General features: G+C 27.4%; 833 protein-coding genes, 12 tRNA genes, 3 rRNA genes, 13 pseudogenes and 1 riboswitch (2 of these 862 cut by a window edge). Of the genes and pseudogenes, 392 read left to right on the top strand and 469 right to left on the bottom strand.

Going from position 1 to position 922,746, the window contains the following annotated elements:
* On the top strand, nucleotides 1–1,284 hold the final stretch of the coding sequence (gene flcA / locus BHAMNSH16_RS10410) for a periplasmic flagellar collar protein FlcA (RefSeq protein WP_088859749.1). 2,745 nt of this gene lie to the left of the window's left edge; the window shows 1,284 of its 4,029 coding nt (coding positions 2,746–4,029); the start codon falls outside the window, past its left edge; it ends in the stop codon at nucleotides 1,282–1,284.
* A gap of 75 nt (nucleotides 1,285–1,359) precedes the next feature.
* Here flcA and BHAMNSH16_RS10405 read toward each other — a convergent pair whose 3' ends face one another.
* A complete protein-coding gene (locus tag BHAMNSH16_RS10405) occupies nucleotides 1,360–2,100 on the bottom strand; it encodes a DNA methyltransferase (RefSeq protein WP_008731394.1) in 741 nt (246 codons plus the stop codon).
* Between the two features lie 122 nt (nucleotides 2,101–2,222).
* Here BHAMNSH16_RS10405 and BHAMNSH16_RS10400 point away from each other — a divergent pair, with 122 nt between their 5' ends.
* From BHAMNSH16_RS10400 to BHAMNSH16_RS10385, 4 genes are all read left to right on the top strand, one after another.
* Nucleotides 2,223–2,978, top strand: coding sequence for a TM2 domain-containing protein (locus BHAMNSH16_RS10400; protein WP_069731461.1), 756 nt, complete (start codon nucleotides 2,223–2,225; stop codon nucleotides 2,976–2,978).
* A 15-nt stretch (nucleotides 2,979–2,993) separates the two neighbouring features.
* Nucleotides 2,994–3,209 carry a hypothetical protein gene (locus tag BHAMNSH16_RS10395; protein ID WP_008731387.1) on the top strand — a complete coding sequence of 72 codons (216 nt, stop codon included), beginning with the start codon at nucleotides 2,994–2,996 and terminating at the stop codon, nucleotides 3,207–3,209.
* Between the two features lie 127 nt (nucleotides 3,210–3,336).
* On the top strand, nucleotides 3,337–3,648 hold the full coding sequence (locus BHAMNSH16_RS10390; protein WP_008731384.1) for a phasin family protein: 312 nt from the start codon (nucleotides 3,337–3,339) through the stop codon (nucleotides 3,646–3,648).
* Nucleotides 3,649–3,755: 107 nt separating this feature from the next.
* Nucleotides 3,756–5,432, top strand: coding sequence for an ABC1 kinase family protein (locus BHAMNSH16_RS10385; RefSeq protein WP_069731460.1), 1,677 nt, complete (start codon nucleotides 3,756–3,758; stop codon nucleotides 5,430–5,432).
* 50 nt (nucleotides 5,433–5,482) lie between these two features.
* Here the strand turns inward: BHAMNSH16_RS10385 and BHAMNSH16_RS10380 are convergent.
* A tRNA-Asn gene (locus BHAMNSH16_RS10380) sits at nucleotides 5,483–5,555 on the bottom strand.
* Nucleotides 5,556–5,622: 67 nt separating this feature from the next.
* On the bottom strand, nucleotides 5,623–6,156 hold the full coding sequence (locus tag BHAMNSH16_RS10375; RefSeq protein ID WP_008731382.1) for a hypothetical protein: 534 nt from the start codon (nucleotides 6,154–6,156) through the stop codon (nucleotides 5,623–5,625).
* Nucleotides 6,157–6,314: 158 nt separating this feature from the next.
* Between BHAMNSH16_RS10375 and BHAMNSH16_RS10370 the strand changes: the two genes are divergently transcribed.
* Complete coding sequence (locus BHAMNSH16_RS10370; protein WP_008731380.1) at nucleotides 6,315–7,079, top strand: DUF4912 domain-containing protein; 765 nt, start codon at nucleotides 6,315–6,317, stop codon at nucleotides 7,077–7,079.
* Nucleotides 7,080–7,152: 73 nt separating this feature from the next.
* Here the strand turns inward: BHAMNSH16_RS10370 and ispH are convergent, their stop codons facing one another.
* On the bottom strand, nucleotides 7,153–8,898 hold the full coding sequence (gene ispH / locus BHAMNSH16_RS10365) for a 4-hydroxy-3-methylbut-2-enyl diphosphate reductase (protein WP_069731459.1): 1,746 nt from the start codon (nucleotides 8,896–8,898) through the stop codon (nucleotides 7,153–7,155).
* Between the two features lie 36 nt (nucleotides 8,899–8,934).
* A complete protein-coding gene (gene rpmB, locus BHAMNSH16_RS10360; protein ID WP_008727936.1) occupies nucleotides 8,935–9,126 on the bottom strand; it encodes a 50S ribosomal protein L28 in 192 nt (63 codons plus the stop codon).
* A 176-nt stretch (nucleotides 9,127–9,302) separates the two neighbouring features.
* On the opposite strand from rpmB, the gene BHAMNSH16_RS10355 reads away from it, so the two are divergent.
* The 10 genes and pseudogenes from BHAMNSH16_RS10355 to BHAMNSH16_RS10310 all read left to right on the top strand — a co-directional run bounded on the left by BHAMNSH16_RS10355 (nucleotide 9,303) and on the right by BHAMNSH16_RS10310 (nucleotide 20,496).
* Nucleotides 9,303–10,001 (top strand): AraC family transcriptional regulator, encoded by a 699-nt coding sequence (locus BHAMNSH16_RS10355; protein WP_206193848.1) that lies wholly within the window; start codon nucleotides 9,303–9,305, stop codon nucleotides 9,999–10,001.
* 170 nt (nucleotides 10,002–10,171) lie between these two features.
* Nucleotides 10,172–11,506 (top strand): ABC transporter substrate-binding protein, encoded by a 1,335-nt coding sequence (locus BHAMNSH16_RS10350; RefSeq protein WP_008727933.1) that lies wholly within the window; start codon nucleotides 10,172–10,174, stop codon nucleotides 11,504–11,506.
* A 23-nt stretch (nucleotides 11,507–11,529) separates the two neighbouring features.
* Complete coding sequence (locus BHAMNSH16_RS10345) at nucleotides 11,530–12,420, top strand: carbohydrate ABC transporter permease (protein ID WP_008727932.1); 891 nt, start codon at nucleotides 11,530–11,532, stop codon at nucleotides 12,418–12,420.
* Nucleotides 12,420–13,253, top strand: coding sequence for a carbohydrate ABC transporter permease (locus BHAMNSH16_RS10340; RefSeq protein WP_008727931.1), 834 nt, complete (start codon nucleotides 12,420–12,422; stop codon nucleotides 13,251–13,253). Before BHAMNSH16_RS10345 ends, BHAMNSH16_RS10340 begins: the two co-directional genes overlap by 1 nt.
* Nucleotides 13,254–13,294: 41 nt before the next feature.
* Entirely contained in the window at nucleotides 13,295–14,416 is a 1,122-nt protein-coding gene (locus tag BHAMNSH16_RS10335; protein WP_008727930.1) for a Gfo/Idh/MocA family protein, read from the top strand.
* On the top strand, nucleotides 14,413–15,327 hold the full coding sequence (locus BHAMNSH16_RS10330; RefSeq protein WP_008727929.1) for a dihydrodipicolinate synthase family protein: 915 nt from the start codon (nucleotides 14,413–14,415) through the stop codon (nucleotides 15,325–15,327). The genes BHAMNSH16_RS10335 and BHAMNSH16_RS10330 overlap by 4 nt, the downstream gene beginning before the upstream one ends.
* A 251-nt stretch (nucleotides 15,328–15,578) precedes the next feature.
* Nucleotides 15,579–16,978, top strand: a pseudogene (gene gltA, locus BHAMNSH16_RS10325) (NADPH-dependent glutamate synthase).
* 267 nt (nucleotides 16,979–17,245) lie between these two features.
* Nucleotides 17,246–17,866, top strand: coding sequence for a hypothetical protein (locus BHAMNSH16_RS10320; protein ID WP_008722691.1), 621 nt, complete (start codon nucleotides 17,246–17,248; stop codon nucleotides 17,864–17,866).
* Between the two features lie 14 nt (nucleotides 17,867–17,880).
* On the top strand, nucleotides 17,881–19,725 hold the full coding sequence (locus BHAMNSH16_RS10315; RefSeq protein ID WP_039954172.1) for a LysM peptidoglycan-binding domain-containing protein: 1,845 nt from the start codon (nucleotides 17,881–17,883) through the stop codon (nucleotides 19,723–19,725).
* Between the two features lie 207 nt (nucleotides 19,726–19,932).
* Nucleotides 19,933–20,496, top strand: a complete 564-nt coding sequence (locus BHAMNSH16_RS10310) for a DNA/RNA non-specific endonuclease (protein ID WP_008727926.1) — start codon at nucleotides 19,933–19,935, stop codon at nucleotides 20,494–20,496.
* Nucleotides 20,497–20,573: 77 nt separating this feature from the next.
* Here the strand turns inward: BHAMNSH16_RS10310 and BHAMNSH16_RS10305 are convergent, their stop codons facing one another.
* From BHAMNSH16_RS10305 to BHAMNSH16_RS10275, 8 genes are all read right to left on the bottom strand, one after another.
* Nucleotides 20,574–23,060: an ATP-dependent Clp protease ATP-binding subunit gene (locus BHAMNSH16_RS10305; protein WP_008727925.1), complete on the bottom strand. Its 2,487-nt coding sequence runs from the start codon at nucleotides 23,058–23,060 to the stop codon at nucleotides 20,574–20,576.
* Nucleotides 23,061–23,212: 152 nt separating this feature from the next.
* Nucleotides 23,213–23,542, bottom strand: a complete 330-nt coding sequence (locus tag BHAMNSH16_RS10300) for a hypothetical protein (RefSeq protein WP_008727924.1) — start codon at nucleotides 23,540–23,542, stop codon at nucleotides 23,213–23,215.
* Nucleotides 23,539–24,111 carry an RNA polymerase sigma factor gene (locus tag BHAMNSH16_RS10295; RefSeq protein WP_008722679.1) on the bottom strand — a complete coding sequence of 191 codons (573 nt, stop codon included), beginning with the start codon at nucleotides 24,109–24,111 and terminating at the stop codon, nucleotides 23,539–23,541. Before BHAMNSH16_RS10295 ends, BHAMNSH16_RS10300 begins: the two co-directional genes overlap by 4 nt.
* A gap of 82 nt (nucleotides 24,112–24,193) precedes the next feature.
* Nucleotides 24,194–26,032, bottom strand: coding sequence for an ATP-dependent Clp protease ATP-binding subunit ClpX (gene clpX / locus BHAMNSH16_RS10290; RefSeq protein ID WP_008729272.1), 1,839 nt, complete (start codon nucleotides 26,030–26,032; stop codon nucleotides 24,194–24,196).
* Nucleotides 26,033–26,049: 17 nt separating this feature from the next.
* Nucleotides 26,050–27,372, bottom strand: a complete 1,323-nt coding sequence (rimO, locus tag BHAMNSH16_RS10285; protein ID WP_008729273.1) for a 30S ribosomal protein S12 methylthiotransferase RimO — start codon at nucleotides 27,370–27,372, stop codon at nucleotides 26,050–26,052.
* 68 nt (nucleotides 27,373–27,440) lie between these two features.
* Nucleotides 27,441–28,310 carry a hypothetical protein gene (locus tag BHAMNSH16_RS14640; RefSeq protein WP_241033604.1) on the bottom strand — a complete coding sequence of 290 codons (870 nt, stop codon included), beginning with the start codon at nucleotides 28,308–28,310 and terminating at the stop codon, nucleotides 27,441–27,443.
* 95 nt (nucleotides 28,311–28,405) lie between these two features.
* The gene (locus BHAMNSH16_RS14635; RefSeq protein WP_241033603.1) at nucleotides 28,406–28,813 is read right to left on the bottom strand and encodes a helix-turn-helix domain-containing protein; all 408 of its coding nucleotides are present in this window, start codon (nucleotides 28,811–28,813) and stop codon (nucleotides 28,406–28,408) included.
* Between the two features lie 14 nt (nucleotides 28,814–28,827).
* Nucleotides 28,828–29,550, bottom strand: a complete 723-nt coding sequence (locus BHAMNSH16_RS10275; RefSeq protein ID WP_008729274.1) for a LolA family protein — start codon at nucleotides 29,548–29,550, stop codon at nucleotides 28,828–28,830.
* Between the two features lie 315 nt (nucleotides 29,551–29,865).
* Between BHAMNSH16_RS10275 and BHAMNSH16_RS10270 the strand changes: the two genes are divergently transcribed.
* Both BHAMNSH16_RS10270 and BHAMNSH16_RS10265 read left to right on the top strand, forming a co-directional pair.
* Entirely contained in the window at nucleotides 29,866–30,102 is a 237-nt protein-coding gene (locus tag BHAMNSH16_RS10270; protein ID WP_008729275.1) for a DUF3467 domain-containing protein, read from the top strand.
* A 26-nt stretch (nucleotides 30,103–30,128) separates the two neighbouring features.
* Nucleotides 30,129–30,500, top strand: coding sequence for an STAS domain-containing protein (locus BHAMNSH16_RS10265; protein ID WP_069731457.1), 372 nt, complete (start codon nucleotides 30,129–30,131; stop codon nucleotides 30,498–30,500).
* Between the two features lie 64 nt (nucleotides 30,501–30,564).
* On the opposite strand, the gene BHAMNSH16_RS10260 is transcribed toward BHAMNSH16_RS10265, so the two are convergent.
* On the bottom strand, nucleotides 30,565–30,957 hold the full coding sequence (locus BHAMNSH16_RS10260) for a rhodanese-like domain-containing protein (protein ID WP_069731456.1): 393 nt from the start codon (nucleotides 30,955–30,957) through the stop codon (nucleotides 30,565–30,567).
* A gap of 162 nt (nucleotides 30,958–31,119) precedes the next feature.
* On the opposite strand from BHAMNSH16_RS10260, the gene BHAMNSH16_RS14330 reads away from it, so the two are divergent.
* The gene (locus tag BHAMNSH16_RS14330; protein ID WP_164071391.1) at nucleotides 31,120–31,266 is read left to right on the top strand and encodes a hypothetical protein; all 147 of its coding nucleotides are present in this window, start codon (nucleotides 31,120–31,122) and stop codon (nucleotides 31,264–31,266) included.
* A gap of 13 nt (nucleotides 31,267–31,279) precedes the next feature.
* The gene (locus tag BHAMNSH16_RS10255; RefSeq protein ID WP_069731455.1) at nucleotides 31,280–32,209 is read left to right on the top strand and encodes a DMT family transporter; all 930 of its coding nucleotides are present in this window, start codon (nucleotides 31,280–31,282) and stop codon (nucleotides 32,207–32,209) included.
* 5 nt (nucleotides 32,210–32,214) lie between these two features.
* On the opposite strand, the gene BHAMNSH16_RS10250 is transcribed toward BHAMNSH16_RS10255, so the two are convergent.
* The 5 genes from BHAMNSH16_RS10250 to BHAMNSH16_RS10230 all read right to left on the bottom strand — a co-directional run bounded on the left by BHAMNSH16_RS10250 (nucleotide 32,215) and on the right by BHAMNSH16_RS10230 (nucleotide 36,556).
* Nucleotides 32,215–32,916 (bottom strand): endonuclease III domain-containing protein, encoded by a 702-nt coding sequence (locus BHAMNSH16_RS10250; RefSeq protein ID WP_069731454.1) that lies wholly within the window; start codon nucleotides 32,914–32,916, stop codon nucleotides 32,215–32,217.
* A 34-nt stretch (nucleotides 32,917–32,950) separates the two neighbouring features.
* Entirely contained in the window at nucleotides 32,951–34,006 is a 1,056-nt protein-coding gene (locus BHAMNSH16_RS10245) for a polysaccharide deacetylase family protein (RefSeq protein ID WP_206193847.1), read from the bottom strand.
* Nucleotides 34,007–34,120: 114 nt separating this feature from the next.
* Nucleotides 34,121–34,882 carry a triose-phosphate isomerase gene (gene tpiA / locus BHAMNSH16_RS10240; protein WP_008730481.1) on the bottom strand — a complete coding sequence of 254 codons (762 nt, stop codon included), beginning with the start codon at nucleotides 34,880–34,882 and terminating at the stop codon, nucleotides 34,121–34,123.
* A gap of 22 nt (nucleotides 34,883–34,904) precedes the next feature.
* Nucleotides 34,905–35,468: an isochorismatase family protein gene (locus BHAMNSH16_RS10235; RefSeq protein WP_008730480.1), complete on the bottom strand. Its 564-nt coding sequence runs from the start codon at nucleotides 35,466–35,468 to the stop codon at nucleotides 34,905–34,907.
* 128 nt (nucleotides 35,469–35,596) lie between these two features.
* Entirely contained in the window at nucleotides 35,597–36,556 is a 960-nt protein-coding gene (locus BHAMNSH16_RS10230) for a flagellar filament outer layer protein FlaA (RefSeq protein WP_008730479.1), read from the bottom strand.
* 180 nt (nucleotides 36,557–36,736) lie between these two features.
* Between BHAMNSH16_RS10230 and BHAMNSH16_RS10225 the strand changes: the two genes are divergently transcribed.
* Nucleotides 36,737–37,747, top strand: a complete 1,011-nt coding sequence (locus tag BHAMNSH16_RS10225) for an SDH family Clp fold serine proteinase (RefSeq protein ID WP_008730478.1) — start codon at nucleotides 36,737–36,739, stop codon at nucleotides 37,745–37,747.
* Nucleotides 37,748–37,753: 6 nt separating this feature from the next.
* Here the strand turns inward: BHAMNSH16_RS10225 and BHAMNSH16_RS10220 are convergent, their stop codons facing one another.
* From BHAMNSH16_RS10220 to BHAMNSH16_RS10210, 3 genes are read right to left on the bottom strand one after another with little or no spacing between them, the layout of a single operon-like run.
* Nucleotides 37,754–38,734, bottom strand: a complete 981-nt coding sequence (locus BHAMNSH16_RS10220; protein ID WP_039954778.1) for a glycosyltransferase family 9 protein — start codon at nucleotides 38,732–38,734, stop codon at nucleotides 37,754–37,756.
* A 27-nt stretch (nucleotides 38,735–38,761) separates the two neighbouring features.
* Nucleotides 38,762–39,523, bottom strand: coding sequence for a hypothetical protein (locus BHAMNSH16_RS10215; protein ID WP_008730476.1), 762 nt, complete (start codon nucleotides 39,521–39,523; stop codon nucleotides 38,762–38,764).
* Between the two features lie 7 nt (nucleotides 39,524–39,530).
* Complete coding sequence (locus BHAMNSH16_RS10210) at nucleotides 39,531–40,214, bottom strand: hypothetical protein (RefSeq protein WP_008730475.1); 684 nt, start codon at nucleotides 40,212–40,214, stop codon at nucleotides 39,531–39,533.
* A 231-nt stretch (nucleotides 40,215–40,445) separates the two neighbouring features.
* Here BHAMNSH16_RS10210 and BHAMNSH16_RS10205 point away from each other — a divergent pair, with 231 nt between their 5' ends.
* The 7 genes from BHAMNSH16_RS10205 to BHAMNSH16_RS10175 all read left to right on the top strand — a co-directional run bounded on the left by BHAMNSH16_RS10205 (nucleotide 40,446) and on the right by BHAMNSH16_RS10175 (nucleotide 45,690).
* Nucleotides 40,446–41,114: a hypothetical protein gene (locus BHAMNSH16_RS10205; protein ID WP_008730470.1), complete on the top strand. Its 669-nt coding sequence runs from the start codon at nucleotides 40,446–40,448 to the stop codon at nucleotides 41,112–41,114.
* Between the two features lie 3 nt (nucleotides 41,115–41,117).
* On the top strand, nucleotides 41,118–41,615 hold the full coding sequence (locus BHAMNSH16_RS10200) for a hypothetical protein (protein ID WP_008730469.1): 498 nt from the start codon (nucleotides 41,118–41,120) through the stop codon (nucleotides 41,613–41,615).
* Nucleotides 41,616–41,734: 119 nt separating this feature from the next.
* The gene (ftsA, locus tag BHAMNSH16_RS10195; RefSeq protein WP_008730468.1) at nucleotides 41,735–42,982 is read left to right on the top strand and encodes a cell division protein FtsA; all 1,248 of its coding nucleotides are present in this window, start codon (nucleotides 41,735–41,737) and stop codon (nucleotides 42,980–42,982) included.
* Between the two features lie 27 nt (nucleotides 42,983–43,009).
* The gene (locus BHAMNSH16_RS10190; RefSeq protein WP_008730467.1) at nucleotides 43,010–43,276 is read left to right on the top strand and encodes a hypothetical protein; all 267 of its coding nucleotides are present in this window, start codon (nucleotides 43,010–43,012) and stop codon (nucleotides 43,274–43,276) included.
* A 77-nt stretch (nucleotides 43,277–43,353) separates the two neighbouring features.
* On the top strand, nucleotides 43,354–44,310 hold the full coding sequence (locus tag BHAMNSH16_RS10185; RefSeq protein WP_069731453.1) for an Rpn family recombination-promoting nuclease/putative transposase: 957 nt from the start codon (nucleotides 43,354–43,356) through the stop codon (nucleotides 44,308–44,310).
* A gap of 220 nt (nucleotides 44,311–44,530) precedes the next feature.
* Nucleotides 44,531–45,046: a YfbM family protein gene (locus tag BHAMNSH16_RS10180; protein ID WP_008728009.1), complete on the top strand. Its 516-nt coding sequence runs from the start codon at nucleotides 44,531–44,533 to the stop codon at nucleotides 45,044–45,046.
* 80 nt (nucleotides 45,047–45,126) lie between these two features.
* Nucleotides 45,127–45,690 carry a hypothetical protein gene (locus BHAMNSH16_RS10175; RefSeq protein ID WP_373367747.1) on the top strand — a complete coding sequence of 188 codons (564 nt, stop codon included), beginning with the start codon at nucleotides 45,127–45,129 and terminating at the stop codon, nucleotides 45,688–45,690.
* Between the two features lie 3 nt (nucleotides 45,691–45,693).
* Here the strand turns inward: BHAMNSH16_RS10175 and BHAMNSH16_RS10170 are convergent, their stop codons facing one another.
* The 5 genes from BHAMNSH16_RS10170 to BHAMNSH16_RS10150 all read right to left on the bottom strand — a co-directional run bounded on the left by BHAMNSH16_RS10170 (nucleotide 45,694) and on the right by BHAMNSH16_RS10150 (nucleotide 49,065).
* On the bottom strand, nucleotides 45,694–46,548 hold the full coding sequence (locus tag BHAMNSH16_RS10170; protein ID WP_008728006.1) for a DUF368 domain-containing protein: 855 nt from the start codon (nucleotides 46,546–46,548) through the stop codon (nucleotides 45,694–45,696).
* A 150-nt stretch (nucleotides 46,549–46,698) separates the two neighbouring features.
* Nucleotides 46,699–47,067, bottom strand: a complete 369-nt coding sequence (locus BHAMNSH16_RS10165) for a type II toxin-antitoxin system VapC family toxin (RefSeq protein WP_008728004.1) — start codon at nucleotides 47,065–47,067, stop codon at nucleotides 46,699–46,701.
* Entirely contained in the window at nucleotides 47,054–47,242 is a 189-nt protein-coding gene (locus BHAMNSH16_RS10160) for a hypothetical protein (protein ID WP_069731451.1), read from the bottom strand. The genes BHAMNSH16_RS10165 and BHAMNSH16_RS10160 overlap by 14 nt, the downstream gene beginning before the upstream one ends.
* Before the next feature lie 22 nt (nucleotides 47,243–47,264).
* On the bottom strand, nucleotides 47,265–48,392 hold the full coding sequence (gene dnaN / locus BHAMNSH16_RS10155; RefSeq protein ID WP_008728461.1) for a DNA polymerase III subunit beta: 1,128 nt from the start codon (nucleotides 48,390–48,392) through the stop codon (nucleotides 47,265–47,267).
* Nucleotides 48,393–48,507: 115 nt separating this feature from the next.
* Nucleotides 48,508–49,065 carry an ankyrin repeat domain-containing protein gene (locus tag BHAMNSH16_RS10150; RefSeq protein ID WP_008728462.1) on the bottom strand — a complete coding sequence of 186 codons (558 nt, stop codon included), beginning with the start codon at nucleotides 49,063–49,065 and terminating at the stop codon, nucleotides 48,508–48,510.
* 76 nt (nucleotides 49,066–49,141) lie between these two features.
* Between BHAMNSH16_RS10150 and BHAMNSH16_RS10145 the strand changes: the two genes are divergently transcribed.
* Nucleotides 49,142–49,519 (top strand): Trp family transcriptional regulator, encoded by a 378-nt coding sequence (locus BHAMNSH16_RS10145; protein ID WP_241033602.1) that lies wholly within the window; start codon nucleotides 49,142–49,144, stop codon nucleotides 49,517–49,519.
* Here BHAMNSH16_RS10145 and hemW read toward each other — a convergent pair.
* Genes hemW through lpxC form a run of 3 tightly spaced genes read right to left on the bottom strand, consistent with a single transcriptional unit; the run spans nucleotide 49,511 to nucleotide 52,859 of the window.
* Nucleotides 49,511–50,650 carry a radical SAM family heme chaperone HemW gene (gene hemW, locus BHAMNSH16_RS10140; protein ID WP_008728464.1) on the bottom strand — a complete coding sequence of 380 codons (1,140 nt, stop codon included), beginning with the start codon at nucleotides 50,648–50,650 and terminating at the stop codon, nucleotides 49,511–49,513. The genes BHAMNSH16_RS10145 and hemW overlap by 9 nt on opposite strands.
* A gap of 4 nt (nucleotides 50,651–50,654) precedes the next feature.
* Complete coding sequence (locus tag BHAMNSH16_RS10135; RefSeq protein ID WP_008728465.1) at nucleotides 50,655–51,509, bottom strand: sigma-70 family RNA polymerase sigma factor; 855 nt, start codon at nucleotides 51,507–51,509, stop codon at nucleotides 50,655–50,657.
* Nucleotides 51,510–51,566: 57 nt separating this feature from the next.
* The gene (gene lpxC / locus BHAMNSH16_RS10130; protein WP_008728466.1) at nucleotides 51,567–52,859 is read right to left on the bottom strand and encodes a UDP-3-O-acyl-N-acetylglucosamine deacetylase; all 1,293 of its coding nucleotides are present in this window, start codon (nucleotides 52,857–52,859) and stop codon (nucleotides 51,567–51,569) included.
* A gap of 238 nt (nucleotides 52,860–53,097) precedes the next feature.
* Between lpxC and glyS the strand changes: the two genes are divergently transcribed.
* Nucleotides 53,098–55,191, top strand: coding sequence for a glycine--tRNA ligase subunit beta (gene glyS, locus BHAMNSH16_RS10125; protein WP_069731450.1), 2,094 nt, complete (start codon nucleotides 53,098–53,100; stop codon nucleotides 55,189–55,191).
* 166 nt (nucleotides 55,192–55,357) lie between these two features.
* Nucleotides 55,358–56,119, top strand: coding sequence for a hypothetical protein (locus BHAMNSH16_RS10120; RefSeq protein WP_008726835.1), 762 nt, complete (start codon nucleotides 55,358–55,360; stop codon nucleotides 56,117–56,119).
* A gap of 186 nt (nucleotides 56,120–56,305) precedes the next feature.
* On the opposite strand, the gene thiD is transcribed toward BHAMNSH16_RS10120, so the two are convergent.
* Entirely contained in the window at nucleotides 56,306–57,115 is an 810-nt protein-coding gene (gene thiD / locus BHAMNSH16_RS10115) for a bifunctional hydroxymethylpyrimidine kinase/phosphomethylpyrimidine kinase (RefSeq protein ID WP_008726834.1), read from the bottom strand.
* A 28-nt stretch (nucleotides 57,116–57,143) separates the two neighbouring features.
* On the bottom strand, nucleotides 57,144–57,851 hold the full coding sequence (locus BHAMNSH16_RS10110) for a PleD family two-component system response regulator (RefSeq protein WP_069731449.1): 708 nt from the start codon (nucleotides 57,849–57,851) through the stop codon (nucleotides 57,144–57,146).
* A gap of 231 nt (nucleotides 57,852–58,082) precedes the next feature.
* Here BHAMNSH16_RS10110 and BHAMNSH16_RS10105 point away from each other — a divergent pair, with 231 nt between their 5' ends.
* The 7 genes from BHAMNSH16_RS10105 (at nucleotide 58,083) to BHAMNSH16_RS10080 (ending at nucleotide 65,328) form a co-directional block, all read left to right on the top strand.
* Nucleotides 58,083–59,510, top strand: coding sequence for an alpha-amylase family glycosyl hydrolase (locus tag BHAMNSH16_RS10105; RefSeq protein ID WP_039954634.1), 1,428 nt, complete (start codon nucleotides 58,083–58,085; stop codon nucleotides 59,508–59,510).
* 36 nt (nucleotides 59,511–59,546) lie between these two features.
* Nucleotides 59,547–61,943, top strand: a complete 2,397-nt coding sequence (locus BHAMNSH16_RS10100; RefSeq protein WP_069731448.1) for a sensor histidine kinase — start codon at nucleotides 59,547–59,549, stop codon at nucleotides 61,941–61,943.
* 37 nt (nucleotides 61,944–61,980) lie between these two features.
* Entirely contained in the window at nucleotides 61,981–62,784 is an 804-nt protein-coding gene (locus BHAMNSH16_RS10095; protein ID WP_008729381.1) for a hypothetical protein, read from the top strand.
* A gap of 48 nt (nucleotides 62,785–62,832) precedes the next feature.
* Nucleotides 62,833–63,903, top strand: a complete 1,071-nt coding sequence (locus BHAMNSH16_RS10090; protein WP_069731447.1) for a DUF3810 domain-containing protein — start codon at nucleotides 62,833–62,835, stop codon at nucleotides 63,901–63,903.
* 65 nt (nucleotides 63,904–63,968) lie between these two features.
* The gene (locus tag BHAMNSH16_RS14325) at nucleotides 63,969–64,145 is read left to right on the top strand and encodes an FmdB family zinc ribbon protein (protein ID WP_008727003.1); all 177 of its coding nucleotides are present in this window, start codon (nucleotides 63,969–63,971) and stop codon (nucleotides 64,143–64,145) included.
* Between the two features lie 109 nt (nucleotides 64,146–64,254).
* Nucleotides 64,255–64,758 (top strand): STM3941 family protein, encoded by a 504-nt coding sequence (locus BHAMNSH16_RS10085; protein ID WP_069731446.1) that lies wholly within the window; start codon nucleotides 64,255–64,257, stop codon nucleotides 64,756–64,758.
* A 15-nt stretch (nucleotides 64,759–64,773) separates the two neighbouring features.
* Nucleotides 64,774–65,328 (top strand): hypothetical protein, encoded by a 555-nt coding sequence (locus BHAMNSH16_RS10080; RefSeq protein WP_069731445.1) that lies wholly within the window; start codon nucleotides 64,774–64,776, stop codon nucleotides 65,326–65,328.
* Nucleotides 65,329–65,386: 58 nt separating this feature from the next.
* Here the strand turns inward: BHAMNSH16_RS10080 and BHAMNSH16_RS10075 are convergent, their stop codons facing one another.
* From BHAMNSH16_RS10075 to BHAMNSH16_RS10060, 4 genes are all read right to left on the bottom strand, one after another.
* A complete protein-coding gene (locus tag BHAMNSH16_RS10075; protein WP_069731444.1) occupies nucleotides 65,387–65,854 on the bottom strand; it encodes a hypothetical protein in 468 nt (155 codons plus the stop codon).
* A 121-nt stretch (nucleotides 65,855–65,975) separates the two neighbouring features.
* Nucleotides 65,976–66,491, bottom strand: a complete 516-nt coding sequence (locus BHAMNSH16_RS10070; RefSeq protein WP_008732035.1) for a Spy/CpxP family protein refolding chaperone — start codon at nucleotides 66,489–66,491, stop codon at nucleotides 65,976–65,978.
* Nucleotides 66,492–66,840: 349 nt separating this feature from the next.
* Nucleotides 66,841–67,683: a DUF4349 domain-containing protein gene (locus tag BHAMNSH16_RS10065; RefSeq protein ID WP_008732037.1), complete on the bottom strand. Its 843-nt coding sequence runs from the start codon at nucleotides 67,681–67,683 to the stop codon at nucleotides 66,841–66,843.
* 176 nt (nucleotides 67,684–67,859) lie between these two features.
* Nucleotides 67,860–69,701 carry a methyl-accepting chemotaxis protein gene (locus BHAMNSH16_RS10060; RefSeq protein ID WP_069731443.1) on the bottom strand — a complete coding sequence of 614 codons (1,842 nt, stop codon included), beginning with the start codon at nucleotides 69,699–69,701 and terminating at the stop codon, nucleotides 67,860–67,862.
* Nucleotides 69,702–69,917: 216 nt separating this feature from the next.
* Here BHAMNSH16_RS10060 and BHAMNSH16_RS10055 point away from each other — a divergent pair, with 216 nt between their 5' ends.
* The 6 genes from BHAMNSH16_RS10055 (at nucleotide 69,918) to BHAMNSH16_RS10030 (ending at nucleotide 77,164) form a co-directional block, all read left to right on the top strand.
* Entirely contained in the window at nucleotides 69,918–70,322 is a 405-nt protein-coding gene (locus tag BHAMNSH16_RS10055) for a hypothetical protein (RefSeq protein WP_069731442.1), read from the top strand.
* Nucleotides 70,323–70,422: 100 nt separating this feature from the next.
* Complete coding sequence (locus tag BHAMNSH16_RS10050; protein WP_069731441.1) at nucleotides 70,423–72,270, top strand: methyl-accepting chemotaxis protein; 1,848 nt, start codon at nucleotides 70,423–70,425, stop codon at nucleotides 72,268–72,270.
* A gap of 232 nt (nucleotides 72,271–72,502) precedes the next feature.
* Nucleotides 72,503–73,621, top strand: coding sequence for a tRNA guanosine(34) transglycosylase Tgt (gene tgt, locus BHAMNSH16_RS10045; protein WP_069731440.1), 1,119 nt, complete (start codon nucleotides 72,503–72,505; stop codon nucleotides 73,619–73,621).
* A 59-nt stretch (nucleotides 73,622–73,680) separates the two neighbouring features.
* Nucleotides 73,681–74,502: a tetratricopeptide repeat protein gene (locus BHAMNSH16_RS10040; RefSeq protein ID WP_008728743.1), complete on the top strand. Its 822-nt coding sequence runs from the start codon at nucleotides 73,681–73,683 to the stop codon at nucleotides 74,500–74,502.
* 98 nt (nucleotides 74,503–74,600) lie between these two features.
* Entirely contained in the window at nucleotides 74,601–76,118 is a 1,518-nt protein-coding gene (locus BHAMNSH16_RS10035; protein ID WP_008728742.1) for a DUF5312 family protein, read from the top strand.
* Nucleotides 76,119–76,144: 26 nt separating this feature from the next.
* Nucleotides 76,145–77,164, top strand: coding sequence for a lysylphosphatidylglycerol synthase transmembrane domain-containing protein (locus BHAMNSH16_RS10030; protein WP_008728741.1), 1,020 nt, complete (start codon nucleotides 76,145–76,147; stop codon nucleotides 77,162–77,164).
* A gap of 2 nt (nucleotides 77,165–77,166) precedes the next feature.
* Here BHAMNSH16_RS10030 and rsmG read toward each other — a convergent pair whose 3' ends face one another.
* From rsmG to ispF, 5 genes are all read right to left on the bottom strand, one after another.
* Nucleotides 77,167–77,787, bottom strand: coding sequence for a 16S rRNA (guanine(527)-N(7))-methyltransferase RsmG (rsmG, locus tag BHAMNSH16_RS10025; protein ID WP_008728740.1), 621 nt, complete (start codon nucleotides 77,785–77,787; stop codon nucleotides 77,167–77,169).
* A 6-nt stretch (nucleotides 77,788–77,793) separates the two neighbouring features.
* Nucleotides 77,794–78,513, bottom strand: a complete 720-nt coding sequence (locus BHAMNSH16_RS10020; protein ID WP_008728739.1) for a hypothetical protein — start codon at nucleotides 78,511–78,513, stop codon at nucleotides 77,794–77,796.
* Nucleotides 78,514–78,557: 44 nt separating this feature from the next.
* On the bottom strand, nucleotides 78,558–80,495 hold the full coding sequence (locus tag BHAMNSH16_RS10015; protein WP_008728738.1) for a tetratricopeptide repeat protein: 1,938 nt from the start codon (nucleotides 80,493–80,495) through the stop codon (nucleotides 78,558–78,560).
* Nucleotides 80,496–80,575: 80 nt separating this feature from the next.
* On the bottom strand, nucleotides 80,576–81,580 hold the full coding sequence (locus tag BHAMNSH16_RS10010; RefSeq protein ID WP_069731439.1) for a squalene/phytoene synthase family protein: 1,005 nt from the start codon (nucleotides 81,578–81,580) through the stop codon (nucleotides 80,576–80,578).
* A gap of 18 nt (nucleotides 81,581–81,598) precedes the next feature.
* Nucleotides 81,599–82,075: a 2-C-methyl-D-erythritol 2,4-cyclodiphosphate synthase gene (ispF, locus tag BHAMNSH16_RS10005; protein ID WP_069731438.1), complete on the bottom strand. Its 477-nt coding sequence runs from the start codon at nucleotides 82,073–82,075 to the stop codon at nucleotides 81,599–81,601.
* A gap of 272 nt (nucleotides 82,076–82,347) precedes the next feature.
* On the opposite strand from ispF, the gene BHAMNSH16_RS10000 reads away from it, so the two are divergent.
* Entirely contained in the window at nucleotides 82,348–83,529 is a 1,182-nt protein-coding gene (locus BHAMNSH16_RS10000) for a cation:dicarboxylate symporter family transporter (protein ID WP_008728732.1), read from the top strand.
* Nucleotides 83,530–84,482: 953 nt separating this feature from the next.
* On the opposite strand, the gene BHAMNSH16_RS09995 is transcribed toward BHAMNSH16_RS10000, so the two are convergent.
* From BHAMNSH16_RS09995 to BHAMNSH16_RS09975, 5 genes are all read right to left on the bottom strand, one after another.
* Nucleotides 84,483–85,217: a Bax inhibitor-1/YccA family protein gene (locus tag BHAMNSH16_RS09995; protein ID WP_008728731.1), complete on the bottom strand. Its 735-nt coding sequence runs from the start codon at nucleotides 85,215–85,217 to the stop codon at nucleotides 84,483–84,485.
* Between the two features lie 160 nt (nucleotides 85,218–85,377).
* Nucleotides 85,378–85,650, bottom strand: coding sequence for a hypothetical protein (locus tag BHAMNSH16_RS09990; RefSeq protein ID WP_069731437.1), 273 nt, complete (start codon nucleotides 85,648–85,650; stop codon nucleotides 85,378–85,380).
* Nucleotides 85,651–85,807: 157 nt separating this feature from the next.
* Nucleotides 85,808–86,038 carry a hypothetical protein gene (locus tag BHAMNSH16_RS09985; RefSeq protein WP_008728729.1) on the bottom strand — a complete coding sequence of 77 codons (231 nt, stop codon included), beginning with the start codon at nucleotides 86,036–86,038 and terminating at the stop codon, nucleotides 85,808–85,810.
* 75 nt (nucleotides 86,039–86,113) lie between these two features.
* A 5S ribosomal RNA gene (gene rrf / locus BHAMNSH16_RS09980) occupies nucleotides 86,114–86,230 on the bottom strand.
* Nucleotides 86,231–86,349: 119 nt separating this feature from the next.
* Nucleotides 86,350–89,339, bottom strand: a 23S ribosomal RNA gene (locus BHAMNSH16_RS09975).
* Nucleotides 89,340–89,972: 633 nt separating this feature from the next.
* On the opposite strand from BHAMNSH16_RS09975, the gene BHAMNSH16_RS09970 reads away from it, so the two are divergent.
* From BHAMNSH16_RS09970 to ftsH, 15 genes are all read left to right on the top strand, one after another.
* Nucleotides 89,973–92,477, top strand: a complete 2,505-nt coding sequence (locus BHAMNSH16_RS09970; RefSeq protein ID WP_069731436.1) for a cyclic nucleotide-binding protein — start codon at nucleotides 89,973–89,975, stop codon at nucleotides 92,475–92,477.
* Nucleotides 92,478–92,979: 502 nt separating this feature from the next.
* Entirely contained in the window at nucleotides 92,980–93,447 is a 468-nt protein-coding gene (locus BHAMNSH16_RS09965; protein ID WP_008726742.1) for a chemotaxis protein CheX, read from the top strand.
* 6 nt (nucleotides 93,448–93,453) lie between these two features.
* Nucleotides 93,454–93,873: a response regulator gene (locus BHAMNSH16_RS09960; protein ID WP_008722546.1), complete on the top strand. Its 420-nt coding sequence runs from the start codon at nucleotides 93,454–93,456 to the stop codon at nucleotides 93,871–93,873.
* 33 nt (nucleotides 93,874–93,906) lie between these two features.
* Nucleotides 93,907–94,722, top strand: coding sequence for a CheR family methyltransferase (locus BHAMNSH16_RS09955; protein WP_008726741.1), 816 nt, complete (start codon nucleotides 93,907–93,909; stop codon nucleotides 94,720–94,722).
* Between the two features lie 11 nt (nucleotides 94,723–94,733).
* A complete protein-coding gene (locus BHAMNSH16_RS09950; protein WP_008726740.1) occupies nucleotides 94,734–95,144 on the top strand; it encodes a bactofilin family protein in 411 nt (136 codons plus the stop codon).
* A 23-nt stretch (nucleotides 95,145–95,167) separates the two neighbouring features.
* On the top strand, nucleotides 95,168–96,109 hold the full coding sequence (locus BHAMNSH16_RS09945) for a tetratricopeptide repeat protein (protein WP_008726739.1): 942 nt from the start codon (nucleotides 95,168–95,170) through the stop codon (nucleotides 96,107–96,109).
* 3 nt (nucleotides 96,110–96,112) lie between these two features.
* Complete coding sequence (locus BHAMNSH16_RS09940; RefSeq protein ID WP_008726738.1) at nucleotides 96,113–97,138, top strand: rod shape-determining protein; 1,026 nt, start codon at nucleotides 96,113–96,115, stop codon at nucleotides 97,136–97,138.
* Nucleotides 97,139–97,254: 116 nt separating this feature from the next.
* Nucleotides 97,255–98,073 carry a rod shape-determining protein MreC gene (gene mreC / locus BHAMNSH16_RS09935; protein WP_008726737.1) on the top strand — a complete coding sequence of 273 codons (819 nt, stop codon included), beginning with the start codon at nucleotides 97,255–97,257 and terminating at the stop codon, nucleotides 98,071–98,073.
* Nucleotides 98,070–98,609, top strand: a complete 540-nt coding sequence (gene mreD / locus BHAMNSH16_RS09930) for a rod shape-determining protein MreD (protein ID WP_069731435.1) — start codon at nucleotides 98,070–98,072, stop codon at nucleotides 98,607–98,609. The genes mreC and mreD overlap by 4 nt, the downstream gene beginning before the upstream one ends.
* Before the next feature lie 3 nt (nucleotides 98,610–98,612).
* Complete coding sequence (gene cyaB, locus BHAMNSH16_RS09925; RefSeq protein ID WP_069731434.1) at nucleotides 98,613–99,164, top strand: class IV adenylate cyclase; 552 nt, start codon at nucleotides 98,613–98,615, stop codon at nucleotides 99,162–99,164.
* Nucleotides 99,165–99,243: 79 nt separating this feature from the next.
* The gene (locus BHAMNSH16_RS09920) at nucleotides 99,244–100,254 is read left to right on the top strand and encodes a hypothetical protein (RefSeq protein WP_069731433.1); all 1,011 of its coding nucleotides are present in this window, start codon (nucleotides 99,244–99,246) and stop codon (nucleotides 100,252–100,254) included.
* 62 nt (nucleotides 100,255–100,316) lie between these two features.
* Nucleotides 100,317–100,895: a DUF4390 domain-containing protein gene (locus BHAMNSH16_RS09915; protein ID WP_069731432.1), complete on the top strand. Its 579-nt coding sequence runs from the start codon at nucleotides 100,317–100,319 to the stop codon at nucleotides 100,893–100,895.
* Between the two features lie 102 nt (nucleotides 100,896–100,997).
* Nucleotides 100,998–101,594: an NlpC/P60 family protein gene (locus tag BHAMNSH16_RS09910; RefSeq protein WP_069731462.1), complete on the top strand. Its 597-nt coding sequence runs from the start codon at nucleotides 100,998–101,000 to the stop codon at nucleotides 101,592–101,594.
* 79 nt (nucleotides 101,595–101,673) lie between these two features.
* Nucleotides 101,674–102,360: an NlpC/P60 family protein gene (locus BHAMNSH16_RS09905; RefSeq protein WP_008726957.1), complete on the top strand. Its 687-nt coding sequence runs from the start codon at nucleotides 101,674–101,676 to the stop codon at nucleotides 102,358–102,360.
* Nucleotides 102,361–102,434: 74 nt separating this feature from the next.
* Nucleotides 102,435–104,528, top strand: coding sequence for an ATP-dependent zinc metalloprotease FtsH (gene ftsH / locus BHAMNSH16_RS09900; protein ID WP_069731431.1), 2,094 nt, complete (start codon nucleotides 102,435–102,437; stop codon nucleotides 104,526–104,528).
* 239 nt (nucleotides 104,529–104,767) lie between these two features.
* Here ftsH and BHAMNSH16_RS09895 read toward each other — a convergent pair whose 3' ends face one another.
* The gene (locus BHAMNSH16_RS09895) at nucleotides 104,768–105,754 is read right to left on the bottom strand and encodes a P1 family peptidase (protein WP_069732223.1); all 987 of its coding nucleotides are present in this window, start codon (nucleotides 105,752–105,754) and stop codon (nucleotides 104,768–104,770) included.
* Between BHAMNSH16_RS09895 and BHAMNSH16_RS14800 the strand changes: the two genes are divergently transcribed.
* The gene (locus tag BHAMNSH16_RS14800; protein WP_083250081.1) at nucleotides 105,714–105,818 is read left to right on the top strand and encodes a DUF3149 domain-containing protein; all 105 of its coding nucleotides are present in this window, start codon (nucleotides 105,714–105,716) and stop codon (nucleotides 105,816–105,818) included. The two genes, BHAMNSH16_RS09895 and BHAMNSH16_RS14800, sit on opposite strands and share 41 nt — an antisense overlap.
* Before the next feature lie 47 nt (nucleotides 105,819–105,865).
* On the opposite strand, the gene BHAMNSH16_RS09885 is transcribed toward BHAMNSH16_RS14800, so the two are convergent.
* The 6 genes and pseudogenes from BHAMNSH16_RS09885 to BHAMNSH16_RS14795 all read right to left on the bottom strand — a co-directional run bounded on the left by BHAMNSH16_RS09885 (nucleotide 105,866) and on the right by BHAMNSH16_RS14795 (nucleotide 114,400).
* Nucleotides 105,866–107,698, bottom strand: a complete 1,833-nt coding sequence (locus tag BHAMNSH16_RS09885) for a methyl-accepting chemotaxis protein (RefSeq protein WP_039953829.1) — start codon at nucleotides 107,696–107,698, stop codon at nucleotides 105,866–105,868.
* A 317-nt stretch (nucleotides 107,699–108,015) separates the two neighbouring features.
* Complete coding sequence (locus tag BHAMNSH16_RS09880; protein ID WP_069732224.1) at nucleotides 108,016–108,771, bottom strand: hypothetical protein; 756 nt, start codon at nucleotides 108,769–108,771, stop codon at nucleotides 108,016–108,018.
* A 36-nt stretch (nucleotides 108,772–108,807) separates the two neighbouring features.
* Nucleotides 108,808–109,632 carry a hypothetical protein gene (locus BHAMNSH16_RS09875; RefSeq protein WP_008727713.1) on the bottom strand — a complete coding sequence of 275 codons (825 nt, stop codon included), beginning with the start codon at nucleotides 109,630–109,632 and terminating at the stop codon, nucleotides 108,808–108,810.
* A 135-nt stretch (nucleotides 109,633–109,767) separates the two neighbouring features.
* On the bottom strand, nucleotides 109,768–110,016 hold the full coding sequence (locus BHAMNSH16_RS14630; RefSeq protein ID WP_008727712.1) for a hypothetical protein: 249 nt from the start codon (nucleotides 110,014–110,016) through the stop codon (nucleotides 109,768–109,770).
* 183 nt (nucleotides 110,017–110,199) lie between these two features.
* Nucleotides 110,200–112,596, bottom strand: a complete 2,397-nt coding sequence (locus tag BHAMNSH16_RS09870; RefSeq protein ID WP_008727460.1) for a sodium-translocating pyrophosphatase — start codon at nucleotides 112,594–112,596, stop codon at nucleotides 110,200–110,202.
* Nucleotides 112,597–112,887: 291 nt separating this feature from the next.
* Nucleotides 112,888–114,400: pseudogene (locus BHAMNSH16_RS14795) on the bottom strand (aryl-sulfate sulfotransferase).
* A gap of 551 nt (nucleotides 114,401–114,951) precedes the next feature.
* Here BHAMNSH16_RS14795 and BHAMNSH16_RS09855 point away from each other — a divergent pair.
* Both BHAMNSH16_RS09855 and BHAMNSH16_RS09850 read left to right on the top strand, forming a co-directional pair.
* On the top strand, nucleotides 114,952–115,536 hold the full coding sequence (locus BHAMNSH16_RS09855; RefSeq protein ID WP_069731671.1) for a histidine phosphatase family protein: 585 nt from the start codon (nucleotides 114,952–114,954) through the stop codon (nucleotides 115,534–115,536).
* A gap of 44 nt (nucleotides 115,537–115,580) precedes the next feature.
* Complete coding sequence (locus BHAMNSH16_RS09850) at nucleotides 115,581–116,558, top strand: cobalamin biosynthesis protein CobD/CbiB (protein ID WP_069731670.1); 978 nt, start codon at nucleotides 115,581–115,583, stop codon at nucleotides 116,556–116,558.
* Between the two features lie 71 nt (nucleotides 116,559–116,629).
* Here BHAMNSH16_RS09850 and BHAMNSH16_RS09845 read toward each other — a convergent pair whose 3' ends face one another.
* Nucleotides 116,630–117,982, bottom strand: a complete 1,353-nt coding sequence (locus BHAMNSH16_RS09845; protein ID WP_008731890.1) for an MATE family efflux transporter — start codon at nucleotides 117,980–117,982, stop codon at nucleotides 116,630–116,632.
* A 169-nt stretch (nucleotides 117,983–118,151) separates the two neighbouring features.
* On the opposite strand from BHAMNSH16_RS09845, the gene BHAMNSH16_RS09840 reads away from it, so the two are divergent.
* The 8 genes from BHAMNSH16_RS09840 (at nucleotide 118,152) to BHAMNSH16_RS09810 (ending at nucleotide 123,963) form a co-directional block, all read left to right on the top strand.
* Nucleotides 118,152–118,601 carry a PepSY-like domain-containing protein gene (locus tag BHAMNSH16_RS09840; RefSeq protein ID WP_083250052.1) on the top strand — a complete coding sequence of 150 codons (450 nt, stop codon included), beginning with the start codon at nucleotides 118,152–118,154 and terminating at the stop codon, nucleotides 118,599–118,601.
* 520 nt (nucleotides 118,602–119,121) lie between these two features.
* On the top strand, nucleotides 119,122–119,262 hold the full coding sequence (locus BHAMNSH16_RS14320) for a hypothetical protein (protein ID WP_164071390.1): 141 nt from the start codon (nucleotides 119,122–119,124) through the stop codon (nucleotides 119,260–119,262).
* 50 nt (nucleotides 119,263–119,312) lie between these two features.
* The gene (locus BHAMNSH16_RS09835; protein WP_069731669.1) at nucleotides 119,313–119,696 is read left to right on the top strand and encodes a PepSY-like domain-containing protein; all 384 of its coding nucleotides are present in this window, start codon (nucleotides 119,313–119,315) and stop codon (nucleotides 119,694–119,696) included.
* 54 nt (nucleotides 119,697–119,750) lie between these two features.
* Nucleotides 119,751–120,506: a hypothetical protein gene (locus BHAMNSH16_RS09830; RefSeq protein WP_069731668.1), complete on the top strand. Its 756-nt coding sequence runs from the start codon at nucleotides 119,751–119,753 to the stop codon at nucleotides 120,504–120,506.
* A 16-nt stretch (nucleotides 120,507–120,522) separates the two neighbouring features.
* Nucleotides 120,523–121,146: an MBL fold metallo-hydrolase gene (locus BHAMNSH16_RS09825; protein ID WP_039955007.1), complete on the top strand. Its 624-nt coding sequence runs from the start codon at nucleotides 120,523–120,525 to the stop codon at nucleotides 121,144–121,146.
* 12 nt (nucleotides 121,147–121,158) lie between these two features.
* The gene (locus tag BHAMNSH16_RS09820; protein WP_069731667.1) at nucleotides 121,159–122,064 is read left to right on the top strand and encodes a DUF1848 domain-containing protein; all 906 of its coding nucleotides are present in this window, start codon (nucleotides 121,159–121,161) and stop codon (nucleotides 122,062–122,064) included.
* Between the two features lie 15 nt (nucleotides 122,065–122,079).
* The gene (tilS, locus tag BHAMNSH16_RS09815) at nucleotides 122,080–123,459 is read left to right on the top strand and encodes a tRNA lysidine(34) synthetase TilS (RefSeq protein WP_069731666.1); all 1,380 of its coding nucleotides are present in this window, start codon (nucleotides 122,080–122,082) and stop codon (nucleotides 123,457–123,459) included.
* 15 nt (nucleotides 123,460–123,474) lie between these two features.
* Nucleotides 123,475–123,963 (top strand): NUDIX domain-containing protein, encoded by a 489-nt coding sequence (locus BHAMNSH16_RS09810; RefSeq protein WP_008731620.1) that lies wholly within the window; start codon nucleotides 123,475–123,477, stop codon nucleotides 123,961–123,963.
* A 243-nt stretch (nucleotides 123,964–124,206) separates the two neighbouring features.
* On the opposite strand, the gene BHAMNSH16_RS09805 is transcribed toward BHAMNSH16_RS09810, so the two are convergent.
* Nucleotides 124,207–125,142: an alpha/beta fold hydrolase gene (locus BHAMNSH16_RS09805; RefSeq protein ID WP_008731621.1), complete on the bottom strand. Its 936-nt coding sequence runs from the start codon at nucleotides 125,140–125,142 to the stop codon at nucleotides 124,207–124,209.
* A 223-nt stretch (nucleotides 125,143–125,365) separates the two neighbouring features.
* On the opposite strand from BHAMNSH16_RS09805, the gene BHAMNSH16_RS09800 reads away from it, so the two are divergent.
* Both BHAMNSH16_RS09800 and BHAMNSH16_RS09795 read left to right on the top strand, forming a co-directional pair.
* Nucleotides 125,366–126,157, top strand: a complete 792-nt coding sequence (locus BHAMNSH16_RS09800) for a prohibitin family protein (RefSeq protein WP_008731622.1) — start codon at nucleotides 125,366–125,368, stop codon at nucleotides 126,155–126,157.
* Nucleotides 126,158–126,892: a double zinc ribbon domain-containing protein gene (locus tag BHAMNSH16_RS09795; RefSeq protein WP_008731623.1), complete on the top strand. Its 735-nt coding sequence runs from the start codon at nucleotides 126,158–126,160 to the stop codon at nucleotides 126,890–126,892.
* On the opposite strand, the gene BHAMNSH16_RS09790 is transcribed toward BHAMNSH16_RS09795, so the two are convergent.
* From BHAMNSH16_RS09790 to BHAMNSH16_RS09755, 9 genes are all read right to left on the bottom strand, one after another.
* Nucleotides 126,889–128,331, bottom strand: coding sequence for a class I SAM-dependent DNA methyltransferase (locus BHAMNSH16_RS09790; protein ID WP_008731624.1), 1,443 nt, complete (start codon nucleotides 128,329–128,331; stop codon nucleotides 126,889–126,891). The two genes, BHAMNSH16_RS09795 and BHAMNSH16_RS09790, sit on opposite strands and share 4 nt — an antisense overlap.
* Nucleotides 128,332–128,343: 12 nt before the next feature.
* Complete coding sequence (locus BHAMNSH16_RS14315; RefSeq protein ID WP_008731625.1) at nucleotides 128,344–129,660, bottom strand: restriction endonuclease subunit S; 1,317 nt, start codon at nucleotides 129,658–129,660, stop codon at nucleotides 128,344–128,346.
* Between the two features lie 9 nt (nucleotides 129,661–129,669).
* Nucleotides 129,670–131,367, bottom strand: a complete 1,698-nt coding sequence (locus BHAMNSH16_RS09780) for a hypothetical protein (RefSeq protein WP_069731665.1) — start codon at nucleotides 131,365–131,367, stop codon at nucleotides 129,670–129,672.
* A gap of 24 nt (nucleotides 131,368–131,391) precedes the next feature.
* Entirely contained in the window at nucleotides 131,392–134,136 is a 2,745-nt protein-coding gene (locus BHAMNSH16_RS09775; protein ID WP_069731664.1) for a type I restriction endonuclease subunit R, read from the bottom strand.
* A 38-nt stretch (nucleotides 134,137–134,174) separates the two neighbouring features.
* Nucleotides 134,175–134,672 (bottom strand): hypothetical protein, encoded by a 498-nt coding sequence (locus tag BHAMNSH16_RS14615; protein ID WP_241033600.1) that lies wholly within the window; start codon nucleotides 134,670–134,672, stop codon nucleotides 134,175–134,177.
* Nucleotides 134,673–134,803: 131 nt separating this feature from the next.
* Complete coding sequence (locus tag BHAMNSH16_RS14610; RefSeq protein ID WP_241033599.1) at nucleotides 134,804–135,184, bottom strand: hypothetical protein; 381 nt, start codon at nucleotides 135,182–135,184, stop codon at nucleotides 134,804–134,806.
* An 83-nt stretch (nucleotides 135,185–135,267) separates the two neighbouring features.
* A complete protein-coding gene (locus tag BHAMNSH16_RS09765; protein ID WP_069731662.1) occupies nucleotides 135,268–135,984 on the bottom strand; it encodes a Cof-type HAD-IIB family hydrolase in 717 nt (238 codons plus the stop codon).
* A gap of 60 nt (nucleotides 135,985–136,044) precedes the next feature.
* A complete protein-coding gene (locus BHAMNSH16_RS09760) occupies nucleotides 136,045–136,476 on the bottom strand; it encodes a PTS sugar transporter subunit IIA (RefSeq protein WP_008729146.1) in 432 nt (143 codons plus the stop codon).
* Nucleotides 136,477–136,628: 152 nt separating this feature from the next.
* Nucleotides 136,629–137,063 carry a PTS sugar transporter subunit IIA gene (locus BHAMNSH16_RS09755; protein ID WP_008729145.1) on the bottom strand — a complete coding sequence of 145 codons (435 nt, stop codon included), beginning with the start codon at nucleotides 137,061–137,063 and terminating at the stop codon, nucleotides 136,629–136,631.
* Between the two features lie 296 nt (nucleotides 137,064–137,359).
* On the opposite strand from BHAMNSH16_RS09755, the gene BHAMNSH16_RS09750 reads away from it, so the two are divergent.
* The 5 genes from BHAMNSH16_RS09750 (at nucleotide 137,360) to BHAMNSH16_RS09730 (ending at nucleotide 148,075) form a co-directional block, all read left to right on the top strand.
* Nucleotides 137,360–141,739, top strand: coding sequence for a translocation/assembly module TamB domain-containing protein (locus BHAMNSH16_RS09750; RefSeq protein ID WP_069731672.1), 4,380 nt, complete (start codon nucleotides 137,360–137,362; stop codon nucleotides 141,737–141,739).
* On the top strand, nucleotides 141,739–144,357 hold the full coding sequence (bamA, locus tag BHAMNSH16_RS09745; RefSeq protein ID WP_008729142.1) for an outer membrane protein assembly factor BamA: 2,619 nt from the start codon (nucleotides 141,739–141,741) through the stop codon (nucleotides 144,355–144,357). The genes BHAMNSH16_RS09750 and bamA overlap by 1 nt, the downstream gene beginning before the upstream one ends.
* Nucleotides 144,358–144,399: 42 nt before the next feature.
* Nucleotides 144,400–144,825, top strand: coding sequence for an OmpH family outer membrane protein (locus tag BHAMNSH16_RS09740; RefSeq protein WP_008729139.1), 426 nt, complete (start codon nucleotides 144,400–144,402; stop codon nucleotides 144,823–144,825).
* Nucleotides 144,826–144,932: 107 nt separating this feature from the next.
* The gene (gene lpxD / locus BHAMNSH16_RS09735) at nucleotides 144,933–145,973 is read left to right on the top strand and encodes a UDP-3-O-(3-hydroxymyristoyl)glucosamine N-acyltransferase (RefSeq protein ID WP_008729137.1); all 1,041 of its coding nucleotides are present in this window, start codon (nucleotides 144,933–144,935) and stop codon (nucleotides 145,971–145,973) included.
* A 137-nt stretch (nucleotides 145,974–146,110) separates the two neighbouring features.
* On the top strand, nucleotides 146,111–148,075 hold the full coding sequence (locus BHAMNSH16_RS09730) for a methyl-accepting chemotaxis protein (RefSeq protein WP_008729135.1): 1,965 nt from the start codon (nucleotides 146,111–146,113) through the stop codon (nucleotides 148,073–148,075).
* Nucleotides 148,076–148,366: 291 nt separating this feature from the next.
* Here BHAMNSH16_RS09730 and BHAMNSH16_RS09725 read toward each other — a convergent pair whose 3' ends face one another.
* On the bottom strand, nucleotides 148,367–148,972 hold the full coding sequence (locus BHAMNSH16_RS09725) for a hypothetical protein (RefSeq protein WP_039954569.1): 606 nt from the start codon (nucleotides 148,970–148,972) through the stop codon (nucleotides 148,367–148,369).
* Nucleotides 148,973–149,576: 604 nt separating this feature from the next.
* Here BHAMNSH16_RS09725 and BHAMNSH16_RS09720 point away from each other — a divergent pair.
* Entirely contained in the window at nucleotides 149,577–149,864 is a 288-nt protein-coding gene (locus BHAMNSH16_RS09720; RefSeq protein WP_008729130.1) for a DUF6506 family protein, read from the top strand.
* Nucleotides 149,865–149,871: 7 nt separating this feature from the next.
* Here BHAMNSH16_RS09720 and BHAMNSH16_RS09715 read toward each other — a convergent pair whose 3' ends face one another.
* Together BHAMNSH16_RS09715 and BHAMNSH16_RS09710 are read right to left on the bottom strand one after the other, a co-directional pair.
* On the bottom strand, nucleotides 149,872–150,096 hold the full coding sequence (locus BHAMNSH16_RS09715) for a hypothetical protein (RefSeq protein ID WP_039954568.1): 225 nt from the start codon (nucleotides 150,094–150,096) through the stop codon (nucleotides 149,872–149,874).
* Between the two features lie 52 nt (nucleotides 150,097–150,148).
* A tRNA-Leu gene (locus tag BHAMNSH16_RS09710) sits at nucleotides 150,149–150,233 on the bottom strand.
* 205 nt (nucleotides 150,234–150,438) lie between these two features.
* Here BHAMNSH16_RS09710 and yajC point away from each other — a divergent pair.
* The 4 genes from yajC (at nucleotide 150,439) to BHAMNSH16_RS09690 (ending at nucleotide 155,254) form a co-directional block, all read left to right on the top strand.
* Nucleotides 150,439–150,870, top strand: a complete 432-nt coding sequence (yajC, locus tag BHAMNSH16_RS09705) for a preprotein translocase subunit YajC (RefSeq protein WP_008729127.1) — start codon at nucleotides 150,439–150,441, stop codon at nucleotides 150,868–150,870.
* A 34-nt stretch (nucleotides 150,871–150,904) separates the two neighbouring features.
* Entirely contained in the window at nucleotides 150,905–152,416 is a 1,512-nt protein-coding gene (gene secD / locus BHAMNSH16_RS09700) for a protein translocase subunit SecD (RefSeq protein WP_008729125.1), read from the top strand.
* A gap of 36 nt (nucleotides 152,417–152,452) precedes the next feature.
* The gene (gene secF, locus BHAMNSH16_RS09695) at nucleotides 152,453–153,376 is read left to right on the top strand and encodes a protein translocase subunit SecF (RefSeq protein WP_008729124.1); all 924 of its coding nucleotides are present in this window, start codon (nucleotides 152,453–152,455) and stop codon (nucleotides 153,374–153,376) included.
* A 138-nt stretch (nucleotides 153,377–153,514) separates the two neighbouring features.
* Nucleotides 153,515–155,254, top strand: coding sequence for an SWIM zinc finger family protein (locus tag BHAMNSH16_RS09690; protein ID WP_069732195.1), 1,740 nt, complete (start codon nucleotides 153,515–153,517; stop codon nucleotides 155,252–155,254).
* A 60-nt stretch (nucleotides 155,255–155,314) separates the two neighbouring features.
* On the opposite strand, the gene BHAMNSH16_RS09685 is transcribed toward BHAMNSH16_RS09690, so the two are convergent.
* On the bottom strand, nucleotides 155,315–156,448 hold the full coding sequence (locus BHAMNSH16_RS09685; RefSeq protein ID WP_008729160.1) for a pyridoxal phosphate-dependent aminotransferase: 1,134 nt from the start codon (nucleotides 156,446–156,448) through the stop codon (nucleotides 155,315–155,317).
* Nucleotides 156,449–156,750: 302 nt separating this feature from the next.
* Here BHAMNSH16_RS09685 and BHAMNSH16_RS09680 point away from each other — a divergent pair, with 302 nt between their 5' ends.
* On the top strand, nucleotides 156,751–156,963 hold the full coding sequence (locus BHAMNSH16_RS09680; protein WP_008729161.1) for a hypothetical protein: 213 nt from the start codon (nucleotides 156,751–156,753) through the stop codon (nucleotides 156,961–156,963).
* A gap of 78 nt (nucleotides 156,964–157,041) precedes the next feature.
* On the opposite strand, the gene dapD is transcribed toward BHAMNSH16_RS09680, so the two are convergent.
* The 8 genes from dapD to BHAMNSH16_RS09640 all read right to left on the bottom strand — a co-directional run bounded on the left by dapD (nucleotide 157,042) and on the right by BHAMNSH16_RS09640 (nucleotide 164,185).
* Nucleotides 157,042–157,746 (bottom strand): 2,3,4,5-tetrahydropyridine-2,6-dicarboxylate N-acetyltransferase, encoded by a 705-nt coding sequence (gene dapD, locus BHAMNSH16_RS09675; RefSeq protein ID WP_008729163.1) that lies wholly within the window; start codon nucleotides 157,744–157,746, stop codon nucleotides 157,042–157,044.
* 61 nt (nucleotides 157,747–157,807) lie between these two features.
* Nucleotides 157,808–158,503, bottom strand: coding sequence for a 4-hydroxy-tetrahydrodipicolinate reductase (gene dapB, locus BHAMNSH16_RS09670; RefSeq protein WP_008729164.1), 696 nt, complete (start codon nucleotides 158,501–158,503; stop codon nucleotides 157,808–157,810).
* Nucleotides 158,504–158,533: 30 nt separating this feature from the next.
* A complete protein-coding gene (dapA, locus tag BHAMNSH16_RS09665; protein ID WP_069732196.1) occupies nucleotides 158,534–159,415 on the bottom strand; it encodes a 4-hydroxy-tetrahydrodipicolinate synthase in 882 nt (293 codons plus the stop codon).
* A 65-nt stretch (nucleotides 159,416–159,480) separates the two neighbouring features.
* Entirely contained in the window at nucleotides 159,481–160,662 is a 1,182-nt protein-coding gene (locus tag BHAMNSH16_RS09660) for a M20 metallopeptidase family protein (protein ID WP_008729169.1), read from the bottom strand.
* 377 nt (nucleotides 160,663–161,039) lie between these two features.
* Nucleotides 161,040–161,339, bottom strand: a complete 300-nt coding sequence (gene fliN, locus BHAMNSH16_RS09655; RefSeq protein ID WP_008729171.1) for a flagellar motor switch protein FliN — start codon at nucleotides 161,337–161,339, stop codon at nucleotides 161,040–161,042.
* Nucleotides 161,340–161,476: 137 nt separating this feature from the next.
* On the bottom strand, nucleotides 161,477–162,553 hold the full coding sequence (fliN, locus tag BHAMNSH16_RS09650) for a flagellar motor switch protein FliN (protein ID WP_008729173.1): 1,077 nt from the start codon (nucleotides 162,551–162,553) through the stop codon (nucleotides 161,477–161,479).
* A 4-nt stretch (nucleotides 162,554–162,557) separates the two neighbouring features.
* Nucleotides 162,558–163,589, bottom strand: a complete 1,032-nt coding sequence (gene fliM, locus BHAMNSH16_RS09645; protein WP_008722421.1) for a flagellar motor switch protein FliM — start codon at nucleotides 163,587–163,589, stop codon at nucleotides 162,558–162,560.
* A gap of 47 nt (nucleotides 163,590–163,636) precedes the next feature.
* A complete protein-coding gene (locus BHAMNSH16_RS09640; RefSeq protein ID WP_008729176.1) occupies nucleotides 163,637–164,185 on the bottom strand; it encodes a flagellar basal body-associated FliL family protein in 549 nt (182 codons plus the stop codon).
* 254 nt (nucleotides 164,186–164,439) lie between these two features.
* Here BHAMNSH16_RS09640 and pyrR point away from each other — a divergent pair, with 254 nt between their 5' ends.
* Complete coding sequence (gene pyrR / locus BHAMNSH16_RS09635) at nucleotides 164,440–164,967, top strand: bifunctional pyr operon transcriptional regulator/uracil phosphoribosyltransferase PyrR (RefSeq protein ID WP_008729178.1); 528 nt, start codon at nucleotides 164,440–164,442, stop codon at nucleotides 164,965–164,967.
* Between the two features lie 73 nt (nucleotides 164,968–165,040).
* Here the strand turns inward: pyrR and BHAMNSH16_RS09630 are convergent, their stop codons facing one another.
* Both BHAMNSH16_RS09630 and BHAMNSH16_RS09625 read right to left on the bottom strand, forming a co-directional pair.
* Complete coding sequence (locus tag BHAMNSH16_RS09630; protein ID WP_088859748.1) at nucleotides 165,041–173,158, bottom strand: midas domain-containing protein; 8,118 nt, start codon at nucleotides 173,156–173,158, stop codon at nucleotides 165,041–165,043.
* A 2-nt stretch (nucleotides 173,159–173,160) separates the two neighbouring features.
* Entirely contained in the window at nucleotides 173,161–173,478 is a 318-nt protein-coding gene (locus tag BHAMNSH16_RS09625; protein WP_008731121.1) for an SLBB domain-containing protein, read from the bottom strand.
* Between the two features lie 202 nt (nucleotides 173,479–173,680).
* Here BHAMNSH16_RS09625 and BHAMNSH16_RS09620 point away from each other — a divergent pair, with 202 nt between their 5' ends.
* Both BHAMNSH16_RS09620 and BHAMNSH16_RS09615 read left to right on the top strand, forming a co-directional pair.
* A complete protein-coding gene (locus BHAMNSH16_RS09620; RefSeq protein ID WP_008722398.1) occupies nucleotides 173,681–174,154 on the top strand; it encodes a chemotaxis protein CheX in 474 nt (157 codons plus the stop codon).
* A gap of 2 nt (nucleotides 174,155–174,156) precedes the next feature.
* Entirely contained in the window at nucleotides 174,157–174,489 is a 333-nt protein-coding gene (locus tag BHAMNSH16_RS09615) for a hypothetical protein (protein WP_008731119.1), read from the top strand.
* A gap of 3 nt (nucleotides 174,490–174,492) precedes the next feature.
* Here BHAMNSH16_RS09615 and BHAMNSH16_RS09610 read toward each other — a convergent pair whose 3' ends face one another.
* Together BHAMNSH16_RS09610 and BHAMNSH16_RS09605 are read right to left on the bottom strand one after the other, a co-directional pair.
* Nucleotides 174,493–175,632 carry an HD-GYP domain-containing protein gene (locus tag BHAMNSH16_RS09610; RefSeq protein ID WP_008731118.1) on the bottom strand — a complete coding sequence of 380 codons (1,140 nt, stop codon included), beginning with the start codon at nucleotides 175,630–175,632 and terminating at the stop codon, nucleotides 174,493–174,495.
* A 118-nt stretch (nucleotides 175,633–175,750) separates the two neighbouring features.
* A pseudogene (locus BHAMNSH16_RS09605) lies at nucleotides 175,751–176,760 on the bottom strand (hypothetical protein).
* Between the two features lie 168 nt (nucleotides 176,761–176,928).
* Here BHAMNSH16_RS09605 and BHAMNSH16_RS09600 point away from each other — a divergent pair.
* Nucleotides 176,929–177,012: transfer RNA gene (locus BHAMNSH16_RS09600), tRNA-Leu, on the top strand.
* A gap of 28 nt (nucleotides 177,013–177,040) precedes the next feature.
* Nucleotides 177,041–177,397: a response regulator gene (locus BHAMNSH16_RS09595; RefSeq protein WP_008731117.1), complete on the top strand. Its 357-nt coding sequence runs from the start codon at nucleotides 177,041–177,043 to the stop codon at nucleotides 177,395–177,397.
* Here BHAMNSH16_RS09595 and BHAMNSH16_RS09590 read toward each other — a convergent pair.
* Together BHAMNSH16_RS09590 and BHAMNSH16_RS09585 are read right to left on the bottom strand one after the other, a co-directional pair.
* Nucleotides 177,392–179,182, bottom strand: a complete 1,791-nt coding sequence (locus BHAMNSH16_RS09590; protein WP_069731964.1) for a sensor histidine kinase — start codon at nucleotides 179,180–179,182, stop codon at nucleotides 177,392–177,394. The genes BHAMNSH16_RS09595 and BHAMNSH16_RS09590 overlap by 6 nt on opposite strands.
* A gap of 10 nt (nucleotides 179,183–179,192) precedes the next feature.
* On the bottom strand, nucleotides 179,193–179,795 hold the full coding sequence (locus BHAMNSH16_RS09585) for an HAD-IA family hydrolase (protein WP_008731116.1): 603 nt from the start codon (nucleotides 179,793–179,795) through the stop codon (nucleotides 179,193–179,195).
* Nucleotides 179,796–180,281: 486 nt separating this feature from the next.
* On the opposite strand from BHAMNSH16_RS09585, the gene BHAMNSH16_RS09580 reads away from it, so the two are divergent.
* From BHAMNSH16_RS09580 to map, 4 genes are read left to right on the top strand one after another with little or no spacing between them, the layout of a single operon-like run.
* Nucleotides 180,282–182,342 carry a hypothetical protein gene (locus tag BHAMNSH16_RS09580; RefSeq protein WP_069731963.1) on the top strand — a complete coding sequence of 687 codons (2,061 nt, stop codon included), beginning with the start codon at nucleotides 180,282–180,284 and terminating at the stop codon, nucleotides 182,340–182,342.
* Nucleotides 182,343–182,363: 21 nt separating this feature from the next.
* Nucleotides 182,364–186,029, top strand: a complete 3,666-nt coding sequence (locus BHAMNSH16_RS09575; RefSeq protein WP_241033598.1) for a midas domain-containing protein — start codon at nucleotides 182,364–182,366, stop codon at nucleotides 186,027–186,029.
* Nucleotides 186,030–186,056: 27 nt separating this feature from the next.
* Nucleotides 186,057–186,320 (top strand): hypothetical protein, encoded by a 264-nt coding sequence (locus BHAMNSH16_RS09570; RefSeq protein ID WP_008728359.1) that lies wholly within the window; start codon nucleotides 186,057–186,059, stop codon nucleotides 186,318–186,320.
* Nucleotides 186,321–186,335: 15 nt separating this feature from the next.
* The gene (gene map, locus BHAMNSH16_RS09565) at nucleotides 186,336–187,130 is read left to right on the top strand and encodes a type I methionyl aminopeptidase (protein WP_008728356.1); all 795 of its coding nucleotides are present in this window, start codon (nucleotides 186,336–186,338) and stop codon (nucleotides 187,128–187,130) included.
* A 149-nt stretch (nucleotides 187,131–187,279) separates the two neighbouring features.
* Here the strand turns inward: map and BHAMNSH16_RS09560 are convergent, their stop codons facing one another.
* From BHAMNSH16_RS09560 to BHAMNSH16_RS14310, 5 genes are all read right to left on the bottom strand, one after another.
* Nucleotides 187,280–187,552 (bottom strand): hypothetical protein, encoded by a 273-nt coding sequence (locus BHAMNSH16_RS09560; protein ID WP_008728354.1) that lies wholly within the window; start codon nucleotides 187,550–187,552, stop codon nucleotides 187,280–187,282.
* 35 nt (nucleotides 187,553–187,587) lie between these two features.
* Complete coding sequence (locus BHAMNSH16_RS09555) at nucleotides 187,588–187,932, bottom strand: hypothetical protein (RefSeq protein ID WP_008728351.1); 345 nt, start codon at nucleotides 187,930–187,932, stop codon at nucleotides 187,588–187,590.
* Nucleotides 187,933–187,949: 17 nt separating this feature from the next.
* Nucleotides 187,950–188,579 (bottom strand): DUF2589 domain-containing protein, encoded by a 630-nt coding sequence (locus BHAMNSH16_RS09550; protein WP_008728349.1) that lies wholly within the window; start codon nucleotides 188,577–188,579, stop codon nucleotides 187,950–187,952.
* Nucleotides 188,580–188,642: 63 nt separating this feature from the next.
* A complete protein-coding gene (locus BHAMNSH16_RS09545) occupies nucleotides 188,643–189,239 on the bottom strand; it encodes a DUF2589 domain-containing protein (RefSeq protein ID WP_069731962.1) in 597 nt (198 codons plus the stop codon).
* A gap of 474 nt (nucleotides 189,240–189,713) precedes the next feature.
* Nucleotides 189,714–189,863 carry a hypothetical protein gene (locus BHAMNSH16_RS14310; RefSeq protein WP_164071381.1) on the bottom strand — a complete coding sequence of 50 codons (150 nt, stop codon included), beginning with the start codon at nucleotides 189,861–189,863 and terminating at the stop codon, nucleotides 189,714–189,716.
* A gap of 270 nt (nucleotides 189,864–190,133) precedes the next feature.
* Here BHAMNSH16_RS14310 and aroC point away from each other — a divergent pair, with 270 nt between their 5' ends.
* The 5 genes from aroC (at nucleotide 190,134) to ptsP (ending at nucleotide 195,989) form a co-directional block, all read left to right on the top strand.
* The gene (gene aroC, locus BHAMNSH16_RS09540) at nucleotides 190,134–191,243 is read left to right on the top strand and encodes a chorismate synthase (protein WP_008730632.1); all 1,110 of its coding nucleotides are present in this window, start codon (nucleotides 190,134–190,136) and stop codon (nucleotides 191,241–191,243) included.
* Between the two features lie 94 nt (nucleotides 191,244–191,337).
* On the top strand, nucleotides 191,338–192,732 hold the full coding sequence (locus tag BHAMNSH16_RS09535; RefSeq protein ID WP_008730633.1) for a CCA tRNA nucleotidyltransferase: 1,395 nt from the start codon (nucleotides 191,338–191,340) through the stop codon (nucleotides 192,730–192,732).
* A gap of 2 nt (nucleotides 192,733–192,734) precedes the next feature.
* Complete coding sequence (locus BHAMNSH16_RS09530; protein WP_008730634.1) at nucleotides 192,735–193,505, top strand: type III pantothenate kinase; 771 nt, start codon at nucleotides 192,735–192,737, stop codon at nucleotides 193,503–193,505.
* Between the two features lie 444 nt (nucleotides 193,506–193,949).
* The gene (locus BHAMNSH16_RS09525; RefSeq protein ID WP_008730635.1) at nucleotides 193,950–194,216 is read left to right on the top strand and encodes an HPr family phosphocarrier protein; all 267 of its coding nucleotides are present in this window, start codon (nucleotides 193,950–193,952) and stop codon (nucleotides 194,214–194,216) included.
* A 27-nt stretch (nucleotides 194,217–194,243) separates the two neighbouring features.
* Nucleotides 194,244–195,989, top strand: a complete 1,746-nt coding sequence (gene ptsP / locus BHAMNSH16_RS09520) for a phosphoenolpyruvate--protein phosphotransferase (RefSeq protein WP_008730636.1) — start codon at nucleotides 194,244–194,246, stop codon at nucleotides 195,987–195,989.
* A gap of 61 nt (nucleotides 195,990–196,050) precedes the next feature.
* On the opposite strand, the gene BHAMNSH16_RS09515 is transcribed toward ptsP, so the two are convergent.
* From BHAMNSH16_RS09515 to flgE, 5 genes are all read right to left on the bottom strand, one after another.
* Nucleotides 196,051–196,923, bottom strand: a complete 873-nt coding sequence (locus tag BHAMNSH16_RS09515) for a class I SAM-dependent methyltransferase (protein ID WP_008730638.1) — start codon at nucleotides 196,921–196,923, stop codon at nucleotides 196,051–196,053.
* A 15-nt stretch (nucleotides 196,924–196,938) separates the two neighbouring features.
* The gene (locus BHAMNSH16_RS09510; RefSeq protein WP_008730641.1) at nucleotides 196,939–197,739 is read right to left on the bottom strand and encodes a flagellar motor protein MotB; all 801 of its coding nucleotides are present in this window, start codon (nucleotides 197,737–197,739) and stop codon (nucleotides 196,939–196,941) included.
* Nucleotides 197,740–197,759: 20 nt separating this feature from the next.
* A complete protein-coding gene (locus BHAMNSH16_RS09505) occupies nucleotides 197,760–198,551 on the bottom strand; it encodes a motility protein A (protein WP_008730643.1) in 792 nt (263 codons plus the stop codon).
* A 47-nt stretch (nucleotides 198,552–198,598) separates the two neighbouring features.
* Nucleotides 198,599–198,823, bottom strand: coding sequence for a flagellar FlbD family protein (locus BHAMNSH16_RS09500; RefSeq protein ID WP_008730646.1), 225 nt, complete (start codon nucleotides 198,821–198,823; stop codon nucleotides 198,599–198,601).
* Nucleotides 198,824–198,911: 88 nt separating this feature from the next.
* A complete protein-coding gene (flgE, locus tag BHAMNSH16_RS09495) occupies nucleotides 198,912–200,237 on the bottom strand; it encodes a flagellar hook protein FlgE (RefSeq protein ID WP_008722355.1) in 1,326 nt (441 codons plus the stop codon).
* 240 nt (nucleotides 200,238–200,477) lie between these two features.
* Here flgE and BHAMNSH16_RS09490 point away from each other — a divergent pair, with 240 nt between their 5' ends.
* Nucleotides 200,478–201,962, top strand: a complete 1,485-nt coding sequence (locus tag BHAMNSH16_RS09490; protein WP_069731961.1) for a tetratricopeptide repeat protein — start codon at nucleotides 200,478–200,480, stop codon at nucleotides 201,960–201,962.
* Between the two features lie 463 nt (nucleotides 201,963–202,425).
* Here BHAMNSH16_RS09490 and pncB read toward each other — a convergent pair whose 3' ends face one another.
* From pncB to BHAMNSH16_RS09465, 5 genes are all read right to left on the bottom strand, one after another.
* On the bottom strand, nucleotides 202,426–203,625 hold the full coding sequence (pncB, locus tag BHAMNSH16_RS09485; RefSeq protein ID WP_008726676.1) for a nicotinate phosphoribosyltransferase: 1,200 nt from the start codon (nucleotides 203,623–203,625) through the stop codon (nucleotides 202,426–202,428).
* Nucleotides 203,626–203,636: 11 nt separating this feature from the next.
* On the bottom strand, nucleotides 203,637–203,867 hold the full coding sequence (locus BHAMNSH16_RS09480; RefSeq protein ID WP_008726678.1) for an AtpZ/AtpI family protein: 231 nt from the start codon (nucleotides 203,865–203,867) through the stop codon (nucleotides 203,637–203,639).
* Nucleotides 203,864–204,763: a M23 family metallopeptidase gene (locus BHAMNSH16_RS09475; RefSeq protein ID WP_069731960.1), complete on the bottom strand. Its 900-nt coding sequence runs from the start codon at nucleotides 204,761–204,763 to the stop codon at nucleotides 203,864–203,866. The genes BHAMNSH16_RS09480 and BHAMNSH16_RS09475 overlap by 4 nt, the downstream gene beginning before the upstream one ends.
* A gap of 79 nt (nucleotides 204,764–204,842) precedes the next feature.
* On the bottom strand, nucleotides 204,843–205,787 hold the full coding sequence (locus tag BHAMNSH16_RS09470; protein WP_008726652.1) for an N-acetylmuramoyl-L-alanine amidase family protein: 945 nt from the start codon (nucleotides 205,785–205,787) through the stop codon (nucleotides 204,843–204,845).
* Between the two features lie 102 nt (nucleotides 205,788–205,889).
* A complete protein-coding gene (locus BHAMNSH16_RS09465) occupies nucleotides 205,890–206,579 on the bottom strand; it encodes an ankyrin repeat domain-containing protein (RefSeq protein WP_008726650.1) in 690 nt (229 codons plus the stop codon).
* A gap of 173 nt (nucleotides 206,580–206,752) precedes the next feature.
* On the opposite strand from BHAMNSH16_RS09465, the gene BHAMNSH16_RS09460 reads away from it, so the two are divergent.
* The gene (locus tag BHAMNSH16_RS09460) at nucleotides 206,753–208,360 is read left to right on the top strand and encodes a peptide ABC transporter substrate-binding protein (RefSeq protein WP_008726648.1); all 1,608 of its coding nucleotides are present in this window, start codon (nucleotides 206,753–206,755) and stop codon (nucleotides 208,358–208,360) included.
* A gap of 374 nt (nucleotides 208,361–208,734) precedes the next feature.
* On the opposite strand, the gene tlyC is transcribed toward BHAMNSH16_RS09460, so the two are convergent.
* Genes tlyC through BHAMNSH16_RS09440 form a run of 4 tightly spaced genes read right to left on the bottom strand, consistent with a single transcriptional unit; the run spans nucleotide 208,735 to nucleotide 213,485 of the window.
* Entirely contained in the window at nucleotides 208,735–209,553 is an 819-nt protein-coding gene (gene tlyC, locus BHAMNSH16_RS09455) for a hemolysin C (RefSeq protein WP_008726646.1), read from the bottom strand.
* A gap of 23 nt (nucleotides 209,554–209,576) precedes the next feature.
* Nucleotides 209,577–209,999 carry an rRNA maturation RNase YbeY gene (gene ybeY / locus BHAMNSH16_RS09450; RefSeq protein WP_008726644.1) on the bottom strand — a complete coding sequence of 141 codons (423 nt, stop codon included), beginning with the start codon at nucleotides 209,997–209,999 and terminating at the stop codon, nucleotides 209,577–209,579.
* A gap of 6 nt (nucleotides 210,000–210,005) precedes the next feature.
* On the bottom strand, nucleotides 210,006–212,468 hold the full coding sequence (locus BHAMNSH16_RS09445; protein ID WP_069731959.1) for an HD family phosphohydrolase: 2,463 nt from the start codon (nucleotides 212,466–212,468) through the stop codon (nucleotides 210,006–210,008).
* Between the two features lie 33 nt (nucleotides 212,469–212,501).
* Nucleotides 212,502–213,485: a PhoH family protein gene (locus BHAMNSH16_RS09440; RefSeq protein WP_241033597.1), complete on the bottom strand. Its 984-nt coding sequence runs from the start codon at nucleotides 213,483–213,485 to the stop codon at nucleotides 212,502–212,504.
* 457 nt (nucleotides 213,486–213,942) lie between these two features.
* Between BHAMNSH16_RS09440 and coaBC the strand changes: the two genes are divergently transcribed.
* The 7 genes from coaBC (at nucleotide 213,943) to BHAMNSH16_RS09405 (ending at nucleotide 222,081) form a co-directional block, all read left to right on the top strand.
* Nucleotides 213,943–215,154: a bifunctional phosphopantothenoylcysteine decarboxylase/phosphopantothenate--cysteine ligase CoaBC gene (coaBC, locus tag BHAMNSH16_RS09435; protein ID WP_008726640.1), complete on the top strand. Its 1,212-nt coding sequence runs from the start codon at nucleotides 213,943–213,945 to the stop codon at nucleotides 215,152–215,154.
* Nucleotides 215,154–215,861, top strand: coding sequence for an ABC transporter ATP-binding protein (locus BHAMNSH16_RS09430; protein ID WP_008726638.1), 708 nt, complete (start codon nucleotides 215,154–215,156; stop codon nucleotides 215,859–215,861). The genes coaBC and BHAMNSH16_RS09430 overlap by 1 nt, the downstream gene beginning before the upstream one ends.
* 6 nt (nucleotides 215,862–215,867) lie before the next feature.
* Entirely contained in the window at nucleotides 215,868–218,189 is a 2,322-nt protein-coding gene (locus BHAMNSH16_RS09425) for an ABC transporter permease (RefSeq protein ID WP_069731958.1), read from the top strand.
* A gap of 75 nt (nucleotides 218,190–218,264) precedes the next feature.
* A tRNA-Thr gene (locus BHAMNSH16_RS09420) sits at nucleotides 218,265–218,337 on the top strand.
* Nucleotides 218,338–218,454: 117 nt separating this feature from the next.
* Nucleotides 218,455–219,489: an N-acetylneuraminate synthase family protein gene (locus BHAMNSH16_RS09415; RefSeq protein WP_008727437.1), complete on the top strand. Its 1,035-nt coding sequence runs from the start codon at nucleotides 218,455–218,457 to the stop codon at nucleotides 219,487–219,489.
* A 296-nt stretch (nucleotides 219,490–219,785) separates the two neighbouring features.
* Nucleotides 219,786–220,979, top strand: a complete 1,194-nt coding sequence (locus BHAMNSH16_RS09410) for a cation:proton antiporter (RefSeq protein WP_008727436.1) — start codon at nucleotides 219,786–219,788, stop codon at nucleotides 220,977–220,979.
* A gap of 538 nt (nucleotides 220,980–221,517) precedes the next feature.
* Entirely contained in the window at nucleotides 221,518–222,081 is a 564-nt protein-coding gene (locus BHAMNSH16_RS09405; protein ID WP_008727217.1) for a class I SAM-dependent methyltransferase, read from the top strand.
* Nucleotides 222,082–222,152: 71 nt separating this feature from the next.
* On the opposite strand, the gene BHAMNSH16_RS09400 is transcribed toward BHAMNSH16_RS09405, so the two are convergent.
* Both BHAMNSH16_RS09400 and BHAMNSH16_RS09395 read right to left on the bottom strand, forming a co-directional pair.
* On the bottom strand, nucleotides 222,153–225,305 hold the full coding sequence (locus BHAMNSH16_RS09400; RefSeq protein ID WP_069732215.1) for an efflux RND transporter permease subunit: 3,153 nt from the start codon (nucleotides 225,303–225,305) through the stop codon (nucleotides 222,153–222,155).
* Between the two features lie 111 nt (nucleotides 225,306–225,416).
* On the bottom strand, nucleotides 225,417–226,496 hold the full coding sequence (locus BHAMNSH16_RS09395; RefSeq protein WP_069732214.1) for a hypothetical protein: 1,080 nt from the start codon (nucleotides 226,494–226,496) through the stop codon (nucleotides 225,417–225,419).
* A 135-nt stretch (nucleotides 226,497–226,631) separates the two neighbouring features.
* Between BHAMNSH16_RS09395 and BHAMNSH16_RS09390 the strand changes: the two genes are divergently transcribed.
* From BHAMNSH16_RS09390 to BHAMNSH16_RS09375, 4 genes and pseudogenes are all read left to right on the top strand, one after another.
* Nucleotides 226,632–227,030, top strand: a complete 399-nt coding sequence (locus BHAMNSH16_RS09390; protein ID WP_069732213.1) for a hypothetical protein — start codon at nucleotides 226,632–226,634, stop codon at nucleotides 227,028–227,030.
* A gap of 82 nt (nucleotides 227,031–227,112) precedes the next feature.
* Nucleotides 227,113–227,571, top strand: a complete 459-nt coding sequence (locus BHAMNSH16_RS09385; protein WP_008727809.1) for a Spy/CpxP family protein refolding chaperone — start codon at nucleotides 227,113–227,115, stop codon at nucleotides 227,569–227,571.
* A 21-nt stretch (nucleotides 227,572–227,592) separates the two neighbouring features.
* Nucleotides 227,593–228,137 (top strand): annotated as a pseudogene (locus tag BHAMNSH16_RS14770) (RNA polymerase sigma factor).
* Nucleotides 228,134–228,649 (top strand): zf-HC2 domain-containing protein, encoded by a 516-nt coding sequence (locus BHAMNSH16_RS09375; RefSeq protein ID WP_008727807.1) that lies wholly within the window; start codon nucleotides 228,134–228,136, stop codon nucleotides 228,647–228,649. Before BHAMNSH16_RS14770 ends, BHAMNSH16_RS09375 begins: the two are co-directional and overlap by 4 nt.
* A 223-nt stretch (nucleotides 228,650–228,872) precedes the next feature.
* Here BHAMNSH16_RS09375 and purN read toward each other — a convergent pair whose 3' ends face one another.
* The 8 genes from purN to BHAMNSH16_RS09335 all read right to left on the bottom strand — a co-directional run bounded on the left by purN (nucleotide 228,873) and on the right by BHAMNSH16_RS09335 (nucleotide 236,537).
* A complete protein-coding gene (gene purN / locus BHAMNSH16_RS09370; RefSeq protein ID WP_039954129.1) occupies nucleotides 228,873–229,433 on the bottom strand; it encodes a phosphoribosylglycinamide formyltransferase in 561 nt (186 codons plus the stop codon).
* Complete coding sequence (gene purM / locus BHAMNSH16_RS09365; RefSeq protein WP_008727805.1) at nucleotides 229,421–230,434, bottom strand: phosphoribosylformylglycinamidine cyclo-ligase; 1,014 nt, start codon at nucleotides 230,432–230,434, stop codon at nucleotides 229,421–229,423. Before purM ends, purN begins: the two co-directional genes overlap by 13 nt.
* A 277-nt stretch (nucleotides 230,435–230,711) precedes the next feature.
* Nucleotides 230,712–231,065, bottom strand: a complete 354-nt coding sequence (locus BHAMNSH16_RS14595; protein ID WP_083250080.1) for a hypothetical protein — start codon at nucleotides 231,063–231,065, stop codon at nucleotides 230,712–230,714.
* A 32-nt stretch (nucleotides 231,066–231,097) separates the two neighbouring features.
* Nucleotides 231,098–231,331, bottom strand: coding sequence for a hypothetical protein (locus tag BHAMNSH16_RS14405; RefSeq protein ID WP_008727804.1), 234 nt, complete (start codon nucleotides 231,329–231,331; stop codon nucleotides 231,098–231,100).
* A gap of 63 nt (nucleotides 231,332–231,394) precedes the next feature.
* Nucleotides 231,395–231,592, bottom strand: a complete 198-nt coding sequence (locus BHAMNSH16_RS09350; RefSeq protein ID WP_039954126.1) for a hypothetical protein — start codon at nucleotides 231,590–231,592, stop codon at nucleotides 231,395–231,397.
* 201 nt (nucleotides 231,593–231,793) lie between these two features.
* A complete protein-coding gene (infB, locus tag BHAMNSH16_RS09345) occupies nucleotides 231,794–234,112 on the bottom strand; it encodes a translation initiation factor IF-2 (RefSeq protein ID WP_069732212.1) in 2,319 nt (772 codons plus the stop codon).
* Nucleotides 234,113–234,140: 28 nt separating this feature from the next.
* Entirely contained in the window at nucleotides 234,141–234,908 is a 768-nt protein-coding gene (locus tag BHAMNSH16_RS09340) for a hypothetical protein (RefSeq protein WP_008727802.1), read from the bottom strand.
* A gap of 135 nt (nucleotides 234,909–235,043) precedes the next feature.
* Entirely contained in the window at nucleotides 235,044–236,537 is a 1,494-nt protein-coding gene (locus tag BHAMNSH16_RS09335; RefSeq protein WP_008727801.1) for a hypothetical protein, read from the bottom strand.
* Between the two features lie 144 nt (nucleotides 236,538–236,681).
* On the opposite strand from BHAMNSH16_RS09335, the gene BHAMNSH16_RS09330 reads away from it, so the two are divergent.
* On the top strand, nucleotides 236,682–237,188 hold the full coding sequence (locus BHAMNSH16_RS09330; RefSeq protein WP_008727800.1) for a tRNA (cytidine(34)-2'-O)-methyltransferase: 507 nt from the start codon (nucleotides 236,682–236,684) through the stop codon (nucleotides 237,186–237,188).
* Between the two features lie 418 nt (nucleotides 237,189–237,606).
* Here the strand turns inward: BHAMNSH16_RS09330 and BHAMNSH16_RS09325 are convergent, their stop codons facing one another.
* Nucleotides 237,607–238,443 (bottom strand): flagellin N-terminal helical domain-containing protein, encoded by an 837-nt coding sequence (locus BHAMNSH16_RS09325; protein ID WP_008727799.1) that lies wholly within the window; start codon nucleotides 238,441–238,443, stop codon nucleotides 237,607–237,609.
* Between the two features lie 306 nt (nucleotides 238,444–238,749).
* Between BHAMNSH16_RS09325 and BHAMNSH16_RS09320 the strand changes: the two genes are divergently transcribed.
* Entirely contained in the window at nucleotides 238,750–239,739 is a 990-nt protein-coding gene (locus BHAMNSH16_RS09320) for a M28 family peptidase (RefSeq protein ID WP_008727798.1), read from the top strand.
* A 197-nt stretch (nucleotides 239,740–239,936) separates the two neighbouring features.
* Entirely contained in the window at nucleotides 239,937–240,647 is a 711-nt protein-coding gene (locus tag BHAMNSH16_RS09315) for a zinc metallopeptidase (RefSeq protein ID WP_008727797.1), read from the top strand.
* Nucleotides 240,648–240,714: 67 nt separating this feature from the next.
* Here the strand turns inward: BHAMNSH16_RS09315 and BHAMNSH16_RS09310 are convergent, their stop codons facing one another.
* The 3 genes from BHAMNSH16_RS09310 to BHAMNSH16_RS09305 all read right to left on the bottom strand — a co-directional run bounded on the left by BHAMNSH16_RS09310 (nucleotide 240,715) and on the right by BHAMNSH16_RS09305 (nucleotide 243,635).
* Nucleotides 240,715–241,875: a variable surface family protein gene (locus BHAMNSH16_RS09310; protein ID WP_008727796.1), complete on the bottom strand. Its 1,161-nt coding sequence runs from the start codon at nucleotides 241,873–241,875 to the stop codon at nucleotides 240,715–240,717.
* A gap of 139 nt (nucleotides 241,876–242,014) precedes the next feature.
* Complete coding sequence (locus BHAMNSH16_RS14250) at nucleotides 242,015–242,110, bottom strand: MetS family NSS transporter small subunit (protein ID WP_008727795.1); 96 nt, start codon at nucleotides 242,108–242,110, stop codon at nucleotides 242,015–242,017.
* A gap of 28 nt (nucleotides 242,111–242,138) precedes the next feature.
* On the bottom strand, nucleotides 242,139–243,635 hold the full coding sequence (locus BHAMNSH16_RS09305; protein ID WP_008727794.1) for a sodium-dependent transporter: 1,497 nt from the start codon (nucleotides 243,633–243,635) through the stop codon (nucleotides 242,139–242,141).
* A 240-nt stretch (nucleotides 243,636–243,875) separates the two neighbouring features.
* On the opposite strand from BHAMNSH16_RS09305, the gene BHAMNSH16_RS09300 reads away from it, so the two are divergent.
* The gene (locus tag BHAMNSH16_RS09300; RefSeq protein WP_008727793.1) at nucleotides 243,876–245,006 is read left to right on the top strand and encodes a glycerate kinase family protein; all 1,131 of its coding nucleotides are present in this window, start codon (nucleotides 243,876–243,878) and stop codon (nucleotides 245,004–245,006) included.
* 19 nt (nucleotides 245,007–245,025) lie between these two features.
* Here BHAMNSH16_RS09300 and BHAMNSH16_RS09295 read toward each other — a convergent pair whose 3' ends face one another.
* On the bottom strand, nucleotides 245,026–245,478 hold the full coding sequence (locus tag BHAMNSH16_RS09295; RefSeq protein ID WP_008727792.1) for a hypothetical protein: 453 nt from the start codon (nucleotides 245,476–245,478) through the stop codon (nucleotides 245,026–245,028).
* A gap of 109 nt (nucleotides 245,479–245,587) precedes the next feature.
* Between BHAMNSH16_RS09295 and hisB the strand changes: the two genes are divergently transcribed.
* The gene (hisB, locus tag BHAMNSH16_RS09290; RefSeq protein WP_008727791.1) at nucleotides 245,588–246,190 is read left to right on the top strand and encodes an imidazoleglycerol-phosphate dehydratase HisB; all 603 of its coding nucleotides are present in this window, start codon (nucleotides 245,588–245,590) and stop codon (nucleotides 246,188–246,190) included.
* 137 nt (nucleotides 246,191–246,327) lie between these two features.
* Nucleotides 246,328–246,957 carry an imidazole glycerol phosphate synthase subunit HisH gene (gene hisH, locus BHAMNSH16_RS09285; protein WP_008727790.1) on the top strand — a complete coding sequence of 210 codons (630 nt, stop codon included), beginning with the start codon at nucleotides 246,328–246,330 and terminating at the stop codon, nucleotides 246,955–246,957.
* Between the two features lies 1 nt (nucleotide 246,958).
* On the opposite strand, the gene BHAMNSH16_RS09280 is transcribed toward hisH, so the two are convergent.
* The 5 genes from BHAMNSH16_RS09280 to BHAMNSH16_RS09260 form a co-directional block, all read right to left on the bottom strand.
* Entirely contained in the window at nucleotides 246,959–248,512 is a 1,554-nt protein-coding gene (locus BHAMNSH16_RS09280; protein ID WP_008727789.1) for an FAD-dependent oxidoreductase, read from the bottom strand.
* A 103-nt stretch (nucleotides 248,513–248,615) separates the two neighbouring features.
* The gene (locus tag BHAMNSH16_RS09275; RefSeq protein ID WP_069731953.1) at nucleotides 248,616–250,022 is read right to left on the bottom strand and encodes a 2Fe-2S iron-sulfur cluster-binding protein; all 1,407 of its coding nucleotides are present in this window, start codon (nucleotides 250,020–250,022) and stop codon (nucleotides 248,616–248,618) included.
* Nucleotides 250,023–250,058: 36 nt separating this feature from the next.
* On the bottom strand, nucleotides 250,059–251,222 hold the full coding sequence (locus BHAMNSH16_RS09270; RefSeq protein ID WP_069731952.1) for an NADH-ubiquinone oxidoreductase-F iron-sulfur binding region domain-containing protein: 1,164 nt from the start codon (nucleotides 251,220–251,222) through the stop codon (nucleotides 250,059–250,061).
* On the bottom strand, nucleotides 251,219–251,488 hold the full coding sequence (locus BHAMNSH16_RS09265; protein WP_008722260.1) for an NAD(P)H-dependent oxidoreductase subunit E: 270 nt from the start codon (nucleotides 251,486–251,488) through the stop codon (nucleotides 251,219–251,221). The genes BHAMNSH16_RS09270 and BHAMNSH16_RS09265 overlap by 4 nt, the downstream gene beginning before the upstream one ends.
* Before the next feature lie 396 nt (nucleotides 251,489–251,884).
* Complete coding sequence (locus tag BHAMNSH16_RS09260) at nucleotides 251,885–253,360, bottom strand: leucyl aminopeptidase family protein (protein ID WP_008732307.1); 1,476 nt, start codon at nucleotides 253,358–253,360, stop codon at nucleotides 251,885–251,887.
* Between the two features lie 162 nt (nucleotides 253,361–253,522).
* On the opposite strand from BHAMNSH16_RS09260, the gene BHAMNSH16_RS09255 reads away from it, so the two are divergent.
* The 10 genes and pseudogenes from BHAMNSH16_RS09255 (at nucleotide 253,523) to BHAMNSH16_RS09210 (ending at nucleotide 264,920) form a co-directional block, all read left to right on the top strand.
* Complete coding sequence (locus BHAMNSH16_RS09255) at nucleotides 253,523–254,017, top strand: hypothetical protein (RefSeq protein ID WP_008732306.1); 495 nt, start codon at nucleotides 253,523–253,525, stop codon at nucleotides 254,015–254,017.
* Nucleotides 254,018–254,215: 198 nt separating this feature from the next.
* Nucleotides 254,216–254,713 carry a hypothetical protein gene (locus BHAMNSH16_RS09250; protein ID WP_008732304.1) on the top strand — a complete coding sequence of 166 codons (498 nt, stop codon included), beginning with the start codon at nucleotides 254,216–254,218 and terminating at the stop codon, nucleotides 254,711–254,713.
* 61 nt (nucleotides 254,714–254,774) lie between these two features.
* Entirely contained in the window at nucleotides 254,775–255,554 is a 780-nt protein-coding gene (locus BHAMNSH16_RS09245) for an SDR family NAD(P)-dependent oxidoreductase (RefSeq protein ID WP_008732301.1), read from the top strand.
* Nucleotides 255,555–255,588: 34 nt separating this feature from the next.
* Nucleotides 255,589–257,615: pseudogene (locus BHAMNSH16_RS09240) on the top strand (hypothetical protein).
* Nucleotides 257,616–257,631: 16 nt separating this feature from the next.
* Nucleotides 257,632–258,564, top strand: coding sequence for a lysophospholipid acyltransferase family protein (locus BHAMNSH16_RS09235; protein WP_008728917.1), 933 nt, complete (start codon nucleotides 257,632–257,634; stop codon nucleotides 258,562–258,564).
* A gap of 254 nt (nucleotides 258,565–258,818) precedes the next feature.
* Complete coding sequence (locus tag BHAMNSH16_RS09230) at nucleotides 258,819–260,330, top strand: DegQ family serine endoprotease (protein WP_008728916.1); 1,512 nt, start codon at nucleotides 258,819–258,821, stop codon at nucleotides 260,328–260,330.
* Nucleotides 260,331–260,543: 213 nt separating this feature from the next.
* Nucleotides 260,544–263,147, top strand: a complete 2,604-nt coding sequence (gene alaS, locus BHAMNSH16_RS09225; RefSeq protein ID WP_008728915.1) for an alanine--tRNA ligase — start codon at nucleotides 260,544–260,546, stop codon at nucleotides 263,145–263,147.
* Nucleotides 263,148–263,155: 8 nt separating this feature from the next.
* Nucleotides 263,156–263,821 carry a HEAT repeat domain-containing protein gene (locus tag BHAMNSH16_RS09220; RefSeq protein WP_039954511.1) on the top strand — a complete coding sequence of 222 codons (666 nt, stop codon included), beginning with the start codon at nucleotides 263,156–263,158 and terminating at the stop codon, nucleotides 263,819–263,821.
* A 26-nt stretch (nucleotides 263,822–263,847) separates the two neighbouring features.
* Nucleotides 263,848–264,630 (top strand): hypothetical protein, encoded by a 783-nt coding sequence (locus BHAMNSH16_RS09215; protein ID WP_008728912.1) that lies wholly within the window; start codon nucleotides 263,848–263,850, stop codon nucleotides 264,628–264,630.
* On the top strand, nucleotides 264,630–264,920 hold the full coding sequence (locus BHAMNSH16_RS09210; RefSeq protein WP_008722233.1) for a hypothetical protein: 291 nt from the start codon (nucleotides 264,630–264,632) through the stop codon (nucleotides 264,918–264,920). Before BHAMNSH16_RS09215 ends, BHAMNSH16_RS09210 begins: the two co-directional genes overlap by 1 nt.
* A 57-nt stretch (nucleotides 264,921–264,977) precedes the next feature.
* Here BHAMNSH16_RS09210 and BHAMNSH16_RS09205 read toward each other — a convergent pair whose 3' ends face one another.
* The 3 genes from BHAMNSH16_RS09205 to BHAMNSH16_RS09195 are packed head-to-tail and all read right to left on the bottom strand — an operon-like array spanning nucleotide 264,978 to nucleotide 267,059.
* The gene (locus BHAMNSH16_RS09205; RefSeq protein ID WP_008728910.1) at nucleotides 264,978–265,397 is read right to left on the bottom strand and encodes a C-GCAxxG-C-C family (seleno)protein; all 420 of its coding nucleotides are present in this window, start codon (nucleotides 265,395–265,397) and stop codon (nucleotides 264,978–264,980) included.
* Between the two features lie 14 nt (nucleotides 265,398–265,411).
* Nucleotides 265,412–266,389, bottom strand: a complete 978-nt coding sequence (locus BHAMNSH16_RS09200) for a beta-ketoacyl-ACP synthase III (RefSeq protein WP_008728909.1) — start codon at nucleotides 266,387–266,389, stop codon at nucleotides 265,412–265,414.
* Between the two features lie 40 nt (nucleotides 266,390–266,429).
* Complete coding sequence (locus tag BHAMNSH16_RS09195; protein WP_008728908.1) at nucleotides 266,430–267,059, bottom strand: queuosine precursor transporter; 630 nt, start codon at nucleotides 267,057–267,059, stop codon at nucleotides 266,430–266,432.
* A gap of 307 nt (nucleotides 267,060–267,366) precedes the next feature.
* On the opposite strand from BHAMNSH16_RS09195, the gene BHAMNSH16_RS09190 reads away from it, so the two are divergent.
* The gene (locus BHAMNSH16_RS09190) at nucleotides 267,367–268,998 is read left to right on the top strand and encodes a restriction endonuclease (protein ID WP_069731950.1); all 1,632 of its coding nucleotides are present in this window, start codon (nucleotides 267,367–267,369) and stop codon (nucleotides 268,996–268,998) included.
* 67 nt (nucleotides 268,999–269,065) lie between these two features.
* Here the strand turns inward: BHAMNSH16_RS09190 and BHAMNSH16_RS09185 are convergent, their stop codons facing one another.
* The 3 genes from BHAMNSH16_RS09185 to BHAMNSH16_RS09175 all read right to left on the bottom strand — a co-directional run bounded on the left by BHAMNSH16_RS09185 (nucleotide 269,066) and on the right by BHAMNSH16_RS09175 (nucleotide 272,612).
* On the bottom strand, nucleotides 269,066–270,001 hold the full coding sequence (locus BHAMNSH16_RS09185) for a tetratricopeptide repeat protein (protein ID WP_008728907.1): 936 nt from the start codon (nucleotides 269,999–270,001) through the stop codon (nucleotides 269,066–269,068).
* A 79-nt stretch (nucleotides 270,002–270,080) separates the two neighbouring features.
* Nucleotides 270,081–271,028, bottom strand: a complete 948-nt coding sequence (locus BHAMNSH16_RS09180; RefSeq protein ID WP_008728906.1) for an EFR1 family ferrodoxin — start codon at nucleotides 271,026–271,028, stop codon at nucleotides 270,081–270,083.
* Nucleotides 271,029–271,052: 24 nt separating this feature from the next.
* Complete coding sequence (locus BHAMNSH16_RS09175; protein ID WP_008728905.1) at nucleotides 271,053–272,612, bottom strand: NAD-dependent epimerase/dehydratase family protein; 1,560 nt, start codon at nucleotides 272,610–272,612, stop codon at nucleotides 271,053–271,055.
* A 175-nt stretch (nucleotides 272,613–272,787) separates the two neighbouring features.
* Here BHAMNSH16_RS09175 and BHAMNSH16_RS09170 point away from each other — a divergent pair, with 175 nt between their 5' ends.
* The gene (locus BHAMNSH16_RS09170; RefSeq protein WP_008728904.1) at nucleotides 272,788–273,615 is read left to right on the top strand and encodes a CAP domain-containing protein; all 828 of its coding nucleotides are present in this window, start codon (nucleotides 272,788–272,790) and stop codon (nucleotides 273,613–273,615) included.
* Nucleotides 273,616–274,350: 735 nt separating this feature from the next.
* Here BHAMNSH16_RS09170 and BHAMNSH16_RS14835 read toward each other — a convergent pair.
* Nucleotides 274,351–276,174, bottom strand: a pseudogene (locus tag BHAMNSH16_RS14835) (BspA family leucine-rich repeat surface protein).
* Between the two features lie 592 nt (nucleotides 276,175–276,766).
* Here BHAMNSH16_RS14835 and BHAMNSH16_RS09160 point away from each other — a divergent pair.
* Complete coding sequence (locus tag BHAMNSH16_RS09160; RefSeq protein WP_008728599.1) at nucleotides 276,767–277,663, top strand: restriction endonuclease; 897 nt, start codon at nucleotides 276,767–276,769, stop codon at nucleotides 277,661–277,663.
* Nucleotides 277,664–278,019: 356 nt separating this feature from the next.
* Here BHAMNSH16_RS09160 and BHAMNSH16_RS09155 read toward each other — a convergent pair whose 3' ends face one another.
* The 4 genes from BHAMNSH16_RS09155 to BHAMNSH16_RS14400 form a co-directional block, all read right to left on the bottom strand.
* Nucleotides 278,020–278,694: an SAM-dependent methyltransferase gene (locus BHAMNSH16_RS09155; protein WP_069731949.1), complete on the bottom strand. Its 675-nt coding sequence runs from the start codon at nucleotides 278,692–278,694 to the stop codon at nucleotides 278,020–278,022.
* Between the two features lie 8 nt (nucleotides 278,695–278,702).
* Nucleotides 278,703–279,731 (bottom strand): N-acetylmuramoyl-L-alanine amidase, encoded by a 1,029-nt coding sequence (locus tag BHAMNSH16_RS09150; RefSeq protein WP_008728601.1) that lies wholly within the window; start codon nucleotides 279,729–279,731, stop codon nucleotides 278,703–278,705.
* Nucleotides 279,724–281,049, bottom strand: a complete 1,326-nt coding sequence (locus tag BHAMNSH16_RS09145; protein ID WP_069731948.1) for a CHAT domain-containing protein — start codon at nucleotides 281,047–281,049, stop codon at nucleotides 279,724–279,726. The genes BHAMNSH16_RS09150 and BHAMNSH16_RS09145 overlap by 8 nt, the downstream gene beginning before the upstream one ends.
* Before the next feature lie 223 nt (nucleotides 281,050–281,272).
* Nucleotides 281,273–281,776 (bottom strand): hypothetical protein, encoded by a 504-nt coding sequence (locus BHAMNSH16_RS14400; RefSeq protein ID WP_069731947.1) that lies wholly within the window; start codon nucleotides 281,774–281,776, stop codon nucleotides 281,273–281,275.
* A gap of 217 nt (nucleotides 281,777–281,993) precedes the next feature.
* Here BHAMNSH16_RS14400 and rseP point away from each other — a divergent pair, with 217 nt between their 5' ends.
* The 7 genes from rseP to BHAMNSH16_RS09105 all read left to right on the top strand — a co-directional run bounded on the left by rseP (nucleotide 281,994) and on the right by BHAMNSH16_RS09105 (nucleotide 289,338).
* Nucleotides 281,994–283,358: an RIP metalloprotease RseP gene (rseP, locus tag BHAMNSH16_RS09135; RefSeq protein ID WP_008728767.1), complete on the top strand. Its 1,365-nt coding sequence runs from the start codon at nucleotides 281,994–281,996 to the stop codon at nucleotides 283,356–283,358.
* 168 nt (nucleotides 283,359–283,526) lie between these two features.
* Nucleotides 283,527–285,938, top strand: a complete 2,412-nt coding sequence (locus tag BHAMNSH16_RS09130; RefSeq protein WP_069731946.1) for a TIGR03960 family B12-binding radical SAM protein — start codon at nucleotides 283,527–283,529, stop codon at nucleotides 285,936–285,938.
* Nucleotides 285,939–285,970: 32 nt separating this feature from the next.
* Complete coding sequence (locus BHAMNSH16_RS09125) at nucleotides 285,971–286,264, top strand: DUF2314 domain-containing protein (RefSeq protein WP_008728765.1); 294 nt, start codon at nucleotides 285,971–285,973, stop codon at nucleotides 286,262–286,264.
* Nucleotides 286,265–286,395: 131 nt separating this feature from the next.
* Nucleotides 286,396–286,695 carry a restriction endonuclease gene (locus tag BHAMNSH16_RS09120; RefSeq protein WP_241033592.1) on the top strand — a complete coding sequence of 100 codons (300 nt, stop codon included), beginning with the start codon at nucleotides 286,396–286,398 and terminating at the stop codon, nucleotides 286,693–286,695.
* Between the two features lie 456 nt (nucleotides 286,696–287,151).
* A complete protein-coding gene (locus BHAMNSH16_RS09115) occupies nucleotides 287,152–287,568 on the top strand; it encodes a secondary thiamine-phosphate synthase enzyme YjbQ (RefSeq protein WP_008728934.1) in 417 nt (138 codons plus the stop codon).
* Between the two features lie 9 nt (nucleotides 287,569–287,577).
* On the top strand, nucleotides 287,578–288,534 hold the full coding sequence (locus tag BHAMNSH16_RS09110; RefSeq protein ID WP_008728933.1) for a S66 peptidase family protein: 957 nt from the start codon (nucleotides 287,578–287,580) through the stop codon (nucleotides 288,532–288,534).
* Nucleotides 288,535–288,576: 42 nt separating this feature from the next.
* On the top strand, nucleotides 288,577–289,338 hold the full coding sequence (locus BHAMNSH16_RS09105; RefSeq protein ID WP_069731945.1) for an HAD-IIB family hydrolase: 762 nt from the start codon (nucleotides 288,577–288,579) through the stop codon (nucleotides 289,336–289,338).
* Between the two features lie 202 nt (nucleotides 289,339–289,540).
* Here BHAMNSH16_RS09105 and BHAMNSH16_RS09100 read toward each other — a convergent pair whose 3' ends face one another.
* The 10 genes from BHAMNSH16_RS09100 to citD form a co-directional block, all read right to left on the bottom strand.
* On the bottom strand, nucleotides 289,541–291,256 hold the full coding sequence (locus BHAMNSH16_RS09100; protein WP_008730744.1) for an amidohydrolase: 1,716 nt from the start codon (nucleotides 291,254–291,256) through the stop codon (nucleotides 289,541–289,543).
* A 205-nt stretch (nucleotides 291,257–291,461) separates the two neighbouring features.
* A complete protein-coding gene (locus BHAMNSH16_RS09095) occupies nucleotides 291,462–291,872 on the bottom strand; it encodes a hypothetical protein (RefSeq protein WP_008730746.1) in 411 nt (136 codons plus the stop codon).
* A gap of 22 nt (nucleotides 291,873–291,894) precedes the next feature.
* Nucleotides 291,895–292,776: a peptide chain release factor N(5)-glutamine methyltransferase gene (prmC, locus tag BHAMNSH16_RS09090; RefSeq protein WP_069731944.1), complete on the bottom strand. Its 882-nt coding sequence runs from the start codon at nucleotides 292,774–292,776 to the stop codon at nucleotides 291,895–291,897.
* Complete coding sequence (locus BHAMNSH16_RS09085) at nucleotides 292,769–293,098, bottom strand: cupin domain-containing protein (RefSeq protein WP_008730747.1); 330 nt, start codon at nucleotides 293,096–293,098, stop codon at nucleotides 292,769–292,771. The genes prmC and BHAMNSH16_RS09085 overlap by 8 nt, the downstream gene beginning before the upstream one ends.
* Nucleotides 293,099–293,225: 127 nt before the next feature.
* The gene (locus tag BHAMNSH16_RS09080; RefSeq protein WP_008730749.1) at nucleotides 293,226–294,728 is read right to left on the bottom strand and encodes a tripartite tricarboxylate transporter permease; all 1,503 of its coding nucleotides are present in this window, start codon (nucleotides 294,726–294,728) and stop codon (nucleotides 293,226–293,228) included.
* Nucleotides 294,729–294,750: 22 nt separating this feature from the next.
* Nucleotides 294,751–295,221, bottom strand: coding sequence for a tripartite tricarboxylate transporter TctB family protein (locus BHAMNSH16_RS09075; RefSeq protein ID WP_008730752.1), 471 nt, complete (start codon nucleotides 295,219–295,221; stop codon nucleotides 294,751–294,753).
* Between the two features lie 90 nt (nucleotides 295,222–295,311).
* A complete protein-coding gene (locus tag BHAMNSH16_RS09070; RefSeq protein ID WP_008730755.1) occupies nucleotides 295,312–296,301 on the bottom strand; it encodes a Bug family tripartite tricarboxylate transporter substrate binding protein in 990 nt (329 codons plus the stop codon).
* 31 nt (nucleotides 296,302–296,332) lie between these two features.
* The gene (citF, locus tag BHAMNSH16_RS09065; protein WP_008730756.1) at nucleotides 296,333–297,895 is read right to left on the bottom strand and encodes a citrate lyase subunit alpha; all 1,563 of its coding nucleotides are present in this window, start codon (nucleotides 297,893–297,895) and stop codon (nucleotides 296,333–296,335) included.
* A 25-nt stretch (nucleotides 297,896–297,920) separates the two neighbouring features.
* Entirely contained in the window at nucleotides 297,921–298,820 is a 900-nt protein-coding gene (locus BHAMNSH16_RS09060; protein ID WP_008730759.1) for an HpcH/HpaI aldolase/citrate lyase family protein, read from the bottom strand.
* Nucleotides 298,817–299,080, bottom strand: coding sequence for a citrate lyase acyl carrier protein (gene citD, locus BHAMNSH16_RS09055; protein ID WP_069731943.1), 264 nt, complete (start codon nucleotides 299,078–299,080; stop codon nucleotides 298,817–298,819). Before citD ends, BHAMNSH16_RS09060 begins: the two co-directional genes overlap by 4 nt.
* Nucleotides 299,081–299,328: 248 nt before the next feature.
* Here citD and BHAMNSH16_RS09050 point away from each other — a divergent pair, with 248 nt between their 5' ends.
* Nucleotides 299,329–300,855, top strand: a complete 1,527-nt coding sequence (locus tag BHAMNSH16_RS09050) for a YifB family Mg chelatase-like AAA ATPase (protein ID WP_008730762.1) — start codon at nucleotides 299,329–299,331, stop codon at nucleotides 300,853–300,855.
* Between the two features lie 88 nt (nucleotides 300,856–300,943).
* On the opposite strand, the gene trxB is transcribed toward BHAMNSH16_RS09050, so the two are convergent.
* The 4 genes from trxB to BHAMNSH16_RS09030 form a co-directional block, all read right to left on the bottom strand.
* Nucleotides 300,944–301,876: a thioredoxin-disulfide reductase gene (gene trxB, locus BHAMNSH16_RS09045; RefSeq protein WP_008730763.1), complete on the bottom strand. Its 933-nt coding sequence runs from the start codon at nucleotides 301,874–301,876 to the stop codon at nucleotides 300,944–300,946.
* Between the two features lie 172 nt (nucleotides 301,877–302,048).
* Nucleotides 302,049–303,521: an AlbA family DNA-binding domain-containing protein gene (locus BHAMNSH16_RS09040; protein ID WP_039954820.1), complete on the bottom strand. Its 1,473-nt coding sequence runs from the start codon at nucleotides 303,519–303,521 to the stop codon at nucleotides 302,049–302,051.
* 124 nt (nucleotides 303,522–303,645) lie between these two features.
* On the bottom strand, nucleotides 303,646–304,626 hold the full coding sequence (locus BHAMNSH16_RS09035) for an acetylxylan esterase (RefSeq protein ID WP_008730767.1): 981 nt from the start codon (nucleotides 304,624–304,626) through the stop codon (nucleotides 303,646–303,648).
* 81 nt (nucleotides 304,627–304,707) lie between these two features.
* Entirely contained in the window at nucleotides 304,708–305,709 is a 1,002-nt protein-coding gene (locus BHAMNSH16_RS09030) for an FAD:protein FMN transferase (RefSeq protein WP_008730769.1), read from the bottom strand.
* Between the two features lie 284 nt (nucleotides 305,710–305,993).
* Between BHAMNSH16_RS09030 and BHAMNSH16_RS09025 the strand changes: the two genes are divergently transcribed.
* A complete protein-coding gene (locus BHAMNSH16_RS09025; protein ID WP_008730771.1) occupies nucleotides 305,994–306,425 on the top strand; it encodes a PepSY-like domain-containing protein in 432 nt (143 codons plus the stop codon).
* Between the two features lie 74 nt (nucleotides 306,426–306,499).
* Here BHAMNSH16_RS09025 and rsmD read toward each other — a convergent pair whose 3' ends face one another.
* Together rsmD and BHAMNSH16_RS09015 are read right to left on the bottom strand one after the other, a co-directional pair.
* Complete coding sequence (gene rsmD / locus BHAMNSH16_RS09020) at nucleotides 306,500–307,063, bottom strand: 16S rRNA (guanine(966)-N(2))-methyltransferase RsmD (RefSeq protein WP_008730773.1); 564 nt, start codon at nucleotides 307,061–307,063, stop codon at nucleotides 306,500–306,502.
* Between the two features lie 29 nt (nucleotides 307,064–307,092).
* On the bottom strand, nucleotides 307,093–307,767 hold the full coding sequence (locus tag BHAMNSH16_RS09015; protein WP_008730775.1) for a hypothetical protein: 675 nt from the start codon (nucleotides 307,765–307,767) through the stop codon (nucleotides 307,093–307,095).
* A gap of 161 nt (nucleotides 307,768–307,928) precedes the next feature.
* On the opposite strand from BHAMNSH16_RS09015, the gene BHAMNSH16_RS09010 reads away from it, so the two are divergent.
* The gene (locus BHAMNSH16_RS09010; protein WP_069731942.1) at nucleotides 307,929–310,616 is read left to right on the top strand and encodes a YidC/Oxa1 family membrane protein insertase; all 2,688 of its coding nucleotides are present in this window, start codon (nucleotides 307,929–307,931) and stop codon (nucleotides 310,614–310,616) included.
* Nucleotides 310,617–310,640: 24 nt separating this feature from the next.
* Here BHAMNSH16_RS09010 and BHAMNSH16_RS09005 read toward each other — a convergent pair whose 3' ends face one another.
* Together BHAMNSH16_RS09005 and BHAMNSH16_RS09000 are read right to left on the bottom strand one after the other, a co-directional pair.
* Complete coding sequence (locus BHAMNSH16_RS09005) at nucleotides 310,641–311,372, bottom strand: GntR family transcriptional regulator (RefSeq protein ID WP_069731941.1); 732 nt, start codon at nucleotides 311,370–311,372, stop codon at nucleotides 310,641–310,643.
* A 196-nt stretch (nucleotides 311,373–311,568) separates the two neighbouring features.
* Nucleotides 311,569–313,083, bottom strand: a 16S ribosomal RNA gene (locus tag BHAMNSH16_RS09000).
* Nucleotides 313,084–313,670: 587 nt separating this feature from the next.
* Between BHAMNSH16_RS09000 and BHAMNSH16_RS08995 the strand changes: the two genes are divergently transcribed.
* The 4 genes from BHAMNSH16_RS08995 (at nucleotide 313,671) to BHAMNSH16_RS08980 (ending at nucleotide 318,700) form a co-directional block, all read left to right on the top strand.
* Nucleotides 313,671–314,411 (top strand): hypothetical protein, encoded by a 741-nt coding sequence (locus BHAMNSH16_RS08995; protein ID WP_008728483.1) that lies wholly within the window; start codon nucleotides 313,671–313,673, stop codon nucleotides 314,409–314,411.
* 4 nt (nucleotides 314,412–314,415) lie between these two features.
* The gene (locus BHAMNSH16_RS08990) at nucleotides 314,416–316,761 is read left to right on the top strand and encodes a hypothetical protein (protein WP_088859747.1); all 2,346 of its coding nucleotides are present in this window, start codon (nucleotides 314,416–314,418) and stop codon (nucleotides 316,759–316,761) included.
* Nucleotides 316,762–316,785: 24 nt separating this feature from the next.
* Nucleotides 316,786–317,163 (top strand): YkgJ family cysteine cluster protein, encoded by a 378-nt coding sequence (locus BHAMNSH16_RS08985; protein ID WP_069732219.1) that lies wholly within the window; start codon nucleotides 316,786–316,788, stop codon nucleotides 317,161–317,163.
* 85 nt (nucleotides 317,164–317,248) lie between these two features.
* On the top strand, nucleotides 317,249–318,700 hold the full coding sequence (locus BHAMNSH16_RS08980) for an HD-GYP domain-containing protein (RefSeq protein WP_069732218.1): 1,452 nt from the start codon (nucleotides 317,249–317,251) through the stop codon (nucleotides 318,698–318,700).
* Between the two features lie 33 nt (nucleotides 318,701–318,733).
* Here the strand turns inward: BHAMNSH16_RS08980 and BHAMNSH16_RS08975 are convergent, their stop codons facing one another.
* Nucleotides 318,734–319,351: a hypothetical protein gene (locus BHAMNSH16_RS08975; protein WP_069732217.1), complete on the bottom strand. Its 618-nt coding sequence runs from the start codon at nucleotides 319,349–319,351 to the stop codon at nucleotides 318,734–318,736.
* 160 nt (nucleotides 319,352–319,511) lie between these two features.
* On the opposite strand from BHAMNSH16_RS08975, the gene BHAMNSH16_RS08970 reads away from it, so the two are divergent.
* Entirely contained in the window at nucleotides 319,512–319,880 is a 369-nt protein-coding gene (locus BHAMNSH16_RS08970; RefSeq protein WP_069732216.1) for a heavy-metal-associated domain-containing protein, read from the top strand.
* Between the two features lie 248 nt (nucleotides 319,881–320,128).
* Here the strand turns inward: BHAMNSH16_RS08970 and BHAMNSH16_RS08965 are convergent, their stop codons facing one another.
* Nucleotides 320,129–322,402, bottom strand: a complete 2,274-nt coding sequence (locus tag BHAMNSH16_RS08965) for a hypothetical protein (RefSeq protein ID WP_008730707.1) — start codon at nucleotides 322,400–322,402, stop codon at nucleotides 320,129–320,131.
* A 27-nt stretch (nucleotides 322,403–322,429) separates the two neighbouring features.
* Nucleotides 322,430–323,362, bottom strand: a complete 933-nt coding sequence (xerD, locus tag BHAMNSH16_RS08960) for a site-specific tyrosine recombinase XerD (RefSeq protein ID WP_008722146.1) — start codon at nucleotides 323,360–323,362, stop codon at nucleotides 322,430–322,432.
* Nucleotides 323,363–324,106: 744 nt separating this feature from the next.
* Between xerD and BHAMNSH16_RS08955 the strand changes: the two genes are divergently transcribed.
* Nucleotides 324,107–325,093, top strand: coding sequence for an aminotransferase class I/II-fold pyridoxal phosphate-dependent enzyme (locus BHAMNSH16_RS08955; protein WP_008730662.1), 987 nt, complete (start codon nucleotides 324,107–324,109; stop codon nucleotides 325,091–325,093).
* Between the two features lie 6 nt (nucleotides 325,094–325,099).
* Here BHAMNSH16_RS08955 and BHAMNSH16_RS08950 read toward each other — a convergent pair whose 3' ends face one another.
* Nucleotides 325,100–326,056 carry a D-2-hydroxyacid dehydrogenase gene (locus tag BHAMNSH16_RS08950; RefSeq protein WP_008730665.1) on the bottom strand — a complete coding sequence of 319 codons (957 nt, stop codon included), beginning with the start codon at nucleotides 326,054–326,056 and terminating at the stop codon, nucleotides 325,100–325,102.
* A 474-nt stretch (nucleotides 326,057–326,530) separates the two neighbouring features.
* Here BHAMNSH16_RS08950 and BHAMNSH16_RS08945 point away from each other — a divergent pair, with 474 nt between their 5' ends.
* The 17 genes from BHAMNSH16_RS08945 (at nucleotide 326,531) to BHAMNSH16_RS08870 (ending at nucleotide 333,349) form a co-directional block, all read left to right on the top strand.
* Nucleotides 326,531–326,788: a hypothetical protein gene (locus BHAMNSH16_RS08945; protein WP_069731615.1), complete on the top strand. Its 258-nt coding sequence runs from the start codon at nucleotides 326,531–326,533 to the stop codon at nucleotides 326,786–326,788.
* 3 nt (nucleotides 326,789–326,791) lie between these two features.
* Nucleotides 326,792–326,965, top strand: a complete 174-nt coding sequence (locus BHAMNSH16_RS14305) for a hypothetical protein (RefSeq protein WP_008728122.1) — start codon at nucleotides 326,792–326,794, stop codon at nucleotides 326,963–326,965.
* A 4-nt stretch (nucleotides 326,966–326,969) separates the two neighbouring features.
* Nucleotides 326,970–327,269, top strand: a complete 300-nt coding sequence (locus BHAMNSH16_RS08940) for a hypothetical protein (protein WP_008728121.1) — start codon at nucleotides 326,970–326,972, stop codon at nucleotides 327,267–327,269.
* A gap of 24 nt (nucleotides 327,270–327,293) precedes the next feature.
* Entirely contained in the window at nucleotides 327,294–327,524 is a 231-nt protein-coding gene (locus BHAMNSH16_RS08935; RefSeq protein WP_008728120.1) for a hypothetical protein, read from the top strand.
* A gap of 4 nt (nucleotides 327,525–327,528) precedes the next feature.
* Nucleotides 327,529–327,714 (top strand): hypothetical protein, encoded by a 186-nt coding sequence (locus BHAMNSH16_RS08930; protein WP_069731616.1) that lies wholly within the window; start codon nucleotides 327,529–327,531, stop codon nucleotides 327,712–327,714.
* The gene (locus tag BHAMNSH16_RS08925; RefSeq protein WP_069731617.1) at nucleotides 327,715–327,927 is read left to right on the top strand and encodes a hypothetical protein; all 213 of its coding nucleotides are present in this window, start codon (nucleotides 327,715–327,717) and stop codon (nucleotides 327,925–327,927) included.
* Nucleotides 327,928–328,024: 97 nt separating this feature from the next.
* Complete coding sequence (locus BHAMNSH16_RS08920) at nucleotides 328,025–328,729, top strand: DNA adenine methylase (protein WP_008729490.1); 705 nt, start codon at nucleotides 328,025–328,027, stop codon at nucleotides 328,727–328,729.
* A 314-nt stretch (nucleotides 328,730–329,043) separates the two neighbouring features.
* Nucleotides 329,044–329,250, top strand: coding sequence for a hypothetical protein (locus BHAMNSH16_RS08915; RefSeq protein WP_008729487.1), 207 nt, complete (start codon nucleotides 329,044–329,046; stop codon nucleotides 329,248–329,250).
* 28 nt (nucleotides 329,251–329,278) lie between these two features.
* Complete coding sequence (locus BHAMNSH16_RS08910) at nucleotides 329,279–329,917, top strand: phage replication initiation protein, NGO0469 family (RefSeq protein ID WP_008729485.1); 639 nt, start codon at nucleotides 329,279–329,281, stop codon at nucleotides 329,915–329,917.
* A 35-nt stretch (nucleotides 329,918–329,952) separates the two neighbouring features.
* Entirely contained in the window at nucleotides 329,953–330,201 is a 249-nt protein-coding gene (locus tag BHAMNSH16_RS08905; RefSeq protein ID WP_008729482.1) for a hypothetical protein, read from the top strand.
* A 22-nt stretch (nucleotides 330,202–330,223) separates the two neighbouring features.
* Nucleotides 330,224–330,433 carry a hypothetical protein gene (locus BHAMNSH16_RS08900; protein ID WP_069731618.1) on the top strand — a complete coding sequence of 70 codons (210 nt, stop codon included), beginning with the start codon at nucleotides 330,224–330,226 and terminating at the stop codon, nucleotides 330,431–330,433.
* 22 nt (nucleotides 330,434–330,455) lie between these two features.
* Nucleotides 330,456–330,926, top strand: coding sequence for a hypothetical protein (locus BHAMNSH16_RS08895; protein ID WP_008729480.1), 471 nt, complete (start codon nucleotides 330,456–330,458; stop codon nucleotides 330,924–330,926).
* The gene (locus tag BHAMNSH16_RS08890) at nucleotides 330,926–331,864 is read left to right on the top strand and encodes a hypothetical protein (protein WP_008729479.1); all 939 of its coding nucleotides are present in this window, start codon (nucleotides 330,926–330,928) and stop codon (nucleotides 331,862–331,864) included. The genes BHAMNSH16_RS08895 and BHAMNSH16_RS08890 overlap by 1 nt, the downstream gene beginning before the upstream one ends.
* Nucleotides 331,865–331,867: 3 nt before the next feature.
* Nucleotides 331,868–332,497, top strand: coding sequence for a hypothetical protein (locus tag BHAMNSH16_RS08885; protein ID WP_008729478.1), 630 nt, complete (start codon nucleotides 331,868–331,870; stop codon nucleotides 332,495–332,497).
* Entirely contained in the window at nucleotides 332,490–332,786 is a 297-nt protein-coding gene (locus tag BHAMNSH16_RS08880; protein ID WP_008729477.1) for a winged helix DNA-binding protein, read from the top strand. The genes BHAMNSH16_RS08885 and BHAMNSH16_RS08880 overlap by 8 nt, the downstream gene beginning before the upstream one ends.
* Before the next feature lie 24 nt (nucleotides 332,787–332,810).
* Complete coding sequence (locus BHAMNSH16_RS08875) at nucleotides 332,811–333,017, top strand: hypothetical protein (RefSeq protein WP_008729475.1); 207 nt, start codon at nucleotides 332,811–332,813, stop codon at nucleotides 333,015–333,017.
* A gap of 2 nt (nucleotides 333,018–333,019) precedes the next feature.
* Nucleotides 333,020–333,349, top strand: a complete 330-nt coding sequence (locus tag BHAMNSH16_RS08870; RefSeq protein ID WP_008729473.1) for a DUF4406 domain-containing protein — start codon at nucleotides 333,020–333,022, stop codon at nucleotides 333,347–333,349.
* A gap of 149 nt (nucleotides 333,350–333,498) precedes the next feature.
* Here BHAMNSH16_RS08870 and BHAMNSH16_RS08865 read toward each other — a convergent pair whose 3' ends face one another.
* Together BHAMNSH16_RS08865 and BHAMNSH16_RS08860 are read right to left on the bottom strand one after the other, a co-directional pair.
* Nucleotides 333,499–333,927: an Hsp20/alpha crystallin family protein gene (locus BHAMNSH16_RS08865; protein WP_008729471.1), complete on the bottom strand. Its 429-nt coding sequence runs from the start codon at nucleotides 333,925–333,927 to the stop codon at nucleotides 333,499–333,501.
* 107 nt (nucleotides 333,928–334,034) lie between these two features.
* Nucleotides 334,035–334,484 carry an Hsp20/alpha crystallin family protein gene (locus BHAMNSH16_RS08860; protein WP_069731619.1) on the bottom strand — a complete coding sequence of 150 codons (450 nt, stop codon included), beginning with the start codon at nucleotides 334,482–334,484 and terminating at the stop codon, nucleotides 334,035–334,037.
* 366 nt (nucleotides 334,485–334,850) lie between these two features.
* Between BHAMNSH16_RS08860 and BHAMNSH16_RS08855 the strand changes: the two genes are divergently transcribed.
* The 5 genes from BHAMNSH16_RS08855 to BHAMNSH16_RS08835 all read left to right on the top strand — a co-directional run bounded on the left by BHAMNSH16_RS08855 (nucleotide 334,851) and on the right by BHAMNSH16_RS08835 (nucleotide 340,929).
* On the top strand, nucleotides 334,851–335,834 hold the full coding sequence (locus tag BHAMNSH16_RS08855) for a biotin--[acetyl-CoA-carboxylase] ligase (RefSeq protein WP_069731620.1): 984 nt from the start codon (nucleotides 334,851–334,853) through the stop codon (nucleotides 335,832–335,834).
* 15 nt (nucleotides 335,835–335,849) lie between these two features.
* Entirely contained in the window at nucleotides 335,850–336,851 is a 1,002-nt protein-coding gene (gene bioB, locus BHAMNSH16_RS08850; RefSeq protein ID WP_008729467.1) for a biotin synthase BioB, read from the top strand.
* 24 nt (nucleotides 336,852–336,875) lie between these two features.
* Nucleotides 336,876–337,541 carry a dethiobiotin synthase gene (bioD, locus tag BHAMNSH16_RS08845; protein WP_008729465.1) on the top strand — a complete coding sequence of 222 codons (666 nt, stop codon included), beginning with the start codon at nucleotides 336,876–336,878 and terminating at the stop codon, nucleotides 337,539–337,541.
* A gap of 37 nt (nucleotides 337,542–337,578) precedes the next feature.
* Nucleotides 337,579–338,919 (top strand): adenosylmethionine--8-amino-7-oxononanoate transaminase, encoded by a 1,341-nt coding sequence (bioA, locus tag BHAMNSH16_RS08840; protein WP_008729464.1) that lies wholly within the window; start codon nucleotides 337,579–337,581, stop codon nucleotides 338,917–338,919.
* Between the two features lie 402 nt (nucleotides 338,920–339,321).
* Entirely contained in the window at nucleotides 339,322–340,929 is a 1,608-nt protein-coding gene (locus tag BHAMNSH16_RS08835; RefSeq protein WP_008729462.1) for a peptide ABC transporter substrate-binding protein, read from the top strand.
* Between the two features lie 332 nt (nucleotides 340,930–341,261).
* On the opposite strand, the gene BHAMNSH16_RS08830 is transcribed toward BHAMNSH16_RS08835, so the two are convergent.
* Together BHAMNSH16_RS08830 and xylB are read right to left on the bottom strand one after the other, a co-directional pair.
* On the bottom strand, nucleotides 341,262–341,900 hold the full coding sequence (locus BHAMNSH16_RS08830; RefSeq protein ID WP_008727589.1) for a hypothetical protein: 639 nt from the start codon (nucleotides 341,898–341,900) through the stop codon (nucleotides 341,262–341,264).
* Nucleotides 341,901–342,201: 301 nt separating this feature from the next.
* Nucleotides 342,202–343,719, bottom strand: coding sequence for a xylulokinase (xylB, locus tag BHAMNSH16_RS08825; RefSeq protein ID WP_008727588.1), 1,518 nt, complete (start codon nucleotides 343,717–343,719; stop codon nucleotides 342,202–342,204).
* A gap of 147 nt (nucleotides 343,720–343,866) precedes the next feature.
* Here xylB and BHAMNSH16_RS08820 point away from each other — a divergent pair, with 147 nt between their 5' ends.
* From BHAMNSH16_RS08820 to BHAMNSH16_RS08805, 4 genes are all read left to right on the top strand, one after another.
* Nucleotides 343,867–344,379, top strand: coding sequence for an adenine phosphoribosyltransferase (locus BHAMNSH16_RS08820; protein WP_008722119.1), 513 nt, complete (start codon nucleotides 343,867–343,869; stop codon nucleotides 344,377–344,379).
* A gap of 110 nt (nucleotides 344,380–344,489) precedes the next feature.
* Nucleotides 344,490–344,756, top strand: coding sequence for a co-chaperone GroES (locus BHAMNSH16_RS08815; protein ID WP_008722116.1), 267 nt, complete (start codon nucleotides 344,490–344,492; stop codon nucleotides 344,754–344,756).
* Nucleotides 344,757–344,987: 231 nt separating this feature from the next.
* Nucleotides 344,988–346,214, top strand: coding sequence for a hypothetical protein (locus BHAMNSH16_RS08810; RefSeq protein WP_069731621.1), 1,227 nt, complete (start codon nucleotides 344,988–344,990; stop codon nucleotides 346,212–346,214).
* A 3-nt stretch (nucleotides 346,215–346,217) separates the two neighbouring features.
* Entirely contained in the window at nucleotides 346,218–346,496 is a 279-nt protein-coding gene (locus BHAMNSH16_RS08805) for a hypothetical protein (protein WP_008726600.1), read from the top strand.
* Between the two features lie 7 nt (nucleotides 346,497–346,503).
* On the opposite strand, the gene smpB is transcribed toward BHAMNSH16_RS08805, so the two are convergent.
* The 11 genes from smpB to BHAMNSH16_RS08750 all read right to left on the bottom strand — a co-directional run bounded on the left by smpB (nucleotide 346,504) and on the right by BHAMNSH16_RS08750 (nucleotide 355,212).
* A complete protein-coding gene (gene smpB, locus BHAMNSH16_RS08800; RefSeq protein ID WP_008726602.1) occupies nucleotides 346,504–346,992 on the bottom strand; it encodes an SsrA-binding protein SmpB in 489 nt (162 codons plus the stop codon).
* Nucleotides 346,993–347,170: 178 nt separating this feature from the next.
* Nucleotides 347,171–347,410 (bottom strand): DUF305 domain-containing protein, encoded by a 240-nt coding sequence (locus BHAMNSH16_RS08795; protein WP_241033591.1) that lies wholly within the window; start codon nucleotides 347,408–347,410, stop codon nucleotides 347,171–347,173.
* Between the two features lie 127 nt (nucleotides 347,411–347,537).
* On the bottom strand, nucleotides 347,538–348,047 hold the full coding sequence (rimM, locus tag BHAMNSH16_RS08790; RefSeq protein WP_008726604.1) for a ribosome maturation factor RimM: 510 nt from the start codon (nucleotides 348,045–348,047) through the stop codon (nucleotides 347,538–347,540).
* Nucleotides 348,044–348,286: a KH domain-containing protein gene (locus BHAMNSH16_RS08785; RefSeq protein WP_008726607.1), complete on the bottom strand. Its 243-nt coding sequence runs from the start codon at nucleotides 348,284–348,286 to the stop codon at nucleotides 348,044–348,046. Before BHAMNSH16_RS08785 ends, rimM begins: the two co-directional genes overlap by 4 nt.
* Nucleotides 348,287–348,316: 30 nt before the next feature.
* On the bottom strand, nucleotides 348,317–348,676 hold the full coding sequence (rpsP, locus tag BHAMNSH16_RS08780) for a 30S ribosomal protein S16 (protein ID WP_008726609.1): 360 nt from the start codon (nucleotides 348,674–348,676) through the stop codon (nucleotides 348,317–348,319).
* Nucleotides 348,677–348,698: 22 nt separating this feature from the next.
* Nucleotides 348,699–350,054, bottom strand: coding sequence for a signal recognition particle protein (locus BHAMNSH16_RS08775; RefSeq protein ID WP_008726611.1), 1,356 nt, complete (start codon nucleotides 350,052–350,054; stop codon nucleotides 348,699–348,701).
* 127 nt (nucleotides 350,055–350,181) lie between these two features.
* A complete protein-coding gene (locus tag BHAMNSH16_RS08770; protein WP_069731623.1) occupies nucleotides 350,182–351,447 on the bottom strand; it encodes a M16 family metallopeptidase in 1,266 nt (421 codons plus the stop codon).
* A 159-nt stretch (nucleotides 351,448–351,606) separates the two neighbouring features.
* The gene (locus BHAMNSH16_RS08765) at nucleotides 351,607–352,734 is read right to left on the bottom strand and encodes a sodium ion-translocating decarboxylase subunit beta (RefSeq protein WP_069731624.1); all 1,128 of its coding nucleotides are present in this window, start codon (nucleotides 352,732–352,734) and stop codon (nucleotides 351,607–351,609) included.
* A gap of 15 nt (nucleotides 352,735–352,749) precedes the next feature.
* Entirely contained in the window at nucleotides 352,750–353,142 is a 393-nt protein-coding gene (locus BHAMNSH16_RS08760; RefSeq protein WP_008726616.1) for a biotin/lipoyl-containing protein, read from the bottom strand.
* A 175-nt stretch (nucleotides 353,143–353,317) separates the two neighbouring features.
* Entirely contained in the window at nucleotides 353,318–353,638 is a 321-nt protein-coding gene (locus tag BHAMNSH16_RS08755) for an OadG family protein (protein WP_008726618.1), read from the bottom strand.
* Between the two features lie 29 nt (nucleotides 353,639–353,667).
* On the bottom strand, nucleotides 353,668–355,212 hold the full coding sequence (locus tag BHAMNSH16_RS08750) for an acyl-CoA carboxylase subunit beta (protein ID WP_008726621.1): 1,545 nt from the start codon (nucleotides 355,210–355,212) through the stop codon (nucleotides 353,668–353,670).
* 330 nt (nucleotides 355,213–355,542) lie between these two features.
* Here BHAMNSH16_RS08750 and BHAMNSH16_RS08745 point away from each other — a divergent pair, with 330 nt between their 5' ends.
* Nucleotides 355,543–356,187, top strand: coding sequence for a hypothetical protein (locus BHAMNSH16_RS08745; RefSeq protein ID WP_008726623.1), 645 nt, complete (start codon nucleotides 355,543–355,545; stop codon nucleotides 356,185–356,187).
* 324 nt (nucleotides 356,188–356,511) lie between these two features.
* Here BHAMNSH16_RS08745 and BHAMNSH16_RS08740 read toward each other — a convergent pair whose 3' ends face one another.
* From BHAMNSH16_RS08740 to BHAMNSH16_RS14245, 5 genes are all read right to left on the bottom strand, one after another.
* Nucleotides 356,512–359,652, bottom strand: coding sequence for an efflux RND transporter permease subunit (locus tag BHAMNSH16_RS08740; RefSeq protein WP_008726625.1), 3,141 nt, complete (start codon nucleotides 359,650–359,652; stop codon nucleotides 356,512–356,514).
* 29 nt (nucleotides 359,653–359,681) lie between these two features.
* Entirely contained in the window at nucleotides 359,682–360,929 is a 1,248-nt protein-coding gene (locus BHAMNSH16_RS08735; protein WP_039953744.1) for an efflux RND transporter periplasmic adaptor subunit, read from the bottom strand.
* 7 nt (nucleotides 360,930–360,936) lie between these two features.
* Complete coding sequence (locus BHAMNSH16_RS08730; RefSeq protein WP_008726628.1) at nucleotides 360,937–362,322, bottom strand: TolC family protein; 1,386 nt, start codon at nucleotides 362,320–362,322, stop codon at nucleotides 360,937–360,939.
* 317 nt (nucleotides 362,323–362,639) lie between these two features.
* Complete coding sequence (locus BHAMNSH16_RS08725; protein WP_008727318.1) at nucleotides 362,640–365,150, bottom strand: DUF5682 family protein; 2,511 nt, start codon at nucleotides 365,148–365,150, stop codon at nucleotides 362,640–362,642.
* A gap of 243 nt (nucleotides 365,151–365,393) precedes the next feature.
* Nucleotides 365,394–365,555, bottom strand: coding sequence for an ankyrin repeat domain-containing protein (locus BHAMNSH16_RS14245; RefSeq protein ID WP_008727321.1), 162 nt, complete (start codon nucleotides 365,553–365,555; stop codon nucleotides 365,394–365,396).
* Nucleotides 365,556–365,740: 185 nt separating this feature from the next.
* Between BHAMNSH16_RS14245 and BHAMNSH16_RS08720 the strand changes: the two genes are divergently transcribed.
* Complete coding sequence (locus BHAMNSH16_RS08720; RefSeq protein WP_008727920.1) at nucleotides 365,741–366,754, top strand: ankyrin repeat domain-containing protein; 1,014 nt, start codon at nucleotides 365,741–365,743, stop codon at nucleotides 366,752–366,754.
* Nucleotides 366,755–367,159: 405 nt separating this feature from the next.
* On the opposite strand, the gene BHAMNSH16_RS08715 is transcribed toward BHAMNSH16_RS08720, so the two are convergent.
* From BHAMNSH16_RS08715 to BHAMNSH16_RS08695, 5 genes are all read right to left on the bottom strand, one after another.
* The gene (locus BHAMNSH16_RS08715) at nucleotides 367,160–367,450 is read right to left on the bottom strand and encodes a nucleotidyltransferase domain-containing protein (protein ID WP_013113859.1); all 291 of its coding nucleotides are present in this window, start codon (nucleotides 367,448–367,450) and stop codon (nucleotides 367,160–367,162) included.
* A gap of 13 nt (nucleotides 367,451–367,463) precedes the next feature.
* The gene (locus BHAMNSH16_RS08710) at nucleotides 367,464–367,883 is read right to left on the bottom strand and encodes a nucleotidyltransferase substrate binding protein (protein WP_013113860.1); all 420 of its coding nucleotides are present in this window, start codon (nucleotides 367,881–367,883) and stop codon (nucleotides 367,464–367,466) included.
* Nucleotides 367,884–368,290: 407 nt separating this feature from the next.
* Nucleotides 368,291–369,646: a PhoH family protein gene (locus tag BHAMNSH16_RS08705; RefSeq protein ID WP_008728717.1), complete on the bottom strand. Its 1,356-nt coding sequence runs from the start codon at nucleotides 369,644–369,646 to the stop codon at nucleotides 368,291–368,293.
* 77 nt (nucleotides 369,647–369,723) lie between these two features.
* The gene (locus BHAMNSH16_RS08700; protein ID WP_069731625.1) at nucleotides 369,724–371,907 is read right to left on the bottom strand and encodes a DUF262 domain-containing protein; all 2,184 of its coding nucleotides are present in this window, start codon (nucleotides 371,905–371,907) and stop codon (nucleotides 369,724–369,726) included.
* Nucleotides 371,908–371,926: 19 nt separating this feature from the next.
* Entirely contained in the window at nucleotides 371,927–373,618 is a 1,692-nt protein-coding gene (locus BHAMNSH16_RS08695) for a DUF262 domain-containing protein (protein ID WP_206193846.1), read from the bottom strand.
* Between the two features lie 201 nt (nucleotides 373,619–373,819).
* Here BHAMNSH16_RS08695 and BHAMNSH16_RS08690 point away from each other — a divergent pair, with 201 nt between their 5' ends.
* Nucleotides 373,820–374,407 (top strand): DapH/DapD/GlmU-related protein, encoded by a 588-nt coding sequence (locus tag BHAMNSH16_RS08690; RefSeq protein ID WP_008726917.1) that lies wholly within the window; start codon nucleotides 373,820–373,822, stop codon nucleotides 374,405–374,407.
* A gap of 27 nt (nucleotides 374,408–374,434) precedes the next feature.
* Nucleotides 374,435–375,529: an alpha/beta hydrolase gene (locus tag BHAMNSH16_RS08685; protein WP_008726916.1), complete on the top strand. Its 1,095-nt coding sequence runs from the start codon at nucleotides 374,435–374,437 to the stop codon at nucleotides 375,527–375,529.
* A gap of 111 nt (nucleotides 375,530–375,640) precedes the next feature.
* Here BHAMNSH16_RS08685 and BHAMNSH16_RS08680 read toward each other — a convergent pair whose 3' ends face one another.
* From BHAMNSH16_RS08680 to BHAMNSH16_RS08665, 4 genes are all read right to left on the bottom strand, one after another.
* The gene (locus BHAMNSH16_RS08680; RefSeq protein ID WP_008726915.1) at nucleotides 375,641–376,045 is read right to left on the bottom strand and encodes a hypothetical protein; all 405 of its coding nucleotides are present in this window, start codon (nucleotides 376,043–376,045) and stop codon (nucleotides 375,641–375,643) included.
* Nucleotides 376,042–376,485, bottom strand: a complete 444-nt coding sequence (locus BHAMNSH16_RS08675; protein ID WP_069731626.1) for a Panacea domain-containing protein — start codon at nucleotides 376,483–376,485, stop codon at nucleotides 376,042–376,044. Before BHAMNSH16_RS08675 ends, BHAMNSH16_RS08680 begins: the two co-directional genes overlap by 4 nt.
* A 124-nt stretch (nucleotides 376,486–376,609) precedes the next feature.
* Nucleotides 376,610–376,810 carry a hypothetical protein gene (locus BHAMNSH16_RS08670; protein ID WP_008726913.1) on the bottom strand — a complete coding sequence of 67 codons (201 nt, stop codon included), beginning with the start codon at nucleotides 376,808–376,810 and terminating at the stop codon, nucleotides 376,610–376,612.
* 133 nt (nucleotides 376,811–376,943) lie between these two features.
* On the bottom strand, nucleotides 376,944–380,093 hold the full coding sequence (locus tag BHAMNSH16_RS08665; protein WP_008726912.1) for a type ISP restriction/modification enzyme: 3,150 nt from the start codon (nucleotides 380,091–380,093) through the stop codon (nucleotides 376,944–376,946).
* Between the two features lie 209 nt (nucleotides 380,094–380,302).
* Between BHAMNSH16_RS08665 and BHAMNSH16_RS08660 the strand changes: the two genes are divergently transcribed.
* Together BHAMNSH16_RS08660 and BHAMNSH16_RS08655 are read left to right on the top strand one after the other, a co-directional pair.
* Complete coding sequence (locus BHAMNSH16_RS08660) at nucleotides 380,303–380,527, top strand: hypothetical protein (protein ID WP_069731627.1); 225 nt, start codon at nucleotides 380,303–380,305, stop codon at nucleotides 380,525–380,527.
* Complete coding sequence (locus BHAMNSH16_RS08655; protein ID WP_069731628.1) at nucleotides 380,524–381,129, top strand: ImmA/IrrE family metallo-endopeptidase; 606 nt, start codon at nucleotides 380,524–380,526, stop codon at nucleotides 381,127–381,129. The genes BHAMNSH16_RS08660 and BHAMNSH16_RS08655 overlap by 4 nt, the downstream gene beginning before the upstream one ends.
* Before the next feature lie 7 nt (nucleotides 381,130–381,136).
* Here the strand turns inward: BHAMNSH16_RS08655 and BHAMNSH16_RS08650 are convergent, their stop codons facing one another.
* Entirely contained in the window at nucleotides 381,137–382,027 is an 891-nt protein-coding gene (locus BHAMNSH16_RS08650; protein ID WP_008726909.1) for a LysR family transcriptional regulator, read from the bottom strand.
* 163 nt (nucleotides 382,028–382,190) lie between these two features.
* On the opposite strand from BHAMNSH16_RS08650, the gene BHAMNSH16_RS08645 reads away from it, so the two are divergent.
* The 8 genes from BHAMNSH16_RS08645 (at nucleotide 382,191) to BHAMNSH16_RS08610 (ending at nucleotide 390,602) form a co-directional block, all read left to right on the top strand.
* Nucleotides 382,191–383,222: an alpha/beta hydrolase gene (locus BHAMNSH16_RS08645; RefSeq protein ID WP_008726908.1), complete on the top strand. Its 1,032-nt coding sequence runs from the start codon at nucleotides 382,191–382,193 to the stop codon at nucleotides 383,220–383,222.
* A 528-nt stretch (nucleotides 383,223–383,750) separates the two neighbouring features.
* Nucleotides 383,751–384,203 carry a protein-tyrosine phosphatase family protein gene (locus BHAMNSH16_RS08640; protein ID WP_008727364.1) on the top strand — a complete coding sequence of 151 codons (453 nt, stop codon included), beginning with the start codon at nucleotides 383,751–383,753 and terminating at the stop codon, nucleotides 384,201–384,203.
* 55 nt (nucleotides 384,204–384,258) lie between these two features.
* A riboswitch (FMN riboswitch) is annotated at nucleotides 384,259–384,397 on the top strand.
* A gap of 150 nt (nucleotides 384,398–384,547) precedes the next feature.
* Entirely contained in the window at nucleotides 384,548–385,663 is a 1,116-nt protein-coding gene (gene ribD / locus BHAMNSH16_RS08635; RefSeq protein WP_008727363.1) for a bifunctional diaminohydroxyphosphoribosylaminopyrimidine deaminase/5-amino-6-(5-phosphoribosylamino)uracil reductase RibD, read from the top strand.
* Nucleotides 385,664–385,789: 126 nt separating this feature from the next.
* Complete coding sequence (locus BHAMNSH16_RS08630; protein ID WP_008727361.1) at nucleotides 385,790–386,437, top strand: riboflavin synthase; 648 nt, start codon at nucleotides 385,790–385,792, stop codon at nucleotides 386,435–386,437.
* A gap of 80 nt (nucleotides 386,438–386,517) precedes the next feature.
* Nucleotides 386,518–387,717 (top strand): bifunctional 3,4-dihydroxy-2-butanone-4-phosphate synthase/GTP cyclohydrolase II, encoded by a 1,200-nt coding sequence (locus tag BHAMNSH16_RS08625; RefSeq protein ID WP_008727360.1) that lies wholly within the window; start codon nucleotides 386,518–386,520, stop codon nucleotides 387,715–387,717.
* 255 nt (nucleotides 387,718–387,972) lie between these two features.
* Nucleotides 387,973–388,842, top strand: coding sequence for a hypothetical protein (locus tag BHAMNSH16_RS08620; protein ID WP_008727358.1), 870 nt, complete (start codon nucleotides 387,973–387,975; stop codon nucleotides 388,840–388,842).
* Between the two features lie 608 nt (nucleotides 388,843–389,450).
* Complete coding sequence (gene ribH / locus BHAMNSH16_RS08615) at nucleotides 389,451–389,921, top strand: 6,7-dimethyl-8-ribityllumazine synthase (protein ID WP_008727357.1); 471 nt, start codon at nucleotides 389,451–389,453, stop codon at nucleotides 389,919–389,921.
* Nucleotides 389,922–390,110: 189 nt separating this feature from the next.
* Nucleotides 390,111–390,602 (top strand): rubrerythrin family protein, encoded by a 492-nt coding sequence (locus BHAMNSH16_RS08610; protein WP_008727356.1) that lies wholly within the window; start codon nucleotides 390,111–390,113, stop codon nucleotides 390,600–390,602.
* A gap of 453 nt (nucleotides 390,603–391,055) precedes the next feature.
* Here BHAMNSH16_RS08610 and BHAMNSH16_RS08605 read toward each other — a convergent pair whose 3' ends face one another.
* Nucleotides 391,056–392,396: a CoA-disulfide reductase gene (locus BHAMNSH16_RS08605; protein WP_008727354.1), complete on the bottom strand. Its 1,341-nt coding sequence runs from the start codon at nucleotides 392,394–392,396 to the stop codon at nucleotides 391,056–391,058.
* A 212-nt stretch (nucleotides 392,397–392,608) separates the two neighbouring features.
* On the opposite strand from BHAMNSH16_RS08605, the gene BHAMNSH16_RS08600 reads away from it, so the two are divergent.
* On the top strand, nucleotides 392,609–393,613 hold the full coding sequence (locus tag BHAMNSH16_RS08600; protein WP_008727352.1) for a tetratricopeptide repeat protein: 1,005 nt from the start codon (nucleotides 392,609–392,611) through the stop codon (nucleotides 393,611–393,613).
* On the opposite strand, the gene BHAMNSH16_RS08595 is transcribed toward BHAMNSH16_RS08600, so the two are convergent.
* The 14 genes from BHAMNSH16_RS08595 to BHAMNSH16_RS08540 form a co-directional block, all read right to left on the bottom strand.
* Entirely contained in the window at nucleotides 393,610–394,074 is a 465-nt protein-coding gene (locus BHAMNSH16_RS08595; protein ID WP_069731629.1) for a PepSY-like domain-containing protein, read from the bottom strand. The genes BHAMNSH16_RS08600 and BHAMNSH16_RS08595 overlap by 4 nt on opposite strands.
* Nucleotides 394,075–394,184: 110 nt before the next feature.
* The gene (locus BHAMNSH16_RS14300) at nucleotides 394,185–394,325 is read right to left on the bottom strand and encodes a hypothetical protein (protein ID WP_164071389.1); all 141 of its coding nucleotides are present in this window, start codon (nucleotides 394,323–394,325) and stop codon (nucleotides 394,185–394,187) included.
* Between the two features lie 274 nt (nucleotides 394,326–394,599).
* The gene (rpsT, locus tag BHAMNSH16_RS08590) at nucleotides 394,600–394,863 is read right to left on the bottom strand and encodes a 30S ribosomal protein S20 (RefSeq protein WP_069731630.1); all 264 of its coding nucleotides are present in this window, start codon (nucleotides 394,861–394,863) and stop codon (nucleotides 394,600–394,602) included.
* 29 nt (nucleotides 394,864–394,892) lie between these two features.
* Nucleotides 394,893–394,967 (bottom strand) — tRNA-Asp (locus BHAMNSH16_RS08585).
* 462 nt (nucleotides 394,968–395,429) lie between these two features.
* Entirely contained in the window at nucleotides 395,430–396,608 is a 1,179-nt protein-coding gene (gene fabV, locus BHAMNSH16_RS08580) for an enoyl-ACP reductase FabV (protein WP_008732404.1), read from the bottom strand.
* 380 nt (nucleotides 396,609–396,988) lie between these two features.
* Entirely contained in the window at nucleotides 396,989–398,317 is a 1,329-nt protein-coding gene (locus BHAMNSH16_RS08575) for an McrC family protein (protein ID WP_069731631.1), read from the bottom strand.
* A gap of 55 nt (nucleotides 398,318–398,372) precedes the next feature.
* A complete protein-coding gene (locus BHAMNSH16_RS14585) occupies nucleotides 398,373–399,890 on the bottom strand; it encodes an McrB family protein (protein WP_008732383.1) in 1,518 nt (505 codons plus the stop codon).
* Nucleotides 399,891–399,899: 9 nt separating this feature from the next.
* Nucleotides 399,900–400,472, bottom strand: a complete 573-nt coding sequence (locus BHAMNSH16_RS08565) for a hypothetical protein (RefSeq protein WP_069731632.1) — start codon at nucleotides 400,470–400,472, stop codon at nucleotides 399,900–399,902.
* 381 nt (nucleotides 400,473–400,853) lie between these two features.
* Nucleotides 400,854–401,816, bottom strand: coding sequence for a KpsF/GutQ family sugar-phosphate isomerase (locus BHAMNSH16_RS08560; RefSeq protein ID WP_008726906.1), 963 nt, complete (start codon nucleotides 401,814–401,816; stop codon nucleotides 400,854–400,856).
* A gap of 30 nt (nucleotides 401,817–401,846) precedes the next feature.
* The gene (locus BHAMNSH16_RS14725; RefSeq protein WP_008721223.1) at nucleotides 401,847–401,975 is read right to left on the bottom strand and encodes a hypothetical protein; all 129 of its coding nucleotides are present in this window, start codon (nucleotides 401,973–401,975) and stop codon (nucleotides 401,847–401,849) included.
* A gap of 10 nt (nucleotides 401,976–401,985) precedes the next feature.
* Nucleotides 401,986–402,351: a YraN family protein gene (locus BHAMNSH16_RS08555; RefSeq protein ID WP_008726905.1), complete on the bottom strand. Its 366-nt coding sequence runs from the start codon at nucleotides 402,349–402,351 to the stop codon at nucleotides 401,986–401,988.
* 9 nt (nucleotides 402,352–402,360) lie between these two features.
* Complete coding sequence (locus BHAMNSH16_RS08550) at nucleotides 402,361–403,593, bottom strand: HD-GYP domain-containing protein (protein WP_008726904.1); 1,233 nt, start codon at nucleotides 403,591–403,593, stop codon at nucleotides 402,361–402,363.
* A gap of 2 nt (nucleotides 403,594–403,595) precedes the next feature.
* Nucleotides 403,596–403,865, bottom strand: a complete 270-nt coding sequence (locus tag BHAMNSH16_RS08545; RefSeq protein WP_008726903.1) for an EscU/YscU/HrcU family type III secretion system export apparatus switch protein — start codon at nucleotides 403,863–403,865, stop codon at nucleotides 403,596–403,598.
* Nucleotides 403,866–403,869: 4 nt separating this feature from the next.
* Complete coding sequence (locus tag BHAMNSH16_RS08540) at nucleotides 403,870–404,964, bottom strand: hypothetical protein (RefSeq protein WP_008726901.1); 1,095 nt, start codon at nucleotides 404,962–404,964, stop codon at nucleotides 403,870–403,872.
* Between the two features lie 98 nt (nucleotides 404,965–405,062).
* On the opposite strand from BHAMNSH16_RS08540, the gene BHAMNSH16_RS08535 reads away from it, so the two are divergent.
* Both BHAMNSH16_RS08535 and BHAMNSH16_RS08530 read left to right on the top strand, forming a co-directional pair.
* Nucleotides 405,063–406,676 carry a flagellar hook-length control protein FliK gene (locus tag BHAMNSH16_RS08535; protein ID WP_008726900.1) on the top strand — a complete coding sequence of 538 codons (1,614 nt, stop codon included), beginning with the start codon at nucleotides 405,063–405,065 and terminating at the stop codon, nucleotides 406,674–406,676.
* A 50-nt stretch (nucleotides 406,677–406,726) separates the two neighbouring features.
* The gene (locus BHAMNSH16_RS08530) at nucleotides 406,727–407,521 is read left to right on the top strand and encodes a flagellar hook assembly protein FlgD (RefSeq protein WP_008726899.1); all 795 of its coding nucleotides are present in this window, start codon (nucleotides 406,727–406,729) and stop codon (nucleotides 407,519–407,521) included.
* A 93-nt stretch (nucleotides 407,522–407,614) separates the two neighbouring features.
* On the opposite strand, the gene BHAMNSH16_RS08525 is transcribed toward BHAMNSH16_RS08530, so the two are convergent.
* The 5 genes from BHAMNSH16_RS08525 to BHAMNSH16_RS08505 all read right to left on the bottom strand — a co-directional run bounded on the left by BHAMNSH16_RS08525 (nucleotide 407,615) and on the right by BHAMNSH16_RS08505 (nucleotide 410,903).
* On the bottom strand, nucleotides 407,615–408,052 hold the full coding sequence (locus BHAMNSH16_RS08525) for a hypothetical protein (protein ID WP_069731633.1): 438 nt from the start codon (nucleotides 408,050–408,052) through the stop codon (nucleotides 407,615–407,617).
* Nucleotides 408,053–408,392: 340 nt separating this feature from the next.
* Complete coding sequence (locus BHAMNSH16_RS08520; RefSeq protein WP_008728565.1) at nucleotides 408,393–408,800, bottom strand: A1S_2505 family phage non-structural protein; 408 nt, start codon at nucleotides 408,798–408,800, stop codon at nucleotides 408,393–408,395.
* A gap of 27 nt (nucleotides 408,801–408,827) precedes the next feature.
* Nucleotides 408,828–409,214 carry a DUF1232 domain-containing protein gene (locus tag BHAMNSH16_RS08515; RefSeq protein ID WP_008728564.1) on the bottom strand — a complete coding sequence of 129 codons (387 nt, stop codon included), beginning with the start codon at nucleotides 409,212–409,214 and terminating at the stop codon, nucleotides 408,828–408,830.
* A 16-nt stretch (nucleotides 409,215–409,230) separates the two neighbouring features.
* Nucleotides 409,231–409,938, bottom strand: a complete 708-nt coding sequence (locus tag BHAMNSH16_RS08510; RefSeq protein ID WP_008728563.1) for an EcsC family protein — start codon at nucleotides 409,936–409,938, stop codon at nucleotides 409,231–409,233.
* Nucleotides 409,939–410,030: 92 nt separating this feature from the next.
* The gene (locus BHAMNSH16_RS08505) at nucleotides 410,031–410,903 is read right to left on the bottom strand and encodes a DUF438 domain-containing protein (protein ID WP_069731634.1); all 873 of its coding nucleotides are present in this window, start codon (nucleotides 410,901–410,903) and stop codon (nucleotides 410,031–410,033) included.
* 180 nt (nucleotides 410,904–411,083) lie between these two features.
* On the opposite strand from BHAMNSH16_RS08505, the gene BHAMNSH16_RS08500 reads away from it, so the two are divergent.
* Nucleotides 411,084–412,265, top strand: a complete 1,182-nt coding sequence (locus BHAMNSH16_RS08500; RefSeq protein WP_008728562.1) for an AGE family epimerase/isomerase — start codon at nucleotides 411,084–411,086, stop codon at nucleotides 412,263–412,265.
* Nucleotides 412,266–412,654: 389 nt separating this feature from the next.
* Complete coding sequence (locus BHAMNSH16_RS08495) at nucleotides 412,655–413,473, top strand: hypothetical protein (protein ID WP_069732289.1); 819 nt, start codon at nucleotides 412,655–412,657, stop codon at nucleotides 413,471–413,473.
* Nucleotides 413,474–413,501: 28 nt separating this feature from the next.
* On the opposite strand, the gene BHAMNSH16_RS08490 is transcribed toward BHAMNSH16_RS08495, so the two are convergent.
* Nucleotides 413,502–413,876, bottom strand: coding sequence for a hypothetical protein (locus BHAMNSH16_RS08490; RefSeq protein ID WP_069732288.1), 375 nt, complete (start codon nucleotides 413,874–413,876; stop codon nucleotides 413,502–413,504).
* 134 nt (nucleotides 413,877–414,010) lie between these two features.
* On the opposite strand from BHAMNSH16_RS08490, the gene BHAMNSH16_RS08485 reads away from it, so the two are divergent.
* On the top strand, nucleotides 414,011–414,481 hold the full coding sequence (locus BHAMNSH16_RS08485) for a hypothetical protein (protein ID WP_069732287.1): 471 nt from the start codon (nucleotides 414,011–414,013) through the stop codon (nucleotides 414,479–414,481).
* A 336-nt stretch (nucleotides 414,482–414,817) separates the two neighbouring features.
* Here the strand turns inward: BHAMNSH16_RS08485 and BHAMNSH16_RS08480 are convergent, their stop codons facing one another.
* The 8 genes from BHAMNSH16_RS08480 to BHAMNSH16_RS14580 form a co-directional block, all read right to left on the bottom strand.
* Nucleotides 414,818–417,229, bottom strand: coding sequence for an alkaline phosphatase family protein (locus tag BHAMNSH16_RS08480; RefSeq protein ID WP_069732286.1), 2,412 nt, complete (start codon nucleotides 417,227–417,229; stop codon nucleotides 414,818–414,820).
* 604 nt (nucleotides 417,230–417,833) lie between these two features.
* A complete protein-coding gene (locus BHAMNSH16_RS08475; RefSeq protein WP_241033589.1) occupies nucleotides 417,834–418,049 on the bottom strand; it encodes a hypothetical protein in 216 nt (71 codons plus the stop codon).
* Nucleotides 418,050–418,123: 74 nt separating this feature from the next.
* A complete protein-coding gene (locus BHAMNSH16_RS08470; protein ID WP_008728937.1) occupies nucleotides 418,124–419,200 on the bottom strand; it encodes a hypothetical protein in 1,077 nt (358 codons plus the stop codon).
* Between the two features lie 134 nt (nucleotides 419,201–419,334).
* Entirely contained in the window at nucleotides 419,335–421,329 is a 1,995-nt protein-coding gene (ligA, locus tag BHAMNSH16_RS08465) for an NAD-dependent DNA ligase LigA (protein WP_039954522.1), read from the bottom strand.
* 57 nt (nucleotides 421,330–421,386) lie between these two features.
* Nucleotides 421,387–421,584: a hypothetical protein gene (locus tag BHAMNSH16_RS08460; RefSeq protein ID WP_069732285.1), complete on the bottom strand. Its 198-nt coding sequence runs from the start codon at nucleotides 421,582–421,584 to the stop codon at nucleotides 421,387–421,389.
* A gap of 356 nt (nucleotides 421,585–421,940) precedes the next feature.
* Nucleotides 421,941–425,267, bottom strand: a complete 3,327-nt coding sequence (locus BHAMNSH16_RS08455) for a DUF4132 domain-containing protein (protein WP_069732284.1) — start codon at nucleotides 425,265–425,267, stop codon at nucleotides 421,941–421,943.
* Between the two features lie 292 nt (nucleotides 425,268–425,559).
* On the bottom strand, nucleotides 425,560–426,774 hold the full coding sequence (locus tag BHAMNSH16_RS08450) for a tetratricopeptide repeat protein (protein ID WP_241033588.1): 1,215 nt from the start codon (nucleotides 426,772–426,774) through the stop codon (nucleotides 425,560–425,562).
* Between the two features lie 159 nt (nucleotides 426,775–426,933).
* Nucleotides 426,934–427,140: a hypothetical protein gene (locus BHAMNSH16_RS14580; RefSeq protein ID WP_241033587.1), complete on the bottom strand. Its 207-nt coding sequence runs from the start codon at nucleotides 427,138–427,140 to the stop codon at nucleotides 426,934–426,936.
* 551 nt (nucleotides 427,141–427,691) lie between these two features.
* On the opposite strand from BHAMNSH16_RS14580, the gene BHAMNSH16_RS08445 reads away from it, so the two are divergent.
* Nucleotides 427,692–427,765 (top strand) — tRNA-Ala (locus BHAMNSH16_RS08445).
* 83 nt (nucleotides 427,766–427,848) lie between these two features.
* Here BHAMNSH16_RS08445 and BHAMNSH16_RS08440 read toward each other — a convergent pair.
* The 3 genes from BHAMNSH16_RS08440 to BHAMNSH16_RS08430 all read right to left on the bottom strand — a co-directional run bounded on the left by BHAMNSH16_RS08440 (nucleotide 427,849) and on the right by BHAMNSH16_RS08430 (nucleotide 431,388).
* Nucleotides 427,849–428,268 (bottom strand): PepSY-like domain-containing protein, encoded by a 420-nt coding sequence (locus tag BHAMNSH16_RS08440; protein WP_008729820.1) that lies wholly within the window; start codon nucleotides 428,266–428,268, stop codon nucleotides 427,849–427,851.
* Nucleotides 428,269–428,329: 61 nt separating this feature from the next.
* The gene (locus BHAMNSH16_RS08435) at nucleotides 428,330–429,442 is read right to left on the bottom strand and encodes a hypothetical protein (protein ID WP_008729823.1); all 1,113 of its coding nucleotides are present in this window, start codon (nucleotides 429,440–429,442) and stop codon (nucleotides 428,330–428,332) included.
* A gap of 101 nt (nucleotides 429,443–429,543) precedes the next feature.
* A complete protein-coding gene (locus BHAMNSH16_RS08430) occupies nucleotides 429,544–431,388 on the bottom strand; it encodes a methyl-accepting chemotaxis protein (protein WP_039954669.1) in 1,845 nt (614 codons plus the stop codon).
* A gap of 388 nt (nucleotides 431,389–431,776) precedes the next feature.
* Between BHAMNSH16_RS08430 and BHAMNSH16_RS08425 the strand changes: the two genes are divergently transcribed.
* The 11 genes from BHAMNSH16_RS08425 to BHAMNSH16_RS08375 all read left to right on the top strand — a co-directional run bounded on the left by BHAMNSH16_RS08425 (nucleotide 431,777) and on the right by BHAMNSH16_RS08375 (nucleotide 443,781).
* A complete protein-coding gene (locus tag BHAMNSH16_RS08425; protein WP_008729828.1) occupies nucleotides 431,777–432,811 on the top strand; it encodes a 2-oxoacid:acceptor oxidoreductase family protein in 1,035 nt (344 codons plus the stop codon).
* A 14-nt stretch (nucleotides 432,812–432,825) separates the two neighbouring features.
* A complete protein-coding gene (locus BHAMNSH16_RS08420; protein WP_008729830.1) occupies nucleotides 432,826–435,090 on the top strand; it encodes a thiamine pyrophosphate-dependent enzyme in 2,265 nt (754 codons plus the stop codon).
* A 341-nt stretch (nucleotides 435,091–435,431) separates the two neighbouring features.
* Nucleotides 435,432–436,658 carry a peptidase T gene (pepT, locus tag BHAMNSH16_RS08415; protein WP_008729832.1) on the top strand — a complete coding sequence of 409 codons (1,227 nt, stop codon included), beginning with the start codon at nucleotides 435,432–435,434 and terminating at the stop codon, nucleotides 436,656–436,658.
* A 377-nt stretch (nucleotides 436,659–437,035) separates the two neighbouring features.
* A complete protein-coding gene (locus BHAMNSH16_RS08410) occupies nucleotides 437,036–438,439 on the top strand; it encodes an L-cystine transporter (protein ID WP_008729834.1) in 1,404 nt (467 codons plus the stop codon).
* Between the two features lie 168 nt (nucleotides 438,440–438,607).
* Nucleotides 438,608–439,462 (top strand): MurR/RpiR family transcriptional regulator, encoded by an 855-nt coding sequence (locus tag BHAMNSH16_RS08405; RefSeq protein ID WP_069732283.1) that lies wholly within the window; start codon nucleotides 438,608–438,610, stop codon nucleotides 439,460–439,462.
* A gap of 15 nt (nucleotides 439,463–439,477) precedes the next feature.
* A complete protein-coding gene (locus tag BHAMNSH16_RS08400; RefSeq protein ID WP_008729839.1) occupies nucleotides 439,478–440,431 on the top strand; it encodes a sugar phosphate isomerase/epimerase family protein in 954 nt (317 codons plus the stop codon).
* Nucleotides 440,432–440,454: 23 nt separating this feature from the next.
* A complete protein-coding gene (locus BHAMNSH16_RS08395; protein ID WP_008729840.1) occupies nucleotides 440,455–441,231 on the top strand; it encodes an inositol monophosphatase family protein in 777 nt (258 codons plus the stop codon).
* A gap of 35 nt (nucleotides 441,232–441,266) precedes the next feature.
* Nucleotides 441,267–442,058 carry a PTS mannose/fructose/sorbose/N-acetylgalactosamine transporter subunit IIC gene (locus BHAMNSH16_RS08390; RefSeq protein WP_008729843.1) on the top strand — a complete coding sequence of 264 codons (792 nt, stop codon included), beginning with the start codon at nucleotides 441,267–441,269 and terminating at the stop codon, nucleotides 442,056–442,058.
* Nucleotides 442,051–442,848 carry a PTS system mannose/fructose/sorbose family transporter subunit IID gene (locus BHAMNSH16_RS08385; protein WP_008729844.1) on the top strand — a complete coding sequence of 266 codons (798 nt, stop codon included), beginning with the start codon at nucleotides 442,051–442,053 and terminating at the stop codon, nucleotides 442,846–442,848. The genes BHAMNSH16_RS08390 and BHAMNSH16_RS08385 overlap by 8 nt, the downstream gene beginning before the upstream one ends.
* Nucleotides 442,849–442,870: 22 nt before the next feature.
* Nucleotides 442,871–443,347, top strand: coding sequence for a PTS sugar transporter subunit IIB (locus BHAMNSH16_RS08380; RefSeq protein WP_008729845.1), 477 nt, complete (start codon nucleotides 442,871–442,873; stop codon nucleotides 443,345–443,347).
* 14 nt (nucleotides 443,348–443,361) lie between these two features.
* On the top strand, nucleotides 443,362–443,781 hold the full coding sequence (locus BHAMNSH16_RS08375; protein ID WP_069732282.1) for a PTS sugar transporter subunit IIA: 420 nt from the start codon (nucleotides 443,362–443,364) through the stop codon (nucleotides 443,779–443,781).
* Between the two features lie 978 nt (nucleotides 443,782–444,759).
* On the opposite strand, the gene BHAMNSH16_RS08370 is transcribed toward BHAMNSH16_RS08375, so the two are convergent.
* Complete coding sequence (locus tag BHAMNSH16_RS08370; RefSeq protein ID WP_069732281.1) at nucleotides 444,760–447,162, bottom strand: tetratricopeptide repeat protein; 2,403 nt, start codon at nucleotides 447,160–447,162, stop codon at nucleotides 444,760–444,762.
* 237 nt (nucleotides 447,163–447,399) lie between these two features.
* Between BHAMNSH16_RS08370 and BHAMNSH16_RS08365 the strand changes: the two genes are divergently transcribed.
* The 7 genes and pseudogenes from BHAMNSH16_RS08365 to BHAMNSH16_RS08335 all read left to right on the top strand — a co-directional run bounded on the left by BHAMNSH16_RS08365 (nucleotide 447,400) and on the right by BHAMNSH16_RS08335 (nucleotide 454,117).
* On the top strand, nucleotides 447,400–447,633 hold the full coding sequence (locus BHAMNSH16_RS08365) for a 4Fe-4S dicluster domain-containing protein (protein WP_008727973.1): 234 nt from the start codon (nucleotides 447,400–447,402) through the stop codon (nucleotides 447,631–447,633).
* Nucleotides 447,633–448,691 carry a 3-methyl-2-oxobutanoate dehydrogenase subunit VorB gene (vorB, locus tag BHAMNSH16_RS08360; protein WP_008727972.1) on the top strand — a complete coding sequence of 353 codons (1,059 nt, stop codon included), beginning with the start codon at nucleotides 447,633–447,635 and terminating at the stop codon, nucleotides 448,689–448,691. Before BHAMNSH16_RS08365 ends, vorB begins: the two co-directional genes overlap by 1 nt.
* Nucleotides 448,688–449,422, top strand: coding sequence for a thiamine pyrophosphate-dependent enzyme (locus BHAMNSH16_RS08355; RefSeq protein WP_008727971.1), 735 nt, complete (start codon nucleotides 448,688–448,690; stop codon nucleotides 449,420–449,422). The genes vorB and BHAMNSH16_RS08355 overlap by 4 nt, the downstream gene beginning before the upstream one ends.
* Nucleotides 449,423–449,435: 13 nt before the next feature.
* Nucleotides 449,436–449,990, top strand: a complete 555-nt coding sequence (locus BHAMNSH16_RS08350; RefSeq protein WP_008727970.1) for a 2-oxoacid:acceptor oxidoreductase family protein — start codon at nucleotides 449,436–449,438, stop codon at nucleotides 449,988–449,990.
* A gap of 1,005 nt (nucleotides 449,991–450,995) precedes the next feature.
* Nucleotides 450,996–451,796: a DUF2262 domain-containing protein gene (locus BHAMNSH16_RS08345; RefSeq protein ID WP_039955119.1), complete on the top strand. Its 801-nt coding sequence runs from the start codon at nucleotides 450,996–450,998 to the stop codon at nucleotides 451,794–451,796.
* Between the two features lie 325 nt (nucleotides 451,797–452,121).
* Nucleotides 452,122–452,891: pseudogene (locus BHAMNSH16_RS08340) on the top strand (DUF2262 domain-containing protein).
* Between the two features lie 584 nt (nucleotides 452,892–453,475).
* Nucleotides 453,476–454,117, top strand: coding sequence for a hypothetical protein (locus tag BHAMNSH16_RS08335; RefSeq protein ID WP_039954639.1), 642 nt, complete (start codon nucleotides 453,476–453,478; stop codon nucleotides 454,115–454,117).
* A gap of 64 nt (nucleotides 454,118–454,181) precedes the next feature.
* Here BHAMNSH16_RS08335 and BHAMNSH16_RS08330 read toward each other — a convergent pair whose 3' ends face one another.
* From BHAMNSH16_RS08330 to BHAMNSH16_RS08320, 3 genes are all read right to left on the bottom strand, one after another.
* A complete protein-coding gene (locus tag BHAMNSH16_RS08330) occupies nucleotides 454,182–454,811 on the bottom strand; it encodes a cyclase family protein (RefSeq protein WP_008729433.1) in 630 nt (209 codons plus the stop codon).
* A 17-nt stretch (nucleotides 454,812–454,828) separates the two neighbouring features.
* On the bottom strand, nucleotides 454,829–455,830 hold the full coding sequence (locus BHAMNSH16_RS08325) for a PIN/TRAM domain-containing protein (RefSeq protein ID WP_069732280.1): 1,002 nt from the start codon (nucleotides 455,828–455,830) through the stop codon (nucleotides 454,829–454,831).
* A 63-nt stretch (nucleotides 455,831–455,893) separates the two neighbouring features.
* Nucleotides 455,894–456,481: a CarD family transcriptional regulator gene (locus BHAMNSH16_RS08320; protein ID WP_008721315.1), complete on the bottom strand. Its 588-nt coding sequence runs from the start codon at nucleotides 456,479–456,481 to the stop codon at nucleotides 455,894–455,896.
* Nucleotides 456,482–456,733: 252 nt separating this feature from the next.
* Between BHAMNSH16_RS08320 and BHAMNSH16_RS08315 the strand changes: the two genes are divergently transcribed.
* Nucleotides 456,734–458,122 carry an MATE family efflux transporter gene (locus BHAMNSH16_RS08315; RefSeq protein ID WP_008729429.1) on the top strand — a complete coding sequence of 463 codons (1,389 nt, stop codon included), beginning with the start codon at nucleotides 456,734–456,736 and terminating at the stop codon, nucleotides 458,120–458,122.
* Nucleotides 458,123–458,571: 449 nt separating this feature from the next.
* Here the strand turns inward: BHAMNSH16_RS08315 and BHAMNSH16_RS08310 are convergent, their stop codons facing one another.
* The 9 genes from BHAMNSH16_RS08310 to BHAMNSH16_RS08270 all read right to left on the bottom strand — a co-directional run bounded on the left by BHAMNSH16_RS08310 (nucleotide 458,572) and on the right by BHAMNSH16_RS08270 (nucleotide 467,945).
* Nucleotides 458,572–459,291, bottom strand: coding sequence for a DUF4241 domain-containing protein (locus BHAMNSH16_RS08310; protein WP_008729427.1), 720 nt, complete (start codon nucleotides 459,289–459,291; stop codon nucleotides 458,572–458,574).
* A gap of 110 nt (nucleotides 459,292–459,401) precedes the next feature.
* On the bottom strand, nucleotides 459,402–459,761 hold the full coding sequence (locus BHAMNSH16_RS08305) for a DUF1667 domain-containing protein (protein ID WP_008729426.1): 360 nt from the start codon (nucleotides 459,759–459,761) through the stop codon (nucleotides 459,402–459,404).
* A gap of 46 nt (nucleotides 459,762–459,807) precedes the next feature.
* Nucleotides 459,808–460,674: an arginase family protein gene (locus BHAMNSH16_RS08300; protein ID WP_008729424.1), complete on the bottom strand. Its 867-nt coding sequence runs from the start codon at nucleotides 460,672–460,674 to the stop codon at nucleotides 459,808–459,810.
* A 26-nt stretch (nucleotides 460,675–460,700) separates the two neighbouring features.
* Nucleotides 460,701–461,975 carry an NAD(P)/FAD-dependent oxidoreductase gene (locus tag BHAMNSH16_RS08295; protein ID WP_008729422.1) on the bottom strand — a complete coding sequence of 425 codons (1,275 nt, stop codon included), beginning with the start codon at nucleotides 461,973–461,975 and terminating at the stop codon, nucleotides 460,701–460,703.
* Nucleotides 461,976–462,037: 62 nt separating this feature from the next.
* On the bottom strand, nucleotides 462,038–463,471 hold the full coding sequence (locus tag BHAMNSH16_RS08290) for an NAD(P)/FAD-dependent oxidoreductase (protein WP_008729419.1): 1,434 nt from the start codon (nucleotides 463,469–463,471) through the stop codon (nucleotides 462,038–462,040).
* A gap of 122 nt (nucleotides 463,472–463,593) precedes the next feature.
* The gene (gene glpK, locus BHAMNSH16_RS08285) at nucleotides 463,594–465,078 is read right to left on the bottom strand and encodes a glycerol kinase GlpK (RefSeq protein ID WP_008729417.1); all 1,485 of its coding nucleotides are present in this window, start codon (nucleotides 465,076–465,078) and stop codon (nucleotides 463,594–463,596) included.
* 63 nt (nucleotides 465,079–465,141) lie between these two features.
* Nucleotides 465,142–465,882 (bottom strand): MIP/aquaporin family protein, encoded by a 741-nt coding sequence (locus BHAMNSH16_RS08280; protein WP_008729414.1) that lies wholly within the window; start codon nucleotides 465,880–465,882, stop codon nucleotides 465,142–465,144.
* A gap of 49 nt (nucleotides 465,883–465,931) precedes the next feature.
* Nucleotides 465,932–466,429 carry a rubrerythrin family protein gene (locus BHAMNSH16_RS08275; RefSeq protein WP_008729411.1) on the bottom strand — a complete coding sequence of 166 codons (498 nt, stop codon included), beginning with the start codon at nucleotides 466,427–466,429 and terminating at the stop codon, nucleotides 465,932–465,934.
* A gap of 304 nt (nucleotides 466,430–466,733) precedes the next feature.
* Nucleotides 466,734–467,945, bottom strand: a complete 1,212-nt coding sequence (locus BHAMNSH16_RS08270) for an MFS transporter (RefSeq protein ID WP_008729410.1) — start codon at nucleotides 467,943–467,945, stop codon at nucleotides 466,734–466,736.
* 98 nt (nucleotides 467,946–468,043) lie between these two features.
* Here BHAMNSH16_RS08270 and BHAMNSH16_RS08265 point away from each other — a divergent pair, with 98 nt between their 5' ends.
* Nucleotides 468,044–468,295 (top strand): hypothetical protein, encoded by a 252-nt coding sequence (locus BHAMNSH16_RS08265; RefSeq protein WP_008729408.1) that lies wholly within the window; start codon nucleotides 468,044–468,046, stop codon nucleotides 468,293–468,295.
* A gap of 28 nt (nucleotides 468,296–468,323) precedes the next feature.
* On the opposite strand, the gene BHAMNSH16_RS08260 is transcribed toward BHAMNSH16_RS08265, so the two are convergent.
* A complete protein-coding gene (locus tag BHAMNSH16_RS08260; RefSeq protein WP_069732279.1) occupies nucleotides 468,324–469,187 on the bottom strand; it encodes a patatin-like phospholipase family protein in 864 nt (287 codons plus the stop codon).
* A gap of 79 nt (nucleotides 469,188–469,266) precedes the next feature.
* Entirely contained in the window at nucleotides 469,267–469,863 is a 597-nt protein-coding gene (locus BHAMNSH16_RS08255; RefSeq protein WP_008732122.1) for a GDSL-type esterase/lipase family protein, read from the bottom strand.
* Between the two features lie 97 nt (nucleotides 469,864–469,960).
* Here BHAMNSH16_RS08255 and BHAMNSH16_RS08250 point away from each other — a divergent pair, with 97 nt between their 5' ends.
* On the top strand, nucleotides 469,961–470,818 hold the full coding sequence (locus BHAMNSH16_RS08250; RefSeq protein WP_039955063.1) for an aldo/keto reductase: 858 nt from the start codon (nucleotides 469,961–469,963) through the stop codon (nucleotides 470,816–470,818).
* A 75-nt stretch (nucleotides 470,819–470,893) separates the two neighbouring features.
* Nucleotides 470,894–471,547 (top strand): fructose-6-phosphate aldolase, encoded by a 654-nt coding sequence (fsa, locus tag BHAMNSH16_RS08245; protein WP_008732125.1) that lies wholly within the window; start codon nucleotides 470,894–470,896, stop codon nucleotides 471,545–471,547.
* Nucleotides 471,548–471,973: 426 nt separating this feature from the next.
* Here the strand turns inward: fsa and BHAMNSH16_RS08240 are convergent, their stop codons facing one another.
* The 3 genes from BHAMNSH16_RS08240 to BHAMNSH16_RS08230 form a co-directional block, all read right to left on the bottom strand.
* Nucleotides 471,974–473,353 (bottom strand): phage terminase large subunit, encoded by a 1,380-nt coding sequence (locus tag BHAMNSH16_RS08240; protein WP_008732126.1) that lies wholly within the window; start codon nucleotides 473,351–473,353, stop codon nucleotides 471,974–471,976.
* A 147-nt stretch (nucleotides 473,354–473,500) separates the two neighbouring features.
* Complete coding sequence (locus BHAMNSH16_RS08235; protein ID WP_008732128.1) at nucleotides 473,501–473,818, bottom strand: hypothetical protein; 318 nt, start codon at nucleotides 473,816–473,818, stop codon at nucleotides 473,501–473,503.
* Entirely contained in the window at nucleotides 473,805–474,323 is a 519-nt protein-coding gene (locus BHAMNSH16_RS08230; RefSeq protein WP_069732278.1) for a Panacea domain-containing protein, read from the bottom strand. The genes BHAMNSH16_RS08235 and BHAMNSH16_RS08230 overlap by 14 nt, the downstream gene beginning before the upstream one ends.
* A 526-nt stretch (nucleotides 474,324–474,849) precedes the next feature.
* Here BHAMNSH16_RS08230 and BHAMNSH16_RS08225 point away from each other — a divergent pair.
* The 5 genes and pseudogenes from BHAMNSH16_RS08225 (at nucleotide 474,850) to BHAMNSH16_RS08215 (ending at nucleotide 478,375) form a co-directional block, all read left to right on the top strand.
* Nucleotides 474,850–476,385, top strand: coding sequence for a hypothetical protein (locus BHAMNSH16_RS08225; RefSeq protein WP_241033586.1), 1,536 nt, complete (start codon nucleotides 474,850–474,852; stop codon nucleotides 476,383–476,385).
* Nucleotides 476,370–476,894 carry a hypothetical protein gene (locus BHAMNSH16_RS14575; RefSeq protein ID WP_241033585.1) on the top strand — a complete coding sequence of 175 codons (525 nt, stop codon included), beginning with the start codon at nucleotides 476,370–476,372 and terminating at the stop codon, nucleotides 476,892–476,894. Before BHAMNSH16_RS08225 ends, BHAMNSH16_RS14575 begins: the two co-directional genes overlap by 16 nt.
* Nucleotides 476,895–476,960: 66 nt before the next feature.
* Nucleotides 476,961–477,724: pseudogene (locus tag BHAMNSH16_RS14790) on the top strand (hypothetical protein).
* A gap of 185 nt (nucleotides 477,725–477,909) precedes the next feature.
* Nucleotides 477,910–478,041 carry a hypothetical protein gene (locus tag BHAMNSH16_RS14720; protein ID WP_008730377.1) on the top strand — a complete coding sequence of 44 codons (132 nt, stop codon included), beginning with the start codon at nucleotides 477,910–477,912 and terminating at the stop codon, nucleotides 478,039–478,041.
* Nucleotides 478,042–478,072: 31 nt separating this feature from the next.
* Entirely contained in the window at nucleotides 478,073–478,375 is a 303-nt protein-coding gene (locus tag BHAMNSH16_RS08215; protein ID WP_008730379.1) for a hypothetical protein, read from the top strand.
* Between the two features lie 57 nt (nucleotides 478,376–478,432).
* Here BHAMNSH16_RS08215 and BHAMNSH16_RS08210 read toward each other — a convergent pair whose 3' ends face one another.
* Entirely contained in the window at nucleotides 478,433–478,933 is a 501-nt protein-coding gene (locus tag BHAMNSH16_RS08210; RefSeq protein ID WP_008730381.1) for a type 1 glutamine amidotransferase domain-containing protein, read from the bottom strand.
* 114 nt (nucleotides 478,934–479,047) lie between these two features.
* On the opposite strand from BHAMNSH16_RS08210, the gene BHAMNSH16_RS08205 reads away from it, so the two are divergent.
* The 5 genes from BHAMNSH16_RS08205 to trmD all read left to right on the top strand — a co-directional run bounded on the left by BHAMNSH16_RS08205 (nucleotide 479,048) and on the right by trmD (nucleotide 482,814).
* Nucleotides 479,048–479,473, top strand: coding sequence for a hypothetical protein (locus BHAMNSH16_RS08205; RefSeq protein WP_008730383.1), 426 nt, complete (start codon nucleotides 479,048–479,050; stop codon nucleotides 479,471–479,473).
* A 121-nt stretch (nucleotides 479,474–479,594) separates the two neighbouring features.
* Nucleotides 479,595–480,581: a hypothetical protein gene (locus tag BHAMNSH16_RS08200; RefSeq protein ID WP_008730385.1), complete on the top strand. Its 987-nt coding sequence runs from the start codon at nucleotides 479,595–479,597 to the stop codon at nucleotides 480,579–480,581.
* Nucleotides 480,582–480,719: 138 nt separating this feature from the next.
* Nucleotides 480,720–481,631, top strand: a complete 912-nt coding sequence (locus BHAMNSH16_RS08195) for a cysteine hydrolase family protein (RefSeq protein WP_008730386.1) — start codon at nucleotides 480,720–480,722, stop codon at nucleotides 481,629–481,631.
* Nucleotides 481,632–481,717: 86 nt separating this feature from the next.
* A tRNA-Gly gene (locus BHAMNSH16_RS08190) sits at nucleotides 481,718–481,792 on the top strand.
* Between the two features lie 290 nt (nucleotides 481,793–482,082).
* Entirely contained in the window at nucleotides 482,083–482,814 is a 732-nt protein-coding gene (trmD, locus tag BHAMNSH16_RS08185; RefSeq protein ID WP_008730387.1) for a tRNA (guanosine(37)-N1)-methyltransferase TrmD, read from the top strand.
* Nucleotides 482,815–483,019: 205 nt separating this feature from the next.
* Here trmD and BHAMNSH16_RS08180 read toward each other — a convergent pair whose 3' ends face one another.
* Nucleotides 483,020–484,150, bottom strand: coding sequence for a hypothetical protein (locus BHAMNSH16_RS08180; protein ID WP_039954755.1), 1,131 nt, complete (start codon nucleotides 484,148–484,150; stop codon nucleotides 483,020–483,022).
* A gap of 47 nt (nucleotides 484,151–484,197) precedes the next feature.
* Complete coding sequence (rfaE1, locus tag BHAMNSH16_RS08175) at nucleotides 484,198–485,205, bottom strand: D-glycero-beta-D-manno-heptose-7-phosphate kinase (RefSeq protein ID WP_008730390.1); 1,008 nt, start codon at nucleotides 485,203–485,205, stop codon at nucleotides 484,198–484,200.
* 204 nt (nucleotides 485,206–485,409) lie between these two features.
* Here rfaE1 and lspA point away from each other — a divergent pair, with 204 nt between their 5' ends.
* From lspA to BHAMNSH16_RS08160, 3 genes are all read left to right on the top strand, one after another.
* Nucleotides 485,410–485,979, top strand: coding sequence for a signal peptidase II (gene lspA, locus BHAMNSH16_RS08170; RefSeq protein WP_008730391.1), 570 nt, complete (start codon nucleotides 485,410–485,412; stop codon nucleotides 485,977–485,979).
* Between the two features lie 2 nt (nucleotides 485,980–485,981).
* Nucleotides 485,982–486,971 carry an RluA family pseudouridine synthase gene (locus tag BHAMNSH16_RS08165; protein WP_008730393.1) on the top strand — a complete coding sequence of 330 codons (990 nt, stop codon included), beginning with the start codon at nucleotides 485,982–485,984 and terminating at the stop codon, nucleotides 486,969–486,971.
* Between the two features lie 95 nt (nucleotides 486,972–487,066).
* Nucleotides 487,067–487,666, top strand: a complete 600-nt coding sequence (locus BHAMNSH16_RS08160; protein ID WP_069732277.1) for a leucine-rich repeat domain-containing protein — start codon at nucleotides 487,067–487,069, stop codon at nucleotides 487,664–487,666.
* Nucleotides 487,667–487,957: 291 nt separating this feature from the next.
* On the opposite strand, the gene BHAMNSH16_RS08155 is transcribed toward BHAMNSH16_RS08160, so the two are convergent.
* From BHAMNSH16_RS08155 to BHAMNSH16_RS08110, 10 genes are all read right to left on the bottom strand, one after another.
* Nucleotides 487,958–489,016 carry a pseudouridine synthase gene (locus BHAMNSH16_RS08155; protein WP_069732276.1) on the bottom strand — a complete coding sequence of 353 codons (1,059 nt, stop codon included), beginning with the start codon at nucleotides 489,014–489,016 and terminating at the stop codon, nucleotides 487,958–487,960.
* Nucleotides 489,017–489,153: 137 nt separating this feature from the next.
* Nucleotides 489,154–490,734 carry a DNA polymerase III subunit gamma/tau gene (dnaX, locus tag BHAMNSH16_RS08150; protein WP_008730446.1) on the bottom strand — a complete coding sequence of 527 codons (1,581 nt, stop codon included), beginning with the start codon at nucleotides 490,732–490,734 and terminating at the stop codon, nucleotides 489,154–489,156.
* Nucleotides 490,735–490,813: 79 nt separating this feature from the next.
* The gene (locus BHAMNSH16_RS08145; protein WP_008730444.1) at nucleotides 490,814–491,407 is read right to left on the bottom strand and encodes a DUF1349 domain-containing protein; all 594 of its coding nucleotides are present in this window, start codon (nucleotides 491,405–491,407) and stop codon (nucleotides 490,814–490,816) included.
* Nucleotides 491,408–491,699: 292 nt separating this feature from the next.
* Complete coding sequence (locus BHAMNSH16_RS08140; RefSeq protein ID WP_008721414.1) at nucleotides 491,700–492,167, bottom strand: V-type ATP synthase subunit K; 468 nt, start codon at nucleotides 492,165–492,167, stop codon at nucleotides 491,700–491,702.
* Nucleotides 492,168–492,222: 55 nt separating this feature from the next.
* Nucleotides 492,223–494,091, bottom strand: coding sequence for a V-type ATP synthase subunit I (locus tag BHAMNSH16_RS08135; RefSeq protein ID WP_069732275.1), 1,869 nt, complete (start codon nucleotides 494,089–494,091; stop codon nucleotides 492,223–492,225).
* Nucleotides 494,088–494,687, bottom strand: a complete 600-nt coding sequence (locus BHAMNSH16_RS08130) for a V-type ATP synthase subunit D (RefSeq protein ID WP_008721418.1) — start codon at nucleotides 494,685–494,687, stop codon at nucleotides 494,088–494,090. Before BHAMNSH16_RS08130 ends, BHAMNSH16_RS08135 begins: the two co-directional genes overlap by 4 nt.
* A gap of 21 nt (nucleotides 494,688–494,708) precedes the next feature.
* Complete coding sequence (locus tag BHAMNSH16_RS08125) at nucleotides 494,709–496,031, bottom strand: V-type ATP synthase subunit B (protein ID WP_008730434.1); 1,323 nt, start codon at nucleotides 496,029–496,031, stop codon at nucleotides 494,709–494,711.
* A complete protein-coding gene (locus BHAMNSH16_RS08120; protein WP_008730433.1) occupies nucleotides 496,024–497,787 on the bottom strand; it encodes a V-type ATP synthase subunit A in 1,764 nt (587 codons plus the stop codon). Before BHAMNSH16_RS08120 ends, BHAMNSH16_RS08125 begins: the two co-directional genes overlap by 8 nt.
* A gap of 13 nt (nucleotides 497,788–497,800) precedes the next feature.
* On the bottom strand, nucleotides 497,801–498,640 hold the full coding sequence (locus BHAMNSH16_RS08115; protein ID WP_008730432.1) for a DUF2764 family protein: 840 nt from the start codon (nucleotides 498,638–498,640) through the stop codon (nucleotides 497,801–497,803).
* A gap of 11 nt (nucleotides 498,641–498,651) precedes the next feature.
* Nucleotides 498,652–499,266, bottom strand: coding sequence for a hypothetical protein (locus BHAMNSH16_RS08110; protein ID WP_008730431.1), 615 nt, complete (start codon nucleotides 499,264–499,266; stop codon nucleotides 498,652–498,654).
* A 1,003-nt stretch (nucleotides 499,267–500,269) separates the two neighbouring features.
* Between BHAMNSH16_RS08110 and BHAMNSH16_RS08105 the strand changes: the two genes are divergently transcribed.
* The 5 genes from BHAMNSH16_RS08105 to BHAMNSH16_RS08085 all read left to right on the top strand — a co-directional run bounded on the left by BHAMNSH16_RS08105 (nucleotide 500,270) and on the right by BHAMNSH16_RS08085 (nucleotide 506,613).
* Nucleotides 500,270–501,415, top strand: a complete 1,146-nt coding sequence (locus BHAMNSH16_RS08105; protein WP_008728376.1) for an acyl-CoA dehydrogenase — start codon at nucleotides 500,270–500,272, stop codon at nucleotides 501,413–501,415.
* 42 nt (nucleotides 501,416–501,457) lie between these two features.
* Entirely contained in the window at nucleotides 501,458–502,243 is a 786-nt protein-coding gene (locus tag BHAMNSH16_RS08100) for an electron transfer flavoprotein subunit beta/FixA family protein (RefSeq protein WP_008728375.1), read from the top strand.
* A 39-nt stretch (nucleotides 502,244–502,282) separates the two neighbouring features.
* Nucleotides 502,283–503,302 carry an electron transfer flavoprotein subunit alpha/FixB family protein gene (locus tag BHAMNSH16_RS08095; RefSeq protein WP_069731763.1) on the top strand — a complete coding sequence of 340 codons (1,020 nt, stop codon included), beginning with the start codon at nucleotides 502,283–502,285 and terminating at the stop codon, nucleotides 503,300–503,302.
* A gap of 233 nt (nucleotides 503,303–503,535) precedes the next feature.
* The gene (gene hpt / locus BHAMNSH16_RS08090) at nucleotides 503,536–504,066 is read left to right on the top strand and encodes a hypoxanthine phosphoribosyltransferase (RefSeq protein WP_008728374.1); all 531 of its coding nucleotides are present in this window, start codon (nucleotides 503,536–503,538) and stop codon (nucleotides 504,064–504,066) included.
* Between the two features lie 1,098 nt (nucleotides 504,067–505,164).
* The gene (locus BHAMNSH16_RS08085; protein ID WP_008729342.1) at nucleotides 505,165–506,613 is read left to right on the top strand and encodes a nucleoside-diphosphate sugar epimerase/dehydratase; all 1,449 of its coding nucleotides are present in this window, start codon (nucleotides 505,165–505,167) and stop codon (nucleotides 506,611–506,613) included.
* A 484-nt stretch (nucleotides 506,614–507,097) separates the two neighbouring features.
* On the opposite strand, the gene lepA is transcribed toward BHAMNSH16_RS08085, so the two are convergent.
* On the bottom strand, nucleotides 507,098–508,909 hold the full coding sequence (gene lepA / locus BHAMNSH16_RS08080; RefSeq protein ID WP_008729341.1) for a translation elongation factor 4: 1,812 nt from the start codon (nucleotides 508,907–508,909) through the stop codon (nucleotides 507,098–507,100).
* A gap of 184 nt (nucleotides 508,910–509,093) precedes the next feature.
* Between lepA and BHAMNSH16_RS08075 the strand changes: the two genes are divergently transcribed.
* From BHAMNSH16_RS08075 to BHAMNSH16_RS14555, 5 genes are all read left to right on the top strand, one after another.
* Nucleotides 509,094–509,864 carry a transporter substrate-binding domain-containing protein gene (locus BHAMNSH16_RS08075; RefSeq protein ID WP_069731764.1) on the top strand — a complete coding sequence of 257 codons (771 nt, stop codon included), beginning with the start codon at nucleotides 509,094–509,096 and terminating at the stop codon, nucleotides 509,862–509,864.
* Between the two features lie 146 nt (nucleotides 509,865–510,010).
* Nucleotides 510,011–510,433, top strand: coding sequence for a PTS sugar transporter subunit IIA (locus tag BHAMNSH16_RS08070; RefSeq protein ID WP_069731765.1), 423 nt, complete (start codon nucleotides 510,011–510,013; stop codon nucleotides 510,431–510,433).
* A 70-nt stretch (nucleotides 510,434–510,503) separates the two neighbouring features.
* A complete protein-coding gene (locus BHAMNSH16_RS08065) occupies nucleotides 510,504–511,289 on the top strand; it encodes an MgtC/SapB family protein (RefSeq protein WP_008732086.1) in 786 nt (261 codons plus the stop codon).
* A complete protein-coding gene (locus BHAMNSH16_RS14560; RefSeq protein WP_241033581.1) occupies nucleotides 511,286–511,756 on the top strand; it encodes a hypothetical protein in 471 nt (156 codons plus the stop codon). The genes BHAMNSH16_RS08065 and BHAMNSH16_RS14560 overlap by 4 nt, the downstream gene beginning before the upstream one ends.
* 10 nt (nucleotides 511,757–511,766) lie before the next feature.
* Nucleotides 511,767–512,117, top strand: coding sequence for a hypothetical protein (locus tag BHAMNSH16_RS14555; protein WP_008732810.1), 351 nt, complete (start codon nucleotides 511,767–511,769; stop codon nucleotides 512,115–512,117).
* A gap of 543 nt (nucleotides 512,118–512,660) precedes the next feature.
* On the opposite strand, the gene BHAMNSH16_RS08055 is transcribed toward BHAMNSH16_RS14555, so the two are convergent.
* The gene (locus BHAMNSH16_RS08055; protein ID WP_069732128.1) at nucleotides 512,661–512,957 is read right to left on the bottom strand and encodes a hypothetical protein; all 297 of its coding nucleotides are present in this window, start codon (nucleotides 512,955–512,957) and stop codon (nucleotides 512,661–512,663) included.
* Between the two features lie 300 nt (nucleotides 512,958–513,257).
* Between BHAMNSH16_RS08055 and BHAMNSH16_RS08050 the strand changes: the two genes are divergently transcribed.
* The 4 genes from BHAMNSH16_RS08050 (at nucleotide 513,258) to BHAMNSH16_RS08035 (ending at nucleotide 519,428) form a co-directional block, all read left to right on the top strand.
* Entirely contained in the window at nucleotides 513,258–516,116 is a 2,859-nt protein-coding gene (locus BHAMNSH16_RS08050; protein WP_069732129.1) for a chromosome segregation SMC family protein, read from the top strand.
* A 1,182-nt stretch (nucleotides 516,117–517,298) separates the two neighbouring features.
* Nucleotides 517,299–517,535, top strand: coding sequence for an Imm17 family immunity protein (locus BHAMNSH16_RS08045; RefSeq protein WP_069732130.1), 237 nt, complete (start codon nucleotides 517,299–517,301; stop codon nucleotides 517,533–517,535).
* Complete coding sequence (locus BHAMNSH16_RS08040; RefSeq protein ID WP_069732131.1) at nucleotides 517,532–518,245, top strand: uracil-DNA glycosylase family protein; 714 nt, start codon at nucleotides 517,532–517,534, stop codon at nucleotides 518,243–518,245. The genes BHAMNSH16_RS08045 and BHAMNSH16_RS08040 overlap by 4 nt, the downstream gene beginning before the upstream one ends.
* A gap of 76 nt (nucleotides 518,246–518,321) precedes the next feature.
* A complete protein-coding gene (locus tag BHAMNSH16_RS08035; protein WP_008728779.1) occupies nucleotides 518,322–519,428 on the top strand; it encodes an ankyrin repeat domain-containing protein in 1,107 nt (368 codons plus the stop codon).
* A 1,093-nt stretch (nucleotides 519,429–520,521) separates the two neighbouring features.
* Here the strand turns inward: BHAMNSH16_RS08035 and BHAMNSH16_RS08025 are convergent.
* The gene (locus BHAMNSH16_RS08025) at nucleotides 520,522–521,640 is read right to left on the bottom strand and encodes a tyrosine-type recombinase/integrase (RefSeq protein ID WP_008728778.1); all 1,119 of its coding nucleotides are present in this window, start codon (nucleotides 521,638–521,640) and stop codon (nucleotides 520,522–520,524) included.
* 733 nt (nucleotides 521,641–522,373) lie between these two features.
* Between BHAMNSH16_RS08025 and BHAMNSH16_RS08015 the strand changes: the two genes are divergently transcribed.
* Nucleotides 522,374–522,736 (top strand): hypothetical protein, encoded by a 363-nt coding sequence (locus BHAMNSH16_RS08015; RefSeq protein ID WP_008728557.1) that lies wholly within the window; start codon nucleotides 522,374–522,376, stop codon nucleotides 522,734–522,736.
* 225 nt (nucleotides 522,737–522,961) lie between these two features.
* Here the strand turns inward: BHAMNSH16_RS08015 and BHAMNSH16_RS08010 are convergent, their stop codons facing one another.
* From BHAMNSH16_RS08010 to BHAMNSH16_RS07885, 26 genes are all read right to left on the bottom strand, one after another.
* The gene (locus BHAMNSH16_RS08010) at nucleotides 522,962–523,171 is read right to left on the bottom strand and encodes a hypothetical protein (RefSeq protein ID WP_008732661.1); all 210 of its coding nucleotides are present in this window, start codon (nucleotides 523,169–523,171) and stop codon (nucleotides 522,962–522,964) included.
* Between the two features lie 72 nt (nucleotides 523,172–523,243).
* Entirely contained in the window at nucleotides 523,244–525,388 is a 2,145-nt protein-coding gene (locus BHAMNSH16_RS14395; protein ID WP_008732663.1) for a hypothetical protein, read from the bottom strand.
* A gap of 61 nt (nucleotides 525,389–525,449) precedes the next feature.
* Nucleotides 525,450–525,956 carry a hypothetical protein gene (locus BHAMNSH16_RS08000; protein ID WP_206193845.1) on the bottom strand — a complete coding sequence of 169 codons (507 nt, stop codon included), beginning with the start codon at nucleotides 525,954–525,956 and terminating at the stop codon, nucleotides 525,450–525,452.
* A 3-nt stretch (nucleotides 525,957–525,959) separates the two neighbouring features.
* Entirely contained in the window at nucleotides 525,960–526,223 is a 264-nt protein-coding gene (locus BHAMNSH16_RS07995; RefSeq protein ID WP_069732133.1) for an endonuclease, read from the bottom strand.
* Nucleotides 526,224–526,231: 8 nt separating this feature from the next.
* A complete protein-coding gene (locus tag BHAMNSH16_RS07990; protein ID WP_069732134.1) occupies nucleotides 526,232–527,077 on the bottom strand; it encodes a hypothetical protein in 846 nt (281 codons plus the stop codon).
* Nucleotides 527,077–527,667, bottom strand: a complete 591-nt coding sequence (locus BHAMNSH16_RS07985; protein ID WP_088859745.1) for a glycoside hydrolase family 19 protein — start codon at nucleotides 527,665–527,667, stop codon at nucleotides 527,077–527,079. The genes BHAMNSH16_RS07990 and BHAMNSH16_RS07985 overlap by 1 nt, the downstream gene beginning before the upstream one ends.
* Nucleotides 527,668–527,670: 3 nt before the next feature.
* Nucleotides 527,671–527,835, bottom strand: a complete 165-nt coding sequence (locus tag BHAMNSH16_RS14550) for a hypothetical protein (RefSeq protein WP_008730241.1) — start codon at nucleotides 527,833–527,835, stop codon at nucleotides 527,671–527,673.
* Nucleotides 527,836–528,069: 234 nt separating this feature from the next.
* A complete protein-coding gene (locus BHAMNSH16_RS07975; protein ID WP_069732113.1) occupies nucleotides 528,070–528,465 on the bottom strand; it encodes a sigma factor-like helix-turn-helix DNA-binding protein in 396 nt (131 codons plus the stop codon).
* A 4-nt stretch (nucleotides 528,466–528,469) separates the two neighbouring features.
* Nucleotides 528,470–528,664 carry a hypothetical protein gene (locus BHAMNSH16_RS07970; RefSeq protein WP_069732114.1) on the bottom strand — a complete coding sequence of 65 codons (195 nt, stop codon included), beginning with the start codon at nucleotides 528,662–528,664 and terminating at the stop codon, nucleotides 528,470–528,472.
* Nucleotides 528,665–528,682: 18 nt separating this feature from the next.
* A complete protein-coding gene (locus BHAMNSH16_RS07965) occupies nucleotides 528,683–530,710 on the bottom strand; it encodes a hypothetical protein (RefSeq protein ID WP_088859744.1) in 2,028 nt (675 codons plus the stop codon).
* An 82-nt stretch (nucleotides 530,711–530,792) separates the two neighbouring features.
* A complete protein-coding gene (locus tag BHAMNSH16_RS07960; RefSeq protein WP_008730245.1) occupies nucleotides 530,793–531,926 on the bottom strand; it encodes a hypothetical protein in 1,134 nt (377 codons plus the stop codon).
* Nucleotides 531,927–532,053: 127 nt separating this feature from the next.
* Complete coding sequence (locus BHAMNSH16_RS07955) at nucleotides 532,054–532,509, bottom strand: hypothetical protein (protein WP_008730247.1); 456 nt, start codon at nucleotides 532,507–532,509, stop codon at nucleotides 532,054–532,056.
* The gene (locus tag BHAMNSH16_RS07950; RefSeq protein ID WP_069731957.1) at nucleotides 532,509–533,351 is read right to left on the bottom strand and encodes a hypothetical protein; all 843 of its coding nucleotides are present in this window, start codon (nucleotides 533,349–533,351) and stop codon (nucleotides 532,509–532,511) included. The genes BHAMNSH16_RS07955 and BHAMNSH16_RS07950 overlap by 1 nt, the downstream gene beginning before the upstream one ends.
* Entirely contained in the window at nucleotides 533,348–536,806 is a 3,459-nt protein-coding gene (locus BHAMNSH16_RS07945) for a phage tail tape measure protein (RefSeq protein ID WP_008728087.1), read from the bottom strand. The genes BHAMNSH16_RS07950 and BHAMNSH16_RS07945 overlap by 4 nt, the downstream gene beginning before the upstream one ends.
* A 4-nt stretch (nucleotides 536,807–536,810) precedes the next feature.
* A complete protein-coding gene (locus BHAMNSH16_RS07940; RefSeq protein WP_241033580.1) occupies nucleotides 536,811–537,062 on the bottom strand; it encodes a hypothetical protein in 252 nt (83 codons plus the stop codon).
* Nucleotides 537,063–537,085: 23 nt separating this feature from the next.
* Complete coding sequence (locus BHAMNSH16_RS07935; protein ID WP_008728089.1) at nucleotides 537,086–537,448, bottom strand: hypothetical protein; 363 nt, start codon at nucleotides 537,446–537,448, stop codon at nucleotides 537,086–537,088.
* 17 nt (nucleotides 537,449–537,465) lie between these two features.
* The gene (locus tag BHAMNSH16_RS07930) at nucleotides 537,466–539,115 is read right to left on the bottom strand and encodes a hypothetical protein (protein ID WP_241033579.1); all 1,650 of its coding nucleotides are present in this window, start codon (nucleotides 539,113–539,115) and stop codon (nucleotides 537,466–537,468) included.
* Nucleotides 539,116–539,129: 14 nt separating this feature from the next.
* Nucleotides 539,130–539,498: a hypothetical protein gene (locus BHAMNSH16_RS07925; RefSeq protein ID WP_008730209.1), complete on the bottom strand. Its 369-nt coding sequence runs from the start codon at nucleotides 539,496–539,498 to the stop codon at nucleotides 539,130–539,132.
* Complete coding sequence (locus BHAMNSH16_RS07920) at nucleotides 539,495–539,965, bottom strand: HK97-gp10 family putative phage morphogenesis protein (protein WP_008730206.1); 471 nt, start codon at nucleotides 539,963–539,965, stop codon at nucleotides 539,495–539,497. Before BHAMNSH16_RS07920 ends, BHAMNSH16_RS07925 begins: the two co-directional genes overlap by 4 nt.
* A 1-nt stretch (nucleotide 539,966) precedes the next feature.
* Nucleotides 539,967–540,308, bottom strand: a complete 342-nt coding sequence (locus BHAMNSH16_RS07915; protein ID WP_008721148.1) for a phage head completion protein — start codon at nucleotides 540,306–540,308, stop codon at nucleotides 539,967–539,969.
* Nucleotides 540,305–540,688 carry a head-tail connector protein gene (locus BHAMNSH16_RS07910; protein WP_008730204.1) on the bottom strand — a complete coding sequence of 128 codons (384 nt, stop codon included), beginning with the start codon at nucleotides 540,686–540,688 and terminating at the stop codon, nucleotides 540,305–540,307. The genes BHAMNSH16_RS07915 and BHAMNSH16_RS07910 overlap by 4 nt, the downstream gene beginning before the upstream one ends.
* 23 nt (nucleotides 540,689–540,711) lie before the next feature.
* The gene (locus BHAMNSH16_RS07905; protein WP_008730203.1) at nucleotides 540,712–541,995 is read right to left on the bottom strand and encodes a phage major capsid protein; all 1,284 of its coding nucleotides are present in this window, start codon (nucleotides 541,993–541,995) and stop codon (nucleotides 540,712–540,714) included.
* A gap of 19 nt (nucleotides 541,996–542,014) precedes the next feature.
* On the bottom strand, nucleotides 542,015–542,677 hold the full coding sequence (locus BHAMNSH16_RS07900; RefSeq protein WP_008730202.1) for an HK97 family phage prohead protease: 663 nt from the start codon (nucleotides 542,675–542,677) through the stop codon (nucleotides 542,015–542,017).
* Nucleotides 542,661–543,965 carry a phage portal protein gene (locus BHAMNSH16_RS07895; RefSeq protein WP_069731690.1) on the bottom strand — a complete coding sequence of 435 codons (1,305 nt, stop codon included), beginning with the start codon at nucleotides 543,963–543,965 and terminating at the stop codon, nucleotides 542,661–542,663. The genes BHAMNSH16_RS07900 and BHAMNSH16_RS07895 overlap by 17 nt, the downstream gene beginning before the upstream one ends.
* A 34-nt stretch (nucleotides 543,966–543,999) precedes the next feature.
* A complete protein-coding gene (locus BHAMNSH16_RS07890; RefSeq protein ID WP_008730268.1) occupies nucleotides 544,000–544,989 on the bottom strand; it encodes a DNA adenine methylase in 990 nt (329 codons plus the stop codon).
* Nucleotides 544,973–545,884: a DNA-methyltransferase gene (locus BHAMNSH16_RS07885; protein ID WP_008730267.1), complete on the bottom strand. Its 912-nt coding sequence runs from the start codon at nucleotides 545,882–545,884 to the stop codon at nucleotides 544,973–544,975. Before BHAMNSH16_RS07885 ends, BHAMNSH16_RS07890 begins: the two co-directional genes overlap by 17 nt.
* A gap of 127 nt (nucleotides 545,885–546,011) precedes the next feature.
* On the opposite strand from BHAMNSH16_RS07885, the gene BHAMNSH16_RS07880 reads away from it, so the two are divergent.
* Both BHAMNSH16_RS07880 and BHAMNSH16_RS07875 read left to right on the top strand, forming a co-directional pair.
* Nucleotides 546,012–546,440 (top strand): P27 family phage terminase small subunit, encoded by a 429-nt coding sequence (locus tag BHAMNSH16_RS07880; protein ID WP_069731691.1) that lies wholly within the window; start codon nucleotides 546,012–546,014, stop codon nucleotides 546,438–546,440.
* An 8-nt stretch (nucleotides 546,441–546,448) separates the two neighbouring features.
* Nucleotides 546,449–548,221, top strand: a complete 1,773-nt coding sequence (locus BHAMNSH16_RS07875) for a terminase large subunit (RefSeq protein WP_069731692.1) — start codon at nucleotides 546,449–546,451, stop codon at nucleotides 548,219–548,221.
* Between the two features lie 68 nt (nucleotides 548,222–548,289).
* Here the strand turns inward: BHAMNSH16_RS07875 and BHAMNSH16_RS07870 are convergent, their stop codons facing one another.
* The 6 genes from BHAMNSH16_RS07870 to BHAMNSH16_RS07845 form a co-directional block, all read right to left on the bottom strand.
* On the bottom strand, nucleotides 548,290–548,664 hold the full coding sequence (locus BHAMNSH16_RS07870) for a hypothetical protein (protein WP_008730264.1): 375 nt from the start codon (nucleotides 548,662–548,664) through the stop codon (nucleotides 548,290–548,292).
* Between the two features lie 152 nt (nucleotides 548,665–548,816).
* Entirely contained in the window at nucleotides 548,817–549,023 is a 207-nt protein-coding gene (locus tag BHAMNSH16_RS07865; protein WP_039954737.1) for a hypothetical protein, read from the bottom strand.
* Between the two features lie 156 nt (nucleotides 549,024–549,179).
* Nucleotides 549,180–549,494 (bottom strand): hypothetical protein, encoded by a 315-nt coding sequence (locus tag BHAMNSH16_RS07860; protein ID WP_069731693.1) that lies wholly within the window; start codon nucleotides 549,492–549,494, stop codon nucleotides 549,180–549,182.
* Between the two features lie 169 nt (nucleotides 549,495–549,663).
* Nucleotides 549,664–549,966, bottom strand: a complete 303-nt coding sequence (locus tag BHAMNSH16_RS07855; protein WP_069731694.1) for a hypothetical protein — start codon at nucleotides 549,964–549,966, stop codon at nucleotides 549,664–549,666.
* A gap of 163 nt (nucleotides 549,967–550,129) precedes the next feature.
* A complete protein-coding gene (locus BHAMNSH16_RS07850) occupies nucleotides 550,130–550,441 on the bottom strand; it encodes a hypothetical protein (RefSeq protein WP_008730285.1) in 312 nt (103 codons plus the stop codon).
* A 161-nt stretch (nucleotides 550,442–550,602) separates the two neighbouring features.
* Nucleotides 550,603–550,917, bottom strand: a complete 315-nt coding sequence (locus BHAMNSH16_RS07845) for a hypothetical protein (protein ID WP_008730287.1) — start codon at nucleotides 550,915–550,917, stop codon at nucleotides 550,603–550,605.
* Between the two features lie 175 nt (nucleotides 550,918–551,092).
* Here BHAMNSH16_RS07845 and BHAMNSH16_RS07840 point away from each other — a divergent pair, with 175 nt between their 5' ends.
* Nucleotides 551,093–551,356, top strand: coding sequence for a hypothetical protein (locus tag BHAMNSH16_RS07840; protein ID WP_241033577.1), 264 nt, complete (start codon nucleotides 551,093–551,095; stop codon nucleotides 551,354–551,356).
* Between the two features lie 440 nt (nucleotides 551,357–551,796).
* Complete coding sequence (locus tag BHAMNSH16_RS07835) at nucleotides 551,797–552,003, top strand: hypothetical protein (RefSeq protein WP_008727979.1); 207 nt, start codon at nucleotides 551,797–551,799, stop codon at nucleotides 552,001–552,003.
* Between the two features lie 72 nt (nucleotides 552,004–552,075).
* Here the strand turns inward: BHAMNSH16_RS07835 and BHAMNSH16_RS07830 are convergent, their stop codons facing one another.
* From BHAMNSH16_RS07830 to BHAMNSH16_RS07735, 20 genes are all read right to left on the bottom strand, one after another.
* Nucleotides 552,076–552,279, bottom strand: a complete 204-nt coding sequence (locus BHAMNSH16_RS07830; protein WP_069731696.1) for a hypothetical protein — start codon at nucleotides 552,277–552,279, stop codon at nucleotides 552,076–552,078.
* Between the two features lie 49 nt (nucleotides 552,280–552,328).
* Nucleotides 552,329–552,457 (bottom strand): DUF6290 family protein, encoded by a 129-nt coding sequence (locus tag BHAMNSH16_RS14545; RefSeq protein WP_008727978.1) that lies wholly within the window; start codon nucleotides 552,455–552,457, stop codon nucleotides 552,329–552,331.
* Nucleotides 552,457–553,386 (bottom strand): tyrosine-type recombinase/integrase, encoded by a 930-nt coding sequence (locus BHAMNSH16_RS07825; protein ID WP_039954195.1) that lies wholly within the window; start codon nucleotides 553,384–553,386, stop codon nucleotides 552,457–552,459. The genes BHAMNSH16_RS14545 and BHAMNSH16_RS07825 overlap by 1 nt, the downstream gene beginning before the upstream one ends.
* 69 nt (nucleotides 553,387–553,455) lie before the next feature.
* Nucleotides 553,456–553,737, bottom strand: coding sequence for a hypothetical protein (locus tag BHAMNSH16_RS07820; RefSeq protein WP_008729087.1), 282 nt, complete (start codon nucleotides 553,735–553,737; stop codon nucleotides 553,456–553,458).
* Between the two features lie 10 nt (nucleotides 553,738–553,747).
* Nucleotides 553,748–553,975 (bottom strand): hypothetical protein, encoded by a 228-nt coding sequence (locus BHAMNSH16_RS07815; RefSeq protein WP_008729088.1) that lies wholly within the window; start codon nucleotides 553,973–553,975, stop codon nucleotides 553,748–553,750.
* Nucleotides 553,975–554,364 carry a single-stranded DNA-binding protein gene (locus BHAMNSH16_RS07810; RefSeq protein ID WP_088859743.1) on the bottom strand — a complete coding sequence of 130 codons (390 nt, stop codon included), beginning with the start codon at nucleotides 554,362–554,364 and terminating at the stop codon, nucleotides 553,975–553,977. The genes BHAMNSH16_RS07815 and BHAMNSH16_RS07810 overlap by 1 nt, the downstream gene beginning before the upstream one ends.
* 8 nt (nucleotides 554,365–554,372) lie before the next feature.
* The gene (locus tag BHAMNSH16_RS07805; protein ID WP_069731792.1) at nucleotides 554,373–554,540 is read right to left on the bottom strand and encodes a group-specific protein; all 168 of its coding nucleotides are present in this window, start codon (nucleotides 554,538–554,540) and stop codon (nucleotides 554,373–554,375) included.
* Between the two features lie 15 nt (nucleotides 554,541–554,555).
* Nucleotides 554,556–554,840: a hypothetical protein gene (locus tag BHAMNSH16_RS07800; protein ID WP_039954562.1), complete on the bottom strand. Its 285-nt coding sequence runs from the start codon at nucleotides 554,838–554,840 to the stop codon at nucleotides 554,556–554,558.
* Between the two features lie 2 nt (nucleotides 554,841–554,842).
* Nucleotides 554,843–555,067, bottom strand: coding sequence for a hypothetical protein (locus BHAMNSH16_RS07795; protein WP_008729095.1), 225 nt, complete (start codon nucleotides 555,065–555,067; stop codon nucleotides 554,843–554,845).
* 28 nt (nucleotides 555,068–555,095) lie between these two features.
* Nucleotides 555,096–555,299: a hypothetical protein gene (locus BHAMNSH16_RS07790; RefSeq protein ID WP_069731793.1), complete on the bottom strand. Its 204-nt coding sequence runs from the start codon at nucleotides 555,297–555,299 to the stop codon at nucleotides 555,096–555,098.
* Nucleotides 555,296–555,526, bottom strand: coding sequence for a hypothetical protein (locus BHAMNSH16_RS07785; RefSeq protein WP_069725372.1), 231 nt, complete (start codon nucleotides 555,524–555,526; stop codon nucleotides 555,296–555,298). Before BHAMNSH16_RS07785 ends, BHAMNSH16_RS07790 begins: the two co-directional genes overlap by 4 nt.
* Before the next feature lie 9 nt (nucleotides 555,527–555,535).
* Nucleotides 555,536–556,456, bottom strand: a complete 921-nt coding sequence (locus BHAMNSH16_RS07780) for a hypothetical protein (protein WP_008728131.1) — start codon at nucleotides 556,454–556,456, stop codon at nucleotides 555,536–555,538.
* Entirely contained in the window at nucleotides 556,428–556,682 is a 255-nt protein-coding gene (locus tag BHAMNSH16_RS07775) for a hypothetical protein (protein WP_008728132.1), read from the bottom strand. The genes BHAMNSH16_RS07780 and BHAMNSH16_RS07775 overlap by 29 nt, the downstream gene beginning before the upstream one ends.
* Before the next feature lie 12 nt (nucleotides 556,683–556,694).
* Nucleotides 556,695–556,964: an HNH endonuclease signature motif containing protein gene (locus BHAMNSH16_RS07770; protein ID WP_008728134.1), complete on the bottom strand. Its 270-nt coding sequence runs from the start codon at nucleotides 556,962–556,964 to the stop codon at nucleotides 556,695–556,697.
* Nucleotides 556,954–557,244: a nucleotide modification associated domain-containing protein gene (locus tag BHAMNSH16_RS07765; protein ID WP_008728136.1), complete on the bottom strand. Its 291-nt coding sequence runs from the start codon at nucleotides 557,242–557,244 to the stop codon at nucleotides 556,954–556,956. The genes BHAMNSH16_RS07770 and BHAMNSH16_RS07765 overlap by 11 nt, the downstream gene beginning before the upstream one ends.
* Nucleotides 557,245–557,315: 71 nt before the next feature.
* Nucleotides 557,316–557,591 carry a hypothetical protein gene (locus BHAMNSH16_RS07760; RefSeq protein ID WP_069731794.1) on the bottom strand — a complete coding sequence of 92 codons (276 nt, stop codon included), beginning with the start codon at nucleotides 557,589–557,591 and terminating at the stop codon, nucleotides 557,316–557,318.
* 11 nt (nucleotides 557,592–557,602) lie between these two features.
* Entirely contained in the window at nucleotides 557,603–557,872 is a 270-nt protein-coding gene (locus BHAMNSH16_RS07755) for a hypothetical protein (protein WP_069731795.1), read from the bottom strand.
* Nucleotides 557,873–557,931: 59 nt separating this feature from the next.
* Nucleotides 557,932–558,792 carry a DnaA ATPase domain-containing protein gene (locus BHAMNSH16_RS07750; RefSeq protein ID WP_008727145.1) on the bottom strand — a complete coding sequence of 287 codons (861 nt, stop codon included), beginning with the start codon at nucleotides 558,790–558,792 and terminating at the stop codon, nucleotides 557,932–557,934.
* The gene (locus tag BHAMNSH16_RS07745) at nucleotides 558,758–559,699 is read right to left on the bottom strand and encodes a hypothetical protein (RefSeq protein WP_008727146.1); all 942 of its coding nucleotides are present in this window, start codon (nucleotides 559,697–559,699) and stop codon (nucleotides 558,758–558,760) included. The genes BHAMNSH16_RS07750 and BHAMNSH16_RS07745 overlap by 35 nt, the downstream gene beginning before the upstream one ends.
* Before the next feature lie 348 nt (nucleotides 559,700–560,047).
* Nucleotides 560,048–560,710 (bottom strand): redox-sensing transcriptional repressor Rex, encoded by a 663-nt coding sequence (locus BHAMNSH16_RS07735; protein ID WP_039953863.1) that lies wholly within the window; start codon nucleotides 560,708–560,710, stop codon nucleotides 560,048–560,050.
* Nucleotides 560,711–560,971: 261 nt separating this feature from the next.
* Here BHAMNSH16_RS07735 and BHAMNSH16_RS07730 point away from each other — a divergent pair, with 261 nt between their 5' ends.
* Nucleotides 560,972–561,703, top strand: coding sequence for an NAD-dependent deacylase (locus tag BHAMNSH16_RS07730; RefSeq protein ID WP_008727148.1), 732 nt, complete (start codon nucleotides 560,972–560,974; stop codon nucleotides 561,701–561,703).
* Nucleotides 561,704–561,767: 64 nt separating this feature from the next.
* Here the strand turns inward: BHAMNSH16_RS07730 and BHAMNSH16_RS07725 are convergent, their stop codons facing one another.
* The 3 genes from BHAMNSH16_RS07725 to eno all read right to left on the bottom strand — a co-directional run bounded on the left by BHAMNSH16_RS07725 (nucleotide 561,768) and on the right by eno (nucleotide 564,857).
* A complete protein-coding gene (locus tag BHAMNSH16_RS07725; protein WP_008727149.1) occupies nucleotides 561,768–562,241 on the bottom strand; it encodes a bacteriohemerythrin in 474 nt (157 codons plus the stop codon).
* Nucleotides 562,242–562,253: 12 nt separating this feature from the next.
* Nucleotides 562,254–562,697, bottom strand: coding sequence for a bacteriohemerythrin (locus BHAMNSH16_RS07720; RefSeq protein WP_008727150.1), 444 nt, complete (start codon nucleotides 562,695–562,697; stop codon nucleotides 562,254–562,256).
* 864 nt (nucleotides 562,698–563,561) lie between these two features.
* Nucleotides 563,562–564,857 carry a phosphopyruvate hydratase gene (gene eno, locus BHAMNSH16_RS07710; protein ID WP_008728894.1) on the bottom strand — a complete coding sequence of 432 codons (1,296 nt, stop codon included), beginning with the start codon at nucleotides 564,855–564,857 and terminating at the stop codon, nucleotides 563,562–563,564.
* Between the two features lie 143 nt (nucleotides 564,858–565,000).
* Between eno and BHAMNSH16_RS07705 the strand changes: the two genes are divergently transcribed.
* The 4 genes from BHAMNSH16_RS07705 (at nucleotide 565,001) to kdsB (ending at nucleotide 567,240) form a co-directional block, all read left to right on the top strand.
* Nucleotides 565,001–565,441, top strand: coding sequence for a hypothetical protein (locus tag BHAMNSH16_RS07705; protein WP_008728893.1), 441 nt, complete (start codon nucleotides 565,001–565,003; stop codon nucleotides 565,439–565,441).
* 70 nt (nucleotides 565,442–565,511) lie between these two features.
* Nucleotides 565,512–565,898, top strand: coding sequence for a hypothetical protein (locus tag BHAMNSH16_RS07700; RefSeq protein WP_008728892.1), 387 nt, complete (start codon nucleotides 565,512–565,514; stop codon nucleotides 565,896–565,898).
* A gap of 55 nt (nucleotides 565,899–565,953) precedes the next feature.
* Entirely contained in the window at nucleotides 565,954–566,439 is a 486-nt protein-coding gene (locus BHAMNSH16_RS07695; protein WP_008728891.1) for a PTS sugar transporter subunit IIA, read from the top strand.
* A gap of 30 nt (nucleotides 566,440–566,469) precedes the next feature.
* Nucleotides 566,470–567,240: a 3-deoxy-manno-octulosonate cytidylyltransferase gene (kdsB, locus tag BHAMNSH16_RS07690; protein ID WP_008728890.1), complete on the top strand. Its 771-nt coding sequence runs from the start codon at nucleotides 566,470–566,472 to the stop codon at nucleotides 567,238–567,240.
* 386 nt (nucleotides 567,241–567,626) lie between these two features.
* Here kdsB and gpmA read toward each other — a convergent pair whose 3' ends face one another.
* Nucleotides 567,627–568,373 carry a 2,3-diphosphoglycerate-dependent phosphoglycerate mutase gene (gene gpmA / locus BHAMNSH16_RS07680; RefSeq protein ID WP_008728888.1) on the bottom strand — a complete coding sequence of 249 codons (747 nt, stop codon included), beginning with the start codon at nucleotides 568,371–568,373 and terminating at the stop codon, nucleotides 567,627–567,629.
* 127 nt (nucleotides 568,374–568,500) lie between these two features.
* Here gpmA and BHAMNSH16_RS07675 point away from each other — a divergent pair, with 127 nt between their 5' ends.
* Nucleotides 568,501–570,081, top strand: a complete 1,581-nt coding sequence (locus BHAMNSH16_RS07675) for a DUF6348 family protein (RefSeq protein WP_008728886.1) — start codon at nucleotides 568,501–568,503, stop codon at nucleotides 570,079–570,081.
* A gap of 552 nt (nucleotides 570,082–570,633) precedes the next feature.
* Here the strand turns inward: BHAMNSH16_RS07675 and BHAMNSH16_RS07670 are convergent.
* The 8 genes from BHAMNSH16_RS07670 to BHAMNSH16_RS07635 all read right to left on the bottom strand — a co-directional run bounded on the left by BHAMNSH16_RS07670 (nucleotide 570,634) and on the right by BHAMNSH16_RS07635 (nucleotide 581,133).
* On the bottom strand, nucleotides 570,634–572,058 hold the full coding sequence (locus BHAMNSH16_RS07670) for a 6-phospho-beta-glucosidase (protein ID WP_008728885.1): 1,425 nt from the start codon (nucleotides 572,056–572,058) through the stop codon (nucleotides 570,634–570,636).
* A 33-nt stretch (nucleotides 572,059–572,091) separates the two neighbouring features.
* Nucleotides 572,092–574,041: a beta-glucoside-specific PTS transporter subunit IIABC gene (locus BHAMNSH16_RS07665; RefSeq protein ID WP_008728884.1), complete on the bottom strand. Its 1,950-nt coding sequence runs from the start codon at nucleotides 574,039–574,041 to the stop codon at nucleotides 572,092–572,094.
* A 97-nt stretch (nucleotides 574,042–574,138) separates the two neighbouring features.
* On the bottom strand, nucleotides 574,139–574,984 hold the full coding sequence (gene licT, locus BHAMNSH16_RS07660) for a BglG family transcription antiterminator LicT (RefSeq protein ID WP_069731797.1): 846 nt from the start codon (nucleotides 574,982–574,984) through the stop codon (nucleotides 574,139–574,141).
* Between the two features lie 301 nt (nucleotides 574,985–575,285).
* On the bottom strand, nucleotides 575,286–575,858 hold the full coding sequence (locus BHAMNSH16_RS07655) for a DUF4234 domain-containing protein (protein ID WP_008728880.1): 573 nt from the start codon (nucleotides 575,856–575,858) through the stop codon (nucleotides 575,286–575,288).
* A 288-nt stretch (nucleotides 575,859–576,146) separates the two neighbouring features.
* Entirely contained in the window at nucleotides 576,147–577,016 is an 870-nt protein-coding gene (locus BHAMNSH16_RS07650; protein ID WP_008728879.1) for a hypothetical protein, read from the bottom strand.
* A gap of 208 nt (nucleotides 577,017–577,224) precedes the next feature.
* Entirely contained in the window at nucleotides 577,225–578,037 is an 813-nt protein-coding gene (locus BHAMNSH16_RS07645) for a hypothetical protein (protein WP_008728878.1), read from the bottom strand.
* Nucleotides 578,038–578,359: 322 nt separating this feature from the next.
* A complete protein-coding gene (locus BHAMNSH16_RS07640; protein ID WP_008728877.1) occupies nucleotides 578,360–579,328 on the bottom strand; it encodes an ankyrin repeat domain-containing protein in 969 nt (322 codons plus the stop codon).
* A 335-nt stretch (nucleotides 579,329–579,663) separates the two neighbouring features.
* Nucleotides 579,664–581,133 carry a S41 family peptidase gene (locus tag BHAMNSH16_RS07635; protein ID WP_008728876.1) on the bottom strand — a complete coding sequence of 490 codons (1,470 nt, stop codon included), beginning with the start codon at nucleotides 581,131–581,133 and terminating at the stop codon, nucleotides 579,664–579,666.
* 208 nt (nucleotides 581,134–581,341) lie between these two features.
* Here BHAMNSH16_RS07635 and BHAMNSH16_RS07630 point away from each other — a divergent pair, with 208 nt between their 5' ends.
* Entirely contained in the window at nucleotides 581,342–582,031 is a 690-nt protein-coding gene (locus BHAMNSH16_RS07630; protein ID WP_008728874.1) for a hypothetical protein, read from the top strand.
* A gap of 1 nt (nucleotide 582,032) precedes the next feature.
* On the opposite strand, the gene BHAMNSH16_RS07625 is transcribed toward BHAMNSH16_RS07630, so the two are convergent.
* Nucleotides 582,033–582,929: an NAD-dependent epimerase/dehydratase family protein gene (locus tag BHAMNSH16_RS07625; protein WP_008728873.1), complete on the bottom strand. Its 897-nt coding sequence runs from the start codon at nucleotides 582,927–582,929 to the stop codon at nucleotides 582,033–582,035.
* Between the two features lie 134 nt (nucleotides 582,930–583,063).
* Here BHAMNSH16_RS07625 and BHAMNSH16_RS07620 point away from each other — a divergent pair, with 134 nt between their 5' ends.
* The 3 genes from BHAMNSH16_RS07620 (at nucleotide 583,064) to BHAMNSH16_RS07610 (ending at nucleotide 585,449) form a co-directional block, all read left to right on the top strand.
* Nucleotides 583,064–584,173 carry a glycosyltransferase family 2 protein gene (locus tag BHAMNSH16_RS07620; protein ID WP_069731798.1) on the top strand — a complete coding sequence of 370 codons (1,110 nt, stop codon included), beginning with the start codon at nucleotides 583,064–583,066 and terminating at the stop codon, nucleotides 584,171–584,173.
* An 81-nt stretch (nucleotides 584,174–584,254) separates the two neighbouring features.
* Entirely contained in the window at nucleotides 584,255–584,773 is a 519-nt protein-coding gene (locus tag BHAMNSH16_RS07615; protein WP_008728169.1) for a YcxB family protein, read from the top strand.
* A gap of 67 nt (nucleotides 584,774–584,840) precedes the next feature.
* Nucleotides 584,841–585,449, top strand: a complete 609-nt coding sequence (locus tag BHAMNSH16_RS07610) for a regulatory protein RecX (RefSeq protein ID WP_008728170.1) — start codon at nucleotides 584,841–584,843, stop codon at nucleotides 585,447–585,449.
* On the opposite strand, the gene BHAMNSH16_RS07605 is transcribed toward BHAMNSH16_RS07610, so the two are convergent.
* A complete protein-coding gene (locus BHAMNSH16_RS07605; RefSeq protein WP_069731799.1) occupies nucleotides 585,450–586,313 on the bottom strand; it encodes a hypothetical protein in 864 nt (287 codons plus the stop codon).
* 21 nt (nucleotides 586,314–586,334) lie between these two features.
* A complete protein-coding gene (locus BHAMNSH16_RS07600; RefSeq protein WP_008728172.1) occupies nucleotides 586,335–586,748 on the bottom strand; it encodes a hypothetical protein in 414 nt (137 codons plus the stop codon).
* A gap of 273 nt (nucleotides 586,749–587,021) precedes the next feature.
* Here BHAMNSH16_RS07600 and BHAMNSH16_RS07595 point away from each other — a divergent pair, with 273 nt between their 5' ends.
* Nucleotides 587,022–587,786 carry a hypothetical protein gene (locus BHAMNSH16_RS07595; RefSeq protein WP_008728173.1) on the top strand — a complete coding sequence of 255 codons (765 nt, stop codon included), beginning with the start codon at nucleotides 587,022–587,024 and terminating at the stop codon, nucleotides 587,784–587,786.
* Between the two features lie 137 nt (nucleotides 587,787–587,923).
* Nucleotides 587,924–588,745, top strand: coding sequence for a DinB family protein (locus BHAMNSH16_RS07590; protein ID WP_069731800.1), 822 nt, complete (start codon nucleotides 587,924–587,926; stop codon nucleotides 588,743–588,745).
* A 66-nt stretch (nucleotides 588,746–588,811) separates the two neighbouring features.
* Here the strand turns inward: BHAMNSH16_RS07590 and BHAMNSH16_RS07585 are convergent, their stop codons facing one another.
* A complete protein-coding gene (locus tag BHAMNSH16_RS07585) occupies nucleotides 588,812–589,798 on the bottom strand; it encodes a D-alanine--D-alanine ligase family protein (RefSeq protein ID WP_008728174.1) in 987 nt (328 codons plus the stop codon).
* Nucleotides 589,799–589,974: 176 nt separating this feature from the next.
* Between BHAMNSH16_RS07585 and trhA the strand changes: the two genes are divergently transcribed.
* The gene (trhA, locus tag BHAMNSH16_RS07580; protein WP_008728175.1) at nucleotides 589,975–590,643 is read left to right on the top strand and encodes a PAQR family membrane homeostasis protein TrhA; all 669 of its coding nucleotides are present in this window, start codon (nucleotides 589,975–589,977) and stop codon (nucleotides 590,641–590,643) included.
* A 45-nt stretch (nucleotides 590,644–590,688) separates the two neighbouring features.
* On the top strand, nucleotides 590,689–592,335 hold the full coding sequence (locus tag BHAMNSH16_RS07575; protein ID WP_008728177.1) for an AMP-binding protein: 1,647 nt from the start codon (nucleotides 590,689–590,691) through the stop codon (nucleotides 592,333–592,335).
* 406 nt (nucleotides 592,336–592,741) lie between these two features.
* Here BHAMNSH16_RS07575 and BHAMNSH16_RS07570 read toward each other — a convergent pair whose 3' ends face one another.
* Together BHAMNSH16_RS07570 and BHAMNSH16_RS07565 are read right to left on the bottom strand one after the other, a co-directional pair.
* The gene (locus tag BHAMNSH16_RS07570; RefSeq protein WP_008728178.1) at nucleotides 592,742–592,945 is read right to left on the bottom strand and encodes a hypothetical protein; all 204 of its coding nucleotides are present in this window, start codon (nucleotides 592,943–592,945) and stop codon (nucleotides 592,742–592,744) included.
* A gap of 196 nt (nucleotides 592,946–593,141) precedes the next feature.
* Nucleotides 593,142–595,307 (bottom strand): peptidase U32 family protein, encoded by a 2,166-nt coding sequence (locus BHAMNSH16_RS07565; RefSeq protein ID WP_008728179.1) that lies wholly within the window; start codon nucleotides 595,305–595,307, stop codon nucleotides 593,142–593,144.
* Between the two features lie 233 nt (nucleotides 595,308–595,540).
* Here BHAMNSH16_RS07565 and BHAMNSH16_RS07560 point away from each other — a divergent pair, with 233 nt between their 5' ends.
* Together BHAMNSH16_RS07560 and BHAMNSH16_RS07555 are read left to right on the top strand one after the other, a co-directional pair.
* Entirely contained in the window at nucleotides 595,541–596,107 is a 567-nt protein-coding gene (locus tag BHAMNSH16_RS07560; RefSeq protein ID WP_008728180.1) for a Panacea domain-containing protein, read from the top strand.
* A complete protein-coding gene (locus BHAMNSH16_RS07555) occupies nucleotides 596,104–596,499 on the top strand; it encodes a hypothetical protein (RefSeq protein WP_008728181.1) in 396 nt (131 codons plus the stop codon). The genes BHAMNSH16_RS07560 and BHAMNSH16_RS07555 overlap by 4 nt, the downstream gene beginning before the upstream one ends.
* A gap of 226 nt (nucleotides 596,500–596,725) precedes the next feature.
* On the opposite strand, the gene BHAMNSH16_RS07550 is transcribed toward BHAMNSH16_RS07555, so the two are convergent.
* Complete coding sequence (locus tag BHAMNSH16_RS07550; protein WP_008728182.1) at nucleotides 596,726–597,685, bottom strand: HTH domain-containing protein; 960 nt, start codon at nucleotides 597,683–597,685, stop codon at nucleotides 596,726–596,728.
* Nucleotides 597,686–597,835: 150 nt separating this feature from the next.
* Here BHAMNSH16_RS07550 and BHAMNSH16_RS07545 point away from each other — a divergent pair, with 150 nt between their 5' ends.
* Nucleotides 597,836–598,429 (top strand): thymidine kinase, encoded by a 594-nt coding sequence (locus tag BHAMNSH16_RS07545; RefSeq protein ID WP_039954311.1) that lies wholly within the window; start codon nucleotides 597,836–597,838, stop codon nucleotides 598,427–598,429.
* 437 nt (nucleotides 598,430–598,866) lie between these two features.
* Here the strand turns inward: BHAMNSH16_RS07545 and BHAMNSH16_RS07540 are convergent, their stop codons facing one another.
* The 28 genes and pseudogenes from BHAMNSH16_RS07540 to BHAMNSH16_RS07400 form a co-directional block, all read right to left on the bottom strand.
* Nucleotides 598,867–600,501 (bottom strand): Na+/H+ antiporter NhaC family protein, encoded by a 1,635-nt coding sequence (locus tag BHAMNSH16_RS07540; protein WP_008728184.1) that lies wholly within the window; start codon nucleotides 600,499–600,501, stop codon nucleotides 598,867–598,869.
* 276 nt (nucleotides 600,502–600,777) lie between these two features.
* Nucleotides 600,778–601,611: a hypothetical protein gene (locus tag BHAMNSH16_RS07535; protein WP_008728185.1), complete on the bottom strand. Its 834-nt coding sequence runs from the start codon at nucleotides 601,609–601,611 to the stop codon at nucleotides 600,778–600,780.
* A 122-nt stretch (nucleotides 601,612–601,733) separates the two neighbouring features.
* Nucleotides 601,734–603,581, bottom strand: a complete 1,848-nt coding sequence (locus tag BHAMNSH16_RS07530) for a methyl-accepting chemotaxis protein (RefSeq protein ID WP_008728186.1) — start codon at nucleotides 603,579–603,581, stop codon at nucleotides 601,734–601,736.
* A gap of 336 nt (nucleotides 603,582–603,917) precedes the next feature.
* A complete protein-coding gene (locus BHAMNSH16_RS07525) occupies nucleotides 603,918–605,804 on the bottom strand; it encodes a methyl-accepting chemotaxis protein (protein ID WP_083250061.1) in 1,887 nt (628 codons plus the stop codon).
* Between the two features lie 177 nt (nucleotides 605,805–605,981).
* Nucleotides 605,982–606,191: a hypothetical protein gene (locus tag BHAMNSH16_RS07520; protein WP_069731802.1), complete on the bottom strand. Its 210-nt coding sequence runs from the start codon at nucleotides 606,189–606,191 to the stop codon at nucleotides 605,982–605,984.
* Nucleotides 606,178–606,525: a hypothetical protein gene (locus tag BHAMNSH16_RS07515; RefSeq protein WP_069731803.1), complete on the bottom strand. Its 348-nt coding sequence runs from the start codon at nucleotides 606,523–606,525 to the stop codon at nucleotides 606,178–606,180. Before BHAMNSH16_RS07515 ends, BHAMNSH16_RS07520 begins: the two co-directional genes overlap by 14 nt.
* A gap of 30 nt (nucleotides 606,526–606,555) precedes the next feature.
* Nucleotides 606,556–606,819: a hypothetical protein gene (locus BHAMNSH16_RS07510; protein ID WP_008728190.1), complete on the bottom strand. Its 264-nt coding sequence runs from the start codon at nucleotides 606,817–606,819 to the stop codon at nucleotides 606,556–606,558.
* A 114-nt stretch (nucleotides 606,820–606,933) separates the two neighbouring features.
* Nucleotides 606,934–607,758: a hypothetical protein gene (locus BHAMNSH16_RS07505; RefSeq protein ID WP_008728191.1), complete on the bottom strand. Its 825-nt coding sequence runs from the start codon at nucleotides 607,756–607,758 to the stop codon at nucleotides 606,934–606,936.
* An 18-nt stretch (nucleotides 607,759–607,776) separates the two neighbouring features.
* Nucleotides 607,777–608,373, bottom strand: a complete 597-nt coding sequence (locus BHAMNSH16_RS07500) for a glycoside hydrolase family 19 protein (RefSeq protein WP_008728192.1) — start codon at nucleotides 608,371–608,373, stop codon at nucleotides 607,777–607,779.
* Nucleotides 608,374–608,384: 11 nt separating this feature from the next.
* Nucleotides 608,385–609,011 (bottom strand): hypothetical protein, encoded by a 627-nt coding sequence (locus tag BHAMNSH16_RS07495; RefSeq protein WP_008728193.1) that lies wholly within the window; start codon nucleotides 609,009–609,011, stop codon nucleotides 608,385–608,387.
* Nucleotides 609,012–609,023: 12 nt separating this feature from the next.
* Entirely contained in the window at nucleotides 609,024–611,597 is a 2,574-nt protein-coding gene (locus tag BHAMNSH16_RS07490; RefSeq protein WP_008728194.1) for a hypothetical protein, read from the bottom strand.
* 253 nt (nucleotides 611,598–611,850) lie between these two features.
* Nucleotides 611,851–612,705, bottom strand: a complete 855-nt coding sequence (locus BHAMNSH16_RS07485) for a hypothetical protein (RefSeq protein ID WP_008728195.1) — start codon at nucleotides 612,703–612,705, stop codon at nucleotides 611,851–611,853.
* 59 nt (nucleotides 612,706–612,764) lie between these two features.
* The gene (locus BHAMNSH16_RS07480; protein ID WP_008728196.1) at nucleotides 612,765–613,064 is read right to left on the bottom strand and encodes a hypothetical protein; all 300 of its coding nucleotides are present in this window, start codon (nucleotides 613,062–613,064) and stop codon (nucleotides 612,765–612,767) included.
* Nucleotides 613,064–613,420, bottom strand: coding sequence for a hypothetical protein (locus tag BHAMNSH16_RS07475; protein WP_008728197.1), 357 nt, complete (start codon nucleotides 613,418–613,420; stop codon nucleotides 613,064–613,066). The genes BHAMNSH16_RS07480 and BHAMNSH16_RS07475 overlap by 1 nt, the downstream gene beginning before the upstream one ends.
* 517 nt (nucleotides 613,421–613,937) lie before the next feature.
* Nucleotides 613,938–615,335: a phage tail tube protein gene (locus BHAMNSH16_RS07465; RefSeq protein WP_008728960.1), complete on the bottom strand. Its 1,398-nt coding sequence runs from the start codon at nucleotides 615,333–615,335 to the stop codon at nucleotides 613,938–613,940.
* Nucleotides 615,336–615,544: 209 nt separating this feature from the next.
* Entirely contained in the window at nucleotides 615,545–615,817 is a 273-nt protein-coding gene (locus BHAMNSH16_RS07460; protein WP_008728959.1) for a hypothetical protein, read from the bottom strand.
* A complete protein-coding gene (locus BHAMNSH16_RS07455) occupies nucleotides 615,801–616,358 on the bottom strand; it encodes a hypothetical protein (RefSeq protein WP_008728957.1) in 558 nt (185 codons plus the stop codon). The genes BHAMNSH16_RS07460 and BHAMNSH16_RS07455 overlap by 17 nt, the downstream gene beginning before the upstream one ends.
* A 39-nt stretch (nucleotides 616,359–616,397) precedes the next feature.
* On the bottom strand, nucleotides 616,398–616,781 hold the full coding sequence (locus tag BHAMNSH16_RS07450; protein ID WP_008728955.1) for a hypothetical protein: 384 nt from the start codon (nucleotides 616,779–616,781) through the stop codon (nucleotides 616,398–616,400).
* A 68-nt stretch (nucleotides 616,782–616,849) separates the two neighbouring features.
* Nucleotides 616,850–617,146, bottom strand: coding sequence for a hypothetical protein (locus BHAMNSH16_RS07445; protein ID WP_008728954.1), 297 nt, complete (start codon nucleotides 617,144–617,146; stop codon nucleotides 616,850–616,852).
* Between the two features lie 662 nt (nucleotides 617,147–617,808).
* Complete coding sequence (locus tag BHAMNSH16_RS07440) at nucleotides 617,809–618,852, bottom strand: hypothetical protein (RefSeq protein WP_008721534.1); 1,044 nt, start codon at nucleotides 618,850–618,852, stop codon at nucleotides 617,809–617,811.
* 170 nt (nucleotides 618,853–619,022) lie between these two features.
* Complete coding sequence (locus BHAMNSH16_RS07435; RefSeq protein ID WP_008726572.1) at nucleotides 619,023–619,391, bottom strand: hypothetical protein; 369 nt, start codon at nucleotides 619,389–619,391, stop codon at nucleotides 619,023–619,025.
* 61 nt (nucleotides 619,392–619,452) lie between these two features.
* On the bottom strand, nucleotides 619,453–620,439 hold the full coding sequence (locus tag BHAMNSH16_RS07430) for a hypothetical protein (protein ID WP_008726574.1): 987 nt from the start codon (nucleotides 620,437–620,439) through the stop codon (nucleotides 619,453–619,455).
* Between the two features lie 832 nt (nucleotides 620,440–621,271).
* Nucleotides 621,272–621,901, bottom strand: a complete 630-nt coding sequence (locus BHAMNSH16_RS07425; RefSeq protein ID WP_232473721.1) for an ImmA/IrrE family metallo-endopeptidase — start codon at nucleotides 621,899–621,901, stop codon at nucleotides 621,272–621,274.
* Between the two features lie 5 nt (nucleotides 621,902–621,906).
* On the bottom strand, nucleotides 621,907–622,149 hold the full coding sequence (locus BHAMNSH16_RS07420) for a hypothetical protein (RefSeq protein ID WP_008728951.1): 243 nt from the start codon (nucleotides 622,147–622,149) through the stop codon (nucleotides 621,907–621,909).
* A 205-nt stretch (nucleotides 622,150–622,354) separates the two neighbouring features.
* The gene (locus BHAMNSH16_RS07415) at nucleotides 622,355–623,596 is read right to left on the bottom strand and encodes a hypothetical protein (protein ID WP_008728950.1); all 1,242 of its coding nucleotides are present in this window, start codon (nucleotides 623,594–623,596) and stop codon (nucleotides 622,355–622,357) included.
* Nucleotides 623,597–623,927: 331 nt separating this feature from the next.
* Nucleotides 623,928–625,427, bottom strand: coding sequence for a DUF2828 family protein (locus BHAMNSH16_RS07410; protein WP_008728948.1), 1,500 nt, complete (start codon nucleotides 625,425–625,427; stop codon nucleotides 623,928–623,930).
* Between the two features lie 373 nt (nucleotides 625,428–625,800).
* Nucleotides 625,801–626,219: pseudogene (locus BHAMNSH16_RS07405) on the bottom strand (hypothetical protein).
* An 85-nt stretch (nucleotides 626,220–626,304) separates the two neighbouring features.
* Nucleotides 626,305–626,724 carry a hypothetical protein gene (locus BHAMNSH16_RS07400; RefSeq protein WP_069731935.1) on the bottom strand — a complete coding sequence of 140 codons (420 nt, stop codon included), beginning with the start codon at nucleotides 626,722–626,724 and terminating at the stop codon, nucleotides 626,305–626,307.
* Between the two features lie 310 nt (nucleotides 626,725–627,034).
* Between BHAMNSH16_RS07400 and mnmL the strand changes: the two genes are divergently transcribed.
* The 11 genes from mnmL (at nucleotide 627,035) to BHAMNSH16_RS07345 (ending at nucleotide 644,460) form a co-directional block, all read left to right on the top strand.
* The gene (gene mnmL / locus BHAMNSH16_RS07395) at nucleotides 627,035–627,997 is read left to right on the top strand and encodes a tRNA modification radical SAM protein MnmL/YtqA (protein ID WP_008728472.1); all 963 of its coding nucleotides are present in this window, start codon (nucleotides 627,035–627,037) and stop codon (nucleotides 627,995–627,997) included.
* Between the two features lie 177 nt (nucleotides 627,998–628,174).
* Nucleotides 628,175–629,356, top strand: coding sequence for a dicarboxylate/amino acid:cation symporter (locus BHAMNSH16_RS07390; protein WP_008728471.1), 1,182 nt, complete (start codon nucleotides 628,175–628,177; stop codon nucleotides 629,354–629,356).
* Between the two features lie 77 nt (nucleotides 629,357–629,433).
* Nucleotides 629,434–629,841, top strand: coding sequence for a hypothetical protein (locus BHAMNSH16_RS07385; protein WP_008728470.1), 408 nt, complete (start codon nucleotides 629,434–629,436; stop codon nucleotides 629,839–629,841).
* A gap of 256 nt (nucleotides 629,842–630,097) precedes the next feature.
* Nucleotides 630,098–632,872 (top strand): hypothetical protein, encoded by a 2,775-nt coding sequence (locus tag BHAMNSH16_RS07380; protein ID WP_008730271.1) that lies wholly within the window; start codon nucleotides 630,098–630,100, stop codon nucleotides 632,870–632,872.
* Between the two features lie 229 nt (nucleotides 632,873–633,101).
* Complete coding sequence (locus tag BHAMNSH16_RS07375; RefSeq protein WP_069731934.1) at nucleotides 633,102–633,467, top strand: hypothetical protein; 366 nt, start codon at nucleotides 633,102–633,104, stop codon at nucleotides 633,465–633,467.
* A 174-nt stretch (nucleotides 633,468–633,641) separates the two neighbouring features.
* The gene (locus BHAMNSH16_RS07370; protein WP_206193844.1) at nucleotides 633,642–636,695 is read left to right on the top strand and encodes a tetratricopeptide repeat protein; all 3,054 of its coding nucleotides are present in this window, start codon (nucleotides 633,642–633,644) and stop codon (nucleotides 636,693–636,695) included.
* An 85-nt stretch (nucleotides 636,696–636,780) separates the two neighbouring features.
* Complete coding sequence (locus tag BHAMNSH16_RS07365; protein ID WP_008731670.1) at nucleotides 636,781–637,941, top strand: iron-containing alcohol dehydrogenase; 1,161 nt, start codon at nucleotides 636,781–636,783, stop codon at nucleotides 637,939–637,941.
* Between the two features lie 209 nt (nucleotides 637,942–638,150).
* Nucleotides 638,151–640,283 (top strand): methyl-accepting chemotaxis protein, encoded by a 2,133-nt coding sequence (locus BHAMNSH16_RS07360; RefSeq protein WP_069731933.1) that lies wholly within the window; start codon nucleotides 638,151–638,153, stop codon nucleotides 640,281–640,283.
* A gap of 607 nt (nucleotides 640,284–640,890) precedes the next feature.
* Complete coding sequence (locus BHAMNSH16_RS07355; RefSeq protein ID WP_008726804.1) at nucleotides 640,891–641,685, top strand: hypothetical protein; 795 nt, start codon at nucleotides 640,891–640,893, stop codon at nucleotides 641,683–641,685.
* Nucleotides 641,682–643,268 (top strand): hypothetical protein, encoded by a 1,587-nt coding sequence (locus BHAMNSH16_RS07350; protein WP_008726803.1) that lies wholly within the window; start codon nucleotides 641,682–641,684, stop codon nucleotides 643,266–643,268. Before BHAMNSH16_RS07355 ends, BHAMNSH16_RS07350 begins: the two co-directional genes overlap by 4 nt.
* A gap of 28 nt (nucleotides 643,269–643,296) precedes the next feature.
* Nucleotides 643,297–644,460, top strand: coding sequence for a coiled-coil domain-containing protein (locus BHAMNSH16_RS07345; protein WP_008726802.1), 1,164 nt, complete (start codon nucleotides 643,297–643,299; stop codon nucleotides 644,458–644,460).
* Nucleotides 644,461–644,480: 20 nt separating this feature from the next.
* Here BHAMNSH16_RS07345 and mcrC read toward each other — a convergent pair whose 3' ends face one another.
* Together mcrC and BHAMNSH16_RS07335 are read right to left on the bottom strand one after the other, a co-directional pair.
* Complete coding sequence (gene mcrC / locus BHAMNSH16_RS07340) at nucleotides 644,481–645,539, bottom strand: 5-methylcytosine-specific restriction endonuclease system specificity protein McrC (RefSeq protein WP_069731932.1); 1,059 nt, start codon at nucleotides 645,537–645,539, stop codon at nucleotides 644,481–644,483.
* 15 nt (nucleotides 645,540–645,554) lie between these two features.
* A pseudogene (locus tag BHAMNSH16_RS07335) lies at nucleotides 645,555–646,631 on the bottom strand (AAA family ATPase).
* A gap of 361 nt (nucleotides 646,632–646,992) precedes the next feature.
* On the opposite strand from BHAMNSH16_RS07335, the gene BHAMNSH16_RS07330 reads away from it, so the two are divergent.
* The 4 genes from BHAMNSH16_RS07330 to BHAMNSH16_RS07315 all read left to right on the top strand — a co-directional run bounded on the left by BHAMNSH16_RS07330 (nucleotide 646,993) and on the right by BHAMNSH16_RS07315 (nucleotide 651,825).
* The gene (locus BHAMNSH16_RS07330) at nucleotides 646,993–648,093 is read left to right on the top strand and encodes a tetratricopeptide repeat protein (RefSeq protein ID WP_069731931.1); all 1,101 of its coding nucleotides are present in this window, start codon (nucleotides 646,993–646,995) and stop codon (nucleotides 648,091–648,093) included.
* Between the two features lie 19 nt (nucleotides 648,094–648,112).
* Complete coding sequence (locus BHAMNSH16_RS07325) at nucleotides 648,113–649,210, top strand: tetratricopeptide repeat protein (RefSeq protein WP_008727657.1); 1,098 nt, start codon at nucleotides 648,113–648,115, stop codon at nucleotides 649,208–649,210.
* A 147-nt stretch (nucleotides 649,211–649,357) separates the two neighbouring features.
* Nucleotides 649,358–650,641, top strand: a complete 1,284-nt coding sequence (locus tag BHAMNSH16_RS07320; RefSeq protein WP_008727658.1) for an adenylosuccinate synthase — start codon at nucleotides 649,358–649,360, stop codon at nucleotides 650,639–650,641.
* A 527-nt stretch (nucleotides 650,642–651,168) separates the two neighbouring features.
* A complete protein-coding gene (locus BHAMNSH16_RS07315; protein ID WP_008727659.1) occupies nucleotides 651,169–651,825 on the top strand; it encodes a DNA-formamidopyrimidine glycosylase family protein in 657 nt (218 codons plus the stop codon).
* 54 nt (nucleotides 651,826–651,879) lie between these two features.
* On the opposite strand, the gene BHAMNSH16_RS07310 is transcribed toward BHAMNSH16_RS07315, so the two are convergent.
* On the bottom strand, nucleotides 651,880–652,707 hold the full coding sequence (locus BHAMNSH16_RS07310) for an EFR1 family ferrodoxin (RefSeq protein WP_008727661.1): 828 nt from the start codon (nucleotides 652,705–652,707) through the stop codon (nucleotides 651,880–651,882).
* A gap of 202 nt (nucleotides 652,708–652,909) precedes the next feature.
* Here BHAMNSH16_RS07310 and BHAMNSH16_RS07305 point away from each other — a divergent pair.
* Nucleotides 652,910–652,983: transfer RNA gene (locus tag BHAMNSH16_RS07305), tRNA-Ile, on the top strand.
* Between the two features lie 141 nt (nucleotides 652,984–653,124).
* Here BHAMNSH16_RS07305 and BHAMNSH16_RS07300 read toward each other — a convergent pair.
* Together BHAMNSH16_RS07300 and BHAMNSH16_RS07295 are read right to left on the bottom strand one after the other, a co-directional pair.
* Nucleotides 653,125–653,442, bottom strand: a complete 318-nt coding sequence (locus BHAMNSH16_RS07300; RefSeq protein WP_008727662.1) for a hypothetical protein — start codon at nucleotides 653,440–653,442, stop codon at nucleotides 653,125–653,127.
* Nucleotides 653,443–653,586: 144 nt separating this feature from the next.
* The gene (locus tag BHAMNSH16_RS07295) at nucleotides 653,587–655,200 is read right to left on the bottom strand and encodes a peptide ABC transporter substrate-binding protein (protein ID WP_008727664.1); all 1,614 of its coding nucleotides are present in this window, start codon (nucleotides 655,198–655,200) and stop codon (nucleotides 653,587–653,589) included.
* 298 nt (nucleotides 655,201–655,498) lie between these two features.
* Here BHAMNSH16_RS07295 and BHAMNSH16_RS07290 point away from each other — a divergent pair, with 298 nt between their 5' ends.
* The 3 genes from BHAMNSH16_RS07290 to BHAMNSH16_RS07280 are packed head-to-tail and all read left to right on the top strand — an operon-like array spanning nucleotide 655,499 to nucleotide 656,831.
* Nucleotides 655,499–655,699 carry a hypothetical protein gene (locus BHAMNSH16_RS07290; RefSeq protein WP_008727665.1) on the top strand — a complete coding sequence of 67 codons (201 nt, stop codon included), beginning with the start codon at nucleotides 655,499–655,501 and terminating at the stop codon, nucleotides 655,697–655,699.
* Nucleotides 655,700–655,729: 30 nt separating this feature from the next.
* Nucleotides 655,730–656,284, top strand: a complete 555-nt coding sequence (locus BHAMNSH16_RS07285) for a hypothetical protein (RefSeq protein ID WP_069731930.1) — start codon at nucleotides 655,730–655,732, stop codon at nucleotides 656,282–656,284.
* Between the two features lie 25 nt (nucleotides 656,285–656,309).
* Complete coding sequence (locus tag BHAMNSH16_RS07280) at nucleotides 656,310–656,831, top strand: hypothetical protein (protein ID WP_008727667.1); 522 nt, start codon at nucleotides 656,310–656,312, stop codon at nucleotides 656,829–656,831.
* Nucleotides 656,832–657,330: 499 nt separating this feature from the next.
* Here BHAMNSH16_RS07280 and BHAMNSH16_RS07275 read toward each other — a convergent pair whose 3' ends face one another.
* A complete protein-coding gene (locus BHAMNSH16_RS07275; RefSeq protein WP_008727669.1) occupies nucleotides 657,331–659,310 on the bottom strand; it encodes an ATP-dependent helicase in 1,980 nt (659 codons plus the stop codon).
* Nucleotides 659,311–659,525: 215 nt separating this feature from the next.
* Between BHAMNSH16_RS07275 and BHAMNSH16_RS07270 the strand changes: the two genes are divergently transcribed.
* From BHAMNSH16_RS07270 to BHAMNSH16_RS07260, 3 genes are all read left to right on the top strand, one after another.
* Entirely contained in the window at nucleotides 659,526–660,422 is an 897-nt protein-coding gene (locus BHAMNSH16_RS07270; protein WP_008727670.1) for a fumarylacetoacetate hydrolase family protein, read from the top strand.
* An 861-nt stretch (nucleotides 660,423–661,283) separates the two neighbouring features.
* Nucleotides 661,284–661,784: a hypothetical protein gene (locus BHAMNSH16_RS07265; RefSeq protein WP_069731929.1), complete on the top strand. Its 501-nt coding sequence runs from the start codon at nucleotides 661,284–661,286 to the stop codon at nucleotides 661,782–661,784.
* Complete coding sequence (locus BHAMNSH16_RS07260; RefSeq protein WP_083250066.1) at nucleotides 661,777–662,319, top strand: ComF family protein; 543 nt, start codon at nucleotides 661,777–661,779, stop codon at nucleotides 662,317–662,319. The genes BHAMNSH16_RS07265 and BHAMNSH16_RS07260 overlap by 8 nt, the downstream gene beginning before the upstream one ends.
* A gap of 15 nt (nucleotides 662,320–662,334) precedes the next feature.
* Here BHAMNSH16_RS07260 and BHAMNSH16_RS07255 read toward each other — a convergent pair whose 3' ends face one another.
* On the bottom strand, nucleotides 662,335–662,898 hold the full coding sequence (locus BHAMNSH16_RS07255; protein WP_088859742.1) for a substrate-binding domain-containing protein: 564 nt from the start codon (nucleotides 662,896–662,898) through the stop codon (nucleotides 662,335–662,337).
* Nucleotides 662,899–662,906: 8 nt separating this feature from the next.
* A complete protein-coding gene (locus tag BHAMNSH16_RS07250) occupies nucleotides 662,907–663,296 on the bottom strand; it encodes a LacI family DNA-binding transcriptional regulator (RefSeq protein WP_123809072.1) in 390 nt (129 codons plus the stop codon).
* Between the two features lie 151 nt (nucleotides 663,297–663,447).
* Here BHAMNSH16_RS07250 and BHAMNSH16_RS07245 point away from each other — a divergent pair, with 151 nt between their 5' ends.
* The 5 genes from BHAMNSH16_RS07245 (at nucleotide 663,448) to aspS (ending at nucleotide 669,900) form a co-directional block, all read left to right on the top strand.
* Nucleotides 663,448–664,140 carry a DUF1868 domain-containing protein gene (locus BHAMNSH16_RS07245; protein ID WP_069731927.1) on the top strand — a complete coding sequence of 231 codons (693 nt, stop codon included), beginning with the start codon at nucleotides 663,448–663,450 and terminating at the stop codon, nucleotides 664,138–664,140.
* Nucleotides 664,141–664,149: 9 nt separating this feature from the next.
* Nucleotides 664,150–665,154 (top strand): extracellular solute-binding protein, encoded by a 1,005-nt coding sequence (locus BHAMNSH16_RS07240; RefSeq protein ID WP_008729008.1) that lies wholly within the window; start codon nucleotides 664,150–664,152, stop codon nucleotides 665,152–665,154.
* Nucleotides 665,155–665,183: 29 nt separating this feature from the next.
* A complete protein-coding gene (locus tag BHAMNSH16_RS07235) occupies nucleotides 665,184–666,242 on the top strand; it encodes an ABC transporter ATP-binding protein (RefSeq protein WP_008729011.1) in 1,059 nt (352 codons plus the stop codon).
* A 12-nt stretch (nucleotides 666,243–666,254) separates the two neighbouring features.
* On the top strand, nucleotides 666,255–667,925 hold the full coding sequence (locus BHAMNSH16_RS07230) for an ABC transporter permease (protein WP_069731926.1): 1,671 nt from the start codon (nucleotides 666,255–666,257) through the stop codon (nucleotides 667,923–667,925).
* Nucleotides 667,926–668,139: 214 nt separating this feature from the next.
* Nucleotides 668,140–669,900 carry an aspartate--tRNA ligase gene (gene aspS / locus BHAMNSH16_RS07225; protein ID WP_008729017.1) on the top strand — a complete coding sequence of 587 codons (1,761 nt, stop codon included), beginning with the start codon at nucleotides 668,140–668,142 and terminating at the stop codon, nucleotides 669,898–669,900.
* Between the two features lie 647 nt (nucleotides 669,901–670,547).
* On the opposite strand, the gene BHAMNSH16_RS07220 is transcribed toward aspS, so the two are convergent.
* Together BHAMNSH16_RS07220 and BHAMNSH16_RS07215 are read right to left on the bottom strand one after the other, a co-directional pair.
* Nucleotides 670,548–671,558, bottom strand: coding sequence for a patatin-like phospholipase family protein (locus BHAMNSH16_RS07220; protein WP_039954936.1), 1,011 nt, complete (start codon nucleotides 671,556–671,558; stop codon nucleotides 670,548–670,550).
* A 30-nt stretch (nucleotides 671,559–671,588) separates the two neighbouring features.
* Nucleotides 671,589–673,337, bottom strand: a complete 1,749-nt coding sequence (locus tag BHAMNSH16_RS07215; RefSeq protein WP_241033576.1) for a tetratricopeptide repeat protein — start codon at nucleotides 673,335–673,337, stop codon at nucleotides 671,589–671,591.
* 1,160 nt (nucleotides 673,338–674,497) lie between these two features.
* On the opposite strand from BHAMNSH16_RS07215, the gene BHAMNSH16_RS07205 reads away from it, so the two are divergent.
* Nucleotides 674,498–675,181, top strand: a complete 684-nt coding sequence (locus BHAMNSH16_RS07205) for an HAD family hydrolase (RefSeq protein ID WP_069731925.1) — start codon at nucleotides 674,498–674,500, stop codon at nucleotides 675,179–675,181.
* A 234-nt stretch (nucleotides 675,182–675,415) separates the two neighbouring features.
* Here the strand turns inward: BHAMNSH16_RS07205 and BHAMNSH16_RS07200 are convergent, their stop codons facing one another.
* Complete coding sequence (locus BHAMNSH16_RS07200) at nucleotides 675,416–675,841, bottom strand: hypothetical protein (RefSeq protein WP_069731924.1); 426 nt, start codon at nucleotides 675,839–675,841, stop codon at nucleotides 675,416–675,418.
* Nucleotides 675,842–675,908: 67 nt separating this feature from the next.
* Between BHAMNSH16_RS07200 and BHAMNSH16_RS07195 the strand changes: the two genes are divergently transcribed.
* Nucleotides 675,909–676,364: a DIP1984 family protein gene (locus BHAMNSH16_RS07195; RefSeq protein ID WP_069731923.1), complete on the top strand. Its 456-nt coding sequence runs from the start codon at nucleotides 675,909–675,911 to the stop codon at nucleotides 676,362–676,364.
* A 105-nt stretch (nucleotides 676,365–676,469) separates the two neighbouring features.
* On the opposite strand, the gene BHAMNSH16_RS07190 is transcribed toward BHAMNSH16_RS07195, so the two are convergent.
* Nucleotides 676,470–678,047, bottom strand: a complete 1,578-nt coding sequence (locus BHAMNSH16_RS07190) for an aryl-sulfate sulfotransferase (protein WP_069731922.1) — start codon at nucleotides 678,045–678,047, stop codon at nucleotides 676,470–676,472.
* 191 nt (nucleotides 678,048–678,238) lie between these two features.
* Between BHAMNSH16_RS07190 and BHAMNSH16_RS07185 the strand changes: the two genes are divergently transcribed.
* The 6 genes from BHAMNSH16_RS07185 to BHAMNSH16_RS07160 all read left to right on the top strand — a co-directional run bounded on the left by BHAMNSH16_RS07185 (nucleotide 678,239) and on the right by BHAMNSH16_RS07160 (nucleotide 684,847).
* On the top strand, nucleotides 678,239–679,477 hold the full coding sequence (locus BHAMNSH16_RS07185) for an ABC transporter substrate-binding protein (protein ID WP_069731921.1): 1,239 nt from the start codon (nucleotides 678,239–678,241) through the stop codon (nucleotides 679,475–679,477).
* 88 nt (nucleotides 679,478–679,565) lie between these two features.
* Complete coding sequence (locus tag BHAMNSH16_RS07180) at nucleotides 679,566–680,279, top strand: ankyrin repeat domain-containing protein (RefSeq protein WP_088859740.1); 714 nt, start codon at nucleotides 679,566–679,568, stop codon at nucleotides 680,277–680,279.
* A gap of 130 nt (nucleotides 680,280–680,409) precedes the next feature.
* The gene (locus BHAMNSH16_RS07175; protein WP_008730868.1) at nucleotides 680,410–682,122 is read left to right on the top strand and encodes a class I SAM-dependent methyltransferase; all 1,713 of its coding nucleotides are present in this window, start codon (nucleotides 680,410–680,412) and stop codon (nucleotides 682,120–682,122) included.
* Between the two features lie 195 nt (nucleotides 682,123–682,317).
* Nucleotides 682,318–682,929 carry an OmpA family protein gene (locus BHAMNSH16_RS07170; protein WP_008730871.1) on the top strand — a complete coding sequence of 204 codons (612 nt, stop codon included), beginning with the start codon at nucleotides 682,318–682,320 and terminating at the stop codon, nucleotides 682,927–682,929.
* A 21-nt stretch (nucleotides 682,930–682,950) separates the two neighbouring features.
* On the top strand, nucleotides 682,951–683,604 hold the full coding sequence (locus BHAMNSH16_RS07165) for an OmpA family protein (protein WP_008730873.1): 654 nt from the start codon (nucleotides 682,951–682,953) through the stop codon (nucleotides 683,602–683,604).
* Between the two features lie 91 nt (nucleotides 683,605–683,695).
* Nucleotides 683,696–684,847 (top strand): HEAT repeat domain-containing protein, encoded by a 1,152-nt coding sequence (locus BHAMNSH16_RS07160; protein ID WP_008730875.1) that lies wholly within the window; start codon nucleotides 683,696–683,698, stop codon nucleotides 684,845–684,847.
* Nucleotides 684,848–685,020: 173 nt separating this feature from the next.
* On the opposite strand, the gene BHAMNSH16_RS07155 is transcribed toward BHAMNSH16_RS07160, so the two are convergent.
* The 3 genes from BHAMNSH16_RS07155 to BHAMNSH16_RS07145 all read right to left on the bottom strand — a co-directional run bounded on the left by BHAMNSH16_RS07155 (nucleotide 685,021) and on the right by BHAMNSH16_RS07145 (nucleotide 687,922).
* Nucleotides 685,021–686,190: an iron-containing alcohol dehydrogenase gene (locus BHAMNSH16_RS07155; protein ID WP_008729448.1), complete on the bottom strand. Its 1,170-nt coding sequence runs from the start codon at nucleotides 686,188–686,190 to the stop codon at nucleotides 685,021–685,023.
* A 310-nt stretch (nucleotides 686,191–686,500) separates the two neighbouring features.
* Nucleotides 686,501–686,962 carry a PTS sugar transporter subunit IIA gene (locus BHAMNSH16_RS07150; RefSeq protein WP_008729447.1) on the bottom strand — a complete coding sequence of 154 codons (462 nt, stop codon included), beginning with the start codon at nucleotides 686,960–686,962 and terminating at the stop codon, nucleotides 686,501–686,503.
* 33 nt (nucleotides 686,963–686,995) lie between these two features.
* The gene (locus tag BHAMNSH16_RS07145; protein WP_008729446.1) at nucleotides 686,996–687,922 is read right to left on the bottom strand and encodes a hypothetical protein; all 927 of its coding nucleotides are present in this window, start codon (nucleotides 687,920–687,922) and stop codon (nucleotides 686,996–686,998) included.
* 512 nt (nucleotides 687,923–688,434) lie between these two features.
* Between BHAMNSH16_RS07145 and rsmI the strand changes: the two genes are divergently transcribed.
* Together rsmI and BHAMNSH16_RS07135 are read left to right on the top strand one after the other, a co-directional pair.
* Nucleotides 688,435–689,181, top strand: coding sequence for a 16S rRNA (cytidine(1402)-2'-O)-methyltransferase (gene rsmI / locus BHAMNSH16_RS07140; protein WP_008729445.1), 747 nt, complete (start codon nucleotides 688,435–688,437; stop codon nucleotides 689,179–689,181).
* Complete coding sequence (locus BHAMNSH16_RS07135; protein ID WP_008729443.1) at nucleotides 689,171–689,464, top strand: flagellar biosynthesis anti-sigma factor FlgM; 294 nt, start codon at nucleotides 689,171–689,173, stop codon at nucleotides 689,462–689,464. The genes rsmI and BHAMNSH16_RS07135 overlap by 11 nt, the downstream gene beginning before the upstream one ends.
* A gap of 119 nt (nucleotides 689,465–689,583) precedes the next feature.
* On the opposite strand, the gene BHAMNSH16_RS07130 is transcribed toward BHAMNSH16_RS07135, so the two are convergent.
* A complete protein-coding gene (locus BHAMNSH16_RS07130) occupies nucleotides 689,584–690,546 on the bottom strand; it encodes a helix-turn-helix domain-containing protein (RefSeq protein WP_069731425.1) in 963 nt (320 codons plus the stop codon).
* A complete protein-coding gene (locus BHAMNSH16_RS07125; RefSeq protein WP_008728083.1) occupies nucleotides 690,543–691,316 on the bottom strand; it encodes a signal transduction histidine kinase in 774 nt (257 codons plus the stop codon). Before BHAMNSH16_RS07125 ends, BHAMNSH16_RS07130 begins: the two co-directional genes overlap by 4 nt.
* Before the next feature lie 688 nt (nucleotides 691,317–692,004).
* Between BHAMNSH16_RS07125 and BHAMNSH16_RS07120 the strand changes: the two genes are divergently transcribed.
* Nucleotides 692,005–692,880, top strand: coding sequence for a DMT family transporter (locus BHAMNSH16_RS07120; RefSeq protein ID WP_069731424.1), 876 nt, complete (start codon nucleotides 692,005–692,007; stop codon nucleotides 692,878–692,880).
* A 72-nt stretch (nucleotides 692,881–692,952) separates the two neighbouring features.
* Nucleotides 692,953–693,834: a VIT1/CCC1 transporter family protein gene (locus tag BHAMNSH16_RS07115; RefSeq protein WP_008731634.1), complete on the top strand. Its 882-nt coding sequence runs from the start codon at nucleotides 692,953–692,955 to the stop codon at nucleotides 693,832–693,834.
* Nucleotides 693,835–693,841: 7 nt separating this feature from the next.
* On the opposite strand, the gene BHAMNSH16_RS07110 is transcribed toward BHAMNSH16_RS07115, so the two are convergent.
* The 3 genes from BHAMNSH16_RS07110 to BHAMNSH16_RS07100 form a co-directional block, all read right to left on the bottom strand.
* Complete coding sequence (locus tag BHAMNSH16_RS07110) at nucleotides 693,842–694,261, bottom strand: hypothetical protein (protein ID WP_069731423.1); 420 nt, start codon at nucleotides 694,259–694,261, stop codon at nucleotides 693,842–693,844.
* Between the two features lie 13 nt (nucleotides 694,262–694,274).
* Nucleotides 694,275–694,805 carry a hypothetical protein gene (locus BHAMNSH16_RS07105; RefSeq protein WP_008731633.1) on the bottom strand — a complete coding sequence of 177 codons (531 nt, stop codon included), beginning with the start codon at nucleotides 694,803–694,805 and terminating at the stop codon, nucleotides 694,275–694,277.
* A gap of 808 nt (nucleotides 694,806–695,613) precedes the next feature.
* Nucleotides 695,614–697,203: an arginine--tRNA ligase gene (locus tag BHAMNSH16_RS07100; RefSeq protein WP_069731422.1), complete on the bottom strand. Its 1,590-nt coding sequence runs from the start codon at nucleotides 697,201–697,203 to the stop codon at nucleotides 695,614–695,616.
* A gap of 244 nt (nucleotides 697,204–697,447) precedes the next feature.
* On the opposite strand from BHAMNSH16_RS07100, the gene BHAMNSH16_RS07095 reads away from it, so the two are divergent.
* Nucleotides 697,448–698,089, top strand: a complete 642-nt coding sequence (locus BHAMNSH16_RS07095; protein WP_241033575.1) for a hypothetical protein — start codon at nucleotides 697,448–697,450, stop codon at nucleotides 698,087–698,089.
* Here BHAMNSH16_RS07095 and BHAMNSH16_RS07090 read toward each other — a convergent pair.
* The gene (locus BHAMNSH16_RS07090) at nucleotides 698,078–699,043 is read right to left on the bottom strand and encodes a DNA-methyltransferase (protein ID WP_008729932.1); all 966 of its coding nucleotides are present in this window, start codon (nucleotides 699,041–699,043) and stop codon (nucleotides 698,078–698,080) included. The two genes, BHAMNSH16_RS07095 and BHAMNSH16_RS07090, sit on opposite strands and share 12 nt — an antisense overlap.
* A gap of 161 nt (nucleotides 699,044–699,204) precedes the next feature.
* Between BHAMNSH16_RS07090 and BHAMNSH16_RS07085 the strand changes: the two genes are divergently transcribed.
* The 9 genes from BHAMNSH16_RS07085 to BHAMNSH16_RS07050 all read left to right on the top strand — a co-directional run bounded on the left by BHAMNSH16_RS07085 (nucleotide 699,205) and on the right by BHAMNSH16_RS07050 (nucleotide 707,037).
* Nucleotides 699,205–700,227, top strand: a complete 1,023-nt coding sequence (locus BHAMNSH16_RS07085; protein WP_008729930.1) for a GGDEF domain-containing response regulator — start codon at nucleotides 699,205–699,207, stop codon at nucleotides 700,225–700,227.
* A gap of 9 nt (nucleotides 700,228–700,236) precedes the next feature.
* Nucleotides 700,237–700,827, top strand: a complete 591-nt coding sequence (locus BHAMNSH16_RS07080) for an L-threonylcarbamoyladenylate synthase (RefSeq protein ID WP_008729928.1) — start codon at nucleotides 700,237–700,239, stop codon at nucleotides 700,825–700,827.
* Nucleotides 700,828–701,015: 188 nt separating this feature from the next.
* A complete protein-coding gene (locus tag BHAMNSH16_RS07075) occupies nucleotides 701,016–701,399 on the top strand; it encodes a hypothetical protein (RefSeq protein WP_008729926.1) in 384 nt (127 codons plus the stop codon).
* Between the two features lie 13 nt (nucleotides 701,400–701,412).
* The gene (locus BHAMNSH16_RS07070) at nucleotides 701,413–702,210 is read left to right on the top strand and encodes a hypothetical protein (protein ID WP_008729924.1); all 798 of its coding nucleotides are present in this window, start codon (nucleotides 701,413–701,415) and stop codon (nucleotides 702,208–702,210) included.
* Between the two features lie 23 nt (nucleotides 702,211–702,233).
* Nucleotides 702,234–703,166: a hypothetical protein gene (locus tag BHAMNSH16_RS07065; RefSeq protein WP_069731421.1), complete on the top strand. Its 933-nt coding sequence runs from the start codon at nucleotides 702,234–702,236 to the stop codon at nucleotides 703,164–703,166.
* Nucleotides 703,167–703,198: 32 nt separating this feature from the next.
* Entirely contained in the window at nucleotides 703,199–704,536 is a 1,338-nt protein-coding gene (locus BHAMNSH16_RS07060; RefSeq protein ID WP_069731420.1) for a hypothetical protein, read from the top strand.
* 18 nt (nucleotides 704,537–704,554) lie between these two features.
* Nucleotides 704,555–705,496, top strand: a complete 942-nt coding sequence (locus tag BHAMNSH16_RS07055) for a hypothetical protein (RefSeq protein ID WP_069731419.1) — start codon at nucleotides 704,555–704,557, stop codon at nucleotides 705,494–705,496.
* 16 nt (nucleotides 705,497–705,512) lie between these two features.
* Nucleotides 705,513–705,986: a hypothetical protein gene (locus BHAMNSH16_RS14540; protein ID WP_008726857.1), complete on the top strand. Its 474-nt coding sequence runs from the start codon at nucleotides 705,513–705,515 to the stop codon at nucleotides 705,984–705,986.
* Between the two features lie 46 nt (nucleotides 705,987–706,032).
* A complete protein-coding gene (locus BHAMNSH16_RS07050) occupies nucleotides 706,033–707,037 on the top strand; it encodes an AAA family ATPase (RefSeq protein WP_008726858.1) in 1,005 nt (334 codons plus the stop codon).
* Nucleotides 707,038–707,131: 94 nt separating this feature from the next.
* On the opposite strand, the gene BHAMNSH16_RS07045 is transcribed toward BHAMNSH16_RS07050, so the two are convergent.
* Complete coding sequence (locus tag BHAMNSH16_RS07045; protein WP_008726859.1) at nucleotides 707,132–708,541, bottom strand: alanine/glycine:cation symporter family protein; 1,410 nt, start codon at nucleotides 708,539–708,541, stop codon at nucleotides 707,132–707,134.
* A gap of 87 nt (nucleotides 708,542–708,628) precedes the next feature.
* Nucleotides 708,629–709,828, bottom strand: coding sequence for a tetratricopeptide repeat protein (locus tag BHAMNSH16_RS07040; RefSeq protein WP_069731418.1), 1,200 nt, complete (start codon nucleotides 709,826–709,828; stop codon nucleotides 708,629–708,631).
* A gap of 113 nt (nucleotides 709,829–709,941) precedes the next feature.
* Here BHAMNSH16_RS07040 and BHAMNSH16_RS07035 point away from each other — a divergent pair, with 113 nt between their 5' ends.
* The 3 genes from BHAMNSH16_RS07035 to BHAMNSH16_RS07025 all read left to right on the top strand — a co-directional run bounded on the left by BHAMNSH16_RS07035 (nucleotide 709,942) and on the right by BHAMNSH16_RS07025 (nucleotide 713,017).
* Nucleotides 709,942–710,787 (top strand): bifunctional 5,10-methylenetetrahydrofolate dehydrogenase/5,10-methenyltetrahydrofolate cyclohydrolase, encoded by an 846-nt coding sequence (locus tag BHAMNSH16_RS07035; RefSeq protein WP_008730955.1) that lies wholly within the window; start codon nucleotides 709,942–709,944, stop codon nucleotides 710,785–710,787.
* Nucleotides 710,788–710,831: 44 nt separating this feature from the next.
* Nucleotides 710,832–711,269: an EamA family transporter gene (locus BHAMNSH16_RS07030; protein ID WP_008730952.1), complete on the top strand. Its 438-nt coding sequence runs from the start codon at nucleotides 710,832–710,834 to the stop codon at nucleotides 711,267–711,269.
* Nucleotides 711,270–711,682: 413 nt separating this feature from the next.
* Nucleotides 711,683–713,017: an NfeD family protein gene (locus tag BHAMNSH16_RS07025; protein WP_069731417.1), complete on the top strand. Its 1,335-nt coding sequence runs from the start codon at nucleotides 711,683–711,685 to the stop codon at nucleotides 713,015–713,017.
* 74 nt (nucleotides 713,018–713,091) lie between these two features.
* On the opposite strand, the gene BHAMNSH16_RS07020 is transcribed toward BHAMNSH16_RS07025, so the two are convergent.
* Nucleotides 713,092–713,331: a hypothetical protein gene (locus BHAMNSH16_RS07020; RefSeq protein ID WP_008730950.1), complete on the bottom strand. Its 240-nt coding sequence runs from the start codon at nucleotides 713,329–713,331 to the stop codon at nucleotides 713,092–713,094.
* A gap of 488 nt (nucleotides 713,332–713,819) precedes the next feature.
* Between BHAMNSH16_RS07020 and BHAMNSH16_RS07015 the strand changes: the two genes are divergently transcribed.
* From BHAMNSH16_RS07015 to BHAMNSH16_RS06965, 11 genes and pseudogenes are all read left to right on the top strand, one after another.
* Nucleotides 713,820–714,758 (top strand): UDP-glucuronic acid decarboxylase family protein, encoded by a 939-nt coding sequence (locus tag BHAMNSH16_RS07015; protein ID WP_008730949.1) that lies wholly within the window; start codon nucleotides 713,820–713,822, stop codon nucleotides 714,756–714,758.
* A 304-nt stretch (nucleotides 714,759–715,062) separates the two neighbouring features.
* On the top strand, nucleotides 715,063–715,593 hold the full coding sequence (locus BHAMNSH16_RS07010) for a hypothetical protein (RefSeq protein WP_069731416.1): 531 nt from the start codon (nucleotides 715,063–715,065) through the stop codon (nucleotides 715,591–715,593).
* A 195-nt stretch (nucleotides 715,594–715,788) separates the two neighbouring features.
* Nucleotides 715,789–718,065 carry a heavy metal translocating P-type ATPase gene (locus tag BHAMNSH16_RS07005; protein ID WP_008727995.1) on the top strand — a complete coding sequence of 759 codons (2,277 nt, stop codon included), beginning with the start codon at nucleotides 715,789–715,791 and terminating at the stop codon, nucleotides 718,063–718,065.
* A 462-nt stretch (nucleotides 718,066–718,527) separates the two neighbouring features.
* Nucleotides 718,528–718,986: pseudogene (locus tag BHAMNSH16_RS07000) on the top strand (DUF4405 domain-containing protein); the annotation flags it as partial.
* Between the two features lie 116 nt (nucleotides 718,987–719,102).
* Nucleotides 719,103–720,155 carry a methionine ABC transporter ATP-binding protein gene (locus tag BHAMNSH16_RS06995; RefSeq protein WP_008728755.1) on the top strand — a complete coding sequence of 351 codons (1,053 nt, stop codon included), beginning with the start codon at nucleotides 719,103–719,105 and terminating at the stop codon, nucleotides 720,153–720,155.
* The gene (locus BHAMNSH16_RS06990) at nucleotides 720,136–720,816 is read left to right on the top strand and encodes a methionine ABC transporter permease (protein ID WP_008728756.1); all 681 of its coding nucleotides are present in this window, start codon (nucleotides 720,136–720,138) and stop codon (nucleotides 720,814–720,816) included. Before BHAMNSH16_RS06995 ends, BHAMNSH16_RS06990 begins: the two co-directional genes overlap by 20 nt.
* Nucleotides 720,817–720,853: 37 nt before the next feature.
* A complete protein-coding gene (locus tag BHAMNSH16_RS06985; RefSeq protein ID WP_069731415.1) occupies nucleotides 720,854–721,807 on the top strand; it encodes an L-lactate dehydrogenase in 954 nt (317 codons plus the stop codon).
* A 104-nt stretch (nucleotides 721,808–721,911) separates the two neighbouring features.
* Nucleotides 721,912–722,709 (top strand): MetQ/NlpA family ABC transporter substrate-binding protein, encoded by a 798-nt coding sequence (locus BHAMNSH16_RS06980; protein WP_008728758.1) that lies wholly within the window; start codon nucleotides 721,912–721,914, stop codon nucleotides 722,707–722,709.
* A gap of 27 nt (nucleotides 722,710–722,736) precedes the next feature.
* Nucleotides 722,737–723,525 carry a MetQ/NlpA family ABC transporter substrate-binding protein gene (locus BHAMNSH16_RS06975; protein ID WP_069731414.1) on the top strand — a complete coding sequence of 263 codons (789 nt, stop codon included), beginning with the start codon at nucleotides 722,737–722,739 and terminating at the stop codon, nucleotides 723,523–723,525.
* A gap of 20 nt (nucleotides 723,526–723,545) precedes the next feature.
* The gene (locus BHAMNSH16_RS06970; protein ID WP_069731413.1) at nucleotides 723,546–724,328 is read left to right on the top strand and encodes a MetQ/NlpA family ABC transporter substrate-binding protein; all 783 of its coding nucleotides are present in this window, start codon (nucleotides 723,546–723,548) and stop codon (nucleotides 724,326–724,328) included.
* A gap of 78 nt (nucleotides 724,329–724,406) precedes the next feature.
* Nucleotides 724,407–725,222 (top strand): MetQ/NlpA family ABC transporter substrate-binding protein, encoded by an 816-nt coding sequence (locus BHAMNSH16_RS06965; protein ID WP_008728762.1) that lies wholly within the window; start codon nucleotides 724,407–724,409, stop codon nucleotides 725,220–725,222.
* Nucleotides 725,223–725,313: 91 nt separating this feature from the next.
* Here the strand turns inward: BHAMNSH16_RS06965 and BHAMNSH16_RS06960 are convergent, their stop codons facing one another.
* The 3 genes from BHAMNSH16_RS06960 to hisF form a co-directional block, all read right to left on the bottom strand.
* Nucleotides 725,314–728,400, bottom strand: coding sequence for a PD-(D/E)XK nuclease family protein (locus BHAMNSH16_RS06960; protein ID WP_069731412.1), 3,087 nt, complete (start codon nucleotides 728,398–728,400; stop codon nucleotides 725,314–725,316).
* 375 nt (nucleotides 728,401–728,775) lie between these two features.
* Entirely contained in the window at nucleotides 728,776–729,156 is a 381-nt protein-coding gene (locus tag BHAMNSH16_RS06955) for a PepSY-like domain-containing protein (protein ID WP_069731411.1), read from the bottom strand.
* A gap of 747 nt (nucleotides 729,157–729,903) precedes the next feature.
* Nucleotides 729,904–730,659, bottom strand: coding sequence for an imidazole glycerol phosphate synthase subunit HisF (gene hisF, locus BHAMNSH16_RS06950; RefSeq protein WP_008729210.1), 756 nt, complete (start codon nucleotides 730,657–730,659; stop codon nucleotides 729,904–729,906).
* Nucleotides 730,660–730,798: 139 nt separating this feature from the next.
* On the opposite strand from hisF, the gene BHAMNSH16_RS06945 reads away from it, so the two are divergent.
* Nucleotides 730,799–732,178: an MATE family efflux transporter gene (locus BHAMNSH16_RS06945; RefSeq protein WP_008729208.1), complete on the top strand. Its 1,380-nt coding sequence runs from the start codon at nucleotides 730,799–730,801 to the stop codon at nucleotides 732,176–732,178.
* 141 nt (nucleotides 732,179–732,319) lie between these two features.
* On the opposite strand, the gene BHAMNSH16_RS06940 is transcribed toward BHAMNSH16_RS06945, so the two are convergent.
* Nucleotides 732,320–733,267 carry a glycoside hydrolase family 16 protein gene (locus BHAMNSH16_RS06940; protein ID WP_008729206.1) on the bottom strand — a complete coding sequence of 316 codons (948 nt, stop codon included), beginning with the start codon at nucleotides 733,265–733,267 and terminating at the stop codon, nucleotides 732,320–732,322.
* A 36-nt stretch (nucleotides 733,268–733,303) separates the two neighbouring features.
* Nucleotides 733,304–734,401 (bottom strand): variable surface family protein, encoded by a 1,098-nt coding sequence (locus BHAMNSH16_RS06935; protein WP_241033675.1) that lies wholly within the window; start codon nucleotides 734,399–734,401, stop codon nucleotides 733,304–733,306.
* A 795-nt stretch (nucleotides 734,402–735,196) separates the two neighbouring features.
* Here BHAMNSH16_RS06935 and BHAMNSH16_RS06930 point away from each other — a divergent pair.
* A complete protein-coding gene (locus tag BHAMNSH16_RS06930; protein ID WP_008729203.1) occupies nucleotides 735,197–736,372 on the top strand; it encodes an acetyl-CoA C-acetyltransferase in 1,176 nt (391 codons plus the stop codon).
* Nucleotides 736,373–736,570: 198 nt separating this feature from the next.
* Here BHAMNSH16_RS06930 and BHAMNSH16_RS06925 read toward each other — a convergent pair whose 3' ends face one another.
* From BHAMNSH16_RS06925 to gap, 6 genes are all read right to left on the bottom strand, one after another.
* On the bottom strand, nucleotides 736,571–737,872 hold the full coding sequence (locus tag BHAMNSH16_RS06925) for an MATE family efflux transporter (RefSeq protein ID WP_008729201.1): 1,302 nt from the start codon (nucleotides 737,870–737,872) through the stop codon (nucleotides 736,571–736,573).
* Nucleotides 737,873–738,303: 431 nt separating this feature from the next.
* The gene (argJ, locus tag BHAMNSH16_RS06920; RefSeq protein WP_008729199.1) at nucleotides 738,304–739,467 is read right to left on the bottom strand and encodes a bifunctional glutamate N-acetyltransferase/amino-acid acetyltransferase ArgJ; all 1,164 of its coding nucleotides are present in this window, start codon (nucleotides 739,465–739,467) and stop codon (nucleotides 738,304–738,306) included.
* Nucleotides 739,460–739,957 carry a hypothetical protein gene (locus tag BHAMNSH16_RS06915; RefSeq protein WP_069732194.1) on the bottom strand — a complete coding sequence of 166 codons (498 nt, stop codon included), beginning with the start codon at nucleotides 739,955–739,957 and terminating at the stop codon, nucleotides 739,460–739,462. The genes argJ and BHAMNSH16_RS06915 overlap by 8 nt, the downstream gene beginning before the upstream one ends.
* A gap of 70 nt (nucleotides 739,958–740,027) precedes the next feature.
* Nucleotides 740,028–740,423: a hypothetical protein gene (locus tag BHAMNSH16_RS06910; protein WP_008729196.1), complete on the bottom strand. Its 396-nt coding sequence runs from the start codon at nucleotides 740,421–740,423 to the stop codon at nucleotides 740,028–740,030.
* A gap of 396 nt (nucleotides 740,424–740,819) precedes the next feature.
* Nucleotides 740,820–742,019: a phosphoglycerate kinase gene (locus tag BHAMNSH16_RS06905; protein WP_069732193.1), complete on the bottom strand. Its 1,200-nt coding sequence runs from the start codon at nucleotides 742,017–742,019 to the stop codon at nucleotides 740,820–740,822.
* Between the two features lie 256 nt (nucleotides 742,020–742,275).
* A complete protein-coding gene (gene gap, locus BHAMNSH16_RS06900; RefSeq protein WP_008729193.1) occupies nucleotides 742,276–743,325 on the bottom strand; it encodes a type I glyceraldehyde-3-phosphate dehydrogenase in 1,050 nt (349 codons plus the stop codon).
* 653 nt (nucleotides 743,326–743,978) lie between these two features.
* Between gap and BHAMNSH16_RS06895 the strand changes: the two genes are divergently transcribed.
* Nucleotides 743,979–745,964 carry a hypothetical protein gene (locus BHAMNSH16_RS06895; protein WP_069732192.1) on the top strand — a complete coding sequence of 662 codons (1,986 nt, stop codon included), beginning with the start codon at nucleotides 743,979–743,981 and terminating at the stop codon, nucleotides 745,962–745,964.
* Nucleotides 745,965–746,059: 95 nt separating this feature from the next.
* Complete coding sequence (gene gatB, locus BHAMNSH16_RS06890) at nucleotides 746,060–747,511, top strand: Asp-tRNA(Asn)/Glu-tRNA(Gln) amidotransferase subunit GatB (RefSeq protein WP_008729218.1); 1,452 nt, start codon at nucleotides 746,060–746,062, stop codon at nucleotides 747,509–747,511.
* A gap of 256 nt (nucleotides 747,512–747,767) precedes the next feature.
* Here the strand turns inward: gatB and gmd are convergent, their stop codons facing one another.
* From gmd to BHAMNSH16_RS06825, 13 genes are all read right to left on the bottom strand, one after another.
* Entirely contained in the window at nucleotides 747,768–748,766 is a 999-nt protein-coding gene (gene gmd, locus BHAMNSH16_RS06885; RefSeq protein ID WP_088859738.1) for a GDP-mannose 4,6-dehydratase, read from the bottom strand.
* A 2-nt stretch (nucleotides 748,767–748,768) separates the two neighbouring features.
* Nucleotides 748,769–749,938 carry a DegT/DnrJ/EryC1/StrS family aminotransferase gene (locus BHAMNSH16_RS06880; protein ID WP_008731129.1) on the bottom strand — a complete coding sequence of 390 codons (1,170 nt, stop codon included), beginning with the start codon at nucleotides 749,936–749,938 and terminating at the stop codon, nucleotides 748,769–748,771.
* Nucleotides 749,935–750,906, bottom strand: coding sequence for a GDP-L-fucose synthase family protein (locus BHAMNSH16_RS06875; protein WP_069732273.1), 972 nt, complete (start codon nucleotides 750,904–750,906; stop codon nucleotides 749,935–749,937). The genes BHAMNSH16_RS06880 and BHAMNSH16_RS06875 overlap by 4 nt, the downstream gene beginning before the upstream one ends.
* A 17-nt stretch (nucleotides 750,907–750,923) precedes the next feature.
* Entirely contained in the window at nucleotides 750,924–751,700 is a 777-nt protein-coding gene (locus BHAMNSH16_RS06870; RefSeq protein ID WP_008727872.1) for a glycosyltransferase family 2 protein, read from the bottom strand.
* 145 nt (nucleotides 751,701–751,845) lie between these two features.
* On the bottom strand, nucleotides 751,846–754,539 hold the full coding sequence (locus BHAMNSH16_RS06865) for a hypothetical protein (RefSeq protein ID WP_069732274.1): 2,694 nt from the start codon (nucleotides 754,537–754,539) through the stop codon (nucleotides 751,846–751,848).
* Nucleotides 754,540–754,611: 72 nt separating this feature from the next.
* On the bottom strand, nucleotides 754,612–754,794 hold the full coding sequence (locus BHAMNSH16_RS06860) for a hypothetical protein (RefSeq protein ID WP_088859737.1): 183 nt from the start codon (nucleotides 754,792–754,794) through the stop codon (nucleotides 754,612–754,614).
* A gap of 267 nt (nucleotides 754,795–755,061) precedes the next feature.
* Nucleotides 755,062–755,949 carry a class I SAM-dependent methyltransferase gene (locus BHAMNSH16_RS06855; RefSeq protein WP_008728418.1) on the bottom strand — a complete coding sequence of 296 codons (888 nt, stop codon included), beginning with the start codon at nucleotides 755,947–755,949 and terminating at the stop codon, nucleotides 755,062–755,064.
* Nucleotides 755,950–755,964: 15 nt separating this feature from the next.
* The gene (locus BHAMNSH16_RS06850) at nucleotides 755,965–757,239 is read right to left on the bottom strand and encodes a glycosyltransferase family 9 protein (protein WP_069731878.1); all 1,275 of its coding nucleotides are present in this window, start codon (nucleotides 757,237–757,239) and stop codon (nucleotides 755,965–755,967) included.
* Nucleotide 757,240: 1 nt separating this feature from the next.
* Nucleotides 757,241–757,558 carry a hypothetical protein gene (locus BHAMNSH16_RS06845; protein WP_008730001.1) on the bottom strand — a complete coding sequence of 106 codons (318 nt, stop codon included), beginning with the start codon at nucleotides 757,556–757,558 and terminating at the stop codon, nucleotides 757,241–757,243.
* Nucleotides 757,542–758,108, bottom strand: coding sequence for a class I SAM-dependent methyltransferase (locus BHAMNSH16_RS06840; RefSeq protein ID WP_088859736.1), 567 nt, complete (start codon nucleotides 758,106–758,108; stop codon nucleotides 757,542–757,544). The genes BHAMNSH16_RS06845 and BHAMNSH16_RS06840 overlap by 17 nt, the downstream gene beginning before the upstream one ends.
* Nucleotides 758,109–758,117: 9 nt before the next feature.
* Entirely contained in the window at nucleotides 758,118–758,990 is an 873-nt protein-coding gene (locus BHAMNSH16_RS06835; RefSeq protein ID WP_069731876.1) for a class I SAM-dependent methyltransferase, read from the bottom strand.
* A gap of 2 nt (nucleotides 758,991–758,992) precedes the next feature.
* Nucleotides 758,993–759,838, bottom strand: coding sequence for a radical SAM/SPASM domain-containing protein (locus BHAMNSH16_RS06830; RefSeq protein WP_069731875.1), 846 nt, complete (start codon nucleotides 759,836–759,838; stop codon nucleotides 758,993–758,995).
* A gap of 31 nt (nucleotides 759,839–759,869) precedes the next feature.
* Entirely contained in the window at nucleotides 759,870–762,635 is a 2,766-nt protein-coding gene (locus BHAMNSH16_RS06825) for a hypothetical protein (RefSeq protein ID WP_069731874.1), read from the bottom strand.
* A gap of 245 nt (nucleotides 762,636–762,880) precedes the next feature.
* On the opposite strand from BHAMNSH16_RS06825, the gene ade reads away from it, so the two are divergent.
* The 3 genes from ade to BHAMNSH16_RS06810 all read left to right on the top strand — a co-directional run bounded on the left by ade (nucleotide 762,881) and on the right by BHAMNSH16_RS06810 (nucleotide 766,194).
* Nucleotides 762,881–764,611 (top strand): adenine deaminase, encoded by a 1,731-nt coding sequence (ade, locus tag BHAMNSH16_RS06820; RefSeq protein ID WP_008729374.1) that lies wholly within the window; start codon nucleotides 762,881–762,883, stop codon nucleotides 764,609–764,611.
* A gap of 231 nt (nucleotides 764,612–764,842) precedes the next feature.
* On the top strand, nucleotides 764,843–765,334 hold the full coding sequence (locus tag BHAMNSH16_RS06815; protein WP_123809071.1) for a hypothetical protein: 492 nt from the start codon (nucleotides 764,843–764,845) through the stop codon (nucleotides 765,332–765,334).
* Nucleotides 765,334–766,194 (top strand): ImmA/IrrE family metallo-endopeptidase, encoded by an 861-nt coding sequence (locus BHAMNSH16_RS06810; protein ID WP_069731872.1) that lies wholly within the window; start codon nucleotides 765,334–765,336, stop codon nucleotides 766,192–766,194. The genes BHAMNSH16_RS06815 and BHAMNSH16_RS06810 overlap by 1 nt, the downstream gene beginning before the upstream one ends.
* 103 nt (nucleotides 766,195–766,297) lie before the next feature.
* Here the strand turns inward: BHAMNSH16_RS06810 and BHAMNSH16_RS06805 are convergent, their stop codons facing one another.
* Together BHAMNSH16_RS06805 and BHAMNSH16_RS06800 are read right to left on the bottom strand one after the other, a co-directional pair.
* On the bottom strand, nucleotides 766,298–766,786 hold the full coding sequence (locus BHAMNSH16_RS06805; protein WP_008732449.1) for a DUF4234 domain-containing protein: 489 nt from the start codon (nucleotides 766,784–766,786) through the stop codon (nucleotides 766,298–766,300).
* A 20-nt stretch (nucleotides 766,787–766,806) separates the two neighbouring features.
* A complete protein-coding gene (locus BHAMNSH16_RS06800; protein WP_008732448.1) occupies nucleotides 766,807–767,547 on the bottom strand; it encodes a PP2C family serine/threonine-protein phosphatase in 741 nt (246 codons plus the stop codon).
* 1,439 nt (nucleotides 767,548–768,986) lie between these two features.
* Here BHAMNSH16_RS06800 and BHAMNSH16_RS06790 point away from each other — a divergent pair.
* The 3 genes from BHAMNSH16_RS06790 (at nucleotide 768,987) to BHAMNSH16_RS06780 (ending at nucleotide 772,186) form a co-directional block, all read left to right on the top strand.
* Nucleotides 768,987–770,348, top strand: coding sequence for an aspartate kinase (locus tag BHAMNSH16_RS06790; RefSeq protein WP_069731870.1), 1,362 nt, complete (start codon nucleotides 768,987–768,989; stop codon nucleotides 770,346–770,348).
* A gap of 137 nt (nucleotides 770,349–770,485) precedes the next feature.
* A complete protein-coding gene (locus BHAMNSH16_RS06785; protein WP_008731514.1) occupies nucleotides 770,486–770,884 on the top strand; it encodes a DUF4234 domain-containing protein in 399 nt (132 codons plus the stop codon).
* Between the two features lie 132 nt (nucleotides 770,885–771,016).
* Entirely contained in the window at nucleotides 771,017–772,186 is a 1,170-nt protein-coding gene (locus tag BHAMNSH16_RS06780) for a hypothetical protein (protein WP_008731512.1), read from the top strand.
* A 91-nt stretch (nucleotides 772,187–772,277) separates the two neighbouring features.
* Here BHAMNSH16_RS06780 and BHAMNSH16_RS06775 read toward each other — a convergent pair whose 3' ends face one another.
* From BHAMNSH16_RS06775 to BHAMNSH16_RS06760, 4 genes are read right to left on the bottom strand one after another with little or no spacing between them, the layout of a single operon-like run.
* A complete protein-coding gene (locus tag BHAMNSH16_RS06775) occupies nucleotides 772,278–772,844 on the bottom strand; it encodes a DNA-binding protein (protein ID WP_069731869.1) in 567 nt (188 codons plus the stop codon).
* A gap of 14 nt (nucleotides 772,845–772,858) precedes the next feature.
* Nucleotides 772,859–774,124, bottom strand: coding sequence for an ATP-binding protein (locus BHAMNSH16_RS06770; protein WP_088859735.1), 1,266 nt, complete (start codon nucleotides 774,122–774,124; stop codon nucleotides 772,859–772,861).
* A gap of 17 nt (nucleotides 774,125–774,141) precedes the next feature.
* Complete coding sequence (locus BHAMNSH16_RS06765) at nucleotides 774,142–774,603, bottom strand: YbaK/EbsC family protein (RefSeq protein WP_008731734.1); 462 nt, start codon at nucleotides 774,601–774,603, stop codon at nucleotides 774,142–774,144.
* A 12-nt stretch (nucleotides 774,604–774,615) separates the two neighbouring features.
* Nucleotides 774,616–774,858 carry a (2Fe-2S)-binding protein gene (locus BHAMNSH16_RS06760; protein WP_008731733.1) on the bottom strand — a complete coding sequence of 81 codons (243 nt, stop codon included), beginning with the start codon at nucleotides 774,856–774,858 and terminating at the stop codon, nucleotides 774,616–774,618.
* Between the two features lie 249 nt (nucleotides 774,859–775,107).
* Here BHAMNSH16_RS06760 and BHAMNSH16_RS06755 point away from each other — a divergent pair, with 249 nt between their 5' ends.
* The 4 genes from BHAMNSH16_RS06755 to BHAMNSH16_RS06740 are packed head-to-tail and all read left to right on the top strand — an operon-like array spanning nucleotide 775,108 to nucleotide 778,226.
* Nucleotides 775,108–775,716 (top strand): chromate transporter, encoded by a 609-nt coding sequence (locus BHAMNSH16_RS06755; RefSeq protein WP_069725264.1) that lies wholly within the window; start codon nucleotides 775,108–775,110, stop codon nucleotides 775,714–775,716.
* 15 nt (nucleotides 775,717–775,731) lie between these two features.
* Nucleotides 775,732–776,310: a chromate transporter gene (locus BHAMNSH16_RS06750; RefSeq protein WP_008731729.1), complete on the top strand. Its 579-nt coding sequence runs from the start codon at nucleotides 775,732–775,734 to the stop codon at nucleotides 776,308–776,310.
* A 51-nt stretch (nucleotides 776,311–776,361) separates the two neighbouring features.
* Nucleotides 776,362–777,624 (top strand): AAA family ATPase, encoded by a 1,263-nt coding sequence (locus BHAMNSH16_RS06745; protein WP_069731972.1) that lies wholly within the window; start codon nucleotides 776,362–776,364, stop codon nucleotides 777,622–777,624.
* Complete coding sequence (locus BHAMNSH16_RS06740; protein WP_008729944.1) at nucleotides 777,621–778,226, top strand: hypothetical protein; 606 nt, start codon at nucleotides 777,621–777,623, stop codon at nucleotides 778,224–778,226. The genes BHAMNSH16_RS06745 and BHAMNSH16_RS06740 overlap by 4 nt, the downstream gene beginning before the upstream one ends.
* Before the next feature lie 113 nt (nucleotides 778,227–778,339).
* On the opposite strand, the gene BHAMNSH16_RS06735 is transcribed toward BHAMNSH16_RS06740, so the two are convergent.
* Nucleotides 778,340–780,283 carry a fructose-1,6-bisphosphatase gene (locus tag BHAMNSH16_RS06735; protein ID WP_008729947.1) on the bottom strand — a complete coding sequence of 648 codons (1,944 nt, stop codon included), beginning with the start codon at nucleotides 780,281–780,283 and terminating at the stop codon, nucleotides 778,340–778,342.
* A 143-nt stretch (nucleotides 780,284–780,426) separates the two neighbouring features.
* On the opposite strand from BHAMNSH16_RS06735, the gene BHAMNSH16_RS06730 reads away from it, so the two are divergent.
* The 8 genes from BHAMNSH16_RS06730 (at nucleotide 780,427) to BHAMNSH16_RS06695 (ending at nucleotide 784,910) form a co-directional block, all read left to right on the top strand.
* A tRNA-Pro gene (locus BHAMNSH16_RS06730) sits at nucleotides 780,427–780,500 on the top strand.
* 2 nt (nucleotides 780,501–780,502) lie between these two features.
* A tRNA-Arg gene (locus BHAMNSH16_RS06725) sits at nucleotides 780,503–780,576 on the top strand.
* 66 nt (nucleotides 780,577–780,642) lie between these two features.
* Nucleotides 780,643–780,718 (top strand) — tRNA-His (locus BHAMNSH16_RS06720).
* A gap of 212 nt (nucleotides 780,719–780,930) precedes the next feature.
* A complete protein-coding gene (locus tag BHAMNSH16_RS06715) occupies nucleotides 780,931–781,665 on the top strand; it encodes a hypothetical protein (protein ID WP_008729949.1) in 735 nt (244 codons plus the stop codon).
* Between the two features lie 222 nt (nucleotides 781,666–781,887).
* Entirely contained in the window at nucleotides 781,888–782,613 is a 726-nt protein-coding gene (locus BHAMNSH16_RS06710; protein ID WP_008729951.1) for a hypothetical protein, read from the top strand.
* A 70-nt stretch (nucleotides 782,614–782,683) separates the two neighbouring features.
* On the top strand, nucleotides 782,684–783,406 hold the full coding sequence (locus tag BHAMNSH16_RS06705; protein ID WP_069731973.1) for a hypothetical protein: 723 nt from the start codon (nucleotides 782,684–782,686) through the stop codon (nucleotides 783,404–783,406).
* A gap of 186 nt (nucleotides 783,407–783,592) precedes the next feature.
* Nucleotides 783,593–783,666: transfer RNA gene (locus tag BHAMNSH16_RS06700), tRNA-Arg, on the top strand.
* A 68-nt stretch (nucleotides 783,667–783,734) separates the two neighbouring features.
* Nucleotides 783,735–784,910 carry a tetratricopeptide repeat protein gene (locus BHAMNSH16_RS06695; protein ID WP_083250069.1) on the top strand — a complete coding sequence of 392 codons (1,176 nt, stop codon included), beginning with the start codon at nucleotides 783,735–783,737 and terminating at the stop codon, nucleotides 784,908–784,910.
* Here BHAMNSH16_RS06695 and BHAMNSH16_RS06690 read toward each other — a convergent pair.
* Entirely contained in the window at nucleotides 784,907–786,121 is a 1,215-nt protein-coding gene (locus BHAMNSH16_RS06690) for an AAA family ATPase (RefSeq protein WP_069731974.1), read from the bottom strand. The two genes, BHAMNSH16_RS06695 and BHAMNSH16_RS06690, sit on opposite strands and share 4 nt — an antisense overlap.
* Nucleotides 786,122–786,363: 242 nt before the next feature.
* Between BHAMNSH16_RS06690 and BHAMNSH16_RS06685 the strand changes: the two genes are divergently transcribed.
* Nucleotides 786,364–787,503 (top strand): VWA domain-containing protein, encoded by a 1,140-nt coding sequence (locus BHAMNSH16_RS06685; RefSeq protein ID WP_008728298.1) that lies wholly within the window; start codon nucleotides 786,364–786,366, stop codon nucleotides 787,501–787,503.
* A gap of 432 nt (nucleotides 787,504–787,935) precedes the next feature.
* Nucleotides 787,936–789,018, top strand: a complete 1,083-nt coding sequence (locus BHAMNSH16_RS06680) for a serpulina hyodysenteriae variable surface protein (RefSeq protein ID WP_008728301.1) — start codon at nucleotides 787,936–787,938, stop codon at nucleotides 789,016–789,018.
* 505 nt (nucleotides 789,019–789,523) lie between these two features.
* Here BHAMNSH16_RS06680 and lon read toward each other — a convergent pair.
* Together lon and BHAMNSH16_RS06670 are read right to left on the bottom strand one after the other, a co-directional pair.
* The gene (gene lon / locus BHAMNSH16_RS06675; RefSeq protein WP_008728303.1) at nucleotides 789,524–792,031 is read right to left on the bottom strand and encodes an endopeptidase La; all 2,508 of its coding nucleotides are present in this window, start codon (nucleotides 792,029–792,031) and stop codon (nucleotides 789,524–789,526) included.
* 335 nt (nucleotides 792,032–792,366) lie between these two features.
* Nucleotides 792,367–794,316: a methyl-accepting chemotaxis protein gene (locus BHAMNSH16_RS06670; RefSeq protein WP_008728305.1), complete on the bottom strand. Its 1,950-nt coding sequence runs from the start codon at nucleotides 794,314–794,316 to the stop codon at nucleotides 792,367–792,369.
* A gap of 568 nt (nucleotides 794,317–794,884) precedes the next feature.
* On the opposite strand from BHAMNSH16_RS06670, the gene ruvB reads away from it, so the two are divergent.
* Genes ruvB through BHAMNSH16_RS06655 form a run of 3 tightly spaced genes read left to right on the top strand, consistent with a single transcriptional unit; the run spans nucleotide 794,885 to nucleotide 798,745 of the window.
* Nucleotides 794,885–795,925, top strand: coding sequence for a Holliday junction branch migration DNA helicase RuvB (ruvB, locus tag BHAMNSH16_RS06665; protein WP_008728307.1), 1,041 nt, complete (start codon nucleotides 794,885–794,887; stop codon nucleotides 795,923–795,925).
* A complete protein-coding gene (locus BHAMNSH16_RS06660; RefSeq protein ID WP_008728308.1) occupies nucleotides 795,915–797,093 on the top strand; it encodes a M23 family metallopeptidase in 1,179 nt (392 codons plus the stop codon). The genes ruvB and BHAMNSH16_RS06660 overlap by 11 nt, the downstream gene beginning before the upstream one ends.
* A 35-nt stretch (nucleotides 797,094–797,128) precedes the next feature.
* Nucleotides 797,129–798,745 (top strand): hypothetical protein, encoded by a 1,617-nt coding sequence (locus BHAMNSH16_RS06655; protein ID WP_069731976.1) that lies wholly within the window; start codon nucleotides 797,129–797,131, stop codon nucleotides 798,743–798,745.
* Nucleotides 798,746–799,394: 649 nt separating this feature from the next.
* Here BHAMNSH16_RS06655 and BHAMNSH16_RS06650 read toward each other — a convergent pair.
* The 5 genes from BHAMNSH16_RS06650 to murA form a co-directional block, all read right to left on the bottom strand.
* Nucleotides 799,395–800,768, bottom strand: a complete 1,374-nt coding sequence (locus BHAMNSH16_RS06650) for an alanine/glycine:cation symporter family protein (protein WP_008728309.1) — start codon at nucleotides 800,766–800,768, stop codon at nucleotides 799,395–799,397.
* A 183-nt stretch (nucleotides 800,769–800,951) separates the two neighbouring features.
* Nucleotides 800,952–802,049: an alanine racemase gene (alr, locus tag BHAMNSH16_RS06645; protein ID WP_008728312.1), complete on the bottom strand. Its 1,098-nt coding sequence runs from the start codon at nucleotides 802,047–802,049 to the stop codon at nucleotides 800,952–800,954.
* A gap of 136 nt (nucleotides 802,050–802,185) precedes the next feature.
* Complete coding sequence (locus BHAMNSH16_RS06640) at nucleotides 802,186–805,062, bottom strand: methyl-accepting chemotaxis protein (RefSeq protein WP_008728315.1); 2,877 nt, start codon at nucleotides 805,060–805,062, stop codon at nucleotides 802,186–802,188.
* Between the two features lie 101 nt (nucleotides 805,063–805,163).
* Nucleotides 805,164–806,012 carry a flagellar basal-body rod protein FlgF gene (gene flgF / locus BHAMNSH16_RS06635; RefSeq protein ID WP_008728318.1) on the bottom strand — a complete coding sequence of 283 codons (849 nt, stop codon included), beginning with the start codon at nucleotides 806,010–806,012 and terminating at the stop codon, nucleotides 805,164–805,166.
* A 19-nt stretch (nucleotides 806,013–806,031) separates the two neighbouring features.
* On the bottom strand, nucleotides 806,032–807,309 hold the full coding sequence (gene murA / locus BHAMNSH16_RS06630) for a UDP-N-acetylglucosamine 1-carboxyvinyltransferase (protein WP_008728320.1): 1,278 nt from the start codon (nucleotides 807,307–807,309) through the stop codon (nucleotides 806,032–806,034).
* A gap of 1,037 nt (nucleotides 807,310–808,346) precedes the next feature.
* On the opposite strand from murA, the gene BHAMNSH16_RS06625 reads away from it, so the two are divergent.
* The 5 genes from BHAMNSH16_RS06625 to BHAMNSH16_RS06605 all read left to right on the top strand — a co-directional run bounded on the left by BHAMNSH16_RS06625 (nucleotide 808,347) and on the right by BHAMNSH16_RS06605 (nucleotide 812,391).
* Complete coding sequence (locus BHAMNSH16_RS06625) at nucleotides 808,347–808,712, top strand: hypothetical protein (RefSeq protein WP_069731661.1); 366 nt, start codon at nucleotides 808,347–808,349, stop codon at nucleotides 808,710–808,712.
* 491 nt (nucleotides 808,713–809,203) lie between these two features.
* The gene (locus BHAMNSH16_RS06620) at nucleotides 809,204–809,605 is read left to right on the top strand and encodes a hypothetical protein (RefSeq protein WP_069731660.1); all 402 of its coding nucleotides are present in this window, start codon (nucleotides 809,204–809,206) and stop codon (nucleotides 809,603–809,605) included.
* A 139-nt stretch (nucleotides 809,606–809,744) separates the two neighbouring features.
* The gene (der, locus tag BHAMNSH16_RS06615; RefSeq protein WP_008732532.1) at nucleotides 809,745–811,238 is read left to right on the top strand and encodes a ribosome biogenesis GTPase Der; all 1,494 of its coding nucleotides are present in this window, start codon (nucleotides 809,745–809,747) and stop codon (nucleotides 811,236–811,238) included.
* A 4-nt stretch (nucleotides 811,239–811,242) separates the two neighbouring features.
* Nucleotides 811,243–811,890: a glycerol-3-phosphate 1-O-acyltransferase PlsY gene (gene plsY / locus BHAMNSH16_RS06610; RefSeq protein ID WP_008732533.1), complete on the top strand. Its 648-nt coding sequence runs from the start codon at nucleotides 811,243–811,245 to the stop codon at nucleotides 811,888–811,890.
* Nucleotides 811,891–811,995: 105 nt separating this feature from the next.
* On the top strand, nucleotides 811,996–812,391 hold the full coding sequence (locus BHAMNSH16_RS06605) for a hypothetical protein (protein WP_008732539.1): 396 nt from the start codon (nucleotides 811,996–811,998) through the stop codon (nucleotides 812,389–812,391).
* A gap of 213 nt (nucleotides 812,392–812,604) precedes the next feature.
* Here the strand turns inward: BHAMNSH16_RS06605 and thiL are convergent, their stop codons facing one another.
* The 10 genes from thiL to BHAMNSH16_RS06555 all read right to left on the bottom strand — a co-directional run bounded on the left by thiL (nucleotide 812,605) and on the right by BHAMNSH16_RS06555 (nucleotide 822,383).
* Nucleotides 812,605–813,549: a thiamine-phosphate kinase gene (thiL, locus tag BHAMNSH16_RS06600; protein ID WP_069731659.1), complete on the bottom strand. Its 945-nt coding sequence runs from the start codon at nucleotides 813,547–813,549 to the stop codon at nucleotides 812,605–812,607.
* 260 nt (nucleotides 813,550–813,809) lie between these two features.
* Nucleotides 813,810–814,382: an RnfABCDGE type electron transport complex subunit G gene (locus BHAMNSH16_RS06595; protein ID WP_008729312.1), complete on the bottom strand. Its 573-nt coding sequence runs from the start codon at nucleotides 814,380–814,382 to the stop codon at nucleotides 813,810–813,812.
* Nucleotides 814,383–814,384: 2 nt separating this feature from the next.
* Nucleotides 814,385–815,482 (bottom strand): RnfABCDGE type electron transport complex subunit D, encoded by a 1,098-nt coding sequence (locus BHAMNSH16_RS06590; protein ID WP_008729315.1) that lies wholly within the window; start codon nucleotides 815,480–815,482, stop codon nucleotides 814,385–814,387.
* A gap of 15 nt (nucleotides 815,483–815,497) precedes the next feature.
* Entirely contained in the window at nucleotides 815,498–816,805 is a 1,308-nt protein-coding gene (gene rsxC / locus BHAMNSH16_RS06585) for an electron transport complex subunit RsxC (RefSeq protein WP_008729316.1), read from the bottom strand.
* A gap of 51 nt (nucleotides 816,806–816,856) precedes the next feature.
* Nucleotides 816,857–817,711 carry a 3-oxoacyl-ACP synthase III family protein gene (locus BHAMNSH16_RS06580; protein ID WP_008729317.1) on the bottom strand — a complete coding sequence of 285 codons (855 nt, stop codon included), beginning with the start codon at nucleotides 817,709–817,711 and terminating at the stop codon, nucleotides 816,857–816,859.
* 12 nt (nucleotides 817,712–817,723) lie between these two features.
* A complete protein-coding gene (gene plsX / locus BHAMNSH16_RS06575) occupies nucleotides 817,724–818,743 on the bottom strand; it encodes a phosphate acyltransferase PlsX (RefSeq protein ID WP_008729318.1) in 1,020 nt (339 codons plus the stop codon).
* Nucleotides 818,744–818,764: 21 nt separating this feature from the next.
* Nucleotides 818,765–818,959 carry a 50S ribosomal protein L32 gene (rpmF, locus tag BHAMNSH16_RS06570; RefSeq protein ID WP_008729319.1) on the bottom strand — a complete coding sequence of 65 codons (195 nt, stop codon included), beginning with the start codon at nucleotides 818,957–818,959 and terminating at the stop codon, nucleotides 818,765–818,767.
* Nucleotides 818,960–819,094: 135 nt separating this feature from the next.
* On the bottom strand, nucleotides 819,095–820,084 hold the full coding sequence (locus tag BHAMNSH16_RS06565; protein ID WP_008729320.1) for an ABC transporter substrate-binding protein: 990 nt from the start codon (nucleotides 820,082–820,084) through the stop codon (nucleotides 819,095–819,097).
* Between the two features lie 12 nt (nucleotides 820,085–820,096).
* On the bottom strand, nucleotides 820,097–820,744 hold the full coding sequence (gene trmB, locus BHAMNSH16_RS06560) for a tRNA (guanosine(46)-N7)-methyltransferase TrmB (RefSeq protein ID WP_069731658.1): 648 nt from the start codon (nucleotides 820,742–820,744) through the stop codon (nucleotides 820,097–820,099).
* Nucleotides 820,745–821,210: 466 nt separating this feature from the next.
* Entirely contained in the window at nucleotides 821,211–822,383 is a 1,173-nt protein-coding gene (locus BHAMNSH16_RS06555; protein WP_069731657.1) for a hypothetical protein, read from the bottom strand.
* Between the two features lie 116 nt (nucleotides 822,384–822,499).
* Between BHAMNSH16_RS06555 and BHAMNSH16_RS06550 the strand changes: the two genes are divergently transcribed.
* Both BHAMNSH16_RS06550 and BHAMNSH16_RS06545 read left to right on the top strand, forming a co-directional pair.
* Complete coding sequence (locus BHAMNSH16_RS06550; RefSeq protein WP_069731656.1) at nucleotides 822,500–823,576, top strand: hypothetical protein; 1,077 nt, start codon at nucleotides 822,500–822,502, stop codon at nucleotides 823,574–823,576.
* Between the two features lie 13 nt (nucleotides 823,577–823,589).
* Nucleotides 823,590–823,922, top strand: a complete 333-nt coding sequence (locus tag BHAMNSH16_RS06545) for a cell division protein ZapA (RefSeq protein ID WP_008727298.1) — start codon at nucleotides 823,590–823,592, stop codon at nucleotides 823,920–823,922.
* A 41-nt stretch (nucleotides 823,923–823,963) separates the two neighbouring features.
* Here BHAMNSH16_RS06545 and BHAMNSH16_RS06540 read toward each other — a convergent pair.
* From BHAMNSH16_RS06540 to hisC, 3 genes and pseudogenes are all read right to left on the bottom strand, one after another.
* Nucleotides 823,964–825,648: pseudogene (locus tag BHAMNSH16_RS06540) on the bottom strand (restriction endonuclease).
* Nucleotides 825,649–825,669: 21 nt separating this feature from the next.
* The gene (locus tag BHAMNSH16_RS06535) at nucleotides 825,670–827,349 is read right to left on the bottom strand and encodes a restriction endonuclease (RefSeq protein WP_069731654.1); all 1,680 of its coding nucleotides are present in this window, start codon (nucleotides 827,347–827,349) and stop codon (nucleotides 825,670–825,672) included.
* Nucleotides 827,350–827,455: 106 nt separating this feature from the next.
* On the bottom strand, nucleotides 827,456–828,520 hold the full coding sequence (gene hisC / locus BHAMNSH16_RS06530; protein WP_069731653.1) for a histidinol-phosphate transaminase: 1,065 nt from the start codon (nucleotides 828,518–828,520) through the stop codon (nucleotides 827,456–827,458).
* Nucleotides 828,521–828,716: 196 nt separating this feature from the next.
* On the opposite strand from hisC, the gene BHAMNSH16_RS06525 reads away from it, so the two are divergent.
* The 7 genes from BHAMNSH16_RS06525 to BHAMNSH16_RS06495 all read left to right on the top strand — a co-directional run bounded on the left by BHAMNSH16_RS06525 (nucleotide 828,717) and on the right by BHAMNSH16_RS06495 (nucleotide 840,911).
* Nucleotides 828,717–830,558, top strand: coding sequence for a methyl-accepting chemotaxis protein (locus BHAMNSH16_RS06525; RefSeq protein WP_069731652.1), 1,842 nt, complete (start codon nucleotides 828,717–828,719; stop codon nucleotides 830,556–830,558).
* Between the two features lie 196 nt (nucleotides 830,559–830,754).
* Complete coding sequence (locus BHAMNSH16_RS06520; RefSeq protein WP_008727445.1) at nucleotides 830,755–831,306, top strand: hypothetical protein; 552 nt, start codon at nucleotides 830,755–830,757, stop codon at nucleotides 831,304–831,306.
* 268 nt (nucleotides 831,307–831,574) lie between these two features.
* A complete protein-coding gene (locus tag BHAMNSH16_RS06515) occupies nucleotides 831,575–832,507 on the top strand; it encodes an Rpn family recombination-promoting nuclease/putative transposase (protein WP_069731651.1) in 933 nt (310 codons plus the stop codon).
* 163 nt (nucleotides 832,508–832,670) lie between these two features.
* Nucleotides 832,671–834,584: a flagellar hook-associated protein FlgK gene (gene flgK / locus BHAMNSH16_RS06510; RefSeq protein WP_008730491.1), complete on the top strand. Its 1,914-nt coding sequence runs from the start codon at nucleotides 832,671–832,673 to the stop codon at nucleotides 834,582–834,584.
* Nucleotides 834,585–834,766: 182 nt separating this feature from the next.
* A complete protein-coding gene (locus BHAMNSH16_RS06505) occupies nucleotides 834,767–837,604 on the top strand; it encodes a methyl-accepting chemotaxis protein (protein WP_008730493.1) in 2,838 nt (945 codons plus the stop codon).
* Nucleotides 837,605–837,641: 37 nt separating this feature from the next.
* On the top strand, nucleotides 837,642–839,003 hold the full coding sequence (creD, locus tag BHAMNSH16_RS06500; protein WP_008730495.1) for a cell envelope integrity protein CreD: 1,362 nt from the start codon (nucleotides 837,642–837,644) through the stop codon (nucleotides 839,001–839,003).
* 597 nt (nucleotides 839,004–839,600) lie between these two features.
* Nucleotides 839,601–840,911 (top strand): NCS2 family permease, encoded by a 1,311-nt coding sequence (locus tag BHAMNSH16_RS06495; RefSeq protein ID WP_008730497.1) that lies wholly within the window; start codon nucleotides 839,601–839,603, stop codon nucleotides 840,909–840,911.
* A 228-nt stretch (nucleotides 840,912–841,139) separates the two neighbouring features.
* Here BHAMNSH16_RS06495 and BHAMNSH16_RS06490 read toward each other — a convergent pair whose 3' ends face one another.
* Entirely contained in the window at nucleotides 841,140–842,219 is a 1,080-nt protein-coding gene (locus BHAMNSH16_RS06490; protein ID WP_008730498.1) for an aspartate-semialdehyde dehydrogenase, read from the bottom strand.
* Between the two features lie 270 nt (nucleotides 842,220–842,489).
* On the opposite strand from BHAMNSH16_RS06490, the gene BHAMNSH16_RS06485 reads away from it, so the two are divergent.
* The 5 genes from BHAMNSH16_RS06485 (at nucleotide 842,490) to BHAMNSH16_RS06465 (ending at nucleotide 845,516) form a co-directional block, all read left to right on the top strand.
* Nucleotides 842,490–843,104: a PepSY-like domain-containing protein gene (locus tag BHAMNSH16_RS06485; protein WP_069731650.1), complete on the top strand. Its 615-nt coding sequence runs from the start codon at nucleotides 842,490–842,492 to the stop codon at nucleotides 843,102–843,104.
* 29 nt (nucleotides 843,105–843,133) lie between these two features.
* Nucleotides 843,134–843,385, top strand: a complete 252-nt coding sequence (locus BHAMNSH16_RS06480) for a PepSY-like domain-containing protein (protein WP_012671158.1) — start codon at nucleotides 843,134–843,136, stop codon at nucleotides 843,383–843,385.
* Nucleotides 843,386–843,414: 29 nt separating this feature from the next.
* The gene (locus BHAMNSH16_RS06475) at nucleotides 843,415–843,666 is read left to right on the top strand and encodes a PepSY-like domain-containing protein (protein ID WP_012671158.1); all 252 of its coding nucleotides are present in this window, start codon (nucleotides 843,415–843,417) and stop codon (nucleotides 843,664–843,666) included.
* Nucleotides 843,667–843,825: 159 nt separating this feature from the next.
* On the top strand, nucleotides 843,826–844,830 hold the full coding sequence (locus BHAMNSH16_RS06470; RefSeq protein WP_008732929.1) for an Ldh family oxidoreductase: 1,005 nt from the start codon (nucleotides 843,826–843,828) through the stop codon (nucleotides 844,828–844,830).
* Nucleotides 844,831–844,847: 17 nt separating this feature from the next.
* Nucleotides 844,848–845,516, top strand: a complete 669-nt coding sequence (locus BHAMNSH16_RS06465) for a DNA alkylation repair protein (protein ID WP_069731649.1) — start codon at nucleotides 844,848–844,850, stop codon at nucleotides 845,514–845,516.
* A 725-nt stretch (nucleotides 845,517–846,241) separates the two neighbouring features.
* Here the strand turns inward: BHAMNSH16_RS06465 and BHAMNSH16_RS06460 are convergent.
* A complete protein-coding gene (locus BHAMNSH16_RS06460) occupies nucleotides 846,242–847,366 on the bottom strand; it encodes a hypothetical protein (protein WP_008732647.1) in 1,125 nt (374 codons plus the stop codon).
* Nucleotides 847,367–848,559: 1,193 nt separating this feature from the next.
* Between BHAMNSH16_RS06460 and BHAMNSH16_RS06455 the strand changes: the two genes are divergently transcribed.
* On the top strand, nucleotides 848,560–850,362 hold the full coding sequence (locus BHAMNSH16_RS06455) for a methyl-accepting chemotaxis protein (RefSeq protein ID WP_008728946.1): 1,803 nt from the start codon (nucleotides 848,560–848,562) through the stop codon (nucleotides 850,360–850,362).
* 41 nt (nucleotides 850,363–850,403) lie between these two features.
* Here the strand turns inward: BHAMNSH16_RS06455 and BHAMNSH16_RS06450 are convergent, their stop codons facing one another.
* Nucleotides 850,404–851,297 carry an AAA family ATPase gene (locus BHAMNSH16_RS06450; RefSeq protein ID WP_008728945.1) on the bottom strand — a complete coding sequence of 298 codons (894 nt, stop codon included), beginning with the start codon at nucleotides 851,295–851,297 and terminating at the stop codon, nucleotides 850,404–850,406.
* Nucleotides 851,298–851,457: 160 nt separating this feature from the next.
* Here BHAMNSH16_RS06450 and BHAMNSH16_RS06445 point away from each other — a divergent pair, with 160 nt between their 5' ends.
* Both BHAMNSH16_RS06445 and BHAMNSH16_RS06440 read left to right on the top strand, forming a co-directional pair.
* The gene (locus BHAMNSH16_RS06445) at nucleotides 851,458–852,504 is read left to right on the top strand and encodes a hypothetical protein (RefSeq protein ID WP_008728944.1); all 1,047 of its coding nucleotides are present in this window, start codon (nucleotides 851,458–851,460) and stop codon (nucleotides 852,502–852,504) included.
* An 83-nt stretch (nucleotides 852,505–852,587) separates the two neighbouring features.
* Nucleotides 852,588–853,004 (top strand): single-stranded DNA-binding protein, encoded by a 417-nt coding sequence (locus tag BHAMNSH16_RS06440; protein WP_069731648.1) that lies wholly within the window; start codon nucleotides 852,588–852,590, stop codon nucleotides 853,002–853,004.
* Here BHAMNSH16_RS06440 and tmk read toward each other — a convergent pair.
* From tmk to mnmG, 7 genes are all read right to left on the bottom strand, one after another.
* Nucleotides 852,973–853,584, bottom strand: a complete 612-nt coding sequence (tmk, locus tag BHAMNSH16_RS06435) for a dTMP kinase (protein WP_069731647.1) — start codon at nucleotides 853,582–853,584, stop codon at nucleotides 852,973–852,975. The two genes, BHAMNSH16_RS06440 and tmk, sit on opposite strands and share 32 nt — an antisense overlap.
* 80 nt (nucleotides 853,585–853,664) lie before the next feature.
* Nucleotides 853,665–854,813, bottom strand: a complete 1,149-nt coding sequence (gene mraY / locus BHAMNSH16_RS06430) for a phospho-N-acetylmuramoyl-pentapeptide-transferase (protein ID WP_069731646.1) — start codon at nucleotides 854,811–854,813, stop codon at nucleotides 853,665–853,667.
* 195 nt (nucleotides 854,814–855,008) lie between these two features.
* A complete protein-coding gene (locus tag BHAMNSH16_RS06425; protein ID WP_008728270.1) occupies nucleotides 855,009–856,313 on the bottom strand; it encodes a hypothetical protein in 1,305 nt (434 codons plus the stop codon).
* Between the two features lie 58 nt (nucleotides 856,314–856,371).
* Nucleotides 856,372–857,625 carry a hypothetical protein gene (locus BHAMNSH16_RS06420; RefSeq protein WP_008728272.1) on the bottom strand — a complete coding sequence of 418 codons (1,254 nt, stop codon included), beginning with the start codon at nucleotides 857,623–857,625 and terminating at the stop codon, nucleotides 856,372–856,374.
* A 39-nt stretch (nucleotides 857,626–857,664) separates the two neighbouring features.
* Complete coding sequence (locus BHAMNSH16_RS06415; RefSeq protein WP_206465001.1) at nucleotides 857,665–858,573, bottom strand: hypothetical protein; 909 nt, start codon at nucleotides 858,571–858,573, stop codon at nucleotides 857,665–857,667.
* Nucleotides 858,574–858,580: 7 nt separating this feature from the next.
* Complete coding sequence (locus BHAMNSH16_RS14535; RefSeq protein ID WP_219710674.1) at nucleotides 858,581–858,979, bottom strand: hypothetical protein; 399 nt, start codon at nucleotides 858,977–858,979, stop codon at nucleotides 858,581–858,583.
* Between the two features lie 61 nt (nucleotides 858,980–859,040).
* Entirely contained in the window at nucleotides 859,041–860,894 is a 1,854-nt protein-coding gene (gene mnmG / locus BHAMNSH16_RS06410; RefSeq protein WP_039954083.1) for a tRNA uridine-5-carboxymethylaminomethyl(34) synthesis enzyme MnmG, read from the bottom strand.
* Between the two features lie 302 nt (nucleotides 860,895–861,196).
* Between mnmG and BHAMNSH16_RS06405 the strand changes: the two genes are divergently transcribed.
* Nucleotides 861,197–861,766, top strand: coding sequence for a hypothetical protein (locus BHAMNSH16_RS06405; RefSeq protein ID WP_008727720.1), 570 nt, complete (start codon nucleotides 861,197–861,199; stop codon nucleotides 861,764–861,766).
* Between the two features lie 113 nt (nucleotides 861,767–861,879).
* Nucleotides 861,880–862,632 carry a hypothetical protein gene (locus BHAMNSH16_RS06400; RefSeq protein ID WP_069731645.1) on the top strand — a complete coding sequence of 251 codons (753 nt, stop codon included), beginning with the start codon at nucleotides 861,880–861,882 and terminating at the stop codon, nucleotides 862,630–862,632.
* 424 nt (nucleotides 862,633–863,056) lie between these two features.
* Here the strand turns inward: BHAMNSH16_RS06400 and scpB are convergent, their stop codons facing one another.
* From scpB to BHAMNSH16_RS06365, 7 genes are all read right to left on the bottom strand, one after another.
* Nucleotides 863,057–863,728 (bottom strand): SMC-Scp complex subunit ScpB, encoded by a 672-nt coding sequence (scpB, locus tag BHAMNSH16_RS06395; protein WP_008727721.1) that lies wholly within the window; start codon nucleotides 863,726–863,728, stop codon nucleotides 863,057–863,059.
* Between the two features lie 132 nt (nucleotides 863,729–863,860).
* On the bottom strand, nucleotides 863,861–864,595 hold the full coding sequence (locus tag BHAMNSH16_RS06390; RefSeq protein WP_008727723.1) for an ATP-binding cassette domain-containing protein: 735 nt from the start codon (nucleotides 864,593–864,595) through the stop codon (nucleotides 863,861–863,863).
* A gap of 22 nt (nucleotides 864,596–864,617) precedes the next feature.
* Nucleotides 864,618–865,610 (bottom strand): FecCD family ABC transporter permease, encoded by a 993-nt coding sequence (locus BHAMNSH16_RS06385; protein ID WP_008727725.1) that lies wholly within the window; start codon nucleotides 865,608–865,610, stop codon nucleotides 864,618–864,620.
* Nucleotides 865,611–865,614: 4 nt separating this feature from the next.
* Entirely contained in the window at nucleotides 865,615–866,739 is a 1,125-nt protein-coding gene (locus tag BHAMNSH16_RS06380) for an ABC transporter substrate-binding protein (RefSeq protein ID WP_008727727.1), read from the bottom strand.
* A 75-nt stretch (nucleotides 866,740–866,814) separates the two neighbouring features.
* Entirely contained in the window at nucleotides 866,815–869,121 is a 2,307-nt protein-coding gene (locus tag BHAMNSH16_RS06375; protein WP_069731644.1) for a tetratricopeptide repeat protein, read from the bottom strand.
* A 75-nt stretch (nucleotides 869,122–869,196) separates the two neighbouring features.
* Nucleotides 869,197–869,448 (bottom strand): DUF167 domain-containing protein, encoded by a 252-nt coding sequence (locus BHAMNSH16_RS06370; protein WP_008728163.1) that lies wholly within the window; start codon nucleotides 869,446–869,448, stop codon nucleotides 869,197–869,199.
* A 53-nt stretch (nucleotides 869,449–869,501) separates the two neighbouring features.
* A complete protein-coding gene (locus BHAMNSH16_RS06365) occupies nucleotides 869,502–870,119 on the bottom strand; it encodes a carboxymuconolactone decarboxylase family protein (protein ID WP_008728164.1) in 618 nt (205 codons plus the stop codon).
* A 416-nt stretch (nucleotides 870,120–870,535) separates the two neighbouring features.
* Between BHAMNSH16_RS06365 and BHAMNSH16_RS06360 the strand changes: the two genes are divergently transcribed.
* On the top strand, nucleotides 870,536–872,296 hold the full coding sequence (locus BHAMNSH16_RS06360; RefSeq protein WP_069731643.1) for a tetratricopeptide repeat protein: 1,761 nt from the start codon (nucleotides 870,536–870,538) through the stop codon (nucleotides 872,294–872,296).
* Between the two features lie 51 nt (nucleotides 872,297–872,347).
* Here the strand turns inward: BHAMNSH16_RS06360 and BHAMNSH16_RS06355 are convergent, their stop codons facing one another.
* Nucleotides 872,348–874,198 carry a methyl-accepting chemotaxis protein gene (locus BHAMNSH16_RS06355; protein WP_008726892.1) on the bottom strand — a complete coding sequence of 617 codons (1,851 nt, stop codon included), beginning with the start codon at nucleotides 874,196–874,198 and terminating at the stop codon, nucleotides 872,348–872,350.
* A 220-nt stretch (nucleotides 874,199–874,418) separates the two neighbouring features.
* On the opposite strand from BHAMNSH16_RS06355, the gene BHAMNSH16_RS06350 reads away from it, so the two are divergent.
* Nucleotides 874,419–875,411 (top strand): hypothetical protein, encoded by a 993-nt coding sequence (locus BHAMNSH16_RS06350; protein WP_008726891.1) that lies wholly within the window; start codon nucleotides 874,419–874,421, stop codon nucleotides 875,409–875,411.
* Nucleotides 875,404–876,699 (top strand): replication-associated recombination protein A, encoded by a 1,296-nt coding sequence (locus BHAMNSH16_RS06345; RefSeq protein ID WP_008726889.1) that lies wholly within the window; start codon nucleotides 875,404–875,406, stop codon nucleotides 876,697–876,699. The genes BHAMNSH16_RS06350 and BHAMNSH16_RS06345 overlap by 8 nt, the downstream gene beginning before the upstream one ends.
* A gap of 1 nt (nucleotide 876,700) precedes the next feature.
* On the opposite strand, the gene BHAMNSH16_RS14295 is transcribed toward BHAMNSH16_RS06345, so the two are convergent.
* On the bottom strand, nucleotides 876,701–876,937 hold the full coding sequence (locus tag BHAMNSH16_RS14295) for a hypothetical protein (RefSeq protein WP_141709546.1): 237 nt from the start codon (nucleotides 876,935–876,937) through the stop codon (nucleotides 876,701–876,703).
* A 146-nt stretch (nucleotides 876,938–877,083) separates the two neighbouring features.
* Here BHAMNSH16_RS14295 and modA point away from each other — a divergent pair, with 146 nt between their 5' ends.
* A complete protein-coding gene (modA, locus tag BHAMNSH16_RS06335; RefSeq protein WP_069731642.1) occupies nucleotides 877,084–877,854 on the top strand; it encodes a molybdate ABC transporter substrate-binding protein in 771 nt (256 codons plus the stop codon).
* A gap of 441 nt (nucleotides 877,855–878,295) precedes the next feature.
* Here the strand turns inward: modA and BHAMNSH16_RS06330 are convergent, their stop codons facing one another.
* From BHAMNSH16_RS06330 to BHAMNSH16_RS06305, 6 genes are all read right to left on the bottom strand, one after another.
* Nucleotides 878,296–879,702, bottom strand: a complete 1,407-nt coding sequence (locus BHAMNSH16_RS06330; RefSeq protein ID WP_039954818.1) for an MATE family efflux transporter — start codon at nucleotides 879,700–879,702, stop codon at nucleotides 878,296–878,298.
* 85 nt (nucleotides 879,703–879,787) lie between these two features.
* Nucleotides 879,788–881,173, bottom strand: a complete 1,386-nt coding sequence (locus BHAMNSH16_RS06325; protein ID WP_008730721.1) for an MATE family efflux transporter — start codon at nucleotides 881,171–881,173, stop codon at nucleotides 879,788–879,790.
* A gap of 385 nt (nucleotides 881,174–881,558) precedes the next feature.
* A complete protein-coding gene (locus BHAMNSH16_RS06320) occupies nucleotides 881,559–882,203 on the bottom strand; it encodes a hypothetical protein (RefSeq protein ID WP_069731641.1) in 645 nt (214 codons plus the stop codon).
* Between the two features lie 20 nt (nucleotides 882,204–882,223).
* Entirely contained in the window at nucleotides 882,224–882,607 is a 384-nt protein-coding gene (locus BHAMNSH16_RS06315) for a hypothetical protein (RefSeq protein ID WP_008730725.1), read from the bottom strand.
* 61 nt (nucleotides 882,608–882,668) lie between these two features.
* Nucleotides 882,669–883,490 (bottom strand): histidinol-phosphatase HisJ family protein, encoded by an 822-nt coding sequence (locus BHAMNSH16_RS06310; protein ID WP_069731640.1) that lies wholly within the window; start codon nucleotides 883,488–883,490, stop codon nucleotides 882,669–882,671.
* A gap of 122 nt (nucleotides 883,491–883,612) precedes the next feature.
* Nucleotides 883,613–884,698: an NAD(P)-dependent alcohol dehydrogenase gene (locus BHAMNSH16_RS06305; RefSeq protein ID WP_008730727.1), complete on the bottom strand. Its 1,086-nt coding sequence runs from the start codon at nucleotides 884,696–884,698 to the stop codon at nucleotides 883,613–883,615.
* Between the two features lie 490 nt (nucleotides 884,699–885,188).
* Between BHAMNSH16_RS06305 and serS the strand changes: the two genes are divergently transcribed.
* A complete protein-coding gene (serS, locus tag BHAMNSH16_RS06300; RefSeq protein ID WP_008730730.1) occupies nucleotides 885,189–886,469 on the top strand; it encodes a serine--tRNA ligase in 1,281 nt (426 codons plus the stop codon).
* 383 nt (nucleotides 886,470–886,852) lie between these two features.
* Here the strand turns inward: serS and BHAMNSH16_RS06295 are convergent, their stop codons facing one another.
* The 4 genes from BHAMNSH16_RS06295 to BHAMNSH16_RS06280 all read right to left on the bottom strand — a co-directional run bounded on the left by BHAMNSH16_RS06295 (nucleotide 886,853) and on the right by BHAMNSH16_RS06280 (nucleotide 890,558).
* On the bottom strand, nucleotides 886,853–887,608 hold the full coding sequence (locus tag BHAMNSH16_RS06295) for an ImmA/IrrE family metallo-endopeptidase (RefSeq protein ID WP_069731639.1): 756 nt from the start codon (nucleotides 887,606–887,608) through the stop codon (nucleotides 886,853–886,855).
* Nucleotides 887,609–887,615: 7 nt separating this feature from the next.
* Nucleotides 887,616–887,855, bottom strand: a complete 240-nt coding sequence (locus BHAMNSH16_RS06290) for a hypothetical protein (RefSeq protein ID WP_008728642.1) — start codon at nucleotides 887,853–887,855, stop codon at nucleotides 887,616–887,618.
* A 112-nt stretch (nucleotides 887,856–887,967) separates the two neighbouring features.
* The gene (locus tag BHAMNSH16_RS06285; RefSeq protein WP_008728650.1) at nucleotides 887,968–889,254 is read right to left on the bottom strand and encodes a malic enzyme-like NAD(P)-binding protein; all 1,287 of its coding nucleotides are present in this window, start codon (nucleotides 889,252–889,254) and stop codon (nucleotides 887,968–887,970) included.
* A gap of 317 nt (nucleotides 889,255–889,571) precedes the next feature.
* Nucleotides 889,572–890,558, bottom strand: a complete 987-nt coding sequence (locus BHAMNSH16_RS06280) for an aldo/keto reductase (RefSeq protein WP_008728652.1) — start codon at nucleotides 890,556–890,558, stop codon at nucleotides 889,572–889,574.
* A 160-nt stretch (nucleotides 890,559–890,718) separates the two neighbouring features.
* Between BHAMNSH16_RS06280 and BHAMNSH16_RS06275 the strand changes: the two genes are divergently transcribed.
* On the top strand, nucleotides 890,719–891,255 hold the full coding sequence (locus BHAMNSH16_RS06275; RefSeq protein WP_008728654.1) for a hypothetical protein: 537 nt from the start codon (nucleotides 890,719–890,721) through the stop codon (nucleotides 891,253–891,255).
* A gap of 68 nt (nucleotides 891,256–891,323) precedes the next feature.
* Here BHAMNSH16_RS06275 and BHAMNSH16_RS06270 read toward each other — a convergent pair whose 3' ends face one another.
* Nucleotides 891,324–891,749, bottom strand: a complete 426-nt coding sequence (locus BHAMNSH16_RS06270; RefSeq protein ID WP_008728656.1) for a hypothetical protein — start codon at nucleotides 891,747–891,749, stop codon at nucleotides 891,324–891,326.
* Nucleotides 891,750–892,105: 356 nt separating this feature from the next.
* Here BHAMNSH16_RS06270 and BHAMNSH16_RS06265 point away from each other — a divergent pair, with 356 nt between their 5' ends.
* Both BHAMNSH16_RS06265 and BHAMNSH16_RS06260 read left to right on the top strand, forming a co-directional pair.
* Nucleotides 892,106–892,381 (top strand): hypothetical protein, encoded by a 276-nt coding sequence (locus BHAMNSH16_RS06265; protein ID WP_008728658.1) that lies wholly within the window; start codon nucleotides 892,106–892,108, stop codon nucleotides 892,379–892,381.
* 247 nt (nucleotides 892,382–892,628) lie between these two features.
* Complete coding sequence (locus BHAMNSH16_RS06260) at nucleotides 892,629–893,834, top strand: MFS transporter (RefSeq protein WP_008728668.1); 1,206 nt, start codon at nucleotides 892,629–892,631, stop codon at nucleotides 893,832–893,834.
* Between the two features lie 12 nt (nucleotides 893,835–893,846).
* Here BHAMNSH16_RS06260 and BHAMNSH16_RS06255 read toward each other — a convergent pair whose 3' ends face one another.
* Together BHAMNSH16_RS06255 and BHAMNSH16_RS06250 are read right to left on the bottom strand one after the other, a co-directional pair.
* Entirely contained in the window at nucleotides 893,847–895,712 is a 1,866-nt protein-coding gene (locus BHAMNSH16_RS06255; protein ID WP_069731638.1) for a tetratricopeptide repeat protein, read from the bottom strand.
* Nucleotides 895,713–895,878: 166 nt separating this feature from the next.
* Nucleotides 895,879–898,611, bottom strand: coding sequence for a class I SAM-dependent DNA methyltransferase (locus BHAMNSH16_RS06250; RefSeq protein ID WP_008727964.1), 2,733 nt, complete (start codon nucleotides 898,609–898,611; stop codon nucleotides 895,879–895,881).
* Between the two features lie 134 nt (nucleotides 898,612–898,745).
* On the opposite strand from BHAMNSH16_RS06250, the gene BHAMNSH16_RS06245 reads away from it, so the two are divergent.
* The 4 genes from BHAMNSH16_RS06245 to BHAMNSH16_RS14525 all read left to right on the top strand — a co-directional run bounded on the left by BHAMNSH16_RS06245 (nucleotide 898,746) and on the right by BHAMNSH16_RS14525 (nucleotide 902,494).
* Nucleotides 898,746–899,552 (top strand): M55 family metallopeptidase, encoded by an 807-nt coding sequence (locus BHAMNSH16_RS06245; protein WP_008727962.1) that lies wholly within the window; start codon nucleotides 898,746–898,748, stop codon nucleotides 899,550–899,552.
* A 114-nt stretch (nucleotides 899,553–899,666) separates the two neighbouring features.
* A complete protein-coding gene (locus tag BHAMNSH16_RS06240; protein ID WP_008727960.1) occupies nucleotides 899,667–900,167 on the top strand; it encodes an NUDIX hydrolase in 501 nt (166 codons plus the stop codon).
* A 35-nt stretch (nucleotides 900,168–900,202) separates the two neighbouring features.
* Complete coding sequence (locus tag BHAMNSH16_RS14530; RefSeq protein WP_241033668.1) at nucleotides 900,203–901,525, top strand: metallophosphoesterase; 1,323 nt, start codon at nucleotides 900,203–900,205, stop codon at nucleotides 901,523–901,525.
* 120 nt (nucleotides 901,526–901,645) lie between these two features.
* Nucleotides 901,646–902,494 carry an RNA ligase gene (locus tag BHAMNSH16_RS14525; protein ID WP_308461611.1) on the top strand — a complete coding sequence of 283 codons (849 nt, stop codon included), beginning with the start codon at nucleotides 901,646–901,648 and terminating at the stop codon, nucleotides 902,492–902,494.
* A 263-nt stretch (nucleotides 902,495–902,757) separates the two neighbouring features.
* Here the strand turns inward: BHAMNSH16_RS14525 and BHAMNSH16_RS06230 are convergent, their stop codons facing one another.
* Entirely contained in the window at nucleotides 902,758–903,936 is a 1,179-nt protein-coding gene (locus BHAMNSH16_RS06230; RefSeq protein ID WP_069731637.1) for a tetratricopeptide repeat protein, read from the bottom strand.
* Between the two features lie 142 nt (nucleotides 903,937–904,078).
* Between BHAMNSH16_RS06230 and recJ the strand changes: the two genes are divergently transcribed.
* Nucleotides 904,079–906,238 carry a single-stranded-DNA-specific exonuclease RecJ gene (gene recJ / locus BHAMNSH16_RS06225; protein WP_069731636.1) on the top strand — a complete coding sequence of 720 codons (2,160 nt, stop codon included), beginning with the start codon at nucleotides 904,079–904,081 and terminating at the stop codon, nucleotides 906,236–906,238.
* A gap of 5 nt (nucleotides 906,239–906,243) precedes the next feature.
* On the opposite strand, the gene BHAMNSH16_RS06220 is transcribed toward recJ, so the two are convergent.
* The 8 genes and pseudogenes from BHAMNSH16_RS06220 to BHAMNSH16_RS06185 form a co-directional block, all read right to left on the bottom strand.
* Nucleotides 906,244–907,221, bottom strand: a complete 978-nt coding sequence (locus BHAMNSH16_RS06220) for an Rpn family recombination-promoting nuclease/putative transposase (protein ID WP_008727881.1) — start codon at nucleotides 907,219–907,221, stop codon at nucleotides 906,244–906,246.
* 203 nt (nucleotides 907,222–907,424) lie between these two features.
* A pseudogene (locus BHAMNSH16_RS06215) lies at nucleotides 907,425–908,577 on the bottom strand (cell surface protein).
* Between the two features lie 913 nt (nucleotides 908,578–909,490).
* On the bottom strand, nucleotides 909,491–910,696 hold the full coding sequence (locus tag BHAMNSH16_RS06210; protein WP_069731429.1) for a variable surface family protein: 1,206 nt from the start codon (nucleotides 910,694–910,696) through the stop codon (nucleotides 909,491–909,493).
* A 1,208-nt stretch (nucleotides 910,697–911,904) separates the two neighbouring features.
* Nucleotides 911,905–912,999: a variable surface family protein gene (locus BHAMNSH16_RS06205; RefSeq protein ID WP_008728961.1), complete on the bottom strand. Its 1,095-nt coding sequence runs from the start codon at nucleotides 912,997–912,999 to the stop codon at nucleotides 911,905–911,907.
* A gap of 427 nt (nucleotides 913,000–913,426) precedes the next feature.
* A complete protein-coding gene (locus tag BHAMNSH16_RS06200) occupies nucleotides 913,427–914,563 on the bottom strand; it encodes a variable surface family protein (protein WP_008728962.1) in 1,137 nt (378 codons plus the stop codon).
* Between the two features lie 660 nt (nucleotides 914,564–915,223).
* Nucleotides 915,224–916,384 (bottom strand): variable surface family protein, encoded by a 1,161-nt coding sequence (locus BHAMNSH16_RS06195; protein ID WP_008728963.1) that lies wholly within the window; start codon nucleotides 916,382–916,384, stop codon nucleotides 915,224–915,226.
* Nucleotides 916,385–916,693: 309 nt separating this feature from the next.
* Nucleotides 916,694–917,806 carry an ATP-binding protein gene (locus tag BHAMNSH16_RS06190; RefSeq protein WP_039954542.1) on the bottom strand — a complete coding sequence of 371 codons (1,113 nt, stop codon included), beginning with the start codon at nucleotides 917,804–917,806 and terminating at the stop codon, nucleotides 916,694–916,696.
* A gap of 17 nt (nucleotides 917,807–917,823) precedes the next feature.
* A complete protein-coding gene (locus BHAMNSH16_RS06185) occupies nucleotides 917,824–918,693 on the bottom strand; it encodes a DMT family transporter (protein ID WP_008728965.1) in 870 nt (289 codons plus the stop codon).
* 558 nt (nucleotides 918,694–919,251) lie between these two features.
* Here BHAMNSH16_RS06185 and BHAMNSH16_RS06180 point away from each other — a divergent pair.
* The gene (locus BHAMNSH16_RS06180) at nucleotides 919,252–919,998 is read left to right on the top strand and encodes a DUF3108 domain-containing protein (RefSeq protein WP_039954540.1); all 747 of its coding nucleotides are present in this window, start codon (nucleotides 919,252–919,254) and stop codon (nucleotides 919,996–919,998) included.
* A 76-nt stretch (nucleotides 919,999–920,074) separates the two neighbouring features.
* On the opposite strand, the gene BHAMNSH16_RS06175 is transcribed toward BHAMNSH16_RS06180, so the two are convergent.
* From BHAMNSH16_RS06175 to BHAMNSH16_RS06165, 3 genes are all read right to left on the bottom strand, one after another.
* Nucleotides 920,075–920,284 (bottom strand): DUF1858 domain-containing protein, encoded by a 210-nt coding sequence (locus tag BHAMNSH16_RS06175; RefSeq protein WP_008728968.1) that lies wholly within the window; start codon nucleotides 920,282–920,284, stop codon nucleotides 920,075–920,077.
* 62 nt (nucleotides 920,285–920,346) lie between these two features.
* Nucleotides 920,347–922,485 (bottom strand): tetratricopeptide repeat protein, encoded by a 2,139-nt coding sequence (locus BHAMNSH16_RS06170; protein ID WP_069731428.1) that lies wholly within the window; start codon nucleotides 922,483–922,485, stop codon nucleotides 920,347–920,349.
* A gap of 8 nt (nucleotides 922,486–922,493) precedes the next feature.
* On the bottom strand, nucleotides 922,494–922,746 hold the 3' portion of the coding sequence (locus BHAMNSH16_RS06165; RefSeq protein WP_008728969.1) for a YggT family protein. The gene runs 68 nt beyond the window's last position; only the last 253 of its 321 coding nucleotides appear in the window; the start codon falls outside the window, past its right edge; the stop codon is at nucleotides 922,494–922,496.

Below are 922,746 nucleotides of genomic sequence, written 5' to 3'. Positions count from 1 at the left end.
GAAGAATTGTATAATGATATGTTAGTTTATACTGAAAAGAAAAAGGAAAAAGAAACTATATATGATGAACGCGGTCTGCTTATGATAAGCCGAGCTAAAAATTTATTAGAACCTAATTATTATGATATAGCTTATAACAATTATAGAGATATGGTTAATTTCTTTGGAGACGGTGTCATTCCTAGAAAAAGAGCTATGCTTATAAAAATTTATCAGGATAACTATGAGCAGGTAAAAGCACTTCAAAATCATATAAACTTATTGAAAAAAGATTATATTGATGATGAGGTTTATCCTAAATTAGCCCAATATTTACTTGATAAAGATGATTTTTATGGCTCAAGAGTACTGTTTGAAAGTCTATTAGAAGCATATCCTAATAATTTAGAATCTATAGTAGGTTATGCAGATTATGAAACAAGATTAAAACATTATGACAGAGCTATGGAAATACTTAATACAGCAGCTTTGCCTCTATATGAATCTAATCCTTTCTATAAAGGAAAAGAATATGTATATAATATGTTAGGTCAAATATATTATAATTTAGGCGAATATGGAAATGCAGTTAAAAACTTTAATGAAGCTTTAGCAATCAATTCAGTATATCCTGATGCTAATTATAATTTGGCTAATGTTTATTTCTATAGGGAAAAAGATTATGAAAAGGCAAAACAGCATTATCAAACAGCTTATGATAATTTAGCACCTAATCTTAGAAATGATAAACTTTTATATAATTTATCTTGGATATATTATTCAGATGAAGAATATGACAGAGCATTTGAAGGATTCAATGCATTATTCCAAAAAAATCCTAGCAACAGTGTTGTTTCTTATGCTTTAGGTAATTCGCTTTTACATTTGGATAAAGCTAATTTGGCTAACGGATTCTACAGAAACGCTTTAAGTCAGGTATTATCTAAGAGAGACAGATTAGGAAGATTGGAAATGCGTACGGAAAGCGATTTTATACTTGTAAGTTATTTAGCAAGCCTTTACAATAATATAGGTGTTTCTTATGCTTACAACGCTAATATTACAAATACTATTGTTAATGAACAGGAAGCATTTAAATATTTTGTATTAGCAAGCGAATATTTTGATCAGATAAGAACTTCAAATATAGATTTAGAAAGAATAGAAAAAAGAACCATACTTGTTGATAATCAAAATATAGGAGCAGCTGCTTATAATATAATGGCGGTACAAGGAAAAAGAAATTTGAAGCAGACAGCTGTTATAGATGATTATATACCAAAAGATATGTATTATGTCAGATAAATAAATATTAATCAAAAGCAGAGATTTGAAAGTCTCTGCTTTTTTATTATTCTTTAGCAAAAAATTTAAATAATATTATAAATTTCTAAGATGAACCTTTCCATTTATATCTATAGTTTTATTTCCTTTTTTATACATTATAAATAGATAATTAAATCCTCTCAAGTAAAAATTATTTTCAGCGGCTGCTATATGATAATTACCTTTATTAAGAGTTTTATTATGACGAACAACTGATATAATATCTATGGGCATAAAATACTTATTCATAATTTCAAAAAGTTTAAAGCCAATAGGCATAAAAGGAAATCCCTTTTCATAAGAATCCGATACATATAAAGCCATATACCTATCTTTTTTCATTATTCTGAATATTTCATTTATAACTTTTTCCATAGCTTCATAATATTCATTTTCTCTTGCTGTTAATTTTCCGATACAGTTCTTTTCATCAGAATAATTGATATGTGTACTGTAAGGCGGATCTATAAACACAAAATCAGCCTTTTCATCTTCTATTGGTATTTTTCTGGCATCAGCTTTAAAAATATCTTTTCTCTGTAAGGCTTTCGGATTTATATCATATCCTAAAGCCCTCCTTCCTAGTTCTCTTGCTACATCAACCGTAGTACCGCTTCCTGCCATAGGATCAACAACTAAATCTTTTTCTTTTGTATATCTGTTTAGAAGATTCCAAATTATATATGAAGGTGTTGCTCCTATATAATGTTTATGTTTTTCTTCTTCACTTTTTAAATACTGCTGAGAAGGATAATCCCATAAAGTGGTAGTTTGTAATTCTAACTTTTTTTTCATGTTTTATTCGCTTTATAAATAATAAATTATTAATATTTATAACAAGTAATGAATAAAAAATTGCTTGTTAAAAATAAATACTTTGATATTATATAACAGTAAATATTATTTGGTTATTATAAATGAAAAAAAGAATTAAAGCTATAATATGTTCTGCTCTTTCTCTAATATTCGGAGGAATAGGAATACAAAAATTCTATTTAGGTCAAACTAAAAGAGGTATATTGTATGTTCTATTCTGTTGGACAGGCATACCATATTTGCTTTGCATTATAGATTTAGTAAGATTTATATTTATGAGTGAAGAAGACTTTAATATCACATATAATAAAAAATATATGGAAATTATAGATTATGAAAATAATAATGAAAATCATAGAAATAAATTTGATGATGCTATAGATGCTGAATATACTTATGTTAATGATGAAGAGGAAAATCATGATAATCAAGAAAATACAGAAGAAAATATTATTATTAATAAAGCATTAGAATATCATAAACTAATTAATGATGCATCAATCTCTATAAAAGACTATAATTTTTCATCTAAAGTTAAACATTTAAATCAATTGTTTAAAAGCATTATTGATAAATCATGCAGCTGTAAAAAAAATGAAAGATCTATAAAAGAGCTTGATAGAATGCTTCAATACAATATACCTACAACATTAAAACTTATTAATTCATATATAGATTTATCATTATCAAATACATCGGATTTAAATAATATTAAAGCTAATATAACAGAATCTATAGAATCAGTAATAATATATTTAAATAAGGTATTAGAAAATATACAAAAAGATGATATTATGGATATAACAAGCGATATAGATGTACTTAAAGCAGAATTAAAAAAAGACGGTTATGTTTAATAAGGAGATAATAAAGTGGATAGCGACGGCGTATATAAAAGAGTTAATATAAATAAAGTTATTAAAAATATTCAGAAAAATAATAGTGATATAACTGAAAGCAAAGCACAGGAAATAGCATATATTATGATAAAAGAACTTAATAAAAAAGTTTCTGATATGGTTTATGACTTTGAAAATGGTGAAGGAGATTTTATGGCATGCTATTTTGATGCTATAGATAAAAAATAATAATAAAAATTTTTATTAAACAATATATAAAGGGTTTTTATACTATAAAAGCATATTTTTTTATATTGACTTTTTATTTTTCAATGATAAAAAATTAATTAATATATAACAAATAGGAGGATTTACTATGTCATTATCAGATGATATCAAATCAGGATTTTATTCAAGCATTGGTATGATGCTTAAAGGAAAAGAAAAATTGGAAGAAGCAGCACGCGAGTTTATTAAAGATAAGAATGTCAGTGCTGAAGAAGGAGAAAAGTTTGTAAAAGAAATGGTTAATAAAGCCAATGAAACTAAAGAAGATATTTCACAATTTATAGATGAAAGAGTGAAAAAAGCTATTGACAAAATGGGATATGTAAAAAAAGAAGAATATGATGCTATGAGAAAAGAACTAGATGAATTAAAACAGTCTATTAAAAAAGATGAACAATAAATCTAATTTTTGATAATTATAAGGAGTTTTTTTATTTATAAAAAATAATTAAAACTCCTTATTTTATAAAAATGATGAGTTTATTAAAGTTTGGGTGATTAAGTAATATGAATAACATAAAATCTATAAACAGAGCTAGAGAAATTATATCAATAATAATAGCATACGGATTTAGAGATATTATATCTATAACTCCGATATTAAAAATAATAAAAAATCCAATAAATAAAATTAATATAAAATATAAAGGAATTGATTTAAGAAAATACAGCAAAGCCGAAAGAATCAGAATGGCTTGCGAAGAGTTAGGTACAACATTTATTAAATTAGGGCAAATACTTTCAAATAGAAATGATATACTTCCAAAAGATATTACAACTGAATTGAGCAAACTGCAAAATCATGTAAAACCTTTTGATGAAAATATTGCTAAAAGTATTATAGAAGAAGAACTTGGCGGAAAAATAGAAGATATTTTTGAATCATTTGAATTAACTCCTAAAGCAAGTGCTTCTATATCTCAGGTTCATACTGCTGTATTAAAAAACGGAGAAAAAGTAGCTATAAAAGTAAAAAGACCGAATATAGAGGAAAATATACTTACAGATATAGAAATCATAGTATGGCTTTCAAACATAATAGAAAAATATAATGAAGAATTTGCATTAATGCAGCCTCAAAAATTGATAGCAGCATTTAAATCTCAGCTTATACAGGAATTAGATTTTAACTTTGAAAAAAATAATACTTTAAAATTTGCCAGATTCTTTGAAAATAATAAAAATATAAAAATAGCAAAAATATACAATGAATACAGTACAAAAAATATATTAACTATGGAATATATAGAGGGAATAAAAATCTCGGATATTGCAGAAAATGATACTAGATATGACAGAAAAAAACTTGTTTCTATAGGTATAGATGCCGTATTGGAACAAATATTTATGTTAGGCTTTTTCCATGCAGATCCGCATCCGGGTAATTTAATGGCTTTAGAAAATAATGTATTATGTTTTTTAGATTTTGGTATGATAGGATTTATTCCGCCTAACTCTAAAGATGCTTTTTCTTCTTTGATTATGAGTATAAGCTCTGCTGATTATTTGGAATTATCTAAATCAATACTCGATTTATGCTATCATGGGGAAATAAACAATATAGATGAATTTAATATGGCGATATTTATATTGGTGAGTAAATATGTAGATATGCCTTTGGATAATATAAATATAGAAGATGTATTCAATGAACTTATAGGTATAATAAGAGAATTTCGTTTAACTTTGCCTAGCAATATTATGCTTTTAATAAAATCTTTGATAGTTCTTGAAGGAGTAGCTAGAAATTTAGATAAAGATGTCAAATTAATAGAACATATTAAGCCATTTGCATTTAGATATGTTAAAGAACAAATGAAGCCTAATAATTTATTAAAACAAATTAAAAAGCTGCTATATGATTATAGTTATATAATAAAAGAATTTCCTTCAGACTTAGAGAATTTAGTATCAGTTATAAAGAAAGGCAGTGTAAAAATTCAAATGGAGCATAAAAATCTGGAATCATTGTCATCCACTTTAGACGGATTAGCAGATAGATTAAGCTACTCTATAGTTTTAGCTTCTTTAATATTAGCAAGTGCTTTAATAATAACAAGTAAGATGCCTCCACTTTTTCATGGAACATCTGTTATAGGTATGATAGGATTTGCATTATCAGCTATAATGGGATTTATTATGATTATAAGCAGATTTATAAATAAATATGTGAAGAAGAAGTAATTATTAGACACTGACAATAAAAAAGCCCCTTTAATAGGGGCTTAAAAATGCTCCGAGAACAGGGCTCGAACCTGCGACCCGGTGATTAACAGTCACCTGCTCTACCGACTGAGCTATCTCGGATTGTTATTTAATGTTTAACTATTATAGCATAAACAAAAAAAATGTCAATAGATAAAACATATTTTTTTTATTTATAAGCACTAAAATATTCTAATATTTCTTTATATTTTTTTGAATTATTTCCAGATAAAACAATATACTTATTTAAATATTCATACACATTTTTTCCATATTCCTGTTCTTTTTCTGCATCATTTTTCTTCACAGCAGCATCAAATTTTCTTTTATAAATAGTAGCTAATTTATAATTAGAATTAGGATCCGCCCTCAATTCTAATGCTTTTTTATATAATTCAATGATTTTATCCTCTTTAAATTCTTTAACCAAATATGTAGCACCATACATATAAATATCTCCTAATTTAGGATATGAAGGATGCTGTTTTAATGCCGCCATTCCTTTAGAATCTAATATATTTATATATGCCTTTAATCTTGTATAAGCATTCATACTCCCATCAAATTCAGACAATGTACTAGAATATCCTGCCGCCTTATCTAATTCCTGATCTTTACTAGGTGTTATAGGTACGACAAAATTTTCCTGAGAAAATACTATCGCATTACAGATAAATAGTAGGAATATGATTATTTTCTTCATTAATTTCTCCAATTTCATAAGATATATGCTATTTTATTATTATCGTAATAATTAAAATCTAGTAAAACTAAAAAAGTAAAAAACTAAATTTAATTGTTGACAATAAAAGTATTTGTTCTATAATATTTTTGGAAAATATAAATTTATGGAGATATTTTATGGCCACTAAAAAAACAGAAAAAGCATCTGAAAAAACCACTGCTAAAAAGACAGCTGCTCCAAAAAAAGCTGCTGTAAAAAAAGCAGACGGTACTTCAAAAAAAGCTGCTGTAAAATCAGCTGCTGCAAAAAAAACTACTGCCAAAAAAGTACAATCAAAGAAAAAATCTGAAAAAGAAATAGAAAAAGAGATAAAAGAAATAAAAGAAGAAGCCAGAAAAGATAAATATATACCTGATGAAGTTGATATAGTAAGAGAACTGCCTGAAAGATATAAAGAAACAAAATTAGTACTTATGATGCGTGATCCTGAATGGTGTTTTTTCTATTGGGACATATCTGATGAAGATATAAATTATCATTCTTTAAAAGGAAAAAGAATATCTGTAAGAATATTCCATGTATTTGGTTATGATATTACTAATGGAGAAATTCATAAAGAAATAGAAGTTAATTACATTTATGGTGATAGATATGTCAATTTGGCTATGCCTCATGCCTATTTTATAGGTGAACTTGGATACTATGATGAAAATAACAGATTTATAGTATTAGCCAGAAGTAATATGATTTATGCTCCTAGAGATTCTATGAGCAATGTTTATGATGAAGAATGGATGGTTAATGAAGAGATCATCAAACTTTTAAAATCTCCTAAAGCTTTAAGAGAAAGTTTATCATCTGCTACAATATTTGAACTTATAGATTTAAGAAGAAATCATTTAGCATCTTCTTCATCTTCACTTTTTATGAAAAAAAATTAAGAATAATCAGCGGTATTAATTATAAAATCACAATATTAATTTTTCTGTTTTTGCAATTATTGGACTCTATAAATTAAATATTAATTAATGCCGCTAGAAATAATATATAAAGCGGTGAATCTATCAATATAGAAAATAAATGTCTGCTTGTTATTATCTTCTTTTTCATCACAACAAATGAAATTATACTACTGTATATAATTGGAATACAATATTTCAATTTATTAATCTCTAATGGAAATTTGCCTATTATAATACCTACCAGCATAAACAAAGCTAAAACAATAGGTATTATCCCTGTTATAAATGCCAATTTATTAGAATCTATATATGTAGTCAAAGTTACAGCACCTGCAATTTTATCACTTTGAGAAAATTTTATTTCAATTAAAGCCTGTCTTATAAACATAAATAAAAATACTGTCAATGTAGAAAATAAATATAAAAATAATTTCTCTTTCAGTATATTTCTATGCATAATAAATATTGAACCGTTTAATAATACAGTAACTGCAACAGATATTACTACGGCTTTAAATGGTATGAGTTTTTTAAATAATCTGAAGAAAAAAGAACTTTCAAATCTTGATTTATTTTCAAAACTAATATTATACCCCATTCCAAGTAAACTTGAAAGAATTGATAGCATCAATATTCCTACATTAATTTTATAGGCAAAATAAAACATAAGAATAGCACTCATTAATATCAAAAATCTAAAAAATATTTTATACTCCTGATAAAATAAATACCTTCTTTTATCGCTTATCTTTATAGTATAATTACTATACCCATTTTCTAAACTCATATATAAATAGTACAAAGATATTATAATACCTATTTGATATTGAAAAGGCTGCGATAATATATCATATATAGCATAAGACATTAAAAAAGCACCTACAGAAAAGAATATATAGCCGTAATTTAGAAAATCAAATATCCTTGACATAAACCTAACAAAATTACCGGCATATTTATCCTTTATAGTTTGTGCTATATCCTCTATAAGCCAATCAGGAGTAGATGCTCCTGCCATTATACCTATATTTTTATAGTTTGATAAATCAATTTTATCCAAATCTTCTTTATATTCCACATAAAATGCCGGCTTAATAGCTGCTGCTATATTATATAAATTTCTAGTATTTGAACTTTCAGAACCGCCTATTACAAGTACAACATCATTTCTTTTTGCTATTTCTAATACCTCATTTTGTCTTTGTTCAGTAGCGGCACATATAGTATTTTTAATAATTATTTCAGTATCTTTATACTTATTTTGTATTTGAGTTACATATTTATCAAAAACATCTTTCTGTAAAGTAGTTTGAGCAACTATTAAAGCTTTTTTAGAATCATTAGGAAGTTTATTTAAATCCTCATCTTTGTAAACAACATAAACATCATCAGCATATCCGCATACGCCTATAATTTCAGGGTGAGAAGGATTACCTATTACTATAACTCTGTATCCTAGAGAACTATATTTTTTTACAAGACCTTGAATTTTAGCAACATATTTACAGGTAAGATTTACTATTTTTTTGGCATGACTTGAAAGAGCCTCTCTTCTCTTAGGAGATATACCATGTGCCCTTACAATAACAGTTTTTCCATCTAAAACAGACATATCCTCATCATCTTCATAAGTTTTTACGCCTGCGTTTTCTAACATATCAAGAGTTTGAGGATTATGTATTAAATGTCCATCTATATATATTTCATTATTTTTTTTAGAAGCCTGAGAGAAAGTATTTTCTACAGCATACTTCACACCGTCACAGAAACCAGCAAATTTACCTATATCTACATTCATTGTATTTAGAATTTTAAAGGAATAATAATAATATTATTATTTAGCTTTAGAAATTTTATTGCCTTTAATACATTTAGTACAAACTAATGCTTTTTTTACTGAACCATTTACTTCTATTTTAACATTTTGTAAGTTAGCATTAAAAGAGCGTTTAGTTTTTATATTAGAATGGCTTACACTATGACCATTTTGCTTGCCTTTTCCGCATATTTCACATACTCTTGCCATTTTTTCCTCCAAAAAAATAATATTATTTAGTTTACAATTATAATGCAGTGATTATATATTAAAAAATGATTTTAGTCAATGATTTATTAAAAATTATTAAAAATTTATTTGTACAATGATGAATTATGCATATAATAATTATATATGCGGTTATAACAAATAAACGGAGTAATATTATGATGTCATTAATAGATAACATAAAATTTTCATTTTTATACATAGATCTATACTCTATGGGCAAAAATTGGGAGTTTCCGCAATCAATAATACCATATAATATTTTGAGATATATAGTAAAAGGAGAAGCTTTATTTTATATTAATGACGAAACAGTAAAAGTTAAAGAAAATCAAATAGTATATATACCTAAGGGCTGTAATATGTCTTGTAAATCTATTTCTGATACTTTTGATTTTTTCAGTGTTAGATTCACTACTCTAGTTTCATCTGAAGTTTATGATATTCTTGGAAAAATTTATGGAATTCCTAGGATTTTGGATAATAACGGAGAAGATGTTTATTTCAGAGAAATGTATAAATGGCTGCATGAAAAAACTATTGCTAAAAAATGCTTTATACAAGGAAATTTGAATCTTTTAATAGGTTCTTTATCTATTAGAGCTGAAAATAATAAATTAGAACATCCATTAAGTTTAGAAAATGCTAAAAAAAATATGATGGGTAAGCCTCCTATGGAATATTTAAAAGAAATAAGATTAACAACAGCAGCAAGATTTCTATTAATGGAAAATAAAAGCATCAGCGATATAGCTTATGATGTAGGATATAAAGATCCGAATTATTTTATAAGAGAATTTAAATCTGCTTTTGGAGTTACCCCAAATAAATACCGTAAAGTTAATAGAGATGGATAAAAATCGATTTTAATTTTATTTTTCATAATTTCATTCTTAATTAACCAAAAAGATTGTAGTGCTATTTTTGAGCGTTAAGTTAGTAGAAGTCAGTAAAAAAAATTATAGACTTATAAGTATAAGATAATATCTTAAATCTAAAAAAATCAAAATTAATTAAGGAGAATGTTATGAGTATAAAAAACAAATTGTATATTTTATTTATTGCATTATCATTATTAATAATTAGTTTAACAGGATGCGGCAAGAAAACATCTTCTTCAGCATCTTCCAGCGGAGAACTTGAAGGCGAAATAACTTTCTGGCATTCATTTACTCAAGGTCAAAGATTGGATGTTATACAAAAAGTTGCAGATCAATTTATGAAAGATAATCCAAAAGTAAAAATCACAATAGAAACATTCTCTTGGGCAGATTTTTATACAAAATGGACAACAGGATTAGCTTCAGGTAATGTTCCGGATATGAGTACAGCTTTACCAATGCAGGTTGTAGAAATGATGGATGCCGGTGCAATAATACCTATTGATGATTTGATTGATGATATAGGAAGAGATAAATTTTCTAAATTATCTTTATTGGAAGGAGAAAAAGACGGAAAATGCTATTCAATACCATTATACTCCCATGCTCAAGTTATGTGGTATAGAAAAGATTTATTAAAAAATGCCGGATTAGAAGTACCTAAAACTTGGGAAGAATTTGCCAAAGCTGCAAAAGCTCTTACAAAAGACGGAATATACGGCTGTTCTTTCCCTTGCGGATCAGGTGATTTTATGGCAACAAGATTTTTGAATTATTATGTAAGAAGTGCAGGAGACCGTTTATTAACTGATGATCTAAAAGCAAATCTAACAAGTAAAGCTGCAATTGACGGAATAAAATTTTGGGTTGATATATATCAAAATTGCTCTCCTAAAGATTCTGTTAACTATATAACATTAGATCAAGCAAATTTATATTATCAGGGAAAAACAGCATTTGATTTCAATTCAGGCTTCCAAATAAGCGGAGTAGAAATAAATTCTCCTCATCTAATTGACCAAATAGACTGTGCCCCTCTTCCTAAAATAAATGCCAATGATCCAGATTATGGTGCTGAAACTGCTCATATACCAATGGTTATTTGGGCAAATTCTAAACATCCTGAAATATGTAAAGAGTTTATCAAAAAATTATATGAAACTGATACATATATAGAATTTTTACAAGCAACTCCTGTAGGCATGCTTCCTTCTATATCCGGAATATCAGATAATCCAAAATATCAGGAAAATGAAATAGTAAAAAAATTCGCCAATGCTGAACAAGTTATAAGAAAAACAATGGATATGGGTACATCTATAGGTTTTGAAAAAGGTCCTAATATTCAAGGAAGTTTATTAACTTCTCAGAGTGTTATTGAAGATATGTTCCAAGAAATTCTTGTTGATGGTAAAGATATAAATCAAGCTGCTAAAGATGCTGAAGATAGATTAAATGAATTATTCAGCAGCGTACAATAAATGATTATTGCTAGGAGGCATTTATGAAAAAATGGCTGAATACTATCGATTATGCAAGATGGATATTTGTACTTCCTGCTATGATCATCGTAATAGCTTTATTAATATATCCTATTTTTTCAAGCCTTTATTATAGCTTTACAACAAAGCATTTAATAAGACCTGTATATGACTTTATAGGAATGAAAAATTATATAGATGTTTTAATGGATCCTTTATTTTTTAAGGCTTTTTTAACATCTATTTTATGGACAGCTTTTTCTTTAATGGGGCAGATAATAATAGGATTTACAGCTGCATTATGTTTAAATAGAGTTAAGCATCTTCAAAATGTGTATAGAACATTAATGATTATACCATGGGCTTTTCCTTCAATAGTTATAGCTCTTTCATGGAAATGGATATTAAATGGAGTATCAGGATTTTTACCTAATTTAATGGTTGAAGTAGGATTGAGTAATGAACTGCCTCAATTCTTAAGCGATAGCAATATGGTATTTCCAACTTTAATTTTCATAAATGTTTGGTTCGGATCGGCTATGATTATGGTAAATATATTATCAGCATTGCAAACTATACCTCAGGATCAATATGAAGCTGCACAAATAGACGGTGCTAAAAAATATCAGCAGTTTTGGTATATAACTTTTCCCCATATAAAAATAGTAGTAGGATTATTGGTAGTTCTTCGTACTATATGGATATTTAATAATTTTGATATTATATATCTTCTTACAGGAGGAGGTCCTGCCAATAAAACCAGCACAATTCCAATTTATGCTTATAAAATGGGTTGGGGTACAAAACTGCTTGGAAAATCATCTGCTGTTACTATTTTGCTTCTATTATTCCTGCTTATTATATGCTTTGTATATTTCATGATAATTGCTAAATGGGAAAAGGAGAATAAATAATGTTTAAATCAAAAGAGATTATAGGAAATATTCTATGCCATTTATATCTTATAGTATTATCTATAATATCTGTATTCCCTTTGCTATGGATATTAATATCTTCTGTAAAAACCAATACGGAACTTACTTCATATCCTACAAATTTTATTCCAAAGAATTTTACATTGAATAATTTTATTCATGTAATCAAAGACTTAGATTTTGCAAGAAACATAGGAAACAGTATTATCATTGCTTTATTAACAACAATAATAGCAATAATTATTTCAAGTATGGCAGCATACGGTATAGTAAGATTCTTTCCTAAACTAGGAAATATAATGTCTAAAATATTAGTTACAACATATTTATTTCCGCCTATACTTCTTGCAATCCCCTACTCTCTTGTAATGGCAAAATTAGGATTAACTAATACTAGAATTGGTCTAGTTATAGTATATCTGTCATTTAGCGTACCTTATGCGGTATGGATGTTAGTCGGATTTTTCAAGACTGTACCTATTGGCATTGAAGAAGCTGCAAAAGTTGATGGGGCTAATAAATTACAAGTATTTATAAAAATTGTATTGCCTTTGGTGGCACCGGGTATAGTAGCTACGGCTATTTATACTTTTATAAATGCTTGGAATGAATTTCTATATGCATTAATACTAATAAATAGCACAGATATGATGACTGTATCTGTAAAATTTAGATCACTTCAGGGGGCGGAAATATTAAATTGGGGTGATATGATGGCAGCATCTGCTTTAGTTGTTATACCTTCGGTTATTTTCTTTATGATTATACAAAAGAAAATAGCAAAAGGAATGGCAGACGGAGCAGTAAAATAAAAAACAAATAAAAAAATTATACTACACTTAGGAGGATAAAAATGGAAACTATAGGTTATGCTATTGTAGGAACTGGTTATTTTGGAGCTGAACTTGGAAGAATTATGAAAGCAGAAGAAGGTGCTAAAATATCAGCTATACTTGATCCGGAAAATGCCGAAACTATATCTAAAGAATTAGAATGTGATATTGAAACAGATCTGGATACCCTTTTCAAAAGAGAAGATGTAAATGCTGTTATAGTTGCAACACCAAACTACTTGCATAAAGAACCTGTAATAAAAGCGGCCAAAAATAAAGTTAATGTTTTTTGCGAAAAGCCAATAGCATTAAATTATAAGGATTGTGATGAGATGGTGAATGCATGCAATGAAAATGGAGTAATATTTATGGCCGGACATGTTATGAATTTTTTTAATGGAGTTCGTCATGCCAAAAAACTTATTAATGATGGTGTAATAGGAGAAGTATTATATTGTCATTCTGCAAGAAATGGTTGGGAAGAACAGCAGCCTTCTATATCTTGGAAGAAAATTAGAAGTAAATCAGGAGGACATTTATATCATCATATTCATGAATTAGACTGCATACAATTTATAATGGGAGGAATACCTGATACTGTTACTATGACAGGAGGAAATGTTATGCATAATGGAGAAGGATTTGGAGATGAAGATGATATGCTTTTTATTAATTTAGAATTCCCTAATAATAGATATGCTGTTTGTGAATGGGGTTCTGCTTTTCATTGGCCTGAACATTATGTACTAATACAAGGAACTAAAGGTGCTATTAAATTAGATATGTGTGATTGCGGCGGAACTTTAAAAATAGATGGAAAAGATACGCATTTTCTTATACATGAAACTCAGGAAGAAGATGATGACAGAACTAGAATTTATCATAGCACAGAAATGGACGGGGCTATTATGTATGGAAAACCGGGTAAAAAACCTCCTATGTGGCTTCATAGCATTATGAAAAAAGAAATGCATTATTTTAATGAAATAATGCATGGAAAAAAACCTGATGAAGAGTTTAAACCTCTTCTTAATGGTGCGGCAGCAAGGGCAGCAATAGCAACTGCTGATGCCTTGACAAAATCAAGATTTGAGGATAAAAAAGTAAAATTAAAAGAAATTATAGGAGATAAAAAAATATGAGAAACTTAGATAAGTACAAAGGAATTATTCCTGCTTTTTACGCTTGTTATGATGAGAAAGGTGCTATAAGCCCAGAAAGAGTTAAAAAGTTTACACAGCATTTGATAGACAAAGGTGTAAACGGCTTATATGTAGGCGGATCTTCAGGCGAATGTATTTACCACAGTAAAGAGGAAAGAAAATTAGTATTAGAAAATGTTATGGAAGTGGCTAAAGGAAAAATCACTATCATAGCACATGTAGGCTGCAATAATACTGCAGATAGTGCTGAATTAGCAGCTCATGCTGAAAAATTGGGAGTAGATGCTATAGCTTCTATACCTCCGATATATTTCCACCTTCCTGACTATTCTATAGCAGAATATTGGAATGATATAAGTGCTGCTGCACCTAATACTGATTTTATTATATATAATATACCTCAGCTTGCAGGTGTTGCTTTAAATGTTAATCTTTACAAAAAAATGAGAGAAAATCCAAGAGTTATAGGTGTAAAAAACTCATCTATGCCTGTACAAGATATTCAAATGTTTAAAGATGTAGGAGGTGATGACAGCATCATATTTAACGGACCAGATGAACAGTTTGTAGCCGGAAGATTAATAGGGGCTGATGCAGGAATAGGCGGTACTTATGCTGTAATGCCTGAATTATTCTTAGCTGCTAATGATGCTGTTAATAAATGTCAGTTTGAAAAAGCAAGAGATATACAGTATAAAATAGACAGAATCATATATGCTATGTGCGAATGTCATGGTAATTTGTATGCAGTAATGAAAGCTATTCTTAAATTAAAAGGTTTGGAATTAGGCGGAGTAAGAAAACCATTAAGCAATATAATAGATGAAGATAAAAAGAAAATAGAAAATTGTGCCAAAATGATAGATGATGCTATAAACAGTATAAAATAATATATTTTGTATAATTTTTTATATAAAACCGGTCATTTTTATTCACATTAAAATAAATGATCGGTTTTTTTTATTGCATTGCTGCATATAATAAAACTCATAATATTTATTTATATTAGGTATATTAATCTAATAATAAAAAACTTCAAAATAAAAAATAATATTAGCATTGATTATATTTAAAATTGTAGTATAATCTTTTCAATAATAAAAAGTTAAAATAAAAAATACCTAGAATAGGAGATATATATATGCCACCAAGATCAAAATTAGGAGAAATACCTAGACAGGAAATGCCTACTAGAAGTCCGGAGGAAAGAAGGAAAGATTTTAAAGAGGTTCCTTTGGGCTACACTGAAGAACAGGCATATCAGGAATCTTTAAGATGTTTAGACTGTAAAGTTCCGCATTGTATGGAGGGCTGTCCTGCTAAAGTAAAAATTCCTGAATTTATAGGGCTTATAGCAGAAAGAAAATTCTTAGAAGCAGCTAAAAAAATCAAAGAAACAAACGCTTTACCTGCAGCATGCGGAAGAGTATGCCCTCAGGAAGAGCAATGCGAAGAAAGATGCGTAGTAGGTAAAAAATTTGAACCTGTTGCTATTGGTAAATTGGAAATGTTTGTAGCTGATTATGAAAGAAAACATGCTCAGCATGAAGATTTAAAAGTAGAAAAAATGGTAAAAAGGTATGTATAGTCGGAGCAGGTCCTGCTGGTTTAGCCTGTGCAGGAGACTTAATAAAATTAGGATATGATGTTACTGTATTAGAAGCTTTACACACGATAGGCGGTGTATTAATGTACGGTATTCCAGAGTTTCGTCTTCCAAAAGAATTAGTAGCACATGAAGTAGAAAATCTTAAAAAAGATGGTGTAAAATTTAGAATTAATGAAGTTGCAGGTATTTCTTTAGATTTTAATGAATTAAGAAAAGAATATGATGCAATATTTTTAGGAACAGGTGCGGGACTTCCTGCATTTTTGAATGTACCGGGAGAACATTTCTGCGGTGTTTACTCTGCAAATGAGTATTTAACAAGAGTTAATTTAATGGGGGCTTATAAATTCCCTGAAGTAGATACTCCTGTTATAAGACATAAAAGAGTAGCTGTATTAGGCGGCGGTAATGTTGCTATGGATGCCTGCAGAACTGCTGTAAGATTAGGTGCAGAAAAAGTATACATAATATACAGAAGAACTGAGAAAGAACTTCCGGCAAGATTAGAAGAAATTCACCATGCTATGGAAGAAGGAGTTGATTTTAGATTCTTAAGAGCACCTTTAGAAATATTGGGTGATGAAAATGACAATGTTATAGGTGTTAGAACTCAAGTCATGGAACTTGGTGAGCCTGATACTGACGGAAGAAGAAAACCTGTTGCGGTTAAAGGACAAACAGAAGACATAGAAGTTGATGCAGTTATTGTAGCAATAGGTACTACTCCTAACCCTCTTATAGCTAGAAAAGTTTCTGAATTACAAACTACTAAAAAAGGTACCTATGTTATAGATGAAGAAACAGGTGCTACTTCTATGGAAGGAGTATTTGCTGGAGGCGATGCTGCCAGAGGTGCTGCTACTGTTATCTTAGCTATTGGCGATGGCAAAAGAGCTGCTGCCGGAATAGATAAATATTTGTCTAATAAGTAATATTTTTTATAAATATCTTTATGAAAAAGAGACTTTATTTAAAAAAGTCTCTTTTTTTGTCAAAAAAAAATAAATAATCTTATATGTAAAATAGGTAAAAAATTACAAAAGCTATTGACTTTTATACCGTTAATAATAACATAGTTAACATAATTGCACTTTTTTTTATAAAATGCAATTATTTTTTTTTCTTATTTTAATAATTATGGTTTTAATTAATTGAAAGCCATAAAATATATTTATAAACACTGGAGGATTAATCTGATTATGAAATTGAAGTTGCAAATAGGTTTTATAACCTTAATAGCTTTTATGCTTATTTCATGCGGCGGTTTGCCTGTAAAGGAGTATGAAAGAGTAACTGCCCTAAGAGATACTGTAGTAAACAAATATCCGGAGATACAAACATTTGCTCAGGAAGATTTTGATATAGCAGAAAAAGGCTATGCTGAAGCTGATATCATAATGAAAGAAGAAAATGAAGATGAAGCGGAAAAAGCTAAAGAATTATTATTGACTGCTGAGACTAATTATAATTTGGTTTTAGACAAAGGTTTACCGCCATATTCTGAAATACTAAAAAAACAGACTGATGAAAGTGCAACTAATGCTATTGATATTAAAGCTAGTGTAATGTACGGCGATGAATTTACTAAAGCTGATACAGTATATCAAGAAGCTAATGCAATGTATACAGCTGAAACTAAAGATTACAGAGTTATGGTAGATAAACTTTATCAAGCTAAAGTAGCTTATACAGATTTATACAATAAAACTAAAGAACAATTTGATAGAAGTGATGAGGCTTTGAAATTAGTTAAAGAGCGTTTAGCTCAATTAGAAAAGATGATGCAGGAAATAGAAGCCTTTGAACAGGAACAGAACTAATTTATAAGGAGTAAATGATGAAAATAAAAAAAATAATGGCTACTATAGCTTTATTATCTTTCACATGGTCTGTTTTACCGGCACAAACTTATGAAGATGCTGCTAGAATAACTCAAGAAGCTGATGATCTTCAAAATCAAGGTCAATATCAGCAGTCTTATGATAAGTCTCAAGAGGCATCTGTAAGCATCGATAAAGCTTCTATGGCATTGTTCTACAGACTTATGAATGCTAGAATCAATAAAACTAAAAATGATGCTAATAATGCAATAACTGAAATAAATCAAATGGGAGCTGCAAGCGATAATCAATTCAAAACTCAGTATGAAGAAGCTGTGAAATATTTTGAAGAAGGAAATGCTAATATAGGAAGCATACCTGGTCCTGATACAGTAGCTCAAAATGATGAAGAGTTTAATACTGCTTCTAATACTTTTAATACAGTTTTACAATACTATAATAATGCATTATCTTCTGCTAATTCAGTTAAAGAAGGTTATTTAGGAAGAGAAAGAGACACTGCTTCTAAATCAATAGCTGATGCTAGATCTAAATATAATGCTGCTTTAGGTAAAAGTATAAAAGCAGGTGATAATAATGATAAAACAGTTTCCGGTGCTTTAACTAAAGCTGATGAGGCTTTAAAATCTGATAACTTTGCAAGCGTTCAGCAAAATGTTGCTGCTGCTCTTGCCGGCATTACTAAAGCTGAAGCAGATGCAAAAGCTGCTGCTGAAAGAGCCGCCGCTGCTGCTAAAGCAAAAGCTGAAGCAGAAGCTAAGGCAAAAGCTGCCGCTGAGGCAAAAGCTAAAGCAGAGGCAGAAGCTAAAGCAAAAGCTGCTGCTGAGGCAAAAGCTAAAGCAGAGGCAGAAGCTAAGGCAAAAGCAGAAGCTGAAGCTAAAAGAAAAGCTGAAGAAGAAGCCAGACAAAAAGCAGAACAAGAAGCACTTGCTAAAGAACAGGCAGATGCTGTTGCTAAAGCTAAACAAGATATTGCTAATGCACAGCAGAAATACGACAGTCTTGTTAATGACAGCACTATAACAAGAGGAGATGAAACTGATCAGAATATATCTACTCTTTTAGCTGATGCTAACAATCTTGTAGAAACAGATCCTGCTGCTGCAAGCCAAAAAGCTTTGGAGGCTTCTAAAGCTATGGACGACTTAGTTAATAATCGCGACAATACTATAGCAAGAGAAGAAAATCAAAGACAATTAGATGATATAAAAGCTAGATATCAGCAATTAATTGATGAGGGTTATATAATTCCAAATAGTGAAGAAGATCAAAACCTTTCTCAAATAATAAAAGATGCTGAAGATGCTTTAGCTAATAATGACAATACTCTAGCTAGAGAAAAATTGGAAGAAGCTAACAGATCTATGAATGCTATATATGAAATGGGACCTAAGAGACCTGGAGACGGCGACTTGGTTGATACAGACAATAACAATAATGAAACTGGTCAAATCATAGATGCTACTACTGGTCAAACTGTTAATACTGAAGGAAAAGTTACTGTACTTCCTATGTATTATACTGTAGTACAAAGAACTCCTTTAACTGATGCTTTATGGAGAATAGCTGGTTATTCATTCATATATAATGATCCTATACAATGGTATAGATTGTATCAGGCTAATAGAAATGTATTAAGAGATCCTAATAATCCAGACTTGATACTTCCTGGACAGGTATTAACTATACCTAGTATGAATGGTGAAGAAAGAGCTGGTACTTATGATCCTAATATGGAATATATAACTTATGATGAAGCTATGATATTAAGAAATCAGCAGCAAAATAATCAGAATAATACTCAGCAAGAAGAAAATACTGCTCAAACAAATAATTAAAAATAGCAGTTATTAAAAAAAGCCATGTATGATTAATTCGTACATGGTTTTTTTAATATATATACAACAATATAATTCTTATAAAATAATATTTCCAAAAATAAATACCGCATATAAAATGTATTTTCATATAAAAAAATTAAAAAGTAATCTTTTAAAAGGTTGTAAGTAAATAAATAAAAAATATAATCCTATTTAATTAGGAATATGAAAACATATATTATCTCAATACTATCTATAATTTTTATAATATCATGCCAAACTAATCATGTATATAATATAAAAAATGAAAATGATAAATCTCATTTTATAAAAATAAACAGAATAGAATATTTAAAACCTAATATAAAATATAATATAAATGGAACACTCTACAGCACTGACATACAATCAAGAATATATAAGGTTATAAGAAAAGAAAATCTCATACTTTCAAATGCTAAAAGAAATAGTTATGCTCAGAGAAAAGTTGTGGAGCTTTATGGTATAAAGGGCAAGGATCAAGGAGGACATATAATAGGCAGACAATTCGGAGGTTCTCCTAATATTGATAATCTTATACCAATAAATAAAAAACTAAACATGGGAGAGATGAAAAAAACAGAAATGGAATGGAGAGAAAGCATCATAAATGGGGATAAAATAAATAATATTATTATAGATATAAAGTATGTATATACTAATACAAGACCATATTTAATTATTATAGATTATAATGTAGAAAAAGATTATACAAATTACAGAGTAAAAAAAATACTCACAAATGAATAATATATATAAATAAAAAGACGCCCCAAAATCATAAAATAATTTTGGAAGCATCACAAATATTTATAGGAGTATGTTAACTAACTTTTAGATAATTCCTTATTTTCCGCCTTAACTGACTTGTCATAAGAAAATATCAAAGAGCCATCATTAGCATCAACATTAATAGTATCACCATCTTCTATATTACCGAACAATATCTCAGTACTCACATAATCCTCTATCTCTTTCTGTATAGCTCTTCTCAAACTTCTAGCACCATACTTCTTGTCGAATCCTTTATCTATGATATAATTCTTAGCCTCTTCGCTTAAATTAATAACAATATTTCTCTCTTTAATAGCATCATTAAGCTCTTTAAGCATTATATTAATAATATCTTTCAAATCATCTTTGCTAAGAGTATGGAATACTATAATATCATCAATTCTATTTAAAAATTCCGGATTGAAATTCTGTTTTAATTCTTCCAAAGCAAAATTTTTAATATCATTAGCATCTTTTTCGCTTCCAACGGCATTAAATCCTAAAGAACTTCCTTTGACAATATCTCTTGCTCCTAAATTACTTGTTATAATTATAATGGTATTTGAAAAATCAACTTTTCTTCCAAAATTATCAGTAAGCTGCCCTTCCTCAAGCACCTGCAAAAGTATATTAGTAACATCCGGATGAGCTTTTTCTATTTCATCAAAAAGTATAAGAGAATAAGGTTTTCTTCTTACCTTTTCAGTAAGTCCGCCTCCCTCTTCATAACCTACATATCCAGGAGGAGCTCCTATAAGTCTGCTAACAGCAAACTTTTCCATAAACTCACTCATATCTATTCTGATAAGAGCATCACTGTCCCCAAACATAAACTCTGAAAGAACTTTAGCTAAAGCAGTCTTCCCAACGCCTGTAGGTCCCAAGAAAATAAAACTTCCAAGCGGTCTTTTTGATGTTTTAAGCCCTGCTCTGCTTCTTCTAATAGCTTTAGATATAGAAGATATAGCTTCTTCCTGTCCTACAACCTTCTGATGAAGTTCCTCTTCCATACCTATAAGTCTTTTGCTTTCTGAGTTTAATAATCTTTTTATAGGTATATTAGTTATTTCAGATATAACATGTCTTATATCATCTTCTTCAATGAATGTTTCTATCTTTTCTCTTTCTCCACGCCATTTTTCTTCTTTAATTGAAAGCTCTTCCTGCAAAGAACTAATTTCATCTCTTATTCTAGCAGCATCTTCAAAATTCTGATTATCAACTGCATTTTTCTTATTTTGATTAAGTTCTTCTATTTTCTTCTCTAAATCTTTGAACTCCTGCGGTCTTGTCATATTGAGAAGTCTTGCTCTTGAACCTGCTTCATCTATTAAATCTATAGCTTTATCAGGCAAATGTCTTTCAAATATATATCTTTTACTCAATACAGCAGCTGCAGTAATAGCTTCATCAGTATATTTTACTTTATGATGTTCCTCATATTTAGGTTTTATTCCATTTAAAATTTCTATGGTATCTTCTACGCTAGGCTCTTCAACATTGATAGGCTGAAATCTTCTAACTAAAGCACCATCTTTTTCTATATATTTTTTATACTCATTGATTGTAGTAGCCCCTATACACTGTATTTCTCCGCGAGAAAGAGCAGGTTTTAACATATTAGCAGCATCTAAAGCACCTTCAGCACCGCCTGCTCCTATTAATGTATGAAGCTCATCTATAAATATTATTATATTATTTGCTTTTTTAATTTCTAAAACTATATTTTTTATTCTCTCTTCAAATTCGCCTCTATATTTTGTACCAGCAACCACAGAAGACAAATCTAAAGTTAATACGCGTTTTTTAAGAAGTATATCAGGTACATCTGCAGCAACTATTTTCTCTGCCAAGCCTTCAACTATAGCAGTCTTTCCAACACCAGGTTCTCCCAAAAGTATAGGATTGTTCTTTTTTCTCCTTGAAAGAATTTGAACAACTCTCATTACTTCATTTTCTCTGCCTATAACTTTATCCAAAGCCTTATCCCTAGCCATTTTAGTTAAATCACGGGCAAATTGATCTAAAGTAGGAGTTTTAACCTTTTTAACATTATCTTCCTGATTAGTCTGTTCCATAGAAGACATATTACTTCCGGCAACACCAAGCATTTTTAATATTTCTTGTCTTAATATAGTAAGCTCAAGCCCCATACTTGTAAGTACATTATAAGCAGTGCCGCTTTCCTCTCTTAAAAGACCAAGCAATAAATGTTCAGTACCTATATAATTATGACTTAAAGCTCTTGCTTCTTCAGCAGATCTGCTTATAAGTTTCTGCACTCTTGGAGCAGTAGGTAAAGTTCCAAATACTTTTGTAGTTGAAGATTTTACCATAGCTGATTCTAATTCTAATTTAAGTCTGTCTAAATCAATTTTCAATCTCAATAACACACGAGTAGCCAAAGCCTCTGATTCATGCAGAAGACCCAAAAGTATATGTTCAGGAGTAACCATATCATGATTTAATCTCTTAGCCTCTTCCTGAGCATATAATTCTATTACCTTTTTTGCTTTGCTTGTTAAATGAAATTGAAACATATTATAATCCTGTATTATGTTTTATATAAAAAAATATTTTACTAATCATTATCGGATATAATAGAAATACTATTATAAATAAAACAAAATTATACATTAACATAAAGATATGCCAATGTATAATTCAGAATTTCTATTATAGGTTTTAAATTTTAAATAAAACTACTATTAGCCACATTAACAACATTTATGTTAGTTTTACGAGATGATGCAGTATTAGTATTATGGGAATCTTCCTTACTAGGATTTCCATAAAACAAAGATAAAGCTAATACCAAGACTATCGCTGTAGAGAGTGCTATAGAAAGCCTAGCAGAACTCATAAAAGCATAAAATGGAGTAACTTCATTTTTTTTCATACTTTCCATCTTAGCCCTTTGAAGCATATACTGCCATTCTCTATCAGGCAAACTTGGCAAATCAAAATGATGTCTTTTCTTTTCGATTTTGCTTTTAAATTGCATCATGTCATGTAGTTTCATAAAAGAGTCCTTTCTTTTTCTAGGAGCGATTTCATTTTTTTAAGAGCATAAGAATAATTACTCTTAGCTGAATCGCTTGATATATTCAAAATATCTGATATTTCTTTATATGAGTAATTCTCATAATATCTCAATATAAAGACATCTCTCTGTTTTCCCTTTAATTTAGTAGAAGCATTATAAATTTTTTCCTGAAGATATATTCTTTCATATTCTTTTTCTGTATTATATCTTTTATCATCAACTATTTCTAATTTTTCTAGATAAGGAGATTCCCTCCTATAAGCCTTAGAATACATATTAATAGCTGTATTGCTTATTATACGATATAACCAGCCTTTAAAATAATTGCGTTCTTCATATCTGTCTATTGCTTTATATACGCGTATTAATACATCTTGTGTTAAATCCATAGCATCTTCGTAATTATGCATAAAGCGATATGATAAATTAAATATGTAATTTTTATATCTTGTTAATAAAATATCCAATGCTTCACTATCACCTTTCTTATGTGCTTCTATTAATTCATAATCTTTTAATAATTCTTTTTCTTTAGTTACTATCATCTCTACAAACTCCAATATATTACCTGTTCTTAAATAATTATATATACATTATTTATAACAAATAAACAAAAATAAAGTAAAATCAAGCCATAAAAGATTCTTTAGAAAAATTCTTGCCGGAATTATCTAATTTATCATCTTCATTGCCTGAAGTTACAAACTCCTTCTCACTGAATGCATTTTCTATATCATATTTAGTAAGAGTTAAGGTATTTCCCTTTACTCCATCTAAATTAAAAAGTATATTAATCATCGCAGTTTCAACTATACTTTTTAAAGATCTTGCACCCATATTCATGCTGGAAGCCTTATCAACTATAAAATTGATAGCTTCAGCAGTTACTACTAGCTTCTTACCTATACTTTTAAAAAATTCAGTATATTTAATAATAGGAGATTCCGAAGTTTTTGTCAAGATATCTTTCAAATTTTCTTTAGTAAGATCATTTAATGTTACTATTATTGGAATTCTACCTATAAACTCCGGTATCATACCATATTTTTCTATATCTTTAACATCAACCTGACTCAATATCCTATTTTTCTGCAGCTTATTTACAACAGCATTAGAACCAAATCCCAAACTGCTTTCTCCCTTCAAACGCATCTTAATAATATCATCAAGCCCCACAAAAGCACCGCCGAATATGAACAATATGTTTTTAGTATTCATAAGTATGCCGTCACTAGAATGCATCATTCTTCTGTCGCCGAATTCAGGAACTCTTATATCCTCTCCGTTCATCATAGAAAGAAGTGCTTCCTGTACAGCCTTATCAGAAGGATTTCCCGTAGTGGATTGATGAGCATCAGCCTTTGCTATCTTATCAACCTCATCTAAAAATACTATGCCATGTTGAGCATGCTCCAAATCGCCATTGGCTTTTCTATAAAGATTATAAAGAACAACCTCTACATCATCGCCCACATATCCTGTTTCTGTGAGTGTAGTTACATCTGCACGGGCAAAGGGAAGTCCCAATATATCTGCCAATGTTTTCACTAAATAAGTTTTTCCAACTCCTGTAGGTCCTATCATAAGAATATTTGATCTGAAAGGTATATCTTTATTGCCGTTTATTCTCAAACAATGCAAATAGGCATGTACTGCCAATGCTTTTTTTGCTTCGTCCTGACCTATGACTGTTTTATCTAATTGAGCAACTATTTCTTTAGGAGTTAAAATATCTGATTTTGAGGATTTGCGTTTACTGCCTATTTTATTTTCTAATGAGTATTTTTTTAAAATTTCTTCATTGCTGATTATACTTTCTATAACACTGTAACTATCTTTCTCTAGAAATGCAAATATTACTCTGGAATTTATAAATGTTATTAATGTATTTGTTATTTCGAGTATACCGCTGCTAGGATAGGGTTCATGTGATAGATTAAATATACCGCTTGATATTAATTTACTATTATTATCAAAATAATGATACTTATTTATATATATGTCATTATTTAATGTGATAAGCTCTAATATTCTTCTAACAGATATAGCCGACATAGAATCGCCGTAAATAGTATAAACTAATACAGAATACAAAATAAATCTCTCATCTAAATCTAAATCCTTTTCTAAGATAAATCTTTCTATATTAAAATTATACTTCTTAAAAGAATATATCTTTTTTACATCTGTCTTAAGAGAATTTATAAGTATTTCAACTTCATTACTGTTATTAACTATTTTTTCATTATTGGACATCATCTCATCATCATAACCCAAAGCTCTGTCAATATTACTTGAAAGTCTTCTGGTCATATCATTTCTATCTGATATTAGATTCAATGTATAAACTATTTTAGTAACTATTTCAAAATATGCCCTGAAAGCATCTTCTTTATTAGCATAAGATGATTTTTTTTCTTCTTTTCCAATACTGCTGGATTCATTTCCCTGCTTTTTTTTCTTCATAACAAAAGATCTCCTAATTAAATAACATTGCCTATTAAATCATATTCTGTATTATGAGTAATAGCAACCTGCACTATATCGCCAATATTTATATTATTATTAGTATTTTCATTATAAACTTCAACATATCCATCAACTTCCGGAGCATCGTATATGCTTCTGCCTATAAATTTATTATCATCTTCTTTTTTTTCTATCAATACATCTATAGTTCTTCCTATAAATCTCTCCAATCTTTTTTCAGACACTTCTATAGCCGCCCTCATAAGTCTTTCTCTAAGCATTAATTTTCTATTTCTGCTCATTTTAGGCTTGTTTATAAGAAGAGCCTTTGTATTTTCCTCTTCAGAATAAGTAAATACTCCTACCCTATCAATCTGAGCATTTCTTACAAACTTTATTAACTTTTTAAATGATTCAGCAGTCTCTCCCGGAAATCCGACTATCAAAGAAGTTCTTATAACAGCATCATTATTATAGCTTCTTATTTTGTCTATCATTTCCCTATAAAATTTATAGCTTCTTGTTCCTCTGTTCATATATTTTAATATATTTTTATCCACATGCTGCAAAGGTATATCAAAATAAGGAACAACTTTATCAGTAGTAAAAAAAGATTCTATTATCTCATCATTCAAAACAACTGGATTCTGATAAAGCACTCTTATCCACTTAATGCCTTCAACTTTTGAAAGAGCTTTAAGTAAATCCGGTAAGGCTAATTTATTATATATATCATATCCGTAAAAAGTTGTTTCCTGAGCTATTAAATTAATTTCTTTAGCTCCGTTTTTGGCATAATTTTCAGCTTCTTTTACTATATCTTCAATCTTTCTGCTTCTATGATCGCCTCTGATTCCCGGTATAGCACAAAAACTGCAGTTGGCATGACATCCGTCGCTTATTCTTATATAAACACTATACTTAGTGCCTGTATTTACTCTATCACCATACTCTTTATATTCAGTATTTTCTTTTGCATCATGAAAACCATCTTCTTCTACGGCTTTTAATATATTCTCTAAATCATATATACCTATAGCAGAATCAACTTCCTTGAACATCTCAAGAAAATTTTCTTTATACCTTTCACTCATACAGCCTGATACTATTAGCCTTTTACATTTTCCGTATTTTTTATACATAGAATGATCAAATATAGCATCAATGGACTCTTTCTTTGAATCCTCTATAAAAGCACAAGTATTTATAACTATTATATCTGCATCTTCCGGATTATTAGTAATATTAAAGCCTTTTTTCTGTAATATGGCTAATATATGCTCTCCATCAACAGTATTCTTCTCACATCCTAAACTATGTAAATATATATTCTGCAAATTAAATTTCCTTTTTTAATTTTAAATATGACAGTCTGACGAAAATTATTCAGATAAAAAATAAATAATTATTTAGTATCTGACATAATAAGATTATATCTAGTAGAGTCATTCAAATTCTTAACCCATTTTATAGTCTTATTAACAGTTTCACCAGCAGCTCCTACATTAATAATCTTTCCATTAACTTTAACTACAACCTCTCCAGCATTACCTATAGTAAGCATAACAACATCTTTAGCCTCTAAATACAATGTTTTACCGCTTAAAAGGTTAGTAGTTGCCGGTCTGTTTGAATCTATAAAATATCTTATATATACAAAATGCTTAGCAGTTATCTCTATTCTGATATCTACTTTCTCAGTATCCTGTTCTATATAAGTTTCTCCATTTATCACAAGTAAATTTGTAGAAATTGTATTATTATAATTAGTACTATTTAAAGCAGCATCTGTTTCAATATCATTTGTATAACCTGTATTAACCATTTGATTTTCTTCAAGTTTTTCCATTTCCACAGTAGCCGAATTATCATAAACTTCTATAACGCTTATCCTAAAATCATTTATTCCATTACCGTTCAAATCCAATATTATAGGACTGCTCTTAGAGAAAGATAAGTCCTGTCCGTTAATATTTATATGCAGAACATTTCCTATGCTGTTAAATTTAATTGTAGCAGATATTCCAAGAGGCTTAAAATATATAATATCTCCGGATTTTACGCTTTGTTTAGCCTTACTGTCAACTATATTCTTTGATATTTCAACTTCATTCCTATTTTGTCTTTTGTTATTTGAAGGAAATATAAATCCTGTTATATTTTTCCAATTAAGTACTATAACTGCTATAACAACAATAACCGCAAGTACAACAATTATTGTAGGTATTATAGATTTATCCTTATTCCTTAATTTATATAAATCTCTCCTTGCCATAAAAATCAAATCTGTTTCGGCACGGTTATTTGTATTAGTATTTTTATTTTTTTTATTTGTTTCTTTTATGGTTTTTTCTTCATGCTTTTCTGTATTTATAACATCTTTAAGAGATTCTTTTGTATTAGTATCTTTTGCTTCTTTATTAATTTCTTGTTCTTTGGTATCTTTAACATCTTTATTGTCTTTAATTTCTTTAACAGGCTCTTTATTTTTTTAATATTTTTTATACTCTTATTTCCTTTTAATAAATCCTGTTCGGACTTAATGCCGTTTTTCTGCAAATTATATCTTTCAAGAACCATATCAGCATCTAATGATAATTTATCGCTCAAATTCTTTATAAAGCCTTTTACATATATCTCTCCCGGCAGAACATCAAATTCCTCATTCTCTAAAGCCTTTATAAATCTTGCAACTATATGAGTAGTAGCCTCAAGTTCTTCTATTGTAAGCCCTTTCTTTTCTCTAGCATTTTTTAATATTTGACCTATAGTTTCCATATAAATCCTTAAAATTAATTGTTAGGTACTAAACCATCTTTAAGAACCTGCATATTTTCTGATATTTCCGGTTCAAAATCCTTATTGTTATCTTCATAATTAGGGTTATATCTAATAGATGTAAATAAATACTCTACTGGAACATTTGTAGTTGTTATTCCTAATATTCTTATAATCATACCTGTATTATCTACCCATAAATGTATTTTAGTGAAACCTGTTCTGTCTACGCTGGCCTGTTTTGAAGTTAAAAGCATATGATAAGCCTTTCTGTTATCATTTGCAGCATAAGAACTATTATATTTAGCTATTCCCAATTCAGAATCGTTAAAACTGTTTACAGACACAAGTTCTCTTTCATTATAAAAATCTATATTAAATTTAGTAGTAAGTCTCATAATTCCTTCAGGAGTATATATGGCACCTGAATCACCGTAATTTAATTTCTGTTCTGCCACAACATTATTTTTAGGAAATATTATCCATAAAGTTTCTCCATTACAGTATATAGACTGCCCATTTCCTCCGCTTGAGTACTGCATTCTAAACAAATTAGGATTTTTAGTTATAACATTTCCGTAAGATACTTTTTCACCATTTCTCTCTACAAAATTAGCTGAAAAACCTTTAATAGCAGAAAATCTATTAGATATCATACTAACAACTTTTTCGGGAGTCATTATTTGAGAATGAGCTTGAATACTTAGCAATATAATAAACAATACAATTTTTTTCATAAATTATTTTTCTTTCCTTAAATATTAAACTTTAACTCGATTTTTTACTAATATTATATGATATAATAAAAATCTATAAAAAACAAGTATTTTATTTTTTTATTTAAAACAAATAAATTCATACTCGTTTTTTATAAAAAATGCTTATAAATTTTTAATTTTTTTATAATATATATACTTATTAATATTTATAGGAACTATATATTACCTCACATTAATGACTTATTTAAAATATAAAGTATATTTTAAATATATAAAGATAAGAATTGAAAATCACATTATGATAATAATATATAAATCATAAAAGGAGGTAATATGAAAATAAACAATACAAAATACAATATGAAAAAATCAAGAAGCATATACAGCAATAGAAGTGCCATAATACAAAATGATGAAGAAATAGTTCTTTTGCTAGGAAATGAAATGAGAAAAGAAAATACTGTTGATGTTGACACTGCTGTATATTTATCTCTGCCTAGTTTTCTGAGACTATATGATACACTAAAAGAAAAAATTGATAAATTTAGAGAAGGGGGAAATTTAATATAAAACTAATTAATGAAAAGGAGTAATTTATGGAAAAAAATATTACAAAAAACAGTATAAAAGAATACTATATAAATAATGATAAAAATATAATTCTAATAATAGAAAAAGATATTAATTCAAGCATATACAATGAGCTTTATAATATACTAAATAGGCTGTTAGAAAATTATACCAAAAATATAATTATACATTTCGTAAACAATACTAAATACATAATATCCAATGCTATATATTTAATGCTTGAAGTTCAAAAAGTATTGGAATTTAGGGGAGGAAATTTAATATTAACGGGATTAAATGAATATTCAAAATGGTCTTTAAAATCATTAGAAGCACATAAAAAAGTAAAAATATATGATGATATACAAAGTGCTATAAAAGAAATAAAAGCATCATAATATAATAAAAAAATAGGCATGGGAAATAATTTCCATGCCTATTTTAAATTAATATATCAAAAAGTTAATTTTGATTTGTTAATATAGCATTTACAAAATCTGCATAACTTACATTCTGCAAATTATAAACATGTAAAAATCCATTGGTAGCCATTATACTCGAAGCTATAGCAGATCTGTTTCCGCTTCTGCAGTATACTATATATTCTTTATTTTTATCTAAAAGATCTATTTTACTTTTGAAATCTGTATTAAGTACATCAATATTAATAGAATTAGGGGCACTTCCTCCCATATATTCTTCTGCTGTTCTAACATCTAATAAAACTAAATTAGTTGATTTACTCATCAAATCCAATGCTTTTTTTAAATTGACATTATTATAAGGTTTTTTGGAGCATGAAAATACAAATAATAATGATATTGAAATAATAAAATATAATGAAATCTTTTTCATATTCATAGTTCCTTTAAAATTATGCCGATATTATGTTAATAACAATAATATTATATTTAAACATTTTGTCAAACAATTTTATCAATAAAGTAATTATTTTTTATATTTTTAGGAATTATACTGTTTATATAATATAGTATAATTTATTTGCGGATAATGGTAATGATAAAAAAGATATATTGTTTATTAATTTTAGTTATGCTGATGTTATCTTGTTCTGATAAAAAAGAAATAGATAATAAAAATTCTATAAAAGTCATAGAAGATGATGAATATATAAAAAATGTTATAAGGGATTCTTCTAAATAATTGGAAAAACACAATGTTCATCAATCAAAATATTAAAGCATACTTATGCACATTTTTCAGTATATTAATGTGGGGTATTACTTTTATTTCTACAAAAATATTATTAAGAGATTTCTCCCCTATAGAGATACTTTTCAGCAGGTTTTTATTAGGATTTGCTTTACTCTTAATAATATACCGTAAAAATAATAAAATACATACAAAGAAAGAAGAAATATTATTTGCTCTTACAGGATTAAGCGGAATAACACTTTATTATTTATTTGAAAATATAGCATTAAACTATTCTTTGGCATCAAATGTTGGTATCTTAGTTGCTATAGGTCCATTATTTACAGGAATATTCGCATCAGTATTTTTAAAAGAAAAACTAAAAATTAATTTCTTTATAGGATTCATATTTGCTATAATCGGTATATTTGTGATAGCATTCAATGGAAAGTTTATATTAAAAATAAATCCTATAGGGGATATGTTTGCCGTATTAGCTGCTGTTATGTGGGGAATATATTCTGTATTAGTAAAAAAAATTGCAGATTTGGGATATAATTCTGTTTTAATAACTAAAAAAACTTTTATGTATGGAATAATATTTATGCTGCCTGCAATGTTATTTATGGGCTTTGATGTAAATATAAATGATTATTTAAAACCTATAAACTTAATCAATTTTTTATTTTTATCTTTTATCGCATGCACTTTATGTTTTATAACTTGGGCTTATTCCATAAAAATATTAGGTGCTGTAAGAACTAATACATATATATACTTCATACCAATAATAACTTTAATAGCTTCAAAAATCATTTTAGATGAAAATATAACTGTATTCGCTGTAGTAGGAATAGTTTTTATATTATTAGGAGTTATAATATCGCAGGCAAATATTTCATTCAAAAAAATGAATAAAATAAATACAAAAAAGATAATAAACAATCAATAATATATTTATTTTTTCTTATTAGATTTTTTTTCTTTATTTTTTTCTTTATGCTCTTTATATTCATTTTTAAAATAATCGCAATACTGAGATACTGTGCATTTTGAACATAATGGAGAAATAGGCTTGCATAAATTCTGTCCGTAAACAACCAAAGTATCATTATAAACCCTCCAATACTCTTTAGGAAGTTTATCTCTTAATGCAAACTCTGTTTCTTCAGGAGTTTTTGTATTAACATATCCGAATCTATTTGATATTCTATGAACATGAGTATCAACACATATACCGTCTTTATCAAATGCTTCAGTTACTACCAAATTGGCAACTTTTCTTCCCACACCTTTAAGTTTTAAAAGCTCATCTATTTCATCAGGCACTTGTCCGTTAAAATCATCTATTATCATTTTAGATACTTCCAATATATTTTTAGCCTTTACTTTATAAAAACCAACAGGATATATAAGTTTTTCTATTTCTTCTTCTGTAAGTTTAAGCATATCTTTAGGATTTCCAGCTTTTTCAAATAATCTCATAGAAGCATCTCTAGTTGTAGGATCTTTTGTTCTAAGTGAAAGCATTGTAGATATTAAAATTTTATATGCATCTCTGTTTGTTATTATTTTTATTTCAGTTACAACAGGCATAGGCATTTCTTTAGTAACTTTTGTAAGCTCTTTCATTATTGGGTGAATATCATTATCATTCATAAAATATGTCCTTTATACAATATAAAACAATAAACTATTTATTAAACAAATACCAAAATTTAGAATCTTTTTTTATAAAAGGCTTAAGCTCTAAATATGTAAACTCAATTTCTATAATACCATGAGCATAATCAGCAATCTTATATAAAGGCCATATAAATGTTACACCAGATGGAGTTATATCATAAATATCACTAAGTTCAATAGAATAAAAATCAAAAAAATCTTTTTCAGTAAAATTCCTAAGTAATTTACTTCTCATCAAATTAATTAATTCTCTATCATTTTTATTTTCTATTAGCTCTGATAGATTCAAACCTATTCTTTCACCTGTTGAAATTAAATATATAGCAGGCACAGCATTATATATACCATGAATTCCGCCTGTATAAGAATAATTATATATAGTAAATGATATTATATTCTCATCTAAATAAGAAACATTTATTTCTTTTATTAATTGAAAATCCTCATTATTTTCTTTGGATTTTTTCCACACATTATATTCATCAATAATAGAATTATTAAGTATAAATGCTATTCTATTTGTATTTAAAGATTTTACTCCATCAACATCTAAAGAAATTCTATCTAAATTATTAAGATTTTTTTCATTTTTTATTATTACAGCATCTTTACTCGATTCAAATTTTCTGCCGTCATCTAAAGCAGCTTCCAAATCTAAATTGATAATATCAAGAGTGTTTATAGGATAAGATTTATTCATATAAAATGAAAAATCATATTTATTTTCTCCGTCTTGAGATGTCCATTCCCCTGAAAAAAATAAATCATTAGAAACTATTCCATTAAAATATCCTGTTACACGATTATTAACCTTTTCTTCAATATATAATTTATTTTGATTAATATGTCCTTTTATATCTATAAATTGATTTATATTTTTGTAATAATATTTTCCAAATACATTAGTTCCATCCATTATATTTAAATACATAGATATTTGAGAATTTCCAATATTGCCATCACATATATAAAACTTCACAAGCGAAATTTCCGGCTGCTGAGAAAATAAAATATTTGAATAGAAAACAAATAATAATATATAAAACAATTTAAATATCTTCAAATTATTATGCTCTTTTAAATTATTTAATAATGAGATATTATATATTTTTTACAAAATAAAACAAGGGCAATACTCATAAAGCATTGCCCTTAAAATACAATATAATAATTAAATTTACTTAGCTACATAATTAACTATTCTAGCAAATTTATCAGCAACCAAAGATGCTCCGCCTACCAAAGCACCATCTATATTAGGCATATTAAGTAAATCATCAGCATTTTTTTCATTAACACTTCCGCCATAAAGTATAATCATACCTTCAGCAACAGAATCATTGTAAAGAGATTTCAAAGTTTCTCTAATAGTTTTATGAACATCATCAGCATCCTGAGGAGTAGCAGTTTTACCAGTACCAATAGCCCAAACAGGTTCATAAGCTATAACAACTTTTTTAGCTTCAGCCTCGCTTAAACCTTTGAATGCTTCTTTAATCTGAGAACTTACTATATCAGAAGTAATACCCTTCTCTCTTTCTTCTAAATGCTCTCCAACGCATAAAACAGGTATAAGATTCTTATCCAAAGCTCTTTTTACTTTCTTGTTTATGAGCTCGTCTTTTTCGCCGAATATATCTCTGCATTCAGAGTGTCCTACAATAACATACTCGCATCCTACAGCCAAAAGCATATCAGCAGAAATCTGTCCTGTAAAAGCACCCTTTTCCTCAAAGTATAAATTCTGAGCACCTAATTTAATATTAGTTCCTTTAATAGCATTATGAACATCACTTAAACAAGTAAATGTAGGAGCTATCATAATATCTCTGTCTTTAACATCTTTAACTAAATCTTTTAAGCTATTAACTAATTCTAAAGCTTCTTTATTGGAATTATTCATTTTCCAATTACCAGCAATAAGTTTTTTTCTAGCCATTTTATTTCTCCTAAATTATATATTAATTATCTTTTAATAATTTACTAACATCTTTAAAACAAGGAACTTTACAATTTTCTATATGACCAAACATTATCATTTCTGTAGTTACTATATTAGCACCAAGATTAGCCATTTGCTTTAAAGCTATATCCTTACTCTCTTTAGTTCTGGAAGAACAAGCATCAGCAACAACATATACATTATATCCATTTTCTAGCAAATGAACAACACTATAATAAACGCAAACATGAGTTTCTATACCAAACACTACAATATTATTTTTATTGATAGAATTAAACTCATTTACAAAATCTTCAGTACCGAATATACTAAAATATTCTTTAGCAAAAAGTTTATAATTTTTTGGCAGCTTAACTTTCTCATCAGTACTGCCAAGACCTTTAGGATACTGTTCTGTAACTAAAACAGGAATATTATGCATATCAGCAGTTCTAAAAAGCATATTAGTATTTTTTATAACAGTATCAATATCATATATAGCAGGAACTAATTTAACCTGTTCATCAATACAAATATATAGAGTATCATCTTTGTTTATTAGAGGTTCTTTCATTAATCTCATAAATAACTCCTTCAATATAATTTTATTAAAATTATATTCTAAAATAAAAAAAATACAATAAAAAAAGGGGAAACTATTAAGTTTCCCCTTAATCTATTAATTAGCCTTTTATTTCCAAACTAATTTAATTATTGAGCTTGTTCTTGAGCAGCACCTTGATCAGCAGCAGCACCGTTATTAGCAGCACCTTGATCAGCAGTACCATCACCTATACGTCTTTCTTCAAGAGCTCTTAATTCAGCTTGTTCGCGTATTCTAGCAGCTTCTATAGCTTCTTTTCTATCATTTTCAGTTTTTAAGATTTGCCAAGTAGCTTCATCATCGATATCTTCTTCAGCATCAACAACTACTACATCGTACTCAAGTGTTACATCTTTAACATAAGTAATGAAATCTCCGCCTTGAGTATCTTTAGTTCTGTAGAAACCTAAAGAATCTAATTTTACAGAAGGGATCATTCTAGGATAAAGAGGTTCTCTTACTAATATTCTGTCGCGAACATTAGGTAAATATTCTCTGTTTTCCCATCTTACTTGTCTCCAACCATTGAAGTAAACAGTACCCATAGGATAAGATTTTAATGCACCGTATTCGTTTTGTAAGTTTACGAAATAGCTAACTAAGAAATTGCGTCCGTAAACCCAAGAGCTTATAGATTTAATTTCGCCTACATTATGTATAACACCTTTACCTTCTGTATATTTAGTACCATCAGCACCGCCATACATTTCAAGTTCATATACTGGTTTTACTAAAGCATAGCTGTTCCAACCTGCTAATGGGAAATGTACTCTTATACCAAGAACTTTACCAGCTTCCCAAGCACCATTGTTACCTTTACTATCTACGTTAGTAACATAAGAATTTCTGCGATTTTCTGTTAATCTAGCAGATTCATTCAACCACACTACCCAGTTATCATTATAAAGATTTTCTGCAACTGGAACTAATTCATTTGTATCACCTTCTCCACCTTGTAAGTTATCAGCATTACCTGTTAAAGCAAAATCAATCAAAGTTGAGTTTGTTAAACCGTAAGCAGATGCAGCGATAAAAATTGAAGTTAATACTACGAATAACTTTTTCATAATTTATTGCACTCCTTGTACTAATTAATAAGCATAATAATATAACTTTTATACACTAAATTTCTTAATTTGTCAAGCAAATTTAGTCAAAAAAATAAATCAATATTTGACATTATCTATTATTAATATAGAATATTACGCAAAAATGTAATTATGTAAATTAAAAATGAGGTTTATGCTATGGCTGATAATAAATCACAAACTAAAACTATTAAACCGCCTATATTATTTTCCAAAACTCAGGAAATTATTAATAAAATTACAAAACATCTTGATGCTCCATTACTTTCATATTGGAACTCTAATGGAGGAAGTATATGCCAAAATGATGTAATTGTACTCTCTGATATACTTAAACATATAGGAAAATGCGATAAAATATACTTCTTTATAAAAAGTTCCGGAGGAAGCGGACAGGCATCTTTAAGAATAGTACATCTTCTTAGAGAGTCTGCCAAAAAAGTTGTGGCATTGCTGCCTTTAGAAGCTGCAAGTGCGGCTACAATGCTTTGTTTGGGTGCTGATGAAATACAAATGGGACCTTTAGCATTTATAACAGCTGTAGATACATCGCTTCAGCATGAATTATCCCCTGTAAATAAAGATAATAGTCTTGTATATGTCAGTCAGGATGAATTGGCTAGAGTGATAAAACTATGGAAAGAGCAGTCAAATAATAATGATAATAATCCTTATGAACATATATACAAATATATACACCCTTTAGTTTTGGGAGCTGTTGACAGGGCTTCAAGCCTTTCAATAAAGTTATGTAAAGATATTTTATCATATCATATGAAAGATCAGAAATTAATAGATGATATATCAAATTCTCTCAATTCTTCTTATCCTTCGCATAACTACCCTATTACTATAAGAGAAGCTAAAAAATTAGGACTTAATGTTAAAGAAATGGATGATAAACTAAATGAATCATTAATGTCGCTAAATGAATATTACTCAGAAATGGGACAGAAATCCTGTACAGATTATGATGAAATTAACTATCATGACAATGAAATATTAAACATACATGAAGGCAGCACAATACAAATATATTATCAGGAAGATAAAGATTGGCATTACAGAGTCGAAGAGAGAAGATGGATTCCTATGAATGATAATAGTTCTTGGATAAAAAACACTTTAATAAACGGAAAACAAAACAGAAGCAAATTTCATATTCGATAATATAAATTATATTATTGATTCAAATCTACTTATAACCTCATTAGGCTTTATAATCTCCCGGCATTCAAATGTTTCTAATTTACATTTTTTGCCGCCGCATACACAGGCAGGATTATCCGGCTTTTTCTCTATTATATGGCTATTAATACCAATAGGAAAATTCTGATAAGCAGGTGTTGCAAAATATAATCCTAAAGTAGGTATTCCAACTATAGAAGCCAAATGCATAGCTCCTGAATCATTGCCTATAAAGCCATTACATAAGCTCAAAATACCAGTTATCATATCTAATGACATATAAGGTATTATAGGCTCTTTTAAAAGCATAGCTGATATTTTATCAGATATCTCTTTTTCATTAGGTGTGGTAATAAATAAAGTAAGAGCATCATATTTGTTTGACAGATAATTAGCAACTTCAGCAAAATACTCCTCCCGCCAAATTTTACCTATACTGTTAGTTGCTCCTATACCATAAGCAAATATTTTTTTATTCTCAGGATTCACAGTTTTTAAATAATCTCTTGCCTTATTTAATACATCTTCTCTTATTTTTAATTTAATACTAGGTCTTTGCTCATTTATTCCAATAGCTTTAAGCAAATTAACATAATAATCTGATGTATGTATCCACCTAACCTCTTTTCTATAAACCGCTTTTGTAAGCATAAAATTTCTACAATCGGCTTTATAACCTATACGATTTTTTATACCATGTCCAAATACTCTAAAAGCACTTTCAAATGAATTAGGAAAAATCAAAGCAGCATCAAAATTATATTTTCTCAAATGCGGAAACCTTTTTACTTCCAAACATTCATCAACTAAATCAGAAGCAGTAAATATTCCAAACATAGATTTTTTTGCCATGACGGTAATTTTTATACCCTTATATTTTTCTTTTATTAAATAAATGGCAGGCATAGACATAATTATATCTCCAAGCCAATTAGGTGAATGTATAAGCAAGTTCTTAATATTTTCCATAAAAATAATAAAATTATAAAAATATAATTAAAAATCATCTAAATCTATGAAATCATCCATAAATTTTTCATATCCTGATATTATAGTTTTATAAATAGTTCCTTCCATTATTAAATTACTAGACTTTCTAATATTTTGAAAATATTCATAAAGCATAGAAAAGTCATTTTTAAAAATATTTTTCCACACATCTTTAGCAGATTCTACAACTTCAACATTGCTGCAATTTATTATAATATATTTTAATTTATTATCTATATACTTAGTTGAAATTACTATATCTATATGCTTGTCATTAATAAAAGATAATTGATCCTGACAATATATAGAATTTATAGGGCTTTCATCAGTAGGTATTAATTTTTCATTTTTATCTATATAGTTGTTAGAATAATAATTCATACCTTTAAATAATAAAGTAATATAAAAAGGCTCTAATTCTACATCCATAGATTTTATATCTATTAGAGTATTAGCCAAATTAGTTAAAATAATATCATTTAATTTTATAGATATATCATTTTCAGTTATTTTTATATCTTCTATTACAGCACTATGCATTTGATTAAGTCCTATATAATCAATACTTTTTCCGAGTCTGGCTGCATTAGAAAATAGGAAATTCTTATAAACATTATCAGATACATGACATCTCTCAAATGTTTCATCATCTAAAATTATAGCATCCTTATCAGAACGGCCTTGATACTGACTATAGAATATAGTTTCATATACACTAGGCGATAACATAGAAGCTATCTCATATAATCTAATATTACTATAATCCATAAATCAACTATATAATATTTCCTATATTTTTTATATCATAATCAATTACAAATAAATCATATTTAGTCAATATTTTAGAATTATTATGATAAAATTTACTGTTAATACAAGTAAACTTTATCGGAATATTTTTCTCTTTAGATAAATCGTATGCTATACTTTCTCCTTTTTCTATATCGTCAAAAGAAGTTTCATTCATTAAATGAGTATTATTTATTATACCAGTAACTTTTAAGCCAAGAACCGACTCTATATCAATCAGATGCCCCAATGCTAATTCAAAAGTGGAATTTTCTTTTCTGTTGGCGTTAAAAATAAAAAAAACATCTGTTTCATTAATATCAACATTATCACGAAAAGAAGCGAATGATAAACTGCCTGCTGAATTGCCGCCCATATCAATTATGCCTATAATATCTTTTCTATCGAAAATAGAATAAACCTCAGCAGAAACCGCAGGTAAATCAGAACCTGACTGCGGAAGATAACTTCCTATAACTTTTATATTTTTTCCTTCTAAATACGAAGAATGCTCTCTGGATCTAAAATAAGGGTTTACAACATCTAAATCAGCAATATAAATACCTTTAGATGTGAAATTTCTAATATACATACTATAGTTAATAGAAAAAGTTGTTTTCCCAACTCCATAATGACCGCAAACGATTGTAACTCTATTATATTTATTCATAAATAATTTCCTAAAACCCTTTTATAACTAAAATATAATATATTTCATAATTTTTTCAAATTTTTTTAATTAAATAAATAAAGACTAATTGCATAATTTGCAAGTATAATATACAAAAACCTCAAAATAAATTTACTATTTTGAAATAAAATATAACCGATACTATATAACAAGATTGTTTTTATAAGGTTTTTATTATAAAAGAATAAAATAAAAAATTTGGGATAAAAAATGAAAAAATATATATTTATTTTGATATTTGTATTTGGATGCAGTTTATTTTCTCAATATGCAACAAATGATGCTTATATTCCGCCTCAAAATAACACACAAAATAATACACAAACAGAAGAAAATAATCAAAATAATGATGAATATATAACTAATGATGCTATAATGGGCAGAAAACCTGCTGTAATAGATACTCCTATAACAGGATTCAAAAACATTACTTTAGGGGCAACAAGACAAGATACTATAAATGCTATATTAAGCGATAATACTATGACTTTGCCTAAACAATATATGACAGGTACTGTTGATTTGAATGCTGAAGAAAGTGCTACATTTCTTGCATTAGAAGAAAATAAATTTTATAAAAGCGGATATTTCATATTTAAAAATGATGCTTTATATTCTATAACTATAAATTTTCAGCCTAATCAGGTTGATTTCCTTGAATTATTATCTGCTTTAAACGCTAAATACTCTAAAGGAGCTTTCCTAAATGCCAATACAGTAGCTTGGCAGAATGGAGATATAAGAATAATATTAGAAAGACCAAGCATTGTAAAATATATAGATATGAATAATGTTACAACAACATCAGATACAAGAATAAAAGAAAAGGAAGCTATGCCGCCTCAAAATACAAGAAAATCTATATTGGAAGGACTTTAATAAATGTTTAAATATATATTATTAATATCATTTGCTATATTATTCTCAATATCATGCAGCAGCAGTAATAATAAAGAAAATACTAAAAGAGTTGAAATAATTCTAAGCGATGAAGATTTTAAAGAAAATGTAGAAGTAAAAAAATATGATGAAGATAAATTAAAAAATCTAGCTTTATCTTCTTTAAAAGAGTTTTACTCACTGCCTTATAATCAGGACAGTGTTAGAATAGCTTATGAAAAATTCTATTCTACAAATTATAAAGAAGTATTAAGAAAAAGCAGAAATATAAAAAATGCTGAAGAATATGTACAAAGCGATCCTTCATTAGATTTTGAATTTGAAACTAAAATAGAAAAGGTTTATGATATAAAATTGGAAGGAAAAAAGGCTTATATAGATGCCGATTCATCTGTTTATGACAGAGTAGAAGATACTACTTCAAAAGCAAGACAAACATTCATAATGTCTTATGAAAACAACAAATGGGTTATTTTGTAATTTTATATCTAATAGCATTAAATTAATTAAACCATAATATAATCATAAAAAATAATCATTAATCATACTTTTATTTTTACCGAAAATATTAACATAATATTATTATTTAGGAGTTTACCTTGAAAGAGCCAATCTTAGCAGGATTAGATGCAGGAAGTGCATCAATAAAGACTGTCATTGCCCGTGTTAATAATGACAAATTAGATGTTATAGGTATAGGCGAAAGCGAAAGCGAAGGCATCAAAAAAGGAGTTATTATCAATATAGATGCCGCTGCCAATGCTATAGAAAAATCTATAAATGAAGCTGAACATATGGCTGGATTACAAGCTCCTGATATAATTGCAACAATAGGCGGAGATCATATAAAAGGATTAAACAGTAAAGGTGTAATAGGTGTCAATACTAAAGATAAAGAAGTCACTCCCGCCGAAATAGAAAGAGTTTTAGAAAGTGCAAAAAATATATTAATACCTGCCGATAGAGAAATAATAGAAGCTATAGAACAGGAATATTCTTTGGACGGACAAGATGAAATAAAAAATCCTGTGGGTATGTCCGGAACCAGACTTGAAACTAAAGTGCATATCATAACAGGACTTAAACATGTAAGCGAACATTTAAGAAAAACTTTAAATAAAATGCGTTTTTCCGGAAAGGACTTTATAGTTAATATAAGAGGAAGTTCTGAAGCATGTCTTACTGAAGATGAAAAAGAGCTTGGAGTAGTTGTATTTGATATAGGACATTCCACTACTTCTATTATGGTATATTTGGAAGGTTCCGTTTGGCATACTGCTGTTATACCTGTAGGAAGTCAGCATATAACTAATGATATAGCCGAAGGATTAAGAATCACAATACCTTCTGCTGAAAGATTAAAAAGAGATCATGGTTTTGCATTTATAGATATGGTTGGAGAAAAGGAAATTATTGAAGTACCTACTGCAAGCGGACAAATGCGTACTATACCTAAAAGAGTATTAACTGAAATAATACAGCCTAGAGTAGAAGAAATTTTCAGTTTATGCGGAAAAGAATTAAATAAAATGAAGTATATTGATTCTCTTTCTGCCGGTATGGTGTTTACAGGAGGCGGTGCATTGCTTCCGGGATTGGTAGAACTTGCTAAGGCTTATCAAACTGCTGTTAAAGGTGCTGCCCCTATTAGTGCCAGAATAGGTGTGCCTGATAAAATTGAAGGCATAAGAGATATAGCGAATAATCCTGCATATTCAGCTGTAATTGGAATACTTATGATGAGTTTAGATGAAGCTACTCAGGTAAATATACCTCATAAAAAAACATCTGAAAAAGGTAAATTTAAATTCAACTTTAAAAACCCTTTCTCTGAGTTTTTCAAATAAAATATTCATTACATCAGGCAGTAAAATATGAATAATCAAGAACCGGATAATGGTGATATTCTTGCTATAACAATTCAGCTTATATTAGTAAGAATGATTATGATTAGTAATCTTGTAGCTTCTATAAGTTTAATAATAGTAAATGAAGGCATTAAAAGATATTATTTTATTGCCGCATTAGTTTTTGCTTTATTTTTAGTTATATATTTTCTTAAATCTATCAAAATAAAAATGTCTTTAATATACAGTATTATTCTAGCTGTAATAATATTTGCAGCTAATTATTTTTTATAAAAATTTCATACTTAAATAAAAAATTAACTATAACTGTAAATTTTGACAAATACATTCTTTATTAGTATAATATTTATATGAGTAAAAAATTAAATACTGCAAAAATAAAATATTTCAATCCTTTGAATGATTATTTTATAAGATACCTTTTTACTGATAAAGGCAGCAGCGAGTCTATACTTTTAGATTTTATCAATTCTATAATGCTTAATGCTAATATGAAGACTTTTCGTTCTGTGGAAATACTAACACCATTCAACTTGAAAAAAAATAAAAATTTAAAAGAAACAATAGTTGACGTAAAATGCATTACACAAAATGGTTCAGTGGTTATTATAGAAATACAATTACAAGGTAATTCAAGATTTCCAGAACGTATACTTTATTATTGGGCTGCTAATTACAGTAAATTATTAAAGCATGGTGAAAGATATGATGAGCTTACACCTGTAATAAGCATTAATCTTCTCAATTTTAATTTGGATAAAACTAAAAACATACATTCATGCTATATGCTTTATGAGATGAATAATAAAAAACTTCTAACAGATCATTTACAAATACATATAATAGAGTTAAAAAAGTTTAGGAAAAATGTATTATCTAAAGATTTAAATTATTGGCTCAAAATATTCACAAGTAAAAATTTGGAGGCATCTATGTCTGAAATAGTAAAAGAAAAACCTATAATGGAAGAAGTACAGAAAAAATATAATAATTTTGTAAAAAGCAGATTGATGATGATGGAATATGAGAAAAAAGAAGCATATTTATACGGCAATCAAATAATGCTTGATGAGGAAAGAAGACTAGGTAAAGAAGAAGGAATTAAAGAAGGAATTAAAGAAGGAATTAAAGAAGGAATTAAAGAAGGAATTAAAGAAGGAATTAAAGAAGGAATTAAAGAAGGAATAGAGCAAGGAGAAATAAATAAAGCAAAAGACATAGCACTAAATTTAAAAAACATGAATATGAGTAATGAAGATATAAGCAGAATAACAGGTTTAAGTATAGATGAAATAAAAAAATTATGAGCATCTGATAAGTTTACTTATCAGATATTTTCAGCGAATAATTTTTTTATGTATAAATAAAGAAAAATAAAAAAATTATGAGCATCTGATAAGTTTACTTGTCAGATATTTTCAGCGAATAATTTTTTTATGTATAAATAAAGAAAAACACTTTAGTTTTACAAAATAATTATTGAAAAGTTTTTAATAAAAAATTAATAATCACTACGGAGTTATAATTATGGGCTGTTTGGGAGTATTATTTGCTTTAAGCGATAAGGATTTAAATAAATTATTAAAAACTTCAAGACTTGAAAGACCTGATTTTGTTTCTGAATATTTAGAAGAAATATACTTTGAAAAACATAAAAAATATATTTATGAGCTTGATAAATCTTGGGACGCTATGCATAGATGCCTTTCTAATGACGGATTTTTAGTATTCGGCGATGATAATTATCCTTTAGGCTCTGTTATAATGGGAGGAGATGTTTTATACGGAAACGGAGATGATGAAGAAGATTATATTATTACATTAAAAAAAGCAAACATTGTTAAAGACATTGCCTCAAAAATAGAAACTATCACAAAAGAAAAGTTCAAAGAAAAATATTTTAAAATAGATGAAAAAGATTATGAGTATTCTTTAAGCGATGAAGACTTTGAATATACTTGGGATTATTTTTACAGAAGCATAGAGTTTTGGAAAAATGCCTCTGATTCAAACAGAGCTGTAATATTTACAGTTGACCAGTAAAATTATTCTTAATATTATTAATAATGAATAAATATTTTATTTTTTTATTTTTTGCTATTTGTTTAAATGCTTTTCCAGTTATGGCTGATGATATTTATAAATTAAGTGATTTAAAATATAAAGGCTATGACATACATAGAGAAAAATCTGATATAATAGGCTTTCACAAAGATGAATATAATTATAATTTATTTTTAGAAGATGATAATTTTGACACTAACAATTTATATATTCAAACATTAGACAAAGATGCAGATATCAAATTAAATATAACTTCAGAGCAAAATCAAAAATACAATATAAACATTTTAGAAATAAATATAATGAAATTAGGGCGTATACTAAATACATATAAAATTAATATATACCCTGCTCTATTTAATATAGAAATTACAGACGGCTACAATAATTATAAATCTATAAAAGAAAATAAATCATTTATAATACAAATACCAAAAAATATTTATGACAGTATTAATGAAAGAAATGTAAACTCATTTCTGAAAATTGATTTCTTTTTAAACGGCAGTAAAAAGATAAAAAATTTTAAAGAAATAGATAATTATAAAAGTTTTGATATAGAGCTTTTCAGCAGATATCCATACTATTTTAATATTTATAATATAAAGATAATATACAACTAAATATTATCTATTATCAGGGTCAAATCTCTGTAAAAGTCTTATTAAAAAATAAGCTGCTAAAAACATTATAGGACATAAAGCCCATTCTATGCCTTTTGGAAGTCCGGGAAAGACCTGTATAATAGATCCTAATACAAAACCTGATATTATCAAATAAGAAGACTTTACATAATGCTCCATCCAATATTCTAAAATTTTAGTAGTAAGAACAACTCCTAAAATTGCACCTATAGCCAAAGGTGCTAAATATGGAATATACAAATCATGAACAGCATCAATAGTTTCTTGATAAATACCTAAAAGCAAAAACATATACGAAACACTTATACCCGGAAGTATCATAGCAATAGCAACTATTAAACCAGCCACTATAAGTATAAAGTACATAAACATCTCGCTTCTATCCCCTGAACTGCTGAAAAAACCTTCAGGTATTATAGATATTAAATATACTATGCCTGCTCCTAAAAGAATATATATAATGCTTAAAAAATCAAATTTATATGATTTAGTTTTATTATAAACTGTATTAAATCCTCCAAGTGCCGCCCCCATAAAAAAGAAAGAAGAAACTGTATAATATTTCTCTATTAAATTTGATAATGGCTTTGAAATTATAACCATACCTAAAAGAGAGCCTGCACAGAAAAATATTAAAAACAAAAAGTTAAGTTTATTTTTAAGAAAGTAGTTTTCATTTTTTGAGAAAGTTAAAATACCGCTTAAAGAAGCAATTAATTTATCATATATACCAAGTATCATGGCCATAGTTCCGCCGCTGAAACCCGGTACAAGCATTGAAGCTCCTATGATAAAACCTTTTATTATAGTATAAATATAATTGCCTAAAATTTTCATAATTTTCAATAAACCTCTTTCAATAAATAATAAAAACTATCAAATATTAGAAAAATGATAATATATTATATAATAATTTTAAGCAAGTATTTTTTACAATTATTTTACTATTTTTTTACAAATATGTAATTTTATAAAAAATAAATATACTTAGAAACATTTTTTTATTTGTATATTTTTATATACATTATATTTTAATATGCCTTTATCTTGAGTTAATAAAATTAAATTATTTGTTTTTGCAGTAGCTAGTATAATTGCATCCGGAAGTTTTATAGAAATTTCTCTTTTTATTAAAATAGTTTCATTTTTAATATAATTATCTAAATTTATAATATTAATACTATCAATAAAATCTTTTATTATATTTTCTTCTTCTGATGTTATTTTTGGATAACATAATAATTCTATTTCCGATATTATTGATGTAAATATATTATATTCACTATCGAATAAAAACTTACCGCTTAGAAAATATATAATTGCATTTGTATAAAGTAATATATTATTTCCATTCATTTCTTATTTCTTTTTGGAATTCTAGCGGATCTTTTTCTAATATTTTTAAACTTCCGCTAAATTTATTCAAATCATTTTTGGTATACTTTTTTTGTTTATTGAGCAATAAATCATAAAAATCTATTATCTGTTTTTTTGATTCATTATCCAATACAGATAAATCCAAAATTTCCATAAGAATTTCCTCTTAAAATAAATTACTCCTCACCTATACTCATAGGCATAATAATATAATAATAATCCTCTCTTTCTATCTCTTTTACCATAGTAGGACTAGAATCTTTATTAACCATAAAAGTAACTATTTCAGAATCAATTTGTTTTATAACATCTTGTATATAAGTGTAATTATAAGCCACAGAATGCTCTTCGCCTGAATATTTTATATCAATTTCTTCTAAAGATTCTCCCATCTCTTGGTTAATACCTTTTACTTTAAGAGATTCCTCAGAAACGGTTAATATCATTCTCTTTGAACGAACATCATTAATCATAGGTACAATTCTTCTTATAGCATCAAGCAAATCATTTTTATTCACTCTGAAACTATATGCAAACTCTTTTGGTATAACCTGTCTGAAATTAGGATATTTTCCTTCTATAAGGCTTGATACAAAATCATATTTGCCAACTTGGAAATAAACCTGCTGACCGTCAACCCCCATTTTTACTTGTTCTACCTCATCATAATTTGCAGTAACAAGTATTTCATTTAAAACTTTAGGCTCTATAATTATTGAGAAGGATCCATTTTCTACACCTTCAAATTCTCTCTCTATAACTGCCATTCTTCTGCCGTCAGTAGCAACAGCAAGAAATTTAGAATCGGTTTTCTCAAAGCATATACCTCTTAAAGCAGGCTTGAAAGGCTCTTTAGCTATTGATGATATTGTCTTATTAATCATAGTAACCAATTCTTTAGTTGGAAGCATGATATAACTAATATCTCCATTGCTTTCAGGATAAGCAGGGAAATCATCTGTTTTCATTCCGATGATTAAGTGTTTAGTTTTTCCGTTTTCAGATTCTATGTTTATTTTTTCGTTTTCTTCAACATTGATAGTAATAAGCCCGTCAGGCATCTCTTTTAATATAGAACTTATTTTTTTGGCATATACCGCTACAGCACCTTCACCCTCGCAGTCATCAAGTATGATTCTGCTTCTAGCCCAAACAGAGCCGTCAGTGGCAGTCAATGTAAGCATATTTCCTGAAAGATGAAAAAGCACATTGCTTTCTATATTATAAATTACTTTACCTTCAACAACATTTTCAGTAACTCCGATAGATTTTACTATATCTTTTTTTAAACATCTAAATCTCATTGCTTCCTCTTTTTTATTATTTTTTATTTATTTATATTCTATTAATTTCTAAAAACTATAATATTGATTACTAATTCTAACATTAAAAAATATTTTTTACAATATATTTTAATTATTATAAATTTGATAAATATTTATATATATCCTCGTACCCCTCATACTGTGCTATATCTATAGGAGTAAGAGAATAATTGTCCTTTATAAAATCCTTAGCACCAAGCTCTATTAAAGCAACAACAGCATCGTATTTGTTATAATAAACAGCCCAATGCAATGCCGTTCTTCCATTGTTGTCTATTTCATTTAATTGATTGCCGTATTCAGCTATATCTTTTATTATTTCAGTATCTCCGTTATATACCGCATACATTAATAAAGTCTTACTCTCACTATCTCTGATTTTATAATCTATATTTTTTCTATTATCTCTTATAAGTTTTTTTATATCATTAATACTCAATTGATTATTTTCATTAAGTAATGCCTTCATAACTATTGTAAGTCCTGAAGAATCAACTTCATTTATATTTGCAATGGAATTAATTTTTTTATTATAATAATTATATATAAATACAGTGAATAAAACTAATATAACAAATAAAATAATAAATATATTGTTTTTATTGCTTTCTTTGGTAGAAATCTTTTTAGTATTTTTATTAGCTTTTTTCATAAATTTGCCTTTATTATTATTAATAAACAGTAATTTATATATACTTGTAACATTATTATATATAATAATAAGAAATTTGCTTGAAAAAATTAATATTTATTCTATACTTAATATAGTAGTATTATTAATAGTAATGAATTTAAGGAGATATAAAATGGAACTTTTAGCACATATTTTAGCAACCGAAAATAATGAAGAATTTATTAAAAAACTTCTAACAGAACTCTTCACAAAAGATGAACAAGATATGATACAGCAAAGATTGAGGATAGTAACATTATTAAGAAAGAAAATGCCGCAATATGAAATAGCCAAACATTTAAATGCAAGTCTTTGTTCGATAACAAGAGGAGCAAAGGAATTGAAGAAAGAGGACAGTGCTTTAGCAATAATAGTTGATAAATATCTTATAAATGATAAAAACTTTCAAGAATCATTAAACAAATCAAAGTAACAATATACTAATCTCATCTACATAATCAAAATATGACTTTTTTATAGATAAATAATTATTATATATATTAAAATACTTAGTATTATTATTTATAATGTTATAATACTTATCATAAAATTTTTCATTAAAGTAATTATTATACTTATCAATATTTATTCCTTTTACTGTTCTTAGTGAAAGGAATATAAATTCTTTTTTTCTAGTATCTATATCTAAGTATTCATTTTCTTTTATGGGGAGATTACTATTATTAATAAAATTAAAATAATCTCTAAGTATTTTTACATTGCAGTATCTATTATTATTATAACATCCTACAGCTGATACTCCTATACCTATATAATCCTTTAAAAGCCAATAATTACTATTATGAATAGAATTATAATAAGGAAGCGAATAATTTGAAACCTCATACCTTTTAAATCCAAGTCCTTCCAATGTATCAGATGCTTTTTTATAATAAATGACGGATTCTTCATCATTAGGGAGTAAATCTTTCCATTTTTTTTGCAATGACTCTGTAAGCTCTAAATAATAAAGAGAAAAATGCTTGATTTTAGGAAGTAAATCATAAGAAAATAATATATCATCTTTTATTTGTGTTTCTGAGTTTAAAGGAAGAGCACATATAAAATCAAGAGATATATTTTCTAAAGAAGATTTATTTATTAATTTAATAGCATTTATGATATCTTTTTTATAAGTATGCCTATTTATAATAGCTAAACTTTTTTCATTGAATGTCTGTATACCTAAAGAAAGTCTTATATTTGTTATATTCTCTAAAAATTTGATATACTCCGAGTTTATATCATTTATATTTGATTCAATAGTTATTTCTTTGATTAAATCTGTATTTTTTAAATTAATATTATGATTATATACAATATTTAATATATTATCTAATAAATATTTTAAAAGCCCGCTGCCTAATACTGAAGGAGTACCGCCTCCGAAATATATTGTTTCTATATATGATTTATAATTTTGTATTCTTAATTTTAGTTCTGATATTAATGCTTCTGCATATTTTTTGTATATTTCTCTGTCATTCATATTAACAATAGAATAAAAATTGCAGTAACTGCATTTATATGTACAAAAAGGGATATGTATATAAAGCCCTGACATTTTATTATTTTAAGAAATCTTTTAATGAACTATATTTCTGAGAATGCATTTTTCTCAATGCTTTTTTCTCTATCTGTCTTATACGCTCTTTAGTAAAAGAAAACATTTCCCCTACTTCTTTAAGTGTTTTTCTCTCCTGATCTATTCCATATCTGGCATTAATAATCTGTTTTTCTATATCTGATAAACTTTCAATAGCGGTTTTTAATTCCTCCATAAGCTCTTTGTTTATAGCAGTTTCTTCAACATTTGCAGAAGTTTTATCCTCTATAGTATCAATAAGCCTATCCTTCATACCGTCATAATTATATTCGCCTTCAAGGGAAATATGTTCTGTACTCATAGACATAATATGAAGTATATCATTAGGATCTTTATTTAATATTGCGGCAAGTTCATTAACATCAGGAGTATACCCGCTTTTATAATAGTATTGATGTACAGTGCGTTCCAAATCAACCAAATCCATAGCTTTATTTAAAGGAAGCCTTATAAGTCTTGATTTCTCATTTATAGCCCTTAAAATACTTTGCCTTATCCAATAAACCGCATAAGATATAAAATGATACCCTTTATCAGGATCAAATCTATCAGCTGCTATTATAAGCCCCATATTGCCTTCGCTTATTAAATCTTCAAGCAGAAGTCCGCTGTTTTTATACTGTTTTGCTATTGTAATAACAAATCTTAAATTGCTTCTAATTAGCTTTGATCTTGCTTCAGCATCTCCTTCTTTTAATCTTTTAGTGAGTTCTATCTCTTCTTCTCTAGTTAAAAGTTTCTCTTTTTTAGCATCTGCAAAATATAATGATATATTATTCTGTTCTTCCGTATTAGTTCTTAACCTGCTTTCTGACATATTTCTATACTCTTAAATTAGTTATTAATTATATCATTTTTAATCATTAAATCAAATTCATAAATATCTATTTGCAAGATCATGTACAACGGAATGATTGAAAGAATGAGAAGACTTATTAGCAGTAACTTTGCCTCTTATAGGTCTGCCCAAAATATATAAATCTCCAATTATATCCAAAATTTTATGTCTTACAAACTCATTATCGAAATGAAGTTTAGTATTTATTACTTTTCCGTCGCAAAGAAGTATATGACTTCCTATCATACCGCTTCCAGCCATTCCCATTTTTTGGGCATAATCAATATTATCTATAGTATTAAATGATCTTGCTCTTCCAATCTCATCAGTAAACTGATCAAAATTTTCAAATTTATATGTATATTCCTGTACTCCTATAGATCCTGCAAAATCTATACGAAGACTTACTTCAAGCCCGTCATAAGGAGAAAGTATTATATAAGTTTCATTATCATTAACATTTCCATAAGTTAAGGTAGTATCTATAACTATAGGCTCTATATAATCATCCTGCTCTACAAAACCAGCCTCTTTTAAAGCATCACAAAATACTAAAGCAGAACCGTCTACATTAGGTACTTCTCCGTCACATTTTACTATTAAATTAGTAATACCCATCATATGAAGTGCCGCCAAGAAATGCTCTGTAGTTTTTATATATCTGTTTCCTGATACTAATGCTGTGGAATTAACCGCCCCGGATTTATCTTTAGAAAGTATATTATTATGTGATAATTTTATATGAGTATTTGTATTAATATCAATAAAAACTATACCTGTATTAACCTCTGCAGGAACCAATGTTAATGCAGTTTTTCTTCCTTCCATTAATGCGAAACCGCTTACAACAATACTTTTAGCTATAGTTCTCTGTTTAACCTTATATCCTACATTACTGCAAGGTTTATTAGAGCAATTTTCCTCATTTACTGATGCTTCCGCTTTATCTATACTCTCTTTGAATACATCTTCACAGCTTGAAAGCAGCTTTGATATGCTAATAGGCTTTTCTAAAAAGTCATAAGCCCCCATTTTAGTAGCCCTAACTGCTGTTTCAACTCCGGCATGTCCGCTCATCATTATTACAATGGTATTAGGGTATTTTTCTTTTATATTAGAAAGTATATCCAAACCGTCTACATCGGGAAGCCATACATCTAAAAATACTAAATTTACTTTCTTACTATTAAGTATAGCCTCTGCTTCTTTATAATTTTTAGCTATATCTACTCCATAGCCTTCATCTTCTAAAATATCCTGACAAGTAGTCAGTATATCCTCTTCATCATCTATTATTAATATATTTTGTTTAGTTGTTACTGTCTGCATATTAAAATCTTCCAATTTACAAATATAGTATATTAATTATATATAATCAATACTTTATTTATATTATCGTAAAATAATGATTATTTTCTTTAAACATTCTTATTCTTTATTAATATAACCTTACAAATAAACAAATAGTTAACAAAATTGCAAATTAATATTCAAAAAATATTGTTTTTTTTATACTATAAATATACAATATAGGACATTAATAATTATTATTTTAAGGAATATTAAAGTGAAAGATTTACTCATTGAAATATTGGTTGAAGAGATACCTGCAGATTTTGCATATCCGGCAAGTATGAGTTTTAAAAAAATAATAGAAAATACATTAAAAAATAATGGTATTAATTTCAGCTCTGTTAACTCATATACTACTCCAAGAAGATTAGCAATTTTAGCAGAAGATATAGAAGAAAAATCAAAAGATGAAGTTATAGAATTTAGAGGACCTTTATTTGAAAGTGCTTTTAAAGATGGTACTCCTACAAAAGCAGGAGAAGGATTTTTGAAATCTCATAATATTGATGCTAATTCGGTAAAAAATATTGATGAAAATGAATCATTTGATAAACCATATATAAAAGAAGTAAATGGAAAAAAATATATATTCGTAAAAAAAGAAAAAAAAGGCATAGAAACCAAAAAACTATTTGAAGAAAAACTAGAAAGTATTGTTTCAAGTATAGATTTTAAAAAGAAAATGAGATGGGGAAATAAAGATTTTGCTTTTGTACGCCCTATAAGAAATGTGATTGCTTTATTTGGAAATGAAATCATTAAAACTTCAGTTGCAGGAATAGAAACTAATAATAAAATAACAGGACATAGACTTCTTTCACCGGAATTTAAAGAAATTAATAATCCTAAAGACTATGAAAAAATATTATTAGAAAAACATGTTGTAGTTTCAAGAGAAAAAAGATTAGAAAATATTATAAATCAATTAGAAAATATAGAAAAAGAGCTTGGATTTGAAGCTGTTTCTAAGAAAAAAGTATCTGAAATAGTTGTGGATTTGGTAGAAGAGCCGTACTTACTAACTGCTGAATTCGATTCTAAATTCTTGGAAGTACCTAAAGAAGTATTAACAAGTGAAATGATTGAGCATCAGAAATACTTCCCATTATGTAAAAAAGACGGTTCTTTAACTAATGTATTTGTAATAACAGCTAATCAGCCTAAAACTCCTCAGATAATAGCTGGAAATATAAGAGTATTAACAGCAAGACTTTCAGACGGAAGATTCTTATACCAAGAGGATATAAGAAAAGGTATGGACGAGATGAATGAAAGACTTGAAATGCTTATGTTTAGAAAAGAGCTTGGAAGTGTTGCTGATAAAGTAAAAAGACTTGAGAAAAACTCTGAGCTTTTAATAACACTTTTAGGCTATGAAAAAGATAAAGAAAATATACTTAAAGCTATTAAATATATGAAATCAGATTTAGTAAGCAATATGGTTTATAATTTCCCAGAGCTTCAGGGTATAATGGGCGGATATTTTGCAAAAGCTATGAATCTTAATGACGATGTTGCTTTAGCTATCAATGAACAGTACAGACCCTTATTTGCTGCTGATGAAATACCTTCTAATGATACAGGTAAGGCTATAGCTATACTTGACAAAATGGATAATATAGCAGCCGGATTCTATGTAGGAGATATACCAACAGGCTCTCAAGACCCTAATGCTTTAAGAAGACAGGCTTTAGGTATTATTAATATACTTACAAAATCTAAAAAGCATGTTAATCTTAAAAAATTAATAGAACAGTCAATTAATTCTATGCCTAAAGAAGCAAGAAATAATAAAAGCGAAGATTTAGTAAAAGATATATTCGAGTTCTTTAAATCCCGTTTTGAAAATGATATTGATTTTGCTAAAGATTCCGTTGCAGGTGTTCTTTCTACAGGTATAGACGATATGTATGACGCTTACTTAAAAATAGAAGCTATTGATGCATTCAGAAAGAAAAATGAAGAGCTATTCTCAAATCTTTTATTAGTATTTAAAAGAATTAAGAATATGATTAAATCTGCTAAAGATGTAAACTTAGATGAATCTTTATTAAAAGAAGAGGCAGAAAAATCTCTATACAATACATATAAAGAAAAATTAAATGAAGTTAATAAACTTATGGAAAATAGAGAATATGAAAAAACATTTGCCTTATTAGCTAGTTTATACGAACCTTTGGATAAATTTTTCAAAGATATTATGGTAAATGTAGACGATGAAAAAATCAAAAATAATCGTATAGCTTTGCTTTCTTCAGTTGATAAAATTTTTAAAAATATGCTTGATTTCTCTAGTTTAGTAAAATAAAAAATAATTAAATAAATCATTATAAAAGGCACTTTCATTTATTACAAATGGAGGTGCTTTTTTGTATTGGCTATATAATTTATCAAATATAAAAAAAATTTACATTTTATTATTGTAATATTTTCTATATATTTTATTATATCATAAATACAAAAAAGGAGAAAAAATGAAAAAAATTATACCTATAGTACTATTTATATTTGTTTTAGTATTTTCATGTACAAAAGCAGATACAACATCAAATCAAGAAGGAACATCAAATAATAATGCATCATCTGAAGCCGGCACTATGGATATAGATTTTCAGGCTGTATTCGGAGAAAAAGCAAATGATGATAATAACTTAATGCAAAACTCATATTTAAAAGTTTCAGGAACTTACGGCAATATTGATGCTAAAGTAGACGCTGCTACAGGAGCTTCAACTCCAAAAGGAGCTACTAAATCTTGGGACTCATACAGATACGAAAATAAACAATATGCAAATAATAAAATAGAAAGAGGATTCGGATTCTTTGTGCTTTACGGAGTTTCACCTGCTAAAACCTATAATTTTGACGGTATGACAGGAACCGGAGTATCACAAAAAACTTTAGATGGAACTAATGGTCCTATGATTACAGGAACAGGAGTTACCAAAGATGAAACAGGAGTAATTACCATAAGATATGCTCATGCTGGAGGACCTACAGTTTATCCTTGGGTTTATGAATTAAAATCTGATACTAACGGAATATTCAAAATAGGTTATGGACTAGATAATAATAAAATAAGCACTTCTCAAATTTCTAATGACATAAATTTTACTGATATTCAGATGGTTACTGATAAGGCTAAAGACGGACTTCCTTATTGGCAGGGAGATTTGCAGGGTACTTTTGAAAATGACACTTTAACTTTGAAAGGTACATTAAAAGAAGTTAAATAAAAAATTATCAAACAAAAAAGGGCTTTATAAAAATATAAAGTCCTTTTTTATTTAATAAAAAAATATTAAAAATTATTTTATTTATCATATAAATTTTATTAGCTAATAATATCTGCAAAATAAACTTAACAAATGCTAATAATTTTTATTAAAAATGCATTCCAATATATAAATACTATAAATAAATTATATACTTAAATGAGTCCAAGCCTCATAAAAATGATGAACAGGACCATGACCTTTTCCTACACTATCAGTTTTGGCGGCCTTTAATGCATTAAATAAATACTCTTTTCCTAGTTTTGAAGCCTCAAGAGGACTTTTACCATGTGCTATATAACTGCATATTGCAGCAGAAAGAGTGCATCCTGTACCATGAGTATTTTTTGTATCTATTCTTAAAGCATCTAAAAACTCTTTACTTTCTTTACTCATAAATAAATCTCTTGAAAGCTCTCCTTCCAAATGCCCGCCTTTAAGCATAACATTCTTTGCTCCCATATTAAGTATATCATTAGCAGCATCTATCATATCATCATCAGTTTTTATTTTTTTTAGAGTTAAATCCTCTGCCTCTGGTATATTCGGAGTTACAATTGTAGAAATAGGAAGTATGTATTTTTTTAAACTGTCCACTGCCTCCTCCAAAAGAAGCCTATCTCCGCTTTTAGCTACCATTACAGGATCAACTACTATAGGTATATTTTTAGCATTACTGCCCAAAAAATCAGCAACTAGCTTTATTATATCGCTATTAAAAAGCATTCCTATCTTTATAGCATCAGGTATAATATCATCAAATATGCATTCTAATTGTTCTTTTATAGCCTTTAATTCTATTTCATAGCAGCTTCTTACACCCTGAGTATTCTGCACAGGCAATGCAGTAAGTACGCACATTCCATAACAGCCCAAAGCAGAAAAAGTTTTCAAATCTGCCTGTATACCCGCACCTCCGGAACCATCAAATCCGGCTATTGTCAAAGCCTTTACCATTGTCAAACTCCTGTAATAATAAATAATATCACTTTAATTTTTCTATGTATTTATCATATATAAATTTACATATCAATTTAGCATTAAATACAGATAAATCCTCAAATTCACCAATATATTCATTTCCTATCTTTTCCAATATATTAATAGAAAAACTTATTTTATAAGAACTAATAGACATAGAAGCATTCTTTATAACATGCCCTACTTCTATACTAGCTTCTTCAGGCGGCATAATAAATTTTAATCCTACCGGAGACATTTCTATTATCATACCATGAAGAATCTGTCTTACTCCGTCATGTCTAAATACCAATTTAAAATTATCCAAATTGTTTATTACTATATGTTTTAGTTTTTTAGGCTTAACTCCTGCCTTATCTATTAAAACATTAAATCTATTCAAAAAATCTTTTTCATTAAAAGGCTTTAATAAAAAACCTGAAACCCCTATTCTCATCATCTTAGTAAAAAATTCCCTGCTAGGATCTGCAACATGAACTATAACATGCACACCATGATATCTGTCATCTAAATATATTTTTTCAAGTATACTCTCCATATCAGCATCATTTTCTCCAACTTCTATAATAGCAATAGAAAAAGGAAGTTTACCAAACATGCTCAAAATATTATTTTTATCCTTCACAGCAACAACTTCATATCCTGCTGTAATAAGAATACTGATAAGACTATCTCTTATCTGTAAAGATGAATCATAAATTAATACTCTCATAATTTTATACCTGAAAAATTAATTATATTGTTATTACATTATATAATAGAAAAAATTAAAATCAATAATATATATAAACTTCATCACAAATGATAAAGCAAATATTTCTATAATAACTTATTAATATATAATACAATATATTATATATTTAATAAAAACTACTATAAAGTTTTTTATTAACAAAAATATATAAAAAGTTGTTTTTTTTCTTTAATTATATATAATAAAGACATGAAAATATCTGGATATAATTTATTTCCGCCTCTTTTAGGGCATATAAAAAATTGGTACAGCCATATTGATAGGATTAAGAATATGGGATTTGAATGGGTATACATTAATCCTATAACATATCCCGGATTTAGCGGAAGTTTATACGCTACAAAATATTATTACAAATATAACCCTGCTTTTTTCACTAGTTCTGAACAAGAAATCGCAGAAAAAGAGTTAAAAGATTTTCTTGCCTATTGCAATAATCAAAAAATAAAAGTAATGATAGATTTAGTTATTAACCATTCATCAAAGGACTGTAATCTTGTTAATGAACATTTTGAATGGTATAAAACCAAAGACGGAGTTTTGCAGTCTCCGGGGGCTTGGGATAATGGAAAATGGATTGAATGGGGTGATTTAGCTGTGTTCAATAATAAAATGAATCCCAATGAAAAAGACGAAGAAGAAAATGCTAATACTAAAGATAATCAAGACGGCAATGCAGAAAATGAAGAAAAAGAAAATAATCAGCATATTAATGATAATGAAATATTAAATCCTATATGGTATTATTGGAATGATTTAATAAAACATAATCTAGATTTAGGATTCAGCGGATTCAGATGTGATGCGGCATATAAAGTCCCTAAAAAATTATGGAAATATCTAATATATAATGCTAAACAGATAAATAATAAAGTTATATTCTTTGCTGAAAGTTTAGGCTGCTCTATGGAAGATACTGAGAAGCTAATTGATGCAGGTTTCGATTATGTGGCAAGCAGTGCCAAATGGTGGGATTATGAAGGCGAATGGTTTATAGAACAGTATGATCTTGCAAGAGAAAAATGCAGGCAAATAGCATTCCCAAGCAATCATGATACAAAAAGGCTTATTTCTGAATATGACGGAAATATTTGGCAGGTAAAACAGACTTTCCTATTCACAGCTATAGTATGCGATATGTGGATGATAACTTTGGGTGATGAATACGGATTCTTAAAAAGATGCAATGTTGTAGGCGGTAATCAAAAAGATTATGAAAATATCAGCTATGATTTAAGCGAATACATAAAAGATATCACTAATTATATAAAAAATAACACTATACTTGCTGATTGCGGTAAAATAGTTTCCATTGATATAGAAGAAAAAAAGAAACTAGATAAATTGAAAAAAGAAACCGATACTCATTATGGATACTATGAACAAGAAAAAAATTATAAAGAAAAAAAAGAAAAAGATCCTTTTAGAAAGTTTTATAAATATAATTTAGATGAAAGTGAGAAACTTTTAATTATAGTTAATATAACTTCTAAAACTAGAAAATTGGATACAAAAGAATACGGCATAAAAAAAGATATATCATTTGAAAATAAAATAGAAAATATTACAGAAACTATAGACATATTGCCGTATGAATTAAAAATATTTGCTTTATAGGTAAAAGTGTTTGATAAAAAATAGGAAGTTGATTTTATGGAAGAGAGAAAATCTATAGACAGTTTTTTTTCGGATTTATCTATGGGACTGCTTTTTGCAGAGAACACCAATGAAATAGACCAAGTTGTTGATTTATTCTTAGAAAAAACCTGCCGGTATTACAATTTTGATTGCGGAGAAGTGTATTTTCCTAAAGGCGATTATCTTATACTTAGAGGCGTATATGGAATTGACAGATACTATGTATGTAAAGTTGATTTTCCAATATCCGCCAATCATTGTAAAGATGTATTATATGATCAGAAAGTTTTTATAGGTGAAAATATTAATCATACAAATATGGAAGTATTTTCAAATTATTCATCTATGTTTGTACTTCCTATATTTTTCTATGCCAATCCTATAGGAGTTGTAGTTTTTAGAAATAAAGAAAATAAAATAGAATTCTATAACTCTATAGTTAACGAAATAAAAAATGTGATAGGACACTTTGCTGTATATGCTAATAATGTGCTTCAAAGCGTAACATATAAGGAAAGAGATAAACAATTAAAACTGCTTAGGGAATTATACTTAAAATTAAGCGAAGTTGATGATTTTGAAAATAATTTAAATCAATTAGCAAATGATATTGCAAATATTTTTACTGCTAATAAAGCATTTATAAGACTTAGAAACGAAAATAATGAACTATATACGAGATCTAGTTATGGGTTTCCGGATAATTTTGATTATTCAATGTTTGATGATAATATTTATATAGTAGAATTTTGGGATAAAGGCATATTCTATATAAATAATGCAGCAAACAATAAATATTATGAAAGATTTAAAGGTATTATAAACAGGTCCGTACTATTCAATAGAATACCTGTAAAAAATAATTGCATAGGCTATATAGTTGTTATAGATAAAATACCTGATGCTGTTAATCCGCTTGGAGATTTTGATATAAATGACCTTAATTTATTTAATCCGCTTCTAGCTAATATAGCGAGCAGAATTTCTGAACATTATAACATTGTAGAATTAAGCAAAGCAAATGAAAAAAACATGAAACACATGTCTCGTTTGAATACATTATATGATATAAGCAATATTCTATTGGAGCGTTCAAAAACAGAAGACATATTATTTTTACTTCTGACAATAGCAACAATAGGAGATGTATTTGCTTTTAACAGGGCATTTGCTTTTCTTTATGATAAAGAATTTAATGTATTTAGAGGAAGAATGTGCGTTGCTCCTACAAATGCTCAGGAAGCCGGTATGATATGGAGTAATATGCAAAAGCTGGATAAATATGCCCTTAGGGAAAAATTAATGCTTTCTTTTGATAGAAGAAGCATGGAAGATTCTTGGGATTTAAATCAGAAATTCTTAAATACTGTTATACCGAATAATGAAAACTGCAAATTATTCTTTGATGTATTTAATAATAAGAACAGCATCAATATAACAAATACAGATAATCAGGAAGTAGAACAAATAAAAAAATATACAGATATATTCGGATACTGTCCTTTCGCTATAATACCTATAATGAATGCAACAAATTGTATAGGTATGGTTGTAGTTGATAATTCTTATAATGGAAAGCCTATACCGGAAGATGATTTAGACTATTTAAAAATGTTCGGAAGACAGGCAGCGGTAGCTTTAGAGTATTCATATCTTTATAATGAAATAGAAAAAAATAACAATGCCTTAAAAGCGGCAGAAAAAACATTATTAGATTTAAAAAGTTTAGCTATAATAGGTGAGATGAGTTCTTCTATGGCTCATAATCTTAGAAACTTTATAGTACCTATTGCTGGATTTGCTAATAGGCTTGTTAAGGTTAGTAAAGAAGAAAATATTAAAAACTATGCTCAGATAATAGCTAATGAGGTAGAAAATTTAGAAAATTATTTGAGAAGGAATTTATCATTTGCTAAAAGTATTAATCTGGAAGTAGAAAATATAAAAATAGATGATATGATTAAGTACCTCACTATTTTAGCAAAAGAATATATTAAAAAAAGCGGAAAAAATATTAAATTCTATGCTGCTAAAATCACTAAAGAAGATGTTGTAAAATGGGATTATGACAGAATGAATGAAGTTATATCCAATCTGATAATTAATGCTATAGATGCCATAAATAACGGAGATGAAGATTCGATTATCAGTGTTATATTTGATGATAATGCTTACAGGGAATCTATGATAGATATAATAGTGGAAAATACTAATTCATATATAGAACCGGAATTAGCTGAAAAAGTATTTACTCCATTCTTTACAACAAAAAGTCATGGAGTGGGTATAGGACTTGCCATTTCCAAAAGAATAGTAGAAGCTCATGGCGGAAGTATGGTGATAAAAAGTGTTAATGGACAATTTAAGATAACAACTTTTTTTGTTTCTATACCTGTTAGTTTAAATAATTAAAAATCATTTTCCGATAATAATTTGGTGGAGATAAAATATGGCTAAAATAAGCGAAGCTGCAAAAGCTGATTGTTCCAGAATGCAAAATAAATACAAAAATTTACTTGCTGGAATAGAAGCAAAATTAGTAAAAGTAGAAAAAGATTTACTTACTATAGAAGATAATTTTGAAATAGCTTCTAAAAAAATAGAGGCGGCCGTATTATATATTCAAGCATCTTCTTATATTGCAACTACTTGTTATATAGCTATAGAATTTATAGATGTTCGTTCTGATAATCAGCTCAATGATGGAAGAAGATATATAAACAAAGCTATTATGCTTTTAGAGGAAGTATTCGGAAATCATACTGATGATTCGCTCTCTCTAAATGAAGAAATACATGAATATTTTAAAGATAAATTATCTGATGAATGGAGATACAGATTTGTTTGCTCATTCGGATATATCATAGACTATTTCAAATATTGCTACGGAGAAAACTCTAAATGGCTTCAAAATTTTATAGAAATTGAAGCTAGATTCGCTACTATATGCAAAAATATGATAGATTTTAAAAACTATATTAAAGAATTAAGCCCTGAATTAGAAGGCTACAAATTTAGAGTAAAAATGATGGAGCTAGTAAAAAAATTATTGGCTTCCGCTGCTGAACAATACAGAACTAAATATGAACTTCAGGATAAAAGATTAGATGATATGAAAATGGCTTTAAATATCATAGCCTCCCTAAGAAGAATACATGTATATTTAAATGAAAATGAAGAATCCGAAGAGAAAAAGAAAATGTATGATCTTTGGAAAAAGAAAATGGATGCTGATATTAAAAAAATGAAATAATATACATACCTTTACAATTTTTTACTTTTTAGTATAATAATAATACTTATGAGAATAAAAATTACTTTAATGTTATCCCTTATATTCGTTGTTATCATATTAAAAATAGTAACATTTTCTAAAAACTTTGTAGAAAATTATTATTCAAGATTAATATACAAGAAAATAGCCGGATCTTTAAATCGTATATCTTCAAATTTTAATTTTTCATTAGGAGAGCTTCTGCTTTTTTTACTTATAATAGCAGTTATTATTTTTATTATAATAGCTTTTAAAAAATCATTTTTCAATGAGAATATAAAATCATTAGCAGATAAATCAAAAACAGCATTGAATTTTTTATATATACTAGCCTGTTTTATAATTGTTATATATATAGTATTTCTTTTAGTATGGGGATTAAATTATCACAGAGTTCCTTTAATAGATAATTATCCGCCGAAAGAAATCAATAATGATGATATATATTTATTAGCTGATACACTTATAAAAAATATAAATGAGCTGAAAAATGAAATGAAATATAAAGAAATTAATACTAATTATCAGGCTTTAAATAGAATGATAGAATCAGAATATAACAAAGTATTTGAAGAATTTGAGTTTTTAAATATGCATTATTCAAAAACAAAGCCAATAATGATATCAAAGCTATTTCTGCATCTTCAAATAACAGGCATATATTCTCCTTTTACATCTGAAGCAAATGTAAATATACTCATTCCAAGCATATCAATGCCTTTCACAATAGCACATGAAATGGCTCATCAAATAGGTATAGCTTATGAAGATGAGGCTAATTTTATATCATATATAGCCTGTTCAAAACATACAGATCCTTTTGTTAGGTACTCTGGTAATTTTGAGGCACTTCTTTATGTGCTTGGGGAATTAAAAAGAGATGAAAACTATGCACATTTGATGTCAAATTTAAATAGCGACACTAAAGAAGAAATAAAAAAATATTATGAGTTTTGGCAGCAGTATATGGGAAATCTTTCCAAAGTAAGCCAAAAAGTAAATGATACATACCTTAAAGCGAACAGCCAAGATGACGGAATAAAAAGTTATTCAAGGGTTGTAAAGCTTTTAGTGTTATACCATAATATTAAACCTTAATAAAATTTAAAGTTTTACGATAATAAAAATAAATACAATTTATAACTATAATAGGATATATTTATATGCGTTTAGATGAACCGCCTTATTTTTATCAATGCAAAAAATGTAAAAGAAGATTTACTGTAAGAAGAAAAAAATATACCATAAATTTATTGATAATAAAACTTAATAAACAAAAATGTCCTTACTGCAAAAGCTCAAGAACAAGAAATATTGATGAAATTGTAAAAGCAATATAACAGATTATTTTTTATATTTTTACTCTTATTATTCATATTATCTAAATAACTGCCTATTGAATTATTATAATATTTGATATATAAATCAATTATAGGCGGTATTATTTTTATGAATGAAGAATTAAATAATAATGAAATTCAGATTAATGAGTCTTTCCCTAAGATTGAAATATATGTAAATAAAAAAAAATTATCTATACTTATATTTGTATCTTTGATTTTTATTTTAATTGGTATATTTATATTTATAAATAAAAAAGAATTAAAAGAGGAAATTATCAGTATATTTATATTAATACTTTTTTCTATATGTCTTTTAACTTTTATTTTTCAATGCTTAAAATCTAAAAGACCTGTAATTATATTAGATGAAAATGGAATAGAATATTATGTATTATTAAAAAATAAAAATATATTTATAAGATGGAAAGAGATTAAAGAAATAGTTTTCTCAAAAACATTTATATATATTTATTTAAAAGAAGAAAGCAGTTTATTAGATAATAAAAAAAATAATGATGAGCCTATTGTTTTATATATGTCAGAGCTAAAAATGAAAACGAATACTTTAATATATCTCATAACATATTATTTTGAAAATAAAAAATCATAAAGGAGATATTCAACTATGAAAAAAGATACAAAATTTTCTATTAAAATTTATATCAATAATATAAGATTCTTTGCGGTAATGATGATAGGATTAATTATTGCTGTACTTTTAATAGATGTATTATTTACAAAAAAACCTGATGAGGATATGAAAGCTGCTATTATATTTGTAGTATCTTTCTTTATGTTTGGTGTTATTATACTCTCTATTATATTGATAAGAAGCGTTATATTTAAAAAGCCTAGTTTCATATTAGATGATAAAGGGATATATTATAATAACTTACTTGTAAAAAATTATATTTATGTTCTCTGGAAGGAGATAAAAGACTTGGATATAATAGGAAGCTATTTATTTATATATTTAAAAGATCCTCAAACTTATTATTTTAGGAAATTCAAAGGAAGAGTAATATCAGAAGATCCGCTATACATATATTTGGGAGATTTGGATATAAGCAATAAATTTATAAACAGCATGTTTCAATTTTTTGATGATAATTATAGAGATATAGATGATGATGATAATGAAGAAGATGATTATAAAAAATATTACAGAGATTATTATTGATAATATAAAAAAGGTGCATTAATAAAAAAATGCACCTTTATAAAAATAATAATCTAAATCATTTAAAAGTTCTATTAATATCAAGCTCTCTTAAAGTTCTAATCATCTGCATTTCCATTTCTATTCTAAAATTATCATTTACAGCACTATTTACAACATTATTATTAGGATTCCTCTGATGTATTTGAGATTTAATAGTAGAGTTATTTATTCTCATCTGATTTTCAAGCATTCTGTATCTAGGAGAATATCTGCCGTCTATATCTCTTAATTTCTGTCTATCCCAATAACTCATATAGCCGCTTCCAAAGTAATGAAATCTTCCGTTTCTGTAATAACTTTTAGTATATCCCGGATTTGCAAATCTCGGTTTAGAAAGATCATTTTTATACGGATATAACGGTATGGCAGTTTTTGCCGTAGATGGTATAAAAGGTCTGACATTACCTACTCTATTAGCCGGAGAATAATGATATTGTGAAAAGGCTAAACTTGCAATAGTCAAAAATAATAAAAATATTTTCATATATACCCTCCTAATTGTTTTATATTACTATTATATAACCATTGTGCAATAAAGCAATATAAAAAATAGTCCCCGCATAACAATATATTACACGGGGTATAAAGTTGAGCGATTAAAAAAATTATTTATTTTGGTATACTTTGTCTATTTCTAAAAAGCATTGAGTTCTTAATTTTTGTAAATCTGCTGAAGCTTTACTTCTTGCATCTATTGCCGCATTGATAGCATTTTGATCTGGAGTTTCTTTTCTCATTTCAGTATTTATATTTTGAGTCTGAGTATATATTTCCATTCTTAAACTGTCCATTTGAGGAAAATATTTGTCCTGTATGCTTCTTACTTGATCAATTTGCTCTTGAGTAAGTGCAGCACCATAATATCCGTAGCCTCTTCCATATCCTCTTCCGTAACCTGCACCATAACCTCTGCCGTATCCGCATCCGCCTCTTCCATAACCGCCTTGACCATATACACATCCTCTTCCATCACCATAACCTGCACCATAACCTCTGCCATATCCTCTTCCGTAACCTGCACCATAACCTCTGCCGTATTGAGCGAATAATGACATTGAACCTAAAACCATAATTGCTATTGAGATTAATATTACTACTTTTTTACTTATTTTGTTTTTCATAATTGTTTTCTCCTTTTAATTTATATATTTTCTTAAATTATTTTGTTAATTGATTATCATCATCTATGTAATAATAACATCCATTGTAACTGCCTCTGTAATCTTAATAGTCTTCTCTATTTTTCATAAACCTCCTTTCACTTATTATTGACCAAATAAAGATACCAAAGCAAAAATCATTATTAATGCCTAAATAAAATGATAATACCTTTTCTCCTGTTTTTTATTTTTTATTATTTTGTTTTCTTATGCCTTATTAGACGATGATAAAATTAAAAAGTTCCCAAAAAAATATAAATTTACTAAAAAAAACGATTTTTTTTATATACTAATGGCATGTATATATGATTTATTTGATTTTATTATATAATTTCTTTATTAATCCTATTTTTCCAAAACATATATAGTAGAATAATGCTAATATTAATACTATAGGAATAGCGGCAGCTGTAAAACCTACCAAAAAGAACAATATACCTGAGAAAAATGCTTTCAAAAATGATATTAAATTCAAATATTTATTATATATATTTGTGCTGCTTTTTATTGCTTCAGGATTTAAGATATTTAAAGTTACTCTTGAATAATCAACAGATGACTGCAGATTCTTTAAATTTCCTTTCATAGTTTCTATTTCATAAGTTAAAGTATTGATTCTATCTTCTACTTTTAGTATTTCATCAATGTTTCTAGCCTCTCTTAAATAGTTTCTCAATTTTTCTAAAAGCACTTCTCTATTTTTTATCCTATTTTCCGTATCATAATAAGTTTCTGTAACATCCTGAGTATTTATATTTTTATTTTCAACTTTTTCATTTTGTTCTATAAAATCTATAAAAGCATAAAGATTTTCTTTAGGTATTCTTATAGTAAGATGATATCTATTTTTAGAAGATTCAACATTATCAAAATATCCATTATATTCTTTTAATTTTTCTTCTATGGATTTATAGCTTTTTTCTACATCTTTTGAATTTACTCTTATATCAACTGAAACTATTAATTTTCTTTCTGCTGTTTTCTCAGAAGAATCTGATGCATAGTCCGATGATGTACTTTCTTTCATTCTAGCCTGAGGCGCTGATATTGATGATGTTGTTGATAAAAAATTACCATTTTGTTCAGAACCGCCTTTGCTGCTGCATGAAAATAGTGATAATAGTATAATGACTGCAAATATAAATTTTTTCATATAATTACCTCCAAAAAATAATTAATATAATAATGATATTATAACGAATTATTTTTTCAAGCCGTATTTTATACAAAAAGTATTTTTAACAAAACATTATATTATACAAACAATTTATAAAATTATTAAGAAAATTATTTATTATATCTGCCTCATATTTATAAAATAATAAATCATTATGAGATATGAAAGAATTTTATGCTTTCTTCTAAAAACTTAGCTTTATCAAATAATTTCTTAGACAATTCACTTGATTCTTCAGCTAAAGCAGCGTTCTGAGTAGTAGAACTTTCTATACTATTTATAGCAACGCTTATCTGTGAAACTCCTGTCTCTTGTTCTAACGCTGTTGAACTTATATTCTGCATTAAATCAGAAGTTCCTGATACTTTATCCTGCAATTGAACAAATATTTCCTGAGATTCTCTTGCTGTATTTGTGGCAGTATCTATTTTTTCAGCAGTATTGTCCACAAGAGAAGTAATATCTTTAACAGATGACTGAGTAGTTTGTGCTAAATTCCTAACCTCGCTTGCTACAACCGCAAAACCTTTTCCTTGAGTTCCTGCTCTTGCTGCCTCTACAGAAGCATTAAGAGCTAGTATGTTAGTTTGGAATGCTATATCTTCAATAATCTTTGTAATATCTTTAATTTTATCGCTTGCCTGATGCACTTCTTCTATATTAGAAACTGTTTGTGCTATTATACTTGCAGCCCCTTCAATATGCTCCATAGATTCAGACATCATATTTTTACCTGATACAGAATTATCAGCTGATGCTTTTATAGTAGAAACTATTTCCTCCAAACTTGAAGCTGTTTCCTCCAAACTAGATGCCTGAGAATCAGTTCTGCTTGAAAGTTCAACACTGCTTTCCATCATTCTTTGAGAAGCTAATACTATTTCATTTGATGCCTCATTAACATTGCTTACAACCTCTGCCAATTTCTCACTCATAATATTAAATGCTTTCTCTAATTCCCCAAATTCATCTTTTCTATATTTAGAAACAGATTTAATCTCTATATTTCCTTCAGATATTTTGTTTGCCTTTTTCATCAAAACACTTAAAGGACTCATAGTTTTTGTAATATATGAAACAGAAAATAAATTTACAAATATTATAGATAATATACAAACTATAACAGCTATTCTAATCATACTTATATTTTCAGCATATATAATCCTATCATCAGTAGCCATAGATAATATCCAAGGCATAGTATTCATTTTTACATAAACAGCAGTTCTTTTTTCGCCATTTGTATCAGATATATATTTCAATATACCATTAGATTTATTAGCTTTTATTACATCATCATAACTTTGATTTGCTAAAGTATTTATCTGATTTCTAGTATCAAGTGCAATATTTCTTTCATAATCAATTGCAAATAATCTTCCTGTTTCCGGAAGGCTCAATTCTCCTAATTTAGATACCAAAGCATCCCAATTAAGAATCATATACACAGTACCAACTAATACATTATTGGTTTTAACCCCTGCGATAATTGCTAAAGTCATATTATCACTTACAGTAGACTTTAACACCTTTGTATCATAAGCAACATCATAATTGTTTTTTACAAAATTATCCCAAATACCTGGTCTTAACTCCTTTAAATTAATTCCTAAATTTACATTTTTCGTATTTTGCAAAGTTACGCCATTTTCATCAGTTACTCCAATATCCAAAGAATATTTATTAATACCTTCAAACTGCTTTAATGCATCTATCAAGACTGCAGCAGCTTCAGGAGTATTATTGCCGGATAAATAATTAATGATAGAAGGCGTAATAGAATATGTTTTTATTAAAGTATTATTTTCTTCAAACCATGTATCCAACATAGATTTATAGCCTTCTATAGTATTGTTATATCCTGCGTATGTAGATTTTGTTATGCCTGCATGAGATTTATATGATAATATGACTATTGTTATTACTAAAAGTATTGTTGTTATAATGCTTATAGTTAATGGCATCTTAAATCTTATAGAACTAGTCTTTTTCATAACTTTAGCCCCTCTAAAATTTAATATTTATAAAAATAATTTAACACTTATTATTAATTACATTTATCGTTTTTTTATACAAAAAATTCAATTAATATAAAAATTTATTTGTTTTTTTATTAGTATTTGTACTTTTTATTTTGATGATTTATTAACAAATAATAAATTTATTAATAAATCATTTGCAATTAATAAATTGTATATTATGATATTAATATGAAAAAGAAATTAAAAAAATTATTGAGTTTCATTCCCATATTTGTAATTGTAATTGTCGTATTATGGTATAAATCTCCTATTGACGGAATAAAATGCTATCCTGAAAGCGTATCAAAAATAGATATAAATTATAATGGAAAAGCTATGATTATAACAAATACTAATGATATAAATTTTATCATAAAAAGTTTAAATAGTATATCCTTAAACAAATCAATATTAAAAATGAATAAATCAAAAATAGGATATATAATAAATATAGATTCAACTAATAAAAACATAATTAATAATCTAATTATATATTCACCAGAAAATGCTTCTATAGGAAATTTTTATTATACCGATAAAAATATAATGCTGCCTTATAAATATATAAAAAATTTATACACTAATGTAAACTAAATTTAAAATATATGTAAAAAAAATATAACACTTTTTTTTAAAATTAGGTATAATTAATAAGTATAGTTAAAAAATATTTTGAATCCGGAGAACATAAGTTATGAAAAAACTTCAAAGCCTAAGAGTGAAAATGCCTCTTATTATCATATCGATGGTAATTGTATTTATAATTGCATTAATCACGATAATAGAAATAAAAGTATCTAACAGTATAAAAAATGCTACATACGAAGGATATAACAATACAGTTATGGGATATGCTTCATTAATTGACACTTGGTTTGATGATCAATTAGCAATAGCAAGTATATACGGTACATCTGAAGAATTAATAAGATATTTAGAATTAAGAACTGAAGATCTTAGAAACATCGCATTGAATAATCTTAAAAAATTTAAATCTCTAAATGTATATGCTATTAATATAGGTATATCAGATTTAAACGGTAATATTCTGTTAGATTCAGACAATCCTGATTTAATAAACCAAAATGTATTTAACATACACCCCGACTTAAAAACTAAAATAAATGGAAGTGCCAGAGGAATATTTGGAGAAAACATCACTCATTCTTTGACAACAGGAGGCTGGTCTCTAATTCTATTAGAAAAAATTTTTAACGGCAATAATCAAAATATAGGATATCTATATGTAATGCTTGATTGGTCTACTCTCAATAAAAATCATATAGAACCTCTTGTTATAGGCAAAACAGGAAATATGTATGCTGTTGATAAAAATTTAATAATAAAAATACATAGTAAAACAGAAAATATCAATCAAACAGCTCCGGAACAATTTAGAGATGCCTTTAATTTAGGAAAAGGTGTATTAAACTATGTATTTAATAATGAAAAAAGAGTATCATCTGTAATAACATTAGAATCTCAGCCTTGGGTATTGGGAGTATCCGTAACAGAATCGGAAATATATCAGGCTAATAGAGAACTTATGATTACTATGATAATTATATCTGTTATTGCTATAGCGATTATATCAGTACTTATATCAATGTTCATAATGTCTATAACTAAACCGCTTCACTTATTAGTAGGGGTTGCTAAAGAGATAGCAGACGGAGATTTAAGAACTACAAAACAAAAAATTAAAAGGAAAGATGAGCTTGGAGAATTATCCGATGCATTTGTAGCTATGAGGAAAAAACTTGTAGATGCTTTAAGAGTTGTAGAAGATACAGCAAACAATATCACTATGGCAGCAAAAGAATTGTCCGAGCAAAATACAGATTTGGCACATAGAACAGAAAGTCAGGCTGCAAGCATAGAAGAAACTTCAGCTTCTATGACAGAAATTTCTTCTACAATAAAAGACTCAGCAGATAATTCTGTTAGCGGAAGCAAAATGATATTAGATTCCAAAACTTCTGTTGAAAATGCCGGAAATATAATAGCTGAAACTACTTCTAACATAGAAGAAGTACATGATGCAAGCAGTAAAATTAAAGATATTACTAAAATCATTGAAGATATAGCATTCCAAACTAATATTTTGGCACTTAATGCTTCAGTAGAGGCAGCAAGAGCAGGAGAACAAGGAAAAGGTTTTGCCGTTGTTGCTTCTGAAGTAAGAAACTTAGCACAGACTACTCAAACTTCAGTAAAAAGCATTACAGACTTGATTGAAAATGTTTATGAAAAAATAGACAAAGCTACAGGAACAGCAAGAGAATCTCAGGAAATATTTGTAGAAATACAAAATAAAATAGAAGAAGCCTCAAAAATTATGGAAGGCATAAGCAACAGTGCCGTTGAGCAGCAAAATGGAATAGATCAGGTAAAAATAGCCATTGCCGATATGGATTCTACAACTCAGAAAAATGCTGCTTTAGTAGAGGAAGCTACAGCATCTGCTGAATTATTATTCGCCCAATCTAAAGAATTAATGGATGCTATACACTTATTTAAACTTCCTGATGGTACTAGATAAATAAATGTATAATATAAAAATACCCTATGCTATTTATTTATAGTATAGGGTATTTTATTTATATATTATCAATAAAACTTACAAAAACTATGAATTTATTAAAAATTCCTGTAATTAATGAATAATAACTATATATTTATATGATTTTATATATTATTTTTTACATATAGAATTTGATATTTATTTATTTTCGTATAAAATAGCACTAAATATTTTTAATATAAGGTATAACATGTCATTTACATTTAATGTATTAAAAAACAGCAGTCAAACCGCAGCCAGACTTGGAAAAATAAATATTAATGGAATAGAAATAGATACTCCTGTCTTTATGCCTGTAGGTACAAAAGCAACTGTAAAAGCATTAACTCCCATTATGATAGAGGAAACAGAAAGTAAAATAATATTATCCAACACATACCATTTAGTATTAAAACCCGGACTTGAAGTATTAAAAAAGTTCGGCGGAGTCAAAAAGTTTATGGGCTGGAAAGGAGCTATGCTTACAGATTCAGGCGGATTTCAGGTATTCTCTTTGGCAAAATTAAGAAAGATAAATGATAACGGAGTGGAATTCAGCTCTCATATAGACGGCTCTAAATACCTATTTACGCCTAAAAGTGTAATGGAGGCAGAACATATTATAGGGGCTGACTTTATAATGTGTCTTGATGAATGTTCTAAATATGATGCTTCTTACGAATATGCAAAAGAGGCAATGCTTAGAACTCATAAATGGGCTAAAGAATGCAAAGAATATCATGACAGTACACCAAATAAAGAATATCAGTATCTCGGCGGAATTATACAAGGTGGAATGTTTGATGATTTGAGAAAAGAAAGTGCTGAAACCTTAGTAAATATGGATTTTCCTTTCTATTCTATAGGAGGACTTTCTGTCGGTGAAACACCTGAAAAAATGCATGATGTGCTTTCAAAAGTAATGCTTTATACAGATAAAAGTAAGCCTCGTTATTTAATGGGGGTAAGCGAGCCGAGAGATATACTTAATGCTGTTATGGAAGGTATAGACATGTTTGACTGTGTTATGCCTACTAGAAATGCCAGAAATGGGGAAGCATTTACTATGAATGGTGTTGTCAGAATAAGAAATTCTAAATACAGAATGGACGATACTGTGCTTGAAGATGAATGCGATTGTTATACTTGTAAGAATTTCTCTAAAGCATATCTTAATCATTTGGATAAAACACATGAAATATTATTTTCTATACTTATGACTATACATAATGTGAGATTTATGCAAAGATTTATGAAAGATTTAAGAAATTCTATTGAAAATGATGTATTTTCCGATTATAGAAAAGATATGATGAATAAAATTTATTAATTTACATATTTTTTAAAAAATTGTATTATATACAAACAAATAATTAAGTGAGTTTATTTATGGCAGGTAAATATGATAAGCAATTAGATAAATATAATAGTCTCTTATCAAAAAAACCAAATGATCCTTATGCTATGGCTATGTTGGCTAGAATAGCTATTAAGGAGAATAGAATCGAAGATGCAGAAAACTATTATACTACTATCTTACTTAAAACACCTAACTATGCAGAAGCACTATATATGATGGGATTCATAAATATGAAAAAAAATAAATATAATACTTCTGTAAATTATTTTAATCAGCTATTGAAAACCGGTAAAAAAAATGCTTTTGTATATGAATACTTATCTATAATGGATAAAAAAAATAGAAAGGAATATTTAGAAAAAGCATTAGAATTATCAAAGAATACTAAAATAAAGTCTAAAGACTATAAAAGATGTTCATATATAGCTTTTCAATCTTATGCTTGGAAAGAATATGATATATCTTTAGAATATGCCTCTTTAGCTTATGATGCCAAGCCTACAAATGATATAATTAATCTATTAGGCTGCATATATCATCATAATGGAGATTATGATAAAGCTCTTTCTCTTTTTCATGAAGTTAATGCTAATTATGAAAGTAAAAATCCTTATGTATTATGCAATATATCTTCATGTTATAACAAAAAAAATAGTAATAAGATGGCTATAAGATATTTAGAAAAAGCATTAGAAGTAAATAATAATGATAAAGTAATATACTATACTATAGGTTCTATATATGCTTCAAGCGGAAATAAAAAATTAGCTATTAAAAATTTTGAACAGGCTTTAAAAATTAATGAAAATTATGAGGAAGCAAAAAAGGCTTTAGAGGCTATTAAAGAATAATATTTTATAATAAAAAATATATAAAAAAACTTTCAATATTAGTCAATTTAGTATATTATAAATAACTAAAGTATAGTAAATTAATGGGGTATTCAACTGTGAATTTTTTTGATTATATAAGATACAATTTATTCAATATAAGAACTCCTGAATTAGTGGAAAAAATGCGTATGGAGGAGTATTCTGAAAGGATATCAAAACAAAAATATAATTTTGTGGATTTAAAAACTAAATCATTAACAGTTACTTGTGCAAAATTTATGTTTGAAATGTATAAAGTAGTGGGGCCTTTACTTAGTCCGTTGAAAGAGGAATTTATAGTAAAAGATGGGAAACAATTCTCATATTATTTAATAGAAGTGTCTTTTAATGATGAGATCAAAGAATTATATTCTACATTAAATAGAGATTATATGATGTCCAAAATAGGAGAAGGTCAAAATCCTAATGCTGTATTTAATGAAGTAAAGAACAATTTTGTAAAATTTAAAAAGTTTATAAGCGGAGAAGGCGGAAAGGAAATGAATTTAACTTTCAACTTGCTTAAAGATTTTGCACAATTATCAAATTTTGATTTCTTTCTTTTTTTGAGAGCTTTTTGTCCTTCTTTTGTAGACGGTGCTTACAATTCTAATCCTCAATTCAAACCTAGTTCAAATATGCAGGTCGTTGATGATTTAGTAAAATTGGATTATGCTGTAAACTCAATAGTAATAAGAAAAGAATTATTATCTGCTTTAAATATTTTTCAGCAATATTTAGGAATGCCTCCTATACCTGAAAAAAATATTAAATCATTTTTAGCGAGAGTTAAATATCTTCAAACTCCGGATATAATGCATGATATTATAGTTTATTTGCTTAAAGATTTTACTTATAAATGCAGTATTAACCCATCTAATGTTAATATATTTGTAAATTATATAACAGATTTGACAAATAATTTAAAGAAAGATATGGATAGTATAGTTGCTGAAATTAAGAGCAGTAAGATTGCCGGAATGAGGAATAAGCTATTTAATGGTATAGAAATATTAAAAATGTCGAATGTAAATGAGGAAAAAAATGAGCAGCTTGAAAAATTTGACTGTCCTATATTTACTTGTGTAGAGCCGCTTCAGTATATAAAAACATTTATTATAGAAATATTTGACATAAATTATAAAGATCCGCTTAATGATATGTTTTTAGGTGCTGAATTTGTAAGTAAAGATAGAAACTCTCAAGGGCTCGATGCTTTCTATATATTAAATGATGTTAGAGAATCTATACAAAAATTTGATGCTATGCTAAGTCCTGAGTCTGAAAACTTCAAGCGTTTAAAAACTTGGATAATATCGAAAAACAAAGCAAATGCTAATAAAGATTTAATAGAAACTATGGTAAATAAAATTGATACAGAAGGAAATAAAATAATCTTAAGCGTTTATAACTCTGTAATAGATTTAACTACTATAGTTAAAAATATTTTTGATGACTGCAAAAATAATACTAAACAAGAAATTAGTAATGCCAATAAGGTTCAATATTTACCTAAATTTAATCTTGATATAGCTCAAAACATGCTTGATGATTTTGATAATTTTATAACACTTATGAAAAACTTTGTAAGATAATATTATAACAAAATGGAAAATTGCTGATGAATAAGAATCATAAAACCATCATACAGGTAGTAATAGGAATTGCTGTAAGTATAATTTGTTTATATTTTGCTTTTAGAGGAATTAATATAAAAGAATCTATAGAAATAGTAAAAAATATTAATGTAGTGTATTTTCTTATTTCTTTAATATTAAGTATAGTTATTATAGTATTAAGGGGGTTAAGATGGGAATGTTTTATCCCTTTAAAAAAGCCTATTAAAAAAAGAACTATAGTTATGGCAACTTATATTGGTTATATGGGAAATAATATACTTCCTGCCAAACTTGGAGAGGTGGCTCGTGCTTATATTTTGGGTGTTAAAGAAAATGTAAGTAAATCGGCATTAATTGCTTCAGTAGTTACTGAAAGACTTTTTGATGTTATAACAGGCGGAATTATATTAACTGTATCTGTAATATTTATTCCTAATTTACCTAAGACAGTTACTTATGCCGCCATAGCTTTATTTGTTTTATCAATAATTGGCTTTTTGGTATTAATGTTTCTAGTATGGCAGAGAGAATTTGCTCATAAGGTTTTTCATAAAATTTTTGGCATACTTCCGAAGAATATAGGAGATAAATTAATTGAGTTTTCATGCAATTTTATAGACGGAATAGGATTTAAAAATGATGCTAAACATATATTTTTAATATTTTTCTATACTTTTCTTTACCTTATAGGTCAAATGCTTACTATAGGATTTCTGATGATGGCTTTTAATATAAAAACTAGTCCTATAATATCATTATTTACTTTTGCTATAGGCGGATTCGGTTTTGCAGTACCTTCTGCACCATCAGGAATAGGACCTTTTGAATGGGCTGTAATATTCGGACTTTCTCTTATAGGCGTAGAAAAAAATATAGCAGCTCCTTATGCTCTTGTATATCATATAATGGGAATTGTACCTATAGTGATAATAGGATTTATATTCTTATTTATTATGGGAGTAGATTTAAAAACTGCTACTAAAGCCGGTAATGAAGAAGAGAACAAAGAGAATAAGGCATAATATTATATATTAGATATTATAACTATATGCCTCTCTTTATCTTTATTTTCTAACCTTTTTATTTCTACAGTATATTTACTTTTTGAAATATTTGCTTTTTTTAATTCTTCTTCTATTTTTTCTTTCTTGCCTTTATATAAAATTAATTTTGAATTTTTAGTTTTTAATTTATTGAATATTTTTAAAAGTGTATCTATATCAGAAAAAGCTCTTGAAGTGATAGTATCATATTTTTCTTTTATCTCATAAGCATTTATGCATTTCACTTCTATATTGTTTAATTCCAATTTATCCTTTACCAATCTTAAAAATTCAGCCTTTTTATTTTTAGACTCGCATAATGTAAATTTTTTATCATCAAAGACAATGGCAAGCGGTATAGAAGGAAGTCCTGCCCCTGAGCCTATATCTATTATATTATTATAATCAGAAAATATATCTAAAGCAAGAAGACTATCAGCAATATGATCATTAAAAAAATCTTCTTTAGTTTTTGCCCCTGTGATATTAACATTTCTATTATAATCTATAACCAAAGAAGCATACTCTATAAGTTTTGCTTTTTTATATCCATCAATTTTTATATTATTGCTGATATTGTCTAATACAAAATCATAATGCATAAATTATTACCAGCCCAATTTTTTGGCATCTTGTTTTGCCTTATCCCCTGCAGATACATTTGTAACATTATAGCGGAGTTCTCTTTTATCAACTTTGCTTTTCATTATAAACTCTTTAGGATAAGGCATATTATTAACAGTTGTATAAGAACCCAATTCTACGCTGACAACATTATCCATAAAAGCAGTAGAAAAACTTCTTACCCTGTAAGTAGATGCTGAAAAAACTATAGTATCTACTCTATCATTATAGCCTATTTGCAATGTATGCCAATTCTCTCCCAAAGTTATATTGCTGCTTATTATTTTCTTAGACAAATCTATAAATTTATAATCAAGTATATCAGCATAAACTTTAGGGAAACGCATAATAGGTGCTTCCAATGCAAACTCATCAAAATTTCTCTTTAAAGGAGTTTCTGCTTCAGGCAAATCTAAAGTAAGACTATTATTATTAACTTTAGCATCAAATATAAGACTGCCTAAAAGTCCGTCAACAACATTCATATATTTATTATTGCTGTTCTTATAATAATTAACAAGCATAGGCATTTGATCTAAATCATCGCCGCTGTAAAAAGCTCCGCCTGATGAGTATATGCTTGTAAAAGGAGATTTTGAAAACCTATTAAAAGCCTCTTTCATAACTTCATTCTCATTTTGACTAAATGCAAAACTAGAAATTAATAGAAATATAATAAATATTATAGTATTATTCTTTATCATTATTTATAAACCTCTTAAAAATCAATATAGAATATAAAACCTATTTATTGTTTCTCTGTTAAACTTTCGATCCTATCTTTTATTCTATTTTCATCATAATCGAATTCTTTTTTATAGGAAGATATTGATTTTCTATAATATTTAAGTGCATTTTTATAATCATTTTTTGCATAGTAAGCATCAGCAATATGTGCATATATTTCAGCTTTGGAATCATCATCTGCATATAAAGCAGCTCTTAATAATGTTTTTAAAGCATTATCATAATCGCCTTTTTTATAATATGCAAAACCTAAAGTATCTATATAGTGAGGAGAATCAGGCTCTAATTTAACAGCATCTTTAGAAAGAAGTATAGCTTTATCCAAATCACTGCCTAATGAAACCAATGCCCAAGATAAACTGTTTATATTTTCTGCTGAATTTGTATCCTGAGAGTATTTATAATTAGCATATAATAATGCTGAATTGGTATTATCCAATGCTAATGATGTTACATAAGGAATATTTATTCTATAATCATTAGTATTTGACTTATTATTACTGAAATATTCAAAATCTTCATTTAAATATTTATTGGCATTAACTACATCATTATTTATCAATGAGGCATAAGCCTTCAAATAACTGTAGGAATATTTTTCTTTTTCATATTTTTCAATACTCTTTATAGCAAGTTCGCTTTCTCCTATATCGCTTGCTGTCAATACCAATGATACTAATTCATTTTCTTTTATATTATTATTATTCAACGATAAATATTTATTTAACATCTCTTTTGATAAATTGAAATCATTTTGATTTTTAAACTCTAAAGCTGCCTGTAAATATAAATTATTAAATTTTCCGCTATTATCATAGCTTATTAAATTATCTATATGTTTAGGCAAAGCATCTATATTTTTAATCATCAAATAAAATGATATTATATCCATTTCAGAATTCATTTTATTTTCTTTGCTTCCTATTTCATAAATCATTTTATAATATGCTTGTATAATGTCTAAATCAATTTCTCTTCTGTCTAAATCAGTTTCTATTATATTAAGAGCATTACTGTATCCAGAAGTCTTAGCTTCAGTAATGATAGACAATATTTTAGGAGTATTATGGCTTGAAGTGTCTATTTCATTAAATAATTTTTCATCATATTTGTCAGACATAAAACTTAAATATGCACTCAAAAATAAACCATCTTCTATACTAATACTATTAGAATAAGCCTCATTATATTTTTCTAAAGCCTGATAACTTTTTACTATACCATAAGAAGCAGTATATTTATCCGCCGGAGATAATTGAACATTTTCTAATTTTTTGAATCTATTTATGGCACTAGAAAATCTGCTTAAATAAAACTCACTCATACCATAATAAAAATTATAATAGTTTAAATAATTATTATTATTGCCTGATTTTTTAGTTTCATCTACTTTTGAAAAATAATATACCGCTTTATCTAGTTCTCTTTTTTGATAGTAAGTATAGCCTAATAATATTAAAACATCATTATTCGTATTATCTATCTCATAAGCTGTTTCCAAATAATATCTTGCCTTATCAATATTATTCATAATAAATATATTTCTTTCTGCCGCTTTAAACAATATATCAATATCTTCAGGAGAATCAAAAACTAATCCATCATAAATTTTTGAACTCTCATAATATTCACCCAAAGCCTCATGGGTTTCAGCCAATGTTATATATATCTCTTTATTTTGTACATATTTAATAACTTCCTGAAGTATTACTTTAGCACTTTCCAAATCCTTTATAGTTTGCTCATCTGCTTTTTTACTAGCCAATGCACGCTCTTTATAATATAAAGCTAAACTATACGCAGCTTTCGCTTCCTCTTCGCTTTTTATATATTTAGAATCTTTAAAAACATTTTCATCTTCTTTATTTGACTGAGAAAATAAATGAAATGCACTAAATATAAAAATAGATAATATAATACAGAATTTTCTAATAAGCATAATAATTACAACTCCGTGAATAATTTTAATATATATCAATACAAAAAACAAGACTTTAAATTTGAAATATAATACTTTATTTATTCATTATTATTTACTGTACTTTCAGATTCGCTTTGTACTGATTCTTTTGCGAATGCTTTTTCTAATAAATCTTCCAATCTCTTATTAGTATAAAAATCAGCTTTAACTTTTGCAGCTATTTCTAATGTATTTTTTCTAGGTATCTTCACTGTTTCACCCATAAATATATTATAATTGCTTTTCATAAGTTTTATAGTTTCATATCCCATTAATGTTGCTACCAAACAGAAATGTCTATAACCTATAGCTTTTTTTTCTATTGTCATAATATATTCTATAGAATTCCTAAACTCACTCATAGCAGATTCTATCATTTTTACTAAAATTTCCATAGATTTATCCATATAAGCTCCATCTTCAAAATAAGGAGCCGGATTCTCATTCTCAAATAAACTTAAAGGCCAAAAAACTCTTTTCTCTCCATAATCTAATTTGGCATCCTTAATAATATTAACTTTCTGTAAAAATCTTCCCAAACTCTTAGCTTTCTCTCTGTCTAATTCTAAATTATCCAATATCTTTGTAAGCTCGGTAAGATAAAGTCCTACAGTACCGGCAACATAATAACAATAATCATCTAAATCCTCAAATGTTGATATAACATGATCCTGATAATAAATCATACCATAGCCCATTTCTCTCAAATATGAAATAGACATATTTTTTATTTCTTGTTTAAAAGTAAAAAATGATTTAAGAACTACATCTATATTTTCTATTAAAACTTTATCGTTTTCATTTATAGAATGTTCTATAACTACATTTTTAAAATTTTCTAAATTATCAATATTTTCCGTTTTTAATATATTTATAAAAGCAGTTATTAATGTTTCTTTATCTTCAGCAGTATGACTAGAATCTTCAATAGTATCTATTATTCTGGCAAGTAAATATTGAACTTCAACCTTATTTTTTTTATTCTTATCCAAAAGCGGTATAGTCAAAGCAAAACTTCTTGAAACTAAATCTAGTAAATATTTCGTATTAATTTTTGTTGCCATATATTTTTTCCTGAATTTTTATTTTGTTTTTTTAAGTAAAGATACACAATGAACTGCTATGCCTTCTCCTCTGCCTATAGAATCCATTTTTTCATTAGTTTTAGCTTTTATTGAAACATTTTCTATATCAGTTTTTAGAATTTTGGATAGATTTTCTCTCATAGTGTCTATATATTTTCTTAATTTTGGTTTTTCTAATATAATTGTGATATCAGTATTTGATATTTCATAATTTTTTTCATGCATAATTGAAACTGTTTTTTCTAATAGAACTATAGAAGAAATATCTTTATATTGTTCATCATTATCAGGAAAATGACTTCCTATATCTCCCAATGCTAAAGCACCTAGTATAGAGTCTATTAAAGCATGAATAACTGCATCGGCATCTGAATGACCTTTTAATCCTAATTCATAAGGAATTTCTATACCTGACAATATCAATTTACGATTATCAGAAAATACATGTGAATCGTATCCATAGCCTATTCTCATTTACTAATATCCTTAATTATATATAAGTGTTTAAATTATACTAAAATAGATTAATTTGTCAAATTATTTTATATAGTATTATGATAGTACATATTCATTAAATAAATTTGAAATAAAAATAAAGTATTATTTGTATAATAAAATATATACTAAATTTATATACAAAATAAAAAAAACTAAAATTTACATATACTAGTTGAATGCATAAAAAAAATTTATATAATACTATACATAGAATAATAAAAAATATATAAAACAAAATGGAGAAAAAAATGAAAAAAATAGGTCTTTTACCTAGAATTATTATAGGTATAATTGTAGGTATATTAGTCGGTATGTTTCTTCCTGCTCCTATAGTTAGAATTTTCGTAACTATAAGTGCAATATTCAGTTTATTTTTAAACTTTATTATACCTTTGATGGTAGTAACATTTATAGGTTATGGTATTGCTAATTTAACAGAAGGAGCCCCTAAATTAATAGGTATTACAGTTATTATATCTTATGCTTCTACATTGATAGCAGGAAGCATAGCATTTTTTGTAGCTTCTAATCTTTTCCCTACACTTTTGGGTTCAGCAACTTTAAGCAATGTAAAATTAGAATCTGGTTTGGAAAGCTATTTTACTATACCTCTTAAACCATTATTTGATGTTACATCAGCTGTAATATTTGCTTTTATATTAGGTATAGGAATTACTTTATTAAGACCTAAAGGACAGGGGGCAGAATTATTTTCTATAGTAAAAGATTCTGAAGAGGTTATACAAACTATATTAAAAAATATCATTATTCCTATACTTCCTCTTCATATTTTGGGAACATTTGCTAATTTGGCTTATGCCGGAAGCATACAGCATATTATAGTAATATTTGCTAAAGTATTTGTTGTTGTTATTATTCTTCATTTGCTTTATATAACAGCTTTATTTATAATTTCTGGTGCTATAGGAAAGAAATCTCCTTTAATGCTTATAAAAAATCAAATACCGCCTTACTTTACAGCTATAGGTACTCAAAGCAGTGCTGCCACTATACCTGTTAGCTTAATAGCAGCTGAGAAAAACGGAGTATCAGAACAAATAAGAAAATTTGTAATACCTCTTTGTGCTACTATACACTTGGCAGGTTCTATGATTACATTAACTTGCTGTTCTACTGCTGTTATATTAATTTTAGGACAAAATCCTACATACAGTTCAATACTTCCTTTCATACTTATGTTAGGTATAGCTATGGTTGCAGCTCCTGGTGCTCCGGGAGGTGCTGTTATGAGTGCTTTGCCTTTCTTCTATATGATTGGAATAACAGGAGAAGAATTACAGGGGTTAATGATAGCATTATATTTAACTCAGGATTCATTCGGTACTGCTGCTAATGTATCTGGTGATAATGCTATAGCAGTATTTGTTGATTGGTTCTATCAAACTAGAATAAAAAAAGATGCAGCTTGATTTTATTTAATTATTTAAATTAGAATGAGAATATAAAAAAGACGGTTTCTTAAAGTTTTTAAAGTTTTAAGAAGTTGTCTTTTTTATTATAGGTTTTAACCACATATTCCCTTCTTTTTTACTTATAGATTAAATATTAATTTTGATTTTTTTGAAGATAAAACTAGAAATTGCCCTACCCTTTAAATGGTATGTATGTAATAAAGATTTTAAAATTCAATTACATTTGCCCACCCTTTATATTTTTTATCTCATATATCATTTTTATATTACTTTTATTTTTAAGCTTATACTGTTGTTACAGCTCCCACCCTACATTTTTTTTAATTTATTATACAATTACCGCACGCAGAATAAAATTAATAATATAAGCTAATTTTCAATAATAATTTTAATCATTTATAAGATTTAATTAATCGTGCGTTATATAGAATAATAAATATTTATATACAGCCAAATCTTTTTTGAATCTTTGAGTGAACGCACAAAAAGACAGATAAATAAAAACTGATAAAATATTCATTAAAAAAAGTTCATCAGCTAAATTTAATTATTTAATGCTTATTATTTTATTAATATTCATCTCTACAATAACAAGGCTTTGAAGCGTTTGCAAAATCTATAATAAAATCTACACATCATAAATATTTGTACAAATTTTATATTTAATAGCTAGATAGTGAAAATATAAAATATTAATAAATGAAATTGCATGAATTAAGAATAAGTTAATAAATTTTCATTAATTCTAAACCTTCAAGACCCTAGTCTTTTTTTGCAACTTTGACGAAGTCCACCTCGCTCTGCGTGCTGTAGGCAGGGGTGCGACGAAAAAAAAGTTGGTAATATATTCATTAAATAAAAACTTTGTCAAATATAAATTAAAAATCTAATGCAAATAAAAAAGCATGCATAAATTAATATGCATGCTCTTAATTCAAATTATATAATCTTTAATCTCTGCTTCTAAACTTAGCTAAAAGTTTTAATATTTCTAAATAAAGCCATACTAAAGTAACAAGAAGTCCGAAAGCAGCATACCACTCAAAATATTTAGGCATATTATACTCTTCACCTTTCTCCATAAAATCAAAATCCAAAAGAAGATTGAAAGAAGCAATAAGAACTATTACTATACTTATTCCAATACTTAAAGGACTTGAACCATACAAGAAAGGTATTCTAGCACCAAAGAAAGACATTATAAAATTAACTAAATATACAATACCTATACATAAAGTAGATACCATAATTACGCTTCTAAATTTTTCTGTTACTCTTATTATTCTAAATCTGTATAGAACTAACATTATAAATAAATCTAAGAATGTAAGAAACACAGCCTGAACAACTATACCATCATAGGCAGCATTAAATACATAAGAAACAGCCCCTATAGCAATACCTTCTAGTATAGCATAAAGTATAGAAAAAACTTTAGACAATTCTTTTTTGAAAGTCATTATCAAAGCTAAAACAAAAGCAGCTATAGACGAACCAAAAGCAGCAGGATAAATCATCTCTGGTCTTTTTGCCAAAACAAAGAATACACTTAGCATAGCCGAAAGCATTAATACTAATGTTAGTATTATTGACTTGTTTATTGCCCCATTAAGAGTCATTGTATTTTCATTTTCATAACTTGATGCATAATTAAATGCCTTATCTGATAATACTGGATTTGCCATTATTTTTAAACCTCCAAAATTATTTTTATTTAAGTTACTATTATATAATAAGTTTAATAAAATACTAGTATAAAGTCTAACTTATTATTTTAAATAAAGTAATATTTTTTATATTTTTATGATAAAACTATAAATATAATTCTTATAAGAAAAATTAAATTTATTCATCTTCCTCATATTTTACTATTTTCTTTATAAGAATTGCAGCAATTAAAGTTAAAACAAGTAATATAAGTTTATTAAAAATTACTGATATTAGATGAATGATTATAAATGCTATTAAAAAAGATACAGCATATTTTGAAAAAGTATTTGGAAGATAAGAAGCATTTTCTAATTTAAGATTATAAATAACTAAAGTAAGCGGTATAACAATTATAATACTAAATATAGAACCAGAAATAACCATAATCTTTTTCTTTTCTTTCTCCATTATTCAGAAACCTCCAAAATGATTTTTATTATATAATAAATAAAAATAGCTATATAATGTATATACAACTGATTATTTTAAATAAAGTAATATTTTCAATATATCATAAATATAATCTCTATAAATTAGTATGCATTTATAATAAAATAGTTTTATACTAATCTTTCATTCTTCTCTTAATTATCTTAATTATAATAGCACATAGAAATATAGCAGCAATAAAAGGAATAGCAAAAATAAAAGAGACGCTAGGAGGAGCGGAAGCCCCGTCAAATTTAACCGCATAGAACATATAACCATAATTGAAAGCAACTACAGTAACCATCATATAAGAAAATAAGTAAGCTATAATTTTAATAGTTTTTATAATTCTTTCTTTATTACTCATAATAAACTCATACAATGAATAAAATAAAAAAAATCCCAACAGAAAAAAATCTATTGGGATAAATATATAATATATACCCGGCAACGTTCTACTCTCCCGTAAAGCTACCCTTACAGTACCATTGACGATGAAAGGCTTAACTGCCGTGTTCGGAATGGGAACGGGTGTATCACTTTCTCTATGGTCACCGAAATAATATTAGCAAATTAAAAGAACAAAATTTTAAGTATCTTTGTCAGATATATAAGAGCGTAGATGTCTCATTCTAACTCATTATGATTTCTTTTTAGTTATAAGAAGAAAACGATAATATGGTCAAGTCATTGGTCTGATTAGTGCTGCTCAGCTGAACAGGTATTTCTTCCCTGCTTACACTTGCAGTCTATCAACGTCGTAGTCTCCAACGAAACTCATAGGGAAAGTTAATCTTGAAGGAGGCTTCCCACTTAGATGCTTTCAGCGGTTATCCCGTCCGCACATAGCTACTCTGCGATGCTCTTGGCAGAACAACAGATACACCAGCGGTGCGTTCATTCCGGTCCTCTCGTACTAAGAATGACTCTTCTCAACTTTCCAACGCCCACAACGGATAGGGACCAAACTGTCTCACGACGTTCTGAACCCAGCTCGCGTACCGCTTTAATTGGCGAACAGCCAAACCCTTGGGACCTGCTCCAGCCCCAGGATGCGATGAGCCGACATCGAGGTGCCAAACCTCCCCGTCGATATGAACTCTTGGGGGAGATAAGCCTGTTATCCCCGGAGTACCTTTTGTCCGTTTAGCGATGGCCCTTCCACTCGGGACCACCGGATCACTAAGACCTACTTTCGTACCTGCTCGAGATGTCTCTCTCGCAGTCAAGCCACCTTATGCCTTTATACTCTACTACCGATTTCTATTCGGTTTGAGGTGACCTTTGCACGCCTCCGTTACTCTTTAGGAGGCGACCGCCCCAGTCAAACTACCCGCCTGACAATGTCCGACTGCCGGATAACGGCTAATCGTTAGAATCCCATTTTGCGAAGGATGGTATTTCAACGATGGCTCCATGAAAGCTAGCGCTCCCACTTCAAAGCCTCCCATCTATCCTACACATCACAAAACAAAACTCAATGTCAAGTTATAGTAAAGGTTCACGGGGTCTTTCCGTCCTGTTGCGGGTAATCAGCATCTTCACTGATAATTCAATTTCACCGAGTTCTTCCCCGAGACAGTGCCCGGATCGTTACACCATTCGTGCAGGTCGGAACTTACCCGACAAGGAATTTCGCTACCTTAGGACCGTCATAGTTACGGCCGCCGTTTACTGGGGCTTCAATTCGAAGCTTCGCTTACGCTAACCTCTCCTTTTAACCTTCCAGCACTGGGCAGGTGTCAATCCCTATACATCCATTTACATGTTTGCAGAGATCTGTGTTTTTGTTAAACAGTCGGCCAGGCCTTTTCACTGCGACTCTCCTCTCAATATTGCTACCAAGATTCAAGCGTCTCTTTTTCCGAAGTTACAAGACTAATTTGCAGAGTTCCTTAGGGAAGATTATCTCGAGCGCCTTAGAATACTCATCTCACCCACCTGTGTCGGTTTGCGGTACGATTATGACATGCCTAACCTTAGAAATTATTTCTCGACAGCCTAGCTCACGCAACTTCCTGAACCCGAAAGCCCAGTCACTATCCAGCCTCAACCTTAAAGCAACAAGCATTTTACTCATCACAAGTCTAAACTGTTTGACGTTATCTACCAATCTAACGCGTACGCAAACAATCTGTGTCATTCCATCGAAACATATCATAGTACAGGAATATTTACCTGTTTCCCATCGACTACGCTTTTCAGCCTCATCTTAGGGGTCGACTAACCCTAGGCAGATTAGCTTTACCTAGGAAACCTTGGGTTTGCGGCGAACGGGTTTCTCACCCGTTTTCTCGTTACTCATGCCTGCATCCTCACTTCTTATACCTCCAGCCCACCTCACGGTAAACCTTCGACGGCTTAAAGAACGCTCTCCTACCAATTATAGATTAATTCTATAATTCCCTAGCTTCGGTACTATGTTTGAGCCCCGTTACATTTTCGGCGCAAGAACACTCGACCAGTGAGCTGTTACGCACTCTTTAAAGGAATGGCTGCTTCTAAGCCAACCTCCTGGCTGTTTAAGTATTCTCACATCCTTTCCCACTTAACATAGATTTTGGGACCTTAGCTGAGGATCTGGGCTGTTTCCCTTTTGACAATGACGCTTATCCGCCGCTGTCTAACTGCCATGTTCTTAACTTACGGTATTCGGAGTTTAGTTGGGTTTGGTACTCGGTTAGGAGCCCTAGTCCATTTAGTGCTCTACCCCCGCAAGTAAACACATAACGCTGCCCCTAAAGACATTTCGGAGAGAACCAGCTATCTCCAAGTTTGATTAGCCTTTCACTCCTACCCACAAGTCATCCAAAGCCTTTTCACGGCCACTGGTTCGCACCTCCATTCGATGTTACTCGAGTTTCGCACTGCTCATAGGTAGATCACTTGGCTTCGGGTCGTATAGCATGCAACTAATTTCGCCCTATTAAGGCTCGCTTTCACTACGACTACAAGGCTATTACCTCTTAATCTTGCTACATACTATAAGTCGCAGGCTCATTCTACAAAAGGCACGCCATCAGGCCTTCTACTATTGCTAGTAGGGTCCCCTCTGACTACTTGTAAGCTTAAGGTTTCAGGTTCTATTTAATAACCCTCAACGGGAGACTTTTCACCTTTCCCTCACGGTACTCTACACTATTGGTCACTGGTTAGTATTTTGCCTTGGATAGTGGTCTACCCAGATTCAAACAGGGTTTCACGTGCCCCGCCCTACTTAGGAACGATAAAACCTTGTCTATATGATTTCATGTACGGGACTATCACCCACTATGGTCTGCTTTTCCAAAACAGTTCCATTATCATATAAAGCAAAGTCGATGCATGTAAGTACATCACTTACCGCCCTACAACACCATAATAACAACGTCTTACAACTTGACATTATTAAGGTTTAGGCTCTTCCCCTTTCGCTCGCCACTACTTAGGGAATCTCAATTTTGATTACTTTTCCTCCAGGTACTTAGATGTTTCAGTTCCCTGGGTGTCGCTTCATACACCTATGGATTCAGTGCATGATATAGAAGGTTTACTTCTATAGGTTTTCCCATTCGGTGATCTACGGATCATAGAATATTTGCTTCTCCCCGTAGCTTATCGCAGCTTGTCACGACCTTCATCGCCTTCCAGTGCCTAGGCATCCACCTTAAGCTCTTACTTACTTGACCATATTATCCTTTTCTTCTTTATTATTGCTAATACAAAAGTAAAGCTAATATATCAAATTGAATGAGACTTTTAGCTAATTAAAGCTGTTTCTTATCTAATTCTTTAGTAACGCTCCGCTTAATTGTTTCTACTCTAAGACACACAATCTAATTGTGTTTTCTTTATCTAGTGAAGATTTTTATAATCGCTGATTTCCGTTTTTGTTGGAAAAAACTTTCTAAAAATCTACGCTCTCATATATCTGTCAAAGAACTTTAAGTTTTTTACTTTCAGTTGGTGTTTCGTTTCTTTCGTTTTGTTTTTTGTTTCTCATCAACTGTTTTATTATTATAGCATACGATTAAAAAAACGCAATACTATAAAAGCCCTATTTTAGCCTGAATAGCGTACATAAACCAAAATACATAACAAATATAATACATTTTATACAAAATTAAGCCTCTCGAAAATAAAAACTTATAAAACCATTTTTTGATATGCTGATTTTGAGACAAATTCATAAATTTATTTGAATTTTTCAATGAAATTTGGAATTTATTTATTAAAAACACAAAAAACTAGCATATTTTATAAAAATAATATATAATTTTTTCAATAACTATAATAAACATTTGAAAAGAGAGTTATCAATTATGAGTGTAAACATTGAAGAAAATGGAAATTTAAAATTAAGCCCCGGAAGTATTGTTTTTTATGAAGGAGAAAATGTAAAAAACATATCAATAGTAACAAAAGGAGAAATAGATGTTTATATTTCTTCAAAAGAGATACTAGGTATAGAAGATGAAAATGAAGTTATGAGATACAGCTGCAGATTATTTTCAATACCCAAAAATATTATGATTGGTATAGGAAGCTACAAATCCAATTCTAAATATATGTTTTCTTTTAAAGCTAAAAATGATACTGAAATATATGCTGTGAAAACACCAAATCAGGAATATGTGAAAAGTTTTTTCAAAGTTAATAAATCATATCTTACAAGCATGTATCATTCTATAGCCTATCTTATATTAAAATCTTATGAAGAATATATTAAAATAAAAAAAATAAATTCTGATATAAAAATGATATCTTCAAATCTTGCTGTTATATATTTTAATTTGCAGCAAAATAAATCAAAAAATATTAAATCAGAAATTTTTAAAAGTTATAAAGAAATTTATGATGATTCCATAAACTCTGGTTTTAATTTCCCTGTTTCTTTTGATGTAGATTTCATAAGAGCAGATCATTCTGAAATATATATGCATAATAAAAATCAGTTAATAGAAAATACAGAAAAATTAGAATTTGAAATTGATTATGCAAGAAGATTTTTAACTATGCCTAAAGAAATTAAAAATCAGTTCTTTACTTATGATGAAAATATGAGTTTAGATGCTTCTCATATGCTTTATGAAAACTTGAAAAAAATATCATCGCTATTAAAAAATGAAATAGTTGAAGCTATAGAAAACATACTATTTTTATCTTCTAATGAAGAAGAATCTTTATTTGGTGAGTATACTAAAACAGCTCTTGATTTAGATAAGCAGGGAAAAGATAATGAAGTATGGGTTAAATATATAGTATTTATGTCAAATATTATAAAAGACATTTATAATAAAATAAAAACTGAATATGATTATGATCTTCACATAGATACTGAAGAAATAGATTCCATAATAAAAAGAATATCATCAAATTCTATAATGCCTTCTGGAGAAAATATGTCTATGGGTAATGAAATTGATAGTATTAAAGTTACTATCGGATTTGAAGAATTACCAGAAGAAGTAAAAAATCCTACTAAAAAATTAATAGAAATGTCTGGAATTGATGAATCTAAAGCTAAAAATTTCATGAAATCTTTGCAGGCATTTAGAAAATTGAGAGATAAATTCAGCACAGATGATGATGTGAGAAAAATAAGAAGAGGAGTTTCAAGCGTATTCTTTGAAATATATAAAGAAATTGCTAAAAGAGCAATAATAAACGGAGAAAACAATAAACTTGTAAAAATGTTTTTAAACTTCGGATATATGGACGATCAGCTGCTTACTCCTAATCAAATAATGGATATTTATGAAATAAAAGATAAGAGCAAAACTAAGAGAATCAATGTATTTTACATAGATGAATGGCTTCAAAAAATTTATGATAAAGAAGAGCCGCCTTCTGTTAATGGATTCGGTCAGGATTATAGAGAGGCTTTAAGAGAATTAAAAAAACGCGGTACTATAAATGATAAGGAATTAGAAGATCATTGGGAAAGTTCTTCTAAAAGACTTGAATATGAAGTTGATAATATGATTGAAACTACTCATAGATTATGTTACGGACAAGTAAGCGTATACTTCCCTATTTTACATAAGGATATGATTACAAAAGATTTTGAAAGAGCATTAATCAGAAGAGATGTTATGGAAAAATCTATTAAGGATATAACCGATATAGATTTCTCAGCATTCTACAGGGAGGTATTATATAAAAACAAAGAATTAAATATAGAAAAAGAATTAGTTATGCAAGAGGTATTGCCTAATATAATACTTATGCCTACATTTGGTTCAAGAGCTATAATGTGGGAAGAACTTTCAAGCAGACAAAAAAATAGTACAGGAAGATTTTTATTCCCAATATTTACTTCTGAAGAAATAGATTCTTTATTAATACCTACTATTGGAGCATTCAGGTGGGAATTATGTAAAACTATGCTTGGACCTGCTTGGAATGATATTACTCAAATGTCTATTACTTCTGAGTACAGTGATTATGTTCAGTTCTATAAGAAAAACAGAGGGCTTTCAGATGAAGCTAAAGAAAAATTAAAAATTCAAATTAAAAAATGCAGAAACAATCTTAGAGAGGTATTCGTAACTGATTATAATTTATGGATAAGGTATGAAAGTAAAGGTATTATGAGACTTAACAGAGTTGCAAGAGGAATATTATACAGACAGGTGCCTTTTGCTAAGAGCATAAGAACAGAACTTGAAAAACAGCCTATGTATACCGAAATAGCTAACAGATTTAAAAACATAAGAAACAAAAAAGCTACTGAATTAGAAAATAGATACTTCAAATTCACAAAATCAGGAAATCCTCTTCCTCCTGAATTGCAGCATCATATAGATTTCTATAAAAATATGTAAAAATCATGCTATAAAAAATTATAAACCCTGATATTCTTAATAGAGTTTCAGGGTTTTATTTTTGATAAAAATTATATTTTAATATGCCTTATTTTCATTTTTAATAACTTAAATTAAATACTTCTATGTACTATTGCAATTTATATATATCATCAAAGATTTATTAATTCTCATAAATTATTATTTGTTATATGCTTTTTATATAATCAATAATACCCATTAACAAAATTACATATTATAATTAATTTTGATAAAACATATTTTTATACTGCTGACAAAAAACTATATTTATAAAAATTAATAATCTTAAAGTTATTATATATGCATAATATAAGCAATAATCAATGATTACATAATATTTATAAAAAATATTATTTCAAGCAAATAAGTTTTTTTTCGATATTTAACATAAGCATAGCTATTTAATTTTATAACTATACTTGCAAAAAAAGTCATAAATTGTTAAAATGCTTTCAAGCAATTAGTATTGAAAGAGTATTATATGAGACTTGACTATATAAGACCATTTACCGATGCGTCAAATGAAATATTGCAAAATTATATTAAAGACGGAATAAAAATCGGAGATATAACTTTAAAAGGCGATTTTGTAAATGCTTCAGGTATTATAGCCATAGTAGCATTATCAAAAGATATAGTAGGTCATTTTATAATAGATATGGATATAGAAACCGCTAAAAAAATAGTTGCTATAATGAATGACAGAGAAATAAAAGATATTGATAAGCTATCATTATCTACTATACAGGAACTTGTTAATTTAATAGCGGGGCTTTCTGTAACAAAATTAGAAACAGACGGATATGATGTAGATATATCTCCGCCTGTCATTATGAAAAGCAAAAATTTAGAAGTTTCGATAAGTGATTCGGAATTTCTGCATATAAAACTAGATACCTCTATTGGCGATTTTAATATATTAGTTGCCGTAGAATCAGAAAAGGAGTAAAGAAATATGTCTGACATTAATACAAAAGAAGCTGATGGTATAAATGAATTCGGTAAACCATTCAAAGTTTTAATCGTAGATGACTCTGCATTTGTTGTTAAACAATTACAGCAAATCTTTGTATCTGAACAATATAATGTAGTGGGTACTGCAGAAAATGGAGAAGAAGGCGTACTTATGTATAAAGAATACAAGCCAGACTTAGTAACTATGGATATTACAATGCCTAAAATGGATGGTATTACTGCATTGACTAAAATAATAGAGTATGATAAAAATGCTAAAGTTGTTATGGTTAGTGCTTTAGGTAAAGAGGATATGGTAAAAAAAGCACTCTTAGCCGGTGCTAAAAACTATATAACTAAACCTTTAGACAGAAAAAAAGTTCTTGAGCGTATAAAAATGGTTCTTGCAAAAAAACAATAATAATTTATTACCTATTACTTGGAATAACTTGTTTTGAATGAGATAAAATTAACCGAAACACAATTTAATCTGTTTAAAGATTTTGTATATAGAGAAAGCGGTATATGTTTTAATGTTATCAATAAAATCATTTTAGAATCAAGAATAGCTTCTTCTATGAAAGAAAAAAATTTGGAAGTAGTAGAAGATTATTATAAACTTATTTCTTCTGATAAAGAAGAATTAAAAAAATTTTTAGATAACATTACTACAAATCTTACTAAATTTTTTAGGAATGAGCCGAACTTTAAACTGCTGAAAAATTATGTTCTGCCGCAAATAATGAAATATAAAAAAACAGGAGAACAAATAAGAATTTGGAGTGCAGGCTGTTCTACCGGCGAAGAACCCTACTCCATAGCAATAACTTGTTTGGAAACACCGGGTATAAGAGCACAGGATATAAAAATATTTGCAAGCGATCTTTCCCTTAATTCTTTGGTGGCTGCCAAAGAAGGAAGATATGAGGAACATAAGGTTGAAAATGTTCCAAAAGAGTATTTAAATAAATATTTTGATAAATTATCTTCCGGAGAATACTCAATCAAAAATGATATAAAAAAATTAATAACTTTTGATTATCATAATTTGAGACATAGAGGAAGCCAAGCAAATATGGATGTTATTTTTTGCAGGAATGTTCTTATATATTTTGATAACGAATCTGTTAAGCTTACAGTTAATAGATTTTATGATATACTAAATGAGCATGGATTTTTATTCATAGGACATAGTGAATCATTATTTGGATTAGATACAAAATTTAAATTTAATAATATAGACAATTCCATAGTATATACTAAAAATTAGGAGTTTTATTAATGTTTTCAAGAAGAAATGATAATACAGAATCTAATTCTATTATAGGCGAAGGTTCATACTTCAAAGGAGAATTTACATTAAACGGAACTTTGAGAGTTGACGGATGTTATGAAGGCGAAAAATTAGAAGTTGATAATGTTTTTGTAGGAGCTACAGGAAAAGTAAAATCAAATATAAAAACTGTCTCAGCTGTTATAGAAGGAATAATTATTGGGAATATAGAGGCTAAAAACAGAGTAATGCTTATGCCTACAAGCAGAGTACTTGGTGAAATAAGAACTCCTGAACTTATAATACAAAACGGAGTTATATTGGAAGGATTATGTATAGTGTCGCAGGATCCTCTTACTAATCCTAAAGAAACCATTTTAGAATTATATAATAATGGTAATACAGATAATCAAAATTAATTTACGGATTACATTAAATAATAATGCCTTACCTATATAATGTTGAAAAAAAGATTAGCATACATATTGTTGTAATAACCTTAATTACTGCTGTAACTGTAATAGCGGCTGCATATTTATTTACTTCCAACTATATAGAAAAAAAAAGATTGAAATCTATATATAACTATATGGAATCAGAAGATTATAACAATGCTTCATTTTTATTTAATGACCTATACAGTAAAAGACCTTTAAATAAAAATATACTGATAACAGGAATAGATTTATATTATGATATTCTTATAAGGTCTGATAAAAAAGAAATAATTACAAGTGCAAGTGAAAATATTATCAGATATGCTAATCAATTATTACTATCTTTCAAATTCATAAAAAATAAAAATATCATACATCAAAGATTGGCATACAGCTATCAAAGACTAGGACATGCTTATTATATTGATTCATACAATTCATATATAGAAGCAATAAATGAAGGCGATAACCGAACTTCAACGGCAATAGAATTATCTAAAATTTGTTATGAGATAGGGTTATTTAAAGATGCTGTAAAATATTTAGAAGATGCTATTGATAGAGAATTAGAAGAAAATAGCGATAAATTTATGAATATGGAATTATATTATGAACTTGCCAATGCTTATGAGGGTGATAAAGATTATACCAAAGCTATACAAATATTATCATCTATGGACGGTAAATTTAATAATAATACTATGCTTGAATCCAAAACCTATTTTAAATTAGGGAATTTATATTACAGGCAAGGATTATATAAAGAAAGCGAATTTTTTTACAAAAAGGCATTAGAGATAGATGAAAAAAATCCTGATTTATATTATAGTATAGGTAAATTATATTTAGAAACTAAAAAAAGAAATGAAGCTGTAAAAATGTTTAGGGAAGCTCTAAAAATAGATAATTCGTATAAGCCCGCTAGGGATACTTTAAGGAGATTGTAATAAATGTTTAACTGGTTATATAATATGTTCTCAAGTGATATGGGAATAGATTTAGGTACTGCTAACACTTTAGTATATGTAAAGGGAGAAGGTATTGTTTTGGCTGAGCCTTCAGTTGTGGCTATAGAAAAGAGTACAGGAAATGTAATAGCGGTTGGAAACGAGGCTAAGCAAATGTTAGGAAAAGTACCTAATTCAATAGCGGCAATAAGACCTATGAGAGACGGAGTTATTGCTGATTTTGAAACTGTTGAAAAGATGATAAGATACTTTATTAATAAAGTGCATAATAAAAGGACTTTAGTAAAACCTAGAATAGCTATTGGTATACCTACAGGAATTACTGAAGTAGAAAGAAGAGCTGTTAGAGAAAGCTGCGAACAGGCAGGTGCTAGAACTATATTCTTAATAGAACAGGCAAGAGCTGCTGCTATAGGAGCTGATATGCCTATAAATGAGCCTCATGGAAATATGATTATAGAGATAGGCGGGGGTACTACTGAAGTTGCTGTACTTTCACTTGGAAGTATGGTAAGAAGTGCTTCTATAAGGGTTGGAGGCGATGAACTTGATGATGCTATTATTAAATACATGCAAAGAACTCATAACCTCTATATAGGTGAAAAAACTGCTGAAGAGATAAAAATCAATATAGGGCATGCTTATAAAGGCGACATATCAAAAACTATGGACATAAGAGGAAGAGATTCTGTATCAGGACTTCCTAAAACTCTTACAATAAATAGTGCTGAAATTAAAGATGCTATAGCTGACATATTAATAGAAATTTTAGAAGCTGTAAAATCTGTACTTAATCAGACACCGCCTGAGATTTCTGCTGATATCGTAGAGAGAGGCATTGTCATGAGCGGAGGTACTTCCCTACTCCCGGGATTCACTGATTTAATATCTATGGAAACAGGGGTGCCTGTAATTCTTGCTGAAAGTCCGCTTACATGCGTTGCTATAGGATGCGGAAAGTTTATCGAAGAAACTAAAAATTTAAAGAATTATAGACGATACTCTTAATCGGAAAAATTATAAAACTTTAATTAATATAGCCGATATTCATAGACGTGAAACTTTTTATAAAACATAAACTACTTACACTTTATATTCTGCTCAATCTTGTAGCAGGAATGTTTATGGTGTTGAATAGAAGCAATTTTGTATTTAATCTGCAGTCTATTTATGCACTTGGGGTATATCCTATTCAAAGTGCAACTAAAAGCGTATCAAGAGCTTTTGTATATCTTTATACCAGCATAACAGATATATTCACTCTTCAAAGTCAAGTGCAGGTATTAAGAGACAGAATAGCAGAATTAAGCGGAGCTGCTTTAGAATATGAACAGTTAAGTGCTGAAAATGACAGACTTAGAGCATTATTAAATGAAGCTCCTACAGATGAATACCCATTGGAATATGCTGAAATAGTTTCTAAAGACCCTCAGAACTTCTATACTACTATTGTTATAAATAAAGGCAGTGCACATGGAATAGTTGTAGGAATGCCTGTTATATCATATCAAAACGGATATAAAGGATTGGTTGGAAAGGTTGTTGAGGTAAGAAGATATAACAGCAGAATATTATCTTTAGTTGATCAAAGATCTCAAATATCTGTAATGCTTGAAAGTTCAAGAACTACAGGAATAATGGTAGGACAAAGCCCTAAATCCACTCAAACACATTTGCAGTATATAGATTTACAAATGGATGTTGAAGAAGGTGAAAGAGTTGTTACAAGCGGTATGGGCGGAGTATTTCCTAAAGGTATATTAGTAGGAACAATATTCAAAGTTGAAAAGAAAAATTACGGACTTTTCCATGATCTATATGTAGAGCCTACTGTTAATTTCTCTACTTTGGAAAATGTTTATGTTATAAAAAAAGTTCCGGACCAAGAAATAATTATGCTTGCTAATGAAGAAGATAATGCAGAAAACGGAGATGCTAAATGAAAAGAATAGTAACAGTAATCATTACAACTCTGATTTTGCTTCTTATACAGTCATCTCCGGCTTATGATTTAATAAGAGTGGCATTAGGTGCTAAACCTGATTTACTTTTAATTTTTTTAGTATTCATAGCATTTAGATATGGTTCATTTGACGGAATAATATATGGTTTTATCATAGGGCTTTTGCAGGATATTGTTTCAAGCGGTACTTTCGGTTCTTATGCTATAATATTTTTAAACATAGGTTTCTTTGTTGGTTTCTTCAATACAAGAATATTCATCAAACAAATTGCTGCAGGAATATTTGTAACTTTAATTGGATATTTAATAAAAATTATAGCATTATTTTTGGTAACTTCTATATATTCAGATCTTTCAAATGTTGCTGTATTAATAAGATCTGAATTACTTGTGGGTCTTCCTCTTACAGTAATATTATCTTCACCTGCATTTATCTTATTTGAAAAACTTGCTCCTTTAATTTATGATAAGCAGAAAATACATGTAGATGACAGCACTAAGGAATATACTGAATAAAATATGGCAAACTCTGAAATTGAAATAAAAGCATATATAAAAGATTTTGACTCTGTTTTAAATTTTTTAAGAAATAATGCTAAGTTCAAAAAAAAGTATTTCAAAAAAGATATTTACTATGCAAAAGAAAATGACATAAAAGAAAAAAATATAAAAACTAGCGACTGTATAAGACTTAGAATAGAACATGGCGGATATACTTTCTGTACAAAAGAAAGAAACTTAATTGAAGGTGTAGAAGTTAATGAAGAAATAGAAATTAAAGTCAGCAAGAAAAAAGCAAGATTTATTATTAACTTCCTATCAAAACTTCAAAAATATAAAGAGTATGTAAAAAAAGAAAAAAAAGGTTATGCCTTTATATATAAAAATGCTTTAGTAGAAATTTCAAAAATAAAAAATTTAGACAACTTTATAGAAATAGAGTTTTTAAACTCAAATGAAACTGTAGAAAATCAAATAATTCAATTAAAATCCATATTAAATGAAATAGGCATAGATAAAAACTGTATAGAAACAGAACCATATATAAATCTGCTTGCTGAAAAAAAATAACTTTATAATTTGTAATTTATTGAAAAAATGATTTTTTCATATATAATGTTTGCTTATTTATAAAAAATTGGAAATCATTATGAAAAAGCTATTATATATTATAATATTCATTTTATTTACTTTGCCTATTTATTCACAAAATACAGAAAATGAAAATTCTTTAGAAAACAAAATGAATGAATACAGAGAAAATACAAAAATAAAATGGAGATATAATCCATTTAGAAACTTTGAAACAGACAGATATTTATACGGCTGGCTTGATCCTAATGTTTATAACAGTAAATTTTGGTTCGGTGATATTTTAAATATAAAAGAGATGTATAATAAAGGTAATTATGATTTTGATTCTGTATTAATATTTCATCAGCCTACATTAGCAACAGAGGCATCTCCAATAGCATTTGAATATAATAATGATCATAGATTCAGAATAGGTGTAGGTTATTTGACTCAATTTTTCTTATCAGCCTACCCTAAAGGATATGACAGATATTATGGAATAAGTTTGATGTATGGTACTCATATGCAAGTTGAAGCGTATTTTGATTATATTTATAAAAATAAATTAAGATTCAGATTTACGCCTCTAAGACATACTTGTTCTCATATAAGCGGAGATATATTAGGAGACAGCGAATTATACAATAAAGATGAAGAAGAATTTAGAGATGTTGGTTTTGAACAGATGCATTTTTCTCTGCACTATAATTGGGGTTGGTTTACTTTTTACGGAGGAACTGCATTTGCTATAACAGGATTCAAAAAATCAAACTTTGTCAATTTGTTTAATATGTATTTCGGAACAGATTTTAGATTTCCTATATGGGGAGAAATAAGTTTAATAACAGGAATATATTTAGCTGGAAATTATGATGAGATTAATACTATAAATAGAAAAAAAAGAGGAGAAGGATATCCTGTTATTGACAGCTATCAAAAACTATATCCTAATATAGCTGTAGGAGTTGGTTTTGAAATTTACAGAATAGTTTTTGCATTTAAATATGAATATTTGAGATCAAGACAATTATATGCTTACAAAAAAATGGAAAATAAAATCGGAATGGAAGTAAGTATATTTTTATAATAATTAATTATTAGTAAGATTTTTTATATTGTAATATTTGATAAAAAAAGTAAAATAATATTATGAAAAGAATTTTTATACTATTGTTATTTTTTATAATTATTTCAAAAATATCATACTCTTATGAATTAAGATTATATTTTTCAAGAAGCTATATATATGATGATATGCTTTATGTTGATGTAAGGACTCATTATGAAAATGAAATTTATCAGAATATCAAAAAATATATAGATAATGGAATAATATTGTTTATCAACTATAGGATTGATTTAATAAAAAAGAATTTGTTTATTAATGATAATGTAAGAGAAATATATATATACAGAAAATTATATTATGACTTTTTCACTAAAGAGTATGTAGTTTTAAACTCCGAAACTATGAGAGAAACTAGAAATTCTGATTTAGAAATATTAATTAAAAATATTTATCAGATAAATAGAATAGAAGTAATTAATGTAAATAAACTAAATAAAAATAATAAATACATATTTAAAACTAGATTATCCATGCAGTTTCAAAATGCATATCCTTATTTATCAGCATTTTTTAATATAATAACGCCTATACAATATAGAATAAAATGGTTAAAATCTAATGAATTCAGTATTAAAGAATTATATTATAATAACATGTAACTATTATTTATAATGAAAAATCCGATTTATATTAATATTATAATTAATGAAAATAATTATACAAAGAATAATAAAAAAATTTTTAAGATTATAGGTGATTATATGCGTTTTTGTATTAGTATTTTAATTATTTCATTACTATTTAATGTACCCGCTTTCAATCAGGAAAACAGCAGACTTGAAATAATAAAATGGGCTAACCATTATATGAATAAAAAATATAAATACAATCAAAGCGATACTATTACTAATCCTTTTACAAAAGAAAAAAAGAAAGTTAATTTTGACTGTTCCGGATTTGTGGCGGCTGTATATTGGACTGCTATTGAAAATCCATCTATTAAACTTCAAGGCTCAACAGAAAATATATATTATATTTTATCTAAAAAAAATAAAATATATAAAAATGTTATGCCTAATAAGGGAGATATAATATTTTTTGATGGAACTACAAATCCAAATAAAAAGCTAACACATTCAGGAATTATTATAAATGTAGATGAAGATGAAACTATAACATATATTCATTCATCTACAAGTAAAGGTCCTATTTTAGGATATATGAATTTAAAATATCCTGATTTAGCAAGAAAAGACGGAAAACAAATAAATAGCTATCTTAGAAGAGGAGATGCTCCTTATTCACTAGCTTCTCATTGTTTTAACAGTTATGGCACTGTATTAGAAAAACCAAATTAATATAAATAATAATATTGTAAATTGCCTTGACTTTTTATTAATATTTTATAAAATAACTTACTATATATAAGAGTGTATTATGCGTTTTTATATTATTATACTATCATTATTTATGATGTTGTTTAATTCAGTATCATTTACTCAAACTTACGGATATGATAAAGAATATCAAAAACAGTTGGAAGAAAAAGGAGTTGCAATAAATGATACTCAAAAGCAAAAAGTTAGAAATGATATAAATAAATGGGCTAACTTTTATTTGAATAAACATTACAAATATAATGAAAAAGCTACATTGACACACCCTACTTCCAAAGAGAAAAAAACATTTCGCTTTGACTGTTCAGGTTATGTAGCAGCGGTTTATTGGGCTTCTAACATAGCGGTATTTGAAAAGCAGGCTATTTTAGATTCCGGCGGAGTAAAAACTATATATACTACTTTGTCAAAATACAAAAAAATTTATAAAGATATTTTGCCGAATGTAGGAGATATAATAATGTTTGATAAAACTACATCTGATGATAAAAAACTTACGCATGCAGGTATAGTAACAGAAGTTGATAAAGAAGATGAAACTGTAACATATATTCATGCTTCTACTAGTAAAGGACTTATAGTTGGATATATGAATTTAAAATACCCTGATTTGGCTAAAAAAGATGGGAAAACAATAAACAGCTATCTTAAAAGAGGCGGAGGAGTTGATGCTTTAGCTTCTCATTGTTTTAATAGTTATGGTACTATCTTGGATATACCTGAATAATAAAATTTGTAAATATTTGATATTTTATTAATATTTATTTATATATAAAAAGTTAAAATAAGTTTGGAGAATACATGAGTAGTAAAAGAAATAATAGAAGACAATCTATGCCTCAATCCGGAGGCGGCGGAAATCAAATTATAATCATACTTCTTCTTACAATGGTAGTTGTAATGGCTATAATGTACTTTCAAAAAACACCGCAGGTAAAAGCTCAGGAATGGGATTATTCTACAGTTGTACAAAAAGTTAAAGAAGGTGTCGTTAAAGAAGTTACTATAGTTGATCAAAACATAAGAAATGGTAAAGCTATAGAAACTGTTAATGGAAAAATAACAGAGATAAACTTCTATTCTTATATACCTTTTACCGCAAGCGGTTTTGTTAACCTACTTATAGATAACAATGTAAAAGTAAGAGGAGAGGCAGAAAAACCTAGTTATTTAAGTCTTATACTTGTTAACTTACTGCCTATACTTTTAATAGGGTTTTTGCTTTGGTTTTTTATGTTTAGGCAGGTTCAGGGCTCTAATAATAGAGCTATGAGCTTTGGTAAAAGCAGAGCAAGACTTCTTACTAAAGAAGATGTAAAAGTTACCTTCAAAGATGTTGAAGGCTGTAAAGAAGCTAAAGAAGAATTGCAGGAAGTTGTACAATTCTTAAAAGATGCAAGTAAATTCACAAAATTAGGTGCTAAAATACCTAAAGGAGTACTTTTGGTAGGCCCTCCGGGTACAGGTAAAACCTTACTTGCTAAAGCTGTTGCAGGTGAGGCTAATGTTCCATTCTTTAGTATGTCTGGTTCTGAGTTTGTTGAGATGTTTGTAGGAGTTGGTGCTTCAAGGGTAAGAGATTTATTTGAACAGGGGAAGAGGTCTGCTCCTTGTATTATATTTATAGATGAGCTTGATGCTGTAGGAAGAACTAGAGGTGCAGGATACGGCGGCGGTCATGATGAAAGAGAGCAGACATTAAACCAAATGCTTGTTGAAATGGACGGTTTTAATACTGATACTAGAATAATAATATTTGCTGCTACTAACAGACCTGATGTACTTGACCCTGCTTTGCTTCGTCCGGGAAGATTTGACAGACAAGTTGTTGTTGATTTACCGGATGTTAAAGGAAGAGAAGGAATATTTAAAGTGCATGTTTCAAAAATACAGCATGATCCTTCTATAGACTTGTATCATTTAGCAAGAGCTACTCCTGGTTTTTCAGGAGCTGATATTGCTAATATGGTTAACGAAGCTGCTTTAATTGCTGCTAGAAACGATAAATCAAGAGTAGAGCTTTCTGACTTTGAAGAGGCAAGAGATAAAGTTATGATGGGACCTGAAAGAAGAAGTATTTTGATAAGTGAAAAAGAAAAATTAAATACAGCTTATCATGAGGCAGGACATACTTTAATGGCAGTTCTTCTTCAAAATACTGATGCCTTGCATAAAGTTACTATAGTTCCTAGAGGAAGAAGTTTAGGTGCTACTTGGACATTGCCTCCTGACGGAAGATATACTCTTCAAAGAAAAAAAGCTATTGATGAAATGTCTTTACTTCTTGGGGGACGAGTTGCTGAAGAGTTCAAATTCGGTGAAGATTCTGTTACTACTGGTGCTTCTAATGATATAGAAAGAGTTACTGAGCTTGCAAGAAGAATGGTATGCGAATGGGGTATGAGCAGATTAGGACCTATATCATTCGGACAAAAAGAACAGCCTATATTTTTGGGTAAAGAAATAGCAAGACATAAAGACTACAGCGAAGAGACTGCTCAGAAAATAGATGAAGAAGTTCATAAGTTTGTAATGAAAGCATACGAAAGAACTAAAAAATTAATAGCTGAAAATGCTGATAAGTTTGAGGCTTTATCAAGAGAATTATTTGAAAAAGAATCTCTCGATATAGAAGATATAGAGAGAATATGCGAAGTAAAATTGGATAAAGTTAAAGACAAATTAGTTTATGCTGGTAAAGACCCTAAAAGGGGCACTGATGAGCTTGAAGATCCTTCTGCATATCAAGAGGGAGAAGTAAAAAGTGTTAAAGAAGAAGTATTTAATACTCCTCTTAAAGTGAAAGCAGAAAGCAAAGAAGAAGTAAAATCAATAAAAAAATCTAGCGTGAAAAAGGTACCTTCTTCTAAAAAGAAAAAAACAACAGAAGAATAAAAACAAATATTTATCAATATAAAAGCCATAGTATAAAAATTACTATGGCTTTTTTGATTGCTTAAAAACTATTAATGATTACAAATAAAAGAATTAATTTTTTTTATTAATCTATTCTACCCGCCCACCCACCCCTAAATCTATTTTTTCACTAAACAAAATTAAAAAACTAGAAGCACTAATTTAATAAGCACTTCTAGTTTACTTTTACAAAAACAATATTCTAATTTTTATAAGAATTAATTTTTTATTATATCACTATAAGATTTAAAACCATAAGAAGGCTCAGCACTTTTTACAGCATTATTAATAGCTCTTCCCATAACTATAGCAGCAAGAGTTCCAACAGAATCTAAACTAGCATTAATATCACCAACACTCATAGCATAAATACTGTCGCCGTCTACTGTAGTATGCACTGGTTTTATAGCCCTAGCAAAGCCGTTATGTGCCATAGAAGCTATTTTTCCCATTTGCGACTTTGTAAACTTGGCATTGGTAATTACAGCTCCTATTGTGGTATTTGTAACTATATTATTTTTAGAAGTGAAAGATAAATTATTATTCTGCGTTATTTTTATAAGCTCCTCTTCAGAACTTCTAAATCCGTCTTTATTTTCATTAAGAAGCCCCGCAATCATTTTACCGCTATCATAATCATAAATATCACCAAAAGCATTAACAGATACTATAGCACCAACTTTCACATCATCAACCTGAACTGCATAAAAACCAAGTCCGGATTTCATAGCATAATCAGCACCTAGTATTTTTCCGACACTAGCACCTGTACCTGCTCCGTAATTTCCCATTTTTGGATTATTATTCTGAGCATTAACACAAGCCTCATAAGCCATATTAATATCAGGACGAACTCTATAATCACCAACACGCAAATCAAATATACAAGACTGACAAACCAAAGGCACCTTTGTAACTCCTACATCAAAACCAATATTTCTCTCTTCTAAATACTTCATAACACCGCCTGAAGCATCAAGCCCAAAAGCACTTCCTCCGCTTAAAAGTACAGCATGTATAACTTCAGCGGAAGCAAATGGTTTTGTAAGTTCGCTTTCTCTAGAAGCAGGACCTCCTCCCCTAACATCTAAACCTGTAACTGCCCCTCTTTCACATATTATAACTGTACAGCCTGTTGCTGCATCTTTATTTTGAGCATTTCCTATTTTAATATTTTCTATATCTGTTATTTTTATCTCTCTCATAATTTTATCCTATTTTATTTGTTATTATATTTATAAAACAAAACAAAAAGAAATGCAAATTTAAAATAATTTGTATAATTAGGTATTACATATTATGATAACTAAATCTTCTCAATTATGAGAAATTTTAAAAAACTCAATACTTTTTTCTAAAAAATTTGCTTTTTCAACTAAACTTTTTGATATCTCACTTGAGTTTTCAGCCAAAGCAGCATTTTGGGTAGTAGCAGTTTCCATATTATTAACTTCGGTGCTTATCTGATTAGTTCCAGACTGCTGTTCTAAAGCATTTGAAGTGATATCTTCCATCAGCTTTGAAGTTTCTAATACTTTGTTTTGAAGTTTTGAGAATATATCCTGCGATTGCTTAGCAGTTTGTGTTGCTATATCTATTTTACTTGAGGTACTATCAACCAATGCTGTAATATCCTTTACAGAAGCCTGAGTAGTTTGAGCCAAATTTCTCACTTCAGAAGCAACAACAGCAAATCCCCTACCATGATCTCCAGCACGTGCTGCCTCTACGGAAGCATTAAGAGCAAGTATATTCGTTTGAAATGCTATATCTTCAATAATCTTTGTAATATCTTTTATTTTCTCACTTGATTGATGAACATCTTCTATATTTGAAGCAGTTTGTGATATAATGTTCGCAGCATCTTCAATAAATGTAATAGACTCAGACATCATATCCTTACCATGTATGGAATTCTCAGCTGAAATTTTGATATTAGAAACCATTTCTTCAATGCTGGCTGCAGTTTCTTCCAGACTATATGACTGGGTGTCGGTTCTTGATGATAATTCGCTGCTGCTTTCCATCATATTTTTAGCTGCAGTCATTATCTCCTTAGAAGCATTATTAACATTATAAACAACCTCCGCCAATCTACCACTCATAATGTCAAAAACTCTTTCTAATTCTCCAAACTCATCTTTTCCATAATTGTTTTTAGTATTAACAGCAATATTACCTTCAGATATACTAGTAGCATGCTCCATCAAAACTTTAAGAGGGTGAGTAACTTTTTTAATGTAAAGAAAAGCAAATATATTGATAAAAATGATAGATAAAATACATATAATAACAGATATCATTATAGAATCATTATTAGCCTTGTAAATAATTTTATCATCCATAGCCATAATTAAATACCAAGATAAATTTTGAAGTTTACTGTAAACTGCAGTTCTAGGATCATGACTTACGGAAGATATATAATTCATAACTCCTGATAATAAACCGCTATTTATAATTTCTCCATAAGCCTCATTCGCTTTAGTATTAATTTCGTTTTTACTGTCAAGTAAAACAGTTTCTTCATCATCAATAGCAAATATTCTAGTTCTTTCCGGCAATTTTAATTCCTGAAGTTTTACGGCAAGCTCCTCCCAATCCAAAATCATATATATATTTCCTATATATTCCCCATTATAATTAACACCGCAAATAGCAGCTAATGACCATTTATTATCAGCACTTGATCTTTGTATACTATCATCAAAAGAGGCTTTATTATTATTATTTTTTAATATATTTAAAATATTAGGTCTTACCGTTGTGATATTTTCACCTATTTTTACATTATTAACATTGTCTAAAACTATTCCATTAGTATCTGTAACGCCTACATCAAGCACATATTCATTAATAGCTTCAAACTCTGTAAGCGTACTTCTAATATCTACATTTCTGTTTAAAAGATAATTTCTTACTATAGGAGATACAGAATAAGTTTCTATCAAATTCCTATTATCATCAAGCCAAACATCAAGCATGTCTTTATAACCATTGACTGTATTATTAAAACCATTCAATGTGGCATCTTTAACTATTAAATGGGATCTGTATGATAGTATAATAACTATTAAAACTAGAAATACTGTACTTAAAATACTTATAGCTATAGGCATTTTTACTCTAATGGAATGTATTTTTTTCATAATATTTTCCTTATATGATATTTTATCTTTATAAATAATAATAAATAATAGAATTTTTACAAAAAAGCAGTAAAAACAATATTCTAATAGAAGTAAATATTTTTGATTATTTTAGGTAATTATTATAAATTATAATCATATAAAGTCAAATAAAAATATATTTTTTTACCTTTATAGCATATAAAGTAAATTTTTTAAATAATTTTATATAAGGACTAAAAAATAATGATTTATATATATATATTATTATAACTTTATATTTCATTATACAAAAATTATTATTAAATTACGATTAAAGTAAGAATATATTAATTATATCAGTCGCTTCTTCCTAAGGATATACCTAAAACTAATCCAATAGAAAGATCCGAAAAATTATATTTATTATATATATTGTTGCCTAAATTGCTATTAACAACATCAGTTTTGTACTGCATACCAAAATTATACATCATATAGCCTCCAAGAGTAACAGCAAAATTAGGAACTAAATATATAAATCCTTCAACAGTAAGTTTTATATAAGGCATTATAGGAGCTTTAAAAAGATTTCTCATATCATTAACATTCCAATTATCTAAATCATTAGGTGCCGCCATAACCCCTCCGTATTTACTTGAAGAAACAACAGCATATAAAGGAGCTATTATTCCAGTACCTAATCCTATAGACATTTTACTGAAATTTAATTTAACAGTTGCCCCAACCAGCATAGAATAAAATCCAAGTATCTCTGTATATTTTCTATTATTTTCTTTATAATCAGACATCAAAGCATTAATACTAAAACCAATATCTCCAAATAAACTCACACCTTTAATAATGCTTGTATAATCATCTTCAAATAATTTAAAGTAATTTCCAATTTGAAAAAATATAGCTCCTTCAAAACCTAAAGTACCATCAACACTGTCATAAATAGTGTTCTTATAATTATCATTTACTTTTATAGAATTAAAAGGAAAAGCAATTCCATAATGTCCTTGAAAATTTATCTCTAAACTAGCAAATGCACTATATGTAATAGTAATAATTAAAATATTTACAAATAAAAAATATTTAATTATTTTCATAAGTATCACTCCAATTATTAATATATTAAACTATAATTATTTTATTTCAATACATAAATTATCAGTATAATATCCATTAACTATAGAATATTTTGGAAATTCAAAACATATAATTATAGATTCTCCGTCCGGCAAATTTTGTATTTTTTCATTTTTTATATAAAATGTAGCCTCTGACATTCCTCCTGAAACTAAAAGATTAACTATCAAACCATCTGGTTTAATTGATATAGGATTATTATTATAATTTTTAAACAAAAAATATTGACCAATTTGTGCATAACTCATACTATCAGGCTTGTGTTTTATATACCATCTTATAGGTGCTAAATCAGATTTTATGGGGATCACCAAATTAAGAACATTATTAACAATAAATGAATCACCATCAAATACAATATCCTGATTATCTTTCAATATTACAGCAGAACTATTTCTATAATTTATAACAAATTGTTCATCAACTTTTTTTGATTCTAAAGCTTTTTTAGCAGAATCCGTAATTAAACTAATTAATGGAACAACAATAATTGCAGTTACTATACTTAATCCAACCAGAATTCCAACAGCAGCCATTATCCCTTCTGCTATACCTGTTACTATTGTACCTAATGCTTGAAATATGGGACCAAATCCAGCTCTTGCTTGAAATTGTCCATTATTAGTAATATGATTATTAATTGAATTTAATATGAATAAACTATTCATCATTATATTAAGATTATAATTTTCATCTTTATCTAAATTAAAATTTTCTTTATAATTTTTTATATCATTTTTTAGTTCTATACCGGATATTAACTCCATTGTATCATTCATATAAAATGTAACATCAATATTATTATATTTAACTAAATCCATTTTTACCAATCCTTTTATTATGGTACTATTTTTATAAAAACTAATTGTTTCAGGAAATATTTTTTTATTTTTATATCTCATTAAAACAGAAGTATTATTTTTTAATATTACAGAAACTAAATACTCATTATCATTTTATTTTTCTGAAAAAATTACCATATCTTCAATATCTTTAAAAAATATACACATAATATTTGTTTTATTTTCTACAGAGGTATAATTACTATCTAAATACATAAAATTAATATCTTCATAAATAGAAGGAGTTTCTGGAGTGCTTGGAGTTTCTGGAGTGCTTGGATAATATACCGAGTATTCATGTTTTGTACATGCTGATAAATTGAATAATGTTAAAATAATCATAAAAATACATATTAACTTCATAAATTACCTCAAAATTAATAATATTAAGTACGATTAGTATTATAAATAAATAAATAAATATGAAATTACCATTATTTAATAATTATTGTATAATAAAAAGAATTATAGTTCATATTTAAATAAAAAAAGCTGCCCAACTAATTAAAGTCAGACAGCTTATATATTTAATATTAAATAAAGTTATTATTTAATAATTTGATCAGCTATACCTAATAGAGCCTGAATTTTTGGTGAGAAAGCTACTATTGCACCAGCAAATACAACACTTATCAAGCTCATTAATTTGATAAGAATGTTGATTGAAGGTCCGGAAGTATCTTTGAATGGGTCACCAACGGTATCACCTATAACAGCAGCAGCATGGTTAGGGTTAGTAATTTTTTCTCCAGTTTTTGGATCTATGATTTTTTTACCGCCCAAATTACCAGCTTCAATGTATTTTTTAGCATTATCCCAAGCACCGCCAGCATTAGACATCATAACAGCCATAGCAAATCCGGCAGTCAAACCGCCTACCAACATACCTATAACAGCAGGTACTCCGAATAAGAAACCAACTACAACAGGTACTATTATAGCAAGTACAGAAGGAACAATCATCTCTTTTTGAGCTGATTTAGTACAGATTTGAACAGCTTTTTCATAATCAGCTTTTACACCTTTTTCACCAGCAAGTAAGCCTTTAATTTCTCTAAACTGTCTTCTAACTTCTTCTACAACGCCTGCAGCAGCGCGTCCTACAGCTTTCATAGTTAAAGCACAGAAGAAGAATACTAACATAGCACCGATAAATATACCTATTAATACTTTAGGGTTCATCAAGTGAATATTGAAAGCATTCATAAACTCATTCATACCTAAACTATAAACAACTTTATCATATAATTCTTTAGCACTGTTAGCAGTATATTGAACAGTACCTATATCTATAGAAGTAAGGTTGCCTGTATTAATCATTCTTCCTAAAGAAGTTTTAATTTCTTCGATATAAGCAGCAATCAAAGCCATAGCAGTCAAAGCAGCAGAACATATAGCAAAACCTTTACCAGTAGCAGCAGTAGTGTTACCCAAAGAGTCTAAAGCATCAGTTCTTTCTCTAACGCTTTCTGGAAGACCAGACATTTCAGCATTACCGCCTGCATTGTCAGCTATAGGTCCGTAAGCATCAGTAGCTAATGTGATACCTAAAGTAGATAACATACCAACAGAAGCTAAAGCGATACCGTATAAACCTTGAGAGAAAGAAGAAGCTTCAGAACCGAAACCGCCTGCAAAACCAAATGCTAACATTATAGAAATAACAACTGTAACAACAGGTATTAAAGTAGACTGCATACCTACAGCAAGTCCGCCTATAATAACAGTAGCAGGACCTGTTTTAGATTGTTCAGCTACCCATTGAGTAGGTCTGTATTCAGCTGCAGTATAGTATTCTGTGAAGAAACCAACAACATTACCAGCTATAAGTCCTACAATGATAGAAACGAATAATCCTAAATTGTTTGGAAGAAGTGTTTTTACAAGTAAGAAAGATACTACTATAATAATAGCACTGCTCACATAAACACCAACTCTTAAAGATTTTAATAATTCTCCCATAGTAGCACCTTCTTTAGTTTTAACGAAGAATACACCTATTATAGAAGAAAGAGTACCAATAGCAGCAAGTATCATAGGAAGAGATACAGCATATATTGGGCTTACATCAGGGTTAATATATCCAAAAGCGGCAGAACCTAAACTCATAGCAGCAAGTATAGAACCTGCATAAGATTCGTAAAGGTCAGCACCCATACCAGCAACATCACCTACATTGTCACCCACATTGTCAGCTATAACTGCAGGGTTTCTAGGGTCATCTTCAGGTATTCCAGCTTCAACTTTACCAACCAAGTCAGCACCAACATCGGCAGCTTTAGTAAATATACCGCCTCCAACACGAGCAAATAATGCTTGGAAAGAAGCACCTACACCAAAGCTAAGCATTGTAGTAGTTACAAAGTGCATTTTAGCAGCAGTATATTCAGCAGTACCTTTAGCTATGCCTGTAGCAGCTAAATTTAAAAAGTCTGTACCGAATAAACTATTATCAAGCCAAACATTTAATACTATAAACCATAATGATATGTCGAACAAAGCAAGACCTACAACAGTAAGTCCCATAACTGCACCGGAACGGAAAGCTATTGTTAAACCTTCATTTAAAGATTTACTAGCAGCATTAGCAGTTCTAGCAGATGCATAAGTAGCAGTTTTCATACCCAAGAAACCAGAAAGAGTTGAGAAAAAACCGCCTGTTAAAAAACCTATAGGAATGAAAGGGTTTTGCACTTTTAATGCATAAGAAAGAATAGCAAAAATAATGAAAGCTCCGGCAAAGAAGAAAGCTATAACCTTATATTGCTGCTTAAGATAAGCTATAGCACCAGAACGAACATGCGAAGCTATTTCTTTCATAGTTTCATTACCTTCGTCCTGCTTACGCATCCATTTATAAAAATAGAATGCGAAAGCTAATGTGAGTATTGCCGCTGATATTGTAAAAAAGCGGACATTTTCAGCTAATATTTCATAATTCATACACATACCCTATTTTTTAAATTTTGTTAGTTTTTGTACAGTTATTGATTATAACTCAAATTCGATAAATTGTCAATTGATTTTTACAGTATTTTTCATACATACCAGACCTATATAAAATTTTATTTTAATATGATATAGACTTACATTTTATTTAAATATGAAATATAAATATATTATTAGAAAATTAATTATACAATTAATAATAGATCATAAAAATAAAAAAGGCTCAACTACATTAATGTAATCAAGCCTCAATTTCATTTTATAAAATTATAATTAATAATTAAATTAATTAGGATTTTTCAAGTTACAGTCCTCTGAATAAACTCTTCCTTCATCATAATATAAAGGCATCTTATCTGCTCTATATGTTTGAAAAGGTAAACCTAATCTAAATAAAACATTTTTAGTATTTTTTCCTACTTCAATAATCGTTCCAATATTGGCATATGTAATTAATAAATTCTGATAATTTTCTCCTGTAAAATCTACATCTGACATAGTTCTAGAATATAAAGAAGTATCTCTATACTCATAAACTTTTTGAGCGGTATAATTACCATGTGTACCTGTTATTTTGTATTCTACATATCTCGAACCATTAGGATTAGTTACTTCATCTCCCTGATTATCAAACATACCTAAATTACCATTAGCAAGTAAAAATAAAGCATGCTGATTTTTAGGTCCATCATTCATTCCATCATCTTTTACCCTATAAGCATCTAGGGATTTTAAATCTTTAAAATATGTATTATATGGTAACCCAACTGTAGCTAATGTTTCATCAGCCATCCACCATATTAATTTCCATTCACTATAATCTATTGCCAATACTCCTCTATGTCTTGAAGACACATAAAGAATATCAGTAGAAGAATCATAAACTAATGAATTAGCATGAAACCAATCTATAGATTTTTGCTGCCCGCTTACATTATATATATTATTTACATCTTCCCCAAATACTATTTGATTGAATATATTTGCATCATTAGGATATGTTTTTAAGTCTAATGCATTTTGTATTAATTTTCCAAAACTTAATTCTCTTACTTTAGAACCCGAACTATTCATTTCTACTAATTTATCCTCTGATCCCCAAGTTGAATCGGATAAATAAATATAATTATTATTAACTTTTATAACATCATGATGAGATGAAGTTGGATATTTTATAATTCTATTACATAGTAAACCGTATAATCCAGCGTTTGGATCTCCTCCATTCTGATTATCAAAAAATGATATTTTTTTATTATTTTATATATACTTTTGAAAAGTATGAAGTAATTGTGTTGATATACCTTATATATCCATTATCAGATATACCTAATGTACCTTTCAAATACCAACCACTATAAGAAATACTACTAACAAAATATAAATTTGGATTATTAGGATATTTTTCTTCCGGTAAATTATTAATCTCAACATCATATTTTTTTTGTATTCCATCTGGTAAAGATCCTACATAAACATTTTTAGTTATAATTCTTCCGCTATCATTAATTTCAATAGTATTCATAGATTCTGGAAACATACCATGTATTTCAAACTCTCTGCCGTAACCTGCAGGGTAAGTATGTATTATATCAGGTTCTCCATACAAGCCTTTTACTTTTACTGTTACAGGAGTAGTATTAACTGTTTCAGTAGTATAAACTGCTGATAACGGTGTCACACCATAAGGATTAACAGTTATTCCAATTGAATTATTAAAAGGATTTGTTATTTTATCTTTACAAGATAAAATAAATAAACTTATAATCAATAAAATAATAAATAATAGTTTTTTCATATAATTCTCCTAAAATATTTATATTAATTATTTTTCATACAAGATATTAATAAATAGTGTTTTTTTATATTGATGAAGATAATATTATGGGAATATGTTTTTATAGCTAAAAAATAAAGATTGATTTTATTAAAAAATAGAAATATTAGTGTTGTGTTGTGTTGTGTTGTGTTGTGTTGTGTTGTGTTGTGTTGTGTTGTGTTGTGTTGTGTTGTGTTGTGTTGTGTTGTGTTGTGTTGTGTTGTGTTGTGTTGTGTTGTGTTGTGTTGTGTTGTGTTGTGTTGTGTTGTGTTGTGTTGTGTTGTGTTGTGTTGTGTTGTGTTGTGTTGTGTTGTGTTGTGTTGTCATAAATTAAGCCAAAATTAGATATTTTACCTATTCTATAATCTATTGCTTTATTTGTCAATAATGTTTATATAATTACATAATATTTTTACATAAATTTACTATTACAAAAATAATATTATTGAAAAAAAATAAACTGCTATTATAATGTCAATATTAATGTTAAAAATTTATGGAAAATTATTTTAAAGCTAGGAGTTATCATTATGAAAATACTATTTATACGACATGGGCAAACTCAATTAAATGCTGAAGGAAGATGGCTGGGATCTACAGATGCTCCATTATGCGAAGATGGAAAAAAAGCTTTAAATGATAGAAAAAAAATAATAGATAATTATAAACCTGTAGAGAAATTGTATTGCAGTCCATTAAAAAGATGCTTAGAAACCGCTGATATATACTTTAGTGATATGCAAAAAGAGGTTTTGAATGATTTAAGAGAAAGAAGTTTCGGAGATTTTGAAGGAAAAAATCATGATGAATTAAAAAATAATCCTTATTATAAAGAGTTTTTTAGAACTAATTGGAAAAGCAATGTACCTAATGGAGAAACTTCCGAAAATTTCTTTAGCAGAACAGAAAAAGCATATCTCTATATTATAGAAGATATGAAAAAAAATAATTTAGATTATACTGCTATAGTCAGTCATGGAGGAGTTATTATGTCTATATTCAGCAGATTTGATAAGCAGAAATTGGGATTTTATGATTATCTTTTACAAAATGGATGCGGATATTATACAGAAATAGATGAGAAAAATAATATAAGTATTATAGAAAAGTTATAATTTTACGATGATTATTAGTAATAACTTTTATTGGAATAAGCAACATGAGAATATTATTAATACTGCCTATATCTTTTCTTTTAAATATATTTATCAAAAATGTAAAATTTGATCCTTTTGTTTTTATATCAAGACTTCATTTTATATCAGAAGATTTATTTAGAAAAAAAGGAAATCCTGAAAATAAAATATTGACATATACAGTAGGAATACTATCTTCTTTAATACTCATAGCTATATCTTTTTTAATTCCTTTCTTTCTTTTAATGCTTTTATATAAAGTGCATTTCATACTAGGTCTGATAATTGAGCTTGCTCTATGTTATATGACATTGGGAATTAGAAAACCTTTAGAAATAAGCTCATATATATATCATAGCTTGACTACAAATGATTTAAAAAAGGCAAAATCACTTTTAAAAGAAAATGCAGAAATTGATACTGAAGATATAGAAGAAGAACAAGTAGTAAAAAATACTATAGAATATACTATAATAAGTATTTCAGAAGATTATATATATCCGGCTATATTTTTGTTATTGGGAGGTGCCCCTCTTTGTATAGCCTATAAAGTCATATATGTACTTTCTGAAAGTTCTTCTGATACTATATACATAGATGAAAATAAAAGTAATGATATATTCGGAATATTTAATATCAAATTATGCTATATATTAAATATAATACCTTCATTCTTTACATCTTTAATTAATATTATTACATCTATATTCTTCAGATATGAATATAAAAATGCATTTACGGCATTAAAAAGAGACGGGAAAAATAATAAAGCAAGATTGGAAGCAAGTGTTGCAGGAGCACTCAATATAGAACTTGGAGGAGAATATATAAAAGACGGTGAAATATATGACAGACCACTAGTTGGAGAATACTTAGAAGATTTAAATTCTGAACATATAGAAAAAGCCAATAAACTAATATTAACTTCTGCAATATTTTCTTTGGCTATTTTAATAATAATAAAACTTATATCAATGCTTATATCTTCAGTAATTTTTTAAAAATACATAGGCTTTAAATAATAATTAATCTTTATATTATTTAAATCCTATATATTTAATTTATCCTATAACTATTCATTTTGATATACTGTATTTTTTATAAAATCTTTATCTTTTATATTTGTATAATAAAAAATAAATATAAACAATGCTATTAGTATAATCTGCGAAAAAGGTAAAGCTAGCCATACTCCATTAAGATTAAAAAATAACGGAAGTACTAATATACATAAAGGGCTTACAAATAAAGGGTCTATATAAGTCAAAAGTGCCGAATATCTGCTTTCACCTGAAGAATAAAAATAAGCTGTTCCTAATCTTACTATAGGCTGAAGTATAAATGAAACAGATATTAAAATTAATCCTCTGCTTATAATATCATTAGTATCTATAGAAGCACCGAATAAAATACCAAAATCATTTTTAAATATTAAAATTACACTTAAAATAATTGAAGCAAGTATCAAAGCAAATAATACTCCTTTTTTAAATACTTTTTTCATAAGATCGTTTCTTTGAGCACCTTTAAAATAGCTTATCATAGGCTGACAGCCCTCTGCAATACCTTCAAACAAATATATAACAGATCCGTATATATAGTTTATTACCGAATATGCAGAAGCTGCTGTATATCCTCCGTACTTTATACACTGCCAATTATTAAATATTACTATCAAAGAGGGTGCCATAACCAAACCAAAAGGAGAAAGTCCTATTTGAACGGCTCTTTTTACCATTGATAAGTCAAAATCTGATAGTTTAACTCTATATTTTTTTCTTATAAATAGATAATATAGAGATATTAAGGCAACAATACATTCCGCTATTATTGTAGCAAGTGCTGCCCCAAACATTCCCCATTTAAAAACCATTAAAAATAAATAGTCAAGTATAATGTTTGTTATAAGACCTGCACCCATAAATGCCATAGCATGAATGGTTTTACCTAAATTTCTTATTATAGGCATGCTTCCGTATGATATTATCTGAAAACTGCCTCCTAATATTATCACCGTAATATATTCATCGGCAAGTTTAAATATATTATCCCTAGCACCTAGAAGATATATTAATTTATTTTTTAATAAAATCAAAATAGTAGTTAATATAATACATGCAAGTATTAAAGTAATAAAAGTATTTGATTTAGATTTATTAAATTCTTTTATATTGCCTCCTCCAAGATATGTAGACATTATGACAGAGCCTCCCATACCAAGCATGACAGCACATGCAGCAATTAAAGTACCTATAGGATAAACTAAATTAATAGCAGTAAGCCCATTATCCCCCATAGAATTTCCTACAAAGAAACCATCTACAACTGTATAAAGTCCTCCAAGCATAGTTGAAACTATTGCAGGCATAACATACTTAAAAAAAGATTTTTCCATGTTTTTAGTATTTTGTGTAATATTAATCATGATAAACTCCTTTTAAAAAAAGTCTTATTTCGTACTATTAGTAATTAAGTATTATATACATGTTTATTTATTTGTCAATAGAAAAAGTACGAAAATTTACTTTTTTATTTAGTATTGAAATATTTATATTTTACTGTATCATTAACTATAAATTTAAGGATATATTTTTATGCAAAGAAATGTATTTTATATTTTTATACTTTTTATATATATGATATCTTCTTCATTTTTATTTTTTGATGGTGATAGAAATATAAATTTCATTCCCTACACATCTTTACCTTTAAATATTCAAGAGTTTGTAAATAAATATTTCAATGAATATGAAGTCTATAGTGCAGCAGTTTCTTCACATTATATTGTCATTTTTAAAGGCGGTTCATCAATAAATTTTAATATAAGAGGTGAATGGACTTCTATAATAGGAAACAGAAAAATAATACAAATAAGTACAGCTGAAAAGTTTATTGATGATAAAATCATGAATATAATAAAAAAGAAATATACAAGCATAAATAATATATACAAAAGAAGCAAAGGTTATGAGTTTAAAGTAGATGATAAAGAATATATTTATATAGATTATGAAGGAAATATCATAAAAATAAAAAAAGCTTAAAATAATAAATTAATATATTTTCATTTATTAAATTTTATAAATTTATTTCAAATCCCCGCCCTTTAAATATTAAAATGCCGCTTAGTTATAAATACTTTACTTTTCTTTAAAGATTACAAAGAAAAAGCACGCCCACCCAAGTGTTTTTTAAATTTGCTGCTATAACAGCACGCGGTAAAAGGAATTTCAAATTATGCTAGACACTGTAATAAAAAATAATTTTATTTTTTAAGCAAGTTTAACGCGTGGTATAAAATACAATTATAAAAATAAAATTAACTTTTTAATTACAGTATGAATGAAACTCAATAACTTATGTTAAATAATGAAAAAAATGTTAAAATATGGTTTTATAGGTGCTTTTAGAATTATTTTTATACAATTTAGTCTTTCAATATCTAAACAGTTTAATAAACTAAATACACAATTTATCTATTGACATACTAAAAATAATATTATAAGGTTTAAAACTACTATAATTTAAAAATTAAAATACATAATCTATTTAAAGGATATTAATATGAAAACAAAAGAAGAATTAGTTGAATTTCTAAATAAAAAAATTGAAAATAATCAAAATCTTGATGATGCCCATAATTATATTTTCTTAAAGGCATATTTAGAAGATATGATAGAAAAAGAAAAAAGTGAAAATCAATAAGCAAAGTATTTGAGATAGTTATATAAAATTAAAAATTACTAGTAACAATTATGGATATTATACCCTATCAAAAACTTCCAGAAAAAGCAAAAAACTTTATAGAAAAATATTTTTATGATTATTATGTATTTAAGGCAACATTTAATTCATCATACAGTGTTGTATTTAAAGGCGGAAGCTCTGTAAACTTTACTTCAAGAGGTGAATGGACTTCTATTATAGGAAACGGTAATGAGATAGCATTTCCTATAATAGAAAAATTTGCTGAAAATAATATCATAGAAAAAGAAGTAATTAATACTATAAAAGATAAATATACAAATTTTAATATATACAGAATAATAAAAAGAAAAAATAAATATGAAATAGAAATCAACAATAATATTATTATAATAGATAATGCAGGCAATATTTTAAAGACTAGAAATGTATAAAAAATATTATTAATTTGTATTGAAATTTGTATTTTTAAGGTTTATTATATTGATATGAAAAACATATTAATAATAATTTTTATATTAAATTCATTTTTATTTGCACAGTATTACTCTTATACTAATATACCTTCCTTTCAGAAACAAGAATACTTTGTACATAAAGGAATATCCAGCAAAAAGAGTAATGCTCTTATAGTGTATACAGAAACTTCTGTTGACAGTAAAGGCTATTGGAATATTAAAGAAACTTATATCAAAGGCTTTGTTACAAACAAATTAAAAGATCCTTTTCTACTAGAAGAAAACATGATGACTAATATAAGAAAGTCTGAAATGTATTCTATTATAGATTTAGAAAATATGAGAACTGTTTATAACAAAACAATAGATTATTATGATTTCGGAAATATGGAGCATACATTCGATATAAGAGACAAAGTAAACTATACAAATGCAAACGGAGATTTGGCTGTATTTTCTATGTATGGAGTATATCAAATATCAAGAGCTTTCCCAATAGACTCTACAAATCAAATGAATATTGTTATGCCTACAGCTTCTAAAGATAGTAAATTAAAAGTATCGATACTCAATAATGGCTTAAAAAAAATTAAAATAAATAATGAAGAAAAAGAATGCTATGAAATGGAAATAAAACTAGAAGGAATACCTTTTTCAATATTTTTCCCAAAAATAGCCGCATACATTGAAAAAAATGATAAAACTAGAAAAATAATAAAATACAATACTATGACAGGAATGCTGGATACTATGGATATTTATCTTGTGGAAACAGAAAAAAAATAAAATAGGAGAAATAATAATGAGTGAATTAAAAATATACTGCATAAACACAAATATGTATGGTATGAATTCTTATGTAGCAGTAGCTGAAGATGAAGCTATGATTATAGATGCAGCACAATTAAATAACTATGACATTTATAAAAAGATATTGGAAGGAAAAAAACTAGTAAAAGTAATATATACGCATGGTCATTTTGATCATATATCAGGAGCAGATGATATAAGAAGAGAGTTTCCAGATGCTCCTCATTGCGTGCATACACTTGATTATGATTTTTTTCAGGACGGAAGTTTAAATGTAAGCTCATATTTAGGAAGTGTAATTAAATGCCAAAGCCCAGAAATACAATTTAATGAAGGCGATACTTTCAAATTAAAAGATATAGAGTTCAAAGTTATACATACACCGGGTCATACAAGAGGAGGAGTATGCTATTATACTAAAGGACACTTGTTCTGCGGAGATACTATATTTGCTTACGGAATAGGAAGGACAGATTTTCCTACAGGAGATTTTCCTACATTAGAAGAAAGCATATCTCAAAAAGTATTTGCATTAGATGATGACACTTTATTATATCCAGGTCATGACGCTTATGGCATAAAATTATCCCAAAGAAAAAGAATGGGTGTATTTTAATCTCAATACAAAATGATAATAAGTGCAAGCAGAAGAACTGATATACCATCACTGCATACTAAATGGTTTATAAATAGATTAAAAGAAGGATATATAATCACTCAAAACCCTATAAGCAAAAATAATTTTTATAAAATACCATTAAATGAAAATATGGTTGATATAATAGTATTTTGGTCAAAAAATCCTGATATAGAGTTTTTGAATAAAGTAAAAGATTTAGGTTATGAGTTTTATCTGCATTTTACTATTACACCATACAATAAAAATATAGAAAAAAATATTCCTGATAAAGATATCTTAATAAAAAAATTTCAAGATATAAGTAAGTCATTCGGAAAAGAAAAAATAGTTTGGAGATATGATCCTATTATTTTAAATGATGATTTTGATATTAATTATCATATAAATCATTTCAAAAACTTTGCTTATAGTTTAAATGATTATACAGATGAATGCATATTCAGCTTTGTTGAAATATATTCAAAAATAAAAAAGAGTATTAAAAATATAAACAATGATAATAAAGTTTTATTAGTAGAAAATATGAAAAATATATCTGAAAAAAATAATATAAAATTAAAATCCTGCTCTCAAGATTTTGATAATTCCAATATAACAATAGAAAAATCATCATGCATAGATAAAGAAAGAATACAAAAAATATTGGGCTATTCTATAAAAGAAAAAAAAGACAAATCTCAAAGAAAATTATGCAATTGTATAGAAAGTATTGATATAGGAATGTATAATACATGTACTAACGGCTGTATATATTGTTATGCCAATTCAAAAAATATATTAGAAGATTATGATGCAAATAGTAAAATATTATCAGATAAATATTTAAATGATAATATAAATATAAAAGAAAGAAAAATAATTGTTAATGAAAAGAGTAAAGTATTTAAATTATAAATTATGGATAATCTTATGATAAAAGAAACCTCAGAATTTTTACTTTCAAATATAGATGATATAAAAAATAAAACATTAGCAGCAGCATATTCAGGAGGTATTGATTCTCAGGTTATGCTAAATATCGCATACAGATTAAAAGAAAAGTTATCATTTAATTTAGTAATAATACATGTTAATTATAATCTTAGAGGGGAAGATTCTACTAATGATGAATTATTTGCCCGCGAAATGGCTAAAAAATATAATATAGAGATATATGTTAAAGAAATACCTCCTAACAGCTATAATGGAAAAAATATTCAGCTTGAAGCTAGAAATGACAGATACGCTTTTTTTGAAGAGCTTTATAATAAAAAAATATATGATTATCTTTTAATAGCTCACAATAAAGATGATTTAGCTGAAACTATAATTTACAGAATGATTAAGGGGGCTGGAACTAATGTTTATAAAAGCCTTAGAGAAAAAAAAGGATATATTTTAAGACCTATTTTGAACTTTTACAGAAAAGATATTGAAGAGTATGCGTTAAATAATAATCTTGAACATAGAGAAGATGTTTCAAATAAAAAAAATTATTATGCTAGAAATAAAATAAGAAATTTAATCATACCAATGCTTGAAGAGATAAATACAAATGCTAAGAACAATATCATAAGATTTGCCAAAAGAAGCTATGAAGAAACTTATATACTAAGAAAAAAAATTAGTAAATTATACAAAAAAAATATATACGAAAAAAATAAAAAACTTAATATAGAAAAAATAAAAAATATAAAAAGTCTTTTTATAAAAAAAATCATAATAAAACTTTTAGCAAAAAATAATATAGAAATAACAGAAAAAAGAGTTATAGAAATACTAAATATAATAAAATCTGATAAGCCTAATATTAAATTAAGACTTGATAATTTTTATATTATAAAAGAATATAACTTCATAAATATAAAATCTATAGAAAAAAAACTTGATGATATCAAAACAAATAATTTTATAAAAATAGAAAAAGACGGCTTATATATTTTCTGCAATAAAACAATAAAAACAGAAACAGTTTTAAATAAAGATATTAATTATAAAGAAGCTCTGTATATAAAAGCTAAGTACCCAATTATAATAAGAAGCAGAAAAGATGGGGATTTTATATATGCATATCCTAATAATCAAAAAAAATATTTAAGAAAGATTTTTATAGACTTAAAAATATCTTCATATAAAAGAGATACAATACCAATAATAACTTCAGAAGATGATAACAATATTCTGGCTTTATATTTAGAGCCTTACGGATTAAATAGAATATCAAATGAAGAAGCTGTAAGTAAAGAAGATGAATACATATTAAAAATCAGCTTTAATAATGATTGCGATATTAAAAAATCAGAAAATTAAAAGGGATAATTAGAAATGGCATTTTCAGATAATGAAAAAATGATATTTGGAAAAGGTGTAGGCTGTGTTGTAATAAAAGAAGGTAAAGTTCTTTTAGGAAGACATAATTACGGCAGAGGAAATGGTCTTCTCATAATACCGGGCGGATTTATTAATGAAGGAGAACTGCCTGCAGAAGCAGCTCAAAGAGAAGTATTAGAAGAGACTAATGTAAAAGTAATTGCAAAAGAAATAGTATCTATGCGTTTTACTGCTAATGATTGGTATTTGATATTCATGGCGGAATATATTTCAGGGGAAGCTAAAGTTAATGACTCCGAAAATAGCGAAGTTATTTGGCTTGATATAGAAGAGGCTCTTAATAGAAAAGATGTGCCTCCTCTTACAAAAGAAGCAATAAAATCATGTTTAAAATTTATTAACTCTAAAAATAAATATGCCATGAGTATTAAAGAAGATTATGATGCATCAAGGGAAAGAGGTTCTTATGCTTATTATGATTAGATTATATAATTTTTTATATTTTTAATCTATACTGAATCCCCGCCCTATTAGTTTTATAACTAAATATAAATTATTAGATTATTTTTTCTTTATTGCCTAAAAAGAAAAAACATGCCCGCCCAAAATTTTTTTAGATTACAGAACTTTGTAAAACCACGTTTAATTTATAAATGAATAAAAAATATTTACTGCAAAAATAATTTTTATACTTATATAAGTAAACTTACCGTGCGTAAAAAATAATTATTTGCCTATATGAATATTAATCCACTCTATTATTTCTTTTGCAACATCGTCTCTCTGAACATCATTAAGTATTTCATGTCTTCCGTCTTTATAAAGACTTATAGTAACATCATTAAATCCTAATGATTTGTACATGTCATAAACCCATTTTACACCTTTTCCCATATCGCCTACAGGATCTTTCTCTCCAGATATTAAAAGTATAGGAAAATTTTTATCCATAGAAGAATAATTATCCTCATTTGAAATTTTATCAATAAGCTCAAACATCTGTATATATGTCTCTATACTTGCAGGCTTATTTGCAAAATATTCATCTTCCTGAGCCTTTTTAATTTCTTCTTTGTCTGAAGTGAGCCATGCAAAACTAGAATTCTCCTTAGGAAAGAATTTTTTACCGTATCCTCCTACTGATAATTTATCAAGTAAATAAGCTCTTTTTCTTCCTCCAAATAAAGATTTCTGAATATTAGCTATAGTCTTTCCTAAATTTTCTATTCCTTTAGGTTTTCCTCTAGTCCCCATTATTATAGCCCCGTTTAAATCTTTATGATATTTAATCAAAAAACATCTAGTAAGAAAAGAACCCATACTATGCCCCATCATGAAATAAGGCAGATTCGGATAATCAGCTTTAGTATTTACCATCAAATGCTTCATATCTTCTATAATAAGTTCATGTCCGTTTTTATCAGCAATATGTCCTATCTGATCTTTACTTACAGTGCTTCTTCCAAAACCTCTATGATCATCAGCACAAACTAAAAATCCAGCCTTATTTAATTTCTCAGCAAAATCCTTATATCTTCCTGCATGCTCCCCTAATCCATGAACAATCTGAACTATAGCTTTAGGTTTGCAATCTGGTATAAATATATAAGTATACATTCTATGCCCGTCATCTGATATTAAAACTCTATTAAGCATTTCCATAAAAAGACTCCGATAATAAAAAATTGCTGTTGTTAGAAAATTATTTAACTTAACATAATTAATGAGGCTATCGTTATAAATAATAGGATAAATTATATAGCATTTTTTTTTTAATGCAATTAATTTTTACATATTTTAATATAATGAAGCATACCCCAATAGGACATACTTGCAAAAAAATTATTTATATTTTAATATATTCATTATTTTTAAGGAGAGGTTTATGAGAATTATCGATATTAGTTCAAACAAATTGCATTCTGTGCTTTTTATAGTTTTACCTGTTGTATTAATAGTAGGGTTTTTAATATTTTCAAGCGTTACCATAGTTTCAACAGGAGAAGTTGGAATAAGAAGCAGATTAGGAAAAGCAATATCAGAAGAAGAACCAGGTCTTCATTTTAGAATTCCTTTTATAGATACAATAAAAACTATGGAAGTAAGAGAACAGACTGTAGAAAAAACTTATTCTGTATCATCAAAAGATATGCAGACAATATCTATGACTTTAAATGTTCAGTATTCTATAACAGGAGATGCTTTGGACTTGTTTAGAAAATTCGGTACTGATTATAAAAATAAATTAATTAATCCTAGAATATCAGAAAGTCTTAATGCTGTTTCTGCAAGATATACTATAGAAGAGTTTATAACAAAAAGAAATGAAATGGCAGGCGAGCTTTTAAAAGAAGTTATGGCAGATTTTGACAATTACGGTATAACAGTTGCTGCTTGTTCCATTATAGAGCATGATTTCTCTGATGAATTTGATCAAGCAATAGAAAGAAAATTAATAGCTTCACAAGATGCTTTAACTGCTCAAAATGCTTTGGAAAAAGTGAGATATGAAGCTGAAGCTGAAATTACTAAAGCTAAAGGTATTTCTGAGGCTAATAGGATCATGCAGGAATCTTTAACACCTCTTCTTATTCAAAGAATGTATATAGAAAAATGGGACGGTAAAATGCCTCAAGTATCAGGCTCTGGTGTTACTCCTATGATACAAGTAAAATAAATGCTTAATTTTATAAAAAATTTCTTTCACAATGCATCATATTTACTGTTTCCAAATCATTGTATTATATGCGGTAATTTGATGCAAAGTGAAAAGATGAATTATATATGCATAGATTGTATTAATAAAAAACTTGAATATATACATAAAGATGAATATATACGATGTCATAAATGCGGAAAAGTTTTAGAAAGTAAAAATATAAAATGTGTATGCGAAGATGAAAAATTATATTTTGATGAATGCAAATCTATGCTTTATTATGAAAACTATACTAAATATTTAATTCATAAAATGAAGTTTTCTCATAGATATTTAATATGCAATGATTTTGCCTCTATGCTAAGTTATTATTATAAAAATTATATAACAAAATATGATGCTATAGCTTTTGTTCCTTTAGGTAAGAAAAGATTATTAGAAAGAGGATATAATCAAAGCGAAATTATTGCTAAAAGAATATCAAAAATTCTTAATATAAAATTATTAGAAAATATCATAATGCGTAAAAAAGAAACAAAAGCATTAAGTTCATTAAACAGCAAAACCGAAAGAATAAACATGATAAAAAATGCCTTTACTATTAATAGTGATTATAATTCTTCAAACAAAATAAATCTTCTTATAATAGATGATGTACTTACCACGGGAAGCACTTTAAATGAAATTTCCAAAGAGATTAAAAAATTAGAATGCATAAATAAGATAGGCGTGCTTACAGTAGCCCGTGCTTAAATATCTATACTATCAATAATATTCATAGTATCTTTAAAATTCTTTTTAATAGTTTTTAATAGTTCATCAGGTTCTGGTAAATTATCTAAATCCTCTAAAGTTTCATCTTTTATCCAAAAAATATCCAAATTCACTTTATCTCTTTTTATTATTTCATCATAAGTAAATTTTTTGAATCTTTCATTTTCTTTTCTTTTTCTAATATCATCAGCATTATAGCATTTAATAAAATCTTCTAAATCTCCAAAAGTTAAAGGATTGGTAACCAAAGTAAAATTAATATTGGTTCTAAAATCATAAATCCAAATATCTTTAGTTGCCACAGTATTTTCAATAGGAGTAACTTTATCAAAAAATAAAACATTAGCCTTAACCCCTTGAGCATAAAAAATACCCGTAGGAAGTCTTAATATAGTATGCAAATTACAGTTGTTTAATAATTTTCTTCTAACCTTTTCACCAGCCCCGCCCTCAAATAAAACATTATCAGGAAGTACAACAGCAGCTTTACCATTTATAGCTAAAATACTCATTATATGCTGCAGAAAATTTATTTGTTTATTCGATGTAGTTACAGTGAAATCATCTCTGTAATAATCTTCTTTTTCTGTAGAAATTTCCCCATCATCATTAAAAATTTTAAAAGCACTTTTTTTACCAAAAGGTGGATTAGTAAGAACCATTTTATATACCGTATCTGTTTTTTTAGCTAAAGAATCCCCTTGTTTTACAGTTGTATTTCCATCAGCTCCGCCAAGTCCATGCAAATACAAATTCATAGCACATAAACTCACAACAATATGAGTAATATCTATTCCAAACAATGTATCTTCTTTTAATTTTTTCATTTTGTCTTTATCTTTTCCTATATGCTTTTTTATATAATCATAAGCCTCAAGCAAAAATCCGCCCGTACCGCAAGCAGGATCCATAATATTCATATCTATATCAGGTCTCATCACTTCAACAATAGCTTTAATCAAAGGTCTAGGCGTAAAATACTGCCCAGCCCCCGCTTTAGATTCAGTAGCATTTCTTTCCAAAAGCCCCTCATATATAGCCCCCTTAATATCAATACTCAATGATATCCAATCAATACCATCTATAAGGCTTACCATTTTTTTAATATGCACAGGAGTATCAATCTTATTTTGAGCCTTTGAAAATATTACTCCAAGTATCCCCTTTTGCCTTGAAAGATTTTCTAAAGTATCCGAATAATGTTTTTCTAATTCCTCGCCCTCTTTTGAGGCTAATTTATCCCATCTATATTTATCAGGTATAATAGACTCTTCATAACCCTCTTCAAAATTCTGATAATCCATTTTGAGAAAAATCATATAAGTAAGCTGCGAAACATAATCGGTATAAGCCATACCGCTTTGTCTTAAAACCTCAGCAAAATTCCATACTTTAGTAACTAAACTGCTTTCATTCATAGTAAATCCTTTTTAAATTAATTTTCCCTCAAAAGCCTTTTTCAAAATAGCCTGCTTAAGAATATTTAGCTTATCAATATTTTGATTAATATTATTTTGTATATTGTCTATTTTCTCAAAAATATTTTGTATATTATCGGCTATATTTTTTTGCAATTCTATACTAGGTAATTTTATTTTTATCATCTTTAAATCTTCTATATGTAAATTTTTTATAACTCCCCCCTTTACATTTTGTTTTATATCAATATTCAATATATAATTATCAAGCGAATACATTAAATAATAAGAATTGATTATATTAGTATTTGGTTTTAATAGAGCAACACTTACAAACAAACTAAAAATAGTATCTATATTTATTACAGCAGTTCTTCCTATAGTCCCACTTTTAGTAATTAAAACATCTCCTTTTTCAGGATTACACCTTTTATATAAAATATTATGTTCTTCTTCAGAAATATATTTGCAATCATCAAAATGTATTTCTTTATTATAAATATCCTTTACGGAAATGAAAGGAATTCCATTTTTAGTATAAGTTGGAGTTTTATGTGTTCCATCATTAATTTTTATAGTTACATCATTTAAAATTTTTTTTTCCCACTCATAAGGTTCGTAATTACTGCCTTTAGCGAAGCTGTTATTCTCATCAAATGCGTATTTCAAAACCGACTGCTTATACTGTTTGATTTGCTCTTTTATGATATTTAATTTAGTCAAAGCCTCGTCTATTTTCTGGAATTCGCTCTCGATTTTTTCTACTATGAGTTTCTGTTCTTCTAGCGGCGGTAGAGGAAAAATTGAATTTTCTACTTTATCAGTACTAAGATTTTTTACAACAGAACCCGTAGCCATACTAGAAAATTGTCGATATGCAAATTGTGATGACAAAAGATAAAAAAGAAAATCTTTATTATAACATAAATCATATTTACTTAATACTAACCAACCATCGTGTATACAACCATCAGTATTTAATATATACGGCCTTCCAAAACTCATAGAATTTGTCAATAAAAAATCACCGCAATGTACAAATCTACTTCTTGAAATACCTTCTTTAATTATTTTCTCTTTAGTATAATTTATGTATTTACCATTTTTATCTGCATCACTAATTTTTATCCAATTTATACCATCTTCAGAATCAGTTAAATATTTTTTTATTGGTCTAGGAGATCCGCCACGAGCTATTTTTAATATATTACCTAATTTTATCCATTTCCAATTATCTGGGATTTTGAAAGGGATTTCATCTGCGTTTATCGATGATTCTTCTACTATTTCCATTTCAGATTTTTTTTTGACCGACTTCTTTCTGCTCATTATTTGTCCTTATATAAAATGTTTATCATTTAATTTTTTTATCTTATCCAAATATTCATTATACTTTTTTAAACTTTCTTCATCTTTATTTTTTTCATATTTTTTTAAATAAATAAATAAAATTCTATTTAAAGAATTCATATTACAATTATCTATTTTTAGTATTTTATTAAAATATTCTAAAGATAAATTAAAATATTTTTCTTCATTAGTATTTACATATTTATAAGAATATAAAACACCCATATTATATAAACTATAAACATGTTTACTATCAAATGCTAATACTTTACTAAAATAATCTAAAGCCAATAGATAGCATTCTTCAAATCCTGTACTATAATATCTATTAGTATATAATACCCCAATATTTAATAAAACATTTGTATTATCATCATCTATTTCTAATGCCTTATTATAATATTCTAAAGATAAATTATAATAATTCTCTTCATTAGTATTTATATATTTATAAGAATATAAAATACCTATATTAGTTAAAGCATTAATATTTTCATTATCTATTTCAAGTACTTTATTAAAATCATTTAAAGATAAATCAAAATATTTTTCATCTTGACTATATGAATATTTTTTTGAATATAAAATTCCTCTATAACACAAAGTATTATAATGTTTATTATCTATTTCAAGCACTTTATTATAATCATCTAAAGATAAATTATAATATTCTTCATTCATTGTATTTATATATTTATCACAGTATAAAATTCCTCTATTATAAATAGTTAAAAGATCTTTATTATTTATTTCGTATGCTTTATTATAATCATTCAAAGCTAAAATATAATCTTCTTCTTTTTTAAATGAACTATATTTTTTTGCATATAAATTAGCTCTATTACATAAAGATGAAATATGTTTATCATCAATTTTTAATACTTCAGAATAAAGTTTAATAGCTTCATAATAATTATTATTGTTTTTTTCATTGAATGCCCTGTAAAATAATATTAATATTTGCTGCTGTTTTCTTATATCTTCTAATGTTTTTTCTCCCTCTTTTTCTATATTTGAAAGAATTTCTTTAGATTTTACTTCTATATTTTCTATTTCTTCTTTACTTTTTATTGTATCTTCTTTAATGGTATTTATTTCTAATTTTATATTATTTGCCTCATTAATTGTTTCTTCTCTTATATTTTCAAAATCTTTATGCACTTCTTTAATAAACTTTTTATTTTCATCTAATAATTGTTTTTTCATTTTATTCAATATTTTTTGTGAGTTAATCTTTATTTTTTCTATATGTATTTCTGATTGTCTTTGATTTGATTCTAGTATTTTATTATTTGCATATATACCTAATATAGTAAAAATTATCATAATAAATGATAAAAAAGCAAGCCAAAAACTTACGCTATTAATGCCAAAATCATAACTATATTTTAAACTGTCTTTTAACAAATATGTATTTGCTTCTAATGATTTAGATATTATTTCTTCTATTCTATCATCGTTTATATTGGTAATACTGTTTAATGAATTATAAAAATTATTTAAATTCGTTTCATTTAACTGATTAAAACTCTCAATATTTTTTTCAATTAGCATATTATTTTTATCAACATAAAGTTTATAAAAAAATATAAATACTATCAAAAATACCAAGCAAACCGCTATATATATAATACTTATAGTATTTATTGAAAAACTATTTTGATTGTTATTATTTTTATTTGACATTTTTAACCCTTAATAACCAATTATTTAAGATAGTTTAGAGGATATCAAATTAAGTGATAAATCTGATACTACTTCTTCCAAACTTATGCGTTTAGAAGAGTAAAGTTTTTCAAATAAAACTTTAGCCTCCTTATAGCTATGGTTCTCATCTCGCAATGCTTCATGTATCTCTTTTTTATCCGATATATAGCCGTTGCTTATAATATAATTTTTTAATATATTTAATAAAATATTCTCTTCTTCGCTGAACTCTATATTATAATTTTTTTTCTGTCTGCCTTTCCATAATTCAAATCTTCTATTTGCTGCTATACTAAAATCTTCTAATTCATCATATTTGCCTATCACAAAACGAACTAACTGAATTAAATTCGTTATTATATCCTCTGGCTTTTTGATTTTTACTCTTTTTTTATCAAGTATATAATATGACTCCCATACCATAGAAGTTTTTAAAGGAGGCATATTATCAATAAGTTTTTCTTTCAAATCTTTTAATATTTCATAAGTTAAGGCTCTGTCATCGCTTGAATATATTATTTTTAATGCTTCTATGCTGTCCTTATTGCTCTCTATAAAATCTTTAAAACTCTTTACTATTTTATTGGCATTCTCTAAAGAAAAATCTGTAAAGATTACTTCATCTGAATTTATATTATCAATTATAAGATAGCTATTTTTAAATGCTTTTATCAATTCATTTCTAAAATCTGGCTTATAAAAAGGCTTTAATGCCTCATAACGCATATCAGAAATCTCTTCTTCTGTTTTATCTTTTATAATATCAGCATCAACGCTATTATAAATATCGCTGCATATTTCATGCAAAGTTTTTCCGCCTGCAAGTTCTTTTAATGTTTTATATTCGCTTTCTTTTATTTTATTTTGAAGAACTGTCATTCTTGATACTAATGTAGTTAAAACATCTTCTTCTACATTACCGCCGTATTTAACCATTTCTATAATTTGTTCTGTACTTAAACTGCTTTTTCTCTCCAAAGGCTGAGAAAGTGTTTTTTCTGTTTCTGTTACTCCTATAGCATCTATTAAATAATAAAAATCTTTACTTTTAGCATTGGGCGTAGCTGTTTTCAAAGTTTCATTATCTATAGTTCTTACTCCGCGTCCTTTCATCTGCTCATAATACACAGAAGAAGAAACATTTCTCATAAATATCAATACTTCCAAAGGTTTTATATCCGTTCCTGTAGCTATCATATCTACACTTACTGCTATTCTAAAATTAGGCTCACTTTTAAAATCTTTTATCAAACCCTGAGGATTATCTGAAGAATAAGTTATTTTTTTACAAAACTCATTTCCTTTATTAAATACTTCCCTTGCAATTCTTACTATATTTTCTGCATGATTATCATCTTTAGCAAATATTAAAGTTTTAGGTACAAAAGTTGCTTCTCTGTCTGGATAAAGCTGAGTAAATAAGGATTTTTTATAGGCTTCAAGTACTGTTCTTATCTGATTAACTGATACTACTTTTCTGTCTAAATCTTTTTTCTCATAAATAATATCCTCTTCAAGGGTTTCGTATATTTCTCTTCTTGTTTTCTTTTCTACAATAGGAACATAAGTTTTTTCTTTAAGTGAAGCTCCATGTTCTCCTATCTGAGTTTTTATTCTAAATACTCTTTCACCTACATTTATACCGTCAATTATAGAGCGTTCAAGCGGATATTCATAAACTAAATTACCATTAAAATAGGCTATAGTATTTTTTGAAGGTGTGGCAGTAAGTCCTATAACAAAAGCATCAAAATAATTTAAAACCCTCTGCCATTCCCCGTATATACTTCTATGACATTCATCTACTACTATAAAATCAAAAAGCTCTATAGGAAAATTAGGATTATAAGTAATTTCATGTATTATATTATTATTATCCGCATTTTCAAAAGATGATTTATCTTCATTTGCAATATCATATTCTTCTTCATTTCTTAAAATAGAATAAAGTCTTTGTATTGTTGTTATTACTATTTTAGCACTAGAATTATCATCTAAAACATTGTTATCTAAATGTAATACCCCGTAATCTTCTACAAACTTTCTATTGTTAATAGAAAAATTATTAAACTCCTTTTTTGTCTGTTCGCCTAAATTATTTCTATCTACCAAAAATAAAATTCTTTTAGCATTAGCATATTTAATAAGCCTATAAAATAAATTAATAGCCATTATAGTTTTACCAGCACCAGTTGCCATTTGTATTAATGTTCTAGTATTATTCTCACTTAATGACTTTTCTATACTGCTTATTGCATTAAATTGGCATTCTCTCAAATCTCCAATCTCTAATATAGGCATATTATTTTTTAATTTGTTTCTTAAAGTAGAATCGTCTTTTATATATTTTAATAATGTTTCTGCTTTATGAAATGCAAATACTTTTCTTGAACGATAATCTATATCCCTTGTATCTCTAAAATATATTTCTTTGCCATTGCTTTCATATATAAAATGAAGTTCTTCAGAATATGATTTTATATAACTAGGTAATTTATTAGAATATCTTTTAGACTGCTCTTCTACAATACTTAAAGAAGTTCCGTATTTTTTAGCTTCTATAACACCCAATGCCTTGCCTCTATATATAAGTATATAATCAGCTCTTCCATTATCTGACATTACAATCTCTCTTAATGCAATGCCTTTATCTGATGTTATATCAAATTCATCTTTATTAACAACTTCCCAACCTGCATTGATTAGCAGTTTATCTATTTCTTCTCTTGCTCTTTCTTCTGGTTTCATAATATTAATTATATAATATTTAAATAATAATAGAAATATTATTTAATCTCTTTTAAAACTTTCTCTTTCATCTCTAAATCATTCATATATTCAGCACATTTTATAAAATTATCATGTAATGTTTTATAATAATATTCATTATTAAAAGAAGTTTTTATAAATCCCCATAATACTTCTTTATCATATCCTGCCATAATAACTTTTAATATGCTGTCTGCTATAACGATAGAAGCATTGCTATTAGAATCAAAACTCTTTACCTCATCAATATTAGAAATAATCACTTTAGAGGCCTCTTCATATTTTGAAAGCCTTATCAAATTTTCTAAATAAATACTTAAATAAGATATTAAATAAAATAAATGTTTTTTTACAAGCATTTGATTTTGCTTATTTTTATTATAATTATCTTTGTTAATATCATATAATTTTTTATTAGCCTCAAGCTCCCCCTCTTTATTTCCTATTTCTATTTCAAAATCTCTTAATTTCTCTAAGTTAATTCTATCCCATACCTTTATGCTGTTTTTCCACATATCTATTAATTCATAATATAAATCCTTAAAACCCAATTCTAAAGCATAATGTATGCAGTATTCTATATTTAATTTCTCTATATCATCTTCAAACCTTATCTCTTTATCATACCCAATAGCACAATCATTATTTATTTTTTTGCCTTTTCAAATAAATCTTTATTATCTCTATTGTATTTACTTAGAAGAAATGTTAAAGATTCTAATGCTATTCCAACACCTTTATACTTTGAAGTCTCTCTATCTTTTAATTCTTCATTAAATAAATAAATGACTATATTTTTCAAAGCTTCCTTATTCAAAGCCTGAACATTTTTATAATATATAATTGAAAATGAAAGTCTTGCCCTTAATAAATAATTTTTATCAACATTATCTTCCATTTCGCATGAATATTTACTTATTAAATTAATATATTTCTCTTTATCTTCAAAAAAGCTGCCAACTATATTATCAAAATCATTTTGATACATTTCCAAAACTTTTAATAATTTTTCTTGAAATATCTGCATAATTATACTCCTAACTAACTCAAAAAACTATATCAGTAAAAAGCAAATTTGTCAAAGAAGTTTTTATTATAAAAAAATGAGAATTACATATTTAAATTAAGCATTTTATTAATGAATATACCTACCCCATCTTCTTCATTGCTTTTAGTGATATATAAAGCCTTTGATTTTACTGTATCTTCAGCATTTTCTAAAGCAACAGAAATACCGGCAAATTCAAGCATTTCCAAATCATTATTATTATCACCGAAGGCCATTACATTATCAGGTTTTATATTATACTTATTAGAAGATAAGATAATATACAATTCTTCTGCTATTATTTTTAATATAGCGTTTTCACCTATAAACATAAATTTACTGAAAGCAAAATCAGTGATATCATCAAAACCTATAGTATAATTATCTATTTTAGCTATTGATACATAAAAATCTATACATTTTTTATCAAAAAATCCTACATTCCATCTATCAGCTAAAAAACCTTGATGATAAATATTATATTTTTTGTCAATATTGATAAGTTCTTTTCCTATATTGCTATCAAGGTTCTGCTGATATACAATATTATAATATTTATCAGTAATCATAGCACCATTGAATGATATAAGTTCTGTGTCAATATTAAGTTCTGCTAAAAATTTATGAGCAGCAGAGGTAGGTCTTCCGGTTGATAATATTGTTTTTATCCATTTTTTAGATGCTTCTTTTATAACATTTTTATTATATTCACTTATTTGATGATTATTATTTAATAAAGTACCGTCCAAATCGGAAGCTATAAGCTGAATATTTCTCAAAAATTATCTCCAATATTTTGTGTTTTAGAAAATTTTATTTTTTAGTAATAAAAAATAATTTTATAAAAAGGATAAAATCTCCTCTTCTGTAAGGTCTTCTTTTATCATTTTTTTCAATTTCTCATCATTACATAAAAATTCAGCTAATTCAGATATAGCCTCCTGATGCTTATCAGAATTTTCTGCCGCTAAAATAAAGAATAAATATACCTTTTTATCAGTTTTATAAAAATCAACTCCATTCTTCACTTTTAGAAAACTCATTCCCATTTTTAATACGCCATTTTCAGGTCTTGAGTGAGGCATTGCCGCACCGTCAGTAAGTACTACATAAGGTCCGTATTTATATACATCATCTATTATAGACTGAACATATTTTTCTTCTATACTATTATTATCAACTAAGGATTTTGCTCCTATTCTTAAAGCTTCTTCCCAATTTGAAACATTTTCTACTATTTTTATATTACCTTTTAAAAGCTCTTTTAACATAAAAACTCCAAACTTAATTTATTTTATAATAAAATAATTTTTGGATTTATAAATTACAATATAATAAATATTACATCTATAAAAATTCTGATTACAACAAAATTCTTTAAAATAAATTAATATTGTTTAATTATATTAGAAAAGACAAATAATCACTGTATAATAATATCATAGATTTCTAAATCAGTTAATTCATCATACATTATTCTTTTAATTTTTTCACTTTCATTCAATAAATCAGCAATTTCTTCCATTAATCCCTGATGATTATCATTATTTTCTGCCGCCAATGTAAACAATAAAAATACTTTATTCTTTTCATCAAAATCTACTCCGTTTTTAATTTTCAAAAGAGTAATTCCATTTTTTAAAACTCCGTCCTCAGGTCTGGCATGCGACATAGCCATTCCGTCTCCAAGAACAATATAAGGTCCTGTTTCTTTTATATTATTTATAATGCAGTCAACATATCTAGGTTCTATACATTTATTTTCAAGAAGAAGTTCAGCCCCTTTTTTTACGGCATCTTCCCAATTATCAATACTATCAACTATATCTATTTTGTTTTTTATAAGTTCTTTTAACATGAAAAACTCTCCAAATAATAAACTTTTATATATTTTAAAATTATACTTTTATTTTTATTATTTGTCAATTATTATTTTTTATGTACACAAAAGTTTCAAAATACTAAAGTTATGCTATATTTTAATATATAAAAATATAAATTACGATAATAAATTATTAAAATATAACAATTTCTATATAAATAGGTTATATTATATAATGAAAATTATATTTACAAAGAAGCAGAATTTAATTGAGACAAAATAATAGGTATTCCAGATTTAGAATGTATGCGGCTACAACCTTGTTAGCTTTTATGATACCGGCTTTATTCAGTGTATCTATAGTAGTATCTAATAAACAAAAATATTTAGATAATGTTATAGAGTATATAAATAAAGTAAGTCCAATAAATATATATATATCAGATATAAGCATATCCTATAAATTAGAATTAGTTTTGGATAATGTTAAACTATATTCTAAAAATAGTAAGGAAGCTTTTTTTGAAATGGATAGAGCCTCATTAAGATTCAATATTTTTAGAATATTTATAAAGAGAGACCCTTTATATATTTTAAGCGATATAAATGTTAATGATGCTGTATTTTATCCTGTATTAATGGACATGTCTATATTTCAAAATGATAATAATACTAATAAAACATCTTTAGAGGATATAAGGAAAATAGTTGATAGTATAAGCCCTATATTTATGGATAAAAATATTAACATTAATAACTTTTCAACTAAAATAGAAGATAATGATAATATTACAGAAGTATCGCTTAATTCTTTAAATGGCAATTTTAGAAATTATGGTTATTTTCTTTCATATGATATAAATTTACCTGACACTACATTAGTACATTTTTCATTAGAAAGCAAAACTAATTTATCAGAAATTAATTCAAAAATATACGCGAAAGATGAACATGGAGATTTATTTGATTATACATTATTTTTAACTAATGAATATAATATATTAGCGGCAAATTTACAAAATGAAAATAGTTTTTTAAACTTCAAATATGATTTTGATAACAAAGATATAGATTTCTCCGTTACAAATGTAAAAGTAAAAAAAGATACAATATACAAAATTATGAATATAGTTTTGGACACTCCAATAATTTATAAATTTGTAAAATTAGACAATAAAACTATAAACACTATAAGCAATTCTATAAACACATTTAGAGATGCTGAAATAGAAGCAGACGGATACTATTCGATTGAAGAAAAAGAAAAATCTCATATCAATTTTGATTTAAATATCAGAGATAAATTATTTAATGTAATGGTGAATGCTGAGTTAACCAACAACAATATAATACTATCAAATGCTTATATTAATATGTTAGAAGGTGATATTATAGCAAGCGGTATAGTGCCTTTAAATGACCCTGTATCAAGCAAAGTTTCATTAGATATAAACAATATAAAAGCAGGGGCGAACTATCTATCAACAAAAGTACATTTGAAGCCTGTAAATGTAAATGACGATGAAATAAGATCAAGATTTACAATATCATCTCTTAGTTATATCAATACTATGCAAAATCCTATGACATTTGAATTTTTATATAAAAGACCTGAGAAAGAAATATCTCTTAATTTAATAGAAAATATATACGGACAGCCTTTTTATGCCAGCTATTCATTAGATAATAGTAATCCTGTACTAGCTTCTGCTAAAGGTATAATACCGCAGGATATATTTGTTGTATTTTTGGGACAAAATATAATAGACAATTTATCATCTTTAAATATAGAATATACCATGAGTAATGCAATGTATACAGGCGGCAAAGGCAATGTACATGTATTGAAAGCATCATCTAAAAAAATATATACAGAGGAATATTTAGTAAGAATAGGAGCTTCTGCTTATAAAAACACAATAGATATTAATGATATTTATTACAGACTTTCTGAAGACAGCGGAATAAATGCTAATGCCAAAATAGAATACGATAAAAATTTTAATGTAAAAATAAATGGAAATGTTAATACTCCTGCCGGCAATTACGGACTGAATGGTTTCAGTACAACATCTACAAATGGAAGCAAAATAATATATGCCTCTACAGATAATTCAGAAATAATCGCAAACGGAGTAATAGCTACAAACGGAATATTAGATTTAAATATAAAAACTCCTAAAACATTAAGTATAAAAGATATAGATATAAATATGGATGTAAATATTAATAATTATATGCAGCAGCCTTTATATTTATACGGCAATGTTAAGGCTAATAAAAATCTTGCTCCGATATTTGCTTTAAATACACAATTTGAATTATCAAATGAAAGTATAATGTTTACAAATATTATTTTAAATTATGGAGAAAATAGAATAACAGGAGACGGAATATTAAGTTCTGCAGACGGTATAACAAAATTTGCTGCTTTATTAAAAGATGTAGAAAATAACGGAATATTTGCCGTAGACACATCTATAAATAAGAATAATATATACGGTACAATAGCTGTTAATCATCTGCCTTTTGATATAAGCGGTCAGGCTTACGGAGTATTAACTGCTAATGCTACTGTAATAGGTTTAATGAATAATCCTGTTGTTTATCTTGAAAAATTTGATATAAAAGATTTTCAAATACCCGGAATGCAGTTTGATGTTTCTTTAAATGGATATTATAGGGCAAATGAACTTGAGATAAAAGATGTATTAATAACTAAAACAGGAGATTTCGGAACTCTTACAGCAAAACCTTTTGCAAAAAAACAGCAGATAAAAATTCCTTATGCTTATTTTTCAAAAGAACTTCAGAATATGACAGTTGAAGTTGATAATATGAATTTTATGAGTTCATTCTCCGGAACTATAAATTACAATATGAGAAAACTGCCGGACGGCAAAGAGGAATACAGATTACAAACAAGCCCTATTACTATAAACAAAAGAAAACTGCCTGAATTTGGAACTACAGTTATTAAATATAAAAATGATATACTACTTACAAATACTAAAAATCATGGTATAAAAGGTTCTATAATATCAGAAGATGGAAATAAAAGAACTGATTTAGTTTATATATACGATAATGATGATATGCTTAATATAGACGGTGTCATAAAAAATACAAAAAGAGATCAGGTAGACTTATTAGTTACATCCGATATAATAAATGTGGAAATTTTTGAAATATTCAATATCTTATTTACAGAGATAGTTTCATCTCCTACAAATTTCACAGTAGACGGTAAGCCTTATACATTGTACGCCCGTATACATGGTGATGCTGATAATGTAGCAATAGACGGAAGATTTTTAGGACATGGAAAAAGAGTAAAAATATCATATTTCAATGATATATTTGATGACACAATAGTAGATTTCAGTTTTAATGGAAATATGTTTAATGTTAATAATCTAACATTTACTTCTAAAAACAAGAAAAATTTAACAGTAACAGGCGAGGCAGAAATTTTCAAAAATAATATAAATTATATGGCATTTGATTTACTGTCTTCAGATGAGCAGCTTGGACTTTTAGACGGTAATTTAAATTTAGGCATTACTAAAATAAAAGGTCCGGTACATATTGATATTACAGTAGGTGGAAATATGGAAGCACCTAGAATAGGCGGAATACTTACACTTATGAAAAGCGATGTTCAGTTATCTACTCTGGCTTCTGGAAGTACATATAGAGAAAGAGTTTATGGTATATTAAGTAAAATATATTGGGATTTTACTATAGAGGCTTGGCGTCAGGTTAGAGTAGCTCATAATTTAGTAGGAGATGTATATTTGGGAGAAGGTTCTAAAATGAGAGTGTACAATACTCTTCTTGACGGAATAGAACTAGCAGGAACTATAAATGTAGAAAGGGGAAGCATATACTATTTACAGAATGTATATCAGTTGGAAAGAGGTTCTGTAACTTTTCCGAGTGCTAATAGTTTGGATCCTATAATAGAGGCTACTGCTTATACATATAAAAAATATTATCCTTCAACAGTAAGTACATCTTCTCAGTCATTTGAAAATGAATTAACAGGTGAAAGTGTAACTTTATATATGGAAATGAACGCAAGACTCTCGCAGCTAATATCCTCTCAAAATGGAGCATTAAGACCTGTAAGATTCTATACTATACCAGCTTTAGGGCAATATCAGGTTAATCAGCTTGCAGGAATACCTCAAGGAACTTTTGGAAGCCGGGAAGATCAAATGTTTGCAGACAGCACAGCAAATAGAAGCAGTGTAAATGACTATCAATTACAGCAACTTACTATGAATTACAGCGACTTACTATTAAGAAGTACAGTATTAAGACCCGTAGAAAGATGGTTCAGACAGTTCTTAGGTATTGATTATATAAACTTAAGTCCTACAGTAGTAAATAATTTATTATTTGTTACAAACTACAGCAGTATAAATCCTACTTCTGTATGGGATAATACTAGTGTTGGTATTGGTAAATATGTTTCTAAATATTTATATTTGAAATATGATGTTACATATAGAGTTAATGATACAACAAGACCAAGTATAAACGGAAGAAATATAGATCCTTACTATTTTGACCATCAATTTGGTTTTGAAGTATCATTATTAAAAAATTATAAACTTGCAAATTTTGTGTTTGAGTATAAAATAAATCCTTTCGATATAAGAGGAAAAGGACAAGATTTTAATATTGTTACTCGGTGGAGATTTTAGTGAATTTTATTAAGAAAAATTGTATTATTCTATTTTCATTTCTTTTACTTGCGGTATCATTGCTGATATCTGCAGAAAGCGACTTTGAAAATTTACAAACCGCAAGAAATATAGCTGTATATGAAGGTCTTACAATAAATCGTATAGATGTTACAGGTGAAGTAAGAATTACAAAGGAACAAATAATAAATAATTTTCCTATAAAATCCGGAAGTAAATTTCAAAGAACACAAATAAATGAAGCTATCAAAAAATTATTTGATAGTCAGTTATTTGACAGAGTAGCAATAGATGCTAACAGAGAAGGGGACGGAGTAGTTTTAAATATCATAGTAGCAGAAAGGTTTATAATAAAAGACATAGAATATATAGGAAATAAAAGATTAAGCAGAACTGCACTTAATGATGCTGTAAAGCCTATAATGAAAGCTGGGGATCCTTATATACCGCAGAAATTAAATGATGCTGTTAATGCTATTATAACTAATTATCAGGATAAAGGATACTTAAAAGCGTATGTTGAGCCAAAAGTGATAGAGAACAAAGATAATTCTGATGTTTTAATACAGATGAATATAGTAGAAGGTAATGAAGTTAAAGTTGCCCACATAAGATTCCATGGAAATACTCACTTTACAGATAATGAATTAAAAAGACAAATGTCAACTAAAGAAAATGGGTTTATGACACTTGGAAAATTTAATGAGTTTACATTTGATGGAGATAAAGATAAAATTGTTAAGTATTATGCTGACAGAGGATATTACAGAGCTAAAGTTGATAATGTAAAGTTTACATATCAATGGAGAAATCCTGAGATAAAAAATGAGCAGGATTTAATAATAGATATATATCTTACAGAAGGAGATAAATATTATTTTGGAGATATAGGATTTAAAGGAAACTTTATTATATCTTCTGATAATATACAAAAAGATATAAAATCAAAAAAAGGGGCATTATACAATTATTCATATCATATGGCAGATTATCAGGGTATACAAAATAAATACTCTGAAAGAGGATATATATTCAGACAAGTTATACCTGTAATTAATGTTAATGAAGAAAATAAAATAGTAAATATAATGTATGACATAGTTGAAAATGATAAAGTACATATAGAAAATATTACTATATCCGGAAATACAAAGACTAAAGATTTTGTTATAGAAAGATATGTAGATATAAAACCGGGAGAAGTATTTAACACTACAAAAATACAAAGAGTACAGGAGAGATTATATAATACTCAATTCTTTGATAATATTAATTTAGGAGTAAAACCGGGTTCTGCTGAAGGACTTATGGAATTAAGTTTGAATGTAACTGAAGGAAGAACTGCTATGGTATCCGGAGGCGGCGGTTTCTCTACAGGTTCAGGATTTAAAGTATTCGCTTCTATTAGAGAGAACAATTTCTTGGGAAGAGGTTTGCAGTTAGGATTAAGCGGTGAATTAGGACAGCAGCAAAAGCGTATAGCGGTTAATTTTGCAGAGCCTTATTTACTTAATCTGCCTATATATTTGGGTATTGATTTATCATACTTTAATGAAGGAGTGAATACAGGCTATGAAATAGGTACAGATCAATTCGGAATACCTAAATACTCATACTATACTAGACATGGTTTTGAAGGTATAGTAAGACTTGGTTATTATTTTGCTGATTATTATTCTACATTCATAACATTTGATACTATAGTACAGCAGTATCAGCAATGGTATGATCAGGGAGCCAGCGATGCAGGACCTAATTATGTTCTTAGCGATGTAAAAAAATATTTGACCCACAGAGTTAATAAAAAAGACGGTTCATTTGAAAGATGGGAAAGTGATTGGTTTACAACATTTATTGTTTCATATTCTTTAATTAGAGACAGCAGAAATGATTATCTGAACCCTACTAGAGGAAGTTTCTTAAGAGGTATGGTGGATTTCTATTTTGGGCATACACAGCTTATGAGATTAAGTGCTACAGGATTTTTGGCTGTTCCTGCTACAGATTGGCTGTCGTTTGCATTCTATGGGGAATTAGGACAGATAATTGCCACTCCGGGACTTTCTTTGAAAAATGATGCCGATGTACTTTATTATCTTAACCCATTTGAAGATGTACGCGGTTGGGATACTTCTAAATACACTATATTTAAGAAAAACAGAGGACTTTCCACTTATGATATGAAAGGGGAAAACAATTCTACAGATTCTTGGAGTTACGGAAGAGCTAAAGTTAGATTCTTTGCGGAACTTCGTATACCTATTGTTCCTAAAACTTTAGGATTTGTTACTTTCTTCGATGCAGGACAATTATGGATGCCTTACAGTACAGGATGGAATCAGGACGGAGATGCTCATACTTATCCTTCCCAATTTATGAAAATTGAAGATATATTTGATCCTTCTCAATATATATATTCTGTAGGATTCGGATTTAGGCTAACAATACCTATATTCAACATAAGATTCTATGTTGCTAAGAGATTCGTTTATAACAAAAATGATGTTGGTTTTGGTAAGGGTCTTCAGGACTTTGAAGGGGATACTTTCACGCCTCTTGGTGCTTGGCTTGGAAGAGGATGGGGAATTGCATTTACTATGAATCACCCATTCTATTAAAAATATATAAAAATAATTTTATTAAATTCTAAGGAGATAAAAATGAAAAAGTATTATATTATGAGTTTATTATTTATAGCAGTGCTTACAGTATCTATTGTTAGTCCTAGAGTTTTTACTCAATCCTACAGACTCACAAAGGTTGGATATATCGATCTTGAAAGAGTAATCAAAGAACTCACTAGCGATGATGAATTTGTTGAAAAATTAAAAACTAAATTAGAAGAATACAAAACAAGAGATGCCATGCAGACAAACATGGAAGATACTTCTATAGCTCAAAACAGAGATTATTCTTTGAGAGGAGAGGTAAAAAGACAAGTTGCTAACTCTCTTATGTCTATAGTAAAAAAAGAAGGATATACTTTAATATTAGAAAGAACAGAACATGCTATTCTTTATGCTGATAGAAATTTTGATATAACAGAAGCAGTTATAGCTAATGTTAAAGCTTCTCTTCAAAAATAATCATTAAAAAACAATTTTGATAATAACTAAAATGCATTAATAGTTTTTAATGCATTTTAGTTTTTTATATATAAACAAACGGCTAAATTTGCAAAAGGAAATTTAATATGAAAATCAAAGATATATATAATTTTATACAAGCAAAAAAAATAATAGGAGATGAAAATAAAGAAATAAGCACACTATCTCCTATTAATGAAATTATAGAAAACTCCATAGTATGTATAGATAATAATAAATATCTTGAAGCTGCATTAAACAGTAAGGCAAACGCATTAATATTAAGAGAAGATGCCGCCAATGAAATAAAAGATTTAAAAAATAAAACAGCATTAATACATAATAATCCTAAAGAAGCATTTATTAAATTACTTTACTTTTTATTTGAAGATAAAAAATATCCTCTCGGTACAATAGAACCTACTGCTATAATAAAAGAAAATACTAATATATCAGATAATACATATATTGGAGACAATGTACATATAGGAAAAAACACAGTTGTCGGAAAAGGAACTGTTATAGAAGCTAATGTATTTTTGGGGGACAATGTAGTTATAGGAGAAAACTGCACTATATATGCAAATGTATCTATTCATGACAGATGTATAGTAAAAGACAGAGTTATAATTGGTTCTTCTACTGTTATAGGAAATGACGGATTCGGTTTCTTTGAAGTTAATGGAAAACAGATGAAAATACCTCAAAGGGGAAATGTTGTTATAGAAAATGATGTTGAGCTTGGGGCAAATGTATGTATAGACAGAGCAACATTAGGTTCTACAATAATAAGGGAAGGAGTAAAAATAGATAATTTAGTTCAAATAGCACATAACTGCGATATAGGAGAGCATTCTATAATAGTTTCTCAAGTAGGAATAGCTGGAAGTTCTAAAATAGGAAATCATTGTATATTAGGCGGACAGGCTGCCTTAGCCGATCATGTTACTCTTGGAGACAGGGTAATATTTGGAGGAAGAACTGCTGTAATGTCAAATGTTAAAATTCCTTCTAATTCTATTATGCTTGGAGCTCCTGCACAAAATATAGAAAGAGAAAAATTAAGAATGATTGCAGAACAAAAATTACCTGAATTAATTAATTTAGTTGAAGAGCGTTTTGAAGTAAAAATAAAAAGAGTTAAATAATTTTTACAGCACAATAAAAAATATGTATATATCTATAATATATAATAAAAATAATATATTTTTAAAAAATTTTATTGTTGTTTTTTTTAATTAAGTATATTATTATACTAATAAAATAAAAATTATTTAGGGTATATATGGAAAATAAAAAATCATTAGGTCTTCAATTTAAAATATTTGTATTATTGAGTATATCAATATTAATAATGTTTGTAATAATAATATCATATATGGTTTCGCATAATATATCTAATTCAAAAGAAAAAGGATTTGCTTCAACTGAGTATATGGTTAGTACTTATGCTAAGGATATAGAAAGAGAAATGAGTTCATATATATCTATGCTCAAAACTATATCGCTTTCTCTCAAAAATGATATTTTAAGCAGATCTATTACAAGACAATCACATGCGGAAATTTTGGGAGAAATGCTTAAAAACAATAAAAACTTATTTGCGATATATGAAATGTGGGAGAAAAATGCCTTTGACGGAAGAGATAATGATTTTATAGATACTGATTACGGCTCTGAAAATGACGGAAGATACGGACCTGCATTTTTTTATGATAATAATACCGTTTCTTATGATAAAGTTTATCAAGAAGAGTTTGATGCAAATCCAGACTACTACACTATACCAAAAGATACTAAACAGCTTTATATAAGCGATGTAGAAATAGATGATACTTATGTTGGAGCTGATACTGTACTTACTGTAAGTGTTGTTGAGCCTATACTAGATAATACTGGAAACTTTTTAGGTATGGTGGGAGTGGATTTTTCTGCTGAAAATTTGGTAAAAATAGTTTCTGCTATATCTACCAATGAAGGAATGGAAGGTTATTTGATAAATCAGTCCGGTGTTATTCTTGCCTCTACAAATACTATGAATATAGGAAGAGAGATTTCAAGCATATATACTGATAATGCTGATGAAATAATGAATGCCGTAGAAAATAGTATAAGACATTCTTTTATTAATAAAATAGATAAACATAAAATGTTTAATATTATAGTGCCTTTAACTTCATTAAAAGATAATTACAATTCAATAGTACTGCTTGTAAGTATTCCTGAAATGGTTATAGTAAAAGAAAATATAAAAAGTGCTGTTATAGCCTCTGTATTAGCAATAGTTATTATTATAGTATTTTTAATCATTATAAATATACTAATAAAGAAAAGTTTAATAGATCCTATATTGAAAGTTATGCATATATCTGAAAAATTAAGCAGTGGAAATTTAACTGCTGATGAAAATAAATCTTTAAGCAATAGAAAAGATGAAATAGGAATGATATTTAACTCTATTCAAAATACTCAAAATAAATTATCAAGTATAATAAAACAAATATTAGATACTACTAATGCTATGGAAAATGCAAGCAAGAATGTAAGTGCAGGCACAATGGATTTATCAAATAGAACAGAAAAACAAAGAGATGATTTAAAACTCATAAATGAAACTATGACTAATACATTAAAAGTTATAGATAAAACTACTAATGATATAGTATTAACTAATGATAAGATACAAGTTCTCACAAATTCAAGCGAACATTGCTATAATTTATCAAAAGAATCTATGATTCTTATGGAAGATATTACAAAAGCAACTGCTGAAATATCAAACATAACAAAAATAATAGATGACATAGCTATGCAGACTAATATACTTGCTCTTAATGCCTCAGTAGAAGCAGCCCGTGCCGGAGAACAGGGAAAAGGTTTTGCTGTTGTAGCAGCCGAAGTAAGAAATTTGGCACAAACTTCTCAAGAATCTGTGAAAAATATTACTAATATAGTTAATAACAGTATAGAAAAAATACAGGACGGAAATAAAAAAATAAAAGAAACTATGGATGCATTAGAAGATATTACTAATAAAGCAAAAGAAAGCAGCTATATAGTAAGTCAAATGGTTGAATCTTCTACACAGCAGGATGCTTCTGCAAGAGAGGTTCAAAGTGCTGTTAATAGTGTCGATATTAGTGCTGAGCAAAATACTAACTTGGTAAAAACAAATGCTGATATAGTTATTGATATGGAAAAAGAAACTGAAAAACTTGCTGATTTAATGAAATTTTTCAGCTTAAAATAAAAATATAAAAATATTATATAATTATAAAACTGAAAATTTTTAGATTTATATTATTCAAAAAAAACCCCTCTGCTTGTATCAAACAAAGGGGCGATTTTATCTATTTAAACAAGCCATATTTTAGGATAATTATGAAGGCTTGAATAAATATTTTGAGTTTGTAATAATAATAGTTTAAGTTGTAAATAATAGTTTTTTATTGTATAATATATTTTAGATAGCGGGTATATAGAGGAGAAACCCTCCCCTATATACTCTTTACATAAACCCAAAAAACCATTTAAATACAAATTATCGTTTCTTTAATTGTACATATACATCAACAGTTTCAGTTGTATATCCGCTAGCTGATACTGCAACAGTAACTACATATCCAGCAGCATCATTAGCAGTATCTAGACAATCTTGAGCAGATAAATCTGTAGCAGATTGCTCAGAAATAGCAAGTTTAAATTCACCTACAGTAACTTCAGGTTTTATAATGAAAGCATTAAAATCTTCTACTACAGGTTTGCTACCAGTAGAATAAGTAGCATCAAAGCTATCACCACTATGTCTAGTAACTTTTGCTACTTCATAAGTTACACTTGTTACATCAGTATTAAGATTTGCTATTACTACTTTACCGCTAGAAACTGCTTCTCCAATTCCACTAGGACTAGCAGGTATATCAATTACTAATGCATTACCTACAACATTTTCATATCCTTTACCTGTATCACTAAGAGATAATGAAGATATTGAAGGCAAATCATTACCAACTATTGTAGTACCGCCGCCGTTGTTTCCAGAACCTGAATTTGAATCGTTCGGAGATGTAGTCTTGTTGTTACAGCTTACACCGAATAATGATAAAGCCATTACCATTATGAAAATAGAAAAAATCTTTTTGTTCATAGTTTGAACTCCTTTTAATAATTTTTGTTTATTATAAACATTATTTCTAATGCTTACTGCTGAGTTAAATAAATGTGAATATTTATCTATTATGTTAAGTATTTTAATTGAAAGATTATTTATATAAAATTGTATATTGTATGATTTACTAATTAATTTCTGCAACACAAAAAGAGACTGCAGGTTTATTATAGTAAGTGTATTTTTATAATTATGAGATTTTTTATTGATTAAAGAAGAGTTCTGAGTTCTGAGTTCTGAGTTCTGAGTTCTGAGTTCTGAGTTCTGAGTTCTGAGTTTCAGATATATGTATATTTACTATTATTTTTGTATTTTCCATACAGAAATAATATGCTTTTTTTACTTTTATGTCAATATTTTTGTTTATAATTTTTATTTTTTTTTATTTAAATTTAAACACATTATATATAAGTAAGTTTTATTAGAATTGCTTAAAATCTATTATAATAAAATATAAAATTTTATTCTGTATAAATAAAAACATACTTATTTTTTGTAAATTTATTCTGCCCGCCCACCCGCCCCTATTTATATTTTCTGCGATTATATTATAATAAAGCAAATATTTTTTTAGGAGTTTAAAATGAAATTTGCCTATTTAATAATGGATAAAATTTTTGACAGCAAAAAAGATAAAGCATCTATACATAATGGAGTTTCACAAATTATTGGAGTTTCAAATATAGAAGAAGCCTGTGAAATAGCCAAAGAATTACAATCAGAAGGTATTGACTGTATAGAGCTATGCGGAGGATTTAGAGAAGAAGGAGCTAGAAAAATAATAGAAGCTACAGAAAATAAAATTGCAGTTGGATTTGTAATACATTTAGAAGAGCAGAATGATATATATAAAAAACTTTTTGGTAAATGAAAAATTATTATGAATTAGATTTATACAAGAAACCTGTAACTATAACTATAATACCAATAAGCATAGTAAAAGGAGCCAAAAAACCCATAAAACCTTCAGGATGCTGCCCTACCATTGCTATAAATAAAAAACTAACCGCAAATATTACAAGTCCTATTATTAGGATAATTAGATTTTGTTTAGAAAGTTTATCATGATTATTGACCATATTTAATATACAAAAAAAGTTCATAGCTTAAATATTGCTATAAACCTTATTCTTTACTCCGTTCTTTAGTTTTATTTGCTCGGGGCCGGAATCGAACCGGCACGGTCACAAGGACCAGCAGATTTTAAATCTGCTATGTCTACCAATTCCATCACCCGAGCTGGTAGTTGCTTAGTATAATAACATATTAGAGAAAAAAAATCAAGTTCTATTATAAAAAAATATTAATCTATTAAAAAATCTTAAAGAACAAAGTATTTATTAATATTTTATTTATATGAGAAAAAATATTGACATAAGTATAAATTATTGATAATATGATATAATATCAAAAAAAATTTTAAAAAATCAAGAGGTAATTAAAGAATGTTCACAGCTACATTATATGCACAAGGAGCTCAAGGTCAGCCAGGAGGAAGTCCATTAGTATCTATAGGTATGATGGTTGTAATCTTTGCTATATTTTATTTTTTATTAATAAGACCGCAAAAACAGCAGCAGAAAAAATTAGCACAAAGTATAGCTGAATTAAAAAAAGGAGATAAAGTAATAATAGCAGGCGGAATAATCGCTGAATATGTTTCTGATAAAGAAGGCGGAAGAGTTGCAATAGTTAAAGTAGGTGAAAACACTAAAATGGAAATTGTTAAATCTTCTATATCAGCAGTGGTTACAGAAGAAATGTTAAACCCTCCTAAAAAAGAAGAAAAGAAAAAAGAGGATAAAAAAGCTATAGAAGATAAAAATCAAATAAAAGAAGATTTAGAAAAAGCTCAGGCAGAAGATAAAAAAGAATAATAAAATAAAAAATATAATAATAGGATAGTATAATATGAGTCATAATTTAAGACTAGCATTTATCATTATAGGACTTGGTGTAATGGCTTGGTTTATTACTCCTACAGTAAGATGGTATTTTTTCACATCTGAAGATAAAAAAGAAGAAAGTAATATGTCTTTAGATGAAATGATAGCTAAAGGCTACACTAAAGAACAGATAGATGATGTTCAATCCCTTAAACGTTTAAGAAGCGAATCTGTAAATATGGGTTTGGACTTACAGGGCGGTATAAGAATCGTTCTTCAGGCTGATTTTGAAGAGTATGCTAACAGACTTGACAGAACAGTATCATCTCTTACAGCTGAAGAGAAAAATGATGCTATGGAAAGACTTATATCAAGACTTAGAGGCAGAATAGATCAATTCGGAGTAAGTGAAGTAGGAATAAGAAAACAGGGTGAGGACAGAGTAGTTGTTGAACTTCCGGGAGCAAGAGACCCTGACAGGATAAAAAGCGTAGTATTAAGTCAGGGGGCTTTAACTTTTAATTTGGTTGATGAACAGGCTACAGCTGCTTTAACTACTAATGATATGCTTATGGGTGTATTTACTAATACTGCTAAAGTTCCAGAATATGGAAAACAGCTTTATTTCTACAGTGAAAAAGATGATTTCGGAAGAAGAATCAGAGGTGCACCTGTTATTGTTAATAAAGAGCCTTCATTAGAAGGAAGTGCTTTAATAAATGCTCAAGTAGGCGGAGGTCAGTTTGGAGAGGTTACTGTAGAATTTGAACTTAATGCAGAAGGCTCAACTCAATTCGCTGAAGTTACTGCACAAAATAAAAACAGAATGCTTGCTATAGTATTAGATGATAAAGTTATAAGTGCTCCTAATATTAATGATGAAATAAGAGGCGGAAGAGGAGTTATTACAGGAAGATTTACTTTGGAAGAAGCTCAGGACTTAGCTAGAATATTAAAAGAAGGTGCTTTGCCGCTTAATGTAAGTATAGTAGAAGAAGAGGTTGTAGGACAGTCCATAGGTGCTGACTCAGTTAAAGCCGGAGCTACTGCTTTGCTTATGGCTGCTGTTTTAGTTGCCGTATTTATGATAGCTGTATACAGAGTATCAGGAATTTTAGCAACTATTGCAATGATTGTGAATGTTGTACTCATTATAGCAGTATTATCTCCGCTAAGATTTACTTTGACATTGCCTGGTATAGCCGGACTTATTCTTACTATAGGTATGGCAGTTGATGCCAATGTTATTATATTTGAGCGTATAAAAGATGAGTTAAAAATAAAATCTAGTGTTGCTGATGCTATTATATCAGGTTATGACAGAGCATTCGCCACAATATTTGACTCTAACATTACTACTATAATTGTAGCTTTAATACTTTGGATATTCGGAAGCGGTCCTGTACAAGGTTTTGCTATTACTTTGTTCTTCGGTATTTTGATAAACCTATTCACAGCTGTATTTATTACAAGATATATCTATGAAGAGATTATAAGAACTAAAATAGTAAAGAAAGCAGGATTCTTCTTTATTTAATTATATGACTTCTTAAAAATAAATAGGATTTTGTAAATGAGCGAAGATATAAAAAAAGAAAATAATGATTTAACAAAAAACAAGATACCGTTTGTTAAAATTATGCCTATAGCTGCTGTGATATCATCTATATTGTTCATAGCTTCTATTGCATTATTTGTCAATAAACTTACAACAAATAGTTTTAATATGGGTATTGATTTTGCCGGCGGTGTTGAATTAAAAGTACAGATAAATAATCCTGAAGTAATTAATATCGCTGAAATAAGAGCTTTATATAATAATTTCGGAACAGAAACTGTTAATATACAGGAGCTTGAAGGGGCAGACAATGTAAACGCTTTCCTTCTAAGATTCAGAGGTTCTAATGAAGAATCTGACAGAGCTATGCAGGTACTTTATGATAAATACACTCAGGAAAAAGTTACGCTTATAGGAAGCAATATCATAAGCGGTGTAGTATCTGCTGATAATTTAAAATTAGCATTTATTTTGATAATTGTATCTTGGATTATCATAATGATATACATTACTATAAGATTCAATTACAGATATGCTTTCCCTGCTATAATTACACTTATACATAATGTTGTTATAGTATTTGGTATACTTCTTTTTCTAAATAAAGAGTTTTCTGTATTAGTTCTCTCATCAATGCTCACTTTAATAGGATACACTATTAACGACATCATAGTAGTATTTGACAGAATAAGAGAAAATGCCGACACTAAAAAACCATTTAAAGAGATTGTTAATATAAGTTTGAACAATGTTGTGGGAAGAACAGTAATAACTAGTATTTCTACACTTCTTGCTGCATTAGCAATAATGATATGGGGAGGCTTCATACTTTATGATTTTGCATTCACATTCTTTTGCGGTGTTGTTATAGGTACTTATGCTAGTAACTTTATAGCAAGCGGTCTTTTAATATTATTTATGAAAACTAAAAAAGCATAAAAATATTTTTAACTTTTTAATAATACAAAAAAGAGTATGCATTATTATGTATGCTCTTTTTTATTTGAATTATTTTTTTAATCTTTGACAAGATACTTATTTTAATATATTATATTCAAAATTGCTTAGGCTTATACAATGACTGAAAAAATTAAAAACTTAAAACAGTATATCAATGAGAAATTTCTTCTTACTCTCACAAATAAAGGTATATATAATAGGTCGGTAAAAGATATTGATAATATTATAAATAATAGCCCTGATAAAATACAGTTTGAAGAAGCCGAAGACAAAATAAAAGTTACGATAGATATGGGTGAAAAAATAGAAGTAATACTTAATGATGAAGATATCAAATCGAGTAAATGTTCCTGTCCTTCAAAAGATATATGCAAACATATTATAATGTCGCTTCTTTATATAAATAATATTGAAAATAAAGAGGAAGATAAAAAGATTGAAAATAATAATAATACAGAAATTGAAATAAAAGAAGAAAATAATATATTTGATGAAGTAAAAAATATCACCTATGATGAAATAAAAAAATCAAGTACAAAAAGAAATTTTGAATATGCATTAGATAGATTTAATGATGATATTGAAGCGTATATAGAAGAAAAAGCAATGCTTGAAATAAATATACCTGAAGAAAATGTGATTATTTATTTTCCGAAAAAAGACAGCATTAAAAAGTCTGTATGTTCCTGTAAAGACTCTTCTTTATGTTCTCATAAAATAATAGCAATACTTAAATACAAGCAAATGTATAATTCATTAGAAGAACTTACAGAAGAAAATAAAGAAATAGATGAAAATATTTTAAAATTTTCAAAAGAGTTCATAGAAAATATTTTTGAAAAAGGATTTTATTCATGCAGTGAAAAAGATTTTGATATTGCAGAACAAATAAGTATAAAACTTCAAGTAAAAAATATGCCTGAACTAGCAAAAATGCTTAGAAGTATCGCTGACAGTATTGATTCTATGATAAATAAGCATGCTTCATTTAATAAATTATTTTCTTTTGCTACACTTTTAAGACTTTATAATACAATAAAAAATATAGAAAAAGCAAAACAAAATAATGATAATAAAACTGTAAAACTGCTTACAGGAGAAATAAGAAGCAAATATATAAATAGAAAAAGTGGAGAATTAGTGGGCTTAGGTGCTTATCCTTGGATTTCTTCTACAGGATATTTGGGAGCAAGTGCTTATTTATATAATTTAAATACTAAAAAATTATCACTCTTTTCTTATGTTATACCTACATTTTATGATAATGCTAAAATTTCTTATGATGATGTAAGAAGTAATTACAGAAAAAAAATTCATTTTGAAAATAATATATCTATAGAAGAAATTTCTAAATATAAAATTAAATTCATAAATTATAAAGTTAACAATGAAGAGAGAATATCATCAAGTAAATTTACCTCAGTTATCTTAAATGATAGAATCAATTATACATTATTAAAAGATATAAAAGAATCAAAAAATAATGAAGAACTATTTGCAGAAACATATAATGATATAAAAAATATAAATTTTAGATATGATTATTTCAATAAGAATGATATGTCAAAAATAATAATAGCAGAATTTCAAATAATAGAAAATCAAGAGTTTGATAAAATAAAGCAAATACTTTACTTTGATATCATAAATAAATATAAAGAAGATGAAGAAGAAAGATTAACTTTAAATATAAAATACACATCAATTCATTCAAATGGAATCAAATATATCATGAATTATAAAAATTCAAATGTAGATAAAAATAGATTCATAGTATTAGAAAAAACTAAATATTATATAAGACCTATAAGTATAATAAATGCTAATGCCGTTATAAATATATTTTTTGATAATTAATCACACATTAACAGCAAGAAGTTTTTAATTTCTTCCTGCCGTCAAATATAAATTTATGATTTATTTATGTACGAATTCTCTAATTTTTTTAGCAGCTTCTTTCAATATAGGTATATCCTGAGTCAAAGCTATTCTAAAGTAATTTTCACTTCCGAAAGCAATTCCTGGCACTACAGCAACACCTGTCTCATCTAATAACCTTATAGCAAAATCAAGAGAAGGTTCTTTAGAAAATTTCTCATATCCTACAAATAAATAAAATGCCCCTCTAGGCTCTATAACATCAAATCCCATATCAGTTAACTCTTTAGCCAAAAAGAAAGCCCTTTCTTTATAAATATCTCTGAAACTCTCTATAACAGGATATTTCTCTAAAGCAAACTCAGCAAGTGCACAAGAAACAGTAACCATACTTCCAACATTATTGAAACTAGCATTAACTAAACATTTTCTAACATATTCAGGAGAAATACTATACCCTATTCTCCATCCTGTCATAGAATGAGATTTTGAAAAACCATTAAGAACTATAACTTTATCCTTTATAGAAGGATAAGAAGCAAATGAAGTAAAAGGATAAAATGATATAGCCGAATATATCTCATCAGCTATTATAAATATATCTTTTTTCTCAAAATATTTAACAAGCTCATCCATCTCTTCTTTTTTAAGCATATATCCGGAAGGATTGCCGGGATTGCTGAAAAGTATAGCCTTAGTTTTATTTGTTATAACCTTATCTATTGCTTCAGGTTTAATTACAAGATGATCTGCTCTAGTATCTAAAAATACACATTTACCATAAGAAAGTTTTACAGCCTGTTCATAAGGAGAGAAAAAAGGAGTAGGTATTATAACTTCATCATCTATATTTAAAATAGTTCTAAATATAGAAGAAATACCTTCCATAGAACCAATATGCATAGTAACATTATCAGCTTTAATATCTGAGCCATAGTATTTATTATAATGATTAGCAACCAATCCCCTTAAATGCTCGCTTCCTCCAGAATGAGTATAGCCTAATCTATGAGTTTTAGCGAATTCGCAGGCATAATCAATAAACTCTTTAGGAGGCTGTAAATCAGGCTCCCCTATTGTAAGCATTATAGAATTTTCTTTCTTTTGTGCTTTTTCTGTGAGTTCTCTTATAAGTGAATATGGTACTTGAAGTATATTTTTATTGAGTTCCATGATGATTCTCCATAAGTGTTTTTTAATTAATATATTCAGATACAATATTATATACAATAATATTACATATAATAATATGTTATATTTTACCAAAAATATTTAATTTGTCAATTTTTATTATAAAAAAATTTAAAATAAGTAATTACAGTATATTAATTTTTATTATTTTCTATAATTATCTTACTTTATTTAGAAATATTAGATATAAAATAAAAAAAATTCAGTAACTATATTCATTAAAAATAAAATCATTGTTATAATATTTATCAAATGTAATTATATTAAAAAAGGAGAGTTTAATTATGGGATTTTATAAAGATAAAGAAGAAATGTTTAGACATAGAGCTGAACAGTCTAAAAAACAAGGTGATAGATATTATGCTTTATATAAACAAGCGGAAGAAATAGGAGACAAAGAAGAGACTGAAAAAAATTTAAAACTTTCTCAAAAATGCTATCAGAGTCAAAAAGAAAATTTAGAGAAAGCCGAACAATATAAAGTACAAAGTTTTTAATAGAAGTTACTAAATTTAACAATAAAATAAAAAGCCTCCATACAATAATTATAAAGAGGCTTTAATATTAATAATAAATTATTTTCTTAAATCATCTACCAATTTAGTTTTATCAGCAGTTTTATCATCTTTAGTTTTTACTACTTTGGCAGGGTTACCAGCAACCACCTGATTTTCTTCAACATCTTCTATAACAACAGCCCCAGCCCCTATAACAGCATTCTTTCCAATATGAACTCCCTCAATAATAACAGCATTAGCCCCTATTACAACATTGTCTTCTACAATAACAGGTTTAGCAGAAGGAGGCTCAATAACACCGGCAAGTACAGCCCCAGCACCCACATGGCAATTCTTTCCTACAATAGCTCGTCCGCCCAAGACAGCTCCCATATCTATCATAGTACCCTCGCCTACTTCAGCACCAATATTGATAATAGCTCCCATCATAATAACAGCATTATTACCAATTGTAACTTTATCTCTTATTATAGCACCCGGTTCAATTCTAGCGTTAACATTAAAATAATCTAAAGTAGGTACGCCTGAGTTTCTTCTGTCATTTTCCAAGTAGTAATCTTTTATTGAGTCTTTATATTCTTCTAATATAGCTTTTATATCTTCATAATCTCCTACTGCAAAATGAAATTCTCCTGAAGAAAATACTTTAGCATTAGTTTTTATTTTATCTAAATTTCCTTTTATATATATTTTAACAGGTGTCTTCTTCTTAGAATTTTTAATATATGCAATAATATCTTCTGACTTTTCTAACATATCCATTTCCATATTCTCCTATATAATTTCTAAAAGCATTATTATCAACTTAGTATTTATATTTTTATTATGATAAAACCTCTTTCATTCTATAAAGTCCCGGTTTCTTACCAATAAGGAATTTAGCAGCTTTAATAGCACCATTAGCAAAAATTCTTCTGGAAGTAGAAGAGTGTTTTATTTCTATAATCTCATCATCTCCATAAAAAATAACACTATGTTCTCCTACAACAGAGCCGCCTCTTACAGAATGCATACCTATTTCTTTTTTATCTCTTACATGAAGACCATTTCTGCCGCTAACTAAAAACATTTCATTATCCAAAGCATCATTAATAATATTGAATAAACTCTTAGCTGTTCCGCTTGGGGAGTCAACTTTCCTATTATGATGTGTTTCAATAATTTCAATGTCAAAATTCCTAAGCTGAGGAGCTATTTTTGCAACAACTTCATTCATAAGATTTATTCCTATACAAGTATTAGATGACAATACTATAGGAACCTGCATAGAAGCTTCTACAATTTTTGCAAGCATAGTCTCATCATAACCTGTAGTACATATAACCATAGGTATATTATTTGCCAAACTGTAATCTATCATAGCAGGAAGTCTTGAAAAATGAGAAAAATCTATAATCATATCTCCTTTTTCATTTGTAAAATCATCAACAAAACCTGATATTTCAAATTCGCCCTCTTCTTCTATAACTTCTTTTAAGATTGAGCTCATAACTCCTGTTCCATGTATTAATACTTTCATATTTGTCTCCTTTTTTAGTTTTTATAAAAATTATTTTTTTAAGCCGTATTTATTTATAATATTTTTTATATGCTCTCTATTTTTATCACTTAAAGGACCTAATGGAGAACGGCATTCTCCTACACCAAAACCCATAATATTCATAGCCTCTTTTATAGGGGCAGGATTGGTTTCTATAAACATAGCCCTTATAAAATCTATATATTTAATCTGAGCCTTAATAGCTTCATTTACATTTCCATTAAGAAAATTCATAACCATATCATGATTTTCTCTAGGAATAATATTACTTGTAACAGATATAACTCCCTTAGCACCTAAAGCCATCATAGGAGTTACCATGTCATCATTTCCAGAATATAAATCTAAATTTGGAGCAATATTAGCAATATCTGCCACATAACTAATATCTCCGCTAGCCTCCTTAATTCCTTGAATATTGGAAACCTCAGATAATGTTTTTATAACATTAAGAGATAATTTCACTCCCGTTCTTGAAGGAACATTATATATAATCACAGGACATTTAACACTATTCGCTATTTTGGTATAATAATCAATAATACCGCTTTCATTACCCTTATTATAATACGGAGTAACTGCCATTACCATATCAGCACCATATTCATAAGACTTTTTACTGAACTCTACTGCAGATGCTGTATTATTAGTTCCTGTACCAGCTATTACTAAAGTTCTTTTTTTTGTACGCTCTATACAAAATTTAATAACCTGCATTCTTTCTTCAGCTGTAAGAGTTGAACTTTCTGCTGTAGTACCTGCGGCAATTATAGCATCTGTTTTATTCGCTATTTGAAACTCAATTAACTCTTCTAATTTCTCATAATTAATTTGATTATCTTCCGTAAATGGTGTTATTAAAGCTACACCTGCTCCTTCAAATAATGACATATTAATCTCCTTTAATTATATATTGTATTTATTTTTTTTTCTATAGCAAAAATAAAATAATAATGTTACTTTATAAACTTATCCTTATTTTTATATGTATTATAAACATTTAATAGCTGCATTTTTACACCTATATTAATTGCATTTTCATCTATGTCAAACAAACCATTATGAATAGGAACATTGATTTTTTCATTTGATACTCCCAAACTAAAAAAAGCTCCTTTTACCCTTTGAAGATAATAACTAAAATCTTCAGCTGTCATATTAGATTTTTCAAGCAGACAATTTTCTTTAGTTAAAAAAGATTCAGCAGAATTTTTCACTATATTAACAGCATCATCATGATTGATTAAAGCAGGATAAGAAGGAATATTCACAAACTCCGCATCAGCATTAAAACTTTTTGCAGTATTTTTTATAATATTTTCTATCATGTTTAGCCTTTTATTTCTTGTATCATCATCGCATAACATTCTAATAATACCTTCCATCTTAACATTATCAGCTACTACATTATTAGCACTTCCTCCATTTATAGTACCTATATGAAGCCTCATACTCCCATCTGTAAATACTGAAGTAAAAGTATGAAGCTGAGTTATAATATGTGCCGCAATTACTATAGCATCTATGCCATTATATGATTTAGCCCCATGTGCTGATTTTCCATGTATATGCACTTCAAACATATTAGAACTAGCATACATAGCCCCATAAGTGATGCTTATCTGTCCGACATTTATTTCAGGACGAACATGAAGCCCATAAATAACATTAACATTATCTAAAGCATGTTCATTTATCATAGGCAAAGCTCCGCCTGTAGTCTCTTCTGCCGGCTGATATATAAGCCTAATATTACAAGGCGGCTTTATCTCAGAAAAATATTTTGCTATACCTGTGAGTACCGCAGTATGAACATCATGTCCGCAGGAATGACATTTACCCTTATTCTGTGATGAATAAGAACAATTTTTTTTATCCTCCATAGGCAAAGCATCCATATCAGCCCTAAAAGCTATAGTGAAATTTTTATCCTCGCCTTCTATATCTGCTACTATACCTGTTTCAGCAACCTTATTTTTATACTTTATATTAAATGAATCAAGTATAGAAGAAATTTTCTCTGATGTCCTAAACTCCTGAAATCCAAGTTCAGGGTGAGCATGTAAATCCCTTCTTAAATCTATTAAAAAATCCTTCATAGATGAAAGAACATTTTCTGATATTATATTGTCCTGCATTATTTAAACACCTCTGTAAAAAACAATTATACCATATAGATATAAAATATTATTATATAAATTATTATTAATTTTAGAATTATTAAAAAGATTACTTCTTAGATTTTGAAAGATTGCGTTTTGAAGATTTATAGAATTTAGAAAATTGAAAGCATATATTTGAATGATTATATGAACGGCCTGTATTACAGGTGAATGAAATGTACATTCTAAACTCCTTAAATTTTTATTTATAGTAATATTATTATATGTAATAATATAGCAAAAGTCAAGAAAAACCGCACTATTTTTTAATAAAAAAGATTTTTTATTATAGATATAAAAAATTATATTTTATTACTGAACTGAAAAATTAATGAATTAATAAAAAATACATATTATTTATTTTTATCAATATTGTATAAAGAATCAACAATATCCGTAACTCTTACTCCGAAGCATTCATCTATAACTACAACTTCACCTTTAGCTATTAATTTACCATTAACAAGCAAATCTACAGGCTCACCTGCCAGCTTTTGAAGTTCTATGATAGAACCCTCTCCTAGTCCTAATATTTCTCTAATACTCAAACGAGCCCTTCCAAGTTCTACTGTTACATTTATAGTAACATCCATCAATAAACCGATGTTATTAGAAGGAACACTATTAGAATTTTTATTGTCTACATTACTCATTATTTTACTTCTATATTATACTAATATATCTATATTATATACTTTTATGCAATAATTTCAATTATATTATTATAAAAAATAAAAAAGCGGGAAATTATTTCCCGCTTTTATTAATATTGGTAATTATTTAACTTATATTATCTAGGTTTATTAGTAAGTCTGTCCATAGGGTTAATAATATCAGTAACACGAACACCGAAGTTTTCATCTATAACTACAACCTCACCTTTTGCTATTAACTTACCATTAACAAGCAAATCTACAGGCTCACCAGCTAATTTCTGAAGCTCTATAATAGAACCTTCGCCAAGTCCCAATATATCTCTAATAGTCATAGTAGCTCTTCCAAGCTCTACAGTCATATTCATGGTTACATCCATGAGCAGACCGATATTTCCTGTTCCCTGTACATCAGAAGCAGGCATTAGAGAGTTAAACTCAGCATGCTGCACACCTAATTGAGGACCTGAATCAAATGCTTGATTATCTACAAGTCCTGACATAGAATTATTAGCAGCTCCGGCATTTGGTGTATTTCCTCCGGAAGCAGGAGCAGCAGTATTACTAGAGGCAGAACCTAAAAGGCTTTGTAATAAAGGCAGTTCTAAAGCAAATACATAAGGAGCATTTTCCACTTCTCCTTCAATAGAAAGCGAACCGCTTACTATAGCTAAAGGACCCGGTATATTAATACTGAAAGCATCTTCTAATATAGAAGTTTCTATAGGAGAGTTAGTAAAACTTCCTCCAAATCTTGATGATAAAGCACTGTCAGAAACTCCAACCATTTGGGAGAAAGCCTCTTTTAGTACCTGAGCTACCATATCATTTAAAGCAGCTTCTTTTTGTCCCATCATAAGAGAAGCAACTATTAAAGCCTCATTTTCCCCCATGAAGTAGTAAACATTTCCTGTGATAGAACCTGTATAACCAACCTTAGCCTCTATCATTTTACCAGAAAGCATTTGATGTAAATTATTAACATCGCCAACTGTAGTTGTAATATTAGTAATGGATACAGTCTTAGTAGAAATAGATGATAGTGAAAAGGCTTGATTTTCAGCTATCATTTTAGCAGCTTCATTAAAAAGTTGTTTATCTACATTACCGCCGCCATTACCAGATGCCTTAGAAGCATCGCTTCCAAAAGCATCATCGGCACCTTTTAGCAAAGCTTCTATTTCGTCTTGAGATAATGCACCGTCACTCATCATAACCTTAATCCTCCTCTTTTAATAAATCGTCTTCGGTTATATCAGCCTCTCCATCCATAACACCTGTAAGCTGTACAGCCATTCTGCTTCCTGATATACCAGGACGGCATAAGAATTTCTTTCTGTTTCCTATCTTGAATATGACAGGATCTGTAATCTTAGTATCAGTAAATTTAACAACATCGCCTTTCTGAAGATTGAGAATGTCTGATAGCGGTAATTGCATAGATCCAAGTTCCGCCGAAGTTTCAACAAATATATTTTGTAATTTTTCTTTTATTATCTTTAAATTTTCGCTAGTGCTTCCTCTTCTAATAGATGCATACCAATACTGAGCTGAAAACTTAGAAAGTATAGGCTCAATAGTAATATACGGTATACAAAAATTCATCATACCTTCCACATCAGCTACCTTAGTTTCCAAAGTAATAAGTACAACCATATCATTAGGGCTAACCATCTGAGCAAACTGAGGGTTAGTTTCTATAGAACCCAAACGAGGTCTTAAATCTATTACCTGAGACCAAGCCTCCCTTAAGTTACCTAGTATTCTTACTATAATACCTTCCATAACTGATAACTCAATATCTGTAAGCTCTCTATTTAAATTCTTAGGACTTTCACCAGGTCCCCCAAATAATCTATCAATAATAGTAAAAGTAATAGATGGGTCAATCTCTAATATGGAACTTCCTTTCAAAGGATCCATACTTACAATAGCCAAAGTAGAAGGATTACTAACACTTCTTATAAACTCTTCATAAGTAAGCTGATCTACACTTGCTACGTGAATACCTACCAAAGTTCTCAATTGTGCTGATAATGAAGTTGTAGTTACACGAGCAAAGTTTTCATGCATCATCTGAAGCGTTCTGATTTGGTCTTTTGAAAACTTATCGGGACGTTTAAAGTCGTATATCTTTATCTTTCTATGCTCTACTTCTACACGTTTAGTATCAATATTATCTAAACTTTCACCAGATGATATAGCACTTAACAACGCATCTATTTCGCTTTGTGACAATACTTCTGTCATACGAATATCCTTCTCTTATAATTTTTTCCATTAGTTAGTATTTAGCATTAGCTTAACAAGAAGTTATCAAATAATATACCATCTATTTGACCATTTCTAAGCATACTATTAATTTCCCGCTTAATATCAGCTTTTAACTGATCTCTGCCCTCATTAGTTCTCAACTGATCATAAGTATAAGAACTAAGTATAGTTGTAATTCTATCTCTTATCATATAGAATCTTTCTGGAAGTTCTACTGCAAGCTGTTTAGTATTAGTAGTATAAGTTAATATAATACTTACTTTTACATATCTTGCCACATCCATATCTGCAGTGTTTACATTAAACTCTGGATCTATACGATAGATTGATGGTGGTGGCTGTTTTACCATATCATCAACAACACCGCCCTGTACTCCTGCAGCTTTTCCTACACTTTTAGATACAAAAAATGCTATAAGCCCGGATATTAAAGCCACAACTAAAATGGCAGCAATTCCCATAAGGATTTTAACAATCATAGGGCTTAAACCAAATTTCTTCTTTGGTGCAGCTTCGGCTTGTTCTCCTTCTTCCTCGCCTTCTTCCAAGTCTAAGTTTTCTTCGTCTGCCATATAATTTCCTCACTTAAATTAATATGTTTATTTTCAATTATATAACAGTAAAATAAAATTAGCAACTCTTATGTTAACTTTAACTTTTTACTGTCCTTATATATAATATCGGTAAACTAAAAAAACACTTAACATATTTTTTATGCAAAAGTAAAAAAATATTATATTGATTTTTTTTGCTTTAATCGTTATAATTTTAAAGATTACATACAACATTTCATAGGTAATCATCTTAAATATCAAAGGAGTATAAAATGAGAGTTTTACTAAAAGCTGAAGAATATGAAAAAGTTCTCCCTAGACTTGCTGCGGAAATCATTGAAAAAGAAGATATGGAAAAGCTCGCTATTGTGGGTATAAGAAGAAGAGGCGATTTTTTAGGAATAAGATTAAAAAAACTTCTAGAAGAAAAAATAAAAAAAGAACTGCCTATTGGAGCAATAGATATTAATCTTTACAGAGATGATCTATCTTCTCTCTCTGAATTCCCAGAAATCAAAGAGACTGATATACCTTTTGATATTACAGGAAAAACTATACTTCTTGTTGATGATGTACTTTATACAGGAAGAACAATCAGAGCGGCTCTGAATGCTCTATTTGATTATGGTAGACCGAAAAAAGTATCTTTACTAGTTTTAGTTGATAGATTTGGAAGAGAACTTCCTATATCCGCAAATTATGTAGGACTTGCTCTTAATGTTCCTCAAGATCAATATGTATCTGTAAGAGTAAAGGAATTGGAAGGAGAGGATCTAGTTCTTCTAAAAGATAGAAATTAAAAATATAATTATTAGTAATAAAAAAGGGACTTTTTTTAATAAGCCCCTTTTTTTATTTGAGAAAAAATTAATTTTAATCGCCAAATTTTCTAAATAAAGATGAATACATATCGTAGAACTCTGTTTTTGAAAAGTCGTTTAAATCTTCAGGAGACATTTTTTCTACAATATTTTTGAAGTATCCAAAAAGTTTTTTGAATTTATTAATTTCGTTTTCTGATAATAGTATATCAGCTTTAGAACTATACTCATTAACTTGTCCGCTAGCCTCTTCAGATTCGAATAGCTTAATAGCATAATCTAAATCAGATTGAGTAATTTCTCCGTCAAAATCTTCTTCTTCATCTTCTGAATGTTTTCTATCCTCCATTAGTATAGGTTCATTATCATCGCCCAAACTAAATTCTTCTTCAACTGCTACATTATCATCTAGATTTTCTTTATCAATAGTTTCTAATTCTTTTTCTTCAGACATATTCGTCTCCTTATTTAAAAGCTCTTCCATAGAATCAAAATTTTCTAAGGATTTTACTTTGGTATTATCTTCTTGAGTATTATTTTCATTTATCTTATCATTTATTTTTATAAGCTCTACGCCGTCTTCATCATTACCTCTAATAATATTTTCAAGCATATTCAAATCAGAATCTTTTATTTCATCTATTTGAACATTATTTATATATACAAGATCTTCTAATTCTTCATCGCTTACTTCTTCTTTTAATTCATTATTATGATCTTCGTCATATAATTCATCTTCTTGAATATCTTCTTCTTTTGTTTCCTCTTCATGAGTTTCTGAAGCTGTTTCATCAAGTTTTGATTCTTCTTTTATATCTTCTGATGATTCGGAAATGGATTCTTCTTTCAATTCTTCTTCTTTTATATCAGATTCGCTAGAATTAGATAAATAATTTTGATATAATTCTTTTTCTTCTTCTGTTAAATCCTCTGATGAGCTATCTACTTTATCCAAATATCCTTCTATCATGGATTTATCTTCTTCTGTAAGATCTTCTTCGTTATTGATTATCTCTTCTTCTGATACATCTTCTTTTGTTTCATCAGATTTTAATTCTTCTTCTTTTGTATCTTCTGCAGGTTCTGATATTTCTTCTTGAATATCTTCTTCTTTTATTTCCTCTTCATGAGTTTCTGAAGCTGTTTCATCAAGTTTTGATTCTTCTTTTATATCTTCTGATGATTCGGAAATGGATTCTTCTTTCAATTCTTCTTCTTTTATATCAGATTCGCTAGAATTAGATAAATAATTTTGATATAATTCTTTTTCTTCTTCTGTTAAATCCTCTGATGAGCTATCTACTTTATCCAAATATCCTTCTATCATGGATTTATCTTCTTCTGTAAGATCTTCTTCGTTATTGATTATCTCTTCTTCTGATACATCTTCTTTTGTTTCATCAGATTTTAATTCTTCTTTTGTATCTTCTGCAGGTTCTGATATTTCTTCTTGAATATCTTCTTCTTTTATTTCCTCTTCATGAGTTTCTGAAGCTGTTTCATCAAGTTTTGATTCTTCTTTTATATCTTCTGATGATTCGGAAATGGATTCTTCTTTCAATTCTTCTTCTTTTATATCAGATTCGCTAGAATTAGATAAATAATTTTGATATAATTCTTTTTCTTCTTCTGTTAAATCCTCTGATGAGCTATCTACTTTATCCAAATATCCTTCTATCATAGATTTATCTTCTTCTGTAAGATCTTCTTCGTTATTGATTATCTCTTCTTCTGATATATCTTCTTTTGTTTCATCAGGTTTTGATTCTTCTTCTTTTGTATCTTCTGCAGGTTCTGATATTTCTTCTTGAATATCTTCCTCTTTTGTTTCCTCTTCATGAGTTTCTGAAGCTGTTTCATCAAGTTTTGATTCTTCTTTTATATCTTCTAATGGTTCGGATACTTCTTCTTGAATATCTTCCTCTTCTTTTGCTTCTTCATGAATTTCTGAAGTTGTTTCATCAGATTTTAATTCTTCTTTTGTATCTTCTGCAGGTTCTGATGCTTCTTTTGTTTCACTTTCTTTTTTACTGCTTTCTATATACTCCTCATTCATCTTTTGGAACTTAGATATATAATCATCATTTGAAACATCTTTATTATTATTAGATTCCTGATTTTGCAAATAATCATTATACATCTTAGATATATAATCATTACTTAACTCTGAACTCTCTTCTTTTACTTCTTCTGCAGGTTCTGGTAATTCTTCTTTTATTTCTTCTTCCTGAAGCTCTGAAGTTATTTCATCAGGTTTTGATTCTTCTTTTATATCTTCTAATGACTCGGAAACTGATTCATCTTTCAATTCTTCTTTAATCTCTGAATCTGCAGAATTAGATAAATAGCTTTTGTATAATTCTTTTTCTTCTTCTGTTAAATCTTCTTCATTATTGATTGTATCTTTTGATGATTCTTCTTTCAATTCTTCTGCGGGTTCTGATGCTTCTTTTTTTTCACTTTCTTTTTTACTGCTTTCTATATATTCCTCGTTCATCTTTTGGAACTTAGATATATAATCATCATTTGAAACATCTTTACTATTAGATTCCTGATTTTGTAAATAATCATTATACATTTTAGATATATAATCGTTACTTAATTCTGAACTCTCTTCTTTTTCTTCTGGGGCAGATATAGATTCTGTTGCTGATTCTTCTTCTAATTCTTCTGCAGGTTCTGACAATTCTTCTTTTATTTCTTCTTCCTGAGTTTCTGAAGTTATTTCATCAGGTTTTGATTCTTCTTTTATATCTTCTGATGACTCGAAAACTGATTCATCTTTCAATTCTTCTTTAATCTCTGAATCTGTAAGATTAGATAAATAGCTTTTGTATAATTCTTTTTCTTCTTCTGTTAAATCTTCTTCATTATTGATTGTATCTTCTGATGATTCTTCTTTTATTTCACTTTCTTTTTTAATGCTTTCTATATATTCCTCATTCATCTTTTGGAACTTAGATATATAATCATCATTTGAAACATCTTTATTATTATTAGATTCCTGATTTTGCAAATAATCATTATACATCTTAGATATATAATCATTACTTAATTCTGAACTCTCTTCTTTTTCTTCTGGGTAAGATATAGATTCTGTTGCTGATTCTTCTTCTAATTCTTCTGCAGGTTCTGACAATTCTTCTTTTATTTCTTCTTCCTGAACCTCTGAAGTTATTTCATCTGTTTTTTCTTCTTCTGTTAAATCTTCTTCTTTTGTTTCACTTTCTTTTTTACTGCTTTCTATATATTCCTCATTCATCTTTTGGAACTTAGATATATAATCATCATTTGAAACATCTTTATTATTAGATTCCTGATTTTGCAAATAATCATTATACATCTTAGATATATAATCATTACTTAATTCTGAACTCTCTTCTTTTTCTTCTTGGGCAGATATAGATTCTGTTGCTGATTCTTCTTTTAATTCTTCTGCAGGTTCTGGTAATTCTTCTTTTATTTCTTCTTCCTGAACTTCTGAAGTTATTTCATCTGTTTTTTCTTCTTCTGTTAAATCTTCTTCATTATTGATTGTATATTCTGATGATTCTTCTTTCAATTCTTCTTCAGGATTTGATAACTCTTCTTTTATTTCATTTTCTTTTTTACTGCTTTCTATATACTCCTCATTCATCTTTTGGAACTTAGATATATAATCATCATTTGAAACATCTTTATTGTTAGATTCCTGATTTTGCAAATAATCATTATACATCTTAGATATATAATCGTTACTTAATTCTGAACTATCTTCTTTTTCTTCTGGGACAGATATGGATTCTGTTGCTGATTCTTCTTTTATTTCTTCTTCCTGAACTTCTGAAGTTATTTCATCTGTTTTTGTATCTTCTTCCTGCGATTGTGAAATTAATTCCTCTGGTTTTGATTCTTCTAATGACTCAGAAACTGATTCATCTTTCAATTCTTCATTAATCTCTGAGTCTGAAGGATTAGATAAATAGCTTTGATATAATTCTTTTTCTTCTTCCGTTAAATCCTCTGATGAACTATCTACTTTATCCAAATAGTCTTCTATCATAGATTTATCTTCTTCTGTAAGATCTTCTTCGTTATTAATTATCTCTTCTGATGATTCTTCTTCTAATTCTTCTGCAGGTTCTGGCAATTCTTCTTTTATTTCTTCTTCCTGAACTTCTGAAGTTATTTCATCTGTTTTTGTATCTTCTTCCTGCGATTGTGAAATTAATTCCTCTGGTTTTGATTCTTCTAATGACTCAGAAACTGATTCATCTTTCAATTCTTCATTAATCTCTGAGTCTGAAGGATTAGATAAATAGCTTTGATATAATTCTTTTTCTTCTTCCGTTAAATCCTCTGATGAACTATCTACTTTATCCAAATAGTCTTCTATCATAGATTTATCTTCTTCTGTAAGATCTTCTTCGTTATTAATTATCTCTTCTGATGATTCTTCTTCTAATTCTTCTGCAGGTTCTGGCAATTCTTCTTTTATTTCTTCTTCCTGAACTTCTGAAGTTATTTCATCTGTTTTTATATCTTCTTCCTGTGATTGTGAAGTTAATTCCTCTGGTTTTGATTCTTCTGTAGGTTCATCTATTTCTTCTTTTATTTCATCTATTTCTTCAGCCTGTAATTCAGAAGTTAATTCTTCATCTTTTATTTCTTCTAACTCTTCATCAGATATTTCTGACATAGAATAATTATTTTCTCTGTAGTCATCGGTAATATCTTCTTCATTCTCATTCACATAACCATCATCTATTTCTTCCAACTCTTTATCAGATACTTCTGACATAGTATAATTATTTTCTCTGTAGTCATCGGTAATATCTTCTTCATTTGATGAAGACTCTATAGCAACATCTCTAGTTATTAAATCAAGTTCATTTCCAGATAATTGTATTATATCATCATCATTATCTATTTCTGTTATATAATTAGATTCATCTATATAATCAACATTATCTATATCTGGAACTACAACATTTCTATCATTGTATTGTATACTTATTTCATCTTCTTTTAAATTATCTTCTTTTATTAAATTTACTTCTTTAGGCTCTTCATCATCTATTTCAGGTAATTCTATTTCATCATCTATCAACAATGAATCATCATTATCAATAATTACAGAAATATCATCATATAAATCAGGTACTTCTATTTCGTCATTATTATTACTATTAATTTTCTGATTGTTAAAAAATGTATTCAAATCAAATTCTTCAACACAATCAATGTCTTCTAATTCTTCTTCTGTAAGAGCATCTTTTTCAGATACTTCTTTCATAAGTGTATCTTGTTCTTCAGTATATATATGCTGAACAACATAATTTTGTTCATCCGAAAATTTAGAATCATCAACATCTATATTATCTTTTGCATAAGAAGTTCTTTTTATTTTTGTTCCGTCTTCCAATTCAATTAATGTATATTTATCCAATGATAATTCATTATTAATTTCTGAAGCATCAGAATCTTTTACATATTCTTCTTCGGCTGTACCTTCATCAATAGATTTTTCTATATTTTCTAATTCTTCTAAAGCAGATAAACCTTCGTCAATTAATTCTTCTTCTATGTCTTCTGATTCTTCTTCGGATGTGCCTTCATCGATAGATTCTTCTATATTTTCTAATTCTTCTAAAGCAGATAAACCTTCATCAATTAATTCTTCTTCTATGTCTTCTGATTCTTCTTTTGGGGAAGCAGATTCTTCTTCAGATGTGCCTTCATCAATAGATTTTTCTATATTTTCTAATTCTTCTAAAGCAGATAGACCTTCATCAATTAATTCTTCTTCTGTATTTTCTATTTCCTCTGAAGAGGATAAAGATTCATTATTTTCCGCAGGTTCTTCAGTTACTTCTACATCTGATGCTTCTTCTTCCAATATATTATCAGCATCTAAAAGCTCTTCATCTGTATACTCTTTCATCTCCAAATCGGATTCTTCTTTTTGGGGAGCAGATTCTTCTTCGGATGTGCCTTCATCAATAGATTCTTCTATATTTTCTAATTCTTCTAAAGCAGATAAACCTTCATCAATTAATTCTTCTTCTGTATTTTCTGTTTCCTCTGAAGAGGATAAAGATTCATTATTTTCCGCAGGTTCTTCAGTTACTTCTACATCTGATGCTTCTTCTTCCAATATATTATCAGCATCTAGAAGTTCTTCATCTGTATACTCTTTCATCTCCAAATCGGATTCTTCTTTTTGGGGAGCAGATTCTTCTTCGGATGTGCCTTCATCAATAGATTCTTCTATATTTTCTAATTCTTCTAAAGCAGATAAACCTTCATCAATTAATTCTTCTTCTATATTTTCTGTTTCCTCTGAAGAGGATAAAGATTCATTATTTTCCGCAGGTTCTTCAGTTACTTCTACATCTGATGTTTCTTCTTCCAATATATTATCAGCATCTAGAAGCTCTTCATCCGTATACTCTTTCATATCTAAATCAGATTCTTCTGTATTTTCTGTTTCATCTGAAGAGGACAAAGATTCATTATTTTTTACAGGTTCTTCAGTTACTTCTACATCTGATGTTTCTTCTTCCAATATATTATCAGCATCTAGAAGCTCTTCATCTGTATACTCTTTCATCTCCAAATCGGATTCTTCTTCAGTATCTTCATCAATAGATTCTTCTATATTTTCTGTCTCTTCCAAAGATGATGCAGATTCATTATCTTTTACAGGTTCTTCAGTTACTTCTAAATCTGATGCTTCTTCTTCCAATATATTATCAGCATCTAGAAGCTCTTCATCTGTATACTCTTTCATCTCCAAATCGGATTCTTCTTCTGTATCTTCATCGATAGATTCTTCTGTATTTTCTGTTTCATCTAAAGAGGACGAAGATTCATTATCTTTTACAGGTTCTTCAGTTACTTCTACATCTGATGTTTCTTCTTCCAATATATTATCAGAATCAAGAAGCTCTTCATCCGTATACTCTTTCATATCTAAATCAGATTCTTCTGTATTTTCTGTTTCACCTGAAGAGGACAAAGATTCATTATTTTTTACAGGTTCTTCAGTTACTTCTAAATCTGATGCTTCTTCTTCCAATATGTTATTTATATCAAGAAGCTCTTCATCTGTATACTCTTTCATATCTAAATCGGATTCTTCTTCTGTATTTTCATCAATAGATTCTTCTATGTTTTCTGTCTCTTCCAAAGATGATGCAGATTCATTGTTTTCTGAAGTATCAGAATGTTCTTCTATATCGTGAAAATTTCCTAAAGATATTAAATCTTCTATATTGAGATCTTTAGATGTGTTATTTTGATTATTTGATGAATCTTTTAAAGTATCTTCTAAATTATTTAAATCTGTTTCGCCTAAACGAATACTCTCATCTTTAATATCTTCTTCCAAATTTGAAAAATTATCTGTGCTGATTAAATCTTCTATATCAACATCTTTTTCATTATCAATTTTCAATTCTTTTAAAGTATTATCTAAACTATTTAACTCTTCTGCATTAAAGTTTTCATCTTCAATAGATTTTTCTACATTGGACGAATCTTCTGAATCATTTTCTAACTGATTATACAATAAATCTTCATCGCTATATTCTGATACATCAATTTTTTTGAAGCTTTCATCTAAACTAAAATCTTCAACTGTTTCAATATTACTTAATTCATAACCCTCTAAAGATTCATCTTCAGATTCTTTATGTATATCATTCTCTTCTTTTGAATAGATATTATTTATTATTTCAGATTGCTCTTCTGTTAATTCCGATGTTTTTTCTGATTCTTCTTCAATTTTAGCTTCTTCTTTAAAAGTATTATCAGCATTAGGAAATAGTTTAGACATATCTATTTCAGAATCAACTATTTCGCCTGCCCCTTCTATATCGTTTTCTGATAAACTTAAAGCTTCCTGAAGATTTTTATATTTTTTGGTTTCTTCATCTGAATAAGCATTATTAGTTATTTCTTCACTGCCTTCTAAATTGATATTTTCAGAATTATCTTTTTCTTCATATCCTTTAGTAGTGATTTTAGCTAGTATTTTAGGGCTTTCTTTATCAGAATTACCTATAGATATTACAGGAAAGTCATTTTCATTAATTTCTATAGTCTTTTCTAGAAGTTTATTTATTTCATACTCATCGAGCGAGATGTCTTTATTACTTTCAAAAATACTAGCGAATTCTTTTTCCACTATCAATTCTCTTCATAATTTTTTCTTATAGTTGAATATCTTTTTTGTATATTAATCGTGGTATCATTGGTTATAGGCGTATTATAATCAAACCCAACCGGCAAATATCCAAGCTCAGTCATTCCTCCGCAAATTTCTAAAACTTCAGATACTGAGATGCCATATTTACAAAAATATACTCCCTGATTAACAACCGCCCCTTTTACTGTAATACTAATTAATTCATTATTTGTATTATTAGTTTTATAAAAAAGATTTATAAATATACCAAATACAAATATCAATAATGTAAAAGATAAACAAAGTATTCTATCTCTCATAATATTATCGGTTACTATTTTATATAACTATATAATTTTATTTAATGATATCATTCTTTTTATTTGTAGTCAAGATTTCTATTAATTAATATATAATAATTGTATTTTTTACTTGAATATTTGTATAATAGTATTATACTATTAAAAATATAGTATTTATTTCCGATTATTATTAATAAAATAAATTATATGGTGTTATTATATGTTTGATTTAGATGTAGTAAATGCTTTCAGCAAAGGTACAGTAATTATATTAAAAAGTTATTTCAATTCAAAAGTTGGAAAAGGCGATGTAAGAATATACAGAAACGCAAATCATGTCGGAGGCGTTATAGTATTCGTAGGCATTACGGGAGATTTAAGCGGAAGACTTATGTTTAATATGAACAAAGCAACTGCTTTTAAATTAGCTTCAGCTCTTAATATGGAATCTATAACTACAATAGATGATATATTTATTGCAACTATCAAAGAATTTGTTAATATGGTTGCTGGAAGTGCTATTAATGATTTATCAACAAAACATATAGATTTGGATATGACTCCTCCTGCAATACTTATGAGTGAACAGATGTCCATGTTAGAAAAGGAAAACGATAAAATATTATCTATAAGTTATAAAACAGAATTAGGCGAAATATTTATGAACTTAATTTTATTTAATCAAACTAATTGATAATGCCCAAAATAATACAATATCCATTAATATTATTTATTATAGCTTTAATTATAAAAATAATTATTGATAATATTTGTATAACAGTAAAATCAAATAAATTTTTAGATAAATATTTCAAAGATGAAGATAAATTATATTCTTTAGAAGAAGTTTCATCAGCTTTTAGATTAGAAAAAGAACATTTTTCACAGCTTTTATCTACATTAGAAAAATATCATTATTTTTCCTTCTTTAATAAAAGAGGTGTTACAATGGTAAAAGATTACTATTCAAGATATGAATTAAAATATTTAATCCGCCTTTTATCTAAAAAACAAAAGCTGAAATATTAATTATTACATTATTTCTTTAATAAATAAATCGCTCGATACAGACAAATCAACAACCTCTAAACCATCACTGACAGTACCGTCAAGATGCTTAACAATAGAAAGTACAGGTCTTAAAGGTAAATTAGGGTTCTGTTCTATAACTCTTGCTATACTTCCATTGGAAAGTTTTACTCTTGTGTTATTAGGGTAAAATCCTACAGCCTTCTGAAATGCTTTTACAACATCGCTGTCAAAATCTTTTTTTGCCAAAGATATAATTATTTTTACAGCTTTATCCGGAGTGCATGGAACACCATGTTCTCCTTTAGTTATCAAATTATTAAAAGTATTACAAATAGATACTATTTTACTATATAAACTTATGTCTTTATTGTCTTTTTGAAAAGGATATCCCGTTCCATCATATTTTTCATGATGCTCCAATACAATATCTGCTATATTATCATCTAAATTATCCCTTTTTACCAATTTATAACCTTGAGTAGGATGTTTTTTTAATATAGCCCCTTCTTCTTTAGTAAGATTAACTTTTGAAAGCAAACTTTCCTGTATAAGAACTTTTCCTATATCATGCACTAAAGCTCCAAGCATAATATTAGACATATCAACTTTAGTAAGATTTAATTCACCGGCAGTAATAGCCGCTAATGTCGCTACATCAACAGCATGTTTATACATAGTTTCATCTTTCCTTTTTAACATAGAAAGATATGAATGAGCATCTTTATTTTCAACTATAGAAGAAAGCATAGTATTAACTTCCTTCTTCATAGAATCAAAATCTATTCCGCCTCCGTTCTTGGCTGTTTCATACAATGACTTAGTTTTTTCTATAGCAGCCTCCTGCTTTTTAGCTACCTCCTGACTATCTATTTTCAATATTTTTTTTCCATTCTCTTCTATTACGCCTCTTAATACAGCTTTTTTTCCGTCTCCTGAAGTATTAACAGTATTTTCTTTTTTTAAATCCAATAGTTCCATTACACTAATTGTAGTGATAGAATTTCTTTTTAAAGTTTCTATAATGTCTTTTGTAATTACAGTACCAATATCTACAATTCTTTTTTCATCGCTATTATATATATTGCTGGCTACTTTCATTCCCTCTTTTACTTCATTTAATGGTATAATAATCTTTGGCATTTAGTTCCTCACTATAAATAATAAATCATCATATTAAAGATATAATATCATATAGTTATATATTATCAAGTAAAATTATGTTAATTTATATATATAAAATTTTATACTAATTATAAATTTATGTATTTTTTCCAAATCTTATTGATGTTACATTATATTTGTTAAGCCTTAATATAAACATCGCTAATATTACAGCAAAAAATAATGCTGCTACTATAAAATAATTAGCTATAGAAACCGCACTCTCATTTTGTATGCTATTAAGCCTTGCTGATTTTGAATTTATACTCTCATCTATAGCATTAGCTTCAGATATGTTTCCGCTTTCCATTAGAGAACCTTTTCTAATCCTCAAATTATCTATTTCCTGTATTATACTGTCAGCTTCTCTGTCTTTTTTTATATTCTTATAAAGGTTATATCCCCAAGTACCTACACCTATTAAGGATAAAATAGAAGTTATTATAATTAATACTAATATAGCAAATCTTCTTTTTTTATGCTTAAATTCGATATATTTAAAGATTTCGATTTTATCTCCTCAATATGATCTGTAAGCTCTTTAGATTCCGGATATGTTAATTTAGCCTCTTCCATGCATGATAAAAGATTAAGCATAGATTTATATCTCTCAGATCTCTGAAATCCTAAATAATATTTATCTATCTCCTTTATTTTATCTTCTACAGTATGTTTAACCGTTTTAGGCTTTAAAAAATATGATTTTTTTTTCTTCTTTTTTTTATTTTCATCGTCTGAGTTATCATTTATTTCTTCTTCTTCTTCATTATCTATAAGATTAATATTATTCTCATCATTATTATTAAATCCTTTATCTAATTTTCTAATTCCTCCTAATGTGCTTTCCTGACTTACAGTATTCCCATTCCTATCCTTTATCTGAACTCTGATTCCGAATGTATTTCTGAACATAGCTTCAGCACTTTCCACGCTAGTATCCTTATTAATAACTATAAAAGCTTTTTGATTTTTTCTAGGGTCAGATATTTCAAATAATTTAATATTGTCAGATTTATGAGCACCTTTATATATTCCTAAAGATACTCCAAACTCTCTGTCAAAAGCATCAAGCAGTTTTGATATTGACATATCTAATGTAATCTTCATAATAAACAACCTTCATTATATAGTTATTTTACCATATTTTACAATAAATAAAACATATATACGCAAAAAAAGAAAAAATATACCATATTAATACTTGATTTTTATTCAGTATAATTTATAATTTAGGCATTAAAAAACTTAAATTTATATGTCCTTATATGGCATATTGCCGAGATGGCGAAATTGGTAGACGCAGCAGACTCAAAATCTGCCTGAGGCAACTCAGTGAGGGTTCGAGTCCCTCTCTCGGCACATTAAATTACTATAAATGAGTTTGCACATGAATTACTCAGCTATAATAATAGATGATGATAATAACAGATTAAATAAAGTCAAAGCTGCTTTAGAAAGTTCTTCTATAGAAGTATTCATAGCCGAAAATTTATATGAACTTATAAGTAAAATATATAAATACAGTGTAACAATTTTAGTATTTAATCCTAATCTTGTATGGATAAATATCATGGAATTCATTGCAGAACTCAAAAAACTTCCAAATTTTAATGAATTTACTATATTCTTTTTATATGAAAATATAGACATAGACTTAGAAAAAGAAGCAAAAAAACATAATATAATATGCATGAAATATCCTATGCATATAAATAAATTAATAACAAAAATAGAATCTCTATGATTCAATCATAAATTTTATAAAAAAAGTAGTTCCTTCATTTGGTATTGATTCTACATCTATAGTTCCGTTATGTTCAGATATTATCTTTTCAACAGTGGAAAGTCCTATGCCTGTACCCTTTTCTTTTGATGTGAAATAAGGCTCAAATATTTTATGTAAATTATTTTTTTCAATTCCAATGCCTGTATCTGTAATACTGATAATAAAAAATTCATTCAAATCTATAATTTCATGGTATGATGATATATAGATCATATACCTTGAAGACTTTTCCATAGCTTCTACAGCATTTTTTATCAAATTTCTAAAAGCCATTATCAATTTTTCTCTATCCATATTAATAAAATAATCATGCTTACTCAATACTACATTAAATTTAACAGAGCTGATATTTTTGAAAGATTCTAAAACTTCTATTAAAGCACCATTAATAGACTGTTTATCATCTGAAAGTTTAATAGCAAATGAAAATTCTGAGAAAGATCTTACCAAATTAGAAATTACATTAGCATTTTTTATTATAATATTGGAAGAATTTTTAATCCTTTCAACATCTTTTTCGGTCATATTTACAGATATTTTCCTATCTATAAGCTCAGCATTCATTATTATAGGCATAAGCGGATTTTTTATCTCATGTGCCACTTTAATAGCAGCCTCCCTCCAAGTTTCAAGCCTTGCCCTTGTATTTTCTCTATCTCTATGATATTTTAAAGCCCTAGCCATTACATTAAATCTATGTATTAAATTTCTCATGTCATGCACTCCGCCCAGCTTCATATCTATATTAAAATCAGCATTTGTAATGGAATTTGTGGCATTAAGTATAAGGCTTACAGGTCCTGTTATTAATCTTGATAAAGCTATTCCGAATATTATGGAAAAAAATGTAGATATGCCAAGAACAAATAGATACATTAGACTTAGTATCATAGAAAACTCATTAGTAAACATATTAACAGAGTTATATATCCTAAAACTTTCCAGAGCATTATTTCTTACTTCTATATAATTTTTAGGCATAATTTCAGACCATATTACATAATTATTGCTATATGATAATGGTATAATCGCATTAACATAAAATGAACCGTTATATTCACTATTAATAAATATTATATTAGTATTAGTTAATTTATAATTAATATCAAGAGGTATATAATTGGCTGAATTAAAAAAAATTATATTATTAACATTATAAGAATTTGATAAAAATACTACATTATCAAAATATTTTGAAGATTTTATTTCATCGCTTATATCTTCATACTTAGAATAGCCTGTTCCTAAATCATTAAACAAATTATTAAAATAATTTATGCCAACTTTTTCTATAATTCCATACATAAATTCCTGTTTCTCTGTTATTTCTCTATTTGAAATATCCATCACATATTCTACAGAACTGTTTATATTTTGATCTAAAAATAAATTTAAATTGCTTTTTATTATAAATGTTGATATTTTACTTATAACAATACTAGGAAGCACCGTCATAAGTCCCATAATCAATACTATCACCAATTTTAAATGAGAGCCTTCTTTTTTCATTATGGCATCAACAACAAATTTAATTATCACTATAATGCCTATTATAATACTTGTAAGAGGAAAAAACATTACAGCGAACATATAAAATTGATTTGTAATGTTAGGCTCGTATATAAAACTGCTTACCCATAAAGTAGCTATAAAATTTATTAAAGTAAATAAACATATAAGGCTTGGAAATAATACACCATATCTAATTTTTATTTTTGATAATATTTTTTTTATAAAATTCATAATATAATTATTATTTAAGCATATCTTTTAATATAATTTTCATATCATCTATTTTTTTTAATTGCACAGCATTAATACCCATCTCTAAAGCAGAATTAACATTGTTTATATTATCATCTATAAATAAACATTCATCAGCTTTTAGAGCGAATTTAGTTAAAAAATACTCATAAATATCTTTATTAGGCTTAATCATTTTTACATGTGCTGAAACTACTCCGCCTATACAAGTATTATCAAAAAAATCTGTTTCTTTTCTCAATACTTCAAATGTTTCAGCCGGCATATTGGAAAGATAGTATATATCATATCCTTTATTTTTATATTCTTTAAGTAAAGATATATTGTTATGATTTTTATTAAGGCATAATGTTAATGCACTATCAAATAAATCATCAATAATTTTTTTATATTTCGGATTCATTTGTATAAATAATTTTCTTGCATCATTAAAAGCTAAATCACCCTTATCCATAAGATTCCAATTTTCATTTAGAAAAGAACTTTGTAAAAATTGTTCTCTATCTTCAGAATCTATATATTTATTCATAAATTCATTTACGCTAAATTCATATAATACATTTCCAATATCTGAAATAATATTTTTAATCATAAAATAACCTTTAAAAATTTATTATATATTATATTTTCTATAAAATGTTTGTCAAGTATATTAAAAACTAATCAAGAAGCAAATAAATTTTTTAATATTATGTTAATTTTATAATTATGCTCTTGACAAATAATTAAAAAGAATTTATATTGTAAGAACTCTGCTGTTCTCGTTGAACGATAGTACATTCTTGCGCCAGTATAAATTAATGCATTAGGGATCTGGAGCGAAGCATTAATGATAGGCTCGCCGTTATCGCGATACGGTTTTGAGAAATCAAGGTCATGTTTCTGAGGAACCCACCTGACGAAAAAAGTCAGGCGCATTTATGTCGTATACGGCTCAGCGGAGCTCTTTAATATAATACACTCCTAAATTAATTCCAACAGCAAAGAAAACATTTCAAGTAAAATTCGCTTTAGCCGATAACTAATATAGTTTTTTGTATCTTTATTAGAAGATAACTATATCTAAAGGCTAAATATTATGAATGAAAATGAAAAACAAAAAATAATGAAGACTATTTTAAGTTTAATGATATCTTTTCTTATCATTTTTATAGCGGCAATGTTTGCCCGTGCTGCAAGCAATACTGTATTGCCTCAAAATAATGGCATAGCTGTGTTTATAAATGATTATTTAGATATGATGATGCAGAAAATAGACAAAATAGCTGTAAAAATGAAAATAAAAAGAAACAGTATATCTGAATATCAAGTTAATTTAATAACTCAATCCATATCTGATTATATCGGATATAGTATGTATCAGACATCAGATTCACTGAAAAATTTTAATCCTAATAATACGCCTTCAAAATCTCAAATAGATAAATATAAAAATAATTATTATAAAATGACTGTAGAAAATCCATATCTAAGAGGAATGACAGTTTTTAATATTGAAGGAAAAATGCTTCTTAATTTATATTTATCAAGAAACAAATCTTGGCCTTTAGAGCTTCAGGATAATTTAATAAATGAAATTAAAACAAAAGGTTCATTAGTTTTAAATGCTACAAATGAAAATGCATTCTATATAATGGAATATATAAAAAATCCTTATGGAGAAATAATAGTTGCTACTAGAAATGATTATGCTTATGTATCCGATATAGCTATGTATTATCAAGTAGCAGATAAAAGACTTTATGTAAGCGATGCTAGAAACTCAGTTTATAATGTGAGAGAAGCCGTTGGAGACAATAACATAGAAAAAGTTTCAAGCGTTATAAACAGATATGCTTACTATAAAAAACAGCCTAGCTTTATAGTTAATGATTCTCTTTCTGTTTCTATGATAGGAAAAGAATATCCTAACTACTTTGAACTTATAGTACTTGCTATAACTGCATTATTAATACTAGTTTGTCAATTATTTATAAAAGCTATAGTATATTTCTTCAAATATATTATGCAGATAAAAAGCAATAAAGATTATGTGGAAAGCATAAAAGGAAATGATGAGCTTATAAGTAAAAATATAGTTAACTCACAATTACCTAAATCAAATCCTATAGAAGAAATGCCTCCTATAGTTCAAAAGGTACAATACAAAATACCTGATGAATATATAAAAAATAATACAGAGCACAAAAATGATGACAAATTCAATATAGGAAAAGATATATTAAATATAGTATCAACTATAAAAGAAGAAATAAATGCATGTAAAAATAAATTTGCTATTGATAAAAAAGATTTAGAAGAAAAATTAGAAAATTTAGAAAATAAAACAGAAGAAATAAAAACTGAAATAGACATAGAAACAGCATTTGCTAATATAAAAAAAGATTTGCAGGAAGAATACAACAGAGCAATTGAAGAAACTTTTTTGGAAGATAGCCTTTATGATATTAGCAGAGAAAACGAAGATGAATATTATGATAATATATCTATAAATGATTATGAAGTAAAAGAAAATCAATATGAAGAAAATTATGATAATATTGCAAATGACTATGAAATAAAAGAAGAACAGTATGAAGAAAATTATGATATTTCTATAAATGATTATAAAGAAGAAGAAAATAATGATAAAGAAGAGTTTATGTCAATAGCTAATGAAGAATTGAATAATACATCTTCCAGCTTTATTAAAGAAACTTTATCTTTAGATGAAAATATATTGAAAAATAATATATCAAATAATTATAAAAAAGAAGAAAGCAGCTATGAAAATATTGACAATGAATTTAATAAAAAAATAATAAAAAATGAGCTGTTATCAAGCTACAAAGCAAAAGAAGAAGAAAAAAATAAAGAGTATGTAAGAAATTTATTTAATAGCAAAAAATCTGATAATCATATAAACAATGATTCTCATGATATTAGTATGGATATACTAAATTCATATAATAAAGCTATCGATAATATAAAAAATAAAAATGAAAAAGACGAAGATTCTAAAGAAGATATAAAATCATCTAATTTAGATAATTCTTCTAATTCAAGAACAGATGATGTGTTTGCTGCTTTCGATAAAATGTTATCCTCTATAATAAGCAAAGCAGAGGAAGATGCAAGAAGAAGCATAACAAAAAAATAATAGTTGTTTAGAGGTGTTAATATGTCTGACAAAAATAAGATATCTATCTTTGTGTATGTATCTATACTTATAAATTTAATAGTTCTTGCCTTATTCATTACATTTGTATTTGGTTTGAAAAAAGATGCTTTTGATGTTGATACAAAAAAACTTGATAGAAATGCTTTGATATGTCAGAATAGTATAGTAAATCTAGTTAAAGATTATGATGAAAGACTTAATAAAATAGTTGATAGCTATCCTTTTATTAATCTTTTACAGCAGGTTATATTAAATGGAATAGATACTGCAGAAAGAGATAGAATTATATCAATATTTAGAAGCGGAAATTATCCATTTGATACTGTTGCTCTGTATTTGGCGGATGGTAAATCGGTATTTTCTTCTCCTGTTAAAACTAAGCCTGTAGATTTAGAAAGTTATAAAAACTCCAAAGCTATTGCTTTTTTTGATAAAGATTATGATGGAGTATATTTTGTTAAACCTATAAAAAATGACAGAGGAATAGAAGTAGGATATATAGTAGCAAGTGTATTTAAAAAAATATTTGAAAATACTTCATATAATTTAAACTTTGTTGTACTTTCTAACGGTGTTCTTTATTATAACCCTTCTATAGATATTAACAGCATATCAATAGACAGTTTAACTCAGTATATGAATAGAGATATAGGAAGCACTGGAAGTATTGAAGCTGATAATAATACATTCGCTTTTTATTCTGGTAAAGTTAAAGATATAGATAATTTTAGTATAGGTATATTAGAGCTTAATGTGCCTATAGTACAAAAATATTTAAAATATATAATATTAGGACTTTTATCTCTGTCTTTTATTTTCTTACTTACAACATCTCTTATAGAAAGATTAAGACCAGCTAACAATAACATAGTGAATGAGCCTGAGGAAGATTTAGAAGAAAATATATATGATGAAAGTGAGCCTCCTGTAAACAATTATGATAATTCTAATATTGTAAATGATGAAGAATTCAATATTGACGATTATAATAATGATTTAGAAGGATTAGATGATGCAAGTATAAAGTACTTAAATAAAGCTGACAGGATCACAAAAAACAGCAAAATTGATTTACCGAATATAGATGACATTGAAGATATAAAGGTTGAAGATGAAGACTCTGATGATGATAATATAATAAAATTAGATGATGTACTAGAAGATGGAGGAGAAACTCTTCAAAATAATAATGAGGAAGATGAAAATATAAAATTAGAAGATTTATCATCTTTGGATAAAGTATTAGAGAATGATGATGATAATGATGAAAGTATAAAATTAGAAAATTTAGATGATGTACTTGATGAAGATAATGATGATTTAGAAGATGTACCTAATTTAGACGATGTGCTTAATGAAGACAATGATGATTTAGACGATATACCTAATTTAGACGATGTGCTTGATGAAGACAATGATGATTCAGAAGATGTACCTAATTTAGACGATGTACTCGATGAAGACAATGATGATTCAGAAGATATACCTAATTTAGACGATGTGCTCGATGAAGATAATGATAATAAAGAAGAAGAAAAAGATAATAATATGCCGGAAATGAAAGAATATTCTGATGAGGAGCTTTTAGATTCTGACAATATATTAGATGATGACGAAGATAGCAATATAAATGACACTGTAGAAGATTTAGATGATATACCTAATTTAGACGATGTACTTGATGAAGACAATGATAATAAGGAAACTGAAGAAGAAAACAAAGATAGTAATATGCCGGAAATGAAAGAGTATTCTGATGAAGAACTTTTAGATTCTGACAATATATTAGATGATGACGAAGACAACAATATAAATGACACTGTAGAAGATTTAGATGATATACCTAATTTAGACGATGTACTTGATGAAGACAATGATAATAAAGAAGATGAAGAAGAAAACAAAGATGATAATATGCCGGAAATGAAAGAATATTCTGATGAAGAACTTTTAGATTCTGACAATATATTAGATGATGACGAAGACAGCAATATAAATGATACTGTAGAAGATTTAGATGATATACCTAATTTAGACGATGTACTCAATGAAGACAATGATAATAAAGAAAATGATAATAAAGAAGATGAAGAAGAAATCAAAGATAATAATATGCCGGAAATGAAAGAATATTCTGATGAAGAACTTTTAGATTCTGACAATATATTAGATGATGACGAAGACAACAATATAAATGACACTGTAGAAGATTTAGACGATATACCTAATTTAGACGATGTACTCGATGAAGATAATGATAATAAAGAAGATGATGAAGAAAATAAAGATAATAATATGCCGGAAATGAAAGAATATTCTGATGAGGAGCTTTTAGATTCTGACAATATATTAGATGATGACGAAGACAGCAATATAAATGATACTGTAGAAGATTTAGACGATATACCTAATTTAGACGATGTACTCGATGAAGATAATGATAATAAAGAAAATGATAATAAAGAAGATGAAGAAGAAAGCAAAGATAATAATATGCCGGAAATGAAAGAGTATTCTGATGAAGAACTTTTAGATTCTGACAATATATTAGATGATGACGAAGACAACAATATAAATGACACTGTAGAAGATTTAGATGATATACCTAATTTAGACGATGTACTTGATGAAGACAATGATAATAAAGAAGATGAAGAAGAAAACAAAGATAGTAATATGCCGGAAATGAAAGAGTATTCTGATGAGGAGCTTTTAGATTCTGACAATATATTAGATGATGACGAAGACAGCAACATAAATGACACTGTAGAAGATTTAGACGATATACCTGATTTAAATGATGAAATTGAAAATAATGAAGAAGAAGATAATAAAGAAGAACTGGAAGAAACTATTGATAATAATAATGCAGATAATGATATTATAAAAGGAATTGATGATATTATAGATGATAATAATGAGGGGGATATTTTGATAAGTCATGGTTCTATTTTAGAAGATGAGATAGCTAAAAAAGAAGAAGAATATTTTTCTTCAAGCGATGCTTTTAATTTTTCTCTTAATAGAGATTTTCTATTAGGTGATTATGAAGATGAAGATAATTATAACAATGAAGAAAGTTCAAATATATCGCCTAATTTTAACGAAGAATATGATGACGGAGAAGTAATTAAACCTGCAAGCGAAAAAGATACTTTTGATACGGAAGATTTAATAGATAAAGATTTATATGATCCTGAAGAAGTACCTAAAGTTCCAAATGATTTTTACAGAGAAGCTGAAGAAAAAGTAAAAGAAAACATGACTTCTAATTGGAAAAAAGTTTTAAAAGCTCTTAGAGGTAAAAAATTTATTAATAAAAATATGAGCGAAATGTTGGAATGGGTAAAAGAGCAGTCAGGATTAGATATCATACATGCTGCTATGCTTAGCAGACAAGATAATGGGAATTATGATATAGTAGAATCTCAAAATATATCCGATAATACAAAAAGTAAATTAAGTATTAGTAAGAATGAACCTTTATTTAAAAAGATTCTATCCCATAAAAAAACATTATATGTATCTGATCCATTTGCTTCAGACTCTATAAAAAGTAAATTTGATACTGAAGACAGAAAGGATATTTCCCATATGATATTTGTACCGATAGAAAATGATGAAGGAGGATTAAAATCATTTTTTATAGGACTTTCATCTAATTAGTAAAATAAAAGAGGTTATAAAAAACAGATGGAATATATTATAGTAGTATCAGCATTTATAGTTATAGGAATCATTGTCAGTTTGGTATTCGGTAAAATACTTAAAATAAAAGTATTCGGCGGTTGGGCTATGATGTTTCTTATAGCAACCGTTGGTGCTTTGCTTGGATCTTACTATCTGCCTAGAATAAGTAATATACAATATATAAAAATAAATTTATCATCTGCCATATTGGGATCTTTTATATTGGTGATTCTTTTATACATATTTACTCCTAAATCTTTGAAATAAAGGACAATATAATAAATGTTTATAAAAGAAGTTAAAGAAATAGTAAAACCAAGTATAAAAGATGAAGAAGCAATAATCAATATAAGAAAAGCAGCCGAAATAGCACAGAATTCTATTGACCTAGCATTTAAACTTTGTATGTCAGGAGTAAGGGCTTCTAAAGTAGACAAAGAAGTAGAAAAATACATAAAGTCAAAAAATGCCTACCCTGCTAACCTTGAAGTTCCTAATTACGGATTTGCAACAAGTATATCAAGCGGAAATGAAATAGCACATGGCAGACCTACGAATAATAAAATACTTGTTCATGGAGAGCCTGTATGTGTGGATGTTGGAGTTAAATATAACGGTTATTATGCTGACTGTGCAAGAACAATAGTTATAGAAGGCGGTATGGGCTCTGTTAATCATAGGGCTTATAAACTTATAGATGCATGCAAAAAATCTTTAGAATACGCTATTTATAAATTAAAACCCAATGTACTTTTAAGCGAATACGGAAAAACAGTTGAAAATAAAGTTCATGAATACGGATTTAATGTTATAAAATCGCTTACAGGGCATGGAGTAGGATATGAATATCATGAAGCTCCTTACATATTTAATTTTTACCACCATAATAATGATGTAATATTAGAACCTAACATGGTGCTTGCATTAGAGCTTATGATAACAAATGGTACTGATAAATACGAAAAAGAAAAAGACGGCTGGACTTTATCTACTCCCGATTATTCTTTGGCTGTTCATTTTGAGCATACTGTTTTAATCACTCAAACAGGCGTGGAAATACTCGGAATAAAATACTAATAAAATCATCATTTTCATCTGAATAGTATTTTTTTATTTTTTCACAAGCAGCACTTTCTATAAAGTCTTTTGTATTATTATCAAACAATACTTGCGGCTCTTATTCTGATAGTCTATATATAGTATATAGTAAAAAATAATAAATAAAATTATTCTTCAAGCCACATAGGTTTTCTTTCAAATCCCACATGATAAGTCAGCCATTGAAGAACCACTTGATGCTCTCCTAAATTAAATAAATAAAAATTTCTTTCTATACCTATAATTTTTCCTCTTGGTATTTCATTTAAACATTTATTCAAAAGCTCATTTGCTTTTTGATAATTTTCTTCTTTATATGGAATATTTGGATCATTCTGACCTACTATTATTCTCTTAACATATCTTATATTAGTTAAATCAAAAATTTTATTTTCTGCCATGATAAACTCCAAAATAAAAAATAATTAGCATTTTACTAACTATCTATAACTAATATCATATTTTCGCAATTATTTAGAATTTTATTATTAATTTTTATACCATTTTCAGATGAGAAATAAAGTTCATAAGAATCCTTTGAAACATTATCATTAATAGAAAATACATTTTCAGATATTTTATATGCTGTAATAATAAAACTAATATCAACATTGTAATTTGTATAAGAAAGAAAATTATATACTTCTTTAGTATTAAATTTATCCTGTAAAAGAGGTATCAAAGCAGAATATTCTTTTAAAAGCTCTGCCTCATAAACCTCTTTCATCAGAATAGATTTTTCATCTAAAAGTTTCTTTATATCATTAAAACTAACAATCATTATTTATTATAAGAAACTTATTTTCCCTCTATTTTAACTTCTTCACCATCGCTGCTTACAGGCATTATATTAGCATTAATAATATCTAATACTCTAGCAAGTCCTTCAGGCATACCTTGATCAACAGCATGAACTTCTACATGGTATTTAGCTGAAGTATCTGTTTTTCTAGTATTTTCTTTATGAGAACTTACAGAACCTGTTATTGTAGCTTTAATAGAAAATAATCCTAAGTTTAAGTCTCCTTCACCTGTTCCTGATGCACTTGTATCATCATTACTTTTTTCTTCTTCAGAACTTTTTACTTCCATATCAAAAGTAATATCAACTGAATCTACAAATAGAGATGGTACTTTAACTATACTAATAAAAGGAACCTTTAATTTCATATCTATAGGCTTATCTTTATATTTTTTATCTGTATTATCATACACCCTTTCTAACCTTTGGTATTCAAACTCAACCATTCTTAATGTCTTCTTAACATTATTACCATCTTTAGTTTCTTCAAAAGCTACAGTTTCTATAAAGTTTTTTGTAGTATTAGCCAAACTTAATTCTGCATCACATACTGACTGTAAAGGTCCTCCTATAAGAGATGCCATTGGAAGACCTGTAAATTGATTTGCAATTGTATTATCAGCCATAATTTCCTCCTTAAAAAAATTAATTTTTTATTATTACTAATATTTAATTATATTGCGATAATATCATTCATTTGTTTTAATATCTTTTTCTTTTGATTTTATTTCTATAAATCCCTGATTTAAATTTGTCATTTCATTTATAAGTTTGGACATTCCCTCACTAATTTCTGTTTTTCTAATTGAAATATGAACATTTATGGTTGTTCCTTTATCTTTATCTATACCAGCACCTGTAACATCAACATACATATCTGAAGAAGTTTCAAAGTTAGGAAGATTATCAATTACATCATCTTCAGATATATTATTAAGGTTAGCCTTATTGGTCTTTTTAGGTTCTATAAGCTCAATAATTCCCATATCAAAAGAAGCAGTAACAAAATCTATATTAAGCTGAGATATTGGAATTAAGTTTATATAAGGAACACAATAATATTTATTGCCATATTTATTATTCTCATCAGGAAAACCTATTTTTAACATTATTGGAAATAATCCTGATGACAATCCATCATCTTTTTTATTAGAATTAGACTTTTTATAATCTTTCTTTTTTGAAAAATATTTTGATAGATTACTTAACTGTGTTTCTTCTAATTGAGCCTCTGCTTCAGCAACTGATTTAGCAATAGCAACAACTACTTCCTTAAATCTGGCCATAACATTACTCTCCTAATGTATTTTCTTTACAATATTAATAATAATATTATTATTAAATTATTTAAAGGAATTATAGTATACCTTTGTAACCTTAACTAAATAATTTTATAATCATCATATATTTTTTATTAATTATAATACATTTAGTACTAAATAAATTATATAAAAAACTAATATTATCTATAACTTTTAATTACTAATAGACTTATTTAAAAAGTACCTGACAAGATTGATTATTAAAATTATTTAATTTTAAAATTGATAAGATAATATTTTATATGCAGTACAAATTGTTATTTTAGTATATGGATATGCCGTATTTCAAACTGCATACAGAGCATAGGCAAAAAAGTTTGGGAAAGCAGGACTATGAATACACACTTATAAAATAAAAAAATTACAAATTAAAACAGTATAATTATTTATTAATTTAGTTTTGAAACAAGTCTATTATTGGAAATAATCTGATATAAATCAATCATCTTTTTTATTGGAACTGCTTTTCTTAGTATCTTTTATTATATCTTTTTTGGAATATTTTATCTGCTTTTCTTCTAGCTTGGCTTCTACTTCAGCAACTGATTTTACAATAGCTGTAATAACTTCATTAAAATCTTTAGCCATAGTTTTAATCTCCTAATATATTTTCTTTATAATATATAATAATAATATTAAATTATTTTAATTGATATAGTATATATTTATCACTGCGATTAAATAATTTTATAATATCATATATTTGTTATTAATTATAATACATTTAACACTAAATAAATTTATTAAAAACTAATATTATCTAACTTTTAAATTAATAATATAATATAGAAAGTTTATAAAAAATAATATATACTAATATAAAATTATTATAAAAAAATTAATTTCAGGAATATATTTATGGGAAGCGTGTTCGGAAATAATATTAAATTAAGTTTATTTGGAGAATCACATGGTGAAGCTATAGGCTGCGTTATAGACGGTTTTCCTTACGGTATTAATATAGATAATGATTTTATAGAAAGAGAAATGGATAGAAGAAGAGCAAAAAATGCAAAGCTCACAACCGCCAGAACAGAATCTGACAAACCAGAAATATTATCAGGCATTTTAGAAAATAAAAGCACAGGTATGCCCATTGCTGCAATAATTAAAAATGAAAACAAAAGAAGCGGTGATTATTCCAATTTAAAAACTCTGCCTAGACCTTCACATAGCGATTATACTGCAATGCTTAGATATGAAGGATTTAATGATATAAGAGGAGGAGGACATTTTTCCGGAAGATTAACCGCCCCTTTAGTATTTGCAGGTGCTTTGGCTAAATTAGCTTTAAAAGAAAAATTTAATATAGAAATAGCGGCCCATATTAAACAAATATACAATATAAAAGATAAATATCCTAATGATACATTCCCATCTTATGAAGAGTTTGTAAATAATTATAATAAAGAATTAAGTGTATTTGATAATGAAGCTATGTATAAAATGATAAAAACTATTGAAGAAGCAAAAATGAATATGGATTCGGTTGGAGGAATTATAACTGCTGCTGTATTTAATATGCCCGCTGGTTTCGGAGATCCTTTTTATTCATCTATAGAAAGCAGAATAGCTCAGTCTGTATTTGCTGTACCTGCTGTGAAGGGCATTGATTTCGGACTTGGATTTGATTTTGTAAATTACAAAGCTAGCGAATGTAATGATACTTATACTATAAAAGATGATAATAATACAAAAAAAATAGAAACAAAAACTAATAATAACGGTGGAATATTAGGCGGTATTTCTAATGGAATGCCTATAATAGTTAATACTGTAATAAAGCCTACCCCTTCAATATCCAAAAAACAATTAACTTTGAATATAGAAACCAAAGAGGAAGAAGCTCTTGTTATTAAGGGGCGTCATGATCCTTGCATAGCTGTAAGGGCTGTACCTGTTATAGAATCTGCTATTGCTGTTTCAATACTTGATTTATGCCTAGATATGAAAGGAAAATTGTTTTAATATTACAATAATAGCATTTTTTTACAGTATGAAAAATTTGTAATTAATTAAAAATTGTATATACTATATAAAATAAAACATTATAGGATATTAAGTGAAAAAAATATTTACAGATATACCTCATCCGATAAAAGAAATAGCGAGAATATTATATGTTGAAGGCTTTCAATGTTTTTTAGTAGGCGGTGCAGTTAGAGATTCTATAATGGGCATCACTCCGCATGAATATGATATCACCACAGATGCCAGACCTGAGGATGTGCAAAGAATATTTAAATATACAATTCCAACAGGCATAAAGCATGGAACTATACTAGTAATTATAGAAGATATGCATGTGGAAATAACAACCTTTAGAAGTGATGGAAATTACAGCGACGGAAGACACCCTGATAATGTTGTATATGCTTCTAGTATAGAAGAAGATTTGCCTAGAAGAGATTTAACAATAAATGCTATGGCATACAATATTTTAGACGGAAGTTTAATAGATATGTTTGACGGCATGAAAGATATAAAGAGAAAAATAGTGAAATCTGTAGGCAATCCTTATGAAAGATTCAGAGAAGACGGACTTAGAATAATGCGGGCAATAAGATTTGCTACAAAATTAGATTTTGATATAGAAAAAGAAACATTTGATGCTATAACGCACTCTACAGGAATGCTTGCTTCAATTGCTGCAGAAAGAATAAGAGAAGAATTTAACGGCATACTATTATCCAAAAATCCTTTCAGAGGTTTAGAATTACTTAGAAAAACAGGTGTATTATCTTTAATACTGCCTGAACTTATGCAGGGGTTTGGAGTAAATCAGAATAAATTCCATAAATATGATGTTTATTATCATATTCTTCATACAGTGCAATCAGTAGAACCTTTAGAAACTGAAGAATTAACATTATTAGTAAGGCTTGCAGCACTATTTCATGATATAGCTAAACCTATGGTTCAGAAAAAAGTATCTAAACAAGATGATCCTGTTTATTATAATCATGAGGTTGTAGGGGCTAATGTTGCCAAAAAAATAATGAAAAGATTAAAATATTCTAATGCGGAAATAGATTTTGTTACATTATTGGTAAGACAGCATATGTTTTATTATCAAGATGAATGGACTGACGGTGCGGTTAGACGATTTATGCGTGCTATTGGCGTTGAAAATATAAAACCTCTTTTAAAATTAAGAGAAGCTGACAGACTAGGAAGCGGAAACAGAAAAGACAAAGAAAGCAAAGCTATACCTAAATTATTGGCTAGAATAGACAAAATAATTGAAGAAGAAAATGCTATTACAGTAAAAGATCTAAAAATAGACGGAAATGATCTAATCAATGAATTTAATTTAAATCCAGGACCTTTAATAGGAAAAATACTCAATTATTTATTGGATTTAATATTAGATGAACCAGAATTGAATAATAAAGAATTCCTTATGGAAAAAACAAAAAACTTTTTAGAGAGTAATAATATAAAAGATGAGGTTTAAAAATGTATTTGCTTTCAGATATAGGAAACACTAGAGTTAAGCTAGGAATTTTTGAAGAAAAAAATTGCAAACCTTTATACTATAAAGCAATAGAACATAGCAATGCTTTAGATTTGGTAAATGCATTAAATGAAATAAAAAATAATCATACAGATATAAAGAAAGTATTTTACAGCAGTGTTTCGCTAAAAGTAAATGATTTATTTGAAGGCAGCATAGAAGATTGTTTTAATATGAAACCTTATAGAGTTACTCATAATGATATTGTATTAAAAGATAATTATTATGAACCTAGAGATTCTGTTGGTATAGATAGAATATTATCTACTTACGCATCTATATGTCTTGAAAACAATAATGAAGAAAGATTCGCTTCAATAGTTATAGATATGGGTACAGCTACTACAATCAGCATTATGATTTCAGATTTTACATTTTTGGGCGGTATGATAATATCAGGTACAAAAACAAGTTATCAGGCATTATCAAATGTTACTTCTTTACCCTATTATGAAATAGGACCTATAGAATCAATTCCTAATCCTATAAACAATAATGTAAAAGATGCTATTATGTCAGGTGCTATATACAATACAATAGGTACTGTCAATTATGCTGTATCAGAAACTAAAAAATATATAAAATCCAAATATAATATTAAATGCAAAATATTTTTGACAGGCGGAATATCAAATTTAAAATTATTGAAATGCAAAGTTTATCCATTTTTAGTTTTACAGGGTATTTATTTTAATATGATATATAAAAAATAATTTTAGCATCATAAAATTACAAAAATATATTATACTTATTTCAAAAATAATTGAAAATATTAATTATAAAAATTATAAAAATAATGTTATATAATTGATTATTTTTCATATATTAAGTCCTTTGCAGCCGATCTGCTTAATAGAAATATAGTACAGCATGACTATATGCTTTGAAAGGCTAGTACACATAATCATAAATAAAATTAGTTTTGAGACAATTCCAATAATATTATAATGAATAATTATATATAATCAAATCACAATATTAAAACAAAAAAGTTAATTATGAAACAATTATAATAATTGTACAGTATTTTATTTATTATGATAAGAATTCTTTATTTATTGTACTAAAAATATACTTTTAATACTGGTATAATTTGACAAATGAAAAAAAACTGATATACTTAAAATTATATATAAGAAAAGAATGGAGGAATTTCAATGACTACAGGTAAAGTAACTATACAAAACGATACAGGACTTCATGCTAGACCTGGTAATGAGTTCGTAACATTTATAAAATCATTAGCAGGATGTAAAATAGAAGTAGAAAATGAAGCTGGTAAAAGAGTTAATGCCTCATCTCTTTTAAAAGTTTTGTCCTTAGGTGTAAAAAAAGGCTCTGTACTCACAGTTTATTGTGATGGCGAAAATGAAGCAGAAAATCTTAAAAAAATAGAAGAATTTATAGCTAATTTAAAAGACTAATTAATTTTTTATTTATGGAATTATAATATGGAAAAAAGAATTACTGGAATAGGGGTTTCCCCTGGTATAGCTATAGGTAAAGTTTATCTCTTTTTTAAAAAAGATATAGTAATTTCTAAATGCCCATGTAAAGATGTAGATGCTGAAAAGGCTAAATTATTAGAAGCTAGGAATAAAACCAAAGAACAGCTTATAAAAATAAGAGAAACTACAGCTAAAAAAGTTTCAGAAGAAAAAGCTGCAATATTTGATGCTCATATTACTTTGCTTGAAGATGAAGATTTGCTTGAAGAAGTTAATAACATTATAACTGATGATAAAGTTTGTGCTGAATACGCTTTATCTCAAGGCGTAGAAGTTTACACTAAAATGTTAAGCGAAGTTGAAGATGAATACTTGAGAGAGAGAGCTGGAGATTTAGTTGATATTTCTGACAGATGGATAAGAAATATTCAAGGCGAAGATATACTTGATGTTTCCAATCTGCCTAAAGATTCCATAGTAATTGCAAGAGATTTAACTCCTTCTGATACTGCTAATTTAGATTTGGATAATACTCTTGCATTCGTTACAGAAATAGGCGGAAGAACTTCACATACATCTATTATGGCAAGATCTTTAGAACTTCCTGCTGTTGTAGGTGTAGGCGATAGCTTAAAAGATGTAGAAAATGAGCAGATTATAATAGTTAATGGAAATACAGGTTCTGTTATAGTAAACCCTACTAAAGAATCTATAGATGAATGCCTAAAACTTAAAGAAGAATTCGATAAGAAAAGAGCTTTATTAAAAGAGTATGCTCATAAAGATGCTATATCCAAAGACGGAACAAAAATCAGAGTATATGCTAATATAGGTTCTCCTGCTGATTTAGGCGGAGTTTTGAAAAATGGAGCTGATGGTATAGGGCTTTATAGAACAGAGTTTCTTTTTATGGAAAATACTGACTTCCCTACAGAAGAAGAACAGTTTAAGGCTTATAAAGAAGTAGCTGTTGCTATGAGCGGTCATACTGTTACCATAAGAACTATGGATATAGGAGGAGATAAATATCTTCCTTATTTAGAGATGCCTAAAGAAGAAAATCCGGCACTTGGATGGAGAGCTTTAAGAATATGTTTGGATAAAACTTCTATCATAAGAACACAATTCAGAGCTTTACTTAGAGCTTCTGCTTTTGGTAAGATAAAAGTTATGCTTCCTATGATAGTGTCTATAGAAGAACTTCGTAAGGCTAAAGCTATATTTAATGAATGCAAATTAGAACTTATGAAAGAAAATATTGCATTTAATGAGGCTTTGGAATTGGGTATGATGATAGAAACCCCTTCAGTTGTATTTAGAGCTGAAGCATTTGCAAGGGAATCTGATTTCTTTTCAATAGGTACTAATGATTTAACACAATATACTTTAGCTTCAGACAGAGGAAATGAAAAAATAGCTGCTATTTGCGATCCTTATAACCCATCTGTACTTATAGCTATAAAAATGGCTATAGAAGGGGCACATGCAAGTGGAATTATTATTTCTATGTGCGGAGAATTAGCAGGAGATTTACTTGCTGTACCTTTGCTTTTCGGACTTGGTCTTGATGTATTCTCAATGTCTGCTATATCAATACCTGAAGTTAAAAAAATGATTATATCTTTAGATAAGCCTGAATGTCAAATGCTTGCTAAAAGAGTACTTTCACTTGATACTGCTGAAGAAGTTAAAGCTGAACTATTAAGATTCATAGAAGTACATGAAAAAGGCGGCACTATAAGTTATTAAAAATATCTAGTATGAATAATAAGGGGTCAAGAGATTGACTCCTTTTTATTTTTAAACTTATTTAAGAATAAAATCTTGCATATATACCGCATGGAAGAACAATCTTAGAATTTTCTGTAGGAAGCCCTATTTCACCGCTTTCAAAAATTCCATTATGTTTTATAGAAGTCAATAAAATATTTTTTAATGATATATGAGAAAAACTTGCCGTATAACAATTTATTAAAAAAAGAATAGGATTATCAGATAAAAGTTTTACGCATTCTTCTACTAATCTTTTTAAACTAGTTTCTATCTGCCATAATTCCCCACTAGGACCTCTACCGTATACGGGAGGATCCATTATTATAACATCATATTTTCTTTCTCGTCTTATTTCTCTTAAAACAAATTTAATAACATCTTCAATAATGAATCTTACTTTTTTATTTTGCAAATTGTTTATTTCTATATTTTTTTGAGCATGCCCTACTATTTTTTTTGAAGCATCAACATGTACAACTTCATTACAATCAGCATAAGCACAAGCAACAGTTGCACCGCCTGTGTATGCAAATAGATTTAATGCTTTTATTTCTTTATTTTTATGAGTAGAAGATTTTTTTTCTTTTATCTTGTCAATAATAAACTGCCAATTAACAGCTTGTTCCGGAAAAATACCTATATGCTTGAAATTAGTAAATTCTATTTTGAATGATAAATCTTGATATCTGATGATAAAATTATCTTTAGGTTTATTTATATACTGCCAATAACCTCCGCCCTTATCCGAACGATGATATATAGCATCTAAATTATCCCATTTACTTAACTGTTTAGACCAAATAACTTGAGAATCCGGACGAGATACTAAAAATCCGCCTATATTCTCAAGTTTTTCGCCTTCACCGCAATCTATAATTTTATAGTCTTTCCATTTATCAGCTAAGAGCATTTTATTTTTTACACTTTATCTCTGATTATAATAAGTAACATCATTTCTTACTACAACAATATCAACTCTTCTATTTAAAGCTCTTCCATCTGGTAAATCATTAGATGCCACAGGTCTAGTATCAGCATATCCTGCAATTGAATATTTATTTCTATCTAACTTTCCCGCCTGATCATTTTCAAATATCTTTTCTAAAATAACCATAGCCCTTGCAGAAGAAAGTCCCCAGTTATTACCAAATTTCTGTTCCGTAATACTTCCCGGAATGATAGAACCAGAATCTGTATGACCTTCTATTCTTACATCATTAGGTAAACCGCTAAGTACAGAGGCTAATTTTATAAATGTTTCAACATTATTCTGATTATCAACTAAATTAGTAGAAGCAGATTCAAAATACTGATCTGCCCCAAGGCTTATAATAAAACCTCTTTCATCTTCCTCTATTCTCACCTTCCTGCTTTTAATTTCTGATTCTAAAACAGAAGTTGCCTTATCAATACTTCTTCCAACAGAATATCCCCTGTCTGTAGAAGGCAGATTATCAACTGTAGCACCGCCGTAAATAAGTCTGCTTTGCGATAAAGTAGTACCGCCCGGCATAACCCCAAATGATCCTTGGAATGCTGTAGCGATAAGCTGTATAGAAGAATCACTAACAGAGGTAGACATTGTAGACAATAATAATACAAAGAATGTTAATACTAAAGTTACAAAGTCTCCGTAAGTCTGAAGCCATAAGGGAGCTGAAGGACCCGGTACCTGAGCCTTATCACCTACTTTCTTAGCTTTTTTACCAAATTTAATAGTAGCCATTATTTACCTCTGAATTATTATTATCTGTCTCCAACTTGTTCATTAACTTTCTGACGCTGAGAAGGAGGCAAGAAAGATATAAGTTTATCTTTTACTATTCTAGGGTTATCACCTGCCTGTATAGATAATATACCTTCAACCATAATACTTTGAACTGTAGCCTCAGATGAGTGTCTGGCTGCAAGCCTACCAGCTATAGGCAAAGCAAAACCGTTAGCTATAACAGATCCGTAATATGTAGTAATAAGTGCTACCGCCATACCAGAACCTATTGCTTCAACACCGCCGCCGCCGCCTAAGCTTCTAAGCATGATTACAAGTCCGATTAATGTACCAATCATACCCCAAGCAGGATATAATGAAGCAGCATCCTCAAATACTTTTCTTACTGTATCGTGCCTTGCTTCTACGTTATCTATCTCTGTATTCAAAATATTTTTTACTAATTCGGGATCTGTTCCGTCTACTACAAGCTGCATTCCTTTCTTTAATAAAGGATCTGAAATCTCCTGTATATCATCTTCCAATACTAATAAACCCTCTCTTCTGGCTTTTTCTGAAAAGCTTAAAAGAGTGATAATTATTTGTGCTTCATCATAGTCTGGTTTCTTTAAAAGTACTTTAATAGCTTTAGGAACACCCAATACTGTACCCATATCGTTAGCAACTAAAAGCGAAGTTGTTCCTCCTAGTCCTGTTACTACTGCAGATGCTATATCTATCATGTGCCCGACATTACCGCCCCCTGAAATAATACCAAATAAATTGATACCTATAACCAAAAAAACACCCAAAGGTACTATTATATCCATATTTTGACCTCTAACTAAAATTTATTTTCTTTATTTAAGTTAATTTCTTATTCTTCATTACCATAGAATGAAGGTTTTTTTACACTCTCTTCGCAAACTATTCTGCTTCTGTATTCTACTATTCTATTAAGTACTGTTTCAAAGCTATCTTTAGTTACTACCTTCCTTCCGGATAACATAGTTATTACCAAATCAGGAGTCTCCTCCATAAATTCTATTTGATGCGGATTAACATACAATATACTTCCGTCAAATCTTGTTATATGTATCATATATCAGAAACTCCTAACTCTATTATACTATAAAATTATAAAAAGTCTATTTTTAGTAATATTATTTATATTAAATAATACCTATCTATTATCTTTTAAGAGCTATAACTTCCTGAAGCATTTGATCTGCTGTAGTGATAGTTCTGGCATTAGATTGGAAACCTCTTTGAGTTACTATCATATCAGTGAATTGTTCACTCAAATCAACATTTGACATCTCCAAAGCTCCTGCTTTTAAAGAACCTCTTCCTTCTGCAGCTGCTGTACCAATATTGGCTGCTCCTGAGTTATTGCTTGCTACAAACAAAGTATCGCCTGCTTTTTCCAAACCGCCTGCATTATTGAATTTAGCCAAAGCAACCTGTCCTAAAGTTTTTCTGTTACCATTAGTGAATACACCTGTTATCTGACCGCTGTCATCAAAGCTGAAACCTTCTAGCATACCCATAGTGTATCCATCTTGTTCTATAGCTTTAGTTGTTGAAGGTGATTCAAATTGTGTAATACCATTAAATAAACCAACTTCTCCCATAGTAAGGTTAATAGTTTGATTTACTTCCCCTTCTGTTCCTTGATAAGTGAAAGATACATTAGGCATTAATACTCCTTCTGTTTGAGTATTAGTACCGTCACTTACAGAAATTAATGAACCAGCGTCATTAAATACTAATTGGAAAGTATTATTTCCGCCGCCTTCTACTGGGTCGCCTGCTGATACGCTTACACTTCCTTCAGTTGCATCTGGTATATCTATAGTCATATCCCATCTGTTAACATCTGTTCTAGTGAAAGTTGCTCTTAATTGACGAGGTATTCCTGTAGAGTCATATATAGTTAAATCTGACTGATGTGTTTCCCCGCTTTTTTGTAAGTTACAGAAATATTTTGTATTTGCTGTAGCTCTTGCTGGATCTTTTGAACCTACAGGTATAATCAAATCTTCTACACCTGCTGAAGTATTTAATTCCATTTCACCTGTTTCAGGATTAAGTACTGCATTCCAACCTTGTACTTTATAACCTATAGAAGGATTAACTAAATAACCATCTCTATCTAAAGAGAAAGCTCCGTTTCTTGTATAGTAAGAATTGTTTCCTCTTTTTTCAATAAAGAAACCTTCTCCCTGAATAGCTAAATCAGTGTTTACACCTGTAACTTGTAAAGCACCTTGTGTATGTATAGTGTCTATAGTTGCAACCATCATACCTAAGCCTACTTGTTGAGGATTGATACCGCCTCTATCTTCCTGCGGCTTAGCTGCTCCGCTTAAAGATTGGCTTATCATATCCTTAAAGGTAACTCTTCCTCTTTTAAATCCATAAGTATTAACATTTGCAATGTTATTTCCTACTACATCCATTCGAGTTTGATGATTTTGTAAACCAGACACGCCGGCAAATAATGAACGCATCATAAGGCGTATTCCTCCAAAATTTTAATATTTCTTATGAAATATTTTCGGTATAATTAAAATTTGTTTAATACTTTTTTATTTCTAACTATAATAATAATTGAAATAAACATAAAAATATGTTATAATTAATCTATACTTGATTAAATTAATTATATGTATTTCATTGAATGCAATTAAAGTATGAATTGTTCTCTATTAGTAGTTTTATATAAACAATTAATATGAAATAGGGGGAATAAAATGAATTCACATAACTTGAAGTATTATACTTTAGAAAAAATTGAAGAAATACTCAATGATAATGAATTCTATGATAATGATGACTCTGAAAGTGATGAAAAAGAATTCATATATAATAAAGAATATTCTAATATTATAGATATATTAAATGAATATTTAAAAGATGATGATAAAAACATCAAAAAATTATTCCTATTAGCAAAAGCATACTATCTAAACTTTGACTACAAAAACAGCAAGGAAATATTAAAAAAAATAATTGAATTAGACAGCAAAAATGACAGAGCATTATATTGGCTTGCATGTGTATACTATTCTTCTAATGTTATTAATGATGCTTTAAAAAATATAAAAAATGCAATAGAAATAAACAATCAAGACTCTGAATATTGGTTTTTGATAGGAGAAATATACGATAATATAGGAAATTACCAAGATGCTGCTATCGCATACAAAAAAGCTTATGATATAAACAATACATCAGAAGTTAATAATAATAAGCAATATTATGCCTTTAATTTGGCAAAAGAATATTTAAAAACTAAAAACTTTGAAGAGGCCGTAAAATATTTTAAAAAATCTTTAGAAAACTTTAAAGATGATGATAATAATGAAATTATTCATTATTTGGCATTATCTTATGATAAAAATAAACAATACGATGAAGCTATAGATACATATTGCAAACTATTAAAAATGGATTATTATAGTGAATTAGAGGACTTTTATTCTACTGCGATAGATTCCCTTGCAAAAATATATATAAAAATCGGAAATGATAAAGAAGCTGAAAACTTATACAAAAACTATATAAAAATTAATCCTTCTATATGGAGCAGAATAACAAAATTTTATGATAATGATATTAATCAATATAAAGAAATAATCAAAGCATATAATGATATGATAAAAGAAAATCCTGAAAATAATCAATATTATTATTATTTATCTGAATTGTATAAAGAAATTAAAGAATATAATAAGGCTATAGAACTATATAATAAAGCTATAGAAACAAATCCTAATGATTTTAGTTATTATATTTCAATAGCAGCATTATATGAATACATTAAGGAATATAATAAAGCTATAGAAATGTTAAAAAAGTCCATAGAAAATGATTCTGATAATATTGAAGCATATATTGCATTAGGAGATTTATATGAGAAATTGGGAAATATAGAAGAAAGAAATGCAGCATATAGAAAAGCCATAGAAATATATAATAAAGAAAATGATGCTTACAGTTTTGAGGATATTGGAAATTTATATGAAAAATTAGGAGATATAGAAAAAAGAAATGCCGCATATAAAAAAGCCATAGAAATATATAATGAAACCCAAGATATATATCATTTGGAAAAACAGGCGGATTTATATATAAAACTTAATGATAAAAATAATGCTATTAACTCATATAAAAAATTATTAGAAATAGATCCTTATAATAATAAAGCTTTAGAAAAAATAGAAGAATTACAGTAGTCAAACTTATACGATAATTGAAATCTAATAAATTGATTAAAACATTCTAAATAAAAATTGTAAAAAATAATTAATATAAAAAGCACTTGGGCGGGTGTGCTTTAACAATTTCAACTTTAAATATAAATAAATTAAAAACATACAAATTAATTTAAAAAATCTAAAGGGCGGGGTATGTAATAAAGTTTTAAAACCTATTTTCAATCCCCACCCTATAGGTTTTTTAATTTACTCTGGATTTTTTGTTTTTTATTTTTTTATTGTTTAATTAGAATTTAAAGCACCCGCCCTAGTTTTTTTCAAATTAGATGAGTTTTATAGCACGCGGTAAATATATTTAAATTTATAATAAATACTGCAATTATAGATTAAATTTAATGTTTAGAATGAATTTAACGCGTGCCGCAAAAATACAAATGATAAAAATAAAACAATAAAAACTATATAATTTAGATTATAAATTCTATTCTTTTGCAACGATTTTTAAATAATTCAAAAATGCCTCGTCTTCACATATAGTCTTACCTTCATCATCAGACAGTTTAGCTACAGGCTTACCATTAACACTTTGAAGTTTCATAACTATATTTAAAGGTTTAGCCACAGGTTCAAAATCATTTGTAATATAAGTGCCTATTCCAAATGTAACATTAGTTTCATCTTTGAATTCTTTGTATATATTATATGCCTTATCAAAATTAAGACTGTCGCTGAAAAGCAATGTTTTAGTTTTAGGATTTACTCTGAGATTTTTATAATGATTTATAACCTTATATCCCCACTCAAAAGGATCCCCAGAATCATGTCTTATTCCGTCATAAAGTTTTGCAAAATATAAATCAAAATCTTTTAAAAATTTATCAGTACCTAAAGTATCCGATAAAGCTATTCCTAAATCTCCTCTATATTCATTAACCCAAGACTGCAGCATAAACTTCTGACTTTCTGCAAGCCTTACCTTATCCAATGCCTGCCCAATTTGATAATATTCATGAGCATTAGTACCAACAGCAAGCAAATCATAAGTCTTAGCAAAATACACATTACTTGTACCTACTAAACATTCAGCAGGAAGTTTCTCTTTTAATATATTAACAACTTTTCTCTGCCAATCAAAAGAAAATCTCCTTCTAGTACCAAACTCTGAAAATCTAAATCCGTTATCTGATTTATGTATAGGCAGTAATTTTTCATCTATTTTTTTTATTAAATTAATTTCGGCCTGTTCATAAGCTCTTTTACCATTATCATCTTTACAAACAGTATAAGCATAATAAATTTCACTAATCATAGCAAGAACCGGTATTTCCCAAAGAATAGTTTGATACCAAGGTCCTTCTATTTCTACAGTTAATTTATTATCATCAAATAATGCCTTTATATGTTCTCCTAAAGGTCTGTATAGCTTAAGAAATTCTATATAATCTTTTTTTATAAATCTTAAAGATGCTAAATATTCTAATTCATCTTTTCTAAAGCTTAAATCACAAAAATATTTTATCTGTTTTAAAAGCTCCTTATGCATATCTTCAGTCCACTCTAAAATATTTCTGCTCCTAAAAACATAACGAACCCAAACATCTGAAAATTGTCTTAAGGCACATTGCTGCATAGTAAATTTATATAAATCAGTATCTAACAAACTATTTATTATAGGTTTCATTATTTTTATCCTTATTTATTCTTATTAATTTTGTCAAAAGTCTTGGATATTTTATAAAGCCTATAAATCCCCGAGACAAAACCCACAAATATGCCTATTATTGTAAATAAAGGCTTACTGTTAAAATGTTTATCAGCATAATATCCAACAAAAGTCAAACCTAATACCATACTGCCAAACTCAACACCAAGTGCTGCATATTTTATTCCATTTTGTAATTTTTTATTTTCAGTTATATTCATTCATATTCCACTGTTGTAAATATTAATGGATTAACATATTCGCTAGCTATTCTCAATTCATATTCAAAAACACCTGTTTTGGCATTTCCCAATATTTCCCCCTTCTTTACATCCATTCTTTCTGATACTAAAGAGGTAGCAAGTCCGCTGTATCTGGTAATAATACCAAATCTATGATAAATTGTAATAGTAAATCCTGTATCTTTATTGTAAGATATATCATTAACTGTACCTGAAGCAGTAGCCCTAATCAGAGTTCCAGCAATAGTTTCAAAACCTATTCCCTTTGATATAATAGAGCCTTCCTGATAAGGTCTGGATATAACTGCATATCTTGAATCTATTGGAAGTATAGACGGTATAGGCTCTAATGCATTATTTTTTGAAGTTATATTAGCCTTTAACTCATCTAAATATGATTTCAATTTTTCTAACTCTTCGGCTCTTGAATTCATAAGTAAAATATTATCTGCATAATTTGCTGCCAAATTTATATTATTTGTATCAACATTCATGAGAGAAGCAATATTAGACATATCATTTCTGTAATAGTCATTAGTAACAACAGAGCTGAATATATTTTCAAGCGAATTTATCTCAGATAATTTATCCTTATAACTTCCGCTTAACACTTCAGTCTTACTTGCCAAAACTGTATTTTTTGTAAGAAAAGAAAAAGTACTAAGAAGAGATAAAGAAATTATCAATACTATTATTATAATAGAATATACAGGAAGCGATAAGGTTTTAGTTTTCTTCTTAGAATGAGGTATAAACATAAAATAAATTCTATGCGTGAGAAACCTGCCGATTTTATTAAAAAATAAATGAAATGGGCTAGTCTTTTTATTGATATATTTTTTATTATTTTTCTTTTTTTTATGTTTTATATACATAATTCTACTGCTGCCTATTTTATAGTTATTTTAACAAAATATTGATTTTTAATCAATAATATAATAACAGTTAAATAGTTCATTTTGTAGTATATATATCAACTAAAGCTAGGTACATTTGATTAGCTAATTCTTTTACAGCTTTGTTGCTTCCAAATTGCCATTCATGTATAAAAGCAGATTCTATCAGTACAGAAGGAACATCTTTTTTTATTTCCTGTTTATTATATGCATTTTCAAAAGCATCACCTATAACTATTAAGCCTCTTAATGATATGGCATTATTTATAAGCTCTTCTTTATCATAAAATTTCCATACGGTATTAGGAAGAACTCTATCATGACCTATTATAGGCGAAATTTTATATTTCTCCTGCATTCTTTCAGACAATTTATAAGCAACCTGCATAGAAGCTGGAAATTCTCTATTATAAGGACTAACTATAACATGAAAACCTGAAGTTTTAGATCTTCTGCTTATATAAGGCATATAATCAAAATGTATGCTTAAAAGCAAATCAAAATTATTATCTATAGCATAGTGTCTAATGGCATATAATTCTAAAGTCTGATATCTAGTCAGTCTTCCAGTTCTCTCTTCACCTTTTACTTTTGTATTATATATACCTAAAAGTTCCTCATAATTATTGGTCATATATTCTTTTATAGGTCTGCTGTAATAAGCCCCTTCTCTGCTTAAAAAATATTCAAATCGATTATCCTCTGAAAGTATTTTAGCTAATTCCCTTGCCACTCTTAAATTCATATAATATTCATAACCTAAATAACCTAAAGCACCTTTAGTAGCTGCATTATGTCCGGGATCTATAAGTATTCTTACCTTTCTGTTTTCTATTATATCATTAAATTTTCTGCTTGGACTTTCGGCACTATTTAATTCGCTTTCTCTTACTATAGTTTCAGAAACTTTTGTATTTGCTGTAACTATAAGAGATGAAAAAGAAACTATTATCAAAACAATAATTACTGTAGAAAATATAATAAAACGGTTTTTGTTATTCATAATAGTATAATTATCGTAAAGAATTTTATTAAATTAATATGTATATACGAAAATAGGGCTTTTATCAAGCCCCATTATTTAGTAATTTAATTATTATTGTTATTATTGACAAGAAGCCTTTCCTGTTCGTACATTTATTCCGCCGGCATCTGATATCATTTTAATAATATTCTGATTTCTTGATTCGCATGCATAAGTATATGCAGATTTATTTAACTGCTTACTCACTATATTTACATCGACTCCTTTATCCAATAAAAATTTCACAGCATCTTCTCTTGAGTTTCCAGCAGCAACCATAAGCATAGTTTCTCCGTCTCTTTTATCCTGTTCATTGAGATCTAATTTTCCATTGTATAAAGGATATAAATATTCTATAATTTTTATATTTCCACCAAGTATAGCAGATTTAAAAGCACTTGTAACATCAGCAGTATCACCTGCATAAAGATTAGCACCTTTAGATACTAAATACTCAACAACATCTAAATATCCTATGAAAGCAGCCCATCCTAATGCAGTCTGTTTCAAACTGTATGTATCCTGAACTTCTATATCCTGACCTGCATCAACCATTTTTTTTATCTCATCAAGATTTCCTTCTTTTACTGCATCAAACCATTTAGCATTAGGTCCCTGAGATGGTTTTGTATAAAATATTCTATGGGAAAGTCTTCTAGGATTTGCAAGATTAGTTAACTGCTCTGGAGTAAGCCTTTTAAATCTTGCAGTCTGAGAATAAAGAGGAATGGATAAAATTAAAACAAATAAAATACTAATTATCTTTTTCATATAATATCTCCAATTAAAATTTTTGATTTAAAAAACAAAAATTACTATATTTAGTAAAATAATTTTTAATAATTTTTGATTATAAATAAATTACTATTATTAGTAAAAATTAATTGCATTATATAAATTATTATAGTATTATGATAACTAATACTATATTTAAGGAAAATAAGATGTTTAGAAAAATACTAATTATATCAATAATCTTTATTACGATATTTGCAATATCATGCTCATCATCTAAAAACAGAAACAGTAAAGAATTATTCATTAATGCCGGAGAAGAGCCTAAAACAATAGACCCTACATTATCCGGAAATGATTTCGTATATCCAAGGCATGTATTTGAAACTTTAATCACAAAAGATAAAGCAGGCAATTTACAAGCAGGAGCCTGTGAAAGTTGGAATATATCTGATGACGGACTTGTATATACTTTTAACTTAAGAACAAATGCAAAATGGTCTGATGGTAAAAAAAATGTAATCGCTGATGATTTTGTATATGCCTTGCAAAGAGCAGCAAACCCTCTAAGTGCCGCTGAATATACATCTTTTATAGAATATATAAAAAATGCAGTTCAAATATTATCAGGCGAACTTCCTGTTGAAGAGCTTGGAGTAAAGGCTATTGATGATTACACTTTAGAAATAACTTTAGAAGCTCCTACAGGTTATTTTTTGGATATTTTAACTTATCCTATATTTGCCCCTATAAGAAAAGATATAATAGAACAGTATGGAGATCAATGGTCATTAAATCCTGAAAGCTATATAGGAAATGGTGCTTTCATTATGACTGAAAGAAGCCCTGATGAAAAAATAGTTGTTGTAAAAAATACTAACTATTGGAATAAAGATAATATAGTACCTGAAAAAATTACTTTTGTTATGATGAAAGATGCTACTTTGGCATTAGCCGGAATTAAAGACGGTTCATTAGATTTTTCTGTTTATATCATAGAACAAGATTTAGAAAAATTAAAATCTGAAGGAATAGTTAATATTGCTCCGTATTTTTCTACTGTCGCATTCGGTATTAATGCTACTAATGAAGTATTAAAAGATACAAGAATAAGAAAAGCCTTATCATTGGCAATAGACAGAAACTACATAGTAGAAAATATTGTTCCTACAGCTAAATCTCCTACAAGTGCTTGGGTACCTGTAGGTGCTTATGATGTTCAGGGAGATTTCAGAGAAAACGGAGGAGAATATATAGATTTATCAAAAGATGCTTACTCTAATAATGTAGAAATGGCTAAACAATTAATGGCTGAAGCAGGATACCCTAATGGTGAGGGCTTTCCTGTACTTGAATATAAAACTACTGCAGATCTAGTATATATACAAGTTGCAGAGGCAATTCAGCAGATGTGGAAAGAGAATTTGGGTGTTGATTTGCAAATATCATCTATGGAATGGGCAGCTTATCAGCAGATGAGAAGCGAAAAAAATTATCAGCTTATAAGAACTTTATGGATTGGTGATTACAGCGATCCTATGACTTTCTTAGAAAACTATTTAAGCTACAGATCTCAAAATAGTTCAGGCTACAGCAATAAACAGTTTGATAATTATATTGAAGCTGCTAGAAACTCTGCTAATCAGGAAATAAGAATGAAAGCTATGCATGAAGCTGAAAAAATATTAATAGCAGAAGATAATTTGTTAATACCAATATATAATCCTTCAAATCCTACTTTAGTAAGCAAAAGGTTGAAAGATTATGTATTAACACCATTAATGGAATATCAATTCCATTATGCTTATTTAGAATAATAATATAAAAATTGTGAGTACCTGTCATTTGTAAAATGGCAGGTATTTTTTACGAACAATTTTTATTAGCAATAATAAAAATCAATTCCATTATGCTTATTTAGAATAATAATATAAAAATTGTGAGTACCTGTCATTTGTAAAATGGCAGGTATTTTTTACGAGCAATTTTTATTAGCAATAATAAAAATCAATTCCATTATTCTTATTTAGAATAATAATATAAAAATTGCGAGTACCTGTCATTTGTAAAATGGCAGGTATTTTTTATGAGCAATTTTTATTAGCAATAAAATAAATAAAGCCTCATCTAAATAAGATGGGGCTTTTATATATTATATACATTTACTCTCAATATTAATTAGATAATAAAATCAATCTTTATTTTCTTCTGCTTTGTTTTCATCATTATCTTTTTTTAATTTTTCTATTCTGATTTTAGTAACAATATTTCCGCTTTTACCTACAACAGTAAATGAATATCCATTATATTCTATATCCTCATTTCTTTTTGGAAGCCTTCCTAAATATGAAAATAAAAATCCTCCCACAGTATCAGCCTCATCATCCGGTATAGGCGGAAGTATATCATATTTATTGAAATCATCTATTCTAGTTCTTGCATCAACTAAATATGTTCCGTCATCATTACTCTTTATCTCTTCATCTTCCTCATCGTATTCATCTCTTATATCTCCTATAATCTGCTCTAGTACATCTTCCATAGAAACAATTCCTGAAAATCCGCCGTATTCATCAACAACCATAGCTATATGAATTTGCTTCTCTCTGAAATTTTTTAACAATTCCATTAATGAAATTGATATTGGAACAAATAGAGGTTTATGAAGAATTTTTTTAAGCGAGAAAGTTTTTTCTTCGGCATCAATCAAATCCTTAACATACAAAACCCCAACTATATCATCTATTCCGTCTTTATATACAGGAATTCTGGAATTTCTATCCTTATTAAAAGCCTTTATCACCTTATCATAAGATGATTCTATAGGTATCATAACTACATCAACTCTAGGAACCATTATTTCTCTTACACTTTTTGATTTTAATTCAATAGTATTTGTTATAATTTCTCTCTCTGCTTCTGTAAGTGCTGATAGATTTACATAATTATTTTTATCAGTATTATTGTCTTTTTTCTTTAATATTTTAGATATTAATTTATTTATTGGCATTTTTATATATATCCTTAAATTTATTATCTATTTTCATTTATTGCTCTTATAACATTTTTATATAATTCTTTCATCTTCTCATTATTTTCCATTAATGATTTTCTGCTGTAATTATGATGTATTCCCTTTAAATGAAGTATTGAATGAATAATCAATTTTAATATAGTTTTTTTTATCTTTTCTTCACTGTATCTATCCACTACCCATTCATAAGAAATAACTATATCTCCTCCTTCATTTATATCCCCCATAGGAAATGTAAGTACATCAGTAGCTTTATCTTTATTTCTAAATTCTTTATTAAGATTTTTTATATATTCATCATCACAGAAAAGTAAATTAACCTCTCCGTCAATATCCGCAGTCTTTACTGAGTAATACAAAAAATATTTATAATACTTTATATTTATATCATAATTAGTTTCATTAAAAACATTAACTTTCATAATATATTATTTATTTACAGTCTCTTTATTTTCCTTGTTATCTTTAATTTCCTTATTATATTTTAATTCCTTAGCATCCTTTTCGCCTTTATGCTTTAAAGGTATTTTTTTAGCTATTTTTTCTTTTATATTTTCTTTAATTTTTTCTACATTATTTTTAGTTTTTTTATCAGTTTCTTTTTTAACTATTTGCTTTTTAGAATCTTTTTCTTCTTTCTTATTATCTTTATTATCATCTTCATTTTCATCATTTTCGTCATTATTATCATTATTAAGTTCAGGATACTTAATCCTTTCATGCAATGATGCTATAATCTGCTGGAATGATATCTTTTTAATTATTTCTATATCTTTTAAAGTAAGTCCGCTGTCATTTAACTCACCATTAGACATTTTATCATTTACAATATGTTCTATAAGCATTTCCAAATCCTCTCTTTTAGGAGAATCCAAGGATCTGCTTGCTGCTTCTATAGAATCTAAAATCATTAATATAGCAGTAATTTTTGACTGCGGTCTAGGTCCAGGATATTTGAATAAATTTATATCTACATCAGGATTTTCTTTTAAAGCTTCAACATAAAAATATTTTATTAAGGTTGTTCCATGATGTTCTTTAATTGCTGCAATAACCTCTTTAGGAAGTCTGTATTTTTTAGCTATTTCAACCCCTAAACGAATATGAGCTTTTACTATTGAGGCAGAAAGAGTAGGTTTTAATTTATTATGCCTATTTTCCGTTTTATTAGTGTTTTCTATATAATAGAGCGGATTTTCCATCTTTCCTATATCATGATAATATGCCGATACGCATGCAAGTCTTGCATCTTCGCCTATTTCCTCAGCTATAGTTTCTACTAAATTTGCCATACTTATAGAATGGTGATAAGTACCCGGAGCATTCATTTGAAGTTTTCTAAGAAGCGGATTATTCAAATCTGATAATTCCTGAAGTCTGAATATAGTAGCTGTTTCAAGTACATATTCAATGATAGGTAAAAATATCATAACAAGTATAGATTGTGCAAAACCGCTTACAAAAGCAAATATAATAGTCAAATAGTTTATTTTTATATTATCATTTAATAATACACTTATTAAGCACATTATACTTAAATATGCCCCTATAAGCATACCAATTAAAAGAATAGAATATCTATTATGTATTTTCTTTGACAAAATTGAGGCGAATACAGATATTACAAATAAGGCAGATATTTCAAATAATCCAGCCTGTGCTACATTTGCTGCAAGTAAAGTTATAGATAATGTTATTATAGCAGATATTCCTCTTTTAGCTCCAAGCAAAGAATTTATTATGCTGAACATAGGAATAAATGTATACACATAAAAAGGAATATAAATATTTAATGAACTATAAGAAATATGATTATAAAAAATATAAGTTACAGAAACTATCACCGTATATTCTATAGCAAACAGTACAAAATTTTTGAAATTTATATAGAAAGGTATCTTATATTTAAAAATTATAAATCCAATAAATGAAAATAGAATTAAGATAAATAAAGCCTGTCCTATAAATGTAGGAACACTGTATCCTCCAAAATTACTTCCAAATAAATTTCTAATCAATTCAGCTTTTTCTTCTGTTACTCTTTCTCCTACTGTTAAAATAGGAAAACCTTTTTTTATCAAATTATAAACAGGGTCCAGATTATATTTTATACTGTTTATCTTCTCTTTTGTTTTAGAAGAATTATATATTAAATTATCTTTTAAAAATGCATTTACAATAGCTGATATAGAATTTATATGATTAATATTAAGATTTCTATATTTAGTACCTACAATCGAAGGAAGTTCTAGTCTTAAATCTTCTAAAAAGAAAACCCTATTTCTAGGAAGCAGCTTCTCCTCTATTATATAATTATCATAACTATATACGAATATGCCATTATTCAATATCAAACTTAATGTATCAGAACTCAAATTTCCTCTTGAAAGAATTCCAACTCCAAATAATTCTTTAATAGTTTCTATTATTTTGGACTCATATCCTATATTAAGATCGTTAACTACAGCATTAGAAAATACAGATTTATTTATAGGCTCATCATAGCTAAGAAGAAATTGATTATATATTTCATCAATAGGAATATTATTATCATGAGATATTCTAATAAAAGAAAACATATTGCTTATTTTAGATAAAGCTTCATACTCTATATTTTTAGGCATGTCAAATACCGGAGATATAGTTGCCTCTGTATAATATATAAGTTTTTCTGTTTCTTCTTTATTTTCATATCTAACATTTTTTTTGATTATAAAAGGCTCTGTAACTATATCGCCTACATTAGGTATATCAACTTTCTGAACATAAGTTGGAAAAACCAAAAATAAAGTAAATAGATATAATAATATAGCTATAGTTAATTGAAAAAATCTTTCTATATTCGGTGTTTTACTTAAAACAGATTTTGCTATTTTTTTATTCGTATTCATAACTAATAATACCTTTTAAAAACAAAATTTTTATTAATAATCAGCACTATCATAGGCTTCTAATATTTTAGAAACCAGATGATGCCTTATAACATCTTTTTTTTCAAAATGATGAAAACTAATACCATTTATATTGCTTAATATCTTTAGAGCATGCTCCAAGCCGGACTGAGCATTTTTTGGCAAATCGCTTTGAGATATATCGCCTGTAACTACAACTTTAGACTTCTCCCCTATTCTGCTTAAAAACATTTTCATCTGAGATATTGTTGTATTCTGTGCCTCATCGAGTATAATGAAAGCTCTGCTTAAAGTTCTTCCCCTCATATAAGCGAGAGGTGCTACTTCTATTTTGCCTTCTTCTGTATATCTTGAAATCATATCGGCAGATATAATGCTGTATAAAGCATCATAAACAGGACGCATATAAGGAGATATTTTCTCTTTAAAATCACCGGGCAGATAACCTAAACTTTCTCCTGCCTCTACTACAGGTCTTGTTATAATTATACGCTCTATTTTTCCATCTGAAAGTAAATTTATAGCATAAGCAACAGAAAGAAAAGTTTTTCCCGTACCGGCAGCACCTGTAGAAAATATTATATCGCTTTTTTGCATCTTATAAATATATTCGCCTTGCGATACAGTTTTCATTTCAATATTTCTGCCCAAATAAGGCAATTTTATTTTCATAGATATAAATTTATTATCTTTGTTATTATAAATATTGTCTGCTATGTTAATTACTTTTTGTTCAGTTATCTCTGATGATGAATTATATAAATCTTTTAAAATATATAAAACCTTTACCGTATCTTCTATTCTTACCAGATCACCTTTTATCGTTAATTCATTTCCTTTCGGATATATGGAAACATTAAATTTATTCTCTAGTATTTCAAGATGCTTATCTTCTATTCCGCATATAGATATAAAAGAATCAATATCTTTGAACTTTACCTTATTATCTAAAATTTTATTATTAATTATATCAAATCCTTTATAATTTAAAATCACTTATTTAATAATATACTAAAATCACATCTATTGTCAATATTAACTAAAAAAAATATAATTTTTTTTATAGTAATTATTTACAGTATATAAAAACTCTAAATACGGTAGTAAAGCTATATTAGTATGCTTTACATATTTTAGAATTGATTTAAGAAAACACATTTACTATATCTATAAAATTTTTTCATTGCTTTTTAATTATTATTTCACATATATATAAATTTTATATACATATTATATATATTTTATATACAACAATATTCTTTTATTCATATAATTTTATAAATAATTACCAAAAAATAAAATAACTTTAAATATATAGTATATTATTAGTGAAAATAAAAATAAAAAAATTATAAAAATATATAGACTATTTTTTTTATTTATAGTAGTATATAATTGTTTAATAATATATTTTAATTACAAGGTTATAAAGTTATAATACTTTGATTTAATTATGAGAATTTTACTAGCAATAACAAGCTCAATATCCGCATACAAAACTCCATTTCTTGTAAGCCATCTAAAAAAACAAGGGCATAATGTTATCTGTGCTGTTACAAAAAATGCACAAAATATGGTCGGTGCTAAAGCATTAGAAACTATGAGCGGAAATAAAGTAATAACAGATCTATGGCAGGAAGATGATATACTTAGACATATTCACATAAATGAAGAAACAGATATATTATTAATAGCTCCTGCTGATGTAAATATCATAGGAAAAATAGCAAATGGTATATGCGATGATGCTATAAGTACAATAGCATGTGCCTATACAAAAAAGAAATACTTTGCTCCTGCTATGAATCCTAATATGTGGGCTAATAAAGCAAATCAAAGAAATGTAAAATATTTAATAGAAGAATTAAATTATGAATTGATATCGCCTGAAAGCGGAGAAATGGCATGCAATGACACAGGAGTAGGAAGGCTTGCAGATATAGATACTATAATACAAAAAGTAACTTCATATAATAAATCATCAAAGTATAATAATATAAGATTCACAATTACATCAGGGGCTACAATAGAATGGATAGACCCAATAAGATATATAACTAATAATTCAAGCGGTAAAATGGGAGCTTCTATATATGAAGAAATATCTTCAAACGGCGGTATATCAACATATATAGAAGGCAAAGTCAATGAACCTTTAAGTGTAAAAAACAATGATAAGAAAATAAAAGTCAATATCACTAAAGAACTTCAGGATAATGTATTAAATGAACTTGATAATACAGATATACTTCTTATGGCTGCTGCTCCTTTAGATTTCAGACCGGCACAAGTATTTGATAAAAAAGTAAAAAAACACAATATAAATACTATAGAATTAATCGAAAATGATGATATACTTCTATCTGCAAAAAATAAAAAGAAAAATCAAACAGTAATAGTGTCTTTCGCTGCGGAAACTGCTGAAAATGATGAGGAACTTAAAAATTATGCTTTAGACAAAATGAATAGAAAAGATGCTGATATGATAGTGGCTAATAAAATAAAAGATGCTATAGGAAAAGATACAAATAAAATTACAATATTTTTTAAAGACGGAAGATTTAAATCTTTTCCTGTTTTAAGTAAAAAAGAATGTGCCAAAGAAATAGTTTCTGAGGCTGTTTCAGAATGGAATAAAAAAAATAATATTACGGGATTGAAATAATGAGTTATCTTTATGAAATAAAAGAAATTAGTAAGATATATGGTCATGGAGGAGGTGCCACACAGGCATTAAAGTCTGTTAACCTTACTATAGAAGAAGGAAAACTTACTGCTATATTAGGTCCTAGCGGTTCAGGAAAAAGTACATTACTTAACATATTAGGAGCTTTAGATAAGCCTACAAGCGGTCAGGTATTATTTTTAGGTGAGGATATATCTCATTACAGCGATAAAAGATTGGCGAAATTCAGAAGAGAAAATATAGGCTTTGTATTTCAAAGTTATAATTTGCTTCCTAATCTTACCGCTATAGAAAATGTTGAATTTTCCACTGAAATTACAGGTCTTTCAAGAACTAATGCAGAGGAAGCTTTAAAATTATTGGGACTTGAAAATAGAGTAAAACATTATCCTACAGAATTATCAGGAGGAGAACAGCAAAGGGTAAGTATAGCCCGTGCAATAGCTAAAAAGCCTAAAGTAGTATTATGTGATGAACCTACAGGGGCATTAGATAATAAAACAGGCGTTATGGCTTTAAAAATACTTAGAGACCTCAATAGAAATTTGGGAACAAGCATCATACTTATAACTCATAGTAAAGAAATAGCCAAAATGGCTGATACTGTTGTAAAAATTTTGAGCGGAGAAGTATTAGATAAATATGATGTAGAAAATCCTTTGAATCCTGAAGATATAGAGTGGTAAAAAATAATGATAAATATAAAAACAAAACTATTATTTAGAAAAATAAATAAACAGCTTGCTATATTTATGTCTGCTGTATTCATAGTAACATTAGCTGTACTTTTTTTCGTTGCCGTAAAAACAGTATATAGGGATTTTAAACTTTCAGCAGAAAATTACTTTGAAGAAAACACATTAGATGATTTAGCATTATTCGGTATGTTTGATACCAATGATATAGAAACACTTGAAGAGATGAAAGGAGTTGACAGAGTCGTTGCTAAACATAGATTTCAAGGTAAAATAGAAAATATTGATGCTATAATTTACGGCACTGATAATTCAGAAGACAGGATAAATAAACCTTATGTATATGAAGGAAAGACTGAATTAAAAACTAATGAAATAGCAATTAATAAAAATTTTGCAGAAGCTAATTCTTTAAAATTAGGCGATACTGTAGAAGTAGTATTTAATGATAAAACTAATTCATTTGTTATAGCGGCTTTAGTATCTTATCCTAATTATGTGTTTCTTTTTAAAGACGGAGCAAGCACTGCATCCGAAGCTAAAGATTTTGCAGTTATAGAAGTTAATGAAGATCATTTTAATTATATACCTTATAATTCAATATATATAAAATATACTGATGATGCTAATAAAAAAAATGTTGAAAATCTAATAAAATTAAAATTAAAACAAAAAATATTCTTATCTACAGACAGAGAACAATCAGTGAACTATGTGAATTATGAGCAAACATTACTTCAAATAGACTCTTTCTCATATATATGTCCTTCTATACTTCTTCTTATGGCAATACTTTTACTTTATATTATACAAAGAAGAAATGTAGCTGTAGAAAGAAAACAAATAGGAATAATGAAAGCTATAGGACTTACAGATTTTTCTATAATGTTTATGTATATAAAATATTCATTTTTAGTATCATTTTTCGGAATACTTTTAGCTTTTATTGCAAGTAATTTTCTTTTACCTCCTATATTCAATGCACTCGGCAACATATTCGATATGCCTAATTTCAATCATAACACTTATATAGATTTATGGGTAATATCAGCAGTAATTATATTATTTGTATGCATATTCTCAAATCTTTTAGCTGCTGTATCAATATTAAAATTAAATCCTGCTCAGTCTATGAGAGGGGAACCGCCTAAAGGATCTGGTAAAATATTTATAGAGAAATTACCAATTTGGAATAAATTTTCTTTTAATACAAGATATGCTATAAAAAATGCCTCAAGAAGCAAAACAAGATATTTAGCTTCTCTTTGGGGAATGTTTGCTGCTATAAGTATGACTATATTTGCTCAGGGATTTAATAATTCCTTTGATTATTTCTTATATAACTTATACGAAAAATTTGCTTTATATGATGTTGTTGTTAATGTAAATTCTACAAAATGGGAAGATAATTCTGATATATTAACTAATGACGGAATTAAATATTATGACAAAGCAGCAATTTATCAGGCAAGATTATATCCTGCATTTAAAGATGATGCTGAAAGTTTATATATTCCTGCTTTAATATATAAAGATAGTTTCTCATCTATGGATATACCCAATAATAATGAAAAAGAAGATTCTGTAATGATTCCTAAATATTTGGCTGAAAAACTAAATATTAAAGAAAATGATTATATTGGTATAGAATTATACAGCTTAGGAAACAGCATTTCCAGAAGAGTCAAAGTAAGTAAATTTGTTGATCAGCAAGGTATGTTTTATGTTTATATAGATAAAAAATTTGCTGAAGAAACATTTGAAATACAAGATGTTTATAACAGCATATTTATATCTACTAAAGATAATGTTACTAAAGAAGATATAAAAAATATATTAGATAAAAGCAAAGAAGTTTCATATTATAGTTTCAGAAATGATGAGTATGAAGCCTATAAAAATCAGATAGCGACTATATATCTTTTAGTACAAATACTTATATTCATAGCATTCTTACTTGGTGCTACTTCGCTTTATGGTGTAGGAGTTATCACTCTTGCAACTAGGAGATATGAGTTTACTCTCCTAAAGGTTATGGGGTATACTACAAAAGAAATTATGATAGCATCTTTAAAAGAAACTATTACTCAGATAATAATTGCCATACCTCTTGGAATAGCAGCGGGATACGGAATATTATATTTAGTAAAAAAACCTTTCTCAAGCAAACTATTCTCATTCGTTCCGCATGTATATGAATCAAGTTATATACTTGCCGTAGCATTGCTTATAACTGTAATATTCCTTGTATCTGTAATGAGTGCATATTATATAAACAGATTGGATATGGTTGAAGGGTTAAAAGACAGAGAAGAATGATTAAATAAAAATAATACAAATTTATATATAAACGCTTGACTTTTTTTTTAATTATTGTATAATGATAATCACTTCGCTGGTGTAGCTCAATTGGTAGAGCAGCTGATTTGTAATCAGCCGGTTGCGGGTTCGAGTCCCATCACCAGCTCATTTTTTACTCCTACCCTATTTTTCTAATCTAATTTTTAATATCAAAAATATTTAATAATTAATCAACACTATATTTCGATAATATATTGCAAAATAATAGTTAGGATAGGTATATATGTTAAAATTAAAAGATATTATAAATAAAAAAGGATATTTCATAATAGCTGAAGCCGGATGTAATCATGAAGGCGATTTAAATACTGCAATTAAACTCATTAAAGAAGCAGCTAAATCAGGTGCTGATGCTGTGAAATTCCAAAGCTTCACTCAAAAAACTTTATTCGCTGAGAAAGAATATACTAAGGCTCTAAAATTAAAAGATGATGCTTTAGAAGGAGTTGATAATATCATATTAAAAAAAGAATGGTATGAACCTTTAATAAAAGAAGCTAAAAAAAATAAAATCATATTTATAACTACTCCTTTTTCTGTAGATTCTGTGAATGATATTGTTTCTTATGATATACCTATAATAAAAATAGCTTCATGCGATATAGATAATATACCTTTGCTTGAAGCTGCTGCTAAAACACAAAAACCGGTTATACTTTCAACAGGACTTGCCTTAAATAAAGATATAAAAGAAGCATTAAAAATATTGAGAAAAAATGAAGTAGCGTTACTGCATTGCTCTGTAGAATACCCTACTCCTTTGCAAAATGCCAGACTTAATAGAATATCTGTTATGAAAAATCTATTTAAAAATAATATAATAGGATATTCAGATCATACTATAGGTATTGAAGCTCCTATCATTGCTGTTTCTTTAGGTGCTAAAATAATAGAAAAACATTTCACTGTAACACCTGAAAAAGAAACGGGAGATCATATCATAAGTTTAGACACCAATGGTATGTCTGAAATGATAAAATCTATTGATAAGACATTAACTATGCTTGGAGGAGATGCTGCAAGCAAAAAAGAGCATATATTGAGCAAGCAGGAGAAAAAAGAACTTGTATATGCTAAAAGAGGAATTTATTTAAGTCATGCTATGCTTAAAGGAGAGATAATTACAGAAAAAGATTTAATTGCTTTAAGACCTTGCGTAGGAATACCTGCTAAGTATTATAAAAAAGTTTTAGGTATGAAATTAAAAGTTGATAAAAAATCTAATACCGCTTTAAGTTTTAAGGATTTAAAAAAATAACTTGAAATAAAAAATGTTTTATGATAGAGTTTAATAAATAAGGAATGAGGTCTCCTTAAATTATTTAATTAATACATATTTTTATTAAATAATTAAACCGCTTTATTTATTTTTTATATAAAAGCTGATGACTTCTGCAAATTTTTATGATTTTTTATGATTATTAAAGAATAAATAAAATCTTTAATAATTGATATATGTATTTGCAGATTCAGTTTTTATATATTTTAATCCAATCTAATATAATTCATATACTCATAAAAAATCAAATACTAATAAAAAAGGATTATATATTTATGCTTCTTAGTTTAGCCTTGATATTTTTATGCGGTATGCTGCTTGGAAAAATATTCTCACTTTTAAAACTTCCTTCTCTTTTAGGGCTTATAATCACAGGAATAATATTAGGTCCATACTGTTTTAATTTGCTTGATAATTCAATACTTTCAATATCATCAGATTTAAGAGAATTAGCACTCATTATAATATTAACAAGAGCAGGGCTTAATCTTGACATAGAAGATTTAAAAAAGGTAGGAAGACCTGCTGTTCTTATGTGCTTTGTTCCTGCTGCCTTTGAAATAATAGGAATGATTTTAATAGCACCTAAACTTTTTGATATTAGCTTATTAGATGCTGCTTTAATGGGGTCTGTTGTTGCTGCTGTATCTCCGGCAGTGCTTGTTCCTAAAATGCTTAAACTTATAGATGAAAGATACGGCACTAATAAAAGCATACCTCAGCTATTAATGGCAGGTGCTTCTGTAGATGATATATTTGTAATAGTATTATTTACATCTTTCACTTCGCTTGTAAAAGGAGGAAGTATATCTTATATTGATTTTATAAAAATACCTACTTCAATAATATTCGGACTTTTATTAGGCGTTATTATAGGTTTTATACTATCAAAATTCTTTACTAGATTTCATATAAGAGACAGTGCTAAAGTAGTTATAATACTGAGTATATCTTTTATACTTGTGAGCATAGAAAATTCTATATCAAATTTATTAGGAAATATCGTAGGAGTATCTGGGCTTTTGGCAGTTATGAGTATTGGAGCATATCTAAAAAAATCAAAGGAAGAATTATCAAAAAGGCTTTCATTAAAATACTCTAAACTTTGGGTAGCTGCTGAAATTATGCTTTTCGTACTTGTAGGTGCTGCTGTAAATATTAATTATGCTTTTAAAACAGGATTTTTAGGAATTATATTAATATTTGCTGTTTTGATATTTAGAATGTTTGGTGTTTTTGTATCATTAATAAAAACTAAACTAAATAAAAAAGAGAGAATATTTAGTATGATTGCATACTGCCCTAAAGCAACTGTTCAGGCTGCAATAGGTTCAATACCTTTATCATTAGGTTTTGCCTCAGGAGAAATTATACTTGTTATAGCGGTTCTTGCCATATTAATAACTGCCCCATTAGGAGCTTTTGCAATAGAAGCCACTTACAAAAAATTATTAGAGCATGACAAATAGTTTTTAATTTCATTGACAATAATAATTGAAAATAATATTAAAATTAAGGGGTTGTTTTTACATAAATCAAACCCTTAATCGTAAATTAAAATATATATAAGAAATCACTTACCTGTAACATTTATAGTGTCATAATCAGTGAAATCATTTTTACTCTCTAAATCTTTTTTCTCATAATCTTTAAGAGGTATTTTATTTCTTCCTATAAAAAAACTTGACTTAATATCATATACATATATAATACAATATATGTATAAAAATATAAAACTTTCAGTTCAGTTCAGTTCAGTTCAGTTCAGTTCAGTTCAGTTCAGTTCAGTTCAGTTCAGTTCAGTTCAGTTCAGTTCAGTTCAGTTCAGTTCATGAAGAATCACAAGTAATAATTCCATTATTATTTTATTCATTAACTTTTCAAATAGAAGAAATTTATTCCATCACTATTTTTCATGAAATTAAATATATATCCAATAAAATGAATTCTAGCTAGCGTTCAGCATATAACTATATTCTAAATAAATTATATAAAGGATAGTAAAATATGAAAGAAACTTTTATTGATAAATTTTTAAGAAAATATAGAATTAATATGGTCAAACCAACTATACTAAAATATAATGAATGCAAATTACTTGATATTGGATGCGGTTGGGAAGCTAGATTTTTAAAATCAATAGAAAATTATATTTCTTATGGTATAGGGATAGATTTTAAACCGCCTGAATTAAAGACTGATAAATTAGAAACTATAAAAGTAAAATTAGAAAATAAATTACCATTTGAAGATGCAAGTTTTGATATTGTTACCATGTTAGCAGTATTAGAACACCTAACTTATGCTGATGATATTTTAAAAGAAATTAATAGAGTTTTAAAACCAGAAGGAAGACTTATATTAACAGTACCTTCCAAAATAGCTAAACCAATATTAGAATTTATGGCTTATAATCTTAAAATTATAGATAAATTAGAAATAGAAGATCATAAAAAATATTATAATAAAAAAGATATATTAGAATCTGCTAAGTTATCAAATTTTATAGTTGAAAAACATAAATATTTTCAATTTGGATGTAATAATTTTGCAATATTAAAAAAGAAGTAATAATAATATACTCTGCGGCTTCACCATTATTTTAATGACAGTGAAGCCATAATAAAATTACTTAATTTAAATTATTTACCTGTAACATTTATAGTGTCATAATCAGTGAAATCATTTTTACTCTCTAAATCTTTTTTCTCATAATCTTTAAGAGGTATTTTATTTCTTATAGCGGCATAAACAGTAGGAACTATTATAAGAGTAAATGCTGTTGACACTAAAAGCCCTCCTAGTATGGCAATGGATAAAGGCTGATACATTTCATTTCCGCTTCCTCCTGACAATGCCATAGGCAAAAGACCTAATATTGTTGTTAAAGTTGTCATAAGTACAGGTCTTAATCTTCTAGGACCTGATTCTAATGCTGCTTCATCACCATTGATATTTTTTTCATGCATAAGCTGATTCATATAATCTATAAGTACAATACCATTATTTACTACAATACCTATTAGTACAATAAAGCCTATTCCGCTGTATACGCTTAAAGTTTGTCTTCCTATAAATAAGGCTGCTAAAGAACCGGCAAAACCGAATGGTATTGCTAATGCTATAACAAAAGGTGCTATAAATGATTCAAACTGACTAGCCATTATAGCATAAACCAAAACTAATGCTAATATAAAAGCCTGAATAAGCTGTAAAAATGCTTCTTTCATATCCTCAAAATCTCCCGCATAATTAATATTAAATCCGGAAGGAAGGAATACTTCTTTTGAAATGATTTGCTGAACATCCTGCATTATTTCGCTTAATGCTCTATTATAAGCTGATGCTCTTATAGTTGTTATTCTTGTACTGTCTTTTCTATCTATTTCTGTAGGTCCGTAGCTTTTTTCTATAGAGGCTATTGATGATATAGGTACTATTCCAGCTGTTGTAGGTATCATAAGCCTTGATATATCATCTATTTTTAATCTGTCAGGCTCTCCTAACTGAACATTAACATCTATATCTGTAACATCAGAATTAGCCGGAGTCATAGTTGTAGCAGTAGTTCCTGCAAAACTTGTTTTAATAATATTCGCTATAGTGTTTACATTAATTCCCATTTTAGCGGCTATTTCTCTATTAACATATATTTTAAGCTCAGGATTGGAATCATCTCTTGTAAGTCTAGGCTCTCTTATTCCTTCTATGTCAGATATAGAGTTTATTATATTATTTGCTATTTCTGTAGACTTATCTAAATCATCTCCTACTAGCTCTATTTCTATTTCCTGACCTCCTGTTCCTCCGTCTCTTCCGCCGCTATTTATAGCTGATGTTGTTATTGCTGATATATTAATTTGTGCAGGATATGATACCAATGCATTTCTTGTTATTTCTATATATTCATCAACAGAAAGTTTTCTTCCTTCACTTTTTTCTCTAAGCTGCACTCTTATTTCAGCAGCATTCTCTTCAGAGCCGGATTTTACCCTAGACTGCATTCTATCAAAATCCTCTCCTATTGCATTCTGTATATCGCTTTCCATTCTGCTGACAAAAGCCTGTGTCTGCTCGGATTTAGTACCTACAGGCATCTTTACCTCTATTTTAAATTGTCCTTCATCTGAAGTCGGAAATCCTTCTTTACCTATAAAAATTAAACCTAATATTATGATTATAAATACAACTGATAATGAGGAAATAAATACTTTCTTTTTGTTTTTTATAGAATAACTTAATAAAGCAGAATATAAGTTATTAATTTTACTATGAAATTTATCATTAACAAAATTTTCTATAGGTATTAAAAATTTCATTTTCTTATTTGTTACAAGTCTAGCCCCAAGCATAGGTACTATAGTAAGAGCTACAAATAAAGAACCTATCATTGAAACTGTAACTGTAATACATAAATCTCTAAATAATTGACCTGTTTGTCCTTCAACGAAAAGAAACGGCAAAAACACCGCAATTGTTGTAAGAGTAGAAGCCGATATTGCAAGTGCAACAGTTGAAGTACCATTTATAGCTGAAGAATATTTTCCGTATCCGTTATTTCTATAATAAAATATATTTTCCAAAACTACAATAGAGTTATCAACCATCATACCAATACCCAAAACAAGTCCTGATAATGATATAATATTTAAAGTGATTCCAAGAAAATACATTAATGTAAATGTAATAATAATGGATATAGGAATGGAAACTGCTATTATAGAAACTGTTTTTACATTCCATAAATAAAGCATCAATATAATAACTGCAAATAATCCGCCCTGCCAAGCTGTATCCAATACTCCTTTTATAGCTTCATTTACATTATCAGCACTATTGAATAATATTTCATACTCCACGCCTTCAGGAAGATTTAGATTAGCTAATTGTCTTTTTACCGCTTTTGACACATTAACAGCATTTCCTCCTGATTCTTTATTAACAGATACTGATATTGCCGGCATACCATTGATTTTTACTATTTCAGAGTCATCACTGTATCCCTGATAAACTCTTCCTATATCTTTTAATTTTATCGGTGTATCATTAGTCTTTAATGCTACAACTGTATTTTCAATATCTTCCGGTGTTGTAAACTCTCCCATAGTTCTTAGAGTATATTTATAAACTCCTTCATAAGTATCACCGCCGGATAAATTTTGATTTTCTGATGATAAAAGAGAAACTATACTGTTAATATCTATACCGTAGGCATGAAGTCTATTCAAAACTAAATCGACTTTCATCTCACTTTTAAGTCCGCCCCTTATTTCTGCCCTTGCTACTCCGGAAGCCTGTTCTATTTTATTTAATATTTGATTATCTATTAATGTATATAATGCTCCCAAATTATCCGTCCCGAAAAAAGCTATTTCCATAATTGGAGTCATATCTGTAGAAAATTTTAATACTGTAGGACTATCAGCATCATCCGGAAGAGAATTTTTTACTCCATCTATTGCCTCTCTTACATCCGCTGTTGCAACTGCTAAATCAGTACCCCAATTAAATTCTATAAATACGCTTGACTCTCCCTCTTGTGAAGTAGAAGTTATTGTATTAATATCGCTTACAGTGGCAACTGCATTTTCAACTACTCTTGTAACTGATTTTTCTACCTCTTCAGGTCCGGCATTCTCATATACTGTTCTTACTGTAATATATGGAAGCTCCATATCCGGTAAAAAATCAACTGCCAATTTACTCAAACTTACAAAACCTAATATCAATACTGCTATCATACACATAAAAACAGCTACTGGTCTTTTTACTACTAACTCTATAAAATTCTTCATTCGCTTCAACCTACCTTTTATATAGCATACTATATACTTTAAACTCTTTAACTTAGACGAATAATTATAAAAAAAGTTTCAAGACTAACTATTTTTTATAAAATAATTACTCTATTTTTCAAAAGATTCTAATTCATTGCATAATTTTAGAAAATCTTCATAAACTTTTATAGATTGCAAATATCTTAAATCAAGCATATATCCTGAATCGATATGTTTAAAAAATTCAGCATCCCAAAGTTCTGCTGCTATAAAACCTTTCTTATAATCATATTTATAGGGCTCAAATTTAAATATATAAGTTCTAAAATATTTAACTTTAGCAAAACATAATTTATATATTCTAAATAATATCCCTATAGTATCATTCCTATTTAAAAACTTATCTGTAAATATTAATGTTTTATGCAAGTTTTCTTTTTCCTGATACCAAGATCCCCCCTCTTTTATTAGATCATATTTCTTTATGATATTTTCTTTATCCGAACTATAAAGAGATGTAAAATCATAATCATATACTACCTCTTTATAAATAAAATCTATTCCATCGCATGCTATATAAAAATGACTGTTCATATCATCAGCTTTAATTTTTATCATAATAGAATATTTATCATTGATTACATTTTTATATTTTTTAATAATATCTTCAATTTCTTCATTAGAGCATAAATAAAATACATCATACTCATTAGGGCATGCATTAAAATATTTTGAGCATTGCACAAAAGAGGCATTTTTAAAAATTATCTCAGCAATATGACCTAAACTTAAATCATTACTTCCTACTATATGAAGATTGTCATCATAACTAGAAATCATAAAATCAATCCACATATTATTCTTTATTGAATTATTTATATTTTCTATCTTCTCTTTTGCAAGCAATATATTAATTTCATCTATATAACCTTTAAACTCTCTTTCCATATATTTGAAATTTGTGAAAGCAACTTTATCATCATGCATAATCACTTTTATACATATAGCATCATTATTTGATATATAAAATAAATATTTTTTTTCATCATTGAATAATAAAAAACCTTCATCTGACTTTTCTATTTTTGCATTTATTTTGGATTTTATATATTTCATAAGTGAAAACATAGCATTTATATCATTGCTTTTATTATCATAGAGAAGTTTTATTATTTTTAATTTTTCATCTAAATAAATTATTTTATACATTAGCTATCCAAATTATATAAATATATATTAATTTTATTATAATATAAATACTTCATTATTTAAAGTGTAAAATATAGGAACTTTTTTAATAATTTATTCGTCTAAAAGGTAAACTGTCTAGTTTAAGAGGTTTATATGAAAAAAATAATGATTATTGCTTTATTAATTTTTAATATATATAATTTATATGCCGATGAGAATTTTATAATAAACGATGATTCTATTAAAGTACTGACTGATGCCGGAATAGATGTAAGTTTAGAAAAAAAATATACTATAAATTCAATCATAAAAAGATACTTAAAAGATGTAAGAAAGATTTTAGCTGAATTAAATGAAATCAATACAAAAATAAATGATGAGTTTAAAAAAGAAGATATAAATTTGGATAATATAAAAAAATTAATATTTGAGAAAAAAGAAAAAGAAGCCGATTTTGATTATACTATAATGTCATGCGACTTGGATATATTGTCATTGTTTTCGGAGAATGAGATAAAAAGGATAAAATATTATATTATTTTTAAAAAATAGCGGGAACTTTTTGTATAATAATTCCGTCTAATAAGGAAAAGATAATATAATATTAAAAATTATGGAGTGGTGAGGAGAGTTTATGAATAAAATATTTTATACTATATCTTTAATATTATTGTTATCTTTGTCAATTTTGGCACAACCGGGACCTAAAGGTCCTGGTCCTCATGGTCCTGGATATGGAAGAAACAGAAGAGGCGGAGAGTTTGATAAAAGATTAGGACATGATCCTTTACAATTTTTTAGAAAAATCGGTATAATTCTAACTGAAGAACAAGCTGATAGAATGTATGATATAGCCATCAGATTCATCACAGAAGAAGAACCTATCAGATTAGAAATAGAAAGAATTGATAATAGTATAAGATTAGAATTAATGAAAGACAATACTGACAGAGAGGCAATTAAAAATCTGATAAAACAGAAAAAAGAGCAGGAAGCTTTAAGAGATTATTTAAGAATAGTAAGAGATTTAGATATTATAGATGTTCTTACTCCAGAACAAAAAGCTCAGCTAAACAGCCGTATGATGAAATAGGGAATTTTTATAAGGATAAATATGAGCAGTGCTATGGCTTATGAAGATAATATAGATGCATTCAAAACAGGTAATGAGGAAGCTTACAAAGAGCTTATAGAAATGTATAAGAAACCATTATTTAATTTGGTATATTCTATCATTTCTAATAAAGACGAAGCAGAAGAGATTGTGCAGGATGTTTTTGTAAGTTTTTATATAAAAAGAGAAAGTTTTGAGGGAAGAAGTAAAATATATACTTGGCTTTATAGAGTTTCTTTTAACAGGGCTGTTGATCACATAAGAAAAAAGAAAGAGAAAAAAAATACCGATTAAAAGAGTATAGAAATTCTGAAGTACAGGAATCTGGAAATGATGACAGCATACATAAAATTATATTGGCTGAAGCATTGGAAAAATTGGAAGATGATTTTAGAATTCCGCTTATGATGGCTGAATATGAAAATTATTCTTACAATGAAATATCTGAAAAATTGGATCTGCCGGTTAATACTGTCAGAACCAGAATATTCAGAGCTAGAAAAAAACTTCTATCTATTATGAAAAAAATGGGGGTGAGCTTATGAAAAATAATCATGAATATTATGAAATGCTTATTAGCAGATATAAGGACAATGACTTAGATGCTAATGAAATATTTGAAATGGAAAAACATTTAGCTTCTTGCAAATCTTGTCAGAAATTCAAAGATGAATTAAATTCTATGTCATCTATACTTTTAGGAAAGTCAAATATAAAAATTAATAAAAAGCCTGTAAGTATATTTAATAAAAAGAGAGTGATAGCATCTATAAGTTCAATAGCGGCTGCTTTACTCATATTCGGAGCTGTTAGTACAATATATAACAATAATAATATCACAAGCAATTCAAATGACTCTGCAAAATTGATAGCTTCTGATCTGAATAACAATTCTACAATAACAACTAGTACTGATGATTACAATACTGAAGAGGATTATGCACCTCTATCAAGTTATTTTACTTACAGTGATATTAATACTGAAAATGATTCATTAGATGATAATAATGCAGAAATATCTATAATGTCGGCATATATTTATTATATGGGAAAATAACGCATGTTAAATAGATAAAAAATATAAAAGTTTGAAATTCTCATAATCGCACCAGCAGATTAAAGATAACTATACATGCGTTTAATACAGCTTTAAATCTAATTACAACTTGGGCGGGCATTACTTTTTCTTAAAAAATAAAAAAACAATGCAGATTATATTTCTAATATTCACAATAAATATAAAGGGCGGGGAATTAGAATAAATTCCAAATCTATATAAATCAAATTCTAGAAAGTTTTTTCACAGTAGCAGGAAGCAATTTATGTTCTTCTACTAATACTCTTTTTTGTAAAATATCAGCAGTATCATCTTCTTTTACAGGTACTTTAGCCTGCATTATAATATCCCCTCCGTCTATAGTATCAGTAACATAATGAACAGTACATCCTGATTCCTTTTCCTTATTTGCAATTACTGCCTCATGCACATGAATACCATACATACCCTTTCCGCCATATTTAGGAAGAAGAGATGGATGAATATTAATAATTTTTCCTTCCCATTTTTTTATAAAAAGACTGTCTACTATTGATAAAAATCCAGCCAATACAACCAAATCTATATTAGAAAGTTCTTCATCTATCTTTTTAAATAAATCTTTTTTGTATATTTTTCTATCTAATAATACAGCTTTTATTCCAGCATTTTCTACAATATTCAATCCCCCGCAATCTCTATCAGCAATAACTATATCTATTTTATAATAATCATTATCCTGAGAATCTATCAAAGATTTTAAATTACTTCCGCCTCCGGAAATTAAAACAGCTACTCTAAGCATATATCACTCTTATCCTCATTATCATTTTTAGCAATATAGCCTATTTCATAAGCAGATTCATTTTGCTCTTTCAAATCTTTTATAATATTATCTTTATCCTCTTTAGCAGCTATTATAACAAATCCAATACCCATATTAAAAGTATTATACATCTCTTCTTCTTTTATATTACCTAAATACTGAATATAATTAAATATATTAGGTGTATTAAAACTATCCTTTTTAATTACAGCTTTGTATCCCTTAGCAACAGAACGCGGAACATTTTCTATTAAGCCGCCTCCTGTAATATGAGCCATACCTTTAATATTATATTTTTCTAGTAAAGGCAGTACTTTTTTCACATATATTTTAGTGGGCGTTAAAAGAGTTTCTCCTATTTTTTCACCTTCATATACAGCATTATAATCTCGTACAAGTTTTCTTATTAAAGAAAATCCATTACTATGAAATCCTGAAGATGCAATACCTATAATGGAATCTCCCTCGCTTACTTTAGAGCCGTCAATGATTTTATCTTTCTCTACAACTCCGACACAAAAACCTGCTATATCATAATCTCCGTCTTTATAAAATCCGGGCATTTCAGCTGTCTCTCCTCCTATTAAAGCAGCCCCAGCATCATAACAACCATCAGCAATACCTTTTACTATCAGAGCAGCAGTTTCTCCATTCAATCTTCCGCATGCAAGATAATCCAAAAAGAAAATCGGCTTAGCACCATGACAAAGCACATCATTAACACACATAGCAACAGCATCTATTCCAACAGTATCGTACTTCTTCATAGAAAATGCTATCTCTAATTTTGTACCTACTCCGTCAGTTCCTGATACAAGTACAGGATTATTATATTTGCCAAGTTCATACAAAGCACCGAAACTTCCTATATTATTAAGTACATTTGAGTGCATAGTTTTAGATACAACTTCTTTCATCAGTGATACAGCTTTATAGCCTTCCTCTCTGCTGACTCCGCTGTCTTTATAAGAAACTCCCATAAATAATTCCCTTATTTTATAATTTAAAAAAATAGAAAAAATGTCTATTAAGTATACCAATATTTTATATATTTACAAGAAAATTTTTTTTATTTGCTGATAAACTATTATTAGAATGTTATACCAATCTTAAACCATGAATAAATGAATACCCCAAATCTAATAAAGATATATTAATAAAAGGACGGACAGGCCAATTTGCCCCCATTTTTGTAAACATATCTATCTTAAATCCCATCTCACCGGATATATAAAAATTTACTATAGCACTTAAATCTTATTTATTTGCAGCATAATCTTTTCCTTTAACAGCAAATATATTCATACCAACCTTAGGAAGAAGTAAAAAACCATTATCCCTATTGCTTTTATTAAAATAAAATCTCACACCTATAGATGCCGGTATAACAATAACATCAACATTATATATCTTTTGATAACTGCTTACTCCATTAACAGTTATAGTGCCATTATAATGAGCATTAAAACTATATATTCCAAGAAAAGCATCTATAGCCTGTTTTGGTAAATATGCATAGTTATATGTAAATGCTATACCAAATCCTCCCTTAAACAAAGATTCAGATGCTCCATTTTGAGGCTTAAATATTAAATTTGCTATACCAGGCAAAGTAACTGCAGAAAATATTGTAGTACCAAAATCTATTCATCTGCTCCAAACATACCTACTGTATTCCTTCCATGTTTAAAAACTGTGTCTAAAATCATAGTGGTAAATACGCTAATACCGGGATTGAGATTGAAACTTATCATCTGTCTCCCCTTTATCCAACTATAATATTCTCCTGTAACTTCTGTAGATAAAGGAAGACCCTTAGAAAATGCTGTATGAATTGAACAAATAAAAATAAAAAATATTATTGGAAACTTTTTCATATTCAGGATTACATGAATCCATAAGAAGCTGCAATAGATCCCATCCTTCTTGCTTAACCTTAACTATATTAACTTTTCCCCTAATGGAATGACTAATAAACTATTTCCATTTTTATCTTTAAATATAGAAACTAAGGACAAAAAATAATCAGAATATTGATAGGTTCCATTATTATTATTTTGACTTCCTGTTATAGTTAATGTATTACCATCTAAACTTACCCCATTAAAATTACCATACCTAATTTTGTCTAAAACCAAATTAGAACGGAATTAGTTACAACGACTCCTGTATTTTTTGTACATGAAACCATTAACATAATTAACAGTTAAAAAAGAACAGCATACAATTTCATACCTAATCCTAAAATAAACTATTATTTAATTTTAAATATTTAAATGCTATAATAAGATAGATAAGATAAATATCAACAATATAAACTGTATACTTTAAACAATATTTTATAAATCCTGAGCTATTTCTTCAATCTTGAATATCTCAAGCAAATCGCCTTTTTTGATATCATTAAAGTTCTCTATAGAAGCCCCGCATTCATAACCGCTTGCAACTTCTTTAACATCATCTTTAATTCTTCTTAAACTAGAAATCTTGCTTGTATAAATAAGTACATTATCTCTCATCACTCTTACACCGGCATTTCTTTCTATTTTTCCGCTAGTTACATAACAGCCTGCAATAGTACCCACTTTAGGAACATGGAATACATCTCTAACCTCAACAGTACCGATATCAACTTCTTTTTTAAGTCTTTCAAGAGAACCTTTCATAGCATTCTGAATAGCCTCTATTGCCTCATAAATGATATCATATCTTTCTATAGGAATGCCGAGTTTTTCAGCTAATTCTCTAGCTTTTCCGGAAGGACGAACTCTATAAGCTATAATGATAGCATTAGATGCATGGGCCAAGTTTACATCACTTTCAGTAACCGCCCCTGATGCACTATATATTGAAACAAATCTTATTTTATCACTTTGTATTTTATTTAAAGCATCTCTCAAAGCCTCAGCACTTCCCTGAACATCTGCTTTAATTATAACTTTAAACTCTTTCATAGCATCAGAAGCTATTTTCTCATAAAGGTTTTCCAAAGTAACTTTAACATTAGCCTTTAAAGCCTCCTGCTGTTTCAACTGAACTCTTTTATCAGCTATAGCTTTAGCTTCTTTTTCATCAAGCATAACATTAAATGATTCACCAGCTTCGGGAGTTTTTTCAAATCCCAAAACCTCAACAGGAGTAGAAGGCAAAGCCTTTGTAACTCTCTGACCTAAATCATTAACCATAGCTCTGACTTTACCAACAGAAAGCCCGCATACAAAATAGTCTCCAATTTTCAAAGTACCATTTTGTACAAGAACAGTTCCTACAGGACCTCTTCCCTGATCAAGCGAAGCTTCGAGAACTATACCAATAGCCTCTCTGTTAGGATTAGCCTTTAATTCAAGCATTTCTGCCTGAAGTATAATGGCTTCTAATAATTCATTGATACCATGTTTAGTTAAAGCACTAACGCCTATATACTGAGTATCCCCGCCCCATTCTTCAGGAGTAAGTCCGTATTCAGATAATGCTGCTTTAACTTTATCCATAGAGGCATTAGGTAAATCCATTTTATTAACAGCAACTATTATAGGAACATTAGCCTCTTTGGCATGGTTTAATGCTTCTACAGTTTGAGGCATAACTCCGTCATCTGAAGCGACAACAAGTATGACAATATCAGTACTTTTTGCCCCCCTTGCTCTCATCATAGTAAATGCTGCGTGTCCTGGAGTATCTATAAAAGCTATTTCACCGCTAGGTATTTTTACTTTGTAGGCACCTATATTCTGAGTGATTCCGCCGCTTTCTTTTGATGTAATATTACTATGTCTTATAGCATCAAGAAGAGAAGTTTTACCATGGTCAACATGCCCCATTATTGTTACAACAGGAGGACGAGGTTTTAAATCTTCTTCTCTATCTTCTTTTACTTCAATAGTAGCTTCTTCCTGTAAGGATATAACATTAACTTTACATCCGAAATCATCAGCTATAATTGTGGCAGTATCAGAATCAATTATATCATTAACTCTAGCCATAGTACCCATACCCATAAGTTTGGATATTATATCAGAGGCTCTTAAATTCATCTTTTTAGCTAAGTCGCCTACAGTAATTGTTTCCATTATGCTGATTTCTTTTTCAACGCTTGCAAGTCTTTGTTCCTGCTGACGCTTTTTAGCCTGAAGTTTATTAAATATTTTATTTTCCTGCCTTTGAGCTGCTTCTGCTTTGGAATCTTTCTGAGATGATTTCTTATCATACTCTTTATCTTTTTTATCGTAATCTCTTTTCTTATTATCTTTTTTATTATCTTTCTTGAATGAGGATACATCCTCTACAGGAGCTTCTATAGCAGGAGAATCTTTATATGATTTATTTTCTTTAAAATCTTTATTATCTCTATTATGAGAATAATGTTTACCTTTTGATTCTTTATTATCTCTATTTTCTTTTGCTATATTATTTTTTTCAGGAGTATTATTGTTATTATTATCCTGTTTCTGAGTATAAGGCTTATCAGATTTATTATGTATTATTATTTTCTTTTTTACTATAACTTTTTTTACTTTTTTAACAGCTGCTGCAGCCTGATTATCATCATTATTGTTATTAGATGCATTATTTTTTTTTATAATAACTTTTGGTTTATTATCAGCTGCAGAGCTTTCCTGATTCAAATTTTTTTCATTATTCTCATTTTTTTGAGACATTCTTTTCCTTTCCCATTAATATTAAATTTTAATTATTTGTTCTTGGTAATAAATTATTATCTACACCCTGCTGAGGTAAATTTGTGCCTTGCTGCGGTATAGCTGTTGCATTGCTATCTCCTATTTGAGGAGGAAGTATGCTTGCTTCTCCTAAAACGGCAGTATTTCTTTCTATTACTGCTTTATCTTTTAAATCTTGTATATCTCTTTCTACTAATTGCTGTGCATAAGCATTTTTATATAATTGAGCAATATAAGGAGCTGTTTCTGTATTATATGCTGTAATGCCATACATTTGAGTTAATTGATCTTTAGCCTGTTCAAAGAAAGCCTGAGCTTGTTCAGGAGTAGGATCTGGTATATTTTTAGAAGCATCTGCCATGAGTTTTGTTACATAATATTGAAATTTTATATTTCTGATTGAAAGATTAATAAAATCTTTAGCTTCTTCTGTTTCAAAGAATTTTTCTGCTTCTGCTTTATTTAGCAATAAAATAGAATTTATTAACTGATCTGCATATATCTGTTTAGTGGTAGCATCATTAGCATACATAGCTATTTGTTCTGGTGTAGCACCTTGAAGTACTAAAGAAGCTTCTAAATCTTTAGTAAAATTAGTTTGATTAATAGTAAAATTATCTACTTTTATAACCCAATCTCCTGCTCCGCCATTTAAATAAGCTAGAGAATCTGATGAAGTTTTTGATGCATTTGATCCTCCTTGATTTTGAGAGCAGGCTATTATAGAAAATGATGATATTATCAATATTAATTTCTTCAAGTTTTTCAAACTCATAAATACTCCTTAAAATAAAAAAAACAATTTAATAATAGTATAGTGTATCATATATAAATATTTCTGCAAGTAAAAAACATATAAAATTTACATATATAAACTCAATAAAAATAATTATTTTTGTAAAAATAAATGCTATTTTTTTCCGGAATACATATTAATTACTAAATTAGGGAGTTCTTTTTCTAATATTCCGTACCATATAGATTTTCTTCTCTTTAAAGTTTTACTGCTCATAGCAATATTCATCAATTTATTATATGTTTCATTAGCCTTCTGAACATTCTGAAATATTGATATATGATTAGCAGGGAAAATCTCGGATATATTAGCCTCTATATCTTTCTTTATAACGACATCATATATAGGCAAAACTTTTTCATATCCTGCACAAATACTCTCAGCATATTCTAAAACCATCTTATCAAAATCAGGAATAGTTTTAAGCAGCTTAATAATCAAAGCAAAAGTATCTATAGCCTCTTTATAATTTTCTTTAACTACATAAGCCCCATTTGCCTTATCGCATAAATCACATATAGTACCATTAGTATAACTAGATATATAATCGTTAACTTTTTCATCTATCTGAAAAGGAGGCATTGATTTAGCAACTTTCGATATCAAATCTAATATAGCAGTAAACATTCTCTGCTTCCACAAATTCCCCTTAACGCTTTTTACAAGTTCTTCCATCTCACTAAAAAATTGCTCTTTATACTTCTCATCAGGATTGAATATTGCTTCTACTATAGGTATTTCAGTACCTTTAAATGATATCATACCATTATCATAAAAAGATATTATATCCTTTTCAAATATTTCGCTTTTAACTTTACTATTTTCTTTTAAAAAGTTAAACTGTAAATTTTTAGTTACTATTACTTTATTTTCTTTTGGTGCTAAAGTGTTTGCTCTAGCCTGCATCCTTGCCGCATTATTAATTAAAAAACCTGATAAATCTCCGTCTTCTGTAATAATTAAAGAACTATTAGTATTACCGCCGGATATTCCTGCACTGATTTTAAACTCAGGAAGTCCGCTTGTATCTACACTTGGATATTCATTTAATAATCTTTTTTTACTTAAAACACCGATTATCGCTATAGTAGCACTTAAAGCATCTGTTGCTGTAGGGCATACCATAATTATTTCATCGCCCTGTTTCCTATGTGATATAACATTGTAGAATCTTGTTACTTCGCTTACTTTATTTTGCATTAAATCATCTAAGGCATGCATTTTTGAAAGATTATTCTTATTTTCTTCGCAGAATTTAGTATATCCATGTATATCAAGCATCGCTATATAAATATCAGCTATTGAAAGACTTAATTTTAAATCACCCGCAAAATTATATTTTTGATTTTCAGTAACGAACTGAGACCATAATTTAGGGTAAAGTTCTTTATCCAAATTATTAAAAAATCCCCAATAAATTTTTCGTATAAGATCAAATAACCCTTTTAATACCTTCTTACTATCATGTACTTTTTCAAAATTAATATTTTTAGCATAGGTAAAAATTCCGGAAAATGTTTTTATTTCGCCTGATACTATTTTTTCACTTAAATGAGTATATAATTCATATTTGGAAGTGGATTGGTTAAATTCTTCTATTTTGTTCACTTTCTTCCCTTAATTTAATTTTATATAAATAACCATGTTATTACTTTAACTTATAAATAAAAAAAATCAATACTTTATTATAATTTATTAACAGCTAGATGAAGCATATTGAAAAAAATATAAATATGATTAAAATAATAAAATATGAGTAGCATAGATAATATAAAAAAAGTAAATGATAATTTCAATATAAAAATAGCTTTATATAGACCGGAAATACCCGCTAACACAGGAAACATTGGAAGATTATGCGTAGGTCTTAATATAGAGCTTCATATAGTATCTAAACCTTCTTTTATAATAAGTTCAAAAGAAGTAAAACGGGCAGGTCTTGATTATTGGGAGCATCTAAAATTGGTAAAGCATGAAAATGAAAATACTTTTTTAGAATACTGCAATAACAATAATAAAAGAATAGTTCCAATTACAAAGTTCGGAAAAAATAGATACGATGAGTTTAACTATCAGAATAATGATATACTTTTATTCGGCAGAGAATCAACAGGACTTAGAGAATCATTATGGGAAAATGATTTAGAAAACTCTGTATATATACCAATGAGTGATAATATTCGTTCCATAAATGTATCGAATACTGCAGCTATAGTTGCTTATGAGGCATATAGGCATATTGTTTTAAGTAATAATTAATTTAACGCACGGTTAATAAATTTTTTTTATATAATGAGTATTATATTATTAATTGATTCAAAATATAAAATTTTATTCTGCGTGCGTTAATAACATTTTAATTCTAATTAAATTTAGGGCGAGTTTTCTAATTGCAGAAAAAAATAAAAAAAATAATTTAATTATAAATACTAAATAAACAATAAGTATATAGGGCGGGATTGTAAATAATACAAAAAATTAAATACTTCTTTTCTTTTTATAAAATAATTAACTTTAAAAAATTTTGAGAAAATTTAATAAGTGTTAGCATCTATAGATAATTAAATGCAGTTTCCATTATAGTATTTATATATAAAAATTATTAAAAATAAAAGCCCACTAATATTTCTATTAATGGGCTTTATATCTACATTTGTAATAAGTCGCTTAAATCAAATTATCCAATAATTCTCATTATAGATTGGTTTTTCATATTAGCATTAGCTAACATAGCAGCACCTGTTTGCTGTAAGATTTGTTCACGAGTATAAGCAACCATAGCAGAAGCCATATCAGCATCTCTTATAACACTTTCAGAAGCGATAGTGTTTTCAGTAGCTATCATTAAGCTTTTTACCATAGATTCCATTCTATTTTGAACAGCACCTAATTCAGCTCTTTGAGCTACTACCATTTGTATACCTTCGTCTATTCTTCCTAAAGCTTGGTTAGCAGTTTCTACAGAAGAAATAGAAATAGGAGTGTCTCCTCCAACTTGTAAGTTAGCAGCAGTCATAGCACCTATATTAACAGATACTCTTTGATCCATATTAGCACCGATGTGGAAAGTCATAGGAGTTTGAGCATCAGCAGCAAAACGTCCTGTTAACATATTCATTTTATTGAATTCAGCTTGAGAAGCAATTCTGTCAACTTCAGCTACTAATTGGTTAACTTCTACTTGAATTAAAGCTCTGTCGCTGTCAGAATAAATACCATTAGCAGATTGAATAGCTAATTCTCTCATTCTTTGCATAATGTTAGTAGTTTCATTTAAATAACCTTCAGTTGTTTGAATGAAAGATATACCGTTTTGAGCGTTTCTAGTAGCTTGTTGTAAACCACGGTATTGTGAACGCATTTTTTCAGATACTGCTAATCCAGAAGCATCATCTCCAGCAGTGTTAATTCTCATACCGCTAGAAAGCTGTGCTATTGTTTTAGTCATTGAATTTCCTGTTAAATTCAATTGTCTGTTTGCATTTAATGCAGAAATATTATTGTTGATAATCATAACTACCCTCCATGAATAGTGCTTAAAATATTTGTTTGTAATTTTTATTTTCTAAAGCTATTTATATTATGTATTAAATATCTGTTTAGTCATCCCCTACAAAACAGTAACATAATATTAACTTCATGTATAACATATTATAATATCTTTTAAAAAAAAGTAAAGACTAAATTTTTATAAAAAAAATCCGATAGGGGATTTAACTGTACTTTTATACAATAAAGTAAACTATTTTATTGACTTTTTACCGCTATTAAATTAAAATTAGCAAACATAATACAATAAAAATATATATGGTTATAAAATATGAAATATATTACAATGCTTTTTATAGTGATGACTATGTTATTATATTCATGCAGTAATGCAAAAGCAAATACATCTCAAAAAGATAATGATAAGAAAATAAATGAAAATTTCTATTTCAATACTGAAAATGCATACGATTATATAAAAGCACAGACTGATTTAGGACCTAGAAACTATGGAAGCGAAGCTCACAAAAAGGTAAGAGAATTTTTTAAACAAGAAATTTCTAATATGGGTTATGAAGTTTTTAGTCATAATTTTGAAGCTCCTTATATAAAGGGAAGAAACGGAGAAAATATATACGCATTTCTTAAAGGAAAAACTGATAACTATATAATTATTACAAGTCATTTTGATAGCCGCTCTGTTGCAGAAAAAGACCCCGTACAATTCAATAGAAATAAACCTATAAGCGGTGCTAATGACGGAGCAAGCAGCAGCGGAGTATTATTAGAACTTATGAAGGCTTTAAAAAATTATAATGATTTGCCTTATAGTGTATGCTTTGTACTATTCGACTTAGAAGATGACGGAAATTTATTTGATGTTGAAGGCACTTCTCTAATAGAAACCGACTGGATACAGGGAAGTATTGCTTTTGTAAATGAAGTTATAATAAGAGATAAAATAATTGATAAACAAAAAATAAAATTCGGAATACTTCTTGATATGGTTGGAAGTAAAAATGCAAAATTCAAATACGAAAGTTTTGCCCATACATATTATTCCCCAATTTATAACAAAATATGGCAGTATGCAAATGATTTAGGTTATGGTAATTATTTTTTTGATGAACATTATGGTACTATAATAGATGATCATACACCGTTTTTAAATGAAAGAATACCTTTTATCGATGTTATAGATATGGGATATCCTTTTCATCATACATCGCAGGATACTATAGATAAATTAGATAAAAAAACCTTAGAAGCTGTAGGAAAAACTATAGAATACTCTATAAAGAACGCCGATAAAATTTATTAATTATTAGCCTTTAATAATAAGTATATTATAACGATAATTAAAAACGATTATCAAAGATATAAAATATAGTTTTGGAATAAATTTATTTTACATTAAAACTATTAACATTGTTATAGAAAAATGTTATAATATATTGCAATTAATCATATATTTAAAATGAAAAATACTAATTATCAATTTTAAGGAGGTTTTTTAATATGTTTAGCGGATATTTTGAATATTATTTCGGATATATATGGATACTAATTCCGGGAATACTTTTAGGTTTCTGGGCTCAGATGAAAGTAAAGAGTACTTATGCTAAATACAGCAGAATGGAAAATAAAAGAGGAATTACAGGAGCACAAACTGCAAGATATATTTTAGAAGGATATGGAATAGACATTCCTGTGGAAAGAATAGGAGGAACTTTAACAGACCATTATGATCCTTCTTCAAAAGTATTAAGACTTTCTGCGGGAGTTTATGATGGCACTGATGTGGCTGCCTTAGGAGTTGCTGCTCATGAGGTAGGACATGCTATACAGCATAACAGAGGGTATGCTCCTCTTTCTATAAGAAACGGATTCTATCCTTTATGTGCTATAGGAGATCAATTCGGACCTTATTTAGTGCTTATAGGTATTATGATAGGAGGGGCTGGAAGTTTTTCATACTACATAATGATGGCTGGTATTGTACTTTTTGCATTTGCGGTATTCTTCTCTCTTGTTACATTACCTGTAGAATTTGATGCTTCAAACAGAGCTATAAAGATATTGGATAAAGGCGGATTTTTAGACAGCGAAGAGCTTTACGGAGCTAAGAAAGTATTATCTGCTGCTGCTTTAACTTATGTTGCTGCTGCTGTTACTGCTATACTTACACTTTTAAGACTTTTGATGTTAGCACAAAGAAGAAGAGATTAAAATTTAAATTATAAAAAAAAGAGGTATTATTGAAAAATAATACCTCTTTTTTATATTAAATAATTATTTAAAATTCTGGCAAATACCAGGTTATACCTGTAGTGGCCGCAAAACTTACAGGTACTCCTGTAGAATTAGCATCACTATTATTAACATCCATTTCAAAATACCATTCTAAATCTTTAACAGGTGTTATATAAAGCTCGGCATAAGCACCCCAAGATAAATAATGATTTACTTTAAAATCTAAATTATATTCGCCATCTTGATCTGCATAATGTAATTTTCCTAAATATTTAGCCATATAACCTAAAGAAGGTTCAAGATAAAGAGAAACTATATCGCTATTGGCTGTCAATGCTAATACTGCCTGCACAGTTACATCATAAGGATTTTTATCCCATTTGGCATTAATATTTCCTGTTGCAGAAAAAGAAACATTAGGATAATAGCCTTCTATGGTCTCTGACAAGCTGTCTACTGCTCTTACCATGGTACTAAAACCATGTAAAGCTGTATTATATGCTACTTTAATAAAAGGATTAACAGTTACATTTCCAATAGGGGTATTAAGAAAATAGAATCTTGTTTCAAAACCAAATGATCTTGCAAAAAATTCCTGACCATAATTTTGATCAACATATGAATCAGTTTTATATCCTAATTGTCCGTATTTTACATATAATCTTATTTCATTAAAAGCATCTATGCCTGTATAATATCTTATTTGAGTATCAGTACTTATACCTAAATGATCATACTGATACAAATTGTCTATTCTTTGCAGATCTCCATTATGTACTAATATCTGCACAGGAACAACTATTCTTAAATTATCATTTAAAGCATTAATCATAAGTACAGGAGTATGAGCACCCAAATTATAAGAAGCAGGAACAGGAACTGAGGTATAATTATAGCCAATACCTATGCTAAAAGCTTCGGAAGTATATCCTATACCGCCTGAAATAGTTGCCATTAGATAATCAAAATTATTCTTGTTAATTAATATGCTGCCAAATACATCTAATGTATTATAAGATCTAAAACCGAAAGTACCTTTAATACTGCTGTTTCCTAAAACAAATCCTAATTGATCCATTCTCGCTCTAAACTGATTGCCGTCTGTAAGAAAATCAATCCAATCATCCTGATCTCCGTACATACCAAATATTGAAGGAGATAGCATACTTAATACTGCTGTAATAATTAATAAAGCTCTTTTCATTTTTCAACCTATTTGTTAATTATTTATATATTATAATACATAATACAAAAATAAAAAATATCGATATTTATAATTTTTGATTATCAATTAAAAAAGGCACAAACTTAAAAAAGTTAATGCCTTTAATTTGTATTTATTTTTACATTTTTCTTATAGCTATTCCCAAAAAGAAAGCAAATCCTCCCCAAATAGCTAATAAACTAAATCCCATAAATATAGCAGAATCTAATCCCATAATTAATTCCTCCTTTTATTTATTTTGTTTAATGAGGTGTATTAGGCTGTCTGTCTTTAAATTTGGCAAATAATATACCAACTATAAATGCTATAACAGGCATAGACCAACCCAAAGCAATTAAAGCCCAACTAGGATAACCGCCGTAAGGAGTTTTGAAATCATTTATTAATTTCAAAGATAACATTACAGCTAGGAATATAGGAGTTAAAAACTTCAAACAGAAATCCCACCATGCTCCTACGCTAAATTCACTTACTTTATTGATAGTTTCCTTAAATGATCCAAGTTTATATACCCAAGCAACTAATATAATCTCTATTAAACCGCTTACTACAATATTGTAATTATTTATAAATGCATCAACTATATCAAGTATAGAAAGCCCGCTTCCTGTAGCATATACCATAGATATAGCACCTTGTATAACTATTATAATAATACTTACTTTTTTTCTATTGAAATGGAACTTATCTATAAATGAAGATATAACAACTTCGGCAAGTGATATGGCAGAAGTAAGACCAGCAAATGAAAGAACCAAGAAGAATACTACTCCAAATAATCCATTTAAACCAGGTAAAGAATTAATAGCTTCAGGAAATACCATAAATGCTAAACCTATACCGCCGTTTCCTGCAACTTCAGCTACTTCTTTTCCTTGAGAATGTGCCATATAACCTATTATACTAAATACTGTTATACCAGCAAATAAACTGAAACTAGTATCAGCAAAACCTGTCATAAATGCATTATTTGCTATATCAGAATCATCAGGCAAATAGCTTGAATATGTAATCATTATACCAAAAGCTACAGACATACTGTAAAATACTTGTCCGTAGGCATCTATCCAAATTTTAGGATTAGTAAGTTTAGAAAAGTCAGGTTTGAACATATAATCAAGACCGGATAAAGCACCAGGTAAAGTTATACCTCTGATAAGAATAATTACTACTAATATAGCTAATAAAGGCATAAATATTTTGTTTGCTTTTTCTATACCGTCTTTAACTCCGCCAATAACAGAAATTAATATAATAACCCAAACAATAATTAAAGGAACTGCAACTCCTATATTAAAATTGCTGAGTGAAAAACCATCTTGAAGTTTTAAATACTCTTTTGTGAAAAAACCAGCTGTATCAGCTCCCCATTTTAAACCTTGAATAGAAAAGAGTCCGTAAGATAATGACCAAGCAATAATAACAGAATAATAAATAACTATTGCAAAACATGTAAATACTTGTAACCACCCCAACCATTCCCAAGAAGGGTTTAATGCTTTTAAAGCACCGGGTGCACTTTTATGAGTTTTATGCCCTATAGAAAATTCTAGTATCATTATAGGTATACCAGCTGTGAGCATAGCTATAAGGAAAACTATCATAAAAGCACCGCCACCATTAGATGCAACCATATATGGGAAACGCCATATATTACCTAAACCAACAGCAGAACCTATAGCAGCAAGTATGAATCCAGCTCTAGTTCCCCACTGTCCTCTGTGATGATGATGACTCATCTTTCTCTCCTTATTTTTATTTTTTTCATTATCAATTTTTTATAATATATGTAAAATAATAAAATATCAATACTTTGTATAGAAATTTTTAATTTATTTTTTCACATAAACAAATATAAAAAAACATAAGTATTTTTTTAATATTATATTTATAATATTAATTAATACATTATTTTACAATTATAATTTTATTTGTTATAATAAAGTAAATTATTTAGATGACATATATAGGACATATAAATGAAAAAAATTATAATAATACCTGACTCTTTTAAAGGAAGTGCAGGCAGCTTAGAAATTTGCAATTATATAGAAAAGGGAGTATTAAAAGTTATAAAAGATGCTGATACAATAAAAATTCCTGTTGCAGACGGCGGAGAAGGAACTGTAGAATCTATACTCTATGCAGCAGGAGGAAATATAAAAAAAATAAATGTTAGAAATCCTAAAGGAGATATTATAGAAGCTAAATACGGGATTATTAATGAATATAAAGCAGTTATAGAAATGGCCGAAGCATCTGGTCTTACTTTAATAAATGATAAAAAAAGAGAGCCTTTAAAATATTCTACTTATGGTACGGGCGAACTTATTAAAGATGCTCTTAATAATAATATTAAAGAAATTTTAATAGGAATAGGCGGAAGTGCAACTAATGACTGTGGAATAGGAATGGCTAATGCTTTGGGATATAAATTTCTTGATAAAAACAATAATGAACTTGAAGCTATTGCTGAAAATATGATAAAAACCGAATATATAGACAACAGCAATGTTGATAAGAGAATATTCGATATAAAAATAACTGCGGCATGTGATGTAAAAAATCCTCTTTATGGAGAAAATGGGGCTACAGCAGTATATGGAAAACAAAAAGGTGTTACAAATGAAACTTTTGATATACTCGATAATGGACTTAAAAATATAGCAAAAATTATAAAAGAAAAATTCGGAAAGGAAATAGATTATATGGAAGGAGCTGGTGCTGCAGGAGGACTTGGAGGTGGTCTTGTTGCTTTTTGCAATGCCAAGCTAAAAAGCGGAATAGATGCTGTACTTGATATAATAGATTTTGAATCAAAAATAAAAGATGCTTCTCTTATCATAACAGGGGAAGGTGCTATTGACGGACAGACTAAAGAAGGAAAAGTTCCTGTAGGTGTGGCAAAAAGAGCCGGAAATATACCTGTAATTGCAATAGTTGGTGAAATAAGAGAAGGAGCAGAGATAGTATATGATTTGGGTATTAAATCCATAATGCCATTATGTACAAAAGCTATGACTCTTGATGAATCTATTTCCAATACTGCTGTTTTAGTAGAAAATGCAGCTGAAAGGGCATTAAGATTTATAAATATAGAATTAAAATAGATTAATTTTTAAATTTTAATTATTGATGTAAGTTGTCAGAAACTCCGTAAATATTAAAATACCTTACTTCTATATTTTCTATATTATCATTTATATCTTTTAATAAAAATTTTAAATTAAGTCCCATTAAATATGTATTATCCAAAGCAATATATCTTTCATTTTTATTATTATCTTTAGGCATATAATCGTACACTTTCATATTAATATCTATATGAATATCACAGATTATATATCCTCCTTCAAATATTTCTGTAGTAATAAGCATGTAACTATTTAAATAATCATATTCGCTATATGCATTATTAGAATACATTTTCAATATTAATGAATCTAAATAATTTTCTGCACCTTCCTTAATTTTTTTCTCAATATTTAAATCTTTATAAATTTTATCTCTCACTTCCTCTTTAGTAATTCTTGAACTATAATTATTAAAATCGTTAATATCAAGATTCTCTAAAGTACCCATATATCATATCTCCAAAAAATTATATTAAAGAATTATATAAATATTGCAAAAAAATGAAAGTATAATTATATTATTATCAAAATAAATTTTTACTCTAGGAGATTATAAGATGAGAACATCAGAAATGGAAAGAAATACTAATGAAACCAAAATAAAAATTAAATTAAATATAGATGGAACAGGAAAATATAAAAATAATACAAAAGTAGGATTTTTAGATCATATGCTTGATCTGTTTGCACGACATGGAAGATTCGATTTAGAAACTATATGCGATGGGGACATTCATATTGATTATCATCATTCGGTTGAAGATGTCGGAATCGTTTTGGGAAAATGTTTTGCTAATGCACTTGGAGACATGAAAGGAATAAAAAGATACGGAAATTTCAGCATGCCTATGTGCGAAGCTCTTACTATGGCGGCAGTTGATATATGCGGAAGAAGTCATTTAATTTTTAATAGTGATTTAAAGCATGAAAAAGTAGGAGATTTCGATACTGAACTTGTTAAAGAGTTTTTTACAGCATTTACTAATTCTATGAATATTACATTGCATATAAATACTTTATATGGAGAGAATACTCATCATATAATAGAATCCATTTTTAAAGGTACTGCAAGAGCCTTAGCACAGGCTTGTAAAATAGATGAAAAATATAAAAATGAAGTATTATCTACAAAGGGAATGCTTGAAAATAATAAAAATTAAAAAAATTGATTTTTTGTTTTTATAAAAAAGCATCTGTTTAATTTTTTAATTTATTCAGCCCGCCCACCCGCCCCTATACTTTGACTTTTATGTTTTATTTTAGTATAATAATTCAATAAAATTAATAGGATTTTTTTATGACAGCTATAATAGATTATGAAGTAGGAAATTTATTCTCTCTTATGTCATCATTAAAGTATGTAGGAATAGATGCCAAACTTACAGATGATGAAAAAACTATAAAAGAAGCTGATTCTTTAATACTTCCGGGAGTAGGAGCTTTCAGAGATGCTTTGGCAAAACTTGAAAGCAGAAAAGAAGGAACACTTAAAAATACTATTATGGAAGAAGCTAAAAAAGGAAAATTAATTTTGGGTATATGCTTAGGTATGCAAATGCTTTTTGATAAGAGCTATGAATATGGGGAGTACAATGGATTAGGACTCATAAAAGGAAATATATGCCCTATAGAAAAAGATTTAAAAAACAAAGATTTGAAAGTGCCTCATATGGGCTGGAATAATCTTAATATAAAAAAAGAAGATAAAATATTTAAATATATTAATAATATGGAATATGTATATTTTGTACATTCTTATTATGGTAAAGACTGCGATGACAGCATAATAGCCGATAGTGAATATGATGTGCAAATACCAGCCATTGTAAAAAATGGCAATGTATACGGAATACAATTTCACCCTGAAAAAAGCGGAAATACAGGTCTTAATATATTAAGAGGATTCAAAGATTTGATAAAAGGCTAAATTAAAATAGCCCTACTCTCGTTCTTTTAATCTCTGTTCTGTATCTTTTTATTTCCCATTCAGTTCTGCTTTTATCCCATTTAAGTATATTAGCCATTTCTTCAGCTATATGCTCAGAAATTAAAGTGCCGCAGTCATTTTCTGTCAATATAAATCTGAGTCTTCTCATCATAATGTCATCTAAATGAATAGCATGTTCTATTTCTATAAAATATTTTATAAGTCCTCTATTAATTCTATAATCAAGCCCAACTTCTACCAAAAGAGAAGAATCATTCTTACAAAGCTCATTTAATTTTAGAATTAGATTAACAGAACCAAAATAATCTATAAGGAATTTAACCAAATTTTCATTCAAAACTAATTCAGTATTTTTTTCAAATTTATTATTAACAACCTTCTGGGTGCTGAACCACTTATAAGGCTTGCCATACATTTTTACTAATGCTTTCATAGAAACAGAGGAAGAAGTTGTGAAATTTCCTCCTTCAACTAAGAATAATCTATACTGCGGATGAGAATGTATTTTCACCTGCGAAGGATTAAGAGGCATCATTCCAGACTGCGTAGTTATTATATGATTTTTATTAACAATAGAGCTGAAGTAAGTATTATATATATCAAGAAGGTATTCAGCTTCATCACTTGTAGTGTATATACAATCCAAATCATGAGTATTTTTTTTGATTGTAGGACCTATAATAGTATTATTTTTCCAACGCATTAAAAATACATTAGGTCTTGATTTTATTTTTGGAAGAATAACTGATTTATTTATATGAATCAAATCATTGTCTATAATTAAATGACTTCCCTTAACATAAACTAGCTTATCTTCAAAATTTCCATTAGGAAGAAGCGAACTTATGCTATGTCCCCAAGCCCCTGCTGCTATTAATATAGTTTTAGCACTTGCTGTATGAACTCTTCCTGTAACTCTATCGGTAAAAACTACATTTTCTATTTCTTTCTGATTATATTCAAAAGCCTTAACTTCAGCATAATTTAATATATCCGCTCCGAATTCTTCTGCCTTCAAAAGAAGCTCTATAACATATCTAGAATCATCTAATGTACCTTCATAATATTCTATAGATGCTATAACATCATTATTTATTAAATCAGGTAATGCATCCAAAGTTTCATTTCTGCTAAGAGATTTATGCTTTTTAGTTTTTCCAAATAAAGAAAAAGCATCGTATAATATTGTCTTTATTTCTTCTCTAAAAATTCCTGTACTGCTATGCTCATATATAGGATTTATAATACTAAAATTTGATGCTGAAGCCTTATACATAAGGTTATTTCTTTCTCTTACCCTATGAATTGTATACATTAAATTCTTACTGCTCATATCATTATATCCGCCTGAAAGCATTTTTGAAGTTCTTGAAGAAGACCCAAAAGCAAAATCATGCTTTTCAAGCAATAAAACGGCAAGTCCAACTCTAGAAGCCTTTAATGCTATAGTAGCTCCAATAACTCCGCCGCCTATAATGATAATATCATATTTTTTATTACTATTCTGGAGTATCTCATCTCTTGTTTTTGCCATAAATAACTCTCCTTTTTATATAGGAAATAATAATTTTTATTAGCAATAATAAAAAATAATAATTAATATATAAACTCTATATATTTTAGTATATACAAAATCATTATAAATACAAATATTTTAACAAATCTCTTAAACTCATACGATTTTTATTCTTTTCTAAAAATGAATGCATCTCTTTAACCTTGCCATGATTATCTACATAATGCCCTTCAAACTCACCAAGATAGGATATAGGAAAACTTAAATAAGCATTGTAAGCCAAAACAGAAAAATTCGGACTGAATACTATATAATTTCCCTTATTCTTCTTAGAAAAATCAATTATATTATCATTGTCATCTAATGAATCGCCTACTATAATAAATTTTTTAAATTTGCCATTATGTATAATATTATCGTCAAATATAGAATGCTTTAAATTTATATTTAAATCTCTAATCTCTTTTATAGAAAAATCATTAATATTTGTATAATTATCTCTTATATTTTTTGAATTTGTGGCCATTATATTCTTTTTGAATACTAAATTTTGTATCCCCAAAGAATCAATAAATTCATTAAAAGCCCTGATATCTTCAATAGGATACATACTTGAATTTAATGCTAATACATATTCTGTCTCAATATCATTAATAAATTTATGATAAAGTTCCTTAGCCTCATTGAATTCGCATTGCATTCCATTATAAAAAGGCTTTTCTAATGTATTATTTGAATAATAATCCAATTTCCTTCCGTAATCGCATAATCCATATTTTTTGCCCTTAGGAGATGATATATCCTTTATACTGTGTTTTATATAACTGTACTTGGCATCGCATAGATAATTGCATCCTATACAAAAACTGTCTATACTTTTTATTGTACTTATATCATCATTTATTTTATTATCTATATTCCTCTGAACATCAAATACATGAGTAGGACATAAATCTGTTATCATAGAATTATATCCGTCTATAACTTTATAATCCTCGCATATACCGCAGTTAATACATCTTTCAAAATTTGCTTTTATAAAGTCTGGAAGATTCATTTTTTCTACAATATTCTTTAATTCTATTAAATTAATATCATTTTTGTCAAAAGCATTTGGAGAAGCCTCTATAGAAATATTGTAAATATCTAAATACTTTTTTAAATTGCAAACATAATCAGCCTTACAGCTTTCACATACAGGCTCATGCATATAAAGTATAGCCTTTAATAAAGAAGTTCTATAATTTATAATATCATCATCTTTTTCATTTAAAACACTCATTCCATTTTCTACTATTTCGTCGCAGGCATATTTATAAGAATAACTATTTTCATTTTTCTTTTTTACTTTAACCAAGCATAATTTACATCTCAGAATATTATTCTTCTTTTCAAAAGTATTTGTACTATTTATTTTATATGAGCATAAATGAGGTATATCTATATTGATGTAGGACAGTGCCTGAAGTATGGTATATCCTTTCTGAGATGATACAGTCTTTCCATCAACACTAAATTTTATTATCATTCAATAAAACCTCTAATATAAAATTATAAAAGATTTTTAACTTTTTACAAAACTATATAATGTTATTTTATTTTCTATCAAATAAATAAATTCATTTTTAAACATTTCCATAACAGATAATATACAGCCGGCTATACTTCTTATATATAAACATGAAGCTCCTATTTTAATCATTTCAGCAGTCTCTTTTAGATTAGAATAATCATCAAAACTCGAATATCCCAAAAGCATTCTATTAATATAATATTCGCATAAATCAAATCCATAATGACAAGGAGAACATTTTCCGCATGATATACTTTTAGCAAACTGAATTATTTTTACAGCAACCCTTATTATACATCTGTCCTCTTGTATAAAACATACTCCTCCATTTCCAATCTTCATATTATAACTTCCGAAACATTCATAATCTAAAGTCATTTTCTGAAAAGTATCAAAATCTATAGGAGGATTCAAAAAACCATTTGTAAATACACATTTTATACTATATTCTTTAACTGTTCCGCCTGATGCTTTCACAATATTTCTTAATGGACTATACATTTCAAATTCATATAAATTAGGATTTATTATATCTCCTGTAATAGAAAGTATATTGCTGCCTTTATACTCTCCGTTTCCAAAATTTTTAAAAGTAAATCCTCCAATATGTGCCAAGTATGCAATTTGAGATATAGTTTCCAAATCAAATATATATTTTTTATTTTCTAAAAAAGAAGGTGTAATCCTAATATTATATTTATTATAATAGGCATATTCATCGTATATATTGATTTCTATATCATTGACAAAATTAGAATCCTCTGCCTCTACTATAGCTTTTAGTATAATATCTCTTTCTTCTAAATAGTAATCTTTTAATATTATATCTATTCTTTTAATATTTAAAATTTGGGCTATAAAAACAGAACCATCTAATATGAGATGAGGATTATTTTTTAATAAAAATTTATCTTTGAAAACTAAATAGTCAAATGAAGCAGCATTTATTAGTATAAAATCTTCTTTAATATTTCCATCAGTTAATAATTGATATACAGAACTTTGAGTAATATCTCTTTTAAATATAGTATATTCTTTTAAATCTTCAAAAAAAGAATTAGCTATTTTTTGAAGATTTAAATAATCTCCGAAATGATCTTTATATGACTGGATATCTGTTATATTATTTTCACTATGCAGTACAAACTTTTTCATCTTTTTCTTACATGTATAGCTTCTATATACTTAATAATACTTTTAAAAGACGATTTTGTACATTCCATACCATTAATAAGGACAGGTACGGCATTATGGCAATTATGCATACACTCCATCTCTTTAAGGAGCATACCATCAGAAGACGGCACTCCTATTTTTAAATCATAATGAGAACGAATGGCTTCCAAAAGAGCATAAGCTCCTTTCATAGAGCAATGAAGTCCTACACATACTTCTATGACAGTTTTAACATTGCTTGCCATACTATTATTCCAATTAAAAATATAAATATTAAGAGATGAAAAACATTAATATGTATAATGTTATTTTATATTATTTTTTCTTATGCCTATTTTTGCGTAAACGTTTTTTGCGTTTATGCGTAGCCATCTTTTGACGAAGTCTTTTTCTTCCTGAAGGCATATACACTCCCATTTTTATCTAATTTGAATATTCATTATAACATTTTACACAAATAATTTCAAGTAGAAACTAAAAACTAATTTGATTTTTTTATATTTATTTTATTAAATACAGAATTATTATATATAATAAATACAAAATTCAATTATTAGAATCATTAAATAATTAATAAAAAAAATAATCATAGCATTATATAAATACCATGATTATTTTTTATAACTGCTAAAAATTAATATTTAGAATTTATCTATATCAACAAGTTTTTCCACTGTTTTAGCAAGCAGATATACACCTACTCCTGTAGCACCTTTAGATATATATTTTACATTAACATCACTCATATCAGTACCTGCTATATCTAAATGAGCCCATCTTGCTCCTTCTGTAAAATAGGATAAAAACTGTCCTGCTGTTATAACTCCTGCATATCTTCCGCCTGAATTTTTTATATCAGCAACATCAGATTTTATATCTTCTTTATATTCATCAAACATAGGAAACTCCCATACCCTCTCATAAGTATCGTCCCCAGCATCTTTTAAAGCACTTGATAAAGCGGTATCATTAGACATAAGTCCTGAAGCATGCTTCCCTAATGCTATAGAACAAGCTCCGGTTAAAGTAGCAATATCTATCACAAAATCAGGATTATATTTTTTTATTCCATAAGCCAAAGCATCAGCAAGTATAAGCCTTCCTTCAGCATCTGTATTAACTACCTCTACAGTAACGCCATTATACATTTTTAATATATCACCGGGATTTATAGCAGCACTTCCTGTTTTATTATCTGTTAAAGGACATATTACTGTAACATTTGCTTCTAAATTCATATCAGATATTAAAAATAAAGCTCCGCAAACTGCAGCAGCACCGGCCATATCATCTTTCATACCAAGCATACTTGTACTAGGTTTTAAAATCATTCCGCCTGTATCGAAAGTAATTCCTTTACCTACCAATAATATATGTTTTTTGGCTTTAGCTTTTTTATACTGAGCAACAAATACTCTAGGAGGATTTTTACTTCCGGCATTAACACCCAATATACCATTCATACCAAGATTTTTTAATTCTTTTTCAGTAAGAACTGATGTACTTATTTTTCTGCTTTCAGCCTGTTTTTTAGCTCTATCTACGAATGTCAAAGAATTTATAATATTACTAGGTTCATTAACCATATCCCTTGCCCAGAATATACTATTTGCTATCTGAGTAGCTTTAGATATAGCATTTTCAGTATCTTTTTTATGCTCAGAAACTAAAAGTATATTTTTAATATTGTGCAGTTCTTTTAATCTTTTATCTCCTAAATAATTATCAAAACTATAAGAGGAAAGAAGTATACCTAAACAAAATTGAATATATGACTCCTCAGAAGCTATTTCAGCAAATAATTCAGCCATATCCACTTCTATATCATCTATATGCAAATCTTTCATTATCTTAATTAATGAAGAACCGGCATTCTTCCAAGTTTCATACATATAATTTTTTACTTCCTTATATGTAATATAAATTACTCTAGTATTACTAGCAAAAGCAAAAGCAAAAGGAGTGGAAGTATTATAATATTTATCTTTTACCAAATCATTAAATAACTTTATATACTCTTCATTAAATGAACATACTTTAAGCTGCTCTTTTTCTACTTTTACAAATACAGCTACAGTATGTTTTTTAATGAAATTAATGGTATGTTTTAATTTCATTTTTTGTTCCTCTATGATTTTAAAATAACTTTCGATTAATAATTATATATAATGTTTATTTTATGTCAATTAAAAAATATTATAAAAGTATTGCAATATACTTCTAAAAGTATATAATCGCATATAAGCTTAAATATTATTACTTTAGGAGGTTTACAATATATGAAAAAAATATTTAGCTTTATCATTTCTATTTCTCTAGTATTATTTATAATATCATGCGGAAGCGGTGTAAGCAGAAGCCACCCAGAAGGCTGGATTAATGATGATACATTCAGGATAATGGGTATGGGATCTCCATCAGATGATATAGATGATAAATTTAGAAGAGAAGTGGTATCAAAACAAGCAGCTGAATTGGATGCTAAAAATAAAATTGCCGCTAAAATTGTAGGTTCTTATATAGAATCTTTAAGCTCTACTGAAAAAGGTATGATAGATGAATATGTTATACAAGAAAGAGTTGCTGGAAGAATAAGAGGTACTTCTGTTGTAGAAACTCAATGGGATTCTAAGCAAAATTGTACTGTAGTAATGGAGCTATATTCAAAAAACTTAAAAAAACAAATGGATAATTTAGTAACTCAGTACCTTAATGAAGTAGGAATGCAATATACGGCTCAGGATGTTGCAGGAATGGTAAGAACTTATCAATAATCATAAAAATAATATAAAATAAAGGCTCCTTAATGGGAGCCTTTATTATTTTTTAATAAAATATAATTGTTAAAAGAGCTAAATTTACAGCTATTTTTATTATATTTATATTGTATGGTAATAAAAATTATTTTTTATGCTATTGCAATATAGTATTCAAAATATATAATACTAAAATCAAATTAGGAAGGATTAAATATGAAATTTATAAAATTATTTATTATTCTATTAATATTTTCACTTTTCATTATTTCATGCGGAAGCGGAGTAAGCAAGACTAGACCAGAAGGTTGGATTAATGATGACACATTCAGAGTGATGGGAATGGGTTCTCCGGCAGAAGATATAGATTCAGATGATAAATTCAGGAGAGAACTTACCTCTAAGCAAGCAGCTGAATTGGATGCTAAAAATAAAATTGTATCGAGAATTGTAGGTTCTTATATAGAATCTTTAAGCTCTACTGAAAAGGGCATGATAGATGAGTATGTTATACAGGAAAGAGTTGCCGGAAGAATAAGAGGAGCTTCTGTTGTAGAAACGCAATGGGATTCTAAACAAAATTGTACTGTGGTTATGGAGCTTTATTCTAAGGGATTAAAAAAACAGGTAGATGCCTTAATCACAAAATATCTTAATGAAGTTGGCATGCAGTATACAGCTCAAGATGTTGCAGGAATGGTAGAAACTTATTAATTGATAAAGGTTTTTATATATAATTTTAAACATAATCTATAAATAACAAAAGGAATTAATTATGTATACAGAAAATATTAAAGGAAGAACTGCATTCGTATCAGGAGCAAGTGCAGGTATTGGGGAAGCTGTGGCTAAAATGCTTGCTTCTAATGGGGTTAATCTTATCTTGGCTGCAAGAAGAATAGAAAAACTTGAAGCTTTAAAAAATGAATTAGAAAAAAATTACAATGTGAAAGTGAAAACAATAAAACTAGATTTCTCTAAACCTGAGGATATAGTAAAAGCCGTAGATTCTCTTAAAGATGAAGAGAAAAAAATAGATATACTTATAAATAATGCCGGTTTAGCTTTAGGTAAAGATTTATATTATAATAATCCTATAGAAGATTCTCTTCAAATGATTAGAGTTAATTGCGAAGGATTAATAGTATTAACAAGACTTTTGCTTCCATATATATTAGAAAGTAAACATGGACATATAGTAAACCTTTCATCTACCGCTGCTGATGAAGCTTACAGCGGAGGTGCTATATACTGTGCAACTAAATCTTTCGTTGAAATGTTCGGCGACAGTTTGAGGGTAGAATTAATAGACAAGCCTGTAAAAATAACAAATATAAAACCGGGTGCCGTTAATACAGAATTTTCTACTGTAAGATTTAAAGGCGATAAAGAAAAAGCTGACAATGTATACAAAGGATTTAATCCTTTATATGCCGAAGATATAGCCGATAATATAGAGTATGTATTAACTAGAAAAAGTCATGTACAAATTTCAAGCATGACTATAATGGCAGAAAATCAAGGCAGTGCTACTATAATACATAAAAACAAATAATATAATATACTTATAATAACTTAGGAGTTTATTTATGGGCGATATAGATAACACTAGAGACAGACTAAAGTTAGATGAACTTAATAAAGATGCCAGAAAAGATTTATTTAATAAATTTGTAGATGCCGGCGGTGAAGTAGTAGCGGATAAAAAGAGAGATAATAATATACTTGTAGGATCACCTAAAAAAAGCCAAAATACATTAGTAGGCGGAAATAATACTAAAAATTCTAAAAGTCCAAACACTTCTAATACCAAAAGCGACAGTAAAGATAAAAATTCTAAATCTTCTTCTTCTTCTGCAGTAGCTTCTCAAAATAAAAAAAGCAACGGATTCTTTTTTAATATAAAATTATGGTTTAACGCTTTAAGTTCTGGTGTAATCACATTAATGGGAGGAAATGTCAATCCTAAATTTTTAAACTTTATAGATAAAAATGTTATATCGGCACTTTTAGAAATGGATACTTTAATATTCAATGCTTTAAATCCAAGTGAAGCTTCTGATATAGATGCTAAAGCTAAACATGAGAAAGTAATTTCTCAATTCTCTAAAACTTTAGATGATTTGGAATTATTAGAAAGAATAAAAGATCAGTATAATGAAAATCTATACAAAGACTTTTTAAGACCATATAAAGAATTAAACAGCACTGTTATAGCTGAAAGTTATGTAAAAGAAATAAAAGCTATGTTCAGACCGCTTTATATACTTCATACTTATTCTTCAAGAATAAAATTAGCCGGAGAAAAAGCTATGTTTGCTTATGCAATGGTTGATAATATAAGCAAAGGAATTGTAAACTCAAGAATATCCGCTTTTAAAAGGGCTGTAGATTTGATATATGGAAAATATTATCCTAAACTATTTGCTCTTTTACAGTATGCTTCTAAAGAATCATTAGAAAATATAAATGACTTTAATCGTTATCTAAATATTACTGAAGAAGATATATTAGGATATTATACAAAATTGAGAAAAGAAAAAGAAAAATTACAGGAAACTAAAATACAGCAGGCAAAAGAAAATATAGGAAAGAAAAAAGACAATGAAGAAGAAAAATTAAGTAAAGTAGAAGCTATAGGTGTAAAACTTATAGAAAAATGCGTATCATTCAAAAAATCTGACAACAATATAGAATATGAAGCTGATCCGTTTTTCATTGTGCCTGTAAAAGATAAAATATATAGAATAAAAGTATTAATAGACTTTTTAGACAGAGAGTATTCGGCAGTTTTTGTTTCTAATAAGGTTAGATATAATTTAGTTTATGACAATCAGGTAAGAACAGATTATAAAAATGACTTTAATAATATATTTTTATCATTATCAGATACAAATTCAAGATTAAATGAATACAGCGAACTTTGCAGAACAATAAATAAAGTAGAAGAAGATAAAACTATGCGTTTTGAACAGAGAGTTTCTATGCTTTCAGATAAAAACGGTCAGCGTTCTTATTTAGCTAAAAATTTGAGAAACACATTTGTATCAATAATATCACCTTTCAAAAAAAAGTTAGATAAATTATTATTAGATAAAGAAGAAAGAGAAAGAATAATAGAAAATCCTAATGATATATTAACTTTCTCTGCAGATGTAGGAAAGGCTAAAAAAGAATACAAGGATATAATGTAATGAAAGCATTGACAGAAGCATATTATTTTATATCCGGATTTAATTATTTAATAACACAGGGTGAATTATCAGGATCAGGCATTCTAGTAGAAGGCGGCGATGATGAACCAGATGATACAATCACTGCAGCAAAACAAGATACTGCTGAATCTAATAACAAAGCAGAAAGTGTTAATAATGATAATAATGCTGAACCTGCTGCTTCTAATGCAGAAAATGATAATGCTGAAAATAATAGTGTAGAAAATGATGAAAATCAGATTCCTGAAGACGAAGAATCAAATTCTAATACAGAAAATTCATCTGAAAGCGTATCAGAATCAAATGAAATAAAATTAGAAAATGACGGATTTGATGAGTCTTTAGAAGATGAAGATTTATTTGAAGATACAGGAAAAGAAGATAAAGATTTAAAACAGTAAATATAAAGAGGTTATTTTGGCTTATAAATCCCCAAAAGTTATAATGCTTGAATATATTCCACTTCGTATACTGATGGAAATAATAGCATTTACACCATATATTATAGTAATATTATTCGCTAAGGTTATAGGAAGTTTAATGTACTATTTTGTACCAAGTGTGCGAAAAATTGCTTTAATTAATTTAAAACAGGCATTTCCAAATAAAAGTTTTCATGAAAGAAAAATAATTGCAAAACGCTCCATGAAATCTATGATAATGACTTTTGCCGAGTTTATTAAATCATCAAGAATGTCAGATAAACAGATATTAAAAAGGATAAAAATAGAAGGTCAGGACAAATTTGATGAAGCTATGAATGAGAAAAAAAGAGGCATTGTAGCTATCACAGGACATATAGGAAATTGGGAATATATAGCTTTTTATTTTGCCATAAAAGGATACAATCCCGGTGTTATATTCCGTCCTCTTGATAATCCAAAATTAGATGCTTATATGCGTTCTTGGAGAGAGAAAAGAGGTATGAGATGTATATCAAGATGGGGCGATTTGAGAGAAATATTTCATGTTTTAAATGATAATTCGCCTGTTGCTTTTTTATGCGATCAAAATTATTTGGACGGTGTTTTTGTAGACTTCTTCGGATATCCGGCTGCTACGGCAGTAGGTCCTGTTGCCATAGCTATGAAAACAGGCTCTCCAATGGCTATACTCTATAGTTTGCCTGACAGATACGGACATCATAAAATTATAGTTTATGACATAATGTACATAGAACAAAAAGAAACTAAAGAAGAAACTATAAAACATAATGTTCAAAGATACACAAAAAAATTGGAGGAAATAATATCAAAACACCCTGAAAATTGGCTTTGGGTTCATCCAAGATGGAATACAAGACCTAATGGAGAACCTGAAATTTTTTATAAAAATAATAATTATAAATAGTTTTACTTTATTTTTTTTCATAGGTTTATATTATATATTAAATGTACTAAAACGATAATAATTGTCAGAATAACATTATATAAATTTCTTAATTTTACAAAATAATGAGGTAATAATCTTCATATAATATTTTCGATTTTATTTTTATTAGATTTTTTATTTAAAAATTAATATTTTTTTACTATAATAAAGTTGTGGCAAATTATTAAAATTTTAGTCCCAAAAAAATACATTAAATCGGAGGTTATGAGTATATGGAGCAAAAAAAACGTTCATTTATGTTCTTTTTAAATCTTGGGCTTACATTTACTTTGGTTGGCATAATTATTTCTTTTTTCATATTTTCTTATGAAAAAAATTATAAAAAAGATGAGTTTTTGGTTCATGCTCAGGCAGCACCTGAAAAGACATCATTTACAGGTTCATTAGACGGAGCTTTGGCTGTAGAAAATGCTATAAGAGATGTAGTTGACAAAAATATGCCTGCTGTAGTTAATATATCTACAGAAATAGAAGCAGGTAATACTCAAGAAGACAGATATGCCGATGAATTCTTTAGATTTTTCTTCGGAGATCAAATGCCTAGACAAAAAAGAAGTCAGAAATCTTTAGGAAGCGGTTTTATAATCAATGAAGAAGGATATGTACTTTCTAATTACCATGTTGTAAAAGGTGCTACTAAAATTATGATTACACTTTATGGAGAGGACGGAGAACTTCCTGCAAAATTAATAGGTTATGATGAGGCTTATGATTTAGCATTATTAAAAATAGAAGATGAAAACAGAACTTTCCCTTATGTTGCTTTAGGTGATAGTGATGCTATAGAGCCGGGTGAGTTTGCCATTGCTATAGGAAACCCTTACGGACTTAATAATACTGTTACTTTTGGTATAGTAAGTGCTAAAGGAAGAAGCGATGTCGGTGCTAATAAATATCAAAGATATATACAAACTGATGTTGCTATAAATCCAGGTAACTCAGGAGGTCCTTTATTTAATATTCATGGTCAGGTTATAGGAATAAACACATTAATATACTCTACTTCAGGCGGAAGCATTGGTATAGGATTTGCTACTCCTATTAATCTTGCTACTTCAGTAATGACTGACTTAAAAGAAAACGGCAGAGTTACAAGAGGATATTTAGGTATATATTTACAAGATATTGATGAAAATCTTTCAAGAGGTTTGAATGTTAAGCAAAACAGCGGTGTTTATGTAAGCGAAGTTGTACCTGATTCACCTGCTGCAAAAGGAGGCTTACAGGACGGAGACATTATAATAGAGTATGATGGCGAAAGAATGACTAAATCAGGAGATTTATTCAATAAAGTAGCAACTACTAAAGTAGGAAAAGAGGTTAATGTTAAATATTTAAGAAACGGAAGAGAAAGAAGCACTAAAATCACTATAGAAGCTAGAGTTGAAGATGAAGAAGTTGTACCTACAAGACCTTCTCAAAATAATTCACAGAGCAGTACTCGTTCTTGGATGGGGTTAGATGTTTCTAATATCACTCCTGAAATATCTCAAAGACTTCAGATAAGAAGTAATGAAAGAGGTGTTGTAGTTCTTAATATGACTCAGAACTCTAAAGCCTATCAATACGGACTTAGACCGGGAGATGTTATCAAAGCTATTAATGGTATAACAATATCAAATACTGATGATTACGATAACTTCGTAAAATCTTATGGTAATGATAAGTCCTTTACAATAACTATAAAACGAGCTAGAATGACTTATGTTATAATTATAGAATAGTGCTTTAATAAAAGTTAATAAAAGGAATTGCAGGTAAATACTTGCAATTCTTTTTTTATGTTTAATATCTTGTACTAATTATGTTAACTATTTTTGTATTTTGTACTTGCATTCATAATTGATTTAATATATTATTAATGGAATATATTATTTGACAATAAAAATTTAATTTTTCATATATATAAATGTTCTTAAAAATAGGAGTAGCTAATCATGACACATTTAGAATTGAGAGAAAAATTTAAAGAGTTTTTTAAAAGCAAAAAGCATGCTATAGAGAAATCATCATCTCTTATACCAATAGACGATCCTAGCCTATTATTTACAACAGCCGGAATGCTTCAATTTAAGCCTTATTATGCCGGAATAAAGAAAGCTCCGTATTCAAGAGTGGCAACTATACAAAAATGCTTCAGACTTTCTGATTTAGAAAATATAGGAAAAACAGCAAGACACCATACATTTTTTGAGATGTTTGGTAATTTCTGCTTTATGGGTGATTATTTCAAAAAAGAGGCTATTGAATTTGCTTGGGAATTTTCTACTCAGGTTATTAAACTTCCTATTGAAAGAATATATGTTTCTATTTATGAAAAAGATGACGATGCTTTTAAAATTTGGAATGAGCATATAGGGGTACCTAAAGAAAAGATTGTAAGACTTGGAAAAAAGGATAATTTCTGGGGACCTGCTGGAGATTCCGGAGCTTGCGGACCTTGCAGTGAGCTTTATATTGATATGGGCGAAGAAAAAGGATGCGGAAAGCCTGATTGTTTTGTAGGATGCGACTGTGAAAGATATTTAGAGTTTTGGAATTTAGTATTCAATGAGTTTTTTCAGGATACTGACGGCAACTTATCTCCTCTTCCGAATGTAGGTATAGATACAGGAATGGGACTTGAAAGATTATGCTATATTACTCAGGGTGTAGAAAGCAATTATCAAACTGATGTAATGAAGCCAATAGTTGATGCAATAGCAAAAAAACTGAATGTTAAATATGATGATAAAAATAAAACTAAAATAAATCTTATAGCAGATCATTTAAGAGCATTGGTATTTGTAATATCTGAAGGCTGCACTCCTTCTAATGACGGTAGAGGTTATGTACTTAGAAGGCTTTTAAGAAGGGCTTTGAAAACTGCAAGCGATTTAGGACATAAGGGTGCTTTTTTAAATGAGATTACATCTTCAGTGGTTAATGTATATAAAGAAATATATGATTATCTTCCTAAAGAAGAAGAAAATGTAAAAAGAATATTAAAAGAAGAAGAAAATAAATTCATAAATACAATATCAGCCGGTATGAATAAACTTTATGCTGTAATGGAAGAAAATAAAGATAGTAAAGTAATATCAGGAAAAGATGCATTTATGCTTTTTGATACTTACGGACTTCCTATAGATATAACAGAAGAAGAAGCATCAGATCATGGATTTACAGTTGATAAGGCTGGATTTGAAGAAGCTATGGAAGAGCAGAAAAAAAGGAGCAGAGGTGCTGGAGAAGATAAAAGGTCTAAATTCGGATATGTTGAAAATTATGAAACTAAATATGTAGGAGAGGAAACTGATAATCTTATAAACGGAGTAAATGCAAAAATAGTTGCTGTATATGAAGATAATGCCAAAAAAGATAAAACATCATCTTCAAATGCTGTTATTATTACAGATGTTTCGCCTTTCTATGGAGAGATGGGAGGACAGATTGGAGATAACGGATATATAGAAAACGGCAAAAAAGAAATAATAAAGATAATAGATACTCAAAAGAAAGAAAATACTATAATACATATAGCAGACTGCAGCGGTAATTCTTTAAGTGTAGGGGAAGAAATAAAGTTATTTGTTAATTTTGACAGAAGAAGTGCTATAAGAAAAAATCATACAGCTACACATATACTTCAAAAGGTATTAGAACTTACACTTGGAAATCATGTTAATCAGGCTGGAAGTTTTGTAAGCGATGAATACTTGAGATTCGATTTTACACACCCAGATTCAATTTCAGAAGATACATTAATAAGTATAGAAAATCAGGTTAATGAAGTAGTATTTAAATCAATGCCGGCTGTTATAAAATATATGCCTAAAGAAGAGGCTATTTCCTGCGGTGCTAAGGCTTTATTTGGAGAAAAATATCCTGATACTGTAAGAATACTCGATATAGGAGATGGTTTTTCTGTAGAGCTTTGCGGCGGAAGCCATTTGACAAATACATCTGAAGTTGGTTATTTCCATATAGTGAGTGAAGGTTCTGTGGCTAGCGGAGTTAGAAGAATAGAGGCTATTACAGGATTAAAGGCTGCCAATGAAGCTAGTAAATTATTCAGCAAAGTAAAGAATTTAGCTCATATACTTAATGCTTCAAAAACAGATGACCTTACTGTAAGAGCAGAAAGTTTGCAAAATGAAGTAAAAAAACTGCAGAAAGAAATTAAGCAGCTTAAAACTTCAGGTGCTTCTGCTGTTTCATTTATGGATAATTTTGAAGATTTAAAAGGGATTAGATTCTATAATTTAGAGTTTAATGAAGATATAAAAGAAGTAAGGCTTTATGCTGATACTATAAAAGAAAGAGTAAAAGACAGTATTTCTGTGATGATAAGTAAAACTGATTCTTCCAACTCTATACTTGTACAGATTACAGGAAATGCTTTAAAAGACAAAAAATTATCAGCAAATAATATTATAAAAGATATTATTGCTGCTGCCGGAGGACGCGGAGGCGGAAAAGATACTTTTGCTCAGGGTTCTATAGAGAATGTAGAAAAAGCTAAAGAAGAAATTAATAAATTAAAAAGTAAATGGTTGTAAATCTTAATATGAAGAAAAATATTATAGTTTTTATATTTGCTGTAAGCTCTATGCTTATTATTTCATGCTCTGCTAAAGATGTTACTTTAAGAAGAATTGAAGATGTACATAAAGCAGAACAAAAACTTACTAAAAATCCTGATGATGAAGAGACTGTATTGGAAGTACTTAATGCAGCTCAAAACGGCGGAAGAGAAGTTCGTGCTGAAGCTATATGGGTGCTTGGAAAAATAGAAGCTGATATTGCATACAGTGATTTCCTCCGTGCTAGTGTTGAAGATCCGGATTTTAATGTAAGATGTTTAGCGGTTTTGGGACTTGGAAGATTAGATGCTAATAATCCTGAAGCTATTGACAGAATAAAAAGGGCTATATCAGATACAGATTTACAGGTTCAAATAGAGGGATTAAAAGTAGCAGGTAGAATGAATGCTAAAGAACTTTTGAATTCTATACTAGATAGTTTATCAAGTAAAAATAAATGGGTTAGAATGGCTGCTGTAGAGGCTTTAAAAGATTATGACGATGCCAGAGTTGACAGATCTTTAAATTTGCTGGTTTCTACGGATAAAGATTATGCTGTGAGATCTACTATCAATCAGGTAATAGAATATAGAAAAAATAAAAAAAGTGAAGTTAAAGAAGAAATAAAAGAAACAGCATCAGCAAAATAATAACATAATAGAGGAAAATATATTAGATGAACAATAAAATTAATTTTCTTTTTATATTGATAATATTATCTTTTATTATTGTCTCATGTGCAGAAAAATACTCTTATGTAAGGGTAGATGATATAATAGATAAAAATAGAACTATTGCAGTTGCATCTTTTACTTTTCCAAAAAGTATGACTAATGAGTATTGGGACAGATTAAAATATTTAAATACAGAAATATATGCTGATTTTGTACTAAACAGTTTCATTAGTAATTTTAATTCTCAAAATGAAATGGTTAAGCTAGTAACTTTGCAGGAAGCTTTAGGAAATAAAGAATTTGCTGAATTACCGAATCATTCTATATTAGGAGCTAACTATGTTGCTGCTACAGGCACGCTTGCCACTAATAGGCTTTCTGAAGAAACATTAGCTTTACTTGCTGATAAAGTAGACGGAGTAATGTATGCTGAATCGGCTATGTCTTTCTGGTCTCAAAAGGTAAAAATAGATTTTGAGATTCATGATATAGAAGGAAATTATTTGTGGATAGATACTCTAAACGGAGCTTCCTACTATATAATAGGAGATACAGGAGCACCTACAAGACAAACTGCCTATGAAATAGTTATAGCTGATGTTATGAAATATCAAAAAAAGCATGCTGAAGAATTATATATAGTTATAGATCAGGCTATATCAAATGGGGTAAGCGGTTTGAAAGGTAAAGTACCTTATGCATTCAATACCAATGATATTATATTCACACAAAAAACATTTAGTTTAACTAATGAAGATTATGCAAAAAAGGCGGGTATATATTAATGGCACAAAAACAAAAAATAGAATTAAATTTCAATGATGTAGATGATTTCCATTTCAAAAAAACATTAAAAGGTTATATGATTAAAATAGCAGAGGATCATTATGTTATAGGAAATGAAGATTTAGCTATTAGAGCAACAGGAAAAACTCCTAAAGAGGCGGCGGAAATGCTTAAAGAACAATTTATAGTACTTGCTAATGATATAATGTACAAATCCAAATATGCTCCTTTAAGCGAAAGAGAAAGGAAAAAAGTAAATATTATCAATTCTATATGTGATATTATTTAATAATCTTAATTAAAGTTTTAAAAATGAGTACTATACTCCCTCTTTAAAACTTAAAAATTAATTCTTTCTATAATCTTTATATTTTTCCATTAATTCATCGAATATTTTAGCAGCTTCAAATATTAGATAATCACATCCATTTTCTGGGTGTCTGTATTTTTCTACTAAATAATCGCAATTAATGCTATTCATTTTATCATTAAATTTATTTATATATTCAGCTTCTATTTCTTTTAAAAGAGTACCCTCATGTCCTCTGTCTGCTATAAAAGCCTTAGCAAAAGCCATTATTCCGCCTGTCAATATACCGCAGGTTATACCAACAGCCATACCTCCGCCGAAACCAGCTGCCAATTTTAAATCATTTTTATCTATATTCAAATCATATACTTTATTTGCTCCGTAAAGCATTTTCTCAGCACAATTCAAATCTTCTGCCTTACCAAATCCTGAAGATAAATATTCATATAATGTCATAAAAAACCTCTTAATTAAAATTTAATTAAAGTAGAACCCCAAGTAAGCCCTGCTCCGAAAGCAGTAAGAAGAACATAATCGCCCTCCTTTATAACACCGGATTCAAAAGCCTCTGTAAAAGCTATGCCAACACTAGCTGCAGATGTATTTCCGTATTTCTGTATATTAATATAAAATTTATCATCACCTAAACCTAAAGTTTTTGCAACCGCATTCATTATTCTAGTATTAGCCTGATGAGTTATTATAAGAGACAGATCTTTTAAATCTAAATCAGCATTTTTTACCGTTTTATTAATAGTTTCATCAAAAGTTTTAACAGCCTTTTTAAATACTTCAGTACCCGCCATAGTTATAGTATTTGTATTATCTTCAACATTATTCTCTGTAATAGGATTAACACTTCCTCCGCCTTTTACTATAAGTATTTCATCATTAGGCTCAGAACCTATATCTGTTGATATAATGCCTTTAGAATCATCATCAGAAGCCTCCAGTAAAGCACAGCTTACACCGTCTCCGAATAATATAGCAGTAGATCTGTCCTCCCAATTAAGTATATCCGAACATTTTTCGGCAGCAACTATTAAAACCTTTTTACATTCTCCGCTTTCTATAAGAGAAGCAGCAGTATTTAAAGCATATATATATCCTGAGCAGGCAGCAGATATATCAAAAGCAAGACATGAATTCTTTATATGAAATGCCTTTTGAATAAGTCCCGCAGTAGAAGGAAAAGTATATGATTTTGTAGAAGTTGCAACTATTACAGCATCAGCATCTTCTATTACAGCACCCTTATCTTTTAATTTTGTCAAAGACTTTATTGCCATATCTCCTGTACTTTCTTTTTCATCTGCTATTCTTCTCTCTTCTATTCCTGTTCTTGAAACTATCCAATCATTATTAGTATCCAATTTTTTCTCCAAATCATAATTAGTTACTACATTTTCAGGTAAATATGAAGATAAATATTTAATAATAGCTTTCATAAATTTAAACTCTCTCTTTATTTCATTAATTTTCTTAAAATCAATTCTTATCTTTTACTAAATATATCATAGGAACACTTATAACTGTAACTGCATATTTTACTATAAAATTAAATATAAATATGCCTACCAAAGCATCGAAAGGCAATGCCCCCCAGAATGCTATAACAACAAATACTAAATTATCCACAGGTATGCTGAAAGCATTACTTATTAATACTCTAAGCCATTGATATTTCTTTGTTATCTTAGTTACAAAAAGATGATATATTTCCGTATCAACAAGCTCCGACAAAGTAGAACCTAGTATAGATGCAATAGATATTCTTAAAACAGGGCTTAAAGTCAATTGAAAAGCCTCATTAAACTCCCAGCTTGCATCTGCAGGTATTTGAGATATTATATAAAAATAAATAGGTGAGAAAATATTGATAATTGCTGAAACTATTATAAGTTTCTGAGTATTTTTCTTTCCTATAGTCTTATGTGCCATATCTCTGATTGTAAAAGCCAAAGGATATAAAAATGTACCGCCGTCAACAGCTAAAGTTAAAACATTAGCTATCTTTACACTTGCTATATTTGATATCATTTGACAGGCTATATAAGAACAAATAACAAGTATCGTAACAAATGAAATTTTATATTCTTCCTCTCTAATATTATCCATATCCTTAATCCATTAAAGTAAGATGGTATATGATATATTAAAAAAAGATTTTAGTCTATAGTTTTTTAATAATAAAAAAATCAATTTTATGTAAAAAAAGTATATATTATTTGAATATTTTTATTATATTTGTAATATCAGACTTGTTTTAAAAGTATTTGACAAGATTAGATGTAAAAAAATTTAATCTTAAAAATTATAAAATACAATGTTTTTATGCTGTATAGCTTATTATTTTGGTATACAAACGCATTCACAATTAATAAATATACAAGTCTAATGATAAGTTGTTAGTAGGGTTTTGAAAATGGTTTATATTATATTATCAGCAATAGTATTATTAGTTTTAATTATCTTAATAATAAGAAAAATTCTTAATAATAAGAAATCCCCTTCTCTTAAACATATAAAAAAAGAAATAGAAGAATTAACTAATAAAATTAATGAAAACGAAAAAGATTATGTATCTCTTTATCAATTAGCCCAACTTAAAGAGCAAATAGGAGAAACAGAATCAGCTTTCAAAATGTATGAAAAATTAATGCAGGTTTCTTTCTTTAAAGAAAAAGAAGAATTAGAAATATGTAAAAAACTTGAATTATTCTATGAGAATTTTGATAAAAATCAGGAAGCTTTTAAATATACATTAAAAATCGCCAAATTAGAGCCAAATAATATGTATTATAATATCAAAACAGGAACCGTTCTTTGTAATGAAGGATATTATATACTTGCATGCGATTATTTTAATAAGGCTATATTAAATAAAAATGAATTTAATACTGATAATCTCAAAGCTGCAGCATTTAGTTTTTTTAAGAACAAGGACTATAAAAAATGTATTGTGTTTTTAGAAGAACTGCAAAAAATATTAATAAAAGAAAATGATAAAGATATAGATACTGTCAATAAAACTTTAATATCAATGTATATGCTTTCCGATGAATTGAATATAGCTAGAAATTTTATAGAACAGATTATAGCTAATAAACATATTAATAATCAAGAGTATATTGATAGAATCTATTTACATATATTATATAAAGTTCTTGATAATGAGAAGTTTAAAGAATTATATGATAATTTATACAAAAAATATAATATAGCAAACCCAGACAAAAAAATATATGATTTAATATTAGACTATTCTTTCTACTCATATTTTTTAAGAGATATATCTCTATCTAAAAAATTATTTGAAATTATAAACAGCTTAAATTTACCTGAATTATCTGTTTATAATTTTGATATTATAATACAATATTTATCAGAGATAAATAAAGCTACAGAACAGCTTAATAAACTTAGAAACATGATGAAATTAGATAATTCTAAAAATAATAATTATGAAAAATATGTGCAGAAAGAAGATATTGAAAATTGGGAGAGAGCTGTTGATTTATGGGAAGGTTCTTTTATAGATATAAATTATTTAACTTCTCTTATAGAAATACAAAATAATATTAATGTAAAAAAGATATTAGACGAATTAAAAATAGATAATGACAGCAATAATGAAATGAGTTTGAAAATAGTTCAGAAAGTAGATAAAATTTATAACATGAATATTATAGATTTCAAAAAATTATGTCAAAATCTAATTCGTACAAAATTATCGCATTCTATAATACAGGAATACACTGACAATACTTCTAATAATGATTATGGAGATGAGGTTAATTATATAACATATAATATCAAAGGAAATAAAAAAGATACCACATTAATATCTTTCAAAAGATGGAAAAAAATCGAAGTCGGCGAATTGATTATAAGAGATTTTTTAATGATGGTTTCTGAATCTGGGGCTAAAAACGGAATATTAATACTTCCTGTGCAATTAAGCAATAGTGCTAAAAGCTATGCTTCCCATAATGATAAAGTTACTGTATATTCAAGAAATCAATTTAACAATCTCCTTAAAGAAGAAAAACTATAAAAATAAAAAAGTGATAGTCTATTTTTAGATAAACTATCACTTTTGAAAATTAAAACCTAAGTGAAATTTATTTTAACATTTCTCTGTCTACCAAATCATTAGCAGGAACATAATCATTTACTACTTGTGAGAAAACTAAAGTATCAACAAAACCGCCTCTTTTTATAGAAAGGAAAAGATCATTATATTCATTTTCAGGCATACCTAATTTTTTCATAGTTACAGCCTTATAGAATACAGCATCATTAGCAAATCTAGTTCTAGGATATTCTGTAATTACTCTGTCAAATAAAGCAATAGCTTCCTGTAATTCTGTTTCATCATTAGAATAAGTTTGATAAAGCATACCATTCCATAATAATGAAAGAGGCTTAAATTTTTCTATTTTTGTAAGTCCTTCTACTTTCTTAAAGCATTCATCAGCTAAATCAATATTACCTCTAGCTATAACATTATTTGATTTATAACCGCCTTTAGCAAGGAAATAATAAACTATACCTTTAAACTGATATAGCTGACCAACATCTACATCAGCCGGTAAATTATTAAAATCTAATTTATTTATATAGTTTAGAGCCTGAGTATATTCTTTATTTGCTATCATAACTCTTATCTCTCTAATTATCAAAGGATCATTTTGAGAAGTCCAAGGACTATAAAAGTTATATATAGTAGCTTTTAAAGGTCTTCTTTTGGCAGGTGCTGCAGATGATGTTGCTGTATTATCTGTCATATTAACATTTTGATTAGGATTATTATTTAATGCCTGATTATAATCAATATTATCATTATCCATTGCAGATGACATATCATTTGATGTATTTCCTATATTATCAGAGACTCCGTTATTAGTTTCTGCTACAACATCATTGCTTGATGAACTTTGATATTCCTTCTCTATTTCATTAATATAATCATCTTCTATATTACCTTCAGGTTTTTTACATGATATTGTAAAAACTAACAATAAACCTATTAATATTGCTAAATACTTCTTTATCATTTTCCGCTCCAAACTTATTTTTATATTGTTTTTTACATTCTCGGAAATTATAAAAAAAGCGTTAGAATAATATTTATTGTTATAATATATAATTTTCTATATTTTTATAGTATGATTTTTGTTTATATTCTTCTTTAGAACTAATAGCATAATCATGTATCTTTTTATCAGCGTCGGCAAAATACCTATCATAAGCCTTTTTGCAGTAATTGTCATGTTTAGTTTTTATACCTGTAGGCGGATTTTCAAATTTATAAACGCCATTAACTCTCCAGCCATTAAGTATTCCTATAGTTATAGCATCAACAGGACATCTGAAAGCACAACTTGTACACATTACGCATTTATTTTTGAACTTTATATCACCTTTTTCATCATTATAGATATTATTAACAGGACATTTCTTAACACATAAATTACAATGAGTGCAAATCTTTTTTACTTTAAATAAATGACCATTAACCTTCATAGCAGGGTGCTCTATTCTAAATAAAAATGCTATAAATCTGCCGAAAGGAAATTTCTTTAAAAAACTTTCTCGTCCGTCCAAAACTTCATTAGCCTCAATCACGCATAAAGCCTTAGCAGTTTTCCACATCTTTGCAGCAAACTCATCAGTATGTCTGAATATTATATTATAGGGCATTACATAATGATACTCATTAGTAAGAATATAGCCTTTATTTTTAAGTCTTGCCATCAAAGGCTCTGAAGATATATTATTAATAGTTAGAGGCTCTCCGGAAGTTTTTATAATAAATATTTTTTTCTTTTCATTTTCAAATTTAGGAAAAAGTTTTATCAAATCAAAAATAGGATAAGGAGCATTAAATCCATGTATAGGATAGGCAATACCGGCATAATCATAATCTTTTATATTAGGCATATTATCAAAATTATCGCCTACACTATAAAGCAAAGTTTCAACTCCGTTTTCTTCAAATATTTTTTTATACTCTTTTGTAACTTTTTCAGTATTTCCGGTACCAGAAAAACAGTATATTACAGCCTTTTTATTTTCAGACATATTTATTACCTTTATAAATTATTATTAATCTACCTTTTTATAATGAGCCTTAAAATCTTCATCAAAATAATAAAGCATATTCTCATCTTTTTCATGAGAATCATACCAAACCTGAGCAAAGAAAGGATTTTTTTTCGCTAAAATATCAAAATTCCAAGTATAGTCCGGCATACATTCCATACACCAATGACCTGCTTTTATAACAGTAAATGGAGAAGCCTCAAATTCATGTCCTTCAGAACAAGACCATCTTAATTTTGTATGCAAATCTCCTTTGGTCATACTAGTGCTTAAAAGTTTTCCGCCTCTGAACTCAGCAGCCTTTTTCAAATCTTCAAAATCTATTTCACTGTCTTTTTTATTTTCATCATATCCATGATTAAGAAGCTCGGCATTTTTTATATCAAGCAAAGCCTTATAGTCTATATAATTACCATTAGAATCTTTATTTTCAAAAAGCAAATTAAAATCTTCCCATTTTTTAGGCAAATTATCAAAAGCCTCTTCACTTCCGAATGCAGCTATAACTTTTCCTTTCTCTCCGTTTTTTCTCCAATATGTAGGAGAGTTAGGATGTGATAAAAGTCTTTGTATAGCAAAAAACGATATTATAGAAGGAGGCACAAGTTTACCGAAAGCATAATACCAATGTGTTTTTCCTATCTCATTCCAATAATCTATAACGGACTCTTTCTGATAAGAAAATAATTCTTCTAATTTGTATCCGTCATAATACCAAAGCCCATGAAAATTTCTTGTTGCATTCCAATTGGGCTTCATATATTTTTTTGTGGATCCCCCAATGAGTTTGAAGCCGTCATTAAAAGTATCATATCCAACTAATCTATTTTCTGCCTTGCTTCCCAAATTAAAGCAGCCTTTCCAAAAATAATCGTCTAATTTTCCTTTAATATCCTCTTCAATAATTCTCTTCATTAAAAGCCCGCTGTCTCTTGCTGTAGCCCATTCAAGAGGAGCATTATAGCAAGTATGAAACATAAGCCCATCGCTCATATTGTCAGTAAGCATTCTATTATGAAGCATAGCAGTTTGTCTTATTATAGCCCTATTTTCTAATGATGAATCAAGAACATATCTTTCGCCTTTTAATTTTGAAAAAGAATATGCATCATAAGGACTTATTAATAAAGGGTCCCCTACTCTTCCCCAAGGGTGTTTTTCATTTCGGTTGCCGTAAAGAGCCACTGTTGATATATGTACAAGTTTAGGACGATTTTCTTTAGGCATTTCTTCTAATATATCTACAATATGCTTAACGCCTACAAAATTAGTCAGATGTGCAAGTTTTGGGTATTTATCAGAATTTGGAGGTATAACTGCCGCAAGATTAAGTATATAATCACAATCTTTTAATAATTTTACGCAGTCATCTCTCTCATATAAATATCCTATAATAATTTCAACTCTCTCCCCGTACTGCATTTTGAACTTATCAGCTGTTTTTTTACTTTCTTTTCTTACAAGCACCTTTACCAATTTAATATCTTCTATCTCCATTAATTGTCTTAATGTTTCAAGTCCCATATTTCCAGTGGCACCTGTTAAGGCTATTGTATATTTCATCTTATTATCCTCTTTTATTATACTTTATTAAAGCGATAAACTTAAAATTATAGTTTAATGATTTTTAATTAATTCATCATTATTTTACATAAACATATATAAATAGTTTTTTATTTTACAGATTATATATTGAAAAAAAAATTTTGTAAATAAAGTGTTGGGAGGTATCAAAAAAATGAAATTATTAAAAATATTATCTTTAGTGTTATTTAGTTTTATTATTTATGCTCAAACATCTTTTTCACAGAACAATGATGAAGCATCTCAATTACTTCAATTAATAAACAGCGAAAGAAAAAAATCATCTCTTAATGAATACAAAACAGAAACACAATTACAAAATGCTGCAAACCAAAGAGCTAAAGAAATAGCAGAAGGTATAAGAAAATCAACAGCTTTACAAGAAAATAATATACAATTTGCATCATACTCCGAAGGCTCTATTATTGCTGATATGACTGCAGAAGAAATATTTAATCAGATAATGAAAAGCCAAAAAAATTTGGTATTAAATAAAACATTTACACATGCTGCTGCAGGAGTTTATGAAAAAGGAGGCAAAAAATATTGGGTTATGCTCTATGTATCTTCAAGAAATGGGGACATAATAAAAAGAGAATTAAATATACAAAAAGAGAGAGAAAGAGTAACTGAATTATGCAATGAAGCGAGAAAAGAGAATAATGTAACTGTTTTATTGGTGCTTGACAGTAAATTAAGTGAGGCAGCACAAAAAAGAGCAGAAGAGTTAAAGAGCCTATTTTCACATACAAGACCTAATAAAACGGCATTTTCTACTATATTAAAAGAATATAATATCACTTACAAAACAGCTGGAGAGAATATAGCAAATGGTCAGGTAGATGCTGATGATGTTATGAACTCTTGGCTTAATTCTAAAGGTCATAGAGCAAATATACTTAATAAAAGTTTTGGAAAAATAGGCGTAGGTGTATTTGAATATAATAACAGACTTTATTGGGTTCAGGTATTTACTGATTAATAATTTTTTATTTAATTTAGAATATAATTAAAGCAAATTTCATTTTTAATTTTATTTAAAAACCCTCCCTTTAAGATTTAAAGCATTAATTTAAATTAAAATTTTATTCATATTATATACTTACATCATAAAAAGCATGCCCGCCCAAGTGTTAATTAGATTTAAAATCTATTTAACGCACGGTAAATGCATTTTTATAACAAATTTGAATTGCATCAATAATGAAACTTATATTTTTAACATTACTCTGCGTGCGGTTAAAACACAGCAAATTTAAACAAAGCTTGGGTGGGCAGCTAAAATGACCATTTAGATTTAAAAGGAAAATAGTTTATCAAAATCAGAAGGAATTGAAAGCCTATAGGGTGGGATTTCAGGTAAATTTTTAAAAAATTAATTACATACCCCGCCCTTTAAAATTTAGAGCTTTATTTTAAATTGTAATATTATATTATCTTTATAGCCTAATTTTAAATTTTAGCATCCGCCCAAGTGTTAATTAAATTTAGAATTCATTTAACGAACGGTAAACTGAATTAAAAATATAATAAAAATTTGAATATCAAATAAGCTGTATTTTTTAACTCATTCTGCGTGCGATAAAATTAGTACGAAATTTAAAAAAAATTGGGTGGGTGCTGTAATTTCTAATAAGGCTTCAAAGAAAATAAAAGTAAAATTATCTTTTTAGGCAGCATAGAATAAAGGGCGGGTTTTAGAATAAAATTTTATTTTTTAATTTTCTATATACCAAGAAGGTTCATGTTTTTCTACAAGCGAATCTGAAAAAGCATATTTCATATTAACCTCATTTGACAATTTCCAAGATTCTAAATCCTGATTAAAACTTGAGCAGTTATAAAATGCAAATGATATATTTTTAATATTAGATAGCTTCCATTTATCTAAAGGCTGATTAAAGTTTGAAGCACTATGAAACATTCCACTTATAGATTCAATATTACTCATATCCCAATCATTTAAAGGCTGATTAAAACTCTTAGCATCTTTAAACATAGCATCAGTATATTTTACTTTGCTTACATTCCATTTAGAAATATCCTGATTAAAAGAATATGCACTTTTAAACATAAAGGCCATTATTTCTACATTAGATGTATTCCATCTGCTTAAATCACTGTCAAAACTTTCACAATCTGAAAACATAAAACTCATATACTTTACATTAGAAACGTCCCAATTATTAAGAGGCTGATTAAATCTAGTACAGCCTGAAAACATATATTCCATATTAATAACATTAGATACATTCCAATTTTCTATATTATGATTAAAATATATAGCTCCTCTAAATATGTTATGCATATCTTCAACATTTGAAGTGTCCCAAGTTTCAATGCCGTCAAATTTTTTAAGTTTTGAGTTTTGAAATAATCCAGACATGTCAGTTATTAGGCTAGTATCTATTTTATTCAATTTTACTTTTTCTTTTATTAATTTTAATAATTCTATTTTATCTTTAGGTTGATATTTTTCATTTTCTTTTAATTTGATATTATTAGCCTTTAATTTTTTGTATTCTTTTATAATATCTTCTTTATTATCAATTAATTCTTTTAATTCTTCATAATAAACATTCTCTAACTTTTTTGTAAAATCTTTAAGTTTATTATATTTTAGAACTTCTTTATACACTTCTTTTATATCGCAGTTTTCAAGCATTAATAAAAGTTTTTTTCTATCACTTCCTTTGGAAAGAAAATAAATATTTAATATAGACTTCACATTCTTAAAAGAAGAAGCACCCGAAAAAAACTCCTTCATAAAACAAGCTTCATTAATAATCCAATTTTCTATAGAATGATTAAAACTCTCCGCACCACTAAACATATATGACATACTAATTGCATTAAAAACATTCCAGTTTCCAATATCCTGATTAAAACTTTTAGCATTAAAAAACATATAGTTCATATATAAAACATTAGATGTATCCCATTTATCAAGCGGCTGATTAAAGTTATAAGCATTCTCAAACATACCGAGCATTTTTTCTGTTTTGCTGACATTCCAATTATTAAGAGACTGATTAAAATTATAAGCCTTTGAAAACATACTCTTCATATTTTTTACATTAGAAGTATCCCAATTATTTAAATTCTGATTAAAATTTACAGCTTTATAAAACATACATCTCATACTAATAACTTTAGAAGTGTTCCATTTGTCTAAAGGCTGATTAAAATTTTGAGCTTCAGAAAACATAAATTCCATATTTGTTACATTAGATACATTCCACTCATTTAATGGCTGATTAAAGTTTTTAGCACTTTAAAATATCCCGAACATATTAGTAACTTTTGAAACATTCCAATTATTTATATTTGAATTAAAGTTTACAGCTCCCATAAACATATCTGACATATCTGTAACATTAGAAGTATCCCAAGTTTCAATTCCATCAAAATTTTCTCTATTACTATTTTCAAATAACCTTATCATATCTTTTATTAAACTAGTATCAATATCACCCAAATATATGTTTTCATCTTGCACTAACTTTTGTAATTCTTCTCTTGTTTGCGGTTTGTATTTCATAATTATATGTACTAATTGCTTTTATGTTATTTTATATTTTTTGATATATTTTGCAATTTTCAAATTGTTATTATACTAAATAAATTATAGCATTTGTCTTTTTGCAGCTTGACAAAGTCTGCTTTAGCATCTGCAAAAAAGCTGATATAATTTTTTTAATATAATCTAAAATAAAATTTTACTTTTTTGATTTATTTAAAAACACGACCTTTAGAATTTATAGCTTTAATATCAATTAACAATTTTATTTATATTAAAAACTTAAATTATAAAAGCACGCCCGCCCAAGATTTATTTAAATTTATAATGCATATACCTCACGGTGAATGCATTTTTATAATAAATTTTAATTGCATCAATAATAAAACTAATATTTTTAATATTACTCTGCGTGCGGTAAAAACACATCAAATTTAAAAAAACTTGGGTGGGTGCTATAAATTCTAATAAGGCTTCAAAGAAAATAAAAGTAAAATTATCTGTTTAAGCAGCATAGAATAAAGGGTGGGGTTTTAGAATAAGATAAAAAACATTGTAAAAAAGTAATTATTGAAGTATGATTTTTAAATGAAGTAATAGGAGTTTTTTAATTATGGCACTTTTAAAATATAGAGATTATGATAAATATGTATTAAAATTTTTTTATGACATAAATAGACCAGCACATAGAAAAGATACATACAGCAAATTAAAAGAGTATACCAACACATCTGATGAAGACTTTAATTTGATAACAAAAAATGGATATAATAAATTTAATTCTAGAATTCATTGGTCTTTAGTTGTTTTAAAAAAAGCTCAGTTAATAGAAAACACCGATAAGGGAGTATATCAAATAACTGACTTCGGTAAAAAATTCTATGAAGAAAACCCTAACTTTGATTTAAAAACATTAAAAGAAAAAACGCCTTATTTAGAAAACAGCAAAAATAATTCAAATTATGATATTGACGAAATAGAAGAAGCAGAAGAAGATGAAAATAGAAACGAGATAGAAAAAAGCATAGAAGAGTATTATGAAAGCGTAGAGAAAGATATACTTGACAGGCTTCAGTATATGGGTGAAAGCTCTGTTGATAAAGGCACTAAATTTGAAAATATATGTTTGGAACTGCTTGAGAAAATGGGATACGGTAAGAAGTACAGAACAGGCGGAAGCGGAGACAGAGGAATTGACGGTACTCTTACTATGGATAAATTCGGTTTTGATATGATAGGTGTACAATGCAAATGCTATAAAGAAAATAATAAAGTTAATGATACTGAAATAACAAAATTTGCTCATGGGCTTAAAAATGTTAATGGCATAAACAGAGGAATTTTTATAACTACTTCAGATTATACTCCGCAGGCTAAGAAGGTTGTAGAAGAATTAAAAGATGTAAAAATAATTCTGATAAACGGATACAGACTTGCTAAATATATGCGTGAATATGAAGTTGGAGTAAAAGTTCTTGAAACTAGAAATATTTACGATGTGATAATATAGTATCAAATTTAAATAACACTTTGCTTTGTATTTAAATTTCTAATAAAATTATATCTAAATTAAATGATAAATTTTTTATAATTTCTGTTATTGTTTTAATAAAAAAGTATGCTTACTAAATTATTTTTTAATTTTAAATTTATCCTAATTCCCCGCCCTATAGACTTATTATCTACATTTGAATTATAATATTATTTTCTCTTTTTATTTATACTAATTTATCAGCACCCACCCAAGTTATTTTTAAATTTAAAAATTTCACTAAACGCACGGTAAATGCATTTTTATAAAAAAATTTGAATTCTATTAATAATAAAACTTATATTTTTAGTATTACTCTGCGTGCGTATAAGAAATTAGCTTATAACAATAACAAATTCTCTTTTTTTGCTGTCCTGATATTTATTATATATATCTGATACTCTATCTATAATAATTTCTTCTCTTTCGGTTGTAATATCTAAACATAGTGCTATTTCTTTATCTTTTGAATACACTTTTCTGATTGCATTAAGAACTTTCCCTAATCTGTATGGAGTATCTAATATTATAATAGGCACATTTAATCTTTTTAAATATAATAATTTTTTTTCACGTTCTCTGTCATCACGCGGCAAAAGCCCAGCATAATAAAATTCTTTGAAATTAAAAGGCAGACACATAATAGCTGCTGTAACACTGCTTACACCTGCTATAGGACGAACCCTTATATTATGAGAATAACAATACTCAAGCAAAAGCCTTCCCGGATCTTCCAATATAGGAGTGCCGCAATCACTTATAAGAGTAACCGTTTTACAGTTTATAATCTTTGTAATTATTTCATCAATATCTTTAGATTTTTTTGTGTGTTCGCTAAACTCTATTAAACATTCTTTGTTTTTATCTATATTAAGTACTTTAAAAAGAGTTGTAGCTTCTCTAAAACTTTCAACTAAAACAATATCACTTTCAATTAAAACTTCCTTTAATCTTTCAGTATTATCTTTGTAATTCCCTATATCTCTTGCAGCAATGTAAACAGTAAGCATATATAATCCTATTTCCTTAATGAAGTATTTGTATTGTAACTCCAATTTGTGTTTATTATGTTATTGCTTATAAATATATTAGTAAAGAATGTATTAGTAAGGAAGTTATTAGCTTTAGAACGCTCTTCCATTTCATTAATCTTCTTAACTTTAAGATTTAAAGCTCTAATAACAGCATAAGTTTCATTATCAATATTTCCATCTATTTTTTCAGGTCGGAAATGACATTGAAAAGCATAAAGCACCTTTCTGGAATCAAAATCCCAAACATTATTTGTAGGCATACTTGTATATCCGTATTTTATAAACTCTTCTTTTATATCCATTACTTTTGCTTTTCTATATTCATTATCATTTAAAAAGTTGCTGTAATCATACTCATCATACCACATACCTAAATTATATTCATCATGAAGTCTTTTCCATGGGAATTTAGGTCCTGGGTCTTTTTTCCTATATGGAGCTATATCCGAATGCCCCAATATATTATAAGGCTTTATTCCATATTTCTCTGTTAACTCTTTAAGCAAATATGCCACCTTTTCTATCTGGCTCTCCTCAAATTCTATATACTCATCATAAGGAATAAAAAATAAATCTTCTCTTTGTTTTTTTGTCATTCTTCTTAAATCTTCATAAGTATTTGTAACCTTTCTTAGAAATCCTAAATTTACTATTTCTATACCAATAGAAGTATCATTCATAGTAAGTCTGTTATCAAACATAGTAACCCCCGCATGCCAAGCTCTGTCATTATCATCAACAAGTTTATATATAGGCTCATCTTTTTTTGTAGTTATAAGATAATGTGCAGATACACCCGGATCAGTTAATACCTTAAAAGATAAATCATCATTTAAAGCGGTATAATGAAGTATAATATATTTTATTCTTAAATTATATGCAGGAGATTTAAAAGCACTTGAAACCTTAGGAGCTATTTTCCTAGTTCTTATAGGTGTTATATTCTCATCATTACAAGATGTAAATGCTATTATTATTACCAATAAATAAATAAATCTGATAAATTTAAACATATACAGGAACTCCATTAAATCTATATCGTATAAACCCTTTATAGAATTCTTTAACTTCTACATAAGCAAAATAATATGCCTGTGCTGTATTTATTCTAGCATGCCTATGAAGTAAATTACTATAAAAACTGTAAATAAAATCTAAATACATACCATCGGCTAAAGAACCAATACCGGATATTACTGTGCTTACCCCAGAAGAAAGAAGTGATTTTGTTAATTTGTTATCAGCTTCTTCCATATTGCATGCATTAATAAAAATAAGTGAAGGAGGATTTTGTAATGCCGCTACCGAATTTAGTATATAATCCTCACTCAATTTTATTCCGTCCTTATATCCATGAGTGATAATATGCACTATATCATAACTTTCCAATATTTTAACAAACTCAAAATAATTATGCTCTTTTTTATATAAATCTATTTCTATATTTTTTATATTATTTTGCAATGACAAAATAGAATCTATCTCTTGTTTATCATATACAATATCTTCATTTGGTATTGAAATAATAGCCATCTTTAATTTTTTATTGTCAATTTTCTTATTATGCAAAACATTAGATGCATTATTATATGAAAAAATTATATTTTCGGATAAAAATTTACCATTAAAAGAAAGTATATCCCAAGGAATGCTGTATGCTTTATTGTCAAGATTAAGATAAACTATTCTAAATCCATCAAGCAAATGTTCTCTGAAATCTTTTTCTGGAAAGAGCATATTCATTAAATAACTTCCAAGTTCTATATATCTGTCTATACTATTATTTTCGCTATTTGAATATTTTAATAAACGAAGATATTCGTTATATATACTTTCATAAGCCTTATTATCAAAATGCTTTTCGTATTCTGCCACATAAAGAGAAGGATATGTTTCTACAGATTGATATTTGAAAATATTATCATTTATAGAACATGAAAAAAATGTCTGCGAAATATTATCATTTAAAAGTATTAATCTATCTCTTAATTTGGAAAATGTCTTAGAATCTATTTCATATATTGCAAAATCTGAATACTTATCTTCTAACTTATAATATATTCCTCGCCTTCTTTTATAATTATCAGTTATATAAATATTTGTATAGTCTTTGCTTGATGTTTCATTATTTTTATTATTTAAATCAATTTCATAATAACCATATAATTTATTTTTTTCATTATCATATAAAAATATATTTATATAACTTTCATCTTTTTTAATAGCTTTCAAAATCTTTTTTACAGAAGTATTTTTTAAAGAAATATATTCTATGCTATGAGATAAAAAGTATTCTCTATTTTGAGTTATAATATATGATTTATATGCCATTTAATTAAATATCTTCTTTTTTAAGTACAAACAATAATTATTTATTATACAGTAATTTTCTATATAATCAAATAAAATCTTTGTAAATAATTATGATCGGATAATATAAGAAGATATAAACAAAAATAAATTATTTTGCCTCAAATCCGTCAAATGTACATTTGTATGTATAATTATCCGGATATAAAACTATAGATATTAAAGCAGTATTATTATATTTGTTTTAATCAAAATTACTTATAGGTATAGTAACGGAGAAATCATTTCTACAAAAGCCTTTTCCAGAATTTAGAATCCAAATATATCCATTAAAAGTTATCTCTGTATTTTTATCATTGTATGATACTTGTAATTTAGAATCTCCTACATAAAAAGGAATACTCATACTGTTTCCTATTTTGTCATCACAAAAATAATAAATAGCAACATAACCGGGATCACCCCATTTTCCTGTATAAGTATATGTCATATTATTATAATAATTTTGTATGCTTACTTCTCTAGGATAAATATCTTCATTTGAAACTTTAAATTTTTTATTAGAAGATTTTCCTGATACTTTAAACTTAAAATACATAACTTTAGTAACTGCATTAGTATCCTGATTATCTTCTGAATTTTCGGTATTTTCACTTGAAGTATTCGTACTTACAGGATTTAATGCTTTATAATTACATCCGTATATAAATAGGCATGCTGATAATAGTATAATTAATAATTTCTTCATATATAAAAAAATTTAACAAATTTAATATCTTTTGTCAATACTTTTTGTTATATTTAAAAAACACATAATGTAAAACTATTGTAAATTATTAAATTATAATATATTATGTTAATAATTTTATAAAAACATATTGAAATAAATTTATATTAAATATATACTTATTAGTAATTATTATTAATAAGTATATAAAATTTATAATAAATTTAGGAGGTTAAATTTGAGTTGGATAGGTGCTATTATATTACTGAGCGTATTAGTATTTGTTCATGAAATGGGACATTTGCTTGCAGGCTTAGCAGTTGGAATAAAGGCTGAGGCTTTCTCTATAGGTTTCGGTCCTATACTTTTTAAAAAAGAAATTAAAGGAATAGATTTCAGATTTTCAATCATTCCTTTCGGAGGATACTGTAAGTTCAAAGGTGAAATTGCAGAGGACGGAAAAGTAGAAGAAGGCGATTTTCTTAATATGTCGCCTTTAAAAAGAATAATAGTTTATTTTGCAGGTCCTTTCTTTAACTATTTATTTGCCTTTTTGCTTCTTACAATATTGGTGTCTCTTCCTTCAAAAATAGATTTATATTCACCTACAGTATCAGTATTTAAAGACGGAAGATATATGCATTCAAAATCAGGCATAACATTAGCTTATGAATATGGTTTGCAAAGTGGGGATACTATTACAGCTATAAATGGGGTAAAAGTAGAATCAGATAATGATATATTAAAAACTATAAATGATGAGGCAATACAAAAGGCTGCTGAAAATATAACTTTCACATTAAACAGAGGCGAAGAAACTTTAAACATTACAATACCTTCTGTTGAGATGTTAAAGGCTTTAAGCGGAGAGAGGTCATTAGGTTTATACTTTGGAAATGACCTAATAATAAAAAATGTAATTGCTGATTCTGCTGCTTCTGAGGCGGGGCTTATGGCTGGAGATAAAATAATATCTATTAATGGAATGAATGCCAATAATATAGCAGATTTCAGACCTATAGTTATGGATAATGCCTCTCAGAAAATTAATATCACTGTAATAAGAAATGGTGAGGAGATTACAAGAGAGGCTATACCAAGACCTATAACTTCAAAAGCTATAGGCACTTACGGAAGTTTGGGAATAGAGTTTGACAGCACACCTATGAGAGTTGAAAAAGTTGCAGGAATACCTTTTCCAAAATCTATACCGGAAGCTTTCAAAGAAACAGGTAATTATATTATATCATACATTAATGGTTTGAAATTATTATTCACAGGAAAATTATCAGTTCGTGAGAATTTGGGAGGACCTGTAAGAATTATACAGATTTCATCTCAGGTTATTTCTGTTGATATAGAGTATAGACTTAGAACAATACTTTCATTTACTGCTACTATAAGTTTAATACTTTTCTTAATGAATCTTCTTCCTCTTCCAGTAGTAGACGGAGGTATGATAGTATTTTCATTTATAGAGCTTATAATGAGAAGACCTATAGACAGAAAAGTATTAACTAAAATACAGGCAATAGGAGCCGCATTTTTAATAACACTTGCGATATTTATAACTATAAATGATATAACACAGTTATTCAGATAATATTTAGATAATAAAAATATAATAAGAGGTTTGTTTTTTAGCAGACCTCTTTTTTATAATTTTAATTAAAAAACAATTAATTGAATAATTCAATACTTATATTTGTATAATGACAAACTTTACTATATAATACTAATTCAAAAAAATAATTAGGATAATTATAATAAAATGAGCGAAAATTTAAAAAATGAAATATTAGAACTTGTAAAAAGCGATGATATAATAAAACCAACTAGATATTTAGGCGGTGAGATAAATGCTATAATAAAACCAAATATGCCTTTTAAATTTGTTATGTGCTTTGCGGATATGTATGAAATAGCAATAAGTAATTTAGGACTTTCTATACTTTATGAGGTTATCAATTCTATTGAGTATGCATCATGTGAGAGAGTATATGCTGTTGCTGAAGACTTTGAAAAACTTTTAAGAGAGAAAAATATACCTCTTTATACTTTGGAGACTTTCAGCAGAGTAAAAGACGCTGATGTTTTGGGATTTACTTTGCAGTATGAGCTTATATATACAAATATACTTCAGGTACTTGAACTAAGCCAAATACCTATACACAGATATGATAGAGGAGAAGATGTACCTATAATAGCGGCAGGAGGACCTAGTGTATTTAATCCTTTTCCTTTGGCTGATTTTATTGATGTGTTTTTATTCGGCGAGTTTGATATTGAGATGAAGAACTTTGTTGATATAATTTATAATCTCAAAAAAAACGGTGCTAAAAGAGATGATATATTAAAAGAGCTTTCAAAACTTGAGTATGCCTATGTTCCTAAATACCCAAGAGAGAATGTTAAAAGAATATTTGTTGAAAACATTAATGATATGCCTTATGTTAAAAAGCCTTTAGTTCCTCTTGTAGAGGGCATACAAAACAGAATATCCGTTGAAATAGCTAGAGGCTGTACTCATAGCTGCAGATTCTGTTTAGCAGGAATTACTTATAGACCTGTGAGAAACCGCACTATAGAAAAAATTGTAGATATATCTATGGAATCATTAGAAGCCACAGGAGCTAGTACACTTAATTTATTTTCGCTTTCTGCTGATGATTATCCTCATATTGCTGATTTGATAGAATATCTTCAGACACTTGGAGAGCATAAGGGATTTTCTTTGTCGCTTCCTTCTCTTAGAATAGATTCATTTGATAAAGACACTGCAAATAGAATAGCACAGTTTAGAAAAACTGGACTTACATTTGCATTAGAAGTAGGAAGCCATGAATTAAGAGAAAAGATTAATAAAGAAATGGATGAAGAGGCCATATACAATATACTTGCTGATGTTCAGAAAATGGGCTGGAAGATAGTAAAGATATATTTTATGATAGGCTTTACTGATAATCCAGACAAAGAAGCCGATGAGATAATAGAAGCACTTGAAAAGATGATTAAAGTGTCAAAAAACAAAGTAAAAATCAATGCAGCTATTAATGTATTTATACCAAAGCCTCATACGCCTTTAGAAAATAATAATCAGCTTACTGATGAAGAAGCTATTACTTATATAGGAAAGGTGAGAGATCATTTTAGAGGTACAAAGGTTGCTATAAAATATCACCCTCCAAGAATGGCAGAAATTGAAGGAATAATATCAAGAGGCGATGAAAAAATAGGTGATATTATTTACAAAGCATATAAAAAAGGTGTAAGATTTGATGCTTGGGTAGAACATTTTAATTATGATGCTTGGAAAGAAGTAATAGAAGAAAGCGGATATACTATAAAAGAATTATTAAGCAGAAAAATAAATATGCCTTGGAAATGTATTTATACTCTTGTAAGTCAGAAGTTTTTTGATAAAGAATATGAGAGATTTCAAAATGGTAAGTTTACAGACTACTGCTTTACAGGTAATTGTCAAAACTGCGGCATAGACTATAAAAAATACTGCCACAAATATAAAAAAGAAGTTTTAAATACAAACTTCACTCAAATGGTTGAAGAATTAAAAACATTAAAAAAACGAGATATATTTGCTGTAAATTATAAAGTATTTATGAAGTTCAAAAAAGAGGGTATATCTTCATTATTAGGAATGCATGATTTATCTCGTGTGATGATATGTGCTTTAAAAATAGCAGGTGCTAGCATATCATTAAGCAAAGGTTTTCACCCATTAGAAAAAGTGGTATTCACTCCGCCAACTCCTTTTGCATGTGAGAGTGAGGCAGAGTATATGGAAGTGAGTTTAACTGATTTAGTAGATATAGAGTTATTAAAAAACAAAATTAATAATCTGCTTTCTCATATAGGCATAGAAATAATGAGTGCCATTTCTACTCCTACAAATGCTAAAAATATACAGTCTCTTCCAAAGAATACAGTTTATAAAATTATAACAAGCGATGATAAAAAGGCTTTTGATATACTTTTAAACAAAGAAGATTTGAAATCAAGCGAAGAGAGAAAAGGCGATTATTTAATTATAAATAAAGATAATGATTTGCTTATAACACTTTTAGAGAGCAGCGAAAAAGCTATAAGGATACGTGACATAAAAAGCTATCTTTCAAAAAATGATATTAATATAAAAAATATTAGAAAATTAGAACTTGTATAGCTAACAAATATTGTTTTAGGAGTTTTTTTATTATGATTAAATACTATTTAGAAAATGCATTTGAATTAAATAAAGAGTATCCGGACACTTTTAAAATTCCTTCTAAAGAAGAAATTAATTCTTTAAAACCTGATGATTATGTTAAATTAATTTTCACTGAAGAAAATGCTGTACCTGAGAGAATGTGGGTAAAAATTACAAATATAAATGGTGATAATTTTACAGGTATATTAGACAATGATCCTTATTGTTTGAAAAGTGTAAAATGCGGCGATAAGATAGTTTTTAAAACTGAAAATATAATTGATATAAACTTAAATTTTTAAGTTTATCAAAGTTTTATAAAATAAATCAATAAAAAATAATGACGAAGTATAAAATTAGATATTATAAAAACTATTCTTACTAATTAGAAGAAGGCAGAAGCGGAGACAGAGGAATTGATGGTACTCTTACTATGGATAAATTCGGTTTTGACATTATAGGTGTACAATGCAAATGCTATAAAGAAAATAGTAAAGTTAATGATACTGAAATAACAAAATTCGCTCATGGGCTTAAAAATGTTAATGGCATAAACAGAGGAATTTTTATAACTGCTTCAGATTATACTACTCAGGCTAAGAAGGTTGTAGAAGAATTAAAAGATGTAAAAATAATTCTGATAAACGGATACAGACTTTCTAAATATATGCGTGAATATGAAGTTGGAGTAAAAGTTCTTGAAACTAGAAATATTTACGATGTGATAATATGAATTTTATTTTTTCAAGTTTTCGTTAAAAAAGCTGATATAATTTTTTTTAATATAATCTAAAATAAAATTTTACTTTTTTGATTTATTTTTAACCCCACCCTTTAGAATTTATAGCTTTAATACAATCAAAAATTTTATTTATATTAAAAGCTTAAATTATAAAAGCATGCCCGCACAAGATTTATTTAAATTTATAACACATATACCGCACGGTGAATGCATTTTTATATATAATTCAAATTGAATTGATAATTAAATTTATATTTTTAGCTTTGCTCACCGTGCGTGAAAATAATGCCGCAAAAATTACAATAAAAAAACAATGGTATCATTTTAAATATGAACTATTTTTTTATAGTTATATTAAATATTTTTATTATGCATAATGTTTCACTTGTCAATATCAAAGTTTTATTATATTATAGTATAAATATTAATCTAATGGAGAAAATCACTATGAAATCTTACAGAAAAGTTTTAGAAATAAATTATCCAAAAAGAAGAGGATACATAAATATTACCCCAGAAGTTCAGAAATGCCTAAATGAAAGCGGTATTAAAGAAGGACTTGTTTTATGCAATGCTATGAATATAACAGCAAGCGTATTTATAAATGATGATGAAAGCGGACTTCATCAGGATTTTGAAGTATGGCTAGAAAAATTAGCTCCGGAAAAACCTCATAGTCAATATAATCATAATGGATATGAAGATAATGCAGATGCTCATATGAAAAGACAATTAATGGGAAGAGAAGTTGTAGTGGCTATTACAGACGGCAAACTTGATTTCGGAACTTGGGAGCAGATTTTCTACGGAGAATATGACGGAAAAAGAGTGAAAAGAGTATTGATAAAAATTATAGGAGAATAAATTAACTTTATGATAAAGCCCAAAAAATTAGAAAAAGGAAATACTATAGGAATAATAACACCATCAAGTGCATGTCCGAAAGATAAACTGTATGAAGGAATAGAATATTTAGAAAGCAGAGGATACAAGATAAAATTATCAAAACATGTATTTGATAATTATAATGGATACGGCGGAAATGATGAGGCAAGGGCTGAAGATTTAAATAATTTCTTTAAAGACGATAAAGTTGATGCAATAATATGTTCAAGAGGCGGCTACGGTGCAGTTAGAATACTCGATAAATTAAATTACGATGTTATAAAAAGTAATAATAAAATATTTGCAGGCTACAGTGATATAACTTCTTTTCATTTGGCTTTTTATGAAAAAACAAAACTCATTACTTTTCATGCGCCAATGGTAAGCATAGATATGATAAAAGGAAAATCATTTGATGAAGCCTCATTGAATAATATGTTTGATGTTTTAGAAAGTAAAGAAAAAATAATTTATAAAAATCCTGACGGCTCAGAGTTTGAAAGCATATCCTATGGAAATGATGGAAAAGCAGAAGGAATATTAATAGGAGGAAACTTCATTGTAATGATGTCTAGTTTCGGCACAGAGTATTTTCCGAAATTAAATAAAGATTATATTTTATATATAGAAGAAGTAGATGAAAAACCTTATAAGATTGATAGGATTATCTCTACTATATTTAATTCAAAAGAAATAGGCAAATCTATAAAAGGAATTGTAGTTGGGGATTTTGAAAACTGCGATTTGCTTGAAGGAGAAAAAGAAACAGGATTTATAACTACCAAAGAAACCATAATAGAAAGATTCAGCAATTTAAATATACCTGTACTTACAAATGTAAAATGCGGACATGGCAAAACTAAACTCACTATTGCACATGGTGCTATGGTAAAAATTGATGCTGAAAATAAAAGTTTTGAAACATTAGAAAATGTGTTGATTTAAAAAAGAACAATAAAAAATTTAAATAGAAATAAGAGAGTTATTATGAAATTGTTTTTTAGCGATTATGATATGACTATTTATATTTATGAAAAAATTGATGAAAGTGTTTTTGATGCTGTAAAAAAATGGAGAGAAGCTGGAAACATATTTACTATTGCAACAGGAAGAAATAAATTTTCTATATTTGAACATATTGAAAGGCATGGATTAGAATTCGATTATTTGATAGCCAATAACGGAGCTTTAGTATTCAATAATAAAAAAGAAATGATATTTAAAGATGCTTTTGATGATGAAGTGTCATATAAGGTAATAAGATTTCTGCATGAAAAATTCGCAGGTACAGTAGAAATAGTAAATGATAATTATTTAATATCTGTAAAATCAAAAGATGGAAATGATATACTTCCTTTCAGAGTTGATAAAAAGATTGATATAGAAAAAATAGAAACTGTCAAAAATATTATACAAATAAATAAAATGACTCCTAATGCTGAAACTACTGAAATTACAGCAAATATTATTAATAAAGAATTTAACGAAGTAACAGCTTATGCTAATATTAGAACTATTGATATAGTAAAGAATACAGTTAATAAAGCGAATGGAGTTAATTTTGTATATAGACTATTAAATAAAAATAATAATATAGAAAAAATAATAACTGCAGGCGATTCCAACAACGATATAGAAATGATAAAAGAATATGATGGTTATGCTCAGATTAATGCTAATAAAGGAATAAAATCTATAACAAATAAATATTTTAATTTTATTTCTGATATTATTTATAAAGAGTTATAAGATATTTATTCTAATACTACATTATGATATAACTAAATAAACAAATAAAGTACATCTATATAATAAACATTAAGAAATATTTTGTATAATAGGTCTGATTATAGAGGTATAGTAAGTTTATTTGATAAATTAAAATGAAAAAAAGAATAACCCCGAATTATTTTAATAAATAAAACGGGGTTTTTTATTGAATTAAAATATATTATTCTGCCTGATAAACTAATTTTCCATCTGCATAAGTTTTTAACACCTTAGTCTTAGTAATATCTGTAGGAACTATCTCAAGTATATTTTGATCCAATATTATAAAATCTGCTTTCTTTCCTAGTTTTATAGAACCTAAAGTATCTTCAGCAAAATTCTGATAAGCACCATTTATTGTTGCAGAGTCCATCATTTGCTCAACACTTACTATTTGATCTGCCCCAAGCAATGATTCAGTCTCGCCTTCTAAATTCATTCTTGTAGAAGCAAACTGTATTGCATCTAAAGGTTTTGGAGATATTGTTACCGGATAATCGCTTGCAAGTGATACTACACAGCCAGCATCAAATAAGTCTTTCATAGGATATTCTTTACTAGCTCTTTCTTCTCCTAAATAAGGAACTTCCAATTCATAATAATATCCATCTTCTTTAAAAAACCAATAAGGATTTGTAACAGCAACTATATTTAATTCTCCCATTCTTTTTATATCATCTTTACTGACTAACTGTAAATGAGTTATAGCATGTCTTTTATTAGTTTCTCCTGTGCTATCTTTTAAATACTCAAATGCATATATAACTTGTTTTGCAGCTGCATCTCCTATAGAATGAACATGTATTTGAAGACCTAACTCTTGAGCATTAAGATATACATCATTTAAAGAATCTTGCTCCCAAAGTTTATAACCTTTAAATCCGCTGTCTGATGCATAATCATCAAGTAAATAAGCTGTTTTACCCTCTATTACTCCGTCTGCAAATATTTTCAAAGTTGTCATTTTAAATTTATTACCGTTTACATCTTTTCTAAGCTGAGATATTTTATCAAATTTTTCTTTATAGTTATCTGTATTATACAAGCTGTAACCAACAAAGAAATTTAATTTTAATTCATTATTTTTATCAAGTTCATTTAAAGCTATAAAAAAGTTATCAGAAGGTCCAACTGTATTAATACCCGGTTCAAAAACAGATGTGATTCCATACGCCAATACTTCATCTTGATATGATAGTATTGCATTTTTGTATTCATCTACTCCAAAATCTGGAATTTTTTTAGTAATTAAATCTGCTGCTTTTTCTCTGAATGTTCCTGTAGGTTCTTTAGTAACAGGATCTCTTTCTATTACTCCGCCTTCAACATCCAAAGTATTAGCATCTACTCCAGCTACTTCCATAGCCTTTGAATTAACCCATACAGCATGACCATCTTCCGAAGTCATCACTATAGGTATTTCTGTTGTTATACTATCAAGAACATCTTTTGTAGGACCATTTGCTGGAACATATCCATTATTCCATCCCCTTCCTCTCAAAACTGTTACATTCTTATTTTTTTCATAGAAATCCATAATATTATTAGCATAATCATCTACAGATTTACCAGAATATAACTGTACCTGATATAATCTTAAAAGTCCGCCTTTGGCTGTGTGAGCATGAGCTTCAAAAAAACTAGGCATTGCCATACCGCTTTCTAAATTAATAACTTCGGTATTATCACCTATAAACTCTTTTACTCCTTCTTCATCTCCAACATATTGATATACACCATCTTTAATGGCAATAGCATTTACTATTTTCTGATTAGTTTCAGATGTGTATATTGTACCGGTTATTACAGTATCAGCATATTTACTGCTGCCATTGCAACCGATTACAATAAAAGATAAAATTAGTAAAATGATTGGTAATAATGTTTTTTTGTTCACTTTTTGTAAACTCCTTTAAATTAAATTTTTTAAAATGAAGTATAATTTTATATTAATTGAATACTATATACAATATGGATACATATAATTTTTTTGAATTTTTATTAAAAAAATTTAATTTTTATATAGTTTTGTAGAAGATGAAAAATAATTAAATAAACTAAAAATTATTTTTTTAGCTAATATTAAATATATATTGCGAATATTAATTTGAATATTTTTCTAATAATTCATCTATTAATTTAATTTTTTCTTTATTTTTTATATGATAGAATTTACCTATTGTAGTTGGAAAATAATCTTCTTCTTTTAATTTATATATTTTAACTTTAGCAGCTATTACCCAATCAGAAATATTAACTCTCTCAATTTCATTTTTATTGAATTTAATATTAAAATTATCAAGAGAATCAGAATCAGTTAAAGCCTCAGCAACGGCAACAGCAGTTAAACCATCTGCTATCATTATCTTAGTACCTTTTAAAAACTTTTTCTCTTTTACTTTTTCTGCCCCAGCTTTCACTTCAGCAAATACAATATTATGTCTATAAAATATATCCAAAAGTTTAATATCCCCATGCTCGCCTCTCCTGCTTCCAAATTTAACATACTGCATATTCTTCTCCTTAAAACTTAAATTAAGAGTTCTTTATATTATAACAAACAAGAAATCTGTCTTTTCCGCTTAAATCTTTTTTTACCAATACATTTTTTATATCAAGAGAATTGCATATATTAATCAATGCCTCTCCCTGATCATATCCTATTTCAAAAAAGAAAGCTCCATTCTCTTTTAAATATCTATCAATAATACTTAAAAAACTTTTATAAAAATCAAGCCCATCATATCCGGAATACAATGCATTTTGAGGTTCAAACTCCAAATCTTTTTGAAGTGAATCTTTATCTTTTAAAGCTACATAAGGAGCATTTGAAACTATTATATCAAATTTATTTTTAGGTATAAACTCTAAAGCATCTGCATTTATTATATTTATAATTTTTTCATCTCCTAATATATTTAAAGTATTTTTCTTTATAACTTCAAAAGCATCATTACTTATTTCAATAGCTGTAATATCAATGTTTTTATTCTGCTCTAAAAATAATTTTTTTAATGTTATGGGTATATTCCCGCTTCCTGAACCAATATCGCATATTGAAATATTATCCTTATCATTTGTATAATCTAATACAAAGTCGATAAGCTCTTCAGTTTCGGGTCTCGGTATAAGCACATTATTATCAACATAAAAACAAAAACCATAAAACTCTTTTTTATTTGTAATATATGATAAAGGCTCATAATTTAATCTTCTTTTTATAAAACTATCTATTATATTTATTTCTTCTTCAGTTAATTCTCTAAGCCCTTCGGATATTAATTTTATTTTACTTATATTTAAAGAATGCATTATAATAGTTTGTGCCTCAATGTAGGACACTTTATAATTATCATTAATTTTTTCTAATTGTTTAGCATAATTGATTACTGCTTGATTTATATTTAAATTAACCATTTAAAAAATCATCTCTCTTAGGTGTAAAAGTATCTAAAAGTTTTCCTTTCTTAATGCATTTACATCCATGACTCATGTTTTTAGCAAAATGCAGACTATCACCTGATTTGCATAAATATTCTTCGCCATTAACTGTAAACTCAAACTCTCCATCTATAATATATGTAATTTGTTCATGTTCATTGTGAGAATGAGTTTCTGCTTCAGCTCCTTCATCAAATTCCATGTAAACTGTCATGATATTATCAGAATATGCTAATATTCTTCTTTTAAGTCCATTTCCTAAATTTTGTAAATGTGTTTTATTAAAATCTTGATACATTCTTATCATTCCTTTTATAAGTTATTAACTATTATATAATAATCTTAATAAAAAATATATATAAATAAAAAAGGCCGGACTTATAATATATAAAGCCCAGCCTAAAATATAAGGAATATTAATTAAGTTAATTTTCTTTAGCTTTTTTGCTTTTTTCCATAATGATTTTTATTATAGGATACAATATAGAAGCTATAGTCAATATTAATAATACAATACATATAGGAGATTTAATAAATATAGACATATCTCCGTCAGCAACTTTATATGCTCTTCTGAAATACTGCTCCATACTATTTCCTATTATAACAGCTAATACCATAGGACTGCTAGGAATTTTAGCTTTAGACATTAAGAAACCTATAAGTCCGAATATTATTAATACATAGAAATCATGAGTAGTATAGCTTATAGCATAAGTACCTATAAAAGTTAATCCCAATACTATAGGATACAATATTTTAGGAGGTATAGCCAATACTCTTACTAAAAGTCCTGCCAATGGTATATTAACTACTGCAAGTATTATGTTACCAATGAACATACTAGCAATAAGTCCCCATACAACAGTAGTTTGAGTAGTAAACAATGTAGGACCAGGCTGCAATCCCAACATAAGCAAAGCACCCATCATAACAGCAGTAGTACCAGAACCAGGAACTCCTAATGCAAGCATCGGTATCATAGCACCAACAGACGCTGCATTGTTTGCTGCTTCAGGGGCAGCAACTCCTTCTATAGCACCATTACCAAATTCTTCAGGGTGTTTAGATAATTGTTTTTCATTGTTATAACTCATCAAAGCAGCCATAGTACCGCCGGCTCCAGGCAAAGCACCTATTATAAATCCAAAAGGCGAACTTCTTATAATAGGCCATACACATCTTTTCCATTCTTCCATACTAATCCAAATACGACCGAATTTAGTCTGCATTTTTTTCTTGCCTTCTTCGATATTTTTAAAGCTTTTTAATACCTCGCCTAAAGCATACATAGCTATTATGATGATAAGAAAATCTATTCCTGATTGAAGCTCTAATATTCCAAAAGTAAACCTATTAACACCAGACTGAGGGTCAGTACCTATAGTAGCTACCATAAGACCGAATACCATAGAAATAAATCCTTTTATGGCATTACCTTCAGACATAGAAGCTGTAGCAGATAGAGCAAATAGGAATAACATAAAATATTCAGCAGGTCCGAATTTTAAAGCAAAACGAGATACAGGTACAGCAACAAAAGCCATTATTACAGTAGCTATTGTACCTCCTATAAAAGAAGCAATAGCAGATATTGCTAAAGCCTGCTCAGCCCTTCCTTGAAGTGCCATAGGATATCCGTCAAAAGTAGCGGCAACAGCAGCACCATCACCCGGCGTATTTATAAGTATAGATGATCTTGAACCGCCATACATAGCACCATAATAAACACCGCCCATAGTTATAAGTGCAGCAACAGGTCCCATAGTAAATGTAAGCGGAAGCAATATTGCAACTCCTGTAGCAGGTCCAAGTCCTGGAAGCATACCTATAACAGTACCTAAAACACCTCCTATAGTTACCCACAATATATTCATAGGCTGTATAGCTACGCCAAAACCTTCCATTAATAATTTAAAACTTTCCATAAACAGTATTCTCCATTTTTTATTATATTATACCTAATGGTGATCTAGGTAAGTAAATACCCAAAAATACATTAAATATCAAAAAAGCTATAATACTGAATAAAACAGCAACTATAGTTGATACTTTCCAAGCCTTAATTCCTCCGAATATTAAAAGCTCAATCTCAAGGAATATAATTGTAGCAAATACATATCCTATGACATTGAATAATACAGCGTAAAGAACGGCATTTACTATAGTAATTAAGATTTTTTTACCATTATCACCGAAAGAAAATTGTACTTTTTCTTTTTTATCTTTTTTACTATTTTTGATAGTATCATCTATCAATAAAATTAATCCTAATAATGTAAAGGCTATTCCAAGTATAGCTGGAAAAATTTTAGGTTCTGCAGCTCTTCCTATACTAGCATCAGGAAGCTGAAAAGTCATAATTGTATATACTACTCCAACCGCTATGGTAACTATAGATGACAATGTTGTTATTGTCATAACTCCTCCCTAATTTAAAATTTGTTTTTAAAAGCTCAATCAAAAATTCATAAAATTGATTGAGCTTTATTATTTATATATCCTATAGAATTATTTTTTTAACATACCAATATCTTCTAATATTGTCTTATAATCCTGTTCAGATTGTTCTAGCAATTTTACAAAATCTTCTGAATTAAGATAATATTGATCCCAGTCATAATTAGCACAGGCATCTTTCCATTCCTGAGTTTCAACTAATTTAGCTAAAGCATCTTTCCAGAAATTAACAGCATATTCAGGCATTTCAGGAGCTCCGAATAATCCTCTCCAGTTAACAAAAGTAGCATTTATACCAGATTCTATACAAGTAGGTATTTCTCCTTTTATACCTGTTCCTATTCTTCTGTCAGCAGTTTGTGCTAAAACTCTTAAATCACCGCTTTCAACCAATCCCATAACATCAGCTAAGCTTGTAGAGAATAAATCTATATGTCCGCCTAAAACCTGTGTAGCACCATCATCATCAAATGCTATATAGTCTATTTGATCCAAATTTGGAACTCCTGCAGCTCTTGCCACAATTAAGAATTGTACATGGTCCATAGAACCTGCAGAAGAAGTACCGCCTATTTTTACTGATTTAGGATCAGCTTTAAGAGCATCCATTACATCCATAATAGTTTTATATGGAGAATCAGCTTTAACTACAAATGCAGCATAATCACCTATTAAATTAGCTAAAGGTGTTAAATCTCTGAAACTATATTCTGTTGTACCATTCAAATTCAAGAATATGATAGGAGGTGAATAAACAGTTATAGTCCTTGTATCACCTTTTTTAGTTTGCAAAGTACCTAGATGAACAGCACCGCCGGCACCAGGGGCATTTCTTACAGGCATAGGAACTTTTACTATTTTAGTGTCCTGAAGCACTTTTCCAACAGTTCTAATAGTTAAATCCCATCCGCCGCCTGCACCTGCCGGAGCTACAAAATCTAAGTTTCCGCTAGGATAATTAGAAGCTGAGTCCGCTCCTTTACATGAAGCCATTACTAATATAACAGCTAACATTACTAAACTTTTAAATAAAGTTTTCATATTAAACTCCTTAATATTTTATTAAAAAAAATTATTGCTTAATTTGATAAATTATATCTATTACACTTCCATCCCTATACTCAATTACTCCGACTATATTATCAGTATATTGAATCTTATCAGGAACTCCTGTGAGAGAGATAACTTCTTCATATAAATCTCTTATATCTCTATGTTTTATATTATTTCTATCAAAAATATCTATTAAATCTTTTCTGTTAGGATTAACAGATACTCCTCTGTCAGATACCAATATATCTACACTTTCTCCCGGTGTTACTATATTTGTTACTTTGTCAGTAATAATAGGCATTCTTTTTCTGATAGATGGTACAGTCATTAATGTTACTTTAGCACCTGCAGCTGTATCAGGAGCACCGCCTAAAGCACCCATAATCAATCCATTAGAACCTGTTAAAGAGTTAACATTGAAATTCAAATCTATCTCTGTAGCAGAAAGCATCATCATATCTAATTTATGAGCAACACAGCTTCCATTATTAGGATTGGCATACATAGAAGCTGACATCTCTATATATCCTTTTTCCTCGCCTATAGCATTAGCTATGGATCCGTCAAAAGTCTGAGTATCTAATAAACTTTCAAACAAGCCCTCTTTAAATAGATTTAAAAGATAAGCATTAATGCCTCCGGATACAAAAGAGCCTTTTATATTATTATTAATCATATATTCTCTTAAGTATCTGCAAACTGCCAAAGAAGCACCGCCGGCACCTGCTTGGAATGAGAAGCCGTTTTTTATAAGTTCACATCCTATAAGAACTTCAGCTGCTTTTTCTGCTATAAGAAGTTCTGTAGGATTTGTAGTTATTCTAGTAGCTCCTGTGGCTATCAAATTAGGATCGCCTAAAGAATCTACAACTACAACTGAATCTACATATATTTCAGGTATAGATATTCTATGCAAAGGGTATTTAACTAAGTTGTCAGTAATAGCAACTACATAATTAGCATATAAAGCATCTATCATAGGATACCCCATAGCACCAAAAGCACTTTTTCCTTCGCTGCCGTTCATATTACCTTCTTCATCGCATGCAGGTGCTCCTATAAAAGCTACATCTATTTTTACCTCTCCTGCCTCTATAGCTCTTGCCCTTCCGCCATGAGTTCTAAATACAACAGGTTTTTTTAATATATTATCTCTTGATACCGCTTTTCCTATTTCACCTCTCAAGCCTGATGTTGCTATAGAAGTTATTACTCCGCTTTTTATATATTCTATTAATCCTTCATGGGCATTAGTAAATGATGAGGTACATATAGATATATCTTTTATACCCATCTTTGATATTTCTTCTACAACAAGCATTATTATTCCATCGCCGTTTCTTAAATGATGGTGAAACGATATAGTCATACCATCTTTTAACCCGCTTTTTTCTATAGCATCTCTTATAGAAGAGCATAATTTCTTATTATTAGGCTTATGATTCTTTATTCTTCTTGATTGTGTTTGCTGATTTTCTTTATTATAATAGTAAAAAGCCCCCATAAATGGCTTTACTTTTCCATATCCCTCTATATATTCCGGTAATTCTATTCCTAATGAATTAGTTATTTTATTACCCATTTTTTACTCCTATTAATTAGAATTATCATTTAATCATTCCAGCTGATTTTGCTAATGCCACAATTTTTTCAGCTTTTTCTATTATAGGAATATCTATCATTTTTCCATTTAATGATATTACTCCGCCGTTACTGATATCTGTTTTACTAGCAGCTTCTAAAACTTCTAGCGAATAATCTATATCCTCTTTTTTAGGAAGATATGCTTTATGCAAATAAGGTATTTGTGCAGGGTGTATGCAGGCTTTTCCTGTAAAACCTAAACTTCTAGATTTTTCGCATTGTATTTGAAAACCTTCCATATCATCTATTTTAGTATAAACACCATCAACACAAGCAACTCCTGCCGCATGAGCTTCCATTACTATTTTACCTCTGGCATAAGCTAGTTCTTCTTCCTCTTTTGTTCTTTCTATACCCATACATCTAGTGAAATCTTCAGCACCTAATGAAATTCCTATAACCCTGTCAGAAGCTGTTGCTATATTATAAGCATTATATACACCTATTGGAGTTTCCAAAGCAGCAGCTATTACAACTGTACCTTTTGGTATTCCATTTTCTTCTTCTACTTTTGTTAAAAATTTATCCACTTCTTTTATCTCTTCCGGAGTATCGCACATAGGAAGACGAATATGCTTAAGTCCTGCCTGAACCAAATATTTTATATCATCGAATCCGAATGGAGTTTTTATGGAATTTACTCTGGCAAAAATTGGTATTGTACCATAATTAATACTTTTTAATGCTTCTATTAATAATTCTCTAGCATCTTCTTTTTCTTTTAACGCAACAGCATCTTCTAAATCAAATATAATAGCATCTGGTTTATAAACAACAGCACTATATAATAATTTTGGATTGCTGGCAGGAGAAAATAACCATGATCTGCAATTAACAAAAGGATTATTTTTTTTATTATTCATTTTACAGCCTCCAAACTCTTTATAGCCCTTCTAATAGCCATTCTAGTCCTTGCCCTTATACAAAAGTCTAAAGCACCATAGTCATCTACATCTATAACAATATTTTTTATATCTGTTTCATTAACAACTTCTTCAACTGCTTTCTTTATATGATTATAAAACATATGTTTAACTGTAGAATTAATATTGATTACTACACCGCCTGTATTTGTAATGGTGGCATTTATAACAGCATCATCAGATATTTTTTTAGTAGACATAAAAAATCCTTAAGAACTAATTATACTAGTCGACTAATCATACTAGTATAATATATATTATATTCAAAAAAATAATATTGTCAATTTTTTAAATTATTTATATTAAAGAAATTTAAAAAAAATAAATTTTTATCCTTTTTATATAAGAAAAGTAAAATTATGGTAAAATATTTATAATTATAGGCTTAAATATTAAAAAAAATTTGTTTAACTATATGCATATAAGAATTAATACAATGGAGTTTTATATGCATACAAAAATATATTCAGAAGCTCTTTACGGAATAGAAGGAATACCTATTGTAATAGAAGTTAATATATCTGAGGGTTTGCCTAAATTTGATGTTGTAGGATTACCGGATCAGGCAGTAAATGAGGCAAAAGAGAGAGTAATTGCTGCAATAAATAACAGTGACAGATTTTTCCCTCCGAAAAGAATAACTATAAATTTAGCCCCTGCTGATTTGAAGAAAACAGGAAGTATGTATGATTTGGCATTTGCTTTGGGAATACTATCATCAAGTGCCCAAGTATTTTTTTCTGACTTTATGGATAAAACTATAATACTTGGGGAATTGGCTCTTGACGGAAGTGTAAGGGAAGTGAAAGGAATATTCTCAATGCTTTTAAATGCTAAGGAATTAGGTATCAAAAATGCTGTAATACCATTTAATAATATTGAAGAAGCTAACATTATTGACGGAATTAATCTATACCCTGTAAAAACTTTAAAAGAGGCAATAGATACAATAGAAGGAAAAAGACCTCCTATTATATCAGAAGGCAAATTTAATTTTAATAGCGAAGAAAATGAAAATATAGATTTTTCAGATGTTAAAGGTCAAGAATATGCTAAAAGGGCAGCAATGATAGCAGCAGCAGGCGGACATAATTTTATAATGATAGGCTCTCCCGGATGCGGTAAAACTTTGATAGCAAAAAGAATACCTACAATACTTCCTCCTCTCACCTTTGAAGAAGCCATTGAGGTTACGAAAATATATTCTTCTTACGGACTATTATCAAAAAACATGCCTATAGTAAAAAAACGCCCGTTTAGAATACCACATCATACTTCTTCTTATGTAAGTTTAGTAGGAGGAGGCAGAAATATAAAGGCTGGAGAAATAACATTGGCACATAACGGAGTTTTATTTCTTGATGAATTTGTAGAGTTTCAAAGCTCAGCACTTCAGACATTAAGAGAACCTATGGAAGAAAAAACTATAACAATAAGCAGAGCAAATGGAAGTATTTCTTTTCCTGCTAATTTTACTTTAATTGCAGCAATGAATCCATGCCCTTGCGGTTATTACGGAGATGAAAAACATACATGCCGATGCTCTGATATAGCTAGAAAAAAATATATAGCTAAACTTTCAGGTCCTATACTTGACAGAATAGACATATCAATAGAAGTTCGTGCAGTTGAGTATGCTAAAATGACTTCAAAAGCCGATGGCGAGAGTTCTGCCTCTATGCGTAAAACAGTTATTGAGGCTAGAAAAAAACAGGAGAAAAGATTCAAAGATAACGGACTTAAAATATTTTCTAATTCATCTATGGGCATAAAAGATACTGAAAAGTTCTGCATATTAGATGATAAGGCTAAAAATTTACTTAATATGGCTATGGAAAGATTTTCAATGAGTGCAAGAAGCTACAATAAAATATTGAAAGTATCAAGAACTATAGCAGACTTAGATGACAAAGATATTATAGGAGCAGAACATGTAACAGAGGCTTTGCAGTACAGATTTAATTTTAATAACTAAAATTTTAAAATATTAAATCATATTTATATAAAAAAGAGCTTAACTTATTAAAAGCTAAACTCTTTTTTATTTTGACTAAAATTATTAATTAAGCCTTATTTAAATAATGAGTTACGCTCATAGCAGCAACTGCACCTTCTCCAACAGCATTAGCAACCTGACGAACCGGTTTTAATATAGAATCTCCGCAGGCAAATACTCCCGGAATATTAGTTTCCATTGTAGACATGTCTGTAACTATATGTCCTGTATCTTTTAATTCTAATCCTGTGTCTTTTAAGAAATGAGTTGCAGGCTCTTGACCTACGAAAACAAATACACCGTCTACAGCCTGATCATGTATAGAACCGTCTACTACATTTTTTATTTTTATATTATTAACTTTGCCGTCTCCGCAAATCTCATCTATCACAGAATCAAGTACATATTCTACTTTTCCAGTGTCTGTTAAATGCTTAACATTTATAGGTTCAGCTCTGAATTCTTTTCTTCTATGAACTAAATATATTTTATTAACAAATCTTGTAAGGAAATAAGCCTCATCAAAAGCACTGTTTCCGCCTCCAACTACAGCAACAGTTTTATTTCTGTAAAAAGCACCGTCGCAAGTAGCACAGTATGAAACCCCTTTTCCTCCAAATGTATCTTCGCCTTTTGTTCCTAATTTTTTAGCGAATCCGCCCATAGCAAGTATTATAGTCTTTGTTTCATAAGTTTTGCCGTCAGCAGTAATAACTTTCTTCACTTCATCTTTAATATTTTCTACTTTTATAACTTCATCATAAACTATTTCATTTTTAGAGAATTTTTCAGCATGCTGCTGCATTCTTGCTACAAGCTCAAATGCACTCATTTCTTCAGGAAAACCTAAATAATTCTCAACAGAATCAGTACTCATCATCTGACCGCCAATACCTTTCTTTTCTATCAAAATAGAATTTGTTAAAGCTCTTCCTAAATAAAGCATAGCAGAAAGACCGGCAGGACCTCCGCCTATTATTATACTATCATATACAGACATATATAAACACTCCTTTTTTATTATTAGTAATAATTATTATATAATATATATTTCAATAGTCAAGTTAGATATATAAAACATTTTAATAATCTAAAATGTTTTTTCTAAATTAAAATCAAAACATTTTAATTACCTAAAATGTTTTTTCAAAATTAAAACCAAAACATTTTAATTACCTAAAATGTTTTTTTACATAAGCTATTATTTCGCTTGCATTTGCAATTTCCCTAGAAGAATTTCCAACTCTTATATAAAATTTTTCTTCTTTAGCACCTTGTTTGTTTGTTATTTTAGTATATACAGGCTCTCTCCCTTTTCTTATATAAACAATACATATATCTTTGCCATTATGATCCACAAAATCAATTCTTATTCCCTCAGCAGAAAAAGCATTGCCGTAATATGTTTCTATAAGTGTTCTCAAATGAAGCTCAAAAAAATCTCTATTAGGCTGTCTTAATGTAGAATAATCATGTTCAAGTCCTATTATTTCCCCATCATTAGCAATTCCTATAAACAATCTTCCGCCTTCGGTATTGCTGAATGCCGCAATAGATTTCATAATCACTTCTTCTAAAGCCTTATTTATTTTTTCTGTATTACTGTCGTATCTTAATGTGGATTTAAACTCTACATTAGTATTTTCGCCCTCTTCTATTATTTTTGTTATATTCATATGATTTCTTTTTAATTCTTCTATCATTCTAATATAATGTATTGCAAGCATCACTATTATAACTACAATAATAATTATAAATACAACCAAGAATAATATTATAGGTATTTGTATTTTACTGATTAAAGCCTTTTCAGGAATGATGATTCCTATTTCTATATTATTATTAGCAACTGAGAAAGTGCCTTTATATCCCCAATAATTATTATCTTTATATGAAACTTTTATCATATCTTCATTAGTTCCATTAAATTCATCAGTCATAATATCAGCTATGACACTATAATCCAAATTATTTTTCATTTCATTCATTTCATTTGTAGCAGAATATGATATAGGAAAAGTAATTTTGCTGTTGCCTGTTATAAGGTATGCATACATATCATCAATATCTCTAAGCTCTACATCATTAAAATTTACATTAAACTGAGAAATATATTCAAAAGCTATATTTTCATTAGCTATATATATTAAATGTATATATGGCTTACCGTCTTTTATATAGAAAGAATCAATACTAAGCTGTTCAAAAGGAACAGATGAATATTGATTGCTGCTGCTGTTCGTTACAATATGTCCGACGACTTTATATCCGTTTCCTTCTTTGGTAATAGACATATAATTGTTTCCTACCTGCATTGCTGCTTTTTCTATAAAAGTATGCTTTGGAAAGAAATTAGTTATTAAGATTTTATATGCCTCAGGAGCCTGATTAACTACATCAAATATAGGAGTCATCTGCATAGAAAAATAGTATGTGGGATAAAATATTTTAGAATATTCTTCTACTATTGAAGTTTTTACATCTTGAAAAAGTGATTTAAAAATAAATTTTATAGGTATAGGGCTTCTAATCTGCATATAAACCAAAATGATTATAAACAAGAACAAAATGGAAATAACCACATCCCTCAATATTCTATTTCTTAGTTCAGATTTAGAAAAAAATCTGCCAGATACAATCTTCATACCATATCCATCAATACCTATTATTATATATAATAATATAACATATATACAAATATTATCAACATATTTTATTTACATAAATAATAGCAGATAATATATGTATAATATGTAATATATTATAAAACTATAAATTTAATGAATTCAAAAATTCTAATTTTCTTTCACTCTGCTCATTATCCCCGCCCTCATGTCCATTAAAAGTATAAACATTAATAGACTTTTCTCCTGCATAATTATTATAAGCAGCAAAAACAGTAGAAGGAGGACATAAAATATCCATAAGGCCAACTGAAAATAAAGCCTTCACTTTAGACCTTTTAGCAAAGAAACTTCCGTCAAAATATGATAAAGTTTCAAAAGCAGTTTTTTCATGCATTCTATTAGTTTTGCAAAATCTTGCTATTTCATTATAAGGCAAAGTATCTGTAATTGTACATGCTCTTTTATAATCACATAAGAAAGGCACATCTATCATAGCAGCCTCAATTTTTTCTTTTTTAAGTGCCGAAAGTCCTAAAAGTGCAAGTGATATGCCTCCGCCCTGACTAGTACCATTTACAGCAATTTTTCCTGTAAGAGAATGCTCTTTAGCAGCCTCAATGGATTTAAATGCGTCTATAAAAACTCTTTTATAAAAATAGTCTTTTTTGTCTAATATTCCCATAGTGAGAAATCCGTCAGCATGAGGGGTCGAACCTACAGGATCTGGAGTTGTTGCCCCGTTTCCTCCTTCAGCTCCCTGTCCTCTAACCTCCATAACAAATACACTGTATCCTGCAGAAGGAAAAAGTAAATGGCTATTTGGATAATCTCTTCCGCCGCCGTATCCCGGATAGCACATTATACAAGTTAATTTCTCATTATTTTCTCTTGCATATTTAGGTGCTATATACCAACCATTTATTTTATGAGCTGCATAACCTTTGAATGATACATTCCATACATCAAACAATTTTAAATGTGTATCTATTAAAGTATATTCAGTCTCTGTTTTATGATTATTTTCATTTAAAGTATCAAGCCAAAATTCATCAAAATCTTTAGGCTCTTCGCCGCTTCCCTTATACTTATAAAGTTCTTCTAAACTTAAATCAAAAAAAGCCATATAAAACCTCTGTAATCAAATTAAATATATATACTATTCTCTATAGTATATATATATTTTTTGTAATTTAAAGTATATATATTAAAAATTATCATTAGTTACTATAAATAATTCACCCTGAGGAGTTACGATATAAGCCTCTTTATATTTAAAAGCCTCATTTGTAAAGAAATTAGTACCCATTAAAAATGCTGTTGTTGATAGAGCATCAGCTTCTTCTGCATTTGTATGAACTATAGTAGCGGATATACTGTTATAAGTAGGATACCCTATTTCTGCATCTATTATATGATGATAATTAGTGCCGTCCTGAGTAAAATATCTCTCATAATCTCCGCTTGTTACTATTGTACAATTTGTAGCTTCTAAAAGTCCTAAATATCCGTAAGCATCATTTCTTGGATTTCTAATTGCTATCACCCAAGGTTTACCTCTGCTATTAACTCCGTTTGCATAGGTATCTCCGCCATAATCTATTAAATAATTCTTTATATTATACTCTGCAAATATATTTTTTAATTTTTCTATTATATAGCCTTTACCGTAAGATCCGAAGTCAAATGTTAACGGCTTTGATAATTTTAATATGTTTTTATTCTCATCATTAGTAACTATACTCACAGCTGAATAATCTATATCGGCCAAAGCATTATCTATATCCTCTTTTAAAGGTACTGTCTGATTTTCCTTTACTCCAAATCCCCATAACTCTATCAAAGGTCTTACGCTTATATCAAAAGAGGGATTTAATTTTGAATATCTTAATCCTGTGGTAAATATATGTGCCATTTCATCTGAAATTTCTATTTCAGTTTTTCCTGACAAACTTTCTTTATTTATTATTCCTATTTCACTTGAAGTATTATACGGATTTAGTATATTATCTATTCTGTTTATCTCATTTGTAATACTCTCTATAAGTTTATCCATATTTTTATTAGAAGTCTCTGCTGTTATATTAAGTATAGTATCGCTTATTATCACAGTAGCTGTTATATATTTATCTCTTAACATATAGAATGAAATGGATATTATTAATGCTACTATTATTATTGGTATAGAAAAATAAATCTTTTTTTTCATATTTTAATCTCTCAGAATCAAATTATACATATTTACTTATAAACCATTAATAAAAAATAATTGTAAAAGTAAATAATATTTACTATCATTCAATTTTTAAATATATAATTAGCAGCTAAGTATAATATGTTTTATAAAAATATTAATTTTAATATATTTTGTAAAAAAATTGTAAAAATAGAGTAAATTCCATTGACATAAATCGTTTTTCTGCTATACTTATAATTGTAAAGATAATTTACAGGAGATTATTGAAAAATACATTTAAATTAAGGAGATTCATTATGACAAAAAAATTATTAGCTTTATTAATATCATTAACTATTATCTCAACTTCAAGCCTTTTTGCTGATTGGGTAGTACCAGCTTCATCATTACCTCAAAAAGCAAGGACATTCATAAGAAGAGTTTATCCTAATGCTCAAATATGGAAAGTTGAAAGAGATGACGGTAAATTTGAAGTTAAGCTGTCAAATGGAGCTTCTATAGATTTTATGCCTAATGGTAATTGGCTTAATATAGACGGAGAATATAACGGAGTACCTATGAGCGTATTACCTCAGGCTGTGGCTAATACTGTTAGAAGAACTTATCCTCAGGCTAGAATGATAGATGTTGAAAAAGAATGGGGTAACTACAAAATAAAACTTAATAATATGATGGAATTATATATAGCTGCTAATGGTCAGTTAATGGGTCAGCAATGGGACGATTAAAGATAAATTAAGGTTTATGAAAATTTCAGAGAGATGCTATTTAAGGTATCTCTCTTTTTTATATACTTAAATTTTTATATATACTTAAATATTATTAATACACTCTCACCATAAGTTTTTATATTATACTTCATAATGTTCGATACTATATTTTTAAAATCCTCATTGTCTAAGAACTTTTTATAATAATCCGCCCCAAACTCTGCAGCTAAAACTCCATTATCATTTAATATATTTCTTTTTATTATATTGTTTATAACATCAAAATATATTTTTGAATGATAAGGCGGATCCAAATATATAACATCAAATTTATCATTAGTTTTTTTCACATAATCTTCAGCTGATACCCTTTTTATTTTATATACATTCTCATCATTATTGAATATAGTTTTAGCATTAGAAAATATATTTTTAACCGCCTCCCTGTCTATCTCTATAAAAGTTACAAACCCAGCATTTCTGCTTAAAGCCTCAAACCCCATAGCACCGCTTCCGGAGCATAAATCCAAAAAAGTTTTATTTTCTATATCAATAATATTAAAAAAAGCCTCTTTAACCTTACCCTGTGTAGGTCTAAAATCTCTTTTGGGAGTTATGATTTTTCTTCCCTTTTTATTTCCTGATATTATATGCATAAATTAATTACTGCCCAATAATAATATATTTATTTATAAAGAACCCTGATTTGAGCAAATGCTGAGCTAACATTTAAATAAAGTATTTTATCAGAACTTCCCATAATAAAATTAGTCTCACCAAAACTTACACTGTCGCCTGTAGGAAGTGAAACAGATCCGAAAGCACTTGATGCCTTTATATGAACTTGCACTTTATCGCTTATTAAAACAACTGTATCTGAAAAAATTGTATTAATATCTATAGTTCTGTTTCTGTCTATTTCTAATTCAGATAAATCTATACTATCTGTTTTAAAATATACATTATATCTAGTTTTTTTATTTTTAGGTATGCTGTCTCTTAAATAATGCATTCCGAATAATATATAAACACCTAAAAATATTATTATCATACCTATAACCATTCTAAATATTGGCGTATATAATATAAAAGGCATATTGATATTAAAACAGTATCTTATAAGTACATATATTCCTGCACATATAACAAAAATTCCCAAAAGTATTTTAGATGCATAGAATCCTCTGCCAATAACTATAGCACATCCCCAAACCATTATTAAAATAGCCACTATTATAGTAAATACCGGAGTATAGGCAAGTGCCGGAATATAAATATGAAAAACATACTGAAGTAAAATATAAGCCCCTATCAGTATTACAATGCTCCCTATCATAAATCTAGAAAATATAAATTTCATAAATTAAAACCTAAAATATTTTTATTTATATAGTAACTAATATTGATAAAAAAACAAGGGTTTTATAAAAAATATTAATATTATGTTAATATGCTTTTATAATATAAAATATATGTTATTATATAGTTTATAAGTTTTAATTTTACACTTATGGGAGTAATGTGATAATAGTAAATATATTTTTTAATATTTTTATATTTCCAATAGAATTAATCATAGAAACTCTATTTTTTATATTTAATAATATATTTAATTTACATTATAGTTTGAGTATATTCTTATTAAGTTTGTCAGTAAACTTGTTATCTCTGCCGCTTTATAATATAGCAGAAAAATGGCAGGAAAAAGAAAGAAATATTCAAAACAAAATGAAGCCTATCATAGATAATATAAAAGCTGTTTATAAAGGAGATCAAAGATATTTACTTATAAGAGCCTGTCATAGAATCAATAAATATAAAGTCATCTATGCATTCAGAGGAGTTTTAGGACTTTTAATACAAATACCATTCTTTATTGCTGCATATAATTTTATATACAGCTTACCTGATCTATCTCAAGGAAATTTTTATTTTATAAAAGATTTTTCAAAACCTGATAATATAATAAATGGAATAAATTTACTGCCTTTTACTATGACTATATTCAGTCTGCTTGCAGGTATGATTTATAGTAAGAAATTAAATATAAAAGAAAGTCTGCCTATATATATAACTTCATTATTATTTCTTATAATATTATATGATTCACCTTCGGGATTATTATTTTATTGGAATATAAATTGTTTATTCTCTTTAATTAAAAATATTGTTTTAGAATATAAAATATATAAATCATTCAATAAAGATAAAATATTAAAAATAAGCAATGTATTGACTGTATTAACTTTTATAGTATTAACTGTTATCTCTTATATAAATAAAATAGATATAAGAAATATTTTAACTATATTTATAATAATAATATTAACATTAAACTTTGGATATATAGAAAAATCATTAATTAAAAATAATAATTTTATAAAATACAGATATAAACTTCTTATATTATCCTGTATTATTATTACAATATTATCAGGACTTTTTATACCGGCATCATTAATAAACAATTCAGTATCTGAATTCAAAAATCATCTAAACTTAATAATAAATAATCTTTCAATGAGTATTGGAATATTTTTATTTTATCCTTTATTTATATATAATTTATTTTCAGATAAAATAAAAAATTATATAACATTAGTATTTATCTTTTTATCTTTAGTATTCATAGTAAATACTTTCATTTTTGCAGGTAATTATCCTAATATGAATTCTGATTTTATATTTGACAGTGAAATTAAAATAATTAATAAAGATATAATAATAAATATTTTATTCATATTAATTTCTTTAGCATTTATTTATTTACTAATAAAAAAATCTAAGCTATCTTTATTAATCAATATTGATTATATAGTAATATTTGTATTAATTGCATCGTCAATATTTTATACATATAAAATATTAAGCTATGATAATACATATACAAAAACATCGTATAAATTAAAAATAGGTGAAAAGATATTTAATCTATCAAGAAATGGAAAGAATATATTCGTTATAATATTGGACAGAGCTATCTCTTCATATTGGTTTGATGCTTTTAATAGATTTGATGAATATAAAAACATATTTGATGGATTCACATTTTATCCCAATACCGTTTCATATAATTATAATACTATAACTATAGCATCTATTTATGGAGGTTATGATTATCTGCCTTATGAAATAAGCACTAATAAAAATAATAATATTACAAATATTCATAATAATGCTATATTAACATTGCCTTTATCTTTAGAAAAATATGGTTATAAATCTTATATACTTAATCCTGTTTATGCCAATATGTCTTTTAAAGGTGATTTAAGTATATTCGATAATTACAGCAATATTAAAGTGTATAATAATGATTATATTTATGATTACAGTATAAATAAATATACAAATGAAAATAATATCATCACATACAATTTAGATAATGATAAATTGATAAGATTTTCATTTTTTAGGATACTTCCTATATGGCTTAGAAATACATTATATAGCGAAGGACAATGGCTCATAAATAAAAACAATATTATGAATACAAGTATAGAAAATTATGCTTTATTAGATTCTATTAAAGATTTAATAAAAATAGAAGAAGATGGAAATAATTATAATATACTTCACAATAATACCACACATGAACCGCATTATTTTCTTCCTGATTTATTGCCTTCAGTAAATTTAAATTATATAGATACTAATGATTTAAAAACATATAAAGATACAAACAGCGTAAGACATTTTTATGCTAATTCAGCTTCAATGATAAATATAGCTAAAATTATATATTTTTTAAAAGATAATAATATTTATAATAATACCAAAATAATAATTATTTCAGATCATGGATACAGAGTAAGCTCCAAGTACTTTGAAAAACCTAATACAAAATTTATAGCTTTATATAATTCTTTGCTAATGTATAAAGATTTCAATGCAAAAGGAAAATTAAGGATTGATACTAATTTTATGACTGCAGCAGATATGCCATATTTAGCAGTTAATCATATAAAAGGAATAAGAAATATATTCAATAATAAAATAATAACTAATGATTATAAAACAAATGGTGCTAATATTATACGAATCAGAAGTTGGAAGCCTGAAAATCAAAATTCAAATACTTATGATTTTAATACTTATTATCATGTAAATAATAATATATTAGATACCAATAATTGGAAATTATACTGTTGGTATTATGAAAGTAATTATAGTAAAGAAATAGATTTATCATTAGGATTTAGAGAATAAAATATAATTATTTATAATAAAAGGTTATATTTTATATTTAAAATACTGCGGATATAAATCATATACTTTTTTTAATTTAAATCTATAATTAGATAATAAATTATTTTCCAGCTGCTTAGCAATATTGTAATCTTTATTTTTTATAGCATTTATAATATCAGTATGCTGTTTTATTGCAAAATCAACATTAGTTTTAGATATAGATTCTAATATATGAAATCTTACATAATGAGTTCCAAATTTCAAAATTTTTTCCCATATATTAATTTTGCCAATATTTTTAAATATCTCACTATGAAATTGTTCATTTAAATCTAAAAATTCCATAATAGAATCTTTATTTAAATTATTTGATGCTATTTTTTTTTGTTTTTCAAATATATATTCCAATGAAATTAATAAATTTTCAGCATTAAAGTCTTCAGAACATAATAAAATCATTATTTCCTTTTCTATAGCAGCCCTCATAAATAAAGAATCTTCTATCAAGTTAGGATCTAACAAAGATACATAAGTACCCTTTTGAGGAAAAACATCAATTAATTCCTCATCCACTAATCTAACAATAGCTTCTCTGATTGGAGATCTGCTTACATTAAATGTTTTTTTAATATTTAACTCGCTAATTTTTTCTCCAGGTTTAAGTATCAATTTCATTATATTTTCTTTTAATACTCTATAGACATATATTCTATTATACTCATATATTTTTTGTTCCTGCATATTCATATCAATTTCTTTTTTCAACACAGCCATAAAAATCTCCAATATAAATTATAACTATTATAGACATATTATAAAAAAAGTCAAAAATATAAATTTTCATATATATAAAAGGCACAAAAAAACCAGCCTAAATGGCTAGTTTATTAACGAGGTATAAAAAATATAATATGGAAAAATTCTTTCAAATATGAATAGCAGTAAGATTTAAGTCGGACAATCTCCGAATAAAGGAGGTGATCCAGCCACACCTTCCGGTACGGCTGCCTTGTTACGACTTCACCCTCATCATCAGTCCCACCTTCGGCGCCGCCCCCCTTGCGGTTAGGCTAACGACTTCAGGTAAAACCAACTCCGATGGCGTGACGGGCGGTGTGTACAATCCCCGGGAACGTATTCACCGTAGCGTTCTGATCTACGATTACTAGTGATTCCAACTTCATGGAGTCGAGTTTCAGACTCCAATCCGAACTGAGGCAACTTTTTTGAGTTTTGCTCCACCTCGCGGTCTTGCTTCTCTTTGTACTTGCCATTGTAGCACGTGTGTAGCCCTGGACATAAGGGCCATGAGGACTTGACATCATCCCCACCTTCCTCCTACTTGAACGTAGGCAGTCCCCTAAGAGTGCCCGACATTACTCGGTAGCAACAAAGGGTGAGGGTTGCGCTCGTTGCGGGACTTAACCCAACATCTCACGACACGAGCTGACGACAGCCATGCAGCACCTATGTAAAATCTCCTTGCGGTCTGACTTATCTCTAAATCATTAATCTTACAATTCAAACCCAGGTAAGGTTTTTCGCGTATCATCGAATTAAACCACATGCTCCACCACTTGTGCGGGGACCCGTCAATTTCTTTGAGTTTCACCCTTGCGGGCATACTCCTCAGGCGGTACACTTAAGACGTTAGCTACGGCACTCCTATTTAAATAGAAGCACCTAGTGTACAACGTTTACGGCTAGGACTACCAGGGTATCTAAGCCTGTTTGCTCCCCTAGCTTTCGTGATTCAGCGTCGATAAATGCCCAGATGACTGCCTTCGCTATAGGTGTTCCTCTCGATATCTGCGCATTCCACCGCTACACCGAGAATTCCATCATCCCCTACAATATCCAAGACTTACAGTATCCGAGGCGTTTCCGAAGTTGAGCTTCGGTCTTTCACCTTAGACTTATAAGTCCGCCTACTCACCCTTTACGCCCAGTAAATCCGAGCAACGTTTGCCTCCTACGTATTACCGCGGCTGCTGGCACGTAGTTAGCCGAGGCTTACATTATCTACTGTCACTCATTCTTCGATAATTTCCGAGGTTTACAACCCGAAGGCCTTCATCCCTCACGCGATGTCGCTCCATCAGACTTTCGTCCATTGTGGAAGATTCTCAGCTGCTGCCTCCCGTAGGAGTCTGGGCCGTATCTCAGTCCCAATGTGGCCGGTCACCCTCTCAGGTCGGCTACCTATCGTAGCTTTGGTAGGCCATTACCCCACCAACAGGCTAATAGGCCGCAGGCTCATCGTAAAGCGGATTACTCCTTTCCTCTACTCTACTTGTGTAGCAAGAGTATATGCGGTATTAGTCCATGTTTCCATGGGTTATCCCCCGCTCTACGGCAGATTACCTACGTGTTACTCACCAGTTCGCCGCTAACTTATCCAGTTGCCCGAATAAGCCCGCTCGACTTGCATGCTTAAGACGCATCGCCAACGTTCGCTCTGAGCCAGAATCAAACTCTCCATACTCACTTTTTGTGAATCTGAAATGATTCTTTATTTTACTATTCTACTGAATAGTGATTTACTTACTTAAAGAAATGTTACAAATTGTAACTATTGGGTCATAGAACTTAATCTAAGTTCTTACACCAGTTGTGTTTTTCTTAAATTGCTTCTGCTATCCATATTTCAAAGAACTTTCATTTTGTTAGCTGATGTTTTTTGTTTCTCATCAACTGTTTTATTATTATAACATACAGCTAAAAAAACACAATACTAAATAAAACCGTTTTTTATATTTTTTCAATCTTTTTTATCAAAATATATATTTTATAATACATATAATACTTATTTTTGGTGATTTTTAGTATATTACAATTTTTTCAAAAGAAAACAGCCTAAAAAACAGCAAAAATATTGGAATTTTATGCTTTTTTATCCTTATTTTGGAAATTTATTACAAAAAAACCAAAAATAAAATTAATAAAAACAAATCCGATAAAAAAACCCCAAATTAATAGAATAGAATATTAAAAAAATAGATAAACAAAATATTTTTTAAAACTTGATTTTATATTGATTTAGATATATTATATACATATTGGAGTAGAATTTTGGAAAACATTTTAGATATAATCAATAAAGCACAATTAAAAACGATAGATAAAGATACATTTTTATCAATAGCATCAATGTGTTCTTTTATTCCAAAATCTATAACAGAAAATAATACTTGGAAAAAATTACCTTTATCCGCTAAAGAAGTATATAGAACTTTAGTTGCTAATTATGATTATGAACTTGGCATAGCTAAAACTACTCATTCTCAAATATTAAATGAGGCAGGTATAGGAGGAAATGCTACTATAGTTAAATCATTAGATGCTTTGGAAGAAAAGGGGTTTATTACTAGAGTAGAATCTAAGGCAAAAAGTCATCATTATCTTATGCCTTATCAGGAAAAATTTTATGCTGCTGTATGTAATTTTGAAGCTAGAGATTTTTCTATACTCTATACGATAAATAAAAAAGTAAAAAAAGATACCCAAATCAAACAAGTTACTAATAAACTTTTCTTTAAAGTTTGTTATAATTTAAGTTGTTTAGGTATTGATGAACCTCAGAAATTAATAGATAAGTATTCTTCTGATGGAAATCAGCTTAGAATAATTTTATCTATGTGTAATTATGTTTATATAGCTAAAGAAAAGAATCTCAATAAAGATATAAATTTAAATAAATATCTTATAGATTCATTAAAAAGAGGAAATATAACTGAAAACATATTTGATGAAAAAACAATGAATACTATAAAAAACATATTAATAAATAGAAAACAAAATATAACAGAGTGAAAATATGGCAACAAGAAAAACTACAACAAATAAAAAAGAAGAAGAAGTTAAAGAAATAAAAAAGACTTCAACTAAAAAAGCTTCTAACAAAAAAGAAGATACAGTAAAGAAAACTGCAGCCAAAAAAACTGCTGAAAAAGCTGAAAAGAAAGAAGATACAGTAAAGAAAACCGCAGCTAAAAAAACTGCCGAAAAAGCTGAAAAGAAAGAAGATACAGTAAAGAAAACTGCAGCCAAAAAAACTGCTGAAAAAGCTGAAAAAAAAGAAGATACAGTAAAGAAAACTGCAGCTAAAAAAACTGCTGAAAAAAAAATATCTCAAAATGAAAAAGTAGAAGAAACAAAAGAAAATAAAACTGAAATAAAAACTTCTGATTCTATTTTAAAAAAGAATAATGATGACGACAAAAAAGATTTGAAAGATATAATCAAAGAAGCAACATCTGAAATAAAAACTTCTAACAGAAAAATTGTTCTTAAAACCTCAACTCCTGTTAGAAAAATAGAATCAATTAAAACAGAAAATACTGAAAATAGAACTGAAAGAGAATCAATAACTCTTCTTAAAGAAGCAATAAAAGCAAAATCTAAAAATGTATCAAGACCTGTTAGCGTAAAAAAGCGTATAGCCATAGTAGATGATGATAATTTAGATAATATTAATACTAAAAATAATACAGAAGAAATAAATACATCTAAACCTGTTATAAGCAGTGTATTTGCAGCTCATAATATAAAAAATGAAAAAACTGAAGAGAATACTGCATCAATCAATGAAAATACATCATCATCAGTAGTTCATGATGATAATTCGCCTGTTTATTCATTTGAAACACTTGAAAATAAAAAAGATGATGATAATAAACCTGAAGAGAATGAAAAAATTGAAAATAATGAAATATCTGATAATATAGATTCTGATAACAAAGAAGAAATAGAAAATGTAGAAATAAAAGAAGAATCAAAAGAAGAATTAATAGTAGAAGAAGATAAAAAACTTGATGAAATTGCAGAAGAAAAAACAGAACCGGAAACTGATGAGGCTAAAAAAATAGAAGATAATGTTGATAATGTTAAAGTAGAAGAAAAAGCTACATACAGTAAAAGCGATATATTTAAAAGACCTGTTGTTATACCTACTGATGATGAGCATATTCAAAAATCTAAATTTAATCAGGAAGAAATTGATACTGCTATAAAAGATGCTCCTACAATAAATGAAAATAGTTCTGTAGAAAGCTATAAAGATTATTCTTCATCAAAAATAGATGAATTAAAAGAAACTATCAATGAAAAAATTCAGGAATTAAAAGACAAAGAAATAAAAATTATAGAAACAGAAGATGAATTAAAAAGTTCTTCTCTGCCTGAAATTGAGAAAAAACCGGTAGAACCTTATGTAGCTCCTGAACATTCTATAGAAAATAATAAAAAATCAAATAAAATTGTGCCTATAATAGGAATTATAATTATAATATTAGGATTATCATTCTTAGGAATACAATTCTTCTCAGGAAAAAATAATGAAATTGACGACAATTTCTATGAAGAAGTTACAAATAATAATACATTAAATACGAATGATTTAATAACAAATAATATTATATCAAGCACTAATAATATAGACTCTGATATGCCTAAAACTAACAATGCGGTAAATACTCAGACTAATACAGTAAGACCTCAAACTAACAATACGGTAAATACTCAGACCAATACAGTAAGACCTCAAACTAATAATGCGGCAAATACTCAGACTAATACAGTAAGACCTCAAACTAACAATGCGGCAAATACTCAGACTAATACAGTAAGACCTCAAACTAACAATGCGGTAAATACTCAGACTAATACAGTAAGACCTCAAACTAATAACGCTGCAAATACTCAAACTAATACTGCAGCAGCACCTACTCCTCCGAAAGAGCCTGAAATACCCCCCCCTACTCCGCCAAATCCTCCTCCTAATCCGCCTGCCGCAAATACAAATGCATCGGTCAATAATACTCAGGCAAATAATAATACATTTGCATATAGTACCGATACTTATAAAACAAAGTGGACTGATACATTATCATCAATAGCCACTGCCGAGCTTGGAGACAGCAGAAGATGGCCTTCAATAGCAGTACTTAATCAAAATATTATAAACAATAATCCTGACAGCATAGTTTTCAATATAAATATTAAAATCCCTAATGGGGGTAAAAAAAAAATTGAAGATATGAATGACAATGAAAAAAGAGCTTTATACAATGATTACATAAAAGTTTCTGAAATGTACTTAAAAATGGGTAAGCAAAATCTAGCTAATACAATAAAAAATCAAGCCAATTCCATATTAAAATAATCTAATACAGCAAAAATCAACAAAATGAAAAAATCAAACAAAAATAATAAAAATTCTATATTAACATTTTCATGTACAGGATGCGGTATATGCTGCCGAGAAAAAGGATATGTATTTTTTAATGATAACGATATAAAAAGAGCGGCCAAATTATTAGAAATATCTCCTTTAGTTTTTATTAATAAATATTTAGAATATGAAGAAGGGTACGGTTATTATATAAAAGTAACAGATGATAAACCTTGTACATTTTTAGATGAAAACAATAGATGCACTATTAATAGTTCAAAACCTGAGCAATGTTCTACTTTTCCATATTGGAAAGAATATATGGATAAAAATGGTAATTTAATATCAGGAAAATTCAAAAGAGCCTGCCCCGGTGTAAAAATAAAAAAATAGCTTTATATATTTCTTTTTTTTTCAATATGAGATATAATATAATACGAAAGTATTATGTAATTTTTGTTTAAGGTAGTTTTTTATAATGAATGATTTGATGGAAAAATATGATATTCTAACAGTAAAAGAACTAAAAGATATAAAAGATCAGCTAGTTGCCCATAATATACCATTATTTAGATTAGATAAAGAAAAAAAACTTATAATATTTCCTACCGAACAATTAAGTTTAATTATTGATAATGAAAAATACAGCAGTTTAAAAATATACATACCTAAAAATTTTTCTATGTTTATAGAAGAATTCAAATCTATTACTCAAACAAACAATTCAGATAATACTTCAAATGAATCTGCTCCTTATGTATTTAGAACACCTAAAGAATCAGAAAAAGAGATGGGTAAAAGAATATCAGAAATCTCTAAAATGACATATAAGGAAAAAGTTAACACAATAAAAAATTATGATGATAAATTAAAAGAAATTACTGTAGATAAAGAAAAAGGAATCAATAGAAATACGGCTCAGGAAATAGTAAATGTTGGAAATGATGTAGGACTTATAGCAAAAGTTACTATGTTTGAAAGTATTCAAAAGATTAAAGGCGAAGAAATTACTCAGGAACAGGCTAAAATAGAAAATCAGGAAATAACTGAAACAACTACAAATTTGGTTACAACTATAGTTGACATGCTTGCTGCAAATACAGAAACACAGAAAGTATTTGATGAACTTAGAAATTATTCTGACGGCGGTGTTATGTCGCATTCTAACAGAGTATTTATATCTTATGTTAATTTTATGGTGTTTTACAATAATTTAATAAACAGAAGACATTTAGTACATAAAATAAGAACTTCATATACTAATAAATATAAAAAATTTTACGAACAAGTTGAAGCCGTATTCAATAAAGAAGGAATACATAAAAACTTAGCAACTGTTGAAGATTGTATAGACAAAGGTATTAAAATTATAGAAGAAAAAGATATGAATCTTTATTCTGTAGGTGCTTTGCTTCATGATATAGGTAAAGTTAAAGATTTGGACTATTTTGAAGGAGCAAACGGAAGAGATTATGAAAGAATAAAAAAACACTTATTTAATAGTTATGCTTTAGTAAGTCAAACTTCTGAATATCCGCTTGAAGTTATACTTACAGTAGCTTTACACCATGAATATTATGGATTAGGATACGGACCTTATGAACATTTGCATGCTTTAAAATTAAAAAAATATCCTAATTTCCAAATACAAAGAATCATGACTTATGATGCTAAAGCTATAGATGAATGCGAGGCTTTTGCTTATTTCCCCGCTAAAATGCTTGAAATAATAGATGTATATGATGCTCTAATAGATCCGGCTAGAAAGTATAGGGGAGGAAAAACATTTACACCTGAAGAAGCTCTTAATATTATGAGAGAAGATTTTGTGGAAAAGCATGTTAAATTAGACCCCATATTATACGATGTATTTGTAGAATTTTTAAGCAATTCTATAGAACAAGATTTAATGGCCTGCAAATTAATATAATATAGGAATTACAAACTTGAGCTATATTAATTTTTAATAAGTATTATTATTAGTTCCCTGTAATTCTTCTAAAGCATCAACACCATTTTTAAAAGCATTGAATATTTCCTGCCAATTACTTGTTGTTAATATAGATATGCCTATATCCTCATAATCTTCTTCGCCAAATTGATTTATAAAATTGAATCTTATATTTGATATAGATTTACTAGTAAAACTTTCAAATTCGCTGTCCTGATTAAATTTGTATCTCACTTCAAAATCATAATAATTAATATCGCCCATTAGATATGGATTGTATATAACCTTTTGTATATTAGTTAATTGAATTGTACTTCCATCATCAAATGTAAATATAATAGGAGTTCCGCTATTAACATGTAAGCTGCTAGGATATTTATATCTGAATTCTAATGTTAAAGTTCTTCCTGCTCTTTTATAAAATCTGAATCTATTATCTCTCAAATATTTGTATGTTTCCTTCCAAGATGTGTATATATTCATTTTAGAAGTTAATTTATCTCTTTCTGTAAAAAATAATCTGCTTTTTAAAGCATTAGTAGGATTATTATCCGTATTATTTTGAGAATAAGCAAAAGAGGAACTTAATAATATAATAAAAAATGAAATTAATAATATATATCTATTCATTTTAATTTCCTTAAATAATTTATAGCATTAATAAATACGGAATTTAAAACTTAAAATTAAATATAATAATTATTTTTTTATAAAATTTTATTGACAATAGCACTACAAGTATTAGAATAGTTTAACATTTTATAATACTAATATAACTTTGGAAAATGCAATGGAAAATATAATAATAATATCAATCATAATTATAATAGCTATAATATCTATAATAAGCTATATAAAAAAGATTAAATCAGGCAGTTGCTGTTCATCAGGCAATACATCTCAAATTATAGAAAAAGTTAAAGTAAAAGATAAAAATAAAAAAAACTACCCATATAAAAAAATAATTAAAATAGGCGGAATGACTTGTAATCATTGTGCAAAAATAATAGAGAATAATTTTAACAAGATTGAAGATGTATATGCAAAGGTGAGTTTTGATAATGAGGAAGCTGCAATACTAACTAAAAAACAATTAGATGATAAAGTATTTGAAGAAGCCATAAAAGAATCAGGATATAGATATTATATAAAAGATTAAAAAACAAATATGATATTGGGGCGGGTGGGTGGGCAGAATAAATCAAAAAGAAAAAGTATAACATTTTTTTAAATAGACAATAAAATATTATTTATGTACATCCATATAAATTTATTTAAATTTTTAATAAATAAAAATCATATACTTAAAACTTTTATTAATTTGGTATTAAACATGCTAATATTTTTTAAATAAAAAAATAGGAAGTAATTTTTACTTCCTATTTCATATTTTAATTATATTTTTTATTAATTATCTTTCACTTTTTCATCTTCTTCTTTTTTATCTTCACTGCTTTTAGCTAAAGTAGCACTTTCTTCCTGCTTAGGTTTTGCCCTTAAAGAATTGAGTAAAGTATAAGCAACAGCAACATTCTCTTCACCTGAAGAAGAAGCAACCCTAAATGACATAAGCGAAGAATATCTGCTTCTGCCATAAGCGTATCTGAAACCTATCTCAACAGTTTCCCCGGCTTCAATATCAATAGTTTCAGTATCAAGTACTATAGTAGATAAAGCCTGAGCCAAATCTGTTTTTATAGTTACATTATTTTGTCTTTTAGAAGTTCTATTAACTATAGTAAGCACACCTGTTCTGTTTCTCTCATCTAATTTTACAGTAACATTAAATGGATTTTCAGAATATTTCTCTTCTATTCTTGAAACAATAGAAGCGTTTATATTAGCCCATTCTCTTATACTGTTTCCTGAACCTCTAAATTTAGACCATAACATTCTTGATATATCATGGAAAAATACTCCTCTTATTCTGCTGCTTCTATTAAACTTAGCTTCAGATTCATATACTCTTCTCATATATTCAAGTTCCGGTCTTAAACTTCCGTCCTGAAGTCTATTATCTATCATATTTCCAACTAGTACATTATATTCGCCTGATAAGTATTGAGGCCAAGCAGTAAGCATACTTACATGCTGAGGACGGCTAGCTTCATATATCATAACTGCATCATAATCAATACCAGCATCAAAGAACATATAAGGATCCTGACCATGTTCCTGACCATGATTCCAGCCCAAAGTAAATGCCCATAATTTTTTTCTTATTCCTGAATCTTTTATGGCTTTTATTATTAAAGACTCTTTATGAGCTCTGAACCATCTCCATTTCATACCTATTTCTTTTCTGCCTCTATTAACAGCAAGCCAACGCATACGAGCAGCTTTACTCATAGTAGACCAATTAGCAGGCACATAAACACCTGTAAGCTCTACCATCTCATCAACCATTTCATATCCATCAACCTCGCCTGTTCTTATGAAGTCAAGACCTAAATATGATATATTAGGATTAGAATCATATCTTTTTAATATATCTATAATATCCTGAACTCTCTTAGGATCATCTAAAGATATATGTCTGCTTTCCACAAGACTCTGAGTAGCAGAATTATATCCTATAGAAACATCATAACCGCCTTTTCTAGCACCGCCGCCTGCAGCAAAATAACTCATAACATAAGCACCAAGCTCAACATTACCTTTAGCTTTGCTGGAAGCAAGATTTTCTATATTTTTAATCATATCTCTAGCCCAAGGCTCTTCCGGAGTAATTCCTGCAGTCCATCCTGTAGTCTGTCCGCCTATAGCCCAGAACATATCGCATTTCATATATCTAATCCAATCATATATGGCATCATAAGTAGTAAGCTCACCTGTTTCTACGCTAGGGATTTTTTTAGTTGTTAAATCTATTGCATATTCTAATGTTGCTATTTTTTTAGTTTCTTTGGCAGGAGGAGATTGTCTTCCTTTAACCGTAAAATCTTTAGTATAACCATAAACACCATTTTTAGTCTGCACCAATACTACAGCCTGATACTCTCCTAAAACTCCTCCAAAAGGATGAAGATAAGTTCCTTTATACTCTGCATTTTTTACTTTAAATACATTTATAGAATATCTTTCATCTCCATTCACTCTAACTATTTTATCTTTTTTATATCTTACATATATACTTATATTTTGTACTACATCTTCAGTATATACAGAAGCATTAATAACTACAGGCTCATATCTGAATACTGATATTTTTGATAAATCTATTGCTACTCTAGGAGCTTCTCTGCTTCTTGAATTTTGTATAGCCAAATCTACAGCCGCACTTAATTTATCTGCAGCTTTATCTACATTATTAGCATTAAATGCCATAGCCGGAAGCACATTCGGATTAGGCATTTCGCTGCTTAATTCTTCATCACTAAGAAGCATATTCTGATTTAAATATTCTATATCAGAATCTGCACTAATTTCTTCTTCAGTATATATATCTTCCAAATCTACGGATAAATCATAATCATATATAGGCTTTGATGTAACAAGAGAAAGAGAATCAGGGTTATACATATCTATTCTATGATTTTTTTCTGTTTCATCAAAAATATAATTAGGATCATTATCATTGTAACTGACTATTGTCATTCTTTCACCTATACCAAAAGTCAATGCTACCAATGATATAGATATAAGTAGTAATATTGTTGTGGCTATTATGCTTCTTTTCATTGATTACTTCCAACCCATAATATTTTATTATATATTAGTATTTTGTCTAGCATGTTTAGAATGCTTAGGGTGCTTTGATATTTGTTTTTTAAGATGTGCAGAATCAACATGAGTATAAATCTCTGTCGTAGTGATATCAGAATGTCCGAGCATTCTCTGTACTGCTCTTAGATCTGCACCATGCTGTATAAGATGTGTTGCAAAACTATGTCTTAAAGTATGAGGATAAATATTCTTTTCTATTTTACTTTTTTTCATCGCCTCTTTAACTATTTTCCAAATACCTACTCTTGAAATCTTATCTCCTCTGAAGTTTAAAAATAATTCCGAAGTCTTTTTACCTTTCACCATTATAACTCTGCTTGTCTGAATATATCTTTGCAGAATATCTAAAGCCCTGTCATTAATAGGTACTATTCTCTCTCTTTTTCCCTTACCGCATATCTTTAAATACTTACCTTCAAAAAATATATCATCTATCTTTAAAGAGCAAATTTCACTAACTCTAAGACCGGAAGAATACATAAGCTCAAATATAGCTTTATCCCTTAATCCCTTATCAGTTTTTTCATTATGAACTGAAAGCAAATCATCTACTTCTGTTGTTGTAAGTGATTCGGGCAATACCCTTTTTAAGCGTATAACCTCTAAATTATCTGTAGGGTTTTTAGAAATATAATTCTCCATAACCAAAAATTTATAAAGATTAACTATACTTACTTTGTTTCTAGCCACAGTTCTTGATTTTGAACCCTGTTCTTTTCTTTCACTTAAAAATTTTTCAATATCTTTTCTTGTAGCTTTTAAAATAGATTTTTTATTTCTGTTTAAAAAATCAAGATATATCACAATATCTCTTTTATAGGATTCTAAAGTATTTGATGATAATCCTTTCTCCACTGCTTCATAGTTTAAATACATTGATAATATTTCTTGATCGGAAACCTGTTTTACTGACATTGAAATCTGCCTCTTAATTTAAGATATAATATACAAAATTTAAGCTGATTTATGAATGATCAACCTAGATTAATTATCGACAAGATTTGCCATTTATTTAAACATAATACATTACTTAATAAAAATATTACATTAACTAAACATAAAATTTAAAAGTGTAAACTAATTTAAAAATATTAAGATAATTATCAATGATACATTTTAAATATTAGAAAGCTAAATATATGAACATATATGTGTGAATTAATTTATTAAGTAAATACTTTTGGTGCAGGCGAGCATAACAATAAAATAAGCAAGCCTGAGAAATTACCGAAGGTACACAGTGTGTGAATTAATTTATTAAGTAAATACTTTTGGTGCAGGCAAGCATAACAATAAAATAAGCGAGCCGAAGAAATTACCGAAGGTACACAGTGTGTGAATTAATTTATTAAGTAAATACTTTTGGTGCAGGCAAGCATAACAATAAAATAAGCGAGCCGAAGAAATTACCTAAGGTACACAGCGTGTGAGTTAATTTATGAAGTAAATACTTTTGGTGCAGGCGAGCATAACAATAAAATAAGCGAGCCGAAGCAATTACCGAAGGTACACAGCGTGTGAGTTAATTTATGAAGTAAATACTTTTGGTGCAGGCGAGCATAACAATAAAATAAGCGAGCCGAAGAAATTACCTAAGGTACACAGCGTGTGAATTAATTTATTAAGTAAATTCTTTGGGCGTAGGCGAGCATAACGATAATGAACAAAAAAATTTTTTTAGATAAAAATGAAAATCCATACAAGCCGTCAAAAAATATTATTAAAGAGCTTGAGAAATTTGATATTGAGTCTCTAAGATTTTTTCCTGAGTACAGCCCTCAGAAATTAGACGAGCAAATTGCTAAATATCTTAATATAGAAAATGATAATATAATTTCTGTTAATGGTATGTATGAGGCTTTTGCATGCATTATCAACTCTTATGATAAATATAAAATATTTCTTCAGGAGCCTTACAGAGATTTATATATCATGATTTTTTCGTATTATAAAATGCATTATGATGTGATTAAAGCTAGAGAAGATTATAATATTTCTCTTAAAAACAATATCAAAAATAAAAATTCAATTATAATAGCAAGCAATCCTAATGCTGAAACCGGTATGTTTATAAATATAAAAGAAATAGAAGAGTTTTTAAAAGAGTATGAAGGAATATATGTTATAGATGAATCATATATCAATTTTGCCGGTGAAAGTGCTGTCAAATTAATTAATGAATATAAAAATTTAATTATAATAAGATCCATTGCACATTCTCATTCTATATCAGGACTTAATATTAACTTTATAGTATCTAGTTCAGAAAATATAGAAAATATGTCAAAATTAAGACAGAAATACTCAGTAAATAAAATCTCTGAAACTATAATGACAGCAGCCTTGCAAGATGAAAAAACTTCGTATAATAATATATTCGATATAGTTTTGGAAAGAGAGAGATTGGATACAATATTAAGCAAAGAAGGTTTTATCGTAATACCTTCAAAAGCAAATTTCCTCTTAATAAAACATGTAAATAAAGAATCTGATTATATATACGAAGAACTTATAAAAAGAAATATATTCGTAAAAAAATATGATAAAGAAAACATACTATCTGATTTTCTAAGAGTTACAATATCCGCTCATAAAATAAATAATATCCTTATAAATACATTAAAAGATATTTTATATAATAATTAATCAATTTTATTTAGTTAAAACATTTATAGGATTTCCTTCCAAGAATGCCTTTATATTCTCATAAACTTTATGCATAAGCCTTGTTCTAGCCTCTAAAGTATTTCCGGCAAAATGAGGAGTTATATAACAATTCTTAGCTGTAAGCAGAGGATTATCTCCTGTAGGCGGCTCTTTTGAAAGCACATCTAAAGCTGCCCCTGCTATGATGTCGTTATTAAGAGAATATGCTAAATCTTTTTCAACTATCAATCCTCCCCTTGAAGTATTAATTAAAAATGCTGTTTTTTTCATCTTTGAAAGCAAATCTTTATTGACAATATTTTCTGTTTCTTTATTTAAAGGTGCATTGAGCGATAAGAAATCGGATCTCTCAAAAAGCTCATCTATACTAGAAGCATTTTCAACATTTTCTTTTTTGCTTCTTGAATAAACTAAAACTTTCATACCCATAGCCGAAGCCATTTTGGCAACTTCTTTTCCTATATCGCCGAAACCAAATATACCCATAGTTTTATTTTCTATCTCCATTAAAGGATAAGAACTAAAAGAATAATCCTTACATCTTACCCAATCGCCATTATGAACCTGATTATTATGTTCAACTATCCTAAAAGAAAGCGATAATACAAAAGCCATTACAAGCTGAGCCACAAACTGAGGACCGTATCCCCTAACATTTGTAACAGTAATCCCCAATTCTTTAGCAGCTTCAATATCTATGCAGTTATATCCTGTTGCAAGCATTCCTATATATCTTAAATTAGGCAATAATTTCATTAATTTTCTATCAATAACAACTTTACTGTTCAATATACCCCAAGCATCTTTAGCAGCTTCAGGCACTTTATCATAATCGGTTCTATCATAAACTGTTAAATCTGATATGCTTTCTATTTCGCCCCAAGATATATCTCCGGGATTCAATATAGCTCCGTCAAGCACTGCTATTTTAGGTTTGGTCATAATAAATTACTCCTTGTATTTGTCGGCACGAGCCGTTACCGAAGGACGGTATCGTTTAACTTTTAAGATAGTACAATGTAAGTTCGGCTGATTACTCTTCATTATACAACAAAATATTAAAATAAAAAGATATAACATTCTATAATGCAAACATATAAATAAAAAGTAATCCCTAAATAATATAATAGTGAGCCGAAACCGTATTACAGCTTTAGCTGGAATACATTTATAGGTTTCGGAGAACATAACAATAGACTTGTTTCAAAACAAACAAGTCTAATTTCTCAAATTTAAAAAAACAAGTCTATTTTTCAAAAGATAAAAGAACTAAAAACATATTAGAACGCAGATTATTAACTAAAAAAGTTAATAGTCTGCGTTTTTTTGTTTCAAATGTATTAAATATTTCTAAAATTGTAGGTCTAGTCTGTAAAGACAAAAAATATATAAAAAATAATTTTCAAGGAGTAAGAAATGGAAAAAGAAGAAAAATTCAATCCTAGCTGGTGGGTAATAATTAGAGAAGGTAAAAAATATATAGGCTGTTCAAATAATTGTGAACATCTTGAAGAAAAAAATGGCAAAATGAAATGCTGCTATTTTGAAAAAGAAATTGAAGGAGAAGAAGATAATTATCAGACTTGTGAAGAATGTTTTATGGCATATAGCCAAACGGAATTTGCTAGTCCAAATATGACTACTTACGATAAGAGAAATCATTTTAAGGAGTAAAGAATGTTAGTAAAAGACTTAAAAGAAGAATTAAAAAAATTTGAAGATAATACTCAAATACTTGTTCGTGTAAAAGATAAAGATGGAAAAATTGTATTAGTAGATTTTGGCAGAATAAGCAAAACTGAATCAGGTGCTGGAGTCATAGTTCCATTATTCAAATCAATTAAGGATTAAAAAAATGTGGCAATATTCAGTAAATGATGAAATGGTTGAAAAACAAAGGGAAACTACTAAAAAACAAGTATGTAATTTTGCTTTGTTAGAATACAAGCAGAAATTATTAAAAATGATAGAAAAGGAGAAAAAAGCGGCAGAAAAGTCTAGTCAAAAATTAAGAGAAATTCTTTCTAATAATCCTAGTAAAGCACAAAGGACTTCAGCTACTGCTAAATGTAATACTAAGTGGGAACATATCAGATATTTAGAACTTCAAGTTGAATTATTAGATGAATTATTAGAAGAGAATAAAAAATCTTAATACAACTATGTTAAGGAGTGAAAAATGTATAAACAATTTGAATCTAAAATTATAGTAGGAATAAATGATAATAAGAGATTTTTTTCCTGTGCAGATGATTGTAAACATATTGGTGTTAATGAAGCAGGCGTAACATATTGCAAATATTGGTTTCATGCTATTGCTAAAAAATCTAATAGATTAATACCTCTTGATAATTGTGTTATGAGTACATTATTCCCTGATTATAACATACATGATGCTGAAAGGGGGTAAGAAAATGAAATGTGAAATGTGTAGAAAATATTTTGATGATGATGATACAGTCGAATTAAATTTTGAATATATTGAGGGGTTTCCTCAATATAATTTATGTGAAGACTGTGCTTATAAAGTAAGAAGTTATATAGAAAACTATTATGAAAAACAAAAAGAAAGAAAAAGTATTTTTGGTAAGGAGGAATAAATGGCTTTCTATAGTAAAAAGCAAATATTAGAAATGCTTAAAGATATAAAAGATGATGACAAAGTAGAGTTTATTTCTAATAATAATGCTATGTCTATTAAAGACAGTGAAATAAAAGATATTACAGTAAATAAATATAATGGAGTGTTCACAGAAAAAACTCATTTGATTTCAAGCTGTAAGAAAAAAATATGTAAGATTTATTTTGTATAGACAGATAAGACAATTAAGACAGAAGAAATAGAAAAACAGATAAGAAAATATAATGATGGTTTAATAATTGAATATCAATTTATTTAGGACATTTATTATGAAATATATGGGGAGTAAAAATAGAATAGCAAAATATATTTTACCTTTTATTTTAGAACATAAAAATGAAGTAAAGTATTATTTTGAGCCTTTTGTAGGCGGAGCTAATGTAATATGTAAGGTTGATAATTCTTTAATAAAAAAAGGCAGCGACTTAAATCCTTATTTAATAGCATTACTTAAAGCATTACAAAATGAACAATGGAATTACCCTGATGAATATGATAATGAGTATTATAAATATGTTAGGGATCATAAATATGAATTCGACCCTGCTATAGTTGGATTTATAGGCTTTAATTGTTATGGAGCTAGATTTTTTGAAGGATTTTGCAGAGATTCTTTAGGTAAAAGAAATTATTATAAAGAATATTGTAGTAATCTTGAAAAACAAAGAGTTAATTTAGGAAATATAGAGTTTATATGTTCTGATTATAAAGATGTAATATTTCCTGATGAACCTTGTATAGTGTATTGTGATCCTCCTTACTCTAATACTAAAAAATATAAATATAATGACATAAATTATGAAGAGTTTTGGAATTGGTGTAGAACATTATCTAAAAAACATTTCGTGTATATTTCAAGTTTTGATGCCCCTAAAGATTTTAAATGTATTTGGGAAAAAGAGAGGAGTATTTCTTTAACAAAAAATACAGGAAGTAAAAAAAATATTGAAAGACTATTTACTAAAAATATATAGGAGGCAATTATGGCTATGGAACATAGAAAACCAATAGAATGGTCAATAATGATGACAGAAATGGAACTTGATGAATGACTTGAGGCAAAGACTTCAGAGATGGTTAAGATATGGAAAGAACATGGATTAGAATTAAATGATAATGTGGGTATTTTTGAAAAAACGGAACACTTGACAGCGTATCATTTATCGACTGTTTGAATGAAGCTGAAAAAACAATGTATAAAGCAGTATACAAATATATAAGAAATTTCAAAATTGCTGAAAGAATGAAAGAGAATATTAATAAAAAATAATTTTTGAGGGGGTGTTCAATGATAAAAACTATTAAAAACTTTTTTAAGCCTAAAAAATATTTGGTATGTCCTATATGCGGGAATAATGTGGAAAATAGTTGCAGAGTTTTAAGTCTTAATGTGGACGGTACTGTTGGAGCTTATGCTGTTCATAGAGAATGCGAATTAAAACTCAAAGAAGCAGACTATAAATTAAAACTTAAAAAAGTAAAAACTTTGTATTAAAAAATATTTTGTAAGGAGAACTTTTATTATGGAAGTAACAAGCAAAGCAGGTTATGAACAGCCTAAAGCAGGTTTGATTAAAGCAGTTTGTCTGACAGTAGCAGACGGACGTTATGATTGTTCTGATTATAAAGGAATAAAGTATTGGTCAAGAAGAGTATTTTTAATTTTTGAGATAAATCAAAAAATTACAAGAGGTGAAGTACAGTTTATCGGTAAAAATATGGTGATAAGTAAAGAGTACACATTATCATCAAGCCCTGATTCAAGATTTAGGAAAGATTTAGAACATTGGAGGGGGGTAAGATTCGGAGAGAGAGTAAATAATGACGGCACGGTTACACTGATGACAAAAAAAATAAATAATGAAACTGGACAAGTAGAAGAAACAGAGTTTAAAACAGAAAGTTTGGAAGGTATACATTGTATGCTGAAGCTAGAAGATATAGGTAAAGAAAAAAGCTATATTGCTATTACTGAAATATATAAACTTCCTAAAGGCGAATCAGGTATGATAAGAGAAAATAATATCGGATATTTGCCTGACGGCTTGGCTAGAAAAATAGCTTTAAGACCTGAAGTAAACCCTGATGAATTATCTGAACCTATAAGAGGATATTCTGATGCATATTTGGGTGAAGAAGATGATGAAGAAGTATCATTTTAATAATAAGTAATGGTGAATATTAAAGAGAATTATAAATGCGTGAAGAAGAATTAACAAAACTTTTGAGAGGCAAAGAACCTGAAGATTTAAGTATGGAAGAATTAGAAGAGATAATACCAACATTAAAAGACAGAATAGTAAAAAGAAACTTAATTAATATTTATAAGTCAAAAAAAATCGGCTGTAAAATTAATGAGCTTCCTTTGGTATATAGTGATAATAGAGAAAGCAATTCGGATATAAATAAATATTTCGGAGATATGCCTACTCCATTTGATGATTAAATATTTTTTTGAAGGAGTGAAAATGATAACGGTAAGACAATTAATAGAACTTCTTAATGAGGTTGAAAATAAAGATATTCCTCTATATATAGCAGAACAAAAAAAGCAAGAGCCTAAAAAAAATAAAGAAGGAAAATCAATTTATAAAGTGAAAAATAAATATGAAATAATAAATGGAGGACAGGCACTTACGGCTTTTATATTGGCATTTGATAAAGATAGAAAAATATAAAAATTATTAGGGGGATAGCACAATGGATAAAATAATTAAACATCAAAAAGAAGAAATAGCTTTTAAGTGGGACGGCATATTAAATGAAGATATTCAAAAAGCTATAGATTTAAAATTAGCTTTTATTATACCTAATCAGCCAGATGACAGAAGTCTTTTTGTAAAGACTGGAGAATATCAGACAGCAAAGAAAAAAGAACCAGCACGAATAAAATATACTAATGTACCTGTGGGTTATTGGGTGGTTATAGATGATTTTGTTTCTGATAAAGATGGCTCAGATATAAAATATATGAAAAAAGCAAAAATCATAAAAGATAAAAACTTTTCAAGTAAATACCATATTATAAGCGATGAACCTAGTTTATTTGATGATGAGAGTAAAGAGAATAATTCTGAAGAAGAAAAAGAAGTTAAAGAACTTCAGGAAGAATTAAAAGAAGCAGTAAAAAACTTTTCTGATAGAACAGGTATTAATGTAGAGGTTTGCTGATGGAACATTCATTTAATACAGATATAGCAAAAGAATATGGAATGACTGCAGCTGTTCTTTATAATCATTTTCTTTTTTGGATAAGAAAAAATAAAGCAGACGGAAGAAATTATAAAGACGGCAAGTTTTGGTGTTACTATACTATAAAAGATTTAAATAAGCTATTTCCATATCTAACTGAAAATAAGATAGAATACGCTTTAAAAAAACTTACAGTCAATAACATATTAGTGAAAGCTGTTCATAATGACAATAAATACAACAGAACGACTTGGTATGCTTTCTGTGAAGAGCCTGAAGATTTAACTGTTATACCAAACCCTTATAAAAAAGAAGAAAAGAAAGAAGAAAATTCAGAAAAGGAAGGCGAAAATATACAAAATGGAAATAGTAATTTTCAGAAATCCATTTCGGATTTTTCAGAAATGGAAGAGGAAAATTTCCAAAATGGAAGCAGTAATTTTCAGAAATCACATACAGATAATTTAACAAATAGTTTAACAGATACATTAACAAATAATTTAACAAATACTGCGTGTAATGACTTCACAAAACCATACGGGCTTTTGAATTATCCGAATTGGGATTGGGATAATTTTCAGAGTGTTTATGTGTACTGGTATTCAGTGCTTACTGGGAAACCTGTAAACAGCATTATTCAGACTTTGCCTAAAAAAGACATAGGCTCGGATAAAATAACTTGGCTTGAGAATGCTTTTAATAAACGCAAAGTCAATGCTGGAGTAGCAATATTTGAGACTTTGGAATATATAGCTCAAAACAAAGATTGTCATCAAAATGTTTATCTTAGAGCCTCTAATTATTATGATGGTATAATAATGCGTTTATCAGATATGCGTTTAGCTCAGGAAGATGGAATTAATACTGAAGGCATAGGACATTATGAGAATCCTAGTTTTGACTATTTTAAGGGGTAGAAAATGGGAAGAAACGGCAGCAGTGAAAATAAAGGAAATGTATTAGTAATTAATTATGGAGAGCATAGAAATAAATATAAAAAAGAGCTTTGTAATTTATTAAACAGTATAAAAGAAGAATATTCTATTAATTCAAAGACAATTTTACATTTTTATGTTCTTCTTAGAAATTATGGTATATATGCTGAAGATAATATAGATAGTGTTTATAAATGCTTTGAGAATAAAGATGAAATATTTATTGAAAAATTGGCAGTATACTTATCGGATTTAAAGAATAAAAGAAAAATATATAAGGCTTTAAAATTAATACTTAAATGTATTGATAATATAAGAGATTTTTCAAATAATGGCTTTTATCTTGATTTTCTTGATGATTTAAAAGCAGAATGCGGTTTAATAGTTGCTCCTGCCTATAATAATTTTATAGAACCTAGCATATATATTCATAATAATATTTTTGAAGATGATATAAATGCTGTAAAAGAGATGATCAAACATAATCAAACTTCAAGTAATGAACATTTTGAAGGAGATAATACTTTTGAGTTTGACAGTTATGAAGAGATAAAAAGAAATAAAGCTATTAATAAACAAATAATGAAAACAGTTAAGGAGGTAGTCAATGAATAAAAAGAAAGTGAGAGAAACCTCTATTGACTGCTATAACACTACTGTAAAAGATATGAAGGCTAATTTATACAAAGAAGTATTAAGAGCCATAAGAGAATTAAAAGAACCTTCTACATGCAGAGAAATAGCTAATTATCTAAAAATGGAGGCTTCTACAATATCGGCTAGGATAAATGAATTAAAAGAACAAGGCGTATTGCTTGAGGCAGGAAAAAGAAAAGACAAAATTACTAATGTAACAAGTATAGTTTTGAGTATTAATAAAAATATTCAGTGGAGCTTATTTTAAATAAAAAATAATTGGGGGGATAGAATGAACATAAATAAATACGGTATACCTATTTTGGAAAAGCAAGAGGTAGATACAAAAGAAATATGTATAGAGATGATCTCTGATAACATATATATGGAAGCAGCTAATTTAAAAGTTGAAGATTTAGACTGCGATTCTTTTAGAGATTTTTATGGTAATTGGAGAGGCAAAGACATAAAGAACTTAATAGAGTTGGAGGAAAAATAAAAATGGAGAAAATAAAAATATATTTAAGCGGTGCTATAACAGGTAGAGAAAACTATGAACAAGAGTTTTATGAGGCAAGGGATAAAGTTGCTGACTTTATGAAAAGCAGAAATATTGACTGCGAAGTTATAGTGCCTTGTGATTATGATTATCTTAATAAAACTGGAATATGGGAAGAGTATCTAAAAAATGACATTAAATTATTACTAGATAGTGATTGTTTAATAGACATAGAAAATGAAAGCTATGAATCGAAAGGTGCTATGCTTGAAAAAAGGATATGTTTGTCTTTGGGTATACCTAAATATGCCTCTATTAAATATAATATGTAATTCTTTAGTATATTATACTATGATATATAAAAAATTCAAAATCTTTCTTATATCAATGCAAATAAAAAAGACACAGGATATTTTATCTACCCTGTGTCCCTATTATTATGGATTATATCTTATGAATTGAATTTATATATAGGTTTTAATTATTCTCCTTTTATCTCTATTTTTTTCTCATATTTAAGCTCTTCTTTCTTTGGAAGTGTTACCATAAGAACGCCGTTATTCAAATTAGCCGCTATATTTTCAACATCAATTCCTTTTGTGCTGATATTAAAGCTTTGCTCATAGCTTGAAATAACTTCCTCTTTTGATTCGCCGTTTTCTGTTTTTACTGCTTTTTTCCTCTTAGCAGAAATAGAAAGTATATTCTCTTTTATTCCTATTTCTAAATCCTCTTTTTTTACTCCCGGCATATCCATCTCTATAATATAATTTTTATCATCTTCCTCTATTCTATAGTTTGATACTCTATTATGATAATCACCATAAGGACTGCAGTTTCCTAAAGAATTGCATCTGTTAGCATTTGAAAAAATTGAATGTAATGTTGGTACAAATATTCTTCTTGACATATTAAAACTCCTTAATTTATATTAACTCTTATCTTATATTTTAATTTTTAACAATTTTTCATAAACCTCTATAATTTACAGCCTTCATTTAATTAACGATAAAATAATCAGCCTATATTTATTTTTTTCTCATATTTTACTTCTTCTTTTTTAGGAAGAACTATTTTTAAAACCCCGTCTGTCAAATTAGCTTCTATATTCTCAACATCAATTCCTTTTGTGCTGATATTAAAGCTCTGTTCATATTTAGAAACTATTACTTCATTGCCGCTGTCATTTTCCTCTTTATTTTCACTATTTTCAAGTTTTTGTTTACTTACTTTTTTGCGTTCAGCATATATAGAAAGTACATTTTCTTTTATACCTATTTCTAAATCTTCTTTTCTCACACCCGGCATATCCATCTCTATAGTATAGCTCTTATCATCTTCTTCTATATTGTAATGAGATAATTTTCTCACCTCATCATTGCTGTATAAATTGCCGAATGCCTCATCAAAACTTCTAAAATCATCTAACATAGAATGTAAAGCTGGAAAAAATAATCTTTTAGTCATAATTAAAACTCCTTTTATATAAACTTTTATATTTCTAATTTAATCAGCGATTAACTATCATTTGTTTTAACTCTCACCGAGTCATCATCGCTTACACTATTATATATGCAATAAATATGCCAATTATTTTTATATCTATGTATATTTATAATACACTATCTACTATTAAAACCCTATATATACAATATTAATAATAAAATATGTATAATATTAATACATTTAAATTTCAGAGTATGTACTCCTATTATACAATATATACTAAAATTAAAATCGCCTGTTTATACTCTATACAATTTAAATCATAATTGTAAACCTTTTTATATTTTAAAGTTGACAATTATATTTATTATGTTATCATTCTGCATTATGAGAAAAAATTTAAAAGAAAATATAATATCAATATTAGAATCCAATAAGGGTTTATTTATATCCGGAGAAAAGCTCGCTAATAATCTCAATGTAAGCAGAGCGGCTGTTTGGAAAGTGATAAAATCTCTAAAAGATGAAGGATACGATATTCTTTCTGTATCAAATAAAGGCTATGCACTCTCAAAAGAAACTGACATCTTATCATCAAAAATAATAAAAGATAATATGACTAAATATAGAGATAAATTCAGATTCTTGATATACAAAACCGTAGAATCAACAAACACTATAGCAAGAGGAATGGCAATAAACGGGGCTGAAAGCGGAACCGTAGTAATTGCAGAAGAGCAGACAAGCGGATACGGAAGAAACGGAAAATCTTTTTTCTCTCCCTATGGTACAGGCATATATATGAGCATTATACTTAATCTAAAAAAAGAAAAAAAGATTTTTAACAGTTCTTTTATAACTACTGCAGCAGCTATGGCGGTGTCAAAATCTATAGAAGAAATTTCAAATGAAAATACACAGATAAAATGGGTTAATGATGTATTTATTAATGATAAAAAAGTATGCGGAATACTTACCGAAGGGGCTTTCAGTTTTGAAGACGGAAAACTTGATTATGCTGTTATAGGAATAGGTATAAATGTTAATTTCCCTAAAAACGGCTTTCCTGAAGAGATAAATAATATAGCTATTTCAATTAATAATACACAAAACAGCAAAGATATAAGAAATATTTTAATAGCCAAAATATTAGAAAGAATATATGAATACTATTTTAATAATGCTTCATTCTATGATGAATATAAAAAAAGGTCTTTTTTAATAGGAAAAAAAGTTTTGCTTAATATAGATAATCAGGAGCATATAGTAAAAGTATTGGATATAGATAAAACTTTTGCTCTTATAGCAGAATTTCAGGACGGCAAAGTAGACAGAATAGTATCAGGAAGTATAAATCATAGATTATCATAAATAGGAGATTAAAAAATGAGTAATATAGATTTAATTATAAAAGAAGAAATAAATATTGAAGAATTAAGAAATAAAATAATTAATGGATATAATATAACCAAAGAAGAGGCTATGCAGTTAGTTGAAGCACCATTAGATAATTTATGTTTTTTAGCTAATAGAATAAGAAAACATTTCTGTTCTAATGTATTTGATATGTGTTCTATAATAAACGCCAAAAGCGGAAAATGTTCTGAAAACTGTAAATTCTGTGCTCAGTCATCTCACTATGATACAAAATGCGATGAATATGATATTCTAAATAAAGAAGAAATTTTGGAGCAGGGAAAAAGCGATTTTGATAAAGGAGTTTTAAGATACTCTATAGTAACATCAGGCAGAGCATTATACGGAAAAGAGATTGATGAAGTATATAATGCAATAGAAACTCTTAATAAAGAAACAGACGGATATGTATGTGCATCTTTGGGACTTTTAGATGAAGAAGGGTTTAAAAAGATGAAAGGAGCCGGACTTAGAAGAGTGCATAATAATTTGGAAGCCTCAAGAAACTTCTTTCCTAATGTTTGTACTACTCATAGTTATGATGATAAAATTAAAGCAATAAAAGCGGCACAAAAAGCCGGAATGGTTGTATGCAGCGGAGGCATTATGGGAATGGGAGAAACTTGGGAAGACAGAATTGACATGGCTTTAGAATTAAGAGATTTAGGCATTATGTCTATTCCTGTTAATATGCTTAATCCTATAGCAAGCACTCCTTTTGAAAATATTAAGCCTCTCACTGAAGATGATATGAAAAGAATAGTAGCAATATACAGATTTATTAACCCTAAAGCATTTATAAGACTTGCAGGCGGAAGAGGACTTTTAAAAGATAAAGGAAGAGCATGCTTCTTATCCGGGGCAAATGCAGCCATAACAGGAGATATGCTCACCACTGCCGGAATATCTATAGAAACAGATAAAAAAATGGCTGAAGATTTGGGATATAAAATTATTTTAACTGAAGATTAATTTTTTTATTAGGATTTTATTAATATGGCTAAAGCACTTTTTATAACTGCAACAGGTACAGATATAGGTAAAACTTATGTATCAGCATTAATCGCTAAAAACATGAAAGATAAAGGATTAAATATAGGTTATTATAAAGCAGCATTAAGCGGAAGTGATGATATAACAGACAGCGATGCTTGGTATGTAAAAGAAAAAGCAAATTTAAAAGATTCTTATGATGAAATGGTGTCATACACTTATAAGCATGCCTATTCCCCTCATTTGGCAGCACAAATTGAGGGGAATCCTCCCAATATGGAGTTTATAAAAAATGCTTATAAAAATATAGATAAAGTACATGATTATATGATAGTAGAAGGAAGCGGCGGTATAATATGCCCTATTCGATATGATAATAATAAAAAAATTTTTTTGGAAGATATCATAAAAGAACTTGACTTGCCTTCTTTAATAGTAGCTGATGCAGGACTTGGAACAATCAATTCTACTGTCTTAACTATAGAATATATGAGAAGTAAAAAATTAAAAATTAATGGTGTGATATTAAATAGATTTGAAATAGCAAATGAAATGCATGATGATAATAAAAAAATGATAGAAGATATTACGGGAATAAAAATTATAGGCTTTGTTATAGACGGTATTTTAAAATTAGATGATAGAAATATAGAAAATCTTTTTGAATAATATTTTTCAGAGTTCATGAAAATATAAAGGATTCATTATGACATTAGAAGAAAAGGATTTAAAATATATTTGGCATCCTTGTTCGCAGATGAAAGATTATAAGGAACTTCCTCCTATAATAATAGACAGAGCAAATGGAATATATCTTTATGATAAAAATGGAAAAGAATATATTGATATTGTAAGTTCTTGGTGGTGCAATCTGCTTGGACATTGCAATGAAAAAATAAATGCTTCTATAAAATCACAGCTTGACAGATTAGAGCATGTAATATTTGCAAACTTCTCACATGAAGGAGCTATTAAACTATGCGAAGAGCTTGTAAAAATACTTCCTAAAGGACTTAGTAAATTTAATTTTTCAGATAATGGCTCATCATCAGTAGAAGCAGCATTAAAAATGGCTTTTCAGTATCATCATCAAATAGGCAATACCAAAAAGATAAAGTTTATGTGCTTTACTGACGGTTATCATGGAGAAACTATAGGGGCATTATCCGTTGGAAGTTTGGACTTGTATGCCAAAATATACAAGCCTATGCTTATGGAAACTATACATATAGAAGCACCTGACTGTTATAGATGCAAATATAATCAAAATAGAGAAACTTGCAAATGCGAATGCTTTTTAGATGCAGAAAAAAAATTTGAAAAATATGCTGATGAAACTTGTGCTGTTATAATAGAGCCTTTGCTTCAGGCTTCTGCTGGAATGAGAATATATCCTCCGCTTTATTTAAAAAAGTTAAGAGAGCTTTGTGATAAATATAATGTAGTTTTTATAGCTGATGAAATAGCCACAAATTTCGGACGCACAGGAAAGATGTTTGCATGCGATCATGCCAATATAAGCCCTGATATAATGTGCGTTTCAAAAGGTTTAACAGGCGGATACATGCCTATGGCTATAACAATCACAACAGATAAAATATACAATGCCTTTTATGCTGACTATAATGAAGGCAAGGCTTTTATGCATAGCCATACCTATAGCGGAAATCCTCTAGGCTGTTCTGCTGCTTTGGCGGTACAAAAAGTTTTAAGAGAAGATAATATTCTAAATAAGGCACAAATAAGAGCAAAATATTTAAATAATAAATTAAAAGAAAAATTATTAAATCATACAAATATAGGAGAGATTAGAAATATAGGACTTATTAATGCTATCGAATTAGTTACTGATAAAAATACAAAAGAAGGTTTTGATTCTAAACTTAGAATGGGTTATCAAATATATAAAAAAGCACTTCAGAGAGGATTATTATTAAGACCTTTGGGTAATGTTATATATTTTAATCCGCCCATTATAATTAATGAAGAAGAGATAGATAAGGCTGTTGATTTATGTGTAAAATCGATAAATGATATTTTAGGTTAAAAAATATAATTTTATTTAACCTCTTAGTAATACTGGAACAATTTTATTTTGTCAAATGATGTAGATTATATATAAATTATAAACTTTTTTGCCGCCTTCGCCAAAAGTTGCTGCCAAAGGCACGCAGAGCGAAAAACGCAATTAATAAAACTTTATATTTCAAATATATGTATTAAATATACAGTAATACTTAAAATTTGGGTTAGAAATGCAGTTCTTTTGGTTCTTTTATACCAATAAAAGAACTGGGGTGCTGCGTAGCACACAGCGTGGTGGGCAAAGCCCTGCAATATTTTCAATATAAAAAAATAATTTTTTGACAAACTATATTTGTTTAGGTATATACTAAAAAATAATGAGTATACCTATTTATAAAAAATTATAACTTCAAAAGGAAAATACATGCTTAAAAAAATAATTGCTTTCAATTTACTAATACTTTCGATAATATCATGTTCAAAAGTTTCAAAAAAAGAAATTAATACAAATAATGATATAGTTATAAATCTAGCCCCTGAACCTTTAACCATTGACCCAACTTTAAATACAGACAATCTTACTATGATATACATTCTTCATGCATTTGAAGGACTTACAAAAAAAGATGCAAATAATAAAATAATAGGCGGAGCAGCAGAAAGCTGGGATATTAACAGAGAAGGAAATATTTATACTTTTCATATAAGAACTAATGCCAAATGGAACGACGGAAAAAGTGTTACTGCAAAAGATTTTGTTTATACTTGGAGGCGTGCAGTTGACCCAAAAACCGCTAATAAATACAGCTATTATTTTGAAGTAATAAAAAATGCCAAAGAAGTAATAAGCGGTGAAAAATCTATAGAAGAACTTGGAGTTAGAGCAATAGATGATTATACTTTTGAAGCAGAGTTAAATAGTCCTACAGCGTACTTTTTAGAGCTTACAGCCTACCCTCCTTTTTATCCTGTACGAGAAGATATAATAAACAAATACGGTGATGAATGGACATTAAAGCCAGAAAGCTATATTGGAAATGGTGCTTTTAAGATGACAGAAAGAAACTTCGATAAAAGCATAATACTAGAGAGAAATACTAATTATTGGAATAATGAAAATATAAAGCCAAACAAATTAACTTTTCTTTTGATGGAAGAGCCTAATACTTCGCTTGCAGGAGTTCTTAATGGTTCTATTCATTTTGCAAAACCTTTTCCAAGAAATGATATAGAAACTCTAAAGAAAAAAGGAGTAGTTCATATAGTACCGGTTGCTGCCTCATACTACTATAGATTTAATTTAAACAATAAAGAAGCTTTAAAAGATAATAGAGTAAGACGTGCATTATCTTTGGCTATAGACAGAGATTATATAGTAAAATCAATAACAAAATGCGGAGAGCGTCCTGCTGGAAGTTTAGTTCCTTATGGAATTAATGATGTAAATGTAGATTTCAGAGAAAAAGGCGGAGAGCATATAATATCTTCCAACTATCAGAAAAATTTGGAAGAAGCTAAAAAATTATTATCGCAGGCTGGATATAAAAACGGTAAAAATTTCCCTGTTATTGATTTGCTTATAGCGACAAGAGAGTTTGATATAAATATTGCTGATGCTGTTCAGACTATGCTTAAAGAAAATTTAAATATCGATGTAAGGATAGTTAAGCATGAATGGGCTTCTTATCTTCAAAACATGTATGATAGAAATTTTGATTTAGCCGTTTATTTATGGTATGCCGATTATAATGATCCTATAAACTTTTTGAACATTTTTAAAAGTGATGCTCCAAACAATTACGGCTCATATTCAAATAAGGCTTTTGATGAATACATTGACATAGCCTCCACAAATAAAAATAATAATATAAGAATGCATGCACTTCATTTAGCAGAAAATATTTTTATGAATGACAATTCAATAGTACCAATATATTTTTATTCTGAAGCCTTGCTTGTTTCACCTAAACTAAAAAATGTTGAATATGATTCTCAGGGTTTATATAGATTTTTTAATGCATATTTAGAGTAGTTTTATTTATTTCCAAACGCATGGTAAGTAGATTTTTATATATAATGAAAATTTGTATTTGAAGCTAAATTCATATTTAAAATTTCATTTATCGTGCGTTAAACAATTTTTTTTAGTCTAATAAAATCTTGGGTGGGTGCTAAAATTTCTAAATAAGCTATAAAGATATAATGAAAGTTAAAAATTCTAAATTGAATAAAAAGGAATAAAGGGCGGGGTATGTAAATAAATTCTTGATTTTATTAATTTTTAATTATTGCTATATATAAGCTAAATTAAAAAATATATGATAACATAAAAATTAGTTTAGATGTTATCATTTTGTATAAGTTTTATCTATTCTCAAAGAAAAATCCAAAGCTCAGCATCAAACCTACAGAATGATATTGCCTTACATTATGAGAAGAAAATAAATTATTCATATCATTAGCATTAAAAATCATATTCTCATAAGATAAATGTACACCGGCAATAAAATCTATTTTTTCTGTTTCAAAGAATTTTCTTTCAAATGATAATCTTATATAAGGAGATATTGGTACTGATTTATAATTAGCATCTACTAAAGGATTAAACTGCACACCTAAAGCTATTCCTGCAAGAAGATGCTGATTATTTTTAGTTAAATCAAATTTCAAAGCTGCTCCTGTATATATTCCAAAAGCTGTTACCCTATTAATCAAAGATGTATTATTATCCATTATAGATACCATGTGTTCATTAATTCCAAAATCAAATAAAAGATCTATACCGCTTAATAAATTAACATTATTTAATTTAAATCCATATCCTATTTGAAAATTGATATCTAATCTAGGATCTAATAATACACTATTATAATCTTTGGTTTCAGCTATATTTATATCAGCCCCAATTCTAGGACTAATTCCAAACTTAAAATTAGCAAAAAGATTAAAAGAAAATAATATTAATAATGTCAATATAACAAATATTTTTCTTGATAGAGCCATATATAAAATTTCCTAAAATAATATAAAAAAGTGGTATATTTTATAAACATTGATATTTATATCTTTGTAAAATTTATTTTCATCTGCCCACCCTATAGATTTTACTGCCTTATCAGTCATTTTTGTATTATTTTTTACCCTTAATCAAAACAGTCATTTTAACACCCACCCTAAGTGTTAAATAATTTTTTTATGCCTATTAACGCACGATTAATGAAGTTTAGAAATAGAGATTAGTTTATAATATAATCTTATCATATTTATAATCTTCTCTGCGTGCGTAATATATTAAATATTAATTTTAGTAAGCTATATTTTTTATTGCATACATTAACTCAGAATTTCTTTTATAACATTCTTTGAATATCTCATAATATTCAAAGTAAATTTTCACATTCTCATTAATCGGAGTTATAGGTCTATCATTATAAGTTATAATGTTTTTTAAAGCTTCTTCATAACTTTGATACTCTTTATTCGCAACAGCCGAAGTTATAGCCGCCCCCAATGCAGCCTGCTCTTTAGTTTTTGAAACATAAATTTCTCTATTTAAAATATCAGCCTGAATCTGAAGCCATACATCACTATAAGATCCTCCTCCAGAAGCTATTAATTTACTGCATTCCATATTTAAATCATCAGTCAAAATTATAAAACAGTCTTTTAAAGAATATACTACTCCCTCCATAACAGATCTTAAAATATGATATCTATCATGACTTAAAGTTAATCCTAAAAACATAGCAGAAGCATTACTATTCATATAAGGAGTCCTCTCTCCAGCTAAATAAGGAAGAAATATTATTCCATTGCTGCCTGCTTTTATATCTTTTACTTTTAAATCTATATCTTTAAAAGTTTCACCTGCATTGCAAAAATTATTCTTAGCCCATTTCAATGCTAAACCGGAAGATAAAGCAGCACCTAAATAATACCAAGTATTTGGAAATAAAAAATTAAATGTATGAGAAGCCATATTCTTTTTATCATAAACAGGTTTATCTATAGGCATTAAAATTTGTCCGCCTGTACCTATAGTAATTGATGCAGTATTTGTATTTATTATGCCGTTGCCTATAGCCTGCATAACTTGATCAGCCCCTCCATAAGAAACTTGTATGCCCTTTTTTAATCCTGTTTCTTTACTTGCCTTTTCTGTAATAGTACCAGATACTTCATAAGGATAAAAAATATCAGGAAAAATATTTATATCTAAACCTAATTTTTCTATTATGTAATCATACCAACAAGATTTATTACTATCAAAAACTCCTGAAGCAGCCGCATCTGTTATATCAGAGGCAATGATGTTTGTTAATTTATATCTTATATAATCTTTAGGAAGTATTACCTTATCAATATTTTTATAAATATGAGGCTCATTATTTTTTATCCAAAGCAAAGAAGGAAGTAAAAATCCTGCAGCTATAGGACTATGATTTATCTGCATTATATTTTCTAAACCTATTTTAGTGTTTATGTACTCAATCTCTTTAAGGCTCCTTGAATCACACCATAATATAGCTTTTCTCAAAGCATTTCCATTTTTATCTAAAGCCACAAGTCCATGCATTTGTCCGGAAAAGCCTATTCCCTTAATATTATAATTTGAATCTATTTTTACTAATTGCTTTAAAGAATCTTTTATTGTAAATACAGTGCTTTCCCACCATACATTAACATCCTGCTCTGCAAAATTGTAATAAGGTTTATCAAAATCATAATCTTTTTGAGATAATGCTGCTGTTTTTCCATTTGATGTCATTATTAAAGTCTTTACAGATGAAGTTCCTAAATCTATACCAATATAGTAATTCATAATTTTCTCCTAATATATATAAATAATATACATTAAAATTAGTTTATTAAAAGCAATATTTTTAATTGATTTTTTTAATAAAAGTATTATAATAAAAAACTGTGTAATTGTTTACATAACTATTTTTTTATTAAAACGAGGTGTTACATGGAGTTAAAAGATTATATAAGAAATATTCAAGATTATCCTAAAAAAGGAATACTTTTTAGAGATATCACTACTTTACTTCAAAATAAAGATGCATTCAAATATGCAATAGATAAAATGGCAGAACAAATAAGTAATGAAAAAATAGATTATATAGTCGGAGCAGAAAGCAGAGGATTTTTAATAGGTTCAGCATTAGCCTATAAAATGAACTGCGGCTTTATCCCTGTAAGAAAAAAAGGAAAACTTCCTTATAAAACCATTTCAGAAGAATATGCTTTAGAATACGGTACAGATACTCTATATATGCATGAAGATGCTATTAAAAAAGGTGAAAGAGTTTTAATAGTTGATGATTTAATTGCTACAGGAGGTACTGCACTTGCTATGATAAAAATGGTTGAAAAATTAGAAGGCATAGTTGTAGGCTCATCTTTTTTAATAGAATTAAAAGAATTAAACGGAAGAAAAGAAATAGATAAATATCCTATTAATGTTGTTATACAATACTAAATAATATTACTCTTTATAAGTTATTGACTTTTAACATTTTTTATTATAGAATATAGCAAAAATTATTAAAAAAATTATCGAAATAAATACATTTTAAGGAGATATAAAATATGTCATCTATTAAACCATTAGCAGATAGAGTACTTCTAAAAGTATTAGAACAAGAAGAAAAAACTTCAAGCGGAATACTTCTTCCAGATACAGCTAAAGAAAAAACACAAAAAGCAGAAGTTATAGAAGTAGGCGACAGCGAAGATATAAAAGTAAAAAAAGGCGATATAGTTATATATGATAAATATGCTGGTATTCAAATAAAAGAAGGCGATACAGAATATTTAATAGTAAAAAATGAAGAGATAGTTGCTCTTATAAAATAATTAATAGCTATACAAATAAAAAATAAAGAACACTAATCTTTAAAAAAGATGGTGTTCTTTTTTTACAATTATTATTTTCAGCAGTTATTAATATTGTTAATAAAACTTTTTCGTATCATAAAGAATTAATAAGGTTAAATAATATAAAAATTATATTATTTAATTTTATTAATTTGTTCGATAATTAATAAAAATCATTAATTTCATATCTTTATCAGGAGATTTTTATAAATGCTAAAATATTTCATAATATTTCTTGCAATATTAAATATAGTGTATGCTCAAAATAATACAACTAACAAAGATCCTGAATATAAATTTACTTATGAAAAAGAAAATAATTTTATCATATATAATGAAACTAATGAATCAGATGAAACAAATACACAAAATGAAATATCTATAATGCTTGAAAGAAGAGGATTTCCTCTTGTTAATAGATTGGTGAGATTCACATCATTAAACCCTGATATGTTTGATTTTGAAATAGATGAGGATCAAAAAGAAGAAATACTTTTAAAAGAAATAGATGAAAATGCAGATGCTCAATTAAATACTAATGAAGCAGTTAATATGTATACTAATATATATGTTGTTCCTACCGATGAAAATGGAATAGCAAAAGCTAAATTAAATTTAAAAAATCCTGGGAATGGTATTGTACTTATGCATATACTTTATGTAGGTTCAACGGGAAATACTAATATATCCTATGAAGAATATGCTTATGTAAATATAAAAGAAGAAAAAGGAAATAGAATATCTTCAAAATTATTAATAGGTGATACTGATAATTTAAATATTAAAAGTTCAATATTAATAACATCAACTTTATTTCCAACTCTGTTTTTGGTATCTATAGCATTAATATTTATAAGCTACTTTAAACATATATATGAAGAATATAGAAATAGTAAATCAAAAATTATAATATATACTTTCTTCGGCTTTGCCTCTATTAAAAAGAACTTCACACTCATGATATTGATAATATTGACAGAGTTATTAATATCAGCTTGTTTTCTGCTTTTAGACAGTTATATTTTTTCTGTTATACTTATAGTATTTTTTATAGCAGGATTCTTAATGAAAAGAGAAAAAATATATGCTATAGCTTTTTTTATTCTTGCATGTATTTCGACAATATATTTATATCTTGAAACATTTGCCATTCATATAGGCAGTGAATATATATTTAATAATACAGTTATGGGAAACCCAATATTTGTATTCTTTTTCTTTTTAATACTTACTGCCTTAGCAGGAGGAATATATATACCTATATGTATATTAATATTATATCAAACTGTATTTGTTATGAGTAATTTATCTTTAGTGGCAGCTTTAATAGGAATATTTATATCTTCTATTCTTTATATTGTTATAGTAAAAAAAGATATACCTTTTCTATTTCTATATAGACTTAATTTATTAAAAATAAAAGATAATAACAGGTAATGTATGATTTTTGATTTATTAAGAGATTTAGAATTGCTTTTATCTGATATAGTTTTCAGCGGTATAAACAATATAGATTACAGCACTATAGAAAAAATAGAAGTTTTAGCAAAAAAATTCGAAAAAATTTCTATGGAAAACATAAAAAATTTATTAATAGAATTTATAGATTCATTAAAAAAATACAAATCAGAAAAAGATAAAAAAACAAATATTAAGGAAGTATCAGATAATATTGCCAAAATAGAATTCTATATAAGAAATTCTTTATCTTATGAATAAAATTATTCTATCTTTTTATATATCTTTCCATTTCTCTATCTAAAGTTTTTCCCTTTAGAGTCTCTCTTTTATCATGAAGTTTTTTACCTCTTGCCAAAGCTAATTCTACTTTAACTTTTCCTCTTGAGAAATACAATCTAACAGGAATTAAAGTAAGCCCTTGTTCCTTTATTTTTCCGTATAATCTCCTTAATTCTCTTTTTTTCATCAATAGCTTTCTTTCTCTTAAAGGTTCATGATTATTTCTATTTCCGAAATGATAAGGTGATATATGCATATTAACTATAAAAAGCTCTCCATTCTTTTTAAAAGAAGCATAACTGTCAGCCATATTAACACTTCTTTCTCTAAGAGATTTTAGTTCAGTACCAAGCAAAACAATGCCCGCTTCAAATTTCTCTATAAGCTCGTAATTGAATAGAGCCTTTTTATTTCTTACTATCTCTCCAGATGAAATAGCATTACTGCCTGATTTTTTATCCTTTTTACTAGCCATAATACATTACCATAATTTAAGTATATAGATTATACTAAAATTAATCAATTTGTCAATTCTAAACTTAAAAGTAAAAAATAGAAGGTATTAAATACACCTATTATTAAAAAGTAAATATTAATGATTATTTAATATATTATTCATATCATTTATTTATTTTTCTTGTGCTGCTACTATCCTATTTGCAATTTATTTTATCATCTTTAGTGTATTCTAATATCTTCTTTGAAACATCAAGAGATGCCTGATGATGAGGTATCATATTAAATAAAAAATCATCATCAATATTCTTAGTTTTTTGAAATGGCTGTTCCATCATAGAAGCGTGCATTAAGTCTATAATTTCAGAGCCTTTAACATTCATACTATCCATAGAATGCGATGAATGATTATCTATATTGAAGTTTTTTGTCCGCATGATATTATAAAAGCATACATTAAAGCAATCAATATTGTTATAATTTGTTTCATTTTATATCTTTTAATTTTATTTAAGTTTAATAACTTGGTAATATAATCAAAGGTAAAAATAATATTTATTGATACTAATCGTCATCAAATATAGGTTTTTGTATTATTGTTATAGTCTTATTTATCTTATCAGAATTGCCGAAATATGCCTTAACAAATGGTATTGAAACTATATTATTATTTTCTTTCAATTTAATTTCAAATACATAATTTGAAGGAAGACTGTATAAATCTGTTATCTCACCATAAATATTATTGTCAGTATCTATGATTTTATATCCGATTAATTCAGCCTCATAAAAAGTATCATCATCTAATTGAGGCAAATATGAAGAATCTATAAATATATCAAGCCCTATTAATTTTTCAGCCTCTTCTATAGTATTTATATCTTTTAATTGAAACACAAAAGATTTGTTCTTCTTTTTAACATTTAATAGAGTAAATGTCTGATTATCAATTATAACAGGTATATTTTTATTTAAAATAGGAAGAGAGGCAAAATAACTCTTATCAGAAAAAGCAATTTCTACCTCTCCTTTTAAACCATGTAAACCTGTGATTTTGCCGTAAAAAAAAATCAATTGTCAATAATCTCAAGCATTACACGTTTACCACTTTTCATGGAAGCAGCAAAAAGAATAGTACGCAATGCATGAGCAATACGACCTCTTTTACCTATAATTTTACCTATGTCGCTTTGGTTCACTTTCAATTCCAGAATCGTACTCTTCTCACCTTCAATAACCTTAACACTCACACCCTCAGGCTCATCCACTAACTTTTTAGCCAAATACTCAATAAGCTCTTTTTCTTCCGTCATAGCACACTCCTTTATATATTATAGACGTAATTAAGCTTCGCTTTTCTCCTCAGTAGATTCAGGCTTAGCTTGTTTACGATGTTTGCGCCTTTTTTCAGGATTTTTCAATGCTCTTTTTTTCTTTCTTTCAAGAGGAGCACCTTTATCTTTTTCCATCAAGCCTTCTTTGACAAGAATGCTTTTTACTACATAAGTCGGCTGTGCACCATTAGAAAGCCATTTTTTTAAGCCTTCTACATTCAACTTATATAATACATCTTTAGCTTTAGGGTTAAACCAACCTAGCTCTTCAATAAAACGACCATCGCGTGGGAAACGAGCATCTGCAGCCACTATACGATAATGAGGCTCATGTTTGCGACCTATACGTTTTAATCTTAATTTTACCACCTTTCTTTTCCTCCAAGTTTATTTACATTAATTTGTTTAAATCATCTATAGACATACCCATACCCTCTAGGGACTTTGCGAGCTTATCCATCTTTTTAGTACTGCCCATCATGTTTTTCATCATAGTAAACTGTTTTATTAACTGATTTACATCATAAACACTTTGACCGCTTCCTTTGGATATTCTCATTTTTCTTGAATTATTCAAAGGAAATAGGGCTAATCTTTCTTTTTTAGTCATTGACTGTATAATAGCTTTATACTTTTTAAATTTTTCTTCTTCACGGCTTAGAAGTTCAGTATCTACATTAGCCATACCCGGAATCATAGAAGTCATTTTGCTAAGACCGCCCATTTTAGCAGTAGCTTCAATTTGTTTTAAGAAATCATTATAATCAAAATTATTTTCTATAACTTTCTGAAGCATTTCCTGAGCTTCTTTTTCGCTTATAGCGGCACGGGCTTTTTCTACTAATTTTACTATATCGCCCATACCAAGTATTTGTCCTGCTACTCTCTTAGCATCAAATACATCAATATCATCTAAATGCTCACCTACTCCGACAAACTTAACAGATGAACCGGTAGCATATTTTAAAGATAAAGCTGCACCGCCTCTAACTCCGGAATCAAATTTTGTAAGTATAACACCATTAATTCCAATGTTATTTTGGAAACTTTTTGCAACATCATAAACACTTTGACCTGCTGTAGAATCAACTACTAATAATTTTTCAGTAACATTAGCAGAGTTTACAACGCGTCTTAATTCAAGCATCATTTCTTCATCTATCTCTAAACGTCCTGCAGTATCCACTAATATCATGTTATACTGCTCTTTTTTAGCGATTGAAAGTGCTTTTTTAAGTATTTTATATGCTTTTTTTTCTTTAGTATCTATATGATAAGGAACGCCTACTTCTCTAGCTAAAACGGCAAGCTGCTCCATAGCTGCAGGTCTGTGAACATCAAGACCAACCATCATAACTCGTCTTTTATCTTTATAGTATTTTGCTAATTTAGCTGTTGTAGTAGTTTTACCTGAACCCTGCAAACCAAATAATAATGTAATAGTAGTTTTCTCAACAGGTTCTAATTTTAAACCGCTTTCACCCTCACCTATCATATTAACCAATGTATCATGAACATCAGCCACAAATTGATTAGCAGGCTCTACGCCCTCTAATTTTTCTTTACCTATAGCTCTGTTTGTAGCTTCTTCAAGAAACTTATCAGCAGCTTCTAAAGATACATCGGCAGAAAGCAAGGCTTCTTTTATAGTTAATAGACTATCTGTTATATCCTTATCTGTAAGGACTTTTTTTCCTTGTATTTTAGAGAATACATTAGATATAGATTTAGTTAAATTACCAAACACTAAAAAACAACCTTATAAATATATTAATTCCTAGTAATATTATACATAATATATTTTAAAAGTCAATATTTATAAAAAATTATATATAATAACAAAATAATTATTCAATACATTTCAAACATTATTATCAATTTAATTTAAGTTTTCTGCTTAAAGCATTACTTATATCTTTAGTACCGCTTGCTCCTACAGATGTTAAGAAGAATTTTTTATTCATCAATTTTTCATCTATAACATTATTAACTAGTTTTAAATCTACTTTATCTATTATATTATAAAGCTCTTTAAATGAAATATATTTGGATGTATATAATTCATGCCTTGCATTTTTATTCATTATAAATTTCTCACTAAATTTACTAAATGCCATAGAACCTTTATAGCTCTCTTTAGCCTCTTCAAGCTCTTCTTCTGATATTCTTTCATTAACTAATTTTTCTATTTCATAATATATACTTTCTATAGTCTGAGCATATTTATCCAAACTAGTAGAACCATGTATCTCAAATGTACCACCGTTTATAAAGCTGGAATTATAACTGTATATATTATAACAAAGTCCCTTATTTTCTCTTATTGATTGAAATAATCTTGAATAGGAACTTCCTCCGAATATATCATTAACTATATTCATAGCATATCTTTTTTTATTATCGCATGCATTATATGAAGGTGTTACAAGCGAAAAATAAACCTGATTAATTTCCTGTTTTTCTTTAGTTATAGTTTTATAATAAAAAGGAAGATCATCATTAACTGTTCTAGTTCCTTTTTCTAATTTTATTTTTTCAAGTCTGTCTACGGCATAATCAATATCAAAATTTCCGGCTATAGATATAATTAAATTATTAGAATTAAAATGCTCTTTAAAATAAGAATAAATTTTTTCTCTGCTTATTTTTTTTATATTATTGATATTCCCTCCTATAGGAAAACTCATAGAAGTGCCTTTATAAGCAGCAGCAAAAAATTGATTGGCTGATATTTCTTCAGGAGTATCATTTGACATTTTAAGCTCTTCAATTATAACTTTTTTTTCTCTGTTTATATCATCTTCTCTGAAAGCAGAATAAAGCATAATATTTTCCAAAGTATCAACTGCTCTGTCAAAATATTTAGATATTATATTGATATAAAAAGAAGTTAAATGTCTTGAAGTAAAAGCATTGAATATACCGCCAACCCCTTCTATATTTCTAATAAGTTCTTTTGCACTAATTTTATCAGTGCCTTTAAAAAGCATATGCTCTATAAAATGAGTATATCCGTTTTCTTCTTTTTTTTCATTGGCACTGCCTGTTAAAAATAGAAAGCCTATAGAAACAGTATCAAGCATCGGCATTTTTTCTAAAACAACTCTTGTACCGTTTTTTAATGTTAATCTTTTTACCATATTTTTTCCACAAATATTTTTTATACTAATAATATTATATATTAATTTTATTATTTTTTACAGTGTAATGAATAAGATTTTTTATATAAAAAAACCCTATTTAAATTAATAAACAGGGTTTAAGTATTATATAATCATTAAATTTATTTTTTATATTTATTAATGGAAGAATGTAAGGAGTATACCCATAACAATAGCACCGGATATTATACCTGAAATATTAACTGCCATTGCATGAAGAAGCAGACAGTTAGATGAACTATTTTCCTGTCCGTAAACATGGGCTCCCCAAGCAGGAACAGGAAAAGCACTTAAACCTGCAGAACCTATTATAGGATTAACTTTACCGCCTGATAATATATTAATAACTTTAGCAGCAATTATACCTATTGTAGTGCTTAATATCAATGACAATAATCCGAAAGCAAATATCATCACTGTATTTAATGTCATAAAATATTCAGCTGAAGCAGAAGAGCCTATTGCTATTCCTATAAGCATAGTAAGTATTTCTGTTAAAGATTTCTGCAAACTAACTGAGAAATTTTTTATAATATCTGATTCTCTCAAAATACTTCCAAATAAAAGAGCAGCTATAAGAGGAAATGAGTTTGCTAAAAATATTCCGCAAAGCCCCATAGCAATAACGGCAAATATAATTTTCTCTCCTCTTGAAACCTGTCTCAAATAATTCATAGGAATTTTTCTTTCTTTTGCAGTAGTTAAAACCTTTGTAAGTCCTGACTGAAGTAAAGGAAGAAGCTCCATATATAGATATGCAGCCATAACAATAGCGGCAAAATATCTAGGCTCTGTAATGAGAGAAGTCATATACATAGCCAAAGATCCGTCAGCAGCGCCTATAATCGAAGTAGCAGCAGATAAATCTTCACCTAAATTCAAAGAACTCATAATATAAAATACTATAAGTATTCCAATCTGAGAACTAGCACCTATAAAGAAATTTTTAGGATCTGCAAGCACAAGTCCTAAATCTATCATAGTACCAACTGCAAAAAATACCAATACAGGATAAACTCCGCTGTCTGCACCGCTATGAATTAAACCCAAAAAACCGCTTACTACATCTTCTGTCATTTTAGGAAGAGGCATATTAGCAGCTAATATTGCAACTCCCATAGGAAGAAGAAGCAAAGGTTTTTTCTTATAATATATAGACATATATATAAGATATGCTCCTAAAAGCATCATTATAACTTGGGCTAAAGTCGGCGGATAAAAACCTGTAAATAAATTGTTAAAATCCAAACCTAAAGCGTTATTCATATTCACCCCTTTATATTACTTGATTTGTAATATAACCTGACCCTCTACAACTGAAGAACCCTTTTCAACATGTATAGATTTTACTTCTCCTGATGCAGGAGCTGTAATTTCATTTTCCATCTTCATAGCTTCTAATATAGCTACAACCTGACCTTCTTGTACTTTATCTCCTACCGCAACATTAAATGATACTATAGTGCCGGGCATAGTTGCTTTTACTGATATAGCATTCTCATCTATTGGTACTGCCGGAGCTGCTGCAGGTTTTGGTGCTGCAACAGGCTTAGGTGTATTTACCGGAGCATTAACTATAGTAGATACTGTTTTATTTGAAGCTACGGCTCTTATCTCCTCTACTGATACATCATAAGTTTTTCCATTAACTGTGATTTTATATTGCTTAGTCATAATATTATTCTCCACAAAATGTTTTTAATTTATAATTAAAAAATTCTAATCTATAACAACTTTAGTTATAAGACTATCAATCTTTTATTAATAAAAATAGATTGCTTACTCTGTGATACTTTTAATAAAAATATACAGCTTTTTTAAGCTAACTATTTTTTATATTACTACATTATCATTTTAATTTATTTACTCTATCCACCATTCCCCATATAGGAGTCTTAGATTCTTTAATAGATGTAATAATAAATTTATTATTAGACATACCTGTATAAGCTGATATTGAAGCTGTAAGAACCGCAACAAGTTCAGTATCATCTATTAAATCCTCTTCTTTAGTTTTGCTTTCCTCTACTACTTTTATAATTTCTTCTTCTTTTTTTATATTCCTAGTTTTGAAAATCATTCCCAAAACTAAAGACAATATATAAAAAACTAAAGCAACTATAAAAACAGACATTATACCAAATATGGTAATAGCTGAATTATGTTCCATTCAATTCTCCTTAATATCTAAAATTAAATTTATAGAGGTATATTGCCATGTTTTCTAGGAAGTCTAGTTTCTCTCTTGCTTGCTAAAATATGCAATGCATTAATCAAATAGCTTCTAGTATATTCCGGCTCTATTACATCATCTACATAACCTCTAACAGCAGCTCTGTAAGGATTAGCAAATTCTTTTTTGTATTCTTCTATTTTTTCAGCTCTTACTTTTTTAGGATCATCAGCTTTATCTATTTCTTTTTTAAATATGATATTAGCAGCACCATCCGGTCCCATAACAGCAATCTCAGCAGAAGGCCAAGCATAAACCATATCAGCACCCAAATGCTTAGAACACATAGCAATATAAGCTCCCCCATAAGACTTTCTTATAATAAGAGTAATTTTAGGAGCAGTAGCCTCTGAATAAGCATATAAAAGTTTAGCACCATGCCTAATAACACCATTATGCTCCTGTCCTACACCCGGTAAATATCCTGCAGTATCAACTAATGTGATAAGAGGAATATTAAAACTATCGCAGAAACGAATGAATCTTGCCGCTTTATCTGCTGCATTAATATCAAGTACACCCGCCATAGAATTAGGCTGATTAGCTATTATACCAACAGACTTTCCATCAAGACGGGCAAAACATATAACTATATTAGTAGCAAATAAAGGCTGAAGCTCAAAAAACTCTCCATTATCAACCACTCTTTTTATAATCTCTTTTATATCATAAGGTTTATTTGGGCTGTCTGGAAGAACATTAGATAATTCTTCATCTGCTCTGTTAGGATCATCGTCTGTATTCTCTAAAGGCACATCTTCCAAATTATTCTGAGGTATATAAGATAATAATTTCTTAACACCTTCTAATGTAGAAACCTCATCAGGGAACATCAAAGAAGCAACACCTGAAGTTTTACTATGAACATAAGCTCCTCCAAGCTCTTCAGCAGAAACCTGTTCTCCTGTAACCGCTTTTACTACCTGAGGACCTGTTATAAACATATTAGAGCCTTTATCAGTCATAAATATGAAGTCCATCAAAGCAGGTGAATAAACAGCTCCTCCTGCACAAGGTCCCATTATAACACATATCTGAGGTATCACTCCGGAAGCCTGAACATTTCTGTAGAAGATATCACCATATCCTCTTAAAGAGTCAATACCCTCTTGTATTCTAGCTCCGCCTGAATCATTAATACCTATACAAGGGCAGCCTAATTTTATAGCCATATCCTGCACCTTACAAATTTTAGCAGCATGCATTTGTCCTAATGAACCGCCTATAACAGTAAAGTCCTGAGCATATATACATACCTGTCTTCCATTTATTTTACCGTATCCTGTAACTACACCTTCTCCGGCAACTTTATTTTTTTCCATACCGAAATCACTGCATCTATGCTCTATAAAAGCATCTATCTCGCAGAAAGTACCTTCATCTAAAAGATGTAATATACGCTCTCTTGCTGTTAATTTACCTTTTTTATGACGCTCTTCATTTTTTTCTATGCCACCGCCTTCTTCTATTTTTTCTTTTCTTTTTCTTAATTCATTGATTTTTTCTTGCATATTTCTTTAAGTCCTTATTAGATTTTTTATCTAACTATTAGATTTTAAACAAAAATTTAAATGACTAGTTAAAGAAACATATAACTATTTCTTATTTATTGCAATGGTATTTCATAACTTTTGTATGTTTTAACAATTTAGTCGAATGTTAAAAAATACAAAAAATACTTGAAAAAAGTTAGAATATACTTACAATTATAACAAAGTAAATATTTAAATTATGTTATAACATATAGAATAAATAAACAAAAAACAAATTATATATAGTTTATTTTTTATATTTATAATTTTATATAGATGTATAAATTTTATTTAGGAGAAAATAATAAAATGAAAAAATTAATTATAATAACAAGTATATTAATAATGAGCTTAAGCAGCGGATTAATGGCTAAAACAGGATTCAGTTTAGGTTTGATTATTCCTATTGGTGCAAGCTTCAGCGGTTTCACAGGAAATGATGCTTCAAGTTTAAAATCCGATGCCGGTTTTGAATTTGGTATTCATGTTCAGCCTGCTTATTACTTAGGATTTCAATATTTATCACTTGGTTTAGGTTTAGACTTAGGATATAACAGAGATGCATTTGCATTCAAATCTGCAATTGATGAAAAATCCAAAGGCGGAGTAACTTTTGACAGCTTAATGATAGGTGTTTTGCCTAGAATAGATATTGCTTTTGTATCTATAGGTGTAGGTGCAGGAGTAAAAATACCTTTAGCAGGAAGCAGTTATTTCAGAGAAAGCGACGGCGGATATCAATCTCAAGGATATGATTATAAAAAACTTAAAGATAATTTTAAAAATCCATATATACCTTATGTGAAGGCTGTAGTTGATTTCTTATTGCCTTTAAATATAGTTGTGGGTGCATATTTTTCTTATGATATACCTTTAATTGAAACTACAAATCCTACTTTAAATGTAAAACTTTCATCTTTTGATTTAGGTGCTGAAATTGGTTTAAGATTCTAATTAATATAAAATAATATTTTGGGAATGCTTATATATAAAAGCATTCCCATTTTTTATAAGCTGACAACATAGTATTTTTTATTTATAAATATATTATTCTCACTAATGATTATTTATAAATAAAAAATAATAGTTAACTGATATGTTTCTTATGATATTCCTTTAATGAAAGCTAAAGGAAATAATTTTAAATTTTCTAGTGTTGATTCGTTTCTTAATTGGAATTATATTCTAATTTCAATATAATATAATTAATTCTTATATAAAAATAAAGAGCTTAAGTATTATAACTCAAGCTCTTTATTTTTTATTTATGTTTATCTATTATTTACCCGGAGTACTCAAAGCATCATCAATACCTGTTCCTGTTTCAACACTAGCCAAATCTTTAGCATCATAATCTTTAAGAGGTATTCTGTTTCTAATAGCAGCATAAACAGTTGGTACTATAACAAGAGTAAACATAGTAGAAACTGTTAATCCTCCAAGTACAGCTAATGATAAAGGCTGATACATCTCATTACCTTCACCGCTTGACAAAGCCATAGGAAGAAGTCCTAATATTGTAGTAAGAGAAGTCATTAAAACCGGTCTTAATCTCCTAGGACCTGCTATTAAAGCAGCTTTATCACCGTTAATCTTTTTCTCATGCATAAGCTGATTCATATAGTCAATAAGTACAATACCATTATTAACTACTATACCAATAAGAACTATAACCCCAATACCGCTGTATACACTCAAAGTTTGTCCTGTAATAAATAACAATGTAAGCGATCCTGCAAAACCGAAAGGTATAGCTAAAGCAATAACAAAAGGAGCTATATAAGATTCAAACTGACTTGCCATAATAGCATAAACTAATACTAAAGCCAAGAATAAAGCCTGTATAAGCTGACCGAAAGCCTCATTCATATCTTCATAGTCTCCTGAATAAACTATTGAGAAGCCGGAAGGTAAGAATACTTTCTCATTTATAGCAGCCTGTACATCAGCCATTATCTGATTCATAGGTCTTCCATATCCTGAAGCAGTAATTGAAGTTATTCTGCTGTCATTTTTTCTTTCTATTTCTGAAGGAGCAAAACTTTTATCTACATCAGCTATAGCAGATACCGGAACCATTCCTGCAGGAGTTGGTATAAGCATTCTATTAACATCATCTATATTGATTCTGTCTCTCTCATTTAATCTTACTATAACATCAATATCAGTAACATCAGAATTATCCGGAGTCATTCTAGTAGCAGTAGTACCGCCGAAACTTGTTTTAATAGAGTTAGCAACAGTATTTATATTAAGTCCCATTTTAGAAGCCAAATCTCTATTAACAGTAACATTAAGTTCAGGACTAGCATCACTTTTTTTCAAACGAACATCTCTAAGTCCCGGAACATCCTGTAATGCTGCTATTACATTATTAGCAAGCTCTCTGGCTCTAGTTAAATCTTCACCAACTATATCTATGTCAATACCGCTGGAATCACTATTTCCGCCGCCCCTCATACTGCTTACTAAATCAACATTAATTGTAGCAGGATAGCTTGCTAATTTTTTTCTTACAAGCTCAACATATTCAGCAGTCTCCATAGTTCTTCCATCAGATTTATCTATAAGTTTAGCTCTGATTTCACCTTTATTGGCATCAGAACCAGATCTTGCTCTAGTTTGTATTCTGCTTAAATCTTTTCCGACAACCGCTTCTACATCTTTTCTCATTCTGTCAATAAAAGTACCTGTCTGTTCTTTTCTAGTACCTATAGGCATAGTAATACTAGCTCTAAATTGTCCTTCATCAGATTCAGGGAAACCTTCTTTACCTATAAATATTAATCCAACAATAATTACAGAAAATACTATAGTTATAACAGGAATTAATACTCTGTTTTTATGATAAACTGAATAAGTTAATATTTTTTCATATATATAATTAACTTTTGAGTGGAAATGCTTATCAAAGAAATCTTCAAATTTGGATAAGAATTTCGATTTTTTAGTAGTTACAAGTCTAGCTCCAAGCATAGGTACAATAGTCAAAGCAACAGCCAAAGAAGCTATCATAGAAACAGTAACAGTAATACATAAGTCTCTAAACATCTGACCAGTCTGACCTTCTACAAAAAGGAAAGGTAAAAATACTGCTATTGTAGTAAGAGTGGAAGCAGATATCGCAAGAGCTACAGTAGAAGTACCATCTATAGCAGATGAATACTTACCATAACCATTATTTCTATAGAAGAATATATTTTCAAGCACAACGATAGAGTTATCAACCATCATACCAATACCAAGTACAAGACCTGATAAAGAAATAATATTTAAAGTAGTTCCGAAGAAATACATCAAAGTAAATGTAACTATAATAGACATAGGAATAGATATTGCTATGATAAGTACAGTTCTCACATTCCATAAATAAAGCATAAGTATTATAACAGCAAATAATCCTCCCTGCCAAGCAGTATCAAGAACACCTTTTATAGCATTATTAACATTATCCGCACTGTTAAATAATACTTCATATTTTATACCTTCAGGAAGATTTAGAGTATCAAGTCTTTTCTTTATACCGTCAGAAACAGCAACTGTATTAGCACCAGATTCTTTATTGATAGAAACATTAACAGCAGGAGTACCATTAACTTTAATAACATCTCCGTCCTCATCATAACCTTCATATATAGTTGCCAGCTCTCTAAGTCTTATAGGTGTACTGTTAGTTTTTAAAGCCACAACAACATTTCCTATATCATCAACGGTTTTAAACTCACCTGTAGTTCTTAAAGTATATTTATAAACACCCTCATAAGTCTCACCGCCTGATATGTTCTGATTTTCAGTAGCTAAAGTGCTTACAATAGTATTAATATCAAGTCCGTAAGCCTGAAGTCTATTCATATCAACATCAACTTTAATCTGAGTTTTAAGCCCTCCTCTGATTTCAGCCATAGCAACACCGCCTACCTGTTCTATACTAGTTAATATTTGATTATCAACCAAATTGTATAAAGCAGATAAATTGTCGGTACCATAGAAAGATATTTCCATAACCGGAATATTATCTGTTGAAAATTTATAAACTGCAGGACTTTCTGCATCATCAGGAAGCGATTTTCTTATTCTATCTATTGCCTCTCTTATATCAGCAGTAGCAGAAGCTAAATCACTTCCCCAGTTAAACTCAATAAAAACTCTTGAGTCCTCTTCTTCCGAAGAAGAACTTACTTCTTTAATGTTATTAACGCTTGAAACTGCTCCTTCAATTATTTTAGAAACAGATTTTTCTACTTCTTCAGGACCTGCATTGTCGTAAGTAGTTCTGATACTGATAAAAGGAAGCTCCATATCCGGTAAAAAATCTACAGGAAGCCTTGAAAGACTTACTGCACCAAGTATAACCAGTGCAATTATCCCCATGAAAACTGCTACTGGTCTTTTCACTATTAGTTCAATAAAACTTCTCATAAAAATCGCTCCTTTAATTAAACATATAATTAACCGCCAATGGAATAAATACCATTATCACTGCTGCTATTGTCAGTATCTGCAGTTTTTGCTGTATTAGTAGATGTTGTTTTAGGCTGAGATGTGGTTTGTTTAGCAGCAGCTGCAGGATTAGTTGTAGTTGTTTGTTTAGGTGCTGCAGTGCTTGAAGGTTTAGCTGTAGTTGTTTGTTTAGATGCAGAAGTATCTTCTTTTTTAACAGCTGCAGTTTGATTTGCCGATGTATTTTGATTAGTATTAGCCGAAGCAACTGCTGTAGCCTGAGGTGTAATATATTCCAATATAGTAGGGTCATTTTCTATTCTATTAACTAATGAACCATTTTTAAGGAATTCGCGTCCAAACATTACTACTTCTTCTCCTTCTTCAAGCCCTCCGCTTAAAGCTACTTTATCTTTGGAAGTAAATAATACATTAACTTCTCTTGTATATGCTCTGTATTGAACATTAGTTGAATTTGCAGCCTGAACTTCTGATGGAGGATTATTTGAATTATCCTCTTTTACAACATATATATAATTCTTACCTAAATCATCACTGAACATAGCACTGTTTGGTATAACAAATACATTATCAGCTGAATTCAAAAGTATTGATACATCAGAAAACATACCCGGTAAAAGAAGTCTGTCTTTATTATCTATTAGAGCTTTTACCATTAAAGTACGAGTAGAAGGATTAACCGCATAATCCCTTTTTGTTATTTCAGCTTCTATTTCTTTATTAGGAGCTGAAGGAACTCTTATAATTACTTTCTGACCTAATTCTATTCCGGAAATGGAACGTTCAGGAACTTGTATTTCTACCTCTAATTGGCTGATATCAGCAACATTTGCTATAGGCGTAGAAGCGGCTATTGATGCCCCTGCTGCCATATATGTAGTGGTAACATATCCTGAAATAGGAGTTCTTGCAGGAGCATAAGCATAATTTGCACCTATTACAAATCTGTCTATTAATGCTATAGTGTCTCCCTTATTAACAAAACTTCCTTCGTATTTTAATATACTTGCAATTTTTCCTGGTACATCAGAAGATATTTCTACTTCTTTAATAGCCTTAATCTCAGCTGATAAATCCAAATACTCTTCCAAATGCTGCTTTATAGGTGCTGCTACTAATACACTTATAGGATTCTCTTTTTTCTTTAAATCTACTGCTGATTTTTTACAGGAAGCAGATAAAAAAGATAAAATTAAAACAATTGATAATATTATAATATTTACTCTTCTCATCATAATCTCCTTAAGCACCTAAAAGCTTTAATATTTGTAAAGTGCTTGAAAAATAATCATATATAGCCTGCAAATATGCAAGCTGTGCATTCAAATATGTAATTTCGGCATCACTAAGCTCAAGTGTTGATATTGTACCGCCTCTATACTGCCTTTGTGCCATTTGTAAAGCATAAGCTGCTGTTCTGGCATTCTCTGCCTGCGACTGCAAATTCACTGCTTGAGACCTTGCTGTAGAAATCAAATCTCTGCTGCTTATTTCTATAGTATCTCTTAACTCATCATAGCTTACTTCCATTTGCTTTATACTAAGCTCAATTTCTTCAGCACCTTTCGCTGTAGAAGAAAAAGGTAAAAGAGAGTCAAGACTATATGACAGAGAAAAACCTACTCCCCAATTAAACTCGCCTGCTCTATCTTTCTTAAATGTACCATTCTCCATTTTTACTTTATCTACTGTAGTAATACCTACATTAGCATTAGCTGAAAGATTTGGCCATAAATAACTTCTAGCTACCTTTCTATTATACTCTAACATCTCTAAATTGCTAGCCATATTTTTTAATTCTATATTATTATTCATTATAATAGTAAGCAAATCATCATATTCCATATCAGGCAATGCTATATTTGTGGCATCCAATATATTACCTACTAAATCTACATCATCAGCAACATTAGTTAAGCCTATCTGTCTGATAAATGTTAATTTCAAACTTTGATATTGATTGCTTAAATTTATAACTTGAGGTTTTGTAGTTTCATATTGCACCTTAGCATTCAAATATTCATATTCTGAAACCTGTCCGTTTCTATACTTTATATACGATTCTCTCATTCTATTACTATAATTAAGCTGCTGCTGTAAATATACTCGGTAATTCTCCTGAGCTACAAATGTATTATAAAAATTTAATTTAGTATTAAGATCTACATTAAGCCTTTCATCGTAATAAGTATCTTTTTTCATTTTTAAATTAACATCTCTAGCCCTATCTGTATTCCAATTTCTAAATCCTGTAAATAATGTTTTGGATAAAGTGGCCGAAGCTGACCAAGTATCAGGGCTTGTATAAACACCTGTTGACATATCATTTACTGTATATTCCTGGGATTCTGCTAAATTCAATCCGCCGCTTATACTTAAAGAAGGCATAAATAAATCAGAAAAAGAGGCATCCTTTTGAACTTGTGCTATTCTAACATCATATTCAGCCTGTTTTAATGTTTTACTAGCATCAAAAGCCATATTTAGAGCATCTTCTAAAGTTATAGATATTTTTGTTTCATTTAATGCATTAGTATCATTTGTAATATTATCTGTTAAATTTGTATCTTGTGAATATAAAGATATATTTAATATTAAAATCAAAACCAGAGTAACATAAAATCTCACTACATGCTCCTAATGTCAATTTATCATATTATAAAGTTTAGTAATAAATCTTTATATTATAAACTTAGAATAGAAAATATCAAGTTTTTATATAAACTGTAAATTTCGTATTATTAGACGAATAAATTTAAAAATAGTTCCTGATATCTTTATAAATTTATAACAATAAAATTATAATATTGTAAACTATACTTACAATACTTTTATTTATATTTTTTATCAATAAATAAGAAATATAAATAAATAATAATGAATTAATAAATAAGTTTATACATATAATACAAATTTAATATTAATATGTTCATTTTTATGATTTTTCATAAAGTTTTAATAATTAAATCGAAAACTTCATTATCTATTTTGGAAGCTAATTGTATTTCTTCTATAGGCAGATTAACATCTATTAATATTTTGTTTTTACTGATATTATATTTATCAGCTATAATATATGATAAACGCTCTATTTCTATGGGGCTTAAATTTGAAAAGGCATACCTGAAATTAGGAAGTATCTCTAAAAATTTATCTTCATCTAATTTTTTTATTACAGAGTCTATACTTTCTATAATATTCTCATTTATGAATAGTATATCCCTTGCCGCTAAAAGTATGCCGTTCAAAAAATATGAAGCAGCTTCTATATCAGAAGATTCCATAAAAGATGATATTATATGAGAAAATTCATCTGCTGTTAATCTTCCGGATTTATATTTTAAGGATAAGCAAACTGCATATATATGAGAACTTCCGAATGTATTATCAAGCATTAAGTCTATTTTATTATTGAAAATCTCCATATCGCACCAATTAGGGTTTTCTAATGTAAATGAATATAGATTTTTTATATAATGTGAATTTTTTAACGCTTCTTCTTCATTAAGATTTTTCATAGAATCCATATTAATAACAGCAATAGTAAATACCTGCTTGGCTAAAGATTCTATAACAGATATTATATCATAATTACAAAATAAAGATTCCCTATCTTTTGATAAATTATTATTAATAGCTTCCATATTAGCTAAATATGATAAGTTATTAAGGCATAAGCAAAGACTCACAAAATTATTATCACTAAGTATACTTTCTTCTATTTTATTATAATTATCAGTAAAAAAGCTGTAAAGCCCCATAACATTAGCTTCTATTAAAAGTTTTGAAACCTCTCTAGCTTCTATACGGCTATTTAGCTTTTCAACTATTAAATTTGATGCTAATTCTTCTATTGTTACGCCGTAAACAGATTTATCTATTAAAACTGATTCTACCGCTGTTTTGTATTCATATTTCCAAATTTCTCTTGCTAAATTCTTATTAACCTTATTTACATAGTCAGGTCCCCTTTCTAATTTGCAAAAGCCCGTATCTAAAAATAGCATCTTATGAAAAAATTTACTCTTTTCAAAATGACTTTTATTTTTTACTATATCTAATGCCGATTCGATTTCTTCTGTTTTATCAGTTTTTATTTTATATTCTTTGCATTTATTTCTAAAATCTATAACAACAGGAGGAACTATACTTTTTGATGATACCTGACCATTTGATATACCGGAAAGAAGTTTAAGCATCAAATCAAGATTGCTTGTATTCTCCAAAGATATATCCCCCTTAACAAATGCACTTTTAGCTGCATCTATAAGCTCATAAACTCCTGCTGAATACTTACCTCTTAATTTGGCAAGATTAACCGCCATATAATAAGCATTAATACAGTCCGGTATGCTTACATTATGATTGTATCTGTCTATATTTGATGCCTTTATTATAAATGACATTACAACATCTAAATACATATTACCTATATTACCGGTATTATTTTTACTTGTGTAATTTTCAAGTTCTTTATAAACTAAATTATAAAATGCTGGAAACTCTATGCCTGCCCTATATCCTTTTCTGGCATCAGCATCTTCAAAAGAATATGGTATTAAATAGTTGGCTGTATTTGATATTATATATTTATTTAATTTTTTATATTCTTTATTTAATTTTTTATTATCTTTTTCATCCTCTTTTAATTTATCTATTATACCTTTAGTATGAAAACTTCCTGTAACTACTAAAACTTTATTATATTTTTCTAATGCCTCTTTAACATTTAAAGCCATTACATATTCTCTGTTTCTAGTTTCAAAATCTTCATCTTCTATCAAACGCATATAATAGCCTAAAGCATAAACACTTTTTATAAAATCTTTGCTTTCTTTAAGTATTCCGTTTATCTCAAAATCTCTCTCCCAAAGCTCGGCAAAACTTCTAAGTCCTGCTTTTTTGGTCAGATCTACAGTATAAGCATTAACATTGAATTTATTATCATCATTATCATAAACAGATATTAATTTTTTTCTTTTTGTATATGTATCATTATTGACTTCTTCAGAATTTTCTTCTTCTTCATTATTTTCTTTTTCAGCCTCTGAATTGTCTATAGAATTCTCTATCATAAAAGCATAATTCATATCTATAAAACGGCAGTGAATATTATTTTTAAGTGATTCTCTTATAGCTGTAAACTCCGGAGAATAGTCTAAAAAAGGATAATAGCATCTGTACTTCTCATTATTTCCGTCAACATAGCTTGAATAAATACAAAATGGTGCTTTGGTGTCTTCTTCAATCATATACTTCATCAAATCATTACAGTCATTTGGTCCCTCTATAAGTACAGCATCAGGCTTAAAGCTCTCAAAAATTTTCTTCAAATGATATGAACATGCAGGAGAGTGATGTCTGATTGGAAAAAATATTACATTATCTTTTATGCTTTCTTCAAAACACTCATCAAAATTGTTGTTATCTTTTATACTACTATTTGTTTTTTTCATTATTAAAAATCCTAAATAATGAAAGTATTTTACTACAAAAATAGTATAATGCAATAATTACAAGTTAATCGCATTATACTATCTTTTATAAAATTATATAAATTATTTTGAGACTTATTTCAAAACTAATTTTACCACCATATTTTTCCAACACTTCAATAATATCTTCTATGCCTTCAGAAGCCTCAACCATTAAAGCATTTATGATGTCAGAATTTTTTGCATTATAATCTGCCCCTGCCTCTATTTTACTAAATCTAAATTTCCGCTTTTAACAGCATACATCAAAGCACTTACTCTTTTATCATCTTTTGTATTAACATCAGTGCCTGTTCTTATTAGTTTTAATGAATTAAATAAAGCTAATGAAAATATTATGGTTATTAATGTTTTAGTAATTTTCATAAACTCTCCTTAATAATATTTTTATACATAAAAAATAGTCTATATTTTTTATAATTATTTCATTTTATTATTATCAATATACTTTAAATGAAAGATTATACTCTATAGGGATTTAATATCAAAACTTGAAAAAATACATTTTTATAATATAATAAATAAAAACTTGACTATAGGATACATTGTTTATGAAATATTTATTAATTTTTTTACTTTCTATAATTATATTTTCTTGTAATACCAAAGAATCAAACAATAATAATACAGATAAAGTAACTATAAATTTAGATGACAATACAGATAATAATATAACAGAACAATCAAATACAGACGATAAAGATAATAAATCAAATAATTCATCAATAAATACAGAAGAAACGGAAGAAACAGAATATTATTCATACACAGATAAAGAAATTATATCTTTTATAGAATCAGGAGATTTTCAAACAATCAAAAAATTAATTGAATCAAAAAGTTTAGATGTTAATTATAACTTAGAGATAGATGAATATTCCAAGTCAACACCTTTAATACAAGCTATAAAATATAAACAAACTGATATCATAAATTATTTATTAGAAAATAATGCAGATGTTAATTTAGCTTTGGGATATTCTACTCCATTAATAGAAGCTATGTATTATGATGAAGGACTTGTTCGTAAACTTATAGATTTAGGAGCCGATGTAAATTTAACTACTGAGTCAGGATTTACTCCACTTATGGCAAGTGCAGGTCGTCATAATATTGCTATAGCAGATCTTTTAATTGAAAAAGGTGCTGATATTGAAGCAAGGGATGATGACGACATTAATGCTTTAGTTTATGCCTCAACTTATAATAATGAAGATATGGTAAAATTTTTACTTGAAAAGGGAGCTGACGCCAATACAGTATGCGAAATAAAAAATGAACATACGGATATATCTTCTACTCCTTTAATGAATGCTGCTTATAGAGGTAATACTAATATAATAAATATGTTATTAGAAAATGGTGCTGATATTAATTATACCACTGACTTTGGAATGACTGCTTTGATGATGGCTGCTAGTTTTAATCAGTTTGAAGCTGCAAAAGTACTTTTAGAAAATAATGCAGATACTTCTGTAACTGATGAATATGGACGTACTGCACTTGATTTGGCAAAAGAAGAAGATTATAAGGATATAGTTGAGCTTCTTGAAAAATATAATTAATACTTTGTAATATATACTGAAATTTTTTAAGTTTGTCATTTTTTTGCAACTTTTTCCCGCTGCAAAAAGTGCAAGTATAAAATTAGTACTAAATCATACTATAATTGTATTACATGTAATATAAACTATTAATTTAAGCTAAAATATAATCTTTCGCAAAGCGTATCCGAACTTGTCGAGGATATAAGCTTCTTTTTGGCAATACCACAGGCACTCCATACGGTCGCAAAAGAAGTGTGGTGCTCTTCGTAAGGGTAAAGCCCCCACAAACAATAAAATTGAAAAAACTAAAATTGACAAAATATAATCGTTTAAGTATATATAAATAAACTTGATTATAGAATATATTAATGATGAAATATTTTCCTGCTATAATGATACATTATTCATCAAATATAATTAATACTATTTTTTATAAATAATTTTTCCATGATTTTTTATATCATTTATTAATTCTTGATTTTCTATATCATTATAAGAAATCACATCGAATTTCAAAAGAGTAGGAAGTTCTGATAATTCTTCTTTTAATCTTTCGCAAAATAGCAAATCAAACTTTCCTATTACAGCCAAATCTATATCCGAATTATATTTTTCTTTATCCATTGCCCTAGAACCAAACAGTATAACTTTTTCTATATTCCCATAAGAACTGCATATATTTTTTATACCTTCTTTTATCTTTTCATCAAGCATTAATATTTATCCTTTAATCATTTATTTTATCCAAAAAGAAACTATATAATTCATTAAGTATTTTTAAATAATTATTTTCTACCTTGATAATAATTTCTTTGAATTTAATAAAATCATAAGTATGCGAAAGTAAATTACGGCTTAACATCATATCAATAAAATCATCTTGATTTTTGATAATCTTTGCTGAATATGCTTCTTTAAAAATATTTCTAGGGGAAATATCTATATTGTTTAAACTTCCATTATATTCTAAATAATCTTTCAAAGTTTTCCAAGCTAATTCATAAGTATATTCAAATCTTTGAACAACACCTTCCTGTTCTAGTAATGATAAGTCATTTATTTCTTTTTCTTCAAATACACTTTTTAATAAATTAAAAGCTTTTTCAAAATTATAAAATCTCTGTTTCCAACGAATATTCTCTGACATAATATTTCCAAATAATTTTTAGTGATTAAATTATATAATTTAGTCTATATTTATCAAGTTTTAAATTTTATTTTAACTACCGCCTCTAATATCTATTAACTAGTTTTTATTTTAAACTATATTTAGATTAAAAAGTTCTCACCATCACAAGCTTTAATTTAATGTTTTACTTACCGCACGCAGAATAAAATTAAAAATTTATTTTCAATTCAAATTTTATTAATATTTTAAATATTTTTCACCGTGCGTTAAATAGATTGTAAATCTAATTAATACTTGGGATGGTGTGTCTTTTAAAATTGAATAAAAAAAGTAAATATAAACTTTAGTCAAAAACAAAAAAAGCATAAAGTGGGGATTTCTTCACCGCACTCCATGCCTTAATTGTTAATAAATATTAAATAATTTTATAATACATTAGCAGCAAGCTCTGCAAGTTTTGAACGCTCTCCTTTTTCAAGTGTTACAGTACCGCTTAATACTTCTGCTTTTGTGCGGTCTATTAAATAAGTAAGACCATTGTTTCTTTCGTCCAAATACGGAGTGTCTATCTGATGAATATCTCCTGTGAACACTATTTTTGTACCTTCTCCCGCTCTAGTTATTATAGTTTTTATTTCATGAGGCGTTAAGTTCTGAGCTTCATCTACTATAAAATATATTTTATTCAAACTTCTTCCTCTTATATATGCTAAAGGAGATATAACTATCTTTTCATTTTCAAGCATTTTTTTTATGTTTTTGCTTTCATCACTATCATCAGAATGAATATGCTGTATAACAGAAAGATTATCAAATAAAGGCTGCATATAAGGATCTAATTTGCTGTTAATATCCCCCGGAAGAAAGCCCAAATCTTTATTAGAAAGTGCAACTACAGGACGTGCTAAAAGTATCTGTCTGTACTCTCTTCTCTTGGCTAAAGCAGCTGCAAGTGCGAGAAGAGTTTTACCAGTACCTGCCTTACCCATTATTGTTACTAGAGGTATATCATTATCAAGTAAAACGTCCAAAGCCATAGCCTGCTCTTCATTTCTAGGCTTTATTCCGTAGGCATCAATATTAGTATCAACATGAACTATTGTTTTTGTATCATCTTTATATTTGCCTATTACTGCCTCATCATCTTCTTTTACTCTGTAGCAGAAATATGTATTTGGATATATGGAATGTTCTCCTTTTACTGCTATCTCTTTATTTTCATTAAGATCTTTTATATAAATGCGTGCATTATCTCCTGATATACTTTCTATACCTGTAAATAATGATGATAATTTTTCTATCTTGTCAGTATTATAGTCTTGTGTATCAATACCTAAACTTCTAGCCTTCATTCTCATATTAATATCTTTAGTTATGAGAATGACACGCTGATTTTCACATTTTATATTATAGGCACATGATAGTATTTTATGATCTGGAATACTATTTGAAAATATTTTTTTAAAATCATCTCTCTCTTCATTATTAACATCTATAAACACTTTACTTTTATTATCAAGAAAAGCACCTTTTTTAAAAATATCTTTAGTACCCTGAAGCTCTTCATTTTTCTCTACTATAACATCAAGCTCTCTTATGAACTCTCTGGCATTGAAATTTATTGTATCGCTTCCTTTTTTAAACTTATCAACCTCTTCTAAAACTGTAATAGGTATAACTATATTAGTTTCTTCAAAAGAAAATATTGACTTAAAATCATGAAGTATCACATTAGTATCAAATACGAATACTTTTTTATTAGGTATAAAATTTTCTATCATTATCGCAAATCCTTTTTGTTTGTATTTCCCTACTTATAGTATGATACATAAAAATAAAAAAATCAAATTCATTAAAATTATTTTATTAACTTTGCTTCTTTTAATATTCTATTAAATTCAACAAAAATATCAGAACCAATTCCCAAATTTATATTATATTTTTTAGTTCCTATTTTTATTATAGAATTAATACTATCACATATAATTTCTTTGTTTTTAGATTTTATTATTATATCAAAGTAAGAATTTTTATTTCTATTATCTTCATATTTATCATATTTCACTTTATCAGCTTTAAACTCTGAAACTTCTAGTTTATCTTTGATATACAAATAGAAAGAATATGATAGTAAATCTATTGATTCTCTTTTACCTTTAGCAGGTGGAAGAAGCAGACAATCTATAATATGATCATTATTATCAAAATGTTTTCTTATTCTTCCACATTTTTGAAATGTTTCTTCTTTGTCTATATATTCAAATAATTTTTTATCTTTTATCAATAAATATTCAAACCATAACTTATTTTTTAAATTTGCATTATTTATAATTGATATTAGTGCTTTTTCAATATCATTTTCTCTATGCAAAATTATTTTATCAAATAATTGTTTTAAATAATTTTTATTTCCAAAATCATTTTTATATCCTGACAGTAACCAATTCCAAGCTTCTCTGTCTCTGTATACACTTACTTGAGGTATATTACCATAATAATAATAATAATTTCTAGAATAAAATCCATAATCTCCAAAAATTAACAAAGCTCTTTGAAATAAATTTAGAAAACCATCTTGTTTTATTATTCTATCAATAATTTCAATTGTTAAATTAGTATACTTTGTAAATTTATCAAAATCTTCTTTCTTATTTTTTTTACTAAAATCTAATAGAAATCCTACCCAGCCAACTAAAAAATTATTATCGCTTGTTTTATTCAAAATGTCTTCCCAATTATCCCCACCATATCTGCTTTCTAAAATTAGTTTAGCTTTTTTTATTTCTAATTCATATATTTCTGTATGAAAAGAACTCAATTTAGATTTACAAGATAAATATTTATATATATCACTATATCCATTAGATAAATCAGCAAATAAATCATAAAAACTTTTAATATGTTCAGGTTTATCCAATCTATGATTTTCTATAAAATGTCTGCATACTCTGTAATAATCATTAAATATCTTTTTATCAAAATTATCATTATTTAATTTTTTTATAAAAAATAAGAAAGCATAAAAGTAGCATATATCTTTTCTTAATAATTTTATATCATCAAATATTTTAATATTTAAAATATCTTTATATTTATATAATACTTCAATAGCATTATTAAGTAGTTTAATATTCTTATATAATTTTAGTATACTAAAAAAGCTATGATCTATAATTTCGATATTACTATCCAAATAATTTATTAAATCTTTATTAGAAATATTTGAATCGATATGAAAAAACAAAGCAGAATAATATAAGAAAGATAAGGCTCTATTATCAAATTTGTCTTTATTTTTTATGTCAAAAAAATAATCACTCCATAAATTATCTATACTTGCAAGTAAATCATAATGTTCTTTTAAATTTAAATCACTCTCTATATATGCTTTAAGATTTTCGTACTTACTTAATTGCTTTCCTCTGGCATTCATTTTTATATATAATTCTTCACCTAGATCATATTCACCCATATTGAAAATAGAAAAAGTAATATTATCTAAATTATTTTTATATTTATTCAATGTTTGAGTATCTTTATCTTCTATTTTTTTATAAATTAAATCCATCATATTAAGAATAGCTCTTATAGTAGGATCATTGTTTAATTCATCAGTTTTGCCAAAAGTTCCTGTGCTATTTAAAATATATTCTTTGGGATTTACATCTAACTTTAATTCTTTATTTATAAGGTTTTTACAAAATTTATATGAACTTTCTCTTATTCTATATGAAAAATTAGATAATAATTCCTTTATATTATCAAAATCATTATTAATTTTATATATAATTAAATATAAAAGCCATAATGTTGTTACCCTCTGCTGACCATCTATAAGTATAAAATTATTATCTTCTAAATATCCGTAAATAAAATCTATATGTAACTTATTTTGATTACCCTCAAGAACCTCAAATATATTACGCAAAAAAGATTCGGCTATACTAATTTTTGATTTTTTACCTTGTACATAATCTCTTTGAAGCATAGGAATAACAACATTATATTCATTTAATAAATTTTTTAAATTATTTATATTCATGATTTTTTCTCCAATTAGATTATTGTTTGAAAAATATTTGTAATTTTTCAATAATAGCTTTTATATAATACTCTCTGTCTTCTTTTAAAAAATAATCTTTGTTTTTTATTTTATCTGAAAAAAATTTTTCAAATACAAGTTTAGTACATATTGGAATAAGTTTACCCTGCTGACCTAATCTTTCTATATCCTTACGTTTTTTACTAAATATTTTATTTCCTATCTCGCTATTTGAATATTTATCTAATAAACATAAATTACCTATACCATTCAAGGAATCTTCATCTTTAAAATAATCATCTATTTCATCAAATAGCTTCTCATTATATGGATTTTTTTTATTTATTAATTCTTCTATTTTGGGTTTTAGTTCATTACAATATTCTCTTACTTCTTTTAACCAAGCAATAATTTTATCATTATCTTTTTTCTTTATATCTTCTTTTATACTTTTTGAATTTTGTGCATAAATATGTTCGATGCTCCACTGTTCTAATTGAAATCTATTAAACTCAAAATATTTATGAGATCCCTTATCTTTTAATAAATAAGCTATATTAAATAAAACAAGTATTTTATAAATTATTTTTTTATGATTTTTATCATTAAAATTTAACTCTCTCAAATTTTCTTCAAAATCTTCATCTTTAAAACTAATATTATCTTCTATTAATTTTTTAAGAGATGAAGAGAAATTTACTTTATTTTGATCTTCTAGCCATATTTTATAAATATCATTAATATCCATTATATTATTTAATATAAGAAAACCAATATAATGAAAAATATTTCTTTCTTCACCAATACCATTTTGATCTGATGAAAAACTATTTAATGTATCTATACAGCTTTCTAAATTTTCCCAAGTTTCTTTTAATTTATTTTCTTTATATAACTTATAAAAATATTCAAATATAGAATAATTTTTATTTTTCATAATAGCTTCAAGATATACTCGAATCCTCAAAAAATCATCATTTAATGTATTATTTTCTTTTGTTATATATTTCTCATCTATCTTTTTTAGTACACAATATCTGTAATCATTATTATATCTTAATTCTTTTTCTTCTTCATACCATTTTTCAGCTATTTCATCTATATTTTCAATACCATTACTTTTTGAAAGAAATAATGCTTTGATATTTTCCTCATCTAATAATGGAATTTTTCCTATATTGAGTCTTATAAAAACATCTTCCTCTTTTTCATCGTCTGCTATTTCATACCATAATACTTTACAGTTATTAACTAATATATTATAAAAATTATTCTTATTAACTTTACTGCTGAAAAACTCTCTTATATTTTTATATGCCTGAAAAAAATAATAAAAATCAATATTTTTAGCATCATTTTCTTTTTTACTTTGAATATTTTCTAAAAACTCTGAAGATTGCTTTCTAGTTTCATACTCTATTAAAAAGAAAGATTGATTTTTAATATATTTAATTATTAAAAAAATAGTTGTTAATCTTTGCTGCCCATCAATAACAATATATTTATCTTTATATTTTTTTACAACTATTGGCTGGAGAGAATAAAAATCATTATCACTTTCTTTATAATTAATAAAATCTGTAATATCTCCTAATAAAGCATTTACTTCATTATCCCATCTATAACCTCTCTGATAACTTGGTATAAAAAAATTTTTATTTGATAAATCATTAATAGGAATAAATCCATTTTCTATTGTTTCGAATTTCACTATTATACCCCAAACTATTTTAAATATCATTATATATATTAATATCAAATTAATCAATAATATATAATATTAACTATATTTATTAATCTAAATAATAAAATTATACTTTTTAGGTATAAAAATATATAACACATAATTATTTGATATAATTTAATTTTTCTGTAAAATACAAATAAATCAAAAACATAAGGAAAAACTAAAATGAATATGGAAGAGTTTATTAAATACTGCAAAGAGGGCAATCCAATATCAAGCGAAGATAAAGAATTATCACCGCTTTTATATGAATGCTCACAAAATGCAATAAAAATCACTATGGAAATCAATAATAAATATCATACTACAGATGAAGTAAGAGAATTATTTGAAGAGCTTACAGGAGAAAAAATAGATAAAAGTTTCACATGCTTTCCTCCATTTTATACTGACTTTGGAAAGAATATAAAGATAGGAAAGAATGTATTTTTCAACTGCGGATGTTCATTTCAGGATAGAGGCGGCATTGTTATAGGAGATAATGTATTTATAGGAATGAATGCCACTATTTCAACACTCAATCATGGAATAGAAGTAGAATACAGAAGTATAACTTACCCAAAAAAAGTAGTAATTGGAAATAATGTATGGATAGGTTCAGGGGTACATATACTTTCTGGTGTAACTATAGGAGACAACTCTATAATAGCAGCAGGAGCTTTGGTTAATAAAGATGTACCTTCAAATGTGATAGTAGGAGGTATGCCTGCTAAAATTATAAAAGAAATAAATAGATTAAAAATAGCAAATTAAATAAAAAATTAAAATAAAGGAGAAAATATGAAAAAAACAATATCATCAATTTTATTATTACTAGCATTTATAATTTCTTGTAATAATAACAGCACACAAAATAATAATTCACAAAAAGGAGATAATATGGACAGCAGAGTATTCACAGTTTACACAAATATTGAAATGAAAGAAGTAAGATTCAAAAATCGCTATGGTATAGAGATAGCAGGACATTTATATTTGCCTCAAGACTACAGCAATAAAAAAAATCCTGCATTGGTAGTGTCTGGACCATTCGGAGCAGTTAAGGAACAGGCATCTGGTTTATACGCTCAGGAAATGGCTAATAACGGTTTTGTAGCCTTAGCTTTTGATCCGTCTTTCACAGGTGAAAGCGGGGGAGAAGTTAGAAACAATGCTTCACCTGATATATTCACAGAAGATTACAGTGCTGCTGTAGATTATTTAGGGCTTCTTGATTATGTAGATAGAAACCGTATTGGAGCAATAGGTATATGCGGGCTTTCTGGTATGGCTATAACTGCTGCTGGTACGGATACTAGAATTAAAGCTGTAGCAACTGCTTCAATGTATGATATGTCAAGAGATATGAGCAAAGGACATCAAGATTATTATACAAAAGAGCAAAGAAGAAAAATAAGAGAATATTTAAGCGAGCAGCGTTGGAAAGATGCTGAAAATGGAAATTATGCTTTGGGTAATCATGAGCCTACTTTTGATGCAAATAATAATATACAGGCTTCTGCTATGGTTGTACCTGAAGAGCTTCCAGAGAATGCCGACCCAGTATTTGCTGCCTTTTACAACTATTATGCAAAAAGAGCTTATCACCCTCGTGCTATAAACTTTGTTACTTCTTGGACTGCTACTATGCCTTTTTCTTTCTGGAACTTTAATTTGATGGATAATCTTGGGGATTTGGATACTACTCCTGTACTTTTAATAGCAGGCGACAGAGCTCATTCAAGATATTATTCTGAAGATGTTTACAGTGAAATATCTGGCAATAATAAAGAATTAGTAATAATAGAAGATGCAGACCATGTTTCATTATATGATGATATGTCAAAAATACCTTTTGAGAAAATAACACAGTTTTTTAATGACAATCTAAAATAATATACAGTTAATCATTAATTAAGGAAAACTCTCAGGTATTAATTTGCTTGGGAGTTTTTTATATATGTTTCAAAGTTAATTTATTTTTTATTACTTTCAAATAAAATAGATTTACTTATCATCATCTTTTTTATTTGGAAATAGATGTTTAGTTATAATTTGCAGTATAGCAAGCGGCATGACTATTAATTGTGAGCCTGTAATAAACCCAAGAAATTTTTCGCTATATATTTGTTTTCCTGTTATGAGATATATTATAGGATATCCTATTAATAAAGCTATAGTTGTTATAATATTAAACATTATAATAATTTGAACAAATTTTAAAGTCTTTGTTTTTAATTTTCTATCATTTTTTAAATTTTTTATTTCTTCTTCAAGTTGTTGAATTTTTAATTCATTTAAAGTATTTTCTTCTTTATTACTCGGGGTTGAATTATTAATATCTTCAATATCATCTTTAAAAGTATTTTCTAAATTTTCATCAGAAATATTTTTTGAATCATTACTGCTCATCTTGAAAAATATTCCTTCATTAAAAGTTTACTTATTTTTTCATTTTTTGGTGTTTGACTCCAAGGACTTCCTTCCCTATGACTCCAAGCAGATAGTTTTCCTGCACTATACTGACCAAAATTATCTAATACTACTTCAACCATTTTTTTTATAATATTGGCATGTTCTTTACTATCAATTTCATCTATATTTAGATTATCATAATTTTTATTGAAATCTTCAGGGTTTATTTTTGTAAATACTTTGGGATATACTGGTCCATACTGCCAAGCTTGACAATACTCATCAACTGCATTTATATTATGTGATAATAATCCGCCGTCTAAAGCATAAAGGAGTTTCTGCAATTTTGTAATTGACATATCATATATGCCTTTTTTTTGTGCCTGCTGTATTATATATTTAGCAAGAAGAACTGAATCAATTCTTTCATCATACATAATAACACCTCCTTTGATTATATAAAACTTTATAATATAATCAATTTTTATAAGTTATAATTAATTTTTATTAATAAAATTTTGCTTTTGTTCTTTACTAGAATTATCTTTATTATTTGACATATTACTTTTCTATTGCTCTTTTGATTATTTTATTATATGTAGGAGTTATATATTTTTCTATAGAATTATTAATTTCTTTTTGCAATATTCTGCTATAACAGAAATTTACAATATTGTCAAAATCATTTTGAGTTAATTCTTCTCTATGTTTCAAGGCGAGATTAAGTAGTTTTTTTTCTTCTTTTGTGTTATTATAATACATAATCCCTCCTTTTATATTTACAATTATTTCGGAAATATATAAATTCTCTCTATATAAATTTTAGCATAAAAATAATATTTGTCAAGTGAATCAATTCTTTATACAGTATATTAAATCACTGTATATTGCAGCCCTATTTATCAATTTTCTTATAAACCTCATCAATACTGCCTTGAAGCTCAATAGTCCTTCCAATAACAGCAATAACTTTCTGTATATGCATAATGTCGTTAAGAGTGAGAGTTTCGCGAGCCTTTATATATTTTTCTATAGGCTTGTAGCCTCCGATTGAATAATTGTACACTTGTTCGCTTACATTGTCGAAATATTGTGAAGAGTTGATTTTAATTTTTCCATCTTCAAATTTGCAAAAGTCAATATTGTGATCTCCTGATATAGGGTAAGAGGAAGAAGGTGAAGGTACTTTTTTAAGCAGATGCAAATCTATGAGGTCAGAGCCTAAGGAAGAAAGCGAAGAAAATAGAGAGCTGTCATCAGTAAAAGGAATACGCGGATAATCATACTTGAGGTCTTCTTTGTAGCGTGAGCGGTATGTAGGAGCATAAAGCACGGCGTAGATATAGGAAAGTATTTTGTATGGGCAGTCTTCGCTTTTGATTAGAGAGCCATTTAAGTATTTTTTGAGGAAATCAAGAAAAGATGCCTTGAAATTAGGCTTGCATTCCTCATCAAAATTTAAATCGGAAGACGCATTAATATCCTCATATAGATATAGGGGAGCGAAATTTGTTTCAGAACCTGTTTTAGCCCCTCCAGTCGTTCTGTCTATAATATAGTTAGATACTAAACCATGCTCAAAACCATATCCTCCAGCTATTTGACGTGGGAACACTAATCCTATATTTTCTCTGTTTATAAAATGTTTCATTATATCATATCTAGGTCTTCCTATACAGCCGTTACTTTTTGATGTATAATAAATTTTTCTAAAATCAAATGGTCTGTAATGTATTAATGTTTTAAGCCCTTCATTATTCAATACCTCATTTTTGGCTTCATATAAACATTCAATTTTATTTTTTGATATTTTCAAATTATATTTACTGCACAAATTTTCTACATCTAAAGTTTTTATATCATTTAAAGCAATATCTAAATTATTTTCGTTTAAATGAATTATTAACTCATCTTTTTCTGTTTGAATACCACTATTTATATTTTCAAAAATTTCATGCAAACCTTTAAAATCGTTTAGATATTTTTCATTGCTTTTTACTTCAGTAAACCAATGCCATTTCTCATCATCTTCTAATTTTTTCCATTTTTTATTTTCTATGTCTGTATTTACAGATTTATCAATCAAATATTCTTTTTTATAATTCTGCTTTCCGAAAATCTCCTGAAAATATACGCCTCTGTTTTTATTATTTTTTAGTCCTGTCTTTACGAATAATGCTATGCACACTCCTACATTTTTTATATTAAAAATATTAAAGTCCTGACTTCCGTCTGGGCATTTTTCTCCTTTATTTGTATTACCATGCAAATCAAAAATATATATTTCATCAAAGGTTTTCATTAGCTGATTACGCATTTCTCTATGACTTAAACCATCTATAAAAGAATTATTTACTATTACACCTACTACACCTTGCTTGCTTTTTTCCATTTTCCAATGAGCGAATCTTAAAAATTTTATATAATCATCATTTAATTTTTGTTTTTCTGTAACAGTTAAATCTTTTTTATAATCTTTTAATAAATCTATTATCCATTCCTTACAGTTTATTTCCTCAGACTTTGAATTATAAGGAGGATTTCCCATTATAACGAGTATAGGCTCTTCATTTTTTATTTTATAAGCCATATCTGCTTCTGCCTTCATATTCGGAAACATTGCCACATAACCGCCAGCACTATTATCCAAAGTGTTTGTTAAATATAACTGCAGTCTCTCCCTGCTTTTATAATCATAATTCAAATCTTTCAAGTATTCATGTATTCTAAAATGTGCCAATACATAAGGCACTATTAAAAACTCAAATCCGTAAAGCCTTTTTAATATAAAATCTGAAACTATTTTTTCCAATACGCCTCCTATACCGCTTGATTTGGCATTATTATATGCAAGCTCTATTGCCCCAAGCATAAATGTTCCAGTGCCAGAAGCAAAGTCTAGTATATGCACATTCTCTCCGTAAAGTCCCTCGCTTATATTGAGTTTATCTTTCAAAAGTTCATCTATAGATTTTATAATATATCTCACAGCCTCTATAGGAGTATAAAATACGCCTCTGGCATTTCTTGTTTTCTCGTCAAACTCTTTCAAGAAATATTCATACATATATATAAATGGATCTTCTTTATCATGATTTTCTCTATATGACAGCTCTCCGTAAAATATATTTTCATTATAAGAATTAACCGCATTCATTATTGATACTATAGAATAAAATATACCGTTATTATTAAAATCATTTATATCTATTTTCAAAAGAAACTCTTTAAATATTGGTATATAGTCCGGCATATCCTTAAAACTGTTTAAGTCAGCATTCTTTCTTTTGCTTAGTCTGTAAAATAATAATGAGAAAGTGATAATCTGTGAGAAGGCATCTGCAAAATCTTTATCGCTCAAATCTTTAAATAAAGTGCTTTCAAACAGCCCCTTTACATCTCTGCTTAAATATGATTCTTTATTTAATAATTCTAAATTTATAAAATCTCTTAAAATTTTTGTTCTTCTAGCAAGAAGAGAAAGAAAATAATCTTTTTTATCAATATCTTTCGACTTGGCAGAAAAAAACATATCAAATATATTTATAAGTTTTTTATAATTTTCTTCTGACTTATCTTTTTTATTTTTTGCCTCATCATCATAAAGGCATACATCATCTTTTATAATAATATTTCCGTCATCTTCTTTTGAAAGTAAAATAAAATTAATATAATCAGTAAATATTAAATTATTATGAATATACAAATATTTTATAAGCTGTTCTTTATATTTTTTATAACTGCCTTTGCCGTTAATAGCTTTATACAAATCAAAATCAGTATCCTTGCACTCAGCAAATCCTATAAGTTTATCATCTTCATTAACTATGGTAAAGTCTGGGAATATCTTTTTATCATCTTCATCATCTATGCTTGATTCCTGAACAATTTTTATGCTTTTATCTGGATATAAACTAACAGAGAAAAATTTAAGCATATTCTCTAAAGGCGTTCTATAGCTATGTTCATTAGAAGAGCCTTTCTCTTTGATGAAGTTTATCTCTTCAATATATTTTTTTATAATATTTATATATTCTTTATTCATAGATAATCCCTAATATTTTTTAATATTATATCATAAAATTTATTATAAACTAATAATCTTTTTATTAATATATATACTATATACAATGCGAAACTATTTTAGACATTACTATCTAAAGTTATATTCACTTGACATTTTTCTTAAATAAGATTATATTTATAACAAATGATAAAATCTGATAAATTTATCAAAATTTTTAGGAGGATTTTATGTATAATTATAAGAAAGAAGATATAATCCAATTAACAACAAAAAATCAGGTAGAAGATTTTTTCAAATCTCAAAATATAACAGATTTTAAGCAGAAAGAGAATATTCTAAAAGATGTTATGTCAATAGATGAAGTATTTGATGTTCCAGGTGATTATACAGATGAAGATAATTATTTAGCAATTCTATCTGCTTTTGTTGAAGGTTCTTGGAGGCTATTTTGAATATTGATCCATTAGATATAAAAAAAATATCAGCTTCTTTGAATTTAAATGAAGAATATATAAATTACATAATAGATGATTTCAATAATATTTTACAGCCATTTATAACTAAAAATTACCTATCACATTTGGTTTCTGCAATTGAAGATGTTATTAATGATAAAGTCAAAAAAGAATTAAAGCATAGAATAGATACTGAAAAAGATGATGTAAAGAGGCAGGAATTATTTACCTTAATGGAAGCTAAGCATTATAGATTATTTCCAATATTAATAGAACCTTTCAGTATTTATAATAAGAGAAAAGCTCAAATTATAACTTTTGCAAAAAGGAATATTGGTGCTGGAGCTATAATTTATTATGATGATAGATTGGAAGACAAACAAAAAAGATTATTAATAGCACATGAACTTGGTCATTTGTATATGAAATATGTATCTACAAAAAAGACTGAAAAAGAATTAGAAAAAGTTGTAACAGCATTTTCAATATTAGCTATTTTAGATAAAGATGATTTTTACAGAAATAGAAGCAGAGCATTAATATCAAAAAGTACTGATGAAATTCTTTCTAATGTAGAACAGTTATTTAAATTTAAGTAATTTAATTTTATAAAAAACTTTTATTCATTCTTTCCAAAAATATTTTGGAAGCCCTTGAAAACTCCTGATTTTTCTTCCATACAACATTAAGACCAGATTCTAATTTAGGCTTTAATGGCAAAAAACATATATCTTTATTATTCATATTATCTATAAGCCTATCCAAAGCAAAAGCATACCCCATACCCTCGCGTACCATAATCAATGCATTGTAAATTAAATTATAAGTAGCAGCTATCTCTAAACCGCTTAAACTTCCTCCCAACCATTTTAAAAAATCATTATTCTGCATATCATTTTGAATAGTCTGTCTTGATACTATTAATGGAATATTATATAAATCTTTTTTTACTATATACTTTTTTTGTGCCAGCTTTGAATCTCTTCTCATAATAATACCCCAAGTATCTTTGGCAGGCATTTTTAAATAATCGTACTTTGATAAATCGGCTGGATCTATCAATACACCAAAATCTAATAATCCTTTATCTAGCTTTTCTGTAATATCTTCAGAGTTACCGCTGTAAATATTATATTTTATATGAGGATAGTCTTTTTGCATATCCCGCATAATAGAGGCAAGCAATGCAATAGCCCAAGTCTCCCCTGCCCCTATAAATATGTCTCCTGCTATAATCTTATCATCAAAGTTAAACTCTGCCCTTGTTTTATCTATCATATTTAATATTTCTTCGGCTCTTTTTTTTAGCAAAATGCCCTCTGGAGTAAGCTCTATATTATTATGTTTTCTTTCAAATAATTTATGTCCTATATCTCTTTCTAAAATGTTTATCTGACGTGATAAATTAGGCTGTGTTAAATTAAGATATTTTGCAGCTTTTGTAATGTTTCCTTCTCTTACTGCAGTTAAAAAATATTTTAAAGCTCTTACTTCCATATATTTAAATCTCCTTTACTTAACATCATAATTATCATAATACAAAATTATTAGTTTTTAATCAATACCTAAAAAGTATATATATTCATAATCAATAAATATTTGCTATAGTTTATTAATTATTATATTCTATGACTATAACAATTAAACGGAGGATATTATAATGTTTAAAAATATTTTAAAAAGAGCTTTATTATTTTCAGCATATATGCTTTTTCCTATAGGAAGCATCATGGCACAGAACAATACATTACAATGGGATAAAACTTTTAAAAAGAGCGATAAAATAAATGTAAAAAAAGTATCATTTTATAACAGACTAGGTATAAATATAGCAGCTGACTTATACACACCTGTAAATATTAATACCAATCAAAAATATAAGGCATTAGTTATAGGAGGTCCGTACGGAGCAGTAAAAGAACAGGCTGCCGGAGTATATGCTCAGGCTATGGCAGAGAGAGGCTTTATTGCTATAGCGTTTGATGCATCATACAATGGGGAAAGCGGAGGATCTCCTCATTATACAGCTTCACCGGAGGCATTCGCAGAAGATTTTAGTGCCGCAGTAGATTTTATAGGTTCATTAAACTATGTTGACAGAAACAAAATAGGAGCTATAGGAATATGCGGAAGCGGAAGTTTTGTTTTAAGTGCTGCTAAAATTGACAGCAGAATAAAAGCAATAGCTGCAGCAAGTATGTATGATATGGGAAGAGTAGCACGAAACGGAATGTATGATTCTTTAACTGATGAAGACAGAAAAAAAATGATTGAAGCAGTTTCCATGCAAAGATGGAATGAATATAATGGCGGAGAAAAACAATTTCAAATAGGTACTCCTGAAAATATAGATGAAAACGCTCCAGATATAGTAAAAGAGTTCTACAGTTATTATCGTACAAAGAGAGGTTTTCACCCTCGTGCCACAACTGCTATGTCTGTTATAAGCAGCATCAGCTTAATGAATTATTACCCTTTAGAGAATATTGACATTATATCACCAAGACCAATGCTTTTTATAGCAGGAGAAAAAGCTCATTCAAGATATTTCAGCGAAGATGCGTATAAAAAAGCTAAAGAACCAAAAGAGTTAATCATAATACCTAATGCTAATCATGTTGATCTCTATGACAGAACAGATTTAATCCCTTTTGAAAAATTGTCTCAATTCTTCAAAGATAATTTAAAATGATTTTTAATTTTAGGTGTATTAATTACAATTTAAATAAAATTTGGGCGGGCGTTAACTTTTCAGTTTAAACTTTAAAGAAATAAAAAATAAAATTAGCTATTTAAATAATAAAACTAAAGGGCGGGCAAGTGTAAATAATTTTAAAAAAATTTATTAGAACCCACCCTCAAGATTTTATAATCTTATTTTGCATTATAAATTATTTGATATTTTTTGTTTAAATTATAAATAAAAATACCCACCCAAATATTTTTTTATTTGTTATATAATTACCGCACGATTAAATAATTTTAGTTCAAAGCAATAGCATATAATATAAATATATTTATTATTATATAATTTTTTACCGTGCGTATAGATTGTTAATGCATCATTTAAATACATAATTTTTTTATATTCTATAATAATGAAATAATTAGTCAATAAATATTAATTTGATTATTATTTGTTATATTTAATAATATGTAAAACAAAATTGACAATTTAAATTATTTAATTATAATGTAAAATTTATTGGAGTTTTTTATTATGAAACAAATATATAAAAATTTATATGTAGGAGATGACAGAGACTGTTCTGAGTTTAAAGGAGCTATAGTTCATGCTTGTCAAAGCTGTTTTGTAAGAGGTGTAAGAGGAAATATAGGCGATAAAAAAGTTTATCAGAGTAATAATGATTTATATTTAAATTTACTTGATATAAGCAGTTTATCTTTTGAATATGCTTTTCCTATGATAAAAAGAGCTATGGAGTTTATAGATGAACATATAAATGATATGGAAGTTTTAGTTCATTGTAATTTCGGTATGTCCAGATCTCCATCTATAGCACTTCTTTATATGGCAAGAAAAGGCTATATTGATAATACTTCGTTTAAAGATGCTTTAAGAGATTTTTATGAGATATATACTTATTATTCGCCGGGAATGGGAATGTACAGATATTTTGATAATTATTGGTACGAAATAATGAGTTTTTAGTATTATAGTGAAATAACTTGACAATAGCAAATATTTGTATTATAATATTAGTATAATAAATCTTCGGGGCTAGGTGAAATTCCATACCGGCGGTAAAGTCCGCGAGCTTTTTTGAAAATTATTATTTTTCAAAATTAGCCGATTTGGTGCAACTCCAAAACCGACAGTTAAAGTCTGGATGGTAGAAGATAACTAATGTAAACTTTCTGCATATTGAAATTAAGGCTCTATTTGTTATATTTAACATTTAGAGTTTTTTTGTTTTCACATTATTAGAAAATCCTGCCAAAAATAAAAAAACGAAGATTAAAAAGCAAAAACTATTTTTTAAGAGTTATAGCATTATGCTTGAAAATAATCATGAAAAATATATAAAAATGGCTATTGAGGAAGCCAGAAAAGGAGAAGGTTTTACTAGCCCTAATCCTTTGGTTGGTGCTGTGATAGTGAAAGATGATAAAGTTATAGGTATAGGTTATCATCAAAAATACGGAGAAAATCATGCTGAAATTAATGCATTTCTTGATGCCCAAAAAAAAGGAGAAGATGTTGAAGGAGCTAGTATATATGTAACTTTGGAGCCTTGTTCTCATTATGGTAAGACTCCTCCTTGTGCTGATGCTATTATAAAAAATAAAATAAAAAAAGTTATTATAGGGTGTGTGGATTCTAATCCTAAAGTTGCTGGCAATGGTATAAAAAAATTAAAAGAGGCTGGAATTGAAGTTATAGTTAATGTACTTGAAGATGAATGCAGAAAATTAAATGAAGTTTTCTTCTATTATATAGCAAATAAAATACCTTTTGTTGTTATGAAGTATGCTATGACTATAGACGGTAAAATTGCAACTTCAAGCGGAAAATCAAAATGGATAACTTCTGAAAAATCAAGAGAGCATTCTCATAGATTTAGAAATAAATACTCTGCTATAATGGTTGGAATAAATACTGTGCTAGAAGATAATCCTACACTTAATTGCAGACTTCCAAATACTAGAAACCCTATAAGAATAATTTTAGACAGTTCTCTAAAAATAGATTTAAACTCTAATATTTGTAAAACTGCAAAAGAAATAAAAACTTTTATAGCTACTATTAGTAATGATGATAAAAAAATAAAAGAGCTTGAAAGTTTAGGAATTGAAATAATAAAAACAGAAAGCTATAATAACAGAGTAAGCTTAAAAGAGTTAATGAAGATATTAGGAGAAGAAAAAAATATTGACAGTGTGTATGTAGAGGGCGGTGCTTCTTTGCATGCTAGTTTGATAGAAGAAAGGCTAGTAAATAAGGTTTTAGTTTATATAGCACCAAAAATATTTGGAGGAGTTAAAGCAAAAAGCCCTGTAGGAGGCGAAGGGATAGATGATCCTAATAATGCTTTTAAACTCAAAATAGGAGATATAACAAAAATAGATGATGATTTATTTTTGGAATACTATTTAAATATTAATTTATAGGTAAAATATATTAGTTTTACATATAATTAATTTTACACTTGAACTTTTTGGTACTTTTACGAAGTCCTCCTGCGGTGTGCGGCGGGAAAAAGTGCAGAAATTATTTTAAGAGAGAAAATATCAATAATGTTTACTGGTATAGTTGAAGAAATAGGAATTGTTAAATCGGTACAGAGCAAAGTTATTACGATAGAAGCAAACAAAATATTTGATGATTTGCATTTGGGGGACAGTGTTGCTGTTAATGGTACTTGTTTAACTGTGTCTAGTTTTTATAATAAGATATTCAATGCTGATGTTACTCAGGAAACTTTGAACCGTACTAATTTGGGAAGTTTAAAAAATGGAAGCAGAGTTAATCTTGAAAGAGCAATGACTTTAAGCGGAAGATTCGGCGGGCATATAGTAAGCGGACATATTGACGGAGTGGGAAGCATTAAGTCTATGAAAAAAGATGATAATGCTATTATACTTACTATTGAAGTACCTAGACAATTAATGAAGTATATAGTAGAGAAAGGCTCTGTTGCTGTTGATGGAATAAGTTTGACAGTTGCAAGTTTAACTGATAATACTTTTTCTATAGCTGTTATTCCTCATACATTAAAGGAAACTGTACTTTATTATAAAAAAGAGGGTGATAAAGTTAATATAGAAAATGATGTTATAGGAAAATATGTTGAAAGACTTTTGACATTTAAAGAAGATGACAAAGAAAATAATAGTAAAAAATCCAATATCACAATGGAGTTTTTACTTAAAAATGGATTTTAATAATTTTTGAACTTTTTGCAGTTTTTTACAGTTTATTTTTAGGAAAAAGCTGAATAAAAAAATTAAATGGAGCATTAAAAATGGAAAACATTTACAGTACTATTGACGAGGCTTTAGAAGATTTAAGAAACGGAAAAATAATAGTTGTTTCTGATGATGAAGATAGAGAAAATGAGGGTGATTTAATATGTGCAGCTGAGTTTGCTACTACAGAGAATATAAACTTTATGGCTACTTATGCAAAAGGTTTGATATGCATGCCTATGAGCAAAGAGATTACAAATAAACTTAATTTAAATCAAATGGTTACAAAAAATACTGATAATCATGAAACAGCTTTTACAGTATCTATTGACCATATTGAAACTACAACTGGTATTTCAGCAGTAGAAAGATCCATTACAGCTTTAAAAGTAGTTGATGAAAAGTCAAAACCAGAAGATTTCAGACGCCCTGGTCATATGTTTCCATTACTTGCAAAAGAAGGAGGCGTACTTGTAAGAATGGGACATACTGAAGCTACTGTTGATTTGATGAGACTTGCAGGATTAAAAGAATGCGGTTTATGCTGCGAGATTATGCGAGATGACGGCGATATGATGAGAAGAGATGATTTAATTGATTTCGCTAAAAAACATAATCTTAAAATGATAACAGTTTCTGATTTGATAGACTATAGAAAAAAGAATGAAGACTTGATGGAGCTTTATGCTAAAGCAAAAATGCCTACTAAATACGGAGAGTTTGAAATACTTACTTTTGTAAATAAAATAACAAAAGAACATCATGTAGTTTTAACTATGGGAGACATTTCAAATGGAGAAAATGTGCTTTGCAGAGTGCATTCTGAATGTTTGACAGGCGATGCATTAGGTTCTAAAAGATGCGACTGCGGAGAGCAGTATGATTATGCCATGAGAAAAATTGCTTCTGAAGGCAGAGGTATAATGGTATATATGCGTCAGGAAGGCAGAGGTATAGGGCTTGTTAATAAATTAAGAGCTTATGAACTTCAAGACAGCGGACTTGATACGGTAGATGCCAATATAGCTTTAGGTTTTAGAGATGATATGCGTGAATATTATGAGGCTTATCAAATGCTTAAAAAATTGGGTATTAAGAGCATAAAAATCATGACTAATAATCCAGATAAAATAAAGTATTTGAATAATTACGGACTTGAAATAAAAGACAGAGTGCCTATACAAATAGAGGCTTCAGAGTATGATGCATTTTATTTAAAGACTAAAAAAGAGCGTATGGGACATATATTAGATTAAAAAATATATACACGCATAGTAATTAATAATAAAAAATTACAAGATTTTGAAAACTATATATAACAAAAAAATGAGCCGAAGCAGCCAGTAACTTTAGTTGCTAGCTTATATTAGCTACCAACGCTCTGCGTGCCGTAGGCAAGGCACCTTTGGTGGGCGAACATAACAATAATAAAAAACTTGTGAGTGCCTGCTATTCGTAAGAATGGCAGGGCTTATTAACGAACAAGTTTTTTATATATGATAGGAATTATTATGAAAAAAATTATTTTATTTCTTTTAAGCATTAATTTCTTATGGGCATTTCCGCCTAGTGAAGCGTATTTTTCTGAACTTTTAAGCGATAATGGTAAAGTGACAAAAAATACAATGCAAGCTTATGATGTAAACGATTATGGTATGGTTTATTTTGATGGAGAGATTACATTAACAGGAGTTCTTGAAAGATCTGATAATGATGATATGGGAGATAATTATACTGCTTTGAGATTTTATCCTGATAATAATGTAGATCTTCCTTTTTTATATGCTTCATTTGAAATGGATTTGAAAAATCAATGTGCTTCTAAATATGGTGATTCTTGGGATTTTAGCGGCGTTGAATTTGACAGATTGGATTTTGGTGTTTTATTAGAAAATATTGAAGTAAAATTACCAGAACCTTTGAATAAAAGATTTTTAGGCATTGCTGCTGTAAGAGCTGAAGTTACAATTAGAAATTATCGTTTTTATGAAGAAGGTGATGCAGGAAGAGAGGCTTACGGTGATATTGTAGGTTTTAAGGCTTTAGGTGATGTAGAAACAAAGTATTTTAGTAAAAATAATTATAATTCAGGAAATGTTTCTTACAACGAACTTCAATATAATTCTAAAGACAATTATGTGAATATAAGATATAAAGCAAATGGAAAAATAATAGGAAAGATTTTGAAAAGAGATATGATTTATAATGGGGGAGTTTTATTATCTATCAATGGAGCAGGTATTGATTATGAGAATTATAAAGATATCGAAACAAAGTGGCTTGAAGTATTTTATCTTCCTCCAGAGGCTGAAGACGGAAAAGATGCAATTCATGGCTTTGTGCATGGTTCGCAGGTAAAACTTGAAAACGGAGGCTATTAAAAGAGAATAGAAATAATAAAAAATTACAAGATTTTGAAAACTATATATACTAAAAATTTTTAAGTTTGTCAATTTTTTATTGTTCTTTTTCCCGCCGCAAAAAGAACCAAAAAGTGCAAGTGTAAAATTAGTACTAAATCATACTAACTTTATTTTACATGTAATATAAATTATTAAAATTAAGCTCAAATATAGCCTTTTTGCTTCTTTGTGGCACGCCACGGGCGGACAGCGTCCAAAAGAAGTGGGGGTTCGGGGGCTAGTCCCCGAAAATAATGACAATATAAAAAATAAAATTTACAAAATATATTTGTTTAGGTATAAACTAAATAAAAAACTTGTGAGTGTAGTAACGAACAAGTTTTCTCATAATACCTTTGCATAAGAGTCAGTGCTTTAGTTGTTAGCTTATAATAACGGATGACTTATAAATATTTTTAAACTACAATAAGACAGTGTAAGAAAATTATTAAGTTTTATGAAAAAAAGTCAAATATGAAAACTGCAGTCTTTTTGGTTCTTTGGGTCACCAAAAGAACTGGGGCTTGGGGTGAAACCCCAATAAAAATATTAAGACCTAATAATAACAATAATAAAGGATAGTTAAGATGAAAACTTTTGAAGGAAAACTCGTTAGTGAAAAACCAATTAAAATTGGTATAGTATGTGCCAGATTCAATGAATTTATTGTTTCTAAACTTTTGGGTGGTGCTTTGGATGCTTTATCTCGTCATAATATCAAAGACGATGATATTTCTGTTGCTTGGGTGCCGGGTGCTTTTGAGATACCTCTAATAGCTTCTAAAATGGCTAAATCCAAAAAATATGATGCTGTTATATGTCTTGGTGCTGTTATAAGAGGCTCTACTACTCATTATGATTATGTTTGTGCTGAAGTATCTAAAGGTATTGCTAATGTTTCGCTTAACTCTGATGTACCTGTAATGTTCGGAGTTTTAACTACTGAAAACATTGAGCAGGCTATTGAAAGAGCTGGTACTAAAGCTGGAAACAAAGGTTTTGATTCTGCTATGGGTGCTATTGAAATGGTAAACCTAATCAGAGAAATAGAAAAATAATATAATCTTACTAATATACTATATCATAAAAACAAGGGCTAAAATTCTCTTTATAGCTCTTGTTTTTTTATTGTCTTAAATTTGTATTATTTGTTATATTTAATATAAATTCAATATTATAATTATATACTTTTTTATTATTTAGTATATAATACTTTTTAATAATAATTATCTATAACGGAGGCTAGTATGAAATTAAAAGGATCTAAAACTGAAGTTAATTTGAGAAACGCTTTTATAGGTGAGGCTATGGCTAGATGCAGATATATGTATTATGCTGAAAAAGCCCGTGAAGAAGGGAGAGAGGATGTAGCAGCTATATATGAAAAATTTGCCAGAAACGAACAGGAACATGCTAAGATATGGTTTAAAAACTTTCATGGTATACTTAGCACTGAAGAAAATTTAAAAGAGTCTATAATCAATGAAAATTACGAATCTATAGATATGTATCTTTCTTATGCTAAAACAGCACAAGAAGAGGGCTTTGATGATTTAGCTATGGCTTTTATGAATGTTGCTAGAATAGAGGACGGACATAAAAAGCAATTTCAAAGTTTGCTTAGAGATACTAAAGTGGATATACCAAATTGGCAATGTGATATATGCGGTTATATAGATTCTGAAAATGAAAATCCTCCAATATGCCCGGTATGTAAGCATCGTATAAAAAATCAATAATTAATTCTTAATATCCTATTGTAAGTTGTACTATTATACAATTATAGAATTACTTGCAATAGGATATTAAAAATTTTATTTACATACCCCGCCCTTTTTAATTCAATATTTAAATATAAATTTCTACTTTATATATGTTTAAAGTCTATAGAGAAAAAGCATACCCGCCCAAGTGTTTTTTTAATTTTAAATCTATTTCACGCACGGTAAACAAATTTTTTATATAATTAACATGTTATTATTAATGAATATATATTTACAGTTTCATTCTGCGTACGGTTAAAGAATCATAAATTCAAAAAAACTTGGGTGGGACTCTATATTTTCCTTTGAGATAAAAAAGAAGAAGAATTCAGCAATAACAAAATAAAGCAAAAAATATAAAGGGGGGAAGTGAAAATAAATCAAAAAAACCATACCGCAATTAATATTGTGCAGCATGGTTTAAATTATTTATTTAGCCGCATTTCCAGCCACATTCAAAGAATCCCAAGTCCTTGCAAAAGGAGGAGCATAACACAAATCGAGCATTCCTAATTCATCTACAGTAAGCCCAGCATATATACAAGCAGCTATAACATCAGCCCTCAATACAGCACCTCTTTTTCCTAATATCTGACCTCCTATTATCTTTCTGCTGTCAGCTAAATATACAAGTTTTATATGCAAGTCCTGATAATCAGGATAATAATGAGTGTGATCTAAATCTTTTACAGTAACAGTTTTATAGTTAATATTTCTTTTTTTAGCTTCTTCTTCTGTTATTCCTGTTCTTGCAGCTTCAAGTTCAAAAGCAAGTATGCATGCACTAGTTAAACTTCCTATAAACTTTTCATGTCCTCCTACTAAATTACTAGCAACCATTCTTCCCAATTTATTTGCTCCTGTAGCGAGTGCAGCATAAGTCTGATCATTCAATACTTTATCATATATACTAGCACAATCCCCAGCAGCATATATAGAATCAATATTTGTTTTTCCTTCCCTATCAACTAATATAGCCCCATTATCCATTAATTTTATGCCGGCATCCTTAGCTAAATCAGTATTAGGTTTAACTCCTATAGCAACAACAACATAATCGGCATCATATTTTCCTTTGTCTGTAACAACTGCTTTCACATTATTATTGTTGTCAGCTTCTAATGACTGAACTTTTTCATTTAGATGTAAGTTGGCATTTTCTTTTATATGTTCTATCACCATATCAGAAAACTCTTTGTCAAATTTATTTCCGAATACTCTGTCTGAACGCTGTATAATAGTAACATTCTTTCCTATATGCTTCAAAGCATGAGCCGCCTCAATGGCTATAAATCCGGCACCTAATATTACAACATTTTTTATATTAGCATCTTTCATTTTTTCTCTCATATTAATAGAGTCGCTAAAATCTTTTAAAGTTGATACATTACCTATATTGATATTTGGTATATTAGGTATTATTGATTTTGCCCCTGTAGCTATAAGAAGCGAATCATAATTATCTTCAAATTCTTTGTTATTTATTATATCTTTAACCAATACCTTTTTATTTTTAGCATCTATTTTCAAAACTTCATGCTTAACTTTTAAGTCTATTCCAGACTTTATAGTAGCCTCAGCAGTTCTTGCTATCATAGTATTAGGACTTTCATAAAAACCGCCTACATAATAAGGCATGCCGCATGCCCCCCAAGATACAACATCAGTTTTTTCATAAACTGTAATAATAGCCTCTTTATCTAATCTTCTAGCCTTTGCAGCTGCACTCATTCCGGCAGCAACGCCTCCTATTATTATAACTTTTTTCATTTTTAACTCCTTTTATATACCTATATATAGTATATTCAAAAATAATAGGTTTGTCAATTTTTATTGCTCATTTAAGTAATATAATAAAATTTTTTCAAATTACAATGATATTTTAATTTTTAAAAAAAATATATTAAAATTAAAAGTTGAAAAAATTAACTTAAAGATATACTATTATATGTATAATTATTTTTAGGGAAATCAAATCAATTATGGACAATTCATCAGATTATAGTCTTCAAAATAAAATAGATAATATGATATCTAATTATAAAGAAATATGTAATAGAGAGCCTCATAATCATAAAGCTAGAGTAGATTTCGGAGTTTTTTATACTCAATTAGGCAATCATAAAGAAGCTATTGAACTTTTTAAAGAGGCATTACTCATAAATGATAATGATTATTCTATATGGCGACTTATAGGAATATCATATACTAAGATAAATAATTATTATAATGCTATAGCACATCTTGAAAAAGCCTGTGAAATAGAAAATAATGATTATATAAGCCTTAATTGGCTTGGAAAATGCTATGTAGAAGTTGGAAGATATGAAGATGCAGTAAATGTATTAAATAAATCTTTTATGATAGCTCCAAAAGAATATCTTAATTGGCGTACTTTGGGTATAGCTATGTATAACCTAAAAAAAACAGATGAGGCTATAGAATCTTTTGAAAGGGCTATAGAGCTAAATAAGTATGATTATACTAGCCTATATATGCTTGCTATTTCATATAAAGATAAATACGAATATAAGAAGTCTATAGATATATTAAAAAAAGTGATAGAAGTAGAAAAAAATAACTATTTTGCCTATTTTAATATGGGACTATGTTTCTTTATGCTTAATGATTTTGATAATGCTGTATCTTCTTTTAATAGTGCTTTGAATATAGATAATAAGGATTATCTGTTATACTATTATATTGGAATTTCTTTATATGAGACTAAAGATTATATAAATGCTATATCATATTTAAATAAATCTATAGAAATGAATAATAGCCATTCATCTTCTTATTATTCTTTAGGTCTTTCATATTATTCAGCAGGACTTTATGACAATGCGGTAAATGTGTTGGAAGAATGTGTTAAATTAGACAGTAGCAATAAAGAAGTTTATATATTGCTTGCTAACACTTACAATGCTATTGGTGATAGAGATAAATCTATAATAGCATTCAATAAGGCTAAAGAAATAACATCTTAATTAGAGGAATCGGTCTGCTCATTATCTAAATTTTCCTGACTTATCATAATACCGTATCCTGTGATTTCTATTAAATATTTATCATCTAATTTGATAATAAAATTTTTATCTTTACGCTCTATCTCAGTTATTTTAGAATGAGGATATTCATTATCTATAACATTAACCATAGATTTATGTATGCAGCTTCTAGGTATTCCAATATTTTTAGTTTCATCATTGATTATAGATATTTTTTTCCAAAGTCCGGTATTATAAAAAATAAATTTATATCCGAAATCTATATCTACTTCATATCCTCCGCCATTTTGATATAATGAAACTGATTCTATATTATTTCCGGGAAAATTAAGATTTAAAAAATTTTTTGCTCTCAAAGGCAGAGAATTTTCTGTTATAGTTTGAGAGTATATATTTAAATTAAATATAAATACAAGCAAAATTAATTTTAAATATTTCATAGTATTTATTTTCGTATTTTATAATTATAATGTTAGAATTTTTTCTATTTTCAAAACTAAGATACCAACTATATAACATAGCTGGTATCTTTATAATATTCTCAATATTTTTAATGAATATTATTTTCTTGTTCTGATATATTATTCTTAATAATATCATTATATTCTTGAATTAAGGAATTATAATCTTCATCGTTCAATATCATAGAATCATCATAATTATTATTAAGAAAATTTAAGTTATTAATCATAATGGTTTCCCCTTTTATCTAAGGCTTAATCATATTTAGAAGCGATAATATTATAATAAAAAATATAGATTAATTTACCCTTAACTATTATAAAAGCTATATATATTAAACAACTTAAATCTAGTATTATAATAATAACAAAAATTTATCTGAAGAAATAAAAAATATATATTTTTTTACAAAAATATATGTTTTTTAAAAAATAAAATAAAGCAATAAAAAAGACTTATACATATAGATGTATAAGTCTTTGTATTTCTAATAAAAAATAAAATCAATTCATAGCATTAATTTTTTTCATCATATCAGATTTTTTAACAGCTGCTCTATTAGCATGAATAACAGATTTTCTAGCAGCTTTATCTAAAGCACTTGCATATTTTTTAAATTCTTCTGAAGCAAGATTTTTATCATTACTATCTACAGCTTTAATTACTTTCTTTTTTTGGGTATTTAAAAAACTTTTAATTTTTCTATTATAAAGATTTCTAACTTCATTCTGTCTTAATCTTTTAGATGCAGAAGCTATATTAGGCATTGTAATTCACTCCATGTTAAAATAAAATGCGGAGTTGACGGGGCTCGAACCCGCGGCCTCCTGCGTGACAGGCAGGCGCTCTAACCAAACTGAGCTACAACTCCAAATTAGTTAAGGAATGCTTCGTATTATATACTAATTATATTTTTTGTCAACTATTATACTGAAAAAATTTTTAAAATTATCACTATTATTATTTTTTTTGTATATTTAATATATAAATAACAAAATTAGAAGCATATAATAAAAAACATAGGATTAATAAACATATTAATTACACGCACGTTGAATGTTTTATATTCATACATAGAATGTGAATTATAATTTTTTCTATATATGAAATTATATAAAACGTGCGGTGAATTATATTTAAAATTATAAAAAAATTGGGCGGGAAGATAAAAAATTCTTTCAAAAACAGAAAAAAATAGAAGATATAAATTGCAGAATATATCAATAAGGATAAAGGGCGGGATTAAAAATAGTACAATAAAGAAAAAAGTGAGATTCAAATATAAAACATATTCAAACCTCACTAATAATCAATATTAATTTACAGCATTAAATCATATCTGCACATCTTGGCTATAATCAATACCTTCCTCATCAAAGCCATGCATATTCATATAGTCTTTTCTGAACAATGCTAAATCAGCTATTTCTTTCAAATTATCCTTTGTCAATTTATTCCAAGAGTCCAAAACTTCTTTTTGAACATCTTCTCTTAATTCCCAATCATCTAATCTTATTCTGTTTTCGCTGTCAACAGGTATTTCTCCGCCATTAAAAAGCTTCTCATTTAAAAGCCTGTACATTTGCTCTATGCATCCCTCATGAATACCTTTATTTTTCATCACTTTAAATAATATACCTATGTAAAGAGGAACTGTAGGAATAACTGCTGAAGATCTAGTTACTACTGCTTTATTTACTGATACATAAGCATGTCCTTTTACTTTATCTTGCATCTCTTTATCCAATTCATATGCTGTTGCCTCTAAATGATCCTTAGCTTTTCCTATGGTTCCTTCTCTGTATACAGCTTTTGTCATTTCAGGTCCTATATAAGAATAAGCTATATTAATAGCATTTTCTGCTAATAAATCAGCATTAAGCAAAGCATCTGTCCATAATTTCCAATCTTCTCCGCCCATAACTTTTACAGTAGATTTTATATCATCTTCATTGGCAGGGTCAATAGATACTTCCAATAACTCCTCTGTAAGAAAATCTACACCTATTCCATTATATTTTTTTCCTATAGGTTTTAAAGATGAACGGTAAAGTGTTCCTGTTGATTCATCCATTCTCACAGGAGCTGCCAAACTGTATATAACTAAATCTATTTTTTCGCCATTGAAAAATGTTTTAGCTTCTTTAATAACTTCCTCTTTTGAAGCATTTAAAAAAGCATCTAATATTAAATTTTTATCCTCTATTCCATCTTTTTTAGCAAAAGAACCAAAAGCCTCATTATTATACCAACCCGGTGTAGCTGTTCTTCTTGCTGTAGCTTCTTTTTCAAATGACACGCTCATTGTTTTAGCACCTAATCCATAAGCTATAGCTATTCTGCTTGCAAGTCCGTATCCGCCTGAACCGCCTAATATAAGTGCATTCTTAACATTAGATTTCACTTTAGGCTGTGATTTCACATAATTAATTTGATTTTCTACCTCTTTGTCACAGCCTAATGGATGAGCTGTTATACATATATTATTTAATATTTTTGGCTCTACTACCATATTGTTTATTCTCCTATCATTTTTAATTACAAACTAATTTCATAATACTTTATAATAAAATTGTTTTTTTTTCAATGAAAAAGCAATAATAATTACTTATTATTACTATCTATAAACTCGACTAAAAATAGCTGACAACATATTATTATTAATAAAAAAATTAACTACACTTGCCCGCCCTCTAGCCTATTCATCAGAACTGTTATTTTTGTGATATTTTTCTTTTTTATTCTATTATGTAATTTATGCTCCCCACCCAAGATTTTTTTAATTTTTTACAGCTATATACCGCACGCTAAACAAAATTAAAAATATTAATTTACCATGATTATAAATAGTCATAAAATTTAAAATTTCATTTACCGTGCGTTAATCAAAATTTATTTTAAATCTTCTTTTAATTCTTTTTCAACATTTTTCATAGCTTCAGAAAATTCTTTTATATTATTGAAATTTTGATTAGGAATTTTCAAAGCATATTTATATATGGCACTATTAGCATAACTGTTATAAATATTATTTAAAAAACCTATTTTTGTAATTCTATTTTTATCAATATAATTAGTTTCTTCCAATGGATAAATAAATCCAGCATTTTTTGCATTAAATGTATAAGCATAAGATACTATTTGATGTTTGTCGTTTCTATCTATATTTTCATTACTGTCAAGTCTTTTATATTTAGCATCAAGCACTATATTATTTTTATTATCATCTGATAATTTATAGAAGTCCGGGTAAACTCTCCAAGCATTATTAAGTAATTTAATACCATTCTTTGAGTTTCTATTTTCAGCATGAATAAAATTCTCTTTAATTAAAAAAGTATTTAAATATTCTTCAAAAAGCCAAGCCCCGTCAAATAATAGTCCGTATACAGTATTATCATTACTTCCGTATTTTAATTTTTCATGCCTTAATATCTGAATGCATATTTTTCTCAAAGGTTCGTATTCATAATAGTAGGGGTGAGATAATTTTTTTAAGTTTTTATTTATAACGCTTTCTCTTTTATTTTTCTCATAACTAGAAGTAGAATAAAATATCTGATGAACATAATTTTTTATTTCATTGTCATAATTTAGAAGATATCTGTTTTTTGTGTTTATATATTCTATGGTGTGCCTTATTAATTGCGTGATATTATTATCATAACTGTATTCTCTAGTATTATACGAAATTTTACCATTGAAAGGAATATTATTTTTGATGTATCTGTTAATATCAATAGTTCCTTTTATATGACAATCATTATGTTTTACTGATTTATACTGTTTAAAAAGCCCATGTCTTAATGCTTTTTTAAAAAAACTAATAAACATATAAATCAAAAAATCAAATGAATCATCATAATCTTTGCTATGATCCAAATTAATAATATTAAGATTAAGCACTCTCATAAGCATGTAATGCAGAAAATAATCATTATTATCATTTGCAAATCTTGAAGATATTTTTATTTGAGTGTTTTTATAGCTTATAAATCCCATTATATTATTAGTGCATATACTGTCATTAACAATATCAAATATTCTGCTTTCTTCTTCTAAATCTTTACTTTCTTTTATAGAGTTAGGAAATATTATAATATTATCTTTCATACTAGAAAGAGTTTTGCCTGCTATTTCTTTAAGAGAATTAACATCATTTTCTAATAATTTTTTCTTACTGTTATCTTTTAATTTAATAATTTTATTATTTATATTCATTTATTATTTAAAACCATATTAATTTTAAATTAATTATCTATATTAGTATATTGTTCTATATTATTGCTGCATTTCCATTAGTAGAAATTAAATTATAAGCATTTTTTAATTCATCAAGTTGACTTTCAGCATCAGGCATGCCTCTCAAATACTCATATAAAAGTCCTTTCAAATGATTCTCCCATAAATTATTAAATGCCTCTTCTTTATTATCTATTGAATTGTCATAATAATTTTTTAGTTTTAGAAAATAAGAAGCTCCTATATGATATGAAGAATTAAAGCCTTCGATTTTTTCTATCGCCTCATTTAACTTATTCATTCTTTCTTTAGTTTCAACTAATATCACATTATCTAAAATATTATCAAGCATATATTGTGTGTCTTTAGCTTTAATTTCCTTCCAAGCAAATCTCCTACGCATAGCAAAATCCATACTTTCAACACTTCTGTCAATATCATTCATAGTGCCTATTATATAAACATTCTCTGGAACAAAGAAGCCGTCTTCAAATTCATCATCTGTTTCATCATTACTAATTAAATTATTATATTGGGTTTTTACTCTTCCAATTTCTCCTCGGTATCCCGTATCAATAGCAAAAAATAATTCTCCAAATATTTTTGAAATCTCCCCTCTATTAATTTCATCTATTATAAATACAAACTTACTGCTTCTATTTTGTAAAGCATTTTTGCAGAACTCTTTAAAAACTCCGTCCTTTCTTTCAAATCCAATTTTTCCGTCAATATCTTTAATAGGTCTTAATCCCTCAACAAAATCGGTGTAATCATAAGAAGGGTGAAACTGCACAAACTTGCATTGATTTTTGAAATTATCATCATCTTCCAAATCTTCTGCATATTCCTTATTATTGCTAAAAATCATTTTAGCTGCAACCTGTTTAGCCAAATAGGTTTTTCCTGTACCTGGAGCTCCTGTGAGTATGAGGTTGTAATTATTTTCTAATAACTTTTTATAGTCTTCCATTACATCTTCCTTAAATTGGAAATTAGGGTCATTTTTTAATGCTCTTACTATATTTAAAGCATCTTCTTTAGAAATTTCTTGTATAGTGTTATATTTATAATTACTGCTAGTAGGATAATATATCCCATATTTTTTATAATCATTCCATTTATCTACATCTATTCTTTGACCCCATCCTCCTGTACCACCTTCCAAATTTTCATAGAAACATTCGCAATCTTCAAATTCCACATAACCATAATAATTATCAGAACGGAGTTCATTATATTTTTCTTGTATAATTTTATTACAATTTGCCGCTTTCTTTTCTAAATTAGGATTTTCAAACCTAGGTTTTATAGCATATCCCCAAGCAAACTTTAAATCTGAACGACCTGATATTATAATATCACCTACTTTTACTTCTTTTAGAAATTTCCAATTTTTTGTAACAGCACCAGTGTCTTGAAAACTTACTCTCTCATCATCACTATTTTCTGTTCTGTATTCAAATTGACAATAGCAATAATTATTTTGATAAGCCTGATTTACTATATCTGCACCCCAATCTTTACTTCCATGTTTGAATACCCAATACCTCATTGCATAACCTTAAAATTCAAAATTATGGTCATCTTTTAATGCTCTTACTATATTTAGAGCATCTTCTTTAGTAATTTCATATATAGTGTTATATTTATAATTACTGCTAGTAGGATACCATATAGCACCTTTTTCATAATAATTCCATTTATCCACATCTATTCTTTGTCCCCATTCTCCTATACCATCTTCTAAATTTTCATAAAAACATTCGCAGTCTTCAAATTCTACATAACTATGATAATTATCAGAACGAAATTCATTATATTTTTCCTTTATAATTTTATTACAATCTGCAACTTTCTTTTCTAATTCAGTATTTTCAAATCTAGGTTTTATAGCATATCCCCAAGCAAACTTTAAGTTTGAACGACCTGATATTATAATATCACCTACTTTTACTTCTTTTAGAAATTTCCAATTACTTGTAACAGAACTAGATCTTTGAAAATGTTTTTTTTCTTCATCACTATTATCTATCCTATATTCAAATTGACAACAACAGTAATTATTATTATGAGCATATTTTATTATACTATCTTTATGATATTTACTACCAAGTTTAAATATCCAATACCTCATTATATAATCCTTAAAATAAAACTATATATTATTTAAGCATATAAATAATATTAATAAAATCAATATACAATACCATACTTTTTAATATTTAATTTTATTTTAAGCATAAAATTAGTATTTTTGAAACTTAAAAAGGTTTAACACTGCATTGACAAAAAATTGATATAAAAAAATTTTTTAACTTTATTTTCATACCACGCACTTCATTTTTTATTGCTTTTTATGTGATTAAAATTTAAATTATTTTGGAATTTGGAAAACAAGTGCTGATTGGATTTTCAATCTCTTTAACGCACGATTTAACTTATTATTTGATGAAATTTGAATTGTATTGTTAATGTATTTGTATTTAGAATATTATTTACCGTGCGGTTTAATTTTTTAAAAAGCCTTTATCTTCAAAATATCATGTATATGCACTATACCAATAGGATTATTGTTATTGTTTACCACTACTAAATTAGTGATCTTTCCTTCCATAATATGCAAAGCTTCTCCGATAAGAGTATCTTCATAAATGACTTTAGGAGAAGTATTCATAATATATTTAACTTCTTTGGAAAGTATATTTTTTATATCATCATCTTTGACAAGAAGCCTTTTTAAATCTCCGTCTACTATAATTCCTTTTAAAATATTCTTCTCGTCAACAACGATAGCTATGCCAAGTTTGCATTCTATGATTTTAAATAAAGCGTCCTGCAATGAAGTATCTGTCTTAATTATAGGTAAATTTTCAGTATGCATAATAGATTTAACCTTAGCAAGCTGTCTTCCCAAACTTCCTCCCGGATGGAATATTGCAAAATCTTCTGCTCTGAATCCTCTAAGCTCCATTAAAGCAGTTGCCAAAGCATCAGATAAAGCTAAAGAAGCAGTTGTACTTACAGTAGGAGCTAATTTAAGAGGGCAAGCCTCTTCTTTAACATGAGTAAGCAATGTAATTTTAGCATTCTTAGAAAGTGTAGAATTAATATCATTTGTAATAGCAATGTATGGTATATTCTGACGGCAAAGCCAATTTACAAGCTCTATAACCTCACGGGATTCGCCTCCTTTAGAATACAGCAGACAGTAATCCTCTTTAGTAATCATACCAAAATCACCATGCATACATTCATTAGGATCAACAAAAAAACTCGGAGTACCAGTAGAAGCAAAAGTAGCAGCTGCCTTTCTTGCTATATGACCGCTCTTTCCCACTCCGGAAGTTATTACTCTGCCTTTGATATTAAATAACTCTTTTACTGCATTTTCAAAATTACTGTCAAGTTTATCAGATAAATCTCTCAGATTCTCGCTCTCAAGTAAAAGAGTAGTCTTTCCTCGTTCTATTATATTCATACAAATCTATCGCTGCCTTTAACTATATTATTAATCTATTACATAACTTATCAAGTGTCCAGCCATGCTTTCTATAGCCTTATCTATATACTTTTCGTCTTTTAATTTTTTCTTATATAGATCTATTTTTTCAGGGTTAATTTTTACTGCTGTTTTCATGTCGATACCCCTAAATAAATATATCTTCTATAAATGATATTTCACGATTATAATGGGTATCGTCTATTAAAACTGCCCCAAAGGAACATTTTTGATTAAAACTTAATCCTTTTTCGATTAAGTATTCTTCAGCTGTTTCGTATAATTTTCTTTTCTTACGTTCAGATATTGAGTAAGCTGCATATCCAAAACTTCCTTGTCTTCGATATTTTACTTCTATAAACACAATAACAACTCCTTTTGTCATTACTAAATCTATCTCGCCTCTTGTTTTATTTCCTCTAAAATTCCGCTCTAAAAGAGAAAAACCAAGCTCTTCGAGATATTTTAAGGCAATATCCTCTCCTAGATTGCCTATAGTTTTTTTGTTAGCCATTTTTTAATATTACTTTTTTTCTTCAGCATCTAATATTTTAGTTCTTACCTCCTCTAAAAAATTATTATCTTTATCAACACCATCTATAAACAATTGATTAGTTTCTAATAAATTGATAGTCTCTCCATCTTCCATAAACTCACCGTTTTCATTGGATACTATTTTAATTATAGGTCTTATAGGAAAATTAGGATTAGCAGCAAAAACAAATCCTTTTCTTTTATCATTCAATAAAACTATAGAACCTATAGGATATACTGTAAATATACTTACAAAAGTTTTTGATATATTAGGATCATACTTTGTATTTGCACCATGCATAATTTCTTTGACTGCATCACATAATGTTACATCTTTCTTTTTATTTTCATTGCTCTTTTCAAGCATCAAGCTAAATGTAGATTTATTATCTTTTGCTTTAGAACTAGAAGATGCTATTCTCATAGGTTTAAGCATTTTTTCCACAGCATGTGCTATAGCAACTATTTTTGAATATAAATTTATCTGATTTCCGGCAAGTCCTCTAGGATATCCTTTACCATTATAAAACTCATGATGCATAAGAGATATCATAGCCAAATCTTCTTCAAATCTAAAACTAGATTTAAGAATTTTATATCCGTAAACAGTATGTTTTTTTATCTCTGCATATTCTTCCGGAGTAAATTTACCTATTTTGTCCAAAATCTTATCCGGAACTTTTACAAGCCCTATATCATAAAGGATAGCACCTATTCCCAATTTTTTTACTCTATTTTCAGAGAACTTCATAGCTCTTCCGATAATCATCGATATTAAAGAAACATTTAATGATCTTACATAATATTCATCAGATTTAGGCAAATTTGTTAAATTAAAAAGCTGAAGTACACTGCTCAAATTCCTATTAACTATATCCAATATTTCGTCCAAAATTTCATTTAGTTCATTAATATTAACCAAATTATTATTTTTGTATCCACCTAAATTATTTCTAACTTTTTTAATGACATTTAAATATATTTTTTTAAATACCTTATATTCCCTTAAAAATTTATCGAAATCAGAAGATACTTCCATATCTAAAGAAGTATTATCTTCAACAAATACTTCGCTAATATCCCATTTCTTAAACCTTTGCATATCATCTTCTTTTAAAGCTACATATCCTGTAGATGCAAGAAAATCATTATACAAATATATATCTTTCTTTTCAGCTTTTGCTTTTATATCCTGAATATTTATTTTAGTTAATTTTGCCATTATTATTCTGCCTTTAATTTATATATATATTTTAATATTATACTCACAGCTTCATAAAGCGAATAAGGTATCTCCTCTCCTATTTCCAACTGCATAAGATGCTTAGCCGTATCCTCATTGGAAACCACAGGTACTTTATGCTTTCTTGCAATATCAACCATTCTTTTTGCTAAGTAATTGCTGCCTTTCGATATGAGTATAGGAGCATTATGAACTTCTCTATTATATAATAAAGCAGCAGCATTTTTTATATCCTTATTATTTTTATTCATTTACTTAGCCTTCATAATTTATTTTTATATTATCAAAAACACTTAACTCTTTATCTATATTCTCTTTCACACTATTTAATTTATTAAATAACTTCTTATCAAATAATTTCACCGCAATCAAATATTTATTATCATATTCATCTTTACTTATATCTATTTTGCATAATTCTTTATTATCATCATAAATAACAAATATTAATCTATTTTCATTATTTTCATCTTTACTAATATATAATAATACATCTTTAATTTCTTCGTCTATAATAAATGGTATAGGAATCATAAATGCAGTTTCCTGAAAATTTCTATTTTTTCTATTTGCAGATAGGATTTTCAGCATAAGCATCATCATATTAAAATTATCTGAAGACAATTCGCCATGAAGCATATCAAAGAGCATAAACCATATATTAAAACTAGCATTTGTATTTATATAGTTATTTAAATTTTCTGCAATAGAATTATTAGGATCATTATTATCCCCCTGAATAACACCATTAGCAAGCATTAGTAATATTTCGGTTATTTCAGTATTTTTGTTAGAGTTTTTTATAGAGTGTATTATATCATTAAACTGCTTAAAAATATTTCCTAAAGAGTTTATTTCTTCTACCGTTAAATATACACCGTTAGACATTGCATTTAATATAAACTTTTTTTTATCACTATCTAAATCCGGAAGGTATTTAAGTAGTGTTTCAAAATATCTTATATTTTCATAACTAGGCTTTATGCCTTTTTGAGACAGCATAGATGAAATTTCAGAATTATTCTCTGTTATATTAAGTAAAACATTAGAGCTGTTCTTGTTTTGTATGTTTTCTCTTGCTTCCTTCAAACTTTCAGCATTTTTAAGTATTGTTAAAGTTACTTCGCCGTTTTTTTTACTAACCAAAGCAAAGCCTTTATCTGTCATACCGTTTTTAAATAATGCTATTAATTTATTGCCCATAACATTTATTAATGCTTTATCATTATCCAATTTCCTCATTATAGAGTATCTTACTACATCTCCATCTTTGATTTGAGTATTGTTTTTATTTGTTATGATATTTAAATATTTATTATTTATATTAAGCATAATAACATTATAAAACATAAAAATAATTTTTCAAATATTATGTTATTTTTTATAAAGTAAATTTTTATACTTCCGAATATTAATATAGTAATAAACTAATAATTAGGAAGTAAATTATGGTAAATGGATTAGGCAGCTTATTATCTTTCGTAGATACTAATGTTTCATCTAATAATAGCCCTTATAATTTGAATAATTACAGCTATGATGATTCTTTTGCTAATATGCTAAATAAAACACAGACAGATTATTCTGCTCCTTCAAGTGTTTCTAATAAAATAGAAAGGCATTTAAATACTGAAGAAAATTACAAAGAAAATAATTATAATAGTTATGATGATTATTATAACGATTATAATGAATATGATGCTGATGATAATTTGAATGCTATTGAAGAAAAATCTTCTTCATCTGATGAGAATACCTTAAAAAAGGCAGATGCAGCTTCAGATAATCATAAGTCAGAAGATGCAAAACAAGTAAATGATACAAAAGAAGAACAAGCAGAAAATAAATCAGAAGAATTAAATGCTTCATCTAATAAAGATAATATAGAAGAAAAAGCAGATAAATTGGCTTCAGGCAATGAAAATGTATCATCTAAAGAAAAATTGGCCCTAACAAAAGAAAAAGCTAAACTCATTTTACAAAATACTTCTAATGATAAAAAAGCTGATGCAAAAGAAGTTAATACAGCTGATGCCAAAGAAAATATCTTAGCTAAAGCAGATAAAAAAGAAAATACAAAAAAGACTGAAGAAATAGAAAATATTAAAAGACAAATAGAATCTTTGAATGCCGAAGAATTAAGCGAAGAAGATAAAAAAGAATTAGAAGATTTAATTGAGTCTTTGGAAGCATTAAAAGCTATGATAGAAAATGACGGCAGCGAAGATAAAAAAGAAGTTTTAGCTGAAAAGAATGAAGACAATATTGAAGTAAAAGATATTGATTATTCAGACGATATCAAAGAAATAAAAATTGCTTCCAATAAAGATAATGACAAAAATATAGAAACAAAAGATATTAATGATATCAGTATTGAAGACAATGCTATGCTAATTGATAATAATGCTGCTGCAGATGCTAATATTGATATGAATATAGAAAATAAATATGCAGATAAAAAAGATGCTGCTGAAATAAAAAACAATAACAGCAGTGTAAATAATACTATATCAGATGATAAAGGAGCAGAACTTACTATCATCAATATGAAAGATTCTGCTGACGGTGCTAATTTGAAAGGATATAATCATTATAACAATAATGTATCCAAAACTCATAACAGCACAAATCTAACTGATAATATGATAAAATTCCAAGACTTAATGGGAAAATTAGTAGAAAAAGCCCAAGTTGCTGTTAATAACGGTAAAAGCGAAGTATTAATGAGTCTTAATCCTGAATATCTTGGAAAAGTAAGATTAAAGATCAGTATGGACGGAGACAATTTAATAGGTAAAATATTTGTAGATAATGCAGATGTTAAAGATATTTTCACTAAAAATTTAGACACTGTTATAACTTCATTAAGCGAAATAGGTATCAATATAGAAGGTTTTGATGTAATGCTTAGACAGGATATGCCTAATGACGGAGGCTTCTCAGAAGAATTAGAGAGTATAGGAAATAGATTTGCTTCTGAAAATAATAATAATGTAGAGGAAGTAAAAGCCGATATAAAAGCATATATAGTACCTGAAAGGAAATTGAATTTACTCATTTAATAGGTTTATATATATAAATTATGAAGAAATAACTTTGAAGGAGTGTATAAATGATATCAGCAGATGCTTTAAGAATGTCAGATAAAGAAATAAAAATATTAAAACAGGAAGTAGGTGCTTTCAATTTGCAGCATAATTTTGAGAGAGATCCTACGCAAAATTCTTTGGGTAAAGATGCTTTCTTGAAACTCCTTACAGTACAAATGAGCCATCAGGATCCTCTTTCTCCAATGGACAACAGAGATATGATTGCACAATTAGCACAATTCTCATCTGTTGAACAAATGACAGAGGTTAATAAAAATCTTGATTCCATGAAAACATTTTATTCAAGTCAAACAGGATACTCTATGCTTGGAAAGAGTGTTGAAGTTATGGATGAGGCTGGAAACATATTCTTAGGACCTGTTGAAATGGTTATGGAAAATGATACAGGAGTGGCACTTGCCGTTAGAACAGAAAACGGACTTATAACTGTTCGTCCTGAAGATGTTATGATAGTACATTCCAGCGGTGATTTAATGGCTTCTGAAGCTGCTGCTGTTTCTCAGGTTAGAGAGGCTCAAAGCGAAGATGAGGCTGCTAAAGTATTTGAATCTTCTTTGGTTGATAAAGCTCAGATTATAAGACCTTCAGGCGATGAAGATAATGCTGACGGCGTTAATAATGAATTTGGAGATATGAGGGCTGCTATTGAAGCTGAAATAAATTCTGCTGTTCAAAGTGAAGTTTCAAAAACTGATAATGCCAATCTTAATAAAATTGAAAAAACTCAGGGAATGCTTAAAGCAGAAGAAGCATTGATGAACAGTAAAGAAAGCGGAAATAAAACTATTAAAAAATAATATTTATTGAATATAAATAAAAGCTCCTGTATTTAAACAGGAGCTTTTTTGATTTTTAAAAGTTATTACAATAAAAAAGTTTTTTCCTGCATATTAAGAAGCTGTCTTTGTCAATTTATTAGCTGTATATTTTTCAGATGTTCCGCTATTAGTATCTTGTATAATAAGAGAAACATTAACATTGCCATTTCCATCAAATATTAATGATAGTATTAATAAAGAATTACTTTCAGTTTTTGTAGAGTTATAATTTTTATCATCTGTCTTTACAACATTATTAAAAGTAAAATCTTTAGATGAGGTTTTAAAATTTACTGCAGAATCTTTATTTACTATTAAGCTAACATCTTCTTCTTTTTGACTTCCATTTGGTATAACTTCATATTGAGCCTTTCCTGTATATGTTCCTTCATAGCTTGCAATTGTAATTTTGTTATTATTGCTGTTTGAAGAATCTAGAGGATTATTTTTACTGCATGAAACAGCTAATATCAAAAAAGTAAATAATAGTAGAAGTATTTTTGTTTTCATTTTCATTCCTTATGTTTATATGATTAAAATATAACAAATTAATTATAAAAATGTAATTAAAAATAATTATAATTATCACTTTTTGTGCATTTAGAATTTCCCGCCCTATATTTTCATTGCGGTATTTTGAATTTTAGTATTAATTTTATTTTAAAGCATAAATAAAAAATTACAGCACCCGCCCAAACATTTATTTCATTTAGAATTAGCTTAACGCACGGTTAGTAAAATTTATAATATAATAAAGTTTGAATTGAAAATTAATATATATTTTTTGTATTTATTCTACGTGCGTATATAAAAACAATAAAATAAAAATATATGCCCTAAATAGATACTATTATGATTTTAAATATTCTACAAACCTTTTTGGAAGATAAACATTACTATATTCATCTTTTAAAGCCTCTCTAAAAAGCTCTGCCATTTCTTCAACTTTAAAACCCGCTATACCGCATCCTATTTCTGTTACTAAGAATTTTAACTCTTTATGCTCCAATGTAAAAGCTAAAAACTTATCAACATACTTTTTTATTTCAGATACAGCCATCTTTCCGCTTTTTGTATAATCAACCGTAGGTATAGCAAATGTTCTACCCTGAAGTCCAAACGCCTGTCCGTATACAGCACCAAAATTCATAGCAAACCTAGCAGCCCCTCCTCCATGTGCTCCCTGAGTATTACTCCCAAATACAAATATCTCATTATCCTCTAATTTTGCTATATTGCTTGATGATATTCTATTCATAATATAGAACTCCTTAATTTAATTTTATTATAATAATACAGCAAGTATATATATGATAATCATCATAACAAATCCAGTAATAGTTATTGATAATATAATATTTCTAATAATAACATTGATTATAGGATTATAAGAGAAATTAGCCTTTTTTATACCGTAAATAAATGATATCACCAAAAGCAGTATATCATCTAATTTTCCTATTGGTATTCTGTCTGGAATTAAATCTATAGGAGATAAAGTATAAATAACCGCAGCAACAAAAGGAAGCCAATATCTTAATTTCAGCTTATTTTTATTTTGATGTCTTTTATATACCTCATACTTTCTGTATATTCCATCTTCACCCAATATTTCTATATCTTCTTCATCTATTTCTACATAATCTTCTTTCTTATTTTTATCATTTATCATAAATTATCCGTTAAAATCAGCTTATTGAATATTTGCTTTCTTTAATTTTATTATAAAGTCTGTTAGACATTTTCTGCAAACTAGTATATGTAAAACCTGCAGATACTGCTCCTCCAATCAGAGGTACAGCCTTTGAAACAGATTTCATAAAACCTTTAGAACTTATTTTTATACCTATAGATTTTAATATGCTTGAAACAACCGCATATCCAACTACAGAAGTTACTCTAAAACCTATTCTTGCACTCTTTTCAGCTATAGCTTTCCATATACTGTTTAAAGCAAATATAGCCTCTTTATCTTCAAACATTACACCAATATATACGGCAGCAAGACAAGCCTCATCATCTGTCATTGAATCTCCTAAAGTAAAACTTGGAAGACCTGATATATAGCATAGCTTCTGTACTATCCTTAAAGCATGCCCAAAAAATTGTGCCGTATCTGCTGGAACCGCTCCTATACCAATAATACCTCCCGGAAGTCCTGAAACAAATGATATAGCTGTTGATTTACCTATTTCATAATTAATAGCTTCTCTTGATTTTGCTTCTATTATATTTAATGGTACTCCTGCATCATAAGCTCCTTTCTCCAATATATCCTGAAGAATAGAAGGATATTCTGAAGCAAATGTACTAACCAAATATTTATGCTTATCTATTTTTACAAGAGGCATATTAGATACTGTTTTTATAAATGATAAAATACTTTTCTCTTCCATAAATAATAAACTCCAACTGTTCAAATTATATAGTATATATATTAATAGTCAATTAAATATTTATTATTCATAAAAAAGAATATGCAAAAACATTAACTATTTTTACCGTACTTAATTTGTATATTATCAAAATCTTCTTTTGTAAGTACAGAAACCGAAAGAGGTATTAATATATTTTCTTCTTTGAAAATCATATCTGAAATATGATCTTTTAATAATTTTATACTTTCAAAATTAATTTGATTATTACTTTTTTGACAATAAGAAATAATATATTTTAACTCATTTAATATATCTCTATCAACTTTACTCATTACTTTTGAAGGCTCATCATTGCCATATTTTTTCAAAGCTGTAAAAAATAAACTTTCTTTTTTTATGTAATGTCTATTAATATTATTATAAAGCTCTTCTAATAAATTAATATTATCATTTACTATAATTTCATCTAATAATTTTTCTATATATCTGTTTTCTTCTTTAAATATATCTATAGCCTTATAATTAATTCCTGTATTATTATCCATAGCATCTTTTAAAACAAGTGTTCTTATATAAAAAAATCTTTTAGCCTCATCTATACTCATGCCGTTATTAACAAGCTCATGCATAGCATTATGAACCTCTTCAGCGGATACTTTAACTAACTTATTTTCAAATTCTCTCTTAATTTTTTCTATACTTTCACCGCAATGAAGTTTTACTATAAGTGATTTCAATATCTCATTCCTATCACTTTCAAAATTAAAACCATGCTCATTAAATTTTTTTATTAATTTGTCTCTGTCAATACCTTTCATTTTGATAGCTTTATTCAAAGTCATAAACTTAGATACAGTATTAAACATCATTGGATTTTTTATCTTATCAAATCCCAAATCAAATAAAATTTCTTTAATTTGCGGATATTTAGTGCATAAATTATATATAGTTTCGTTTGTATTAATATATTCTAAAGTTGTCATATATGTTTACTCCTATTTTTATATTGTTAGATTAATCTAACTTATTGTATGCTAAATCTAAAAAATAGTCAACTTTTATGAAATAAAAATATTTTTTATTATTGATTTTATAATACCAATCTGTTAATATTAACATATTATTTTTAAGAAAATCTTATTTTGATTTTAAGGAATTTTTTTATGAGCAATTTAAACGAAGTAAAAAATGAGTATCTTCACATGTTAAAAGACAATGTTATACCATTTTGGCTTAAAAACGGTCTTGATAAAAAGCATGGAGGATACTATACTGCTTTAGACAGAAAAGGAAACCTTATAGAAAGCGATAAATCTGTATGGTTTCAGGGAAGATTCGCTTGGGTATTATCTACTCTTTATGCTGATTTTGAAAAAAAAGAAGAGTATTTAGAAGCGGCAAAATTGGGAATAGACTTTTTAGAAAAATACTGTTTTGATAAAGAGGGCGATGGAAGAATGTTTTTCAGAGTAACTGAAGACGGTAAAGCAATCATAAAAAGATTAAGATACTACTACTCAGAAACATTCTGTCTCATAGCTATGGCAGCATATTCAAGAGCTAGCGGAGATAAAAGCTATGCTAAAAAGGCTAGAGAAATACTTGATAATATAGACAGATATCAGAAAGAAGGACTTCTTATACCAAAATTTAATGCCATTAACAGACCTACTATAGCTTTCGGACCTCCTATGATAATGCTTGCTACTGTTCAGGAATTAAGAAAAGCTGATCCTGAAAATAAAGATTATTACAATAAATATATAGATAATCTTCTTTCCAATATACAATTATTCCTATATGAAGATAAAAAAGCAGTATTAGAACAATGCAATCCAGACGGTACTTTACAAGATCACTTTGAAGGAAGATTATTAAATCCTGGACATGCTATAGAATCATCTTGGTTTATATTGAGAGAATCTATAGAAAGAGGACATGATGAAAAATTAAAAGCCCTAGGAATAAAAATATTTGATTGGATGTGGGAATGGGGCTGGGATAAAGAGTACGGCGGTATTATACAATATATGGATGTACTTGGAAAGCCTAAAAGCGAATATCATCATGACATGAAATTTTGGTGGCCTCAAACTGAAGCTGCTATTGCCGCTTTATATTGCTACTATTTCACTAAAGATAATAAGTATCTAGAAAAACATGATACAGTAAAAGAATATACTAAAAAATTCATTGATACAGAATACGGTGAATGGTTTGGATATCTTCACAGAGACGGAAGAGTGTCCACCGACTTAAAAGGCAATATGTATAAAGGACCTTTCCATATTCCTAGAATGTATATGAAATGTGTTGAAATAATAGATGCTATTAATGCAAAATAATTATTAAAAATATTATTAGTTAATCAAGGCTAGGTTTTCTAAATGAAGCCTAGTCTTTTTATTTGCATGATTTTTATAATAAATTTAGGGGTGGGCGGGCGGGGTAATACAGCTATAAAAAATAAAATGTCAGATATCTATTTATAACTAAACTTTTATATTTTATATAGTTTTAATTTATTAAATAATATTATGCATGACTCATTATATGATATACACTTTTAAACTAAAGCTCAAAACTTTCATAACATGATATTCAATTTAAAATTATTATTCCAAAATATATTTGTAATTTAAATTACTATAGGTTAAAATTATTTTGAGATTTTAATTTATATATATAATTATACGATAATAAGAAGTACATTTTTAATTTTATAAGGAAATATATGTTTTCATTAAGAAATGAATTAAAGAAAAGAGATTTTGAAACTTTAGATTTATTTACTATTTCTTTTTCTTTATTTAAACACAATTTTATTAATTTTATTATACTTTCTTTAATATGCTGTATGCCTTTGATATTAACAGCTATCTATTTTCCGATAAGTACATTTGATCCTGAAAAATTAAAAACTATTGAAGATTTAGCTAATTGGTTCAAAAATGATGTTACTATGGGATTTTATATAAACATATTTCTTTCTTTATTTTTAGACACTATTTCTGCTATATCTGTGTCATTATTAGTAGAAAGATTAATTTATGGAAATATTAAAAGTACCACTTGGGCTATCATAAAAAGTTTTAAATTTTTATTACCTACCATATTTACCACTTTTATATATTTTATATTGGTATTCTTAGGAGCTAGTTTCTTCATTGTTCCGGGTATTGCTTTCATAGTGTTTTTTGTATTTATTAAAAATATTTGTTCTTTAAGGCATACTTGGGGAATAGATGCTTTAAAATATTCTTATTATTTAGTAAAACCTAAATTTTTTAAAACATTATTTTTATTAGGATTCATATTCTTATTTCAGCAAGTATTTGCTATGACAATTTTTCCAGCTTCTACAGAAAACAGAGAGGGATTATTATCATATTTTATTGCTATGATAGTTCTATATATATTCAATACATATTTTCAAATTATTATAACATTGTTTTTCTTAAATAGAGATTATGTATCAAGCAATATGATAGACGACGACGAAGATAACAATAATAATGAAGAAGAAAATGCCGAAGATAATATAGAAGAATAAAAAATTTCATACTAAAATAAAGATTTTATCATTCTGATTTTGTCAATACTCCTACTCCAAAATTATCATCTTCAACTGTTCCTTCAGTATCAGATTTAAATTTCAATGTAATAGAAAAATTTTTATCTGCAGATATATTCATTTTATATCTGTCATTTCCTAAATCTTCTATAGATGAAGCCAAAAAATCATTATATAATACATTTCCTGTACTTTCTACTATAATACTGCAATTATTATTTGGAAATTTTGCCTGCCAAATACCTGTAAAATTAGTTAAGCCTTTACTATCTCTTGGAGCTTCTTTGTATTTTGCAGATGCGGATGTATAACCATCGCTATTAGCATTACAAGATATTAAAAATAATAAAAATAAATATAATACTGCTATTTTTTTAATCATCATATAGTCCATAATATATTAATATTTTCTATTATATAATAATTATTATTTATAGCAATACTTTTTTATAAAATGCTGATAATAACTTATATTTTTTGATTATTTTATAGCATAATTTTTTAAAGGGTATTGTCATGAAAAAATATAATAAAGAAATAGAAAAAGAAATATACGAAATTATAAAAGAATATAACCATACATTTGAAGAAATAAGCAAAAAACTAAATATAAACTATAATGACTTAAAAGACTATATTAATAAATCAAGCAAAAAATATAAAAAGAGCTTAGTAAAAAAAATAAGAAAAGCAAAAGAAGAATATTTTTTAGATGCTAAAATAAAAATAGAAAATGCATTGATAAAAAAAGCATTAGGCTACTACAGTAAGGAAATCATAAGAGAAATAAAAACTGATAAGGAAGGTAAAGAGTCAAAAACTAGAAGAATAATACATAAATATAATCCTCCAAGTGAAAGGGCTATTATAGTATTCTTTGAAATTTTAAAAAATAGAAATAATAAAAAATTGGAAAATAAAGAATTGAAAAGAAAGATTCAAGAAGAAGAAAATAAAATAAATATCAGAGTGGGATTTGATAATTAAAGTAATAAACGAGCAGCTGATAACTTTAGTTGTCAGCTAATTATAAGTGAGTTTATTGCTTAGCAATAATAAAAATAAAATAAATATCAGAGTGGGATTTGGTAATTAAAGCAATAAACGAGCAGCTGATAACTTTAGTTGTCAGCTAATTATAAGTGAGTTTATTGCTTAGCAATAATAAAAGAAAATAAATATCAGAGAGGCTTTGATAATTAAAGCAATAAACGAGCAGCTGATAACTTTAGTTGTCAGCTAATTATAAGTGAGTTTATTGCTTAGCAATAATAAAAATAAAATAAATATCAGAGTGGGATTTGGTAATTAATAAAAATAATTTTAATTATTAGTTAATTCTTTTATCAAATTATAATAATGTTTCTTTCCCTGAAAAATATCCTGCGATAATATTCTTTGAGAATTTTCATATTTAAATATTGTCATATTTGAAACTTCACTATTATCTATAATAGAATTATTCGTTGTATAATAAAATCTATTATAAGTGCTTATAGTATCATCAATTTCCTCTTTGTACAAAAGAGATATCACACTATTAGTATAATCTATATTCAAATTAACCGCTATCAATAATGGTATATTTTCAGGAGTGAAATTTTCAGGTGCTTTGTATGCTCCGTTAGTACCGTCCCAAATGAGTATCGGAGAAGGCTTATAATCATTCAAAAAATTAGTTTTTATATTCTCATCTATACTAGAACGTTCGATTATAGCTTTCAAATAAGGATAAAGATGATCATGCTTAAATATTATAATTGCATTAGGTGAATGTTTTAAAATTGTGTCTCTTATTTCTATAATATTTATTGCGGTCATTGCAGAATTATCAATAGTTTCTATTATATGAAGTTTATCATTACCCTCAAAATTATCCAAAAAGTTTTTATTATTTTCAGCGAAGTTCAAATCATTAGACAAATGCGAATCAGTATGCCCTAAAATAGTAAAGCCCGCAGCAAATACAGGAGTTCCTAAATTATCAATATTTGTACTTAAATATGTATTAATATTTGTAGTACCCAATCCAAACACCTGAGATTTAAAACCTATTGAAGGATAAAAAGTTTTTAAATTATAAGTATTCAATGCCTCTTCCAAAGCTATTGTATTATATCCGTTTTTTGTAAGGAGATCCGGCAAAGTATTTTCTATTTTTTCCGATTGTGTTTTAGGATAAATAGGACTTGAGCCTGTAAGTCCGGAAAGTCTTGCATAAAAACTTCCGTTATTAACATTAGGTGCTATTTTTATTGATGAGTCTGCCCATTTTCTGTACTCTTTAGGGAAAGGATCTTTATCAAATAATTTTTTAAAATGTGAGTAATCATAAAAAGATTCTAAGAATATTAAATATACATCTCTTTTTAAAGATTTTTTTAATTCTTCTATTTTTGACAAATCATTTGTAATTAATATTTCAAAATTAGTATATACATCATAATAATTGTTTTTTAGATGTTCTATATATCTATAATCTATATTTTCATTATTGTATATAAAGTTACTATTTTTACTAGATGCTTCAATCAATATAGAACGCATACTATCATCTAATTTATTTATATTATCAAAAATATTTTTTGTAGATTGCAAATAAAGTTTTGAAATATCTCTTTTAGATTCATATTCTTTTAATAATTTTATAGAGTCCGATACTAATTCTGAACTTGGCTTTATTTCATTTAATCTATCATAATTTATCCTGTAATTAAGTGTATTTATAATTCCATTTCTTTTAGCATTTCTTACAAAGTCTATGCTCCATATATCTATATTCTTAGGCTTTAAAAATAAATAAAATACAGTAAATATTATAAAAGCTGTCATCACTGCAGATGATATTTTACTTTTATCCATAAACATTTTATATATATTAAAAATGAATAATATTGCAAAAACTAACAAAGAAGAAAAATATATTATACTCACAATGATAGTTATAATTTTTAAATGTATAGGAAGAACTGTAATAAGCGATGAATAAAGATTAGGCATATCTGAAAATAATATAACCATATTAAGTACAGTTAAACTTATTGACTCTATAACAAAAAATGAAAATATTGATATAACAGAAAATAAAGCTGTAAGTGTTATTCTAATATTTTTTATATTGTCTAAATTAAATGGATAATACGAAAGTAAATTATAAGCTGTCATTACAAATATATAAGTATATAAAAAATCATATATATTAAAATCAAGCTTCATCATGGAAAATAAAGGCATTATTAAATTCGAAGTTATTAAATACAAAAAAGAATTCAGCACAAAAAAGAAAATATATGATTTATAATGATAATATATATTAGGTATAACATAAAAATAAATTGCAGGAAAAACTAATATTATAAATAATAAAAATAAAAATACATTCTTTTGTATTTTAAGTTTATATTTAACATTTTCTATTTTATCGTTTTCTTTTAATTGTATGCTTGAATCATCAAGAACTAAATTACCATAATAACTTCCGCTCCATCTTATATTTGTAACATTATCAGGCATTTTATTTGTATTTGGGTATACTCTATATATTTTATTATTCTTAAAAATTTTGCTGTTAAATTTTAATGTGAAATAATATTTATTTTCTAATATATGATTAAAATTTGATAAATACCCTACTCTCTCCATATTTCCTAAAATAGAAAAAATTACAATAAATAGAATTACTGCTGATATAAATACTAAATATGATAATAGGAATGTTTTTTTATTTTGTTTCATCTATGTTTTTTATATTTAAATTTTAATATTATAACAAAAATCCTTAATTTAAGTTAAATTAAGGATATAATAGCACACTATATTTATATATTATTAAAAAACATATAATTTAGTATTAATATTTTTTATTAAGAAAATAAAATAAAAATATTTTATCAATTTTTATAATCTAAAAAACTGATAAAAATTCAATATATACAAAACTTAAAAGCAATCATATACGCACGCAGAGTGTATTTTTTAATACTGATTGATTAATAATTTTAATTTTATTATATATAAGAGCAAAGTTTACCGTGCGTTGAAAAGTATTATAAATTTAAAAAACGCTTGGGGGGTGCTTCAATGACAGTTAATGTAAATAAAGAAGAAAAAAACTATAAATAACAGATAATGTTAAAAAATTTAGAGGGCGGGACTTAAAATAGATTTTAATATTTAAATTTGCACTTTCCTCTACGCACGCAGAACAGATTTTTTAATACAGCTTAATTGATAATTCTAATTTTATTATGTATAAGAATAAAGTTCACCGTGAGTTTAATGATATCATAAATATAATCTAATGATGATGTAAAAATCATATAAAAGAGATTTAATAAATTTAAAACCAAGTTACGAACTGTACTGCATTCAATAGATTCAACTGCTCTTCTCTTCTAACAATCTCTTTTTTTACTTCAGCAATGCATTCTTCTATTTTATATTTGTTTTTTTGATATTTGAAGATTTTATTTTGATTTTGTTTGTCTGTCATTTTAGAAAATTTAGCTGATAATTTTTTTAAGAATATTTTATCCCTAATTATTTTTCTTTTCACATTTAACTTGAATACAGCCAGTTCAATAGGCGATCTTAAAGGATTAATAATCATAAAAATACCTCCTAGTTAGTTTAAATTCCAATATCATTTATATATAAATTATTTTTGAATATCAAATATTTAATATCATTTATCTCTAAAATATATATTTCTTCGCTCATTAGAGTTTTAAGGTCTTTCAATAATTCTATATAAGAGCAGAAATTATTTTTTAAATATGCATCCACTTTAAACCAAATTTCAGCCTGTTCTCTATGAAAGTCAAAATATGCTGCTCCGTATGTAAACTCCAACCTACTCCCTACAAAACGACTAGGCTCTGATTTTATTTTCTGCATATCTTTTACTTTTTTTACATTATTATTAAATAAACTATTAGAATCAAACATTTCATTGATAATACTGTCTGCTTCTTTAAAGTTTGAAGTCTTTATATAATAATTACATAAAGCTATATTAATATAAATTAAAGTTTCTAATGAAAGTTCATATAGATTATTGATTAAATAAAACTCTTTAAATAACTTCTCAAAAAGTTTTATTCTTCTTATATGTTGTATCAACCTTATAGGAGGAAAATAATAAAAATAACAAAGAGGAAAATAAAAATATATTTCATTAGGAAATTGTTCAAAAATATTTTCATATTTTTTGATATAATAATTATTAAAATCTTGAGCTTGTTCTTTTAATGTATTTAATTCTTTTAATTCAAAATCATCATTTATTCTGCTTGAGTTTATTGCTGATTTTAATCGACATACCATACTTATTATATCTCTAACCTTCTGTTTTTTTTCTTTTTCAGTTTGTATTAATATTTTATCTGTTTTAAGTTTATTAATTATGCACTCTAATTTTTCATTCATTTTTAAGATGAGATATTCAAATACATTGTCATATATATAATTATTTGTTTTTTCACTATCAATTAAAATACATTTTGATTTAAATAATTTAGATGACTGACTTGACAATATGGTAACTTTTAATAATTCTGAAGCTCCTTTAACAATATAATTATCTTTATCTGATAAATTATTTAAATTTAGAATACTAAAATTATTTAAATTTTCAGCCAAATATTTTCTTTCTTCTTCGCTGTTTATTAAATCAAATTGTGTATTATTAATTATATTTTCTTCCATATTTCACCTTGTTTTATTATAATATAAAAAATATAAATATCAATAATAAATAATATATTTTTATAAAAAATAAAAAATAAAGGCTGTAATATTACAGCCTTTATTTATCCATTTATTATTTTTTATTTAATATTTTATCTATTAGCAAGCTTTGTAAACTCATCAGCTTCCATTATCTCTAAGCCTAAATCCTGAGCTTTTTTAAGTTTGCTTCCAGCTTTCTCACCTACTATTAAAATGTCAGTGTTTTTTGATACTGCAGACTGAACAGTTGCTCCCAATCTCTCTGCTGCCTCTTTTGCTGAAGTCCTTGTAAAACCTTCTATTGAGCCTGTTATTACAACATTCTTGCCAGTGAGAGGAGATTCTACTGTTTTTACTTTTTCAAATACCGGATTAACTCCTGCTTCAAGTAAATCGTCTATTAACTTTAATGTTTTTTCATTATTATGAAGAAAATCATAAATACTTTTAGCACTGATTTCTCCTATGCCTTCAATATTTTGTAAGTCTTCAATAGTAGCTTTTTTGAAATTGTCTATAGAAGTGAAATATTTAGCTAGTAAGTCCGCAGTAGTTTCTCCAACCTGACGAATACCCAAGGCATATATAAATCTTTTTAATGTAGTGTTTTTGCTGTTTTCAATAGATTCAAGCATGTAGCTTGCTAATTTTTCGCCCATTCTTTCAAACTTAAATAAATCATCTCTTGTTATTTTATAAAGGTCTGCCGGAGTTTTAACAAGTCCGCTTTTTGTAAATACAGCAATCCATTCTTTACCTATTCGCTCCATATTCATAGCAGGCTTTGAAACGAAATATTCTATATATCTAGTTATCTTACTTGGACACTCTTCATTAATACATCTCACTATTACATCGCCGTCAGTTACAGCAGTATCACCTCCGCATACGGGGCATTTTTTAGGAAACTCGAAAGGCTTGCTGTCTTTGGGACGCTTTTCTAATACTACTCTTGTAATCTTAGGTATAACATCGCCGGAGCGTATCACAACAACACTGTCTCCTATTCTTATGTCTTTTGATTTTATTTCATTAGGGTTATGAAGTGTAACATTAGAAACGGTAACGCCTCCAACTTGAACAGGCTCTAATTTAGCAACAGGCGTTAATGCCCCTGTTCTTCCTACTTGTACTTCTATATTTTTTAATAAAGTTTCTTTCTCTTCAGGCTTGAATTTAAAAGCTACAGCAAATCTTGGAGCACGCGATAAAAATCCCAACTTCTCCTGATACTTTACATCATCAACTTTTATTACAAGCCCATCAATCTCATAATCCATTTTGCTTCTTTTTTCTTGTATATCATAGTAAGTTTCTAATACTTTTTTAGCATCAATATTTGGATGAACACCTTCCACTGTAAAGCCTAAATCTGACAAAAACTCCATTGATTTATATTCATTAGTTAAATCAAAATCTTTATAATTAGCTATTTGATATGCAAAGAACTTTAATCTTCTTTTTTTACTTTCTGCACTGTCTAATTGTCTTAATCCTCCAGAAGCAGCATTTCTTGCATTAGCAAAAGGTATCTCCTCAAGCTCTTCTCTTTCTTTATTTAAGACTTCAAAATCTTTTTTTGTTATTAATGCTTCACCTCTTACAATGAGTTTATTTTTCTCTTTTATGCTTTTAGGAACATTACTCATCATCTTAACATTATTAGTAACATTCTCACCAACTTGTCCGTCTCCTCTTGTGCTTGCAACTGTGAGTTTTCCTTTTTCATATATAAGCTCTAAGGCAAGTCCGTCAAATTTATTTTCTACAGTATATTTAATATTACTAGCATCAAGTTCTCTTTGCATTCTGTTATCAAAGTCCAAAAACTCCTCTTCATTCATAACATTAGAAAGAGAATACATTGCAATCGGGTGTTCAAATTTTTCAAACTTTTCTAATATAGTGCCTCCAACTTTATTTGTAGGGCTGTCATCTTTTTTTAATTCTGGAAACTCCCTTTCAAGATTTTCTAATTCTCTGAAAAGTTTATCGTATTCATAATCTTCTATTTCAGGGTTATCATCTGTATAATAAAGTTTATTATGATAATTAATAGTTTCTGTTAATTGTTCTATTTTTTGTTTAGCTTCTTCTTTATTAATATTATTCATAATTCTTCCTTATTTTTCATTAAATAAAAATATTTAATTTATGTAAATTTATTTTTCTATTCTATATCTTATTATTAAATCTTTGAGCATTAATTTTAAAAATTTATATCCATCTGTATCATGCTCATTCAAATTGATTTCTTTATCTTCAAAAGATTTTCCATCATCTGATTTCGTAACTTCTACTAATTTGACTTTGCCTTCTTTTAATAATTCATCTACTTTAAATTTATAATCTTTATACATCTATACCTCATACTATTTTTTAATTATAAAAATTCATGCTCTTATTTTAATTAAAATATTTTTTATATCAACTTTTTTTACCGAAAAATCTGCAAAAAGACTAGTAAAATATATTATAATTTCATATATACCTAAATAAGTATAATTAGTTAAAAATAAGGCTATATTTTGTTTTTAACATCTTATTTTTACCACAGCATTCAAATGCAGATTTATTTTTTTATCACATACTAAGAACCACTACACTTCATTTCATGTAAACTAATATTTTTATGTTAAATAATATATTATTAATTAAGAAATTATAATATCTGCATATATATCATAATAAAAATATATGTTTGTTATAAAAGTTTTTACTTCATAAAATAAGATTTTACTGTTCCATATATTGACGAGGTAAATCTCTTATTAATTTCTAAAGGATTTATATATTCTTCTTCATTACAGTTTCCGTTTTCATCTAGTCTGTGGAAAGCAATATTTTTAAATGTTACTTTTTCTCCCGCCTCTATTCCAAACCACATATATTCAAAATCTATACGGCATGCAATATTTAATATAGAGTCTTTTAATTCATAATAAGTATAGCTTCCGCCGTCTTCAATATCTCTGCTTCTTTCAAATGACATTTTATTTGCCATTGACATAATCTCGCCTGCTGTTATTTCTCTATCTTCAAATGATATAATTTTATTATTTTTTATAGACTCTTCTTTAACTTCTTCAAATAATAAATCAAGCTGATTAATAGGCTGTGATATTTCGTAGTCGCTTAATTGAGTTTTCCATTTTGATAATTTTTCATCGTCTAATTCTATAGGGTGAACTAAAGTAATATTCTTTTTGTTTTTAAGACTGTCTTCAAATATATATTCCTCTTCATCATAAGTATTGAAAGAACCATCTTCCATATATCTAAAACTTTCTATTAAATTATTTTTCTCATCATAAACACTCCATATAAGTTTTAAAGCAAATATATTCATTATAGGGTTATCAACAAAAAGCTCATTAAAAGTTTTATAAGACCATTTACGGGCGTTTAATAAAACTTTATTTAATCTTGTTATTTGATTAGAACTTATCATTTTAATATTTTTCTTTATCAAAGTTAATTCTTTTTTAGCTGCATCTGCTTTTTCTTTATCATCTTTACTGTTTGGTGCAGGAAGCGATTTTAAAACTTTATCATTTGAATCTGTTACTTCTATAGTGAAATCATTTTTTATTTGAAGTTTAAATACTCTGTCGGTTTCTCCACCGTAATGGAGTTCTCTTGTACCTTTTTTATCAAAATCCAAATCTGGTATTATTTTATCTATAAGCTCATCTTCTGAAATCTCTAATGCTTTGGAAGTCTTTTTTAATGCATCTTTAGCAGCATTTTTTACCTGATTATTTTTAACTTTTACAGACATAGTATCAACTAAAACCAATGCAAATTTGCTTGCTTTTAATGCTATAGCATATACTGCATGTGCTGCTAATGCTCCTCTTGAGTTTAATGCCCATTCTTCAATCTGAGCCTTTAACTTTAAAAGTTTATCTTCAGTTTGAAAAAGACAATATGGAATAAGTATATTTTTTAATTTTGTATCTGCCTTATTATCAAGCCAATTTGAATATATATTATCAAGTGCATTTCTAAGTGAATCAATATCAAAAAACTCTGCTATCTTGTTGCAGTCTTTTAATATTGAAGGCTCTTTTAAAGCAATATATTCCATAAACACATACTTAACTATATTTAAAGGAGCTTTAGTTTTTTTATCTTTTAGTAAAATATTAGAGAGTATATTTTCGTCTATATCTTTTATTAGAGTTTCATGTCCTTCATTATAGTATTTATTTAAATATTCGTTTATTTCGTCAACACTTTTAAATTGAAAATCATCGTCAAACTTTTGTAAATCCCAATATTTAATTATCTCTTTATAAACTGTTCTTGAAGCCTCTTTTCCCTCATTTGCCAATTTTTCTACTTCGCTTCTTACAATACTTTCATTATTATTTATTACCGATACACAATGCTTTTTTATTTCTTTTGATTTTGCTGTGTCTAGAACTTTGAAAACAAAATCAAATTTATTATCAATAAGTTCTTTTAATTCATCACTGAAAATACAATTAATAAATAATATAGTACCGCTAATATTTGCTGTTATAGAAGTGATAAATGATTTTTCTTCCATAATAGATTTTGTTTCTTCTATATTGTTTTTTATAAGTGTAATAATATTATTTTTTGAATCTAATAATGATAAATAAATATCTTTTAATGGCACTTTTTTATCATTAACTAATTTTTCTTTAGCTTCTAAAATACCTCTATTATAGAATATTTCCTGAATAGAAACATAAATAGAAATTTTGCCGTATATTCCGTAATGCTTTAATAATTTAGTAGTAATTTCTGATGCTTCATCATTGATACCATCAAGCGACATTATAGCTGATAAATAATGACTGTGATTACTATAAGGGTTTTCTTTTACATATTTAAAGCTTTTAGAAGTTATTTCATCGAAACTTTTAATAGGTCCCATTATTTTTAATAACTCTACGCACATTGTTTTGAGAGTTTCTACAATAGCATTAGTATCAATATTATATTTGTTATCATTTGCTGCAAGCATAATTGATGAAAGCATAGCATAATCAAGATATAATTGTTCTAATTTTGATTTTTCTATTATCTCATAAAGTTTATAAAAAGCTTCTTTGTCTTCATCATATAATTTTTTTACTTCTACTGTTAAATATGAAATAAAAAGCGTGTTGTTGTTAACGATTGTGTTTAACAAAATACATTCTTTAGGAAAACTGCATAGTTCTAAATATTCAGGTATAAGTTTTTGTGTATAGTAATAATACCCTTTATCCTCTGAATATCCTTTAAATAATCTTTTATATAGTTTTATAGTTCTTGTCATATCTTTGTATATATTCACAAGAAAATAAATGATGTTATTATCTTTATTTAAAATATTCATTAATCTTTTATAAACTTCTTCATCTTTATCAGCTATACTAAAAAGTAATGATATAGTTTCTTCATCATTTATTTTTAGATAATCTATATAATTTAATAATTGTTTAATAAGGCTTTTATCATCGTCTCTATTTATTAGGTATACCAAAATAGTTAATAATAAATGAGGCTCTTTATTCAATAATGCTTTATTGTCATTTTTTACTTTTTCTAAGTATTGATTAAACTTTTTAGGCATACAGGCTTCTAATTCTAAAAACTTATTAAAATTATTGACTTGTATTTTTATATATTTAGATGCTTCATTATTTATTAAACGCACTTTAGAATATATTGTATCATATATAGCCCTTTCAGCTGTATTATTATAACTTTCTATTAATGCTTTTTCTAAATCTTCACCAGTGCATAATCTTAAAATTATATAAGGATTTTCGCCCTTGTATATATCTTTTATTACAGTTTCAGCGTATCTTGACAAAGCTTTTTTATCTTCTTCTTTAGTATTTTCATCGAAATAAAACTTAAAAATTTCTTCTGCATCAACACCGTAATAATTTCTTAAAGTGGGACAACTGTTCGACTTTCCGTAAAAATAATCAAGAAATGCATTCTTATTATTTTCATATTGGAATATTCTTTCAAACTTATTTCTTATTTGTTCTTCATTACTGATATTATTCTCCATATATCACCTCATAAATAGTATTTTTATATAGTATAATTAATTTTTTTTATTATGTCAAATTTGTTATCAGACAATAACTAAAAAAACAATTTTTGCTAAAATGCAGACATTTTACTATGTACTAAAGATTTTTAAGTTTGTCAAAATTTGCTTTTTAATTTTATTGTTTGTGGAGGCTTTGCCCCCACACCCCCAGTTCTTTTTGTGACCAAAAGAACCAAAAAGACTGCATTTATATGTCCAAATTTTGAAGTTCGTATTTAATAATACAGGTTGTAAAAATATAAAATTTTTATTTCTCCATAAAATGCTTATATCCTAAATCTTTTGAATTTTGAAGATACTTATAACTTTTATTTTTGCATTCTTCTTTTGAGCACCCGCTTATATTTTCGTCAAGTTGGGCATATTCATTGTATACAAGATGTAAATAGTAGTATGTTTCTCCTATATTTTCTTTTATTCGGCTGTCATCTATAGCTTTTTTCAAATACTTTTCAGAATTATTTAAATCAACAGTTTTTTTATTTTCTTTATATTTGAAATACAATAACATACCATAATTATTTATCAATTCTAAATCATTAGGATACAATTTTAAACCTTCATTCAAATATTTTTCTGCTTCTATTAAACTTTCTTTATTTTTATTTATTTCATAATCATTTAAATATAGGAATGGTATATTGCAATATATAGGATAATAATTTTTATTAATACTTAATACTTTATCATAATCATCTAGTGCTTTCTTAAAATATTCTTTGTCTTTAGTTTTTATGAATTTATTTGAATATAAATTAACTCTATTATGCAAAGTAGTAATGTCATAATTATCAATACTTAAAACTTTATTATAATCTTCTAATGCTTTATAAAAATATTCTTCGTTTTCAGTTTCCATATATTTTTTAGAATATAATGCAACTATATTATTTAAAGCACTAATATCTTTATTATCAATACTTAATACTTTATTATAATTTTTTAATGCTTTCTTAAAATATTCTTCGTCTTTAGTTTCTTCATATTTATCTGAATATAAAATTCCTATGTTATTTAACACATTAATATTATAGTTGTCAATACTTAAAACTTTATTATAATCTTCTAATGCTTCATTAAAATATTTTTCATCCTTAGTTTCTTTATATTTATCAAAATATAAAAGTCCTCTATTGTTTAATGACATTATATTAATTGGCTCTATTTCTAATGCTTCAGTATAAAGTTTTATGGCTTCACCATAATTTTTATTCATTTGTTCATTTAATGCTCTTGCAAATAATTCGCTTACTTTAGCTCTATCCGCATTTATTTTTGATTGTTTGGTTTGTTCTTCTATTTTATTTAATGTTAATTCTATTTCTTGGGCTTTTTTATTTAATTCTTCTAAGGTTTTATTTGATTCTAATTCTGTTTCTTTTATAATAAGTTCAGACTGCTTTTGATTGCTTTCCATTATTTTATTATTGGCGTATATGCCTAAAATTGTGAATATTATCATTATTAAAGATAAAAATGCGAGCCAGAAAGTTACTGTATTTATTGAAAAATCTTTACTGTCTTTTAGGGTTTCTCTAAGTAAATCGATATTAGGTTTGAATGCCTCTTCTAATGTATTTTTTATAAACTCTTTATTTTCAAAACTTTCATTTGTAACCGTTTATTTAAGGAACTCATAATAATTGCTTAATTGTATTTGTGAATTTGTTTCAAACTTTCCAATACTATAATCCATAGACTTTTTTATTGAATAAGAAAATAAAAAATATATTATAATCAATGCTATTAAAAATATTGAACATACAACAATATATAATATGAATATGGTATTATTTTTATTATTTAAGTTATTTGTATTATCAGACATATTTTCACCCTATCATATTTTAAATATATTATATAGCTAAATGCAAAAATATAAACAATATTTAGTTCTTAATTTAATCTAATAAATTTTATGGTTCGCTTTACGCACGCAGAATGAAACTATAAATATAGTTTTATTATTATTTCAAATTTTACTATATTTTAAATTTTGTTTACCGTGCGTTAAATAAATTATGAATTTCATTAACACTTGGGCGGGTTTTTTAAATTGCAGATAAAAATTTCAAACATTAATAAAATGATAATTGCAAATTAAATCAGAAAATATAAAGGGCGGGGTATGTAATAAAAGTTTTAAAATTTAATTACATCTGCCCACCCTAAAAATTTTTAGTATTATTTTGTAATTTCTGTATTATTTTTCCTTTCTGCTTTAATCTGTTACTTTAGCTGCCCACCCAGGATTTTTTTAAATTTATTGTTTTTTTACTTTGAGTTAAATAATAGTATGTTTTTATTATTTAAAAAGACTAATATAATGCTGATTGACTTTTCATTAAAAATAATTTAGAATATTTGAATATTAATTGAGGGGATATAGCTCAGTTTGGGAGAGCATCACAATGGCATTGTGAGGGTCGTGGGTTCGAGCCCCATTATCTCCAATTTTCAATATCAAAGTTATATAATAGTAAAAAAGTACAAACATTATAATTGATGCTTGTACTTTTATCTGTTTACTACAAAATTAATCCCGCCATTTTTTCGTTATATTTCCTTCAAAATCTACAACTATTTTTCTTCTGCTTTTGAATTCTATATTGTAGTCTTTTCTATTTTTTTGTATATTCACAACTTTTTCATCAGGAAATTCTTTTTTGATTGAATTTTTAACTTTATCTTCTATATAGGCTATAGATATTTCTTCTCCGCCGCCGCTTACACTTCTCCATTCGCCATAAGAATTAACAAATATTTTAAGCCCGCCCTTGAATATCAAAGTATAAGAACCTCCCAATTCAGTAGCCCTATACAAATAATAATCAGAGAAATATTTATCAGCAAATGCTATAGCTTCATTAGGTACTTCGCTTAAAGCTACAGAACCTCCATAAGCATATATTGATAATATAGATAAAGTTAATATTGTATATATTATTCTTTTCATATTAACCCTCCTTAAATTGTCAGAGTATTATTATATATTATAAGTAAAATACTACAAGCTATTAAAATTTTACATTTCCTGCAATGTAGTATCTTCCGTCTGTAGAACCTTGGAAACCAACATTAAATTCAGCAGGACCTGCTTTAAATTTACCAAATATAGCATATTCTAAATATAACTTAGCATTTTTATCTTTTATATGAACCATTTCTCTCAAAGCAATATTTAACATATACCATTCAAAACCCTGCTCCAAACGAACATAATGGGCATCATTTTCCCTCCAAGTATATTCAGCAATAGCATTAAGCCAAATAGTTTCATTCATAAGCGGGAATCTAAAAGTTGCAGAAGCCTGAACCAATGATTCAAATAAACTTATATGATAATTTTGAGGCTCTATTCTATTTTCATGTTCGTATAAGAATCTAAACTCAATATTAGGTATATTAAATCTGAATAAAAAAGCCTTAGGTATACTATGTCTGAAATCTCCTTGAGAATAAGCTATCTCATAATGATTTCCTATAAATCCAACTCTGATGCCAGGACCATTTAATACTTGAGGTATATAATAATCAGGCGTATCAATATTTGCCGGATTTAATGTAGTATCATAATAATGAGGCATAAGCATAAAAGTAGTAGTGTTAATATCAAAAGTTGCCCTTCCTCTAGCTGACACTAGTATTCTATCAATAAATATAGCCTGTACTCCTCCATCATAAAGACCTGCATTTCCTTTTATGTATGGATATTGTATATCTGGATTATGAGTGTCGAAATATCCGAATGCTGTTATAAATCCTGTAAATTGTATATAGTCATTATGAAATGTCTGACCAATAGTAGCAAAAGTATCTCTCAAATTAAAAGTATTAGTATGAACAGCATAAGAAAAAGTAGTAGTTAAATGAAATTCTATAGGATATTTTTGAAAGAAACTTAAATTTGTATCATTAAGATTTGGAAGTTTTCTTTTGTAATCATCTCTAAAATAATCAGGTTTTATATATTGCGGAAGTTCATTATTTCCTTCTCTTCCAATAAACATATCGAATGCATTTGGAAGGGGCGGCATTATTGCATTTGTATATTTTTCTTGAGCATTTAGTAAATAAGGTAATAGTAAGAATATAATAGAAGTTATTACTATTTTGATATAGTTTTTCATAAATAATCCTAAAATAAAATTATCAGCTATGATAATTTAAATTATACAAAAAGTAAAGATTATTTTGTAAATAAATTTCATAGCTGCTAATAAAATAAATGTTAATTCATTTTAAAGAAAGTCATAATATTTTTTAAGTTTTCTGACTGTTCTAATAATTCTTTTGCGTATGTTGCTGTTTCATCAACTAAAGCAGCATTTTGCTGAGTTATTCCGTCTATTTTTGAAACAGCAATATTAACCTGATCTACACCTGTCTGCTGTTCTACTGCTGTTGTACTTATCTCCTGCATTATTTTTGCTGTGCCGTCTATTTTAGACTGTATATCATTGAATATAGATTGTGATTCTCTTGCAGTTTCAGCTGATTTATTAATTTTTTCATAAATGTTTTCTATAAGCGATGTTATGTCTTTAGCAGATGACTGTGAATTTTGAGCCAAATTTCTTACCTCAGAGGCTACAACCGCAAAACCTTTTCCCTGATCTCCGGCTCTTGCTGCCTCTACAGAAGCATTTAAAGCAAGTATGTTTGTTTGAAAAGCAATATCTTCTATTGTTTTAGTAATGCTTTTTATTTTTTCGCTTGATTCATAAACTTCTTCTATACTTTTAGTAGTTTCAGAAATTACACCTGCTCCGTTTTCTACAGCCTTTTTAGAAGCTATCATCATATCATTTCCTTCCACCGAATGCGAAGCGGAAGATTTTATTGTAGAAGCCATTTCCTCTATAGCGGAAGCAGTTTCCTCCAAACTAGATGCTTGAGCTTCTGTTCTAGCTGATAAATCATCGCTTCCATGTGTAAGACTTAAAGCTGCATTATTTATTTTTTCTGAAGTTTCATTAACTTCATTAATTATTTTTGATAAAGCATCTCTCATATCTTTAAATGAGTATGCTATATCACCTATCTCATTTCTTTTGAATTTAAATTGTCTGAGTATAAATTGTCCTTTTGACATTTCTTTAGCTTCTTCTACAAGCAGCTTCAAAGGACTAATAAGATTCTTTATGTATAAGAATCCGATAATAGAACTCAATATTATTCCTATAATGCCTATTATAATACCAATAGTTAATATCTTGCTGCTTTGCTGTTCAATAAAACTTAAAGGCATAGAAAAAGCTACATGCCAAGGCTGATTTTTGATGCTTGTATATAAACATACCTTAGTCATACCGTCATTTTGGAATTCTAATTTTCCTTCGGTATTATTAACTATTGTTTTTACTTCTACAGGAGCAAGTTTACCAACCTCGCTTGGCACATTATGCATTACAAGCAAAGTGTCTTTATTAAATACCCATAATCTTATCCAATGAGTAAGAACTTCTCCGGCAGTTGAAGATACTTCATCTATAACTTTCTGCCAATCTAATACTACTAGCAATGCTCCTAAATATGTATTATCAGTTCTTGAATTTATTGGTGAAATTATAGCAGTAATCCATTTTCCGTCAGCTGTCTTATATATAGAATCTGATAATGTAGGCTTTTTTACAGAATCATATTTTTTCCAAAGGTCTGGATATATCTGACTTGCATTTTTTCCTACATCCGTATTATCTCCGCTTGAATTATTTAGTATGATGCCGTCTTTTTCCACTAATGCTAAACTTTTTACATACGGATTTTTAGCAGACATTAATCTTAATACAGTAAGCATATTGGCTTCGCCTTCAGCATCTCTATTTTGCATATAATTTATTACAAATGTGAATGAAGAATATGTATCTGATAATATTAATTGATTTTCAACTAAAGAGTCAAAAAAAGTTGCATACCCCTTTATGGTAGTTGCAAATCCATCATAAGAGGCTTTATCTATTGCCTTTTTTGACATTTGCACCAAAGTGGATATAGACACAATTAAAAGAACCGCTATAAAGGTATTAACTACGATTGGTATTTGAACATTTAAACTATTAAATTTCTTTTTCATAAATATACCCCAAAAATTATTTATAAATTTATAATAAAATTAATTTTAATAGCATCTTAAAATAGGACAATTTTTATATATATTGATTAAATCAACTAATTATTATACTGCTTATAGTATAGTAATTAAAGCATCACATGTCAAATATTATATTAATCATATCATACATTTTTCTTAATAAAATAAATATATACGCACGAATATCATGTATATATTTTTTAAATAAAATATATACATGATATATTAAAATAATGATAATTAATTTGACTTTTATCTTATTTATAGTACAATATATAAACATTGATAGTATATTAATTTTATAAAGTTAGTATACTTTTAATGTTTATTCTAAAAATCTCATTTTAATTAAATAAAGGAGAAAAAAATCGTGAAACTCCCAAAAGTCAATGATTTAGGCTTTTTCGAGATTCGTCTCGAAAGTATAGGCGGAATGGGTGCTAATAGTGCAGGTAAAATGCTTGCAGAAGTAGGTGTTTTATCACAAGGATTCTATGGTGCTGCATTCTCTAGTTATGGTTCAGAAAAAAAAGGTTCGCCTGTTAAATCTTTTGTAAGATTCTCAGAAGATGAAGTTAGAGTGAACTCTACTGTAGAAGAACCACATGTTGTGGCAGTGTTCCACATGAATCTTCTTAAAAACCCTCTTACATTAGCTGGTGTTAAAGAAGATGCTATAGTTATTTTTAATACTAATAAAACTCCTGATGAAGCAAGAGACTTTGCTAAACTTCATGGAGGTAAAGTAGTTTGTGTTGATGCTATTAAAATCGCTAATGATTTAAAACTTCCTTCACAGGCAGCTAATACTATTATAATGGGTGCTATGGTTAATCAGCTTGATTTTATAGATTCTGCTAAATTTGAAGAGCAAATCAGAAAACAATTCGGCGGAAGAAAAGCTGAATTAGTAGAACCTAATATCGAAGCTTTCAGAAAAGGCGGAAGCGAATCTGTAGTTAAAGATTTCCCTGCAGATGGTAAATATCCTTATATACCTTATAAAAAACCAGAACCTGTTTATGGTAAAAACAACCAATTAACAGGCGGTTATATTAATGCTGCTGGTAACTCTACTTTAAAAGACTTACAAGTTACTCGTACAGGTCATATTCCAGTATTCAACCCTAAAAACTGTATTGACTGTGCTAACTGTGAAGTTGTTTGTCCGGACCTTTGTATAGTTTGGGAAAAAGGACCAGACAGAAAAGATTCTAGCAAAACTGCTATGAATATGATGGGTATTGATTATCAATATTGTAAAGGCTGTTTAAAATGTGTTAGAGCTTGTCCTAAAGGACCTTATGCTGCTAAACAATACACTAAAGAAGAGCAGGCTTTAAGAATAGAAGTAGAAGCTGATTGCAATGTTGATGAGCTTACATACAGTCGTTATAAAAAATAATAAGGAGCGTATAAATGGCTAACAAATATAATCTTGCAGAACAAGAAAACATACTTGAAAGTGGTAATGAATTAGCAGCCATTGCAGCCGCTCAAATCAATTATCACGTTATGGGTTATTACCCAATTACTCCTTCTACTCAAATTGCTGAGTACTTGGACGAAATGAAAGCTAATGGAAGACATACTGTTTGCATGATCCCTGGTGATGGTGAACATGGTGCAGCTGGTATATGTTACGGTGCTACTACTGCAGGCGGCAGAGTATTCAATGCTACTTCTGCTAACGGTCTTCTTTTTGCTATGGAACAATTACCTGTACAATCTGGTACTAGATTCCCTATGGTATTAAATGTTGTAAACAGAACTGTTTCTGGTCCATTAGATATTAAATGCGACCAATCTGATATAATGATGGCTCTTAACACTGGTTGGATTATCATTATGGCTCACACTACTCAGATGGTTTATGACTTCAATATCTTTGCTTTAAAAATCGCTGAAAGAGCTAAATTACCTATTATAGTTTCTTCTGACGGTTTCTTCACTTCTCACCAAAAGAAAAAAATTCACCTCTTCAAAAATGATAAAGATGTTCAGGATTTCTTAGGTAAATATACTCCTGAAGTTACTTCTGTTGAACCAGGAAAAAATCCTGTTACAATCGGACCTTACATGAATGAAGATGAATTAACAGGAAGTAAATTACAGCTTTCTCAAGCATTAGAAGATTCCCGTGCTATTATATTAGATGTATTTGAAGAATTTGCTTCTTTCTCTGGAAGAAAATATCATCCTATAGAAACTTACAATATGGAAGGAGCTGAAGTAGCTTTAATGCTTTGCGGTTCTGCTTATGAAACTGGTACTTTAGCCGTTGATGAAATGAGAAAAGCTAATCCTAATCTTAAAATAGGTGCTTTTGCTATCACTCAAATTCGTCCTTTCCCTGAAAAAGAATTACAAAAATTATTAGCTAATGTTAAAGTTGTAGTAGTAGGCGACAGACAAGATTCATACTCTGGTATGGGCGGTAATATGTCCACTGAAATCAGAGCTGCTCTTAAAAATGATCCTAATAACAAATCTTCTATTGTTAGCAGAGTTTACGGTCTTGGCGGTACTGAGTTTACTTTGGAAAAAGCTAAAGAATTATTTGATTTAGGTTTAAAAGAATTAGCTAAACCTGGTTCTGTAGAAAAACACTCTTACTTAGAACAATATATGGGTGATCCTAATGTTAAAATGAAACCTATACATGAACCTCTTACTTTAGAAAGCCAAAAATCAGGCATCACTGTTACTATGAATGAACAAACTCATAAACTTGAAGTTAAAACGCCTCCTCTTAGAGAATTAACTGGTAAAGCTTATCGTTATGCTCAAGGTCATGGTGCTTGTAACGGATGCGGTATCTTCTCTGGTATCAATACTTTCATGAAAGGTATAGAAGGCGAAGTTGTTCTTTTAGTACATACTGGTTGTTCTATGGTTGTTACTACAGGTTATCCTTACAGCTCTTACAGAACTACTTATGTTCACAACTTATTCCAAAACGGTGCTGCTACTCTTTCTGGTATCGTAGAAATGTATCATGAAAGAAAAAGAAGAGGAGAAATCGAAGGACCTGAAGATCCTACTTTCATAATGATTACTGGTGACGGCGGTCATGACATAGGTATGGGACCTTCTATTGGTGCTGCTATTAGAAATCATAAAATGATTATATTAGAATATGATAATGAAGGATACATGAACACTGGTAACCAATTATCATTCTCTACTCCTATAGGACATAGAACTTCTACTTCTAATGTTGGTAAAGCTGAAGTGGGTAAACAATTCAATCACAAAGATGTAGCTCAAATATTTGCTGGTTGTCATATACCTTATGTTGCTACTGGATGTGAATCTTATCCATTAGATTTGGTTAAAAAAGCTGCTAAAGCTCAATGGTACGCTAATCATCATGGTACTGCTTTTGTTAAACTTCTTATCGCTTGTCCATTAAACTGGAAATCTCCTGATGATATGGGTAAAGATGTTATTAAAGCTGCTGTTGACTGCTGTTTCTTCCCATTGTATGAAATTGAACATGGTATCACTACTATTACTAATATGGTAGCTGATGATAAAAAACAGCCTGTTAGCGAATGGCTTAAAATGATGGGTAAAACTAAACACCTTCTTAAACATCAAGACTTACTTGATGCATTCCAAAAAGAAGTTGATAGAAGATGGTATCGCTTAAAAGCTATGCATGAAAGCCCTGTTCTATAATAGTTAGAGCTTAAAAAATAGAATAAAGATAACGGTTGTTAATAGTATTAGCAGCCGTTATTTTTTTATTTTTTTAAATAATACACTGCACGCAGAATAATATTATAAATGTATATTAAGTAAAAATATAATTTCAACCATAAAATATAATAAGATTTAATTTAAATAACACTTGGGCGGGGGCTAAATTTCTAATAAAACAATAAATTTAATTAATGTTAAAATGTGTAAATTAAATAAAAAATTTTAAAGGGCGGGGTATATAAATAAAGTCAAAAATTATGTATTGAATTATTAAATAATTTTGTTAACATATAGGTATTATTTTTAAGGAATATTATATGAAAACTTATGAGAGATTTATAAAATACACATCTTTTAATACTACTTCAAACAGCAGAAATGAAAATCAAACTCCAAGTACAGAAGGACAAAGAGTATTTGCTGAATATTTAGTTAATGAATTAAAAAGAATTGGTATTGATAGCGTTTATCTTGATGACAAATCTTTTGTATATGCTTCAATACCTGCATCCAAAGGAAAAGAGGATAAGCCTAAATTAGGATTCATTGCTCATTTAGATACCAATGAAGATGCCATTGGAGAAAATATAAAAACTAACATTATCAAAAATTATGATGGTAAAGATATCGTTTTAAACAAAGAAAAAAATATAGTTTTAAGTAGAATAGAATTTGATAATTTAAATAAATATATAGGTAATGATTTAATAGTAACAGATGGAACTACTCTTTTAGGTGCTGACGACAAAGCCGGTATTGCAGAAATTATGACTGCGGCTGAAATTTTAATGAATGATAAAAATATAGAGCATGGAGAAATAAAAATAGCTTTCACTCCGGATGAGGAAATAGGAGAAGGTATAGAATATTTTGATATTGAAAAGTTTAATGCAGATTTTGCCTATACTATAGATGGAGGAGAGATTGGAGAAATAGAGTATGAGAATTTTAATGCTGCTTCTTGTAAAATAACAGTTAATAGAGTAAATGTTCATCCTGGATATTCTAAAAATAAAATGAAAAATGCTATTCTATTTGCAATGGAATTTAATTCTATGCTTCCAGCAGAACAAAAACCTCAGTATACAGAAAAGTATGAAGGTTTTTATCATTTATCATATATAGAAGGTACTGAAGAAAAAGCAGAACTTGAATATATTATAAGAGATCATGATTTAGAGAAGTTCAATCATAAAAAAGAATTCATAAAAGATATTTGCGGTTTTCTAAATAAAAAATACGGAGACAATACATTTATTTATAATATAAAAGATAGCTACTTAAATATGAAAGAAAAAATACTTCCTCACATGCATTTAATAGATAATGCAAAAAAGGCTTTTAATGAATGCGGTATAAATGATAAGATTAGACCTATTAGAGGCGGTACTGATGGGGCTAGATTGTCTTTTAGAGGATTGCCTTGTCCAAATTTATCAGCTGGAGGAGAAAATTTTCACAGCAGATTTGAATATATCCCTATTCAGTCTTTAGAAAAAATGACAGAGGTAATATTAAAAATAATAAGCATATATTCTAATTAAATTCAAAATATAATAAAAACTTTGTATATTATTTGATTAAAAAAATAATAAATTGAGCGGGTATGTATTAAGTTTTAAACTTTATTTACATTTGCCCGCCCTTTAGGCTTTTAATTTATTCTGTCATTTTTTAATTATTTTTCTTTTTAGTTTTAACCTATTATTCTGGATGCCCACCCAAGATTTATTTAAATTTTTGGAGTATATACCGCACGCAGAATAATACTTAAAACTTATGATAATTAAAAATCTTAATTTTTTTATATTAAAAAAATAAGTTCACCGTGCGTTAAGGAGGCTTGATTACAAGACTATCAATTTTTTCAAAACTGTATTATATTATAAGGCATTAAAATATTAAAAGGAAGTAATTATATATGGGACTTTATGTTGTAATTAACATTATAATACTATTAGCTTTAATAGGCTTATTGTATTTTATGCAGAAAAAACATCTGAATTTCACAATCAGAGTATTAACTGCTTTAGTTTTAGGGTTGGCTTTGGGATTTATACTTAGAACAATTTATTCCTCAAATATGGAAATAGTAAATCAAAGTATTGTTTGGTATAATGTAGTTGGTAATGGTTATGTAAGACTGCTTCAAATGTTAGTTATGCCTTTAATTTTTGTTTCTATAACTATGGCTTTACTTAATATAAAAGGAAACAGCAATAATTTAGGTAAAATGACTATGATAATCATAGCAGTACTAATGATAACAACAGCAATATCAGCTTTAGTAGGATTTTTAACAGCTAAGGGATTTGGTTTAGATGCTTCAAAACTTCAATCTATAGTAGGAGATATTTCTCAGGGTGCTTCTAACTATGAAGGTAAATTAGAGCAGTTTTCTTCAAGACCAGTTCCGCAGCAATTATTAGATATTATACCTACAAATCCATTTGCAGCATTAGCTGGTATGGGAGGCTCTCCTACACTTTCAGTTGTATTTTTTGCAGCTTTAGTAGGTTCTTCTGCTTTAGGACTTAGAAAGAAAAAACCTGAAATTTTTGAGTTTTTCTTGAATATTATGCAGGCTTTGCATGATGTTGTGATGAAAATAGTAGCATTCGTTATGAAATTAACTCCTTATGGCGTGCTTGCTCTTATGGCTAAATTTATGGCTACTAGTGATTTGAATGCATTTGCTCAGTTAGGACAATTCCTTCTAGCATCTTATATAGCTATAATTATCATGCTTATAGTTCATAGTATAATACTTATTATATTTGGATATAATCCTTTCAAATATTATACTAAGGCTTTTACAGTTTTAACATTTGCTTTTTCATCAAGAACAAGTGCTGGTACTTTACCTTTAACTGTTTCTACTTTAAAAGATAAGATGGGAATATCTGAAGGAGTTTCTAATTTATCAGCTTCGCTTGCTGTAACTATAGGGCAAAATGGATGTGCTGGTATTTATCCTGCAATGGTTGCTGCTATGATAGCTCCTACTTTAGGTATTAATCCTCTTGAGCCTGCTTTCTTGATAAAAGCTGTTGTTATAATTGCTATAGGAAGTTTTGGTATTGCCGGAGTTGGAGGAGGGGCTACAAATGCTGCTTTGATTACGCTTTCTGCTTTAGGTTTTCCTGTAGGACTTGTGGCTATACTTTTAGGAATAGAGCCTCTTATTGATATGGGCAGAACTATGCTTAATGTTAATGATGGTATGGTTACTGCTGCCGTTACAGGAAAAATTTGTAAAGAAGTGGATATGGATAAATTCAATTCTAATGATAATACCGGTTCTAATGAAGCAGAAGCTATGTAATTAATTAAAGATATAATATTATAGGTATTCCAAAATAAAAGGAATACCTATTTTTTTATAAAAAAATCATAAATATGTTGACTTTAAAATCATAATTTACTATAATAAATATGTACTTAAAAAGTCTAAAATTAAGTATAAAAATACTTATTAAGTATAAGGAATTTTATGAACAGTATACTATCTGAAATATCCAAAAAAGAATTATCATATACAAAAACAGAAAAATTAATATCTGAATATATTTTAAAATTAAAAGAGAACATAATAAGTTATAGTTCTTTTGATTTAGCAAAAGAATTAGGAGTAAGCCAATCAGCAATAATGAAATTTATAAAAAAAACATGTGGAGTTGGTTTTACAGAATTTAAGATTTTACTAATTAAGGAATATGATATTATAAATAATCAGGAAAGAGCACTAAATCATGATAATATTTCTTTAACAGATTCATTAGAAAAAGTTTCAAGAGCAATAATATCAGAATCCATTACATCTTTAAGTAGAACTTTGGATCAGTTAAAACTTGAATCTGTAAAAGAATGTATAGATGCAATAGATTCATCTAACAGAATATTTTTAGCAGGCTTAGGTGCATCTTCATTACCAGCATTTGATTTATCAAGTAAACTCATGAAAATAGGTATAACAGCAATTTGGTATCAAGATACAGATTCTATTCAGGCAGCAGCATTTTCAGCAAAACCTAATGATCTATTTATAGTATTTTCCTACAGCGGAAAAACTAAGAAAATTTTAAACATATTAAAAACAGCAAAAGAAAATGATGCCAAAGTTGCTTTGATAACAAAAAACATATCAAGTCCCCAAAGCGAAATAGCAGATATAGTTATAGAAATAATTTCAAATGAAACAGATTTAAGAACATCAGCTATGAGTTCAAGAATCGTATTTTTTTCTATCGTTGATATTTTGTTTTTGGGTACAATAAAAAAAGACATAAATAAAAGACTTGAATTAGTAAGAAACATGTCATTATTTACTAATGAAGATAAATTATAATTTGAGGAATAAAAAATGAAAAAATGTTTTGATATATCGGCTCATCTGTATTTTAAAGAATATAAAGATGAAAATGCAAAAAATAATAACTCAATTAAAGATGAAGATCAAATTTTTTCTGAAACAAAAATTTCTGAAAGTTTTGATATGCTTAGAGAATTAGATATTAACTGGTTTAATACATGGACTCATTCGAATATTTATACGGATTTTTCCGGAGAAAAAGAAATAGTTAAATCAATAGAAAGACATTTAAATAAATACAGATATATAAAGTTATCTTCTTTGCATTATAATGGTTCAATTTTTGATTTAGATGAAAAAATAAATAGTAAGAATATTGAACAAATGAAAAATTATATAGAATTAGTAAGAAATCTAAAACCTGTAAGTATAGTGATGCATCCTGGAGTTTTTGGTGAAGGCGGTTTTGCAAAGAATTTACCTAATTATCAGAAAGCCGTAGAAATTTTAGGATCTGAACGAGTAAAAGAAAAAGTAGCTGAAAATATAAGATATTTCGGGGAGTTTGCAAATACTTATGGAATAAAAATAGCTGTAGAAAATATTTTTAAGGGAAGAATATACAGCAAAATAGATGATTTAATAGATTTAGTAAATACGGTTAATATGGAAAATGTAGGTTTTTGTTTAGATGTAGGACATGGAAATTATGATGGTATAAATATATCTGAAACAATAAGATTAATGAAAGATAAATTATTTGAATTACATCTTAGCGATAATTTAGGAGACAGAGATGCTCATTTACCTATTGGTTTTGGAAATATAGATTGGGTTTCTGTAATTAATACTTTAAGAGAAATAGGTTATAAAGGAACAGCAACTTTTGAATTCTTTAGATGGCCTATAGAAGATAAAAAATTAGGTTTAAAAATGGCAATTGAAACTTGGAAAACTTTTGAGAATATAGCTATCAATGGATATCATACATTAGATTATATATAAAATTGTATAGGGAGAATAATTGTATGAATGATTTATTATACTGCCATAATATAGTTATAGGGATACTAAAAGAAATAAGAGAAAAAATTATATCATCAAAATTAAATAAAAATGATATTGATACAAAGACTAATAGAAGAGATTTAGTAACAATTATAGATAAACAAACAGAAGATTTTATATCTAGTAAATTAAATGAAAATTTTAAAGATCACTATATTTTAGGAGAAGAAACATTTAAAAAAGATAACAATTTAGAAAAAAATGAAAATGTTTGGATTATAGATCCTATTGATGCTACAGCCAATTTCATAAAACAAGAAACAGATTATTGTATTTTAATAGCTTTTTTTCAAAATAAAATTCCAAAACTTGGCTATATATTTGATATTAAAAAAAATGAATTAATACATGCTATAGATGGAGAAGGGGTTTTCATAAATGATATAAGAATAAAAGAACCTGAAAATATAGCACTTGAAGAAGCTTTAATATCTATTGATGTTAGAAAAATGTGGAAAAGTGAATTATTAAAAACAGTTATTAATAATGGTTTTGATTTGAGATATATAGGTTGTGCTGGACTTGACGGATTTAAAGTGGCAAGAGGACATTTTGGTGCTTTTATATGTCCAAATTTAGGACCTTGGGATTTTGCTCCTTTATTATTAATAGCAAAAGAATTAAATTTACATGTATCAGATTTTAATGGTAATGAATTGCTGTTTGCCAAAAGAAGCGACTTTATTATATCTACTAATCAGACATATCTTGATATAAAAAATTTATTAAAAAGATAAATAAAAAATAATCATTATAAAAAGGGGGGAATATTGTGGAAATTAGTTTATGGCAAATTATACTTCTCACTTTATACTCAGTTTTAACTATTTATGATAATTTAAATTTAAAACTTGAATTGGGTAAACCATTGATGGCAGGCTGCTTTGCTGGTATTGTCATGGGGGATATGGCTACAGGTCTTCTTATAGGAGCTACGCTCCAGCTTTTAATCTTAGGAGTTGGAAGTTTTGGAGGAGCAAGCATACCTGACTATTCAACTGCTGCATTAATAGCGGCACCTTTAGCAATAATAACAGGACAAGATATGCAGTTTGCTATAGGATTGGGAGTTCCTATAGGACTTCTTATGACACAATTGGATATTTTAGCTAGATTTGCCAATGTATTTATTATGAAAAAGGCAGAAAAAGCTTTACAAGATGAGAAATATGAAAAAATTAATTTATATAATCATTTGGGAATGGTAAATTGGGGTATTTCAAGAGGGCTGCCTGTTTTTTTGGCACTTTATTTTGGTGTTGATTTTGTAAATACTATATTGCAGTATTCTCCTCAATGGCTTTTAAATGGATTAAAAGCTGCAGGAGGAGTATTGCCTGCTGTTGGAATAGCTATATTATTAAAATATTTGCCTGTTAAAAATTTTATAGCTTATCTTATTCTTGGATTTGTATTAGCAGCATATTTAAAGCTTCCTATGCTCTCAATAGCACTTATAGGAATAGCATTTGCAATTATTAATTATCAGAACAGCAATAAATTCTTAATGAATGAAAATAAAATATATGAAACTAATTATGAAGGGGATAATGAAGATGAATAAATATAATATTACAAAAAAAGATATGGATAAAGTCTTTTTCAGATGGATCACAAGAGCTCAAAGCTGCTGGAATTATGAAACTATGCAAGGTTTAGGTTATTGCAGCACTATCTATCCTATACTGAAAAAAATATATACAGATAAAAACGAACTTAAAGAAATGATGAAATTACATCTTCAATTTTTTAATACTAATGTTGTAACAGGAGGATTTGTTCTAGGGGCAGATACAGCAATAGAAGCAAATAATGGATATAAAAGTAAAGATATGATTCCGGCAATAAAAACCGGATTAATGGGACCTTTGGCAGGAGTTGGAGATACTTTTTTTACAGTTACAATAAACACTGTATTAGGCTCAATAGCAGCATATATGGCATTGCAGGGAAATCCTATAGGAATAGTACTTTGGTTAATTGGAAGTATAATAAAAATAGGAATATCTAGATGGTTTGCTCATTTAGCTTTTGATAAAGGACAAAAAGTTGTATCTCAAATAAGCGGTACTTTAAAAAAGTTTACTGATTCTAGTACTGTTTTAGGAATGACTGTTGTAGGAGCATTAATTCCTACTGTGATAAATATTACTTTGAAGTTAGTACCTACAATAGGTGAATTGAAAGTTAATATTCAAGAAGAAATGTTGGATAAAATGCTTCCTCAATTACTACCTGTTTTAGCTGTAGCTTTTGTATATTGGCTGTTAGGAAAAAAATATATGAATTCAACAAGAGTTCTTTTAATAATTATAGCTTTAAGTATTTTATTAAATTCACTTGGAATAATTTAATAAATTTAAAAGGAGATTTAATATGAAAGGTTTTGTTAATATAAGAATAGATTCTAGATTAATTCATGGTCAGGTGGCAGGAATATGGGCTCCTTATTTACAAATCAATAGAATAATGATAATAGACGATGAAATAGCTAATGACGATATGCAGAAAGATTTATTAAGAATGGTGGCACCTGCTGGTGTAAGCACTTCTATTCTCACGAAAGAAAAGGCATTAAAAAATATATTAGAAGATAAATATGCATTACAAAAAGTTATGCTTGTAGTAAAGACACCATATTATTTGAAATATTTAATAGAAAATGGTGTAGAAGTAAAATCCATTAATGTAGGTAATATGTCAACTAGAGAAAATACAAGAAAAATTACTCCTACAGTAAATATTACAGAAGAAGAAGAGAGTATATTGAAAAGTTTAATAAATAAAAATGTTGAAATTACTGTTCAAATGGTGCCAAATGACAGCATTAAATATTTAAAAGATTTGTTATAATTAAGGAATATATTATGAGTACAGCTATAGTTATTATATCGCATGGCAGAACTGCAGAAGCATTACTTGAAACTGTTGAAATGATTTGCGGAAAACAGAAAAATACTGCTGCTGTTAATTTTTATATGGATATGGATAATTTAATCTTAATGGAAAATTGTAAAAATAAAATATCATTTCTTGATATAGAAGAAGGTATTATATTTTTTGTAGACATATTTGGAGGAACTCCATTTAATACAGCATATATATTGTCTAAAACTTATAAAAATTCGTATATTATAAGCGGCGTAAATATTCCGATGTTGATAGAAGCCTATGAGATAAGAAATGATAATATTGAATTAGAAGAAAAAATTTCATTAATAAAAAAATCAGCTATAGAAACAATTTCAGGTATTATTGATAATAAATCAAATGAAGATGATGAATAATAAAATAAAAAATCTTGGGTGGGCAGCTAAAATAACATGTAAAATTAAAAAGAAAAATAATTTATAAATTAATGATAATATTTAAAAGCCTAAAGGGTGGGCAAATGTGATTAATTTTTTTTTAACTTTAATTACATACCCCGCCATTTAGAGTTTATTGCTTTATTTTGAATTTTAGCTTCATATTATTTTGTGATTAAATAACATTTATTATCCCCCACCCAAATGTATTTAAATTTGATGCCAATTCAGCACACGGTAAAAGAAACAAAATATATAGAATTAATTAACAATAAAAATTTGACTATGCTAAAAAATAATTTCTGCGTGTGCTTTGAATGTTTTAAACCTAATTAAAACTAGGGTGGACGTTAATAATTTATAATAAAGTAAAAAGTCAAATAAAATTTTGATTTCATAATTAAGCAATAAACCTATAGGGTGGGGAGTGAAAATAAATTTTAAAGCTTTTATTACATACCCGCCCTTTTGTTTTTATAATGGTAATTTGATATTGCTAATTTCTTTATATTTAAAGAGCTATTAGAAATTAAGGCACCCGCCCAAGTGTTATATAAATTGAAAAAATATTTAACGCACGGTTAATAAAATTTATAATATAATGAAATTTGAATTACAAATAAATCTATATTCCTAATTCTATTTTGCGTGCGGTAACAATACAACAAATCTAAAAAATCTTGGGTGGGCAGCTAAAATAACATGTGAAATTAAAAAGAAAAATAATTTATAAATTACTGATAATGTTTGAAAGCCTAAAGGGTGGGCAAATGTGATTAAAGTTTAAAACTTAATTTACATACCCCGCCCTTTTGTTTTTATAATGGTAATTTGATATTGATAATTTCTTTATATTTAAAGAACTATCAGAAATTAAGGCACCCGCCAAAGTGTTGATTAAATTTTAAATTTATTTAACATAAGATTTAATTTCAATTTATATTTTTAATACGAATATTAAAACTCTATGTTATTTTTAATACAAAACTCTTCAGCAGTTTTTATTTTTTCTTTAGCTAAGGACACAATACATTTTTTTATTAATTTTTTATCATCTTTTTTTGAAAAACTGTAAGCATTATAAAAATATTCATACGCATCTTTATTAAAAATATTATACTTATTATTCATTTTATCTAATTGTATATATATGTATGCTATGCTGTTATTGGCTAAAGCATGCTTACTATTTAACTTTAAAGCCTCTCTAAAACATAATAGAGCATCATTATAATATTTATAAGCATTGTCATAATCTTTCATTGACAGATATATATTAGCTAATTTAGTTGTGCTGTATCCCATACTGTCATAAATAGAAGCATTATTTAAATTATCATCTATTTTTAATGCCAATCCTTTTTCATAATATAGTAAAGCATCTTTAATTAAATCTATAGCTCTCTGAATGCTGCCGTTTTTAAATTCATTGTTTGAATACTTTGTCTTTGAAAAACCTATTCCATTATAAGCATTAGCATATTTAGGATTAATTTCCAAAGCTCTTATATAATCCTCATAAGCCTCATTATAAAGTTTTAATCCTACTTTGCTTAATCCTCTGTTATAATAAGCATCAATAGAATAATTATCAGTCTCAATTACTTTAGTATAGCATTCGACAGCTTTTTGATAATCTTTTAAAGAATCATAACATATACCTATATTAAAATAAGCATCTATTATAGTACTATCAATATCGATTACTTTATAAAAATCTTCTATAGCTTCATGGTATAATTCCATCTCAATTTCTGCTAAAGCCCTATTATAAAATGCATCAGGAGTATTCGGCTCAAGTTCAATGACTCTTGTATAGTATTTCAAAGCTGTTTCATATTCTTCTAAAGCATCATAAGATAAAGCTAAATGATAATTAGCATATACATTTTCATTATCAAGCTCTATTACCTTTTTGAAATCTTTAATGGCTGAATCATAATCACTATTTCTATAATATATAAGTCCCCTTTCATTATATGCATTAATATAATTAGTATCTAATTCTATAGCCTTGTTTATATATTTTAAAGCTTCATCTAATTCATTTAAATATGAGCTAGTAAGTCCTCTATAATAATAAAACTCACTGTCGCCGTCATATAATGAAATAGCCTTATCAAAATCTTCTATAGCCTCTTTATATAAATGCATTCTTCCTTTTAATAATGCTCTGTTATTGTATAAATAAGCATCATTTTTCTCAAGCTCTATTGCTTTATTATAATCCTCCAATGCCTCATCATACATCTGCATTTCATTTTTTATAAGTCCTCTATTATTATATGAATAAGTATCTTCAGGATTTAATTCTATAGCTTTATTATAATCCTCTAATGCTTCTTCATATAATTGTAAAGATTCTTCAGCTAATGCCCTGTTATAATATGAATAATATATATCATCATTCATTTCTATCATTTTAGTGTAATAATTAATAGCATCTTTATAATTTCCTAATTTATATTCAAGAAGTCCCATATCATTATAGATGCTGATAATATTATCCTCATCAGCATATTCTAATGCCTTTTTATAATCAGCCATAGCATCTTTATATAATTCTAAACTATTTTTAGTAAGCCCCCTAAAATAATAAGCATTAGAAAAATGATCATCTAATTCAATAGCTTTATCAAAATCATTAACAGCATCTTCATATAGTCCTAAAAAAAACTCTGTCAAAGCTTTGGAATAATATGAATCACTGTCATCATATCTTAATTCTAAGATTTTATTAAAATCAGATAATGCTTCCTCATACATATTGAGATATCTCTTAGAATGTCCTCTATAATAATAAGCATCATCAATTTCATCATCTAGCAACAAAGCTATATCAAAATTTTTTATGGCTTCCTGATATCTTCCCAAATAAAAATATCCTAATCCTATATAATATATAGCCTCAGCATCATCTTCATTAAATTCTAATACCTTTTTAAAATCTTTAATTCCTTCTTCATATCTCCCTAAATATGATTTAGAATGTCCTCTATTATAGTAGGCATTAGATTTTTCTGGAGACAATTCTATAACTTTATCAAAATCTTTAATAGCCTCCTCATAGTTTTTCAAATTAAAATATGATAGTCCCCTATTATAGTACGCATCCACTAAAGTATCATGAGTATTGCTTATTTCCTCATCGCTTATATTTTTACCTTCTTCATCATCTTCATTATCATAAGAATCGCTATATATGATAAATTCGCTGTCTGAATATGCAATAATATATTTATTGTATATATCTATAACTTCATTTAAATATTCTATTGATTTTTCATAATCTTTGCTGATAAAAGCATGATGGCCCAAATCAAATAATCTTTCTATATTCCTTTTATCATCTATATTCATTAACCATAACTCCAATAATACATTACTTTTATAAGTATATACAAAAATATAATAATTACTATATATAAATAGTTAATATTATTCATAAATAATAGTTAATACTATTCATTGATTTATTTTAATTTTTAGATTAAATTTTAACATACGAATATTTTTCAATATAAAATAATATTTTGTACCAATAGTTTTTATAGTATTATTATATTAATAAGGTTTAATATCAATAAAGGAGGATATATGGCTAAAGGCAGAGTGACTATTGATAGAGAACAATGTAAAGGATGCTCCAACTGCATATCTGTTTGTCCAACTAAGATACTGTATTTAGATAAAGAAGATATGAATTCTTGGGGATATTACCCAGCAGCTGTTACAGATATGGAAAAATGTATAGGATGTGCTAATTGTGCAATGATGTGTCCGGATATATGCATAACAGTTGAGAGGCTAGATAAAGAGGAGAGTAAATAATGGCTAGAACATTGATGAAAGGAAATGAGGCTATGGCTAGTGCGGCTATTGCTGCAGGATGTAAATGTTTTTTTGGGTATCCTATTACACCGCAGAATGAGATACCTGAATTTATGTCAAAAGCTATGTATGAATCAGGCGGGGCATTTGTGCAGGCAGAAAGTGAAGTTGCTGCAATTAATATGGTTTATGGGGCAGGAGGAGCCGGAGTGAGAGCTATGACATCTTCTTCTTCGCCGGGTATAGCTTTAAAACAGGAGGGTATATCATATCTTGCAGGTTCTGAAGTTCCTGCGGTAATACTTAATGTTATGAGAGGAGGTCCAGGACTTGGAAGCATACAGCCTTCACAAAGCGATTATAATATGATGACTAGAGGCGGAGGAGATGGTGATTATAATTGTCCTGTTTTAGCCCCTGCCAATTTACAGGAAGCAGCTGATATGATAATGGAAGCCTTTGATATAGCAGATCATTATAGAACTCCTGTGTATGTTGCTGCTGACGGGTATATAGGTCAGATGATGGAGCCTGTAGATATAGTGTATAAGCCTAAATATGAGATAAAAGAAAAAACTTGGGCTGCTTGCGGAAAAAGAGGCAAAAGAGAAAAAAATAATATTATTAATTCTCTTTATTTAGAGCCTGAATTATTATATGAACACAATCTGAACTTACAGAGAAAATATGATGAAATAAAAGAGAAAGAAGCAAGAGCAGAAAAATATCATACAGATGATGCAGAACTTATATTTGTTTCTTATGGTACTATGTCAAGAATTGTAAGATGGGTTGTTGATAAGTTTAGAGAAGAAGGTAAAAAAGTAGGTATGATTCGTCCCCAAACTTTATGGCCTTTCCCGGTTAAAGCATTTGATAACCCAAATTGCAAAATGTATATAAGTATTGAACTTAGTATGGGGCAAATGGTTGATGATATAAAACTTGCAATAGAATGCAGAGTACCTGTTAAATTCTATGGAAAGGCTGGAGGATTAGTACCTACTTCTCATGAGATAATAGATAATGTGAGGGATTTAGCAGGAGGTTTAATATGATAGTATTTGAAAAGTCAAAGGGATTGAGCGATGCTAGGACACATTATTGTCCGGGCTGTATGCATGGTACGGCTCAGAGGATAATAGCTGAATGTATAGAGGAGCTTGGTGTATTAGAAAAAGCTGTTGGCATTGCTTCTGTAGGATGTTCTGTACTTGCTTATAAATATTTTTCTTGCGATATGCAGCAGGCAGCACATGGAAGGGCTCCGGCTGTTGCTACAGGTATAAAAAGGGCTATTCCAGATAGTGTTGTATTTACAATTCAAGGAGATGGGGATTTAGCGGCAATTGGTACTGCAGAAATAATACATGCTGCAGCAAGAAGCGAAAATATAACTGTAATATTTTTGAATAATGCTATTTATGGTATGACAGGCGGTCAGATGGCCCCTACTACTTTGGAAGGTCAAAGAACAACTACTACTCAGGCAGGACGAGATTTCCATAGAGCCGGCAAACCTATAAGAGTATGTGAAATGCTTGCAACTGTAGAAGGTGCTTCTTTTGTTGAGAGAGTATCTTTAGACAGTCCTGCTAATATTAGAAAGGCTAAAATAGCAACTAAAAAGGCTTTTGAAAATCAGATTGCTGGAAAAGGTTTCTCTATAGTGGAGATGCTCACAAGCTGTACTACCAACTGGGGAATATCTCCTACAGATTCTCATAAGTGGATAAGAGATTATATGATACCTCATTATCCTCTTGGTAATTTTAGAAATGATGGTTAAAAGGAGAAAATATATGAGTACAGAAAGAATTATTTTTGCAGGATTCGGCGGTCAGGGTGTTATGTCTATGGGGCAGATGATAGCTTATGCAGGAATGATAGAAAATAAACATGTTACTTGGTGTCCTTCTTATGGTCCTGAGATGAGAGGCGGTACTGCTAATTGCTCTGTTGTTATAAGTGATGAACTTGTAGGCTCACCTATGATTTCTCATGATGCCAATGCAGCTGTTATTATGAATCTTCCTTCTCTTACCAAATTTGAAAAAGATGTTCTTCCTAATGGGATACTTTTAATAAACTCATCCTTGATAGATAAAAAAGCCTCAAGAGACGATATAAAAGCGGCTTATATAGAGGCAAATAAAATAGCGGGAGATATAGGTAATCCTAAATCAGCAAATATGGTTATGCTTGGAGCTTTGCTTACGCTTCATAATGTAGTATCTTTTGAAAGTGTACAGCAGGCATTTTTGAAAGTTTTTGGAGAGCGTAAAAAAGATTTCCTTCCAAGTAATGAAAAGGCTCTTAATGCAGGACGGGATGCCGTTAAGGATTTAATTTCATAACTTACATAAATTAAAAATGAAAAGACTTAAAACCTCTGTACTTGTGAAAGTGCGGAGGTTTTTTATATAAATCAAATAACGCACGTTTAATAAATCATTTAAATTAATTTTATTATAACTGATAATCAAACTATATTATTTAGATTTATTTATCGTGCGTTAAATAAATTTTTAAATCTAATTAACACTTGGGCGGGTGCTTTAATTTTTAATTAGACTGTAAAGATAATTGATACTAAAATTCTAAATATAGTAATAAAGAATAAAGGGCGGGTATTTAAGTAAATTTAAAACTTAACTTTTTTATTTTCAACTATTTTTTAATAACACACTTATTAATATAATTATAGTTTTAGAATTTATTCTAATCCCACCCTATAGGCTTTTTATTTAATACTGTCATTTTTGTACTTTATTTCCTATTTATTTTTATTCTGTAATTTTAGCTGCCCACCCAAGTTTTTTTAAATTTATAGCATATTTTACCGCACGCAGAATAATATTAATAATATAAGATTTTTTTGTAATTCAAATTTTATTGTATTATATAAATTTGTTTATCGTGCGTTAAATAAATTTTTAAATCTAATTATCATTTGGGCGGGGCTTTAATTTTTAATTAGACTGTAAAGATAATTGATGCTAAAATTCAAAATATAGCAATAAAGAATAAAGGGCGTGGTATTTAAGTAAATTTAAAACTTAACTTTTTTATTTTCAACCATTTTTTAATAACACGCTTATTAATATAATTACAGTTTTAGAATTTATTCTAATCCCATCCTATAAACTTTTTATAAACAGTATATAATGAAACAAATATACTTTATAAAAAATAAAATTATATTTTTATATATGGGACTTTGCCTAATACCCAACTTCTTTTGCTGACACAAGTAAAGCCCTTCTTCGGCGAGAAGCAAAAAGGCTATATTTTATCTTAAATTTAATAAATTATATTAAATGTAAGATAATTTTAGTATGATAAACTATAAAGGATATAAAATGAGTAAGGAAATTGACAATTTTAATAGCAATTTTGATGAAGAAATTTTAGACATAGCATTCGTTTTAAAAAAACAAAATTTATCAGCTGCTAAGTCAAAAGAAAAATATTATACTTTATTGTTATCAGCAATTGCATATAAAAATATTATTACCAATGAAATTATAGAAAATGAAAATTTGCTTATAGTAAAAGAAATTGAAGATACAAATCATTATTTTCAGATATTCAGAAATAAAACAATAGTAAGATTAAAAGTAAGAAAAGAAAAAGATTCATCTGGTTTATATATTAGATTTCTGCTTGAAGATATAGTTGATAATGATTATAAAGATAATGATTTAAATATTATATTAGAAAAATATTCTAAGCCTGTTTATTATAAAGATGAAGAATTAGGAGATTTTGAGCTTGACAAAAGTATAGACATGTTTAGTAGAGATATGCTATGGAATGATAATAATATTTCAATCTTATTTGAAGATATTGATGAAGAACTAAATAAAAAAAGTGTTGATATAATCAAAAAAATATTTACTAATAAAAAATATATTAATAAAAAACTAAAAGAGTATATATCAGAAAATATGCTTGAAGATGCCAACAGCTGGAACGATGATTCTGACAAGCCTCATATAAATAGAGAAGAGTTTGCAAAATTAATAACCTTAACATCTATAACTATAAGCGAAGATATTATAACATTTTGGTTTGATGACGGGGATATTTTCTGGGGACACACTATAGTAGTAGAAAGCGACTGTGATTTTAATTTTACAGATGCTCATATAGAAGGATAATTAATTTTTAGTTTACTTACCGCACGCAAAATAAGATTAATAATATAGATTTTTTTGTAATTCAAATTTTATTATATTATAAATTTTACTTACCGTGCGTTAAATAAATTTTTAATATAATTACACTTTAGCTTGTGATAAAATATATAAAAACAAAGTATTGATATCTAAGTTCTATTTTATTTTAATATCAACTTTTCCAAAGCACATATTTAAAAATTAAATCTACCACTAAATTTAAATAAATGGTTTGTATTAATAAAACTTTTAAAATTTATTATTGATATTTTATCTTATTATATTACTATATTAATAGAGTGTAAAAATGGATAAAGAAATTAAAGACTTTAATAAAAATTTTGATGATGAAATTTTTGACATGGTATTCATACTTAAAAGATCATGCTGTAAATATAATAGAATACCTTGGGAGAAATATTATACTTTATTTCTGCTATCGCTTTAAAAAATATTGCTGCTAATGTAATTATAGAAAATACTCATATTATAATTCATAAAAAAGTTAAAGAACCTGAAGAATATTTAAAAATACTCAAAGATGAAAGCATAGTAAGATTAAAGGTAAGAAAAGAAAAAAATCCTGATGACTTCTATATTAATTTTTTACTTGAAGATATAGTTGACAATGATTATAAAGATGATGATTTAAATATCATATTAGAAAAATATTCAGAGATTATTTATTATAAAGATGAAGAATTAGGAGATTTTGAACTTAATAAGGATATAAACAGTTTTAAGAAAGAGATGCCTTGGACTAACAATAATATTTTAATCTTCTTTGACAATATTAATGAAGCGTTTAATAAACAAAGCGTTGATATAATCAAAAAAATATTTACTAATAAAAAAGATATTGATAGAAAATTAAAAGAGTGTGCGGCAGAGAGTATATTTAAGCCTCATAATATAGAAAGAGAAGAATTCATAAAATCAATAAGTTTAACATCTATAAGCATATATTGTGAAGACTGTATAACATTTTATTTTAAAAACAGTGATGAACATACAATACCTGTAAATAGTGATTGGGATTTTAATTTTAAACCGATTACTCAATTAATGTTTTTTTAAATTTATATCACACTTACCGCACGTAGAATAAATTTAAAATATAAGTTTATATATGAATTCAAATTTTATTGTATTATATAAATTTGTTTACCGTGCGTTAAATAAATTCTAAACTTAATAAAAACTAGGGCGGGTGCTGAAATTTCTGATTAAGTTATGAAGATAGTTAATATTAAAATTTAAAAGTTAGTTATAAAGAATAAAGGGCGGGAAATGTAATAAAGTTTTAAAATTTAATTACACTTGCCCACCCTCTAGTTTTTTTATTTAACACTGCTATTTTTATATTTTTTTCTTTTTTATATTATTCTGTAATTTTAGCTGCCCGCCCAATTTTTTTTAAATTTATAGCATATTTACCGCACGCAGAATAATATTAACAATGCAGATTTGTTTGTAATTAAAATTTAATTATATCTATAAATTTTATTCACCGTGCGTTAAATAAATTCTAAAGTTATTTTTATAATTTGATTGTATATGAAAAATTATTATCATTTATTATATAAATAGTTGAAAAAAATATAATATTTATATATGATGGAAAAATCAATTCTATGATAAATAAAGAGAGTATTAATATTATGAAAAAATTTTTATTGCTAACTGTAATGTTAATAACAACTATCAGTACAAATCTTATGGCAAAAAGCGGATTTGGTGTTGATTTAACAGTACCTTTGGGAGCGGGAATAGGTTTTTATCTTGAAGATGGAAAACAAAGTCAAACAATAAAGCCGGATGGAGGTTTTGAATTCGGAGTATATTTAAAACCAAATTATTATTTTGATTTAAGTATTTTATCTCTTGGAATATCATTAGATTTAGGATATCAAAGAGATGTGTTTGCTTATAAATCCGATATTAGTAAATGTAATTTGACATTTGATAGTTTAAGTGTAGGCTTAATGCCTAAAATAGATATATTATTTATGTCTATAGGTTTGGGAGCAGGAGTGAAATTTCCTCTTGGCGGAAGCAGCTATTCTAAAGAAAACAGCGGCGGTGAAATAATAGAACAATATAATCTAAAACAATTACAGGATAAATTTTATAATACATATATACCTTATCTTAAAGCAAGTTTGGACTTTTTACTTCTTTATAATATAACTTTGGGTATTTATTTATCTTATGATTTTCCTCTGCTTGAATATAAAGAAAGTGTTCCTAAAATTAGAACAGGGGCTCTTGATGTAGGAGGACAAATAGGAATAAGATTCTAATAAAATTATAAAAATAAAAACCATGCCATTTATTAAAGCATGGTTTTTTATATAAAAATGTTTATTAATCTATAATAGCATAAGCCCTTACAGGAGAACCTTCTCCATCCTTTATCTTTAAAGGGGCTGCACTAAAAAAGAAACTTCTATTTTTTAATTTTTCTAAATTTACTAAAGATTCTATAATGCATATATTATTAGAAAATAAAATTTTATGAGTTAAATTATTAGTTTCTAATGAATCAACAGACGGAGTATCAAGTCCAACAGTTTTTATTTTCAATTCTACTAATTTTTCTGCTAATTTTTCATCTATATAAGGCCATAAATCAAAATACTCATCTGTACCCATTTTATTTTCCCACCCTGTTCTAAATAATACTATATCATTTCCTCTAATTTTATTAAAATCAAAATCTGAAGGTAATTTAATAGTACATCCTTTATCAGTAGGAACATCTATACAATATGCATTTCCAACATAATGGGATAAATCTATATTCTCTGTAGTTGGTTTTTCATCAATACAATGCAAAGGCGTATCAACATGAGTTGCCGTATGAACACTCATAGCTATATTTGTAACATAAAATCCAGAATTATTTCTATCATTTGTATGTTTTATCACAACTTCAGGGTTTCCCGGATATGAAGGAATTTTATCATATATAGTTGCAGAAAGATCTATTATCATATATATACTCCTTAAAATTATTTATTTTGATTATCATGTCTTTTTTTATTATTAGTAGTTTTAGAGTTTGCAAGAGAGGCAAATATTACTCTGCCTGCTTCTTTAGGAAGTACATTATCTATTTCTATTTCAACATTTTTGCCTATTAGATGTTTAGCATTATCAACTACTATCATAGTACCGTCCTCTAAATATCCTAAAGCCTGTTTATCTTTTCCCTCCCTTATCAGATCTATATTTATAGTTTCACCCGGCAAAACTACAACATGAAGCGAATTGGCCAAATCATTGATATTTAATATATCTACTTCATGTATAGATGCTACTTTCATCAAATTAAAATCATTTGTTATCACTTTAGCATCCATTTTTTTGGCAAGTTCTATAAGTTTTAAATCCACTTCTTTGATATTAGGAAAATCTATATCAGTTATAGAAAGAAGTATATTCTTAGAAGATTTCATTTTATTCAATATCTCTAAAGCCCTTCTTCCTCTTATTCTTTTCTGAGGATCTCTTGCATCACTTAAAAACTGCACCTCTTTTATAACAAATTCCGGAAGTATAAGAAGTCCGTCAAAAAATTTTTTTTCAGCAATATCATATATCCTTCCGTCTACTATGACAGAAGTATCCAATATCTTTGAAGTTTTCATCTTATCCTTATTCGTAAGTTTAAACATATTTGATATACTTGGTATAAAAGCTATAATAATACCGAAAATTAAATAGCCTTCTATAAAAAGAATAATCAATTTCTCATTTAATGATAATGATATTCCTACAATATTAATTGTAGTTATAGTCAAAAGTACAGTAATTAATGTTAGAAAGAATGATATAAAAAAAGCTAATATAATTTTAGAAGATTTCTTTCTAATAAATAGTAGTTCAAATAAAAATACCAATACAGCACTTATTATAAATACTGTTAATGTCTTATAATTAAAATGTTTTAATATAAAATAATCCAAAGCCAGTACTATACAAGATAGTACAAAATATACTATTCTCCACATAATTTCCCCTTGTTTTTATTTATACACATATTATATTTTTAATGTAATAAACTAGATAGATTATTATTCTTTAGAAATATCTTTTTTCTTTCTTTTTCCGTTTTTAGCGGTTTCTTTTTCTTCTTTAACTACCTTCTCTTTTTCTAAAGGCTTAGTTTTGAATTTTTTTGCGGATTTTTCCAAAGCATTTGATACTATATCTTCTATTTCATCTCTATCTTTTTTTAAAGCTATACTAATTTCATTAACTATAAACATATATGCTTTTTCATATAAACGCTTTTCACTTGCAGAAAGTTCTTTTAACTTATTTCTTGTAAATAAACTCCTTGCAACCTCTATCGTATCTTTGATATCTCCACTTCTAAGTTTTTCCTCGTTTTCCTGATATCTTATTTTCCAATTATTTTCTATATCATGAGGTTTTGTCTGCAATATATTTAAAAGATTATCAGCTTCTGATTTAGATATAATCTTTCGTATACGATATTCTTTAACTCTATTTATAGGCACTTTTAATGTAATATTTTCACTTTCGCATTCTAAAACATAACATTCTACTAGATTAGAATTAACTTTATTATTTGATATACCCATAACTTTACATATACCATACATAGGGTATACAACATAAGTATTCAATTTATACATATTAGCCTTTCTTGTCAATAGTTAATGGTTTATTCTAATAAAATATAATAATACACCTCGTTCTATTATATGTCAAAATTATAAAAAATCAAGTATTTTATTACAGTACTAATGTGCTATTTGTATAATTAAATAAAAAATTCATTGTGAACTCAATAAATAAACTTCTAAAATTTACATATATATTGCTTGATAAATTTTAATATATAGTATACTATATATTATTAATAAAAATTAGGAGGTACTAACAATATGACAGATAAAAAAATAGAATTGTTTGAAAATTATCCTGTACATAAAGCTCTAATGACGCTAGCACTTCCAACTATACTAGGAATGTTAGTCAATGTTTTTTATAATATGGTAGATACTTTTTTTGTAGGAAAAACAGGAGATCCTAATCAGGTAGCTGCAGTATCGCTTTGTATGCCTATATATTTGCTTCTTATGGCTTTTGGTAATATTTTCGGTATAGGAGGAGGTTCTTATATATCAAGAAAATTAGGTGCTAAAGATTATGAAAGTGTAAAAAAAATATCCTCTTTTGCTTTTTATGCGAGCATTATAGTAGGATTTATATCTATGGCTGTGTATCTAATCTTTATGAAAGACATACTAAAAATATCAGGAGCAAGTCCTAATACATATCAATTTTCTAAAAATTACTTGATAATAGTAGCATTTGGGGCTCCTTTTGTAGTAAATCAAATGGCTATGGGACAGATTGTTCGTGCTGAAGGATCTTCAAAAGAAGCTATGATTGGTATGATGATAGGTACTGTGGTTAATATAGTATTAGACCCTATCATGATACTTTATATGAATATGGGTGTTGCCGGTGCTGCTCTTGCAACAATAATAGGTAATGCCTGCTCTACTGTATACTACATATATCATATACTAAGAAAAAAATCTTTCTTATCAATACATGTTAAAGATTTTTCTTTGCATCAAGACATACTTATCAATGTATTTTCTATAGGAATACCTGTTTCTATAAACAACATACTTATGAGTGCTTCAAACATACTTATAAATAATTTAGCTGCAGGATACAGTGATAATGTAGTGGCAGGACTTGGAGTAGCTCAAAGAATATTTACACTTGTTATACTTGTATTTATAGGTCTTTCTCAAGGTCTTCAACCTTTTGTAGGATATAACTTCGCTTCTAAAAACTACAAGAGAATGAACTCTGCCATAAAAATATCATGTGTTGTAAGTGTAGTAATAGGATGCTTACTTTTAGGGCTATCATTAATATTTGGAAGATGGTCTGTAGGAGTATTTATTAACAATGAAGAAGTTATAGATTACGGAGTGAAATTTTTAGTAGCAAGTTATGCCATAGCCCCTATAATAGGCTTTCAATTTGTATTTATGTCTACATTCCAAGCATTAGGAAAATCTATACCTTCTTTAGTGCTTTCATTAAGCAGACAGGGTATAGCATTCATACCGACAATACTTATAGGTACTAAATTATTTGGTATAAATGGTATTATATGGTCTCAGCCTATAGCTGATATTGTAAGTGTGGCATTGGCTACAGTTATGTATATTTATATTTATAAGAAAATGAAAAGAAAAGCATTAGAAGAAGAAAATAATAATTCAGAGCCTGCTTATGCTAATGTATGATATTTAGCAAAAATTTTATAAACCCAGCATGCATTTTTATTCTTTAAAAGTGCATGCTTTTTTATAATAATCTAATTGTATTTAGAATTATATCAACGCATGCTAAATGCATTTTTATTATAAATTTATTTCAAATTAATAATAAACTTTATATTTTTAATATCACTTTTGGTAAATAGCATAACAAATTTAAACACAGCTTGGGCGGGTGCTTAAATTTCTAATAAAACAATAAATATAGTAAAAGTAAAATTATTTATTTAAACAACAAAGATAAAGGGCGGGGTATGTAATTAAAGTTTTAAAACTTAATTACATTTGCCCACCCTCTATATTTATAGTTTTAATCTGTAATATTAACTTTAATTTTTATTGTTATCCGATTAGATTTTTTAGCTGCCCGCCCAATATTTTTTTAATTTATTGTGTGTATACCGCAGTGATAAAAATTATTCATCATCATCATTCAAATCTATAAATATGGTATATAAAGCACATATATTTTCATTTTCATCATAAGCAAAATAAGAAGGATAATAACCATCACCATAACCGCTTGTAAATAATACTATATTAGAATCACTTTCAGGTATATTCCAATTAAGCCAATCACCATATTCAGATTGATACTTAGGATTATTTTTGGCATTATCTTCTAATAAATCAGCAAATAAATCATCATATCTGTTGTCAAAATCACCATTACTTTCTTTTTCTAGTTTATCTTCATATTCAAAATATTTTTCAGCTGCCTCATAATCGCAAAAACAGCCCATACCAGCATCCACAGGATATCCGAAAAACTCACCTTCTTCTACTTCAGACAAATCTTCTTCACCTGTAACAGCAAGTTCATATCTTTTAGGTTCATTATTAGAGAAAGAAATTTTAGCTATAGAAATTCTCTCTTCATCTTTTATTATAAGAAGTGAAACTTTATATTTATCAGGATTTACAGTTTGAATAAAAGGAGATACTTGATTCTCAAACATATATGCTAAAGGATCGCATGCAATTATTTTTCCTGTTTTTAAATTAACTTCTCCTATATCTAATATATCAAGTTCTATATCATTAAATTTTTTCTCTCTAAAAGTCTTATCCAAATCAAAACTAGGTACTAAAAGATGTTTTACTTTATCGAATTGTTGTTTAAAATTTTTATCCATATGCTGCTCCAAATAGTTTTTTATTAATAATACTATAAAATATAAATAAAAACAAATAAAAAGGCACTGTCTTATATAAACAATGCCTTTTTAAATTATTTAATATAATATTAAACAGCTTCTATATTTCTAGTAGCTACTATGTCCGAACCAGCAGCATTATGAAGCACAATATCTCCAATATGAATAGGTGCCTGAACTTCTACAGTTTTTAAAGCCTCTAAACATTCATTAATTCTTGATTTGTCTATAGGCTCTTTAGTTTTTACTGGAAGCATTTTTAATTTACCGTTTTTTATTTTTACTATAGAAGTAACCATTCTCACAGGACGAACAACCTCATCTCTGGCATAAGTGTCTCCTCTTTTGCAGGTATTACCGCTTACGCTTGTAACTTGATTTCCATCCATCTCCACAGACAAAGCACAGCCCATAGGGCAGCATATACAAGTTAATTCTTTTTTTTCCATAAAATTACTTCCTTTTATCTTTTAATAGTTTTTAGTTTATAATTATCTAATTAAATAAAGGCAGCTCAGCCATCATATTTTTCATAAGTATTTCTACCCTTGGCATATGCTCGGCTATAGTAAGCCCTACTAATTCTTTCTCTCTTGCAATATCATTTATAACCCTAACAGCCTCATTAATTTTCATTCCATTTGGAGAAACACCGACAGCCGCTATTATTTCATTAGGATCAAGAACATCTAAATCAAAATGTATGAATACTTTACTAGCCTTGCATTCTTTAAGCCATTTTATTATACATTCGCTTGACTTAGAAATCTCTTCAGGAGCCAAATGCTTTATGCCATACTCTTTTTGACGAATCCTTATCTCCTCTCTTTCCCAGTCTCTAAGACCTAAAAATAAAATATTTTCTGCTGAAATTTTACTTGGAAGATTATTTATAGCCTCTATTTTACCCATGCAGGCACTTACAGCCATAGCATGATATCCTGCATAAGTATTGTCTTCAGGTAAAGTTATATCAGGGTGAGCGTCTATCCATATTAAAGCTATATCATTATTATATTTTTTGTTTAAATATGTAAAAGGAGCAGCACTTACAGAACATTCTCCTCCAAAAACTATTATTTTATCAGGATTGTTTTTATTTAGTATATCTAAGGCACTATTAGTTTGATTTACTATATAATCATAATCCATAATACCATTTTTTACTTCTCTTTTTTCTATATTAAGAGAAACAGGAACTTCTATAGTTTTATGAGTATTATTTTCTGGTGCTAATATAATTAAAAGTTTAGCTCCTAGATAATAGCCTCTTGAAGAATCTTCAGGTTTTAACTCCTTTATCCAATGCGATATTATACCGCCCTGCCACTGCGGATAAACTAACCTTAAAGTTTGAGACATAAATATAAACTCCAAATTATATTATATTAATTATCTTCTATCTTAAACTCAATATTTTTAATACCTTCTTTTGAAAGCATAGCCTTATCTAATTTTACACTCTCCATTTCACCGGGAGCAAATATCAAATGCTTTTTATGTATCACTCTCTCGCCGTCAAAATATACATTTAAGAATTTGTTTTGAAATATAGCACTTACTCTAAACCTTACCATCACATGATCATCTACATTGTGAGCATTAATCATAGAAGGCACAGTATATCTCACACCATTAGAGCCTTTTAATGAAATAGAGTTTGTATTATCTCTTCTTTTGTTTTTAAGTACATACTCGGCAGCACTTTTTCCAGCAGTTTCAGCCTCTTCAGAAACAAAATCTACCAAGTCATGAACATGAAGAACATTACCGCAAGAGAATACTCCGTCAATATTAGTCTCCAAACTTTCATTAACTATAGCACCAGAGGTTATAGGGTTAATCTCAACGCCAATCTCTTTTGAAAGCTCATTTTCTGGTATAAGCCCAACAGATAAAAGCAAAGTATCGCATGAATAATATTCTTCAGTACCTTTAATAGGCTTCATATTCTCATCAACTTTAGCTATTGTAACGCCTTCAAGTCTGTCTTTACCTTTTATGTCGATAACTGTATGACTTAATTTAAGAGGTATATTAAAATCGTCCAAACACTGAACTATATTTCTTTTAAGCCCTCCAGAAAATGGAAGTATCTCGGCAACAACCTTAACTTTAGCTCCCTCAAAAATCATTCTCCTAGCCATAATAAGACCAATATCTCCAGAGCCAAGTATAACAACTTCCTTGCCCGGCATATATCCTTCTATATTTACTAAATGCTGAGCAGCACCCGCAGAAAATATCCCGGCAGGTCTGAAACCCGGTATATTCAAAGCCCCTCTTGAACGCTCACGGCAGCCCATAGCAAGTATCAGAGCTTTAGAGCTAATCTGCACCAAGCCTTCTTCTTTATTGATATAAGTAATTATTTTTTCTTTACTATCATTAAGCACAATATCAAGCACCATAGTATTGAGTTTATAATTAATATTTAAATCATAAACTTTTTCTATAAATCTATAAGCGTACTCAGGACCTGTTAGCTCCTCGCCAAATCTATGAAGACCGAAACCATTATGTATGCATTGATTGAGTATGCCGCCAAGCACATCATCACGCTCCAACATAATCAAATTATCTATTCCGTTTTCTTTAGCAGAAATAACAGCAGCAAGCCCAGCAGGACCTCCGCCTATAACAACAACATCATAAGTTTGCATTTTTACTCCTAAAATAATAAGTAAATAAATAAAAACTCTTTTTTTATTAATTTACACTTTAACTACTGCTTATCATAACCAATAACTATTTCAGAGCCTTTGCCGCATTTAGTAATAGTTAGAGGAGAAACATTAAGTTCTCTCGCTAATATCTCTATTATCTTAGGAGAACAAAAACCGCCCTGACATCTTCCAAGCCCGGCACGCACTCTTCTTTTTACTCCGTCAATAGATTTAGCTCCTATAGGACTTTTTATAGCTTCTACAATCTCACCCTCAGTTACCTTTTCACATCTGCAGATTATATGTCCGTATAAAGGATTTTCTTTTATGAGTTTATTTTTCTCTTCATTAGAAAGTTTATTAAAATGAGTTATTCCCTTTCTTTTTTCTATAAAGTTTTCTTTTTTCTCGAAGTTTCCTTTCTTGCTTACAATATCGGCAACCATTACACCAATAGCAGGAGAAGAAACAAGACCAGGGGATTCTATACCAGCACAGTCGAAAAATCCTTCGCAGTCTTCAAGCTCTTTTATGATAAACTCATGATTATCTTCATGAGGACGAAGCCCGCAGAATGAAGTTATAACCTTATTATACGGTATATTTTTTACCGTGAGTTTTGACTTTTCTATAATCTGAGCAAGTCCTTCAGCTGTGGTATTTAAGCCCTCTTTATCTTCTATATCAATAGCAGTAGGTCCAAGCATTATATTGCCATGAGCTGTGGGCGTAACTAATATACCTTTACCCAATTTTGTAGGAAGTGCAAATATTGTAGAAGTTACTAAATTATCAACTTCTTTGTCAAGCAATATATAGTCGCCTCTTCTTGGAGTAATATGTATTTTGTTTTTGCTCATCATATTATGAAACTTATCAGCATAAACTCCGGCAGCATTAACAATATATTTAGCTTTTATAACTCCGTTATTAGTTTCTGCTTCAAAAGTACCGTCATCAAGTTTTTTGATATTTATAACTTCAGTATAAAATTTAAATTCAACTCCATTAGCATAAGCATTTTCAGCATAAGCAATATTTAAAATGAATGGATCTACTATACCTCCAGTAGGAGCATACAAAGCACCGCATACATTATCGTTTAGATTAGGCTCTTTTTTATGAACTTCTTCTTTATTTAATATTTGAAGTCCTTCAACTCCGTTTTTTATTCCTCTGTCATATATAGTTTTAAGATTAGGCATGTCCTCTTCATTAGTACATACCACCAATGAACCATTCTGTTTAAAAGGCACATCAAGGTCTTCTGCTATTTTCGGCATCATCTTATTGCCAAGAACATTTAACTTTGCCATAAGTGAACCATTTGCCGCATCAAACCCTGCATGCACTATTCCGCTGTTGGATTTTGAAGTGCCTGAGCAAACATCTTCGCCTCTTTCAACAACACATATACTAGCTTTATACCTAGAAAGTTCGCGTGCTGAAGAAGTACCAGACACACCAGCACCAATAATTAATATATCATACATTATATATCCCTCGTAAATTATATTAGATGTTATTAATTGAAATAAATAATTAAGAACTAAATGCATATTAATATTCAATTATTAGAAATGAATATTAATATGCAAATAATGACAATAAGAAATTATAAAGCCCAGCCTCTTGATCTCTCAACAGCTTTTTTCCAGCCCATATATTTTTTATTTCTTTCTTCTTCAGAAATTGAAGGAGTAAACTCTCTCTCTAATTTCCATCTATTTGCTATCTCATCTTTATCCTTCCAGAATCCCACAGCAAGTCCGGCCAAATAAGCAGCACCCAAAGCAGTAGTCTCAGTAATTTGAGGACGAAGAACTTTTGTATTAATAATATCAGCCTGAAACTGCATTAAGAAATTATCACGGCAGGCTCCTCCGTCTACTTTTAATGAAGCTAATTTTACTCCGCTGTCAGCAACCATAGCGTCAATAACATCTTTACTCTGATAAGCTATAGCCTCTTCTGCTGCTCTTATTATATGACTTCTATTAACTCCTCTTGTAATACCTACTAAACAGCCTCTTGCATACATATCCCAATAAGGAGCACCAAGCCCAACAAATGCAGGTACTAAATAAACTCCGTTAGTATCTTTTACTTTAGTAGCGAAATATTCAGTGTCTTTTGCATCATGAAGAAGTCTTAATTCATCGCGTACCCATTGTATAACAGCACCAGCTATAAATACAGAACCTTCCAAAGCATATTCTATTTTTCCGTTATATCCTATACCTATGGTAGTAATAAGTCCGTTTTTACTTAATATAAAATTCTCTCCGACATTCATAAGAATGAAACTTCCAGTACCATAAGTATTTTTTGTGTCGCCTTTATTAAATCCAGCCTGACCAAATAATGCTGACTGCTGGTCTCCTGCTATTCCAGATATAGGTACCTCTTTACCATTAATATTAGCGTATCCATAAACACATGAAGAATCTTTTACCTCTGGAAGCATACTCATAGGTATGTCTAATTCTCTTAAAATATTTTCGTCCCATTTGAGTTCTTTGATATTATAAATCATAGTCCTTGATGCATTAGTATAGTCAGTAACATGAACTTTACCGCCTGTAAGTTTCCATACAAGCCAAGTGTCTATTGTACCGAAAAGTAAATCGCCTTTATTAGCCTTTTCTCTAGCACCCGGAACATTATCAAGTATCCATTTTATTTTAGTACCAGAAAAATAAGCATCAACAACTAAACCAGTATTTTCTCTTATATAAGTATCAAGTCCTTTTTTCTTTAAATCATCGCAAATAGGGGCAGTTCTTCTGCATTGCCAAACTATAGCATTATAAATAGGCTCGCCTGTATTTTTATCCCATACAACAGTAGTTTCTCTTTGATTTGTAATACCAATAGCAGCTATCTCTTCGGGCTTAACTCCTGCAATCTGTATGGCTTCCTGTAAAACTCCGAACTGAGTAGCCCAAATTTCTGCAGCATTATGTTCAACCCAGCCTTCATGAGGATAAATCTGTGTAAACTCTTTTTGAGCAACTGAAATCATATTCTGATCATAATCAAATACTATTGCTCTGCTGCTGGTTGTTCCTTGATCTATTGCAACTACATATTTTGACATAATTTAAAAACTCCTTATTTTTATTTTTTATACCTTTATTTATTTTACTGCCTTCCTAATTAATTATTTCTTAGCAAATACTTTTCCAACAGTAAAATCATATATAATAGCTCCTAAAACTCCTCCTACTATAGGCCCTACAACAGGAACTATCCATATATTGCTTCCGTCAGTAAGTCCGTTATTTTTAAATCCTGCTACAACAGCAAAAAGTCTAGGTGCTAAATCACGGGCAGGATTAATAGCATAACCATGCATAAAACCAAATGACATACCTATGGCAACTATTATAAGACCAACTACTATAGGTCCTAAATTAGAGCCTGCCGGAGTGTTATTAGCATCTCCTGTGGCAAGAATTAAAAATACTAAAAGAAATGTTCCTACTACTTGATCTATAAATCCAGGCCAAAATCCAGGTACTGCAGGAAAAGTAGCAAATACTCCTGTAGTGCTTGAAAATGTAGGATCAACTTCTATCCACTTTCCATAATAAACAGCAAATACTATAGCAGCCCCTATAAAACAGCCTATCATCTGTGCTATAACATAATACCAAACTTTAGACCATTGGAATCTTCCTGTAGTAGCTAATGCTAAAGTAACAGCAGGATTAAGATGAGCCCCGCTTATCTTTCCGGATGCATATATACCAAAAGTAACAGCTAGTCCCCAAGCTATGTGTATATTAATAGCTGCCCCATTATTACCTATATTAACTGCCGCAACTACACCGCATCCGAATAAAATTAAAATCATAGACCCAATCAATTCAGCTAAAAATTCTGCTTTCTTACTATACATACTTTAACCTCCATAATAATAGTTTTTTAATAATATGTGTTTTAATTAATTAGTTTATGCCGCCTACCCTATACTGCTCGCATACTGGACATCTCTTTGGGGCAGAAGCCTCATTATGTACATAGCCGCATTTACCGCATTGCCATTTTTTTATACTATCTTCATTATTTCCCAAATATTTCTCAAACATCTTTTTATGCTCTTCTTCTATTTTTCCAACATGCTCAAAAAGTATAGCTATATCATTAAAACCTTCCTCCCTTGCAGTTTCTGCAAATTTTAAATACATATCTGTAGATTCGTAAGTCTCCCCTGCTATAGCATCTTTTAAATTTTCATCTTTTGAAAGTATTCCATGATAGCGTTCAAACCATAACTTACCATGTTCCTGCTCATTTCTGGAGGCTTTCTCATAAGCTAATGCCAAATTCTCCATTCCATCTTCCCTAGCTTTTTCGGCATAGTACATGTATTTGCACCTTGCCATCGCTTCTCCTATAAAAGCAGTTTTTAAATTCTCAGCTGTTTTTGATTTTTTTAAATCCATCATTACCTCCTATTTTTTTGATTATTTGTTCTATAATTAACTAGTATAGAAATTTTATTAATGAAATATATATAAATGCTCAAAAAAATGTTTTTTTTCAAAGTTTTGAGATAAAAAATAATATAAATATAGTAAAAATTATTTGATTTACATGAATTATACATATACCATGTTGTAGTATAATTGATATCATTTTTTTAATATGAATATATTAACTTTAATAAATCATTAATACACCTATAATTATACATATACCATGTATTCGTATTTTTGTACAAAAATTTAAAACAGTATTTTATACATTTTATACATTATCCCCGTATCTGTTTTTATTATAAAGCATAACCACACAAATAAAAGCAAGAACTGATAATACAGCCCCTCCAAATCCAACCCATCTTATTCCAAAATTATCAAATATACTGCTTCCTAAAAAAGAACCTAAAGCTATACCGAAGTTAAAAGAAAAGGAATTATTTGATGAAGCTAAAGTAATACAGGAAGGATAATCTTTTTCTGTGAAATCTAGTACATTAAGCTGGACAGGAGAATTCATTAAGTACATTAAAAAACCTATTATTAATATGACAATAGAAGAACTTACAGCATTAAGAAGGGCAAAAGGCAAAACTATCATACATAAAAACTGCATTATAAATACATATCTTAATCTATATACTCCATTATGTTCAGCTAATTTTCCTGAAAGAAGATTGCTGAAAAGAACTGTAACTCCGAATACTAATAATGCAGCACTTATATATTTATTAGGTATATGAATATAATCAAGAAAAATAGGCTTTAAATATGTATAAAGCACATAAGAAGAAGCAGCACCGAAAAGTATTGTAAAAGTACTTAATAAAAATCTAGAGTCTCTAAATAATATAAACTGTCCTAATAATTTTACTTTATGAGTAGGTGTATTTTTAGGAAGAGTAATAAACATTAAAATAAGCATAACAGCACTGAAAGCAGATATAAATATAAAAGAAGCTCTCCATCCGAAATAATAACTTATACTAGTGCCTATAGGTACACCAAAAATAGAGGCTATACTAAATCCTGAATAAATCCAAGCCACTGCCATAGGTCTTTTATCCTTAGATGATATATAGGGGGTAAATGATATCGAAACTGATATTAATGCCCCTGAAATTACAGCTATAAACATTCTAACGATAAGTAAAAATATATAATTTGAAGCCAATGAGCATAAGAAATTCCCTACTATAAATAGTATGCCGGCAAATATTATAAAATTAAATCTGTTAAACTTACCTGCTATAGCTGCAGAAAAAGGAGTACATACTGAATAAGCCAAAGCAAACATTGAAACAAGACCTCCTGCTTTGACTTCTGTAATATTAAAACATTCAGCTATTTCTGTTAATACTCCTATAACTATAAACTCGCTTGTACCTAAGGCAAAACTTAAAAGCACCAAAGCTATTATAGCCAATAGTTTATTTTCCTCTTTTTTTACTTCTGATATACTGCTTTCTAACACTGACATAATTTTTTCTCTAAAAAAATTACTATTAATGATATATTATGTTTAAAAAAATTCAATTGCAATGTATTATTTTTTTATATTTTATATAGGATACTTATATGAAATCTAAGGATAGATTATATTTTGATAATGCAAAAGAAAAAGAAGAAGCCGGACTTTATGAAGAAGCATTGGAATATTATAAAAAGGTATTGGAAGAAGATGATGAAAACATTGAAGCCTACTTCAGTATAAATCTTATAAAATCATACATTGAAATTGAGAAAAATACAGAAGATAAAGAAAAACAAAATAAATATGCTAAACTTTTTAATATATTTAATGAATTCTTAGATAAAAAGAATAAATAGAAAAAGATAAAAAAATAAAAAATGAAACTTATTTTAATAAATTTAAAGCATCAATATAGCCTTGATGCATGCATTTTTTTATGAAATTACTAGAGAAATTTAAAGTACCGTCAAAAAAATTACCTAAATCTTTTTTAGGATAAAGTTCATATACATTTATACTATTATCTAATTTATCTTTTAAAATATTTGAATTACTATTACTAGTTAAATGCCCAACTATTATATCCGTTAATTTACAACTTTTTAAAGCTTTTATTGGAGAATTATCGCTTATGCCTCCGTCAATATATAATGTACCTTTTATATTTTCAGGCGGAAATACTGCAGGTATTGCAGATGAAGCTAAAAGTATTTTTTTGATTGTCTTTAATGAATAATTGTTTAATTTGAAATAATATGGTTTTAAATTATCAATATTAGTACATGAAACATATATATTTATTTTTTTGATAGTTTCTTTATACAAATATTTATCCATTATTTCTATTATCCCATCTCTTGAAAATATAGCCGAAGTTGATAAAAAATTAATAAATGGAATCAATAAAATATTATCATCATCTAAAAAGTCAGATATTATCTCATTTAAAGCATTCTTAATATAGTTTTTTATTATTTTTAAAAAAGAGTTTATAACCTTATTCGGATTTAAAGTTAATATTTTATCTTCAACTTCATTGAGCCATATATTTTCTACTATTTGAGAGTTTAAATTATATATTGGAAATAGACATGCATTCAAAGCTCCTACAGAGGCACCTGATATAGCAGAGATGTATTTGCTAATATCAAGTTCTTTTAAAGCTTTAAAAACTCCTATATGATATGCTACTTTAGCTCCGCCTCCGTCTAATACTAAACCTATTTTTTTATTATTATTTTTATTCATAATTAGTATCCCAAAATATATTAAGATACTATTAATTTAGCATGTACTCATGACAGATTTTGTCAGTTTATTTTAACAATTAGAAATATTTTTTTAATTCTTTATGAATCTCTAAGGCAAATACATTATGTCCATTTTCACTTAAATGGACTCCGTCAAAGAATATATCATAATAATGATTTTCTTTTAATATTTTACTTACAAATAAATTATAAACATCTATACTTTTTATATTATTTGTTTTTGTATAATCATTTATAAAATTAACATACTCTTTTAGAATACTATCAAACTCTTCTATATTGCTTGATTCAAAAAAAGAAAATGCCTCCTTAACAAAAGAAATAGGAGTAAATACTATTATATCGATATTATTTTCTAAAGATTTATTTACTATGTTTATTAAATTATTCTCTATTTTTTCTAAATGCTTGCAGGTAAATATATCATTAACACCTCCCATTAAAATAATAGTGTCAGCATTTTCTCTTATACAATCCATATCAAAACGAATAAGCATGCCTGAAATCATATCTCCATTAATACCTTTATTTATAAATTTAATGTCTTTATGTTCTTCAGAAAATTTATCATTTAGAATTTTAGTCCAAACCTTATCCCTGCCAATCATATATCCGTAAGTGGTGCTGTCGCCTAAACAAACTATTTTTTTCATAAAATTAATTTCCTAAAATTTTTTTATGCATAATATTTTTATTTATTATATAATAATATATAAATATTTAAATAAAAATTATTGCGGAGAATATATAATGAACGATTTTAAAAGTTTAAAAGACACATTCACATTAAGCAATGGATATAAAATTCCATGCATAGGATTCGGTACTTGGCAGACTCCGGACGGTGAAACTGCAGTAAAAGCTGTAATAGAAGCTATAAATTACGGATACAGGCATATTGATACTGCTGCCGCTTATGGAAATGAAAAAAGCATTGGAAAAGCTGTCAGAGAAAGCAAAATAAACAGAAACGAATTATTTATTACAAGTAAGGTTTGGAATAAGGACAGAGGATATAAAACAACATTAGATGCTTTTGAAAAAACTATTAATAATTTACAAATTGATTATTTAGATTTATATCTTATTCATTGGCCTGCTTCAGTAAATAAATTTAAAGATTGGGATAATATTAATTTAGAAACTTGGAAAGCTATGACTGAGCTTTATAAAAAAGGTAAGATAAAATCAATAGGGGGTTCAAATTTCATGCCTCATCATTTAAAATCATTAATGGAAACAGAAGTTAAGCCTATGGTTAATCAAATAGAGTTTCACCCTGGCTTTATGCAGGAAGAAACTTATAAATACTGCAATGATAATAATATATTAGTAGAGGCTTGGAGTCCGCTTGGAACAGGTAAAATGCTTGATAATAATACATTAAAAGAAATAGCTTCTAAATATAATAAATCTGCAGCTCAGCTTTGCATAAGATGGTGTTTGCAAAACAATACTCTTCCTTTGCCTAAATCTGTAACTGCTTCTCGTATAAAAGAAAATACTGAAATTTTTGACTTTGATATAAGCGATGAAGATATGAAAACAATTAATGCTATGGAATACTTTGGAGGATCCGGACATCATCCTGATAAGGTTAATTTCTGATTATATTATTTATATATTGATAAAATATGTTTTAAGGTATATAATAACGCAAAAATTTATTAAGGGGATTTTTTAATGAAATTTTTTATAGATACAGCAAATGTTGATGAAATTAGAAAAGCTAATGATATGGGAGTAATTTGCGGAGTTACTACAAATCCATCTCTAATAGCTAAAGAAGGAAGAGATTTTAAAAAAACTATAGAAGAAATTACTACTATAGTTGATGGTCCTATATCGGGTGAAGTTAAGGCTACTACTGTTAAAGCTGAAGATATGATTGATGAGGCAAGAGAAATAGCTAAAATACATAAAAACATGGTAGTAAAAATTCCTATGACTTCTGAAGGATTAAAAGCAGTAAAAGTATTATCTAAAGAAGGAATTAAAACTAATGTTACTTTGATATTCTCTGCTAATCAGGCACTTTTAGCAGCAAGAGCAGGGGCTACTTATGTTTCTCCTTTCATTGGAAGACTTGATGATATATCTTCTGACGGTCTTGAACTTATTAGAACTATTTCAGAAATTTTTGCTACTCATGCAATAGAAACTGAAATTATTTCTGCAAGCGTAAGGCATCCTATACATGTTACAGAATGTGCATTAGCCGGTGCTGATATTGCTACGGTGCCTTATAATGTTATAGAGCAGATGACTAAACATCCATTAACTGATCAAGGTATAGAAAAGTTCAAAAAAGATTATGAGGCTGTTTTCGGTAAATAATTGGCTATAATTTTAATAATTGTTTTTTATTTTGGGGAAGTATTTTAATTAATGCTTCCCTTTTATAATTCATTACATCTGCCCGCCCTCTATATTTTTTAGTATAATCTGTAATTTATAAATTATTGTTCTTTTTAGTTTTTAATGTAATTATAGAAACCCACCCAAGATTTTTTTAAATTCATAGGTATATCTGCCGCACGCAGAATAAAATTAAAAATATATATTTATTTGCAATTCAAATTTTTATTATATTTATAATTTAGATTAACCGTGCGTTAAATAAATCAAAATTTTAAATAAAACTTGGGCGGGTGCTTCTATTTCTAAATTGGCTTTAAATGTAATTAATATTTTAAATTATAATATTGCTATAAAAATAAAAGGGCGGGGTATGTAATTAAAGTTCTAAATTAAAATAAATTTCTATTCTCCAAAAATAGCATTAACTAAATTTAATTTATCATCATTTTCTTCATAAATAATATCTTCAATACCAAATAATATCAAACTAGATAAAGCATCTGGAAAATCTAAATAACTAAATACATCTCCTTTAATACAGCTTCCTGCAAGTGAATCATCGAAATTAAGCAGCTGCCTTAAAGCTATATACCCCCGTCCATTATTCGTTTTTAACCATTTATCTGTATCGGAGCCATCCGGTACTTTCTGCCAGCTTTTGGGAAAATAAACTTTATCATATATCAAGTAGCTTGCATTTATTATTCTTTCTGCCTTATTCTTATGTACATAAAACGGAGTAACCTCAAAATGTTTCTCTAATCTCTTTACCAATTCCTTTTGTGCAAAATTGCTTTCGCATAATATTTTTTTTATATTTTTATTTGATAGAAAATTTATTATACTTTCATCTGTTGTAGAGTTAGAATCGTTTCTTATAAGTCCTGCATCTATTAAATAAATATCTTCGCCTATTTGTGTATATATTATGGCTGAAGTGAAACAATTATATTCTCCAAATGCAGGATCAACTATTGCTTTATGTTCTGAAGCATTAATCTTCTCTTTTATATCATTTAAACCATTCAAATTATCATCATAGAATTTTAGTTTTGAATATAAAAATATTTTTCCTTGTTTGTTTTTGATTTTACCAAGCCAGATATGATCATACATTTTCGGCATGAGTTTTAAAGTGGAAAGTCTTGATTTGTTTAATATATCGCTGAAATAATAATTACCATCATAATTTATAAATGTGATTAAAATGTTACTATCTTCGTATTCTTGATAATTGTATTTATTATTATTTTTATCTGTATAAAATTTATTTTCTAAGTTAAATTTAATTACTGTTTTGTAAATAAAATCTGTTTCAAATCTAGGATTAAATGCAATCCATATTTCACTTTTTTCTGCTCTTATTGAAGGCTCTAATATTTCATAACTTCTTTGAGTGAGAGTTTGAGCTTCTTCTATAAAACATATCCTAACATTATAAATAGATTTAATTTCTTCAATAGAACACTCTCTAATACCTAAAAATATAAATTTACAGTTTGTAACTTTATTAATAATTTCATTTCTTTTTATATTAAAAAAACTCTCAAGTTTTAATTCTTTAATAATGCTAACAAGAAGAGGATAAGTAGAATATCCTATTGACTTTTGAATCTCTCTTGAGCAAAGTATAACACCTTTAATCTCAAAACTTTTAGCTATAAGTATCCTAGCAATAGATTCGCTTTTTCCGCCGCCTCTGCCTCCAAATGCTATTTTTAAACGCTTATCAGTATTTGACCATTTCTCAAACGGTTTTAATATATTAAACTTTATTTCCATAGTGTTTTTTATTACCCATTATAAAAATATTATATAATCCTAATAAATATTAAAAATTATTAGTGATTATTAATAAAATTAGGGCATTACTATAACTATTAAATGTAAATAAAATTTTTAAACATTTATCATTTATATTTTATCATTTCATTTTTTTAATTTTATTATTTTATTAGTTTTTTTATCAGTTATAGAAGCAGATACTATATATTTTATTTCCTCAAATGTATTTTCTGTTAATTGTCTAACACCTTTTTCAAGTGCTAAACATAATGATATTTCTTTACTCAAACTTCCTACTTTTAATATGTATAATTTAAGCTGTTCATTAAAATAATCTTCTTCATCTCTCTGCAGTCTCCAATAAGCAGCATCATAAAGTATTGATAAATCTTTGTATACTTTTTTATATTTTTCTATAAAGTTAAAAACTTTTTCATCAACTTCTATACTATAATGCTTCACTTAATGCCTCTATATCATCAATATTAATTTCTTCTGCTTGAGCAGCATGTATTGCATAAATAGGAATTTCTTCTCCCATATCAGCTAATTCCCATATTTTATTATGCGATATATTACTTATTTCTCTTGCTGTGTAATTATCGCATATCAATTTTAAATAATGCTCCAATATAGAAACTTCTTCAGCAGTCATAATATCTAAATCAATATCATCTGTTAGACTAAAATAAAGCGTAGTATTATCAAGTCTATTTTTTGATGGTTTTCTTATTGAAATTTTTTTCTTCTCTTCCAAGCTTAATAAAATAGTTAATATTTTTTTAGGAACAGGTCCAAACTGTCTTTTTATATATTTATCATTGGTAATAGTTTTATTTTTTCTTATAAACATTTCTATATCAGAAAAAAACAATATCTTGTTTAATTTAATACTTCCTAATTTTCTAATATCATCACAGCTATTTATTATGTAATGAACTATTGTTTCGTATTTTTTATTATTCATAATATAAACCGCCTATTAGTTAAATTTATATTTATTAATAATACTTATAAGTAAATATAATATTAGAGTATAGTATATATACTTAAATTTTCAAGTTTAATAACTGTTATAAGCAAAAAATTATTAAAAAACTGCATATACCATCCATTTATATTTATCACTTTTAATCTTATATTATTTTATTGCTTCATTTTTCTATATAAAGCCATCACACAAATCTTTAATATTATAATGCATATAACCGCAAGTTTAGAATATTTTTATTTATTAATAAAGTTTAAATTTATAAGTAAACTATTATTTTTTATACTACTCTGCATGCAGAATATGAATTTTTGAAAAAGTATATTAATAAAAGACACACACTATATATTTATTTTATATAGATAATTATATAAAAGGCATATTTTTTAAAAAAATTTACAAAAATTAATAGCGTCTTTCGGAAGACATAGCAAATTATTTTTAATAATTCTGTTATAATAAAGCAAGTATCTATTGCAAGAATAACTAAGGATAATATTATATGAGAAAAGAAAGCATTAATACAGCCGACAGAAAATATAATATAAGATATTATAGTAATTCAGATAAAAATGCAAGATACAATTATATACTTCCTTCACTAAGAACATTAATCTCAGAAAACAGAGAATGCTTTATAGTTTCCAAAATATCAGTGGATAAACCATACAGTGTAGAGAAAGCAGTAATTTCAGAATATGATAGTATATTCACATACGAATTTAATGATTTTCAGGCAGTAAAGGAAGATATAAAAGGCATAATGACTAATTATAAAGATAAAATACTATTCTTTGAAATAGGAGTATTTGCCGATTTATACAGCTATTTAAGAAGTCATTTTGAGCTTGATATAATAAACTATCTTTCAGATGACGGAAAAATAGATATTTCTAATATTGAAGATAATGTATTTGATAAACTTCCTATTAAGAAAGACAAACTTATAAAAAGAATGCAGAACTATTATGATGATAATAAAAACTGCATACTTCCTTCATATAAGGTTCAGGATAGTATAATCAAAGATAGTATAGAAGATAGAAAAACTTCTAATAAGGTACTTTACTCTGTACATCATCTTCCAGTGCTTGAGAAGATATATTATTTTGAAAATTTTAAATTAAATTTAAAAGATATAGCAGATATTTTCTTCAGCGATGATAATAATGAAAATATTGATAAATCTTTATTAAAAAAGATTCTTTCTAATAAAATAAAATTAATAGAAGAAAGTATTAAGCATTTAAATTATACTGAATTAACAAAAAGGATAGATAATTTTAAATATATTGAAGAGATTTCTTTATCTAAAATAATAGAGCATATATTCTGCTTATATTATGTTTTTCAGCATGATAGTGTATTAAGAGACAGTTATATTAGTTCTATTAGTATAATACTAGATCAAGAAATTAAAGAGTATTTATCATTATCAGAATATTTCTCTAGTGATGCCATATATTTTGATAAGATGTTTTATCATTTTGCAGAAAAAATAAAATATTTATATCTTGAAGGGTATAAAGATATTTTTTCTATAGGATTAGACTTTTCAGAAGAAGAGTTAATAAAATATCAGTATGATGAAGTTCTTAAATTATGTATAGATAAGTACAATGAAATGAAAAATGAATTAAAAGAATTATTTTCTGAACTATATTCAAATAATATTCTTAAAATGTACAGAATGCATAATTTAAATCATGAAAATTATTTTGAAAATGAAAATAAATTTAAATCCATTTTTAATTACGGACATCATTATATTAGTTTAATTCTAAAAAATTATGATTTTCTAAAGTTTTTATGCTCATTTATAAGGTTTAGAATTGATTATGATATTGTTGAAAGCGGAGAGGATATTGTATTTTCTAATATAGAAAGTAAAGAACAAGGCATAAGTAAAATAGATAATATAGTTTCTATTATAGATGATATAAATACATTTTTCTATATAGCAGAGAGCATGTACTTTTCTAATCCTTATACAGTAAAAACTACAAATATATACTTGATTCTTTGCATTCATCTTTAATATCTTTATACCGTTTATCAGAAGAAAATAGAAAAGATTATAACTTTTTAAATGAATTAAAAAATATTGATTTGAAAGATGTAAAAAAATATGAAGATATATTCATTAATAATGCTTTATTTTTTTATAATCAGGAAAATATTTACAATGAAGAAGATGAAAAAAGCCTTGAAGATAAAGTAAAAGAAATTGAATATGAAGAGATAAAATTCAAAGAAGAAGAGAATAGGGAGAGAAAAATATTTTTTGATGCTAATTATAAAACCATATATAAAGCAGTTATGTATGATATCAGACTAAAAGAATATGGAGACTATGATAAAAAATATATAGAAGCGTCTTTTATAAATGCTCTTGAGTATATGTATAGAGTGTCATACTACAAAGAATATTTGATAATTAATAATGCTCGCTTAACTAATCAATATAAAGAAAATACAATACTTTTAGATGAAGAATTAAAAACTGCTGACTTATCAAAAGAGATAAAAGACATAAAAAATGTATAAAAATGATAACTAACTGAAGAATAAAAAACTTCATTTGTTATAAATAAAAAATATAAGGGGTTTATTATGAAACACTTTAAAAAAATAATTTTAGCTTCTGCTATGATAATGGTATTAAGTACAGGAGCATTTGCTGCAAGCGGATTTGAGTTTATATTTAATGTTCCTTTCGGACTTAATATAAATTTACTTCCTCAATATCACATGTATACAACTCAAGAAGCAAAAAATGGAACTTACTATTATTCAGGCAATAAAGTAGGTTTTGATATTGGAGCCTCTGCTCAAATAGGTTATATGTGGCAGGTAACAGATAATTTTGGTATAAGTCTTTTAGGCGAATTAGGAGCTTTAATGCTAATTTTGACACAGCAAAAGTAGAAAATCCAAATGGAATTGAACAAATTGAAGCTCCAGAAGGCACTCAAAAATTAGGAAGTGCTTCATTCTACACTCATAATCTAAAAATAGGCATACTTCCAAAGTTTAATATAAAAGCATTTTCTATAGGAATAGGACTTGGTGTCATAATACCTATGGCTATAACACAAAATTGGAAAGATGAAACAGTAAAAACTTTATTTAAAGATGCTAGTACAAAGTTTATGAGTCCTGTAGGTTTTTATGGTAAATTAACTTTTGATTATTCAATATTCTTCACAGAAAAAATATCAATGAATATAGGTTTATACACAGGAGTTGATGCTATTAGTTCTATAAATACAACTATTGATAGTAGTACAACAGGAGCTCATAGTGAAGCACCATTACTTAGCTATGATATAGGCTTGCAATTAGGATTCAGATTCGGACCTAAGGCTTTTAATTAAAATAACTTTCTTTTAATTAAAGATTAATCATATAATAAAACCTCATGTTTTTTTAGCATGAGGTTTTTTTATATATTTTATTGAGGTATTTAAAAAACTATATACTTCAAATGCATTTTTTATATTCTTTAGTATACTTAATCATATTCTTAAATGTACATTATTAAAATTTCAAGGAGTAAAATATGAGTAATAAAAAAAATAATAATGAAGCAGATATGAGCAATGCCAATAAAGGCAGTAAAGGAACTAATATTACTTATGATAAAAATCAAGGTAATAGAGGAAAACAATTAAATCCTAATCAAAAAAAATAACTTATTTAAATAAAAATGGAGAATAGAAAAAATGAAAAAAATAATCGGCGTTATTATAATATCAATGTTTGCCATGATAGGCTGTTCTACTATAGCAACAGTTGAAAGTATTCCTCAAAGTTTGCAGCTTACAGGAGATGATATTGAAGTTGGAGAAGTTTTAACTGCCGAGCTTCCTTATAATTCAAAAGATGAAACTTTAAAAGAGCAGTTAATAGCTGAGGCTTTAAAAGATACAAATTATGATTTTATTATTATGCCTAGATATGAAATAGTAAAAACAGGTTTTTCTACAAAAATGAAAATAAGAGGAAAAGGGGCTAGAGTAAAATAATTATTTTATAAAAACCTCATGTTTTTTAAGCATGAGGTTTTTTATAATATCTAAATATTATTTGAGTTTCTTTATTATCTCTTTAGCAAAATAAGACAAATCATCAGGGCATCTTGAAGTTATAATATTTCCGCATACCACTACTTTTTCATCTTTATAATTAGCTTTAGCATTCATTAAGTCATCTCTTATGCCTATATAGTAAGTGGCATCTTTACCTTCCAAAACTTTAGCTGATATCAAAGTCTGCTGTCCATGGCATATTGCTCCTATAGTAAGATTATTATCAACGAAATATTTTATAATTCTTTTTACATCATCACTTCCTCTTATCGCTTCAGGTGCTCTTCCGCCCGGTATTATTAAGGCTTTATAATTTGAAGGATCAACCTCTGAGAAATTTAATTTCGCTTCTGTTTTGAAAAAATATTCTCCTTTAATCTCACCCTTGTTTAGAGCAGCTATATCAACATCAATACCCTCCTCTATAAGTCTGAAATATGGATAAAACAATTCTGAATCTTCAAAGAAATTGTCTGTTATAATTAATGCTTTCATTTTATACTCCTTTATATTCTACATTTCTAGCATTATATAATATAATATTTTTTTTGATATTATAATTTTTTTTGTTATATTTATAAATATTAAATAAAAAATATAGGATAAGAAATGAAAACTTTTTTAAACACAATATCTGCTATTTTTATAATTATATTTTGTATATTATTTGTATCATGCTCAAATAATATTACAAAAATAGGAGATGGTATAGACTCAAAATATGCCGGAAAATATTCGGCAGAAATAAATAGAAAACACCAAAACGGTAATATAGAACAGGCAAGAGCTACATTTACAATTAATAATGACGGCTCTTTAACAGGATTAATAACTTACTATGGAGGCTCTCCGTCAGAAAAGATTGAATTATCAAAAGAAAATATTATGAAAATTGCAGATAATAGTTATAGTGCAGAACAAAATTTTATCGGCTTAAAAAAATATACATTTACATTTAATAATAATACATTAGAACTTAATATAGTTAATGAAGATAATTCAGTAACATCCGGTCAATTAATCAAGTCTAATTAAATTTAAAAATGTAAATTTATTTAAATTTTCTTGTAAAAAAAATTGACATTAAACTATAAATGTATTATAATGTAAATACAGTAAATGATAAATTTACAATATATTTACAAAGGATATGTTTATGAGTAAAATACTTTTTAAAGCAATACCTGCCTTGATAATATCTTCAGGTATGTTGTTTGCTCAATATTATGATTCCTATAATTACCAGAACAATTATAATTATCAAAATAATTATAATACATATCAAAACAATAATGTTCCAGCAAACAATTACTATAATAATTATTATCAGGAGTTTATGAGAACTTTATCTCAGGAGGCAAATAATCCTAATAGTGTTTATTATAATCCCGGATTTTATGAACAATATAACAACTATAATGCTATGCAGGGAAATCCATATCAGGATACTATGAATGCTATGAATTGGGCTTCTCAAAATTATAATAATGAGCCTTATTATAATGGCGGTTATAATAATTATAATAATCAAGGATATAATGATACTGTAAATTACACCAATCCGTATGAAGAATTAATGAAAATGTTAGAAACAGAATCTCAAAATCCTAATAGCCCTTATTATAGTCCTAATGCAAATCAAAATGGATATTATGAAAATTATAATAATTATGATAATACTGCACAAAATGACTATTATAATGCTTATAATATTCCAAATGAATATTACAGCGGATATGATAATACTGCACAAAATTATAATCAGACAAACAATAATAATATGTCAGATAATCCTTATCAGCTAGCTGCTGAAGCATTAATAAAAGCAGCAGAAGAATTGACTAGAAAAGCAAATGGAATGCAGGACTCAAATAATGCTTACAATCCTGATGAAAATGCTAATTTAAATAATAATGCACCTTCAGAAAATACTCAAAATGCACCATTATATATTCAAAACTTTTATACTCCTTTCAAAGTGCCTCAAATAGTTTTGGATACAGCCGCAGCAAAATATCCAAATGTTCAGATATTAGATGTAGAAGTGAAAGAGATAGGTACTTATGAGGTTAGAATGGCAAATAATATGAGACTTTATATAGATAGAAACGGCAACTTCCTTCAAGAAAAAGCAGATTATTAAATATATTTTATTTTTATTGAGAGTCCCAATTATTTGGGGCTCTTTTTTTATATAATTTATACAAAAATTATACAAAAATAATTTACTTTAAATAAAATTTTTATATAATATTTTAAAAGCAATAAATGAGGATTTTTTATGTCAGTAAAAATACCATACGAGAAAATAATAAATGAAGATTTTATTGGAAAAGAAGTAAATCCTATTAATCAGCAGGACATTTATAAAATAGCAGAAGAATATAGTAATGAAGTTATTAAAGAATTTAAAGATGAAAGTATTAATCTGCTCATAGTGGATCCTCAAAGAGACTTTATAGATATGGATAAAGGTGCTTTGCCTGTAAATGGTGCTGTTAATGATATTAAAAATATAATAAGATTTATATACAATAATATGGAAAGTATTTCAAGTATTTATGTTACTTTAGATACTCACAGATATGATTCTATATTTCATTCTATTATGTGGAATGATTATAATGATAAACCTGTTGCTCCTTTTACAGAAATAACTTTAGAAAAAATAGAGAATGATGAAATAATACCAACCTATGATGAAGATATACAAATCAATTATGTGAAGGCATTAAAAGAAAAGAATGCACAAAATTTAATGATATGGCCTTATCACTGTATATATGCTACAGACGGATGGCTTATAGATAAACAGCTTGCAAATATGCTTTTATTCTTTGAAGCTTCAAGAAAAGTTTATATAAATAAAATATTAAAAGGTCAGGACTCTTTCAGTGAGATGTATGGAGTAATAAGACCGGAAGTACCTACAGAGTATACAAAAAATTATGATACTTCTTGGGTTTATGATATAGCCAATGCTGATAAGATATATATATGCGGAGAGGCTAAAGATTATTGTGTTTATGAGAGTGTAAAGCAGTTTTGTGAAATATACAATAATGATAAAAGTATAACCGAAACTATTAATATAATGATGAATTGCAGCAGTGCCATAGGCGATAATAAAGAATGTGAAAAAAAATATGAAGAGCTTTCTAATAAATACGGAATAAAACTTCTTAATATTTAATAAAATAAAAAAAGTAATATAGCTATTGATTTTTTTATTTTATTATGCTATAATTTTAACACTTAAAAAGTGAGTTCTTTTCAATCGCGGGCGTCGTATAATGGTTATTACCTTAGACTTCCAATCTAAAGATGACGGTTCGATTCCGTTCGCCCGCTCCATTTTATTCTCTAAAAATATTCCTCTATACGCACGGTTAGATAAATCATGTAATATGATGCACTTTTTTATTTCAAAGATATTATTATATCTAAATTCATTTAGCGTGCGAGAAATAAACAGCAAATTTAAAAAAATCTTGGGTGGGCTGCTGAAATAACTTAATAAAATAAAAAAGAAAAATAAAATTTGATTAACAGAAAACATTAAAAGTCTAAAGGGCGGGGAATGTAATTAGATTTTTAAACTTAAAATCACTTGATATATAGTTTTTATAAAGTATAATGCTAAAATGATAATAGATATTCTTACACTTTTTCCAAAATTTTATGAAAGCACAATTTCTTTTGGTGTTATATCAATGGCATTAAATGAAAAAAAAATAGATTTAAATATTGAAGACATGAGAGTATACGGAGAAGGCAATTATAAAAAATGCGATGACTATCCTTACGGAGGAGGTCCCGGAATGATTATGACTTATAATATATTTAAAAAATATTTTGATAGTCATAAAAAAGGATATACGATTATTTTCTCACCATCAGGAAAAACTCTTACTCAGAGAAAAATAAAAGAATTATCAGATAAAGAACATATAACAATGATACTAGGACATTATGAAGGAATAGATTACAGAGTTGAAGAAAAATATGCAGATGAGGCTTTGAGTATAGGTGATTATGTATTAAGCGGAGGAGAGATACCTGCCCTTTTATTATTAGATGCTATTTCAAGATATAAAGATGTTATGAATAATAAAGAATCTGTGATAAGCGACACATTTGAAGAAAACAGCAGCGGACTTTTAGAATATGAACAATATACAAGACCTCCTGAAATAGATAATATGAAAGTTCCTGAAATACTCCTTTCCGGAAATCATAAAAATATTGATGAATACAGAAGAAAAAGAAGTATTATAAAAACTTTTAAAAATAGAGAAGATTTATTTTCAAAAATCAATCTTAATAAAAAAGATATAGAAACTATTTTTGAATATTTAAAAGAAAATAATAAATAATAATAAAATAGAGCTTATACTTATTTCAAAACTAAATTTTTTATTTATTGATTGTTAGTACACACCAAACTTCTTTTATAACGGTGTCTAACAAACTGCATATTTATAATACTAATATAATAATCTTTCAAAAATAAGGTTTTAAACAGTTGAGAATTTAATTAAAAAATTGATGCAGAATGAAAACTAGTATTTCTAAAACTGTTTAATAATTATGAAATTTAATAACTCCGTTTTCTACCATGAATCCGTAAACAGAATCATCAAACATATGTATTCCTCTTAATTTATTAAATCCATCTGTGCCTAAATACTCTTTAATATAATTTTGTGATAAAAACGGATTAGTTCTTATAAAAAAATACATTCCATTATCCATACCCGTATATGTAACTCTTCCCGTACTAGATATACCTACAGCCAAAGAATTATCCCGGCATGGTATTTTATAAGATTCTTTCAACTCAAAATTATCAAGTTTTGAAGTATATATAATATCTTCCTGATGCTTACCATCAACTATATTCATTGTAAGTATTGCCAGCACCTCCCTTTCAGCAACATAAACACAATCAACTATTTCTCTGTATGACATTTTACCGGCATCCATATACTCAACTTCTTTAAGAGAATATCTGTTTTCCATTTTTCCGCTGTTCATATCATATATATCAAGCAAAGGTATTCTATCTTTATCTCTTTTAAGTATAGCAAATTTATGATTAGTCAATGTTAATAATTTTACTAAAGATTCGTATTCATTATCTATAATTGTATCTATACTATAAAGCGTATTTCCTTCAGGAGATATTTTATTTAAAGATACTAATCCCACTTTAGTATAATTAGTATTTGTTACTTTAACCGTATATGTCTCTATTTGAGGAGCATCATCTCCTTCAGTAGAAGGACTTTCAGAAGGCAAAGACATCATCACATTGCTTACTACAACATCGCCTACATATCTTAAATTATATCCTGTTATATATATATTAGAGTTTGAATCTATAAGAGATATTTTTGAAGTTTCAAGATTTTTATATTCTAACGGAAAATATCTTACATTACTTCCCGAAGCTATTACCATTCTGGAATTATATAAATCTAATGCATAAACAGTATCATTCTTTACCCTATAAAATTCTCCGAAATAATATTCATTATCAACTTTATATATTTTAGGGCTATCCAAATCTACAAATTCATTGCTGTAAATTCCTATATCATTACCAAGAGAAAGCTCTGTAACCACCTTAGCAGGAACTATTAAAGGCTTTGGCAGACATGATATTAAAAACATCAATATAAATAATAATACAAATATTTTTCTCTTCATAATAAAAGTTTCTACAATTTTAGACATATATAAAACACTTACCTATTTTATAATACTTCAATTAATTCTTTCAAAGTTAAAGTAGAAGTTCCTCTCTTACCTACAACAACACCAGCAGCGGCATTAGCAATCTCAGATGAATCTCTAAAAGATAATCCCACAGACAAACACATAGCAAGTACAGATATAACAGTGTCTCCCGCACCTGAAACATCAAATACACTTTTTGCTTTTGTAGGTATTATATAAGGGGAATTTTTATCATTGTTTTTTATTTCATTATCAAATAAAGCCATTCCATTAGCACCTAGAGTTATCATTAATTTTGATAAACTTAATTTTTTTATAATATTTTCCCCTAAAATATTTATAGCCTTTGCATCAAATTCATAAAAAGGAGATTTACTTTCAGCACCTTCTACAGCTTCCTTTAAATTAGGAGTCATAAGTGTAGCTTTTTTATAAAATGAAAAATGCTTTATAGCAGGATCAACTAATACAGGCTTATTTTTTTTATTGCAAGTATCTATTATTTTTTTTGATAACTGCTTTGTAATTATACCTTTGGCATAATCGCTTATTATAACAACATTATAATTATCCACATTATCAATAAATACTTTTTCTATATTTTTTACAATAGCAGAAGAAAAAGGACTAGTATTCTCTTCATCTATTCTCACTATCTGCTGAGTACCTGCAACTATCCTTGTTTTTGTTATAGTGGATCTTGTATCATCTGTTATTATCCCTTTAACAGATATATTAGAATAATTCATACTATCAATTATAATATCTGCAGATTTATCTTTTCCTATAACCCCTATCATAAATATGCTGTCATTATTATTGCTGCCAAGCAAAGCTGATATATTTCTTGCAACATTTCCAGCTCCGCCTAAATAATTTTCCTCATGATTTACATGAAGTACAGGAACAGGAGCTTCAGGAGATATTCTTATAACATCCCCATAAGTAAACCTATCAAGCATTAAATCGCCTATGACAAGAACTTTAGCATCTATTATCTTTTTTACTTTATCTTTTAAGTCCATGTAACTTTTCATTCCTATAAACTACAATTTACTTAATTATAACATAAATTATAAAAAAAAGTAAATATATTAAATTATATACTATTAGAATATTAAAATAGCTTGTAATTTTTACAAATATAAATTATTATTATTTTTCATAAAACTTCAAATGTATTATAAACTTTTTATATATAAAAATTAATTTAAAAGATGAAAATAAATATGATAAAATTAAACAAAATTAAAGAAGAAATTAAACAAAAGAAAATATATTTTTTAATAGCTCTGTTAATCTTTATAGCAGATACAGTATCTAAATATTTTATAGATAAATATTTGCAGGAGCCTATTATTAAAAGAGTAATAGGAGATATATTAATATTCATATATACAAGAAATTACGGTGTATCTTTCGGCTTTCTAAATAATGTACCGGAAGCGATTCAGCATATAATACCGGAATTATTAAAAGTTATAGTATTCATTGCTATGATTGTAATTTTCTTTATAATGATTTCTATCAATGTAAAAAAACAAAGATTATCTATGATAGGTTTTACTATGGTTCTAGGCGGAGCTATGGGAAACTTAGTTGATAGAATTATGAGAGGATATGTTACTGATTTTATAAGCATGGGATTTAATGAAACTATAAGATTTCCATATAATTATAATATTGCAGATGCTTCTATTACAATAGGTATATGTATAATAGCAATAGGTGTATTCTTTTTTAAAGAAGATTTTGATAAAAAGAAAAATACAGAATCCAATAATGATGAAAATAATTAATTATGAACTTAGATAATAATAATATTGATACAGAAGAAATAGAAGATGATGAAATAGATTTAGAAAGCTCTGATGATAATTCAAACAATAAAAAATTATTTATTATATCGGAAGATGATATAGGAAAAAGATTAGATACATTTATAAGCGATAAATTAAATATCACTAGAAGCCAAGTTAAAAATTATTTAACTTCTATAATAGTTAATAATGCTGAAAAAAAATTATCATATTCGCTTAAATTAAATGACAATATAATAATCAATTTAGATAATGTTTTAAAAGAAAAAAAAGATACATCAAACCCACTGCCTGAAAATATTGATTTAGATATAATTTATGAAGATAAATATTTACTTGTAATAAATAAACCTGCCGGTATGAGTGTGCATTGTTCTCCTTCTGAAATGAGCGGTACTTTAGTTAATGCACTCCTATACAAAATAAAAGATTTTGATTTTGTTGGAAATAAAGAGAGGGCAGGCATTATACATAGACTTGACAAGGATACTTCAGGACTTATGATTATTGGTAAAAATGCCAATATAGTATCAAGCATTCAAGAGCAATTTAAAAACAGAAGCATAAAAAAGATTTATCATGCCATTGTTATAGGAGTTTTAAAAGACAATTATTTAAAGATAAATCTTCCTATAGGACGGCATCATACATACAGAAAAAAAATGACTGTAAGAGATGATGGTAAAGAAGCTCTTACTCATATAAAAGTGTTAAAAAGATTCAATAATCATACACTTATAGAAATTAACCTCAAAACAGGAAGAACTCATCAAATAAGAGTTCACTCATCATATAAAGGTTTTCCTGTAGCAGGAGATAAAATATATTCTAAAAGCTTCAATAAATATTCTGGTCTTATGTTAGCAGCAAAAAAAATAGAGTTTTTACATCCAATCACTAAAGAAATATTAGATTTTGAAATAGATTATCCTGACTATTTTACAAATTTCTTATATTCTGAAAATATATAATAATATGCAAAAATATATATAAAAATACATACAAATGTCATTTTTTGTCATCATTATATATTAATATATTGTTATAATGATAAAGGATATAAGAAATGACTGATAATGATTTTAATAAATTGATTAAATGGGCTAAAAAAAATGATGCATATCATATAGCAAGTATGAATAAAAAACAAATAACTTCAATGAAAGAATTGAATTTAAGCAACTTGGATATTGAAAGAGTTCCTTTAGAAATTTTTAAACTTACAAATATAGAAAAACTTTATTTATCTTTGAATTATATAGAAAAAATACCAAAACAAATAAAAGACTTAAAAAAATTAAAAGTTCTTGATATATCTGCTAATAGTATAAAACTTATACCTAAAGAAATATTTGATTTAGAAATGCTTGAATATTTAAATATATCTAATAATTATATTGATAAAATTGATAACGATATAGAAAAACTTATGAACTTAAAAGAATTAGATATAAGCAGCTGTAATATATCATCTCTTCCTAACGGCATATTTAAATTATATAATATTAAATTTCTTGATATATCAGTAAATAAAATAAAAAGTATAGATAAAAAGATAAAAAATTTAGAAAATTTAGAGGAGCTAATTATTGATTCAAATAAATTAAAAAAAATCCCTAAAGAAATAAATGATTTGAAAAAATTAAAAATATTATCAATTTTTTAAATCCCACACTTTTATGTTTAAAGCTGTACCTCTATTCTTACATCTTAGTTCTGTAGGCGGTGAATGCATTATAAATTAAAAAAATCCTTGGTGGGCAGTAAAAATAACTGATTATAGCTAAAAAGAAAATCATCACAAAAATGACAAATTATATAAAAAAGCTAAAGGGTGGGAATATTTAATCAAAGTTTTAAAACTTAATTACATACCCCGCCCTTTTATATTTAAAGCTATATCTGCATTAAAAATTTTATTTATATAATATGCTGAATTAGAAAAAGCATACCCGCCCTAGCGTTTTTTAGGTTTAAAATCTGATTTCCTAATACTTTTTTTTAGTGATGATTTTTTTTTACCTACAGATCTTTCAGACAATTCAGACTTGCTATTTTTTTTCTGTATTTTAGCTTTATATGCAGAAGACTTTTTTGTAACTAATCTTTTTTTCTTAGGCTTAGCTTTAGCCCATTTAGATTTATCATGAACCTTAGTTTCTTTTTTATCATTATTTAAAACATTATCTTCATAATTTTCACTAGATATTTCATCTTCTATATCATCAGGAATATTTTCAAATATACTTTCAATATCTTTTAATTTTTTATCTTTTTGCTTAAAGAAGAAATCTATTTCTTTTTTTGTTAAATCCCTTATATGACCAGCCTCTAAAGTTCCGGAAACTTCATCGTATTTACTCACACATCCTACAGATATTCTCTCCAAATCTATAACTTTGTATCCAAGATAATCGAATATTTTTCTTATCTCTCTATTTTTTCCTTCATTGATAGTTAATCGTATTTTGCTTTGTATTCTTCCTTTTGATAATATTTTAAATTTAAAAGGCGAATATGAAACATTTTTAATAGTGATACCCTTGCTTGCATTCAAAAGAGCTTCAGAATCTATTTTTCCATTAACAGTAACATCATAAACTTTTAAAATCTCATAAGAAGGATGAGTAATAATATTAGCGAACTCTCCGTCATTAGTAATAATCATTATACCTCTTGATTCAGAGTCAAGCCTTCCTGCATAAAAAAGTCTTTCCTTAATGCCTTTGAAAAACTCTGTAATTATTCGTCTTCCAGGTAAATATTTTGTAGTGCTTACAACGCCTATAGGTTTATATAATGCCATATACCTTTTAGTCTGTCTTTTTATTAGTTCTCTGTCTATGGAAACAGAATCATCTTCTTTAACTCTATAAGCAGGATCAAGTATAACCTGATTATTCACCCGAACCCTGCCTGACATTATAGCCTTCTCGCAGTTTCTCCTGCTTGCAAAACCAGATTCTAATATCACTTTTACAAGCCTAACAGCTTCTTCATTTTGTTGCTTCTTCATAGTTTAATACTAGCCTTTGAATTTTATAAGTTTTATACTATACTGAAAAAATTTAAGTTTGTCAACTGCATATTATTTATTAGTATATTTGTGCATATAATTATTTGCTATATACAAAAATGATAATTATATCAAAATTATAAAGAACTTTCATCTACCTCTGTAGCCTGCAGTTTGCTCTTTAATTTATCTATCATGTTTCCTTCAACCGCTTTCTGAAACTGTATAGCCACATCTTTATTTTTAGTAAAATGAGGTATAGCCTTAGCCACCAAATCATTTATTCTTTTATCTGTCTGTGTCATATCATATATATGATCAGGAAGTGCAACTATTAAAACCGCTCCTTTACTTTCTATAGGATTTCCCTGAGATAATAAAGAGTATATAGTAGGACTTTCTGACTCTATAAATGAAAGTATTTTATTGTAGAATATGCGTCTTTTATCATTAGGATTTAAAGGCACATCATACTGAGGTTTAGGATGATTTACTGAAATATTATTATTGGTATTATTGCTAGTTATATTATTACTTACAGTTTCAAATCCATAATCTTCATTGACAGAAGAAGAAGCCTGCATATTAGAAGCTATTATATCAACAGGACGAATCAAATTATCAGTATTAAGTAAAAGAAGCATACGCATTTCAAATATAGTTCTAGGATTAGAGGCATTTCTTATACGCTCCTCTGTAAGTAATACATAATCAAGTATTCTCTCTATTTCATCATCGCTGTAATGATTAGCAAATACTTTTAAATCGTCTCTCTCATTTTCAGTAATCTCTAATAGCTTTGTATCATCAATACCGCTTTTTATCATAAGAACTACACGCATATATTCTATTATGCTGTTTATAAATGTTCTAGGGTCTACTGCATCTTCAAATAATTTTTTTACAAACTCAAAATAAGATTTTTTATTTTCAGACATTATAATATCAAAAAACTCTTTAACAAAAGAAAAATTATTTCCGCCCACAACAGCATTGACATCAGCACTAGTTATATACTTTTTATCGGTAGTGTAAGCTATCATCTTTTCAAGTATAGTTTCACTATCTCTTACAGAACCCCTAGCCTGCTTTGCTATTAAAAATATTGCCTCTTCATCATATTTAATATTTTCTTTATCAAGTATGCCTTTTAATATTTTCTCTAAATCTTCTATACCTAAAGATTTGAAAGTATACTGCTGACATCGGCTTCTTATAGTAGGAAGCACCCTGTCAGCCTCAGTAGTAGCAAGTATAAACACAACATGTGCAGGAGGCTCTTCCAAAGTTTTAAGGAGTGCATTAAAAGCCTCATTAGTTATCTGATGAACCTCATCTATAATATATACTTTGTATTTTCCAGCTACCGGAGATATACGAACATTTTCTATAATGCTTCTAATATTTTCTATACCTCTATTGCTTGCACCGTCAATTTCTATAACATCAAGAGGAGTTCCGTTTTCTATTTGAGTACATGACGGACAAACTCCGCATGGCTTATCAGTAGGACCATTAACACAGTTTAAGGCTTTAGCTATAATCCTAGCAAGAGAAGTTTTACCAACACCATGAGCCCCTGAAAATAGATATGCATGTGCGATCTTTTTTTGTGCTATACTTTTTGAGATAGTTTTTGTTATATGCTCCTGACCTATAACCTCTTCAAAAGTTTGAGGACGGTATTTTCTTGCTATTACTTTATAGTTTTCTGCCATATTTATAGTGTTCCATTAATTTATTTTTTGTATTATTTTAACTAATTTATTTTAACAGACTATATTTATTTGTCAATTTTTATTTATGCTCATGCCATTTGCATTCTGTTATATACATATCAGTAAATACTGCCTTAAAAGACGACTCTTCAGGACTGCAGGCATATATTCCAAATGGGATTTCATCATCAGCTTTAAATAAATGAAATATTCTCATCTGTTTGAAATTTTCTCCGTCCTCGCTGTATTCTATTAAAAAATCACTTTCTCTTCTGCTTAGCCTGTAATACATCTCTTTTATAAAAGCAGATATATCCTGAGTAGCCCAATCGGAATATCCGTTATTTGTAACAACACTTCCCAAACGCTGATAATTTTCATTCTCATATTCTATAGAAGCCTTAAACCAATTATCACTGTCTATATATATTATAACACCGCACTGATCAAAACGGCGTTTGCTTTCAAATATAGTTTTTACTGTGAAAGAAAAATATTTATCTTTTGTTTTTGTCTGAAGTATTGGAGCATTGTCATTTCTAAAACCATAATATGTTCGCTGCCATAAGTCTGTATTAGACTCTGTATATATTTCTATTTTTTTATCATCAATTAATATATTTTTAGGTTCTCTAATCCAAAATAAATTCTCTTTTAAAAATTCTTTATGCATGTTTTATACTCTAAATAAAAATAAAATATAACATGATTATATATCTTATTTTATTAGAATTCAATAATTAATAATCATCATATATTTTTCGTTTTTACTATTTAAAATAGTTTTATAATCTCAGAAATATATTGTACATAAATTGATATTTTTTAAATACTAAAAAAGTTACATACATTGAAAAAATAATAGATTCACTTAAAAAATAAATTAAACAATTAAAATAAAAAATCCGTAAGAGTATATTATTACTCCTACGGATTTCTATTTATTTACTTTTATTAATTATTAATTAAGCACCTAAAACACCACTGATTAAGAATGCAGTAGCGAAAGAAACGATAGCGTAAAGTTCTGGGAATACAGCAACGATGATAGTGTTACCAAATACATCGTAACCATTACCTATAGCTTCAACACCGTTAGCACAAACTTTACCTTGGAATATAGCAGAAACCATACAAGCTAAACCAACAGCAATACCAGCACCTAATATAGCAGCACCTTGGAATATGCTTATATCAGCAGTCAAATAAGGCTGCATAATGAAGAAAGCAGCAAAACCATAAAGACCTTGAGTACCAGGCAAAGCACTTAAAACAAGACAGCTACCAAAAGCATCTTTATTTTTCTTTAAAGCACCAACTGTAGTCATAGCAGAAATAGAAGTACCAACCGCACTACCAATACCAGACATACCTACCATTAATCCTGCACCTAAATATCCTAATAAAAGTGCTGTGTTCATTGTAAAACCCATAATAAAATCTCCTTTTTAGATTATTTTCTTTTTTAATTATTTTTTATATAAACTATTAAGCCGCTTTTTTGAGAGGCTTATACTCTTTTCCGCCGCCTTCAAAACCAACATTGTTATAGAACTCTACAAATGTTAATCTTAAAGGGTGTACCAAAGCACCAAGTATGTTTAGTAAGAATATAGCAATATGACCTACTACAAGGAATACTACCATTATCACTACACCAACACCCGGAATAGCTTTGAAACTCATACCTATTTGATTTATTACCAATGCCAATATAGAACCTGAAGCACCTAAAGCAAACAAACGAATATAAGAAAGTGTATCACCCATTATACCAGTTGCCGCGAAATAAACGCCAAGTATAGAGTTTAATACATCAGGTTTTTTACCAACATTAGAAAGTATCACTAAGAATACCAAACCAACAACTATTAAAGCATAATATATAGTGCTGAATTGTTTAATCACTTCCATTTTCTGCATATCGCCCAAGAACCATAAAACAAGTCCCGGTATAAATAGAAGTTTACCAATAGCACCAAGTATATCTCCTATAGGGCTAGTTTTAATTCTGTCTATAACGCCTACTAATAAAGCAAAACATATATGAAGAACTCCTATAAGTAATGCTGTATTAAATGGTGTTAAGAACCAATTTTCTTTAATATCAGTAATTATCAAATATTTACTTAAAGCAGCAAATAAAGGTATCTGAGTATTAGAAGGTATGCTTACACCAAAGAAACTTCCTCCATTTATAACACCCATAATAGTAGTACATATACCTAATGTTAAAGCAAGTATGCCTACTCCCCTTAATTGTCCCTTTAATACTGTAAATAAACCTATCAAAGCTACTATAGTCAATACCAAACCATAACCTGAATCACCGAAACAATAAGCAAAGAATAAAGGATAGAAAACCGCTATCATAGGAGTTAAATCTATCTCAAAATAATTCGGTAATTGGAATAGTTTTGTAATAAGCTCATAAGCACCTGAATATTTATTGTTTTTAAGTTCAACAGGTACTTTATCATCTTTACTAGGATCTTCTAATATATAAGCTATTTTTTTGCTGTCTAATAAAGATTTTACTTCGCTTTCTTTATCTTTAGGTACATAGGCTTCTACATAAAGTATTTTACCTTCAGTACCTTCGCTGGCTATAAAACTCTCTTTAGCCTCTTCAAAATTATTTTGTATATTGAGATTATCTATTTCTTTATTAATAGCTTCTATATATACTTGATTTTTAATAATAGCTGTTTCATTATTTTCAATTTCTTTATCAAGTTTAGCTATTTTTTCATTTATCTCATCATAAGATTGACTAGGCATATTAATAATATCAAAAGGAATAGTCTCTTCGCTTCCGTCTTTTTTGAAAGCAACAAAATAAACCTTTCCAGCTTCCTCTTTAATAGGATAAGTGAATATATCTTTAACTTCAGAAAAATTAAAGTCATTATATTCTTTAGCATTAGCACTATAGAATACAACATCATATCCGATTTTTTCTTTTAAGCTATGAACTTTATCAAAACTGAAATTACCGAAAGGAGCAACTATAGCCAATTCTTTTTTGCAATTATCTCTTTCAGCTTTCAATTTATCAGAAGCCTGAGAAATATTAATAACATCTTCTACTACTTCTGATGCTTTTTTAGAAGTATTTTCAGCTTTAACATTGGAAACATCTTTTTTAGCTTTTTTAGCATCAGCCAAAGCATTGTTAATAATAGTTTTAGCTCTTGAAGCATCATTCTTTTTAGCGGATATATTATCTATATTTTCACTAGAAACACCGCTTGCAATTTCTATATGCACAAGCCCAAGAGATGCTAAATCATTTAAAGTTTTTTCCTTATCCTCATGAAAGACAAAGAGAGAGAGTTTCTTCATTTTTCTAATCATAAAGACGCCTCCTTAGCTCTGTTTCTTTCTTTAACTATTTTTTGAGAAGACTTACTTAAATTATCTTCGTCTTCCATATACCTTTTAATCTTGATTATAGCAGTTTTATATTCTGGGATTTGAACTTTCTCATAAAGGTTAACTTTCTGAGTAGTTTTTTTCCTAGCATAAGCTAAAGCATTAAGTCTAGCCTCAGTCATTTCAATTTTTACTTGAATAGTCATAAGGCGTTCAAACATGCTTATAGCAAGTCTAATCCAAGAAGGCATATTAAAAAGGCTGACATTTTCGATAGCGAAGTCTATATCAGATAGTATAGAAACTTTAACACCCGCAATGTTTTTTAATTCTGAATTGATTTTTTTGATTTTTACTATCTCTGGGAAATCAGTCCAAAATCCATTGTAGTTTTGATTTTCTTTAACTAATTTTTGATATTCTTCTTTAAGTAATTCAATCTCAGCGGTAATCTTTCTCACCTCAAGACGAAGAGCTGCCTCTTTACTTTTCAAAGTAGGCAATGCTTTCTCACGAATAGTAAGCTGGCGTCTTAGGTTTTGAAGAGCCGTTTTATTGTATTGAAACTTTAATGCCATATTTTTACCTACTTTTTTAAATTAGTTTGACCATTTACCGTATTTTTCTGCCAATGATTCTTTTACACCAACTTCTGCTTTACTGAAATATTTACCCATCAATTCCCAGCCTGTTTCCAACATCTCATCAATTTTTATGTTAATATCTATAGCAAGTAATCTTTCAGAATATTCAGCAGCATATTTCAAACATCTTTCATCGTATTCTGTCAAGTCGAAACCGTTTTCTTTTTTCATTTTAGCATTAGCAGCATCTGAATAAAGACGAACCAAAGTGTTCATTACAGCAGGGTGATCTTCTCTAGTTTTCTTACCTATAACAAGCTGTTTCAAACGAGAAAGGCTTCTGAATGGGTCAATAATTGTTTTACCTATATCAGAGTCTCTTCTTAAATAAAGCTGACCTTCAGTGATGTAACCAGTGTTGTCTGGTACAGCATGAGTAATATCCCCTTCATTAAGAGTAGTAACAGCAATAATAGTAATAGAACCTCCGTCTGGGAACTGAGCTGCTTTTTCATATATTTTAGCAAGGTCAGAATATAAAGAACCCGGCATAGAATCTTTAGAAGGGATTTGATCCATTTTGTTGGATACTATAGCCAAAGCATCGGCATAAAGAGTCATGTCTGTAAGAAGAACAAGAACTTTCTCTTTTTTCTCAACTGCGAAATATTCAGCAGCGGTACAAGCCATATCCGGAATCAAAAGTCTTTCTACAGGAGGGTCATCAGTAGTATTGATGAAACATATAATTTTATCTAAAGCTCCGGCTTCAGTAAATGTATTTTTAAATGATAAATAGTCATCGTTAGAAAGTCCCATACCGCCAAGTATGATTTTATCAGCTTCAGCTCTCAATGCTACCTGAGCAAGAACTGCGTTGTAAGGCTGATCTGGGTCTGCGAAGAACGGTATTTTCTGTCCTGTAACAAGAGTATTGTTAAGGTCAATACCGGCAATACCTGTAGCAATAAGTTCAGAAGGCTGTTTTCTTCTAACAGGGTTTACAGAAGGTCCTCCGATTTCTACTTCTTTACCTTCAACTTCAGCACCGCCGTCAATAGGCTCGCCGTAAGCATTAAAGAATCTTCCTGCAAGAAGTTCGCTTACTTTAAGTCTAGGAGGTCTGCCTAAGAATACTACTTCAGCATTAGTAGGTATGCCTTCAGTACCTTGGAAAACCTGAAGTGTAACAATATCTCCAATCATTTTTACAACCTGAGCAGGTCTTCCTGCTACAAGAGCCATTTCATCGTTGCCGACATTTTCTGCTCTTAAAGATACAGTTGCTTTAGTAATCTGTACTAATTTTGTATATACTTTTTGAAATGCTTTAGGCATGTGTTATACTCCTTTCAGCAAATATTGATTCCATCTCAGCTGTGTATTTTTTATGATCATCAGACTGATATACAGAATAGTTCATCTGTTTGAAAGCGTTGATAAGTCTTTTGAAATAAGTACCTACTTCGCTGTAATCATCAAATCTGTAATCAGCTTCTACAACTTTCATAACTTGATTTAATAATTCTTTTTGTCTTTCTATAGGGCAGTTTTTATCTACTTTATCGAAAGCATCTTGCTGTAATAATACAAAGTCTATAAGCTCAGCTTTCCATAAACGCTGATGGTATTCAAGAGGTACTGCGTCATCACCAAGAATGCTTATTTGGTCATTAGCTTCCTGTCCTCTTCTAGCAATATCTTTAGCTCTAGTTACTTTATCAGCCCATCCTTTTTCTATATTAGTATCTGAGAATTCTATGAACTCTGGATACTCAATATATTTAGAATAAGAATCTAATGGGTCAACAGCAGGATATCTTTTACTGTCGGCACGTTTTTGTGATAAAGCGTAGAAACATCTAGCTGCTTTACGAGTAGATTCTGTTACAGGCTCTTTCAAGTTACCGCCTGCAGGAGATACTGTACCTATGAATGTAATAGAACCTGTTTCTCCGTTATTTAAGTATACGAAACCTGCTCTGGCATAGAAACTAGAAATAATAGCAGGCAAGTCAATAGGGAACGCGTCTGGACCAGGTAATTCCTCAAGACGGTTAGACATCTCTCTTAAAGCCTGAGCCCAACGAGAAGTAGAGTCGGCAAGAAGAAGAACTTTAAGTCCCATTGATCTGTAATATTCAGCAATAGTCATACCTACATAAACTGAAGCTTCACGGGCAGCAACCGGCATGTTTGAAGTGTTACAGATGATAGTAGTTCTTTCCATCAAACTTCTTCCTGTTCTTGGGTCTATAAGTTCTGGGAACTCAGTAAATATTTCTACTACCTCATTAGCCCTTTCACCGCATGCTGTCATTATAATCAAGTCGGCATTTGCGTTAGTAGCCAAAGCGTGCTGCAATACTGTTTTACCTGCACCGAATGGTCCCGGAATAAATCCTGTACCGCCTTCAGTAATAGGATTGAAAGTATCTATAGTTCTAACACCAGTTTCCAATAATTTAAATGGTCTTGGTTTTTCTTTATATGCTTTAATAGTAAGTTTTACAGGCCAAGTTTGTACCATAGTTACATTAACTTTTTCACCATTAGAAGTTTTTATAACAGCTAATGTGTCCTGTAAATGATAAGTTCCTGCTGAAGCTACGCTTTCAACAGTGCCTTTGCCTTGAAATTTGAAAGGAACCATTATTTTATGGTCAATCCAACCTTCTTTAACAGCACCTATCCAGTCGCCTGCAGCTACTTCTTCTCCAACTTTAGCTATCGGAGTAAAGTCATAAGTTGATTCTTTATCTTCAGAAAGATCATTATATTTACCTCTTTCTAAGAATACGCCTTGTAATTTGTCAAGGTCATTTTGAAGTCCGTCAAAGTTTTTACCTAAAAGTCCAGGTCCTAATTCAATCTCTAACATTGAACCGGTAAACTCTACGGCATCACCTAATTTTACACCCCTAGTAGATTCAAATACCTGAGCACTAGCACTAGTACCTGATATTTTAATAACCTCAGCCATAAGTTTCGCATTACCGCAAGATACATAACATATCTCGTTTTGTGAAACAGGACCGTCTACCTCTATTGAAATTAGGTTTGATATAATAGCAGTTACTTTACCTTTAGTCATTTCTATCTCCTAATTAATTATACACAGACGCCTTTTCTTTCAAAGAACCTATTAGCGTCTCTAAATGTTTCTTACCTTCCTCTTCATTCCTTCCGTTTATACTAACAGCATAAGTGAGATTTATATAATAAGCAAAAACATTATCTGTTGTGAAAGATTTTATAGAAGTTAATCTGTCTAAAAATTCTCTTACCAAAGAACATTCTATGTTTTCCATATTATACGGATCTGCTTTATCTGATGAATTGAATGTTTCAATAATAGTATTGATATATGGTATCTCTCTGCCTACTCCGAAATCTGAAGCTGTTGATTTTGTCAATGCTGATATCAAAGAATAATCTCCTATAAGCTCTTTCGCTATAGCATCGCTTGAAAAACCTAAAGCTCTTCCATTTAAGGCAGCAAGAACATTTTTCATATCTCTCATAAATAAAGCATAATTTTTTATAAATGAATTACCATTTTGTATCATCTCTTCATAATACAAATTTAAAAGAGTATTTTCTATATGTCTCGCATTTTCCCATTCAATATTCTTACTGTCCTCTAAAAACTTACTCATATACAATGGTAAATTTGATATACTTGCATATTTCTGCATCTCTTCTTTACTGAATATTGATGGTTCTATATGTTCTATATAAGGAGTAAATAATCCCTTTTGTTTTGCTATAGCACTTACTAAATTTTTATTATCATTTTGATAAATAAGATACTTAAAAAATTTAGAATCTTTAGCATTTAAACTAGATAATATGCTTTGAGTAATTTCATTAATATCATACTTAGCCTTAGCATCAGAAAGTTTCACTTCTGGAAGACCTGAGATAAGATAATAATATGATCCCATACTCACCCCTCTTATTTACTAAAAATCACTTCTTCCGTTTTTGCTTTTATATAATCACTGAAAAACTCTACGAAATCTTCATCTGTAAACTGAAGCTGATAATTACCGCCTTCAGGAACAATTTTGAAACCATTAGATAATTTCTTATCAAAATTAATATCAGCATTTTTTATAGCTGCTTTTATAGATTTCTCAAAAGATGCATCTATATCTGATTTCTTTGATTCTGGGAAATATACTGTTACATCTGAATCAGTTGAATTAATATCCCATTTTTTCACCACTTCAAGAATTAAATCTTTTAAGAATGAAGTATCTGCAAAAGCTCCTTTCAAGCCTTCTTCTAATACTTTAGCAGTTACTAAATCCTTTATTCTTTGTTTTAAAACACTGATTGACTGCTCGCCTGCCATACGAACATCTGTTATTGTATTTTTCTTTAGCTCTTCTGACTTTCTTTCTGCCTCTTTTATAATTTCTTCCGATTTTGCTTCTGCTTCTTTTATAATTCTGTCAGCTTCGCTTTTAGCATTTGAGATTATTTCATCAGCTTTTTTGTTGGATTTTTCAACACCGTCTTGATATATGCGTTCAAGAAGGGAGTCTAATTTTTTCTCTTCAGCCATAATAACTCCTTGACTTTTTTATAAATTGATTTATAGAAATTTTAAAATTTTCTCCAAAAACACTATCTTTATAGTCTATCAGTATTTTGAAAAAAATCAAGCAAAATAAATATAAATATACCATAATATCTTATTCTTGATATATAGGATATATAGGTACTATTTTTTTAGTTAAAATACATTTACAAACATATTTTAACAATAACTAATAATAAAATAATACTATAAATAATATTAAAAATTATTATTAAAGTTTAAAGCATACTAATAGTCTAATTTTATTAAATTACTTTATTATATTATTACCAATTTGATACAAAATTTTTTTTTACAATTTATTAAAAAATTCAATTTTTTTACTTAATTATTTAATAAAAAATATTTCAAATTTATAAATAATTTGTAAAGAAAATAGCAAAATATTTTAAACTAAATCTATAAAATAAAAAATATATATTAATAATAATATTTTATAAAAAGACTAAATATAATATGACAAAATAATATATAATATATAAATATTAAAGCTTACTAAAAAATACTTAGTATATTATTTATAATTCATATAATGAATTTATACTCAAAATAAAAATTTATTCCCGTATATAATTAAACAATATTATATAAGAATTATTTTAAATATTACAAGTAACACTATATAGAGTTTAATTATCACTTAAAATAGTATATATTAAATAAATATTGTATAAAACAAGTATAGCTAATAGTTCAAGTTTAATTCTGTATATATAGACGCATAGATAAAAAAGTTCTATGAGCTTATTAATCTATAATTAGCCATATAAAAATCTGATGAAACTTGAGGAAATATAATGATGTTATAATACATTATTTGTGAGTTTTGTGTATTTTTAGTTTTAATATTAAAGAAAAAGTTATTTTTTATCATATTATATCTTATTATATTGTATTTATGATTTGATTTTTAATAAAAAATATATTATATTTTACTTAAAGATTATTAGTAGGAGGATTTTAGAGAATGGAATTTAATTTGTCTAAAACACATCAACTTTTCAGACAAATGATCAGAGAATTTGCTGAAAAAGAAGTAAAACCTTTAGCTGCAGAAGTTGACGAGGAAGAAAGATTCCCTGTTGAAACTGTAAAAAAAATGTCCGAAATAGGACTTATGGGAATACCTATTCCTAAAGAATACGGCGGTGCAGGCGGAGACAACATAATGTATGCTATGGCGGTTGAAGAATTATCAAGAGTTTGCGGAACTACAGGTGTTATTCTTTCTGCTCACACTTCTCTTGGAACTTGGCCTATATTACAATTCGGTACTGATGCACAAAAACAAAAATATATTCCTAAACTAGCTAGCGGAGAATGGCTTGGTGCATTCGGACTTACTGAACCAAATGCAGGTACTGATGCAGCAGGTCAGCAAACAACAGCTGTATTAGATGAAGCTACTCAGGAATGGGTTCTTAATGGTTCAAAAATATTCATCACAAACTCTGGATATGCAAATGTGTATGTTATATTTGCTATGACTGATAAATCTAAAGGATTAAAAGGTATTTCTGCTTTCATTGTAGAATCAACTGCTCCTGGATTTAGCGTTGGTAAAAAAGAGAAAAAATTAGGTATTAGAGGTTCTGCTACTTGCGAATTAATATTTGAAAATGCAAGAATACCAAAAGATAACCTATTAGGTGAATTAGGTAAAGGATTTAAAATTGCTATGATGACTCTTGACGGAGGAAGAATAGGTATTGCTTCTCAGGCATTGGGTATTGCTCAAGGTGCTCTTGATGAAACTGTAGCTTATGTTAAAGAAAGAAAACAGTTCGGAAGAACTATAGCTAATTTCCAAAACACTCAATTCCAATTAGCTAACCTTGAAGTAAAAGTAGAAGCTTCAAGACTTCTAGTGTACAAAGCAGCTTGGAAAGAAAGCAATCATCTTCCATATTCTGTAGATGCCGCAAGAGCTAAACTATTCGCAGCTGAAACTGCAATGGAAGTTACAACTAAAGCTGTTCAGCTTCATGGCGGATACGGATATACTAGAGAATATCCTGTTGAAAGAATGATGAGAGACGCTAAGATTACAGAAATCTATGAAGGTACTTCAGAAGTTCAAAGAATGGTAATAGCAGGAAGTCTTTTAAAATAAGATAATTAGTTTAGTAAATAAAATATTTATGGAGGAATATAAATGAAAATCATAGTTTGTGTAAAACAGGTTCCAGATACAACTGAAATTAGACTTGACCCTGTTAAAGGTACATTAATAAGAGATGGTGTTCCTAGTATAATGAACCCTGACGATAAAGCCGGATTAGAAGAAGCTTTAAAATTAAAAGATAAATATGGTGCTCATGTTACAGTAATAACAATGGGACCTCCTCAAGCTGAAGCTATATTAAGAGAAGCTTTTGCTATGGGAGCTGACAGAGCTATTCTTATAACTGATAGAAAATTCGGAGGTGCTGATACTCTGGCTACTTCTAATACATTAGCTGCTGCTTTAAGAACTTTAGAATATGATCTTATTATCTCTGGAAGACAAGCTATAGACGGTGATACTGCTCAAGTTGGTCCGCAAACAGCTGAACACCTAGAAATACCTCAGATTTCTTATGCTAAAGAAATACAATATAATGAAGCTGATAAATCATTAACTGTAAAAAGAATGGTAGAAGACGGATACTATTTGTTAAATGTTCAATTACCTGCTCTAATTACTGTATTATCAGAAGCTAACAGCCCTAGATACATGAGAGTTAAAGGAATAGTGGAAGCATATGACAAAGAAGTTGAAATATGGTCTTCTGAAACTATAAAAATTGATCCTTCATTGATAGGTCTTACTGGATCTCCTACTAAAGTAAAAAAATCATTTACTAAAGGAGCTAAACAAGCTGGTAAAGTATTTGAAGTTGATACTAAAGAAGCTGTTAATATCATAATTGAAAAATTAAAAGAAAAATTTGTTATTTAATTTTAATTAACAAAGAACCTTAGAAAAAGGAGATAGATAATGAATTTAAGTGATTATAAAGGAATATTAGTATTTGCAGAGCAAAGAGACGGTGTAATTCAAAACGTAGGTTTAGAATTAATCGGAGAAGCAAAAAAACTTGCTGTTAAATTAAATTCACCTGTAACAGTGGCTTTAATAGGACATAAAGTAGAAGGTTTAGCTCAAACTTTAGTTGAATATGGTGCTGATAAAGTAGTAATTGTTGACAATGAACTTTTAAAACAGTACGATACTGAAGCTTATGCTCAGGCATTATCAGCAATAATAAATGCTAAAAAACCGGAAATAGTATTATTAGGTGCAACTACTTTAGGAAGAGACTTAGCTCCTAGAGTATCTTCAAGACTTGCTACAGGTCTTACTGCTGACTGTACAAAATTAGAAATAGATGATGAAACTAAAGTATTCGGAATGACTAGACCTGCATTCGGCGGTAACTTGATGGCTACTATTGTATGTCCGGATCATAGACCGCAAATGGCTACTGTAAGACCTGGTGTTATGCAGAAATTAGCTAAAGAAGAAGGAAAAAAAGGTGAAGTTGAAGTATTACCTTTAACAATAGACACTTCTAAAATGAAAGTTAAAATCTTAGATATAGTAAAAGAAACTTCTAAAAAAATTGATATTACAGAAGCTAAAATATTGGTATCTGGCGGTAGAGGTGTAGGTTCTAAAGAAAACTTCAAAAATCTTGAAGCTGTAGCTTCTAAAATAGGTGCAACAGTTTCAGGTTCAAGAGCTGCAGTAGATGCTGGATATATAGAACAGGCTAGACAAGTAGGTCAAACAGGTAAAACAGTAAGACCTAATATATACTTCGCTTGCGGTATCTCTGGTGCTATTCAGCACATGGCTGGTATGGAAGAATCAGAATACATCATTGCTATAAACAAAGATAAAGATGCTCCTATGTTTGGAATAGCTGATTTAGGTATAGTAGGCGATGTGAATAAAGTACTTCCTCTATTAGCTGAAGAATTAGCAAAAGCAATAGAAGCTAAAAAAGCTAAGTAAGTAAATAATTTAGATTATTATTTATTTTATTAAAAATAGAGCCAATGGATAAAATTGATTATCTATTGGCTCTATAATTATATATAGATTTTATTTTTTGTTAAATATTGAATTATTAAAATACATTTTCAAAAAAAATTATAATTATTAAAAAAATGCATAGTATAAATATATTTTTAATTAAATTATTATTTATATACGATAATATATAAAAAATTACTAAGGGATAATTCATGAAAAAAGATGATCATATATCAAAAATACTTATATCAGAAGAAGATATAAATAATAAAGTTAAAGAATTAGCAGAACAAATTTCTAATGATCTTAAGGATAAAGAAAATATACCATGCATTATAGGACTTTTAAAAGGTTCTTTTATATTCATTGCTGATTTATCTAGGCATATTGATGTGCCTGTAGAAATTGATTTTATGATAGTATCAAGTTACGGAAACAATAAAATAGGTTCTGAAATTAAAATACTTAAAGATGTTGATATACCTCTCACAGGAAGAGATGTTATCATAGTAGAAGATATAATAGACACAGGATACACTTTAGAAAAAATATGCGAAGTATTAAAAACCAGAAATATTGCTTCTCTTAAAATATGCACACTTTTAAATAAGCCTTCAAGAAGAAAAGTTGATATAAAAATAGACTATAACGGTTTTGATATAGAAGATGAGTTTGTTGTAGGCTACGGAATTGACTATGCTCAGAAATACAGAAATCTTCCCTACATTGGAGTAGTTGAATAACCGCACGGAGAGTAAAATTTTTAATCTAAAACAATTTGAAATTATAATTTGAATCATAAATAAAAATTTATTAACCGTGCGTTTAATAAATACTAACTCTAATAAAAACTTGGGCGGGTGCTAATAGATGTTATTTAAATCATAAAACAGTATTAAACTAAAATCCAAAGTAAAATAACAAACTCTAAAGGGCGGGGAATGAGAATAAATTTTTTGACTTTTACTAATTCCCACTCTTTAGGCTTATTATTTTAATCTGCAATTATAATTTTTAACTTTCTTTATTATTTAAAAAGAATTTTTAAAAAACCACCCAAAATGCAATTAAGGTTATTACTTTTTTAACACACGCAGAACCAATTTTTAAACATAGTAAAAATTATATTACTAATTAATTTATATTTTAGAATTTTGTTTACCGTGCGATGAATATACTACAAATTTATAAGACACTTGGGCGGGTGCTAATAGATGTTATTTAAATCATAAAACAGTATCAAACTAAAATCCAAAGTAAAATAACAAACTCTAAAGGGCGGGAATTTAGAAAAAGTTTTTAAATTTTTTGCTTTATCATAATCCCCACCCTATAGGCTTTTTAATTTATTTTCAGATTTAAATTTTTTACTTATTTATAACCTAATTATCATTTTTTAGATGCCCACCCTAGTGTTATTTAAATTTGATGTCTAATTACCGCACGCATAATGAAATTAAAAATATAAAGTTATTTTGCAATTCAAATTTTTATTATATTATAAATTTTGCTTACCGTGCGTCAAACCAATTTTAATAAAAACTTGGGTAGTAGCTGAAATTCTAATATAAACTTATAAATATTAAATAAATTATTGAATGATATAAATAAAGTTTTAAAATTACTTGAAACAGAAATATTGAATTAACAGAATATAAAGAAAGATATATTTTTTAGAATTGTTATAATTTTTATATTATATTTTTGAAAGATTTAAATTATGTGTATTTTTAACTAAAAACTTTTTCTAAAATAAACAATATATAATAAAATCCTTGTATAATAAACAAAAAAAATATATACTATAACTCTATTTATATATGTATTTTAGGTTTTAAGTAATGAACAAGAAAAATATAGTTATAATAGGAGCAGGAAACGCCGGTGAGACTCTTGCATCTGAAATACTAACCTCTGATGATAATAACGAATATAATATACTTTGCTTTTTAGATGATGATATAAATAAAAAAGAAGTAAATATTAAAAATCATTCTATAAAAGTTAAAGGCAAAGTAAAAGACATAGAAAATATAATAAAAGAATACAAAAGTAATAATACCGATATAGAAGAAATTATTATTGCAATACCAACTCTCAAACAAAAAGAACTGCTTGAAATACTTGATATAATATATCCTACAGGAATAAGATATAAAATACTTCCCGGATTTTTTGAAATAATAAAGGGAAATGCCTCTATAAAAGATATAAGAAATATTGAACCTTCAGACTTACTTGGAAGAGAAGAGATTGGTTTTGATGAAAAAGAAATATCGGCATACTATAAGGATAAAACTATATTGGTTACAGGAGGCGGAGGATCTATCGGAAGCGAACTTGTAAGGCAATTAATTACTCTTCCTGTAAAAAAAGTTATGGCTTTGGATAATTCTGAAAGTGCCGTTCATAATCTCATAATGTCTTTGAATGACAGAAACAATGAAAAACATAAACACAAATTTATGTATATAATATCAAATGTACGAGACTATGTTAAAGTTGATAAAATCTTAAAAGAAGAAAAACCAGATATAATTTTTCATGCAGCCGCTCATAAACATCTTCCTTTTATGGAAAGCTACCCTGAAGAAGCTATTAAAAATAATATACTAGCAACAGAAAATATAGCAACACTTGCCATTAAAAATAATATAAAGAACTTTGTATTCATATCAACTGATAAAGCAGTTCGTCCTACTTCATTAATGGGAGCAAGCAAAAGAATATGCGAAAGAATGATAATGTCATTGTCGCATGAACAAAATAATACAGCATTCAAAATAACAAGATTTGGTAATGTTTTAGGAAGCAGCGGAAGTGTTATACCTGTATTTGAAAAGCAGATTAGAGAAGGCAAGGCATTAACAGTAACGCACCCTGAAATGGTAAGATTTTTTATGTCTATAAGGGAAGCTGCAAGACTTGTAATTAAAGCCTGTACTTTGAATGACGGAATAATATTTACTTTAGATATGGGAAAGCCTGTTAAGATTTTAGATTTGGCTAAAAACATGCTTAAAATGTACGGACTTACAGAAAAAGATATTCCGATAATATTTACAGGAATCAGAGAAGGTGAAAAACTTTACGAAGAAATTTTAATGGATGATGAAACTTTAATACCTTCACAATACCAAAAATTATTCATAGCAAAAGATCCTGTTAAATGCTTAACTCCGGAAGAAAGAAAAGTCATGATTGATGCTTTTGATATAGCTTCACTTGATGCTGATAAAGAAACTATAAAAATGCTTATGCATAAATATATAGAAGAATATACAGGATAATTTTCTTTATTAATAAATTGGATACTTCATATATTCAAATACCGCACGGTTAGCAAAATTTAAAATATAAAAAATATTGAAATTGTAATTTAAACAATAAATAAAAAATCATATACCGTGCGTTAAATTTAATTATTACTTGGGCTGGCATTAACTTTTCAGTATTAGTTTTAAAAAAACAAAAATATAAATTTTATAATAAAATATTAAAATATAAAGGGCTGGGTATGTAATTCAAGTTTTAAATTTATTTACACTCCCCACCCTATATGCTTTATAGTTTTTATTTGAAATTTATATTTTTTATTTTCTTATTGTTATATTAGAAATTACAGCACCCACCCAAGTTTTTTTTAATTTTTGAATTTTATTCACCGCACGGTTTATGAAATCTAAAATAAAAAAATATTAGAATCATAATTTAAATTAAAAAATAAAAATATGTTTACCGTGCGTTAAAAAATCAAATAAATTTATTTTAAAATTATTTATTATTATCATCAGTTTTAAGTACGCTTATGAATGCATCCTGAGGTATCTCTACGCTTCCGATGGCTTTCATTCGTTTTTTACCTTCTTTTTGTTTTTCAAGAAGTTTTCTTTTTCTTGTGATATCTCCTCCATAACATTTGGCTGTAACATTTTTTCTTAAAGCACTAATGTTTTCTCGTGCTATAATACGCCCGCCTATTGCTGCCTGTAATGGAATCTGAAACATATGTTTGGGAATGAGATGTTTTAATTTTTCTATGATTTGTCTTCCGCGGCTTTCGGCATTGCTTCTATGTGCCATAAATGATAAAGCGTCTACCACTTCACCATGAACAAGTATATCTATTTTTTCTATTTGGCTTTCTCTGAAGTCTGAAAAATCATAATCAAATGAAGCATATCCTCTTGATATGGATTTTAATTTGTCATAAAAGTCATATACTACTTCTATTAAAGGCAAATCAAATTTAATTTCTGCTCTTTTATCATCTAAATAATTTAATGATGTCTGAGTACCTCTTCTGTCTATACAAAGGGAAATAATATTACCTAAATAATCGGTAGGCACTATTATAAGAGCATTTATAAAAGGTTCATAACATTTTTCTATATACTGTGCTGTAGGAAAATCTGCAGGGTTATCAATAATTTTCTCTTCGCCGTTTGTGAGTTTTAATTTTACCTCTACAGAAGGGCTGGTTATTACAAGATTGAGATTAAACTCTCTTTCAAGTCTTTCCTGCACAATCTCCAAATGTAAAAGTCCTAAAAATCCGCATCTGTATCCGAAACCCAAAGCTATAGAGCGTTCTGGATCATACACTAAAGAAGCATCATTTAATTTTAATTTTTCTAATGCCTTCTGAAGACTTGTATAATCTTCATCTTCAGCTGGAAATATGCCGGCAAATACCATAGGAAGAACTTCTTTATATCCTATTAAAGGCTCATCAGAAGGATTTTCTTCAAGCGTTATAGTATCTCCTATTTTTATGTCAGATATATTTTTAATGCCTGCAATAATGTATCCTACCTCTCCGCTTTTAAGTTCATTAGCTGATTTAAGTCCAAGTAAAAGTGTACCGCATTCTTCAACTTCATACTCTGCTTTAGTTTCCATTAAAAGAAGTTTATCATTCTTTTTTATAGAGCCGTCAAATATTCTCACTATCATAACAGCACCGCGGAAAGGATCATAATAAGAATCAAATATCAATGCTCTAGTTTTTTTACCCGTATTATCTTTTGGTGCGGGTATCATCTTAACAACCGCTTCAAGTATTTCATCAATACCTATATCATTTTTAGCACTTGCAAGCACAACATCATCTTTATTAACGCCAAACTCTTTTTCCATCTGTTCTTTACAAAGCTCAATATTGGCAGCAGGTAAATCTATTTTATTAATAACAGGTACAATCTCCAAATTATTTTCAAAGGCAAGATAAAAGTTAGAAATAGTCTGAGCTTCTACCCCCTGAGCAGCATCCACCACTAATATAGCACCTTCGCATGCGGCAAGTGAACGGGAAACCTCATAATTAAAATCAACATGACCTGGAGTGTCTATCAAATTAAGAGTATATACCTCTCCGTCTTTAGCCTCATAAGAAAGTTTTACAGCTTGGCTTTTTATAGTTATTCCTCTCTCTCTTTCTATATCCATAGAGTCTAATATTTGGGCTTTCATCTCTCTGCTTGATACTGCCTTGGTATGCTCTATAATTCTGTCGGCTAATGTACTTTTACCATGGTCAACATGTGCTATAATACAAAAATTTCTAATTTTTTCAGCGTATGACATTTATTAAAATATATCCTTATTATTAAAATTGATTGATATTAAAAATATTATGCTTTTATATTGATGATATATTATAATATAGGGAGTTCGTTTTTGCAAATGTTTTTTATTAATGTAAAATTGCTTGACTTTTTCATGCAATTAATTATCTTTTATATAAATGATAAATTTTTTGGAATAAAAATTGAAAAATATATTATTAATATCATTATGCATTATTTTATTTGTATCCTGTACTAATTCAACTAGTAAGTACGAAAATTTTACCAACAATGAAGAGTATATTAAAAATTCAGCAATAAATGTAGGAATATATGTTTATGATTATCCTTTCGGATACATGTCTAATGGAAATATTGGCGGATTTGATTATGATTTAATGAAAGAAATATCAAAAATATCAGGATCTAATATGAATTTTATTCCTATGCGTTTTGAAGAACTTATACCTGCTTTAGAATCTAAAAAAATAGATATGATTATAGCAGGAATGAGTGTAACAGAAGAAAGAAAAAAATATCTTACATTTTCTGATAAATATTATACATCAAGTCAGGCCGTATTAGTAAGAGCAGATAATGAATCAATAAAGACAGAAGAAGATTTAATAGGGAAAAAAGTAGGTGTTATAAGAGATACTGTAGCCGATAATATGATTTCTGCAAAAGATGGAATAGAAATAGAAAGATTCGACACAGGAAGCAGTATAATACTATCATTAAAAGTTGGAAATATGGATGCTGCTGTTTTTGATAAAGAAACATGTAAGCATTTTCTTAGCTATGATAAAAGTATAAAACTTGTAAATACAATAAAATACCCTCAAGAAGATTATGCCATAGCTTTCAGAAAAGAAGAAAATATATTTATAAACGAAGTAAATAAGGCTATATCACAAATAATGACTAACGGATTCTATGAGATGTTAGTGAAAAAGTATTTAGGTACTAATTAATAAATAATCATATATTTAATATAATGTAAAATTACTATATACAAAATGTTTTATAAGTAAATTTTTTTCTAATAAAACTTGAATAATACAAAACAATTATTATATTTATAATATAAAGGTAATAAACTGTGAATGGAGTATTGATTATGAAACCTAATTTAATATTAATGGGTCATGGCAATTTAGCATCCACATTTATTGAATCTGCCAAAATTATACTAGGTGATTTATCAGATTATGATGTAATAAATTTGCAGGCAGATAATACTTTCTCCCAGATAGAAAGTCAATTAAAAGAATTATTGGAAAAATACAAAAATAATAAAATTTTAATAATGACAGATCTATATGGAGGAACTCCTTTCAATATAGCTAGCAGATTTTATAGAAAGAATGATAATATCTGTTTAATAAGCGGAATGAATTTAGATATGGTATTGGAATATTTTTCTTCTGACCTTGATTATAACACAAAAAAATTCATAGATGAAATTATAAGCGTTTCAAAAGATTCCATAGCATTGTATTCAAAAAATGAATTTGAAATATATGCTGATATAGATATATAAACTGTAATTATTAGTGTTTTTTTCGATAATATTAATGTTTATATAATACTTATTATTTGGATATTATTTTATGTTTACAGAATATATTAAGCATGTATTAGGAAACTTTAGTATTTTAGAAATAACAACAAGAATCTTAGTTGCATATATTATGGGTATATTTATAGGCTGGGAAAGAGAACAGCATAAAAAGCCTATAGGAAGCCGAACTACAAGCATTGTTTGTATGGGAGCAGCACTTTTATCCTGCTATGAAGAAGTATTTGCAAGTGCTATAATATTAGAAAATACCGAACTAGCTAAATTAGGAACAGAGTTTCTGAGTAAAGTACCAGATTATAACAGAATATCGGCACAAATAGTTTCAGGAATCGGTTTTTTAGGTGCAGGAATGATCATACAAAATAGAGGGAAACTTCATGGTATAACTACTGCAGCTATAGTCTGGGTTACTGCATGTATAGGAATAGTAATAGGATCGGGACAATGGGTGCTATCTACTATAGGATGTATATGTATATTTTTAAGCACTTCTATATATAGATTTTTTATACCATATTACATATCAAATAAAAAAAGAGCTATAGTATATCTAATTGAACATTCTTCAAAGATAGATTTTGAAACTGAATTAAGTGAATTTGGAATAAGGCTTATTAATTTAGAGATAGTAGGATGGAAAGAAAATACTAATAAAACTACGCCTAATATTATTAGTAAAATAAATATATTTGTACCTAAATTAGATTATAAAAACATAGAAAATATTTTTATAAGTTTAAATATAAAGCCTTTAAAAATGCTTCATAACATGAAAGAAAAGGTTGATTTTGATAGTATTGAAGAACTATTATGAATATATGCATAGAAAATCTAAAAATAGATAATTATCATTTAAAAGAAAAAATAGTACAAATATCGCCTATCACTATATTCTCTAATAAAGATATTAATTTGGTAAATTTAATTTGGTATATAAACAATTTCCATTTTTTTGATTTCTATAGAATAAATGATTATGAATTATTATCTATAAGTAAAATAATAAGTGCAATAATGGAAAATGATAAATATAATGGAAATATTGATAATAATACTATATTAGAATGTATTGACTTTCTAAATATAATACTAGAATATTCAAAAGAAGAAATCATTTCTAAAATATTTAAAAAACATAGCAGTAATGACATAGAAAGAATTTATTTAAAACTAAATTATGATGTTGAAATTAATATTAATTCACACTTTGAGTCGTATGATATAATTAATATTATTTTCACATACAAACTCAGCAAGAGTTCTTTTCAGCAGAAAGATTGATATTTTTTTTATGGTTCTTGAAAACATATTCAAGATATTGATTAATAACAACATATTAAATACTTTATATATACATGATTTTAAGAATATTGATTTAGTAAATGCTGATAAAAAAAATATGCCTGAAATGGATTTTATATTTAAATTAAATGAAATATCTCAAAAAGAGGATATTAAAAGAATAAATAATAAATTGGATTTAATAAAAACATTCATAAAGTATTATAATCATAATATAATAATAAATTATCTTGAAGATAATGAGCTATTAGATATAATTGTAAATAATTTTAATAAAAGAAATTTTATATTAGTAACCAATAATGAAGAGAGATTACATAGTTTAATTCAAAAACAATAATTAACGCACGGTAAACAAAATTTATAATATAATAAAATTTGAATTGCAAACAAATTTATATTTTTAACTTCATTCTGCGTGCGGAGTCGAAAGCAATAAATTTAAAAAATCTTGGGTGGGCAGCTAAAAATTATAATTAAACAAAAAAGAAAATAAAAATGATAGTTACAAATAAAAGTTATAAGACTAAAGGGTGGGAAAATGTAATTAGTTTTCAAACTTAAATTAAATACCCCGCCCTTTAAAATTTACTGCTATATTTTAAATTTTAGTATTAATTATATTTAAAGCCGAATTAGAATTGTTAACACCCGCCCAAGTGATTATTAAGTTTTAAGTTTACATACCGCACGGTTAACTTAAATTAATTTACAGATAAGTTTATAATTTTAATTAAGCTATTTTATAAAGCCTTACTTTGCGTGCGATTTATATATTTCATTCCATTAGTTTACAAAAATATATCAACTTTTTGTACACACTCTAAAGCGGACTTCGTCAAAGCTGCAAAAAAGACAAACAGTATTTATAAATTTAAGTTTATTATTTTTTTATAATATTAAATTTATCCAGCTTAGAACCTGCATCTCCAATTTCTATCGAACCTGCAGTATCAGAAGTAAATAATATTTTTATTATAATAGCGGGATCTTCTGGTCCTATATATGTAACAGTATATGAATTTCCTTCACCTTCAACCTTTTTATCAATAGGATTCGCCTCTTCTATAATAGGTACAGAAACATCTCCATCAGCATTTATTATCATATATGGTTCATTTTGTATATAGTCTAAATACCAATTACCTCTATATATAGGGTCTATTTTTACATTATTCATATTTGAACTCCTTTTTCATAATTTTTATATAAAAATTATATAATATAAAACTTATTCTGTCAATTTTGTTAGCTATATATATCTGCTGATAATTTGCTAATATATAAATTAATATTTTATTATAACAAAATTATGATAATCTTCATATTTACCATGCATTATACCGAAAATGATAAAGGATATTAACATAGAAAAATAAATAAATTTACAGTATTTTTATATATTATAGATTAAATTAATTGATTATTTTTTAATAGAATTGTATAATTATTAAATATACACTTAATATTAGGAAAAGAGATGTACATAAAGAATCTTAATTTGCACGGATTCAAATCATTTGCCATAGAAACAAATATAGAATTTAATGAAGGCGTTACTGTAGTGCTTGGACCAAATGGAATAGGTAAAAGCAATATAGTAGAAGCTTTCCTATGGGTTATGGGCGAGCAGTCCGCAAGCAGATTAAGAATTGACAGTGCTAAAGGTCTTGAAAGCGTAATATTCCATGGTACTGATACCAGAAAACCATCTTCACTTGCTCAGGTAGCACTCACTTTAGATAATAAATCAAGATGGATAAAAAAATATGATACAGATGAAGTTATAGTTACAAGAAAGTACTATAGAAAAGGATTATCAGAATACTATATCAATGATGAACAGGTAAGATTAAAAGATATAGTTGATATGTTTTTGGACACCGGACTTGGAAAAAATGCCTACTCTGTTATTAAGCAGGGTACAGTTTCCGAAATAGCAAAACAGAGACCTGAAGAGAGAAGAAGCATAATAGAAAATGCTGCCGGAATAAGCAAATATCTCGAAAGAAGAAGGGAAGCTGCTAAAAAGTTAGAAGAATCCGAAAGAAATCTTGATAATGTTAAAATAGAAATAAAGAATGCTGAAAAACATTATAAATCTCTAAAAGAACAGGCAGCAAGAACTGAAAAATATTATAATCTTAAAGATGAGCAGAAAAAAATAAATATAAGTTTAAATGTTAATCAAGTAAAAAAATTAAAAATCACTTTAGAAGAGCAGAATAAAAGCCTTGAAGAACATACAAATAAAAAATCAGAATTAGAAAAAGAACTTCAGGATTTAGACAAACAGAAACAGCAAGAGCTTTTAAAATTTGAGGAAACAAGAACATTATCTATAGAGCTTGATAAACAGGTTTCATTAATAATGACAGAGCTTACTCATATAGAAAAGATGTCAAATCAATTAAAAAATCAGCTTGATAATGCCGGCAAAGAAAAAGATGAAACTATTAACAGGAAAAACTCTCTTTTAAAAAGAATAGAAGAAGATAAAAATCAAATAGCCGAACTTGAAGAAGAAGTAAAAACTATAGCTGAAAATATAGAAAAATCTCTTAAGGAACAAGAAGCAGAAGAAACTAATATTGCAAATGAACAAAATAAAATAGCTGCTCTAAATGATAAAATATCGGCCTTAACAAATGAGAATCAAAATGCTGCATTAAAAATTGCTGATGCAAGAGAAAGACAATTAGAAGTTATAAACAAAATAATCACAGAGATAGATGAAAAGAAAAAAGATGTAATGGGCAATAGTTTTTATCAGAATATAGGAAAGCATGAAAGCGATATTGATATAGGTTTTAATAATCTTCTTAATGCTATAAATATAAAAATGAACACTATAAAAGAATTTGAAGAAGACGGAGTATTATCAAATTTAAATGAACTTAGCTACAATTCATTATGCAGTTTTATAAGAAATTTAGGAGAAAGTTTAGATACAGAGAAAAAAGATGCATTATTTCTGCAAGGTATATTTAAAGAGTATACTAAAATAAAAGATCCTTTTGTAGATTTGCTTTTTGACAAGGAAGGTACTTATATGCAGAAAGAAGCTATAGACAAGGAAATTGCTGATTTAGAAAGTTTTATAAAAAATAATGTAGAGAAAATTGAAGAGATAAATAATGAAATAAAAATATCTGCAGATAATATTAATAGAGGAAATGCTAATCTCACTACCCTAACAATAGAAAGAGCAAAATACGAAACTAATAAAAAAGCATCTGAAGATAGAAAAGAAATGATATTAAAAAGTATGAAGATGATAGAAGATGAATTTGCCTCACTCAATGAAAAAATAAACAGATTAGAAGAAGAATATAAAAAACTTAATGAAGAATATAAAGAAAACTCAATTAATTATAAAGAATTAGAAAAGAAAAAATCAAAAACAGAAAGCGAATCCAGACATAAAGCAAATGAAATAAAAAAAGCTGAATCTGCATTATCAAATTTTGAAACTAGTTTAGCAAAAAGAGTAAAAAGACTTAATGAAATAAATGAAAATATAACAAGAGTTGGAGAGAGAATAAATCAAAGCAATGACAAAATAAAAGATATTTATACTCATTTCTATGAAAACTATGCTCTTAACTTAAAAGACTTTGAAGAAAATACTCAGAACTTAATAGATGAAGAATCATATAAAAATAAACTAAATACTATAAATGAAAGAATAAAGAATCTAGGTCATATAAATGAGATGGCACTTGATGAATATCAGGAAGCTAAAAACAGATTTGAATTTCTTACAAAACAAAAAGAAGATTTAGAAAAATCAAAAGAGGAAATATTAAAAATTATAGCCGATGCCAATAAAAAAGCCGGTGAAGATTTTCTAAAAACATTTAATGAAATAAATAAAAAATTCTCAGAGACATTTAAAATATTATTCGGCGGAGGAAATGCTGGACTTAAAATACAAAATGAAGAGGATTTATTAAATAGTCCTATAGATATATTTGCTCAGCCTCCGGGAAAGAGAATGGAAAATATTATATCATATTCAGGCGGAGAGCTTACTATGACAGGGCTTGCTTTAGTATTTGCAATATTTCTATACCGTCCTAGTCCTTTCTGTATACTTGATGAGGTGGATGCAGCACTTGACGGAGCGAACATTATAAGATACAAAAACATGGTTAAAAACCTATCTGACAAAACTCAATTCTTAATCATTACGCATGATGAAGTATCTGCTACTATAGCCGATGCTTATTATGGAATAACTGCTGAAGAGAAAGGCGTTTCAAAAATATTTACAGTTAAAGTGGATAAAGACGGCAAGGTAAATGGGAGTGAAGAAAAGCTAGTAAATCAGGATTAATATACCGCACGCAGAGCAAAACTAAAAATATAAATTTTATATACTATTCAAATTTAATTATATTAAAAAATATCATTATCCGTGCGTTGAACAGATTAAAAATTAAAAATCGTTCGGGCGGGTGATATAATTTCTGATTAGATTTAAAATATAATTAATACTAAAATTCAAATTATAATAATAAATCTTAAAGGGAGCGGGCAATTAAAATAAAGTTTTAAAAATTATTTTCATACCCCACCCTCTAGGATTTTTAAATTCACTGTTACTTTGATATCATTTTTCTTTTTCATTTTATCTGTTATTTATGTTTCCCACCCAAGATTTTTTAAATTTATTGCTTTAAACTTCACACGCAGAATAAAGCTAAAAATATGAATATATTTACAATTCAAATTTCATTATATTAGGAAATATAATTACCCGTGCGTTGAACAGATAAAAAATTAAAAATCATTTGGGCGGGTGCTATAATTTATAATTAGATTTTAAATATAATTAATACTAAAATTCAAATTATAATAATAAATCTTAAAGGGAGCGGGCAATTAAAATAAAATTTTAAAAATTATTTTCATACCCCACCCTCTAGGATTTTTAAATTCACTGTTACTTTGATATCATTTTTCTTTTTCATTTTATCTGTTATTTATGTTTCCCCCCAAGATTTTTTAAATTTATTGCTTTAAACTTCACACGCAGAATAAAGCTAAAAATATGAATATATTTACAATTCAAATTTCATTATATTAGGAAATATAATTACCCGTGCGTTAAACAGATAAAAAATTAAAAATCGTTTGGGTGGGTGCTATAATTTATAATTAGATTTTAAATATAATTAATACTAAAATTCAAATTATAATAATAAATCTTAAAGGGCGGGCAATTAAAATAAAGTTTGAAAAATTATTTTCATTCCCCACCCTTTAGGTTTTTTAATTTATTTTTTAATATTAATTCTTTATTTCTTTATAATTCAATTAGAATTTTTTTGCTGCCCACCCAAGTTTTTTTTAAATTAATAATGCATTCACCGCACGCAGAATACCATTATAATTATTGAATGTCTTATTAATAGAAATTATAATTATATATAAAATTTTACTCACCGTGCGTTATTGAAATTTAAAAAATTAAATAATTTTGCTTTTATATATAAATATAATATAATTATTAACCATGGAAAGTTTAGTAAATTATATAAAAAAATGTCCGTATATATTTGGAATATTAATAGGTCTTATGTTTATTCTGGCTGCAATTTTTAAATGGAATTGGCTTTTAAACAATAACAGCTCAAATTTCATGATAGGTATATATGAAGTTTTCGGAGAGATTGGAGTTAGAATACTCACAGGAATTTTAGGACTTATAATAATAATAAGCTGTATAATTATTTGGATAATAAAAAAATGAATATTGAAAAACATGTATTTGATGATATTAATTTCTTTCCTAATAAGATGAAAATTTTAATATTGGGTACTTTCCCTGTCCCATTATATTCTAATAAAGAAAAGTTTAACAAATTAAGCATAAAAGAGAAAAATAATGCTTGGTATTATTCAAGCAAAAGAAGCGAGTTTTGGAAAATAATTGCTGACTGCTTTGATATAGATTATAAAAATGGAGATGATTTTATTTTTAATAAGATCAAGAAGAAAAAAATCTTTGAAGAAAATAAAATAGGAATAGCAGATGTATTTTTAAAATGTGAAAGAAAAAATGAGAATAGTGCCAGAGATACCGATTTAATAATATTGGAATATAATAATATACTTAGCAATATTATAACAGATGAAAATAATTATAAAGATTTAGAACTTATTATATTTACAAGCCGCTTCACAGAAAATCACTTTTTTAAAATAATTAATGATATTAAATATGGCATAGAAGAAAGCAAAGAGGTTTATCAATATTACAATTACGGAGCAAATGAAAAAGGGATAAGCATTGATATAATAAATGCCATAAGAGAAAGATATTTATATATTAATAGTTTAAGAAAGATTAAATTAGCCACAATAACTTTAAAAATAAGCCCTATAAAAGGGGTAAGTCTATATTCAAGCAAGAAAGAACTTTATAAATATTATTTAAATAATACAAAAAATAAATCATAAAGCAATTAAAAATTAATATATCTTATTCCGAAATTTAATAACAGCGAAAATTCTATACTTTAAGGAAGAATTAAAAATGCGTTATTTAAGTTTTATTTTAATATTTTTAAATACTTTTTTTGTATTATTTGCCCAAACACCTAATACAGGAAGATTGGATCAATTATTAGATTATGCTAATGCAGGAGATACTAACGGCATAAAAAGATTAATATCTCAAGGCTCTATTTCAAATTTTATAGATTTTGGTGATAATCAAGGACATAATGCCTTAATCACAGCAGCCTCAAAAGGATATAAGGATATTGTACTTCTCCTTCTATCTCAAAATGCCAATGTTAATCTCACATGCATACATGGAAAAACAGCTTTAATTTATGCTGCTGATGCAGGATATGTTGATATAGTTTCTTATCTGCTTGCTAAAAATGCCAACCCTAATATAAAAATAAACGGCGGAACAACAGCATTGCTTCAGGCTGCAGGAAAAGGATACTACAGCATAGTTGAAATGATAGTTAATGCTAATGCCGATTTAAGAATGATGGGAACTTATAGAAGCGGAAATGATGATGGAATAAATTATAATATGACTCCTTTAATGGTAGCTTCTTTTAATAATCATGATTTAATAGTAAGATTATTATTAGACAAGGGCAGTGATATAAATTATATAAATGAATATGGTGCTAATGCTTTATTCTATGCTATAGCCAGAGGAAATAATGATATTGCAAGGATTTTATTAGAAAGAGGTGCTGATGCCAATGTAGTAGCTTCTTATGGACCTTATGGAAATATTACGCCTCTTGCCTTAGCCTCTACATTAGGCTTAACAGATGTAATATCATCATTACTTATAGGAAAATCTGATATAAACTTCAAAATGAGAGACGGCAGAACAGCTTTAATATGGGCTGCTATTTCAGGAAAAAGTGATGCTGTTAATGCACTTATTATGAATAAAGCAGACTTAAATATTGCTGATAATGATGGAAAAACTGCTTTAATGTTTGCTGCTGAAAATGGAGATTATATTTCAGCAGAATATTTGATTAATGCAGGTGCTCATCTAAATACTTTGGATAAATTTAAAAAGACTGCTCTAATGTATGCTATGGAAAATGGCAATACCGAAGTAGTAGATTTACTTACAAGAGCAAGCCTAACATATAATAAGTAATGCATTATTAAAAATATATAAATAAAGGACTGTTTTTATACAGTCCTTATTTTTTATAACTACTATAAATTATTATTTTTTATTATTGCTAATAAAAATTGTTCGCTAAAAATGTATAGCAAATAAATTTGCTATACGCTCACAATTTTTATATTTTGCTTTCTAGTATTTAAAAATTATTATTTCAACGAATTTTAGAATCAAAAAAATATATAGAAAGCGGTACAAGGCTTTATTTTTATTGCCAAACAAAATACAAGCAGGAAAAAAACTATTTGAGCGATAGTTGTTCACACTTGTACCGCATTTCGAGCTTATTAAAATTAAAGAACAATTACTGTTATTTTTCTTTAGAGCATAAAGCTCCTTAGAAGATAGTATTATACCTCTATCTGCTTTCATATTTTTTTCCTTTAATGCTTACAAAAGTTTCTCAGGCTTTTGTTTTTTTGATGCATTTTATAATTTGTTTGGCAATTACTAATATACACAAAATAATTTTAAAGTCAACAAAAAAACATTTTTTTTAAAAATTTAAAATACTGCTGTAAAGAGTGATTTTTAGTAAAGTATATATAAATGTATACCTAGATAAAAAAGTCCCTAAAAATGAGGCTCTACGCTTCAAATAAAGGCATTGTAATAAATACCTCAAGCTACGATTTGCATTATATTATCGCAACAGCTTTCAAATATTTTTTTTATTTCAGCAATTATTCAAAAAATAAAAATCTGCATAAGTCAGTTAGTTAGTTTAAAGTCTTTAAATAATCATTAGGTTAATCTTTAACATGTCTTTAAATATCTTTAAACTCATACCCCACTTTATTAAATATAACTTAATAAAGTGGGCTGTACTACCAACCACTTTATTAAATATAACTTAATAAAGTGGACTGTACTACCCACCACATTATTAAGTACTACTTAACAAAATGATAGTTGAACCTATATATATGTATGCAATTTTTTTATGTTTTGCGGACTGATATTTTCTAATATTTTTTATATTAATTAAAATAGTATTATAATTTTATTATTCATAGTTTTAATCCATAAGGCTGTAATCTTCCTAGAGATTACAGCCTATCTTTTAAGCTCTATTAAAATCCTTTTCGATTTTTTCAAAACTGTTTAATATTTGATTCATTCTGCACGTTAAGTCTTTCCATTCTTCAAGCATATTTGTTTTAATGTCTTTTTTAATACAGTCTTTTTTCGTACTATATCCAAACTTAGCAAACGGATGATTTTCCATAGCCTCTTTTATCATTCCAGCCAAAACATAAATATATCTTGACACTGTTGTATTAATATTTTGATGACCGAGCATTTTTGATATAACATAAATGTCAGTTCCGTTTTCTGCCATGTCGGTTGCAAAGCCTCTTCTTAATGAATGACATGTAACTTTTGTATTTGTCTTTTTAGAAATGAAATGCATTATTGTGCTTATAGTATTTATATTCAAAGGCTCGCCGTTTGTTTTAATAAATAGCATATTATGTATTTTATTTCTTTGCTTTAATATAGATTTTCTTAATTTTAAATATTCAAATAGCTTAGATTTTATAGAATTAGAAAAAGAAATAATTCTTGGTTTATCCCCTTTTGTTTTATAAATAGTTATGGTATTATTAGATAGGTTTATATTTTCGATGTCTATGCAGGCAAGCTCTTTACGGCGTATGCCTGTGTTAGACATCAGCAAAAGCATGAATATATTTCTCTCATCTGCAAAACTTTCTGATTTTTCTTTTATCTTTTTTGTAATGCTAATCGTTTCATCTGCTTTTATTAATAGCTGATTTTTTACGATTATCTTCGGAGTTTTAAGCTCATCAAAAATATCAAAAAAAGTTTCCGTGCTTATTTTCTTTAATTTCGCTAAATACTTAAAATAATTTTTGACAGCCATAACTCTGCAGTGAATAACATCGGCACTAAGATTTTTATTAACTTGATAAGCGATATAGTCTTCAATGCATTTTCTATCTACTTTATTATACATAACCGTAGTATTGTATAATTGTATATTTTTAGACAGTCTATTATCGTAATAAAAATATAAAAAATCATAGAAATTTTTTATAGAACTTGAATAAGTCTGTAGAGTTGATTTTGATTTATAAAGTTTTATATATTCAAGATATTGAATGATTAAATTAGAATTATTGTTATCATATAATTTTAGATAGTCTAGCGTTTTCATAAAAAACAGCTCCTTTTATTTTAATAAACCTGTCTATAAAAGACAGGCTTTTCAAATAAAAAGTTTTTAAACTGTTTTTAATTTTTCTGAGCAATAATATTATCGGCTTAAATAATTTTTCATTAAATATTTTTTTAATCTGATAAAAAAAATATTTTTACTAAATAAAAAAAGGAGGGAGCATGAATATTTATAAAATATTAAAGGCAATCACAGTTATTGCGAACGCCGTAATTGCCTTATACGAAATCTTCAAAGGATAAAAAATCCTTAAAAGTATCAGGCATATTAGGGTATGTCTGATACTAAAAATTATAATATTAAAATAAATAATATCAAGGAGTTGTATATGACTAATGAATTAGAAAAAAAGAAGAGTTAAAAAAATCACCAAAAAAATTACACTGGGCTTTTACAGCCCCAGAAGAGTGTATTAATGAAATGAAAGACTATGCAAGAAGGTACAATATGTCTTTAGGCGAATATATAGAGGCTATTCATAAAAGATATTTAGAAAGTATAGAAAATAAAAAGTTATAATATTAATTTTTATTGAAAATAATATTTTTTATTATAAACTAATAGTAAATAACTTTTATCTTTATTTTATATAATCTACTATTATAATTTTATTATCTTTGGTGTAACATCTAGTTACACCTTTTTTATTTATTTCATATTTCCTTATATATTTTTTATAAAGTATAGATAAAAAATATATAAGGAATAAAAAGTGGAAGAAATAAAAAAGAATAAAACTAAAGATATTATAGAATTAATACTTCCTATAGAAAAGGAGAAAAAAGTTTATCTAGGATTTTACGGCAATAAAAATGTTATTGAAGAGATGAAGAAATATGCTCATAATTATAAAATGTCATTAGGAGAATATATAGAAGAGATACATAATACATGCAAAAATATAAAAAATATATCTAAATTAACAATGAAAGAAGATACAGAAAAAATTACTTGGGGAGTTTTAGTAGAAAAAAATAATTTTAATGACATTAGGAATGATGCGAAAAAATATAATATGTCATTAGGAGAATATATAGAATATATACATAAATTATATATTTATAATATAAGATAAAAAATGGGCTGAAACTAAAAAGTTCCAGCCTTTAGACAAGCACCGTTTCAATATAAAACAATATAAAAAACATCATCTTATTAAAAATAAATGCTGTTTTAATAAGATAATGTTTTTAATATGGCTTTTGGTGTTATTTATATTAGTAAGAGAAAATACTATTAAAAAAAGTATACACTTATAGTAAAAAATATTAGAAATTATTAATTATTAGCATCTATAGTATTAGGAAATTACAGCTATAAAAAACATCACACAGCCATAAGTTAATTTAATAAAATAATATATTGAAGTTTTCTCTTTAATGAGAGCTTTTAACCTCTCTTTAAATGTTCCTTCTTTTTCATTCATAAACTTGTTATAGTATTTTACTATTCCAATGAAAGTAAAAAATACCATAGCACCTATTAAAAAAATTAATATTAACTTAAACATATTTATTTATCTCCTTTTAATTTAGTATTCATTTTATACAACATTATTTTTATAGCCATCAACTACTAAAAATTAATTCATAAGATCAAGTGTGTAATTTTTATCAGGTGTAAGATTCAAAGTTATTGTTTCTCCTAACTGTATATCTGTATCGTCTTGATATCTTATGAATAAAAGATAAGGAGGAACTTCTAATTCTGTTTGATTAGTTTTAGCAAAAGCAAATTTTAACGGCTTTCCAGAACTGGAGGTGATACCACTTGTATTTTTTAATTCATGAAGAGAATTAATATCAGAAGTATCAAAATAATTTTCTATAATAGGGCTATAAAAAGCTATGAGATAACCTACATCTTCTTTTTTTATAATATACTCTCCTTTTAGTTTTACTATATTATTATCCTGTTCAAATCTAAGATGATAAAAATCTATTGCTTTTTGATTACTCAAAAATCCATAAGAACTTGCAAATATATTAGTATCATCATTTCTTAATACTCTATTTTTTATATTGAGAGTTAGTACATAGGAAGTACTAGATTGTATTTCTTCCAAAGCCTCATTTTTTATCATTAAAATAGGCTGAATGACAGTACCAATAGATTTTTGTATTTTAAATTTAGACTGTACTTGTAAAGGTCTTGTTTCTATTAAATCAAAATTATAACTGCCGTCTGGAAGTATGGCATTAGGATTATTTTGCAATTCTTTTATATTAGTTATCTCTTCCCAAACTATTTCACCTTCTAAAGCATCATAATAAATTTCTTCATTTTCAGCCACTGTTTCAAAAAATTGATTAATTGTGCTATAATTTTTATATAAATTAATATCAGTTTGATATAACATTATTTGACTAATAGTTTGAAAGGGAACAATATATTTATATTGTAATACATAGCTACCATCATCTTTTTTTGCTATAAGTGTTTTAATAACATATCCGCTATGGGTTCCACCTGATATAAACTCTATAGTCTCTGGTATTTCTGTTTTGAACTTTGGAAAATCATAAGTTGGTTCTTTAGGAGGTTCTTCTTTGTTAGGAGTATCTTCTTGAACAGGAGGCGTTTCTGGGTCGGAAGGCTCTGTAATATTGGAATCAAAAGTACCATAGTATGTATCGCTTAACACTTCTATAGCATCCTGCACAGTTTCTATTACTTTTTCTTTTACTTCTGCTTCTGCATTTTTATCAGGAGTCAAATCAAAAGTTATTATTTCATTAGTATCTATTTCTGAATTGTCCTCATTATGTATTTGTAAGTAATAAGTCTTTGGTATATTATTATATTTCATAAAGCCGAACTTCTTAGGCTTTCCAGAACTAGAGGTGATACCTTCTGTATTGATTAGCTCATTATTATCGCTAATTATATTAAAATAATTTTCTAAAATTGGACTATAACAGATAGGAGGAATTAAACTAGTTTTATAAATATAATGACCTCTTAATTTAATTTTATTATTATCTGTTTTTATTAATTTAAGTTTAAAAGGATTAATACTTCCTATAAATAAAAAATATATATTACTATCTAATTTATTTAGCTGCTTATTTTTAATATTTAAAATAATATTATAGTTTGTATTTGGTATTTCAATTTGAAAATTAGACTTAACTATACTCAATACTAAATTACTTGCATTAACAGACAAATTAAATACAAATGGACAATCCATATCAGATATTATGCATTCATCTGAATCTAATTCATATATTGTATTTTTGTTTATATCAAAGAATTGTCCTAATACACTATATTTATAATATAAATCTTCATTTCCATTAATACTTTTAATTATTAAGCATACCATTTTATTTGCAGTAAAATTATTGATTATAGATTTCATTCTATAATGATTTTCTTCTTTTTCTATAACTGCTGTATATTCGCTGCTTCCATTTTTATCAGTCAATACTAAGTTAATAGTCTTTATATTTGTTTTGAACTTTGGAAAATTATATTTTTTATATATTAATTTAGCTTCTTCATTATCAAAAGTTACTTGTGCTGCTGTAAGAGTTTTCCCTGCTAATATATCATTTAAAAGAGTTTTTAATTCTTTAAGATTAGATACAGGAGCTTCATTAGGTTTTCCGCCTTTTAACTTCTCTATATTTGCTAATATCTGGTTATGATCCTCAGCAAATACAGTTTCACCATCCTGCAGGGCTGGCACTTCTTTATAGTTTTCAGGTTTTTCTAAAGACATAATAAAGCTCCTGCTTTTAAGATTTTATTTATAAAAATAGTAATTACTAGAAACTTGCACATTATACCAAAGCTGCCATTCGCCAATTTTTATAATACTTTCTTGGTATCTTCTCATTAAATCTTGTCTGTTTGTAACAGCTTTTATAATAAATATTTCTGGAGGCGTAGAAAGCGGTACTTTGACATATTTTATTTTTGTACTGCATGAAGTTAATATCATTAAAATACTTATAAAAATTATTAGATATATTATTAAATGTTTCATTCTCTGTCCTTGTCAGCAATTCTTCATCTATATTTTTAATCATAATACTAGAATTACTAAAACTATTTTGAAACTTCTCATTTTCTTTAATAAAAAGTATCTCATTTTGAAGCGTTTGATTATTAAGCTCCAATCCCTTAATATCTTCCTGATACTGTGCAATCTCTTTTTCTTTTTTATGTATTTCACTGTCTTTAGCAGCTATTAATACTATAAAAATAGAAACTATTAAAACCATTATGACTGCTATAATGATTTTTTTGTTTATTTTGGACAAAAAGCCCGTTATTATTGGAATCACTGCTTACTCCTTTTCATTATTATTTTTTTTATCATCATTAGTATTGTTATTTCTTAATATCTTCAAAAAACCTCTTAAATCACTTCCAAAACTAACTGCATTAAGACCAAGGAAAATTATTACAACAGCAATAGCTTCTTCTTTAGCAACTGTTCTACCTCTCCAGATAAGATTAACACTAACCCAAACAACCCCTAAAATAAAAGTAACTATGCTTGTATAGATACTTAATTTTTTATTGGCATTATGCTTTTCTATAAAACTCATATAACACCCTATTTAAAATTATTTTTTAACATACTTAAAAAATTACCTAAGATAAACTCTTTTAACTCTTTAATATCTTTATTTAATATACTGTCTTCAATTTCACGTAATGTCTCATTAAAATCATTTATACTTTTTAAATCATTTTCAATTAATTCTTTATTATTTTTATAATTATCTATTGATAGAGTAGTTACTTTTATTCTATTTTTTTCAGCATCTATATGTCTATTTTTGATATCATCAAATATTCTATTAAGTTCAGCATTAAATAAGAGCATATTAGTATCAAGTATTATTTTAAGCTCTTTATTTTTAAGACTTTTGATTTCACTTCTCTGTAATAATTGATTAAAAGTAAGTACAATATTATTAATATATTCTTGCTTATAATCAGAATATTTTTGTCCTTCATACTTTCCAATACCATTTTTAAAAATTACTTTTCTAAAAATCTTACGTGTATATGTCTCCCAATTTAGTACAATATATAAGAATGCTATATATATTGTTTTATTAATATATTTATTTTTCAAATTATATATTTCAGCTTTATATTTCTTTATCGCTTCTTTATAATCATATTCTTTTTGAGTAGGAACTTTTATATTAAGATTATTAAGAAGTTTCTCTTCATTTATAGAATCACTATTTAATATTTCTTTCTTTACTTCTTTTACATTATTATCAAAATTGGAATTAATATTAAATTGATGTCCATCTTTATGTTTAGCTTCAATATTAATATCTTTCATTTTTTCTTTTAGATTTCCAAAAATATAATATAAAAATCTTAGTAAAATAATAAAAGATATTAAACCAGCTATTATTGAAATAAAAGTATATAAATCCATTAAACTAAAACCTGCAGTATATTTTTATATATTTTTTCTCTGTCTTCAAGTCCATTGTATCCGCCGTTAATAAGTTTGGTAACTCCTTTCACATCACCTTGACGTGCAAGTAAACCGCAGCCTTTCTCCTTCCAAAATAATAATGCAATCTCTATAGCATTATTAGGCTCTTTGGCAAGGTCTGGATTATTAACTAAGTCAGCATTTATTTTTTTACCATATTTTTTATAATTATTTTTTCCAGTAAGCTGAATAATGCCTCTGCCTCTATATTTATAGCCTTCGTCTTCTGTATTACCTAAACGACCGCCATAAACAAAGTTGCCAATAGCCTCAGCTCCCTTACTACATAACTTTTTAGCATTTTCCAAACTTCCAACTCTTTTTTTAAATACATCAAAAAGCCTTTGCGGAGTGTATCTGAAGCTCTCTTCAAGTCTTTTATAATTATTGCTTTCATGAGTTGTTTGTGCCAAGAACATAGAAGCTTCTTTTATGTCTGTAATACCATGTTTTTGAAAAGCATTATTTAATGGTAAAAGCCATTTCTTATTTATACCGATTTTATTTAATATATTTTCATTTAGCATAGATTAAGCCTCTTTATTTTTGTTTTGTAATTCATATACTTTTATATATTCAGTTTTTTGTTTTTCTTTTGCTATCTGTAGTGTTACTTCTCTTTGTTTTAATACTTTAATCTCTGTTTCTATATTCACTATAGCTTCACTGTATTGATATGATGTATTTTCATGCATTGATATGTTATATCCGTTATGAACTACTTTACCTTCATGCTCTTTTAATAATTCAAGAACATCATCTTTTAAAGCCTCAATATTTTCTTTATTTTTTTCTCTTCATTTTTTAGTTTTATATATTTTTCTATTAATGAAGTTTCTTTTTTGTAAGTTCTTTTATATCATTTTTTGACATAATTTATCCTTATATCTTTATTTATACTTATAATAAAAAATATAAGGATAATTCATTTAAACAACATAAGGCAGTATCTGAACAACTGAGCTTCTTAATTCTCTTTTTATAGCCTCTAATTTTTGAGATATGCTGCTTTGGGTTACATTTAATTTTTCGCCTATTTCTTTTTGTGTATAGCCTTGTGAATATAATTCTAATAATTTTATTTGATCTTTTGTTAATATAGCTATTATTATGCGTTTCACATCTCTATGTTCAATATCAGAAAGTCCATGAGTATATATAGAAATATTATCAATATCAGACACATATAAATTATAGTCTTTAACAGTAGTTTCAGAATAAGATTTATTTTTGCTTATAGTATTATTTAAAGTTTTTTCCATAGCATTACATAATTGTTTGCAGGAATTTCTTTTATCGCAAATATTGCATGTTAAATCCTTCATATTCTTAATCCTCCATATTATTATTGATATAATCAGCTATGACAAAAGTATCATTTACAGAGAATGGTTTTTTTATATTAAGTTTTTTTGCTGCAATTTCTATATCTAATTTTAAGTCTATGCTGGAATACGGATCTTTCCTATAAGCTATATCCTCAGTTGGCATTTCTCCAAGATTTCTAACGCATAATGCTGTCATTATATAAACTCCTTATTATTATATTTGTCTTAGCTTAATTACATTATCAAAAATATTTAATTTGATAATTTCACAAAGGCATGGCTTTATATAATAACTTTCATCTTCTCTTTTATATTCTATCTCTACTATATCAAATAACTTTAGAAAATCTAAAGTTTCATAATATTCAAATGTATAATACTCTTTTAATAGATATCTGCTTTTCATTATTTCATTAGATAAACTTACTGCATCTTCTTTTCTTTTCAATAGAGTTTCAAACTCTTCATGAGCATTTATTCTATGTCTTTTTTTAGCTTCCTCTTCAAAATCAGTATTTTTGTATGTAGATTTTAATAAATCATATTTAATGCTGCAGCTTGATAAATACTCATCACTTTCTGCTGTTTTATCAACTCTGCCCATGCAATACTGTTTTATTTTATATTTAGCTTCATTGCTGCGAAATCTTGTACTAATAAAATCTATCTTATTGTTGTATATTTCTAATCTTCCTTGTTCTAAAAAGGAAAGTTCTCCTATTAAATCAAGTGTAGTCTTTTTATTATCATTATCAAGAAGAACTGCTATTTCCCTCGAACGTTCTTCTTCAATCTGCCAATTTTCTATATTATAATTTTCTTTAATATATGCTATGTTTTCATAATCTTCTAAAATCTCTCTAATTAAAGTTAAAGATTTATAAGGAGGTATATCTATTTCTGCATATATCTCATATAAGTTGTCATTAGTATCTGTTATAGAATGTACTTGGTTTTTTCCCCTAAAAATTAATTGACCTTTTTCCTTATCTAAAGTCCATACTCTTTGACTTCCTTTGCCGTCTTGATAATCTTTAAACTCTGGAATAAATATCTCCAATTCTCCGCTTATTACAGTTCCATTTTTTTCTATTATTTCATTTTCACTCTCTGGGGTTTCTATAAAATATATATGAGGCTTCAATCTATTATTATCAAGTTTATCATTTCTATTAACAATACTTTCTATAGCATTCCTTGAAGTGTCGCATATTTCAAAAACTACTTCAGGAATCAAATCAGGATTTAATATATCAGGAGTATAATATTTTATAGGCTTTAATTTTACTGTAATGCCATGTCCTGCTGCTAAAGTTCTGCATGTATCAATAGTATCTTCTCCGCTTTGCACATTCTCTGGGAAGTTCTTTAAATCTGAATATTCTTTTTCACTGAAAACATTTTTAGGAAGCTCAGTAGAAAAAGAAGCTCTTATATCTGATGCTGTTATTGTTATAGTTTCTAAAAAAGAATATTCAGGCTTTTGAATAAAACCAGAGAATATAATATTAGAATATTTTATTGTTGCTACGCTCCCATCCTCATTATAAGCTCCTGCCGATTTATTAAAATCGGCAGGCATTCGGCTGTCCGCTTGATAGTCAAATATTTGTCTTACCAAAAATCTATTGCCGTATAAATTAGAAAAATCATCAAAAAGTCCGTCATCATTTCTTAAAGTAACAGACATTTCATTTGTTTGAATAGTATCAAATGCAAGTGAATCGCCTTCTATATCCGCTGTATCTATTTCCTCCACTTTAGGCTCTATCGCCACAGGCGGACAGTCGTCATACATATTATTTAATTCAGTAATTAAACTATTATTACTATCAAGCCATTCACGTGTAGAGAATAATCTTTTAATATTTATAATAATATTCTTTTTGCTGTAAGGAGTTTCAAAGTTATTAAAATGCACAGCTATATAATTAATATTATCTTTTTTATATTGATAATAAGATTTATTCTGTTTATAAAGATCCTCTAAAGAAAATACTTCTATATATCCTCTGTCATTATCAGACGACTGTCCGCCTGTGGCGACACTGATAGAACCGATATTAAATAAATTATATAATTCATCTTCTTGAATATTAAATAATTCATTAAAATAAGAACTGCTGTATAATGAGTATATTTCATTAATACTTGCAGTCCATACACCTCCGAAAGGTGCAAATATTAATCTAGTATCAGGACTAGAAATATCAAGTTCTATAATATTAGCAAAACTCTTCATTACTATTGCTATGTTCGCCTACGCTATAATTACATCTATAATAAATTATAGATGTGCTTCGGCTCACTTACTCCTATATAACTTATTTCTGCATATATTCTATGACTGCTGAGCCGTCTTGTCCTTTTTCTCCATTAGCAACAACACCATTGCTGTTACTATTAGTACCTCCATTTCCTCCAGCACCAACTATTATTTTTATTTTACTTGCCGTACCAAGCATAGCTCTTGTAATATCTACTATAGCAGCACTTCCGCTGCCTCCTCCTCCTGAACTATAACCATTTATAGAACCATTGCCTCCATTTCCACCGCTTGCCAAAGTAGTATTATTGCTGAATACTGCACCTGTATTTGGATTCTTTTCATCATATCTTGTAGTAGTTCCATTATTTCCATTGATTAATTTACCTTGTCCGCTTGGAACACCTCCTTTTCCTCCATTAAAAGTTATAGTACCTGTCTTTATAGCTATTTGACCTCCTTGACATGTTGTAATAACTTTATCATTTATTAAGATTTGAGAGTTACCGCCTGCTGTTGGTTCTGTTCCAACTGTATCTAATAAACCATAATAACCTCCTGCACCGCCTGAACATATATGAACTGTAATACTATTAACATCACTTGGAAAATTAAACTCATGAGTACCAACACCAAAGCTCACTGTTTTTCTTTTTAGTGTCTGACCTTTTCTTCCTATATCATTAATATTCCAATATTTCTTTTCTACATATCCGCCTAAATTAGCATCATATTTCATTGATATTCTTAGATATTTTTCTGAACATCTTCTTTGAGAATCCAAATTATAAAATCCTCTGTTCTCATAATCATAAGTAGGAAATCCATTGCCGACTGTTTCACTATATCCGCCTGCTATTTCTGCTCTTAAATAATCATTGTCTTTATTATTAGAATCTCTTACTATAACAAGTTTAATAAATCTTAAATCCTGCTTAATTACGCCGCCGCTGCTAATATTATCAGTCAATTTTATGGTTTGATTTGTTTCAAATAATCTGCCTTCAAACTCGCAAATACTTCCTGCTAAAATATCTGGAAGTTCTCTGTCTGTATCACTCCAATGATTTAATTTTATACCGTCAAAAGCAGTATGAAGCATACGCATTTTCTGCATAATAATATTCTGCTGTCTATAGCTATCTAATAAATTAGTTGGATTTTCTACTGGTTCTTTAATTACATTAAACATTAATATACCTCATTATTGTTATATTCGCCTCGCCTTATTGGAGTGAATAAGTAAAACTTATTAACTGGCTCGGCTCATATTATTTAATTCTATTATTCAAGAATTAAACTAATAATAATCTGATTTTTTAATACACTTCATTATTATAATTGTCTAAATAATATCCATTATATCTATTGCCGTCATAATACATATAGTAAGCTATATATTTATATATCTCTCCATTAACTTCTTTATAAAATCCGCCAAGCTCTTCATTATAAAAACAATCAAGATTTGTAACCAATTCTGCAATTAAGTTTTTGCCGTTATTGGATAGCTTTAATCTTATATATCTATTTCCTTCATCTGTGCTGTTATCAATAAGTTCTATATCCTCTTTATTTTCATATATGGAATTACAAAACAAACAAATAGAGCCTTTCATTAAAGTAGGAGGATATATGTCTAAAAAATGATTAAGTTTAATTCCTTCAAAAGCTGTATATAAAAATCTAGTTTTCTTTAATAATTCATTTTGTTTTTTATATCCCTCTTCAATAGTAAGAGGTATGCAGGAAGGTTCATAAATAATCTCAAACATTATTTTATCTCCCTAAACGTAAGCTCTGTAGAATACTGATATAAATCATTCTTTCCTTTCTTAAAAGTTATCTCTTCATTAGTACATACATAAAGTCCTGATTTCATATAGTATTTTACGCCTGTACACCTTTGGTGAGGATAACTAATTTTTGTTCTGCTTCCATATCTTGCTTTACCATATTTACTATAATTATATATACCAAGTCCGCTTTCCGTATTTGGCATTATAGTTTCTTCAATCCACACTTGAAGTACAAAAGGTTCAAAATTATTTTCATTAAAAAAGTTAATGATTTTTTCTCTGTCAGCATTAGTCAAATACGGAAAAGATACTTTCCAAGTATCATAACTTTTGATAGGAAGCCTCCTGCAAAAATAATGACCGCTTTGAGAAAAATACTGTTCATGTGTATAATTTACAGTATGCGTTTTGGTTTTATCATGAGGAGGAAAATCTACTGCTTCTCCTATAATAAAATATCCGCATTCTATAATATTACCGTCTGCTTTCTTATTAAAAGTTATTTTTATTCTTGTAAACTCAATAGGAGCTATATTATAAACTCCATAACTATTTTTTATATAAACATCATAATAAATAAAATTGCCGTATATATCTTCTATTTCTATACTCATATTTTTTATATTGGTATTAAAAATAGCAAAACAGTTTATAGTACCTTTTCCATCTAAAAATAAACTTGCCTCTTCTTCACTTTTAAATCTTCCAACTTCCAGAGTTTGATAATTAAATATATTAGAAATAGGAAAAAAATCATCTTCGCCTCCAGATACAATATACGGAAATAGATTAAATATGTTATTACATAATAATCTCATAATATACCTCTCTGGCTGACAACTTTTACACCTCGTTTGCTTAAATTAAGCATAGTGCTTGCAACTATCTTGCCGTCAAGCATTAAATAAACAGGCTGATTGAATATAGTTTCTGATGTATTAGTATCAACAGAATAACTACCATCTTCACCTTTGCTTGCTTCAAAAATCTGACTTCCTATTTTTGAAAGTATTCTATCTTCAAGAGGTATAACCGCTTCATCGCTTGCCCCCTCTCCGATTACAGCATTAATTCCTCCGTTTCTTCTCTCTACAAGTCCGCCTTTTGCCAAGTATTTAGGTTCACTCGGTTTAGCTTGGGATAATTTTACCAAGTTAACAGAGCCTGCTGCTATAATTCCAAGTAAAGTCGCATAAGCTGCTATATTGGCAGGGAAAGGAACCGCCATTGATGAGGCTAAAGCACTTATGGCTGCCTGTGCCATAGAAGCTGACGCCTGAACTAAAGACATTTTCCAGCTTTCCGTTTGCGAATTATATTCTAGCTTCATCTTCTCATTATTATAGTTTTTCTCTACTTCCATCTGCTTAGCTTTGGCTTCTTCTTCTATTTGTATTTTAGCTAGTTCTTTTTGTTTCTCTTCAAGCTCTGCTTTTATTCTTTCCTGTTCATAAAGTCCTAAAGCAACTTTTTGCCTATTCTGTAATTGTTTTATTTCATTTAATAAACTCTGCTTTTGCGAGTCCTCCATTATTCCTATAGCTTCAAGCCTTGCATTTTTTTCTTCTTCTATCGCTTCTAATGCTGCCTCTTTTCTCTCCTCATTTTTTTCTATTTCAAGCTCTATAGCCTGTATTTGCATTTCCTGTATAGCAGAATAGAAATCACTTGTATAACCTATAGTGTCATTAAGCATTTGAAGCCAATTCGCACTAAAATAATCTGAAAAACTTTGAGTAGGTGTTTTCCAAAGTTCGCCGAACTTCTCTTTTAATATTTCTACCTGTTCAGTTGTAAGTTCTAATTCATTGGTTATGCTTTCTATTCCGCTTCTTACTATTTCACTTTTCTGTCCCTGTTGTTCAGCTTCACTTACTTTATCGCCGAACTCCTCAGCAACAGAAACGCCTCTTTCATAAGCGGATATACTATTTTCTATTTCTTTTACTAATTCAGAAAATCTGTCAGTTGTTATTCCTTCTAATGCATAGCCGTAATTATCACTTAAATATTTTATTTGATTAGCATTTAAGTTTAGTACCGTACTCATTTCTGTGAGTATAGCACCTACTTTGTCTTTTTTAGCTTCTAAAGCCTCAGCATCGCTGATTTCAGCTCCCATATTACGAAGGTTGCTTACTCTGCGATTTTCCTCTGCCTCTGCTTTTTTTAGTAAAGCTAAATAATCTTTATAAGTTTTTGTTTTATCTTTAGTAGACGCAGATAAATTATTATTCGCTTCTATTTCTTTATCTGTTATACTAATGCCGTCTATTGAAAGAGCTTTTCTTTCTCTAATATTTGTATTTAATCTAGTAATCTCAGCATTTAATGCCTTCTGCTTAGACTCCCATTTCTCTACTTCTTTTCTAGCTTCTTCTAATAACTCTGGACGAACTGCATGTGCACCATCTAATGCATTTAAATCCTGATATATTCCTTTCTTATAATATTCTTCTGCTTTTTTTAACTCTTCTTTTACTTTGTTATGATTTTCAATTGCTCTAGCTAGTTTTTCAGCTTCCTCTGAAGTCATGAAATCTTCATCTTTAGCTTTTCTAGCATCTATAACACTGTAAGCATCAAGCATTTTTGTTTTTAAGTTTGGAAATAATGAAGTAAGTTCTTCTGTTAATTCATTTAATCTTTTTGTTTCCTCTGCATCAAGATTTTTTGCTTTTGCTAAATTGTTATATTCTCTAAATAGTAAAGCTATATTATCAGCTTCTCTATTTAATCCCATCAAATCAGATGTATCTGTAGTAGAATTATCATAAAGTTCTTTTTTTAATTTTCTTATTTCTTGCCCTGTCTTATAAGCATTTACTGCCAATGCTGCAAGACCTGCACTAACTGCTGTAACAATTCCAATAGGAGTAGCAACCATTACTGTATTTAATGCTTTCCAAGCTGTGCTTAATGCCTGAATAGAACTTGCTGATGTCTTTAATACATTTACAGCATTTTTAAAATCTGATATAGTTTTCTTAGCTTCTGTTATTCCTTTTGAAAGTCCTACTATACCTTTTAAAGCTGGACCAAAGCCTGCTGCTAAAGCAACAAAGCCTACACTTACAGCCTGCAAAGGTGCTGGTAAGTCGCTGAATGTTTTTATTAAAGATATAATAGTAAGAATCATTTTTTCAGCGAGAGGTACTATTTTATCTTGCATAACAGGAAGTAAATCTTCATTAAGGGCAGGAAGTAAACTATTTCCAAGCTCTACTACTAAAGCACTAAGCTCAGCTTTTATTTTCTCAAACTGTCTTGCTGGACCGTCATCTATTTTTTTGAATGCCTCAGATGTAGCTCCTGCTGAATTATTCATCTGATCTAAAGCATCTTTAAACTTATCTGCATTCTTTCCAGATAAAGCTAAACCAGCATTTGCTGCCTCAACACTGCTGAACATACTAGAAATATCTTTTCCGCTTTTATCAGCTTTTTCTGCAAGCATTTGAAGAGCTTCCTGTAAAGTTCCTCCTTGCTCTATAAACTCTTTAAAGCTTTTTCCTGCTATTTCTCTAAATGCTATATCTGTAATACTTCCTTCTTTATTAAGTTCTACTAAAGCCTGACGAATCTGTGTTGTTGCAACAGAGGTAGGAGTACCCTGTGCAGTCATTACAGCAATAGCAGCTCCTATATCTTCAAACTTCACTCCTAAAGCTGAAGCGGTAGGAATAACATTAAATAAATATTGAGATAACTGAGTAAAGTCTGTTTTTCCTAGCTTCAGTGTTTGAAACATTATGTCTGAAGCTCTATTAGCATTAAGAACTTCTGTGCCATAAGCATTAGTAACAGAAGTAAGTCCGTCAACTGAAGTTTCTAATTCAGCAACACCTGCGATAGCAGCTTCGCCTGCAGTTTTTAAGAACTCAAATACATTTTCTCTAGGAACTCCTGCAGAAAGTGATTGATATAAAGCAGGTACTACTTCTTCAGGAACTTTTCCAAGTTCTTTAGAAAAAGCCAAAGTTTCCTGCTTTAAAGATTCAAAACCTTCATTGCTTAATTTAGGAAGAAGCGTAAGAACTTCACGCATTCCATTATCAAAATCAGTAGCTTTTTTAGTAGCTAATGCAAAAGCTGTTGTTCCTGCCGCTATTGGAACAGTTAAACTTTTAGTAGCTAAAGAACCGAACTTGTCAAAAGATTTTCCTATTTTATCAAAGCCTTTTTCTAAGTCGGTTGTTTTATCTTTAAGTTTTCCAAATGCCTCAATAGCTTGGGAAGCATCTGCATATATACTAACATTTAAGCTGCTCATTTTTTTAATTATCCGTTATTATTGTTTCTATTTCCCAAAGCCCTTGCTTTTCTCTTCTTATAGTTTTATTTCCCTGCTTTATTTCAGATGAAGAATTGTTTAATTTTGTTTCTTGACGACTGTCCGCCTGCGGTGCTTCTACTTCAATTATATAAGGCAAATTTAACGAAGCTGTATAATAGAGCAGAAGTCTTTGCAAACTCATCTCCATCATACAGTCTTCTGTCCACCCATAGCTATTAGCTAAATGTGCCAATAACTTTATTAATTCTATTTTTATTAGTTTTCTTTTTTTTTATTTTTTGTATCAGCCTCTTTTGTTTCTTTTGAATCAGCACCTGCATGAAGATAAGACTCAAATACCATATTCATCAATTTTAATAATTGATCATAATTAAAATCTTCTGATATTTTTTCTTTATCTACATTCGCATTTTGTTTTTGTATGAGAGGAATGACTATTTCATCAATCAATATTTCAGGATCAATATCTTCACCATTTTTCAAGCCCTTAAAATAATTATTTACTTTAAGGGCTAATTTAAGAGGTATATCATTAACATCTATTTTATAATCTCCAAGCTTTGCGTAAACAGCTCTCTTTTTACTAAACTCTTCTAAATCTGTAATTACTATGTCCATAGTTTTACTCCAATATTTTAATTAGCTGCTTGTATATTAATAGATATATCTTTAGTAATATCTTCACTGCCTGCTTTTTTAGCTGTTATCTTCAAGGTTACACTGCCTGCTGCCTTACCTGTAACAGTGAATACTTTATCAACATCATTGTATTCAACATCAATAAAGCCTTGTTCTGCTGGCTCTATTAAATATGTTATTTCATCAGCATTGCTTGTAAGATTTAAAGTAGGTTTTTCTCCAACTCTTAAATCTAAACTTTGCTTGTTAGCTTCCAAAGTAAGAACTTCTGCTACATTAATAGCAATATCTAATTGTTTATCTTCATTGCCTGCCTTTTTAGCTATTATTTTTAATACAGCACTTCCTGCTTTTTTTCCTGTTATAGTAAATACTTTATCTGCATATTCAGCATCAAAAAAATCTTGTTCAGTAGGTTCTAAACTATGTTCTATACTATCAGCATTGCTTGTAAGATTTAGAGTTGGTTTATCTCCAATTTTCAAATCTAAACTTTCCTTGTTCGCTTCTAAAGTAAGAACTTCTGCCACATTAATTGGTATACTTATTATTTTATCTTCACATCCAGATTTTTTAGCTATTATTTTTAATACAGCACTTCCTGCTTTTTTTCCTGTTATGGTGAATATTTTATCTGTGTTATTATATTCTGCGTCAAAAAAATCTTGTTCAGCAGGTTCTAAACTATGCTCTATACTATCAGCATTGCTCGTAAGATTTAAAGTAGGTTTATCTCCAATTTTCAAATCTAAACTTTCCTTGTTAACTTCTAAAGTAAGTTCTGGAGACTGTACGTCTTCAGAATCTGATGTTTCCTCTTCTGTATCTTTTATTTCTTCTTCATCTTTACCTACAGACTGTTCATCTTCATACCATGCAAGCTGCTCTCCGCTTTGCTGACTGCCTGCTAAAGTCGCTGAGAAACTTAATTTCCCTACCAACACATCCTGTGCTTTATCAGAAGGGAAGCTAAACTCTAAGCCGCCTGCTATTGAAGCCTGCGGTAAATATATTCTTAATTCTTTACTCTCAGCATTAGTATTAACTATCATTATGCATTTAGGTTTGATTGTAGAACTTTTTCCTCCTGTTGCCATGCGTACCATTTTAGGCATAGTTCTAGTATATGTAATAATTAAAGTATCTGTGCTAGGAGATATTTTAGTATCTGTAATTTTTATTCCATTAGTTCCTATTTTTTCGTAGCTTGATTCTTCTATGCGAATATTTCCCATAGAGTTTTTCTTTTCTACTTTAGTTATTGTTACTTCGCTTCCGTCTGCATTTCTAAATGGAACTTTTATTTCTTCACCTCTTTTATATGTATCTGATTCTACTATATACTGTTTTGTAACTTCTGTTTTACCATCATAGCTGTCTATATTATCTATACCGCCTCTTGCCTCAGCATAGTTTTTGAAATTAATTTCTAAACTGTCAAGAGTTAATTCCATTTTATGTTCTGTCACTAAAGTAGCTATAGTTCCTGCATTGTCGCTTTCTATATCTGATGTAGTTATAGTTTCTTTTACAGCAACACTGCGTGCTGCTCCTATATTTATAAGTTTATCAAATCTATCTCCTATCAAAACTTTGGCACTTCCGTATCTTATTGTCTTTTTTTCTTGCACACTTGTTTGACTCATAAAGTCTCCTTACATTAATATTTATATAATATATTTACTATGCTTACAGCTTGATAAAAACCTTCAGTATAGTTATGTGTTTCATTTGAAACATCACATCCGCATATTTCTGTATCTTCAATAATAGCTGTTAAATTGGTAAAATATTTGCCTATTGCTCTTTGTATATTTAATACTTTACTCAAATCATTAGAATATACGGCTATTTGATAAACATTCCTGCCATATTCAAAATCATAATGCGGTGTGCTGCTTGTTAAAGAATAAACTATATATGTTTTCTCTTTGTCTATTTCTGAATCATTAACAAAATCTAAATAAACTCCGTCCGCTTTATCTTTTGTTAATTCTTTAAGTATTGTGTATATAGCATTCTCAATCATTTCTTTTTGTTTGCCTTATCTATTGCTTGCTGTAATTTCTGTTTTATATATTCTTCTATAACAGGTTTTTTATTTTCAAAAATTGGAATTAAAAGAGGCTGAGGAAGCTGATAAATAGTACCATATTCTGGAAACCGAACATAATATCTGTCTCCTTTCTCTTTATACCATTTTATTTTATTTTTTTGAGGAACTCCTCCGCCACTAACTTCTAATGTACCTACTTTTATTGCTACAGAAGTGTTGCTTCCTTTTGATGATTTTCTTTCTTTTACATCATAATATTTATCTTCACTCCAGCCTCTGCTTTTCGCTTCCGCATTAGCTTCTTTTGCTATTTCATTTCCTGCTTTTCTAGCTCCTGCTTTTATAGCTTTTTTAAAATCGCCTCCTAGTTCTTCTAAAGTTTTCCTAAACTCATCAAGTCCTTTTATACTTATAGAAGTTTTTCTGCTTACACCTGACATATTATTTACTTTTATTATTTACTAATTTCTTTATTGTAAATATGCATTCTATATTTTTATATGAAACATTCTCCATATTAATAACTTCATAGATATCATTTTCACGGTTTATTTTGGCCATCATTCCTTTGGTATCAAACTCTTTGAAATAATGAGTATGTACTTTCAAAGTTCTTTCTAAATCTTTTCTTTTACCCTGCTGTATATCTTTATATGTTATATCTTCAATAGAGCATTTTACTTTTCTTAATTCTATTAATTCATTACTTCCTGTTCCGTTTCCATTATCTATATACTTTGTTCTATAAAAAGTTATAGTATGAATTAATTTTCCAACTTTCATAAAGTAAACTTTTCCCTAGCAATGGCCAATAATCTATGAACCCCTTTCAAAGCCACTTCCTCACTTTGACTAGCTTCTCCTGTTTTGCTTTCAAAATAATGAGCAGCAAGTCCAAGAATTGCATACCTAACTTCAGGAGGACAATCGGCTCTTTTGTATTCTGTTTCATTAGCTTTATTACAATAGCCGATTGCACTATCTAAAGTCAGATGCAGTATATCATCATCATAGTCAATGCCTTCTAAGTTTAGAAACTTTTTGAACTCAGCCAAAGTAACTACTTTGTCATCATCTCCTACCTCTTGCGAAAGCACGCCTTCGGCGACTACTTTTCCGACATCAATGTCTATACTATTACTATCTTCAGTATCACTGCTCATATATAAAGCCTTATTAAAAATTATTAAGCTGCATACGCTTGATCATTTGGAAGTAATCTTACAAATGCTGATTTTTGAATAGGAGCACCGTCTCCCCAATATCCTACTTGGAAACCTACCTGATTTGTTTTGCTGTATAACTCATGCAAAACTTGAAGTTCCATAGACAAGCTGTCAAAAATCCAATAATACTTTAAGTTTGCTAAGAACCCGAAATATTTTGTAGCTTCCAGCTTATCTTCTATAAAGTCATTTTGCACAACTGGTATACCAAGTAAAATACTAGGCTGTCCCGCTATTAAACTTTCCTGCCAAATAGGACGGTCCTGCTTATCTTTTAATTTTCTTAAAGCAGCAACTGCTTTTTTATTAAGCATCCATACGGCTCCGTTTTGATATCCGCCTTTCAATCCGCTTACTGCATCTACTAAACCATCATAAGTTATAGCAGCACTTGCAGTTCCTACTTTTATATCTCTGTCAGTTGGAATAGCTGCTGTATTATCTGAAGTTTGAGCAAATATACCTAGAGGTTTATCCTGTCCATTTCCATATAAATAATTATGCTCTAATGTAGAAGCCAATTTATATACTATTCTCTCCTCAACTAAACCTTGAATATCTATGTTGCTTTGTTTTATTAATCTTTTACTAAGTTTAACTAACTTAGTTAATTGATTAGGCTTCATTTCTCTTTTTCCAAAAGACATATTTGTATCTTCTGTAACTTCTGCGATTTCTGCTGTCCAATTAAGATCATTTAAATCGCTGTCAAGTGTAGGTATTCCTATGCTTGCATATCCGTTTATAGCAGGAATGATATTTGCTCTTTTTCTTATCTGTACTGCATCATCTAAGTCTTTTATAATTTGCTTTACTAGATACTGTGGGGCTATAGTATTTCCTCCGCCTTCAGCAACTCCTGCCTGAAGTGTTTCTCTTATTTCTTTATCATTGCCTGATCTAAACCATCTGTCAACTTTAGCTCTTAATTCAGCTTTGTTATCATCAGCAGATGAATTGTCTAAATTATCAGCTACATTTCTTTTATTCATAGAAGATTTAGTTTGAAGTGATAGAAGTTTATCATTTCTCTCTATTTCCTTATTTCTATTTTCTATATTCTTCATTAAAGTATCTATATCATTATCTAGTTTTGATATATCTTCTTTTTTATTTTCTCTCTCTTCAATACTCATAGCAGAATATGCTTGTCTTTTTTGCATAAGTTCATCAATAGATTGTAAATCTAAAGCATTTTCATTTTTTAGTTTTTCTATTAAAGCTCTTAATTCTTCTGGTGACATAATTTGATACTCCTTATTATTATTTATTTTTTATTTTTAGATATTTTATTTTTTGTTCATATTCTTTATTTCTATAATCAAAATCATCATTTACTGTAGGCATAGTTTTAGCAGGCGGTTTTGGAATATATACATCTTCATTCGCAGAATGCGGGCAGTCGCCTTTATGCCTAACATTCGTTTGAGGATAAGCTGGAAATGTTACTAATGATATTTCATGCAAAGTGATTTCTTCTACTTCACGAATAGGCATTCCATATTCTTTTAATGTTTCTTTATTATCAAGCCAATTTTCTCTTACTACTTTGAAGCCAAAAGACATTTGCTTTATATCGCCTCTGTCCACGCTTTCTTTCAAATCTCTTGCCCAAGTAGTATTTGGCATAGAAACTTCAAAATACAATCCTTTTTCATCTTCTCTTAAAATTAATGTGCCAGAACTCTTTCTGCCTAGAACATATCTTGTATCATGTCCCCATAAACATACTTGATCATTTTCTAATAATGATTTAGTGAAAGCTCCTCTGTTTATACGCTCTCTAAATAAATCTCCATAGAGAGGCTCACTTAAAGAATTATATACAATAGCATAGCCTCTTAATTTAAGAGGTTCACCTTCTGTGTCTGTACTTTTTTGAATATTAATATCTATACTTCTAATTTCATTATTGCTTGCTGGCATCTTTATATTCCTCTTCTAATTTTTTATTTTCATCATTATTATTTATATTAAAGTTTTGATTGCTCTCATTTTCTGAAGTTTCACCGAATAGGTGCCTTTCGGCATAAACTGTTTTTATTGGTCTTATTTGCTGAGAACAGAAATACTCATCTCCGTATTCATCTTCTACTTCGTTAAGGTTTTCCAGTATCCGCCATTCATTTCTAGTGAGAACACCATTATTTAATTTTATTTGATTCGCCTGCTGCCTTGTAAGAGTATCGCCTCTCAAAAGTCCGTCCAAATTAAACTCTATATTATATTTTTTTCTTTCTAAATTATTTAATAAATAGCCATTCAATGCTTTTTCTATACGAACGCACCACGGTCTTATTGTGTGCGTTACAAACTCTATACTTTGATGCTCTATATTATTATTTGTACTTCTGCTTAAATCTCCTATAAGATGAGGAGGTACACGGAACACTCGGCATATTTCCTCTACCGAAAATCTTCTGCTTTCTAAAAACTGAGCATCTGACAAGTTCATTGTTATAGGATCTATTTTCATTCCTTCTTCAAGGACAACGATACCTTTTTCCCAAGCCTCTCTGAAACTTTCTTTTAAATTCCTTTTAGCATCTGCACTTAATTTATCTGGATGTGAAATTATTGGAACTTTTTTAACACCATTAGAAAAGAAATCTAATGCGAAATTATCCTGATAAAGTCCTGTGGTTATTTGCTTACGCATCATAGCTATTGGACTGTATCCTATCACTCCGTTCCATCCAAGTCCTGCTATATGCATAACTTGAGACGGAGATAAAGTCATGATTTCTCCATCATCTGAATATTCAAACATTTTATTGCTGTTTGAATCTCTATATATTTTAATCTTATTTGAATCTATTAGATAAAGTTCTGTTACTCTGTTGAAATTATCCCTTACTACTTCTACAAAGCCGTTGCCTTGAAGAAGTATTTGAGTGATTAGACTTTCTATAAATGATACTGATGTGCATTCTTCATTAGGTGAGTCATGCAATAAGCTATATAAAGAATGATCTTTAGCTTTTACTTTATTATTTCCATTTATTTTATATACAAAAAGAGGTAAAGTTGCTATTGTTTCAGCTATAACTCTCACGCATGCAAATACTGTAGAAAAAGTCAAAGCAGTATTAGGATTGACTGCTGATAAAGTTTTATCATTTTGAATTGATAAAAAGTTATTACTGTCAATATAGCTGAAATCAGGAAACAGCCATTTTTTTATATAATTCCTTATATTTTTTATTACAGACATATATATATAAAAAAAATATAAGGAAATATAAGTTTTATATTGTTATTTTATTACAAGAACTTGAAGCCCAAAGACGTTCTTTTAATTTATTATCATTATTTCCCCTAATATTACTATATCCTCCCTGTGCTTTCCAAGAATATTTTACATATCCGTAATCTTCAAGATTATTATGTTCTCCTTCATATCCTGCAACAACTATTTTATAAGTTTCTCTATAAGCATTTTTTATACAAAACTCATTAACTTCTTTTGCTGTATCATAACTGTCAATTCTATATAAAGATTTTTTTCTGCTTGTATCAGAATATGGAGGATCGAAAAATATTCCTATGTTGCTTTTGCCACAATCATCCTGCCAATGTGTACCTTCATTGAAAAGTCTTTTCCAATCCATGCAGGTAATTTTTACATTTTCTAATATATTTTCTATTTGTGCAAACCATAAACTAAGTCTTTCTAATTTACATCTAGTTACACTGTATGGATTAAAAATTTGAGTACATTTTGAATGAATACCGTTTCCTCTTAATAATTGTATTCTCCCTTTTGTAATTCCATTATTTATTGATTTATAGACCTCTTCTACATCAATTTTATCTATTTCCATTCCTCCGATTTCTGAACTTTTGCAGTATATCCAATATGCCGCAAGTTTTACATCATAATATTCATCATCTTTCAGCATTTTTTCCAATAAATTGTCTTTATTTTTTACTATATAGCATATTCTCTGCCAATATAAAAGCTGCGAACTTGGATCGCAGCATAAAAGAGCTACTTCAGCTGATGCTTTCTTTAATGCTCGCCACACATTAATTAATAAGCAGTCTAAATCATTGACTATTTCATTATATAATTTATTAGGCTTTCTTTTTCTAGCTAATAATACTGCTAAACTTCCTGCAAAAGGCTCAAAATATCGCTTTACATCATTTCCAATAAGTTCCCAAACTAAATCAGCAACTGAACTTTTCCCTCCAAAATAGCAAAAAGGAGCTTTGACTTTATGCTGCTTTTTCATTAATAAACTCCTCTTCTTTATCTTGATATGCTTTGCTTATTCTTTTTACCGCTGTATCAAAATATTCATCATCAAGCTCTATTCCTATAAACTTCCTATTAGTATTAATACATGCAACTCCTGTACTGCCTCCGCCCATAAATGGATCTAATATTGTATTATTTTCATCTGAAACTAATCTTACTAAACGCTCCATTAAGGCAACAGGTTTTTGTGTTGGATGCTGATATTGATACTGCTCTCTATTACAACGCATAATAGAAGTTTCTATTTTTCCTACTTTTACCGACTGAAATAAATTAACTCCTCTTTTTGCCCCTTGATGTTTTCTTGCTGTTATTTCATATTTTCTTTTACTTTCATAATTAAACTCCTTGATGCCTGTCTCTATATATTTAATAACATCATCTTTGTCTTTGCTGTTTAATGCACTCCTTAATCCTCTCCAAATATCTATTATTCTATCTAATTTATTTTTATTAATTTGATATTCTAAATAGTCAACATATTCTTTTCTTAGATTAGCATTACCTAAACTGCGAAAAGATATATCCTCATGTATCCTTAAAAAATTATTTAGATAATTTGATGCATTTTCTTTTTCCCATACTGCCGTTTCTTTAAACTTAAAACCTAATTTGTCAAGCACTAAGTTCCATCTGAAAAATGCATCTCCTCTTCCGAAAAATGCTATCATAGAATTATTTTTTAACAATCTTTTCCATTCTCCAAATACTTTATCTTCATCAAAAGGTATATCTAGCTTATGTTTTAAATATAAATATGGAGGATCTGATACAACAGCATTTATAGAATCGCTTTCTAATTCCTCCATAACCTCTTCACAATTTCCTTTTATCAAAGTACAGTTTCCAATTATGACTTTTCTAACCATAAAATCTCCTAAATTATTTTTTTCTTATGACAAAAATGTAGAGTTGCCGCATTCATATATTTATAAAATATTATATTACTTATTATTAGTGTAGGTTTTTAACTAAAATATAGGATTAGGAGTATAAATGCCTGATAAAGCTAAAAAAGCCCCAAAAAACGCCAAAAATAAGCCCAAAAAAGCCGTTATAATACCAAATCCGCCAGAATATTTTAGTGGGTATTCTCTAAAAAAATGGGAAGAACTTGCACCTATTTTTGCTGAAAAAAATATGCTCGGACCTGCTGATTTATCTGCTTTTGAACTTTTATGTCTGCATTACGGCGATGCTATGGATCTTTATCAAGCTATGATTAATGAAGGAGGTTCTATAGCTGGATATTTAGAAGGGAAAAACTCTCAGACTATGGGCGAATATTTAGCTTATCATAAAGCTATAACGGCATATCATAAAATGCTTACTGAGTTTGGTTTAACGCCTGCTTCCAAAAAGAAAGTATCATCTCCTGAAACTATAGAAGAGGATGATCCGCTTGAAAAAATGATAAATGGTTAAATAATATAATATATACCTATGAAGAATATATCAATAAAGTTATAAATAAAGAATTACCAGTGTGTCAAGCTGCTTTTTTATCTGTAAAAAGGCATTTGGACGATATAGAAAAATCAAAAAATAATGATTATCCTTTTTATTTTGATGATAATGAAGCTAAACGTCCTATCATGTTTATACAATCTTTAGTACATACAAAAGGAGAATGGGCAAATCATAATATTATACTAGAGCCTTGGGAACAGTTTATAATAGCAAGTATATTCGGATGGAGAAGAAAAGAAAATAAACTCAGACGTTACAAAAAGGCATACGTTCAAGTGAGCAGGAAAAATGGAAAAACTACTTTTGCATCTGGAATTGGTAATTATTGTTTTTTCTGCGATAGTCCTGCAGAGGCTGGAGTCGAAATATATTATATAGCTACTAAAAAAGATCAAGCCAAAATTGCATGGAGTGAAAGCGAAAGGCAAATAAGAAAAGCAAAAGCTCTTAATAAAGAAGCGATTACATATAAACAAACTTCTACAATTACAAAGAAAAAAGATACTGCATCAAAATCAAAACCATTAGGACAGGACAGTAACACTGAAGACGGATTAAATCCGCATTTGGTTATAGTAGATGAGTACCATGCACATCCTGATAATGAACTATTAAATGTTCTTGAATCTGGTATGGGAGCTAGAAGGCAGCCGCTTGTATTTATAATTACTACTGCTGGTTTTGATAAATCTTCGGTATGTTTTTCTGAATATGAATATGCCAAAAAAATATTAGATGGTTCAAATACTAATGATGAATATTTTACAATAATATACGAGCCTGACAACATCAATGATATTTGGGTATTTATATCTGAATATAAAGAAAAATTAAAAAAAAAAGAAGATGTTTCTAAGCAGGAAGAATTAATAAATAAAATTATTTTTCAAGCTAATCCTAATATAAATGTTTCTGTAAAAGACAGTTATCTCAAATCTAGGCTTTTAGAAGGACTAGATAAACCTATTCAAAGAACTGATATACTTACAAAAAACTTGAATGTTTGGACACAGGCTAGTCAAGTATGGATATCTTCTGACAGATGGCTTAAATCTTATTCACATCAAAATATAAATATAAATGAATTAAAAGGCAGAAAAGCCTGCATCGGTTTGGATTTAGCAACTACAAGAGATATAGCAGCTTATGTTTTATGTTTTGATTCTATTGATAATGGTCCGTATATACTTCTGCCTAGATTCTTTATGCCTAAAGAGAATATAAGGCAGCGTTCTAAAGAAGACAGAGTGCCTTATGAATTATGGGCTTCGCAAGGTTTAATTACTTTAACAAGCGGTGATATAATAGATTTTGATGTTATAGAATCCTCAATACTAAATGATGCCAGAGATTTTGAAATTATAGAAATAGCTTATGACCCTTGGAAAGCTATTGAAATAGTTACACATCTAAAAAAAGAAGGTTTTAAGATGACTGAGATAAGACAATCTTTTGCAGTCGGCGGTTTATCTGAAGGTACTTCTTTATTTGAAAAAACTATAGATGAACGAAAACTTTTACATGGTAATAACCCTGCTCTTAATTGGATGATAAGCTGCTGTGAAGTAAGAACAGATGGAAGAGATAATTATCTTCCTACTAAGCCTGACAGGAAAAGGTCATATAAAAGAATAGATGGTGTTGTAGCCTCCATTATGGCTCTTCATAGAGTGATTAAAAATCATTTTGAAGATACTAAAAGTATTTATGAAACTGAAGGTGTATTTAGCTTATAATCATTTATAATCTGCATACTTTATATATTATATATAAAGTATGCATTAATAAATAATTAAAAAAAGATTTATGATATTTTCAAATTGTCTATTTCTGTTTCTGTTTTTATTATATAATAACCTAACACTTCGTTTATTTTTTCTCTTATTTCTTTTCTCATAAGTCTTGCTGATAATTCTAAAAAATCAGCATAATTATTTATAATATCATCGCTTGTATTAGTATCTACTCTCATGCTGTATACTCTAAAAGAAGATGTTATTTTGCCATCTCTGTCTTTATCAGTTCTTAGTATTTCCTCATCCTTAAAATTAACTTCTGCATTATATCTATTTAAATCTACATCTAAGTTATTATTATTTAATAATCCTCTTATTGCTTTTGTAGCCTCTTCATTATTATTTTTTATTATTGCTAATTCTTTTTTTAATTGTTTGTTCATTTTTAATTCCTCTTTTAATTATTTATTTATGTGATGACAATAACTCTGTTCCAAAAGATAGCAAGTTCTTTTCCGCGAAAAAGTTATTTTTTCTCACTTATTTATTTAAATTAAGGCAAAAAAAATAAGGGGCTTAATGCCCCTTATTACTATTAAAGCCCTTTCATAAATAGCTTACATCCTTCTATATTATTGTTAATACTTTCTCTTAATTGTTTATAATCTGATATAATATCTTTGTTATTGTCAAGCATTTCAATTAAAGATTCGAAGCGAGTTATAGCAGAACTGTATTTTTCTTCTTTTACTAAATCTAATCCTTGTTTATAATCAATTAAAAATAATGTTAAGTTAATCATGTTGTTTACCTCTTTTTTTAATTATTTATGTGATGACAATAACTCTGTTCCAAAAGATAGCAAGTTCTTTTCCGCGAAAAAGTTATTTTTTCTCACTTATTTATTTAAATTAAGGCAAAAAATAAGGGGCTTTAAAGCCCCTTATTTTTTATAAAATTACATTCTATACAATATATAATTAGGACCTTTTGCCATTATTTTTTCTTTGAAAAATAGATAATTGTTATTTTTAATAAAATCTACCAATTCTTTAGTAGTGAACTCTTTAAATACATTTAATATTGCTTGTATATTAACATCAATTATAAGTTCTTTTTTTTCTTTATCATATCTCCTTGAAAAAAAATCTTCTTCAAGTGTAAAACAATAATCTTCTATTATAAAATTAGCTATAGCCTCAGATGAAGTTTTAGAAAAATTAGTTTTTTCTAATATTATTTTAGTAATACTATCTAATGTAAAAGTTGTCATTTTATTTACCTCTTTTTAATTATTTATTTATGTGATGACAATAACTCTGTTGCGAAAGATAGCAAGTTCTTTTCCGCAAAAAAGTTATTTTTTTTGCACATCAATTAACAAATTAAGGCAAAAAAATAAGGAGCGTTAATGCCCCTTATTTTATATAATTATTATATTATTATCCCATATAGCATATTACTAAATTATCATCACTAATTAATATCTCATCTCCATACAATTTTTCATTCTCTTCTAAATATTTAACAAAACCCTCTGTATCAAACTCTTGATAAAAATCTCTGATAATATCATAACCTATAGATACTTCATATTCATTATTATCCTCATTTAATACAGCTATAATTGGTAATGATGAACCCTGCTCATTCTCTAATAAATATTTTGCTAATAATTCAGCTGCTTTTTCTGAGTAGTATTCTTTTAATCCTTCTATTATCTCATTCAAACTAAAATTAATCATTTTTAATTACCTCTTTTTTTAATTATTTATGTGATGACAATAACTCTATTCCAAAAGATAGCAAGTTCTTTTCCGCAGAAAATAAAACTTTTTCTCACTTATTTATAAAAAATAAGGCAAAAAATAGGACTGTTTTTAGCAGTCCTTATAATAATTATACCTATTAATGCTTATATATTATAGTATTTTTAGTTTCTATTATTATATTTTTATTATTAAAGTTACTGTTATGTTGTTTTATAAAACCTATTAAATCATTTTTATTTATCTCTTCAAATGAGTTATTTATTTTATCAAAATCTAATCCGCAATATATACCATTTTCTTCATCCTCATGATAACCTAAGAAAGATATTAATAAATTATCCATGTCATTATCAAAAAAATATCTTGATAATTTTTTTGCACCTTCTTTTGAGTATTTACCATACTCAACTAATTCTTTTATTAATTGTTGTTCTGTTAATCTAATCATTTTTTAATTCCTATTTTTTAATTATTTATGTGATGACAATAACTCTGTTCCGAAAGATAGCAAGTTCTTTTCCGCAGAAAATAAAACTTTTTTTCTCACTTATTTATTAACATTATGTAAAAATAAGGGTACTTTTAGTACCCATATCAATATTATTACAATTAATGTTGATATATAATAATATTATTACTTTCATATATTACAGCATTAATATTAAATCCTTGTATTCTATTCATAAAAGAAACTATATCTTTTTTATTTATCTCTTCAAAAGTTTCTTCTATAACTTCTGGAATTACTGATATACCTATTCTTTTATTGCGATCATTGTCTAAATAAGAAGCTATAAAACAATCTATAGGCATACTGCTATTTTTATCAATTAAATATCCAGATAAAAACTCAGCCGCTTCTTTTGAAAAAGAAGTATGCCTTGATATTAATTTTTTTATACTTTCTTTTGTTATTTTGAACATTAAATTACCTCTTTTTAATTATTTATGTGATGACAATAACTCTGTTCCAAAAGATAGCAAGTTCTTTTCCGCAAAAAAGTCCTATTTTTTACCACCAAAATATTAATTTGTGTGTAAAGATAATTTTTATTATTTATAAATACAATAATTATAATAATAATTTTAAGGAGATATTATGGATTCAAGAAATAGTATATCAATTAATTTTAATCAGGATTTGTATAGATGGATTGTTAAAATGGTAAAAAATAGTAAAGCAGATCCTTTTAACTATTCTAATGCCACATTTGGAGGTTTTGTGCAGGCTTGTGTTGCAAAAGCTAAAAAAGAATACGAAGAAAAAGGCAGTGAAATGCAGAAATTAAAGAAAAGAGTAGAAGAATTAGAAGAAACTGTAAAAAGAATTGATGAATTAGAAAATAAAATTAAAGAATTATAAAAATGGCATTGATACCCCCTAATAAAAAAGTTATCGCCATGCATAAAAGACTCCCCACTCGTTGCACCGATTGAAAGCCTGTAGAGATTTTACCCACCCCCACCAAACAAATATAAATCAGTTATAATTTTATTTAATGAATAAAAGTTAAAAAAAATTATTTTTTTATTAAATTACTATTGACTTTTTGATTAAATGCGTATATAATATGTATATATTCAACGAAAGGAGGATATAAAAATATGGAAGCTATAACTTTCATAACTGCAGTGATATACTTGTTAGCCGCAATTATATCATTAGTTAATAGCATAAGAAAATAAGCTATTAATAAGCAGTAGAAAGCGGTTGGGGCTCCGACAAGCTCCAGCCGTAGCTTCCATATAACTATTATTATATATATATATAATAATAAGTCAATATAAATCAAGGAATAAGTTATGGAAAAAAAAGTAACAGAAAATAGAGGCGGTAAAAGAGAAGGTGCTGGAAGACCTGTCATAGATATTAACAAAGGTAAAATGAATAGACATAATATAACTATGCATGATGATATATGGAACAGTATAGTAGAAAAGGCTGCCGAACTTAATTTATCAGCTAGTCAGTATATAGCTATGATACATAAAGAATATATGAATAAGTAGAGCCACTTCGTAAGCCTTTGCGGCAGGATAATAATAGTTGCGATAACATAAATTATCGCAACACTAGTTTTATTAATCTAAAAATAAAATAATCAAAAAATAAACAATAGAATACATTATTAAAAATAATTCAGCAATTTTAATTGCTATTCTAACATTTATAGGTGTATAATCTATTTCTATACCTTTCTTTAAATATTCTTTATTATATAAGTAAATAGACAATATAGAAAAAAATATATGCAAACCAATGAATATTAATAAAAATAATTTCATTATTACATCTCCAAACTTTTAAGTATTTACTGTTATTAGAAAACTATATTTAATTAATATATTCTAAAATAAGTTTTTTAATATACTTACGTACGCTCATATTATTTTCTTTAGCTAATCTTTTTAATAGCTTATATTCTTTATAATTTAATCTGCAAACTACTAATCTTTTTTTCATTATTCTACCTCCAAACTTTTTAAGTATATTCCTGTTATAGCTATACTGCTATGATTTAATGCCTGCCTAATGAGTTCTATATCTTTAGTTTGTTTGTATAAAGTAACAGCAAAATAATGCCTTATATCATGTATAGAGTAGGCAGCTTTTATTTTACCTTGATTATACAAACGCTTTGAACTCCTATAAAAAATGTTTCTTATCACTTCAGAACTTTTATTTTTGAAAGGACAATTAAAAGAAAGATTATTCTGTTTTAATAATTTAATAACTTTGTCAGTAACTTTCCAGCTTATTTCTTTTCCTTTAGAATAAGAATAATATTTATTATTTCTGATTTCTAATTTAGGTAAAGCCCCAACACGTACTCCGCATTCCATTATAAAAATGATGGCCACTTTTATAAGAGGATCTGCTATATCTTTAATTATTAATTCAATTTCTTTTTTAGTAGGTACTTCCAAACGTTTTTTATTTTTCACAGGCGGACGAGTTTTTGTACCTCGAAAAGGATTTTTCATAAACGGATATCTTCTCTCTAAAAAAGAAAAGAAAGAGGAACATGAAGAAACTAATGCACGTATGCTTAAATTAGAAAGCTCGCTTGAATTGACTTCAGTTATAAAATCATCAGCTTCTCTTGCTTTAATAAATAAAATATTTTTGTTATTCATTTTGCAGTATTCCTCTAGTTTATTAAGTCCGTTTCTATATTGTCTTTTTGTGTGATTGCTTTTTGTTTTTGAACATTGTTTAAAAAAGTTTTCTTTTTCTGTTTCATAATCTATCTGTTTAATAAGCTGCTCTTCTTTCATATAGTCAAGTATATTTAAGTAGTTAGCTTGCTTAATGAGAAGTTCCGCTTGTTTTTCTGTTATTATACTATTATTGTTTTGTGCTATTAATTTATTATTGCTTTTAGAAGCCATGTTTATACCTTTTGATTAAATTAAAGACAAAAGCCTTCATTTAATAAAAAGAATATAAACTTTTATAACTTATATAGTATATGTATAATTAATATTATCCTTTTCTTTTTCTCCTTTTATTAAATTAATAGATTCATTAAAATCCATATTTAAAATTGATAAATAAACAGCATCAGATACACATCTCTTTTTATGAATATCAATAATCTGTTTTGGATTATTAAAATATTTATTATTAACACAAACTTCCTTAACTCCTAAAGTTTCTAATTCTATTAATAAATCTAATAGAACATCTATATCTGATAAATCTCTATCAGTATTATATGAATTAATAATATTTTCTATCATAAATATTTTCCTATATTTTTATTATTTCATCATTATCTTTATATAGTTTTGCTGTCTTTATAGCATCACGTATATAAACATCATCTATTATCAAATTAATCTGTTCTGAATTATTTGTGTCCAATTCAATTTTTTTTATGTATTGATTTGAACTAAAATTATTATTTGATATTAATACTCTATTACATCCTTTATTTTTATATGATTGTAAAGTATCAATTAACTTAGTGATATTCATTAAAACGGTACCTCCTCATCATATTCCTGATTATTGGTTTGTGATACATTATTATCAGCTTCTTTTTTATCAGCAAGCATCTGCATTGACTGCATAATTATTCTAACTTTAGATTTAGTAGTGTTTGTATTTTTATCCTGCCATCTTTCCTGCCTTAGTGTTCCGCATATTAAAACTTGCTTTCCTTTTATAAGATATTTACTTACTGTTTCTGCTAATTTTCCAAAAGCTACTATATCAAAATAATTTACTTCTGTAGTGTTTTTTGTAATTACATAATAATTGTTTGCTATAGAGAACTCAGCAATTTCCATTCCTCCTTGTGTATACTTACGCTGCGGGTCAGCGGTTAGCCTTCCTATTAATGTTACAATGTTATGATCTGCCATAATAACTCCTAATTTAATTTTATTACTATATCACAAAGTAAAGCAGCAATATTTGATAAAAAGAAACAAAGTAAATAGAACGCCTTAGCTATATCATTTTTTGATGTTATACTAATAAAAATACATATAACACTAAATATTCCAAAACTTATAGAACCTATTTGATAAATTATCATTTATATATCCTTAAATCAGTATAATAATTCTAAATTAAATAATTCCTGTATTTCTTCTTCAAACTCTTTATATATCTCTTTTAAACATTCTCTTATTTTATTATTTTTATCAGATATATTTTTAAGTTTAGTTCCTTTTTTTATTCTTATATATTCATGATGCATATATAAATCTATATGTTTTAATTGTTTGTAATCTCTATCAAAATGAATATTAAAGTCTAAGTCATGAAACGGAAGCATATTTTTTAATATACTTTTTACTTTTTCTCTTAAAATTATTATTTTTTTATTAAGCATTTTCAAACCTTATTCAATATATTTTCTACTGCCTGCATATAAAACTCTAAACTATGATGACACTCCAATCTTTCATTATTAATAGTTAGAAACAATTCATTTTTCTTTTTTAGTTTTTTATAACTAACATTAATATTTTTGTATTTATATTTTAATATTCCTAGAATATCATTCATTCTTCTGAACTCATCGTTTACATCATTATAATTAATAATCGCTTTAATCATCTATTTTTATCTCTTATATGTTACTTAATTATTCTTCATCATCTTCTTCCTCACAAACAATAGTTATTGGAATACCCATATACTTTGATAAACCTTCTAAGCATGATATACAAAGTTTACCTTCTTTTTCTTTCTCTTTTTCTATACCATCTTTATCCTTATATTTAATATTTATTTGTCCTTCCAATATCTCATCATCATTTATATTTTTTTTACATATATCACAAATCATTTTTTATTTCCCTTATTCTTTTTTATATATTTATACAAAGTTTCTTTATTATCTTTCACTTTATATAATATATCCAAAACAACATCTTCAGGTTTTTTCTTAGTGTTTATAGCAGTTTGATATATAAGTGTTGCATATCCTATTAAAATATCTTCATAGCTACCTTTGGTTTTTATCAGAGTTTGATTTTCTTTTGTATTATCAAATATTATAATAGTGCCTTTCATTTATAAACCTCAATAATCAAAAAGCATTTTATTACCATCTGCATCTACTTTATCACCGTCTGCATCAAAATCCCAATTATTTATATTATCAGTATCTACACTTAATGGATCTTCATCTTCATCTATTTTATAATTAGACTGTTCTTCATCTTCTGAGAAAGATATTATCTCATTGTTTTCTTTTAATGTTTCTTCAAAAGATTTATTTTCTCTTTTATAAATTTCTTTTTGTATATCTTCTCTATAATTATCAAGCATTGTTACTTTCTCTAATTCTTTCAATTCTTCAAGAGTAAGTTCTGATAGTCTTCTGCCCTGTGTTATTTTATTTTCAAGTTCACGGCTATGATTAAACTTTCTGCCTTGTAAAATATGTTTTGCAGTTTCTGAATATCCACATATAGAAGCTAATTCACTTTCCAATAAAGCTATTTCTTCTAATTCCTCATTAGAAAGCTGTGTAATATCTCTTCCATTTTTTATACTTTTTATTTTATTATTAAGTTCATGCTCTTTTATATTTTCTATTATTGTGTTTGATTTTTTTTCTTTTTTAGTATTGTTATTATTACTGCTTTTCTTTTTTGATTTAGTCATACTTAAATCAAAAATACCTCTTTCATTTAATTCGTTTTTTATATAATCTTTATACCCTTGCTCTAATTCCTCACTATTATACAACTCAATTAATTTGTCATCACTAAATAAATTTAAATATACATCTTTACTAGGACCATCTATAGGACATCTTGAATAGTCTTTTACAGAAGATTTACTGTTGTCATTAATATTTTCTTTTATTTCATTATCACTATTTTTTGATATAAACCTCTGTATAGCATTCATAATAGTATTAGCTTCTGCTTTATTGTCAGACTTGAAAGTTATACCAAAAAGTCCATTATCTTCTACAAAGTTTAGCTCTCTCATTATTCATTCCCTTTTTTTCTAATTCTGTTTTTAATCTTACCGCATCTTTTATAATATCCACAAAACCATCAGCAGGTACATTTTCTTTATTAGTTACAAAGTATATAAACTCAGTCAACAAATAAATAGTATCTTCGCTGCTAATATTTTTAGCATCAATAATAATACGTTCTTTTTTATTATCTCGTTCTATATGTATATATTGTTTTTGACTATCTATTTTCATAATCATATCCTATTAATAATCTTTTTTTTTATTTCCAAAAGCTCCATCTTCTTTTGCTGTTTTTCTGCTATGACACCTTTTGCATAAAGCCTGCAGATTACTTTTGTCATAAAATAGAGGATCATCTTCGCTTTCTATTCTTTTTATATGGTCCACATGTTCAGCAAAGTTATGGCATTCCTCAAAGTTTTTGCAAAGCGGATTTTCTTTCAAAAAACTTTCTCTAAAAGCACGCCATTTTTTGCTTTTGTATCTTTTATATGCTTTTTCATCACTTCTCATTATTATTCTCTTCTTTTTCTTTTAAGTAAATGCTAAAAAGAACTGCATATCCTGCTATATCAATTGCAGTATCAATAATACTTTCTTCAACCATTGGCTCTTCTTTTGATAGTATAAGAGTTTTTAATCTGTTTAATTTATCTTCTATTCTTACTAACCCAATCTGTGTTCCAAACTCATCTAATGTTTTGTCATAACTGTTTCCATAATCTTTATTCTTTTTAATTAATAAGTTTTTAAGCTCTTCGCATTCATTAATAATTAAATCTTCTTTACTCATTTTTTATCTCCTGATTTTTGAACATCTTATTTACAAGTTATCAACATTGTTAACAGCTTATAAACATAGTACTATTCATTTTCACTAATTTGCTCTCCTATATCCAATATCAAAGATTCTGACTCTTCATAGCAATATGGTGCTTTTCCATCAAAACATATTTTGAATAATCCGTCATCTATATCTATATAACATCCGCATAAATCACTATTAATTTCTAATCTGTTTCTTTTTATCACCATAGAGTTGTTTAAGTCTGGATATTCCTCTGCTATTCTATTTAATATCATTTCTAAAATAGCCAATTTAGTTTGAATGTAATGCCTACATAATTCATCTAAATACATTTTTTATCTCCTTATTTATAATTTGTAAAATCAATAACTAAATCTGTTTTTATATTATTATTATTATTATCTATGATTTTATCACGAAGTTCGGTATATGCTCTATCAATAGTATCTGAACAAACAGAAGATAAAACAAGGAATTTGTTTCCTTTATCATTTTCAATAATTAAAATATATTCATTTCTTATTCCGAATAAATTAACACGAACAATGTCCGTATATATGTGTGTAGGTTTTTCAATAACAAATAGATTATCATCAGTTATTATAGTTAGCATACATATTTTCCTCTTTTAATAAAATCTTATAAAAATAATCAAAATAATATTTTGACTATTTAAGCAGTTATTAATTCTTTATACTTCTGCATTTCTAGTTCTATAATATTTAAGTTCTTTAATCTGCTTGTAAGCCTGCCTTTGATTTCCTCAATATTATCTTTTCTTGTTTTAATATTTAGACTGTTCATTAAACCTATATAGCTTTTATTTGATGTTAGTATCACTGTTTTTTCTAATTCTCTGATTTTATCAAATAATTTATAATAGCCTTCAGCAGCATAATGGAAACCTACACTGTCAATGTCGTCTATCATAATAATATCTGCAAATTTTATATTATCTATTTTGGCATCTATACTTGATTTCAAATCTCTATCCTGTGCATTTTTATTAAATAAGTTTTTATGCATATCTTCAAAAATAGATGCCTTCATATACAATGCTTTAATATTATTAATAGCATATATCTGCCATAACATTTTAAGCATTGTAGTTTTACCTGTTCCGCTTTCTCCTTCAATATAAAGTGAGTTCATACTTCCTAACTCTAAATATTTTTTTATACTGCTTACTAACTTTTGATTATTAAACTTTTCTGCAAAAATATTTAATGTCATATCATTGTCTAATTTATTAAATACAGTATTATATCTTTTTATTATTATTTCTAAGTCCTCTATTTTTCTTTCTATCTTACTTTTTTCATCACTTACACAATAACAAACAATAGGAACTAGATTTTTTCTTGCAGAAAATATTTCTGAATTAGTATGTTTCACAAATCCGTATTCATCGCATTTTGTGCAGTAAGGATCTTTTCCATCTCTTGCAGTTTTTTTCAATTCTTCTAAATGCCTTTTATAACTTTGCAGACAGTAACTGCTATCCGCAATTTGTAATTTTAGCATACGCTTCATTTATGTTTCCTCCTTTTTCTAATTCATTTAATAAGAAATCTAATTTATCAAGTCCTCGAGGGATTGCATATCTTTTATCGCTGTCAGTTTTATTTTCTTTGTTGTTATTATTTTGATGACTTTCATTTTTTTGACATAAAGCCATTCTTAATAAGTCTTGCAGTTTTAATGAATATCTTTTATTCAATGATAATTTTAAAAAATTAAACTTTACTATAGATAAGGCTTCATCAAAATTATCATGCACACGTTTTTTGAATATATCAATTAAAAAGCTAGTATATACTTTATGATATTTATGATTTATTTTAACGCCTATTAATTCTTTATGAAGCTCATTGTATTTTTCTAAAAACTCTTCCTGCTTTTTATCCTCTTCTTTTTCCTCAGGAGTTTTTTCTTCTTCGCTTTTTTCTTTTTCCTCTTTGATTAATTTCGGAGGCTGCAAAGGTTCAGTGCTTACATCATCATTAAACAAACTAGGCTCATCATATTTCTGTTCTACAGGTGCATCCATATTTTGTATTGCTCTGTCTTCTTCTACTAGCATCTCTATAGCTTTTTTTAATCCTGAGAAATTATATACTGTTCCTTTTCCCCTGAATATATTATTTTTATATATATTCCTACTTGAAAAAGTTAAATAGCCTTTTGCATATAAACTCTGTCTTTGTCTGCAATAATGCTGAGTCGTCGGATTGATTTCTTTATCTCTGATTTCTTTTTCTTCTCTCCAGCTCAAACTCATTACAGCGATTATAAACTCAAACTCGCTTGCAGTAAGTCCTAGTCTTTTTCTGTAATAAATTAATGTGTTCGGTATCGATGTAAAGCCTCTGTCAAGCATAGTATCGCCGTACGCTGCTATTAAGTATTCGCTTTTTACTTCTGGTGTTTCTGTAGTCATAGCACTGCTCCGCATAAATATTTTTGAAAATTGTTTAAGGCTAAGAACTGCCCGAATGATTTAAATAAATTTATGTTGTATTGATTTGTTATTTTTTTAACTGATGGATAGTTAAAAGATATGCTCATATTTATATTAAAAAAGTTATAAAAAAACTTTTTATTTGCTTTTATTTTCGAGATTTTTAAAAATTGATTTTGTTTAAAATCTAGTATGTTTTTTACGCATACTAGATTTTTTATTGTGTCGATTTTTATTATGAACGAAGATTTTGAAACCTGTACCGCTTTCCATATTCTTTTGAAATTCGTTAAAATTATTATTTTTTATTGCTGCTAATAAAAATTATTATTTATCTGACTTTTCTTTATGCTTCTTTACAGAAGAATAATTAGTATCTTTCACATCATTTATAAAGTAGAATAAAGATTCAATTTCATCAGCTATATTAACATCATTAATTATACAATCAGGTCTCTCTAAAAGTTTTATAGGTGCGAAATTTAAAACCCCTTTTATACCTGCATTACATATAACATCAAACATTCTTTGAGCTTCCAAATCAGGTACAGTTAATATTGCTATTTCTATTTTATTATTGATTATAAAATCCTTTAACTCCTCTATAGGAAGTATAGGAATGGCAGCATCTCTATCTATTTTTTCAGGATTATGATCAAATGCGGCAACTATCTTTATAGATTCGCTTTCAAATCCTCTGTAATTAACCAAGGCTTTTCCTATTTTACCATATCCTACTAGTATAATATTATGAGATATTTGCTTTCCTAATATGCTGTCGATTTGCTCTAGTAAATCATCTATATTATACCCGCCCTTTTTGTTTCCAGATATATTAAATAATGAAAAATCCTTTCTTACCTGAACTGAAGTTATACCTATTGCATCTCCCAAATTATTGGAATATGCTTTTATAAATCCAAAACTTTTCATGCGTCTTAGAGCATTCTTGTATTTTAATAAACGCATAATTTGTGTTCTGCTAATCATAATATATCCTTAAATTTTTTCTTCTAGTTTACTATAAAACAATATGTTATATTATAACATATTAAAGTTATCTGTCAATAAAAATATTATTATAGAATGCCTATTTTATGAGAAATAAGATATTAATCAAAGAACATTAATAATATTTTTTTATATATTGTTATTTATTTGAAAGAATTAATAATATATAATTTTCATTTTTAAGTATTTATTTTTTATTTTGCTGGAAAAAAAATTGATTATATTATATAATAAATAATTATGACAGATTATAAATTAATAGCACAAACAATAAAAGAATCAAAATATGCAGTAGCTTTTACAGGAGCAGGCATAAGTGTAGAAAGCGGAGTACCTCCATTCAGAGGCGAAAACGGTCTTTGGGAAAAACATGGGAGTCAGTTCGCTGAAATTTCGTATTTTGTAAAACATCAAAAAGAGTCTTGGAAATCTTTGAAAAAAGTTTTTTATGATCCTATTACATATGTAAAACCTAATAAGGCTCATATAGTATTAGCCAATTTAGAAAAGATGGGTATTATGAGAAGTGTAATTACTCAAAATATTGATAATCTTCATCAGGAAGCCGGAAGTAAAATAGTATATGAACTTCATGGCACAGCTAAATATGCAGTATGTATGAAATGTAAAACAAGATATAAAATCAGTAAAGAAATACTTGCTATGGATCCGCCTTCATGTGAAAAATGCGGCTCTACTTTAAAACCTGATTTTGTATTTTTTGGAGAACAGCTCCCTGCAATAGATTTCAACTCTTCAATAGAAGATGCTCAAAAAAGCGACTTATTTATTATAATAGGTACAGGCGGCGAAGTAATGCCGGCAGCTCAGATTCCTCATATAGCTAAAATGTCCAGAGCAAAAATTATGGAGATTAACCCTGCACCTTCCAGCTTTACTAATTCTATAGTTGATATTTATATACAAGAAAAAGCAGGGGTTGCATTTACAGAAATAGAAAAATATTTATAAATTGTAATTAATAAATAAAGCCCTATCATTTTTAATATAGGGCTTTATTTATAAAATAATAAAATCAATTCATTTCTTCTTCATACATTTTAGCTAATGTAGTTTTTACTTCAGCTATGAATTTTTTATCTTCAAGCACAATATGATTAAGCAGCCAATCTTTTAAAAAAGTAATAAAATCTTTAATTACCAAATCATCACCTTTCTCATATCTATTAACTTCATCAACTATTTTAAGAGAGAATGCTCTGTGTTTAGATATATGGTCCTTAGATGCGGAGTAATTTATGGCATTCATAATCTTTTCTTCATAAGCAAAGTGATAAGTAGCATAGTCTATAGTTCTTTTAATTATTTCTTTGAATGCTTTTTGTACCTCATCATCTCCAATATCACCTTTAACACCTGTTTCATAAAGATCATTTATAATATTAACTAGCTCTTTATGCTGATTATCTATTCTTTTATAACCAGTTTTGAATCTCTCTTCCCATTTAATCCAGCCTTTTTTAACAATAATTTCTGCCATTTGATCCATAATTAAAGCTCCTTATTCTTCTTTAGAAAGTTTTTCTAATGTTTCCTTAACTTCCTTTATAAATTTTTTATCTGTAACTAAAATATGATTTAAAAACCAATCTTTTAGATACTGAACTAAATTATTAATAGCATCTAAAGAACCATTTTCATAAGATTTTACATAATTATAAATTGTTTGTGTAAATTCCCTATGATATGAAGAATGTTCTATTATTTTATTGTATTTAATAGCATGCATTATTTTTTCTTCACAAGAAAAATGATATGCTACATAATCCACAGTTTTTATTAAAGCCTTTTTAAACTGGGATTTAAGAGATTCATCTTTTGAATCTTTATTATCCATACAATCATGCAAATCATTAATTATCTCTATTAATTCCAAATGCTGATCATCTATTCTTTTATATCCTACTTTATATTTATCTTCCCATACTATATATTTGTTGCTCATAATTATTCCTTAAATAAAAAAAGACAATTATGTTTAATATCGTAATATATATACTATTTATTATATAAATATTTCTGTATTTTTAAAGATAAAAATGAAATTTATTAAAATTTTATTATTTTGTTAGTATAATCAAACAATTAAAACTAAATAAATTAAACGAATACTAAACCTAGAACTTCTTTTAACGCACGCAAAATAGATTTTGGAATATAGTAAAAATTGTATTATTAATAGATTTATATTTTTTGTTTCATTTAGCGTGCGGTGAATGTACTATAAATTTAAATTCGCTTGGGTGGGTACTAATAAATGTTATTTAAATCACAAAACAGTATAAGGCTAAAATTCGAAGTAAAGCAATAAACTCTAAAGGGCGGGGATTGAGAAAAGTTTTTAAATTTTTTGACTTATTCTAATTCCCACCCTCTAGACTTATTATTTCAATCTGCAATTGTAATTTTTAACTTTCTTTATTGTTTAAAAAGAATTTTTAGCAGCCCACCCAATTTTTATTAGGTTTAGGACTTCTTTAACGCACGCATAATAGATTTTAGAATATAGTAAAAATTGTATTATTAATAGATTTATATTTTTTGTTTCATTTAGCGTGCGGAGGATAAGCTATAAATTTAAATTCGCTTGGGCGGGTACTAACAAATGTTATTTAAATCACAAAACAGTATGAGGCTAAAATTCAAAGTATTTTGCTTCTTTGTGACAACAAAAGAAGTGGGGGTGTATAATTTTGCTCTAGAATTAAAACTATTGTTAATAAAAAAAGAGGCAACAACAGAATATTGTCATTACCTCATTATATTAGCTTTAAAGCTAAATTTATTATTTAATGCTTAATTAACATTGTTATTTTATAACATTATAGAAAGCCTTCTTACCTAAGTAAATAGCTCTGCTGCCTAATTCTTCTTCAATTCTTAATAATTGATTGTATTTAGCAATCCTATCACTTCTTGAAGCAGAACCTGTTTTGATTTGACCAGCATTAGTAGCTACTACTATATCAGCAATAGTAGAATCTTCTGTTTCACCAGATCTGTGGGAAACTACAGCAGTGTAATTATGAGTTTTAGCAAGTTCAATAGAGTCTAAAGTTTCAGTTAAAGTACCAATTTGATTTACTTTAATTAAAATAGAGTTAGCAACACCTTTGTCTAAACCCATTTGAAGTCTTTTTACATTAGTAACAAACAAGTCATCTCCTACTAATTGAACTTTACCGCCTAATTTTTCAGTTAATATTTTCCATCCGTCCCAATCATCTTCAGCAACCCCATCTTCTATAGAGATAATAGGGTATTTATTACATAAATTAACATAGAAATCAACCATTTCAGCAGGAGTTAATTCTCTATTGTCAGATTTATGGAATACATATTTTTTCTTATCTTTGTTATAGAATTCGCTTGAAGCAGGGTCCATAGCTATCATTATATCATCGCCTGGTTTATACCCAGCTTTTTCAATAGCCTGCATAATTACTTGAAGAGGCTCTTCATTATCTTTAAGAGTAGGAGCAAATCCGCCTTCATCACCAACTGTAGTGCTTAATCCTCTGTCATGAAGTATATTTTTTAAGTTATGGAATACTTCAGCTACATAGCGTATTCCTTCTTTGAAAGTAGGAGCACCAACAGGCATAACCATATATTCTTGGAAGTCGATTGGAGCTGATGAGTGAGCACCTCCGTTTAATATATTAGCCATAGGAACAGGTAAAGTTTTAGCGTTAGTACCGCCAATGTATCTGTATAAAGGCATACCTAATTCTTCAGCAGCAGCTTTTGCTACAGCAAGTGATACGCCAAGTATAGCATTAGCACCTAATTTACCTTTATTTTCTGTGCCGTCAAGTTCGATCATAGTTCTGTCTATTTCAACTTGATCTAAAGCATCCATACCTATTAAATCATTGCAAATAATCTCATTAACATTTTCTACGGCTTTTTGAACACCTTTACCCATATATCTTGATTTATCGCCGTCTCTTAATTCTACTGCCTCATGTTCTCCTGTAGAAGCTCCTGATGGAACTGCAGCTCTTCCCATAACGCCGCTGTCTAAGTAAACATCTACTTCTACTGTAGGGTTTCCTCTTGAATCTAATATTTCTCTAGCTACTATATCATCTATTAAAGACATATTAAAACTCCTTATAAATTATAATTCTTATATATAATATAACATAAAATATAAATTTCAAGTGAAAAAAACGAACATATAAAAAATATATTTTATATTATTTTTTATCATTTGATTTGTTTTATATTTTAGTAATGTCTTATATGAAAAGAATTTATTTAATATTATTATTTACATTGCTATTTTTAGCAGGCTGCAATATGTATGTTAGTGATAAAGTGAGTATTTTAATATTTGATGAAGATATTAAAGGAAATAAACTTACTAATGAAACATTAACTTTTATTTTATTCAAAAGAGAGGATACAAACAGCTTAAATAAATTAACATACATTTACGGAACTATAAACAATAAAAACGGAAATCAAATTGTAAAAAACATAGAAAAAGCAAAATATATAGAAGATATTAACAATACTAATAATGTAAAAAATTTGAATCTTGAAAATACTGAAATGACTATTAATTATACTAAAAATCAAATTCTATTTACAGATATTGACGGTGAAAAATACATACTTCCTTTGAATAATTCTAAAAATACTTGGTTTTATAAACTATTAAATGATAGTACAAATTTATAATAATTTTATATTAAATTATAAGTTGACATATTATAAAATAAAATGTAATATTATAACAAGGATTTATATTATGCCAAAATACCTTTTACCACAAGATGAGCTTTCAAGGGCATCTGATTGGATAAGTAATTTTCTGATGCGGGAAGGCTATCATGCTGATTATACCATAGAAAGTTTATTTGAAATAGATAAATTTTTTAAAGAAAAAATGAATTTGGTATTAGAAAGAGATGATAATAGAAATTTTATATTTTCTATAAGTGCTTATATAGGCGAAGTTATAAGAAAAAAGTTTAAAGGTCATTGGGATTTGTCCAGAGATATAGATCTAGATGATGAAACTATAGGAATTAGTTTCAAGAATTATAAAACTATATATCCTCTTAATATCACATTAGAAATAATACAAAAAAAATATACTATGAAGCAATATTTAAAAGATAATTTTGGAATTTAATATGAATTTTTTATATTAAATTATTATATTATATATACAATGAAGGTTTAGTTATATGATTTCATTAAGTGATGTTGAAAAATACATAAAGAATTCTTATGTCATTTTAGATTTAAAAGCAAATAATAAAGACGAAGCTATCAGTGAAATGTTAATATATTCAGAGGCTAACGGACTTAGAATAAATATAGCACAGATAATAGAGTCTATGTATAAAAAAGAGGATATTATAAGCAGCGGCTTAGGATATGGCGTTGCTTTTCCGCATGTAAGAACTAATCAAGTAGAAGATAATGATATAATATTTGCCGTATCAAAAAAAGGATTAAACTATTCAGCACTTGATAAAAAACCGGTTCATTTACTTACAATGTTTTTAACTAATAAAAACAGCAATGAAAAGTATTTAGGTCTTCTATCCCTATTCACAAAAATTTCAAGAATGAGTATGTATCCTGTTGTATTATTAGAATCAAAAACTATAGAAGAATTTAAAGAAAAATTAATATATATATCCAAAGAAATGCTTAATTCTAAATAAGAAAAATAAATATTATTGGAGTTAAATAAAATGGCTAAAATCACAGCAATAATACCTGCAAGATATGATTCAACTAGATTTCCAAAAAAATTAACTTATGAACTGCTTGGCAAACCCATAATAATAGCGGTATATGATAATGTTAAAGCTTCTGAAAAAATAGATGACTGCATTGTTGCAACTGACTCTAAAGAAATAATGGATATATGTGAAAAAAATAATGCCAAAGCAGTAATGACTTCATCAGAACATACTTCAGGAACCTCAAGGATTATAGAAGTTGCTAAAAAAATTGAAAGCGACATTATTATTAATGTACAAGGTGATGAGCCTTTAATAGATGAATCGGTGCTTAATCCTTTAATAGATGCCTTTGAAGATGAAAATGTTGATATTGCCACTTTAAAAACTAGAATAGATGACAATAGCCCTTTAATAAAAGATGAGAATGCAGTTAAAGTTGTTACTGATATAAATAATTATGCAATGTATTTTTCAAGGGCTACTATACCTCATAAAAGATTCGATCAGAATATAAATGCTGAATACTATAAACATATAGGAGTTTATGCTTTTAGAAGAGATATACTATTAAAAATAGAAAATTTACAGGAATGCAGATACGAGGTAATAGAAAAACTTGAACAATTAAGATGGCTGTATAATGGTATGAAGATAAAAGTTTTAGAAACTAATAAATTTATTCATGGTATAGATACAAAAGAAGATTTAGAATTAGTTCAGAATTATTTGAGAAATTTTGCTCAAAGCGAATTAAATAATGAAAATTTATATAAGTAATTATTAATCACGACAAAAAATGTCATCATTAAAATGTATTATTCTTAAATACAAATTTATTTTAAGGATTTAATATGCTTGAAATTATTTTTATAGTATCAGCTTTAAGTTTATTTTTGTTTACAGACTTTGAAAAATTTTTCATTGCTATATTGGATACTGTCTTTGAACTTATTAAGAGTTTATTTATTATTATATTTTTAGTGAAAAAATTTTTAGTAAAAAATATAATCCGATTTCTATATGATATTTTTATTGAGCCTATAATTTATATTTTTGGTTTTCTAAATAAAAAAAACAATTAAAATAAAATACGACTTAATAAAAAAGGAAGTCTTTCAATAATTAAAGACTTCCTTTTATTTTACAAAATAAAAAATTATATATTATTTTTTCTTACCTTGATTAGCTACAGCTTCCATAGCTTTTTTAACTGCCTCAGGATCTCCTAAATACTGTTTATTAATAGCTTTGAAATTATCATCAAGCTCATAAACTAAAGGCATTCCTGTAGGTATATTAAGTTCTGTAATATCAGCATCAGATATATTGTCTAAATATTTTACTAATGCCCTTAAACTGTTTCCATGTGCTGCTATAATGATTTTTTTACCTGCTTTAATATCCGGAAGTATAACATTTTCCCAGAAAGGTACTACTCTTGCAACAGTGTCTTTTAAACATTCAGTAAGAGGAAGTTCTTTTTCTGATAAGTTTTTATAACGAGGATCATGTCCTGGATATCTTTCATCATCTTTAGTTAAAGCTGGAGGAGGAGTATCATAGCTTCTTCTCCAAATTTTTACTTGATCTTCTCCGTATTTTTCAGCTGTTTGAGATTTATTTAATCCTTGTAAAGCTCCGTAATGTCTTTCATTTAACTGCCAGCATTTCTCTACAGGTATCCATAAAAGTCCCATTTCTTCTAAAACTAAGTTTAAAGTTTTGATAGCACGTGTTAAAGTAGAAGTATATGCTTTATCAAAAGTGAAGCCTGCTTTTTTAAGTTCTGCACCGCCTGCTTTAGCTTCTTCTATACCTTTTTCAGACAAAGTAACATCTGCCCAGCCTGTAAACAGATTCTCTTTGTTCCAAACACTCTCACCATGACGAATTAAAACAACTTTTGTCATTTTATAACTCCTTATAATGATATTGAATCTATTATATACTAAAATTATAAAAAAGTTAAATAAAAATATATTGTTTTATTATTATAAATGTATTATATTCTACTAATAATAAATAAGGATTTTATGTATGGATAATGAAGAATTAAATAATGAAGAATTAGATGAGCAATTTCAAAAATTATATGAAGAAGGAAATCATAAAGGAATTATTAAATTGATACTTTCCTTACCAAAAGAACAATTAAATGATGATATTAAGGGGCAGCTTGCCGTTGCATACAATAACATTTCAGAATTTGACTTAGCAATAGAGATATTAAATTCTTTATCTGAAGAAACTAAAAGCAATCATACTTGGTTTTATAAAATTGCTTATGCATATTCAGGAAAGTCTGATATGAGCAATGCTAATTTAAATATAGACAGAGCATTATATACATTAGAAATGAATAAGCATTCTATAAGCAATGAAGAATATGATTATTACAGCAATTTATATAATAATCTAAAAGACTATATACAGGGCGGTAGTCTGCATTATGAAGCTAATTATGTTAATATTGATGATCCTGATTCTATAATAAAAGATGTATCATCTATTTTAGCAAATGATATAGAAAATGAAATAATAGAAGGAAGCATTGTTATAAAAAAATGGAATATATTTATTAATGCTTATCCTGATACTATAACAGATAAAAGTGCCGTTATAAACTATTATATATCTAGTCCTGATTGGGACAGAGATATATTTGAATGCTGTGCCAGTGCCGGAAAAGATGCAAATACTTCTGTTGGGCTTTCAAATGGAAGTTTTATATTTGGAATAATGACAGGTATAAAAGCTATGAATGAAAACAGAGTACTCGATGAAGTTGAAACAGAATTTGCTGGCAAAAAACATAAATGGAAAGTTTATACAAGTAATTTAGTTAATATGGGGTCAGATAACGGAAAGCCAAAAAATATAAATATTTATTGGGAGATGTTTAAATATGATATTTTAAAAAGAATAGGAAATCAAAAAATTTGCTATATTAAAATATATGGAGCTAAGGCTTCTAATAACTACTCTATAGGAGAGCTTAGAATAAATGATGTTAATATACCAGAGCTTGCTGATAAAATGAATGAATATGTAAAAACTTGGAATGAAACCGATTTTTCATCAGACAAGCAATTTTTCTTTTTAGTACAGGATAATGAAACATATACTCCTTACCCATTCAGTAATGATGAAATTTTAAAATTTATTCAAGAATATTCAAATATAGTTTTAAATTTAAAAGAGTCCGAAGAATCATATGATAAATTAGGAAATTTAGCAGAAAAACTTACAAAAGACTATACTCTTGCAACGGATTTATTCCTATTTCTTCCTGAAATATGTGCTGATAATGAGTTTTTTAATGAACTGCATTCATCTGAAAAAATTAATTTTAATTTTGAATCAGAAGGAAAAAATATCACTGTATATAAAACCCAACTTTATACATATCATTTAATCAATAATTATTTATTTGAACTTTTCAGGGAAAATACTTTCAACGGAAAAGAAAATGAAATATATGCAAAATTTATAAATATGAGTGCATTATATAATATATACTTACAAGTAAAATCAGATTATGAAAAGAAAAATAAAATACTAGAGAATCTTGAAGTTAATTTATCTTTTAATGTAGATAATGATTATAGTATTAGATAACGCACGGTAAGTGAATCAATAAATATAATCAAAACTATATTTAAAATAAAATAATATTTTTTGATTTTATTTATCGTGCGGTAAATGCATTATAAATTTAAATAAAACTTGGGCGGGTGCTAAAATTTCTTTTTAAGCAATAAAAAAATTAAAAACAAAAATAACAGAATGCAGCAATAAAATATAAAGGGTGGGGAATTAGAAAAAACTTAAAAAAATAAAATTTTATTCTAAACCCCCACCCTCTAAGTTTTTTATCTTTATTTAAATTGTGATTTTATTAATATTTGTTATTTAAAATATAAAAAGCATGCCCGCCCTAGTTGTTATTAGATTAAGAATTTTTTTAACGCACGGTAAATGTATTTTTTATATACTATTTAAATATAATTTTCAATCATCATATATTTCAAATTTTGCTTACCGTGCGTGATAATCAGTCTAAATTTTCTATATTGCTAGCGATAAACTCGCTTCAAAATAGCTTATAACTTCCTGTGTCAGTTATCAGCTGCTCGTTTATCGCTTAAATTTAACTCATACGCATAATAATCAGTCTAAATTTTCACCATTAGAAGCTATAACTTTTTTATACCAATCAAAAGATTTTTTCTTAGTTCTTTTTAAAGTACCTTTTCCTTCATTGTCTAAATCTACATAAATGAATCCGTATCTCTTTTTCATTTCTCCGGAACTTGCAGAAACCAAATCAATACATCCCCAAGTAGTATACCCCATCAAATCAACTCCATCTATATTAATAGCATCTTTCATAACCTTTATATGATCCCTATGAAAATCTATCCTATAATCATCTATAATTTCTCCATTTTCATTTATAGTGTCAATAGCCCCTATTCCATTTTCTACTATAAATAAAGGTTTTCTGTATCTATCATATACTTGATTTAAAGTTACACGAAGTCCTAATGGATCTATAGACCAACCCCAATCTGTATATTTAAGATATGGATTTTTAGCAGAAGCAAATACATTTCCAGCAGAAGTCTGAGTATTATCATAAACATTAACACATCTAGAATGATAATATGAAAAAGAAACAAAATCTACAGTATTTTCTTCTAATAATTTTAAATCCCCTTCTTCTATTTTAGGCATACAATTATTTTTCTCAAGCATTTTTAAAGCATAATTAGGATATTTACCCTGAGCCTGAACATCAACAAAGAAATACTCTTTTCTGTCTCGGCATAATGCCTCCCATACATTTTCAGGTCGGCAGTCAAAAGGATATGTACTTCCTGCTGCAAACATACAGCCCACTTTATTATCAGAATATGTTTCATGTGCTATTTTCACAGCTAATGCACTAGCAACTAATTCATGATGAGCAGCCTGATATTTTATTTTGTCCTCATCTTCTCCTTCTTCAAAATAAAGTCCTGCCCCCATAAAAGGAAGATGAAGTATCATATTTATTTCATTGAAAGTTATCCAATATTTTACAAGTCCTTTATATCTATTAAATAAAGTTCTGCAAAGATTTTCATAAAATCCGATTAATTTTCGGTTTCTCCATCCGCCGTATTCTTTTATCAAATGCATAGGACAATCGAAATGTGTAATAGTAACTAAAGGCTCTATTCCATATTTATGACATTCTTCAAAAATATTTTCATAGAATAATAAACCTTTTTCATTAGGCATTTTCTCATCACCTTTTGGAAATATCCTGCTCCAAGCAATAGATAAACGATATACTTTAAATCCCATTTCTCCAAAAAGTTTAATATCTTCTTTATAATGGTTATACATATCAATACCAAGTTTTGCCGGATAATAATGCCTATCATCAAAATCAAACATTTTCATTTTACCTGATATTACTTTTAATCTATCTTCACCAATAGGACAAACATCAACATTAGCAAGTCCTCTGCCGTCTTTATCAAAACCTCCTTCGCATTGATTGGCAGCAGTAGCACCGCCCCATAAAAAATTTTTAGGAAAAGCCATATTTTAAACTCCTTTAAATAATTGAATAATAAGTTATTTTATTACTGTTAATATTGAATCTTTATAATTTACATTAACATTACTTTCTGTTTCTAATACATCTAAATATTCATCAGTATTTACTATGATAATAGGACTTTCTATTGGATATCCTTCTTTTACAATAGAATCAATATCAAATTCCATTAAAGTATCTCCTATAGAAACTTTATCTCCTTCTTTTAAATTACTTTTAAAATACTTTCCATTTAATTCTACAGTATTAATTCCTATATGTATTAATATTTCTATTCCGCTGTCGGATGTTATACCTACAGCATGAAGAGTAGAAGTAACAGTGCTTATAGTTCCGTTTACAGGAGACACAACCCTTCCTTCTTCAGGTATTATCAAAGCACCTTTACCTAAACTTTCAGAACCAAAAGCCTCATCTTTTGAATCTTTTAATTTCAATAATTTTCCTTTTAATGGGCTGAATATAGTTTCTTTTTCCAATAATTTAGAAGAAGCATTTTCCTTTCCGGATGTATTATTGTCAGATGTATTATTATTAGATGCATTAGTATTTTCTTCTGTCTGTTTATCTTTATATATTATCCAAGTAATGATAAAAGCTAGAACAACAGCAATTAAAGCCCCTATAACAGCAATAATTAAATTTGTATGAGTTCCGTCTGGATTTATCATTCCCGGAAATGCAAATACCCCAAGTCCTCCCATAAAGAATTTATGCAAATCAAATAAACCAAAGAACCCGCCCACTATACCGGCTACTACACAATTTACAACAAAAGGTTTTTTAAGCGGCAATATAACACCGTAAATAGCAGGCTCAGTTATACCAAATACTGCTGATATTCCGCTTGGGAAAGCCACATCTTTAAGTTTTTTATTTTTTGTCTTTAATAAAATTGCAAATACAACTCCTACTGTAGCAAATGTAGATCCAAAATAAGGAGTTATTATAGTATCATATCCTAATGTAATAATATTATTAAAGTGAACAGGAAGAAAAGCCCAATGCATTCCAAATATAACTAATATCTGCCAGCATGCCCCTACTATGGCCCCTGAAACTAAAGGACTGAAATCTCTTATAGTAAATACTATTTTTGATACTATAAGCGAAGCAAAAGTTGTAACAGGTCCTATTACTATAAATCCTACAGATAAAGAAACAAATATTACTAGCATAGGAAGTACAAAGAATTTTACTACATCAGGTACAAATTTAGTGAAAAACTTTTCACATTTTGAAGCAAAATAAACAACAAATATAACCGGAATAACAGTTGATGTATAATTCATAGATATGATAGGTATTCCTAAAAAATTTATATATACATTAGAAGCAAATATTGTGTTATTGAACAATGTATATAAAGGCTCTCCGCTTGCAGATAAAGTACTTAACTGTAAGGCAGGATAACACATAGCAGCACCTATAGCTAAGCCTATTGTAGGCTTTAAATTAAATTTCTTAGCTGAAGTAAAACCTAGAAACAAAGGAAGGAACATAAATAGAGCATCTCCCATACCATTAATAAGTACATAACAGCCTGATTTATTTGTATAAACTCCCAATGCAATCAACAGTGCATTTATCCCTTTTAATACACCGCATGCAGACATCACTCCTAATATAGGCTGAAATATTCCAGATATAGTATCAACTGCCCTATTAAATAAACTTGTATTTTTTTCTTCTTCACTAGCATTTGACGAAGCATTTTCTATACCGGCAGCATTTGAAACATCAGCATAAACTTCTGCTACATGATTGCCTATAACTACTTGATACTGTCCGCCGCTTTTCATTACTGTAACAACACCGTCCATATTCTTTAATACTTCATCATTTGCCTTACCCTCATCTTTTAATTTGAATCTTAATCGAGTAACACAATGAGTAAGTGAATTAATATTTTCTTTTCCTCCTACATTTTTAATGATTTCTTTTGCTAATGATTCATATTTTCCCATCAGCGTATCCTCCAATATAATAAATTTTTTTTATAATAATGAAGGTTTGGCCAACTTAATGTCACCATCCAAATATATTAAAATCATATAAATATTTTTATTCTCTTCTTTTCGCCTTTTCTATATGTATAGTTAAATATAATTTCTCTTCATCGCTTATATCATAAGAATAAGAAAGCAAAATATATTCTGCTATTTTTAAAGTGCATTCATAAGCATCTTTATATTTAAGCTTAACTACAGAAAGTAAATCCTCATCCTCCTTATCATTATAAATATTTTTTTGAAATAATCTCAAAGCAAAAAATTTTAAATGAGTTAAAAACCTATTATAATATACAGAATCCTCATTAAATTTTATATTAAAATGCCTTTCTACTATAATTACTATTTTCTGTATAAGTTTTGTAATATCTCCCATTTCATTTATGCAATTAAAATCAGTATTGGTTTGTGCATTAACTATATGCAATGCTATAAATCCCGCCTCATCTTCAGGAAGTCTTATATTAAAATCTTCCTCTATAATATCCAAAGCCTTTAATCCTATATTATATTCATCTTTATAGAATTTCTTTATATCCCAAAGCATCATATTTTTTATATTGACACCGTCTTTAGTTCTTACTATTGCCATATATATATGATCCATTAAAGTTATATATAAAAAATCATTTAACTTTCTTTCAGCTTTAGTCTTAGCATATTCAATAATTTTTTCTGTAGTATTAAGATACTCTGATGGTATATCTTTTAGTAATTGCTGAAGTTTGCTGTTATTATCTGTATTTTCTAATAAAAAAGTTTTATCAATTTTTTCTTCATCTATCGCATCGCCAACTTTTTTGCCAAAGGCTATACCTCTTCCCATAACAATTTTTTCTGTTTTACCGTTTTCAAAAACAACAATGACATTATTATTAAGTATCTTTCCTACTTTCATAATGACTTCTCCTAAAATAAAAAACCTATTTATGTAAAAACAAAATATACAATTTTTCTGTATTTCATTTTTGCATAAATAGGTTTAGCTTGTCTTAAAAGATTTGCAGTAAAAAACAATCACTATCCAATATGATATTATTATCATAAAGCATATATAATTAATTGTCAACCATTTTTTTATATTAAATTGTATAAAGCCATAAATAAAAACTTTTGTGCTTTCTGAAATTTATTTTTATAAAATAAATTAAAAAATATGATTCTCACTTCCACAAATTATTTGATATAAAAGATACTTTTTAAATATTTTTATTATAATGTACTTCTCTTACTTTTGTCCATATAGAGTTTAATTTTTTCTGCATAATTATGTCTGGAATTATCAAAGAGACAACGATTACAAAAATAATAATAAAACCAACTAATATAGTACCCAAAAATATTAATAATGCTTCAGGATTATCAATGAAGTCAATAAAGTTGAAATTACTATAAGCTAAAGCCATACCATTTACTAATAATCCAAAAAAAAGCACATAGCATAAAACTCCTATAATAGGAATTCCTACTAATAATACAATAATACTTGCTGTCATAACTATTTGAGTTTTATCGTCTTTATCATTTTCATCTATTTTTAAAGCTATTTCTTTATGAATGATATTTCCATATTTATTATACCAATATATTGTATAGAGATTACAAGTCATAACAGAAAGTAAAAGCTCCAAAGCAGGGGATATATCTTTTCTTTTTGTAAACTTCTCTACTTCTAAAGTAATATAATAAACCCAATAGTAATGATATATTCCTAAAGTGATGAAGTTTAGAATAAACATTGTTGGGATAGATCTTATAGCCCCTATATTCATATTGTTTCCTGTTGTTGCTATGCTCGCTTTGCCTTAAATAAGCTAGTGAGTAAACTCACTCACACTTCTGTGCCCTGTGGGGCTGGCTTAGCTCGCTTGGTTGTTGCTATGTTCGCGACGAAGTCCACATTGCGAAGCAAGGTGCCGCCTTAAAGAGTGAATAAGCACGTCTGTGCTCGGCTCACTTGGTATTGTTATCTCACCCATAAGGGTGCCTTGCATACACCTGCCAACACCATAGGTGAACTTCGGCAGGTAGGCTCACTTTTTTTATTATTGCTATGCTCTTTAATAGCCTCCGTTTTCAAGTTTTATCTGTGAACCATGCACAAAGCCATGAATTGCATCTTTTCCGTCTTCAGCCTCTGGAGGAAGATAAAACACTTCATGCCATTTTTTTTCAAAATTTTCATAATTCATATAATCAATACCTTCTCCATTGATAGATAATAAAACTCCCCCATCATAAAGCATATCGTTTTTCAAAATCTTACCTATTATTTTTCCATTTGCTTTATCTCTTATATTCACATAATTGTCTTTAGAATTATATTGAAGTTCGTTGTAATGAACCTCCCCTACATTATAATTATATTTACTAAAATACTTTGTTTCTACATCACCTAAAGCCTTAAAACCTACAATATCACCGTAAGCCTCTCTTGATGCTTCACCTTCTCCATAAAAACGATAATTTCTAATTGTAACTTCAGCTCTTACAGCAGCAGCACCTAAAAATCTTTTATTTAAAGATTCTGGTAATTTTACTTCAATATTTTCTAATAAAACACCGAATTCCAATCTGTCAAATTCAACGCCGCTAAAATCCCAAGAATCACCATATTTAGAAGCACCTTGATTTTTCAAATTCATTTCAGATGAAGCATATAAAAAAGGAAGATCTACATTATTATCAGGATAAAATCTTAAAGCAGTATAATTATTTCCCATATCATAATTATCAGATCTTTCAAGAACTCCTGTTAATGTAATCTCTCCATCAAAATAAACCATACCATCACTTTCTGCATTATAGGCTTTAAGTGTATTTTTTATTACTTTACCATCATAGCTTAAAAGTTCAGAAAAATACGCTTCACTAGGTGGAAATGCCCATAATAAATTAATGCTTAAAAGAAATAAAATAATTTTTTTCATTGTAATAACTCCTGTTAATATATATAAAAAATTACTCGCTAATAAGCTCTAGCAACTTCCTTTGTCAGTTGCTAGAGGCTCGTAATTTTTTATTCTGTTGTTATACCCCCCTGCAAGTGTGTCTTGCTACATTTTTTATTATATATAAAAAACTTATTTTTTACTACATTCACAAGTTTTTTATTAGTTATATAGTTTTAATTTTTTATTATTTTATCTGTGAACTATGCACAAAGCCGTAAATTGCATCTTTTCCGTCTTTAGCATTTGGAGGCATATAATATACTTCACACCAATCTTTCTCTCCACTTCCATAATAATCATCAATAGCTAATAAAATCCCTCCATTATTAATCATATCGTTTTTCAAAATCTTTCCTATTACTTTTCCATTTGCTTTATCTCTTATATTCACATAATCATCTTTAGAATTATATTCAAGTTTAATATAATAAGAATTTCCAGCATAATAATAAACGTCAGCAGAATTATCTTTAGAAAAATATTCTATTTGTACATCATCAAGTAATTTAATATTTACAAGATCGCCATAAGCCTCTCTTCCTGCTTCACCTTCTCCATAAAAAGAATAGTTTCTTATTGTTACCTCCGCCCTTACAGCAGCAGCACCTAAAAATCTTTTATTTAAAGGTTCTGGTAATTTTACTTTAATATTTTCTAATAAAACACCGAATTCCAATCTTTCAAATTCTTTATAATCCTCCATATTATCTGAATATATACTAAATAAAAAAGGCAAATCAATATTATTATCAGGATAAAATCTTAAAGCACTATAAATAGTATCAATATCAGAATTATCAGCTCTTTCAAGAACTCCTGTTAATGTAATTTCACCATCAAAATAAGCAGAATAATTGCCGCCGTCAATTTTTTTTACTTTAAGTGTATTTTTTATTACTTTACCATCATCGCTTAAAAGTTCAGAAAAATACGCTTCACTAGGCGGAAATGCCCATAAGAAATTAATGCTTAAAAGAAATAAAATAATTTTTTTCATTGAATAACTCCTGTTAATATATAAAAAATTACTCGCTAATAAGCTCTAGCAACTTCCTTTGTCAGTTGCTAGAGGCTCGTAATTTTTTATTCTGTTGCTATGCTCGCGACGAAGTCCACATTGCGAAGCAGGTGCAGCCGCCTTAAAGCAGTGAATAAGCATGTCTGTGCTCGGATCACTTGCTTGTTGTTATGCCACCCATAATGGTGTCTTACCTACATTTTTTATTATATATAAAAAACTTATTTTTTACTATACTCAAAAGTTTTTTATTTACTTTATATATAAAGTAAAACATAAATATTACAAATTTATAAAACATTCAATTCACTATTTTATAACCGTATACACTCGCTATATCATTAGCTGTTTTACCTTCTTTATTTTTTATGTTTATGTCTGGATTTAATTTTAATATTTCATTTATAAGAGGCTCATTGCGAAGTGCTATAGCATACATTAATAAAGTATTTCCTCTATTATCTTGTGCATTAATATCGGCACCATTATCTGCAAATAATTTTATAAGTCTTATAGCAGCATCTGTCTCTTTCATTTTCTTTTGATTCATATAATTTTTTGCATAATCTCCAAACATATTTTCTGTCATTGCCTTAACATTTTCTAAAATACCGAAAGATGATATTGTATAAAATAAAGCTGTTTTTCCTTCATTGTCCTTGATATTAAGGTCTGCTTTTTGAGATAAACATATATCTATTATTTTTACTTTATCAGTTTTAACAGCAAACATCAATGTTGTTATGCCTTCATTATCCTGAGCATTAATATCAGCACCTTTTTCAAGTAAAAACTTTACAAGATCTTGAGTTTCATAAGCTAATGAATGCTTTATTAAAGGAGTTCTTCCATATTTATTTTTTTTATTTATATCTGTACCATTTTTAAGTAAATAATCAATAGTTTCATATTCTCTAGTAAAAAATAAAACATTAGAACCTTCATTATCTACAGTATTAAAATCAGGATTATATTTTTCAAATAGTTTTAACATTTCAAGTTCATCTAAAGTAGCCGCCCAGAAAAATGCATTTCTTCCTCTATTATTTTTTATTTTAGTAACATCGGCTTTATGATCTAAAATAATTTTTACCGCTTCTATTTTTCTAGATCTTATAGCATTCATTAAAGGCGTATATCCTTCTTCTTCATCTTGAACATTGATATTAACTTTATCAATTAATTCTTTAATTCTATAAACTTGCCCATAACGGCAGGCATGCAGAAAACTCATTTCATCTTGAGATATACTATAAACATCATTCACCATAAAACTACTCCTATAATAATTAATACAATATATTTTTTGAACATTTTCGTTTACTCACTTATTATTACTAATAAAAATTGTTATTAGCTAAATGATAAATTAATTTTAAGATTTAAATTATTTTATATTGATTACATTGATATAATATGGCACTAACGACATAATACAATTTTTCAAAAAATAATATAAACCTCTATCAAAAGATAAACTATTAAAACAAAAAAGTCAATATAGACATATATGGTATATGATTTTATCAAATATATTTATGCAATTAAAAAAGGTGATAATATTAAAAATACTATCACCTTTATATTTAAAGAAATTAAAACTTATTAATTTTCTTCTTTTTCATTTGACCAATTTTCTCTAGGCTCTTCTTTATCCTGATGAGGCTCTTTACCTGTTTGTAAATATTCAATAGCAGCCTTTAACTGTTTATCATAACGAAGATCATATATCTCTTTATAATTATCTAAATTTCTTTCATTATATATTAAACGCTCAAGCAAATAATCACTAGGCATTATATTTTGTTTTCTAAGCTCTTCTTTGAAAGCAGGCAAAGCAGTTGCATCTGAGCTTTCATTAGGATATTTTTTAGCATAAGCAGAAATCTGTCCGCCTTTTCTAAGCTCTGTTAAAGCTGTTATATCAGTGCTTGTAAGTTTAGGTTCTACTACAACAAAATCAGGAGTTAAGCCTTTACCATGAAGTCTTCTTCCATTTGGAGTATAATAATGTGCTACAGTGAATTTGAAAGAAGTATTATCTCTTGCATCTAATGGAAGTACATACTGAACACTAAATTTTCCGAATGTAGTTTCACCCAAAAGTTTAGCTCTTCCGCTGTCTTGCAAAGCACCGGAAAGTATTTCAGAGGCAGAAGCACTGTACTGATTAACTAAAACTAATGTATCGCCTTCAAGCCATTCATCGCCTTTCTTAGAAGCATAATAATCCTGATTTTCATTTCTGCTTCTTCCTCTTGTATAAACTATTTTTCCTTCAGTTAGGAACTCTTCTACTATATTTATGGCAGTATCAAGTCTTCCGCCCGGATTATTTCTTAAATCAAGTATAAGTTTTTTCATACCTTGTTTTTTAAGATCTATCAAAGCATTTTCTAAATCTTTTGCTGTATCATCACCGAAAGTAGTTATTCTTATATAACCTATAGAATCATCAACCATTTTATATTTAACGCTTTTTATTTCTATGATTGCTCTTGTAAGAGGATATTTAATAGGTTCAGCAACACCGTCTCTCACTATTGTAAGAGTAACTTTAGTACCCTCTTTACCACGCATTATATTTGCTGCATTATCAACAGACATATCTTTTGTGCTTTTACCGTCTATCTCTGTTATGATATCTCCTGATAATATACCAGCTTTCTCACCTGGACCGTCTTCTATAGGAGAAACTACCATTAAACCTTTATCTGCATTCTTTGAAATAGAAAGCCCTACTCCGCCGTATTTTCCTGACATTTCTGTATTTAATGCCGTATTTAATTCTTCATCAAGAAGAAATGTAAATGGGTCATCAGTTGCTTCAAGCATTCCTTTTATGGCACCATACATAAGTTTTTTTGTTGTTACATTATTAGTATCAACGAAATTCTGCTGTAATGTTGCAAATACTTTTTGAAACAATCTGCTGTAATAATAAAAATCATTATCAGACTGAGCATTTCCCTGCTGTGCTATTGCAAGCGAAGGACTTTTAAAATTGAAAAAAGAAATTGCTACTACAAAAATTAAAAGAAATATCCATAAAAGTCTTTCTTTGTTTTTCATCATGTCTAAAATCCTTATATTAAAAATATATTATAAAAAATATATAGATATTCAAAAATTTTATATTTATATAAATAAATTATAACATAAATAGTAAAAAATTTATATACATAAACATTAAAATATTATGATAACTTTATAATTATTTACTTTACTTTTAAAATGATTTCTATATAATGAGTATATAATTTTTAATTAAACGGACATATTTATGAAATATACTAAAAAATTCATATTAATTTTTGCAATATCATTAGTATTATTATCATGCAGTAATATGCTTACAGGAACAAGAGAAACTCTTAGACTTAAAGACAGAGCGGGAAGATATTCTGTTAAAGGTAATTTTGATAAAGATATAAAATTAAATTTTATAATATTTGAAACAGGGAATATAAATTTCATAGGAAGTAAAGCAGATAAGGCAAATAATTTAGGAACTTATGTACTTGGAAATCCGGAGAGTACAAATAAAACTTTTTCTTTCGATATAAAAGAAACAATAAACGGAGTTGCCCCAAATACTTATTTTATAGATTTTCTATATGCTAAATTAAAATATTCCGGCAATGAAGTTCCATTTGAAAAAACTTCAGACAGTACAAATATAAAAGTTGGAGAGAGAATAGGAGTATATTATAATCAAAATAAAGATCATAAAATAACCGTATCAGAAAATAAAATTGAATGGAGTTATTTTACTGATGCTTATATTGATATAACTAACCCATACAGTGAAGAAACAGAATTTATAAAAATAGTAAATGATGAAAATGAAAATAACATATTCATTGCAGCATTCACTTTTACAGATAATTCTATAAAATTCCAATTTAATATAACGGATCCTGCATATTCTAAATATAATATAGAAGAAGAATATAGAATATCTTGGGAATAATTTATATCAAGGTTTTAAATAGTTTAAATAAACCATCATTTATATTTGTAAATTTCATATCTATTATATTTAATAATCTAGTATTATCTAATATACTATGATCTATATCTCCTTCTCTATTATTGAGATAATTAATTTTTATATTTTTATTTGATATTTTTATTATATTTCTAGCAAGATCATTAATACTTATAAAAGTATTTGTAGATATATTTATAACTTTATTAGATATATCATTTCTTACAATATTTAAAAAGATAAAAGCTATATCTTCTACATATATAAAATCTCTAGTCTGGCTTCCATCACCAAATATATTTAAATCTTTATTTTTTATAGCATTATCCATAAATATTGAAATAACACCGGCTTCTCCATGAGGCGTTTGCCTAGGACCATAAACATTCGAAAATCTGCAAATTACATAATTCAATTCTGATAATATTATGTACTTTTCCATAGTAAGTTTTGAAAGTCCGTAATATGAAATTGGATTTGTATCATGATTTTCATCAATAGGTAATTTTTTAGGTAATCCATAAACTGCGGCACTTGAACTAGAAATTATTTTTTTTATATTATATTTTTTTGAAAGATCAATAATATTAAGACTTGCTATTATATTTTCATTAGCATCATTAATAGGATTTCTAATAGAATTCGGAACAGAAACCTGAGCTGCTAAATGTATAACAATTTCTATTTCATTTTCAGAAAATATATTTTCTAACTTATTATAATCTTTAATATCTATGTTATAAAATAATGCTTTATGATTAATATTTTCTTTTTTTCCTGTAGATAAATTATCAGCAACTATAACCTTATAGTTATTTTTTATTAATATATCAGTTATATGAGAACCTATAAAACCTGCTCCGCCTGTTATCAATATCATAAAAATCCTAAATAATTTAAATATATTGTATTTTATAAGTATAATATATATTTAAATTAAGTACACTATTTTATTTATTTTTTTATGATGTATAATAATTAAATAATTAATATAAATTAGAATTGGATTTTAATATGATAAAAGCTTCAGTTATTCTTCCTGTTTACAATATAGAAAATTATGTAGGAAAATGTTTGGACAGTGTTATAAATCAAACTTTAAAAGATATAGAGATAATATGTGTTAATGACTGCTCAACTGATAACTCTGAAAATATAATTAAAAAATATATAAAAAAAGATAATAGAATAAAACTCATCAATCATAATGAAAATCAAGGTTTGGGATTTTCTAGAAATACTGGAATGTATAATAGTAATTCTGATTATTTAGTTTTTATAGATCCTGATGATTTTGTATCTAGCAACTTTGTAGAAGAGCTATATAATACCGCATTAAAATATGATGCTGATATGGTATTTACTAATAATATGTATACAGTAAATGAAAAAAATGGATATATTAAACCTTTTTATCACAATAGAATAAATATATGGAAAAAGAAATTTAAAAATACTTGGAATGAAGGAATTAGCAATTTTAATGTAAACACACCTGAAAAAGAAAATACACCAGAATATCCTTTAGTTTCTGCAGTTAATAAAATATTTAAAAAAACATTCTTGGAGAAAAATAAATTAATATATTCTAAATATAGAATAGCAGAAGATGTTGATTTTTTCTATAGATTTTTGGTTCATAATCCTAAAATGTACTATAATAATAATGCTAAGTATTATTATCTTCAAAGAAGCACATCTCTTGCCGGAAGTGTTCATACTACTAAAAAAATTCCTATTGCTATATTAGAAGTTTTTGAAAATGTATTTAATTATTATAATGAAAATAAAAAAGAATTACTAATGGATTGTAATTATTATAATTTCTTTTCCTTTTTATATACATTTAATAATTATAAAGCTGACAATAAAAATGAATTCTATAAAAAATGCCATGAAACAATGAAAAAATTAGATGTAGAAATAGATAGAGATAAACATGCCTTTTATGCTTACAGTGTATATATAATGAAAACTTATGATGATTATAATATTTATTTAGAAAAGATTGAATCAATTAAGAAAAAAGTTTTTGATATAGCTTGGTGGATACCTTCAATCACATTAAGAGAAAAATATAAAAAAATAAATTTAGATAAACTTGCAAATAAAAATTGGAAATAGAAAAAATCAAATACTTGAAAAAATATTCAGTTATACTATACTAATAAAAGTTAAATATTTGTAAAAGGTATATAAAAAATAATGAAAAAAGAATATAAATATAGATTAACTGAAGATGACTTTATAGATTTTCAAATTCATTATTTAAAATCAAATTCAAATATTAATTCATCGATAAAAAAAACTATTATTATACTCATAGCACTTTATATTATTGTATTTGCATCTATGGCAATATACTTTAGAAATAATGCATTTCTAATAGTGATAATAGCTTTACTAGTATCTGCTTTTTCTATACTTCAAATACTTACATATAAAAAGCGTCTTGAGAAAAAGATAGTGAAAAAAGTTAAAGAGTATGCAAGAAGCGGTAAATTGGATAAGGTTTTCGGAGATAAAGAATTAACTATATATGATGATAAAGTAATTTTTAAAGAAGACAGAGGAACAAGTCAATTTAGTAAAGATGAAATTAAAAAAATAGATTCTGCAAATAAATGCATATTTCTCTATACAGATGAAATGTCTGCAATAATAATACCTAAAAATATATTAAGTTCTGAAGATATAGATTTTATTTTATCATATAAGAAATAAAATTTTAAATTATACTTGAAAAACTATTTATATTTATTATACTGTTTTTATTATGGTTATTTTAAAAATGAAATTAAAAGGCGATAAGATATATATCAAAGTATCAGGCGGAGATGTATTTACTATACCCAAAAACGGACTCTATGAACTTGATTTATATGAGGGAATGGAGCTTGAATATGATGAAATACCTCATATAAGATTCAGAGCTTTTGAATCTGCCGCAAGAAAATCTGCAGTATCAATACTTAAACGCGGATTTATAAGCGAGGGTATGCTTAGAGAGAAACTCACAAAAAAAGGACATAAAAAAAGATTTATTAAACATGCTGTAAACTACTGCAAAGAATATGATCTTATAGATGATAAAAGATTCGTAAAAATAGCAATTAATAGCTTAAAACTTAAAGGAAAAAGCAAAAGGCATATAATAGATTATTTAAAGAAAAATAAAGTAAAGCCAAGTTTAATAGAAAAAGCACAAAACTCTATAAGCGATAAAATAGACGATAAAGCATTAAAAGATGCTATAAGAAAATATTATAAACTATATGAAAATAAAGAAAGAAAAGAAGATTATATTATAAAGACATTAATGCGTAAAGGTTTTAAATACGATAGAATAAAAACTTTGTTAAAAAAGTATATAGACAAAAAAGAGAATTATGAAGATTAATTATTGTTCGGCTGCTTCTCTAGCATAAGGAGAATGTCCTGTTGTAGTTTTATCTGTCTGCTCTGCTGCTTTTCCTCCTATGCCTGTATATCTAGGGACATATTCCGAAGAATTAGCAGTCATATCATCTTCATAGACTTTATATAGAATAATATTTTTATTTGCATCAATAAAGCCTATAGGATCATATTCATAAAATTTATAGCCTAAATGATAATGTTCTATAGCCTTAAACTCAGTAGGAAGAAGCTGTCCAAATACATTTTCATATTTTGTTATTTTGGCATAAGCAAATATATATTTACTGTATGTATCTATAGCTATCAAATAATTGTCTAACTTAATGACTGCTGTTCCTACCAATCTTATAAAGAAAAAACGTTTTATTCTTTCAGAAGAATTATAAAATCCGTCAGAACTTACCAAAGGATTTTTACCATAACGATATACTGTCATAGGATTTATGGGTAGAGGATTAGGAAGTATAGGACTTTCTGTTGTATTTCCGTCATCGCTTGCATCAAAAGTATATTCATCATAATCACTTGCAGAATTTTTTTCCCATTCTCTTCCATCATTAGGTAAAAAGAAAGAATATACAGGAACAGTTGTAACCTCAAAACTTATTTTCATAAAATAGTTATATAATTCATTGCCGTTAAATTTATAATCTATTCTGTTCCAATCCTCTTTACTGTTAAAAGGATCTGTCATATCATTGGCATTATATGAAGGCATATCTATATCCGGATAATTTTGTTTTTTATTAGCATTATTATAATAATACTTTTTCCTAGAATCAAAAGGATTCGTACATGAGCATAGAAAACTTATAATTATCAACAGATATAATATGTTCTTCATAATAATAACTTTATATTAAATTTATGATACTTTTGTTATCGGTATGGGATTGCTCATATCTGGTTCACTGTCAATACCAACATAAGCATTTCCGCCTGAAATTTCAGTATCGCTGTCAAAAACTACTTTTACATTAACCGTTACTCCGGCAGTCATAGTTACTGGAAAACTATATTCTTTTGAAGTATCAGTAGGGCTGCCTACTACTATAGGAAATTGTGCTGGTAAAGGAGAACCGCCTACACTTACAGATGTTACTTCTCCATTATTGTTAAAAACAATAGATAACCCCATACTCTTACCTTCATAAGTTCCTTCTCTTTGTGCCAAAGTTATTTTTGTAGAATTGGTTGGATTATTTGGATTATTGTTAGCACATGATGATATAATAAATACTGATAAAACAAAACTTAATACAATAGCTATTTTTTTCATTTTAAAACTCCACTATATTATTTTTTAATATAAAAATATTAAAATAAATTTATAAAAATTCAATATAAAAAAATATACAAATTTAATAAAATGTCTTTTTTAAATTATAAAATGTATATAAAACCCCGTTTTGTATTAAATGTATTATTATATTTTTTGTTTATAAAGACATTATTTAAAAAGTGTTCATTTATCAAATTTGAATATATCAAATTAGTTGAATTTAATTTAAAATAAACTACAATTATTAAAAAATGTAGGAGATAAAAATTTATGATTAAAAAAATATATATTTTGATTTTAGCTATGATTATTATTATATCTTGTGCCAATAAGAATCCTAATAATAATACCGGTAACGGAGAAAATGGCGGAGGAGGAACTACTACAGAAATAAACAAATATGACACATTATTTTTGAAATTTACAACAGATGATAAGACTGTACCAACATTCACATTCTTTGAAGATGACGGACAAACACCAAATGGAGTTAGAAAATGGGAAAAATCTAATGATGGTACTAATACATGCTATATTTATAACGCTCCGGACGGAGAAAATAAAAATGGTATTCCAAATTCTCCTGGAAATAGTTTACCTGTAAATAAAACAAAGATATATGTATACAGAGGAGTTAATCCATTTAAAACTGCTGTTGAAAATGAAATAGAAAAACAATTCTATTTTTACAGATATACAGGAAATGCTTTAGTTGATTTAGATAATTTTTTAGTAGCCGTTGATACAAAAACAGGATTAGTATTCCCTTATGCTGTACCTGAAAAATGGAAAAATATGTTCATATCATGGGCACCTGACGGCTGGATATCTGCTGAATTAGGAAGAACAGGAAAACCTCAAACTACAGATGAAGAACTTACATTTGCAGGACATAAATTCTGGCAGTATGACCCTATAGGACAAGTTAATGATGACGGCTCTGTTACTTTACAGCAGTTCTATATCGATGCTCAAGGAAATAGTGATTACAAACCTGTATACAGCGGAAAATCACCTTACAAAGACATACAATAATTATCTGTTCTTATAAATAAAAAGAGATGCTGTTTATTTTGCGGCATCTTTTTTATTTATTAAAAAATAATATTAAATATTGAATTATAAAATTAATATAATATAATAAAAAAAATATTATTTTAGGATTTATTATTATGATTGAAAACAATATTAGTGAAATTGCCAAAAAAATAGAAATAGAATCAAAAAAGCTAGACAAAAAAATAAAAGATATTGAAAAAATTAAATCATCTATAACTAAAGATTTAAAGAAAAATGTTAAAGAATTAAAAACAAATCAGTTAAAAAAACTTCAGGAAGAAAAGAAAAATATTACAGAGAAAGTTAAGGAAATGAAATATAATCTTTTAAATGCTAAAAAAGCAAATGCTTCCCAAGATGAAAATAAAAAAAATACAAAAATAGAAAATAATTCAAATAAAAAGCCTATAGATAAAACAGCAAAAAAAATTATGAATATGATGGCTTTATACAATAAAAATGCAAATGAAAAACTTATTGAAATTTTACAAACAGTTAAAGATGAAGATTTAAAAAAAGAAACAAATGCATATTTTAAATCCATACATGGAACATTTATGCATATTATTCAATGCGATATGTATTTCTTTAAAGAATACAGAAAATATTCAAGCAAGAAAAAAATAGAAAATGAAAATATATTAAACTATCTAAATGAAGATTTTACTTTCAATATAAGTATAAATGAAGATTTAAAAAGTTTAATAGATATAAGAACAAAATTAGATGATGTTATAATAGCTATTGTTAATAGTATAGACGATTTTAATATATCAGAAAAAGTAATAGTTCCAAATGCTGTAATAAAAAAACCTAGATATCATTTGATAATGCATGAATTAAACCATGACACTCATCATAGAGGAGATATTTCTGTAATGCTCGATCAAATGGGATATAAAAATGATTATTCAAATTTAATGACTATAGTTTAAAAAATTAATATATTAAACTAAAACATATATGCAAATAAATATCTGCATATATGTTTTTTATAAAAACTATTTTAAAAGACCTAATATATACAAAACAAGATCATTAAAATCAAGATTTACATGCTTAGCCATTGCAGGTATATCTGAAGTATTAGTCATACCTCCTTGAGTATTTACCTCCATAAGATAAACTTCATTGTCATCTCCTACTATAGCATCTATTCTTGAAAGCCCGCTGCAGCCTAAAACTGTATACGCTTTCTTGCATGTTTCTATCACTTTATTTTCCATTTCTTTTGATAATTTGGCAGGCATTTCCATCTCTGTTTTTCCGGGTGTATATTTTGCATCATAATCATAGATTTCATTTTTAGAATTTATTCCTAGTATTGGAAAAACATAAATATTATCATCGTCTTGTCTTACTAATCCTACTGTGATTTCTTTTCCTTTTATATAAGGCTCTAAAAAATAATTTTTTGTTTCTTTTATATCGCTTACTATACTTTCAAACTCTGATTTTGTTTTTATCAAATGAACACCTACACTTGAGCCGTCTGATATAGGCTTTAATATTATAGGGAAATTAAAAGAGAGTAAACTTCCTTTTATACTATTGTCATTAACCTCTTTAACATCTTTAAGAAGCATAAAATCTGCAGTAGATACATTTGAGGACTTCCATATTCTTTTTGTATAAACCTTATTCATACAAACGGCACTAACTAAAATATTCTCGCCTGTATATTTAATATTAAGACTTTCCAAAAGCCCCTGAATAGTTCCGTCCTCTCCTGATGTGCCATGCAAAATATTATAGCAGTATTCAATATTATTTTCTTTTAAAGTATTTACTAATTCATAAGAATCCCTAACATCTATTAAAATACAATTATCTTTTATTTCATCAAAGCTAGTTAATGCTTTATAAACATTCTGACCACTTCTAAGTGAAACTTCCCTCTCGGAACTTAATCCGCCATGCAAAACTGCTATTTTTTTATTTTTGAACCTATTTAAAATATTTTGTTTTAATTCGCTGTTTAATATCATTTTATGTACCTATTTATATTTTAATTGTATTCTTTTAATAAATAATCTTAATGTTATTATATCGTATAATTTTATATTTTTATAATGAAATTTTTAGCACATTATTATTTTAATATGAAAATAGTTATAAATTACCATTTACTTTATTATAAATAAGGTTTATTATATAAGATACTATGAACACTGATTTAAATAATAATGTAAAGAATTCTGTTTCTAAAATAAGTGCTGTTATATGCATAATATGTGCTAGTTCGGCAATAGCTGTTTTAGTGCTTTTGATAATTAATTCTAAAACAGCAAGGGAAATAACTTCATTTTCTTTATATTCTAGTTTTCTAACAATATTTTATATAATAAATTCAATATACCATTTTTTCCCTTTCAATAATAAAGCTAAAAAAGTTTTTTATATACTATCCCATGCTTTTTTTATTATGATGATATGGGGCATATATATTCCTCCCTGCCTAATATCATTACAAAACGGATGGGGCTGGAGTTTTTTCGGAATTATTACAGGACTTTGTGTACTAGGTATTACATTAAGAAGTATATTCGGATACAGATGGAGAGGAGCTACTGAAACAATATATTATTTTTTATTAAATTGGGTTTGGCTCATAGCAATATCGAAAATATCTGCAGCTGTCGGCGAATACGGTGCTATATTATATTTAACAGGTTTTCTTCTGCTAAACATATCAATGGTATTTTACAGACTAGCCATGTACGAAGCTAACAAAAGATATACTCTATTCTTACCTTTGTTTTATTCGCTGTTAATAATATCTAATATATGCCATGCAGTTTTTATGTTTAGATATGTTGCTAACATTTTCTAATTTTTTATATATATAAAAAATAAATATTGAGGAGGCTGATATAATATGATTAAAGAAAGACTAAGCGACTATATTCAAAATAGTATAAAAGAAAATTGGGATATAAATGCATTAGCTGATTATGGAACTAATAATATATTAAAATATTCTGATATAGCTAAAAATATATTAAAAATACATACGGGTTTTAAAAAGCTCGATATACATAAAGGAGAAAAAATAGCCCTATGCGGTGCTAATTCTGTTAATTGGGCTTTAACATACATTTCAATAGTAACTTACGGGGCAATCGTAGTTCCTATACTTGTGGACTTTTCAAAAGAAGATATAGCATCTATTTTAAAAGATTCTGGAGCTAAATTTTTATTTGCAGATTCAAATATATTAAAAGGAATTGAAACTGATACTTTATCAATTCTTACTAAATCTTTTCATTTAAATAATTTTGACACTTTTATTATAGAAAAAGAAAATACACAAAATAATAAAAAAGCTGAAAATATATTCAGCGATATAGAAATTGAAAATATAAGCAAAGAAGATTTTAATCTTACTGTATTTGAAAATGATACTTTAGCTACTATAATATATACTTCCGGAACTACAGGATTTAGTAAAGGAGTTATGCTCAATCATAATTCATTAGCGGCAAATATAAGATACGCTATTAATAATATGCCTGTAAAGCCTAATGATCATATACTTTCTTTTCTTCCTCTTGCTCATGTATTCGGATGTTTATTTGACTTTTTATTTCCATTTTCAAGAGGGGTATGCATATATATGCTTAATGCTATACCTAGTCCTAATATTTTACTTAAAGCATTTGATGAAGTAAAACCTAATCTTATACTCATGGTTCCGCTTATCATAGAAAAAATTTATTTGAAAAAAATACTCCCTACTATAAGCAAACCTTTAATTGCTAGTTTATTAAAAATGCCTATTATATCATCTTTACTAAAATCAAAAATTAGAAATACGCTTACACAATCTTTCGGCGGAAATTTTTATGAGGTTATAATAGGAGGAAGTGCTTTAAATAGCGATGTAGAAAAATTCCTTATGGATATAGGTTTTAAATTCACTGTAGGATACGGAATGACTGAATGCGGACCTTTAATCAGTTACGGACCTTGGAATAAGCATGTATCTAGAAGCTGCGGATGCATAATTGACACACTTGAAGTTAAAATTGATGCTGAAAAAGAAGGAGATGTAGGAGAAATCATGGTAAAAGGTGAAAATGTTATGCTTGGATATTACAAGAATTACAAAGCAACTGCTGATGTTCTTTCTAAAGACGGATGGCTTAGAACAGGTGATTTAGGAGTGCTTGGTGAGAACAACAGAATATTCATAAGAGGAAGAAGCAAGAATATGCTCCTTGGTGCTAGCGGACAGAATATTTATCCTGAAGAGATAGAAAGCAAATTAAATGCTATGCCTTATATATTAGAGTCTTTAGTTTTACAAAGAGAAAATAAACTTCATGCTCTATTATATTTGGATGCAGAAAGAATAAAAAATGAAAAATTGAGCGAAGAGGAAGTTAATAAACTTATAGAAAATAATAGAATAGAAGTTAATAAAATGCTTCCAGAGTTTGGAAGAATATCAGGATTTACAATACAAAAAGAAGAGTTTATAAAAAATCCTACTAAAAAGATAAAGAGATTCTTATATAAATAAAATATATTTAAATAAAAAGGCTTGGATTATAATTCAAGTCTTTTATTTTGACTTATTTTAATCCCCACCCTTTAGGCTTTTTTATACAATTTCTAATTGTTAAAACATTTTATTTTTAATATTAAACTGTTATTTTAGCTGCCCGCCCAAGAGTTTCATAAGTTTGAGACTTTCAAACCGCACGCAGAACAAAGTTTTAAACTTATGATCATTAAAAATTATAAGTTAAATAATAAATAAAATTCTATTAACCGTGCGTTGAGTAAAATTCCAAAACTAATAAAAACTTGGGCGGGTGCTGAAATTTATAATCAAGCAATAAAATAATTTTAAATTACAATTTCAAATTAAACAGAAAATATTAAAGGGCGGGGTATGTAAATAAAATTTTAAACCTAAATAGCTTTTAAGGATTACATACTTTGCATACAGAATATCCCATTGATTTAGCTTTACTTAGTGATATTGCAGTTGTATTTGAATTTTTTGTTGTTCTGCAATATTGCCTATGATATTTTTTTCCTTTTTCTGTAATATAAACGGTTTTATCCTGAGAATATGATAAATGTGAAATCAATAATAGTAAAAATAAAAACTTAAAAATCTTCATAATTATTTATCCTTTATATGATAGTAGTATAAATATTATAAGAGTATAAATTTTTATAAACCTTATATAAGATGTTTTTATATAAAAAATAATTTTTTAGTAACTTTTTGTTTCTTTACTTATACAATACAATGAATACAATATTTAGAAAAAATAAAATGAATTTTGAAATTATAAAAAATTTTATTATTATATTTTAGTAAATATAGTAATAAATATTTCCATTTTTATTTTTTATATGCTCTAATATAAAGCTAGTTTTATTATACATCTTCACGCAGTCAAATATTACAGTGTTTCCTCTGTGGTCAATAATATCTTCTTCTTTGCATTTAGAGCAGCCCACAGACATACTTTTTGGACAGAATGCAAAGTTCATAGCAGGTATAAAGCCTTCTTTTATGCTTATAGTATGTTTTAAAGTTTTACCCGCTTCAACAGCCGATATTACAGTATCAATACACAATTTATATAAAAAGTTAACACTGTAATTATTAATTGCATTAAGTCCTATTCCAGACCATAATACAGCTTTTCCTTTCAATGCTTCAATATGTCCCAAGTTATTGCATATTACTATCATACCCTCTGTTTTTTCTACTATGCTTTTTATTATTTCAATATCTTTATCAAATGTTACATGAGGAAGTATTATACCGTCTATTTTTTTATTTTCAAAAAGTGTTATTATTTTTTCATCATAAACACTTGGAAATAATATCTTTTTATCATAATGAATATCAGAATATAATTTTAATTTCTCTTCACTATTTACAATCAAAACTTTTATATCAGTATTAGGATAATTTATATCATTAAAAATATTTTTATTGTAATGAATTTCTTTGGATTTCATTAATATATTTTCTAATTTTTCTATTAAGCCTCTTCTAGCTTCATTTAAAACTTTGACAGGTATAAAAGGATTTTTGAAATTCTCTTCTATAATAATATTTTCAAATTCAAATACAGTGCCGCCTATTTTTGAGAGAGAATTAAAAATATCTTCTTTAGTTGCTGATTTTGTTTTAGCTTCTTGAAGAGTATAATCGCTTATGTATTCTATATTGTTTAGTCTATTATCGTATTTGCTATGAACTTCCAATTTTATTTTTTCATTATTAAATCCTACTGTGCATTTCAAATCAAGAATATGTTTAAAATTATCATTTTCAATTATTTTATTTGCCTCATCAATCTGAAGTTTATCAGTGGTTCTATAAACTTTATCGCCTACATTGACATTTTTTATAACAGCAGAAAAACTTAAATTTCCTTTAGCTCTTTTTACCCTCTCATTATCTTTATACAAATCAGATATCTGCATTCCAACTGTTCCGCTCTCTCCAAATGAAAGCCCATCATATACATTTAATTCTTTATCTGCTTTTATATATATTTTATTTTTTTTGTATGCTGTAACTTTTCCTATGTACTCCCCATCATGGCTAGGTTTATAATTTTCAAAAATGTCCTTTGAATTATAATAATACCCTTGAGAAAATCCGCCTCTATTAAAAATCTTCATCAAACTTTCTCTGTACTTTTCAATTGGTATATCCTTATTTTCCAAAGCCAAATCAATAGCATGCCTGTATATAGAAGTTGTAATTGCGGCATACTCGCTTCTTTTAGCACGGCCTTCAATTTTAAAAGATGTTATTCCGCTTTCAAGTAAATTAGGAATTATATCAATAGTCATCAAATCTTTTGTACTTAATGGATAATTAGTTTTACCTCCCGTGTATTCCATTCTGCAAGGCTGAGCACATGCTCCTCTGTTGGCACTTCTTCCTCCATGCAAATATGAATAAGCACATTGACCTGAAAAACTTGCGCATAAAGCCCCATGAACAAAAGTTTCAAGTTCTATATCAGTATTGTCTCTAATATATTTTATATTATCCAAGCTCATTTCACGGGCTAAAACTACTCTATCAAGTCCAATACTTTTTAAAAGTTTTACACTCTCTAAATTATTACAAGACATCTGCGTACTAGCATGCATGGCAATATTTAAATTATTTCTTACTATATCAATAATACCCAAGTCCTGCACTATAATAGCATCAGCTCCAATGTTATAAACACTTTTTATAAGAGGAAGCACTTTATCAATTTCATCATTATAAACTAAAGTATTAACTGTTATATAAACATTAACATCTCTTAATTTAGCAAATCTTATATTCTCTTCAAGTGCCTTTTCATCGAAGTTTTCAGCAGCACCAACTCTGGCATTAAAACTTTTAGTACCAAAATATACAGCATCAGCCCCTGCATTAACAGCCGCCTTCAAAGCTCTTTCATCTCCAACAGGTGCGAGTAATTCTATTTTTTTATTTTGTAATTTATTATTCAAGTTGTTTTCCATTATTTTGTAATTTATATATTTAAACTATAGCATATAAGTGCATGAATTCAAGTGCTGAATATATTTTTGATGATTAAATTTAATATATCTTAAATTTATAAAAAATAAGATAAAAAATATTTTTAGTCATTGAAAATATATATATTTTTTGTATAATTTTACATTATAAATTAATAATATTTTTCGAAAATATAAAAACATATTTATAAAATTGGAGATTTATGTTCATAGCATATCAAATAGAAAATGCTATACTTTTTTTTGCCATAAAGTATCATAATATAACTAAAAAAAATTTAACTCAAACTAAATTGTATAAATTTTTAGCTTTCTTAGATTTTGAAATTATGGAAGAATACGGGGAGCCAGCATTAGGTCTTACATATAGAGCCATGAAAAGAGGTCCTGTTCCAATAGAAATATATGAGGATAAGGAATATAGAAATAACGATGCTTATACTTTTAAAAAATTAAGAGATAATATTTATATAATAAAAGTTAAAAACAGAAAATTATTAGATTTGGATTATTTTTCTGATATTGAATTAGATAAAATGAATCAAATAGTTCAGTTTTATATTGATGATATAGTAGACACTTCTGAAATTAGCGAACTTAGCCATATTATAATTAAACCATGGAAAAGAAGGTATAATTTAAAAGAAAATGATATAATTTCTTATGATGAAGATGTTTTTATTGATGTAAACAAAAAGAATGAAAATGATTTAACTCCTGCCGAAATAAGATATAAAATGATAAAGGCTTTTGAGGAATTGAAAAAGTGAACTCTGATGAAAAGCTAGAAGTAGGTCATATATTTACTTGGGATAATTTTCCATATCCCAGTTTTGGAGAAATTAAAAAAAGATGGTTCATATACTTGGGTGATGACGGGTTTTACGGAATTTATGTTTATATTACTACAGCAACAACTAATATGAACAGAAAAAATGAAGATAGTATATTTTTTAAAAAAGGAGAATATAGTTTTGAATCTGACTGTATAGTTAATATATTAGAAGATTTTTTTAGCAAAAAACTTACAAAAGATGACTTAAAAAAACATTCAAAAGATATAACTATAAAAGACAAACTGCATGAAAATAAAATAAAGGAAATATATAATAAAATACTTAAATCAAGAACTATAAATATAAAAGATAAAATATCTATTTAATATAAATGGTATATATGGATTAGAAAAACCTAAAAGAAGAAAATAATCATTAGCATAATAAATTATTTTTACTTATAATTTTTAACATATAATGACATTTAATTATTATTCATTTAAAAGTATTTAACAAAAATTATTTTAAATAGGACTTAAATCAAACTCTTCTGCTTTAATATTATTTTTAAAACCAAATCCGCTCATATAGGCAAATACCTTTGATTTTTTGTTAATTGGGATTATTAAATCTGCTGCTATTTACTAAACTCGATATTATATGACTTTTAGATTTATCTTTTGCATCTAAGATTTCATTAACATCATTAATGAAATCTTGAAACTGTCTGTTATAGCAAAGTTTATGCATAGTATCTATATCTAAATAATTTCTTTTTTTGGCAGAAAATAATATCTCAGAATCTTCTGGGTTATTATAGTCTAATTTAATTACCCCTACTCCGAAAGACTGATTTAATCTTTTTATTTCTTCCATCAATTCATCGTAATTATTTTCATCTATTTCCATAGCAACAAGCCAAGCTTCATTAGCCCATCCGGAATTTGATAATGCCTGAAAATAATATTCTGTTAAACTTCCAAGTGTAAGTTTTAATTTTAATTCATAAGCATAAAGCTCTGTGGTAGGTAAATTTATATGATTGAATAATTCTAAAACTGATTTATTAATATAATCTTTAAATGTAACAGCTACTATATCAGGAGTACCCCATTTCATTTTTCCTTTCAAGGTAACATCTGTAGCATTTGCATTTATTGTCTTAGAATATATTTTCATTGAATATAAATATTTTGTAAGAGGTATATGCAAATCTTCTTCTAATATTTTTTTATTTGTAATTGTATTTTCAATTATATCTTCTGTATCTTCTTCTTCGCTTAAATTATTAATTTCATTTATCAAATTCTGATTAGAGTAATTTATTTTACTCTTTAATAAGAATTTTCCCTTACCAACTTTAATAAATATAGTAGTATCAGGATTGAATTTTATATCTGTATATATTTTTGCACCCAAACTAGCAATAGGGGTTTTACTCATTTTACCATTTAATGTTTCAGCTATAATTTTATCATAACCTAATTCACAAGCCTTTTCCCATATTTCATCAACTTTCATAGGAACATCGCTTTGCTCCAAAACTTTTTTAGCTGCATCATAATATGTCATAATTTAACTCCTAAAACTTTGTCATTGCATTATAACATATTTATACAAAAATTAAACTAATTACAATATACATTTTTACAGCATTTACATTTGATATATACAAAATTAAATGATATAATATTATAATTAACTTAAAAATATTGGACTTCTATGAATCATTTAATTACAGGACCCATGTTCGCAGGAAAATCAAAATATTTAATTAAAACCTTAGATTATCTTTTAATGGAAAATAAAGATATAAAAATATTATTCATATATCCGGCAATATCTTTTAGAGGGTATTTCTGCCGCGATAAAGATGTTTCTTTAGATAAGAGAATAAATATAATCACTGAAGAAGAAATCGAAAATAATATTGGAAAAGATGTAGAAAATATTTATAATTATATTTCAAGATATGATATTGTAGGAATAGATGAATTTTGCTTTTTAAATGATACTTCAATTTTTATAAAACTGATAAAAGCATGTTCTAAAAGAAATTCTGCAACTAACTTTTGTATAGCTTCTCTTGATATGGACTATAAAAGAAATTATTGGGAAAGTGTGTCGGCATTAATAGAAGAAGATTTGATTGACATACATACAAAAGTTTTTGGTAAATGCGACTGTGGAAGAAAAGGAATATACTCAAAAAGAATAGTTAAAGATGTGGACAGAGTTGTAATAGGAGATGACATATATAAATGCGTATGCAGGTATTGCTATGAAGGCGAAGATGAGGTTAAGTTTGATTTATAATTTTTTACTTATACTACGCACGCAGAATAAGTTTATAAAATATATTTTCATTATTATTTCTAGTTTACACTATATAATAAATTTTTTTAACCGTGCGTTATATTGATTATCAATGAAAAAAATACTTGGGAGGGCAGCTATAATTTCTGATTAAAATATTAAATATAACAAAATTTTAAATGCATATTAAAGTTATAAATCTAAAGGGTGGGGTTTCTAAGTGATTTTTGTTTTAAAAAATTAATTACATACCCCGCCCTTTTTCCTTTTTAAATTAATAAGTAATAAAAATACTAATATTCTTTTTTATTAAATGAGAAATGTTAACACCCGCCCAAGTGTATATTAAATTTATTGAATTATATAAAATAAGCAATCCTTTAATATCAAATAAATAATATTAAAGGATTGCTTTTTATATTTAATTATATTTTTATTTAATTAGATTTATTAAAACTTGAAATTTTATCATAGAACTTAGGAGCAAGCATAGCAAGTACGCACATTACTATAAAGCCTGTTAATAGTGCAGCTATAGGATTTAAAGTTATTCCTCCAATTACTACACCGATAAATGCAGATATTGCAACCAAACCGGCATAAGGAATCTGTGTTGCTACATGTTCAAGTAAAGGACAGTTACTTCCAGTAGAAGAAAGTATTGTAGTATCTGATATAGGAGAACAGTGATCTCCGAATACAGCACCAGAAACAACAGAACCTACATTTATAAGAAGAACATTAAGAAGAGCATTGTCAGTATAACCATTAGCAGCAGCAAGCCCATTTGCAATAGGTATCACTATAGGAATAAGTATAGCAAAAGTACCCCAGCTTGTACCGGTAGAAAATGCTATAACACAGCCTAGTAAATATCCTATAGCAGGAAGTATCCAAAGAGGAAAACCTCCTCCTTTTACAGCTTCAGATAAGAAAGCAGCAAGTCCAAGTCCTCCATCTGCCGGAGATGATTTAATAACACTTCCTATAGACCAAGCTAAAGATAAAACTACTAATGCCGGAACCATTGATTTAACACCTTCCATAATAGAATTGCCGGCAGAACGAATACTTAATAATCTTCTAGCTACATAATATATATACATTATTATAAGAGAAATAACAGCTCCGTAAAATAAAGCCTTAGAAGCATCAGTATCCAAAAAAGCCTGATTCGATGATATGCTTGACATAGCCTGAGAGAAAGTTTCTATTCCATCACTTCCAACTAATCCCATATATGTAGTAACAGGGAACATTACTATACATACTATTATAAGTACAAGTATAGCTATAACCATATCATACCATTTAGCTTTATTATTTGAAGAAGTTTCCATATTACCCGGACAAGCTCCATATAATTCTTCATCAAAAAGTTTTCCATTTTGAGCATTATCTTCGCTTCTTTTCATAGGTCCGAAATCTTTAAATACTAAAGAAATAAGAACTACAAAAGCTAAAGCAAGAAGCGGATAAACAGAATAAGGTATCATCTTTATAAAAAACACAAATTCACTTATATTTAAAGATTCAAACCCTTGAGAATCCCTTATATAGCTCATAACTGTTACTACCCAAGTTGATATAGGAGCAAGTATGCATACAGGAGCAGCTGTAGAATCTAATATATAAGCAAGTTTTGCCCTTGAAATTTTATTCTGATCTGAAACAGGACGCATAACAGTACCAACTGATAAACTATTAAAATAATCGTCTATAAATATAATAAGTCCGAAAAACCAAGTAAATATAAGTATACTTTTTTTGCTTTTTAAATATTTACTAGCCCATAAACCAAAAGCCTTAGTAGCCCCTGTCTTTGAAAGCATACTGACAAAAGCACCAAGTAAAGCACAAAATAAAAGTATTCTTATATTCCAAGCATCTGAGCTCATTTCTGCTACTTTATCAGTAAATATTGTAATAGCAGTAAATACATTTCCATGTGCTATTATCAAAGTTCCGGATAGTATACCAAGTGTAAGCGAAATAATAACTTCTTTAGTTACTAAAGCAAGTATAATAGCTAAAAGCGGCGGTATAATACCTAACAGACCATAATGTTCCATAAATTACTCCTAATTAATATATACACCTTATAATCTTGAATCATTTCTTGAATAATATTGTTAAAATATAAAAAAGCCCCCATTGTTTAGGGAGCTAAATATTAAAAATTATTATACAAAGAATATAATAATTCAACACTCCCAAGAATAGAATGCTTTTTTAAATTTCTTATATAATAAGAAAGAATTATTCATAGAAAATACCCAAAATTATCCTTACTTTTTATAGTATATTAAAAATATTACTTTGTCAATAGTATTTCTTAATAAAGAAAATTAATTAAACTCATAATGCAAAACATATCTGTCAGTAATATATTCATATCCGTAACATATCAATGCTATATAATACTTTTTATTAGATTCAAAGTCCGTATTTAATTGATTTACACCCTGTTTCAAATAGTTATAATTTTCATCAAATAAAATAATATCAATGTCTTTTGAATATTCTAATTTAATATTAATAGAAGTATTTATATCCGTATCATTTTTTATCTCATAACAATCTATATCTATTAATCCTGATTTTTCTATATATGGTTTAATATATTCATCTGCATTGAAATAATTCTTTATAAAATATCCATAAACCATTTCATTAGGGTAGCGAATTATATTAGCCTCATTAATTTTATTATTAGGCTCAATTTCATTTGAAGGCAGATAATCATCATTAAATATAAATTTCAGATTATATTTACATTCTTTATCAGCATTTAATTTAAAATAATAAACATCATCATTAAGCAAAATATCTTTTAACTCTATAAATCCTTTATAATTTGAAATATCCTCAGAATTAATGCTAAATATTGTATCATTATCAGCAGAAATAATATCCATAGAAATATTAGCTTCAAGATTATAAACAGACATAGTAAAATCCATTACAAAACCATTAGTAGGATTTACCTGATAAAAATCTGTATCATTATAATCTTCAATATTTCCTCTGATTAAAGTATTACAATCAATATACTGAGAATATTCCAAAGAATTATTACTCTCTATTTCTTCTCTTTTTAATATATTTTCATTAGATACATTATTTTCATTATTTGTACAAGATATAAAGAGAATTATTAAAATTATAAATTTATATTTCATTTTTATTTCTTTCAATTTTTTATTATATAAAACAATATATATTTTTTTATAAAAGAATGCAAATATAAAAAAGCCTATAGAAAATTATCTATAGGCCAAAAAATCATATATTCTAAAATTTACTAAACTTTAAAGAAAGACATAAGTTCTTCTAAATGATTAGCCTGCTCTAATAAAGATTTAGACGCTGCTGTAGACTGCTCTACTAAAGAGGCATTCTGCTGAGTGATACTGTCCATTTTAGTTACCGCTGTATTTACCTGATCTACTCCTGCCTCCTGCTCTACTGCTGTATGACTTATATCACTCATTATCTTAGAAGTTTCTTCTATTTTACTTTCTATATCGCTGAATATCTCCTGAGAATGCCTTGCCATTTCTGCTGATTTATTTATTTTTTCATAAATATCTTCTATAAGCGATGTAATATCTTTAGCTGATGCTTGTGAGTTTTGGGCTAAATTTCTAACCTCACTTGCTACTACCGCAAAACCTCTGCCTTGATCTCCTGCTCTGGCCGCTTCTACTGCCGCATTCAAGGCAAGTATATTAGTCTGAAAAGCAATGTCTTCTATAACTTTTGTAATATCCTTAATCTTAGCACTTGCCGCATAAACATCCTCTATCATTTTAGTAGTATCTGCTATAACACTTCCGCCTTCTAATACCGCATTTCTCGAAGCTATCATGACTTCATTTCCATCTACTGAATTCTGAGCTGATGATTTAATTGTAGAAGCCATCTCCTCCATAGAAGAAGCTGTTTCCTCCAAACTTGATGCCTGATACTCTGTTCTGCTTGCTAAATCCTCGCTTCCTTTATGCAGTTCTGAAGCAGCACTTGCTATTTCTTTAGAAGCATTAAGTACTTCTGAAATAACCTCTATAAATCTATTTCTCATCATATCAAATGCCTTAGATAATTCTCCTATTTCGTCATGTCTATTAGATAATTGAGACTGTAAAATAAAATTTCCTTTAGCCATTTGATAGGCTTCATCAACTATATTTCTTATAGGTTTAATTATTCTTCCTATATAAATCGCTGATACTATTGAGGATACTATAATTCCCACTACACCTAATAATATACCCACAATAGTTATTTTTTTACTCTCAGCATATAATAAATTCTGAGTAATACCTGACATCATAATCCAAGGCTGAGTTTTCATTTTTTTAAAAAATGCCATTCTATCAATATCATTAAAATTATATGTAAATAATCCTGAATTCTGTCCTTCAGGAGGTCTCAATGAAGCATTAGGTACAATACCTATAATAGAATCTACATTATGATATACGCATAATAAATCTTCTTCATTTAAAACAAATATAGATTTTTTATCAGATAATTCATTTCTGGCATCTTTTAAAGTATCATTTATTATTTTACTCCAATCTATAAAGGCAACAAAACTTCCAATAAGATTATTTTCTAAATCATAAATAGAATGTACTACAGGAAGTACAAATCCTTTATTTATATCTGATTTATATATAATATCACTAGTAGCATGATCATATCCAGAGTCAGCAAACTCTTTCCATAATTGAGGATATGTTGCTGCCATATCCAATCCGGCATCTTTCCTATCTCCATTATAAGCCTCTATTACTTTACCATCTAAATCTATTAAATCTAATGTTAATATATAATCATTATTATCAAATAAATTTACCATAGTAGATATGGCTTTTTCTCTAATATTTGCATCTCTTGTCTGCATATATTCTATTATTGTAGGTATTCTTGAATATGCATCCATTACAAGAAGCTGATCTTCGAGCATTGTATCCAATAAAGTTGAATAACCATTAACTGAAGTTTCAAATCCGGAATATGTTGCATTATTTATAGCTTTGCTTGCTATTTGTATAGACGAAAATATAATTGTGAATGACAATATAACTATAACTATATTAACAATTAAAGGAATTTTAACTGTTATACTATTAAACTTTTTCATAAAATACCTCTACAAATATATAATAAAGATAGGTATGTTATTTTGTAATAAGAAAACACGCTAACACTATTTATATAGTATAGTTTAATTAACAAAAAAAGTCAATTAAATTATACTGTAATGCAAATTTATTATTATAAATAAGTTCGGAAAAAGTTTTATATATAAAAGAAAAAAAACAATATAAAAACAATAAATATTACTTAATTTTCAATTATAATATGATTCAAAGTATAAAAAAACAAAATTAAATACCATCCTTACAATAAATGAATATGTTTCATTTAAACTAGATAATTTATACTTTGTTATTTTCGACAAATCATATAAAAATATTTATTTCACTCTAAAGAAAGACATAAGTTCTTCTAAATGTTTAGATTGGTCAAGAAGCGATTTTGTCGCTGCTGTTGACTGTTCTACCAAAGCAGCATTTTGCTGGGTAATACTATCCATTTTTGTTACAGCTGTATTAACTTGATCAACTCCAGCCTCCTGTTCCACTGCAGTCTGACTGATATCATTCATAATATGTGAAGTTTCTTCTATTTTAACCTCAATATTATTAAAAATGTCCTGAGAGTGTCTTGCCATTTCTGCTGATTTATTTATTTTTTCATAAATATCTTCTATAAGTACTGTAATATCTTTAGCTGAAGTTTGAGAATTTTGGGCTAGATTTCTAACCTCGCTTGCTACTACCGCAAAACCTCTGCCTTGATCTCCTGCTCTGGCTGCTTCTACTGCCGCATTCAAAGCAAGTATATTAGTTTGAAAAGCAATGTCTTCTATAACTTTTGTAATATCCTTAATCTTAGCACTTGCCGCATAAACATCTTCTATCATCTTTGTAGTATCACCAATTACAACTCCGCCTTCTTTAACTGCATTTTTTGAATCTATCATAACTTTATTACCGTCTACAGAGTTTTGTGCTGAGGATTTTATAGTAGATGCCATCTCTTCCATAGAAGAAGCTGTTTCCTCTAAACTTGATGCCTGATATTCAGTTCTTTGTGCCAAATCTTCAGTGCCCTGATAAACTTCATTAGCAGCATTAGCTATCTCTGAAGATGCGGATAATACATCTGTTATAACTGTTACTATTTTATCACGCATTACTTGGAAAGAATGCGAAAGCTCCCCTATCTCATCTTTCCTGTTTTCTATAGATGAATGTAATGCAAAATTACCTTCAGACATCTCCCTTGCCTCTTCAACTATAAAACGCATAGGTTTAATAGTACCTTGTATATACAATATAGTTATAACTGTAGATATTACTACACCTATAATTCCTATAATAATACCTATAAATCTCATCTTTCTTCCCGGTGCATATAATAATCTGTCGGTTGTTCTTTCTACCATCACCCATTCTGTAGAAGATAATTTCTTAAAGAATGCTGATATAGCCTCGCCTTCTCTTACATAACTAAGAAGACCAGAATCCTGATTACTAGGTATTACAAGAGATCCTGTAGCCTTGGAAAATAATCTGTTTTTATCATTATGATAAACTATATCTAAATTATTATTAATTACAAAAATGGTCTTCTCTTCTGAAAACTGATCTTTTGAATCTTTTAAACTTTCATCTATAATTTTACCCCAATTCACATAAGCTATAAAAGCACCTACAACATTATTATTATTATCCCTTACACCCTGCAAAACAGGAAGTATAATATAGTCTTCATGATTATATATATTAAGCGATAATGATGTATTATAATTTTTAGAAATAAATGACTGCCATAATTCAGGGTACATTGAAGATATATCATCTCCTGATTCATCTTCGCTTCCATTGTAGGATTCAATTATTTTTCCATCTAAACTTAGCATAAATAAATCTACTATATAACTATTATTCTCAAATAATACTGTCATAGTTTTTATAGCCCTATCTTGAACTTCCTCACTTCTAGTTGACATATATTCTTTTATTGTAGGAATATTAGCGTATGACTCTATAAGAATAGATTGATAAGATAGTATGCTATCTATTAAAGAAGAAAAACCGTTAACTGAAGTCTCAAATCCAGAAGCTGTTACTGCATTTAATTCTTTAGTTGATAGGCTTATAGATGCAGATATTATTGCAACAGATAATATAATAATCATTACTGTTACCATTAATGGTATTTTAACCATTATACTATTTAATTTACCCATTTTAAAAGTTCCTGATTTTACAATTGACAGATTAATTTTACTCATATCAGTATATTGCCCCATAAAATTATAAAAATTCGCACATATTTTATACAAAAAATACTTGTATGTCAATATATTTTTCATAATTTTATAAGAAATATAATACATTTACACTTTAAAAATTATATTAGTATACTGATGTAAATATTAAAATAATAAACTGCATTACAATAAGGTAAATTAATATCTATTAGTTTGTATATTATACCAATTCTGCCATTCGCTTATTTTCATTAGAGAGCGTTTATATTCATTTAAAAAATCTTTTTCAGTATTTATAATATTGGGTTTATATATTTCCGGAGGCTTAGTCATAGGAACAGTTACATATTTTACACTAGAACAGCTAACTAAAAATATTAACAATAATAAAAATCTAATTTCTTTCATATTCAAAACTTCTGTAATAATTACTAATAATACTATTCAATGCTTTAATACTATCATCACTTAATTTTTTATCTTCTATAATATTTATATATTTATCACTTTCTGAAAAAGCTGATATTATATCAATCTGCTTTTTTTTAAAATCATTATCTTTGCTTAATAATCTATTAGAATATTCCAATTTATATATTTCATTATTCAATTTATATATCTCTTTATTTTTTATATTCAATCTTATATTCAAAAAAGATACATATACAGATATTATAACTAATATCAAAGCTATATAAAAATACTTTGACTTTAATATATTAATCAATACAGTTATGAACATGATAATTTCCTTAAATATTTATTTAATATATTATTGATTTTCTTTACTCTCTTTAGTATATTTATCATTTTTTAGTATCTTTAAAAATCCTCTCAAATCAGAGCCGAAACTAACAGCATTAAGACCGAGAAGAATTATAACGACAGCAATAGCCTCTTCTTTAGTAACTGTTCTACCTCGCCAAATAAGATTAACAAATACCCAAATACAGCCTAGTAAAAAACTTATTATGCTTGTATATATAGAAAGTTTTTTATTAGCATTATGCTTATCCGTAAAATTAAGTATGCTCATTTATCTAACTCCATTATATTTAAGATTATCATGAAAAATTTTATTATTAAAAATAAAAAACTTTCATTAAAAGACCCTACCGAATAAATTCGTCAGGCACTCAAGTTTTTTATTTTATATAACTCCGTTGTATTTTAAATTATCATGGAAAATGCCTAGTAAAAATTTCTGTAAATGCTTTAAATTATCTAAAACTATTTCACTGTCTCTTATAGCTGTTTCTGTAAAATTATTATGTATAAAAACATCATAGCTTTTTAATCTATCTTGAGGCTTAATATTTTTTAAGTTCTTTAAAAAATCTTTTCTTTTTAATGCCTGTTCTTTGTGATTATCATAAATAGATTTATAAGTATCTTTGATATTATCTAATATAATCATATAATAAAAATTACATATATTTTCTAACTGCAGTTTTTTTATGCTTTCTATACTGCTATTAAATAAAGCAGTATTGTATATATCTATTATTTCAATTCTTTTCTGCTTTAAATAACTTTCAAACTCTGTTTTATTTTTATTAAGTATATGATTTTTAGCTATATATGATATTATTATGCTTTGTACTTCAAGCGTACTTTGACTGATAATATTACTGTATTCTTTATAAACAGTTAAAGAAGTTATTTTATCATCATATTTAAAATTGCTGCTATTATAATAATTAATAATATCATCATTATTTTTATTTGTTAAAGTTGGAAGTTCCTTTGGAGATTCAAAAGCATTATTAATTATATTATTTTGTTTTTGAATATATTTTTCTTCTTTAATCTTTTCTTTATTTTTTTCATTATCAGTATTATTTCCAAACTCTATAGTACCATTTTTTACATCAGCTTTCATATTAGCATGTCTTCCGCTTTTAATAATATTAAAAACGAAATATGCTATAACTATAGAGGAAATGCAAATAACTATAATAGCAAAGTCGCTCATATTATTGCTATGCCCCTTTTATTTTTCCAATATTTTTAATATTCTATCAAATCTGTTCTGCCTATCTTCAAGTCCGTTATAGCCGCCATTGATTAATTTAGTTACAGTTTTAACATCTCCTTTTTTAGCTAGTAAACCTAACCCTTTCTCTCTCCAATAAAGCAAAGCTATTTCTATTGCCGTGTCAGGTTCTTTTGCCAAGTCTGGGCTGTTTACCAAATCAATATTTAATTTTTTGCCGTAATATTCATAATTATTTTTTCCTGTAAGCTGAATGATTCCTCTTCCTCTGTACTTGTAGCCTTCATCTTGAGAATTTCCTAAGCGTCCGCCATAAACAAAATTAGCTATAGCCTTAGCACCTTTAGAACATAAATCTTTAGCATTCTCCAAAGTACCAACTCTTTTTTTTTTGAAAACTTCAAATAATCTTTTAGGGCTATAATTAAAACTCTCCTCAAGCCTTTTATAATTATTGCTTTCATGCGTAGTCTGTGCTAAAAACATTGCTTTTTCTTTTATGTCAGTAATACCATATTTTTCAAAATCTTTGTTTAGAGGCTCCAACCATTTATCATCAATTCCTATTTTTATTATTTGTTCTTTTGTAATCATATTAATCTCCTTTAACTTTGTTTTGGGTATTCTGTTTTTATTTCTTCTCTTTTAGTTTGCAGACTTTCAAGCTGTGCTTTCTGTTCTTCTGTAAGTAAACCTTGACTAGCTAAATTATTTAATACGCTGTCTACAAGTTCAGCACGAACACCATCGAGATTTTGAGAATACTCTCCTTGCCTTTGACTAATTATATAATTATTATATTCCTCTGCTGTGATTAAACTTTCTTTGAATAATTCTTCATAACTTTTTGAACTTATATATTTTCTGCCGTCATCATTAATTACTATCTTTTGTCTTTCATCTAATTTTTCAAGTCCTAATTCTACTAACTTTATTAAATCTTCTTCATAGTTTTTATTAAGTTTATATTTTACTCCGTTTCTTATTTCCTCATCTTTTTCTAAAACTAATATTTTATTTTTTATCTGTTCTTCTAAACTCATAACAGTTCCGTCATCATTAATAGCTCTAATATCTTTTACTGACATATCTTTTATATTTTCAAAGATTTTATAATTATCAACTGCATTAATTAAGCCTTGTTTCTCTAATAGATTAATTGTATTTTCTGCATTCTCTTTTACGCTAATAATTTTTTTTATTTTATTATTGTTATATATTACTATTTTCATTTTCTACTCCTATTAAGCTATTCTTTTATATATACGCATAAGTCTATTTATGCCTCTTACTTCAGAACCTGTAGGTACTTGATTTGAAGCTTTAAAACCGCCACCACCATATAAAGAACTTGTAGTCGTTTGTGCAACAGGATATAGATTAGTCCCCTGATATAATACTCCTGAGTATAAATTTGTTTGATTTGCTGACGATTGAACTCCGTATTGGAATGTTCCTGTCATATTTCTAATAGCATCTCCTTGAACTCCGGAAACTCTATTTTCATTAGAATTGCCGCCCTCTGTTCTTAAAAATATACCCTCATCAGCATATTGTAGCTCCCAAACACCACCGAACAGATTTTCAGGGCTTTCGTTATCATCGAAACTGCCGTCTTCCTTTGCTATTTGAAAATAAACTGAACCTATAGGCTTTATACTATTTAATGCCATTGTTTTTATTGATTCTATTGCCTCTTGTAAATTAGCAACTTCACTATAAATAGGATTAAGTTCAGAGTTTTTATCTGGTGTCAGATTAAAAGTAATAGTATCTCCAACTTGTATATCCGTATAGTCTTGATACCTTAAAAGTAAAAAGTAAGTAGGAACTTGTATATTTGTTTGATCTGCTTGTTCAGTTTTGACAATAGCGAACTCTAATGGCTTACCACTGCTTGAAATTATTTCAGTTGTATTTTTGAAGATAGGAGTAGATATATTTGATACATTAAAATAGTTTTCTATAATAGGGCTGTAAAAACCAATAGTAAGTCCTGCCCCTTCTTTTAGAGTATATGAACCATTTAAAAAAACTAAATTATTATTTTGTTCTAAACTGAAATTATAAAAATCTAATACGGATTGTGTTGTCATAAATCCATTAGAGCATGCAAATATATTCGCATCTTCATTTCTAAGTACCTTATTTTTTATATTTAATGTTATATTGTAGCTGCCTTGATTAAAATTTGTTCCGTCTTGTTTTAAAATACCAATAGCTATATGACTTTCTGTTATAAAGCCAATAGAAATTTTTAATTCATCTTCTATGCCGGATATTGAGCATTCATTTGATTCTAAGTTAAACATAGAACTGAAATTAAAGAATTGAGATAATATAGAATATATTTGATAAATATTAATATTAGAGTCTATACTTTTTATTATAAAAAATATACTTTGACTAGAGCTTGAAATATTATAATTTTCTATATTTGAATTTAATATATAGCTTCCGTCTTCCTGATTTGTAATTGCAGCTGTATATTCTATTGTACCATTAACATCTGCTAATAATAAATTAATAGTATTAGGAATTGGAATCTTAAACTTTGGAAAATTATAACCTGATAAATATTCTAAATTGGTATTTGAATTATCGAAACTGATATCTATTGCTTCATTTGATCCGCCTCCGCCAGAACTTATTAAAGTAAGTTTAGATCTGTCTGAAGTCCAATCGGAAGATATAAAATCTTCATTGACTCTGTATATCTTTTCATCTTTTATAATTAAATCACTTATAAAATAATTATTTTCTAATATATATTCTTTGCTGGTTCCGCCTATTAAAGTTATTTTATTTCCATTTAAACTAATATTATTTCCGGCTGTTAAACTATTCTGCTTTGATGATTTTAACTTCTCTATTGCTTTTTGAACTGTATTAGTATTACTTCCAAAACTAGAATTACTGTCATCATAAAAAGTATTTTCTGCTTTTATTAATCTCTCTAATTGATTTTGTATATTATTCCAAACAGGATTTTCTATATCTTCAAGCACTATATATGAAATATTATCTTTTATTACAATTTGATTTTTATATATTTTACTGATTCCGTCAAACCAAATAATTATATCGCATAAAGGCTTTAACAAACCGTTTAAATTAGTTAATATTGCATCTTTATTTTCGTATCTGAAATCTTTTTGTACTATTAGAAAATTATTATTATCTTCTATTAATTCATTAGCTTTATAATTAGTATCTAATTCTAATTTTTTAAAAGGAGTTAAAAGATTACAATTAGTTTTTAAATAATAATCCGTACTGTCGCTTGTAAAATCTTTAAAAACTCGGTAAATATAGCCATTATATTTTATTATGTCATTGACTTTATAATTTATATTCTCATTATAATTTTTAATAGGATAATTTATATCCAATGAATTTAATTTTATCGCTATCTCATCAAGCATAAAAGCAGAAAAAGTGCTGCTGTAAGTTGTAACTGTAAATTTAAAATTTTTATTTAAATCACTTAGAGGAAAGAAAATTATACTCTTAAAATCAAGCTCATTTCTTATTAAATAAATTTCATTATCTTTAACTTCTACTGTTTGCAGATCTTTTAACTCATCTAAAATTTGAGGATATACTTTAATATCATCAACTAAGAACTCCATTTCTTCAACTGCACCGTCAATAGAATAACCTATATCTGCACAAAAAAGCCTCTCACCAGAAAAAACTTTTACCTGAATATTATTAGTATTAAGTTCTAATTCTCCATTTATTTTTAATAATTCAAAAGTATTTTCTCCTATTTTATACTGAAATGGAGCTTGTATATTATTTTCATTAAGAATCATTTTTGTATTTCCTTTAATAGTAAATAGTAAAAAATTAGAAGCTGTATCGAATAGTTAAAAATATGCTTTTGAAAATATTACATAATTTATAACTCTTTCAAATTTTTGATTATCAAATCTAAATTGACATTATTTAATTGATAAGTGAAAATGTTATTCTAGTATTAAACTAAATTTAATAAATATATTTTAACTTTATTATAAAAATTATTGATGCTTAAATATATATGACATATCAAAATTAAATTTATTATTATTTATATCTTACTAAAAAATATAATTCAGCTGTTGTAGTTTGATCTGAAGCATTTTTTATAGCCAAAATAGGCTTAGTATTAAGGATTGGAAACCATTTAATATTAGGAAGTCCTGCCGGCCAATTCGCATAGCTTGTTTGAAAATCTCCTCCATAATAATTTTTACCAATCCAGCCTATAAAAGGAGCAGAATCATTTATATTTTGATAAAGTCCAAATGAACCAGTATAATTTTTTCCTACTATATATCCGGAAACTTGTAAATACTCCAAATCATCTCTCCAATTTAGTTCCCAAGTTTGATTTCCGCTTCCTGACTTTGTAACATTTTCTTTTATTATGAAACTAGAATTATTTTTTATATCATCAATCATATTATTAATTCCCTCTATATATGAAGGTACTCCTACAGTTCTTTCAAACATATCATTAAGTACACCGGATGTTATTGATGTAGTTATATATCTTCCGCTTACTATTTTTAATTTTTTTCCAGAATAAGATGAATGCAGAAAATATGTTCCTCTTAAACCGTCTTTATTAAACCAAAATATTTGACCTTCTTTCGGCATATATTTATCATTGCCTATTTCACCTATAACATTTTGTAAATCTGATAACTTTACATCATCATCATATATTTCAAAAATACAGTCATTAAGAAATGAAAGTGAATTAGTTAAAAGACCTGTAGATACAGCAACATAATTAGAATTTTCAAAAGGTTCAACAGACGGTATTTCAAAATATAAATCTTCTGCTACCTGCAAAGCATTTTCATCTTTAAAAGGATTATATGTATTTGAAAGCCCAAAATAATTTAATATAGTACCTTTAGTATTAGAAATCATGATATCTCCGAAATATATAAATTTAATTAGAATAAAAAATGAAAAACTATATTTAATAATTATTTATTATTAATTGATTTGTCTATTAAAATCTTAAACCTAAAAATAGCGTAATTAAGACCTAATCTCAAATAATCATCTTCATCATAACGGCAATATACAAATCTCCCGCTTATTATCTGATACCAAGCCTCAAGTATTATTTTATTCCAAAACAAAGAAGCTGTATACAAACTTATAAGGCAGTCATTAAAATAACAAAAGTCATCATATTTAACTTCTCTATTATTAAAAGCATAATGGGTAAGATTATCAATTTCTGTCTGCTCTATTATAGAAAAAGTATGTGCATTACGCATTACATAATTCTTCTCTCTAGCAAAAAACTTTTTATAACCTGTGCAAACTCATTAATGTCTTTAGTACTCCATTCATCGAGAAGACTTACAGCAAGAGTACCATTTATTCTAACATCAAGCCATTTAAAAATATCATCATCTATAATCTTCTCTTCTTTCTCTCTTACATATTTAAGGTTTTCATTAAAGCTAGGACGATTAATACTTATAATATCATCGCTTTTAAACTTACTTCCTAAAGTAGAGCGACTTAACACTTTAACAGGGACAATATTTTCTCCGTCATCTTTATAAACAATTTCTTCTACAATATATCTATTAAAAAAATCAATGCATTTAAATTCTAACTTTTCCATTTTAAATTCTCCTTAATTTTTTCACTGATAGGCTATGACAATTACATTGTCATAGGTTCAAAAATATAAGGAGATTTTTTAAATTCTCCTTAATTTTTTCACTCATAGGCTATAACAATTTACAATTATAACACTTTATACTAATATTAAATTTTTATATTGATATTATTAATATTATATTTATAATACTTCTATGAAAATAAAAATTATAATATTGATTTTTTACTGTTTAAAATTATATTATTTTTGTTTTAATAATATTTTCTTTTCACAAAATATAAAAAATTATTTTAATATATTTGATATCACTTATAATAAAAATATTTTAACTGATAAATTTAATACATATAATCAATCAAATATATATTATAATTTATATTCGTTATCAAAAAATAATTTTAATTTAAAATACAAACCACAAAAAATTAATTTTGAATATTCAAATAGTACATTCATATCAAATATGATAATATTAGAAAAGGACAAATATAATTCGTTAATAAAAAAATAAATTACATCAAAATAAATCCTCTCTGTCAGTAAATGCTATCAAATAATTACTGTTCATATCATTTGACTGCTCTGCTGCCTTAAAATTATTTAAAGATATTGAAAGTTCTTTAGGCTCTATTGCTGGAAATGATGGACTTCCTCCCACATCAGTACTTACAAATACAAAAGGGTAATCTTTATTTTTAAATCTTGTTTTTGATGATATTATAAATGACTGCCTATTTCCATTTAAAACTCTGTCATAAAATATCTCTTTTGACTGAGTATTAAAAACTGCATTGCCTGAAAAACTAAGTGTAAACTTTGAATTTGGAAAGCCGTATCTCTTTGCTGAAATATTAAACTTCTCTTCTTTAGTCCATTCAAATGATAAAGAAATATCGCTTACAGAAGAAGCCTCTGTTCCATTAATAAAAAGTTTTGTAGGATATTTTGAAGTCTGTGCCATTACAACATCTCTTTCTTCTGCTCTCTCTTCATATAAAACTGCATCTTTATCTATTTTTTCTTCATCTAAAGCCCATAATGAAGAACTTATTTCTGTCATAGCCTTATTTGCAAAATTAAAATTAATTGATTTACTCTCACAGCCTATATATTGATTTCCGTCCATATTCTTTGAACTGTCATACAAAGCTATATTATAATACTGTGCCTCTCCAAATCTAGGGTGTATTATACTTTGATATTTTGGATATTTCTTTTTACTTTCTTCTGTGAATGCCCCGCTCTCTATAAGCCCTACTCTTTTAAAACTAAGTAAATATTCTGTTTTATTATTTTCAGTATTATACTCTTTTAATTCATTTATTATATTAGTAAAATCAATTTCGTCTTCTTCGCTTCCTGTCATTAAAAATGCTTTTATATTTGTTATTTTATTTAAAGCATCAATCAAATCTTTCTGCTTCATAGAAGTATAAATATCAATAAAATTACTGCTATAACCATCATCTTCTTCTATTATAATTTCAAGCATATTAATACTTTCATCTTCTGAAGACTTATTAAATCTAATGGCAAAATTATTAAAAGAGTTAATACATAGTAGATTTCCTGATGTTTCTTTTGTATGTACATTAGCCCATATTAAGCTCGCATAGTATGCATTAGAATTAGGAAAAGCCCCGTATGAAATATCTCCTGCATAAGTGGTAGCTCCCGCATAACTTTCAGAAGAGGGTGCACCTATATATTCCTTACTCATTGATTCTGTAGTAGGAGTAAGTCCAACTTGTGAAGGATATATTAAATATTTTCCTTTAACATCATCAGAAGAGAAATCTATTTTTTCATCTCTATTTTTTGTCTTTGCTATTCTTACTTTATAACTAGAACCGCTTACAACTTTTAAGCCGTCCTCATCATTCATTAAATTACCTTTCAAATCAAAAATGCTCATTATTATACACTCACAATTTTAAAAATTATTTTACGCAAAAAAATATTTTATACATTCCCGCCCACCCGCCCCAAAATCTACTCTACGCAAAATGTATAAATTGACACGCGTTAAACTTAACCAATACAATATAAATAAAATAATAATTCTAATACCAACTATATATAAAATTTCGTTCAACGCGTGTATAAAAAAATTTATTAGTAATATTAAATGCTATCTAAAACTACATTCTCTAAAACATCACTGTTATTAACTGTTATACTTCCCTCTTTAGTTTTATAACCTTCAATACTTACTTGATAATTTATCACTTCAGCATTCTTATAAGCTCCGAAATATTTTTCTTCTTCATTCATTATTATTTTGGCATTCTCTGAAGAAGAAGTGATTTTTACTTTATAAAGTTTATCTCTGTTTTGAACATAATCATAAACTTTTTTATTAAATGAATTATTAATTAAATTAGTAAAGAACTTCATTTAAATAACTCCCTGTCATAATCTTGAAATTAATATCAAGAGAAAAATTAACTCCCCTTATAGATGAAAAATCATTAAATGGTCTTTTACTGTTTTCACTGTCAAATGAAGGAGCTTCCCATTTGATAATAGGCGATAATGCTATACGCTCGCCCTCATCATTGAGTTTTGATATCCAATAACGTGCTGCCTGATTAAGTGCTAAAGGTATGATATTATAAGCTAAAAATGATTCTCCAGCTTTAAGCTCTTTATATACTGTTGCTTTTAAACATATATCATCAGCAAAACCTGCAGAGTCCCCTATATATGAATTGCTTCCCCTGCTTTCTCCTTCTGCTATTGAAGCCCAAAGAAATGATTTGCTCATAGATCTCAAAGCTCCTAAACTGAAATATTCTATTTTTAATTTATCATCTAAAAGTTTATTTAATTGATTATCGCCTTCAACTTTATTGCCAGACAAATCAATATATTCATCAGCCATAAAGTTCATAAAATTATCTAAAACATATATAACGCTGTTTTTAAAATGTATCATAATAAACCTTTTGATTTTTTATTTATTTTTTAGTACGATTTAAGGCTTTTTTATTCGGCCTTCTAAACTAACACTATCATAACTATTTTCACCAACTACAATGCTTGATAAATCTTTTATAGCAAGCTCTTTTAGACGCAGACTTTCTGTACGAATAAAATTTATCAAGTCGCTGTTTGAAACAAAATTAACAGTTAAAAGCCTTGCCGCCTCATAGCATATATAATTTTTTATAGATATGTATGGAAGCCCGTTTTCTTCTGTAGGTTCTGTATAATTCATATTCAAAATCATTCTTCTAAACTGAATAGTATAACTTTTAAGCTGTTCTTCTAAAAAGTCTGTATCAATATCATCATAGTTAAACATTTTAAATATGCTTTTAAAATAATTTATATCAGGCTCGTAAATATATTCCTGCATATTAATTTCCTTTTTTAGTTTTAATGTACTGCCTCAAAATATAATTTAAGACAGCACATAAAAATAAATTAAGCCTCAAGCTCTTTTATCTTATCTTTTAGCTTTCTATTTTCTTCTTTAAGATAATTGATAACATCATCAGGCTTCATCTTCTCTCTTATAAGCTCCTCTGCTTCCTCTTTGCTTATAATCAAAAATGAATCGCTTAAAGATATATTTAAATCGCTTTCAACTATTACCTTGCATCTTCTCTCATGCACATCTCTAAAGAAATATCCAACTCTTGATACAACATAATCATTAGCTTTTATTTCTTTATTAGTAATACTATTTTCTAAAAAAAATAATAAAGATTTCTTTGACATAACGCCTCTTTTTTATAGTAAAACTTTTACTTAAATATTAATTTATTGTAATTATTAAATTCAAATCTTCCTATTATATAAATACAAAATAAATATTTAATTTATATTAAACTTGTTTCAAAACTAAATTTTTTTAACACTAATAGTTTTTTATTTTAGTATTTTTTTATTATATTTGTGGCTTTGCTGCGAAGTACACAGTCGTGCCAAACCCCACTTCTTTTTGACGCTGTCCGCCTGTGGCGTGCCACAAAGAAGCAGGCACAGCCCGCCGCTCTGCGTGCCTTCGGCAGCGAAAGGCTATATATTATACTAAATTTAACAATTTATACCACATGTAATAAATGATTAGTACGATTTAATAATAATTTAAATACTTGCACTTTTTGCAACTTTTTGCGGCGGGAAAAAGTTGAATAAAAATTTACAAACTTAAAATTTTTTAGTATATATTCATAATTTTAATATTTGCAGGGCTTTGCCCACCACTCTGTGTGCTACGCAGCACCCCAGTTCTTTTATTGGTATAAAAGAACCAAAAGAACTGCATTTGACAAAGTCCGCCTCACTATGCGTGCCTTTAGCAAGTAGCAGTTTAAATTTCAGGTATTACCATGATTAATACATATTTTTACAATATAAATTTCTAGAAATTAATTATATTAAGACAAGCTCAAGTCTATTTTACAGAAGCCGTAAGGGTTGGAAGCTACTGTGCATCTCTTTGTTCTTGTTCTCCACAAATTATTGCCCAATATATCAACTTCTCTTATATCATGATTTAAATATACTACCTCTTTTATTGAAGCCATATCAAGTATATTAGATGAAGTTGTAAACATATAAATTGATGAGCCTGTCCATATATCTGTAAGATTTTCTAGCTGATATATTTGATCCACTTCATGATCATCTGCAACTCTGAATGCTGTGCCTACAACAGTTATTCCGCTTGTTACCGCATTAAAAATATCTGGTCTGAATGCTTTATATTTTCCGTTGGCATCATTTCCAATCATTGATATATAATTAGAAAATAATCTGAATAAGCCTTGAAGTTTAATATATACATCTATTGGAATAACTATATAAAGTTTCTGTCCGTTATTTTGAAGCTCCATTCTGTCATTAAATAGATTGCCTCCCACAGCATAATTTAAATATTTAGCCAAATCTATAAATGAAGAGAAGAAATTATCAATATCAGCCTCCGTCCAAGTGCTTATAGGTTTTGCTGTTAAATCAACAGTGTTTGTACTTCCGTAAAGACTTGCATCTGTAACTTTTGCAGCTAGGTTTCTTTCTCTTAAAAGACCTAGTCTTGATACAAGTTTCTGAGCTATATAATTTAAAATCTCTTCACCTGCTTTTTTCTCATCTCTTGAATAAAGTTCATTAATCTCTTCTATTCTGTTAATGTCTATTCCAATATAATATTCTTCAGGCTCCATTTTAAAAACTCTAGCCTCATGTTTAGGATACTCATTAAAAATATTTAAATCCCCCAAAGAAGTACCGCCGTACATGTTTTTGAGATTAAATGCTGTATTATCTAAATCTCCTCCTATAGCTCCCTGAGAAACACCGACAAAAATCTCTGGTATATATTTGCTCACAAAATTAGTCTGCCCCATATATCTAGGCATTTCTTTATTGATAATTGGAAAAAGTTTATTTTGTATATTTTGTAAATTAGGTATGCTCATTTTAAATTAACTCCTACTGTTGTTATGTTCGCCTACGCCTTGAGACTTGCCTTAATAAATTAAGGCATACATCTGTGTCTCTGTGGAAAGGGCTTCGGCTCACTTATTTATTACTATGATAGTCTTGCAGTATTTCTTGAATTGTATACGATGTGAATAAGAAATTAATATCACACAGATTTCAAAAGTATCTCTGCATAATTGCTGCCGCCTCTTATAACTACTCCTACTCCATGTCCGTCTAATGATTTTTTGAATCCTACATCACTAGCTGTTACGATATCTCCTGCTACAACACTTTCAGCTACAACTGCATTTACTATTCCATCATAGCAAACCGATATTGTATTTGCCCTTAATCCAAACTCTTGATAGGAAAAAGCGTCTTCCAAAGCAACGCCTACAAATACACTTCCATCGCTGTAGAGTGAGAAAACGCCTTTTCCATTATCATTTTTTATTGTTACAGGAAAACCTCTTTTTGGTAAATTAGATTCATCACTATGAATACCTGCTTTTATTATAGCCCCTTGTGCCATTATAACTCCTATTATTTATTGCCTACACTAATATAATTCAACAAATTAATTTGCTGTAGCTTTATTTAAAAAGTTTTGCTATTTCACTGTATTTATTTTCTTCGCTTAATGCTGATAAATTAATTTTTTCTCCGCCTCCTACTCCAATAGGTACTAAATCATTTCTTACTATTGACATTATCTCCTCTTTGCTAAGTCCTGCCTTAAAAAGTTTTCTTGCCTTTGCGTATGTAGAGCTTTCTGATTTTGAAGAGCATCTTACAGCATTCTGACTTTCTGCATATTCATTACACCAATCTCCGTAAGTTATAGCCGAAAGATTTAATTCTTTATTATTTGAAGTATTATTAGATAAGTTGGATAAATTATTTAAATCTTTATTATACGCTTTATTATTTTCTTTACTCTCTTTATTGTCTTTTAAATTGTCTTCTCTCAATTTTTCTGCCACAATATCAATAATAATATTTTGAATCTCTTCATCATTTTTAAATAAATAAACTAACTCTTCTCTAGCTTGATTTTCTGTTTCTTTCTCTTCGCTTAATAATTTTTCTAATACACTTTTTAATTTTTGCATGTATCCTCCGTTAATATTATCTTCACTGTTTATAATGGCACTAGCACAAAGCAAATCCACATTACGGCTTGCAGGATATTCCACTGCAGCAACAGCTTTTATCCCGCAATTCTCCCAATAAATAAAATCTTCATCTTCATAAGATTTTTTACCAACCATCTCAATAGAAGGATAAAAAGATTTCTTTTCTGTTATGCTCTCATCAAACCATTCTATAACAGCATAAAGTCCTATAGATTCATTATCTTTTTCTAAACTTACAACTTTTCCAATAGCCTCTCTTTCATCATCTTCTTTATGTCCCTTATAAACAAATATTTCTATAGTGCTTTTTATAAATGAGTTTATAATCTCATCAATATTTTTTTCTGTGATTTTATTAGTTTTTGTTTCAGCAAAAGTATTTTTTGAAAGAGGTATATACTGCTTGAAACTATCTCCTAAAATTTTATATTTCTCTTTAATCATTTTATCTCCTTGATATAAATATTTAATTTAATGATGTTGTTTAATAATTAACTGTCAGAAATTATTTATTATCCATATACATATAGCAAACAGGTATTTTACACGGTAATACTTATTATTTTACAAAGCTAAAAACATGTGCAGTTTAATAATTATAATTATTTAATATTGTTAGCAATCAGAAATTATTTATTGTCTCTATACCTATAACAAAAAATATAAGTGATTATAAGTCATATTTATTTTGTCAATTTTTATATTTTTATAAATCTATTATCAACTTTTTTGCCGCACACGCCAAAGTTTTTATCTTTCAGATACGCTTCGCGAAAAACGCAAGTGCTATTACAATATATACTGGAACGATTTTATTTTGTCAACGGATACACTTTATATAGAATTATCAACTTTTTTGCCGCACAAAAAAGTTGCAAAAAACGCAATTACTAGAACTTTATATTTTAATATATGTATTAAATGTATGGTAACACCTAAAATTTTGACTAAAAATGCAGTTCTTTTGGTTCTTTTATACCAATAAAAGAACTGGGGTGCTGCGTAGCACACAGAGTGGTGGGCAAAGCCCTGCAAATATTTAAAATTAAAAAAAATTAATTTTGACAAACTGTATTTGTTTAGGTATATATAAATGTAATACTCATATATTCAATAAAGATTCAATATATTATTTCTGATAATATTAATTAAACATTATCTGTCTATTTATTATTCCTATATCTATATCAAAAAATATAAGTGATTATAAGTTCATCAAAATAAAAAAGGCTCGGTAAATTAATACCAAGCCTTTTATTAATTTTTTATTCTAAAATTAATTTCCATATTTATTAATTATAGCTTCTCTTAACTTCTTAAATTCAGAAACTCCATCAACTATAAAATCTTCCAATTTACTAATATCTTTATAGAAATTTGATTTATCATATAAAATATAGCACATAATAGTATCCATCAATTCTTCTTCATCTATAGTATCCCAATTTATCTCTACATTTTTTTCTTTTAATATTCTCTCAACTATAATATGAGCTAATTCATGTGCTACAACACATCTTTTTTCAGGTATTGTCATATTTTTGTTTATGATTATTATATCTACATAAGGTTCTTCATCTGGAGACAAAAAACCATAACTACTAATATCCTTTTCTTTTATAAAAATTTTATATAAAGCTATATTTAATATCCTAAAATCTCTATTATTGACAATATCTCCCTGCTTCTCTTTTTCTTTTATATGTTTAATGAAGTCAGATTGTCTATTTTGCAATATAATATTTTCGATAGCACTTTTCCAATGTGATAATAAAGATTTTTCTATATATTTGAGAATCAGATTATCCATAACATTAGATTCTAAATCATCTAATAATTTGTGATATTTAGCAATATTAGTATATCCGCATATATCAGCTATATTTTTCAATCTAAATTTTGACATTTTTGTCAAAACCCTCTATACATTCTAACATCTTCATCTAAAAACATTACCAATATATCATTATATTTTTTCTCTAATGATATATTACCAAAATACTTTATGGCTTTAGAATTACATGCTTTTGTAAGAGCATCTATTTTTGTTTCATAATCATCTTCTTTTATACCCAAAGAATCAAAGTATGCCTCAACTTGTTCTTTTGTAGTGCATCTCTGCAATTCTTCTTTGCTAAAAAGTTTAACTGCCATAAATGCCTCCTTAAATATATTTTAGAGATATCGTAAAATTTGAAATAAATTTATACAAATATAGTATATACAAATTTAAATAATTAGCAATTGCATATACATATAAAAATTTAATCGTATTTAAATATATTTAACATATTATTATATATAATAAGTTCTATTTTACTATTTATTACATCAAATTATCAAAGTTTTTTATTGATATCTACTCTGATTTCTCAATTACAGAATGAGAAACTCTAAAATAATCGCATTCGCCTGAAAGTCTTAAACTTTTAAAATTCAAATCAAAATATCTTTTAATGAAGCTGTTGTTAATATAATTGATTATACCAGAAACAATATCGCTTGCCATAAGAATAGCATTGTCCTGAGTAAGTTCTGCTAATGATTTGGTAGCTCCTTTGTTTAGACCAAGTGCTTTAATGTCTACGCCCTTATTTTTAAATAAAGCTGAAAGCATGCTGTCTCTAAAATTATACCATTCATTAGCATCAATACTTTCGATTTTTTCTATCTTACCATATTTGGAGATAAAAATTCCGCCTCCATTGTTTACGAAATTTCTTATCTCTCGCTCTGCCTCCTTACGCTTTGAATCATTAAGCTCGGTATTTGCTATAAAATTAAAACTATGCTCGCCTATATTCTTTAAATTGCGGTTAAAACTATTATCCATAGATTCTAAAATCTGCCAAAGTGAATATGCACTGTACAAAAAAGGCTTTCCTATAATATCCCCTTCAATGCTTCCATAGCTTGCATAACCTGCTAAGGCTAAATCAAAATCTATATTTATAATGCTCGCTCCATCATCACTATACAAACTATTAAAAATTTCTTTACGGCTTTTTATAATGCTTATACTTTTGATTTCATCACTGTCATTTTCATCAAAATTGAATCTATATATTGAAGAAGGATCATAATATTTAAATCCTCTAAGTCCGTCAAGTCTTCCTTTAAATCCGTAAGCCTTTGCATATACTACTTCAAGTTTAGGAGTAAAAAAACAAAATCCGTAAACCAAAGCATTATAAGTAACATTAACTATTAAGTTTTTAAGTCCGCCAGACCTTTCAAACTGATTTACAAAAAAGTTGTACGCATTATTTACTCTTTCATTATCTTCGCATTCTTTGGGCTTTTCTACAAAATAATCAAAAGAATTAATAACTCCTCTGTAAAACTGAAGTATAGGCTCAAGATAAATAGAACTCTCCATTCTCTTGCAGGTTAATGCCCATTTATGAGGAAATGAAAAATCATCACTTTCATCTCCCCTATTTGATATTACATTTGGAATGCCTGAATTATAGCTGCTTGTCGATATTCTGTTTAATTCATCATTTAATTTTTCTATTTCTCTGTTTTTGTCTTTTAATTTATTATCATATTCTTCAATAATTTTTTCTATTTGTGATTGTTTATTTTCTATATTTTGCATAAATGAAAACCTATTAAAAATTAATCTTTATACTAATAATAAAAAATATAAGTGATTATAAGTTTTATTGTATACATTTGAAAGATATAATTAGTACGATTTAATAATAATTTTAATACTTGCACTTTTTGCAACTTTGAAGAAGTCCACCTATGGTGTGCGGCGGGCTTCGCCAAAAGTTGAATAAAAAAATTGATAAACTTAAAAATTTTCAGTATAAAAAATAAAATCATTAATAGTGTATTAATTCAATATATAAAAAATGGTGGCTGGTGTATTTTTGCAATAACTAAAATTATTACTAATCGTACGTTAAATAGAATTCTATTAATCAATCCTTTATATCAATACTATAATCTTTTAAAGTATCTAATATTAAAAGCATTGACAGTTCATCTTGATTTGTTAAATCATATTTATCTATGTTAATTATATTTTTTATAGCATTCTGACTTCTTCCAGAAACAAATAATACATCATCATTTTTTAAAGCAGGCATTATTCTGCTTAATGAGTTTACATTCCAAAAAATTATTCTAGGAAGTTTGTAATTATTTTTATTAAATATTTCTTTCCAATATTCAAAGTTAGTTTTATTTGTAAGTTCGCATTGATTAAACTCCATATCAGAAATTATTATTATATATTTAGGAAGCTCTTCCTCTGGAACATGATTTTTGATAGCAGTATTAAGCAAGGCTTTAAATACAGAATCGATATTTGTACTCATATTAACAGATGACCTTAAAACATAATCAACTACATCAACAATATTATTTATATTTGATATGTCATGCATTTTTGAATCTCCGCAGAAATCTATAAAATGATTATGAAATGCAGACTTATTTAACTGTGCTATATATATTGCCAAAGCTACAGAACATATTAAAGGCTCACCATTCAAAGCCATTCCCATACTTCCAGATACATCACATGCCACTATTGCATTTAAATTATTATCTCCAAAAATGTTTGGAAGATTTTTCCAAGTTAAATCAAATTCTTCTCTTCTTGATTTTATATCTTCTTCGGAATAGTCTAAAATCTCTCTTATAACATCAAATGGAGTTAAGACGCTTGTATTTAATTTTACTTTTCCTAGTTTTACATCTTCAAAAAATTGTTTGTATCTTTCTTCATCATTTCTAATAAATGCTTTAGAGTATTTTCTCATAGCAAGAGAAGGAACAGATGAATAATTAAATGTATAATCTTTTTCTCTTAAATTATTTTCTACTATTTTTATTTTATTTCTTAAAGAAGATAAAGTTTTTCTATATTCTTTAGTATTTATATTTAAAAGTTTTATTAATTCTTTTGCAATGTTTCTTGTATTTTGTGATGATGTATTTTCACTAGGAAGCCATTTAGCAAGAAGTGAAAGATTATCAGCCGTTTTGTCTTTTTCTAATTGTTCTAATATTATATTTTTTGTAAAGTCATAAATATTTTTATTTTCTCTATTCTCATACCATATATAAATAATATCGTCCCATCTTCCAAGCTCAGGTATAGTTTTTAAGATTTCTATTGCTGTTAGAGTATGATTTTGCCTAATCATAATATTTATATATTTTCTAAAAACTTCCCTCTCGCCAATACCTTTTCTTATATCTCTCAAATACATTATACATTTAGCTGTAAGTTCAGGACTTTCTCTCCAAGCGTCTATAAAATATTTTAATAATTCATCGTCTGTTTTTAGTCTGCTTGCTCCCATAGCAGCAAATAAATCTATTACACCGCTTAATGATGAAATATTAGTATCAGCAAAATTTTGAGTATAATTTTTATTAAAAGAGGTTTTAAGCAAATCTAAAAAAGACATAAAATTAATTCTCCATAATAAAAAGTTCTATAATAAAAAATATTCTATGCCTATAATCAAATAAGCATAGAATAAAAAACTAGACACGATATACACCATTAAAAATGGCTAAAGGATTTGAACCTTTTTACTACCATAAAATAAAATTGCTGTTCGTGTCTAAAAAATAAAAAACTAGATTCCACTTAATCCAGATTGTGGCTTAAATATATTGCTGTTGGAATCTATTTTTCATTATATTACTGATTATTAATTTTGTCAATCTTTTAGATGGAGTATGCAGATTATAAACTATTTCATTAGTTTTTTATCTCAATACTATAATCTTTCAAAATATCTAATATTAAAAGCATTGATAATAACAGCAATACAGCTATCTATTTTTATTTACAATATAAAGTCCGAAATAAATTATTGGCAATCCTATAACAATGCTTAATATATAAGAAATACTATCAGAAATCGGAAGTTTTATATTTTTTGGTTCATCAGGATCATACCATAAAGGCAATTCATCCCCTACTTTTCTAAATGGATAATGACTTCTTAAAGTAGCATATAATGTTCCATGATTATCAGCTTCATAACTTATTACCATTGAATTTTTATATCTAATTTTTCCAGATTCATATACCCTTTTTTTATACCGAACTCTTCAACTACTCCTACAGTATGAATATAATTTTTTGTATCAATAAAAGAAAACAATCCCCTTACACCATCTAAAGTTAAAACTATTCCTACAAAAAATATTAATATTTTTGTTATAATTAAAAATCTTTTTTTATACATTATTAGAACTCCAATATTTTTTAATAATATGTATACTTAATTATAAAACTAAAAATATAAACTTTATATAATAACAGCAATACAGCTATCTATTTTTATTTACAATATAAAGTCCAAAATAAATTATTGGCAATCCTATAATAATGCTTAATATATAAGAAATACTATCAGAAAGCGGAAGTTTTATATTTTTTGGTTCATCAGGATCATACCATAAAGGCAATTCATCGTCTACTTTTCTAAATGGATAATTACTTCTTAAAGTAGCATATAATGTTCCATGATTATCAGCTTCATATCTTATTACCATTACCTTTTTATATCCAGTTTTTCTAGGGTTATATACTATTTTTCTTCTATCTAACTCTTCAACTACTCCCACAGTATGAATATAATTTCTTGTATTAATAAAGGAAAAGAATCCTACTACCCCATCAAAAGTTAAAAATATTCCTACAGAACATACTAATATTTTTTCTATAATTGAAATTTTTCTTCTACTCATTATTACCCACACACTATTTTTTAATAATTTTAATAATATATGAAATTTAAAACAATATTAATTTTTCATTAAAATAGTTTAGCCTTCACTTTAATTTGCAACACTTTTATGATGGTTAACTCTTTTGTTATTGCTTTAATAAACACATTGTATTCTGAAATACATTTATCAAAAAAACTAAAAATACTTTTTATTTATAAAAACTATTTACTACATAAATTTATATCAGGATTCTAACATATAAAAACTAAAAATCAATATACATTATAATGCTTTCAGTTTTGAAAATTTATGCTATACTAAAAGAAGTATGCAAAACAAAGATAATAAACAAAACAATAAAAATTACTATTCATTTTCTGATTATGTTAAAAATAAATTCGGAGTGAAAGTAGGAAAAATTTCTATAGATACAGATTTCGGCTGTGCCCATAAAGCTAATGAAGGCGGATGCAGATTCTGTAATTTAAATAGCTATAAACCTCCTTATGTAGCAGAAGAAGATATTAATAATCAATGGATTAACGGATTAAAAAACTATAAAGAAAGATATAAAAAATTCTACGGATACTTTCAGCTAGGTACACCATTATCACAGTTAGCTTCTAAAGAATCTTTAAAATATGCTAATAAATTAGTGCATTTTGATGAATGCGTTGGGCTAATGTTCGGAGCTAGAAGCGATATGCTTGAAGATGATGTGCTAAAAGAACTTAGTGAGTTATCTTATTCATCTGGTAAAGAAATTTGGCTTGAAATGGGACTTCAGTCTTCAAATGATGAAACTTCCAAATTTATTAATAGAGGTCATGATTATAAATCTTTTGCTGAAATGGTAAATCATATAAAAACAAATTATAGTAATATCATAATATGCACTCATATAATATTCGGACTGCCTAAAAAAATTAATAATAAAGTAATAGAATTAGAAAGCAGAGATGATATGATAAAAACTGTTAAAGATGTATCGGCTTTACAAATTGATGCTGTAAAATTTCATCAGCTTGATATAGTAAAAGGCTCTTATTTTGAGAATATGTATAGAGATTATGAGTTCCCTACTTTAGATGAAGATTTTTATATAGATTTAATAAGCGATGCAATTTCTTTTACGAGATCTAATACTATAATAGTTCGTTTAATGGGAGACAGTTTGGGAGATAGTTTGATAGCCCCTAAATGGACAAAATCAAAAGGCGAAATAATAAATCTAATAACAAAAAAGATGAAAGAGAAAAATATAGTTCAGGGTATAAATAGTAATATTTAAAAATACGGCAGGAATAAAAAAATAGCTACTGCAGCTTTATGGCTGTATTTACACTCTTTTTAATAAAGATAATTTTCAAATGTATTTTTAATTTTAATAAATAGTAAATTTTATTTGCAAATGTATATAAATTGAATATACTATTTTTTTTATAACATAAATTTTAAGGATATTTTTATGGAAGAGCTAGAACCAAAAGGAAAAAAAGACTATTTATTAATAAAGCTTTTACTAGGCATAGCATTAGGTATTATAATAGGTATGGTATGTAATGAAGCTGTAATTAATGTAATACAGTCTATCAAATATGTACTTAATCAAGTAATATCATTTATGGTTCCATTAATAGTATTAGGATTTATTGCCCCTGCTATTACTAGAATGGGAAGCAAAGCAAATAAGATGTTAGGAGTAATACTTGCCTTAGCATATTTTTCTTCAGTAGGTGCTGCTTTATTTGCTGCTATTGCAGGATATATAATAATTCCTAATTTAAATATAGCTTCAAATGTTGCAGGAGGTAAAGAACTTCCTGAAATAATATTTAAATTAGATATTAACCCAATATTTCCGGTAATAACTGCATTATTCTTGGCTATATGTGGCGGGGTGGCCGTTATCAAAACTAAATCAAAATATTTTGAAAATCTATTAGATGAACTTAATAATATAATATTATTTTTAGTAAATAATGTTGTAGTACCAATATTACCATTTTATATAGGGACTACTTTTGCCACTTTATCCTATGAGGGTACTATAATTAAAAGTGTGCCTGTATTTCTAATAATTATAATCATAGCAATAATAGGACATTTTATATGGCTTACTTTTTTATATTCTATAGCCGGAATTGTATCAAAGAAAAATCCGGCAAGAGTATTTAAACATTACGGACCTGCATATTTTACTGCAGTTGGTACTATGTCATCAGCGGCAACTTTACCTGTAGCTTTGAAATGTGCAAGTAAATCTGATGCTTTAGACAAAGATATTGTGAACTTTGCAATACCTATGGGAGCAACTATACATTTATGCGGCTCAGTACTTACAGAAACTTTCTTTGTTATGACTATATCTAAAATATTATACGGACATTTACCTGACATTGGCACCATGATTTTATTCATTATATTACTTGGCATATTTGCTGTTGGAGCTCCGGGAGTACCGGGAGGAACAGTTGTCGCTTCTTTGGGAATAATAATTTCTGTTTTAGGCTTTAATGATGATGGTACTGCTTTAATACTTGCTATATTTGCATTACAGGACAGTTTCGGTACTGCATGTAATGTTACAGGAGACGGTGCTTTAGCTTTAATACTTCAGGGTATATTTAAAAAAGATGGTACAAGTTAAATTATAAGATATTCTTCTATCTTTTTATAAAAATAAGCAGGCTTAATTTAAAGTTTGCTTATATTTAATTTAAATTAATGCTTATGGATAAAAAAATATATAGAATAATAATTTTTATTGCAGGAATATTTTTATTTGCAGGCGGAATAATAGGGATTTTTTCTATTTTTATTGGTACAAAAAATTATATACATACAGTATGCATAGTAGAACAATATAATAGCAAAAAGGTATATAAACACAGAAAAATAAGATATGAAAACACAATGGTAATAAGTTATGATACTGATAAATACGGAAAATTATACACTACTTTAAAAAGCTATTATCATTTTAGAAAAGTAGGAGATAAATTAATATTATGGTATAACCATGAAAAACCAAGAGATATAAAACTTCCTTTTTCTGAATGTATTCTTTATACTTTATTTATACTTTTTGGATTAATATTTATTTCTTTATATATTATTACTATAAAAAAATAATTTTGTATTATAAATATTTTTATTAAAGATATAATTTCATAATACACACGGTAAACAAACAGCAGGCGAAGTTATTTTAATAAAAAATAATATCGGAGTTTTAATAATGACTATACTAATGTTGTTATGTAAACTTTATTTTTTAAGGTTATGCAATCTAATATTTTTTATTTATTCAATTTTTTTTAATTATAATTAAGATATATATAACAGTTTATTGCAAAAATACTAAACTATAATATACTATCATTTATTTATGAAAAAAACTGTTTTATTTTTTGCTTTAATTCTTATTATGGCGGCTAATCTTTACCCTCAAGTTTTCAAACCGTTTAGAAAATTATATACTATACAAACAGAAAAATTTGAAATAATCTTTCCTATAGAGTCCAGGAGAACAGCTGAGAATCTGGCAAAAGTAGCTGATGATATATACTATAAATATTCTAAAATTTTAAATAGCACAGTAAGAGGAAAAATACCTATAACTATAACTCCAGACTTTAATATATTTAATTCGGAAGCAATGATAATACCATATTCAGCTCTTATTCTATATGATACTAATATGGATGAAAATTTCACTAGCTATAATAATAACTTTGAAACAGTATTTATACATGAACTTACTCATTTACTAACTATGGCTTCGGAAAATACGGGACTTGCAACTAAGGTAATGGGAAATTGGGCTTCTTTTGTACATCTTAATGCTATGCCTTTTATGATAGAGGGGGCTCCTGTAAGTATGGAAAGTTTTACAGGATTTGGAAGAGCTAATGACCCGATTATTAAACAGAGATTAAGACAGGATATATTTGAAGGCAATTTTAGAACACCAATTCAAACATCTTACTTATGGAATAAAAGACCTTATGGAGATATATATTATGAATACGGCGGACTTTTCTCAAAATATATTCAGGATAGATTTGGAATGGAGAAATATAATGAGTTTTGGAAAAAAATGCAAACTAGTCTCAGCTTTTCATTTCTTATTTATAACTCTGGAGTTTACGGAGCTTTTAAAAAAGTATATGGTATAAAATTTACTGAAATATGGTCTGACTTTCAAAACTATTTGGTACTTACAGATATTAATCCAAGCGAAGAATTGAGAGTAAATGAGAAAGAAACTTTTATTAATGATATTGCTTCATACAATGATACTTTATACTATATAGACGGAGATATTGGAGCATTATATTCTTATAAAGAAAAAAGAAATAATCAAAACAATAAAAAAGATTTGAAACTTGAGTTTTTAATAGACCAAAGCTCTGAAAGCTTGGATATATCAAAAGACGGAAGCAATGCCTTGATAGTATCATATATGTATAACGGAGGACTTTATAAATACATTATAAAAGAATATGATTTAAATAAAAAAATAAGAACTAAAAGAAAATGGTTTGATATTCAGTATGCAAGATATTTTAGAAATGGGATTATAGGAATATCAAAAGATTTGCATAACTCTATTTTAGTGTATATAAATGAAAATAATGAAAAAGAAATTTTATTACAAGCCAATGATAATTTCGGATACGGTTTTCCTGCGGTTATTGATGATAATAATATAGCATTGATAGTTACAGAAAATGGAATAAAACATATAGCAATATTTAATTATAATAATAAAACATTAAGATATATTGATACAAAAGATAATACTTTAAACTATGTAAGATATTTAAGGTATTCAAATAATAAACTTCTTTTTTCATACAATAATAATGACAGATTTTACAAGCTAGGTGAAATTGATTTAAACAATAACAGCATTAAGCTATACACAAAAGACTATTCAGGAGGGGTATTTTCTGCTGTATATGCAGGAGAAAATATTTATTATAAAGGAAGATTTTCAGAATTTGACATGCTTATGAAGTATACAGATAATTCATCTACAACAAAAAATTTCACATACACTGATAAGACAATAAACAAATATGAATTTACTCCTCAAATGGAGATTGGAAATTATAATTCTTTTAAATATTTTAAGCCTTGGGCTATGTGGGTGCCTCTGCCTCAGATGAGTGATAGTTTTCCTTTTCTTGTAAACGGACTTGGAATACTGTCTGTAGTTGCCTCTCCTTCTGCAAATGATTTGGCTTTAATATGGCTTGGATATGATATACCTTCTAATTTTCTGCAAACAGAATTAACAGTTACATCTTTTAGTATGCTTTATCCTTTATATTTCGGGTTTAAAAGCGATGTAGTATATTCTAAATACAATTATTGGAGATTAAATACATACATTTCCATGAAGTTTTTAATTAATACAGAAAGTGATAAAGTGCATTTCTTATTAGAACCTACAATTTCAGGAGCTTTATTTTCAGAATTTGTTAATCCTCAAACTAATACATCATCAGCATTTACTTGGAAATATTCTTCATATACTGTTAATGTTTCATTAAAAGCATCAATGATATTCAGAGTGCAAACCGACAAACCATACAGAGATGATTTAGTTAATCTTACAGTTATTCCTACATACTCTATTAAATACAATAAATTTGCAATAGATTTCAGTACAAAGTTTCAAACAAGATATGTTCCTATAAGAGCAAGTTTTTATGGTTCTTATGCATTCGCTACAAATACAGCATTTGATGGAAACTCTACAGTATTCGGAGTAAGAGAGGTAAGTGCTCCTGAGGAATTTTATGCTTATGTAAAAAATAAAAAATATAAATCAAATTATTTTTTAGGCGGTGATGTTGAACTTTTAGGTTATTTAAGTTCCCATTTTAATTTAAGTCATATATATTTTGATAATTTTTTCGCTTCGATTTCATATAGATTTGCTTATTACTCAAAAGAATATATGCATTCTGCAGCTTTAAAAGTAGGATTTGATGCGAGCATTCCTGTATCAGGTTATCAAAATATTGTAACAGGAGAGCCTTATATATTATTAGCTTTAAGACTTCCTACAACTTTAGATAAAAATACAATAGTAAATTATCCTACTTTAAACGATTTATATGTAGGTTTCGGATTTCAGATGTCTTGGTAATTAATTCTATAAACCTAATAAAGACTTGGGTGGGCGTTAATAAGTTAAATAAAAATAAAAAAGAAAATAAATATTATAATTCATATTAAAGTATCGAGCTTAGAGGGTGGGAATTAAAACAAAGCAAAAAATTTACAAATTTTATTGTCCTGAGTTAAAATATTTGGAAACTTTTAATCATGTCATTCGTCTAATTACTATATATTAAAATTGGTGTTAGGAGAAAACTATGAAACGCGTTATTCTAGTTGTATTTATTACAGTTGTATTATCTGTATCATTATTCGCTGAAAGAAAAAATTATTATTGTAGTAATGAACCTTATACTTACTTTATATACAATGAAAATTCTCTTACCAAAGAACAATTATATAAAATAATGGAATTAAAAAAAGAATATCAGCCTAAAATATTAGAACTAAGAAAAAGAATATATTTAGAAAGAACTAAAATAAATTCAGAAATGTATAAAAAAAATCCTGATGAACTTATTATTAATAATTCTATAAATTTAAATATAAAGTATGCTAAAGAATTAAGAAATATAACCAATGATTTTTTTAAAAAATATAATGAAATAAAAAACAATAAATAATTCATACATAAACAAAACTAAGTATTATAAAAAGGAGAGATAATCAATCTCTTCTTTTTTTATATAAAATTATTTTTTATGTTTAAATAAATTGTTTTTACATATATAATATAATTGTTAATTTTATAATTTATAAAAAATTGAAAGAATAAAACAAAAATAGAAAATTACAATATGAATTATTATAATTTTATTCATAATATGAAAGCAGATTCAGGACTTTCATTTCTTAAAAAACTCAATTTTGAAACATTGGAAGATAATGATTCATTTTTTTATGATTTAACTGAAAAACTAAAAAATGATAAAAAGCTAAATATTAAATATAATGATACTGCAATACTTCCACTGCTTGTAGATTCTTATATAGATGAATGTGCTTATAACGGCGATAATGAAAGTTTTGAAAATGTTATAGGAAGCATAAATTCAATACTTATAAAAAACAGCGGTAATTTATACGCTAGAAATAAGGCAGCATTTTTATATTATACTAAATATATTTATGATTATGATGATATTTATTATGACATAGCATCAGATCATATAGAAAGAATAATTCATCATAATAATGAAATTAGTCATTTTATTTTAGCAATATTAAATCATTTTAAATACACAATAACTAAAAATAATGAATATTTTAATAAAGCATTAGAATCTTACAAGGAAGTATTAAATTTAATAGGCAGTGATATAAATTTAAGCTATAATATTTTTTCACTCTATAAATGTAAGTATTCAAATGCAGAAAAAGAAAAACATTTTAATATTGCGGCAGAGGAATATTTAAAAATATTAGATTTTGATAATGATAATATATTCGCCTTAGAGCATATATCTAAATTATATAAAGATCAATTTCTTCTTACTAAAAATCCTGACTATTATTTGCTTTCTATAAATTATTATATAGATTTATACTACACATATAATGATATTGATATTTTACTTAATGTAGGCTTTTTACATACTATTATGTTTAAGTATAGTAAATACATACATTTTTCTGACGATGCTGTTTCTGTTTTAAAAAAAATAGAAGAAGTTAATAATTCTAATAATATATTATATCCTCTTTTAGGATATATTTACTGTATGAGATATAGTTTAACTAAGAATAGCGAAGACTTTTCTTCTGCTATGAATTATTACAATGAAGCTAAAAATTCAGATAATAATGCATATTATTTTATAGCACACATTTATATTTTATGCTATAAAAATACAAAAGATGAATTATATTTTAATGCTTCTATGTCGGCATTCAATCATTTGGATACAGATGATACAGATATATTAAATTCTATTGCCTACTTATATGAATGCCGATTTTCAATAACTAAAAATAAAGATGATTTTGATAATTCTTTATTTTATTATAATAAAGCTCTTGCCATAGACCCCGATTATTTTTATACATATATTAATAGATTTGAACTATACAGATTGGCATTTTTATATTTTGATGATGTGAATTATTTTAAATTTGTTATTAATGATTATGAAACTTTATTAAATGAAGGACAATTAGATAATGATAATGTATTAAATTATTATATGAATTATAACTTGGGATGCTTTTATCATTTTTTATATAGTAATAGTTTGAGAGATAATTTTTCATGCTATGATAATAATTTAAGAGATGAATTTTTCAGTAAATCATTATTATTTTTCAGCCATTCAAATTCACTCATTGCTATAAGCGATCTTTATAGGCTTAGATATATTGAAGATCATAACAGCGATAAATACTTTAATTTATCTCTATCATATATAGAAAAGCATTTTAATAATTTCAGATATGATATAAAAAATTTATCTCAGAAAGCTATACTCTATTATGAGGCATACAAAGTAAAAAAGGATATAAAATATTTTAATACTGCTTTGGAAAATTTTAATTATGCTTTAGAAATAAATGAATATGATAAAACATTATATTATAATCTGGCACTTCTTTATCATTTGCAATTATTAGAAAGCAGTTTTGAGAATTATCAATCAGCTGAAAAAAATTATCTTAAAGCTATTGATATTGACAGTACATATTATACTGCATTTGAGAATTTGGGATTTTTGTATAATAATCTCTACAGTAATTATAATGTTGAAGAAATTTTTAATAATAGTTTATCCTGCTTTGAAACTGTACTATATAATAATAAAAAATCATTAATATCATTAGAAGGATTAGCTGATATATATCATTTAAAAATTTCTAATAATACTTTTGATAAAGAAACTAAATATGAATATATTATGCAATCTTTAGATTATTATAATTCAGCTTTAGATAATGGTGCAGGTATAGATATTATTTATAAAAAAATTGGAAATATCTATTTTATATTATTCAGCGAATATGATGACAAAATCATTATAAATGATTATTTTGATAAATATATCAATCTTATGCATGAAAATAGAATTCTTGCAAATAAATATTTATTTATTTTAAATAATGTTATGTATGATATTCATAAAAATAATAAATATCTTATAAAGGCTAGTAAATGTCTTAGCAGCTTGAATATAGATATATTTTCTATAAGGTTATGCATTGATTTTTTTAAACATTTATTTTTTATTACCAAAAGAATAAAATATGCTTTATTTTCATTATTTTATTTGGAATATATAATTAATATAGAAAAAAATAATATAGATTATTATTTTGATATGGGAATGATGCATTATCAAATATTTCTTAAAACTAAAAATTATGAATATGCTGTAAACTCTTTTCACTGCTACAGCAGAGTTTTGGATATAAACTCTAAATATCCTAAATGCAATTATAATAGAGCATTAATATTAAAGCATTTATTTGAAAAAACTTCAAAAATGTATTTTATAGAAAATGCTTTTGATAATCTGATTTCTTCTGTTAATCTTGGAAATGTAGAAGCATATTCGCTTATGGGAGATATATATTTACTCTTATATAAAAAACAAAAACCAGATGAAGAATATTTAGACAGAGCTATATATAATTATAATCTGTCTATAGAAAATAATTATTACGGCAGGAATAATTATGAAGTTTATTTTAGTTTAGGGATATGCTATTATTTTAAATATAAAAAACATAGAAAAGTAAATGAGTATTTTAATAATTCTTTAAACTATTATAAAAAAGCATTGAGTATAAATAAAAAAAATATAAAAATAAAAAGATTTATTAAATATCTTCAAATAATTAAAAAAATTCCCCATTCATAATCATAATAAATTAATTTGATTTAAATAAATTATAGGTATATAATAGTAAACATAATATATTGATTTTATTATAAGGGGTAGTAATATGAATTTTAATTTTTATATGCCTAGTAAAGTAATATTTGGATGCGGTTCATTAGAAAAGCTGCATAAACAAAAATTACCAGGCAAAAAAGCATTAATAGTTACAGGCGGTACATCCGTAAAAAAATACGGATATTTAAAAAGATTGGAAGAACAATTAGATAAAGCAAATGTAAATCATGTTCTATTTGACAAAATACTTCCTAATCCAATTAAAGATCATGTAATGGAAGGTGCTGCTTTGGCTAAAAAAGAAAACTGTGATTTTGTTATAGGAATAGGCGGCGGAAGCAGTATGGATTCTTCAAAATCTATTGCTATAATGGCGACAAATGACGGAGATTATTGGGATTATATATCCGGAGGTACAGGTAAAGGTAAGCCTATACCAAATGATCCTTTACCAATAGTGGCAATAACTACAACTGCTGGTACAGGAACAGAAGCAGATCCTTGGACTGTTATTACAAATGGAAATGAAAAAATAGGATTCGGATATGAAAAAACTTACCCTTATCTTTCTATAGTAGATCCTGAACTTATGAAAACAGTTCCGCCAAAACTTACAGCTTATCAAGGTTTTGATGCATTATTCCACAGTACAGAAGGTTATATAAATAAAATAGCTAGCGAAATGAGTGATTTATTTGCTTTAAAGGCTATAGAACTTATAGGAAAAAGTTTAGCAGATGCTGTTAAAGACGGAAACAATATGGAAGCCAGAGAGAATGTTGCTATGGCTAATACTTTATCCGGTATAGTGGAAAGCACTTCAAGCTGTACTTCTGAACATTCTATGGAACATGCTATGAGTGCTTATTATCCTAAACTCGAACATGGGGCAGGACTTATCATTATTAGTAAAGAATATTATACAGTTATTGCTAATTCACATGACTGCGATGAAAAAATGATTAATATGGCTAAGGCTTTGGGTAAAAAAGATGCAAGTAAAGCTATGGATTTTGTTGATGCATTAGTTGATTTACAAAAAGCATGCGGAGTTGATAATTTGAAGCTTTCAGATTATGGAATGAAAAAAGAAGATTTGCCAGCTATAGCTAAAAATGCTAAATTTGCTATGGGTGGATTATTTGAATGTGATCCTCACAATTTTACAGATGAAGAAGTTTTAAGTGTTTTAGAAAAATCTTATAAATAATTTTATATATTAATTTTATAAATAAAGAAAAGCTATAGTTATTTTACTATAGCTTTTGTTTTGCAATTATATTATAATTTTTTTATAAAATAGATTGTATTTTTTAAAAAAATTGTTAAATTTTATCAAAAAATTCAATTATTTGTTACTATATATATAATAATATTTATTTATTCTAAATAAATTTTTATTTTGGAGAATAATAATATATGAAAAAAATAAACAGCTTAGCATTTAGAATGCCTTTTGTTATATGTATTATGGTTGTGGTTATAATAATAGCAATGCTCGTATCTTCTATAAGAATAGGAAGTAAAGGTATAAGCGACAGTAAACTCGGAGGATTTAACAGTACTATAGCAGGATATGCTTCTGTTTTAGATACTTGGTTTGATTTAGAAAGCTCCTTAATAAATACTTATGCTGTAACTCCTGTAGTTCTTCGATACTTAGAAGGAAATGAAGCCGTTACATTAGAATTATTATTAAGTACAATAAAGAATTTTAAAAATAATAATATGTATATGATTAATATGGGACTTGCGGATATGAATGGGAATATAATTGCTGATTCTGTATCATCTACGCTTGTAGGAAGAAATTTGAAAGATTATATTCCAAAAACTTGGTCTAAAGTATCTGCTAATAATAATGAAATTGTATACGGAGATATTTTAATGCAGTCAGAAGTTACAGGCAAATGGGCTATGCCGGCTGTCAAACTTGTTAAAAACAATAATAATCAAAATGCAGGATATATATATGTTCTTTTAGATTGGGCTGTACTGCATCAAACACATTTTTCTAATATAGATTTAGGAGACACAGGCGGACTTTTTATAACTAGTGAAAGCCTTTATAATATAATGGATTCAAAGTATGAAAATATAGCCAATATGGAAATTAATCCTATATATAAGCAGGCTTTTGCAGGTGCCAGAAATGGTATAATTACTTATGATGTAAATGGAGATCAAAGAACTGCAGCTTATTATAAAATGAAAAGCAGACCTTGGATAATAGCACTTGCTATGATGGATTATGAAATATTTTCACAGAATACAAAATTAATAATAGCAAGCGTAATAATAGGCATTATATCAATAGCTGCTCTTGCAATATTTGTAAGTTTATTTATTGGAACTATAACTAAGCCTCTTGAAATAGTGGTTGAAGAAGCACAGGAAATAGAGCGGGGCGATTTAAGCAATATTAAGCAGCGTATAAAACCTAGAAAAGATGAAATAGGCGTTTTATCAAAATCTTTTGTTAGCATGAGAAGAAAACTTGCTGAAACTATTACAGAGGTTAATACTGCTTCTAATAATATAGTAAAAGCCGCTCAGGAATTATCACAGGGAAATATTGATTTATCAAGAAGAACTGAATCTCAGGCTGCAAGCCTTGAGGAAACTGCAAGTTCTATGGAAGAGATGGCATCTACAATAAAATCTTCTACTGATCATGCTGTTGAAGGTAATAATATGATGCTTGCTTCAAAAGAGGCTGTTGAAAATGCCGGTAAAATTATTGCTGAAACTACAATAAATATAGAAGAAGTTTATGAGGCTAGTACAAAAATTAAAAATATAACTAAAATTATTGAAGACATTGCTTTTCAAACTAATATACTAGCGTTGAATGCTGCAGTTGAGGCGGCAAGAGCAGGAGATCAGGGTAAAGGTTTTGCTGTAGTGGCATCTGAAGTTAGAAACTTAGCACAAACTACTCAGTCATCTGTTAAGGATATTACTGCTTTAGTTGATAATACAAATGAAAAAATTAGTAAAGCTACAGAAACAGCCCGTCAGTCCCAAGACATATTTATTGATATTCAGCAGAAAATAGAAGATACTGCTAGGATAATGCAGGATATAAGTGCTACCGCTATGGAACAGCAGACTGGTGTAGATCAGGTTAACAAGGCCGTTGCTCAAATGGATACCGTAACTCAGAATAATGCTTCTTTAGTACAGGAAAGTGCTGATACATCTGAATCACTTCTTGCTCAGGCAAATGCTCTTAAAGATACTGTTAGTTTCTTTAAATTAAGTGCTGATGATTTAATGAAAGGAAATTCAAGAAAAATAAAAAAAGAAACTAAACAAGAAATAAAAGAAGATAATAAAAAACAAGAAATAAAAATTGAAAATACAAAAAAACAAGACTTCAGTAAAAAAGAAAGTCATAAAAAAGAATTGAAAGTACCACCTTCTATAGAAAGAGAAAGAGAGATGGAAGCTCAAAAACAAAATAATAATACAGTTAGAAATGATGAGTTTGGAGCTACATATTCTTCAACTTCTAATGAAATGACAGATGATGGCTTTGCTTCATTCTAAAATTATTTTATTAAATTGAATTTAAAGCATCAGGTATAATAAATACTTGATGCTTTTATTTTTATATTATTTTTAAATTTCTTACGAACACAACGCACGGTAAATAAAATTTAAAATATATAATCATTAAAAATTCTAATTTAAATAATAAATAAAAATGCATTTATCGTGCGTTAAATAAATTCTAAATTTAATAATCACTTGGGCGGGTGCTTTAATTTCTAAATACAGCATCAAAATAAATTAAAATTATAATCTCAAAGTTAAGCATAAAAAATAAAAGGGCGGGGTATGTAAATTAAGTTTTAAAATTTAATTACACTTGCCCACCCTTTAGAATTTGTAATTTATTTTGTAATTTTTGTTTTTTATTTCTTTATTGTTTTATTAGAAATTATAGCACCCACCCTAGTTATTTTTAAATTTTTTATGTATACAACGCACGGTAAACAAATTTAAAATATATGATTATTAAAAATTCTAATTTATATTATAAATGAGAATCTGCTCACCGTGCGTTAAATAATTTTATTAAAGATAAAACTAATAATGCTTATAATTCCTTATATTTTTTACTATTAATATAAACATATAAGGAGTTTTTATCATGGCTTTCGATTTTCAACTGATAGTAAGAGATAAATATTCAGAAGAAATTTTTGATATTATAAATACGGTGCAAAGCATCAAGGCTGATGATATAAAAACAGATTATAAAGTAACGGACGGAAGCAGATCATATTCTATAAAAACAGGTATAGGAAATATTTCAAGCGGAAGAGCTTTTAATATAGGAATTCCTATTTATGAATATAAAAATGAATTAGGTTCTTGGGTAAGAATAGAAGAACAATACACTAAATATACAAGCATGATTTTATCAAGTAATGTTAAAAGATATTTCATAAGAACTATATTTGAAGATGAAATTTATGAAGCAGAATATATTATGAAATCTGTTGGAGGATATAATATAAAATATATAAATAATCTTGGAGTTGTAGATATATCCCTTGAGGCATTGGATAAAGTTTTTCTAAGACAAAAAGAAGAAGAATATGAACTTCCTATTATAGAGGAAAATAAACAGGATATAAATTACAAATCATTAAGTTTAGTACCTGTGCCTGTGAGTTTTAATTTAGAGTTTATTGTAGTAGGCGGAACATTAGAATTTTTATTTGCTAATAGACAAAACTTCGGCATACAATTCAGCGGTGAACTAAGAAACGGAGTTTATAATATAGATTTTGATGGAGAGAAATTGAATGTAAATGGAGCTTCATATAACTATAAAGGAGTGCAGCCTGAATTAAATGTTGGTAATAATGTATTTTATTTAGAAAGTAATCAAACTTGTGTTAAGGCTTCTATAAGATATAAAAGAGGAATTTTAATATGATTAAGAGAAAGCCTTATCATTTTTTAAGAAATAAAATATATAAACTTCCTCCTGCTTCTTATATTAATTTTGAAGAATTTGCTACTTATATAAAAATTAATGGAAATATATATTCAGAAAATACATATAATACTTATTCAAGTTATGAGTTTAAAATTAATAAAAGAGGAGGCGATGTAAGCAAAGTAAGTTTTAGTATGCCTCTTAATTATTTTAATATCAATGATAAAGTTGAATATTATCTCAATGGTAAGAAAAGATTTTCCGGATATATTGAAAGTATAGATAATGCGGAGCTTAATTTAAGTATTATCCCTATATGGGGAAGACTTCTTCATCAGTATATACAAGGCGATTTAATATTGGAATCAACCAAAGGAGCATTGGATATAGTTTTATCTTTAAGAGAAAAAATTGAAGAGATGAATATAATATTTGATGAAAAAAATATTACTCTTAATAATGATAAAGAAATAACAATGTCTTTCAGCGGAAAAAATATTTCTGATATACTTGATGAGGTAGAAGAAAATTTATCTGATACTTGGTGCTGGGGTGTGGATTTTGACGGATATTTTTATTTCAAAGAATTTTCAGATATACCTGCTAAAAAATTAAATTGGCATAATAATGATTTTTCAGACAGCGAGTATGAAGAGGATTCTGCCGATTTAGTAAGCCGTTATATTATCAAGATGAAAGATACAATTACAGATGATGAAGGTAATGAAGAAGAAGTATATAGGACGCTTCCTAAAATAGTAGGTGCTGATAAACTATATCCTCCAATACCATTAGAACAAGAAATAGGAATAAAAACTGATATATTTGAAATAGAATATAAATTAGAAAATTATGATTTAGCTTATAATTTTGCTTATCAATTCTTAACTAATCAAACCAAAAAAGAAATAGTTAAAATAAAAACTCTCAACAGCAAAAACTATGATTTGAATATTAATGAATGTATAGAATGCATATTAAAGCCAACTAATAACTTTTATCAAATTATAGATTTTAATGATTTTACAGAAATAGAAAGCAGATTAAATGAAGTTTATTCATCGGATATCATAGACATTGATGCTAGTATAGAATATAGAAAATATCCTAATTATAAACAGCAGCAGTCTGTTGCTCTTACAGATATAGATAAATATTATAAACAGATTTGCAATCAAAGTTATAATATCACAAAAATAGTTATATTCTTTTCTAATGGTATTCAGGGGGAAGAAAAAAATATATCAGCAGTATTTCAAATAGAGGATAAGGAACATTTTCAAAGAAAGTATTTTACTAATGGATTTGGTGTGTTTGATGTAAGGGGATACGATAAAAGAAATATTATAATAACTTCAGAGAGAGGCAATATTTTATATGATAAATTCATTTGCTTTTTTGATATAGGTTCAAGAATAGTAGATATGAATATACGGACAATAGATTATAAATTTGAAAAAAATTCTCTTAATATAGATTTGGAACTTTCAAAGATGAATATTAATCTTACCAATTATTTATATAATCAGGAAGAGCGAAGAAAAAATCTTGAGAGAATATTAAATAATAGCGGTTTTTAATTATAGTTAATGAAAGAGGTTTATAAATATGGACAGCAATCTAGATAAAAATATTTCTAATACTAATAAAGAATTACAGAACATAGAAGAAAGTATAAATAAAATAAATTCAGTATATGAAACTTCTATGTTTTTTAATGATTCATCAAAAACATTTAATGATTTTACAAGCTCGGCAGAAGAAGCAAATAAAGCTATAGATAATACATCATCCTCTATAAACTCTCTTGATGAAAGCATTAAAAGTATTAATATAAAAAATTTTACTGACGGCATAAAAGATTCTATTTCTAGTGTATCCAGCATATATAAAGATTTAAGTGCAAGTTTTTCTGACTTTTTTCATTATGATTTAAGTTCTTATGATGAGGCGATAGAAGAAGCTAAAAATAAATTACAGGAGTTTGATGATTATCAAAGAGAGTTAAGAGAAAATAAAAAAATTCAGGACGATGAGGATTATGAAAACTATTTATCAAGACTTGATGAAGAGCTTGAACTTGCCATTGAAAGTAAAGATGCTATGAGTGCTGAGGCTATACGAATAAAGCAGGAAGAGTTAAAGAAAAAACAGGATAAAGAAAAAGAAGATTTACAAAAAGAAAAAGACATACAAACTCAAAGAGAATTACTTGAAAAACAGCTTGCACAGGCAGAGTATAATAAAGCGTATGCTGAATGGGATAATGAAGTAAAACTAGCAGAAATGGAAAAAGCAAAAGCTATAGCGGATGCCGTTTTAATACCTTCGCTTGCTATAGCTCAATCTGCTTTAGGAGTAGCTGCTTCATTTGCTCAGGGAGGACCTGTTGGTTTTGCTGCTGGTCTTGTGATATCTGCAACAGCAATATCATCTGCTATTTCTGCTGCTTCTGGTATAGTATCATCAGCTAATGCTTTAGACAGTGTAAAATCTAATCCTCCTCAAGCACCTCAATTTGCATTTGGTACAACAGGATACACTATTCCAGACGGAGGCTCTGCAATTGTTGGAGAAATGGGTGCTGAACTTGTAAGCAATAAATCAGGAAAAATCACAGTTCAAAGCAATGCTCAATTTCAGGAGCAAGGTTTTTCTAAAGGCGATATTTGGAATGTTACTATAAATGTAGAACAGGCTTTAAATCCTGATGAAGTTTACAGACTTATGAATAGCTATAAAGCAAGAAACAGTCAAATGTATTCAAGGTAGTTTTAATTAAATTTATCATATCAAAAATAATTTTTTACTATATTTATTAACTGTTCTTTTATGATTGTAAAATCAGAGTTCAAATCTACTGTATTAACTGCAAAATATTTATCATTTATTTTATATTCTTTATTAATATTGTCAGAGCATAATGGATAAAGCAAAACACCTTTGACTGTTTTAAACCTTTTATAAAAATTATTAATATTAGACATATAAGAAAATATTTGATATAAATGGCTGCTTCTTAAAGAAACTTTATCATTATTTTTTATTAATATATTTTTATAAAACTTTGTATCTATTATTAAACATTTTTCATGATCATAAATCATAATATCTGTTTTCATTATAGGTATATATTCATTATTATTTATATTCCACTTTATAGTTTTGTTTTTTACTTTTATATTTTTATTATTAAAAAAATATATTTTATAAAAGTTTAAAACAAATTTCTCATAGAGTATATGAATTCTTTTTTCTTCATTAAAATCTATAAACGAATATTCACTGCTATTTTTATTAACTAATAAATTTTTATGTATGAATTTGCATATATTAATTATCATTTTGTAATGCATATTGTTTTTATTATATTTTAATAATTTGAAAGTTCTGTCATTAACATTTATATTTTTTATTTTTATAAAGTAATGATTTAATTTTATTAATTTTTCTTTAATATCATTATCTATATTTTTGTAATTAATAATTTTATTCAAAGTATATTTTATTATTTGGTTAAAGAGTATATCATTAGAGAGTATATTATAACTGCATACTAGCTTTTTATAATTAAGAGTATTTCTTTTTATAGATTCTGAGAAGTTAATTTTTCCTTTTAATACTGATAAATCTTCTTCCAAAGTGATATAGCCTCTATAAAAACATCTTTTAATTAATTTTTCTAAAAAGATACTAATAATATATCCCATAACATTATAAATATTATCAAACTTTTCATCTCCAAAGATTTCTTTTTTATCATTATCTTCATCAATAGTATTCCAAATATTCCAAGCATAAGATAGCATGTAGTATATATTTTTAATAGGTATTTTTATATTGCTATTCATTTTATAAAAATTATATTATATATCTAATAACTTTTTTATTTCCTTCTCTGCTTTCTCTTCATTATCAAACCAATACTCTCTTAATGTAGGAGCTACTTCATATTCTATAATATTTTTGTATTCTTCCTCATCTATTTTATCGCAGAAATAACTATGACCTATAGTACAGCCTCTGCCTAGTATTTTATCATTTTTTATAATATTATTTAACTCAATAAACTTTGTATTTATTTTATTTATAAGATTATCGTTTATATTCTTTTCTTTCAAATAGTTTATAAACTTTTCATTTCCGAAAGCAGGCTCAATATCTACAAAGCAAAATCTTCTTCGCAGTGCATAATCAATAACAGCAATGCTTCTGTCTGCAGTATTCATCATACCTATAATATACAAATTATTAGGCACGCTGAAACTTTCATTATTATAAGGAAGTATAATTTCAGCATCTCTATTGTCAGCCTCTATAAGCATTAAAAGCTCGCCGAATATTTTAGATATATTTCCGCGGTTAATCTCATCTATTATAAAAAAATAATCATTATCCATATCGGAAGAGGCTTTCTAACAAAAATCATAAAACACACCGTTTTTTAATTCAAAGTTTTTATCCGAAGGCTTATAACCTATAATAAAATCTTCATAAGAATAGCTTTCATGAAACTGCACCATTTTTATTTTATTATCATCAGCTTCTCCAATGACTGAGTAAGCTAGTTTTTTAGCAAGAAAAGTTTTACCAACTCCGGGTGAGCCTTGAAAAATAATATTCTTTTTTCTTTTTAATAAATTATAAATAGTGTCGTACTTTTCTTCAGATATAAAAACTTCATTAAGGAAATTTTCTTTACTATATGAATTATCCGATTTATCATTAGTTTGTGTAATTTCTTCATCATCTGTTTTTTCGCTTTTATTTTTACTGTATTCAAATTCATCAAAAGAAATTGAAGATTTATATTGTGCTGATAGGTCTTTGCATAAATCTATAATTTTTGATTGTTTTAGATTTCTGTATATAATATATTCTTTACTAGCTTTTAATGCATTGTTTAACTCTTCTATATTATTTTTATTTGCTATTTTTTGCATAAAGAATTTATAAAACTGAAATCCTAATAATTTATCAAAACCTTCTCCGTTTTTTATTTTTTTAAAAGTATCATAAAGCCTAGCATAAGAATTATACGTATATTCCGATATTTTATTTTCAAGATTTTTAAGTCCGTCTGCACAGTTAATTTTTTTATTATAAATTTGTTCCATAGTATTATAAATAAGTTCTAATTTTTCATAGCTCAATTCTGATGACATAAATATTCCTTAAATAAAAATAATACCAACTAATTATATAATTTTAACATAAAATTAAATATTTACATAATAAAAATTATAGAATTTATTTTTTAATATATTATAATTATATAACAATTACATATTTTTAGGATAATCTATGAAAGATGAAAACAAAGAACAGGCAAAAGAATTTTATAAGAAAGGACAGGAATTATTTAATAAAAATAAACATGAAGATGCTATAGAATATTTTAATAAAGCTATAGAACTAAACCCTAATTATATACATGCATACAATAATAGAGGACTTTCTAAATATATTTTAGATAATTACGAAGAAGCAATAGAAGATTTTGATAAAGCTATAGAATTAAAACCAAATTTATTATCTGCTTATTACTATAGGGGAAATGTAAAGTGTGATTTGGAAGAATATGAAAATGCTATTATAGATTATACTAAATGTATAGAATTAAAACCAGATTTTATTATTAATGCTTATTTTCAAAGAGCTGGAGCTAAATATGCTTTGGGAGAATATGAAGAAGCTATTGAAGATTATAATAAAACTATTGAATTAAGACAAAGTGATGCTATGGCTTACTACGGTAGAGGAAATACTAATATAAAATTGGAAAATTATCAAGAAGCAATAAATGATTTTAACAAAGTCATAGAATTAAAACCTAGATATATAGAGGCTTATCATAGCAGAGCTTATGCTAATGCTTACTTAGAAAACTATAAAGAAGCTATAATTGATTTTGATAAATGTATACAATTAGGTAAAAACGAACCAGATTATTATTACGGCAGAGGAAATGCATATTTATATTCAGAAAATTATTATAATGCTATAAAAGATTTTGATAAAGCTATAGAATTAGATAACAACTATGTAGAAGCATATAATAGCAGGGCAGATGCTAAATATAATTTGAAACAATTTGATGAAGCTATAGAAGATTTAAACAAAGCTATAGAGTTAGATGCTTTTAACTGCTATTTATACAATAATAGAGGTTTAATAAAAAATGAGTTAAAAAATTATAAAGAAGCTATTGAAGACTACAATAAATCTATAGAATTAAATCCGTTTTATCCTAATCCTTATTTTAATAGAGGGGATAGTAAATATAATTTAGAAGAATATAAAGATGCTTTGATGGATTATAATAAATGCATTGAATTAGATAACAGTTATACAGAAGCTTATAAAAAAATAGAAGATATAAAAAATAAATTAGAAAATAAATAATTATATTTAGGAATGTTTTATGAAAGATGAAAATAAAGAAAATGCAAAAGAGTTTTATAAAAAGGCATTAGCATTAAAAAAAGAAGAAAAATATGAAGAAGCTATAAAATATTTTGATAAAGCCATAGAACTTCAGCCTAATAATACAAATTATTATAATATGAGAGGAATTGTAAAAATTGATGCAGAAGATAATGAAGGAGCAATTAAAGATTTTACAAAATGTATAGAATTAAATCCAAAACATAGAATAGCTTACAATAACATAGGTGTTGCTAAATATAATTTAGAAGAGTATGAGGAAGCAATAAAAGATTATGATATATGTATTGAAAGATTACCTAAAGCTGATTATGTATATTGCAACAGAGGAGATGCCAAATGTCAATTAGGTGAATATGAAGAAGCAATTGAAGATTATAGCAGATCTATAGAACTAAAACCAAAAAATGCAGATTATTATTATTTTAGGGGATTAGCTAAAAATAAATTGAAAAAATATGAAGAGGCTATAAAAGATTTTGATAAATCTATAGAATTAAAACCTAAAGATCCATATTATTATTCTGATAGAGGATATGTTAAATATGCATTAAAACAATATAATGAAGCCATTGAAGATTTAAATAAAGCTATAAAATTAAATCCAAAGGAGGCAGATTATTACAATTCTAGAGGTCTTGTAAAAAGTGATTTGGGAGAAAATGAAGAAGCAATTAAAGATTATAATAAAGCTATAGAATTAAATACATCTTTTATTGAAGCCTATCAGAATAGAGCTTTTTCTCAATATAAATTAAAAAATTATAATGAAGCTATAAAAGATTGTAATAAAAGTATAGAATTAAATAGTTTTGATAATTATGTTTATAATTTTAGAGGAGCAGTTAAAAATAAATTGGAAGATTATCAAGGAGCTATAGAAGACTTTAATAAATCTATAGAGATAAATCCTTTTTACGCTAAACCATACTTACGAAGAGGAGATGTCAAATATAATTTGGGACAATACAAAGATGCTTTGGAAGATTATAATAAATGTATTGAATTAGATGACAGTTATACAGAAGCTTATGAGAAAATAGAAGATATAAAAAATAAATTAAATATTCAATAGTTATCAATTTTAATATTATCTTTAATAGAAATTTCTATTAAAAGTAGCTTGAAATTCTTACAAAATATTCATATAATAGCAATCGTGTGTTTTTTATAAGTTTTTTTAAATCTTATATTTTAGCATAATAAAACAAGGAGTTGAAAAATGGCTTCAGTAATTATAGTAGGCACTCAATGGGGTGATGAGGGCAAAGGTAAAATAGTGGATTATCTTGCCGAAAACTGCGAATATGTTGTTCGTTCTCAGGGCGGAAGTAATGCAGGTCATACCGTTGTGGTGGATAATGTGAAATATAAATTAAGACTTTTACCTTCTGGTATACTTTATAAGGATAAAGTTTGCGTTATAGGTAATGGAGTTGTTATAGAACCTAAAGTTTTTTTGGGTGAAATAGACGCTCTTGCTGAGAAGAAAGTTAATATATCTAATCTTAAAATTTCTAACAGGGCTCATGTATTAATGCCTTATCATAGGCTTCTTGATGAACTTCAGGAAGAGGATCTTGGAGAAAATAAATTAGGTACTACTAAAAACGGTATAGGTCCTTGTTATATGGATAAATCCAGCCGTTTGGGTATAAGAATAGTTGATTTGATGAATAAAGAAGTTTTTGCTAAAAAATTAAAGTTTAATCTTGAGCTTAAAAATAAACTCCTTAAAAAAGTTTATAATCATGACGGATTTGATTATGATGCACTTTTAAAAGAGTATTTGGAATATGCTGAGAGATTAAAACCTTATGTCGCTGATACTACTACAATATTAAATAAAGCTATTAAAGAGAAAAAAAATATATTGTTTGAAGGAGCTCAGGCTACTATGCTTGACTTGGATCATGGTACTTATCCTTATGTAACATCATCTTACCCTGCTGCCGGAGGAGCTTGTACTGGTTCAGGTGTGGGACCTAGAAAGATTGATAATGTTATAGGAGTTGTAAAGGCTTATTCTACTAGAGTGGGAGAAGGACCTTTCCCTTCAGAGCTTCATGATGATATAGGACAGGCTATAAGAGACAAAGGCGGAGAGTACGGCACTGTTACTGGAAGACCAAGAAGATGCGGTTGGCTTGATGCCTGCGTTGTAAAATATGCTTCCTATGTGAACGGACTTGATTCTATTGCTGTAACTAGGCTTGATATATTAGATGATTTGGATAAATTAAAAATATGTGTTGCCTACAAATATAATGGTGAGATATTAGAAGGTTATCCTGCAGATTTGGATATACTTTCAAAAGCTGAGCCAGTGTATGAAGAGTTTGAAGGCTGGAAAACTAGCACTAGAGAAATTAGAGAATATGATAAACTTCCGGAAAATGCTAAAAAGTATTTAAAAAGATTAAGTGAAGTAATAGAAACAGATATTTCTATTGTTTCAGTAGGAGCAGGAAGAGATGAAACTATAATCGTTAAAAATATTTTTTAATCTATATAAAGATAAGATATTTAAGCCTGTATTTTGTATGAATAAAATGCAGGCTTTTTATTTTTTATATTATTTAAATTTGTTACCTGCTAAACGCACTGTGAAAAGAATTTTATATATTATTTAAATTATGATTATTAATATATGTATATTTTAAGTTTTACTATGCGTGCGGTGTATTCATTATAAATTAAAAAATACTTGGGTGGGCATCTTAAAAGTCTAATTTTAATAATAAAAAAATAAAAAATGGTAATTACAGATTAAAATTACAAGCATATAGGGTGGGCAAGTGTAATTAAATTTTAAAACTTTAATTACATACCCCGCCCTTTATATTTTCTGATTCATTTTGAAAATTATATTTTATTTTTCTTCAATGCTTATTTAGAAGTTTAAAGCACCCGCCCAAGTTTTTATTAAATTTATAATTAATAAAGCCCTATAGGTATGTTATAAAATTTGATTTTTTTTTCTTTCATGCTAAAATATAAAGTAAACATAATACTATAGGAAGATTATAAGTTATGAAAGAACTGCCAAATTTAATTACATTAATAAACTCCATTAAAAGCGAAATTTGTTATTCTTATATAAATAAGATAGAAGCCATAGATAAGCAATATAAAGAAATGGAAGATATAGAAGGACAGAAAATAATAGATGTTTTACGCTATGGAGGATATATACATTTCCAGTTTTCGCAAGATGCTATGCTTATTGATTTAGGCCCCAACGGCTCCTTTGTATTAACTGAAGATGATCAATATAAAAACAGCATATTAAAATTAGAAACGGATCATGGCAATTTCTTTGTTGTAGATGAAAGCAAGGATAAAAATGAAATTACTAAAATAATACCTATTTGGAAGGATTCGACAACAATGCCTCAAATAGGATATGATCCTCTTACTAAACAATTCAATTATAATTTATTCTGCCAATTATTATCAGATAATGATACAACAGTGGAGAAACTTATAAAAAATCCTTTAATATTAAGCGGAATAGGAAATGTATATGGAGATATGATATTAAAAAAAGCATCTATCACTAAAAAAACTAAAACCTCAGATATAACTAAAGCAAAGGCAAGAGAAATATTTGATGCTATAAAACAAGTTTTAAGAGAAGCCTCAGGAAATACAGAAGAAGAAGACAGCGAGTCATCAGAAGAAGAATAATATTTAAAGTTTATAAAAGCCATGAAACAATTTCATGGCTTTTATAAATTGATATCAATAAAATAATTCAGGCTCAGCTCTTCTTTTAAACTCATCTTCTAAATCATGCTGATGGTATAAGTATCCTTCATCATCATAATACCTGCAATGTTCAGGACATTTTTTCACACAGGCACCGCATTTTATACATTTACCTACATATTTTGTTATGTCATCAAAATCAATAGAAGCAAGCGGACATACATGGGCACAAGTTTTGCAGTTTGTACATTTTGAAGTATCTACTTTAGGCTTAACTTTTAATATATCTATAGCATGTTCATGTTTATCCTTAGGCATATAATAAGGACGAATAGGATCATTTCCTCTAACCTTAATAGGTTCTTTAGGAATATCATTCATATTTTGAATTTTTTCCACAACTTTTTCGACAAACTCAGCAGCAATAGACATATCCTTATCATCAGGCCTTCCTGCCCCAAGAACATAAGAAAAAGCATGCTCACCTATAAACCCTGCTCCTGCTATAGTATAAAATCCATTTTCCTGCATAGTATTTCTAAGCTCTATTAAAGAATCATCAAAATTCCTATTACCGTATAATACTATAGGAACAGCTAAAGCCCCCTTAGCTTTAATATTATTTTTGTAATATGGAAGCATAACATTAGGTATTCTTCCTGCATAAGTAGGAGTTCCGCATATTACTAAATCATTTTCCTTGAACTCTAATATTCCTTCTCTTTTCTTTGGTAAAGTAAAATCATACTTTTCAAAAGGCACTCCCAATTTCTTTGCTATATTCTCGCCAACAAAAGAAACAATTTTCTGAGTAGTACCTGTAGCACTATAATATATTGAATAAACTTTGTCAACTTTCATAAAAACATACTCCCTTCATGTATTTTTATTATATAATAATTTATTATGTAAATTTATTTTAGTAAGTCAATAGTAAATATACAAAAAAGTATTTAATGCAATATTTACATACAAAAATAAAAAAATAATTATTCAAGTATTGACTTTTTTTTTCTTTATTATATAATAGCTAAATCTAAAGAAGATTTTTCTTGAGAATTAGGGGCCAGTAGCTCAGTCGGTTAGAGCAGATGACTCATAATCATCGGGTCCGGGGTTCAAGTCCCTGCTGGCCCAATACCCTATTTTTTTATTCTATGTTTTCCATTAAATATGGCAGCCATTTTATAAATTAGCTTTTTATAATAAAACTTTTTTCTATATAAATATACAAAAAATCAGTTCCTTAAGATAAATTAAGAGAGCTGATTTTTATTTTTATACCCTATGTAAAATTACATTCCTAGTTACTATAAAACTTCCATTAATTTTCTCAGGTAATTCTATTTCTATAGAATTATTGGAATCAAAGTGTATATGAAAAATATCATCTCCAAATTTCATGTCATAATCATCTTTATCATAAGATGCTCCCAAAGATATACTATGACTTATCTTTCCTACTATAGGTGCTATGGTAGTTACTTTTATATCGCCATCTTCATCTACTGAAGCTTCTAAATCTATATCAAAAGTGAAAAAGTTTTTTATTGTTGCCTTACCTCTATAAAGACCATTTCTATCTTTTAATAACATAATATAATCTCCAAATATTTTATATGTATATAATAACATTTTTTTAAAAAAAGACAAATTTAAAAAAATGTCTAGTAGTATAGAAATTACATAAATAAAGGCGGATTTTATATTAAATATTAAATATTAAATCCGCCAATTTTATTATTCAGATAATTTTGCATAGAAGAATTTATGTGCTCCTAGAGGATCATAAATAACACCTGATAACTTTTTACTAACCATAATAGGATCAGTATAGAAATAAATAGGTATTAACCCCATATCTTCCATAAGTATATCTTCTGCCTCATGCATAGCTTTCATTCTTATATCCTGATCTATTGTAGACATAGCAAGTTTCAATTTATCATCATAAGCTTTATTAGAATAACCGCCGTTATTTTGTATACTATAGCTTAAAAATACGCCCAAAAAACTCATAGGATCATTATAATCAGCTATCCATCCATGACGAGCTATAACATAATTTTTTTCCTGTCTTGTAGTTTGGAAAGTAGCCCATTCTTCCTGTGCTATAGTAGAATCTATACCAAGTCCGGATTTCCACATCTGCTGTATAGCTTCAAATATTTGTATATGCTCTCCTGAATTTGACTTAAACTCTATAACAGGGAAATTTTCCCCATTAGGATAACCAGCCTCAGCTAAAAGTTTTTTTGCCTCATCTAAATTCTTTTGATAATCTTCAGCTTTTATACTATAATAATCGCCTCCGACTTTTCTGAAATCACCTTCTGCCCCTTCAGTATCATTCACTCCGCTAGGAACCCAAGCACTTGCAGGAAGCTGTCCGGCTCTAGTTACCTGTTCTACTAAATAATTTCTGTCTATAGCCAAAGTTAAAGCCTTACGAACTCTTACATCTTTTAATATCTCATTAGTAATATTTAAACAATAATAGTATGTACCTAGATAAGGAGAAATATGCATTAAACCTTCACTTTTTAAATTCTCAATATCCTGAAGCGGAGGATTATTGGCAAAATGTAAAGAGCCTTCTTTTATACCGGCAACAGCAGCAGTGCCATTTTGCATAAGTATAAATACCAACTTTTCAGGAACTATATTATCAGCATTCCAATAATTAGTATTTTTTACTACTACAATTCTGTCGTCTGTTCTTCTTTCTGTCATTATAAAAGGTCCGTTGCCTATATAAGTATCAGGAGAAAGTGTCCAATTATCTGCATTTTCTTCTATCATATCTTTTCTAACAGGATAAAATGTATAAAAAGCCGCTAACTCTAAAAAATAAGCAGTAGGGGCATTTAATTTTACTTCAAAAGTGTTTTCATCTATAGCTCTTACACCCAATTCAGAAACAGGTTTCTTACCGGAATTTATATCCATCGCATTTAAAACAGGTTCAAATTGATAAGCATATTCGCTCGCTGTAATAGGATCAACTACTCTTTGCCAAGAATAAACAAAATCTTCTGCTGTAATCTTTTTACCGTCAGACCATTTAGCATTATCTCTTATATGAAATGTATAAGTTAATCCGTCATCGCTTATATCCCAGCTCTCAGCAACACCCGGCACTATTTTATTATCATTATCTCTAGTTGCCAATCCCTCAAAAACATGCTGAATATAAATATTAGCATCTACTGTTGAATTTAAAGCAGGGTCTATAGTTTTTGGTTCAGGTCCGACATTAATATATATAACCCCCTTCTCATCTTTTCCTCCTGAGCATGACATAAACAATATTATTATGCTTAGAGATAAAATCATAAATATAATCTTTTTCATGGCTGCTATCCTATATAATTTTTTATTTAAACATTATATTTTATATCAGCTATTAATCAATATTTTTTTTACTTAAAATATATTTATATACAAAAATTAATATTTAGTAAATTCTATCCTCTAAATATAAGAAATTATTTTAAATTTTTGCCAAAAATGTATGATTTGTATTATATATTACTTTACATTTTATTTACAATACTATATTTTTTGTAAAATTTATTTAAATTTAGCTTTACAAAACTTATTTAATGTGCTATACTTTAATTATAAGAGATTAATAAGGAGGTAATATAGTATGAAAAAGTTAAGTTTAATGGCTTTAGCATCTATATTTATTATGACTGCTAATTTATACTGTTTTGATTTAATAGAAGATACTTTTGATTTTATTTTTGATGATTTGGCAAAAATAATTGGTATTGTGGTAATAATAGCAGCAGGAGTATATATATTTAAAAAATATGTTAAAAAAGACTCTAATTCTGATGATAGGTAATAAGTAAAAATTAATGGGGGAAAGTAAGTAATGAAAAAATTAGGATTAAAAGCTTTTATTTTCAATCTAATCATTGCGGCAAATCTGTACTGTTTTGATTTAATTGATGATGTAGATGATTTTATTGAAGATATAGTAAAACTAGTACTAATGGTTGTTGTAATATTGGCTGTGGTATACTTCATAAAAAAGGTTTTAAAAGATGATAACACTTCAGGAAAAATAAGAAAGAATGATAGAGATGATGATTATAGGAAACCTAGCAGAAGAAGAAAGATTAGAAGAAGAGAGGAATATTATGATGACTATGAAGATGATTATGATAATAGAGTAAGAAATGATAGGTACTACGATGATTATGAAGATGATTATAAAAATGAAAGAAACAATAATAAAAGAGAAAGAATAAAAGAAGATAACATACAATATGAATATGATATGAGGGATTATGAAAGAAGAGAAAGAAGGATTCCCGGTAATATTAAAAGCAATATAGACAGCAGAGAAAATGATCCTAGATATGAAAAAGTTTATGAATTAAAACCTGAATATAAATTAAAAGATGATAAAAAAAGGATAAGATAAGTTATTTTTTATAAAGGAGGGAAGGATGAAAAATAACATAATGTCTGTTGTAAAATCAAAAAAGTTTATAATTATTGCAGCTTCTATTGCGGCAGCGGCATTATTTATAGCGGCAATAAGATTTTTGGGTTTGCAGTATTATATGTTTTATTTAATGCATGATTTCGATGAAGTTATAGAAGCATTATTAAAAATTTCTGTTTTTGCTGTAATGATAATGTTTGCTTTTATTTTATTTAAAAAAATAGATTCAAAAGATACTAAAGAAGCAAAAGCAAATGAAAGCGAAGCTAATAATGAAAAAAAAGATATTATAGTTGTTAAAGAAAAAAATAATAAATCTAATAAAAGTATAATAATTATTATGGCTGTAATTGGAATATTGGCATTAACTGCATTATTTATATTCTATTCAAGATTTTTCGGAATGCATTACATGCTATACAACTTGGATGATATCATAGAAGGTATTTTCCAATTAGTAGTAGTTGCTGCTGTTATAGGTTTTGGAGCTGTATTTGCTAAAAAACTTCTAGAAAAATTATAATTCTCAAATATAAAAATTATTAGAATCCGGTAAATTTATTTGCCGGATTTTTTATTATACCGCACGCAGAATAAAACTTAAAATATAAATCGACTAATAATTATAATTTAAACAATATACAAAATTCTATTCACCGTGCGTTTATAAGATTAAAAATTTAAACAACACTTGGGTGGGTGTCTTGAAATTCTAATTAAGCATTAAGAAAAATAGAACATAATTTTCAAAACTAATTAAAAAATATAAAGGGCGGGGTATGTAATTAAAGTTTTAAAATTTAATTACACTTGCCCACCCTCTAGGCTTATGATTTTTATTTGTAATATTAATTTTTGATTTCTTTTTTGTTCAATTATAATTTTTAGCTGCCCGCCCAAGTATTTTTTTTAATTTAAAATGCATACACCGCACGCAGAATAAAATCTAAAATATAAATCGATTAATAATTATAATTTGAACAATATATAAAATTTCATTAACCGTGCGTTATTTTTGACAATCAATAATCAAAAGCATCTTCATCTATATCAATATAATTACCAGAATAATAATTAGCCTTTTCTTTTATGAGCATTAATTTTTTCGGTATCTCCATTAAGAATGAAGAAGGTATCTGCTCCATTATACCAGTGCTTATTCTTCTTTTTTTTGAGTATGTAAGATAAAGTTTTCTTCTTGCCCTTGTTATGCCTACATAACAAAGCCTTCTCTCTTCATCTATACCTTTTTCTTCTTCAAGTGAAAAATAATGAGGAAAAACTCCCTGCTCCATTCCCGTCATAAACACTACATCAAATTCCAAACCTTTAGCATTATGAATAGTCATCAATGTTATATAATCCTCTTTATCATCATTTGTATTTATATCTCTGTATAAAGTATTTTCTTCTAAAAATGTTATAAGTGAAGCATTAGGCTCCATTGATTTATAATCATAAAAACCTCTGAAAAGCTCCTTTATATTCTCTTCTGCAGTTATTACTCTCTCGTTTCCATCACTCTTAAAAATTGAAAAATAATCTATATCTTTTAAAAACTCAAAGAATAATAACTCTATATGAATACCTTCTTCATTGATAATATCCTCTTTTATTTTTATAGCATATTCTTCTATAATGCTTTTATAGGCTTTCATATTTGAGATAACCTTTTTTGTAAGTCCTGCTTCATCAATATAATCAATAGCGTTATAAAGAGTCAATTTTCTAGTATTTGCAAAAGTTTCAAAATTGCTGAAGCTCTTCTCCCCTATTCCTCTAGGCGGAACATTGATAGTTCTTCTTACACTGAAGTTATCGCCGAAACCTGTCATAAGCCTTAAAAAAGAAATCGCATCTTTTATTTCAGTACGCTCAAAGAATCCAACTCCCCCTACTATTTTATAATTAATAGAATGAAGTCTTAACTCCTTTTCATAAGCTCTTGATTGGCTATTAGTTCTAAACAATACAACAATATCCCTTGCCTCAAATCCGTTATCAAATAGGGACTCTATTTCATTAACTACACTTCTAGCCTCTTCTAAATCACTATAGCAAATCCAATTTTCTATTTTAAACTCATTAGGCTTATTTGAAAATACATTCTTTTCATGACGATTAGTATTATTTTTTATGACACTCAAAGCAGCTTCTACAATATCTTTAGGGCATCTGTAATTTTCCTCAAGACGAATTATCTTTGTATTAGGATAATCTTTTTCAAAATCAAGTATATTCAAAACATCTGCTCCTCTGAAGGCATATATACTCTGATCATCATCGCCTACAACAGTTAAATCATTCTCTGCATCCTGTGTTAATAATTTTATTAATTTATACTGCTGAGGATTAGTATCCTGAAACTCATCTACCAAAATATATTTAAATCTATTTCTATAATAATTTAAAACCTTATTTTCTTGTTCAAATAATTTTATAGTATTTAAAATTAAATCATCAAAATCCATTACATTTTCATTAAGTTCATAGTCTGTATATTTTTTATAAATATTTTCAAAAATATCTCTGTCGAAAACTATGCCGTCATCTATTGAATTTTTCACATTAGATATAAATCTTGTTATAAGTTTCTGTGATATACTCTTTGGAACTTCCTCTTCTTTCATAATTCTTTTAATAACTGATGCTTTATCTCCCTCATCTAAAATAAGAAAATTGGATTTATATCCTAAGAAATGTGCATTCTCTTTTAATATTCTTAAACATGCAGAGTGAAAAGTTCTAATAAATAATCTGCTTGGCTTAATATCCGGAAGCAAATTGCATACTCTCTCTTTCATTTCATGTGCAGCTTTATTAGTAAAAGTTACAGCCATTATATTTTCAGGAGCTGCTTCAAGCTCATTAATGAGATAAGCTATTTTTCTAGTGATAACTAAAGTCTTACCACTTCCGGCACCTGCTAAAAGAAGCAATGGACTTCCTGTATGCAGTATTCCTTCTTTTTGAACTTCGCTCACATTTTCAAGTATATTCATAACATGCACCTTAAATATAATAGATATTTATTATATTGTATATTATTTAATATTCAAGTTTTTATTACATCTATATTGAAAAACATTTATAAATTTACTATAATGTACGAAACACTATTGATTAAAAAACTTTAAAAATTACCTAAATTTTTTAAAATAATAATCAGCTGCTAAAGTTTAATATATCAATAAAAATATTTTTTGGAGTTATGATAATGAAATTCGTATCCTTTGTTGAATGGAATAATACTGAATCTGTAGGTATATTAAGTAAGGATGGAAATAAAGTTATTGCTATTAATGAAATAATATCTGACTTTAAATGTGATTCTAATCCTATGATACAATTAATAAATATGATTAACGAAGATAATAATATACTAAATAAATTAAAATATGCAGAAGAAAATTTTGAAAGAGCATATTCCATAGATAATGTTAAAATATTATCTCCTATAAGAAAACCTATTCATGATATTATATGTGTAGGGGTTAATTACAGCGATCATTTAAGTGAAATAAAAAAAGATATGAAATATTTTAAAGAAGTTAAAGCACCTGTATATTTCTCTAAAAGGGCTATAGAGATAATCGGTTTTGGAGATAAGATAAAAGCAAGATTTGATTTAGATGAATGCCTTGATTATGAAGTTGAATTAGCTGTAATCATTGGAAAAACTGCAAAAGATATAAAGCCTGAAGAAGTTAATGATTATATATTCGGATATAGTATATTTAATGATATATCATCAAGAAACTTACAAAAAAAACATTCTCAATGGTATAAGGGGAAAAGTTTAGATTCATACAGTGCTATGGGACCATGCATAGTTTATAAAGATGATTTGAAACAGCCATTGAAGCTTGATATAAAAAGTATTTTAAATGATGAAACAAGACAATCTTCAAATACTAAGTATATGATTAATGATGTAAATTATTTAATATCTGATATATCAAAAGGAATGACTTTAGAAGCTGGAGATATAATTGCAACAGGAACTCCGGGTGGTGTAGGAATGTCTTTTAATCCTCCTAAGTACATGAAAAGTGGGGATAAAATAATTTGCTCTATAGAAAATATAGGCGAGCTTATAAATTTCGCTGAATAATTATTATTAATGGGTTTTAACGCACGGTAAATTCAGTTTTATAATATATAATAAATTTAAATTATAAATTATTCTATATTTTTAATTTTACCCTGCGTGCGGTATATTTGTCGTAAATTTAAAAAAATCTTGGGTGGGCAGCTAAAAATTCTAATTTTAGCAATAAAAAAATAAAAAATAGAAATTCCAGATTTAAGTTATAAGCCTAAAGGGTGGGAAAGTGTAATTAAATTTTAAAACTTTAATTACATACCCCGCCCTTTATATTTTTTAATTAGTTTTGAAAATTATGTTCTATTTTTCTTAATGCTTAATTAGAATTTCAAGACACCCACCCAAGTGTTGTTTAAATTTTTAATCTTATAAACGCACGGTTAATGAAACTCTTATATATTGTTTAAATTATAATTATTAGTCGATTTATATTTTAGGTTCTATTCTGCGTGCGGTATATTTGTCGTAAATTTAAAAAAATCTTGGGTGGGCAGCTAAAAATTCTAATTTTAGCAATAAAAAAATAAAAAATAGAAATTCCAGATTTAAGTTATAAGTCTAGGGGGTGGGCAAATGTGATTAAGTTTTAAAACTTTTATTACATGCCCCGCCCTTTATTCTTTAATACTTTATTCTGAAATTTGCGTTTATATTTTCTTAAATACTAATAAAGAAATATTAGCACCCACCCAAGTTTTTATTAAATTAAAAAATTACACAACGCACGCTTAATGATTTTTTGTTTATTGTTTTAATTATAAATTAAAATATTTTTATATTTTGTAATCTAATTACCGTGCGTAAATTTTGACAAATATTAATATTTAAGTATAATACATAGTAAAATAATTTAATCAGGATATTTTTATGAAAGCTCTATCTTTAAGAAAAATTAATGTCAATATTTTTATATTATTTTTATTAAGCATTATAAGTTTAGCTTCCCCTATTATAACACATTATTTCGGATTTAAAGGCACAGAATTCCTTCCTATATTTTTTGCATTGTCTTTGGGAGCTTATATATTAAATCCTATATTTTTAATAGTACTTAGCTTTATATCACCTATTTTGAATTATTTTCTTACAAATATGCCTATGCCTCCAACATTATATTTTTTGATATTTGAAGGCATAGTGTTTTCAGCTTCAATAAGTGTAATGAAAAATAAAAAGATATCTTTTATATTAGTTTCATTATTTGCATTAATATTAGGAAGGTTATCATCCGTAATTCTTACATTTATTTTTGATATCAATATTAACACTTGGTTAAACGGAGTTATTCTAGGATATAAGGGAATAATAGTAAATTGGATTTTTGCAAGTGTAATGTACTTAATATTAAAAGATAAAACTAATGAGTAATATTTTTACTGCTTATAAAAAATTCAGTATAGATAATATACCTATAACAGCATTAGGAGATTTGGATAAAGAACTTGGCGATAAATTAAGAGCATTCAAAAAAAAGGATATTGATTTTCCTATAAAAATAATAGAAAATATAAAAAATTATTATTATGATTATATAAAAACAAATAATAAAAAATTTGACATCATACTTTATGTGCCTTCAAATAAAAATAACGGTATAATGGATTTTTTTGCTGATTATATTTCTAAAGAGTTCAATATAGAAAAATATGAACTTATAAAAATAAAAAAAGATATAAAAGAACAGAAATTTTTAGAAACTCTAAAAGAAAGAAGCGAAAATATTAAAGATGCTTTTGAAATAATAAATACAGAAAAAATAAAAAATAAAAATATATTATTGATTGATGATGTTTATGCCTCAGGTGAAACTATAAAAGAAATTATAAAAATATTTAAAAGATTTGAATTCGATTATAATTTAGAGATATTAATTTTCTGTTATAGAAATTATATCTTTGATTAGAAACTTATATAATTATCAATTTCTTTTTTCACTTCCAAGTAATCTTAATTTAGGTAAAAATATATATTCTGTTGTATAATTATCCTCTGCACTTTTTGTCAATAAAAGTTCTATTGCTTTATTTGCCATTGAACTAGGAGAAAAAGAAATATTTGATATAGATAAAGCTTCAAAAGTTGGTGATGTATCGAATGTTATAAGTCTTATATCCTGAGGTATATTTATACTCATATTTTTAAATATTTTTAAAATAGCACATGTTATTAATTCGCTTGTGGAGATGATGGCATCATAATTTTTTATTTTTTCTTTATATTGATTCAATATTTCATAAGAGCTTTTCCAATCATTAAAATTAGTAAATATTATATCTCCACTTATATTTGAATCATTTCTAATAGCTTCATTAAATCCATCGCTTCTCTCTTTTGCAGTTATTATATTGTTATTTCCTGAATTTATTAATAAAATATTCTTATTATTTTCATCTGCTAATGCTCTTACCGCCATCTCTGATGCTTCTTTATTTGCTAATTTTAAAGTCATATCAACCTTATATTTGTTTAGAGTTCTATTCATTGTAAGGATTATTGGCTTTTTTTCTTCCTTTTTAAAAAAGAATATTCCACATCCTGATCTACAGGATTAAATATAATACCTGTACGCGTAGAAAAATTTATTTTAGAAATAAATTCTTCTTCTTTTTCTATATCTTCATTGGTAATAAATGGTATAGCTTTTATGTTTTCTTTATTAAGCAGATCTATGGCTTTTATTAAAAATGTGGTATAAAAAGAATTTATATGCGGAAGTATTATATAAACCTCTCTTATTTTTTTAGGATTTTCTTCAATATTCTTTAGAACTTTGTTTATTTTTTCAAGTACAGAAGGACTTACTTTATTTGGATATTTTAAAGCTGTATGGACTGTAGTTGATGACAATCCTGTTATAGATGCTATTTCTCTTACTGTCATTATATTATAATATATTTTTATCAATAAAAAATCAACACAATATATTTTGTTCTTTTTTATTTATTTTTTAAAAAAAGAACAAAATATTTGACATCAAGTCTTTTTTTAATATACTATTAATTATATACAAAAATTTTTATGGACAGTTTTTATGGAAAAATTTACTTCATGTGTAACAGGAGAATTCAAGAAATTTTATCCTGACGGAAATGCTAGACCTTTTAAGGGCAATACTTTTATATGTCATATACCTCAAAATAGTAATTTTTTTAGATTTGCCAATTATTCTTCAGGAGAATTATCTATTTCAGATTTTTATAATAAATTGGCATTACTTCCAAATGACAGTTATCATATGACAATATTTGAAGGGGTATGTGATGATGTAAGAATGGAAAATAATTGGGTTAAAAACATGCCTTTAGATACTCCTTTTAGCGATATGATGACATATTTTTTTAATAGCATTCCAAAGCTATATAAACCTGAAGGATTTATAATGAATGCTAAAAAATTGAGAGTTCAAGATAACTTTGAAGGAATACAATTTTTAATGGAGCCTTATAACTTGGAAGAAGAAAAAAAGCTAAAAAAATTCAGAGAAGTTATAAAAGATGTTACTGGTATGGTGAATCATAATGAAGAAAATTATGAATTTCATGTATCTATTTCGTATATCATAAAAGAATTTACGGATACTGAAAAAGAAACTATTTTTAATACATTAGAAATTATTAATAAAAGATTAACTTCAAATTTTAATAAAGTCAGTCTTGGTCCTGTAGAATATTGTTATTTTGAGAATATGTTGAAATATTTTATAATATCAATTTTAAAAAATTAGGAGGTATTCATGTTAAAAAAATATTTTATTTTCAGTTTAATATTTGTTCTTATAGTTTCATGTTCTAGCAAGAACAATAAGGAGAAGGTAGTAATTTATTCACCGCATACAGATCCTTTATTGGAAAATATAGCAGAAAGATTTGAGGCGGAAACAGGTATATATGTTGAATTTGTTCAAGCGGGAACAGATGCTGTAGTTGAAAGAATAAGATCTGAAAAAGACAGTCCTAAAGCAGATGTTATGTACGGCGGTTCTGCAACTTATATGGAAATTTTAAAAAAAGAGGGATTATTAGAAAAATCAAATCCTACTTGGAAAGATAATATAGATCCTATGTTCGTTGATAAAGACGGATATTGGTATGGACCTATGCAGACACCTGCTGTTTTATTTTATAATACTAATAATGTAAAAGGTGATTTAATACCAAAAGATTGGTCAGATTTAACTAATTCAAAATTCAAAGATAAATTATTATGGCTTAGGGCAGGAGGTACAGCAAACATATTTTTAGCGGTAATGGTTTATCAGTTTGAAAAGCAGGATAGTATAGAAGGAGCTTGGAATTTTTTAAAGAAATTTGATGATAATGTTTACAGATATTATGCTGAATCAGGAATTATGTATAATGATATTAACTCACCTATAGGTAATATTTCTATGTTTGTTCTGCCATATATAGCTGATGGAATATACAAATCAAATTATCCTTGGGATATAGCTAGAACAGAAAGCGGAGTAATAAATATTATAGATGCTATTGCTGCTGTAAAAAATGGACCTAACCCTGAAAATGCACAAAAATTTATAGAATTTGCAGGAAGTAAAGAAAATATGATAATATTGGCAAATGAATTTAACAGGATGCCTACAGATCCTAATGCTTTGGCCGAATCTCCTCAATGGATGAAAGAATTTGATATACCATCTATGGATATAGATTGGGCTTATGTATCTGAAAAAATGGGAGAATGGGTAAAATATTTTGATGATAATATAAGGAGTAAATAACAAAATCAATATTTAGGAGGTACTAATAAATGAAAAAAACAGAATTATCTATAAAAAATTTAACTAAAAAATTTGATAATTATACAGCAGTAGATAATGTTAACTTTGAAATTAAAGACGGAGAATTTTTTTCTTTATTAGGTGCCTCGGGATGCGGAAAAACAACTATATTGAGAATGATAGCTGGTTTTGAAAAACCAAGCAGCGGCGATATATTAATAAACGGAGAATCAATAGTAAATATTCCTACAGAAAAAAGAGGAATAGGAGTGGTATTTCAAAACTATGCTTTATTCTCAAATATGAGAGTGGAAGATAATATAACTTACGGATTAAAGATAAGGAAAAAAAGCAAAAAAGAAATAGAAGAAATATTAGAATACTATATAAACTTGATGGGATTAAAAAAATTTGCAAAAAGGTTTCCTCATGAACTATCAGGAGGACAGCAGCAAAGAGTTTCACTTGCAAGAGCACTTGCAATAAAACCAAGACTTCTTCTTTTAGATGAGCCATTGTCCAATTTAGATTTAAAACTCAGAGAAGAAATGCGTGAAGAATTAATGAGAATTAAAAACATAGAAAAAATAACTATGGTATATGTTACGCATGATCAGTCAGAAGCATTATATTTAGCTGATAAAATAGCTGTTATGAATATGGGAAAAGTATATCAATTAGATACACCAAAAAATATATATCATTTTCCTAAAAATACTTTTACTGCTAATTTTGTAGGAAATACAAATATTTTGAATAAATCTAGATTAATTTCAGCTATGAACAATTCAGGAAACAATAATACAAATTTATTTAAAGATTATGATAATGAACAGCTATTTTCAATTAGACCTGAAAAAATTGATATAATATTATCCAATGAAAATAAAAAAAATGATGAAATATATTTAGACGGTACATTGATAAGTTATAAATTTTTTGGGGTTATTTCATCAATATTTGTAAAAATAGATGATGAAAAATTAATTCATATAAGCTGCTATGATAAAGATTTTAAAGAATTAGAAGGAAAGAAAGTAAGATTATCTTTTAATTATAACAGTTTAATACCTATAGAAAATATATAAAGGACTATCATAATGTTGAAAAATAAATCTATTATATTTTATTTATTTTTAGCTTTATTAATATGGTATTTATTTGCATTTGCAGTTTATCCATCTTTAATAACTCTAATATCAAGTTTAACTAAAAATGGTAATTTTGGATTTTATAACTATAAACAAATATTCCAAAGTCCCAATTTGTCTTCTGCTTTTTTCAATACATTATTATTATCATTTAGCACAGTCATAATATGCGGTATTATAGGATGCAGTTTAAGTTTGTGTATACATGCTGTTCAAATTCCTTTTAGAAGAATATACCATATAATTGTTCTACTGCCTATGGTAGTACCAGGTACAGTTGTCGTAGTTGCTTATGTATTTTTGTATGGTGTAAGAGGTTTTATAGGATGGCCTTTAAGAGAACTATTGGGACTTCCTTTAAATAGTTATTCTATAGAGGGATTTGGCGGAATATTACTAATACATGCTTTTACTCAGTATATATATTTTTATTTGCTTACAACAGAAGCTATAGAAAGGATAAATGTATCACAAATAGAAGCAGCAAAAAGTTTAGGTGTTGGAAAATTTAGAACTTTCTTTCAAATAGTTTTTCCATCTTTCGGACCTCATATTACAGGAGCTGCTGTTTTAACTTTTTTATCAGCTTCAGGATCATTTTCAGCCCCTATGATTATAGGAGGTAATTTTAGAGTAATGAGCACAGAAATATACTTCAGTAAACAAGCAGGATATATAAATCTAGCCGCTACTCAAGCTGTTTTACTATCTTTGATTATTATTATTGTTATCTCTGTAATTAGATATTATGAATTAAAATGTTTTTCCGGTAAAGATTTCAAAGGTTCTTTAATACCATTTACTCCTATAAAAAATAAAACAATATCAAAAATTGCAACTATATATGTTACTATCCTATCAATTATTATAATACTTCCTATTATAGCTGTTATTCTAATATCTTTTGGAAAATCTGGAAGATGGGCATCTGTATTTCATGATCAATATACTCTAGAAAATTATATAAATGTATTTAAAAATTCCAGAAATATACAGCCTATATATAATTCCATCATAATAGCATTTATAGCTACAATTGTATCTGCTTTTATAGGAATATTTGCTTCATATGTTATTACTAGAACTAAAATTAAAGGCAGAACTCTCTTAGAAAATGTATGTATGCTCCCATGGATACTTCCGCCTTCAACTATTCTTATAGCATTAATTGCTTCATATAATGTACCAAATATTTTAGTATTAAATATAACTTTCATAGGTACTTATTGGTTTATGCCTTTAGCATTTATTATTTTGAGACTTCCTGTAATGGTTAGAAATTCATCCGCATCTCTAATATCTCTTCCTAAATCTATAGAAGAAGCATCTAAAAGTTTAGGGGCCAATGGATTTATTACATTTTTTAAAGTTATTCTACCTATGATGTTAACAGGTATTTCTTTCAGCCTTATCATAACTTTTATATTTATAATGGGAGATTATGGAGTTCCTACTTTTGCATCAGTTGCTAATAACAGACCTATAACGACTGCAATAGTTAATGCAATAGGAAGTCAGAGAATAGAGCTTGGAATGGTATATGGAAGCTCTCTAATAGTAATATCTATAATTTTTATAGGTTTATTTTCGATATTTACAATTAAAAACAAAAAATATTAATAATTAAAAAGCATTAATATACCATTTTAAAAAATGAATATATTAATGCTTTAATAATATAAAATTATTTTTGCAATATAACTTCTATTAAGTAATTGATTTTTATACCTATTTATAATATAATAATTATGTTTATTCAAAAAAGAAATGTATCTTATTTTTTAATAAATTTTAAACAATAAAACAAATAATCAATTAAAGAAGAGGGAGCAATATGCGTTTTAAAAGTGCCTATAATGGAATATTAACAAAAGATGATATCGGTAAAGAAGTTAAGCTAGCAGGCTGGGTTTTAAGAAGAAGAGATCATGGCGGTGTAATATTTGTAGATTTAAGAGACAGAACAGGTTTTGTACAAATAGTATTCAATCCTGAAATAAGCAAAGAAGCACATAATGAAGCTCAGGATTTAAGAAGCGAATATGTTATCAGCGTAGAAGGAAAAATTAGAGCTAGAAGTCCTGAAATGGTAAATCCTAAAATTCCTACAGGTGAAATAGAAGTTATGGTTGAAAAAATGGAGCTTCTTAATACTTCTGAAACTCCTCCTTTCTTACTAGAAGATGATATTGATACAGGTGAAGATATAAGATTAAAATACAGATATTTGGATTTAAGAAGACCAACTGTATTTAATAATCTATATAAAAGATTTCAAATTACTAATGCCTTTAGAAAACATTTATCTGATAATGGCTTTATAGATGTAGAAACTCCTATATTAAATAAAAGCACTCCAGAAGGTGCTAGAGACTTCCTCGTTCCTTCAAGATTAAATGCAGGGGATTTTTACGCATTGCCTCAGTCTCCTCAAATATTTAAACAGATACTTATGATAGGAGGTTTTGACAGATACTATCAAATAGCTAAATGTTTCCGTGATGAAGATTTAAGAGCAGATAGACAGCCTGAGTTTACACAAGTAGATATTGAAACTTCTTTCCTTAATACTGATGAGTTTTTATCTATTATGGAAAATGTTACTGCTAATATAGTTAAAGATGTTTACGGTATTGACTTACCTACTCCTTTTCCTAGATTAAACTATTATGATGCTATGGAGATGTACGGAAGCGATAAGCCTGATACTAGATTTGAATTAAAACTTATCAATGTTGAGGACGCGGTTAGAGGCTGTGATTTTGCCGTATTTAAAAATGCTTTAGATAATAAGTTTATAATAAGATGCTTAAATGCTAAAGGCGGTGAAAAATTAAGCAGAAAAGATATTGATGACTTCACAAAATATGTAGGCATTTTCGGAGCTAAAGGGCTTGCTTGGATGAGAGTTACTGATAAAGGACTTGAATCAAACATAGTTAAATTCTTCTCTGAAGACAATCAGAAAAAAATATTAGAAGTTACTAAAGCAGAGAAAGGAGATTTACTATTCTTTGTGGCAGATACTCCGAAAGTTACATTCGATGCTTTGGGTAATTTAAGATTAAGAGTTGCTGAGAAATTAAATTTAATAGATAAAGATAAATTAAATTTCCTTTGGGTAGTAGAGTTCCCATTATTTGAGTATGATCATAAAGAAAAAAGAATATCCGCTACTCACCACCCATTTACAGCTCCTGTACCTGAAGATGTTGCCTTATTAGATACTGATGTATTAAAAGTAAGAAGTGATACTTATGACTTGGTATTAAATGGTAATGAGATAGGCGGAGGCGGTCAGCGTATTTATGACAGTAAAGTACAGGCTAAAATATTTAGTCTTTTAGGTATAGATGATGAGAAAGCTAAAATAAGATTTGGATTCTTACTTGATGCATTAAAATACGGTGCTCCTCCTATGTGCGGTATGGCTTATGGTATAGACAGAGTTGTTATGCTTCTTCAAAAACAAGACAGTATTAGAGAAGTTATAGCATTCCCTAAAACACAAAAAGGTCAATGTTTAATGAGCGGCTGTCCTTCTACTGTAGATGCAGATCAATTAGAAGAACTTCATTTAAGTATAGAAGAATAATTTTTTAATAATTATTAATAAAAAAAGTCCCATTATATTTACATAGTGGGGCTTTTATTTTTTTAAAATTTATTCTCATTGCCCGCCCTCTATGCTTTTTTAATATTATCTTTTATTTCAGTTTTTTATTTCTTTATTGCTGAATTAGAATTTACAGCACCCACCCAAAGCATTTTTTAATTTTAAAAATCCCACAACGCACGGTTAGCTAAATTAAAAATATAAATTTATATTATAATTCAAATTTCATTATGATTTAAAATTTTTCTCACCGTGCGGTAAACAGATTTTAAATCTAATTAAAACTTGGGCGGGTTCTTTAATTTCTAATTAATCTTTAAACATAAATAAGTTAAAAATTGCAGATTATAATTATAAAAATAAAAGGGAGGGGTATGTAAATAAAGTTTTAAAACTTAATTACACTTGCCCACCCTTTAGTCTTTTTAATTTATTCTGTAATTTTTTAATTATTTTTCTTTTTTATTTCAAACAGTTATTTTAGCTACCCACCCAAGATTTTTTTGAATTTACGACGAATATACCGCAACCATAACAAAACTAAAAATATAAAGTTATGTCATAATTCAAATTTTATTATGCTTTAAAATTTTGCTTACCGTGCGTTAAATAGAATTTTAAATCTATTACTCAATATTTTTTCTTTTCTGTTCTTTTAGATAATTTTTTTTAGCTTCTTCTATATTCATAAATGATTTCATTGTACTGTTTAAATTAGATTTTAATTTCTGTCTTTCTTCTAGTGCTTGTTTTCTATTTTGTTTGAATGATTTCTCATGACTTTTCATAATATCTAAATCTCTTATTATACCAGCCTGAGCCTTAGCAATTTCAACAGCAGCCTCTAAAACTTCTTTGGCATCATTATAACCTTGTTCAATTCTCCTGTATGCACCTTCCGGAGAAAAATCCAAAGTACCATTTATAAGATTGCCTAAATCCTCCTGAGGACATATCTCGTATATAACAGCTGATGAATCTCTTCTGTCTTTTATAATCTCATCAGCTTTCAAATGTATAACCATTATGTCGGTACAGCCTTCATCATAAAGAGGAGTAAGAGGAGAATTATCTTTTATACCGCCATCTAAATATATTTCGCCGTCAACTTTCTCTACAGGAAATAAAATAGGTATGGCAGATGAGGCAAGAAGTATATCAATCATGTCTTTTTCACTTCTTCCATTTAATTTGAAATAATGGGCATCAAATGACGGTATATGAGTACAAGCACAATAAATAGGAAAATCCATATTTGAAATATAGTTTAAATCAATATGCTTGTTTATAATGCTCACAAGACCGTCCCTAGATAGAACCCCTGTAGAAGCAAGAACACCCACAAAAGCAGCAACGGCAGGATTGGTCATAAGCATAGAGCCATATTTGCCGAAACCTTTAATAGTGCTTTCTATGTCAATGCTTAATATTTTGTTTTTGATTTCTCTAGTCCAAATTTTCTCGGCTAATTTGTAATCGTCCAAAGCGAAAAAGCAGGCATTCAAAGCCCCAACAGAAGCCCCTGAAACAGCCTTTATATTTCTGTCGAGCCCAACCTCTTTCAAGTACTTCCAAACGCCGATTTGATAAGCCCCCTTACCGCCTCCGCCATCCAAAACAAGCCCCAATTTATCCATAATGTTTTTATCCTTTTATTAAATATATAATTAAAGATTATTGAAAAAATCAATATAAGAGAAGAAACCATTATTTTTTTTGGTCTTTTTTTCTTTTTTTATGACTAAATTATCCGAGGAATTATTGTCTTTATAATAGGAATATCTAAGCCTTCCTGATAAATCTTTATAAAATGTTCCTGTTGTAGTTTTAAGTCCGTCAGCATAGCTTGGGTTTAAAGATATTGCTCTATTTAATGCCTCTTCTATTAAAAATCTATTTTCTCCGCTTGCTATTAATGCTTCAGCTTTATTTATAAATGCCAAAGGTATTTCATTATTGATTTTTATTGCTTTATCATAGTATTCTACAGCTTTTGAATATTCACCAAGTTTCCTGTATATTACTCCTAAATTAATATTTGCGGCATAGCTATTTGGCTTTAATTTAACTGCTTTTGTCATAGCTTCTTTTGCTTTTTTAGGATTTCCTGCATATACATAACTCATTGCAGTAAAATAATTGGTAGCATGATTATATAATCCTTTTTCTATAGATAATTCAAAATTTTCAGCAGCTTCTTCATATTCTTCTAAATCAAATAAAGCTTTTCCTATTGCTTCATATAATTCTGCTGTATCTAATCCATGTTCTTTAGCTTTTTCTAATAAATATAAACTTCCTTCAGGATTTTCTTCTTCTTCTAATTCTACTGCTAAATCAAAAATTAAATTTACTGAAGCTGATATTTTAGGAGTTTCTTCTTTTTCTTCTATCTCCACTAAGTCTATATCTGTCAATTCGTTTATCATAGCCACTGACAAATCAAAATATGAATTTTCTTTCTCCAAATCCATATTTAAATTACTAGCCGCATAATTTTTTAGTAAATTAAGCTTAACTTCTTTTTCATCTTTGCCTGACATATCAACTATGCTGTCTACAATATATTTTTCATCTGTTTCGAGCTTTTCTATTTTTTTGATATTTCCAAGCAAAGGCACTTCTATATCTTCAAGCTCATTTAATTTTGCTTTATCCAATGCCTCAAAGAATTTATCAGCTATTTTTTTGTTAGATAAAAGCGTATTATAAAGGCTAATCATACTTATTTTATCGTTTGGATTTATTCCTATGTTATTCATCATAGGTTTTAACATCATCAAATCATTAATAGAGTACTTACCTTTAGTAGCCAAAAAGAAATCAGAAATAATACATAGCATTTTTTCATTATTATTTTCTAAGTCTTTATACAATACACCGTCAAACCCTAAATATTCTATAGTTGACTCAAGATGTACAACATTCATACTTCTTTCTAGTTTATCTATTCTTATGGACTCTCTAGTCAAATTAGACATTGACACAATCATCATTTCATGCATTTGAGAATATACTTTATTAAACTCTTTATCTATTTGAGTTACTAAACAGTTAAGTTTTAAGTTTACCCCCATTATAGCATCAAAAGTCAATTTACCCTGCTGTGCTAGTTTTTGTATCATCTTTATGCATGCTTGCTGAGATATGGCAAAATCTCTATCTATCTCTCCTCTTAATTTTCTATTTTTTCCTGTAATATTTCCCCATAAATTTTTCAAAAATCCCTGATTCGCTAATTTTTCAGCTTTTGCTTTTCCTGCAGATATTGCAGAACTTGCTTGTGCTGCCAATCTTGTCAATTGTTTTCCATTATCTTTGAACTCTTCATAAACTTTATCCACATACTTATCTATAGCAGTTTTTTCTTCTTCTGTTAAATCCTTGTCATAAGGCATTGGTAGATTAAAATCCATACTAAGCTCCAATTAGATATATTCTATAATAATTATATGTAAAAAATAATTGAAATTCAAGTTTTATTTTATATATAAATTTTATACAGCAATTAATTCTTAATTATCATCTATTTTTCCTATATGTATTTTATTTGAATCGTCAATATTTTCTTCTGAAATGTATTCTGCTGATATATCTATAATATTTGTTTCTTCTCTATTTTCTATCTCTTCTGCCGAATCTTCATTATCTATTTTTTACCTTCTATTTTGTTATTCAATGCCTCTAAAACATTTTCAAAGCCCTCATCAATATCATCAATTGCATTCATTATAATTTCAAAAATATCCATAAAAATATACTCCTTAAATATTTATTCAATATTGTTATTATAGCATATGCATGTGTCAAAAATTGTCATTTATATTTACTTAATTTTTATTACATCTGCCCGCCCTTTATATTTTTTAATATTATCTTTTATTTCTGTTTTTTATTTTTTTATTGCTTCATTAGAATTTACAACACCCACCCAAGCATTTTTTAAATTTTAAAAATATCTCAACGCACGGTTAGCTAAATTAAAAATATAAATAGATTAATAATTCAACTTATATTATATCTTAAAATCTGCTCACCGTGCGTTAAATAGATTTTAAATCTAATTAAAACTTGGGCGGGTTCTTTAATTTCTAATTAATCTTTAAACATAAATAAGTTAAAAATTGCAGATTATAATTATAAAAATAAAAGGGCGGGGTATGTAAATAAAGTTTTAAAATTTAATTACACTTGCCACCCTTTAGTCTTTTTAATTTATTCTGTAATTTTTAAATTATTTTTCTTTTTTATTTCAAACAGTTATTTTAGCTACCCACCCAAGATTTTTTAAATTTACAGCGAATATACCGCAACCATAGCTAAACTAAAAATATAAATAGTTTAATAATTCAAATTTTATTATGCTTTAAAATTTTGCTCACCGTGCGGTAAATAAAATTAAAAATAGTATACTTTTCACAAGAAATTATTTATTATTTTATTTAAGTTTTATTTTATATATAAATTTTGTACGGCAATTAAATTTATTTTATAGTAAAATACTGATTATCATATTGAAAAAAATCCGTATTATATTATTATCATTAATCAGTAAATTTTAAGGTTTATAAATACTATGAATAAATTAGATTTAGTAATATTTGATATGGATGGGCTTTTACTTGATACTGAAACTATAAGTTTAAAAGCTTGGAAAAAAACTTTTAAAAATTATAATGTTAATATTGATGTAGAAAAATTATTCTTCAGTAAAATATTAGGTTCAAATGAAGCTTCTATAAAAAATACCATTATAGAAATATCAAAAATTGATGAGAAAACATTTTATGATATTATAAATAATCAAATTGAAGAGGCTTTTAATATAGTAAAAGAAGATGGTATAAATATAAAAAATGGTGCTATTGAGCTTATTAATTTTTTGAAAGATAAAAAAATAAAAAAAGCTATAGCAAGTTCAAGCATAAGAAAAAAAGTTGATTTATATTTAGATAAAACTAATCTCAAAAAAGAATTTGATTATATAATTTGCGGTGATGAAGCTGAGCATCCAAAGCCTTATCCTGATCTATATAATAATGTATGCAGTTATTTTAATGCTGATAAAAATAATGTAATAATATTAGAAGATTCTAAAAATGGTCTTTTATCTGCTAAAAATGCTGATATAGAAAAAAGATTTTATGTTCCTGATTTGCTTTTATTATCTGAAGAAGATGAAAAAGAATTATCATATAAGAAATTTAATGATTTAATAGAAGTAAAAAATTATATAGATAATAATTTTAAATATAATTAAATTTTATTCTAATTTCCCGCCCTTTAAAATTTAATACTATATTAGAACTTTCAATGCTAATCATATTTAAAGCCTAATTAGAAATTAAAGCACCCGCCCAAACTTTTTTAAACTTAAAATCTACATAACGCACGGTAAATGCATTTTTATTAATTGTTTAAATTATAATTCTTACTAAACTTATATTTTAAACTCTGCTTTGCGTGCATTTTTATACAAAATTATATATAGTAATTATCTTATCTTTGTTAAATTGCCTTCGCCTAAGGTATTATTATTGGCATAAAAAGAAAAATTCATATAACTGCTATTGAAAGATAGTGTAAAATCATATTTATATCCTGATGAAGTAATAGCAACTTTATATACATTATCAGAAACTTTTATTATATTTTCTTTATAGGCAGTATTATAAAAGTTTATAAGGCTTCCATTCATTCTTATAGATAAAGCACTTCCGCTTCCTAATGTTACACTAACAAATGCCTGAGAACTTAAATTATTATTTTCTCTTACAGTAATTGATCCTTCATAAGTACCATAATATTTATCATCTATTCCATTATTACTGTCAAAAGATAATGAACCTGTATTAAAATTAAGACAGCTGCATATAAAAAATGAAGAAAATAATATTATTATTTTTGATAATCTGTTCATATTTTAGCCTTATAGATATATAATACTACAAAATAAATTTATGTCAAAAAATTTAAAGGAGAATTTTATGAAACTAGGAGAAGCACTATTAAAAAAAGATGAATATATAAAAAAAATTGATAATCTAAAAAAAAGAGTAAAAAATAATGTTATTATAAAAGAAGATAATGAAAATAATGAAGACCCTAATGATTTAATTAAAGAATATATAGAAACAAATAATGAATTATCAGATTTAATTATTAAAATTAGTAATAAAGAACATACAACAAAACTAGAAATCGGAGTGTCTATATCAGAAGCCATTAATATAAGGGATAAATTAAGCAGAGAAATGGATATTTATAAAAGCATCTTAAAAGAAGTAAACAGCAAAGATTTTAGAACAGCAAAAAATGAAGTAAAAATGACTGTATTAATTAATATTAAAGAAATACAAAAAGAATTTGATAAATTATCAAAAGCATTTAATGATATTGATATCATGATACAGTCAGCTAATTGGAATACTGATTTACAATGAATAATAAATCTATTATATAGAATAATATCTCGGCAGAATTTAATATTTTAATTACACTTCTTTATGTTGTAAATTATAATAGCATAAAGTTTATATGCTTATGCACTAATTCACAAAAGAACTATCTTCACTATATTTATACCCATCAGAATAATATAAAGGCATTTTATCAATTCTATAAATACCCCAAGTTTTTATTCCAAATCTTAAATGATAATAAACTTCTTTCGTTTCTTTATTTACTTCCATTATCTGTGAATTATTTCCGAAATCAAGAAGCATATTCCCATTACTTAAAAAATCAATATCGGATATATAGTGAGAATATAATTTATTTTCTGTTTTATACTCATAAATTTTTTCAGCTTTCCAAGAACCATGAGAACCAGTGATTTTATATTCTACATACCTTGAGCCATTAGGATTAATATCTTCATCACCCTGATTGTCAAACATACCTATTACATTTGTTGATATTAAAAATAAAGCATGCTGACTTTTAGGTCCGTCTGTATTGCCATCTCCAAGAACCTTATAAGGATCAAATGATTTTAAATCTTTTAAATATCTGCCGTAAGGATTATATGATTCCATAGTGTCTAATGTATCATCAGCCATATACCAAATAAGCTCCCATTCACTGTAAGCAACTGCCATAACTGCTAAACTTCTTACAGATAAATAAAGTATATCATTAGCCTCATCATAAACTAAAGAATTACAATGAGCCCAATCCATAGGAAAATCTTTTTTTCTTCCAATACTGTAATATTTATTGTCTTCATCAAAAATAAGTTTTTTTAAATACTCTTTCTCTGCCTCATCTCCATTTTTATTCACTATCTTTTTTATCAAATCTCCTACATACAAATCCCTAATCATATTTCCATTGCTATCAACTTCACAAATCCTATCTTCAACACCCCAAGCAGAATTTGCAAGCATTATATAATTACTGTTAGATTTTTTTCTTATAGTGTCATGATGAACGCCTATATCAAGTTTTGTAACATCAAGTTTTGCATTTCCAAGTAAATCGCTTACTCCCATAGTGTCATAAATAACAATATCATTATCCTCATCAATTACCTTTGCTATTTCATTGGTAAGATAGAAGTTGGAATAATTCACATAACGCAAATTTCCGTTCCTGCTTACTCCCATTAAAAATAGCCCTTTCCAGCTTCTGTTTATAACAGGGCTAGCAAAATATATCTCTTCATTATTATCAGTTAAATTGCTTATTGAACTTTCATCATTGATACCGGCAAAATATACATTCTCTTCAGAAACTAAATTTTTTATAACTCTGTTAGTAGCTGGTATATAAAGACCGTCAATATAAAGTTTATCTACTATTATATTGGTTGCTATTCTGTTAGTGCCGTTAATAATATAAACTGTATTTGTATTCTCAGAGTACATGCCATGTATAGCAAAATTAGATCCGTAATTTTTAGGGTAAGTAAATATTATATCATTATCTCCAAGCATTCCCTTTGTTATCACTGTAACAGGATAATTATTGTTGGTTTCTGTTTTGTATAGTAATGATAATGGAGTTTGTCCGTTAGGATTTAGTATAAGCTCCCCTATCTTATCATCAGGAAGCGGCATATCTTTTTTTGAGCATGAAAAAAATAAAAATAATATTAAAATTATAAATGCAGTAAATCTCTTCATTTTAAAAATCCTAATTGCTATCATTAATGTAAAGTTTTTTTATATTCTAAATAATAAAATAAGTTTTTGCAATAAAAATATATAAAAAAATATAAATATAATTGAAAATATTAACTTTATTATATAAAATAGAATCTTTATTTTTTAGAAGTTAGTTTTTATAATAGTTACAAAAGGAGAAAAAATCAAAAATGAAAAAATTAAAATTTCACGATTTTATTTTTCACATAATTTCTATTATGTGCTTTTTTTTAATATTATCTAATAATATTCTTTTAGGTCAGAAATTAGATAAAACTAAATTAGATTTAAATTATTATGAAAAATTTAAAGGTCAAAACAGAATATTAAATATATGCAACTGGGGCGAATATATAGCTGACGGTTCTGATGATTCTATGAATATAGTAAAAGAATTTGAAGATCTTACAGGTATTAAAGTGAATTATACAACCTTTAATTCTAATGAAGAGCTTTATATAAAATTAAAATTAGGAAATACTGATTATGATCTGATATTTCCTACAGATTATATGGTCATAAGAATGATTAAAGAAGGATTGGTGCAAAAAATGAATATAGATTTACTTCCTGCAAGAACTAATATAGATCCTTTCTTCTTATCATTAGCTTATGATAAAAACGGCGAATATACTATTCCATATACTTGGGGAATGAGCGGCATAATATATAATATGAAAGAAGTTGATGTTAAGCCTGAAGATGTAAGCTGGTCTTTATTATTTGATGAAAAATATAAAGATAAAATATTAATGGCTTATGGGCTTAGAGATTCTTTTGCCGCTGCTAAAGGATATTTGGGATATAATGTAAATAGTACAAATGAAACCGAAATAAGAAATGCTTATGAGGCTTTAAAAAAACAAAAACCTATTGTTCAGGGATATGTTATGGATGAGATATTTGACAAAATGGAATCAGAATCCGCTTATTTAGGAATTACTTATGGAGGAGATGCTTTAAGAACCATAGCAAATAATACTAATCTTAATTTTGCAATTCCTAAAGAAGGCGGAAATGCATTTGTTGAATGCATAGCTATACCTGCAAATGCTAAAAATGTCGAAGAAGCTCATATGTTTCTTAATTTCTTATGCGAGCCTCAGGTTGCTTTGGCAAATGCCAATTATATAGAATATGCCTCTCCTAATATGACAGCTGTTAATATGATGCCAGACGAAGTAAAAAATGATAGGAGAATATATCCGGATAAAAAGGCTATGGAAAATATGATTCATTATGTAGCCAATCCTGATGGGAAAGATAGTTTGCTTATGGAAAGCCTTTGGAAAGAAATGCTTACCACAGAAACTACCAAATCAAATAACAGTATTATTATAATATCTGTTATTGCGGTTATATTAATTGCTGCTATAGTTATTAAAAAAACTAGAAAAAAAACTTATTAATTAATTTTTAACTTCTAAAAAATATAAAAATGATTGGGTTAAAGTAAAATATACTTTAACCCATAAATAAAATTGAGGCTTTAAATATATGAAAGAGTTTTTTGATGCTGCTAAAAATGGAGATTTAAAAACATTAAAAGAATGCTTAAATAAAAATATAGATATAAACAAATTAGATGATGAAGGATTTACTGCTTTGATGCTTGCCTCTATATTCAATAGAGTCAGTATTGCAGAAGAATTAATAAAAAATAATGCTGACATAAATTTGCAGACGGAAGAAAATTGGACTGCTTTGATATTTGCTTCATTTTACGGACATGACAAAATAGCTGAAATTTTACTTAATAACAATGCCGATTTAAATATCAAAAATAAACAGGGTTTTGATGCTTTGCTTATTTCTGTTTTTTATAAAAAAATTGATACTGTTAAGCTATTATTAAAATATAATGCTGATGTTAATACAAAAAATAATGAAGGATTTACTCCGCTTATTTATGCCTGTAATCATGATAATACTGAAATATTAAAACTTCTTATAAATTATCATGCAAATATAAATGATAAAACTAATGATGGGGTTAATGGACTTATGTATGCATGCTTAATGCTTAGAGAAGATATAGTAAAAGAGCTTCTTGAAAACAATATCAATATTTATGAAACTGATAATAATAAAGATAATGCATATATTTATTTAAAAAGTAATGAAAATAATGAAAACGATGAAGAATTAAAAACTATGAATAGAATAAATGATATGATAAGTAATTATATAAAAAATAGAGAAAATAATTAAATAAAATTCTATTTTGTTTTTTTATCTTATCTGCCCGCCCACCCACCCCCTAAATATTAATTTGTAATAATGCTTTTTTTGCTATATAATAATTAAGATTATAAATAAATTTTAAATAGTTGTAAGATTTATGCAGGATATATGTATAATAACTGATATAGGAACAATATACGGGTTCGGACATATTACTCGTATGAAATTTATATCAAATAAATTAAAAGAATATTATAATTTCACATTTTCTTCTATTAATAATAACAGCGGTATATTTAAAGATAATACTATAAATACATGCAAATATAATGAAATAAAAAATTTAAATCCTTATTTGATAATAGTAGACAGCAGAGAAGTAGATTCAGCATATATAAGAGAATTAAAAAAAATAAGCAGTGTTATAATAGTAGATAGTGTAGGAAATGAGAGAGTATTGGCTGATATAGTTATAGAGATGCTCCCTAATATAGATAATTCCAAAGAGGTAAATATAAAGCCTTTTATAGCCACTATATTAAACTCTAATGTAAAACCAAAATATGATGCCGATGCTCCTGTACTTCTATATTTAGGATTTAATAATGAATTAAAAAATAAAGCCATAGAAATAATAAGCAAAATAGAAAATAAAAACTTTGTATTGATAGATACAGAGAAAGAAAGCGAATACAGTAATATAAGATATAAAAATTTCGGAACAGATATATTTCAAAATCCATATAGTGCCGTTATAACATATTTCGGATTAACTGCTTTTGAATGTATAGAATCCTCAATCCCTGTTATTTTGCTCTCTCCTACAAAATATCATGATGATTTGGCAAAAAGTCAGGAGGAATTATTCTTTAATTTAGGATTCTTTCAAAATATAGATACAAATACAGCGGTAAATAAATTAAGAGAATTTTTATTTAATGATGATATACAAAATAAGTTTAGAGAAAAAGGCAAATTAATTAATACAGAAAAATCTTTAGATCGTATAAAAACTATAATAGATAATATAAAAGATTTTAAAGATATAGAATGCCCTTTTTGTAAAAGCAGAAATATAGAAATGAAAAATAGAAATTTGGAATCTAATCTATATAAATGTAAAAAATGCAGTACTCTATTTAGAAAATATTTTCTTCCTCCTTTTACAGACTATTCATCTAAATATTTTGTTGAGGATTATAAGAATCAATACGGTAAAACTTATGAGGAAGACAGTGCTAATTTAACTTCTTTGGCTAAAAGAAGATTAGAAAAAATAAGAAAAATAAAGCCTAATGGAAAAATACTTGATATAGGAAGTGCAATGGGTTTTTTTCTTAAAGAGGCAAGAGAATACGGATATGAAACAGAAGGTATAGAGATAAGCGAATATGCATCAAATTACTGTATAAATACTCTTAATCTCAATGTGCATAATTGCTCTTTGCTTGATTTTGAATATAAAGAAAAAGAATATGACATAATAACTGCTTGGTATGTTATAGAACATATATACAATTTTGAAAGTATCTTAGAGCGTATAATTTATTCTCTTAAAGATGATGGAATATTGGCCTTTGCTACTCCTAATGGCAATGGTTTAAGCGGCATATTTAATAAGAACTATTTTTCTATAGTACCTTCAGACCATGCATTTGAGGCTAATCCTAAGTCTCTTGATATACTTATGTCTAAATATTCATTGAAATGCATAAATTTAGAAAATCAAAGCGTTTATTATAATAGATTCTGCGATATATTCGGCTTTAATCTTATTAGAAAGAATAATTTTCTATCAGGAATATATAATTCTTTAGCAAAAAATAATAATTTAGGCGATACATTTGAATGCATATATCAAAAATCATAAAAATAATATAACTTAAATAAAAATGTTGTAAATGTAGTTTTAATATTATGTATTAAATGATTAATGGAGATATATGAAAATAACTATCATTTTTTAAATTTTACGAATATATTATTATTATTGTTATAAATATATATTATGTTAATTGTTTTAATATAATAGTATACAAAATATGATACTTAAGGAAATATAATTATGAAAAAAATATTTTTACTTATGTCAGTAGTGATTATAGCGGCTGCATGTAAAAGTGCCCCTGTTGCTACTGGTCCAGAAGAAAATAGCGGATTCAAAACAACTGAGGCTAACAATCAAAATGCTAAAGGGCTTAACCTACCTGACGGAGCTACTGTTAGAGAAACTCCAAGAGGAAAAATATTGGTGCTTCATGACCCTAAATCTAAAGCAGATGTTGGTAAGCCGGGCTCAACTTATGAAGTAAAATTCGGATTTGATAATACTATAGAAATAGGAACTTATAAAGAGGCCTATAACTTAGTTTATCAAATAATAAATAATAATCCGGATATTAGAATAATTTCTGAAGGACATTCAAGTAAAGAAGGTCCTGCTCCTTATAACTATGCTCTATCTCAAAGAAGATCTGATAAGAGCTTTAATTATATAATAAAATTGGGGGTAGAAAACAGCAGATTATTGAAAAATGCATTCGGGGAGGCTTTGCCTGAATACCCTACTCTCAAAGAAAATAGAAGAAGTGAATTCATAATAATAATGACTGAAGATGATTTGAAAAAATATAACGATTTTGCTAAAACTGTCGACATTAATAAAGAAACAAATTAATGTCGAGGTTTAAGTAAGATAATGAAAAAACTTTTATTTATTTTTAGTTTATTGATCTTTGTCATAGCATGTAAAAGTACGCCTACAAGCACAACACCGGAAGATGTAGTTATAGCAGACAATCCTCCTGCAGTAGAAGAAGAAAAACCAAAACCTGAAGAAGTGGTAGCTGATACAAATATGGAATCAGATACTCAAACATTGACATCTAGTTCTGAAGAGCTTTATCTTCCTGTAGATACTTCAATAAGAGATACTGAAAGAGGAAGAATTTTAGAAACTACTCCAAAAGTAATATTCAAATTTGTAGAAACTAATATGCCTGCATCAGCAGAAATGTCATTCAATCAGGTAATAGAGTTTTTAGAGAAGAATCCTAATGTGAATATAGTTTTGGAAGCACATACAAGCAATAGAGGAAAAGCATATCCTTATAATTACAATCTTTCTGTTGTAAGAGCTAAAAATGGTAAGGCATACTTATTGGCTAAAGGTATTCCTTCAGAAAGAGTTATAGAAAGTCCTCTTGGTGAGGCTCTGCCTGAATATCCTACTCAAAATGAGCTTAGAAGATATGAGTTTGTTATAATAGCCAATGATGAAGATTTAGTAAAATATAATACTTATATTTCTAATTTGGATGTTAGAAAAGAAAGTACATATCAGGGAAACTGATTACATTATAATAAATAGTAAAATTAACCTCCTTTATTATTCACATTTTAAAGGAGGTTTTTATTATAAACTTTAAGGAAATTTTTATTTTATGAGAAATATTATTATTTGCATTTTATTATTCACTATTTTAATTAATTTTGAAGCTTTTTCAGAAAGTCCTACAAATGAAGCTCCTACAATATCCCCTACTATTTCAACTAATACTTCATCAGGGCTTATAAATCCTGAATATGAAAAAGCTTTTAAATATGGAACTCCTACACAAAAAATATCAACTATAGCTAAAATAAAAAGAACTAAAAATGAAGCCGATATCGCAATGCTTGCTAATCATTATCCTGAAGAAAAGAATAACAGAGTTAAAAGCGAGATTATCAATTTTTTTAAGCAAAATAAAAATGATAATGCCAAAGCTGTAATAGAATATGCTATTAAAGATGAAAATGATAATGTTAGAAAAGATGCTTATTATTTATGCTCCATTTATCCGGATATTCAATATGAAGTTCCTATAATGTCTGAAATTTCTAATGCTTCAGGTCTTGTATTAGACAGTATGGTAAATGCTTTGGGGGCTATAAAATCAGAGATGGCTGCGGATTATTTACTAGAAATATATACAAATAATACTGCTGCTTCAAGCACTAAGGTTGAGATATTAAGATATTTCAGCGAAACTAAAAATACTAAAGGTGAGAAGATTTGTCAGAATGCGGCTCAGAATGCCGGAGAGCCTGCTTTGGTTAGATATATGGGTGTTGTTGCATTGGGGGCTTATCCTAGTGCTGAAAATTATGAGATACTTCAGAAACTTCTTGCTGAAGACTTACCGGAAATTACAGCAAGGGTTATATATGTACTGCCTGAATATAGTGCTTATGGAGATGTAAAAAAAGATATAATAGAAGCTGCTAAAAATGACAGCGATTCTGTACGAATTTATGCTATTAAAGCATTGTCTAATTATAAATCCGAGCCTGAAATAGAGGAACTTCTTCTATACAGACTTAAAAATGATAATTCAGAAGCTATCACTATGGAAATAATTAATTTATATAAAGAATCAGCACCTACAGGAAATATGTATGATGCTATAAAAAAATTAGCAGATTCATCTGCAAGCGATAAAATAAAGAATCTTGCAAAATCTGTTATAGGCGAAGATAAAGATTCCTCAGCTGTTACAATAGAAGAATCACTTTCAGGTGTAAAAAATAGCTCTGCTGATAACCCTAATTAAAAAGTTATATATATATATATATATTTTAGGCTTGCTGTTATAATATAATGGTAAGCCTTTTTATTTTAAAATCTAATAAGCCCGCCCGCCCCAAATTAAGCTTAATAATATATAAAAAACCCCAAGCATTATATCAATAACACTTGGGGAAAACTATGATTAGAATATATTAATTAAAAGTTGACATCATTTCCATAGTAAGCTGCTTCTAATACTTTTTTCATATTAGCTTCATCTGTCTCTCTTGGGTTAGAACCTGTACAAGGATCAGTAACGGCATTTTTAACTATACTGTCGCATTTTTGTTTGAAATGTTCTTCTGTTACTCCGTTTTCTTTATAAGTTTGTTTAATGCCTAACTTAGCATTTAATTCTTTTACTTTTTTAACTAATGAAGCTGTAAGTTCTGCATCAGTGTTTCCTGAAAGTTTAAGCATTCTTGCTATATCAGCAAATCTGTCAGCACAAACTTTTGAATTGTACTCTATAACATAAGGAAGAAGTATAGCATTGCATCTTCCATGTGTGATATGAAACTCTGCACCTGTTTTATGAGCCAAACTGTGAACTATACCAAGCAAAGCATTTGAGAAAGCCATACCAGCCAAACATTGTGCAACATGAAGTTTTGCTCTTCCTTCTTTATCACCTTTAACTGCTTTTTCTATGTTATGTACTATCATATATATAGCTTTCATAGATAAAGCATCTGTTATATCAGTTCTAAGTGATGCAACATAAGCTTCTATAGAGTGAGTAAGAGCATCCATACCTGTATCAGCTGAAACTGTTTCAGGCATTGTCATAGGTATTGAGTAATCAAGTATAGCAATGTCTGGAGTGATTTCAAAATCGGCTAATGGGTATTTAATATTTGTAGAATAATCAGTTATAACTGAGAAAGCTGTAACTTCTGAAGCAGTACCGCTTGTAGAAGGTATAGCTGCAAATATAGCTTTTTTTCTAAGTTTAGGCATAGTGAAAGGAGTTTTAATATCATCGAATTTTTTCTCAGGATATTCATAGAAAACCCACATAGCTTTGGCAGCATCAAGAGCTGAACCGCCTCCTAAAGCTACTATTAAATCAGGGTTAAACTCTCTCATAGCCTCAGCACCTTTATAAACTGTTTCTATAGAAGGGTCTGGTTCAACACCATCAAAAATTTTAACCTCTAAACCAGCTTCTTTTAATATTTTTTCACATTTGTCAAGGAATCCTCCTCTTTTCATAGAAGAGCCTCCTGTAACAATTATTGCTTTTTTATGACCTTGTAAATTTTTTAATTCCTCCATAGCATTATCACCGTAGTATAAATCTCTAGGAATTGTAAATCTTGACATTATTTAATCTCCTAAAATATCTTTTTATTGTTCTAAATTATAACATTTATATAAAAATTGTCAATTATATTATATTTGATTTCGTATATTTTTTAATAGTTGTAATTTATAAATCTGCATCATATATCATATTATTTTAATTTATTATATAATGATATATATTATTATAACAAAAATATAAAAATATTAAAATAGAATTGTATGTCTTAAATTATTTGTAATGATTAAATTTGAATATTAAAATAAATAAGCTTATATTGAAAATAAGCAGCAATTTTGTATAAATTTATAAAAAATATATAACAAAATATTATATTTGATTATATATTTTTAATGCTTCGTCTATCATATTTGATATTTTCTCTTCTTCGCCAGCTTTAGAATTTCTTATAACATTTTGTAATTCTCCGTCCTGAACAATAATGGCAACTAACATTAGTATATCAATAAACTCGTCATTAGCATCAATCGGTGCCAATATAGAATATGCCAAGTCAATACTTTCTTCTTCATTATAGAGTATTGGTTTTTTTAATGATATAAGAATAACTTTTAAATCATTAATAGATTCTATTCTTGCATGAGGCATAGCTATCATATCAGCTATTACAGTATTACCATCTTTTTCTCTATCATATAGTCCATCTTTTACTTCGCTTACACTAGATGATATGTTTAATTCTTTTGATTTATTAGATATAAAATCAAAAAGTTCATCCTTAGACGAAAAATCATTTTCCAAAAAAATATTATATTTTTCAATAAAACTCATACAAACTCCTAAATAAATAAAAATAAAAGATAATTAATCCCTGCTAAAATTTTGATATATAAATTTAAATGGTATATAAATTTTACCATTTTCAGCATAATCATTCCATAAACCTTGAGGAGGAGGCTTTAACTTTTTAGCATATTCAACAGCCTTTGAACATGAATTATCAAGGCTAGTCTGACCAAATATGGAAGTTTTTAAAAACTTTTCAAATTCTATATTTCCTTCTTCATCTATAGAAAGCAGAACTTCAACCTCATCAGTTCTTATAAGTCCCAAATAATGAGCCTGATTTGGTATAGTAAGATACCAAGAATCTCTTATAGAACCAACCAATGCATAGAAATACCAAAAATATTCCTGAGCCTTAGTACCAAGCTGCATACTTCCTGTTTCACTTGAAAAAACAACGGCTCTGTCAGCACCTTCTTCAAATGATGCAGGTATTTTAGTATCTCCTTTAATTCCAGGATTTTTAGGTTTATAAGTTTCTACATTATCTCTGGATATATCTTTTCCTAATTCTTTTTTTTCTCTATTTTGATTTTGATTATTATTAGGCTTAATATTTTCTGTAGGTCTTCTTTCTATTATTGGGCTATTAGCTCCGTCTCCTAAAAAAGAAAAAACTGAAGTGTCGGAAAATACTTTTGAAGGATTAACATCTGTCTGCCCTTTAGATCTTAATGTTTTATCAGAGGCGAAAGGAGTATCTTCTTTACTTTCTTCCTCTTCTACTTCCGGAGTTTCAACCAAAAACATATAATCATCTTTTTTATATCTTTCTTCTGCTTCTTTTTTAGCCTTTTCATAAGCGAATACTTCCTGCATTATAGAAGTATTTATAAAGCTGAATAAAAATATATGCAGTATAAAAGATACTATAACAGAAAATAGTATATCTTTTCTTCTTATTAATTTTCTTTTTATATTAAGAATTTTTTCTTTTATATTCATGTCAGTAATTTTATATTAATTAATATATTTTACAAGTTTTAAAACATATTAAAACACTTAAAATAAAATATTGTTTTAAATTTATTTTTATGCTAAATATCGTAATTGATAGTAATTTATTTAAATACAAAAATGTTTCACATGAAACATTTTCTTTATTTAAGGATTAATTATTAACATTATTAGCTTTCAGATATAATTTTATTAATTAAAGAAATTTTATTAAGCCCGCCCGCCCCTAATCAAACGCACGATTAAAAAATATATATTTAAGAACAAATATATAAAAACATTCCTAATATATTATTAATCTATCAACCGTGCGTAAAAATGTTTCATGTGAAACATTTTATTTATGGTATTATTGTATTAATAAAAACTTTAATATATAATAAAGATAAATAAATAAATGGAGAATAACTATTAAAAATAAAGAAATAATTAGCAATGATATAAAAACTGATGAAGAGTTTACAGAAGAAATAATAAATAATGAGAATAATAAAAATATAGTGGAAAATGGCGTAATATATGTAGTTGCTACCCCTATAGGAAATATGGAAGATATAACTATAAGAGCTTTGAAAATACTTAGAAATGTAGATTTTATATTAGCAGAAGATACAAGAGTTGCCATAAAACTACTTAACTTTTATAATATAAAAAATAAATTGTTTTCTTATCATAGCCATTCATCAGAATATAGAATAAATGAATATATAAATGAAATATTAAATGGAAACTCAGCTGCCATAATAAGCGATGCAGGAACTCCATGCATAAGCGATCCCGGTGTAAGCATCATAAAATTGGCAATAGAAAAAAATATAAAGATAGTGCCTGTAGGAGGAATATCAGCATTCACTTCTTTACTATCAGTTTCAGGAATTTCAGGCAACACTTTATTTGTAGGATTTCTTTCCAATAAATCAGGCAAAAGAAGGAATCAATTAAAGGACTTATATAATAATCAGAAAACAATAATAGTAATATATGAATCTGTTTATAGAGTAAAAGAATGCATAGAAGATATTGTTAACATATTCGGAGAAAAAACGGATATTGTTATCGGAAGAGAAATCACCAAACAATTTGAGCAAATAATAAGATCAGAAGCTAAAAATATCCTTGATTTTTTTATAGATGGTAGTATACTAACTAAAGGAGAATTTTGTATTATAATTGATAATAGAAAATCTAAAGTATGCAAGGCTAATGCCGAAAATAATTTATGTAAGGAGTCAGACTATGACAATTGATAAAATAGGCGGCACATCAAATATACAACAAAAATCTAATATTAAGTATAATGAAAAAGTTTCTAAAATGGGTTCAGATAGAATAGAAATTTCTAATGAATCAAGATTAGCTTTGCAAAATGAAAAACTAATGAACATCATCAAAGAAGCTCCAGATGTAAGAGAAGAAAAAATTGCAGAAGCTAAAAAAAGATTAGAATTATACATGCAAGATGGTGCATTAAGAGAAGAAGTATTAAACTCTTTGGCTAATTCTATAATAGATTCTATGCCTATAGAATAATAGACTCTCTTATATATTTAGCTCATCTTTAATCTAATCTTAAAAATAGTAAGTTATTATTCTTACTATTTTTAAAAATTAAGTTATCATAAACAAGTAATTATATACATAATTGAAAGCTATTTTTTAGAAAACTTATTTACTAATTCTACCCTATTCTTTACACCTGATTTCTCATATATATTGGCTACATGATTATTTACCGTATTAAGAGATATACTTAAAATTAATGATACCTCTTTATTAGTTTTTCCATCAAGAAGATATGATAATATTTCTTTCTCTCTTTTAGTTAAATTCACATCTATTTCTTTTTTTTCTACATTATTATTATATTTAATACCATCTTCTATAGTGCTTTCACAATTAATATTACCTGATTTTGATATTTTATTATTAAGAATATTGATAAAATACCAAGATAAATAACCAAGCATTACTAAATTCCACCATATATAAAACAATACCAATGTTATATCCATAGAACCTATATCAGATGCTTCAATTCTATAAATAATAAGCTGATATATAAGAACCGGATATATTATTATAGTTATAAGTCCAAGTATCTTTACTATTAATTTCATAGTCTTATCTTTTATATTCTTATAATTTACTGCCCCTATTATAAATATTACAATTATAGAAATATAAAAAATAATACTGCTTATTATATACATATCAAACTTTATCAATATTCCTAATATGCTTAATATAAAATGAATTATTGATATGCTGATATATATGATATTTTGTTTGAAATTCCATTTTATATTTAAAAATCTATATAGAAATGCCGGTATAAAATATAGCATTAATGACATAGCTACAGAAAAACTAAAGAAGTATAATGTATTAAATATATTATTAGACATGAAATATGGCACTGTTAAAAAACTTAGAATTTTTACAGCCCTTATCAAAAGAAGAAGAGAAAAAGTAAATAAAAATATTATATAATATTTAAGCCATGCAACTCTTTCTATTATATAATATATAATAGAAAAAAGTATTGAAGAGAAACCTATTATAAAAGAAAATAAATAGGCAATTAAAAGAATATATCCTAATACATAATTCATAATTTATTCTTAGCTGGAAATATTATATTAATTCTCTGTTCATTTTTTACAGATTCAAACCATATATTACCATAATGTTCTTTTATTATCCTGTAGGCAGTATACAAATATAGATTATTAAAACTGAAATTATCATAAGATATTAAAGGAGTTTTAAAAAGCATTCTTTTTATATCATCAGGTATATCATCGCTTTCAAAAGTTATAGATATATCTATACATTCCTCATTTAAATCAAGTGTTTTCTCATCTTTTTTACTTATGTTATCAACTCCGTTTATTAATAAAAATTCTTTATCATCATAATAATTCATTAAATTATAGGTTATATTTATTGATGTATTTACTTTTATTATATTGTAAATAAAGGTAAATATATTAAGAATACTTCTTTTTATCTTGTCCCTATCCATTAAAACTATACATTCTTTGAATATTTTATCATTTAATGTTATTTTAGTTCTTTTGGATTTAAATAATAAAAATATATCATCTAAAGCTTCATTTATAATAACAGATATGTTTTCAAAATTCATATTAAGTTTAAAAGAATCAGAGTTTATATCATTGAAATCATTCAAAGCTTCCATAGTTCTATTTATTAAAATAGATTGTCTTACTATTGTAGCTCTTGATTCACTGCAGTAATTATTGGCACATCTTTCTATATCTATGTATTTAGATATTATATTATTATAATTTTGAACATCATAAATTATATTTGAGATTAGATCTTTTAATTTGCTGTTAATATAAAAATTTTGCTTCATAATACGCCTAAAATAAACATAATATTTATTTTTATTATAACATAAATTTATTAAAAATGCCAATCCAATAATATAAATTCAAATTTTGAATTCATAATTTAAATTTATATAATAAATTTTTTTATTAAATTTTATAATAAAATTTATACAGTATTTTTTATTTTAATTTATTAACATTATCAACAAGTTATTAACATTATTAAAAAAATTGAATTCATTATATTTTAATTTCTAAAATTCAAATTTTGAATATATAATAATTTCTTTTATATAATAATATTATATATTTAAATTTTTAAATTTTTTTATTATTATTAAGCTGTTGATATGTTGATAATTTATTGCATATAAGAAGAAATTAGAAAAAATATATGAATATAATGTTGATAACTATGTTGATATTAACAAGTATTAAAATATGTAAAAACAATAAATTTTATAATGAAATTCAGAATTTTCATAAAATATAAATTTGTTTGCAATGTTAATATTTTTTCATTATTTATTAACATTTTATTAACAAATTTTATTTTGACAAAATCCAATATTATTTTTTATATGAGCTTATTAAAAAAATTGTACTGATGCTAAAAATTATAATAAAAAATATAAAGTAAAAATATAAATTGATTTTTATATTATTTTAATATAATATTTGCCGATATTCATAAACCAAAAGTAAATAACTATGATTAATGATTCGAATAATAATATAAAATTAGGTTCTTTATTTATAATATTTTCTGCTCTTTCATTTAGTATAATGGAAATAGCAGTAAAAATTTCAGGTTCTAATATACCAATAATGGAGCAGGTTTTTGCCCGTAATTTTATAACATTGTTTATAAGTGCTTTTATTATGATTAGAGATAAAGAAAAACTATTTCCTAATAAAAGCAATATCTTATCAATAGTATGCAGAAGTATTTCAGGATATTTAGGTATTATATGCTATTTTTATGCTACTAATAATATGGTTCTTGCTGATGCATCGGTACTTCAGAAAACATCTCCATTCTGGTCTAGTTTTTTTGCTTTTATTTTAATTAAAGAAAAAGTTCTAAAAATACAGTGGCTTGGAATGATTATTGCTGCAATAGGTTCTATATTTATAATAAAACCTACTATGAACTCAAATGTATTTCCTGCCGTTATTGCTTTGTCTGCTGCTATGTTTGCGGGTATATCTTATGCTATAATAGGATCTTTAAAAGGAAAAGAGAGTAATTCTTTAATAATATTTTATTTTTCTTTGTTTTCTTGTATATTTTCTTTATTTTTTGTCAATAGTTTTGTAGTACCTAATTTATTTGAAATATTATTGCTTTTGCTTATAGGAATATTTGCAGGATTTGGACAATTCTTTTTAACTGCAGCATATAAAAAGGCACCTGTTTCTGCTGTAAGTATATATAATTATACAGGTGTAATATTTTCATATATTTTCAGTGTGTTTTTATTTAAAGAAAGAGTAGATTTTTATTCTATAATAGGAATGATTCTTACAATATTTGCTGCATTATTAGTATATTTTTATAAAAATAAAATTTATATTAAAAATTAATTTATTAGTTAGTATATTTTTATTTCATATTATTATATAATAGATATATAAAATATTTTATTGGAAAAGAAAATGAGTAATAATATTTCTAAAAACACTATGAAGATTTTATTAGAGATGCAGCAAAATGAGGTAACTGAGCATGCTGTTTATTTAAATCTTGTAAAATTTGTAAAAAAAGAAGATGACAGAAAAATATTAGAAAGTATTGCAAAAGAAGAGTATGCTCATTCAAAGATACTAGAAAAGTATACAAATAAAAAATTAAAACCTCAAAGATTAAAAGTATTAAAATATTTTATACTAAGTTTCATATTAGGATACACATTTGTAATAAAGATAATGGAAGGCGGTGAGAAAAACGCTGAAAATATTTATTCAAGAATAGTATCAGAAGTACCTGATGCCAATAAAATAGCCTTTGATGAAGATGAGCATGAAAATAAACTTATATCTATATTAGATGAAGATAGGCTTAAATATGCAGGTTCTATGGTTTTAGGATTAAGCGATGCTTTAGTTGAGATAAGCGGTACATTGGCAGGTTTAAGTTTTGCTTTGCAAAATAACAAATTAGTAGCATTATCGGGAATTATAACAGGCATCTCTGCTACATTATCAATGGCTTCTTCTGAGTATTTATCTGCTAAAGCTGAAGGGGATAAAAACGCTTTTAAATCATGTTCATATACAGGAATAATGTATTTAATAACAGTAACACTCTTAATACTGCCTTATCTCATTTTTCCAAGCAATCATTATTTATATGCTTTGATTACTATGCTTTGTATAGTTGTATTTATAATATTTTTCTTTACATACTATATATCCGTTGCTAAAAGCCTTCCTTTCAAAAAGAGATTTATTGAGATGGCTGGAATTAGTTTAACTGTTGCAGGTATAAGTTTTTTAATAGGTCTTTTGGTAAAGCAGTTTTTAGGTATCGATATTTAAAAAATTATCAGCTTACTATATTTTCAAGCTCTTCTATGATATTGGATATTATTTCATTATATTCTTTGAACCAGCCGCTATTAGTGAGAGTATCCCAAATGCTGAATTTTAAATCCTTAGTATTTCCTGTATTATTATCTAAAAGTTTGGTATTAGAAAAGTTTACTATAAATTTGTCGTATTCTAAATGAAAGCTTATATCAAAACATAGAGAATTATTATTTACAACATTATTAGACACAAAAAATAAATATACTAATCCATTATCATAACTGCTGAATTTATTATTGGCAGCTTCATTTTTTACCCATTTTAGAATTTCTTTTCTTAAATTATTTCCTTTTAATTTGGTAGATACAAATATTTTCTGTTCGGCTACAGCTATTGTATGAATAATAAGTAAAAATATTAATACTGTTTTTTTCATTTAAAGTTTTATATTATAACTCTCTTATTGTAGATAAAATATTATTAATCTGTTTATATTGTCTTTTATAATCATTTTTTATCAAAGCAACCATAACCTGATGATAATAATTTTTTGTTTCCAAAGTATATAAAAGATAATGAACCAATGTATTTTCATAGTATGAATCAAATTCTGTTATATACATTTCTTTATTATTAATTTTTATTTTATTAGAAGATATAATATTTTCTCCATTCATTCCATTTAAAATACTTGTATTATATTCTTCCAAACCTATATTATTTAATTCATCTTTAGATTTCGAGAACATTATAAAACATATGCCTTTTTTATTATTTATAGCTTCCAAATTAGAATTTTCATTAAGCTCATTTTTTTCTTTAGACAATTTCCATTCATTATTAAATATAAAAGCAAATTTTCCGTCATAACTTTTGATAAAAAATTCGCCTTTGCTGTTTCTTTTTTTTAATACTATTAAAGCTGCTGAAACTGTGACGATTGTACTGCTTAAAATGATTAGAGGAAGTTTTTTGCCCATAGTAATCACCCCTATATTTTATTACTAATAATAGGCTATAACATTTTAGTTAAAAAATCAAGGAATTGTATAAAATTATTTCTTATTATAATAAAAAATATTTATATATAATTAACGCACGGTAAGAAGATTATAATATTTAATTTTTACTTTAGTTATAAATTGATTAAAAATATAATACCATCTATCGTGCGGTATATAAGCTATAAATTTAAATAAAACTTGGGCGGGTGCTAATAGGTGTAAATTAAATAACAAAATAATACAAAGCTAAAATTCAAACTGAAGTAATAATTTCTAAAGGGTGGGGAGCGAGAAAAAGTTTTTAAATTTTTGGCTTTATTCTAATTCCCACCCTATAGGCTTATTGTTTTATTTTGAAATTAATATTTTATTTGTCTTTCTATTTTTCTCTAACTTATTAATGCCCACCCAAGTGTTAATTAGGTTTTTAATCTTTACAACGCACGCAAGATTTTATTTTTAAACATGATTAAAATTGTATTGTTAATCGATTTATATTTAAGAATTTTGTTTACCGTGCGGTGAATAGACTGCAAATTTAAATTAGTTTGGGTGGGTGCTGTAATTACAGAAAAAGTTTTAAAGAAAAACAGTATAAAAATATCTTGAAATATTAAAAAGTATAGAGGGAGGGGTAGTGATAATAAAGTTTTAAAACTTAATTACATTTGCCCGCCCTTTATATTTAAAGTTCTATTATTATGATAACTTTCAGTTTTTTATAATCTGATTAGAGTTTATTAGCTGCCTACCCAAGTTTTTTTTAAATTTAAAAAATATATAATTATTCTTCAGACCACATTCTCTCTATTTTAGTTATTCCTATTATATCAAAGCATATACCAAGTATTTTTTTAACAGCTTTAATTAGAGTAAGTCTTTCCTGTCTTATTTCTGCATTTTCTTCTAGTACAATATTGTCGTAGTAAAATCTATGCAATGCACCAGCTATTTCATAAGTATAATTAATAAGAGTATAAACTTCTAAAGATTTAGCCGATTCATTTATTTCATCAGGGAATCTTAGTATTATTTTAGCAAGCTTTAAAGAGCTTTCATTAGCAATTTTTGAAATATCAAAAGGCTTATTATCATCATAAGACATATTTTTTTCTTCTAATTTAAAGAATATATTACAAATTCTAGCATAAGCATATTGAACATAATAAACAGGATTATCATTATCCTTTTTCTTAGCAAGCTCCAAATCAAAATCAAGAGAGCTTGAATATGAACGCATAAGTAAGAAATATCTAGTGGGATCAACCCCTATCTCATCAATAACATCTTCAAGACTAATCATGTCACCTGTTCTTTTGCTCATTCTAACAAGTTCATTTCCTCTGTAAAGACGAACTAACTGTCCTAGTATAACTTTCAAAGAAGCAGTATCCTTACTAACAGCCCTAACAGCAGCAGTGATTCTAGGTACATAACCATGATGATCAGCACCTAATATATCTATTAAATAATGATACCCTCTGTCGATTTTATTTTTATGATATGTAATGTCCGGAGCGAAGTATGTGTATGTTCCGTTACTTTTTTTTACAACCCTATCTTTATCATCTCCGTATTTAGTACTTCTAAACCAAACAGCATTATCCTCTTCAAATAAAAGCCCTTCCTTATCAAGAAAGTCCATAGTTTTTTCTAATTCTCCGCCTTCGCGTATTTTCAATTCAGATGCATAATTATCCATGTGGGTTCCGAATCTTTCTAATAATTTTTTTTGACTTTCTAGTATAATGTCTTTAGGTACTCCGTCCTGTTTTGCTATATCTTTTATATATTCGCCATGATAACCGTCTTCAGGTATTTCTCTTCCTTCTTTTAGTGCTTTAACACTTTCATTTAATTTAGTTATTTGTTCGCCGGCATCATTAACATAGAACTCCTGATAAACTTCATGTCCTGCATATTTAAGTATATTAGATAATGCACTTCCTATAGCAGCCCATCTTCCATGACCTATATGAAGAGGACCTGTTGGATTTGCACTTACATATTCTATTAAAATTTTCTTTTTATCTTCTGCTGTATTTTTTCCGTAGTTATCATTATTAATAAGGTCATTTATACATTCATTTATGTAGTTATATGATAAAGTTAAATTAATGAATCCCGGTTTTGCTGCTTCTATTTTGTCAAAATATTTTTTATATATTTTTTCAGCTATTTCATTTGCTATTTCTAAAGGGTTTTTCTTTAATACTTTAGCAAGTCTCATAGCAGCAGGGCAAGCATAATCACCGAATTTATCGTCTACTGCATATCCTATTTCTATATAAGATTCTATATTTTCAATATCAGTATTTTTTAAATATTCTTTTAAGGCTTCTTTTAGGATATTTGAGATAATTTTTTTAAGCATACGCTCTCCTGTTGATATTATATGAAAAGTAGTATATAGAGTATATCAAAGATTAGAAGTTCTGCAAGCATAATTTTGAATTATTAAAAAATTATTAAAAAGTGTAAAAGTTAGATTATTAAAAATCCGATTTTCATAATATATTAATAATTAAGGATAAAAAATGAGTAATGAAGAAATAGAAAAAATATAGCAAATAATAGTATATCATTATAATAAATATCTAGCTGATAAAGGTGTTGAATTGCCTGCTTTAAAAGATAAGAATGGATATACTAAAAATGCTTTGGTTTTAGTTAGATTAGCAAAAAATTATCCGAATACAGATATAGTATCAAAATCTGAATTGACAGATTTCATAAAACAGTATTATCCTGATGTTGTAGATGTGCAGCAGGGAAGACATTTATCTATGCAAAAAGGTTGGAATATAATTTCAGGAACTAGGGGAGATAGCAGTTACAATATTCCTTCTGGATCTTATAAACTTATAGATTTAGAAAATTCGTATCCTGCTTTTTCTTCAAAAAGGAGAGAAGGATTTTCAGGTGATTGGGAAAAAATAAAGGAGCATTATGGTTATTGCTGTGCTACTTGTGGTTCAAAAGAAGGAGAGGAGCATTTATTTAGAAAAGGTGTTAAAGTAAGTTTACAGAAAGGACATATGAATCCTGCTTTACCTTTAGAGGAAGGAAATATTATTCCTCAATGTCAAATTTGCAACAGACCTGATAGAAATAAATGGATTTATGATAAGACAGGAAGAGTTATTGGAGTTGCTAATACAGAAGATGGTTTTAGAATAGTGGAAAAGTTTATAAAAAATTCATCAGAGGAAACTAATGAGAAATTATTTAAGTTGCTTATTAAAATATTAAAAAAGTGATTTTTGAGATACTTCTTTTTCTAATCTATTTTTTGCAATATCAAAATATTTTTTTTCTATTTCGTATCCTATAAAATTACGGTTATTCATAAGAGCAGCAAGTGCATGAGAGCCGCTTCCCACAAAAGGATCTAATACTGTTTGACCTTCTCTTGTAAAAAGTCTAATCAGATGTGAAATTAAATGCACTGGTTTTACAGTCATATGTTCAATCTTTTCATCTGTTTCATTTTTTCTTATCTTTTTAGATACTTCCATAACAGTACCGGGAAATTTACCGTCTAAAGATTCATTTGTATTCATTAAACCTACTTGATATTTTTCCCAATTTTCAACGAATGTTCCTTCTCTTGGTTTTTGAGCTAAAACCATAGGTTCCATTTGAGGTTTAAGCTGGGGAGTTTTAAGTCCTTTAAGTTCAGCAATGAGTTTTTCTTTTTCTTCTTCTGTTTTATTTTTATCTTTTTTTATGAAATGATCCTGAGAAAATGCTTTAGCCTGTCCCTCATATTTCCAAGCCATTAAATCTCTAATTTCAAAACCTGCTAAATCTAAAGCCATAGCTGTTCTATGATATAATCTTCCTTGAGAAAATATTATACAAAATCCGCCGGGCTTTAATATTCTAAAAAAATCCTGACATATAGGTTCTAAAAATTTTTGAAGATTTTCACCTTGTTTTCTGTCAAATTTCATTCCGGCTGGTATTCCGACTATTACATTGGAGTATTTACTTCTTCTTTTTAATTCTCCGTCATTCCAATTATTATCCATTCCGTCAATAAAATATGGGGGATCTGTTACTATGAAATCTATATTATTGTCAGGTATTTTTTTTAAACCTTCACGGCAGTCATTATTAAATATATAGTAACTGCTATCTTCATTATTTTTATGACAATAATCGTCTTTATTTGATTTTAATGAGTTTTCTATAATTTTATCCAAATTCATATATGTATCCGTATCTTTACTAGATTATATAAATATAAACAAAATTTGTCAAAATGTTAATATATCTTTTATAGCTTCATACCTATTTTTTATTTAATAAATTCTATAAATTTACGATACTTTAATATAAGAATTTATATATTTTGAAGATGTAATTAATTATGAATGAGAATATTTTAGTAGTAGAGCATAGAGCAGACCTTTTAGACAGGTTTGTTGATCTATTAAGAGGAAGACATTATAATCCGATAGCAACAAAATCCAGATCTCAGGCAGTTAATATTTCCAATGAAAGTACATTGGATTTAATACTTTTAGATGCAGATATAGGGGACTCGCAAGGTTTGCAGCTTCTTGATACTTTTAAAAATCAGGAATCTACTAAAGGAACTCCTGTAATTCTTTTAAGTACGCCGTATAGAAAAATGGAGTTTATAGAAGAAGCTATAAATTTAGGTATTGACGGACTTATATTTATTCCATTTGATGAGATGGAGCTTGTAGTAAGAGTTAATAGCTGTTTGAAATATAGAAGACTTTATTTAGAACATCAGAAATTAATTAAACAGGCAGATTATCTTCAGAATTCTTTAAATGATATGACAGAAGTTTCTAATAGAAATTATCAGTCATATAAAGATGCTCAGAAAAAATATGATGATATACTTAATGTAGATTTAGAAACAGGGCTTTGGAATAAAAAAGAGTTTTATGAGCAGTTTACAAGGCTTCTTTATGAGACAGTAAGGCATGAAGAAACTATAGTGCTTGCATGCTTTTGTATAGACGGGCTTGATAGTATTATAAGCGAGTATGGAATCATAGCTGCTGAAGAAATAATGCTTAAGTTTACAGAGGTTCTTAAAAAAACAACAAGAAGAGAAGATATTCTGGCAAGATTTGATAATAATCAGTTTATGGTTGCTTTCAATAGAATGAATATAAAATTATATGATAAGAAGATTGAAGAAATAAAAAGTTTTGTTGATAAAAATGAACTTGAATACAATGGCGTTATAATTAAATACACAATATCTGTTGGCATATCATACACAGCATATAAAAAGAATTATCATATAGAGGGTATGGAAAAAGAAATAGCTCCTGTATTACTAGCACTTCATAATGCTAAAAGGAGAGGATTTGCAAGTTTATTTGTACATCCTACACTTATTAAAAGGTAATAATTATTTATGATAATTAATCTTGAAAAAAATAATTTAGAAAGTTTAGAGTATGCTGCTAATGAGGTTATAAAAGTTATTAATGAAGGCGGAATAGTAGTTTCCCCAACAGATACAGTTTATGGAATGCTTGCCGATGCTTTTAATACTGATGCTGTAAATAGAATATATTCCATAAAAGAAAGAGAAAAAAATAAGCCTCTTTTAATACTGTCAAAAAATTTAGAAAGTGTGAAAAAATTCTCAAATAAAGAAGTACCTGAAATCATAAAAAAAAATATACCGGGTGAATTAACTTTTATCATGCCTCTTTTAGATGAATTAAAAAATCAATTCTCATATTTGAAAGATACGGTAGCTTTAAGAATACCTAACGATAAATATATGCAGCTTATACTAAAAGGAACTAATCCTTTGGTAGCTCCTTCCGCCAATCCTAGCGGTTACGGTATTATACTTGACGGCAATGAATTAGCAGGGCTTTATAAAGACAAAGCTGACTTAATAATTAATGCCGGTATATTAGAAAATAAGATGCCTTCAACACTTTATGACTGCTTAGAAAATAAAGTTCTTCGTCAGGGTTATGTTCATTTGTAATTATATATTTTCATTTAATAAATTGTATTATAAATATAATATTGTAAAAAATTTTTGTCTAATAAATTCCCCAAGTGTTATTTATATAATAATGCTTGGGGTTTTTATTTTTAAAATACATTAAAACTTGAGTTTTAGCATTATTTAATATATACTTAAATATAATAATCATTATAAAGGAGGTTTTTATGTCAGAAAAAATAAACACTGAAGAGTTTAAAAAAATTATGGCTGATATACTTGAAGGCTATGAGAAACTAGAAAATAAACAGGATTTAGATACATATTTGCAAGAAAAACTAAAAGAGTATGAAGTGGGAGAAAGCGAAGAAGAGAGAAAATCTATAATATCTAAGTTTGGTACTACATTAAATGGCATAGCAGATAAATTCAAAAGCCTTATTAATTTTAAGAAAAAAGGAAAGTCAACTTCTCAATGGCTTGAACAAGATTTGCAGGAAAGTATGAAAGATTTGAATGAAGAGGATAAATCTATAATAATGGCTGGTGTGGAATATGCTCTTAAAGAAACTCAGTCTAAATATATAAATGAATATGAAAAGAAAAATTAATTAAGGAGAAATTATGGAAAATTCAAATAAAAGTAATAGATACGATTTAACTGATGATTATGAGAGAGAGAAATTATTCCAGGACATAATGGAAGATATTAAAAACTTTACATTGTTTGGAATTTTAGATGATGAATCATTTGAGATAAATGGAATTAATGGAGAGAAAAAATCTTTGAATGATTTTATGAAATCTGAGATAGACAGTGAAAATGATATTAATATGAAAAAATTATTTTCCACTATAATGTATATAGCCTCAAAAAAAGGAGTATTAGGAGATAGTTTCAAAGAAAAGACAGAAGATGAAATTGCCCATATAGTTGATGGTTATTTAATAGCTGTAAAATTAGCATATAAAGTTGGAAAAGGTGAAATTGAGGCCGATGAATATGTTGCTGCGGTTATAGATAGAAATGCAGCAGGACTTGCTTTTTTGGTAAAGGAAAAGATAAGAATAGCCATTGAAAACACTATGGAGAAAGCAGGAGAAGTTGCTGGTGCTGCAGTTTTTAAAGTTGCTGAGAAATTTGCATCTTATAATATTCCATTAGCAGCACCCATATTGAAGAGTATAGTTTCTATATCCGAACCTGCTGTAAAAAAAATATGCGGTATGGTAGGAAAACTCATAGGTCAGTTTGCTGGAAATATTATTGCTGAAGCTATTGATTTGGGAGTAAAAACCATAAATAAATATGTTAAGCCTCTTATAAAAAAAGCTTTTGAAAAAGGAAAAGAAGCAGTTAACTGGGCAAAAGAAAAACTAGAATACGGAATAAATTTGGTAAAAGAAAAAATTTTTAATTAAAACTAAAGGAAAAATAAAATATTATGAGTGAAATAGGAATTAATTCTATGCTAGATACTATTGATGATATTAAAACAAATAAATTAAAATTTAATCTTTTAATAGGCGGTAAAGAATGCAGAACTTTAGAAGAAGTTAAAGAGAATTTTAATATTGATGACATAAAAAAATATTATGATTCGGATTTATTAGAGAGATGGCTTTTAAATAATGATTATAAAGATTTATGTTCTAAAATTCAAGCATTAAAATCAAAATATATTTTTGATCATACGATTGGTCCTTTGAAGGCACATCCGGTAATGCTAGTTAATGTAAAACAAGAACTTAAAGATACATTTTTTCCAGAATATAAAAAGGATAAAATATTTCCAGCATTTACTATATCATATTATGATGATCACTATAATTACAATGATTATAAAAATTATTCTACAGCAGATGAGTATTTTTATAATTATAAAAAGATAGTAAATGTTATTATTAATGATAGTACTGACTATATAAAATCATATATAGATTTGCTTGCAGAAAGGTACAGTTATTTTTTTTATTATGATTATAAAAATTTTATAAAGAAGATAATGGAGAATAAAAATTATTATGCATTATTTTGTATGTTTTATAATGATTTTATGAGATACTATTTAAAAGAAGATGATAATGTATCAAATTTTATTAATGAAAAAATTATAAAAAATATATCAGAAAAAGTAAACAATGATTTTAGTTATGTAAAATACTATTCAAAAAGCGAAAGTAATTCTGATGGTCATTTTATAGAAATATCAAATAAAGAATGTATTATTTTATATATAGAAAATGCATCTGTTACAAGTATTAATAATAAAGAAAAGGTATACAATAAAGATAAAATAAACAATAAATTCATAAAAATTAACGGAATAAGATATAATTGGCAATATAATAATAAAATAGTTTATATAGAAATGTAAGTATTATCAGATTATTTATTTGGAGAATAAAAATGAAAAAGGTCAGAAATATTCCTTTAATACTTGGAGATAAAAAATTTTCTAATATAGAAGATTTAAAGAATGATTTCAATGTTAATGATATACTTTCAAGTTATAAAAATGGTAATTTGAAAATATGGCTTTCTCATAAATATAATGATTTAGCTCAAGAATTAAAAAAAATAGATGAATCAGAAAGTCCAAAAAAAATAATAGAAGATATTATAAGAATATTTTTTAAAGATGATGAAAATTTAGAGGCAATAGTAAAAGATGCATGCTTTATTGTAGAGAATACTGTTGATATAAAAAATAAAAATATAGAATCAGAGCTAGAAGATTATATTAATCAATATAATTCAATAAATGATAGTTTGTTTAGTTTTGAAATAGCAATAGATGATTATGAGAATATAAAAAACGCAGTAGGAATATTGTATTATGGAAATAATGGCTTATTTAATTATTATTATGAAGATTTTTTCTATAAATTTTATAATAAAAAAAATTATTATGTAATATTATCTATTTTGGCTAATGAAGATATTAGAAGAATATTTCTGCAAAATGAAAAAATAAAATCAGATATAGATAAAATGTTTACTCATAAAAAAGAACATAAATATAATTTTAAACAATTTAAAGAAAATTTAAATAGATATGGTTTTCCATTATATCTTACTGTAACACCTGCATTTAGTTTTTTTAACAATAATATAGATAAAGTTCATAATGAAAGTAAATATGAATTAATTAGGGACTGTTGCCAATTTGTTAATAATAATTTTGCAAAGGAAGTAGATAATTATATTTTTGATTTATTAGGAGATGATATAGAGCTTATAAAGGCTGATGATTATGCAAGATGTATAAATAATAATATTATTAACAATAAAGATATGTTTAAAGATATTCATTCAGATATAAAAACTGTAATTATAAATAATTTTGGTGTAGATGATATAGATACATTACAAAATAAAATCATTAGTACACTTGAAAAATATATAAAAGATACAGTTAAGTATATTGGAGAATATCTTGGAGAAAAAACAGGTATAAAACATTTATTTGATTTTTATGAATTTAGAATATTTGAAGTGGAGATTTCAAATTTTTATTGGTTAAAAAATATAAAAATATATAAAGAATATACAGAAGATAATTTTAAAACTGTAACAGATAAAAAATGTCTTATACTTCATTTGGATAAAAACGCTGTAATAAAAAGTTTGGATAATGATAAAGAATATGATATAGATTCAGTTAATGGTTATTTTCCTATTTTTAACGGCATTAATTATAAAGGAAATAAACATTATAATGAGCTGGTTTATATGGAGATTTAATATTTAAGGAGTAATTTTATGAAGCAGATTAAATTCAATATTATGTCTGGAAATGTTCATTGCAGAAACATAAGTGATTTAAAAGAAAATTTTAATATTCATGATGTTTTGAATGCATTTGAAAATGGAATATTAGAAAAATGGTTTTTATCTCAGAAATTAGATGATATTTATAATAAGGTTTTAAGTATAGATAAGTTGGCAAGTGATTCTCAAAAGTTAGAAAGTTTAATAAAAATTATTTATGAAGATGAAAACGAAGATTTTATTAATAATATTTGCCGTGATGCTTTATCAGTAATTGATTATGAGAGCGGAAGAAAATCAGAGCTTGAAAATATTAATAATTTTAATATAGAAAAAGAAAAAATCATTGATTCTTATTTTAAAGAGTATGATGATTTAATACAGCATATAATAGATAATAAGAAAAATTATGATATTGTAAAAGAAGGAGTAAGGATAATATCGGATAAATTTTACAATATATTCAAATATAGCTATGTAGATGTATTTAATAAATTTAAAGAAAGCAGATGTCTTTTTGGTATACTATCAGTTTTGGCAAATGAAAATATAAGAATGTATCTTGAAGAATTTAAATATGATATTCAAAAAATGGTAGCTGGTGACATTCAACAATCATATTTTTCTCCTGGGTGGGAAAAAGAAGAATATGCATATTTAAGTGAAAAATTAAAATTTTATAGTGCCTTTGATACTAAAGGTGAATTTTATACTTTAACAGATAAAAAAAGTTTAATATTATTTTTTGCTCAATACTCTGATAATGCTCTTATAATGGATTCTATAGATAGTAATAAATGCTTTAAAGTTTTATTTGGCTATCATTGGCAATTGTGTCCTATATTAAATGGTATAAAATATAGAAATGACTATAATGCTAAAGTTGAAAAAAATACTAATGAAAAAAATACTTTAGTTTATATGGAGATTTAATATTTAAGGAGAATTTATGAAAAAAGAAAATAAAAAAGATTTAAAAAATGATATTTTATCTTATGTTGATGCTTTAAGACCTATTATTTATATTAATCATTTTGATTTTGAGAAGATTGATAAAATAATTTTTGATGCTTCAACTGAAGAAAATTATAAAGTTTATGAATGGCTGAACAGTGAGCTTATTTATGAGTGGGCTAAAAATGAAGATAGAATAATTAAAAACTATAAAAGTGAAAATGATATAAAATCTTTTTTGAAACAATATCATAAAACATCGCAAAAATGTTTCATAGTATTAAAAAATATTAATGAATATTTAAAAGATCCTGAAGTTATGTCTTGGATTTTGGATATTTGCCGTGAAATAATAGAAAAAGATGATTATAATGTAACACTTTTTATAGTATCTCCTATATTTTATTTACCAAAAGAAATAGAAAAATATACTGCCGTTTATAGATATACCTTTTCCAACAGAAGATGATATTAATTTTATATTAGATGAATATATAAAAGCATACGGTTTGGAAATGAAAGATACAGAAAAATTAGAGATTATATCTTCACTTAAAGGACTAAGCGAATTTGAAATTAAACAGATATTAAATTTAGCCTATAATAAAGGAGGCTCTTTATCTTTAGAAGATAAAACTTTTATATTAAAAGAAAAAGAACAGATAATAAAAAAATCAGGCATTATAGAAATGGTAAATGATGAAAGCAGTCTTGATGATATAGGCGGGCTTGACAATTTAAAAGATTATATTAGAAATAAGGAATATATATTTAAGAATTTAGGAAAGGCAATTAAATTCGGAGTGGATATTCCAAAAGGTATTTTACTTGTAGGGCTTCCGGGATGCGGAAAATCTTTAGCTTCAAAAGCAATAGCCAATATTTTTAAAATGCCTCTTTTAAGGCTTGATATCGGTAAGTTAATGGGTAAATATGTGGGAGAGAGTGAAGAGAATTTAAGAGAGGCAATAAAAATATCTGAGGCAGTCGCCCCTTGTGTTTTATGGATTGATGAAATTGAAAAGGCTTTTGCTGGTATTGGCGGAACAGGAGGTGCAAGCGATATAACTACTAGGCTTTTGGGATATATACTTACATGGCTTCAGGAAAAAAAATCTGCTGTTTATGTTGTTGCTACCTCAAATGATATCAATTCACTTCCTTCAGAGTTTTTTAGAAAGGGAAGGTTTGATGAAACATTTAGATTGGATCTCCCTAATGCCAAAGAAAGAAAAGAGATTTTTGAGCTTCATCTAAAGAAAAGAAATCAGGATATTTCAAAATTGGATATTATTAGTATTCTTGATAAAACAGAAGGTTATTCTGGTGCTGATATTGAAGCTGTTGTCAAGTATGCCATAGAGAAATGTTTTGTAGAAGGTTGCAAAAGACTAGAAAAAAAATATTTGGAAGATGCTTTATCAGAGATTAAAGGAATATCAAAAGTATTTGAAGATAAACTGAAAAAGATGAAAGAGAATTTGGATAAATACTATATGAAAGATGCTTCTAAAAAATAGCATATATTTTTATGATATTAAAAATAAAGGGCTTTACTTTTAATCAAGTGTAAGCCCTTATTTAATTTATTACTATTAATCAATTTTTTTACAATTAATTTTTATTATCCCATTGGGTGATAGCATCATCATTTTTTAGTTCTTCAATTATATCTTTACTAAATTTAGGTTCTTTATGTTCTTTTAATTGACTTACATAATGTTTAGTAAGCAGGTATACAGGTTTATTAAGTATCACCATAACTATAATATTCAATAAAGCCATAAATCCCATAAACATATCTCCTGCACCCCATATAGTTTTGAATTCAGCTAATGAACCAGCAAATACCATTACTATAGTCATAAGCCCAACTATTATATAAGATATAAAATTATCTTTTACAGCAGCTGCACCTGTTTTTATATAGAAAAAATTTCCTAGTATAGAACTGTAAGAGAAAAACAATATACATACAGTAATAAATATAGAACCGAAACTTCCCAAATGAGATTCCATAGCATATTGGAATAAATTAATACCTTCTATATTTTTAACTTCTTTCATAGCTTCCGGAGATAATAGAAGTATGAATCCCGAAATAGAACATATTAATATAGTATCAGTAAATACTGAGAACATCTGTATTAAACCCTGTTTACAAGGATGAGAAGTATGAGCAGCAGCAGCGGCATGCGGAGCCCCTCCCATACCTGCCTCATTTGAGAATAAACCTCTTTTTAATCCGTTTGAAATTGTAATTCCTATAGCACCTCCAAAAACAGCACTAGGCTTAAATGCCTGTACAAATATATTTTGAAATACTGAAGGTACTGAAGGCAAATTAGTAAAAAATATAAAAAGTCCCATTAATATATAAGGTATTGCCATAACAGGTACTATGAATACGCAGGCATGAGTTATAGTATCTCTTTTTTTACTGAATAATATTATTCCTGTAATTACTGTTAATATAATAGCAGTTATAATAAATGATACATTATATTTTGATAAAGCACTTGATATTGTATTGGCCTGAACGCCATTAAAAGTTGTATATGTGAATATCATACATAAAGCAAATAATACTGCTATTACAGGTTTTTTTAATTTGCTTTTTATATAAAAAGAAGCCCCTCCTATAAATTTTCCTTGAGAATCTTTTTCTTTATAAAGCTGAGCTAATGTACTTTCCGAAAAAGCTAAACTTCCGCCTAAAATAGCCATTATCCACATCCAAAATAAAGCTCCCGGTCCTCCTGCAGATACAGCTCCCATAACCCCTGTAATATTTCCTGTACCAACTCTTGAAGCGGTACTTATACAAAAACTTACAAATCCTGGAATTCCGTCTCCTTTTTCATGCTTTGAAAATAAAAGTTTTAAAGCATGTATAGAATGAGAAATTTGTATACCTCTTAATCTTATGGTAAAGAAAACAGAAATAACAAAAAATACAGCAAGAAGAAGATAACCATACATTACATTATTAGTATTTGTTATTATACTATTAATAATTTTCATTTTTTTCCCTTTTTTTATATAAAATATTTTCTATAGCTACAGAATTATACAGTAAATATATTTTTTGTATACTAGATGTATAAAATATTATATTTGTAATTTTTCTAGTTTTTTTGTTATTTCATTTCGCTTTTTTATGTATTTATCATATAATACAGGATTAGGTTTTTCATTATTGATTATGTAAAGATTATAATTAACAGCTTCAAGTAATTTACTATAATAGATTTGAGAATTATATTTATCGCCCAAATTTTCATATATGCCCGCTAATTCTTCTAAAGCCTCATCATCATTTTTATTTATATCAATAATCTTTTTCAAATATCCTATTACTAAATTCCCATTCTGATTCATATCTCTCTTAAGCAAATACACAGCATCTTTTATTAAATTTATATCTTTATCATAAATTTCTATAGCGGCATTATAACACTTTGAAGCATTGTCATAATCATTTTTTAATATATAAGCATCAGCAAGTTTTCTATAATATATATAATTATCTTTTTTAGTATTTATTGCTTTGTTATAATTTTCTATACTTTTTTCTATATCATCATTTTCTACATTAACTTTATATCTGCTGTAATATAAATCTCCTAAAGCAGACAGATAATAATGATTATTTTTATCCAAGTACTTTTTTATATTATCTATTATTGCAGTCATATCATTAATAGAATTTTTATTTCCTTTTTCTGTAAGATATTCTAAATAATCCATATTGAAATAAATATTATCTTTGTAGAAATTAAAAAACATTTCATAAACTTTGTTCTTATCATTACTGTTTATTATTTGGCTGTAATAACCTATAAGAGAAATGTATTCATCTTCTGTTATAAGATTATTATTTTTCTTGGAATAGGAATATATATCTTCTAATACTTTATTAATAGATTCAAATAAATTTTCTTCTTTTGAATAAATATTTTTTTCTTTCCATTCATTAGGTTTTTCTCTGTCAAATATTACATAATTAAGTACAAGTCCGTTTTTATATTTAAACAGATCATAAGTTATTGATAAATCGGCATTATTATTTAAAGTAAGTTCTTTAATTTTTGATTTTATTTCTTTATAATCACTTTTTTTATACGGCATATAAGGTATTATATGAAAGTCAGAATTAACGAATAAATTTTTTATTATTAAATCTTTCACTGCATAAGAGTTATAATTATTACTGTATTCTGTTTCAAATATTATTATTTTTTTCTGAGCAAAGGATATGCTGTTTATAGTTAAGATTGTAAAAAAGATAATGAATATTTTTTTTATCATAGCTTAATAATATACAATATAAATATTAAAAAATCTATACTTGTATTTTATTTTGCGGCATTATATTATTATAAAAAATAATAAGAAAATTTAAAATTTCATTAGGAGTTTATATGTTTAATATTTTAGACGGCAGAGAATTAGCCAAAGAGATAAAAGAAAGAATAAAAAAGGAAACAGAACTTCTTGAAAGAAAACCAAGAATAGATTTTATATATTTTGAAGATGATAAGTCTACAGAAGTTTATTTTACAAGAGCAAAGAAGCAGGCTGAAAGTGTCGGAATGATAGGATCTTTGCATAACCTTTCTGTAAACACAACAGAAGAAGATTTTTTGACATTGATAGAATATTTAAATGAAGAAGCTGAGACAAGCGGAATAATGATTCAGATGCCTCTTCCTAAACATATAAACAAGAAAAAAGTTTATGAAACAATTTCAATAGAAAAAGATGCTGATGCAATATCGCATGTCAATTTAGGCAGGATATTTATAGGAGACAGCAATTTAGTTCCTTGTACAGCAAAGAGTGCTATGGCTTTAATAGAGAAATCAGGTATCAATATAGAAGGTGCTAATGCTGTTGTTATAGGAAGGAGTGAGATAGTTGGTAAGCCTTTAGCACATTTACTTTTACAGAAATCAGCTACTGTAACAATAGCACATTCAAAAACTAAAAATTTAAAAGATATTTGCAAAAATGCTGATATATTATGTGTATCTATTGGAAAGCCTGAATTTATTACGGGTGAGTATATAAAGAAAGATGCTGTTGTTATAGACATAGGTATAAATGTATTAGAAGACGGTTCTTTAAAAGGAGATGTTGATTTTGAGGAGGCTTCTAAGATAGCTTCTTATATTACTCCTGTACCGAATGGAGTTGGAAGTGTTACAGTTTCTATGCTTTTAGATAATGTGCTTTATCTTCATAAAAATATGATAAATAAAAACTAATTTTATAAAAAATAAAACACTATATTAAAAATTAAGAGATTTTTATGGATATTATTTTTGCATTATTATCATCAATATTTGCATCCCTTACTGCTATACTTATAAAGATAGGATTATCAAATATTAATTCTAATTTAGCAACTGCCATAAGAACTATTATTATATTAATAATGTCTTGGATTATAGTTTTTTATACTAATTCATTAAACTCTATAAATACAATTGAAACTATAAAAAATCTAAATACAAAGACTGTTATATTTATAGTATTATCTGGTATAGCTACAGGTTTATCTTGGATTTTTTATTTTAAAGCACTTCAGATTGGAAATGTTAATAAGGTAATAGTTATAGATAAACTTTCTATAGTTTTTACTATAATATTAGCGGCCGTCTTTTTAAAAGAGGCCTTGAATATAAAAGTTATTATAGGCATGCTGTTTATAGCGGCAGGTACATTGATAATAAGTTTTCAGTCATGAAAAAATTTTACAATATAAACAAAACTTGGGCGGGTTTTATTATTGCAGCATTAGTATATAAAAAATAATAAGCAGAAATTTCTGAATAGTTTTTATGGAAAAAAGGGCGGGGTATGTAATTAAATTTTAAAGCTTTATTTTCATGCCCACCCTTTAGTTTTATAATTTAAATCTGGATTAAAACTTTTAATTTTTTTATTGCTAAATTAGAATCTATAATTACCCACCCAAGTGTTTTTTAATTTTATTATGTTTATACCGCCGTTATATGATATGCTTAAAATATATACTATTTTTTTATTATAATTTAAACAATGAATGATATGCTATTAAACGGCGTTAAAAATTTCCGCTTGAAAAAAATATAAGTTATACTAAAATGATAATATATAATAAAAAAGAGAGTGAGGTCAATGAAAAAATTTAATAATATATTAATAATACTTTTTTTGAGCATTTTTATCTTTTCTAATTATTTATATTCAAAAGATAATAAAGTTTATGTTATAAAAAAACATGAATTTCAAGAGATAGACAGATGGTATGCAGGATATTTAAAAAAGGCTATAGATAAAGCAAATGATGAAAAAGCAGATTTGATTATATTAGAGCTTGATACTCCTGGCGGACTTCTTTCATCGGCCTTATCCATAAAGAATTATATTATGGAAAGTGATGTACCTGTAGTTGTTTATATCAATAAGAATGCATTATCTGCTGGGGCTTTAATATCATTGAGTGCTAAAGAAATTTACATGTCTGACGGCAGTGTAATAGGGGCAGCAACTCCTGTATATTTAAATGGGAATGAACCTAAAAAAGCAGGAGAAAAAGAGGTGAGTGCAATGCGTGCGGCAATGAGATCTTCTGCAGAAACTACTAAAAAGAATATTAAAGCTGCTGAGGCTATGGTTGATGAAACTATAGTTTTAACTAAAAAAAGTGACGGTATTGATTTAGATGATAAGACTTTATTAACATTAAGTGCGGATGAGGCAGTATCTATAAATATTGCAGATAAGAAAGCAAATTCTATAAATGATATATTAGAATTAAAAAATATGAATAATGCAGAAATAGTTAATATAGAAGAAGAAGGATATGATTCCGTATTGAAGGTTCTGCTTAATCCTTTTATTTTAAGTATTATAATGTCTATAGGAATAGCGGGAATATATATTGAAATGAAAACTCCGGGCTTTGGTGTGGGAGGCGTAACAGCGATAATAGCTTTTGCTGTATTTTTCTTTGTTCAGTTTTTTTCCGGAAGCAGTAATTTTTTATCACCAGCAATATTCCTTCTTGGAGTTATTCTTCTTTGCGTAGAAATATTTCTTATTCCGGGCTTTGGAATCACAGGTATACTTGGGATAATAGGAATTGTAGCTGGAATATTTATTTCTTTCGGAATACATAATATAGCTGTAGCTTCTTTTGTGATATTTGTATCTTTAATAATAGATATTATACTTGTAGTATTAATTGCAAGGTTTATGAGTAAGTCAAAAGATTTTAAAAATAAGATTACATTAGACAGTGATACTTCAGGATATCATTCAAGTATTTCTTATGAGGATTTAATTGGTAAAGAGGGCATTGCTGATACTTTTTTCAGACCTTCAGGCTATATAGTTATAGATGGAAAGAGATATGATGCCGTAAGCGAAGGCGAGTTTATAGATAAAGGCAGCAGTTTAAAAGTTATTCTTGTAGAGGGAAACAGAATAGTAGTTAAGAAATCTAATTAATATTAATTTGTATTTAAATTTCTAATTTAGAATAGAAATATATTTATAGCATAAGTATTTTATAAAAAATATACTTATGCTAATGAACTGAAAGCTCTTACAGAAGATATATCTATTCTAAGCTGCAAAACATATCTTTTACCATCGCGTCCTATAGCATAAGTGTATCTGCTTGAAAGAGGAGATATGCCGCTTCCTTGCTGGCTTATCCTTTGTATATTAGAGGGATTTTGAGCTGAGTTATTTTCTTTAGGGACAGGCATTTGAACTTGTGATGTCTGCTGTATATTATTATTTATTCCATTGATAGTCATACTAATAACTCCTTTATTTAGTAATTAACTGCTGATATTAACGGTAATATAAAAAAAACCTTAAGGATTTTATTTAATTCATTTAAGGCTATTTATTTTTTATAATTTAATAAAAGCGACAATTTTTGTCATTTATATATGTTATAATAAAAACTTTTATATATTTTTAATCTTTAGAACGCACGGTAAACTAAGCAAATAATTTAAATTTATTAATGATATAATTTTGATTATATTAAAAGATATTTTTACCGTGCGTGAATTGTATTAAAAATATAATTAAATCTAGGGCGAGCATGCTTTTTGTAATATGAGTGCTGAATATTAGTAAAGCTTTAATTTTAAATTTAGGCAAAAAATATAAAAGGGCGGGGTGTGTGAATTAATTTTTAAAATATAAAAATATATTTAAATAATATATGATAATTTTAATTGAAATATTTAATTATATGTTATAATATATATTAAATAAACTTGAAGGATTTTTCATGAAAAGAATTATTGTAACAGGCGGAGCTGGATTTTTGGGCTCTCATTTATGTGAAAGATTATTAAATGAAGGAAACTATGTAATATCTATAGATAATTTTTTTACAGGCAGTAAAGAAAATATTAAACATTTATTAGATAATAAAAATTTTGAAAGTATAAGACATGATATAACAGAACCTATACATATAGAATGCGATGAGATTTATAATTTTGCATGTCCCGCTTCTCCAATACATTATCAAAGAAATCCCATACATACTTTTAAAACAAGTGTTTTAGGCATACTTAATATGCTTAATTTAGCAAGAGATTGCAATGCCAGAATACTTCAAGCTTCAACTAGTGAGGTATACGGCGATCCTTTAGAGCATCCTCAAAGAGAAACTTATTGGGGACATGTTAATCCCAATGGTATAAGAAGCTGCTATGATGAGGGCAAAAGAGGAGCTGAAACTTTGATGATGGATTATTACAGGGAGTATAAAACCGATATAAAGATAATAAGAATATTTAATACTTATGGTCCTAGAATGAATGAATATGACGGCAGAGTGGTTTCAAATTTTATTATGCAGGCACTTCAGAATATACCTATAACAGTTTATGGAAACGGAAGCCAAACCAGAAGTTTCTGTTATTGTGATGATTTAATAGACGGTGCTGTAAAAATGATGAATGCAGACAATTTTATAGGACCTGTAAATTTAGGAAATCCTGCTGAAATGACTGTTTTAGAATTTGCTCAAAAAATTATAGAAATGACAAATTCAAAATCCGAAATAGTTTTTAAAGATCTTCCTAAAGATGATCCAATAAAAAGACAGCCTAATATAACATTAGCTAAAGAAAAACTTAATTGGAAGCCTGAATACAAATTGGAAGACGGTTTGAAAAAGACTATAGAATATTTTGATAATTATTTAAAAAACAAATAATATAATATAAATGTATTATTCGTATCATATACAATAAAATCAATAAAAATAATTTATTTTTTAATTATATATGTATTTTTACAGTAGTAGGTATATTTATGTTTTTTGGTAAAAATATTTTATAATTATATTATTATTTTAAATAAAATTCTTAGATTTGTTAATATATTAATTGTATGTAAATTTAATTTAATTTTATTTTAAGGAAATATTTAATATGAAATAAATTTTTTATATTTTTATATATAAATATTATATTTTTATATATGAAAAATAATAAAAAATAATAACAAAGGAAATAAGAATGAAATTAAAGATACTTTTAATAATGATTACAATTTTATTTGCAGTATCATGTGTAAAGAATAATCCGTCAAATCCTATTGAAAATAATAATACCTCAAGAGGGAGTTCAGACAGCAATATAAGTGATAATGAAAATACAGGGATAAATAATTATGGAGATTCTAAAAGTATTCCATCTGTTAATATAGATGATGGTTCCATAGAGTTTGAAGGAAATGCTAAATTAACTATTAAAACTTTAGATGAAATTAATGTCGGAGTACCTGAAGATATTAATGTATATGTTGATATTTATGAAAAAGATAAAATTGCAAGAGTACATATTCCAAATATTTTTGATTTCAGCAATATTCAGTTGGATAATGCTAAACATACATATCATTCAAGTGATGAAAAAGGTAATTATACATTGACTATGAAAGTTGGAAATGATTCTATTACAGAATTTCAATTTATCATACTTAGCAAAGTAGAAAATTATAAATATTATATTGAATCTGAAAAATTATCAAAAATTCAAAAAAATTAATCACAATTAAGAAATAATTGAAAAATAGTCTGTATATTAATAATATAAAGACTATTTTTTTTGTTTATTTTTATATATACCTATATACCCTACTTGAATTTTATTAAAAAATTATTATAATTATATTGTTAGACTATTGTAACATTCTATAAAAAATAGTAAAATTAAATATGTTTTATATAGAGGTATTTATATATGAAAATGACTTTAAAAATAGGAGGCATGCACTGTGCTGCTTGTTCTAGGGCAGTAGAGAGAGCATTAAAAAAGACTGAAGGCATTGAAGATGCTAATGTTAATATAGCTACAGAAAAAGCTGTATTTAATTACGATGAAAAAAAACTAAAGTATGATGATATAGTAAATGTAGTAGTAAAGGCCGGATATCAGGTAGTAGGCAAGGAGGAAGACCCTGCCGAGAGAAAGGCAAGAGAGATAAAAGAGCAGAAAATAAGATTAATAGTATCAGCAGTATTTTCCATACCTCTTTTTTATATATCTATGGCACCTATGGTTAGTATAGTAAAGTTTCCAATACCTAGTTTTTTGGTTCATCATATAAACCCTCAGGTCTTTTCTATAGTAGCTATACTTTTATGCGTACCTGTTATGATATCAGGCTATAAGTTTTATACATTAGGTTATCCTGCACTTTTCAGAGGCTCGCCTAATATGGACTCGCTTGTAGCAATAGGTACAACTGCGGCATTTGTTTATAGTGTATATTCTAGTATTTTGGCATTTATGGGGCTTAATCCTCATGGTGAAAATCTTTATTATGAATCAGCTGCTGTTATAATTACTTTAGTACAGTTTGGTAAATATTTGGAGGCAAGAAGCAAAGGAAAAACTGGAGAGGCTATAAAAAAACTTATGGGACTTCAGCCAAAAACAGCCACTATAATAAAAGACGGTGAAGAGAAAGAGATAAAAATTTCGGAAGTAAAAGTTGATGATATAGTTTTGGTACGCCCGGGTGAGAAGATACCTGTTGACGGAGAGATTATAGAAGGATACAGCAGTGTAGATGAATCAATGCTTACAGGAGAGAGCATACCTGTTGAAAAAAGTGTTGGTGATAAGGTGGTTGGTGCTTCAATTAATAAGACTGGAAGTTTTAAGTTTAAGGCTCAGAAAGTGGGTGCTGATACGGCATTAGCTCAGATTATAAAACTTGTAGAAGATGCACAAGGCTCAAAAGCTCCTATAGCACATATTGCTGATGTTGTATCTTCGTATTTTGTACCTGCTGTTATTACTATAGCTTTGATATCAGCTGTTATATGGTTTATAGCTTTGCATAATTTTGTATTTTCTTTAACCGTATTTGTTTCTGTACTGGTTATCGCTTGTCCTTGTGCTTTGGGGCTTGCTACTCCTACTGCTATAATGGTTGGTACTGGAAAAGGTGCTGAGCTTGGAATACTTTTTAAAAATGCTGAGGCGTTGGAAGTATCTCAAAAAATAAATGCTGTAATGTTTGATAAAACAGGCACTCTAACAGAGGGCAAACCTTATGTTACTGATATTATTTCTGATGATAAAGATAAACTTCTTTTAATAGCGGCAAGTGCTGAAAACGGAAGCGAACACCCATTAGGGGAGGCCATAGTAAGAGAGGCTAAAGAAAAAAATATTAAACTCCTTGATATAGAAAATTTTAAAGCTATAGCAGGTTTTGGTATAGAAGTATCCATTGATAATAAAAAAGTATTAATGGGTAATGATAAACTTATGAATAAAGAAAATATTAATACAGAGAGTTATCATTCATATATGGAAAGCCTTTCAAAAGAGGGCAAAACTCCTATGTATGTTGCCTATGATAATAAACTTTTAGGTGTTATAGCTTGTGCTGATAAATTAAAAAAAGAAAGCATTGATGCTATAAGAAGACTTCATAAATTGGGTATAAAAACTGCCATGATAACAGGAGACAATAAAAATACAGCTAATTCGGTTGCAAAAGAAGCAGGTATTGATATAGTATTTGCCGAAGTTCTACCAGAAGAGAAATCAAAAGAAGTAAAAAAACTTCAGGACGAAGGAAATATTGCTGCTATGGTAGGAGATGGTATAAATGATGCTCCAGCTTTAACTCAGGCTAATGTGGGCATTGCTATAGGAAGCGGTACTGATGTTGCGATAGAGAGTGCTGATATAGTATTGGTAAAATCAAACACCAATGATGTAGTAACTGCAATAGAATTAAGTAAAGCTACTATGAGAGATATTAAACAGAATCTTTTTTGGGCTTTTTGCTACAATGTTATAGGCATACCAATAGCCGCAGGAGTTTTGCATGTATTTAGAGAGCCTTTAATAGCTTCTTCTATAGGAGATTTTTTAGTTGCTATTATGGGTAAGGATTTACTTTTGAATCCTATATTTGCTGCTCTTGCCATGAGTTTAAGCTCTGTGTCAGTAGTTACTAATGCTTTAAGACTTAACTTTTTTAAACCAAGCAAATAGATTTTATTTTTTATACACTAAGTTTTTCAATCATATATACTCGAAAGTACATAGAGATTTAATTTTTAATTTCTATGTACTTATTTTTTTAATTTTAAAAACGCATGCAGTATAAATACAATGAACAATAATAATCTCTAATTCAAATTTTACTAAAAAATAGAATTTTATTTTAACATGCGTTAATTAATGCTAAAAAAATAAATAAAACTTGGGCGGGTGCTGTAATTTCTTATTAAGCAATAAAATAAATTTAAATTCTTAATTTTAAGTTAAGCAGAAAATATAAAAGGGCGGGGAATGTAATCTATACTAAAATAAATAAAAGTATAATTTTTTTACAAAAATAAGAAATCATCAGAAACTTTTAAGCATATAATTCGTCTAATAATCTAAATAGCATGCTATATATTATTTTACTTTTTAAAATAAACTTATTCTGTAATAGGGAGAAAATTATATATGAAAAATAAAATTAAAATATTTATAGATATAACAATGACTATTCTTTTTTTTGTTTTAATTGGGTATCGTTTTACCGGCCGTACTATGCATGAATATTTGGGATATTTAATTTTTATATTTTTCATACTTCATCATATACTGAATTTTCATTGGTATAAAAATCTTAATAAAGGAAAATATAGTTTAAATAGAATATTGAATACATTTATAAATACTATGCTCTTTATATGTATGCTTGGATTAATTATAAGCGGAATATTATTTAATAGAAATGTAGTTGAATTTTTTAATCTTGAAGGAATTAAAGTATTTAATAAAAGACTGCATATAATTTGCTGCTATTGGGGACTTATATTGATGTCTTTACATTTAGGCATGCATTGGGGTATGTTTATAAATATGAGTAAGAAATTTATGAATATAAAAAAACAAATATATATGATAATTGGTTTAATGCCTATAATAGAAATACTAGCACTAGCCAAAGTTCTTATTACTATTGACAGATATATTTAAAAATATATAATTATAATATTTCGATAAATTGAATAATCTAATTTTTAGGATAATAGATGATAGTTTTGGAAAATGTCAGTAAGGTATTTAAAACAGCCAAAAATAAACAGCTTAATGCAGTTAATAATGTATCTTTAAAAATAAATAAAGGTGAGATATACGGAATAATAGGTTTTTCAGGAGCTGGAAAATCAACTTTAGTAAGATGCATAAACTTATTAGAAAGACCTACATCAGGAAAAGTATATGTAGATGAAGAGGAATTAACATCTTTAAAACCCAAAGAACTTAGAGAAAAAAGAAAAAAAATGGGTATGATATTTCAGCAGTTTAATTTGTTTAGTTCAAGAACAGTATTTAAAAATGTTGCATATCCTTTAAGATACAGAGGGCTTTCAAAAGAAGAAATAGAAAAAAAAGTTATGTCTTTGCTTGAGCTTGTAGATATAAAAGAAAAGGCTAATGTTTATCCTTCGCAATTAAGCGGCGGACAAAAACAAAGAGTTGCAATTGCAAGAGCTTTAGCCAATGATCCTCAGATACTTTTATGCGATGAGGCAACTAGTGCTTTGGATCCGCAGACAACTTCTTCTATATTAAAATTATTAAAAAAGTTAAATGAAGATTTAGGAATTACTATAGTTGTAATAACGCATGAAATGAATGTAGTTAAGGAACTTTGTCATAGAGTTGCTGTTATGAATAAGGGTACTTTAATCGAAGAAGGAGATATATTTGAAGTATTTTCTCATCCAAAAAATCAAATTACGCAGGAGTTTATAGATACTACTTCAAATCTTTCAAAAATATATACACTTGTTGAAGAAAAGGATAAGATTACAAATATTAAAGCTGGCGAATGTATAGTAAGATTAAAATACAAAAGAGATAGTGTGGGAGAGGCTTTAGTTTCTCATGTATCCAGAAAATTTAATGTGGATGTTAATATCATATTTGGGAATGTAGAGCTTATAGATGATAGTTTGCTTGGAGGATTAGTAGTTATACTTCATGAAAAAGAAAAAGGCGGAATAACTAATACTATAAAGTTCTTTCAAGAGCAAAATGTTGATGCGGAGGTAATAAAAGATGCTAGATATGATGAATAATTTAATGCCTAATGTTATGGCAGATTTACCTAGACTTTATCAAAGCATAATACAAACATTTGTGATGCTTTTTTATTCGGGTATAATATCATTTTTTGCTGGCGGTTTTTTAGGCGTACTTTTAATAGTTACTAAAAGATTCGGAATAATGGAGAATATATTAGTATATGAGATTCTTAGTAAATTAATTAACTTTTTCAGAGCTATACCATTTATAATACTTCTTGCAATGCTTGTGCCTCTTACAAGATTTATAATGGGTACTGCTATAGGTGTAAAAGGGGCTATTATACCTTTAATATTCGGAACAGTACCTTTCTTTGCAAGACAGATAGAAAGTGCTTTAGCAGAAGTGAATCCGGGTTTGGTAGAAGCGGCACAGTCTATGGGGTCATCTCCTATAGCAATTATTTTTAGAGTATATTTAAAAGAAAGTATAGCTCCTATAGCAAGAGGTACTACTATAACTGCAATTAGTTTAATAGGGCTTACTGCTATGGCTGGAGCTGTAGGGGCCGGCGGACTTGGAACTTATGCTATACAGTCTGGATACTATAGAAATAAATTAGATATTATATATGTGTCTGTAATACTTCTTGTAATACTTGTAGGTATTATACAGGCTGTAGGAAATTTCATTGTAAAAAAAGCTACACATTAAAAAAATATTATAAAAAATATTAATGAAAGGAATTTTTATGAATAATATAAAAAGAAGAAAAGCTGTATTAATAGGGGCAGGACATGTGGGTTCTCATGCCGGATATGCATTAGCTTCTCAGGGTTTAGTTGAAGAAATAGTTTATATTGATATAGATGAGAAAAAAGCATTTTCTCAGGCTTTGGATATATTTGATGCTTCTGTTTACCTGCCTCATAGAGTAGAAGTTAAAGCAGGAAATTACAAAGATATTGATGATGCTGATATAATGGTGGTATGTGCAGGTCCATTGCCTAATATTAATCAGACTAGAATGGATACTTTAGGCTCTACTATAGAAGTTATGAAAGATGTAATAAGCAATATAAAAACTACTAAGTTTTCAGGAATAATTATAAATATATCTAATCCCGCCGATGTTATTACTCATTATTTGCAAAACAAATTAAATTATGATCCTAAGAGAATAATATCTACAAGCACAACATTAGATTCTGCAAGATTAAGAAGGGCTATATCAGAGGCAATTAATGTTGATCAAAAATCTATATATGCTTATGCTTTAGGGGAGCATGGAGAAAGCCAAATGGTTGCATGGTCGGCTGTAACTATAGCAGGAAAGCCTTTATTTGAGCTTATGAAGGAAAAAGAAAAATATTCAGGTCTTGATTTGAAAGAATTAGCTAATAAAGGAAGAAGAGGCGGATGGGATGTTTTAGAAGGTAAAGGATCTACAGAGTTTGGAATAGGTACTGCTTTAGCTGAAGTTTCTCGTGCTATACTTTGCGATGAACATAGGGTTCTTCCTGTTTCGGTATATTTAAATGGAGAATACGGACAAAATGATGTTTATGCTTCTGTTCCTGCAGTGCTTGGAAGAAACGGAGTTGAGGAGATAATTGAACTTAAAATGAATGATGAAGAGAAAAAATTATTTTCTGAATCATGCAGTGTTATGAAAAAAAATTATGAGTTGGCTTTGAATATGTAATAATATTTATTGAGAATTATAGTATTATTATAAATTAGATTATTAAATTAATTAGATAAATTTTTTAAAAATGATTATATTAAGATGATAATGCTATGAAAAATATGAAAAAAATAATTTTACTTTTTACTTTTATATTTTCTTTTTCATGTTCTAATGCAGATAAGAATGCTAATATTGTAAAAGTGGGATATATAGGAGAATCTGATAAAGTTATTTGGCAGGAGGTTATGAAAAAAGTTTCTAATGATAATATAGAAATAGAATTAATTTCTTATATTGATTACTTTTCTCCTAATAAAGACTTGAATGAAGGAAAAATTGATTTAAATAATTTTCAGCATTATGCTTTTTTTAATCAGGAGTTAGAAGATAAAGGATATGAATTGACTGCTATAGCGGATACATGTATTGCCGCTATGAATATATATTCCTATAATATAACAAATATTAATCAGATTAAGGAATATGATAAAATAGCTATACCAGATGATGATTCTAATAGAGGCAGAGCTTTAAAAGTATTAGAAGCAGCTGGTATTATAAAATTAAAATATATATACAAGCAGAATCCTACTATAAATGATATAGAAGAAAATAAATTATATTTGGATATAATTGAAGTTAATGCTGCAAATATATATAGTTTGCTTCCGGATATAGCATGTGCTGTTATTAACAGTAATTTTGCTTTAAGTTTCGGACTTGATCCTTATACGGACTCTATATTTAAAGATAATCCTAGCAACTATGCAGATAAAAATTATGTAAATATTATAGCTGTAAGGACAAAAGATAAAGATAGTGAAATATATAAAAAAATAGTAAAAGCATATCAGTCTGATGAAGTTAAAGAGATATACAATAAAAATTTTAACGGCATATATATAGCAGTTTGGTGATTTTATAATTTTTAGTTTGGAGGAAATATGAAATATTTATTAAATTTTTTTTTATTAATAAATATAATTTCCTGTGAAGATTCTAATACTGAAGTTGTAAAAGTAGGTCATATTGGTGAATTTGATTATGATATATGGATGCAAATAGATGAAGAGTTAAAGATAGAGAATGCTAGATTGGAACTTATATATTTTGAAGATTATGATATTTTGAATAAGACGTTGGATGATGGCGATATAGATTTGAATTCTTTTCAAAATTATATTTATTTTGTTAATGAAACTAATAAATATAATTATGATCTTTATGTTATGGGAAGGACTTTTGTTGCTCCTATGAATATATATTCAAAGTTTCTTACAAATATAAATCAAATATCATCGAATGCTAAAATAGCTGTTCCTGATGATGAAGTAAATTTATCAAGAGCATTGCAGATATTAAGAGCGGCAAATATTATTAATCTTGAAAGGTCTGATAAAAAATTTTATAAAATATATAATATTACAGAAAATAATTTAAATATTCAATTTATTCCTATGGATGCAAATATCATTTATTATAATCTGGATAAATTAGATGCGGCAGTCATAAATTATGGTTTTATTTCAGGTCATACAGATTATAAAATTATATATTATGATGATGTATCTAAATATTCACATCGCGGTATGATGTCTTATGCCAATTTGATTGTATGCCGGGAAAAAGATAAAGATTATAATCTTTACAAGTTTATAACAGAAAGCTACAGGCAGAAAATGAGAAAAAAGATAGAAGGAAATATATTAAATGGTTTTATTATGATTGATTAATAATTATTAGGATGTATAGAATGAAAAAAGTATTATTTATGTTATTATTATTTGTTGTTTCTTGTAATTCTAAAAAAGAAAATATAGTAAAGATAGGATATATAGGCGAGTTTGATATAGATATATGGGAATATGTATCCAATGAAATGAAAGAACAAAATATCATTTTAGAATTAATACAATTTGCTGATTATTCTGTAATAAATAAGGCATTAAATAGCGGGAATATAGATTTGAATCATTTTCAAAATTATGATTATTTTGTTAATGAGACAAATAAAAATGATTATTACCTAACTATAATAGATAAAACTTTTACAGCTTCTATGAATATGTATTCAAAAAATTTAACTAATTTGTCTCAATTACAGATGCATTCTAAAATAGCAGTTGCTAACGATGAAGTAAATTTCTCAAGAGCTTTAAAAATATTGGAATCTATTGGTATAATAAAATTGATGAAAAAAAATAATATTAATTATCATTTTACTACAAATGATATAATAGAAAATTATTTGCAATTAGAGTTTGAAGCTATAGATGCAAATAATATTTATTATGTTATATCATCTGTTGACGGAGCTTTTATTAATTTCAATCTTAGTTTTGATGTTAAGGATGCAAATATTTTATATTATGATGATCCTAGTAAATATGATTCTGATATGTATATCAATTTAATAGCTGCAAGATTAGAAGATGAAAATAATAGTGTTTATAAAACTATAGCTGATTCTTATAAAAAGAGGATTAAAGAGCTTGTTGAATCTGGAAAATTGCAGGGAATTATTATTAATTATTAGTACTTTTTATTGAAATTATTCAAAAAATAATATAATCTAAATAAACTAATTTCATTAAAATTTAATAAAGGAGCGAAAATGAAAAAATTTTTATTATTGATATCATCAGTTATATTGTCATTAATGATATTATCATGTGGAAATAATTCTTCTGGTGATCAAAAGGTGGTTAAAGTTGGTTTTGCCGGAGAGTCTGATTACCAAATCTGGAATCCTATAGTAGCTAAATTAGCTGAAGAAGGAATAAAAGTAGAATTAGTTTCTTTCTCTGATTATACTATACCGAATCAGGCTTTAAATGACGGAGAAATTGATTTGAATGCTTTTCAGCATTATGCATACTTTAATGATGAAGTATCAAATAAAGGATATGATTTAACTGCTATTGCTGATACTTATATATCTGCTATGAATATTTATTCTACTAATATTACAGATGTAAAAGAATTAAAAAACGGAGATAAAATAGCTATACCTAATGATCCTTCTAATGGAGGAAGAGCTTTAAAAGTTCTTCAGGCTGCAGGAATTATTAAAGTAAGACCTGAGGCAGGAGATACTCCTAGTGTAAGCGATATAATAGAAAATCCTTTGAATATTGAAATAGTGGAAATGGATGCCGGTGCTATTTACGGTGTTCTTCCTGATGTTGCTTGTGCTGTTATAAACGGAAACTATGCTATAGATTTCGGCTTGAATCCGGGTTCTGATTATATATTTAAAGATGACCCTTCTATTTACAGCGGAAAATCTTTTGTTAATTTAATAGCTGCAAGAACTAAAGATAAAGATAATGAATTATACAAAAAAGTTGTAGAAACTTATCAATCTGATATAGTAGAAAAAGTTTATAATGAAAACTTTTTAGGTTCTTATCTTCCTACTTGGAAATAATAATTAAAAATATTTAAATAATATGAAAGCATGAGATAATAATAAATCTCATGCTTTTTTAATATATAATTATTATTTTTTTATTTATCTATTATAATGAATATTCATCATTATCTTTTTTATAAGCATTCTCGCAGTAAGGAGCATTATAACAGTTTATACAATTTGTACTATTTTGTATATAAACTAATTCCCCTTCTAAAATTTTATTAAAAACCTCATCAAAATAATCTTTCAAATTATATTCACTGTCAATATAACCGCATATAGATAAAAGCATATCCCTGTCATTATACATCTGATTTATTTTCTGCGATTCATTTATAATATCTTTTTCTCTGTATACCGTAAAAACTACTTCGCAATGCTTTATTTTCTCTGGTATATTTTTTTGTATATATTGATTAAGTATATATTTTAAATATAAAATAGGCTGCAAATATATTCTTATAGTTTCTCTTATAATATCTTTTTGAGTTTCTCCTTTCGCTTCCTCTGCTTTGTATCTTGACTTGTAATCAACAATTCTTATTCCATTTATATTTTTATGTTCTTTATCAGAGTAGCTTAAATCTATTCTATCAACTATACCTTTTATTTTTATAGATATATCTTTATTTTTGTATATAATAAAATCTTCTTTACTTCCTATATATCTTTCAAAATATGTAGGTATATAAAAACAGCCCTCATCTTCTTCTTTTAGTTTGTTATTGATGATTTCTTTTTTGATAAAATATGACATTACATTTAATGCTTCTTCTCTTATAACATTATAATCAAATTTATATTCTAATAAATATTTTTCTTCTAAATCTTTTGATGAATACATATTTATTAAGTCATTTATATGATTATCTACAACATGATTTGCTATATTGCAGTAATTATTAAATTCGCTTTCTATTAAACGGCATCCTTCATCAGAATATTGATTTTTTACTTCTTCATAGAAATCCTGAAAGAATTTATGATATGCCCTTCCTCTATCCATGTAATTTACACCTTGTATTTTAGATTCAACAGATTCTTTTGAGTACAATCTTGAATAGAAGAATTTGGCTGGACATTCCATTATAGCCTGCAAAGTTGTAACGGATATTTTTTCTTTTAAAACATTTAAAAAGAAATTTTTTATATCTTCTTTATTATTAAAATCATGATGAATATTTTTATTGTGTTTATGATAAACTGTATCTATAATATTTTCTGCATTATCTATTTTATAGGCTATAGTATTATATAAAAATAAACTCATAAGATTTTCTTTATCTGTATGTATATTATCTTCTCTTTGTATATATTCTTTTCTGTATATAAGTCCGTTTTTCTCTAAATTTTCAAATTTAAAATCCTCATTATACAATTTTCTGTATATATTCTCTAAATAATAAAATGGAATCTCTAAATTACCTTTTTCATCTTTAAATCTGAATGAGAAATAAATATTACTATCTTCATAGCATCCTGATAATATATTTAAAAATAAAGCATAATGAATATCTGATAAATAGCTTTGAGTATTAAAAACTATTTTTTTATTTATATACTCTCTTAATTTAGCACTTATAAAAAATGCATTAGGTCTTATGTTTATAAAATCATTATTCATTCCTAATATAAATATATGTTTTAATTTTAATCCTCTAGCATCATATAAATTGCTTACTGTAAGAGTTATATCTTTATTTTCATTTTCGCCTATAGATTTGTCTCTTAAAATTGTATTTAAAGCCGCATGAAAATCAAAATGGCTTATTTCCTGATTATCTATATTATCAAGTTTTTCTGTATATGCTATTTCTAGTATGAGATTAATAAATAAAGCTAATGCCTCATTATCTCTATAGAAATATTCATTCTTATTATCGTCTGTATCTTCTGTATTTCCTACATCTAAAAATTTTAAAATATTTATATATGCAAGTCCTATTTCTTTATAACTTTTCTTTGATACCAGATTGTTCAATAAATCCAAAAAATCTATTATTGATTTTGAAGCATCATTATATTCAAATTTTTTAGAAATCTTATTTTTAAAATCTTTGAAAGACATTTTTGAAAATATTTCTATAGAGTTATAATCTTCATAAGAATATATTAAATCTCTTATATTATAAGTATTGATGCCATTAAGTTTTATATATGAGCTTGATAATATTTTTATTAAAGTATCTACATCTATTTCTCCATTATATTTATCTAATATTAAAAATATTGAAGTGAGTACAGGTATTATAGGTACTTTCCATATAAAGTTAGCTCTTCTTTCATTAAATTTTATTTGGCATTCTTTTAATCTATTTGAAACAATATCGCTGTATAACTGAATATCTGAAAATATTATTCCTATATCATAGGGATTAACTCCATTTTCTATCAATTTAATTATCTCATCAATGACTGTATCAGCTTCCTGTTTGGCACCGAATCCGGATATGAACTTTATTTTGTTTTTATATTTATTTATATCATTATTTTCTCCCAGCAGTGCTTTTGCCAGATTTGAATTTTTATTTACTTCAAAATTATCAATACCTTGATAGAATGATTTATAATTATTAAAATGTTTTTCCATATTATAAGGCATTATAACTTTTATATTTTTATTATAATGTTTTTTTATGGATTCAAGAAATATCAAATGCAAAGGCGGTATTTTTTCAAAATTATAAATTGTTATATATTCATAAGTATTTAAAAATTCTAATTCTTTATTTTCTATAGATTTTATAAAAAGCTCGAAAATATCAAATTCATCTAATAAATTATTTTCTTTATTGTATTCTTTATATAGATTTATTATTTCATTTATATCTTTAAGATTATCATATTCATCTAATTTAAATCCGTAGAATTTAGCTAATGTTATTTCTTCTATTAGTTTATATAAAGTATATGCTAATTCATAAGTTGTATTTTGTTTTGATATTAGTGCATCTTTATTTTTTGTTTTATATTGGAATAATATATTATGAATATTTATTATTGCTATTGACTCATCTATATCCTGAACATTATGTTCTATTCTATAATTTTCAAAAAATATTTCTTTGCTGCTTTTATAGTATTGATGCAGAGTCTGATAATTAGTTATATCCAAGGTATATTTTTTGAAATTATTTTTTAGATAATTATTCTTTGCTTTATAGTTAGGAAATAAAAATAATTCTTGCATATATATGTATCTCTTTTTTGTTTAATTATACTTGAATGAATGTATTTTGTCAAAATAAGTTTTTATTTATTTTGATGCTTTTTCCAACGCACGGTAAAAGGTTCTTTATTTATAATTTAAATTATGATTTTGTATTAGCATATATTTTTAATATTATTCTGCGTGCGGTTATATATTTTTTAAAATTTAAAAAAACTTGGGCGGGTGCTGACAAATTCTAATTATACAATAAAAAAACAAAAAACTTTGATTGCAGATTTAAATAATAATCCTAGGGGCGCGGTATGTAATTAAGTTTAAAAAATGAAAAGACCTGAATATATAAATATCCAAGCCTTTATTTAATTACTTTTAGGAGATACAAAGTGATAAGAGTTATGCCATTATTAATTGTCCGTTATTTCCTATGCATATTTCCAAAGAATTAGTCAATCTTATTTTGTAGAATTCTATTCTTTTACTAACTTCAAAAATATAAGCATTATTATATTTTTTCATTATGTTTTTTATTTTGCTTGATATATTTTTTGGGAGTATATTTTCAGATAATTTGTCATCGCTGCTTATATAATTCCAAGCTCCGTTTTTGTCGAAATTGATATAAATTCCATTATTTAATTTAATCTCATATTGTTCTTTTCTTATGTCAATATAAACGATTTTAGCTTTGCTGTAATTAGAAGCGATAAATTTTCTAATATTTTCAGGTAATTTGCTAGGTGTAATTTTAATAAAAAGGTTTAAGCTGTTATTCATAGTGTATCTCCTTAGGTTTATATTGTAAAATCTCTTTACATTTATAATTATAGCAGAATGTAAAAATTAAGCAATATTTATTTACAAATAATTTACAATAAATTTACAAAATATATAAATATTTATTAGTTATTAATACATATAATACATAAATAAGCTGTGTATAACAAATCAATGTAAAATATATTTACAAATATTATAAAATTAGCTGTAAATACAGGATTTTACTATGAAAATTAGAAATAAATTGGAAATTTTGATTAAAAATTGTAATATTAAAAATAAAAAAATCATTTACATACCCCGCCCTTTATATTTTTCAATTCATTTAGAAGATTATATTTGAATTTTATTAAATGCTTAATTAGAAATTTAAGGCACCCGCCCAAGCATTATTTAAATTTGTAATCTACTAAACGCACGGTTAATATGATTTTATATATTATTTAAATGATGATTATTAATTGATTTATATTTTAAGTTTTATTATGCGTGCGTTTAAATCATTATAAATTTAAATAAAATAGGGTGGGAATTAAAAAGTCTAATTTTAATAACAAAGAAATAAAAGATATGAATTCCAGATTTATGTTATAAAGTTATAGGGTGGGCAAGTGTAATTAAATTTAAAAAATTATTTACATACCCCGCCCTTTATATTTTTCGATTCATTTAGAAGATAATATTTAAATTTTCTTAAATGCCTAATTAGAAATTTAAAGCACCCGCCCAAGTTTTTATTAAAATTTAAAGCCTTACTTTAATATTATTCTTATGAAGATATTCTTTCAATTCTCTAATATCTATTTCTTTAAAATGAAATATAGAAGCAGCTAATCCTGCATCAACGCCTTTAACTTGAAATACATCTTTGAAATGCTCCATATTTCCTGCTCCGCCTGAAGCTATTAAAGGTATAGAAACATTATCAGCTATTTCTTTAAGTAGTTCTATATCAAAACCATTTTTTACTCCGTCAGTATCAATACTATTTATTACAAGCTCTCCCGCACCATTTTTCTCACCTTTTACAGCCCATTCAATAGCATCAATTCCTGTATCTTCTCTGCCTCCCTTAGAAAATACAGAATATTTTCCATTAACTCTTTTTATATCTATAGAAAGTACAACACATTGATTGCCGTATTTTTCAGCGGCCTCTCTTATTAAATCAGGATTCTTTATAGCTCCGGAATTTACGCTCACTTTATCAGCTCCTGATTTTAAAACCATATCAAAATCTTTTATAGTATTTATTCCTCCTCCAACTGTAAGCGGTATAAATATTTCATTTGCCACTTTCTCAAGTACATTAACAAATAATTTTCTTCCTTCATAAGAAGCTGTAATATCATAAAATACAAGCTCATCAGCTAAAGAGTTATTATAATATTTAGCAAGCTCTACAGGATCATCTACATCTTTTAATCCTTCAAAATTAGTACCCTTTACAACTCTGCCGTCTCTTACATCCAAGCATGGAATTATTCTTTTTGTTATCATATAAAAACACCTAATTTAATTTATAAAATTATATAGCAAAAAATATATTTCGTAAAGTAAGTTGAAAATTATATTATTGAAAAAACAAAAAAATAAAATATACTTAAATGAAATTATTTTTTATAACGGATTTTATCTTATGAATAATGATGTAGTTTCTAATCCTCTATATTATGAGAAGCCTTATAAACTTTTATTTAAATACGCCGCACCAAGTATTATATCAATGCTTGTAGGGTCTTTATATAATATAGTAGATCAAATATTTATAGGTCAGGGTATAGGCATTAATGGTAATGCAGCTACAAATGTTGCTTTTCCTCTTACTATAATTTGTATGTCTATAGCATTATTTCATGGATTTGGAAGTGCCTCAATGTATAGCATATTATTAGGGCAGGGGAATAATAAGAGGGCAGCAACAATTATAGGAAATGTTGTAGTATCTGCTTTAATATTAGGATTTATATTTACGGTAATAGTAAAGCTATTTAATAAAAATTTGATGACTATGTTCGGCTCTACAAAAGAAGTTTTACCTTATGCAGTAGAATATACCAATATAACAGCCATAGGATTTATACCATTTATATTTTCTACAATGATGAGCCATATAATAAGGGCAGACGGAAGCCCTAAATATTCCATGATGTCTGTACTTACAGGTGCTATAGTTAATACTATATTAGATCCTATTTTAATATTTAAATTTGATATGGGTATGTCAGGGGCGGCACTTGCAACAATAATAGGACAGTTTATTTCATTTGCTATAGTTTTTAGATATTTATTCAGATTTAAGCATATAACTTTTGAAAGATATAATTTTAAAGTTGATCCTAAAAACATATTAAAAATATTTTCATTAGGTTCATCATCAGGGTTTAATCAATTAGCAATGATGATAGTACAAATTACTATGAATAATGTACTTAGCTATTACGGAACTAATTCCATATACGGCGGAAATATACCTTTAGCAGTAGCAGGTATTATTTCTAAAGTTAATATGCTTGTAATGGCATTTATAATAGGAACATCTCAGGGAAGCCAGCCTATAATAGGTTTTAATTACGGAGCTAGAAATTATGACAGGGTAATTAAAACATATAAACTTACTATAACAATTACTACAATTATGGCTTTCACAGCATTTTTATTGTTTCAATTATTCCCAAGACAGATTGTAGGAATATTCGGAGACGGAAGCGAATTGTATTTTCATTTTGCTGAAGAGTATATGCGTATATATATGGCATTAATGGTAATAAATGGCATTCAGCCTGTAACAGGTACTTTCTTTACCTCTTTGGGCAAAGCATTTAAGGGAGCTTTTATATCTATGACAAGACAAATTATATTTTTACTTCCTCTTATTATAATACTTCCTAGAATATTAGGCATAGACGGAGTAATGTATGCAGGACCTGTTGCTGACGGAGCAGCTTTAATCGTTACTGTTATATTGGTTAGCAGAGAAATAAAGAAATTAAAGAAGATGCAGGAAGAAAATATTTAGAAGTATTAACCCCATACATTAATATATGGGGTAATATAAAATGAAAAAAGTTTAATATAAAAAAAATTATAAAACAGCTGACAAATATTTTATATCTGTCAGCTGCAATGCATATTTACTAACTATATAAAAATTTATTAATTAAAAAGTTGTACTAGGTAAAGCTGGACTACTATCGTCAGGATCTATTTTTTCAACTTTAACCCAATCTACCCACATTTCATAATTAGCTGATGAGTCTTTATTAGGAGCAGGACACCAAGAACCATTCTGATATGAAGCATTTAATATTATATAATATGTCATATCGTTATATGGGTATCTTTTTTGTCCTGCAGGATCACTAGGAGTAAACTCTAAAGCTTTTTTACCGTCAATATATAATATAACTTTATCTTTTACTATATCGCAAGTATATACATGATATGCATTCATATCTATGCCTGTATTAACTCCTGGTGAATTTGCTGTTTTAGAAGTACTTCCTCCAGATGCTTTAGAATATTGAACTGTAAGCCAAGCTTTTTGAGGGTTATCAATAATCCATTCCATTAAGTCTATTTCACCATCGTCAGGCCAAGGATTTTTAGTGAATAAAGGATAATACCATATAGCAGGGAAAGCTCCTCTAACATTAAAATCGTTATTTCCTGATGGATTAGGATTTTTTAGTTTAGCTCTAACTGATAATCTAGTTCCAACACCATATCTATTATTATGACTGTATACTCCGCCTGTTCTAAAGTCATCTCCTCCTTTACTTCCATCATAAATTGCTTTTAATACTAAATTACCATCTTCTATTCTTACCATTTCATAACCATCTGTATTTTGGAAGTATCTATTCCAAGTAGATGGACTTTCTTCTGTAACACATAATCCACAAAAATCGTCTGGTATAGTTCCTTCATTGAAATCTTCTTTAAAAGCAATATTTTCTCCTGTAGGTATATCTGTTTTAGCTGGACCATTTCCAATATTTTGACCTGTTATACCTGTATTAGAACCTGTTACACCTTTATTGTTACAAGATACTACAACTACAATAGAAAGAATTAAAACTGATAAAAAAAGTATAATTTTTTTCATTATCATCTCCTTAAATTATATTTTGTAAATATGCAATTATAAATTAAAATACCATGTGATACCTGTAGATGCATTTAATACAAATTCAGAAAAACTAGATTTTTGTAATGATGCTAAAGTTGAAGTACCGCCTGTTTGTATTTCTGTATACCATTCAAGAGATTTTGAAGGTTTTAAGTAAAATTCTCCATATACAAAATATCCAACAATGTAAAAAGCATCTGGTCTTAATGTTACTAAATCAGAGTTATTTTGATTACTTTTATATATTCTGCTTCCATTTATAACATTGAAAGATACAGAAGGTTCTAGATAAACACTAAAATAATCATTACCTGCTGTAAAACCAACTGGTAAAGCTACGCCAATTCTATATGGATTTTCTATAGCCCAACCTTGTCTAAATATTAATCCTAAATCATCTGTTGGATTATCTTTATAATCTAATCCTGTAGAATATTTTCCTTGATTAAATGCAGTTATATCATAATAATTTCCAAAACTTTTTACGCCATCAACATCACTTTCCAATGCCTGATCATATTGAAGTCTTATTATAGGTTCTATAAGAACATCTTCTGTTTCTACTCTGAAATATATTCTTGTGGCAAGTCCTATTGAGCTTTTCTTTGAATTTTGAAAAGTTGATCCTAATTTACCTTTTTCATTGAACTCTCCATATTTTATATATAGTCGTATGTTACTCATAAAAGGTAAATTAAGATAATATCTAGCTTCAATTGCTGTAGATATACCAATTTGTCCATCTTTATTTTTTGAACCTATTCCTATATGCACAGGTATTGATATCCTAAAATTATCATTATAAGCTACAGATGTTATTATTGGACTATGAACTTGATATTCACTGCTATTATATGAAAATTCATATCCAAGACCTATACCAAAAATATTTGGAATTTTATATCCTATAGCGGCTATTACTTTAGGTATAAAATTTACTGTTTCATAGTTATTTTGTTCATATGATGTTGATGAATAAATATTATTGAATATTTTACCTGCTGTAGGATTTCTGAAACCTGCTGTAACATGTACATTGTTGGCTTCAAGTTTGAATCCTAGTGCATTAAGCCTTGCTCTAAACTGATTACTATGAATTAAAAAATCAATAAAGTCATCTGAATCATAGTAGCCGAAAACTGATGCCGCACAAATTAATAACAGTAGAAATATTTTTTCATATTTTTTCTCCTAAAAAAAATTTATAAATATTATTATTTAGATTATTTTTATATAAGATAGATGATGATGTATGTATATATCTGTTTATATTTTTTTTATTAGAAAAATATTTATTGATTTTGCATATATAATTTTGAGTAAATTTCTTTACTATTGAAAATAGTATTATTATATGGTATAATAATTGATTATAATAAGGAATTAAAAGTGTTGACTGTTGACTGTTGACTGTTGACTGTTGACTGTTGACTGTTGACTGTTGACTGTTGACTGTTTTAACATAATATAACTTTTTCCTCTCTGTATATAATATAGTCAGTAAAATGAAAAAACTCAAAAAACTATTTTACATGATTAATATGGTAATTATGTTTGATGAGTTTATATTTGGAATATATTTTACCCTATAAAAAATTATATAGGGCTTTCTTGTTTACTATAATTTTTAATTAGTATTGAAACTAAATATTTCTTTGCTCCATATAATAGAAGATAATGCTATTTTGTAATTATTAGTATATTATAATCATATTTAGCATATATATTTATTGATAATTTTTATTTAAACAATATAAAAAGTACATTTTCCGTGACTTGATTAACATATATAATAAAAAAGTTACAAATAAACTTGTAAAAATAATTTTTAATTGCTATACTATAATATAATAGCTTACATTAAAAAATAATCTATAATAGTAAAATAATTTTTAAGGAGAGAGCATGAAAGAAATAGTAATAGCAAGTGCTGTTAGAACACCTGTAGGTAAATTCTTAGGATCATTTTCAAATGTATCCGCTGTGGAATTAGGCACAGTAGCAGTAAAAGAAGCACTAAAAAGAGCAAATATCAAACCTGAACAAGTAGATGAAACTTATTTCGGCTGTGTTATACAATCAGCACTTCTTCCAAATGCCGCAAGACAGATATCCGTTAATGCCGGAATACCTGTAGATAAGCCTGCATTAACTATAAATATATTATGCGGTTCAGGATTAAGAGCGGTATCAATGGCAGCACAAATGATTAAATCAGGAGATGCTGATATAGTAGTTGCAGGCGGTACTGAAAATATGAGTATGGCTCCATATACTTCTTCAGCTATGAGAATGGGGGCTAGAATGGGTGAAAGTAAAATGCAGGATACTTTACTTAATGATGCTCTTATTTGTGCTTTTGAGCATTATCATATGGGGGTTACTGCTGAAAATGTTGCAGAACAATGGGGTATTACAAGACAGGAACAAGATGAGTTTGCATGCAGAAGTCAGAACAGGGCAGAAGAAGCTGTAAAAAGCGGAAGATTTAAAGATGAAATAGTACCTGTTACAATTAAAACTAGAAAAGGTGAAATAGTAGTAGATACTGACGAACACCCTACATTCGGTACTACTATGGAATCTTTGGCTAAATTAAAACCTGCATTCAAAAAAGACGGTACTGTTACTGCTGGTAATGCTTCTGGTATCAATGATGCTGCTTCAGCTGTGGTTGTTATGTCTAAAGAAAAAGCTGATGAGCTTGGAATTAAACCTATGGCTAAAATTGTAGGTTATGCTACTCATGGTGTTGAGCCTAGAATAATGGGTATAGGACCTATAGAGGCAACTAGAAAGGCTTTGAAAATGGCTAATCTTACAGTTGAAGATTTGGACTTAATAGAAAGTAATGAGGCTTTTGCTGCTCAGTCTATAGCTGTTGCCCGTGAATTAAAATTCAATATGGATAAAGTTAATGTTAATGGCGGAGCTATTGCTATAGGACACCCTATAGGAGCTTCCGGAGCTAGAATACTTACTACACTTCTTCATGAGATGAAAAAACGCGGTTCTAAAAAAGGACTTGCTACGCTTTGTATAGGCGGCGGTATGGGTACTTCTTTAGTTGTAGAAATGTAATTTAATAAATATTATATAATAATAAGGGTTAAAGCTTAATTGTTTTAACCCTTTTTATTATTAATAAAATTTCAAACAATTAGATATATACTTGTGTAACATAAAATTCAGCAAAATATAAAATTCTTAAACTATAATCCATATTATTTATTTTTTCAGAGTTTATTATTTTACTTGAAATTAAATTTCCAATCAATTTTAGCATCTTTTATACTTATTAAAATTGATAAAAAATATAAAAGAAAAAATACTTGTTAAAATTTCAGATATTGGAAAAGAAAGCCATACTCCTATCATATTAAAAAGCGATGATAAAATAAATATTGAAGGCATTATAAATATAAATCCTCTTAATATAGATATTACAAATGATGGTTTAGCTTTATATATAGCAGAAAAATATACGCATGTAATAATATTATAGCCTGCAAATATAAATGCTGTGAAATATATACGAAGTCCATTAACTGATATTTTTTGAAGTTCCTCAATATTATCTCTATTAAAAATTGAAGTTATTTCATTTGCAAATAGATAAGTGATTATATAAACTAAAATAGAAATGATGCTTGATAAAACAAAAGCGTACTTATATATTTTATTTATATTCATTTCATTATTGTAATTTATACTTATAATAGGCTGCATACCTTGCCCCATTCCTGTAAATATTGCTATAATTACCAATGCTATATTGGCAGTTATTCCATAAGCGGCAACTCCTATATTGCCAGCAATACTTAATATTATTATATTAAAAGCTATCATAACAATACCTGATGACAGTTCTGTTATCAAAAAAGATATTCCAAGAGATGATATTTCAAAAAATTGCTTAAAATTAACATTAGGCTTAACAATGAAAAATGTATTTTTCTTTTTAATAAAAAGTGATGATAATATGAGTATGCTGATAAGAGGAGAGAAAACAGTTGCTAGTACTGCTCCGAATATACCCATATTAAAAGGAAATATAAATATATAATCAAAAATAATATTAAATAAACTTCCCATAAGCATAGCAATCATTGCAAGTTTTGGGTGATTATCATTTCTGACAAATCCTAAAAGTACATTATTTAGCATAAACATAGGTGAAAATAAAAGTATCATCTTTATATATATATTTGTCATGCTATGTATATTATTTCTAGCTCCTAGAATATATGCTATGCCTGATGTAAATAGAATACTTACAATGATAAATAAAGCAGATATTATTAATATATAAATTAAAGAGTTAGTAAATACAATGTTAGCTTCATTATTTTTATTTTGAGTTTTTAATATAGCGTATTTAGTAGCAGAGCCCATACCAAGCATTAAACCAATTCCATTAATGAAATTAAAAATAGGTATAGCTATATTTAATGCCGTTAGTCCGTCAGAGCCTATTCCTCTTGCTACAAAAAAAGTATCTGCAAGTATATAGCAAGATAAACCAATCATTCCAAATATATTGAGTGATACATATTTAATAAACATATTCAAAACATTCATAAATATACCCTATAATAAAAAAACGTTTGCGTTCATACTTTCTAAGGCCTACAGTATGAATACAAACGTTTTAAAAAAATTTATCCGGCGACAAATTTTATTATTTTTTATAGATATTGATATTTTTAATTATATACAAAAAATATTATAAGTCAAATAATAATGCTTTAATTACATACCCCTCCCTTTTATATTTTTTACTTATTAAAAAATAAATGATTTTACTTTTCTATTTTGCTTTATTTATAAAAGCACGCCCGCCCAAGTGTTAGTTAGATAATGAGTATATTTAAACGCACGGTTAATAGATTTTTATTTATTATTATTTAACTAGGGTGGGCAGCTAAAAAATTCTAATTTGATAATAAAGAAATTAAAAGTTAAAATTTCAGATTATAACTATAAGTATATAGGGTGGGGATTAAAAAAAATTATATATTGTAAGAAGAATGTATAGATATATATTCCTGAGTGAGATCAGTGAAATAATAATAATCTTCATATTTGGTATTATATCCTAAATCTATAGTTATATAATTTTCTTTTCTTTCTGTATCAATATTATATTTATTTATTATACCGTTTTTATAAATTTCAACATCGTTTACATATAGTGCTATATTATTTATATTAATATTACAATTACCCACAACGGATAATATCTTTTCAAAATTAGGATCTTTAGAAAGAAATAATATCTTAACTAGATTTGAAGTCGCTATTTTTTTGGCAATATCAAAAGCATTGCTTTGCGTTTTAGCTCTTTTTACAGAAACTATTATAGTTTTTGTTATTCCTTCTCCGTCAAGTATTATCATTTTAGCCAGATATGCACATATTTCATCTAGTTTGTATTTTAACTCTTTAAATAATTTTTTATTTTTTTCTGTAATTATTTTATTATTTAATGCTCCGTTTGCCATTATAAGAGCCATATCATTTGTAGAAGTTTCTCCGTCTACAGATATTCTATTTAAAGTTTTATTTATAGATTCTCTAAATGCTTTATCTAAAGTTTCTTTTTCTATATTCAAATCTGTAAATATAAAAAGAAGTACAGTAGCCATATTAGGATGTATAATAGAACTTCCCTTTGCAATAGCATAAAAATTAGCAGTCTTTCCTGAAGATACTTCTAATTGAGCAGTATATATTTTATCGAATTTATCTCTAGTTTGAATTGCTTTAGAAATATTGTCAAAATTATTATTAAAATATTTATCAGATATCTTTATAGCTTTTTTTATTTTTTCTGTTTCAAGCGGTACGCCGATAATTCCTGTTGAGGCCATTAATATATTATCTTTTTTTATATTAAAGGTTTCAGCAGCATATTTAACCACATCCAAAACATCATCATATCCCTTTTTACCTGTTAAGGCATTAGCTATTTTACTATTAACTATTAATAACTGTATGTCATTTTTATCATTCTTTTTAGAAAATATAATAGGAGCAGCCTGAAAGTTATTTTGAGTATATACAGCAGATACAACGCTTGGAGGATCGCTTTTAATTATTGCTAAATCATAATCATTATTTTTAAGCCCCGACTTCATTGCAGCAGAAGAAAACCCCAGCGGCATATCACACATTAAATAAATCCTCCTCTTCCGGATCAGCATCATCTTCTATTTTTTTCACTTTTCTATTTTCATAATTTATTCTTTTTCGCACAAAAAATCTTGTATTCTTTCCATTTTGTCTTTCCTGTATAATTCCAAAAGTTCCAGAACCAAGATAAACTATTTTATCTTCTTCTTCCATATCAGAAATATTATTCTCTTTAATTTCATTTAATATACATTCAAAATGTGCCAGCTCTCCGCTTGCATTATGTCTTATAGCTTCTTCTATTATATAAATAGGTTCATTACATATAGGACATATAGGTCTTTCAATCTCTTCTCTCATACGCTTTTTGAGATAATTTTTTTCATATTCCTCTATGCTTTTTTCCTGATATTTATATTGATTATTATATTTTTTTTTGTAAAATTTAGTTTTATTTTTCTTGCCGCAAAACTTCTTGTTATTTTCTTTATTGTTATTATTATTAAATTTTTTGAATTTCTTTTCTGACATCTTAAGCCTTTTGCATAATAAAGCAATACTCATTATTGAAGTATTGCTTTAATTATAAATTAACAATTAATTATTCATCAAAATCATCATCATAATCGTCTTTATCATCGAAATCATCATCATAATCATCGTCATAATCATCATCGTCATCATCGAAATCATCATCAAAATCGTCGTCGAAATCATCGTCAAAATCATCTATATCATCGTCATAGTCGTCATCATAATCATCGTCATAATCATCATAGTCATCATCGTCATCATAGTCGTCGTCATCATCGTAATCATCATCATCATCAAAGTCATCGTCGTCAAAATCGCTTTCATCATCATATTCGTCTTCATCATCATAATCATCATCATAGTCATCATAATCATCATCGAAGTCATCATCATGTTTGGCAAAATAACCATTATTTAATATATTTAGTTCGTCTAAAAAATAGATAGATCCTAATTCTTCCATCATTTGCTCCATAATTCATAATTTTAAAGCTATAATAATACATAAGTTTTTTTTGTCAAGTATAAATATCTTTAATTTTAAAAATTATTTAATAATATAAAAGAAAATAAACTATATAAAAACATAGTGTATTATAATATATTTAGTAAAACTTTATTTAAATTTATCATTATGATGATATATTTAAAAATCAATATGCTTAAAAAAACTCTGACAGCTAAGCTATTAGAAGCACATTATTTTTATTATTAATTGCAATTATTTATCTTGCAATACTGCAATTCCCGGTAATTCTATACCTTATATAATAAAATCAAAATAGTTCGCTAAAAACCCGCAGCAACTAAAGTTACTACGGGCTCACTATTTTGATTAAAAAATACTATTTAATTGCTATTATTTATCTTGCAATACTGCAATACCAGGTAATTCTATACCTTCTAGGAACTCTAAAGAAGCTCCGCCGCCTGTAGATACATGTGTCATTTTATCAGCAACACCTGATTTATTAACAGCAGATACACTGTCTCCTCCTCCAATTATACTTACAGCTTCAGAATTAGCAATGAATTTTGCCACCTCAAAAGTACCTTTAGCAAAATTAGGCATTTCAAATACACCTAATGGTCCGTTCCAAACAACTGTTTTAGCATTTTTAAGTATGTCTTCAAGTTCTTTCAAAGTTTTAGGTCCAACATCCATACCCATCCAGCCTGCAGGTATAGCATTAGAATCTACTGTTTTTATATTAGCATCATTATCAAATTTATCAGCTATAACATTATCAACAGGTAAGTATAAAGTTTTATTTAATTCTTTAGCCTTATCCATAATTTCTTTAGCAGTAGCAATATAATCATCTTCGCATAAAGAAGTACCTATTTCTAATCCTTTAGCTTTAAAGAAAGTATAAGCCATACCACCTACAACTATTAAAGTGTCTACTTTATTAAGTAAGTTTTTAAGTACAGAAATTTTAGAAGAAACTTTAGCTCCTCCAATTATAGCAACAAAAGGACGGGCAGGATTAGCAACAGCATCTCCCAAATATTTAATTTCTTTTTCCATTAAGAAACCAGCAACAGCAGGCATACCGGCTTTAGCAGATACTATACCAGCAGTAGAAGCATGTGCTCTGTGTGCAGTACCGAAAGCATCATTAACATAAACATCAGCCAAATCAGCTAATTGTTTAGAGAATGCTGCATCATTTTTTTCTTCTTCAGCATGGAATCTTAAATTTTCAAGTAAAAGTACATCACCTGCTTTAAGTTCAGCAGCTTGTTTTTTTACTTCTTCTCCTACACAATCTTTAGCAAATTCTACTTTATTATTAGGAAGTTTAGTTTTTAAATAATCATAAACAGGTTTAAGAGAATATTTAGGATTAGCTTCGCCTTTAGGTCTTCCCAAATGGCTCATAAGGATAAGACAAGCACCCTGAGAAAGTATATATTCTATAGTAGGCATAGCAGCATCTACTCTTGTAGTGTCTGTAATTTTTGAACTAGTTTCTTTGTCAAGAGGTACATTAAAGTCTACTCTCATTATTACTTTTTTACCTTTAATGTCTATGTCTTTTACTGATTTTTTCATCATTAACTCCTTGTGTATTTTTTATTATTGCTATGCTCGCCTCTGCTTATAATTGGCAAATAAATTTATTTGCATATATATGTGCTTTGGCTCGCTTTTTATATTTATAGTATTACTTATAAAAATTGTTTACTAGCTTTATGAACTTTTGTAAAGTTAATGCCAATTTTTATGTTCATTAAAAATTTAAAGGGTGCTATAATGAAATATAACACCCTTTTATTATAGCTTAAAAAATTTTAATTATTACTAATTATTATTTTTTGTTATACATATACAATAATAAATCAATTACTCTGTTAGAATAACCCCATTCATTATCATACCAAGAAACGATTTTGAAGAATTTTTTCTCGCCTTTTAAGTTGTTTTGAGTAGTAGCTAGAGAGTCATAAATAGAACTTCTATTATCATGTATGAAGTCGCTAGATACTAATTCTTCATTACAATAACCTAAAACACCTTTCATATAAGTTTCAGAAGCTTTTTTCATTAAAGCATCAATTTCTTCTATAGAAGTTTCTTTTTCGCTTCTGAAAGTTAAGTCTACAACAGATACATCCGGAGTAGCAACTCTGAAACTCATACCTGTTAATTTACCTTTAGTAACCGGTAAAACTTCACCAACAGCTTTAGCAGCACCTGTAGTAGATGGTATTGTGTTTACAGCAGCAGCGCGTCCGCCTCTCCAGTCTTTTTTAGAAGGACCGTCTACTGTTTTCTGAGTAGCAGTATAAGAGTGAATAGTAGTCATAAGACCTGTTTCTATACCGATACCTTCTTTTATAAGTACATGTACTAATGGAGCTAAACAGTTAGTAGTACAAGAAGCATTAGATACTACATGATGATTAGCAGGATCATATTCTTCATGGTTTACACCATAAACAAAAGTTCTTAAATCGCCTTTACCAGGAGCAGAGATAATAACTTTTTTAGCACCAGCTTTGATATGTCCTTCTGCTTTTTCTTTTTCAGTGTAAAGTCCTGTAGATTCAATTACATATTCAACACCCAAATCTTTCCAAGGAAGCTGTTCTAATTGATTTAATGGAGCTGCTTTAATACATTTTATTTTGTTGCCATTAACTACTAATACATCTTCTCCCTCATGTCCTATATCTGCTTTCATTTTACCATGAACAGAGTCATATTTTAATTGATAAGCAAAGTATTCAGCATCAGTGCTTACATCTACAACACCTACTACTTCCATTTCTTTACCTAATAAACCGCGTTCTACTAATGCCTGAAAAACTAGACGGCCAATGCGTCCGAAACCATTTATTGCTACTTTTACAGCCATAAATATACTCCTAAATTAAAATAATATCCTATACGCGAACATATAAAATTCACCTACTATGCTAACATAAATAAACGATTAAGTCAAGATTTTTTGTGTAATTTACTATTAAATATAAGAAGTTATTAATTATTTTTTATTAAATATATAAAATAAAAAATAATTATTGGTACTAAAAATATTATTGATTTTTAATATTAAATATTTTATAATATAAAAGTTATATGGACACTTCAGAATTTTATACGAGTTAAAAATCGGAGGTGTTTCTATGATGAACATTAATCATATTAAAAGTCAATTTACTAAGGCTTTTTATCTCATTAGGTACTTAAATCTTTTAAGTATATCTATTATATTATTCTTTGCAACATAAAATTAATTTTACTTTTTAATTATAAATATTTGAAGTTAGGGTATTGTATGTATTTTATATCGTACACTGAATGCGGACTATTTTTATTAGCAATAGAATCAAAATATAAAAATTGTGAGTGTTTGGTAAGTTTACTTGCCAGAGCATAAAGGCGAACAATTTTTATTAGCAATAATGAGAGAGTATAACAATAACAAGCGAGCCGAAGCAGCCAGCAACTTTAGTTGCTGGCTTATAATAGCGAAGGTGAGTATAACAATAATAGGAGACTAACTATATGAATAAAAAAGAATTATATTATGAATTTGATGAAAAAATATTATTTGAGCATTTGAATTTATTTTATATCAATTATGATTATGAAAATAGAAGATTTAATGATAAAAAAAGATTTAATGATTGGAAAGAAGGATTTAAAATTCTTAAAGATGAATATATAAATAATAAATTATCTCTTGGAAATTTTCTTCAGATAATTAATCAGGTATTTAAAATTTTAGAGTATTACTTTCCAAGAGATTATGAGGCAAATATTAATGACTATTTTACTTCATTATTAGTATATCTTTTTGATTTAGAAAAATGCAAAGATGAAAAAAAGGAACAAATAGATGTTAATATATATGAGTTGATACTTTATTGTTTGAATAGACTTAATGATGTAAAATATATTATAGCAATAGCAGATGAGGCATTAAAAAAGTATCCTGACAACAAATATTTTTTACTCAGCTTTAATTATTTAGGTATTTATATAGATAAAGCAATTGATATAATAGACACTCAAATAAAATATCACAACAATGATGATATGGAAATAATAAGATTAGTTACTCCTGTAATATCTCATTTATATAGGGAAGATAAAAATGAATACTATGATAAAATAAAAGAATATTGTAATTTTTTAATAAAAGCTATGGAGCCTTATGGAGATTATTATAATTATCTCATAAGTATTTATGGTGAATATAAAATTACTATTATGTATTTTTGGAAATATGAAAATTATTTATCTGAAGAATCAAATTTGGAATCATACCGTAATTTATATCATCAAATATTTGATGAAAATATAGATGATAAAATAAAAAGCTATGAAGAAATTATAAATAGCAGTGATGACTTATACACACAAAAAAATAACATATTAGATTTATCCTCTCTTTATATGAAAGCCGAAAGGTATAATGATGCATACAAATTATTAGAAAAATTCAGCGAAGAATCATATTTTCAGCTCGATTTTTATTATAAAATATTATTTGGAAAGGCAATATATAAAATAGATGAAAATAATGAAAGTAATTATAAATCAGCCTGTGAATATTTTAGAGCTGCAATAGATAGAATTAACTATTATGATTATAAACTAGTGGCTCTAAATATTATCTTTAATATAATAAAAGAGGTTAAAGATATGGAGAAAAAAGGGCATGCTCCATTAGGATATTCTAAATTTCTGCTTAGACATTTATATTATAGTCAGAAAGAGGATAGTTATTTTCAATATATTGGAACACATAAATTTGCTTATGATGAAATAGAAGACTATAATGTTTGTGCTGATATAATATCGGATATTAAAAAATCAGAAATTTATAATAAAGTAATATTAGCTGATAAAGAAAAATTTGAACAGTATAATTTTGAGTTTCCTAAATATATGATTAACTCAATTCATAATTTGAATACTGATAATATAAATGAGTTAAATAAAATATTTGAAGAGGAAGATTTTTCTGTATATAAAAATATTTTAATAGACTTAATAAATAAAAGAGCAGAAACTGAATTATTAAATTATGATATTGAAATATTAAATAAAGAAGTATTAATAGAATTATACAGGATTATGAGTATATTAAGAAAAGATATTCTTATAAGAGAATTATTTGATTTTGTAGAATCGGCTGAGGATTGTTTAAATGAAGGAGATAAATTGGAAAATCGTGAAGATGAGTTTTTAGAAAAAGTAAATTATTTAGAAAAAGAATATACTTTATGCTATCATTATAGATCATATCAGATAAATAAAAAAATGCCTGCTAATTACATAGCGGTTAGTCAGATTAGAAATACTTTAACTCATAGAATAAATGAGAATAAGGGAATAGAAAATTTTATAAAGCACAAAAAAGATGCTATTGATTTTATAGACTTGCATTTTCAAAGTATACTAAAATGTTTATTTGATATAATTATAAATCATAATCTTTTAGTACATGAGCATTTTAGAAGCGATGAGTTTTTGGGTAAATGATTTTTTAATTTTTGCTGTACTTGAAAAAAAATACAAATTCATATAAAATAAACATAATATTTTTTAAAATTACTTTATAATTAGGATTAATTAATATGGAATATGAAGCAGTCATAGGATTAGAAGTGCATGTTCAGCTTAATACTAAAACTAAAGCATTCTGTTCATGCCCAAACACTTTCGGTGCTCCTGCAAACACTCTTACTTGTCCAAGATGTCAGGCTCACCCTGGTACTTTGCCTATAGTTAATAAAGAAATGGTGCATAAAACTATCAAAGCAGGACTTGCTACTAACTGCACTATTCAAAAGAAAAGCAGATTCGCTAGAAAACATTATTTCTATCCGGATTTACCTTCCTACTATCAGATTACTCAAATGGACGAACCTATTTGTACAGAAGGTCATCTTGATATTACAGTTCTTAATGATGATGGCTCTTCCTATAATAAAAGCGTAAGAATAAACAGAATACACATGGAAGAAGATGCAGGTAAACTTGTTCATGATGATACAGGAAGACCTTTAAGCTATGTAGATTTAAACCGTGCAGGATGCTGTTTGATAGAATGTGTAAGCGAACCTGATATTTCTACAGGAGAAGAGGCTTATCAATATTTAACAGAGCTAAAAAAGATATTCAAATACATTGATGTTTCTGACTGTAATATGGAAGAAGGTTCTTTGAGATGCGATGCGAATGTTTCAATCCGTCCTAAAGGAAGCACAGAGCTTGGGGTTAAAACTGAAGTAAAAAATATGAACAGTTTTAGAAATGTAAGGCTTGCTATTGACTATGAGATCAAAAGACAAATAAAAGCTCTAAACAATGGAGAGAAAATCTTACAGGAAACAAGACTTTATGATGCTAAAGAGAACACTACTAAAGGTATGCGTTCAAAAGAAGGTGCTGCAGATTACAGATATTTCCCAGACCCTGATATACCTCTTTTAGTGCTTCAAGATGAAGAGATTGAGAATGCTAAAAAAGAGCTTCCGGAACTTCCTCAGCAAAAACGCGAAAGACTTAAAAAAGATTATGATTTACCAGATCAGGATATAGTAGTGCTTACAGAAGATGCTGCTTTAGCTGATTATTATGAGGCAGCAGTTAAGGCTTATCCTAAACAGCCTAAAAAAATAAGCAACTGGATAATGGTTGAAGTTAATGCATACTTAAACAAAAAACTTCTTACTATAAAAGATTTTAAACCAAAGCCAGAGCATATTGCTGAAATCTTCAAACTTATAGATGATGGTGTTATAAGCGGTAAAATAGCTAAAGAGATTTTTGAAGATATGTGTGAAACAGGTGAGGCTCCTTCTTCTATAGTAGATAAAAAAGGTATAAAACAAGTTAGCGATACAGGAGAGCTTGAAACAATAATTAGAAAAGTTTTAGAAGAAAATCCTAAATCAGTTGCTGACTTCAAGGCAGGTAAAGAAAAATCATTCGGATTCTTAGTAGGTCAGACTATGAAAGCTACTAAAGGACAGGGCAACCCTAAACTTGTTAATGAAGTTTTAAGAAAAATTTTAAGCGAATAATTAAATTAAAATTAATAAATAAAGCCTAGCTATTAAATAATAGTTAGGCTTTATTTATTAATAATATTATTATTATTTTGCAAAATTGTATATAAATCTTCTATTTTCTGATGTTAATTTATTATATAAATCATATAATATTAATAAAAATATCGTTAGTAAATATAGTAATTTTTAATGTTTTAAAATATTCTATAGTAATACTTAAATAAAATGTATATTAATAAATCTATACTGCATAATTTATTATGGATTTTTAATTAAAATCATTTAAACTTAAATTAACCTTATTTAAATCATATTCAAGCATTATTTTTACTAATTCTTTGAAAGTAGTTTTTGGTTTCCATCCTAATTTTTCTTTTGCCTTTGTAGGATCTCCAAGTAAAAGATCAACCTCAGCAGGTCTGTAATATCTAGGATCTATCTCTACATATTTTTTCCAATCTAGTCCAACAAGTCCGAAAGCTTCATCTAAAAATTCTCTTACTGAATGAGTTTCACCTGTAGCTATAACATAATCATCAGCCTTTTCTTGCTGAAGCATAAGCCACATAGCTTCAACATAATCCTTAGCATATCCCCAGTCTCTTTTAGAATCCAAGTTTCCTAAATATAATTTATCCTGTTCTTTATTAAGTATTCTAGCTATAGCATGAGTAATCTTTTTAGTAACAAAAGTCTCCCCTCTTCTAGGGCTTTCATGATTAAATAATATCCCATTACAAGCGTACATATCATAGCTTTCTCTATAATTTACAGTTATCCAATATGAATATAATTTAGCACATGCATACGGACTTCTAGGATAGAAAGGTGTTTTTTCTGTTTGAGGAGTTTCAACAACTTTCCCATATAGTTCGCTTGTTGATGCCTGATAGAATTTAGTTTTTATTCGAGTATCTTTTATAGCATCAAGTATTCTTATAGTGCCAAGACCTACAACATCAGCAGTATATTCCGGCATATCAAAACTTACCCTTACATGACTTTGTGCTGCTAAATTATATATTTCATCAGGCTGAACTTTTTCTAACACTCTTGATAAATTAGAGCTGTCTGATAAATCTCCATAATGAAGAAACATTTTTACATCATTAATATGCGGATCTTTATACAAATGATCTATTCTTTCAGTATTAAGTGATGAACTTCTTCTTATGATACCATGTACTTCATATCCTTTTTCTAATAAAAGTTCTGCTAAATAAGAACCATCTTGTCCTGTAATTCCTGTAATAAGTGCTTTTTTCATATTTATAATTCTCCCAATATGTTTTCCAAATAATCTATTTTGTCTCTTATATCAAAGTGATGATTGCCCACAAAAAATCCATTTTTATCTAGTAATTCAGCATTATTTACATCTTCAAATATTTCATAATCAAAGTATTTAATAACTTCATTTTTTAAGAAATTACCGCTAACTATTGGACGTACTTCTATATCATTTAACAAAAACTTATTTATGATATCTTTTCTTGAAATTTTAACATTTTCTTTTATTATAAAAGAAAATCCAAACCAACTAGATTGTTCTATTTCTTTTTGTATGATGAATCTATTGTCATCTTTAAATTTATCTACGAAATAAGTTGCATTTTTTCTACGCTCTTCTATAAATTTAGATAGTTTTTTTAATTGTTCTATTCCTAGAGCTCCACTCATTTCCAAAGGTCTGACATTATATCCTGGTAAAATAAATCTAAAACTTTCTTCAAATGGGTTATCTGATTTTACGCACAATTTATTATTTTTTGGTAATTGCCTAGTCCAACCATGGGCTCTTAAAGAAAGTAATATATGGTATAATTCTTCATCATATGTTACTACTAATCCTCCTTCCATAGTAGCCATATGATGTGAAAAAAAAGTAGAGTATGTCCCCATAAGCCCTATAGTACCTAACTGTTTACCTTTATATATTGCACCTAAAGATTCGCAATTATCTTCTAAGAGAATAATATTTTTATCCCCAATAAACTCTTTTATTTTATCATAATCATTAGGGTTCCCAAGTAAATTAACAGCAAACACTATTTTAGTTTTATCTGTTATTGCTCTTTTTAGTTTTTCCAAATCAAAATTTAATGTATTTATATCTATATCTATAAATTTAAGTTTCAGACCATATTGTTGTAATGGCATGTATGTAGTTGACCAAGATACAGCAGGAACAATAACCTCATCTCCTTTTTTTATGTTAAATGTTTTAGAATAAAATAAAGAGGCTATCATCAATAAATTAGCTGATGAGCCAGAATTAACCATAACTGCATATTTGCTTCCTACATACTGAGCAAACATTTCTTCAAATTTATATACATTTTCTCCCATTGTGTAAATATCTGAATCCATAACCCTTTTTATTGCTTCTTTTTCTTTTTCATCCCAACTTAAAGTTGCCAATTCATATTTCATTTTCATATTAAATCATTCCTTATATTATTCTTTCTTATATTATTTTTATTTAAATTATCAATATAATCTTTATATGTCAATCTTAATCCATCTTCAAAAGATGTTTTTGGTTTCCAACCCATACTTAAAATAAAATTACTATTTAATACCTTTCTTTTCATACCATTTGGATATGAAGTATCAAATTTTATATTCCCTTTGTAATCTACAACTTTTGCAACAATTTTTGCTAATTCAGATATAGTATATTCATAATTAGAACCAACATGTACATGTCTTTCACCATCATAATTATTCATCAAAAATATACATGCATCAGCAAAATCATCAGTATATGTAAATTCTCTTAAAGGTGTTCCATCACCCCATACAGTAACTTCATTAATATTTTTTATTTTAGCTTCATGAAATCTTTTAATTAAGGAAGAAACTACATGGGAATTATTATCATCATAATTATCATTTATACCATATAAGTTTGATGGTATACAAGATATAAAATTAACTCCATATTCTCTACGATAATATGAGGTTAAATAAACGCCTGTAACTTTTGCTAAAGCATATCCTTCATTAGTATCTTCTAATCTGCCTGACATTAAATACTCTTCCTCTATTGGTTGTTTACATTCTTTTGGATATATACATGAACTTCCTAAATACAATAGTTTTTTTACATTATATTTATGAGATAATGACAAAATGTTTATAGTCATTAATATGTTATTTTGAGTGAATTCAACAGGGTATTTTTTATTGGCCATTATACCTCCGACTGTACCTGCACACATAAATACATAATTTGGTTTTTCTGTTTCAAATAATTCTAATGTATCATTATAATTACATAAATTTATTTCAGATGATGTTCTTAATACTAAATTATTAAATCCATTTTCTTTTAATTTTCTAACAATAGAAGAACCAGCCAATCCTCTATGACCAGCTATATATATTTTATCATCTTTATTCACAATGATTTTCTCCTTTTTTATTTATAGTTATAAATCCCTAATGCTATTTTTATTAATTGAATTATAATTCTTATATTTCCAATTACATTGATTTTAGTTGGTGTTTTTCCTTTTTTTGGATAAACTCTAATTTGAGGTATTTCTATTACTTTATATCCCAATTGCGGTATTCTATTAGATAAATAAAGTAGAAGATCCCAAGTTTGAAATATATCTCTAAACACATTTATTTTTTCATCATCTATTATATCCATTTTATAGCCTCTAAATGAAGACATAATTTCTGTATATTTAAATCCGGAAGACATAGAAATTAATGGGTTTGAGAATAATTTCATTCCTAGCAATCTTAATATCGGGGTATTTTCATGATGCCCTCCTTTCATAAATCTTGATCCTTGTACAAAGTCATATCCTTTTTCTAATAGCTCTACAAATTCCATAGTTTGCTCTACATTATTTTTATTGTTTCCGTCTACAGTAACTATTCCTTTATATTTTTCATTGGATACTTTAGAAAATCCTGCCTTATATGCATTAGCTTGACCTTTCATTCTTATAGTAAGTACTGCCCTAACTCCTATTTCTTTAAGAAAATTATCATTTATAGATCCGTCAGTACTTCCTGCATCTAATATGAATATATCTATTTGTTTGGGTATGTCTTTATTTTTTAAACGATTAAGTTCTATTTTTATTCTTTCACCTTCATTCCAAGTAGGTATCAATAAACAATATTCATTTCTCTTACTAAAATATTCTTTATATTCATATTCAGGTACTTGTCTTTCCATTTATTTAATCCTTTTAAAAAATTACTTTTCAATATAAATTTTTTATACTTATTATATCTTGATATTTGATTTTTCATTTTTAATAATTCTTCTTTAGTAAATTGATAATTCATGAAATTTCATTAACCTCATTGATGAATATTTATTATAATTTTTTTGCCAACTTATCGTTTATTAATATAAAAGCATTAGTAAAATCTTCATCTTTTATAAATGTAAAATCTCCATTATATCCAAAATTTAATTCCTGCCAAGTTGACATACTAAGCTTATATACAAAATATTTATTTCCATTGACAGAAAAATCATAGTCTAAATATGTCATTCTTGTATCCTCTTTATTATATTCTTTATCTGATATATAATAAAAATCATAATCAGCTCTTAAATATACATTATTAGAAATATCAGTAAGAGGTATAAGAATTCCTCCCTTTATATTATTATCTATACTTGAAATAACATCAGAATTGTGACTTATAATCGAATTTGTATTTGCAATAGAAGTATATGATAATGAATTGTTTTTTATTTCTACCTGCTTAATTAATCTTTTTAGCATCTGCACATTCCTAGACCAATAAGATACACTCTCCCAAATCTCCTCTGTTTTATAAGCCATATTCATTATATCTGATATTCGGTAAGCATTAAATCCATAAAATGCAAGTTTCCATTCCCATTCACCTTGAGTGTATATATATGCACTTTTATCCACAAATTGATTTTGAACTAATTTAGAATTATATTCATTAAATCTATTTATATTTATTACAGAATATATAGATAATATAAATATAAGTAATATTAATAATAATTTTTTACATTTTAATGAATCTAAAATACTTTTATAAAAAATGAAAAATGATATAATATACATTGTATTTGATAATATAATATCTTTTTCATCATTTCTAATAAATTGATCTAAGAATAATGAAATAAATATCAATAATATTGATAAGATGATTTTAAAAATGTTTACATTTTTAACTAAAAATATTAATTTTATTATATATTTATAAAAAATATTAAAATATCTTATAAATATAAATGATAAAACTACAATAGATATTAATGCTATTATTAAATAATAATTATTTATACCCATAAACATTATTGTTGAACCGCCGCCATATGAAAACAAATAAGCGTAAATAATAGAATGAAGTTTTTCAGGAAGTAAAAGTGATAAAAATACTATAGAAGAAAATGAAAATAAATATATAAGTGAATTATATATAAATATTTTTATCTTGTATGATATATAAATTTTATTTTTATTTATTAAATATATGAATATAAACAATACTAGCAAAATCAATGGAAAAATACTTAAACTTAATATAAGTTTGACTGGTTGTTCATAAATAATGTTGTTAAAAGCAGTATTTAATAATTTATTTTGTGAATAAATTATTATAGATATACTCATTAATATAGAAAATATAATCAAACTAAATAATATTTTTAATTGAATAGAAAAATTTACATTATTGTCATTATTATATATATAATATTTATCAAAATTAAATACAATATATATAAAATATAAAAATACTATATAAAATATAAACATTATTTTAGTAAATAAAGCAAAACCAATAAATATACCAGATAGTATTATATATATTCTATGTTTTTTAGAATCAATATTAATTTCTGAAGCTAATAAAATAAAATATAATGATATTAGAGGCAAAAATAAACCGTTAGTTTCAAACCTTATTGTATTATATATAAATGTAGTATGTATTATAATTGATAATGATAGCAAGAACAAAAAACTAATAATATATAAAATTACTTTTTTATTTGTATAATTATGTATTTTCATTATTTTTACTATATTAATAAATAAAAATGCTATAAATATTAAAAATAATATTTGCTGAACTAATAATATATATTCAGATAATTCTACAAAAGATAGATATGGATTTAAACTATTTTCTAATCCTGATATATTAACAATACTTACTAAATTGAATAATTTTGCAAATGGAATAAATATACATTTATATAATAGTAAAAAAATAAAATTTGAACCTAAAAAGTGTTCAGGCATAATATTACTTAATGCTAATAATATATCATTAGTAAACAATTTTGTAGAATCCCAAGAATAGTAATATGGAAAAGAATAACCTATAAACTGATATATTATTATAATAAAAGGGAAAAAAACAGCAAAACTTATTATATATTCTTTATGCAAGCTTATACTATTACTAGCAGCATTAAAAATGTTATATAATTTTTTTAGAAATAATTTTACTATAATTTTTTTAAAATAACTAATTATATATTCCAAATAAAAGGCCATGAACAACAATAATATTATATAACCAACAATCATATAGGTTATAAATACTGCTTTTAATGATAAAGTGTAACTAATATTATCTATTTTTTCATTATGTTCCAATGTATTTTCAGAAATTAAATTTCCAAATGGGCCTCCTTTTCCATCCATTTTTACTTCTTTAATAAAATTATTATCTTCTAGAATTTTATCTGTATTAGGATAAACTCCATATAAATCACTATGTTTAAAAATTTTACTATAATATCCTATTTTAAATCCGTAACTATAATTTGTAATAACCTTATTTGTAAATATATAATTAGTAAGTCCATCATTATCTAAAGTAAACAAATTTTTAGTTTTTTCTATATCCAATCCATTGATTTCTAAAGTCTTATCTATATTTAAGGTAAAATCTGATAAATATCCTATCCTTTTAACTGTTCCCAATAAATAAAAAGTTACTAAAAATAAAATACAAATTAATAATAAAAATATTTCTATTTTAAAAAGTAATTTTTTATTTTTCATAAATTACTCCATAAAATACAAAGATTGTATTTAAATTTCCAAATATGTTTTTTGCAATAATAGTAAATTGGTTTAAGAGAATAAAACTTGGGAATGTTTGTTTGTTTGTTTGTTTGTTTGTTTGTTTGTTTGTTTGTTTGTTTGTTTGTTTGTTTGTTTGTTTGTTTGTTTGTTTGTTTGTTTGTTTGTTTGTTTGTTTGTTTGTTTGTTTGTTTGTTTGTTTGTTTGTTTGTTTGTTTGTTTGTTTGTTTTCATAAAAATTTCCTATATTTGAGATATTATATCATAATATAGTAAATTTGCAACTTACAGGATTTATTTTTTATAAAAATGCAAATTAATAAATATTTTAATTACAAATTTAGATTATATTTATAATATGACATTTATTATAAATATAAAACTATTTATTTTTATCAATATTGTTAGTAGAAGAAAAAATAACAACTCTAGCACAGCCCAATATTTTTAATATTATAAATATTTAAACTTTTTAGTTTAAAAAATAGCATTGCTTATCTATCAAATATCTTTAACTTTTTTAAGTATATAAGTTGACTCTCCCATCAATATTGGAATATCAATTTTATTTATTATAGGAAAACTATTTAAAATAGATACCAAATTAGATATTAAAAATTGATTATATTTTTTTGCTATTGGATATAAATAGTTTAAATTTATAACTTTTGTAGTAGGATATGATTCTATAATTTCAAACCCTGTTTTTTCAGCTAATACCTTCATACTCTTTAAATTAAAATATGTTAAATGCTGAAATTCATATCTATGCCATTTACTTTTGAATAATTTAGCTGTTAAAGAATTAGTATTTGGAGTTGTTATCAATAAATAAGTAGTTTTTGTAAATGTAGATTTTAATAACTTATTTATTATATTCAAATCTTCTATAGGATCTTTAACATGTTCTATTACATCTGACATTGTAATTAAGTCAAAAAAATTATTTGAAAAATTACAGGTTTGCAATATTCCATTACATACTCTATCATCTCCAAATTTTTTCTTTGCTATAGAACTTGCATATTCAGAAATCTCTATCCCATATGGTTCAAATCCTATTTCTTTAGCAACTTCAAGTAAAAATCCGGTAGCAGAACCAACATCCAATATATTACCTTTATCAACATAATTTAATATTTTCTTTAAAATATGTTGGAAGCATTTCTTTTTCATATTAACAATATTGTCAGGCTCTCCATCTCCAAGTCCCCAAGCATCAAAATAATCTTTTTTATATATATTATATATTTCTTCATCTGTTGGTAAAACATCCATAAATTGAAAACTGCAGTTTGGACATTCTATAATATCATGACCATTTATACTTAACTTAATTTTAAATTCACCTTCATAGCTACATAAAATACATTTAGATTTTTTATTCAAAATTTCCTCCTAAAATTATCTTATTACACTTCCTAAATAATAGGAATAATCCACATTTTTTTCTATTTCTATGTATTTTTCTTTTTCTGATATTTTTAATATTTCTATTGATTTTTTATATATTTCTTTTGGGTATATCATTTTCAAACATATATTATTACCGTAGCATGGTGATTTTACTGTTAAATATAAACATGGAGAACAATAAACATTAGCTGTCATATGAATTTCTTTATCATAATTAATCATGCCATAATGAAAATATGAGCCAGTTCCCCAAATCGAAATTATATTAATATTCTGAGCATAAGCAAAATGCAAAGGTCCTGAGTCAGTAGTTATAAATAAATCAAATTTTGAAAGTAAATAAATAGAACCATTTAATGAAAATATGCCAGCAGTTAAAAATACTTTATATTTAATATCATCAGAAAGTTTATTGTATATTTGTTCTTCTAAATATTTTTTTTCATTAGGAGCACCTATTAAAAAAATAAATATATTCTTTTCATCAATTATAGATAAATTATCTATAAGTTCCACAAAATAATCTGGAGGATATCTTCTTTCTAATGCAAGCTCACTTGCATTAGCATTGATTCCAATATATATATCATTTTCTTTCTTTTCTTTTAAGTTTTCTAAAAAATATTTTTCTATTTCTAATTTATTATCTTCTTTGAAATTAAACTCAGGCAATTTCTTATTATAATTATTACTATTAGTTAAATAATTAGAAATCTGTAAATAAATATCTGTTATATTTTTTTGATTATTAAAGTAAAGCATATGTGTATATATACCAATATGCCAATGAATATCATGTCTAAAAAAACCATATCTGTTTCTAGCACAGGACATTAAAGCTATACAGCTAGAGTATCTGGAATAAACTTCTAAATCTATAAAAGCATCGGTTTGATTTTTCAATAACTGTAAAACCAATTTAAAAGTAGATATAGCCATACTCATTATTCCGCTGTCATCAATAGTTAATACATTATCAACATCTTTTATTATATCAAATATTTTTTTATTTTTTATGCTTGTTAAATAATGTATCTTACAATCTGGAAAAGTATTTTTTATATCCTGAATTATTACTTGTGATCTTACTATACTTCCAAGCCCTAAATATTTAGCTATTACTATATTTTTAACATTTTCTTTTGTTATAGTATGGTTTCTATTAAAGAATTTACCTATTAATAAACTTATATGATCTAGTATATAAGCACTACTTCCAAATAATATTCTGTCAACTTTTAATTTAAAATCTAAAGAAAACATATTAAACCTTTTTAAGTATAACTAATGACTCTCCCAATTTAATATTAAATCTTAAATTATTAATTATAGGTATATAATTTACTATATTAAATAATTGAGTTATAGGAAATAATTTATAAACATTAAATTGATTTCTCATATATTTTATTGTCATAGTTTTTACGGCAGGTTTCATATATATAATTTCAAATCCTGTGTTTTTTGCCATTATTTCCATATTTTTTCTATTAAAATAAAATAAATGCTCTAACTTATATTGAGTCCATTTACTTCTCATAATATTATGAGTAAAAGAATTTGTATCAGGAATAGTGAGCATAATATACCCCCCCCCCAGTAGGACATTTTAATATTTTATATGAATATTTAAGTATTTCTATTGGGTTTTGTATATGTTCTAAAAGATCTGTCATAGTAATAACATCAAAAAAATTTTCTTGAAAACTTGATGTTTCTAATGTACCGTTATGTATTCTATCATCTCCAAATTTTTTCTTTGCTATTGAACTTGAATATTCAGAAAGCTCTACTCCATAAGGTTCAAATCCAAGAAGTTTTGCTTCTTCAAGTAAAAAACCGGATGCCGTACCTATATCTAATATATTTCCAGATTTCTTATATGGAAGTATTTTTTTTAACATATTTCTAAATGTTGATTTTTTCATTAAAGCAACTTCATTATTTTCACCATTTTCCATACCCCAAGCTTTATAATATTCACTAGAATATATTTGTTTTATCTCATCAAATGTTGGCTGATTATATATAAATTCTAATTTACAATTTGGACAAGCTACTATGTCTCTTCCAGCAACATTAGATTTTATTTTCATATCACCTTCATAATTACACAAACAACATTTATACATATACACCTCCTAAAGTATTTTTAAAATTGCAATAAAATCTCCTGTAAAAATAGGAAAACTAATTTTACCAATTATTGGAATATTAGATAATATATTCATAGCATTTGAAACAAATGAATGATAATGTTCCTTCATTTGAAAAGACATATAATCTAATCTCATAATTTTTGCAAAACTTGAACAATAAATCAATTCATAACCACATATATCGCATAACTTTTTAATACTTAATTTATTAAAATAAAATAAATGTTCCGAGTTATAATGAGTCCATTTAGCCCCCATTATTTTTCTACTAAAAGAATCTGTATTAGGAGTAGTTATCAAAATGTACCCCCCCCCCCCAATTCTATTTAAAATATTTTTTACATATTTTAATGTTTCTATTGGGTTTCTAACATGTTCTATTACATCAATCATTGTTATGACATTGAAAAAATTTTTATTAAAACTTGAAGTTTCCAATGTTCCATTATATATCCTATCACTTCCTATTCTTTTTTTAGCTATACTGCTTGCATATTCAGATATTTCTATTCCATAAGGATCAAATCCAATAAGTTTTGCTTCTTCTAATAATAACCCACTAGAACATCCTATATCAAGCAAATTTCCATTACTACAATATGGTAATATCTTCTTGAGGATATTATTAAAAGTTTTTCTTTTCATATTTGTTATAGGATTTTCCTCTGCCCCATTGTCAAAACTGCAAGTAGGATAATTTTTACCAGAATAAATTTTATTTAATTCTTCATCGCTTGTTTGAGGATACATAAATTCTAATGTACAATTAGGACATAAAAGTATATTACTTCCATTCACAATAGATTTTACTTTCATTTCTCCTTCATAACCGCATAATTTACATATATTATACATAATTATTCCCTTTCCAAACATTTCTTACAAATAGGAAGTTCAGCTATATTATCTCTTAAAAGTTTTACTCTTAAATCATTATATGAATTCCATATCTCTAATATACTTTTCTCCATTACATTTCCCATTATATATTTCTTGAAATAATCCTGACAGCAAAGTATAATATCTCCATTTTTAGAAATAGTTAATCCCCTTATTGCCTGACATTTTTTATATACAATTTTCTTTTTTTTGGGATCTATTTCTACACTACCGCCTCTATTTTCCAAAAATAGATCATTTGAAGTTTGAAGTCTCATTTTTTCTTTTAAAAATTCTTTTGCAGGTTTTAATCTCTCTAGATTTCTCTCTGGATTTTTATCATGAACTGTTATTAAAAATTTATCTACACCAGCTTCTACTAATTCCTTAGCTTTTTCAACATTAAGCAAATCACCATTGCTTATTAATAATTGAGTAACTTCTGGTAATTCTTTATGTACATATTTTGTAAATTCAACCAATCTATCATCAAATAATGGTTCATTATATAAACTTAAATACAATACTCCAGAATATTTAACATCTTTTAAATCAGAAATTATTTTTTTAAATATTTCCCAAGACATAAACTCTTTAGGTGTTTCATAATCTTTATTTGGACAATAATCACATTTCCTATTACAATAAGTAGAAATTTCAATAGCTACATTATGAAAGAAATATCTATCTTTATGTTTTTTTAAGTTAGCATATTCTGAAAATTTCTTATATCCATCATAAGTAATTCTTCTATACAAATATGGACTTATTTTTTCTAATTTAGTTAGAAAATATTTATCTAAAAACATTTTTATTTTTTTCATCGATACTCCATAATTAATTTAAATATTATATTTATTTTTTATATTTAAATCTATATATAAAAAATGATACTAAAGATAATATTGATATAATAACCACAGGCGATATATATCTATATATTCCTCCTGTAGAAAATAAACAAACTATAACTGCAGTAGCTGATGATGAAAAAGCAAGAGAAAAGCTTAACAATAAAAAGTCATCTCTTGATCCTGATCTAAATAGCCAAATAAAACCTGTAATAAAAAATAATGCTATGGATAAAATAACAAAATAAAATGGTCTAATATATATTTTATTATTATATAAAAATGAATAAATACTATATTTAATAGGACTTAACTTAATTCCAACATCATCTTTAAAAACCTTCTTATAAGTATCTGTTATACCATAGCCATAACCCTGAATAGAATTTTGATCTACATGAATGAACATTTCTGTATATACTATAGCCCAAATAGAAAATTTAACAATGAATTGTATATAGGACTTAGGATGCTTAATAATATATTTTATTAATACTTCCTTTAATTTTTTTTTATCACTATAATTAGAAAATATTATATTATCTCCTATAATTAAATGATCTATTAACCTAGGGTTTTTATATAATTGAGGTGCAACATCTGAAAATGATTTATCTTCGGCATACCATTCATCAGGTATTAAACTTCCATCATTTGAAAGAACAGCACACTGTACTATTTGGTAAAGTATAAGAGGAGCAGGTGCATAACTTTTATTATTTTCAGCAAATAAAACAGGAGATATTTTAACAATAGCTATTAATAAAAATGCTATCATAAGCATAATAGAGCAGAATTTTAATAAAAAATATTTTTTATTATTAATATTTTTTAAATATCTATAAACTATAATTATGAATATAGGATAGATAGTAACTATAAAATTATGACGCCATAAAAGAGCAAATATTAAACTTATATACATAAGAATATTTATTAATATGTTTAAAACCTTATTTTTTACATTAACAAGCATTTGGAATATAAGTATTGAAACACTAAAAAAGAAAAATAAAGTTGCTGTTATATCTTTCATATGAGTTATATTAGCAAAAAATATATTAGATAAAAATGATAAAGCAAAAAGAAGTATTACTAATATATTTTTAGACTTATAATATAATGATATTATAATTAAAGATAATCCAACATACCATAAAAATAAATTAATAAAGAATATATAAAAAGTATGGTAACCAAATATTGTATATAAAATATGCAAGGTTAATCCTATAATAAAAGGATGCCAATTATAATAAATATTATTTATAGCTTCTGTCATAATATAATGTCCATCTGGATAGTTATAATATCCAGGGAAACCTAACCAAAAGTGAAATATAAATAAAACAATACCAACTACAAAAATAAAAATATAGAACAGTTTATTTAAGTAAAATGACATAAAATACATATAAAGTAATATTGCAAGCATTAAAATAAACAATATTAATATATTTGTTATAAATTTGTTTTTCATTTTATAATTAATTTCTAAGATTTGATTATTATCAATCTTATTTTTTGTTGTGAATACAGTATATCCATCTTTGAAATTTAAATTAGTATTTAAGCTCTCTATTAGAATAGATTCTACTTCAGTTATGCCTTTGGGAAATATTAAATATAGACTTCCAGATTCATTAGTATATGATAATATGTTTCTTATATCTGATAAAATTATATGACCGTTAGATATATCTTTATTATTTATTTCCTTGTAATTATTTTCTCCATTTAAATACCATGAAACATTTCCATTACTTCCTAATTGATCAGCAAATATAGTTATTTTATATTTATCCCCCATATATGTAGGCAGCTGTATATTATAATAATACCCATTCGTTCTATATTTATTATCTATTATATATGTATTATTATCTGTATAATAAATATCATCATCATTATACCAAGAGCTTTCAGGCTTATTAGTAATTTCTAAAGAATAACCATAATATTTTATATAATTAGTATTATTAACTTGTATGGAATTATTGTTTATAGAAAATAATTTACTATTCTTATAATTTTCTATTTTTGCTTTATAAACATATCCAGCTTTACTTTCTGATATTATCTGCAAATCTGTTAGATTAGATTTATGTATTATATTTAAATTTACTATTAAGAATAATATACAAATTACAATAAAAATGGAATATGCTATCAATATATAATATTTTTTTTCAAAAAGAAATAATTTTAATTGATTCCAAAAGTATACAGTACATATTAATATAGAAATAAGACAAATAAATAAAATAAAATATTTTACAAATTTTGCTTTTAATAATAAAGTATAAATAATATTATCTATTTTTTCATAATATCCCAATTTTTTTTCAGAAATTAGATTTCCAAATGGACTTCCATTTTCAGCTATTTTCATTTCTCTAATAAAATTATTTTCTTCAATGATCTTATTAGTATCTATATAAACACCATATATATCACTATTTCTAAAAACTTTACTATAATATAGTACTCTAAAACCGTAACTATAATTTGTTATAGCTTCATTTGTAAATATATAATTTATAAGTGCATTATTATCAAATTTATCACCTATAGTAAATATTTTTTTAATTTCTTTATTATTCAATCCGTTTAATTCTAAAGTTCTATTTATATGATTATCATCAAAAGTAAAATTATATAAGTACCCAACTCTTTCTTTGGCTCCTAATATATAGAGAGTTATAAAAGTTATAATACAAATAATTAGTAATGAAAAATATATTTTTAGAAATAATTTATTATTTATCATTAATTACCTCATATAAAATTATATAAAAATCGATTTTTTATAATAAGAGTAAATTTTTTTTGAAAAATAAAATTTGTTTGTTTTACAAAACCATACATATTACGGAGTATTATACAGCAATATAAAAAATAATCAAGTATTAATAATATGGCTTATATTACATATAATACATATTATTAAATAAATTTGAAAATCAACTTATAATTTACTATATTTAAAATATATATTAATTATAAGGACTGTTCATGAATATAGAAAAATTATCAAAAATGATTGAAGTATCAAGCGGAAAGGTTTTAGCTGATTTAGTTATAAGAAACTGTAAGGTGGTTGATCCAATATCAGCAACTATTACGGATGCAGATATAGCTATTGTTGATGATTATATTGTAGGGGTAGGTTCTTATAATGGAAAAGAAGTTATAGATGCTAAAGGCTCTTATGCTGCAAGCGGACTAATAGATTCTCATGTGCATATAGAATCATCTTTGTGCACACCTGTGAATTTTGCTGAGGCTGTTATTCCTTTCGGCACTACTTTAGTTGTAACAGATCCGCATGAAATTGCTAATGTATGCGGTATTGACGGTATTAAATTTATGATAGAGTCTGCCAAAAAGAGTCCTTTAAAATGTAAGTTTATGCTTTCTTCATGTGTTCCGGCTGTAAGTTTTGAAGATTCAGGTGCTGTACTTGATTCTAATATAATAGAAGAGTTTATAAATGATGCCGATATATTCGGACTTGCTGAAATGATGAATGTTCCTGGAGTATTATCTCTTGATAGAGATGTGCTTAAAAAATTACTTGCGGCAATCAATGCGGATAAGATTATAGACGGGCATGGTGTTATGCTTGGAGGAAAAACACTTAATGCTTATAGGGCAGCAGGAGTTTATACTGATCATGAATGCGTATCTGCTAAAGATTTGAAGGCAAGAATAACTAATGGAATGTATGTACTTTTGAGGCAAGGTTCAGCGGCACAGAATTTAGCTTCACTATTACAGGGAGTTAATCAAAGCAATGCCAGAAGATGTGCTATGTGTACAGATGATAAGCATTTGGATGATATAATGAAGTATGGTCACATATCTCATAATTTAAAAATAGCTGTTGATAATGGACTTGATGTATTTAGTGCAATTGCTATGGCTACTATTAATGCTGCAGAATGCTACAGACTTAAAAATATTGGTTTGATTGCTTCTGGGTATAAGGCGGATATTGTTTTATTTGATGATTTAAAAGATTTCAAAGTTAATAAAGTTTTTATAGATGGTAAATTGGTTTCAGAAAATGGAAAGTATTTATTTAAAACAGATAAAGATAATTATAATGATAATATTTTTAATACAGTAAATATTGCTCCTATTACTATTGATGATATACAGATAAAATTAAAATCAGATGAGGCTAATGTTATAAGAATAGTTAATAAAGATTTGATTACAGAGAAAAGTGTAAGAATCGTAGGCTTTGAAAACGGATATTTTAAATATAGAAAGAGTGTTGATATATTGAAATTGGTTGTTGTTGAAAGGCATAAGGCTACGGGTAAAATAGGGTTAGGATTAATAGAAAATTACAAATTAAAAAACGGTGCTATTGCCACAAGTGTTTCTCATGACTCTCATAATATAATAGCAGTAGGGGATAATGATGAAGATATAATACTTGCTATAAAAGAAATAGAAAAATGTTCTGGCGGCATTACCATAGTAAAGAATGGTGAAGTTCTTGATACATTAGAATTAAAAATAGCCGGCATTATGTCTGATGATTCACCGCATAATATAGTAAAAAAAATCTATTCTATGCATGAACTTGCCTATAATGAACTTAATGTTAACAGAGAAATAGATCCTTTTATGACTTTATCATTTATGGCTTTGCCTGTTATACCGGAAATCAAACTTACAACAAACGGACTTTTCGATGTAAAAGAGTTTAAGTTTATAGATGTAAGTGCGTAAAATATTTCTATTTATAAAAGTATGTACTATTAATTTATTTGAATAAATGAATTAATAGTAATAAAAAATGAATTATAAATGGTTTATTTTTTTATTTAATTACTGTATAATAATATTATGAATATTCATCAATTTGAACAAAAATTATTATCTATAAGAATCCAATTTAATGATTTATTAAATTATATTAAGAATATAAAAAACTTAATTAATACAAGAAAAAAAGTTAAAATGAATAATTTTTTTTGTTTTTGGAATAAGCCTGTTCAGTATAATAAATTTATAGCGTATTTATTAAAAGATAATAAATTATTTATATTGGCTAAATCTGATGAAAAATATTATTTAATTGATATAAAAGAATTAGAAATATATAATACTAATATTAATATACATCCATCATATAAAAACAATCATATAGAAAAAATTAATAATGGTATTAGATTAAATGAGAATGAAGCCAAAGGGTTTATAAAAGATTATTTTGAAGGAAATTTTATCAAAGAGGTTAATTATGTTGACGATATTAATAATAAATATTTTGGTCAAAATAGATTAATAATCTATATAAAAAAACCTAAAAAATTTTATCAATCTATGAGTGTAAGATCTAAATATTTGCTTCCTTTGGATATAGATATAAATTTTACGAATAATAATGTTGAAATTAAAGTTATAACAATATATAAAATAGATATAAATAAATATAGGATAATGATATAATGGATGCAATAGAATTTAATAATAAAAATGATATATACGAGTTAGAAAAATCATTAGAAGATGAACAAAGTTCCTCTTCTATATTAGATATCATTGATGAATCCGTCTTTAATAATTTATTATTTAATGATATAGTATTTACTCCTCGTATAGGAAGGCTATCAAACAATAATAAAGAAATATTCAATAAGATAACATCTTCTAGTTTTAAAGATAAAATAAAAGAAGATATAATTAATCATTATCAAAAAGTTAATAAAAATAATTTTTTTAATTTTAAAAAAGAGTATAAATCTATAATTCAAAATCAATATAATATTATAAAAAAAGCTATGAGTATTAAAGATAATAACAAAAATTATTTAAATGATATACAAACTTTTTTGAAATCAAATGGTATTATGCTATTTGTTAAGCATAATATAAATATGGAATTAAAAGACTTAGATGGATTTTCTTGTTTTTATAATGAATATCCTGTAATAGTAATATATGATAAAACAGACAAAAGAAGAATGATGTTTACTATAATGCATGAATTATATCATTTAATGTATGATGAAAATGAATCATTTGCTGATAAATTTGCAGGAAGTGCTTTATTAACAATTAAAGATGTTGAGGATTTATGTCCTGAAGTAGTTAAAGATAAAAATTATATCGAAAAAAATTATGTTGATACTTTAAAAATTATATGCTTAAATAATTTTGTTTCTGTAAGGGCGGCAACAAAAACTTTATCGAATTATAATTATCTATTAAAAGAAGAAATTGAATATGAAAAATATTTTGAAGAAATAAGGGAATACATAGAAGATAAGAATATAGAAATTACCATAAAATCCATTGATGAACAATAATAATATTAAGAAATAAATTATCAATTAATTCTTTAATAAATATAAATTCATGTATTAATTTTATGTTTATGATTTATTTCTGTTTTATGTAAAATAAAAGTAATTATTGTATTTTCTTCCAAATGTTATTAAGTTTATCCTGCATTATAATGGAAGAAATATTTACTATAAAGGTTAATCCTGTAGGTATAAGGCTAAATAGATTCATCAAATTCTCTTCTGTTAATGCATTTTCATATAATACAAATGTTAAAAATAAAACATTAATCATAATATTAAAATAATAAATAATAGCAGCTAAAATATCTATTATTACAAGAATAATTGTTTTGTCTTCAGTATTATTCATACCAACTTTTAAAGGCATTTCTTTATAAACAATTTTTCCATACTTATAATACCAATACTTAAAATAAAGTCCGCATGTAAATATACCTAATAAAATTTCTAATGTAGGATTCAAATCTTCTCTTTCAGTGAAATCTTTTATTTCAGATGAAGTTTTGTATATCCAATAAATATAATACCAGCCGCAAGTTACAATATTCAAAAGAAATACTATTGGTATAGATCTTATAGTACCTTTTTTCATAAATAATCCTAAATTTTTTATTATTCAAAAATATTAAATAATGCTAATGCACTTACATTATCACTGTTACCTTCAGTAATTTTATTAATTTTATTTAATGCTTCTTCTGTATTTGAAGAACTCATTATATCATTAATAGCTTTTTCAATATTTTCGTACTTATTTAATAATAATTCAATCATGGAATTAGAAGCTATAAAATAATTATAATTCGGATTTCTTCTTGCTCCTTCTATAGTTATATAATGTCCTCCTCCTGCACAGGCACAATTTTCTAAAGCATTACCGCTAATATGATCTCTGCTTATCTGCATTACTCTATTTTTTCCAACTGCAAAAACTTTACAATCTCCTGCATTAAATACAAAAACACCAGCAAACTTATGATATAAAACTCCGGCAATAGAAGCCCCTGCCATTGATTTTTCTTTATCATCAGCAGAATCTCTAGCTGCTATAACCTCAAGTTTAATAAAATTATGCATTATCCAATTTGATACTTCCTGCTCACCTACAAGTTCAAGCAAATCTAAAAAATTTTCATTATAAATACTTGCAGCCAATTTTGAGGCAAAAGTATCTCCAAGTCCGTCGGCAATAAGAGAAATTGCTGTGCCTTCAATATTATTTATATAATGAGAATAGTTATTTTGATTATCTATAATTAATGGGTTTCCTGATATTGATTCATTATTAAAAAGTATTGTATCTGTATTTATTTTTGTATTAGTACCTTTTTTAGTAAAAGCAAATATATTCATAGTTATTCCTTATTATCAATAAATATTTATTATTAATAATAAGGTATTATGAAATTTAATCAAGCATTATTTAACTTTCGCATGGTAATCATATTTTATATAAAATTATAATTATATTTTTTATTGTATGTATTTGTGAATACAATTCAGCATGCGGTGAATGTATTGTAAACTTATAAAAAACTTGGGCGGGTGCTGACAAATTCTAATTAAGCAGTAAATAAATAAGAAATAAAAATTTTAGATTTAAACTATAAATATAAAGGGCGGGCAAATGTAATTAAATTTCAAAACTTTATTTATATTAATCTGAACTTAATATTAAAAAATAATGATTTAAATATATTTTTTATTGATATATAAAAATAAAAAATGCTTAACTAATTAATTTATAATCAGTTAAGCATTTAAATATTATAAATTTAAGACTGTTTAGTTAAAGTACCTTTATAAGTAGAACTTTTTTCTGGAGCATTAGGCGAAGTAGTTACCTCTGTAATATTAATATTCGCTGAAATTGTAGAAGTGAATTCTATATTTATAGTTCCTTTTTCTGTTGTTCCATCAGGATCATTTATTTCTTGATATACAGTATATGATGATTCAGAATTTTTAGTTATTTGTGAAGAAGGTATTTTATAACCATCATTATCAGTAATGGAGCCATCGTTATTTATTATAATTTTTGCACCATTAATTCCAGAATCTGCTGGCTCAGTTATATTAATTATCCATGTACCTGCATATTTTCCTATATCAGTTGCTGTTTCTGAGCCTGTTTTATTATTGTTATTGCAGCTTACAAATAAAACACTAGCTAAAAATAAAATAAATAAAGTGTAGGATATTTTTTGTTCATAATTTAAATAAACTCCTTTTGATTGATTTTTTATATAGAATAGGTTAAATATTATTTTTTAAGCTATATATATGTACTTATAAAATTTTTGTTTTTAATCTTTTCTAAACTCCCATTCATAAATAATTATTTTTTTATTTCTTAAAAATAAATATTAGCAACCACTACATATTTTTTAAATAAAAAACTATTCTCGGTGAAAATAAGTAAAACCAAAAATTATGAAATAAGATTAAATTTGCTTTACGATATTATTTTATAAAAACTTAATTTACATACCCCGCCCTTTAAAATTTATAGCCTTATTTTGAATTTAAAATTCGTTTATATTATATAATTTAATTAGAATTTGTAAGCACCCACCCAAGCTATCTTTATAATAAAAAAAATTACATGATTATTAGCAGTAATGAATACAAATAATATTTTACTTAATATATTTAATTATTTATCGAGAATTAATACCTTATTAAAAAAATAAAAAACATATGCAAAATAATTGAAATAAAAATCATTTTATGTTATTGTATATAGTAATTTATTCAATAAATTTTACTAAAATACGGAGGATTTGAGCAAGATGAAAGTAGCAAAATTCGGAGGCTCTTCGGTAGCAAATGCCAGCCAGATAAAAAAAGTAGTAGATATAGTATTATCAGATAAAGACAGAAGAATAGTAGTAGTATCTGCTCCGGGAAAGAGACTCAAGGAAGATACGAAGGTAACCGATTTGCTTATTACGCTTGCTGAAACTATTATTGCCGGAAAAGACGGAAAATTGGAATTAAAAATTATTATAGAAAGATTTAAAAATATCATAGATGAACTTTCTCTTTCGCATGAACTTTTAGAAGAGATACAAAATGACATATTAAAGAGAATAGCAGAAGATAAATCACTTCCTACGAAGTTTACAGACGGAGTTAAGGCATTAGGTGAGGATTTAAGTGCTAAGGTAATAGCGGCATATATTAATTCTATAGGAGTTAAAGCTAAATATGTTAATCCTAAAGATGCAGGACTTTTACTTTCTGAAGAATTCGGCAATGCTGCGGTACTAGAAAAATCTTATGCTAATTTGTCTAAATTAAAAGATGAGTCTGCTTTGGTAATATTTCCGGGATTTTTTGGATATACAGAAAAAGGCGATGTAGTAACTTTTCCTAGAGGCGGAAGCGATATTACAGGTGCTATTTTGGCTAAAGCAGTTGATGCTGAGGTTTATGAAAACTTTACTGATGTAGACGGTGTGTTTGCGGCGGCTCCAAATATAGTGGATAATCCTAAACTTATAGATGAGTTTACATACAGAGAAATGAGAGAATTAAGCTACGGCGGATTTAATGTTCTTCATGCAGAGGCACTTCAGCCGGTTTATGAAGCTAATATACCTGTACATATACTTAATACCAATAATCCTTCTGCTAAAGGCACTAAAATAGTTGCAAGCAGAAATAAAAGCATTAATCCTGTAGTTGGTGTTTCAGGGGAAGATGATTTCTCTTGTCTTTATGTAAGTAAATATTTGATGAATAGGGAAGTAGGTTTCGGTAGAAAACTTTTAGAGATAATAGAAGATGAAAATATACCTTATCAGCATGCTCCTTCAGGAATAGACAATATTTCTGTAATAGTTAGGAATTCGGCTATTACTCCAGAAAAAGAAAAGCGTATATATGAAAGGGTAAGAGATGAACTTAATGTTGATAACATATATTTTGAACATGGACTTGCTTTGATAATGCTAGTAGGCGAAGGTATGCAGCAGTGTGTAGGTGTTTCTGCCAAAGCTATGCATTCTATGGAAAAATGCAATATCAATATAGAAATGCTTAACCAAGGTATAAGCGAAGTAAGTATTATGATAGGCGTAAAAGATAATGATTTAAATAAAGCTATAAAAAGCATATATAAAACTTTTTTTGAAGATCAAAATTTATAATTACCGCTATATAACTTTAAGTTTATTTAAGGTAAATTTAAAATTTAACAATATTTTGTAAAATAAATTTTATAAAGTATTGTTTATTTTTAATAAATAATATATAATTCATCAAAAATATATGATGGAGATTAAAAATGACAAAAGGTACAGTTAGAAGTATACCTATGCTTGTAATTTTAAGCATAGTTACATGCGGTATTTATTATCTTTATTGGATTTATAAAACTACCGATGAGATCAAAAATTTTATGGGTAGGGAAGATATAAATTCTGCTTTAGAACTTATACTTGTTTTAGTAACTTGCAACATATATAGTTTATATTGGTACTATAAATATGGTAAAATAGTTTATTTAGAAATGACTGCCAAAGTAGGTATGGATAATAGCGAAGACAGCAGTGTATTACTAGTAATATTAGGATTATTAGTTTATGTTGTGGCAGGTGCTATACTTCAAGATAAATTGAATTCTATATGGAATAAAGTAGATGATACTGAAAATACTACTACACACAATATAGAAAGTAATTAATTAAAAAATTAATTTTATATTTTATTATTAAAGGCTTGCTTTTTACAGCAGGTCTTTATTTTTTTAAATAATTTTTCATTATTTTTTCCGATACTAATTATAAGTATTATAATTTTATAAGGAGCTGTAATAATGAGAAAATATTTTATACTGATTATCTTTGTATTAAATATCTTTATTTTAAATGCCAGAGAATACAGCACTTTAAATGAGGTATTAAAAACTCCTGTAAGTTATAATATATACAAAGGCAATAATACAGAACATACATTCAATGCCGTAAGATATATAAAAAATAACTATTCAAAAGAAACATTCAAAGCAAAAAACATATACTCAACATTGAAAATAGATGTATATTTAGAAAACGGTTTAGAAATTAATGAAAGAGAATTAGAAAGTATTATATTAGAAACATCTAAAATATATGAAATGGAAGAATATCTATACGGAAAATTAAAAGGCAAATTAACTCTTTTAATAATGGATATTAACGGCGGATATACAGGAGATAAGCCTTATATGCAGGGCTATTCCATATTAGACGGACTTAATGAGATAAAAAATGATGTTGAGAACATAATATTTTTAGACTATATAAACGGTTGGGAGAATCCTGAATCTGTTGTAAATACTATAGCCCATGAACTTCATCATGTTATACATTACAGCCAATTAGAAAATAAAAGCAGCAATGCATTTGATGTGTGGGTTGATGAAGCATTATCAGAAGCGGCAGTTATTTCATATAGAGGCAAGGTTCCTGCAAACAGACTTAATTACTATAATACAGATTCTATGTATTTAATAACTAAAGGTGATTATTTTATTAATTGGAATCAGGGATATACTGTTCATAAATATGCAACGGTTTCACTTTTTATGTATTGGCTAGGACTTCATTCTAAAAATGGTTTTGAAATTTATAAAGATATAGCGAATGCCCCTGAAGAATATAAAGGAACATACAAAGCTATACTTTATGCCGCCAACAAAAACATAAAACAGTTTCAGGATTGGAGCGAGCTTTATGCTACATGGCTTGAGGCTAATTATAAGAATGATAAAAGCGGACTTTACGGTTATAAAGGTTATATAGAAACAAAACCTAAAATCATTACTACTCAATATAATTGTCCTATGGCTCCGGGTTCTGCTATTTATGTTAAGGGTGATTTTATGTCTGATGATACTCTTTTAAGATATGTAGAGCTTGGCGATGATATTTATATTGTTTATAATCCCGATGTAAATACTAAGGGAAAAGACAGATATTTGATAGTTAATTCTTCATTTTATTAATAAAGCATTTTTCAGCACTTTAGCTATTCTATAACTCCTAAAAATGAGTATATGGGAAAAGGCTAATGCATATCTATGGTTTAGGTATGCATTAGCTTTTGCTTATTGGTTCAAATATTATTTTTTCTGCATTTATGTTTTTAGATATTTCTTTCCATTCATCTATTGTTATAAACAAGATACTTTTTATAAATGATTTTTTATATATAGAGTCTGTTTTTATTATTGGTAAATTTGTTTTCAAGCACTTATTTATATTTGATTTGAACCGCATATTTCTTATTTTAAATGGAAAATGAAATATTATAAAATAATAAACATCTATATTATTATTAATATATCCTGAACTATATTCTTTAAGAAATGAGCCTCTTCCTTTTTGTATTAATTCATAAATAATAGAATCTTTATTTAAAGGCTCTTCTATTTTTAATACTTTTATTTCATTTTCTAATCCATTTTTATCTTCTATTTGGAAATTTTTTAATTCTATAAATATTATTTTATCATTAGCTTTTATCATTAAATCAACATTACTCATACAGTGCGAATATTGATTTCTTTTTTCTTTACCGTTAATATCTCTTTTTTCAATATCTATAATTTCAAAATCATCACTATAATGTATTTTAAAATTATCTTTTTCAATAATACTCATATATATGTATCCGATTATTTAATCATATCTTCAATATATTCATTATGCTGTTTTATTATTTTTTCATTTATTGGATTGTTTTCTAAATCTAGCAAAATCTCTTTACTCTCTATTTTTACTCCGCTATTAAAATCATTTTCATCAAAATAAAAAGAATGATACATAACAGAATCTTTATCAGTTCTTTGCAATTCTATATCATCAAGTATAAAGCTGTTATGTGTAGCTATAAATATTTGAAGTCCTAATTTTGATAAACTCAAAAGTATATTAACAAGCAAATCTGTAAGAGTTGGATTTAAATTTGATTCAGGCTCATCTAAAAGAAGTATGGTATTTTTATCAATTTCACCATTTATTATTAGTATATATATAAGGGCTAATTTTTTATGCCCTTCAGCTGCCATATCAAAAGAAACTTCACCTATATTTTTATAGTCTATAAAGAAATTATTATTTTTATAAATAGTTTTTCCGCCTATAGCATTTTCTATTTTTTTAGCTATTTCAAGCAAATCATCATCTAATTCTCTTAATTTTGGGAGTTCTGTTTTTTTAATAATATTATAATATACTGCTTCAAAATTTATATCTCTTTTATCATAAAGTGCTGCAAACCCATTTGAAGAAGTGAGTATATCTTTACAAGGTATAAAAGTAAAATTTTTATTTTTAAATGAATAACTTTTTTGATATGATAAAATAAAATCAAATATTGGAATCCAATCATTTGTAATATTAAAGCCTCTATGTCTCAATTCTAAACAAATATTTTTATTAAAAGCAATGTTACATTCTTGAGGTCTAGAAAGTATATTTTTATATGTTTCTATAGATGTTTTTTTATCTTTTTTATTCTTATCTTTTTTTTCTAGATAGGAAATAAAATCTGAAAATGCTTTTTTTATTTGATCAAAATCGCCAAATCGGCTGAATACTTTATTTATATCAATATCAAATGGATAAGAATTCTCATCTATATCTTTAAAAAATTTTTTATTAGATTTTTTTATATTATCTATTTTTTCTTTACTTATCTTTTTTAGATTAGCAATTTTTTTAAGTTCTAATTTTTCATTTGACTTATATAATTTTTTATCTAAACAATTTATAAGTTTTAATAAATGAGTTTTTCCTGTTCCATTTTTGCCTATAAAAATATTTAATCCTTTTGAAAAATTTATTTCAGCATTTTTAAAAACTGTAAAATTAGATATTTTAATATTTTCTATATTATTTTTTGATGATGCTTTTTTATTCGATGTTTTTGTTTTATTCATTAATTCATATCCAAAAATTAGTCTTCTGTGAGATCAACTTCTATATTAGATATTTTTTCTAGTATTTCTTCATAAGTCATTTTTGCTAAAGAACTATCGCTTCCGCAGGCTATATAAAGAGCATCAAATCTCTTCATGCTTTTATCAACTAAAACATCAATATCTTTGTCTATACCGAAAGGACATACTCCTCCGAATGTAAAGCCTGTTAATTTAAAAGTATCTTCAGCATTTGCAAAGCTAGTTTTACAATCGAAATATGCACGCATTTTCTTTGAGGATATTTTTTTATCTCCTGAAGCTATAATCATAGCGAAATTTTTCTTTGAAGGTTTTACTAATATTGATTTAGCAACCTGACCTCTCTCTATATTAAGTGTTTTAGCGGCATCATCAACTGTTTTTGTAAGTCCTGCCTCTTCAAATTCTTTATATTCTATATTAAGCTCTTTTAAAGCATTAAGCACTTTTTCATTCATGATATATCCGAATCAAACATTAAGAGGTTCGTAGTTATTATTTTTGGCATATTCTATTAAACTTAAAATGCGATCCTTACATCCGCCGCAGCCTGTGGAAGCCTGAGTTTTTGATACTACCTCTTCTAATGTTATTAATTTATTATCAGCTATAACTTTATATGCATCTCTATATGAAACATTTTTACAGTAGCATAGAGTTTTATCGTAATTAATTGAAGTTTGATTTTTTAAATACTCTACATCATATTCCATCTGTATGCCTCCAATTTTATTTATATAATAATATAAAATAAATAAAATAAAAATATGTAAAAATAAAACAATACCAATAATAATAGTTTTTTAATATAGCAAAATTATATACAATTTTTAAAGTTTTTCAATATTGTTTATTTTTAAATTTCATTAGTTTTTATATAAAAATTATATAAGCAGCTATTTTTCTGTTGACAATAACAAAATATGATATAATTTATTATATAAAAAAATATTGGATTATATATGGACAGCGATTCTAAAAAAAATGTAAATACTGATAATTCTTCAAGTTCTATCAAGCCGGCTTGGTATACGATGTTTTTTTCTTTTTTTTATATAGGGCTTGTTACTATAGGAGGCGGTCTTGCTATGCTTCCTATAATGGAAGATGAATTTGTTAATAAAAGAAAATTCATAACTAAAGATGAGATTATAGATATATTTGCCCTAGCTCAAAGTATACCCGGCGTTATAGCTGTAAACTCTTCGCTTCTTACAGGATTCAAAGTAGCTGGAATATTCGGAGGTATTATGGCAGGAATCGGAGTTATGGCTCCTTCATTTATTATAATACTTATGATAGCACCTATATTTGAGAGATTTCAAAATACTGAATATGTACATAAAGCCTTTTTAGGAATAAGAGGGGCTATTGCAGGACTTATACTTTTATCAGCTTTTGGTATGGGTAAACAGGTTATAAAGGATAAATTTACTGCTTTTCTTTTTATATTAAGTTTTGTATTAGTTGTATTTTTTAATTTCAATATTATATATACTTTGCTTCTTTCAGCACTTATTGGCTGGATTTATTATATTATTAATAAATACATTATAAAAAAACAATCTTGATTTGGACTTTATATTATGATATATGCTAGACTTTTTTATGTATTTGCAAAATTAGGTTTTTTTACTTATGGCGGAGGATATGCTATAATAGCATTACTCCTTGGTATATTAAAAGAATATCATTGGATTACATCTTCTGAATTTTCTAATCTTGTTGCAATATCCCAAATAACACCCGGACCTATAGCCATTAATGCTGCAACATTTGTAGGGTATAAAGTAGCTGGAGTTTTGGGGTCTGCGGTTGCGACTTTCGGTATATTTATACCTGCTTTTATTATCACTATGATAGTGTCAAAATTTTTCTATGCTGTTAAAGATAATGAACAGTTTAATAATATAATGAATGCTTTGAGAGTATGTGCTGTTGCTTTAATAGCTTCTGCTGTTATAACTTTTAGTAAAGATGCTTTTTTTGTAAAACTTACAGAAACTTCTATTTTAAGAAATATAGATTTTATTCAGAATATTTTTAAATATATAAGCCCTATAGGGATATTTATATTTGCATTATCAATATTTCTAAAGATAAAAAAAGTGCCGATTCTTGCTATAATATTGATATCTGCGGTTTTGGGTATAATTTTGTATTGATAATATTTATATCTTTTATGACGATAATTTTAGTATTTAGGAAAGTTTTTTATGAAATTAAAAATATCTAATTTTTCCAAGATAGAAGAAGCAGATATAAATATAGACGGCATAACTGTTATATGCGGAGACAATGATACAGGCAAAAGCACAATAGGTAAGATTTTATTTTCAATATTTAATTTTGATAATTATAAAAATCTTGTAATAGAAGAAAATTTAAAATATAAAATATTTAATATACTTAAGAAATTAAATGTAAAAAATAAATTTGGTGTTCCATTTATAATTCCTAGAAATAGCCCAATAATAGACAAAATATTTAAATATATAAATATAGCTGATACTATATCTAGTGAAAAATTAATAGATATATTAAAAATTAATATTATGAAAAGTAATTTTATAGTTGATGATAAAATATTTGATGAAATAGCAGAAAATATTTTAGAAATTATTTCTATAAAAAATAGTAAATTGATATTAGAAATAATGAGTGATTATTTCGGAGATATTTTTGAATATCAAATTAATAATTTATTTGATAAAAATTCAAATGCTGTATTAGAATTAGAAATAAAAAAACAAAAAATGAATATAGAATTCAAAAATGATGAATGTGTAAAATTTGAATCTGATTTTAATATTATCCATAATGCTTTTTATATTGATAATCCTTTCATAGTCAATGATGTTAATAGTGATATTGATACAGATAATTTCATTTTAGAAAAAACTATTCATGATTTTATATCTGATGATAATAAAAATGTGTTTGATTCAGTAAAAAATAAAGAAATTTTAGAAAAAGTTTATGATGTACTTAATAGTGTCATGAATTCAAAAATTATAAATAAAGATGATGATTTTTATTTGCATTATAATGAAAATGATATTGAAATAAAATTAGGTAATCTTTCAGCTGGTTTAAAATCTTTTGTTATAATTAAAAGACTTTTAGAGAATGGTTCTTTAAATGAAAAAGATGTTCTTATATTAGATGAGCCTGAAATACATCTTCACCCTAAATGGCAGCTTATTTATGCAGAGTTAATTGTTTTATTACAAAAATATTTTAATTTGACTATTACTATAACTACACATAGTCATTATTTTTTAGAAGCTATTAATAGATTTTCTAAAAGGCATAATATAGATGAAAGAGTCAATTTTTATATTACCGAATTAGCTGAAAATCAATGTAATGTAATATTTAAAAATGTTAATGATAATTTGGATATAATTTATAAAAAGATGTATGAGCCTTTGGAAATTTTAAAGAATATGAGATATGAGGAAGAAATGAATAAATGAGAGAAGATTCTCTGCAATATTTAAAATCAATAATATCAGAAAAAATAAATAATATAGATATTACAGATACATTGAAAAGAACATCGAGAAGAAAAGATAATGGTGTAAAAACATATATGACAGAATCTTTAAGTATTGTTATCAATGGTGATAAATTAAAGAATAATTATAATAAAAATGGATTTTGTACAGATAGATTAAAAGCTACTGATGCAATATATAAATTTAAAGACAATAAAATATATTTAATAGAATTTAAAAGTGGTTCAATAAAAAAAGAAGAAGTATATCAAAAAGTATATGATACATATATACTTTTAAAGGATTTAAATATAATAGAAAGTTTAAAATTTTCATTAGAAAATATTTATTATATATTAGTCTATAATAAAATTGATAAAATAGAAAACGAAAATATACATCAAAGATACATTAGTCAGCATATAGCTAGTATATGTAACTATACTGTATTTAAAAACAAAACTTTTAAAGATATAGGTGTATTTGAAGGATATTTATTTAAAGAATCTTTTGCCTGCACTAAAGATGATTTTAATAATTTTATAATCAAAGAATTTGAAAAAGAAGAGAATGTATATTAATAATAAAAATTGCTAGTTAATAACAAATTATTTTATTACTAAATCATAACTAACAATTTTTATTATTATACATAATAAAATGAAATTATTAATAATTCACTAGAATAATAATCCTAATTTACTTTTTCTTTTACTATGCCGTTTCTATATGCATTCAAAAGCTCTAGTAAATCGTCAATTCTTTTTTCTAAATCTTTACCAATATCGGTTTCTCCTACAGTAATTCTTTTAACAAATCTTTCTACTATTATAGATTTAGGACTTAATTTAAATCCGGATTCAACTACTTCTGCAAAAGGTCTATGCTCTGCTATTACCATCATATTGGAGTTTGAAATTAAAGTGTATCCGCCTATTCCTGTGTTTTTATGATATGCTTTAGATAAACCTCCGTCTATAACAAGAAGTATTCCTCCGCCTTTTATAGGGCTTTCGCCTTTATGAGTTTTTACAGGTACATGTCCGTTTATTATATGGGATCTTTTAGGGTCTAATTCAAACTCTTTTAGAATAGTTTGGCAGTATTCTTTACTGTCTACATAAAAATAATATGCATTGTAATGTTCCTGATGAATTTCTTTATCATTTATAAAATATCTTTCAAAAGTAGTCATTTTATTTTTTCCGAAAAGCGGAGATTTAGGACCGCACCATAAATACCAGCAGTAATCAAGAGCATTTAATTGCTCTTCGCTTCCTGCTTCTGAATAAAATGCCTTTCTCACTTTATCTTCTACCTGATTTAAATATTTTCTTCCGGACAAATATTGATTATCTATATAAACATCATCAAAAGAACCGTCTTCTTTTGTAGGTATGCATCCATGATAAAGAAGATTACCGTTGAATATTTTGTATATGCCTCCTTTTGAATACATATAATTAGCATGTCTTTGCAAAGCAGGGCTATTCATAAATGAGAATGCTAAAGTTTGTATGAGAGTGTTTTCAGATTCTGTAAGCTCGAAAGGATTATTTTTATCTATTGTAGGGAAATTTTTATCCTTAAGCTCATAAGTTTTATTATTTATTGTTATAGTACCATTATCATAATCTATTTTATCAAGAAGTATTCTGTCATTCATTCCGTAATTCGGATGTCTTTTTATAAGCTGACACTCTAATTTGAATTGTATTATTGATATAGCCTTATGCATTTTAGCTGCAAGATCTTTGTCTACTTCATCGTAAATGTTTTTGTCTAAAGTATTAGGCTTAAAAACCTCGCATGGATCATCTTTATAAATATCATTTGCAAAAGAAGATAAAGATCTTAAATTAATACCATAACTATATTCAAGCAAATCAAAATTATTATATCTTATAGCCAAACGAACAGCATTTGCAACGCATATTAAACTTCCCTTTGCCGCCCCCATCCAATGTATATCATGATTTCCCCAAGCGATATCAACTTCATTAAAAGTCATTATGCTTTCCATTACTTTATCTGGATGAGGTCCTCTATCATAAATATCGCCTACTATATGAAGTCTGTCTACACTGCATTGACGAATAAGCTGACATAATGCTAATATAAATTTATCAGCGGCAGATACTTCTATAATAGAGTCTATAATAGAAAAATAATAATTTTCTTTATTTTCTTCGGCATCAGTTTGAAGAAGTTCATCTAATATATAAGCAAAATTAGAAGGCATTTTCTTTCTTATTTTGGATCTTGTATATTTACTAGTTACAAGTTTGCATACTCTTATGAGTCTGTATATAGTTATTCTAGACCAATCGGCAAAATCCGGATCATTAGATTTTTTATTTATTAAATTTTTAGTATCTACTATTAATATCTGGAGTTCAACTCTGTCATGTTCGGGCAGAGTATTTTTAAAAAGCAATTCAATTTTTTCTTTTATTACACCAGAGGAAGTACCTATTAAATATTCAAATCCGTCAGATTCTCCATGTATATCACTCAAAAAATATTCAGTACCTTTAGGTAATTGAGATATAGCTTTTAAATTGATAATTTCTACAGAAGCATCGTCTATTGTTGGGTATTTTCTGGATAATAACTCTAAATAATCTTTATCTCTCATATAAAAACTCCGATTACTATATATTAAATATTATATACAAAAATATGATTAAATCTATAGAATACATAAAAATGATATTGTAAAATAAAAATATATGGTTGACAAAAAAAATAATTATTATATAATAATTAAACATAATTTAACGGGATGTAGCGCAATTGGTTAGCGTACCTGCTTTGGGAGCAGGGGGTTGTGAGTTCGAGTCTCACCATCCCGAATGCGCTAGTAGCTCAATTGGATAGAGCAACTGCCTTCTAAGCAGTAGGTTACAGGTTCGATTCCTGTCTGGCGCGTATTAAGCCGCTGTCATCGGCTTTTATTATATGATAAAAAATAATAACTCTTTTTAATGTTTAAATGGCGAATGTAGCTCAGTTGGTTAGAGCGCCAGATTGTGGATCTGGATGTCGCGGGTTCAAGTCCCGTCTTTCGCCCATAATAATATTTATTTCTTAATTAGATAATTTATTTTCAAGAACATTCATCACAAAACTTATATTTTAGTATTTATATAAATCAAATATTCAAAGTTTTTATTTATTTTCAAAGAGTTTAATAAATATTGTACTATTGATTTTTATTAAAAGTAATGCATATTATTACCGATTAATATAATTAAAAAATTTTTATATAGGGGATTGTAAAAAATGAAGAAAATAAAACAGATATCATTAATTATTGTTTTAATATTAGCTGCTAATATTAAAGTATTTGCCGCAAGCGGTTTTGAATTTGCCCTAAATGTGCCTTTAGGAGTATCTTTCGGAATACCTTCAAACTTTGAACCATCTCTTAATGTTTTAGGAACAAAAAGTGCACTTGGCGGAAGACCAGGATTTGATGCAGGTGTTCAATTTCAAATAGGCTATATGTTTGATTTCGGCAATTTTGGATTAAGTCTTTTAGGAGATTTAGGATACAGCTATGACAGCTATAGATTTTCAGATTATTTAGATTTATCAGGAACAATTACAGTTAAGTATGAAAGAATTCAAAGTATGTATATGCATAATTTTCAAATAGGTATTCTTCCTAAATTCAATTTTGGAAACTTTGCTTGGGCTATAGGAGGCGGTATAAAAATTCCTATGGCTGGAACTATTGAAAATCATATTGAAGATAATATAAGCGGAAATACTACATTAAAATCAGATTATAAATCTTCTTACTTTGAATTGCCTATTATAGGTTATGTAAAAATGACATTTGATCATTCCTTCTTTTTTAATGATCATTTGGCATTTATATTGGGGGCATATATTGGTTTTGATATAGGACCTGTTATTAAAGAGGAGTACACATCTTTTAAAGATGCCTCTGTAAGCAGTTTAGATTTAGGAATTGAGTTAGGATTAAAATTCGGACCTAGACAGGGATATTAATATTTTATTTTTTATTAAATAAAAAGTCTGCTGATTTTTATATCGGCGGACTTTTATTTTTAGGATATTATTTACAAAAAATATCATTATAATTTTAATGTTGTAATAAATAAGTTAATTAGGAGGTAAAAAATTTTTTATTGCTTTGTTGATTTTTAATTGAAAGTAATGTAGATTATTATTAGTTAATATAATGAAAATTTGTAATGGAGATTATAAAATATGAAGAAAATAAAAAAGCTATCATTAATTATTGTTTTGATATTAGCAGCTAATATCAAAGTATTTGCAGCAAGCGGTTTTGAAGCAGCATTAAGTGTACCTTTAGGAGCATCTTTTGGTATTTTTGATGGAGAAATGACCACTTACGGCAGTTCCCCTGCAATCAACTCGGAAGTGGGATTTAATTCAGGAGTAAAAGTACAATTAGGTTATATGTTTGATTTTGGAGGATTTGGATTAAGTCTTTTAGGAGAATTAGGATACAGTTATGACAGTTATAGAATTTCATTATCCTACTCTTTTACACCTTTTAATGGAGTAACTACTAGTATTAAATCATATTCCAGCACATATCTGCATAATTTTCAGATAGGAGTACTTCCTAAATTCAATTTTGGAGATTTTGCTTTGGGTATAGGAGGAGGTGTTAAAATTCCTATGGCTGGAACAGAAGAAAATAAAATTGAAACTACTACAGGTTATAGTACTTCAACATCTACTTCTAAATTAAAATATTCATCTTCTGATTATAAATCAAATGTTATAGGATATATTAAAGCTACATTTGATTACTCTTTCTTCTTTGCTGATAATATGGCTTTTGTTTTGGGTGCTTATATGGGATATGATATCACTCCTTCTTTCAAAGGCACAGATAATAGATTAGATAGTTTTTATATAGGAGCTGAATTAGGATTCAAATTCGGTCCTAGAGTTGGATATTAATATTTGATTTTTTTATTAAATAAAAGGTCTGCTGATTTTTATGTCGGCAGACTTTTATTTTTAAACTATTATGAAGAAAGTACTATTTATTATTATTATTATAAACTTTAATTTATTGGCAGAAAGTGGTTTTGAAGCTATATTGAATATACCTTTAGGTGCATCTTTGGGAATATTTAATGGCGAGATAGAATCAATAGGAAGCGATCCGCAAATAAATATGGAAGCAGCATTTGATGCCGCAATAACAGTACAGCTTGGATATATGTTTGCTTTTGGAAAATTTGCAATAAGCGTTTTAACAGAATTAGGATATAGTTATGACAATTTTAAATATTCATTATATCACAGTGTTTCAGCATTAGGAGCAAAAGAAGAATACAATATATATAATAATCTGTACCTGCATAGCTTACAAATCGGACTTATTCCCAAGTTGAATTTTGATGCTTTTTCTTTAGGATTAGGCGGCGGAATTAAAATACCATTTTCAGGAGCTAGTGAAAGTAAAACTATAAAAACTATAAATATATTCGGAACTACTTCAACAACAGAAGATTATTTGAAAAAAGATTATAAATCTTCTGATTATTTATCGTCTATTATAGGGTATATTAAATTTACATTTGATTATTCTTTCTTTTTGACAGAGAAAACAGCATTAAATTTAGGATCATATTTAGAATATGATATAGGCATGCCATATAAAACAGAAAATTCAAAAGGAAATTATAGAACTGATAGTTTTGATATAGGAATTCAGCTTGCTCTTAGATTCTCTCCTATACTATAATTTTTTACATAACTTGATATTTTTCACATATTAACATAATATATAACAACTAAAAATATCATAGTTAATATATTAAATTAGTAAATTACTTTGATCCTATATTAAAACTGTATATATTAGTGTAAATAGAAATCGTAAACTATAGTTCGTAATTGCCGATAATTATTATAGTAAATAATATTAAGAGCGTCTGTGGCTCAATTGGATAGAGCAGCGGATTTCGGTTCCGCCGGTTGGGGGTTCGATTCCTCTCAGACGCGAATATAAATTGATTATTTGAATAAATATGTTAAAATATATGTAATAGTAAAAAGGTTTTTTACAAGAAATGAAAGAAAAAACTATAAGAAAACTCAATTTAGTTATATTAATACTATTTCCAATATTACTTTTAGTATTTTCTATTACATATAACATATACAGCATAGGAACTGAAAGCAGAATAAGGAGGGAACTTGAGAATTTTACTAATTCCCTTTCGCTAAGAATGGAAAGTAAATATATGGACATGATGACTTTATACTTCAAAGAAGAATTAAATAATTATGCCATAGCAAATGAATTTACAAATTTAGTTAAAGAACAGGTAAGATTAGGAATAACTCCGCATTTTAATTCACTTAAATTTTCTATAGATTATACAATTAAAAATAATGTAAAAACAACTACTTATGCTTTATTATTTATATCAGTGATTATGTTTATATTCACTCTGGTAATTAATTTTACAAATAATAGTATAAGTAATGCTTCATATTCAAATAATAATAATACAAACGAAAATGCTAAGGATAATCAAAATCAATCTTCTAATCCTATAGCGAATATGATTGATTCATCTTCAAGCGATGCTATAAGGGTTGAAATAGAAGAAATGTATAAAAGATTAGTAAAAGAAATTAAAAATTCAAGAGATGATAAAGCATTAGAAATTATAGAGGAAATGTTTCAATTAGATGATAGGAATTATTTGGCTTTAAATGGGGCAGGTGTTTTGTATACTAAGATGTTCGGAAGGGAAAATAAAGATGAGTATTTCAAAAAAGCTAATGAATACTTTCAATATGCTTTATCTTTATATGCTAATAGTGAAATTATTTCAAATAATAGAGCTATATTATATTCTATAAGATATGAACTTAAAAAATCAGAAGAAGATTATGAAACTGCTTTAATTATGCTTAATGATGCTCTGTCATCTAATCATTTAGATGTGGAGCTTCTTAATAACAGAGCAACATTATATTCAGTAAAGTATAAAATAAGCGGCGATGAAAATATATTTACAAGGTCTATAAATGATTTTAATGAACTTATAAAAATAGATTACAACAATATATATGCTCTTAATAATAGAAGTGCTTTATATTTCACTAAATATAAGAATTCAGGTGATAAAAAATATTTTGACAAATCTATAGAAGACTGCAATACAGCCTTTAAAATCAATTCAGCTGAAGCTCCCTATGATAATAGGGGATCTTTATATATATATAAATATTAATTATTTAAATTTATTTCTTTTTTTGAAAGTCCGAGTCTGTTTTTCCTATATTCTTTTTCTAGATTATCAATATTTAAATTATTATTTCTTAGGCTCAAATAATCTGTTCTGTAAATACTGCTGATATTATTTTCTTTATTTACTATAAAATAATTGTAAAGTATAGTACCGTCTATACTCATAAGTGATGAATCATGTGTGGAAAGTATAAGCTGAGAGGTATCTGGTGCTATATCTTTAATACTATCAAAAAAATTATCGCCGAATAAATTTATAATAAACTCCAATAATTCTGATTGAATGCCGTTAAATTCATCAACTATTGATAATGTGCCGTTGATTAAAGAAACTAATATGTAAATCAAATTAATAGCATAAACTTTACTTCCTTCAGATTCTACTTCATCAAAATCATTTGTATAACTATCATGTTTAGTTACAAGCCTTTTATTATCTATAATAAAAGAAAATTCATTTCGAGATACAGCATTTTCTATACTCAAATCATCTATATCAATTAAGGAAAGAAGTTTTTTATATATATCCCAAATATTATATTTATTAAAATACTCAAAAGCCTCTACTATGGCATAAGATGAAAAATCTGCCTCATTAGTAAATGGAAATAAAAAACATAAATTTTTAAATAATGATAGATAATAATTTACTTCTTCTCTATACTCATCTATTTTTTCGTCATTTATAAAACTTAAAAATGTATTTGTATCAGGAATATATTTATTATAATGAAATATGCCTTCTTTTATAGAATTTAATTCTCTTTTAAATATTATAGTATCATTATTTTTCGCCAATTTTTCTGAATATATTTTTTTATTTTGATTATCCAATACTAATTCATATAAATATAATATGCATTCATCATTTGAATAAAACTCCAAACAGAATCGGCTTTTATCGTTTTTTCCATAAATCATATTCGGATCTAAAAGTTTTTTTATACTGTCATCGCTTGAAGTTATATATCCATTATTAGAATAAAGAATATATTTTAAAGCATTAATTAAATTACTTTTACCTGAACCATTATATCCGTATAAAAGGCATAATTTTGATATATATTCATTGTTATTTATTTTTTTTAGAAATCGGCATTCATTTTCTTTAGCTGCATCATGGTATACTGTAAAATCTAAAACAGCTTCATCATAAAATGATCTGTAATTTGAAATTGTAATTTTTTTAAGCATATTATTTTATTTTTTATATCTATTTTCTATAATATATAAAAACAAAACAGTGTTAAATATGTAAAGATTTTAAATCTTAAAAAAAAAACTTGGGCGGGTGCTTTTATATCTTTTAACATTATAAGAAAATTAAATACTAAAATTACAAAATATAGCAGAAAGAATAGAGGGCGGGGTATGTAATAAAGTTTTAAGTATAAAAAAAATTTGATTTTTTGTTTGTTTATTTATATTATTACTATATGGATAATAATAATATAGATTATAAAAATGCTTCAAGATGGCGTTTAATACTTGGAAGTTTTGCTGAAGATAATATAGAGCTTGAAAGCGAATATTCTGAAATTGACAATGCATTAGGTTTTTTGTATGACAGAGAATACAGCAGAGAAGCAGGGTATGCCGATTTTGAAAGTAAAGAGAATAGAGGCGGTAAAGGAAAAAGTGCTTTAACTGTTCCTTCTTGGGTTGCAAAGGTAAAAAGACTATTTCCTAAAAAAACTGTTGAAATCATGCAGGCCCATGCATTAGAGAAATATAACCTTACAGAGATGATTACTGATGAGGATATTTTAAAAGAGATGGAGCCTAATATGGAGCTTTTAAAAAATATTCTCACATTCAAAGATATGATGAACGGCAGTGTTAAAAAACTTGCCTATGATATAGTAAGAAAGGTGGTTGATGATATAAAAAAGAAAATGGAAAGTGATATAAAAAAAGTTTTCTATGGAAAAAAACTTCCTAACTCTACAACACAAAATAAAATATTCAAAAATCTTGATATAAAAAAAACAATAAGAAATAATTTAAAAAACTATAACATAGAAGATAAAACTATTTTTGTAGATAAATTATATTTCAATCAAAACATAAAAAAATATAATCCTTGGCATATTATAATATTAATAGATGAAAGCGGTTCTATGCTTGATTCTGTAATATATTCTTCAATAATGGCATCTATATTCTCAAATCTTCCATATTTATCAATAAAACTGATAATATTCGACACTTCAATAGTTGATCTAAGCGGAAGTGTAAAAGATCCAATAGATGTATTATTTAAAGTACAGTTAGGAGGGGGAACTGATATTGTTATGGCTTTGGAATATGCTAAAAAGATTACAACTGCACCTGACAAAACTATAGTACTTCTCATAAGCGATTTGTATGACAGCAATGATTATAAGTATATGTATAAAAGTGCTAGGGATATAATAGAATCAAGGTCTAAACTTTTCGTGCTTCCTGCTTTGGACTATAATGCGGATGCAAGTTATGATAAAGAGGCTGCTAAACAGTTTGCCAAAATAGGAGCTAAAGTTGCAGCTATAACACCTGATGAGCTTTCTAAATGGATAAGCACTGTAATATCATAAAAAATTATTTATTTGCATAATTATAATAAGTATATAAAATTATTTTTCTAGTTATATCATTATTCTTAAACTTTATCTTTAATAAAAATTAAATTTTATACTAAGTCTTATATGTATTTAATCATAGCATATTATAAATTATAATTAAATGATACAAATATTTTAAAAACAAATTTTATTTTTAAAAAAATATATTTTCATATTGCTTTTTTTTTTTTTTTTTTACAATACTACTAGTTAATAAAACTTTTTTCTCTTTGCTGAACCAAGAAATTGGTTCAGCATCCCATTGATGCTTATACTCAGAAATGAGTAATAGTATAAAAAATATTTATAGGAGATAACTTTATGGTACAAAAAGTTAGCAAAAAAATAAAGTTCCTAATAGCTGTAACAGGTTCTTTATTAATAACATCAGTTACAGCATTTGGTATGTACGGTGCAGACGGTAATGACTGGATTAATTTCCTTACTCATGGCAATCAATTCAGAGCTAGAATGGAGCAGTTGGGTTTTACATTAGGAAATGGCACAATTAAAGGTACATTAGGTGTCAAAGCTGACGGAGGATGGATGGGAAGCATTCTTACAGGAGATGACAAAGATATACAATTAAATGCTACAGTATCAGCTGGTATAGGATACACTTCTGATATGTTAGGTATTGGTCTAGGATATAACTTTACATATATAGATAAATATTTACAGGTACATACTCCTACATTGGTATTTAATACTTTAAATAATAATTTGAGATTAGCAATACCTATACAAGTTGCTGTAACAGATAATGCTTATGGATTTGGTAAGGGTAATACAAAATTTACAGGTATAGGTTTTAATCAGATAGAATTAAGATATTATACAGGAATAGATGCATTTAATTTTATAAGATTAGACTTCTCTTATAAAAATGGTACTTGGGAACAGACTTCTTTAGGTAAAGGCAGTATTGAAACTTTCGGCATGCAGTTGAGATTATACTTCTTAAATACTCAAGTAGGTAATGTAACAGTTAATCCTTATATCAGAATAGATTACCATCAAGTATTAAAAGGAGATTATACTTTATCTCAAAATGGTTTCTCTCGTGATTATTTGACAATAGGAGATATGTATAAGAATGAAGGACTTTATGCTTTAGGAGAAAATGAAACTCAGTCAGATATATACGATGTTAGTCCTTTCTATTTGTCAATTAAACCTGTATTATCTTTGGCAGCAAGCAGTGATGTAGTATCTGTTTATTTTGAACCGGCTATAGGTTATGCAGTAACTTCAGAAAAAAGAAAAGACGTAGCACAGCAGACAAGCCATGCATTGACTTGGGCTGCTTATGGAGAACTTTATATAACTCCTGTTAAAGACTTAGAATGGTACTTTGAGTTAGATGTTAATGGCAATGTTAATGGAAGCACTACAGTTGCTAATGTTAATCTTCCTCCAGTATTATTTGAAACTACTACAGGTATAACTTGGTACTTACCTTCATTAGATGGAAATACAGCTCAATAAATAATTATAATATTTGCTTATTCTAAAATAATTAAAATAAACACAATATTTATTTAATGCGGTTTATAAAATATAAATAAAAAATCTTGGCGGGTTAATTAATCATATCCCGCCGTTTTATATTTTAATTAAAAAATTATAATTAATTTTTCAATTTTTAAATCATAGAAATATAATAATTTTTTTAACTTAATTACATACCCCGCCCTTTAGATTTTATGACTTCTTTTACACATAATAGATTTATTTATATTTAAAGCTTAATACATAAAAGCATACCCGCCCAAAAGTTATTTAAATTTAAAATCAATTAAACGCACGGTTAATAATTTTATACTAATCATTTAATTTGTAATATAAAATATTTTTGTATTTTTAAATTTACTCAACGTGCGTATAGATTTGTTTATATAAAGTATTATTAATAATAAATAAAATCAATAATATAAAAAAGATGCAGAATAATTAATCCTGCACCTTTTATGATTTTATATTATAATATTTTTTATTTGCTTTTCTTGTATTTTTTTTTAACTTCTTTTTTATTATTTAGTTTATTCAACTTAAACATAAAATCAAATACCTCTCTGACATCTTTAACAGGGTGGAAAGTAAGTCCCTTTTTAACATTCTCAGGAATCTCATCTAAATCCCTAATATTCTCATAAGGTATTATAATATGCTTAATAAATCCAAGTCTTTTTGCTGCTATAGTTTTTTCTTTTAAGCCTCCTATAGGAAGAACTTTTCCATTTAAAGAAAGCTCTCCTGTCATGGCAGTATCATTTCTTATAACCTTGTTCATAGAAAGAGAAAGCAAAGCAGTAGCCATAGTTATGCCTGCAGAAGGTCCGTCTTTAGGAGTAGCCCCTTCAGGAATATGTAAGTGAATCATAGCATCATTAAAATAGTTTTCAGGAACACCATAATCTTTAGCAACGCTTTTTACATAACTATATGCTATCTCTACACTCTCACTCATAACATCGCCAAGCTGTCCTGTTACCTGTATGTTTCCGGAATCTTTTTTTTCTGATACCTTTATTGATTCTATTGTAAGAGTTGCACCGCCTAAAGATGTCCAAGCTAAACCTATAGAGTTTCCTGGTTTTAAATCTTTCTCTGTAAAATCTTCTGTGAATATAGGCTTTTTAAGATACTTCTCTAAATCATTTTCATCTATTGTATAATCATAGCTTGTTTTATTATACTCTACAATATAAGCGGCAATTTTTCTGCATATTCTCTCTATTCTTCTTTCAAAATTTCTAACTCCGGCTTCTCTTGCATATCCGTCTATTATTTTACTAATAGCTTTGTTTGTGAATTTAATATATTTTATATCAAGCCCATGAGCTTTTACCTGTCTAGGTATAATGTATTTGGAAGCTATTTTTAATTTTTCTTCCATAATATAGCCTGATAGTCTTATAACCTCCATTCTGTCAAGCAAAGGTCTAGGAATTGTATCGAGAGTGTTTGCTGTGGTTATGAATAGAACATTTGACAAATCAAAAGGTAAATCCAAATAATGATCTCTAAATGATGCATTCTGCTCCGGATCTAAAACTTCAAGCAAAGCACTTGAAGGATCTCCCTGAAAACTAGTTCCTAATTTATCAATTTCATCAAGCATAAGAACAGGATTTTTAACTTTTACTATTTTTAAAGCCTCTATTATTTTACCCGGCATAGCACCTATATAAGTTCTTCTATGTCCTTTTATTTCGGCTTCATCTCTCATACCGCCTAAAGAAAACCTAAAGAAAGGTCTGTTTAATGCTTCAGCAATGCTCTTTCCTATGGAAGTTTTACCTACACCCGGAGGACCTACAAAACATAGTATAGAAGATTTTTTCTCCGGATTTAATTTTCTAACAGCTAGAAATTCATATATTCTCTCTTTAACATCTTCAAGTCCGTAATGATCTCTATCCAATATCTTTTTGCTTTTTGATATATCTTCTCTTTCTTTATTTTCCTTATTCCAAGGCAAAGCAAATAAAGTATCCAAATAATTTTTAGATACAGTATATTCAGGAGAATGCGTATCTATTGTAGAAATCTTTTCTATTTCCTGCTCCATTCTCTCTTTAACTTCATCTATCACATTTAGTTCTTCAAGGGTTTTTTTGTATTTTTCTATATCTCTTTGTTTAGGATCAGTATCATATCCTAATTCTTTTTTAATTTCTTTTAATTGTTCTTTTAAGAAATATTCCCTCTGCTGTTTTTGTACTTTTGAATTGATACTGCCTTGTATTTTCTGCTGTATCTCAGATATCTCTCTTTCTTTCTGAAGAAGAAGATGAACTTTTTCAAGTCTTTCCTGAATATCAAAAGTTTCAAGTATTTCCTGCTGGCTTGCTCTCTCTACATTAAGCATTGAGGTAGCAAAATCAGCTAATCTTCCAGGATCATCAACATTTACCATAGTAAGACGCATTTCTTCAGTGAAAAGAGGATTATTCTCACTTATAGCTTTTATGTCTGAAAGTAAAGCTCTGGTATATGCTTTAATTTCTTTAGCTTCTTTCTCATTTCTGAAAGGATCTATATCAGGTATATAAAGCGGTTCTGCTCTTATAACAGGATCTGTAGTTACAAATTTTATAATCTTATATCTTCGTATGGAGTTTATAAGAAGATTAAGTCCGCCGTCTGGTAAATTTAGTTTTTTAAATACTTTTACTACAACACCAACTTTGTATATCTCATCAACAGAAGGTGTTTTCTTTTCAGACGGTGTATCTGAAATATATAAATTAAGTCCTAAAAATCCGTCATTTTCGGCTATAGCTTTATTTACAGCATCAGCATGATGTGCTGGTATTGGAAACGGAGCATAAAGTCCTGGGAATAAAGGCTTTCCCATTACAGGTATAATTATTAATCTTGAAGGTAATTTATCTTCCACTATTGCAACAGTATTATCCTCTTTTTTATTTCTATAATTATCGCTATTTTTATTATTATCTATATCTTTATTTAATTTGTTTTTATCTTTAACCATTAAAAAACTCCTAATGAATATTGTATAGTATAATATAAAATATACTTATAAGTCAAATAAAATCATATTAAGTATTATATGCAATAAATATACCAATAATAAATATTTTGATTATTTTTTCTCTATTAAATATAAACTAAAATATTTTTTTATACATATAGTATAATTTTCGTATAAGAAATTATAGTTAATATAGGCTTGAGTATATAAATCATATTAAATAAAAGATATATTTTTATAGAAAATGAAAAGTGTTTTATTATACTTGTTTAATAATAAAACACTTCAAATAATAGATTGTATTTAATTTATACTAGCATATAATAATTAAAAAGTTATCTTAATTTAAAGAAATCAATTAATTTATTTAAATTTTGAGCTTCATTTAGAAGCAGCTGAGATGAAGAACTAGCTTCCTCTACTAAGGCAGCATTTTGCTGAACAGAAGAATCCATTTCTTTTATAGCAATATTAATCTGTTCTATTCCATTTTCCTGTTCATGAGATGCGGCATTAACTTTCTGCATCAAATTAGAAACTTTATCCATTCTCTCTGCTATATCATTGAATATATCTTTAGACTCATTAACACTTACGGCAGCCAAATTAATTTTATCATTGCTATCAACTATCAAAGAAGTAATATTTTTAACAGACTCCTGCGTATTTTGTGCCAAGTTTCTAACTTCGCTTGCTACAACAGCAAATCCTCTTCCCTGTTCGCCGGCACGTGCTGCTTCAACAGAGGCATTAAGGGCAAGTATATTAGTTTGAAAAGCAATAGATTCTATTAATTTAGTTATATCCATTATTTTAGAACTAGCCTCATAAACTGCATCCATTTTATTAACACTTTCTTCTATTATCTCTCCTGCTTTGCTTACATAATCTTTCGCTTCAATAACCATATTTGTACTTTCAGATACATCAGAAACTGTATATTTAACATTGGAAGACATTTCATTCATAGTTGATGCTGTCTCTTCTAAGCTGGAAGCCTGTGTTTCTGTTCTGTTTGATAAATCATTATTTCCGGAAAGAACCTCATTAGCGGCACTTTGAACTTGTTCTGACGAGTCTTTAACAGTATTCACAATATTATTCAAATTATCCAATATATTTTTAATTGCCCTTGCTATTTCGCCCCATTCATCTTTAAGTTCCGTAAATCCAGGAGGTGTATTCCAAGATATATCTCCTTTAGATAATTTAGTTAAATCCTGAGCCAGTAATTTAATGATAAATACAACTTTTTTATTAATTATTAAAGGTGTAATAATAAATACTATTACTAATATTACAGCTAAAATTATAATCATCATATTTCTTATATTATTACTGTCTTCAAGTATAATATAATTAGGTACTAGTATTTTCATACCCCAATTCTGACCTGTTTCTAGTTTTATAGGTACGAATATATATGTAGATTTAGTATTTAATGTAGCACTGAACTCTTCAAAGATAACAGTCTGTCCTGATTTTATTTTATCTAATAAATTATAGTCCTGATAATAAGGATATGCATCATAAATATTCTTACCTACATTAGTTTCATTTTCTTTATTATAAAGCAAAGTACCATTATGATCGAATAAAGAAGTGAGAGTATTTTCAAAAGGCTTAATATTATCCATTATAGGAGCTAATGAATCAATAAATATATCTACTCCGGCAACACCTATAATTTCTCCGTTATTCTTTAAAGGTATAGACCAAGTATTCATTTTTACCATTTTACCGCCGACTTCAAAATCATATATAGATGTAATATTAATATTTCCTGTTGTTACAGGTACTGAATAATAATCGCTTTTTAATTCTTCGCTAGTCATACCTCTATCATCAGCAGAATTGTTATTTCTATATACATAATCAGAAAACATGCCGCCTGCTTCTGAATAATTAGGATCATTTGTATAATCAGAATCATTTCCCATTACATTATTTTTAAATATAAGAAACAATGCTCCTGTGTTTTCCGGCAAAGTACTAAAAAAGTCTTTAGTTGTATTTTTATATACTTCTCTGTTTCTTTCACCTGATCTATATAAATTATTTACTGTATATTCAAATGTACTCAAACTATCAAATGCTTCCTGAACAATAGATTCTACTTTAGCAGCTTCTCCTTTTGCACTTTCTTCTAATACTTTATACGAAAGTTTTTTTGTAACATTATTAACAGATAATATATTAAATATACTTGATATAACAAGCATAATCAAAAAAGGAACTAGTATAAACATACTTATTTTAAACTGCAGACTGTTAAAATTAATCATTAAAATATCTCCATATATTAAAAAATTACATGAGATTATACAATAATATGCACTTATACTCAATGATTTTATTAATGCCTAAATTAATAATTAACGCACGGTTAACAAGATTTAAATGCATAACGAAATTTTGATTTAGAATTTATTACATAGTTTTAATTTCTTTCTGCGTGCGGTATATGCACAACAAATTTAAAAATCACTTGGGTGGGTAACAGAAATAACAGATAGGATTAAAAAGAAAAACAATATCAAAGCAACAGTGAATTTAAAAAGCCTAGAGGGTGGGCAATTGTAATTAAATTTTTAAAATTTTTTTCACTTCCCGCCCTTTATGTTTTATGACTTAATTTGTGATTTGAAATTTAGTTATTGTTTAAAGTTCAATTAGACAATATAACCCCCGCCCAAGTTTTTATTATATTTAAAGTTAATTCATCACGCGTTTAGCATTTTGTATATATAAGAATAATACTATAATAATAACTGTTTTTAAATATAATATCATCTCACCGCGTGCTAATAAAATTTGTTATTTAATGCATTTTAATATATAATAGAAAGAATTATGGATAAAGAAAGCATAACAAATGCTGAAGAAAACTCTTATGATAAGCCTAATAACAATATAAGACCTCAAGGCTTTGATGACTTTTTGGGGCAGAAAAATATAAAATCAAAATTGAAAGTCTTTATAAATAGTGCTAAAAAAAGAGAGGTTTCTTTAGATCATATATTATTTTATGGTCCTCCCGGACTTGGAAAAACTACATTAGCCCAAATAATAGCAAATGAAATGGGAAGCAATATAAAAGCTACATCAGCCCCTATAATAGAGCGTCCAGGAGACCTGGCTTCTATACTTACCACTTTGGGAGAAAAAGATATACTATTTATAGATGAGATACATAGACTTAGAACTGTAGTTGAAGAAGTTCTTTATTCAGCTATGGAAGATTTTTTTGTAGACATAAAGGTAGGAGAGGGAACATCTGCTAAAAGTTTCAGAGTCAAATTACCGCATTTTACTTTGATAGGAGCTACGACTAGAAGCGGTTTGCTGAGTACCCCTTTATACGATAGATTTGGAATAGTGGAAAGGCTTGAGTTTTATACTAATGAAGATTTGGCTAATATAGTAAAGAGAAGTTCTGAATTTCTTAATATCAATATTACAGATGAAGCTGCATTGTCTATAGCTTCAAGATCAAGAGGAACTCCGAGAATAGTTAATCGTCTTTTAAGAAGAGTTTTTGACTTTGCTACAGTACATGATGTTTTAAAAATAGACGAGAAGTTTGCCTGTGATTCTCTTGAAAAGTTGGGTATAGATAAAAATGGATTTGAAGCACTTGACAAACTTTATTTAAATACTATCATTAAACATTATAATGGAGGTCCTGTGGGAGTGGATACTTTATCTGTGTCTTTATCCGAGCAGATAGAAACCATAGAAGATGTAATAGAGCCTTATCTTATACAATGCGGATTTATTAAAAGAACGCCAAAAGGCAGAGTAGCTACAAATAAGGCTTATGCTTATTTAAATCTTTCTTCAAAGTATGACGATAATTATAATAACGAAGAAAGAGGATTATTTGATTTTTAAGGAGTTACCTATTTTAATTACAGACGATACTTCAACAAAAGAGAAAAAGTCCAATGCTCAGTTGGATAAATATTATTTGGAAGAAACTTCAAAAGATGTTAAAAATTTAGCAAAAAAATTCGTAGGCAATTTCAAAGATGCTAATAATTCTAATTCCCGCTTTGATATAAACTATAAAAAAAATGTTAAATTAACTCCATCTTCAAGATATAAAGCTCCAAAAACAAAAATAAAATTCAATAGAACCAAAAAAATTCTAAATAATTTATATAATGCTACTTACGGAATAAGACATATATTTAATTCAGTTATAGGAGCCATTGAAAGAAAAGGGAATCATGAAAGAAGCATACTCATATTTTATGATGATGAAGAACATGGAATAAGACTTCCTATTAATAATTTTATGATTTTATTTCTTTTTTTAGTATTCTCTGCTTTAATTTATACAGGTTATGATGCATATAACAGACAAAAAGCAGCTAGAGAATTTTATAATACTCTTTCTGCAAGAGAAGCTAAAACTTATACTTTAATAGAAGATTATAAAAAATCTTTAAATAGATTTTCTAAAGCTTTAATAGATTATAATAATATCATGAAATCTATATCCTATACAATAGATTATAATGATGTCGGTACTTTCAATAATAACAATAATTTAAATAATAATGAATCTTTAAATATTGAAAAGATGCTTAGTGAATTAGACTCTTATCAAAAGAATGTTCTTTCATTTATGGAAGTATCTCCAAAAATACATAAAGAAATTCCTTTAGGCTGGCCTGTTGCAGGAGGCGGAAGAATATCAAGCGGATTCGGAGCTAGATTATCTCCTTTCAATCAGGAAAAAAGTTATCACTATGGTGTTGATATAGCAGGTCCTTATGGAACTCCTATACTTGCTGTTGCTGATGGTACTGTTTCATTTGCAGGCTGGAGAAACGGATACGGATGGTTTGTTCTAATCACACATGCTAATGGATATCAGACTGCTTATGGTCATAATTCTAAACTTCTTGTTGATTATGGACAGAAGGTAAAAAGAGGAGATCGTATAGCTTTAATAGGAAATACCGGAAGAACTACAGGAATACACTGCCATTTCGAGGTTAGGATAGGAGGAGATCATAAGAATCCTATGCCTTATTTGAGTGCCAGATTCTAGTTTATTATTATATATTACTATTCTTCTAATGCTATATGAATGCACATGATTCTAAAAAAAGATATTTAGGAGAGTTTTATACTCCTTTAAATTTTGCTGAAAAATCTTTATCATATCTATTTAGTATAATAGATAAAAAAGAATTTGAAAGCGGAAAATATAGAATATGGGATATGGCATCGGGAACAGGAAATTTAGAATATTATATTGATGAAAAATATCATAAATATATTTATATGTCTACAATAGATGAAAATGATATAGAATATTCTAAAATAAAATTTAAAAATGCCTTCAAGTTTCAATATGATTATTTAAATGATGATATAAATAATGATGATTTTCAATATCATAAACTACCTAAACAACTTCAAGATGATTTAAATAATAAAGAATTAAAATGGATTATATTAATCAATCCGCCTTATGCCACAAGTCAGGTTGCAGGTACAAACTCCAAAAGCAAAAAAAATGTCAGCATAAGCAAGATTAGAGATATGATGCATAAAGAAAAATTGGGCGATGCTTCAAGAGAATTATATGCCCAGTTTATGTTTAGAATACATAAAGAGTTTAAAGATAAAAATAAAGTTTATCTTGCTATATTTTCTAAAACCAACTATATAAAATATAATAACAATGAGAAATTTAGAAATAAGGTATGTAATTATAAATTTTTAAATGGATTTATTTTCTCTTCATCGAATTTTGACAATACTTCAAAAACTACTCCTTTTCCTGTAAGTTTCATAATTTGGGAAATAAATAATAAGCATAATATAAAAACAGAAAATATTATTTTAGATGTTCTTGATAATAACTGCAATATAATAAATAAAAAAAGCTATAATGTGATAGACAGTGATAGTCTTCTTAATAAATGGATAAAGAGAATAAAAACTTCATCAACATTTGTACCGCTTTCATCAGCGATAAAAGTGAAAACCTCAGGACATGATATAAGAGATAAAGTATGCGAAGGCTTTATAGGTTCTCTTATGAGCTGCGGAAGCGATTTGCAAAAACAGAATCTTACGGCTATATTTTCTGCTCCGCAGGCTTCGGCAGGTTCGCTATCAATTACAAAAGAAAATTTTGAAAAGGCTATGATAATACATGCCGTTAGAAGAACTGCTAAAGTAGATTGGCTTAATGGAAGCGATCAATTTTGCATACCTAAAAATGAATTAGATAGAAAATTTATATTGGATTGTGTAGTATGGACTTTATTTTCTACTTCCAATCAAACATCTGCTATGGATAATATATTCTATAAAGAAAAATATTATACCATTATAAATCATTTTTATCCATTTGATTATAAAAAAGTTTACAGCGGATGCAGTTTCTTTGAATATAATAATGAAAGAAGATTTTGTTTTGAATATTTAGAAAATAATAATAAATATATATCTTATGAAGCATTTGATTTGATGAATACTGCTGAAAAACTTTATAAATATTTTTATTCTAATATAGAAAAGGTCAATAAAGAGAAATTTAAAATATCTTTATGGGACAGCGGATTTTGGCAGATAAGAAAATCTCTTAAAGATGTTAAATTAGCTTCTGATATATTAAAAGAAATAAAGATTAAAAGAAACATACTAAAAAACAATATATCAAAAAACACTAATGATTTTATTTTTTAATTTTTAATAACGCATGTTAAATTAAACAAAAAATATAAATTAATTAATAATGCTATTTTTATAATATTTCAAAGTAAGCTAAGTATGCGGTGAATGGACTACAAACTAATCAAAAACTAGGGTGGGCATGCTTTTTTGTGTTTTAAGCTTTAAATATAAATAAAACTAATTATTTGTAAATAAAGCAATAAGGTAAAAAGGGCGGGGGATGTAATTTAAGTTTTTTAATTTATTTACACTTCCCACCCTATATACTTATAGTTTTACTCTGAAATATAATTTTTAATTTTTTTACTATTATATTAGAATTTACAGAAGCCCACCCAAGAATTATTTAAATTTATAGCTTTTATATGAATGAATTTGTGTATGAAATTGAATATATATGACAGTGTATATTTCTATACACTGCCGTAAAATTGGGGTAAAAATTAGTTTGATTTATTATTATGAGATTTTCTCAAAGTTAATTTTATTATATATAAACTATAATAACACAATAAGAAAGTTTAATTAAATATTCATACACACTATACTTATTGATAATAATTATTAATTATATATTGTTTTTATAAAAAATCAATACTAAATAATAAAAAAGAGCAAATATTTTATATTTTTATTTATTAAATTTTTTTAATATAAAATTTTAATCTTTCATTATAGTTGAACTAGGGTCTTTAAGATAATCACTAGTAAGTTTAGCTATTTTTGGTGATAGTATGAGAAGCCCAATAAGGTTAGGTATAGCCATAAGACCATTCAAAGTATCAGCTATAGCCCATATTAAATCTAATTGACTTACTGCACCAACTATACCTATAATTAAAAATATTACTCTGTATGAATATGAAGCTATTTTATTTCTTTTTGTAAGATATCCTAAAGCAACAACACCGTAATGAGACCAGCCTACAAATGTAGAAAAAGCAAATAATACTAAAGATATTGTAAGTATTACAGAACCTGCATATCCTAAATTATTTCCGAAAGAAAAAGAGATAAGTTCAGCCCCATTTAATTTAGTTCCCTGATTAGCTTCTAAGAATATTATAGCTATAAGCCCTGTTAAAGTACATACAAAGAAAGTATCTATAAGCACTTCAAATATTCCCCATAAACCCTGCTCTATAGGATTTTTTGAATTGCTAGCCCCATGAGCCATTGGAGCAGTACCTAAACCAGCCTCATTAGAAAATACTCCTCTTGCAAATCCGAATTTCATACCCATCATTATAGTATATCCCATAAATCCGGCTCCTACCTGTTTTAATGAAAAAGCTTCTTGAAATACTCTCTGAAAAGCATGAGGAATTTTATCTGCATTCATAATTAATATAATGATACCTGAAATTATATATATAACGCACATAAAAGGTACTAATTTTTCAGTAACAGTAGCTATTCTTCTTATTCCGCCTATAATAATAACAGCAGTTAAAATTACAACAACTATTCCGGTAACTATATGCGGAACTCCAAAATTCTGATAAATAACTCCCGCCATAGCATTAGTCTGAGTCATATTTCCAGCACCGAAACAAGCTAAAGCAGCAAAAGCAGCAAATATACTTCCAAGCCAAGGCATATTAGCACCCTTTGATATATAATACATAGGACCGCCATGATGATGACCTAAATCATCTTTTATTCTATAGTGAACAGCTAAAATAACCTCTGAATATTTAGTAACCATACCGAAAAAAGCAGCAAACCACATCCAAAATAAAGCTCCAGGTCCTCCTGCCACTATAGCAGTAGTAACACCGGCAATATTTCCTGTACCTACAGTGCTTGCTAATGCTGTGCTTACTGCCTGAAAAGGAGTAATATTATCATCTAAATCATGTTTTTTTGCTAATGCCCCAAATGTATGCTTAATCCATAAAGGTATTTTTGTTATTTGTAAAAAACCTGTTATTATACTTAAATATATTCCTGTGCCTACTAACAATGTAAGCATTATTGGTCCCCATACAAAGCTATTAATAACATTATTTATTTTAGCTATCATTTCTATCATAATGTACTCCTTATTGTTGCTAGCGATTAACTCGCTTATTAATAGCTTATAACTAAAGTTATAAGCTGCTCGTTCATACGCTTTATTATTATTGCCAGTGATAAATTAACATATTAACAACTATAAATTAAATATTAATATGCAACTCATGCTCCTTATTATTAATTTTATATAAATTATTTTCTAATATTTATAAACTCTTTTTACTCTTTCACCTATATTTACAAGTATTTCATGACTTATAGTATCTATTCTTGATGCCAAAGTATCTGCATTAAGTTTTTTATCATTTCCAAATATCAATACCTCATCGCCGGTTTTTATATTATCATTTCCTATTTCTGCAATAATAGAATCCATACACACCCTTCCTCGTAAAGGATAATATCTTCCATTAATTTTTACTTCCCAATTATTTGATAATTTTCTTGGTATTCCGTCAGCATATCCTATAGGTATTACAGCAACTCTTGTATCCTTACTAGCAGTCCAAGTCATTCCATAAGAAATGCTTTCTCCTTTTTTTATATTTCTAACCAAAACAACATACGATTTTAAATTTAATATAGGCTTAATACCTAAAATATTATCATTATATCCATACAATATTATTCCAGCCCTAACCATATCAAAATATGTATTCTTATATGAAATTATAGCTGCTGAATTAGAAGTATGAGCATTTTTTATTTCTATACCATTTTCTTTAAGATTATTTAATACATCATGAAAAATTTTTATCTGTTTATTAGTAAAATTAACAGAGTAATCATCGTTCATATCAGAAGCGGCATAATGAGTATTAATGCCTTCTATATTTAAAGTGTCATAAGATAATATTTTTTTTGCTAGAGGAACAACTTCTTCAGGTTTAGCCCCCATTCTGTTTAATCCTGTATCAACTTTTATATATAAATTTAAGCTTCCGCCATTCTGTTTTAAAAATCTATCATAATACTCTAAACATTCATCATTACTTATAATAGGACTTAAATTATATTTACATACCAAATCAGACTCATCTTTAAAATGCTGGAATAATACTAATATAGGAAGTTTAACACCAGCTTCTCTTATTTTTATTCCCTCTTCAACATTTGCAACCCCTAAAGCATCAGCTCCGAATTGCTCAGAAGCCTTCGATATTTCCACCAAACCATGTCCGTAAGCATTTGCTTTAACAATATTAAGAAGTTTAACATCATTTATAATAGAGCGTATAATCTGCATATTCTTCTTAAAAATGGATAAATCAATTTCAGCAATAGTATAATTTGACATAATCTTAACCTACTTATTTTTAATAATTAAAACTTTATTATTATCAAACTTATAATTGTTAATAAAGTCAAAAATATAAAAAATGAGATATTATATTTAGATATAATATCTCATTATTAAAAATCGTAATATTCATTTATATATTAAACATTTCCGGATTTTTAAAGTCTTCTTTAAGCATCTCTAATACATCATCATCTTTTTTAAATTCATCATTCTCATTTTTGAACTCTTCCTCAAGACTTCTAAGTTCCATATCCATTCTTTCATCTACAGTATAATTTTCAGGATTCTTATTATCATTTTCATCTTTATCTTTTTTTATTTCATCGGCATTTGTGATAAATTTACCCATAAGCTCATGAAATTTAACAAATATTTCATTCAATTTATTTGTAGCAGTATAAAATTCTTTATTACCTTCAACAGTTTTTACAGAAAGTTCATTCAAGAAACTCATAGCATGCATAACTTCTTTAGCACCTGAGCTATTAGCCTCAATTATATCAGAAACTTCTCTAGTAATCTGGTCAAGCAAAGTAATTTGGCTGTCCACCACATCTCCGCTGTTCATCTGTTCTTTTACACTATCTTTAACCCCTGTAGTAATATTATTCAAGTGTCTTATAGTTTCAAGTATATCTCTTCCTCCAACCTCTAATTCACTGTTTGCAGTATTGATTTCAGAAACAACTCTTGCAGTATTTTCTGACATATCAAGTATATTATCAAGAGACTTACCGCTGTTGCTTGCAAGTTCTACAGTTTCTTCTATTCTTTTTGTAATAGCTTTAATGATGTTCGTAATAGATTTTGTGTTGTCTGCAGTATGCTCTGCCAAAGATCTTATTTCATCAGCAACTACAGAGAATCCTCTTCCTTGTTCTCCGGCATGTGCCGCCTCAATAGCTGCGTTCATAGCGAGAAGGTTAGTCTGTTCTGCAATACCTTGAATAACATTAACTATCTCTTTAATTTGATCTGAGCTTTCTTCAATACCTCTAACAGCCTCAATAACTTCATCTACAGTATCACCGCCGTCATGTGCATCTACAAGAAGTTTTTTAGAGAAACTATCTGCTTTATTAACACTTCTTGCCACAGATGTAATATTAGATATCATCTCCTCAATAGAAGCTGAAGTTTGTTCTACTGCTGATGACTGACGCTCCATATTATCATTAATTTTATAGATTGTCTGCAAAAGTTCTTCTACGGCAATAGAAGCTGATGAAAAAGCATGTTTTTGCTGATCTGTAGAGCTAGTAACATTCTGTATAGAAGTAATAATATTATTAACACTTGCTACACTTTCGGTAATGCTTGAGCTTTGATCATTTATTCTATTTGTATTTTCATCAATAATTTTTTCTATTACTTTTATTTCCTCAAATACCTTATAACTTTCTACTTTTAAGTCTCCTATAAGATTGTCCAAACTAGATAAGAATAAATTAAAGTTGTAAATTAAAAGACCTATTTCATCATTGTTTTTTGAAGATATTCTTTTTCTTAAATCTCCGTTTCCGCCTAAAAGCATTTTTGTAGATTTATTTGCTTTGTTTATTGAAGATAGAAGTATTTTCAAAATAATTAAATAAATACCAAAGAACAAAATAAATATAGATATAAATATATAATTAAATACAGTTAAATTCATATTAGAATCTTTTATTACAGTATTTATATCTTTATAATATAATCCAATAACTTTTAATTCTTTTATATATGAAATTATAGCAATAGACTTTTTCCCTTCTATATTGATAGGATAAAAGATTTCAAATGAGTTATTAGCTCCGAATGATTTTTCAAAATTTCCTATATTTTGAACAAGTTCCGGTGATGATGATAATATTGAAGATGAGCTTTCAGCTAGATATCTGCTGTCATAACTAAGTATTATATCCTTTTTTAAAGCTGAATAATAAATATAACTCCATTTAGAAAGAATATCATTGTTTTTTATTATATTATTTAAATTTCCAATTCCTGTTTCAGATATCATATATCCAATATCTTTTCCGAATAATTTTAACGGAGTATAAGCAGATATATATATATTATTTCTATCATAAACATTGATATCCAAAGTTACAAAATTATCTTGTATTTCATTTTCTAAGAAATTATGAATAGTTAAGGCATCTGATACTCTGCTGGTATATCTGTCTGTGGTAAAATCTTTTGATACTGTTACAGAATAAGGCAGATCCGTATCTATATATTCCTGATTTATATTAACAGAAATTGTATCATATTTATTTTTTAAAGTATTATTTATATATCCTATTCTATTAACGAAATAGTTTTGTATATCATCTCTTGAGATTACATTTTTATTAGAATAAATATTAAGTACTGATTCAGAATAAGTCATCATATCGGATTTTATATTATCATCAATTCTTTTTATATTATCAGACACAGCAAGTATTTCATTTAATACAGCATTACTGTAATTTTTCAAATAAACATCTTCCTGTACAGAAACATAATTCATAAGAAAAGCTAGTATTATGGTAGAGAAAAATAAATATACTATAAGCCCTAATTTAGCTATAAGCGGTATATAAAAAGTAGATATGTTTTCATCTAATTCAAAATTTTTAGACATTATTTTAAATAAAAACATAAATACGCATGATAATAAAACTGCATTTATAGTAGCATTAAATAGAGCTAATGTCATAGTATGCATAAATATCTTATTTATAAGAGAGTATGTAACAATTTCTATGATGCTTCCTATTAGTGAAATGATAAAAAAGATTAATATAACTCTGCTTGCCAATCTTATATCAGAATTGATTCTCCAAATTTTTAAATACTTAAATAAGAATATAAAAGATATCACAGAAAAGACTATTTTTAGTCCGTAAATAGTCGGCATTTCTTTATATATAAAAAATAACGCTATATTCCAAATGACAATATCCACTAATAAATATAGCGGAATACTTAAAATTTTAAGCCTTCTAATAACATGTAGTTTTATCTTTTCTGAAGCCATAATATCCTCTATTAAATAAATGCAATTAATACAATATTATATATTATCGTTTATTTTTTATCAAAATTTATTCATAAAAAAATGAAGTACATATTAAAAAATTATACTCTGCCTACCTCATTAATTACTCTGCCGACTAATGTATCATGAGTAGATATAGTTTTGGAATTTAATTCATAAGCTCTTTGTACTTCTATCATTCTAACCATTTCATTTATAGGGTTTACATTACTCATCTCTAAAAATCTTGATAATACTTTAGGTCTGTCAACCCCTTTTTGTGCTATATATGCAGGACCGCTTATATCTGTATCTACCCAGAAAGATTCGCCTTCTTTTTTCAAATATCTTTCATTATCAAAACGCACTATTTTTAAAGTATCAAGTATCTCTTCATCTTCCCATTCATTATCATTAAACTGTACAAATGTATTGCCGTCCTGATATCTTCTGTTGATGCTTACTCTTCCTTCTTCATCTATATTGAAGTTATTAGTTTTTATCTGTATATATCCGTTTTCGCCCATAACTTTATAGCCATGTTTAGTTACAAGATAATGATCTTTATCTATTAAAAAACTTCCGTTTCTTGTGTATCTTTCTCCATTAGGTGTTTCTATGGCAAAGAATCCTTTATCACCCAAAGCTATATCAAGCTGATTGCCAGTTTCTCTTAATGAACCTTGCTCCCATTCTGTGAAAACTTCATTAACTTCTACACCTGTTCCCATTCTTCCTACATAAGGTCTTACATCTGTTGAACCAAGCGGAAATATTACTACTCCGTCATCTTCTGTTCTTGCCGCCATCATTTCCGGAAAGGATTTGAAACTTACTGTATCTCTTTTAAATCCAGGTTTATCAACATTAGCCAAGTTATTAGCTACAACATCTAGTCTTGCCTGTTCGGCCATCATGCCGCTTGCACCTGTATAAACGCCTCTTACCATTTATAATCCCCCTAATTTATTATAATATATCGTCTTTTTCTCTTTTTGTATCTATATTAATAGTTTTTAATTTTTCTTCTAAATTTTCATAGCCTCTTTCTATATGATAGATCCTATGAACATTAGTTGTACCTTTAGCAATTGCTCCGGCAGCAACCAAGGCAGCACCTGCACGAAGATCGCTTGCCTGTACATCAGCTCCTGAAAGCTCTTTGCCGCCATTAACTACTATGTCGGAAGTATTAAGTTCAATATCTGCTCCCATACGAATAAGTTCCGGAACATGGCTGAATCTGTCAGGATAAATACCTTCTATAAGTTCGCTTTTACCTTTAATTGTGCATGCTAATGTGGTATATATTGCCTGCAAATCTGTTGGAAAACCCGGATATGGTAAAGTTTCTACTTTAAAAGGCTTTAATTCTCTATTAGAAGCATCAATATCTATAGTTGTATCTGTAGTTTTTATATCGCAGCCTATATCTGAAAGTAAGTCAAGCACACAGCTTAAATGCTTAGGCTCTGCATTTTCAAGTTTTAATTTTCCTCTTCCAGCTGCCGCTATTGCCAAAAAAGTACCTGTCTCTATTCTGTCTGGTATCACTGTAAACTCAGCACCATGAAGGTAATCAACACCATCTATAGTAATAGTATCAGTTCCTCCTCCTGTGATTTTAGCTCCCATAGCATTAAGTAAATCAACTAAATTCACACATTCAGGCTCTTTTGCGGCATTTCGTATAATAGTAGTTCCTTTTGCTAAGGATGCCGCCATCATAACATTATCTGTTCCCAACACTGTAGGTCCGAACTTACCAGACAAATCCATATCAGCACCAATGAGATTATTATCTACTTTAGCATCAATATATCCTGCTGTTATATCTATTTTAGCTCCCAATGCCTCCATTCCTTTTAAATGCAAATCTATTGGTCTTGGTCCGAAAGCACATCCGCCCGGATATGATACTCTGCAATGTTTTCTTTTAGCAAGCAATGGTCCAAGAACTATAATAGAGCCTCTCATCTTTTTTACAAGTTTATAGGGAGCTTCTTCGCTTTTTCCATTATGAGATATTATTACAGTAGTATTGTTTTTAAAATCAACTTTCTTTCCTAAAGGCTCTAATATATCTATAAGAACATGCACATCAACTAAATCCGGAACATTATGAAGTATTACAGGCTCATCTGTTAAAATTGAAGCAACAAGCAAAGGCAAGGATGCATTTTTTGATCCTGATACTTTCAATACTCCGCCGATATTGTTTGAACCTTCTATCACATATTTATACATATATTTTCCGCCTTTAAAGAAATAAAAATTCCGCTTTCTTTATGTTCGGAATAATAAAAAATGCCTTGATAAATTTTATCTATATATTATGTAAATATTACAAATCATAATATAGAACGCACGGTAAATAGGCTTAAATATATAATTTAAATTTTATTCTTAATAAAGTATATATTTTAAATTTCATTAACTCGTGCGATATGTTCTTCTCAAATTTTAAAAAAACTTGGGTGGGTGCTTACAGATGTTATTTAAATAGCAAAATAATATAAAGCTAAAATTCAAAATAAAATAATAGTATCTAAAGGGCGGGGAGTGAGAAAAATTTTTTAAATTTTTTGGCTTTATTCTAATTCCCACCCTATAGGTTTATTGTTTAATACTGAATTATAATATATATTTTACTTTTTGTTTTCATCTAATTTATTAACGCCCCCCAAGTTTTGATTAGATTTTGAATTTATTTAACGCACGCAGAACTAATTTTTAAACATAATACAAATTTTATTGTTAATCAAATTTATAACTTTTGTTTCATTTACCGTGCGGTGAATAGACTGTAAATTTAAATGAATCTAGGGTGGGCAAATGTAATGAATTTTTAAGTTTATTATGTTAAAATAATTGACATAAAAGATAAATATTTTATAATTGCGATATGTATAATATATTTTATTTAATAACTAGAGAGCAATCAGCAATCAGCAATCAGCAATCAGCAATCAGCAATCAGCAATCAGCAATCAGCAATCAGCAATCAGCAATCAGCAATCAGCAATCAGCAATCAGCAATCAGCAATCAGCAATCAGCAATCAGCAATCAGCAATCAGATAATTTAAATTTTTTCAATAATATATTTTCATTAATTTTTTATAAATCAATATTGTCATTGCATCATTTTTTTAATTTTGTTTATAACATTATCAGTATAATTTTAAATATTATAAAAATTGTGAGCCTATGGTAAGTTTACTTAACAAAGCCTTTGAGCAAGAAAAAAATTTTATATAAAAACAATTTATAAGGAGTTCTTATTATGAACAAAAAAAGTTTTTTAATTTCAATTCTATGTTTATTATTTATTTTCAGCTGTAAATCTCCTAATAATCCTAATATAGATAATGGAAATTCAACATTAAAAGAGTTTAATCCTAATGATTATACTTCTCCTGATTTTGAGGGTGTGCTTCCTAGTACTGTTAATGAAATTAGTACAACTTCGGATTCTCCTACTAAAATGGATAGTAATATTCTTGAGATTCAAGCATCTTTGTACTGTTATTATGATAAAGAAAATAAGATATTTAAAATATCAACAGAAGATAATGTTAATATGGATTCTATGTATATCTATATATATGAAGTTGTATATGATAATGAAGGTAATACATATAGAAAATAGATTTACAAAGGAGCACCTAGTATAAAATCTAATCCTAGTGCGGCAAATCCTGATAGTTATACTTCTATTAGTTTTAAAAAGCAATGTGATGATTATAATGGTTATAATGTTTGTTTTTATGTAGCTTTTACCTAGAGAAAGAAAGAAGTTCATAAAATGATAATACAATAATATAAATTTTATTATGAGGATATTAATATTATAAAAAATTAATTAAACATATAGGATTGATAATTCAAAGGGTTGGGGTATAGTTAAATTTAAAAAACTATTTACATACCCCGCCCTTTATCCTTAAATACTTTATTCTGCAATTTTTATTTATATTTTCTTCAATACCAATATAGAAATATTAACGCCCGCCAAAGAGTTTATTAATTTTTTAACCTATTTTATATATTAACATAATATTTTTTATAAATTCGGTTTTAATAAAAATATAATTATGATATAATGTTGCAATAATTTTACAGGAGCAGGGATATAATATTATGACATACATTAAATTGAACAAAGAATATAAAGATGAAATAGTATATGAGACTATGCTAAAAATGGGATTCTTACATTATTTTAATACTAACTATTATTACAATAATAAAGGTATTCAATTCAAAAATGATGCTGAATATACATTTATAGGTTTATTTTTATCATTTGACAATGACATACTTACAGTTAATCATAATCATAGCTTTTTGTATTTATCAGAATTTTTAACTAAGCATAATATAACTAAATTAACAGATATAGAACCTTCTTCATTAATTGATGTAAAATATGAAGGAAAAGATCCTTATTACTGTTTTGCAAAATTAAATAATATCACACAAAAAGTTATTATTACTTTTATAGCCGAATTTGATAGAATTTATAATAGTATTGCAAAATAAGTAAAGATAATAAAAAATTATAAGAGATATTATTTTTGTCTTCATAATATATTAGAAAATAAAAATATAAAGCTCAATAGCAATATATTAAAAATTATGATATTATTAACTCTAATCATAATATAAAAGGCTTAATTAAATGATAAATATAGCTATACTAGGAAGACCTAATGTAGGTAAATCCACATTGTTTAACAGATTTGCAGGAAGAAGAAAATCAATAGTTGACCCTACAGCAGGAGTTACCAGAGATATAAGTATAGCTAAAACATATATTGATGATATAGCATTTAATGTTTTTGATACAGGCGGACTTCTTGATGTAAGCGATGACACTTTAAATGAAAAGGTAAGAGAAAAAGCATTAAAAACAGCCTTAGAAGACTCGGATATACTCTTATTTTTGGTAGATGCACATCAAAGCCACCCTGATGACAGACATTTTATTAATATAATAAGAAAATCAGGAAAACCTATAATACTAGTAATAAATAAAGTGGACGCTGACTCTCATAATAATTTGGTAAGCGAATTTTATTCATTAGGGGTAAAAGATGTATCTATAATAAGTGCAGAGCATAATAACGGCATTGATGATTTAAGAGAAAAAATACTAGAAGTTCTTGAAAGAAACGGATTTGATTTGGAAGTTGAAAGAGAAATATCTAAAAATAGTAATTCTGATAATGATGAAGATGATGATACAATTGAAAATATAGATGAAGATTTTGAAGATTATGATGATAATTTAGACGAAGAAGATGAAGAAAGTTATAATAATAAAAAAGAAAAATCAAAACAATATAAACTTGATGAATATATAGCACAAAAGAAAACAATCAATATAGCCATAGTAGGAAAACCAAATGCAGGAAAATCCACTTTATTAAATACATTGATAGGAAAAGACAGAAGCATTGTATCTAATATTGCGGGCACTACAAGAGATTCCATAGATGAGACATTCAATTTCAAAGGTGATGATATTTGTCTTGTAGATACAGCCGGAATAAGAAAGAAAAAAAATGTTAATAGTGATATTGAATATTATAGTGTAAACAGAGCGATAAAAGCTATAGAAGCATCAGATGTATGCATACTTATGCTTGATGTTTTTGAAGGGCTTACAGATCAGGATAAAACTATTGCCAATCTTATTATAGAAAGAAGAAAAGGAATAGTAATAGCTGCTAATAAATGGGACATAAGAGATAAAGGCACTACTTGGAATGATTATGAGGCATATATGAAAGACACTTTCCCTGTTCTTAATTATGCTTTTTATGCAAAAGTATGTGCCAATAGAAAAAATGATGCAGAAAAACTTTTATCTTTAGCTGTAAGAGTTGCAAAGACAAGAATGCAGAAATTTGAAACGCATGCTCTCACAGAAACTATGGTAAGAGCTACTAGAGAATATTCAATATCTGCAGGCGGAAATCCTTTTAAAATTTTTTATGTTGTTCAGACAGGTATAAATCCTCCTGCCTTTGCTGTATTTTGCAATCATCCTCATAAATTAAATTCGCATTATAAGAGATATTTGGAAAATAGATTTAGAGAGATGTTCGATTTCAGAGGAACACCTATTATACTCAATTTTAGAAAAAGAGGCAAAAAATTTGGAGGTTAAAAATATGATAGTTAAGATTATAGTAAGCATACTAGTTTCATATATAATCGGAGCAATACCATTTTCATTTATAATAGGAAAAATAAATGGACATGATGTAAGAAAAGAGGGAAGCTGCAATCCTGGTGCAAGCAATGTACTTCGTGTATGCGGTAAAAAGGCTGGAATTGCTGCTTATATTTGCGATATAGGTAAAGGAATGATAGCTGTACTAATACCTTCTTTTATACTTTCTAATATTATTTTTACTCATAGTTATATATTAGTGGCTTGTGCTGTTGCAGCTATATTAGGTCATGTATTTTCTATATTTTTAGGTTTCAAAGGCGGTAAAGGTGTAGCAACTAGTGCAGGTTCTATGTTTATGCTTGCACCTGTAAGTTTAATTATTACTATGGTATTTTTCTTTATTGGTTTATTTGCTTCAAGAAAAACTGTTGCTATAGGTTCAACTTTCGGGGCTATTGCTTTTCCTATAGTTTTGAGCTTTTTGTATTTTAAAGCTAATTTTTTATACAGAATATTTTTTAATATAAACTATATTATTCTTCTTCCTATAGCGATACTTCTTGCAATATTTATTATAATAAAGCATATACCTAATTATAAAAGAATGCTTAAAGGCGAGGAAAATAGTTTTTCTAAAAAATAATAATTAGAAAAAATTATATTTTAATTTTGATAAAGTATTATTTACAAATTCATAAAAAATATTAATATTGTTTTTTATAAAATTAAATTATTTATGGGGTAAATTATGAAACATTGTATTAAAATTATAAGTCTATCTTTTATATTTTTATTTATTTTAAGCTGCGGAAATAAAAACGATCCTATAGAAAACATAAAAGAAAATGCTAGATATGAGGGAACTTTAAATACAACTCAAAATACTAGACAGCTTATAACAAATAAATGCACTTTAATTGTTAATGAAAATAGTTCTATAGATATTACTATAGAAGGCGGAAATATATATGACAGCAGAGTAAGCATATCAAAAGAAGAATTAACTAAAGTTGGAGATTCCTCATATACAGCAGAGAAAGATGGAAAAAAATATTCTTTTGCTTTTTATGATACTTACATGAATTTAACAATTGTAAATACTGATAATTCAACATCTGACGGTAAACTTTCAAAAATTAATTAACCGCACGGTAAACTGATTTTTATTTATTGTTTGAATTATAATTTTTATTAAACATATATTTAAAACTTTGTTCTGCGTGCGGATTGAGTTTGCAATAAATTTAAAAAAATCTTGGGTGGGCAGCAGAAAATTCTAATTAAGCAAATAAGAAATTAAAAACTTATATTTAAATTAATTCTATAAGTATAAAGGGTGGGGAGTGTAATAATATTTTTAAAAATGTACAAATCCTAATGAATCAAAATTGATTTCTTTATTATTAGAATCTATGAATCTTATATATTTATTTGAGTATTCCTTTACTTTTCCTATTTTTATCAAATTATTTTCTTCTGGTATATTGTCTGAAGTTGTAAAAATAACAGCATAATCTTCTCCTCCTGTAAGTATAGATTTTAGTATTTTTTTGTTATTATTAAAAAATCTATTTACTAAAGACCAATTAGAAGATTCATATATCTCTATAGTTTTATTCGAGTTTTCAGCAATATGGGATGCATCCTGCAAGAGTCCGTCGCTTATATCTATAGATGAGTTTATTTTGTATTTATTAATAATCTCCTGCCATTTATTATAAAAAAGTGTAGGTCTTAAATGGGTTTTAATGCTTTCATCGTTATAGTCATAATTTCCAGATAAAAGTTTTTTAAGTCCTAAATCGCTTTCTCCTACAAATCCAAGCACATAAACATTATCCTCAATTTGAGCATTGCTTCTTAATATGGATTTGTTTTTTTCTATAGTACCAATTAATGTTACGGAAATGAAAAAAAAGTCATTTGATGAAGTGGTATCTCCGCCTGATATTTCTATATTATATTGTTTACATGCTTCTAAAAAACCTCTATACCATTCTAATATATTTTCATCATTAATTTTTTTAGGTATTGAAAGAGATATAAAAGCATTTGTAGGATTTGCTCCTTTGCATATTATATCGCTAATATTTGCCTGAGCTGATTTATATCCTATATCATAAAAAGAATAATAATCTAAAGAGAAATGTATATTTTCTACTAATATGTCAGTTGTAACTAAAATGTCTTTATCGCTACTTATATTTTTTATAACAGCACAATCATCGCCTATATTCAAATTGTTTGTATTATGATATTCTGTTAATTCTTTTATTTTTTCTATAAGTTTGAATTCATGCATATTTATATTTCCGTAATATTTTGTATGATTATAACACATATAATAAAAGTTTTAAACATTAAAAATTTTATTCTAACTCCCCGCCCTTTATTTTTATTATTTCATTTTCACTTTTTTATTTTTATTTGTTTTGTTGTTTAAATGAGAAAAAGCATTCCCACCCAAGCTTTTATTAAATTTATAGTGAATAATATTTAAAATAAAAAAGGCTTATAAAATGATTAACATTTATAAGCCTTTATATATTTTATTTAATATAATCAGTTTTTAAATAAATTAACAGCCTCATCTTTAGCACTATTAACAGCATTAACAACAGAAGTAGATGATATAGTAGCACCACTTATAGCCGCAATTTGAGCATCAGCTGCTTCTTCAGGCTTAATTCCTTTTACAACAGTTAAAGGCACTATTGTACTTTGCTCTTTGAATTGATCTCTAAAACTATTTTCAATAATTTTAGCACCAAGTCCCGGAGTTTCAGCTTGTTCAGTAACTACTATAGCAGTTATTTTATCAACATTAGCATCAAAACCAACAAGCACTTTATTTTCTCCATTGTATCCGCCTGCAGAAGAAAGCATAGCATAACCAACTACAGTACCATCAGCTTTTTTACCTATATAGTAAGGATAAGCAGAATTATCAGTTAAAGGACCTTCTAATTCATCAGCACCTTCAATAACAGTTTTAACACCATTAAGTACTGTTTTTTCATTGTTAGCTAAAATATCCTTTTCAAAAGAAGAATATACAAATGAAAGCAAAAAACCAGCTAATAATGCAGTAATTGTAACAGAAATAACGGCAGTATAACCAACCTCTTTTTTCATAATTATTTACCTCCTTCTTTTTGAGCATTAGCTTTGTTAATTGCAAGAAGCTCTTTTTTACCAACAGTCATAGGTCTAGTAAGCATAGCAATTAAAGGCATAAACATATTTCCTATAAGTATAGAATACATCATATATTCCGGAGAAGAACCGAAAGTTCTTAATACAGCAAGTACAGTTCCTATTAAAAGAGCATATACCCAAGCACCTAAATGGCTTGAAGGGCAAGTAACCATATCAGTAGCCATAAAGAAAGCACCAAGTCCGAAACCGCCTGCTAATACTTGATATATAGGAGAAGCAACTTTACCCGGCATAGCTAAGCAAAGAAGGAAACTAACTACCACTAAAGAAATAAACATTCCTAAAGGTATTCTCCAATCTATAGTATTGGTAATTAGAAGGAATATTCCTCCTATTAAAAGAAGAAGGAATGAAGTTTCACCTATAGCACCTGCAGTACTTCCTAATAGCATCTGTAAATAATAATGAGATTCTATTTGTATTTGAGAAGCTAAAGAGCCTCCGAAATCAATAGCATTAAATTTTAAGAAAGTTAAAGGAGTAGCAGAAGTTAAAGCACTAACTGCATCCAAAGACTGAGTAGCTCCAGAAACTGTAAGACTTAAATCTTTTACTATATTTTCAAATACGCCTAAGAAAGGAACATTTTTAGGCGGAGTATATATAGTCATCTGAGCAGGGAAAGCCACTTGTAAGAAAGCTCTTCCAACTAAAGCAGGGTTGAATATATTAGAACCTAAACCGCCGAAAACCTCTTTAGCAAATACTATAGCAATAACACTTCCTATTACAACCATAGTAATAGTTGAAGCAGGCGGAAGAGTCATAACCAAAAGTATAGCAGTAACCATAACAGCATAATCAGGTATCAAAGGTTTTTTTCTAACTTTTTTTACTATTACAGTTGAAAGTACACAGCTGATAATTGCTGCTAAATATAAAACTATAACTCTAGCTCCGAACAGCACTATACTATATATAACAGCAGGTAAAAGAGCTATAATAACTCTTAACATTATCTTATTTGTAGTATCTCCGTCTTTAACATGCGGAGATGATTCTATATAAAATTTCATTATTATCTCCTTAATTTATCTTCTTAATAAATCTTTACCAAATCTAATCCACTGCACCAAAGGAATTTTTGAAGGACATATATAAGTACAGCATCCGCATTCAAAACAAGTTGCTATATCTAAATCATTCAATTTATCTTTGATTTTTGCTTTTGCAGTATGAGCAATTTCAGTAGGAGATAAATGAAGCGGGCAAGCATTACCGCATCTTCCGCATTTAATACAAGGATATTCAACTTCTTTAGGTAATTTGTCTTTATCTAAGAATAGAAGCGAGTTAGTACCTTTATTAACACATTGTTCAAGATTAGGTATAGCCGCACCCATCATAGGACCGCCTGAAAGTATAAGTACATTTTCAGCAGTGATTCCGCCGCATTCTTCAACGACATGAGAAATAGGCGTACCTAAAGGAAGCCATATATTTTTATGTTCTTTTATAGCATCTCCTGATACTGTAACAAGCCTTTCTATAAGAGGTTTATTTTTAGCTACAGCCTCATATATAGCATAAAGAGTAGCTATATTAACAACTATAACACCTACATCCATAGGAAGTTTACTTACAGGTACTATTCTTCCTGTAGTAGCTTCTATGAGCATTTTTTCAGCACCTTGAGGATATCGAAGTCTTAAAGCCATAACTTCAACATTATATTCTTTTCCCATTTTTGCCATTTCTTCTATTGCTTTAGGCTTATTATTTTCTATACCGATAATAGTTCTTTTCACAGAAGGAATTATTTTTCTTAGTATTTCAATACCTTTGAAAAGATGCTGAGTATATTCAATCATAAGTCTGTAGTCGCTGGTAATATAAGGTTCGCATTCAACTCCGTTAATGATTAAAGTATCAGCATTTCCCTTAGCAGCTCCATCAACTTTTACATGAGTAGGGAAAGTTGCACCTCCCATACCAACTATACCAGCCTGCTGTATTCTTTTTGACATTTCTTCTACAGGCATAGACATGTAATCAGAACTCTCAAAATAAGCTAAATTATCAGCATTGCTGTCAACATTGATAAGTAAAGCATTAGCCCCGCGTCCTAAAGGTGGCGAAGCAATTTCTACAGATGCAGCAGTACCTGTAACAGAAGAATGTACATTTCCTGATACATAACCGCCAGCTTCTCCTATAAGTTCTCCTCTTTCAACTTTATCCCCCTTGTTTTTTAACATTTTGGCTGGAGCACCAATATGTTGGGACATAGATATTAGGACGGTTTTAGGGGGCTTGGATAGAGCAGATGAAGCAATATCGGCTGTATCCTTACTGTCATGCGGATGAACTCCGCCAAAACGAAATCTACCTAAGTTCATATTATCAATCCTTCACTCAATTAAAAATAAATACTATTTTTTAATTATAAGTTAATTTATAGAAATAACAGCTACAGATTTGGTATAACCGCTTCCATAACTGCATATAGCTACCTTACTGTTTTTCTTTATAGAACCATCTTCCAAAGCCATAGATAATGCCACACCAGATGAAGCACTTAAAGATGAGTGAGCATTTTCCATTTTAGAATATACTATATCTTTGTTTACTGACAAACCATCAACAAATGCATTGTATGCATTGGGGCTTGAATAAGATGGTATATATAAATCGGGATTTATGTTATTAGATGATAAAACATCTTTAACATAAAGACCGGCTTTTTTAGCTTCTTCTTCAAAAATACTGCTATCTTTTATAGAAATAAAATGTTCTTTATTAAGTACGCCCTCTTTAGTATAAGGTTTAGCTGTTCCGCCCATAGGTATATAACAATTTTCTAATGCATTTCCGTCTGTTACTGAATCTATAAAATCTATTTGAATATCTGATTTTTCATTTGTTACTAAAGCAGCGGCACTTGCATCATCGAATCTATTTTCATCATCGCAGATATAAAATGATTCTGCTGCAACTACTAAAATATTTTTATATCTTCCGCTTTTAATAAAGGCATAAGCGAGTCTTAATGCTGATAAGAAGCCTGTAAAATCACTTTCTATATCAAAACAAAAAGCATTCTTTGCTTTAATTTTTCCGGCTAATATACAAGCTGTGGAAGGATAAATATAATCTTTAGTAACTGTAGCACAAAGAATAGCATCTATATTCTTTGGGTCCATATCCTTGATTACTTCATTTATTGATAGTAGGGCTAAATCTGAGGCTGCCATATTGGTTTTACTGTTTTTATAAGTGCCTTTACAAGATTTAATATATACCATTAAAAAATTCCTTTAAAAAATTCTTCTTTTAGCTCCCGAGTCATAAAGTTCTTTAGCTATTTTTTCATTTATTTTGGCATCTAAAAATCTATACATATTTAGTACAGCATTTTTCATACCTAAACCGCTAGTTTTGCCATGTCCTACAAAAGCTCCGCCATTTAAGCCTAATAATATAGCAGAACCATAAGAATCGGAACTCATTTTTGATTTCAAACTATTAAATACAGGTTTCATCATAAGTCCGCCCATAACACTAACAGGATTTTTCTTAACTTCTTCTTTTAATAAATTAACAATAAAAGAAGCTGTTCCTTCTATAGTTTTTAATACTATATTTCCATCGAAGCCGTCAGCTACAACAACATCAACACTATCAGATTTTAACATATCATTAGGCTCTATATTGCCGATGAAATTAATTTTTTTCATTTTTTGAAGACGCTCGAATGATTTTTTGGCATTAGTATTTCCTTTAGAATCTTCTTCTCCTATATTTAAAAGTCCGACTCTAGGATTATCTATCTTTAAGTATCTTTTAGCAAATACTCTGCCCATAACTGCAAATTGAACTATATAATCTGTAGTGCAGTCCACATTTGCCCCCATATCCAGCATGCAGAACTCGCCGTTTAATTTGGGAAGTGTAGATATAAGGGGCGGACGCATAACGCCTTTTAAGCGTCCTATTTCAGTAAGAGCTGCCGCTAAAGTAGCACCTGTATTTCCGGGCGAGAAGAAACCATCTGCTTCTTTCTCTCTAACCAAACGAGCAGCCAATAAAACGGAGGCATTCTTTTTATGTTTTATGCCGTTAGCAGGACTTTCATTCATATCTATTATTTCGTCTGTATGTCTTATATCTATACGATTATGATCATATTTAGTTTTAGATATGGCTTTAGATATGTTTTTTTCGTTGCCTACTAAAATTAAATTAATATCTTTATTTTCTTGTAGGGCACTAACAGCACCTAATACTAGTTCTTCAAGAGGTTTTTCTCCGCTGGCTACATCTATGGCTAAATTCATAATAACTTCCTAAAATTAGTTTTATCCGGCGTTTTGAGTTTTTGGAGCTTTGATTACTCTGTCTTTATAAAAACCGCATTCCGGACAGATTCTATGAGGCATTTTTTCTGCACCACATTGCGGACAGATTGATAATGAGCCTAAGAATCTTTTATCATTAGCTGCTTGTCTTGATCTTTTTTTTGATTTCGATTTTCTATGCTTTGGTACCGCCATTTTCTTCTCCTTATATTAAAATGTTGCAAATAAATTCAAAAATTAAGATAATTATCGCTATTATACGATATAAATTTTACACTATAATACTATGAAGCATCAATTTTGTCAAGCAGAATTAACATAATATATAATCTATTTTCTTATAACTTTTCCATCTCTTATTACTATTGAACTTTTATCCAGTATTTCTTTTGTAAATTTTATATTATATTCCTTGGCTATATCTTCATTGATGAGAATTCTGTAGGAATCAGATAATTTTACAAAATTTAATCCTTCTGTTTTGCCATTGTTATTTATTACATCATTAAGAAGCAATGCCAATTGTCGGCCTAAGTAATAATAATTAAAATCTAATGAGAATAATACCGTTGTATTTACAGCTTCCGAAATATCAGTATTTATCAAGGGAATAGAATATTTATCGCATAAATGTGCTATAGAATATATATTATTATTTATGTATTCTTCATTTGCTAAAATCATATAGTCTATATCTTTTAATTTGATAATATTTTCTATATTATACAAATTAAAATCTTTTTCTATTTCCAAAGGATAATATACTATATTTTCATTGCTGCAGTATTTTGTAATATATGTAGATATATTAGCTGACATTGCAGAATTTTTAGTGTATAAATAGGCAATACTTTTAACATCATTTTCAGAAATTATTTTTATATATTTAGTTATATCTAAGTATACATAAACACCTGTAATATTATTATTTTGAATTTTATTTTTAGTTATGCTGCTTAAGGATAAATTATCAAAAGAGCCGGCAAATATTATAGATTGAGGAACTATTATATTCATAGATAGTAAAGTGGCATTTTCACCTATAATTATTGCTATATTAGAGTTATCATCTCTTACATTATTAGCAGTTTTTATTATTGAAAGATCATCATTATCTAATTCGTAAAAATTAATATTAACATCAATTTTATCTGAGGATATTTGATCTAAAAGTCCTTTTTCTATAGAATCGTATGTTCTGGAATTTTTTTCTTTTATTATGCTTATAATAGTAGTTTTTTTTGAGTTTTCTTCATTGCCGCATGAAACTAAAAAAAGAATTAATAGCAATAATATAATTTTTAAGTTATTAGTTATCATAAATTTATATGCTTATATATTTTTAGAGTGAGCAAAGAAGTATATATTATGCCCAATTGCCCTCATTTTCTCCTCATAAAGTGTAATGCCGTAGCCTTCTAATTTATTGACATAATCTGTTTCTAAAGAATTTTTAAATATTGATGACTCTTTATAAATAGGATTCATTATTTCTAATGCATAATTATCATCATCTGTAACTGAATAGAATATACCATCATCTTTAAGCAAAATATTCATCTTACCCAAAAAATCTTTAGTAAATATTCTTCTATGAGCATGTTTTTTCTTCGGCCAAGGATCAGGAAAGTTTAAATATATTTTATCAAAATAATATTTGCCGTTTAGATATTTATCTATTACATTATTAGCCTCTCCGAATATAATAGTTAGATTTTTTATGTTTCTTTTATATGCTTTTGATACTGCTTTTTTAGCAGCTTTATACGAATATTCAATTCCTATAAAGTATTTATCTTTATTATTCATAGCAAGTTCTACTATAAATTTACCATTGCCGCATCCTATTTCTAACTCTACTATTTCATAACCTGATAATCTGTTTTGCAGTTCATTTGATATTGCAGAACTATTTTCTGAATTAAAATCATCTAATAAATATTTTTTTAATATTGATTCATCAAGATTTAAATTTCTCAATTATATTCCTCATTACTAATGTTTTACTTGAATGATATATTACTTAATTTTTATGTCAATACTTTTAATATATTAAGCATTATAATTTTATATATGCGGTATTTACGCTGAAAATTTAAATAAATCTTGGGTGGGCAGCTAATAAATGTGATATAAATAAAAAAGAAATAAAAAATTAGAAATTAAAAATTAATTAAAAAGTCTAAAGGGTGGGCAAATGAAAATAAATTTTAAAACTTTAATTACATACCCCGCCCTTTATTATTTACAGCGTATTTTTTATATTTTAATTTAAATTATTTTTACTGCTTATTTAGAAATGTTAACACCCGCCCAAATTTTATTTAAATTTTAAAATCTCTTAACGCACGATTAACGGTTTTTTTATAATAGATTAAACTGCATTAATAATGTAATTAGTTATAAAATTTAGTTTACCGTGCGTTTTTTATAATAATATTTTTAATTAAAATACAGCTTTCATAGCAATATAGTATCTTCCGTCAGTAGAACCCTGAAATCCAAATGAAATAGGATCAAATTTTATATAAGCAGAATATTCTAAACAGAATAGATCTTTTTTAGGATCAAATCTGTAACCATGATTATAGCTATTATCATAGTTAACAGGTATATAAAATAGAGGTCTTACAGCAACATTTATCATTTTCCATTCAAGTCCAAGTTCAAACCTTAAATAGTGTGCGTCATTATCCCTCCAAGTATATTCACCTAATAAGTTTAGCCATAAGTCCTTATTAAGAAATGGAATTCTTCCCATACCGGATAATTGCACCAAATGATGAGTATAATATTCCTTTTCATCGTTAATATTATTTGGGGTATTATATCTGCTTTTAAAATTGTCAGGAGAAAGAGAATTTTTATTATATTGATAAAGAAACTGAGCTCTGAAATAGTCGCCGTTAATTTTGAAAACAGCCGCCAATGGATTTGAATCTTTAGAATAACCTTGAGAATAAGATAATTCATAATAAGAACCTATAAATCCAGCTCTAAAACCCATTTCATTATTAACTCTAGGAAGATACCAATGCGGAGCAAAATTTGCCGATTCACTGTCAATAACAGAAGGCAAAAGCATAAATGTAGAACCATTAATATCATTAACCGCTTTCATTCTAAAAGATAATAATATTCTAGTTAAAGTAACAGTTTCTATACCAGCATCATATAATCCTATACTTCCTGTAGCATAATCTTTATTAAATACATCAAATTTAGAAGTCATAGTTACAAACGGAGTTGCAGAGAACATCCAATCGAAATGGAAACTTTTACCTACAGATAAATACATGTCAGGTATACTGAAATGTCCGTCTTTTAAATTAACGCCTATTAAAGTATTCATATGTATTTCTATAGTGGAAAGCTCATATAATAATCTTGATGGAAATGAATTTTTTAATCTATTTTCTCTTTTATGACTTTCATGTATATAATCAAAAGGCATATAACTTTCTGTAGGTCTTTCATATTCTATACCTATATAAGGCCAAACATCTACAGCACCTTTCAATAGATTTTGTTCTTTATCGGTATATGGAGATTGTCCGTATATTATTGGAGTGTATATCAATATTAAGGGCAGAACAATAAATTTTAATATATTCTTCATAAAAACCTATTTTTATATTATGTTGTATAGATTATATTTTATCATATAAATAAAAAATTGACAATTGAATTTATATGTGATATAATTTTTAATATATATTTTTTTGGGGGGAAAATTTGAAAGAATTTACAATTTTAGAAGAAAAATTGAAAGATATTTTAGATGAATACCAATTAATTTCATTTGATAATAAAGAATTATGCCAAGTTATAGAACAGCTAAAATCAGAAAAAGAAGAATTAATAAACAGTTTGAAAAATGTAAAAGATAGTTTCAATCTTTTAAAAGAAGAAAAAACTATACTAGAGGCTGATAAAAGAAATGCTACAGATAATTATAATTCTATAAAAGAAGATAAAGATAATTTAATAAAACAATTAGAGGCTACCAGAATAGAGAGAGATACTCTTAAATCTAATTTGGAAAATATAGAAAAAGATTCTATAACCTTAATAGAAGAAAATGATAATCTTAAAAAAGAATTAGAAAAAGCAATAAGAGCTATAGATTCTTTAAGCAAAGAAAATAATGATCTTAAAGAAAAATTAAGTATTCTGATAGAAAGAATAGACAATGTTAGAAAATCTAGTTTTGAATCTAAGAAATCTCATCATTCTGCTATTATTCATAATTCAGAAAATGCCTCTCATAATGATTTAGTTAACAATGCTGCATCAGTTAATAATGTAAATGCAGTTAATGTAAATTCAGTTAGTGAAGAAAATAATAATAAAGAATTAAAAGAATCTCCTAAAGAAATTATTAAAGAAGAAGTACAAAATACTGAAAATGAGTTTGTAAGTAATTTAGAAGAGCCTGATGAAGAAAATCCTTTTAAAAGTGATGCTCAATTATCTGATGAATATGAAGAGTATAAAGCTGAAAATCATATTAATAAAAGCAATGATGCAAAAGAAGTAAATGAAATAAAAGAAGTAAGAGAAGTTTCAAATGTAAAAGTTACTGAAGATGAAGACCCATTTAGTAATGCTTCAGATGCTAGTTGGGATAATGATATAAAAAATGAAGAGATAGAAAATAAAACTGATATTGCGGCAGAAGAGAATATTGAAGAAATTGATGATAAAAACGGCAAAGAAGATAATTATGAATTTGATATAAATGAAGATGATCAGTATATGTTTGGTGATGATGACGAGGAAGAATTTTTCTTTGATAATGAATCAAAATAATAGGTAAATAATTATGGATAATATTACTATTGTAGAGGTTAATATATACGGAAGAATGCTAAGCATAAAATCTCAAGAGGGCAATGCTGAATATTTAAAAGAAGTTGCAGAATTTGTTAATGAGAGTATGAATGATATAGCAGAGCATTATGGTCCTAATTATCCAAGGGATACTATAGCCATACTAGCATGTCTTAATATAGCGGATCTTTTAAAAAGAGAAATAGCAAATAATAAAGCAGGAAAAGATACATTATTAGCATTAAAAGAAAGCATCGCTTCCAGATCCAATGAGCTTATAAGACTTATAGATGAAACTAAAGATATTAACAAGGAAAAACAATAAGTTATAATTAGTATTATTTTAAATTTTGTATTTATCAATCATTATATTTTACTGTCTCTAAGCATATAATTAAATTGATTTCTTGTATAAACTTTAATTTTATCATTATGCGTAGCATAACTTCTAGCACTATTTGTAAGTTCAAGAGGCAGAATTAATATACCATTTTTTGCTCCCGCCTCATTAATAAGAAGCATAAAATCTCTAATTACAAGTTCTCCAACTTCAGTATTTCTCCATCGCTTGAAAGATATTAAAGTCAAATCTTTTTTACTCTTATTTGCAGCAAATGCCAAGTAATTAACTTCATCTCCGTAATCATAATCTATTAATTTTTCATTATACTCCTGCACAGCTGAATATAAAAGTTTTTTCTGTATTATATCCTGACATATACTTTTAAAAGATGATAAACTTATATCATAAATTTTATCTACTTTCTTAGTGCTTACATTTTCTATAGTGGCATTATTTTCATTTATATTGCATTCCAATAATATTTTTTCAATATCTACAGTTCTTTCTATTTCTATTAAATTTAATACTTTATCTAAACTATTAAAAGAATCTTCCCACAATCTCACAGAGTTTTCCCAAGATTCTATATACTGAGCATTAACATATTTTTCATAATTTTCTTTTACATATTTATCATTATTATTTAACGGCATATCTCCTCTTAATTTTTTTAATTGAACTTCAGCTTTGGCAATAGCAGATAAATAATTAAATATACTATCTAAATCATATATACTAAATTCAGGATCATTGAATAATTTTATATGCTCAAAATAACTTATAGCACTATTAATATCTTTTATAAAATAATTGTAAAAACCAAAATCTAAAATAATAATAGTTTCCTCTTTTTTTATTTCATTTATTTTATACTGTTTTGAATATTGATTATATAAATTGATAAAAGCTTCATTATCATCTGATTTGTATAATATATATAGATATATTCTGTTTATAAAGAAATGATACTTAGAATCATTCTTAATCGCTCTTGATGACAGTATAGATTCTGTAAAGTTTCTTGCACTGTTAATCTCATCATTTATAATATATAGTGAAATTAGTATTTTCTCTACCAATATCATTTCATCATAGTCTTCTTCAATATTGCTTATATTTCTATTTAACCTCTTATGAAGTTCTTCAAGCATAGAAATCACTTTTTTATACTCTTTGTTTATGAAATAAGATACAGCAGCTATTTTAAGCTCATATATTTCAAAATCATTTTTATTATTTAAAACTCTATTGAAATATTCTGAAGCTAATTTATAAGCACCTTCTCTGCCAAGTTCTGTAGCTGCTTTTATAGAATAGTATGCATTATTAATATCTATTTGAGCTATTTTTAAAGTATATTTTAAACTTTCTTCTCTATTATCTAATTTATTATATAACTCTTCAAGCTTCTTATATATATTTAATTCCTCTCCTTCAAAATATTTAATATTAATAAGCTGTTCATATTTTTCTAAAGCTTTTTCGGTCATATTGTACTGTTCTTCTATTACAGCCAATTCATATATTGAATTATAATCTTTAGGATTCATTTGTATTTTTTCTCAAGATCATCTATTTTTTTCTTTATGTCTTTTGGCTTATATGTACGATTACTTCCTCCCATTATACTTTTTAAGAAGAAAATTATTCCTAATACTATTATTATAGATACCGGAACGATAATTATATAAGTGTAAGAATCAAGCATAATATGTCCTATATTTAATAATTATTTTGCAAAATTATTTTTTAAAAATGAATTAAATTGGCTTCTTGTATAAACAGTAATTTTTTCATTATGTTTTGCATAGCTTATTGCACTATTGGACAATTTTACAGGAAGAATTAGTATTCCGTTTTTTGCCCCAGATTCATTAACCATAAGTAAAAAATCTCGGATTATAAGTTCTCCTACCTCCGTATTTTTCCATCTTTTTATAGAAATTAATGTTACTTCTTTTCTGTTTTTATTAGTAGGATATGCCAAATAATTAACATCATCTCCATATTCATAATTTATTATATTATCTGAATATTCCTGTAATATGGAATATGATAATTTATTTTGAATGATATTCTGGCAAAGTTTTTTGAAATTACTCAAACTTAATGAATATATAGAATCTATATTTGTAATTCGTTTTTGTCTATTATCATCATTTAATTGCTTTTCCATATTATATTCATTTAATATCTTATCAACATCAATAGAGTTTTCAATTTCTACTAATGAATTAATATAGTCAAAATTACAGAAATTTCCTTCCCACAATCCCAACACTTTTTCCCATATTTTTATTAATTCGCTATCGATATATTTATCATATCTTTCATTTACATATTTTTCATCATTCAATTTCATGGAGTTTCTTAATTTGGTTAATTGAATAAAAGCTTTATTAACTTCATTAAGATACTGCAGTATTTGATCTAAATAGTAAACGCTGTATTCCAATTTATGAAAAGAATTCAATTTTGTAAAGAATCTTATAGAAGCATTTATATCTTTCAAGAAATATGAATAGAAAGCAAAATCGAATATAAGACTAGCATATTTATAGTCTGCCTCTTCTAAATTATATAAACTAATTATATTATTATACATTTCTCTAAATCTTTCATTATCAGATAATTTATATAATGTGTACATGTACATTTTATTAATATATAATTTATGATCTTCGTTTATATTCTTATTAGATAATATTTGTTCTATGAATGCAATTGCTCTGTTAAGTTCATCTGCCGATATATACATAGATATCATCAATATTTCAAGATTGTAAATTTCTGATACATCTATTTCTTTATTATTTAATATCTTTTTATATAATTCCTCCAAAAATACTATAGACTTTTTATAATCTTTAATCATAAAAAAAGATAAAGCAGCCGTCTTTGCTTCTTCTATATCTATATTTTCTTTTGATACTATAACTTTATTAAAGTATTCGCAGGCAAGTTTATATTTACCTTCTTTTCCAAGCATAGTACCTAATTTGATTGCATAATAAATATTATTAGGCTCAGCTTTTTCAATTAAAAGAGAATATTTAAAACTTTTTTCTTTATCTCCTAATTGAGAATATGCCGGTTCTAATTTTTTGTATATCTCAACTTCATTAATATCATTATCTGCAAAATATCTCTCTTTTATAAGTTTTTCATATTTATCTAATACATCATTAAAGTCGCCGTATTTTTCTTCAAGCATAGCTAATTGATAAAGAGAGTCCAAATCATTTTCATTTTCTTCTATGTTTTTCTGAAGCTCCTTCATCATCTTTTTTATGTTTTTCTGCGGATTATTTTTCTTTTTAGAAAAAATATTTTTAATCATTATAATTGTAGATATTAATATAATAATGAATATTACTGCAATTATGATATATAATGTTTTATCGCTCATATTTTTTATCCAATCTTTTGTATTTTTTTTATTATATAAAAAAAATTAAAAACTTTAAATAAATTTTTGAATTTTTATTATACCCTTATATATATTGTTAAAATATTTAATTTCTTATTATATCTTTTATTTTTTCTAAAAATATATCCATTTCCTTATCTGATCCTATTGTTACTCTTATATAATTATCTATAATATCAGTTTTGAAATATCTTACTAATATTCCTTTATCTTTTAATTTTAGGTAAATATCCTCAGCGAATATATTTTTATGCGATATAAATATAAAATTAGATTTAGAATCAAGAACATTAAATCCTAATTCTTTTAATTTAATTTTTGTTCTTTCTCTTGTATTTATAATTTTATTAACAGTATCTTTAAAATACTCATTATCTTTTACCGCTTCAATTCCTGCAATTATAGAAAGTCTATTAATAGTGTATGAATTAAAAGAATATTTAATATTTTTAAGTCCTTGAATTAAATTTTCATTGCCTATAGCAAAACCTAAACGCATTCCTGCTAATGATCTTGATTTTGAAAAAGTTTGTATTACTAAAAGATTATCATATTTATTTATAAGTTTATATGCACTTTCTGTTTCAGCAAAATCAATATACGCTTCGTCTATTATCACTATATTATTTTTATTGTTCATTATAATTTCTTCTATCTGAGACGGATTAAGAAGTAATCCTGTAGGGGCATTAGGATTTGCTATAAATATTCCTGAATCTAAATTTTTATAATTATTAATGTCTATACTGAAATCATCTTTAAGAGGTATTTTCACTTCATTTAAATCAAAAAGAGCTGAATATACCGAATAAAAGCTGTATGTAATATTCGGATAATAAATTTTATCTCCCTTATTAAAGAAAGCCATAAAAGAAAAAGCCAATATTTCATCAGAGCCGTTTCCTATGAATATATTATTTGTATTTACATTATATAATTCAGCGATTTCTTTTTTCAAATCTATTACATTAGGATCCGGATAAAGTCTTAAATCATCGAATCTGCTTTCAATTACAGCTTTTTTTACATGAGGAGAAGGAGGATAGGGAGATTCATTTGTATTTAATTTTATATAATTTTTATCTTTAGGCTGTTCACCCGGAGTATATGGTTCTATAGATTTAGCTTTATTACTTAGAAAATTATTCATGACAAATCCTTTTTCTTTATTTATAGATTATTATATATGATATTTTTATAAAATCTATAGTAAAATAATTTATAAATTTAGAATAAAAAAAATTGACTTAAAAAATTTAATTGTTATATTAAAATCAATATGTTATTTATCTTTTCTAATTAGTTTTTTATTTTATATCAAATACAAAGTACAGAGGTTTTTATAAATGAAAAAAATACATAGTTTATCTTTTAAAGTTCCTGTTATAATAATTTCTATTATATTTATAACAATAGTTTCATTGGCATCGATTTCTATTTGGTCTTCTTCAAGGGCTATTAGAAAAGCTGCTTTAGAAGGTTTTACTTCTACAGCTTCAGGCTATTCTTATATGATAGATATGGTTCTTCATGAACAGCTGCTTGCAATAGCAACTTATTCTCAGTCCGGCACATTAGCAAGCGGTATTTTAAATATAGATGATATAGCTGTAAGAAATGAGGCAGAAAAGAGATTAAAAGATTTTGCCTCAGTTAATACTTATGCTATAAATATAGGTTTGGCAGATATTAATGGTATTGTTTTGCTTGACAGTGCTAATCCTAAACTTGTAGGAGTATCTATAGCAGAGATTCATAAAGATTTATTTGCTAAAATGAAAGCTAATAATTATAAGTATACATTTGATAATTCTACAAGTATTTCATCTACAACAGGAGGTCAGGCATTGCTTCTTTGCGGAGGAGTAAAGAATACTCAGGGAAATTTTGTAGGATTAGTTTATATTAATTTGGACTTGAAAAAAGTCAATGATGAGTTTATAAAGAGTTTAAATATTAATGGAAGAATAACCGTAGCTAATAATGATGGAAATATATTATTATCATCAGATGACAATAATATAGGAGGCAGTCTTCCGGATGTTTACAGTGTCATAAAAACAAAAAGCGAAGGTATTATTGAATCTTATTATAGTGAAGGTCAGGAAGGAAAACGTTCAGCAGCTTATAAAAATATTGATATGATGCCTTGGACTGTTATATTTGCTAAGGCTAATAGCGAAATATATAAAGAAATAAAATATACAATTATTCGTACAGTAATAATAGGACCTATTTTTATAATATTATGTGCTATATTAATATTTATGTATATTAAGAGCATTACTAAACCTTTAGATGAATTAGTACTTATATCCAGAGAAATTTCTAATGGGGACTTAACTTCTACTCATAGAAATATAAACCGCAAAGATGAATTGGGAGTATTGGCGAATTCTTTCTTTGATATGAGAGACAGACTTTCAAGTATTATTATAAAAGTAAGAACTTCATCTGATGAAATAAGAATGAATGCAAAAGAGCTTTCTTCCGGAAGTGCGGATTTATCAAAAAGAACAGAGTCTCAGGCGGCAAGTTTGGAGGAAACAGCTTCTTCAATGGAGCAAATGGCTTCTACAATAAAATCATCTGCAGATCAGTCTGTAGAGGGTAATAAAATGATGATAGATTCAAGAGAGGCTATTGAAAATGCAGGCGAAATAATACTTGATACTACTAAAAATATAGAAGAGGTTTATGATGCCAGCACTAAGATTAAAGATATTACAAAAATAATAGAAGATATTGCTTTTCAAACTAATATACTTGCTCTCAATGCTGCAGTAGAGGCTGCAAGGGCAGGCGATATGGGTAAAGGTTTTGCGGTTGTAGCAAGTGAGGTGAGGAATTTGGCACAAACTACACAATCATCAGTAAAAGATATTACTCACTTAGTTGATAATGCCTATGATAAAATCAATAAGGCCACAGAATCTGCAAGAGCTTCACAGGATATATTCAATGAGCTTCAGGAAAAGATAGAAAATACTGCAAAAATAATGCGTGATATAAGCTCAACAGCAGTAGAACAGCATGAAGGTGTAGAACAGGTTAATAGAGCAGTTACAGATATGGATACAGTAACTCAGCAGAATGCCGCTTTGGTAGAGGAGGCCTCTGCTTCGGCTAATGCCTTATTAAATCAGGCTGAAGAATTAGTTAATGCTATGAGTTTCTTTAAAGTATAAGATTTTTTAAGTATAAAAATTTAATAAAAAATCAATAAGCTGCCTTTTTGAAAGACAGCTTATTATTTTTTAAATGCCAATAATTAATTTGATAAATATATAATACCTATGTATTGTATATTAAAAAACTTGACAACTTATATATTATATTGTACTCTTGAAAAGATTTTTTATTAAAAAAAATTAGGAGGTAAAAATGAAAAAACTTTTAATTATTTTTTCTTTTGTATTTATAGCTGCATGCGGCGGAAATGAAGTAGGTCAAGTTTCAGTACCTGGAGTTGAGAAAAATAGTAAAGAAGCTGCTGAGTTTTTGAATACAGTTAAAGGAAAAGCTATTGTGCCTTTAAGATCTGCAAGAGGATTTCCTGTCGGGTATTTTAAAGATAATGGAGATATAGCAAGCCGTTATCATCACCCTATTCTACAAGGTGATTTAATTTTTATAGGTATGACCAATAACTATGCTATATATTCAAGAAAAAGACAAGAGACTGCAAATGAATATGCAGATGCATATACAGCTATAACTTTATCTGAAGATAAAACGCTTATTAGAATCTATCTTGAATCATCTGATTATTCCTCTGAAATTTCTAAATGGAGAAGAGAAGGTGCTAATTGGGACAATTATCCTAAAATGGAGATATCAGATCTAGGATTTGAAGATAGGGAATATACTAAAGATGATTATATTTATAAGATTACAGATGATGAATATGACAAAAATGATTTTGTAAATAAATAAAATTAATTTCTAAAGCGGGCTGAAATTATATGTTTTTGCCCGCATATTTTTTATCATGCATTCTTATTATATGTATTTATTTAGCTTATAAAATATTATTCAAAGTTTAGTCTTTAAAAATTATACTATCGTACGATAACAAAATTGTTAATTTACAAAATGATTTCATCAAACGAAAATATATTATTTTAGGCTTATTTTATAAAAAGAATTTGTTTAACCAATATTAAAAGTAAAGCCTATATACTTATATTTTGGGGTGTAATAAATGAGAAACATAAATAGAATGAATGATTATTTTGTAAGATATTTGCTGGCATCTGAAGGAAATGAGGATATACTTGAAAATATAGTAAATTCTGTACTAAAAGATTTAGGATTTGAAGAAGTTCATAATCTGCATATTATTAATCCTCATAATCTTCCTGAAAATATTAATTTAAAAGAATCCGTACTAGATGTTAAAGCCATTACAAAAAGTAATAAAAAAATAATTATAGAAATACAATTATCAGGCAATATAGATTTTTTAAAGAGAATATATTATTATATATCTAGGAATATAGTAAGTGAAGTAGAGGAAAAAGAACCGTATGATATAATTAGTGAAATTATAAGTATTAATTTTGTTAATTTCAATATGGATTTTAATGATAAAGGAAAACCTCATAGATGTTTTAAATTAATAGATACAGAAAATCATAATGTTGTTTTAGATATGGTGCAGATGCATATATTGGAAGTGCCAAGATTTAAAAATATTTTATATGCCTCTAATATTGAAGATATAAGGAGAAATAAAATATTATCTTGGATAGAGTTTTTTACAGCAAAAGATTTAGATAAAGTAAAAGAAAGATTAAAGGAGGTAAATGTTATAATGGATAAAGTAATTAGCAAATATGAACGTTTTATATCTAGTGAAGATGAAATGGAAGTTTATAATGCAAGAGATGCTTTTTTATACGGTCAGACTGTTATGCTTAAGAAGGAGCGGGAAGAAGGAATAAAAGAAGGAATAGAGAAAGGAATAGAGAAAGGAATAGAGAAAGGAATAGAGAAAGGAATAGAGAAAGGAATAGAGAAAGGTAAAAAATCTGAAAAGATTGCTATAGCTAAAGAAATGAAAAACAAAAATATGAATATAGAGCTTATAAGAGAACTTACAGGATTAAGTATAGAAGATATAGAAGAACTATAATATATTTTAACAAATAATTTTTATATATAGATAAATATTTAATACTTTTATTATGTTACCTTATGTTACAATAATAATAAAAAAAATGTAATAAATTTTTTTATAAATACGATACTTCTAATAATTAATTAGAAGTAAATTATTATTTTTAAGGAGCATAATAATGTCAACAAGCTCATTTTTTGGTATAGAATTAGGTAAAAGATCTCTGCAAAACTTCAAAACAGCATTGGAAGTTACAGGACATAATATAAATAATGTTGCAACTAAAGGCTACAGCAGACAAAGAGTGGTAATGCGTACATTTGATAAGCCTTTGGAAGCTCCTAGCCTTAATAGAGCAGAACGTGCTGGTCAATTAGGACAGGGTGCTGAAATAACTACAGTAGAGAGAATAAGAGATCAGTTTATAGACTCTAAAATAATGATGGAGCTTGGTACAGACGGTTATTGGAAAACTAAGTCTGATTATTTAAAGCAGCTTGAGGCTATATATAATGAGCCGGGAAATGCTAATTTAAGAAGCGATTTAGATGCTTTTTGGGATTCTTGGCAGGAAATGGCTGCTAATCCTGCAGAAAGAGGAACAAGAATGGTGCTTGTAGAGAGAGCAGACAGAATAAATAATTCTATTAATCAAATGTTTAATCAAATGAACGGTATGCGTAATAATTTGAATAACTTAGTTGAAAATAAGGTTAAGAGAATTAATGATATAGCTAATTCTATAAAAGATTTAAATGTTGAAATAGTAAAACAGCAGGCATTGGGACAAAGCCCTAATGATTTATTAGACAGAAGGGATTTACTTGTTGATGAGCTTTCTTCTCTTGCTAATGTTGATATAAAATCTGTTGATCCTGATGAAACTATGATTTATATAGGCGGAAGAGCTTTGATTCAAGGTAATATTGTAAGCGAATTAAGTGCCGAAAAAAATATCAATAATGAAGGAATGTATGATATTTATTGGAAAAAAGATCATGTTCAGGTACAGTTTGAAGGCGGAGAATTAAAGGCTTTATTAGAACTTAGAGATGTTGATACAGTTGATGCTATTAATGATATAGATACTTTTGCTATGAATTTGGCTGATAGCGTAAATGAAATACATAGAAGCGGTTTCGGTCTTAATCAGGAAACAGGTATTGACTTCTTTACAGTTACAAAAACTACTCCTTCTGTAATAGGTAATTTTGATATTAATAATGACGGACAGGAAGATTCTACTATAATGTTCAAAGTAAGCGGTATTAATTCAGTGGATTCTACTGCCAGCATAGGAAGCAGCGGAACTTTAGTATTCGGTAATAAATCAAGAGAAGGTGCCGATGTTGCTATAGATTATACTGCTCAGATGAAAGTCGGAGAATTGATAGATAAAATCAACTCAAGCGAGGCTAATGTTTCAGCTTATTTAGATAATAATAACAGACTTGTGCTTAAAGCCAGAGGCTTTGATGATTATATGAGACCTTCGTATTTTATTAAGCATATAGAAGATTCAGGCGATTTCTTAGTTGGAATAACAGGAGTATTAAATCAGTCCGGAGCTAACGGAGCTTATAATTGGCAGACAATAGATCAAGTTAACCAATTAGCAGGCGATTTTAGGAACTTTACAGTTACTCCTGACAGACACCCTGCTTCAGCTATTGCTATTAATGACATTATAAGAAATGATGTTAATTACATAGCCGCTTCTAAAGGTATAGATACTACAGGCAACGGTTTTAATGACAAATGGAATGGAATAGGCGACGGATCCAATGCTTTGGCTATAGCTAATTTGAAAAATAAAGAGATAATGATAGACAGCAAATCTACATTCAATGATTTTTATACAGGAAGTCTTGCTAAAATATCTTCAAGAACAGAAACAGCTAATGCTGAAACTGAAAAACAAACTGTTGTTATGGAATATCTTGAAAAATTGAGACAGTCTGTATCCGGAGTTAATTTAGATGAAGAAGTTGCTCAAATGGCTATGTATCAGCATGGTTATAATGCATCTGCAAGAGTTGTAAGCATTATGGATCAGCTTTTAGATGTTGTGATAAATAGAATGGGTGTGTAAGTAATATATAGATTTTTGAGGCGGTATCATAAAAGCAGATGCCGCCTATTTTTATATTTAAAAAATATTATACTTTTTTATTAATATCTCTTTACAGCTATTAGTTTTAAATATATTATAGATATAATTCTTTAAAATATATACTTCCAATGCCGATATTAATTACACAGGAGCATTTTGAAATGGGTATAAAGATTCGTATAATTTTAATAATAGTCGGAGTTATGGTTTTGGTTGCTTTCAGCACCAATTTCTTGAGTAATACTTTAAATACTGAAACTTTTTCTGCTATCATAGAAAGAAGTTTGGATAATAGATTTAAACTAATAGAAAAAGAATTTGAATATAATATAATTTCAGCAAGAGAAGAATCGGCAAAGATTTCTACTACTCTTTCAGTCGTTTATAATAATATAAAAAATATGCCTACTCAGCAAAGAGATGAGTATTTTAAAAATTTCCTATCAGCTACTGTAAATGAATCTCAATTATATTTTAATAGAATAGTTAGTATTTTATTTCACCCTCAATCTATGGGAAATGCAAATGAGCCTTTTACTCTTTATAGATATTCTACCTTTAATAAGGAATTTGTGAAAATAAATACTACAAATAGAATTATGTGGGATACTTTAACAAATAGTTATAATCAGGTATATAGAAGTATATTACGAAGACAAATATTAAAGCCATATATGATTGATGAAGGTAAAAATATCGGTATAACTTTTAATATATCTTCAACAATACCTGATATTGAAAATGAAGAAAGAATTGTTGGAATAGCAAATGTAGGGGTGCTTTTTAATTATTCTTCAGATATTATAAAAGACATTCTTGCCATAGAAGGTGCTGATATAATGATAATTGATAAAAAAAATTCAGCTATTATGAATTCTCAAAATCCTGATTTAATAAATGCACGAGTAGATGTACTATTCCCTCAATACTATGAAATATTTAATTCTAATTTAGCTGCAGGATACAGCAGAACAGATGAAGTAGAAATAAATAACGCATTATATAAATCTTATGTTGCCAATATTTCAGGGCTTATCAATATAGTAATGCTTATTCCTAATTCATATTATACAGCACAGATAAAAGATATGAATAATACTATATTCTATACTATAATAATAGCATTCTTAATGGCAATAATTACTATTGTATTCTTCATTAAATTATTATTCAGTTCTATAACAAAGATATCAGATGCTATAGGTAATTCTGTTGATAATAAAGATTTGACTGTTAAGATACCTACTATTTCCGGAGGCGATGAAATAGGGGAAATGACTAAATGGGTAGGACTTTTAAATAATTCTTTACAGTCCATACTTTCTAGTGTAAAGAGAACTATTTTGACTTCAAAAAAGCAGAGTGATACGCTTTCTCAAAAAATCAGTTCTAATTTAGAAATAATATATGGAATTAATAACAATATTGAAGTTATTAAAAACAATGTTAATGATGAATTGAATCAGGTGGAAATAGTAGAAAGCAGCAATCTAAATATGCAGGAATATATATCTGCAAATACAAGTAATATTGATTTGGTTGAAAGAGATACTAGAGAACTTCAGAATAAAATTATTGAAGAAGGCGAAAATATAGAGCAAATAGCTACATCAGTTGAGGAGATGAGTAAAACTATTGAAAATATAGACTCTATTATTTCTAAAGCTACAAATAAAGCTAAAGATTTGTCATTGGCTTCTGTAAAAAGTAAAGAGAAAATGCAGGCTACTTCTATGGCTACAGGAGATTTGAGAAATGCTTTAGGATTTATTTCTAATTTCGTAAGTTCTATTAGAAATATAGCACATCAGACAAACCTTTTAGCTATGAATGCTGCTATTGAGGCTGCCCATGCTGGTAAATATAGTTCCGGTTTTGCCGTTGTTGCAGAAGAAATACGTAAATTATCTGAGGTTTCAAATGAACAGGCAGATAATGCTAATAAAGTTCTTCAAAACATAGAAGAAAAAATAATTATTACTACAAATGATTTAACAGAATCTACAGAGCAGTTTGATGTACTTACTAAAGATGTACAGGAAGTTACAGAGATTATGGATACAGTGCATGTGTCTTCTGTAGAACAGTTAAAAGCTATTAATGAAATAGTAGATTCTATTACTAAAATTTCACAGTCCAGTGAACATATTAAAACTCAGTATATTGATATGGCAGATAAACTCGGTAATATAAGAAATAGTCTTGAATCTCTTAATAATATTTCTATTTCTACATCAAAAACTATGAATAAGCTTAAAAATATATCTGAGTCTATACATACTAGCGTAATAAATATTTCTGATAGTTCTAATGATTTATCTGCTTCTGCAAATATTATGAATAAATTTGCAAATGATAATAATAAACTGTTGTCAGAACTTGAAACAGAAATATCTCAGTATAAAATTAGAGACATAAAGACTAAAAGAGATACTGTTACACAGAGAGTTAAAGGTATAACATTAATCATATTAAAAGAATTTATAAAAACAAAATTTGGAGAAGAAGGATATCAGAAATGGGTAACTGCAATGGAGCCTTCATCTGCTTTAATATTTAAAAATGAAATATCAAGTAAAGAATGGTATCCATATTCTACATCATTTGATAAACCATATAAATTAGTATGTGATTTATTTTATGCAGGTACTAATACAGGTATTAAAGAGATTTCCGAATATCATTTTAAGCAAATTGTACCTAAGTATTTAAGACCTATATTGTTCTTTTTACCTAAGCATTTTATTTTAAGTTATGCGGCAGAACATATATTCACTGATTTATTTGATCCGGCAAGAATAGAATTAATTAAGGCCAGAAAAAAACTATTAGTGGTGCATTTAGTAAACTTTAATGAAGATCCTGAAGTTATTGAACTTGCTATACTTTCTTGGTCTACACTTTTACTTGAGTCTGTAACTCATATTAGAGCAACTATGGAAATTACTAAATCCATTAAAGATGGTGAGTTTTATACTGAATTCGTACTTAAATGGTAATTACAAATTTTCAGTATAATAAATATGGATTATTTTAATGATTAGAAATTTAAATAAACTAACAGCTACTTTAGGTTTTAAGATACTTATAATAGTGATATTAGGGCTTTTGCTTTTAATTCCTATGAGTTTTATAAACGGCGTTGTAAGAGATAGAATACGATATCAAGATGAGGCGGTATCTTCTATAATAGAGCCTGTTGGAAATAGTGCAAATATACAGGGAATTGTTATTGCAATACCGTATTTAAATAGAGTTATTGACAGTGAAACCAAAGAAATAAGCTACATAAGAAAATACATTTTTTATATGCCTAATGAATATAATGTTGAAGGCGATGTTGAAGTATCAAGTTTGAACAGAGGCATATTTAAGGCTCCTATTTTTAATTCCAAATTAAATATTACAGGGAGATTTGATAAATATAATGCTGAAATATTTAATTTAGATGAAAATAATAATATTATACTTTATGATGAGGCTATGATTATATTGGGAATAGGAAACAAAAAAAATCTTATGAAGCTTCCTAATGTATCGGTAAATCAAAATGAAGAGCTTCAATATTATGAGAAGAATATTAATATATCTTTGAATATGTTTAACAATAAATTTTTATATACTATTTCAAGAGATAAAATATTAAATGGTTTTGATTTTAATATAACTATGGATATTCAGGGAGGAAACTCTCTGATAATCACACCTTTAGCTTCTGAGAATACTTTTAAAATATCTTCAAAATGGAAAGATCCTAGTTTTACAGGAGGATTTCTGCCAACGAGAAGAGAAGTTAATAATGACGGTTTTAATGCTGAGTGGAATATAGCAAGTTTTAATACAGCATTCACGAAGTATTGGACTAGTGATGAAAATGCAAATAGAGTAAATGATAATGAATATTTGAAAGATATTAATCAAAATTCTAATGATGTTTTAATATCTTTTCTTCTTCTTAATGATAATTATCAGAAAACTTCAAGAAGTGTAAAGTATGCCATACTTTTTATCTTCATACCATTTTTTGTATTATTTTTATGCGAAGTGCTTTCAAAGAAACGCATACACCCAGTGCAGTATATATTAATAGGAATAGCTAATGCGGTATTTTACCTTCTTCTTTTAGCTATATCAGAGCATTTAATATTTAACTTAAGCTATTTTTTAAGTGCTTTAATGGTAACGGCATTAACTTCTATTTATATAGGCTACATTATAAAATCTAATAAATACGCTTTTTCAATGGCTTTGGTAAATATATTAATTTATATATTCCTATTTGGTATACTTCAGCTTACTGATTATGCCCTTCTTATGGGAACATTAGGATTATTTGCTGTTATAGCTCTTGCTATGTATTTCACTCGTAATGTTGATTGGTACGGAGAGAATAATTAAGGTAATGCAAAATAATTAATTGTATTTTTTTAACGCACGGTGAACAATATTTAAAATATTATAAGGATTTACATTTTCAAACCGCTTTATATTTCAAGTTTTATTCTGCGTGCGTTGTATAGATTACAAATAAAAAAAGCATTTGGGTGGGTGCTAATATTTCTGTTTTAGTTTTAAAAAAATAATAAATCATATATATTTTAATAAAGTTCAGAACTATAAAGGGCGGGAATTCAAACAGAATTTTTTATAAACTAAAAAAATATTTTAATCGTACATTATATTAGTTTTCATTTTTTATTGTAAAATAAAGTACATATCATTCAGAGAAAATTCTAAAAAATTTAAATAAAATAAGTATAAAAATAAGATTTATTTTATTTTAAAAAATTATTTTCACTCCCCACTCTTTATATTTATAGCTTTTATTTAAATATTTGCTAAAAATATTTTTATAGTTTAATTTAGAAAAAGCATGCCCGCCCAAGCGGTTTTTATAAATAAAAAATATTGCAAAAATTATAATCTCATATATAGTATAGCTTTCATAATTATAAATAGTTATGGATAAAAAAACTGTTATAAGGGATATATTCTATGGAAAAATTTTTTAAGCTTAAAGAGTATGGTACTAATGTAAAAACAGAGATAATAGCAGGTTTTACTACTTTTATGACAATGGCTTATATACTAGCGGTAAACCCTGGTGTTCTAAGTGCTACCGGTATGGATAAGGGGGCAGTATTTACAGCCACAGTAGTATCTTCAATAATAGCAACTTTGATAATGTCTTTACTAGCAAATCTTCCTTTTGCTTTAGCACCGGGAATGGGACTTAATGCTTTCTTTGCTTATACTGTAGTATTGGGTATGGGGTATAGCTGGGAAACTGCTTTAACTGCTGTATTTATAGAGGGTATTATTTTCGTTGTTCTTACCATTTTTAATGTAAGAGAGGCTATAGTTAATAGTATACCTGTTAATATGAAAAGAGCTATTTCTGTGGGAATAGGATTATTTATAGCTTTTATAGGACTTCAAAATTCTAAGATTATAGTAAATAATGATGCTACTTTGCTTGGACTTGGAAATATCACTTCAGGAAGTGCATTGCTTGCTATTATAGGACTTATTATAACAGCAATTTTATTAGCATATAATGTAAAAGGAGCTATACTTTTAGGAATATTTATTACAGCAATAATTGGCATTCCTATGGGACTTACAAAACTTTCTCCTGATGCAAGTTTTATTCCGCCTTCATTAGAACCAATAGCTTTTAAATTAGATTTCAGTAATATATTTACTCCTAATATGTTTATAGTTCTATTTACTTTCCTTTTTGTTGATATGTTTGATACAGTGGGTACATTAGTAGGAGTATGTACTAAAGCAGATATGCTTACAAAAAATGGAGAAGTTCCTAGATGTAAGCAGGCTTTATTTGCCGATGCTGTAGGAACAGTTGTAGGTGCATGTTTAGGTACTTCTACTGTTACTACTTATGTTGAAAGTGCTTCAGGTGTTGCTGAAGGAGGTAAAACCGGATTAACTTCGCTTGTTGTTGCTATATTGTTTGCTGTTTCATTATTTTTATCGCATATATTTTTAGCTATACCTTCTGCTGCTACTGCTCCCGCTTTAATTATAGTAGGATTATTTATGATGACTCCTATATTAGAAATCAATTTCAATGATTATACAGAGGCAATTCCTGCTTTTATATGTATAATATTTATGCCTTTCGCTTATAGTATAGCTGAAGGTATAACTTTCGGAGTATTATCATTTACTATATTAAAATTTGTTTCAGGTAAAAATAAAGATATATCATTATTAACTTGGATATTATCAGCACTTCTTTTAATTAAAATACTTATGCCTATAATACAGAAACATTTAGGATAATTAATATTTAATTAATTGATTGTTTAAAGATTAAAAACAGAGAGATTTTATTAATCTCTCTGTTTTTATTTTAATTAATTGAAATTATACTTTTGAACTAAATCTAATATTTATTGATTTAGTTTTGAATAAGTATTATATTTGTTTCAGTAAACAGATTAATTTTTTATAATAAAAAAGAGGCTATGTATTATATATTACATAGCCTCTATATTTCTAATTATTTAATTATTGTTTTTTTGCTGATTTTCTTACACATGGTTTTCTAGCAGGTTTCTTTTGAACAGAATTATCAGATTTTTTCTCTAATTCAGGTAAAAGGAGCTCAGCTATTTGTACAGCATTTGTAGCAGCCCCTTTTCTTATTTGATCTCCTGCACACCAAAATGTTAATGAGTTTTTAGCACTGATATCATCTCTTATTCTTCCAACATATATTAAATCTTGATCAGAAGTATCCAAAGGCATAGGATATTTAAACTTAGCAGGATCATCAACTACTTTCACGCCTTTTGCTTTAGATAATAATTCTTTAGCTTTTTTAGCAGTGATTTTTTTCTCAGTTTCTACTGTAATAGATTCGCTATGGCTTCTTATAACAGGAACTCTTACACAAGTACAACTTATTTGTATATCAGGTGCATGAAGTATTTTTCTTCCTTCATTAGTCATTTTTAATTCTTCTTTAGTATATCCGTTTTTATCGAATGAGTCGATTTGAGGAATTAAATTATGAAGTATTTGATATTTAAATGTTTTGTTAACAAGTTTTTTCTTAGCAACATAATCTTGAATCTGCTGTTCTAATTCTTCCATACCTTCTTTACCGGCACCGGAAACAGCCTGATAGGTAGAAGCTATTATTCTTTTTATTTTTCCAAATTTATGAAGAGGAGCTAATGCTACTAAAGCTATTATTGTAGAACAGTTTGGATTGGCTATTATTCCTTTATGAAGTTTAACATCTTCAGGATTAACTTCAGGAACTACTAAAGGAACATTTTTATCCATTCTAAATGCACTGCTGTTATCTACAATTATACTTCCTGCTTTTACTGCTAATGGGCTTAGCTTCTTACTTAAATCAGCTCCCACCGCAACCAATGTTATATCCATATCTTTGAATGAATCTTTAGTTGTCTTTTCGATTGTGTATTCTTTTCCATTAAATTTAACTTTTTTTCCTGCTTCTCTATTTCCAAGAAGTCTTAATTCATTGATAGGGAATTTTCTTTCTTCCAATACTTTAAGCATTTCCTGACCCACAGCACCAGAAGCCCCTAATAAACATAAATTTACTTTTTTCATAATTGTATTACCATTAATTATTTATTTTTTATTCATATAATTATACATCGATTATATATTAAAATCAAGATTTTTTTACATATAAAACTATAGTTTTTCTAGTTTAATCTAATAGATTTATTATAATTTTTTCAAAAAAAATGTAAATTTTTAGTAAAAAACTAGTAAAATTAATTGACATAATCTTAAAATTATACTATAATAATTAATGTAAAGATAATTTACTTGATACAAAATTGTTTTTACATAATAAAAAACAGGAGAATTTTTATGACTACTATAAAAAAAGCTTTATCTATAATTTTTGTTTCAGCAATGCTTACAGGATCATTGTTTGCTCAATATAATGGATATTATGACAATAATCAAGGTCAAGGCGGCGGACAAGGAGGCTATCAAGATCCTTATGGACAGCAAGGAGGACAAGGAGGCTATCAAGATCCTTATGCTCAGCCTCCAGCTCAAGGACAGCAAAATTATCAAGATCCTTATGCTCAACAAGGAGGTCAAGGTGCACAATATGGATACGGAGTGCAATTGTCTTCTATACCTCAAAATGCTCAGAATTTTATAAAACAGCATTTTGCTAATGTGAAAGTAACTTTTATAGAAAGAGATTGGGACGATATTGAAGTATATTTAGAAAATGGTACTCAAATCGATTTCTTCCCTAATGGCGATTGGAAAGAAGTAAAATGTTATGGTAATATGCCTTCTACTATACTTCCTGCTAATGTTATGAATACAGTAAAAAGAACTTATCCTAATGCTCAAATTATCAAAATAGAAAAACAGTTCACTATATTTGAAATCAAATTAAATAATATGATGGAATTATATGTTGATAATAATGGTCAGTTATTAGGTCAAAAATGGGACGATTAATTTAATATATATAAAAAAGGAGTAATATTATGAAAAAAATACTTTGTTTATTAGTAGCTTTAACAGTTTTAAGTACTTCAGCTTTATTTGCTGATTGGTATGTGCCTCTTAATCAAGTTCCTCAAGCTGTAATAGCAACTGCTAAGAGAACTTATCCTCAGGCTCAGATTTGGGCAGTAGAGATGGAGCATTACAATGTATATAAAGTTAAAATGAATAATATGATGGAATTATACATTGATAAAGCAGGCAATCTATTAGGTCAGGAATGGGACGATTAATTTAATATATATAAAAAAGGAGTAATATTATGAAAAAAATACTTTGTTTATTAGTAGCTTTAACAGTTTTAAGCACTTCAGCTTTATTTGCTGATTGGTATGTGCCTCTTAATCAAGTTCCTCAAGCTGTAATAGCAACTGCTAAGAGAACTTATCCTCAGGCTCAGATTTGGGCAGTAGAGATGGAGCATTACAATGTATATAAAGTTAAAATGAATAATATGATGGAATTATACATTGATAAAGCAGGTAATTTATTAGGTCAGGAATGGGACGATTAATATATAAATATACTTGAATATAAAACTATATTAGAACAAGGGATATAAAGTATCTCTTGTTCTTTTTTTTAATTTAATATTTAAATAAAATTATTGACATTATATCTATAATTATGTAAACTTTATTATGTTTATCGAATAATAAAAAGGTTTTTTTACATGATAAAAGTTAATACAAAAGAATTAATGGAAGCTGTATACAATAAATTTAAAATGGCCGGAGTGCCTAATGAACAGGCTGGAATTGTTACGGATTTATTAATTTACGCGGATATAAGAGGAATACATTCACATGGAGTATTAAGGGTAGAGCATTATATAGAAAGAATAAAAGCAGGCGGAATAAATTTAAATTCAGAGTTCAATATAGAAGAGAAAAAACCGTCTTTTGCATTAATGGATGCTGACGGAGGATTCGGACATGTTGCAACACAGTATGCTATGGAATGGGCTTTGGAAACTGTTGAAAAACAAGGAATTGCTTTAATAGGAATAAAAAACAATAGTCATGCTGGGGCATTAGGGTATTATAATAAAATGGCTATAGATAGAAATAAAGTTTCTCTTATAATGGTTAATACGGATCCTTGCGTTATACCTTTTGGAGGAAAGAGATCTTTTTTTGGTACCAATCCTATAAGCTATGGATTTCCTGCCAAAAAAGATTTTATACTTGGTGATATGGCTACAAGTGAGGTATCGCTAGGCCGCATATTTACCGCCCGTGAAAACAATGAAACAGTACCTATGAATTGGGGTGTTGATGAAAATGGTAATCCTAGTTCTAATCCGCATGAAATAAAATATGTTGTACCTTTCGGAGGAGTTAAGGGATATTTGATAATGACTATGGTAGAAGCTTTTACAGGGCTTTTAATAGGGCAGGCATACTGCAATAATTTAGTAAAGATGTACGGCGATATGGATAAAAAAAGAAATCTATCCACATTTATGCTTGTTATTGATCCTGCTGTTTATAATGATTTAGACACTTATTTAAATACTGTGCAGTCATTCATTGATGATATAAGAAAAGAACCTGCTCTAAAAGAAGGTGAAACTATATCAATACCCGGTGAGAGAAAAGAGTCCTGTTCTGCTGATTACTTAAAAAATGGAATACCTTTATCAGAGCATGTTTATAAATATATTTTTGATAAGTAATTTTAAGGTTTCACTAAATGAATGATTTATATAATAAGCTTTCAAAAGAATTTGAAATATTAAAAAACAATAAAGAAGCTGCTTCAATGGCTAAATACATGAAAAATAATTTTGAGTTTTTAGGTATTCATTCAAAAGATAGAAAAGAAGCTCAGAAAAAAGTATTTAAAACAATTTCAAAAGATGAAAAAGAATATATTGATTTTGACTTCACAGACAAATGTTATAAAAATAAATACAGAGAATTTCAGTATGCGGCAATAGATTATATTATTTTAAAAAATAAATATTTAAATAAAACTCATATAGAAAAGCTAAAAGAATATGCCCTCACAAAATCATGGTGGGATACTATAGATTTTTTGGACAGAATTATCGGTGATATTGCTTTAAAAGATGAAACAGTTAATAATATACTTTTAGAATGGTCTTTATCTGATAATATTTGGCTTAGAAGAATATCTATAGATCATCAGCTTTCAAGAAAAGAAAAAACAAATAGAGAATTATTAGAGAAAATTATAATAAACAATTTAAACAATAAAGAGTTTTTTATAAACAAAGCAATAGGCTTGGCATTAAGAGATTACAGCAAAACCAATGCTAATTGGGTAAGAGACTTTATAGAAAAGCATAAAGACAACATGGCTAATCTAAGTATAAAAGAAGCAAGCAAATATATTTAATTTATTATTGTTGCTAGTGATAAACTCGCTAAGAAATAGCTGACAACTTCCTTTGTCAATTATCAGTTGCTCGTTTATCACTTTAAAACTCATAATTATAAATTTCAGTATCCGCCAAAGTGTTGATTAGATTTAAAAATTATTTAACGCACGGTAAACCAAATTAAAAATATAATAAAATTAGAATTATAAATAAATTTAGATTTTTAATTTTATTCTGCGTGCGGTGAGAATACGCTATAAATTTAAAAAAATCTTGGGTGGGTTTTTATAAATTCTTTTTAAACAAAAAGAAAACATAAAATAACAATTACAAATTAAAATTATAAACCTATAGGGTGGGAAAATGTAATTAAGCTTTAAAACTTTATTTACATACCCCGCCTTTTAAAATTTATAGCTTTACTTTGTATTTTTATATTGATTATCTTTATAACTTAATTAGAAATTATAGTATTTACAAAAGTGTTGAGTAAATTTAAGAATTTATTTAATAATGATTGCTAAAATCATATTATAAAAAATTAGCACTTTTGCAACTTTTGCTGCGGGAAAAGTTGATAAAAAATAACTTTTAAACTTTAATTTAAAAACTAGACATTTAAAATTTACTGCTTTATTTTAAAGAATAAAAACAATAAAAAAAGTACAATAGATATAAATATAATGAATGGATTATTTATACTCATACAGAGATAGAGTAAATAATAAAAAAACATATAAAATCAAGTTTGCTGGTGGAACATTGCTGTAATATTACAGTCTGTACAAATTTCTATAAATAAAGTACCTTCTGCCATAGATTCAATAGTATGCCAATGAATTTGCATTAAATATTTCATTTTCTTTCCGCAGTTTGGACATTTTATATATTCCCAATCTTGAACCCAATTAGCAAATCCACCTATGGTATTTAAAGTATCATCAAATGCACCATAAAATAAAGGAACTTCCTGTTTTGAAAGTATATAATTATTATTATGCATTAAATTTAATTCTTCTTCCTCTATATAATTTTCTTCAGAATGATAATAATTTTCAGACTCTTTATCAAAAGGAAGTATTTGGCTTCCACCTTTTAAATCATATTGTGAATAAGTTGTATTATAAGTTACACAGTTAGGACAGCATGAAGCTTTTATTATGCCATCAACACCTATAAATTTAAGTCTTTCATCTCTGCCATTAATAGTAACCATATCCATAGTTTGGCATCCGCATTCGGGACAATTTTCATCTCTTAATGAAGATATTTTAATAGGGCTTTTTTCTTTTTCTTCTTTGCTTTTAGCCTTATCTAAATAATAACATTTATCAAAATTAAGTATTTGTCTTTTTTTATCTTTATCAAAAGTCCAACCTGCACATTCAGCATAAATAGAAGGATCTACATGAAGTTTATTCCTCCATTCTCTTGGATTCATTTCAAAATCGTATAAGCAGTCAAGTGAAACATCATCTCCCTGCATAGCCAAACATGATAGTAAATTGGCTCCTTCAGAATAATCTTTAGTCGCTCTTATTCTTTTTATAAGTTCATCTCTTATTTCTTCACTAGCTTTATAATAAAATACTTCAGGATAGTAGATTTCTTTCTCTAATGCTTTTTTAGCTACATCTTTTAAGTCTATATTTATATATGCAATTAAATCATAAATGTAAATGCCTTTTATCAATTCTTTATCAACATCTTTTTCTTTTAGATTTTTTACATATTTACTTATCATTTCTTTTATTTCATTATCGGTTAAGGTAAGAGTTTTGTTTCTCTCCTCTTCTGCCTTATATTTAAAGCATAAACCTTTATAACCTAATTCTAATCCACATTTATCGCATTTATATTTAAACATGGTTTTACCTCTTTTTTAAATAAATCTGACTAATTTATAACAATTAATTTTTATAATAGTTAAACTCTATGCATAATAAATATATTAATTTTATAGTTAACATGCTTTAATTGATTGATCTTTATTCATTTAATATATTGTTAATGATGTGAACTCATTACAAATTTAAAAAAATATTAGGTGGGTTTTTATAAACTCTTTTTAAACAAAAAGAAAACATAAAATAATAATGACAAATTAAAGTCATAATCCTATAGGGTGGGGGAGTGAAAAATAAGTTTTAAAACTTTATCTACATACCCCTCCCTTTAAAATTTATAGCTTTACTTTGGATTTTTATATTGATTATCTTTATAACTTAATTAGAAATTATAGTATTTACAAAAGTGTTGAGTAAATTTAAGAATTTATTTAATAATAATTTATAAAATCATATTATAAAAAATTAGCACTTTTGCAACTTTTGCTGCGGGAAAAGTTGATAAAAAATAACTTTTAAACTTTAATTTAAAAACTAGACCTTCAAAATTTACAGCCTTACTTTGGATTTTAATATTTACTATCTTTATAGCCTAATTAGAATTTGTTAGTACTCGCCCTAGCGAGGATTAGAGATTAAAAAATCATTTAACGCACGGTAACTAAATTAACAATGTAATAAAATTTGAATTACAAATAAATCTATATTTTTAATTTTACTTTGCGTGCGGTGAATACGCTATAAATTTAAAAAAAATCTTGGGTGGGCAGCAAAAATAACAGGTAAAATAAAAAAGAAATGAAAAACAATAATTACAAATTAAAGTCATAATCCTAGAGGGTGGGGAGTGAAAAATAAGTTTTAAAACTTTATCTACATACCCCTCCCTTTAAAATTTACTGCTTTACTTTGGATTTTAATATTTACTATCTTTATAGCCCAATTAGAATTTGCTAGCCCCCGCCCTAGTGATGATTAGATTTAAAAAATCATTTAACGCACGGTAAACCAAATTAAAAATATAATAAAATTTGAATTACAAAGAAATCTATATTTTTAGTTTTATTTTGCGTGCGTTTAAAAGTAATAGTATAATATGAATTTTAGAAATCATAAAAATAAATTTTTTTTTATTTTTTTCTAAAAAAAATTGTATTTTTTATTATATTTAATCTTATAAAAAGATAATAAAAAGTAAACTTTGGAGAAATTAATGAAAAGAGGATTAATGTTCAAATTTTTGAGTATTTTTTCTGTATTCCTATTTGCAGCATTTTTAGCGATATTATTTATATACAAACCAATATATAAATCAAAATTTTTAAAAGAAAAATATTTTCAAACTTTAAACTCAAAAAATGAAACAGAAGCGTATGTAAAAGAAATAAAAAACACAGTTAATTTGATAGTTAATAATTTAGAAGCAAATCCAAGTTTAGAAACATTCGGTGATTTTATAACAAATGTTCAGAAAACAGGCTCAGGTTATTTAAATATGTATTTTGGTGATACTGTACCATATTCAGAAGGCGGAATATATATAAACACTTTAGAAGAATATCCGCGTACATATAATCAAACTTCAAGACCTTGGTATAATGATGCAGTAGCTACAAATGATATAGCAATAAGTGATCCATATATAGACTTTGCTGTTAATGAACTTACTGTTACATTCAGTAAAGCTGTATATACAAATGGAAAATTAAAGGGTGTATTTGCCATAGACTTTGCCAATATGAATAGCATTATGAAAGATATAAAAGAAAATTTTGATGAAAGTTTTTATATAGTATCTGCTGATGGAATATATATGACGCATGAAAATAATGATTATATTTTAAATGAAAATAATAATTTATTTAAAGATCCGCTTTTTAGTTCTTTTAAAGGAAATCTCATATCACATGTAGGAGAAGTAAAAATTGTGGGCAATCAATGGTATGCCGTACAAAAAACAGATAATGCTCCATGGATATTAATATTCAAAGGAGATGCCAGAGAATTAAATAATCAATTTATGATATTGATGTTTGTAATATTTATTGTTATGATTTTTCTTTTATTGCTTGAAGGATTTTTAGTTTATAAAATAGTAAAACCATTAAAGAACACAATAAAGATTATAGATTTAATGAAAGAAGGCAACTTTAATAGTGTATTTGATAAAGAAGATTTGCATTTAAAAGATGAATCAGGACATTTGGTTAATTCGGTCAATGATATGCAAAACAAAATATCATCGATAGTATCAGAAATAAAAATGAATATGGCTTCTATAAATAATTCAAGCGGTCAAATATCCAATGGCATAGATAACTTATCAGACAGAACATCTTCTCAGGCTGCTGCCATAGAACAGATAAGCGGTGCTATAGAAAGTCTTTTTTCTTCTATATCTGAAACATCTAAGCATACTAATGATGTAAAAGATATGAGTAATAAAGTAGCTGATTCTACAAGAGTTGGAGTTGATGCTGTAACACAGATTTCTAATAATATGGCAGATATATCTCAGTCTAGTAAAGAGATATCAGATATAATAAAGCTTATACAATCTATAGCATTTCAAACTAATATACTTTCTTTGAATGCTGCTGTAGAAGCTGCCAGAGCCAGTGAACAAGGTAAAGGGTTTGCAGTTGTTGCTTCAGAAATCCGTTCGCTTGCACAAAATGTTAATGATGCTGCCGGAAAGATTACAAATATAATAGAAAACACAGTTGCTAAAATAGAAACAGGAGATGAATCTGTTAAACATTCTTTGGAAATACTTTTAAATATAGAGGCTTCTGCAAATGAAGTTTCAGAAGTTTTAAATAATCTGTATAATGCAGTTTCAGAGGAAGAAGGAAGCGTAAAAGAAATTGCACTTGCTATGAATGAACTAAATAATATCACTCATGAAAACTCTGCCCTAGTACATAATAGCTCCATATTAGGAAAAGAAGTTGCTAATAATACAGAAAGGGTTTATTCAGAATTAGAATATTTTAAATTACATAAAATAGGATAATATCAATATCATATAATGCATATAAAAAATGCATTGTATGATTATAAGATATTAGTGCCGTCATCGTCCATATTTCTTCTATTATCTTTATTATCTCTATCGTCCATATTAAGACTTAATATTCTAAGCCCCTCAGTACCAAGTACAGATTTTAATGCTATTAAAAATGCGGTATCTCTGCTGCTTGCAATATTTCCTTTATATAGTTTCATAGCATATCTGGCCATATTAATACCATCTCTCACAGAAAAAGAGGCATTATGAATATGTGATTTTTGTAAAAAACCTACAGTGATTTTTAATATTTCATCATCAGCAAAAGGAAGATTCATCTTTAATATATCATATTCTTCTTTAACATCAGGGAAAGGAAGTTCTATAGTAGGCTGAAGACGGGAATGTATATATTCAGGAAGCTCAAAAGTGCTGGCATCATCATTCATAGTAACTATTACTCTGAAATCAGGATGAGCCTTTATCTTTATTCCGGCTATTACACTTTCTACATATCTTCTGTCATCAAGAAGCGGAGCAAGAGAAGCCCAAGTTTTTTCGCTCATTCTGTTTCCTTCATCTAGTATAGCTACTCCCCCTTTAATCATAGCAGTAACCAAACTAGAAGCATGATAGCTTATTTTATTGTTTTCAGATATTACAGGAATAATTATAAGATCTTCAGGTCTTGTGTCCACAGTACATTGAAAAATATAAACATCTCTATTTAGAATCTCTTTTCCTACATAATATGAAAGCGTAGTTTTTCCTGCACCTGGTTTTCCTACAATTCTAGGATTTAGAGGTATGTCATCTTCTGAAATTAAATGCCAAGAAGCCATTATCTGTCTTACTAAATCATTCTGTCCTGTCCATTTTATATTTAAATTATCCGGGTGAGATAATGTGAGTTCAACATTTTCTATTTGCACTTTTTCCATACTTTAATCCTCTTTTTAGAAGAAATTTATAATTAATCAATGATATTATTAATTTTATAAAAAGTCAATTATTTATAATAATTTTAATTATTTGTATTGATTTATTGATATTAATTTATATATTAACAGTTATAGTAAAAAAATTAAGGGTGTATTATATATGTTTCAAAAGTTTTTATCTTTGGTAATTGTTATTATTTTAATTATTTCCTGCAATAACTCTAAAAGCATTACAACGGATAAAACTAAGAATGGTTCAGAAATACAGGAATCTAAATTCTATTTGCTTGAAGGGAATATATCCGGTGAAAAGGCTGATATGTATTTGTATGTAAATGAAAAAAATAAAAAAGTAAGCGGGTATTATTATACTAAAAATAAAAAATCAGTAATTACAGGCAGTATTAATAATAATAAATTAAATTTACAAGAAATTGATGATAATAATAATATGCATGCTTCTATAGTAGGCAGCTTAAGCGATGATATAGTATTAAATGCCGAAATAAAGTATGAGGAATTAAATGAAGTTAAAGATATGGAGTTTTCTTTAAATAGAAATCTTCCTGTATATTATGCTGATATAGTAGATTATTATAAAAATGAAAATATAAGTAATTCTATATTTTCTTATCATAAAACTTTACTTCTATTCAGTAAGAGTAATGATATAAGCTCTTCAGATATGGAATCATCTATTAATTATGCCGAGGAAGAATGTGATAATTACTATAATGAATGGAAAGGACTTTTATATGTAGGTTCAAGTAATACTACTTATGAAATAGATAATACAGTAAATGTAGGATATATAGACAGCCATATAATAGCACTTGATAATTATTCATCATTGTATACAGGCGGAGATTATGCTGCAAAAGCTAATATTCAGGAAGTATTTTCATTAGAAAGTTCTAATCTAATTACTATAAGAGATTTAATATCGGACTTTAATAATGCTGATTTAATATCATTAATGAGAGATAAAATATTAAAAACAGGCTATTCAAAAGAAGATTATTATGAATTTGATTCTATAACATTGGAAAGCTCAACTTTTAGAGTACTTCCTAATTCTTTAAATTTTGTATGGCAGGCCAATGATATATCGCCGTATACAGTAGGAATTACAGAGATAAGTTTTACATTTGAAGAATTAAAACCTTATATAAAAGAGGATTCTCCTTTATATTATTTATTTTTATAATTTTTTATAAAAGTTAGGCTTGAATTGATAAAAAAATTTGTTTAACTATTAGCATAAAGACAATAATTAATAGGAGTTTTAATATGTCAGGAAATGCTAATATTATAGTAATAGAAGGAAGATTAACAAAAGACCCTACTTACATGAAAACTAAAAATGGAAAATCTTTATGCAAATTTTCTGTAGCCAATAATAGATTCTATTATACAAACGGCACTTTACAAAATGAAGTATATTTCTTTGATTTAGTAACTTGGGGATATAATGCAGATAAAGCGGCAGTTAGCTTATTTAAAGGAAGACATGTACTTATCAATGGAGAATTAAGACAAAATATTTATACATCCAAAGACGGAACTAAAAAAAGCACTGTTTATATACTAGCATTAGAGATAAAAAATTTAGATAAAAAATCTATAGGCAATACTTATTATACAAAAACAGCTAACAATCAAGTAATATCAGATTCTATTGAAGATAATTTGGAGGAAGTATTTTAGATTCTTTTATAGTATTTAAAATTTCATTTTTGATTGATTCCTGAGATTTGGAAGCATCTATATGATGTATATATGGAGCATTAAAAGAGAAGAATATTTTATCAACCTCTTCTAAATAATTCTTATTTTCAAATCTATCAACGAATCCTCTTTTTTCCATGATTCTGTTTAATGCAGTTTCTATATCGAGATGAAGTATAAATACTAAATCAGGCTGTAATATAAAATCTTTATGCAGATTATATATATATTCTTTGTCTATACCCTTAGCTCCCTGATATGCTATAGAGGAATACATATATCTGTCTAATACTATTACATATCCGTCATTAACGGCAGGCTTAATCATATGTTTTATATGCTCTTTTCTATCAGCTATAAATAATGATAATTCTTCTTCAGGTTTTAAATCTTTAGAGAGCATGCTTTCTCTCAATTTAGAACCATAATATGCATGAGTAGGCTCAAATGTATATATAGATTTTATTCCAAGATTATTCAAAGTATCAGTAAGCATCATACCAATACTAGATTTTCCAGAACCATCTATGCCTTCTAATACTATTAGTTTTCCTTCCATTAATTATATTCCTAAATTATATTTACTACATACCCCTATCATAAATATACTAATTATTCAAAATAAATCAATATATAATTTTATCTTATTTTAAGCGTAGCTATTCCAATAAGAGCCATTATAATTCCTATAATATAAAATCTAAATACCACCTGAGTTTCTTTCCAGCCCGATTTTTCAAAATGATGATGCAAAGGAGCCATTTTAAATACTCTCTTTTTAAATAGTTTATATGAAAAAACCTGTAAAACTACACTGAATGCTTCTGCCACATAAACAGCACCTATTATAACAAGAAGTAATTCATGCTTTATAAATAAGGCTATGATACCTAAAACTCCTCCAAGTGATAAACTTCCTACATCTCCCATAAAAACTTGAGCAGGGTGAGCATTGAACCATAAAAATCCTAATCCGGCACCTATTAAAGCACCAACAAAAACAGTAACTTCTCCTGCATCTGATATGAAAGGTATTTTTAAATAAGTTGCTATTAGTGAGTTTCCTGATACATAAGAGAGAACTGCTAAAGCCATAGACATTATTATTAAAAGCCCTATAGCAAGTCCGTCAAGTCCGTCGGTAAGATTAACCGCATTACTCATACTCACAACTACAAATGTTGCAAATGGTATGTATAATATTTTTAAATCTATATATATTGTACTTGCAAATGGAAGGAATATTGTTGAAGAAGGTACTTGTGCCACTTTTACAGCTTCTAATACTCCTATACCTTGATTAAGTTCAAATGTCATTAAAAAAGTTGATTTATCAAAATAATATAAATAAACTCCTATTATAATTCCTACAAAAGTTTGAAAAAATATTTTGTATTTTCCGGGAAGACCTTTTGAGTTTTTATATTTAATTTTTAAAAAATCATCTAAGAAACCTGCTATAGAAAGTATTATTAATGATAAAGTAAGAAGTATTATTTTTAAATTATCCAATTCAGCCCATAAAAGCACACTGATTAAAATACTTCCTACTATAAATATACCTCCCATAGTAGGAGTACCTGTTTTAACTAAATGTGTTTCAGGACCGTCATCTCTTACAACTTGTCCGAAATGAAGTTTTTTTAATTTTTCTATAACATTAGGAGCAAATAAAAGCACTAATATCAATGCAGTAGCTACAGCACCGGCAGTTCTGAATGTGATATATCTAAATAGGTTAAAACCAAAAAATGATTCCCTTAATGGATAAAAAATTTGATACAGCATGATTATATACAACCTTTATATAATTAAAAAAGTTAAATATTTATTGTAAATATACTATTATATATATAAGGTTTTGTCAATTAAAAAATATTATGTTAATTAATAAATTCTAATTATTGCAGTATACTTTTTGATATAAAAAAATCAGACTATTATATTTTTTATAATAGCCTGATTATTAAATAATATATTATCTTAATCCTTTTCATTAATTATCACATCTCTGAAGTAATTATCTTTGAATATGGTTAAATCTTTAAAATCATTATATTGTACGCTTAAAGATTTTGATGACAGCGGCAAAGTTATTGAAACACCTACCATATTATTCGCTGAAACCAATCCTGGTATTGTATTTTTTGAAGTATTTAATAGAAGATAATAACTACCATCTAAATCTATTTTTCTGATTTTAGGATCAGTAACTTTACTAGCATCCTCAGCAGAGCAAACTATTAATGCTCTAGGAACTAATTGTAATTGTCCGTTTACAGCTAAATGTTCAATAACTTCTGGATAAGATTCAGAAAAAGGAATAGCACCAATATTTAACCCTAAGTTATTTCCCTTATATATATCAGAAATATAATTAATCAATAAAGTATCCATATCGCTGCCTAAAGAGGGTGCTAATTCTTTTACAGAATTTACAAGTCTTTGTTCACTGTCTGCTATGGTAGAAGAAGCTATTTTTCTATAAACTTCCTGATTTCCTCCTGTTTTAGTGTCAATCCATTTCATAAAAATTGATACTTGAGAATAGCTTAAAGGAGCCATATCTTCTCCAAATATATCTGTTGTGTCTTCATATTTCAAATACCAAGAATAAAAAGAATAATAAGGTATTCCATTAAATGCTTCTACTCTCATTTGTACAATGCTATTATTAAATGTATGTGATGTGGACTCAGAAAGTGCCTCATTAAGCCAAATATCCATTTCTTTATTATGTTCAAAAACATTTACATTGTAATTAATCAAATGCTGAAGTTCATGCATCATAACACCAAATACTGATTCCAATTCCCACTTAACATTTACATGAAGATATTCCCCTCTTATTCCATCTTTTCCATCAATCAAATCCATCATAGAAAAATACCCTCCTGTACTATTTCCATTTGTATTAATATCAGCCATTAAAAATATTATTTTACCATTTCTATCAAGATCTGACGGTGCTCCATATATGCTTACTTCTTTTTCAAAAGATTCTTCAAATTGAGTGAGAAAACTTCTTAATTGATCTATCGTAATACTATATCCGTCTTCAAAATAAACAATAGCATTTTGAGATTCTGCTAGTTTTTTGAACTTACTCTTAGCTTCAAGAGCTTGACCTGTAGAGTCATCAAACTTTACAAAAGAAAAAGATTTAGTTTCTGCAGTTTCAACATCATAATATATTATGCCATTACTTTCTGAAGGGGGTGTAATCTTATTACCGCATGAAGCAATAAATATAAAAATAATTAATAAAAACATGTAATTTATTTTCATAGCAATTCCTTTATTAAATAATTTTTATTAAATATTATTTTATTCTTCTATATGATCTTTAAAAAACTTTATCCATAAAATGATAGCCTTCAAGTGAGTCTAAATCAATTGATTTATATTTCATTGAAGAGTTAAGCCCATTTACCTGAGATAAATTAATATCTACAATATCTGCTTCATCAACATACCCTGCATTTTTATTTTCAGAAGTATTTACTACAGCAGAAAAACCATTCCAACCCTGTCCGCTTAATGGTATTGTCTTAATTTTGGCATCAGGAGGAATAGAATATGTATTATTATAAACTATCACTGATCTAGGCAATAATGGTATGCTTCCACTTTGACTTATAGCAGAAATACTTACTCCGGGAAGATCCCCTTTACTTAATCCGTCTATCCAATTAAGCATTACATCATCCATATTGTTTCCAAGACCATATTTAGATGTAATACCTGTAAGTCTTTCTTCGCTTGTTAATGAAGGACTAGAATGTGCTATTTCTTTGTAAATATTATAATTTCCGCCTGTTTTAGTATTTAGCCAGTTCATAAATATAGATGCAGAAGAATAACTTATAAAAATACCGCTTGATCCAAAGATATCATTTCCATTATTTAATTGCATATTCCAAGAATAAAAAGAATAATAAGGGGTGTTTACAAAATCCTCTTCTCTTGATTTTGTAATATATTCTGAAAATAAATAAGATGTTGATTCTGAAAGTGCCTCATCAAGCCAAATATCCATTTCTTTATTTCCATTAATTGCATTCATATTATAATTAATTAAATGCTGAAGTTCATGCATCATAACACCAAATACTGATTCCAATTCCCACTTAACATTTACATGAAGATATTCCCCTCTTATTCCATCTTTTCCATCAATCAAATCACTACTAGAAAAATACCCTCCTGTACTATTTCCATTTGTATTAATATCAGCCATTAAAAATATTATTTTTCCGTTTCTATCAAGATCTGACGGCTCTCCATATATGCTTACTTCTTTTTCATAAGATTCTTCAAATTGAGCGAGAAAACTTCTTAATTGATCTCTCGTAATACTATATCCGTCTTCAAAATAAACAATAGCATTTTGAGATTCTGCTAGTTTTTTGAACTTACTCTTAGCTTCAAGAGCTTTACCTGTAGAGTTATCAATCTTAAAAAAAGAAAAAGATTTAGTTTCTGTAGTTTCAACATCATAATATATTATGCCGTTCACTTCTGAAGGTGCTGTAATCTTATTACCGCATGAAGAAATAAATATAAAAATAATTAATGAAAATATGTAATTTATTTTCATAGCAATTCCTTTATTAAATAATTTTTATGAAATACTATTTTATTCTTCTATTATATAGTCTTTACTAAAAACTCTATCCATAAAATAATCGCCTTCAAGTGAGTCTAAATCAAGTGATTTATATTTCATTGAAGAGTTAAGCCCATTTACCTGATGCAAATTAAGATTTACAATATCCGCTTCATCAACATATCCTACCATATTATTTTCAGAAGTATTTACTACAGCAGAAAACCCATTCCAACCCTGTCCGCTTAACTGTATTGTCTTAGTTTTTGCATCAGTAGGAATAGAAGATGTATTATAAACTATCACTGATCTAGGCAATAACGGTATGCTTCCATTTTGACTTACACTTGGATCGCTTGGATTTATAGCAGAAATACTTATTCCGGGAAGATCCCCTTTACTTAATCCGTCTATCCAATTAAGCATTACATCATCCATATTGTTTCCAAGACTATATTTAGATGTAATACCTGTAAGTCTTTCTTCGCTTGTTAATGAAGAACTAGAATGTGCTATTTCTTTGTAAATATTATAATTTCCGCCTGTTTTAGTATTTATCCAGTTCATAAATATAGATGCAGAACCATAGCTTATTAAAACATAATAAGGTTCTGAAAATATATACTCATTATTATCATATTGAGTATACCAAGAATAAAAAGAATAATAAGAAGGCATATCATTAAAAAGTACCTTTCTTTCATCAATTTTATACTTTGAAAATATATAAGATGTAGATTCTGAAAGTGCTTCATTAAGCCAAATATCCATATCCTTACCTTTCTTTATTGCATTATTATAATAGTTAATTAAATGCTGTAATTCATGCATCATAGTACCAACTGTTCCTTCATAAGTTGGTACATTAATATATAAATATTCTCCTGATTTTCCTTCTTTACCATATACTAGATCATCATTATCAAAATATCCTCCCAAAAAGCTATTATTTATTTGTATTAAGATCAGCCATTAAGAATATTACTTTTCCATTTCCGTCAAAATCAGGAATTTCTCCATATATTTCTATTTCTTTATTCACATTACTATCGTATTCCTTTATAAAATTTAATATAACTTCTTTTGTAATGCTTTTGTCAATTTGGCTTTCTTCTACATAAATAATTGCATTTTTTGATTCTGCCAATTTTTTAAACTTATCTCTATAAACTAAATACTCACCAGTTTGTCCGTCATTTTTATAATAATTATAAGTTTTAGTTTCGGCAATAGAAGGATTATAATATTTTATGTCTCCTATAATTTCTGAAGGCGATGTAATCTTATTGGCACATGAAACAATGAACATGAAAATAATAAATAAAAATATATAAGTTTTTTTCATAACTATTCCTAACAATTTTATTTTTATAAAAGCACTAATGACAATATGAAGTTTTAATAAATTATTTTTTCTTATTAGTAAGTGCAAGTATTAGAATATGCACTACTGATTTATCTACTTCAGGTATTCTTAGTGCCTGTGATATATTATAGGGCTTGTACTGTTTTAATTTGTTAATGGCATCTATCTTTACACTTTTTAAACTAGAATAATCAAAGTCTTCTGGTATAAGCATGTTTTCGTATTTTTCAATGTCTTTTATTTCATTTAAATACCTTGCAATATAGCCTTCGTATTTAATAGCAATTTCTGCATTATTTAAAACATCTTTATTATAGTCATTATCTATTAAAGATACAAGCATATCAATACTGCATTCGGGACGCTTTATTATAGAAGATAATGTCATGCTTCTGTATTCTTTAGCCTCTTTTGTAAATCCTAAATCTTCTGCCTCTTTCTGAGTTAATGTTCTTTTATTTAAATATTCAACAAGTATTTGAGTTTTTTGTTTTTTGTCTCTTACTTTATCAAGCCTTTCTTTACTCGCAAGCCCTATATTATAAGAAAGTTCTGTAAGTCTTTCATCAGCATTGTCCTGTCTTAAAAGCATTCTATGTTCTGCCTGCGAAGTAAACATTCTATGAGGCTCTTTAGTTCCTTTAGTAGTTAAGTCATCAATTAAAACTCCAATATATCCGTCGCTTCTTTTAAGTATAAATGGAGCTTCTTTTTTTATTTTTAATGCAGCATTTATTCCTGCTATAAGTCCCTGACATGCTGCTTCTTCGTATCCGCTTGTTCCGTTAATTTGTCCTGCTAGAAATAAGCCTTCTATTTTCTTTGTTTCTAGTGTAGGCTTTAATTCTATAGGGTTTACATAATCATACTCTACTGCATAGGCTGGTTTTAATATCCTCACTTCTTCAAGTCCTTTCAATGCTCTTATCATCTTTATCTGCACCTCTTCGGGTAAACTTGAAGAGAAACCGTTTATATAGACTTCATTAGTTCTGTAGCTTTCTCTCTCTAAATGAAGCTGATGTCTAGGCTTATCTGCAAACCTTACAACTTTATCTTCTATGCTTGGGCAGTATCTTGGTCCTATTCCTGTAATAACTCCGCTGTACATTGGTGATAAATGTATATTATCTTGAATGATTTTATGAATATTAGCATCAGTATATGTTATATAGCAAGGCTCCTGAACTATATCAATTTTGTCATCTAAAAAAGAGAATGGTATTATTTCATCATCGCCTTTTTGAATTTCTAATATATCAAAATTAATAGAATTATAGTCCACTCTTGCAGGCGTACCTGTTTTTAGCCTTCCTACTTCAAGCCCCAAACTTCTCAAATTATCAGAAAGTCCTATAGCAGGAAGCTCTCCAATTCTTCCAGCCTGTTTTTGATATGTTCCTATATGAATAAGTCCGTTTAAAAATGTTCCTGTAGTAAGTATTACAGCATTACATTCATATTCTCTGCCTCTTTCTGTTTTTAATCCTTTAAGTACATTATTTTCAACTATTATCTCTGTTACTATATCCTGATGAAGTGTGAGATTATTCTCTGCATACAATGTTTTAGCAGCTTCTTCCTTATATGCATATTTATCTGCCTGAGCTCTTGGTGCCCATACGGCTTTGCCTTTGCTTCTATTAAGCATTCTAAACTGCATCATAGTTTTATCTATTAATATTCCCATTTCACCGCCGAGTGCATCTATTTCTTTAACAATAGTTCCTTTAGCAACACCTCCTATAGAAGGGTTGCATGACATTTGTCCTATAGTATCTAAATTAATAGATATAATTAAAGTTTTCATTCCTAGTCTTGCTGATGAAAGTGCAGCTTCTATTCCGGCATGTCCAGCACCTACTACTATAACATCGTATTTATTATTATTCATCATTAGGATTTCTCTCTATTTTATTGATTGTTTTATAATTACTAAAGATGATATATTAAAAATAGTATATTGTAAAGGCATATTTTAATAAGTTATTTTTATATAATTAAACTAATAATTAACAAACTTTTATAATAAGTTTGGTTTATAATACTATTTATACTAGCAAAAAATTATATTAATAATCTCTTTTTTATTATATCCATTTATTTTGCATTATTTGCTGAAATAGTATATAAATTACATAATGTCAGTATTTTATTATTTTATAATATAAAAAAATATATATTTTAAGGTTTTTTATGATTAAAAATATATTATTAATAGCTTTTTTAATGCTCTTTATAACTTTTTGCAATAATGTAAAAATACTAGACCCTAATGAAAGAGATGTTGAAATTCAGTATGTAGAAAATGGATATATTTCCCAAAATGTAACTTCTACAATGCAATTTAAATTAAAAGATTTTGCCGATGATTTTACAAATATATGGTGTTTAGAATTGGGTACTAGTACATCATACGATTTATATATAAAAAATGATCTATTTACTATAAATTTTAACAGAAATGATTATAAAAATATAGACCATATACTTTATGCTTCTTATAGAGGTATGGGGTTAACAGTTAATTTTAGAATTACTAATGTAAGTATAAACGGCAGTCAATTAACATTAACTTTTTACAAACAAGTTAATGGCAGTAATACTATGATAATAGATTTGGGGACAGATTTAGACAGCCTAATGAACAGCATTAAAACTTACAGCTATTTATCAGATAAAGAAAATTATAATTATAAAATTGTTATCCTTACAATACTTATATATTCTTCACTTCAGGCAAATGGTATAATACCAGTTTATTAATTTTTATAAAGATGCAGAATAATTTTTGAAATTAAATAATTAAGGAGGATTAAATAAAAATTGTTCGCCTCTGGCATAGGATTATAAGCGAACAATTTTTATTTAACAATAATATGAAAGCAGTAATTATTTTTTTAATTGTAAATATAACTTTATTTGCACAATTTGAAGTAAATGCATTTATTCCCTTTGGTATCAATTGGAGTTTTGCATCTATAACATTAAGCCGTCCTAGTCATACTTATGAAAGTATAAAAGGAAATTTAGCAGGAGAGTTTGGAGTAATTACTCAGCTTGGTTATAATTTGGCATTGAATAAAAATATATCCATAAGCTCTATAAGTTTTCTTTTTGAATTGGGATATTATTTAAATGCTAATACTATAACTTATGAATATCCTTATGCTGATTCATATAATTATTTTAAAGTTACAGAAACTTTAACATTTCATAATATTTTAATTGGCTTTAATCCTAAAATCAATTTTAATAATTTTTCATTAGGAATAGGTGCGGGAATAAAAATACCTTTATATGCTCAAATTGATAGAAATAGAAAAGAAGGTTTTTTTGAAGGCTCTTTAATGCATCAGGATAAAAAAAGCTGGAATTTCGATACTATAAAAACAATATATAAAGTTCCTGTATCTCCTTATATAAAAATAAACTTCGACGGACTTTCTTATATCACTGAAAAATTAGCTTTTTTATACGGAGCTTATATACTTTATGATTTTTCAATGCCTTATAATACTAATAATATAAAAATAATTGATAAAACTTTAATAAAGAATTATCAATTATCTTCTTTATCATTTATGTTTTATATAGGTGTATCTTTTGGCAGAAATAATGATAGTATATAAAATTTTTTAATTAACAGTGTATTTAAGTTTTTAATTACATTTTCCCACCCTTTAGTATTATAACTTTTATTTGTAATTTCAATTTTTCTTTTCTTTTTTGTTTAATTAGAATTTTTAGCTGCCCACCCAAGATTTTTTTAAGTTTATAACCATATACCGCACGCAGAATGAAGCTAAAATATAAGTTTATTTTTAATTCAAATTTTATTATATCATAAATTTTATTTACCGTGCGTTAAGCAGTTTTTGAATTTAAATAACACTTGGGTGGGTGTTAACTATTCTAATTTGGCTTTAAAGATAATTAAAACTAGAATTTAAAAAATAGCAGCAAAGCATAAAGGGCGGGGTATGTAAATAAAATTTTAAAATTATGACAAAATAATAAAGGCTTTACCCTTATCAAGCAAAGCCCTATTATTTATTACTCATCTTTATTGAATTCTAAGTCCTTCAATTCTCTTAATTTTGGAAGATCATCTAAACTATTTATACCGAAATGCATTAGGAATTTATCAGTAGTTCCATAAGTTTGCCTTTTATCTAAATAGTCCTTTCTTCCTTTCCAAGCTATAAAACCGTCTTCCATTAAAGCCCTTAAATGATAACTGCTGTCGCTTTGCCTTATATCGTCAATTTCAGCTTTAGTTAAAGGCTGTTTATAAGCTATTATAGAAAGAGTCTGAAGCATTGCTTTTGATATTTTTTTCTTTCTTTTTTTATCATATATTGCTGATAAAGTACCAAATGTAGAAGGTATTATAGTCATAAGTATTGAATCTCCTACCTCAAGTATCTCTATAGCACTTTTAGCATTTCTATATCTATTATTAATATTTTCTATATGAGTTCTTATATCTGAATTCTCGCATTTGAAAAGAGTTCTTAATCTGCTTATAGGAACATTTCCTTCAACATATATGATAGCTTCCATAATCTTTTCAAGTTCTTCTTCGTTTGCAAGTATAGAATCATCTATTTCTAAAGTGTTTTTATTTTCAGTATTTGCTGCCCGAACTTCTGCATTATTATCAGAATTATTTTCTGCAATTTCATTCTCTAAAAGAGCACCGCTTGTTTCAATCATTTCATCCATAATGTTTAATCCCTAAAAAATAACTTCCTTTTTATTTTTTAATATATTTAGATTATATCATATTAAAAACTTTTTTCAATCGTTTAGACATAATTTTGTGTATATATTTTTATGTGAATATAAATTTATTCTTTAATTAATTATAGAGGATATATCTTTTAATATTTCATCGTAATTTACATCTGGAAATATATCTTTTAATTCATTTTTATTTATATCTTTTTTGTGTATAGGTTTATAATTAGAATATTTTGAAAATTTTATGATATAATCAGTTTTTGTAATTGATACTATATCATGTGATGATAGTATAATAATTTTATTACTTTTATTATTTTCTAAATAATGAAAAAGTTTTACTTTGTTTTGAAAATCTAATGAACTGTCAGGCTCATCCAAAAGAATTATATTTGTATTTTTGCATAATGTTTTAGCCAAAAATACTAAAGCCCTTTCTCCGCCTGATAAGTTTTCAACATTTCTATTTTGCAGGTGAATTATATTTAAAGACTCCATTACTTCCAAAGCCTTAATTTTTATTTTTTTCTCATCTGAAAATATACCGTATTCTTTATGTCCCATCATAACTACTTCAATGGCTCTAAAAGGAAAATTTACATTTAAAAATTGAGGCATAAATGCTATGTCATTAAATATTACTTCTTTAGAAAGTGCTTTATTATTAATATTTATAATACCGCCTCTTTTTACACTGCTGTCCATTATAAGAGATTTTATAAATGTACTTTTCCCGCTTCCGTTAGCCCCTAAAAGTATATATATCCCATTTTCATTTATGCTAAGTTCATCTAATTGCAGAACTTTTTTATTTTTATATTCTAAAATCAAATCTTTACAATATATCATATAATAATCTCTTTATAAATTATTAATCATATTTACTTTTTCTAAATAAAAATACAAATAAAAATATTGCTCCAAATAATGAAGTAGCAACTGATATAGGAAGTTCCCCTGCTATTCTTCCGCCTAATATAGGCATTTTTATTATAGATCTTATAACCAAATCACATAATAATAGAAGTATTGCTCCGCCGAATGCAGAATTGATAAGCAATTTTGAAGAAGCTGAAGTTTTCCATATTATTCTTGAAAGATGCGGTACTCCCAATCCTACCCAGCTTATTATTCCTGTAGCAAGTACAGACATAGACATTAATATTGAAACTGCAATAAGTAATTGAATCCTAAAAATTCTAATATCTTTTACTTTATCATAGGCATGAAGCTCTCCTAATGTGAGGGCATCTATTTTTGATGACTGCATCAAGAAGAAAAATAATGCTATGATAAATACAGCTAATAATATTAATGTGTATCTTATATTGGTATTTCCCAAACTTCCCATAAGCCAAAAAGTGATTTCTCTAAGTTTACCAATTTCAGCAGCCACTTTTAATATAGAAAGCCCTGAAGAAAATACTGAGTTAATAACTATACCCATAAAAAGCAGTTTTAATACCGATGAGCTTCTAAAAGAAAAAAACATTGGTATTAGTACGGCTATAAAAGTAAATAAAGGTGCTATTAAAAATATAGGTAATGAAAAAACTATAGCAAAGGCAGCTCCGAATGCAGAACCTGATGATATCCCTAAAAAATAAGGGTCAACCAATGGGTTTTGAAAACAAGATTGGCATATAACTCCGCATACTCCAAGTATTGCCCCGCTTGATACAGCTAAAAGTATTCTAGGAAGCCGTACATTCAGTATTGCTATTGCTTTATTAATATCTTCTGTTTTATTAAAGAATATATTAATAATTTCTATAGGTGAAATATCCCATGAACCTATAAACAGTGATAATATAAATAATATTACAAGTATAGATGATAATATTATTAATGATTTATTCTTCATATTTTTAATTCTTTATTTGTTCAAAAAACGGCTCTAATTTATGAAGCACAACAAGTTTATCTGTTTCTTTTATACCGAATATATCTGACATGTAATTATCATATACTTCTCTAATATTAACATTTTCAGGCATATAATATATATAACTGAATAAAAGAAGCTGTACAGGAAGTAATAATTTAGGATCAGACCACCATAAAACTTGTCCCATACTATATACTCTTTTATTTTTTACCGCATTAATATTTTGAAATACTGCATTTTTTGTATATGTTTCTACAGCTTTTGAATATTGAGGCGAGTCTATCATTGCTATGATATCAGGATTCATCTCTAATATTTCCTCAGCACCAAGAATAGGCATATCTGATTTTTCATAAACATTTCTGATTCCTAATATTGAAGTTGTATATGCTGCTCCGCCATAATCTTTTCCATGAACATATCCGGCTCCTGTTTCTGAATCGGTAAGTCCCAAGAAAAGCATTTTATTTGTATCATTATCTTTTTTGAAAGATGAGGCTAGATCAACATATCCCTGCAGTTTTTTTATAAGCTCTTCTGATTTATCTTCAGCATTAACAACTTTTGATATTATTCTTATATTATCATAGTAAGAGTTTAAATTTGTAGCTATAGTGTGGTCATTCAATATTATTACAGGTATTTTGAATTCATTTTCTATTCGGTTAATTAATTCCTGATGATAGCTATTTTCAGCTAAAGAACCATAAGGCACTATTATAATGACATCAGGAGACACTTCTAATATTTTTTCAAAATTATAGCTGCCGTATCCTGCCCAACCTATATTCGGAATTGATAATATATTTGTTACTATATAAAAGTTATCTGATTTGTCTATGTTGTAAGGACCAGACTGAGGGTATACTCCTCCTATGGCTGCTAATAAATTATCTTTTCCCAATGCTTTTAAAGTCTGCGGAATGAAACCTCTGTCTATTGATATTATTTTTTTTATGTCTTTTTTTAAAGTTACTTCTCTTCCTAAAGCATCTGTAACTGTTACAGTATATTCTGAATTATTTGTACTATTGTCATCTTTTGTATTGTGGCATGAAATAAAACATAAAACTGAAAATATTATAAGTAATAAGCATTTTTTCATTTTTATACTCCTATTTTTATATAATCATATAAATTATAATTTTTTAATATATATATTTTATTAACGAATAATAATTTAATTCTCTAATTTGCAGAGTTTAATACTCTCATCATTTATAATTCTTCTTATAATCTCTATATTAGAATCATCAAAGTTTTTAGGGAAATATATATTTTTTATTTTTATATTGTTAAAAATTACTCTGTAATCATCACTTTTATTTTCTGAATTATAGCTGAATATTGAAAGTAAAGTATCATAATGTATATTATCTTCTTTAGTAATAAACTTAGCCGTTTTTCCGTAAATGTTTTCTTCTTCATTACGGTTTTTTGTTTTGATTATAATTGAGTCTTGGGTTTCATATTCTAAGCATATAATATTATTTTCTAAATTATTAATAGATGAACTAAATGAAGATAAATTAATATTCATTTTTTCATTAAATTTTTCTATAACAGGTTTAATAGCCGCAAATTTTCCGGCATCAATTGTATTTTCTAAGATATTCAATATATTTTCAGTTTCTGTTTTTTTATCTAATAATAATTTAAGAGTATCTGTATTATAGTTAATATTTTTATATAGAGTATAAGAAGAATTAGTTTTATGTATATTATGAAACTCTATAGTTTTATTTAAAGATTTTTCAAATAGGTTTAGAAAGTCATTGTATTTTATTATATTTGCTTTCAATAAAGTATATGATAGTAAAAATATATTGTAGCTTGCAAAATTATGATGATTTAAATCAAAATTATCTATATATCTGAAATAAGTATTTAAAAGTGAATCATAATCTTTTTTCAAGTAATATATAACAGCTAAATTATTATAAAGTTCAAAATCTGATTTTTTATTTTCTATTAATTTATTATAGCATATAGAAGAATTATCATAATCTTTTATTCTATAGTATGACTGTGCCAGCATATTATAAATATCATCATCTCTTTTATCTGTTCTTGATGCATATTCTATCACTTTATTATAATCTTTATTATTAAAGCATATTGAAATCAATTTATCATAATGCTTAAATGAATAAGGATTTACTTCTATAATTTTGTCTGCAATACTTAAAGCATTATCATATTCTTCCAAATCAAAATATATATTAAATAATATCTGATAAGAATTACTGTATGAAGGATTAAGTTCTAACGCTCTATTTAAATAAATCAATGATTTTTCTTTTTCCCCTAAATTATAGTAGGATAAACCTATGCCGTTATATGAATCTGCATTATTATTATTTATATCTATTGCTTTATTGAAATTTTCTATTGCATTATTATAATCTTTTAAATTATAATAGGCGAGTGCTAAATTATTATAAGCCTTATAATATCTGTCATTAATTTCTATAGATTTATTGAAATAGTTTATAGCTTTATCATATTCTTCATTAGATGAGTAGCATATACCTATAAAGTTATAAGCCTTATAAGCATTATTATTTTTTTCTATAACTTTTTCAAAACATTCTATAGCTTCATAATAATATTTTTTAGAGTAGTAGCTTATTCCTAGTTTATTATAATCAGTAAAAGCATTAATATCTAATTTTTTAGCCTTATCAAAATAAAGTGCTGCCTTATCAAATAATTTTCTATTAAAATATACTAAAGCTAAATTATTATAGGCATTTGCATATTTAGGGTTAATATCTATGGCTATATTGAAATATTTTATGGCATTATCATAATCTTTTAAGAAAGAATAAACCGCACCTAAAGTATTTGCTATTTTATATGATTTATTATTATACTGAAGGAATTTAGAAAAGCATTCTATAGCCTTGTCATAATTATTTATATTATAGTAACTCATTCCAAGCATATCATAAGCTTTAAATACTCTTTCATCTAAAGATTTTGAATGCTCAAAAAACTCTATAGCTTCATTATATTTTTTATTTTTATAATAGAATAGAGCCAAATTATTAAAAGCCTTATCATATTTAGGATTAATTTCTATAGCTTTATTAAAATTTTCTATAGCATTAGTATAATCTTTTTTTTCAAAATAGCTTATACCAAGAAGATTGTATGCTTTAAAAGAATTAGGGGTAATTTTTAAAGTTTCATTAAAACATTCTATAGCTTTGTCATACTGTTTTATGGCATGATAACTTATTCCAAGAAGGTTATAAGATTTAAAAGTTTTTATATCTACTTTTTTTGCCTCTTCAAAATATCTTACAGCATCTTCATATTCTTTAAGTTCTACACATACCTGTCCTTTATATAGATTTGCTCTATAATTTTTAGGAACTTTTTTAAGTATGACATCTAATATTTCAAGAGTTTGATGATAATCTTCATTATTAAGTCTGTATGAAACTTCATTTAAAAGATTTTCCATCCTTGTATTGTACATAAAAACCCCGTATACAATTATTGTGAATATTTTACAATGAATATGTATATTATGTCAACAATAAAATGCAATTTTTTATTTATTAAAATACTTTTTTAAATTATCATCATTTATATTTATAGAGATAAGTTTTTTACTGTTTTTCTCACCCTTTAATATTTCAATATCTCTCTTTTTGATATTGAGTTCAGAGGCTAAAAAATCAATTATAGCCTTATTAGCTTTACCGTCTATAGCCTTAGCCATAATGCGAATAGAATAAGCCCCATTCTCAAATTTAAAACTATTGGATTTAGCTCCCGCTGTTACTTTAACTTCTATGTTCATAATTGTATTTTTCAATTTATTATATTTTTAAAATATAATTAAAAATTCATTTTTTATTTATTAATTTTACATATATTTGTAAACCCTGCAGTAGGCACTCCCAAAGCCCTTATAAGCCTAGCCCAATAATTCACCTGTGCAGCAGTGGAGGCTAATATTAATATTGCTCTCTCTGAATACTCTTTTTTTATTTCTGTTATTAATTCTTCGGATATTATTACAGGTGTTTTTGTAATGGCTGAAATATATTTTAAAGCAATCTTTTCTTTATTTGACATAGTAGGGCATGAATCTATATTTTTATTTTGTAAATACTTTATTTCTTCTTCTGTTACATTTTCTTTATCATATTCAAAGCTGTTCATGTCTATACAAAATGGGCAGGCTATATCTATTGAGATTTGTATTCTTATGAGTTTTAAAAGTCTTTTAGGCACTTCCTTATCATCATGCGTAATTAATGCCTCCATTATACCGGAGCTTATTGCAGTTTTAGGATTCCAAGCTAAAAGTTTTGGAAGTAGCAGGTCTTTTTTTACTTTCTTTTTTGCTATCCACATAGGCAGTCTTAAAAATAGAGGTATTCTTTTTGGAGGCTTTATATATGCAGTAGTTTCACTTTCAAAGTAATTGTCTTTTGTGCTTTGTATATTTAGATTTATGTTATTCATTTAATTATCCTTTTAAAATATTTTTATTTTTTTATATATTAAGTATCGTTTCTTAGGCTATAAACGAGCAGCTGATAACTGCCAAGTTATCAGCTATTTTTAAGCGAGTTTATAGCTAGCAATAATAAAATTTTTTTGGAGGTTTAATGTATGCAGTAGTTTCACTTTCAAAATAATTTTCTTTATCTTTGATTGTAAAATTTATTATATTATCCATTATGTTTCCTTAATTTTAAATTATTTTTACATTTATTAATATACCATAAAAAACTGATAATAATTCTAAAATCATATATCTTTATAGTTATAAGTAATAAAATGATTTTTTATCATATTATATATATAATTATTTACAAGTAGTTTCAAATTTCTCAAATATGATTTATAATATACAACTAATAATTAAAAAGGATTATATGGAAAATATTAATAAATATCTGCATGAAGTAGATGAGTGTATAAAAAACAAAAATTATAATGATGCATTTTCCTTATGCAATGATATTTTATCTATAAACCCAAATAATATAGAGGCTATGTTTAAAGCAGGTTATTGCTGTTATAGATTAAAAAAATATGATATATCTATGATGCATTTTCTAAAGGCTTCTTCATTAGAGAAATTCAGCACTAATAAGGCTATATATAAATACTATATAGGAAGATGTTATGCTTCTTTGGGCGTATATAAAGAGGCATTAGAATATTTTAAAGCTTCATATAATTTAGATAATAACAATAAATATTATACTTTATGGCTTGGAATAACTTATGCCAAAACCGCTGTAAATGATAATAATTATAATACAGCATTAATGTATTTGTCTATGTCTTTAGGTTCTGAAGACTATTTGGTATACGGATATATTGGATATTGTCATATTCAGTTAAAGAATTATGATAAAGCTATTATGTATTTAAATAAATCTGTAAAGTTAAAAGATAATGATTATTTAAGCAGATATTATTTGGGCAGCACATATTTTATAATGCAGGTATATGACAAAGCTTTAGAGCATTTAAGCGAATCTGTAAAATTAAAAGATGATAATTTTGATAATTGGTTTGCTTTAGGTTTGATATATAAAGTAATAGATGAAAATACTTTATCAGATGAATGTTTTGAAAAGGCAAGAAATATTGCTTTGGATAATAATGATATTGATAAAGAGCTTGACTGTTTTATTAAACTTACAGATTCTCAAAGTGATGAATATTTAAATTATTTATATCTTGGAATCTGCTATGCTAAACTTGAAAGCTATAAAAATGCCGTTCATTATTTACTTGAATCTATAGAAGTAAATGAAAAATATGATAATGAAAATAATTATCTTGCATATTATTGGATAGGGTATATTAATTATATAGACAGTGAATATGAAGATGCTGTAAAATATTTTGAAAAGTCTTTAAATTTAAATAATGACAGCGAGGAAAATTATTTAGTTTTATTATGGCTTGGAGACTGCTATTTTAGGTTAGGTAATTATAAAAAGGCTTTATTTAATTTAAAAAAATCTATAGAAATTAAAGATGATGAGGCTGATGCTTATAAATTAATATCTGAATTATATTTAAAAGCAGGAAAGAAAGAAAAATACAATAATTATATAAGCAAATATAAAAAACTTATTAAGAATGCCAATATATATGATGATTATGAAAATAATGAAAAAATAGAAAGTATTTATAAAAAAGAAGAAGATATATTAAATGATGATGAAAAAAATTATTCCAAAATAGAAGATGCATTAAATGATGATGAAATTTATTCTAAAAAAACAGATATTTATCATTTTATTAATCTTTTATTTCAGGATATAGAGAAGAATGATTTATATAGTTTGTACTCATCTAATACCGAAAAAAAATCTTATATAGATTTTAATGATTTTAATATAGATAATTTTTTATCCTATAGAAATATAATCAATAATGCCGTAAAAGATAATTTTAATAATTCCGGAAAAATAACAACGGTAAAAAATATTATAACTAATTTTGATGTTATAAGCGATGCGGAAATAAAAGATGCTGAAAAAGTAATAGATGATATAGAAGAATTATTCAATTATACTTCTGAATGTATATTAAATACTATGCATTATTATTATAGAAAGAAAGATATAGAGCTTTATTTAATATTAATGAGAATAATAGAAAATAATTTATAAATAAAAAACACATATATTTTTTGATATATGTGCTTTTTAAGTATTTATTATTTATAGTTTGAAAAACTTCATAGCATGCTGTAATGAATTAGCCTGAACAACTAAATCTTTTGAAGCATTTTCAGCATCATTAACAAGAGCATTATTCATTTGAGTAGCTCCGTCCATTTCAGACACTGCTTTATTAACTTGTTCAACGCCTGACTGCTGCTCTACGGCTGCTGAACTTATTCCTCTCATGATATTAGCTGTTTCATCTATTTTAGTTTTTAAATCTTTAAATATTTCCTGTGATTGTCTTGCTGTTCCTGTAGCTTTATTGATTTTATCGTATGCATTATCTACTAAATCGGTAATATCTTTTACTGATGACTGAGTAGTTTGAGCAAGATTTCTAACCTCGCTTGCTACAACCGCAAAACCTTTTCCCTGATCTCCTGCTCTTGCTGCTTCTACAGATGCATTCAATGCTAGTATATTAGTTTGAAATGCTATGTCTTCTATTATTTTAGTAATGTTTCTTATCTTTGTACTAGCTTCATATACTTCTTCTATATTTTTTGTAGTTTGTATAATGATATCGCCTGCTTCATCTATAGAAGTTTTTGAAGATATCATCATATTATTTCCTGTTATAGAGTATTCTGTAGATGATTTTATATTAGAAGCCATTTGTTCCATAGATGCTGCTGTCTGCTGCAAACTTGCTGACTGAGCTTCAGTTCTTTTTGATAATTCTACATTTCCTTTAGCCAGCTTTTCTGAGGCATTCATTATACATATAGAAGCATCATTAACTTCTTTAATAGTTTCAACCAATTTATGTCTCATATTAGCAAAACTTTCTGCAAGTATTCCGATTTCATCTTTTCTAGGTTTTATTTTGCCTGCAAATTCTGTTAAATCTCCTCTTTCTATTTTTTGAGCTTCATGCACTACTAAAGATAAAGGTTTTGTTATAGAGCGTATAAATATATTAATAAATATTGCTATAGAAATTATAGTGATAATTCCAAGAATGATTCCGCTTAATATAGCTTTTCTGCTTTCAGCAAATATTTCTTCTGAAGTCATAGTCATAGAAGTTATCCAAGGCACATATTTCATTTTAGTATATGACCCCATTGTTTTATGATTATTAGCAATATATTCAACAACCCCTTTTGATAAATTATTGTCAAATACATTTTTATAAACCTGAGGAGCATCTGTATTAACTTTATTATAATCCGTATTCATTAATACTTTTAGATTAGGTGCTATTACATCGAGACCGCCTGTTTCTCCCAATTTGATGCCTTCTATATAATTTTTATAAAATTCTCTCCAATTAAAAACAGTATATAAGTATCCTACCTCTTCATTTCCGTTTTTTACAGGAGTAGCAAAAATAAAAGATAATTCGCCATTAACTATTGAAGGTACAAGTTCATTACCGTAGCTTACATTGCCGTATCCGTATTGTCTATTTCTTAATTTATTCCATATATCAATATTGCTGTCTGCAAATTTACTTCCTATCAATTTTGGATAATCACTGTCAGCTATTATAATACCATTATTATCAACTATTCCTACATTAATAGAACAGGCATTTTTTTCTCTGAATGTTTTTAATGTAGCATTTAATCTGTCAGTTCTTGTATAATCTTTGTAGGCAAGATATTCTCCTACTATAGGAACTGAAGCATAAGTTTCTAGTAAATATGACTGCGTTCTAAACCAAGCATCAAATACTGATGAATATCCCTTTACTGTTGTTTCAAAACCTTCAAATCTGCTTTTTGATATCCCGTTGCCTGCTATTGTAAGTGAAATTATAAGCATTATTGTTATCAATATTGTAGTAACAATGCAAAGAATTACAGGCACTTTCACCGCCAAACTATTAAATTTACTCATCCATATACTCCATATATTTTATGAAAAATCATTAACGCTTTGAATATAATAATTATTTTCATATCGTCAATAATTTTTTTATATTTTTATAGTTTTTCTAAAAAATATTTAGGTATTTTTAATTGAATTAACAGCTAAAAAGTAATCATTAATAGCTGATAAAATCCGAATATTATTTACAATATAGAATTTTTAAATATAAAATTATGGTGCAAAAATTATGAAAATTTTTATTAACGGCAAAGAATTATCAGTAATACTTGAGAATGAAACTAACGCTTATGAAATATTAAAACCTATAGAAAGTTGGTGCAATTCTAATGACTTCTTAATCAATAAAGTTATTATAGATAATAAAGAAATGCAGCCGTATATAGATGAAGAATATGAAACTATACCGATAGAAAATATACAAAAAATAGAAGTAGAGGCATTAAGTCAGGCTGAATATTCTTTATATTCTATTGTGTCTATTGCTGAGTATATAGAAAAGGTATTAAATACCGATTCAGTCAGCAGTAAAGATATAGAAGATTTAAAAGATGGTATGTATTGGGTATTGGATTCCATACCTAGAACTATATTCCTATTTAATATGAGTTTAGAGTCCTACGGAATTATTCATATATTAAAAATGCTTGAAGTGAAATTGGAAAAATTTAATAATGCTTCAGATAATATAGATAAATTTAATGAATTTTTTAATAATGAGTTTAAGCCTTTTTTAAGTGAAAAAATGCTTCCTACTATGTACATTGTTATAGAGGAGGCTAAAATAAATACGATATTCCTTTTTGCAGGAAATATAACAAGCAGTAATGCTCTATACAAAGTAGGAAGTCTGCCTAAGTTCTTACCGCTAATACTAGATATATTGGATTCTATTGTCAATAAACTTCAGTCCGGAAATGATAAAGAGGCTTTTATATATGCAGAAAAATTTTCGCGTATAGTAAGTTATGCATTCAGCATACTTTCAAATGTAGCTTCTATTTATTCCATAGATTATTCTCAAATTTCTTTGAATTCTGTTACTCTTACAGATGCCATAAGTGATTTTAATGAAATGATGAATAATGTTTTAGATGCTTTTGCAAATGAAGATTATATATCAATAGCCGATTTGCTTGAATATGAAATCAAAGAAAGAATAGAAAATATTATGAATTATATACCGCTTGTAGAGGAACATATTGAAAAACTCAATGTTTGATTTTGAAGAGGATATTAATAATTTCAGACCTATGGCTGAAAGAATGCGTCCTCTTACTATAGAAGAAGTTTTCGGGCAGCATCATATACTAGATAAGAATAAAACTTTAAGGAAAATGATAGATAATGATAAAATAACATCTATGGTTTTCTTTGGACCTCCCGGTGTAGGAAAATCTACTGTAGCATCAATTATAGCAAAAAAAACTAAAAGCGAATATATTAAACTTAATGCCGTTCTTTCAAATGTTTCTGAAATAAGAGAAGCTATAAAAAAAGCAGAGAAAAATTTAGAAAACAGAAAAAAAACTATACTGTTTATAGATGAGATACATAGATTCAATAAAAGCCAGCAAGATGCTTTACTTCCGGCAGTTGAAAACGGAGCTGTTATACTTATAGGAAGCACCACATTAAATCCGTACTTCTATTTAAATAATGCCCTTCTTTCTCGTATAATGCTTTTTGAGTTTAGGAATCTTGATGATAATGATATAAGAGAAGCAGTATTAAAAGCTATTACTGATAAAAGAGGTTTAGGCGAAGATGATGTGTATGTTGAAGATGAGGCCGTTAATTTAATAGTCCGTTATTCTCATGGCGATGTGAGAAAGGCTTTTACATATCTTGAAGCATCATATTTAGCAACTCAAATTGATGAAACTAAAGAAAAACTCACAATTACAGAAGAAATAGTTAGAGATGTTACAAGCAAGCAGTCTATAACTTTCGATGAAGATGAGCATTACAATACTATAAGTGCATTTATAAAAAGTGTAAGGGGAAGCGATCCTAATGCGGCAATTTACTATTTAGCTAGAATGCTTGAATCCGGCGAGGATCCTAGATATATAGCAAGACGATTATGTATATTAGCTTCTGAAGATATTGGACTTGCTGAGCCTAATGCTATGAATATTGCTTCTTCTCTTGTAAGCATTGTTGATTTTATAGGTATGCCTGAAGGAAGAATTCCATTAGCTGAGGTTACTATTTATTTAGCATTATGCCCTAAATCAAATTCGGCCTATAATGCAATTAATAAAGCTATAAGAGATATAAGAAACGGAGAGCTATATTCTATACCTAACTATTTAAAAGATAATCATTCTGCCTCATTCGATAAAAAAAGCGATGAAGAATATAAATATCCTCATGATTATCCTTATCATATAGTAAAGCAGGACTATTTAGAACATGGTATAAAAAAAGAGTATTATGAGCCTGTAGATATAGGTGAAGAGCGGGAACTCAAAAAAAGGTATGAGTGGATTATAAAGCATATATGATTTATTTTACTATAATAAAATAAATTTGTTTTATATAGAAAAAGATGTTGATGTTTATAGCATTTATCATTATATGTTCAGTATTATGTTCTTCGCTTCCTCTAAATGTAAAGTTAACTTTATCTTTTTTGGAGGTAAATATGAATACTAATATCATTCTGGAAGATGGGGGATATGGAAGTAAATCTACAGAAGTATGAATATATAGTAATAAATAGCTAATACATATATCACCCAAAACTTCCGCCATAGTCAAGATATATTGAAAAGTTTCATATAAGCATACAAAATCATATTTCATTTAATATAAATAAAAAAATATAGACTAATTCTATATTTTATATATATTTAATATAGAATATATATTATTAATGGAAAATTTTTATGAATAACAAAATAAACATTATTTTATATTTCATTATATCAATATTATTATTTTCATGTTCAAAAAACAAAGAAGAAAAAGATGATATTATTATATTTGCTTCTTCTAGTTTGATGAATCCATTAACTGAAATATGTACTAACTATGAAAAAGAAACAGGTGAAAAAATAGGATGTTCATTTGATTCATCAGGAAGGCTAAGAGAACAAATACAATCAGGAGCTTATGCTGATTTATATTTTTCATCTTCTCCTTATGAAATGAATATTCTAAAAGATATGGATCTTTTATATAATGACAGCATAACAAATATAGTTAAAAATGAAATAGTTTTAGTTATTCCTAAAGATTCAAATATAAATATTAATTCTTTTTATGATTTAACTAATGATTATATAAATCAGGTAGCTATAGGAGAATCTATAACTTCCCCTATAGGACGATATACAGAGGAAACATTAAATAATTTAGGAATATATGATATTATTTCAGATAAAATTATATTTGGAAAAGATACAAGAGAAGTAATTGATTTAGTAAAAAATGATAAAATAGACTGCGGTATAGTTTATATAACAGAAGCTATACTCAATAGTAATAATGATTTAAAAATAGCTGCTGAAAATAAAAGTCATACAGAAATAATTTATAGTATTGCCGTATTGAAAAAATCTTTAAAAGAGAAAGAGGCAAGAGGTTTCATTGATTACTTATGTTCAGAAAAAAGTATTAATATATTAAAAGATTATGGATTTGGTATTATTATATAAGCAATTTATTTACATACCCCGCCCTTTAAAATTAAGGCTTTATTTTGATTTTTTACATTTATTATCTTTACAGCTTAATTAGAATTTATAAGCACCCGCCCAAGTTATATTTATAACGCACGGTGTATGAATATTTTTATATAATTTAAATTATAATTTTAAATCTGCATATATTTTAAATTTTACTCTGCGTGCGGTATATGCATAACAACTTTAAAAAAATTCTGGGTGGGAAGCAAAAAAAACAGCTGAAAACAAAAAAGAAAAATAATATAGAAATGACTTAATGATATTGAAAGCCTAAAGGGTGGGCAGATGTAATTAATTTTAAAACTTTATTTACATACCCCGCCCTTTAAAATTTATAGCTTTATTTTGCTTTTCTACATTTATTATCTTTACAGCTTAATTAGAATTTATAAGCACCCGCCCAAGTTTCTTTTAATTTATAATTTTATTTTCATTATCATCTTTGGAATATGAATTCAATGTGATATTAGCATTCTTTTTCCATTTGTTTGAATAATAATAAACTAAATGGAAAATCATATTAAATAAATTACTTACAGACATAGAAATCCAAACGCCCCATAAACCTATTTTTGGAGACAATAAATAAACAACAGGAATTCTTATCAAGAAATGTGTAAATAGTGTAAACATCATTATTATAAAAGTTTTTCCTGAAGCATTAATAATACCATTTGCTGAAAATATCACGGCAACTAATATTGTGGAAGGAACACCGGCATATATATAACTTTTCATATAAGGCATTATATTATCATCTTGTACAAATATTTTGATAATGAAATCAGGAAACAGCATACATAATGCGGTCATAATTAATGCTATAGTTAAAGAAACTTTTAATCCTGTACTAAATATTTCTTTGATTCTATACATTTTATTAGCCCCTATATTTTGAGCAGCCATAGTTCCTATACCGGAAAGAATGGCAGAAAGAGGTACGAATGATAAAGCATCTATTCTAGCGGCTACCGCAAAAGCTGCTGAAGATAATTCCCCATAAGAGTTAATAACTTTATTTAAAAATAGCCAGCTTATAGAAGATATTAACTGCATAAAAGTAAAAGGAAGCCCTATTTTCAATATTAATTTTGTTATGTTCAAATCAAATTTAAAATTAATGGGATTAACCCTTATAATACTGTTTTTCGCTTTTAAATAAATCATACTCACTATTACAGATACAGCCTGAGCAAATACTGTAGCATAAGCAGCACCGGAGACCCCCATAGCAGGAAAAGGGTATATTCCTTTTATCATAAGAGGATCTAAAATTATATTTATCACAGAAGATATTATCAAAAATATTAAAGGTCTTACAGTATCGCCTATCCCTCTAAGCAAAGCAGAAATGAAAGTGTAATAAAACACAAACGGAAAACCTATCATACTTATTCTAAAATAATTTACAGCATCTTCCATTATACTTTCAGAAGTATTTAAAAATACCATTAAATTAGGAGCAAATACATATCCTAATATTGCCAAAGTTAAAGAGGTTATTAAACTTACAGTAGTTGAAACTTTAGAAATATATGTTACATATTCCTTGTCATTTGCCCCAAAATACTGACCTATTAAAACATTTACTGCCGTTGATATTCCCGATGCTATGGCAGTAACGACCATTGTAAGAGGAAAACTTACCGCAACAGCAGCAAGTCCTTTAGAACCAACTATCTGACCTATCCAAATAGCATCAACTGTAGAGTATGCCACATTTAATAGGTTGCCAAGTACCATAGGAATAACTAATATTAAAAGACCTTTTGCTACATTACATTCTGTTAAATCTAATTCATATTTTTCTTTTTTCATTATTAATTTACCTAAATTATTTTTAATATCAAATAATTTAGCAATTTTATACAAAAGATATATAAAAGTCAATAAGTATCAGTATTTATATATTATGCTCAGCTGCAGAATGGGAAGCTATATTGGCATCTTTTTTCCACTTGTTTGAAAAATAATATATTAAGCTGAAAGTCATACTAAAAAAGTTCCCTATAGCCATTGCAGTCCATATACCCCATAATTCCATTTGAGGAGATATTATATATGCAAGAGGTACTCTAATTATTATATGAGCACAAAAAGCAAAGAGCATAAGCATAAAAGTTTTACCAGCCCCATTAATAACCCCATTTGCCGTAAACATTACAGCAAGCATTATTATAGAAGGCATAACAACATAAATATAGCTTTTAGTATATTTTAACACACTCATATCTTTAGTAAACATTCTTACAATAAGTTCAGGAAATAATATAGAAAAAAGAGCCATAAATACAGATATTCCTACTGATAATTTTATCCCGGCTTTGAATATTTCCTTTACCCTTTCCATTTTACCAGCCCCAATATTTTGTGCTGTCATAGTGGCAATACCTGCAGATAATGCTAAAAGCGGAAGAAAAGATAAAGAATCCACTCTCATAGATACGGCAACAGAAGCAGAAGCAGATTCACCGTAAGTATTTATTAGTCTGTTTAAAAATAACCAGCTTACAGATACAATTAATTGCATAGCAGCAAAAGGAAGTCCTATTTTAAACATTAATTTAGTTATGCTGAAATCAAATGCCAAATCAAAAGGATTAGCTTTAACAATACTGTTTTTCATTTTTAAATATATCATACTTACAGCAACGGAAACAAATTGAGAGAAAGCTGTAGCATAAGCAGCTCCGTCAAGTCCCATAGCAGGAAAAGGTCCTATTCCCTTTATCATAAGCGGATCTAATATCAAGTTTAAAATGGAAGCAATAGCTAAGAATATTAAAGGTCTTACAGTATCTCCTATTCCTCTAAGCAAAGCAGAGACTAAAAAATAATAAAACATAAACGGAAAACCTATCATGCTTATTCTGAAATAACTTACAGAATATTCCATTATACTATCTGCAGCATTTAAAAAACGCATCATATAAGGAGCAAATATATATCCTATAATTGCCAATGCCAAAGAAGTAATTAAACTTATAGTAGTTGAAACTCTGGAAACATATATTACAGAATTATGATCATTTGCCCCGAAATACTGTCCTATTAAAACATTAGAAGCTACTGTAACGCCTGAAGCTATAGCCATAAGTATTAATATAATTGGGAAACTTACCGCAATAGCACCAAGCCCTTTAGGACCTATCATCTGACCTATCCATATAGTATCAACTATATTATATGCAATATTTAATAGGTTTCCTAATATCATAGGTATAACTAACTTTATAAGTCCTTTACTTACATTACCTTCAGTAAGCTCCAACATCTTGTTTTTTTGCATAATTGTCCTCTAGTATATTTTTATATTGTTTTATTTATCATAAAAAATTTGTATTGAAATATATTATTCTTAAAAAAATATATAACTTTTTTATTATTTTATTTTTTATAGAAAAAAGTTTAAAAAGTATAAAAGCATTAAAAAATATAATGCATAAGATTATATTTTTTATAAATCAAAATAGATTTAATCATATTCTCATTATAAAGAGATAGAAAAAATTATATATTACAGCAATACTATCAATTATAAATAAAACAGCAGTAATTTATATAAATTTCTATATGATTATAAGTAAGTAGTAATATTATATTCTTAAAAAATAAAGTCAATATAAAAAATGTATTATTAGTAAAATTTTAATCTTTTATACTATGAAATTTCATTATCTTCTTCTAGTGGAAGATCTTCTGAAAGTAGATTGCTTTCTTGTAGAGCTTCCTGAACTAGGTTTAAATAATGTTCTTCTTTTGGTAGTAGAATTATTATTATCTACAGTTGTTTTTTTAGTTGTTGAATTATTGAATATGCTTCTTCTTGTTGAAGTTCTAGTATATCTGTCATCATAGTAATCTCTATTAATAGTTCTTCTTTGACCATAATCATCATAATATGCAGGTCTTCTATTATCCATCATATTCATAAGCATCATATATGTAAAGAAACTGCTTCCAAATCCGCCGCTGTTTGCAATTCTTTGAGCTTTTTCAGGCTGAATTTCTTCAATAAAGTTTGTATATTTGGTAAAACTATTTGTAGGAAAAGCTACATTAAACTCATATTTTCCGGCATCAAACATCATAGGACCTATTTGAGACATAGAAGTATTAACTATAACATCATCATCATTTAAAAATTGAGAAACTAAAAATATATTTTCTGATTGTCTGACTGATTTCTTAGCTTCTACTATTACTTTTATACTATCATTTTCTTTATTTGCTGATAATATATTAAAATATGATTTTGCAGGTGAATAGCATGAAATAAATATAAAACTTAAAAATAATAAAATATAAACTTTTTTCATAATCATAAACCTCTTTATTTTTATCTAGTCCAAATTAATATAAGCAGTTTTTTTATGCTGATTTCCAATTCCATAAAATTATTGGATAATGTTTTTCTTTCGCTTTTTACTAATAATTTTTGATATAAGATTTCATTAAGAAGATAAACCAAAAAATCTTCAACACTTGAATATACTTCTCCAGCACTTTCCGAAGTATAAAAAACTATTTCATTATTATTTTTTAATTCATTTGATACGGCATTTCTGATTCTATCTTTTTCATAATTATCTAAATCATATATATGATTTTCCAATTCTTCTCTATTTTTTAAAACTTCAAATTGAAAATCATCTTCATAAAGAGCTTTTAATTCAGAATACTCCACCCTATCAAAGTATTTTTTTACTTCGTCTAATATCATACAACCTCCATAGATTTGGACATTATAACTTATATTTTTTGTCTGTCAATATTTACATATTCTACAAATTATGAAAAGAAGGAATCATTTTATTATATGTACAGAATTGTTTAAATCCTATATCCTTTAAAATTTCTTTTGCTTCATTTATATGAAATCCCAAATGACTAGGCTGATGACTGTCGCTTCCTATAGTTATAATATTGCCGCCTAATTTATGATATAGATTCAATATATCTATTGAAGGTGTAGTATCTTTCAAACCGTATCTATGATATGAAGTATTAAATTCTATTCCTTTACCGTCTTCTATAACTATTTTTAATATATCTTCTATGATAGGTTTTACTTTTTCAAATGGGTAAATACCTTTTTTATCGTATCGTATAATCAAATCCAAATGCCCAAGCACTGAATAATTTTTAAACATTTTTACAACATTGAGCATTTCTTCATAATAAGCTTCATTATATTCTTTTTGGGTTTTGTTTTTTTGAAAATCCTGAGTCCAGAATTCTTTATCATTTACCTGATGAATTGAGAATATAATAAAATCGAAATCGTATTTTTTTAAAAGAGCTTCATATTTATTGATAGTATGAGTTTGTATACCGCATTCTAATCCTGTTTTTATATTAATTTGTTTTCCATATATTTCTTTCATTCTTTTTATATCTTCTATGTACTTTGGATAATTGACATTTGTAATAGTTTTCCCGTCTTTTATTTCAATTTCATCCCAATCTCTTTTTATACCGTAATCTACATGATCCGTAATACAAATATCATCTATATTGAGTTTTACAGCATCTTTTATAACTTCTTCTAATGGATAATTAGAATCATCACTAAACTCTGTATGTACATGATAATCTGCAGTCATATAATAATCCTTTTTAATAATTTCTTTTATTATATCATTTATAATAAAAAGAGACAGCATATTTTTTAATGCTGCCTCAAATTTATAAAGGTAAATGATAAACAAAATCTTTTTATTATTTATTAAAGAGTTTTCATATCAATAACATATCTGAATTTTGCCTGACCTGTAGTAAGTTTATTGTATGCTTCATCAATTTGATTTGCAGCTATAATTTCTGTTTCAGGATATATTTTATGTTTTAAAGAGAAATCAAGCATCTCCTGAGTTTCTTTAATACCTCCTATCATAGAGCCGTAAACTTTTTTACCTCCTGAAAATATTAATCTTGCTAAATCTATACTTTGTTTTAATTCAGCAGGAGGAAGTCCTACAATAGCCATTTCTCCGCCGTATTTAAGTAAATCAACATAATCATTAACATTATATCCTGTAGGTATAGTTGATATAATTAAATCAAAACGAATAGGCACATCTTTTGTAGAAGTAAATAAATCTTTTGCCCCCATTTCTAATGCTTCTTTTTTCTTTTTGTCATTACGGGCAAATACATAAACTTGAGCACCCATATTAACGGCGTATTTTACAGCCATAGAGCCAAGTCCTCCGAAACCAGCAACACCAACTATATCGCCTTCCTTTACTCCTGAGAATTTCAAAGGAGAATAAGTTGTTATTCCTGCACATAGTAATGGAGCTACTTTTTCCATTGGGGCATCTTTTGGTACAGTAATAGCAAATTTTTCACTTACTACTATATTATTAGAATATCCTCCGTAAGTAGGCTCATCATTATGAAAATGATCTTTACAGTCATAAGTAAGCACTGTCTGACCTCTTTCACAGAATTGCTCATGGCTTCTTTTACAGGCTTCACATTCTCCGCATGAGTTTACCATACAGCCAACGCCTGCATAATCTCCTATTTTAAACTTAGTAACATTTTTACCTACAGCTACAACCTTACCAGCAATTTCATGTCCCGGAACCATAGGGTATATTCCTTCATGCCATTCGCTTCTTGCTGAGTGTATATCGCTATGGCATATTCCGGCATACATTATTTCTATTAATATATCATTATCTCCCATTGAATGTCTTGAAAATTCAAATGGTTTAAAAGTATCTGTTTTGCTATGAACGGCATAGCCCTTAGCATTTATTCTTTTACCTGAATTAGCTTCTTCCAAATTTTTATCAAGCAGCATAAATAACTCCTTTTTATAATATATCATTATTATAACATTGAAGTACACTCCAATGTCAATAGGCAATATACATATTTTTGAATTTTTATTACATACCCCGCCCTTTATTTTTGTTAACTTTATTTACAATTAAAAGCTTTATTATATTTAAAGCTAATTTAGAAAAAGCATGCCCGCCCAACTTTATTCTATATTTAAAGTCTATTAATCGCACGGTGAGCGGAATTTTATATATAATTTAATTTCGATTGATAATTTAATTTATATTCATGATTTTATTCTGCGTGCGGGTATATAGCTGCAAATTTAGAATCAACTTGGGTGGGTGCTGAAATTTCTTATGATGTTAATTATATAGTAAAAATAAAATATACTAATACGAGTTATCAAGCCTAGAGGGTGGGGATTTAGAATAAAATTTAATAAAATACAATTTACTATTTTTAAAAAAGCTGTATAATTTATACAAATTTTATTTAAGGATTTTATTATGATAGATGTAAAATTAATAAGAGAAAATATTGAATTGGTAGAAGAAAACTTGAGAAAGAGAAGAAGTAAAGTATCTTTAGACAAGTTAAAAGAATTAGAACATGAAAGACTTAATTTATTAAAAGAAGTTGAACAGGACAGGGCGAAAAAAAATGAAGCTTCAAAAAAAATCGGCGAATGTATGAAAGCTGGAAATAAAGATGAAGCAGAAAAAATAAAAGAAGAGATGAAAAATTTCACAGAATCCTTAAATAAAAAAGAAGAGAAATTAACAGAATTAGAAGAATCGGTTAATAATGAAATACTTTATTTGCCTAATATGCTTTCTGAAGATGTTCCGGATGGAGATGATGAGAAAGCAAATAAAGAAATAATCAGATGGGGAGAGCCTCGTAAATTTGATTTTGAAGTGAAAGACCATGTGGATATAGCTGTGGGTCTTGATATTCTTGATATAGAAAGAGCTGTGAGAATGGCTAGAACTCGTTTTTCGCTTATGAAAGGCAAAGGTGCAGCATTAGAAAGAGCATTAATTAACTTTATGTTAAAAAAACACACTTCTGAAAATGGCTATACAGAATATGTACCTCCTATGCTTGTTAATTCAAGAACTATGACAGGTACAGGTCAGCTTCCAAAATTTGAAGAGGATCTATTTAAAACTACAGATGATCCTGCTTTATACCTTATACCTACTGCAGAAGTTCCTCTTACAAATATATACAGAGAAGAAATCATACCTGAAAGCATGCTTCCTCTATATTGTACTGCTTATACACCATGTTTTCGTTCTGAAGCTGGTTCTTATGGTAAGGATATGAGAGGTTTAATAAGACAGCATCAATTCGATAAAGTTGAGCTTGTGAAAGTATGTGCTGCTGACAAATCTAAAGAAGAGCATGAAAAGATGCTTAAAGATGCAGAAAGTATTTTACAGGCATTAGAACTTCCATACAGAGTAGTAGTTCTTTCTTCAGGAGATATAGGAAATGCAGCTTATAAAACTTTTGATATAGAAGTTTGGCTTCCTTCACAGAACACTTACAGAGAAATTTCAAGCGTTAGTAACTGTTGGGATTATCAGGCAAGAAGAATGCAGATGAGAACTAGAAGAAATGGAAAAACAGAATTAGTACATACTTTAAATGGTTCCGGTATTGCTGTAGGAAGAACTTGGATTGCCATACTTGAAAATTATCAGCAGGCAGACGGAAGTGTGATTATACCGGAGGCTTTAAGACCGTTTACAGGATTTGATAAGATAGAAAAGCCTAATTAATTCTTTAGTAAAAAAATTAAAAAGTGCAAATCAAAATTAGGGTTTGCACTTTTTTATTGCATAAATGCTGGAATTAAGTTTTGAATTTATTTAACGCACGGTAAATGAAATTTACTAATATAATAAAATTTGAATTTTAACTAAATCTATATTTTTAATTTTTCTATTCGTGCGTTGAGTAAAGTAAAGAATTTTCATACATCTTGGGCGGGTGTTATAATAACAGTTTAAAGTCAAAAAGAAATATAGTACAAAAATTACAAATTAAATAAAAAATATAAAGGGTGGGCAAATGTAATTAAATTTTTTAAACTTAAATTACATACCCTACCATTCATTACTTAAATATTGATTAACAATAATTATTAATATAAATTAATTATTTATGAATATTTATTTAATATATTTTTATATGATAATTTAAAATCTAATGCTGAATCTTTGATGAAATTATTCAAATAATCTTTATTACTATAGAAGCAGCTTTTATCATATAAAATATAATACATAAACAAGTTAGATAAATTTTCTTCATTAACAAAATTCCAATCTATAGTAAATGAATTGTTCTCCTTTAATATTCTATTTATTATTATATGTCCAAGTTCATGTGATATTATTATTCTTTTTTCTTCTACCTCCATATCTTTTTTTATAAAAATAATGTCAGTAAAGAAATTACTATCAGGTGAATACATAGCAGGTATATCTATATCATCTTGTATTATAATTATTTTATAAAGAGAATTTAATATTATTCTTTTAATATATGAAGATGTTTTATTGAAATCTCTACAAAATATATTTTTAAATGATTCTTTTAAATTATTATCTAAACTTGAAATATTATTTAATAGATTACCGATATTATTTTCGTCTAAAATTACTTTAAATAAGTTATTGAAATCTGTATTATCAAATAAATTATTTTTAATCTGTCTTTGTCTATTTTGGAGTACTAAATTTTCTATGGTACTCTTCCAATGTGATAAATAAGAAGCTTTAATATATTTATGAAAAATTGACTTAAATAAGTTATCATCTATTAAATCTATTAATATTTTTTCATTTGGTTCATTATTATAAAAAATACTACCTACACAATTTTTTAATATATCATATAAATTGATATCATACATCTTTTAATTATATTCCTCTGTAAAATCTAAATTCTTTATTTAGAAACATTTTCAATATAGACCTATATTTTTTTTCATCTGATATATCTTTATTAAAAAATTTTATATTATCAGAACAACAAGCTTCAGTTAATAATTGTATTTTTTGTTGATAATCATTTTCTTCTATCCCATTTTTTATGAAGAATTCTTTAACCATATCCTCAGATGTACATAATTGTAAATCTTTGATAGTATTATTATCCATAATAAATCCTTAATAGTATAATTAACAATTATAGTATAAATTTTATAGTAATTCAAATTAAAGTATAAGTTTTTCAATTTGAATTACTATAAGTAAATGTAAATTTTAAAAATTATTCCCAATACTTTTTCATTCTCTCTTTTAGAGAAGCCCTATATTTTTCAAAATCATCAATAGGCTCTCTAGCAAGCCCTTCATCACAAGCAGCCTTAGCAACAGCAGGCGATACCCATTCAATAACCCTAGGATCAAAAGGTTTAGGTACTATATAATTTTTACCATATTCAAAAGTTTTATTATCATAAGCCTTGAAAACTTCTTCAGGAACTTTTTCTTTAGCAAGTGCAGCTAGAGCCAATGAAGCAGCCATTTTCATTTTTTCTGATATAGCTTTTGATTTTACATCCAAAGCCCCTCTGAATATGAAAGGAAATCCTAATACATTATTAATCTGATTAGGATAATCGCTTCTTCCTGTAGCCATAATCAAATCGTCTCTTATAGCTATAGCCTTTTCGTATTGTATTTCAGGGTTGGGATTAGCCATAGCAAATATTATTGGATTTTTAGCCATAGATTTCACCATATCTTCAGTAACGCAGTCAGCAACAGAAAGTCCGGCAAAAACATTGGCTCCCTTCATGGCTTCTTCTAAGTTCTTAACTTTTAAATCAGTTGCAAATTCTCTTTTCTCTTCAGTAACTGATTCTATTCTATCTTTAGTAATTACACCTTTACTATCGCACATAATGATATTCTCTCTAGGTACACCCAATGCTACAAACATTTTAGCACATGAAATACCAGCAGAACCGGCACCATTAAATACTATCTTAGCATTTTTCCTATCTATATTAGCAATTTCCAAAGCATTAATCAAAGCAGCAGAGCATATTATAGCAGTACCATGCTGATCATCATGAAAAACAGGAATACAGCATTTTTCTATTAAAGTTTTTTCTATTTTAAAGCATTCAGGAGCTTTTATATCTTCAAGATTAACTCCTCCGAAAGTAGGCTCTATTGCTTTTACTATATCTATAATTTTATCTGGGTCTTTTTCATTTATCTCTATATCAAATACATCAATATCAGCAAAGCGTTTGAATAATATTCCCTTTCCTTCCATAACAGGTTTTGAGGCTAAAGCCCCTCTGTCTCCTAAACCAAGTATTGCAGTTCCGTTTGAAATAACTGCTACTAAATTTCCCTTTGAAGTGTATTTGTATGCTTCATTGGGATTTTCAGCTATTTCAAGTACAGGTTTAGCTACTCCCGGAGTATATGCTAAAGATAAATCATCAGCCGTTTTACATGGCTTTGTGGCTATAACTTCTATCTTTCCAGCTTTTCCTTTGGAATGATATTCCAATGCTTTAATTTTCAATTCATCTGACATAAATATTTCCTTATATATTTTGTATGATTTATAAGTAATATTATATAAACAATATAATTTTGTCAATTTTTTTATTTTTTAAATTATTTTGAAAACCCGCCCTTTATATTTGCTGCTTTAATTAAAAATGTCTTATTAAATAATTCTTCATAATTTAAATTATAAAAGCATGCCCACCCAAGATTTTTTTAAAATTGTAAATTATATACCGCACGGTGAATGAATTTTTAGCATAGAGGCATATAATAAAAATTTATTTCATTATATAGATAAATTAGTTTACCGTGCGTTAAAGAAATTAATATAGATAATTGATATTATAAGCTAAAATCGTCAATCTTTCTTAATTCATCATCGGTGATAGGCATTTTATTTATGATTTTTAGGTTTTCTATTATTTGACTAGGCTTTGAAGCCCCTATTAAAACGCTTGTAACCTCATCATCTTTTAATACCCATCTTAAAGCCATTTGTGCTAAACTTTCACCTCTTTCCTTTGCTAAATCATTAAGGTTTTTAATTTGCTCTAATCTTTTTCTAGTTATAGAATCTTGTTTTAAATATCTGCCGTCAGCGGCTATTCTGCTGTCTTTAGGAATACCATTTAAATATTTATCTGTTAATAATCCCTGAGCTAATGGGCTATATGCTATTATACCTTTTCCTAACTTTTTAGCTTTTAATTTTAATCCGTTGTTTTCTATAGTTCTGTCAAATATAGAATACCTATTTTGATTTATGATGAATGGTACATTTGCCATATAAAGTAATTTAGAAGCTTTTTCCATTGTAGGACCATCATAATTTGAAAGCCCTGCATATAAAGCTTTTCCGCTCTTTACTATTCTAGTTAATGCCTCAATAGTTTCTTCTAAAGGAGTTTCAGGATCCATTCTATGATGGTAAAATATATCAACATATTCAAGTCCTAATCTTTTCAAACTTTGATTGATGCTTGCTATTAAATACTTCTTACTGCCCCAATCTCCATAAGGACCTTTCCACATATCATAACCGGCTTTAGTGCTTATTATAAGTTCATCTCTGTATTTATTTAATCCGTCATTTAATATTTTGCCCATACTGATTTCAGCAGAACCATAAGGCGGACCGTAATTATTAGCTAAATCAAAATGTGTTATTCCATTATCAAAAGCTGTTTTTATCATATCCTTCATATTATTATAATCGCAGTTTTCACCGAAATTATGCCAAAGACCTAAAGAAACTATAGGAAGTTTTAATCCGCTTTTACCGCATCTATTATATATAATATTATCATATCTATTTTCAGAAATTTGCATTTTTATAGTCCTTTTATGAAAAATAATTGTATATTCATTAATTATAGATTTTATTATTATATAATTCAAGTATAAAATGTAAAAAATATTCAATATTACGAAAATAGTTTCCGATAGTTTTAACAGTGTCTATTTTAAATAAAGTACTTTTGGAGGCATCATGTTAAAAAAACTTTTTATTGTTGCGGGATTGGTAACTATACTTACTGGATGTGTAACTATGCAGCCTAAAAATAATAATACTATTACAAAGGATGATACAACTAATGAAGATAAAAAAGAGGAAACTATAACTAGAGAAGATACTCCAAAAATGAAAGTTAGAGTTTACGGAGCAGATAAGGAAATTCAAGCTGTAGAAATAAATGAAAAAGTTTATTATGTAATAGGCGGAAAAGATGTTCAGAATATGACAGAAGCGGAAATAAAAAAATCATCTTTAGTAGCACCTTTAAAAGTTACCGAAGAAACAATTAATGGTACAAGAGGCATAGTTGTTACATATTATGATGTAAAAGTATTCTTGGGTAAAAGAACAGGAACAGGAACTATTGTAGGAATATTCGAGCCTCAGAAAAATGATTGGACTACAGGTAATGATATAGACAGAAGTTTGTCTATTCAAATAAAATTATCAAGAAATATAGCAGGTCCTATAGATATAAAAAGAGGAAGTATATCTTTAGCGTTTAATTGATATTTGAATCTATGGAGTACTGAAAAAGGCTGATTTTTATAATCAGCTTTTTATGAAATTATCTTCTATTATTTATTTGTATACAATTTATATAATTCACTTGCTGCTATATCTATAGTGTATGGAGTTTTATTTATTTCAAATGCATACAATTCCCATCTGTATTGATCTGTTATCTGAAACTGTATTATATATTCATTAGTATCATATCTTGCTACTATATCTATATAGCGATTATAATCATCTTCTGATATGAAATCCTGCCATTCTACAGAACTAAAAGGGGATATAAGTTCATTGATTGTGATATTAGGATATGCTGTAAATGAGCTGTTTTTTATTAGGCTTATTCCGTCAAAACTTCTGCTTTTAATGTCTATTACTTCATTTGTTTCGGCAATATTGAGTCTGTATTGTTTACTTTCTAATTTTTTATCATTACAAGATATAATAAATAAGATTATTATTATAGATGCAGAGTAAATTTTATACATAATTAAAAGCCTAACAATTAATTTAATTTATTATCGGTCAAATTATTTTATTTATTGAATTATCAAGTTTTAACAATAAAATAATAGAACTTATTTTATAAAATTAATCAATATAAATCAATACATTATGTAATTTTATTTATATATTGTAAAATTATTGATTATTTTGTAAAGAGTATATTAATATATGTGTATATATTTTCATTAAAATAATAAAATTGCATATTTCTTAATTAAAAAAGTATTAAATATTGTAATATTATTAATTATATACTATAATAAATTTAAGAGAGTATTCATATAGCTATAACGGAACAACCTATATTAATACCTGATTTGAAATTGATAATGAAAATATGAAACTTGATGAAATAGTTATTGTAAAAGAAATAAAAGTAACTAGAAATGTTTATGATTCTCAAGGACAGTATGTAAATACTATAAATAGTACATTTTCAGGAGAGAAAACTTTTGAGGTGATTGAATCTCATTCAACTTCTGGAAAAATATGTATCATGCTGAATCCTTCATATTTAAATTTTCAAAATAAAGACGGCAAGTATTATTATGCTCCAGATCCAAATAATATCAATTATGAAGATATTAATATTGTGTATACCATAATTCATTAAAAAATATTATACTTGTTTTAATTATATATAGTTATAATTTTGTTATTGGATTTTACTAACTTTGAAACATATTTATAGTGTAAAATCCGCATTATTCATTACGATACAAATAGCAGAATATATAATGAAAAAAAATATTTTTATATACTACAAAATTATAAAAAAATTACAAAATATTATACATTTTTTATAAATAATATATATAATATCTCATCATTAAAATAATAATTGTTAGGAATGAATAATAATGACTATATTGGTATATTCTATGCCGTTTCTGCTTTACTTATGTTCAAGCATATTCAGTACGGTTTTAGTTATAAATGCTTCTATATCAGGAGCCAGCCCTTTTTTTGTATCATTGCTTGGGGTTTCTTATGGTATGGGTATGATGCTCACTGCTGGTACTTTCTCCCGCATCAAAATACAAAAGAAATATTATACAAATTTAATATATGTTGAAGCGTTACTTCAGCTTATTATTGCAGCAGCATGTTTGATATTTCTTCCGCCTGAGATGTCTTTATTTTATTCATTTTTATACGGATGCTGTGCTACTATATTTTTTGTATGCTTTCAATCCTCATTAGATGTAGTATCAAAGGATTTGCCTGTTACATTAAGCGGGGCATTATTTATATTTTCTTGGTCTTTAGGTTTTGCTGTAGGTCCTACTATTACTGGTTTTATATATAAGTTTGATTATAAATTGGGTTTTTATTTTGTTATAGCAGTAAGCGTAATAATGTTTATACTATTTTATCTTTCAAGGCATTTGAGATTTAAGGCTAACAACAAAAAAAGAAATTGGAATATACCTTTTACGCGTGCTCCTAGATATAAAGTGCATATAGGCTGGCTTGTTATATTTGTAGGTGCTATGGTTTTACATACTTTGAGGTTTATGTTTCTTGATTATGGAATAAATGTAATTGGTTTTTCTGAAGCCGATTCCTCCTTATTGGTAGGAAGTTTATCAGCTTTTATGGCTTTAGGTTCTTTATCATCTGCTTTTTGTTTGAGATTTTTAGAGAAAAAGAGAGTATTTACTATAGTAGGTCTTCTTACTCCTGCGGCTTTGCTTTTAATAACATTCACTAGGAATTTCTGGTTATTTTTGATAGCGTTTATGTTTTTGGGTTTTGTAAGCGGTTTTGGATATTTCTTTGGGCTTTATTATGCTTTGGCAGATCATGACAATGCTCCTAGAAATGTTGCTGTTAATGAGGCTTTAACAGGTGTTGCTGCTTTGCTTATACCTTTTGTAATGGGATATTTAGCTTCTAATTTCTCATATTTCGTTGGGTTTTTATTTATGATGGGCGTATCTTTAATATGCTACATTATAGCGATATACACTATGTGGCAGAAGAAAAGAACTGCTTTGCTTAAAGAAAAATTTAACAAGATGATAAATGAGATAGACAACAAATATATAGATAAAAATATTTAATAAATATAAATTTTATGAACCGTCATTTCCATGTTTATAAGGCTTGATATTAATCTTAAAAAGCTCATTATCATCAAGTTCAGCCTGATATAATTTAATTATGTCATTATTATAATCAAGTCTTTTTTCATTTATTGAGTTCACTATATTGTATACAAGTTCTTTATCTTCTTTTGATGTCTGCACTCCAAAACAAATACTTTTTATTTGTAAATCAATACTTCTACCATTAGGATTTTTATTTTCTTCATCATAAAAAAGTATACGGTACTCGTCTTCATATTCCCATTCTTTTGATTTAACTGTAAAAGTATCTATTATATAATCTATATTTCTATTATCTGATGTTTTGACATTATTAAATAATTTTCCCATTGTATCTGTGTAATAATTTATATTATTAGTTGTTAAACTTGCTTCATAATTAACTTTTTTTAAAATTAAATTTTCTCTATTATGTATTGAAGTAATATCATATTCAATACATATACCTTGATGTTTATCAGCATAATGGCTCCACATTAAAGTATTATCATTATGTGTTGTTAAACAAGATACTTTTATTTTATCAAGTATTTCCTTGTAAGATATATCTGTTTTTATATAAGGATCAATTGGGTCATTAAAATATTTTGAATGTCCAATCCATATTTTATTATTATAAATAACATCTATTGTATTTTTATTAATTTTTATATAATTAAATAAACTCATTTTTTCAATTTTTCTATTAAATAATTGAAATTCAATATTTATTTTTTTTACAATATTATTAAAAAGTTCTATATTATTATTTTTTATATTTTTATCTTTTATTTCTAAAAATGCTCTAATTAATCTATAAGTTTTTGGATACTCAAATACTGATAATATATTTTTTATTACATCTATACATCTATCATATTGTTCTTTTTTTAAATATGGAGTTAATATACCATAATATGGAGATTCATATTTATCATTTAATTCTATTGATTTTTGAAAATTATTTATAGCATTTTCATCTTCTCCCTTATAGTTATAAATAAATCCTTTACCATTATATGACATATAATCATCAGAATTTATTTCTATAACTTTATCTAAATAATAATTTGCTAAATCTAAATTTTCATTTTTATACTGTAAATAAGTAACAGCCATATTATAATATGCTCTATGATAATTAGGATTTATTTCTATAGCTTTATTAAAATACTCTATAGCTTTATCATAATATTTTAAATAAGAATGAGAAATACCTAAAGACTCATATACATGATAATCTCTAATATTATTTTCTATATATGGAATATTTTTATTATTTTTTATTTTATCAAAGTTATTTTTAGCAGTAAAAAATTCATTTAAATCCTCAATAGATTTGTTATAATCTTCTAAATAAAAATAAGATATTCCCCTATTATAATATGCTATGTAATAATCAGAAAATATTTTTATAGTTTTACTAAAATCTTCTACTGATTTTTCATAATATCCTAATTTAAAATAAGATATTCCTCTATTATAATATGTTACACAATAATTAGGATTTATTTCTATAGCTTTATTAAAATCTTCTATAGCTTTATTGTATTTTTCTATAAAGTTATAATTTGCTCCTCTATTAAAATATGCCTCAAACAAAGTATAATTATTATTACTTAATTCTATAACTTTTGTATAATTCTCTATAATTTGAAAACAATAATTTTTATTATTATGGTACTTTTCTAATCTTTTTAAAGAATTACACTTAAATAAATATAATTGAATATTTTTATTATCAGTATTTAAGCCTTCATCACATAACTCTATTATTTTATTATCATGTTTTCCATCATTATATTTTTCTATTTGCTTAAAAATTTTTTTTAATCGTTTTTCTTTATCATTCATAATTAAATCCTAAACACTAATAAATACATTTTACAATATATTAGCTATAAATTAAATCTTTTATAGCTGGTATATTATATATAAAAAATTGCAGTCTTTTTGGTTCTTTGTGCCAACAAAAGAACTGGGGTGTGGGGCAAAGCCACGCAAATAAACAATAAAAAAATCATAAATTATCAATATACTTTTCATACATTTTGAATAGGAATTTAATCCTCTCACTTTCGTTTTTGAGTTCATTTTTTTTGACGCCGTACGCCTTATCAACTTCTAAATCTAATTTGCTGTGAGCATCAATCAACACTTTAGGCATAGTCAAAGGGTCATAAAGATCAGCAAGTGAGGAGTCTGGAAACATAGCCCTAGCACTAAGCACCCCTTTAGCCCTAATCTCTATGCTGGTTTTAAGCTCTTCAGATATGGATAGCGGCCAAGGAAAATTATTGTATACTATATCTTTGGAATATCTATAATCACTCTTAAGCCTGCCGCATACATATTTTGTCCAAACCATATGCATGATTGAAGTAATTACCCCAAAATAATATAACTCAGAAGTATTTATCATAGAACAGGCATTACTAGCTATTATATTTTTATCAATAAAGCCTACAGGTATGTAAGTTCTTCTTGATGAAGTATTTAAAGGAACTACTATATAATTATTTTTTGGCTGTCTTATTTCTCCAAATAAATACGGAGTGTTTGCAAGTTTAACAGTTGCATCTCTTTTAGAATTTAATCTATGTTTTTTTACTTTTTCTATTCTTTCCATAACTAAAGGCATTTTTTTTAATTCGGAAGGTGAAATATTTTCAAGCCATAAACAATATCTTTTTATATTATTTATATATTCATCACTTCCTATAAATCTTTTTATATATTTTTCTGAATTCGGTTCTTTTTCTATAAATTCTTCTTTTTCTTCTTCTGTTTCAAATAATAAATATCCGCCATCATTAGGCATACTTCCAAATACCATCTTTGGTATTTCACATATTGATTCTTTTCTGCTCCCTATAAAAATATTTTCAAAATCTATTAAATAAGGATTAATATTTTCAGATATTATTTCATGAGGCTCGCCCTTTATATCCTCATAGTCAAAAAGTCTTTTCTTATCAATATTAAAGTTAGCAAAACCTATTATTACGCAGTAAACATGTGCCTTGCCCTTAGCTTCATTATTCCATTCAAAAGTTCTATGGGCAAAATGTATATAAACTCCGCATTCTTTTATAAGATTTTCCCATAATATGCTCACCTGTGTACCCTGCGTTATAGAGTTAGTTGAAACAAATGCAGCTTTTATTTTTGTACCCTTTATAAGTTCAGCTGACTTTTTATACCAAGCACTTACATAGTCTAAATCGCCGTATCCTTTCATATTATTAAATACTTTTTTCATCTCCTCGCTTTGTTCTTTGCTCTTCATTCTAGCTCCAACAAAAGGAGGATTTCCAAGTATATACGAAAGTTCTTTTACATCTATTATATTTTTCCAATCTATAATCAAAGCATTTTCATTTTTTATAACTGCCGATTTTTTTAATGGTATTCTTTCAAATGCTCTGCCGAATTTAATAGAAAGTTTTAAATTCATCAAATGATCCATAAGCCATAAAGCCACTTCCGCTATTTTAGCAGGAAATTCATTTATCTCTATGCCGTAAAAATTATCAACATCTATCAAAGATAAATTTGAAATGTCTATAGATAATACTCCGTCTTTTAAATCTTCTTTATAAAGCTCTGTTAATATATCTATTTCTAATTCTCTTATTTCTCGGTATGCTATAATTAAGAAGTTTCCGCAGCCGCATGCAGGGTCTAAAAATTTCAATTTTGATATCTTCTGATGAAACTCTTTTAATTTATTTTTATTTGTCTTTACTTTCTCAAACTCTTCTCTTAATTCATCTAAAAATAATGCACTTATAGTTTTCATTATATTTTTTTCGCTTGTATAATGCTCTCCGAAACTTCTCCTTTTTTCTTTATCAGCAACGCATTGAAAAAGCGATCCGAATATTGCAGGAGATATATTGCTCCAATCAAAATAACAGCATTCAATCAAAGCATCTCTCATCTCTTTATCAAATGAAGGTATCCTTACAGTATTTTCAAATAAAGAACCATTAATATAAGGGAACTCCTTTAATGTTTCATCTAAATTAGTTTGTCTATCTTCTATTTTTGTATCAAGCACTTCAAATAATTGATGAAGCCATATTCCTGTATCGCTTCCGTCTTCTTTTGTTTTATCTTCTATCAAATATTTAAAATCTTCATTTTTGAATATTCCTGTATCATCAGCAAATAAACAAAAAAGCACCCTCACCAAAAATAATTCTAAATCATGCTGTTTATAATTGTTTTTTGCAAGCTTATCATATAGTTTTCCCATAAGTTCTGAAGCCTTTATATTGGCAGGCTCTAAATCTTTATAAACCCTTTTCTGATATCCCGCTATAAATCCGAATAATTTTATATTTTTATAAAAATCTTTAAACTCAAACTTGTATTCTTGATTTTCATCTAAATCAAAAAGTTCAAAATTATTAAAGTCAGAAACTAATATATATCTAGGAAGTTCGCTTTCTTTTAATCCCTCAAAATATTCAAATGCCTGTGCTTTTGCTTCTTCTAAGTTTTTGCCTAATGATTTATGCTCAACTAATAATACACCCTTCCAAAATAAATCTATAAATCCTTGTTTATTATTTAATTTTTTTATAGGTTCTTCAAAACTAGCAACTCTTCTCCTGCTTATTCCGAAAACTTCAAAAAACTCATTATAAAAAGTCTGCTTTTCTGCATTCTCTCTTTTTTCATTCTGCCATTTTTTTTGAAAGTCTAAAGCTCTGTTTTTTATTTCATTCCAAGATAAATTAGCCATAAATACAAACTCCTAATATATTTTTTATTATAGCATATTTTTATAAAAACTAATAATTAACATATTGAATAAAATGAGAAATATAATATAGTTTTTAATCATTAAAATAAATTTTTAAATGTTAGAGGAATTATATGAAAGTTTTTATTAGTGCGGATATTGAGGGAATTACTACAACTACGCAATGGCCTGATACGGATGCAGGAAGTTTAACTTATAAAGAGCATACTCTGCAAATGACTAAAGAAGTTAATGCAGCATGCGAAGGAGCTATAGCGGCAGGAGCTAAAGAAATATTTGTAAAAGATGCACATGACTCTGCTATGAATATAGATCAAACTGCTTTGCCTGAATGCGTAAAGATACACAGAAGATGGAGCGGAGATCCTTATTCTATGGTAGAAGGTATTGATGATAGCTTTGATGCGGCAATGTTTATAGGATATCATAATGCAGCTTCAATCGGCAATAATCCTCTTTCGCATACTATGAATAATAGAAATGTATATGTGAAACTTAATGAAGTTTTGGCAAGCGAGTTTATGTTTTTTAGTTATGCTGCAGCCTATAGGAAAGTTCCTACAGTATTTTTGTCTGGCGATAAAGGATTATGTGAAGAAGCTATGAAGATGAATCCTAATCACCCCAATTTAATAACACTTCCTGTAAAAGAGGGTATAGGATATTCTACTATTAATTATTCTCCAAATTTAATGGTAAAAATGATTAAAGAAAAGACTAAAGAAGCATTAAGTCAGGATTTTAAGGGCAAATTATTAAAACTTCCTAATCATTTTAAACTTGAAGTTTGCTATAAAGAACATGGATATGCTCATAAAGTATCATTCTATCCTAATGCTAAAAAAATTAATGATACCACTGTAGTTTTTGAAAATAATGACTATTATGAGATATTAAGAGCCTTGAAATTTATATTATAAATTTTATAATATAAAAGTCCGATAACTTATGAAAGCCTTCTTAAAAAATAAGTCTTTTTAAGGGGGCTTTTTTATTATCAAGAATTATTATTTAATTTATTTATGGAAAATACTATGACAGAGATTTGGGACGTTTATAATAGAAACAAGCAAAAAACAGGACGCATTCATCAAAGGGGACTTCCTTTAAGAAAAAATGAATATCATATAGTTATACATGCTTGGGTGGTAAATAGTAATGATGAAGTTATAATGACTAAAAGGCACAAAAGTAAAAAAATATGTCCTAATAAATGGGAATGTACAGAAGGCTCTATACTTACTGGGGAAAGCAGTATTGAAGGAGCTATAAGAGAGATTAAAGAGGAGATTGGTTTGTCATTTGAAAAAGAAGAAGGTATATTTTTAACTTCTTTTATACTGGAGCGTTCAAAAACTATAATAGATGCCTTTATGTTTAGAAGAGATGTAAAATTAGAAAATTTAATTTTGCAGGAAAATGAAGTAAGTGAAGCTATGATAGTAGACAGAGAAAAATATTTTGAGATGTGCAAAAACAAAAAAATTGTATCTTCTATAAGATATTTTTATGATATTTATGATAAACTTAAATAATAAAAAAATAGTTTAATGATTAAAAGAGGTTTAAATTGAAAGTATTAATTATAACAGTAGGAGCTCAGGGAAGCGGTAAAACTTACACAATAAAAAAAGCTAAACTTGAAAATTACAGTGTAAGTTCTGATAGTTTAAGAATATTATATTCAGGTATTTTTCCAGATGGAGAAAATGGGCTTTCTATTTCTGAAAAAGACAATTCTTATATTTGGAATAATTTAATATTAAGCATATTAGAAAATAGATTTCGTTTGGGGCTATTTACTATATTAGACAGTACTGGGCTTTTTAATTTGAAGAGTATTACAGAGCTTGCCAAAAAATACGGATACAGAATAGCTGCTGTTTTATTTGATAATGTATCTCTTAAAGAATGCATTGATAATGTAAGAAATAGAGAAGTTGGAAATAATATATCAGAAGAAGTTATAAAAGACTTTTTTATGCGTATGAAAGATTTTAAATTGTCTGGAGCTAATATTTATAAGGCTTCGGATTATGACAGTGCTGAAACTGCATTGCTTGAGGCTTCAAAATGGGACAGTTTTTATTTAAATGAAAAAGAGTTTGAAAAATATGATAATATAAAAGTAATACCAGATTTGCATGGCGAATATGATGTATTTAAAAAATTTTTAAAAAAAGAGAATTATTTTCAAGATAAAAAAACTGCTTATATATTCGTAGGCGATTTAATAGACAGAGGCTCTAAATCAAAAGAATTACTTGATTATTTTCTTAATAATGATATTGAAAGTAATGTTTATTTTATCGAAGGCAATCATGATGTGAATTTGAATTTCTTTGCTAATGACATAAAAGTTACAAGTCAGGATTTTTATAAAACAACATATAAGGAAATAAAAAAATCATTTACCATAACCAAACAAATAAAAGATGACAGCAATAATATTACAGGAGAAAAAATATTAAATGAAAGCGAATTAAATAATTATAAAAAGAAAATAAGAAATTTTTATAAGAAGTTCAGACTTTATTATTTTTTCACTTTTAATGGAAAGAAATTTTTTATTAATCATTCTGGTATAGATAAAATGTATGATCATATACCGGCTTCTCTCTTGAATGGTATTATAACTTACGGATATAAAGAAGATGATGACAGTTATAAATCTTATATAGAAGTAGGAAACAGATTTAAAGAAAATCACAATGATATTATTCAGATATTCGGTCATAGAAATGTGCTTCAGGAAGAATTGGAAGACAAGTTATGCAAAATAAATGATAATGCATATTGTATAGAAAACTCTGTGGAATATGGAGAGGATTTAATTATTCTTAATTTAAAAGATTTATCTATTGAGAGTTATAAGAATGACAGAGAAATATAAAATCTATTTGACAAAGCAAAAACAGATGATAATCTTGTTCGTCATAAATACTATGATACAGTTTATTCTACTAATTTTTCAGATAGGGTATTTTATAAAAGATTATGGAATGAACAGACTATTAAGGCTAGAGGATTATACAGATATAATGAAACAAATGAAATTGCAGGAAGAAGTTATGATAAATTTTTTAATTATGATGAAGTTAATGAAACTAAATTAAAAAGTTTAGAGAAAAATATAGAGTTTCCTGTAAGTGTATACAAAAAATATAATGGATATTTATTTTTGGTATTTTTAGATAAAACTAGAGATGAGTTAATATTTGCTACTAAAAGCTCTATTAATACTAAAATGACCTATTGGGCAGAAAGTTTATTAACGAAAGAAAATAAAAATTTTATTAAAGAATACTGTAAAAAAAATAATACTACATTTGTTTTTGAATGCATACACTTAGAAGATTCTTCTCATCCTATTGTTTATGATGAATCGTTTTTGATTTTGCTTGATATTATATATAATGAAGAGAGTTTCAGAAAACTTTCTTATGAAGAACTATCAAGCAAAGAAATAACAGAGCAATTCAAAGTTAAAGAGAGAATAGAAATATTTGAAGCTCCAAAAGATAATTATAATAAATATATAGAAGAAATGATTAATAAATATACTGATGATTTTTCTATAGACTATGAGGGAGTGGTTTTTGAAGACAGCAAAGGATTTATGGTAAAAGTAAAATGTCCTTTCTATATTATAAAAAAGGCATTAAGGTCAGAGTCTATGCGTTTAAATAGATTAAGTTATTCTTTGAATATTCATTATTCTAATAATCATGTTATTTTTGTAGGAAATAAAATATTTTTAAAATATAAAAGAGAAAATAAATTAAAAGAGTGGAGAAGTTTACAGGTATCAGAAGTTTTAGAAACTTATCATGAGGTTTTGAATGAATTAAATAATAAATAAAGTTTATTTACTTAAATAAAACTTGGGCGGGCATGCTTTTATAATTTAAACTTTAAATATTAATAAATTTCTTAATTGTAAATATAGCTTTTAAATATAAAGGGCGGGGTATGTAATTAAGTTTTAAAGTTTAATTACATTTGCCCACCCTATATATTTATAATTTTAATCTGCAATCAAAATCATTATTTTTTTATTGTTAAATTAGAATTTATTAGCACCCACCCAAGATTTTTTTAAGTTTAAAGCATCATAATCAATTTTCAATTAATATTATGCTTTTTACAGAAATTTTCAGCAGCTTCCATATTAAGAAAAGATAATTTTTTAAGACCTTCAGAAATGATATTCTTTATATGCTCATTAGCTAAATCATATGCTTTATCAAAATCATCTTCAGATTCTTTTATTAGTTTATTGTATTCATCTTTGTTTATTTTGTCTTTTTTTGTATATGCCGTTTTTGATTTTGAAATTCCTCTGTTGAAATAGCTTTCAGAATAATCAGGATTTAATTTTATAGCTTGATCATAATAAAGTATAGCCTCATCATATATTCCTAAATGATTAAGAGCTACTGCTTTATTATAATATGCATCGGCAATATTCGGATCTAATTCTATCACTTTATCAAAGTCTTTAATAGCCTCCTGATATGCTTCCATAGTCATAGCAATTATTCCTCTATTTAAATATGCTTTTAAATAATTTGGAGCAATCTTTATTAATTCATCAAAGTCTTCTACAGCACCTTTATAATCTTTTATATGAAATTTAGCATTTGCTCTGTTGAAATACCCATCTGCAAACTCTCTGTTGATATGAATTGCATTTGTATAATCATCTATAGCTTCATTATAATTGCCAAGTTTTTCTTTTACATTTCCCCTATTATTGTATGCATCAATAAAGTGAGAATTATATTCTATTGCTTTGTCATAATCTTTTATAGCTTCTTTATATTCTCCAAGTGCATTTTTAGATAAAGCCCTATTATAATAAGCATCAGCGAAATGAGGATAAACTTCAATAGCCTTGTTATAATCTTCTATAGAGCCTTTATAGTCTTTCAAACTAGCTTTTGTATTTGCCCTTACATAATAAGCCTCTTCAAGATTATAATTAAGCTCTATTGCCTTGTCAAAATCTTTCAAAGCATTTTCAGTATTACCTAAACTTCTGTTTATGATTCCTCTGTTATAATATGCTGCTGCAAATTTATCATTTAATTTTAAAGCCCAAGTATAATCTTCTACCGCACTTTTATATGAATTTTCATTATCTATATTTGCTTTTGCATTTGCTCTGTTATAGTATGCTTCGTAAATAGTTGAATCTAATTTTATAACTTCAGAAAAATATTCTATTGCTAAGTTATAATTCTTATTTTTAAAAGCATCATAAGCCTTATTAAAAAAATTGTTAATATCCTTTTCAGCCATAAATTAAAACCTTATATTTTATATTATTGTTTTATATTATAATAATATCGAAAAAACTCAATTAAAATATATAGCACTTGAAAGAATATCATAAATAAAATATACTATTTTAGAATTATTATATAAGTGATAAAGATAAATTATGGATATAAATAACTTAAATACATCAATATTAGAACTTTTAAAATTAAGGGGTATAACTTCAAAAGAAGATATTTATGATTTCTTTTTTCAGGATATATATTCACTGTCTAATCCTTTTAATATAAGGGATATTAATGTATTTGTAGACAGAGTAAAAGAAGCTATAGAAAATGATGAGAAGATATTAATATATGGTGATAAAGATGCAGACGGTATAACAGCTGCATCTATTATATACAATACATTAAAAATGGTTACAAAGAATGTTGAGGCATTTGTACCTAATCATACAACAGGATACGGACTTTCTAAGGCAGTTATAGAGGAATATGCCAATTCAGGTATAAGCCTTATTATAACAGTTGACTGCGGTATATCTAATGCTGAAGAAGTGGAGTTTGCAAGGGATTTATCAATAGATATTATAGTAACAGATCATCATGATATACCGGAGATACTTCCGAATGCTTATGCGGTATTTAATCCTAAAATTTCAAATACAGGTTTTGTGTCGAAGAATTTTTCAGGCTGTGCGGTTGCTTTTAAACTTATGCAGGCTTTCGTGTTTTCTTATACCAAGTTATATAATAAGGATATAATAGTATTGGATTATGAGATTGATAGGTCTAAAAATGTATTAAAAAGAATAAGGGCTTTGAAATCTACTAACTTTGTTATAAGCGATGAGGTATTTGGGTTTGAGCTTATTAATAGTGATAATCGCTATAAGTCAATATATGCTGATTATTATGATGAGCTTATGAGCGAAGATGAGGTTTTAGAAGAGCTTGCTAGTTATATGTTTGAAGGCGACGGCTGCGTATTGGTGCTTACAGGCGGAGAAGACCGATTAAAAAGGCTTATTCATCTTTATGGGAAATATGAAATATATTTGCCTGAATATGACAATGTATATGATCTGCTTCAATTAGGTGCTAAATACGGTAATGTTAATATAAAAACAACAAAGACTTTAGATGATTTTGCTTTGGCTCTTAATGTTAATATTTACAGATATGATAATATAGAGTATAGAGATTTAATTATAAAAATGGAAATATTCAGAAGGCTATTTTATATAAGTCAGAAACAGCTTCACAGTTATATAAAGAAGAAGTCTATACTTGTATTATTCGGCAGTGTTGCTGATGTTGTGCCGCTTATAGAAGAAAATAGGGCTTATGTGAAATGTGCTTTAAAAGAATTAGAAAAGCCTAGCCATATTAGATATAATATTATACTTGAGAGAATTAATTTATTAAATACAAAGATAGATACTCAGGCTATAAGCTGGAGGCTTGCTCCTTTTATAAATGCGGCTGGAAGAATGGGAAGCCCTGAAACAGCGTTAAAACTCCTTACATGCGAGATAAAAGAGGAGGCTTTGACTTTATCAAATGAAGTTTACAATATGAATGAGACTAGAAAATCTTTGACTGAATCTAATTTTACTATTGTAAATGAATATATAAAGGCTAATAGCTGTTTAGATTTGCCTATTATAGTGGTAAAAAGTAAAAAGATAGAGCAGGGGCTTACAGGACTTATTGCTGGAAAGGTATTGAGCGAATACGGAAAAACTGCAGTGATTATGCATGAGAGCGATGAGGGTATTTGTATAGGAAGCATAAGGAGTAGGGGAGAGGATAATGCAAGAGATATGCTTGAGTATGCCAATATTTATTTAACTAAATTCGGAGGTCATAAGAATGCTGCCGGATTTACTTTGAATACGGATAATTTTGAGAAGTTTCAGAGTAAGATAATAAAGTATGCATCAAATCAGAATTTCCAAACTGAAAAAAATGATGATGTATTTGATATGGAGCTTAGTTTTAAAGAGATAGATATAAAATTTGCAAGATTGTTGGAATTGTTTGAGCCTTACGGATGCGGAAATGAAGAGCCTTTATTTATGTCTAAAAAAGTTAAAGTTAATAGCATCAATAAAATGAAAAAAAATAATAAAATACATTTAAGGCTTGAATTATTACAGGATAATAAAAAAGTTAATGCTATTATGTGGGATAAAAGCGATGAGGAGGCTGACAAATTATTATCATCTGATTATATAGATATTATTTATAAATTGAAAGTTAATCGTTTCGGGGGAAGCGAAGATGCTAGAATATATATAGAAAGCTATAAAATATTTTAATAGTATTATAGCTTTTCTATTTGCTCTATGCTTAATCCTGTATTTTCATTTATTATTTTAATATCTATTCCTGATTTTTTGAGATTACTTGCTATTTCAATTTTACTCTTTTCTATACCTTGCTCTATGCCCTGTTCTATACCCTGTTCTATGCCTTTTTCTATACCTTGCTTTATACCTTTTTCTATGCCCTGCTCTATACCTTGCTGAATTCCTTTATTCATAGCGTTTTTTATTTCATAGTCAAGCATTCTTTTATTAAAATATTCATCTATCTCTTTTCGTTTGTAGGTATCGATTAATGGATTATCGCAAAGAAAAGATTCTGATTTCTCTTTTACTAATTCAAAAACTGTATCTTCTTTTAATAATGTTTTCATATCTTCCCCCTTAAAAAATTTTATCCAAGACAAAAATTCTTTCTTTATATTTTTTATATCGGTATTATTACTAAACTTTGGAAGCTCTAGGAAATGTATTTGACAATGGTCTGTTAAAATATTATTATGCTTTATTTCTTTAAGCACATAGCATGTATGTATATCATCAATATTTTCTATTAATTTAAAATCTAAAATATTAATGATGATTAAAGCCTGAAGTTTATTATAATCTTCACCCTTATCAAGCATCACACTATAGCCTTTAGCCCAATAAAATAAACTTCTGTAAATAAATTCATTATTTCCTTGAAGCTGTATCTCTATAATTACAACCTCTCCGCTTTCAGTAACGCATCTTATGTCCATTATAGATTCTTTTGATTTTAAATATTTTGAGAGGCTGAAAGGGGTTAATATTTCTACTTTTACGAAAGTTTCAAAGTCTAAATCTTTCATAACAGAGTTTATAAAGCTCAGCACTATACTTTCAGAACCATCAGCAGAAAATAAGTATCGTATAAAGCAGTCATTAATCCTATTAATATTATCAATGGTAATAGGTTCTTTGAATAATTGTTCTAATTTTTTGAAACCGTCCATAATTATATTATATTAAAAAAAACATAAAAGTAAAGCATGTAGTTTTCATTATACGCCCTTTAATTAAACAAACATTTTTAACTAAATGAGCTTAAAGGTAGGAATTTTTATAAGCCTATTGAAATAATTATAAAGGCTAATAAAAAAGGAGGGCTTTAATTCCCCCCTTGTAAGTTATATATATTCTCTAGTTAACTTTCTAATTAATTGAAAGCAGGTAAATACCAAGTTATACCTGTAGTAGTTTCAAAGTATACAGGAATACCGCTTCCTGTAAAATTATCGTTTGCATCTGTATAACCTTGTTTTGTTCCGCTGTTATTAACATCCATCTCAAAGTACCATTCTAAGTCTTGAGTAGGTCTGATATAAAGCTCTGTATAAGCACCCCAAGCTAAGCTATGTATTACTTTAGGATCAGTAGGAACACCAAAAGCGTTAGCTCTTAGTTTTCCATCATAAGTAGCAGTATAACCTAAAGAAGGTTCAACATAAAGTAACTATATCACTGTTAGCAGTTATACCCAATACAGCAGCAACTGATACTTTATAAGCACTTTTGTCATATATAACTGATTGTTTCATACTATTTTCCATAAACAAGTTACCAAAATCCTCAATTGTATATGTGTAGACACCAGATTTAGCTAGTCCGCCTCTTAAAGCAGTATCAAATGCAACTTTCAAATAAGGATTAACAGTTACATTTCCTATTTGAGTATTTAAGAAGTAGAATCTTGTTTGGAAGCCAAAAATTTCTGAATTAAAAGTAATATCATGAAATTTAAGTGTAGAATTTCTATAATATAAATATAATCTTATAGCATTGAAAGCATCTATGCCTGTATAGTATCTTAACTGTATATTATTGAAAGCTACGCCTGTATATGTTGCTTTATTATTACCAGAACCATAATCTTTTACAGCTACTTGTATAGGTATAGATATTCTTAAATTGTTATTTAAAGCATTAACCATAAGTACAGGAGTATGTACGCCTATATATCTGTCGTCCAAATTATCAGTTGCCAAAGTATAGTTATAACCAACACCTATACTAAAAGCCTCAGAAGTGTAGCCTATACCAGCAGAAATAGTTGAATCTAATTTAACACTTCCGGTATTACCGCTAAGTATATTGCCTCAATTATTTAAGTTAATAGAATTAGCTCTAAAACCAAAAGTACCTTTAATAGTATTATTACCTAAAACAAATCCTATTTGGTCCATTCTAGCTCTGAATTGGTTGCCATGTACTAAAAAGTCAATCCATGAATCACCTCTGCCATACATAGCGAATGCTGATGCACTTGCCATAGTCAATAGAGCTATAGCGGTTAATAAAATTTTTTTCATCTTATTTTCTCCATAAATATTAAATGTTTTTTATTCATTACATTACATTGTATAGTAATATTTTTTAAATGTAAATATATAATTTTTGTTTCATTCAATTTACTATAAAATTGATAAAAAATTCAAATAAAAAAATGATGCTTAAAGCCACCTTGTAATTATATATTCTCTAGTTAATACCTAAAATAGAAAGCAGATTAAATCATACCGCAGTAGAAATACGGCTTAATATAAAAATAAAGCCTAACATTTTTATAGCTTTAATTATCCCGCCCGCCCACCCATTAGTTAAACAAATATTTTTAACTAAATGAGCTAAAGCTAAGAATTTTTTTATAAGTTTATTGAAATAATTATAAATGCTAATAGAAAGGAGTTTTTAAATTCACACTTGTAAATCATATATTCTCTAGTTAATACCTAAAATAGAAAGCAGATTAAACCATACCGCAGTAGAAATACGGCTTAATATAAAAATAAAGGCTAACATTTTTTATAGCTTTAATTATCCCGCCCACCCCTTAGCTAAACAAACATTTTTAACTAAATGAGCCTAAAGGTAGGAATTTTTTTATAAGGTTATTGAAATAATTATAAATGCTAATAGAAAGGAGTTTTTAAATTCACACTTGTAAATCATATATTCTCTAGTTAATACCTAAAATAGAAAGCAGATTAAATCATACCGCAGTAGAAATACGGACTAATATAAAAGTAAAGCCTAACATTTTTTATAGCTTTAATTAGCCCGCCCGCCCACCCTTTAATTAAACAAACATTTTTAACTAAATAAGCTAAAGGCAGGAATTTTTTTATAAGTTTATTGAAAAAAAATTATAAAACGCCAATAAAAAAAGGAGGGCATTAAAGCCCCCCTTCGTAGTTATATATATTCTCTAGTTAACTTTCTAAATTAATTGAAAGCAGGTAAGTACCAAGTTATACCTGTAGTAGCTGCGAATTTAACAGGAACACCATTGTAAGTATCATTACCAATAGCATAATCAGTATTGTTATTAACATCCATTTCGAAGTACCATTCTAAGTCTTGAACAGGTCTTATATAAAGTTCTGTATAAGCTCCCCAAGCTAAGTTATGTATTACTTTAGGATCATCACTTGTGGTAGTTCTTGTCTCACCAGCAACAGTATAAGTATATTTAGATTTTCCACTGTAAGTAGCTTTATAGCCTAAAGAAGGCTCAACATAAAGAGTTACTATATCGCTGTTAGCAGTTATTCCTAATACAGCTTGAACAGTTACATCATAAGGGCTTTTTTCCCATTCATATTTTTCAGAATAATCGTTATAGCTGTAACTATAATAGCCACCTGTAATTGTACCATCTCCAACACCGCCAGCTCTAACTTGATTATCTGTTGCTTTTCCTTTTAAAGAAGTATTGAAAGCAACTTTAAGGAATGGATTGATAGTTACATTTCCAAGAGGAGTATTTAAGAAATAGAATCTAGTTTCAAAACCAACTGACTGAGCCATAACATCAGAATATGTTTCAGGATCTGTAGTAACTCTATTTTTGTATGAAGCTTGTCCATATTTGAAATATACTCTTATAGCATTGAAAGCATCTATTCCTGTATAGTATCTTATTTGAATATCAGTACTTATTCCTAAATAATCTTTTTCAGTGTTATCTGGAGCACCATTATAAGCAATCTTATTTAAAGGATTATGAGAAGTAGCTATTTGTACAGGAACAGCTATTCTTAAATTGTTATTTAAAGCATTAATCATAAGTACAGGAGTATGAACACCTAATCTGTCATGTATATGAGTATAGTTGTAGCCTAAACCTATACCGAAAGGCTCAGAAGTGTAGCCTATACCAGCAGAAATAGTTGTTGTTAAATCTACAGCACCTGTATTACCTGTTCTAAGTATGTTTCCTAATGCAGTTGTTGCAGCCTGAGATCTGAAGCCGAAAGTACCTTTAATAGTACCGTTGCCCAAAACAAATCCGAATTGATCCATTCTAGCTCTTAATTGATTACCATGTACTAAAAAGTCAATCCAAGAATCTCTGTCGCCATACATACCGAAAGCAGATGCACTAGCTATAGTTAATAAAGCCATAGCTGTCAATAAAACTTTTTTCATCGTTTTTTCTCCTAAATTTTTTTATATATAGTTAATACTCTTTATGAGCAGTAACTCCAAAAATAATTTAGGAAACAACAAAGATTTAGAGGATCTTTATTGTTTCCGAATGCGTTAGAACCTTTAAGCTTAATTCTAACGGACTATAAAAAATCAGTGAGAATAATAAGATTTAGAGGATCTTTATTCTCCGTAAAAACAGTTAACTAACAGAAAAATTATGCTGCTTTTACTAGTGTGGTTAGTTGGGAATAATAAGGATTTAGAGGATCTTTATTGTTCCAAACATTGGTTATAGACATTATAAGCAATCTTTTTTTCTAATGTCTATGTCATACCAACAATTTCATTCTAATAAATTTACATAAAAAAGTCAACACTAATAATCATAAATTTATAATTTTTTTTAAAAATAATAATTAAAATATATAAAAAACAGTTGATTATTTTGTTATGTAAATAGTTAATTGAATTTTTTTATAATTTTTTAATAAAAAATAATACTGATTTATTTAATCAAATCCATTAATTTTTTTTAATAATTAATTTATAGCTGTTTAAAAAATACTTGATAATATTTAAAGATTTCTCTTGCATACGGCACAAAATAGGTGTGTTCTGTAAATTAATAGATAGTACAGTAATTAATAAAATTAGTTTTTTATCTATTCAAATTCTTCTAAATTAAAATATGTCTTTAATATTTTAAAACACTGCTTAATATGAAATAGAGCATATAGTTTTAATTATACTTCCATTTAATTAAACAAATATTTTTTAACTATATGAGCCTAAAGATAATAATTTTTTTATAAGCCTATTAAAAAAATTATAAAAATCCAATAAAAAAGATGTCTCATTATATACTATAGTTAATTTTATAATAATTAATATTAAGGAAGACTTAAAACCAATTATATATATATTCTCTGCTTAATTTCTAATAATTGAAAGCAGGTAATGTTAGTTATGCCTTTAGCAGCTTAAAAGAGTATACAGAAATAAGGCTTAATATAAAAATAAAGCCTAACATTTTTTATAGCTATCCCGCCAGCCCACCCCTTAGTTAAACAAACATTTTTAACTAAATAAGCCTAAAGCTAAGAATTTTTTTATAAGTCTATTGAAAAAAAAATTATAAAATGCCAAAAAAAGAGGGCATTAAAGCCCCCTTGTAGTTATATATATTCTTTAGTTAACTTTCTAAATTAATTGAAAGCAGGTAAGTACCAAGTTATACCTGTAGTAGTTTCAAAGTATACAGGAAGACTGGAAGCCTGTGAAGGGTTTCCGAAACCATCATTATTAACATCCATTTCAAAATACCATTCAAGATCCTCAACAGGTGTTATATAAAGCTCGGCATAAGCTCCCCAAGCTAATCCATGCTGAACTTTAGAATCAACAGCATTTTGTGCTTTTCCTCCGTATACTGCTCTGTATCCTAAAGAAGGCTCAACATAAAGAGATACTATATCACTGTTAGCAGTGATTCCTAATACAGCCTGAGCAGTTACATCATAAGGGTTTTTATCCCATTTAGTATCTTTTGGTGTGTATAGTGTGTTCATGAGAGAGTCTCCTGCTCTAACCATTGTATTATTACCAATTAAAGCAGTGTTGTATTCTACTTTAACATAAGGATTAATTGTTACATTTCCAATAGGAGTATTTAAGAAATAAAATCTTGCTTGAAATCCAACTGACTGAGCAAACATATCTGAATTGTTTGCAACATTTTTATATCCGGATTGTCCGTATTTGAAGTATATTCTAATAGCATTGAAAGCATCTATGCCTGTATAATATCTTATCTGCGTATCAGTGCTTATTCCCAAATAATCCTTATATAGATTTTCAGTGCCTTTTCCAAAAGGATTTTTTGATGCAGCAATTTGTATAGGAATAGCTATTCTTAAATTATTATTTAAAGCATTAATAGTAAGTACAGGAGTATGAACACCTAAAGTGCTGTTATAATAAGTAAAATTATAACCAACGCCTATACCAAAAATATCAGAAGTGTAGCCTATACCTGCAGAAATAGTTGAATTAAGTGATACATTGTCAGTTTCTCCAGATATTATACTTCCCAATAAAGTTATTGCCGCTTGGGATCTAAGACCGAAAGTACCTTTGATAGTATTGTTTCCTAAAACGAATCCGAATTGGTCCATTCTCGCTCTGAACTGATTTCCGTCTGTAAGAAAATCAATCCAGTCGTCCTGATCTCCGTACATACCGAATGCTGATGCACTTATTATGCTTAATATGGCAGCAGCTGTTAATAAAAGTTTTTTCATTTTTATTTTCTCCATATATATTAAAATTTTTTTCTACATTATTATATAGTAATATTTTTAAATGTAAATATATAATTTTCATTTAATTTACTTTACTGTAAAAAGTATTTAAAATTTGATTAAAAAATGCAAATAAAAAACAGGTCGTTAAATCACCATTTAAATTTATCTAATTAATTTAAAGACGGTAAATATTAAGTAATACCTTTAATAGTTGAAAAGTATAGATAAATACAGCTTAATATAAAACTAAATTCTAAATTTTTTATAGCTTAAATTAGCCCGCCCGCCCTAGTTAAACAAACATTTTTAACTAAATGAGCCTAAAGGCAAGAATTTTTTTATAAGTTTATTGAAAAAAAATTATAAAGAGCCAATAAAAAAGGAGGGCTTAAAGCCCCCCTTATTTTATCTAGTTAATTTCTAATTAATTGAAAGCAGGTAAATACCAAGTTATACCTGTAGTAGTTTCAAAGTATACAGGAAGGTTGTAAGCCTGTGAAGGATTTCCGTAACCGTCATTATTAACATTCATCTCGAAGTACCATTCTAAGTCTTGAACAGGTCTTACATAAAGTTCTGTATAAGCTCCCCAAGCTAATCCATGCTGTACTTTAGAATCAACAGCATTTTGTGCTTTTCCAGTATATAAAGCTTTATAACCTAAAGAAGGCTCAACATAAAGAGATACTATATCGCTGTTAGCAGTGATTCCTAATACAACCTGAGCAGTTACATCATAAGGATTTTTTTCCCATTTAACATCTTTATCACCCCACACAAGTTGACCATTATTAATTGCATTATAAACAATATCTCCTGCTCTAACTTGTCTTGCTGATCCATATAAAGCAGTGTTATATGCAACTTTAACAAAAGGATTGATAGTTACATTTCCAACAGGAGTATTTAAGAAATAGAATCTAGCTTCAAATCCAACTGACTGAGCAAAAGCTTCACTATTAGGAGCAACACCAGTAGGATCTGATACTTTAAATCCGGATTGTCCGTATTTGAAGTATATTCTTATAGCATTGAAAGCATCTATTCCTGTATAGTATCTTATTTGAACATCAGTGCTTATTCCTAAATAATCTGATACATTATAAGTTTGAGGTAATAAACTACCAAAAGGATTATCAGTAACAGCTATTTGTAGAGGAACAGCTATTCTTAAATTGTTATTTAAAGCATTGATCATAAGTACAGGGGTATGAACGCCTAATTTGTTATTTATGAAAGTGTAATTATAACCAAGACCGATACCGAAAGGCTCAGAAGTGTAGCCTATACCTGCAGAAATAGTTGATGTTAGGTTAACATCGCCTGTAGCACCTGTTGTAAGTATGTTTCCTAATGCTGTTGAAGCAGCTTGAGATCTGAAGCCGAAAGTACCTTTAATAGTACCGTTGCCCAAAACGAATCCGAATTGATCCATTCTAGCTCTTAACTGATTACCATGTACTAAGAAGTCGATCCAAGAATCTCTGTCGCCGTACATACCAAACACTGATGCACTTGCTATGGTTAATAAAGCCATAGCGGTTAATAAAACCTTTTTCATTTTTTTCTCCTAAATTTTTTATAGTCTTTTGACAGTGTCTATTGAGAGATTGCTTAAAAACTCAATAGACACCATAAAGATCCTCTATAATTTATTATAGGAAAAACTTATAAAATGTCAATACATATAAACAGAATTATATAAAAAAATCATCATATAAATACATATTTACATAGTTTTTTAATAAAAAATTATGAATTTTTCTAAAAACTGTATAATTATGATTTTTATTTTTATGAATTTTTAAATTTTATTATATATTACTTTGATGATATTTAATTAAATTAATGATCTGTATTAATTATGTTATAGTTATTAATAATTGTTTTTGCAATAAAAAAGCGGCTTTTTAAAGCATACTAATATTAAAAATTAGTTATTTATGATTTAATTACACTTTATAAAGCAGGTAAATATTAAGTTATATTGGTATAGTTTTAATTATACAGAAATACTGCTTAATATAAAAATAAAGCCTAAAATTTTTTATAGCTCAAATTAGCCCGCCCGCCCACTCTAGTTAAACAAACATTTTTAACGAAATAAGCCTAATGGTAAGAATTTTTTGTAAGCCTATTGAAAAAAATTATAAATAACCAATAAAAAAGGAGGGCTTAAAGCCCCCCTATAAGTTATATATATTTTCTAGTTAATTTCTAATTAATTTAAAGCAGGTAAATACCAAGTTATACCTGTATTAGCTCCGAATACAACAGGTACTCCATTACCAACTGGATTTCCTTGAAGTTTAGGTACGCCGTTATTAACATCCATTTCAAAGTACCATTCAAGATCCTGAACAGGTCTTATATAAATTTCTCCGTAAGCCTGCCAATATAATGAATGAGTAAGTTTGCTTCCTCTAATTCCGTCATCTTGTATTCTGTATCCTAAACCAGGTTCAAATATTAAATTGATAATGTCTGTATTAACACTTAAAGATATGCTAGGTATGATTTTTAAATCATAAGCTTCTCTTTCATAAATGCTGTTTGGATCATCAGCCCAAGCATTTGCAGCCCAAGCTGTAAGTCTTCCGTCAAATGCAAAATTGGCAGGGAAGTTTACATTGGCTTTTCCTTTAGCACCTATAGTAGAAGCAAAGTCAATTCTTAAGAATGGATTTACAGTTACATTATTTCCTATAACTGTATTTAAGAAATGAAGTCTTAATTGGAAACTTATAGTTTGTGCTTCATATTTTGTAGTTGTATTGTCAGCCTCCACGCCATTATATCTATTTAATCCGTAGTTAAATTCAAATCTTATGTAGTTAAATGCATCTATTCCTGTATAATATCTTATCTGAGCAGGTATGCTTAAGCCCAAATAATCTTTTCTATCGGTTAATGCTCCAGAAGCTCCTATACTATTCTCTATTGCTATGCTTACAGGCAATGCTATTCTCAAATTATTATTTAGGAAATTCATAGTTACTACAGGAGTATGAGTATTTATTCCTTTAGAGCTAGTACTAGCATTATTTACAGTAGTAGCATAAGTATAGTTATAACCAACACCTATTCCGAAGCCGTCTCCAGTGTATCCTATACCGGCAGAAATAGTAGCATCTAATGGATTTTTGTTGTCTTTACTGCCTGTACTCAAAATGTTTCCATTAATAAGAGTATTAGCTTTAAAACCGAAAGTACCTTTGATAGTGCCGTTTCCTAAAACGAATCCGAACTGATTCATTCTAGCTCTTAATTGGTTGCCATGTATAAGGAAGAACAGCCAAGTATTATCCGCACCATACATACCAAACACTGATCCGCTAGCTACCGTTAAAATAGCCATTACAGTTAATAAAAACTTTTTCATTTTTATTTTCTCCTAAATTTTTATATATAGATACTATTATATAAATTTTTTTTTGAAATTCTATAAAAAATACAAAAATTTTTATATTTTGATAATATACATATTCTTTTTTACAATAAATAAAATTTTTTGCTTTAATTTGTACTGCTATATTGTTAATATATGTGTTAATATATAGTTATAAAATATGAAATTTAGAATTATATATAAAAAATACTAAAATAAAAATATATTTGATTTTATTTTGCCGAATACAGAATAATTAAAAATATTATTTTTGTTTTTAATATTGATTATTAGCACATAATATTATTTAATAAGATTTCTGCTTTCATAATACTCTTTCCATCTTTTGCCGAATTTTTCAGCTTTTATTTTTACAGAATTATTGAAATAGTTTTTTAATTTTGGCAAATCATCTTTATTTTCTTTAGCAACACTTCCTATCAAATTTCCAACTACAGTATCCATTTTTATACTTTTATCACCGTAATAATAGGAATGCAGTGCTGATTGATAATAAACCGATACAGCTTCAGCAGTACTCATCACCGAATTTAATTCCTGTATTTTGGCATTTTCAAAACTTTTGCCGCTTCTAAGTTCATTAAATGTAGTGGCAAGTATATCAACAACATCATATTCTATATCAACATCTATATCAGCAAGCTCTAATAATGTTTGGCATTGATTAGTAATGATTTCACCTTCAAGTTTCGGATTTTTTATAGGTTCAACTGTTTCAAAATTGAATCTTCTTTTTAAGGCACTGCTCATTTCATTGATGCCTTTATCTCTGGTATTGGCAGTAGCTATAATATTAAAGCCGGAATTTGCAAATAATACTCTGTTCTGTTCCGGAATATTCATAATTTTATCGCTTAATATACTTATAAGTGAATCCTGTATTTCAAGCGGGCATCTTGTAATCTCTTCGAATCTTGTTATTATTCCTTCATTCATTCCTATATAAATCGGGGAAGGTATAAGTGCTTCTTCTACAGGTCCTTTAGCAAAAAGCATGGCATAATTCCAAGAGTATTTTATATTATCTTCATTAGTTCCGGCAGTTCCCTGTATTGTTATTGTACTGTTTCCGCTTATGGCAGCTGATAATAATTCGCTTAGCATAGTTTTGGCAGTACCGGGTTCTCCTACAAGCATTAATCCTCTGTTGCCTGCTAATGTTATTATTGCTCTTTCTACTAAGGCATCATCTCCGTAAAATTTTCTTTTTATCTCTACGCCGCTTTTTAATTTTTTACCTAATATGAAATCTCTAACAGCCTGAGGAGATAAATTCCAATTTTTCGGCTTACTATTTTTATCTTCTTTTTTTAAAGATTCAAGTTCATCTTTATAAAGTTCTTCCATTAAAGGTTTCTGATGTATTTTTTCTTCATTATTATTATCTTTTTTCATTGTCATAACAAACTCCTTTATTTAGAAATAGTTTTTCTCTTTTCCCATAAAAATAAACCTATTCCAGCTAATATAACAGTTATTCCTATAAACTGTTTAAAACTTATGCTTTCATGCAATATAAAGTATCCTAGTATACAAGTTCCTACAGCTTCTCCTAATATAGTCATAGATATGATAGTTGCTGAGAAATATTTTAAAAGCCAAGTAAATATTACCTGTCCGAGCATAGTTGATATGAATGTAATTCCTAATATATTAATCCAAGTATTTAATGAATAGCCTGTAAAAGGTGTATGCATTATATATGATAAAATTCCTAAAAAGATAAATGCACTGAAATATGTTAAACTAATCCAAGTTAAAGCGGATAATCTTTTTCTTGTATATTGCCCTATAATAAAATATGTACTTATAAGTCCTGCAGATATAAAAGCTATAAAATCTCCAAGCAATGCTTTTGAGCTTATCTGAAAATCGCCCCAGCCTATTATGACAGAACCCATAACTGCTATAATAAAACCTAAAATAGCTAATTTAGTGTACTCCTCTTTAAAAAATAAATGTCCTGCTATGAATGCAAATAAAGGCTGCAATGTTACTATAACTGTAGAGCTTGCAACAGATGTAAGGCTTAATGATTGAAACCATAAAAAGTAATGAAGTGCTAGTGAAAATCCTGATATCACAGAGAGTATTATTTCTTTTTTATTAACAGATAAAAGTTCTTCTCTTGAAGATTTTTTTGATATTGTTATCACAGATATAAAACAAAATGATATAAATATTCTGTAAAATGCTATTATAGATGAAGGAGCATTAGCAAGCTTAACAAATATTGCAGAAGCAGATAATGCCATAACTCCTATAAGTAAGAATAAAGCCATAAAAATTAAACCTTAAATTAATTACAATATAATATACTAAAAAAATACTATTGCAAGATAAATGCATTCAAACTATTAAATTTAAATATTTTTCTCTAAACCCCGCCCTTTAGGTTTTTTGCATTCATTTCAAATGACGGCATCATTTATATATTTTGCTTAATTTTAAAAAAGCATGCCCGCCCTAGTATTGATTAGATTTAAAAAATTATTTAACGCACGGTAAATGAGCTTTTATTTATTGTTTTAATTATAATTTCAAAATAATCATATATTAAAAATTTTATTCTGCGTGCGGTTTAGGAGGCAATAAATTCAAAATAAAGCAGGGTGGGTGCCTTTATTTCTAATTTGACAATATAAAAGGTAGAAATTAGAAATTTCAAAATAAAATAAAAAGCATAGAGGGCGGGGAGTTAGGATAAAATTTTATTTTTTAATAATTTTGTTTTGTAAATTCAATAAAAAATTGTAAAAACTCTTTGACAAAAGTTCAATTTTTCAGTATATATAATATGTAAGGATTTAATATTTCAGTAAAGGAGCTTATTTTGTCTTATGAAGAAGTACATTTTTATCATAATGGTATTGATTTCTAATATAGTTTTCGGATACAATCAGACATTTAAAGTAGGTGAATATATAAAGTATGATGTTTTAGCACAGGTTCCGGAATTTAATATAAGCGGAAAAGTCGGTACGCTTGAAGCCAAAGTTCTTGCGATAAGTAATGTAAACGGAGTACCAGCATACCATTTATATGCCCATGTTTATACTACAGGAGCAGCTAATTGGGTTTATAAAGTAAGCGATATATTTGAGGCATGGATAAGTACCAATGATTTTAAACCTATAGTTCTTAAGAAAGATACCTCGGAAGGAGATTGGACTAATAGAGAATCTTTAACTTTTTATGATAATTATTATTTATTCAATGATAAGAGAACGGTTGATGAAAAAGTAGAATTTGAAGGTATGGCATTTGATGCTTTATCTCTTGTATTCTTTATGCGTTTCGTAGACAAAAATATCGGTACATTTAAAGTAAATTGGCTTGAAGGAAAAAATGTCAAAAAAGATATAAGATTTACTATAGAAAATGGAGAAGATTTAAAAACAAAGTTAGAGCGGGATAAATTATCTACTATAAGAGTTTATGAAAAAGATAAATACGGAACAGATGCATTGATTGCTAAAGATAAATATAATCAGGTGCCTCTCGATGTAATCATAGCAGAACAGAAAGTTTACGGACTTACAATAAGGGTTAGAGGGATAATTAGAGAATATAAAGATGGAAAATAATATTTTATATATATTATAAAAATTATTAAAAAAGAGATGGTATATTTACTATCTCTTTTTTTAATATGAAAACCAATTATTTGCTTGCTTCTAATTTATCATTTATTTCTTTAACTATACTGTCTATAACTTCATCGCTCATTCCATGTCCTCTGCATCCTTCTTCTAAACTTTCCCAGCTTGCAACATGACATCCTACGCAATGAAGACCTCTGCCCATCATTATTTCTACAGAATCAGGAAATATCTGTATAATTTCACCTATACTCATAGTTTTGTTTATCATATTTATTACCTCTTTTTTTATTTTTATTTATATGTTTATAATACTATTAATATATTTTTTTGTCAAAGTGTAAAATCTCTATTTAAAATAGGATAGAAGTTATTGAAATTTTTAATATATTTTCTTATATAATTTAAATTTAACTCTCCTGTAGTTTCTAATGCCTTTTTTTCCATTTTAGACATTCTTTTAACATCTTTATTCTTTCCTAATTTTTTATATATTCTTTTCAATATCATTATAATATATATATTATGAGAATAATTTTCTATATTTTCAAATAATGTTAAAGAAGTAACTAAATCAAATCCTTCTATATTATTCAATGCAAAATATGAATATAATAATGCCGCATAATCATGAGAATTATTTCCTAAAGCATTAACAGTTTTTCTTATTATATCATAAGCCATTTGCTCATCTTTTTCTACTCCTATTCCCTTATAATAACAATGTGCTATAAACCCATTAGAGCATGAGCATTTAGAATTACTATTTTTGCATATTGTCATAGCTTTATTATACATTTCAAAAGCCTTAGAATCATTTTGCTCTATTCCTCGTCCTAATTCATAGGCTTTTCCAACAACAGTTAAAGCACATTCCAAAGTATTATCTATATCAAATGCTATATTCGCCATAGAAATAGCTAATTCAGGATACGGAGTAATAATATCTCCGTAAAATAATTCCTTAGCATATATATAGTATGATACAGCATCATTTAATTCTAAAGCTTTCTTTAACATATATATGCCTTCATTAATATATTCATTAGGCATATTATAAATCATTATTTTTGCTATGGATCTGTATATAGGAGCTTTATCAAGATTGCCATTTAAACATATCTTAAAATTATCTAGTATTAATTTATAATCATTAGAGCCTATCATCTGCAAAGAATGAGCATATATAAATCTTATATAATATATCTCATCATCATTGTCATTCACATATTCAAAAAATTCTTTGCATAATTGAGCTGCTGCCTCATAATTTCTTATTTCATAATTTGAAAATATTGATAGGTAATATGTAGAGTATTTATATTCTATTTTATCTATATGAGATAAGTATTTTAATGTCTCTCTATAGTCATCATCATTTTTAGCATAATTATGATATAATTCTGCAATTTTTTCATAAATCCAAGCTTCTTTATTTTCATTAAGTATTTTTTTGAATTCTGCTATTGCCTTTTTTATTTCACCCTGATAAGCATATAAATTTCCTCTATAGTATCTGTACTGAAGACTTTTTATTCCTATTACATCTATCACTTTATCTAATAAATAAAAAACTTCTGCTAAATCTTTTCCTTCTTCCTGACTGTCCGGATAATTTTTATCATCATTTTCTATAATTAAATCATGCAGTGCCTGAATTTTACCAAGTAAAGCATCTAATCTATATTTATTATTATGTTTTAAAAGTTCATTATAATTTTCTATAGCTTTTCTGTAATTTTCTTTATTAAAATACCATTCTGCTCTTTCATATATTGCATTAAAATTGGATGCATTTAATTCTATAGCCCTGTCCAAAAAGAATATAGCATCATCATAAAACTCAGATTTTATACCATTTTTAGCTAGTATTATACCTTTAAGAAAATAAGCATCATCATAAAAAGGAAAATCATAAATAAGTTTATTAGCTTCTATATCAGCTTTTGTAAGTATATTAAGATTATAGTAGCAAAGTCCTCTTTCAAATCTTGCCACTTTGCTTTTTTCAGGTTTTACCTTGCTGATAAAATCATCATAATAGCCTATAGCCTGATAGAAATCTGCTTCATTTTCTCCGTTATTAAGATAGCTGCTTGCTAGTATTAATAGAGCATCATAAGCAGTATTGTCTTTTTCAAAAAGTATCTGTGCATATTCTCTTTCTTTATCAGCATTTTTTAAATCTCTGTTAAGATACATTAATCCTCTATATGCATCTGTTATATTAGGATCTATATCTATTGATTTATTAAGATCGTATTCTATAGTTGAATATATCAAAGCCCTTCTAGCATCATATTTATTTTTATCAAATTCTTCACTCTGAAGTTCTATGAATGCCGATTTTCCCCTCATATAAAAAGCTCTGGCATTATCCGGTTCTCTTGATATAATAATATCCAATTCTTCTATTGCTTTTCTATAATCACCATCATCAATATATTTACTTATATCATCTAAAGAACTCATAATATACTTTATATCCTAACTGCTAGATTTAGTAAAAACTGAAATACTACTCTAAGTACAATAGGAACAACTAATTGAAGTACTAAAAGAAATACTAATGGAGATAAATCAAGAATACCTACAATAAGTCTTCTTCCGCCGAATATTTTATCTATAACTCCGTCAGTTATTTTATAAAAAAAGTTTACTATAGGATTATAATAGTCTAAGTGCATAGCTCCGAAAGCCTGAAGCCAGCTTAGTATAATCCATACAAACCAT

This window comes from Brachyspira hampsonii (assembly GCF_002214805.1).
Classification (GTDB): Bacteria; Spirochaetota; Brachyspiria; order Brachyspirales; family Brachyspiraceae; genus Brachyspira; species Brachyspira hampsonii.
This window is presented reverse-complemented; position numbering and strand designations above follow the sequence as displayed.

Bases quoted from the DNA above. Each gene is read 5' to 3' on its own strand.
- BHAMNSH16_RS10405 (WP_008731394.1), bottom strand. From the start codon at position 2,100: ATGAAAAAAAAGTTAGAATTACAAACTACCACTTTATGGGATTATCCT.
- BHAMNSH16_RS10400 (WP_069731461.1), top strand. From the start codon at position 2,223: ATGAAAAAAAGAATTAAAGCTATAATATGTTCTGCTCTTTCTCTAATA.
- BHAMNSH16_RS10390 (WP_008731384.1), top strand. From the start codon at position 3,337: ATGTCATTATCAGATGATATCAAATCAGGATTTTATTCAAGCATTGGT.
- BHAMNSH16_RS10385 (WP_069731460.1), top strand. From the start codon at position 3,756: ATGAATAACATAAAATCTATAAACAGAGCTAGAGAAATTATATCAATA.
- BHAMNSH16_RS10375 (WP_008731382.1), bottom strand. From the start codon at position 6,156: ATGAAGAAAATAATCATATTCCTACTATTTATCTGTAATGCGATAGTA.
- BHAMNSH16_RS10370 (WP_008731380.1), top strand. From the start codon at position 6,315: ATGGCCACTAAAAAAACAGAAAAAGCATCTGAAAAAACCACTGCTAAA.
- ispH (WP_069731459.1), bottom strand. From the start codon at position 8,898: ATGAATGTAGATATAGGTAAATTTGCTGGTTTCTGTGACGGTGTGAAG.
- rpmB (WP_008727936.1), bottom strand. From the start codon at position 9,126: ATGGCAAGAGTATGTGAAATATGCGGAAAAGGCAAGCAAAATGGTCAT.
- BHAMNSH16_RS10355 (WP_206193848.1), top strand. From the start codon at position 9,303: ATGATGTCATTAATAGATAACATAAAATTTTCATTTTTATACATAGAT.
- BHAMNSH16_RS10350 (WP_008727933.1), top strand. From the start codon at position 10,172: ATGAGTATAAAAAACAAATTGTATATTTTATTTATTGCATTATCATTA.
- BHAMNSH16_RS10345 (WP_008727932.1), top strand. From the start codon at position 11,530: ATGAAAAAATGGCTGAATACTATCGATTATGCAAGATGGATATTTGTA.
- BHAMNSH16_RS10340 (WP_008727931.1), top strand. From the start codon at position 12,420: ATGTTTAAATCAAAAGAGATTATAGGAAATATTCTATGCCATTTATAT.
- BHAMNSH16_RS10335 (WP_008727930.1), top strand. From the start codon at position 13,295: ATGGAAACTATAGGTTATGCTATTGTAGGAACTGGTTATTTTGGAGCT.
- BHAMNSH16_RS10330 (WP_008727929.1), top strand. From the start codon at position 14,413: ATGAGAAACTTAGATAAGTACAAAGGAATTATTCCTGCTTTTTACGCT.
- BHAMNSH16_RS10320 (WP_008722691.1), top strand. From the start codon at position 17,246: ATGAAATTGAAGTTGCAAATAGGTTTTATAACCTTAATAGCTTTTATG.
- BHAMNSH16_RS10315 (WP_039954172.1), top strand. From the start codon at position 17,881: ATGATGAAAATAAAAAAAATAATGGCTACTATAGCTTTATTATCTTTC.
- BHAMNSH16_RS10310 (WP_008727926.1), top strand. From the start codon at position 19,933: ATGAAAACATATATTATCTCAATACTATCTATAATTTTTATAATATCA.
- BHAMNSH16_RS10305 (WP_008727925.1), bottom strand. From the start codon at position 23,060: ATGTTTCAATTTCATTTAACAAGCAAAGCAAAAAAGGTAATAGAATTA.
- BHAMNSH16_RS10300 (WP_008727924.1), bottom strand. From the start codon at position 23,542: ATGAAACTACATGACATGATGCAATTTAAAAGCAAAATCGAAAAGAAA.
- BHAMNSH16_RS10295 (WP_008722679.1), bottom strand. From the start codon at position 24,111: ATGATAGTAACTAAAGAAAAAGAATTATTAAAAGATTATGAATTAATA.
- clpX (WP_008729272.1), bottom strand. From the start codon at position 26,032: ATGAAGAAAAAAAAGCAGGGAAATGAATCCAGCAGTATTGGAAAAGAA.
- BHAMNSH16_RS14640 (WP_241033604.1), bottom strand. From the start codon at position 28,310: ATGGCAAGGAGAGATTTATATAAATTAAGGAATAAGGATAAATCTATA.
- BHAMNSH16_RS14635 (WP_241033603.1), bottom strand. From the start codon at position 28,813: ATGGAAACTATAGGTCAAATATTAAAAAATGCTAGAGAAAAGAAAGGG.
- BHAMNSH16_RS10275 (WP_008729274.1), bottom strand. From the start codon at position 29,550: ATGAAAAAAATTGTATTGTTTATTATATTGCTAAGTATTCAAGCTCAT.
- BHAMNSH16_RS10270 (WP_008729275.1), top strand. From the start codon at position 29,866: ATGAAAATAAACAATACAAAATACAATATGAAAAAATCAAGAAGCATA.
- BHAMNSH16_RS10265 (WP_069731457.1), top strand. From the start codon at position 30,129: ATGGAAAAAAATATTACAAAAAACAGTATAAAAGAATACTATATAAAT.
- BHAMNSH16_RS10260 (WP_069731456.1), bottom strand. From the start codon at position 30,957: ATGAAAAAGATTTCATTATATTTTATTATTTCAATATCATTATTATTT.
- BHAMNSH16_RS14330 (WP_164071391.1), top strand. From the start codon at position 31,120: ATGATAAAAAAGATATATTGTTTATTAATTTTAGTTATGCTGATGTTA.
- BHAMNSH16_RS10255 (WP_069731455.1), top strand. From the start codon at position 31,280: ATGTTCATCAATCAAAATATTAAAGCATACTTATGCACATTTTTCAGT.
- BHAMNSH16_RS10250 (WP_069731454.1), bottom strand. From the start codon at position 32,916: ATGAATGATAATGATATTCACCCAATAATGAAAGAGCTTACAAAAGTT.
- tpiA (WP_008730481.1), bottom strand. From the start codon at position 34,882: ATGGCTAGAAAAAAACTTATTGCTGGTAATTGGAAAATGAATAATTCC.
- BHAMNSH16_RS10235 (WP_008730480.1), bottom strand. From the start codon at position 35,468: ATGAGATTAATGAAAGAACCTCTAATAAACAAAGATGATACTCTATAT.
- BHAMNSH16_RS10230 (WP_008730479.1), bottom strand. From the start codon at position 36,556: ATGAAAAAGTTATTCGTAGTATTAACTTCAATTTTTATCGCTGCATCT.
- BHAMNSH16_RS10225 (WP_008730478.1), top strand. From the start codon at position 36,737: ATGGCTGATAATAAATCACAAACTAAAACTATTAAACCGCCTATATTA.
- BHAMNSH16_RS10220 (WP_039954778.1), bottom strand. From the start codon at position 38,734: ATGGAAAATATTAAGAACTTGCTTATACATTCACCTAATTGGCTTGGA.
- BHAMNSH16_RS10215 (WP_008730476.1), bottom strand. From the start codon at position 39,523: ATGGATTATAGTAATATTAGATTATATGAGATAGCTTCTATGTTATCG.
- BHAMNSH16_RS10210 (WP_008730475.1), bottom strand. From the start codon at position 40,214: ATGAATAAATATAATAGAGTTACAATCGTTTGCGGTCATTATGGAGTT.
- BHAMNSH16_RS10205 (WP_008730470.1), top strand. From the start codon at position 40,446: ATGAAAAAATATATATTTATTTTGATATTTGTATTTGGATGCAGTTTA.
- BHAMNSH16_RS10200 (WP_008730469.1), top strand. From the start codon at position 41,118: ATGTTTAAATATATATTATTAATATCATTTGCTATATTATTCTCAATA.
- BHAMNSH16_RS10190 (WP_008730467.1), top strand. From the start codon at position 43,010: ATGAATAATCAAGAACCGGATAATGGTGATATTCTTGCTATAACAATT.
- BHAMNSH16_RS10185 (WP_069731453.1), top strand. From the start codon at position 43,354: ATGAGTAAAAAATTAAATACTGCAAAAATAAAATATTTCAATCCTTTG.
- BHAMNSH16_RS10180 (WP_008728009.1), top strand. From the start codon at position 44,531: ATGGGCTGTTTGGGAGTATTATTTGCTTTAAGCGATAAGGATTTAAAT.
- BHAMNSH16_RS10175 (WP_373367747.1), top strand. From the start codon at position 45,127: ATGGCTGATGATATTTATAAATTAAGTGATTTAAAATATAAAGGCTAT.
- BHAMNSH16_RS10170 (WP_008728006.1), bottom strand. From the start codon at position 46,548: ATGAAAATTTTAGGCAATTATATTTATACTATAATAAAAGGTTTTATC.
- BHAMNSH16_RS10165 (WP_008728004.1), bottom strand. From the start codon at position 47,067: ATGAATGGAAATAATATATTACTTTATACAAATGCAATTATATATTTT.
- BHAMNSH16_RS10160 (WP_069731451.1), bottom strand. From the start codon at position 47,242: ATGGAAATTTTGGATTTATCTGTATTGGATAATGAATCAAAAAAACAG.
- dnaN (WP_008728461.1), bottom strand. From the start codon at position 48,392: ATGAGATTTAGATGTTTAAAAAAAGATATAGTAAAATCTATCGGAGTT.
- BHAMNSH16_RS10150 (WP_008728462.1), bottom strand. From the start codon at position 49,065: ATGAAAAAAGCTAATAAAAATACTAAAAAGATTTCTACCAAAGAAAGC.
- hemW (WP_008728464.1), bottom strand. From the start codon at position 50,650: ATGTCAGGGCTTTATATACATATCCCTTTTTGTACATATAAATGCAGT.
- BHAMNSH16_RS10135 (WP_008728465.1), bottom strand. From the start codon at position 51,509: ATGTCAGAAAGCAGGTTAAGAACTAATACGGAAGAACAGAATAATATA.
- lpxC (WP_008728466.1), bottom strand. From the start codon at position 52,859: ATGCAGACAGTAACAACTAAACAAAATATATTAATAATAGATGATGAA.
- BHAMNSH16_RS10120 (WP_008726835.1), top strand. From the start codon at position 55,358: ATGAAAAAAATTATACCTATAGTACTATTTATATTTGTTTTAGTATTT.
- thiD (WP_008726834.1), bottom strand. From the start codon at position 57,115: ATGGTAAAGGCTTTGACAATAGCCGGATTTGATGGTTCCGGAGGTGCG.
- BHAMNSH16_RS10110 (WP_069731449.1), bottom strand. From the start codon at position 57,851: ATGAGAGTATTAATTTATGATTCATCTTTACAGATAAGAGATAGTCTT.
- BHAMNSH16_RS10105 (WP_039954634.1), top strand. From the start codon at position 58,083: ATGAAAATATCTGGATATAATTTATTTCCGCCTCTTTTAGGGCATATA.
- BHAMNSH16_RS10100 (WP_069731448.1), top strand. From the start codon at position 59,547: ATGGAAGAGAGAAAATCTATAGACAGTTTTTTTTCGGATTTATCTATG.
- BHAMNSH16_RS10095 (WP_008729381.1), top strand. From the start codon at position 61,981: ATGGCTAAAATAAGCGAAGCTGCAAAAGCTGATTGTTCCAGAATGCAA.
- BHAMNSH16_RS10090 (WP_069731447.1), top strand. From the start codon at position 62,833: ATGAGAATAAAAATTACTTTAATGTTATCCCTTATATTCGTTGTTATC.
- BHAMNSH16_RS14325 (WP_008727003.1), top strand. From the start codon at position 63,969: ATGCGTTTAGATGAACCGCCTTATTTTTATCAATGCAAAAAATGTAAA.
- BHAMNSH16_RS10085 (WP_069731446.1), top strand. From the start codon at position 64,255: ATGAATGAAGAATTAAATAATAATGAAATTCAGATTAATGAGTCTTTC.
- BHAMNSH16_RS10080 (WP_069731445.1), top strand. From the start codon at position 64,774: ATGAAAAAAGATACAAAATTTTCTATTAAAATTTATATCAATAATATA.
- BHAMNSH16_RS10075 (WP_069731444.1), bottom strand. From the start codon at position 65,854: ATGAAAATATTTTTATTATTTTTGACTATTGCAAGTTTAGCCTTTTCA.
- BHAMNSH16_RS10070 (WP_008732035.1), bottom strand. From the start codon at position 66,491: ATGAAAAACAAAATAAGTAAAAAAGTAGTAATATTAATCTCAATAGCA.
- BHAMNSH16_RS10065 (WP_008732037.1), bottom strand. From the start codon at position 67,683: ATGAAAAAATTTATATTTGCAGTCATTATACTATTATCACTATTTTCA.
- BHAMNSH16_RS10060 (WP_069731443.1), bottom strand. From the start codon at position 69,701: ATGAAAAAGACTAGTTCTATAAGATTTAAGATGCCATTAACTATAAGC.
- BHAMNSH16_RS10055 (WP_069731442.1), top strand. From the start codon at position 69,918: ATGAAAAAGAAATTAAAAAAATTATTGAGTTTCATTCCCATATTTGTA.
- BHAMNSH16_RS10050 (WP_069731441.1), top strand. From the start codon at position 70,423: ATGAAAAAACTTCAAAGCCTAAGAGTGAAAATGCCTCTTATTATCATA.
- tgt (WP_069731440.1), top strand. From the start codon at position 72,503: ATGTCATTTACATTTAATGTATTAAAAAACAGCAGTCAAACCGCAGCC.
- BHAMNSH16_RS10040 (WP_008728743.1), top strand. From the start codon at position 73,681: ATGGCAGGTAAATATGATAAGCAATTAGATAAATATAATAGTCTCTTA.
- BHAMNSH16_RS10030 (WP_008728741.1), top strand. From the start codon at position 76,145: ATGAATAAGAATCATAAAACCATCATACAGGTAGTAATAGGAATTGCT.
- rsmG (WP_008728740.1), bottom strand. From the start codon at position 77,787: ATGCATTATGATTTTGTATTAGACAATATCAGCAATAATATAAAAATT.
- BHAMNSH16_RS10020 (WP_008728739.1), bottom strand. From the start codon at position 78,513: ATGATAAAGAATAATACTATAATATTTATTATATTTCTATTAATTTCT.
- BHAMNSH16_RS10015 (WP_008728738.1), bottom strand. From the start codon at position 80,495: ATGCTTATTAGAAAATTCTGTATTATATTATCTATTTTTATATTTAGT.
- BHAMNSH16_RS10010 (WP_069731439.1), bottom strand. From the start codon at position 81,580: ATGGCAACAAAAATTAATACGAAATATTTACTAGATTTAGTTTCAAGA.
- ispF (WP_069731438.1), bottom strand. From the start codon at position 82,075: ATGAGAATAGGCTATGGATACGATTCACATGTATTTTCTGATAATCGT.
- BHAMNSH16_RS10000 (WP_008728732.1), top strand. From the start codon at position 82,348: ATGAAAAAAATAGGTCTTTTACCTAGAATTATTATAGGTATAATTGTA.
- BHAMNSH16_RS09995 (WP_008728731.1), bottom strand. From the start codon at position 85,217: ATGGCAAATCCAGTATTATCAGATAAGGCATTTAATTATGCATCAAGT.
- BHAMNSH16_RS09990 (WP_069731437.1), bottom strand. From the start codon at position 85,650: ATGGAGAAAGAAAAGAAAAAGATTATGGTTATTTCTGGTTCTATATTT.
- BHAMNSH16_RS09985 (WP_008728729.1), bottom strand. From the start codon at position 86,038: ATGAGTAATAAAGAAAGAATTATAAAAACTATTAAAATTATAGCTTAC.
- BHAMNSH16_RS09970 (WP_069731436.1), top strand. From the start codon at position 89,973: ATGAGTGTAAACATTGAAGAAAATGGAAATTTAAAATTAAGCCCCGGA.
- BHAMNSH16_RS09965 (WP_008726742.1), top strand. From the start codon at position 92,980: ATGAGACTTGACTATATAAGACCATTTACCGATGCGTCAAATGAAATA.
- BHAMNSH16_RS09960 (WP_008722546.1), top strand. From the start codon at position 93,454: ATGTCTGACATTAATACAAAAGAAGCTGATGGTATAAATGAATTCGGT.
- BHAMNSH16_RS09950 (WP_008726740.1), top strand. From the start codon at position 94,734: ATGTTTTCAAGAAGAAATGATAATACAGAATCTAATTCTATTATAGGC.
- BHAMNSH16_RS09945 (WP_008726739.1), top strand. From the start codon at position 95,168: ATGCCTTACCTATATAATGTTGAAAAAAAGATTAGCATACATATTGTT.
- BHAMNSH16_RS09940 (WP_008726738.1), top strand. From the start codon at position 96,113: ATGTTTAACTGGTTATATAATATGTTCTCAAGTGATATGGGAATAGAT.
- mreC (WP_008726737.1), top strand. From the start codon at position 97,255: ATGGTGTTGAATAGAAGCAATTTTGTATTTAATCTGCAGTCTATTTAT.
- mreD (WP_069731435.1), top strand. From the start codon at position 98,070: ATGAAAAGAATAGTAACAGTAATCATTACAACTCTGATTTTGCTTCTT.
- cyaB (WP_069731434.1), top strand. From the start codon at position 98,613: ATGGCAAACTCTGAAATTGAAATAAAAGCATATATAAAAGATTTTGAC.
- BHAMNSH16_RS09920 (WP_069731433.1), top strand. From the start codon at position 99,244: ATGAAAAAGCTATTATATATTATAATATTCATTTTATTTACTTTGCCT.
- BHAMNSH16_RS09915 (WP_069731432.1), top strand. From the start codon at position 100,317: ATGAAAAGAATTTTTATACTATTGTTATTTTTTATAATTATTTCAAAA.
- BHAMNSH16_RS09910 (WP_069731462.1), top strand. From the start codon at position 100,998: ATGCGTTTTTGTATTAGTATTTTAATTATTTCATTACTATTTAATGTA.
- BHAMNSH16_RS09905 (WP_008726957.1), top strand. From the start codon at position 101,674: ATGCGTTTTTATATTATTATACTATCATTATTTATGATGTTGTTTAAT.
- ftsH (WP_069731431.1), top strand. From the start codon at position 102,435: ATGAGTAGTAAAAGAAATAATAGAAGACAATCTATGCCTCAATCCGGA.
- BHAMNSH16_RS09895 (WP_069732223.1), bottom strand. From the start codon at position 105,754: ATGAGAGAGATAAAAATAACAGATATAGAAAATATTAAAATAGGAAAT.
- BHAMNSH16_RS09885 (WP_039953829.1), bottom strand. From the start codon at position 107,698: ATGAAAAAAATACATTCCATTAGAGTAAAAATGCCTATAGCTATAAGT.
- BHAMNSH16_RS09880 (WP_069732224.1), bottom strand. From the start codon at position 108,771: ATGAAAATAATTAAATATTTTTTATTTGTAAATATTTTAATTATTACT.
- BHAMNSH16_RS09875 (WP_008727713.1), bottom strand. From the start codon at position 109,632: ATGGATTTAGTTAAATATAATAATATTGATGTTACATTTTATATGAAT.
- BHAMNSH16_RS14630 (WP_008727712.1), bottom strand. From the start codon at position 110,016: ATGAAGTTAATATGTATTTTTATGATTATTTTAACATTATTCAATTTA.
- BHAMNSH16_RS09870 (WP_008727460.1), bottom strand. From the start codon at position 112,596: ATGAATTATGAAATATTAGCTGAAAATGTCCGCTTTTTTACAATATCA.
- BHAMNSH16_RS09855 (WP_069731671.1), top strand. From the start codon at position 114,952: ATGAAAATACTATTTATACGACATGGGCAAACTCAATTAAATGCTGAA.
- BHAMNSH16_RS09850 (WP_069731670.1), top strand. From the start codon at position 115,581: ATGAGAATATTATTAATACTGCCTATATCTTTTCTTTTAAATATATTT.
- BHAMNSH16_RS09845 (WP_008731890.1), bottom strand. From the start codon at position 117,982: ATGATTAATATTACACAAAATACTAAAAACATGGAAAAATCTTTTTTT.
- BHAMNSH16_RS09840 (WP_083250052.1), top strand. From the start codon at position 118,152: ATGCAAAGAAATGTATTTTATATTTTTATACTTTTTATATATATGATA.
- BHAMNSH16_RS14320 (WP_164071390.1), top strand. From the start codon at position 119,122: ATGAAAACAAAAGAAGAATTAGTTGAATTTCTAAATAAAAAAATTGAA.
- BHAMNSH16_RS09835 (WP_069731669.1), top strand. From the start codon at position 119,313: ATGGATATTATACCCTATCAAAAACTTCCAGAAAAAGCAAAAAACTTT.
- BHAMNSH16_RS09830 (WP_069731668.1), top strand. From the start codon at position 119,751: ATGAAAAACATATTAATAATAATTTTTATATTAAATTCATTTTTATTT.
- BHAMNSH16_RS09825 (WP_039955007.1), top strand. From the start codon at position 120,523: ATGAGTGAATTAAAAATATACTGCATAAACACAAATATGTATGGTATG.
- BHAMNSH16_RS09820 (WP_069731667.1), top strand. From the start codon at position 121,159: ATGATAATAAGTGCAAGCAGAAGAACTGATATACCATCACTGCATACT.
- tilS (WP_069731666.1), top strand. From the start codon at position 122,080: ATGATAAAAGAAACCTCAGAATTTTTACTTTCAAATATAGATGATATA.
- BHAMNSH16_RS09810 (WP_008731620.1), top strand. From the start codon at position 123,475: ATGGCATTTTCAGATAATGAAAAAATGATATTTGGAAAAGGTGTAGGC.
- BHAMNSH16_RS09805 (WP_008731621.1), bottom strand. From the start codon at position 125,142: ATGGAAATGCTTAATAGAGTTTTAATATCAGATGACGGGCATAGAATG.
- BHAMNSH16_RS09800 (WP_008731622.1), top strand. From the start codon at position 125,366: ATGAGAATTATCGATATTAGTTCAAACAAATTGCATTCTGTGCTTTTT.
- BHAMNSH16_RS09795 (WP_008731623.1), top strand. From the start codon at position 126,158: ATGCTTAATTTTATAAAAAATTTCTTTCACAATGCATCATATTTACTG.
- BHAMNSH16_RS09790 (WP_008731624.1), bottom strand. From the start codon at position 128,331: ATGAATGAAAGCAGTTTAGTTACTAAAGTATGGAATTTTGCTGAGGTT.
- BHAMNSH16_RS14315 (WP_008731625.1), bottom strand. From the start codon at position 129,660: ATGAGCAGAAAGAAGTCGGTCAAAAAAAAATCTGAAATGGAAATAGTA.
- BHAMNSH16_RS09780 (WP_069731665.1), bottom strand. From the start codon at position 131,367: ATGTCAAATAAAAATAATAACAATCAAAATAGTTTTTCAATAAATACT.
- BHAMNSH16_RS09775 (WP_069731664.1), bottom strand. From the start codon at position 134,136: ATGAAACCAGAAGAAAGAGCAAGAGAAGAAATAGATAAACTGCTAATC.
- BHAMNSH16_RS14615 (WP_241033600.1), bottom strand. From the start codon at position 134,672: ATGTGGAAAAACAGCATAAAGGTATGGGATAGAATTAACTTAGAGAAA.
- BHAMNSH16_RS14610 (WP_241033599.1), bottom strand. From the start codon at position 135,184: ATGCAGATATTTCAAGAAAAATTATTAAAAGTTTTGGAAATGTATCAA.
- BHAMNSH16_RS09760 (WP_008729146.1), bottom strand. From the start codon at position 136,476: ATGTTAAAAGAGCTTTTAAAAGGTAATATAAAAATAGTAGAAAATGTT.
- BHAMNSH16_RS09755 (WP_008729145.1), bottom strand. From the start codon at position 137,063: ATGTTAAAAGAACTTATAAAAAACAAAATAGATATAGTTGATAGTATT.
- BHAMNSH16_RS09750 (WP_069731672.1), top strand. From the start codon at position 137,360: ATGATACCGGCTTTATTCAGTGTATCTATAGTAGTATCTAATAAACAA.
- BHAMNSH16_RS09740 (WP_008729139.1), top strand. From the start codon at position 144,400: ATGAAAAAGTATTATATTATGAGTTTATTATTTATAGCAGTGCTTACA.
- lpxD (WP_008729137.1), top strand. From the start codon at position 144,933: ATGAAAATCAAAGATATATATAATTTTATACAAGCAAAAAAAATAATA.
- BHAMNSH16_RS09730 (WP_008729135.1), top strand. From the start codon at position 146,111: ATGGAAAATAAAAAATCATTAGGTCTTCAATTTAAAATATTTGTATTA.
- BHAMNSH16_RS09725 (WP_039954569.1), bottom strand. From the start codon at position 148,972: ATGAACAAAAAGATTTTTTCTATTTTCATAATGGTAATGGCTTTATCA.
- BHAMNSH16_RS09720 (WP_008729130.1), top strand. From the start codon at position 149,577: ATGAAATTTGCCTATTTAATAATGGATAAAATTTTTGACAGCAAAAAA.
- BHAMNSH16_RS09715 (WP_039954568.1), bottom strand. From the start codon at position 150,096: ATGAACTTTTTTTGTATATTAAATATGGTCAATAATCATGATAAACTT.
- yajC (WP_008729127.1), top strand. From the start codon at position 150,439: ATGTTCACAGCTACATTATATGCACAAGGAGCTCAAGGTCAGCCAGGA.
- secD (WP_008729125.1), top strand. From the start codon at position 150,905: ATGAGTCATAATTTAAGACTAGCATTTATCATTATAGGACTTGGTGTA.
- secF (WP_008729124.1), top strand. From the start codon at position 152,453: ATGAGCGAAGATATAAAAAAAGAAAATAATGATTTAACAAAAAACAAG.
- BHAMNSH16_RS09690 (WP_069732195.1), top strand. From the start codon at position 153,515: ATGACTGAAAAAATTAAAAACTTAAAACAGTATATCAATGAGAAATTT.
- BHAMNSH16_RS09685 (WP_008729160.1), bottom strand. From the start codon at position 156,448: ATGGAACTCAATAAAAATATACTTCAAGTACCATATTCACTTATAAGA.
- BHAMNSH16_RS09680 (WP_008729161.1), top strand. From the start codon at position 156,751: ATGGGATTTTATAAAGATAAAGAAGAAATGTTTAGACATAGAGCTGAA.
- dapD (WP_008729163.1), bottom strand. From the start codon at position 157,746: ATGGATATGTTAGAAAAGTCAGAAGATATTATTGCATATATTAAAAAT.
- dapB (WP_008729164.1), bottom strand. From the start codon at position 158,503: ATGAAAGTATTAATACATGGAACAGGAGTTATGAGCTCAATCTTAAAA.
- dapA (WP_069732196.1), bottom strand. From the start codon at position 159,415: ATGTCATTATTTGAAGGAGCAGGTGTAGCTTTAATAACACCATTTACG.
- BHAMNSH16_RS09660 (WP_008729169.1), bottom strand. From the start codon at position 160,662: ATGCAGGACAATATAATATCAGAAAATGTTCTTTCATCTATGAAGGAT.
- fliN (WP_008729171.1), bottom strand. From the start codon at position 161,339: ATGAGTAATGTAGACAATAAAAATTCTAATAGTGTTCCTTCTAATAAC.
- fliN (WP_008729173.1), bottom strand. From the start codon at position 162,553: ATGATGAGTGACGGTGCATTATCTCAAGACGAAATAGAAGCTTTGCTA.
- fliM (WP_008722421.1), bottom strand. From the start codon at position 163,589: ATGACAGAAGTATTGTCACAAAGCGAAATAGATGCGTTGTTAAGTGCT.
- BHAMNSH16_RS09640 (WP_008729176.1), bottom strand. From the start codon at position 164,185: ATGGCAGACGAAGAAAACTTAGACTTGGAAGAAGGCGAGGAAGAAGGA.
- pyrR (WP_008729178.1), top strand. From the start codon at position 164,440: ATGAGAGTTTTACTAAAAGCTGAAGAATATGAAAAAGTTCTCCCTAGA.
- BHAMNSH16_RS09625 (WP_008731121.1), bottom strand. From the start codon at position 173,478: ATGAGAGATAGAATACTTTGTTTATCTTTTACATTATTGATATTTGTA.
- BHAMNSH16_RS09620 (WP_008722398.1), top strand. From the start codon at position 173,681: ATGTTTGATTTAGATGTAGTAAATGCTTTCAGCAAAGGTACAGTAATT.
- BHAMNSH16_RS09615 (WP_008731119.1), top strand. From the start codon at position 174,157: ATGCCCAAAATAATACAATATCCATTAATATTATTTATTATAGCTTTA.
- BHAMNSH16_RS09610 (WP_008731118.1), bottom strand. From the start codon at position 175,632: ATGCCAAAGATTATTATACCATTAAATGAAGTAAAAGAGGGAATGAAA.
- BHAMNSH16_RS09595 (WP_008731117.1), top strand. From the start codon at position 177,041: ATGAATTACTCAGCTATAATAATAGATGATGATAATAACAGATTAAAT.
- BHAMNSH16_RS09590 (WP_069731964.1), bottom strand. From the start codon at position 179,182: ATGAATTTTATAAAAAAAATATTATCAAAAATAAAAATTAGATATGGT.
- BHAMNSH16_RS09585 (WP_008731116.1), bottom strand. From the start codon at position 179,795: ATGATTAAAAATATTATTTCAGATATTGGAAATGTATTATATGAATTT.
- BHAMNSH16_RS09580 (WP_069731963.1), top strand. From the start codon at position 180,282: ATGAATGAAAATGAAAAACAAAAAATAATGAAGACTATTTTAAGTTTA.
- BHAMNSH16_RS09575 (WP_241033598.1), top strand. From the start codon at position 182,364: ATGTCTGACAAAAATAAGATATCTATCTTTGTGTATGTATCTATACTT.
- BHAMNSH16_RS09570 (WP_008728359.1), top strand. From the start codon at position 186,057: ATGGAATATATTATAGTAGTATCAGCATTTATAGTTATAGGAATCATT.
- map (WP_008728356.1), top strand. From the start codon at position 186,336: ATGTTTATAAAAGAAGTTAAAGAAATAGTAAAACCAAGTATAAAAGAT.
- BHAMNSH16_RS09560 (WP_008728354.1), bottom strand. From the start codon at position 187,552: ATGGCAGAAAATAAAATTTTTGATTTAACTAATATAAGATATGTTAAG.
- BHAMNSH16_RS09555 (WP_008728351.1), bottom strand. From the start codon at position 187,932: ATGATTGTTAGTTTTAATGATATAAAGAAACTTTTAGATGAAAAATCT.
- BHAMNSH16_RS09550 (WP_008728349.1), bottom strand. From the start codon at position 188,579: ATGGCTGATAATACAATTGCAAATCAATTTACAGGTCTTCCAATGGCA.
- BHAMNSH16_RS09545 (WP_069731962.1), bottom strand. From the start codon at position 189,239: ATGGCCAGATTTAAGGAAGTAGTTGTTGCTATTGCTAAATCAGTTGCT.
- BHAMNSH16_RS14310 (WP_164071381.1), bottom strand. From the start codon at position 189,863: ATGGCTAAAGATTTTAATGAAGTTATTACAGCTATTGTAAAATCAGTT.
- aroC (WP_008730632.1), top strand. From the start codon at position 190,134: ATGGGAAGCGTGTTCGGAAATAATATTAAATTAAGTTTATTTGGAGAA.
- BHAMNSH16_RS09530 (WP_008730634.1), top strand. From the start codon at position 192,735: ATGTATTTGCTTTCAGATATAGGAAACACTAGAGTTAAGCTAGGAATT.
- BHAMNSH16_RS09525 (WP_008730635.1), top strand. From the start codon at position 193,950: ATGACTACAGGTAAAGTAACTATACAAAACGATACAGGACTTCATGCT.
- ptsP (WP_008730636.1), top strand. From the start codon at position 194,244: ATGGAAAAAAGAATTACTGGAATAGGGGTTTCCCCTGGTATAGCTATA.
- BHAMNSH16_RS09515 (WP_008730638.1), bottom strand. From the start codon at position 196,923: ATGCTCTTAGCTGATAAATGGAAAGACTATAAAATTATAGATTGCGGT.
- BHAMNSH16_RS09510 (WP_008730641.1), bottom strand. From the start codon at position 197,739: ATGGCTACTATTAAATTTGGTAAAAAAGCTAAGAAAGTAGGTGATAAG.
- BHAMNSH16_RS09505 (WP_008730643.1), bottom strand. From the start codon at position 198,551: ATGGATATAATAGTACCTTTGGGTGTTTTTTTGGTTATAGGTATCAAT.
- BHAMNSH16_RS09500 (WP_008730646.1), bottom strand. From the start codon at position 198,823: ATGATACATATAACAAGATTTGACGGAAGTATATTGTATGTTAATCCG.
- flgE (WP_008722355.1), bottom strand. From the start codon at position 200,237: ATGATGCGTTCATTATTTGCCGGCGTGTCTGGTTTACAAAATCATCAA.
- BHAMNSH16_RS09490 (WP_069731961.1), top strand. From the start codon at position 200,478: ATGAATTCACATAACTTGAAGTATTATACTTTAGAAAAAATTGAAGAA.
- pncB (WP_008726676.1), bottom strand. From the start codon at position 203,625: ATGAAACCTATAATAAATAGTTTGTTAGATACTGATTTATATAAATTT.
- BHAMNSH16_RS09480 (WP_008726678.1), bottom strand. From the start codon at position 203,867: ATGAATATAACTGAAAATAAAAAATTACAAAATGGAATAAAATATGCA.
- BHAMNSH16_RS09475 (WP_069731960.1), bottom strand. From the start codon at position 204,763: ATGTATATAAAACATAAAAAAAAGAAAAATAATAAAAAATATATCAAT.
- BHAMNSH16_RS09470 (WP_008726652.1), bottom strand. From the start codon at position 205,787: ATGAATAACAAAAACCGTTTTATTATATTTTCTACAGTAATTATTGTT.
- BHAMNSH16_RS09465 (WP_008726650.1), bottom strand. From the start codon at position 206,579: ATGAAAAAGATAATTAGTATTTTATTTGTTTTAATTTTATCCATTCCT.
- BHAMNSH16_RS09460 (WP_008726648.1), top strand. From the start codon at position 206,753: ATGTTTAGAAAAATACTAATTATATCAATAATCTTTATTACGATATTT.
- tlyC (WP_008726646.1), bottom strand. From the start codon at position 209,553: ATGCCAATAAATAAATTAATATCTAAAATATTAAAGAAAAAAGACAAT.
- ybeY (WP_008726644.1), bottom strand. From the start codon at position 209,999: ATGAAAGTTAATGTTTTTAATGAAACTAATTATGATATAAATATAAAG.
- BHAMNSH16_RS09445 (WP_069731959.1), bottom strand. From the start codon at position 212,468: ATGAATACGAATAAAAAAATAGCAAAATCTGTTTTAAGTAAAACACCG.
- coaBC (WP_008726640.1), top strand. From the start codon at position 213,943: ATGAGAATTTTACTAGCAATAACAAGCTCAATATCCGCATACAAAACT.
- BHAMNSH16_RS09430 (WP_008726638.1), top strand. From the start codon at position 215,154: ATGAGTTATCTTTATGAAATAAAAGAAATTAGTAAGATATATGGTCAT.
- BHAMNSH16_RS09425 (WP_069731958.1), top strand. From the start codon at position 215,868: ATGATAAATATAAAAACAAAACTATTATTTAGAAAAATAAATAAACAG.
- BHAMNSH16_RS09415 (WP_008727437.1), top strand. From the start codon at position 218,455: ATGTTAAAATTAAAAGATATTATAAATAAAAAAGGATATTTCATAATA.
- BHAMNSH16_RS09410 (WP_008727436.1), top strand. From the start codon at position 219,786: ATGCTTCTTAGTTTAGCCTTGATATTTTTATGCGGTATGCTGCTTGGA.
- BHAMNSH16_RS09405 (WP_008727217.1), top strand. From the start codon at position 221,518: ATGAAAGAAACTTTTATTGATAAATTTTTAAGAAAATATAGAATTAAT.
- BHAMNSH16_RS09400 (WP_069732215.1), bottom strand. From the start codon at position 225,305: ATGAAGAATTTTATAGAGTTAGTAGTAAAAAGACCAGTAGCTGTTTTT.
- BHAMNSH16_RS09395 (WP_069732214.1), bottom strand. From the start codon at position 226,496: ATGTATAAAATAATTTATTTAGATGAAAAATTAAAAATAATAAAACTT.
- BHAMNSH16_RS09390 (WP_069732213.1), top strand. From the start codon at position 226,632: ATGAAAAAAATAATGATTATTGCTTTATTAATTTTTAATATATATAAT.
- BHAMNSH16_RS09385 (WP_008727809.1), top strand. From the start codon at position 227,113: ATGAATAAAATATTTTATACTATATCTTTAATATTATTGTTATCTTTG.
- BHAMNSH16_RS09375 (WP_008727807.1), top strand. From the start codon at position 228,134: ATGAAAAATAATCATGAATATTATGAAATGCTTATTAGCAGATATAAG.
- purN (WP_039954129.1), bottom strand. From the start codon at position 229,433: ATGCTTAGAGTAGCTGTTTTAATTTCCGGAGGCGGAAGTAATTTAAAA.
- purM (WP_008727805.1), bottom strand. From the start codon at position 230,434: ATGGGAGTTTCTTATAAAGACAGCGGAGTCAGCAGAGAGGAAGGCTAT.
- BHAMNSH16_RS14405 (WP_008727804.1), bottom strand. From the start codon at position 231,331: ATGAAAAAGTTTCCAATAATATTTTTTATTTTTATTTGTTCAATTCAT.
- infB (WP_069732212.1), bottom strand. From the start codon at position 234,112: ATGTCTCAAAAAAATGAGAATAATGAAAAAAATTTGAATCAGGAAAGC.
- BHAMNSH16_RS09340 (WP_008727802.1), bottom strand. From the start codon at position 234,908: ATGAGTTTGAAAAACTTGAAGAAATTAATATTGATAATATCATCATTT.
- BHAMNSH16_RS09330 (WP_008727800.1), top strand. From the start codon at position 236,682: ATGAGTAGCATAGATAATATAAAAAAAGTAAATGATAATTTCAATATA.
- BHAMNSH16_RS09325 (WP_008727799.1), bottom strand. From the start codon at position 238,443: ATGATTATCAACAATAATATTTCTGCATTAAATGCAAACAGACAATTG.
- BHAMNSH16_RS09320 (WP_008727798.1), top strand. From the start codon at position 238,750: ATGAAATATATTACAATGCTTTTTATAGTGATGACTATGTTATTATAT.
- BHAMNSH16_RS09315 (WP_008727797.1), top strand. From the start codon at position 239,937: ATGTTTAGCGGATATTTTGAATATTATTTCGGATATATATGGATACTA.
- BHAMNSH16_RS09310 (WP_008727796.1), bottom strand. From the start codon at position 241,875: ATGAAAAGAGCTTTATTAATTATTACAGCAGTATTAAGTATGCTATCT.
- BHAMNSH16_RS14250 (WP_008727795.1), bottom strand. From the start codon at position 242,110: ATGGGATTAGATTCTGCTATATTTATGGGATTTAGTTTATTAGCTATT.
- BHAMNSH16_RS09305 (WP_008727794.1), bottom strand. From the start codon at position 243,635: ATGAGTCATCATCATCACAGAGGACAGTGGGGAACTAGAGCTGGATTC.
- BHAMNSH16_RS09300 (WP_008727793.1), top strand. From the start codon at position 243,876: ATGAAAAAAATTATAATAATACCTGACTCTTTTAAAGGAAGTGCAGGC.
- BHAMNSH16_RS09295 (WP_008727792.1), bottom strand. From the start codon at position 245,478: ATGGGTACTTTAGAGAATCTTGATATTAACGATTTTAATAATTATAGT.
- hisB (WP_008727791.1), top strand. From the start codon at position 245,588: ATGAGAACATCAGAAATGGAAAGAAATACTAATGAAACCAAAATAAAA.
- hisH (WP_008727790.1), top strand. From the start codon at position 246,328: ATGACAGCTATAATAGATTATGAAGTAGGAAATTTATTCTCTCTTATG.
- BHAMNSH16_RS09280 (WP_008727789.1), bottom strand. From the start codon at position 248,512: ATGGCAAAAACAAGAGATGAGATACTCCAGAATAGTAATAAAAAATAT.
- BHAMNSH16_RS09275 (WP_069731953.1), bottom strand. From the start codon at position 250,022: ATGATAATAAAATTTAGTGTTGATGGAAAGACTGTATCATCTCAGAAA.
- BHAMNSH16_RS09270 (WP_069731952.1), bottom strand. From the start codon at position 251,222: ATGAAAAAGTTTGTACTGCATAGTGAAAATAATATAACAGATATCCAG.
- BHAMNSH16_RS09265 (WP_008722260.1), bottom strand. From the start codon at position 251,488: ATGGCAAGCAATGTTAAAACTGTCATAGAAGTATGTGTAGGACTTCAT.
- BHAMNSH16_RS09260 (WP_008732307.1), bottom strand. From the start codon at position 253,360: ATGAAATTAAAACATACCATTAATTTCATTAAAAAACATACTGTAGCT.
- BHAMNSH16_RS09255 (WP_008732306.1), top strand. From the start codon at position 253,523: ATGAAAAAAATATTTAGCTTTATCATTTCTATTTCTCTAGTATTATTT.
- BHAMNSH16_RS09250 (WP_008732304.1), top strand. From the start codon at position 254,216: ATGAAATTTATAAAATTATTTATTATTCTATTAATATTTTCACTTTTC.
- BHAMNSH16_RS09245 (WP_008732301.1), top strand. From the start codon at position 254,775: ATGTATACAGAAAATATTAAAGGAAGAACTGCATTCGTATCAGGAGCA.
- BHAMNSH16_RS09230 (WP_008728916.1), top strand. From the start codon at position 258,819: ATGGAGCAAAAAAAACGTTCATTTATGTTCTTTTTAAATCTTGGGCTT.
- alaS (WP_008728915.1), top strand. From the start codon at position 260,544: ATGACACATTTAGAATTGAGAGAAAAATTTAAAGAGTTTTTTAAAAGC.
- BHAMNSH16_RS09220 (WP_039954511.1), top strand. From the start codon at position 263,156: ATGAAGAAAAATATTATAGTTTTTATATTTGCTGTAAGCTCTATGCTT.
- BHAMNSH16_RS09215 (WP_008728912.1), top strand. From the start codon at position 263,848: ATGAACAATAAAATTAATTTTCTTTTTATATTGATAATATTATCTTTT.
- BHAMNSH16_RS09210 (WP_008722233.1), top strand. From the start codon at position 264,630: ATGGCACAAAAACAAAAAATAGAATTAAATTTCAATGATGTAGATGAT.
- BHAMNSH16_RS09205 (WP_008728910.1), bottom strand. From the start codon at position 265,397: ATGACATTATATGAATATTTATCTTCAGGATTTGGTAAGGCAGAAGAT.
- BHAMNSH16_RS09200 (WP_008728909.1), bottom strand. From the start codon at position 266,389: ATGAAAGCTATTATTAAATATTTATCTTCATATTTACCTGAAAATGTA.
- BHAMNSH16_RS09195 (WP_008728908.1), bottom strand. From the start codon at position 267,059: ATGGATAATATTAGAGAGGAAGAATATAAAATTTCATTTGTTACGATA.
- BHAMNSH16_RS09190 (WP_069731950.1), top strand. From the start codon at position 267,367: ATGGTTTATATTATATTATCAGCAATAGTATTATTAGTTTTAATTATC.
- BHAMNSH16_RS09185 (WP_008728907.1), bottom strand. From the start codon at position 270,001: ATGATAAAGAAGTATTTAGCAATATTAATAGGTTTATTGTTAGTTTTT.
- BHAMNSH16_RS09180 (WP_008728906.1), bottom strand. From the start codon at position 271,028: ATGTCTGAAAATAAAAAGGCTGTAATATACTGTTTTTCTGGTACCGGA.
- BHAMNSH16_RS09175 (WP_008728905.1), bottom strand. From the start codon at position 272,612: ATGAAATATACAATAGCCTTAACAGGTGCCACTGGAAATATGGGACTT.
- BHAMNSH16_RS09170 (WP_008728904.1), top strand. From the start codon at position 272,788: ATGAAATTATTAAAAATATTATCTTTAGTGTTATTTAGTTTTATTATT.
- BHAMNSH16_RS09160 (WP_008728599.1), top strand. From the start codon at position 276,767: ATGGCACTTTTAAAATATAGAGATTATGATAAATATGTATTAAAATTT.
- BHAMNSH16_RS09155 (WP_069731949.1), bottom strand. From the start codon at position 278,694: ATGCTTACTGTTTACATTGCTGCAAGAGATATAGGGAATTACAAAGAT.
- BHAMNSH16_RS09150 (WP_008728601.1), bottom strand. From the start codon at position 279,731: ATGTTTAAATTTATCAGATTTATTTATTTATTGGTAATAATAATAGCA.
- BHAMNSH16_RS09145 (WP_069731948.1), bottom strand. From the start codon at position 281,049: ATGGCATATAAATCATATATTATAACTCAAAATAGAGAATACTTTTTA.
- BHAMNSH16_RS14400 (WP_069731947.1), bottom strand. From the start codon at position 281,776: ATGAAGAAATTATTAATTATACTATTATCAGCATGCCTATTTATATAC.
- BHAMNSH16_RS09130 (WP_069731946.1), top strand. From the start codon at position 283,527: ATGAGCGAAAATTTAAAAAATGAAATATTAGAACTTGTAAAAAGCGAT.
- BHAMNSH16_RS09125 (WP_008728765.1), top strand. From the start codon at position 285,971: ATGATTAAATACTATTTAGAAAATGCATTTGAATTAAATAAAGAGTAT.
- BHAMNSH16_RS09120 (WP_241033592.1), top strand. From the start codon at position 286,396: ATGGATAAATTCGGTTTTGACATTATAGGTGTACAATGCAAATGCTAT.
- BHAMNSH16_RS09115 (WP_008728934.1), top strand. From the start codon at position 287,152: ATGAAATCTTACAGAAAAGTTTTAGAAATAAATTATCCAAAAAGAAGA.
- BHAMNSH16_RS09110 (WP_008728933.1), top strand. From the start codon at position 287,578: ATGATAAAGCCCAAAAAATTAGAAAAAGGAAATACTATAGGAATAATA.
- BHAMNSH16_RS09105 (WP_069731945.1), top strand. From the start codon at position 288,577: ATGAAATTGTTTTTTAGCGATTATGATATGACTATTTATATTTATGAA.
- BHAMNSH16_RS09095 (WP_008730746.1), bottom strand. From the start codon at position 291,872: ATGCAGTATGTTAAATTTGGAAGCAGGAGAGGCGAGCATGGGGATATT.
- prmC (WP_069731944.1), bottom strand. From the start codon at position 292,776: ATGGTTAATTTAAATATAAATCAAGCAGTAATCAATTATGCTAAACAA.
- BHAMNSH16_RS09085 (WP_008730747.1), bottom strand. From the start codon at position 293,098: ATGTATCAAGATTTTAATAAAACACATTTACAAAATTTAGGAAATGGA.
- BHAMNSH16_RS09080 (WP_008730749.1), bottom strand. From the start codon at position 294,728: ATGGAAAGTTTTAAATTATTAATGGAAGGTTTTGGCGTAGCTATACAG.
- BHAMNSH16_RS09075 (WP_008730752.1), bottom strand. From the start codon at position 295,221: ATGACAATAACAACATTGTCATCTATAGTTACCATAGCGGTTGGAGTA.
- BHAMNSH16_RS09070 (WP_008730755.1), bottom strand. From the start codon at position 296,301: ATGAAAACTTTATTTAAAAGTTTAGTAATGTTAGCTGTTATATTAGTA.
- citF (WP_008730756.1), bottom strand. From the start codon at position 297,895: ATGGGTAATAAAATAACTAATTCATTAGGAATAGAATTACCGGAATAT.
- BHAMNSH16_RS09060 (WP_008730759.1), bottom strand. From the start codon at position 298,820: ATGAATAATAAAAAAAATAATCCTTTTGTTAATTGCAGATCATGGTTA.
- citD (WP_069731943.1), bottom strand. From the start codon at position 299,080: ATGTCTACTAAAAAAATATCTGATGATGCTGTTATAAATGCCACCATT.
- BHAMNSH16_RS09050 (WP_008730762.1), top strand. From the start codon at position 299,329: ATGCATACAAAAATATATTCAGAAGCTCTTTACGGAATAGAAGGAATA.
- trxB (WP_008730763.1), bottom strand. From the start codon at position 301,876: ATGTCTGTATATGATAGTATAATAATAGGCGGAGGTCCTGCCGGTCTT.
- BHAMNSH16_RS09040 (WP_039954820.1), bottom strand. From the start codon at position 303,521: ATGAAGATTGTATCTGGCAGATTTTTTTCTAAATCTGAACTAAGAAAT.
- BHAMNSH16_RS09035 (WP_008730767.1), bottom strand. From the start codon at position 304,626: ATGGCTTTTTTTGATTTAAGTTTAGAAGAACTTTATAAGTATAAGGGA.
- BHAMNSH16_RS09030 (WP_008730769.1), bottom strand. From the start codon at position 305,709: ATGAAAAAAAAGATTTATTTTTCTATACCAATAATAATAGTAGCATTA.
- BHAMNSH16_RS09025 (WP_008730771.1), top strand. From the start codon at position 305,994: ATGACAAAAAAATTATTAGCTTTATTAATATCATTAACTATTATCTCA.
- rsmD (WP_008730773.1), bottom strand. From the start codon at position 307,063: ATGCATATAATATCAGGAAATAAAAAGGGAAGAAAAATCATAACTCCC.
- BHAMNSH16_RS09015 (WP_008730775.1), bottom strand. From the start codon at position 307,767: ATGAAATTTATATTTTCTAGATTTATGATAGGGAGCATTGTAATACTG.
- BHAMNSH16_RS09005 (WP_069731941.1), bottom strand. From the start codon at position 311,372: ATGGCTGTGTTGAAAAAAGAAATTGATATGAATATGCAGGAACAAAAA.
- BHAMNSH16_RS08990 (WP_088859747.1), top strand. From the start codon at position 314,416: ATGGCAACAAGAAAAACTACAACAAATAAAAAAGAAGAAGAAGTTAAA.
- BHAMNSH16_RS08985 (WP_069732219.1), top strand. From the start codon at position 316,786: ATGAAAAAATCAAACAAAAATAATAAAAATTCTATATTAACATTTTCA.
- BHAMNSH16_RS08980 (WP_069732218.1), top strand. From the start codon at position 317,249: ATGAATGATTTGATGGAAAAATATGATATTCTAACAGTAAAAGAACTA.
- BHAMNSH16_RS08975 (WP_069732217.1), bottom strand. From the start codon at position 319,351: ATGAATAGATATATATTATTAATTTCATTTTTTATTATATTATTAAGT.
- BHAMNSH16_RS08970 (WP_069732216.1), top strand. From the start codon at position 319,512: ATGGAAAATATAATAATAATATCAATCATAATTATAATAGCTATAATA.
- BHAMNSH16_RS08965 (WP_008730707.1), bottom strand. From the start codon at position 322,402: ATGAAAAGAAGCATAATAGCCACAACAATATTACTACTTATATCTATA.
- xerD (WP_008722146.1), bottom strand. From the start codon at position 323,362: ATGTCAGTAAAACAGGTTTCCGATCAAGAAATATTATCAATGTATTTA.
- BHAMNSH16_RS08955 (WP_008730662.1), top strand. From the start codon at position 324,107: ATGAACAAAAAAATTTTTTTAGATAAAAATGAAAATCCATACAAGCCG.
- BHAMNSH16_RS08950 (WP_008730665.1), bottom strand. From the start codon at position 326,056: ATGACCAAACCTAAAATAGCAGTGCTTGACGGAGCTATATTGAATCCC.
- BHAMNSH16_RS08945 (WP_069731615.1), top strand. From the start codon at position 326,531: ATGGAAAAAGAAGAAAAATTCAATCCTAGCTGGTGGGTAATAATTAGA.
- BHAMNSH16_RS14305 (WP_008728122.1), top strand. From the start codon at position 326,792: ATGTTAGTAAAAGACTTAAAAGAAGAATTAAAAAAATTTGAAGATAAT.
- BHAMNSH16_RS08940 (WP_008728121.1), top strand. From the start codon at position 326,970: ATGTGGCAATATTCAGTAAATGATGAAATGGTTGAAAAACAAAGGGAA.
- BHAMNSH16_RS08935 (WP_008728120.1), top strand. From the start codon at position 327,294: ATGTATAAACAATTTGAATCTAAAATTATAGTAGGAATAAATGATAAT.
- BHAMNSH16_RS08930 (WP_069731616.1), top strand. From the start codon at position 327,529: ATGAAATGTGAAATGTGTAGAAAATATTTTGATGATGATGATACAGTC.
- BHAMNSH16_RS08925 (WP_069731617.1), top strand. From the start codon at position 327,715: ATGGCTTTCTATAGTAAAAAGCAAATATTAGAAATGCTTAAAGATATA.
- BHAMNSH16_RS08920 (WP_008729490.1), top strand. From the start codon at position 328,025: ATGAAATATATGGGGAGTAAAAATAGAATAGCAAAATATATTTTACCT.
- BHAMNSH16_RS08915 (WP_008729487.1), top strand. From the start codon at position 329,044: ATGATAAAAACTATTAAAAACTTTTTTAAGCCTAAAAAATATTTGGTA.
- BHAMNSH16_RS08910 (WP_008729485.1), top strand. From the start codon at position 329,279: ATGGAAGTAACAAGCAAAGCAGGTTATGAACAGCCTAAAGCAGGTTTG.
- BHAMNSH16_RS08905 (WP_008729482.1), top strand. From the start codon at position 329,953: ATGCGTGAAGAAGAATTAACAAAACTTTTGAGAGGCAAAGAACCTGAA.
- BHAMNSH16_RS08900 (WP_069731618.1), top strand. From the start codon at position 330,224: ATGATAACGGTAAGACAATTAATAGAACTTCTTAATGAGGTTGAAAAT.
- BHAMNSH16_RS08895 (WP_008729480.1), top strand. From the start codon at position 330,456: ATGGATAAAATAATTAAACATCAAAAAGAAGAAATAGCTTTTAAGTGG.
- BHAMNSH16_RS08890 (WP_008729479.1), top strand. From the start codon at position 330,926: ATGGAACATTCATTTAATACAGATATAGCAAAAGAATATGGAATGACT.
- BHAMNSH16_RS08885 (WP_008729478.1), top strand. From the start codon at position 331,868: ATGGGAAGAAACGGCAGCAGTGAAAATAAAGGAAATGTATTAGTAATT.
- BHAMNSH16_RS08880 (WP_008729477.1), top strand. From the start codon at position 332,490: ATGAATAAAAAGAAAGTGAGAGAAACCTCTATTGACTGCTATAACACT.
- BHAMNSH16_RS08875 (WP_008729475.1), top strand. From the start codon at position 332,811: ATGAACATAAATAAATACGGTATACCTATTTTGGAAAAGCAAGAGGTA.
- BHAMNSH16_RS08870 (WP_008729473.1), top strand. From the start codon at position 333,020: ATGGAGAAAATAAAAATATATTTAAGCGGTGCTATAACAGGTAGAGAA.
- BHAMNSH16_RS08865 (WP_008729471.1), bottom strand. From the start codon at position 333,927: ATGTCAAGAAGAATATTTGTACCAACATTACATTCAATTTTTTCAAAT.
- BHAMNSH16_RS08860 (WP_069731619.1), bottom strand. From the start codon at position 334,484: ATGACTAAAAGATTATTTTTTCCAGCTTTACATTCTATGTTAGATGAT.
- BHAMNSH16_RS08855 (WP_069731620.1), top strand. From the start codon at position 334,851: ATGAGAAAAAATTTAAAAGAAAATATAATATCAATATTAGAATCCAAT.
- bioB (WP_008729467.1), top strand. From the start codon at position 335,850: ATGAGTAATATAGATTTAATTATAAAAGAAGAAATAAATATTGAAGAA.
- bioD (WP_008729465.1), top strand. From the start codon at position 336,876: ATGGCTAAAGCACTTTTTATAACTGCAACAGGTACAGATATAGGTAAA.
- bioA (WP_008729464.1), top strand. From the start codon at position 337,579: ATGACATTAGAAGAAAAGGATTTAAAATATATTTGGCATCCTTGTTCG.
- BHAMNSH16_RS08835 (WP_008729462.1), top strand. From the start codon at position 339,322: ATGCTTAAAAAAATAATTGCTTTCAATTTACTAATACTTTCGATAATA.
- BHAMNSH16_RS08830 (WP_008727589.1), bottom strand. From the start codon at position 341,900: ATGGCTCTATCAAGAAAAATATTTGTTATATTGACATTATTAATATTA.
- xylB (WP_008727588.1), bottom strand. From the start codon at position 343,719: ATGAATTACTATATTGGTATAGATTTAGGAACTTCATCTGTAAAGACT.
- BHAMNSH16_RS08820 (WP_008722119.1), top strand. From the start codon at position 343,867: ATGGAGTTAAAAGATTATATAAGAAATATTCAAGATTATCCTAAAAAA.
- BHAMNSH16_RS08815 (WP_008722116.1), top strand. From the start codon at position 344,490: ATGTCATCTATTAAACCATTAGCAGATAGAGTACTTCTAAAAGTATTA.
- BHAMNSH16_RS08810 (WP_069731621.1), top strand. From the start codon at position 344,988: ATGCTAAAATATTTCATAATATTTCTTGCAATATTAAATATAGTGTAT.
- BHAMNSH16_RS08805 (WP_008726600.1), top strand. From the start codon at position 346,218: ATGATTTTTGATTTATTAAGAGATTTAGAATTGCTTTTATCTGATATA.
- smpB (WP_008726602.1), bottom strand. From the start codon at position 346,992: ATGGCTAGTAAAAAGGATAAAAAATCAGGCAGTAATGCTATTTCATCT.
- BHAMNSH16_RS08795 (WP_241033591.1), bottom strand. From the start codon at position 347,410: ATGCGGACAAAAAACTTCAATATAGATAATCATTCATCGCATTCTATG.
- BHAMNSH16_RS08785 (WP_008726607.1), bottom strand. From the start codon at position 348,286: ATGACGGAAGAAAAAGAGCTTATTGAGTATTTGGCTAAAAAGTTAGTG.
- BHAMNSH16_RS08770 (WP_069731623.1), bottom strand. From the start codon at position 351,447: ATGGTAAAAAGATTAACATTAAAAAACGGTACAAGAGTTGTTTTAGAA.
- BHAMNSH16_RS08765 (WP_069731624.1), bottom strand. From the start codon at position 352,734: ATGAATAACGCTTTAGGTTTGGATTTTAACAATTTATTTACAGGTTTT.
- BHAMNSH16_RS08760 (WP_008726616.1), bottom strand. From the start codon at position 353,142: ATGACTAAGCAATATAAAATCACAGTTAATGGAAAAACTTATGATGTA.
- BHAMNSH16_RS08755 (WP_008726618.1), bottom strand. From the start codon at position 353,638: ATGGAACATAATTCAGCTATTACCATATTTGGTATAATGTCTGTTTTT.
- BHAMNSH16_RS08750 (WP_008726621.1), bottom strand. From the start codon at position 355,212: ATGCAAGAAAAAATCAATGAATTAAGAAAAAGAAAAGAAAAAATAGAA.
- BHAMNSH16_RS08745 (WP_008726623.1), top strand. From the start codon at position 355,543: ATGAAAAAATTAATTATAATAACAAGTATATTAATAATGAGCTTAAGC.
- BHAMNSH16_RS08740 (WP_008726625.1), bottom strand. From the start codon at position 359,652: ATGAGAAGTTTTATTGAACTAATAGTGAAAAGACCAGTAGCAGTTTTC.
- BHAMNSH16_RS08735 (WP_039953744.1), bottom strand. From the start codon at position 360,929: ATGATGAGAAGAGTAAATATTATAATATTATCAATTGTTTTAATTTTA.
- BHAMNSH16_RS08725 (WP_008727318.1), bottom strand. From the start codon at position 365,150: ATGAAAAAAACAAATAGTAGTATAAAAGATAACAACAATTTTGATGAG.
- BHAMNSH16_RS14245 (WP_008727321.1), bottom strand. From the start codon at position 365,555: ATGAAAATTACTAAAACATTAATAACCATAATATTTTCATTAGCTTTA.
- BHAMNSH16_RS08720 (WP_008727920.1), top strand. From the start codon at position 365,741: ATGAAATATTTATTAATTTTTTTACTTTCTATAATTATATTTTCTTGT.
- BHAMNSH16_RS08715 (WP_013113859.1), bottom strand. From the start codon at position 367,450: ATGCTTGATGAAAAGATAAAAGAAGGTATAAAAAATATATGCAGTTCT.
- BHAMNSH16_RS08710 (WP_013113860.1), bottom strand. From the start codon at position 367,883: ATGTCAGAGAATATTCGTTGGAAACAGAGATTTTATAATTTTGAAAAA.
- BHAMNSH16_RS08705 (WP_008728717.1), bottom strand. From the start codon at position 369,646: ATGATAGAAAATTTTATACCTAATAAAAAAGTATTCGTATTTGATACT.
- BHAMNSH16_RS08700 (WP_069731625.1), bottom strand. From the start codon at position 371,907: ATGAATATAAATAATTTAAAAAATTTATTAAATGAATATAATGTTGTT.
- BHAMNSH16_RS08690 (WP_008726917.1), top strand. From the start codon at position 373,820: ATGAATATGGAAGAGTTTATTAAATACTGCAAAGAGGGCAATCCAATA.
- BHAMNSH16_RS08685 (WP_008726916.1), top strand. From the start codon at position 374,435: ATGAAAAAAACAATATCATCAATTTTATTATTACTAGCATTTATAATT.
- BHAMNSH16_RS08680 (WP_008726915.1), bottom strand. From the start codon at position 376,045: ATGAGCAGTAATGATTCAAAAAATATTTCTGATGAAAATTTAGAAAAT.
- BHAMNSH16_RS08675 (WP_069731626.1), bottom strand. From the start codon at position 376,485: ATGTATGATGAAAGAATTGATTCAGTTCTTCTTGCTAAATATATAATA.
- BHAMNSH16_RS08670 (WP_008726913.1), bottom strand. From the start codon at position 376,810: ATGTATTATAATAACACAAAAGAAGAAAAAAAACTACTTAATCTCGCC.
- BHAMNSH16_RS08665 (WP_008726912.1), bottom strand. From the start codon at position 380,093: ATGAATAAAGAATATATAAATATTATAAAAAAATATATTGAAGAGATA.
- BHAMNSH16_RS08660 (WP_069731627.1), top strand. From the start codon at position 380,303: ATGTATAATTATAAGAAAGAAGATATAATCCAATTAACAACAAAAAAT.
- BHAMNSH16_RS08650 (WP_008726909.1), bottom strand. From the start codon at position 382,027: ATGGAAGTAAGAGCTTTAAAATATTTTTTAACTGCAGTAAGAGAAGGA.
- BHAMNSH16_RS08645 (WP_008726908.1), top strand. From the start codon at position 382,191: ATGTTTAAAAATATTTTAAAAAGAGCTTTATTATTTTCAGCATATATG.
- BHAMNSH16_RS08640 (WP_008727364.1), top strand. From the start codon at position 383,751: ATGAAACAAATATATAAAAATTTATATGTAGGAGATGACAGAGACTGT.
- ribD (WP_008727363.1), top strand. From the start codon at position 384,548: ATGCTTGAAAATAATCATGAAAAATATATAAAAATGGCTATTGAGGAA.
- BHAMNSH16_RS08630 (WP_008727361.1), top strand. From the start codon at position 385,790: ATGTTTACTGGTATAGTTGAAGAAATAGGAATTGTTAAATCGGTACAG.
- BHAMNSH16_RS08625 (WP_008727360.1), top strand. From the start codon at position 386,518: ATGGAAAACATTTACAGTACTATTGACGAGGCTTTAGAAGATTTAAGA.
- BHAMNSH16_RS08620 (WP_008727358.1), top strand. From the start codon at position 387,973: ATGAAAAAAATTATTTTATTTCTTTTAAGCATTAATTTCTTATGGGCA.
- ribH (WP_008727357.1), top strand. From the start codon at position 389,451: ATGAAAACTTTTGAAGGAAAACTCGTTAGTGAAAAACCAATTAAAATT.
- BHAMNSH16_RS08610 (WP_008727356.1), top strand. From the start codon at position 390,111: ATGAAATTAAAAGGATCTAAAACTGAAGTTAATTTGAGAAACGCTTTT.
- BHAMNSH16_RS08605 (WP_008727354.1), bottom strand. From the start codon at position 392,396: ATGAAAAAAGTTATAATAATAGGAGGCGTTGCTGCCGGAATGAGTGCA.
- BHAMNSH16_RS08600 (WP_008727352.1), top strand. From the start codon at position 392,609: ATGGACAATTCATCAGATTATAGTCTTCAAAATAAAATAGATAATATG.
- BHAMNSH16_RS08595 (WP_069731629.1), bottom strand. From the start codon at position 394,074: ATGAAATATTTAAAATTAATTTTGCTTGTATTTATATTTAATTTAAAT.
- BHAMNSH16_RS14300 (WP_164071389.1), bottom strand. From the start codon at position 394,325: ATGATTAATAACTTAAATTTTCTTAATAATAATTATGATGATTCTATG.
- rpsT (WP_069731630.1), bottom strand. From the start codon at position 394,863: ATGCCTAATATAGCTTCTGCATCTAAAAGATTAAGACAGAATGAAGTT.
- fabV (WP_008732404.1), bottom strand. From the start codon at position 396,608: ATGGTAGTAGAGCCAAAAATATTAAATAATATATGTATAACAGCTCAT.
- BHAMNSH16_RS08575 (WP_069731631.1), bottom strand. From the start codon at position 398,317: ATGAATATAAATAATAAAATTATTAAATTAAAAGATAACAGTAAGAAA.
- BHAMNSH16_RS14585 (WP_008732383.1), bottom strand. From the start codon at position 399,890: ATGAGGTATTGGGTATTCAAACATGGAAGTAAAGATTGGGGTGCAGAT.
- BHAMNSH16_RS08565 (WP_069731632.1), bottom strand. From the start codon at position 400,472: ATGAGGTATTGGATATTTAAACTTGGTAGTAAATATCATAAAGATAGT.
- BHAMNSH16_RS08560 (WP_008726906.1), bottom strand. From the start codon at position 401,816: ATGAATATAATAGAACGAGGAAAGACTACTCTTTTACTTGAGAGCGAG.
- BHAMNSH16_RS14725 (WP_008721223.1), bottom strand. From the start codon at position 401,975: ATGAAAACAGCAGTAAAAATTAACCCTGAAAAAATAGATCTATATAAG.
- BHAMNSH16_RS08555 (WP_008726905.1), bottom strand. From the start codon at position 402,351: ATGGCTAACAAAAAAACTATAGGCAATCTAGGAGAGGATATTGCCTTA.
- BHAMNSH16_RS08550 (WP_008726904.1), bottom strand. From the start codon at position 403,593: ATGGCAAAATTAACTAAAATAAATATTCAGGATATAAAAGCAAAAGCT.
- BHAMNSH16_RS08545 (WP_008726903.1), bottom strand. From the start codon at position 403,865: ATGAATAAAAATAATAAGGATATAAAAAATGCTGCTGCTTTATTATAT.
- BHAMNSH16_RS08540 (WP_008726901.1), bottom strand. From the start codon at position 404,964: ATGTTTTATAATGTTATTATGCTTAATATAAATAATAAATATTTAAAT.
- BHAMNSH16_RS08535 (WP_008726900.1), top strand. From the start codon at position 405,063: ATGGTAAATGGATTAGGCAGCTTATTATCTTTCGTAGATACTAATGTT.
- BHAMNSH16_RS08530 (WP_008726899.1), top strand. From the start codon at position 406,727: ATGATATCAGCAGATGCTTTAAGAATGTCAGATAAAGAAATAAAAATA.
- BHAMNSH16_RS08525 (WP_069731633.1), bottom strand. From the start codon at position 408,052: ATGAAAACAAAAATACTTCTACTATTATTTACTTTTTTGATATTAGCT.
- BHAMNSH16_RS08520 (WP_008728565.1), bottom strand. From the start codon at position 408,800: ATGAATAGAATATCATCAAGCAATATAGCAAAATTAGAGGATAATGAG.
- BHAMNSH16_RS08515 (WP_008728564.1), bottom strand. From the start codon at position 409,214: ATGATAAATGATAAAAATAAGAAAGAAGATTATGTAGAAATAGATGAA.
- BHAMNSH16_RS08510 (WP_008728563.1), bottom strand. From the start codon at position 409,938: ATGGAAGAGAAAAGTATTTTATCATTTATAAAAACAGTATCTAATATG.
- BHAMNSH16_RS08505 (WP_069731634.1), bottom strand. From the start codon at position 410,903: ATGACAACTTTAGAATATATTAATACAAACGAAACTATATATAATTTA.
- BHAMNSH16_RS08500 (WP_008728562.1), top strand. From the start codon at position 411,084: ATGAGCAATTTAAACGAAGTAAAAAATGAGTATCTTCACATGTTAAAA.
- BHAMNSH16_RS08495 (WP_069732289.1), top strand. From the start codon at position 412,655: ATGTTTTCATTAAGAAATGAATTAAAGAAAAGAGATTTTGAAACTTTA.
- BHAMNSH16_RS08490 (WP_069732288.1), bottom strand. From the start codon at position 413,876: ATGATTAAAAAAATAGCAGTATTATATTTATTTTTATTATTTTTAATA.
- BHAMNSH16_RS08485 (WP_069732287.1), top strand. From the start codon at position 414,011: ATGAAAAAATATAATAAAGAAATAGAAAAAGAAATATACGAAATTATA.
- BHAMNSH16_RS08480 (WP_069732286.1), bottom strand. From the start codon at position 417,229: ATGAAACAAAATAAAAAAACATTCCTATTATCATATTTAGTATTTATA.
- BHAMNSH16_RS08470 (WP_008728937.1), bottom strand. From the start codon at position 419,200: ATGGAAGAAAATATAATTAATAATACACAATTTGATTTAATAAACAGC.
- BHAMNSH16_RS08460 (WP_069732285.1), bottom strand. From the start codon at position 421,584: ATGTATAAAGATTATAAATTTAAAGTAGATGAATTATTAAAAGAAGGC.
- BHAMNSH16_RS08455 (WP_069732284.1), bottom strand. From the start codon at position 425,267: ATGGAGAATAATATCAGTAATGAAGAACAAATAAGAAATAAGTTTGAA.
- BHAMNSH16_RS08450 (WP_241033588.1), bottom strand. From the start codon at position 426,774: ATGATAATATTCACAATTTTAGGCATATACGCCAATAATAAAATAATG.
- BHAMNSH16_RS14580 (WP_241033587.1), bottom strand. From the start codon at position 427,140: ATGTCTGATAATACAAATAACTTAAATAATAAAAATAATACCATATTC.
- BHAMNSH16_RS08440 (WP_008729820.1), bottom strand. From the start codon at position 428,268: ATGAAAAGAATAATATATACAATATTAACTTTATCTATATTATCAATA.
- BHAMNSH16_RS08435 (WP_008729823.1), bottom strand. From the start codon at position 429,442: ATGAAAAACTATATCAAAATAGTAATAACTTCTATTATATTCTTACTA.
- BHAMNSH16_RS08430 (WP_039954669.1), bottom strand. From the start codon at position 431,388: ATGAAAAAGAAATTTAATAGTTTAAATGTTCAAATACCAATCGTAGTT.
- BHAMNSH16_RS08420 (WP_008729830.1), top strand. From the start codon at position 432,826: ATGGCTAACAAATATAATCTTGCAGAACAAGAAAACATACTTGAAAGT.
- pepT (WP_008729832.1), top strand. From the start codon at position 435,432: ATGAAAACTTATGAGAGATTTATAAAATACACATCTTTTAATACTACT.
- BHAMNSH16_RS08410 (WP_008729834.1), top strand. From the start codon at position 437,036: ATGGGACTTTATGTTGTAATTAACATTATAATACTATTAGCTTTAATA.
- BHAMNSH16_RS08405 (WP_069732283.1), top strand. From the start codon at position 438,608: ATGAACAGTATACTATCTGAAATATCCAAAAAAGAATTATCATATACA.
- BHAMNSH16_RS08400 (WP_008729839.1), top strand. From the start codon at position 439,478: ATGAAAAAATGTTTTGATATATCGGCTCATCTGTATTTTAAAGAATAT.
- BHAMNSH16_RS08395 (WP_008729840.1), top strand. From the start codon at position 440,455: ATGAATGATTTATTATACTGCCATAATATAGTTATAGGGATACTAAAA.
- BHAMNSH16_RS08385 (WP_008729844.1), top strand. From the start codon at position 442,051: ATGAATAAATATAATATTACAAAAAAAGATATGGATAAAGTCTTTTTC.
- BHAMNSH16_RS08380 (WP_008729845.1), top strand. From the start codon at position 442,871: ATGAAAGGTTTTGTTAATATAAGAATAGATTCTAGATTAATTCATGGT.
- BHAMNSH16_RS08375 (WP_069732282.1), top strand. From the start codon at position 443,362: ATGAGTACAGCTATAGTTATTATATCGCATGGCAGAACTGCAGAAGCA.
- BHAMNSH16_RS08370 (WP_069732281.1), bottom strand. From the start codon at position 447,162: ATGAATATAGATGATAAAAGGAATATAGAAAGATTATTTGATTTGGGC.
- BHAMNSH16_RS08365 (WP_008727973.1), top strand. From the start codon at position 447,400: ATGGCTAAAGGCAGAGTGACTATTGATAGAGAACAATGTAAAGGATGC.
- vorB (WP_008727972.1), top strand. From the start codon at position 447,633: ATGGCTAGAACATTGATGAAAGGAAATGAGGCTATGGCTAGTGCGGCT.
- BHAMNSH16_RS08355 (WP_008727971.1), top strand. From the start codon at position 448,688: ATGATAGTATTTGAAAAGTCAAAGGGATTGAGCGATGCTAGGACACAT.
- BHAMNSH16_RS08350 (WP_008727970.1), top strand. From the start codon at position 449,436: ATGAGTACAGAAAGAATTATTTTTGCAGGATTCGGCGGTCAGGGTGTT.
- BHAMNSH16_RS08345 (WP_039955119.1), top strand. From the start codon at position 450,996: ATGAGTAAGGAAATTGACAATTTTAATAGCAATTTTGATGAAGAAATT.
- BHAMNSH16_RS08335 (WP_039954639.1), top strand. From the start codon at position 453,476: ATGAAAAAATTTTTATTGCTAACTGTAATGTTAATAACAACTATCAGT.
- BHAMNSH16_RS08330 (WP_008729433.1), bottom strand. From the start codon at position 454,811: ATGATAATAGATCTTTCTGCAACTATATATGATAAAATTCCTTCATAT.
- BHAMNSH16_RS08325 (WP_069732280.1), bottom strand. From the start codon at position 455,830: ATGTGGAGAATAGTATATTTTGTACTATCTTGTATAGTACTGGCTTTG.
- BHAMNSH16_RS08320 (WP_008721315.1), bottom strand. From the start codon at position 456,481: ATGTATAAATTGAATACTTATGTTGTATACCCTATGTATGGTATATGT.
- BHAMNSH16_RS08315 (WP_008729429.1), top strand. From the start codon at position 456,734: ATGACAGATAAAAAAATAGAATTGTTTGAAAATTATCCTGTACATAAA.
- BHAMNSH16_RS08310 (WP_008729427.1), bottom strand. From the start codon at position 459,291: ATGGATAAAAATTTTAAACAACAATTCGATAAAGTAAAACATCTTTTA.
- BHAMNSH16_RS08305 (WP_008729426.1), bottom strand. From the start codon at position 459,761: ATGGAAAAAAAAGAATTAACTTGTATATGCTGCCCTATGGGCTGTGCT.
- BHAMNSH16_RS08300 (WP_008729424.1), bottom strand. From the start codon at position 460,674: ATGTCTCAAACTTTAAGGTTAGTTTATCCGCAGTGGCAGGGCGGTATA.
- BHAMNSH16_RS08295 (WP_008729422.1), bottom strand. From the start codon at position 461,975: ATGCAAACTTATGATGTTGTTGTTATAGGCGGAGGTCCTGCTGGGCTT.
- BHAMNSH16_RS08290 (WP_008729419.1), bottom strand. From the start codon at position 463,471: ATGTATGATATATTAATTATTGGTGCTGGTGTGTCTGGTACTTCTTCA.
- glpK (WP_008729417.1), bottom strand. From the start codon at position 465,078: ATGTCAAAATATGTAGTTGCAATAGATCAAGGAACAACCAGCAGCAGA.
- BHAMNSH16_RS08280 (WP_008729414.1), bottom strand. From the start codon at position 465,882: ATGTATAGTAAGAAAGCAGAATTTTTAGCTGAATTGATTGGGTCTATG.
- BHAMNSH16_RS08275 (WP_008729411.1), bottom strand. From the start codon at position 466,429: ATGGATTTAAAAAAATCAAAAACAGCTGAGAATTTAAAAACTGCTTTT.
- BHAMNSH16_RS08270 (WP_008729410.1), bottom strand. From the start codon at position 467,945: ATGTCAGTGTTAGAAAGCAGTATATCAGAAGTAAAAAAAGAGGAAAAT.
- BHAMNSH16_RS08265 (WP_008729408.1), top strand. From the start codon at position 468,044: ATGAAATCTAAGGATAGATTATATTTTGATAATGCAAAAGAAAAAGAA.
- BHAMNSH16_RS08260 (WP_069732279.1), bottom strand. From the start codon at position 469,187: ATGAATAAAAATAATAATAAAAAAATAGGTTTAGTATTAGACGGAGGC.
- BHAMNSH16_RS08255 (WP_008732122.1), bottom strand. From the start codon at position 469,863: ATGAAAAAAATAGTTTGTTTAGGCGACAGCACCACTTACGGATATATG.
- BHAMNSH16_RS08250 (WP_039955063.1), top strand. From the start codon at position 469,961: ATGAACGATTTTAAAAGTTTAAAAGACACATTCACATTAAGCAATGGA.
- fsa (WP_008732125.1), top strand. From the start codon at position 470,894: ATGAAATTTTTTATAGATACAGCAAATGTTGATGAAATTAGAAAAGCT.
- BHAMNSH16_RS08240 (WP_008732126.1), bottom strand. From the start codon at position 473,353: ATGGAAATAAAGTTTAATATATTAAAACCGTTTGAGAAATGGTCAAAT.
- BHAMNSH16_RS08230 (WP_069732278.1), bottom strand. From the start codon at position 474,323: ATGAATAATAAAAAATACGAAACAATAGTTCATTACATAATAAATAGC.
- BHAMNSH16_RS08225 (WP_241033586.1), top strand. From the start codon at position 474,850: ATGAGAAAAGAAAGCATTAATACAGCCGACAGAAAATATAATATAAGA.
- BHAMNSH16_RS14720 (WP_008730377.1), top strand. From the start codon at position 477,910: ATGAGTAATAAAAAAAATAATAATGAAGCAGATATGAGCAATGCCAAT.
- BHAMNSH16_RS08215 (WP_008730379.1), top strand. From the start codon at position 478,073: ATGAAAAAAATAATCGGCGTTATTATAATATCAATGTTTGCCATGATA.
- BHAMNSH16_RS08210 (WP_008730381.1), bottom strand. From the start codon at position 478,933: ATGAAAGCATTAATTATAACAGACAATTTCTTTGAAGATTCAGAATTG.
- BHAMNSH16_RS08205 (WP_008730383.1), top strand. From the start codon at position 479,048: ATGAAAACTTTTTTAAACACAATATCTGCTATTTTTATAATTATATTT.
- BHAMNSH16_RS08200 (WP_008730385.1), top strand. From the start codon at position 479,595: ATGAGTAAAATACTTTTTAAAGCAATACCTGCCTTGATAATATCTTCA.
- BHAMNSH16_RS08195 (WP_008730386.1), top strand. From the start codon at position 480,720: ATGTCAGTAAAAATACCATACGAGAAAATAATAAATGAAGATTTTATT.
- trmD (WP_008730387.1), top strand. From the start codon at position 482,083: ATGATAATAGATATTCTTACACTTTTTCCAAAATTTTATGAAAGCACA.
- BHAMNSH16_RS08180 (WP_039954755.1), bottom strand. From the start codon at position 484,150: ATGAAGAGAAAAATATTTGTATTATTATTTATATTGATGTTTTTAATA.
- rfaE1 (WP_008730390.1), bottom strand. From the start codon at position 485,205: ATGGACTTAAAAGATAAAGTAAAAAAGATAATAGATGCTAAAGTTCTT.
- lspA (WP_008730391.1), top strand. From the start codon at position 485,410: ATGATAAAATTAAACAAAATTAAAGAAGAAATTAAACAAAAGAAAATA.
- BHAMNSH16_RS08165 (WP_008730393.1), top strand. From the start codon at position 485,982: ATGAACTTAGATAATAATAATATTGATACAGAAGAAATAGAAGATGAT.
- BHAMNSH16_RS08160 (WP_069732277.1), top strand. From the start codon at position 487,067: ATGACTGATAATGATTTTAATAAATTGATTAAATGGGCTAAAAAAAAT.
- BHAMNSH16_RS08155 (WP_069732276.1), bottom strand. From the start codon at position 489,016: ATGAAGAAGCAACAAAATGAAGAAGCTGTTAGGCTTGTAAAAGTGATA.
- dnaX (WP_008730446.1), bottom strand. From the start codon at position 490,734: ATGGCAGAAAACTATAAAGTAATAGCAAGAAAATACCGTCCTCAAACT.
- BHAMNSH16_RS08145 (WP_008730444.1), bottom strand. From the start codon at position 491,407: ATGCATAAAGAATTTTTAAAAGAGAATTTATTTTGGATTAGAGAACCT.
- BHAMNSH16_RS08140 (WP_008721414.1), bottom strand. From the start codon at position 492,167: ATGGGTTTTACAATGAACACAGCACTTTTATTAGGATATTTAGGTGCA.
- BHAMNSH16_RS08135 (WP_069732275.1), bottom strand. From the start codon at position 494,091: ATGATTAGAAAAATGAAGAAACTCTCTCTCTTTGTCTTTCATGAGGAT.
- BHAMNSH16_RS08130 (WP_008721418.1), bottom strand. From the start codon at position 494,687: ATGGCATTAAAGTTTCAATACAATAAAACGGCTCTTCAAAACCTAAGA.
- BHAMNSH16_RS08125 (WP_008730434.1), bottom strand. From the start codon at position 496,031: ATGCCTAAAGCATTTCAAAAAGTATATACAAAATTAGTACAGATTACT.
- BHAMNSH16_RS08120 (WP_008730433.1), bottom strand. From the start codon at position 497,787: ATGACTAAAGGTAAAGTAACTGCTATTATATCAAACCTAATTTCAATA.
- BHAMNSH16_RS08115 (WP_008730432.1), bottom strand. From the start codon at position 498,640: ATGGGATCATATTATTATCTTATCTCAGGTCTTCCAGAAGTGAAACTT.
- BHAMNSH16_RS08110 (WP_008730431.1), bottom strand. From the start codon at position 499,266: ATGGCTGAAGAGAAAAAATTAGACTCCCTTCTTGAACGCATATATCAA.
- BHAMNSH16_RS08105 (WP_008728376.1), top strand. From the start codon at position 500,270: ATGGAATTTAATTTGTCTAAAACACATCAACTTTTCAGACAAATGATC.
- BHAMNSH16_RS08100 (WP_008728375.1), top strand. From the start codon at position 501,458: ATGAAAATCATAGTTTGTGTAAAACAGGTTCCAGATACAACTGAAATT.
- BHAMNSH16_RS08095 (WP_069731763.1), top strand. From the start codon at position 502,283: ATGAATTTAAGTGATTATAAAGGAATATTAGTATTTGCAGAGCAAAGA.
- hpt (WP_008728374.1), top strand. From the start codon at position 503,536: ATGAAAAAAGATGATCATATATCAAAAATACTTATATCAGAAGAAGAT.
- BHAMNSH16_RS08085 (WP_008729342.1), top strand. From the start codon at position 505,165: ATGAACAAGAAAAATATAGTTATAATAGGAGCAGGAAACGCCGGTGAG.
- lepA (WP_008729341.1), bottom strand. From the start codon at position 508,909: ATGTCATACGCTGAAAAAATTAGAAATTTTTGTATTATAGCACATGTT.
- BHAMNSH16_RS08070 (WP_069731765.1), top strand. From the start codon at position 510,011: ATGAAACCTAATTTAATATTAATGGGTCATGGCAATTTAGCATCCACA.
- BHAMNSH16_RS08065 (WP_008732086.1), top strand. From the start codon at position 510,504: ATGTTTACAGAATATATTAAGCATGTATTAGGAAACTTTAGTATTTTA.
- BHAMNSH16_RS14560 (WP_241033581.1), top strand. From the start codon at position 511,286: ATGAATATATGCATAGAAAATCTAAAAATAGATAATTATCATTTAAAA.
- BHAMNSH16_RS14555 (WP_008732810.1), top strand. From the start codon at position 511,767: ATGGTTCTTGAAAACATATTCAAGATATTGATTAATAACAACATATTA.
- BHAMNSH16_RS08055 (WP_069732128.1), bottom strand. From the start codon at position 512,957: ATGAATAATGTAAAAATAGACCCTATATATAGAGGTAATTGGTATTTA.
- BHAMNSH16_RS08050 (WP_069732129.1), top strand. From the start codon at position 513,258: ATGTACATAAAGAATCTTAATTTGCACGGATTCAAATCATTTGCCATA.
- BHAMNSH16_RS08045 (WP_069732130.1), top strand. From the start codon at position 517,299: ATGGAAAGTTTAGTAAATTATATAAAAAAATGTCCGTATATATTTGGA.
- BHAMNSH16_RS08040 (WP_069732131.1), top strand. From the start codon at position 517,532: ATGAATATTGAAAAACATGTATTTGATGATATTAATTTCTTTCCTAAT.
- BHAMNSH16_RS08035 (WP_008728779.1), top strand. From the start codon at position 518,322: ATGCGTTATTTAAGTTTTATTTTAATATTTTTAAATACTTTTTTTGTA.
- BHAMNSH16_RS08025 (WP_008728778.1), bottom strand. From the start codon at position 521,640: ATGAAAACGCTAGACTATCTAAAATTATATGATAACAATAATTCTAAT.
- BHAMNSH16_RS08010 (WP_008732661.1), bottom strand. From the start codon at position 523,171: ATGTTTAAGTTAATATTAATTTTTTTAATAGGTGCTATGGTATTTTTT.
- BHAMNSH16_RS14395 (WP_008732663.1), bottom strand. From the start codon at position 525,388: ATGTCTTTAGAAAAACCTGAAAACTATAAAGAAGTGCCAGCCCTGCAG.
- BHAMNSH16_RS07995 (WP_069732133.1), bottom strand. From the start codon at position 526,223: ATGAGTTTTATAGAAAAGCATAATGCCAATAAAAAATTAAGTATCTAT.
- BHAMNSH16_RS07990 (WP_069732134.1), bottom strand. From the start codon at position 527,077: ATGGATTTATATACTTTTATTTCAATAATAGCTGGTTTAATATCTTTT.
- BHAMNSH16_RS07985 (WP_088859745.1), bottom strand. From the start codon at position 527,667: ATGCTAAATGAAAATATATTAAATAAAATCGGTATAAATAAGAAATGG.
- BHAMNSH16_RS14550 (WP_008730241.1), bottom strand. From the start codon at position 527,835: ATGCATGAAAATACATCATATCAATACAGTGAAGCTATAGTGAATATA.
- BHAMNSH16_RS07975 (WP_069732113.1), bottom strand. From the start codon at position 528,465: ATGAAGGATTTAACATGCAATATTTGCGATAAAAGAAATTCCTGCAAA.
- BHAMNSH16_RS07970 (WP_069732114.1), bottom strand. From the start codon at position 528,664: ATGACAGCATTATGCGTTAGAAATCTTGGAGAAATGCCAACTGAGGAT.
- BHAMNSH16_RS07965 (WP_088859744.1), bottom strand. From the start codon at position 530,710: ATGAAGAGTTTTGCTAATATTATAGAACTTGATATTTCTAGTCCTGAT.
- BHAMNSH16_RS07960 (WP_008730245.1), bottom strand. From the start codon at position 531,926: ATGTTTAATGTAATTAAAGAACCAGTAGAAAATCCAACTAATTTATTA.
- BHAMNSH16_RS07955 (WP_008730247.1), bottom strand. From the start codon at position 532,509: ATGTTTGAGATTATTTATGAACCTTCCTGCATACCTCTTACTATTGAA.
- BHAMNSH16_RS07950 (WP_069731957.1), bottom strand. From the start codon at position 533,351: ATGAGATTATTATGTAATAACATATTTAATCTATTTCCGTATATTGTA.
- BHAMNSH16_RS07945 (WP_008728087.1), bottom strand. From the start codon at position 536,806: ATGAGCAGCTTAAATGTTAGTATATATGCAGATGCTTCCCAAGCTATT.
- BHAMNSH16_RS07935 (WP_008728089.1), bottom strand. From the start codon at position 537,448: ATGGACATAGTAATTACAGATTTAGAAGAGTTTAGTAAAAAGAGAGCT.
- BHAMNSH16_RS07930 (WP_241033579.1), bottom strand. From the start codon at position 539,115: ATGAGTCAAACAAGTGTGCAAGAAAAAAAGACAATAAGATACGGAAGT.
- BHAMNSH16_RS07925 (WP_008730209.1), bottom strand. From the start codon at position 539,498: ATGATTGAGAATGCTATATACACAATACTTAAAGAATTAACAAAAGAT.
- BHAMNSH16_RS07920 (WP_008730206.1), bottom strand. From the start codon at position 539,965: ATGTCAGGTGTAAGCAGAAAAACTTCTATAAGTATAAAAGGACTTGAT.
- BHAMNSH16_RS07915 (WP_008721148.1), bottom strand. From the start codon at position 540,308: ATGAAAGTTGGAAAATTAATTCATACTATAACTTTTTATAGAACAAAG.
- BHAMNSH16_RS07910 (WP_008730204.1), bottom strand. From the start codon at position 540,688: ATGAGCAGTGATACTGAAGATAGTAATAGTATAGACATTGATGTCGGA.
- BHAMNSH16_RS07905 (WP_008730203.1), bottom strand. From the start codon at position 541,995: ATGTCACCAGAAGAATTAAGAGCTTTAATAGAAAAACTAAAAAATGAA.
- BHAMNSH16_RS07900 (WP_008730202.1), bottom strand. From the start codon at position 542,677: ATGCCAGCAAGCAATAATGAAATTAGAAGTATAGATATTAATATTCAA.
- BHAMNSH16_RS07895 (WP_069731690.1), bottom strand. From the start codon at position 543,965: ATGTCTGTAATAAAAAATATAAGGAATTATATAAAAAAATGGCTGTTT.
- BHAMNSH16_RS07890 (WP_008730268.1), bottom strand. From the start codon at position 544,989: ATGAAAAAGCAGCATAAAGTCAAAGCTCCTTTTTGCTATTTTGGAGGG.
- BHAMNSH16_RS07885 (WP_008730267.1), bottom strand. From the start codon at position 545,884: ATGGTTAGAAAAGTCATAATTGGAAACTGTACTTTGATAAAAGGAAAT.
- BHAMNSH16_RS07880 (WP_069731691.1), top strand. From the start codon at position 546,012: ATGCCTGATAAAGCTAAAAAAGCCCCAAAAAACGCCAAAAATAAGCCC.
- BHAMNSH16_RS07870 (WP_008730264.1), bottom strand. From the start codon at position 548,664: ATGAACAAACAATTAAAAAAAGAATTAGCAATAATAAAAAATAATAAT.
- BHAMNSH16_RS07865 (WP_039954737.1), bottom strand. From the start codon at position 549,023: ATGATTAACTTAACATTATTTTTAATTGATTATAAACAAGGATTAGAT.
- BHAMNSH16_RS07860 (WP_069731693.1), bottom strand. From the start codon at position 549,494: ATGACAACTTTTACATTAGATAGTATTACTAAAATAATATTAGAAAAA.
- BHAMNSH16_RS07855 (WP_069731694.1), bottom strand. From the start codon at position 549,966: ATGATTAATTTTAGTTTGAATGAGATAATAGAAGGATTAAAAGAATAC.
- BHAMNSH16_RS07850 (WP_008730285.1), bottom strand. From the start codon at position 550,441: ATGATTAGATTAACAGAACAACAATTAATAAAAGAATTAGTTGAGTAT.
- BHAMNSH16_RS07845 (WP_008730287.1), bottom strand. From the start codon at position 550,917: ATGTTCAAAATAACAAAAGAAAGTATAAAAAAATTAATATCAAGGCAT.
- BHAMNSH16_RS07840 (WP_241033577.1), top strand. From the start codon at position 551,093: ATGGATTCAAGAAATAGTATATCAATTAATTTTAATCAGGATTTGTAT.
- BHAMNSH16_RS07835 (WP_008727979.1), top strand. From the start codon at position 551,797: ATGGAAAAAAAAGTAACAGAAAATAGAGGCGGTAAAAGAGAAGGTGCT.
- BHAMNSH16_RS07830 (WP_069731696.1), bottom strand. From the start codon at position 552,279: ATGAAATTATTTTTATTAATATTCATTGGTTTGCATATATTTTTTTCT.
- BHAMNSH16_RS14545 (WP_008727978.1), bottom strand. From the start codon at position 552,457: ATGAAAAAAAGATTAGTAGTTTGCAGATTAAATTATAAAGAATATAAG.
- BHAMNSH16_RS07825 (WP_039954195.1), bottom strand. From the start codon at position 553,386: ATGGCTTCTAAAAGCAATAATAAATTAATAGCACAAAACAATAATAGT.
- BHAMNSH16_RS07820 (WP_008729087.1), bottom strand. From the start codon at position 553,737: ATGATAGAAAATATTATTAATTCATATAATACTGATAGAGATTTATCA.
- BHAMNSH16_RS07815 (WP_008729088.1), bottom strand. From the start codon at position 553,975: ATGAATATCACTAAGTTAATTGATACTTTACAATCATATAAAAATAAA.
- BHAMNSH16_RS07810 (WP_088859743.1), bottom strand. From the start codon at position 554,364: ATGGCAGATCATAACATTGTAACATTAATAGGAAGGCTAACCGCTGAC.
- BHAMNSH16_RS07805 (WP_069731792.1), bottom strand. From the start codon at position 554,540: ATGATAATTTATCAAATAGGTTCTATAAGTTTTGGAATATTTAGTGTT.
- BHAMNSH16_RS07800 (WP_039954562.1), bottom strand. From the start codon at position 554,840: ATGCTTAATAAAAAAATAATAATTTTAAGAGAAAAAGTAAAAAGTATA.
- BHAMNSH16_RS07795 (WP_008729095.1), bottom strand. From the start codon at position 555,067: ATGATTAAAGCGATTATTAATTATAATGATGTAAACGATGAGTTCAGA.
- BHAMNSH16_RS07790 (WP_069731793.1), bottom strand. From the start codon at position 555,299: ATGATTTGTGATATATGTAAAAAAAATATAAATGATGATGAGATATTG.
- BHAMNSH16_RS07785 (WP_069725372.1), bottom strand. From the start codon at position 555,526: ATGAAAGGCACTATTATAATATTTGATAATACAAAAGAAAATCAAACT.
- BHAMNSH16_RS07780 (WP_008728131.1), bottom strand. From the start codon at position 556,456: ATGAGAGAGCTAAACTTTGTAGAAGATAATGGACTTTTTGGTATAACT.
- BHAMNSH16_RS07775 (WP_008728132.1), bottom strand. From the start codon at position 556,682: ATGAAAATAGATAGTCAAAAACAATATATACATATAGAACGAGATAAT.
- BHAMNSH16_RS07770 (WP_008728134.1), bottom strand. From the start codon at position 556,964: ATGAGAAGTGATGAAAAAGCATATAAAAGATACAAAAGCAAAAAATGG.
- BHAMNSH16_RS07765 (WP_008728136.1), bottom strand. From the start codon at position 557,244: ATGAGTAAAGAAGATTTAATTATTAATGAATGCGAAGAGCTTAAAAAC.
- BHAMNSH16_RS07760 (WP_069731794.1), bottom strand. From the start codon at position 557,591: ATGTATTTAGATGAATTATGTAGGCATTACATTCAAACTAAATTGGCT.
- BHAMNSH16_RS07755 (WP_069731795.1), bottom strand. From the start codon at position 557,872: ATGCTAACTATAATAACTGATGATAATCTATTTGTTATTGAAAAACCT.
- BHAMNSH16_RS07750 (WP_008727145.1), bottom strand. From the start codon at position 558,792: ATGAAGCGTATGCTAAAATTACAAATTGCGGATAGCAGTTACTGTCTG.
- BHAMNSH16_RS07745 (WP_008727146.1), bottom strand. From the start codon at position 559,699: ATGACTACAGAAACACCAGAAGTAAAAAGCGAATACTTAATAGCAGCG.
- BHAMNSH16_RS07735 (WP_039953863.1), bottom strand. From the start codon at position 560,710: ATGATTAGCAGAACACAAATTATGCGTTTATTAAAATACAAGAATGCT.
- BHAMNSH16_RS07730 (WP_008727148.1), top strand. From the start codon at position 560,972: ATGACAGATTATAAATTAATAGCACAAACAATAAAAGAATCAAAATAT.
- BHAMNSH16_RS07725 (WP_008727149.1), bottom strand. From the start codon at position 562,241: ATGGATCAAATGGCAGAAATTATTGTTAAAAAAGGCTGGATTAAATGG.
- BHAMNSH16_RS07720 (WP_008727150.1), bottom strand. From the start codon at position 562,697: ATGAGCAACAAATATATAGTATGGGAAGATAAATATAAAGTAGGATAT.
- eno (WP_008728894.1), bottom strand. From the start codon at position 564,857: ATGTCTTTAATAGATGATATAGTAGCTAGAGAAATATTAGATTCAAGA.
- BHAMNSH16_RS07705 (WP_008728893.1), top strand. From the start codon at position 565,001: ATGAAAAGAATTTATTTAATATTATTATTTACATTGCTATTTTTAGCA.
- BHAMNSH16_RS07700 (WP_008728892.1), top strand. From the start codon at position 565,512: ATGCCAAAATACCTTTTACCACAAGATGAGCTTTCAAGGGCATCTGAT.
- BHAMNSH16_RS07695 (WP_008728891.1), top strand. From the start codon at position 565,954: ATGATTTCATTAAGTGATGTTGAAAAATACATAAAGAATTCTTATGTC.
- kdsB (WP_008728890.1), top strand. From the start codon at position 566,470: ATGGCTAAAATCACAGCAATAATACCTGCAAGATATGATTCAACTAGA.
- gpmA (WP_008728888.1), bottom strand. From the start codon at position 568,373: ATGACAAAAGTTGTTTTAATTCGTCATGGTGAGAGTGTTTGGAACAAA.
- BHAMNSH16_RS07675 (WP_008728886.1), top strand. From the start codon at position 568,501: ATGGATAATGAAGAATTAAATAATGAAGAATTAGATGAGCAATTTCAA.
- BHAMNSH16_RS07670 (WP_008728885.1), bottom strand. From the start codon at position 572,058: ATGGCTTTTCCTAAAAATTTTTTATGGGGCGGTGCTACTGCTGCCAAT.
- BHAMNSH16_RS07665 (WP_008728884.1), bottom strand. From the start codon at position 574,041: ATGGGAAAATATGAATCATTAGCAAAAGAAATCATTAAAAATGTAGGA.
- licT (WP_069731797.1), bottom strand. From the start codon at position 574,984: ATGAAAGTAGGAAAGATACTTAATAATAATGTCATTGTTGTTTTTGAA.
- BHAMNSH16_RS07655 (WP_008728880.1), bottom strand. From the start codon at position 575,858: ATGAATATAGGGGCTATAAGATCTATCCCAACAATGTTTATTCTAAAC.
- BHAMNSH16_RS07650 (WP_008728879.1), bottom strand. From the start codon at position 577,016: ATGAAAAAAATTATTTTATTTCTTTTAAGCATTAATTTATTATGGGCA.
- BHAMNSH16_RS07645 (WP_008728878.1), bottom strand. From the start codon at position 578,037: ATGAAAAAAATTATTTTATTTCTTTTAAGCATTAATTTCTTATGGGCA.
- BHAMNSH16_RS07640 (WP_008728877.1), bottom strand. From the start codon at position 579,328: ATGGTGAATGATGTTTATAGTATATCTCAAGATGAAATGAGTTTTCTG.
- BHAMNSH16_RS07635 (WP_008728876.1), bottom strand. From the start codon at position 581,133: ATGATGAAAAACAAAGAAAGACTTTTATGGATATTTCTTTTAATTTTT.
- BHAMNSH16_RS07630 (WP_008728874.1), top strand. From the start codon at position 581,342: ATGAAATATACTAAAAAATTCATATTAATTTTTGCAATATCATTAGTA.
- BHAMNSH16_RS07625 (WP_008728873.1), bottom strand. From the start codon at position 582,929: ATGATATTGATAACAGGCGGAGCAGGTTTTATAGGTTCTCATATAACT.
- BHAMNSH16_RS07620 (WP_069731798.1), top strand. From the start codon at position 583,064: ATGATAAAAGCTTCAGTTATTCTTCCTGTTTACAATATAGAAAATTAT.
- BHAMNSH16_RS07615 (WP_008728169.1), top strand. From the start codon at position 584,255: ATGAAAAAAGAATATAAATATAGATTAACTGAAGATGACTTTATAGAT.
- BHAMNSH16_RS07610 (WP_008728170.1), top strand. From the start codon at position 584,841: ATGAAATTAAAAGGCGATAAGATATATATCAAAGTATCAGGCGGAGAT.
- BHAMNSH16_RS07605 (WP_069731799.1), bottom strand. From the start codon at position 586,313: ATGAAGAACATATTATATCTGTTGATAATTATAAGTTTTCTATGCTCA.
- BHAMNSH16_RS07600 (WP_008728172.1), bottom strand. From the start codon at position 586,748: ATGAAAAAAATAGCTATTGTATTAAGTTTTGTTTTATCAGTATTTATT.
- BHAMNSH16_RS07595 (WP_008728173.1), top strand. From the start codon at position 587,022: ATGATTAAAAAAATATATATTTTGATTTTAGCTATGATTATTATTATA.
- BHAMNSH16_RS07590 (WP_069731800.1), top strand. From the start codon at position 587,924: ATGATTGAAAACAATATTAGTGAAATTGCCAAAAAAATAGAAATAGAA.
- BHAMNSH16_RS07585 (WP_008728174.1), bottom strand. From the start codon at position 589,798: ATGATATTAAACAGCGAATTAAAACAAAATATTTTAAATAGGTTCAAA.
- trhA (WP_008728175.1), top strand. From the start codon at position 589,975: ATGAACACTGATTTAAATAATAATGTAAAGAATTCTGTTTCTAAAATA.
- BHAMNSH16_RS07575 (WP_008728177.1), top strand. From the start codon at position 590,689: ATGATTAAAGAAAGACTAAGCGACTATATTCAAAATAGTATAAAAGAA.
- BHAMNSH16_RS07570 (WP_008728178.1), bottom strand. From the start codon at position 592,945: ATGAAGATTTTTAAGTTTTTATTTTTACTATTATTGATTTCACATTTA.
- BHAMNSH16_RS07560 (WP_008728180.1), top strand. From the start codon at position 595,541: ATGTTCATAGCATATCAAATAGAAAATGCTATACTTTTTTTTGCCATA.
- BHAMNSH16_RS07550 (WP_008728182.1), bottom strand. From the start codon at position 597,685: ATGACATATTATGATGCAGCTAAAAAAGTTTTGGAGCAAAGCGATGTT.
- BHAMNSH16_RS07545 (WP_039954311.1), top strand. From the start codon at position 597,836: ATGAATCATTTAATTACAGGACCCATGTTCGCAGGAAAATCAAAATAT.
- BHAMNSH16_RS07540 (WP_008728184.1), bottom strand. From the start codon at position 600,501: ATGGAACATTATGGTCTGTTAGGTATTATACCGCCGCTTTTAGCTATT.
- BHAMNSH16_RS07535 (WP_008728185.1), bottom strand. From the start codon at position 601,611: ATGAAATATAAATTTATAATTTTAATAATTCTCTTTATATCTTGTACA.
- BHAMNSH16_RS07530 (WP_008728186.1), bottom strand. From the start codon at position 603,581: ATGAAAAAGTTTAATAGTATAACAGTTAAAATTCCTTTAATTGTTAAT.
- BHAMNSH16_RS07525 (WP_083250061.1), bottom strand. From the start codon at position 605,804: ATGAGTAAAATTAATCTGTCAATTGTAAAATCAGGAACTTTTAAAATG.
- BHAMNSH16_RS07520 (WP_069731802.1), bottom strand. From the start codon at position 606,191: ATGAAAGAAATTAGATTTTTATTATTGTTAATATTTTTAGTTAGCTGT.
- BHAMNSH16_RS07515 (WP_069731803.1), bottom strand. From the start codon at position 606,525: ATGTTCATAACTGTATTGATTAATATATTAAAGTCAAAGTATTTTTAT.
- BHAMNSH16_RS07510 (WP_008728190.1), bottom strand. From the start codon at position 606,819: ATGAGCATACTTAATTTTACGGATAAGCATAATGCTAATAAAAAACTT.
- BHAMNSH16_RS07505 (WP_008728191.1), bottom strand. From the start codon at position 607,758: ATGAGCGACTTTGCTATTATAGTTATTTGCATTTCCTCTATAGTTATA.
- BHAMNSH16_RS07500 (WP_008728192.1), bottom strand. From the start codon at position 608,373: ATGATTACAAAAGAACAAATAATAAAAATAGGAATTGATGATAAATGG.
- BHAMNSH16_RS07495 (WP_008728193.1), bottom strand. From the start codon at position 609,011: ATGAAAATAGTAATATATAACAATAATAAAATAAAAAAAATTATTAGC.
- BHAMNSH16_RS07490 (WP_008728194.1), bottom strand. From the start codon at position 611,597: ATGATTCTTAATGAAAATAATATACAAGCTCCATTTCAGTATAAAATA.
- BHAMNSH16_RS07485 (WP_008728195.1), bottom strand. From the start codon at position 612,705: ATGATTTCTAATACTAAAGGTACTATATTAAATTATTTTGGGCTTTCA.
- BHAMNSH16_RS07480 (WP_008728196.1), bottom strand. From the start codon at position 613,064: ATGCGTAATGCACATACTTTTTCTATAATAGAGCAGACAGAAATTGAT.
- BHAMNSH16_RS07475 (WP_008728197.1), bottom strand. From the start codon at position 613,420: ATGGAAAAGTTAGAATTTAAATGCATTGATTTTTTTAATAGATATATT.
- BHAMNSH16_RS07465 (WP_008728960.1), bottom strand. From the start codon at position 615,335: ATGAGCATTTTTGATTTGAAAGGTAATTTAATGAATGATGAGGACGGC.
- BHAMNSH16_RS07460 (WP_008728959.1), bottom strand. From the start codon at position 615,817: ATGAAGTTCTTTACTAATTTAATTAATAATTCATTTAATAAAAAAGTT.
- BHAMNSH16_RS07455 (WP_008728957.1), bottom strand. From the start codon at position 616,358: ATGATACATTTTAAAAACAGCGTTATATATGTTTTAGATAATTTTATG.
- BHAMNSH16_RS07450 (WP_008728955.1), bottom strand. From the start codon at position 616,781: ATGCAGGAATATATTTACGAGCCTGATATAAATTATTTTAAAAGCATA.
- BHAMNSH16_RS07445 (WP_008728954.1), bottom strand. From the start codon at position 617,146: ATGTCAAAGAAATCTTTATTATTTTTTTTAGAAAATAGTATTACTAAT.
- BHAMNSH16_RS07440 (WP_008721534.1), bottom strand. From the start codon at position 618,852: ATGAGCATACCTAATTTACAAAATATACAAAATAAACTTTTTCCAATT.
- BHAMNSH16_RS07435 (WP_008726572.1), bottom strand. From the start codon at position 619,391: ATGGCACAAGGGGCTATAATAAAAGCAGGTATTCATAGTGATGAATCT.
- BHAMNSH16_RS07430 (WP_008726574.1), bottom strand. From the start codon at position 620,439: ATGATTAAAGAGAAATATAAAATTTTAGGAGATAGTTTCAAGCAGTAT.
- BHAMNSH16_RS07425 (WP_232473721.1), bottom strand. From the start codon at position 621,901: ATGTCAAAATTTAGATTGAAAAATATAGCTGATATATGCGGATATACT.
- BHAMNSH16_RS07420 (WP_008728951.1), bottom strand. From the start codon at position 622,149: ATGGCAGTTAAACTTTTTAGCAAAGAAGAATTGCAGAGATGCACTACA.
- BHAMNSH16_RS07415 (WP_008728950.1), bottom strand. From the start codon at position 623,596: ATGCAAAATATAGAAAATAAACAATCACAAATAGAAAAAATTATTGAA.
- BHAMNSH16_RS07410 (WP_008728948.1), bottom strand. From the start codon at position 625,427: ATGTCTTTTTTAGATTTGCTTAAAACCTCTTTTAATAAAAATTATACT.
- BHAMNSH16_RS07400 (WP_069731935.1), bottom strand. From the start codon at position 626,724: ATGAGTAGAAGAAAAATTTCAATTATAGAAAAAATATTAGTATGTTCT.
- mnmL (WP_008728472.1), top strand. From the start codon at position 627,035: ATGCAAAACAAAGATAATAAACAAAACAATAAAAATTACTATTCATTT.
- BHAMNSH16_RS07390 (WP_008728471.1), top strand. From the start codon at position 628,175: ATGGAAGAGCTAGAACCAAAAGGAAAAAAAGACTATTTATTAATAAAG.
- BHAMNSH16_RS07385 (WP_008728470.1), top strand. From the start codon at position 629,434: ATGCTTATGGATAAAAAAATATATAGAATAATAATTTTTATTGCAGGA.
- BHAMNSH16_RS07380 (WP_008730271.1), top strand. From the start codon at position 630,098: ATGAAAAAAACTGTTTTATTTTTTGCTTTAATTCTTATTATGGCGGCT.
- BHAMNSH16_RS07375 (WP_069731934.1), top strand. From the start codon at position 633,102: ATGAAACGCGTTATTCTAGTTGTATTTATTACAGTTGTATTATCTGTA.
- BHAMNSH16_RS07370 (WP_206193844.1), top strand. From the start codon at position 633,642: ATGAATTATTATAATTTTATTCATAATATGAAAGCAGATTCAGGACTT.
- BHAMNSH16_RS07365 (WP_008731670.1), top strand. From the start codon at position 636,781: ATGAATTTTAATTTTTATATGCCTAGTAAAGTAATATTTGGATGCGGT.
- BHAMNSH16_RS07360 (WP_069731933.1), top strand. From the start codon at position 638,151: ATGAAAAAAATAAACAGCTTAGCATTTAGAATGCCTTTTGTTATATGT.
- BHAMNSH16_RS07355 (WP_008726804.1), top strand. From the start codon at position 640,891: ATGGCTTTCGATTTTCAACTGATAGTAAGAGATAAATATTCAGAAGAA.
- BHAMNSH16_RS07350 (WP_008726803.1), top strand. From the start codon at position 641,682: ATGATTAAGAGAAAGCCTTATCATTTTTTAAGAAATAAAATATATAAA.
- BHAMNSH16_RS07345 (WP_008726802.1), top strand. From the start codon at position 643,297: ATGGACAGCAATCTAGATAAAAATATTTCTAATACTAATAAAGAATTA.
- mcrC (WP_069731932.1), bottom strand. From the start codon at position 645,539: ATGAATAGCAATATAAAAATACCTATTAAAAATATATACTACATGCTA.
- BHAMNSH16_RS07330 (WP_069731931.1), top strand. From the start codon at position 646,993: ATGAAAGATGAAAACAAAGAACAGGCAAAAGAATTTTATAAGAAAGGA.
- BHAMNSH16_RS07325 (WP_008727657.1), top strand. From the start codon at position 648,113: ATGAAAGATGAAAATAAAGAAAATGCAAAAGAGTTTTATAAAAAGGCA.
- BHAMNSH16_RS07320 (WP_008727658.1), top strand. From the start codon at position 649,358: ATGGCTTCAGTAATTATAGTAGGCACTCAATGGGGTGATGAGGGCAAA.
- BHAMNSH16_RS07315 (WP_008727659.1), top strand. From the start codon at position 651,169: ATGAAAGAACTGCCAAATTTAATTACATTAATAAACTCCATTAAAAGC.
- BHAMNSH16_RS07310 (WP_008727661.1), bottom strand. From the start codon at position 652,707: ATGAAAGTTGACAAAGTTTATTCAATATATTATAGTGCTACAGGTACT.
- BHAMNSH16_RS07300 (WP_008727662.1), bottom strand. From the start codon at position 653,442: ATGTTATTAAAAGATAGAAATGGTCTTTATAGAGGTAAGGCAACAATA.
- BHAMNSH16_RS07295 (WP_008727664.1), bottom strand. From the start codon at position 655,200: ATGAAAAAGATTATATTTATGATTTTATCTCTAAGCATAATAATATTG.
- BHAMNSH16_RS07290 (WP_008727665.1), top strand. From the start codon at position 655,499: ATGAAAAAGTTAAGTTTAATGGCTTTAGCATCTATATTTATTATGACT.
- BHAMNSH16_RS07285 (WP_069731930.1), top strand. From the start codon at position 655,730: ATGAAAAAATTAGGATTAAAAGCTTTTATTTTCAATCTAATCATTGCG.
- BHAMNSH16_RS07280 (WP_008727667.1), top strand. From the start codon at position 656,310: ATGAAAAATAACATAATGTCTGTTGTAAAATCAAAAAAGTTTATAATT.
- BHAMNSH16_RS07275 (WP_008727669.1), bottom strand. From the start codon at position 659,310: ATGAATATACTTGAAAATGTGAGCGAAGTTCAAAAAGAAGGAATACTG.
- BHAMNSH16_RS07270 (WP_008727670.1), top strand. From the start codon at position 659,526: ATGAAATTCGTATCCTTTGTTGAATGGAATAATACTGAATCTGTAGGT.
- BHAMNSH16_RS07265 (WP_069731929.1), top strand. From the start codon at position 661,284: ATGAAAGCTCTATCTTTAAGAAAAATTAATGTCAATATTTTTATATTA.
- BHAMNSH16_RS07260 (WP_083250066.1), top strand. From the start codon at position 661,777: ATGAGTAATATTTTTACTGCTTATAAAAAATTCAGTATAGATAATATA.
- BHAMNSH16_RS07255 (WP_088859742.1), bottom strand. From the start codon at position 662,898: ATGAATAGAACTCTAAACAAATATAAGGTTGATATGACTTTAAAATTA.
- BHAMNSH16_RS07250 (WP_123809072.1), bottom strand. From the start codon at position 663,296: ATGACAGTAAGAGAAATAGCATCTATAACAGGATTGTCATCAACTACA.
- BHAMNSH16_RS07245 (WP_069731927.1), top strand. From the start codon at position 663,448: ATGGAAAAATTTACTTCATGTGTAACAGGAGAATTCAAGAAATTTTAT.
- BHAMNSH16_RS07240 (WP_008729008.1), top strand. From the start codon at position 664,150: ATGTTAAAAAAATATTTTATTTTCAGTTTAATATTTGTTCTTATAGTT.
- BHAMNSH16_RS07235 (WP_008729011.1), top strand. From the start codon at position 665,184: ATGAAAAAAACAGAATTATCTATAAAAAATTTAACTAAAAAATTTGAT.
- BHAMNSH16_RS07230 (WP_069731926.1), top strand. From the start codon at position 666,255: ATGTTGAAAAATAAATCTATTATATTTTATTTATTTTTAGCTTTATTA.
- aspS (WP_008729017.1), top strand. From the start codon at position 668,140: ATGCGTTTTAAAAGTGCCTATAATGGAATATTAACAAAAGATGATATC.
- BHAMNSH16_RS07220 (WP_039954936.1), bottom strand. From the start codon at position 671,558: ATGGATAAATTGGGGCTTGTTTTGGATGGCGGAGGCGGTAAGGGGGCT.
- BHAMNSH16_RS07215 (WP_241033576.1), bottom strand. From the start codon at position 673,337: ATGGATTTTAATCTACCAATGCCTTATGACAAGGATTTAACAGAAGAA.
- BHAMNSH16_RS07205 (WP_069731925.1), top strand. From the start codon at position 674,498: ATGAATAAATTAGATTTAGTAATATTTGATATGGATGGGCTTTTACTT.
- BHAMNSH16_RS07200 (WP_069731924.1), bottom strand. From the start codon at position 675,841: ATGAACAGATTATCAAAAATAATAATATTATTTTCTTCATTTTTTATA.
- BHAMNSH16_RS07195 (WP_069731923.1), top strand. From the start codon at position 675,909: ATGAAACTAGGAGAAGCACTATTAAAAAAAGATGAATATATAAAAAAA.
- BHAMNSH16_RS07190 (WP_069731922.1), bottom strand. From the start codon at position 678,047: ATGAAGAGATTTACTGCATTTATAATTTTAATATTATTTTTATTTTTT.
- BHAMNSH16_RS07185 (WP_069731921.1), top strand. From the start codon at position 678,239: ATGAAAAAATTAAAATTTCACGATTTTATTTTTCACATAATTTCTATT.
- BHAMNSH16_RS07180 (WP_088859740.1), top strand. From the start codon at position 679,566: ATGAAAGAGTTTTTTGATGCTGCTAAAAATGGAGATTTAAAAACATTA.
- BHAMNSH16_RS07175 (WP_008730868.1), top strand. From the start codon at position 680,410: ATGCAGGATATATGTATAATAACTGATATAGGAACAATATACGGGTTC.
- BHAMNSH16_RS07170 (WP_008730871.1), top strand. From the start codon at position 682,318: ATGAAAAAAATATTTTTACTTATGTCAGTAGTGATTATAGCGGCTGCA.
- BHAMNSH16_RS07165 (WP_008730873.1), top strand. From the start codon at position 682,951: ATGAAAAAACTTTTATTTATTTTTAGTTTATTGATCTTTGTCATAGCA.
- BHAMNSH16_RS07160 (WP_008730875.1), top strand. From the start codon at position 683,696: ATGAGAAATATTATTATTTGCATTTTATTATTCACTATTTTAATTAAT.
- BHAMNSH16_RS07155 (WP_008729448.1), bottom strand. From the start codon at position 686,190: ATGTCAAGATTTACAATTCCTAGAGATTTATACTACGGTGATAATGCT.
- BHAMNSH16_RS07150 (WP_008729447.1), bottom strand. From the start codon at position 686,962: ATGAGTTTTATTGAAAAATATAATATTTTTTTGGAAAATGATTTTTCG.
- BHAMNSH16_RS07145 (WP_008729446.1), bottom strand. From the start codon at position 687,922: ATGAATATAAAAGAAAAAATTCTTAATATAAAAAGAAAATTAATAAGA.
- BHAMNSH16_RS07135 (WP_008729443.1), top strand. From the start codon at position 689,171: ATGACAATTGATAAAATAGGCGGCACATCAAATATACAACAAAAATCT.
- BHAMNSH16_RS07130 (WP_069731425.1), bottom strand. From the start codon at position 690,546: ATGAATTATGTATTAGGATATATTCTTTTAATTGCCTATTTATTTTCT.
- BHAMNSH16_RS07125 (WP_008728083.1), bottom strand. From the start codon at position 691,316: ATGAAGCAAAATTTTTATATTAACAGCAAATTAAAAGATCTAATCTCA.
- BHAMNSH16_RS07120 (WP_069731424.1), top strand. From the start codon at position 692,005: ATGATTAATGATTCGAATAATAATATAAAATTAGGTTCTTTATTTATA.
- BHAMNSH16_RS07115 (WP_008731634.1), top strand. From the start codon at position 692,953: ATGAGTAATAATATTTCTAAAAACACTATGAAGATTTTATTAGAGATG.
- BHAMNSH16_RS07110 (WP_069731423.1), bottom strand. From the start codon at position 694,261: ATGAAAAAAACAGTATTAATATTTTTACTTATTATTCATACAATAGCT.
- BHAMNSH16_RS07105 (WP_008731633.1), bottom strand. From the start codon at position 694,805: ATGGGCAAAAAACTTCCTCTAATCATTTTAAGCAGTACAATCGTCACA.
- BHAMNSH16_RS07100 (WP_069731422.1), bottom strand. From the start codon at position 697,203: ATGCTTAAAAAAATTATCTCAAATATCCTAAAAGAAGCCTTAAAAGAA.
- BHAMNSH16_RS07090 (WP_008729932.1), bottom strand. From the start codon at position 699,043: ATGAATTTGGATAAAATTATAGAAAACTCATTAAAATCAAATAAAGAC.
- BHAMNSH16_RS07085 (WP_008729930.1), top strand. From the start codon at position 699,205: ATGAATGAGAATATTTTAGTAGTAGAGCATAGAGCAGACCTTTTAGAC.
- BHAMNSH16_RS07080 (WP_008729928.1), top strand. From the start codon at position 700,237: ATGATAATTAATCTTGAAAAAAATAATTTAGAAAGTTTAGAGTATGCT.
- BHAMNSH16_RS07075 (WP_008729926.1), top strand. From the start codon at position 701,016: ATGTCAGAAAAAATAAACACTGAAGAGTTTAAAAAAATTATGGCTGAT.
- BHAMNSH16_RS07070 (WP_008729924.1), top strand. From the start codon at position 701,413: ATGGAAAATTCAAATAAAAGTAATAGATACGATTTAACTGATGATTAT.
- BHAMNSH16_RS07065 (WP_069731421.1), top strand. From the start codon at position 702,234: ATGAGTGAAATAGGAATTAATTCTATGCTAGATACTATTGATGATATT.
- BHAMNSH16_RS07060 (WP_069731420.1), top strand. From the start codon at position 703,199: ATGAAAAAGGTCAGAAATATTCCTTTAATACTTGGAGATAAAAAATTT.
- BHAMNSH16_RS07055 (WP_069731419.1), top strand. From the start codon at position 704,555: ATGAAGCAGATTAAATTCAATATTATGTCTGGAAATGTTCATTGCAGA.
- BHAMNSH16_RS14540 (WP_008726857.1), top strand. From the start codon at position 705,513: ATGAAAAAAGAAAATAAAAAAGATTTAAAAAATGATATTTTATCTTAT.
- BHAMNSH16_RS07050 (WP_008726858.1), top strand. From the start codon at position 706,033: ATGAAAGATACAGAAAAATTAGAGATTATATCTTCACTTAAAGGACTA.
- BHAMNSH16_RS07045 (WP_008726859.1), bottom strand. From the start codon at position 708,541: ATGAAAATTATTAATAGTATAATAACAAATACTAATAATGTAATGTAT.
- BHAMNSH16_RS07040 (WP_069731418.1), bottom strand. From the start codon at position 709,828: ATGATAAAAAAAATATTCATTATCTTTTTTACAATCTTAACTATAAAC.
- BHAMNSH16_RS07035 (WP_008730955.1), top strand. From the start codon at position 709,942: ATGTTTAATATTTTAGACGGCAGAGAATTAGCCAAAGAGATAAAAGAA.
- BHAMNSH16_RS07030 (WP_008730952.1), top strand. From the start codon at position 710,832: ATGGATATTATTTTTGCATTATTATCATCAATATTTGCATCCCTTACT.
- BHAMNSH16_RS07025 (WP_069731417.1), top strand. From the start codon at position 711,683: ATGAAAAAATTTAATAATATATTAATAATACTTTTTTTGAGCATTTTT.
- BHAMNSH16_RS07020 (WP_008730950.1), bottom strand. From the start codon at position 713,331: ATGACTATCAATGGAATAAATAATAATATACAGCAGACATCACAAGTT.
- BHAMNSH16_RS07015 (WP_008730949.1), top strand. From the start codon at position 713,820: ATGAAAAGAATTATTGTAACAGGCGGAGCTGGATTTTTGGGCTCTCAT.
- BHAMNSH16_RS07010 (WP_069731416.1), top strand. From the start codon at position 715,063: ATGAAATTAAAGATACTTTTAATAATGATTACAATTTTATTTGCAGTA.
- BHAMNSH16_RS07005 (WP_008727995.1), top strand. From the start codon at position 715,789: ATGAAAATGACTTTAAAAATAGGAGGCATGCACTGTGCTGCTTGTTCT.
- BHAMNSH16_RS06995 (WP_008728755.1), top strand. From the start codon at position 719,103: ATGATAGTTTTGGAAAATGTCAGTAAGGTATTTAAAACAGCCAAAAAT.
- BHAMNSH16_RS06990 (WP_008728756.1), top strand. From the start codon at position 720,136: ATGCTAGATATGATGAATAATTTAATGCCTAATGTTATGGCAGATTTA.
- BHAMNSH16_RS06985 (WP_069731415.1), top strand. From the start codon at position 720,854: ATGAATAATATAAAAAGAAGAAAAGCTGTATTAATAGGGGCAGGACAT.
- BHAMNSH16_RS06980 (WP_008728758.1), top strand. From the start codon at position 721,912: ATGAAAAAAATAATTTTACTTTTTACTTTTATATTTTCTTTTTCATGT.
- BHAMNSH16_RS06975 (WP_069731414.1), top strand. From the start codon at position 722,737: ATGAAATATTTATTAAATTTTTTTTTATTAATAAATATAATTTCCTGT.
- BHAMNSH16_RS06970 (WP_069731413.1), top strand. From the start codon at position 723,546: ATGAAAAAAGTATTATTTATGTTATTATTATTTGTTGTTTCTTGTAAT.
- BHAMNSH16_RS06965 (WP_008728762.1), top strand. From the start codon at position 724,407: ATGAAAAAATTTTTATTATTGATATCATCAGTTATATTGTCATTAATG.
- BHAMNSH16_RS06960 (WP_069731412.1), bottom strand. From the start codon at position 728,400: ATGCAAGAATTATTTTTATTTCCTAACTATAAAGCAAAGAATAATTAT.
- BHAMNSH16_RS06955 (WP_069731411.1), bottom strand. From the start codon at position 729,156: ATGAATAACAGCTTAAACCTTTTTATTAAAATTACACCTAGCAAATTA.
- hisF (WP_008729210.1), bottom strand. From the start codon at position 730,659: ATGATAACAAAAAGAATAATTCCATGCTTGGATGTAAGAGACGGCAGA.
- BHAMNSH16_RS06945 (WP_008729208.1), top strand. From the start codon at position 730,799: ATGAATAATGATGTAGTTTCTAATCCTCTATATTATGAGAAGCCTTAT.
- BHAMNSH16_RS06940 (WP_008729206.1), bottom strand. From the start codon at position 733,267: ATGAAAAAAATTATACTTTTTTTATCAGTTTTAATTCTTTCTATTGTA.
- BHAMNSH16_RS06930 (WP_008729203.1), top strand. From the start codon at position 735,197: ATGAAAGAAATAGTAATAGCAAGTGCTGTTAGAACACCTGTAGGTAAA.
- BHAMNSH16_RS06925 (WP_008729201.1), bottom strand. From the start codon at position 737,872: ATGAATGTTTTGAATATGTTTATTAAATATGTATCACTCAATATATTT.
- argJ (WP_008729199.1), bottom strand. From the start codon at position 739,467: ATGTGTGATATGCCGCTGGGGTTTTCTTCTGCTGCAATGAAGTCGGGG.
- BHAMNSH16_RS06915 (WP_069732194.1), bottom strand. From the start codon at position 739,957: ATGTCAGAAAAGAAATTCAAAAAATTTAATAATAATAACAATAAAGAA.
- BHAMNSH16_RS06910 (WP_008729196.1), bottom strand. From the start codon at position 740,423: ATGGAAGAATTAGGATCTATCTATTTTTTAGACGAACTAAATATATTA.
- BHAMNSH16_RS06905 (WP_069732193.1), bottom strand. From the start codon at position 742,019: ATGAAAAAATCAGTAAAAGACATAGACATTAAAGGTAAAAAAGTAATA.
- gap (WP_008729193.1), bottom strand. From the start codon at position 743,325: ATGGCTGTAAAAGTAGCAATAAATGGTTTCGGACGCATTGGCCGTCTA.
- BHAMNSH16_RS06895 (WP_069732192.1), top strand. From the start codon at position 743,979: ATGAATAAAAAAGAATTATATTATGAATTTGATGAAAAAATATTATTT.
- gatB (WP_008729218.1), top strand. From the start codon at position 746,060: ATGGAATATGAAGCAGTCATAGGATTAGAAGTGCATGTTCAGCTTAAT.
- gmd (WP_088859738.1), bottom strand. From the start codon at position 748,766: ATGAAAAAAGCACTTATTACAGGAATTACAGGACAAGATGGTTCTTAT.
- BHAMNSH16_RS06880 (WP_008731129.1), bottom strand. From the start codon at position 749,938: ATGAAAATGAAATATGAATTGGCAACTTTAAGTTGGGATGAAAAAGAA.
- BHAMNSH16_RS06870 (WP_008727872.1), bottom strand. From the start codon at position 751,700: ATGGAAAGACAAGTACCTGAATATGAATATAAAGAATATTTTAGTAAG.
- BHAMNSH16_RS06865 (WP_069732274.1), bottom strand. From the start codon at position 754,539: ATGAAAAATAAAAAATTACTTTTTAAAATAGAAATATTTTTATTATTA.
- BHAMNSH16_RS06860 (WP_088859737.1), bottom strand. From the start codon at position 754,794: ATGAAAACAAACAAACAAACAAACAAACAAACAAACAAACAAACAAAC.
- BHAMNSH16_RS06850 (WP_069731878.1), bottom strand. From the start codon at position 757,239: ATGTTTTCTTTAGATTTTAAATTAAAAGTTGACAGAATATTATTTGGA.
- BHAMNSH16_RS06845 (WP_008730001.1), bottom strand. From the start codon at position 757,558: ATGCTCACTATTCCTGATACAAATTCTTTTACTCATAATATTATGAGA.
- BHAMNSH16_RS06840 (WP_088859736.1), bottom strand. From the start codon at position 758,108: ATGTATAAATGTTGTTTGTGTAATTATGAAGGTGATATGAAAATAAAA.
- BHAMNSH16_RS06835 (WP_069731876.1), bottom strand. From the start codon at position 758,990: ATGTATAATATATGTAAATTATGCGGTTATGAAGGAGAAATGAAAGTA.
- BHAMNSH16_RS06830 (WP_069731875.1), bottom strand. From the start codon at position 759,838: ATGAAAAAAATAAAAATGTTTTTAGATAAATATTTTCTAACTAAATTA.
- BHAMNSH16_RS06825 (WP_069731874.1), bottom strand. From the start codon at position 762,635: ATGATAAATAATAAATTATTTCTAAAAATATATTTTTCATTACTAATT.
- ade (WP_008729374.1), top strand. From the start codon at position 762,881: ATGAATATAGAAAAATTATCAAAAATGATTGAAGTATCAAGCGGAAAG.
- BHAMNSH16_RS06815 (WP_123809071.1), top strand. From the start codon at position 764,843: ATGAATAATTTTTTTTGTTTTTGGAATAAGCCTGTTCAGTATAATAAA.
- BHAMNSH16_RS06810 (WP_069731872.1), top strand. From the start codon at position 765,334: ATGGATGCAATAGAATTTAATAATAAAAATGATATATACGAGTTAGAA.
- BHAMNSH16_RS06805 (WP_008732449.1), bottom strand. From the start codon at position 766,786: ATGAAAAAAGGTACTATAAGATCTATACCAATAGTATTTCTTTTGAAT.
- BHAMNSH16_RS06800 (WP_008732448.1), bottom strand. From the start codon at position 767,547: ATGAATATATTTGCTTTTACTAAAAAAGGTACTAATACAAAAATAAAT.
- BHAMNSH16_RS06790 (WP_069731870.1), top strand. From the start codon at position 768,987: ATGAAAGTAGCAAAATTCGGAGGCTCTTCGGTAGCAAATGCCAGCCAG.
- BHAMNSH16_RS06785 (WP_008731514.1), top strand. From the start codon at position 770,486: ATGACAAAAGGTACAGTTAGAAGTATACCTATGCTTGTAATTTTAAGC.
- BHAMNSH16_RS06780 (WP_008731512.1), top strand. From the start codon at position 771,017: ATGAGAAAATATTTTATACTGATTATCTTTGTATTAAATATCTTTATT.
- BHAMNSH16_RS06775 (WP_069731869.1), bottom strand. From the start codon at position 772,844: ATGAGTATTATTGAAAAAGATAATTTTAAAATACATTATAGTGATGAT.
- BHAMNSH16_RS06770 (WP_088859735.1), bottom strand. From the start codon at position 774,124: ATGAATAAAACAAAAACATCGAATAAAAAAGCATCATCAAAAAATAAT.
- BHAMNSH16_RS06765 (WP_008731734.1), bottom strand. From the start codon at position 774,603: ATGAATGAAAAAGTGCTTAATGCTTTAAAAGAGCTTAATATAGAATAT.
- BHAMNSH16_RS06760 (WP_008731733.1), bottom strand. From the start codon at position 774,858: ATGGAATATGATGTAGAGTATTTAAAAAATCAAACTTCAATTAATTAC.
- BHAMNSH16_RS06755 (WP_069725264.1), top strand. From the start codon at position 775,108: ATGGACAGCGATTCTAAAAAAAATGTAAATACTGATAATTCTTCAAGT.
- BHAMNSH16_RS06750 (WP_008731729.1), top strand. From the start codon at position 775,732: ATGATATATGCTAGACTTTTTTATGTATTTGCAAAATTAGGTTTTTTT.
- BHAMNSH16_RS06745 (WP_069731972.1), top strand. From the start codon at position 776,362: ATGAAATTAAAAATATCTAATTTTTCCAAGATAGAAGAAGCAGATATA.
- BHAMNSH16_RS06740 (WP_008729944.1), top strand. From the start codon at position 777,621: ATGAGAGAAGATTCTCTGCAATATTTAAAATCAATAATATCAGAAAAA.
- BHAMNSH16_RS06735 (WP_008729947.1), bottom strand. From the start codon at position 780,283: ATGAGAGATAAAGATTATTTAGAGTTATTATCCAGAAAATACCCAACA.
- BHAMNSH16_RS06715 (WP_008729949.1), top strand. From the start codon at position 780,931: ATGAAGAAAATAAAACAGATATCATTAATTATTGTTTTAATATTAGCT.
- BHAMNSH16_RS06710 (WP_008729951.1), top strand. From the start codon at position 781,888: ATGAAGAAAATAAAAAAGCTATCATTAATTATTGTTTTGATATTAGCA.
- BHAMNSH16_RS06705 (WP_069731973.1), top strand. From the start codon at position 782,684: ATGAAGAAAGTACTATTTATTATTATTATTATAAACTTTAATTTATTG.
- BHAMNSH16_RS06695 (WP_083250069.1), top strand. From the start codon at position 783,735: ATGAAAGAAAAAACTATAAGAAAACTCAATTTAGTTATATTAATACTA.
- BHAMNSH16_RS06690 (WP_069731974.1), bottom strand. From the start codon at position 786,121: ATGCTTAAAAAAATTACAATTTCAAATTACAGATCATTTTATGATGAA.
- BHAMNSH16_RS06685 (WP_008728298.1), top strand. From the start codon at position 786,364: ATGGATAATAATAATATAGATTATAAAAATGCTTCAAGATGGCGTTTA.
- BHAMNSH16_RS06680 (WP_008728301.1), top strand. From the start codon at position 787,936: ATGTACGGTGCAGACGGTAATGACTGGATTAATTTCCTTACTCATGGC.
- lon (WP_008728303.1), bottom strand. From the start codon at position 792,031: ATGGTTAAAGATAAAAACAAATTAAATAAAGATATAGATAATAATAAA.
- BHAMNSH16_RS06670 (WP_008728305.1), bottom strand. From the start codon at position 794,316: ATGATTAATTTTAACAGTCTGCAGTTTAAAATAAGTATGTTTATACTA.
- ruvB (WP_008728307.1), top strand. From the start codon at position 794,885: ATGGATAAAGAAAGCATAACAAATGCTGAAGAAAACTCTTATGATAAG.
- BHAMNSH16_RS06655 (WP_069731976.1), top strand. From the start codon at position 797,129: ATGAATGCACATGATTCTAAAAAAAGATATTTAGGAGAGTTTTATACT.
- BHAMNSH16_RS06650 (WP_008728309.1), bottom strand. From the start codon at position 800,768: ATGATAGAAATGATAGCTAAAATAAATAATGTTATTAATAGCTTTGTA.
- alr (WP_008728312.1), bottom strand. From the start codon at position 802,049: ATGTCAAATTATACTATTGCTGAAATTGATTTATCCATTTTTAAGAAG.
- BHAMNSH16_RS06640 (WP_008728315.1), bottom strand. From the start codon at position 805,062: ATGGCTTCAGAAAAGATAAAACTACATGTTATTAGAAGGCTTAAAATT.
- flgF (WP_008728318.1), bottom strand. From the start codon at position 806,012: ATGGTAAGAGGCGTTTATACAGGTGCAAGCGGCATGATGGCCGAACAG.
- murA (WP_008728320.1), bottom strand. From the start codon at position 807,309: ATGTATAAATATGTGATAGAAGGTTCAAACAATATCGGCGGAGTATTG.
- BHAMNSH16_RS06625 (WP_069731661.1), top strand. From the start codon at position 808,347: ATGAACAAAAAAAGTTTTTTAATTTCAATTCTATGTTTATTATTTATT.
- BHAMNSH16_RS06620 (WP_069731660.1), top strand. From the start codon at position 809,204: ATGACATACATTAAATTGAACAAAGAATATAAAGATGAAATAGTATAT.
- der (WP_008732532.1), top strand. From the start codon at position 809,745: ATGATAAATATAGCTATACTAGGAAGACCTAATGTAGGTAAATCCACA.
- plsY (WP_008732533.1), top strand. From the start codon at position 811,243: ATGATAGTTAAGATTATAGTAAGCATACTAGTTTCATATATAATCGGA.
- BHAMNSH16_RS06605 (WP_008732539.1), top strand. From the start codon at position 811,996: ATGAAACATTGTATTAAAATTATAAGTCTATCTTTTATATTTTTATTT.
- thiL (WP_069731659.1), bottom strand. From the start codon at position 813,549: ATGCATGAATTCAAACTTATAGAAAAAATAAAAGAATTAACAGAATAT.
- BHAMNSH16_RS06595 (WP_008729312.1), bottom strand. From the start codon at position 814,382: ATGAAAAAAGAGGTTGGTTATACTGCCGTTATTTCTGTTACAATTACT.
- BHAMNSH16_RS06590 (WP_008729315.1), bottom strand. From the start codon at position 815,482: ATGAAATTTTATATAGAATCATCTCCGCATGTTAAAGACGGAGATACT.
- rsxC (WP_008729316.1), bottom strand. From the start codon at position 816,805: ATGAACTTAGGTAGATTTCGTTTTGGCGGAGTTCATCCGCATGACAGT.
- BHAMNSH16_RS06580 (WP_008729317.1), bottom strand. From the start codon at position 817,711: ATGGTATATATTAAATCTTGTAAAGGCACTTATAAAAACAGTAAAACC.
- plsX (WP_008729318.1), bottom strand. From the start codon at position 818,743: ATGAATTTAGCCATAGATGTAGCCAGCGGAGAAAAACCTCTTGAAGAA.
- rpmF (WP_008729319.1), bottom strand. From the start codon at position 818,959: ATGGCGGTACCAAAGCATAGAAAATCGAAATCAAAAAAAAGATCAAGA.
- BHAMNSH16_RS06565 (WP_008729320.1), bottom strand. From the start codon at position 820,084: ATGATAACTAATAACTTAAAAATTATATTATTGCTATTAATTCTTTTT.
- BHAMNSH16_RS06555 (WP_069731657.1), bottom strand. From the start codon at position 822,383: ATGAAGAATATATTAAAATTTATTGTTCTGCCCTTAATATTGATATAC.
- BHAMNSH16_RS06545 (WP_008727298.1), top strand. From the start codon at position 823,590: ATGGATAATATTACTATTGTAGAGGTTAATATATACGGAAGAATGCTA.
- BHAMNSH16_RS06535 (WP_069731654.1), bottom strand. From the start codon at position 827,349: ATGAGCGATAAAACATTATATATCATAATTGCAGTAATATTCATTATT.
- hisC (WP_069731653.1), bottom strand. From the start codon at position 828,520: ATGAATAATTTTCTAAGTAATAAAGCTAAATCTATAGAACCATATACT.
- BHAMNSH16_RS06525 (WP_069731652.1), top strand. From the start codon at position 828,717: ATGAAAAAAATACATAGTTTATCTTTTAAAGTTCCTGTTATAATAATT.
- BHAMNSH16_RS06520 (WP_008727445.1), top strand. From the start codon at position 830,755: ATGAAAAAACTTTTAATTATTTTTTCTTTTGTATTTATAGCTGCATGC.
- BHAMNSH16_RS06515 (WP_069731651.1), top strand. From the start codon at position 831,575: ATGAGAAACATAAATAGAATGAATGATTATTTTGTAAGATATTTGCTG.
- flgK (WP_008730491.1), top strand. From the start codon at position 832,671: ATGTCAACAAGCTCATTTTTTGGTATAGAATTAGGTAAAAGATCTCTG.
- BHAMNSH16_RS06505 (WP_008730493.1), top strand. From the start codon at position 834,767: ATGGGTATAAAGATTCGTATAATTTTAATAATAGTCGGAGTTATGGTT.
- creD (WP_008730495.1), top strand. From the start codon at position 837,642: ATGATTAGAAATTTAAATAAACTAACAGCTACTTTAGGTTTTAAGATA.
- BHAMNSH16_RS06495 (WP_008730497.1), top strand. From the start codon at position 839,601: ATGGAAAAATTTTTTAAGCTTAAAGAGTATGGTACTAATGTAAAAACA.
- BHAMNSH16_RS06490 (WP_008730498.1), bottom strand. From the start codon at position 842,219: ATGAAAAAAGTAAATTTATGTTTATTAGGGGCTTCTGGTGCTGTGGGT.
- BHAMNSH16_RS06485 (WP_069731650.1), top strand. From the start codon at position 842,490: ATGACTACTATAAAAAAAGCTTTATCTATAATTTTTGTTTCAGCAATG.
- BHAMNSH16_RS06480 (WP_012671158.1), top strand. From the start codon at position 843,134: ATGAAAAAAATACTTTGTTTATTAGTAGCTTTAACAGTTTTAAGTACT.
- BHAMNSH16_RS06475 (WP_012671158.1), top strand. From the start codon at position 843,415: ATGAAAAAAATACTTTGTTTATTAGTAGCTTTAACAGTTTTAAGCACT.
- BHAMNSH16_RS06470 (WP_008732929.1), top strand. From the start codon at position 843,826: ATGATAAAAGTTAATACAAAAGAATTAATGGAAGCTGTATACAATAAA.
- BHAMNSH16_RS06465 (WP_069731649.1), top strand. From the start codon at position 844,848: ATGAATGATTTATATAATAAGCTTTCAAAAGAATTTGAAATATTAAAA.
- BHAMNSH16_RS06460 (WP_008732647.1), bottom strand. From the start codon at position 847,366: ATGTTTAAATATAAATGCGATAAATGTGGATTAGAATTAGGTTATAAA.
- BHAMNSH16_RS06455 (WP_008728946.1), top strand. From the start codon at position 848,560: ATGAAAAGAGGATTAATGTTCAAATTTTTGAGTATTTTTTCTGTATTC.
- BHAMNSH16_RS06450 (WP_008728945.1), bottom strand. From the start codon at position 851,297: ATGGAAAAAGTGCAAATAGAAAATGTTGAACTCACATTATCTCACCCG.
- BHAMNSH16_RS06445 (WP_008728944.1), top strand. From the start codon at position 851,458: ATGTTTCAAAAGTTTTTATCTTTGGTAATTGTTATTATTTTAATTATT.
- BHAMNSH16_RS06440 (WP_069731648.1), top strand. From the start codon at position 852,588: ATGTCAGGAAATGCTAATATTATAGTAATAGAAGGAAGATTAACAAAA.
- tmk (WP_069731647.1), bottom strand. From the start codon at position 853,584: ATGGAAGGAAAACTAATAGTATTAGAAGGCATAGATGGTTCTGGAAAA.
- mraY (WP_069731646.1), bottom strand. From the start codon at position 854,813: ATGCTGTATCAAATTTTTTATCCATTAAGGGAATCATTTTTTGGTTTT.
- BHAMNSH16_RS06425 (WP_008728270.1), bottom strand. From the start codon at position 856,313: ATGAAAATAAATTACATGTTTTTATTAATTATTTTTATATTTATTGCT.
- BHAMNSH16_RS06420 (WP_008728272.1), bottom strand. From the start codon at position 857,625: ATGAAAATAAATTACATATTTTCATTAATTATTTTTATATTTATTTCT.
- BHAMNSH16_RS14535 (WP_219710674.1), bottom strand. From the start codon at position 858,979: ATGAAAAAAACTTATATATTTTTATTTATTATTTTCATGTTCATTGTT.
- mnmG (WP_039954083.1), bottom strand. From the start codon at position 860,894: ATGAATAATAATAAATACGATGTTATAGTAGTAGGTGCTGGACATGCC.
- BHAMNSH16_RS06405 (WP_008727720.1), top strand. From the start codon at position 861,197: ATGATTAAAAATATATTATTAATAGCTTTTTTAATGCTCTTTATAACT.
- BHAMNSH16_RS06400 (WP_069731645.1), top strand. From the start codon at position 861,880: ATGAAAGCAGTAATTATTTTTTTAATTGTAAATATAACTTTATTTGCA.
- scpB (WP_008727721.1), bottom strand. From the start codon at position 863,728: ATGGATGAAATGATTGAAACAAGCGGTGCTCTTTTAGAGAATGAAATT.
- BHAMNSH16_RS06390 (WP_008727723.1), bottom strand. From the start codon at position 864,595: ATGATATATTGTAAAGATTTGATTTTAGAATATAAAAATAAAAAAGTT.
- BHAMNSH16_RS06385 (WP_008727725.1), bottom strand. From the start codon at position 865,610: ATGAAGAATAAATCATTAATAATATTATCATCTATACTTGTAATATTA.
- BHAMNSH16_RS06380 (WP_008727727.1), bottom strand. From the start codon at position 866,739: ATGAAAAAATGCTTATTACTTATAATATTTTCAGTTTTATGTTTTATT.
- BHAMNSH16_RS06375 (WP_069731644.1), bottom strand. From the start codon at position 869,121: ATGTACAATACAAGGATGGAAAATCTTTTAAATGAAGTTTCATACAGA.
- BHAMNSH16_RS06370 (WP_008728163.1), bottom strand. From the start codon at position 869,448: ATGAACATAGAAGTTAAAGTAACAGCGGGAGCTAAATCCAATAGTTTT.
- BHAMNSH16_RS06365 (WP_008728164.1), bottom strand. From the start codon at position 870,119: ATGAATAACATAAATCTAAATATACAAAGCACAAAAGACAATTACTTT.
- BHAMNSH16_RS06360 (WP_069731643.1), top strand. From the start codon at position 870,536: ATGGAAAATATTAATAAATATCTGCATGAAGTAGATGAGTGTATAAAA.
- BHAMNSH16_RS06355 (WP_008726892.1), bottom strand. From the start codon at position 874,198: ATGAGTAAATTTAATAGTTTGGCGGTGAAAGTGCCTGTAATTCTTTGC.
- BHAMNSH16_RS06350 (WP_008726891.1), top strand. From the start codon at position 874,419: ATGAAAATTTTTATTAACGGCAAAGAATTATCAGTAATACTTGAGAAT.
- BHAMNSH16_RS06345 (WP_008726889.1), top strand. From the start codon at position 875,404: ATGTTTGATTTTGAAGAGGATATTAATAATTTCAGACCTATGGCTGAA.
- modA (WP_069731642.1), top strand. From the start codon at position 877,084: ATGAATAACAAAATAAACATTATTTTATATTTCATTATATCAATATTA.
- BHAMNSH16_RS06330 (WP_039954818.1), bottom strand. From the start codon at position 879,702: ATGAAAAAAGAAAAATATGAATTAGATTTAACAGAATGTAATGTAGCA.
- BHAMNSH16_RS06325 (WP_008730721.1), bottom strand. From the start codon at position 881,173: ATGCAAAAAAACAAGATGTTGGAGCTTACTGAAGGTAATGTAAGTAAA.
- BHAMNSH16_RS06320 (WP_069731641.1), bottom strand. From the start codon at position 882,203: ATGAAAAAAGTTTATATTTTATTATTTTTAAGTTTTATATTTATTTCA.
- BHAMNSH16_RS06315 (WP_008730725.1), bottom strand. From the start codon at position 882,607: ATGATATTAGACGAAGTAAAAAAATACTTTGATAGGGTGGAGTATTCT.
- BHAMNSH16_RS06310 (WP_069731640.1), bottom strand. From the start codon at position 883,490: ATGACTGCAGATTATCATGTACATACAGAGTTTAGTGATGATTCTAAT.
- BHAMNSH16_RS06305 (WP_008730727.1), bottom strand. From the start codon at position 884,698: ATGCTGCTTGATAAAAATTTGGAAGAAGCTAATTCAGGTAAAAGAATA.
- serS (WP_008730730.1), top strand. From the start codon at position 885,189: ATGATAGATGTAAAATTAATAAGAGAAAATATTGAATTGGTAGAAGAA.
- BHAMNSH16_RS06295 (WP_069731639.1), bottom strand. From the start codon at position 887,608: ATGTATGATATCAATTTATATGATATATTAAAAAATTGTGTAGGTAGT.
- BHAMNSH16_RS06290 (WP_008728642.1), bottom strand. From the start codon at position 887,855: ATGGATAATAATACTATCAAAGATTTACAATTATGTACATCTGAGGAT.
- BHAMNSH16_RS06285 (WP_008728650.1), bottom strand. From the start codon at position 889,254: ATGTCAGATGAATTGAAAATTAAAGCATTGGAATATCATTCCAAAGGA.
- BHAMNSH16_RS06280 (WP_008728652.1), bottom strand. From the start codon at position 890,558: ATGCAAATTTCTGAAAATAGATATGATAATATTATATATAATAGATGC.
- BHAMNSH16_RS06275 (WP_008728654.1), top strand. From the start codon at position 890,719: ATGTTAAAAAAACTTTTTATTGTTGCGGGATTGGTAACTATACTTACT.
- BHAMNSH16_RS06270 (WP_008728656.1), bottom strand. From the start codon at position 891,749: ATGTATAAAATTTACTCTGCATCTATAATAATAATCTTATTTATTATA.
- BHAMNSH16_RS06265 (WP_008728658.1), top strand. From the start codon at position 892,106: ATGAAACTTGATGAAATAGTTATTGTAAAAGAAATAAAAGTAACTAGA.
- BHAMNSH16_RS06260 (WP_008728668.1), top strand. From the start codon at position 892,629: ATGACTATATTGGTATATTCTATGCCGTTTCTGCTTTACTTATGTTCA.
- BHAMNSH16_RS06255 (WP_069731638.1), bottom strand. From the start codon at position 895,712: ATGAATGATAAAGAAAAACGATTAAAAAAAATTTTTAAGCAAATAGAA.
- BHAMNSH16_RS06250 (WP_008727964.1), bottom strand. From the start codon at position 898,611: ATGGCTAATTTATCTTGGAATGAAATAAAAAACAGAGCTTTAGACTTT.
- BHAMNSH16_RS06245 (WP_008727962.1), top strand. From the start codon at position 898,746: ATGAAAGTTTTTATTAGTGCGGATATTGAGGGAATTACTACAACTACG.
- BHAMNSH16_RS06240 (WP_008727960.1), top strand. From the start codon at position 899,667: ATGACAGAGATTTGGGACGTTTATAATAGAAACAAGCAAAAAACAGGA.
- BHAMNSH16_RS06230 (WP_069731637.1), bottom strand. From the start codon at position 903,936: ATGGCTGAAAAGGATATTAACAATTTTTTTAATAAGGCTTATGATGCT.
- recJ (WP_069731636.1), top strand. From the start codon at position 904,079: ATGGATATAAATAACTTAAATACATCAATATTAGAACTTTTAAAATTA.
- BHAMNSH16_RS06220 (WP_008727881.1), bottom strand. From the start codon at position 907,221: ATGGACGGTTTCAAAAAATTAGAACAATTATTCAAAGAACCTATTACC.
- BHAMNSH16_RS06210 (WP_069731429.1), bottom strand. From the start codon at position 910,696: ATGAAAAAAGTTTTATTGACAGCTATGGCTTTATTAACTATAGCTAGT.
- BHAMNSH16_RS06205 (WP_008728961.1), bottom strand. From the start codon at position 912,999: ATGAAAAAACTTTTATTAACAGCTGCTGCCATATTAAGCATAATAAGT.
- BHAMNSH16_RS06200 (WP_008728962.1), bottom strand. From the start codon at position 914,563: ATGAAAAAGGTTTTATTAACCGCTATGGCTTTATTAACCATAGCAAGT.
- BHAMNSH16_RS06195 (WP_008728963.1), bottom strand. From the start codon at position 916,384: ATGAAAAAGTTTTTATTAACTGTAATGGCTATTTTAACGGTAGCTAGC.
- BHAMNSH16_RS06190 (WP_039954542.1), bottom strand. From the start codon at position 917,806: ATGAAAAAAGATAATAATAATGAAGAAAAAATACATCAGAAACCTTTA.
- BHAMNSH16_RS06185 (WP_008728965.1), bottom strand. From the start codon at position 918,693: ATGGCTTTATTCTTACTTATAGGAGTTATGGCATTATCTGCTTCTGCA.
- BHAMNSH16_RS06180 (WP_039954540.1), top strand. From the start codon at position 919,252: ATGAAGAAGTACATTTTTATCATAATGGTATTGATTTCTAATATAGTT.
- BHAMNSH16_RS06175 (WP_008728968.1), bottom strand. From the start codon at position 920,284: ATGATAAACAAAACTATGAGTATAGGTGAAATTATACAGATATTTCCT.
- BHAMNSH16_RS06170 (WP_069731428.1), bottom strand. From the start codon at position 922,485: ATGAGTTCTTTAGATGATATAAGTAAATATATTGATGATGGTGATTAT.